898 protein-coding genes, 1 tRNA gene, 8 pseudogenes, 1 CRISPR repeat array and 2 riboswitches (2 of these 910 running past the window's edge) are annotated in these 922,746 nt (G+C 40.5%); of the genes and pseudogenes, 522 read left to right on the top strand and 385 right to left on the bottom strand.

The features are described from left to right. Both NDN13_RS07865 and NDN13_RS07860 read left to right on the top strand, forming a co-directional pair. Positions 1–639: the 3' portion of a hypothetical protein gene (locus NDN13_RS07865; protein ID WP_251117836.1), read on the top strand. It extends 348 nt beyond the left edge of the window; the window shows 639 of its 987 coding nt (coding positions 349–987); its start codon lies beyond the left edge, outside the window; the stop codon is at positions 637–639. Beyond that, positions 633–1,499 (top strand): arginase family protein, encoded by an 867-nt coding sequence (locus tag NDN13_RS07860; protein WP_251117835.1) that lies wholly within the window; start codon positions 633–635, stop codon positions 1,497–1,499. Before NDN13_RS07865 ends, NDN13_RS07860 begins: the two co-directional genes overlap by 7 nt. A 6-nt stretch (positions 1,500–1,505) precedes the next feature. Here the strand turns inward: NDN13_RS07860 and NDN13_RS07855 are convergent, their stop codons facing one another. The 10 genes from NDN13_RS07855 to NDN13_RS07810 all read right to left on the bottom strand — a co-directional run bounded on the left by NDN13_RS07855 (position 1,506) and on the right by NDN13_RS07810 (position 11,690). Then, a complete protein-coding gene (locus NDN13_RS07855; RefSeq protein WP_251117834.1) occupies positions 1,506–2,135 on the bottom strand; it encodes a LysE family translocator in 630 nt (209 codons plus the stop codon). Positions 2,136–2,268: 133 nt separating this feature from the next. Continuing rightward, entirely contained in the window at positions 2,269–2,964 is a 696-nt protein-coding gene (locus NDN13_RS07850) for a methionine ABC transporter permease (RefSeq protein ID WP_004654491.1), read from the bottom strand. After that, positions 2,961–3,989: a methionine ABC transporter ATP-binding protein gene (locus tag NDN13_RS07845; RefSeq protein WP_251117833.1), complete on the bottom strand. Its 1,029-nt coding sequence runs from the start codon at positions 3,987–3,989 to the stop codon at positions 2,961–2,963. Before NDN13_RS07845 ends, NDN13_RS07850 begins: the two co-directional genes overlap by 4 nt. A gap of 72 nt (positions 3,990–4,061) precedes the next feature. Beyond that, entirely contained in the window at positions 4,062–4,937 is an 876-nt protein-coding gene (locus NDN13_RS07840; RefSeq protein ID WP_251117832.1) for a MetQ/NlpA family ABC transporter substrate-binding protein, read from the bottom strand. A 613-nt stretch (positions 4,938–5,550) separates the two neighbouring features. Next, complete coding sequence (gene purD, locus NDN13_RS07835; RefSeq protein ID WP_251117831.1) at positions 5,551–6,837, bottom strand: phosphoribosylamine--glycine ligase; 1,287 nt, start codon at positions 6,835–6,837, stop codon at positions 5,551–5,553. A gap of 202 nt (positions 6,838–7,039) precedes the next feature. Continuing rightward, positions 7,040–8,614 carry a bifunctional phosphoribosylaminoimidazolecarboxamide formyltransferase/IMP cyclohydrolase gene (gene purH, locus NDN13_RS07830; protein WP_251117830.1) on the bottom strand — a complete coding sequence of 525 codons (1,575 nt, stop codon included), beginning with the start codon at positions 8,612–8,614 and terminating at the stop codon, positions 7,040–7,042. 82 nt (positions 8,615–8,696) lie between these two features. After that, entirely contained in the window at positions 8,697–8,966 is a 270-nt protein-coding gene (fis, locus tag NDN13_RS07825; RefSeq protein ID WP_001086304.1) for a DNA-binding transcriptional regulator Fis, read from the bottom strand. A 374-nt stretch (positions 8,967–9,340) separates the two neighbouring features. Beyond that, entirely contained in the window at positions 9,341–10,201 is an 861-nt protein-coding gene (locus NDN13_RS07820) for a DUF3426 domain-containing protein (RefSeq protein WP_251117829.1), read from the bottom strand. A gap of 14 nt (positions 10,202–10,215) precedes the next feature. Then, on the bottom strand, positions 10,216–11,121 hold the full coding sequence (prmA, locus tag NDN13_RS07815) for a 50S ribosomal protein L11 methyltransferase (RefSeq protein WP_251117828.1): 906 nt from the start codon (positions 11,119–11,121) through the stop codon (positions 10,216–10,218). Between the two features lie 176 nt (positions 11,122–11,297). After that, positions 11,298–11,690: a hypothetical protein gene (locus tag NDN13_RS07810; RefSeq protein WP_251117827.1), complete on the bottom strand. Its 393-nt coding sequence runs from the start codon at positions 11,688–11,690 to the stop codon at positions 11,298–11,300. Between the two features lie 252 nt (positions 11,691–11,942). On the opposite strand from NDN13_RS07810, the gene mnmG reads away from it, so the two are divergent. Beyond that, on the top strand, positions 11,943–13,823 hold the full coding sequence (gene mnmG / locus NDN13_RS07805) for a tRNA uridine-5-carboxymethylaminomethyl(34) synthesis enzyme MnmG (RefSeq protein WP_251117826.1): 1,881 nt from the start codon (positions 11,943–11,945) through the stop codon (positions 13,821–13,823). Positions 13,824–13,929: 106 nt separating this feature from the next. Further along, entirely contained in the window at positions 13,930–14,262 is a 333-nt protein-coding gene (locus tag NDN13_RS07800; protein ID WP_005204777.1) for a DMT family transporter, read from the top strand. A gap of 64 nt (positions 14,263–14,326) precedes the next feature. Here the strand turns inward: NDN13_RS07800 and NDN13_RS07795 are convergent, their stop codons facing one another. From NDN13_RS07795 to NDN13_RS07785, 3 genes are all read right to left on the bottom strand, one after another. Then, the gene (locus NDN13_RS07795) at positions 14,327–14,950 is read right to left on the bottom strand and encodes a hypothetical protein (RefSeq protein WP_251117825.1); all 624 of its coding nucleotides are present in this window, start codon (positions 14,948–14,950) and stop codon (positions 14,327–14,329) included. A gap of 97 nt (positions 14,951–15,047) precedes the next feature. After that, positions 15,048–16,049, bottom strand: a complete 1,002-nt coding sequence (locus NDN13_RS07790; RefSeq protein ID WP_251117824.1) for an AraC family transcriptional regulator — start codon at positions 16,047–16,049, stop codon at positions 15,048–15,050. 122 nt (positions 16,050–16,171) lie between these two features. Beyond that, positions 16,172–17,059: a DUF4198 domain-containing protein gene (locus NDN13_RS07785; RefSeq protein WP_251117823.1), complete on the bottom strand. Its 888-nt coding sequence runs from the start codon at positions 17,057–17,059 to the stop codon at positions 16,172–16,174. Positions 17,060–17,374: 315 nt separating this feature from the next. On the opposite strand from NDN13_RS07785, the gene NDN13_RS07780 reads away from it, so the two are divergent. Genes NDN13_RS07780 through NDN13_RS07770 form a run of 3 tightly spaced genes read left to right on the top strand, consistent with a single transcriptional unit; the run spans position 17,375 to position 21,049 of the window. Further along, the gene (locus tag NDN13_RS07780; RefSeq protein WP_251117822.1) at positions 17,375–18,946 is read left to right on the top strand and encodes a DUF2271 domain-containing protein; all 1,572 of its coding nucleotides are present in this window, start codon (positions 17,375–17,377) and stop codon (positions 18,944–18,946) included. A 33-nt stretch (positions 18,947–18,979) separates the two neighbouring features. Further along, positions 18,980–19,570, top strand: coding sequence for a PepSY-associated TM helix domain-containing protein (locus NDN13_RS07775; RefSeq protein ID WP_251117821.1), 591 nt, complete (start codon positions 18,980–18,982; stop codon positions 19,568–19,570). 9 nt (positions 19,571–19,579) lie between these two features. Then, positions 19,580–21,049 carry a sulfite reductase subunit alpha gene (locus NDN13_RS07770; protein ID WP_251117820.1) on the top strand — a complete coding sequence of 490 codons (1,470 nt, stop codon included), beginning with the start codon at positions 19,580–19,582 and terminating at the stop codon, positions 21,047–21,049. On the opposite strand, the gene NDN13_RS07765 is transcribed toward NDN13_RS07770, so the two are convergent. Both NDN13_RS07765 and NDN13_RS07760 read right to left on the bottom strand, forming a co-directional pair. Next, positions 21,046–21,267 carry a DUF6500 family protein gene (locus NDN13_RS07765; protein WP_005322146.1) on the bottom strand — a complete coding sequence of 74 codons (222 nt, stop codon included), beginning with the start codon at positions 21,265–21,267 and terminating at the stop codon, positions 21,046–21,048. The two genes, NDN13_RS07770 and NDN13_RS07765, sit on opposite strands and share 4 nt — an antisense overlap. 158 nt (positions 21,268–21,425) lie before the next feature. Further along, positions 21,426–23,498, bottom strand: a complete 2,073-nt coding sequence (locus NDN13_RS07760) for a TonB-dependent receptor plug domain-containing protein (protein ID WP_251117819.1) — start codon at positions 23,496–23,498, stop codon at positions 21,426–21,428. Between the two features lie 285 nt (positions 23,499–23,783). Here NDN13_RS07760 and NDN13_RS07755 point away from each other — a divergent pair, with 285 nt between their 5' ends. From NDN13_RS07755 to NDN13_RS07740, 4 genes are all read left to right on the top strand, one after another. Beyond that, a complete protein-coding gene (locus tag NDN13_RS07755; protein ID WP_251117818.1) occupies positions 23,784–25,982 on the top strand; it encodes a TonB-dependent receptor in 2,199 nt (732 codons plus the stop codon). 316 nt (positions 25,983–26,298) lie between these two features. Next, positions 26,299–26,484: a hypothetical protein gene (locus NDN13_RS07750; protein ID WP_005322149.1), complete on the top strand. Its 186-nt coding sequence runs from the start codon at positions 26,299–26,301 to the stop codon at positions 26,482–26,484. Positions 26,485–26,810: 326 nt separating this feature from the next. Next, entirely contained in the window at positions 26,811–28,130 is a 1,320-nt protein-coding gene (locus tag NDN13_RS07745; protein ID WP_004805960.1) for an NCS2 family permease, read from the top strand. Between the two features lie 115 nt (positions 28,131–28,245). Beyond that, the gene (locus NDN13_RS07740) at positions 28,246–29,244 is read left to right on the top strand and encodes an adenosine deaminase (protein WP_251117817.1); all 999 of its coding nucleotides are present in this window, start codon (positions 28,246–28,248) and stop codon (positions 29,242–29,244) included. Between the two features lie 41 nt (positions 29,245–29,285). Here NDN13_RS07740 and NDN13_RS07735 read toward each other — a convergent pair whose 3' ends face one another. Further along, positions 29,286–29,840: a cytochrome b gene (locus NDN13_RS07735; protein WP_251117816.1), complete on the bottom strand. Its 555-nt coding sequence runs from the start codon at positions 29,838–29,840 to the stop codon at positions 29,286–29,288. A gap of 224 nt (positions 29,841–30,064) precedes the next feature. On the opposite strand from NDN13_RS07735, the gene NDN13_RS07730 reads away from it, so the two are divergent. Both NDN13_RS07730 and rnhB read left to right on the top strand, forming a co-directional pair. Then, positions 30,065–30,448 carry a hypothetical protein gene (locus NDN13_RS07730; RefSeq protein WP_004654453.1) on the top strand — a complete coding sequence of 128 codons (384 nt, stop codon included), beginning with the start codon at positions 30,065–30,067 and terminating at the stop codon, positions 30,446–30,448. Between the two features lie 38 nt (positions 30,449–30,486). After that, positions 30,487–31,053, top strand: coding sequence for a ribonuclease HII (rnhB, locus tag NDN13_RS07725; RefSeq protein ID WP_251117815.1), 567 nt, complete (start codon positions 30,487–30,489; stop codon positions 31,051–31,053). 57 nt (positions 31,054–31,110) lie between these two features. Here rnhB and csrA read toward each other — a convergent pair whose 3' ends face one another. From csrA to alaS, 3 genes are all read right to left on the bottom strand, one after another. Then, positions 31,111–31,374, bottom strand: coding sequence for a carbon storage regulator CsrA (csrA, locus tag NDN13_RS07720; protein ID WP_004654447.1), 264 nt, complete (start codon positions 31,372–31,374; stop codon positions 31,111–31,113). Between the two features lie 237 nt (positions 31,375–31,611). Further along, positions 31,612–32,892 (bottom strand): aspartate kinase, encoded by a 1,281-nt coding sequence (locus tag NDN13_RS07715; RefSeq protein ID WP_251117814.1) that lies wholly within the window; start codon positions 32,890–32,892, stop codon positions 31,612–31,614. Positions 32,893–32,958: 66 nt separating this feature from the next. Further along, entirely contained in the window at positions 32,959–35,649 is a 2,691-nt protein-coding gene (gene alaS, locus NDN13_RS07710) for an alanine--tRNA ligase (protein WP_251117813.1), read from the bottom strand. Positions 35,650–35,906: 257 nt separating this feature from the next. On the opposite strand from alaS, the gene NDN13_RS07705 reads away from it, so the two are divergent. The 6 genes from NDN13_RS07705 to NDN13_RS07680 all read left to right on the top strand — a co-directional run bounded on the left by NDN13_RS07705 (position 35,907) and on the right by NDN13_RS07680 (position 41,202). Next, positions 35,907–36,932, top strand: coding sequence for a type I glyceraldehyde-3-phosphate dehydrogenase (locus NDN13_RS07705; RefSeq protein ID WP_251117812.1), 1,026 nt, complete (start codon positions 35,907–35,909; stop codon positions 36,930–36,932). 38 nt (positions 36,933–36,970) lie between these two features. Beyond that, entirely contained in the window at positions 36,971–37,285 is a 315-nt protein-coding gene (locus tag NDN13_RS07700) for a hypothetical protein (RefSeq protein WP_251117811.1), read from the top strand. Positions 37,286–37,349: 64 nt separating this feature from the next. Then, complete coding sequence (locus NDN13_RS07695; RefSeq protein WP_251117810.1) at positions 37,350–37,853, top strand: GNAT family N-acetyltransferase; 504 nt, start codon at positions 37,350–37,352, stop codon at positions 37,851–37,853. A gap of 415 nt (positions 37,854–38,268) precedes the next feature. Continuing rightward, positions 38,269–39,435, top strand: coding sequence for an ATP phosphoribosyltransferase regulatory subunit (locus tag NDN13_RS07690; protein ID WP_251117809.1), 1,167 nt, complete (start codon positions 38,269–38,271; stop codon positions 39,433–39,435). Between the two features lie 59 nt (positions 39,436–39,494). Beyond that, positions 39,495–40,814: an adenylosuccinate synthase gene (locus NDN13_RS07685; protein ID WP_016540963.1), complete on the top strand. Its 1,320-nt coding sequence runs from the start codon at positions 39,495–39,497 to the stop codon at positions 40,812–40,814. A 76-nt stretch (positions 40,815–40,890) separates the two neighbouring features. Then, a complete protein-coding gene (locus tag NDN13_RS07680) occupies positions 40,891–41,202 on the top strand; it encodes a putative quinol monooxygenase (RefSeq protein WP_251117808.1) in 312 nt (103 codons plus the stop codon). Positions 41,203–41,528: 326 nt separating this feature from the next. Here the strand turns inward: NDN13_RS07680 and NDN13_RS07675 are convergent, their stop codons facing one another. After that, positions 41,529–42,539, bottom strand: coding sequence for a helix-turn-helix transcriptional regulator (locus NDN13_RS07675; protein WP_251117807.1), 1,011 nt, complete (start codon positions 42,537–42,539; stop codon positions 41,529–41,531). Between the two features lie 211 nt (positions 42,540–42,750). On the opposite strand from NDN13_RS07675, the gene NDN13_RS07670 reads away from it, so the two are divergent. The 4 genes from NDN13_RS07670 to NDN13_RS07655 all read left to right on the top strand — a co-directional run bounded on the left by NDN13_RS07670 (position 42,751) and on the right by NDN13_RS07655 (position 46,498). Then, positions 42,751–44,301: a circularly permuted type 2 ATP-grasp protein gene (locus NDN13_RS07670; RefSeq protein ID WP_251117806.1), complete on the top strand. Its 1,551-nt coding sequence runs from the start codon at positions 42,751–42,753 to the stop codon at positions 44,299–44,301. Positions 44,302–44,368: 67 nt separating this feature from the next. Continuing rightward, positions 44,369–44,971, top strand: coding sequence for an alpha-E domain-containing protein (locus tag NDN13_RS07665; protein ID WP_251117805.1), 603 nt, complete (start codon positions 44,369–44,371; stop codon positions 44,969–44,971). Beyond that, positions 44,968–45,747 (top strand): transglutaminase family protein, encoded by a 780-nt coding sequence (locus NDN13_RS07660; protein WP_251117804.1) that lies wholly within the window; start codon positions 44,968–44,970, stop codon positions 45,745–45,747. The genes NDN13_RS07665 and NDN13_RS07660 overlap by 4 nt, the downstream gene beginning before the upstream one ends. Before the next feature lie 16 nt (positions 45,748–45,763). Next, a complete protein-coding gene (locus NDN13_RS07655) occupies positions 45,764–46,498 on the top strand; it encodes a proteasome-type protease (protein WP_159724942.1) in 735 nt (244 codons plus the stop codon). Between the two features lie 52 nt (positions 46,499–46,550). Here the strand turns inward: NDN13_RS07655 and NDN13_RS07650 are convergent, their stop codons facing one another. From NDN13_RS07650 to NDN13_RS07635, 4 genes are all read right to left on the bottom strand, one after another. Then, the gene (locus NDN13_RS07650; RefSeq protein ID WP_251117803.1) at positions 46,551–47,021 is read right to left on the bottom strand and encodes a DoxX family protein; all 471 of its coding nucleotides are present in this window, start codon (positions 47,019–47,021) and stop codon (positions 46,551–46,553) included. Positions 47,022–47,083: 62 nt separating this feature from the next. After that, positions 47,084–48,157 (bottom strand): alanine racemase, encoded by a 1,074-nt coding sequence (gene alr / locus NDN13_RS07645; protein ID WP_251117802.1) that lies wholly within the window; start codon positions 48,155–48,157, stop codon positions 47,084–47,086. 60 nt (positions 48,158–48,217) lie between these two features. Next, on the bottom strand, positions 48,218–49,663 hold the full coding sequence (dnaB, locus tag NDN13_RS07640) for a replicative DNA helicase (RefSeq protein ID WP_005204716.1): 1,446 nt from the start codon (positions 49,661–49,663) through the stop codon (positions 48,218–48,220). Positions 49,664–49,783: 120 nt separating this feature from the next. Then, positions 49,784–50,119, bottom strand: coding sequence for a winged helix-turn-helix transcriptional regulator (locus NDN13_RS07635; RefSeq protein ID WP_005204715.1), 336 nt, complete (start codon positions 50,117–50,119; stop codon positions 49,784–49,786). Positions 50,120–50,250: 131 nt separating this feature from the next. Here NDN13_RS07635 and NDN13_RS07630 point away from each other — a divergent pair, with 131 nt between their 5' ends. Then, on the top strand, positions 50,251–50,805 hold the full coding sequence (locus NDN13_RS07630; RefSeq protein ID WP_251117801.1) for an NAD(P)H-dependent oxidoreductase: 555 nt from the start codon (positions 50,251–50,253) through the stop codon (positions 50,803–50,805). 90 nt (positions 50,806–50,895) lie between these two features. On the opposite strand, the gene rplI is transcribed toward NDN13_RS07630, so the two are convergent. Genes rplI through rpsF form a run of 3 tightly spaced genes read right to left on the bottom strand, consistent with a single transcriptional unit; the run spans position 50,896 to position 51,977 of the window. Continuing rightward, positions 50,896–51,342: a 50S ribosomal protein L9 gene (rplI, locus tag NDN13_RS07625; RefSeq protein WP_004654410.1), complete on the bottom strand. Its 447-nt coding sequence runs from the start codon at positions 51,340–51,342 to the stop codon at positions 50,896–50,898. A gap of 12 nt (positions 51,343–51,354) precedes the next feature. Next, positions 51,355–51,582: a 30S ribosomal protein S18 gene (rpsR, locus tag NDN13_RS07620; protein ID WP_000090661.1), complete on the bottom strand. Its 228-nt coding sequence runs from the start codon at positions 51,580–51,582 to the stop codon at positions 51,355–51,357. Positions 51,583–51,593: 11 nt separating this feature from the next. Then, positions 51,594–51,977 carry a 30S ribosomal protein S6 gene (gene rpsF / locus NDN13_RS07615; protein WP_004654408.1) on the bottom strand — a complete coding sequence of 128 codons (384 nt, stop codon included), beginning with the start codon at positions 51,975–51,977 and terminating at the stop codon, positions 51,594–51,596. A gap of 173 nt (positions 51,978–52,150) precedes the next feature. Between rpsF and NDN13_RS07610 the strand changes: the two genes are divergently transcribed. Beyond that, on the top strand, positions 52,151–52,645 hold the full coding sequence (locus tag NDN13_RS07610) for a hypothetical protein (RefSeq protein ID WP_251117800.1): 495 nt from the start codon (positions 52,151–52,153) through the stop codon (positions 52,643–52,645). A gap of 160 nt (positions 52,646–52,805) precedes the next feature. Here the strand turns inward: NDN13_RS07610 and cyoE are convergent, their stop codons facing one another. From cyoE to ppsA, 7 genes are all read right to left on the bottom strand, one after another. Continuing rightward, a complete protein-coding gene (cyoE, locus tag NDN13_RS07605) occupies positions 52,806–53,684 on the bottom strand; it encodes a heme o synthase (protein ID WP_251117799.1) in 879 nt (292 codons plus the stop codon). A 10-nt stretch (positions 53,685–53,694) separates the two neighbouring features. Then, positions 53,695–54,024 (bottom strand): cytochrome o ubiquinol oxidase subunit IV, encoded by a 330-nt coding sequence (locus NDN13_RS07600; protein WP_004771585.1) that lies wholly within the window; start codon positions 54,022–54,024, stop codon positions 53,695–53,697. Next, on the bottom strand, positions 54,024–54,644 hold the full coding sequence (gene cyoC, locus NDN13_RS07595) for a cytochrome o ubiquinol oxidase subunit III (protein ID WP_005274296.1): 621 nt from the start codon (positions 54,642–54,644) through the stop codon (positions 54,024–54,026). Before cyoC ends, NDN13_RS07600 begins: the two co-directional genes overlap by 1 nt. A 4-nt stretch (positions 54,645–54,648) precedes the next feature. Then, entirely contained in the window at positions 54,649–56,640 is a 1,992-nt protein-coding gene (gene cyoB, locus NDN13_RS07590; protein ID WP_167248330.1) for a cytochrome o ubiquinol oxidase subunit I, read from the bottom strand. Positions 56,641–56,643: 3 nt separating this feature from the next. After that, positions 56,644–57,699 (bottom strand): ubiquinol oxidase subunit II, encoded by a 1,056-nt coding sequence (gene cyoA, locus NDN13_RS07585; RefSeq protein WP_016540973.1) that lies wholly within the window; start codon positions 57,697–57,699, stop codon positions 56,644–56,646. 299 nt (positions 57,700–57,998) lie between these two features. After that, positions 57,999–58,760 carry an RDD family protein gene (locus NDN13_RS07580; protein ID WP_101236335.1) on the bottom strand — a complete coding sequence of 254 codons (762 nt, stop codon included), beginning with the start codon at positions 58,758–58,760 and terminating at the stop codon, positions 57,999–58,001. A 68-nt stretch (positions 58,761–58,828) separates the two neighbouring features. After that, complete coding sequence (gene ppsA, locus NDN13_RS07575) at positions 58,829–61,207, bottom strand: phosphoenolpyruvate synthase (RefSeq protein WP_251117798.1); 2,379 nt, start codon at positions 61,205–61,207, stop codon at positions 58,829–58,831. 158 nt (positions 61,208–61,365) lie between these two features. Here ppsA and ppsR point away from each other — a divergent pair, with 158 nt between their 5' ends. Both ppsR and NDN13_RS07565 read left to right on the top strand, forming a co-directional pair. Then, entirely contained in the window at positions 61,366–62,202 is an 837-nt protein-coding gene (gene ppsR / locus NDN13_RS07570) for a posphoenolpyruvate synthetase regulatory kinase/phosphorylase PpsR (protein ID WP_251117797.1), read from the top strand. Between the two features lie 283 nt (positions 62,203–62,485). After that, entirely contained in the window at positions 62,486–64,558 is a 2,073-nt protein-coding gene (locus NDN13_RS07565; protein ID WP_251118192.1) for a sensor domain-containing protein, read from the top strand. Positions 64,559–64,629: 71 nt separating this feature from the next. Here NDN13_RS07565 and NDN13_RS07560 read toward each other — a convergent pair whose 3' ends face one another. Next, positions 64,630–65,631, bottom strand: coding sequence for an LLM class flavin-dependent oxidoreductase (locus tag NDN13_RS07560; RefSeq protein ID WP_251118191.1), 1,002 nt, complete (start codon positions 65,629–65,631; stop codon positions 64,630–64,632). Between the two features lie 137 nt (positions 65,632–65,768). After that, positions 65,769–66,281 (bottom strand): glycine zipper 2TM domain-containing protein, encoded by a 513-nt coding sequence (locus NDN13_RS07555; RefSeq protein ID WP_005204696.1) that lies wholly within the window; start codon positions 66,279–66,281, stop codon positions 65,769–65,771. A gap of 246 nt (positions 66,282–66,527) precedes the next feature. Between NDN13_RS07555 and NDN13_RS07550 the strand changes: the two genes are divergently transcribed. Continuing rightward, on the top strand, positions 66,528–67,241 hold the full coding sequence (locus NDN13_RS07550) for a pseudouridine synthase (RefSeq protein WP_251117796.1): 714 nt from the start codon (positions 66,528–66,530) through the stop codon (positions 67,239–67,241). On the opposite strand, the gene NDN13_RS07545 is transcribed toward NDN13_RS07550, so the two are convergent. The 4 genes from NDN13_RS07545 to imm48 form a co-directional block, all read right to left on the bottom strand. Further along, positions 67,242–67,685, bottom strand: coding sequence for a GNAT family N-acetyltransferase (locus NDN13_RS07545; RefSeq protein ID WP_004654380.1), 444 nt, complete (start codon positions 67,683–67,685; stop codon positions 67,242–67,244). A 93-nt stretch (positions 67,686–67,778) separates the two neighbouring features. Beyond that, positions 67,779–68,087, bottom strand: a complete 309-nt coding sequence (locus NDN13_RS07540; RefSeq protein WP_251117795.1) for a type II toxin-antitoxin system RelB/DinJ family antitoxin — start codon at positions 68,085–68,087, stop codon at positions 67,779–67,781. 61 nt (positions 68,088–68,148) lie between these two features. Continuing rightward, positions 68,149–69,111 (bottom strand): pseudouridine synthase, encoded by a 963-nt coding sequence (locus tag NDN13_RS07535; RefSeq protein ID WP_251117794.1) that lies wholly within the window; start codon positions 69,109–69,111, stop codon positions 68,149–68,151. Positions 69,112–69,149: 38 nt separating this feature from the next. Continuing rightward, a complete protein-coding gene (imm48, locus tag NDN13_RS07530; protein ID WP_251117793.1) occupies positions 69,150–69,542 on the bottom strand; it encodes an Imm48 family immunity protein in 393 nt (130 codons plus the stop codon). A gap of 122 nt (positions 69,543–69,664) precedes the next feature. Here imm48 and tsaE point away from each other — a divergent pair, with 122 nt between their 5' ends. From tsaE to NDN13_RS07505, 5 genes are all read left to right on the top strand, one after another. Next, complete coding sequence (gene tsaE, locus NDN13_RS07525) at positions 69,665–70,141, top strand: tRNA (adenosine(37)-N6)-threonylcarbamoyltransferase complex ATPase subunit type 1 TsaE (RefSeq protein ID WP_251117792.1); 477 nt, start codon at positions 69,665–69,667, stop codon at positions 70,139–70,141. Next, positions 70,131–72,074: a DNA mismatch repair endonuclease MutL gene (gene mutL / locus NDN13_RS07520; protein ID WP_251117791.1), complete on the top strand. Its 1,944-nt coding sequence runs from the start codon at positions 70,131–70,133 to the stop codon at positions 72,072–72,074. Before tsaE ends, mutL begins: the two co-directional genes overlap by 11 nt. A 6-nt stretch (positions 72,075–72,080) precedes the next feature. After that, on the top strand, positions 72,081–73,025 hold the full coding sequence (gene miaA / locus NDN13_RS07515; protein ID WP_251117790.1) for a tRNA (adenosine(37)-N6)-dimethylallyltransferase MiaA: 945 nt from the start codon (positions 72,081–72,083) through the stop codon (positions 73,023–73,025). 91 nt (positions 73,026–73,116) lie between these two features. Beyond that, the gene (gene hfq / locus NDN13_RS07510) at positions 73,117–73,632 is read left to right on the top strand and encodes an RNA chaperone Hfq (RefSeq protein ID WP_016540984.1); all 516 of its coding nucleotides are present in this window, start codon (positions 73,117–73,119) and stop codon (positions 73,630–73,632) included. 81 nt (positions 73,633–73,713) lie between these two features. Further along, entirely contained in the window at positions 73,714–74,574 is an 861-nt protein-coding gene (locus NDN13_RS07505; RefSeq protein ID WP_251117789.1) for an EamA family transporter, read from the top strand. 39 nt (positions 74,575–74,613) lie between these two features. On the opposite strand, the gene nfsB is transcribed toward NDN13_RS07505, so the two are convergent. The 5 genes from nfsB to NDN13_RS07480 all read right to left on the bottom strand — a co-directional run bounded on the left by nfsB (position 74,614) and on the right by NDN13_RS07480 (position 78,731). Next, positions 74,614–75,267: an oxygen-insensitive NAD(P)H nitroreductase gene (gene nfsB, locus NDN13_RS07500; RefSeq protein WP_004806057.1), complete on the bottom strand. Its 654-nt coding sequence runs from the start codon at positions 75,265–75,267 to the stop codon at positions 74,614–74,616. 219 nt (positions 75,268–75,486) lie between these two features. Continuing rightward, positions 75,487–75,822, bottom strand: coding sequence for a hypothetical protein (locus NDN13_RS07495; RefSeq protein ID WP_251117788.1), 336 nt, complete (start codon positions 75,820–75,822; stop codon positions 75,487–75,489). Between the two features lie 70 nt (positions 75,823–75,892). Beyond that, the gene (locus NDN13_RS07490) at positions 75,893–77,305 is read right to left on the bottom strand and encodes a chymotrypsin family serine protease (RefSeq protein WP_251117787.1); all 1,413 of its coding nucleotides are present in this window, start codon (positions 77,303–77,305) and stop codon (positions 75,893–75,895) included. Between the two features lie 178 nt (positions 77,306–77,483). Then, positions 77,484–78,200 carry a UDP-2,3-diacylglucosamine diphosphatase gene (locus NDN13_RS07485; protein WP_251117786.1) on the bottom strand — a complete coding sequence of 239 codons (717 nt, stop codon included), beginning with the start codon at positions 78,198–78,200 and terminating at the stop codon, positions 77,484–77,486. A 21-nt stretch (positions 78,201–78,221) separates the two neighbouring features. Further along, on the bottom strand, positions 78,222–78,731 hold the full coding sequence (locus NDN13_RS07480; protein WP_004661403.1) for a peptidylprolyl isomerase: 510 nt from the start codon (positions 78,729–78,731) through the stop codon (positions 78,222–78,224). 167 nt (positions 78,732–78,898) lie between these two features. On the opposite strand from NDN13_RS07480, the gene NDN13_RS07475 reads away from it, so the two are divergent. Further along, entirely contained in the window at positions 78,899–80,626 is a 1,728-nt protein-coding gene (locus NDN13_RS07475; RefSeq protein WP_251117785.1) for a glutamine--tRNA ligase/YqeY domain fusion protein, read from the top strand. An 88-nt stretch (positions 80,627–80,714) separates the two neighbouring features. Here the strand turns inward: NDN13_RS07475 and NDN13_RS07470 are convergent, their stop codons facing one another. After that, positions 80,715–81,677: an alpha/beta fold hydrolase gene (locus tag NDN13_RS07470; RefSeq protein ID WP_251117784.1), complete on the bottom strand. Its 963-nt coding sequence runs from the start codon at positions 81,675–81,677 to the stop codon at positions 80,715–80,717. Positions 81,678–81,766: 89 nt separating this feature from the next. Here NDN13_RS07470 and NDN13_RS07465 point away from each other — a divergent pair, with 89 nt between their 5' ends. Together NDN13_RS07465 and NDN13_RS07460 are read left to right on the top strand one after the other, a co-directional pair. Then, entirely contained in the window at positions 81,767–82,180 is a 414-nt protein-coding gene (locus tag NDN13_RS07465; RefSeq protein WP_004806068.1) for a MarR family winged helix-turn-helix transcriptional regulator, read from the top strand. A 12-nt stretch (positions 82,181–82,192) separates the two neighbouring features. Continuing rightward, positions 82,193–82,618 carry a DUF1330 domain-containing protein gene (locus NDN13_RS07460; protein ID WP_251117783.1) on the top strand — a complete coding sequence of 142 codons (426 nt, stop codon included), beginning with the start codon at positions 82,193–82,195 and terminating at the stop codon, positions 82,616–82,618. 89 nt (positions 82,619–82,707) lie between these two features. On the opposite strand, the gene NDN13_RS07455 is transcribed toward NDN13_RS07460, so the two are convergent. The 5 genes from NDN13_RS07455 to exaC form a co-directional block, all read right to left on the bottom strand. After that, a complete protein-coding gene (locus tag NDN13_RS07455) occupies positions 82,708–83,418 on the bottom strand; it encodes a glutamine amidotransferase (protein ID WP_251117782.1) in 711 nt (236 codons plus the stop codon). 114 nt (positions 83,419–83,532) lie between these two features. Beyond that, positions 83,533–84,345: an ethanolamine ammonia-lyase subunit EutC gene (gene eutC, locus NDN13_RS07450; protein ID WP_251117781.1), complete on the bottom strand. Its 813-nt coding sequence runs from the start codon at positions 84,343–84,345 to the stop codon at positions 83,533–83,535. Positions 84,346–84,355: 10 nt separating this feature from the next. Further along, positions 84,356–85,741, bottom strand: coding sequence for an ethanolamine ammonia-lyase subunit EutB (locus tag NDN13_RS07445; RefSeq protein ID WP_251117780.1), 1,386 nt, complete (start codon positions 85,739–85,741; stop codon positions 84,356–84,358). 23 nt (positions 85,742–85,764) lie between these two features. Beyond that, positions 85,765–87,195 carry an ethanolamine permease gene (gene eat, locus NDN13_RS07440; protein WP_251117779.1) on the bottom strand — a complete coding sequence of 477 codons (1,431 nt, stop codon included), beginning with the start codon at positions 87,193–87,195 and terminating at the stop codon, positions 85,765–85,767. Between the two features lie 207 nt (positions 87,196–87,402). Beyond that, on the bottom strand, positions 87,403–88,914 hold the full coding sequence (gene exaC, locus NDN13_RS07435; RefSeq protein WP_251117778.1) for an acetaldehyde dehydrogenase ExaC: 1,512 nt from the start codon (positions 88,912–88,914) through the stop codon (positions 87,403–87,405). Positions 88,915–89,041: 127 nt separating this feature from the next. Here exaC and NDN13_RS07430 point away from each other — a divergent pair, with 127 nt between their 5' ends. After that, the gene (locus tag NDN13_RS07430) at positions 89,042–90,220 is read left to right on the top strand and encodes a transcriptional regulator (RefSeq protein ID WP_251117777.1); all 1,179 of its coding nucleotides are present in this window, start codon (positions 89,042–89,044) and stop codon (positions 90,218–90,220) included. Positions 90,221–90,250: 30 nt separating this feature from the next. Here NDN13_RS07430 and NDN13_RS07425 read toward each other — a convergent pair whose 3' ends face one another. Continuing rightward, positions 90,251–91,216, bottom strand: coding sequence for an alpha/beta hydrolase (locus tag NDN13_RS07425; protein WP_251117776.1), 966 nt, complete (start codon positions 91,214–91,216; stop codon positions 90,251–90,253). A 161-nt stretch (positions 91,217–91,377) separates the two neighbouring features. Between NDN13_RS07425 and NDN13_RS07420 the strand changes: the two genes are divergently transcribed. From NDN13_RS07420 to NDN13_RS07365, 12 genes are all read left to right on the top strand, one after another. Next, positions 91,378–93,090 (top strand): DEAD/DEAH box helicase, encoded by a 1,713-nt coding sequence (locus NDN13_RS07420; protein ID WP_005204655.1) that lies wholly within the window; start codon positions 91,378–91,380, stop codon positions 93,088–93,090. 11 nt (positions 93,091–93,101) lie between these two features. After that, the gene (locus NDN13_RS07415) at positions 93,102–93,464 is read left to right on the top strand and encodes a 5-carboxymethyl-2-hydroxymuconate Delta-isomerase (protein ID WP_251117775.1); all 363 of its coding nucleotides are present in this window, start codon (positions 93,102–93,104) and stop codon (positions 93,462–93,464) included. Between the two features lie 240 nt (positions 93,465–93,704). Continuing rightward, the gene (locus tag NDN13_RS07410) at positions 93,705–96,893 is read left to right on the top strand and encodes a type VI secretion system Vgr family protein (protein ID WP_251117774.1); all 3,189 of its coding nucleotides are present in this window, start codon (positions 93,705–93,707) and stop codon (positions 96,891–96,893) included. A gap of 69 nt (positions 96,894–96,962) precedes the next feature. Beyond that, the gene (locus tag NDN13_RS07405; RefSeq protein WP_251117773.1) at positions 96,963–101,756 is read left to right on the top strand and encodes an RHS repeat-associated core domain-containing protein; all 4,794 of its coding nucleotides are present in this window, start codon (positions 96,963–96,965) and stop codon (positions 101,754–101,756) included. 10 nt (positions 101,757–101,766) lie between these two features. After that, complete coding sequence (locus NDN13_RS07400) at positions 101,767–102,219, top strand: hypothetical protein (protein ID WP_251117772.1); 453 nt, start codon at positions 101,767–101,769, stop codon at positions 102,217–102,219. 33 nt (positions 102,220–102,252) lie between these two features. Then, the gene (locus NDN13_RS07395; protein ID WP_251117771.1) at positions 102,253–102,705 is read left to right on the top strand and encodes a hypothetical protein; all 453 of its coding nucleotides are present in this window, start codon (positions 102,253–102,255) and stop codon (positions 102,703–102,705) included. 8 nt (positions 102,706–102,713) lie between these two features. Continuing rightward, complete coding sequence (locus tag NDN13_RS07390; protein ID WP_251117770.1) at positions 102,714–103,235, top strand: hypothetical protein; 522 nt, start codon at positions 102,714–102,716, stop codon at positions 103,233–103,235. A 161-nt stretch (positions 103,236–103,396) separates the two neighbouring features. Further along, positions 103,397–103,855: a hypothetical protein gene (locus NDN13_RS07385; protein ID WP_251117769.1), complete on the top strand. Its 459-nt coding sequence runs from the start codon at positions 103,397–103,399 to the stop codon at positions 103,853–103,855. A gap of 55 nt (positions 103,856–103,910) precedes the next feature. Beyond that, on the top strand, positions 103,911–104,387 hold the full coding sequence (locus NDN13_RS07380) for a tetratricopeptide repeat protein (RefSeq protein WP_251117768.1): 477 nt from the start codon (positions 103,911–103,913) through the stop codon (positions 104,385–104,387). A 50-nt stretch (positions 104,388–104,437) separates the two neighbouring features. Continuing rightward, entirely contained in the window at positions 104,438–104,887 is a 450-nt protein-coding gene (locus NDN13_RS07375) for a hypothetical protein (RefSeq protein WP_251117767.1), read from the top strand. Positions 104,888–104,976: 89 nt separating this feature from the next. After that, complete coding sequence (locus NDN13_RS07370) at positions 104,977–105,924, top strand: RDD family protein (protein WP_251117766.1); 948 nt, start codon at positions 104,977–104,979, stop codon at positions 105,922–105,924. A gap of 186 nt (positions 105,925–106,110) precedes the next feature. Beyond that, positions 106,111–107,295, top strand: coding sequence for a porin (locus tag NDN13_RS07365; RefSeq protein ID WP_251117765.1), 1,185 nt, complete (start codon positions 106,111–106,113; stop codon positions 107,293–107,295). Between the two features lie 52 nt (positions 107,296–107,347). Here the strand turns inward: NDN13_RS07365 and NDN13_RS07360 are convergent, their stop codons facing one another. Together NDN13_RS07360 and NDN13_RS07355 are read right to left on the bottom strand one after the other, a co-directional pair. Beyond that, on the bottom strand, positions 107,348–108,181 hold the full coding sequence (locus tag NDN13_RS07360; protein WP_251117764.1) for an EamA family transporter: 834 nt from the start codon (positions 108,179–108,181) through the stop codon (positions 107,348–107,350). A gap of 75 nt (positions 108,182–108,256) precedes the next feature. Then, positions 108,257–109,237, bottom strand: a complete 981-nt coding sequence (locus NDN13_RS07355; protein ID WP_251117763.1) for a LysR family transcriptional regulator — start codon at positions 109,235–109,237, stop codon at positions 108,257–108,259. 100 nt (positions 109,238–109,337) lie between these two features. Between NDN13_RS07355 and NDN13_RS07350 the strand changes: the two genes are divergently transcribed. The 6 genes from NDN13_RS07350 (at position 109,338) to cntB (ending at position 116,865) form a co-directional block, all read left to right on the top strand. Beyond that, the gene (locus tag NDN13_RS07350) at positions 109,338–110,450 is read left to right on the top strand and encodes a tartrate dehydrogenase (RefSeq protein ID WP_004654307.1); all 1,113 of its coding nucleotides are present in this window, start codon (positions 109,338–109,340) and stop codon (positions 110,448–110,450) included. Positions 110,451–110,489: 39 nt separating this feature from the next. Continuing rightward, positions 110,490–112,145, top strand: a complete 1,656-nt coding sequence (locus tag NDN13_RS07345) for a BCCT family transporter (RefSeq protein WP_251118190.1) — start codon at positions 110,490–110,492, stop codon at positions 112,143–112,145. Beyond that, positions 112,142–113,095 (top strand): alpha/beta hydrolase, encoded by a 954-nt coding sequence (locus NDN13_RS07340; RefSeq protein ID WP_251117762.1) that lies wholly within the window; start codon positions 112,142–112,144, stop codon positions 113,093–113,095. Before NDN13_RS07345 ends, NDN13_RS07340 begins: the two co-directional genes overlap by 4 nt. A 64-nt stretch (positions 113,096–113,159) precedes the next feature. Further along, on the top strand, positions 113,160–114,275 hold the full coding sequence (cntA, locus tag NDN13_RS07335) for a carnitine monooxygenase subunit alpha (RefSeq protein ID WP_005204619.1): 1,116 nt from the start codon (positions 113,160–113,162) through the stop codon (positions 114,273–114,275). A gap of 77 nt (positions 114,276–114,352) precedes the next feature. Further along, positions 114,353–115,804, top strand: a complete 1,452-nt coding sequence (locus tag NDN13_RS07330; protein ID WP_251117761.1) for an NAD-dependent succinate-semialdehyde dehydrogenase — start codon at positions 114,353–114,355, stop codon at positions 115,802–115,804. A 104-nt stretch (positions 115,805–115,908) separates the two neighbouring features. Further along, on the top strand, positions 115,909–116,865 hold the full coding sequence (gene cntB, locus NDN13_RS07325) for a carnitine monooxygenase, reductase subunit CntB (RefSeq protein WP_251117760.1): 957 nt from the start codon (positions 115,909–115,911) through the stop codon (positions 116,863–116,865). Positions 116,866–116,940: 75 nt separating this feature from the next. Here the strand turns inward: cntB and NDN13_RS07320 are convergent, their stop codons facing one another. From NDN13_RS07320 to pcaU, 3 genes are all read right to left on the bottom strand, one after another. Next, complete coding sequence (locus NDN13_RS07320) at positions 116,941–118,542, bottom strand: bifunctional aspartate transaminase/aspartate 4-decarboxylase (protein WP_004806113.1); 1,602 nt, start codon at positions 118,540–118,542, stop codon at positions 116,941–116,943. A 54-nt stretch (positions 118,543–118,596) separates the two neighbouring features. Continuing rightward, positions 118,597–120,282 (bottom strand): aspartate-alanine antiporter, encoded by a 1,686-nt coding sequence (gene aspT, locus NDN13_RS07315; RefSeq protein WP_251117759.1) that lies wholly within the window; start codon positions 120,280–120,282, stop codon positions 118,597–118,599. 580 nt (positions 120,283–120,862) lie between these two features. Next, positions 120,863–121,687, bottom strand: coding sequence for an IclR family transcriptional regulator PcaU (gene pcaU, locus NDN13_RS07310; RefSeq protein WP_005204608.1), 825 nt, complete (start codon positions 121,685–121,687; stop codon positions 120,863–120,865). Between the two features lie 249 nt (positions 121,688–121,936). On the opposite strand from pcaU, the gene NDN13_RS07305 reads away from it, so the two are divergent. From NDN13_RS07305 to NDN13_RS07245, 13 genes are all read left to right on the top strand, one after another. After that, positions 121,937–122,626, top strand: a complete 690-nt coding sequence (locus NDN13_RS07305) for a 3-oxoacid CoA-transferase subunit A (RefSeq protein WP_251118189.1) — start codon at positions 121,937–121,939, stop codon at positions 122,624–122,626. Then, the gene (locus tag NDN13_RS07300; protein WP_251117758.1) at positions 122,623–123,276 is read left to right on the top strand and encodes a 3-oxoacid CoA-transferase subunit B; all 654 of its coding nucleotides are present in this window, start codon (positions 122,623–122,625) and stop codon (positions 123,274–123,276) included. The genes NDN13_RS07305 and NDN13_RS07300 overlap by 4 nt, the downstream gene beginning before the upstream one ends. A gap of 411 nt (positions 123,277–123,687) precedes the next feature. Then, positions 123,688–124,896 carry a 3-oxoadipyl-CoA thiolase gene (gene pcaF, locus NDN13_RS07295; RefSeq protein WP_251117757.1) on the top strand — a complete coding sequence of 403 codons (1,209 nt, stop codon included), beginning with the start codon at positions 123,688–123,690 and terminating at the stop codon, positions 124,894–124,896. A gap of 8 nt (positions 124,897–124,904) precedes the next feature. After that, positions 124,905–126,254, top strand: a complete 1,350-nt coding sequence (pcaB, locus tag NDN13_RS07290) for a 3-carboxy-cis,cis-muconate cycloisomerase (RefSeq protein WP_251117756.1) — start codon at positions 124,905–124,907, stop codon at positions 126,252–126,254. A 4-nt stretch (positions 126,255–126,258) separates the two neighbouring features. After that, positions 126,259–127,044, top strand: a complete 786-nt coding sequence (gene pcaD, locus NDN13_RS07285) for a 3-oxoadipate enol-lactonase (protein WP_251117755.1) — start codon at positions 126,259–126,261, stop codon at positions 127,042–127,044. Positions 127,045–127,085: 41 nt separating this feature from the next. After that, positions 127,086–128,438: a 4-hydroxybenzoate transporter PcaK gene (gene pcaK / locus NDN13_RS07280; RefSeq protein ID WP_005312906.1), complete on the top strand. Its 1,353-nt coding sequence runs from the start codon at positions 127,086–127,088 to the stop codon at positions 128,436–128,438. 32 nt (positions 128,439–128,470) lie between these two features. Continuing rightward, positions 128,471–128,884: a 4-carboxymuconolactone decarboxylase gene (gene pcaC / locus NDN13_RS07275; protein ID WP_005187383.1), complete on the top strand. Its 414-nt coding sequence runs from the start codon at positions 128,471–128,473 to the stop codon at positions 128,882–128,884. Between the two features lie 10 nt (positions 128,885–128,894). Next, positions 128,895–129,620: a protocatechuate 3,4-dioxygenase subunit beta gene (pcaH, locus tag NDN13_RS07270; protein ID WP_004806145.1), complete on the top strand. Its 726-nt coding sequence runs from the start codon at positions 128,895–128,897 to the stop codon at positions 129,618–129,620. 12 nt (positions 129,621–129,632) lie between these two features. Then, positions 129,633–130,262: a protocatechuate 3,4-dioxygenase subunit alpha gene (gene pcaG / locus NDN13_RS07265; protein ID WP_251117754.1), complete on the top strand. Its 630-nt coding sequence runs from the start codon at positions 129,633–129,635 to the stop codon at positions 130,260–130,262. Between the two features lie 419 nt (positions 130,263–130,681). Further along, entirely contained in the window at positions 130,682–131,470 is a 789-nt protein-coding gene (gene aroD, locus NDN13_RS07260) for a type I 3-dehydroquinate dehydratase (RefSeq protein ID WP_502799564.1), read from the top strand. Between the two features lie 21 nt (positions 131,471–131,491). After that, a complete protein-coding gene (locus NDN13_RS07255) occupies positions 131,492–132,952 on the top strand; it encodes a right-handed parallel beta-helix repeat-containing protein (RefSeq protein ID WP_251117752.1) in 1,461 nt (486 codons plus the stop codon). 18 nt (positions 132,953–132,970) lie between these two features. Then, complete coding sequence (locus NDN13_RS07250; RefSeq protein ID WP_251117751.1) at positions 132,971–134,299, top strand: carbohydrate porin; 1,329 nt, start codon at positions 132,971–132,973, stop codon at positions 134,297–134,299. Between the two features lie 16 nt (positions 134,300–134,315). Then, positions 134,316–136,739, top strand: coding sequence for a glucose/quinate/shikimate family membrane-bound PQQ-dependent dehydrogenase (locus tag NDN13_RS07245; RefSeq protein ID WP_251117750.1), 2,424 nt, complete (start codon positions 134,316–134,318; stop codon positions 136,737–136,739). 61 nt (positions 136,740–136,800) lie between these two features. On the opposite strand, the gene NDN13_RS07240 is transcribed toward NDN13_RS07245, so the two are convergent. Beyond that, positions 136,801–137,925: a linear amide C-N hydrolase gene (locus NDN13_RS07240; protein ID WP_251117749.1), complete on the bottom strand. Its 1,125-nt coding sequence runs from the start codon at positions 137,923–137,925 to the stop codon at positions 136,801–136,803. 348 nt (positions 137,926–138,273) lie between these two features. Here NDN13_RS07240 and uraD point away from each other — a divergent pair, with 348 nt between their 5' ends. The 5 genes from uraD (at position 138,274) to NDN13_RS07215 (ending at position 143,413) form a co-directional block, all read left to right on the top strand. Then, positions 138,274–138,774 (top strand): 2-oxo-4-hydroxy-4-carboxy-5-ureidoimidazoline decarboxylase, encoded by a 501-nt coding sequence (uraD, locus tag NDN13_RS07235; protein WP_005204591.1) that lies wholly within the window; start codon positions 138,274–138,276, stop codon positions 138,772–138,774. Continuing rightward, positions 138,774–139,109, top strand: a complete 336-nt coding sequence (uraH, locus tag NDN13_RS07230; RefSeq protein WP_251117748.1) for a hydroxyisourate hydrolase — start codon at positions 138,774–138,776, stop codon at positions 139,107–139,109. Before uraD ends, uraH begins: the two co-directional genes overlap by 1 nt. A 50-nt stretch (positions 139,110–139,159) precedes the next feature. Further along, positions 139,160–140,527: a nucleobase:cation symporter-2 family protein gene (locus tag NDN13_RS07225; RefSeq protein ID WP_251117747.1), complete on the top strand. Its 1,368-nt coding sequence runs from the start codon at positions 139,160–139,162 to the stop codon at positions 140,525–140,527. Positions 140,528–140,726: 199 nt separating this feature from the next. Beyond that, a complete protein-coding gene (locus NDN13_RS07220; protein ID WP_251117746.1) occupies positions 140,727–142,022 on the top strand; it encodes an OprD family outer membrane porin in 1,296 nt (431 codons plus the stop codon). 17 nt (positions 142,023–142,039) lie between these two features. Beyond that, the gene (locus tag NDN13_RS07215) at positions 142,040–143,413 is read left to right on the top strand and encodes an 8-oxoguanine deaminase (RefSeq protein ID WP_251118188.1); all 1,374 of its coding nucleotides are present in this window, start codon (positions 142,040–142,042) and stop codon (positions 143,411–143,413) included. A 49-nt stretch (positions 143,414–143,462) separates the two neighbouring features. Here NDN13_RS07215 and NDN13_RS07210 read toward each other — a convergent pair whose 3' ends face one another. The 4 genes from NDN13_RS07210 to NDN13_RS07195 form a co-directional block, all read right to left on the bottom strand. After that, a complete protein-coding gene (locus NDN13_RS07210; RefSeq protein ID WP_251117745.1) occupies positions 143,463–144,023 on the bottom strand; it encodes a dihydrofolate reductase family protein in 561 nt (186 codons plus the stop codon). 34 nt (positions 144,024–144,057) lie between these two features. Further along, the gene (locus tag NDN13_RS07205; RefSeq protein WP_251117744.1) at positions 144,058–144,420 is read right to left on the bottom strand and encodes a YciI family protein; all 363 of its coding nucleotides are present in this window, start codon (positions 144,418–144,420) and stop codon (positions 144,058–144,060) included. A gap of 405 nt (positions 144,421–144,825) precedes the next feature. Further along, positions 144,826–145,983 (bottom strand): FAD-dependent urate hydroxylase HpxO, encoded by a 1,158-nt coding sequence (gene hpxO / locus NDN13_RS07200; RefSeq protein ID WP_251117743.1) that lies wholly within the window; start codon positions 145,981–145,983, stop codon positions 144,826–144,828. Positions 145,984–146,165: 182 nt separating this feature from the next. Next, entirely contained in the window at positions 146,166–146,882 is a 717-nt protein-coding gene (locus tag NDN13_RS07195; protein WP_005204580.1) for a FadR/GntR family transcriptional regulator, read from the bottom strand. A gap of 164 nt (positions 146,883–147,046) precedes the next feature. Between NDN13_RS07195 and alc the strand changes: the two genes are divergently transcribed. From alc to NDN13_RS07180, 3 genes are all read left to right on the top strand, one after another. Continuing rightward, positions 147,047–148,060: an allantoicase gene (gene alc / locus NDN13_RS07190; protein WP_251117742.1), complete on the top strand. Its 1,014-nt coding sequence runs from the start codon at positions 147,047–147,049 to the stop codon at positions 148,058–148,060. 199 nt (positions 148,061–148,259) lie between these two features. Then, positions 148,260–148,796, top strand: coding sequence for an ureidoglycolate lyase (locus tag NDN13_RS07185; RefSeq protein WP_251117741.1), 537 nt, complete (start codon positions 148,260–148,262; stop codon positions 148,794–148,796). 149 nt (positions 148,797–148,945) lie between these two features. Then, complete coding sequence (locus tag NDN13_RS07180; protein WP_251117740.1) at positions 148,946–149,716, top strand: hypothetical protein; 771 nt, start codon at positions 148,946–148,948, stop codon at positions 149,714–149,716. 72 nt (positions 149,717–149,788) lie between these two features. Here NDN13_RS07180 and NDN13_RS07175 read toward each other — a convergent pair whose 3' ends face one another. After that, positions 149,789–150,802, bottom strand: a complete 1,014-nt coding sequence (locus NDN13_RS07175) for an isopenicillin N synthase family dioxygenase (RefSeq protein WP_251118187.1) — start codon at positions 150,800–150,802, stop codon at positions 149,789–149,791. Positions 150,803–151,156: 354 nt separating this feature from the next. Between NDN13_RS07175 and NDN13_RS07170 the strand changes: the two genes are divergently transcribed. After that, the gene (locus NDN13_RS07170; protein ID WP_251117739.1) at positions 151,157–151,864 is read left to right on the top strand and encodes a hypothetical protein; all 708 of its coding nucleotides are present in this window, start codon (positions 151,157–151,159) and stop codon (positions 151,862–151,864) included. A 174-nt stretch (positions 151,865–152,038) separates the two neighbouring features. Here the strand turns inward: NDN13_RS07170 and NDN13_RS07165 are convergent, their stop codons facing one another. From NDN13_RS07165 to NDN13_RS07150, 4 genes are all read right to left on the bottom strand, one after another. After that, positions 152,039–152,959: a hypothetical protein gene (locus NDN13_RS07165; RefSeq protein WP_251117738.1), complete on the bottom strand. Its 921-nt coding sequence runs from the start codon at positions 152,957–152,959 to the stop codon at positions 152,039–152,041. 9 nt (positions 152,960–152,968) lie between these two features. Further along, the gene (locus NDN13_RS07160; RefSeq protein ID WP_251117737.1) at positions 152,969–153,793 is read right to left on the bottom strand and encodes a hypothetical protein; all 825 of its coding nucleotides are present in this window, start codon (positions 153,791–153,793) and stop codon (positions 152,969–152,971) included. An 88-nt stretch (positions 153,794–153,881) separates the two neighbouring features. After that, positions 153,882–154,811 carry a hypothetical protein gene (locus NDN13_RS07155; protein WP_251117736.1) on the bottom strand — a complete coding sequence of 310 codons (930 nt, stop codon included), beginning with the start codon at positions 154,809–154,811 and terminating at the stop codon, positions 153,882–153,884. After that, positions 154,777–155,346 (bottom strand): hypothetical protein, encoded by a 570-nt coding sequence (locus tag NDN13_RS07150; RefSeq protein WP_251117735.1) that lies wholly within the window; start codon positions 155,344–155,346, stop codon positions 154,777–154,779. Before NDN13_RS07150 ends, NDN13_RS07155 begins: the two co-directional genes overlap by 35 nt. A 507-nt stretch (positions 155,347–155,853) precedes the next feature. Between NDN13_RS07150 and NDN13_RS07145 the strand changes: the two genes are divergently transcribed. From NDN13_RS07145 to NDN13_RS07115, 6 genes are all read left to right on the top strand, one after another. Next, positions 155,854–156,195, top strand: a complete 342-nt coding sequence (locus tag NDN13_RS07145; protein ID WP_251117734.1) for a hypothetical protein — start codon at positions 155,854–155,856, stop codon at positions 156,193–156,195. Positions 156,196–156,460: 265 nt separating this feature from the next. Next, positions 156,461–156,925 (top strand): hypothetical protein, encoded by a 465-nt coding sequence (locus NDN13_RS07135; RefSeq protein WP_251117732.1) that lies wholly within the window; start codon positions 156,461–156,463, stop codon positions 156,923–156,925. 319 nt (positions 156,926–157,244) lie between these two features. Further along, positions 157,245–158,237, top strand: a complete 993-nt coding sequence (locus NDN13_RS07130) for an ABC transporter substrate-binding protein (protein WP_251117731.1) — start codon at positions 157,245–157,247, stop codon at positions 158,235–158,237. A 77-nt stretch (positions 158,238–158,314) separates the two neighbouring features. Beyond that, positions 158,315–159,136, top strand: coding sequence for an ABC transporter ATP-binding protein (locus NDN13_RS07125; protein ID WP_251117730.1), 822 nt, complete (start codon positions 158,315–158,317; stop codon positions 159,134–159,136). Continuing rightward, complete coding sequence (locus tag NDN13_RS07120; protein ID WP_251117729.1) at positions 159,129–159,923, top strand: ABC transporter permease; 795 nt, start codon at positions 159,129–159,131, stop codon at positions 159,921–159,923. The genes NDN13_RS07125 and NDN13_RS07120 overlap by 8 nt, the downstream gene beginning before the upstream one ends. After that, positions 159,920–161,374 (top strand): amidohydrolase family protein, encoded by a 1,455-nt coding sequence (locus NDN13_RS07115; protein ID WP_251117728.1) that lies wholly within the window; start codon positions 159,920–159,922, stop codon positions 161,372–161,374. Before NDN13_RS07120 ends, NDN13_RS07115 begins: the two co-directional genes overlap by 4 nt. A 289-nt stretch (positions 161,375–161,663) precedes the next feature. Here the strand turns inward: NDN13_RS07115 and puuE are convergent, their stop codons facing one another. Beyond that, the gene (puuE, locus tag NDN13_RS07110) at positions 161,664–162,614 is read right to left on the bottom strand and encodes an allantoinase PuuE (RefSeq protein WP_251117727.1); all 951 of its coding nucleotides are present in this window, start codon (positions 162,612–162,614) and stop codon (positions 161,664–161,666) included. Between the two features lie 128 nt (positions 162,615–162,742). After that, complete coding sequence (locus tag NDN13_RS07105; RefSeq protein WP_251117726.1) at positions 162,743–163,675, bottom strand: LysR family transcriptional regulator; 933 nt, start codon at positions 163,673–163,675, stop codon at positions 162,743–162,745. 163 nt (positions 163,676–163,838) lie between these two features. Here NDN13_RS07105 and NDN13_RS07100 point away from each other — a divergent pair, with 163 nt between their 5' ends. The 9 genes from NDN13_RS07100 (at position 163,839) to NDN13_RS07060 (ending at position 174,904) form a co-directional block, all read left to right on the top strand. Next, positions 163,839–164,894, top strand: coding sequence for a Rieske 2Fe-2S domain-containing protein (locus tag NDN13_RS07100; protein WP_251117725.1), 1,056 nt, complete (start codon positions 163,839–163,841; stop codon positions 164,892–164,894). Between the two features lie 148 nt (positions 164,895–165,042). Beyond that, complete coding sequence (gene hutC, locus NDN13_RS07095; RefSeq protein WP_251117724.1) at positions 165,043–165,795, top strand: histidine utilization transcriptional repressor HutC; 753 nt, start codon at positions 165,043–165,045, stop codon at positions 165,793–165,795. Beyond that, entirely contained in the window at positions 165,792–166,373 is a 582-nt protein-coding gene (locus NDN13_RS07090; RefSeq protein ID WP_251117723.1) for a HutD/Ves family protein, read from the top strand. Before hutC ends, NDN13_RS07090 begins: the two co-directional genes overlap by 4 nt. Before the next feature lie 238 nt (positions 166,374–166,611). Then, on the top strand, positions 166,612–168,288 hold the full coding sequence (hutU, locus tag NDN13_RS07085; RefSeq protein WP_159415151.1) for a urocanate hydratase: 1,677 nt from the start codon (positions 166,612–166,614) through the stop codon (positions 168,286–168,288). A gap of 84 nt (positions 168,289–168,372) precedes the next feature. Continuing rightward, the gene (gene hutH, locus NDN13_RS07080) at positions 168,373–169,911 is read left to right on the top strand and encodes a histidine ammonia-lyase (protein WP_004806245.1); all 1,539 of its coding nucleotides are present in this window, start codon (positions 168,373–168,375) and stop codon (positions 169,909–169,911) included. A 64-nt stretch (positions 169,912–169,975) separates the two neighbouring features. Beyond that, the gene (locus NDN13_RS07075) at positions 169,976–171,388 is read left to right on the top strand and encodes an amino acid permease (RefSeq protein WP_251117722.1); all 1,413 of its coding nucleotides are present in this window, start codon (positions 169,976–169,978) and stop codon (positions 171,386–171,388) included. 51 nt (positions 171,389–171,439) lie between these two features. Then, a complete protein-coding gene (gene hutI, locus NDN13_RS07070; protein WP_251117721.1) occupies positions 171,440–172,645 on the top strand; it encodes an imidazolonepropionase in 1,206 nt (401 codons plus the stop codon). Between the two features lie 34 nt (positions 172,646–172,679). Then, positions 172,680–173,600 carry a formimidoylglutamase gene (gene hutG / locus NDN13_RS07065; protein WP_251117720.1) on the top strand — a complete coding sequence of 307 codons (921 nt, stop codon included), beginning with the start codon at positions 172,680–172,682 and terminating at the stop codon, positions 173,598–173,600. Positions 173,601–173,632: 32 nt separating this feature from the next. Next, a complete protein-coding gene (locus tag NDN13_RS07060; RefSeq protein ID WP_004654197.1) occupies positions 173,633–174,904 on the top strand; it encodes a Glu/Leu/Phe/Val family dehydrogenase in 1,272 nt (423 codons plus the stop codon). A 65-nt stretch (positions 174,905–174,969) separates the two neighbouring features. Here NDN13_RS07060 and NDN13_RS07055 read toward each other — a convergent pair whose 3' ends face one another. Then, a complete protein-coding gene (locus NDN13_RS07055) occupies positions 174,970–175,797 on the bottom strand; it encodes an SDR family oxidoreductase (protein ID WP_251117719.1) in 828 nt (275 codons plus the stop codon). A gap of 36 nt (positions 175,798–175,833) precedes the next feature. Beyond that, positions 175,834–176,550 (bottom strand): enoyl-CoA hydratase/isomerase family protein, encoded by a 717-nt coding sequence (locus NDN13_RS07050; RefSeq protein ID WP_251117718.1) that lies wholly within the window; start codon positions 176,548–176,550, stop codon positions 175,834–175,836. A 119-nt stretch (positions 176,551–176,669) separates the two neighbouring features. Between NDN13_RS07050 and NDN13_RS07045 the strand changes: the two genes are divergently transcribed. Continuing rightward, positions 176,670–177,752 carry a helix-turn-helix transcriptional regulator gene (locus tag NDN13_RS07045; protein WP_251117717.1) on the top strand — a complete coding sequence of 361 codons (1,083 nt, stop codon included), beginning with the start codon at positions 176,670–176,672 and terminating at the stop codon, positions 177,750–177,752. Here the strand turns inward: NDN13_RS07045 and NDN13_RS07040 are convergent. From NDN13_RS07040 to NDN13_RS07030, 4 genes are read right to left on the bottom strand one after another with little or no spacing between them, the layout of a single operon-like run. Next, positions 177,713–179,143, bottom strand: coding sequence for an aminotransferase-like domain-containing protein (locus NDN13_RS07040; protein WP_251117716.1), 1,431 nt, complete (start codon positions 179,141–179,143; stop codon positions 177,713–177,715). The genes NDN13_RS07045 and NDN13_RS07040 overlap by 40 nt on opposite strands. Before the next feature lie 60 nt (positions 179,144–179,203). After that, the gene (locus NDN13_RS19800; RefSeq protein ID WP_005154018.1) at positions 179,204–179,326 is read right to left on the bottom strand and encodes a hypothetical protein; all 123 of its coding nucleotides are present in this window, start codon (positions 179,324–179,326) and stop codon (positions 179,204–179,206) included. A 13-nt stretch (positions 179,327–179,339) separates the two neighbouring features. Continuing rightward, on the bottom strand, positions 179,340–180,344 hold the full coding sequence (gene cydB, locus NDN13_RS07035; protein ID WP_251117715.1) for a cytochrome d ubiquinol oxidase subunit II: 1,005 nt from the start codon (positions 180,342–180,344) through the stop codon (positions 179,340–179,342). Further along, positions 180,337–181,782, bottom strand: a complete 1,446-nt coding sequence (locus tag NDN13_RS07030) for a cytochrome ubiquinol oxidase subunit I (protein WP_251117714.1) — start codon at positions 181,780–181,782, stop codon at positions 180,337–180,339. Before NDN13_RS07030 ends, cydB (NDN13_RS07035) begins: the two co-directional genes overlap by 8 nt. A gap of 363 nt (positions 181,783–182,145) precedes the next feature. On the opposite strand from NDN13_RS07030, the gene NDN13_RS07025 reads away from it, so the two are divergent. Then, positions 182,146–182,964: a hypothetical protein gene (locus NDN13_RS07025; RefSeq protein ID WP_251117713.1), complete on the top strand. Its 819-nt coding sequence runs from the start codon at positions 182,146–182,148 to the stop codon at positions 182,962–182,964. Positions 182,965–183,007: 43 nt separating this feature from the next. Continuing rightward, on the top strand, positions 183,008–183,181 hold the full coding sequence (locus NDN13_RS07020; protein WP_251117712.1) for a hypothetical protein: 174 nt from the start codon (positions 183,008–183,010) through the stop codon (positions 183,179–183,181). A 113-nt stretch (positions 183,182–183,294) separates the two neighbouring features. Here the strand turns inward: NDN13_RS07020 and NDN13_RS07015 are convergent, their stop codons facing one another. Then, positions 183,295–184,299 carry an AraC family transcriptional regulator gene (locus tag NDN13_RS07015; RefSeq protein ID WP_251117711.1) on the bottom strand — a complete coding sequence of 335 codons (1,005 nt, stop codon included), beginning with the start codon at positions 184,297–184,299 and terminating at the stop codon, positions 183,295–183,297. A 167-nt stretch (positions 184,300–184,466) separates the two neighbouring features. On the opposite strand from NDN13_RS07015, the gene NDN13_RS07010 reads away from it, so the two are divergent. From NDN13_RS07010 to NDN13_RS06985, 6 genes are all read left to right on the top strand, one after another. Further along, a complete protein-coding gene (locus NDN13_RS07010) occupies positions 184,467–185,468 on the top strand; it encodes a putative solute-binding protein (protein WP_251117710.1) in 1,002 nt (333 codons plus the stop codon). 70 nt (positions 185,469–185,538) lie between these two features. Then, positions 185,539–186,450 (top strand): metal-dependent hydrolase, encoded by a 912-nt coding sequence (locus tag NDN13_RS07005; protein WP_251117709.1) that lies wholly within the window; start codon positions 185,539–185,541, stop codon positions 186,448–186,450. Between the two features lie 127 nt (positions 186,451–186,577). Then, positions 186,578–187,585 (top strand): putative solute-binding protein, encoded by a 1,008-nt coding sequence (locus NDN13_RS07000; RefSeq protein ID WP_251117708.1) that lies wholly within the window; start codon positions 186,578–186,580, stop codon positions 187,583–187,585. A 165-nt stretch (positions 187,586–187,750) separates the two neighbouring features. After that, positions 187,751–190,159 carry an FdhF/YdeP family oxidoreductase gene (locus tag NDN13_RS06995; RefSeq protein ID WP_251117707.1) on the top strand — a complete coding sequence of 803 codons (2,409 nt, stop codon included), beginning with the start codon at positions 187,751–187,753 and terminating at the stop codon, positions 190,157–190,159. A gap of 44 nt (positions 190,160–190,203) precedes the next feature. After that, on the top strand, positions 190,204–190,992 hold the full coding sequence (gene fdhD, locus NDN13_RS06990; protein WP_251117706.1) for a formate dehydrogenase accessory sulfurtransferase FdhD: 789 nt from the start codon (positions 190,204–190,206) through the stop codon (positions 190,990–190,992). 84 nt (positions 190,993–191,076) lie between these two features. Next, positions 191,077–192,018, top strand: a complete 942-nt coding sequence (locus tag NDN13_RS06985) for a Dyp-type peroxidase (protein WP_251117705.1) — start codon at positions 191,077–191,079, stop codon at positions 192,016–192,018. A gap of 44 nt (positions 192,019–192,062) precedes the next feature. Here the strand turns inward: NDN13_RS06985 and NDN13_RS06980 are convergent, their stop codons facing one another. The 4 genes from NDN13_RS06980 to NDN13_RS06965 form a co-directional block, all read right to left on the bottom strand. Next, positions 192,063–192,458, bottom strand: coding sequence for an acyl-CoA thioesterase (locus NDN13_RS06980; RefSeq protein ID WP_251117704.1), 396 nt, complete (start codon positions 192,456–192,458; stop codon positions 192,063–192,065). Between the two features lie 84 nt (positions 192,459–192,542). Then, on the bottom strand, positions 192,543–193,943 hold the full coding sequence (adeC, locus tag NDN13_RS06975; RefSeq protein WP_251117703.1) for an AdeC/AdeK/OprM family multidrug efflux complex outer membrane factor: 1,401 nt from the start codon (positions 193,941–193,943) through the stop codon (positions 192,543–192,545). A gap of 79 nt (positions 193,944–194,022) precedes the next feature. Then, positions 194,023–197,133, bottom strand: a complete 3,111-nt coding sequence (gene adeB, locus NDN13_RS06970; protein ID WP_251118186.1) for a multidrug efflux RND transporter permease subunit AdeB — start codon at positions 197,131–197,133, stop codon at positions 194,023–194,025. Next, positions 197,133–198,302 carry an efflux RND transporter periplasmic adaptor subunit gene (locus tag NDN13_RS06965; RefSeq protein WP_251117702.1) on the bottom strand — a complete coding sequence of 390 codons (1,170 nt, stop codon included), beginning with the start codon at positions 198,300–198,302 and terminating at the stop codon, positions 197,133–197,135. Before NDN13_RS06965 ends, adeB begins: the two co-directional genes overlap by 1 nt. A gap of 146 nt (positions 198,303–198,448) precedes the next feature. Here NDN13_RS06965 and adeR point away from each other — a divergent pair, with 146 nt between their 5' ends. Then, the gene (gene adeR, locus NDN13_RS06960; RefSeq protein ID WP_251117701.1) at positions 198,449–199,177 is read left to right on the top strand and encodes an efflux system response regulator transcription factor AdeR; all 729 of its coding nucleotides are present in this window, start codon (positions 198,449–198,451) and stop codon (positions 199,175–199,177) included. Between the two features lie 29 nt (positions 199,178–199,206). Here the strand turns inward: adeR and NDN13_RS06955 are convergent, their stop codons facing one another. Continuing rightward, positions 199,207–199,473 (bottom strand): transporter suffix domain-containing protein, encoded by a 267-nt coding sequence (locus tag NDN13_RS06955; protein ID WP_251117700.1) that lies wholly within the window; start codon positions 199,471–199,473, stop codon positions 199,207–199,209. A 147-nt stretch (positions 199,474–199,620) separates the two neighbouring features. On the opposite strand from NDN13_RS06955, the gene adeS reads away from it, so the two are divergent. The 16 genes from adeS (at position 199,621) to NDN13_RS06875 (ending at position 216,995) form a co-directional block, all read left to right on the top strand. Next, on the top strand, positions 199,621–200,691 hold the full coding sequence (gene adeS, locus NDN13_RS06950; RefSeq protein WP_251117699.1) for a two-component sensor histidine kinase AdeS: 1,071 nt from the start codon (positions 199,621–199,623) through the stop codon (positions 200,689–200,691). A 239-nt stretch (positions 200,692–200,930) separates the two neighbouring features. Then, the gene (locus NDN13_RS06945) at positions 200,931–202,286 is read left to right on the top strand and encodes an LLM class flavin-dependent oxidoreductase (RefSeq protein WP_251117698.1); all 1,356 of its coding nucleotides are present in this window, start codon (positions 200,931–200,933) and stop codon (positions 202,284–202,286) included. Between the two features lie 90 nt (positions 202,287–202,376). Further along, positions 202,377–203,426 (top strand): NADP(H)-dependent aldo-keto reductase, encoded by a 1,050-nt coding sequence (locus tag NDN13_RS06940; RefSeq protein WP_251117697.1) that lies wholly within the window; start codon positions 202,377–202,379, stop codon positions 203,424–203,426. Between the two features lie 465 nt (positions 203,427–203,891). Next, positions 203,892–205,391: a putative porin gene (locus NDN13_RS06935; RefSeq protein WP_502799557.1), complete on the top strand. Its 1,500-nt coding sequence runs from the start codon at positions 203,892–203,894 to the stop codon at positions 205,389–205,391. A 24-nt stretch (positions 205,392–205,415) separates the two neighbouring features. Further along, positions 205,416–206,483, top strand: a complete 1,068-nt coding sequence (locus NDN13_RS06930; protein ID WP_251117696.1) for an ABC transporter substrate-binding protein — start codon at positions 205,416–205,418, stop codon at positions 206,481–206,483. A gap of 79 nt (positions 206,484–206,562) precedes the next feature. Then, entirely contained in the window at positions 206,563–207,816 is a 1,254-nt protein-coding gene (locus tag NDN13_RS06925; protein ID WP_251117695.1) for an MFS transporter, read from the top strand. Position 207,817: 1 nt separating this feature from the next. Further along, on the top strand, positions 207,818–208,657 hold the full coding sequence (locus NDN13_RS06920) for an ABC transporter permease (protein ID WP_251117694.1): 840 nt from the start codon (positions 207,818–207,820) through the stop codon (positions 208,655–208,657). Positions 208,658–208,670: 13 nt separating this feature from the next. Continuing rightward, on the top strand, positions 208,671–209,459 hold the full coding sequence (locus NDN13_RS06915; protein ID WP_251117693.1) for an ABC transporter permease: 789 nt from the start codon (positions 208,671–208,673) through the stop codon (positions 209,457–209,459). 11 nt (positions 209,460–209,470) lie between these two features. Continuing rightward, a complete protein-coding gene (locus tag NDN13_RS06910) occupies positions 209,471–210,559 on the top strand; it encodes an ABC transporter substrate-binding protein (protein WP_251117692.1) in 1,089 nt (362 codons plus the stop codon). Beyond that, the gene (locus NDN13_RS06905; RefSeq protein WP_004654129.1) at positions 210,556–211,386 is read left to right on the top strand and encodes an ABC transporter ATP-binding protein; all 831 of its coding nucleotides are present in this window, start codon (positions 210,556–210,558) and stop codon (positions 211,384–211,386) included. The genes NDN13_RS06910 and NDN13_RS06905 overlap by 4 nt, the downstream gene beginning before the upstream one ends. A gap of 35 nt (positions 211,387–211,421) precedes the next feature. Next, on the top strand, positions 211,422–212,279 hold the full coding sequence (locus tag NDN13_RS06900; protein WP_251117691.1) for an ABC transporter permease: 858 nt from the start codon (positions 211,422–211,424) through the stop codon (positions 212,277–212,279). Between the two features lie 13 nt (positions 212,280–212,292). Further along, a complete protein-coding gene (locus NDN13_RS06895; protein ID WP_251118184.1) occupies positions 212,293–213,315 on the top strand; it encodes an ABC transporter substrate-binding protein in 1,023 nt (340 codons plus the stop codon). A gap of 138 nt (positions 213,316–213,453) precedes the next feature. After that, positions 213,454–214,581 (top strand): sigma-54 interaction domain-containing protein, encoded by a 1,128-nt coding sequence (locus tag NDN13_RS06890; protein WP_251117690.1) that lies wholly within the window; start codon positions 213,454–213,456, stop codon positions 214,579–214,581. Between the two features lie 197 nt (positions 214,582–214,778). Then, positions 214,779–214,994 (top strand): TOBE domain-containing protein, encoded by a 216-nt coding sequence (locus NDN13_RS06885; protein WP_004654121.1) that lies wholly within the window; start codon positions 214,779–214,781, stop codon positions 214,992–214,994. Between the two features lie 71 nt (positions 214,995–215,065). Then, on the top strand, positions 215,066–215,890 hold the full coding sequence (locus NDN13_RS06880) for an ABC transporter ATP-binding protein (RefSeq protein WP_251117689.1): 825 nt from the start codon (positions 215,066–215,068) through the stop codon (positions 215,888–215,890). A 172-nt stretch (positions 215,891–216,062) separates the two neighbouring features. Next, positions 216,063–216,995, top strand: a complete 933-nt coding sequence (locus NDN13_RS06875; protein WP_251117688.1) for a TauD/TfdA dioxygenase family protein — start codon at positions 216,063–216,065, stop codon at positions 216,993–216,995. A 30-nt stretch (positions 216,996–217,025) separates the two neighbouring features. Here the strand turns inward: NDN13_RS06875 and NDN13_RS06870 are convergent, their stop codons facing one another. After that, a complete protein-coding gene (locus tag NDN13_RS06870; RefSeq protein ID WP_251117687.1) occupies positions 217,026–217,643 on the bottom strand; it encodes a TetR/AcrR family transcriptional regulator in 618 nt (205 codons plus the stop codon). A 491-nt stretch (positions 217,644–218,134) separates the two neighbouring features. Here NDN13_RS06870 and NDN13_RS06865 point away from each other — a divergent pair, with 491 nt between their 5' ends. From NDN13_RS06865 to NDN13_RS06845, 5 genes are all read left to right on the top strand, one after another. Next, positions 218,135–219,094, top strand: coding sequence for a metal-dependent hydrolase (locus NDN13_RS06865; protein ID WP_251117686.1), 960 nt, complete (start codon positions 218,135–218,137; stop codon positions 219,092–219,094). Between the two features lie 204 nt (positions 219,095–219,298). Further along, positions 219,299–220,273, top strand: a complete 975-nt coding sequence (locus NDN13_RS06860) for a metal-dependent hydrolase (protein ID WP_251117685.1) — start codon at positions 219,299–219,301, stop codon at positions 220,271–220,273. Positions 220,274–220,311: 38 nt separating this feature from the next. Next, positions 220,312–221,136: an SDR family NAD(P)-dependent oxidoreductase gene (locus NDN13_RS06855; RefSeq protein ID WP_251117684.1), complete on the top strand. Its 825-nt coding sequence runs from the start codon at positions 220,312–220,314 to the stop codon at positions 221,134–221,136. A gap of 89 nt (positions 221,137–221,225) precedes the next feature. Next, entirely contained in the window at positions 221,226–222,746 is a 1,521-nt protein-coding gene (locus NDN13_RS06850; RefSeq protein ID WP_251117683.1) for a flavin-containing monooxygenase, read from the top strand. Positions 222,747–222,843: 97 nt separating this feature from the next. Continuing rightward, the gene (locus NDN13_RS06845) at positions 222,844–223,722 is read left to right on the top strand and encodes a class I SAM-dependent methyltransferase (protein ID WP_251117682.1); all 879 of its coding nucleotides are present in this window, start codon (positions 222,844–222,846) and stop codon (positions 223,720–223,722) included. Positions 223,723–223,780: 58 nt separating this feature from the next. Here the strand turns inward: NDN13_RS06845 and NDN13_RS06840 are convergent, their stop codons facing one another. Then, the gene (locus NDN13_RS06840; protein ID WP_251117681.1) at positions 223,781–224,557 is read right to left on the bottom strand and encodes a M48 family metallopeptidase; all 777 of its coding nucleotides are present in this window, start codon (positions 224,555–224,557) and stop codon (positions 223,781–223,783) included. A 198-nt stretch (positions 224,558–224,755) separates the two neighbouring features. Beyond that, positions 224,756–225,463 carry a cAMP-activated global transcriptional regulator CRP gene (crp, locus tag NDN13_RS06835; protein WP_251117680.1) on the bottom strand — a complete coding sequence of 236 codons (708 nt, stop codon included), beginning with the start codon at positions 225,461–225,463 and terminating at the stop codon, positions 224,756–224,758. 148 nt (positions 225,464–225,611) lie between these two features. Here crp and NDN13_RS06830 point away from each other — a divergent pair, with 148 nt between their 5' ends. Then, the gene (locus tag NDN13_RS06830) at positions 225,612–226,034 is read left to right on the top strand and encodes an OsmC family protein (RefSeq protein WP_070075167.1); all 423 of its coding nucleotides are present in this window, start codon (positions 225,612–225,614) and stop codon (positions 226,032–226,034) included. A gap of 72 nt (positions 226,035–226,106) precedes the next feature. Here the strand turns inward: NDN13_RS06830 and NDN13_RS06825 are convergent, their stop codons facing one another. Further along, positions 226,107–226,907, bottom strand: coding sequence for a M23 family metallopeptidase (locus NDN13_RS06825; protein ID WP_251117679.1), 801 nt, complete (start codon positions 226,905–226,907; stop codon positions 226,107–226,109). A 263-nt stretch (positions 226,908–227,170) separates the two neighbouring features. Here NDN13_RS06825 and clpB point away from each other — a divergent pair, with 263 nt between their 5' ends. Further along, positions 227,171–229,750, top strand: coding sequence for an ATP-dependent chaperone ClpB (clpB, locus tag NDN13_RS06820; RefSeq protein WP_251117678.1), 2,580 nt, complete (start codon positions 227,171–227,173; stop codon positions 229,748–229,750). 167 nt (positions 229,751–229,917) lie between these two features. Then, the gene (locus NDN13_RS06815; RefSeq protein WP_251117677.1) at positions 229,918–230,358 is read left to right on the top strand and encodes a hypothetical protein; all 441 of its coding nucleotides are present in this window, start codon (positions 229,918–229,920) and stop codon (positions 230,356–230,358) included. Here NDN13_RS06815 and rlmKL read toward each other — a convergent pair. Further along, positions 230,351–232,555 (bottom strand): bifunctional 23S rRNA (guanine(2069)-N(7))-methyltransferase RlmK/23S rRNA (guanine(2445)-N(2))-methyltransferase RlmL, encoded by a 2,205-nt coding sequence (gene rlmKL / locus NDN13_RS06810; RefSeq protein ID WP_251117676.1) that lies wholly within the window; start codon positions 232,553–232,555, stop codon positions 230,351–230,353. The genes NDN13_RS06815 and rlmKL overlap by 8 nt on opposite strands. A 285-nt stretch (positions 232,556–232,840) precedes the next feature. Between rlmKL and NDN13_RS06805 the strand changes: the two genes are divergently transcribed. From NDN13_RS06805 to NDN13_RS06740, 15 genes and pseudogenes are all read left to right on the top strand, one after another. Further along, entirely contained in the window at positions 232,841–233,212 is a 372-nt protein-coding gene (locus tag NDN13_RS06805; protein ID WP_070075164.1) for a hypothetical protein, read from the top strand. A gap of 250 nt (positions 233,213–233,462) precedes the next feature. After that, positions 233,463–234,479, top strand: a complete 1,017-nt coding sequence (locus tag NDN13_RS06800; RefSeq protein ID WP_004654089.1) for an aspartate carbamoyltransferase catalytic subunit — start codon at positions 233,463–233,465, stop codon at positions 234,477–234,479. Between the two features lie 13 nt (positions 234,480–234,492). Next, complete coding sequence (locus NDN13_RS06795; RefSeq protein WP_016542176.1) at positions 234,493–235,725, top strand: dihydroorotase; 1,233 nt, start codon at positions 234,493–234,495, stop codon at positions 235,723–235,725. 197 nt (positions 235,726–235,922) lie between these two features. After that, a complete protein-coding gene (locus tag NDN13_RS06790) occupies positions 235,923–236,495 on the top strand; it encodes a hypothetical protein (protein ID WP_251117675.1) in 573 nt (190 codons plus the stop codon). A 235-nt stretch (positions 236,496–236,730) separates the two neighbouring features. Beyond that, positions 236,731–238,155 (top strand): OmpA family protein, encoded by a 1,425-nt coding sequence (locus NDN13_RS06785; protein ID WP_251117674.1) that lies wholly within the window; start codon positions 236,731–236,733, stop codon positions 238,153–238,155. A 181-nt stretch (positions 238,156–238,336) separates the two neighbouring features. Further along, complete coding sequence (locus NDN13_RS06780) at positions 238,337–239,383, top strand: hypothetical protein (protein ID WP_004654082.1); 1,047 nt, start codon at positions 238,337–238,339, stop codon at positions 239,381–239,383. An 83-nt stretch (positions 239,384–239,466) separates the two neighbouring features. Next, positions 239,467–240,240, top strand: coding sequence for a Rossmann-like and DUF2520 domain-containing protein (locus NDN13_RS06775; RefSeq protein ID WP_101235814.1), 774 nt, complete (start codon positions 239,467–239,469; stop codon positions 240,238–240,240). Between the two features lie 87 nt (positions 240,241–240,327). Beyond that, positions 240,328–242,934 carry a type VI secretion system Vgr family protein gene (locus NDN13_RS06770; RefSeq protein WP_251117673.1) on the top strand — a complete coding sequence of 869 codons (2,607 nt, stop codon included), beginning with the start codon at positions 240,328–240,330 and terminating at the stop codon, positions 242,932–242,934. A 5-nt stretch (positions 242,935–242,939) separates the two neighbouring features. Next, positions 242,940–243,659 carry a DUF4123 domain-containing protein gene (locus NDN13_RS06765; RefSeq protein WP_005313125.1) on the top strand — a complete coding sequence of 240 codons (720 nt, stop codon included), beginning with the start codon at positions 242,940–242,942 and terminating at the stop codon, positions 243,657–243,659. After that, the gene (locus tag NDN13_RS06760) at positions 243,649–246,147 is read left to right on the top strand and encodes a T6SS effector BTH_I2691 family protein (RefSeq protein ID WP_251117672.1); all 2,499 of its coding nucleotides are present in this window, start codon (positions 243,649–243,651) and stop codon (positions 246,145–246,147) included. Before NDN13_RS06765 ends, NDN13_RS06760 begins: the two co-directional genes overlap by 11 nt. Before the next feature lie 16 nt (positions 246,148–246,163). After that, the gene (locus tag NDN13_RS06755; RefSeq protein ID WP_251117671.1) at positions 246,164–247,399 is read left to right on the top strand and encodes a DUF6708 domain-containing protein; all 1,236 of its coding nucleotides are present in this window, start codon (positions 246,164–246,166) and stop codon (positions 247,397–247,399) included. A 165-nt stretch (positions 247,400–247,564) separates the two neighbouring features. Then, positions 247,565–247,924, top strand: coding sequence for a hypothetical protein (locus NDN13_RS06750; RefSeq protein ID WP_251117670.1), 360 nt, complete (start codon positions 247,565–247,567; stop codon positions 247,922–247,924). A gap of 8 nt (positions 247,925–247,932) precedes the next feature. After that, a complete protein-coding gene (locus tag NDN13_RS19845; RefSeq protein ID WP_353050826.1) occupies positions 247,933–247,998 on the top strand; it encodes a DUF6708 domain-containing protein in 66 nt (21 codons plus the stop codon). Continuing rightward, entirely contained in the window at positions 247,988–248,800 is an 813-nt protein-coding gene (locus NDN13_RS06745) for a DUF6708 domain-containing protein (protein ID WP_353050825.1), read from the top strand. Before NDN13_RS19845 ends, NDN13_RS06745 begins: the two co-directional genes overlap by 11 nt. Positions 248,801–248,899: 99 nt before the next feature. Then, positions 248,900–249,073 (top strand): annotated as a pseudogene (locus NDN13_RS06740) (putative type VI secretion system effector); the annotation flags it as partial. 63 nt (positions 249,074–249,136) lie between these two features. Here the strand turns inward: NDN13_RS06740 and trmB are convergent. Continuing rightward, positions 249,137–249,853 carry a tRNA (guanosine(46)-N7)-methyltransferase TrmB gene (gene trmB, locus NDN13_RS06735; RefSeq protein ID WP_004654068.1) on the bottom strand — a complete coding sequence of 239 codons (717 nt, stop codon included), beginning with the start codon at positions 249,851–249,853 and terminating at the stop codon, positions 249,137–249,139. A 182-nt stretch (positions 249,854–250,035) separates the two neighbouring features. On the opposite strand from trmB, the gene NDN13_RS06730 reads away from it, so the two are divergent. Then, positions 250,036–252,474: an ExeM/NucH family extracellular endonuclease gene (locus tag NDN13_RS06730; protein ID WP_251117668.1), complete on the top strand. Its 2,439-nt coding sequence runs from the start codon at positions 250,036–250,038 to the stop codon at positions 252,472–252,474. A gap of 206 nt (positions 252,475–252,680) precedes the next feature. Continuing rightward, positions 252,681–253,292, top strand: coding sequence for a glutathione binding-like protein (locus NDN13_RS06725; RefSeq protein WP_005294962.1), 612 nt, complete (start codon positions 252,681–252,683; stop codon positions 253,290–253,292). A 53-nt stretch (positions 253,293–253,345) separates the two neighbouring features. Here the strand turns inward: NDN13_RS06725 and NDN13_RS06720 are convergent, their stop codons facing one another. After that, complete coding sequence (locus NDN13_RS06720; RefSeq protein WP_004806359.1) at positions 253,346–253,690, bottom strand: hypothetical protein; 345 nt, start codon at positions 253,688–253,690, stop codon at positions 253,346–253,348. Positions 253,691–253,846: 156 nt separating this feature from the next. Continuing rightward, positions 253,847–255,412 carry an alkyl hydroperoxide reductase subunit F gene (gene ahpF / locus NDN13_RS06715; RefSeq protein ID WP_251117667.1) on the bottom strand — a complete coding sequence of 522 codons (1,566 nt, stop codon included), beginning with the start codon at positions 255,410–255,412 and terminating at the stop codon, positions 253,847–253,849. A gap of 230 nt (positions 255,413–255,642) precedes the next feature. On the opposite strand from ahpF, the gene NDN13_RS06710 reads away from it, so the two are divergent. Together NDN13_RS06710 and NDN13_RS06705 are read left to right on the top strand one after the other, a co-directional pair. Continuing rightward, positions 255,643–255,861, top strand: a complete 219-nt coding sequence (locus tag NDN13_RS06710; RefSeq protein ID WP_251117666.1) for a DUF1653 domain-containing protein — start codon at positions 255,643–255,645, stop codon at positions 255,859–255,861. Positions 255,862–255,901: 40 nt separating this feature from the next. Continuing rightward, entirely contained in the window at positions 255,902–256,489 is a 588-nt protein-coding gene (locus NDN13_RS06705) for an O-methyltransferase (protein WP_171548756.1), read from the top strand. On the opposite strand, the gene NDN13_RS06700 is transcribed toward NDN13_RS06705, so the two are convergent. Next, a complete protein-coding gene (locus NDN13_RS06700) occupies positions 256,466–257,515 on the bottom strand; it encodes a helix-turn-helix domain-containing protein (RefSeq protein WP_251117665.1) in 1,050 nt (349 codons plus the stop codon). The two genes, NDN13_RS06705 and NDN13_RS06700, sit on opposite strands and share 24 nt — an antisense overlap. 122 nt (positions 257,516–257,637) lie before the next feature. On the opposite strand from NDN13_RS06700, the gene NDN13_RS06695 reads away from it, so the two are divergent. Further along, entirely contained in the window at positions 257,638–258,831 is a 1,194-nt protein-coding gene (locus NDN13_RS06695; protein ID WP_251117664.1) for an alkane 1-monooxygenase, read from the top strand. A 53-nt stretch (positions 258,832–258,884) separates the two neighbouring features. Here NDN13_RS06695 and NDN13_RS06690 read toward each other — a convergent pair whose 3' ends face one another. Beyond that, a complete protein-coding gene (locus tag NDN13_RS06690) occupies positions 258,885–259,094 on the bottom strand; it encodes a KTSC domain-containing protein (protein ID WP_005204416.1) in 210 nt (69 codons plus the stop codon). 253 nt (positions 259,095–259,347) lie between these two features. After that, positions 259,348–259,911: an alkyl hydroperoxide reductase subunit C gene (gene ahpC / locus NDN13_RS06685; protein ID WP_004772679.1), complete on the bottom strand. Its 564-nt coding sequence runs from the start codon at positions 259,909–259,911 to the stop codon at positions 259,348–259,350. 481 nt (positions 259,912–260,392) lie between these two features. On the opposite strand from ahpC, the gene NDN13_RS06680 reads away from it, so the two are divergent. The 4 genes from NDN13_RS06680 to NDN13_RS06665 all read left to right on the top strand — a co-directional run bounded on the left by NDN13_RS06680 (position 260,393) and on the right by NDN13_RS06665 (position 266,537). Continuing rightward, positions 260,393–260,704 (top strand): hypothetical protein, encoded by a 312-nt coding sequence (locus tag NDN13_RS06680; RefSeq protein WP_251117663.1) that lies wholly within the window; start codon positions 260,393–260,395, stop codon positions 260,702–260,704. Positions 260,705–260,841: 137 nt separating this feature from the next. Continuing rightward, positions 260,842–264,696, top strand: a complete 3,855-nt coding sequence (gene hrpA, locus NDN13_RS06675; RefSeq protein ID WP_251117662.1) for an ATP-dependent RNA helicase HrpA — start codon at positions 260,842–260,844, stop codon at positions 264,694–264,696. Between the two features lie 45 nt (positions 264,697–264,741). After that, positions 264,742–265,848, top strand: a complete 1,107-nt coding sequence (locus NDN13_RS06670) for a beta-ketoacyl-ACP synthase III (RefSeq protein ID WP_251117661.1) — start codon at positions 264,742–264,744, stop codon at positions 265,846–265,848. Positions 265,849–265,910: 62 nt separating this feature from the next. Next, complete coding sequence (locus NDN13_RS06665; RefSeq protein WP_251117660.1) at positions 265,911–266,537, top strand: hypothetical protein; 627 nt, start codon at positions 265,911–265,913, stop codon at positions 266,535–266,537. Between the two features lie 60 nt (positions 266,538–266,597). Here NDN13_RS06665 and lipA read toward each other — a convergent pair whose 3' ends face one another. Then, a complete protein-coding gene (gene lipA, locus NDN13_RS06660; RefSeq protein ID WP_251117659.1) occupies positions 266,598–267,611 on the bottom strand; it encodes a lipoyl synthase in 1,014 nt (337 codons plus the stop codon). Positions 267,612–267,800: 189 nt separating this feature from the next. Here lipA and sthA point away from each other — a divergent pair, with 189 nt between their 5' ends. Together sthA and NDN13_RS06650 are read left to right on the top strand one after the other, a co-directional pair. After that, complete coding sequence (gene sthA, locus NDN13_RS06655; RefSeq protein ID WP_004654041.1) at positions 267,801–269,216, top strand: Si-specific NAD(P)(+) transhydrogenase; 1,416 nt, start codon at positions 267,801–267,803, stop codon at positions 269,214–269,216. 79 nt (positions 269,217–269,295) lie between these two features. Continuing rightward, complete coding sequence (locus tag NDN13_RS06650; protein ID WP_251117658.1) at positions 269,296–269,766, top strand: DUF3465 domain-containing protein; 471 nt, start codon at positions 269,296–269,298, stop codon at positions 269,764–269,766. Positions 269,767–269,806: 40 nt separating this feature from the next. Here the strand turns inward: NDN13_RS06650 and NDN13_RS06645 are convergent, their stop codons facing one another. The 11 genes from NDN13_RS06645 to NDN13_RS06595 form a co-directional block, all read right to left on the bottom strand. Continuing rightward, positions 269,807–270,259, bottom strand: a complete 453-nt coding sequence (locus NDN13_RS06645) for an Mpo1 family 2-hydroxy fatty acid dioxygenase (protein WP_004654035.1) — start codon at positions 270,257–270,259, stop codon at positions 269,807–269,809. Between the two features lie 134 nt (positions 270,260–270,393). After that, positions 270,394–271,005 (bottom strand): septal ring lytic transglycosylase RlpA family protein, encoded by a 612-nt coding sequence (locus tag NDN13_RS06640; RefSeq protein WP_016539775.1) that lies wholly within the window; start codon positions 271,003–271,005, stop codon positions 270,394–270,396. Between the two features lie 289 nt (positions 271,006–271,294). Continuing rightward, entirely contained in the window at positions 271,295–272,296 is a 1,002-nt protein-coding gene (mltB, locus tag NDN13_RS06635) for a lytic murein transglycosylase B (RefSeq protein ID WP_251117657.1), read from the bottom strand. 19 nt (positions 272,297–272,315) lie between these two features. After that, the gene (gene rodA / locus NDN13_RS06630) at positions 272,316–273,458 is read right to left on the bottom strand and encodes a rod shape-determining protein RodA (protein WP_016539777.1); all 1,143 of its coding nucleotides are present in this window, start codon (positions 273,456–273,458) and stop codon (positions 272,316–272,318) included. Positions 273,459–273,612: 154 nt separating this feature from the next. After that, positions 273,613–274,272 (bottom strand): hypothetical protein, encoded by a 660-nt coding sequence (locus NDN13_RS06625; RefSeq protein ID WP_251117656.1) that lies wholly within the window; start codon positions 274,270–274,272, stop codon positions 273,613–273,615. A gap of 33 nt (positions 274,273–274,305) precedes the next feature. Continuing rightward, positions 274,306–275,121 (bottom strand): NADPH-dependent 7-cyano-7-deazaguanine reductase QueF, encoded by an 816-nt coding sequence (queF, locus tag NDN13_RS06620; RefSeq protein ID WP_251117655.1) that lies wholly within the window; start codon positions 275,119–275,121, stop codon positions 274,306–274,308. Beyond that, positions 275,118–275,891, bottom strand: a complete 774-nt coding sequence (locus tag NDN13_RS06615; protein ID WP_004654025.1) for an ABC transporter permease — start codon at positions 275,889–275,891, stop codon at positions 275,118–275,120. Before NDN13_RS06615 ends, queF begins: the two co-directional genes overlap by 4 nt. After that, positions 275,888–276,823, bottom strand: coding sequence for an ABC transporter ATP-binding protein (locus tag NDN13_RS06610; RefSeq protein ID WP_251117654.1), 936 nt, complete (start codon positions 276,821–276,823; stop codon positions 275,888–275,890). The genes NDN13_RS06615 and NDN13_RS06610 overlap by 4 nt, the downstream gene beginning before the upstream one ends. Before the next feature lie 139 nt (positions 276,824–276,962). Further along, a tRNA-Arg gene (locus NDN13_RS06605) sits at positions 276,963–277,038 on the bottom strand. Positions 277,039–277,163: 125 nt separating this feature from the next. Next, positions 277,164–277,745 (bottom strand): hypothetical protein, encoded by a 582-nt coding sequence (locus tag NDN13_RS06600; RefSeq protein WP_251117653.1) that lies wholly within the window; start codon positions 277,743–277,745, stop codon positions 277,164–277,166. A gap of 149 nt (positions 277,746–277,894) precedes the next feature. Then, positions 277,895–278,578 (bottom strand): putative quorum-sensing-regulated virulence factor, encoded by a 684-nt coding sequence (locus NDN13_RS06595; protein ID WP_251117652.1) that lies wholly within the window; start codon positions 278,576–278,578, stop codon positions 277,895–277,897. 254 nt (positions 278,579–278,832) lie between these two features. Here NDN13_RS06595 and NDN13_RS06590 point away from each other — a divergent pair, with 254 nt between their 5' ends. From NDN13_RS06590 to NDN13_RS06555, 8 genes are all read left to right on the top strand, one after another. Next, the gene (locus tag NDN13_RS06590; RefSeq protein WP_251117651.1) at positions 278,833–280,071 is read left to right on the top strand and encodes an alpha/beta hydrolase; all 1,239 of its coding nucleotides are present in this window, start codon (positions 278,833–278,835) and stop codon (positions 280,069–280,071) included. Positions 280,072–280,315: 244 nt separating this feature from the next. Then, positions 280,316–281,569 (top strand): serine hydroxymethyltransferase, encoded by a 1,254-nt coding sequence (gene glyA / locus NDN13_RS06585; protein ID WP_251117650.1) that lies wholly within the window; start codon positions 280,316–280,318, stop codon positions 281,567–281,569. A gap of 41 nt (positions 281,570–281,610) precedes the next feature. After that, positions 281,611–281,793 carry a hypothetical protein gene (locus tag NDN13_RS06580; RefSeq protein WP_251117649.1) on the top strand — a complete coding sequence of 61 codons (183 nt, stop codon included), beginning with the start codon at positions 281,611–281,613 and terminating at the stop codon, positions 281,791–281,793. Further along, a riboswitch (guanidine-I (ykkC/yxkD leader) is annotated at positions 281,779–281,880 on the top strand. Its footprint overlaps the gene before it by 15 nt. Positions 281,881–281,926: 46 nt before the next feature. Then, positions 281,927–282,664, top strand: coding sequence for an urea amidolyase associated protein UAAP1 (locus NDN13_RS06575; RefSeq protein WP_251117648.1), 738 nt, complete (start codon positions 281,927–281,929; stop codon positions 282,662–282,664). A gap of 16 nt (positions 282,665–282,680) precedes the next feature. Continuing rightward, a complete protein-coding gene (locus NDN13_RS06570; RefSeq protein WP_251117647.1) occupies positions 282,681–283,325 on the top strand; it encodes an urea amidolyase associated protein UAAP2 in 645 nt (214 codons plus the stop codon). 9 nt (positions 283,326–283,334) lie between these two features. Continuing rightward, the gene (uca, locus tag NDN13_RS06565; protein ID WP_251117646.1) at positions 283,335–286,940 is read left to right on the top strand and encodes an urea carboxylase; all 3,606 of its coding nucleotides are present in this window, start codon (positions 283,335–283,337) and stop codon (positions 286,938–286,940) included. Between the two features lie 301 nt (positions 286,941–287,241). Continuing rightward, positions 287,242–287,679, top strand: coding sequence for a CopG family ribbon-helix-helix protein (locus NDN13_RS06560; protein WP_251117645.1), 438 nt, complete (start codon positions 287,242–287,244; stop codon positions 287,677–287,679). A gap of 72 nt (positions 287,680–287,751) precedes the next feature. Further along, positions 287,752–288,783, top strand: a complete 1,032-nt coding sequence (locus NDN13_RS06555) for an ABC transporter substrate-binding protein (protein ID WP_502799556.1) — start codon at positions 287,752–287,754, stop codon at positions 288,781–288,783. Positions 288,784–288,914: 131 nt separating this feature from the next. On the opposite strand, the gene NDN13_RS06550 is transcribed toward NDN13_RS06555, so the two are convergent. The 8 genes from NDN13_RS06550 to yiaA all read right to left on the bottom strand — a co-directional run bounded on the left by NDN13_RS06550 (position 288,915) and on the right by yiaA (position 295,749). Next, positions 288,915–289,790, bottom strand: a complete 876-nt coding sequence (locus tag NDN13_RS06550) for a hypothetical protein (protein ID WP_251117644.1) — start codon at positions 289,788–289,790, stop codon at positions 288,915–288,917. Next, a complete protein-coding gene (locus NDN13_RS06545; RefSeq protein WP_251117643.1) occupies positions 289,787–290,803 on the bottom strand; it encodes an isopenicillin N synthase family dioxygenase in 1,017 nt (338 codons plus the stop codon). The genes NDN13_RS06550 and NDN13_RS06545 overlap by 4 nt, the downstream gene beginning before the upstream one ends. A gap of 53 nt (positions 290,804–290,856) precedes the next feature. Then, positions 290,857–291,735: an ABC transporter ATP-binding protein gene (locus NDN13_RS06540; protein WP_251117642.1), complete on the bottom strand. Its 879-nt coding sequence runs from the start codon at positions 291,733–291,735 to the stop codon at positions 290,857–290,859. A 2-nt stretch (positions 291,736–291,737) separates the two neighbouring features. Further along, complete coding sequence (locus NDN13_RS06535) at positions 291,738–292,673, bottom strand: ABC transporter permease (protein ID WP_251117641.1); 936 nt, start codon at positions 292,671–292,673, stop codon at positions 291,738–291,740. Between the two features lie 170 nt (positions 292,674–292,843). Beyond that, positions 292,844–293,098: a YfhL family 4Fe-4S dicluster ferredoxin gene (locus NDN13_RS06530; protein WP_032858912.1), complete on the bottom strand. Its 255-nt coding sequence runs from the start codon at positions 293,096–293,098 to the stop codon at positions 292,844–292,846. A 1-nt stretch (position 293,099) separates the two neighbouring features. Next, entirely contained in the window at positions 293,100–294,470 is a 1,371-nt protein-coding gene (gene trhP, locus NDN13_RS06525) for a prephenate-dependent tRNA uridine(34) hydroxylase TrhP (RefSeq protein ID WP_251117640.1), read from the bottom strand. Between the two features lie 145 nt (positions 294,471–294,615). Then, the gene (locus NDN13_RS06520; RefSeq protein ID WP_251117639.1) at positions 294,616–295,044 is read right to left on the bottom strand and encodes a glycine zipper domain-containing protein; all 429 of its coding nucleotides are present in this window, start codon (positions 295,042–295,044) and stop codon (positions 294,616–294,618) included. Positions 295,045–295,281: 237 nt separating this feature from the next. Continuing rightward, a complete protein-coding gene (gene yiaA, locus NDN13_RS06515; RefSeq protein ID WP_251117638.1) occupies positions 295,282–295,749 on the bottom strand; it encodes an inner membrane protein YiaA in 468 nt (155 codons plus the stop codon). A gap of 247 nt (positions 295,750–295,996) precedes the next feature. On the opposite strand from yiaA, the gene prfA reads away from it, so the two are divergent. Both prfA and prmC read left to right on the top strand, forming a co-directional pair. Further along, complete coding sequence (gene prfA / locus NDN13_RS06510; protein ID WP_005212840.1) at positions 295,997–297,085, top strand: peptide chain release factor 1; 1,089 nt, start codon at positions 295,997–295,999, stop codon at positions 297,083–297,085. Continuing rightward, positions 297,085–297,900, top strand: coding sequence for a peptide chain release factor N(5)-glutamine methyltransferase (gene prmC / locus NDN13_RS06505; protein WP_251117637.1), 816 nt, complete (start codon positions 297,085–297,087; stop codon positions 297,898–297,900). The genes prfA and prmC overlap by 1 nt, the downstream gene beginning before the upstream one ends. Here the strand turns inward: prmC and NDN13_RS06500 are convergent. The 4 genes from NDN13_RS06500 to NDN13_RS06485 form a co-directional block, all read right to left on the bottom strand. Continuing rightward, entirely contained in the window at positions 297,897–298,742 is an 846-nt protein-coding gene (locus tag NDN13_RS06500; RefSeq protein ID WP_251117636.1) for an ABC transporter permease, read from the bottom strand. The genes prmC and NDN13_RS06500 overlap by 4 nt on opposite strands. 3 nt (positions 298,743–298,745) lie before the next feature. After that, on the bottom strand, positions 298,746–299,720 hold the full coding sequence (locus NDN13_RS06495; RefSeq protein WP_251117635.1) for an aliphatic sulfonate ABC transporter substrate-binding protein: 975 nt from the start codon (positions 299,718–299,720) through the stop codon (positions 298,746–298,748). 194 nt (positions 299,721–299,914) lie between these two features. Further along, positions 299,915–300,547: an FMN-binding negative transcriptional regulator gene (locus NDN13_RS06490; protein WP_251117634.1), complete on the bottom strand. Its 633-nt coding sequence runs from the start codon at positions 300,545–300,547 to the stop codon at positions 299,915–299,917. 15 nt (positions 300,548–300,562) lie between these two features. Further along, a complete protein-coding gene (locus tag NDN13_RS06485) occupies positions 300,563–301,621 on the bottom strand; it encodes an AraC family transcriptional regulator (protein WP_242727197.1) in 1,059 nt (352 codons plus the stop codon). 143 nt (positions 301,622–301,764) lie between these two features. Here NDN13_RS06485 and NDN13_RS06480 point away from each other — a divergent pair, with 143 nt between their 5' ends. Together NDN13_RS06480 and NDN13_RS06475 are read left to right on the top strand one after the other, a co-directional pair. Next, the gene (locus tag NDN13_RS06480) at positions 301,765–302,535 is read left to right on the top strand and encodes a 3-hydroxyacyl-CoA dehydrogenase (protein ID WP_251117633.1); all 771 of its coding nucleotides are present in this window, start codon (positions 301,765–301,767) and stop codon (positions 302,533–302,535) included. 150 nt (positions 302,536–302,685) lie between these two features. Then, positions 302,686–303,258: a hypothetical protein gene (locus NDN13_RS06475; RefSeq protein WP_251117632.1), complete on the top strand. Its 573-nt coding sequence runs from the start codon at positions 302,686–302,688 to the stop codon at positions 303,256–303,258. A 39-nt stretch (positions 303,259–303,297) separates the two neighbouring features. On the opposite strand, the gene NDN13_RS06470 is transcribed toward NDN13_RS06475, so the two are convergent. Together NDN13_RS06470 and NDN13_RS06465 are read right to left on the bottom strand one after the other, a co-directional pair. After that, positions 303,298–303,873 carry a flavin reductase family protein gene (locus tag NDN13_RS06470; protein WP_004806443.1) on the bottom strand — a complete coding sequence of 192 codons (576 nt, stop codon included), beginning with the start codon at positions 303,871–303,873 and terminating at the stop codon, positions 303,298–303,300. A gap of 56 nt (positions 303,874–303,929) precedes the next feature. Continuing rightward, positions 303,930–304,949 carry a helix-turn-helix domain-containing protein gene (locus NDN13_RS06465; protein ID WP_251117631.1) on the bottom strand — a complete coding sequence of 340 codons (1,020 nt, stop codon included), beginning with the start codon at positions 304,947–304,949 and terminating at the stop codon, positions 303,930–303,932. 278 nt (positions 304,950–305,227) lie between these two features. On the opposite strand from NDN13_RS06465, the gene NDN13_RS06460 reads away from it, so the two are divergent. The 9 genes from NDN13_RS06460 (at position 305,228) to NDN13_RS06425 (ending at position 313,278) form a co-directional block, all read left to right on the top strand. Then, entirely contained in the window at positions 305,228–306,244 is a 1,017-nt protein-coding gene (locus tag NDN13_RS06460) for a lipase family alpha/beta hydrolase (RefSeq protein WP_251117630.1), read from the top strand. Between the two features lie 83 nt (positions 306,245–306,327). Further along, entirely contained in the window at positions 306,328–307,359 is a 1,032-nt protein-coding gene (locus NDN13_RS06455; RefSeq protein WP_251118182.1) for a lipase secretion chaperone, read from the top strand. Between the two features lie 57 nt (positions 307,360–307,416). Beyond that, positions 307,417–307,860 carry a hypothetical protein gene (locus NDN13_RS19880; RefSeq protein ID WP_502799555.1) on the top strand — a complete coding sequence of 148 codons (444 nt, stop codon included), beginning with the start codon at positions 307,417–307,419 and terminating at the stop codon, positions 307,858–307,860. A gap of 58 nt (positions 307,861–307,918) precedes the next feature. Next, a CRISPR array of direct repeats spans positions 307,919–308,907; the repeat unit is 28 nt; unit sequence TTTCTAAATGACGTATGCCGTCATGAAC. Positions 308,908–309,198: 291 nt separating this feature from the next. After that, entirely contained in the window at positions 309,199–309,927 is a 729-nt protein-coding gene (locus NDN13_RS06450; RefSeq protein WP_502799563.1) for a HesA/MoeB/ThiF family protein, read from the top strand. Positions 309,928–309,983: 56 nt separating this feature from the next. Next, positions 309,984–311,282, top strand: coding sequence for an ABC1 kinase family protein (locus tag NDN13_RS06445; RefSeq protein ID WP_004806458.1), 1,299 nt, complete (start codon positions 309,984–309,986; stop codon positions 311,280–311,282). A gap of 26 nt (positions 311,283–311,308) precedes the next feature. Further along, the gene (folB, locus tag NDN13_RS06440) at positions 311,309–311,689 is read left to right on the top strand and encodes a dihydroneopterin aldolase (RefSeq protein ID WP_005187753.1); all 381 of its coding nucleotides are present in this window, start codon (positions 311,309–311,311) and stop codon (positions 311,687–311,689) included. Further along, complete coding sequence (locus tag NDN13_RS06435) at positions 311,646–312,080, top strand: 2-amino-4-hydroxy-6-hydroxymethyldihydropteridine diphosphokinase (protein ID WP_251117629.1); 435 nt, start codon at positions 311,646–311,648, stop codon at positions 312,078–312,080. Before folB ends, NDN13_RS06435 begins: the two co-directional genes overlap by 44 nt. Positions 312,081–312,120: 40 nt before the next feature. After that, on the top strand, positions 312,121–312,672 hold the full coding sequence (locus NDN13_RS06430; protein WP_251117628.1) for a DUF2799 domain-containing protein: 552 nt from the start codon (positions 312,121–312,123) through the stop codon (positions 312,670–312,672). Between the two features lie 141 nt (positions 312,673–312,813). Further along, positions 312,814–313,278, top strand: coding sequence for a hypothetical protein (locus NDN13_RS06425; RefSeq protein ID WP_251117627.1), 465 nt, complete (start codon positions 312,814–312,816; stop codon positions 313,276–313,278). A gap of 65 nt (positions 313,279–313,343) precedes the next feature. On the opposite strand, the gene coq7 is transcribed toward NDN13_RS06425, so the two are convergent. Next, complete coding sequence (gene coq7 / locus NDN13_RS06420; protein WP_159883275.1) at positions 313,344–313,979, bottom strand: 2-polyprenyl-3-methyl-6-methoxy-1,4-benzoquinone monooxygenase; 636 nt, start codon at positions 313,977–313,979, stop codon at positions 313,344–313,346. A gap of 3 nt (positions 313,980–313,982) precedes the next feature. Beyond that, positions 313,983–315,302: an MFS transporter gene (locus NDN13_RS06415; protein WP_251117626.1), complete on the bottom strand. Its 1,320-nt coding sequence runs from the start codon at positions 315,300–315,302 to the stop codon at positions 313,983–313,985. 162 nt (positions 315,303–315,464) lie between these two features. Here NDN13_RS06415 and NDN13_RS06410 point away from each other — a divergent pair, with 162 nt between their 5' ends. The 9 genes from NDN13_RS06410 (at position 315,465) to NDN13_RS06370 (ending at position 330,690) form a co-directional block, all read left to right on the top strand. After that, positions 315,465–318,179 (top strand): autotransporter assembly complex protein TamA, encoded by a 2,715-nt coding sequence (locus NDN13_RS06410; RefSeq protein WP_251117625.1) that lies wholly within the window; start codon positions 315,465–315,467, stop codon positions 318,177–318,179. 52 nt (positions 318,180–318,231) lie between these two features. After that, positions 318,232–322,737, top strand: coding sequence for a translocation/assembly module TamB domain-containing protein (locus NDN13_RS06405; RefSeq protein WP_251117624.1), 4,506 nt, complete (start codon positions 318,232–318,234; stop codon positions 322,735–322,737). A gap of 428 nt (positions 322,738–323,165) precedes the next feature. Continuing rightward, complete coding sequence (locus NDN13_RS06400) at positions 323,166–323,750, top strand: hypothetical protein (protein ID WP_251117623.1); 585 nt, start codon at positions 323,166–323,168, stop codon at positions 323,748–323,750. Between the two features lie 321 nt (positions 323,751–324,071). After that, entirely contained in the window at positions 324,072–324,614 is a 543-nt protein-coding gene (locus NDN13_RS06395; protein ID WP_251117622.1) for a DUF4189 domain-containing protein, read from the top strand. A gap of 127 nt (positions 324,615–324,741) precedes the next feature. After that, positions 324,742–325,224: a DUF4124 domain-containing protein gene (locus NDN13_RS06390; protein ID WP_251117621.1), complete on the top strand. Its 483-nt coding sequence runs from the start codon at positions 324,742–324,744 to the stop codon at positions 325,222–325,224. 102 nt (positions 325,225–325,326) lie between these two features. Then, positions 325,327–325,686, top strand: coding sequence for a hypothetical protein (locus NDN13_RS06385; RefSeq protein WP_005204329.1), 360 nt, complete (start codon positions 325,327–325,329; stop codon positions 325,684–325,686). Between the two features lie 259 nt (positions 325,687–325,945). Next, positions 325,946–328,585: a bifunctional aconitate hydratase 2/2-methylisocitrate dehydratase gene (locus NDN13_RS06380; RefSeq protein ID WP_016539828.1), complete on the top strand. Its 2,640-nt coding sequence runs from the start codon at positions 325,946–325,948 to the stop codon at positions 328,583–328,585. Positions 328,586–328,908: 323 nt separating this feature from the next. Further along, positions 328,909–330,336 carry a formylglycine-generating enzyme family protein gene (locus NDN13_RS06375; RefSeq protein WP_251118180.1) on the top strand — a complete coding sequence of 476 codons (1,428 nt, stop codon included), beginning with the start codon at positions 328,909–328,911 and terminating at the stop codon, positions 330,334–330,336. A 132-nt stretch (positions 330,337–330,468) separates the two neighbouring features. Beyond that, positions 330,469–330,690, top strand: a complete 222-nt coding sequence (locus NDN13_RS06370) for a hypothetical protein (RefSeq protein ID WP_251117620.1) — start codon at positions 330,469–330,471, stop codon at positions 330,688–330,690. Positions 330,691–330,797: 107 nt separating this feature from the next. Here the strand turns inward: NDN13_RS06370 and NDN13_RS06365 are convergent, their stop codons facing one another. Continuing rightward, a complete protein-coding gene (locus tag NDN13_RS06365) occupies positions 330,798–332,255 on the bottom strand; it encodes a DASS family sodium-coupled anion symporter (protein ID WP_251117619.1) in 1,458 nt (485 codons plus the stop codon). A 270-nt stretch (positions 332,256–332,525) separates the two neighbouring features. Here NDN13_RS06365 and NDN13_RS06360 point away from each other — a divergent pair, with 270 nt between their 5' ends. From NDN13_RS06360 to NDN13_RS06335, 6 genes are all read left to right on the top strand, one after another. After that, positions 332,526–333,509: an ion transporter gene (locus NDN13_RS06360; RefSeq protein ID WP_251117618.1), complete on the top strand. Its 984-nt coding sequence runs from the start codon at positions 332,526–332,528 to the stop codon at positions 333,507–333,509. A 292-nt stretch (positions 333,510–333,801) separates the two neighbouring features. After that, complete coding sequence (locus NDN13_RS06355; RefSeq protein WP_251117617.1) at positions 333,802–334,758, top strand: ABC transporter permease; 957 nt, start codon at positions 333,802–333,804, stop codon at positions 334,756–334,758. Further along, entirely contained in the window at positions 334,748–335,704 is a 957-nt protein-coding gene (locus NDN13_RS06350) for an iron chelate uptake ABC transporter family permease subunit (protein ID WP_251117616.1), read from the top strand. Before NDN13_RS06355 ends, NDN13_RS06350 begins: the two co-directional genes overlap by 11 nt. After that, positions 335,695–336,459 carry an iron ABC transporter ATP-binding protein gene (locus NDN13_RS06345; RefSeq protein WP_241271185.1) on the top strand — a complete coding sequence of 255 codons (765 nt, stop codon included), beginning with the start codon at positions 335,695–335,697 and terminating at the stop codon, positions 336,457–336,459. Before NDN13_RS06350 ends, NDN13_RS06345 begins: the two co-directional genes overlap by 10 nt. Before the next feature lie 9 nt (positions 336,460–336,468). Beyond that, on the top strand, positions 336,469–337,422 hold the full coding sequence (locus tag NDN13_RS06340; protein WP_251117615.1) for a siderophore ABC transporter substrate-binding protein: 954 nt from the start codon (positions 336,469–336,471) through the stop codon (positions 337,420–337,422). A 95-nt stretch (positions 337,423–337,517) separates the two neighbouring features. Further along, positions 337,518–338,126: a DUF2238 domain-containing protein gene (locus NDN13_RS06335; RefSeq protein ID WP_251117614.1), complete on the top strand. Its 609-nt coding sequence runs from the start codon at positions 337,518–337,520 to the stop codon at positions 338,124–338,126. 23 nt (positions 338,127–338,149) lie between these two features. Here the strand turns inward: NDN13_RS06335 and NDN13_RS06330 are convergent, their stop codons facing one another. Then, positions 338,150–339,370 carry an MFS transporter gene (locus NDN13_RS06330; protein WP_251117613.1) on the bottom strand — a complete coding sequence of 407 codons (1,221 nt, stop codon included), beginning with the start codon at positions 339,368–339,370 and terminating at the stop codon, positions 338,150–338,152. Between the two features lie 193 nt (positions 339,371–339,563). Between NDN13_RS06330 and NDN13_RS06325 the strand changes: the two genes are divergently transcribed. Further along, positions 339,564–340,355: a DUF4198 domain-containing protein gene (locus NDN13_RS06325; protein WP_251117612.1), complete on the top strand. Its 792-nt coding sequence runs from the start codon at positions 339,564–339,566 to the stop codon at positions 340,353–340,355. A gap of 49 nt (positions 340,356–340,404) precedes the next feature. Here the strand turns inward: NDN13_RS06325 and NDN13_RS06320 are convergent, their stop codons facing one another. After that, on the bottom strand, positions 340,405–341,100 hold the full coding sequence (locus tag NDN13_RS06320; protein WP_005204312.1) for an epoxyqueuosine reductase QueH: 696 nt from the start codon (positions 341,098–341,100) through the stop codon (positions 340,405–340,407). Positions 341,101–341,341: 241 nt separating this feature from the next. On the opposite strand from NDN13_RS06320, the gene NDN13_RS06315 reads away from it, so the two are divergent. Then, positions 341,342–342,262, top strand: a complete 921-nt coding sequence (locus tag NDN13_RS06315) for a LysR family transcriptional regulator (protein WP_241271182.1) — start codon at positions 341,342–341,344, stop codon at positions 342,260–342,262. 88 nt (positions 342,263–342,350) lie between these two features. On the opposite strand, the gene NDN13_RS06310 is transcribed toward NDN13_RS06315, so the two are convergent. Continuing rightward, complete coding sequence (locus NDN13_RS06310) at positions 342,351–342,806, bottom strand: DUF441 domain-containing protein (RefSeq protein ID WP_004653942.1); 456 nt, start codon at positions 342,804–342,806, stop codon at positions 342,351–342,353. A gap of 181 nt (positions 342,807–342,987) precedes the next feature. Next, on the bottom strand, positions 342,988–343,842 hold the full coding sequence (locus tag NDN13_RS06305; RefSeq protein WP_251117611.1) for a heme oxygenase-like domain-containing protein: 855 nt from the start codon (positions 343,840–343,842) through the stop codon (positions 342,988–342,990). A 448-nt stretch (positions 343,843–344,290) separates the two neighbouring features. Between NDN13_RS06305 and NDN13_RS06300 the strand changes: the two genes are divergently transcribed. Continuing rightward, positions 344,291–344,851 (top strand): TetR/AcrR family transcriptional regulator, encoded by a 561-nt coding sequence (locus NDN13_RS06300; RefSeq protein WP_251117610.1) that lies wholly within the window; start codon positions 344,291–344,293, stop codon positions 344,849–344,851. Positions 344,852–344,990: 139 nt separating this feature from the next. Here the strand turns inward: NDN13_RS06300 and NDN13_RS06295 are convergent, their stop codons facing one another. Beyond that, positions 344,991–345,770 carry a ferredoxin--NADP reductase gene (locus tag NDN13_RS06295; RefSeq protein ID WP_004806522.1) on the bottom strand — a complete coding sequence of 260 codons (780 nt, stop codon included), beginning with the start codon at positions 345,768–345,770 and terminating at the stop codon, positions 344,991–344,993. Between the two features lie 118 nt (positions 345,771–345,888). On the opposite strand from NDN13_RS06295, the gene tsaA reads away from it, so the two are divergent. From tsaA to NDN13_RS06270, 5 genes are all read left to right on the top strand, one after another. Further along, positions 345,889–346,602 (top strand): tRNA (N6-threonylcarbamoyladenosine(37)-N6)-methyltransferase TrmO, encoded by a 714-nt coding sequence (gene tsaA, locus NDN13_RS06290; protein WP_251118179.1) that lies wholly within the window; start codon positions 345,889–345,891, stop codon positions 346,600–346,602. 47 nt (positions 346,603–346,649) lie between these two features. Then, a complete protein-coding gene (gene tfpB / locus NDN13_RS06285) occupies positions 346,650–348,431 on the top strand; it encodes a type IV pilus assembly ATPase TfpB (RefSeq protein WP_251118178.1) in 1,782 nt (593 codons plus the stop codon). An 87-nt stretch (positions 348,432–348,518) separates the two neighbouring features. Beyond that, positions 348,519–348,884 (top strand): NirD/YgiW/YdeI family stress tolerance protein, encoded by a 366-nt coding sequence (locus tag NDN13_RS06280; RefSeq protein ID WP_251117609.1) that lies wholly within the window; start codon positions 348,519–348,521, stop codon positions 348,882–348,884. A 99-nt stretch (positions 348,885–348,983) separates the two neighbouring features. Continuing rightward, positions 348,984–349,643, top strand: coding sequence for a response regulator transcription factor (locus NDN13_RS06275; protein ID WP_016163937.1), 660 nt, complete (start codon positions 348,984–348,986; stop codon positions 349,641–349,643). Between the two features lie 4 nt (positions 349,644–349,647). Continuing rightward, positions 349,648–350,982 carry a sensor histidine kinase gene (locus NDN13_RS06270; RefSeq protein WP_251117608.1) on the top strand — a complete coding sequence of 445 codons (1,335 nt, stop codon included), beginning with the start codon at positions 349,648–349,650 and terminating at the stop codon, positions 350,980–350,982. 96 nt (positions 350,983–351,078) lie between these two features. Here NDN13_RS06270 and hemP read toward each other — a convergent pair whose 3' ends face one another. After that, positions 351,079–351,249, bottom strand: a complete 171-nt coding sequence (gene hemP / locus NDN13_RS06265; RefSeq protein WP_004653932.1) for a hemin uptake protein HemP — start codon at positions 351,247–351,249, stop codon at positions 351,079–351,081. A gap of 177 nt (positions 351,250–351,426) precedes the next feature. On the opposite strand from hemP, the gene NDN13_RS06260 reads away from it, so the two are divergent. Beyond that, on the top strand, positions 351,427–352,338 hold the full coding sequence (locus NDN13_RS06260) for a thiamine phosphate synthase (RefSeq protein WP_251117607.1): 912 nt from the start codon (positions 351,427–351,429) through the stop codon (positions 352,336–352,338). A 2-nt stretch (positions 352,339–352,340) separates the two neighbouring features. Here the strand turns inward: NDN13_RS06260 and NDN13_RS06255 are convergent, their stop codons facing one another. Further along, positions 352,341–352,895 (bottom strand): putative periplasmic lipoprotein, encoded by a 555-nt coding sequence (locus NDN13_RS06255; RefSeq protein ID WP_251117606.1) that lies wholly within the window; start codon positions 352,893–352,895, stop codon positions 352,341–352,343. Positions 352,896–352,914: 19 nt separating this feature from the next. After that, the gene (gene mrcB, locus NDN13_RS06250; protein ID WP_251117605.1) at positions 352,915–355,323 is read right to left on the bottom strand and encodes a penicillin-binding protein 1B; all 2,409 of its coding nucleotides are present in this window, start codon (positions 355,321–355,323) and stop codon (positions 352,915–352,917) included. 234 nt (positions 355,324–355,557) lie between these two features. On the opposite strand from mrcB, the gene NDN13_RS06245 reads away from it, so the two are divergent. From NDN13_RS06245 to NDN13_RS06230, 4 genes are all read left to right on the top strand, one after another. After that, the gene (locus NDN13_RS06245; RefSeq protein ID WP_016539850.1) at positions 355,558–356,466 is read left to right on the top strand and encodes an NAD(+) kinase; all 909 of its coding nucleotides are present in this window, start codon (positions 355,558–355,560) and stop codon (positions 356,464–356,466) included. After that, the gene (locus NDN13_RS06240) at positions 356,463–356,735 is read left to right on the top strand and encodes a YeaC family protein (RefSeq protein ID WP_004653926.1); all 273 of its coding nucleotides are present in this window, start codon (positions 356,463–356,465) and stop codon (positions 356,733–356,735) included. The genes NDN13_RS06245 and NDN13_RS06240 overlap by 4 nt, the downstream gene beginning before the upstream one ends. A 62-nt stretch (positions 356,736–356,797) precedes the next feature. After that, the gene (locus NDN13_RS06235) at positions 356,798–357,205 is read left to right on the top strand and encodes a hypothetical protein (protein ID WP_251117604.1); all 408 of its coding nucleotides are present in this window, start codon (positions 356,798–356,800) and stop codon (positions 357,203–357,205) included. A 63-nt stretch (positions 357,206–357,268) separates the two neighbouring features. Next, positions 357,269–357,778, top strand: coding sequence for a hypothetical protein (locus NDN13_RS06230; protein WP_251117603.1), 510 nt, complete (start codon positions 357,269–357,271; stop codon positions 357,776–357,778). A gap of 63 nt (positions 357,779–357,841) precedes the next feature. Here NDN13_RS06230 and NDN13_RS06225 read toward each other — a convergent pair whose 3' ends face one another. Continuing rightward, the gene (locus NDN13_RS06225) at positions 357,842–358,840 is read right to left on the bottom strand and encodes a glycosyl transferase family protein (protein WP_251117602.1); all 999 of its coding nucleotides are present in this window, start codon (positions 358,838–358,840) and stop codon (positions 357,842–357,844) included. Positions 358,841–359,087: 247 nt separating this feature from the next. On the opposite strand from NDN13_RS06225, the gene NDN13_RS06220 reads away from it, so the two are divergent. Beyond that, positions 359,088–360,233, top strand: coding sequence for an acyl-CoA dehydrogenase family protein (locus tag NDN13_RS06220; RefSeq protein ID WP_251118177.1), 1,146 nt, complete (start codon positions 359,088–359,090; stop codon positions 360,231–360,233). Between the two features lie 53 nt (positions 360,234–360,286). Here NDN13_RS06220 and NDN13_RS06215 read toward each other — a convergent pair whose 3' ends face one another. After that, a complete protein-coding gene (locus NDN13_RS06215) occupies positions 360,287–360,910 on the bottom strand; it encodes a hypothetical protein (RefSeq protein ID WP_251117601.1) in 624 nt (207 codons plus the stop codon). A gap of 116 nt (positions 360,911–361,026) precedes the next feature. Next, complete coding sequence (locus NDN13_RS06210) at positions 361,027–361,962, bottom strand: alpha/beta hydrolase (RefSeq protein ID WP_251117600.1); 936 nt, start codon at positions 361,960–361,962, stop codon at positions 361,027–361,029. A 191-nt stretch (positions 361,963–362,153) separates the two neighbouring features. Here NDN13_RS06210 and pheA point away from each other — a divergent pair, with 191 nt between their 5' ends. From pheA to NDN13_RS06190, 4 genes are all read left to right on the top strand, one after another. Further along, on the top strand, positions 362,154–363,263 hold the full coding sequence (pheA, locus tag NDN13_RS06205; RefSeq protein ID WP_005204264.1) for a prephenate dehydratase: 1,110 nt from the start codon (positions 362,154–362,156) through the stop codon (positions 363,261–363,263). Between the two features lie 75 nt (positions 363,264–363,338). Further along, positions 363,339–365,588: a bifunctional prephenate dehydrogenase/3-phosphoshikimate 1-carboxyvinyltransferase gene (locus NDN13_RS06200; RefSeq protein WP_251117599.1), complete on the top strand. Its 2,250-nt coding sequence runs from the start codon at positions 363,339–363,341 to the stop codon at positions 365,586–365,588. Between the two features lie 290 nt (positions 365,589–365,878). Beyond that, positions 365,879–366,262: a hypothetical protein gene (locus NDN13_RS06195; RefSeq protein ID WP_004653914.1), complete on the top strand. Its 384-nt coding sequence runs from the start codon at positions 365,879–365,881 to the stop codon at positions 366,260–366,262. Between the two features lie 103 nt (positions 366,263–366,365). After that, the gene (locus NDN13_RS06190; RefSeq protein WP_251117598.1) at positions 366,366–367,826 is read left to right on the top strand and encodes an aminoacyl-histidine dipeptidase; all 1,461 of its coding nucleotides are present in this window, start codon (positions 366,366–366,368) and stop codon (positions 367,824–367,826) included. 182 nt (positions 367,827–368,008) lie between these two features. Here the strand turns inward: NDN13_RS06190 and rtcA are convergent, their stop codons facing one another. The 5 genes from rtcA to NDN13_RS06165 form a co-directional block, all read right to left on the bottom strand. Beyond that, positions 368,009–369,067 (bottom strand): RNA 3'-terminal phosphate cyclase, encoded by a 1,059-nt coding sequence (rtcA, locus tag NDN13_RS06185; protein ID WP_251117597.1) that lies wholly within the window; start codon positions 369,065–369,067, stop codon positions 368,009–368,011. Positions 369,068–369,325: 258 nt separating this feature from the next. Next, positions 369,326–369,784 (bottom strand): DIP1984 family protein, encoded by a 459-nt coding sequence (locus NDN13_RS06180; protein ID WP_251117596.1) that lies wholly within the window; start codon positions 369,782–369,784, stop codon positions 369,326–369,328. Continuing rightward, on the bottom strand, positions 369,781–370,230 hold the full coding sequence (locus NDN13_RS06175) for a hypothetical protein (RefSeq protein WP_251117595.1): 450 nt from the start codon (positions 370,228–370,230) through the stop codon (positions 369,781–369,783). Before NDN13_RS06175 ends, NDN13_RS06180 begins: the two co-directional genes overlap by 4 nt. Positions 370,231–370,234: 4 nt before the next feature. Further along, entirely contained in the window at positions 370,235–371,506 is a 1,272-nt protein-coding gene (locus tag NDN13_RS06170) for an RtcB family protein (protein ID WP_251117594.1), read from the bottom strand. 297 nt (positions 371,507–371,803) lie between these two features. Next, positions 371,804–372,766, bottom strand: a complete 963-nt coding sequence (locus NDN13_RS06165) for a ribonuclease Z (RefSeq protein WP_251117593.1) — start codon at positions 372,764–372,766, stop codon at positions 371,804–371,806. Positions 372,767–372,880: 114 nt separating this feature from the next. Here NDN13_RS06165 and NDN13_RS06160 point away from each other — a divergent pair, with 114 nt between their 5' ends. Beyond that, positions 372,881–373,204: a DUF8617 domain-containing protein gene (locus tag NDN13_RS06160; protein ID WP_169110085.1), complete on the top strand. Its 324-nt coding sequence runs from the start codon at positions 372,881–372,883 to the stop codon at positions 373,202–373,204. After that, a complete protein-coding gene (gene rtcR, locus NDN13_RS06155; protein ID WP_251117592.1) occupies positions 373,201–374,796 on the top strand; it encodes an RNA repair transcriptional activator RtcR in 1,596 nt (531 codons plus the stop codon). The genes NDN13_RS06160 and rtcR overlap by 4 nt, the downstream gene beginning before the upstream one ends. On the opposite strand, the gene NDN13_RS06150 is transcribed toward rtcR, so the two are convergent. Continuing rightward, positions 374,797–375,867, bottom strand: coding sequence for a DUF2157 domain-containing protein (locus NDN13_RS06150; protein WP_251117591.1), 1,071 nt, complete (start codon positions 375,865–375,867; stop codon positions 374,797–374,799). Between the two features lie 92 nt (positions 375,868–375,959). Further along, complete coding sequence (locus NDN13_RS06145) at positions 375,960–376,589, bottom strand: alpha/beta hydrolase (protein ID WP_033132930.1); 630 nt, start codon at positions 376,587–376,589, stop codon at positions 375,960–375,962. Between the two features lie 124 nt (positions 376,590–376,713). On the opposite strand from NDN13_RS06145, the gene yaaA reads away from it, so the two are divergent. From yaaA to NDN13_RS06125, 4 genes are read left to right on the top strand one after another with little or no spacing between them, the layout of a single operon-like run. Beyond that, the gene (gene yaaA / locus NDN13_RS06140; protein ID WP_251117590.1) at positions 376,714–377,496 is read left to right on the top strand and encodes a peroxide stress protein YaaA; all 783 of its coding nucleotides are present in this window, start codon (positions 376,714–376,716) and stop codon (positions 377,494–377,496) included. A gap of 21 nt (positions 377,497–377,517) precedes the next feature. Next, positions 377,518–377,781, top strand: coding sequence for a hypothetical protein (locus NDN13_RS06135; protein ID WP_251117589.1), 264 nt, complete (start codon positions 377,518–377,520; stop codon positions 377,779–377,781). Between the two features lie 9 nt (positions 377,782–377,790). After that, positions 377,791–378,411, top strand: coding sequence for an HD domain-containing protein (locus tag NDN13_RS06130; RefSeq protein WP_251117588.1), 621 nt, complete (start codon positions 377,791–377,793; stop codon positions 378,409–378,411). A 13-nt stretch (positions 378,412–378,424) separates the two neighbouring features. Beyond that, complete coding sequence (locus NDN13_RS06125; RefSeq protein WP_241350882.1) at positions 378,425–379,117, top strand: hypothetical protein; 693 nt, start codon at positions 378,425–378,427, stop codon at positions 379,115–379,117. A gap of 63 nt (positions 379,118–379,180) precedes the next feature. Here NDN13_RS06125 and NDN13_RS06120 read toward each other — a convergent pair whose 3' ends face one another. The 5 genes from NDN13_RS06120 to NDN13_RS06100 all read right to left on the bottom strand — a co-directional run bounded on the left by NDN13_RS06120 (position 379,181) and on the right by NDN13_RS06100 (position 381,910). Further along, a complete protein-coding gene (locus NDN13_RS06120; RefSeq protein WP_004806589.1) occupies positions 379,181–379,966 on the bottom strand; it encodes a thiazole synthase in 786 nt (261 codons plus the stop codon). Positions 379,967–379,989: 23 nt separating this feature from the next. After that, positions 379,990–380,187, bottom strand: a complete 198-nt coding sequence (thiS, locus tag NDN13_RS06115; RefSeq protein ID WP_005159852.1) for a sulfur carrier protein ThiS — start codon at positions 380,185–380,187, stop codon at positions 379,990–379,992. A 9-nt stretch (positions 380,188–380,196) separates the two neighbouring features. Beyond that, a complete protein-coding gene (locus NDN13_RS06110) occupies positions 380,197–380,562 on the bottom strand; it encodes a DUF423 domain-containing protein (protein ID WP_004806592.1) in 366 nt (121 codons plus the stop codon). A gap of 107 nt (positions 380,563–380,669) precedes the next feature. Then, entirely contained in the window at positions 380,670–381,539 is an 870-nt protein-coding gene (gene rpoH / locus NDN13_RS06105) for an RNA polymerase sigma factor RpoH (protein ID WP_004653896.1), read from the bottom strand. A 131-nt stretch (positions 381,540–381,670) separates the two neighbouring features. Further along, the gene (locus NDN13_RS06100; RefSeq protein WP_251118176.1) at positions 381,671–381,910 is read right to left on the bottom strand and encodes a sulfurtransferase TusA family protein; all 240 of its coding nucleotides are present in this window, start codon (positions 381,908–381,910) and stop codon (positions 381,671–381,673) included. A 357-nt stretch (positions 381,911–382,267) separates the two neighbouring features. On the opposite strand from NDN13_RS06100, the gene NDN13_RS06095 reads away from it, so the two are divergent. From NDN13_RS06095 to fba, 3 genes are all read left to right on the top strand, one after another. Beyond that, positions 382,268–382,480: a cold-shock protein gene (locus NDN13_RS06095; RefSeq protein WP_004653893.1), complete on the top strand. Its 213-nt coding sequence runs from the start codon at positions 382,268–382,270 to the stop codon at positions 382,478–382,480. A gap of 111 nt (positions 382,481–382,591) precedes the next feature. Next, entirely contained in the window at positions 382,592–383,743 is a 1,152-nt protein-coding gene (rhlB, locus tag NDN13_RS06090) for an ATP-dependent RNA helicase RhlB (protein WP_251117587.1), read from the top strand. Positions 383,744–383,953: 210 nt separating this feature from the next. Then, positions 383,954–384,991, top strand: a complete 1,038-nt coding sequence (gene fba / locus NDN13_RS06085) for a class II fructose-bisphosphate aldolase (protein WP_251117586.1) — start codon at positions 383,954–383,956, stop codon at positions 384,989–384,991. A gap of 103 nt (positions 384,992–385,094) precedes the next feature. Here the strand turns inward: fba and NDN13_RS06080 are convergent, their stop codons facing one another. Both NDN13_RS06080 and NDN13_RS06075 read right to left on the bottom strand, forming a co-directional pair. Next, positions 385,095–386,408, bottom strand: coding sequence for a peptidylprolyl isomerase (locus NDN13_RS06080; protein WP_251117585.1), 1,314 nt, complete (start codon positions 386,406–386,408; stop codon positions 385,095–385,097). Beyond that, positions 386,408–388,882: an LPS-assembly protein LptD gene (locus NDN13_RS06075; RefSeq protein WP_251117584.1), complete on the bottom strand. Its 2,475-nt coding sequence runs from the start codon at positions 388,880–388,882 to the stop codon at positions 386,408–386,410. The genes NDN13_RS06080 and NDN13_RS06075 overlap by 1 nt, the downstream gene beginning before the upstream one ends. Before the next feature lie 118 nt (positions 388,883–389,000). Between NDN13_RS06075 and NDN13_RS06070 the strand changes: the two genes are divergently transcribed. The 13 genes from NDN13_RS06070 (at position 389,001) to NDN13_RS06010 (ending at position 400,018) form a co-directional block, all read left to right on the top strand. After that, positions 389,001–390,014, top strand: a complete 1,014-nt coding sequence (locus tag NDN13_RS06070) for an aminoglycoside phosphotransferase family protein (RefSeq protein WP_251117583.1) — start codon at positions 389,001–389,003, stop codon at positions 390,012–390,014. Further along, complete coding sequence (gene murU, locus NDN13_RS06065) at positions 390,014–390,703, top strand: N-acetylmuramate alpha-1-phosphate uridylyltransferase MurU (protein ID WP_251117582.1); 690 nt, start codon at positions 390,014–390,016, stop codon at positions 390,701–390,703. Before NDN13_RS06070 ends, murU begins: the two co-directional genes overlap by 1 nt. A gap of 174 nt (positions 390,704–390,877) precedes the next feature. After that, the gene (gene rsmG, locus NDN13_RS06060) at positions 390,878–391,513 is read left to right on the top strand and encodes a 16S rRNA (guanine(527)-N(7))-methyltransferase RsmG (RefSeq protein WP_251117581.1); all 636 of its coding nucleotides are present in this window, start codon (positions 390,878–390,880) and stop codon (positions 391,511–391,513) included. A gap of 18 nt (positions 391,514–391,531) precedes the next feature. Beyond that, a complete protein-coding gene (locus NDN13_RS06055) occupies positions 391,532–392,314 on the top strand; it encodes a ParA family protein (RefSeq protein WP_016539883.1) in 783 nt (260 codons plus the stop codon). Then, the gene (locus NDN13_RS06050; protein ID WP_251117580.1) at positions 392,311–393,198 is read left to right on the top strand and encodes a ParB/RepB/Spo0J family partition protein; all 888 of its coding nucleotides are present in this window, start codon (positions 392,311–392,313) and stop codon (positions 393,196–393,198) included. Before NDN13_RS06055 ends, NDN13_RS06050 begins: the two co-directional genes overlap by 4 nt. 100 nt (positions 393,199–393,298) lie before the next feature. Next, positions 393,299–393,928 (top strand): MotA/TolQ/ExbB proton channel family protein, encoded by a 630-nt coding sequence (locus NDN13_RS06045; protein WP_251117579.1) that lies wholly within the window; start codon positions 393,299–393,301, stop codon positions 393,926–393,928. Between the two features lie 14 nt (positions 393,929–393,942). Further along, positions 393,943–394,371: an ExbD/TolR family protein gene (locus tag NDN13_RS06040; protein WP_251117578.1), complete on the top strand. Its 429-nt coding sequence runs from the start codon at positions 393,943–393,945 to the stop codon at positions 394,369–394,371. Next, the gene (msbA, locus tag NDN13_RS06035; RefSeq protein ID WP_251117577.1) at positions 394,368–396,095 is read left to right on the top strand and encodes a lipid A export permease/ATP-binding protein MsbA; all 1,728 of its coding nucleotides are present in this window, start codon (positions 394,368–394,370) and stop codon (positions 396,093–396,095) included. The genes NDN13_RS06040 and msbA overlap by 4 nt, the downstream gene beginning before the upstream one ends. Before the next feature lie 2 nt (positions 396,096–396,097). Beyond that, positions 396,098–397,105, top strand: coding sequence for a tetraacyldisaccharide 4'-kinase (gene lpxK, locus NDN13_RS06030; protein WP_251117576.1), 1,008 nt, complete (start codon positions 396,098–396,100; stop codon positions 397,103–397,105). A 9-nt stretch (positions 397,106–397,114) separates the two neighbouring features. Next, positions 397,115–397,876, top strand: a complete 762-nt coding sequence (kdsB, locus tag NDN13_RS06025; RefSeq protein WP_251117575.1) for a 3-deoxy-manno-octulosonate cytidylyltransferase — start codon at positions 397,115–397,117, stop codon at positions 397,874–397,876. A 2-nt stretch (positions 397,877–397,878) separates the two neighbouring features. Beyond that, the gene (locus NDN13_RS06020; protein ID WP_251117574.1) at positions 397,879–398,862 is read left to right on the top strand and encodes a DNA polymerase III delta subunit-related protein; all 984 of its coding nucleotides are present in this window, start codon (positions 397,879–397,881) and stop codon (positions 398,860–398,862) included. A 184-nt stretch (positions 398,863–399,046) separates the two neighbouring features. Next, positions 399,047–399,352: a hypothetical protein gene (locus tag NDN13_RS06015; protein ID WP_251117573.1), complete on the top strand. Its 306-nt coding sequence runs from the start codon at positions 399,047–399,049 to the stop codon at positions 399,350–399,352. 156 nt (positions 399,353–399,508) lie between these two features. Next, complete coding sequence (locus NDN13_RS06010; RefSeq protein ID WP_032811637.1) at positions 399,509–400,018, top strand: lipoprotein; 510 nt, start codon at positions 399,509–399,511, stop codon at positions 400,016–400,018. Between the two features lie 54 nt (positions 400,019–400,072). Here the strand turns inward: NDN13_RS06010 and NDN13_RS06005 are convergent, their stop codons facing one another. After that, entirely contained in the window at positions 400,073–400,576 is a 504-nt protein-coding gene (locus NDN13_RS06005) for a hypothetical protein (protein WP_251117572.1), read from the bottom strand. Positions 400,577–400,913: 337 nt separating this feature from the next. On the opposite strand from NDN13_RS06005, the gene NDN13_RS06000 reads away from it, so the two are divergent. The 16 genes from NDN13_RS06000 to NDN13_RS05925 all read left to right on the top strand — a co-directional run bounded on the left by NDN13_RS06000 (position 400,914) and on the right by NDN13_RS05925 (position 412,363). After that, positions 400,914–401,258, top strand: coding sequence for a PilZ domain-containing protein (locus tag NDN13_RS06000; protein ID WP_004806631.1), 345 nt, complete (start codon positions 400,914–400,916; stop codon positions 401,256–401,258). A 24-nt stretch (positions 401,259–401,282) separates the two neighbouring features. Continuing rightward, complete coding sequence (locus NDN13_RS05995; protein WP_251117571.1) at positions 401,283–402,056, top strand: TatD family hydrolase; 774 nt, start codon at positions 401,283–401,285, stop codon at positions 402,054–402,056. A gap of 41 nt (positions 402,057–402,097) precedes the next feature. Further along, positions 402,098–402,706, top strand: coding sequence for a TetR/AcrR family transcriptional regulator (locus NDN13_RS05990; RefSeq protein ID WP_159415289.1), 609 nt, complete (start codon positions 402,098–402,100; stop codon positions 402,704–402,706). Positions 402,707–402,717: 11 nt separating this feature from the next. Further along, a complete protein-coding gene (locus NDN13_RS05985; protein WP_251117570.1) occupies positions 402,718–403,266 on the top strand; it encodes a prepilin-type N-terminal cleavage/methylation domain-containing protein in 549 nt (182 codons plus the stop codon). 208 nt (positions 403,267–403,474) lie between these two features. Then, a complete protein-coding gene (locus NDN13_RS05980) occupies positions 403,475–403,828 on the top strand; it encodes a type II secretion system protein (RefSeq protein ID WP_045544694.1) in 354 nt (117 codons plus the stop codon). Beyond that, positions 403,825–404,469, top strand: coding sequence for a type II secretion system minor pseudopilin GspJ (gene gspJ, locus NDN13_RS05975; protein ID WP_251117569.1), 645 nt, complete (start codon positions 403,825–403,827; stop codon positions 404,467–404,469). Before NDN13_RS05980 ends, gspJ begins: the two co-directional genes overlap by 4 nt. Further along, positions 404,466–405,425: a type II secretion system minor pseudopilin GspK gene (gene gspK / locus NDN13_RS05970; RefSeq protein ID WP_251117568.1), complete on the top strand. Its 960-nt coding sequence runs from the start codon at positions 404,466–404,468 to the stop codon at positions 405,423–405,425. The genes gspJ and gspK overlap by 4 nt, the downstream gene beginning before the upstream one ends. 108 nt (positions 405,426–405,533) lie before the next feature. Next, positions 405,534–406,130: a 6-pyruvoyl trahydropterin synthase family protein gene (locus NDN13_RS05965; RefSeq protein WP_251117567.1), complete on the top strand. Its 597-nt coding sequence runs from the start codon at positions 405,534–405,536 to the stop codon at positions 406,128–406,130. A gap of 44 nt (positions 406,131–406,174) precedes the next feature. Beyond that, entirely contained in the window at positions 406,175–406,888 is a 714-nt protein-coding gene (gene ung / locus NDN13_RS05960; protein ID WP_251117566.1) for a uracil-DNA glycosylase, read from the top strand. Continuing rightward, on the top strand, positions 406,885–408,009 hold the full coding sequence (locus NDN13_RS05955; RefSeq protein ID WP_251118175.1) for an enoyl-CoA hydratase/isomerase family protein: 1,125 nt from the start codon (positions 406,885–406,887) through the stop codon (positions 408,007–408,009). Before ung ends, NDN13_RS05955 begins: the two co-directional genes overlap by 4 nt. Positions 408,010–408,014: 5 nt before the next feature. After that, positions 408,015–408,524: a tRNA adenosine(34) deaminase TadA gene (gene tadA / locus NDN13_RS05950; RefSeq protein ID WP_251117565.1), complete on the top strand. Its 510-nt coding sequence runs from the start codon at positions 408,015–408,017 to the stop codon at positions 408,522–408,524. A 67-nt stretch (positions 408,525–408,591) separates the two neighbouring features. Next, the gene (locus NDN13_RS05945; RefSeq protein ID WP_251117564.1) at positions 408,592–409,032 is read left to right on the top strand and encodes an SRPBCC family protein; all 441 of its coding nucleotides are present in this window, start codon (positions 408,592–408,594) and stop codon (positions 409,030–409,032) included. Between the two features lie 9 nt (positions 409,033–409,041). Continuing rightward, positions 409,042–409,722, top strand: coding sequence for a (d)CMP kinase (cmk, locus tag NDN13_RS05940; protein WP_251117563.1), 681 nt, complete (start codon positions 409,042–409,044; stop codon positions 409,720–409,722). Between the two features lie 115 nt (positions 409,723–409,837). After that, a complete protein-coding gene (gene rpsA, locus NDN13_RS05935) occupies positions 409,838–411,523 on the top strand; it encodes a 30S ribosomal protein S1 (protein ID WP_251117562.1) in 1,686 nt (561 codons plus the stop codon). Positions 411,524–411,680: 157 nt separating this feature from the next. Then, complete coding sequence (locus tag NDN13_RS05930) at positions 411,681–411,983, top strand: integration host factor subunit beta (protein ID WP_004653854.1); 303 nt, start codon at positions 411,681–411,683, stop codon at positions 411,981–411,983. 14 nt (positions 411,984–411,997) lie between these two features. Next, positions 411,998–412,363, top strand: coding sequence for a lipopolysaccharide assembly protein LapA domain-containing protein (locus tag NDN13_RS05925; protein WP_016539905.1), 366 nt, complete (start codon positions 411,998–412,000; stop codon positions 412,361–412,363). Between the two features lie 85 nt (positions 412,364–412,448). Here the strand turns inward: NDN13_RS05925 and NDN13_RS05920 are convergent, their stop codons facing one another. Beyond that, positions 412,449–412,775: an AzlD domain-containing protein gene (locus NDN13_RS05920; protein ID WP_251117561.1), complete on the bottom strand. Its 327-nt coding sequence runs from the start codon at positions 412,773–412,775 to the stop codon at positions 412,449–412,451. Then, a complete protein-coding gene (locus NDN13_RS05915; protein WP_251117560.1) occupies positions 412,772–413,428 on the bottom strand; it encodes an AzlC family ABC transporter permease in 657 nt (218 codons plus the stop codon). Before NDN13_RS05915 ends, NDN13_RS05920 begins: the two co-directional genes overlap by 4 nt. An 89-nt stretch (positions 413,429–413,517) precedes the next feature. On the opposite strand from NDN13_RS05915, the gene NDN13_RS05910 reads away from it, so the two are divergent. Beyond that, positions 413,518–414,066 (top strand): helix-turn-helix domain-containing protein, encoded by a 549-nt coding sequence (locus tag NDN13_RS05910; protein ID WP_251117559.1) that lies wholly within the window; start codon positions 413,518–413,520, stop codon positions 414,064–414,066. Positions 414,067–414,177: 111 nt separating this feature from the next. Then, a complete protein-coding gene (pyrF, locus tag NDN13_RS05905; protein WP_251117558.1) occupies positions 414,178–414,858 on the top strand; it encodes an orotidine-5'-phosphate decarboxylase in 681 nt (226 codons plus the stop codon). Positions 414,859–414,870: 12 nt separating this feature from the next. Here the strand turns inward: pyrF and NDN13_RS05900 are convergent, their stop codons facing one another. Next, a complete protein-coding gene (locus tag NDN13_RS05900; RefSeq protein ID WP_251117557.1) occupies positions 414,871–415,788 on the bottom strand; it encodes a LysO family transporter in 918 nt (305 codons plus the stop codon). 215 nt (positions 415,789–416,003) lie between these two features. On the opposite strand from NDN13_RS05900, the gene NDN13_RS05895 reads away from it, so the two are divergent. Beyond that, the gene (locus tag NDN13_RS05895; RefSeq protein WP_251117556.1) at positions 416,004–416,573 is read left to right on the top strand and encodes a TetR/AcrR family transcriptional regulator; all 570 of its coding nucleotides are present in this window, start codon (positions 416,004–416,006) and stop codon (positions 416,571–416,573) included. A 34-nt stretch (positions 416,574–416,607) separates the two neighbouring features. On the opposite strand, the gene NDN13_RS05890 is transcribed toward NDN13_RS05895, so the two are convergent. Together NDN13_RS05890 and NDN13_RS05885 are read right to left on the bottom strand one after the other, a co-directional pair. Next, a complete protein-coding gene (locus NDN13_RS05890) occupies positions 416,608–417,834 on the bottom strand; it encodes a multidrug effflux MFS transporter (protein WP_251117555.1) in 1,227 nt (408 codons plus the stop codon). 201 nt (positions 417,835–418,035) lie between these two features. Next, the gene (locus NDN13_RS05885; protein WP_251117554.1) at positions 418,036–419,550 is read right to left on the bottom strand and encodes a flavin-containing monooxygenase; all 1,515 of its coding nucleotides are present in this window, start codon (positions 419,548–419,550) and stop codon (positions 418,036–418,038) included. Positions 419,551–419,705: 155 nt separating this feature from the next. On the opposite strand from NDN13_RS05885, the gene NDN13_RS05880 reads away from it, so the two are divergent. The 5 genes from NDN13_RS05880 (at position 419,706) to NDN13_RS05860 (ending at position 425,968) form a co-directional block, all read left to right on the top strand. Further along, positions 419,706–420,725 (top strand): AraC family transcriptional regulator, encoded by a 1,020-nt coding sequence (locus NDN13_RS05880; RefSeq protein ID WP_251117553.1) that lies wholly within the window; start codon positions 419,706–419,708, stop codon positions 420,723–420,725. Positions 420,726–420,843: 118 nt separating this feature from the next. Continuing rightward, a complete protein-coding gene (gene zapE / locus NDN13_RS05875; RefSeq protein WP_251117552.1) occupies positions 420,844–421,989 on the top strand; it encodes a cell division protein ZapE in 1,146 nt (381 codons plus the stop codon). Positions 421,990–422,278: 289 nt separating this feature from the next. Next, positions 422,279–424,441, top strand: a complete 2,163-nt coding sequence (locus NDN13_RS05870; RefSeq protein ID WP_251117551.1) for a malate synthase G — start codon at positions 422,279–422,281, stop codon at positions 424,439–424,441. Positions 424,442–424,603: 162 nt separating this feature from the next. After that, positions 424,604–425,224: a 2OG-Fe(II) oxygenase gene (locus NDN13_RS05865; protein ID WP_251117550.1), complete on the top strand. Its 621-nt coding sequence runs from the start codon at positions 424,604–424,606 to the stop codon at positions 425,222–425,224. A gap of 81 nt (positions 425,225–425,305) precedes the next feature. Further along, positions 425,306–425,968: an SOS response-associated peptidase family protein gene (locus NDN13_RS05860; RefSeq protein ID WP_251117549.1), complete on the top strand. Its 663-nt coding sequence runs from the start codon at positions 425,306–425,308 to the stop codon at positions 425,966–425,968. Positions 425,969–426,034: 66 nt separating this feature from the next. Here NDN13_RS05860 and NDN13_RS05855 read toward each other — a convergent pair whose 3' ends face one another. Together NDN13_RS05855 and NDN13_RS05850 are read right to left on the bottom strand one after the other, a co-directional pair. Beyond that, the gene (locus tag NDN13_RS05855; RefSeq protein ID WP_167246796.1) at positions 426,035–426,499 is read right to left on the bottom strand and encodes a MarR family winged helix-turn-helix transcriptional regulator; all 465 of its coding nucleotides are present in this window, start codon (positions 426,497–426,499) and stop codon (positions 426,035–426,037) included. 691 nt (positions 426,500–427,190) lie between these two features. Then, entirely contained in the window at positions 427,191–428,048 is an 858-nt protein-coding gene (locus NDN13_RS05850) for an alpha/beta hydrolase family protein (RefSeq protein ID WP_251117548.1), read from the bottom strand. A gap of 136 nt (positions 428,049–428,184) precedes the next feature. Between NDN13_RS05850 and NDN13_RS05845 the strand changes: the two genes are divergently transcribed. Beyond that, a complete protein-coding gene (locus NDN13_RS05845) occupies positions 428,185–428,640 on the top strand; it encodes a hypothetical protein (RefSeq protein WP_251117547.1) in 456 nt (151 codons plus the stop codon). Positions 428,641–428,651: 11 nt separating this feature from the next. Here the strand turns inward: NDN13_RS05845 and NDN13_RS05840 are convergent, their stop codons facing one another. After that, positions 428,652–428,912, bottom strand: a complete 261-nt coding sequence (locus NDN13_RS05840; protein ID WP_004653787.1) for a hypothetical protein — start codon at positions 428,910–428,912, stop codon at positions 428,652–428,654. Between the two features lie 405 nt (positions 428,913–429,317). Further along, entirely contained in the window at positions 429,318–430,619 is a 1,302-nt protein-coding gene (gene brnQ / locus NDN13_RS05835; protein ID WP_251117546.1) for a branched-chain amino acid transport system II carrier protein, read from the bottom strand. A gap of 360 nt (positions 430,620–430,979) precedes the next feature. Here brnQ and map point away from each other — a divergent pair, with 360 nt between their 5' ends. After that, positions 430,980–431,774 (top strand): type I methionyl aminopeptidase, encoded by a 795-nt coding sequence (gene map / locus NDN13_RS05830; RefSeq protein ID WP_251117545.1) that lies wholly within the window; start codon positions 430,980–430,982, stop codon positions 431,772–431,774. 26 nt (positions 431,775–431,800) lie between these two features. On the opposite strand, the gene NDN13_RS05825 is transcribed toward map, so the two are convergent. Together NDN13_RS05825 and NDN13_RS05820 are read right to left on the bottom strand one after the other, a co-directional pair. Further along, the gene (locus NDN13_RS05825; RefSeq protein ID WP_251117544.1) at positions 431,801–432,721 is read right to left on the bottom strand and encodes a LysR family transcriptional regulator; all 921 of its coding nucleotides are present in this window, start codon (positions 432,719–432,721) and stop codon (positions 431,801–431,803) included. A gap of 55 nt (positions 432,722–432,776) precedes the next feature. Next, positions 432,777–433,205 (bottom strand): guanosine-3',5'-bis(diphosphate) 3'-pyrophosphohydrolase, encoded by a 429-nt coding sequence (locus tag NDN13_RS05820; protein WP_251117543.1) that lies wholly within the window; start codon positions 433,203–433,205, stop codon positions 432,777–432,779. Positions 433,206–433,284: 79 nt separating this feature from the next. Between NDN13_RS05820 and NDN13_RS05815 the strand changes: the two genes are divergently transcribed. Next, complete coding sequence (locus NDN13_RS05815) at positions 433,285–433,608, top strand: hypothetical protein (RefSeq protein ID WP_005188071.1); 324 nt, start codon at positions 433,285–433,287, stop codon at positions 433,606–433,608. A gap of 51 nt (positions 433,609–433,659) precedes the next feature. On the opposite strand, the gene grxD is transcribed toward NDN13_RS05815, so the two are convergent. Next, entirely contained in the window at positions 433,660–434,001 is a 342-nt protein-coding gene (gene grxD, locus NDN13_RS05810; protein ID WP_004639270.1) for a Grx4 family monothiol glutaredoxin, read from the bottom strand. A 163-nt stretch (positions 434,002–434,164) separates the two neighbouring features. On the opposite strand from grxD, the gene NDN13_RS05805 reads away from it, so the two are divergent. Then, the gene (locus tag NDN13_RS05805; RefSeq protein ID WP_251117542.1) at positions 434,165–435,379 is read left to right on the top strand and encodes an aspartate aminotransferase family protein; all 1,215 of its coding nucleotides are present in this window, start codon (positions 434,165–434,167) and stop codon (positions 435,377–435,379) included. Positions 435,380–435,440: 61 nt separating this feature from the next. Here NDN13_RS05805 and NDN13_RS05800 read toward each other — a convergent pair whose 3' ends face one another. The 3 genes from NDN13_RS05800 to NDN13_RS05790 all read right to left on the bottom strand — a co-directional run bounded on the left by NDN13_RS05800 (position 435,441) and on the right by NDN13_RS05790 (position 436,849). Beyond that, on the bottom strand, positions 435,441–435,872 hold the full coding sequence (locus NDN13_RS05800; RefSeq protein ID WP_251117541.1) for a CBS domain-containing protein: 432 nt from the start codon (positions 435,870–435,872) through the stop codon (positions 435,441–435,443). A 138-nt stretch (positions 435,873–436,010) separates the two neighbouring features. Beyond that, positions 436,011–436,388 (bottom strand): DUF2750 domain-containing protein, encoded by a 378-nt coding sequence (locus NDN13_RS05795; RefSeq protein WP_251117540.1) that lies wholly within the window; start codon positions 436,386–436,388, stop codon positions 436,011–436,013. A 227-nt stretch (positions 436,389–436,615) separates the two neighbouring features. Then, entirely contained in the window at positions 436,616–436,849 is a 234-nt protein-coding gene (locus NDN13_RS05790) for an SEL1-like repeat protein (protein ID WP_004653777.1), read from the bottom strand. A 226-nt stretch (positions 436,850–437,075) separates the two neighbouring features. Here NDN13_RS05790 and NDN13_RS05785 point away from each other — a divergent pair, with 226 nt between their 5' ends. The 7 genes from NDN13_RS05785 (at position 437,076) to NDN13_RS05755 (ending at position 441,689) form a co-directional block, all read left to right on the top strand. Next, positions 437,076–437,435, top strand: coding sequence for a hypothetical protein (locus tag NDN13_RS05785; protein WP_251117539.1), 360 nt, complete (start codon positions 437,076–437,078; stop codon positions 437,433–437,435). Positions 437,436–437,545: 110 nt separating this feature from the next. After that, entirely contained in the window at positions 437,546–437,875 is a 330-nt protein-coding gene (locus NDN13_RS05780) for a hypothetical protein (protein WP_070074914.1), read from the top strand. A 118-nt stretch (positions 437,876–437,993) separates the two neighbouring features. Then, the gene (gene ftsY / locus NDN13_RS05775; protein ID WP_251117538.1) at positions 437,994–439,112 is read left to right on the top strand and encodes a signal recognition particle-docking protein FtsY; all 1,119 of its coding nucleotides are present in this window, start codon (positions 437,994–437,996) and stop codon (positions 439,110–439,112) included. Between the two features lie 89 nt (positions 439,113–439,201). Beyond that, positions 439,202–439,693: a tetratricopeptide repeat protein gene (locus NDN13_RS05770; protein ID WP_251117537.1), complete on the top strand. Its 492-nt coding sequence runs from the start codon at positions 439,202–439,204 to the stop codon at positions 439,691–439,693. Positions 439,694–439,827: 134 nt separating this feature from the next. Continuing rightward, complete coding sequence (locus NDN13_RS05765; protein ID WP_251117536.1) at positions 439,828–440,424, top strand: nitroreductase family protein; 597 nt, start codon at positions 439,828–439,830, stop codon at positions 440,422–440,424. A 370-nt stretch (positions 440,425–440,794) separates the two neighbouring features. Then, a complete protein-coding gene (locus tag NDN13_RS05760) occupies positions 440,795–440,995 on the top strand; it encodes a hypothetical protein (protein ID WP_251117535.1) in 201 nt (66 codons plus the stop codon). Positions 440,996–441,224: 229 nt separating this feature from the next. Further along, positions 441,225–441,689: a hypothetical protein gene (locus NDN13_RS05755; RefSeq protein ID WP_251117534.1), complete on the top strand. Its 465-nt coding sequence runs from the start codon at positions 441,225–441,227 to the stop codon at positions 441,687–441,689. Between the two features lie 53 nt (positions 441,690–441,742). Here the strand turns inward: NDN13_RS05755 and NDN13_RS05750 are convergent, their stop codons facing one another. Next, on the bottom strand, positions 441,743–442,498 hold the full coding sequence (locus NDN13_RS05750; RefSeq protein ID WP_251117533.1) for an SDR family NAD(P)-dependent oxidoreductase: 756 nt from the start codon (positions 442,496–442,498) through the stop codon (positions 441,743–441,745). 115 nt (positions 442,499–442,613) lie between these two features. Between NDN13_RS05750 and NDN13_RS05745 the strand changes: the two genes are divergently transcribed. Together NDN13_RS05745 and NDN13_RS05740 are read left to right on the top strand one after the other, a co-directional pair. Continuing rightward, complete coding sequence (locus NDN13_RS05745; protein WP_251117532.1) at positions 442,614–443,000, top strand: hypothetical protein; 387 nt, start codon at positions 442,614–442,616, stop codon at positions 442,998–443,000. Positions 443,001–443,592: 592 nt separating this feature from the next. Then, positions 443,593–443,862 carry a hypothetical protein gene (locus NDN13_RS05740; protein ID WP_251117531.1) on the top strand — a complete coding sequence of 90 codons (270 nt, stop codon included), beginning with the start codon at positions 443,593–443,595 and terminating at the stop codon, positions 443,860–443,862. A gap of 398 nt (positions 443,863–444,260) precedes the next feature. Here NDN13_RS05740 and NDN13_RS05735 read toward each other — a convergent pair whose 3' ends face one another. Both NDN13_RS05735 and NDN13_RS05730 read right to left on the bottom strand, forming a co-directional pair. Then, positions 444,261–444,833, bottom strand: coding sequence for a recombinase family protein (locus NDN13_RS05735; RefSeq protein WP_251118174.1), 573 nt, complete (start codon positions 444,831–444,833; stop codon positions 444,261–444,263). Positions 444,834–445,047: 214 nt separating this feature from the next. Further along, positions 445,048–445,455, bottom strand: coding sequence for a YybH family protein (locus NDN13_RS05730; protein ID WP_251117530.1), 408 nt, complete (start codon positions 445,453–445,455; stop codon positions 445,048–445,050). A gap of 235 nt (positions 445,456–445,690) precedes the next feature. On the opposite strand from NDN13_RS05730, the gene NDN13_RS05725 reads away from it, so the two are divergent. Continuing rightward, entirely contained in the window at positions 445,691–446,659 is a 969-nt protein-coding gene (locus tag NDN13_RS05725; protein ID WP_251117529.1) for a GlxA family transcriptional regulator, read from the top strand. 338 nt (positions 446,660–446,997) lie between these two features. Here NDN13_RS05725 and NDN13_RS05720 read toward each other — a convergent pair whose 3' ends face one another. Beyond that, the gene (locus NDN13_RS05720) at positions 446,998–447,909 is read right to left on the bottom strand and encodes a LysR substrate-binding domain-containing protein (protein ID WP_251117528.1); all 912 of its coding nucleotides are present in this window, start codon (positions 447,907–447,909) and stop codon (positions 446,998–447,000) included. 160 nt (positions 447,910–448,069) lie between these two features. Between NDN13_RS05720 and NDN13_RS05715 the strand changes: the two genes are divergently transcribed. The 3 genes from NDN13_RS05715 (at position 448,070) to NDN13_RS05705 (ending at position 449,774) form a co-directional block, all read left to right on the top strand. Then, the gene (locus NDN13_RS05715) at positions 448,070–448,636 is read left to right on the top strand and encodes an FMN-dependent NADH-azoreductase (RefSeq protein ID WP_251117527.1); all 567 of its coding nucleotides are present in this window, start codon (positions 448,070–448,072) and stop codon (positions 448,634–448,636) included. A 16-nt stretch (positions 448,637–448,652) separates the two neighbouring features. Next, entirely contained in the window at positions 448,653–449,075 is a 423-nt protein-coding gene (locus NDN13_RS05710; protein WP_251117526.1) for a DoxX family protein, read from the top strand. A 75-nt stretch (positions 449,076–449,150) separates the two neighbouring features. Further along, positions 449,151–449,774, top strand: coding sequence for a glutathione S-transferase family protein (locus NDN13_RS05705; protein ID WP_251117525.1), 624 nt, complete (start codon positions 449,151–449,153; stop codon positions 449,772–449,774). Between the two features lie 51 nt (positions 449,775–449,825). Here the strand turns inward: NDN13_RS05705 and NDN13_RS05700 are convergent. Continuing rightward, positions 449,826–450,443: pseudogene (locus NDN13_RS05700) on the bottom strand (SOS response-associated peptidase family protein); the annotation flags it as partial. 299 nt (positions 450,444–450,742) lie between these two features. Here NDN13_RS05700 and NDN13_RS05695 point away from each other — a divergent pair. Beyond that, positions 450,743–451,423, top strand: coding sequence for a DUF2057 family protein (locus NDN13_RS05695; RefSeq protein WP_251117524.1), 681 nt, complete (start codon positions 450,743–450,745; stop codon positions 451,421–451,423). Positions 451,424–451,480: 57 nt separating this feature from the next. Next, positions 451,481–451,980: pseudogene (locus NDN13_RS05690) on the top strand (GNAT family N-acetyltransferase). A gap of 42 nt (positions 451,981–452,022) precedes the next feature. On the opposite strand, the gene NDN13_RS05685 reads toward NDN13_RS05690, so the two are convergent. The 3 genes from NDN13_RS05685 to NDN13_RS05675 are packed head-to-tail and all read right to left on the bottom strand — an operon-like array spanning position 452,023 to position 454,231. Next, complete coding sequence (locus tag NDN13_RS05685; RefSeq protein WP_251117523.1) at positions 452,023–453,684, bottom strand: PepSY-associated TM helix domain-containing protein; 1,662 nt, start codon at positions 453,682–453,684, stop codon at positions 452,023–452,025. Position 453,685: 1 nt separating this feature from the next. Continuing rightward, a complete protein-coding gene (locus NDN13_RS05680; protein ID WP_251117522.1) occupies positions 453,686–453,973 on the bottom strand; it encodes a hypothetical protein in 288 nt (95 codons plus the stop codon). After that, entirely contained in the window at positions 453,974–454,231 is a 258-nt protein-coding gene (locus tag NDN13_RS05675; protein WP_251117521.1) for a hypothetical protein, read from the bottom strand. 171 nt (positions 454,232–454,402) lie between these two features. On the opposite strand from NDN13_RS05675, the gene NDN13_RS05670 reads away from it, so the two are divergent. Beyond that, positions 454,403–456,676: a TonB-dependent siderophore receptor gene (locus NDN13_RS05670; RefSeq protein WP_251117520.1), complete on the top strand. Its 2,274-nt coding sequence runs from the start codon at positions 454,403–454,405 to the stop codon at positions 456,674–456,676. A gap of 61 nt (positions 456,677–456,737) precedes the next feature. On the opposite strand, the gene NDN13_RS05665 is transcribed toward NDN13_RS05670, so the two are convergent. From NDN13_RS05665 to NDN13_RS05630, 8 genes are all read right to left on the bottom strand, one after another. Further along, positions 456,738–457,034 (bottom strand): cyd operon YbgE family protein, encoded by a 297-nt coding sequence (locus NDN13_RS05665; RefSeq protein WP_004806745.1) that lies wholly within the window; start codon positions 457,032–457,034, stop codon positions 456,738–456,740. 4 nt (positions 457,035–457,038) lie between these two features. Then, positions 457,039–457,140, bottom strand: coding sequence for a cytochrome bd-I oxidase subunit CydX (gene cydX, locus NDN13_RS05660; RefSeq protein ID WP_004653762.1), 102 nt, complete (start codon positions 457,138–457,140; stop codon positions 457,039–457,041). A gap of 14 nt (positions 457,141–457,154) precedes the next feature. After that, positions 457,155–458,300 carry a cytochrome d ubiquinol oxidase subunit II gene (cydB, locus tag NDN13_RS05655; protein WP_251117519.1) on the bottom strand — a complete coding sequence of 382 codons (1,146 nt, stop codon included), beginning with the start codon at positions 458,298–458,300 and terminating at the stop codon, positions 457,155–457,157. Further along, positions 458,297–459,874: a cytochrome ubiquinol oxidase subunit I gene (locus tag NDN13_RS05650; protein ID WP_005188126.1), complete on the bottom strand. Its 1,578-nt coding sequence runs from the start codon at positions 459,872–459,874 to the stop codon at positions 458,297–458,299. Before NDN13_RS05650 ends, cydB (NDN13_RS05655) begins: the two co-directional genes overlap by 4 nt. Next, the gene (gene cydP, locus NDN13_RS05645) at positions 459,874–460,065 is read right to left on the bottom strand and encodes a cytochrome oxidase putative small subunit CydP (RefSeq protein ID WP_004806751.1); all 192 of its coding nucleotides are present in this window, start codon (positions 460,063–460,065) and stop codon (positions 459,874–459,876) included. Before cydP ends, NDN13_RS05650 begins: the two co-directional genes overlap by 1 nt. Positions 460,066–460,618: 553 nt before the next feature. Further along, complete coding sequence (locus NDN13_RS05640; protein ID WP_251118173.1) at positions 460,619–461,230, bottom strand: OB-fold-containig protein; 612 nt, start codon at positions 461,228–461,230, stop codon at positions 460,619–460,621. Between the two features lie 22 nt (positions 461,231–461,252). Further along, entirely contained in the window at positions 461,253–461,558 is a 306-nt protein-coding gene (locus tag NDN13_RS05635) for a Rieske (2Fe-2S) protein (protein ID WP_017402009.1), read from the bottom strand. A 16-nt stretch (positions 461,559–461,574) separates the two neighbouring features. Then, positions 461,575–462,588, bottom strand: coding sequence for an adenosine kinase (locus NDN13_RS05630; protein WP_004806757.1), 1,014 nt, complete (start codon positions 462,586–462,588; stop codon positions 461,575–461,577). Positions 462,589–462,708: 120 nt separating this feature from the next. Here NDN13_RS05630 and NDN13_RS05625 point away from each other — a divergent pair, with 120 nt between their 5' ends. The 4 genes from NDN13_RS05625 to NDN13_RS05610 all read left to right on the top strand — a co-directional run bounded on the left by NDN13_RS05625 (position 462,709) and on the right by NDN13_RS05610 (position 467,942). Continuing rightward, on the top strand, positions 462,709–463,158 hold the full coding sequence (locus NDN13_RS05625) for a GNAT family N-acetyltransferase (protein ID WP_251117518.1): 450 nt from the start codon (positions 462,709–462,711) through the stop codon (positions 463,156–463,158). 132 nt (positions 463,159–463,290) lie between these two features. Further along, positions 463,291–466,230 carry an insulinase family protein gene (locus tag NDN13_RS05620; RefSeq protein WP_251117517.1) on the top strand — a complete coding sequence of 980 codons (2,940 nt, stop codon included), beginning with the start codon at positions 463,291–463,293 and terminating at the stop codon, positions 466,228–466,230. A gap of 23 nt (positions 466,231–466,253) precedes the next feature. Then, positions 466,254–467,423 (top strand): phospholipase A, encoded by a 1,170-nt coding sequence (locus tag NDN13_RS05615; RefSeq protein ID WP_251117516.1) that lies wholly within the window; start codon positions 466,254–466,256, stop codon positions 467,421–467,423. Further along, a complete protein-coding gene (locus tag NDN13_RS05610) occupies positions 467,424–467,942 on the top strand; it encodes a peptidase C39 (protein ID WP_251117515.1) in 519 nt (172 codons plus the stop codon). Here the strand turns inward: NDN13_RS05610 and NDN13_RS05605 are convergent. The 3 genes from NDN13_RS05605 to ilvA all read right to left on the bottom strand — a co-directional run bounded on the left by NDN13_RS05605 (position 467,939) and on the right by ilvA (position 471,623). Continuing rightward, positions 467,939–469,276 carry a TrkH family potassium uptake protein gene (locus NDN13_RS05605; RefSeq protein WP_251117514.1) on the bottom strand — a complete coding sequence of 446 codons (1,338 nt, stop codon included), beginning with the start codon at positions 469,274–469,276 and terminating at the stop codon, positions 467,939–467,941. The two genes, NDN13_RS05610 and NDN13_RS05605, sit on opposite strands and share 4 nt — an antisense overlap. Before the next feature lies 1 nt (position 469,277). Continuing rightward, positions 469,278–469,928 carry a potassium channel family protein gene (locus tag NDN13_RS05600; RefSeq protein WP_251117513.1) on the bottom strand — a complete coding sequence of 217 codons (651 nt, stop codon included), beginning with the start codon at positions 469,926–469,928 and terminating at the stop codon, positions 469,278–469,280. Positions 469,929–470,084: 156 nt separating this feature from the next. Further along, positions 470,085–471,623 carry a threonine ammonia-lyase, biosynthetic gene (gene ilvA, locus NDN13_RS05595; RefSeq protein ID WP_251117512.1) on the bottom strand — a complete coding sequence of 513 codons (1,539 nt, stop codon included), beginning with the start codon at positions 471,621–471,623 and terminating at the stop codon, positions 470,085–470,087. Positions 471,624–471,727: 104 nt separating this feature from the next. Here ilvA and rpiA point away from each other — a divergent pair, with 104 nt between their 5' ends. Together rpiA and NDN13_RS05585 are read left to right on the top strand one after the other, a co-directional pair. Beyond that, positions 471,728–472,399, top strand: coding sequence for a ribose-5-phosphate isomerase RpiA (rpiA, locus tag NDN13_RS05590; RefSeq protein ID WP_251117511.1), 672 nt, complete (start codon positions 471,728–471,730; stop codon positions 472,397–472,399). Continuing rightward, positions 472,399–473,091, top strand: coding sequence for a M48 family metallopeptidase (locus tag NDN13_RS05585; protein WP_251117510.1), 693 nt, complete (start codon positions 472,399–472,401; stop codon positions 473,089–473,091). Before rpiA ends, NDN13_RS05585 begins: the two co-directional genes overlap by 1 nt. Positions 473,092–473,097: 6 nt before the next feature. On the opposite strand, the gene NDN13_RS05580 is transcribed toward NDN13_RS05585, so the two are convergent. Together NDN13_RS05580 and NDN13_RS05575 are read right to left on the bottom strand one after the other, a co-directional pair. Continuing rightward, positions 473,098–473,709: a CDP-alcohol phosphatidyltransferase family protein gene (locus NDN13_RS05580; RefSeq protein WP_251117509.1), complete on the bottom strand. Its 612-nt coding sequence runs from the start codon at positions 473,707–473,709 to the stop codon at positions 473,098–473,100. Between the two features lie 197 nt (positions 473,710–473,906). After that, positions 473,907–475,424 carry a hypothetical protein gene (locus NDN13_RS05575; RefSeq protein ID WP_251118172.1) on the bottom strand — a complete coding sequence of 506 codons (1,518 nt, stop codon included), beginning with the start codon at positions 475,422–475,424 and terminating at the stop codon, positions 473,907–473,909. A 275-nt stretch (positions 475,425–475,699) separates the two neighbouring features. Here NDN13_RS05575 and argC point away from each other — a divergent pair, with 275 nt between their 5' ends. From argC to NDN13_RS05545, 7 genes are all read left to right on the top strand, one after another. Further along, positions 475,700–476,749: an N-acetyl-gamma-glutamyl-phosphate reductase gene (gene argC, locus NDN13_RS05570; RefSeq protein WP_251117508.1), complete on the top strand. Its 1,050-nt coding sequence runs from the start codon at positions 475,700–475,702 to the stop codon at positions 476,747–476,749. An 81-nt stretch (positions 476,750–476,830) separates the two neighbouring features. Then, complete coding sequence (locus tag NDN13_RS05565) at positions 476,831–477,580, top strand: DUF6776 family protein (protein WP_016539961.1); 750 nt, start codon at positions 476,831–476,833, stop codon at positions 477,578–477,580. A 22-nt stretch (positions 477,581–477,602) separates the two neighbouring features. After that, positions 477,603–478,016 carry an ATP-dependent Clp protease adapter ClpS gene (gene clpS / locus NDN13_RS05560; protein ID WP_251117507.1) on the top strand — a complete coding sequence of 138 codons (414 nt, stop codon included), beginning with the start codon at positions 477,603–477,605 and terminating at the stop codon, positions 478,014–478,016. 356 nt (positions 478,017–478,372) lie between these two features. Continuing rightward, positions 478,373–478,588: a hypothetical protein gene (locus NDN13_RS19840; RefSeq protein ID WP_212749912.1), complete on the top strand. Its 216-nt coding sequence runs from the start codon at positions 478,373–478,375 to the stop codon at positions 478,586–478,588. Continuing rightward, on the top strand, positions 478,545–480,830 hold the full coding sequence (clpA, locus tag NDN13_RS05555) for an ATP-dependent Clp protease ATP-binding subunit ClpA (RefSeq protein ID WP_004806787.1): 2,286 nt from the start codon (positions 478,545–478,547) through the stop codon (positions 480,828–480,830). Before NDN13_RS19840 ends, clpA begins: the two co-directional genes overlap by 44 nt. Continuing rightward, a complete protein-coding gene (locus tag NDN13_RS05550; RefSeq protein WP_251117506.1) occupies positions 480,830–481,192 on the top strand; it encodes a YnfA family protein in 363 nt (120 codons plus the stop codon). Before clpA ends, NDN13_RS05550 begins: the two co-directional genes overlap by 1 nt. Before the next feature lie 22 nt (positions 481,193–481,214). Then, positions 481,215–481,556: a hypothetical protein gene (locus tag NDN13_RS05545; RefSeq protein WP_004806790.1), complete on the top strand. Its 342-nt coding sequence runs from the start codon at positions 481,215–481,217 to the stop codon at positions 481,554–481,556. Positions 481,557–481,909: 353 nt separating this feature from the next. On the opposite strand, the gene NDN13_RS05535 is transcribed toward NDN13_RS05545, so the two are convergent. Next, complete coding sequence (locus NDN13_RS05535) at positions 481,910–483,484, bottom strand: ATP-binding cassette domain-containing protein (RefSeq protein ID WP_251117504.1); 1,575 nt, start codon at positions 483,482–483,484, stop codon at positions 481,910–481,912. A gap of 617 nt (positions 483,485–484,101) precedes the next feature. Here NDN13_RS05535 and NDN13_RS05530 point away from each other — a divergent pair. Continuing rightward, positions 484,102–485,145 carry a 3-deoxy-7-phosphoheptulonate synthase gene (locus NDN13_RS05530; RefSeq protein WP_251117503.1) on the top strand — a complete coding sequence of 348 codons (1,044 nt, stop codon included), beginning with the start codon at positions 484,102–484,104 and terminating at the stop codon, positions 485,143–485,145. 53 nt (positions 485,146–485,198) lie between these two features. Here NDN13_RS05530 and NDN13_RS05525 read toward each other — a convergent pair whose 3' ends face one another. Together NDN13_RS05525 and NDN13_RS05520 are read right to left on the bottom strand one after the other, a co-directional pair. Beyond that, entirely contained in the window at positions 485,199–486,119 is a 921-nt protein-coding gene (locus NDN13_RS05525) for an alpha/beta fold hydrolase (RefSeq protein WP_251117502.1), read from the bottom strand. Further along, positions 486,119–486,679, bottom strand: coding sequence for a PadR family transcriptional regulator (locus NDN13_RS05520; RefSeq protein WP_005204030.1), 561 nt, complete (start codon positions 486,677–486,679; stop codon positions 486,119–486,121). Before NDN13_RS05520 ends, NDN13_RS05525 begins: the two co-directional genes overlap by 1 nt. Positions 486,680–486,804: 125 nt before the next feature. Between NDN13_RS05520 and NDN13_RS05515 the strand changes: the two genes are divergently transcribed. The 4 genes from NDN13_RS05515 to NDN13_RS05500 all read left to right on the top strand — a co-directional run bounded on the left by NDN13_RS05515 (position 486,805) and on the right by NDN13_RS05500 (position 491,172). After that, a complete protein-coding gene (locus tag NDN13_RS05515; RefSeq protein WP_005204028.1) occupies positions 486,805–488,829 on the top strand; it encodes an NADPH-dependent 2,4-dienoyl-CoA reductase in 2,025 nt (674 codons plus the stop codon). A gap of 71 nt (positions 488,830–488,900) precedes the next feature. Next, positions 488,901–489,308, top strand: coding sequence for a nuclear transport factor 2 family protein (locus NDN13_RS05510; protein ID WP_004653729.1), 408 nt, complete (start codon positions 488,901–488,903; stop codon positions 489,306–489,308). Between the two features lie 39 nt (positions 489,309–489,347). After that, positions 489,348–490,067 carry an SGNH/GDSL hydrolase family protein gene (locus NDN13_RS05505; protein ID WP_251117501.1) on the top strand — a complete coding sequence of 240 codons (720 nt, stop codon included), beginning with the start codon at positions 489,348–489,350 and terminating at the stop codon, positions 490,065–490,067. A 19-nt stretch (positions 490,068–490,086) separates the two neighbouring features. Beyond that, entirely contained in the window at positions 490,087–491,172 is a 1,086-nt protein-coding gene (locus NDN13_RS05500) for a YheT family hydrolase (RefSeq protein WP_251117500.1), read from the top strand. Positions 491,173–491,230: 58 nt separating this feature from the next. On the opposite strand, the gene NDN13_RS05495 is transcribed toward NDN13_RS05500, so the two are convergent. Further along, complete coding sequence (locus tag NDN13_RS05495; protein ID WP_251117499.1) at positions 491,231–491,698, bottom strand: internalin; 468 nt, start codon at positions 491,696–491,698, stop codon at positions 491,231–491,233. A gap of 370 nt (positions 491,699–492,068) precedes the next feature. Here NDN13_RS05495 and pyrG point away from each other — a divergent pair, with 370 nt between their 5' ends. The 12 genes from pyrG (at position 492,069) to NDN13_RS05435 (ending at position 503,215) form a co-directional block, all read left to right on the top strand. Further along, entirely contained in the window at positions 492,069–493,700 is a 1,632-nt protein-coding gene (gene pyrG / locus NDN13_RS05490) for a CTP synthase (protein WP_251117498.1), read from the top strand. Positions 493,701–493,734: 34 nt separating this feature from the next. Then, complete coding sequence (gene kdsA, locus NDN13_RS05485) at positions 493,735–494,592, top strand: 3-deoxy-8-phosphooctulonate synthase (protein WP_005204020.1); 858 nt, start codon at positions 493,735–493,737, stop codon at positions 494,590–494,592. A gap of 45 nt (positions 494,593–494,637) precedes the next feature. Continuing rightward, positions 494,638–495,927, top strand: coding sequence for a phosphopyruvate hydratase (gene eno / locus NDN13_RS05480; protein ID WP_251117497.1), 1,290 nt, complete (start codon positions 494,638–494,640; stop codon positions 495,925–495,927). Positions 495,928–496,053: 126 nt separating this feature from the next. Next, positions 496,054–496,425 (top strand): cell division protein FtsB, encoded by a 372-nt coding sequence (ftsB, locus tag NDN13_RS05475; protein WP_004653719.1) that lies wholly within the window; start codon positions 496,054–496,056, stop codon positions 496,423–496,425. Then, positions 496,409–497,107 (top strand): 2-C-methyl-D-erythritol 4-phosphate cytidylyltransferase, encoded by a 699-nt coding sequence (ispD, locus tag NDN13_RS05470; protein WP_251117496.1) that lies wholly within the window; start codon positions 496,409–496,411, stop codon positions 497,105–497,107. Before ftsB ends, ispD begins: the two co-directional genes overlap by 17 nt. Before the next feature lie 157 nt (positions 497,108–497,264). After that, a complete protein-coding gene (locus NDN13_RS05465; protein ID WP_065342092.1) occupies positions 497,265–497,741 on the top strand; it encodes a DUF6438 domain-containing protein in 477 nt (158 codons plus the stop codon). A 78-nt stretch (positions 497,742–497,819) separates the two neighbouring features. Then, positions 497,820–498,074: a hypothetical protein gene (locus NDN13_RS05460; protein ID WP_251117495.1), complete on the top strand. Its 255-nt coding sequence runs from the start codon at positions 497,820–497,822 to the stop codon at positions 498,072–498,074. Between the two features lie 4 nt (positions 498,075–498,078). Further along, the gene (locus NDN13_RS05455) at positions 498,079–498,831 is read left to right on the top strand and encodes an ATPase (RefSeq protein ID WP_251117494.1); all 753 of its coding nucleotides are present in this window, start codon (positions 498,079–498,081) and stop codon (positions 498,829–498,831) included. 208 nt (positions 498,832–499,039) lie between these two features. Beyond that, entirely contained in the window at positions 499,040–499,456 is a 417-nt protein-coding gene (locus NDN13_RS05450) for a YeeE/YedE family protein (protein WP_070075404.1), read from the top strand. Beyond that, positions 499,456–499,866, top strand: a complete 411-nt coding sequence (locus NDN13_RS05445) for a DUF6691 family protein (RefSeq protein ID WP_251117493.1) — start codon at positions 499,456–499,458, stop codon at positions 499,864–499,866. Before NDN13_RS05450 ends, NDN13_RS05445 begins: the two co-directional genes overlap by 1 nt. Positions 499,867–499,876: 10 nt before the next feature. After that, positions 499,877–500,746 (top strand): MBL fold metallo-hydrolase, encoded by an 870-nt coding sequence (locus NDN13_RS05440; RefSeq protein WP_251117492.1) that lies wholly within the window; start codon positions 499,877–499,879, stop codon positions 500,744–500,746. Positions 500,747–500,884: 138 nt separating this feature from the next. Continuing rightward, positions 500,885–503,215, top strand: coding sequence for a TonB-dependent receptor (locus NDN13_RS05435; protein ID WP_251117491.1), 2,331 nt, complete (start codon positions 500,885–500,887; stop codon positions 503,213–503,215). Between the two features lie 58 nt (positions 503,216–503,273). Here the strand turns inward: NDN13_RS05435 and NDN13_RS05430 are convergent, their stop codons facing one another. Both NDN13_RS05430 and NDN13_RS05425 read right to left on the bottom strand, forming a co-directional pair. Continuing rightward, a complete protein-coding gene (locus NDN13_RS05430) occupies positions 503,274–503,768 on the bottom strand; it encodes a DUF2867 domain-containing protein (protein ID WP_251117490.1) in 495 nt (164 codons plus the stop codon). Between the two features lie 219 nt (positions 503,769–503,987). Then, positions 503,988–504,974 (bottom strand): annotated as a pseudogene (locus NDN13_RS05425) (acetamidase/formamidase family protein); the annotation flags it as partial. 725 nt (positions 504,975–505,699) lie between these two features. Here NDN13_RS05425 and NDN13_RS05420 point away from each other — a divergent pair. Beyond that, positions 505,700–505,840, top strand: a pseudogene (locus NDN13_RS05420) (G:T/U mismatch-specific uracil/thymine DNA-glycosylase); the annotation flags it as partial. Positions 505,841–505,979: 139 nt separating this feature from the next. Here the strand turns inward: NDN13_RS05420 and NDN13_RS05415 are convergent. The 8 genes from NDN13_RS05415 to NDN13_RS05380 all read right to left on the bottom strand — a co-directional run bounded on the left by NDN13_RS05415 (position 505,980) and on the right by NDN13_RS05380 (position 513,098). Next, positions 505,980–507,101, bottom strand: a complete 1,122-nt coding sequence (locus NDN13_RS05415; protein WP_251117489.1) for a phage integrase Arm DNA-binding domain-containing protein — start codon at positions 507,099–507,101, stop codon at positions 505,980–505,982. Between the two features lie 2 nt (positions 507,102–507,103). Continuing rightward, positions 507,104–507,334: a hypothetical protein gene (locus NDN13_RS05410; RefSeq protein WP_004653695.1), complete on the bottom strand. Its 231-nt coding sequence runs from the start codon at positions 507,332–507,334 to the stop codon at positions 507,104–507,106. A gap of 211 nt (positions 507,335–507,545) precedes the next feature. Next, the gene (locus NDN13_RS05405; RefSeq protein WP_251118171.1) at positions 507,546–508,265 is read right to left on the bottom strand and encodes an ERF family protein; all 720 of its coding nucleotides are present in this window, start codon (positions 508,263–508,265) and stop codon (positions 507,546–507,548) included. 11 nt (positions 508,266–508,276) lie between these two features. Then, entirely contained in the window at positions 508,277–508,822 is a 546-nt protein-coding gene (locus NDN13_RS05400) for a hypothetical protein (RefSeq protein ID WP_251117488.1), read from the bottom strand. A gap of 4 nt (positions 508,823–508,826) precedes the next feature. Continuing rightward, positions 508,827–509,024 carry a hypothetical protein gene (locus tag NDN13_RS05395; RefSeq protein ID WP_251117487.1) on the bottom strand — a complete coding sequence of 66 codons (198 nt, stop codon included), beginning with the start codon at positions 509,022–509,024 and terminating at the stop codon, positions 508,827–508,829. A gap of 440 nt (positions 509,025–509,464) precedes the next feature. Then, on the bottom strand, positions 509,465–510,361 hold the full coding sequence (locus NDN13_RS05390) for a RelA/SpoT-related domain-containing protein (RefSeq protein ID WP_251117486.1): 897 nt from the start codon (positions 510,359–510,361) through the stop codon (positions 509,465–509,467). Continuing rightward, entirely contained in the window at positions 510,361–512,502 is a 2,142-nt protein-coding gene (locus NDN13_RS05385; protein ID WP_251117485.1) for an NACHT domain-containing protein, read from the bottom strand. Before NDN13_RS05385 ends, NDN13_RS05390 begins: the two co-directional genes overlap by 1 nt. Before the next feature lie 218 nt (positions 512,503–512,720). Continuing rightward, complete coding sequence (locus NDN13_RS05380; protein ID WP_251117484.1) at positions 512,721–513,098, bottom strand: hypothetical protein; 378 nt, start codon at positions 513,096–513,098, stop codon at positions 512,721–512,723. A 178-nt stretch (positions 513,099–513,276) separates the two neighbouring features. Between NDN13_RS05380 and NDN13_RS05375 the strand changes: the two genes are divergently transcribed. The 7 genes from NDN13_RS05375 (at position 513,277) to NDN13_RS05345 (ending at position 517,138) form a co-directional block, all read left to right on the top strand. After that, positions 513,277–513,528 (top strand): hypothetical protein, encoded by a 252-nt coding sequence (locus NDN13_RS05375; RefSeq protein WP_251117483.1) that lies wholly within the window; start codon positions 513,277–513,279, stop codon positions 513,526–513,528. A 24-nt stretch (positions 513,529–513,552) separates the two neighbouring features. Further along, a complete protein-coding gene (locus NDN13_RS05370) occupies positions 513,553–514,005 on the top strand; it encodes a phage regulatory CII family protein (RefSeq protein WP_251117482.1) in 453 nt (150 codons plus the stop codon). 263 nt (positions 514,006–514,268) lie between these two features. Continuing rightward, positions 514,269–515,138 (top strand): phage replication initiator YdaU family protein, encoded by an 870-nt coding sequence (locus NDN13_RS05365; protein WP_251117481.1) that lies wholly within the window; start codon positions 514,269–514,271, stop codon positions 515,136–515,138. Continuing rightward, entirely contained in the window at positions 515,135–515,737 is a 603-nt protein-coding gene (locus NDN13_RS05360) for a restriction endonuclease (protein WP_251117480.1), read from the top strand. Before NDN13_RS05365 ends, NDN13_RS05360 begins: the two co-directional genes overlap by 4 nt. 25 nt (positions 515,738–515,762) lie before the next feature. Next, complete coding sequence (locus NDN13_RS05355) at positions 515,763–516,260, top strand: hypothetical protein (RefSeq protein ID WP_251117479.1); 498 nt, start codon at positions 515,763–515,765, stop codon at positions 516,258–516,260. 252 nt (positions 516,261–516,512) lie between these two features. Next, on the top strand, positions 516,513–516,797 hold the full coding sequence (locus NDN13_RS05350) for a hypothetical protein (RefSeq protein WP_004772361.1): 285 nt from the start codon (positions 516,513–516,515) through the stop codon (positions 516,795–516,797). 80 nt (positions 516,798–516,877) lie between these two features. Beyond that, a complete protein-coding gene (locus NDN13_RS05345; RefSeq protein WP_251117478.1) occupies positions 516,878–517,138 on the top strand; it encodes a hypothetical protein in 261 nt (86 codons plus the stop codon). A gap of 77 nt (positions 517,139–517,215) precedes the next feature. Here NDN13_RS05345 and NDN13_RS05340 read toward each other — a convergent pair whose 3' ends face one another. The 3 genes from NDN13_RS05340 to NDN13_RS05330 form a co-directional block, all read right to left on the bottom strand. Beyond that, complete coding sequence (locus NDN13_RS05340; protein ID WP_251117477.1) at positions 517,216–517,818, bottom strand: hypothetical protein; 603 nt, start codon at positions 517,816–517,818, stop codon at positions 517,216–517,218. Positions 517,819–517,964: 146 nt separating this feature from the next. After that, positions 517,965–518,330 (bottom strand): MazG nucleotide pyrophosphohydrolase domain-containing protein, encoded by a 366-nt coding sequence (locus tag NDN13_RS05335; RefSeq protein WP_251117476.1) that lies wholly within the window; start codon positions 518,328–518,330, stop codon positions 517,965–517,967. Then, positions 518,317–519,444 (bottom strand): HNH endonuclease, encoded by a 1,128-nt coding sequence (locus NDN13_RS05330; RefSeq protein WP_251117475.1) that lies wholly within the window; start codon positions 519,442–519,444, stop codon positions 518,317–518,319. The genes NDN13_RS05335 and NDN13_RS05330 overlap by 14 nt, the downstream gene beginning before the upstream one ends. A 297-nt stretch (positions 519,445–519,741) precedes the next feature. Between NDN13_RS05330 and NDN13_RS05325 the strand changes: the two genes are divergently transcribed. From NDN13_RS05325 to NDN13_RS05285, 9 genes are all read left to right on the top strand, one after another. Further along, positions 519,742–520,134 carry a hypothetical protein gene (locus tag NDN13_RS05325; protein WP_251117474.1) on the top strand — a complete coding sequence of 131 codons (393 nt, stop codon included), beginning with the start codon at positions 519,742–519,744 and terminating at the stop codon, positions 520,132–520,134. Between the two features lie 198 nt (positions 520,135–520,332). Then, entirely contained in the window at positions 520,333–520,632 is a 300-nt protein-coding gene (locus NDN13_RS05320) for a hypothetical protein (protein WP_159414986.1), read from the top strand. 378 nt (positions 520,633–521,010) lie between these two features. After that, positions 521,011–521,709 carry a DUF6988 family protein gene (locus NDN13_RS05315; protein WP_251117473.1) on the top strand — a complete coding sequence of 233 codons (699 nt, stop codon included), beginning with the start codon at positions 521,011–521,013 and terminating at the stop codon, positions 521,707–521,709. 34 nt (positions 521,710–521,743) lie between these two features. Beyond that, positions 521,744–522,388, top strand: coding sequence for a putative metallopeptidase (locus NDN13_RS05310; protein WP_251117472.1), 645 nt, complete (start codon positions 521,744–521,746; stop codon positions 522,386–522,388). A 48-nt stretch (positions 522,389–522,436) separates the two neighbouring features. Continuing rightward, positions 522,437–522,988, top strand: a complete 552-nt coding sequence (locus tag NDN13_RS05305) for a DUF2280 domain-containing protein (protein ID WP_251117471.1) — start codon at positions 522,437–522,439, stop codon at positions 522,986–522,988. After that, positions 522,972–524,288: a phage terminase large subunit family protein gene (locus NDN13_RS05300; RefSeq protein ID WP_251117470.1), complete on the top strand. Its 1,317-nt coding sequence runs from the start codon at positions 522,972–522,974 to the stop codon at positions 524,286–524,288. The genes NDN13_RS05305 and NDN13_RS05300 overlap by 17 nt, the downstream gene beginning before the upstream one ends. A 39-nt stretch (positions 524,289–524,327) precedes the next feature. Next, positions 524,328–525,668, top strand: coding sequence for a DUF4055 domain-containing protein (locus NDN13_RS05295; protein ID WP_251117469.1), 1,341 nt, complete (start codon positions 524,328–524,330; stop codon positions 525,666–525,668). Between the two features lie 9 nt (positions 525,669–525,677). Next, positions 525,678–526,784, top strand: a complete 1,107-nt coding sequence (locus NDN13_RS05290) for a minor capsid protein (protein ID WP_251117468.1) — start codon at positions 525,678–525,680, stop codon at positions 526,782–526,784. A gap of 20 nt (positions 526,785–526,804) precedes the next feature. After that, positions 526,805–527,020 carry a hypothetical protein gene (locus tag NDN13_RS05285; protein ID WP_251117467.1) on the top strand — a complete coding sequence of 72 codons (216 nt, stop codon included), beginning with the start codon at positions 526,805–526,807 and terminating at the stop codon, positions 527,018–527,020. A 145-nt stretch (positions 527,021–527,165) separates the two neighbouring features. On the opposite strand, the gene NDN13_RS05280 is transcribed toward NDN13_RS05285, so the two are convergent. Continuing rightward, positions 527,166–527,513 carry a lysozyme inhibitor LprI family protein gene (locus NDN13_RS05280; protein ID WP_251117466.1) on the bottom strand — a complete coding sequence of 116 codons (348 nt, stop codon included), beginning with the start codon at positions 527,511–527,513 and terminating at the stop codon, positions 527,166–527,168. Positions 527,514–527,570: 57 nt separating this feature from the next. Here NDN13_RS05280 and NDN13_RS05275 point away from each other — a divergent pair, with 57 nt between their 5' ends. Next, the gene (locus NDN13_RS05275; protein ID WP_251117465.1) at positions 527,571–527,930 is read left to right on the top strand and encodes a hypothetical protein; all 360 of its coding nucleotides are present in this window, start codon (positions 527,571–527,573) and stop codon (positions 527,928–527,930) included. Between the two features lie 28 nt (positions 527,931–527,958). Here NDN13_RS05275 and NDN13_RS05270 read toward each other — a convergent pair whose 3' ends face one another. Beyond that, complete coding sequence (locus tag NDN13_RS05270; RefSeq protein WP_251117464.1) at positions 527,959–528,312, bottom strand: lysozyme inhibitor LprI family protein; 354 nt, start codon at positions 528,310–528,312, stop codon at positions 527,959–527,961. A gap of 113 nt (positions 528,313–528,425) precedes the next feature. On the opposite strand from NDN13_RS05270, the gene NDN13_RS05265 reads away from it, so the two are divergent. From NDN13_RS05265 to NDN13_RS05255, 3 genes are all read left to right on the top strand, one after another. Next, positions 528,426–528,683 (top strand): DUF4282 domain-containing protein, encoded by a 258-nt coding sequence (locus tag NDN13_RS05265; protein WP_353050824.1) that lies wholly within the window; start codon positions 528,426–528,428, stop codon positions 528,681–528,683. Between the two features lie 233 nt (positions 528,684–528,916). Next, entirely contained in the window at positions 528,917–529,231 is a 315-nt protein-coding gene (locus NDN13_RS05260; RefSeq protein WP_251117463.1) for a hypothetical protein, read from the top strand. An 85-nt stretch (positions 529,232–529,316) separates the two neighbouring features. Beyond that, positions 529,317–530,411, top strand: coding sequence for a hypothetical protein (locus tag NDN13_RS05255; RefSeq protein ID WP_251117462.1), 1,095 nt, complete (start codon positions 529,317–529,319; stop codon positions 530,409–530,411). Positions 530,412–530,753: 342 nt separating this feature from the next. On the opposite strand, the pseudogene NDN13_RS05250 reads toward NDN13_RS05255, so the two are convergent. Further along, positions 530,754–530,889, bottom strand: a pseudogene (locus tag NDN13_RS05250) (Arc family DNA-binding protein); the annotation flags it as partial. Positions 530,890–531,001: 112 nt separating this feature from the next. Between NDN13_RS05250 and NDN13_RS05245 the strand changes: the two are divergent. From NDN13_RS05245 to NDN13_RS05140, 22 genes are all read left to right on the top strand, one after another. Beyond that, positions 531,002–531,160, top strand: a complete 159-nt coding sequence (locus NDN13_RS05245; protein ID WP_251117461.1) for a toxin-antitoxin system HicB family antitoxin — start codon at positions 531,002–531,004, stop codon at positions 531,158–531,160. Then, complete coding sequence (locus NDN13_RS05240) at positions 531,157–531,867, top strand: phage antirepressor KilAC domain-containing protein (protein ID WP_251117460.1); 711 nt, start codon at positions 531,157–531,159, stop codon at positions 531,865–531,867. The genes NDN13_RS05245 and NDN13_RS05240 overlap by 4 nt, the downstream gene beginning before the upstream one ends. Before the next feature lie 76 nt (positions 531,868–531,943). Continuing rightward, positions 531,944–532,240 carry a hypothetical protein gene (locus NDN13_RS05235; RefSeq protein WP_251118169.1) on the top strand — a complete coding sequence of 99 codons (297 nt, stop codon included), beginning with the start codon at positions 531,944–531,946 and terminating at the stop codon, positions 532,238–532,240. 506 nt (positions 532,241–532,746) lie between these two features. After that, positions 532,747–532,896, top strand: coding sequence for a hypothetical protein (locus NDN13_RS05230; RefSeq protein WP_251117459.1), 150 nt, complete (start codon positions 532,747–532,749; stop codon positions 532,894–532,896). A gap of 81 nt (positions 532,897–532,977) precedes the next feature. Continuing rightward, entirely contained in the window at positions 532,978–533,769 is a 792-nt protein-coding gene (locus NDN13_RS05225) for a hypothetical protein (RefSeq protein ID WP_251117458.1), read from the top strand. Between the two features lie 12 nt (positions 533,770–533,781). Beyond that, the gene (locus tag NDN13_RS05220; RefSeq protein ID WP_251117457.1) at positions 533,782–534,732 is read left to right on the top strand and encodes a major capsid protein; all 951 of its coding nucleotides are present in this window, start codon (positions 533,782–533,784) and stop codon (positions 534,730–534,732) included. A 41-nt stretch (positions 534,733–534,773) separates the two neighbouring features. Beyond that, positions 534,774–535,094 (top strand): HeH/LEM domain-containing protein, encoded by a 321-nt coding sequence (locus NDN13_RS05215; protein ID WP_251117456.1) that lies wholly within the window; start codon positions 534,774–534,776, stop codon positions 535,092–535,094. Positions 535,095–535,097: 3 nt separating this feature from the next. After that, positions 535,098–535,478: a hypothetical protein gene (locus NDN13_RS05210; protein WP_251117455.1), complete on the top strand. Its 381-nt coding sequence runs from the start codon at positions 535,098–535,100 to the stop codon at positions 535,476–535,478. Further along, positions 535,478–535,846, top strand: coding sequence for a glutamate 5-kinase (locus NDN13_RS05205; protein WP_251117454.1), 369 nt, complete (start codon positions 535,478–535,480; stop codon positions 535,844–535,846). Before NDN13_RS05210 ends, NDN13_RS05205 begins: the two co-directional genes overlap by 1 nt. Before the next feature lie 37 nt (positions 535,847–535,883). Then, complete coding sequence (locus NDN13_RS05200) at positions 535,884–536,540, top strand: hypothetical protein (protein ID WP_251117453.1); 657 nt, start codon at positions 535,884–535,886, stop codon at positions 536,538–536,540. A gap of 74 nt (positions 536,541–536,614) precedes the next feature. Further along, a complete protein-coding gene (locus NDN13_RS05195; protein WP_251117452.1) occupies positions 536,615–536,983 on the top strand; it encodes an HK97 gp10 family phage protein in 369 nt (122 codons plus the stop codon). After that, positions 536,940–537,383 (top strand): hypothetical protein, encoded by a 444-nt coding sequence (locus NDN13_RS05190; RefSeq protein WP_251118168.1) that lies wholly within the window; start codon positions 536,940–536,942, stop codon positions 537,381–537,383. The genes NDN13_RS05195 and NDN13_RS05190 overlap by 44 nt, the downstream gene beginning before the upstream one ends. 394 nt (positions 537,384–537,777) lie before the next feature. Further along, positions 537,778–538,506, top strand: coding sequence for a KilA-N domain-containing protein (locus NDN13_RS05185; protein WP_101236591.1), 729 nt, complete (start codon positions 537,778–537,780; stop codon positions 538,504–538,506). Positions 538,507–538,508: 2 nt separating this feature from the next. Next, positions 538,509–538,829, top strand: a complete 321-nt coding sequence (locus tag NDN13_RS05180; protein ID WP_251117451.1) for a hypothetical protein — start codon at positions 538,509–538,511, stop codon at positions 538,827–538,829. 59 nt (positions 538,830–538,888) lie between these two features. Further along, complete coding sequence (locus tag NDN13_RS05175; protein ID WP_251117450.1) at positions 538,889–539,809, top strand: phage tail tube protein; 921 nt, start codon at positions 538,889–538,891, stop codon at positions 539,807–539,809. A 41-nt stretch (positions 539,810–539,850) separates the two neighbouring features. Further along, positions 539,851–540,369, top strand: coding sequence for a phage-derived protein YdaY family protein (locus NDN13_RS05170; protein WP_251117449.1), 519 nt, complete (start codon positions 539,851–539,853; stop codon positions 540,367–540,369). Positions 540,370–540,836: 467 nt separating this feature from the next. Continuing rightward, positions 540,837–541,034: a hypothetical protein gene (locus tag NDN13_RS05165; RefSeq protein ID WP_251117448.1), complete on the top strand. Its 198-nt coding sequence runs from the start codon at positions 540,837–540,839 to the stop codon at positions 541,032–541,034. Next, positions 540,997–541,842 (top strand): protein kinase family protein, encoded by an 846-nt coding sequence (locus NDN13_RS05160; protein ID WP_251117447.1) that lies wholly within the window; start codon positions 540,997–540,999, stop codon positions 541,840–541,842. Before NDN13_RS05165 ends, NDN13_RS05160 begins: the two co-directional genes overlap by 38 nt. Before the next feature lie 83 nt (positions 541,843–541,925). Continuing rightward, positions 541,926–542,237: a hypothetical protein gene (locus NDN13_RS05155; RefSeq protein WP_251117446.1), complete on the top strand. Its 312-nt coding sequence runs from the start codon at positions 541,926–541,928 to the stop codon at positions 542,235–542,237. A 71-nt stretch (positions 542,238–542,308) separates the two neighbouring features. Next, on the top strand, positions 542,309–542,845 hold the full coding sequence (locus NDN13_RS05150) for a surface-adhesin E family protein (RefSeq protein ID WP_251117445.1): 537 nt from the start codon (positions 542,309–542,311) through the stop codon (positions 542,843–542,845). A gap of 259 nt (positions 542,846–543,104) precedes the next feature. After that, entirely contained in the window at positions 543,105–543,935 is an 831-nt protein-coding gene (locus tag NDN13_RS05145; protein WP_251117444.1) for a hypothetical protein, read from the top strand. Positions 543,936–544,225: 290 nt separating this feature from the next. Beyond that, the gene (locus NDN13_RS05140) at positions 544,226–544,915 is read left to right on the top strand and encodes a hypothetical protein (RefSeq protein ID WP_251117443.1); all 690 of its coding nucleotides are present in this window, start codon (positions 544,226–544,228) and stop codon (positions 544,913–544,915) included. A gap of 25 nt (positions 544,916–544,940) precedes the next feature. Here NDN13_RS05140 and NDN13_RS05135 read toward each other — a convergent pair whose 3' ends face one another. Further along, entirely contained in the window at positions 544,941–545,288 is a 348-nt protein-coding gene (locus tag NDN13_RS05135) for an Arc family DNA-binding protein (RefSeq protein ID WP_251117442.1), read from the bottom strand. A 122-nt stretch (positions 545,289–545,410) separates the two neighbouring features. On the opposite strand from NDN13_RS05135, the gene NDN13_RS05130 reads away from it, so the two are divergent. The 17 genes from NDN13_RS05130 to NDN13_RS05050 all read left to right on the top strand — a co-directional run bounded on the left by NDN13_RS05130 (position 545,411) and on the right by NDN13_RS05050 (position 563,080). Continuing rightward, positions 545,411–545,566, top strand: coding sequence for an Arc family DNA-binding protein (locus NDN13_RS05130; RefSeq protein WP_251117441.1), 156 nt, complete (start codon positions 545,411–545,413; stop codon positions 545,564–545,566). Further along, positions 545,533–546,111: an antA/AntB antirepressor family protein gene (locus NDN13_RS05125; protein WP_251117440.1), complete on the top strand. Its 579-nt coding sequence runs from the start codon at positions 545,533–545,535 to the stop codon at positions 546,109–546,111. Before NDN13_RS05130 ends, NDN13_RS05125 begins: the two co-directional genes overlap by 34 nt. A 75-nt stretch (positions 546,112–546,186) precedes the next feature. Further along, positions 546,187–546,483 (top strand): hypothetical protein, encoded by a 297-nt coding sequence (locus NDN13_RS05120; RefSeq protein ID WP_251117439.1) that lies wholly within the window; start codon positions 546,187–546,189, stop codon positions 546,481–546,483. Positions 546,484–546,594: 111 nt separating this feature from the next. Further along, positions 546,595–547,359, top strand: a complete 765-nt coding sequence (locus NDN13_RS05115; protein WP_251117438.1) for a DUF4882 family protein — start codon at positions 546,595–546,597, stop codon at positions 547,357–547,359. A gap of 112 nt (positions 547,360–547,471) precedes the next feature. Further along, positions 547,472–548,476 carry a hypothetical protein gene (locus tag NDN13_RS05110; protein WP_251117437.1) on the top strand — a complete coding sequence of 335 codons (1,005 nt, stop codon included), beginning with the start codon at positions 547,472–547,474 and terminating at the stop codon, positions 548,474–548,476. Positions 548,477–548,500: 24 nt separating this feature from the next. Then, positions 548,501–548,989 (top strand): DUF6714 family protein, encoded by a 489-nt coding sequence (locus NDN13_RS05105; protein WP_251117436.1) that lies wholly within the window; start codon positions 548,501–548,503, stop codon positions 548,987–548,989. A gap of 86 nt (positions 548,990–549,075) precedes the next feature. After that, positions 549,076–552,966 (top strand): tape measure protein, encoded by a 3,891-nt coding sequence (locus NDN13_RS05100; protein ID WP_251117435.1) that lies wholly within the window; start codon positions 549,076–549,078, stop codon positions 552,964–552,966. A gap of 657 nt (positions 552,967–553,623) precedes the next feature. Beyond that, positions 553,624–554,112: a hypothetical protein gene (locus NDN13_RS05095; RefSeq protein ID WP_251117434.1), complete on the top strand. Its 489-nt coding sequence runs from the start codon at positions 553,624–553,626 to the stop codon at positions 554,110–554,112. Next, positions 554,105–554,590: a hypothetical protein gene (locus tag NDN13_RS05090; RefSeq protein WP_251117433.1), complete on the top strand. Its 486-nt coding sequence runs from the start codon at positions 554,105–554,107 to the stop codon at positions 554,588–554,590. The genes NDN13_RS05095 and NDN13_RS05090 overlap by 8 nt, the downstream gene beginning before the upstream one ends. Continuing rightward, complete coding sequence (locus NDN13_RS05085; protein WP_251117432.1) at positions 554,590–554,910, top strand: hypothetical protein; 321 nt, start codon at positions 554,590–554,592, stop codon at positions 554,908–554,910. The genes NDN13_RS05090 and NDN13_RS05085 overlap by 1 nt, the downstream gene beginning before the upstream one ends. Next, the gene (locus NDN13_RS05080) at positions 554,907–557,696 is read left to right on the top strand and encodes a host specificity factor TipJ family phage tail protein (protein WP_251117431.1); all 2,790 of its coding nucleotides are present in this window, start codon (positions 554,907–554,909) and stop codon (positions 557,694–557,696) included. The genes NDN13_RS05085 and NDN13_RS05080 overlap by 4 nt, the downstream gene beginning before the upstream one ends. A 286-nt stretch (positions 557,697–557,982) precedes the next feature. Beyond that, a complete protein-coding gene (locus NDN13_RS05075) occupies positions 557,983–560,508 on the top strand; it encodes a hypothetical protein (protein ID WP_251117430.1) in 2,526 nt (841 codons plus the stop codon). Between the two features lie 59 nt (positions 560,509–560,567). Then, the gene (locus NDN13_RS05070) at positions 560,568–560,849 is read left to right on the top strand and encodes a phage holin family protein (RefSeq protein WP_251117429.1); all 282 of its coding nucleotides are present in this window, start codon (positions 560,568–560,570) and stop codon (positions 560,847–560,849) included. Beyond that, positions 560,839–561,045, top strand: coding sequence for a hypothetical protein (locus NDN13_RS05065; protein ID WP_171548947.1), 207 nt, complete (start codon positions 560,839–560,841; stop codon positions 561,043–561,045). The genes NDN13_RS05070 and NDN13_RS05065 overlap by 11 nt, the downstream gene beginning before the upstream one ends. Before the next feature lie 290 nt (positions 561,046–561,335). Beyond that, positions 561,336–562,145, top strand: a complete 810-nt coding sequence (locus NDN13_RS05060) for a DUF4882 family protein (RefSeq protein WP_251117428.1) — start codon at positions 561,336–561,338, stop codon at positions 562,143–562,145. Positions 562,146–562,235: 90 nt separating this feature from the next. Next, entirely contained in the window at positions 562,236–562,793 is a 558-nt protein-coding gene (locus NDN13_RS05055; RefSeq protein ID WP_251117427.1) for a lysozyme, read from the top strand. Between the two features lie 113 nt (positions 562,794–562,906). After that, positions 562,907–563,080 (top strand): hypothetical protein, encoded by a 174-nt coding sequence (locus NDN13_RS05050; protein ID WP_251117426.1) that lies wholly within the window; start codon positions 562,907–562,909, stop codon positions 563,078–563,080. Between the two features lie 126 nt (positions 563,081–563,206). Here the strand turns inward: NDN13_RS05050 and NDN13_RS05045 are convergent, their stop codons facing one another. The 4 genes from NDN13_RS05045 to NDN13_RS05030 form a co-directional block, all read right to left on the bottom strand. Continuing rightward, complete coding sequence (locus NDN13_RS05045; protein ID WP_251117425.1) at positions 563,207–563,998, bottom strand: hypothetical protein; 792 nt, start codon at positions 563,996–563,998, stop codon at positions 563,207–563,209. A gap of 160 nt (positions 563,999–564,158) precedes the next feature. Beyond that, on the bottom strand, positions 564,159–564,407 hold the full coding sequence (locus NDN13_RS05040) for a CPCC family cysteine-rich protein (RefSeq protein WP_251117424.1): 249 nt from the start codon (positions 564,405–564,407) through the stop codon (positions 564,159–564,161). Between the two features lie 98 nt (positions 564,408–564,505). Then, positions 564,506–566,503, bottom strand: a complete 1,998-nt coding sequence (locus NDN13_RS05035; protein WP_251117423.1) for an AAA family ATPase — start codon at positions 566,501–566,503, stop codon at positions 564,506–564,508. A gap of 130 nt (positions 566,504–566,633) precedes the next feature. Further along, positions 566,634–568,748, bottom strand: coding sequence for a 3'-5' exonuclease (locus NDN13_RS05030; protein ID WP_251117422.1), 2,115 nt, complete (start codon positions 568,746–568,748; stop codon positions 566,634–566,636). A gap of 191 nt (positions 568,749–568,939) precedes the next feature. Here NDN13_RS05030 and NDN13_RS05025 point away from each other — a divergent pair, with 191 nt between their 5' ends. Beyond that, entirely contained in the window at positions 568,940–570,121 is a 1,182-nt protein-coding gene (locus NDN13_RS05025; RefSeq protein WP_251117421.1) for a hypothetical protein, read from the top strand. A gap of 151 nt (positions 570,122–570,272) precedes the next feature. Here the strand turns inward: NDN13_RS05025 and NDN13_RS05020 are convergent, their stop codons facing one another. Continuing rightward, positions 570,273–570,560 (bottom strand): Arc family DNA-binding protein, encoded by a 288-nt coding sequence (locus NDN13_RS05020; RefSeq protein ID WP_251117420.1) that lies wholly within the window; start codon positions 570,558–570,560, stop codon positions 570,273–570,275. A gap of 112 nt (positions 570,561–570,672) precedes the next feature. Here NDN13_RS05020 and NDN13_RS05015 point away from each other — a divergent pair, with 112 nt between their 5' ends. The 5 genes from NDN13_RS05015 to NDN13_RS04995 all read left to right on the top strand — a co-directional run bounded on the left by NDN13_RS05015 (position 570,673) and on the right by NDN13_RS04995 (position 573,419). Beyond that, positions 570,673–570,828, top strand: a complete 156-nt coding sequence (locus NDN13_RS05015; RefSeq protein ID WP_251117419.1) for a toxin-antitoxin system HicB family antitoxin — start codon at positions 570,673–570,675, stop codon at positions 570,826–570,828. Continuing rightward, positions 570,825–571,553: a phage antirepressor KilAC domain-containing protein gene (locus NDN13_RS05010; protein ID WP_251117418.1), complete on the top strand. Its 729-nt coding sequence runs from the start codon at positions 570,825–570,827 to the stop codon at positions 571,551–571,553. The genes NDN13_RS05015 and NDN13_RS05010 overlap by 4 nt, the downstream gene beginning before the upstream one ends. An 83-nt stretch (positions 571,554–571,636) precedes the next feature. Next, positions 571,637–571,936: a hypothetical protein gene (locus tag NDN13_RS05005; RefSeq protein ID WP_251117417.1), complete on the top strand. Its 300-nt coding sequence runs from the start codon at positions 571,637–571,639 to the stop codon at positions 571,934–571,936. A 248-nt stretch (positions 571,937–572,184) separates the two neighbouring features. After that, positions 572,185–572,775, top strand: coding sequence for a uracil-DNA glycosylase family protein (locus NDN13_RS05000; protein ID WP_251117416.1), 591 nt, complete (start codon positions 572,185–572,187; stop codon positions 572,773–572,775). Between the two features lie 20 nt (positions 572,776–572,795). Continuing rightward, the gene (locus tag NDN13_RS04995; RefSeq protein ID WP_251117415.1) at positions 572,796–573,419 is read left to right on the top strand and encodes a class I SAM-dependent methyltransferase; all 624 of its coding nucleotides are present in this window, start codon (positions 572,796–572,798) and stop codon (positions 573,417–573,419) included. A gap of 36 nt (positions 573,420–573,455) precedes the next feature. On the opposite strand, the gene NDN13_RS04990 is transcribed toward NDN13_RS04995, so the two are convergent. Continuing rightward, entirely contained in the window at positions 573,456–574,964 is a 1,509-nt protein-coding gene (locus tag NDN13_RS04990; RefSeq protein ID WP_251117414.1) for a phospholipase D family protein, read from the bottom strand. Between the two features lie 296 nt (positions 574,965–575,260). On the opposite strand from NDN13_RS04990, the gene NDN13_RS04985 reads away from it, so the two are divergent. The 12 genes from NDN13_RS04985 to NDN13_RS04930 all read left to right on the top strand — a co-directional run bounded on the left by NDN13_RS04985 (position 575,261) and on the right by NDN13_RS04930 (position 589,419). Continuing rightward, positions 575,261–575,536, top strand: coding sequence for a metal/formaldehyde-sensitive transcriptional repressor (locus tag NDN13_RS04985; RefSeq protein WP_004653592.1), 276 nt, complete (start codon positions 575,261–575,263; stop codon positions 575,534–575,536). A 324-nt stretch (positions 575,537–575,860) separates the two neighbouring features. Beyond that, a complete protein-coding gene (locus NDN13_RS04980; protein ID WP_167247836.1) occupies positions 575,861–576,970 on the top strand; it encodes an S-(hydroxymethyl)glutathione dehydrogenase/class III alcohol dehydrogenase in 1,110 nt (369 codons plus the stop codon). A gap of 58 nt (positions 576,971–577,028) precedes the next feature. Then, positions 577,029–577,385 carry a winged helix-turn-helix domain-containing protein gene (locus NDN13_RS04975; RefSeq protein WP_171548964.1) on the top strand — a complete coding sequence of 119 codons (357 nt, stop codon included), beginning with the start codon at positions 577,029–577,031 and terminating at the stop codon, positions 577,383–577,385. 250 nt (positions 577,386–577,635) lie between these two features. After that, the gene (gene atzF / locus NDN13_RS04970) at positions 577,636–579,477 is read left to right on the top strand and encodes an allophanate hydrolase (protein WP_251117413.1); all 1,842 of its coding nucleotides are present in this window, start codon (positions 577,636–577,638) and stop codon (positions 579,475–579,477) included. 19 nt (positions 579,478–579,496) lie between these two features. Further along, positions 579,497–583,102 carry an urea carboxylase gene (gene uca / locus NDN13_RS04965; RefSeq protein WP_251117412.1) on the top strand — a complete coding sequence of 1,202 codons (3,606 nt, stop codon included), beginning with the start codon at positions 579,497–579,499 and terminating at the stop codon, positions 583,100–583,102. Positions 583,103–583,108: 6 nt separating this feature from the next. Next, the gene (locus tag NDN13_RS04960; RefSeq protein ID WP_251117411.1) at positions 583,109–583,813 is read left to right on the top strand and encodes a GntR family transcriptional regulator; all 705 of its coding nucleotides are present in this window, start codon (positions 583,109–583,111) and stop codon (positions 583,811–583,813) included. Between the two features lie 54 nt (positions 583,814–583,867). Further along, on the top strand, positions 583,868–584,338 hold the full coding sequence (locus tag NDN13_RS04955) for an immunity 26/phosphotriesterase HocA family protein (RefSeq protein ID WP_251117410.1): 471 nt from the start codon (positions 583,868–583,870) through the stop codon (positions 584,336–584,338). Positions 584,339–584,457: 119 nt separating this feature from the next. Beyond that, complete coding sequence (locus NDN13_RS04950) at positions 584,458–585,336, top strand: AraC family transcriptional regulator (protein ID WP_251117409.1); 879 nt, start codon at positions 584,458–584,460, stop codon at positions 585,334–585,336. A 4-nt stretch (positions 585,337–585,340) separates the two neighbouring features. Continuing rightward, entirely contained in the window at positions 585,341–586,345 is a 1,005-nt protein-coding gene (locus NDN13_RS04945; protein WP_251117408.1) for an NAD(P)H-quinone oxidoreductase, read from the top strand. A 109-nt stretch (positions 586,346–586,454) separates the two neighbouring features. Next, positions 586,455–587,330: a glyoxalase III HchA gene (gene hchA / locus NDN13_RS04940; protein WP_251117407.1), complete on the top strand. Its 876-nt coding sequence runs from the start codon at positions 586,455–586,457 to the stop codon at positions 587,328–587,330. 243 nt (positions 587,331–587,573) lie between these two features. Beyond that, on the top strand, positions 587,574–588,278 hold the full coding sequence (locus NDN13_RS04935; RefSeq protein ID WP_251117406.1) for a winged helix-turn-helix domain-containing protein: 705 nt from the start codon (positions 587,574–587,576) through the stop codon (positions 588,276–588,278). 121 nt (positions 588,279–588,399) lie between these two features. After that, positions 588,400–589,419 carry a 2-dehydropantoate 2-reductase gene (locus NDN13_RS04930; protein ID WP_251117405.1) on the top strand — a complete coding sequence of 340 codons (1,020 nt, stop codon included), beginning with the start codon at positions 588,400–588,402 and terminating at the stop codon, positions 589,417–589,419. A 50-nt stretch (positions 589,420–589,469) separates the two neighbouring features. On the opposite strand, the gene NDN13_RS04925 is transcribed toward NDN13_RS04930, so the two are convergent. Then, entirely contained in the window at positions 589,470–590,342 is an 873-nt protein-coding gene (locus NDN13_RS04925; protein ID WP_251117404.1) for a bile acid:sodium symporter family protein, read from the bottom strand. 742 nt (positions 590,343–591,084) lie between these two features. On the opposite strand from NDN13_RS04925, the gene NDN13_RS04920 reads away from it, so the two are divergent. From NDN13_RS04920 to NDN13_RS04895, 6 genes are all read left to right on the top strand, one after another. Continuing rightward, a complete protein-coding gene (locus tag NDN13_RS04920) occupies positions 591,085–592,146 on the top strand; it encodes an HlyD family secretion protein (RefSeq protein WP_251117403.1) in 1,062 nt (353 codons plus the stop codon). 25 nt (positions 592,147–592,171) lie between these two features. Continuing rightward, a complete protein-coding gene (locus NDN13_RS04915) occupies positions 592,172–593,719 on the top strand; it encodes a DHA2 family efflux MFS transporter permease subunit (RefSeq protein WP_251117402.1) in 1,548 nt (515 codons plus the stop codon). A 156-nt stretch (positions 593,720–593,875) separates the two neighbouring features. Further along, a complete protein-coding gene (locus NDN13_RS04910) occupies positions 593,876–594,697 on the top strand; it encodes a hypothetical protein (protein WP_004653577.1) in 822 nt (273 codons plus the stop codon). Beyond that, the gene (locus tag NDN13_RS04905) at positions 594,694–596,280 is read left to right on the top strand and encodes a GH3 family acyl-acid amido synthetase (protein ID WP_251117401.1); all 1,587 of its coding nucleotides are present in this window, start codon (positions 594,694–594,696) and stop codon (positions 596,278–596,280) included. The genes NDN13_RS04910 and NDN13_RS04905 overlap by 4 nt, the downstream gene beginning before the upstream one ends. Further along, a complete protein-coding gene (locus tag NDN13_RS04900) occupies positions 596,277–597,608 on the top strand; it encodes a TolC family protein (RefSeq protein ID WP_251117400.1) in 1,332 nt (443 codons plus the stop codon). The genes NDN13_RS04905 and NDN13_RS04900 overlap by 4 nt, the downstream gene beginning before the upstream one ends. Continuing rightward, positions 597,608–598,774: a hypothetical protein gene (locus NDN13_RS04895; RefSeq protein WP_251117399.1), complete on the top strand. Its 1,167-nt coding sequence runs from the start codon at positions 597,608–597,610 to the stop codon at positions 598,772–598,774. The genes NDN13_RS04900 and NDN13_RS04895 overlap by 1 nt, the downstream gene beginning before the upstream one ends. A 73-nt stretch (positions 598,775–598,847) precedes the next feature. Here the strand turns inward: NDN13_RS04895 and NDN13_RS04890 are convergent, their stop codons facing one another. The 3 genes from NDN13_RS04890 to NDN13_RS04880 all read right to left on the bottom strand — a co-directional run bounded on the left by NDN13_RS04890 (position 598,848) and on the right by NDN13_RS04880 (position 600,643). Further along, on the bottom strand, positions 598,848–599,318 hold the full coding sequence (locus NDN13_RS04890; RefSeq protein ID WP_251117398.1) for an SRPBCC family protein: 471 nt from the start codon (positions 599,316–599,318) through the stop codon (positions 598,848–598,850). Continuing rightward, positions 599,296–599,655, bottom strand: coding sequence for an ArsR/SmtB family transcription factor (locus tag NDN13_RS04885; protein ID WP_004653570.1), 360 nt, complete (start codon positions 599,653–599,655; stop codon positions 599,296–599,298). The genes NDN13_RS04890 and NDN13_RS04885 overlap by 23 nt, the downstream gene beginning before the upstream one ends. Positions 599,656–599,743: 88 nt before the next feature. Then, complete coding sequence (locus tag NDN13_RS04880) at positions 599,744–600,643, bottom strand: DMT family transporter (protein WP_251117397.1); 900 nt, start codon at positions 600,641–600,643, stop codon at positions 599,744–599,746. Positions 600,644–600,732: 89 nt separating this feature from the next. Here NDN13_RS04880 and NDN13_RS04875 point away from each other — a divergent pair, with 89 nt between their 5' ends. From NDN13_RS04875 to NDN13_RS04855, 5 genes are all read left to right on the top strand, one after another. Then, entirely contained in the window at positions 600,733–601,605 is an 873-nt protein-coding gene (locus tag NDN13_RS04875; protein ID WP_251118167.1) for a LysR family transcriptional regulator, read from the top strand. A 247-nt stretch (positions 601,606–601,852) separates the two neighbouring features. Further along, a complete protein-coding gene (locus NDN13_RS04870) occupies positions 601,853–604,057 on the top strand; it encodes an OsmC domain/YcaO domain-containing protein (RefSeq protein ID WP_251117396.1) in 2,205 nt (734 codons plus the stop codon). A gap of 281 nt (positions 604,058–604,338) precedes the next feature. Beyond that, positions 604,339–604,650, top strand: a complete 312-nt coding sequence (gene copM, locus NDN13_RS04865) for a CopM family metallochaperone (RefSeq protein WP_251117395.1) — start codon at positions 604,339–604,341, stop codon at positions 604,648–604,650. 107 nt (positions 604,651–604,757) lie between these two features. After that, positions 604,758–605,099 (top strand): ISC system 2Fe-2S type ferredoxin, encoded by a 342-nt coding sequence (gene fdx / locus NDN13_RS04860; RefSeq protein ID WP_251117394.1) that lies wholly within the window; start codon positions 604,758–604,760, stop codon positions 605,097–605,099. 105 nt (positions 605,100–605,204) lie between these two features. After that, entirely contained in the window at positions 605,205–605,393 is a 189-nt protein-coding gene (locus NDN13_RS04855; RefSeq protein WP_251117393.1) for a heavy-metal-associated domain-containing protein, read from the top strand. Between the two features lie 101 nt (positions 605,394–605,494). Here NDN13_RS04855 and cueR read toward each other — a convergent pair whose 3' ends face one another. The 3 genes from cueR to NDN13_RS04840 form a co-directional block, all read right to left on the bottom strand. After that, positions 605,495–605,953: a Cu(I)-responsive transcriptional regulator gene (cueR, locus tag NDN13_RS04850; RefSeq protein ID WP_251117392.1), complete on the bottom strand. Its 459-nt coding sequence runs from the start codon at positions 605,951–605,953 to the stop codon at positions 605,495–605,497. 10 nt (positions 605,954–605,963) lie between these two features. Next, entirely contained in the window at positions 605,964–608,450 is a 2,487-nt protein-coding gene (locus NDN13_RS04845) for a heavy metal translocating P-type ATPase (protein ID WP_251117391.1), read from the bottom strand. Between the two features lie 177 nt (positions 608,451–608,627). Further along, complete coding sequence (locus NDN13_RS04840; protein ID WP_251117390.1) at positions 608,628–610,160, bottom strand: flavin-containing monooxygenase; 1,533 nt, start codon at positions 610,158–610,160, stop codon at positions 608,628–608,630. Positions 610,161–610,275: 115 nt separating this feature from the next. On the opposite strand from NDN13_RS04840, the gene NDN13_RS04835 reads away from it, so the two are divergent. The 5 genes from NDN13_RS04835 to NDN13_RS04815 all read left to right on the top strand — a co-directional run bounded on the left by NDN13_RS04835 (position 610,276) and on the right by NDN13_RS04815 (position 615,175). After that, the gene (locus NDN13_RS04835) at positions 610,276–611,301 is read left to right on the top strand and encodes an AraC family transcriptional regulator (RefSeq protein WP_251117389.1); all 1,026 of its coding nucleotides are present in this window, start codon (positions 610,276–610,278) and stop codon (positions 611,299–611,301) included. Between the two features lie 103 nt (positions 611,302–611,404). Continuing rightward, positions 611,405–612,118 carry a response regulator transcription factor gene (locus NDN13_RS04830; RefSeq protein ID WP_251117388.1) on the top strand — a complete coding sequence of 238 codons (714 nt, stop codon included), beginning with the start codon at positions 611,405–611,407 and terminating at the stop codon, positions 612,116–612,118. 85 nt (positions 612,119–612,203) lie between these two features. Continuing rightward, on the top strand, positions 612,204–613,667 hold the full coding sequence (gene iaaH, locus NDN13_RS04825) for an indoleacetamide hydrolase (protein ID WP_251117387.1): 1,464 nt from the start codon (positions 612,204–612,206) through the stop codon (positions 613,665–613,667). A gap of 179 nt (positions 613,668–613,846) precedes the next feature. Next, a complete protein-coding gene (locus NDN13_RS04820) occupies positions 613,847–614,878 on the top strand; it encodes a M20/M25/M40 family metallo-hydrolase (RefSeq protein ID WP_251117386.1) in 1,032 nt (343 codons plus the stop codon). Positions 614,879–615,025: 147 nt separating this feature from the next. Next, positions 615,026–615,175, top strand: coding sequence for a hypothetical protein (locus NDN13_RS04815; RefSeq protein ID WP_004806924.1), 150 nt, complete (start codon positions 615,026–615,028; stop codon positions 615,173–615,175). Positions 615,176–615,227: 52 nt separating this feature from the next. Here the strand turns inward: NDN13_RS04815 and NDN13_RS04810 are convergent, their stop codons facing one another. The 3 genes from NDN13_RS04810 to NDN13_RS04800 form a co-directional block, all read right to left on the bottom strand. Beyond that, the gene (locus tag NDN13_RS04810) at positions 615,228–616,610 is read right to left on the bottom strand and encodes a heavy metal sensor histidine kinase (RefSeq protein WP_251117385.1); all 1,383 of its coding nucleotides are present in this window, start codon (positions 616,608–616,610) and stop codon (positions 615,228–615,230) included. After that, a complete protein-coding gene (locus NDN13_RS04805; RefSeq protein ID WP_005203769.1) occupies positions 616,600–617,283 on the bottom strand; it encodes a heavy metal response regulator transcription factor in 684 nt (227 codons plus the stop codon). Before NDN13_RS04805 ends, NDN13_RS04810 begins: the two co-directional genes overlap by 11 nt. Before the next feature lie 149 nt (positions 617,284–617,432). Continuing rightward, complete coding sequence (locus NDN13_RS04800; RefSeq protein ID WP_251117384.1) at positions 617,433–618,053, bottom strand: HvfX family Cu-binding RiPP maturation protein; 621 nt, start codon at positions 618,051–618,053, stop codon at positions 617,433–617,435. A 162-nt stretch (positions 618,054–618,215) separates the two neighbouring features. Between NDN13_RS04800 and NDN13_RS04795 the strand changes: the two genes are divergently transcribed. The 12 genes from NDN13_RS04795 to NDN13_RS04740 all read left to right on the top strand — a co-directional run bounded on the left by NDN13_RS04795 (position 618,216) and on the right by NDN13_RS04740 (position 628,641). Beyond that, the gene (locus tag NDN13_RS04795; RefSeq protein ID WP_251117383.1) at positions 618,216–618,524 is read left to right on the top strand and encodes an HvfA family oxazolone/thioamide-modified RiPP metallophore; all 309 of its coding nucleotides are present in this window, start codon (positions 618,216–618,218) and stop codon (positions 618,522–618,524) included. 69 nt (positions 618,525–618,593) lie between these two features. After that, a complete protein-coding gene (locus NDN13_RS04790) occupies positions 618,594–619,454 on the top strand; it encodes an HvfB family MNIO-type RiPP peptide maturase (RefSeq protein WP_251117382.1) in 861 nt (286 codons plus the stop codon). Further along, positions 619,405–620,163, top strand: coding sequence for an HvfC family RiPP maturation protein (locus NDN13_RS04785; RefSeq protein WP_251117381.1), 759 nt, complete (start codon positions 619,405–619,407; stop codon positions 620,161–620,163). The genes NDN13_RS04790 and NDN13_RS04785 overlap by 50 nt, the downstream gene beginning before the upstream one ends. Continuing rightward, positions 620,160–620,780, top strand: a complete 621-nt coding sequence (locus tag NDN13_RS04780) for an RNA polymerase factor sigma-70 (protein WP_251117380.1) — start codon at positions 620,160–620,162, stop codon at positions 620,778–620,780. Before NDN13_RS04785 ends, NDN13_RS04780 begins: the two co-directional genes overlap by 4 nt. Next, positions 620,774–620,953 (top strand): zf-HC2 domain-containing protein, encoded by a 180-nt coding sequence (locus NDN13_RS04775; RefSeq protein ID WP_004653549.1) that lies wholly within the window; start codon positions 620,774–620,776, stop codon positions 620,951–620,953. The genes NDN13_RS04780 and NDN13_RS04775 overlap by 7 nt, the downstream gene beginning before the upstream one ends. Positions 620,954–621,152: 199 nt before the next feature. After that, a complete protein-coding gene (locus tag NDN13_RS04770; RefSeq protein WP_251117379.1) occupies positions 621,153–622,142 on the top strand; it encodes an acyl-CoA desaturase in 990 nt (329 codons plus the stop codon). Then, positions 622,139–623,452, top strand: a complete 1,314-nt coding sequence (locus tag NDN13_RS04765) for an NAD(P)/FAD-dependent oxidoreductase (RefSeq protein WP_251117378.1) — start codon at positions 622,139–622,141, stop codon at positions 623,450–623,452. Before NDN13_RS04770 ends, NDN13_RS04765 begins: the two co-directional genes overlap by 4 nt. Then, positions 623,418–624,233 carry a DUF1365 domain-containing protein gene (locus NDN13_RS04760; RefSeq protein ID WP_251117377.1) on the top strand — a complete coding sequence of 272 codons (816 nt, stop codon included), beginning with the start codon at positions 623,418–623,420 and terminating at the stop codon, positions 624,231–624,233. The genes NDN13_RS04765 and NDN13_RS04760 overlap by 35 nt, the downstream gene beginning before the upstream one ends. Beyond that, positions 624,208–625,407 carry an SAM-dependent methyltransferase gene (locus NDN13_RS04755; RefSeq protein WP_251117376.1) on the top strand — a complete coding sequence of 400 codons (1,200 nt, stop codon included), beginning with the start codon at positions 624,208–624,210 and terminating at the stop codon, positions 625,405–625,407. Before NDN13_RS04760 ends, NDN13_RS04755 begins: the two co-directional genes overlap by 26 nt. Positions 625,408–625,441: 34 nt before the next feature. Next, positions 625,442–626,221, top strand: a complete 780-nt coding sequence (locus NDN13_RS04750; protein ID WP_251117375.1) for a DUF1295 domain-containing protein — start codon at positions 625,442–625,444, stop codon at positions 626,219–626,221. 8 nt (positions 626,222–626,229) lie between these two features. Further along, a complete protein-coding gene (locus tag NDN13_RS04745; protein ID WP_251117374.1) occupies positions 626,230–627,279 on the top strand; it encodes an SAM-dependent methyltransferase in 1,050 nt (349 codons plus the stop codon). A 33-nt stretch (positions 627,280–627,312) separates the two neighbouring features. Then, positions 627,313–628,641, top strand: a complete 1,329-nt coding sequence (locus NDN13_RS04740) for a sensor histidine kinase (protein ID WP_251117373.1) — start codon at positions 627,313–627,315, stop codon at positions 628,639–628,641. On the opposite strand, the gene NDN13_RS04735 is transcribed toward NDN13_RS04740, so the two are convergent. From NDN13_RS04735 to NDN13_RS04715, 5 genes are all read right to left on the bottom strand, one after another. Continuing rightward, a complete protein-coding gene (locus NDN13_RS04735) occupies positions 628,638–629,333 on the bottom strand; it encodes a response regulator transcription factor (RefSeq protein ID WP_033132829.1) in 696 nt (231 codons plus the stop codon). The genes NDN13_RS04740 and NDN13_RS04735 overlap by 4 nt on opposite strands. A gap of 15 nt (positions 629,334–629,348) precedes the next feature. Then, positions 629,349–629,843 (bottom strand): chalcone isomerase family protein, encoded by a 495-nt coding sequence (locus tag NDN13_RS04730; protein ID WP_251117372.1) that lies wholly within the window; start codon positions 629,841–629,843, stop codon positions 629,349–629,351. A 61-nt stretch (positions 629,844–629,904) separates the two neighbouring features. Next, positions 629,905–630,273 carry a roadblock/LC7 domain-containing protein gene (locus tag NDN13_RS04725; protein WP_251117371.1) on the bottom strand — a complete coding sequence of 123 codons (369 nt, stop codon included), beginning with the start codon at positions 630,271–630,273 and terminating at the stop codon, positions 629,905–629,907. Positions 630,274–630,307: 34 nt separating this feature from the next. Further along, positions 630,308–630,874, bottom strand: coding sequence for a nuclear transport factor 2 family protein (locus tag NDN13_RS04720; RefSeq protein ID WP_241351197.1), 567 nt, complete (start codon positions 630,872–630,874; stop codon positions 630,308–630,310). 155 nt (positions 630,875–631,029) lie between these two features. Further along, positions 631,030–631,329: a DUF3817 domain-containing protein gene (locus NDN13_RS04715; RefSeq protein WP_151716332.1), complete on the bottom strand. Its 300-nt coding sequence runs from the start codon at positions 631,327–631,329 to the stop codon at positions 631,030–631,032. A 433-nt stretch (positions 631,330–631,762) separates the two neighbouring features. Here NDN13_RS04715 and NDN13_RS04710 point away from each other — a divergent pair, with 433 nt between their 5' ends. Next, positions 631,763–632,737, top strand: coding sequence for an NAD(P)H-dependent flavin oxidoreductase (locus tag NDN13_RS04710; protein WP_241327661.1), 975 nt, complete (start codon positions 631,763–631,765; stop codon positions 632,735–632,737). Positions 632,738–632,854: 117 nt separating this feature from the next. Here NDN13_RS04710 and NDN13_RS04705 read toward each other — a convergent pair whose 3' ends face one another. Together NDN13_RS04705 and NDN13_RS04700 are read right to left on the bottom strand one after the other, a co-directional pair. After that, positions 632,855–634,099 (bottom strand): saccharopine dehydrogenase family protein, encoded by a 1,245-nt coding sequence (locus NDN13_RS04705; RefSeq protein ID WP_251117370.1) that lies wholly within the window; start codon positions 634,097–634,099, stop codon positions 632,855–632,857. Between the two features lie 36 nt (positions 634,100–634,135). Beyond that, positions 634,136–635,032 (bottom strand): acetoacetate decarboxylase family protein, encoded by an 897-nt coding sequence (locus NDN13_RS04700; RefSeq protein WP_251117369.1) that lies wholly within the window; start codon positions 635,030–635,032, stop codon positions 634,136–634,138. A gap of 426 nt (positions 635,033–635,458) precedes the next feature. On the opposite strand from NDN13_RS04700, the gene NDN13_RS04695 reads away from it, so the two are divergent. Together NDN13_RS04695 and NDN13_RS04690 are read left to right on the top strand one after the other, a co-directional pair. Then, positions 635,459–636,289 (top strand): alpha/beta fold hydrolase, encoded by an 831-nt coding sequence (locus NDN13_RS04695; RefSeq protein WP_251117368.1) that lies wholly within the window; start codon positions 635,459–635,461, stop codon positions 636,287–636,289. A gap of 212 nt (positions 636,290–636,501) precedes the next feature. Then, positions 636,502–637,740 (top strand): NADH:flavin oxidoreductase/NADH oxidase family protein, encoded by a 1,239-nt coding sequence (locus NDN13_RS04690; protein ID WP_251117367.1) that lies wholly within the window; start codon positions 636,502–636,504, stop codon positions 637,738–637,740. Between the two features lie 739 nt (positions 637,741–638,479). Here the strand turns inward: NDN13_RS04690 and NDN13_RS04685 are convergent. Together NDN13_RS04685 and NDN13_RS04680 are read right to left on the bottom strand one after the other, a co-directional pair. Beyond that, positions 638,480–639,286, bottom strand: coding sequence for a type 1 glutamine amidotransferase domain-containing protein (locus tag NDN13_RS04685; protein WP_251117366.1), 807 nt, complete (start codon positions 639,284–639,286; stop codon positions 638,480–638,482). 127 nt (positions 639,287–639,413) lie between these two features. Further along, complete coding sequence (locus tag NDN13_RS04680) at positions 639,414–639,827, bottom strand: MerR family transcriptional regulator (RefSeq protein WP_251117365.1); 414 nt, start codon at positions 639,825–639,827, stop codon at positions 639,414–639,416. Positions 639,828–639,917: 90 nt separating this feature from the next. On the opposite strand from NDN13_RS04680, the gene NDN13_RS04675 reads away from it, so the two are divergent. After that, positions 639,918–640,613, top strand: a complete 696-nt coding sequence (locus tag NDN13_RS04675) for a type 1 glutamine amidotransferase domain-containing protein (RefSeq protein ID WP_251117364.1) — start codon at positions 639,918–639,920, stop codon at positions 640,611–640,613. A gap of 109 nt (positions 640,614–640,722) precedes the next feature. Here the strand turns inward: NDN13_RS04675 and NDN13_RS04670 are convergent, their stop codons facing one another. Then, positions 640,723–641,424: an FMN-dependent NADH-azoreductase gene (locus tag NDN13_RS04670; protein WP_251117363.1), complete on the bottom strand. Its 702-nt coding sequence runs from the start codon at positions 641,422–641,424 to the stop codon at positions 640,723–640,725. Between the two features lie 127 nt (positions 641,425–641,551). Here NDN13_RS04670 and NDN13_RS04665 point away from each other — a divergent pair, with 127 nt between their 5' ends. The 10 genes from NDN13_RS04665 to NDN13_RS04620 all read left to right on the top strand — a co-directional run bounded on the left by NDN13_RS04665 (position 641,552) and on the right by NDN13_RS04620 (position 652,816). Continuing rightward, entirely contained in the window at positions 641,552–642,409 is an 858-nt protein-coding gene (locus NDN13_RS04665; protein ID WP_251118166.1) for a LysR family transcriptional regulator, read from the top strand. A gap of 151 nt (positions 642,410–642,560) precedes the next feature. Beyond that, positions 642,561–643,082 (top strand): sigma-70 family RNA polymerase sigma factor, encoded by a 522-nt coding sequence (locus NDN13_RS04660; RefSeq protein WP_251117362.1) that lies wholly within the window; start codon positions 642,561–642,563, stop codon positions 643,080–643,082. Beyond that, entirely contained in the window at positions 643,083–644,078 is a 996-nt protein-coding gene (locus NDN13_RS04655; protein WP_251117361.1) for a FecR family protein, read from the top strand. Between the two features lie 211 nt (positions 644,079–644,289). Continuing rightward, a complete protein-coding gene (hphR, locus tag NDN13_RS04650; protein ID WP_502799562.1) occupies positions 644,290–647,448 on the top strand; it encodes a hemophilin receptor HphR in 3,159 nt (1,052 codons plus the stop codon). Positions 647,449–647,635: 187 nt separating this feature from the next. Further along, positions 647,636–648,427: a Slam-dependent surface lipoprotein gene (locus NDN13_RS04645; protein ID WP_251117360.1), complete on the top strand. Its 792-nt coding sequence runs from the start codon at positions 647,636–647,638 to the stop codon at positions 648,425–648,427. Between the two features lie 82 nt (positions 648,428–648,509). Beyond that, positions 648,510–649,997, top strand: coding sequence for a hemophilin secretion modulator (gene hsmA / locus NDN13_RS04640; protein WP_251117359.1), 1,488 nt, complete (start codon positions 648,510–648,512; stop codon positions 649,995–649,997). A gap of 10 nt (positions 649,998–650,007) precedes the next feature. Beyond that, a complete protein-coding gene (locus NDN13_RS04635; RefSeq protein ID WP_251117358.1) occupies positions 650,008–650,922 on the top strand; it encodes an energy transducer TonB in 915 nt (304 codons plus the stop codon). Between the two features lie 32 nt (positions 650,923–650,954). Further along, on the top strand, positions 650,955–651,554 hold the full coding sequence (locus NDN13_RS04630) for a biliverdin-producing heme oxygenase (protein ID WP_085942818.1): 600 nt from the start codon (positions 650,955–650,957) through the stop codon (positions 651,552–651,554). A 27-nt stretch (positions 651,555–651,581) separates the two neighbouring features. Further along, positions 651,582–652,028, top strand: coding sequence for a YbaN family protein (locus NDN13_RS04625; RefSeq protein WP_251117357.1), 447 nt, complete (start codon positions 651,582–651,584; stop codon positions 652,026–652,028). 113 nt (positions 652,029–652,141) lie between these two features. Beyond that, entirely contained in the window at positions 652,142–652,816 is a 675-nt protein-coding gene (locus NDN13_RS04620) for a YjjG family noncanonical pyrimidine nucleotidase (RefSeq protein WP_251117356.1), read from the top strand. On the opposite strand, the gene NDN13_RS04615 is transcribed toward NDN13_RS04620, so the two are convergent. After that, positions 652,811–653,242, bottom strand: a complete 432-nt coding sequence (locus NDN13_RS04615) for a hypothetical protein (protein WP_251118164.1) — start codon at positions 653,240–653,242, stop codon at positions 652,811–652,813. The genes NDN13_RS04620 and NDN13_RS04615 overlap by 6 nt on opposite strands. Positions 653,243–653,403: 161 nt before the next feature. Here NDN13_RS04615 and mhpT point away from each other — a divergent pair, with 161 nt between their 5' ends. Next, entirely contained in the window at positions 653,404–654,666 is a 1,263-nt protein-coding gene (gene mhpT / locus NDN13_RS04610) for a 3-(3-hydroxy-phenyl)propionate transporter MhpT (RefSeq protein WP_251117355.1), read from the top strand. A 59-nt stretch (positions 654,667–654,725) separates the two neighbouring features. Here mhpT and NDN13_RS04605 read toward each other — a convergent pair whose 3' ends face one another. Together NDN13_RS04605 and NDN13_RS04600 are read right to left on the bottom strand one after the other, a co-directional pair. Then, positions 654,726–655,157 carry an SRPBCC family protein gene (locus NDN13_RS04605; protein ID WP_251117354.1) on the bottom strand — a complete coding sequence of 144 codons (432 nt, stop codon included), beginning with the start codon at positions 655,155–655,157 and terminating at the stop codon, positions 654,726–654,728. A gap of 157 nt (positions 655,158–655,314) precedes the next feature. Continuing rightward, positions 655,315–656,352: an AraC family transcriptional regulator gene (locus NDN13_RS04600; protein ID WP_251117353.1), complete on the bottom strand. Its 1,038-nt coding sequence runs from the start codon at positions 656,350–656,352 to the stop codon at positions 655,315–655,317. A 102-nt stretch (positions 656,353–656,454) separates the two neighbouring features. Here NDN13_RS04600 and NDN13_RS04595 point away from each other — a divergent pair, with 102 nt between their 5' ends. Then, positions 656,455–657,531, top strand: a complete 1,077-nt coding sequence (locus NDN13_RS04595) for an alpha/beta hydrolase (protein ID WP_251117352.1) — start codon at positions 656,455–656,457, stop codon at positions 657,529–657,531. A 187-nt stretch (positions 657,532–657,718) separates the two neighbouring features. On the opposite strand, the gene cydB (NDN13_RS04590) is transcribed toward NDN13_RS04595, so the two are convergent. From cydB (NDN13_RS04590) to NDN13_RS04580, 3 genes are all read right to left on the bottom strand, one after another. After that, the gene (gene cydB / locus NDN13_RS04590) at positions 657,719–658,723 is read right to left on the bottom strand and encodes a cytochrome d ubiquinol oxidase subunit II (RefSeq protein WP_251117351.1); all 1,005 of its coding nucleotides are present in this window, start codon (positions 658,721–658,723) and stop codon (positions 657,719–657,721) included. Beyond that, positions 658,716–660,161, bottom strand: coding sequence for a cytochrome ubiquinol oxidase subunit I (locus tag NDN13_RS04585; RefSeq protein ID WP_251117350.1), 1,446 nt, complete (start codon positions 660,159–660,161; stop codon positions 658,716–658,718). Before NDN13_RS04585 ends, cydB (NDN13_RS04590) begins: the two co-directional genes overlap by 8 nt. 144 nt (positions 660,162–660,305) lie before the next feature. After that, positions 660,306–660,755 (bottom strand): DUF2946 domain-containing protein, encoded by a 450-nt coding sequence (locus NDN13_RS04580; protein WP_241271231.1) that lies wholly within the window; start codon positions 660,753–660,755, stop codon positions 660,306–660,308. 293 nt (positions 660,756–661,048) lie between these two features. Between NDN13_RS04580 and NDN13_RS04575 the strand changes: the two genes are divergently transcribed. Next, positions 661,049–661,456 carry a hypothetical protein gene (locus NDN13_RS04575; RefSeq protein ID WP_251117349.1) on the top strand — a complete coding sequence of 136 codons (408 nt, stop codon included), beginning with the start codon at positions 661,049–661,051 and terminating at the stop codon, positions 661,454–661,456. An 81-nt stretch (positions 661,457–661,537) separates the two neighbouring features. Here NDN13_RS04575 and NDN13_RS04570 read toward each other — a convergent pair whose 3' ends face one another. Further along, positions 661,538–662,146, bottom strand: coding sequence for a TetR/AcrR family transcriptional regulator (locus tag NDN13_RS04570; RefSeq protein ID WP_251117348.1), 609 nt, complete (start codon positions 662,144–662,146; stop codon positions 661,538–661,540). A 247-nt stretch (positions 662,147–662,393) separates the two neighbouring features. Between NDN13_RS04570 and NDN13_RS04565 the strand changes: the two genes are divergently transcribed. Continuing rightward, the gene (locus tag NDN13_RS04565; protein WP_251117347.1) at positions 662,394–663,407 is read left to right on the top strand and encodes an MBL fold metallo-hydrolase; all 1,014 of its coding nucleotides are present in this window, start codon (positions 662,394–662,396) and stop codon (positions 663,405–663,407) included. A 19-nt stretch (positions 663,408–663,426) separates the two neighbouring features. Continuing rightward, on the top strand, positions 663,427–663,792 hold the full coding sequence (locus tag NDN13_RS04560) for a hypothetical protein (RefSeq protein WP_251117346.1): 366 nt from the start codon (positions 663,427–663,429) through the stop codon (positions 663,790–663,792). Positions 663,793–663,962: 170 nt separating this feature from the next. Here the strand turns inward: NDN13_RS04560 and NDN13_RS04555 are convergent, their stop codons facing one another. The 4 genes from NDN13_RS04555 to NDN13_RS04540 form a co-directional block, all read right to left on the bottom strand. Further along, on the bottom strand, positions 663,963–665,480 hold the full coding sequence (locus NDN13_RS04555) for a jacalin-like lectin (protein ID WP_251117345.1): 1,518 nt from the start codon (positions 665,478–665,480) through the stop codon (positions 663,963–663,965). Between the two features lie 426 nt (positions 665,481–665,906). Next, the gene (locus tag NDN13_RS04550; protein ID WP_251117344.1) at positions 665,907–666,752 is read right to left on the bottom strand and encodes a siderophore-interacting protein; all 846 of its coding nucleotides are present in this window, start codon (positions 666,750–666,752) and stop codon (positions 665,907–665,909) included. 140 nt (positions 666,753–666,892) lie between these two features. Further along, positions 666,893–668,404 (bottom strand): hypothetical protein, encoded by a 1,512-nt coding sequence (locus NDN13_RS04545; RefSeq protein ID WP_251117343.1) that lies wholly within the window; start codon positions 668,402–668,404, stop codon positions 666,893–666,895. 367 nt (positions 668,405–668,771) lie between these two features. After that, positions 668,772–669,224 carry a carboxymuconolactone decarboxylase family protein gene (locus tag NDN13_RS04540; protein WP_251117342.1) on the bottom strand — a complete coding sequence of 151 codons (453 nt, stop codon included), beginning with the start codon at positions 669,222–669,224 and terminating at the stop codon, positions 668,772–668,774. 95 nt (positions 669,225–669,319) lie between these two features. On the opposite strand from NDN13_RS04540, the gene pdxR reads away from it, so the two are divergent. Beyond that, entirely contained in the window at positions 669,320–670,735 is a 1,416-nt protein-coding gene (gene pdxR, locus NDN13_RS04535) for a MocR-like pyridoxine biosynthesis transcription factor PdxR (RefSeq protein ID WP_251117341.1), read from the top strand. 99 nt (positions 670,736–670,834) lie between these two features. Here the strand turns inward: pdxR and yghU are convergent, their stop codons facing one another. Both yghU and NDN13_RS04525 read right to left on the bottom strand, forming a co-directional pair. Then, positions 670,835–671,686, bottom strand: coding sequence for a glutathione-dependent disulfide-bond oxidoreductase (yghU, locus tag NDN13_RS04530; protein WP_251117340.1), 852 nt, complete (start codon positions 671,684–671,686; stop codon positions 670,835–670,837). A 114-nt stretch (positions 671,687–671,800) separates the two neighbouring features. Beyond that, positions 671,801–672,718 carry a LysR family transcriptional regulator gene (locus NDN13_RS04525; protein WP_251117339.1) on the bottom strand — a complete coding sequence of 306 codons (918 nt, stop codon included), beginning with the start codon at positions 672,716–672,718 and terminating at the stop codon, positions 671,801–671,803. 110 nt (positions 672,719–672,828) lie between these two features. On the opposite strand from NDN13_RS04525, the gene NDN13_RS04520 reads away from it, so the two are divergent. The 7 genes from NDN13_RS04520 (at position 672,829) to NDN13_RS04490 (ending at position 679,526) form a co-directional block, all read left to right on the top strand. After that, positions 672,829–673,260 (top strand): CidA/LrgA family protein, encoded by a 432-nt coding sequence (locus NDN13_RS04520; RefSeq protein WP_251117338.1) that lies wholly within the window; start codon positions 672,829–672,831, stop codon positions 673,258–673,260. A 10-nt stretch (positions 673,261–673,270) separates the two neighbouring features. Further along, a complete protein-coding gene (locus NDN13_RS04515; RefSeq protein ID WP_251117337.1) occupies positions 673,271–673,960 on the top strand; it encodes an LrgB family protein in 690 nt (229 codons plus the stop codon). A gap of 212 nt (positions 673,961–674,172) precedes the next feature. Beyond that, entirely contained in the window at positions 674,173–674,658 is a 486-nt protein-coding gene (locus tag NDN13_RS04510) for a sigma-70 family RNA polymerase sigma factor (protein ID WP_251117336.1), read from the top strand. A gap of 7 nt (positions 674,659–674,665) precedes the next feature. Continuing rightward, positions 674,666–675,634, top strand: coding sequence for a FecR domain-containing protein (locus tag NDN13_RS04505; RefSeq protein WP_251117335.1), 969 nt, complete (start codon positions 674,666–674,668; stop codon positions 675,632–675,634). Between the two features lie 69 nt (positions 675,635–675,703). Continuing rightward, positions 675,704–676,282: a biliverdin-producing heme oxygenase gene (locus NDN13_RS04500; RefSeq protein ID WP_251117334.1), complete on the top strand. Its 579-nt coding sequence runs from the start codon at positions 675,704–675,706 to the stop codon at positions 676,280–676,282. Between the two features lie 11 nt (positions 676,283–676,293). Further along, positions 676,294–676,764: a YbaN family protein gene (locus NDN13_RS04495; RefSeq protein ID WP_251117333.1), complete on the top strand. Its 471-nt coding sequence runs from the start codon at positions 676,294–676,296 to the stop codon at positions 676,762–676,764. 71 nt (positions 676,765–676,835) lie between these two features. Next, complete coding sequence (locus NDN13_RS04490) at positions 676,836–679,526, top strand: TonB-dependent receptor (RefSeq protein WP_251117332.1); 2,691 nt, start codon at positions 676,836–676,838, stop codon at positions 679,524–679,526. Between the two features lie 74 nt (positions 679,527–679,600). Here the strand turns inward: NDN13_RS04490 and NDN13_RS04485 are convergent, their stop codons facing one another. From NDN13_RS04485 to folE2, 4 genes are read right to left on the bottom strand one after another with little or no spacing between them, the layout of a single operon-like run. Continuing rightward, positions 679,601–680,956 (bottom strand): dihydroorotase, encoded by a 1,356-nt coding sequence (locus tag NDN13_RS04485; protein ID WP_251117331.1) that lies wholly within the window; start codon positions 680,954–680,956, stop codon positions 679,601–679,603. Next, complete coding sequence (locus NDN13_RS04480) at positions 680,946–681,506, bottom strand: gamma carbonic anhydrase family protein (RefSeq protein WP_159414880.1); 561 nt, start codon at positions 681,504–681,506, stop codon at positions 680,946–680,948. Before NDN13_RS04480 ends, NDN13_RS04485 begins: the two co-directional genes overlap by 11 nt. Positions 681,507–681,526: 20 nt before the next feature. Further along, on the bottom strand, positions 681,527–681,946 hold the full coding sequence (gene hisI, locus NDN13_RS04475; RefSeq protein WP_251117330.1) for a phosphoribosyl-AMP cyclohydrolase: 420 nt from the start codon (positions 681,944–681,946) through the stop codon (positions 681,527–681,529). Next, positions 681,940–682,842: a GTP cyclohydrolase FolE2 gene (gene folE2 / locus NDN13_RS04470; RefSeq protein WP_251117329.1), complete on the bottom strand. Its 903-nt coding sequence runs from the start codon at positions 682,840–682,842 to the stop codon at positions 681,940–681,942. The genes hisI and folE2 overlap by 7 nt, the downstream gene beginning before the upstream one ends. A 109-nt stretch (positions 682,843–682,951) precedes the next feature. Here folE2 and NDN13_RS04465 point away from each other — a divergent pair, with 109 nt between their 5' ends. The 4 genes from NDN13_RS04465 (at position 682,952) to NDN13_RS04450 (ending at position 687,605) form a co-directional block, all read left to right on the top strand. Continuing rightward, complete coding sequence (locus NDN13_RS04465; protein ID WP_251117328.1) at positions 682,952–683,650, top strand: D-Ala-D-Ala carboxypeptidase family metallohydrolase; 699 nt, start codon at positions 682,952–682,954, stop codon at positions 683,648–683,650. A gap of 25 nt (positions 683,651–683,675) precedes the next feature. After that, the gene (locus NDN13_RS04460; protein ID WP_251117327.1) at positions 683,676–684,074 is read left to right on the top strand and encodes a Fur family transcriptional regulator; all 399 of its coding nucleotides are present in this window, start codon (positions 683,676–683,678) and stop codon (positions 684,072–684,074) included. 15 nt (positions 684,075–684,089) lie between these two features. After that, positions 684,090–685,313, top strand: coding sequence for a zinc metallochaperone GTPase ZigA (gene zigA / locus NDN13_RS04455; RefSeq protein WP_251117326.1), 1,224 nt, complete (start codon positions 684,090–684,092; stop codon positions 685,311–685,313). Positions 685,314–685,439: 126 nt separating this feature from the next. After that, on the top strand, positions 685,440–687,605 hold the full coding sequence (locus tag NDN13_RS04450; protein ID WP_251117325.1) for a TonB-dependent siderophore receptor: 2,166 nt from the start codon (positions 685,440–685,442) through the stop codon (positions 687,603–687,605). 165 nt (positions 687,606–687,770) lie between these two features. Here NDN13_RS04450 and NDN13_RS04445 read toward each other — a convergent pair whose 3' ends face one another. After that, positions 687,771–688,406 carry a TetR/AcrR family transcriptional regulator gene (locus tag NDN13_RS04445; protein WP_251117324.1) on the bottom strand — a complete coding sequence of 212 codons (636 nt, stop codon included), beginning with the start codon at positions 688,404–688,406 and terminating at the stop codon, positions 687,771–687,773. A 100-nt stretch (positions 688,407–688,506) separates the two neighbouring features. Here NDN13_RS04445 and NDN13_RS04440 point away from each other — a divergent pair, with 100 nt between their 5' ends. Both NDN13_RS04440 and NDN13_RS04435 read left to right on the top strand, forming a co-directional pair. Next, on the top strand, positions 688,507–689,880 hold the full coding sequence (locus tag NDN13_RS04440; RefSeq protein ID WP_353050823.1) for a flavin monoamine oxidase family protein: 1,374 nt from the start codon (positions 688,507–688,509) through the stop codon (positions 689,878–689,880). A gap of 57 nt (positions 689,881–689,937) precedes the next feature. Continuing rightward, a complete protein-coding gene (locus tag NDN13_RS04435) occupies positions 689,938–690,444 on the top strand; it encodes a hypothetical protein (RefSeq protein ID WP_251117322.1) in 507 nt (168 codons plus the stop codon). An 85-nt stretch (positions 690,445–690,529) separates the two neighbouring features. On the opposite strand, the gene NDN13_RS04430 is transcribed toward NDN13_RS04435, so the two are convergent. The 3 genes from NDN13_RS04430 to NDN13_RS04420 are packed head-to-tail and all read right to left on the bottom strand — an operon-like array spanning position 690,530 to position 693,392. Further along, on the bottom strand, positions 690,530–691,441 hold the full coding sequence (locus NDN13_RS04430) for an alpha/beta hydrolase (protein ID WP_251117321.1): 912 nt from the start codon (positions 691,439–691,441) through the stop codon (positions 690,530–690,532). Further along, positions 691,438–692,322, bottom strand: a complete 885-nt coding sequence (locus NDN13_RS04425; protein WP_251117320.1) for an alpha/beta fold hydrolase — start codon at positions 692,320–692,322, stop codon at positions 691,438–691,440. Before NDN13_RS04425 ends, NDN13_RS04430 begins: the two co-directional genes overlap by 4 nt. A 17-nt stretch (positions 692,323–692,339) precedes the next feature. Further along, entirely contained in the window at positions 692,340–693,392 is a 1,053-nt protein-coding gene (locus NDN13_RS04420) for a sugar phosphate isomerase/epimerase family protein (RefSeq protein ID WP_251117319.1), read from the bottom strand. A 181-nt stretch (positions 693,393–693,573) separates the two neighbouring features. Here NDN13_RS04420 and NDN13_RS04415 point away from each other — a divergent pair, with 181 nt between their 5' ends. The 10 genes from NDN13_RS04415 (at position 693,574) to madM (ending at position 701,790) form a co-directional block, all read left to right on the top strand. After that, the gene (locus NDN13_RS04415) at positions 693,574–694,173 is read left to right on the top strand and encodes a TetR/AcrR family transcriptional regulator (RefSeq protein WP_251117318.1); all 600 of its coding nucleotides are present in this window, start codon (positions 693,574–693,576) and stop codon (positions 694,171–694,173) included. A gap of 302 nt (positions 694,174–694,475) precedes the next feature. Next, entirely contained in the window at positions 694,476–696,155 is a 1,680-nt protein-coding gene (mdcA, locus tag NDN13_RS04410) for a malonate decarboxylase subunit alpha (RefSeq protein WP_251117317.1), read from the top strand. Then, positions 696,155–697,030, top strand: coding sequence for a triphosphoribosyl-dephospho-CoA synthase (locus tag NDN13_RS04405; RefSeq protein WP_251117316.1), 876 nt, complete (start codon positions 696,155–696,157; stop codon positions 697,028–697,030). The genes mdcA and NDN13_RS04405 overlap by 1 nt, the downstream gene beginning before the upstream one ends. Positions 697,031–697,041: 11 nt before the next feature. Beyond that, complete coding sequence (locus NDN13_RS04400; protein WP_251117315.1) at positions 697,042–697,344, top strand: malonate decarboxylase subunit delta; 303 nt, start codon at positions 697,042–697,044, stop codon at positions 697,342–697,344. Then, positions 697,337–698,188, top strand: coding sequence for a biotin-independent malonate decarboxylase subunit beta (locus NDN13_RS04395; RefSeq protein WP_251117314.1), 852 nt, complete (start codon positions 697,337–697,339; stop codon positions 698,186–698,188). Before NDN13_RS04400 ends, NDN13_RS04395 begins: the two co-directional genes overlap by 8 nt. 1 nt (position 698,189) lies before the next feature. Then, a complete protein-coding gene (mdcE, locus tag NDN13_RS04390; protein WP_251117313.1) occupies positions 698,190–699,011 on the top strand; it encodes a biotin-independent malonate decarboxylase subunit gamma in 822 nt (273 codons plus the stop codon). Continuing rightward, positions 699,008–699,625 carry a malonate decarboxylase holo-ACP synthase gene (locus tag NDN13_RS04385; RefSeq protein ID WP_251117312.1) on the top strand — a complete coding sequence of 206 codons (618 nt, stop codon included), beginning with the start codon at positions 699,008–699,010 and terminating at the stop codon, positions 699,623–699,625. Before mdcE ends, NDN13_RS04385 begins: the two co-directional genes overlap by 4 nt. After that, positions 699,622–700,551 (top strand): malonate decarboxylase subunit epsilon, encoded by a 930-nt coding sequence (gene mdcH, locus NDN13_RS04380; protein ID WP_251117311.1) that lies wholly within the window; start codon positions 699,622–699,624, stop codon positions 700,549–700,551. The genes NDN13_RS04385 and mdcH overlap by 4 nt, the downstream gene beginning before the upstream one ends. A 50-nt stretch (positions 700,552–700,601) precedes the next feature. Then, complete coding sequence (gene madL / locus NDN13_RS04375; RefSeq protein WP_251117310.1) at positions 700,602–701,003, top strand: malonate transporter subunit MadL; 402 nt, start codon at positions 700,602–700,604, stop codon at positions 701,001–701,003. Positions 701,004–701,028: 25 nt separating this feature from the next. After that, positions 701,029–701,790, top strand: a complete 762-nt coding sequence (gene madM / locus NDN13_RS04370) for a malonate transporter subunit MadM (RefSeq protein WP_251117309.1) — start codon at positions 701,029–701,031, stop codon at positions 701,788–701,790. 55 nt (positions 701,791–701,845) lie between these two features. Here madM and NDN13_RS04365 read toward each other — a convergent pair whose 3' ends face one another. From NDN13_RS04365 to NDN13_RS04335, 7 genes are all read right to left on the bottom strand, one after another. Then, complete coding sequence (locus NDN13_RS04365; RefSeq protein ID WP_251117308.1) at positions 701,846–702,766, bottom strand: LysR family transcriptional regulator; 921 nt, start codon at positions 702,764–702,766, stop codon at positions 701,846–701,848. Positions 702,767–702,968: 202 nt separating this feature from the next. After that, complete coding sequence (locus tag NDN13_RS04360) at positions 702,969–704,258, bottom strand: serine hydrolase domain-containing protein (RefSeq protein WP_251117307.1); 1,290 nt, start codon at positions 704,256–704,258, stop codon at positions 702,969–702,971. A 365-nt stretch (positions 704,259–704,623) separates the two neighbouring features. Then, the gene (locus NDN13_RS04355) at positions 704,624–705,322 is read right to left on the bottom strand and encodes a DUF1826 domain-containing protein (protein ID WP_251117306.1); all 699 of its coding nucleotides are present in this window, start codon (positions 705,320–705,322) and stop codon (positions 704,624–704,626) included. Positions 705,323–705,578: 256 nt separating this feature from the next. Beyond that, on the bottom strand, positions 705,579–706,784 hold the full coding sequence (locus tag NDN13_RS04350; RefSeq protein WP_251117305.1) for an NAD(P)/FAD-dependent oxidoreductase: 1,206 nt from the start codon (positions 706,782–706,784) through the stop codon (positions 705,579–705,581). A 159-nt stretch (positions 706,785–706,943) separates the two neighbouring features. Then, positions 706,944–707,492 (bottom strand): RrF2 family transcriptional regulator, encoded by a 549-nt coding sequence (locus NDN13_RS04345; RefSeq protein WP_251117304.1) that lies wholly within the window; start codon positions 707,490–707,492, stop codon positions 706,944–706,946. Between the two features lie 196 nt (positions 707,493–707,688). Continuing rightward, a complete protein-coding gene (locus NDN13_RS04340; RefSeq protein WP_251117303.1) occupies positions 707,689–708,708 on the bottom strand; it encodes an MBL fold metallo-hydrolase in 1,020 nt (339 codons plus the stop codon). Between the two features lie 145 nt (positions 708,709–708,853). Further along, positions 708,854–709,423: a TetR/AcrR family transcriptional regulator gene (locus NDN13_RS04335; RefSeq protein ID WP_251117302.1), complete on the bottom strand. Its 570-nt coding sequence runs from the start codon at positions 709,421–709,423 to the stop codon at positions 708,854–708,856. Between the two features lie 207 nt (positions 709,424–709,630). On the opposite strand from NDN13_RS04335, the gene NDN13_RS04330 reads away from it, so the two are divergent. After that, the gene (locus NDN13_RS04330) at positions 709,631–710,515 is read left to right on the top strand and encodes a LysR substrate-binding domain-containing protein (RefSeq protein ID WP_251118163.1); all 885 of its coding nucleotides are present in this window, start codon (positions 709,631–709,633) and stop codon (positions 710,513–710,515) included. 76 nt (positions 710,516–710,591) lie between these two features. Here NDN13_RS04330 and NDN13_RS04325 read toward each other — a convergent pair whose 3' ends face one another. Continuing rightward, a complete protein-coding gene (locus NDN13_RS04325) occupies positions 710,592–711,302 on the bottom strand; it encodes an SDR family oxidoreductase (protein WP_251117301.1) in 711 nt (236 codons plus the stop codon). A 354-nt stretch (positions 711,303–711,656) separates the two neighbouring features. Between NDN13_RS04325 and NDN13_RS04320 the strand changes: the two genes are divergently transcribed. Then, the gene (locus tag NDN13_RS04320; protein WP_251117300.1) at positions 711,657–711,998 is read left to right on the top strand and encodes a hypothetical protein; all 342 of its coding nucleotides are present in this window, start codon (positions 711,657–711,659) and stop codon (positions 711,996–711,998) included. Between the two features lie 17 nt (positions 711,999–712,015). Here the strand turns inward: NDN13_RS04320 and NDN13_RS04315 are convergent, their stop codons facing one another. Then, entirely contained in the window at positions 712,016–712,252 is a 237-nt protein-coding gene (locus NDN13_RS04315; RefSeq protein WP_251117299.1) for a VF530 family protein, read from the bottom strand. Between the two features lie 445 nt (positions 712,253–712,697). Here NDN13_RS04315 and NDN13_RS04310 point away from each other — a divergent pair, with 445 nt between their 5' ends. From NDN13_RS04310 to NDN13_RS04285, 6 genes are read left to right on the top strand one after another with little or no spacing between them, the layout of a single operon-like run. Then, positions 712,698–713,333, top strand: coding sequence for a CDP-alcohol phosphatidyltransferase family protein (locus tag NDN13_RS04310; protein WP_251117298.1), 636 nt, complete (start codon positions 712,698–712,700; stop codon positions 713,331–713,333). Positions 713,334–713,343: 10 nt separating this feature from the next. Then, the gene (locus tag NDN13_RS04305) at positions 713,344–715,092 is read left to right on the top strand and encodes a bifunctional alpha/beta hydrolase/class I SAM-dependent methyltransferase (protein WP_251117297.1); all 1,749 of its coding nucleotides are present in this window, start codon (positions 713,344–713,346) and stop codon (positions 715,090–715,092) included. A gap of 12 nt (positions 715,093–715,104) precedes the next feature. Then, the gene (locus NDN13_RS04300; RefSeq protein ID WP_251117296.1) at positions 715,105–716,475 is read left to right on the top strand and encodes a phosphatase PAP2/dual specificity phosphatase family protein; all 1,371 of its coding nucleotides are present in this window, start codon (positions 715,105–715,107) and stop codon (positions 716,473–716,475) included. After that, complete coding sequence (locus NDN13_RS04295) at positions 716,472–716,894, top strand: hypothetical protein (protein ID WP_251117295.1); 423 nt, start codon at positions 716,472–716,474, stop codon at positions 716,892–716,894. Before NDN13_RS04300 ends, NDN13_RS04295 begins: the two co-directional genes overlap by 4 nt. A gap of 7 nt (positions 716,895–716,901) precedes the next feature. Further along, positions 716,902–717,552: a lysophospholipid acyltransferase family protein gene (locus tag NDN13_RS04290; RefSeq protein ID WP_251117294.1), complete on the top strand. Its 651-nt coding sequence runs from the start codon at positions 716,902–716,904 to the stop codon at positions 717,550–717,552. Next, on the top strand, positions 717,549–718,493 hold the full coding sequence (locus NDN13_RS04285; protein ID WP_251117293.1) for a phosphatidate cytidylyltransferase: 945 nt from the start codon (positions 717,549–717,551) through the stop codon (positions 718,491–718,493). Before NDN13_RS04290 ends, NDN13_RS04285 begins: the two co-directional genes overlap by 4 nt. 3 nt (positions 718,494–718,496) lie before the next feature. On the opposite strand, the gene NDN13_RS04280 is transcribed toward NDN13_RS04285, so the two are convergent. After that, on the bottom strand, positions 718,497–719,522 hold the full coding sequence (locus NDN13_RS04280) for an AraC family transcriptional regulator (protein ID WP_251117292.1): 1,026 nt from the start codon (positions 719,520–719,522) through the stop codon (positions 718,497–718,499). A gap of 128 nt (positions 719,523–719,650) precedes the next feature. Here NDN13_RS04280 and NDN13_RS04275 point away from each other — a divergent pair, with 128 nt between their 5' ends. From NDN13_RS04275 to NDN13_RS04265, 3 genes are all read left to right on the top strand, one after another. Next, positions 719,651–720,349 carry an NAD(P)H-dependent oxidoreductase gene (locus NDN13_RS04275; protein ID WP_251117291.1) on the top strand — a complete coding sequence of 233 codons (699 nt, stop codon included), beginning with the start codon at positions 719,651–719,653 and terminating at the stop codon, positions 720,347–720,349. A 209-nt stretch (positions 720,350–720,558) separates the two neighbouring features. After that, positions 720,559–720,705 carry a hypothetical protein gene (locus tag NDN13_RS04270; protein ID WP_251117290.1) on the top strand — a complete coding sequence of 49 codons (147 nt, stop codon included), beginning with the start codon at positions 720,559–720,561 and terminating at the stop codon, positions 720,703–720,705. A 27-nt stretch (positions 720,706–720,732) separates the two neighbouring features. Then, the gene (locus tag NDN13_RS04265) at positions 720,733–722,961 is read left to right on the top strand and encodes a phosphocholine-specific phospholipase C (protein WP_251117289.1); all 2,229 of its coding nucleotides are present in this window, start codon (positions 720,733–720,735) and stop codon (positions 722,959–722,961) included. Positions 722,962–723,064: 103 nt separating this feature from the next. Here the strand turns inward: NDN13_RS04265 and NDN13_RS04260 are convergent, their stop codons facing one another. Continuing rightward, positions 723,065–723,811, bottom strand: coding sequence for an iron-containing redox enzyme family protein (locus NDN13_RS04260; protein ID WP_251117288.1), 747 nt, complete (start codon positions 723,809–723,811; stop codon positions 723,065–723,067). Between the two features lie 294 nt (positions 723,812–724,105). Between NDN13_RS04260 and NDN13_RS04255 the strand changes: the two genes are divergently transcribed. Continuing rightward, the gene (locus NDN13_RS04255) at positions 724,106–725,335 is read left to right on the top strand and encodes a GGDEF domain-containing protein (RefSeq protein WP_251117287.1); all 1,230 of its coding nucleotides are present in this window, start codon (positions 724,106–724,108) and stop codon (positions 725,333–725,335) included. Between the two features lie 111 nt (positions 725,336–725,446). Here NDN13_RS04255 and aroC read toward each other — a convergent pair whose 3' ends face one another. The 11 genes from aroC to NDN13_RS04200 form a co-directional block, all read right to left on the bottom strand. Then, positions 725,447–726,538, bottom strand: coding sequence for a chorismate synthase (aroC, locus tag NDN13_RS04250; protein ID WP_070075910.1), 1,092 nt, complete (start codon positions 726,536–726,538; stop codon positions 725,447–725,449). Positions 726,539–726,549: 11 nt separating this feature from the next. Then, entirely contained in the window at positions 726,550–727,560 is a 1,011-nt protein-coding gene (gene prmB, locus NDN13_RS04245; RefSeq protein WP_251117286.1) for a 50S ribosomal protein L3 N(5)-glutamine methyltransferase, read from the bottom strand. Positions 727,561–727,686: 126 nt separating this feature from the next. Further along, a complete protein-coding gene (gene trpB / locus NDN13_RS04240; protein WP_251117285.1) occupies positions 727,687–728,892 on the bottom strand; it encodes a tryptophan synthase subunit beta in 1,206 nt (401 codons plus the stop codon). 37 nt (positions 728,893–728,929) lie between these two features. Beyond that, positions 728,930–730,117, bottom strand: coding sequence for a vWA domain-containing protein (locus NDN13_RS04235; protein ID WP_251117284.1), 1,188 nt, complete (start codon positions 730,115–730,117; stop codon positions 728,930–728,932). Between the two features lie 12 nt (positions 730,118–730,129). Then, positions 730,130–730,981 carry an AAA family ATPase gene (locus NDN13_RS04230; RefSeq protein ID WP_005203533.1) on the bottom strand — a complete coding sequence of 284 codons (852 nt, stop codon included), beginning with the start codon at positions 730,979–730,981 and terminating at the stop codon, positions 730,130–730,132. 35 nt (positions 730,982–731,016) lie between these two features. Beyond that, positions 731,017–731,403: a hypothetical protein gene (locus NDN13_RS04225; RefSeq protein WP_032859243.1), complete on the bottom strand. Its 387-nt coding sequence runs from the start codon at positions 731,401–731,403 to the stop codon at positions 731,017–731,019. Further along, entirely contained in the window at positions 731,396–731,656 is a 261-nt protein-coding gene (locus NDN13_RS04220) for a YcgL domain-containing protein (protein WP_010590136.1), read from the bottom strand. The genes NDN13_RS04225 and NDN13_RS04220 overlap by 8 nt, the downstream gene beginning before the upstream one ends. Before the next feature lie 224 nt (positions 731,657–731,880). Beyond that, the gene (locus NDN13_RS04215; RefSeq protein ID WP_251117283.1) at positions 731,881–733,023 is read right to left on the bottom strand and encodes a ribonuclease D; all 1,143 of its coding nucleotides are present in this window, start codon (positions 733,021–733,023) and stop codon (positions 731,881–731,883) included. 285 nt (positions 733,024–733,308) lie between these two features. After that, positions 733,309–733,905 carry a recombination mediator RecR gene (gene recR / locus NDN13_RS04210; protein WP_016540182.1) on the bottom strand — a complete coding sequence of 199 codons (597 nt, stop codon included), beginning with the start codon at positions 733,903–733,905 and terminating at the stop codon, positions 733,309–733,311. Positions 733,906–734,008: 103 nt separating this feature from the next. After that, complete coding sequence (locus NDN13_RS04205; protein WP_004653412.1) at positions 734,009–734,338, bottom strand: YbaB/EbfC family nucleoid-associated protein; 330 nt, start codon at positions 734,336–734,338, stop codon at positions 734,009–734,011. Between the two features lie 12 nt (positions 734,339–734,350). Next, positions 734,351–735,538, bottom strand: coding sequence for an O-succinylhomoserine sulfhydrylase (locus tag NDN13_RS04200; protein ID WP_251117282.1), 1,188 nt, complete (start codon positions 735,536–735,538; stop codon positions 734,351–734,353). Between the two features lie 135 nt (positions 735,539–735,673). Between NDN13_RS04200 and NDN13_RS04195 the strand changes: the two genes are divergently transcribed. From NDN13_RS04195 to NDN13_RS04180, 4 genes are all read left to right on the top strand, one after another. After that, positions 735,674–736,759, top strand: coding sequence for an alpha/beta fold hydrolase (locus tag NDN13_RS04195; protein WP_251117281.1), 1,086 nt, complete (start codon positions 735,674–735,676; stop codon positions 736,757–736,759). Positions 736,760–736,762: 3 nt separating this feature from the next. Further along, positions 736,763–737,635, top strand: coding sequence for an NAD(P)-dependent oxidoreductase (locus NDN13_RS04190; RefSeq protein ID WP_251117280.1), 873 nt, complete (start codon positions 736,763–736,765; stop codon positions 737,633–737,635). Between the two features lie 171 nt (positions 737,636–737,806). Further along, the gene (locus NDN13_RS04185; protein WP_251117279.1) at positions 737,807–738,421 is read left to right on the top strand and encodes an RDD family protein; all 615 of its coding nucleotides are present in this window, start codon (positions 737,807–737,809) and stop codon (positions 738,419–738,421) included. Between the two features lie 103 nt (positions 738,422–738,524). Beyond that, positions 738,525–739,931 (top strand): molybdopterin-binding domain-containing protein, encoded by a 1,407-nt coding sequence (locus NDN13_RS04180; RefSeq protein WP_251117278.1) that lies wholly within the window; start codon positions 738,525–738,527, stop codon positions 739,929–739,931. Positions 739,932–740,044: 113 nt separating this feature from the next. Here the strand turns inward: NDN13_RS04180 and NDN13_RS04175 are convergent, their stop codons facing one another. From NDN13_RS04175 to NDN13_RS04160, 4 genes are all read right to left on the bottom strand, one after another. Beyond that, positions 740,045–740,563, bottom strand: a complete 519-nt coding sequence (locus NDN13_RS04175) for an isochorismatase family protein (RefSeq protein WP_502799552.1) — start codon at positions 740,561–740,563, stop codon at positions 740,045–740,047. Positions 740,564–740,653: 90 nt separating this feature from the next. Beyond that, positions 740,654–740,935 (bottom strand): hypothetical protein, encoded by a 282-nt coding sequence (locus NDN13_RS04170; protein WP_251117277.1) that lies wholly within the window; start codon positions 740,933–740,935, stop codon positions 740,654–740,656. A gap of 311 nt (positions 740,936–741,246) precedes the next feature. Then, on the bottom strand, positions 741,247–741,456 hold the full coding sequence (locus NDN13_RS04165; RefSeq protein ID WP_251117276.1) for a hypothetical protein: 210 nt from the start codon (positions 741,454–741,456) through the stop codon (positions 741,247–741,249). Between the two features lie 48 nt (positions 741,457–741,504). Next, entirely contained in the window at positions 741,505–742,098 is a 594-nt protein-coding gene (locus tag NDN13_RS04160; RefSeq protein ID WP_251117275.1) for a LysE family translocator, read from the bottom strand. A 452-nt stretch (positions 742,099–742,550) separates the two neighbouring features. Between NDN13_RS04160 and NDN13_RS04155 the strand changes: the two genes are divergently transcribed. Continuing rightward, positions 742,551–742,994 carry a BLUF domain-containing protein gene (locus tag NDN13_RS04155; RefSeq protein WP_251117274.1) on the top strand — a complete coding sequence of 148 codons (444 nt, stop codon included), beginning with the start codon at positions 742,551–742,553 and terminating at the stop codon, positions 742,992–742,994. 192 nt (positions 742,995–743,186) lie between these two features. After that, positions 743,187–743,504 (top strand): DMT family transporter, encoded by a 318-nt coding sequence (locus NDN13_RS04150; protein WP_251117273.1) that lies wholly within the window; start codon positions 743,187–743,189, stop codon positions 743,502–743,504. 303 nt (positions 743,505–743,807) lie between these two features. Here the strand turns inward: NDN13_RS04150 and NDN13_RS04145 are convergent, their stop codons facing one another. The 3 genes and pseudogenes from NDN13_RS04145 to NDN13_RS04135 all read right to left on the bottom strand — a co-directional run bounded on the left by NDN13_RS04145 (position 743,808) and on the right by NDN13_RS04135 (position 746,211). After that, positions 743,808–744,395, bottom strand: a complete 588-nt coding sequence (locus NDN13_RS04145; RefSeq protein WP_251117272.1) for a lysozyme — start codon at positions 744,393–744,395, stop codon at positions 743,808–743,810. Positions 744,396–745,382: 987 nt separating this feature from the next. Continuing rightward, positions 745,383–745,837 (bottom strand): annotated as a pseudogene (locus tag NDN13_RS04140) (hypothetical protein). A gap of 92 nt (positions 745,838–745,929) precedes the next feature. Continuing rightward, the gene (locus tag NDN13_RS04135; RefSeq protein WP_251117271.1) at positions 745,930–746,211 is read right to left on the bottom strand and encodes a hypothetical protein; all 282 of its coding nucleotides are present in this window, start codon (positions 746,209–746,211) and stop codon (positions 745,930–745,932) included. A gap of 834 nt (positions 746,212–747,045) precedes the next feature. Between NDN13_RS04135 and NDN13_RS04130 the strand changes: the two genes are divergently transcribed. The 3 genes from NDN13_RS04130 (at position 747,046) to NDN13_RS04120 (ending at position 749,180) form a co-directional block, all read left to right on the top strand. After that, positions 747,046–747,315: a YARHG domain-containing protein gene (locus tag NDN13_RS04130; RefSeq protein WP_004807247.1), complete on the top strand. Its 270-nt coding sequence runs from the start codon at positions 747,046–747,048 to the stop codon at positions 747,313–747,315. Positions 747,316–747,409: 94 nt separating this feature from the next. Next, complete coding sequence (locus NDN13_RS04125; protein ID WP_251117270.1) at positions 747,410–747,823, top strand: HIT family protein; 414 nt, start codon at positions 747,410–747,412, stop codon at positions 747,821–747,823. 253 nt (positions 747,824–748,076) lie between these two features. Continuing rightward, positions 748,077–749,180: a porin gene (locus NDN13_RS04120; RefSeq protein WP_251117269.1), complete on the top strand. Its 1,104-nt coding sequence runs from the start codon at positions 748,077–748,079 to the stop codon at positions 749,178–749,180. Positions 749,181–749,288: 108 nt separating this feature from the next. On the opposite strand, the gene NDN13_RS04115 is transcribed toward NDN13_RS04120, so the two are convergent. After that, complete coding sequence (locus NDN13_RS04115) at positions 749,289–750,167, bottom strand: LysR family transcriptional regulator (RefSeq protein WP_251117268.1); 879 nt, start codon at positions 750,165–750,167, stop codon at positions 749,289–749,291. A 146-nt stretch (positions 750,168–750,313) separates the two neighbouring features. Here NDN13_RS04115 and speB point away from each other — a divergent pair, with 146 nt between their 5' ends. Genes speB through NDN13_RS04100 form a run of 3 tightly spaced genes read left to right on the top strand, consistent with a single transcriptional unit; the run spans position 750,314 to position 754,214 of the window. Beyond that, positions 750,314–751,276, top strand: coding sequence for an agmatinase (gene speB, locus NDN13_RS04110; protein WP_251117267.1), 963 nt, complete (start codon positions 750,314–750,316; stop codon positions 751,274–751,276). Positions 751,277–751,328: 52 nt separating this feature from the next. After that, complete coding sequence (locus tag NDN13_RS04105) at positions 751,329–752,645, top strand: MFS transporter (RefSeq protein ID WP_251117266.1); 1,317 nt, start codon at positions 751,329–751,331, stop codon at positions 752,643–752,645. A 57-nt stretch (positions 752,646–752,702) separates the two neighbouring features. Continuing rightward, positions 752,703–754,214: a purine-cytosine permease family protein gene (locus tag NDN13_RS04100; protein ID WP_251117265.1), complete on the top strand. Its 1,512-nt coding sequence runs from the start codon at positions 752,703–752,705 to the stop codon at positions 754,212–754,214. A 62-nt stretch (positions 754,215–754,276) separates the two neighbouring features. Here the strand turns inward: NDN13_RS04100 and NDN13_RS04095 are convergent, their stop codons facing one another. Then, positions 754,277–754,891, bottom strand: coding sequence for a YidB family protein (locus NDN13_RS04095; protein WP_004653391.1), 615 nt, complete (start codon positions 754,889–754,891; stop codon positions 754,277–754,279). Positions 754,892–755,009: 118 nt separating this feature from the next. Further along, positions 755,010–755,471, bottom strand: a complete 462-nt coding sequence (locus tag NDN13_RS04090; protein ID WP_251117264.1) for a DUF6231 family protein — start codon at positions 755,469–755,471, stop codon at positions 755,010–755,012. A 37-nt stretch (positions 755,472–755,508) separates the two neighbouring features. Here NDN13_RS04090 and NDN13_RS04085 point away from each other — a divergent pair, with 37 nt between their 5' ends. Beyond that, the gene (locus tag NDN13_RS04085; protein ID WP_004653389.1) at positions 755,509–756,378 is read left to right on the top strand and encodes a DUF2797 domain-containing protein; all 870 of its coding nucleotides are present in this window, start codon (positions 755,509–755,511) and stop codon (positions 756,376–756,378) included. Positions 756,379–756,422: 44 nt separating this feature from the next. Here NDN13_RS04085 and lpxB read toward each other — a convergent pair whose 3' ends face one another. After that, entirely contained in the window at positions 756,423–757,601 is a 1,179-nt protein-coding gene (lpxB, locus tag NDN13_RS04080; protein WP_251117263.1) for a lipid-A-disaccharide synthase, read from the bottom strand. Positions 757,602–757,849: 248 nt separating this feature from the next. On the opposite strand from lpxB, the gene NDN13_RS04075 reads away from it, so the two are divergent. Genes NDN13_RS04075 through NDN13_RS04065 form a run of 3 tightly spaced genes read left to right on the top strand, consistent with a single transcriptional unit; the run spans position 757,850 to position 759,980 of the window. After that, entirely contained in the window at positions 757,850–758,143 is a 294-nt protein-coding gene (locus NDN13_RS04075; RefSeq protein ID WP_251117262.1) for a hypothetical protein, read from the top strand. Between the two features lie 2 nt (positions 758,144–758,145). After that, a complete protein-coding gene (locus NDN13_RS04070) occupies positions 758,146–759,705 on the top strand; it encodes a PepSY-associated TM helix domain-containing protein (RefSeq protein WP_251117261.1) in 1,560 nt (519 codons plus the stop codon). After that, positions 759,702–759,980, top strand: coding sequence for a DUF1634 domain-containing protein (locus NDN13_RS04065; RefSeq protein ID WP_251117260.1), 279 nt, complete (start codon positions 759,702–759,704; stop codon positions 759,978–759,980). The genes NDN13_RS04070 and NDN13_RS04065 overlap by 4 nt, the downstream gene beginning before the upstream one ends. A 56-nt stretch (positions 759,981–760,036) precedes the next feature. On the opposite strand, the gene NDN13_RS04060 is transcribed toward NDN13_RS04065, so the two are convergent. From NDN13_RS04060 to NDN13_RS04045, 4 genes are all read right to left on the bottom strand, one after another. Then, the gene (locus tag NDN13_RS04060) at positions 760,037–760,228 is read right to left on the bottom strand and encodes a hypothetical protein (protein ID WP_251117259.1); all 192 of its coding nucleotides are present in this window, start codon (positions 760,226–760,228) and stop codon (positions 760,037–760,039) included. Between the two features lie 36 nt (positions 760,229–760,264). Next, the gene (locus NDN13_RS04055; RefSeq protein ID WP_251117258.1) at positions 760,265–760,633 is read right to left on the bottom strand and encodes a hypothetical protein; all 369 of its coding nucleotides are present in this window, start codon (positions 760,631–760,633) and stop codon (positions 760,265–760,267) included. A gap of 139 nt (positions 760,634–760,772) precedes the next feature. Next, the gene (locus NDN13_RS04050) at positions 760,773–761,282 is read right to left on the bottom strand and encodes a DUF4189 domain-containing protein (RefSeq protein ID WP_251117257.1); all 510 of its coding nucleotides are present in this window, start codon (positions 761,280–761,282) and stop codon (positions 760,773–760,775) included. 27 nt (positions 761,283–761,309) lie between these two features. Further along, positions 761,310–761,849: a DUF4189 domain-containing protein gene (locus NDN13_RS04045; RefSeq protein WP_251117256.1), complete on the bottom strand. Its 540-nt coding sequence runs from the start codon at positions 761,847–761,849 to the stop codon at positions 761,310–761,312. Between the two features lie 459 nt (positions 761,850–762,308). On the opposite strand from NDN13_RS04045, the gene NDN13_RS04040 reads away from it, so the two are divergent. The 3 genes from NDN13_RS04040 (at position 762,309) to NDN13_RS04030 (ending at position 765,157) form a co-directional block, all read left to right on the top strand. Then, a complete protein-coding gene (locus NDN13_RS04040; RefSeq protein ID WP_065343888.1) occupies positions 762,309–763,196 on the top strand; it encodes a sulfite exporter TauE/SafE family protein in 888 nt (295 codons plus the stop codon). Between the two features lie 118 nt (positions 763,197–763,314). Continuing rightward, positions 763,315–764,406 carry a 3-deoxy-7-phosphoheptulonate synthase gene (locus tag NDN13_RS04035; protein ID WP_004807288.1) on the top strand — a complete coding sequence of 364 codons (1,092 nt, stop codon included), beginning with the start codon at positions 763,315–763,317 and terminating at the stop codon, positions 764,404–764,406. Between the two features lie 148 nt (positions 764,407–764,554). Next, complete coding sequence (locus NDN13_RS04030) at positions 764,555–765,157, top strand: LysE family translocator (protein WP_251117255.1); 603 nt, start codon at positions 764,555–764,557, stop codon at positions 765,155–765,157. Positions 765,158–765,181: 24 nt separating this feature from the next. On the opposite strand, the gene NDN13_RS04025 is transcribed toward NDN13_RS04030, so the two are convergent. Beyond that, positions 765,182–766,000 carry an AraC family transcriptional regulator gene (locus NDN13_RS04025; protein ID WP_251117254.1) on the bottom strand — a complete coding sequence of 273 codons (819 nt, stop codon included), beginning with the start codon at positions 765,998–766,000 and terminating at the stop codon, positions 765,182–765,184. Between the two features lie 119 nt (positions 766,001–766,119). On the opposite strand from NDN13_RS04025, the gene NDN13_RS04020 reads away from it, so the two are divergent. The 3 genes from NDN13_RS04020 to NDN13_RS04010 all read left to right on the top strand — a co-directional run bounded on the left by NDN13_RS04020 (position 766,120) and on the right by NDN13_RS04010 (position 770,275). Further along, on the top strand, positions 766,120–766,623 hold the full coding sequence (locus NDN13_RS04020; protein WP_251117253.1) for a hypothetical protein: 504 nt from the start codon (positions 766,120–766,122) through the stop codon (positions 766,621–766,623). Between the two features lie 73 nt (positions 766,624–766,696). Beyond that, positions 766,697–768,808: a TonB-dependent receptor gene (locus NDN13_RS04015; protein ID WP_251117252.1), complete on the top strand. Its 2,112-nt coding sequence runs from the start codon at positions 766,697–766,699 to the stop codon at positions 768,806–768,808. A gap of 3 nt (positions 768,809–768,811) precedes the next feature. Next, positions 768,812–770,275, top strand: a complete 1,464-nt coding sequence (locus NDN13_RS04010) for a PepSY domain-containing protein (protein ID WP_251117251.1) — start codon at positions 768,812–768,814, stop codon at positions 770,273–770,275. 62 nt (positions 770,276–770,337) lie between these two features. On the opposite strand, the gene NDN13_RS04005 is transcribed toward NDN13_RS04010, so the two are convergent. The 16 genes from NDN13_RS04005 to ybaK all read right to left on the bottom strand — a co-directional run bounded on the left by NDN13_RS04005 (position 770,338) and on the right by ybaK (position 789,813). Next, the gene (locus NDN13_RS04005) at positions 770,338–771,081 is read right to left on the bottom strand and encodes an adenosylcobinamide-GDP ribazoletransferase (protein ID WP_251117250.1); all 744 of its coding nucleotides are present in this window, start codon (positions 771,079–771,081) and stop codon (positions 770,338–770,340) included. Between the two features lie 100 nt (positions 771,082–771,181). Continuing rightward, positions 771,182–772,765, bottom strand: a complete 1,584-nt coding sequence (locus NDN13_RS04000; protein WP_251117249.1) for a histidine-type phosphatase — start codon at positions 772,763–772,765, stop codon at positions 771,182–771,184. A gap of 110 nt (positions 772,766–772,875) precedes the next feature. Further along, on the bottom strand, positions 772,876–773,481 hold the full coding sequence (locus NDN13_RS03995; protein WP_251117248.1) for a histidine phosphatase family protein: 606 nt from the start codon (positions 773,479–773,481) through the stop codon (positions 772,876–772,878). Next, the gene (cobT, locus tag NDN13_RS03990) at positions 773,471–774,541 is read right to left on the bottom strand and encodes a nicotinate-nucleotide--dimethylbenzimidazole phosphoribosyltransferase (protein ID WP_251117247.1); all 1,071 of its coding nucleotides are present in this window, start codon (positions 774,539–774,541) and stop codon (positions 773,471–773,473) included. The genes NDN13_RS03995 and cobT overlap by 11 nt, the downstream gene beginning before the upstream one ends. A 1-nt stretch (position 774,542) precedes the next feature. Then, positions 774,543–775,061, bottom strand: coding sequence for a bifunctional adenosylcobinamide kinase/adenosylcobinamide-phosphate guanylyltransferase (cobU, locus tag NDN13_RS03985; RefSeq protein ID WP_251117246.1), 519 nt, complete (start codon positions 775,059–775,061; stop codon positions 774,543–774,545). Positions 775,062–775,063: 2 nt separating this feature from the next. Then, positions 775,064–775,687, bottom strand: coding sequence for a 2'-5' RNA ligase family protein (locus NDN13_RS03980; protein WP_251117245.1), 624 nt, complete (start codon positions 775,685–775,687; stop codon positions 775,064–775,066). Between the two features lie 84 nt (positions 775,688–775,771). Then, positions 775,772–777,895 (bottom strand): bifunctional mannitol-1-phosphate dehydrogenase/phosphatase, encoded by a 2,124-nt coding sequence (mtlD, locus tag NDN13_RS03975; RefSeq protein ID WP_251117244.1) that lies wholly within the window; start codon positions 777,893–777,895, stop codon positions 775,772–775,774. A gap of 200 nt (positions 777,896–778,095) precedes the next feature. After that, on the bottom strand, positions 778,096–779,352 hold the full coding sequence (locus NDN13_RS03970; RefSeq protein ID WP_285292172.1) for an MFS transporter: 1,257 nt from the start codon (positions 779,350–779,352) through the stop codon (positions 778,096–778,098). A 25-nt stretch (positions 779,353–779,377) separates the two neighbouring features. Next, positions 779,378–781,645 carry a TonB-dependent receptor gene (locus NDN13_RS03965; RefSeq protein WP_251117243.1) on the bottom strand — a complete coding sequence of 756 codons (2,268 nt, stop codon included), beginning with the start codon at positions 781,643–781,645 and terminating at the stop codon, positions 779,378–779,380. A 9-nt stretch (positions 781,646–781,654) separates the two neighbouring features. Next, complete coding sequence (locus NDN13_RS03960; protein WP_251117242.1) at positions 781,655–782,905, bottom strand: MFS transporter; 1,251 nt, start codon at positions 782,903–782,905, stop codon at positions 781,655–781,657. Then, the gene (locus NDN13_RS03955) at positions 782,902–783,273 is read right to left on the bottom strand and encodes a hypothetical protein (protein WP_005203473.1); all 372 of its coding nucleotides are present in this window, start codon (positions 783,271–783,273) and stop codon (positions 782,902–782,904) included. Before NDN13_RS03955 ends, NDN13_RS03960 begins: the two co-directional genes overlap by 4 nt. Then, complete coding sequence (gene acbD / locus NDN13_RS03950) at positions 783,270–783,908, bottom strand: acinetoferrin biosynthesis acetyltransferase AcbD (protein ID WP_004807319.1); 639 nt, start codon at positions 783,906–783,908, stop codon at positions 783,270–783,272. The genes NDN13_RS03955 and acbD overlap by 4 nt, the downstream gene beginning before the upstream one ends. A gap of 29 nt (positions 783,909–783,937) precedes the next feature. Next, a complete protein-coding gene (locus NDN13_RS03945) occupies positions 783,938–785,755 on the bottom strand; it encodes an IucA/IucC family protein (RefSeq protein ID WP_251117241.1) in 1,818 nt (605 codons plus the stop codon). Beyond that, positions 785,752–787,233 carry a lysine N(6)-hydroxylase/L-ornithine N(5)-oxygenase family protein gene (locus tag NDN13_RS03940; RefSeq protein WP_241287887.1) on the bottom strand — a complete coding sequence of 494 codons (1,482 nt, stop codon included), beginning with the start codon at positions 787,231–787,233 and terminating at the stop codon, positions 785,752–785,754. Before NDN13_RS03940 ends, NDN13_RS03945 begins: the two co-directional genes overlap by 4 nt. After that, positions 787,226–789,010 (bottom strand): IucA/IucC family protein, encoded by a 1,785-nt coding sequence (locus tag NDN13_RS03935; protein WP_251117240.1) that lies wholly within the window; start codon positions 789,008–789,010, stop codon positions 787,226–787,228. Before NDN13_RS03935 ends, NDN13_RS03940 begins: the two co-directional genes overlap by 8 nt. A gap of 338 nt (positions 789,011–789,348) precedes the next feature. Beyond that, positions 789,349–789,813 carry a Cys-tRNA(Pro) deacylase gene (gene ybaK, locus NDN13_RS03930; protein ID WP_241304947.1) on the bottom strand — a complete coding sequence of 155 codons (465 nt, stop codon included), beginning with the start codon at positions 789,811–789,813 and terminating at the stop codon, positions 789,349–789,351. A gap of 165 nt (positions 789,814–789,978) precedes the next feature. Here ybaK and NDN13_RS03925 point away from each other — a divergent pair, with 165 nt between their 5' ends. Then, entirely contained in the window at positions 789,979–790,284 is a 306-nt protein-coding gene (locus NDN13_RS03925; protein ID WP_251117239.1) for a hypothetical protein, read from the top strand. A 195-nt stretch (positions 790,285–790,479) separates the two neighbouring features. Next, the gene (locus NDN13_RS03920) at positions 790,480–791,856 is read left to right on the top strand and encodes an ABC1 kinase family protein (RefSeq protein WP_251117238.1); all 1,377 of its coding nucleotides are present in this window, start codon (positions 790,480–790,482) and stop codon (positions 791,854–791,856) included. Positions 791,857–791,977: 121 nt separating this feature from the next. Here the strand turns inward: NDN13_RS03920 and NDN13_RS03915 are convergent, their stop codons facing one another. Beyond that, complete coding sequence (locus NDN13_RS03915) at positions 791,978–792,706, bottom strand: alpha/beta hydrolase (RefSeq protein WP_251117237.1); 729 nt, start codon at positions 792,704–792,706, stop codon at positions 791,978–791,980. A 112-nt stretch (positions 792,707–792,818) separates the two neighbouring features. After that, positions 792,819–794,003, bottom strand: coding sequence for a 4-hydroxybenzoate 3-monooxygenase (gene pobA / locus NDN13_RS03910; protein WP_251117236.1), 1,185 nt, complete (start codon positions 794,001–794,003; stop codon positions 792,819–792,821). A 139-nt stretch (positions 794,004–794,142) separates the two neighbouring features. Here pobA and pobR point away from each other — a divergent pair, with 139 nt between their 5' ends. Next, a complete protein-coding gene (gene pobR / locus NDN13_RS03905; RefSeq protein ID WP_251117235.1) occupies positions 794,143–794,958 on the top strand; it encodes an IclR family transcriptional regulator PobR in 816 nt (271 codons plus the stop codon). 55 nt (positions 794,959–795,013) lie between these two features. Here pobR and NDN13_RS03900 read toward each other — a convergent pair whose 3' ends face one another. The 13 genes from NDN13_RS03900 to paaA form a co-directional block, all read right to left on the bottom strand. After that, positions 795,014–796,468 carry a benzaldehyde dehydrogenase gene (locus NDN13_RS03900; RefSeq protein ID WP_251117234.1) on the bottom strand — a complete coding sequence of 485 codons (1,455 nt, stop codon included), beginning with the start codon at positions 796,466–796,468 and terminating at the stop codon, positions 795,014–795,016. Positions 796,469–796,682: 214 nt separating this feature from the next. After that, positions 796,683–797,285, bottom strand: coding sequence for a gamma carbonic anhydrase family protein (locus tag NDN13_RS03895; RefSeq protein WP_251117233.1), 603 nt, complete (start codon positions 797,283–797,285; stop codon positions 796,683–796,685). After that, the gene (locus NDN13_RS03890) at positions 797,272–798,231 is read right to left on the bottom strand and encodes a PaaX family transcriptional regulator (protein ID WP_004807343.1); all 960 of its coding nucleotides are present in this window, start codon (positions 798,229–798,231) and stop codon (positions 797,272–797,274) included. The genes NDN13_RS03895 and NDN13_RS03890 overlap by 14 nt, the downstream gene beginning before the upstream one ends. Before the next feature lie 62 nt (positions 798,232–798,293). Continuing rightward, positions 798,294–799,583, bottom strand: a complete 1,290-nt coding sequence (gene paaK / locus NDN13_RS03885) for a phenylacetate--CoA ligase PaaK (RefSeq protein WP_241270923.1) — start codon at positions 799,581–799,583, stop codon at positions 798,294–798,296. A 42-nt stretch (positions 799,584–799,625) separates the two neighbouring features. Continuing rightward, positions 799,626–800,837 (bottom strand): 3-oxoadipyl-CoA thiolase, encoded by a 1,212-nt coding sequence (gene pcaF / locus NDN13_RS03880; RefSeq protein ID WP_171549111.1) that lies wholly within the window; start codon positions 800,835–800,837, stop codon positions 799,626–799,628. A 12-nt stretch (positions 800,838–800,849) separates the two neighbouring features. After that, positions 800,850–802,388, bottom strand: coding sequence for a 3-hydroxyacyl-CoA dehydrogenase (locus NDN13_RS03875; protein ID WP_251117232.1), 1,539 nt, complete (start codon positions 802,386–802,388; stop codon positions 800,850–800,852). A gap of 2 nt (positions 802,389–802,390) precedes the next feature. Continuing rightward, positions 802,391–803,182, bottom strand: coding sequence for a 2-(1,2-epoxy-1,2-dihydrophenyl)acetyl-CoA isomerase PaaG (gene paaG, locus NDN13_RS03870; RefSeq protein ID WP_251117231.1), 792 nt, complete (start codon positions 803,180–803,182; stop codon positions 802,391–802,393). Continuing rightward, positions 803,182–803,955: an enoyl-CoA hydratase-related protein gene (locus tag NDN13_RS03865; protein ID WP_251117230.1), complete on the bottom strand. Its 774-nt coding sequence runs from the start codon at positions 803,953–803,955 to the stop codon at positions 803,182–803,184. The genes paaG and NDN13_RS03865 overlap by 1 nt, the downstream gene beginning before the upstream one ends. Positions 803,956–803,968: 13 nt before the next feature. Further along, positions 803,969–805,030 carry a 2Fe-2S iron-sulfur cluster-binding protein gene (locus NDN13_RS03860; RefSeq protein WP_251117229.1) on the bottom strand — a complete coding sequence of 354 codons (1,062 nt, stop codon included), beginning with the start codon at positions 805,028–805,030 and terminating at the stop codon, positions 803,969–803,971. Positions 805,031–805,053: 23 nt separating this feature from the next. Further along, positions 805,054–805,554 (bottom strand): 1,2-phenylacetyl-CoA epoxidase subunit PaaD, encoded by a 501-nt coding sequence (gene paaD / locus NDN13_RS03855; protein ID WP_171549114.1) that lies wholly within the window; start codon positions 805,552–805,554, stop codon positions 805,054–805,056. Between the two features lie 16 nt (positions 805,555–805,570). Beyond that, positions 805,571–806,326, bottom strand: a complete 756-nt coding sequence (gene paaC, locus NDN13_RS03850; RefSeq protein ID WP_251117228.1) for a 1,2-phenylacetyl-CoA epoxidase subunit PaaC — start codon at positions 806,324–806,326, stop codon at positions 805,571–805,573. Positions 806,327–806,338: 12 nt separating this feature from the next. Further along, positions 806,339–806,629 carry a 1,2-phenylacetyl-CoA epoxidase subunit PaaB gene (gene paaB, locus NDN13_RS03845; RefSeq protein WP_005203429.1) on the bottom strand — a complete coding sequence of 97 codons (291 nt, stop codon included), beginning with the start codon at positions 806,627–806,629 and terminating at the stop codon, positions 806,339–806,341. 33 nt (positions 806,630–806,662) lie between these two features. Beyond that, the gene (gene paaA, locus NDN13_RS03840; RefSeq protein WP_251117227.1) at positions 806,663–807,601 is read right to left on the bottom strand and encodes a 1,2-phenylacetyl-CoA epoxidase subunit PaaA; all 939 of its coding nucleotides are present in this window, start codon (positions 807,599–807,601) and stop codon (positions 806,663–806,665) included. Between the two features lie 266 nt (positions 807,602–807,867). Between paaA and paaZ the strand changes: the two genes are divergently transcribed. The 4 genes from paaZ (at position 807,868) to NDN13_RS03820 (ending at position 813,119) form a co-directional block, all read left to right on the top strand. Then, positions 807,868–809,970: a phenylacetic acid degradation bifunctional protein PaaZ gene (gene paaZ / locus NDN13_RS03835; protein ID WP_251117226.1), complete on the top strand. Its 2,103-nt coding sequence runs from the start codon at positions 807,868–807,870 to the stop codon at positions 809,968–809,970. Positions 809,971–810,056: 86 nt separating this feature from the next. Beyond that, complete coding sequence (locus tag NDN13_RS03830) at positions 810,057–810,347, top strand: DUF1330 domain-containing protein (RefSeq protein WP_251117225.1); 291 nt, start codon at positions 810,057–810,059, stop codon at positions 810,345–810,347. Positions 810,348–810,617: 270 nt separating this feature from the next. Next, positions 810,618–811,904, top strand: a complete 1,287-nt coding sequence (locus tag NDN13_RS03825) for an acyl-CoA dehydrogenase family protein (RefSeq protein WP_251118160.1) — start codon at positions 810,618–810,620, stop codon at positions 811,902–811,904. 15 nt (positions 811,905–811,919) lie between these two features. After that, the gene (locus NDN13_RS03820) at positions 811,920–813,119 is read left to right on the top strand and encodes an acyl-CoA dehydrogenase family protein (protein WP_171549118.1); all 1,200 of its coding nucleotides are present in this window, start codon (positions 811,920–811,922) and stop codon (positions 813,117–813,119) included. Between the two features lie 94 nt (positions 813,120–813,213). On the opposite strand, the gene dsbG is transcribed toward NDN13_RS03820, so the two are convergent. From dsbG to dsbD, 3 genes are read right to left on the bottom strand one after another with little or no spacing between them, the layout of a single operon-like run. Beyond that, on the bottom strand, positions 813,214–813,960 hold the full coding sequence (gene dsbG, locus NDN13_RS03815) for a thiol:disulfide interchange protein DsbG (protein WP_251117224.1): 747 nt from the start codon (positions 813,958–813,960) through the stop codon (positions 813,214–813,216). Next, positions 813,957–814,805 carry a TlpA disulfide reductase family protein gene (locus tag NDN13_RS03810; RefSeq protein ID WP_251117223.1) on the bottom strand — a complete coding sequence of 283 codons (849 nt, stop codon included), beginning with the start codon at positions 814,803–814,805 and terminating at the stop codon, positions 813,957–813,959. The genes dsbG and NDN13_RS03810 overlap by 4 nt, the downstream gene beginning before the upstream one ends. Further along, positions 814,805–816,742 carry a protein-disulfide reductase DsbD gene (dsbD, locus tag NDN13_RS03805; protein ID WP_251117222.1) on the bottom strand — a complete coding sequence of 646 codons (1,938 nt, stop codon included), beginning with the start codon at positions 816,740–816,742 and terminating at the stop codon, positions 814,805–814,807. Before dsbD ends, NDN13_RS03810 begins: the two co-directional genes overlap by 1 nt. A gap of 109 nt (positions 816,743–816,851) precedes the next feature. Between dsbD and NDN13_RS03800 the strand changes: the two genes are divergently transcribed. Then, positions 816,852–817,514: a response regulator transcription factor gene (locus tag NDN13_RS03800; RefSeq protein ID WP_251117221.1), complete on the top strand. Its 663-nt coding sequence runs from the start codon at positions 816,852–816,854 to the stop codon at positions 817,512–817,514. A 5-nt stretch (positions 817,515–817,519) separates the two neighbouring features. Continuing rightward, positions 817,520–818,875, top strand: coding sequence for a sensor histidine kinase (locus NDN13_RS03795; RefSeq protein WP_251117220.1), 1,356 nt, complete (start codon positions 817,520–817,522; stop codon positions 818,873–818,875). Between the two features lie 24 nt (positions 818,876–818,899). On the opposite strand, the gene gorA is transcribed toward NDN13_RS03795, so the two are convergent. Both gorA and NDN13_RS03785 read right to left on the bottom strand, forming a co-directional pair. Beyond that, entirely contained in the window at positions 818,900–820,252 is a 1,353-nt protein-coding gene (gene gorA, locus NDN13_RS03790; RefSeq protein ID WP_251118159.1) for a glutathione-disulfide reductase, read from the bottom strand. Between the two features lie 158 nt (positions 820,253–820,410). Beyond that, positions 820,411–821,655, bottom strand: coding sequence for an alkane 1-monooxygenase (locus tag NDN13_RS03785; RefSeq protein WP_251117219.1), 1,245 nt, complete (start codon positions 821,653–821,655; stop codon positions 820,411–820,413). A gap of 189 nt (positions 821,656–821,844) precedes the next feature. Between NDN13_RS03785 and NDN13_RS03780 the strand changes: the two genes are divergently transcribed. Then, the gene (locus tag NDN13_RS03780; RefSeq protein ID WP_251118158.1) at positions 821,845–822,777 is read left to right on the top strand and encodes an AraC family transcriptional regulator; all 933 of its coding nucleotides are present in this window, start codon (positions 821,845–821,847) and stop codon (positions 822,775–822,777) included. Between the two features lie 45 nt (positions 822,778–822,822). Here the strand turns inward: NDN13_RS03780 and lpxA are convergent, their stop codons facing one another. From lpxA to rimO, 12 genes are all read right to left on the bottom strand, one after another. Continuing rightward, positions 822,823–823,611, bottom strand: a complete 789-nt coding sequence (gene lpxA / locus NDN13_RS03775; protein WP_016540266.1) for an acyl-ACP--UDP-N-acetylglucosamine O-acyltransferase — start codon at positions 823,609–823,611, stop codon at positions 822,823–822,825. After that, complete coding sequence (gene fabZ / locus NDN13_RS03770) at positions 823,608–824,093, bottom strand: 3-hydroxyacyl-ACP dehydratase FabZ (protein WP_004653316.1); 486 nt, start codon at positions 824,091–824,093, stop codon at positions 823,608–823,610. The genes lpxA and fabZ overlap by 4 nt, the downstream gene beginning before the upstream one ends. A 6-nt stretch (positions 824,094–824,099) precedes the next feature. Then, the gene (gene lpxD / locus NDN13_RS03765; protein WP_251117218.1) at positions 824,100–825,170 is read right to left on the bottom strand and encodes a UDP-3-O-(3-hydroxymyristoyl)glucosamine N-acyltransferase; all 1,071 of its coding nucleotides are present in this window, start codon (positions 825,168–825,170) and stop codon (positions 824,100–824,102) included. Positions 825,171–825,173: 3 nt separating this feature from the next. Then, positions 825,174–825,674 carry an OmpH/Skp family outer membrane protein gene (locus tag NDN13_RS03760; protein ID WP_251117217.1) on the bottom strand — a complete coding sequence of 167 codons (501 nt, stop codon included), beginning with the start codon at positions 825,672–825,674 and terminating at the stop codon, positions 825,174–825,176. A gap of 42 nt (positions 825,675–825,716) precedes the next feature. After that, on the bottom strand, positions 825,717–828,239 hold the full coding sequence (gene bamA, locus NDN13_RS03755) for an outer membrane protein assembly factor BamA (protein ID WP_251117216.1): 2,523 nt from the start codon (positions 828,237–828,239) through the stop codon (positions 825,717–825,719). Between the two features lie 36 nt (positions 828,240–828,275). Beyond that, positions 828,276–829,631, bottom strand: a complete 1,356-nt coding sequence (rseP, locus tag NDN13_RS03750) for an RIP metalloprotease RseP (RefSeq protein ID WP_251117215.1) — start codon at positions 829,629–829,631, stop codon at positions 828,276–828,278. A gap of 5 nt (positions 829,632–829,636) precedes the next feature. Beyond that, positions 829,637–830,833, bottom strand: a complete 1,197-nt coding sequence (gene ispC / locus NDN13_RS03745; RefSeq protein WP_251117214.1) for a 1-deoxy-D-xylulose-5-phosphate reductoisomerase — start codon at positions 830,831–830,833, stop codon at positions 829,637–829,639. Then, positions 830,834–831,658, bottom strand: coding sequence for a phosphatidate cytidylyltransferase (locus tag NDN13_RS03740; RefSeq protein WP_251117213.1), 825 nt, complete (start codon positions 831,656–831,658; stop codon positions 830,834–830,836). A 2-nt stretch (positions 831,659–831,660) separates the two neighbouring features. After that, positions 831,661–832,410: a polyprenyl diphosphate synthase gene (uppS, locus tag NDN13_RS03735; protein WP_251117212.1), complete on the bottom strand. Its 750-nt coding sequence runs from the start codon at positions 832,408–832,410 to the stop codon at positions 831,661–831,663. Positions 832,411–832,416: 6 nt separating this feature from the next. Continuing rightward, a complete protein-coding gene (frr, locus tag NDN13_RS03730; RefSeq protein WP_004653307.1) occupies positions 832,417–832,971 on the bottom strand; it encodes a ribosome recycling factor in 555 nt (184 codons plus the stop codon). A 164-nt stretch (positions 832,972–833,135) separates the two neighbouring features. After that, positions 833,136–833,864, bottom strand: a complete 729-nt coding sequence (gene pyrH / locus NDN13_RS03725) for a UMP kinase (protein ID WP_004772000.1) — start codon at positions 833,862–833,864, stop codon at positions 833,136–833,138. 50 nt (positions 833,865–833,914) lie between these two features. Then, positions 833,915–835,258, bottom strand: a complete 1,344-nt coding sequence (gene rimO / locus NDN13_RS03720; protein ID WP_251117211.1) for a 30S ribosomal protein S12 methylthiotransferase RimO — start codon at positions 835,256–835,258, stop codon at positions 833,915–833,917. A gap of 328 nt (positions 835,259–835,586) precedes the next feature. Here rimO and glnL point away from each other — a divergent pair, with 328 nt between their 5' ends. From glnL to NDN13_RS03695, 5 genes are all read left to right on the top strand, one after another. Further along, positions 835,587–836,696 carry a nitrogen regulation protein NR(II) gene (gene glnL / locus NDN13_RS03715; RefSeq protein ID WP_251117210.1) on the top strand — a complete coding sequence of 370 codons (1,110 nt, stop codon included), beginning with the start codon at positions 835,587–835,589 and terminating at the stop codon, positions 836,694–836,696. After that, the gene (gene glnG / locus NDN13_RS03710; protein ID WP_251117209.1) at positions 836,683–838,176 is read left to right on the top strand and encodes a nitrogen regulation protein NR(I); all 1,494 of its coding nucleotides are present in this window, start codon (positions 836,683–836,685) and stop codon (positions 838,174–838,176) included. The genes glnL and glnG overlap by 14 nt, the downstream gene beginning before the upstream one ends. Positions 838,177–838,319: 143 nt before the next feature. Continuing rightward, complete coding sequence (locus tag NDN13_RS03705; protein WP_251117208.1) at positions 838,320–838,961, top strand: TetR/AcrR family transcriptional regulator; 642 nt, start codon at positions 838,320–838,322, stop codon at positions 838,959–838,961. Between the two features lie 112 nt (positions 838,962–839,073). After that, the gene (gene argF / locus NDN13_RS03700; protein ID WP_004653300.1) at positions 839,074–839,994 is read left to right on the top strand and encodes an ornithine carbamoyltransferase; all 921 of its coding nucleotides are present in this window, start codon (positions 839,074–839,076) and stop codon (positions 839,992–839,994) included. Positions 839,995–840,140: 146 nt separating this feature from the next. Beyond that, positions 840,141–840,665 (top strand): protein tyrosine phosphatase family protein, encoded by a 525-nt coding sequence (locus NDN13_RS03695; protein WP_251117207.1) that lies wholly within the window; start codon positions 840,141–840,143, stop codon positions 840,663–840,665. Here the strand turns inward: NDN13_RS03695 and ispF are convergent. Beyond that, positions 840,653–841,144, bottom strand: coding sequence for a 2-C-methyl-D-erythritol 2,4-cyclodiphosphate synthase (gene ispF / locus NDN13_RS03690; RefSeq protein ID WP_016540280.1), 492 nt, complete (start codon positions 841,142–841,144; stop codon positions 840,653–840,655). The two genes, NDN13_RS03695 and ispF, sit on opposite strands and share 13 nt — an antisense overlap. 98 nt (positions 841,145–841,242) lie before the next feature. On the opposite strand from ispF, the gene NDN13_RS03685 reads away from it, so the two are divergent. Further along, complete coding sequence (locus NDN13_RS03685; protein ID WP_251117206.1) at positions 841,243–841,890, top strand: A1S_1983 family putative colistin resistance protein; 648 nt, start codon at positions 841,243–841,245, stop codon at positions 841,888–841,890. Positions 841,891–841,933: 43 nt separating this feature from the next. Here NDN13_RS03685 and NDN13_RS03680 read toward each other — a convergent pair whose 3' ends face one another. From NDN13_RS03680 to NDN13_RS03665, 4 genes are all read right to left on the bottom strand, one after another. After that, on the bottom strand, positions 841,934–843,178 hold the full coding sequence (locus tag NDN13_RS03680; RefSeq protein ID WP_251117205.1) for a D-amino acid dehydrogenase: 1,245 nt from the start codon (positions 843,176–843,178) through the stop codon (positions 841,934–841,936). Positions 843,179–843,358: 180 nt separating this feature from the next. Further along, positions 843,359–843,448, bottom strand: a riboswitch (glycine riboswitch). 135 nt (positions 843,449–843,583) lie between these two features. Then, entirely contained in the window at positions 843,584–844,075 is a 492-nt protein-coding gene (locus tag NDN13_RS03675; RefSeq protein WP_251118157.1) for a hypothetical protein, read from the bottom strand. A gap of 113 nt (positions 844,076–844,188) precedes the next feature. Next, complete coding sequence (fumC, locus tag NDN13_RS03670; protein ID WP_251117204.1) at positions 844,189–845,583, bottom strand: class II fumarate hydratase; 1,395 nt, start codon at positions 845,581–845,583, stop codon at positions 844,189–844,191. A gap of 115 nt (positions 845,584–845,698) precedes the next feature. After that, entirely contained in the window at positions 845,699–846,706 is a 1,008-nt protein-coding gene (locus NDN13_RS03665) for an SDR family NAD(P)-dependent oxidoreductase (protein ID WP_251118156.1), read from the bottom strand. Between the two features lie 68 nt (positions 846,707–846,774). Between NDN13_RS03665 and tusD the strand changes: the two genes are divergently transcribed. Genes tusD through NDN13_RS03645 form a run of 4 tightly spaced genes read left to right on the top strand, consistent with a single transcriptional unit; the run spans position 846,775 to position 848,172 of the window. Continuing rightward, positions 846,775–847,143 (top strand): sulfurtransferase complex subunit TusD, encoded by a 369-nt coding sequence (gene tusD, locus NDN13_RS03660; protein WP_016660232.1) that lies wholly within the window; start codon positions 846,775–846,777, stop codon positions 847,141–847,143. A gap of 43 nt (positions 847,144–847,186) precedes the next feature. Further along, the gene (locus NDN13_RS03655; RefSeq protein ID WP_251117203.1) at positions 847,187–847,537 is read left to right on the top strand and encodes a hypothetical protein; all 351 of its coding nucleotides are present in this window, start codon (positions 847,187–847,189) and stop codon (positions 847,535–847,537) included. 11 nt (positions 847,538–847,548) lie between these two features. Beyond that, positions 847,549–847,824: a DsrH/TusB family sulfur relay protein gene (locus NDN13_RS03650; RefSeq protein ID WP_251117202.1), complete on the top strand. Its 276-nt coding sequence runs from the start codon at positions 847,549–847,551 to the stop codon at positions 847,822–847,824. Between the two features lie 36 nt (positions 847,825–847,860). After that, positions 847,861–848,172: a TusE/DsrC/DsvC family sulfur relay protein gene (locus tag NDN13_RS03645; protein ID WP_251117201.1), complete on the top strand. Its 312-nt coding sequence runs from the start codon at positions 847,861–847,863 to the stop codon at positions 848,170–848,172. A gap of 10 nt (positions 848,173–848,182) precedes the next feature. Here NDN13_RS03645 and NDN13_RS03640 read toward each other — a convergent pair whose 3' ends face one another. Next, on the bottom strand, positions 848,183–849,046 hold the full coding sequence (locus NDN13_RS03640; protein WP_251117200.1) for a DMT family transporter: 864 nt from the start codon (positions 849,044–849,046) through the stop codon (positions 848,183–848,185). Positions 849,047–849,170: 124 nt separating this feature from the next. Here NDN13_RS03640 and NDN13_RS03635 point away from each other — a divergent pair, with 124 nt between their 5' ends. Then, the gene (locus NDN13_RS03635; protein WP_251117199.1) at positions 849,171–850,568 is read left to right on the top strand and encodes an aminotransferase-like domain-containing protein; all 1,398 of its coding nucleotides are present in this window, start codon (positions 849,171–849,173) and stop codon (positions 850,566–850,568) included. Position 850,569: 1 nt separating this feature from the next. On the opposite strand, the gene NDN13_RS03630 is transcribed toward NDN13_RS03635, so the two are convergent. The 8 genes from NDN13_RS03630 to NDN13_RS03595 all read right to left on the bottom strand — a co-directional run bounded on the left by NDN13_RS03630 (position 850,570) and on the right by NDN13_RS03595 (position 858,690). Then, the gene (locus tag NDN13_RS03630; protein ID WP_251117198.1) at positions 850,570–851,052 is read right to left on the bottom strand and encodes a winged helix-turn-helix transcriptional regulator; all 483 of its coding nucleotides are present in this window, start codon (positions 851,050–851,052) and stop codon (positions 850,570–850,572) included. Positions 851,053–851,233: 181 nt separating this feature from the next. Beyond that, the gene (locus NDN13_RS03625; protein ID WP_251117197.1) at positions 851,234–852,463 is read right to left on the bottom strand and encodes a molybdopterin molybdotransferase MoeA; all 1,230 of its coding nucleotides are present in this window, start codon (positions 852,461–852,463) and stop codon (positions 851,234–851,236) included. Further along, positions 852,463–853,386 (bottom strand): bifunctional molybdenum cofactor biosynthesis protein MoaC/MoaB, encoded by a 924-nt coding sequence (gene moaCB, locus NDN13_RS03620; RefSeq protein ID WP_251117196.1) that lies wholly within the window; start codon positions 853,384–853,386, stop codon positions 852,463–852,465. Before moaCB ends, NDN13_RS03625 begins: the two co-directional genes overlap by 1 nt. A gap of 17 nt (positions 853,387–853,403) precedes the next feature. After that, positions 853,404–853,919, bottom strand: a complete 516-nt coding sequence (locus NDN13_RS03615) for a molybdenum cofactor biosynthesis protein MoaE (protein WP_004807470.1) — start codon at positions 853,917–853,919, stop codon at positions 853,404–853,406. Positions 853,920–853,921: 2 nt separating this feature from the next. After that, positions 853,922–854,173 (bottom strand): MoaD/ThiS family protein, encoded by a 252-nt coding sequence (locus NDN13_RS03610; protein ID WP_101236012.1) that lies wholly within the window; start codon positions 854,171–854,173, stop codon positions 853,922–853,924. Positions 854,174–854,196: 23 nt separating this feature from the next. After that, positions 854,197–855,228, bottom strand: a complete 1,032-nt coding sequence (moaA, locus tag NDN13_RS03605; protein ID WP_251117195.1) for a GTP 3',8-cyclase MoaA — start codon at positions 855,226–855,228, stop codon at positions 854,197–854,199. A 288-nt stretch (positions 855,229–855,516) separates the two neighbouring features. Next, positions 855,517–857,796: a molybdopterin-dependent oxidoreductase gene (locus NDN13_RS03600; protein WP_251117194.1), complete on the bottom strand. Its 2,280-nt coding sequence runs from the start codon at positions 857,794–857,796 to the stop codon at positions 855,517–855,519. An 18-nt stretch (positions 857,797–857,814) separates the two neighbouring features. Further along, positions 857,815–858,690: a MaoC family dehydratase gene (locus tag NDN13_RS03595; protein WP_251117193.1), complete on the bottom strand. Its 876-nt coding sequence runs from the start codon at positions 858,688–858,690 to the stop codon at positions 857,815–857,817. Between the two features lie 327 nt (positions 858,691–859,017). Between NDN13_RS03595 and dsdA the strand changes: the two genes are divergently transcribed. Further along, a complete protein-coding gene (dsdA, locus tag NDN13_RS03590; protein ID WP_251117192.1) occupies positions 859,018–860,343 on the top strand; it encodes a D-serine ammonia-lyase in 1,326 nt (441 codons plus the stop codon). Between the two features lie 74 nt (positions 860,344–860,417). Here the strand turns inward: dsdA and NDN13_RS03585 are convergent, their stop codons facing one another. Next, a complete protein-coding gene (locus NDN13_RS03585; RefSeq protein WP_251117191.1) occupies positions 860,418–862,250 on the bottom strand; it encodes a DUF1302 domain-containing protein in 1,833 nt (610 codons plus the stop codon). A gap of 231 nt (positions 862,251–862,481) precedes the next feature. Then, entirely contained in the window at positions 862,482–863,075 is a 594-nt protein-coding gene (locus NDN13_RS03580; protein ID WP_251117190.1) for an RBBP9/YdeN family alpha/beta hydrolase, read from the bottom strand. A 299-nt stretch (positions 863,076–863,374) separates the two neighbouring features. On the opposite strand from NDN13_RS03580, the gene NDN13_RS03575 reads away from it, so the two are divergent. After that, complete coding sequence (locus tag NDN13_RS03575) at positions 863,375–864,391, top strand: AraC family transcriptional regulator (protein ID WP_251117189.1); 1,017 nt, start codon at positions 863,375–863,377, stop codon at positions 864,389–864,391. A gap of 78 nt (positions 864,392–864,469) precedes the next feature. On the opposite strand, the gene NDN13_RS03570 is transcribed toward NDN13_RS03575, so the two are convergent. From NDN13_RS03570 to NDN13_RS03535, 8 genes are all read right to left on the bottom strand, one after another. Beyond that, a complete protein-coding gene (locus NDN13_RS03570) occupies positions 864,470–865,474 on the bottom strand; it encodes a YeiH family protein (protein ID WP_242725456.1) in 1,005 nt (334 codons plus the stop codon). Further along, positions 865,467–865,793 (bottom strand): Rieske (2Fe-2S) protein, encoded by a 327-nt coding sequence (locus NDN13_RS03565; RefSeq protein WP_251117188.1) that lies wholly within the window; start codon positions 865,791–865,793, stop codon positions 865,467–865,469. Before NDN13_RS03565 ends, NDN13_RS03570 begins: the two co-directional genes overlap by 8 nt. Before the next feature lie 5 nt (positions 865,794–865,798). Next, positions 865,799–866,446 (bottom strand): DsbA family oxidoreductase, encoded by a 648-nt coding sequence (locus NDN13_RS03560; RefSeq protein ID WP_251117187.1) that lies wholly within the window; start codon positions 866,444–866,446, stop codon positions 865,799–865,801. Continuing rightward, entirely contained in the window at positions 866,443–867,783 is a 1,341-nt protein-coding gene (locus tag NDN13_RS03555; protein WP_251117186.1) for an MFS transporter, read from the bottom strand. The genes NDN13_RS03560 and NDN13_RS03555 overlap by 4 nt, the downstream gene beginning before the upstream one ends. A gap of 119 nt (positions 867,784–867,902) precedes the next feature. Beyond that, positions 867,903–868,955: a beta-keto acid cleavage family enzyme gene (locus NDN13_RS03550; RefSeq protein ID WP_004653244.1), complete on the bottom strand. Its 1,053-nt coding sequence runs from the start codon at positions 868,953–868,955 to the stop codon at positions 867,903–867,905. 60 nt (positions 868,956–869,015) lie between these two features. Next, a complete protein-coding gene (locus tag NDN13_RS03545; RefSeq protein ID WP_251117185.1) occupies positions 869,016–869,864 on the bottom strand; it encodes a TauD/TfdA dioxygenase family protein in 849 nt (282 codons plus the stop codon). An 11-nt stretch (positions 869,865–869,875) separates the two neighbouring features. Beyond that, complete coding sequence (locus NDN13_RS03540) at positions 869,876–870,862, bottom strand: quinone oxidoreductase family protein (RefSeq protein WP_251117184.1); 987 nt, start codon at positions 870,860–870,862, stop codon at positions 869,876–869,878. Between the two features lie 163 nt (positions 870,863–871,025). After that, the gene (locus NDN13_RS03535; RefSeq protein ID WP_251117183.1) at positions 871,026–871,916 is read right to left on the bottom strand and encodes a LysR family transcriptional regulator; all 891 of its coding nucleotides are present in this window, start codon (positions 871,914–871,916) and stop codon (positions 871,026–871,028) included. A gap of 102 nt (positions 871,917–872,018) precedes the next feature. Here NDN13_RS03535 and NDN13_RS19795 point away from each other — a divergent pair, with 102 nt between their 5' ends. After that, the gene (locus NDN13_RS19795; protein WP_265596672.1) at positions 872,019–872,144 is read left to right on the top strand and encodes a hypothetical protein; all 126 of its coding nucleotides are present in this window, start codon (positions 872,019–872,021) and stop codon (positions 872,142–872,144) included. Between the two features lie 19 nt (positions 872,145–872,163). After that, positions 872,164–873,321: a YbfB/YjiJ family MFS transporter gene (locus NDN13_RS03530; protein WP_251117182.1), complete on the top strand. Its 1,158-nt coding sequence runs from the start codon at positions 872,164–872,166 to the stop codon at positions 873,319–873,321. Here NDN13_RS03530 and mobA read toward each other — a convergent pair. From mobA to NDN13_RS03505, 5 genes are all read right to left on the bottom strand, one after another. Continuing rightward, positions 873,318–873,944: a molybdenum cofactor guanylyltransferase gene (mobA, locus tag NDN13_RS03525; protein WP_251117181.1), complete on the bottom strand. Its 627-nt coding sequence runs from the start codon at positions 873,942–873,944 to the stop codon at positions 873,318–873,320. The genes NDN13_RS03530 and mobA overlap by 4 nt on opposite strands. Next, the gene (locus NDN13_RS03520; protein WP_251117180.1) at positions 873,941–876,721 is read right to left on the bottom strand and encodes a nitrate reductase; all 2,781 of its coding nucleotides are present in this window, start codon (positions 876,719–876,721) and stop codon (positions 873,941–873,943) included. Before NDN13_RS03520 ends, mobA begins: the two co-directional genes overlap by 4 nt. Positions 876,722–876,906: 185 nt before the next feature. Continuing rightward, positions 876,907–878,526 carry a nitrite reductase small subunit NirD gene (gene nirD, locus NDN13_RS03515; RefSeq protein ID WP_251117179.1) on the bottom strand — a complete coding sequence of 540 codons (1,620 nt, stop codon included), beginning with the start codon at positions 878,524–878,526 and terminating at the stop codon, positions 876,907–876,909. Between the two features lie 11 nt (positions 878,527–878,537). Beyond that, positions 878,538–881,084, bottom strand: coding sequence for a nitrite reductase large subunit NirB (gene nirB, locus NDN13_RS03510; protein ID WP_251117178.1), 2,547 nt, complete (start codon positions 881,082–881,084; stop codon positions 878,538–878,540). Between the two features lie 28 nt (positions 881,085–881,112). Further along, positions 881,113–882,465: an MFS transporter gene (locus NDN13_RS03505; protein WP_033133109.1), complete on the bottom strand. Its 1,353-nt coding sequence runs from the start codon at positions 882,463–882,465 to the stop codon at positions 881,113–881,115. Between the two features lie 531 nt (positions 882,466–882,996). Between NDN13_RS03505 and NDN13_RS03500 the strand changes: the two genes are divergently transcribed. The 5 genes from NDN13_RS03500 (at position 882,997) to accC (ending at position 887,623) form a co-directional block, all read left to right on the top strand. Continuing rightward, on the top strand, positions 882,997–883,587 hold the full coding sequence (locus tag NDN13_RS03500) for an ANTAR domain-containing response regulator (RefSeq protein WP_005189070.1): 591 nt from the start codon (positions 882,997–882,999) through the stop codon (positions 883,585–883,587). Beyond that, positions 883,588–884,622 (top strand): ABC transporter substrate-binding protein, encoded by a 1,035-nt coding sequence (locus NDN13_RS03495; RefSeq protein WP_251117177.1) that lies wholly within the window; start codon positions 883,588–883,590, stop codon positions 884,620–884,622. It begins immediately after the preceding gene. Positions 884,623–885,344: 722 nt separating this feature from the next. Continuing rightward, positions 885,345–885,794 carry a type II 3-dehydroquinate dehydratase gene (gene aroQ, locus NDN13_RS03490; protein WP_101235978.1) on the top strand — a complete coding sequence of 150 codons (450 nt, stop codon included), beginning with the start codon at positions 885,345–885,347 and terminating at the stop codon, positions 885,792–885,794. 27 nt (positions 885,795–885,821) lie between these two features. Beyond that, positions 885,822–886,241 carry an acetyl-CoA carboxylase biotin carboxyl carrier protein gene (gene accB / locus NDN13_RS03485; protein ID WP_251117176.1) on the top strand — a complete coding sequence of 140 codons (420 nt, stop codon included), beginning with the start codon at positions 885,822–885,824 and terminating at the stop codon, positions 886,239–886,241. Between the two features lie 17 nt (positions 886,242–886,258). Beyond that, on the top strand, positions 886,259–887,623 hold the full coding sequence (gene accC, locus NDN13_RS03480; protein WP_004653228.1) for an acetyl-CoA carboxylase biotin carboxylase subunit: 1,365 nt from the start codon (positions 886,259–886,261) through the stop codon (positions 887,621–887,623). 47 nt (positions 887,624–887,670) lie between these two features. On the opposite strand, the gene NDN13_RS03475 is transcribed toward accC, so the two are convergent. Next, positions 887,671–888,150: a hypothetical protein gene (locus NDN13_RS03475; RefSeq protein ID WP_251117175.1), complete on the bottom strand. Its 480-nt coding sequence runs from the start codon at positions 888,148–888,150 to the stop codon at positions 887,671–887,673. Between the two features lie 203 nt (positions 888,151–888,353). Here NDN13_RS03475 and NDN13_RS03470 point away from each other — a divergent pair, with 203 nt between their 5' ends. Continuing rightward, entirely contained in the window at positions 888,354–889,844 is a 1,491-nt protein-coding gene (locus NDN13_RS03470) for an amidase (RefSeq protein WP_251117174.1), read from the top strand. A 1-nt stretch (position 889,845) separates the two neighbouring features. Here NDN13_RS03470 and NDN13_RS03465 read toward each other — a convergent pair whose 3' ends face one another. From NDN13_RS03465 to NDN13_RS03420, 10 genes and pseudogenes are all read right to left on the bottom strand, one after another. Further along, positions 889,846–891,015, bottom strand: coding sequence for an MFS transporter (locus tag NDN13_RS03465; protein ID WP_251117173.1), 1,170 nt, complete (start codon positions 891,013–891,015; stop codon positions 889,846–889,848). 316 nt (positions 891,016–891,331) lie between these two features. After that, positions 891,332–891,820, bottom strand: coding sequence for a nucleotide triphosphate diphosphatase NUDT15 (locus tag NDN13_RS03460; protein ID WP_241270874.1), 489 nt, complete (start codon positions 891,818–891,820; stop codon positions 891,332–891,334). A gap of 134 nt (positions 891,821–891,954) precedes the next feature. After that, entirely contained in the window at positions 891,955–892,572 is a 618-nt protein-coding gene (locus NDN13_RS03455; protein ID WP_101235973.1) for a MarC family protein, read from the bottom strand. A gap of 78 nt (positions 892,573–892,650) precedes the next feature. Beyond that, positions 892,651–893,826: a hypothetical protein gene (locus NDN13_RS03450; protein WP_251117172.1), complete on the bottom strand. Its 1,176-nt coding sequence runs from the start codon at positions 893,824–893,826 to the stop codon at positions 892,651–892,653. 168 nt (positions 893,827–893,994) lie between these two features. Continuing rightward, the gene (locus NDN13_RS03445) at positions 893,995–894,348 is read right to left on the bottom strand and encodes a EutQ-related cupin domain-containing protein (protein WP_005203299.1); all 354 of its coding nucleotides are present in this window, start codon (positions 894,346–894,348) and stop codon (positions 893,995–893,997) included. Between the two features lie 11 nt (positions 894,349–894,359). Next, complete coding sequence (locus tag NDN13_RS03440) at positions 894,360–895,676, bottom strand: NAD(P)/FAD-dependent oxidoreductase (protein WP_251117171.1); 1,317 nt, start codon at positions 895,674–895,676, stop codon at positions 894,360–894,362. Between the two features lie 17 nt (positions 895,677–895,693). Beyond that, positions 895,694–896,902 carry an NAD(P)/FAD-dependent oxidoreductase gene (locus NDN13_RS03435; protein ID WP_251118155.1) on the bottom strand — a complete coding sequence of 403 codons (1,209 nt, stop codon included), beginning with the start codon at positions 896,900–896,902 and terminating at the stop codon, positions 895,694–895,696. Next, positions 896,891–897,052, bottom strand: a pseudogene (locus NDN13_RS03430) (rubredoxin); the annotation flags it as partial. The pseudogene NDN13_RS03430 and the gene NDN13_RS03435, both read right to left, overlap by 12 nt. A gap of 28 nt (positions 897,053–897,080) precedes the next feature. Further along, a complete protein-coding gene (locus NDN13_RS03425; RefSeq protein ID WP_251117170.1) occupies positions 897,081–898,511 on the bottom strand; it encodes an aldehyde dehydrogenase family protein in 1,431 nt (476 codons plus the stop codon). A gap of 1 nt (position 898,512) precedes the next feature. Then, complete coding sequence (locus NDN13_RS03420; RefSeq protein WP_005315916.1) at positions 898,513–899,703, bottom strand: aromatic ring-hydroxylating oxygenase subunit alpha; 1,191 nt, start codon at positions 899,701–899,703, stop codon at positions 898,513–898,515. 524 nt (positions 899,704–900,227) lie between these two features. Between NDN13_RS03420 and NDN13_RS03415 the strand changes: the two genes are divergently transcribed. Beyond that, positions 900,228–901,892, top strand: coding sequence for a BCCT family transporter (locus NDN13_RS03415; protein WP_251117169.1), 1,665 nt, complete (start codon positions 900,228–900,230; stop codon positions 901,890–901,892). Positions 901,893–901,990: 98 nt separating this feature from the next. Here NDN13_RS03415 and NDN13_RS03410 read toward each other — a convergent pair whose 3' ends face one another. Together NDN13_RS03410 and NDN13_RS03405 are read right to left on the bottom strand one after the other, a co-directional pair. Next, positions 901,991–902,926: a LysR substrate-binding domain-containing protein gene (locus NDN13_RS03410; RefSeq protein WP_065343811.1), complete on the bottom strand. Its 936-nt coding sequence runs from the start codon at positions 902,924–902,926 to the stop codon at positions 901,991–901,993. A gap of 294 nt (positions 902,927–903,220) precedes the next feature. Next, a complete protein-coding gene (locus NDN13_RS03405; protein ID WP_005203279.1) occupies positions 903,221–904,609 on the bottom strand; it encodes an amino acid permease in 1,389 nt (462 codons plus the stop codon). Positions 904,610–904,965: 356 nt separating this feature from the next. On the opposite strand from NDN13_RS03405, the gene fahA reads away from it, so the two are divergent. From fahA to NDN13_RS03385, 4 genes are all read left to right on the top strand, one after another. Continuing rightward, positions 904,966–906,270, top strand: a complete 1,305-nt coding sequence (fahA, locus tag NDN13_RS03400; protein ID WP_251117168.1) for a fumarylacetoacetase — start codon at positions 904,966–904,968, stop codon at positions 906,268–906,270. Beyond that, positions 906,257–906,889: a maleylacetoacetate isomerase gene (maiA, locus tag NDN13_RS03395; protein WP_004653220.1), complete on the top strand. Its 633-nt coding sequence runs from the start codon at positions 906,257–906,259 to the stop codon at positions 906,887–906,889. The genes fahA and maiA overlap by 14 nt, the downstream gene beginning before the upstream one ends. 19 nt (positions 906,890–906,908) lie before the next feature. Beyond that, positions 906,909–907,457, top strand: a complete 549-nt coding sequence (locus tag NDN13_RS03390; protein WP_004653219.1) for a VOC family protein — start codon at positions 906,909–906,911, stop codon at positions 907,455–907,457. Between the two features lie 283 nt (positions 907,458–907,740). Next, positions 907,741–908,520: an IclR family transcriptional regulator gene (locus NDN13_RS03385; RefSeq protein WP_004653218.1), complete on the top strand. Its 780-nt coding sequence runs from the start codon at positions 907,741–907,743 to the stop codon at positions 908,518–908,520. Positions 908,521–908,589: 69 nt separating this feature from the next. Here NDN13_RS03385 and hppD read toward each other — a convergent pair whose 3' ends face one another. After that, the gene (gene hppD, locus NDN13_RS03380) at positions 908,590–909,645 is read right to left on the bottom strand and encodes a 4-hydroxyphenylpyruvate dioxygenase (RefSeq protein ID WP_005189102.1); all 1,056 of its coding nucleotides are present in this window, start codon (positions 909,643–909,645) and stop codon (positions 908,590–908,592) included. Between the two features lie 468 nt (positions 909,646–910,113). Between hppD and NDN13_RS03375 the strand changes: the two genes are divergently transcribed. Continuing rightward, on the top strand, positions 910,114–910,347 hold the full coding sequence (locus NDN13_RS03375; protein WP_004653215.1) for a hypothetical protein: 234 nt from the start codon (positions 910,114–910,116) through the stop codon (positions 910,345–910,347). A 419-nt stretch (positions 910,348–910,766) separates the two neighbouring features. On the opposite strand, the gene NDN13_RS03370 is transcribed toward NDN13_RS03375, so the two are convergent. The 5 genes from NDN13_RS03370 to NDN13_RS03340 all read right to left on the bottom strand — a co-directional run. Next, complete coding sequence (locus tag NDN13_RS03370) at positions 910,767–911,138, bottom strand: hypothetical protein (protein WP_016652560.1); 372 nt, start codon at positions 911,136–911,138, stop codon at positions 910,767–910,769. Between the two features lie 240 nt (positions 911,139–911,378). Beyond that, positions 911,379–911,717 carry a hypothetical protein gene (locus NDN13_RS03365; RefSeq protein WP_251117167.1) on the bottom strand — a complete coding sequence of 113 codons (339 nt, stop codon included), beginning with the start codon at positions 911,715–911,717 and terminating at the stop codon, positions 911,379–911,381. Positions 911,718–912,349: 632 nt separating this feature from the next. Next, entirely contained in the window at positions 912,350–912,793 is a 444-nt protein-coding gene (locus tag NDN13_RS03360) for an immunity protein YezG family protein (RefSeq protein WP_251117166.1), read from the bottom strand. Between the two features lie 32 nt (positions 912,794–912,825). Next, positions 912,826–913,149 (bottom strand): hypothetical protein, encoded by a 324-nt coding sequence (locus NDN13_RS03355; protein WP_251117165.1) that lies wholly within the window; start codon positions 913,147–913,149, stop codon positions 912,826–912,828. A 1-nt stretch (position 913,150) separates the two neighbouring features. Then, on the bottom strand, positions 913,151–922,746 hold the 3' portion of the coding sequence (locus tag NDN13_RS03340; protein WP_353050821.1) for a two-partner secretion domain-containing protein. 2,119 nt of this gene lie beyond the right edge of the window; 9,596 of the gene's 11,715 nt are visible here — the last part of the coding sequence; its start codon lies off the right edge, out of view — the gene reads right to left on this strand; it ends in the stop codon at positions 913,151–913,153.

The raw sequence follows: 922,746 nt of genomic DNA, 5'->3' as shown, positions 1-922,746 counted from the left end.
GCACAGAGCTTACAGCAGGAAGTCGAGTTTCAAGCCAAACTCAGAAATATTCATCAATATGCTCAACTTGAAGAAAGCAAACTGATTTGCCAGTTACTGAGTGATATTCTTCTGCCTCAGGATGCATCGGGGCAGGGTATGATTGATTGCCAGTCCTTAGAGGAAAAGCCTAAAGTTGGTTCTTGTCCGATGGCAGAGAAATTTTTCCTGCGTATCGCTCATCATCGTTTATTGCGGCAGGGTGAAATCAATATTTTTGTCGATGCGCAGCAACAACCGATCATGATGGAAAAACTGAATATGGGCGATAATCATTCCTGTATCAGTCTGGTGCCTTTGATGATGAATGGGGTGCGCTTACCTGCGGGTAGTTTATTTTCAGCCAGCTATGACATCGAACAGCTGCCTAAGCATAAAAATAAGCAATATAAGGGCTATGTAATTCCAATTACAGCAATGAATGGTTTTTGGTTTTTACGCTTAACCACGTTGGCCGTGTCACCTGACAATCGGGCACGTGCTTTTGGTTATCATTTTAAACAACAGGTCGATAATGGACTATTCCGACCTGATAGCACCGAATTAAATCAACTGATGGAGATTGCCCAAGATCAAATTTATGTAGGATATCCATGCTAAAAGCCTGTTATTCACCACGCTATTATGCGCAAACGCATACCAATAGTATGGAAAAACTCACCGCTGTCGCTGATGTGTTACGTGCCCAACGGATGGTTGAACTGATCGATCCAGGCAGTATTGATGTTGAACTGTTAAAGAAATTGCACAATCCACAGTATGTTGAGGCATTTTTATCTGGACAGTCTGCCTTTGCCACTATACAAGGTTTTAAGCCGTGGAATGAACAGCTTCGTGATGCAATTCTGGCAGTACAGGCAGGGCAATTGGTCGGGGCGGAAATTGCATTCAAAGAAGGTGTTGCTGCTAATATTGCTCAGGGGTTTCATCATGCCAGTTATGAATCTGGTGCAGCTTATTGCACGTTCAATGGCTTGGCCTTGGTGGCAAAGCAATATCCAGAAAAACGTATCTTCGTTTTGGATTGTGATCAGCATGGCGGTGATGGGACTGCGATTTTCACCAATCGTATGACCAATTTGCTGAACTTTGGGATTTTTGGCATTCGTTTCGGTTGTAAGGCTGGTGATCGCAGTCTGACGCGTTATATTCATCCCAAACAAGGCAATTTTGATTTATATCGTGAGGCGATTTTTGAAGCTTTTCAATATGCCTCCCGTTGGGAGACGGATTTGATGATTTATCAGGCAGGGATGGATTGTCATCAGCATGATAAATATGGTTCAAAGTGGTTTAGTACTGAATTGTTATTCGAGCGTGATCGCATTGTCTTTGAAATGGCGAAAAAAATGAAAATCCCAATGTTGTTTGTGTTGGCGGGGGGGTATCAGGCACTGGATGATTTGGTGCCTTTGCATGTAAATACCTTTAAGGCGGCGAATGAAGTTTACTTTGCATAAGCTGATTTAGTGTTGGCCCAAAATCAGAAATAGGCCCAAAGAAATAAAGATTAAACCACCCAATATAGACAAAGTTTTTTGGATACTTTGGGATTTATTCATTTTTCTCATGACGAATTCAGCCAGAAAAACGCATACAAGATCTGCAGAAATAAAAATTGTATTAACGATTAAACCTAAAAGGATAAATTGTAGCCAGACCGGTGATTGAGAAGCACTATTGATAAATTGAGGTAAAAATGCGAGATAAAAAATCGCAGTTTTAGGATTTAATACTTCGACCAAGATACTTTCTTTGAGTGTTTTTCCTGCAATTTCTTCTTGAGCAGTGTTTAGCGTGTTGGATGTTGGAGTGTCTTTGATGAGTTTAATACCTAACCAGATTAACCAACATGCACCAAGGATTTTAATGACGGTGTATAGAACTGGAAATAAGTGAAATAGCGTCGTGAGCCCAACTGCAGCGGCTATGATATGAGCACATCCTCCTATAAAAAGTCCTAAAGTTGCCATGAAACCAGATTTTTGCCCTTTTGCTAAAGTTTGTGCGGCGGTATATAGCATTGCTGGGCCAGGAATATAAGCAAAAATAAACGTTGTAATTAAAAAGGTGGTGAGTATTTCAAGCGATGCCATATTGTGCTCTTGTTGGATTTTTTACTATTATTTTAATAGAGCATTATTTTATATCATTTGGTCAGTTTTTGAGAAAAATAAAAGGAATATATTGAGTTTTCAATATATTCCTTAATCAGGTATAGAATGAAAATTAGCGTAATTTAGCTAACCAATCTCCAAGCATTTGTACCATTTGAACCAATAGCAATAAAACAATCACGGTTAAAATCACCACGCTGGTGTCGAAACGTTGGTAACCATAAGAAATCGCCAAGTCACCAATACCACCCGCACCAACAGCACCCGCCATCGCTGTCGCACCGATGAGCGAGATCGTACCTGTGGTTAAATTTAGAATCAGAGAGCTACGTGCTTCAGGGATAATAAATTTAAAGATAATTTGCCAAGGCGAAGCACCCATTGCTTGAGCGGATTCGACAATGCCTTCATTCACTTCAAGTAACGAAGTTTCAATTAAACGACCTAAATACGGACCGACATAAATGGTTAAGGGTACAATCGCTGCCCAAGTCCCGATTGATGTCCCAACTAACATTTTGGTTAGTGGAATAACAGCAATCAATAAGATAATGAAGGGAAGGGAGCGTAAGGCATTCACAATTGGGTTGAGGAAATAATAAATCGCGCGATTTTGTAAGATGCCACCAGTTCGGGTAACCACTAAGGTAATGCCTTGGATTAAGCCCCAAATGCAGCCAAACAGCAAAGAGAAGAACACCATTTGAAAGGTTTCTTGTAGCGCTGTAACAAACTGGTCAATTGAAAGCGAGCTATGCCAAAACGGAGCGGTGACTTGAGTCAGCCATTGTACAATTAAATCTCTCATTGGCTAACCACTCCAGACTGTTCAACTTTCACACCTTGAAGCTCAAGGAACTTTACCGTTTCTTGGATCATAAGCGGGTCGCCCAGCAGTTGGATAAACATTTGGCCAATCACGGTGCCATTAATTTCGGTCATGTTGGCAAATAGGATATTCAAACTGATATCAAACTGCTTAATCGCTGCCTGAATCACAGTTTCTTGTGCCGATGTACCCAAAAACTGCAGGCTATAAATACTATTGTGGTGTTTGTGCTCAAGATTATTCAGAATGTTGATCGGCAACTGCTGCTGTAATACGGTTTGAATAAAGGTTTTAGTGGTGGGGTGTTGAGGCTGACTAAAAATATCTAATGTCGGGCCTGTTTCAATCACATGACCGGCTTCCATCACCGCAACATAATCACAAACAGATTCAATCACATCCATTTCATGCGTCACCATCACAATGGTGATATTTTGTTCTTGGTTAATCTTTTTTAATAAAGCCAAAACTGATTTGGTGGTTTGTGGATCAAGTGCAGAGGTGGCTTCATCGCAGAGTAAGATCTTTGGATGATTTGCCAATGCACGAGCAATCCCGACACGTTGTTTTTGCCCGCCTGAAAGTTCGTCAGGGTAGGCATCTTTTTTATGTTTTAGATCAATAAAATCTAAGAGTTCAACCAGACGTTTTTCACGCTCAGCTTTGCTATGACCTAATAGCTTAAGTGGTATTTCAATATTTTCAGACACCGTTTTGGTTTGAAGTAAATTGAAATGCTGAAAGATCATGCCGATATTTGCACGTTCTTGACGAAGTGTCCGTGCATCCATTGCAGTAAAGTCTTTTTGATTAATGATGACTTGTCCCTGAGTTGGGCGCTCAAGCAAATTAATCAAACGGATAAGTGTACTTTTACCTGCACCACTATAGCCGATAATGCCAAAGATACTACCGTCAGGGATCTCTAAATTGATCTGATCCAACGCATTGATCGTTTGACCTTTCAACTGATAGTGTTTCGAAATGTTTTTAAATTGGATCATGTTCGTCAGTACTATGGCAGAAAAGAAAAAACAGGCAAAATCACTTTGCCTGTTTTATTTGTGGGTATTATATTACGAATTTGCTTCAGTGAGGTAGCTCGTTGGTTTGTTTACGTCAACTTTAGTACCTGCAAAGTGTTCTTGAACATATTGCTTCACTGCTTCAGTATGATAAAGCGCGCCAACTTTTTGTAACACAGGATCATCTTTACGAGATTCTGCAGTTGCCAAAACGTTTACATTTAACTTGGTACTTTGGTCGATAGGCTCATAGAAAACCGCATCTTTAAGTACGTTTAAACCGCCTTCCATCGCAAGTGTATTACCCAATAAAATTGCATCAACTTCGTCTTTAACACGGACTGCTGTTGCCATTTGAATCGGCTTAATCACGATTTTCTTGCTGTTTTCGATAATGTCAGCAGGGGTCCCTTTAACTGGATCGAAGTCAGCTTTCAATTTGATCAAGCCAGCACTTTGTAAAAGTAATAATGCACGCGATTCGTTTGCACCATCATTTGGAATCGCAATGGTTGCACCTTCAGCAAACTCATCAACCTTTTTCACTTTACTCGAGTAGATACCCATTGGCTCTAAATAAGTGGTTGAAACAGGAGCAATCTTGTCTTTATTTGCAGCATTGAATGCAACAAGGTAAGCATAAGATTGGAATGCATTCAAATCGACTTCTTTATTTGCTGCAGCGGTATTCATTGCAACATAGTCAGTGAAGTTTTTAATTTCGAGTTTAACGCCAGCAGCTTTGGTTTCAGGCAAAGTTGCAATATAACGCCAGATATCAGCATCTGAACCAGTAGAAGCAATTACAACAGTTTGTAATGCAGCAGCATCACCTTTTTGTTCGGTCGATGCAGTATCAGGTTGTTTACTGCATGCCGCAAGTAATACAACAGATACACTTAAAAAAAGACTAATCAGCTTTTTCATGTATAAATCCTAATCGGAATAATGTCGAGAAAATCAGCATTTCTCTAGCATTAATGATTGCAATAGGTTTGTATGTTGTAAATTGGCATCGGCCTCAAACAATCATGTCAATTATTCTTGAAGTTTGAACTAGAGTCCTTTCCACAACACTAGAAAAATGAATGAATATTCATGTGCCCATTCTGTATCTCAGAAATGAAAAAAATGAATAACACACCCTATTTTCTAATCAAATTTGGATTTAGCTGCAATTTGTTTTGTTAGGTTAAATATTCTAATCATTTGAAAATAATGAAAAAGAATATGGAGTTAACATAAAAACAACATCTAAAATTGGGGCAATCATATCAACAATTGAGTATGGGTTATAGGGGGAAGGATTGTACTATTGCGTATAAGAGACTGATTATTTGAAGAAAATTATGTTCCAAGTAAATATAAATGGATGATAGTTTTATGAATTTTTCAAAATATATAAAAATATGCATCAATTAAATAATAAATATATATTTTTCTGAATTTTATATTCAAATAATGAATATAGAAGTTGAATTTATGCTATTTCAGGAATAAAAAAAGCCTTCCGAAGAAGGCTTTTTGAGCTTGAATTGGTTTATTCAGCTTTTTCTCGAGCAATGGCACGGTAACCGATGTCACTACGGTATTGCATCCCCGTAAATGTGACTTGACCACAAACTTCTAAGGCATTGATTTGCGCTTCAAGCACAGTATCACCCAGTGCAGTCACACAAAGTACGCGACCACCAGCAGTAATGACATGACCATCTGCGCTCATTGCCGTACCTGCATGGAAAATCTTGGTGTCTTCTGGAGATTGACCAAGACCTGAAATCACATCGCCTTTGCGAACCGTTTCAGGATAACCGCCAGCGGCCAGCACGATACCAATCGATTTACGTTCATCCCATTCTGCTTCGCTTGGTAAATTACCTGCGATACCTGCTTCAACTAACTCGACCAAAGATGATTTTAAACGCATCATAATCGGTTGGGTTTCAGGGTCACCAAAACGACAGTTGAACTCGATCACACGCGGTTGACCTTGCTCATCAATCATCAAACCAGCGTATAAGAAGCCAGTATAAACATGACCATCTGCTGCCATACCATCAACAGTCGGGCGCATCACTTCATTCATGACACGTTCAAATACTTCGGCAGTTACGACTGGGGCAGGAGAGTAAGCGCCCATACCACCTGTATTTGGACCTTGATCACCTTCAAAGATACGCTTGTGATCTTGTGAAGTTGCCATTGGTAAGATGTTATTACCATCAATCATACAGATAAAGCTTGCTTCTTCACCTGCAAGGAATTGTTCGATTACAACACGCGAACCTGCATCGCCAAATTTATTGCCTGCAAGCATATCGTCAATCGCAGCAAAGGCTTCTTCGTTGGTCATTGCCACGATCACGCCTTTACCTGCAGCTAGACCATCTGCTTTAATTACGATTGGCGCACCGTGTTGTTCAACATAGGCTTTAGCCGCATCAACTTCAGTAAATACATCATAAAAAGCTGTCGGAATGTTATGACGCTTTAAGAAGTGCTTGGCAAATGCTTTAGAGCCTTCAAGCTGTGCAGCATACTGGGTTGGTCCCCAGATTTTTAAGCCTGCTTCACGTGCTGCATCCACCACACCATTCACTAATGGTGCTTCTGGACCTACAATGACCAAAGCAACATCATTTGCCTTGGCAAATTCAATAATCGCTGGATTGTCTAAAATATCGAGGTCAATATTTTTACATTTGTCTTCAGTTGCTGTCCCTGCATTACCCGGTGCAACGAATACTTGAGTGACTTTTGCATCTTGTGCGATTTTCCATGCAAGTGCATGTTCACGGCCACCGCTACCCAAAACTAAAATATTCATTATTAAGTTATTTCCTTTTTCCGTATTTAAGAATATACCTGTTCAGAATAAAAAAGTCCCTCTTAACCTCTCCCTTGCGGAACTACCATCGTTCCTCATCTCCTAAGAGGAGAGGGAACCCATATTGATATTGGTGTAGTCTCCCTCCTTTTAGGAGGGAGATTTAGAGGGAGGTAAATAAGACGGAATTTTTAAAGTAGTATTAGTGACGGAAGTGGCGCATACCTGTGAATACCATCGCGATACCCGCTTCATCCGCTGCTGCAATGGTTTCTTCGTCGCGCATTGAACCGCCAGGTTGGATAATACATTTAATACCAGCCTTAGCCGCATTATCAATACCATCACGGAATGGGAAGAATGCATCAGATGCCATTACCGCACCTTCAACCACTAAGCCAGCATGTTCCGCTTTAATGGCTGCAATACGTGCTGAGTTGACGCGGCTCATTTGACCTGCACCGACACCAATGGTTTGACGGTTTTTGGCATAAACGATTGCATTTGATTTCACATATTTCGCAACTTTCCAAGCAAAGATCAAATCATCAATTTCTTGCTCAGTTGGTGCGCGCTTGGTCACAACTTTAAGATCATCTTTGGTGATCATGCCCAAGTCTTGGTCTTGAACCAATAAACCGCCGTTTACGCGTTTATAGTCAAGTTGTGCTGCACGTGCATCAATTGCTGGAAGTTCACCACAGACCAGCACACGGACATTCTTTTTCGCGCCTGTGATTTCAAGCACGCCATCGGCGATGCTTGGTGCAATAATCACTTCAACAAATTGGCGATCTACAATCGCTTGTGCAGTTGCAGTGTCCAATTCACGGTTGAATGCAATGATGCCACCGAAAGCTGATTCAGGATCAGTTGCATAAGCAAGATCATAAGCTGCCTTGATACCATCCAATGAAACCGCAACACCACAAGGGTTAGCATGTTTCACAATGACACAAGCAGGCTTTGCAAATGATTTCACACATTCAAGTGCCGCATCTGTATCTGCAATATTGTTATAAGAAAGCTCTTTACCTTGTAATTGCTTCGCAGTTGAAACCGACGCTTCTTTGGCATTGGCTTCTACATAGAATGCTGCATTTTGGTGTGGGTTTTCACCATAACGTAAATCTTGTGCTTTATTCAGTTGGGTATTGAAGGTACGCGGGAATAAATCAGCTTCGCCTTCAGTTTTGCCAACACGTGCACCTAAATAAGATGCGATCATGCCATCGTATTGTGCTGTATGCTCAAATGCTTTTACTGCCAAGTCAAAACGTGTTTCATAAGACAAGCCAGCATTGGCTTTTAATTCAGTGATAACTGAATCATAGTCTGATGCATTTACGATAATACCGACTGAAGCATGGTTCTTTGCTGCAGCACGAACCATAGTCGGGCCACCGATGTCGATATTCTCAATCGCATCTGCAAGAGAACAGTTTGGTTTTGCGACAGTTGCTGCAAATGGATACAGATTCACAATCACCAGATCAATCGGATCGATGTTGTGTTCTTGCATCACCGCTTCGTCCAGACCACGACGCGCTAAGATGCCTCCATGAATTTTAGGATGTAGTGTTTTTACACGACCATCCATCATTTCAGGAAAACCTGTATGTTCAGAAACTTCTACTACGGCGATATTGTTGTCTTTAAGCAACTTATATGTACCGCCCGTAGATAAAATTTCTACCCCTAGAGCTGCAAGATTTTGAGCAAATTCAACGATTCCAGTTTTGTCGGAAACAGAGATTAAAGCACGTTTGATAGTCATGATTTTAGTCAACAGTTTGAAGTCTACAGATTGAAAATAAAAGGCAAAAAAAATGCCCACGAGAACGTGAGCATTTTATCAATTATTCACTCATTAAACCGTGAGCTTTTAACTTTTTGCGTAAAGTTCCGCGGTTAAGGCCTAAAATCTCAGCGGCACGTGTTTGATTGCCGCGAGTATATTCTAAGACCACAGATAAAAGAGGTTTCTCCATTTCTGCTAAAACCATGTCATAAACTTGAGATGGTTGCTCACCTTGCAATTGTGCAAAATAATGACGAACTGCGCGATCTACATGGATGCGAAGAGCGACATCAGATTGAGCCGTAAAAATAGGAGATTTGCTATTCATGCGTTTTAATCCGAAAAATCAAAATATCACTTGGGTAAAGTAATATAAATGTGGTCTAAATTACTGAGTCCTGTTTTAGATCCTAAAACAGTGACTCTAAAACAAAAGGACTATTAGCTTGCCACAAATCCTCGAATTGTGTAAAAAATAAGCGTAACAATAGTTAAATATTTGTTACCGCCTACTTTTAAAAACAAAAAAACCAACAATGCGCTTATGGGATAGAAGCACAGTTCGTTTAACGATTTTATTGTCTGTAAATTACGAGGAGTAAGTAGGTCAAAGCATTCGTGGCGCGTATCATACCACTGTCAGCGAAAAAGTGAGCAAATTAACTGCACTTTTTTTTGTTTTTTTGTCACTTTTTTGATCTTTTAGGGCTGTACAAATTCTAAACTATAGTCATTGAAGCTATTTTTGCTTTTAGGAAGGCTAAATTCAAAGCGAAATGGACTGTTTGATGGAATGCGTTGAATCGTTTTCAAACTGTCAACCAAATAGTCTTGTGGTTTAAGTAGTACATTAAAAACGGCTTCATCATTTTGTTTGAGGACGACCTTAATCGTAGGAAGTACCACACTATTCTCATGATGATTTAAAAGTACGCCCGAAAAAACAGTGGTGTCTTTTTCTCCACGCTTAATTTTTACTTTTTCAAAGCTGAGATATTGGTATTGCTCATTACTGGTTTTGCACGAAAAAATGCCACAGGCATAATTAAACATTTGATTGAGAGCAGGGCTTTCGTGCATTAGTTTAGGGTTGAACCACAAAATCTGAAAAGCAAATACTAAAATCAAAGCGATATTGCCAACACCCCACAAAGTGTAATACATCCAACCATGTTGTTTCTCATTATTCTCATGGTCGATCAGTAAGGTATCTTCAGACAGATTTAAATTGGGGAGGGCGGTAACCGGTTCGGTATTGAAATAATTGAGGTTGTTGAGATAGGTCAATAAATCAATATTTGAGTTTTCAATTTTCTGGTCAAAGATGCTCAAAATCTGCATTTGTTTTTCAGCAAATGAGCTGTCAGGTTGAATTGAAGAAAAAAGTGAGCGATTGACAGGTGTCGGGATTGCTTCACTGTCTGTTTCTAATAAGTTGGTTAATGCATTAAAGTTAATGACACATTTTGGACAACAAACCATACCCTGTGCAACACTGAGTTGTGAAAGGGTCACTTTGTACACAGTTGAACATTTAGGGCAGCGGGTTTGTTTTTCACTCATAAGTAACAATGTTCTCAAATTGTTGTTTTACGTTTTCCTGAAATGCGACACCAGTTTTCTTCACGCTTTTCGATCTCTAATATATCAAAAAACTGTGAGTAAACACTAGAAACATCAGCAACTTGCTCTTCGATTACACCAGCAAGTGCGAACTCGCCCTCATTTTTTATTAAAGTTGAGAATTCAGGCGCAAGTGCCATTAATGGTGCCGCTAAAATATTGGCGACAAGGACATCTGCTTGTTGTGGTTTAAATTCTTGATCAAACTCTTCGGGTAATCCTACAGAAAGACGATCCAGTACACCATTTAATTCTGCATTTTGTTTTGTCGCAAGTACTGCTTGTGGGTCAATATCAGTCGCATAAACTTTTTTAGCGCCGAGTAATAAAGCCGCAACACCCAAGATGCCTGAACCACAACCATAGTCGATCACGACTTTGTCTTTCACATCAGTTTTACCTAACCATTGTAGGCATAAGAAAGTGCTGGCATGGTTGCCTGTACCAAAAGCAAGACCTGGATCAAGTTTGATATTGGTTGCATCAGCCTCAGGTGGTTCTAACCATTCTGGTACGATCCAGTATTTTTCACCAATTTGAATCGGTTCATAATAATCCATCCATGCACGCTCCCACACTTGGTTTTCCAAGTATTCATGGCGCATTGGTACATCAGGAAGTTGTACTTTAAGGAAAGCCTCTAAAGTATCGACATCAATTGGGTCATCTTCTTCTTGTTGATAAATCCCTGTGACGATAACTTTATTCCAAAGTGGGGTTTCACCAGGTAATGGCTCAAGTAAGGCTTGGTCTTCAGCATCATCTAAAGTTACGCTCACCGCGCCTAATGACAGGAGTAATGTTTCGGTCAGTTCGACTTGGTTTTGATCAACAGTAATATGAATTTGTAGCCAGTTCACAGGAAAACCTAAATAAATGTATTTGTGCTTATTGTAATAGATTCATGCTTGTTAAAGGGATTATAAAGTAGACAGATTACAATTTTAAGATGAAATATTTTGTCCTTATACAATCTATTATATTGTTTTTATATAAAAGAAGGCCAAATTAGGCCTTCTTTTATATCATTTATGCATTAAGGTGCAGTTTGTTCAACATCAGGTGCCACAGGCGGTGCTGGCGCAACTGGAGGAGCTTCCATCGGTGCGTTATTAGAGTCTACAGGTGCACCACTGACTGGACGAGGCTCTGATTGAGTAACAGATAGGCGACTTTGAGTCTCAACGGCAGCATTAGATGCTGGTGTTGGTGGTTGGAAGGCTAACTTACCAGCTTCATTTGGCTCACATGAACCATTGAAAACAACGCCTTTAAATGCAAATGAAACTGGATCACCTTGTTTTTTGCCTTTACAGACCTGTTGATATTTTTTGGCCTGTTGGTCTTGGCTTGCTTTGGTGTCTGCATGTGCAGCTACGCTAAAACATAAGCTACAAAGAAGAGATGAAAATAAAAGCTTTGTGTTCATATCATTGTCCTAAAGTATTTTTTATACACTTTTTAGGATAAGAAACTGAGCAGATAAAACAGTGGTTTTCAAGTTAATAGTGATGAATCGCTGTGTGCAGTCTAAGAGGAAAATGCAACATAAGGTTTCTTTTTGTATGTTCTGTAGCCAGAACAGGGACTTGCAATCCGCAACAATCTTGACTGTTTTTGCCAATTTAATGCAAAACTCCTGTATAATGCTCTGTCATTTTTTGAATACACATTTACCACTATGCACTATCCTAAAGTTTACGACGTTATCGTAATTGGCGGCGGTCACGCTGGTACGGAAGCAGCACTAGCTGCGGCACGTATGGGAAGACAAACATTATTGTTAACGCATAACATTGAAACTTTGGGACAGATGAGCTGTAACCCAGCGATTGGTGGTATTGGTAAATCACATCTTGTCCGCGAGATCGATGCGCTTGGTGGTGCAATGGCACTTGCAGCGGATAAAGGTGGTATTCAATTCCGTATTTTAAACTCTCGTAAAGGTGCGGCTGTGCGTGCAACACGTGCGCAAGCGGACCGTGTACGTTATAAAGCAGCAATTCGCGATACTTTAGAAAATCAAGCGAATCTGGATATTTTCCAGCAAGCTGCAGACGACTTAATTGTTGAAGGCGATACCGTTAAAGGTGTTGTGACCCAAATGGGCATCCGTTTTGATACCAAGACGGTGGTATTGACGACAGGGACTTTCTTGGGTGGGGTGATCCACGTCGGTCTACAAAATTCAAGTGGTGGTCGTGCAGGTGATCCACCCTCGATTGCTTTAGCGCATCGTCTACGTGAACTTAAATTACCCGTTGGGCGTTTAAAGACGGGTACTCCACCACGTATTGATGCACGCACAGTAGATTTTTCTGTCATGACGCCGCAACCGGGTGATTTTCCATCTCCAGTGATGTCATTCATGGGGGATGTGTCAATGCATCCTGAGCAAGTCAATTGTTATATCACGCATACCAGTGAAAAAACTCATGAAATTATTCGTGGCGGTTTAGATCGTTCACCAATGTATACTGGTGTGATCGAAGGTGTTGGTCCACGTTATTGCCCATCAATCGAAGATAAGATCCATCGTTTTGCCGATAAAGATTCACATCAAGTGTTCTTGGAGCCTGAAGGCCTAGATACCCATGAACTGTATCCAAACGGCATTTCGACTTCATTGCCATTTGATGTGCAGTTTAATTTGGTTCGTTCGATCCGTGGTATGGAAAATGCGCATATTTTGCGTCCGGGCTATGCGATTGAATATGACTATTTCAATCCACAAGCATTGAAATTTACACTTGAAACCAAAGCGATTCAAAATCTGTACTTTGCTGGTCAAATCAACGGTACTACAGGTTATGAAGAGGCGGGTGCACAGGGCTTGCTTGCAGGCTTAAATGCTGCACGCCGTGCGTGGGAACAAGAAGAGTGGACACCAAAACGTGATCAAGCTTATATGGGCGTTTTGGTTGATGACTTGATTACACTCGGTACCAAAGAACCGTATCGTATGTTTACTTCACGTGCGGAATACCGTTTGATGTTACGTGAAGATAATGCCGATCAGCGTTTAACATCAATTGGTCGTGAACTTGGTTTAGTTGACGATGAGCGTTGGGCTGCATATAGCGAAAAAATGGAAGCGGTTGAGCGTGAAACTTCTCGTTTACAACATTTGTGGGCTGCGCCAAATAACCCAATGGGTAAAAAATTCGTTGAAATGACGGGTGCAGATCTCAGTAAAGAATGTAGTGCGATCGATTTACTGAAACGTCCAAATATCAATTTTAGCCAAATTGCTGAATTAACAGGTTCAGAAGTGTCTGAGCATGTGGGTGAGCAGATCGAAATCGCGGTGAAATACGAAGGCTATATTAATCGTCAGCATGAAGATGTTGCACAATTAAAACGTCTTGAAGAAACCCGAATTCCTGCTGATTTTGAATATGAGGGTATTTCGGGTTTGTCACGTGAGATCACATTAAAGTTAAACACGGTTCGCCCTGAAACATTAGCACAAGCAAGTCGTATCCCTGGGGTAACACCAGCTGCGGTACAGTTGCTGATGATTACGATCCGTAAAAACAATATGGCGAAGAAGTCAGCGTAATTATTGTTGGCTCAATCAAAATTGATGTGAAAAACACCCTTTTAATAAGGGTGTTTTTTCTTGTGTATGGCCCGATAGGTGGTATTTGAGTGTAGGAGATGGTTGAATGAACAATTGGATAATTTTATTCATTGCGATTACTGCGGAAGTGATTGCAACCTCTGCCTTAAAAAGTAGTGAAGGTTTTACCAAACCAGTTGCTTCTATCGTGGTTGTAGTGGGTTATGTGATTGCATTTTATTGCTTGTCTCTAACCTTAAAAACGATTCCTGTAGGCGTTGCTTATGCGATTTGGTCTGGCGTTGGAATTGTTTTGATTACCACCGTAGCTTGGTTTGTATTTGACCAAAAACTGGATATTTGGGGAATCATTGGGATTGTCTTGATTATGAGTGGGGTATTGATTCTCAATTTACTGTCTAAAACCAGCTCGCATTAACTTTGTCACAATAAAACCGAGTCATGCATAACTCGGTTTGAATTAATCTTCTACTTCAACGTATTTATAACGCGACCTCAATCCCTTGGCGTAAATTCTGCTGATCAAATTGCGTATTGGCATCAATTTGGGCATAGGCTTTTGGTAAGAGGCGGCGTGCTACGCGATTCACTCTTTTTTCCAGCCACTTCGGCATGTTGATTGCCAATGGATTGGTTTCCGTGACCGATACATTGGTCATGACTCGCGTTCCCATAATGTAATCAAACCATGGCTTCGTCACACACCAATTCGCATTTTGATTGCTAGTCATGTGATGATCATAATGCCAAGGAATCCGTTTTTTAGCGAACTCTGGATCGAGGTGTGATTTGGCATGTACTTTCCAATAATTCCAAATGCCATAGTACAAGCCCGCGGTAAAGAAGGGTGCAACCGGTAGAAAAATGGTGGATGCAGCAGCTAGGCCGATGAGTGCCGATTTTTCATTGTACATCTCAGAATTTTTAAACATCGACTCCGCATAGCCTTCATCATGAAAGCCATTTAAGCGAGCACGTTTATGATGCGCAATATGGGTAAAGAACGGACTGTTTCTATTTTTGCTTGGAAATTCGTGTAACCAGACTTTGTGGAAATACCACTCCATACCATTTGCGACAAAAACGCCTACTGGAAAACCGATCATGCTTGGATTACCTCGTTTAACATAGATCGGATTTTAAAAAGAGAAGAGTAAAAAGTTTTGACTGATCTGACAGTTTTAAGCTGCCTATCCAATCAATTTAAGTCTGTTTACGTTGTCGATATGCGCTTGGGGTCTCACCAGTCCAGCGTTTAAATGCTCTGGAAAATGCTGAGGGTTCAGAAAAACCAGTCAGATAAACAATCTGGTCGATGCTTTCTTCGGTTTGAGAAAGTAAGCGACGAGCAAGACGTTCACGATAATGGGCAATGACTTTTTCATAGCTGGTATTTAATAGTTGTAAATCTGCTCTTAAGCTACGAGCGCTACGTCCTAAATATTCGGCAATGATGTTCTGGTCAAACTCTCCAGACTCTAATAAACCATTGGCCAAGATTTTTTCGATTTCGTTTATAAGTTGATGTTTGTTTAATAGCTCAATTTGTGATGCAGCATGATGTTCATGTACTTTTAACAGTTCAGGTTCATGAGCAGCAGAAGGCGTCGCTAATTGTGCTGAATCAAAGCAAATATAGCCATTATCTTGCCCGAGTTTGACAGGACAGCCCCAGATTTTCTGGTATTCCTCTTGATCCGCTCCGTCTAGATATGGCAGGCCAATTTCAGTCGGCGTAAAAGTTCCGTCACTAATATATTTAAAGAAATTAAGCAAAATACCAATCGCACATTCCAAATAGTGTCGAACAGGATGATTGAGCCCTGAAATCATCACTCTATGTTCATTTATCATTTCTAAGTTAAATGACATGGCATCAGTGAGTAAGGCCTGATATCGAATGGTTCGTTTGAGACCTTCACCAAATGTTGCACTACTGAGAAAAAGATATTCAATCACTTGTCCACGAAAGGGTGGAACATTGTGCCCAATATGTAAACCAATATCGGGATCATCACTAATTTGTTGTGCGGCTTGCCAAAAGCGTTGCTGTGTGGCGTTGTCACGACGGACAAACTTATCAGGTGGCTGATCGGGTAAATGAACACAAGCAAAGATGGCAGCGGCATCTAAATTCATCTTTTGCATGGTTTGATAAACCATCCATAAAAAGATGCCTGCATCACTGGTTTTTTTTGAAGTCATAAAACAGGGAAAATACGAGTTTTAAAACAATATACGCTGTTATTTTTAAGATAGAAATGGATTGCAACTCAATCAAAAGGGGGAAGGTACTTATACGCTGATAAGTACCTTAGTCAAAAGGCTTATTCAGTCACTTCAACGGTCACGCTGTAAGTATAAGATTGTGCGATGGGTGGTTTTGTGTTGTCAGTATTCGCTTCAGGATACGCTGTGGTAATGAGATAAATACCTGCTTCATTGAATTTTACTTCAACTTCACCTTTTGCGTTAGTTTTGACATGCGGTTGATCACGTTTTGCATTGGGTTGGTAGCTGCTGGCACCTTTAAACACATCAACTTCTAAATTTGGCACTGGTTTACCATCCATTAAAACTTGTGCTTTAAAGGATTCACCTGCAAATAACTCATTTGGATGAGTGAGGAACTTCAATTCGAAACCTTTGTTGCTCACAGCAGGCACAGCACTTGGTTTACCTTTAGTGATAAAGCTTTCAGCAATATAGGTGTTGATGGTTTGAGCAGTTTTTGCATTTGCAGGAATTTGGTCTTCAGCAATAAAACGAGGTGGCTGATTTGCTGGTGCTTGAGGCGCTTTTTGCTCTGCATTATTACCTTGTGGTGGCATCGGGTTTGCATTAGCAGGGCGTTGAGGGCGAACACGTAACCAACGACCATCAATCAATGCATATTTGGTTGGGTTGCCTGTCGCATTTTGCGTACGAAGACGATAGGTGCCATCCGTGGTTAAATTGACTTCAGCGATATTGAATTTTTTTAATTCTGCGGCTGCTTTAATAGTTTCAGTTTTTCCTTCTGGCGTTGTGACCTGATAATCTGTTTTAAAGTTACGGTTTGGAACAAAGAATTTTTCTACAGTAATTCCACTTTGAAAGCTGACGTTATCTGCTTTGCTGTCAAATACTTCTGGCAATAAAAAAGGGCTTGCCGTGTGAGCAAAACTGAATGTTGGTAATGCAGAGAATAAGGCAACAGTAAGTAGATGACGCATGAAGAATTCCTTAAAAGAGAAATAAACAAAAATGCAAAAGAATTGCTACAATCTACTTGATAACGAGTATCAGTTGCAATATTATTTCGATAAATTTTTAATCGTTTTTATGCCATTGGGCAGACAAAGATTAAGAAGCTTTTTATCTCCCAAATGCGTGTCGCAAATGAATCAAATGTTTTTGATTTTATTCAGAATAAAATCATTTCATTTTCATGTTCTTTTGGCTGTAATTCATGTGAGAGGCCGAGCGATTGACTGTGCATAAAGTCAGTAGGTTGGCCGAGTTAAATCTTAGAAAATGGAAGCTTAACGATGTCATCAACGCAACAAATTTTTCGCCCCGTTCAACTCATATTTCGTTTATCTCCGTTGATGGCAGCCATTGCTGTATTTATGTCTCCAGTCACGATAGTTCAGGCCAATGAAACTACTGTAAAAGATGCTCAGACATTACAAGCACCTATTCAAACACCAAGTTATAGCTTTCATCAAGATCATATTTTAGGAACGTCTTTGGATGTGGTTGTGACCACTGCACATCAAAAAGATGCAGAAAAGGCATTACAGGCCATTCAGAATGAAGTGGCACGTTTGGATAAGATTTTATCGGTATGGCGTGATGACAGTGAAATCAGTCAACTCAATCGTGAACAACAGATCGAAGCCTCCTCTGAACTGTATGAGGTAATTGCTGCGTGTGAACAATGGCGTAGTGCGAGCTGTGGTGGTTTTGATGCACGTTTAGGCCAGTTGATGCAGTTATGGGAACAAAGTCATCAGGTACACAATCTGGATGATCAAACCCAAGAAGCTTTATTAAGCCAATTAAAAACTCAAAGTATTGAGCTAAATCCGAAAACCAAACAGATTAAACTCGATTCAGCCATTAAAATCGCACCTGATGCCTATGCCAAAGGCTATGTCATTGATCGTGCCTTAATTGCAGCTAAACAAGCTGTACCACATTTACAGGGGATTTTGATCGATATTGGTGGTGATATGCGGGTGTGGGGTCAATCACCACAACAAGCGGGCTGGAAAATTGGTATTCAGAATCCAAATGAACGCTTTGATAATGCCGCCCCAACACAGGTTTTAAATATTAAAGACCAAGCTGTTGCTTTTAGTGGACAAGGTTATCGTTCATTGGCAGGCCAATCGCATTTGCTTAATCCGCAAACAGGTATGCCAATTCAAACCGTAGAGCAATGTGTCGTCGTAGGACAATGCGCTGCAGATGCGGATGCTTTGGCAACGGCTTTAACCGCAATGTCGCCTCAGGAAGGCATGCAGCTGATTGAACAATTGGTTGGTTTTGAAGCGCAATTGGTGGCGACTGATGGCAGTCGTTATCAAAGCTCAGGTTGGTCTACACTTTTAGATGCCAATCAACCTGCGATCATGCGACATGTGGCAGCTAATGGTGCAGCAACCGCTTGGCCTAAAGGTTATCAGGCACAAGTTGAAGTGAATATTCCTAAGCTCGCTGTTGATAATTATCGCGCGCCTTATGTTTCAGTATGGGTGACGGATAGCGATAAAAAATTAGTGCGTACCCTTGCGGTTTGGGGTAAAGATGAGAAATGGATCAATTCAAATTATGTCTGGTGGCGCCGTTATGGTCGTCAAATGCCAAACTTGGATGCGGTGGCTAAGCCATCACGCCAACCAGGACAGTACCGTTTAGCTTGGGATGGTAAAGATGAAGCTGGTAAAGCTGTCGATGCAGGTAAATATTTAATCCATATTGAAACCTCTCGTGAGCATGGTGATCATTCATACCAAAGTTTTGAATTAGAAGTCGGGCCAAAAGCGGTAACAAAAACACTTCCTGCACAGGCAGAAATTGGTACGCTGAAACTAAACTTCCAACGTGGTGCTTAATTAAAAGCCCTACTTATTGACGAGGCTTATCTCTTGTATCAACGTCGTGATTTTTACCGCCATGCACGCTATGTGCATGGCTGGCTCTCTGCCTTTGCTTTCATTGTACTGATTTTTTTTGCTGCAACAGGATTGCTACTCAATAACCCAGATTGGTTTAAATCATCCAATGATGAGCAAATCGTAAAACTCACTTTACCAACTGCTTTTGTGAGTGCTATCCAAAAACAAGAGAATCCAACTCCGGCGATTCTAGATTTTGTTCGAGACAAGCAGCCGTTGATTGGGCGTTATAAAAGCAGTGAAGTCATGGATGGGGAGGTGATGATTCGTTTAGAGAGTCCTGCGGGTTCAACAGATCTCTGGGTATTGATGGATGAAGGTCAAGTCGAAATTACCCAAAAACCAGCAAGCACTGTTTCATTACTCAATGATTTACATCGCGGTAAAAATGTCGGTGCAACATGGCATTGGCTCATTGATATCAGTGCTATCATCATCATTTTATTGTCCTTGGCGGGCTATATCTTATTTTTAACCATTAAAACCCGTTTAATTACGCATTTGCTGCTCACAGCAGGCAGTTTAGCGGCAATTATTTTACTCATTTGGTTTGCCATCTAAGGTGACATCATGACTCAGGCTGTGCTGATCGTTATTGCTATATTGGCAATATTATTGAGTCTGCATCTTTTTGTGATTGTGTGGCTATATTGGCAGCAAAGAAATTCAAAATCACTGCTGCAATCGCATCCTGCTTATTTGGTGGTCTATGCCAGCCAGTCTGGACATGCCGAAATCTGGGCCAGACACACCGCTGAGCAATTACGTTTAGTTGATGATCAGATTGCGGTCAGAAATATTCAAGATCTAAGTCTCCATGATTTAAGCGAGCAACAACGGATTCTATGGGTGGTCAGTACCTATGGTGAAGGGGATGCGCCTGATAGTGCACAATCCTTTATCAATAAAGCTTTTACTCAAGGCCTAGATTTATCCCATCTATCTTTTGCAATCTTGGCATTGGGAGATCGGCGCTATGCTCACTTCTGTCAGTTTGGGCAGCGACTGGAACAATGGTTAGTTCGACAACAGGCGCAGGCTTTATTTAATACGGTTTTAGTAGATCAAATGAATAGCCGCGATTTAGAACAATGGTTGAATGGGTTAGAGCAGCTAACTTCAATGCAGTTCAGTGATTTAACCCATTCTGAACAGAGGCTGCAATTAAAGTTTGCGCATCGGCAGTGCTTAAATAAAGGTAGTATCGGTGAACCCATTTATAAAGTTCAATTGATTGGTGATGAGGACTTGGTTTGGTCATCAGGTGATATTTTAGAGATTCAATGCGAAAACAATTTGGATGATGTTGAGGCATTTTTGCAATCACAGCAACAGCCCATCAATGCTAAGTTGATCGCTCAATTAAGCACGCTGAATTTAAGAAAATTACCGAGCAAAGCAGAGCAGTCTTTTCAGCAATGGTTAACACAATTTGAGCGCTTACCTAAGCGTGAGTATTCGATTGCCAGCTTGGCTGAAAACGGCTTTATTGAATTGGTGGTCAGACAGCAACGTACGGCAACAGGTTTAGGCTTGGGTTCGGGCTGGTTGACACAAGGCTTGCAGCAAGACCAAATCTTACAAGCTCATATTCGTCATAATCCAAGTTTTCATTTGCCGCATGATGCACGACCTTTGATCTTGATTGGTAATGGTACCGGGATTGCGGGTTTGCTGACACATCTACGTCAGAGAGAGCATTGGGGTTATAAACAAAACTGGCTGATTTTTGGTGAACGACAGCAGCAATTTGATCATCTTTATCAGACGGAAATTCATTATTGGCAACAGCATGGTTTTCTTGATCAAGTTGACTATGCATTTTCCCGTGATCAAGCCGAAAAAATCTATGTACAAGATTGTTTAAAAGCACAATCCACTCGATTACAGACTTGGGTTGCACAGGGCGCAGCAATTTATGTCTGTGGTAGCCTTAAGGGTATGGCGGGTGGCGTTGATCATGCCTTAAAAGAGATTTTAGGTCTTGATTTGCTGGAGCAGCTTAAACAACAACAGCGTTATCAACGTGATGTGTATTAATCGGATTCAGCTAGAACCAGTGCTTTAATCTTGCTGGCTTTTTCAAAATGATCCAAACGATGCTCCATAATCCACCATTCAGCAGCCTCCATGAGAAGTTCAGGATCATCATTTTTATTGGCAAAGAAAGCATAAAATGAAAGTCCGACATTGTTGCCTTTCTTGGCCATTTTTTCATCGCAGATATGAACGATCTTCGCTTTTAATTCGGTTTTCATCTTGTTTTTAAGTGGTTAATCAGAATTTGGTGCCGATCATAGCATCCTCAACCTAAGTGATTGTCATCATTTAGTTTTAATATTTGTTTTGAAATTAAAAAAGTCAGCTTGAGCTAAGCTGACTTTCGGTACTTCAATCATTTCGAAGCGATAGAAAATTAGAATTTTTTCTCAAGACTAAATTGTAATGAAGGAATGCTTTCATTGGTTCTCGCCTGATATAAGCTGCCATCTGTTTGGTTGGTGAGGCGTTCCTTATAATGGGTACTCAAGACGTTATTCAGGTTTAGACTCGCTGCCCAGCCATGACTAAAGCGTTTGGTTGCGCTCAAATCTAAGCTAAAACGTTCATTGGTGGTGCGATCATAGGGTTGACCATCTAAGGCACGGGTAAATTCAGGCGTGTAACTGACGTTTACACTGGTCGAGAGTTGCCAAGGCTTATAGCTATAGGATAAGCCCGCACTGGTATTATAAGGCGCAACATCACTGGCTAAGCGTTCACGGTGTTGCCCATCTTCAATTTTAGCGCGAACTGTTGATAGCTGCCCATTGAGCATAAATGAATGACCAGCTTCAGTTTGTTTGAGTGCATAGCGTCCAGACAACTCAACACCATAGGTGGTCGCTTGATCTTGGTTTTGTGGACGCTCCACATAACGTGTGCCTTCAAGTTCGATGACTTTCTCGATGTAATCTTTAATTTCACGATGATACGCCGTGACACTCACACCACCACTCGCAGAATCATAGGCAAGGGTGGATTCAGCTGCACGGATTTTTTCTGGTTTTAGATTTGGATTGCCGCCACGATCAGGATTATTCAAGCTACCTGCATCACTATCTGTAGAGACAGTCACATTCGGAATCAGCCGATCGGTATTAGGACTCTTAAAAGCTTGGCTCAAGTTAGTTTGAATTGACCATTGCTCAGTGAGATCAAAACGATAAGCCAAAACTGGACTTAAATGTTGATCTTGATAATCAACCAAGCCTGAACGATTCAGCCATTCCTGACGCGCACCTAAAGTCACTGTTTGGCGGTCTGTAAAACGCCAGCTACCCTCACCATAAACAGCATAACGTTGCTCATCCAGACTTTTGCTGACATTGCTATCGAGTTCATTACTGCGAGTATCAAAACCAAATTTAATTTGACGGTCTTTATCTAATTTACGAACCCCATCATAGGCAAGTCCGTACTCATTTACCGTTTCATCAGTATAAATTGTATTTTGTGGCGAGCGCGTGAGCTGGGTTTCCGTCTGACGTTCAACAGACAAGCGGATTTTATCACTCAGGTCTTTGTCTTTACGCTCATAACGCGTGTTTAAGCGAATACTATCGTTCTTGTCATCTTGAGTCTGATTAGATGAATAGCCATCCATTTTAATATTGCGATAGAACAATTCTGCAATCAACTTTTGTTGATCATCTAGATCGTATTGCAAACGCGGCGAAAACATCTGCATGGTGCGGTTTACGGTACGGAGTTGTTCTCGTGTTCCCGTTGCTGTTTCAGTTTTGCTGATCGAGGTGTTGTCCATCCACATTTGATTGGCTGAAACGCTATATGACCACTGGTTTTCACGGCCATCTGCTTGAATGTTGATTTGCTTGCGTTCAGATTGTTGTTCACCACTATCACGTAAGCCATAGCCAAATTTCACTGAGCCATTTAAAAGGGTATCCAGAGGTTCTTTTAAAATAATATTGATTACTGCTGAGGATGCAACAGAAGCTTGGGCAACACTTGGTTGTTTAACCACTTCAATACGTTCAATCATTTCAGGTGTAATGGTATCAATAACCGACATACCACCACGCGGGCCACCTTGCACGGGCTCGCCATTGACCAAAAATGTGGGTGCGCCGCCACCACGGAAACGCATGCCTGAAGCACCACCACCGCCGCGTGGACCTTGGCCAAAAGCAGGGATTTGAAAACCAGCAGCGCGTCGTAAAGCATCCATCACAGACTGGTCGCCATATTGCAGCATTTCTTCTTGGGTAATGATGGTTTTAGGTACAGCACTAATATCATCATCTTTTACTTTTTTGGGTTCGGCCGAAGCCTTGAATGAGAGAGTAGGCAAAACCTGAGGACTTGACTCGGACGCTGCGGGTGTAGAACTCTCGGTAGCTGGTTCGGCAGCACATATTGAAGTACTTATACTGAGCAATGCTGAGCTAAGCACACTGAGTTTTCCACAATAAACAGCATTTTTCATTCTAGACCCCAAAAAAATGATCAAATTATTTTCTGTGTAGCCTAATGTACAATTGTGTAGAAAAATGGAATTTATTCCTAAGAACTCAAAGATTTAAAAATTATTTTTGGGATTGTCTTTGAGGATGAAAATGAAGCATAAATTTTAAATGCATAACAAATGGCCTATTGGGTTAAAAATTAATGCAAAAAATGATGAAAATGAGAATTATTTTTATTAAAATTGTAGCGTTTTTTAATTTTTAATCTTTTTTTAATTTTTGTCTGAGTTTTTTTGAGAAATTTTATGCGTTCTTTACCTTTAAATATGCAGCACAAGCCTATTTTCAAATTTAGCTTGTTAAGCATGATGCTGTTGCAAGCACAGTATGCTTTTGCCAATGAGGCAGCGGCTCCAACAGCAGTGATGCCGACCATTAAAATTGAGGCAATGAGTGAGCTTGATCCAATCAAAAGTTATATTGATTATGATCAGGCAAGCGTGACGCGTAATGGTCTCAAGAAAAAAGACATCCCGCAGACCATCGATACCATTGATGTGCAAAAATATAAAATTTACGGGGCAAATGACCTGAGTGTCATGCTACAGGGGACACCTGGTGTATCAACCAGTTATGACATGCGTGGCGATGGGATTAATTTAAGGGGATTCAATGCAGATACGGGCGATATTTATCGTGATGGTATTCGTGAAAGCGGTCAGGTTCGCCGTAGTACAGCAAATATTGAACGCATTGAAATCTTAAAAGGGCCTGCATCTGTCCTCTATGGCCGTAGTTCGGGTGGGGGTGTAATCAATATGGTGAGTAAATTCGCCAACTTTGATTCAAAAAGCTCGGTGGGTATCTATGGTGGTTCATATGATAACTATGGAACAACAATGGATTTCAACCAAGTGCTCACAGATAACGTTGCTGTACGTTTAACTGGAGAATATGGGGAGTCTGATAGTTTCCGTTCAGGCATTGAAAATAAAATTGAAATGCTTTCACCAAGTTTTACCTATAAAAATGATGAGGGTTTAACTTGGACCATGCAATATACCTACGATAAATTGCATCGTGTGCCAGATCGTGGACCATCTTATACAGCGCTTCCAAAGGGAACCTCGATTAAAACAGGTTTTGCCCAAGAGGGAGACTATGTTAATGATGTTTTACAAGTTGCTCGTTCTGACCTGAATTATGAGTTTGCGCCCAATTGGAATTTTCATTGGGCACTAAGTTATCGACAAGCAGAGCAAAACTTTGATCACTTTTATGCAGGCGGGTTGTGTACGACAGAAAGTACAACAGTAACAAATGCTGGTACATGCAAAGGCCATGTCGGAGAGATCTCACAAATTTATTACTGGCAAAAAACAGATAATAAAACCACCAGTAATACTTTTGATATCCGTGGTGAGTTTGATACAGGCAGTATTAAACATAATTTATTGGTTGGTGCAGACTGGACTTATGAGCAGCGTGAACCGCTTTTAGCTAATAAGAAAGATGGTGGTGCTATCTATGGTTATGTCAATCCGTTAACAGGCGAGCGCAGCAGTTCTAGAGGTTCGGGAAACTTAATATTGAATACACACAACTATAACCAAGGTGAAGGTTATGGCGTATTTATCCAAGACCTCATTAGTTTTAATGATTATTTTAAAGTGATGTTGGGCGGACGTTATGATTATTATCAATCGGAAACAACCAATCGTTTAAAGCCAAGTGACGCTCTGGATTATCATCGTAGTATTGATGGTGAAAGCTTTAGCCCGAATATCGGTTTTATTTGGCAACCTGTAGAAAGCCAGAGTATTTATGCCTCTTATAGCAAAAGCTTTGCACCATTTGGTGGGCGAGTGGGGGTAAGTGTTGTTTCAGCAAATACAGATGTAGATACATTTGATGCTAAACCACAATACAACGAGCAATACGAAGTTGGTATAAAAAGTGATTGGCTAAATGATCGTTTAAATACCCAGCTTTCTGTATTTGACATTCGCAAGAACAATATCCGTTACCAGCCAAACCCAGATGAGCCAGAAAAATGGGCTGTTGGTGCACAGCATCAGTCTAAAGGGGTTGAGTTTAGTTTTATTGGCCGAGCTTTGGATAATTTATTTGTTCGTGGTGGTTATAGCTATATGGACACAGAGGTTTCTAAAGATCCTAAGCCACAAAATGTTGGGAAAGAATTAAACAATACACCTCGTCATACAGGTAATCTCTTTGTTCGTTATCTGCCAACCGATAAGATTTATGGTGAAGTAGGGGCAACGTATGTCGGTGATGCTAAAATTTATCCAAACGGGAACTTAGATAGAGAACCAACTGACTTTGCTGGTTTTACTCGATTAGATGCTGCGATTGGTTATAGTGCTGATCCTTGGAATATTACTTTCGCTGTCAATAATGTGACCAATAAAGAATATTGGCGTTCAGAATCAATGCCAGGTACACCACGCAACTTCTTGGTGCGTTTGAACTACCAGTTCTAATCTAAGCTTGTTATTGTGACTTTAAGCACTTTTGTCTAGGCGAAAGTGCTTTCTTATTTTTTAGCTGCTGAAAATGAACAGTTTTTTGCTATAAAGATATAAATTACATCTATCTTATTGAATTATATAAAATGTCATTGCTTAAAAAAGTGGAATATTCTAATATTTGATTGAGTAAAAATTAAGCAAAAAAATTATGAAAATAACTATATAATTGTGATGTAGTTATCATTTGTGATTTTAATATGCGTTTTTGTTCTCGTTTCCCTTCTTTTTTGTTAGCATTAAAGAAAACTTTATAATAGAGATAATAATAATGAAGATTAAAATTGCGATCGCCTTGAGCTTTTTGGTGTTCATTTTGGGTTATGTTGCTTATGTCGATGCCCAAACCAAGAAACGCCAAGAACTGCTGAAAATTGTTCAAGATGCTGAAAGTAGCTTGAATACAATACAACATAACCCCCATACGCATTTATCCTCATATCAGCGTACGCATTAGTTTTGGTGGGGAATATGAGAGCATTGTTAGCTCAATGATCCGAGATTGGGCATGAAATGCGCTTTTTTTGTATTGTGATACTCAAGTTTTGAGTAGAATCTGTTAAAATATTTACCATTAAATAAAAAGCTGCATTTTGAGATGCGGCTTTTTACGTTTTGATATCGGAATCGAATCTATACATATCCTCTGCGTAGCAAGTGCAAAACTGGCATATAGATTGCTTTGAGCCTTGTATACCTTTTTGTGTACATTCAAAAAAGATTGCAAACACAAACGTATAGATTTCACATTCTACGATCTTAGATTTCAACAGGTGCTATGTTATGACAACGCCTAATGCTTCGGCTGGTTTGCTAGAACGCTTATTTAAATTGAGCGAGAACAAAACCAACTTTAGAACAGAAGTTCTAGCAGGTGTAACTACATTCTTGACGATGTGTTACATCATCATTGTAAACCCACTCATTCTTTCAGAAACTGGCATGGATCACGGTGCTGTGTTTGTTGCGACCTGCTTGGCTGCAGCAATTGGGTGTTTGGTCATGGGGATTATTGCGAACTACCCAATCGCACTTGCACCTGGGATGGGTTTAAATGCTTATTTTACCTATTCCGTCTGTTTAGGCATGGGCGTGCCTTGGCAAACTGCACTTGCTGCAGTTTTTGTCTCAGGTTTGGTTTTCCTTGCAATCAGCTTCTTTAAAATTCGTGAAGCGATTGTCAATGCGATTCCGATGTCACTGAAGTTTGCAATTGGCGGTGGTATTGGCTTATTCCTTGCCCTCATTGCGCTTAAAAATGCAGGCATTATTGTTGATAATCCAGCGACTTTAGTGGGTCTAGGTGATATCAAACAACCAACAGTCTTATTGGCCTTATTTGGCTTCTTGATGATTGTGGTTTTACATCAGTTTAAAGTACGTGGTGCGATCATCCTCAGTATTTTGGTGGTGACTGCCATTGCAACCGCAATGGGCTTAAATGAGTTTAAGGGCGTTGTTGGTCAAGTTCCTTCTCTAGCACCGACATTCATGCAAATGGACTTTGAGGGGCTATTTACTGCCAGTATGGTCGGGGTGATTTTCGTTTTCTTTATTGTCGATTTATTTGACAGTACTGGAACCTTGGTGGGTGTATCGCATCGTGCAGGTTTGTTGCAAGATGGTAAATTGCCACGTTTAAAGAAGGCTTTATTTGCTGACTCAACTGCAATTGTTGCAGGCGCTGCTTTGGGGACTTCTTCAACAACACCATATATTGAATCTGCTTCGGGTGTTGCAGCAGGTGGGCGTACGGGTCTAACTGCAGTCGTTGTTGCATTCTTGTTTATTGGTTGCTTGTTCTTGGCCCCATTGGCCCAATCTGTTCCAGGCTTTGCAACTGCACCTGCATTATTGTTTATTGGTGTGTTGATGATCCAAGGGATCACGCATATCGATTGGGATGATATCACTGAAGCTGTTCCTGCCTTTTTAACCATTGTGTTTATGCCATTTACCTACTCAATTGCAGATGGTATCGCGATGGGCTTTATCAGCTATGCGTTGGTTAAGTTGCTGACAGGTAAGGCAAAAACAGTTCCTTATATGGTCTGGATTATTGCAGCACTGTGGGTATTCAAGTTTGTTGCATTTGGCGGCTAAGCAAATTCTTTTATCATTTTCTTCTTGAGTTGTATGTGTTTGCAGCTCATTGTGAAGAGAGCCTAAAAGGGCGTTATTTCGATAACACCCTTTTTTCTTTAGACATGGAGTTATTATGAATCAAATCGAGCTGATTCGTGCTTTACCCAAAGCCGAATTGCATGTGCATATTGAAGGGACTTTTGAACCAGAACTGATGTTTGCAATTGCACAGCGTAATCAGATTCAGATTCCTTATCAATCTGTGGAAGAAGTCAAGCAAGCGTATAACTTCCATAATCTTCAATCATTCCTTGATATCTATTATGCAGGCGCGAACGTGCTGGTGCATGAACAAGATTTTTATGACCTTGCTTGGGCATATTTTGAAAAATGTGCTGAAGACCGTGTGGTACATACCGAAATGTTCTTTGACCCACAAACGCATACTGAGCGTGGGGTTGAGTTTGCAACCGTGTTGGCTGGTTTAAAACGTGCTTGTGCAGATGCAAAAGAAAAGTTGGGGATCAGTTCTCAGTTGATCATGTGTTTCTTACGCCATTTAAGCGAAGAAAAAGCATTTGAAACGCTTGAGCAAGCATTGCCATTTAAAAATGACATTATCGCGATTGGCTTGGATTCAAGTGAAGTTGGACATCCTCCTGCAAAATTTGAGCGTGTTTTTGCTAAAGCACGTGAAGCAGGCTTCTTGATTGTGGCGCATGCAGGTGAAGAAGGTCCACCAGCATATATCTGGGAAGCGCTAGATTTGCTGAAAGTGAATCGTATTGACCATGGTGTGCGCTCAGAAGAAGACGAGGTTCTGATGACGCGTTTAATCGCTGAAAAAATGCCATTAACAGTTTGTCCTTTGAGTAATTTAAAACTCTGTGTTGTTAATGATATGGCTGATCACAATATCCGTCGTTTATTACAGAAGGGCGTGCATGTTACTGTAAACTCGGATGATCCTTCATATTTCGGTGGTTATATGAATGACAACTTTGTTGCGATTCAGCAGGCTCTGGATTTAAGCAATGATGAATTAAAACAATTGGCAATTAATTCATTTGAAGCGTCATTTATTTCTGAGCAAGAAAAACAGAAATGGATTGCTGAAGTGAAAAAGATCTAAATAAAAAAACCGCCTCAGGCGGTTTTTTTATGTCTAAAGATTTACTTAGGTTGGCGCAACATGCTGAGCAAGACATTGTCTTTATCGATCAAGTGATGTTTGATTGCAGCTAAGGCATGTCCTGCAACCAATAAGCCTGCAAACCATGAGAGATAAATATGAATTGGTTTAACAATCGCTAGTAAGTCAGGATTGTCCTGGACTAAACGTGGAATTTCGAATAAGTATAAAACAGGTGCAGGGTGTCCAGCACTCCAGCTAAATAAACAGCCTGTGATTGGTAGTGCAAGCAGCATTAAATACAGCAGGAAATGTCCAACATGTGCCAAAGTTTTCATCAGCGGTGACATAGTGTCTGGCAATTGAGGGGCAGGGTGGGTATAGCGCCAAAAGATGCGAATCACAACCAAGAAAATGATGGTGGTCGCGATATTCTTATGTAGCGTAATCACATTGCCCTTAAAGCTTCCATCAACCTCATAGCTGAGGAAGTTGCCACTATAGAAACCAATCAACCAGGCAGCAATGAAGATCGCAGCCATGAGCCAATGAATAACTTGTGCCGTACGCGTGTAATATTGTGCTGAGGTTGACATTGCAACATCCTGGCTTTGTTATAGGTAATTATTTTTAATAATAGATAGCGCTTTTTCATTCTCCTACAGTGTAAATGTAACAGAGCGTTTTATGAGTAGAACGGTGTAGTGCTTATAAATGGCGTGTGATTGTTATATTATGTAAATATGGCGCTGAGTCATATCATAACGCGTGTCATTTAGGCACAATACGCCTGCCAAAAATTAGATACAGGTTAGAAATCATGAAAAAGTTGGTGCTTATTGTTGCCCCTGTCGTTTTAGCTTTAACCGGATGTGTTACGCCAGATGGAAGTAATTCTGCTGGAGCAACTTCTCAGCAGTTAGGTATGGCGGCATTAAAAGTTGCAGTAAATGCAAAATGTATTAATGAAATCAATGCACTTCCGGCTTGGAAAACAGCGACCCGTTTGATGACAGCAGAACAGCGTGACAACATTCAGACTGAAGTGTGTGGCTGTGTCAGTGAAAAGGCACCAAACAGTGTTACTGCAGTTGAATTAGCGACGGCTGCAATCGACCCAACTGCACGTGCGACTATTGTGACTCAAGTTGTTTCACAAACCGTGAATGCTTGTGTAGCAGAAACTTTAAAGAAAGCAAGTTAAGCAGAACAGGCTGAGTCATCAGCCTTTAGAGATTTTTTATGAGAGTTGCAGGTGTAGATGAGGCGGGGCGTGGACCTTTAGTAGGTTCTGTTGTTGCTGCCGCAGTCATTTTAGATCCAAATAATCCGATCGAAGGCTTAAATGACTCTAAAAAGCTAACCGAAAAAAAACGGGAAAAGCTTTTTGTTGAGATTCAGGAAAAAGCTCTGGCTTGGTCAATTGCTGAAGCAAGTCATGCTGAAATTGATGAGTTGAATATTTTACAAGCCACTTTTCTTGCCATGCGTCGTGCAGTGGAAGGTTTGACAACACAACCTGTCAAAGTGATTGTGGATGGGAATCAGATTCCAAAAGGAATAACGATTCCGTGTGAAGCGATTGTGGGTGGGGATGCCAGCCATGCAGAAATCAGTGCGGCCAGTATTCTGGCTAAAGTGACGCGTGATCGCCAAATGCAGGAACTTGATCAGCAATTTCCTGACTATGGTTTTGCAAAACACAAAGGCTATCCAACCAAAGCACACTTTGAAGCAATTGCAGCTCATGGTGTAATTGATGAACATCGCCGCAGTTATGCGCCTGTCAAGAAGGTTTTGGGTCTGTAAAAACAATTAAAGCGACTAAGAATAGTCGCTTTAATCATTCGAGAAGCATTCTGCGCATTAACGATTGAAGTTATTATGACGAGGGAACTCATTATTCTCTTCTTCATAAGAATGTTGATAATCTTGATCAAGATGTTGCAGATGCTCATGCATGGCACGCTCATGTTGGATACGTTGGTAAATTTCCTCACGATGCACAGAAACTTCTTTTGGAGCATTTACACCAATACGCACCTGATTGCCTTTTACGCCAAGCACAGTAACACTGACTTGATCCCCAATCATTAATGTTTCTCCGACACGACGGGTCAGAATCAGCATGTTTATCTCCTTGCTAAACGCTTAAACTTGCGACAGGGAATTCATTGTTTGAAAGCACAGCCTAATATACAGAAAATTCTAACAGAAATATGTAAAAAACATTTTTTTTAGTAAGTTCTGTGAGAAGCTTCTTAAAAACCTCAAGGCTAATATAACAGAGCCACTATTAAAAAAACTATAGTGGCTCTGTTTTTTTTCTTATTTACTTGCGAGTAAATATGTTTAAGCAGCTATTAATTAAGCACGAGCACTGCTTTCGCCGTGTTCACGATCTAGGCCAAAAGCTGTATGTAAACAACGAACTGCCAATTCCAAGTAGTTTTCTTCGATGATGACAGAAACTTTGATTTCTGATGTAGAAATCATGAGAATATTAATGCTTTCTTCTGCCAATGCAGTGAACATTTTGCTCGCTACACCCGCATGAGAGCGCATACCAACACCTACGATTGACACTTTTACGATGTCATCACGTGTTACAACTTCGCAACCTTCGATACTGTTTGCAGTTTGCTCTAAAATTGCTTTTGCTTTGGCCAAGTCGTTACGATTCACGGTAAAAGTAAAATCAGTTGTACCATCTTCTTCAACATTTTGGATAATCATATCCACTTCAATGTTGGCATTACTGATTGGTGACAAAATCTTAGATGCAATGCCTGGTTCGTCAGGAACACCCAAAATAGTGAGTTTTGCTTCGTCACGGTTAAATGCAATACCTGCAATGATTGGTTGTTCCATATCGTCTTCTGCCTCAGTCGTAATTAGTGTGCCTACGTTTTGTTTGAAATCATCATCAAATGCGCCATCATTTTCATTATCAAAACTTGATAATACGCGTAATGGCACTTGATATTTGCCTGCGAATTCAACAGAGCGAATTTGTAATACTTTTGAACCTAAAGATGCCATTTCCAGCATTTCTTCAAAAGAGATACGGTCAACTTTCTTCGCTTTTGGTGCTACACGCGGGTCGGTGGTGTAAACACCGTCCACATCGGTATAGATTTGGCATTCATCTGCTTTCAAGGCCGCTGCAAGTGCAACGCCTGAAGTGTCAGAACCGCCACGACCCAAAGTAGTGATATTGCCATTGGCATCATAACCTTGGAAACCAGCAACGACGATGACACGACCAGCATCTAGATCTGCAGTCATGACATCGGTATCAATGGATTCAATACGTGCTTTGGTAAACGCGCTGTCGGTTTTAATCCCAACTTGACGACCTGTATATGACTTAGCTTCTACACCAATTGAATTCAGTGCCATCGCTAACATGGAAATCGTTACTTGTTCACCCGTTGACACCATTTGATCTAATTCACGTGGGTCAGGGGTGCTGGTAATGGCCTTGGCAAGCGCAAGTAAGCGGTTAGTTTCACCACTCATTGCTGATACAACCACGACCACTTTGTGACCATGATCATGCCAACGCTTGACACGACGAGCAACATTTAAAATGCGCTCAGGAGTACCCATAGAGGTACCGCCATATTTTTGAACGATTAATGCCATAGTTGTTCCATATAAGCCATGACCCTGAGAGGCATCAGGGTCAGTTACACAAAAGTGAAGTCTTTATTATTGCGCAAGCCATGCAGGTAAAGCTGCAATCACTTGATCAAACTTCTCGTTAAGTGGCGCGCCACCTTGTGCTAAGTCAGGTTTACCACCACCTTTACCACCAAGCTCTTGAGCCAAGTGTTTGATGATGTCACCTGCTTTTAGAGTTGCAGTATATTGTTTAGCGACAGAGGCGATTAAACTCACTTTATCGCCTTCAATACCAGCTAAAATAATGACTGCATCTTCTAATTTTGATTTTACGCTGTCATGAAGATTGCGTAATGATTTGGCATCTAAACCTTGTACAGTCGTAATCAACGTTTGACGACCCGCAATGTCTTTGACTTGATCCAAAAGTTCAGCTGCTTGGAAGCTGGCTAACTTTTGATTCAATTGTTCAATTTGCTTTTGTAGGCTAGAAGCGGTTTCAACAATTGCTTCAACTTTTTCTACAGTTTGCTCTTTTTGCGCTTTTAACAAACCATTGATGGTTTGGATATCAGTTTCAGCTTTTTGAACAACGTCGAGCGCTTTGGTGCCAGTCACGGCTTCAATACGACGAACGCCCGCAGCGACACCACCTTCAGAGGTGATTTTGAACAGGCCAATATCACCTGTGCGTTTTACGTGAATACCACCACACAGTTCGATCGAGAAGTTTTTCTCGTCAATCACTGAACCCATAGACAGTACGCGAACTTCTTCACCATACTTTTCACCAAACAGCATCATCGCACCTTTGGCTTTTGCTGTTTCGATATCAAGCAGTTCAGTGCTTACTGCGGTATTGGCAATCACTTCGGCATTGACTAAGCGCTCAATCTGCTGCAATTGTTCAAACGAAACAGGTTGGTCATTGGCAAAGTCAAAACGTAAAATATCGCTGGCAACCAAAGAACCTTTCTGTTGAACATGCTCACCAAGAATTTGACGTAAAGCTGCATGGAGAAGGTGAGTGGCAGAGTGGTTGCGTGCTGTTGCTGCACGAATATCTGCTTTAACGGTTGCTTCAACATTTTGAGTGGCTTTGAGGCTACCCATGGTCACGATACCTTGGTGTACAAAGGCGCCGCCAGATTTTTTGGTATCTTGAACTTCAAAGATACCTGTATCGTTTTTGAAGATACCAGTGTCACCGATTTGACCACCGCTTTCTGCATAGAAAGGGGTTTGATTCAATACGATCAGTGCTTCGTCACCTTCGTTGATTTCATCAACTTGAACGCCATCTTTATAGATCGCAACGATTTGACCTTGGCCTTGAGTTGCATCATAGCCATCAAACTGTGTTTCACCTTCAACTTTGACAATGCTGTTGTAGTCAACTGCGAATTTACCTGCATCACGTGCGCGTTGGCGTTGTGCAGCCATTTCAACTTCAAAACCAGCTTCATCAATGGTAAGGTCACGTTCACGAGCGATATCAGCAGTTAAGTCAGTCGGGAAGCCGTAAGTATCATATAGTTTAAATACGGTTTCACCAGCAATGACATTGCCTTTCAGTTGCGCTAATTCACCTTCTAACAACTTTAAGCCTTGCTCAAGTGTCTTCGCGAATTGCTCTTCTTCTTTAAGAAGCTGTGCTTCGATGCGTGCTTGCTGTGCAGCAAGTTCTGGATAAGCATCGCCCATCACTTCAATTAGCGGTTGTAACATCTTATAGAAGAATGAACCTGTTGCACCTAACTTGTTACCATGACGCACGGCACGACGAATGATACGACGTAGCACATAACCACGACCTTCATTTGAAGGATTTACACCGTCAGCAATCAAGAATGAACATGAACGAGCATGGTCTGCAATCACTTTTAACGATGCTGGGTATTCAACAGCTTTATTTTGTGCTTTCGCTTCTGCTTCAATGGCAGTGGTATCTAAACCAATAATTTCAGCAGCAGCTTTTAATAAGTGTTGGAACAGGTCAATTTCATAGTTTGAATTGACATGTTGTAGTACAGCCGAAATACGCTCCAAGCCCATACCTGTATCAACAGAAGGTGCCGGAAGAGGGTGCATCACACCATCTGCGGTGCGGTTGAACTGCATGAAAACGTTGTTCCAGATTTCGATGAAACGGTCACCGTCTTCTTCTGGTGTGCCTGGTAAGCCACCCCAGATATGGTCACCATGGTCATAGAAAATTTCAGAACATGGACCACAAGGACCTGTGTCACCCATTGCCCAGAAGTTATCTGATGCGTATTGACCGCCTTTGTTATCGCCAATACGGATAATACGTTCAGCATCGATCCCGATTTCTTTGTTCCAGATATCAAATGCTTCATCATCGGTATGATAAACCGTGACATATAAACGATCTTTCGGTAAGCCTAACCACTGTTCGCTGGTCAAAAATTCCCAAGCAAATTTCAGTGCATTTTGCTTGAAATAATCACCGAAAGAGAAGTTGCCTAACATTTCAAAGAACGTGTGGTGACGTGCTGTATAACCTACGTTATCGAGGTCATTGTGTTTACCGCCGGCACGGACACATTTTTGTGATGAAACAGCACGAACATAGTCGCGCTTTTCTAAACCTAAGAAACAATCTTTAAACTGGTTCATACCAGCATTGGTAAACAGCAAAGTTGGGTCGTTGGCGGGAACGAGAGAACTCGAAGCGACACGTGTATGCCCTTGCGATTCGAAATAACGCAAAAATGCTTCACGGATTTCAGCTGATGTCATAAAGCGAGTACTCACAACCAAGACACTCCATAATTTTGAATTTGGCTATATGCAACAAGGTACGTTGTGTCTAACGTTCTACAATCGAACCCAGTGCGTGGCATAGATTTTAAAAGTGCTAAATTATAACGGAAAATACCTGCCTCACCAACGATTTTACAAGCAATATCATATAAAACTGTGTTTAAGCTAAAAATCTATATTCAACAATGCGCTTGATGTTTTACCATATAGCATAGAAAAGATGATGTTTTGATGAATAAGGACGCTACATGCAACGTATCGCTATCAATGGATTTGGTCGAATTGGTCGGAATGTATTACGTGCGTGGTTTGAGAGTCCTAAGCAATTTCAGTTTGATATTGTTGCCATTAATGATATTGCTGATGTGCAGACCTTAGTGCACTTGTTTAAGTATGACACCACACATGGTCGTTTTGCAGGTCAAGTTGAAATTCAAATTGAAAATCAACATATTTTTTTGAATATCCAGTCCAATCAACGTCAGTTAAAACTACAGGTTTTTAAGCAGGCTCAGCCAGAATTGTTGCCTTGGGCCAACTTGGATATTGATGTGGTGCTTGAATGTACCGGTCTATTCCGTTCACGTGCCGATGCCACACGTCATGTTGAGGCAGGTGCGAAGCGTGTAATTATTGGTGCTGCGCCTTTTGATTCTGTGGACGCGGCGATTGTCTATGGTGTTAATCACAATGACGTAAAGGCCACAGATCAAATCATCTCCAGTGTCTCATGTACCACACAGGCCTTAGTGCCGTTGGTCAAAATTATTGATGATGCCTTTGGTATTGATACCGCATTAATGACAGAAATCCATGCGGTCACAGCAGATCAATCGGTTTTGGACCATGCCCATCGGGATTTACGTCGTGCACGAGCGTCTGGGCAAAATATTATTCCAACGACTTCAAGTGCTTTGGGTGCATTGAAGCAGGTGATGCCGAAAATGGAAGATCGGATTAACGGCTATTCTATTCGTGTACCGACCATTAATGTGGCTGCCATTGATCTTAGTTTTGTTTCGCATTCACCGATTACCGTGCATAAAATCAATGAAGTTTTGAGCAAAGCGGCTCGATATGATTATGCACAGATTATGCAGGTGACAGATGAAGATCTGGTTTCGAGTGACTTTAATCATTCGCCTTATTCTCTGATTGTGGATTTAACCCAAACCATGGTGGTGGGACATCAAGCAAAAGTTTTTGCGTGGTATGATAATGAGTGGGGGTATGCAAATCGCTTGCTGGATTTGTGTGAGTCATTTTCAAATTAAGATTTTAAATAAGATATAAAAATAATGTGGGGTATCGGATGACATTAATGTTGATTTGGGGATTTATTGCTATTTTATTGGCGGCGGTGGCTTTTTTATTCTGGCTGCAGTTTAAAAGCGTAGAAGTACCAAACTCAGATATTCAGGTACAACAACTTGAAGAAAAAGTTGTGCATTTAGAGCTGCATCTGAAAAAGAGTTTGGAAATCATGCAAGATCTGGCCAAGAAGATGCATGTGCAACAAGAGGTCTTAGATCGAACAGTGGCAAATATTGCTGCATTGGAAAAACAGAATGTTGAAATGGTGAATTTGCTGGAAATCGTAGTAAAAGGCGGGAAAGGAACTGAATAAATATTAAGCTAACTCTAAGAGTCTTTTATAAAAATTCAGATTCGCGATAAGTTCGAGGTATTGAATGAGTCCAAACTTGGATGAATTGGTGGTTCGTCTCACCACTGAGGAGGATTGGAAAATCCTTAAAACCGTTCGTTTAGAGTCGCTGCTTGATAGTCCAGATGTTTTCGCTGCTAATTATACGACTACAGAGAAATATAGTGAATCAGAATGGCGTGACCGTGCCTCTCAAAAGACTAAATTTCAATATATTTTAGCAATTAAAGGGGATCGGGCAATTGGGATTATTGGTGGAACTCAAAACGTTGCACATGAATTTAATGTGATCGCGATGTGGGTTAATCCTGTATTTCGTGGCAGTGGTATAGCTGATCTGCTGGTTTCTGCGATTAAGAATTTAGCCGTTTCTAAAGGTCACTCTAGGATTGTATTAAGCGTATCTCCAAAAAACGAGCGAGCAGTCTATTTATATTCTAGGCACGATTTTGTGTTTATACCTGAATGGGAATCTTTAGCCCTGAGTTCAGGTGAAAGAAGTCAAAAAATGGAATGTGTGATTTTTTAATATGAGCTAAGAACAAGACCTTAAGGCGTTTCATTTATTTTGGGTAGTCGCTGCTTAAAAGGCTCGGAATTTCGGAAAGGCAGGCTGGCATGTAACTCCCAAGCAATCAATGTTGTAAAAATCAAACTTGATCAATTGCAAGCAGGGCAATAGTTCAGATGTTAGACAGTTCTTAGCGACAAGAACATAGACTTATACTCTTAGTGATTAGTTTCAATCTATTGAATCTACTCATTAATTTTACCTCAGTGATTAAGTGAATAAGACATTAAACTAGAAAGATTTATTCAAATTCGAAGGTGCATCACAGAAATCTTCGTGCTACACTACGCTGAATCGGGCATTCACCCGATTTTTTTATGTGGTTGCTTTTTGTGTGGATGCTTCCACATTGAACAGATTTTAGGTTTGGAACATGGCCATTTCAGAGACATGGTTGCTCCCTGACGGGGTAGCAGATGTATTGCCAGAACAAGCGCAAGTGGTTGAAACCTTGCGTCGAGAAGCGTTAGATTTCCTCGCAGTTCGAGGTTATCAATTGGTGTATACGCCATTTATTGAATACATCGAATCGCTCTCGCTACTTTCAGAATCTAATCAAGATTTAGATTTAGTCACTTTCAAAGTTATTGATCAGCTTTCAGGTCGTCTACTTGGCGTTCGTGCGGATATGACGCCGCAAGTTGCGCGTATTGATGCCCATGTTCGACCAATTGAAGGTGTGGCACGTTATTGCTATGCAGGCTCAGTATTGCATACCAAACCACAGAATTTTAATGCAACACGTGCACCCTTACAGTTAGGTGCAGAGTTGTATGGTCATGACAGCATTGAAGCCGATGTTGAAATGATCAATGTTATGCTCGCATTAATTGAGCATACCCATACTTTAGAAGGGGCTCACTTAGATCTAGGTCATGTGGGTTTATTCCGTAGCTTGGTTAAGCGTGCTGGTTTAAATAAAAATACAGAAAGTGAACTTTCTGATTTATATCAGCGTAAAGCATTGCCAGAATTGGAAGCGTTCACTCAAGATTTAAGTATGGGTGCGGATTTTTATGCATTAGGTCGTTATGCAAGTGATCTGGATGCATTACAAACGCATTTAAGCCAAGATATTTTAAATGATGTTGATTTTAAAACCGCATTAGATGCTTTGAAATCGACATTGGCACAAATCCAATCGCGTTGGTCTGACCTCAATGTTGGCATCGACGTGGTGGAGTTGCGTAGTTATCACTACCATACAGGTTTAATGTATGCCATTTATGCACCAAATCGTGCAGCACCACTGGCTCAAGGTGGTCGTTATGATGGTATCGGTGAACACTTTGGACGCGCGCGTCCAGCAACAGGATTTAGTTGTGACTTATATGCCTTAGGCGCGACACAGTTTGTTGAAATTGAAACTGTGGTGGCACCGAAGGGCAATGATCAAGATTTATTAAATGCAATTGCAGAGGCGCGTGGCAATGGTTCACGTGTGGTGCAGTTGTTGGGTAATGATGATTTAAGCTCAGTACCATATGCGACCCATCAGTTGGTGTCTCAAAATGGGCAATGGGTGATTGAAAAAGTTTAATTGCCAAGTGATTTAAGGCTTGGTTTCCAATTTTAACAGCATGATGTAATGAGGCTATTATGGGCAAAAATGTTGTGGTACTTGGTACCCAATGGGGCGACGAAGGAAAAGGTAAAATCGTCGACCTGCTCACAGATCAAGCGGCTGCGGTAGTACGCTATCAAGGCGGACACAACGCAGGACATACTCTTGTCGTAGGTGGTAAGAAGACTGTATTACACCTCATTCCATCAGGTATTTTACGTGAAAACGTATTGTGCTTAATCGGGAATGGTGTGGTTCTTTCTCCTGAAGCATTGATTAAAGAAATGGCGATTTTGGAACAAGAAGGCGTACCTGTTAAAGAACGTTTACGTATTTCTCCAAACTGCCCATTAATCTTGCCAAACCATATCGCACTTGACCAAGCACGTGAGAAAAAACGTGGGAATGCCAAGATTGGTACGACAGGTCGTGGTATTGGTCCTGCATACGAAGATAAAGTTGCACGTCGCGCTGTGCGTGTTGCAGACTTGATTCGTGGTGGTGCGTTGCTTGAAGAAAAACTTCAGGAAATGCTTGAACTACACAACTTCCAACTTACTCAATTCTATGGCGTTGAAGAAGTTAAGTTTGAAGATGTTCTTGCGCTGTGCAACGAATGGCGTGAAGTGCTTGCACCATTAGTGATTGATGTAACGACTGTGTTACATAATTACCGCAAAGAAGGTAAGGCAATCATGTTCGAAGGTGCGCAAGGTTCATTGCTTGACATCGATCATGGTACTTATCCATTTGTAACCAGTTCAAATACCACTGCGGGTGGTGTAAGTTCTGGTTCAGGTATGGGTCCATTGCATTTAGACTATGTATTGGGTATTACCAAAGCATATACAACACGTGTTGGTGCGGGTCCATTCCCAACTGAGTTGCATTACGATGCAGCAACAGATACGGGCGATGCGATTGGTCGTCACTTGGGTACGGTTGGTCATGAGTTTGGTGCGTCTACTGGTCGTCAACGTCGTTGTGGTTGGTTTGATGCCGAGATTTTACGTCGTTCGGTTGATGTGAACTCATTATCTGGTATTTGCTTAACTAAACTTGATGTATTAGATGGTTTAGAAGAAGTAAAAATCTGTGTAGGCTATGAAGATGTAGATTCAGGTTGTGCAGGTTCTTCTGATGCGATTTCATTCGAAAGCTTGAAACCAATTTATGAAACCATGCCAGGTTGGAGCGAATCAACTGTAGGTTTGACTCAAATTGATCAGCTTCCTGCAAATGCATTGGCTTATGTACGTCGTATTGAAACTTTAATTGGTTGCCCAATTGATATCGTTTCAACAGGTCCTGACCGTGCAGAAACAATCGTATTGCGTCATCCATTTTCAGCATAAGTTGAATTGATGACAAAAAAGCTCTCATGAATTTGAGAGCTTTTTTTATGGGAAATATTTAGGGAGAGCGAGGTAAATGACGTTAAAACTGATTGCTGAAGACTATATCCAGCCAGATAAAATTGATGAAGTGTTAGTGCTTTATCAAGAGCTGGTAGAGAAAACCAAAGCCGAGGCAGGTTGTATTGCCTATGATCTTTATCATGACCATAAACAGAAAGGGCATTTTGTTTTTATCGAAGAATGGGTTGATCGTGCAGCACTTGATTTGCATGTACAGTCGGAACATTTTCAGCGCTTAGTACCACAAATTGATCAATATCAGATACAGGCGGGACGTTTTACCCATTTGCATCGTTTCGAAACTTTATTATCCGATAAAGAATAAGCTGATCTTGGTTCAAAGATCAGCAATAGCAAAAAAACAGCTTTTGATTCCAATCTTTGTTATTTCACAGCCCAAATAATCCTCGTTATATTAGCCTTACGTTCAAACAAAGAGGGTTTAAACTATGACCAAAAAGAGAATCCGCTACAATGGCTATGAATTAGCGTGCCGATGTTAATTTAAATCAAAGCGCTTAAAAAGGTACAAACCAATTTTGATCAAGGCGGGGAGAGAGGTTGGTTTGAACATTTAAACAATAAAAATAATACTGAGTGTTTGATAATAAAATTTATAAAAAATCGAAGAGAACCGAAAGGTTCTCTTTTTTATTGGGGTTGTTCTTCAATCTCTTTCACTGCGTTATAAACGGCAGCAGGTTCAATATTGAGGATTTTTTTACCGAAGCTTCTGAGCCACCACACCAGTTGTGAGGTAAATGGGACAGTTGCAGAAACCTCAACAATATTCTCTTCTAGCTGTTGGATGATTTGATCTTTACTCAGTTGGCTTTCGTAGAAACTTTTGGCTGTACTTTCAGTCATGGTCAGTTTTAACTGAATTTGTTCAGTTGGCTTGTTATAGTCAACTCGGAAGCCGAGTGCGCCAGATTCGATATAATTATCAATTTCAAAATTGACCGGATGTAAGGCGCGGCTTTCCAATACGGTTGCTGCCTTAAAGCGGTGCAATGCAAAAGTTTGCACTTCAGTTTTATCATTGCGGGTACAGATTAAATAAATCACTGCACCTTTTTGAACCAAAGCTAGCGGGTTCAGAATATAGGTCTTATCTTCGCCTTGATGGGTTCGGGCACGATAAATACATTCAATCTGTTTGTCTTGTAATAAGCCTTCGTAGATCGCCTGTTGCGCATGTTTATCGACGACAGGCGGAATCAATGGTTGTGTGGCTGGCACAATACGAACACGATTGATCCATTGTCGAACATTATTTTGTGTCGATAGGCTACGTTTGGCCAGATCAAACCAAGGTGTCATTTCTTCCAATAAACTTGGTGGAAGCAAGTGACGTAAATGCTCTTCGACCATCATAAACGTAACCGCTTGTGAGCTGGTCATGTGGGGCAAGCTCTGAATCGGTGCATCTGAACGCCAACGCCAGCCTTGGGGCACGGTCTTATTACTTTCAATCGGGAAGCGTTGGGCAATCTGGTTTAAATCGCGCTGAATTGTACGCAGACTGATATCAATGCCTTCTCGTTCTAATATTTCTTGTAATTCACGAGTACCCATCCATTTCCCAGTTGAAAGGCGAGATAGAATTTGCCATTGGCGATAAAGGCTATTGGATGTTTCTTTTTCTTGTACGGATGACATAAGCGTAATACGTAATTCAATGGTCTAAAGCAGACACAATAAAAAAACTATACTTAATTATCAAGTCCATCTGGTCCAGATTACGTATTTACGACTGAAATGGAGGTGCTTTTGCTTAAATATTCTAGATCTGGTTGAAATTTGATCATTTATATAAGTGGCATTGAAATTGCTTTATTTAAATATAGATAAATGATGAGACGAGGTTTCTATGTCAGAACAAGAGAACAGCCTACATATCAGTACCGATTATTTTGCAGCAGAGCCAAATACAGCAGTTTCCATTACAACGTCTACATTTATTCCACAGCTCAATGTCAGCACAAATCTATTTGAGCAACTTAAATCGCAATTTTTTAATGAAATGTTAGATGACAAAAGTTTTAACGGTGAAGCATCGAAAAAAATTGAACAATGGTTGAGTATTCGTAGCCTGGAGGATTTAAAGAGTTTAGAGGCACAAGCCAAACAGCATTTTCTCTATCAAGGCATTACTTTTAATGTTTACGGTGATCAGGAGGGTGCTGAGCGTACTATTCCTTACGATTTGATTCCACGTGTGATTGAAAAGAAGCAATGGGAAAAGATCGCAACGGGCTGCGCACAACGAGTCAAAGCATTAAATTTATTTCTAGATGATATTTATCATGGGCAGCATATTTTAAAAGAAGGTTTAATTCCTGCGGAGCAAGTAATTGCCCATGAAGCTTTTCAGCCGCACATGCTGAAGCATCAATTGAAAGGTAAGATTTATTCACAAATCAGTGGGATTGATATCATTCGTGATGGTCAAGGTGATTTCTTTGTTCTCGAAGATAATTTGCGTACACCATCGGGCGTGTCTTACATGCTGGAAAGCCGAAAAATCAGCCAGAAACTGATGCCAGATTTATGTAATAGCAATAATTTACAAGGGATTGAGCAATATCCAAGTTTGTTAAGAGCAATTCTTGAAGAAAATGCTTATGTCGATCAGCCATTAATTGTCGTGCTTACGCCTGGACGTTTTAACAGTGCCTATTATGAGCATTCATTTCTAGCGCGTGAAATGGATGTGCCACTGGTGACTAGTCGAGATTTATTTGTTGAAGACGAGAAAGTTTATGTCAAAACGATTCGTGGTCGTCAGCAAGTGGATGTGATTTATCGCCGTGTTGATGATGATTTTCTTGATCCGCTCAGCTTTAGACCCGATAGCAGCTTAGGTGTAGCTGGGCTCATGTCTGCCTATCTACAACATAATGTTGTGATTGCCAATGCACCAGGAACGGGGGTTGCAGACGACAAGTCAATTTATCCTTATGTGGATCAAATGATTCAATTTTATTTGGGTGAAGTCCCGATTTTAAATAATGTGCCCACTTATCAATGTCGAGAGGCGGAGCAACTTGATTATGTATTGAGTAATTTAGAAAAACTGGTGGTTAAAGAAGCACAAGGTTCTGGTGGTTATGGCATGTTAATTGGTCCGCAAGCAGATCAACAACAAATTGATTGTTTTAGACAGAAACTAATTGAAACTCCGCATTTATATATTGCCCAACCGACATTGGCACTTTCCGTTGCACCGACACTGACCGCTGAAGGCGTTGCCGAGCGACATATTGATTTACGTCCTTTTGTGCTCAGCTCACCTTACCGTACTGAAATTGTGCCAGGTGGCTTAACCCGTGTTGCCATGCAGGCAGGCTCTTTGGTGGTGAACTCTTCTCAGGGTGGCGGAATTAAGGATACATGGGTAGTTGAAAGCTTGCGTTCCTAAGTGGTATTTCCGCAGCTTGGATATAAGCTGGGCTGTGGCATTGATATAAAGAAAAGGGAGGAAATTTATGCTTTTACTTAGTTCAAGTGCTCAACATATTTACTGGTTAGGACGTTATTTATTCCGCATTGCCTATGTGGCAGAACAGCTACCTTTTGTAGATGATCAGCAGGCTTCAAAATTTGCACAAGCACTTTGTTTGCATATTGAAGATGCAGAGAACTTGAACCAATTCATGTTAGACCGACAGCAGCCTTATTCCTTGTTGAGCCAACTTGAGATTGCACGTGACAATATTCAGGAATTAAGGGGCTTGTTGACGGCACAGGCCTATGCGGAACTGAATTATCTGATTAAAAGTACGGCTGCGGATGGATTCGCGATTCAAACTGTGGTGCAAAATTGTTGCGATATTCTAAAAGCAGAACAAGAAGATATTTTTCTATTCTTTCATATTGGGCAATGTATTGAGCAAATCGATACCTATTTTAGATTCCAACATAATCTTCATACTGTATTTGATACGATTGATCCGACGCTTGAACAGTTATTCCAGCTGGGATGGCAAGATTTACAACCCTGTTGGGAGGTTTTAAAACAACAGCCATACCTGAATCAGTTTTATGCATTTACCTATAAATTGGAAAATCAATTTGAGGCATCCTCATGAAACTTATGGTGAATCATCAGACGCATTATCGCTATAGCGAAGTTGCAAGGAATAGTGTCCAGTCGATCAAGATGATGCCGCAGAGCTCTCGGCACCAAAGTATTGATAATTGGCATATTAGTGTTCCGGGACAATATTCGTGTCAGCGTGATGCGTTTAACAATCTGTGGATTACCGCAACACAACGCCATGATTATCGTTATCTGACGATCATGGCGCAAGGTGTGGTAGATCTGCATGCGACTGAGTTGGGTTATGTCGAGACCGATATTTCACCGATGATATTTTTACAGCGGACTGCGATGACTTGCTGTGACCTGACCATGTCAGATTTCGCACATTCGATTGTTACTGTCAAAGACCGACAGCATTTGATTGTTTTATCAGAAAAAATTTTAGAGCAAGTGCCGTATCAACCTGAAAGTACCTCTGTAACGACCTCTGCAATTGATGCATTTTATGCAGGTCAGGGCGTCTGCCAAGATCATGCACATATATTAATTGCCATGTGTCGTGCGCTACAATTACCAGCACGTTATGTATCAGGCTATATCTACGATGAAAATCAACCACACCTTGCCAGTCATGCATGGGCCGAGATTTTTGTGGATAATGAGTGGTATTGTTTCGATGTAAGTAACCAGATATTTACACCCCAAAATCATATTTATGTCGCGGTCGGGCGCGACTACTTAGATGTTGCACCAGTGCGTGGCATTCGTGAGCAAGGTGGGGTGGAAAGCATGATGTCTGTGGTACAGGTTTTGGCATGTTAAGTATAAAGAGAGAAAGATGACCTATTGTTGTGCATTAAGATTAGAGCAGGGTTTGGTATTGATTAGTGATACTCGAACTAATGCTGGGGTCGATCATATTTCTGTATTTCGCAAATTACATACCTTTGGGGTGGAAGGTGAGCGTTTTATTGCGCTACAAACATCCGGTAATCTAGCAACAACTCAGGCTGTGATTGGGCATTTGCAAAATGCTTTAGCGCTGCATCAAGAACCCAATTTATATAGTGCCAATACCATGTTTGAAGTGGCTGAGCTGGTGGGCAAAACTTTACGTAAAGTGCTTGAAGATATTACCAGCGATACTCAAGAACAGATGAATTATTCATGTAGCATCTTGGTGGGCGGGCAGATTCAAGGCGAAGACATGCAGCTTTATAATGTGTATCCACAGGGCAACTTTATTTGTGCTACCACTGATACGCCTTATTTTCAGATTGGTGAAAGCAAGTATGGCAAACCTATTTTAGACCGTGCCTTACACTATGATATGCCCTTAGATGATGCACTGCGCTGTTCACTCATTTCTTTCGATTCGACTTTGCGTTCTAACGTGTCAGTGGGTTTGCCTTTGGATGCTTTGGTTTATCATAAAGACAGTTTTAAAATTCCAGAAGGGAAGCGTATTGGTGAAGATGATCCTTACTTCACCCAGATCAGTAAACAATGGTCAGAGACTTTGCGCCGTGGTTTGCAAGAATTGCCAAAACCAACGGCTGACTATGGTTTATAACTTCCGTTAAGCCTTCCTCAAAAGCATGTATAGGTGCTTTTGAGGGAGTATTCTAAGGTATTGGTCTGTTTTTACTTAGAATGCGATCCAGCGACAGCATGCTTGGTCGAGATGTAATCAGTATCGCAAGAATAAACATATACAACAGGTCATGGATATAGAAGAACCAACTGAGCCAGCTCATTAGATCTAATCCTTCGGGAATAGTGTGTATGCCAACGGTATATAATGCAGTCAGGCAGATTATAAATAACAAGACACTACTGATTTGTGTTAACAAACCGATAATCAAGAATAAACCTGCCAGCATTTCAGTCGCTGAAACGAAAGTACTCATGATTGTTGGAAATGGAATGCCTGCATCTATGATCGTTTCCAGCATAATCAGTTTGTTTTTTTCAACGAAAAGCTTGTTGAAACCTGTAGTAAAGAAAAAAATGCCGATCGAAATTCGGATCAGAAACAGAACCAATTGCTGGATCGGCATTTTATAAAGCGGATTATCGTAAATTAGTTTTAACATGCTGGATCTGATTGGTTAAAACCCTTATTAGAGGTAAAACCCAAAAATTGATCAAGTCATGTTTAGTTATCTAATTGACGTATTGGGCGTTGGCTGAGGCGGCAAAGGAGCTCGTAGCCGATGGTTCCGTTCGCTGCTGCCACATCATCAACCAAGCGAGATTGGCCCCAAAGCTCAACTTTTGTGCCAATTTCTGCTTTAACATTGCTGATATCAATCGCGATCATGTCCATACTGACACGGCCAACAACAGGAACTAGTTGTTGATTGATGGCAACGAAGTTTTGCTGGATATACGCACGTGGATAGCCGTCACCATAGCCAATCGAAACAATCGCGATCTCTGTCGGACATGTAGCTGAATAGGTTGAACCATAACCGACAAATTCACCCTGTTGAATCTGATTCAGTGCAATGATTTCGGCACTAAAGGTCATGACGGGCTTTAGATCGAGTTCATGTACACTTTTATCGGCAAAAGGAGATGCGCCATAAAGCATGATACCGGGGCGAACAAAATCAAAATGTAGTTCAGGATATTTATAAATTGCCGCAGAGTTACAGCAGGAGACCAAGATCGGTTCACAAGCCTGCTTGACCTGTAAGAACTGCTGTTTCTGTTGCTCATTTAAAGGATGTTCTACATCAGCATTGGCAAAATGCATGGCGAGTACACAGGTGAAACCTTCGGCTTTTAAACGTTGAATCACGTCTATGATTTCATGGATTTTAAAACCAAGGCGGTTCATGCCGCTATTTAGTTTGACCCAAACTTTCAAGCCTAATGCGTTGTAAGCAGTTTTATGTTGAATTAACCATTCAACTTGTTGTGTGTGATGAACAATACATTCAAGTTTCTGTTCAATGACGTGTGTCATTTCATCTTTAGCAAATACACCTTCAATCAGGGTAATGGGTTGAGTATATCCCAGTTGCCTGATCTCCAAAGCTTCTTCTAAACAGGCGACACCAAAAGCGTCCGTGGCCTCTAGGGCGGCTAAACAGTGCTTAACTCCATGTCCATAGGCATTGGCTTTGACCATACTGACGATTTTTGAATGTGGAGCAAGTTGTTTAACACGGTTTAAATTATATTGCAGTGCTACACTGTCAATATAAACTGTTGCTTGGCGCACCCTGATTTCTCCTTTGGGTCGGCTAGGAAACGAGATAATGCAATTTGGATCGTGAAGGGCTTATTCCTCATCCTCATATTGAGCATAGAACTCAGGCGAGAGGTTACTAAAACGGGTATATTGGCCTTCGAAGGCAAGGCGAACGCTACCAATTGGACCGTTACGCTGTTTACCGATGATAATCTCGGCAGTACCTGCTTCTTTAGATTCTTTGTTATAGACTTCATCACGGTAAATGAACATGATTAAGTCGGCATCCTGCTCGATCGCACCCGATTCACGCAAGTCTGACATAACCGGGCGTTTGTTTGGTCGGTTCTCCAAACTACGGTTCAGCTGCGATAGTGCAATCACAGGACATTGCATTTCTTTGGCTAAGGCTTTTAAGCTTCGTGAAATTTCCGAGATCTCACCGACACGGTTATCGCCCATACCTGGGACTTTCATCAGCTGTAAGTAGTCGACCATGATACAGCCGATTTTGCCATCATGCATTTTAGCCACACGACGCGCACGGGCACGAAGTTCAGTGGGTGGCAGAGCAGACGAGTCATCGATATAGAGATGCATTTCTTGTAGCTGAAGAATGGTGCCTGTCACTTTGGTCCATTCGTCTGCATCGAGATTCCCTGAACGTAAATGTCCTTGATGGACTTTACCCATTGCTGAAATCAAACGCATGGCAATCGAGTCTGCTGGCATCTCCATTGAGAATACCAGAGCAGGCAGACGGTTGTATTGCAGTACACTTTCAACCAAGTTCATGGCGAACGTGGTTTTACCCATCGATGGGCGTGCTGCAACAATAATCAAGTCTCCGGCTTGCATCCCCGAGGTTTTGTTATCGAGTTCCAAGAAGCCTGTGGTTAAACCGGTAATGTTGCCATCAAGTTTAGATAATTCATCTAATTTGGTAATCACATCCGCAGTTACAGAGCTGATGGATTTTGGCCCAGAATCTTTTTTATTGTTATTGTGCTGTTCTGCCAAAGAGAAAATACTGGTTTCTGCTAAATCAAGAATTTCGCTGACGGGACGACCTTTGGTGTCATAGGCATTTTGTAAAATATCGCTGCTGATCTTGATCATGTTACGCAGAGTTGAAAATTCCTTGATTTTATTTGCATAAATTTCAAGGTTATAGAAACTTGATGGTGAATCTGCCATCAGTTGCATTAAATATTCTTCACCACCAATGGCATCTAACAGGTTTTGTTTGAGCAACCAATCATTGACCAAAACGGCATCATAAGGCGAGTTTTCTTGTGCCAGTTTCTCAATGGCACGATAAATATATTTGTGACGTGTTGCATAAAAATCATTTTCTTTGAGTAAGTCACTGACTTGCTCAAAAGATTCTGCAACCGTCATTAAGGCTGCCAAAACGGCTTGCTCGATGGCAAGGTTGTGCGGTGGGGTACGGAATTCTTTTAGCTGACCTGAGTCACTCACTTTACTCTCTGTGTTTGGAGAATTTTTTGTAAAATTGGCATTCGCCTGTGACATAACAAGACCTAATAAAAAGATGAAACGGTACCGAATGACTATCTTAATCCAAATGGAGCTCATCGGCACAATTTAATTCAGTGAAAATTGTGTAAGTGGTGAAAAAGTGTGGTTTAGCGCTTAGAGCCGATTAGATGCACCCCATTGGCACATCATGTCTAATAATGGAATTAAGGAAAGTCCGCGTTCAGATAAGCTGTATTCGACTTTGGGTGGAATTTGTGGATATTCCTTACGAATAATTAATTGGTCTCGTTCCATTTCTTTCAAGGTCAGACTCAAAGTTTTAAAAGAAATATTAGCAATGGAGCGTTTTAACTCATTGAATCGCATGATGGATTTATGCTGATAAAGCCAATACATGATAATCATTTTGTATTTGCCATTGATCAGGGAAAGCGTATATCCAAAATCGGTTTGCTCTAAGTCAATTTGGGGCGGGGCACAGGTTTCCATAATTTTTCCGACACTCACTTTTAGTCTAGTATATAACCATAATGACCGTACTTATATTATCTCCAGCATACTTTTATAATCATTTTATATTGATTGCAGAAAGACTCAGATGCCTGACGGGATGCTTTGAAATGAAGAAAACACTCGTGATCGTTGCTCACCCAGATATTGATAACGCTGTTATTAATAAACGTTGGATTGAGGAGTTGAGCCAATATCCTGATGAATTCACGATCCATCAACTTTATCAACACTACCCAGACGGTGTTATTGATGTTGCTAGAGAACAAGCTTTGGTGGAAGCCCATCACAATTTGGTCTTTCAGTTTCCGATTTATTGGTTTAATTGCCCGCCCTTATTAAAGCAATGGTTGGATGATGTGCTGACCTATGGTTGGGCCTATGGCTCAGCGGGAAATCAGCTCAAAGATAAGAAAATAACCCTTGCCGTTTCCGCAGGGATTAAAGAAAAAGATTATGCCACAGATGGTCGCTATCAGTTTTCGCTACAACAGCTGTGTCTACCTTTTGAATTAACTGCGCGCTATGTAAAGGCCGATTATCAGCCAATGTTTGCTTTTTATGGAATGGATACCAATCCGGAAGCGGGAGAGGTTCAACCTACTGGGAATGAAATCAATCAGAGTGCAGTGAATTATGTGAACTATTTATTAGAGATGTGGTAACTATATTTTCAATGAATAGGATGATTTAAGAAAACAAAACAATAGACATAAAAAAAGAGCATGTAAAACATGCTCTTTTTTTTGCGGAAATTACTCAGATACGATAGTAACGAGAACTTCAGCAACAACATCATGATGCAATTGGATTGCGATGTTGAATTCACCAGTGTGACGAAGCGCACCGTTTGGTAAACGAACTTCTGCACGGTCTACAACAAGACCAGCATTAGTTAAAGCATCAGCGATGTCACGAGTACCGATAGAACCGAAGAGTTTACCTTCGTCACCAGCTTTCGCAGTGATCACGATGTTAACTTCATTCAATTGTTCAGCACGTGCATTCGCAGCAGCTAATACTTCAGCTTCTTGTTTCTCAAGTTCAGCACGACGAGCTTCAAAAGCAGCAGTGTTTGCTTCTGTTGCAGCTACAGCTTTACCTTGAGGGATCAAGAAGTTACGACCGTAACCAGCTTTAACTGATACTTTGTCGCCTAATTTACCAAGGTTTTTAATGCGTTGTAATAAGATAACGTCCACAGCTCACCTCACTTACTTATGGTTGTCAGTGTACGGAATCAAAGACAAATAGCGAGCTTGTTTAATAGCTAACGCTAATTGACGTTGATAACGAGCTTTAGTACCTGTAATACGGCTAGGAACAATCTTGCCGTTTTCAGTGATGTACTGTTTTAAAGTGTCGATATCTTTGTAGTCGATGTACGCAACATTCTCAGCTGTAAAGCGGCAGAACTTGCGACGACGGTAAAAACGTGCCATTGATGTTCTCCTTATTCAGCTTCTTGAATTGCTTGTTGTGCTTCTTCACGTTGAGCTTTACGCGCACGTTTTTCTTCAGCACTCTTAGCAAGTAAAGATTCTTCAGTAATTGCGTGTTCACGACGGATGATGATGTTACGAATGATTGCGTCGTTATAACGGAATAATTCTTCTAATTCATCAAGAGTCGTTTGACCACATTCAACATTCATAAGAATGTAGTGTGCTTTGTGAATTTTGTTAATCGGGTAAGCCAATTGGCGGCGGCCCCAATCTTCTAAACGGTGAATTTGACCTTCAGCTTCTTTGATCTGAGAGATATAGCGTTCAACCATACCTACAACTTGATCGCTTTGGTCTGGATGTACCAATAGTACGATTTCGTAGTGACGCATTGTCAGCTCCTTACGGTTTAAGCAGCCCCTAATTAAAAAAATTAGAAGCAAGGAGTCATAACTTAAAAGTTATGTCGCAAATTGCGAAGCGGCGATTATATGCAAATTGACGCTATAAAGCAAATTTGCCATAGTCTTTGCATGATATTTTTTAAATAAAATAGGGCATAAGCATGGAACAACAATTTTTAAAAACAGTTGCATTGATCGAGTCAATTTTACAGTCAGGTACTGAGGATGCTTATTCAGAAGTATTTGAGCAATATGAAGGGAATATTTATCAAATTTTAATGATTGTCGATTGGCGTGAAGAAGATGAAGCCATTATTGAATATTGCGAAAAAATATTGCAAACAGGGAATTTAAGCGTAGAGACGGAAAGTGCTGATAATGCCCAAGGTTTTATCATTCGTCTTCATTACAAAGATCAAGCATTGATCATTCCTTATCAAGGTGAGGGTGCTGATCGAGATACCACCTTAAAAGCACTGAATCAAATTTTACAGCCAGATTATGAAATCCGCTTTTGTGAGCCTTCCGATGGTTCCGATACCTTGGAGTTTATTCCATTACCTCAAGAAGCGTGGCAAAAATTAGATCAAAAATATTCACATAATATTGATCAATTTTTTAGACGATTTGAGTCAGACAGTGAGTTTTTTGGCTAGCGTAATGTTGCAGATGGGTATTTACAGATTGTATGTAACAGGCTGGCTTGGAATGTAGTCTAGGTGGGGTTCATTTAGGCAATAAAGAAACAAATGTTTTTATTGCACGAAATGATCACAACGAGAGGGAGAATAAAAAGATAGAGCGTTCTCTATCTTTTTAAAAAATAGGGAAGAGTGGTGCAGGACTTTTAAAAGTAAAGCTAAAGCTTAAACTAATGACAGTAATCAGGATTACTGAAAAAAGGAAAAAGCGTTTTGCCCAAAGCTGATCATCTTCAGCCTTGAATCCTAAAATACCAATGTAGAACCAGTAAATACACAACGCATTACAGATCACCAAGAAAATGAGATTGGTATATCCATACATATACAGTGCATTCATCGCAACGGTAAACAGAATCACATAAATCAGTGATTCGATCTTCGTTCTTACAATTGAACGAGCTACAGGTAAAATTGGAATACCTGCATTTTTGTAATCGTCAAAACGATAAATGGCGATTGCCCATGAATGTGGCATTTGCCATAAAGCATATGCAACAAAGATTAATAACGCCGCCATATCGAATTGATGACTTACAGCCGTATAACCAATAACAGGTGGACTCGCCCCGGAAATACTACCAATGACGGTTTGATGGATGGTGGTACGTTTCGTCCACAAACTATAAAAACCGACATAGACTACAAAACCAATCACAGCGAATAAAAATGCATAAGCATTCACATAGAACCAGAGCATGCTAAAGCCAATCACACCTAAAACCAATGCATAACACAGGGCAACAGGAGGGGATATGGTTTTTGTCACAAGCGCGCGATTCATGGTGCGTTGCATTTTTTGATCGATATCTTGATCAATAACATTATTGACCACACAACCAGAAGCAACCACAAAAGTTGTTCCGAGTAGGGTAAGCAATAATAAGAGGCAGTCTATAGAGCCTTGGGCGGCTAAGAAGAAGCCGCCCAAGGTGGTAATAAAATTACCGAAGAGAATTCCTGGTTTAGTCAGGAATAAGTACTTTTTCCACATGACAATTAGTTTAGATCATCATGTTGTAGTGTAGGTAATTCATAATCCACACAGAGCCGACTAAAAGTACAGCGATACATAAAATTGTGTAGATAAATGCAATAAGGTTCCAACGCTGATCAGACGATGTATTCATGTGCAAGAAATACACAAGTTGTACAAGTACCTGAGCAACCGCAGTAATTGCAATTACTGTAACTAGAACGCCACGACTGAAACCGCCAGCCATCACCATCCCGAACGGGATGATGGTGAGGATAACAGAAAGAATAAATCCAACAGTGTATTGTTTAAAGTTACCGTGTGACGCACCTGCAGCATTATGGTCATGACTACTCATTAGAGAACTCCCAGTAAGTAAACGACGCTGAATACACAGATCCAAACGATGTCAAGGAAGTGCCAGAACAAGCTTAAGCAAGCAAGACGACGTGTATTCGGTAAGGTCAAACCATTCTTTTTGATTTGATACATCAATACCAACATCCACACTAAACCAGAAGTTACGTGGATACCGTGTGTACCAACCAAAGTAAAGAATGCAGATAAGAATGCACTGTGAGTTGGACCATGGCCTTCATGTACAAGGTGATGGAACTCATAGATTTCCATACCAATGAACGATGCACCGAAAAGGAATGTAATGAATAACCAAGTGATGACTTGATTTACATTCTTTTTATACGATGCAAGTACAGCAAAACCAAATGTTACCGATGAGATCAATAAGGCAAATGTTTCAGTTAAAACGAAGCCTAATGAATCATGGAACAGGTCATATGCACTTGGAGTTCCTGGTGGAATATGACTGCTTAATACAGCGAACGCAATGAAGAGTGATCCGAAAAGAATCAAGTCACTCATCAAGTATGTCCAGAAACCAAAGACCGTTAAGTCCGTATCATCATGCTCATGATGACCATCGTGGCCGTGGTTGTCGTGATGAAGTACTTCAGCCATTTCCTTAGTCCTTCTTCAAGTGTTTTTCAAGTAAAGCATAGCGTTCGTTTTCAATACGCTCAACTTCAGCAGCAGGAACGTAGTAGTCAACATTCTTAGTGAATGAACTTACGATCAAGCTAACAACAGCTGATACGAATGAAACAACAACGAGCCACCAAATATGCCAGATCAGTGCAAAGCCAAGAATTGTAATGAACATTGCAATGACAAAACCAGCAGCGCGATCAGTCGGCATGTGGATGTCTTCATATTTAGTGTTACGTGCGTATGCTACACCATTTTCTTTGTCAGTCCAGAAACGGTCAACGCCGCTTGCATCTGGTTCATGCGCAAAGTTATAGAACGGAGCAGGAGATGACGTCGCCCATTCAAGCGTACGGCTATCCCATGGATCGCCTGTATGGTCCATGTTGTCCTTACGTTGTAAGAAACCAACGATGATTTGCATTAAGAAACATGCAATACCGATCGCGATAAGAACAGCACCAAACAATGCAATTGCCAAGTACGGATCCCACTCAGGGTTGTCATATGTATTCAAACGACGTGTCATACCCATGAAACCAAGGATATAAAGTGGCATGAATGCAAAATAGAAACCGATGAACCAGAACCAGAACGCAGCTTTACCCCATGCTTCGTTGAGCTTCCAACCAAACATTTTTGGCCAGTAGAAGATGATGCCGGCAAACATACCAAACACCACACCACCGATAATTACGTTATGGAAGTGAGCAATCAAGAATAATGAGTTGTGTACAAGGAAGTCCGCAGGTGGAACAGCCATCAATACACCAGTTAAACCACCGATACCGAATGTTACAAGGAAGCCAAGCGTCCATAACATAGGTGTTGTATAGGTGATGCGACCTTTATACATGGTGAATAACCAAGAGAAGATTTTCACACCTGTAGGAATCGCAATAACCATGGTCATGATACCGAAGAACGCATTCACGTTCGCACCAGCACCCATGGTAAAGAAGTGGTGAAGCCATACAACGAACGCAAGTACAGTAATCGCAATCGTCGCATACACCATAGACTTATAACCGAACAACGCTTTACGAGAGAAGGTTGCAACGATTTCTGAGTATAGACCAAATGCTGGTAATACCAAGATATATACTTCAGGGTGACCCCATGTCCAGATCAAGTTCACGTAAAGCATTGGGCTACCGCCAAGCTCATTAGTGAAGAAATGGAAGCCGAAGTAACGGTCAAGCGTCAACATTGCAAGCGTACCTGTTAATACAGGGAATGATGCAATGATGAGTACAGCCGTACAAAGTGAAGTCCACGTGAAAATAGGCATGTCCATCAACTTCATGCCAGGTGCACGCATTTTGATGATGGTAACAAAGAAGTTAACACCAGATAAAAGCGTACCTAGACCAGAAACCTGAAGTGCCCAGATATAGTAGTCAACACCGACACCAGGAGAATATTGAATGCCAGATAGAGGAGGGTAAGCCATCCAACCAGTCGCAGCAAACTCACCCAATACGAGTGAAAGCATCATTAAACCAGCAGCACCAGCGAATAACCAGAAGCTTAAAGAGTTCAATAATGGGAAGGCAACGTCACGAGCACCAATCTGTAAAGGTACAGAGATGTTCATCATACCAACAACGAGACCCATTGCTACGAAGAAGATCATGATTACACCGTGTGCGGTGAAGATCTGGTCGTAGTGGTCAGGATGTAAGTAACCTTCGCCGCCGCCTTTCGCGAGGAAAAGTTGTAGACGCATCATGATCGCATCGGCGAAACCACGCAACAGCATGACTACAGATACGATGATATACATGATACCAATCTTTTTATGGTCTACAGTGATAAACCACTCATTCCACAAATATCCCCATTTCTTGAAATAGGTGATACCGCCCAAAACAGCAATTGCACCAAGTGCCATAAAGACCATGGTGACAAGTACAAGGGGTTCAGTCGGGATAGAATCCCACCCCAATTTACCAAAAATCATATCCATGTCTTATTCCCCTTGAGCAGCGTGTTCTGCTGCAGCATGAGTTTCTGCTGTTGCATCATGTCCAGCAGAATGGTCAGCACCGTGATAGTTACTCATGTAGTGGTTGATGATTGTTTCAAACAATTTTGGTTCAACTGATGAGTAATAAGTCACTGGGTGTGGCTTAGTCGGGAACGGTTTCATCGCTTCAGCTTTAGCAAGTGCTTCTTCATCACCAGCAGCTTTAGCACGATTTACTAAATGCTCGATCTGATGCTTAGAACGATCGCCATCTTTAAGCGTTGCTAACTCAGCTTGGTCAAGTGTGCCTTTTTGAATTGCTTCAGGGTTAATACTTGTACCATTACCAGCTTTAACTGCTTCTACCCATTGTGCAAATTCTGGCTCAGTCACGCTATGTGCTTTAAAGCGCATTTGTGAGAAACCGTAACCTGAATAGTTTGCTGAGAAACCACGGAAGATACCTGGTTCATCGGCTAATAGGTGAAGGTGAGTTTGCATACCAGCCATTGCGTAAATCTGACCGCCTAACTGTGGGATGAAGAACGAGTTCATCGTGAAGTTAGAAGTGATCTTAAAGCTTACTGGTGTTTGTTCTGGGAAACGTACTTCGTTTACCGTTGCAATGTTTTGCTCAGGATAGATAAAAATCCACTTGAACTGTTCAGCGACAGCTTGAATAGTCAATGGTGCTTTATCTGATTCTAACGGACGGTAAGGGTCGTACTTGTGGGAACCCCACCAAGTTAACCAAGCTAAAATACCAATAATAATGACAGGTACACCCCATACAACGATCTCAATTGTCGTTGAGTGTGCCCAAGTAGGTTTATAGTCTGCATCTTTATTCGACGCGCGATATTTCCAACCAAACCATAATGCCATAACGATTGATGGAATCACCACCAACAGCATTAAATAGATCGCAGTCATCATCAGGTTACTTTGACCTTGACCAACTGGACCTTTATTGTTTAGAAGTACCATATCACCGCCGCACCCAGTCAAGAGCGCAGCCATCGTTGATAAAGACAATACAGCTAAAATCGTTTGTCTCATTTTACAACCTCGGTGAAGAGTCCCATTCCCTAATTAAAATTATGGGATAGCGATTAAAGTGTCGCGTGATTGATAAGGATTGGTTAAAAAATGCTTAGCAATCACGCGACACCGCAACGTTGTTGGGCATTATGCCTTATATTGAAAAACTAAGCTACTCATAAAGTCGTGTGAAATACTTGTTTTAAAACCCGATTTATTTTGTAGGGATTGTTATTTGCATCTGTGTTTTTTATATAGATATCAGCTTAATACATAAAAAAAGAGGAATAAATCCTCTTTTGTTTATCGATTTGTGATTACTGCTTAATGACTTTGGTTTTTGCCAATTTATCGTGCAAAGTTTGACGATTTTTGGTAAATGCGAATAAAGCATAATCAATCACAGTAATGATCGGTACAAGGATTAGATTAAGAATGATAAACAACACACTTCTCAACCAAAAGGCCCGAATTGTACTGACTTGTGCAGAGCTTTCAACATCTACAATTTTAATCTTGGCGATTTTTTTACCGATACTCTGACCCGATTTTGCAATAAAGAAAGCCTGAATCATGAGCATGATAATCAGATAAGCAAAGATCATCATCCATGCTTCATTTGGAATTAATTGCATCAACTGATGCTGTAATTCGACAGCTTTGTCTGACGCCATTTGAGTGGCTTGCATCTGTTTTTGAATTTCAAATAATTCTTGGTATTGGCTTTCATTAAAAAAGAAAGATGGGATCGAAGCCATCGGTAGCCAAAGGATGAGATCAAAAACTTTCGCTAGCGCACGCGAATGAAAAGGCGCAAGTTCAGGCGCTTTTTGTTCGACTTTGATTTTGTAAGTTGGTTCGTTCGTTTCAGTTTTAATTTGAGAACTAAAAGGAGAGTAACCTACAGGTTCGTAGACAAGTTTACCTTGTGTGAGTTCACCAAGTGTTTTCCATTCAGCCATACCTTCATGCCAAGCTAAATCGGTCAATAAAACTTGTTGACTAGCAAGCATTTGGTTCACTTGTTCTAAACTGTAAGGTCCTGCTTGTTGATTGTTACGAGCCAAGTAAATTTGCATAATTTTAAAATCTCAATTACGAAAGATGAAAAAAGACCCTACGAAAGAGGGCCTTTTTCTAAAAAAGACTAGGCTTTCTTGATTTGTTCTTCAGCAAGGAAGAACCAAGTATCAAGGACTGAGTCAGGGTTAAGTGACACAGATTCAATACCTTGTTCCATGAGCCATTTAGCCAGGTCAGGGTGATCCGAAGGACCTTGACCACAAATACCAACGTATTTTCCTGCTTTGCGGCAAGCATGAATTGCCATAGAAAGGAGCGCTTTAACTGCTGGATCACGCTCATCAAATAAGTGAGATACGATACCAGAGTCACGGTCAAGACCGAGTGTTAATTGTGTTAAGTCATTTGAACCGATAGAGAAACCATCAAAGTGCTCAAGGAATTGCTCAGCTAACAATGCATTGGTTGGTAATTCACACATCATGATGATTTTTAAACCATTCTCACCACGTTTTAAACCATTTTGAGCAAGCAGTTCAATCACACGTTTTGCTTCAGAAACCGTACGAACGAATGGAATCATGATTTGGATATTGGTTAAACCCATTTCATCACGTGCTTTTTTCAAGGCACGACATTCAAGTTCAAAACAGTCACGGAAGTTATCAGATACATAACGACTCGCACCACGGAAGCCCAACATTGGGTTTTCTTCTTCTGGCTCGTATAGCTTACCGCCGATCAAGTTTGCATATTCATTCGATTTAAAATCAGACATACGTACGATGACTGGTTTTTCTGCAAATGCAGCAGCAAGTGTCGAAATACCTTCAACCAATTTTTCGACATAGAATTCGATTGGAGAAGAGTAGCCCGCAGTACGTGCCATTACAGCCGCACGAGTTTCACGTGGTAGGCTTTCAATGTTTAAGAGTGCTTTTGGATGCACACCGATCATACGGTTGATGATGAACTCTAGACGAGCAAGGCCGATCCCTTCATTCGGGATTTGAGCAAAGTCAAATGCACGGTCAGGGTTACCAACGTTCATCATGATTTTGAATGGTAGCGATGGCATTGAGTGAATCGAGTTACGTTGAACTTCGAAATCTAATGCACCTTCATAGATGAAACCAGTATCGCCTTCGGCACAAGAAACAGTTACTTCTTGGCCATCAGAAAGGACTTCAGTGGCATTACCGCAACCAACAATTGCTGGAACACCTAACTCACGTGCAATAATCGCGGCGTGACAAGTACGACCACCACGGTTGGTAACGATCGCAGCAGCGCGCTTCATTACTGGTTCCCAGTCTGGGTCAGTCATGTCAGATACAAGTACGTCACCGTCCTGAACCTTATCCATCTCTTTAATAGAAGTGACAACACGAACTTTACCTGAACCGATACGTTGACCGATTGAACGACCTTCACAAATGACCGTACCACGTTGTTTGAGTAGGTAGCGTTCCATCGTACCGACATTCTGACGGCTTTTTACCGTTTCTGGACGTGCTTGAACGATATAAATTTGACCATCATCGCCATCTTTTGCCCATTCGATGTCCATTGGCGAACCGTAATGTTGCTCAATGATCAACGCTTGTTTAGCCAATTCATGTAATTCATGGTCATTTAAGGCAAATTGTTGACGCTCTTGTTTTTCAACATCAACCACCACCACTGATTTACCTGCAGCACCTTCTTCACCATAAATCATTTTTTGGTGTTTAGAGCCAAGGTTGCGACGTAATACCGAATGTTTACCCGCATTTAAAAGTGGTTTAGACAAATAGAATTCGTCAGGGTTAACCGCACCCTGTACCACCATTTCGCCCAAACCGTAAGATGCTGTAATAAACACAACATCACGGAAGCCAGATTCTGTATCGAGTGTGAACATGACACCCGCAGCACCTGTTTCTGAACGAACCATACGTTGTACGCCAGCCGAAAGGGCAACAACACTATGTTCAAAACCTTGGTGTACACGGTAAGCAATAGCGCGGTCATTATAAAGAGAAGCAAAAACTTCTTTGATCGCGATTAAGATATTATCAATACCGCGAATGTTGAGGAAAGTTTCTTGTTGACCTGCGAAAGACGCATCAGGTAAGTCTTCAGCAGTTGCAGAAGAACGTACCGCAACAGCAATGTCTGGGTTGCCGTTTGAAAGGGCTGCAAAAGCCTCACGAATTTCTTGTTCTAATGTAGCAGTAAGCGGAGTATCAACAATCCATTTACGGATTTTTGCACCGGTTTCAGCAAGTGCAATTACATCATCAACGTTAAGCTGTAAAAGTTCAGCTTGAATACGAGCGTTTAAGCCGCTTTGATCCAAGAACTCACGATAGGCAGCAGCAGTTGTTGCAAAACCACCAGGTACCGATACACCAGCATTGGATAAATGGCTGATCATTTCACCCAAAGATGAGTTTTTCCCACCTACGAGTTCGACATCGTGTTTTCCTAATTTTTCCAGACCGATTACGCGCGCTTCCAAAGTATTTACTCCACTTTTTTTGCAGTATGAATGACCATCATTGGTATGAAATTATACAAAAGTGCTTAGATTTAGTGTTTTACTAAGCGACAGTCATGTTAGATGAGTTTACTATAAAGATTATAGAGCACTAAGACAAATGTTTAAGGAGAATTTTGATGCCCGTAAGTAAAGAAATTAAACGGAGCGTTTTTTTTATTTCAGATGGTACCGCAATTACCGCAGAAACCCTTGGACATTCACTACTTGCGCAATTTCCAAACGTCGATTTTGACATTCATATTATGCCGTATATTGCCACTGAAGAAGCTGCAATGGTCGCGGTGGCCGAGATCAATGCTTGCCAATCTCGAGATGGATCTTTACCGCTGGTTTTTGATACCTTGGTTGATCCGCATGTCCGTGAAATTATCAATACAGCTAAAGCGGTCAATCTCGATGTTTTTGAAGGTCTCATTAGCAAATTAGAACAAGAGTTGGGTACACCGCCGACGACCTTGGTTGGACAAACCCATGCCGTTACCGATTCAGAATATTATAAGGCACGTATTGATGCGGTACATTTCGCCTTAGACAATGATGATGGGGCCAGAACACGTCATTATGATAAAGCCGATATTATTTTAATTGGCGTATCGCGTTCAGGTAAAACACCGACCTCGATTTATTTGTCATTACAATTTGGCATTCGTGTTGCAAATTATCCTTTAACTGAGGAAGACCTCGATGACAATCGGTTGCCAAAAGTTCTACGTGAACATAAAAACAAGTTGTTTGGTTTGATGATTGATGCGGAACGTTTGGTTGCCATTCGCAATGAACGTAAGGCCAATAGTCGCTATTCAAGTTTTAGTCAGTGCCAAATGGAACTCCGTGCCATTGAAGGAATTTATATCTCCGAGGGGATTAAATATCTGAATGTGACAGAGATGTCGATTGAAGAAATCTCAACCCGAGTTTTACAAATGACCGGTTTGAAACGTCGTATTGGTTAATGGCTTCAGACGGCCTCAATCTAAGTTGATTAGGTCGTCTTCAATGTAGAGATGCATTAAAATTTTTGAATGACAGCTTTCCTAAAAATCATTAACTAATAATAAACAATTGATATTCAATAACAAACTTAGCTTAACTCTTCAGTATTTGAATTGCTGATAATTTTTCCACATTTCTGCTATAATATTGTGATTTAAATCTCACTTTTATTATTGGTGGTCCTATGGCTTTTATTGCAACTGAATATCTTGATAAAAAGAGTTCTGTTTGGAACAGAAGTCTGTGAACCTCGCATTTCCTTTTCACTCTAATCATCAAGTGAGTGACGTTCAGCAAAATATTTATAATCGTATCCCGAGTTTGGTCTGGCTGCTTTCAGAACAGGGCGATGCCTATTTCTTTAATAGTGTCAGCCAAGAATATATTGGCTTTAATAATTTAGAACATTTTGCCAAAAATTGGGTGGATTTGATCCATCTTGATGACAGCTCGCTTTTTCAAAGTGAATGGGAGCAAGCACTTTCAGGTCTATCTGCATTTCAACTTGAATGCCGTTTAAAACATCGCTCAGGTGCATATCGTTGGTTCTTGTTATCGGCAAAATTTTTGGACGATGAAGGCGAGGGCTATTGGTTCGTCAATAGTGTTGATATCCATGAAACCAAACAATACCAGCAGAATTTGGTGCAGTGTATTAATGCACAAACCAATATGCTGGATAATAGTATTGACTGTATAAAATTATTAGAAGCAGATGGCTCTTTATTGCATGTCAATAAAACAGGCTGCATTGCATTGAATATCCCAGAACATCATCAACGCTTTGGAATGAAGTGGGCTGAACTCTTACCAACAGAGATTCGTTCGAAGGCAAGCTATGCCTTGAAAACAGCATTGAAAGGGAAAACCGCACGTTTTCGTGGAATGAGTGGAGACGGTTCGGAGCGACAATATTGGGATAATTTACTAACACCTATCTTGAATGACCAAGGTCAGATTGTGCAGGTCTTATGCCTATCTCGTGATGTAACCGCACAACGACAAACTGAAATACAGCTACGTCTTTCAAGTGAACTCGATGATTTAACGGGGCTCTACAATCGTCGTTTCTTTAAGCAACAGCTAAAGCGTTCTTTACTTCGACATAAAAAGGGTGAAAAGCGTGTTGGCTTAATGCTGCTGGATCTGGATTATTTTAAACATATTAATGATACCTTAGGGCATGCGGCAGGAGATCATTTGCTGCGTGTTCTATCAAAACGAATAGAACATATCTTGCCAGACAACACCTTTGTGGCACGGTTGGGCGGCGATGAGTTTGCAGTTGTTGTCAACGGCATTGACTCAGAAGCAGAGCTTGAAAAAGTGGCGATAGATGTCAGCCGGCAATTAGATGCACCGATTACTTATGCTGGGAATTTAATTAATGGCAGCATGAGTATTGGTTGTGCGATTTATCCGCGTGATGCAAAAGATTCTTCAAATCTAATGAAATGTGCCGATACCGCACTCAACGATCTGAAAGCAGCGGGTCGTGGTGGTTTCCGTATGTTCAATCCCCAGATGCAGATTGCAGCACAGAATATTGCAATTCAACTGAATGAGGCGCGTCATATCATTCGTGATGACCTCATGGTGCCTTACTATCAACCTAAAGTCCGTTTAACTGATTCGAAAGTGGTTGGATTTGAAGCATTATTACGTTGGAAAACCGAAGATCAACAGATTCATTCACCTCGAAATATTGAACAAGCTTTTCAAGATTATATACTGGCCACAAAAATCAGTGATGCGATGCAGAATAAGGTTTTTAAAGATATCGCCATGTGGATTGAACAGGGAGTAGAGGTTGTGCCTGTTTCAATCAATGCAGCGCCAGTTGAATTCTTAAAAGATAATTATGCTGAACGTTTATTGCAGCGGTTAAATTTATATAAAATTCCACACCATTTAGTGGAGATTGAAATCACCGAACATATCTTAGATGATCGGGGTTCTGATTATGTAGTTCGCGCATTAAATTTATTAAAACAACAAGGCGTGAAAATTTCACTGGATGATTTTGGAACTGGGCATTCGTCTTTAACCCGTTTGCGTGATTATCCTGTCGATTGTCTAAAAATTGATTGTGATTTTATTCGTCAGATGAATGGGGATGAGGCGATTTTAGCGATTGTCCAAGCCATCATTGCGTTAGGGCCAAAACTTTCCTTGGATATTGTTGCTGAGGGGATTGAGAATATTGAGCAGCTTGAATTGCTCAAAGCATCTGGATGTTCTATTGGTCAGGGTTATTTATTTAGTTCCGCTGTTAATGTACAACAAGCGACAACAATGCTGCAACATGGAATCTAAATGCTTGATTGCATCATATAAAAGCCAACAAGACACATAAAAATATAAGCCTTGTTGGCTATGTTAAGCACTTAGTGGGTTTTGATATCCATCAAGCGGCTAAAGTTTTCTAAACGCTTTTCGGTATCATAAATATCACAAGTAAAGATAAATTCATCGACATCATATTGTGCCGCGATTTTATTTAAACCAGATTTAACGGTTTCTTGAGAACCGATTTGTGCCATGGCATAAAAATTTTGAATTGCCAATTGTTCAGCACTGGTTGCAAGCCCTTGGGTTGAGTCAATCGGTGGTTTGAGTTTTAAGCTATGACCACGGATCAGATTTAAAATTCGCTGATAAGAGCTAGTCGCTAAATATTGAGCGTCTTCATCGGTTGCTGCAACGACTGTTGGTACGCCCATTGAGACATAAGGCTTGTCCAGATATTCAGATGCTTGGAAATTATCTCGGTAAAGCTCGATGGCTTGACCTAACATTCTTGGGGCAAAGTGTGAAGCAAAAGAATAAGGAAGTCCAAGCTTAGCTGCCAGTTGTGCACTGAATAAACTTGAGCCGAGTAGCCAAACGGGGACATGGGTATTTTGACCTGGCGTGGCGATAATTCTTTGATTAGCTTGAGGTGCTTTAAAATATTGTAAAATTTCCATCACATCTTGAGGAAATTGATCTTCAGTTTCCTGACGACCTCGACGTAGGGCACGCATGGTCATTTGATCGGTACCAGGAGCACGACCTAGACCGAGTTCAAAACGATTTGGGTATAATGTCGCTAAAGTCCCGAATTGTTCTGCAACCACCAGCGGTGCATGATTTGGCAGCATAATACCGCCTGAACCTAGGCGGATATGTTGGGTATTTGCAGCAATAAAACCCAATAAAACCGCTGTCGCTGAGCTGGCAATCCCATCCATATTATGATGCTCAGCCAACCAAAAACGTTCATAACCTAATTTTTCAGCGTGCTGTGCCAGTTCGAGTGCATGACGGAGAGAAAACTCGATACTTTTATCATCCCGAACAGGTGCGAGTTCCAGAATAGAGAACTTTATATCTTGTAGTGATTTCATCATCGATTCTCAAAACTATATATCGAAATAATACGATATAAGTTTGACTTTGTATATCGGTTTTGATCGATATATTTTATTGTAGGCAATAAAAAAAGCGCCCGAAGGCGCTAAAAGGGTAAACCGTTTTGATCTGATTAACGATGTTTGTACCAACCACGGTGACGACCATTGTCATGACGGTAGCTTTCACGCGAATTATAATAACGGCGATCATCATAAGAACGGCGGTTGTCATAACGGCGGTCATAGCGACGATCATCATAACGGCGATCTGCATCACGGTCCTGGCCTACTTTTTGACCTAAAGCAGCACCACCAGCAGCACCGAGTGCAGCACCGATATAGCCACCATTACTTCCACCCATATTACGGCCAACCGTATAACCGCCCACACCACCTAAACCGCCGCCTATGGCAGCTTCGGTACGGTCACGTCGATTACTAGAGGCAGCTGCACCGCCAGCCCCACCGATTGCAGAGCCAATCATGGCACCTGTATCACCACCAAGTTGTTTTCCTAGCGCAGTACCAACCACACTGCCTAGGGCGGAGGTTGCTGCTACACGCGTTGTGTTATCTGCATGTGCAACAGTCATCATTGAAGATGCCGCTAAGATAACGCTACATAACCACATATTCGATTTCATGGTGAAACTCCTTATCCATTCTTTTGGACAGTATTCTTTTTGCTTGTGACAAATGTAACAAGAGTTGTGGCTGAAAATATGGAGCGCAATATCTAGATTGAGAGAGTTTGAAGAGGGTTTTGTATGGGTTGTATTACAAGTGAAGAGATTGTGAATAAATTATAAAAATAAAGAATGAATAAGCAACAACCCACCGTGAGTGCGGGAATCGAGTACAATAGAGCCTGTTTAGATTAGGGGGTATATATGCTGCTGGAAAAAATTTTGCAATCACAAGGCTTGGGTTCACGTAAGTATTGCCAGCAGTTAATAAAAAATGGTTCTGTGCAAATAGACAATCAGGTCTGTGATAATCCGAAACAGAATTTCAATACCGATCAACTGGTCTTTCAAGTATTTGGTGAAGAATACCAATATCGAGAGCATGTCTATATTGTTTTAAATAAACCACAAGGCTATGAATGTTCGCATCAGGCAACACATCATAAAAGTGTATTCAGTCTTTTTCCTGAAATTTTGTTGCATCGTGGGATTCAATGCGTGGGGCGTTTGGATCAGGACACGACAGGTTTATTGTTATTGACCGATGATGGTCAATATCTACAAGCTTTAACACATCCACGTAAGCATGTGCCGAAAGTTTATCATGTGACGACTGCAGATCCAGTTACAGCTGAACAGCAACATGGCTTAGAGCAGGGAGTCGAACTGCGTAATGAAAAAGGGATGTATGCTGCAACGGATGTTCAACTTTTCTCAACCCATCAATTGGCGATGACGATACATCAAGGGGTCTATCACCAAGTGAAAAGAATGCTGGCGGTAGTTGGAAATAAAGTTGAAGTTTTGCATCGGCATCAAGTTGGTTTACTTGAATTGCCTGAATTAAAACAAGGTGAATGGATGTATCTTACACCTACCCAAAAACAGTTAAGTCAGAACATCGCTTTAGATGAATGATTACTTTAAAAAACAATGAAAGGTTTTGAACTCACTGTCTTGGATAAAGCCCATTTGTTCATAAAGACGGTGAGATTGATAATTATTTTTTTGTGTTTCAAGGCTGATACGCTGCGCATTTTCATGCCGTGCGAATAAGATCGCGGTATCAATCAATTGTTTTGCAGAGCCTTGTTTGCGGTAAGACGGTGTGACATAAACATCATCAAGGATGTAATAGGTTTCACAAGCCACTGAGGAAAAAGCCAGATAGAGCAAGACAAAGCCTGTAAATACGTCATCTTTAACATGAATAAAAATGACACTGTCTTTGTTGTCAAAGCGATGTTTTAAAAATTGATACGATTGTTCAATATTTGAGGATGCACCGTAGAACTGACGGTATTCGTCAAACAAGACAGCAAGTTGATGAAGATCTTCCTTTGTTGCTCGCTTAACAATCATTCCTAACCATCCTTTATAATTTTATTAGGACTGTCAGGATAGCGAAAAAAATTCAGCTTAAAAAATAAAAACTTGTTTATAAATGCAACATTGTTAAGTTTTGTCACTCTCACCAAGCAGTGCATTCAACTCTTCAAATAAATCTTCATGATCATCTTCAATATCAGTCGAAGACGGATTTTCAGCATTGGCTGCGGCTTTCGATTTACGTAGTTTTAACAACTGTTCCATGTTGATATTCTGATTTTCGATTGCAAAAGGAATCGACTTGGTCAGTACCACTTGTTTGAAGAAAAGACGAACGGCCTGAGCAGGGGAGATCCCCAGCTGTTTAAATACAGCAAAAGCTTGCTTCTTTTCCTGTGAATCGAGGCGAACCTGATAAACTTCTGTTTTTCGCATGAAGAATGTAACCACATATTTTTAGTTATCGTCATGTATTTTAAACCATTGCAATGTAATTTCAATATTTTTGAAGTGAAAAAATAGAATTTTTGTCATTACGTTGTGGGGGCAATGCAAGTTCAAAGTGAGAACTAAAGCGCATTTCCTGTTTTAAAATCGGATCAAAAAATTGAATTTCCTTGGCCAGTAATTGTAAAGGATGGCTAAAATCATCGTCTGCTTTATGTTTAATATTTGGATAAAAAGAATCATTAAGTATCGGAATATTCAGGTAATTTAAATGAACACGCAATTGATGTTGTTTGCCGGTTTTAGGGCTGAGTTTATATTTGGCATAGTGTTGATCATGCATCAATAATTCAATCAAAGTTTCAGTATTATTGGGTTTTTCTGGAGCAATTTGCATGGTGTAAAAAGGCTGACCTTTTTCTAAATGGAGCTGCAAAATTTGTGGAAAATGCAGTTCAGGACGATAAGCTGCAATCGCATGGTAGGTTTTTTGCACTTTTCTATCCGCAAAAAGCTGCTGATATGCACCTCTTGAGTGTGCTTTTTTACAGAATAGCACCACGCCTGCAGTTTCACGATCTAGTCGATGGATGGGGGTAAGATCTTCATAGCCTGTTTGTTTTTTAAGCCTGACCAAGAGGGTTTCTTGCACATACTGGCCTGTTGGACTCATGGTCAAAAAGTGTGGCTTATCGACGACAAGCAGATCATCATTTTCAAATAAAATTTCATGCTGAAATGGCACATGGATTTCGTGGGCAAGGAAACGATAGTAGAAAATATGGGTATTGGGTGTATATCGGCTTTCTAATGTGAGTTTGCTGCCATCTGCTGCATAAATCAGCTCATCGGCAAAACGCTGTTGCCATTCGCTAATCTGAATATGTGGGAAGTGTTGGCAGAGATAATCAAAAATAGTAAGTGCAGAAACATCGTGAGGTAAAAAGACTTTACTGGCACTGACACCATTTATGAGTGGAGGAGTAAAATCTTTATTTGAGAATTGATTCATAGAGATAAATGATGCCACTAAAATTAAGGTCCGGCATTTTAAGAACAAATGAGATTAAGTATCTCGTTGATGTTTTTGCTTAGATTAACATAATCCGAGTTGATGAATTGCCTGTGCCCATCAATTCCTCTATGAATGATTGCATGAGTGGTCGGATGAAGCTCTTTATCACGAGCAACTTCAATGAGATGTTCTACAAAATCTTGTGCTTGTTGAGGTGCATATTTAAATTCTGCAGTAAAAATAAAAATTGCAAGTTTATGAATCTCTAAAGCAGGGAGTTGGTTTAAAAAACATTGGGCATGAATTGTACCAAAACTAAAACTTGCAAGAATTTGCCGTTCTAGCTCAGTTGTTGTCTCAAAAGGTTTTTCGATGGATAAAAAAAGCTGATGCGTAAATTTCGAAATGAGTTTCCGATGTTCGTCCACAACAGTTTCCTCAGAAAATAATTTAGGAGTTGTTTTAAAAAGAATCAACTTCTTTCTATGGATTAGGCTTTAAAGCAGGGCAATGTTATCATAGCTGCCATCCCAATTTTGTTTTATTTGCCATGTCATCTTCAGTGAAATTTACTTTAAATCATGAACAAGACACTCAACGTTTTGCACAGGTGCTATCACAACATGTGCACTCAGGCATTATTTATTTAATTGGTGATTTGGGTGCAGGAAAAACCACGTTTACCCGTTACTTTCTACAAAAGTTAGGGCATAAAGGTTCGGTCAAGAGTCCGACTTATACCTTGGTTGAACCTTATACCATTCAAGGTAAAGAGATTTTCCATTTTGACCTGTATCGTTTGAATGATCCCTATGAACTTGAGTTAATGGGCATCCGTGATTATCTGGAAACACCCGATGCTTTATTTTTATTTGAATGGCCATCGAAAGGTGGTGATGAAATACCAAAACCAGATATTGTGATTGATATTCAAAAATCAGAAGATGAACTGACTCGATTTGTGACTTTAACCACAGAGTCTGAAGCTTTATCTCAAACTTTGCAGGAACAATTGAATGGCGCATGATTCAACTCGTCGTATTCATACCCTAGATGCTGCCTTAGCCAACCAGATTGCTGCAGGTGAGGTGATTGAACGTCCCTCATCAGTAGTCAAAGAATTATTAGAAAACTCGATTGATGCTGGCGCGACTGAATTGATTATTCGAGTGGCGCAAGGTGGCTCAACGCTGATTGAAATCATTGATAATGGGAATGGTATTCACGCTGAAGATTTACCTTTAGCAGTGATGCGTCATGCCACCAGTAAAATTCAGACTGCAGATGATTTACATGCGATTGTCAGTTTAGGGTTCCGTGGCGAGGCATTGGCCTCAATTGCGGCTGTGTCACGTTTGACATTAACCAGTAGTCAAGATGAGCAAGGTGTCGGCTATCAAGTTGAAGTGAATGGTACCGCTTTTGATCATCAACAAATTCAAGCGGTCGCTGCACAAAAAGGCACACACATTCGCGTACAAGATTTATTTTTTAATGTGCCCGCACGTCGTAAATTCTTAAAAAAACCAACCACAGAATTTAATCATATTGAGGAAATTGTTCGCCGTCTGGCTTTAACTCATTTCGATATTCGTTTTGTACTAGAGCATAACGATAACATCCGTTTAAACCTGCCGATTGCTGACAGCGGTGAATTACGCTATCAACGTGTGCAGCAATTATTGGGTCAGCAATTTATTCAAAATGCCTACTGGATCGATTCAGATAGTATCAATATGCGTTTGTCTGGGTGGTTGGGACATCCTTCCGATGCACGTGCACAGGCGGACATGCAATATGTGTATGTAAATGGTCGTATTGTCAAAGATAAAACCATTTCACACGCTTTACGTATGGCCTATGACGGAATTTTGCATGGGCATCAACATTCATCATATTTGTTGTTTTTAGAAGTTGATCCTGAAAATATTGATGTGAATGTGCATCCGACCAAGCATGAAATCCGCTTTTTGAATCAACGTGAAGTGCATGAGTTTGTGCGTCATTATGCCAAAGCAACGCTTTCGCAATTTCAGACCGCAACTGCTGACCTTGCTCAAGCCATGAAAACAGATGAGGCGACAACTGAGCATTTCAATTATCAGCCACAGCCAAAATATCAAGAACAATTCAATTTACATCGAGCAGTGGCTGAATCTGAACCTCAAGTCAATCAGCAAGTGGTTGTGTCGACTGACTTATTGACTGAGTTTAATCAAAGTCGTCCACAGGCTGTACAATATAATTCAGCACCACAAGAACCACGTTATAACGGTTCGGCACAGTTGAATAATGCATTAAAAACCTATTTAGCGCCTTTGCGTGAAGATGCTGATGTTGATGCAAATGATCAAGGTCCATCACGTGTAGATGAGTTTCCATTAGGGATTGCGATCGCACAACTGCATGGCATTTATATTCTGGCGCAAAATACTGAAGGCCTGATTATTGTGGATATGCATGCAGCACATGAGCGTATCTTGCTACAACAGATGAAGTCGGCATGGGATAAACCAGAATTTTGGACCTCACAACAACTGTTGATTCCTAAAGTCGTTTCAATTACCCGAATGCAGGCAACGCGTGTTGAAGATTTACAACCGCAATTGCAGCGCTTAGGTCTGGAAATTGATCAATATGGCGATGAACAGGTGATTGTTCGTGGAGTACCTGCAATTTTACACAAAGCTGACTTTGCTAATTTATTACCTGAACTATTGAATGATCTTGATCCGAATGATGAGGCGCGAGGTTTATTACAAAAACGTGATGAGCTACTCGCGGGTATGGCTTGTCATGGCGCTGTGCGTGCCCATCGACAGTTAAGTTTATCGGAAATGAATGCTTTATTGCGTCAAATGGAACAAACCGAATTTGCCAGCCAATGTAATCATGGACGTCCGACTTGGCGGGCATTTCCACTTCATCAATTAGATAAATTATTTGCTCGAGGAGAGTAGTTTTACATGTCAAATCAATTGCCCGTCATCAATTTAATGGGGCCTACCGCAAGTGGTAAAACAGCATTGGCATGTGAACTCTATGAGCGTGGTAATTTTGAGCTGATTTCGGTTGATTCGGCTTTAGTGTATAAAGATATGGATATTGGCACAGCAAAGCCGACCAAAGAAGAGCAGCAACAATATCCGCATCATTTAATTGATATTATTACGCCTTTAGAGGTCTATTCGGCAGCACAATTTGTTGAAGATGTTTGCCCATTGATTGATGATATGCATGCCCGTGGAAAAACCCCAATCTTGGTGGGCGGAACCATGTTGTATTTCAAAGCTTTGCTTGAAGGTCTGGCCAATAATTTGCCAAATGCTGACCAAGCAATCCGTGATGCAATTGTTGCTAAGGCCGATCTTGAAGGCTGGCAAGCGGTTTATGATGAGTTGGTGGCTGCCGATCCTGTTGCGGGGCAAAAATTTAAAGTTTCAGATAAACAACGGATTATTCGAGCATTGGAAGTCTATCGAATTACCGGTGAGCCGATAACAAAATTACAAGCTGAACAGCCCAAAAATCAACCATATCGTTACATATTTCATAACTACGCATTGATGCCAGATCGTTTAGAATTACATCAACGCATTGAGCAAAGATTGAGCAAAATGTGGAACATTGGTTTTTTAAATGAAGTAGAGGAATTGATTAAAAAATACGATTTAAATGATAATTTACCGTCCATGCGGTCCGTCGGTTATCGTCAAGCTTTGGATTTTTTAGTAAAAAGTGACCTAAGTCTCAAAAATAAAGTAGAAATGGAGAACAAAGCCCTTTTTGCGACGAGGCAATTAGCCAAACGTCAATACACTTGGTTACGTTCTTTGCAAGAATTACACGATTTTAAAACTTACGTGACGATAAAGCAGGCGAAAGAAGACTTGCGAAACTTCTTTGGATAAAGCAAAATTCGCAGGCTGTCTTTTTATAATTTTTAGTTGAAAAATAAAGATAGTTTTTTTGCGCTGATTTAAAAATTTTTTGGAGTTAAAAATGTCTAAAGGTCAAACTTTACAAGATCCGTTCTTAAATTCTCTCCGTAAAGAACGTATTCCAGTTTCTATTTTCCTTGTAAACGGTATCAAATTGCAGGGTCATATTGAGTCATTTGACCAATATGTTGTTTTGTTGAAAAACACTGTAAGTCAAATGGTTTATAAACACGCGATTTCTACAGTTGTTCCTGCGCGTAATCCACGTCCTGCTGGTGCTCAAGGTACTGCTGGTGGCTTCCCTGCACAAGGCGCTACTGGTGGCTTCGGTGGTCAAGGCGCTGCTGGTGGCTTCGGTGGTCAAGGTGGCGGCTTCGGTGGTCAAGGCGGCTTCGGTGGTCAAGGCGGCGGCTTCGGTGGTCAAGGTGGCTTCGGTGGTCAAGGTGGCTTCGGTGGTCAAGGTGGCGGCTTCGGCGGTCAAGGTGGCTTCGGTGGTCAAGGTGGCTTCGGTCATCAAGGTGGCTTCGACGGCGAAACTAAATTTGAAGATGGTCAAGAAGACGAAAACAATCGTTAATTGATCGATGATCTTTAAGAAAATGCCAGTCTCGTAATAGACTGGCATTTTTTTGTCTATTAGAAAGCTAGAATAAATACTATGGAAATGATTGTTGCTGCGGCGTGTTGTAGTGTATTGGTCTCGATTTTACTGAAATACCTAAAAGCAAAGGGATTTGATGTTTTTCAAATGATTGCGTGGAATTATTTGAGCGCAAGCCTTTTATGCTTTTATTGGTTTAAAACCGATATTACGCATATCTCTTTAAATCATACCCCTTGGTGGCTAATTCTTATTTTAGCAGTGTTATTACCCAGCATATTTTTATGCTTGGCGAAGTCTTTGCAATTTGCAGGCATCCTGAAAACGGAAATTGCTCAGCGGCTTGCAGTTATACTGTCGTTATTAGCGGCCTATTTTGTTTTTGGGGAGCAATTTAGCCAATTAAAATTAATTGGTGTAGTGCTGGGCATCATTGCGATTTTAGCGATTATTATTGGACAGGCCACAGAGCAAGCTAATAAAGGCATGAATTTAAAATCAGCCTTGTTTTTGTTTAGTGTTTGGGCAGGTTATGCTGCTGTTGATATATTACTTAAATATAGTAGTAGTTTAGGTTTGCAGTTTGCAGTCACACTGAATTTAACGTTTATTGCAGCCTTTATTTTATCCATCGCTTATATCGCAATTACTCAACCTAATTGGCAGCCTAAAAATATTTTTACAGGTTTATTTTTAGGTGTACTCAATTTTGCCAATATTGCCTTATATGTCAAAGCACATATGATTTTCAAAGAAACGCCAGCCATTGTTTTTGCGGGTATGAATATTCTTGTCGTGGTACTTGGCGTTCTTAGTGGCGTCGTATTATTTAAAGAACGCTTAAAAGCCTATACCTGGATTGGATTGATCTGTGGTGTGGTTGCAGTCCTGTGTTTGGCCAAAGCAATGATGAAATAAACAAAGGGAGTCATGAAAACTCCCTTTGATATTTATGGTTTATAGACGAGTAAAAACCACTTCATCGGGTAGTCGTGATTTTGGCAGTTTGGCATTGAAATCACTGTCACTGCGATAACCGAGTGCAACAATTACAGAGGCTTTTAAGCCTTTTTCAGCTAAACCAAATTCTTTATTCATGAGTTCTCTATCAAACCCTTCCATCGGTGTTGCGTCGATTCCTTCTAGACCCGCAGCAAAAAGCAGTTGTCCAAGTGCAAGGTAGGTCTGGTTTTCCATCCATGCAGGAAGATTTTTCAGTTCATTACGATAAAATTCAACATAACCAGAACGGGTAGCACGTTGTCCTTGTTTGGCAGTTTCATCTTTAAAGCGACCACTGGCATCATCTTGCTGTAATAATTGTTCTAAGTATTCAGCAGAAATATCGGTACGCGTGCAAAATACTAAGGTATGTGAAGAATTGAGAACTTTGGCCGCGTTATACACATAATTGCCAGTCAATGCCGATGCAATACGCTGCTTTGCTTGATCAGATTCAGCAACCAAGAAGTGCCAAGGTTGAATATTTACCGAAGAAGGGCTGAAACGTAAAATTTCGAGTAGTTTTTCAAATTGTGCCTGAGGAATTTTTTTCTCTGCATCATAAGCTTTTGTGGCGTAACGTGTTTTTGCTGTAGCTAAAGTATCCATCCGTCATTTACTCGATTTTAAAATTTAATTTATTTTACTTGATCTCACTGTCGCTGAAAGTAGCTAAATGTGATTTTGATATCGATTTAAGTCGTATGTGGGTTTTATCAGATTGGTTAACGTTCTGATGAGTTGTAAGAAAATAAAGTGGAGCCTGATCACAAGTCTCAGCGATCAGGCTTTTGTATGGAAGTATCTATCAATAGGAATGTGAATGTATTATTGAATATAAAACAAAGCTCGACTCACTCCATTTAGGCAATGATTATTTGATATATGGTAAGAGGCAATTATTTTATTGTTTAATTCCAGCATATCACCATTCATTCTCACCTCTTGCTCAGGCTTTAGTTGAATATTTCCATCGGTAATTATTCCATTTTCCCATCGGAATTCATTTGGGAAAATAAGTGGAAGATTGCTGTTCGCTGTTGAGAGGTAAACACAGTTGTTAATGACTTTAATGGTTCCTCCTGCGATACCCAGTCTTGAGCCCGTACCCATTTTTTTATAAGTCACTAGCTCAATTTCAGGTTTAAGCTGAGATATGTTCATAATGTCCTCTTTTGAATGACATCCACTTAACATGGAGAAAGTTAGGAGCATAATAAAAAGGTTATGGTGTTTATTGAGTAACAATGCTGGCACCTATCGAATTTAAATAATCGAGACTGGTATAGATCGAGATATCTACTGGACTCGTTGAATCTTGGCCTTTCCAAAAACAGGCATGCATAATTCCATATCCAGTAGTTAATGCAAACCAAGGGCCACCGCTGTCTCCAGGATAACAACGTAAAGAACCTTGCCCAGTTGTATGGTCATGTCCTGCATTCCCGTTGGTATTTTTAACAATAACAAAGGTATTACCATTGTTTTCTGCATTTCCTCCACTTATGCTTTCAACTTCACCGCAACTCTGTGTCAGAGTTGTAACATATTGACCTGTTTTACCAAGATGACAAATATATGCTCCATTTACTGTACCATTATCATATGGAGTTCCTGCACGAGTTTTTGTTGCTGTTAATTTTCTAAAGTTGACGCTTGAATCTGCATAAAATTCGGCTTTAGCTGCTTGAGTTGAAGATGTTCCCGCTGGAAGGAATCCAAGGTCAGCAACACTATCATCTCTCCAGCCACTTGAAATGGGTTGAGATGCGGGTAGAAGTGGGATGATATATTTTGTTCCATCCCGATCTGAATATTGATATTCAGAAAATTGGCCTACCGATGCACAGTGTCCTGCAGTTATAATTCCTAATACATTGTTTCTTTTCCCAATAAATCCACTAAAACAAGCAATTTGGCCTTTTACAGAATCTGGTGCAGTTGCTTGTAGCGGTGATCCTCCTCGAGTAGCCACTCTTCCCCCAAAAGGAACAACACTAATTTCAACAGGAACAGCCAAAAGGACTTCTGCTATTTGTTTTGCATTGCCTTTATCCGATTTAACATACACTTTCGCATTTCCTGTTTTCTCATCGTCATAGACTAACTGTAGTTCTGGGAGTGATTTTTTTAGCTGCTCTCGTTTAGATTCAATATTCTTTAAACGTTGTTCTTTTGTTTTATAATTTTGTTGACTAAAATTAATAGGAGCGGACAATGGTTGTGAATATTGTGTAGCCACTGTTCTGATGTCTGCATCGCTAATATTAAATTGTTTTCTTAAATTAGAATTTCCTTTACTTGAGATAATGCTTTGGACTGCTTGTGAAGTCTTAGGTTTAACCGTTAATGACGTTGGTAAATTTTTAGCATAATTCGCGACATTCACTTTTAAAGCAAAGTCATTTTTACTGTTGTCAAAATACATTCCTTGTAGATCACCTTTTACATTGTTTCTAATATTGGAAATATCAGAAGATGTCCCATGCATAATCAATAATCTTCGTATGGCCTCATCATAAGGTACATCATATGAAGCTGCATAGAATTTTGCATCAATTGCTAAAGCTTCTGCCTCATTTATGAGATTTGAGTCATCTGCGAAAGCAGAGTTGGTCGAAATAATTAACAAAGTGAGAAAAGACATTCTTTTTAGCATCGAAAAATCATCCTGAATTGTGTTGTTTAAATTCAATATAGATGAACATTGTTAAGTTTTGCTAAAATAAAATGAAACTAAAAATTACAGCTATATGATATTGGGAGTAAATTTTATTTAAAGAAATTTATATTAATTTATTGATTTTACTTATATGTCTTGAGTGTTAATAATTCCACTGTTTAAAATCTAATTGATAATTTTCTTGCTCATTGAGCTCTAAAATCCAAGCTGAATCTGCTCGCCAATCTCCTAAAACAATACGTTGTTTATTCAGGACATGGTGAATCTCTGGACGATGGGTATGGCCGTGAATTAAATAATCAACGTGTTCAAGCACGGATTCTACTGCTTGAGCATTTACATCCATAATGTCATAGCTTTTCAATTGCTTGGTTTCACTACTTTTTTTCCGGAAACCATTGGCAATTTTTTGTCTAAAGCTTAATGGTGTGCGTTTTATTAGCCCCAATAATACGGGGTTACGAATCACTTTGCGAAAACGTTGGTAGGCAACATCATCGGTACAGAGCGCATCGCCATGTTCCAGTCGGAACGTATGTCGCTGAATATTTAAGGTATAAACGTCAGGCAGTAAAATGCCATCGAATTGTTTTAAGAATTTTTGACCTAAGGCAAAATCACGATTGCCCACTTGGAAGTAAACCTGGTTGTTCGCCGCAGTGAATTTTTGCAAAGCGCTGACAATTTCATCTAACCACGGGGCGGTGTAATCATCCCCAATCCAAGCATTAAACCAATCACCCAAAATATAGAGTTGTGTGTTTTTATGCTGGTATTGTTTCAATAAAGCTAAAAACCCTCGAACGAGTCGAGGGTGATCAGGTGACAGGTGTAGATCTGAGATAAACAGATAAGTCACAAAGAATCCTGTTGGATAAAATTATTCAGAGATAATTTTAGCAGATTCAATTACAACGTTCTCTAAAGGAACATCGGCATGGTAACCACGGTTACCTGTACGTACACCTTTGATCGCTTCTACGATATCAAGACCTTCAACAACTTTACCAAATACTGCATAACCCCAGCCTTGTGCTGTTTTACCAGTATGGTTTAAGAAAGAGTTGTTTTTAACATTGATAAAGAATTGAGCAGATGCAGAGTGCGGAGCTTGAGTACGCGCCATTGCAATTGTGCCTTCATCGTTGCTTAAGCCGTTGTCAGCTTCATTTTCGATTGAGTCACGTGTTGCTTTTTCTTTGAAGTTTTCATCCATGCCACCGCCTTGGATCATAAAACCATCAATCACGCGGTGGAAAATTACGCCGTCATAGAAACCGTCACGTACATATTCTAAGAAATTTGCAACCGTTTTTGGTGCTTTTTCAGCGTTAAGCTCAAGAACAATACGACCTTTGTTGGTGTTTAATTCGACTTGAGGAAAACTCATTACATTAATCTCCTAAACATGGGCAAATTGACCATGGGTTTTTGGTTGAGAGAAGCATAAGCAAACTGTAAACTACAAGGCAAGTAAAAAACGTTAAAATCTTTCATAAATAGCAAAGATTGCGTTTTTATTTCCCATTTTTAACTGTAAGAAGTGATTTACACCCTATGAAGCCAAATGATGTTGTTTCTGAACTGCCAAAGACCCCGACGCCGAATACCCATGCCTCTGTCGATGCCGTGCAGCAAGAACAACAGGCAGGCTTAGACTTTGTACGTCAAGTCATTACCGATGATTTAAAAGAAGGTCGTACCCAAAAAGTTGTAACTCGTTTCCCGCCTGAGCCAAATGGTTACCTACATATTGGACATGTCAAAGCAATTTGTTTGAATTTTGGTATTGCCGAAGAATTTGAAGGTTTATGTAATTTACGCTTTGACGATACCAACCCAGATGCCGAAGAACAAGAATATGTTGATGGTATTGCCAATGATGTGAAATGGTTAGGTTTTAACTGGAATGGCGAGCCTCGCTATGCTTCTGGTTATTTTGACCAACTTTATGCATGGGCTGTTCAGTTGATTGAACAAGGTGATGCTTATGTTGATCTACAAACCCCAGAAGAAATTAAGCTGAACCGCGGTAATTTCGTTGAACCTGGAAAAAATTCACCATACCGTGATGCGACTGTCGCAGAGAATCTTGCGCGTTTTGAACAAATGCGTAATGGTGAAATTCAAGAGGGCGGTGCTGTACTCCGTGCCAAAATCGACATGGCAAGCCCGAATGTGCATATGCGTGATCCGATTCTTTATCGTGTACTGCATTCAGAACATCACCAAACCGGTGATAAATGGAAAATGTACCCAATGTATGACTACGCTCATCCATTGTCTGATGCGATTGAAGGTATTACCCATTCACTCTGTACTTTAGAATTCCAAGATCATCGTCCATTCTATGACTGGATTGTAGAAAAAGTTCACTCGCAAGCTGTACCACGTCAGTACGAGTCTTCACGCTTAAATATCGATTACACCATTACCTCTAAACGTAAATTACGTAAATTGGTTGAAGGTCAGCATGTACAGGGCTGGGACGATCCACGTATGCCAACAGTCGTTGGGATGCGTCGCCGTGGTTTTACCGCAGAAGGTTTACGCGATTTCTGTAAGCGTGTTGGTGTATCGAAAACGGACGGTATTGTTGATGTGGCAATGCTTGAGTTCTGTATTCGCCAGTCTTTGGAAAATACCGCAGCACGCGGTATGGCAGTACTCAATCCATTGAAAGTGACATTGACCAATTTACCTGAGGAATTGGATCTCACTCATGCTCGTCATCCTAACGTGGATATGGGTGAACGCATTATTCCGTTGACGCGTGAACTTTATATCGATCGTAAAGACTTTGAAGAAGTACCGCCGAAAGGCTTTAAACGTCTGATTCCTGATGGTGAAGTGCGCTTACGTCATGCCTATGTGATCAAGTGTGATGAAGTAATTAAAGATGCCAATGGTGAAGTGATCGAACTTAAATGTTCAATTGACCCTGAAACTTTAGGTAAAAACCCTGAAGGGCGTAAGGTGAAAGGGGTTGTTCATTGGGTCTCTGCGACCAAAGGTGTACCTGCGGAAGTTCGTATTTACGATCGTTTGTTTAACGAAGCAGCACCCGATGCAGATGATGATTTCCTCGCACATTTAAACCCAGACTCATTGCAAGTGGTTCAAGCGGTGATTGAGCCAGCTTTAGCACAAGCAAAACCTGAAGATCGTTTCCAGTTTGAACGTGAAGGCTATTTTGTTGCGGATCAACATGATCATCAAGCAGATAAACCAGTGTTCAACCGTATTCTGGATCTGAAAGATAGCTTTAAAGCAGATAAGAAATAAGTTTTGAATTTATTGTTTTGATCTTAAAAAGCCGATTTGTTTTCAAATCGGCTTTTTATTTCTGCTGCTAATGGTTTTTTTAAGCATTTTATTTTAAATCGGTGTATCGCATTGTGCGATTGTTGGTCGGTCGGTTTGTTACTGATCTTGGTGATGCCTTGCTTGCTTGTTGGATGTGGGCAGCAATCGCATCGATGATGAATTGATAGAGATCTGTTGGCAAATCATGTCCCATACCCTCAATTGTTAACAGCTTTGCGCCAGAAATAGATTTTGCGCTATCTTGGCCGCATGCAATCGGGATTAATAAATCCTCTGTGCCATGAATCACCAGTGTCGGGGCAATGATGCAGGCGAGGTATGAGCGAATATCACCGGTTGCTGCAATTGCAGCAATTTGCCTTTTTAGTCCATCTGGATCGTAATTGCGGTCATATTCCTCCGAAATAAGTTTTAAATATGCATTTTCGTCAAAACTAAATCGAGGGCTCGAGATATATTTTGCAAAATGCAGTTTATGCAGAAAAAAATCAGTTTTATTCAAATGTGGATCTGGACTGGGGCAGGTGAGCAGCGCCATAACATCAGCTTGGGCACTTGGAAGCGCTGGGTTTCCTGTACTCGACATAATGGATATCAAGCTCTTGACTCTTTTAGGGTAAGTACTTGCCATCAGTTGGGCAATCATCCCACCCATAGAGCGTCCAATAATGTGGACTTGATCAATTGCTAAAGCATCAAGTAATCCCACTGTATCTTCAACCATATCGTGAAGCGTATAAGCAATCTTGATGTTCTCGCCATTTTGGGTGGCATGGATCAGATCACTCAACTCTGGAGCGGGTTGATCATGCAAATGTGTTGACAAGCCAACATCTCGATTATCAAACCGAATGACTCGAAAGCCTCTTTGAGCAAGCATTTGACAGAATAAATCACGCCAATGAATCATCTGAGTACCTAATCCTGAAATTAATAGAATGGTATTTTCATGCTCAGCGCCAAAGATATCGTAGTGGAGATAGAGAGTATTTATAGAGACCTCATTCATGCTTCATCTCAAAAAGTAAAATACAATGCTTGCAATATACTTGAGTTATCAAGTATATTGCAAGCATTGTATCGGTATTGAAATTGGTTATGAATAAGCTTGAATTATTACTGGATCAACACCTTGTTGGTTCTTTATTGAGTAAAAAACTTGATCTGGCGCTTAGCGTACACGGAATTAATCTGACGGAATTCATTCTGATGTATCACCTTGGTCTGGTGCCTGAGGTGGGATTAAATCGAATCTCATTGGCCCATAAAGTTGCACTAACAGCTTCTGGTGTCACCAGAGTGTTGCAACCTATGGAAAAAACTGGACTGATCGTAAAGACGGTTCATCCACGTGATGCAAGACAAAGCTTTGTTGTACTGAGTGCAAGTGGCCAAGAACTTCTCAGCAATGCGATCACGACGGTCGAGCATACGGTTGATTCTATCTTTGCATTATTCAATCAAGAGGAAATCAAGACGCTACAGCTTTTGTTAAATAAATTAAAAGTTTAAAGGGGAGGAAAAATGAAAGACGCGTATATTTTCCCAACCCAAGAGGATGGGATTCGTTTATTTAAGCGACATCTTCAAGGGGAGGTCGTCATGTTGAACTTACTTCGATTGAAGCAAGTGGCGGATTATTCAGATTGTCCAGATTTAGCACCAGCAACCCCAATTACAGGGCGAGAGGCTTTTCAGCGCTATATCGACCATACACATCCATTTCTACAGCAAACGGGTGGCGATATTTTATTGCTTGCCAATGCAGGTGAATTTTTTATCGGCCCTTCTGATGAGTATTGGGACATTGTGATGTTGGTAAAACAAACATCCATTGACAGCTTTATGTCGTTTGCACAGAACCCAGAATGCATGAAGGGAAATGGACATCGTATTGCAGCAATTCAAGATTCTCGATTGCTGCCAATGCAGACAACAATACAGCTTTAATATTGGTGCAACAGAGCTTATAGATGAACCATCGAAAAAGCCCAGCGATTTAATGTTGGGCTTTTTTTTCAATTCTAAAATAGCAAGCTTTAAACATTCAGATGGTCTAAGAACGTTTGAATGACCAGTCGGCACTGTTGCTCCAACTGTGCTGCATAAGCCTGATTATCTTGGCGTAATTGAGGAATGGATAAACCTGCATGACGTATTTCACAGGTATGGCCAATGAGCCATTTTTCAAAATTTTCTTCAGCGATTTCAAGATGGAACTGCAAGGCCAAGATGTTATTGCCGACAGAAAAAGCTTGATTTGGATAGATTGCCGAACTTGCCAATAAGCTACTATTTTCAGGTAAATCAAAAGTGTCGCCGTGCCAGTGCAGCACTTCGACATTTTCTAATGCGGCTAAGGGATTCGTCTCAAGCACTTTAATGTCTAATTTGCTCCAACCAATCTCTTTTTGATGTCCAGCATAGACTTTTGCCCCCAGTGCATGTGCAATCAGCTGTGCGCCCAAACAAATGCCAATGGTGGGTTTATTGGCTTTTAAGCGTTGTTTTAAACCCTCAATTTCATCCACTAAAAACGGGTAGTCCTCGGTTTCATAGACGCCGATTGGGCCACCGAGAATTATCGTTAAGCCCTCATAATTAAGTGCGGGACTCAGATCATCCACACCCGCTTCAAAATAACGGACGCGAAAACCCAACTGATAAAAAATATCTTCTAATGAACCAAGGTCTTCAAAAGCAAGATGCTGAATGGCGTAAACGGTTTTTAGATGAGAAGCGAGGGGCATGACCGAGTACCAATGAATAAAAATTATGTTGTATCTTAAATCATTTTTAAGACCGATGTGTTGACCTTATGCTTTTTGGACAGCGCTGGAAAATAGGGCTGTCCAATTGCTCAGTTAAAAAAGCAATCTGCGTTGATGATGTTCTTCAATAGTTGGAACCACATGTTCATCCTTTAAATCGACACCAGATAAGCCCAGTCGTTTGGAGTTATGCATTAAAGCCAATAAGCGTTGTGTGGCAATCGGCGTACTTAATCCTGCAGGACGAATATTGGAAATACAGTTACGTTGTGAATCTAGGCAACCGCTGTGCGCTTTCCATGTGTAGTAGAGTCCCATACTGTCAGGAGAACTGAGACCAGGACGTTCACCGATCAGCATAATCAACATACGAGCCTGAAAAATTTCAGCAATTTCGTCGCCCAAAGCAACACGGCTGCCTGTGGCAATTACAATTGGGGCTAAAGACCACTGTTGTTCTGCAAAAGGCTGGATCAGTGCCTGTATAAAAGGCAGTGCATTTTCTTCAATGGCACGGGCTGATAAACCATCACCAATCACAATACAGACATCATAAGCCTGCGACGCTTTTTGCATTTGCTGAAGCTGTTGTGTCGAATCGGTTGAAAGTAAACGTCCTAAATCAGGTCGCTTCAAATACAGCTCTTTATGTTCAGCCTGACTTTGTACATGGATTGGGTTTAAACCTAGTTTTTGTAGCTGTTCTTGCAGATGGGTGACATTCAGTGATTGAAAGACCGCATCTTTGGCTTGGGCATGACTGAGTTGGAAATCAAGTAATGCATGGGTTGGAATGCTGCATCCTGCACGTCCAATGGCAATACGGGCATCAGTAAACTGTTTCAGTGTTTCCCACTGGTCTTGATGCGCCTGTGCAGGAAATTGAATGTCTTTAGAAAGTTTCATTTGATTCTCCTTAATGCATCAATAATCTGGAGAATTGAGCGGGCATTTGCTCTGCCCAATGAATCTGTTGCTGCTGCTGTTTTAAAATGCCTTGTTGTTCTAACCAGAGTGAAAACTCAGGAGCAGGCTGTAGCCCAAGCAGTTGTCTGAGGTATAGTGCATCATGAAAAGAGGTGGTTTGATAATTCAACATCACATCATCCGAACCCGGAATACCCATAATAAAATTAATGCCTGCTGTACCAAATAAGGTCAGCAGCACATCCATATCGTTCTGATCGGCATCTGCATGATTGGTATAGCAAATATCGCAGCCCATTGGCAGACCGAGCAACTTGCCACAGAAATGATCTTCTAAGCCTGCGCGAATAATTTGTTTTCCGTCGTAGAGATATTCAGGGCCAATAAAGCCGACCACGGTATTGACCAATAAAGGCTTGTATTTGCGCGCCACAGCATAGGCACGTGCTTCGATGGTTTGTTGATCGACGCCGTGATGTGCATTACTCGACAGGGCACTACCTTGACCCGTTTCAAAATACATCACATTGTTACCAAGCGTACCGCGGTTTAAAGACAGCGTTGCTTCATAACCTTCTTGTAGCATTTGAAGTGAAATACCAAAACCTTCATTGGCTTTTTGTGTACCTGCAATAGATTGAAACATCAGGTCAATTGGAACATTCTTTTCTGCCAGTTGAATGCCTGAACTGATATGGGTCAGAACACAAGACTGGGTCGGGATTTGATATTCTTGAATAACATGGTCAATCAGTTTTAGCAGCTCTGATAAATTATGCAGATTGTCTGTTGCTGGGTTAATCCCGATCACTGCATCGCCATTGCCATACATCAAACCATCCAAAATACTGGCGGAAATACCCAGTACATCATCGGTCGGATGATTGGGTTGTAACCGTGTGGATAAATGTCCTTTTAAACCGATAGTATTGCGAAACTGGGTAATGACCTCACATTTACTTGCAACATAAATCAGGTCTTGATTGCGCATGATTTTACTCACAGCGGCAACCATTTCTGGGGTTAAACCCGCTGCAAGCTGTTGTAGCTTTTCGGTGGTGGCATCTTCACTGAGTAACCAGTTACGGAAATCACCCACCGTAAAATGCGCAATTGGTGCAAACAGATCAGCGCGATGTTCATCAATAATCAGACGGGTAATTTCATCGGTTTCGTAATCGACTAGCGTTTCATTTAAAAAGTTTTTTAACGGCACATCTGCCAGTGTAATTTGTGCAGCAACACGTTCAGTTGCATCTTGTGCAGCAACACCCGCCAGTTGATCACCAGAACGCAAAGGGGTTGCTTTTGCCATCAAGGTTTTAAGATCGGCAAACTGATAGTGTTGTTGGGCCACGATTTGACGGTAACGCATGATCTTCTCCTTAATCTTTCTGGTTATTGCTTTTCATCTGCCGTGATTTGGGCAAACTCTTCTTCTGGCGTCCCTTGTATGAGTTGATGACGGCTGTAAAAGATAAAATAGGCAATAAAGACCATATAAATGCCTGCTGCAATACACCACACTTTAGGATTGACCAGAAAACCTGCAACAACTGCGGTGGCAGCTAAAATTAAGGCAATGCTCGAGGTGACGATACCACCAGGTGTTTTATAAGGACGGTGCATTAAGGGGCGAGATACGCGTAGCTTAATATGCGAGAGCATCATCAAGACATAAGAAATGGTCGCACCGAAGACTGCAATTAAAATCAGTAAATCGCCTTCTTTACTTAAGGACAAGAAGAAGCCAATGATGCCAGGAATAATAATGGCTAAATAAGGGGCGTGATTTTTGTTGGTCAATGACAGCGATGTGGGTAAATAGCCGGCACGGGAGAGTGCAAAAATCTGGCGTGAATAGGCATAGATAATTGAAAAGAAACTGGCGATGAGCCCCGCAAGACCGACAAAATTGACAAAGTTCGCCAGCCATGTGCCTTGTCCATAGACTTTGACGAGCGCATCGACCAAGGGCGCACTGGAGTTTTGTAGGGTACTGGCACCGGCTGCACCTGCGCCTAAAAATAGAATCAGTAGGGCAAAAGCGGTTAAAATTAACATCGCACCAATCAATCCGCGTGGTAGTGATTTGGCAGGGTCTTTGGCTTCTTCAGCAGCTAAAGGTACACCTTCAACAGCCAAGAAAAACCAAATCGCATAGGGAACCGCTGCCCAAATGCCTAAATAGCCATAGGGTAAAAAGCTGCTTGCGCCAAATTGTTGCCCGGCAGCAATATCAAACAAATTCTGAGAATTAAAATGAGGCAACATCGCAACGATAAAAACAGCCAGTGCAATCGCTGCAACCAAGGTGATGGCAAACATAATCTTAAGTGCTTCACCAGCACCTTTCAGGTGGATCCCCATAAAAATCAGATAACAAGCTAAATAAACTTGCCAACCACCAATACCGAATAGAGATTCACAATAGGCCCCAATAAAGACCGCAATGGCGGCAGGTGCAATCGCATACTCAATCAGAATCGCGGTACCTGTTAAATAACCACCGAGTGGGCCAAATGCGATACGGGCAAAACTATAGCCGCCACCCGCTGTTGGCAGCATAGTTGCCATTTCAGACATGGCAAGACATAGGCAGAGATACATCACGGCAACGACTGTGGTGGCAACAAACATGCCACCCCAACCCCCTTGAGCGATACCAAAATTCCAGCCAGCGAAATCACCTGAAATGACATAGGCGACCCCTAAGCCGATCAGTAATAACCAGCCCACGGCACCTTGCTTGAGTTTTCTTTGGGCAAAATAATCTTCAGAAGAGGTTGCAGATGCTGAAAGTGCAGAAATAGGTTCTTGATTGTTCATACAAAGCTCCGTGTATGGGTCTCATCAGCAAGATGCAAAAGCAATGCCGATGTTGCACACCTTGTGCCAAAATTAAATTTTTATTTGATTGCTTGATCCAGTTTAATTGAGAAAATACGGTGTTTATTGAGTCATCAGCACATTATGGTTAAAGGCTGTATAAGCCGATGTCGCAAGGCTTATACAGTATTTGATCCTTCTATCGACTTAGAAAAAGCCCATGGCTTTGGTTGAATAGCTCACCAACAGATTTTTGGTTTGTTGATAGTGGTCGAGCATCATTTTGTGATTTTCACGGCCTACACCTGACTTTTTATAGCCTCCAAATGCAGCATGGGCAGGGTAGATGTGATAACAATTGGTCCAAACTCGCCCAGCTTCAATGGCACGACCTGCACGATAGGCGGTATGTGATGAACGTGACCAGACTCCAGCACCTAAGCCATACATGGTGTCATTGGCAATCTGAATGGCTTCATCAAAGTCCTTAAATGTGGTTACCGATAGCACAGGGCCAAAGATTTCTTCCTGAAACACTTGCATGTGGTTATGACCTTTAAAGATGGTCGGTTCGATGTAGTATCCATTGCCGACCTCTTGGCGACCATGACCACCCAATAGCACTTCAGCACCTTCTTGTCGGCCTGTATCAATACAACGCAGGATTTTCTCTTGTTGTTCTAAAGATGCTTGCGCACCGACCATGGTGTCGGTATCAAGTGGATGTCCGAGCTTAATCCGCTTGACACGCTCGATGGCTTTTTCCATAAACTGATCGGCAATACTTTCCTGAATTAAGGCACGCGATGGGCAGGTGCAGACTTCACCTTGATTCAGCGCAAACATGGCAAAACCTTCAAGGGTTTTATCCAGAAAATCATCGTCATGATCCATCACATCGGCAAAGAATACATTCGGTGATTTTCCACCGAGCTCTAAAGTCACTGGAATGATGTTTTCGGTGGCATATTGCATGATCAATTGCCCAACTTGGGTTGAGCCAGTAAACGCAATTTTGGCAATACGTGGACTGGTTGCCAGTGGGCGGCCAACTTCGGCACCATAACCATTGACGATATTGAGTACGCCAGCAGGTAATAGGTCTTGTATCAGCTCAGCCACCAATAAGATCCCAACGGGGGTTTGCTCCGCAGGTTTGATCACCACGCAGTTGCCCGCTGCCAATGCCGGTGCCAGTTTCCATGCCGCCATCAAGATTGGGAAGTTCCAAGGGATGATTTGCCCAACTACGCCGAGCGGTTCATGAAAATGATAGGCAATCGTATCTTCATCTATCTCAGAAATGCCACCTTCCTGTGCGCGAATACAGCCTGCAAAATAACGGAAATGATCTATGGCCAAAGGGATATCAGCCGCCAGCGTTTCACGAACAGGTTTACCATTATCCCAAGTTTCAGCAACCGCCAACATTTCCAAATTGGCTTCCATACGGTCAGCAATTTTAAGTAATAAATTAGATCGTGTGGTTGGAGATGATTTATTCCATTCTTGCTTGGCTTTGTGGGCGGCATCCAGCGCCAATTCAATATCTTCTGCACTCGAGCGTGGAATACGAGTAAAACTTTTGCCATCGACAGGAGAAATATTGTCGAAGTAGACTCCTTTAACAGGGGCAACCCACTGTCCACCAATAAAGTTTTCATATTGGTCTTTAAAATGGATTTTTGAACCAGATTGATTCGGATCAACATAGCGCATATACATACTCCTTTATGTGTTGTGATATTTTTAAATAAAGTACTGGGTACGTTATTGAGAATGACGTTATCGCGTTGAAGGTTGGAAAAAGGTTGGAATTGCATGTAAGGGAATAGGGAAATTACAAATGCATACAAAAAGGGAATTACAGCAACAGCGGACATTGGTTGAGCAACTCAGGGCACAAAGTAGCCTCAATCCACAACATGCCGAAAAAATGGAACAGAGTATTGCCAGTTCATGGGAGCGTTCTACACTCGCTGATATTCCTAAAGAACGCTTAGCTGCACCGTTGCTCGATCAAGTTTCGACTCAGACAGGTTCTTTGGCCTTGGCATTGCAGGCTTGCCAACAAGACCTTAAGCATGTTGCAGAGCAGTCAGCGATGGTGCTTGCGGTTGGCGATGTCGGCAGTACCATTATTTGGACAGCATCTTGTACTCAAATGCGTAATGCTGCCGAACGTGTCCATTTTGTTGCAGGTGGGCAATGGCAGGAAGAACTGGTCGGCACCAATGCACTGGCACTTTCGCTGAAGACGCAGAAATCAAGTTGTGTATTTTCCAATGAACACTATATGGCGTCGGTGCATGATTGGGTTTGCTATGCTGCTCCGATCATAGACCCATACTCCAAACAAGTCTTAGGCGTAGTGGATTTATCTACTACATGGGAAAACCACAATAGTTTAGGTCTATTAGCCGTCGAACGCTGCGCCGCAATTATTCAAATGGCGGTGCAACAATTACAGCAACAACATGTGTATCTCCGTACTTTTAATACGGCACAGGTCTTGATCAATGGCAAGCACTTAAGCTTAAGCCCGAGACAAGTTGAAATTTTGGTAATTTTGGCTTTATGCCCACAAGGGTTGAATTTAGAGAATTTACATCAGGCCTTGTATGGGGAACGCAAAGTCAGTATGGGGACATTAAAAGCGGAGATGTCACATTTAAGAGAGCACTTGGGCGATTTACTTGGTTCTCGTCCTTATCGTCTGAATGTACCTGTTGAGGCGGATTTCCTGCAACTGGAACAAGCATTGGATGCGGGTTATATCAACACAGCCCTGCAAGGCTATACCGGCATTTTTTTAGCGAAAACCGAAAGTCCATTTTTATCTGCTTGGCGAGATTGTTTGGAATCTCGTTTGAGTCATGCGATTTTCCAGACACAGGGCAGTGATGCTTTATTAAAGCATTTGGCTTATTGTCCGGAAGCCGTGGATGCGGCTGAACGCTTATTGGAGTTATTACCAGCCTCGCATCCCGCTAAAAATATGCTCAGTAAGTACCAAGACCACTGAGCATCAAGATATTTAAAATGGTCGTCGGTATTACTGGGTTTTTTCAGCCAACCAAGCAAACAGATCTTTATAGACCTGTGCACGAACAGGCGGTGCAGATAAAACCAAATCATGCAAACCATTTTGAATAGACAGGGTTTGCACATCACCTTTCATTTTCTTGGCATTTTGCGTCATATCATTGACATCTAGAATCACATCGCTTTGCTGTGCATCAATGCCCCATTTTTTAGGAAATTTGGATTGATGTGAATGCATGATTAAGGTCGGCACATTTAGGGTCACACCTCGATGGATTTCTTTTTGTGCTTCATGAATGGCCGTGACAAAACAGAGGTGCACAAAAGGCATGGTTTTTGGTTTCCAATCTAAATTGAAATCCCATTCGCCGTAAAAATCTTTATGCAAGCTTGGTGTGTACCATGGATTTAAGCCACTTGGAAATTTTGCATTGGGTAAGCGTTTACCCACTTCACTGAGCAAGGGAATCCCGACTTTTTTCTCAATGACACTTTTATAGAAATCATAAAAGGGGCTATTGTTCCAGACTGCTTTAATTAAACGATGATCTGGATAATGTGCAGCATACAAAGTAGCAATCAGACCACCAGTGGAATGTCCCGCCAGTACAACTTGATTGTGATTTTCTTGACCGATGATTTCGAGTGCCTTGCTGATTTCGGCATCATATTCACGTAAATCTAAAACATAGTAGAGCTTTTGGTGTGGCAGTTTTGAGCGACCATATTTTCTCAGGTCAAGTGCGTAAAAATCGTAACCATGCTGATTGAATTGTTCAGCCATTTCTTTTTGGAAAAAATAATCTGCAAAACCATGAATATATAAAACTGCTTTTTTGGTCGCTTCTGCGGCTTTCTTACGAACCAGTGTAGCAACAACTTTTCCATCATAGTCATCAGCAAAATTTAAAGTCAGTTGCTGATAATCTTCACCGAGTATATCTGGCTGATATGTATAGAGATTTGAAGTAGTCATTTTTATATATCAAGTCTGAATTCATTAACAACCACATTAAATGAAAACCCTTGGATGTCAATGCAATTATGCGACACCAAGCGTTCGCGAATTGGATTTGCGTTTTTATTTTTGCGAAAAAATCGTTAAGCTATGCACTGTTGTTTTTGACTGAAGAAATTATGAAACAAGAGACTGCACTCAAGTTACTTAAAGCTGGGGAAAATGTTTTTTTAACGGGCTCAGCAGGTGCAGGAAAAACCTATACGCTTAATCAGTACATTCATTATCTCAAAGCACGTAAAGTGCCTGTGGCGATCACTGCATCCACAGGGATTGCGGCGACGCATATGAATGGCATGACCATCCATACTTGGGCAGGGATCGGGATTAAAGACCGCCTAAGTGATGATGATCTGAAACGGATGAAAGAGCGTAAATATTTAAAAGAGCATTTAGAAAATGCCCAAGTCTTGATTATTGATGAAATTTCAATGCTGCATGCCAAGCAATTGAATTTGGTTAATCAGGTATTGAAATACTTTAAAGAAAGTGACGAAGCCTTTGGTGGGATTCAAGTCATTGTTGCTGGTGACTTCTTCCAGTTACCGCCAGTCGGTAAAAAGGATGAAAGCAATCGCGATAAATTCTGCTTTATGTCGGAGGCTTGGGTCGAAGCTAAATTCCGTGTCTGTTATTTAACTGAACAGCATCGTCAGGATGATGAAATCCTCAATCAGATTCTCAATGCAATTCGGGCGCAGAATATTCAAGGCAACCATATTAGTGCTTTGCAACAATCGCGGCAGCACGATATTGGCGAGACCTTTACCCGTTTATATACGCATAATATGGATGTCGATAATATTAATTATCAGCACCTGAATGAAATTGACAATGAAAGCCATCAATTCAATGCCGTGGTCGATGGCAACGAAAAGTTGATGGAAACCTTAAAATCATCAGTACGTGCGCCTGAAGAACTCACCCTAAAGAAAAATGCCAAAGTCATGTTTGTTAAAAACAACTTTGATATGGGCTATATCAATGGCAGTTTAGGTGAAGTGATTGGTTTTGAAGAAGACGATAAGCAGGGCATTTTGCCTAAAGTGAAGTTGACGGATGGCACAACCTTCTTGGTTGAACCTGAAACATGGTCGATTGAAAATGAAGCGGGTAAGGCAATTGCCAGTTTTCAACAGATTCCGTTGCGTTTGGCATGGGCAATCACTATTCATAAAAGCCAAGGGATGACTTTGGAAGCCGCAGAGATCAATCTCAGTAATACCTTTGAAAAAGGTCAGGGCTATGTGGCTTTATCACGCTTAAAATCTCTGACAGGGCTGAAATTGCTCGGCTTTAATGAGCAGGCACTTGAGCTGGATAGCTTGGCAATTAAAGCAGATCGCCGTTTTCAGGAATTATCGAGTGAAGCGGAAGCCAACTTTGAAAATATTGATTTAAGCACACAGCATAATGCCTTTATTCGGCATTGTGGTGGCACACTGAATGCGACTGAAATTGCCCGTAATGAAAAGAAAATCGCCAAAGGTGCAAAACAGAATTATGCTGCAGCGACCTTGGATGAAACCCGTACTTTATTTGAAGAAGGCTATGAAATTGAAGACATTGCACATGAGCGTGGTTTAACGCCTGCAACGATCATCAATCATCTGGCACGTTTGCATAAAGAGCAGGGTTTGGATATTTCAGTCGCCAGTCCAGGCGATGAAGTGATTGAAGAAGTGCGTAAGATTTATAAGCGTTTGCATAAACGTAAAAATCCTGAACATTTTACTGATGATGGTTCGATTAAATTGCGTCCCATTGTTGAAGCCACTAGTCCGCGAATGGCTTATGACCAAGTCCGTTTAGCTTTATTATTTGTAGAATAGGAATCATAAAAATGCCGCATTTAATTGCAAACTATTCGGCTAATTTAACTGAATTAAATCCGCATCAATTATTAAAAGATGCGAATATCGCATTAATTGAAACGGATTTATTTGTCGCACATGATATTAAATCTCGTGCATTTAAAGACGAGATATTTTTAATTGGTTTGAATGAAACCGAAGAAGCCTATATTCATTTAAAACTGTATTTATTGAGTGGCAGAACGCAGGCTCAAAAACAAGCTGTTGGTGCGGCATTGTTGCAGCGACTGCAGCAAAAAAGCTATATCCAGTCTAAAGTCAGCTATCCGATACAGTTGTGTGTTGAAGTGATTGATATGCCGAAAGAAGATTATTTTAAGGCCACAGTCTAAGGTTGAATGATTGCTGTTTTATCAAATAGGGAGAATTGGCCTTATTTGATAAAACATTTTGGTTTATATGTATTCTGATTTAATCCTGTAAAAAAAATTATTAATCATTATTTTAGGCGCTTAGACTAAAATCTGCAGTTTATTGCAGGCTTTGTTGCAAGAACGTAACATTAAAAATATAGACAGATTTGTATGCTGTTTATAAAATAGCGTAAATTTTAGTTAATATTTTATAAAATAATGTTGAGTAATATATTTCAGGCCTTGGACAGTTTGGGCCTTACTGCACAAAAACGTGCAATCCATATTCAATTTTCTAATCAAAACTTAAATACTCAAGTCTTCCTACAGCGTATTGATGGTCAGCATCAACTGAATGATGGATTTAAGGCAGAACTGATTTGCCTGTCGACCAATGCGACCATTCCACTCAAACAATTTATTGGTAGCCAAGCGGCAATTGATACGGTGACTGATCAAGGTCAACTCACTCGTGTTACAGGGATTATTACTCAAGCCTTACAAGGACAATCAGACGGTAGCCTTACTGTCTATAAACTGACTTTAGAAGATCCCACCGCACTATGGAAACAACGCCGTAACAGCCGCGTATTTATGAACAAGAGCGTGCGTGATGTGGTGGAAATTATCTTCAAAGAGTGGCAACAAAAAAGCCCCTTATTTGCATCCAGCTTAACGCTTGATTTAAGCGGACTCAGTCAAGACTACGACATTCGTCCCTTTATTATGCAATATAATCAATCAGATGAAGATTTTTTAACATCTTTGATGCGTAGCGAATCGATCAACTGGCTCATTGATGAAGCTGAACGAACAGTCGCGCAAAGCAGTGCTGCGATTCAGCCGCAAAAACTACGCCTGATTGACGACAATAGCCAGTACCAAGCCTTAGAGCGACGACAGATCCGTTATCACCGCAGCAGTGCCACCGAACAATACGACAGCATGACCAGTTTGGTTGGACAACGTTCATTACAACCGAGCAGCGTGCATGTACAACGCTGGCAAGCGGATGCACTGGAACAAGAAGATGGCGCAGGCAGTGTACAGAGCACACATCAACACAGCGAACAACATGACAATGCCAGTCTTGGTCTGGAACAGGCATGGCACTTTTCACCGGCATGGATGCAAGACCTGAATGGGGAAGATGGTGCAACCCCATCGGGCAATACACAGATCGAAAAACTGAATCGGAACTTGGGTCAATACTACGACTTACAATCCAAACAATTTACAGCCCATAGCACCGTGCGCGATACCCATGTCGGTTACTGGTTTGAATTGGCTGAACACCCTGAAATTGATCAGCATGATGGCAGTGATAAAGAATTCCTGATCACAGGCAAAAACTTTTATAACCAAAACAACTTGCCTAAAGATCTACATCAACAGATCAATCAATTATTAGCACAAAGCAATTGGCAAATAAAAGAGAGTGACGAACGCCAAGCCAATCAACTGATTTTGCAACGCCGTAGCATTAAAACCGTTCCTGAATATCATCCCTTACAACACCGTCCAGCAGCTTCACCACAACGTGCCAAAGTAGTTGGGCCAAGCGGCGAAGAAATCTATGTGGATGAATGGGGACGGATTAAAGTTCGTTTCCTGTTTACTCGCAATGACGATCACAGCCATGATGGTGGTGCAGGCGCGAATGACAATGACACTGATTCAGCGTGGGTGGATGTACTCACGCCTTGGGCAGGTGAAGGCTATGGTGCACGCTTCTTGCCACGAATTGATGAAATCGTAGTCATCGACTTCTTTGATGGCAATATCGACCGTCCATTTGTAGTGGGAAGAATCCACGAAGGCCATCGTAGTCCAACTAGATTTGACCATGCAGGTAAGCTGCCTGACACCAAGAAACTGGCAGGGATCAAGTCAAAAGAATATCAGGGCGAAGGTTTTAACCAACTGCGCTTTGATGACACCACAGGTCAGATCAGTGCTCAGTTGCAAAGCAGTCATGCAGCCAGTCAACTCAATCTCGGCAAACTGAGTCACCCTAAATCAACAGCAGAAAGTGAAGACCGCGGTGAAGGTTTTGAACTGCGCACTGATCAATGGGGTGCAGTCCGTGCAGGCGAGGGTTTACTGCTTTCCACGCATAAACAGGATCAAGCCCAAGGCCAGCATCTGGATGCCCAAGTTGCTAAACAACAGCTAGAGGGCAATCAAAACAATGCCAAAGCTCTAAGTGAAGTGGCCAAGAATCAGCAGACTGATGAAATAGAATCGCTGGATCAACTCAAAGAATTTGCTGAGCAGATTCAAGAGAAGATCGCTCAGTTTAAAAAATCATTGCTATTGCTGAACTCGCCAGCAGGGATTGGCCTAAGTACCAATGAAGATATTCATTTATCTGCGGATGGACAGATCAATCAGTTTGCGGGCGATAGTATCAATCTAAGCACACAGAAAAATCTGGTTACACATGCGCAAAACAGAATCAGTGTATTTGCAGCGCAGAATGGGATTAAACAAGTTGCTGCCAAAGGTAAGTTTGAAGTCCAAGCACAGTCAGATGGTATGGATTTACTGGCCAAGCAAGGCATTCAGATTATCTCAACTGAAGATCGTATTGAGATCAGTAGTCCGAAAGAGATTGTGATTACTGCGGGTGGTTCTCAGATTAAGCTGAATGGATCAGGTATTTTCCCTGTGACCAGTGGTAAGTTTGAAGCAAAAGCAGGTCAGCATTTACTCGCCTCAGGCGCGAGTGCAAGTAGCAATGCACCCCAGTTACCACAAGCAAAATCACTGAAAGGCGCGCTACAGTTATTAAGAAGTTATGGGGGAGATAATTTCTTTAAGCAGAACAGCTATAAAGTGATTGATTCTCTGGGGAAGCAACTGACTGGCAAACTGGATGGAAATGGTTTTGCTCAAGTGACAGGCATTGCACCAGGCGCAGCCAAGGTCATTTTTGAAAAAGATGAGACCAGTGCATGGGCATCAAGTAGTGACTTTAAACGTGATTATACTTGGGCAGAGCCAGTAGAAAAAGTTGCCGCCTCATTAAGCAGTGCATTGGGACAGAACATGAAGCAACAGCTGAGCAGCAGTTTAGTTTCGATGGATAAAAATAGCCTTAAAAATATAGGTAAAAATACCTTAAATGGTTTGGTTGAGCAGACGGTTGGGCAAATCAAGGATCAAGTCAGCAATACCGCTTTAAGTGCTGTTTCAAAGCAACTGAACCTTAATATTTCTCCAGATCAAATGAAAAGCTTGGCGCAACTCGCCATGAATCCGAGCCAGTCGGTTGACATGATCAAAGCACAGGGTGTGGGTTTTGTAAAAGATCAGGCAGCGACAAAATTGGCGGAGGCCACCCAAATGGATTCGATTCTTCAACAAGGCATCGTTGATCGTTTTCATGGTCAGAACAATGGTTAGGACAGATTTTAATTCACGCGCAGCAATTTAAAAATAGATGTATTGAAATAAATTAAGGGTTTGAGATTGATGGCTACGGAAAAAACACAACAGGCAACAGATCAAAAAGCGTCGAAGGTTGAACTTGCTGTTTTTAATTTGGACAGCGTACACACGGTAACTGACCTGCAAATGATTGCCAAGCAAATCCAGCTTTATTTACAGGTATGTGGGAATACCAGTTTAGAACAATTACAAGGGAGTGCGAATACTGCAACGGTAGCCAATATTTTTGCTTTAACCGGCAGTGTGCTGGATTTAATTTTATACACGACCGACAGCAAGACAGAGGATGCAGGTGTACAACAGGGTGCTTTGCTCGCTGCAAATTTAATTGGTTTATTTGCTGAACCAAGCAATGAAGCACATGCGCGTATGGCATTACGTCCGATGTTTGGTCTAATGTCGCAATGTTTATATCCAGAAAATGGAAAGATTAAAGACGCGGATATTAAACGCTTGAGCCTGCATTTGAATGCGATGGTCGCAGGTGATTTAGAAAAGTTTTTACAAGAAACACAAGCCAAATTAGCGACCTTACTCTCACAGGCAACGACCTTAGGCAGCAGTATTCTGACGAGCTTGTCTGTGCCTGCGACAGCAATAAGTGCGAACATGGCTGCAACGTCGGCAGGTGCAACAGCAGAGAAAAGAGACCCCAAACTCAAATTTAGCAATTGGGCTGCACCTCTCATTGATTTAATCGGTAAACCGAGTCAGGCAGATTTAACCCCTAAACTACAACCCAATATTCAAACTCACCTGCAACAGAAAGCAACACAAGCAATTGCAACTTTAAGCCAGACTTTACAGCAGCAAGCCAATGCAGGGCAGAAATATAGTTTGGCTTGGTTATTACAACAAACTTTAACTGCGATTCAGGCCAGCGAAAATAAAGGCAATGCCAGTGTGCCGATTAATCAGACGGGAGAATATGAGCGCCATACCAAAGGGGATACCTTAGAGTTTGTGAGCTTACAGGCGGATGCGTTGAATGCACCGCCTTGTGAAGGTAATGGTTCAGAGACGGGTAAGAGTATCAGTTATTCAATTGGTGCAGAGCGGGTTCAGCATGCCGATTTCTATTTACCTAAAGTTGGTTTTGTATTTAGTCGCCAATATAACTCGCAAATGGATGAGTTTGATCAGGGGATGATGGGCGCTCGTTGGATGATGCCTTTTTCCAATGTGATTTTGCCAAAAGAACAAGGTTACGTCTTTATTGATGCGAAAGGGCGTAAACATGCCTTACCATCTACGATTTTGCAGCAGGCTTATACCGTTCCTTATGAAGGAATGACGGTTCATCCAGTTGGAAATGGAGATTTGCTATTAGATTTCGGCGGTGACTGGAGTTTCCATTTTCATCAATTTGGTCTTGGTCAGCCCTATCATTTAATTCAACAATTTAATGAAAACACCAATGAAAAAATTAGCCTAAGTTATCTTTTGGCAGATGGTGTTGCTTATCTTCAAGCCATTGATTTTCAGTTTGAACAGGCTCAGCACCAACTAAAATTTGCTTTTAATGAGCAAGTTAAGATTATTGCGGTATTTGTGGATGATCAAATTAAGCCTTGGGCACGCTATCACTATGATGCACAAGGTAATCTGATTACAGCTTTCGATCAAAATGGGTATGCACGTCAATATGAATATAATCAGGCGCACCAATTAACGCGCTATACCGATCGCACAGACCGTGGACAAAATATTCGTTATGAATCGACGTTGCCAAATGCCAAAGCCATTGAAGAGTGGGCGGATGATGGCAGTTTCCATACCAAACTAAAATGGCATCCACGTTTACGTCAAGTTGCGGTTTACGATGCCTATGATGTACCAACCTATTATTATTTTGATTTGGATGGTTTTACCTATCGCACTCGTTTAGCCGATGGTCGAGAGTCTTGGTATTCTCGTGACGGTGAAAAACGCATCACCCGACAGATTGACTTTGAAGGTCGGGAAACTCAGCAAGAATATAATGATCAGGGCCAACTGGCGAAAATTGTACAGCCGAATGGTGGTGTGATTCGCTTTGCTTATGATGAACAAGGCAATTTAACCGAGACCAAAGATCCAGAAGGCAATATCTGGAAACGTGAATATGATGCACAGGGCAATGTCAGCAAAGAGATTAATCCTTTAGGCCATGTTACCCAATATAAATACAATAACAATAATCAAGTGGTGGAAGTGATTGATGCCAAAGGAGGTATCAAGAAAATCCAATACAATGATCAAGGACAAATGCTGTCTTATACTGATTGTTCGGGCAAAAGCAGTACATGGGAATATGATGAAGAAGGTGATCTAAGTGCCCAGCAAGCGGCAAATGAACAGAAAGTTCAATATCTGTATAGTATGCAAGGTAAAGATAAAGGGCAACTTCAAGCGATTGTTTATCCAGATGGCTTGAAAGAACTATTTGAGCATGATCAAGAAGGGCGTCTACTCAAACACACCGATACCAATGGCTTAACCACTCAATATCAATACAATACTGTCGGCCTGTTAGAACAACGTATTGATGCCAATCAACACCGTGTGGGCTATCAATGGGATAAGCAGGGTCGTATCCAAAAGCTTATTAACCAAAATCAGGCTGAATACCAGTTTAGCTATAACAAGTTTGGTCAGTTAGTTCGCGAACAAGCATTTGATGGTGAAGAAAAGCATTATAGCTATAGTGAAAATGGTCTATTATTCCAGATTCGACAACCCAATATTCTGACTGAATTTAGCTATTATGATGATGGACAGATTGCTTCTAAAACATATACGCATCTGCATACTCATCAAAGCCAGTCAGAGCAATTTGAATATAATTTAAATCAACAATTAAGCTCAGCCAGTAATGCAGAAAGTCAGGTTCAACTGTATCGTAATCAGCTTGGACAATTGGTGCGTGAACACCAGCATTATAAAATGTTGAATCTAACGGCTGTACTGCGTTATGAATATGATGAACTTGGCAATCCTGTTAAAACCATTCGTCCCGATGGACAGCAACAGACCAATCTGAGTTATGGTTCAGGACATATCTACGGAATTGCGTTTAACCAACAGGATGTTGTTTCTTTCCAACGTGATGATTTGCATCGTGAAACGGTACGTTTCTTGGCAAATGGTTTGGTACAAACCAAGCATTATAATGATGTCGGGTTACTGATTTCTCAACAGATTGAGCCTGAGCAAGAAACCTCAGATCGACTCCGTTATCAAGCACATAGACATTATCAATACGATAAAAATTATTTGCTCACCCAAGTTGAAGACAGTCGTTTAGGACAGTTTAATTATCAATATGATCCGATTGGACGTTTGATTTCAACCCAGAGTCAGCATAAAAACGAGAGTTTTAAGTTCGATCCAGCGGGGAATCTGGTTGACCCAATTAACCAGACAACACATGCCAAAAACAATTTAATCAAGCAGTATCAAGGCAAGCATTATCAATATGATGTACAAGGCAATGTGATTGAAACCACGCAAAATGGTAAGGTCTTAAAGCTGACTTGGGACAATCATAACCGTTTGATTCAAAGTAACTTGAATGGGAAAGTGACTCAGTATGGTTATGATGTTTTTGGACGTCGTTTATATAAGAAATCATCAAACCAAGATTTCACTTTATTTGGTTGGGATGGTGATTTGATGATTTGGGAATCTAGCCAAAATTCGAATCATCCTGAAAATAGCTATACCAAACATTATGTTTATGAGCCTGATAGCTTTGTACCGTTAATGCAAGCAGGATATCAGGGTTTTATTCAGCTGATTGAAACCCCTGATTATAGTGAATACCTCAACAAGCCTTATTCGGTTTATAAAGATCCGATTTGGAGCAGCGATACACGTAAAAACCGTGTGGCTTTAGAGCAAACTGCTTTTTATCATTGTGATCAAGTTGGAACACCGCAAACACTGAGTAATGCCGCAGGTGAATGTGTTTGGGAAATTACTCAGGATACGTGGGGGACCGCACTCGAGATTCAAATACTCAATAAGGACAATCCATTTGAGCAGAGTAATCTTAGATTCCAAGGTCAGTATTACGATAATGAAACAGGACTGCATTATAACCGTTATCGTTATTATGAGCCGTATAGTGCAAGGTATATAAGTAAAGATCCGATAGGACTTGAGGGCGGTATGAATACCTCCGCTTATGTAAATAATCCGAATCAATGGATTGATCCAGAAGGGTTGAATAGTTTTAATTATGGTGAAATGTTTGGTATTCCTGCTAGTGCCCAGTCGGGTATAGCATATCAAGGTCAACGGAATTACGATTGTTGGCTAAAAACAGGAAAGCAATGTGAAATAGCCGTAGAACCACTTTTTGATTATGTTATATGCTCAGGAGGTTTTTCAGTATTAGGGGGTTCTAAAATTTATAATTTGCATAATGGTAATGTCTATAATGCTGGCGGAATCTCATTAACTGGTATGAAAGATGCAAAAGATCATGCTAAAACAGTTGGTGATATTGCTAAAAAAAGTATAGATAATAGTTTTAAAGTTGGTGCTGCAAATTTAAATAAACTGAAGAAAATGTTTAGTGGAAGCTGTATGGCTGGTTATATCCTTAATAAGCCATCAGGCTTAACAAACTCCAAAGCCACAGATGAGTTTTTAACTGGTATGGGAGTTACCCAAAGTGTTGGTTGGTGGGGAGCTAGATTTGGAGTAACAACTCCTGCGGGATCCTTTTTTGATCGGAATGGCCCTGTAGGTGTGGAAGTCGGTATTGGTACGCCAGGAGTTGATATAAGCGTAAGTGATAGTAAACCGACTTTAGTTCGTACACAAGATTAAAGGTTATAGAATGGAAAAAGCATTATATTATATATTTCTCTCTTGTCTTATTATAAGCTGTAACTCTGTAAGTGAGAATGATGTACCTGAGAAAATTGACTTAAAAGAACTTTCTAATGAAATATTTAAAGGATATAAATATGAATATGACACTGATAGGGAAAAGAGCTCAACTCAACTTTTAGTAGTGAAAATAAAAAAACAAGATTTTTCTAGCAAAGATTATGAGGGTGTAAAAAATGATCTACTAAAGAGGAAGTGGGATTTGGTGGATTCTTATAATAGTTATTATAATTTTTGTAAAACTAACCATTATTCGATAGACATATTAAATCCGATTTATGATAAGCATTATACACGAGACGGTGAAGAAGTTAATTTTAAAAGCAAAGATTATTGGTACTTTGCAATTTATTACAATAAGCTAGGCGTTAATAATTGTATGGAGTATTATGGTAAGTAATTATTTTGTATTTTTTACTTTGATTTGGCTTGTATGAGAAAAATTATTTTAATCCTCTCATTTCTGTTAGTCGGATGTGATAAGGAGGTAGAACGAAAACCCTATATAGATAAAGTAAATCAGGACTTTGTAAATGAGGCTAGTGTCCTTTTTGATGGTAAAGCTGGCGATCTAAAGGGTTACTCATCTTATAGCTCGAATACGGTTTCATATAAAATTAAAGCAGATGAATTTAAGATCAATATTTTTTTTAACAAGAAAGATAAGCAACTAAAAGGAATGGGATGGAAATATCATCAAAAATATAATGAAAGTTATATATTTTGTAGAGATAAAAGACAACTTGAAATTATTGCACCGCGAGTTGTTGTGGGTAATAAAGAATTGGCCGAAGGTTCTGTTGCAATGCAATTAAATGATGATTGGCATATAATATTTTATAAAGCTAATAATACAACCTCATATATATGTCATAATTATAAATAGAGGTAGGTATGTCGAATATTTTGTTTTTAGATTGTTTTATAAATAAAAAAGCATTAAAGAAAGCTAGTTTTTTAGTTTTTATAGTATATCTTTGTTCTTGCACTAGCGTTGAAGAAACTCAACAAGGTAAGTATTTTACACATGTCATTAATCAATACTTTGGGGAATATCAACCAAATGAAAAAATTTGGGTTGATAAGCCAGAAAGTAAATATTCAATTACTAAAATAAAAAAATCAAATCTTTCTTTAAATGATTTTTCTCATATTCGTAAGAAATTGGAAATTGATGGTTGGAAACTTATTTCTGATCAAGATAGCTACTATGAGTATTGTTTGGGTGAGAAAATACATATAGGTATACTTTATCCAATACGACCACATCATTACAACCCTGAAGGGCGTGAAGTTAAATATACAGATATTAATGACTGGATAGTAGGGTTGTCTTATGGAGAAAGTGGAGTGAATCAATGTAGAAAAGATGAGATACCCGTAATTAAATTAGATGAATTTAAAAAGATAATTTGAATAAGTTTTGAAATACTGTCTTTAGACGTATTCTTAATATTTCTTGGAGATAATATTAATATCTATAAAACAATAGAAATAGATTTTGGCTGAGAAATAGATGCTGGTGCTTCGATTAGTATTTTATTTTTAACTGTAGGTTAAATATTAAGAGTAAATTTATGAAATTTATTTCAATATTGTTTTTATCTGTTTTGCTGACTGCATGTTCAAGTACTGAGGAAAAAGAGAAAGATCAATATTTTTATAGTGTAGTTAATAAATACTTTGGGAAGTTCAGACCAAAAGAGAAAGTTTGGATTGATAAGCCTATGAATAAGTACGCCACAGCAGAGGTGAAAAAATCAAAAATGTCATTTGGTGATTTTGAAAATATACAAAAAAAATTGCAAGATGATGGTTGGGTGCTAATATCAAGTCATGATAGTTTTTTTGAATATTGTTTTGGTAAAAAGATATATATGGGAGTGTTGTATCCAATAAATCCAAAACACTATGGTTATGATGGTGAGGAAATAAAATATGAAAATATAAATGAATGGTCAGTTGGATTGTCATATAGCGAAGCAGAGGTTAAGCATTGTATTAAAGACGAAATTCCAGTAATTAATTTGGATTAATTTTCGATATTAAGTTGGCTATGTTTTTTGTTTTATAATGGTTTTTGTGATTAACATGTTTAAATTTTTACAATTATTTGGTTTAAGCTTGCTTTTTTGTGCTTGCGCAAATAGTGTTCCATATGAAAGTAGTCATGAATTTAAATTAGCAGAAACTGGTAATGTTGATGCGCAATATTATATTGCAATGAATTTTTTAAATGGTGATGAAGGTTACCCAAAAGATTATAATCAAGCTAAGAGATGGCTTGAAAAAGCTTCTGAACAAGGTGATGCTTCTGCGCAAAATGCTTTAGGTATTATTTATTTAAGGGGTCTGGGTAGTGATAGAAATATAAGTAAATCAGAGTATTATTACAGGTTGGCGGCAAATAAAAACCATGAAAATGCACAGTTGCAGTTGGCTTTAATTTTATTAAATAAGAATAAAGTTGAAGATTTGGCTGAAGCTAAAAATTGGTTAAGGAAAGCTAGTTTGTTGGGGAGTGTTGAAGCAAAAAGTAAACTAGAAGAGTTGAAAGATAAAAGATAATATCGCAAGCTATTGAAATTTATGTGTAATATTTATTATTGAGGGAAGGAATGAAAAAGTATTTTAAGAAACTACTCATTTTTCTAATATTTGCATCTCTTTCAAGTTGTTCTCTAGTTAAGCAAAAATCATGTATTCATAATTTTAATAAGAGAGTGATTGAACTAAGTCATGATCTAAAGGTACAGCAGGCGATCAATCGTATTGATCAGAAAATTTTTTGTGGAAACCATCCTTATAGTGATTTTTATAATCGTTTGGATAGTTTATTAGTAGGGTTGAATGAAATTCAACGGGAAGAATTTTATACAGTTTTGTTTTTTGCTGAATTCCATCGCAATGAAAATGGTGGTGAGTATGTTGAATTTTTGAATAAAAATAATATTAATATATATAAACAGTATAAACGAAAAATTAGTGATCAAAAATTATTGGCTAAAATGAAATATACAGATGAAGAGTGGTTGAATATAAAAGCCTTGGGTGAGATGCTTCATTAATGTATTTTATTAGGATTTATTATATAATCTTGAAATTTTAGTTTGATAGCTAACGTTATAAATTTTTAATTAAATATAAAGGGTATGTTTTGTCTTCTGTAAAATTTTCTTATATTGCTGGTTTCTGGCGCCGATCATTCGCTTTTCTTATTGATTTATTATTGGTAGGAGGTTTCTGCTGGAGTACGATTCGACTTCTCTCTGAGTTTATGTATCCATTTCCAGTTATATCTATTTTTATTGGATATTTCTTTGTTGTTTTGTATTTTGGTTTGTTAAACAGCCACTTACATTCTGGACAAACGTTTGGCAAACAGCTTTTAAAAATCAAAGTGGCTGACACACATGGGAAAGATCTTGATGTAATCCCATCATTGCTTCGTTCAGCCATCTTGTTTGCGCCATCATGCCTCATGTCATTAAGCGGTTATTTTCCGATTTTACTATTATCTGAATTATTCAACCTGTTGTTGGCCTGCTTACAAATTTTGCTTATTTATTTTTATATTTTTAACCGACAAAACCGCCGCTCCATTCATGACTTCGTTGCGGGTTCAATGGTGATTAATTTAAAAAAAGATGATCAAGAACAACAAGTTCCTGAGATGTGGACTAAGCATAAGATTTTTGCAGCATTGATTACGTTGATGGGTTTAGGCATTGGAATTTCTTCTTTCAATTTGTTTGACCGCAATAATACTGTTGAAATTAAAAAGTTTAAGGGCGGTCAGCCTGAAATTATCCATGTAAAACGGATTTCAGAAATGGAAGATGGATCAGAGGTTCAACTCATTTTATTTGATGTGCAGATCAATGATCCAATAAAACTTAAAAATTCATTTTTCGCACAAGAGTTCGCAGATAATTTACAAAGACTTGAGCCACAGTTGATAAATGACAGCAGTAAAATTTCAATTCTTTTGAGCACACGGCTTCAATTTGGCTTAGCCTCATCAATGGATTTAAATATGTACTCAGTTAAAAAAACGCAGCAAGGATTAAAGGTTGTAGAAGAGATTTCTACCGTAAACTTTTAAACCATGAAAAAAGCTGAAGCTATATCTTGCATAGATTAAACCTTTTAATTTACGTGCGGATAGCTTCAGTATCTCTAATCCTGTTCCATTAAACACACTCCGTAAAGACCAACTTTATAGTTTAAGCGTTGTTTGTCTGCATGAATTTCTTCATTTTCATATGAGGTTAAACAAGGACGTACAACAATGAAAAAAGCACTGCTTCTCTTGAGTTCAATGGGTGTCTTGGCAAATACGCCAGTTTGGGCTGCCGATTTCAGTATCGGTGATCCGAAAACCCAAGCGGGTGAACTAAAACTGACAGGCGCAATCCGTACCCGCTATATCCATAAAGACTATATTGTCGAAGCCAATGAAGGCTCTAAAAATGATGACTGGCGACTAGCTGATATCAAAGCGGTACTCAGTTATGAAAATCCAGACTGGATTGCATCGATGGATGTACGTTGCTACCAGTATGACCGCTTATGTGATGCACTATTTTTAAAAGATGCTTGGGCAGGCTATAAATTCTCGGATCAGCAACGACTGACAGTTGGTTTTCAATCAGTTGATTTCGGCTTTGGACGACTCTGGGGCAATAGTTATTATGAAACTTTGCTGAATACCGTTGGACTGGAAGACATTCAAAACCTTGGGGTGAAATACCAGTTTAAGGACAATCTGTATAACTTCATTCTCGGTTTTTACCCCACTGATGGTGGCAAATACAAAGGTACCTCCAAGGATTCCAGTCGCTATAGCGGTAACTTTGTGCGGGCAGATGATCTGACCCAAGGCACCGATATTGATGAAAAGAATATGTGGGTGACGCGTTTATCCCGAAAGTTTGAGCTAGATCAATCCCAGAATTTCTCCACGGAAATTGGCGGTTCTTACTGGTATTCGGAACTGGAAAATAATCGTACCAATAAAGATGGGCATCGTAGTACATGGAGCATTTTTAGCACCACCAATTATCAGGCATGGCAATGGTTGTTCTTGGCAGGAGAGCAGGACATTAAAAATGCAGATGATCTTTTGCCAAAAAGCTCGACTATTGGCGCATTTGACTATCCCTATCAAGTGGCCAACAAAGGCAAATATATGGCCAATGAAATTAACTACACCTTTGCCAAGCCTTTCCATCAGTTAGAAAATATTAAACCTTATGTGTCGTATAGCCGTTTTTATAAAGATGAATCAGGCTATCAAGATTCGGATCGCTTAATTGCAGGTCTATATTTTAACTATAAAAAAGTCGGCATACAGGGTGAATATATCTGGAGTCGCAATGACCCAATGACGGGCAGTGGTGCAGATGGATTGGCGCAAGGTGACAGCAATCAATGGAATAAATTGTTCTATTTATCGCTAGATTATTACTTCTAAATTCGGCCTTGAAAATGAGCCAGTCTGTTTGCGATAGACTGGCTTTTTTGCTTTAGGCAGTTCTTAAGATCAAAGCACCAATTAAAATGATGCATGAGGAGATAATCCGTACCGCATTGATACGTTCTTTTAGAATAAAGATCGAAATCAGCGTGGCAAATAAAATCGAGGTTTCTCTTAGTGCGGCAACTATCGCAACAGGTGCAAGTGTCATTGCCCACAGTGCCAAACCATAAGAGAAAAATGAACCGATTCCACCAATTAAACCTAAATGCCAATTATGTCGAAAATACTCACCCATCTGACGATACTGCATTTTCAGGGCAAAGATAAAAAAGATCAGTCCTGAGAGTACGAAACTCCATAGGATATAGGCAATGGCTAATCCTGCAAGGCGAACACCATGTCCATCTAGCAAGGTATAACCCGCAATCAAGACAGCGTTGAGTAAAGCTAGACCGATACCTTTGCGTCCCGTTTTGGGTGCAGCCAAAATCATCGATAAAATACCGACGGAAATGGTGATGATGCCTAGCCATGCATTGAATTGCAGTTGTTCATGCAATAACAAAGTGCCTAAAACGGCCACAATCAGTGGTGCTGTGCCACGCATTAAGGGATAGGTCAGGCCCATATCGGCAACGCGATAGATTTTAGCCACCATGCCAAAATACAGAATTTGTATTGCCGTTGAGGCCAGAATATAAGGCCAGCTCTCGCGTTGTGGTATTGGAAAAAAGGGCAGCAGTAGCGCTGCTAAAACTGCTGCGGATGCGGTGACCAATACCGTGGTTAAAAACTTATTTGTACCCGCTTTTACAATGGCATTCCATGTGGCATGACATGTCGCTGCAAGTAAAATAAGGCCAAATATTGCCGTGCTCATAAGCTGCCTGTTAATTCATGATCTTGCTAATGTGCATGATGTTGCTGAAAAAAGAAAGCAGGCAGCTTAGCGCGATTATAGAAATACTTTCTCCATATTCGGATTGATTGACTCAATCGGTTGGATCAACTGACCACGGCTTAGATTCTGAATATGCTGTAAACGGTTAATCAGTTCATTTTGAATAAACAGGATACAGGTCTGTAATTTAGATGAGCTTTTTAAACGTGAAGGATAGACCGCCCATACATCGGCGTCTTGCCAGTATTCAGGCAAAATATGCTGTAACTGACCGCTAATCAATTCATCTGCCACATCCCAGATTGAACGTAAGATAATGCCACGCCCTTCAATCGCCAATTGGTGAATAATCTCGCCATTATTGGAAATGAAGCGCGGTGTGACATGTACCGACCGATCTTCCGAGAGATGACGCAATTTCCATAACACCGAGGATTGATCTCGCTCACTGATAGTCAGGCAATCATGGTTGCGTAAATCTTCCAGACTTTCAGGCATGCCTTGTTGTAGCAAATAGCTCGGTGCAGCGCAGAAAATTCGGAAATTTGACATCAGTTTTTTGGCAATCATATTCGGGGCAATCTCATTGCCGATGCGAATATCCAGATCAATGCTGTGTTGAATCAGGTCTTTGGTGTTGTCGATGGTATCAAATTGAATTTCCAGTTTTGGGTACATGGTCATTAATTTAGACAGAATTGGCGCAACGTGTTTACGACCAAAACCGAAGCTGCTGACAATGTCGAGATGACCTGTGGGCGTGCTTAAGGGGTTATTCACCAGCTCACTGATTTCATCAAATTCATCCAGAATATTGGAGACCCGATCCAGAATCAGTTTGCCATCTTCGGTCAAACTGACATGACGGGTACTGCGATGGAACAGTTTGCAGTTCAGGTTGGTTTCTAAAATATTGATGCGTTTACTGATAAATGCAGGTGAAGCACCCAGCTCCTCAGCTGAATCGACAAAACTCTTGCGTTTGGCGACTGTGCAAAAAACCTTTAAATCCGATAGGTTAGGTAGATTATTCACGATCCGTGTCCATTGGGGTGATAGTTTTCTTATTGATCATTGTTGCCGAAAACAGCATGTTTACAGCTAAGGATATTAACCAAAGGTGTAAGGGAGCGTTATGGCAAAAAAGTATAAAGTTGCCACGATTGCGGGTGATGGGATTGGTTTAGAAGTTCTACCAGAAGGCATTAAGGTTGTAAAGGCAGCAGCAGACAAATATGGCATTCAAGTTCAAATGGATAGCTTTGATTGGGCCAGCTGTGATTATTACCTTGAACACGGCAAAATGATGCCGGATAACTGGTTTGAAGTCCTGCAGCAATATGATGCAATTTTCTTTGGTGCGGTGGGTTGGCCTGAAAAGGTGCCTGATCACATTTCACTATGGGGATCATTGCTGCAGTTCCGTCGTCGTTTTGATCAGTATGTGAATTTACGCCCAGTTCGGTTAATGCCTGGGGTGAAATGCCCACTTGCGGGTAAACAACCCGGCGATATCGATTTTTATGTGGTGCGTGAAAACAGCGAAGGTGAATATTCAGCGATTGGTGGAAAAGCCTTTGAAGGCACCGATCGTGAGTTTGTGTTGCAGGAAGCGGTGTTTACCCGTCATGGTGTCGATCGCATTTTAAAATATGCCTTTGAATTTGCTGATCAGCGTGAGGCTAAAAAAATCACGGCTGCAACCAAATCCAATGGCATTGCAGTCAGCATGCCGTATTGGGATGAACGTGTCGATGAAATGGCAAAACACTATCCGCAAATCAAGGCAGATAAACAGCATGTCGATATTTTAGCGGCACGTTTTGTTCTACAGCCTGAGCGTTTTGATGTGGTGGTGGCATCGAATTTATTTGGTGACATCTTGTCGGATTTAGGCCCTGCATGTACGGGTACCATTGGTTTGGCGGCTTCGGCCAACCTCAACCCTGAACGTAAATTCCCGTCATTGTTTGAACCTGTGCATGGTTCAGCACCTGATATTTACGGACAGCAAATTGCCAACCCGATTGCGGCGATCTGGTCAGGTGCGATGATGCTGGATTTCTTGGCAGATGGCGATGAGCAGGTGATTCAGGCAGGACAGGAGATTATGCAGGCGATTGAGCATGTGTTGGTGCATGGCCCGAAAACCCCTGATGTCGGTGGAACTGCCAAGACCTATGAAGTGGGTGATGCGATTGCATCTTGTGTGACTCAGCAAAAAATGGATTTATTCGCGATGGAGTAAGTACCCCTGAGGGAATAGTCACTATCCGAGATGGATTGAATAGATATGGATAATCAAATTACAAAGCCTTATACAGATAAGACGCTTGCGATCACCAGTCTTGCCGTTGTATTTACTTCGGTGGCTGGTCTGGCAATCTACTCATCTGAATCAATACAACTGGCTGCAAAATGGATGCAGTGGACTACGTCGGTGTTTACCACGCCAGTCCTGTTATTTGCTTTTTTATCAATTATTTTTACCTTCGGTTTGGCCTTTAGTAAATACGGCAAAATCAAGCTCGGTGAAGGTAAGCCCCAATACAGCACCATGTCATGGATTTTCATGTTCATTTTGTCGGGGATCGGGTCATCTACCTTGTACTGGGGCTTTCTAGACTGGGCCTATTATTATCAAACGCCGGGTTTGAATTTAGCCCCTGAATCGGCTGAAGCATTGAAATACAGTGTGGCTTATTCTTTCTTTCACTCTGGTTTGAGTGCATGGTCGATTTACGCTTTGGCATCAATTTCACTGTGCTATAGCTACCATGTCAGAAAGAATAAAGGCTTGAGCTTAGCCTCAATGGTCGAAGCGGTCACTGGCTTTAAAGCGACAGGTCCCGTTGGACGTGTGGTTGACCTGATGTTCTTGCTGTGCATGTTTGGTGCCTTGACCATTTCACTGGTTTTGACTGCAGTCACTTTTACCAACATTCTGTCGCAACTCACGGGTATTCCGAATACCTTCATGACCAAAGTCATCATTATCTTGGCGGTGTCGGTGTTATTTGCCCTCAGCTCTTATGTCGGTATGGATAAAGGCATGCAGCGTTTGAGTCATATGGTGTGTTTGGGTGTGGTGCTGTTTGCGATCTATGTGCTGTGCTTTGGCCCAACCCAATTCATTATGAATAATTCATTGATGAGTTTTGGTCTGATGGCGACTAACTTTGTCGATATGAGTCTGTTTACCGACCCGATGGGCGATGGAAAGTTTACCCGTGAATGGACGGTGTTCTATTGGTTATGGTGGATTTCTTATGCACCCGGTGTAGCGCTGTTTGTGACCCGTGTATCTAAAGGACGCACCATTAAAGAAGTGATTCTTGCCATGGTCATCGGCGGTAGCGTTGGTTTATGGTTCATCTTTGGGGTATTTGAAAATTACAGCGTTCACAGCTTTATTCACGGCATGGTCAATGTGCCGCAAATCTTGAGTCAGCAAGGCGGTGAAGTGGCGATTGGTCAACTGCTCGGTTTATTGCCAGCAGGCAAGCTGATGATGTGGTTGTTCCTTGGCATTATGGTGATTTTCCTTGCAGCACATATGGATGCGGTGGGCTATGCGGTTTCTGCAACCTGTACCCGTGGCCTAAGTGAAGGGCAAGATCCATCTCCGAATGCGCGTTTGTTTTGGTGTCTGATGTTAACCCTGGTGCCGATTGCGATGATTTTCTCTAAGGCACCGTTAGACACCATGAAAACTGCCACCATTGTGACTGCCTTACCGTTTATTGTGATTATTCTGGTACAAACCTATGGCTTGGTGAAATGGTTGATTGAGGATTATTCCAAAGTACCATCGCATTTGATTGAACAGAGCAGCTTTAGTGACTTGGACGCGCTTGAGCATACTGACCCAAATCAACAGATGCAGATTGATATTGCGGCAACCGCACTGGCACATAAAAACAGTCAAAAGGAATTGTTATGACTCAGCAACCGAACATGCACTATGGGTTAAGCGAAGAAATGCAAAGTCTGGTGTACTGGAGCAGCATTTATTCAGCAGCGGATAACGATATTGATTCAATTCGTGCAGCCTATGATGCGATGTGCCTGCATTACACCTTGCCACGTGATGGTACGGTGAAGATTGAAGATAAAACCGTTGCGCATGCCACTCATCCCGTCAATGTTCGGTTGTATTCACCCTTGGGCCAAGCACCTGCGCAAGGTTGGCCTTGCGTGTTGTTCATCCATGGGGGTGGCTGGATGTTAGGTAATTTAGATTCGCATGAATTTATCACCCGTTATTTATGTCGTGATTTGAATGTTGCGGTATTGAGTGTGGATTATCGTTTGGTGCCCGAACATCATTTCCCAGCCGCTTATGAAGATTGTGAAATGGTCTATCACTGGCTCCGCGCGCATGGCGCAGACTGGAACATTGATCCAACGCAGATTGTGTTAGCAGGCGACAGTGCAGGAGGCAATTTAGCCGCGGCACTGGCGGTTCAGCTAGAGCATACAGGCAATCAGGCATGTGGTTTGGCCTTGATCTACCCATGTTTGGGCAGCAGTTTTGATACTGCGTCTTGCCAGCAACATGCACGGGCGCCGTTATTAACGCTCGAGGAAATGCATTATTACCTGAAGGAATATGCACCGAATGAAAGTGACTGGAAAGATACACGTTTAGCACCATTGAACGCACAGGATTTTTCTGACATGCCACGTAGCTTTGTTGCGGTGGCTGAATACGATCCGCTGTGTGACGACGGGCGTATTTTTGTGGACAAGTTAAAACAAGCCAATATTGCCGCCGAGTTTTATCTTGGCAAAGGATTACTACATGGCAGTTTACGTTTAGTACGGGATTGTCCTGTGGTGCAGGATTTATATCAGCACATGCTGAGTTCGTTAAAGCAAATGTTCAAGTGATTTGAACATCAGCCAATTTTGATAAAACGGTCGTTAGGACAAAACAGTTTAATGGAGTAAAACCATGAATGCAGTTGAAAAATTACCAGAAGATTTCTGTTCAAACCCAGATGTGGCATGGACATTTCCAAAAGTGTTCTATACCTCATCTCAGGTGTTTGAGCGTGAAAAAGAAGAAATTTTTGCGAAAAGCTGGATTTGCGTGGCACATGGCAGTGAAGTTGCCCAAGCCAATGACTATATTACCCGTAAGGTGATTGGTGAAAACATCATCGTGATTCGCGGCAAAGACAGCGTGTTACGTGCATTTTATAATGTTTGCCCACATCGTGGTCATGAGCTGTTAAGCGGTAGCGGTAAAGCCAAAAATGTCATTACCTGTCCCTATCATGCATGGACATTCAAGCTGGATGGTAGTTTGGCACTGGCACGTAACTGTGATCATGTTGAGTCTTTTGACAAGCAAAACTCCAGCATGGTGCCCTTAAAAGTTGAGGAATATGGTGGATTCGTCTTTATCAATATGGACGAAAATGCCACCTGTGTTGAAGATCAGTTGCCTGAATTTGCACAAAAACTGAATGAAGCTTGTGCGGTAATCAAAGACTTGAAACTGGCTGCACGTTTCGTCACGGAAACACCTGCCAACTGGAAAGTGATCGTGGATAACTATTTAGAATGTTATCACTGTGGTCCAGCGCATCCTGGTTTTGCTGACTCGGTACAGGTGGATAAATACTGGCACACCACCCATCAAAACTGGACGCTGCAATATGGTTATGCACGTTCTTCAGAAAAGTCGTTCAAGCTTGATCCATCGGTGAAAGATCCAACATTTAGCGGTTTCTGGACTTGGCCGTGCACCATGTTTAACGTACCACCGGGTGCAAACTTCATGACCGTGATTTATGAGTTCCCGATGGATGCGGAAACCACTTTGCAACACTACGATATTTTCTTTACCAATGAAGAACTGACCCAAGATCAGAAAGACCTGATTGAATGGTATCGCAATGTCTTCCGCCCTGAAGACCTCGAACTGGTTGAAAGCGTGCAACGTGGTTTAAAATCACGGGGTTATCGTGGTCAAGGGCGTATCATGACCGACAAGCAACGTTCAGGAATCAGTGAACATGGGATCGCTTATTTCCAGAATCTTGTTGCGCAACACCATCAATAATTTTGTCTCAGGTATTAGATCAGGGAGGTGTGGCAAACGATAAAGTCACACCTTGCTTCAATCGATAGGAACATGACATGTCAAGTTTGCAAGCAAGTCCGTTATTTCAACAACACGGACTGATCAATGGTCAATGGGTGAGTGCACAATCTAATGCCACCATTCCTGTCACTAACCCTGCGACAGGTGAGGAAATTGGTGTCATTCCCAATATGGGTGCAGCAGAAGCCACCGAAGCAGTCGAAGTGGCGTATCAGGCTTTAGCTGCATGGAAAGGTTTGACTGCACAAAAACGTGCAGACCTGTTATTGGCTTGGTATCAACTGGTTTTGAGTCATGCTGATGAGCTGGCACGGATCATGACCATTGAGCAGGGTAAACCCTTAGCCGAAGCTTTGGGTGAAGTGAAATATGCAGCTTCATTTATTCAATGGTTTGCGGAAGAAGGCAAACGTGTTTATGGCGATGTGATTCCAACCACCAATAGCCAACAGCGTTTTATTATCACCAAAGAACCTGTGGGTGTGGTTGCAGCAATTACGCCATGGAATTTCCCGATTGCGATGATTACCCGTAAAGCAGCACCTGCTTTGGCGGCAGGCTGTAGCATTGTAATCAAGCCTGCCAATGAAACACCTTATTGCGCACTGGCAATTGCCAAGCTGGCAGAAATGGCGGGCATTCCAGCGGGTGTCATTAATGTGGTGACAGGCAAATCGCAAGAGATTGGTTCAGTATTTACCAGTCATGAAAAAGTCAAAAAGCTGACCTTTACTGGTTCTACACCTGTCGGTCGTTTATTGATGCAGCAATGCTCAGGCACCATTAAAAAGTTGGCACTGGAACTGGGTGGCAATGCGCCATTGATCGTGTTTGATGATGCTGATCTGGATAAAGCGGTACAAGGTGCAATCTTTGCCAAGTTCCGTAACGCAGGTCAAACCTGTGTTTGTGCCAATCGAATCTATGTACATGACAAGGTTTATCAGGCTTTTACCGAGAAATTTGTGCAAGAAGTACAGAAATTCAAAATCGGCAATGGTTTGGAACCGAATGTGCAGATTGGGCCATTAATCAATGATAAAGCAGTACTGAAAGCACAACAGTTGATTGATGATGCCTGTGGCAAAGGTGCCCAAGTGGCGTGCGGTGGTCAACAGCATTCATTGGGTCAGACATTCTTTGAACCGACCGTGTTAACTGATGTGTCGCGTGATATGGAGATTGTTCAGGAAGAGATTTTTGGACCTGTGGCACCGTTGATTCGTTTTACTGAGGAAGCGGATGTGGTGGCGCAAGCTAACGATACCATTTTTGGTTTAGCTGCTTATGTATATAGCGAAAACATTTCACGAATTTGGCGTGTCGCTGAACAGCTGGAATATGGCATGGTCGGGATGAACTCAACTGCTATTTCCAATGAAGTGGTGCCATTTGGCGGGGTGAAACAATCGGGTGTAGGTCGTGAAGGCTCTAAATATGGTTTGGAAGAGTTCATGACCATTAAATATATGTGTTTAGGAATTTAGGGACACTGCTGGTTGGGTTGCCAGAATGGGCAGCCCAACAGGCAATATGCGCTTAAAATTAGAAAATGCTGAGATGAGCAGCATGCGGTAAAGAGGATTTAGACATGGCTAGTCATTATGAAATGTTTGCATCAGTGGTCACACGTGTTGAGCAACTGACTCCACTGATCAAACGATTTACATTTAAACGTCAGGACGGACAAAATTTCCCTCAATTCGATGGTGGCAGTCATATCATTGTGAAAATGAATGACCAGCTGTCCAATGCCTATTCACTGATGAGCTGTGCTCAAGATTTATCGACCTACCAAGTCTGTGTCCGTAAAGATATTGAAGGTAAAGGTGGCTCAGTCTTTATGCATGATCAGTGCAGTGAAGGTTGTGAGATTCTGATTTCTGAACCGAAGAATTTGTTTCCATTGGCGGCAGATGGCGAGAAACATATTCTGATTGCTGGCGGAATTGGCATCACCCCATTTGTGCCGCAAATGGATGAGTTGGCTGCACGTGGTGCCGACTTTGAATTGCATTATGCCTATCGTTCGCCAGAACATGCAGCACTGTTGGAAGAACTCAAGCAGAAACATGGCGAACATATTATTAGCTATGTTGACTCAGATGGAAAATGTCTGGATCTGGACCAGTTGATTGGCACTCAACCGAAAGGCACGCATGTGTATGTGTGTGGCCCTAAGCCAATGATTGATGCGGTGATCGATCGTTGTAATTACCATCGTTATCGCGATGAATATATTCACTGGGAACAGTTTGCATCTACGGTACCAGAAGAAGGTGAAGCATTTACGGTAGTGTTGGCAAAATCCAATCAGCAAGTCGAAGTGCAAGGCAATCAAACCATTTTACAAGCGATTGAATTACTCAATATTGATGTGGAATGTTTATGCCGTGAAGGAGTCTGTGGCACGTGTGAAACCATGATTCTGGAAGGTGAGGCTGAACATTTCGATCAGTATCTGAGTGATGATGAAAAGGCCTCACAGCAATCGATGATGATTTGTGTGTCGCGTGCCAAAGGCAAAAAACTGGTACTTGATCTTTAATTTAAAATTTTGATTCTGAAAGTATAAAAAAGCAGCTTAAGCTGCTTTTTTATTTACTGAAAATTCGATTCAGATTTATTTTTTGCCTTTCTTGGTTTTTAAGTATTCTTGATAAGATTCTTCTGCAAAGCGTCTTAAGGAATCCCCAATTGCAGCATATTGGTATTCATTCAGGTTGGCCAATGACGCACGGGCAGAAGGGTGCTGTACCCCAAAGCCTGAACCTGGTAACAGTACCACACCTGTTTCATCAGCAACGCGGAATAATAATTCGGTTGGGTTCTTATTCTTCATGACCCAATCTGCAAACTCATCACCATAAAGGGTTCGAGAGGTATTTTCCAAATTCACCAAAGTATAGTAATCGACTGAGTTTGGATCAGCAGGAACTTCAACTCCTAACTGTCGGTACAGTGCAGCATCACGCTCGCGCACTACAGATTTAACCGCCTTCTTATAGTTCTGTTGCGAATCCATCATATTGAACAGGGCAAACAGTACCATTTGTACTTGTTGTGGTGTAGAAAGACCCGCCGTGTGGTTGAGTGCCACATTACGGCTATCCGCGACTAGACGATCAATGAATTTAATCTTGGCAGGATCGGTGGTTAAAGAGGAATAGCGTTCTTCCAGTTCCTTCTTGTCTTTTTTAGACAGTGCCGCTAGCTTCTGATCCAGAATATTATTGTTGGAGAGGGCAATCACTCCCAATCTCCACCCAGTTGCCCCAAAATATTTTGAGAATGAATACACCAAGATGGTATTGTCTGGGCAGATCGCAAACAGTGATTTGAAATTGTCTGCAAAAGTACCGTACACATCATCGGTCAAAATAATCAGGTCAGGTCGTTTTTTCACGATATCAGCCAAAATTGCCAAGCCTTCATCGCTGAGTTTTACTGAAGGTGGGTTACTTGGATTCACAAGGAAGAAGGCTTTAATCGATGGGTCTTCCAATTTCCGCAATTCAGATTCTGGATATTGCCATCCGAGTTTTGGATCTGCCTCGATCAGGACTTCTTCAAGCTGATAGTCATTCAGCTTTGGAATTTCTAAATACGGTGTGAAAATGGGTGCACCAATCGCGATACGGTCTCCATTGGCAATAATTTTATTCTCTTTTAAAGAGTTAAAAATATAGGCCATTGCTGCGGTTCCACCTTCGACCGCAAACAAGTCCAAACCTTCTTTCGGCATGCCTTGGACGCCCATTTCACGTAGGATATATTCTTTGATAATCGATTCGCTAATGCGTAGCATGCGGTCTGGAACAGGGTAGTTACAACCTAAAATTCCTTCAACCATTTCCAGTAAAAAAGCATCTGGGTCTAGGCCGAGCTGATCTCGGACATAGGAAATGGCTTTGCCTAAAAATACCACACCGGGTTTATCCCGATTGTGCATAATGAAGTTATCGAAGCGAGATTGCAGACCAACTGGGCGAGGGAAGCCGCCTAAGCCTTCTGGCATATAAGAGAACGAAAACTCTGATTCGGTGGTTGAAAATAGCCCCAATTGGAAGAATGCCCGACGTGGAATGGTGGCTAAGAAGTTTGGATTTCCGCGCCCCGCATTCAGCATCATTCTGTCTGTTTTACTTTGGGCAAGTTCGATTAAATTGTCTTTTAGTTCGAATGGGCTAAGTTTTGAGTATTTTGAATAATCAACGTTCCCCATGGGAAGCCTCCTTAATTATAGTTGAAGCAATAAGTGATTGAATACAAATTATCTTTAGGCAAGACCGACGATGAGGGGGCCAAGCAGAGTTAAGAATACGTTTGCCAAGGCGTAGGTGATTGCAAAAGGCACGGTCGGAATTGAGTTTCCAGCTTTATCTAGAATTGCACCAAAGGCAGGATTGGCACTACGGGAACCAGACAAGGCGCCTGCCATAACCGCAACGTTGTCATAACGCAGCACATAACGGGCAAAAAGCATAGAAAGAATCAGAGGAACTAATGTAACCACCACACCGATCATAAATAGGGACAGACCACTGTCTTTAATGGTTTGGATGGCTTGTAAGCCAGATTGCAAACCAACCGCAGCCACGAATCCTGCCAGACCCAAATCTTTTAGGAGTTGCGATGCAGCTAAAGGCATGTTGCCATGGACTTGATTACGACTACGTAACCAACCAAACAGAAGGCCAGACAGTAACGCACCACCACCTGCACCAAGTGTGAGAGGGACATCACCGATACGGACTACAAACAGACCAATCAATAAGCCGACCACCAGCCCTGCGCCGTGGAAGATCCAGTCGGTTTTTAAGCTTTCAGGCAGTGCTGTACCTGCTTCTTTGACTAAACGATCCAGATCACTTTTAGTTCCATAAACGGTGATGACATCTCCTTGATGTAAAACCGTGTCATCACTCAAGCTTTGAGTTTCATCATTGCGTTTAATCGCTAGCACGTAAATCCCATGCTTTAAATAGGCAGGCGTATTGCCTTTGATATCGCCGAGACTGCGATTGATATACTTGGAATTCCTTAAGATGACATCCGTCGTATCCATAATCATTTCCATACCTTGTGAAGACTGTAGTTCAGTACCAATTTGGTCTGAAATAGCAACAACACTGGCACGACGGCCGACCAGCAATATCACATCATCTGTTTGTAAAGTCAGTTCTGGTGCAACATCAATCAATTGATCTTTACGCTTTAAGCGCTCGATGGTAATGCTACTTTGTTTGGATTCAAGTTCTGCAACAGTTTGTCCATTGGCTTCTTTGACTTTATAAATGCGTCCGACAATTTCAGGCATCGCCAGTTCTTGGCCTGGAGCCAGTTCAAAAGCACCTTTGAGGCGTTCGGATTGTGCTTTCAAGGCATCATCGTGAATTTCTTTGCCCATAAATTTAGGCAGAATATTCACACAGACAATGATGGCACCCAATGAACCAAAAATATAAGTGACGGCATATCCGATTGCGACATTGGCCTGTAGTTTTTGAATCTCAGCCAAGGGCAGGTCGAGTCGAGAAATCGCATCACCTGCAGTCCCAATAATTGCAGATTGGGTCATTCCACCAGCAGCGAGTCCTGCGGCTAAACCTTTGTCTAAATGGAATAACTTCGCCATGACCAAGACTGTGATTAAGCCACTGACTGCCATGAATACTGCTAATAGGATTTCTTTTATCGATTGTGGACCCAATGATTTGAAGAACTGTGGGCCACTTTCAAAACCAACTGCATAAATGAACAAGGCAAACAGAATAGCCTTGACCCCATTATCGACGGGAACACCGATGAGACTGAGTACCACCGCAACAAGCAGGGAACCTGCGACACCACCAAACTGAAATTTTCCGAATTGAAATTGACCGATCCAGAAACCGATTGCCAAGGATAAGAACAATAGAATTTCTGGGCTATGTTTTAATTCGCCTTGTAACCATTCAATCATTTTTCGATCTCACTTTTATTATTCGATCTATCTTTAGGTTTGAAATTTATTTATTTTTCATGTGTTTTTTAAAATACTATGCTTCTGTAGCGAATACAAATAGACTGTATTTCAAGGGTTTGTTTTTTATAAATTATTTATATATCAATAGGTTGTATTTTTATGTGCTCATGTCAGCGATGGGGAAACTTAAAAACCACAGTATTTGTTACACGATGTTGTTTTTTTATACAAAAAATAACACTTTAGGCCAAGTTTTATATTTTGTGAACCAATGATCATAATGGATGTAAAAGTGCAAAACCTATGTTGTATCCCAACAATTTTTTATGAATTAAACCGTTAATTTTAAACTACTACAAGTTTAGTTTTGAATTTAATGATTTGATTAAATAATATTTTTATTACATGTCCGCTTACTGAAAAATTGAAAGTTCTATTGGGAGGCAAAGAAATATAATGAATGTTCACTAAATTAATGTTCATTTAAGCAAGGGTAGGTAATTTAAAGATACGGACATAAGCCGTAGCAGCAATACACCTTTCGCCACATTTCCAGATGTGGCTTTTTTTTGTCTGATTAAATGATTTGGCGTAAATCGCGAGCCGTTTCTTGTAGTAAAGGTAAAATATGGGCAATTAAATAATCCTTGGTGGTACGCATGGTTGGAGACACGATATTTAAGGCAGCAACAACGGCTGCATTGGAATCATAAATCGGTACAGCCACAGCATGCACTCCCAATTCGTGTTCTTCACAGGAATAGCACCAGTCTTGTTCTTTGATTTCATGCAGTAATTCTAAAAATTGATCAGTTTCGGTATGGGTATATTTGGTTAGACGTTTTAACGGGTATTTTTCTAACCATCGCTTTTGTTGTTCTGGTGTTAAATGTGCAAGCAGAATTTTGCCAGCAGAAGTCGCATGGGCAGGGAGCCGATTGCCTAAATGTAAGCCATAAGGATTGACCCGATCGGTTTGTTGGTGAGCTGCACTACGGGCAATGGTAATTGCTTCATAACCATCTAACACCATCACCGAATAAATCAATGAGGTTTGATTGGTTAAAAGATTTAATAAGGGCTGACATATTTTCGGAAGTGTGGAACCATCGAGATAAGCCCCTGAAAATTTAAGAATCTTGGGTGATAAATAATAATAATGCCCATCAAAATCTAAATAGCCTAAGTATTCTAAAGTGAGTAAATGGCGTCGTGCAGCAGCGCGTGTCATGCCCGTTTTTTCAGCGGCGGTACTCATATTTAAGCGATGCCGTTCGGGGCCAAAGCATTCCAAAATTGCCAAGCCTTTCGCGATTCCTGCAATAAAGTCTTCATGCCGAATGGTCTTTTTATTTTCGTTATGATGAATCAAACGCGGATTCTTTTCCTGATCATTTTCCATAATTTAGACATCCTTGCTAAAACGGGTTCTTTATAAAAACATTCTAAGCGAAAGATGACTATTTTACTTGGATAATGTTCGATGATCGAACATAAAAAATAATCATCGAACAAAATGCACTTCAACGTCTAGAAGTGAGCGCAGAATTTATCAAGAATGAATAGAAGAAATCCGAACAAAGCACTCGACTTAATTTCATCGGTTTTCAGGATGAAAATACGGGTGATGCATCGTACAGGAAGTAGTCAGATGATTGATAAAAGCACGCTCTCATTAACCGAGGCGCTATCGCAAATAAAAGATGGGGCAACCATCATGATTGGTGGTTTTGGCACCGCAGGACAACCCGCTGAACTGATTGATGGATTAATCGAACTTGGCATCAAAGATCTGGTCATCGTCAATAACAATGCCGGCAATGGTGATTATGGTTTGGCTAAACTGCTTAAAACAGGTGCAGTACGTAAAATCATCTGTTCCTTCCCACGTCAGTCTGATTCATGGGTCTTCGATGAACTCTATCGTGCGGGCAAGATTGAATTGGAACTGGTGCCGCAAGGCAATCTGGCGTGCCGTATTCAAGCCGCAGGCATGGGCCTCGGTGCAGTCTTTACCCCAACTGGCTTCGGTACTTTATTGGCAGAAGGCAAAGAAACCCGTCATATCGAGGGCAAAGACTATGTACTTGAGTATCCAATTAAAGCCGACTTTGCCTTGATCAAAGCCCATCAAGGCGATCGCTGGGGCAATCTGGTCTATAACAAATCTGCGCGTAACTTTGGTCCGATCATGGCCATGGCAGCCGATGTCACCATTGTGCAAGTCTCTGAACTGGTCGAACTGGGTCAACTTGATCCTGAACATATCATTACCCCTGGGATTTTTGTACAGCATGTGGTCGCTGTCGATGCAGCCAATGGCACAGGAGCAGAACAATGAGCTATCAAAAACTAAGCCGTGACCAGATTGCTGAACGTGTGGCACAAGACATTCCTGATGGTGCTTATGTCAATTTAGGCATCGGCTTACCAACCAAGATTTCCAATTATCTTCCTGCTGATAAAGATGTGTTCCTGCATTCGGAAAATGGCTTACTGGCATTTGGCCCGCCACCAGCCAAAGGTGAAGAAGATCCAGAACTGATCAATGCGGGTAAAGAGTATGTGACCATGCTGACGGGTGGCAGCTTTTTCCATCATGGTGATTCCTTTGCCATGATGCGTGGTGGACATTTGGATATCGCGGTACTGGGTGCTTTCCAAGTGGCAGCCAATGGTGATCTAGCCAACTGGCATACCGGTGCGGCAGATGCAATTCCTGCGGTGGGTGGTGCCATGGATTTGGCGGTAGGCGCCAAGAAAGTGTTTATCACCACCGATCATAATACCAAGCAAGGTGAACCCAAGATTGTTGAAGCGCTTTCATATCCAGCCACAGGATTGAAATGTGTCGATCGTATTTATACCGACTTATGTGTAATTGATGTGACCACAGACGGTTTAAAAGTGATTGAGAAAGTGGATGGTTTGAGCTTTGAGGAGTTGCAAGCGTTGACGGGTGCTCAGTTGATTGATGCAACTCAAGGATAATGTTTACACAGCCACTAATTACCGGTTAAAGCAGAGGCTTTTTTGTATAGGCATTGCCTTACTTTTTAAGGATAAAAAGTAACAAAAATCCTTTGTTGGACTGATGGTATATCCATATACCACAGCCCAACAGGCGGCATCTATGCCGCCGCCGAGAAACATTGAATAGTAAGGTTTAAATACAGCTTCTACTTACGAAGATTTAGACTTTTCATCTAATTTACTATCGTGATTGGCGACAGGGATGTCGCCCCGTTACTCAGCACAACAAGGAAGTTGTGTCTGAGTAACAAAGGGTTTTGTCACTTTTGCCCTGTCAAAAGTGAGGCATAGCCTACGCAGAGGAAGAATGACTAAACCCGTAATTTGTGGCAGTGATCACAACAGATTTAGAAATGGAAATGTAAGAATATGAAAAACGCTTATATCATCGATGCCATCCGCACTCCATTCGGTCGCTATGCAGGCGGTCTTGCACCTGTACGTGCCGATGACTTGGGAGCCATTCCGATTCAGGCCTTGATGCAACGCAATCCAAAAGTAGATTGGCAGCAAGTGGATGATGTGATCTATGGCTGTGCCAACCAAGCAGGTGAAGATAATCGCAACGTTGGACGCATGTCTGCACTATTGGCAGGTTTGCCTTATCAAGTGCCTGCCACTACAGTGAACCGTTTATGTGGTTCATCACTAGATGCCATTGCCATGGCTGCTCGTGCCATTAAAGCCAATGAGGCTGATCTGATTATTGCAGGCGGTGTCGAGAGTATGAGCCGTGCACCTTATGTGATGGGTAAATCTGACAGCGCCTTTGGCCGCAGTCAAAAGATTGAAGACACCACCATGGGTTGGCGTTTTATCAATCCAAAACTGAAAGAAATGTATGGCGTGGACAGCATGCCGCAAACCGCAGAAAACGTGGCGGAACAATTCAATATCAATCGTGCCGATCAAGACCAGTTTGCGCTTAACAGCCAACAACGTACTGCAACCGCACAAGCCAAAGGTTTCTTTACCCGTGAAATCACCCCTGTGACGATTCCACAGCGTAAAGGTGATGCACTGGTGGTGGATACGGATGAGCATCCACGAGCATCAACCACTTTAGAAGCGTTGACTAAACTTAAAGGGGTGGTCAAAGCCGAGGGGACGGTCACGGCAGGTAATGCCTCTGGAATTAACGATGGTGCAGCAGCAGTGTTGATTGCTTCGGACGAAGCGGTAGAAAAATATCAGCTCAAACCCCGTGCCAAAATCATTGCAGCGACTACCGTTGGGGTTGAACCACGGATTATGGGTTTTGCGCCTGCACCTGCGATCAAGAAACTACTGAAACAGGCCAATCTCTCTTTAGCGCAGATGGATGTGATTGAACTAAATGAAGCCTTTGCAGCACAAGCTTTAGCGGTGACTCGTGATTTAGGTTTGGCGGATGATGATGCACGAATCAATCCGAATGGTGGTGCGATTGCTTTGGGTCATCCTTTGGGTGTCTCGGGTGCGCGTCTAGTCACCACCGCCTTAAACCAGCTTGAACAAATCAAAGGTCAGTATGCTTTGTGTTCGATGTGCATTGGTGTTGGTCAAGGGATTGCCTTGATTATTCAACGTGTTGAGTGAGGTCTGCTATGAGCCAGTTATACGCCAGCTTATTTTATCAGCCTGAAGTCACGGCCATTTTTAGTGACCAAGCTTTATTGAGTTATATGATTCAAGCCGAAGTGGCTTTAGCCAAAGCTCAGGCACAGGTCAAAGTGATTCCTGATTCTGCCGCAAATATCATTGAACAGGTGGGTCAAAACGCTGTAACACAAATTGATTTGCATACACTGGCAGCAGCAGCAGGGCTGGCAGGTAATGTTGCGATTCCATTGGTAAAACAATTCACTGCTTTGATGAAACAGCATGATGAAGACGCTTCACGCTATGTGCATTGGGGCGCGACCAGTCAGGATATTATTGATACGGCAACGATTTTGCAGTGTCGAGATGCCTTGGCTTTGATCGAACAGCAATTGAAACAGGCATATCAAATTTGCTTAAAGCAAGCCCAGCAATATCGTGATCAGGTCATGATTGGACGGACTTGGTTACAGCAAGCTTTGCCGATTACTTTGGGACATAAATTTGCCCGTTGGGCAGCAGCCTTGAAACGTGATCTTGATCGCTTACAGGCAATGAAAACTCGCGTATTGACTGCACAACTCGGTGGAGCAGTAGGTTCACTGGCATCCTTACAAGATCAAGGTTCAGTGGTGGTCGAAGCTTTTGCAGCACAACTCAAGTTAACAGCGCCTGAGTGTACATGGCATGGTGAACGCGACCGTATGGTTGAGCTTGCCAGTACCCTTGCTTTGATTGTTGGGAATGTCGGCAAGATGGCGAAAGACTGGTCATTGCTGATGCAAACTGAAATCGCAGAAGTATTCGAACCAACAGCAGTTGGGCGAGGTGGTTCATCGACCATGCCACATAAGCGTAATCCTGTTGCAGCGGCCTCAATTCTTGCCGCAACCAATCGTGTACCTGCCTTAATGGCAAGCGTCTATCAAAGCATGGTGCAAGAACATGAACGTGCTCTAGGGGCTTGGCATGCAGAATGGTTGGCAATTCCAGAAATTTTCCAGTTATGTGCGGGTGCTTTGGAACGTAGTTGTGATGTGCTTGAGCATATGCAAGTCAATGCAGAGGCGATGCAACGCAATCTTGAATGTACACAAGGTTTAATCATGGCCGAAGCAGTGATGATGGCACTTGCGCCCAAGCTTGGTCGTTTAGATGCACACCATCTGGTTGAGCAGGCCTGTCAGCAGGCGGTTGCTCAACAGCAGCATCTAAAAATCATTTTGTCAGCGATGGATGAAGTGAGCACTCATTTTAATGATCAGGCTTTGGATGAGCTGTTTCAGCCAGCAACTTACCTCGGCAATATTCAGGCGCAAATTGATGCCGTGCTACACGCAGCAAAAGGAGAGTAAGCACATGATCACGCATATCAATAATCGTCAAGGACATCCGCTGGCTGTTCAGGTTCAAGGGCGCAAAGATGCACCTGTGATCATGTTCTCTAACTCTTTGGGAACGGACCACAGTATGTGGCAGGCACAAGTTGCAGCTTTGGCTGATCATTATCAAGTTATTAGCTATGACACACGTGGGCATGGTGCAAGCGCAGTCATTGCCAATAGTACATTGCAAAATCTAGTTGAAGATGTGGTCGATATTCTGGATGCCTTAACCATTGAAAAAGTTCATTTCTGTGGCATTTCAATGGGTGGAATTACTGCATTGGCTTTAGCCATCTATCATGCTGAACGTTTTCACAGCATTACTGTTGCAAATTCCGCAGCAAAAATTGGTACTGCCGAAGCATGGAATACTCGTGCGAAGAGTGTTGAACAAAACGGTTTGGCTGAAATTGTAAAGACCACACATACGCGTTGGTTTAGTGAATATTTTGATTATGCGCATGATGTTCTGGCACAAAAAACCATTCAGAGTCTTGCGGTGACACCTGCACAAGGCTATGCCAATGCATGTCGTGCTTTAGCGGATGCAGATGTTCGAGATCAACTGCATCAAATTCAGATTCCAACGTTAATTATTGCAGGGCAATACGATCCTGTCACAACGGTTCAAGATGCAGAGTTTATGCATCAACTCATTGCAACCAGTCAGCTTGAAATCTTGGCAGCGTCGCATCTATCCAATATTGAACAACCCCAAGTGTTCAATCAGACATTGTCCAAGTTTATTCAAAACATATAACCATAAGGGTTAGAAAGGAATTCGCCTACAAGGAGGCAACTATGGCACAGGAATTTGCTGCCCAAAAAAACAGTATGGATGCACAGGCACTGATTAATGAGGCACCTGTGAGCAAGTATCAATGGATGATTGCAATTATTTGTTTTCTCATTGTATTTGTCGATGGAATCGATACTGCCGCAATGGGTTTTATTGCACCTGCTTTGGCACAGGATTGGGGTATTGATCGCTCTCAACTCGGGCCAGTAATGAGTGCTGCACTCGGTGGCATGATCATTGGAGCATTGGTTTCAGGACCAACAGCGGATCGGTTTGGACGAAAAATTGTTTTAACCATCTCCATGTTGATCTTTGGTGGTTTTACCTTGGCTTCGGCGTATGCGCCAGACCTAAACAGTTTGGTGGTATTGCGCTTTTTAACGGGTATTGGTTTAGGCGCGGCGATGCCAAATGCGACCACCTTGTTTTCTGAATATTGCCCGCAACGGAGTCGTTCTTTATTGGTGACTTGTATGTTCTGTGGCTACAACTTAGGTATGGCTACAGGTGGTTTTATCAGCAGCTGGCTGATTCCGACTTATGGTTGGCATAGTCTGTTTTTATTGGGTGGATGGACACCATTAATTCTGATGGTGTTGGTGATTTTCTTATTACCTGAGTCTTATCGGTTCCTTATCGTGAAAGGTCAAGATCCTGCAAAAGTCCGCAAAATTTTAAGCCATATTGCACCTGAAAAAGTTCAAACAGCTGAGCATTTCCATATTCCAGAAGAACAGTCTGCTGTTGCAGAAAAGAAAAATGTGTTCGGCATGCTGTTCTCCAAACAATATGCCAAAGGCACAGTTTTATTGTGGTCGACCTATTTTATGGGTTTGGTGGTGATTTATTTGCTGACCAGTTGGTTACCAACCTTGATGCGTGAAACGGGCGCAACCATGGAGCGTGCCGCATTTATCGGTGGATTGTTCCAATTCGGTGGCGTACTCAGTGCCTTGTTCATTGGTTGGGCAATGGATCGCTTTAATCCAAATCGCATTATTTCGGGATTCTATTTTATTGCAGGTTTATTTGCTGTTGCTGTTGGGCAAAGCCTGAGCAATCCAACTTTATTGGCTGTGTTGGTGCTCTGTGCAGGGATTGCCATTAATGGTGCGCAATCGTCTATGCCAGCCTTAAGTGCGCGTTTCTATCCAACCCAATGTCGTGCAACTGGTATCGCGTGGATGACAGGGATCGGCCGTTTTGGTGCCGTGTTCGGTGCATGGATTGGTGCCGTGTTATTGGGTAATGACTGGTCGTTTACCGCCATTCTCAGTTTATTGATGATTCCTGCTACGGCAGCGGCCATCGCAATTTTTGTTAAATCGCTAGTTGCTCATACCGATGCAACCTAAGGCTCATATTTTCAAGATGAGGAGCAACGTTCATGAATGATGAACAACGTTATCAACAAGGACTGAAAGTCCGTACCGAAGTGTTGGGTGAAAAACATGTCGGCCGCTCTTTAGCGAACCTCAATGATTTCAATCAGGATTTCCAGAACTTTATTAGTCGTTTTGCTTGGGGTGAAGTGTGGTCACGTGAAGGCTTGCCACGTCATACCCGTAGTTTGGTCACGATTGCCATTTTATTGGCTTTGGGGCGAGAAGATGAACTCAGAATGCATTTGCGTGCTTGCTTCAACAATGGTGTCACCAAGGACGAGCTGAAAGAGCTGATTTTGCATAGTTCTTTATATGCAGGTTTGCCAGCAGCAAATGCAGCAATGCATATGGCCGAAGAAGTCTTTAAAGAACTTGGCATCGATGTGCAGCCCATTGCAGCACAACCACAGGATTAAGGAGACAGGCATGTTAAAGCATACATTAGGTGCATACCCACAACGTAATACCGATGATCATCCGCCAGCATATACACCCGGTTATAAGACCAGTGTATTACGCTCACCCAAGAATGCATTGATCTCAATTAATGAAACCTTGACTGAAGTCACTTCACCGCATTTTTCACCGAGTATTTTTGGTCCTAAAGATAATGACCTGATCCTGAACTATGCCAAAGAAGGTCTACCTGTGGGTGAACGTATCATTGTGCATGGTTATGTGCGTGATCAGTTCGGTCGTCCTGTGAAAAATGCCTTATTAGAAGTGTGGCAGGCCAATGCATCAGGTCGTTATCGTCATCCAAATGACAAATTTATTGGTGCAATGGACCCTAATTTTGGTGGTTGTGGCCGTACCTTAACCGATGAAAATGGTTTTTATATTTTCCGCACCATCAAGCCAGGTCCGTATCCGTGGCGTAACCGCATTAATGAATGGCGCCCCGCGCATATTCATTTCTCCTTAATCGCAGATGGTTGGGCGCAGCGTCTGATTTCGCAGTTCTATTTTGAAGGCGATACCTTGATTGATACTTGCCCGATTTTAAAAACCATTCCATCTGAAGATCAGCGTCGTGCCTTAATTGCATTGGAAGATAAAAACAATTTCATTGAAGCAGATAGCCGTTGTTACCGCTTTGATATTCATCTTCGTGGTCGTCGTGCGACTTATTTTGAAAATGATTTGACTTAAGGGAGACATAAGATGAATGCATGGAATTTTCAAGAATTAAAGGAAACCCCATCACAAACTGGTGGCCCTTATGTTCATATCGGCTTATTACCGCAACAAGCCAATATCGAAGTGTTTGAGCATAATTTCAATCACCAGTTAGTCAATGAGCAAACTCAAGGGCAACGGATTCGTTTGGAAGGTCAAGTGTTTGATGGGCTCGGTTTGCCATTACGAGATGTATTGCTGGAAATCTGGCAGGCGGATGCCAATGGGGTTTATCCAAGTCAGGAAGACACCCAAGGTAAAACTGCCGATCCACATTTTCTTGGATGGGGCCGTACGGGAGCCAATTTTGAAACAGGCTTCTGGAGCTTTAATACGGTAAAACCGGGCGCTGTTGCTGGGCGTAAAGGTTCAATTCAAGCACCGCATATTGCTGTCGCAGTTTTTGCCCGTGGCATCAATATTGGTTTGCATACCCGTATTTATTTTGAAGATGAAGTGGACGCCAATGCCAATGATCCTGTTTTAAACAGTATTGAATGGGCAGTCCGTCGCCAGACTTTAATCGCCAAACGCAGTGAAGTGGATGGTGAAGTGGTTTATCGCTTTGATATCCGTATTCAGGGCGATGATGAAACCGTGTTCTTTGATATTTGAGGGTTATTGCTAATAGCGGAGTCTTATTGAGTTCTCATCTTATTTTTGGATAAGCCGTCGGCTCGACCTGAGAAGCGTTTAAAGCTTCGTAAGTATTTCGAGATGAGGAGCGAAGCTACGCAAGGGCAACCATCTTGCGCAGCTAAATCGCTGCTCACCGCAAAACTCGTTCAAGACCAGCAAGTCTCGATGCTATCGCAGAAAATGCATTTTATTGGTTTGGTCCTGACTCAGACAGTTGCGGATGATGTCTCCGAGTATCTGATATCACACAAGTGTTTATGTGGAAAACCTATTAAAGAGTTTGAAACACCATACTCTTTGGTTTCCATATCTATAAAGGGACATATTAAAAAAGGAAGATCTTCATGGATAGGAAAAAAATTGTAGCATTCATCTTTGCATTGAGCCCCTTATTGATGGTTCAAAGCGTACAAGCTCAAGATCATCAGCAAAAGCAGCTTGAGTTAGCTGAACTGGCAAAATTGCCTGTGAAAACCATTGTACCCATTACTGCCAAAACCAAAGAGCAGGCAATTGCTCAGGCAAAAGTGATTGCAGCGAATGCCGATGCAGATCTCGCGGAGTTTCGGATTGATTTACTGAACTTTGCTAATGATACAAAGCAAGTGATTGCCTTAGGCCAAGAGTTAAAACAGATTCTGGGTGCTAAACCAATGATTGCCACCATTCGTACCCATAACGAAGGTGGACAGCTAACAATTAGCGATGCAGATTATGGCAAGACCTATCAAGCGTATTTACAGCAGCCATTTATGGACATGCTGGATGTGGAAATGTTCCGTGATCAGCACATTGTGAAGAATACCGTCAAATTGGCGCATGCGAAAAAAGTGCTGATTGTGATGTCGAATCATGATTTTCAAAAAACACCACCTGAGACCGAAATCATCAAACGTTTACTTAAACAGGATGAGTTAGGCGCCGATATTCTTAAAATTGCAGTCATGCCGCAAAGCAAACAGGATGTATTCACCTTAATGAATGCGACTTTAAAAGTGAGTCAGCAATCTAAAAAGCCATTACTCACCATGTCGATGGGCAAACTCGGGACGATTTCTCGCATTGCTACTGCCAACATGGGAGGGAGCTTTAGCTTTGGCATGATCGGTGAAGCATCTGCACCCGGTCAGATCGACGTGACTCAACTGAAACAGTTTTTAAAAACAGTGCAACCAACACAATAATTTAAAAAGGATTTTTTAGACATGAAAACTACTTATGTACGTTTAAGTACTTTAGCCATCGCTATGGCAGTTTCGGGTTGGGCAGCAGCAGAAACTTATATTGTTGATCGTTATCAAGATGATGCTGATAAAGGTTCTTTGCGCTGGGCAATTGAGCAAGCCAATAGCAAACCGACAGAAGCCAGTGAGATTCTGATTCAGGCGGTAGGGAAAGCACCTTATGCAATTCAGGTGAATAGTCCGTTACCTGAGATCAAAGCGCCTGTAAAAATCATTGGGACGCAATGGGCGAAGACAGGTGAATTTATCGCGGTCGATGGGTCAAATTATATTAAAGGAACAGGGGTGGAGGCCTGCCCAGGTGCAGTCGAAGGGCAATTCGGGACCAATGTTCGGACTACGACTTTACCGGGTATCGTATTACGTGACATCAATGGAGTAACGATTCAAGGTTTGGAAATCCGTCATTTCTGTATCGGAATTTTAATGAACCGTGCCAGCAATAACCTGATTCAAAACAACCGCATTATGCACAACTATGGTGGTGCAGGGGTCATGCTGACTGGCGATGATGGCAAGGGCAATCCAACAGCGACCACCACCAATAACAACAAAGTATTGAATAACTACTTTCAGGACAATGGTGACGGGCTTGAATTGACTCGTGGCGCAGCATTTAACTTAGTTGCCAATAACCATTTTATTTCTACAGCAGCAAATCCTGAACCTTCACAAGGGATTGAAATATTGTGGGGCAATGACAATGCGGTCGTCGGCAATAAATTTGAAAACTATTCAGATGGCTTACAGATCAACTGGGGTAAGCGCAATTATATTGCCTATAACGAACTGACCAATAACTCCAACGGTTTTAACCTGACCGGTGATGGCAACATTTTTGACAGCAATAAAGTGCATGGTAATCGGGTGGGGATTGCGATCCGCTCTGAGAAAGATGCCAATGCACACATTACCCTGACCAAAAACTTAATCTGGAATAACGGCAAAGACATTAAACGTTGTGAGGCGGGTGGAAGTTGCGTACAGAATCAACGTGTCGGCGCGATTATTTTTGATATTCCGGGTTTAGAGCATGCACATTTCATTGGTTCACGCGGTCATGGGGTCAAGATTGATCCTGCCAACTTGCAAAAAACCTGCAACACACCCGATGAGCAAGGCTGTAATGCACAACCGAACCAGAATATTCAGGCGCCCAAATTAACCTTGTCTAAAGGACAAATTACAGTCGAAGTCAAAGGGCAGCCGAACCAGCGTTATCAGGTCGAGTTTTTTGGCAACACATCGGCCAATTCAAATGAGGCAGAGCTTTATTTAGGTTCAGCGCTTGCTGCAACCAATGCACAGGGAACTGCAACGCTGACTTGGAAACCAACAGCGCAAGTTGCTTCAGTGACAGCAACGATTACTGACCGTGTAGGTGCAACATCTGAACTTAGTTCAGCGGTAAAACTGAAATAAACGGCAAGGAGGCCGAATATGAAGTCGAATGCATTATTGCTCAAAATGAGCTGTCTGGCAGTTGCGGTATGTGCTGCTCAATTTAGTTTTGCCGATCAGCCATGGTCACAGGATCGCCAATGGTTACTCGGTGACTGGAATGGCCAGCGTCAGCAATTGGAAAAAGAAGGCTATAAATTTACGGCCTCGATCATGAGTCAAAGTGCCACCAACTTGGATGGCGGCTATAACGATGACAATGCTTTTAAAAATGCTGCACAACTGTCGCTAGGCGCCAATTTCGATTTAGAGAAAATTGCAGGCTGGAAAGATACCAGCGCCAGCCTTTTAATCTCCAAACGTGATGGTAATGCCTTAACCTTGGATCGAATTAAAGATCCTCGTTCTAGTGCACTCGGCAATTCACAGGAAATCTATGGTCGCGGCAAAATCTGGCGCCTGAGTCAGGCATGGGTAAAAAAAGGCTTTGTTGATAACACGGTGCAGTTCAAGATTGGCCGTATGGGCATGTCTGAAGATTTTAATGGCTCACAATGTGAATTCCAGAACCTGTTACTGTGTGGCGGTCAGCTTGGAAAATCGATTGGTTCAATCTGGTACAACTTACCGGTTGGATTGTGGGGCGCCAATGTTAAATATCAATTCGCACCTGAATGGACACTGGGTGTAGGTGTCTATGAGGTCAATCCAGACAATGTTAAAACTGATCGTAATCGTGATGGTTTTAATTTGGATATGGACCATGTCAAAGGGGCAACAATTCCTGTCGAACTGGCATGGCGACCAAAACTTGCTGCCTTTAATGGCTTATCAGGCGAATATAAAATCGGGGCACTCTATTCAACAGCCGAAGCCAATGATATTGCGACCGTCGGTAAAGTACATGATGGTAAACATAGTTTCTGGCTCAATGCACAACAACAACTCAGCCAGAAAGGTGACGATCCAAAACGTGGTTTGTATGTCAGTTTCAATGCGGTGGTGAATGATAAAGCCACTACAGCAGTCAACAGTACGCAGCAACTGGCACTTTGGTACAAAGGACCTTTTGATAGTCGTCCAAATGACTCAATTGGTTTTGGTATTGCCAATTACCTGGTCAATGATCGTTATAAAGATCGTCAAATTGCGCTCAATGAAACTCGCGGTTATCAGCAATACGATGCGTTTGCAGTCGATTATGTTCCTGTCCAGCGTGATGAGCTCAATGTCGAATTGAACTATAGCTATCAGTGGTCACCTGCGGTGATGTTAAGACCGAACCTGCAATATATCCATCAACCTGCGGGTGTTAAAGAAGTGGATGATGCATGGGTTGCAGGCCTGAGCATGCGCGTGAATTTCTAATACAGGAGTATGACAGATGTCTGAATCTTCAAGCTCACATACCATACTCAAAATATGGTGCTTTATTTTAGCGTTGGTTTTATTGCTGACAGGACTGTTTTTTACAGTTGGTGGGTTTCAACTCGCGACGCTGGGTGGATCATGGTATTTCCTGATCTCAGGTGTATTCACACTCATCTCTGCTGTTTTTATTTTTAAGAAAAAAGCATTGGGTGTCTGGTTATTCAGTCTGGTTTTTGCAGGAACGATCATCTGGTCATTGATTGATGCAGGTTGGGAGTTCTGGCCTTTATTTTCAAGACTGATGTTCCCAGCAGGTTTATTTGCCGCGCTGATGTTTACTTTACCTGCCATCCGTCGTTATCAATTTCAACCGAGTGCTGATCTACCTGCTTATGGTTTGGGAATATTGACGGTTATCGGCATGGTGATCGGTTTTTATCAGATGTTCCAGCCACATCCAACGGTTGCAGCCTCTGGACAGGCTTTGCCTTTGGTTCCAGTAAAAACCGATATGAAGCAGAGCAACTGGCAGCATTATGGTCAGGACGCAGGTGGAAGCCGTTTTGCTGCATTGGATCAGATCACACGGGACAATGTGCACCAATTAAAAGAGGTTTGGCGTTTCCGTACGGGTGATTTCACCACAGGTTCGGGAAATGGTGCAGAAGATCAAATGACGCCGCTACAGGTAGGCAATAAGATTTACCTATGTACCCCGCATAACAACATTTTTGCTTTGGAAGCAGACTCAGGTAAACAACTCTGGAAAGCCGAAGTCAACTCGAAGTCGGATGCATGGGAGCGTTGTCGAGGGGTTGCTTATTTTGATTCTACCCAAGCCTTGGTTCAGCCGACTCTAGCGGGAGCGACACCTGTAAAAGTGGTGGCAAACAATAGCTCATGTCTGCGTCGTGTTTATACCAATACACCAGATGGTCGCTTAATCGCAGTCAATGCAGATACGGGCGAACGTTGTAAAGATTTTGGTGTAGAAGGAACAGTAGATCTTCTGAAAGGTCTAGGTGAGGGCACCACTGCGCCACGTTTTGAGGTGACATCTGCGCCAACTATTGCGGGAACTGTAATTGTGGTGGGTAGTCGTATCGCGGATAACTTTGCTGCCGATATGCCGGGTGGAGTGATTCGTGCATACGATGTCATTACAGGTGAATTGCGTTGGGCCTTTGATCCACGTAATCCAGATCCAAACCATGTGTTACAAGAAGGCGAAACCTATAAGCGCAGTTCTGCCAACTCTTGGGCAGCCATGTCTTATGATCCGCAAATGAACACAGTATTCTTGCCAATGGGTAGCTCATCTGTTGATGTCTGGGGCGGTAATCGTCAACCTTTAGACCATAAATATAATTCTTCTATTCTGGCTTTAGATGCAACCACAGGTAAGGAAAAGTGGGTCTATCAGACCGTTCATAATGACCTTTGGGATTTTGATTTGCCAATGCAACCAAGCTTGGTGGATTTCCCAATGCAAGATGGCAGCAATAAACCTGCTGTGGTGATTGGCACCAAATCAGGCCAGTTCTTTGTACTGGATCGTGTAACGGGTCAACCACTCACTAAAGTGATTGAACAGCCAGTGAAACCTGCTGATATCAACGGTGAGCAATACAGCCCAACTCAACCTCGTTCGGTGGAAATGCCTCAGATTGGCAATCAAACCTTAACCGAATCGGATATGTGGGGCGCAACGCCATTTGACCAGTTGATGTGCCGAATTAACTTTAAATCGATGCGTTATGAAGGCTTATTTACTGCACCAGGCACCGATAAATCTTTGAGCTTCCCAGGTTCGTTGGGCGGCATGAACTGGGGCAGCATTGCCTTTGATCCAAGTCATCAGTATATGTTCGTCAATGATATGCGTTTAGGACTTTGGATTCAGTTGATTGAGCAAACGCCAGAAGACTTGGCTGTTCAAGCCAATGGCGGAGAGAAAGTCAATACAGGTATGGGTGCAGTACCGATGAAAGGTACACCTTATAAAGTCAACAAAGATCGTTTCTGGTCGAAGTTGAATATTCCATGCCAAAAACCACCGTATGGCACCATGACCGCAATTGATATGAAAACCCGTCAAATTGCATGGCAGGTTCCAATGGGAACCGTGCAAGATACGGGCCCGATGGGCATTAAAATGGGGCTTAAAGCACCGATTGGAATGCCAACCATTGGTGGACCAATGGCAACTCAAGGTGGGGTAGTATTCTTTGCTGCAACTCAGGATTATTACTTGCGTGCATTGGATTCATCCTCGGGTAAGGAGTTGTGGAAAGCGCGTTTACCTGTAGGTAGCCAAGGCACACCAATCAGCTATGTATCTCCGAAAAACGGTAAACAGTACGTGCTGATTACTGCGGGCGGTGCACGTCAGTCGCCTGATCATGGTGATTATGTGATTGCATATCGTTTGAATTAAGCTGAAATTGAAATAAACAAAACGGCAATCATTGAGATTGCCGTTTTTCATTGATTTAGTTTTAAGTTGCTGCAGTTAAAACAGGCATCTGTACAGCATCAGAAATTACAGCAAATTGTGGTTGAGCATTTTGTTCCAGTTGATAATCTGAGAAGTTAACTTGCCAAAACCCTAAGCTTGCGGTTGTTGCGATATAGAAAACCTGATTGCTGTGATCACGAACGATTTCCCATTGAGTATAGTCACCTTTGATATTGCCACTTTGGTCAATGCATTGTTCGCGTGTGACATAAATGCCTTTAATGACATTCATTGCATGGGCGATTGCAGCAGTATTACTTGGGCGTTGCGCTTGGTTGAGCCAAGGAATTGAATAATTCAGTGTAAATGCTGTGCGCAGGAATCGATCTGAAGGCAATGCGGAAGAGGAAAGCCCAATCGAACCACCACCATTACCTGCTTTATTGACATTGAGACCAATGATGGTTTGGCTGTCTGTTTCTACATTGGTGACACCCAGATAATTTTCTAAATTGGTACGGTGCCATTCAATAAATGGGGTATTGGTCATGACGCCAATATCGCTATTATCGGTAATCGACAATTGCCCATCACGAAACTCAAGTACCAGACTTGCGCCCGTTTTATCGTGAAACTGGAAATGAATCGGGATTAAGTTTTTGAGTTCATCCGTGTGATTAAACTCGCTGTGCTCAGAAAATTGTAGCGGATCCCAAAAATATAAAACCTCCCCCAGAGAAGTCGGCTGTCCTTGTTGAATGGCAGATAAATCCTTTTTTAAGGTTTCAACTGAGTTGTAGTTAGACGCAGCCCAGCCACAAATATCCAAAGCTGAAATGAGTTTGGCATTTGGTGGCGCGTCGGCTTTTTTCGGATAACGCGAAGGGGGTAACCAAAGTGAGGCTGCCGAAAATCCTTCTGTATTCATGGCATCGCAGAGTTTGGTATCAAGCAGATTTAAAGGGAGCTTAATCCCAATCCCCATAAAACCATATTTTGCAGTCCAGTGATAAGCAGGTGTATTCGGACTTAAGCTATCAATTGCCTTTAAGGACGTTGCCAATGGGATTGCAGCCAGTTGCCAAGTAAATGTGGCGGCAAAATCCATAGTACGCCCAGAAATACGATAGCCTGTTGCTTGAGGTAAAATAAATTCGGTACACATATTATTTTCTCTTTTGATTATTAAAATAAATCATGGTTTTTGGTTTTTATTTGATCTTAAATTATTATGTAAGTGCTCTAAATATATAAGATCGTTTGAGCATATGGAAAGCTAGCAGATGAATTTTTTATAGTCAATTATTATATATCTAAGAGTGATTTTTATTTTTTAACATAGCTTGTAAATAAAATATGGATTATTCATTTTTAATAATTAAATTTGTATTGGTTAAATAAATTAAAAAGAAAAAATAGCTAGCTCTAGTCAGAGAACATAGTTGGCATATTCATTGCTTAATTTATGATATCTGGTCTGACCAGTCAGACAATGCGTTAATTTGGAGCAGCGATGCAACTCGAAACATTCAATCAGCTCGATTCAGGTGAGGCCCAACGGGTTTTGCAAGGCTGTGTGCACATTCCCACTTGGATTTCTGAACTGCTGCAGCAACGTCCTTACAGCTCTAAAGAACAGCTTTATCAAACTGCGCTTGCACAAGCTCAAACCTGGCAATGGCCTGAAATTTCTGCGGCCTTGGCGCAACATCCACGCATAGGCGAGAAAAAAGCGGCAGCGGTGTTGTCTGAAAAAGAACAGCAGTTTTCTCAGCAAGAACAAGGGCAGATCCAAACTGATGCAGTGCTGCAACTGGCACTTTATCAGGGCAATTTAGATTATGAGCACAAATTTGGGCATATCTATCTGATTCGTGCGGCAGGTCGTTCAGGGCAACAGATATTGTCTGAGTTGCAACGCAGACTCAAAAACACAGCAGAGCAAGAGCAGGCCGAAGTGAAGCAGCAATTGGGTGAAATCGCATTGCTTCGTTTAAATCAGGAGATTCAATAATGGCAGGTATCAGCACACATATTTTAAATGCATCACTGGGTCAGCCTGCGTCAAAGGTTCTGGTGAAATTACTGCAACAAATGGATCAAGGCTACGAGTTATTGGATCAACAAGTTACCGATGCTGATGGTCGTATTAAAACATTCAACATCGATGTATTTGTGCAAAGCAATTACCAATTAATTTTTGAAGTTGCCGATTATTTTCAAGCTTTAAATACTGAAAGTTTTTATCCACGTGTATGTATTGATTTTAAGGTCGTTGATATTCAACAGCATTATCACGTGCCGTTATTAATCAGTCCGTTTTCATATTCAACCTATCGTGGCAGCTAAACCAACTCAAGCAATGTGGACATCATGAATTTAATGTGAGGAATTAACCCATGCAGCAAGACAACCTAGACCGTGAGGCTCACGGATCAGCAGAACATCAGTATTTAGGCATGAACAAAAACCTCATTTATGGTTTGCAGCATGTCTTGACCATGTATGGCGGCATCATTGCACCGCCGTTAATTATTGGCGCTGCGGCGGGCTTGCAAGCCTCTGAAATTGGATTATTGGTGGCGGCTGCATTATTTGTTGGGGGAATTGCCACCGTTTTGCAAACCGTTGGTTTCAAGCATTTTGGGGCGAAATTGCCGATTGTTCAGGGTGTATCTTTCGCTGGGGTTGCCACCATTCTTGCCATTGTGACTACAGGTGGTGGCTTAGCTTCGGCGTTTGGCGCTGTGATTGTGGCGTCGATTATTGGCCTGCTACTTACACCATTTTTCGCAAAAATTATCCGTTTTTTCCCACCCGTGGTGGCGGGTTGTGTGATTACCATGATCGGTATTTCGCTGACGCCTGTGGCAATCCGCTGGATTATGGGTGGCAATCCTAAAGCTGAAAACTGGGGGGATCCAGCCAATGTCGGTTTGGCATTAATGACCTTAGCGATTGTGATTATTTTTAGTATGTTACGCAGTCAAATCTTGCGTCGGCTTGCGATTTTGATTGCGATTGTGTTGGGAACAATACTGGCTTATATTGTAGGATTCACTGATTTTTCCAATGTTGGTTCAGGCTCTATCTTTGCTTTGCCGAGCTTTTTTCACTTTGGTTCTCCTGTCTTTGAGTTTTCTGCCATTCTTTCCATGGTGATTGTGACATTGGTGGTGATGACGGAAACCACCGCAGATATTATTGCGATTGGTGAAATCGTGGGCAGCAAAGTCGATTCGAAACGGATTGGGGATGGCTTACGTGCAGATATGTTATCGAGTGCAATCTCACCGATCTTTGGTTCATTTATGCAAACGGCATTTGCACAGAATGTGGGACTGGTGGCGATAACTGGCATTAAAAGCCGATTTGTGGTGGCAACTGCAGGCGGAATTCTGATTATTTTAGGTTTACTGCCGATTGTGGGGCGTTTAGTCGCATCCATTCCGATGCCGGTATTAGGTGGAGCGGGGATTGTCCTGTTTGGAACGGTCGCTGCCAGTGGAATTCGAACTTTAGCGAAAGTGGATTATAACGAGCATAAGAACTTGATTATTGTCGCGACCTCATTGGCGATTGGCATGATTCCGATTGTAAACCATGAGTTTTATGCACAATTCCCTGTTTCTGTGCAGATGTTATTACATTCTGGGATCAGTTCGACCTGTATTACTGCAATTCTACTCAATATCATTTTCAATCATCTTCCATTCACTAAGAAATCTGTGGAAGTGGCAAGCTTGCCCTTAAATTCAGGGCATTAATCATCACGGATTCAGAATTGAATATTCAAACTGAATCCTGCTTTTTACCTGCACATCGTTAGACGTCACTTATTCAATTTTGAATAGGTCTGGGGGAGTTTTGGCTTTAAAAAAGTGCAAAGCACGATTTTTAAAGTATCAGCAGGTCGGTTTTAAACGTTTTAAATCAATTTTTAGATCAAAGATCTAGGGGATAACGATGCAAAAAATTCGCTTAACATCGGTTGCTTTCGCAGTCGCTATGGGGACAACGCTACCTGCATGGGCTGCCGATACCAGCTTAAATGCTTTATTTAATCTGCAACAAGATTGTCAGCTTCAGGACAATTCAATTGAATCGATTTCCGCTGTATTTGCTTGTGGCAATGTGCATGGCGTGGTCAAGTCTACCTATTATTCACTCAATAATGGTTATTTTGTGAATAATTTAAATCAAGATACCGCAGTGATTGGCGGCTATATCAAATATGAAACAGCGCCTTTTTATGGGGTACAGGCAGGAATTGGCTATGATATTCAGCGTCGTTTAGATGAAAAAAACAAAAATGATGAAGTCTCTGAATTAAAAGAAGATCGTGATGGTTTAGCAGAAGCCTATTTGACGTGGAAAAATGATTTGGCTCGTGTGACCGTCGGGAATCAGCGTCTCAATTTGCCTTTTATGGGTGATTATGCGGACCGCCGTGTCTTGATGTTCTTATATCAAGCTGCGGATATACAGATCGGGAATAACAATGATTTCCTGCGTCTAACCAAAGTGAATAAATATAAAAGTTATGCAGAAGATGAGTTCACCAAAAGCTCGCGTCAAAATTCAAAATTGCAAACCGATGGCGTTTGGTCGATTGGTGTCGGGAAACGCTTTGCACTAGCGGATGATAAGACCCTGAAAACACAACTGTGGTATCAGGATTATGATGATTATCTGCGTTTGATCTATACCCAAGCGGATCTGGCATTTCCAAAATTGAATTATGCTCCTGAGTTTTCACTGCAATATATGTCTGGCAAGGATCAGGGCAAGGCACTTGCAGGCGAGGTCAATAGTCAGGTTTGGGGTGTCCAAGCTGCGTTTAAGGTTTTACCCGCTGCCACTTTGAAGCTGGCCTATAACTATATTAAGCCCGATCAGAACAGCTATTTAAATGGGGCGCTGCTCATGCCTTATGCCAGTCAGACATCGTCTGGTGAAATTTTTGCACAACCTTTTTTTACCAGTACCCAAGATCTAGGTGCGGGCAATGCCTTGATGCTGTCTTTGGAGGGCAAACTGACAGATCAAGTGATTGCAGGAGCACGTTATTCATTTATGGATTTAAAAGAGGCTGAAAATGTCGCCAGTCGAAAACAATCTGAATACATGCTGTTCGGCATTTATAACTTCACGGGTGCTTTGAAAGGTTTTAGTGTCAGTAATTTTGCAGGGATTCAGACTTCTCCGCGCTATGACAAGAATTTTTTACAAAACCGTTTTGCACTGAGCTACAAATTTTAAAGGACGAGGTAATGACAATGATGGCCAGCTTAAATAGCCGTTCAAGAATCTGGATTAAACAACCACTTGCAATTTATACCGCGAATCAACTCGATGCGAGTAATGGCTTGGTGATTGAAAATAATAAAATCATCGAGGTATTGGCAAAGGATCAGCAACCGAGTTTGCCATGTGATGACATATTCGATGCCAAAAATTTGGTGGTGATTCCTGGGTTGGTGAATAGCCATCATCATTTTTATCAAACCTTGACTCGGGCTTGGGCACCTGTGGTTAATCTACCTTTATTTCCATGGTTAGTTAATCTGTACCCAGTATGGGCACGTCTAAATCCAGAACAGTTACATGTTGCGACTCAAGTGGCTTTGGCCGAGTTGTTGTTATCGGGCTGTACCTTTGCTGCGGATCATCATTATTTATTCCCGCAACAATTGACCGATGCGATTGATATTCAAGTTAATGCCGCGCAGCAATTGGGAATGCGGGTGATGTTAACCCGTGGTTCGATGAGTCTCGGACAAGAACAGGGTGGTTTACCGCCACAGCATACTGTGCAAAGTATGGAGGTCATTTTAAGGGACAGTGAACGCTTGGTGCAGAAATATCATCAACGGGGGGATAACGGCATGGTCAATATTGCCTTGGCCCCATGCTCACCCTTTTCGGTCACACAGGAGATTATGCGAGAAAGCGCGCAACTTGCCCAGACACTGGATGTCAGATTGCATACACACCTTGCAGAAACCTTGGATGAGGAAAGCTTCTGTCTGGAAAAGTTTGGCATGCGTACGGTGGATTATTTAGAACACGTGGGTTGGCTGAATGAACGGACTTGGTTGGCGCATGGTATTCATTTTAATGCGGATGAAATTCAGCGTTTAGGGCAGGCGGGTGTAGGGATTTGTCATTGTCCCCATTCCAATATGCGCCTCGCCTCAGGGATTTGTCCGACTCTCGATTTAATGCAGGCAGGTGCCAAGGTGGGTTTGGGGGTTGATGGTTCTGCCTCTGGAGATGCTTCAAATTTAATTCTGGAAGTTCGTCAGGCCATGTATTTACAGCGTTTAAAATACGGTGCTGAACGGATTACTCCTGAACTGGCCTTGCATTGGGGAACCCATGGTTCCGCGCAGCTATTAGGGCGTGGACAGCATTTAGGACAATTTGCACCTGACTTTCAAGCCGATTTGGCCTGTTATAAACTCGATGAATTGAAATTCTCCGGCAGTCATGACCCGATTGCAGCCTTACTCTTGTGTGGTGCAGATAAAGCAGAACATGTGATGGTTGCAGGCCAGTGGCAAGTCAAACATGGCGAGATTCAGGGGCTTGATTTAGATGAACTGAAAGCAAAACATCGTGCCGCAGCAAAAGCCTTATTGGCGGCTTAATAAGCCGTTGTTGATTTTATATCGGTGTTCTGATGGATTGAGTGAATTGTTAGTCGCGCTCTCGCCGATAGTGGACGGCGATTGCGCCATTGCAAAGCGGTTTTGCTGACACCAACTCGAGTCGTCGCGTGCTAGGCAATCCATTTTGATAAAGGGTCGGGCCGTGTCCAGCGATTCTGGGATGGATAAGAAACTTGTACTCGTCAATTAGATCCAACTGGTCTAGCTCGGTCGCAAGCTTACCACTACCTAGAAGCACACCATTCGGGATCGTATCTTTAAGTTTCTGTACACTGGTACGTAGGTCGCCAGCGATGTGGTGGCTATTGGTCCACGGGAAGTTCTTTCGCACGGATGACACCACGTACTTTGGTTTGGTCTCCAGTTTGATGGCCCACTCACGCACTGCTGAGGGTGCCTCCACGTTACCGCGAGCGACCGCTGGCCAGTAGCTCTCCATCATCTCGTAGGTAACGCGGCCCCATAACATGGCCCCGTTATCGTCCATAAGGCGGGTAAAAAAGGCGTGGGTCTCGTCGTCAGCGATCCCCTCCTGATGGTCGATGCAGCCATCCAAGGTGACGTTGATACAGAAGGTCAAAAGTCCCATGTAGTAAGTCTCCAGCTAATGCTCGAATGAATTGTTAGGTGTCACCGCTGGGCATTGGAAGGCATTCCATAATTTCAACAGAATCACCTGGAAACAAGGAAAAGTGTGGATGGCTCATAAATAGTTCAGCAGCATCCATATGAGATGCCGCCTCGATGAGCACGTAACCAGTAATGTGATTACTTGTATTCTCGATTCCTTTGGACGAAACGCGCTTCGTCGCGCCGATAGGAGTACCGGGGTCGACTATGGCTGTTTGGTGGTCTTGCATCCATTGGCCCCAAGCTGCCATTGCCTCTTGTTCGCGAGTTTGGCGCGTAATTGAGTCCATTGCATTCCAGTCACTCTTTTCCTTCGCGGTTGCAGTTCCAATGTAGATTGCTAAAAATCGAGCCATGGTTATCTCCTTTTCGCGGTGCAGAAGCGAGCAACAACTTCACACATTGCACTTCATAATTAAGATTAAGTACAATGGAGGTCGAGCATCCTTTACTATCTCAACTCATTAAGATGGTATGCAATTGGGCATGTAGTTTCAAGGGCCCAATTTTTTCGCGAATGAGCAGCACTGCTGCACAAGAGTTTTGGCTTTTGATGGAGTTTCATTTATTAAGTGATTGTTTTTTGGGAAGGGCAAAAAACCATACTTACGCAGCAGTGCTTCGCTGCCCCAGTCTCAGGAGCTTCGCTCCTTGAACCCCTTATCTAAATTGCACTTACTAGGTGGATATTATTCAAAGCTTCCTTAAGCTGTTTGTAGAAATAAAAAGCCTAAAATACAAGCGTGCTTTGGAGAGAAAGCTCAATCCAGTGGATTGCCGATAATATTACTGATGATGCCTTGCATGATATGTGAGCCTTGTTCCTGATACAGCGATTGATACCATTCTTCAGTCACCTGTGGATCTTTCATATGGGTGATATCGCAACGCTTACGTGCTCGGAGCACCATTTCTTTGGTACGATCATTGCGCTTATTTTGATAGCGTGCCAGTGCATCCTCTAAACCAAAGGTATTGATTTGTAAGGCACGAGCGAGATAAATCGCATCTTCCATGGCTTGGCAGCCGCCTTGTCCGATATCTGGGGTGGTGCTATGCGCTGCATCACCGAGTAGCACCACACGCCCTTTATAAAAATCCATAAAAGGTTCAATGTCATGAATTTCAACACGATTGGTTTTTTGCTCATCTAAAGCTTCAATCAGTTTTTGTACAGGTTCACACCAGCCGCTGAAATGGGATTTGAGGTCTTGCTTATACTGTTCACGTTGATTGGCCAGTCCAGCCACTAAAGGGACGTCAAAGAAAAAATAAAAACGATTTTGGGCAACAGGCATCAGTGACACACGTTTACCTTCACCAATATACGTTGTCCACTGCATGGCAGGTGCAATCGCTTCATCAATATCAACCAAACCGTTCCAATTTACATAACCTGCATAGCGACGTTCAACTTGATAACCGAGGACAAATTGTCGGGTGAGCGAATGTGTGCCATCTGCACCAATCAACAAATCAGCTCTAATTTGTGAACCATCCTGAAAATGAAGGGTGACATCATCTTGATGGCTTTCAATCGCCGTCATTTTCATGCCTAGTTTGATATCTTCCAGACCAAATTGCTGCATTAATAATTGTTGTAGATCTGCTCGGGCGACGGGGTAAGCTCGTTGCCCGACTTCTTTATATAAAGGTGATAAGCTAAATTGGGTCATGGTTTGTTGGCTCAGTCCATCCACATAAGCCAAAGATTCCATTTGTCCACCAAGCGCCTGAATTTGATCGGTTAAGCCCAAATAGTTGAGGCACTTAACCCCATTTGACCACAGTGAAATAGCGGCACCGACGGGTAAGATTTCGGCAGCTTGTTCATAGATCGTGACCTGATGACCAAATTTTTTTAAAGCGATACCAGCAGTCAAACCGCCCATACCTGCACCTACAATCGCAATATTCATCGTTCAGACCCTAAATATATAAATAAGTTTCTAAACAGTTCTAAGCGAGAAGTGTGCCAATTTTAGCAACTGGTTTTACTGGTCATACCAGATAATTTGCTTTATTAAAAAGCAAAAATAGAAAGGTTGCATTGATGTGGTTCAAAGCATGGGGCAAAGTGGTGCAGATTTAATTTTCGTGCTTAGATTGAGCTGTTATGTCGAGAAAAGTACACACCCGCCCGTTGTGCAGCACCAATAATATGCGCTTGCATGGCTTTTTCAGCCGCCGCTGCATCCTGATTAAATAAGGCTTGCAGAATTAATTCATGTTCTTGAATGGTTTTAAATGCCAGATTAGGTTGAACGAAAGGCAGGATCTGGCTTTTTTTAATCCATTCAGTATGCATTTTAAGTGTTTGAATAATTGATTGATTATGACTAAGTTCAATAATGTGCTGATGAAAAGCGTAGTCAAATTCAGAGGCTGCTTGCCAGTTCTGTTGTTTGATTGCACTGGCAAGTGATTGGTAGTGTTGCTGGAGGGTCGACTTATCCTCTTCGGTTAAGTATTCACATGCAAGCAGGGCACAGAAACCTTCCAATACATAGCGTAATTGATAGAAATCTTTAAGCGAAACACGGTGCTCGCCATCCCATTGTTCTGCGGCTTGGCTATGTTGTGAAATCACATAAACCCCTTTCCCCGCCTTGATTTCCAACAATCCTAAAGCGGCAAGACGAGTTAATGCCTCACGTAAAGAAGCACGGCTGATTCCCAACTGGAGGGCAAGATCACGTTGCGAGGGTAAGGCAGAACCGACTGCATAAGTATTTTGTTGAATGCGTTGATGAATTACTTCCACCGCTTGCTCAGTCACCTGAGAGGATTTTCCATTGAGCATAGCTTGTGGACTCATCAGCAACGCACCTTAAATATAAAAATAAACAGTTTGATTCTACACAAAATTTATCTTTTTGTTGGCGCTGTTGCTTAAAAATAGCTATATTTTTAATAACAGGTCAGACCAGTTGGACTGGATCTTGCATAATAGAATAGAAATGAAACCTTCAGGAATGATCAATGACAGTGCATGTTGCTAAAACCGTAGCTTTACCGACCCATTTGCAGGCGTTAACCAATCTTGCTGATGCCAGAATTGGTGCAACTATCATAAGTTGTTCCGATGAGTTTTTTGCAGAAGCGGCAAGAATGTTGCAAAGCACACCCGCTCAATTCATTGAAGGAAAATATGATGACAATGGCAAATGGATGGATGGATGGGAAACGCGACGTAAGCGTGAGTCTGGTTATGATTGGTGTATCGTTCGTTTAGGTGTGACAGGGACTATATCTGGATTTGATATTGATACCTCATTCTTTACAGGCAATTATCCAGCCTCTGCTTCCATTGAGGGCTGTTATGCACCAGATAATCAATTGGAAGGTATCACTTGGACGACGTTATTAGAAAACTCAGTTTTATCTCCAGACCAGCATCATTTTTTCGACTGCACCGCTCAGAAAATTACCCATATTCGCATTAATATTTTCCCTGATGGTGGGATCGCACGTTTAAGAGCCTATGGCCGTGTGCTGCTCGAAAATGTTGATACAACCCAGCAGATGGATTTAATTGGTTTAAAAAATGGTGGGCGTATTGTGGCCTTTAGCGATGCGCATTTTGGCCATCCGAATAATCTGCTTAGCCCTGATCGCGGCTTAAATATGGGCGATGGTTGGGAGACCAAACGTCGCCGTGCCCCTGGTTTTGATTGGTGCATTATTGCTTTGGGACAAACAGGGCAGATTGAAAAAATTGACGTAGATACCGCCTATTTTAAAGGGAATTTTCCTGCATTTTGTTCGATTCAAGCTGCTTATGTTGAAGATGCAACCGATGTGCAACTTATTCCGCAGAGTATGTTCTGGCCTTTTTTGTTGGAACAGCAGCCTTTGACCATGGACAATATTCATGAGTATGTTGCAGAAGTGCTTCAACATCAAAAAGTGAATTATATCCGCGTCAATATGATTCCTGATGGTGGGATTAGTCGGATTCGTTTATGGGGGAAAGCGGCACTGGTTGCAAAATGATTTTTCAGGGATTTAAGGGGCGAAGCCCCTTAGCACACCCTCAAAAACCAATGGCGCAGCCATTGGTTTTTGAGCTTTTGATTTTAATTTGATTGCATAACCTGTAGTAATTTTTAAGCAAAATAAAGTAACAGCACAAAAGTTGTCTTGCGCGACAGTGTTGCTCACGCGATGCAACTGATTTAAAGAGAATCAACCTATGCATGAAAAAAATATTGAAATTCGACTTTTAACTCAAGACAGTTTTGCTGCTTTTGGGGATGTGATTGAAAAGAGCAACAAAGACTTTATTCCGATTAATCAGGGACTCACTGAACGCTATCACGCCTTATCTCTGGCACAGGTGTCAGGCGATCAGGTCGCCGTAGGGATGAGTATTTTTCATAATCTGTTTGCAACTCCCATTCCATTTCAGATTGAGATGTTGGAACGACATCCTTATGGTTCACAGTCTTTTATTCCATTGCAGCAACAGAAGTTTATTGTTGTTGTGGCGTTGCCTTTTGATCAAACGCGACCTGATGAGCAACGGATTCAAGCTTTTATCAGCAATGGGCAGCAGGGAATTACCTACCATCAAGGGGTATGGCATCATCCTTTAATTACTTTGGAAGCACGTAGTGATTTTCTGGTCGTAGATCGGATTGGTGGCGGCAGTAATTGTGATGTCCATCATTTATCTCAACCGTGCTGGATCACTGAAGCTTTAGTACAGTCAGAGATCGTCAATCTCTGACTGTACAAGTTTTATAAAAAGAAGATATGTACTTTATAATATTGGAAGGTTGCTCATTTTAATTTAGAATTCTCGATCCTATGAATATTCGCGTATCTTTATTATTTTCTAATTAAGATTTTTATATAAAACATAAATATTGATTTTCTATGTCAACAAAACGTTATGTAGCAAGAGAATTGCTTGAGCAGCACACAAAGCAAAAGAAGCAAGAAAAATTAGAACAAAGACGTTTGGCACTTGAACAACGAGCTAAAGAAAAAAGACAAGCGAAAATACATATTAGCCTTTTGATTATTGTATTCATTTTACCGTTATTTTTATTTCCAGCATATCCACGCAATCAGTGGCAGTACGAGATTTATCGTTATATCACAGAGCACATGTTGATTACGGTGGGAATCAAAGGCCCTCTACCATTTTTTACTATTCTTTCAAGTATTTATTGTACTGTTGTAGCTTTTATCTTCGGTTTTTACCTATGTTTTTTATTTATTAAGAGAGTGGGGGTGAACAAGGCGTTTCAGGAAAAAATTTATAGTAAATTCTTTCAAGCTGAGTTTGATGCATCGAAGAAACACCCATGGCTGGAGAAACCATTAATAAAAAAAACGATTGTTTCAGGGATGTTTTTCTTTTGTTTTTTAATGGGTCTGATCCATTTTCTTTTGGATAATATCTCCTTTCAGGATGGTAGCCGTAAAGGTGCGCTTATTCAGTTAGGTTATAATTATCGGATTGGTGTACTTTTTTGGGAAAGTACTTTTAGTGTCTTTACCATATTCCCATTTTTCTATTTCGGATTTTTATTCATTTATCTTGTTAACTATTTTTTCCGAGGATTAGGCACTGGAAAAATGAATATTCCCCAAAAAGTGGTACCTAAAAGAACCAAGAAGAGATCACGGAAAAGATCATAAACGGAAAAATAAATCGATAATTTTTTAATAGCAGACAGAGACGATTTGCCTCTGTCTACACTGAATCAACGATTAGTATTTCCCTTTAAAATTCGCACTAATTCTTTGTTTTAAATATTCCTTGGCTGTAATTGCTGGATATTTCTTTTGTGGGCTTTCAATTAGCACATCTTCATTGGCTTGGCAGAAGAAGGCGAGGCTATAACGTGCTCCTTGGTATTCATCTGCTTCCGGATTTTTGACTCGGTGGAAATTAGAAGGTAATTGATCATCACTCCAACGCATTAACATATCGCCGATATTACAAGTGATCACATCATCCCGCGGTTCGATACTGGTCCATTGTTGTTGCTCCATATCTTTACCTGGGCACACTTGCAGACCACCTTGACCGTTACGTTGAAACAATAAGGTTAAACAATCAAAATCGGTATGTGCACCTGCACGCCATAGACCTAATTGATCTTTCAGAGCAGGATCAATAGCATAGTAATGCAACATTCTTAAAGTGCTTTGATAGCTGTCTTGTTCAGGATCATGAGCAAGGCTAAAAAAGTTATCTGCAAAACCCAGTTTATAAGCAAAACAGGAGAGTATTTTCATACCCACGTGCCAACACGCTTGTTCAAATTCAAGCATGGTATTTTTAAAGTCAGGCAGCTCTTGCTCGGTTGGATAAAGTCCATCCATACGTGGGCGAGTGATTTGGTAGGATTCTTTCTGGTCTGGGGTACTGGTTGATGGACGAACTTGAGCCTTACTTTCCCAACCTGCATTTCGATTAAGTGGGTAGCGTGCTTTGACAGGTTCAGGTAGAGCAAAAAACTGTTGTGTCATGTCAAATGCAGTTTGGATTTGCTCAAGTGGAATACCATGATGCGAGACCTGAAAAAAACCGATATCAGTAGCAGCGGCCCAAAGCTGCTCCGCGATTTCATACTTACGTTGTTCAAAGTCTGATAAATCAATCACCCGAACTTCGCGTTTAAATGTTTCTTGACCCAAAGCTCCCATACGAGCTTCTTTTTGCAGTTCTTCTAAGCTGTAGTCTTGTTCAGCTAATGCCGTCATATTGGCGCTATTCATATTTTCAACCTCATCTTTTGGATAAACCGTGACCCAATCAAATAGATTGAAAGAGACGGGGTCACATTCAAAAAAGAGCTGCACTTTTTCCATAGGAGAAAGCTTATAAAAAAAAGTGAGCTGATTTCTGAGCAATGACCCACATAACAGTCGATGTGACTGACTATGCTGAACGCTTCTACTCTGACAGAAAGAATGAAGCACTTTTTGTGCCAGTTTATAAAGTGAAATAGGTCAATATGAGGAGAAACACTGCAATTTCTTGTGAAAATATTGAAATTCAAACAACAGTGGACTTTAATCTGTCTAAAGGATGTCACTGAATCAAATGACCTTCAGAAGGAATGTTGTCATATGAGCAATTTTCAGCAGCTTGCAGATCATATAGGGATCATTTTGCCAGCGATGCTTGCCAATTGGTTGGAAGACGGATCAACACGTTATGACAATTGGGCAGAAACTTGGCGTGAACGCATGTTGAACTCACCTCCACCTTTGATCAGTACTTATGATTTTGAATGGATAAGTGCAGAGGATGCGAGAGGTATTCAAACTGATTGGCTGAACCCAAAGTATCAACAGGGTATTCGCTTTTTACCGTTTGCTTGTACCGGAGCAGGTGATTGCTATGCGTTGATTCCGCTTGCTAAAGATACATTGCCTGTAGCATTGATTACGCATGATTCAGGAAGAGTAACTTGGTATGCAGCATCTTTTGCCGAGTTTGCGTATCTGCTACTGCTCGAAGCATGTGCAGATAATGAGCATTTATTAGAAGATGGTTTTTTAGAAGCTGAAGCTGATCAATGTTTATTGGCAGATATGTCGAATGTAGCTAAGGTCTTGCCGCGTGAGTTGGCAGATCGTTTACAAAAGGTCATCACATGTTTGGCTGCGGTAAATTTAAATTATTCTGATAGCGAAGATCAAGAGGCAGCAGCGTTTGCTGCTAGTCTTGATTTGACATTGGCACTTGAAAGTACGCTTTCAGAGCAAAGACAAAAGATTTACACAGCAGATTTTCCTGAGTTAACTTGCAAGCCTCGTTGGGAGTGTGAATGAAGCACAGCAGACTTTAATCAGGTTAGGTCTCAAGCTGAGTGGCGGGAACGGTTTATGAATGCATATCATGGGGTTCAAGAACCACACGGTTTAAGAAGTTGGGCTGAAGCACCCCAAATGTGGCTTGCTGGATATAAGAAAGAAACTGAATAAAAAAGCCGTTAAGCGGCTCTTTTATTCAGAAAATAATTGGCTGAATACTGATTTCCCATCATGATCATTTTCAATAAATGAATTAAAAATTTTGTATTTAATAACTTTTTCCATGAGTATTTCATCTTCAATAGTTAAAAGAGAAATGACGTAAAGTTCACTCATACTAAAATCGGATATAAAAATAGACAATGCTACGTCTCTGTCTTTATCATTAATTCCTTCAAAGTTCTCAATAAAATTAATGATATATAAGAAATATTCTTTATATTTTGAGCCTTTCAAATAACTATATGAGAGAAGGAATGGTGAAGTTTCATGAATCATTTTTTTTAATATTTTTAAAACATCATCTTTGTAAAGAAAATCATTTCTATAAGTTTTATGGAAAATATCATATGTTTTTAATGCTCCCATGTGTAATGTCTTAAAGGTGCTTTCACTCTGAATATTCGCTACATGAGAAGATGGCCCAAATACTGGTAATTTATCAGCTGCTTCGTAGTAAGTTTTTCTCCTGTTAAATAAAGGAAAAAGTATATTAAAGAAATTCTGAACCTGAGCCTCTCTAATCTGTTTCTCTAAAAGTTCAGCTTGCTGCTCTGTAATAGTTACTTGCTGTTCAGCTATATCATTACTTTTCTGAATTTCTAACTGTTGTGCCTCAACAGCCTTTCTTTGCAACTGTAATTCTCTTCTCTGAAGAATTAATGTGATGATAAGTGTTGCAAAAGCTAGGCCACTAAAAAGTGTATTCAGTGCGCCAAATGTATCGCCAAAAGTACCGAAGTTGGTATCATCACTGTTTTGTATATTCCACTCAAGCCATTTAGCTAAATGTGATAAAGTCCAAGGGAATAAAAACCATATAAGTACAATACCTATCATAAATAAAGGTATTAACCATTTCTCTTTTTTATCTTGTGGAATTTGGTTGTTCATATTCATCTTTTATCTAGCCACCTGATAACGACACATCGACTGGCCACAACGTGCATTTTTAATCACGGTACCATCCTCCAGATGCAATTCATCCACCTTGCCACCCTTGGCAATATTTTCATAAAGTGCACTACCAGCTTGGCCACCTAACAATGCACGGGTGATCTGCTGGCCATCATCAAACACTCCAGTCGCCTTAGCTGGATCTTTGGCATCAAATGCCCAAGAGACATCAACATATTCACGGCTCAGATCAACCTGTAGATAATTAGCAAGATCCTTGCTGAAGTAATAGCTTTGCATTGGCTCGCCATTCTGGTTGGTTACTTCCTCTTGGTCAGCGACTGTCTTGCCAACTGCCTTTAAAATGGCTCTATCATTACGTAAATCAACTTTGGCAACAGCCTTTGTATAATCTACTTTTGGCCAGTTAAAGTGGGGACGATCTTCATCAGCTAATTTTTTATAATGTGCTTGAGCATTGGCTGCATTTTGCTTAGCGTCATCGGTAAGTTCAAACGGTGGTTTATTATCTTCAGCTTCCTGGTCAATTTCAGCCTGTGTTTTTTCTACTTTTGGTTGTACTTTTTCAACCTTAGGTGCACTGGTATTTTCTAGTGATTTTTCAGTACTTTTTTTGGTCCCTTCTTCAACAGGGGGAGCAAAAACACCAATCATAGCAACTGAAAAAAGACTTAGGGCAATCCCATAAAGACTAATCTTGCCTCGACTTAATGGGGATTTCCCATGTATAGCGGACAATGATGGTTTTATTAATAAAACGAAGGTTGCAGTAATGGAAACCAAAAACAGTAAAAAGAATAAAAGTGCCAAAGAAATCCCTCACTAAAACAGATTATTATAAAAATAGTGAATCATTATATTGTCATAATGATTCACTATAAGAAAGTAGCATTTTAGATTAACTAGTTGCATTATCTGTTCTTGTAGTGGTTGATTCTTCTTTCCTCGATGGGATTCTATCAATAAGCTTAGAAACGATTGCTGTCATATTGGAAGATAAATCTACATCATCCCCTTTGCTTGAAAACTTCCCTTCACTAGATTGATTGAAATAACTTGGTATAAGACCTTTGCGAATTTCCATTTGTTCTTCATGGGTCATACGTGCCATAAATGGTTCAAGTGCTGCAAGTTGCAGGAAGGTTCTATGATTCTCTTGATAGCATTCATAATGTTTGGCTGATTGTCTAGACGTATATACTGCTAAAATAAAAAACATAAATGAAATTGTTAATCGAGCCATTATTGTATAATAGTTAGTATCTATCGGTGGGTTAGCTTTCCAATGCTCTATAACTGGTATTCCAATAACAACAACAGTTGTTAGAATTGCAAAAATAATAGAGATCATCGTTGCCCGACTGTAAAATAAATAGTCTTTTTTTTCCTCTTTAGCTTTTTTGTCATAATTTTGGGTTAGTTCATAAATTCCTGCTTTCTCAACAAGACTAATAAAATCTGCATGACCTTTTTTTATTGAATCAATTTTATTATTAGCTTCAGTATATAATTTTTCTATTTCCTTAGATAAGTCTGATTTAGCTTGTTGTATTTCAAGTTTTATATTGTCGCTTTCGCTTCTAACTGTATTTGAATATTCTAGCTCAATATTTTGTATTTTGTTATTCAATTCAGCTAGTCTTTTTAGACCAGATTCATTGTTGTTTTTTAATAGCTCATTAGCTTTGGATATATCTTCAGAATCTATTTTTAAGTTTTTAATTTGATTTCTAAAACTTTCTGCTAGGTTTCTAAATTCATGTTCGTATGTCTTCGTAATTAATGCTACTTCCTCATTTAGTCGTATGTTGAATCTTTCTTTCTCCATTTCTTTGGTTTGATTTGATTGTTATTTCATTATTTATTAAGTTTAAATTGTAAATTAAATCATCAAGAATATTTAAAATTTCAGAATTTTTCTTATTTAAAGATTGGGTTAGTTCATTTATTTTTGTGGTAATGGAGTTTTTTAAGCTGTCATTACCAAGTGCAGTTTCGGATAGACTTTCGGAAAAAATAACTATTTTATTTTGGAGGTTAACTAAAGAAACTTCAATGCTGATTAACTGTTCTATATAGGATTTTAATTGGCTGTTGTAGGCTGGGATGTTAATGGTGAATTCGCGAAGAACTGGAATTAAAGTATTAATACTCTCTCTAATCAAAATATGTTTATCTACAATAATTTTTTTTACTTCGTCGTATCCTTCCTTAGATAATACTTCTTTTTTTACAGGACTAATGCTTAAGGAATTAGAGAAATTTGTGTAAATAGATAAATATTTCGATATACAAATTTTAGTTCGCTCATCAATTTCATTTAAAAGCTGGTGTAGATTTCCGTTTTTAACTGTATTACTCACTAAATTTAGCCCCTCTGAAACAATTATTATAAAATAGTGAATCATTATATTGACATAGTGATTCACTATCGGCAACACGTAAGGACGCAGCAAAATCTGCGTACAGGCGTGAGAACCTGTTCAAACATCACGAAGAGCAGAAAACATCCGCTCAATAGCGGCTTTGAAAATTCGCCCAAATTCGTAAAAACTTTATTGATGGTTTTGCAGTCCCATGTACCGTTGTATTTACGGTTTCATTATTCTTTTTTGGTGGGCGATAAATTACGAATAGAGAATTAATCCCATAACAAAGGCACGCTTGAGCACCTCCAAGGGAGCTGAATATGCCGACAAAATTTAATGGCTAAGTGTATTGGAATTTAATTTGATGTAGCGCTTCACAGAGAGACACACAACGTGTTGGTTTGGTGATTCTAAAGTTGTACCTTCAAAGCTATTAAAAATTATTGCAGAGGGAGTATATGAACAAAATTGATCATTCTTATTTTGGTGCATTGAATACGGATGCAGTCAGTCAAGATGATGCTGATGTTCTATGGCACAAGGGGTTTTCATACTGTCCAAGCAAAACTTTGGGCAACATCCGACAAACCTATGGACGCTCATCGACTGGATGCCTTTGCCAGTCGTTTGAAGCATTTATCTAAACTTGACATGACTGCTCGTCAACAAATTGGCAGGTACCTCGAAGCGGATCGGGATTTTATTGAGTTTCATTTAATAGAAATTCCTGAGCAAATACCTCATCATGATTGGTCATTTATCAAAACACTTATGCCATTTGGTGAGGTTACGACTGTAAATATTGCTGATTTTGTGTTGGCGATGCGACTGCAAAACATATAATTATATGTATGCCAACCTGATTTATGGTTAAGTGATGGTGTGGAGGAGTACACCATAGTCATGGACTATGTGATTAGCCCTGAGGTTAGCGATCAAATTCTTGCTGTTAAATTCATGGAGACTGGTGAATTTGTCACGGTGAGTTGGGAAAGTTGAGAGAAGGTTAAATCATGATTATTTTTAGGAAAAACTACATACTGGTATGGATTGCGGTATTCACTAACATGCAATCTGTACTCAAGTTTGTATGAAGGGTAGAGAGAAAATGGCGATATCGGTAAAGTTGATTGATCATCTGAAAGGAAAAGGATGGTGGCATGATGAAGAAAGTGATTCATACAGGAGCGAATTAATTTCTTACGGTATAAATCCTAGCTCAGATATTTTTAGCTTTTACGTGCATGCAGAAGGTCTCCCTAATTTTCCTACCATAAAAGGGGAGCTGATTCAGTTGGCTTGGGTTTTATTAAATACAAACTATAAGAAAAATTCAGAAAGTCTTCGAGCTGCGTTAAATATTAGTAAGGATTTTTTATTTTTAGACTCTTTTGAAGGCGGAGGTGGCTATTTATATAATTGTAAGGATGAGTGTGTTTATGAATATAAAGTTTCTGAGATAAAGGAAAACTCTAACAATATAGACATGATAAAGCAGTGGGCAGATTTTAATATTTTTTTAGAGTTTTTGTTTTTACAGCAGCACTTCGAAAGTGCATCTGCACTTACTTAACGCACCATTAAACTGCATAAAAAACCAAAGATTCAATGCAGTTGATTCATCTAAAAACAACTAAAAATAAATCCAACCTAGAGAATTACTATAAAAATCAAGATCAAATCAATCTTGGCACAGAGCTTGCTAAATCATGATTGAGTATAAGCGGTCAGTATGTTGCAAACATACGGGACATTGCTCTACAGCGTTTGCTGTTCCTCTTTTGGGGACAAAGCCAATTGATTTGGCTTTGAGAGAAATGTGTAGCTTATACATTGATTGACCCCCTAAAAAGAATAGCAAGATGAATCCATACAGATTTAGGGGTCTTAATATGAATATTCAGCACTATGTGGGCAAAGGGCGACGTACTGTTATCACGGGCGCGTTATTGGGGCTAGGCACAGTTCTCAGTTCAACCAGTTTTGCAGCCGATAAACTGGTTTTACAAACCACGTGGTTTGCACAAGCCGAGCAAGGAGGCTATTACCAAGCACTGGCACAAGGAATTTATAAAAAATACGGGCTTGATGTCGATATTAAAATCGGTGGGCCACAAGTCAATAACATGACCTTATTATTGTCAAAACGTGCCGACATTATTATTAATTATGACCTACAGGTCTTAAAAGGCATCGAAAGTAACTTTCCCATCAAAGCGGTGGCAGCACCATTCCAGTTTGATCCCCAAGGTGTGTTAACCCACAGCGATGTAAAGTCTTTGGCCGATCTCAAAGGCAAAACCATTCTTGTTTCGACCAGCGGACAAGCAAGCTGGTGGCCTTGGTTAAAAGGCAAATATAAATTAGATGCTGCACAGGCACGCCCTTATACCTTCAATATGCAGCCATTCTTGGCAGGCAAAAATGTAGTCCAGCAAGCCTATGCCACTTCAGAAGTTTTTCAGGCGAAAAAAGCAGAACCTTCGAGCAATTTCTTTTTATTTGCTGATGCGGGTTATCCAGCCTATGGCGGAATTTTAGTGACCCGCAATGATGTGATTCAAAACAAACCTGATGTGCTGCGCCGTTTTGTCCAAGCTTCGATGGAGGGATGGAAAAACTATTTAGCTGATCCACGTTTGGGCAATAGCATCATTAAAAAAGAAAATCCGAATATGAATGATGAATTACTGACTTTTGCGGTCGGGCAAATGCGCAAATTAAAATTGATTGATGGTGGAGATGCTAAGACCCAAGGCATTGGCGTGATGACAGATGCACGTTGGAAAGCAACGCGAGATTTTATGGTGAACGCAGGTTTACTCAAAGCTCAAACCAATTGGAAAACCGCTTATACCACGCAGTTTGTTAAAGCTGCCAAATAGCCTGAGATACTTTCCTTAGAAGGAAGTCATGGTGAAAGGGTTAACAAAATAGGGCACTCGCACGAAGGGGAAACCACATGAATTCTGCTTTACCAATTGATACGCCAATACATGAATCTTCAACCTTTATCACGCCGATGATTATGGCTAGAGGGGTTGAAAAAACCTATCCCAATGGGACCAATGCCTTACAGCGACTGGATTTAAATATTGCCCGTGGTGAAATTGTTTCATTACTGGGACCGTCAGGCTGCGGTAAAAGTACCTTGCTAAAAATGTTTGCCGATCTGGAACAACCTTCAGCAGGTTTGGTGCGCTGGAATGGCAAGGCTGAAATGCAATCTCAATGCAAAATGGCCATGGTATTTCAGGAGGCAACACTGATGCCGTGGGCCAATATCGAAGACAATGTACGTTTACCTCTGGATTTACAGCATATTGCCAAATCAACCAGTATGCCCAAAGTCCAAGCTGCTTTAAAAGCCGTTGGCTTAGAAAAATTCGGCACCGCTTATCCGCGTGAACTTTCTGGGGGGATGCAAATGCGTGCCTCTTTGGCCAGAGCCTTGGTGACAGAACCAGATTTATTGTTGATGGATGAACCTTTTGGCGCATTGGATGAATTTACCCGCCATAAACTGGATAGTGATATCCGTCAATTATGGTCAGAACGAGATCTCACAGTGGTGTTTGTCACGCATAGTATTTATGAAGCGGTGTATCTGTCTTCACGGGTTATTGTGATGGGTGCACGACCAGGACGCGTAGTGGCGGACCTGAATATTAATGGGCCTTATCAACGTGATGAGTCTTTCCGAAGCTCAGACATTTTTATTCAACAATGTTCGCATCTATCGCAATTATTGGCTGAGGCAAGCGGAGGGCATGCTCATGATTAAACCATTGCTACAACATCCAACGGTACAACGTATTGCCGCTCCACTTGGGCTTGGTTTGATCTTTCTGTTGTTTTGGCAACTGAGTTTTCAACAACTGGAAGTGCCTGTGTATGTCGTGCCTAAACCGAGTGATATTGTGATGGCACTGATTAATCAGTCCAGTGTGCTATTCGGTAGTTTATGGGTAACTTTAAAAATCACCTTATTGGCTTTTGCTTGCGCTGTGATGATTGGCACATTGATCGCTTTTGTATTTGTACAAAGTCGTGTGCTCGAAGCCTGTTTTATGCCTTATGCCATTTTATTTCAGGTCACACCGATTGTTGCAATCGCACCTCTGGTCATCATCTGGATTCAAAATACAACTTTGGCGTTGGTGGTGTGTGCCATGTTAGTCGCAGTTTTTCCAATATTGACCAATACCACCTTGGGTCTGCGGAGCGTCAATAAAGGTTTGCTTAACCTTTTTCAAATCAATAAAGCCAGTCGCTGGCAGATTTTAATGCGTTTACGTGTGCCGAATGCTTTGCCTTATTTCTTTGGTGGCTTACGAATTTCCTGTGGCTTGGCGCTGATTGGTGCTGTGGTTTCCGAGTTTGTTGCAGGTGCGGGTGGCACTAGTGCAGGCTTGGCTTATCAAATCTTACAAGCAGGTTTTCAGTTGGATTTACCCTTGATGTTTGCTGCACTATTCCTGATTACTTGCACGGGTTTGGGTTTATTTGTCGTGATGTCTTTATTAAGCCAGTTCTTTTTAAGTAAATGGCATGAGAGTGAACAAGTATGAGTTCAAAGCAATTAAATCAAAGCTATTTAATTCAAAATGCCCATGCCATTTTGACGGGTTTAACTGGGGACGCAGCACGTTGTTCATCCACCGATATCCGCATTCAATCTGGAAAAATTACGGAAATGGGGCGATTAAGCGCTCTGCCGAATGAACAGGTGATTAATGCCAAAGATTGTGTGATTTACCCAGCATGGATAAATACCCATCATCATTTATTTCAGTCTTTATTAAAGGGCGAGCCACAAGGATTGAATCAAAACCTGACCTCATGGCTTGCCAGTACACCGTATCGGTTCCGTGGCGCATTTGATGAAAAGACTTTTCGGATTGCAGTGCGTATTGGCTTGATCGAGTTGTTACGTTCGGGGTGTGCAACGGTAGCAGATCATCATTATTTATATTGGCCGCAGATGCCGTTTGATGGTGCTGCAATTTTATTTGATGAAGCTGAAAAATTGGGCATGCGCTTTGTGCTATGTCGTGGCGGTGCAACCTTAACGCGTGGTTTGGAAAGTGAGTTACCTCAAGCCTTGCGTCCAGAAAAATTTGAAGACTATATGGCGGATATTGAGCGTTTGGTGAAGCAATATCATCAGCCAGATTCAAATGCTTTCCGAAAAATCGTGATGGCACCGACTTCAACTTTGCATTCGACCACAGCGCAGCAATTACGCGAAAGTGCCAAAATCGCTAGACAATTGGGGATTCGGATGCATAGTCATTTATCCGAAACAGTGGATTATTTGGATGCAGCTAGAGCCAAGTTTGGCATGACCCCCGTCCAGTTCTGTGCCGAGCAGGACTGGATTGGCAGTGATGTCTGGTTTGCGCATTTAGTGAAATTATTACCCGAAGAAATTCAGTTGTTGGGCCAAACTCAAACAGGAATCGCGCACTGTCCGCAGAGTAATGCACGTTTGGGCAGTGGCATTGCCGATCTTGTTGCTCTGGAACAGGCAGGCATGACCATTTCGATTGGAGTCGATGGCGCGGGTTCCAATGAAGCCGCAGATATGTTGTCTGAAACCCATGCTGCTTGGTTGTTACAACGGGCCAGAAAAGGGATGCTGGCGACACCTCAATATGAGGGAGGACAATTTGAAGGTGGTGCAGATGCTGCCCGTATTGAGGATGTGATCCGTTGGGGAACGGTGGGTGGTGCGAAAATCTTGGGCTTTGATCAAGTCGGTACAATTGAAGTCGGGCAACAGGCTGACTTGGTCATTTATCAGTTAGATGATCCTCGTTATTTTGGCTTGCATGATATAGCGATTGGGCCTGTGGCAAGTGGCGGACGAGCGCATATCAAGGCCATGTTCATAGCAGGGAAAATGGTGATGGAAAATGATCAGATTCCTGATCTGGATATGATGGAGTTGGCTTGGCAAGCTAAGCAAGCGGTGAAGCTGTTACAACAGCGGAGTATGGATCTGGAGAAAATAGCCTAAGCAGATAGAGTTGTATACAGAAAATAAGATACTCGGAAACGTCATTTGCAACCTGCATGGTGTCAATAATATATAAAGTTTTATATAGCTAGTTAGTATATGGTAGATGCAAGAAGTGGACAGGTTTTGCAAATGACAATGGTTTTGCCTACTTTTCCCGAAATGAGAAACAACGTTTCGTAAGGTAGGGCGAACCGCAGGTTTATCTTGAAATTGGATGAGAACTCGGCAAGACCCCGTTAAGATTATTATAATTATTTGTATATCAATAGATTGTTGGTAAGACTGCTTATCCTTGAAAAGGATGATGTGTATACCAATGCTCTGCAATCTGCTGACGAGTACAAATCCAGACCCGATCATGATTTTGCACATAATCTAGGAAACGTTGTAATGCCTTAAAGCGGGCAGGTCGTCCTAAAATGCGGCAATGCATACCAATTGAAAGCATCTTGGGGGAGGTTGTTCCCTCTGCATAGAGGACATCAAAAGCATCTTTTAAATATTCAAAAAAATCCTCACTGCGATTAAAACCAGTTGGTGAGGCAAATTTCATATCATTGGTATCAAGTGTATAGGGAATAATTAAATGCGGACGGGTTGCACCCGCTGCATTGCGGAGTGTTGTCCAAAAGGGTAAGTCATCACCGTAATAATCACTGTCATATTGTACCTGATCATATTCCGCCAACAATTGACGGGTATTGGGACTATCACGGCCTGTGTACCAACCTGTTGGCATTTCACCAAACAAATTTTTAAGGATGTGCATGGCTTCATCCATATGTTGTTTCTCAGTTTCAATATCCATATTTTGATAATGAATCCAGCGTAAGCCATGTGATACCACATCGTAATGGTGTTGTTTGATCGCTTCGACCACCAATGGATTCCGTTGCAACGCCATCGCAACGGCAAAAATGGTCATAGGCAATTGGCGTTTGGCAAATTCCTGCTGAATGCGCCAAAAACCGACCCGTGAGCCATATTCATAAATCGAGTCCATTGAAAGGTGTCGTGCAGGATAACTTTCTGCACCACTGATTTCAGACAAGAACTGTTCCGAGCCTTCATCGCCATGCAGAATATGTTTTTCACCACCTTCTTCATAATTCAGCACAAACTGCACCGCGATTTTTGCTTGATTGGGCCATTGGGCATGGGGCGGTTGTTCGGCATAACCGACCATATCGCGTGGATAATCTGCTGTTAAATGAGTGTCTGTATTGGGCCAAACCATAGCAATGCCTAAATCGTGAAAAAGGTGAATCTTCACATCAACTTACCCGATTAAATCTTTGGGTGTCAAACACTATATTGATTTAAATCAATGGCTTGTGTGTTTTATTTTGGTGCAAAAATACAATTTTATTGATGAATATTCATTAGCATGCGCGATTTTAGTGCTTCCATCTCGATAATGATTTGATTCATCATGATTTGCGCAATCCGAGAAAGTTGCCGTTTTGGTGCAACACAAAGTGCGACCGTAATTGGATGTAGGCCATGGTCATTGATCGCTCTAAATTCAAATTCAGTATTTTCAATATAAGGGGCTGCATCCAGATAGCTCATGATGCTGATGCCTAAGTTTTGCCTGAGCAATGAAATCATCATATGGATATCATTGCACTCGATGGTATGGCGTGGGTGAAAGTCCTGTTTTTTATATAAGGCGGTGACATGGTCATGAATAACCAAAGGCTCGGCAGGAATAATATGATTGAATTCCAGCGTATCAGAGAAGTAGATTTTTTCTTTATGGGCTAAAGGGTGCTGTTTAGGAATCACGAAACCCAAGGGCATTTCAATAAAGGCGCTGATCTGCAATTGATGCTGATGTTTGGGATTCAGAATCAAGCCAAAGTCGAGTTCAGCATTGATCACCAGATCAGCGATACGATCACTGTCCAAGACACGAACCTTAAAATTAATCCACGGATATTGCTGAACAATAGACTGTATTACGGCACTAACAAAGCTTTCACTGAGTGCTGCAATCATCCCAAAATCAATTGAACCGCGTTGTATGCCTTGGATTTCATTCAAACGTTTCTGTGTAATTTGAAACTCTTTTTGCCAGCTGCGTAGATCGGCATAGAGTAATTCACCAGCCAAAGTCAGCTTGAGTCCACTGGGCAAACGTTCAAATAAAGCCACACCGAGTTCTTCTTCTGCCAAAACGATCTGCCGATGTACCGCGGAGACAGAAATAAACAGTTGATCAGCCGCTTTTCTTAAACTGCCTGTTTTGGCAACGGCAATAAAATAATCGGCAAAACGTGAAAATGGCAGCGCCATTGCAAACTCACTTGAGATAAAGCAGGTTGTAATACAAAAGCAATTTTAGTGCCTGTGCTGTTCTAATTTTTAGAATGATGCGTATAAATCATTCTAATAGACGAGAATATTGATCTATTCCACACTGCTCATGAAGAGAAAAATCTTAAAATGAGCACAGGATATGAACGCAATTCCATTCATCAATCTTCCAAATAAGCCATGTCATAGCCAATTTGATGATCAGGATTGGCAGATTCTTGCACAACATTGGTATCCCGTGGCACGTATTGACGATGTGAGCAGCAAACCACAGCAAGTCACCTTATTGGATATGAATCTGGCTTTGTATAAGACCGAAACAGGGCAGATTCACTTGGCTCGGGATATTTGCCCGCATCGTGGTGTGCCTTTGAGTAAGGGTTGGGTTGAGGGAGATACCTTGATTTGTCCTTATCATGGGCTACATTTTAACGAAGATGGCAAATGCAGCAAAATCCCAGCTCAACCTGATTTAACTAAAATCTCAGAGCGTTTTTCGCTGACCAAGTTTCCTGTAGTTTTAAAATATGGCTTGGTCTGGACCAGTATTCTCGGCAGAGATGAAAGTTTGGCGAATCTTCCTGTATTAGACACATGGGCACAGGAGGAGCATCAAGCCATTTTACCGCCTTCTGTGGATATTGCCGGTTCAAGCGGTCGTCAATTGGAAGGTTTTATTGATGTGGCACACTTTGCTTGGGTGCATCATCAGGCCTTTGCCGATCGAGATAATCCTGTGGTACCTAAATATTCAACTGAACGTACTGAATATGGCTTGCATACAAACTACACCAGTAATGTCAGCAATTATCCGCATGGCATGCAACATTTAGCACCCGATGATTTTGTGTGGGAGCGGATCTTTGATGTTTATCCGCCATTTTCAGCAGTGTTAACCATTCACTTCCCAAATGACGGGGTGCTCAAGATTTTAAATGCCTGTTGTCCTATCTCGCATAATAAGACCCGTTTGTTTGTACCGTTAACCCGTAATTTCGATACCACAGGGGATTTACAGGCCGTCTATGATTTTAATGCGCAGATTTTTGCCGAAGATCAAGAGATGGTAGAGGCACAAAAGCCAGAAGAGTTACCTTTAGATATTGGTATGGAAGCACATTTTGAAGCAGATCGTTCTTCGACCATGTATCGCCGTATTTTGGCTGAATGGGGGTTAAGCAAAAGATATACGGTTTAGCTTAAATAAATTTGGGATATTTAAGAGATTAAATCGGAGTTGTTTATCTTCTATTAAACCTAAATTGTTTATTTGTATAGGCTTGTATATACAATTTTACTAAATTCAATATACAATGACTTATAGTATTTAGTATGAGTTTTAGCCAATGTCAAGAGCGACAAAGCAAAACGATTTAGATTTGTCCTTAGAAGAAGATAGTCCTGTTCCGTTGTATTTGCGTGTGAAACAAATGATTTCGCAAAAAATCTATGAAGGAACATGGACCGTCAATAAAAAAATTCCTTCAGAAAGTGAATTGGTTAATTTACTCGGCTGTAGTCGCATGACTGTGAATCGTGCCTTGCGTGAACTCACCAGTGAAGGTTTGTTGGTGCGTATCCAAGGTGTTGGTTCTTTTGTTGCAGAGGGGCAAGGACGTACCGCTTTGTTTCATGTCAATAATATTGCCGAAGAAATCATTGCCCGAAACCACAAGCATCATGCCGAAGTCTTGGTACTGGAACAGATTCAGGCCAATGCTGAACAAAGTATGCTGATGCAGATTCGTGAAGGGCAAAAGCTCTTTCACTCGATCATTGTGCATTATGAAAATGATGTGCCTGTACAGATCGAAGATCGACTGGTCGATCCGATGTTGATTCCAGATTACTTGGCACAAGACTTTAAAAGCATTACACCGAATGCTTATTTAATGTCTAAAGCACCTGTGACGGAAGGTGAACATGTGGTGACCGCGATTCTAGCCTCAGCACAAGAATGCAAATGGCTGAAAATGAATAAGACTGAGCCTTGTCTGTTGATTCGTCGTCGTACATGGTCGAATAAACAACTGATTTCTAGTGCACGTCTGATCTATCCGGGTAGCCGTTATTATCTGGAAGGTAAATTTACCCAATGATTCAACACTTAGACACGGCTGACTATAAACAGATGCTGTGGAAGAATGGTGCAGGTTATACCATTGAGCTTGCCCGAAGTGATGGTGACAGTTTGGATGCGTTTGATTGGCGTATCTCCATGGCGGATGTCAAAACTTCGGGGGATTTTTCCAAGTTTAATGGCATGCAGCGCATCCTCACTGTATTGGAGGGTGTTGGCATTGTATTGAATATTGATGATGATTCAGAACATTTGAAAACTTTAGAATCTGCCCAATTCAGTGGGGATAGCACGACCAGTTGTGAACTAATCGATGGGCCGATTCGGGATTTTAATCTGATTTATCATCCTGAAAAATGGCGTTCTCACTATCAATGGATTTTTGAGCCAACAAATACTGAGATTTTCAGTTCAGCCAATCTGATTTTTATTTTTAATCAGAGTGTAGAACCATTAGAAATTGAAGTGGAGCGGCAGGTTTTTTGTTTAGCACACCAGCAAAGCCTTAAAATAGAGCAGCAAAAAGTATTGAAAAAACTGGTTTTAAAATCAGAGCATTTAAAACAAACTTGTCTGATCGAACTCACAAAAATCTAAGTTTTTCACTTTTTCTTAAAACACATATGACTACAGGTTGTATGTGTTTTTTATTGCCGATCAAAAAATAAATCTATTTATTTCATTAACTTGTAATTTATTTTCATAAAAGAATTGAAAAGCATCTTTTCAATATAAAAGTTTTGTGTAGTATATGGATGTATATACAAGTTAATACATTGCTATACAGTAAAGCAGGTTAATTTGCTGATTCAAACTCAATGGAAGGAGTCCGATTGTGACAACAACGACAACAAAATTTCGTGATGTAGAAATTCGCGCACCACGTGGTACAAAGCTCAATGCAAAAAGCTGGTTAACAGAAGCGCCGTTACGCATGCTGATGAACAACCTTGACCCTGATGTTGCAGAGAATCCAAAAGAGCTTGTTGTTTACGGTGGTATCGGTCGTGCTGCACGTAACTGGGAATGTTTTGATAAGATCGTTGAAACGCTAAAGAATTTAGAAACTGATGAAACCTTGTTGGTCCAATCTGGTAAGCCTGTGGGTGTGTTTAAAACCCATAAAGATGCACCGCGTGTTTTGATTGCAAACTCGAATCTTGTTCCACATTGGGGAACTTGGGAGCATTTCAATGAATTGGATGCCAAAGGTTTGGCAATGTATGGTCAGATGACAGCGGGTTCTTGGATTTATATTGGTAGCCAAGGCATTGTACAAGGCACTTATGAAACGTTTGTAGAAGCAGGTCGCCAACACTATAACGGCGATTTGACAGGTCGTTGGGTGTTGACTGCTGGTTTAGGTGGTATGGGCGGTGCACAACCTTTAGCTGCAACACTTGCAGGCGCATGCTCACTCAATATCGAATGCCAACAAAGCAGTATCGATTTCCGTTTACGTACCCGTTATGTCGATGAGCAAGCAACTGATTTAGATGATGCTTTGGCGCGTATTGAAAAATATACCAAAGAAGGTAAGGCGGTTTCGATTGCACTACATGGCAATGCAGCAGAAATCTTACCTGAGTTGGTTCGTCGTGGTGTACATCCTGATATGGTGACTGACCAAACCAGCGCACATGATCCATTGAATGGTTATTTGCCAATTGGCTGGACATGGGAAGAATATCGTCAACGCGCTAAAACTGAACCAGAAGTTGTGGTTAAAGCCGCTAAACAATCGATGGCGCAGCACGTTCAAGCGATGTTGGATTTTCAAAAAATGGGTGTTCCAACTTTTGACTATGGCAACAACATTCGTCAAATGGCACAAGATGAAGGTGTAGCAAATGCCTTTGATTTCCCAGGCTTCGTTCCTGCTTATATCCGCCCATTGTTCTGTCGCGGTATTGGTCCATTCCGTTGGGCTGCACTTTCAGGCGATCCAGAAGATATCTATAAGACAGATGCCAAAGTAAAAGAACTCATTCCTGATGATGAACATTTACATCGTTGGTTAGATATGGCGCGTGAACGTATCAGCTTCCAAGGTTTACCAGCACGTATTTGCTGGGTCGGCTTAGGCTTACGTGCAAAACTTGGCTTGGCATTTAATGAAATGGTGCGTAGCGGTGAACTTTCAGCACCAATCGTGATTGGTCGTGATCATCTAGATTCAGGTTCAGTGTCTAGTCCAAACCGTGAAACAGAATCAATGAAAGATGGTTCAGATGCCGTATCTGACTGGCCGTTATTAAATGCCTTGCTCAACACTGCCGGTGGCGCGACTTGGGTGTCACTACATCACGGTGGTGGTGTAGGCATGGGCTTCTCTCAACACTCAGGTGTGGTGATCGTATGTGATGGAACAGATGAGGCAGCAGCACGTATTGCACGTGTATTGACCAATGACCCTGCAACAGGGGTGATGCGTCATGCCGATGCCGGTTATGACATTGCAATTGATTGTGCTAAAGAGCAAGGCTTGAACTTGCCAATGATTACACAATAAACAGACAAGGACATTACGATGCTTTTTGCAATTGTGTAAGCAGCATCGTAAGCGAACAATAGAGTGCAAAACAGGACGCCAATAATGGAACTTCTAATTCAACCCGGCAAACTTAGCTTAGCAGATCTGCGCCACGCTTATTTAAATCCAATCAAAGTGAAACTCGATGACAGCGCTTCTGCTGGGATCAATGCGAGTGTTGCTTGTGTCGAACAAATCGTCAATGAAGGCCGTACTGCTTACGGGATCAATACGGGTTTTGGTTTACTTGCATCAACTAAAATTGCACCAGAAGACTTAGAGCAATTACAGCGTTCTTTGGTACTATCACACGCTGCTGGCGTGGGTGAGCCGCTCGATGATGCGATGGTGCGTCTGATTATGTTGCTCAAAGCAAATAGTTTGGCACGTGGCTTTTCGGGGATTCGCCGTAAAGTGATCGATGCAATTTTGGCGTTGATCAATGCAGAAGTTTATCCGCATATTCCATTAAAAGGTTCTGTTGGTGCTTCAGGTGACTTGGCACCACTGGCACACATGTCTTTGGTGTTATTAGGCGAAAGCAAAGCGCGTTATAAAGGTGAATGGTTACCAGCGGTTGAAGCACTTAAAATTGCGGGTTTAGAGCCAATTTCTTTAGCTGCGAAAGAGGGTTTAGCACTTTTAAACGGGACACAAGTTTCTACAGCATATGCATTACGTGGTTTGTTCGAAGCAGAAGATTTATTTGCTGCTGCAACCGTATGTGGTGGTTTAAGTGTTGAAGCCATGTTGGGTTCACGCGCGCCATTCGATGCACGTATTCATGAAGTCCGTGGTCAACGTGGTCAGATTGATGTTGCTGCTGCATATCGTGACTTACTGACTGAATCGAGTGAAATTTCACATTCACATGAAGACTGTAGCAAGGTTCAAGACCCATACTCACTTCGTTGTCAACCTCAGGTGATGGGGGCGTGCTTGACTCAAATTCGTCAAGCCGCAGAAGTGTTAGCAATTGAATCAAATGCGGTATCTGATAACCCATTGGTCTTTGCTGCTGAAGGTGATGTAATTTCAGGTGGTAATTTCCACGCTGAACCTGTAGCAATGGCTGCGGACAACCTTGCATTGGCAATTGCCGAAATTGGTTCACTGTCAGAACGTCGAATTTCGATGATGATGGACCGTCATATGTCACAATTGCCGCCATTCTTGGTTGCCAATGGTGGGGTCAACTCAGGCTTCATGATTGCTCAAGTAACAGCCGCTGCGTTAGCAAGTGACAATAAAGCACTTGCACATCCTGCCAGTGTTGATAGTTTACCGACCTCTGCAAATCAGGAAGACCATGTTTCTATGGCGCCGAATGCGGGCAAACGTTTGTGGTATATGGCTGACAACGTTCGCGGCATTCTTGCAGTTGAGTGGTTAGGGGCATGTCAGGGTCTTGATTTCCGTGAAGGTTTGAAAAGTTCTCCAAAACTTGAGCGTGCGCGTAAAGTGCTGCGTGATCAAGTGCCTTATTACAGTGAGGATCGTTTCTTTGCGCCAGATATTGAGCAAGCGAGTGAATTGCTTGCAAGTGGCTGCTTGAACGAATTACTCATTCCACAGCTATTACCGAGTTTGTCTGAAGTGTGATCAATAAATCGGTCACATGGAGTGGCCGAATCTAACTAAATTTCCTCAAGGATTGGAGATTATAATGTCACAACACTCCACATTACAGCGGGGGTTAAACACCCGCCATATTCGTTTTTTGGCATTGGGTTCAGCCATTGGGACAGGACTCTTTTACGGTTCGGCAACAGCCATCAAAATGGCAGGTCCGTCTGTATTAATCGCATATATCGTTGCAGGGATTGCAATTTATATCGTGATGCGCGCATTGGGTGAGATGGCTGTACATAACCCAGTATCGGGTTCATTCAGTCACTATGCCTCACAATATATTGGTCCACTTGCAGGTTTTACCACAGGCTGGACCTACGTTTTTGAAATGATCATTGTGGCTTTGGCCGATGTCACCGCCTTCGGGATTTATATGGGGTTCTGGTACCCCGATGTGCCGCGCTGGATCTGGATTCTGTCGCTGATCATGTTCTTGGGGGCAATTAACCTGATTCACGTCAAAGTCTTTGGTGAACTGGAATTCTGGCTTTCAATTGTCAAAGTGACGGCGATTGTTGCGATGATTGTCGGTGGTCTAGGTTTAATGTTCTATGGCTTCCATGCGGATCATAGTGGTTTTACCACAGGCATTCAAAACTTATGGATTCACGATGGCTTTATGCCAAATGGTATTGCTGGTTTAGTTGCCTGTTTGTCTGTGGTGGTATTCGCTTTTGGTGGGATTGAAATTATCGGGATTACCGCAGGTGAGTCGCAAGACCCGAAAACCTCGATTCCTAAAGCGATTAATGCGGTGCCAGTACGTATTCTGTTGTTCTATGTCATGACGATTTTTGTATTGATGTCGATTTTCCCATGGAATCAAATTGGTAGCCAAGGCAGTCCATTTGTACAGATCTTTGAAAATCTTGGGATTGGATCTGCGGCAACCGTTCTCAATATCGTCGTAATTACCGCCGCAGTGTCTGCTATTAATAGTGATGTATTTGGTGCAGGACGGATGTTGTATGGTATGTCGAATCGTGGCCAAGCACCGCAAGTATTCCAAAAAATCTCCAAAAATGGTGTGCCTTGGATGACAGTTGTGGTGATGGCAGGGGTGTTATTGATCGGCGTATTGCTGAACTATCTGATTCCTGAAAATGTATTCATCATTATTGCTTCAATTGCGACCTTTGCTACGGTTTGGGTGTGGTTGATGATTTTACTTGCTCAAGTTGCGATGCGTCGTAAGTTGTCTAAAGCAGAAATCAAAGCCCTCGATTTCCCCGTGATTGGCTGGCCGTATGCCCCTGCATTTGCAATTGCATTCATGTTGTTTATCTTGGCGATGATGGGCTATTTCCCAGACTCACGACCTGCAATTTATGTTGGCGCAACCTGGTTAGTTTTACTTTGGATTGCTTATACCATTTGGGTGAAGCCCAAGCAAAACACGGTAAAAGAAAATCAAAGCATGCAACAAAACATCGAAATGGAAAGTTAAATATCAAGCTGCTCAGGTGTCATCCCACCTGAGCAGTGAGAGGAACTGTGAATGAAAAAGCTTTGGAAAAACTGTCATATCGCCACCATGCAAAATGGGCAATATTCCAGTATTGAACATGCTGCAATGGTCACTTCAGGGCAGCATATCCACTGGATTGGAACATTTGAAGATCTTCCTGCCGATGCTTATTCCGAAACCATTGATTTGAATGGCGCATGGGTCACACCGGGTTTGATTGATTGTCATACCCATAGCGTGTTTGGTGGCAACCGTAGTGTTGAGTTTGAAAAACGCCTGCAAGGTGTCAGCTATGCTGAGATCGCAGCCAGTGGTGGTGGGATCGCCAGTACGGTTCGTGCTACGCGTGAAGCCAGTGAACAAGAGTTGCTTGCATCAGCATTGAAACGAGTTCGCTGCTTGCTTAAAGATGGTGTCACTACCATTGAGATTAAGTCAGGTTACGGTCTGGATTATGCCAATGAGCGGAAAATGCTGCGTGTGATTCGTCAGATTGCAGAAACTTTGCCGATGACAGTTCGCAGTACTTGCTTAGCAGCGCATGCTTTACCACCTGAATATCAAGATCAAAGTGATGCTTATATCGAGCATATCTGCAATGAGATGCTGCCAAAACTGCATCAAGAAGGTTTGGTTGATGCAGTCGATGCCTTTTGTGAATATTTGGCATTTTCGCCAGCCCAAGTCGAACGTCTATTTAAAACAGCGCAGTCTTTAAATCTTCCGATCAAGTTACACGCCGAGCAACTGTCTGCATTGGGCGGATCGAGTTTGGCGGCACGTTATCAAGCCTTATCGGCAGATCATTTGGAATTTATGACTGAGGATGATGTCAAGGCGATGGCTGCTGCGGGAACGGTGGCGGTGTTATTACCGGGTGCATTTTATTTCTTGAGAGAAACCAAATATCCTCCTTTAGACAGTTTGCGTCAACATGGCGTACGCATTGCGCTATCCAGTGATTTAAATCCGGGCACATCACCAGCCCTATCTTTACGCTTAATGATGAATATGGGTAGTACCTTATTCCGTCTAACACCTGAACAGACTTTGGCAGGTGTGACAACGCACGCGGCACATGCATTGGGTTTACAAGAGACTCACGGCACTTTAGAGACAGGTAAAGTTGCAGACTTTATTGCTTGGGATATTGAGCATCCATCTGAGATTGTTTACTGGTTGGGTGGCGATTTACCGAAGCGGATTATTCAGCATGGCAATGAAATCTCAATCTAACAGCGAAGCTCATTTTTAAAGGACGCTAGACATAATGAATCATTCATTTACATGGCAAGGACGTAAAGATGGTGAGGGTGCTGAACACTTAAGGATTCACCAAGTCGTCAATACCACGCCACGAGCTGATTATGCCTTGATTGGCTTTAGCTCGGATGAGGGCGTTAAGCGTAACAAAGGGCGCTTGGGTGCAGCAGATGCACCTGACAGTATTCGTGCGCAATTGGCCAATTTACCTGTGCATCAACCAGTCACGATTGCCGATATTGGCACAGTGGTCTGTGACGGCTCAAAACTGGAACAAGCACAGGCTGAATTGGCTGAACAAGTTGAAAGAAGCCTCAAACAGGGCATGAAGCCGATTGTGTTAGGTGGTGGTCATGAAGTGGCTTTTGGTAGCTTCTCAGGTCTGTTTCAATATCTGCAAAATCATGAGCCGAATAAAAAGATCGGCATTATCAATTTCGATGCACATTTCGACTTGCGTGAAGCTGAACAGGTGACTTCTGGCACACCTTTTTTAAATGCAGCAAAACTGTCTGAACAGCATCAACAAGAATTTAATTATTTGTGCATTGGCGTAGCGAAACATTCAAACACCAAGGTTTTATTTGAAACCGCAGATCGGCTGAATTGTACTTATATTTACGATTATGAGTTGCAGCAACAAAATGTTGAAACTTTAATCGAAAAGTTGACAGCTTTTACCGGAAAAGTTGACTATTTGTATATTACAGTTGATCTTGATGTATTTAGTGCTAGCATTGCGCCAGGTGTAAGCGCACCTGCGGTTAAAGGGATTGATTTATCCGTCTTTGACCCATTACTAGAGGCCATTAAGGAAACCGGAAAGATTAAAGTTTTTGATGTGGCGGAATGTAATCCACGGTTTGATTTGGATAGTAGAACTGCCAAATTAGCCGCTTATATAATTTTTAACTACATATTTGATTGATGGATCATGTGAATTCATCAAAAGGTTAAAACATGTCTAATTTATCTTATGTCTCTCAAAATGACGGTCCATGGGCAACTTATCTTGAACAGATCGAGCGTGTTGCTCCATATCTAGATGGTTTAGAAGACTATGTGGACACATTGAAGCGCCCAAAACGTGCTTTGATTGTCGACGTGCCAATTGTTATGGACGATGGCACAATTCGTCATTTTGAAGGTTATCGTGTACAACACAACTTGTCACGTGGTCCGGGTAAAGGCGGTATTCGCTATCACCCAGATGTAGATTTAAATGAAGTAATGGCTCTTTCAGCATGGATGACAATTAAAACTGCGGTGGTAAATTTACCATTTGGCGGTGCAAAAGGTGGCATCCGTGTTGATCCGCGTCAACTTTCACCACGTGAATTAGAACGTTTAACACGCCGTTATACCAGTGAAATCAGCCATATCATTGGCCCACAAAAAGATATCCCTGCACCAGACGTGGGTACTAATCCAAATGTAATGGGTTGGATCATGGATACCTATTCATCTGGTCAAGGTCATACAGTGACGGGTGTGGTAACGGGTAAACCGGTACACCTCGGTGGTTCTCTTGGTCGTATTAAAGCAACAGGCCGTGGTGTATTTATCACAGGTCAACAAGTTGCTGAAAAAATCAAATTACCTTTAGACGGTGCGAAAATTGCGGTTCAAGGTTTTGGTAACGTCGGTAGCGAAGCTGCATATTTGTTTGCAGACTCGAAATCGATCATTGTGACGATTCAAGATCACACAGGTACGATTTTCAACCCTGAAGGGATCGATCTTGCTGCATTAAAAACTCACATGGAAACTCACCAAGGTGTGGGTGGCTTTGCTGGTGCGCAAGTGATCAGTGATGAAGAGTTCTGGAATGTAGAGATGGATATTTTGATCCCTGCTGCATTGGAAAGCCAAATCACAGTTGAACGTGCTCAAAAATTAACTGCGAAGTTAGTGCTTGAAGGCGCGAACGGCCCAACATTCCCTGAAGCGGATGATGTTTTGGTTCAACGTGGTATCACTGTTGTACCTGATGTGATCTGTAACGCAGGTGGTGTAACCGTATCTTACTTCGAATGGGTTCAAGATATGTCGAGCTACTTCTGGTCTGAAGAAGAAATTAATGAAAGACTGGATAAGTTGATGATTCAAGCCATTAACGATGTATGGCACAAATCAAGCGAAAAAGAATGTACTTTACGTACAGCAGCCTTCATTTTGGGTTGTGAGCGTATCTTAAAAGCACGTAAAGAGCGTGGTATTTTCCCAGGCTAATACTGGCTGAATATCATCAGAACGACCTTAAGGTGTAAACTTTAAGGTCGTTTTTTATTGTTGAATTAATCAAGAAAGAAATCTTTTTGTAGCTGGGTGTTGCCACTGACACAGGCATAGTGAGTGAAATCAGTGATCCCGATCCGTGCCAGTGCTTGTTCATCAGTGAGGCTTTGTCCCGTTAGTTCACCTTTGACCGTACTGTAAATTGCAAAAGCAGCGTCCGCCATGATCTCAGGTTTACGACTCAATTGACGCGTATTTTCCTTACCTAGGTTCTTCGACACTGCTGCTGTGGCGATATAAGTTTCAGGCCATAGCGTATTACAGGAAATACCATAGTGACGAAATTCTTCTGCCATACCCAAAGTCAGAATGGTCATACCATATTTAGACAAGGCATAAGGCGAGAGCATGCCTAACCATTTTGGTGACATATTCACAGGTGGCGATAAGCTTAAAATATGTGGATCTTTTGCTTGTTTGAGATAGGGTAAAGCGGCTTGCGCACAAATAAAGGTCGCACGGTGGTTAATGCTTTGGATCAGGTCATATTGTTTTAATGAAGTGGCTTCGACACCTGTGAGTGCAATCGCACCTGCATTATTTATTAATACATCAATACCACCAAAGTTTTTGGCTGCTTGTTGCATGGCAGCATGGATCTGATGTTCATCTCGCACATCTAACAGTAAGGGCAGTGCTTTACCACCAGCAGCTTCAATCTCTTCAGCGACGCTATAAATCGTGCCTGTTAATTTGGCTGTTTCCACTTCGGTTTTTGCCGCAATGACAACATTTGCCCTAGCTTGTGCTGCTTTCAGCGCAATGGCTCTGCCAATTCCTCGGCTGCCACCAGTAATAAAAATGGTTTTTCCCTGCATATTACTCATGTCGATGTCCTATATTTAATTTTTATCAATACGTCGTTAAATCATAAAAGGATGTGCAAATTTTTCTGGATTGTATAACTGTCGTTGTTTGGCAATCTCAACAATGCGATGGCGTAACTGACGTTTGATCACGGCGTAGGTTAGACGATGCTTTTGTGATATCTCTTCAGCAAACTTAAAGACTTCAGCATTTAATGATTCAGCAGGATGAATCTGATGAACCACATGCGCCTCTAAGCACTCAATCCCAGTCATGGATTTGCCTGTCAATGACATTTCCCAAATGGCATGTTGATTGGGAAGGAGTTGCACAATTTCTGCAATACAGTCAGTAAAAGGAATGGTCAGTTTGACTTCAGGAAAGCAAAAACGTCCTTTGTCTGCCCGCATCAAGCGGAAGTCACATGCAGATGCCAAGATTGCACCACCTGCATAAGCATTGCCATTAATCTCAGCAATCACTGGTAAGTTGAGTAAGGCCAAGCGCAGTAGCATATTTTCCAGTTCTAAGGTAAAAGCTTTTTTATCTTGCATGGATTGCTGCATTAACCAAGCGAGGTCTAAGCCATTGCAAAATGTTTTAGGATGGTCGCTTTGAATGACTAGGCAAGCATTATGCGAATGACGCTCGATTTCATCAAAGATCTCGATATATTCATTCAGCACATCTTGATTTAAGACATTTTCCTGATCGCCATTGGTTAAGGTGAGAACATAAATAGACTGCTGTTGATCAAGCGTCATGGTGGTCATTGAAGCGCTTCCTCATTCTGCGATGGTTGATTGATTGCAGTCATTATTTCGAATAAAACACTCGCACAATAGGTGTGACTATGCCATATTGATGATCATTTTAGGACAGTGGATGTGCGATGCGAGATCCTTTTGGACTGTTTCAAGAAACCATCTCGGTTTCTTATGCACATCTATTATTAGAAATTGTGCATGATTATGCGATTGATATTGAAATAGTTTTATCTGGCACAGGATTAGTGCTGACAGAAATGAAACAAGCCGATGCCAAAATGAGTGCGCATCAATGGTCAAAGCTGGTGGTGAATGCTTTAAGGCTGACCGATAATCCACGGCTTGGGATTGAATATGGTTTTAAATTACGTCCCACTTCGCATGGAGCCTTAGGTTTTGCATTTCTGAGTTGTACGGATGTTGAAACTGCATTAACGCTGTGCCAGCAGTATTTCTGTACACGCATCCAGAACTTCACCCCTGAATCGTATATTGATGAAGACTTTGTCTATGTCTATTTGGATGGTGTACATCCTGTCAAATTTGGCAATGAGCAGCAATCTGATCAATTACGGCAGTTTATGATTGAAAGTTTGCTATTTGGGGCGATTCATTTTTTAGCTTTGTTTTCTGAAAACATTGTTGAACGTTGTGAGGTCTTTGTTGATTGGGCCGATGCACAAAATTATAAACGTGTCGATTTATCCCAAATCAAGATTCATTTTAATCAGCAACGCAATGGCCTGCGTTTTCCCAAGCAATATCTGCATTGTAAAAATCCCAATGCTGATCAAGTCGCATTCCAGCAGGCATTATTGTATTGCGAAAATGACAAATTGAAATTACTCAAAGAGTCGACGCGCGATCTGCAGAAAAGCATTCGTTCTGAGTTGTTATACAAAGCTGGCAATACTTACCCGACATTAGCGTTGATTGCACAGCGTTTGAATATGTCTGAACGAACCATCAAGCGACATTTGCAGGCACAAGGAACGACGTTCTTGCAGATTTTGGCTGAGGTACGTTTTAGTCAGGCCAAAAAGTTACTGCAACAACCACAATATAGTATTCAGGATGTTGCAGCTCTGGTGGGGTATGAAGAAGCCACAAATTTTATTCGCGCTTTTAAAAAGATGTTTGGGGAAACACCGAGTCAGTATCGGAAAAGCTATTTGTCCAAGGCCGATTCATCCGACATCGCCAACTGAACCGTTACAATAAAAAGTTCTAGCGAATGCTGAATCTGTTCGGTCCATTCAAAGGAACAATTCATACGAATAAAATGTTGATGTGAGGGCAACACATTAAATAAAGGGCTTGGCGCAACGCCGACCTGTTGTTGAATCAGCTGTTCATAGATTTGCATACTGCTGACTTTGTCTGGCAACTGAATCCAGAGAAAATAGCCACTTGGATAGTTATATACCTTACAGTCTTTTGGTAGATGTTGTTTGAGATATTGAAAGAATTGTTTTTTATTCTTTTCCAAAGCCCGTCTAAGCGTTCTTAAATGCTTTTCATAATGATGATGGGAGAGAAACTCCACCAGTGCATTCTGGATCAGCGCATTGGCTGAAATGGTGCTCATTAATTGCAAATGCTGAATATGTTCGGAAAATTTGCCAGCATAGACCCATCCCATACGAAACCCTGAACCCAAGGTTTTGGAAAAAGAAGAGCAGTGCAACACCAGATTCTGTTGATCAAAATACTTCATGGGTAGCGGCTTTTGATTGCCATAAAATAGTTCTTCATAGACATCATCTTCGATCAAATGAATTTGATGTTCATGCAATAGCTTGGCAATTTTATATTTGATCTCATCGCTGACGGTAAAGCCAATCGGGTTATGTGCGTTCAACATAAACCAGCACACTTTGATCGGATAGTTTTTAATGACTTGTTCAAAAGCTTCAATATCAAAGCCATGTTGTGGATGTTCTGGCAGGGTAATCACCTTGAGTCCCAAACGTTCAGCTGCCTGCCATGCGCCATAGAAGATGGTTTGCTGCAATAAAATATAATCGCCCGGCTGAGTAATCGCTTGCAGGGAAAGATTCAACGCTTCTAAACCACCAGATGTAATGACAATGTCATCTGCATCGGTTGGAATCCCTTGCATACAATAGCGTTGAGCAATGAGTTTTCTGAGGGCTAAATTCCCAGGCGGTAGATTGGTGGTCTGATCATAACTATGGCGATTGCGGGAAAGTTGCCCCATGATCTGAATCAGTTTGGGTGGATAGAGTAACTGACTATCTGGAAATGCAGAACCTAGTGGGCTGACCTGTTTGGATTGAATCGACTTCAGGTATTTAAACACCAAGGAGTTAATTTCAATTTTGGGGTTTAAAGAGACCACCGAATAAGCTTGTGGAATTTGGATATTATTTTGCTCAGCGACAAAATAACCTGACTTTTCTTTTGAATAAATCAATCCTTGCGCTTCCAGTTCTTGGTAAGCGTTCATCACGGTAATTAAGCTAAATCCTGATCGTTGCACTTGCTCACGTAAAGAAGGAAGTTTGCTGTGCGGCTGCCATGATCCATTTTCAATGAGAAGTTTCAGGTTGTGCGCTAATTGTTCTGATTTATACATAAAGTAAAGTGAATCCATCTTGATGGAACAGCTTGGTATGCAAGCTGCTCCATCTCTTTTTTAATAAGCAAACATCAATAGCAGTCTAAAGAGACCTGCAATGATGGCGAGTGCAAAAAAACCAACTAACCATAAGATTATAAACCATTGCGTTTGGCTTAAATGCAGAGATTTAATTTTCATGCAAAGCTGCTCCTTAGTGATAACCCGTATCTCCAACCCGTACTTTATCTCTAAACACCCAGTACGACAGAATGGTATAGGCGATAATGATCGGGATGAGAATTACCGCACCAACCAATGCAAATTTCTGACTAGAATGCGGTGCTGCGGCTTCCCAAATCGTGACCGATGGCGGAATGATATTCGGCCAGAGGCTGATCACAAAACCAGTAAAGGCCAAGAACACGAGTGCCAAGGTATAGATAAAAGGTTTAAAGTCCTGACGTTGTTTACATGCTTTTAAAATCAAGAATGTAAATAGCAGTACCAAAACTGGTACAGGGCTAAAATACAGTAGATTTGGCAAAGCAAACCAACGCGCAGCAATTTCAGGATGGGTCAGTGGGGTATAGAGACTGACACCTGCAAAAACCACAAATAGCAGAATGATCAGTTTAGGCATCAGTGCATACATCTGATCTCGTAGTTCATGGTCGGTTTTCATAATCAACCAGCCACAACCGAGCGCTGCATACATGGCAACCACACCCAACCCCGTAAATAAGGCGAAAGGAGTGAACCAATCTAAACCTGAACCTGAGAAAATACCATTGGTGGTTTGGATACCTTGAATATAAGCGCCTAAAATCACGCCTTGCAGGAAGCTAGATAGAATTGAACCCCAGATAAAGGCTTGATCCCATAAATGTTTGGTGCGGTTCGCCTTAAAACGGAATTCAAAGGCAACGCCACGGAAAATTAGGGCAATCACCATCAAGGTAATCGGCATATATAAGGCTGAAAGAACGGTTGAATAGACCAGAGGAAAGGCAGCAAACAAACCTGCACCACCAAGCACCATCCATGTTTCATTGCCATCCCAGACAGGCGCGACGGTATTCATCATCACATCACGTTCTTCGCGGCTTTTGATGAAAGGGAACAGAATTCCGATCCCAAGATCAAAACCATCCAGAATGACATAGATCAGAACACCAAGACCGATAATACCGACCCAAATCAGAGATAAATCAATCATGGTGCTTCTCCTTATTTGGGTCTTGCTGATCAATGCTTTCATCAACGGCACTTAAAGGACGCATTGGGGTTTTGAAATGCCCATGGCCAGCTGGCTCAAGATCAATCGCTTCAATAAATTCAGGACCTTTTTTCAATAGTTTCAGCATGTAGTAAATACCGCTACCAAACACGATGGCATAGACCACCACGAAAATGATCAAACTGATACCAACTTGATCGGCAGTCACTGTATGCGACAAACCATCTTTGGTACGCATCACTCCATAAATTACCCAAGGTTGACGGCCAACTTCAGTCGTCACCCATCCCGCCAATAAGGCGATATAGCCTGTAGGTCCCATGACAAAAGCGAATTTATGAAACCAAGATGAACCATAAAGCTTGCCTTTTTTACGCAACCATAAGGCAACGAAAGAGAGCAGCACCATTAACATGCCAAGTCCGACCATGACCCGGAAACTCCAAAACACAATGGTTGAGTTTGGTCGGTCTTCTGGGGCAAAGTCTTTTAAACCTTTGACTGTACCATCCGTAGAATGAGTCAAAATCAGACTGCCTAGATTTGGAATCGCAATCGCGTATTTGGTACGTTCCTCTTGCATGTCTGGAATGCCAAATAAGTACAGTGGCATACCTTCATCATAATTGGTCTCCCAATGACCTTCCATTGCGGCCAATTTTGCCGGCTGATGCTTCAAGGTATTTAAGCCATGATTATCGCCAATCACTACTTGCAAGCAGGAAGTGACCAGCACCATCCAGAGACCCATTGAAAATGATTTTTTGATCAGTTCATCACGACGGCCTTTGATCAGATGCCATGCAGCAGTACCCACCACCAGTAAGGAAGACACTAAAAATGCAGCAGCGGCCATATGGGCAAAGCGATAAGGGAAGGAAGGATTAAATACGATCGCCCACCAATCGGTTGGAATAATGATGCCATTCTCGATCGTAAAACCTTGCGGTGTCTGCATCCAACTGTTGGAGGAGAGAATCCAGAACATGGAAATACAGGTGCCAATGGCAACCATCAAGGTTGCAAAGAAATGGGCTTTGGGACTGACTCGGCCCCAACCAAACAGCATGATGCCCAAGAAGCCGGCTTCCAAGAAGAAAGCACTCAATACTTCATAAGTGAGCAAAGGGCCAGTCACGCTTCCCGCAATACGGGAAAATTCACTCCAGTTGGTACCAAACTGGTAGCTCATCACCACGCCAGATACCACACCCATCCCAAAGGCCACCGCAAAGATTTTGATCCAGAATTTGAATAAATCTTTATAAATGGGGTTTTGAGTACGTAGCCATTTCCATTCCAGCATGGCAAGAAAACAGGCGAGACCAATCGAGGTGGCGGGAAAGATAATGTGAAATGAAACAGTAAATGCAAACTGTATTCGGGCTAATTCTAAAGCAGTGAGACCGAGATCCATATATCCTCTCCTATAACAGACCAGCAAAAGCAGTCGCTAGGAAAATGTGAAAGAATGGACTTAAATGTTTGAAAATAAGCAGAACCTGAAAAAGCTGCGGTTTGGATATTTAAAAGCGATTTAAGTTTTATTCATCATCTAATCTTCTGTTGTATATGAGTAGGTACAATTTCTTTTTGTTTTTTTATAACAGATGGGGTGTCCATAAATGATCTGTTATATTTTTTTAGCGAAACTCTGTAGCTATTCAGTTGTTTGTACCTGATTCAAAATAGCATCAAGCAACGATGCAGTGTGTTAAATATTGATCAAGCATTGTAAGTCGTTTGAATGACACTAATTCGGACTGAATGGCGTATGACTATGTTTATCACGAAAGAACTTAATGCGTTGACTCAGCTTTTTCAAAGCAAAGTGCCTTCGCAAGCAGTACAACAACAGCTAAGTCTAGAATATGTGAATCTTGAAGCAACTTTATTAAGAGGCAAGGTACTGAGAGATTTTTCTAAGGAGAAGGTCTTTTATATTGCTCAAGCTGAAATAGTGGAAAATGATAATAATCTCGCCTATTTATTTGCACCATTTATGATTGCCAATTTAAATCAGCCGGTGATTTATACCACGCCAGTCTCGTCCTCTGTACTTAAGATATTGAATCAATACTATCAAGCCGATAAAAGCGTCAATCTTAAAATCGAAGATGTGATTCATAGCCTAAAGCTGTATATCGAGCTGGTCGATGATGCAAAAGCAGAGCAAGATTTTCTGTTCCGTTGTTTAGTCAAGGCACTGTGTCGTACAGATGTTTTTCATATTTTTTTGGTCACGCATTTATCCTTAGATCAGCAACAGATTCAGATCCTAGAAGAGTATTTTGATGTAAAAATTGATGTGATTGATGCTGATCGTAGGCCAAGCATGCTCAATGATGAATTGATTAATACGCGCAAACTGCTATTTAAAAACAAAGATGAAGCACATAAAAACCTGTGTACTTTGTTTTCCAGTCTTAATGCAAATCTAGTCGCGAAGATTGGTCAGTTTAGCCCAGCCCAAGCGGCTCATTTAATCGAGGATATGTTCTATTCGGAACATATTTTTGAAAAGTTATCGGTCTATGCCGAATACATGCAAACCCGTATTCAAAATGGCGCTAGTTTTAAGGCTTTATCCACCATGTAATTGTTATGAATTAAATTTTAGTCTTTCAATAGGAGCAAAGCGCATGTCTCAACAGCAATCAAAATTCCCATACCTTGCGGTTGGAATCAGTATTTTATTGGGTTGTTTATTCTTAGTCTTTTTCTTTCTGGCTGTGAGTAATCAACCCGATTATATGCCATCGCAACAGAAGCAAAATGCTGCTTATGTACAATCATCAGTTCAATCGAATCAATAGCTTATGTTTTTAATCCGAAACTTGGTTTTTCTCTCTTACTGGTGATTTTGAGCACTTGCCAGTAAGTTTTTTTTAATGCTAAAGCTTGGCTTATTGGGATGCTAACGAAAAAGCTAATAGCGACGTGGAGACGTTCCAGTCCAGCGTTTAAAAGCACGAGAGAAATTTTTGGTGTTGGTATAGCCAAGATGAGCTGCAATGTTTTCAAGTGATAAGTTGGGATTTTTGAGTAGTTGGATGGCTTTTTCACATCTTACTTTATCGACTAATGTTCTAAAATTTGTGCCTTCATTTTCCAGTTTTCGTTGCAAGGCCCGTTCAGACATTTGAACTTTCTTTAAGATTTCAGTTAAAGGGCTTATTCCCATCGCCTCATCATAGATCAAATCTTGCAGAGTACTATTAAAACTATTTTGTTTTAATAACTTACGTAGCTGTGATTTACATTCCTCTCGTGCCAGACGCTCTGCAATAGCATCAGAATGCAGTAATGGAAGATCTAATATTTCTTTTTTAAATTCTAAACGGGTAGAGGGGCGATTAAATCGCACTTCACCAGGAATTAACGGCAGCAATTTATCAAAATAATCGGGTTTACTAAATTGTACATCGGCAAAACCAGTCAATTCTTGTCCTGAGATATTTTTCCCCATCTGCGCAAAGCCAAGCAATAACGCAATCTGAATAACCTCATCCAAATAATAGGCTTCGGTCTGTTCAAAGATGATAACTGCATTCGTATCAACAACATCAAGTTTGATGGTGTGAATACTGGATTGAAGTGAAATAAACTCCTGTGCAATATTGAGTGCTTGTTTTACATCTTGTGCAAGCATTGCTGTCATCCCCATTAAACCATGACAGGTAATGGTCATTTGCATACCCAGATAAAAACCAAATTCGAGTGCAGGAACTCGAGTCAGTTCAAGTGCTCGTCGTAGGATCGACATCACAATTTTTGCATCAGCCCGCCATAAAGGCTGCACCAATTGCTCTTGAGTGAAGCCTGAGTTGCTGAGTAGTTCATCCGCTGATATATCCCAACGTGATACCACATCAACCATGAGCGCAATATAAGTGCCAGGTACTGTTCTTTCGAATTGTTTATTTAAGGGCATAACAGTGATCGTCGGAAAATGATACTAAAATGGCTTAGTAGGAACTATTACAACATTTTTTTTTATTTAAAAATAGGCGCATTAACACTGCGGCAAAGCTTTAATGTTTTAGCATTAACTATTAGTGAGCGTGTTTAAATCGTTTAAAAATAATACTAGGACCCGTAATGAAAAAAGGAATTTTGATTACAGCCTTTCTCACTGCATTTTCAACCACAACACAAGCAAAAGTTGATATCTGTGTATTCGATTTATTGGGCAAGGCAGGTGAGTCTTACAAAATTGTAGAGGAATGGGCGTTAGCTGCAAAGGCTTGGCAAGCGGATTTGAATCTCATTGCATACCAAGATGAAGCCAAAGCCCAAAATGATTTTGAAGCAGGTAAATGCGATGGGGTATCGATGACGTCAATGCGAGCACGTAAATACAATAAATTTGCAGGATCGATTGATGCATTAGGTGCGATCACCAGTAATTCGATTGCCCAAAAAGCCATTACTTATGTATTAGATCCTCGGAATAAACATCGATTGGTCACAAGCATTAATGGTGATGAGTTTGAGGTGGCTGCCATTGCTCAAATTGGTTTGGCTTATGTTTTTGTCAGAGACAAAAGTATTAACACTATTGAGAAAGGAAAAGGTAAAAAGTTTGCCTATTTACATTATGACCAAGCGCAAAAAATGATTGTAGATCGATTGGAATTGGTGGGTGTGCCTTCCGAAATTTCTGATTTTGCGAAAAAATTTAATAACAAGCAAGTTGATGTGATTGCGGCTCCTGCCTATGCCTATAAACCTTTAGAAATTGCCAAAGGTTTGGGGAGTAATGGCGCAATGTTTAATTTTCCAGTGATCAATTTAACTGGTGACATCATTATCCGCCCCGAAAAATTCCCAGTTGGTTTTGGTCTGAAATCTCGTGCTTGGGCCACCAAGCAATTGCCTAAAAACTTTGCCACGATTGCACGTTTAGAAGCTGAAATTCCTGAAAAGTACAAACAGAGTCTTTCCGCTGAAGATAAGCGTCGCTACCAACAGATGCTTCGCGATGGCCGAATTGAATTAACCAAACTGGGTATTTATGACCCCGTCATGATGGGAGTGCTAAAGCGTGCACGATGTACAGTGGAACGAACCAATTTTGAATGCTCATTGAGTGGCGAATAGCGCAGTCGTTCACTGAGCTGATTCAAAGATTAACGATGTGATAAATGAAAGTTGTAAAGTTGAGGTCAATATGAATGCCATTCCCCATCATCATAAACTGGTTGCTCGGCCTGTAAAGTTTGATTTTTCTAATTCTCCTGTGCAATGGATTCCAAATGATCCAGTGTGTTCGCATCTAATCAATGGGATTAACTTGATTTTACCTGCGGGAGAATTTTGGTTCTGTCGTGTTTATAACAAGGCCTTACCTTATGTAAAAGATCCTATTCTTATGGATGATGTAAAAGGTTTTATTCGACAAGAAGCAACTCATGCACGCGCGCATCAAGGCGCCCAGGAGTTTCTGAAACAGCACGATTACGATCTGGAACCTGCTTTCAAGAAAATCAACTGGATTTTTAGTATTTTGCTTGGTGAAAGCCCATTAGGCATTAAACTATTAGAAGTCAAACCATTAGAGCACTTCTGGTTAATTACACGAGTAGGTGTGGTTGCTGCCATTGAACATTTCACGGGCGTGCTTGGGCAATGGTGTATGGACAATAAATCATGGGACAAAGCTGATCCAGTCATTGCCGACATGTTTCGTTGGCATTTGGCAGAGGAAGTCGAACATCGTTGTGTTGCATTTGATTTATTTAAAGAAATACTGCCAAATCCGATTCTCTTTTATCTTTATCGTCAGTTGTTAATGGCATTGGTTTTCCCTATTTTTATTTATGTATTGGCAGATGTCGGTCGACATTTAGGTAAACAAGACCCAGATCCTGCAGTCAAGAAGATCGCAAATAAGCATTTATTTGGCATTTTATTTACCTATAACAAACAAGCCAAGGCAACAGATAATGGGCCTACATTGACTTTTATAACGAAAGCAACAATTCGTTGGATTTCACCTAAGTTTCATCCAGAGACGGAAGGAAATACCCAACAAGCTTTAGATTATTTGGCACGATCACCTGCCGTTCAAGCATTGAAATAGGGACTGTAATTATATTTTTTTATGATTCAGTATTTAAGTAACGATGATTTTGAATCGTTATAAATAAGAAGGCACATCGAGTGTCTTATGAGGAAAACAAACATAACGTTTGTAAAAGGAAGAACATATGAAAAGAATCGCATTAGCTATCTTAACAACTTCAATGATGAGTGTTTCTGCTTCAACCCAAGCAGCGATTGATGTTTGTGTTTTTGATATTTTAGGTAAGTCTGGTGAGGCTTATAAAATGATGCAAGACTGGGCATTGGCAGCCAAAGGCTGGGGTGCAGATATTAATCTATTGGCGATCACGGATGAACAGGTCGCTGACAATAATTTTAAAGCAGGGAAGTGTGCGGGCGTGGCAATGACTTCAATGCGTGCCCGTCCATACAATAAATTTGTAGGTTCAATTGATTCTTTAGGTGGTGTACCTAGTGACGAGATCGCAAAACGTGCTATTACCTTTGTATCTGATCCACGCAATGCAGCGAAAATGACCACTAATCTTGGTGGCAATAAATATGAAGTAGTTGGAATTTCCCCTTTAGGTTCAGCTTATATCTTTGTTCGTGACAAAAGTATTAATTCAATTGAAAAAGCCGCAGGTAAAAAGTTTGCGGTATTGGGTTATGACGATGCACAAAAATTGATTGTACAACGTGTTGGTGCGCAAGCTGTACTTTCTGATATTTCCAACTTTGCTGCTAAATTTAACAATGGTCAGGTAGATATGATTGGCGCACCAGCTTATGCATATAAACCTTTGGAACTTAGCAAAGGTTTAGGCAGCAATGGGGTCATGTATAATTTTCCTGTATTACAAGTTACTGCAAATCTGGTCATTCGTCCTGAAAAATTTCCTGCTGGTTTTGGGCAAAAATCCCGTGATTGGTCGGTTAAGCAACTACCGAAAATCTTTGCAACCATTAAGCGTTTAGAAGCTGAAATTCCTGCAAAATATAAGATGAATTTAACCTCTGAAGATAAATTGAAATATCAAAAAATGATGCGTGATGGACGTATTGAATTGACTCAACGCGGAATTTACGATGCTAGTATGATGTCTGTATTAAAGAAAGCGCGTTGCTCTGTGGATAAAGCCAACTTTGAGTGTGCTTTGGCAGGAGAGTAATTTAATAGTTTTTATCAAATGATCAATAAAGCCTAGGTGATCTAGGCTTTATTTTTGATGCCAAAAAATACAGGCATAAGACAAATCAAGAATAGAAAAGAAGCACAATTCATGTTAATCCTATCTGTAGCCAATGTTAAAAATAGCTCAGATGAGGGCAACATAATGGATAACTCAGAACAACCCATTCATAAGCAAGAAAATACCAGTTTTGCCAGAATTGAACCCTATACCCAACCCGCAGGCGGATGGGGCGCATTGCTGAGTGTTGCCCGAAATCTAAAAAGGCAAGACATTTTAAAAAAAGGTTCAATCACCTTACTTAATATTAATCAGCCGACTGGTTTTGACTGTCCGGGCTGTGCATGGCCTGAGAAGAAAGATGCACATGCCTTTAACTTCTGTGAAAACGGTGCCAAAGCAGTGGCTTTCGAAGCAACCAGTAAAACGGTAACACCTGAATTTTTTGCACAACATACCGTAAGCTGGCTCGCTGAACAGAATGATTTCTATCTGGAAGATTTGGGTCGTTTAACTGACCCGATGCGTTATGACCCTGTGTCAGATAAATATGTACCGATTTCTTGGGATGAAGCTTTTCAGTTGATTGCCAAACATCTACAAGCACTCGATCATCCTGATCAAGCTGCATTTTATACCTCTGGGCGTGCCAGCAATGAAGCGGCTTTTTTGTACCAATTATTTGTCCGCAGCTTCGGGACTAATAATTTCCCAGACTGTTCCAATATGTGCCATGAAACCACCAGTGTTGGCTTAAAAGATGCGATTGGTTTAGGTAAGGGCACGGTTATTTTGGATGATTTCGATCAAGCAGATGCCATTTTTAGCTTTGGGCATAATCCAGGCACCAACCATCCACGGATGTTGGCAACCTTAAGAGAGGTTTCGCGTCGTGGTGGTAATATTGTTGCGATTAATCCTATTAAAGAGCGTGGTTTAGAGCGTTTTCAAGACCCTCAAGCGCCGCTAGAAATGATGACCAATGGCAGTACCCCAATCAGTCGTTATTATTTCCAGCCCAAAATTGGGGGGGACTATGCGCTGATGTTTGGGGTGATGAAGCATTTACTGGAATGGGATAAAAAGGCGCTTGCGAAAGGAAAAGCAAGCGTTTTTGATCGTAGCTTCATTGAAATGAATACCATTGGTTTTGATGAGATGCTGGCGGAGATTGATGGTACTGAATGGTTTGAAATTCATAAACATACTGGACTTTCACCTGAGCATTTAGAATCGATTGCCAAGATGTATCTGGATGCAAAAACTGCTATTTTTTGTTGGGGGATGGGGATTACCCAACACCGTCATGGTACAGCCAATATTCATATGTTGGCGAACTTGATGCTGGCACGAGGACATATTGGTCGTCCAGGGGCTGGTCTTTGTCCAGTGCGTGGGCACAGTAATGTGCAAGGCGACCGAACCATGGGAATTAATGAAAACCCAAGTGATGCCTTGCTAGACAGTATTGATCGGGTATTTGGCATCAAGTCACCGCGTAAACATGGTTTTGGTGTGGTCGATACCATTAAGGCGATGTATGAAGGTGATGTAAAAGTCTTTATTGGTTTGGGCGGAAACTTTGCGGTCGCAACGCCTGATACACCTTATACCCAAGAAGCATTACGCCGTTGTAATTTAACCGTCAACATTACCACCAAGTTGAATCGTAGCCATCTGGTCTGTGGCAAAGATGCGTTGATGCTACCTTGCTTAGGGCGTACTGAAGTAGATATGCAAGTGCATGGCGCACAAGCAATTTCGGTGGAAGATTCGATGTCGAATGTGCATCTTTCAGCAGGACGTAATCCACCGATCTCTGAAAATATTTTATCTGAACCTGATATTGTGGCCCGTATGGCGGAAGCTGCTTTACCTGAGAGTAAGGTGAAATGGCGTTGGTATATCGAAAGTTATGACCGTATTCGTGATTCGATTGCCGATGTTTTTGATGAGTTTCACGATTTCAATCAACGGGTCTATCAACCAAGTGGTTTCCATTTAGAGCATCCTGCTAATCAGCATGTCTGGAATACACCAAGTGGTAAAGCCCAGTTTTTGATTACACCACTGGCCGAAGTTTACGAAGATAAAGAAAATCAGTATGCCGCAGCCTATAGTGAGCAACAAGTGTATACCTTAATGACCACTCGTTCGCATGACCAGTACAACACCACTTTATATGGTTTGGATGACCGTTATCGCGGTGTATTCGGGCAACGCCGAGTGTTGTTTATGAATCAAGCAGATATTGATGCAGCAGGATTTGAAGCAGACCAATGGGTCGATATTGAGAGTGTATTCTCTGATGGGGTGAAACGGATTGTACATAGTTTCCGTATTGTGCCGTATAACATTCCGCAAGGCAGTCTGGCAGCGTATTATCCAGAAACCAATCCCTTGGTGGCTTTGGGTAGCCATGACAAATACGCCAAAATTCCAGCGTCTAAAAGCATTCCTGTGATTTTGCATGCAGGTAATGCACCAGCACATTTTAATTTGAATGTTGAAGTTGACCCTGAGCATGCCAATGAACGCGTCAGTAGCGTATAGCTGATTGGAAATCTATTTTTTCGAATCAGTCAAATGAGGTAAGTGTGGACACAAAAACAAGAGGTTATGAAACGATGCAAGTGCATCGTTTCCATCGTGATGTCTCTGAAAATGAACTGGATTATATTGTCCAAGAGTATCCTGTTGCCTTAATTTATAATGGTATTTCACATGCCGTGATGATGGCAACACCATCGGATATTGAGGTCTTTGCCAAAGGTTTTAGTCTCTCGGAAGGGATATTACAAAGTTTAAGCGAGCTGTATTCACTCGAGATTCGTCAAAATGAACTGGGGGTTGAAGTGGATATGACCATTTCATCCCGTGCTTTCATGGCTTTAAAAGAGCATCGGCGTATGATGGTCGGGCGCACAGGTTGTGGCTTATGTGGCATTGAAAGTCTAAAGCAACTCTATGCAAATCTACCTGCGGTCAGTACCCATGTTTCTTCAATATGGTTAAGCCAAATTCCTAATGCAATTGCCCAATTAAAAATCAGACAAAAAATCAGTGAACTCACCGGGGGAGCACACGCCGCAGCATGGGTCGTGAAAGGTCAGATCGTAGCGTTATTTGAAGATGTTGGTCGGCACAATGCCTTGGATAAATTATTGGGTTACTTGGCTGAACAGAAAATGGATGTTGCAGATGGTTTTGTGGTGATGACCAGCCGTGCCAGTTATGAGCTGATTCGTAAATGTGCGCAATATAATATTGGTCTCTTGGCGACCATTTCGGCACCAACCAGTATGGCGATTGAAATGGCAAAACAATTAAATCTCACCTTAGCCAGTTTTTGCCGTGGTGAGAGCTTTGTTTTATATACCGAATAATGGTAAAAATTTGTGATTTGTCTGATCTCTAATGCATTGATTTGTGTAGGATATGAGCATTAAGTTTTTTTATTCCCAAATATTATGAATACACCTTTAAGACCTCAGCCTGTGATCAATAATCTTTCAGGTGAAAATGCTTTATTTATCGTACTCGGAATCAATAGCAATCCAGATCATTCCGGTGTAATTGATTTCCTTGCGAATTTTTCAGCCTTAGTCCGTAGCTTAACCAATCGTTTTCCGAATAGTAATTTTAGTGCTTCAGTGGGAATTGGCTCAAATGCCTGGGATCTGCTGTTCCCTGATTTAAATAAACCGAAAGAGCTGGCACCATTTCAAGAGATCAAAGGGCCAAGACATACCGCGGTAGCGACAGCGGGCGATTTATTCTTTCATATTCGCGCCAATCAAATGGCAATTTGCTATGAACTTGCCTCAATTTTGCATGAGCAACTCAAAGAGGATACCTATCCAATTAGCGAGACCAAAGGTTTTAGATACTTTGATGGTCGCGCGATTATTGGTTTTGTAGATGGTACTGAAAACCCTGAGCATGAAATTGCCAAAGAGATTGCTTATGTCGGTTCAGAAGATACTGAGTTCCTAGGTGGCAGTTATGTGTTTATTCAAAAGTACCTACATAACATGGAAATGTGGAAGGGTCTAAGCACCGAAGAACAGGAAAAAGTGATTGGTCGAAAGAAATATGACGATGTTGAACTTGGCGATGATGTCAAACCGCAAAGTGCACATAATGTCGCGAGTAAGGCCCATGATGCGGACGGCAACGAACTTAAAATTTTAAGAGCCAATATGCCATTTTCCAATCCAACTGAAGGGGAATATGGCACTTTCTTTATAGGCTATTCACGCTCTTTTAATATCACCAAAACCATGCTTGAAAATATGTTCTTAGGTAAAGAAACTGGGCATGTCGATCGCCTACTTGATTTTAGTACCGCTGTTTCAGGTAGCCTATTCTTTGTACCGACCTTTGATTTTCTCGAAGATTTAGGTGAATAAGTTTAATCCGCTGAAATCAATCGGTTTATTTCAGCGGAAAATCTTTATTGGCTTATCAGATATTGTTGCAACTGGTCACGGAATTGATCTGGAATACGACCTGATTTTTGCGTGCTGAAATCAAAATACACCTGAACCGCTTTGCCACGTGCAACGCAGTGGTCATTTTGCCAAGCTTCATGCGCCACAATAAAAGAAGAATTGCCGATATGTTCAATCCATGTTTTGATTTCGATATCAGCGCCGTAATAGATTTGTGCAACAAAATCGACTTCAACACGAGCCAGAATCAAAGGTAGATTTTTGATTTCCATACTTGGGTTGAATAAGCGAAAAACAGGTTCACGTGCAGTTTCAAACCAGCCTGTAATGACAGTATTGTTGATATGTCCAAAAGCATCAGTTTCATAGAATCTGGGTGTAATCGAAAGTGTAAACATAGATCAACTGTTATTTTTCATTTAAAGCTCAATACTATAAGGGCTGAATATGTAAAAATCAGCCCCAATAACAGACTTAAGCGTTTATGAATGTTGAGATAGCCCACCGCCTAAAGCTTTATACAATTCAATCTGATTATTCAACTTGCTTTGTTCAAGCATCAGTAAGCCTTGTTGTGCAGCATAAGCAGAACGTTGTGCATCCAACACGGTCAGATAACTATCAATCCCCGCTCTAAATCGAGCCGTGGATAATTTATAAGTGGTTTCAGTGGCAGAGACCAAACGGCGTTGTGCCGCTAAACGCTCGTCAATATGGGCATGTGCAGCCAACGCATCATTAACCTCACGGAACGCAGATTGAATGGCTTTTTCATAATCTGCCAGTGCAATTTGTTGTTCAGTTTCTGAAATTTTAATATTGGCTTTACGCGTCCCCCAATCGAAAATGGGCAGGTCGATACTTGGTCCAATTGACCAAGCAAAACCACCAGATTTAAATAAATCTTTAAGATCGGTTGAGGCATAGCCAGCTGAACCTGTCAGGCTAATGGTAGGGAACATACGTGCTTTGGCTGCGCCAATATTGGCTCCAGCAGCACGTAATTGATATTCAGTCGCTTTGAGGTCGGGGCGGTTATTCAGTAAGTCACTACTTAAACCAGTTGCAAATGTGGTTTCAGTACTAATTGTTTTTACAGCTTGATTCGGTAAGAGCTGCTGAGGAACATTTTGTCCAGCCAGTAAATTGAGTAAATTTTGAGCCTGCGACACTTGGGTTTTATAGGCGGCGACATCATTTCGTGCAGTCTCAACTGAAATTTGTGCCTGACGCAGTGGAACCTCGCTATCAATACCGACTTCAAAACGTTTTTTGTTCAGGTTATAGGAATCAAGTTGTGCTTTTAAGGTTTGTTCTGCAAGATTGAGGTTGGCCTGAGCAAAGGCATAATCTAACCAAGCTTGTGAGACTTGACTGACTAAACTGATCTGCGTGGCTTCTCTGGCACTTTGGGTCGCAAAGTAATTATTTAAGGCCACATCTTTTAAGCTTTTGACTCGGCCCCAAAAATCCAGTTCATAAGCCGTCATTCCTAGTCCGACTTGAAAAGTTGAATAGGGATTGTTTGGGTTCGCAGACGGATTCACCTGTCGAACTGCACTGGCATTTGCCCCAATAGTAGGCAACTGATCATTTTTACTGATCTGATATTGCTGTTGGGCACGTTGAATATTCAGTGTTGCAGTACGTAAATCACGGTTGTTATTTAAGCTGATTTCAATCACTTGCAATAGGCGTGTATCGGCAAAGAACTGTTTATAGCCCTGAGTTGCAATTGAGTTGCCTGTGTTTGCAAGGGCAAAATTTTCTGAAATATCTGATTTGATCGCAGGTTTGGGTGCCTGCAGATTGATACATGCTGTTAGGGCAATCGAAAGCGTAGACACAAGCAGGCCACGAGATAAGACAGTCGCTTTAGACATGGTCTTCTCCAAATAAGATGAGGATAGATACTGAGGTGGAGTCAGAGGAAACCTGTTGATTCCCTCTGCTCAATGTCATTTAAGATGGATTTTTCTGTTTCGAGGAAAACAGCTTTTCAACTGCACCCAAAACAAAAATGAAGAACACGGGAACAAAGAAGATCGCCAGAATGGTGGCAGAAATCATGCCGCCAAAGACACCTGTACCTAAGGCATGCTGGGTTTCTGAACTGGCGCCAGAAGCGATGACCAATGGAATCACACCACAAGTAAAGGCAAGTGAGGTCATCAGGATCGGGCGTAAACGGAGTTTTGCAGCAGCAACAGTGGCTTCAATTAAACTCATACCTTCTTCTTTCAGCATCTTGGCAAATTCGACAATCAGGATCGCATTCTTGGCGGATAAACCAATAATGGTAATCAGACCAATTTTAAAGAATACATCGTTCATCATGCCACGAGACATAATCGCCACAATCGCACCGAAAATACCGAGTGGCACCACCAACATCACGGAAAGGGGAATGGCCCAACTTTCATACAGAGCTGCCAAGACCAAGAATACCACGAGCATTGATAGCGCCAGCAGGAAGGCCATTTGTGATTCAGATTGCTTTTCCTGTAAGGAAATACCTGTCCATTCATAACCGATGCCTTTTGGCAATTTGGCAATCAGCTGTTCCATTTCACGCATGGCATCACCAGATGAAGTATCGAAGTTCGGAATCCCTGCAATACTCAACGATGGCCGGCCGTTATAGCGATTGTATTGTTGCGGTGCTTTACTCCATTGCGGCGTCACCACTTCAGATAGAGAAACCAGTTGCCCGCTTGAACCCGCAACTTTCAGATTTAAAATATCTTTGAGTTGCATTCGTGATTTGGCATCGACCTGTACGATCACTTGCTGCATACGCCCTTGATTTGGAAAGTCATTGATATACATTGATCCCATTGAGGTCGAAATGATGTCGGAGACATCAGAGAACTTCACCCCTAAGGCATTGAGTTTCTCACGGTCAATTTTCAGTGAAATATTATCACCTTGTGGCAAACCTTCATTCCAGACCATATAGAACTTTTTGTTCTTGGCAGCCATTTCCATGAGTTGATCTTGTGCAGCCAGTAGCGCAGGCATACCTAAGTTGGCACGGTCTTGTAAACGTAAACTAAAGCCTGAAAAGGTACCCAACTCATCAATCGCTGGTGGAAGTACAGCCATCGTAGCACCTTCCTTACTGTTTGCCATGCTGGCATTGACCGCGTTGGTCATTTCAGTCGCACTTGAACTACGGTCTTTAAAGTCTGCGAGCGTGGTAAATGCCACCGCTACGTTTTGACCTGCACCGCTAAAGCCCCAACCCAAAATTGCAGTGTTACTTTTCACATTGGGATTATCTTTTAAGCTTTCTTCAAATTGATTGACCACAGTTCGAGTTCGTTCAGCAGTGGCATCCGATGGCAATTGGAACGACGTTAGGAACCAACCTTGGTCTTCTTCTGGCATAAAGGCAGTTGGCCAATATTTCATACCTGCAAAGGTAATGCCTGTAATCACCACAAAGATCACCATCATTGGAATGCTATGTTTGATGACTTTGAGCAGTATCAACTCGTATTTTTTGGTGACTTTGTCAAAGCTACGATCAAACCATGCAAAGAAGCCTTTTTTCTGATGATGACCATCAATCGGTTTCAGAATTGTGGCACACAGTGCAGGGGTCAGGATTAATGCCAATAATGCCGAGAACAGAATTGATACGGACATGGTCAAGGTAAATTGCTGATAGATAATCCCGACCGAACCACTGGCAAAGGCCATCGGTAAGAACACCGCAGCAAGTACCAAGGTAATCCCGATAATCGGACTGGTAATTTCCTTCATGGCTTTGGAGGTGGCTTCTTTTGGAGACAGTCCTTCAGTTGCCATGATTCGTTCGACGTTTTCCACCACTACAATGGCGTCATCGACAATGATCCCGATGGCCAGCACCATACCAAACATGGTCAGGACGTTGATTGAGAAACCTGCCAATAGCATCACCGCAAATGTACCGAGTAACGCAATCGGTGCAACAATCGCTGGAATCAGGGTATAACGAACATTATGCAAGAATAAATACATCACAATGAAAACCAGTACCATGGCTTCAAGTAAGGTATGAATCACTTTTTCAATCGAAATTTTGACAAAAGGTGCCGTGTCATAAGGAATACTGAACTGCATGCCTTCTGGTAAATTCAGTTTTAATTCCTCAATCTTGGCTCTGACACCTTCTGCTGTTTTGACGGCATTGGCGCCTGGACTAAGCTGGATTGCGGCAGCAGTAGCAGGTTTACCATCTTCCAAAATCGCAAAGTTGTACGCCTGTGAGCCGATTTCGACTTTGGCAACATCAGACAGTTTGATCACGCTACCGCTGGTTTTACTTTTTAGGCTGATATTTCTGAATTGCTCCACATTGCCCAATTGTCCTTGAGCAGATAGGGGAACAGTGATGAGTTGACCTTGTTCAGCAGGGAGGTCGCCAAGACGACCCGGGGCAATTTCAATGTTATTTTCACGAATGGCATTATTGACATCACTAATGGACAAGCCATATGACACCAGTTTATTGGGGTCAACCCAAATGCGCATGGCTTTTTCTGCACCGAAGGATTGTACTTTACCGACACCTTCAACGCGTTTCAGTTCTTCCACCACATTACGAACCAGATAATCACTGAGATCGACTTCGGAATATTGTCCATTGGGTGAGTTGATTCCAACCAACATCAAGAAACCTGAAGATGATGCTTCGACCTGTAAACCTTGCTGGCGAACCACTTGCGGCAGACGGGCTTCAACGGCCTTGATCTTGTTTTGCACATCGACCTGTGCCATTTCGACATCAGTGCCCGGTTTAAAGGTCGCAGAAATTTCTGCCGTACCCGATGTATCTGTGGTTGAGCTGTAATAGAGCAGGTTTTTTACACCTGACAATTCACGTTCAATCAAGGTGACAACGCTGTCATTGATGGTTTTTGCCGTTGCCCCTGGATAGGTTGCACTAATATTGACTTGTGGTGGCGCGACACTTGGAAAGCGAGCAATCGGTAGTTTGGGAATACTGAGTAACCCAAATAAGATAATGAAAATCGCAATCACCCATGCAAACACGGGGCGGCGAATGAAGAATTGTGACATCATCATTGAGCTCCTTGCGTTGCAGGCGATGTGCTATTACTTGAAGCAGGTGCTTTCCATGCGGCGAGTTCCAGTTTTTGATTCGGCTGGATACGTTCAACCCCTTCAACCACGATCTTGTCACCCGCTTTTAGACCCTTGCTGGCAATGTAGAACTGCTCATATTGTTGACCCAATTCGATTGGACGAATATCTGCCGCACCTTTGGCATTGATCACATAAACTTGCGGATCACCATTGATATTGCGTTGAATTGCTTGGGCTGGAACGAGCAAGGCTTGAGGCACTGAAGCACGGTCGATATTGACGCGGACATACATACCTGGAAGGAGTTTGCGTTCTGGATTCTGCACTTCAATTCGAATGGTGACATCGCCGGTTTCAGGATCGACATTGATGTCTTCAAACAGCATTTTTGCGCTGACGTTATAAGGATGACCATGACTGTTTGAAATGCGCACGGTTTTTTCATTATTGGCGGATAACTCACCGCTTTGTAATGCAGCTTGTAAACGTTCATATTCACTAATGGATTGTTTTACATCGACATAGACTTTATCGATCTGCTGAACCGTTGACATGGTATTGGCATCACCTTGGCTGACCAATGCACCTTCTGTCACAAAGGATTGTCCAATACGCCCTGAAATTGGTGCCCGTACCGTGGCATATTGTAGGTTCAGGTTTTGACGCGTGAGCAGGGCCTTCATTTGCGCAACATCAGCCAAAGCTTGACGATATTCGGCTTGCGCATTGCTGACTTCTTGCTTACTGATGGCATTGCTTGGCAATAATTGTTCATAACGTTCTAATTGAACTTTTAAACGAACTACTTCTGCTTCTGCTTTGTGTAGCGAGGCTTGATTACTGTTCACATCAGCTTGGAAAGTTTCTGAATTAATTTTATAGAGGGCTTGTCCCGCTTTTACCTCACTACCTTGGGTAAACAGGACTTTTTCAATAATGCCACCGACTTGTGGGCGAATTTCAGCGGTACGAAATGCTTGCACACGTGCAGGCAGGTTCTCGCTAAAGTTCACCGATTGTGGCTGCATATTGAGTACCGTGACTTTTGCAGATGGTGTTTCTGATGGAGCCGCATCTTTGGAACCACATGCTTGCAGCACCAGTCCGATGGATAAGAATAATGGAAGTAATAGATGCTTTTGCATTCTGTCCATGCCTTGGGAGTTTTTGATGCTGACATTATTTTCGAACTTTGTGTAACCAACATCGCTGAAGTGTGGAAAAAGTGTGGAGGTCAACAGATAAATCAGCGTATCATCGAGTTTGACTGAACCTTTGTGCTGATTTATTCATGTTTGACGCCTCATTTTCTTTTGACTGCCGTGATAAACAGATTCTCGTTGTAGAAGATGAATACGAGATTGGCGATATTATCGAGCACTATTTAAAACGTGAAGGCATGCGGGTGATTCGTGCCATGAATGGTAAGCAGGCGATAGAAATCCATGCAGCCCAACTGGTAGATTTAATCCTGCTCGATATCAAACTTCCAGAACTGAATGGTTGGGAGGTGCTGAGTAAAATCCGTCAAAAAGCGCAAACGCCTGTGATTATGTTGACGGCGCTGGATCAAGATATTGATAAGGTCATGGCATTAAGAATTGGGGCTGATGACTTTGTGGTGAAGCCTTTTAATCCGAATGAAGTGGTGGCACGGGTGCAAGCTGTTCTGAGAAGAGCCCAGCAAAACACACAAGCAATCAACAAGAATCTGGTTTATAAAAATATCGAAATTAATACCGATATTCATAGCGTCTATGTGCATCAGCAAGATCGAAAAATCATGCTGAATCTTACCCTGACCGAGTATAAAATTTTACTTTTAATGATCGACCATCCTCACAAAGTCTTTACCCGCAGTGAACTGATGAATCACTGTCTGCCTGATAGTGATGCCTTGGAACGTACGGTGGATAGCCATGTCAGTAAGCTCAGAAAAAAACTGGAAGAGCACGGTTTGCAACAGATGTTAATCAATGTCCGTGGGGTCGGTTATCGCTTGGATCATCCTGTGGAGTGAGCATATTTTGAATGTCGATGACTTTAATTTTAGTGATCCGATTTTCTGTTCTGTGACTTGAAGGGCGTCAACAAGTGTTTAAATCCATTTTTGATCTTTGTCCAATATTCCTTACCCAATAAGGTAATTACGATTAACAGCAGAATTTCACCTCCAATCGCCATTCCTGTCATGATTAATGCTTTATGCGGAATGTCTAAGAATGGAATGATGGGAAAGACAAGCCAGTAAGCAATGACTATGGCCAAAAGAATGAAGCCAATTTTTTTTCGCAAATTGAGTTTTGATTTATGCATTTTGGTCACATCAATAAAACGTTGATGCAGCTATTTTGAGCAAGGATTAAGGAGCGATGATCTTTAAAGTGTGGAAAAAGTGTGTAAATCTCTGAAAAAATCAGCGTATCATGTGAAAAAATTCGATCAATTGATTGGAAAAACCCAATGAAGAGCAAGTCAGGTATTAGTAAGCAGTTGTTTGTCGCATTAAGTATTGTGAACTTAAGCGTGACGCTGTTTTCTATTTTGCTTGGCTATTTTATTTATAACTATGCCATTGATGTCGGCTGGATTACGTTAAGTTCTTTACAGGAAGATTGGACCGAATTTCATTTTGTCGATTGGATCTGGTTATCTACGGTGATTTTTTGTGGGGGTGTCATTTCGATCATTATTGGGATGCATCTGGCACAGCGTTTTATTAAGCCGATTAATTTCTTGGCGGATGCTGCAAAAAAAATCAGTCAGGGAGACCTTTCCGCACGGGCAGATGACAGCCAAATCCATTCCACTGAAATTGCTGAGTTGATGCATAATTTTAATGACATGGCGCAGCAGCTGGAAAGTTCGGTTGAAAATGCGAAAGTGTGGAATGCAGCAATCGCGCATGAATTAAGAACCCCAATTACGATTTTGCAAGGACGCTTACAAGGTGTCCTAGATGGGGTGTTTCAGCCTGATGAAGTGCTATTTAAAAGCTTGCTCAATCAGGTGGAAGGCTTATCGCATTTGGTCGAAGATCTACGTACTTTGAGTTTGGTTGAGAATCAGCAGCTCAGATTAAATTATGAGTTAGTCGATTTGAACGCGCTGACTGAAAAAGTGCTCAAGCTGTTTGAAGATCGTCTAGAGAAAGCCCAGATTGTGCCCGTACTTGATATGGAGCAGCCCCCCATCCGTTGTGATCGTCGGCGGATTGAGCAGGTTTTGATGGCCTTGATCGAAAATGCAATTCGCTATGCCAATGCAGGCAGATTAAAAATTTCCTCAAAGCGAGTTTCAGATGAATGGATTCTACACATTGCTGATGAAGGACCTGGGATTGCAGAACAATATCAACACGACTTATTTAATCCCTTTTTTAGATTGGAACAGTCGAGAAATAAAGAATTTGGTGGTACAGGCCTAGGTTTAGCGGTTGTGCATGCCATTGTGATTGCGCATAAAGGTACAATTGAATATCGCAATCCGAATCATAATAGTGTGTTTCGTATCGCGCTACCTGTTCACTCTTAAACCAGTTTATTTACGCAATTCCAATCGTATTGCTGTTCTAAGCCAATATCTGCTGCAAATAAAAGAGCAGGTGTTGATTCTGCAACACCTGCTCAACAGAATAATGTTGTCGCTTAAGCAGTGCTGATATACTCTATAATTTAAGTATTTAATATTTATAAATAAAAAAACTGGCATCCAATTTGTATTAACTACAGTGAAAAGATGAATTGTGTTGAATAACAAATTTGGAGCAGAACATGAGTAGAAAAATTCGATTAGGTGCATTTATCCCTGCCACTGGACAACATGTTGCCGCATGGCGACATCCAGAGTCGCAACCAAGCAAAGCAGTGGATTTTGATTTTATTAAAGAGCAGGTACAACTTGCGGAAAAAGGCTTATTTGATGCCTATTTTTTGGCAGATGGCCTCGCCGTTAATTTTGGACAAGCCGAGAAAACCGGTTATAGCGATAAAGTGGCAGGCTTTGAACCAGTCACCTTGTTCGCCGCTTTATCGACAGTAACCAAACATATTGGTTTTATTGCAACGGCATCGACTACCTATGAAGAACCGTATTTATTGGCGCGTAAATTTGCGTCGCTAGATCATCTCAGTCATGGTCGAGCGGGCTGGAATGTGGTGACCTCAGCGTCGGAAGCTGCCGCGGCCAATTTTGGTTATGAGCAGCAAATTCCGCATGCTGAGCGTTATGAGCGTGCTCAAGAATATGTCGATCTAATTAAAAAGCTGTGGGACAGTTGGGAAGATGATGCCTTTATTCATGACAAGGCATCAGGTGTGTTTTATGACCCTGAGAAAGTGCATAACCCGAACCACAAAGGCAAATACTATGCGGTAAAAGGTGCTTTGAATGTGCCGCGTACACCACAAGGTTATCCTGTGATTGTGCAAGCAGGACAGTCAGGGCCAGGACGTGATCTCGCAGCCCGCTATGCCGAAGTCATTTTTACTGCCAACCAAAAACTGGAAGATGCACAAGAATTTTATCGTGATGTAAAAAGTCGTCTGGCCAAATATGGACGTTCAGCCGATGAACTTTTAATTTTGCCGGGGGTTTCTGCATTTGTAGGACGTACTGAAGAAGAAGCACGTGCCAAATACCAACAACTGACTGACTTGATTCATCCAGAAGCAGGGCTTGCCTTGTTGAGTGGCTTAAGTGGCGGCTTTGATTTTTCAGGTTATGATCTAGATGGCCCATTCCCTGAATTGGGCGAAGGCCAAGGCATGGTGAGTCGTCCTGCGCTAATTGCAGACATTGCCAAGAAAAATAATTTCAGTATCCGTCAACTGTATGAATGGGTGGCAGGTGCACGTGGCCATTGGCAATTGATCGGCACACCTGAACAGATTGTTGATCAACTACAGCAATGGTTTGAGAATGAAGCAGCAGATGGTTTTAATATTTTGCCACCAAGCACGCCAGCAGGTCTCAATGATTTTGTCGAGTTGATTGTGCCTGAGCTACAACGCCGTGGTCTATTCCGTACTGAGTATGAGGGCACGACCTTACGTGAAAACTTGGGTCTGACACGTCCAGAAAATCAATATGTCTTGGCACGGCAGGCTGAAAAAAACAAAGCCAGTTAAAATCATGTTAAAACTAAATCATGAATCAAAGTAACAAGGAGTGACTTTTAAGCGTCACTCTTGTGTTATCACAATTGAATTGAGTGAAAAATGCAATATAGAAAACTAGGTCAAACTGATATTGATGTTAGTGTCATCGCCCTCGGCACCATGACTTGGGGCGAGCAGAATTCTGAATCCGAAGCACATGAGCAATTGGATTATGCAGTGGAACGTGGCGTAAATCTGATTGATACGGCTGAAATGTATCCTGTACCACCGAAACCAGAAACCCAAGGCTTAACTGAACAATATATTGGCACATGGCTAAAGCAGTCACAGAAACGAGACCGAGTGCTGATTGCAAGCAAAGTGGTGGGGCGCTCAGGGAAATTAACTCAGGCTTCGCATTTTCGTTCGGGTCAAACCAAGTTGGATCGAGCCAATATTGAAACGGCGTTACATGATAGTCTGAAACGTTTGCAAACGGATTATATTGATCTTTATCAACTGCATTGGCCTGATCGCAGTACCAATCATTTTGGTGAATTGGGCTATACCCATGTTGAAAATGAAGACACGGTTCCAATTGTAGAAACCTTGACAGTTTTGTCTGATCTGATTCGAGCGGGCAAGATCCGACATATTGGCTTATCCAATGAAACACCCTGGGGCGTGAGTCAGTTTTTAAAGTATTCCGAAACATTGGGCTTAGCGCGGGTCGTTTCCATCCAAAATCCATATAACTTATTGAACCGTAGTTTTGAAATTGGTAATGCCGAAATCGCCATACGAGAACAGGTCGGTTTACTGGCTTATTCACCTTTGGCTTTTGGTGCTTTGACAGGAAAATACTTAGATGGTGCACAACCAGCAGGCGCACGTTTAAGCTTATGGGAACGCTTTGCCCGTTATAAAGGGCAAGCCTCTGAAGATGCGATTCGTCGTTATGTGGCATTGGCCAAACAATATGATTTAGATCCTGCTCAACTAGCTTTGGCCTATGTAAATAGTCGCCGTTTTGTCACCAGTAATATTATTGGTGCCACCAATTTAACTCAGCTTAAAACCAATATTGAAAGTATTGACCTGCAGTTAACTGATGAGGTGATTCAGGGAATCGAACAAATCCATCAAGCCCATCCTAATCCCGCACCTTAAGGCATAGATCATCTCCTAGAATTTAATTTTGGTTTTGTTCAGGACAGTTGAGTTAATCCAACTGTCTTTTTTTATTGTGGGATCAAAATATTGCAACATGACTCATATATCTAAAAATAAGAAATAGAAACCTTGAAATGTGCTGTTTTAGCATAAGCAGGGTGTTGAATTTGCAACACCTGATCAACAGGAAAACAAGAAGTTAATTTGTAAATATCAATATAAAACAATATCTTATGTTTTGGCATGAGGCTTGCAAAGATCAAGATAGATAAATCAAAGATTGATTTTATGCAGGCTGAGGAGCACAGGATGAAGATGTTGCGTTGTTGTATGGAAAGTTAATTTCTCTCTTATTTTTTTAATTTATTTCGTTGGGATTTTTTTGAAGTGTGATTGCAGATTCAATCGCACACAGGATTTTTTGACTCAAATTTTAGCATTTTCGTTTTAGGGGTTTTATTGGTGAAAAAACATCATCTCTCTTTATCCATTGCTTTGAGCATGGCAACGCTTTTGGGAAGCGGCACAGCTCAGGCGGCAGAAGATATTGATACAACGTTAGCACAGTTACAGGCGCAATTGACGGCTTTGCAACAACAAGTCAATGCATTAAAGCAAAAGAAACAGGCTTCAACTGAGCTGGTTGAAACAGCAGCATTGAATGCACAACAGGAAACAACGGCAGGCATTCAGGAAGAAGAAAATACCGAACATAGCTTTGCGACTCAAAGCGAATTGGCCGGTTTCCGTAGTGATCTAGAAAACTATAAATATGATCAGTCTCGTCAATATGAGCGGACTTCGGTGAAGTCGACACGAGATGCGACTTTATATGGAACTGTACAAGTTCGGGCACAGGCTCAGAGTCAAGACACGGCCTCTGGAAATCCAGCGCCCGTTACCCCACGTCGCAATACTTTTGATGTACCAACCGCTTTATTCGGGGTCAGAGGAAATTTATATAAAGACTATAAGGAGGGGAAAAATCTCGATTACCAACTTTCTTTTAGTTATGGCAAACGTGTCGGGACAGCAGGCAGTGCCAGTGACCTGAATCTAGCAGATGCATTCTTGCGCTATAACTTCACCTCGACCAATGGGGGGCCAGAAGTTCCGCGTTTGAATGTGACCTTTGGTCAGCAATTGATTCCATTTGGTCTAGATCCACAATCACCTGAGGATTTACGTCCAACCATCAATGTTGCTACAGGATTGGCACAATTGGGTCTATTCAATCGTCAAACTGGTCTGATTGTGCGTGGTGATGTCAAACCATTTGTTGATTATTCATCAAACTATCGAGCGCCATTATTTGAATATGCGCTGGGTGTGGTCAATGGCAATGGCACCAATAAAGTCGATGACAATGATAAGAAAGATTATATCGGACGGGTGGCTTTCACTTTACCTGTTGATTATGCCAGCTGGTTTCGTGAGTTGAAATTTGGTGCTTCGTATCTCAAAGGCAGTAAAAACGTCATTGCAGGCAGTAATGTTCTCGATGGTAATGGTCGCAATGATCGCTTGGGTTTCGATATTTACTACAACCATGCACCGTTTGGCGTGACTTATGAATATGTCAAAGGGCTCAGTGATTATGCAACTGCCACAGGTTCAACCTCAGAAGTAAAGTCTGAAGGACATACCGCAACCCTGTTTTATACCTTTGGCGATCAATTTTATAACAGTGTGAAATCCGTCGCCAAGTTTGATGATTTCTGGCCGAAATCGATTCAGAGCTTCTATCGCTATGACAGCTATAACCCAAATAAAGGCGCAGATGTGATTGGGATTGCAGGGCATGGATTCGGCAAAGTCGATATTCATACCTTGGGCCTAAATTTCTTCTTCGCACAAACCACCAAATTCCAATTAGGGCTGAATCGCTGGAGCTATGACCACGAGACAGCTGCGCAGAAAGACTTCTCAGAAGTGCAAGCGCAATTCCAATACACCTTTTAATTTTTGAATATGAGTAATGACACAATGAAATTTTTGACGAAACATTTATTTATTGGTGCAGCAGCAGGTGTGCTGGTTGCCACCAGTTTCTCAGTTTTTGCTGAAACCAATCCCACTGAAATTCGACTGGGAGTACCCGGTGCAGGCGTCGGTGGAAAACCCAAAGTTGGTGGAAGTGCTTATGCCAGTGCCAATCTACGCGGCATTTTAGAAAAAGAATTTGCCAAAGATGGTATTAAGGTGAAATGGTCATTTTTTCCGGGTGCAGGGCCTGCACTGAATGAAGCTTTAGCCAATAAAAAGGTCGATTTTGGTATCGGGCATGGTGATTTACCTTCGATTGTCGGACGTTCAACGGGTTTGAAATCTAAACTGTTATTTGTGACGGGGCGTTTTGGACCTGTGTATTTTGCAGTTCCATCTGATTCAGGTGCGAAAAGTCTGGCGGATTTAAAAGGCAAAACCATTTCTGTCTTTAAAGGCACTAATCAACAGCTAATTCTCGGTCGTTTATTACGGAAATATGGTTTCACTGAAAAAGATTTCCGTGTGATCAGCCAGGACTTTTATTCAGCTCAAACCTCACTGTCTACAGGGGATATTGATGGTTTGATTACTAGCCCATGGACATTAGAAGCCCGTGGTGTAGCAAAGCGTATTTTAGAAGTCCGTAAAGATCCAAATCTGAATGGTCCATTAGTGGCATGGGTCAGCGAAGATTTTGAGAAGAAATACCCACAAATTGTGCAGCGTGTGGTGACCACATTTATTAAAGATAACGTGTGGAGCTCCGATGAAAAGAATCGTGATACCCAGTACAAGTTGTGGGCTCAAAGTGGCGTGCCTTACCTAGACTATAAAAAAGACTGGGATGATTACTCGCTGAAAGATCGCAACTCCCCATACTTTGATGATTATGCAGTGAATTCTTTAAAGAAATCGGTGCAGCAATCAATTGATTACAAGCTGATTCGCCGTCCAGTGGATGTGGATTCATGGATTGAACCGAAATATCTGAACACCGCAATTCAAGAACTCAAATTGGAAAACTTTTGGCCAAAATTTGATGTAAACGGCAACCGTAAAAAGTAATTGTGATTTGGATTGGCCAAGGGCGAGTATGCCTTTGGCAAGCCAGTTTATTTGTTCAGCATGTTTAGGGATGCCGTTTATGCGTCAGGAATCGGTTGCTCAGCTTGAATTGGGTCAATTGCGCTTTGTATTCGGCTTTATTGGCTTGGCCTTATGTGCCGGTTTGGGGATTGGAATTGCAAAAATTGTGACCTCTTTATATGCCGTACAGTTACAAGCCAATGAGTTTGAAATGGGCTTGATTGCTGCAGTACAGAGTCTCGGTATTTTGCTTTTCGGACTGCCAATTGGTCTGTTAGTACAACGCTATGGACCTAAGACAATGTTTGTATTAGGAAGTTTTCTCGCAGCGCTGGTGTATGTCACCGTACCATTCTATCCAACGGTTTGGTATCTGATTTTCGCTACATTTTTGGTTGGGTTATGCATGCCAATGCGGTTTGTTTCACTCAACACGGTGTATATGCAGCATTTAAAAAGCATAGGTGCTGCTAAGGCGGGATGGTTTAGAGGCACGCATATGATGGGTTTTTTTCTGGTTGGCCCGTTATTGGCCGTGAGCTTGGTGAATAGTTCTGGTTTTTCAGGTGCCTTCGGGTGGATCGCCGTTCTATTTCTGTTGCCTGTCCTGTTTGTAGCTCTGGCCTTTGACAGAAGTCGCTCTTCCACCGATAGCACTCAACAACATGAAGCTTTGAATATTACCGTGATTGCCAAGCAATTGGTTTTATTTAAGCAAGACCCAGTCCTACGGCGTACCAGTTTAATTGAGATGGCGAGCAATGCAGTCATGGCCTACTACGGTTTCTTCATCATTGTGATTGCGATTAAAGACTTTGGTTGGAGTGAAACGATTGCTGCCAGTTTGGTGACGCTACAGGGGGCTGTATTTGTCATAGCCTTATTTACGACAGGGGCTTTGCTGGCACGGTGGGGAATAAAACGCTTTTATCAAACGGGTTTTGCTTTTGTTGCAGTGGCATCGGTGATGTTGGGCATACCTAAAACTTCCGTGTTGTTGTGGGTGGGTGCTGTGATTCTGGGCTTGGGTCTGGCGATGCTGCATATCGTCAATTTCACCATGTTTGCCAATGTGGGGGAGCGATTGGGAATGGCCAAGGTGTCTGGATTAACCGCGATGGCAGGACCAGCAGGTGCGTTATTGGGAAGTATTGTTGGAGGCTGGTTAGGCCACTACTGGGGCTTACAGTCGATGTTTCTTATTTCAGCGGTTTTATTTGGCGGACTGATCGGTTTTTCCCAGCAACTGACACAGGTTGTTATAGCACCACCGCTAGAGATTGAAATGTATTCAGAAATAGAGGGTCAATAAAATGAGTAGCATCGAAACTCAATTAGAAAGTGAACACACTTGGCAGCGAATCAATTTAGGCCCTTATTTCAAGCAAATTGGCCTATGGGCAGTTCGTATTGTATTGGCTTTGGTTTTACCTGCGATTGCATTGGCGGTTTGGCATTATGTCTTTCAGAAGCAATGGTTGCCTGAACAAATTTTGCCCAGTCCAGCCTTGGTTTGGCAAACCACCTTGGAGCTGATTGATACGCATGAGTTACAGGATAATTTATGGATCAGCTTAAAACGGGTTGCTTGGAGTGTTTTGGTCGGGGGCAGTATCGGACTGTTCTTGGGTTTCCTCATCGGATTATCACGTATCGCATATAAGTTTATTTATCCCACTTTTAATTTGATTGCGCAATTTCCAGTAATTGGCTGGATTCCATTACTGATGATTTTCTTAGGCATCGATGAAAGCCTAAAAATTGCAGCGATTTCGCTTGCGGTATTTGTACCTGTGTTGGTTGCGACCTATCGCAGTGTCTTGAATGTAGCTCCGCATTTATTAGAAGTCTCTCAGGTGTATCGCTTTAGTACATGGCAGCGATTTCGCCGTGTTATTTTGCCTTCTGCATTGCCGAATATTGTCAGTGGCTTACGTCAGGGGATTATGCAAGCGTGGTTGTCTCTGGTTTTTGTCGAGCTGTTAGCCAGTAGTGAAGGAATTGGCTATCTGATCGTGTGGGGGCGGCAACTGATTCAGCCCGACATTATTTTTATGGCTGTCATTGTGATCGGGATTGTTGGTTTTGTTTTAGATCATATCTTGGGCTGGGTTGAACGCTGGTTTAGCCATTGGCAACGCAGTGCATTTTAAAGAGGGATTGAATATGTCTATTACGTCTACATCAAAACCAAGATTTAATTTCAGTTATTTAAGCGTTTACGGTTTGGTGCTGCCGATTGCTTTCATTATGTTGTGGGCGATCACATCCAAGTTGAATTGGGTTAATCCGAAACTCATTCCAGCACCATTTGAGGTGGTGCAGATTGCAATTCATCAATTCCAGCAGCAAGAGTTTTGGATAGGTCTGGGTGCAAGCTTGTTCCGTGATCTGACGGGTTTTGTATTGGGTAGCATTCTAGCCATTACTTTTGGCATTGTCGTGGGTGTCTCGCGCTGGGCTAATTATTTATTTTTACCTAGTTTTAATGTATTACGGCAGATTTCTTTGTTTGCTTGGTTACCGTTAATCACCACCTTTTTGGATTATGGCAATAGCGCAAAAATCTTATTTATCGTGCTTTCCGTCTTTTATCCCGTGGCCTTACATACTATCGATGGGGTAAGACAAATTCCATTGCATCAATACGAAGTTGCCAAAGTCTATCAATTCAATGCTTGGCAGACCTTGAGCAAACTGATTTTACCTGCGGCAGCCAGCCAAATCTTTTTGGGCTTACAACTGGGTTTAATTTTCGCTTGGGTGGCGACCATCGGGGCAGAGTTCCTGTTGGCTAACTATGGTGTTGGACTGGGCAATATTGTGATTCGTGGACGGGCTGCTTTAGATGTTGGTCTGATTGTATTTGGTTTAATCGTGATTGGTTTTATCGGTGTGGCGTGGAATAGCTTAGCCAATTTAGCTGAGCGTCGTATTTTGGTTTGGCGCCGCTAGGAGAATAAAAAATGAAACAAAAACAAAATTTTGGGCAGTATTTCAGAGGTCAATTGAAATGGCTGAGTCAGTTCAGCATCTTCAGTTTAATGGTTTTGGCTTTGGTCGCTTGTAGTAAGGACTCAGAAGTACCTCCTAATCAGGTACATGAACTCCGCTACCAATCTTTAACCAGTGTAGTGTCATTGCCTGAGCTGGCTGAAGACTTGGGTTATTTAGGTGACTTAAAGCTGAAATATGTGGGCAGTGTGCAAGGTGGTCCCCAGGATTTACAGGCGTTGACCACGGGTGATGTAGATGTGGCAACTGCATTTGACGGTGCAATCATCAAATTAGCTGCTGCGGGCATCAAGATCAAAGCGGTGGTTGCCTCGTATGGGAGTGATGATAAAAGCTGGGTGGGTTATTACGTTCCGAATAATAGTCCGATTCATTCAGCGCGTGATTTGATCGGCAAAAAAGTGGCCGTAAATACTTTGGGTGCACATTACGAATTTGTTTTAAAAGACTATTTAGCTCGCCAAGGTTTAAGTAATGATGAAATCAATCAGGTTGAGTTTGTTGTTTTACCGCCAACCAATACCGAACAGGCTTTACGTGCTGGACAGGTGGATGCTGCTGCACTGGTTTCTATTTTTCAGGATAAAGCCTTAGAGCGAGGTGGTCTAAGAAAACTGGTCTCGGATACAGATTTATATGGCAGTTTTACTGCAGGCAGTTATGTCTTTACCGAGAAATTTATTCAACAACATCCAGAAGTGGTCAAGCAATTTGTCACAGGTGTGGCCAAAGCTGTGGAATGGACCAAGCAAACACCACGTGAGCAAGTGTTGGCGCGCTTTAAAAGCATTATTGAAAAAAGAAAACGCAATGAAAGCGATGTATTGATGCAGTACTGGCGCAGTTATGGTGTGGTGAGTCAAGGTGGTTTGCTCAATGCCGCACAATATCAACGCTGGATCGATTTATTTGTGAAAAGAGGCGAATTTAAACCGAATCAGGTTAAGGCGGATGCTTTATTCACTAACCAGTTTAATCCCTATGCACGTGAAAACAAAAATGTAGCTGACGATCAGCGCAGTAAGGAGCATACCCAATGAGCACAAAATTAAAAATTGAAAATGTTTATAAGTCTTTTGCTGCCAAAAAAGTCAAAGGCGCAAAAGTCCAAGCAGAAGATTTTGTAGCGGTTGAAAATCTGTCTTTAGATGTTAAGGCCGGGGAGTTTGTTGCCATTGTCGGGCCAAGCGGTTGTGGTAAATCGACATTATTGGATTTATTGGCTGGTTTGACGACTCCGACCACGGGGCAAATTCTGATTGATGGGCAAGCGATTAAAAAACCGGGGTTGGACCGTGGCATTGTCTTTCAGCAATATGCACTGTTTCCATGGTTGACCGCGCTACAAAATATTGAATTTGGCTTGGATGCCAAGGGTGTCAGCAAAGAACAGCGTTATCAAACCGCAAAGTATTTTTTAAATCTGGTTGGGTTGGCTGAATTTGAACATCATTATCCCAATGAGCTTTCAGGCGGGATGAAGCAACGTGTTGCAATTGCCAGAAGTTTGGCCTATGACCCTGACATTTTATTGATGGATGAACCATTTGCGGCACTGGATGCACAGACCCGTGAAACCTTACAGGCTGAATTGGTGAAAATTTGGCAACAGACTCAGAAGACCATCATTTTTATCACGCATAGCATTGACGAAGCAATCTATTTGGGGCAACGCATTGCCATTATGACCTCTCGCCCCGGACGCATTAAACAGGTGATTGAAGTGCCAGCTGCATTACGAAGTGATCAGGAGGATGTGCGTTCCAGTCCTGAGTTCAATCAGTTGCGTCATCAAATTTGGAGCTTATTGCGCGAAGAAGTCTTGAAAGCACAAGCACAAGAAAAACAAAAGCAACTGGTGGCTTAAGTCCAATATTCAATCAATAAACATTAGAGGTGATTATGTCGAGTTCAAAAGATACCTTAACCTTTCCGAAAACCATTCAGCAGCAATCGATTCGCTCAACTCAAAAGTCCAAATCTTTTGAGACTGATGTAAATTTAGCTTGGTTGTCTACAACATTTAAACGTTCAGCCGCAATTTTATTATTTTTAGCTGTTTGGGAAATTGTGCCACGTATTGGGTTGGTCGATTCTGCTTTCTTACCAGCCTTTTCCACTGTGCTGCTCAGCGGCTGGAATCTGATTCAAAATGGTCAGCTACTCACGCATGTACAAGCCAGTTTGATTCGCTCGCTCAGCGGGTTTATTTTCGCAATTCTGATTGCGATTCCACTCGGTTTAGCCATTGGTTGGTACACCCGCTTTTCCGAATTTCTGAATCCATTGCTTGAAGTGTTCCGTAATACGGCGGCTTTGGCCTTATTGCCAGTATTTATCTTGTTCCTCGGCATCGGTGAAAGCTCAAAAATTGCTTTAGTCACCTATGCCTGCACATGGCCAATTCTATTAAATACCATTAGTGGTGTTCGTAATGTTGATCCACTATTGATCAAGTCAGCCCGAACCATGGGACTGAGTCCAGTTCAACTGTTCCGGAAAGTGATTTTACCCGCAGCGATTCCAACGATTTTTGTGGGTGTACGATTGGCTGGCTCATTCTCGGTGCTGATGTTGATTGCGGCTGAGATGGTTGGGGCAAAGGCCGGTCTGGGTTATTTGATTAACTATGCACAATATAACTTCCAGATTCCTGAAATGTTTTTTGGCATCATTAGTATCACCACCATTGGTTTGCTGTTTAACTACAGTTTGCTTGCGATTGAAAAGCGTTTAACCGCTTGGAAAATTGAACGTTAGTCAGGAGAAGATGATGCATCAGCCAGACTGGAAAAAATATTTAGGCAGAATAAGTTCGGTGATTGCGATGTCTGTGCTTCTGTGGGGATGTAGCAAACCAGAGCTGAAAGTGGCACGAAGTGATGGTCTTGAATCTTTAGAATTTAAATATCTCGGTTCGCCCGGCATCGTTACTCCCTTAGAGCTGGCTGAAGATTTGGGTTATCTTGCACCAATTAAATTAAGCTATCAGGGTGTTTCAACAGGCGGGCCACAAGGTATTCAATCTGCATTATCGGGAGATAGTGATATTAGCAGTCCAAGTTTTGCAGGTTCGGCGGTCAAAATGGTGGCCAGTGGCGTACCGGGAACCGTGGTGATCGCCGCATATGGCACCTTTGATGATCCTTTTGCAGGCTATTATGTCCTTGAACATAGTCCGATCCATTCTGCTAAAGATTTAATTGGCAAAAAGGTCGGCACCAATATTCTGGGCGCACAAGTGGAATACATGCTCAAAAGTTATTTAAAGAAAGGTGGCTTAAGCCCTGAGCAAATTAGTCAGGTGACGCTTGTGGTGTTGCCACCGGGTTCTGCTGAGCAAGCCTTGCGAAGTGGTCATGTTGATTTGGCACCATTGGCAGGCCCAGCGATAGAACGGGGTGGTGTACGCCGTCTTTATCGGGACTATGATTTGGTAGGGGATCTCACCACGGGCAGCTATGTCATGGCGAATCGTTATATTGCTGAGCACCCCAACACCACCCGCAAAGTGGTTACAGGGATTGCCCAAGCGATTGAATGGTCTAGACAACAGCCTAGAGATCAGGTGATTGCACGTTTCGAGCAGATTTTGCAAAAGCGTAAACGCCCTGAAAATGGCGCGATGTTAAAATATTGGACACAGTGGGGGATTCCAAGCAGCGCAGGTAAGTTTGAAGATGGTGATTTTAAAATATGGGTCGATAATTTAATTGAAGAAGGTCAGTTAAAACAGAATCAGATAGATTATAACAAGATATATAGCAATCAATATAATGAATATAGTCAAAAATAAGTTTGATTTTGAGTTTAATTAATAATGGTTTTTTTCTATTTTAATAAATGGAAATAACAAAGGTGAATTATTGATTTCTATTTAAACCAATAGTCATGCAAGATAACTTCTCTTTTCGAACAATAGGGAAGTAAATGCATGTCATTCATTACTTATCCACAAAATCATACCTTAACGCGGACTGAGCGTGCGACAGCCATGGTTTTTGAAGATCAAAAATCAAGAGATTTGCTGGATCGTATTGAACAGATTGCACCCAGCGAGGCCAGTGTTCTGATTATTGGTAATACAGGAACAGGTAAGGAGCTGGTTGCAAGGCAAGTACATATGATGAGCCAGCGTAGTCGGGGTCCTTTTGTGGCAGTAAATTGTGGTGCATTTACCGAGTCATTGGCGGAAAGTGAACTGTTCGGGCATGAAAAAGGTGCGTTTACTGGCGCAATTAATAGCAAGGCCGGTTGGTTCGAAGCCGCCAATCACGGCACCTTGTTCTTGGATGAAGTCGGTGATTTATCTCCAGCGATGCAGGTGAAATTATTAAGGGTGTTGCAAGAGCGTGAAATTGTTCGCGTCGGTTCACTCAAGCCGATTAAGCTGAATGTTCGTGTCATTGCGGCAACTAACGTCCATCTGGATGAAGCAGTACAGGCTGGAAAATTTAGAGAAGATTTATTCTATCGTTTGAATGTGGCCTTATTGAAGGTATCACCTTTGGCAGAACGTCCGGGCGATATTCTACCTTTAGCAAACTTCTTTATTGCCCAATATTGTAAGCGTTTGGGCTATCCCATTGCGACATTGAGCCCAAGTGCAGTTCAGAAACTATTGACCTATGGCTATCCGGGTAATATTCGAGAATTGGAAAATGCCATTCATCATGCCTTACTGGTCTGCAAGAACCATCAAATTCAACCTACGGATTTTTGCTTTGCATCCTTATCCAGTAGCCTAAATTTACGACAAATTTCTGACTTGGAAAAAAGCACCCAGACCATTCCACGGACAGATCTACTGCCTAAGCAAATGCTGCAACATGCGTTGTTGAATCTGTTTGAATCCTCACATGCATTGAAAAATGAAAATCTTGATCGCTTGATTGAAGAGGCGACTATTCGTATTGCTTATGAGTATTGCCATCGCAATCAGGTGCAAACAGCAAAGCTTTTAGGGATTAGCCGCAATATCGTGCGTGCACGATTGGTCAAATATGGATTGGTGGGAAACGATAAAGTGGTGAATATTATGTTAGAGGAGTTATTAAATTAATCAGAGTCGATAATCAGGTGGCAGAGGTTCACCTTTTTATTGCTTTAAAATTACTTTGCGAAAAAAATAATAATCAATGAAGTAAAATAAATATAACTTTTTAATCAAAAAATATTAAAAAATATTAGTTCTAAATATTGGTGCTTTGCCTAATATAACAATCACAATTTATTGAAATCGTTATAAAGTGGTGAAAAATGAGTATTCCTCAAATTAATGTGCGTAATCAGTTTCGTGGTGTCGTAAAAGAAATTATTGAAGGAAGTGTTGTTTCCGAGGTGGATGTTGAAACACCGGCAGGGGTATTTACTTCTGTGATTACCACACGTTCAGTTAAAAATCTAAACTTAGAATTAGGTAGTGAAGTGATCGTATTAATTAAGTCGACAGAAGTTGCATTGGCAAAGCTATAGTAAATGATGGATAAATATAATAAATCCATTTTTTATTATATTTTTAATTCCTATAGTGTAGGGGGTTTAAAATGACATCATTTAATGTCGGATCAGTGCAAATTAATCATCTTAATAAATCGTATGGTCAGTATCAAGACCATGCACTTAAGGTTTTAGATGATGTTTCACTCAATATTCAAGCAGGAGAATTTGTCAGTATTGTGGGGAGTAGTGGTTGTGGGAAATCAACTTTACTCCGTTTACTGGTTGGTTTGGATGATCAATTCGAAGGAAAAATTCTGGTTGATGGTCAGCCGATTGATGGCACCAGTTTGGAACGAGGAATTGTGTTCCAAGATCACCGCTTATTTCCGTGGCTGAATGTGAAGGATAATATTCGGGTTGCCTTATTAAACAGTCAACTCACAAGAAAGGAGCAGGATCAACTTATTGATGAACATATTGAGCTAGTTGGGTTAAGCAAGTTTAAAGATGCTTATCCAGCACAGCTTTCAGGTGGGATGAGCCAACGTGTTGCCATTGCCAGAAGTCTGATTAATCGACCCAAAATATTGTTGCTAGATGAACCTTTTGGCGCACTAGATGCACTGACACGTGCCAATCTACAAAAGGAATTACAACGGATCTGGCAAACCGAAAAAATTACCATGATTATCGTGACGCATGATGTTGAGGAGGCCGTATTCCTTGGTGATCGTGTGGTGGTGATGCAACCGAATCCAGGCCGAATCAAGCGGATTGTTCCCGTTCATTTAGCACATCCACGGGTACGGGAAGATGTGCGACTGTCTGCAATTCGAAATGATATTTTGACTGATTTTAGTCATGTGGATGAAGATCATTTAATTATTCCTCCTGTAAAAGAATTTAATCAATTTCAGTTCGCTTGGTAAATCCAAGTGAGCTGGTTTTATAATCATAAAAATGACTAAATTAATATAAAAATATTGCTTCTTAAATTGAGTGGTTTGCATATATTTAAATTAATCACTGGATAGAGTGATTGGGGGAAAACTTAATAAAGCTCAACGCTTTTAAAATAATCAATGCATGATAGGAACGATAATGACCGTACTCACACAACTCTCAGCCGCGATCGAAAGCGCACCACGTTGGCATGAATATAAAAAACATAGCTTGGACACTGTACAAATTACACCGATCAATGGGGCTTTAGGTGCAATTGTGACAGGACTTGATGCCAGTCAGCCACAAAGTTCAGAAGTGATTTTGAAACTCAAGAAAGCATTGCATGAGCATTTAATTCTGGTATTTAAGTCACAAGACTTGGAAGATAATGACCTGCTCGCTTTTGCCAGCTATTTTGGCGGAATCTTCCGTCCACCCACCGATGTCCCTGTATTAGCAACCAATCATGATACCCATGTTCCACCAGACATTGTGCCTGTATCCAATGCCGTCGGTGAAGGGGATTATACTGGGCATGGTGAATTGACACCGCATAGTGACCATCACTGGACCCCACAACCTTCCAGTGGTTCTTTGCTTTATGCGATTGAAATTCCTCAAGATGGTGGAGCAACTAGTTGGTACAATACCGTACAGGCCTATGAAGATCTTGACCAAGCAACCAAAGACGAAATTGAAGGTTTACAACTGATCACCTATAACCCGTTCTTGCGTCTTAAAGATAAAAGTCCAATTCCAAAATATCGCTTTTCTGATCAACCGATATTAGGCACTGCATTCCCGCATCCATTAGTTCGTACCCATTCTGAAAGTGGTCGTCGTGGTATCTATCTGGATGCGCAAACCGAAGTTGAAGTCGTAGGCTACGACGATCAAAAGGGTGCTGCATTGATCGAACGTTTAAGAGCGCATATTGTGCAACCCAAGTATCGCTATGAGCATCAATGGGAAATTGGCGATATTGTGTATTGGGACAATCAGTTGACCTTGCACTCACGTACTGCATTTCCTGCCGAACAGCGTCGTTTATTGAAACGAGTCAGTCTAGCGGGTGCAAGACCCTTTTAAGATTTGAGCAGCCAGCATAAGCTGGCTTTTTTATGGTTCTGCTCTGGCCAACTCGGCTTCAATATAACTAATAATCATGGTGCTTAAACCTTTCACCATTTCATCAAAGCTGATTTGAGGATTGGGTAAAATCAAGTGACGAGCGACATTGAAGATACTACTATTAATACTGATATAAGCAGTCACGCTGAGATTATTGACCTTTAGGTAACGAGGATGGCGAATCATATATTTCATCAAAACCTCCATCAGTGCCATTTCTATTTGACCTATATATTTCTCGTATTTGAGTTCTGTCGCATAACGCAGGCAAATTAGATAACGATCATCATCACGTGTAAGCAAATCACGGAAAGTATAGAAGATCATTCCAAATAAGGGCTCTAGCTCTTGTTCGATCATGATTGGCGTCAGTTCTTTTACCATGTCCAAAACTTCTTTGACGAAGGTTCTTGCCATGGCGTCATAAATTTCTTCTTTATTTTTAAAATACTCATATAAAGAGCCAACACTGACCCCTGCAATATCTGCAATATGCCGTGTGGTGGTGCCGCTGGTCCCGTTGGTTGCAACGGCAATAAAGCCTGCTTCAATAATCGTATCTACAGTCACTTTAGAACGTGACTGACGTGGTTTACGAGTTACCATAAAATCTTATTATTAAAATCCGAACATAACTTCAGATTAACATGCGGTTGAATGCAGGGGAAGTCAGAGTAAATTAATCCGAACAAATAAAATTACATGCTTTTTAATATTTGTATTTTATCTGTAATAAAATCTGGTTTCTTAAAGACAGATACGGATTTACATCAATAATCTTTGTTTTTAATTTTAATTATCTGTTTGATAATAAATATAAAAATTAAAATTAAGTTTTACTTATTTCTATTTTAAAAAATGAATAACGAACAACTTTTATGAAAAATCTACCTGCTAAAACCTCGAGAATTACCCGAATTGAATCCGAACATAAGATCGGTTTACTCTAATTTTAGTGGAGGAAATGGTTTAAATAGATCTCCCGAATATTTTTTCGTAACCTAGCGCTTGCTTTTTAGAAATACGAAAAGAGATGAACCATATTCAAAGAATGTAAAAGGGCAAAAGACGCTCAAGTGAAGTAGGTAGGTGTAGCCATGATTAGCAGCACATTAAAGAAAGGTTTAAGTCTATTTAAATCTAACCCAATAACTGAGCAAATTGATTTTGCGAGTAAAAAAACGATTCCTATTCGTCATTTGGCTATCGGATTTGAAGGCAAACAAGTTGATTTATCTTTCTATATGAATAATCAGTTTGCTACGATTTTCTTTGCAACACTTTCTGTATTCTTAACGTATGGTGAAGATCTGGTGATCGAAACCGCCCGTCATCATCGTGATCAACTCAAAGATCCTATCTTAAGACAGCGTGTGACTTCATTAATTGGTCAGGAAGCAATCCATTCCAAACTACATAATGAGTTTAATGATGCAATTGTTGAACTCGATTATCCAGTAAGACTCTATCGCTTCTTGGGTGAACAATTTTTTGATCATATTTTCTTGAAATTCCCGCAACCTTTAAAGCTGTCATTGATGGCTGGGATTGAGCATTTTACTGCTGTACTGGCAGAGTACATGATGGCACATGAGCAGAACTTCTATTTCTCTGATGATGCTAAAACACGTGCATTGTGGATGTGGCATATGTTGGAAGAATCAGAGCATAAAGATGTTGCCTATGATGTTTATCAAACACTGAATGGTAACTATGCCTTACGTGTTTCAGGCTTCTTCTTGGCTTATTTCACCATTCTTGGATTAATCCCGTTTTCGGCAACCATGGTGCCAATTTTACGTAAGCCACAAGAAATGCTGACTTCGAAATTCTGGAAAGATGCACGTCGTGGCGTCAAGTTGATCTTTAGCCCAGTAGATGGTGTGTTTGGGAGTACTCAAGGTCGAATCTTTGATTATTTACGTACCGATTTCCATCCGAATGATCATGATGCATCAGCATATTTTGAATATTACGAAAAGAAACTTCTCTCAGAGGGTGGTGCTTTACATCCATTCTTTGTGAAGGAATTTACACCAAAGGTACAAGCGGCTTAATGCTGAATTAAGTATGCACAGTATGCATGTCATTGCGCGCTGAATTGGCAAAAAAGCTCAGCGTGCGATGAGCAGTTTGGTTCTTGTTGCCTATATTGTCGTCATGCACTATGCAACCAAGCAATCTTATCCAGTCGCTGTATGTAGAGATATACAAATTGGCTAAGCCTTTTAAGTTGTAATGCAGTTTTAGGGGATCAAGATATGGTCGCTCAAGTTCTTCGTAATGTCTTTTCAGACAAACTCAGTACCAAATATCAAGGGATCGTTCAGAACCTTGCAAGTAAATCACCGATTCCAATTCGCCATTTTGATTTCAAATTCAATCCAGCAGAATTGGACGAAAAGTTCTTTTTAAATAAAGAACTCGCCACCTCCTATTTTCATGCTTTATCCATCTTTCTCACTTTTGGTGAAGATGTGGTAATTGAAACCGCACGCCATCATCGTGATTTTATTGCAGATCCGATTTTGAAACAAAGATTGACTTCACTGATTGGGCAAGAGGCGATTCATTCAAAAATCCACAATCAGTTTAATGATGAAGTGTTGAAGGAAAATGGCTATCCCGTTGAATTGTTGCGCGCCATTGCGGGTAAAGTCTTTGATTATGGCATTTACAAGCTACCGCAATCGTTACAGCTTTCATTGATGGCTGGGATTGAGCATTACACAGCAGTGTTGGCTGAATTCATGATGCAACACGAAGACTACTTGCTGGGTTCACAAGATGAGCGTCAGCGCGCCATGTGGATGTGGCACATGCTGGAAGAATCTGAACATAAAGACATTGCCTATGATGTCTTCCTTGAGCTTTCAGGCAATTACTGGCTCAGAATTACAGGCTTTTTGTTGGCAAGCTTAACGATTCTTGGTGGGGTGTCATTGGGTGGTTATCTGATGCCGTTTGTACGTAAACCAAGCAACCTGATTAATCCTCGTTATATGAAAGATATTGTGGAAAGCACAGCCTTACTGTTCGGTAGCGAGCGTGGCGTATTTGGCAGCAGCTTTATGCACATTCTGGAATATCTGCGTCCAAGCTTTCATCCCAATGACCATGATACCACTGCGTATATGGCGTATTACAAAGAGCGTTTATTAAACCCTGAAACAGGTTTATTAAGCCCGTATTTCCTTAAAGAGTTTGTACCACCTGTACGTGCAGCGACTGCATAACTGGGTCGTTATAAATACAAGATTGCTGGAAAATAAAGATGAAATTATTTGGGAAAAAAACCAAGCCAAGCCAAAAAGCATTCGCTGTGGTGACTGGTGCAGGAAGCGGGATTGGTCGTAGTTTTGCACTTGAACTGGCAAAACGTGGCGGCACAGTCGTGTGTTCGGACATTAACCTTGATGCCGCAAAAGAAACGGTGGGTTTGGTTGAGGCACTTGGAGCAAAAGCCTTTGCTGTGCAATGTGATGTTGCCAAAGAAGAGCAAGTCAATCAGTTGGCTGAGCAGGCCCAGCAATTGATGCAGAGTCCAGTCACATTGGTGATTAATAATGCTGGGATTGGGCTAGGAGGCAAGTTTGATGAAATGTCTTCTGAAGATTGGCATTGGTGCATGAATATTAATTTATGGGGTGTCATCCACGGCTGCCGTGCTTTTGTGCCGAAGTTTAAACAACTTGGCCATGGCGCAATCATTAATGTGGCTTCTGCTGCATCTTATACTGCAGCACCAGAAATGACCGTCTATAACGTCTCTAAAGCAGGTGTTCGTGCCTTGTCCGAAACACTTTCGGCTGAATTGAGAAAACATAACATCAAAGTGAATGTGTTGTGTCCGACTTTAGTACCGACCAACATCATTAAAAATGGCAAAGTCCCGCATAAAGGGCTATTAGATTATGCTCTCACCAATTTGGCTTTTACCACCAGTGACAAGGTGGCCAAATTGACTTTGGATCGTTTGGATAAAGGTGAGCTTTATACCATTCCACAAATCGATGCCAAGTTATTTTGGTTGATGAAGCGTACTGCACCGAACTTATATGCCAGATTCTTAGGTACCTCATACCGTTTTATGAAGTAATGACCGTAGATAACAGATTTTAAACACTGATATAAGAAACTCGATTATCGACAGACTTATTGCAGTTGAATGAAGAAAGGATATTTTAAATGACAGCTCAAGCAAAAAAATTAAACTCAGCTGAAGGAAAGGCGTTACCCCAACATATCTATGACACCTTTATTGTGGGTGCTGGTATTTCAGGTATTGCGACTGCAATTCGTCTTGATCAAGTGGGTTATAGCAACTACAAGATTATTGAAAAAGCGACCCGTGTAGGGGGAACTTGGCGTGAAAATACTTATCCAGGGTGTGGTTGTGATGTTCCATCAGCACTGTATTCATACTCATTTGCACCCAGTGCGAAATGGAGTCATCTATTCGCTCGCCAACCTGAGATTCTGAGCTATTTAGAGGAAGTGAGTGAAGATTTTGGGGTAAGCTCAAAAATTGAATTCGGTACTGAATTACTCAATGCGGCATGGGACAAGGAGCGTAATTTATGGGTGATGGACACCAATAAAGGCCAATTCTTAGCGCGTACTACCGTCTTTGCAACAGGGCCAATTACCGAAGCACAAATTCCTAAACTTGAAGGCTTAGAAACCTTTAAAGGCGAAATGTTCCACTCGGCAAAATGGAATCATGATTACGATCTAACCGGCAAACGTATTGCTGTGATAGGTACCGGCGCTTCTGCGATTCAGTTCGTACCTCAGATTCAACCATTGGCAAAAGAACTGTATGTCTATCAGCGTACTGCGCCTTGGGTAGTACCAAAGCCAGATACCGATTTAGGTGATGTCAGTAAAGCCTTGATTGAAAAATTTCCACTGATCCAGAAAACCTGGCGTCAAACAGTGGCTCAGTCACTGAATGCGATTAACTTTGGTTTACGTAATCCAGCGGTGTTAAAACCAGTGGGTGAATTGGCTAAACTGATTTTACGTTTCCAGATTGAAGATCCTGAATTACGTAAAAACGTAACTCCGAACTTTACTATTGGTTGTAAACGTCTTTTATTCGCTAACAACTACTATCCAGCCTTACAACAGCCAAATACCACGTTGATTCCACACGGATTGGTAAAAGTAGAAGGCAATACTGTAGTGTCGGCGAATGGCGAGCGTCATGAAGTCGATGTGATTATTTGGGGAACAGGCTTTGAGGTATCACATCCGCCTATTGGCAAGCGTGTGACCAATGAGAACGGTCAAATTCTGAATGATCTTTGGAAAAGTAGTTCACCAGAAGCGTATTTGGGTACCAGTATTGAAAATGTACCGAATGCATTCTTGGTCTTAGGACCAAATGTCTTGGTATATGACTCATTTATTGGTTTGGCTGAAGCGCAACTTGATTATATTGTGGACGGTCTACTGAAAATCAAAGAAAAAGGCATCGCTAAGCTGAATATCAAACCTGAAGTGATCAAGCAGCATAATGAATTGGTACAGAAACATCTAAAGACTACCGTGTTTAATGCCGGTGGCTGTAAGAGTTATTATTTAGATGCCAATGGTCGTAACTTTGCTGCTTGGCCATGGTCGTTGAAAAAGTTAAAGCAACGTTTAAAGCGTATGGATTTGAATGATTACCAAGTGACTTATCAGACTGAAAAAACCAACTGATTTTTAGTTTAATCAGCAAAAAGCAGTAAATTTTATCTAGCGATGGAATTTGCTGCTTATTTTTTGCAAGATAGAAAGACATATAGGGAAAATAACGATGAAAGAAGGGCAATCAAGCCGAACGGCTGAAGCAGCGGCAGCATTACGCGCCAATCATTTTCAACATGCAGAAAATCCAGTTTTTTCGGACCCTTTTGCCTTTGAGTTGACCAGTCAAGGTTGGAAGGCTTTATTAAGTACGTCATTGACCGTGAAAATCATGAATTCATCAATCTTTAACCGCAGTTTCGGTTTATTGACTGGACAGGTGGTTGGGCGTTCACGCTATGCCGAAGATCAACTCCATACTGCGATTGAGCGGGGCGTAACACAATATGTATTGGTTGGGGCAGGTCTTGATTCATTTACTCTCAGACAAGCACAGCAGTATCCGCAGCTGAAGATTTATGAAGTGGATCATCCAGATACCCAAGCGGCCAAACAAAAGAAACTACGTCAATTTGGAGCCTTTCCAGCGAATGTTGAATTTGTTGCGATCGATTTTGAAAAAGAATCGATTGCTGATGCTCTGGTGCGGAGTACGTTTAAGCAGGATCAAGCTGCTTTTTTTTCATGGTTGGGAACCACTCATTATCTTGAACCCGAAACGACGTTAAAGACCTTGGCAAGCATTGCACAGATTGCCGCACAGGGCAGCGAGGTGGTCTTGGACTACTCGGTTGACTATCGTGAGTTGGAGGGTATAGAGCGTTTGGGAACCTTGTTTGTGTCGCAATTTACCCGTTTTTTAAGAGAGCCATTAAAAGGGCAATTTAGACCAAAGACATTGCATCAGGCCATAGAACAAATGGGGTATATCGTTACTGAGGATTTATCTGGAGATGGCTTAACCGAACGTTATTTCCATGCTCGACCTGATCATATCCGCCATACAATTGCAACGCATATGCTACATCTACGTCTCCAGCATGTTTGATTCAAGTTGCAAAAAGAAAAAGCCCTTAAAACACTTGGGTATTTAAGGGCAGTATCAATTAACGGCGTTGGTTATAAACCGCTAAAGCTGCTGGCAAGTTTTTACGCATGTCGCTAATACGTTGAGTATTCGATGGGTGAGTCGATAGGAACGAACCACCACCAGCACCATCAAGACGATTCATTTTTTCCCATAGGCTGATTGCTGCATTCGGGTTATAACCTGCTTTCGCCATCAGCATTAAACCGCCGTAATCCGCACGACTTTCCAAGTTACGTGAGTATGGTAGACCAATCCCCACCTGGCTGCCTAAATCGATTGCAGCACTGCCTAGATCGCCAATGCTGCTGCCTGCATATGATTTACCAATACCAATTGCAAGATTAGTTAAAGCCTGAGCGCCGATTTTACTTTTTGCATGCTCTTCAAGTGCATGGGTCATTTCATGTCCCATCACCGCAGCAATTTCATCATTGGTTAAATTCAGCTTGTTCACAATACCGGTATAGAAAACAACCTTGCCACCAGGGGCTACATAAGCGTTAACAGTATCTGATTTAAGTACTGCAAGTTGCCACTGAAAGCGTTGACCGGTCTGGTTCATTTGATCCGCATACGGTTTTAAGCGGTTAAATACGGTATTAATACGCTGATAAGTACTTGAGCTGCTATCCAACTGGTTTTTGGCACGTGCTTCTTGTGTCATTTTTGAGAAGCTTTGTGCTGATTGCGCATTTAAAGTTGCGCTATCTGCGCCTGCCATGTCTGCGAAAGATGCGCAGCCAGAAATTGTCATTACGGTCACAGCACACAGGCTCAAAGCTAATTTCTTCATACTTATTCTCTCCAAATCAGTATCTTATGAATATAGTCGTGATTAGGGTGGATTATAGAAAATGTTGACAGCAGTTAATATTCTGAATACCTCTATAATCATTGTAATTATGTAATCAGCAAAGCGTATTCTGTGTAAAAAAATGAAAGCCAGTGATGAGCACTGGCTTTGTTCGAATCAATTTGATCTCAGATCAAATTAATCCTCCTCATCATACTCATCTTCAGAGAAGGTGTTTTCTTCTAAAGAGGCATCAAAAATCAAGATTGCTTTACCATCAGTCTGAATCATGCCTTGATCTTCAAGTGTCTTGAGGACACGTCCAACCATTTCACGAGAACAACCGACGATACGACCAATTTCTTGACGAGTAATACGAATCTGACGCCCATTCGGTAAAATCATTGCCTCTGGTTGAGCAGATAAGTCAATTAGACAGCGTGCAATACGACCAGACACATCAATGAAGGCTAGATCAGTCACTTTACGCGTTGTATTTTTTAGACGACGGACCAATTGAGCAAACACAGCGTAACTTAAATCTGGGTACTGCTTGCTTAACTCATGAAAATTGTCATACGAAATTTCTGCAATTTCACAGACATCTCGCGTACGTACTTCTGCGGTACGTTGAGGGTTCTTTTCAAAAAGACCCATTTCACCAAAGAAATCGCCAGGATTGAGGTAAGCGACAACGATTTCTCGTTCGTCATCTTCACGTAAGATAATTGACACTGAACCTTTTAATATTAAATACAGTGATTTTGATTCCGTTCCAGCGTCAACAATCGTGGTGCGTTTAGGGTATCTGTTAATATGAGCACGTTTTAGCAAAGCTTTAACTGATTCAGGTAGTTGACCTGGAGACAAAGCATCAGTGCTAAGTTGTGAAAAATTTGAAGTCATGCTTAAAATTTCCGAATTTGGATAAAACCGATCGCACAGACTCTTGTAAGAGCCTTTTCTACACAGAAGAGATGAAATTCCTTATCAACTCATTTTATGTTAGTGTACAAGAACAGAGTAAATTTATAACGTTTTTCGGGTAGTTGCAATGCAAACAAGTGTACATTGGTTAGAGAATGTTGCTTTTGAGGCAAAATCAGAAAGTGGCCATACTGTCGTGATGGATGGTTCTGCCGAATATGGCGGTGAAAACCGTGGTCCACGTCCTATGGAGTTGATTTTAATGGGACTTGGTGGGTGTGCTTCGTTTGATATTGTGACCATTTTAAAAAAATCTCGCCAAGATGTGACGGATGTTGTATGTCAGCTGAAAGCAGAAAGAGCTGATTCAATTCCAGCGGTATTCACTAAAATCCATTTGCACTTCATTGTCACTGGCAAAGCGGTAAAAACCAAACAAGTTGAAAAAGCAGTTGAGCTTTCTGCTGAGAAATATTGTTCAGCAAGTAAAATGCTTGCCGATGGTGGGGTTGAAATTACCCACGATTTTGAAATTATTGAAGCTGCTTAAAAGTTAAAATTATTAAGTTTTACTAAAAAGTGACCTGTTTTTATAGGTCACTTTTTTTATAAGCTTTTCTTTTTATTTTAGAAATAATTGTGGGTCTACCCGCGCATTATTCAGGCTCATTCCCCAATGCAGGTGTGGTCCAGTGACACGACCAGTTTTACCGACCAACCCCAGTGTTTCACCCTGATGAATCTGTTGTCCCTTGACCACGTTAATTTTACTCAAATGACAGAACATACTGATCAGGCCTTGACCATGATCAATCAGGACAGTGTTGCCATTAAAGAAATAGTTGCCTGTCTGTACCACGACTCCATCAGCAGGTGCGATAACATTCTGTCCCACAGGCGCTGGGATGTCCAAACCTGAGTGCGGTGCGCGCTCTTCACCATTGAAAAAACGCTTTCTGCCAAATGAATTACTAAATTTACCAGCTGTAGGCCGAATAAAGTTAGGAAACTGGGTCCAGTTACTTTGGGAAAAAGAGCTATAAATATCATTTTGCTCTTTGGCTTCTCGTGCATAACGATCAAGTTGTTCTTGATTTGGGTTAACGTAATCTTGATTTTTAACGTTTAAGCGCTGCTCAGCATAGCGGTAGGGCGCCACTTCGATCTGAATAGGGGTGTGATTGGTCGCTAAGGTCAAGGGACCTAATGGAGCAGAAAGTGGAATACCAAACACGGCATAACGTTGCTTGCCTTGTTGTGTAATCAAAACAGGCTTTTGTTCATACAAGACTTGGGTTGTTTCAGTTGAAAGCGGAATTACGGCAATACCGCCTGCTCGTCTAGAGTCTTGTGGCAGTTGTGCAACAGCAGCATGTAGTGGAAGCAGGGAGGCAACACTGAGTAAAATTTTTTTAAAAGGCATGGCGATCATTTTTAATTGCAGCAAAGCTTTAAGCTAAAACGTTCACCTTAAAATCACAATAAGGATTTTGTGCAAAACAGAATGGACAGAAAAATTATACAAAATATACTTGAAATAGATTGTTTATACACCCATATTAATACTGAGTTTTATGCATTGATATTTTTATAAAATATTGAAAATTATATAAATTTTATTTGAAATTTTAAAAAGCGTTCCCATCTAAGTGATAAGTTAAAAATTTGTTGTGAGGAATAACAAGAATGCGATTTGAAAAATTTACAAACCGCTTACAGCAAGCACTCTCAGATGCACAATCATTGGCCATGGGTAAGGATCACACTTCGATTGCAGGAGTTCATATCCTATCCACTTTACTTGAAGAGCCGGCCAATCTGAGTTTATTGCAACAAGCGGGTGCACGTTTACCTGAGTTAAAACAGAAGCTTGAACAAGCAGTGCAAAATGCACCAACGCTGGCAAATCCGACAGGTGATATTAATCTGAATCCTGAAGCGGTAAAGGCATTGAATTTAGCTGACCGTTACGCACAAAAGGCAGGAGATGAGTTTCTATCAACTGATTGGGTGTTGTTAGGTCTGGCGGAAACAGGTGAAACCAAAACAATATTGAATAGCGTGGGTGTAACACCAGAAAGCTTACGTAAAGTAATTGAAAATATTCGAGGAAATGACAAAGTCATGAGCAATAATCACGAAGATCAACGTGACTCACTCAATAAATATACCATTGACCTAACTGAGCGTGCTTTAGCGGGTAAGCTCGATCCTGTGATTGGTCGTGATGATGAAATTCGTCGTACCATTCAGGTTTTATCTCGTCGAACTAAAAATAACCCGGTATTGATTGGTGAACCAGGAGTCGGTAAAACCGCAATTGTTGAAGGTTTGGCACAACGTATTGTCAATGGCGAAGTACCTGAAGGCTTGAAGAACAAGCGGGTCTTGTCATTAGACTTAGGCTCATTGCTTGCGGGTGCAAAATATCGTGGTGAGTTTGAAGAACGTCTAAAAGCAGTTCTCAAAGACTTGGCTAAACATGAAGGCGAGATCATCCTATTTATTGATGAGTTACATACGCTGGTGGGTGCAGGTAAGGGCGATGGCGCAATGGATGCAGGCAATATGTTAAAACCTGCTTTGGCACGTGGTGAATTACGCTGTGTCGGTGCGACGACCTTAGATGAATATCGCCAATACATCGAGAAAGATGCGGCGCTGGAACGTCGTTTCCAAAAAGTATTGGTTGATGAGCCTAGTGTAGAAGACACGATTGCGATTTTGCGTGGTCTAAAAGAAAAATATGCAACTCACCATGGGGTGCAAATTTTAGACTCAGCCATTATTGCTGCAGCGAAAATGTCGCATCGTTATATCACCGATCGTCAGTTGCCTGATAAAGCGATTGATTTGATTGATGAGGCAGCATCTCGTATCAAAATGGAAATCGATTCCAAGCCTGAAGCTTTGGATAAACTTGATCGCCGTTTAATCCAGTTGAAAATGCAATTGGAAGCGGTGAAAAAAGATCAAGATGCAGGCAGCAAAGCCGAAGTCAATCATCTTGAGCAGCAAATTGCTGAAAAGCAAAAAGAGTACAACGATCTGGAAGAAATCTGGAAGGCTGAAAAAACCTTGGTGGAAGGGGATAAGAAAGCACAAGTTGAACTCGATCAGGCCCGTGTTGCTTTGGAAAAAGCTAAACGCGAAGGTGATTTGGCAGAAGCGGCGCGTTTGCAATATGGCGTGATTCCAGAGTTGCAGAAACGCTTGGAACAAGCCGAAGTTGCTGAGGAAAATGAAGAACCGAAACTGATTCGTACCAAAGTCACTGAAAACGAAATTGCAGAAGTGGTCAGTGCGGCAACAGGCATTCCTGTGGCGAAAATGCTGCAGGGTGAGCGTGAAAAACTGCTGAATATGGAAGAGTTCTTACATAATCGTGTGGTTGGACAAGATGAAGCGGTGGTTGCTGTTTCTAATGCAGTCCGTCGTTCACGTGCGGGTTTATCTGATCCGAATCGTCCAAGTGGCTCATTCTTGTTCCTTGGGCCAACAGGTGTGGGTAAAACTGAGTTGACCAAAGCATTGGCAAACTTCTTGTTTGACAGTGATGATGCCATGATTCGTATTGATATGTCCGAATTTATGGAAAAGCACTCCGTCAGTCGTTTGGTTGGCGCACCTCCAGGTTATGTGGGCTATGAAGAAGGTGGTGTTTTAACTGAGGCAGTACGCCGTAAGCCATATAGTGTGGTGTTATTTGATGAGGTGGAAAAAGCCCATCCAGATGTGTTTAACATCCTGCTACAGGTTTTAGATGATGGGCGCTTAACCGACTCGCAAGGTCGTGTAATCGACTTTAAAAATACGGTGATTGTGATGACCTCGAACCTTGGTTCACAAGATGTACGTGAATTGGGTGAAGGTGCAACCGATGACGAGGTTCGTACTGTGGTTATGAATGCTGTGACACAGCATTTCCGTCCAGAGTTCATTAACCGTATTGATGAGCTGGTGGTTTTCCACTCACTGCAAAAGGCACAGATTCGTGGTATTGCGGATATTCAGTTAGATCGGTTACGTTCACGTTTGGGCGATCGTGATATGGGCTTAACCGTGGATGATACCGCTTTCGACTTATTGATCGATGCTGGTTTTGATCCTGTATATGGTGCACGACCATTGAAACGTGCGATCCAGCAGCAAGTGGAGAATAACTTGGCTCAGAAAATCTTATCTGGTGAATTCCAGCCAGGGGATAACATTTTGATCAAAGGTGAAAATGGTCATCTGCTCTTTGATAAAATGAAACTGAGTTAAGCGAAATTTGAACGTTTGGCTAAAAAGATGGTGATATAAATCACCATCTTTTTTTGTATTGGTGCTGTTGGTCAGATTTTTGCTCGAATATTATCAATAACATTGCGGCTTGATGAAAAACTTGATAGTTTCGGAACAAATAAGAAAAAAATTCAGGATGAATTGCAATGGAAAAAAACAGACATCATTGCACAAATACGTGTGTAATTTTGTTGATGACTGCCTTATCTTCAATGGTGCATGCCGCACAACCATTGAGTGAGGGGACGCTCGCCTTACAAACTGCTATGCTGAACAATGCACTTCCCAGTATTCTCATTAAAGCGCAACAAGATGCCTTAAAGCCCGAAGAAGAGCGTTGGCGTTCACAAAGGCTCCTGAGTGATAAATACTTAGGTGAAATTCGTGTCAGCACCATTTTAGGAGGTGTGTTATCACCTCACGAAGAACAGAAGAAAGTGTTGGCGGTTGACCCCAGAGATAAGCGCACAGCTACCATTAAACCACATGAACAACCACCTGATCGCTACATGATTTATGAGTTCGAGTCAGGCAATGTTCATGTGACTTATAATGATGATGTTAAAGCCGAATTGGTGGTTAAATAGCAGGGTGCTGAATTTTCCAAGCACGGTGAATTTTTTGATTACGTTTAAAATCTAGACCAATGGTTTCAGAGGTGATTTCTTTAACTTGATACATCGCCTCGATTTCTTCGTCTAATTCAAAGCCACGATAGTTATTTGAGAAGTACAAGGTCCCATCACTGGTTAAACGATTCATTGCACGTTTCAGTAAGGAAACATGGTCGCGTTGTACATCAAAGGTTCCATAGAACTTTTTCGAGTTCGAGAACGTTGGTGGATCAATGAAGATTAAGTCATATTGCTCATGACCTTCTTTTAACCATTCGAAGCAATCGCTGGCAAAGAACATATGTTGTTCATCGGCATGATCTACAGTCAAGCCATTCAAGACAAAGTTTTCTTTAGACCAGTTCAAGTAGGTGTTGGATAAATCTACACTGGTGGTACTGGCTGCACCACCTAAGGCTGCGTGTAAGCTTGCAGTTGAGGTATAGCTATAAAGATTGAGGAAGTGTTTGCCGCGCGCTTCTTGGGCAATTCTTAAACGCATCTGACGGTGGTCCAAGAATAAACCTGTATCCAAATAATCGGTCAAATTCACCAAGATACGTGCTTTGCCTTCCTGAACGATAAAACGTTTAGATGCCGTACTCTGTTTGGTGTATTGGTTTGCACCCGCTTGTTTTGCCCGTGTTTTAATAAAGATGGCATCACGGCCTAAACCTGTCACAGCACGGATGGCAGCAAGTGCTAAGTTAAAGCGTTTTTTTGCTTTTTCTGGATCAATGGTTTTTGGAGGTGCGTATTCTTGAACATGCAAGCGATCTCCGTATAAATCAACCGCAACATTAAAATCAGGTAAATCTGCATCATATAAACGGAGGCAGAATACATTTTCTTTTACAGCCCATTTTTTCAATGTTTGCATATTTTTTTGCAAACGATTGGTAAAGTCTTCGGCACCTTCAATTTTCTCAAATTGTTGTGGTTGCCAAGTGGCAAGGAACGGTTGTGTCACTGTTGCAGGCTTGACTGTTCCAAAACGGGTGTAAATTGGCAGTTTACCATTCATCAAACGTAGGGTTTGTGGATCATTAAATGCCAGTACATCTGCTTGCTCAATTTGTGCAGCAATAATAGCAGCACGCTGATTTGGGAAATGCTTTTGCAATAAAGCCGATAGACCAAGATATAAAGAACGGTTCGATGCTTTATCGCCTAGGCGTTCACCATACGGTGGGTTGGTCACAACAAAGGCTTTTTTGCCTTCAGCATGGAAATCATCCCAATCTGCGAGTGTACGTTCTTCAATTTGAATTTGATCGAGTAACTTTTCAAAACCTGCAGCAATAATGTTTTGGCGCGTTGCTTTGACTGCTTCCCAGTCAGCATCGTAAGCATAAAACTTAGGCAGGGGTTGTTCTAATGCTTTTTCATGACGTTCTGCGGCTTCGGCTTTGAGGGATAACCACAGATCACGGTCATGTCCATGCCAGCCATTGAAGCCAAAGCGGCGCACTAAACCAGGTGCACGATCAGTTAAAATCAATAAAGATTCGATAATGAATGTGCCTGAACCACACATTGGGTCAAGAATAATATCAGGCTGATATTGCGTCAGTTGGGCTTTTTGCAGAATTGCAGCTGCCAAGTTTTCTTTAATCGGTGCATCGGTCATAAAACGACGGTAACCGCGTTTATGCAAAGAATCACCTGATAAGTCTAAGCAATAGGTATGTTCTGTTTTACCTGCTAACACATAGAGCGTGATCTCAGGTTGTTTAATATCAATACTTGGGCGTTTGCCAACGGCTTCCATAAAGGAATCGACCACGCCATCTTTTACGCGTAAGGTGGCAAATTGTGTATTAACTTTGATTTCACGTTCAACATGTAGGCGGACTGCAAAGGTACTTTGTGGTGCAAAAATCAGTGACCAGTCAAAGCTAATCGCGCCTTCATAGAGTTCTTCTGCTACATCACGTGCATCATGGGTATGCTCAAGTTCATGCGTATGAATCGGCAAAAGCACGCGAGAAGCAAGGCGAGACCACATACAAACCCGATATGCATTTTCGAGAGTGCCTTTAAAAACCAAACGCCCTGCAAAACGTTGGATATTTTGAATGCCTAAATCTTCAAGCTCTTGTTGTAATAAGGTTTCAAGCCCGTCCGCACAGGTGACCCAATAGTCTGTTAGACGTGGTTTAGCGTTCATTCAAATTTCCAAAACATTTTTAGCAATTGGCTATTTTAACTGATTTTTGTTTGTTCTGTCGGTGCATATTTGTTTGATTGTTAGCTTTATCAGCGATTCATCGCATTTTTTTGATGAATTGTTCTTGGCCTAGGCTGTTTTTAATGTGATGGAATTCATTGTTGATGGCAGGTTTATTGAATAGTTGGTACATCTTTTGCTTTTAAATTAGCAGCACATCAGTGAGTGATTTGGCTTAAAGCTGATGAAATTTAAGAATTTTAATTTAATGGCTGTGGGGATGTTATGAAAGAAAGCATGAAGAATGAAGTTGTGGTCAATGCCGAAGCTTTTACGATTGCAACTCAAATGTATGTCCGTTTAAGACGTGTCTGTGGTCGTGTGATCGATGTGATGTATCTAGTCAATAATAAAGATTATGCCAAGCATATACTTGAGCTTGCCTTGGCAACACAAGACCCAGAATTGGAACGTTTTGTACTTCGTTTAAGCCCATTGGTTGATTTGTATCCAGAATCTGCGGCATTGGTGACCGAAGCAAAAGTTGAGGAGAAAAAGCAAGCTGTCGAAGTTTTAGAAAGCTATTCAATGGAAGTGACTGAAGAAGAGATCTATCAAGCTCAAGTGCATCATCACTATATTGGTGCATTGAGATAGATTATCAGTCATTCAAAAATAGAGAATGAGTAAAGGATGTAGCCATGGTGTTTACATCCTTATTTATATTGGCTAGCTAGGGGGTTCGAATGCAATATTTAGTGTATAGCTGTCATCTTCGCTGCACCCACTCAAAAAATAAGATGAAGAAAAAATCTAAAAGATTTTTTTTTTAAGTGTTGAAAAGTTCAACTGCGAATGAAATCCAAAGTCTGTATAATGCGTTAACTTAACGTGTTAGGAATCTCTTATGCACTTGGCGGCATTGCATACTTTGAGTCAGATCCAGCTCAATCAACAAGGAAATCTCAAGCACTTTTTAACAATCGAAGGTCTTTCTAAAGAAACCTTAACCAAGATTCTAGATACAGCGCAAAGCTTCTTAGATGAAAATAATAATTTGATCAATCGCCCGTTGCTTGAAGGGCTGACGGTGATGAATCTTTTCTTTGAAAACTCCACTCGTACCCGTACTACTTTTGAGGCCGCGGCAAAACGTTTGTCTGCCAATGTCTTGAATATTGATATTGCACGTTCAAGTACCTCTAAAGGTGAAACTTTGCGTGATACGCTCTGGAATTTGGAAGCGATGGCGGCAGATATCTTCGTGGTACGTCATTCTTCCTCTGGTGCAGCACACTTTATTGCCAAAGATGTTTGCCCTAAAGTTGCGATTATCAATGCGGGTGATGGTCGCCATGCGCATCCTACCCAAGCCATGCTGGATATGTTGACGATTCGTCGCGAAACCAAGAAGCCATTTGAAGATTTAACAGTGGCGATTATTGGTGATATCAAGCATTCACGTGTTGCACGTTCGAATGTAGCGGCATTGCAAACATTGGGCTGCAAAGATATTCGCGTGATTGCACCCAATACCCTGTTGCCAGTCGGCTTTAATGAATATGGCGAACATGTGCGTCTGTTTAACAAAATGGATGAAGGGGTAAAAGATTGCGATGTGATTATTGCCTTACGCATTCAAAATGAACGTATTGATTCACCAGCTCTATCTTCACAAGCCGAATTCTACAAAATGTACGGTTTAAACAAAGAGCGTTTAGCTTTGGCAAAGCCTGATTGTATCGTGATGCATCCAGGCCCAATGAACCGTGGAGTTGAAATTGACTCAAGCGTTGCCGATGGTGATCAATCTGTCATTTTGAAGCAAGTTACCAACGGGATTGCGGTTCGAATGGCAGTGTTGGCACTCGCAATGCAAGGGCAGTTACAAGAACAAGGTTTAATTGAAGCGATTGCGCTGTAAGGGGATAGATCACATGAGTATTGTAAAAATTGAAAATGTCCGTGTGCTCGATCCAATTCAAAAAACTGATCAAGTAAAAACGGTTTATATCGAAAATGGCAAGTTGGTTGATGCAGTAGATCAAGTCAATGAAACCATTGATGGTCAAGGCAAATGGTTAATGCCAACCATGGTTGATCTTTGTGCACGTTTACGTGAACCAGGGCAACAACAGCATGGAACCTTAAAGTCTGAAGGTAAAGCGGCTCGTGCCAATGGTATTTTGCATGTGATGACACCACCGGATTCAAAACCAATTGTGCAGGATAACGGTGCTTTGATTCATGGCTTGATCGAAAAAGCACAATTGGATGGGGGCATTTACCTGCAAATTATCGGTGCGCAAACCCAAGGCCTCAATGGCAAACAACCTGCCAATATGGCGGGGTTGAAGAAAGGTGGATGTACGGCTGTTTCAAATGCCAATGCAAGCTTTGAAAATGATGATGTGGTGATTCGTACTCTGGAATATGCAGCAGGTCTGGGCTTGACTGTCGTGTTCTATGCCGAAGAACCCCAGATTGCCAAAGATGGCTGTGCGCATGAAGGCTTTATTGCTTCTCGCCAAGGTTTACCGATGATCCCTGCGATTGCTGAAACTGTTGCAATTGCCAAATACTTGATCATGATTGAAGCAACAGGCGTGAAAGCACACTTTGGTTTACTGTCTAGTGGTGCTTCGGTTGATTTGATTCGCGCAGCAAAAGCCAAAGGCTTACCTGTGACTGCTGATGTTGCCATGCATCAATTGCATCTGACTGAGCAACTGACCGATGGTTTTAACTCGCTTGCACATGTACGTCCACCGCTACGTTCTGAGCAAGATAAAGCCTTATTGCGTCAAGGGGTGAAAGAGGGCGTGATTGACGCAATCTGTACGCATCATGAACCACTTAGCAGTTCAGCTAAAATGGCTCCATTTGCGGAAACACAGCCAGGGATTACTGCTTTTGATACCTATGTCGGTTTAGGTGTGCAATTGATTCAAGAAGGTGTGTTTGAGCCTTTGGAATGGGTGGCGAAAGTGACCTCTATTCCAGCACAAGTGGCCAATATGACGGATCGTTGGCTGCAAGAAGCCGGTTGGGTTTTAATTGATCCAGAACTACAGTGGACCGTGTCTAAAGACAGCATCCTATCTCAAGGTAAAAATACGCCGTTACTTGGTCAACAACTGACAGGTAAGGTGGTGAGCACCTTCGCATAAATGAGATGAAAACAGCAGAATAAGATGATCAAGTCTTATTCTGCTTTGTAAACTGTGATGTAGATATTGTATTTAAATTTTACAAAGCTGATAAAAATAGAAAAATTAGATTAAAGTAACAAAATAAATGAGATGTGCTTTACATAAAATTATAAAAAATGAGAAATAAACAATTTAAAGAATTGGAGCTAAATCACATGGCTATTAACCCAATGGAATTACTTAAGCAAAGAGTATCCTCTATCATTGTCAATGATCAAACTTGCTTAGTAAATGAAAAAAATGATATTTTATCAAGATTTTACCCTATTTTCTTACATCGTTTTTTAGAAAAGCCTGAATTGGTTGATCAATTAAAAGAAAAACTTACACCTTCTATTTTTGATTTATTAGAGCAAAATGAACGTGTAAAAAATGAATTGTTATTGAGATTGGCAGCAGGCAAAGTTGCTGTGGCTGAAGTTGAAATTACATTAAATCGAGCCATTCCTAAAAGCTTAGCTGTGCTTTCAAATGAGGTCGGTAATGATGCGATCAGCATTATTCATTATCTCCGAGAACATAAACAGTCTATTCATGCCTTATTGCCAAACTGGTCAGATGAGGTATTGCGACACTTAAATGAAGTTCCTGAACCTGAGCCCGTATTGGAAGAAGTTATAGCACCTGTAGAAGAGTCAATTGAAAAGAAATCCTATAAATTATTTCCTTTTTTAACTTTGATTTTTGCCAGCTTTTCTTTGCTCTTTCTTTATCATCTAAGTAAGTAAAATCTACCGCTTTGATAAGATTGTGCTTGATCATTCCGTAAGTGGGTCCGTGCCAAGTACAGGAATGGCAGAAATATGCTTTGTAAAGTGTGATGTAAGTATTGTATTTAAATGATATAAAAACGAATAAAAAACACACAAATGTTTAGAATGAAAAAGCATCAGTTTGCTTGTGCTTCGCATTTTTCTTAAGCGATCTGAATATTATAAATTTAATGTGTTGGAGTGAATAACAATGTCAATAAACCCAATAGAACTGTTAAAGCAGAAAGTGACTTCTGTGCTTGTGAGTGATCAAGACGGTTTGGCGAACGAAAAAAGTGCGCTGTTATCTAAATTTTACCCGATTTTTCTTTCGATTTTAGCTGCAAAGCCTGAATTGATTCAGAAACTAAAAGAGTCAATTTCACCTTCATTATTCGATTTATTTGGTCATAATGATCAAGTTAAAAATGCATTATTATCCAATCTTGCTGGCGGTCAGCTTCCCACAGCTGAAGCAGAACAAACCTTAAATCACTCGATTCCGATCAGCTTGGCTGCTTTAACCAGTGAAGCAGGCAATGATACCCAAAGTATTGTCAATTATTTAAAACAGCATGCCGATTCAATTCGTGCGCTGTTACCTGCTTGGGCGGTAGGTTTGCTTGCGCCTTTAGGACTGGTTTCTAGTGCTACGGCCTCAACAACGAGCTTCGCCAGCGCAACTGCGACGACAGGAAGTAAATCACGTGCTTGGCTACCGATAGTCGCACTGATTATTTTGGCACTTCTAGTCGCATGGTTATGGAAGGCATGTCAACATAAACAAATGGAAGTACCTGTAAATAATGAGGATTCACCTGCATCACAAGTCGGTACAGTCATTGCCCCAGCGAGTTTGGCATTAACCACTGATGCCAATGGTGATGTTGCACAGTGTCAGGTCATGGTTGGTGATCAAGGGTTCCTTGCCAGCATTCAGGCCAAAGTCAAAGAAGTTTTTTCTTCTACTCAGGACTGTACGGTAGATACTGCTGGTACGGCTGCAACACATGCAGGCAACTTTACCGATCAAGCAGGACTTGCGGGTGTATTGGGATTGCTTAAAGGGGTTCCAAATGTTTCCTTGGAGTGGGTGGGTGATAAGATCACATTAAAAGGTGCTGATACAGCTAAACTCAATGAGTTACAGGGCAAGATCAAAGCATTGGTGCCGAATACCGAGGTGGTAGTGGAAGCACCCGTAAGTGCGGCAGATTCTGTAAGCAATAGTCTAAATGCAGCGCAAGATGCATTGGCAAGTATTGATGTCAATCAGGTTGATATTAACGCCGTAATTAAAGCACTTAATCTACAGATTATTAATTTCTCAACCGGATCCAATCAGATTCCAGATGAAAACAAAGCGATCTTGGATAAAGCCGCTGGCTTAATGAAAAATAGCAAAGATGCAAAACTGACTGTTGCGGGCTATACCGATTCAACAGGTAATGCCAATGGCAATAAAGCACTGTCACAAAAACGTGCACAGGCTGTGGTCGATTATTTAGTTAGTCAAGGCGTGGATGCTTCTCAACTCACAGCGGTAGGACATGGCGCAGATAACCCTGTTGCAGATAATACAACTGAGGAAGGACGTTTTAAAAATCGTCGTATTGAGTTTTCAATTACTCCTTAATTGATGGTTTGTTGAAGTTTTAAAGGAGTTATTGAGAAAATAACTCCTTTTATTTTAATTGTTTATTTAAGTGAATATGATTTTAAACGCAAACGCCTAAATAAAATCAAATAAAAGACTCGAAAGTATAGATTTAAATTGAGTAGAATACGCGCGAAAAACAAGATAATAGAGCATTAATATGAATAAGTTTTTTATATTCACAACATTAACCGCAGCAGTGTTATTAACAGGGTGTGATAAGTTCAAACCGAAAGATAAAGTTGAAAATACGGATGCGGCAGTCGCTGAGTGGAGTTGTACTAATCAAGATAACTTGAATAATATTCAAGCGGCACTCAAAAAAGATTATTTAAAACAAATCGAGCGTAGTCTAAGAGAAAGTCAGTATCAGGCAGACTATGATGTTCTGGACAAAATCAATAAAGGTCTGAAATTCGAAATTAAAAATGTGCGTACCTTAGATGCAGCAGAAGGCGAGCAAGCATCAAAAACACAATTGAGCTGTGAAAGTCAGTTAATTGTTCAATTCCCGAAAGGTTTACAAAAGCGTGCGGAGAATGCCTATGCTGAGCAGCAAAAAAATTGTGAAGAGTGTGAAGGTGATTATAGCGCAAGTACTTTAGGTGATTATTTTGCCGATAATGAATATTCATTGACCTTAGAAAATGATCAACTTAAAGGTAGCTTTTTCTATGATATTACCAAGACCGACAAAGATGGTTTAGTGTTTAATATTCCTGATCAAAATGCAGTGATTGATGGTGTGGTCTTTATGGCGACAAAAGCCGTACAGTATGTGGCTTATTTAAAAGAAAACCGCCTGATTGAACAAAGCAATGAACAAGCTCAGCAGCAATATGATGCAGAAGAATCGGCTCAAATGGGCTTGGCTCAAAAAGCAATGGATATTCGCAAAAAAGAGTTGGATGCTGAAAAAGCACAGCAGGTTGAGCGCTTAAATCAAACCTGGGACAAGTTTAGTCCAGAGCAAAAAGCACAGTTGCAGCAAGACCAGTCTGATTGGTTTGAAAAACGTGATGTTGATTGTAAGGTGCTTGCTCAGAAGCATGTATCTGATATTCCAGAAAAAGATTTGGAAACCTATCAAAAGCAATCACGCTATTGGAATGATGCGATGCGTCAACAAGATCAAGAGATGCAGTACACCAAGTGCTTCACCCAACGTACCATTGAGCGCATTGTCTATCTCAATAATGTCAATTAAGTAAGCAACAACATGAAGGACGAATTGATTCGTCCTTTTTTTATTGGCATGCTTAGCACAGCGATGGTTTTAAGATAAATATTATGCGAATTACATTGATTGGAGCAGGTCGTGTTGCAACCCATTTGGCCAAAGTATTGCAGTTGCAGCATCAGATTGTACAAATCTTTAGTCGGAATCTACAACATGCTCAGACCCTTGCAGACCAAGTCAATGCCCAAGCAATTGACGATGTGCAACAGTTGGATGCGCAAACCGATTTGGTGATTATTGCAGTCAGTGATCAGGCGATTCACAGTGTGATTGATTCGATTGCGCCCCATCTCGCTGAAAATCTGATTGTACATACTTCGGGAAGTACTGCTTTATCGATACTGGAACAAAGACATCCACGCGCGGGTGTGTTCTATCCTTTGCAAACCTTTAGTATGGAAAGGGATGTGAATTGGACAGATACCCCTTTATTTGTTGAAGCAGTCCAGCCACAGGACTTAACCTTATTAACCGAATTAGCCAACAGTTTAAGCCAACGTGTCTATCAATATAGCTCTACACAACGTTTGACTTTGCATTTGGCGGCGGTATTTGCTTGCAATTTTAGTAATTATTGTTATGACATGGCGAAACAAATCGTCGACGCTGAGCAGGTTGATTTTAGTTTACTTTATCCACTGATTTTAGAGACCGCAAATAAAGCTACAGCCAATCATCCCAAGGATATGCAGACAGGCCCTGCGATGCGCGGTGACCAAAATATATTGAGTATGCATAGTCAATTATTAGCAGATTCTAATCGCCCAGACTTGCAGAATATCTATGGTCTTATCAGTGAATCTATTTTAAAACGCCATCATTAAATCGATTTAACAATAATTATACAAAATAGACAAATCAGTCTGTTTTGTATACCATGGCTAAAATTTGATTTAATTTTATATAAAAAGATGTTGGTTAATATATTTCAAGCTTTAGACAATTTAGGTTTGACTGCACAAAAGCGTGCAATTCATATTCAATTTTCCAATCAAAATTTAAATACTCAAGTCTTCCTGCAACGTATTGATGGTCAGCATCAACTGAATGGAGGATTTAAGGCAGAACTGATTTGCCTGTCGACCAATGCGACTATTCCCCTGAAACAGTTCATCGGCAGCCAAGCGGCAATTGATAGCGTGACCGATCAGGGACAACTCACTCGCGTCACAGGGATTATTACTCAAGCCTTACAAGGACAATCAGACGGTAGCCTGACCGTATATAAGCTCACCTTAGAAGATCCAACCGCATTGTGGAAGCAACGCCGTAACAGCCGCGTGTTTATGAACAAGAGCGTGCGTGATGTAGTCGAAATCATCTTCAAAGAGTGGCAACAAAAAAGCCCCTTATTTGCATCCAGCTTAACGCTTGATTTAAGCGGACTCAGTCAAGACTACGATATTCGTCCCTTTATCATGCAATCTTTGGAAAGTGACTACGACTTCCTGACGCGTTTGCTACGGAGCGAATCGATTAACTGGCTCATTGATGAAGCTGAACGAACCGTCGCGCAAAGCAGTGCCGCGATTCAGCCGCAAAAACTACGTCTGATTGACGACAATAGCCAGTACCAAGCTTTAGAGCGTCGACAGATCCGTTATCACCGTAGTAGTGCCACCGAACAATATGACAGCATGACTAGTCTGGTCGGACAACGTTCATTACAACCGAGCAGCGTGCATGTACAACGCTGGCAAGCGGACGCACTGGAACAAGAAGATGGCGCAGGCAGTGTGCAAAGTACGCATAAACATAGTGCTCAATATGACAATGCCAGTCTTGGTCTGGAGCAGGCATGGCATTTTTCACCGGCATGGATGCAAGACCTCAATGGGGAGGATGGTGCAACCGCATCGGGCAATGCCCAAATTGAAAAACTGAATCGGAACTTGGGTCAATACTACGACTTACAATCCAAACAATTTACAGCCCATAGCACCGTGCGAGATACCCATGTCGGTTACTGGTTTGAATTGGCTGAACACCCTGAAATAGATCAACACGCTGGCAGTGATAAAGAATTCCTGATCACAGGCAAAAACTTTTATAACCAAAATAATTTGCCTAAAGATCTGCATCAACAGATCAATCAGCTATTAGTACAAAGTAATTGGCAAATAAAAGAGAGTGACGAACGCCAAGCCAACCAACTGACATTGCAACGCCGCAGCATTAAAACCGTTCCTGAATTTAACCCATTACAACATCGTCCAACTGCCTCACCACAACGTGCCAAAGTGGTTGGGCCAAGTGGTGAAGAAATCTATGTGGATGAATGGGGACGAATTAAAGTCCGTTTCCTATTTACCCGTAATGACGATCATAGCCATGATGGTGGTGCGGGTGCCAATGACAATGACACCGATTCTGCTTGGGTGGATGTACTGACCCCTTGGGCAGGTGAAGGCTATGGCGCACGTTTCTTGCCCCGTATTGATGAAATCGTGGTGATCGACTTCTTTGATGGCAATATTGACCGTCCATTTGTGGTGGGACGTATCCATGAAGGCCATCGTAGCCCAACCAAGTTTGATAATGCAGGCAAGCTGCCTGACACTAAGAAACTGGCAGGAATTAAGTCTAAAGAGTATCAAGGTGAAGGTTTTAACCAACTGCGCTTTGATGACACCACAGGGCAGATCAGTGCCCAGTTGCAAAGTAGTCATGCTGCCAGTCAACTCAATCTGGGTAAACTCAGTCATCCCAAAGATAAAGCAGAAAGTGAAGATCGCGGCGAAGGTTTTGAACTGCGCACCGACCAGTGGGGTGCCGTGCGTGCTGGTGATGGCTTACTACTTTCCACGCATAAACAGGATCAAGCCCAAGGCCAGCATCTTGATGCCCAAGTTGCTAAACAGCAGCTTGAGGGTAATCAAAACAATGCCAAAGCCTTAAGCGAAGTGGCTAAGAATCAGCAGACCGATGAGATTGAATCACTGGATCAACTGAAAGCGTTTGCTGATGAAATTGAATCTGATATTGCCAAGTTTAATAAAGCAATGCTGTTACTCAGTTCACCTGAGGGGATTGCTCTGAGTACCAATGAAGATATTCATTTATCGGCAGATGGACAGATCAATCAGTTTGCAGGCGACAGTATCAATCTAAGTACGCAAAAGAACATGATTAGTCATGCTCAAGACAGAATCAGCCTCTTTGCCGCACAGAATGGGATTAAACAGGTGGCGGCCAAAGGCAAGTATGAGGTGCAGGCACAGTCGGATGGAATAGATTTACTTGCTAAGCAAGGGATTCAAATCATTTCGACTGAAGATCGTATTGAGATTACCAGTCCGAAAGAGATTGTGATTACTTCGGGTGGTTCTCAAATTAAGCTGGATGGTTCGGGTATTTTTCCAATCACAGGCGGCAAGTTTGAGGTGAAGGCGGGGCAGCATTTGTTTATGGGCGGGCAAACTGCACAAATGAAAACAGTAGAATTAAAGTCATTAGATTGTGATATTCAAGCTCAAAATGCAGCAGAAAATGGATCTCCGCTGATAAAGGTTAGTTAATTGATATGGATGATATACCAAAAAACTTTGTTACTAAAATTGATGCGCCTGAGTCCATTATTTTTGAAGCGAATTATATTATTTTTGATGCTTCACTATGGGGCAGTGCACATTCAATATTAAAAGACCTAAACGTCGAACACCATTTTATTGGTTTAAATGTTTTTAGACGCCCAGAACTCACTCCCACATTGATAGATTTAAAGAATCTTTCCAATGAGAAAAAAGAACAACTATGGAACTTAGTTGGTAAAAAAACTCACACCAATGCTTTTAGTGGCTTTGATCAAATGAGCATGTTTCAAACCTATCTTTATTCAGATAAACAAATTGAAGAGATCAAAGATTTTTTAGCTGAGTTAATGGTTTATAAAAGAAAATCAGAAAAATTTGTATTTAGATTTTATGATCCAAGAGTTGCAATTCATCTCTCCCAGTTGAGTGCTTTGTTGAATATGTCAATTTATAAGAAATTACAAGATGATATTTCTAAATGGGTGGTTTCAATAAATCATCAATATTTTGAAGTCAATAAACAAAAAGTCGAAGCACCAGTTATAAATTTTGATGAGATTGACCTGATTAATTCAAAAATTAGAAGTGAATTAACCACAGACTACGATGACCTTGGAAATGAAATTTCTAAAGATTTTAACCAAAATATGAATGAACTAATTAATTTTATATATAAAGAAAAGTTAAGTGAGAAAGAAAATGGCGAGTAATAAAGGTTGTAATGTATGTGATAAACAGGGACTACCTATATTTGTGAGTCGTTTTGGATTTAGCTCAAATGTTTCTAATATAAAACCCTCTATTACAATCCCTAAAAACTACCCTAAATTATCTAGTAGTGGGATGACTTACGAAGTAACGCCAATTCGAAAAACGGGATATATTTATGTCTTTGATGAGTTGGATAACAGTTTTTATTATTTTGTGAAAGATCAATTTGGCACATTTGCAAAAAAAACAATTGGTACTTTTCTTAATGTAGAAACAACAACAAAGATGCATGAACCTTGCAAGAAAGAAATGCGGAAACTAATGAATGGGATGCTTATTACGATTCCGAAGGCGAATGTGTCTAGAAAAATTTGGTTAGCGTACAGCGCTCATTTATGGACTAGTCGGATCATACAGCTTCATAAAAAACCAGCATATAGAGCGGCACATATGAGCCCCGTTATTGTCGGGCAAAGCAAGGGTGAATTTCACTGTCCAATTACAGAGTTGTCTAAAGTTAAAAATACGAATTTTAACAGCACTGTTACTCAATCGTTGATTAATGAAAGCGAAAGGCTTGCTAAAGGCAAGGGCATTATTGTTGCTTTACATGATCCAGTGGCATTAATGGTTGATATTCAAGTCGCTATTGAAGAAAAAGGGGCGAAGTTTGTTAATCAGGATGATGTAAAAAGAGCATTTTTTTCTGATGTGACATTGTCTGCTTTACAAGCAGGGATTCCGCAGAGTCTCACCAAACAATCGATTGAAAATCGTGAATCAGAATTAAAAAGTATGCAGCAATTACGACTCCAACGGCAAGCTCGGTTTGGTTTTGATCCTGCACAAATGACCGAAAAAAAATTTGATGAACAACGGCAAAAAGAACTACGAGGAAATATTGAAAGTGAGTGGGCTAAATATGCAAAAAAGTTTAGTGCTACTCAAAGAACAGCGAAAATTACAGAAATAAAAAACAATCAAATGGCGTATGACAAAAGCCATATTTATCCTTTGGCGATTATGATAAAGCTATGGATAAACTTTGAAAGAACAATTTCATATTTTAAGTATCAATTTGATTCTAAAAATATTGACAGTGGCGTGTGTTATGCGCATGAAGCAACGCTAGCATTGGGGGGAAGCTGTGCTTTAGATCCTGTGAGAATTGAACTTGCAAAAAAACTCAAAGCACAAAAGTTTAGCGATGACAATTTTGTTTTAAATGCTTTGGCACTTAATTTTGATGTGGTTAAAAGCAAGATTATTGATAGTTTTTCAAAGTTAAAACCTGCTGTAGAAAATCCATTTAGAGATATTCCTTGGGATGCTCTATTTAGTGCATTTTCAGATAGTTTAGAAAAAAATGTTTCAAATACCACAGGAATCCATTTAGATAAACTGGGTGCAACCATTGCCTTAACATTTGGTCCTTTGTTTAATATGCTCTGCCAAGGTCTATTAAAGGCAACTCAAGGCGGGATTGCTGTACTGAGTATGGCAATGATGTATAACTTAAAACTTCGTGTATTAGATGTACGTGGGGTTCGAACCAAAAAAATGGCACGTGCAGTCGCAGGCCGAATGATTTCTTTAAGTCTACAACAAGGCGGAAGTTCAGCTGCATATTTACAACGACATCGAGCAGCATTAGAAGTCCAGTTAAAGTATAGAATAGATGATTTGGTCAACGAAACTGGATTAAGCAAAGCACAAATAAAAAGAGAGTTGGTTGTTGTTGAAAGTATTTTTAAAAAAGGTGTCAGTGTTTCAGATTTTGCAAAGAGTTTAGAGTCAGAAACATCTATTCAAAAATGGAATGATGACTGGAAAAACACCATGCAGACTAGAGTTAGTGGTGTTGGTGCGAGTGTAAAGTCCTCTTTTGCAATTGGTTCGTCGGCACTGATTGGCGCATTTCAAGGCTGGGTATTGACCAAGTTGTATGACGACGCTTTTGGTGATACCACGATGAAAAATGATGAAACTGAAAATATGATTCGTTTTGGTCTTGGTGTTTCCGCTGTCGGTGCGGCAATTGCAACCACGATAGAAAAAAGTTTGGGTGTGTATCGAACACCAAATACCAACATAATTAGTTTACAAAGAAATGTAGGCCTCGTTGCTAGACTGTTAGGAGGTATTGCTGGTTTTGGGGTAGCGATTATAGATGGTTATGCAGGCTATAATGCCTATCAGGAAGGCAATAGGAGTCTATCTTATTTATATGGGGCAAATATGATTATTGGCTCAAGCTTAGCCGTCCTTGCTATTAGTAGTTTAAGTATCCCAATGCTTGGTTGGATTATTGCCATTGGTGCAGGTCTAATGATCTTGATTTCAATCGGTATTTCTAAACTGAAAGACAATGCACTACAAGATTGGGTTGAGCGTTGTAGTTTTGGTACATTATCAAAAGAAAGATATGGTACTTATAATCTGATGCAAAGTGAGTTTGAAAAAGCCATGAAAGCAATTGCTAAATAATTAGAGTAAATTAAGTATGCTACGTGTTAGTTACCAAGGTGTAATGGTTCCATATAACAATTATGTGGGAAAAAAATTCGATGAAATTGAAGAGAAAATAGAGCTAGATCAAAAGCAGAATACAGGTGTGGAACCTGTAGATGCAGATATCACTATTCAATTTAACTCGACCTATTTAGAAGTATTAGATAAGGCTTATAATTTAAGAGGTGGGGTTAACTTTTTTTCAATTGGATTGTCTATATTTTGTATGTTCGGAATTGCTTTAATGATTGCAGTTATACAAATAGATGGATTTGAACTAATTGATATTTTTGGTTTGTTATTAATTTTATGTTTTTCTGCTTTGTTATTTTTTTTATATAAAAAAATATTGAAGAATGATTTATTTGGTTACACACATTATCCGATTCGGTTTAACCGAAAAAATAGAAAAGTCTATGTCTTTAAAACTAAAGATGATATCCGCATATTTGACTGGGATCATCTTAAAGTTGCATTTACACGTATAGATACTGGGAGTTCTCGTAAGCGTGACTATGATATCCGTCTATCTCAACTTTCAGAAGATGGAACAATTGAGGATGCATTTAGTCTCTCTTATACAAATTTTGCAGAAACGATTGAATATACAGAAGCAGATGGTTATCAGTTTTCTTTTGGCGGCGAAGCTGCGCAATTTGCATCAAATTGGGAATATATTCGTTGTTATATGGAAGAGGATATCGAAGAAAGTTATAAAGCGGTAAGGAAATTGATTCCATTAGATAAAAAAAGAGAAAGCCTGCTACAAAGCATGAAGATGGCTTGGTATTTTAGTCCTAAAGACTATAGCTTTAAAGAAATAGAAACACCTCAAGGGACACGTTATTTCCTTGATATTCAAAAAACATATAGCGATGCATTTCTTTCTAATTTATTTAAAGGCCTATTTTTCTTTATTGTAATGATTTGTTTTATTGGCCGTCCGTTTGTGATGCATATAGCCAAAAGACCCAAATGGACTAAACAGATTGAAGATGCGTGTGTAGTTGATACTAATGATCCATATAATTATGAAAAGCATCCAAATCAGGGGCATCCGAAAGCTAAGGAAACAGCTTTAGGAATAATCGTTAAAACCATCACCTTCTTTTTATGCTATTTCAGTATTTATGGTTTTTTATGGATATTTGATAAGGTTGCTGAAGTTAAAGGGAATGATTTACCCATTCGTTTTTCAGACTATTTAGCTTTTTGGAATTGGTTTTAAAAAGGGCTCTGCTTTTAATCATAGTAGCCATTTCTTATTATTCTTTGAAAATTCCCTCCTTTGATTAAGGAGGGATAAAACTGAATTGATCAATGTTGGCTTGTTTTAGACCAGATGAAAATGGAAACCACCTGATGCAAAAATACAGTATAAAATAGGTGTTATATGATTCAGGCGAATTATCAAGGTGTAATTATTCCGTATAGAAATTATATCGGGAAGAAATTCAATGAAATCGAAGAAAAAATAGAGCTAAATCAAAAGCAGAATACAGGGGTGGAACCTGTAGATACAGATATCACCATTCAATTTAATTCAACTTATTTAGAGGTTTTAGACAAAGCCTATAGTTGGAGAGGTGTGATTAATTTCTTTTCAATTGGTTTGTGTATATTTGCTCTTTTTATGATTAATCTAATGATTTTAATTATTTTAAAAGTTGGATTTGATTGGTTGGCTATAGCCGCATTTCTGTTAATGTCACTTTTCCTTTTAGGGATATTTTTTATATATAAGTTTTTTTAAAGAAGGATTTGTTTGGCTACACGCATTATCCAATTCGCTTTAATCGAAAAAATAGAAAAGTTTATGTTTTTTAAAACTAAAGATGATATTCGTGTATTTGATTGGGATTACCTTAAAGTGGCTTTTACACGTATAGATACTGGGAGTTCGCGTAAACGCGATTACGATATCCGCCTATCTCAACTCTCAAAAGATGGAACTATTGAGGATGCATTTAGTCTATCTTATATAAATTCTGCAGAAACGATTGAATATACAGAAGAAGATGGTTATCAATTTTCATTTGATGTTGAAGCAGCACAATTTGCATCGAATTGGGAATATATTCGTTGTTATATGGAAGAAGGAATCGAGGAAAGTTATAAAGTGGTAAGGAAGTTGATTCCCTTAGATAAAAAAAGAGAAAGCCTCTTACAAAGTGTAAAGAAGGCTTGGTATTTTAGCCCTAAAGACTATAGCTTTAAAGAAGTTGAGACACTTCAAGGTGCAGGTTATGTCGTTGATATTCAAAAAACATATAGCGATGCATTTCTTTCTAATTTATTTAAAGGCCTATTTTTCTTTATTGTAATGATTTGTTTTATTGGCCGTCCGTTTGTGATGCATATAGCCAAAAGACCCAAATGGACTAAACAGATTGAAGATGCGTGTGTAGTTGATACTAATGATCCATATAATTATGAAAAGCATCCAAATCAGGGGCATCCGAAAGCTAAGGAAACAGCTTTAGGAATAATCGTTAAAACCATCACCTTCTTTTTATGCTATTTCAGTATTTATGGTTTTTTATGGATATTTGATAAGGTTGCTGAAGTTAAAGGGAATGATTTACCCATTCGTTTTTCAGACTATTTAGCTTTTTGGAATTGGTTTTAAAAAGGGCTCTGCTTTTAATCATAGTAGCCATTTCTTATTATTCTTTGAAAATTCCCTCCTTTGATTGATGCAATATAAATATAGGTATTATATGATTCAGGCGCATTATCGAAGAAAATATTAGAAAAACTGGGTTTTAAATATCCAAAAGAACAGGATTTTTATAATGAATTTTTAACTGATGAAGGTATTCAGATTAGTGTAATGAAATATCGTAATAAGTTAAAAGAAAAAGGTACTTATCCAGAAGATTATTTAGATAAGGATGCATAGAACTTAAACATTTGGAAATAAAAAAGCCACTAAACAATTAGTGGCTTTTGAAGCTAAATCAACTTATTTAATTTTCTTAAAGATAAAATCATTAATCTTATGACCAGATTCAAGACCACGACGCTCAAATTTAGTCACTGGACGCCATTCTGGGCGAGGGTAGCTATTGCCTTTACCTGCCAAGTTTTCCATATCAGGACGGTTATCTAGGATATCAAGCATCCATTCTGCATACGGTTCCCAGTCAGTTGCTGAGTGGAAAGTACCACCCAACTCAAGCTTTTGTTCAACCAGTTGCATACGCTCGTGAATCACAAAGCGGCGTTTAAAGTGGCGTTTCTTCTGCCACGGATCTGGGAAGTAAAGCTGTACGCAGTTAATGCTGTTGTCTGGCATTTCACGTAATACTTGGATTGCATCAGCATCCAGTACAAACAGGTTCTTTAAGCCAGCCATCCCCGCTTCATAAACACACTGTGCAATACCAGGTACGTGCACTTCGATGCCGACAAAGTTACGTTCAGGGTTGGCTTTTGCCATCAATACCAAAGAACGCCCCATACCAAAACCGATTTCAACCGTTAATGGGCGTTCAGGATGTTCAAAGTGCTGGCGTAAATCACCAACAGGGTATTCCAAAATTAAATCACGATAATCTTCTAAAGCAGTACGTTGTGAAGTATTGAGCGGAGCTGAACGACGCATAAACGTCACAATTTCACGGTGCTCAGGCAAATTGTCGAGTTCCGTAATTTGCGTTTCTAACTGATCGTTTGACATGATTCTGGAGATATAAATATAGAAATGCCGTATTTTAAGTGTTCAGGTGGTCAAGTCAAACTTTAAGTGATTTTATTTAGCCGATCATTTCTAAAATTGCTTAAAATTTGTCAAAAAATCTTCATGTAGCTGTCACAGAAATTGCATAGCCTAATTACAATTTTAACACTAAGTAAAAAACCATGAACAATTTTAAATACCATTCGATCGCCATTTGTTTAGGCCTGTTAGGTGCATCTTCACTCTTTTCTGCTGCACATGCACAACTGATGTTTAGCCAGTATGTCGATGGCAGCAGCAATAAAAAGGGACTGGAAATCTATAACCCCGATGCCACAACAGTGAATTTAGCCGATTATGAAATTCAGCAGTTTAATAATGGTGGCACAGTTAAAACCGCGGCTTTTCCTTTACAAGGTAGCTTGGCCAGTAAACAAAAATTCCTGATAGGTCGCTCTGAATTACAGGCGCAATTGGGGGATAAGGTTAATCAAGTTGCGGGATTATCTTTTAATGGTGATGATGCGATTGTGTTGCTTTATCGTGGTACGCCAGTAGATCGTTTTGGTCGTATTGGTGAGCGTCCAACGGCAGGTTGGGGCACAACGGTATTCAGTACTGCGAATAGCTTTAAACGCATTCAAACAGATAATCCTGTAGTGAGTGTTGACCCGACTAGTCCATTTGACCTTGACCAATCTTGGCAGGCATGGACAGATCGAAATGATTTTTCGAATTTAACAGGTTCAACCACCACTCCACCTGTAGACGCAGTCAGCTGTAGCAGTAGCGATACACCGATTGCCAGTCTTGCGCAATCGACTCAGAATCAAAACTACACCATTCGTGGTGTGATCACAGCGGATTATCGCTATAGCAATGGCTTCTCAGGTTTCTATGTACAAACCCCTGATAGCAAAGCCACGCAAAATGTCAGCAATGCAATTTTTGTTTATATCCCTGCAAGTAGTGCAGTCAAAGGTGGACAGGTTGGTGATGAAGTGATCCTGCGTGGTCGTTTAACCAGTTATCAAAACCAACTTCAATTGGATCAGTTGCAGCAGGATATTAAGACCTGTAACCAGAACATGGCATCGCTGATCCAACCACTGGACTTAAACTTGCCATTTAGCAGTTTGACCGATACTGCGGGTAACTCTCCAAAACGTTATCAAGGGATGTTGGTGAAATTACCGCAAACGTTGACGGTAAGTGAAAACTATAATTTTGGTCGTTATGGTGAGCTGTCACTAAGCCTTGGTCGCTTATTTATTCCGACCAACCTTTATCCTGCACTTTCAAATGAAGCCAAGGCTTTAGCGCAACAAAACTTACTTTCTAAGATTATCTTTGATGATGGTTATAACAATCAAAACCGTGCACCGTGGTTGCCACAAAACTTTAGTGCTTTAAATACACTACGTTCGGGCTATCAGTTAAAGAATGCACAAGGTATTTTGGAATACCGCTTTAATGCTTGGCGTGTACAACCGATTGCAGGCGCGAACTTGCCAGAAGTGGTAACCACCACCAATCCACGCACAACGATTGCAGCGAAACAGAGTAAGCATATCCGTGCTGCGGCATTTAACGTGCTGAACTATGATAACGGTAAAAATGGCTTTCCAACCGAGCGTGGTGCCAACAGTCAGGCTGAATTTGATAAGCAACATGCCAAAATCGTCAATGCATTAAAATCAATTGATGCAGACGTATATGGTCTGATGGAAATTGCCAATAATGGTTATGGCAGTGATAGTGCAGTTGCTAACTTGACTAAAGCTTTAGGGCCAGACTGGAAATATGTGATTCCAGAAGGACTCAATCAGCTAGGTACTGATGTGATTGCGGTTGCGATTATCTATAACAGTAAACGTGTTCAGCCAGTGAATAAGCCTGCGGTATTGGATTTAGGGGATAAAAGCCGTTCAACCATCGCACAATCTTTCAAGCCTGTACAGGGTGGACAAATCTTTACAGTGATTCCAAATCATCTTAAATCGAAGAGCTGTCGCGGTGTCGATGAAAACTCTCTTGATGCAGATCAACGCGATGGACAGGGCTGTTGGAATCCAACCCGAGTAAAAGCGGTTGAACAACTCACCCAATGGATTGCCAAGAATCCAACTCAAGTGAAGAATCCGAATATCTTACTGTTAGGTGATATGAACAGTTATGCCAAAGAAGATCCAATCTTAAGTTTTGAGAAAGCCAACTACAAAGTTTTGCTGAATGACAGCAAAGTCGGTGAGGGCAATAAAGCTTATAGCTATGTCTTTGGTGTGGCGAGTGATGCCGATGGTTATGGTGGTGCAGGTAACCTTGATCATGCCATTGCCGATGCCAATCTGTATAAACGTGTAATCAAAACCTTTGCTTGGCATATCAATGCTGATGAGCCAACAGTATTGGACTATAATGAAGAATATAAAACTGATGAGCAAAAGGCCTTGTTCTTCTCGGCAGATGCTTATCGTTCTTCCGATCATGACCCTGTGATTGTTGATTTGGATATGAAAAGCTCGGATTCTCAACTTGAACCGAACAATCCGAAGAATATCATCGTTGAATTTTTAAACTCATTATTTGAATGGTTAGGCAAGCTTTTTGGTCGAGCGTAATCTGATTTCCGTGACATTGTTTGGTTTGTTTTTTCATAAATTAATCAATCGTCACGGAATATAACTTGCAAGGCAGAAAAAAATTCATTAATAGTAGTGGTGTAGATGTTCTTAGCATGAAAGCTGTTATAAATTTTAGTTATTTCTGTTCTTGAGTTTCGTAGGAACGTTCTAGGGCATAAGTTGTTAGATAACAAGGATCAATTATGAAGTTGTATTATTCACCTGGTGCATGCTCATTGGCTGCCCATATTATTTTAAATGAAATAAATGTCGATTTTGATTTAGAACGAGTTGATCTAAAAACACATAAAACTTCAAAAGGTGCAGATTATTACGAGATTAATCCAAAAGGCTATGTGCCTGCATTGGAAATTAATCCAGGTTTGATTTTAACTGAGAATGTGGCAATTTTACCGTTTTTGGCGCAGCATGATCCTAAACAGGATTTGATTCCACCATCAGGCATGGGGCGTGCTAAAGTCCTAGAGTGGTTAGGCTACTTGAATTCAGAATTGCATGATGCTTATTCAGTATTCTTTGGCGGGAAGCTCACTGACGATGAGAAAACCAAAGCCTATGCAGAAGTTGATCGTTTGCTTAAATATATCGACAACTATTTAGCTGAATCGGATTGTGATTATTTGGTCGATGATAATTTTGGCCCTGCGGATGCCTATCTATTTGTTCTTACCAACTGGTCAAATCACATTGAGCATGACTTAACGCCTTATATCAATATTATTGCATTGCGTAATAAAGTGGCTGAACGTCAGTCTGTACAAATTGCGATGCGCGATGAAGGTTTATTAAGCTAATTCAGACCAATAAAAAAGCCTCTGTTTACAGAGGCTTTTTTATTTCAACTCAATTATTGTTGAGCTTTTTCTTTCACATCAGCAGCAGTTGATTCTACAGCGCCTGCAACTTTAGCGGTAGCATCACGTGCCGCAGCCTCAGTTTTAGCAGCAGCTTCAGCTGTTGCAGTCGCAGTATGATCAGCAGCAGCATCAATTTGATCACCAGCAGTATCTACAGCAGTTGCAACATTGCTCGCAGCCGCATCAGCCGCATTTTGAACGTCAGCGCCAGCTTGATCAGCAGCATGTTCTAAATGCTCACCCGTGGTTGCACCAGTTTCAGGTGCTTTATCTTTATTACAGCCTACAAGCGCAACAGTAGCAGCAAGACCTAATGCAACAAGTAATTTATTCATTGTCTATTTCCTTTTCTTTGTGGCATCCAATAGGAATGGATACCGAAAATATAAACATAAACTTGATGAATAATAAAGTTGAAAATTTGTTGATAACTTGTAAAAACACGCACTTACATCGGAAAATGTAAGTGCGTGCACATGTTCTGAGTAGACTTATACGCCAGAACGGATCATATAATCAAAGGCAGACAGTGATGCTTTCGCGCCTTCACCTGTGGCAATGATGATTTGCTTGTACGGCACTGTAGTACAGTCACCTGCGGCAAACACACCTTTGACATTGGTTTCGTTTCGATCATTAATCACGATCTCACCACGGTTACTGAGTTCAACCGCACTGTTCTTTAAGAAATCCGTGTTTGGTAATAAACCAATTTGTACAAAGATCCCTGCAAGTTCAACGGTGTGTTCAACATCAGTGGCACGGTCTTTGTATTTCAATGCTGTCACTTGAGCACCATCACCGACCACTTCAGTACTTAAGGCATTCATGATCACGGTGGTATTTGGCAAGCTGTTTAACTTGTCCTGCAATACTTGGTCAGCACGAAGTTTGGTATCAAACTCAACCAAAGTCACATGCTCAACAATCCCTGCAAGGTCAATGGCTGCTTCTACACCAGAGTTACCACCACCAATCACGGCAACACGTTTGCCTTTGAATAATGGACCATCACAGTGTGGGCAATATGCGACACCACGAGTACGGTATTCCGCTTCACCCGGTACATTCATTTCTCTCCAACGTGCACCTGTAGACAAGATGATGGTTTTCGATTCAAGCTTGGCACCATTCTCCAGTTCCACTTCAACCAGACCATTGACCGTTTGATCTGCACCAGTGATCTTGCTGACACGTTGCAAGTTCATAATGTCCACACCGTATTCACGAACATGGGCTTCCATATCTTGAGCGAACTGGGGACCCACGGTTTTTTGAACAGTGGTAAAGTTCTCAATATCCATGGTATCCATTACCTGACCACCAAAACGTTCAGCCACGATCCCAGTTTTGATACCTTTACGTGCTGCATAAATCGCCGCTGTACCACCTGCAGGACCACCACCAATTACCAATACATCAAATGCATCTTTGGCATTGATTGCGGCTGCATCTTTCTCAGCTGAATTGCTATCCAATTTGGCAACGATTTCTTCCAAAGTCATACGGCCTTGACCAATATGCTGATTGTCTTGGAACACCATTGGCACAGCCAAGATTTTGCGTTCTTCAACTTCGTCTTGGAAGAAGGCACCATCAATCATGGTTGCCGTAGTATTTGGGTTGTTAATTGCGATTAAGTTGAGTGCTTGCACTACATCTGGACAGTTATGGCAGCTCAATGAGACAAATACATCAAAGTTCGCGCCTAAGTTGAGGCCTTTGATCTGAGTAAGTACTTCATCAGAGACTTTAGGCGCATAACCTGATACTTGTAATAATGCCAAGATCAAAGAAGTAAACTCATGTCCCATCGGCAAGCCAGCAAAGAACACACGTGGTTGTTCACCTGCTTTGGCTACACCAAAACTAGGACGGCGAGCGTTTGAACCGTCAAAACGCGCCGTAACTTGGTCAGAAAGTTCAGCAATTTCAGTCACGAGTTCTTTAATTTTTGCAGCTTTGTCGGAGTCATCTAAAGCAGCAACCAACTCGATTGGACTTTCTAAACGTTCTAAGTAAGCTTTTAATTGAGTTTTAATATTTTGATCTAACATGTATTTCTCCAAACGCTAAGACTTTTAAATCAGCTAAATTCATTCAATGAAGCTATAGTACGCAAAAGTGCTGAATAGGTAAAACAGTATGTTTTTATGAGTTTGATCGGTTTTTTGAATTTTTAATAAATTTACTATTTTTTGAACATTTCTTTCACAAAAAATTTGAGTACAATCAAAGTTGTTATATAACTGCAATCATTTCGTGGCATAAATAAAGGGTAAGTAATATGAGCTTACAACGTGGCATTTATCAACACTATAAAGGTCAGCTGTATCAAGTGTTTAACGTGGCTCGTCATAGTGAAACAGAAGAAGAATTGGTGGTCTATCAATGCTTATATGGTGATTACTCAATGTGGGTACGTCCATTGGCAATGTTTAGCGAAACCGTTCAGCTCGATGATGGTCAAATTCTGCCACGCTTTAAACTGATACAAACGACTTAAATTCAATACACTTTGCATAAGCGTAGTTGGGGGATCAGATATGACCAGCACTGTATTTTTAAAACGTATCTCTGATTTATATGATGAGTTTAAACAACATGATGCTCGACAGTCTGATCGTTTAAGACGCTACCGAAATATTGAAGCTGAGTCCGCCAAACTGCTTGCAATGTTGGTACGGACTCAACGATCTAAGCGAATTTTAGAAATTGGCACCTCGACAGGTTATTCAACCCTTTGGTTGGCAGAAGCAGGTAAAAGCGTCGGTGGGGCTGTACAAACCCTAGAAATTAATGCCTTTCGCAGTGCGCAAGCAAAAAAATATGCGGAAGAATTTGGCTTAGAGCCATTTATTGATTTTTGGGTGGGGGATGCTGCTGATTATCTGGCCCAAGCGACTGAACCTTATGATTTGATCTTACTTGATGCTGAACGTGGTAGTTATGTAAGTTACTGGCAAGACTTAAAGCGTTTATTGCAGTCTTCGGGAAGTACTTTAATTGTTGATAATGTGATTTCTCATGCAGCAGAGGTGAAGGAATTCCTCGAACTGATCAAAGATGATGAAGATTACATGAGCACCATTCTGCCGATCGGTGCAGGTTTATGTATGGTGGTGTTGAAGTGAATTGATTTTACTTTGATGGTGTAGTCGATATGCTTGAGGGCTACAGCCAATCACTTTATTAAATGCACGGGTGAAATTGGCAGGATTGGAATAACCCAGCTCATAGGCAATATGGGTAATGGTAAAGCTAGAATTTTCTAATAACTCAATTGCACGCTCAGTGCTGATCTGCTGCTTTAACGCTTGAAATTCAACCCCTTGTTGCTGCAAATAGCGTTGCAAGGTTTTAGTGGAAATATTTAAGACTTTGGCACATTCCATGAGGGTTGGGACTTGATTAGCTTGTCGTAACATCATGCTGACCCATTCCACAATTTCTCCTTGATGATAGATCTTCTGGATTTGTTCCTGACAGCGTTGTTCGACTATTTTTAAACTATGTGCATCTGCCAAAGGTAAGGGGAGTGCCAATTGCTGCTGATCAATCACCACGCGGATACCAGAAAGCCAAGTATAGTTAAAATGGAAATTGGCTTTCACCAAGGCTAAATAACGTTCTTGATAGCTCGGCTCTGCAACACTCAAATAGACTTGGTAGCGTTGTAGTTGCTGACCTGCCAATTCTAACAGGCTGTAGTAGAACGCTACCGCAATCGCTTCAATATGAAAGGCCAAACATTGCTTATTCATCTGCAAAATTGGTTCAAATAACAGTTCAACTTTTTGTGAGCCTGTTGGAAACTGAATGCTGAGCTTAAAACTGGGCATAATCAGTCTAAAATATTGTGCAATCAGCCTAAGTGCATGTTCCAGATTAGGACTAGTCATGAGTGCATAGCCGACGAGACTATGTGAGCTGAGCTTTATATTTTTACCCAGTTCAAAGGCCAAGTCTTGGGTATTGGGCAGACTTAAACCAATCTCAATGAATTGTTCAATTTGCTGAATCGATAATAATTCTGTTTTTGCCAGTTCTCGCTGCACAGCCATCAACAAATCATTATCGTATTGATGCATACCGATTAAAATTTCAATCAGTCGCAAATAATAACGTGATGGAATAACCGGGATCTGCTGCTTTTGCACAAGAAAAACTCAGTAAAGTCTTAAAATGATAATAGCAAGTCTTAAAATGATAATATAGAGGGGGGCTGGAGGGGCACAATCAATTCAAGCAAAACATTTTGTGTTTGATTGAGGAATTTCTAATGAATATGCATACTCAACTGGATGTCGAGCAAGCGACAACAACATTTAAGGATAAAAAACGTCATTTATGGCTATTGGGTTTGGCTGTACCAACCATTGCAATGGGTGGTTTGGCGGGCTATCAATTTGGCCCTAAAAAAACGAAAAAGTTCTTTGCTTCATTTGGGCCATTATTTATTCATGGCGTGATTCCAACATTAGACAAATTGATTGGTGAAGATACGGAAAACCCACCACTTGATGCGATTGCAGCTTTAGAAGCTGATCCGTATTACGCTCGAATTGTTAAACTTTTTATTCCTTTACAATACGCGACCAATATTTATGGAGCCTATTTAGCTAGTCGTAAAGATACGCCAGTTGCGGATCAGGTGTTATTGGGAAGCTTGGTGGGCATGGTCAATGGAATTGCGATTAATACCGCACATGAGCTCAGTCATAAGAACGGACGTTTAGAGCATTATCTTTCGCATTTGGCTTTAGCACCCTCGGGTTATAACCATTTCCGAATTGAACACCCGTATGGACACCACCGTCGAGTTGCAACACCTGAAGATCCAGCATCGTCACAATTTGGCGAAAGCTTCTGGAAGTTTTTACCGCGTACCGTGATTGGTAGTTTTAAATCGGCAATCGAAATTGAGAAAAACCGTTTAGAACGTAAGAAACTGCCTTTCTTCTGTAAGGAAAATGAGTTGATTCATGGCTGGGCAATGTCTGCTGTATATCATGCCGCCATGTTGAGCAAATTTGGTATGCGTTCAGTCCCATTCCAAGTGACGCAAGCAGCTTATGCGATTACCTTGTTTGAATCAGTAAATTATATTGAACATTATGGTTTAAAGCGTGCAAAGAAAGAAAATGGTCAATATGAACGGACTTTGCCAGAGCATAGCTGGAACAATAATAACGTGGTAACCAATCTGTTCTTGTATCAATTACAGCGTCATTCAGATCATCACGCCAATCCGACTCGAAGCTTCCAAACTTTGCGTCATTTTGAAGATGCGCCACAATTACCTGCTGGTTATGGTGCCATGATTCTGCCAGCATTTATTCCATCGTGGTGGTCAAAAATTATGGATGATCGAGTGGTACAACACTATAAAGGTAATTTGGACAGAATAAATGTCCATCCTGAAGCCAAACAGAAGATGTTAGAGAAATATGCTGAACAGCAAGATGCTGCTTAAAGCTGAAGTGAGGTTCAACGAAAATCAGCCCAATTGGGCTGATTTTTTATTTTTTAAGCTGAAATACAGAGTCGTTTAAAATGGAGATCAAATTCTAGATATTTATGCACAAAGGCAGTTTTATCGTTGGTGCGAAGTAAATTATTGTAGATAAACTCTGGAACGGGATGATAAAGCTCACCTGAGCCATTGCTATAGAAAATTTTTAAATAGCGTGAAGAAACATCATATTTCCAAGAGGTTACAACAACTGGTTTTTCCATATATTCGTCCCCATTTTGATTTGATCTTTTAGTACATGGTTAACAACTCTGGTGTTCTATTCTTTGACAGTACTCCAACTGAAACCGTCTGACAATTCATAAATGAAGCTTGCTATAAATTTATAAGTATAAGAATTGTAAAAAATTAGCTATAAATTTTGGGTGTGAAATAGGGCTTGGATTGATCAAAATAATTAATAAAAAAACCACCCTAAAAAGGGTGGTTTCAAACCGATTGGTCTAATCTAAAGAATTAGATTTTACCAACTAAGTCGATAGATGGAGCAAGCGTAGCTTCGCCTTCTTTCCATTTAGCTGGGCAAACTTCACCTGGGTGAGCGTGAACATATTGAGCAGCTTTAACTTTACGAAGAAGTTCAGATGCATCACGGCCGATACCACCAGCGTTGATTTCAACGATTTGGATTTTGCCTTCTGGATCGATAACGAAAGTACCACGGTCAGCAAGACCAGCAGCTTCGATTAATACGTCGAAGTTTTTAGAAAGTGTCCAAGTTGGGTCACCGATCAATGGGTATTGGATTTTACCAATAACGTCTGAAGTGTCGTGCCAAGCTTTGTGCGTGAAGTGAGTATCAGTAGATACGCCATAGATTTCAACGCCTAATTTTTGGAATTCAGCATAGTTGTCAGCAAGGTCGCCTAACTCAGTTGGACATACGAAAGTGAAGTCAGCTGGGTAGAAGAATACTACAGACCATTTGCCTTTAAGATCTGCTTCAGATACGTCAACAAATTGACCGTTGTGGTACGCAGTTGCTTTAAATGGTTTAACTTCAGTATTAATTAAGCTCATCATTGTCTCCATGATTGAGGTTTTATTGAGAGGCTAACGCCTTACTTGTTTACGAGGTCAAGAATAAATAATTTTTAGTTATTGGGGAAATAGTATTTTTACATGACTAGAATCGGAAAATTGAATAACTCAATAAAAACGACTTTCACCCAAGAATATCTGTCCTATTTGACTGCATCGAGATGAAGCAAACATGACAAAAGATCCAGAACTAATGTGCATAACAACATGAAGTCTACGCCATCAAAATTCAAGGGTAAAATTGAAAAAATCTAAAATTATATAAAAAACGGAGATATACGATTAAATTTTCGACGCGTATTGGTTTCCTTTGGAAAACGATCTGGTCGTGATCCTGAGTTGTTGAGATAGATTTGCAAAAGAAAAAATACGAATAGGATAAGGAGAATAGGAATTAGTTTGATGAGATTGTTGATTTGTTGCTATAAAAATACAGGGTTTATTTGGCAGGAGTGAAGGAATGGAATCATATCATGGTCTAGTCAATGTTACACAAGCAAAAAATTATCTCCCTAAAGAGGGCGCAATATTTATTCCAAATTGTCAGGCAGTTGATTTATTCTCATGTTCGATGATTATATTGGATGCAAAACAAAGTCAGCAAGAAATAAGAGAAGGGGCTATTTTCGTCCCCAAAGTATTAAAAGGAAAAGGCTATCAGCACTGGTTACAGGTCTCGACTTTTCTTAATCTTGTCGTTGATATTGATCCAAACCAAGTCAGTGAATCAAAATTAAGGTCTATTTTTATTGTTTCAGCTTCGGATGAATAATGACTTAACTTGATTCAAGACCTGAATTTTTACTGATAAGCCTCAGCGGTGGCTAAGGCCTAGAAAAGCTTTCTTTGCATAGCAAGGGTTTAAGGCGTAAAATAGCCGATTATTTAATTTTTCAGGAAAGCTGTTCAGTGCAGAGTCATTTAAATGTAGATCAATTGGTTATGGCTCGTGACCGTCACCGTTTAAATCGACTGCGCAAAGATAAAAAAACAGAAACAGCAGAAATCGAAAAACTGATTCAGCAATCGAATCATAAAGTCAAACAACGCTTAGCCCGTGTTCCCAAGATCAAGCTGAATCAAGACCTACCTGTTACCCAATATGCAGACCGTTTAATTGAAGCGATTCAAAAGCATCAGGTGATTATTGTTGCTGGTGAAACGGGTTCTGGTAAAACCACACAGCTTCCACAAATCGCGATGCTGGCAGGGCGTGGACTCACTGGGATGATTGGTCATACTCAGCCACGTCGATTGGCGGCACGAAGTGTCTCACAACGTATTGCGGAAGAAGTGGGTGAGAAGCTTGGTGAATCAATTGGCTTTAAGATTCGTTTTAATGAGCAAGGTTCGCAGGATTCAATCGTCCGTTTGATGACCGATGGTATTCTGTTGGCTGAATTAACCAATGACCGTTTTTTATCAAAATACGATACCATCATTATTGATGAAGCACATGAACGCTCACTCAATATTGACTTCATCATGGGCTATCTCAAGCAGCTTTTGCCAAAACGCCCTGATTTAAAAGTCATCGTGACCTCGGCGACTCTGGATGTAAACCGTTTTAGCCAGTATTTTTATGACGCGCCTATTTTTGAAGTAGAAGGCCGTAGTTTTCCTGTGGAATTGCGTTATCGTCCAATCTCTGAGCTGAGTATTGTTGGTAGTGATGATGATGAGTTTGATGACTTTGAAGAAAACCTACCACGTGCTGTAGTACAGGCTGTAGAAGAGTGTTTTGCCGATGCTGAGGCAAAAGGTCATCCCGAATATGCGGATATTTTAATATTTGCCAGTACTGAACAAGAAATTCGAGAATTGCAGGAAACCTTGCAGAAGTTCGGTCCTCGTCATACTGAAGTCTTGCCTTTATATGCACGTTTGGCGCTGGCTGAACAGCAAAAGATTTTTAGTCCAAGCGGCAAAGGGCGACGCATTATTATTGCCACCAACGTAGCGGAAACGGCATTGACGGTGCCAAATATTCGTTATGTGATTGATAGTGGTTTTGCCCGTATTTCACGTTATAACTACCGTTCAAGGGTACAGCGCTTACCGATTGAAGCGATTTCACAAGCTGCAGCCAACCAACGTAAAGGCCGCTGTGGTCGTATTGCGGCGGGTGTCTGTATTCGTCTATACAGTGAAGAAGACTTTTTAAGTCGTCCTGAGTTTACTGAACCTGAAATTAAACGGACCAATTTGGCCTCTGTTATTTTGCAAATGCAAAGCTTGGGTTTAGGTAATCTAGAAGATTTTGATTTTATTGAGCCACCCGATTTCCGTTTGGTCAATGACGGACGCAAGCTCTTGGTTGAGTTAGGTGCATTAAACGAACGTAAGAATGATTTAACCAAAGTCGGTCAAATGATGGCGCGTATGCCGATTGACCCACGTTTGGCGCGTATGTTGGTTGGCGGGGCTCATTTTGGTGTGCTCAAAGAAACTTTGATTATTGTCAGTGCCTTGGCGATTCAAGATCCACGTGAGCGTCCTGCGGACAAGCAAATGCAGGCCGATCAAAAGCATGCCTTGTTTAAAGAAGCAGACTCAGACTTTTTATTTTATTTAAAACTTTGGAATACGCTACAAACCAGCCCCGAAACACAAACTGAAAATAAGCGTCGTCAATTTGCACGTCAGCACTTTTTAAGTTGGTTACGTCTTCGTGAATGGAAACAAACCCATCAGCAATTGGTTGAATTGGCAGAAGGTTTAAAACTCAGTTTTAATGAAAAATCAGCCAACTATGAAAACTTACACCGTGCGTTATTAACGGGTTTGCTTTCATTTATTGCCAACAAAACCGATGAACGTAATACCTTTATGGCGGTACGCCAGCAGAAGGCCAAAGTGTTTCCTGCCAGTACCTTGCATAAGACCAATACCGCTTGGGTGATGGCCTTTGAGATGGTGGAAACCTCACAAGTGTATTTGCGGACTTTAGCCAAAATTGATCCCGAATGGATTCTGTTGGCAGCTCGTGATTTATTGAAATATCACTATTTTGAACCACATTGGTCGAAAAAAGCGGGCATTGTAAATGCCTATGCACAAATATCGCTATTCGGTTTAATCATTGAGCCAAAGCGAATGATTAACTTTGAAAAAGTGGATCAAGCTGCGGCACATGAAATCTTTTTACGTGATGGACTGACCACAGGCAATTTGGGTATTACACCGCCATTTTTAAAGCACAACTTACTCAAACTCGAAGAAGTCGAGCGTGTTGAAGATAAGTTGCGCCGTCGTGATTTGGTGGTGGATGAAGAAACCATTTATCAGTTTTATGCAGAAAAAGTGCCTGAGGAAATTGCCAGTCGTCGCAGTTTTGAAGATTGGCGCGCAACAGTAGAACCAGAAAACCCACGTTATCTCTTTGTAGAAGATGATGCATTGTGGATGAATGATCGACCAACCACGCAACAATTCCCTGATTATTTGCATAATGGACAACTGCGACTTGCTGCTAGCTATCGTTTTGACCCAAGTCATGACGAAGATGGTGCAACCGTAAAAATTCCCGTTCAAGCATTGCCACAAGTCGATGAAAAGCAGTGGTCATGGGGCATTCCCGGGTGGCGTCAGGATTTAATCGAAGCTTTATTAAAAGCACTACCAAAAGACAAGCGTCGTAATTTGGTGCCGATCCCAGATACAGCTAAAAAACTCATGAAGGGGATTGATGCGGTCCATTTGCGCGAGCATTTATTTAGTTACCTAGCTTTTGCATTACGCGGTGAGCAGATTACCGAGAAAGACTTTTCTTTTGAACGTATCGATCAGTATCTCATTCCTTTTATTAAGGTTGTAGATGAGAAAGGCAAGTTAATTGCACAAGGGCGTGATTTAGACGAGTTAAAAGCCCGTTGTCGGGTGGAAACTCATCGTCCAGTACAACAGCAACAAGGTGAATTCCAGATCTTCCCTGAAAACTTTGTATTTGAAGCATCACAAAAAGTCACAGGTGTTATTGTTAAGCAATATCAAGCTTTGGTACCAACCAAGTTATTTGCTGAGCTTGAAGCCAAAGATGAATCGGGTGTGGTGATTCAAACCTTTAATGATCAAGACGAAGCGATTAAGCAACATCGAGAAGGGGTGATTCGCCTGGTGCATATGCAATTGGGGGATTTAATCCGTCAATTGAAAAAGCAGATTTCCAAGCCTTTAGCCTTGGCCTATTCACCATTGGGTGATCGTGCCAAGCTAGAACAGATGCTGGTCTATGCCACTTTGCAAGTTTCAATTCAAAAGCTACCTAAAAATGCGGCTGAGTTTCAGCAGTTACTCACTGAAACTAAAAAGCAATTTTTAGCAAATGGTCAACAGACACTCACTGATTTAACTGAAATATTTACCCAATGGCAGCAGATTCGTCGTGAGTTATTGGTTTTGGATCAAACGATTTTTGGTCGAAGTGTAGATGACATAGAAGATCAACTTGATTTAATGTCATTAGCCAACTTTGTTTATAGCCAATCACCCGAAATTTGGCAGGAATACCCGCGTTATTTGAAAGCGCTGCTATTGCGTTTAGATCGTTTGCCCAATAATCTACAACGAGACCTTGCTGCAATTGATGATGTCGATCCATGGATGGACAAAGTATTTAAATTTAAAAATGATCCTAAAATCAAAGAACTGTATTTGATGTTGGAAGAACTACGGATTTCCTTGTTTTCTCAACCGATGAAAACAAAGCTGCCTATTTCACCAACTAGATTACAAAAACTATGGGATCGATTAGCAATCGGTTAAACTGAGAAATATGAAAGTTAGAAGCATTCTTTACAGGAGTTTTACATGGGCATCCGTATAACAGGTACTGGGTTATTTCACCCAACCGAATCTATTTCCAATGAAGAGTTGGTTGAAAGTTTAAATGCTTATGTAGAACAGTATAACCAAGATCACGCAGCGCAAATTGAAGCTGGCGAAATTGAAGCACTTCGTGGCTCGAGCCCTGAATTTATTGAAAAAGCATCAGGTATTCAACGCCGTTATGTGGTCGAAAAATCAGGTATTCTTGATCCAACTCGTTTGCGTCCACGTTTGCAAGAGCGTAGTAATGATGAACTGTCACTTCAAGCGGAGTGGGGTGTTATTGCTGCGAAACAAGCGATGGAAAATGCAGGCGTGACTGCGGAAGATATCGATGTAGTGATTTTGGCGTGTTCAAATATGCAACGTGCCTATCCTGCAGTTGCGATTGAAATCCAGTCTGCTTTGGGTATCCAAGGTTATGCTTATGACATGAATGTGGCATGTTCTGCTGCAACATTTGGTTTGAAACAAGCCTATGATGCCGTGAAGTGTGGTGCGCGCCGTGTGTTATTGCTCAATGTTGAAATTACATCAGGTCATTTAGACTACCGTACCCGTGATGCACATTTTATCTTTGGTGATGTCGCAACTGCATCGATCATTGAAGAAACTGAAACTAAGTCGGGTTATGAGATCTTGGATATTCATTTGTTTACCCAGTTCTCAAATAATATCCGTAACAATTTTGGTTTCTTAAACCGTAGTGAGGATGCGGTTGTAGACGACAAGTTATTCCGTCAAGATGGTCGCAAAGTCTTTAAAGAAGTTTGTCCACTGGTTGCGAAAATCATTACTGCACAATTGGAAAAACTTGAATTAAGCGCTGAACAAATCAAGCGTTTCTGGTTGCATCAAGCCAATGCCAATATGAATGAACTGATTTTGAAATTGGTTGTTGGTAAAGAAGCTGATTTAGAGCGTGCACCGATCATTTTAGATGAGTTTGCTAATACCTCGTCTGCAGGCGTGATCATTGCGATGCATCGTACTGGTGAGCAGGTCAATAGCGGCGAATATGCTGTGATCTCTTCATTCGGTGCTGGTTATTCTGTTGGTTCGATTGTGGTACAAAAACATATTGCTTAAGTGTTTAGCATAATCAAAATTAAGGAGCAAGAATTTGCTCCTTTTTTGTATTAGGAAGATTGATGAATCAAGAAATTTTGGCTTTATTAACGGATATTCCTGATCACGCAGATTATGCATGTGCTGCTGAAGAATTGGATTTGGTAGATATTTCTCAAGATCGAATTGATCGGGTTGTTGAGCTGCTTCTTCATACAGAAGATGTTGTGGTTTTTGATGCCGCTATACTGTTAACCCATTGGGGGCAGGATGAGGGCTTTAATGCGCTGACACACTTATTTGATACAAATCAATTGAGTGGCTGGATAGACCATCGCTTACATGGTTATGATGATACTTTGCAACATGTATTAAGTGCATTTGTCAGTTATTGGGCAGCAAAGTCGAATGCGGGTTTAGAGGAGTTGGCGAGAGGGAAAATTTTTCCTTATGTTGCAAAAATTATTGAGCAATCGAATACTGCTCCTTTTGAAATTAATAGTATTTTTTGGGTGATCGAAAAGAAACAATATAGGGAATATATTCCCTTATTAAAGACGCATCTGGATAAAATGATGGATGACCCTAAATTATATTTTTGGAAAATTCATGATGCAATCAAGTTGATGCTTAAGTTCGATACTGATTTTGTCTATCGTCTGTTGCAAGAAAAGGGAAAAAGTTTAGAGGATTTTAGGATTGAGTGTTAATTCTCAATGACTTGCTAAGAATGCAATCGAGGGGCGCACCGAAGTACGCCCATCTCAACATTAAGCTTCAATCGCCTGAACTGCAATTTTCTTGGCAGGATCGACTTTACGGCGTACCGCTGGAACAGGTTCACCATGGTATTGGCGATCAGCAAAGTAGCTTGAGCGAACCATTGGTGCAGACCAGATATTTCTAAAACCAAGTTTACGACCATGTTCAGCATAACGCTCAAACTCTTCTGGCGTTACAAAGCGGTCAATTGGTGCATGTTGCTTAGATGGCTGTAGATATTGACCAATGGTAATGTAGTCAACATCATGTGCTCTAAGATCATCGAGCAGGGCAATCACTTCTTCTTCAGTTTCACCGATACCGACCATCAAACCACATTTGGTTGGGACATCAGGGCAGTATTCCTTAAACATTTTTAACAGCGTTAAAGAGTGCTGATAATCAGAACCTGGACGCATTGCTTTATACAAACGCGGCACAGTTTCAATGTTATGGTTGAATACGTCAGGTGGGCATTCAGTCATGATGCGTAAGGCAATATCCATACGACCACGGAAATCAGGAACCAGAATTTCCAATAGGGTTTTTGGGCTTAATTCACGCGCTTCTTTGATACAATCAACGAAGTGTTGCGCACCGCCATCCAAAAGGTCATCACGGTCAACTGAGGTAATCACGGCATATTTGAGGCCAAGATTGGAAATCGTCTCTGCCATATGGCGTGGTTCATCAGGATCTAAAGCATTTGGGCGACCATGTGCTACGTCACAGAAAGGACAGCGACGAGTACAGATATCGCCCATGATCATAAAGGTTGCTGTACCACCACCGAAACATTCAGGTAAGTTAGGACAGGCAGCTTCTTCACATACAGTATGCAGTTTTTGCGAGCGCAAGGTTGTTTTGATACGCTGAACTTCTTCTGGAGCGGTCATCTTGACTCGAATCCAGTCAGGTTTGCGAGGTACTTCAACCGTAGGGATAACTTTTACAGGAATTCTTGCGACTTTTTCCGCGCCACGAAGTTTTATACCCTGTTCAGGTTTACGGTGTTCAGACATATAATTTCTACAGCCTTTGACTTGAGATATCCTGTTATTATAGTCAAATTTAGCGGAATAAAGCATGAAAAGTGGTATTCATTTTGAAAATGTAAATATATAAAAATATATAGTTGTGAAATACATCATCTGGCTGCATATTGGTTATCATATATAAAGCAAAAACGGTTAGAAACAAAGGAGCTTTGAATGCCACGTAAGAAAGAGGTCGTTGGTGGGAATATTGTTAAGTATGATGCAGTAATTCTCGGTTCTGGCCCAGCTGGCGAAGGCGCGGCAATGAAGCTTGCAAAAGCAGGTAAACGTGTTGCAATCGTTGATGTTCGTGATCAACTCGGTGGTAACTGTGCACACGTAGGAACAATTCCAAGTAAAGCATTACGTCAAACAGTTTCAAGTATTATTCGTTATCAACGTGATCCAATGTTTCAAAAAGTCGGTGAGTGGAAACAATTCACCATGAAACAGGTGTTGCGTAATGCGCATAAAGTGATTCAACAGCAAGTTGATACACATACACGTTTTTATGACCGCAATAAAATTGAAGTTTTTCACGGTCGTGCCTATATCCAAGATAAAAACACGGTACTGATTTTTGGTCAGGATGGTATTAAAGATACCATTATTTGCAAGCAAATCGTGATCGCAACTGGTAGTCGTCCATACCAACCACAAGGTTTAGATTTCAATCATCCACGCGTATTTGATTCGGACAAAATTCTTGATCTTGATTATTCAATCCAAAAAATCATCATTTATGGTGCGGGCGTAATTGGTTGTGAATACGCTTCTATTTTTATCGGACTTGATCATAAAGTTGATTTGATCAACACCCAGCAAAAGCTTTTAAGCTACCTTGATGATGAAATTGCCGATGCATTGTCATATCACTTACGTGAACAAGGTGTATTGATTCGCCACAATGAGCAAATAGATCGTTTAGAAACCTTTGATGATCATGTGGTCTTGCATTTGCTCAGTGGTAAGAAGATCAAGGCAGATGCGATCTTATGGTGTAACGGCCGCTCAGGGAATACCGATGGTCTAGGTCTGGAAAATGTGGGTCTAGTACCGAATGGTCGTGGCCAGTTGATGGTGAATGATCAATATCAAACTGAAGCAGAAAATATTTATGCTGCCGGTGATGTCATTGGCTGGCCTTCACTTGCTTCCGCTGCGTATGACCAAGGTCGTTGCGCGGGTGCAAACATGGTGGGCGAAAAGAATGTGAAGCCAATCCGTGATGTACCAACAGGTATTTATACCATTCCAGAGATTTCTTCAATTGGTAAGACTGAGCAGGAATTGACAGAAGAGAAAGTGCCTTACGAAGTCGGTCAGGCCTCTTTCCGTCATTTAGCACGTGCACAAATTACTGGTGATACTGTCGGTGAATTAAAGATTCTGTTCCATCGTGATACTTTGGAAGTCTTGGGTATTCACTGTTTTGGTAACAACGCTGCAGAGATTATTCACATTGGGCAGGTAGTGATGCACAGTCCAAACAATACCTTGAAATACTTTGTTGAAACGACATTCAATTATCCAACTATGGCTGAAGCCTATCGCGTTGCAGCTTTGAATGGTATGAATCGTTTGTTCTAAGTACTAGAGGCGTTGTATGATCAAAATGCCAATCAATTCGATTGGCATTTTGCTATCTTGTATTTGATAACAGGTCACTATGAAAGTTCAAAAAAATAATCTGATTCTGGTTGCTATTGTTGTTTTAGTGGCAGCTTATTTTGGTCTTGATTTTAAGCAAAAACAAAATACCAGTAATTCCCCTATACCGAGTACAAGTAATGCTGTAGCGGTCGATGATCAAAACAAGATCATGCAAGCCTATCAGCAGCAACGAAGTAATGTGCAGGTCCAAGCGCAGGGTATTGTAAAAGCCATTTTGCCAGATGACAATGAAGGTTCAAGACATCAGAAAATGATTCTTAAACTGGAGAATGGTTTAACGGTATTGATTGCACACAATATTGATTTAGCGCCAAGAATCGAAGGGCTGAAAAAAGGCGATACAGTTGAGTTTTTTGGTGAATATGAATACAGCCAAAAAGGTGGAGTGATTCATTGGACCCATCATGATCCGCGTGGAAAACATGTTGATGGTTGGCTGAAATATCAAGGAAAAATGTACCAATAACATTCTTCCTTGCGAAGTGAGTTGCAAGATATGCGCTAAATTAGCTTGTAATCGCTGATTTTTGACGAAGTTTCCATTTAGGTAGGACTTTAGCTAAATAAGCGTCCATGCACCATACAGGGCCAATCAGAAGGAATTGCAAGTCTTTAAAGAATGAAGGCTTCTTACCTTCAACTTTGTGCCCATAAAATTGCCCGATCCATGCAATCACAAATACGCCAATATAGAATCCAACTCCGACAGGTAAAATCACAATTAACCATGCCATCACTGCTAACAAGGCTGCCATCGCAATCGCAAGTACGATGTCCAATCGAGCATAAAAGACTAAAGTTAAAACCAGCAATAGTGCCGTGAGCAGGGTGCTAAAATGCGCCAGAATACCAATGATCGAAAATAGAATGGCAGGGACACAGACCCAATGGATTTTTTTGTTGGTTTGGTTTTGGTGACTGTCACTATATTCATCAAACCATTCGTCAATTGATTTCATAGCGCGCTCCTTGCAGTATTCATTTTTATTTATTCAATATACCGAAGAATTGGATGGGCCGTAAAGCATTAACAAAGGTTATAGATAAAAATAAAAAAGCCGCATAAGCGGCTTTTGAGTTGTGGTCTTAATGATTAAGAATTAGGACCATCAACACGTTCAATACTCACATTACCTGTACCTGCGCTAGACATACCGAGTTGCTTTGCAGCACCATAAGATAAATCTAATACACGGTTACCATGGAATGGACCACGATCGTTAACTTTTACAACAACACTTTTACCATTGTCTTTGTTTGTTACACGGATATAACAGTTCAAAGGCAGGCTACGGTGTGCAGCAGTCATTGCATTCATATCGAATGTTTCACCGCTTGCTGTTTTACGGCCATGAAATTGGCGACCATACCATGATGCAACGCCACTTTGGCTGAATTTACGAACGGTGTTCGAAGCAACAGTATTCAGTTTTTCAATCACTGAAGGCTCTTCTTCAGGGATATCGATCTTAGCAGCAATCGTTTGGCGACGGACTTTGTCACCTGAACTCTCAGTGATTGAAAGACTATTAACGTTTGAGAAACGAGAATTAAAATTTTGAGAATCTTTGCTTAGAACGCGGGCAGCCAAATTAGAACCTTCCACATCATTGGTTAATGATGAAGACTGTACCATTTCAGCATGTAACGGGCTTAAACTTAAGCCTGCCGTCAGCGCTAGAATATATTTTAGCGAAAACTGCATTGTATAAACTCCTAGAGAACATGCTTTTCTATTTCAATAAAAACACCTTGAAATATAGTGCACATGTCTAATTATTCACTTTTGCAATTACTTTATCTTGCGGCGATAATATTCATCACTTACGAAGTGTGTCTAGTCCTTAACGATAAATAGTTACAAAAAGGGCAAAAACTTACAGTTTCTGGTTGTAAAATAATCAATATTGTAACAATTTATGAATTTTGCCGAATATATGTACTTTTTAAATAAAAAATTTATTGACTTTTCATAATCTTGTAAAAAAGCTAGCCTATCGGCTAGCTGCTTCTGTGCCCAATAACCACACTGCAGTGGCATACATTCTGCTTCTGTTGTAGGTGGTAATCACTTGGAAATTTGGATAAGTAATATAGTAAATTGGACCAAATTGGTCTTGTAATTGAATAACATTGACTAAATCAAGGTCATCAATTTTTACCAAAGGGTCAAGTGGTGCAATCCCTAATCTTTTCAATTCACCATATGGGGTTGGCTGGGTTAAATCCTTGGCAATCACGCTATCTGGATTGTTACCTGAGTAACGAGCAGGGAAGCCAATCGGACGATCACGTTCCCATCCGTGCTGAGCTAAATAGTTTGCAATTGAACCAATCGCATCTGCAGCAGAGTTTCTTAAGTCAATATGACCATTGCCGTCATAATCCACACCTAATTTTTGAATATTACTTGGCATAAACTGCGGGTAACCAATCGCACCTGCATAAGAACCCACAATACTGTTGGTTGGATAACCTTCTTTATATGTCCAAGAAATTAAAGCAGCGAGTTCATCACTAAAATAGTCAGCACGACGAGGGTAACCAAAGGCAAGCGTGGCTAAGGCGTCTCTAGTGATGAAAGAGCCTTTATTGGCACCATAGCCAGTTTCTACACCTAAAATACCGAGAATCACCGATTTAGGCACACCATACTGCTGTTCAGCACGATTCAGTACGTCTTCATATTGGCTTTTAAAACGTGCACCACGTTGAATGGTACCTTCAACTAAAAACATTGAACGATATTGGTACCAAGGTTTGCTTTCACCTGGGCGAGTCATGATGTTCAAAATATTAGGTAAATTACGTGCACCACTCATGGCTGCATCAATCTGTTCGCCGCTTAACCCATAGGTTGTCATTGCTTTTTGTTTGAATGCAGGGTAATTGGGATGAGTGTAAAATTCATTGGCTTGTGCCCAATTAGTGCTCAAGAATAAACCAGCGCTTAAAGTTAAAAATTTAAAAGTTTTATTCAAAGTAGGAAGAAACATAAGTTTATAAAATTCCTCATTATCGATGTGTATGAATAGACATAACCAGTCCAAAAGTTGACATAAGAGTAATAATTGCAGTTCCGCCATAACTCATGAACGGCAAAGGCACACCTACTACAGGTAAAATACCACTGACCATGCCTGCATTTACAAATACATAAACAAAAAATGACAAACCAAAGGCACCAGCAACCAAACGACCATAGTTATGGAAGCTTTGTAAGCCGATCTGGAATGTTCTAAAAATGATTGCACAATAGAGAAGAATCAGCAGGGTAACGCCAATCAAGCCAAATTCTTCTGAATAGGCAGCAATAATAAAGTCAGTATGACCTTCCGGTAAAAAGTGCAGGTGGGATTGGGTTCCCTCTAAAAAGCCTTTACCTGAAAAACCACCAGAACCAATCGCTGTTTTAGATTGAATAATGTTCCAACCTGTTCCGAGTGCATCGGCTTCTGGGTTAAATAAAGTTAAAACACGCTGACGTTGATAATCATGCAGTAAAAATTCCCAAGCAATCGGAATAATAATCCCTGCAATCCCCGCTGCACCTGCAATCAATTTCCATGATAAGCCACTGAGGAACAGGACGAAAATACCACTGGCAAGGACCAATAAAGAAGTCCCTAAGTCAGGTTGTTCTGCAATCAGTAGAAAAGGAACAACAATCAGCAATAAAGACAGAATGACTTGTGAGAAGCTTGGCGGCAGGGCTTTACGTGACAAGAACCACGCCACCATCATTGGCATGCCGATTTTCATAAACTCACTGGGCTGTACGCTACCAAAGCCAGGAATATCGATCCAACGTTGGGCGCCCATGCGCACTTCACCAAAAACCACCACGGCAAGCAGTGACAGCACCCCAAATACATAAAAGTAGGGAGAAAATGCCTGATACACTTTTGGCGGAATTTGAGCCAAAGTAAACATCACCACAAAGCCAATACCAAAGCTCATGGCTTGTTTACTGACCAGTCCGACATCTTGCGCTGATGCACTATATAAAACGGTCAGGCCAAGTAAGGCATTGAGAATCAGAAATAGGCATAGCCATGGGTCGATATGCAGTTGTTGCCAACGAGAAGGCTGATTGGCAGTACTCAAGCCATCACGAGGTGCTTGACGTAAAAATTTGTATTGCGGGCTTGGAGACATGCGATTCTAAATCAGGTAAATCAACGCTTCGCGAATGCTAACATAAACGCTGATTTAGACAATGCAAATTTAGAAATTGTGACATTTATAAGCGATTAATTTGGCATAAAAAAAGCGACGATTTGGTAATCGTCGCTTTCTTATCATTCTAAACTTATTTTTGTACCAAAAGTTGGTCGAAGTGCTTGGTAAAGACTTCAAGTTCTACTTGGCTTAAGCTCGGAATCAGTTTTTTAATCACGATATGAACAGCAGTTTCTACGCCGCTGGTCGCAACGCTGGCAACGCCACGTTTCACCATACCTAGACCAAGGGTTTTGTTAAATTCAGTCATAAAGTGGTGAATCAATGCATCTGCAAAAGATTTAAACTGTTGCGTTAAAGCATCACGTTGTTCTTTACCGTTTCCAGCAGCCACTTCTGCAAAGCTTTTTTTCATGTCGTTGACAAGATTGTCTGGTAATACCGTACCGATACGTTGTTTACCCTCATTATCAATAAACAAGCTCTTTTCCATGAATGCTAGTGATTCAAGCACTTGTTCATTAGACGCTTTGCCTAGGAGCTGTTTCATTAGGGTTTCAACAATGCCGCGAATTTTAATCGCAAGACCTTCAGTCGTATCACGTTTGTCACTTGGTGGAAATTGTTGAACCAAGTGAACCAACATAGTGTCAATTAACTCATCAGTTAGCTGTAGAGAAATTTTGTCGCGTAAAGGGTATTGAGGCTCTTTACTGTCACGGTTGGCTTGTGCAAGTTGAATGTCCTGACTCAAACTTGCTGACGGAAGAATCCCGAAATAACTGGTCATTGAAGAACGTCCTCTATATCAAATTTATTCGTTTTATTGTCGTGCCAAGCGAATTGGCTCGGGCATCCATGACAAATCTGATACTCGGCATGGGTTAATATCCAAGCCCCCACGGCGAGTATAAGTTGCATAGACCATCAGTTTTTCTGGCTTTAACAGTTGCCAAATATCCGCAAATATTTGCTCAACACATTGTTCATGGAAACCATTATGCTGACGGTACGAGATAATATAAGCTAAAACGCTGCGATAACAAGGTTTTTTACCTTGCAAACGAATAAAAACCGTGCCCCAGTCGGGCTGACCCGTCACTGGACAGTTGCTTCTCAATAAATGTGAATACAGCTCGATTTCAACTTCATCTTCAGCGCTTGTATCTAACTGCAACAATGTTGAATCAGGATGTTCTGATAAACGTTCAGGAATGAGATCGTCAATACAGATCCCTTGAGGTTTAGAAATCTCTAAATCATCAACTTGGAACAGTTGTAATTCAACTTTTGCACCCGCAGCATTGGATAAATCACGTTCAACGGTTTCAACAAAGGCTTGCTGAGACTCAAATTGGGTGAAGTTCATGCTGTTGAAATAAAGTTTAAGTGACTTTGATTCAATTAAATTGGGTGAGTGAGCTGGTAGGGTCAAACGACCAATAGCCACTTGCGGTAAACCGAAGCTGTTCAGCCATGAAATTTCAAATACATGCCACCAGTCTTTACCCTGCGTAATTCCGTCAACATGTAAATACTGTTGACGTGACTCGGCACGAGCAATCGGAAATAAAACATCGGGTTGATATTGAGTTGGGTATTGGGTGTCTTTACCCAATAAAGAATGTTCAACACTCATTCACGCATTCCTGAACCACGAGCTAATAAATGATAGGCAATTGCATAGAGGACAACACAGCATAGCGTCACAATGCCTAAAGAGAAGGATACATTGACATCACTATGGCCTAAGATACCGTAACGGAAGGCATTGACCATATATACAATTGGATTAACTAAAGAGACGTTTTGCCAAAATGGGCTGAGTGCACTAATAGCATAGAACACACCACCTAAATAGGTGAGTGGTGTCAATACGAAAGTCGGGATAATTGAAATATCATCGAAGGACTTGGCATAGACCGCATTGATGAAACCGCCCAATGAAAATAATAATGAAGTAATGATGACGGTATATATAGTCACAAATACATTATAAATTTCTAAGTGCGTAAAGAATAGGCTCATTATCGTGACGATTAAACCGACCAACACCCCACGGCTAACACCACCAATCACATAACCCCATAAGATTAAGTGTAAGGGTACTGGGCTCATAATGAGTTCTTCAATACTTTTCTGGAATTTGGCACTAAAGAAACTTGAGGAAACGTTAGCATAGCTGTTGGTGATCACGGCCATCATAATTAAACCGGGCACAATAAACTGCATATAGCTAAAGCCGCCCATTTCACCTATACGTGAGCCGACCAAGTTGCCAAAAATCACGAAGTACAAACTCATGGTAATTGCTGGTGGAAGTAAGGTTTGTGGCCAAATACGCATAAAGCGACGAATTTCTTTAACCACTAAAGTCCAGAGCGCGGTTTGTAATTGACTGAAATTCATTGATCCGCTCCTGCAAGATTTTTCTCGACCATTTTCACGAACAATTCTTCTAAGCGATTCGATTTATTACGCATACTGCTGACTTGGATATTCTGTGACTGTAACAGCAAGAACAGGTCATTCATGCTATGCGCTTTATCCATTGTCACTTCTAGGGTAACTGGATCAATCAGATTAAATTTAAAACCGATAATATTCAGGTCAAAAATTTCGATTGGCTCGGCTAAATCACAGATAAACGATTCTTCATTCAGTTGATTAAGGAAACCTTTCATCGAGGTATCTTCTTTAATCACACCGCGGTCAATGATTGCAATACGACGACACAGCATTTCAGCTTCTTCTAAATAGTGTGTGGTAAGAATAATTGAAGTGCCATTTTCATTCATTTCGGTGAGGAAGTCCCACATCGAACGACGTAACTCAATATCAACGCCAGCGGTCGGTTCATCAAGGATCAGCAGTTTAGGTTCATGCATCATTGCACGTGCAATCATCAAACGGCGTTTCATACCACCAGAGAGCATACGCGATTGAATATTACGTTTTTCCCATAAACCGAGCTTTTCTAAATAGTGTTCAGCACGTTGTTCGGCCAATTTCTTCGGAATGCCGTAATAACCCGCTTGGGTCACTAAAATATCAAAAGTTTTTTCGAATTGCCCAAAGTTAAATTCTTGAGGAACAACACCAAGACATTGTTTTGCATGTGAGGGATGGGTATCTAAGTTATGCCCAAAAATCTCAACAGAACCAGATGTTTTTTTGGTTAAAGAGCTGATGATACCAATCGTTGTCGATTTTCCTGCACCATTAGGTCCTAATAATGCATAGAATTCACCTTCAGGTACGGTAAGGTCGATCCCTTTTAACGCCTGAAAACCATTACGATAAGTTTTGGACAAACCGCTCAACACCAAAGCATCAGTCATAAACGTCTCACGTTGTTAAATAGAACGGGTATTTTGAGCGATATGAAAAAATAAACCAAGTAGAAAAATAGGTTTATGGCGTGTTAAAAACAGAACGATTATAAAAATAAGAGGATATAGCGAAGAGAAGAAGATGCAATGGTGCGCTCAGCGGGACTCGAACCCACGCCACAGGCTTCGGAGACCTGTACTCTATCCAGTTGAGCTATGAGCGCATGTATGCGTGCCACATCATAGGCAAAAAATACAGGCAGGTAAATATATACCTTCCAATAAAGGTACTTCTTGTTTATTAAAACATCAATTTTATTCTCAACTTATCGAGATTTTGCATATTCAACTATAAATGCTGCACTGAATAATTGATCAACTTTAACGTTTGATTCAGTTGAGCAGGTGGAATCCGTGATTCTTGCAAGGACGTAATCCATTGCATTTGACAGGCTTTGAGTTGTTGTAAAGAACTAATCGACTGAATTTTCTGTATCAATGGACGCGCCATCAGACCGCAATAGGTCGTGAGTGTTTGAATCATGACTTGCTGGATTTCAACAAAGGGTAATTTTTCTAACTCAAGTATTTCAGGTTCGATTTCTGGTTTTAGTTCAGCCGCAATCGGTTTTGGTGCGATTGTATCTTGTGTTGTAACGGGCTCTGATGTTGTTTTGAGATCATGAGCTTTTAGTTCGGGCACTCGATTTTCTTTTTGAACAATAGGTATTGTTTGTTCAGCCAGTAGACCCATATCAATCAGTTGTTGAACCAGTTCAGTCGGTGCAATCCTTTCCTTATAGTCTTGATCCAGCTCTTTAAAATCTTCATGATCAATTAAAAGTAGTAGACGACGTTGACGTGCAGTCAATGCAATACTACGTTCTTGTAGGGCAGTTTGCCCAAGCTCGGTTTTAAAAAAATGTGACATCTCTTAATCTCCCCCAAATCAAGATCTAGACGGAGATTAAGATAAGGTTAAAAAATGACAATAATGTTAACAATTTATTAAATATCATTGCCTTGTTTAAAGTAAGTGGCAAATAAGCTAAAAATTGAGAACTTTATCCTTTATTTCACTCATTTAGTTTCTAAGGCTTTGCGTAAATACGGGTCAAGATCATCCTGACGCATTAGCCATTGAATGTAATCAGCAGGGAGGTCCTGAATGGCAGTACCTTTATGCTTACCAAAAGTAATGCTTTTAGGAATACGGGCGTCTTCAGATGCAAGATAAAGCTGTTCAATATTTTGAATGTTAAGCTGATGAATGATGTGCATTAGAATATTGGCGGTTAAGATAATGTCTGCATCAGCCCGATGTGCGCCTTTCAACATTTCCCGTGCTTTATCACTGCCTTTTGAGATCAAATAAATCAGGGCAGAAATATTATGTGCCTCTGCGTCTTCCCAAACACGTCGGGCTAAAGCCAAGGTACAAATCGGTTTTAACTTTGAGGTGTCTACGCCACACCGTGCAATTGCTGCAATATCATAATCAACATTGTGGCCAATAATATAAGTGGTCTGAGCAGGAAGTTGAAACTCATTATAAAAAGGTTGGTCAATTAGATCTGATTCTAAAATATGGTGTACCGCCATCGCAGCAAATGAAATGGGCTGGCCAACTTGATAAAGCTGATCAAAAATTTGTTTTTTATCGAGACTGAGCTTTCCATTTTCAATTTCAATTGGGGCATAGGCAATCTCAATCGGCAACCCATTCAACGTATGTGTTTCAGTATCTAAGATGATTGCTTGCATAACATTAGCCTAGCTTGAGTTGAGAATTTCAATATCTTACAAGAAATTCTTCATAAGCTGTGCTGAATAAGGCAGATGCAGTTTAGTTTTTTTAAAATTTAGAAAAGAGTTTGGCTAAAACTGCGCAAATAAACAGCAAAATAAAAAAATACTTGAACAATTTGGGATTTAGCGCATTCTTATGGAAGTATTTGCCTTAGTAAAAGAAATGCTAAGCACTAAAATGAAAACGATAAAAATCAGGGAATCATGACATGAATATGAAATTATTAACGGTTGCAATCATCAGTTCGAGCTTGTTGCTCACAGCGTGTAATGACGATGATGACGATATTTCATTTGTACCGAAGCCTGGTATTCCAGAAAATAATATTAAAAATCCTGTGGTGGGTATTCCTGTCGCTTATACCAAAACAGATTTTAGCGCCGTGGCTGCTGAGAGTTCGGTCATGACGTATAAAATGTTAGGACAAAATGGTAAAGAGACCATGGCAACCAGTTTATTGTTTGTCCCTGGCGGACCAACACCTGCTGGCGGCTGGAAAATTGTTGCATGGGCGCATGGCACGACTGGCGTTGCTGATCAATGTGCGCCAAGCCGAAATGCAACCAATATGTATATTCAAGGTATGATTACCCAATTTCTGGCAGCGGGCTATGTGGTGGTTGCACCTGATTATGAGGGGTTAGGGGAACCAAGTGGTCGTGAACTTCATCCTTTCCTTAATGTAAAAAGTGAAGCCTATTCGATTACCGATGCAGTGGTTGCTGCGCGTTCTTATTTAGCAGGGCAAGGTAAATTGGTTTCACGACAATGGATGACAGTTGGGCATTCTCAAGGTGGGCAAGCCGCATTGGGTGCAGCGCAATATCAAAGTCGTGCCAAGCTAGACTATAAAGGGACAGTTGCTGTTGCACCTGCCTCTAACCTAGGGGCAATTTTGGTGAATGGTAATGCCTCAGTTGCAAATGCACCAATTGAACAACAGATAGGGATGTATGCACAGCTAGATACTTTTACTGCATTGATTACGGCAGGATTAAGAAATCTTAACCCAAGCTTTAGTTATTCTAATGTTTTTAAAACGCCAACGGATACCATAGCGAGTCAAGCTGAATCAGATTGTTATGATGCGCTTGAGAATAAATTTACTGACGAAATGAAAGATTATGCGAGTAAAAACAATAATAATTTAGCGAATTATCCTCGGACACAAGCCAATTTTATGACGGTTCCATTGGTAAAAACATTCTTGGATACTGATTCGCAGCCAGCTCAGGTGAAATTGGATCAACCAGTAGTGATTTATCAGGGTGCAAAAGATACAACGGTTCCTAAAGCTGCAACGGATGCGTTGGTATTAAATGCACAAAACAAAGGGTCAAAAATCCAGTACATTACCAATACTGAATGGGATCATGGCTCGGCGTATGTCTTGAATATAGGTGAGATTGTCAAGGATGTAAAAGCGGCGATGCCTGCCAATAATTAAGAGAAGAGAGTAGCCCGATTTTCCATTTTGCGAAGATTGGGCATTTTTCAATGCTAGTCTCTAATATGTAAAAATGTATAAAAAATAGCTTGTTGATTTTGGCCTATTAAAACCCCTGCTAAGAATGAATAAAATTCACGAATAATTAAATAAATATCAATCTGTGAAACCATAAACTTCGTGCTACAATATGCACCAATCTTTAGCACGGCTTAAAAGCCCTAATTCATAGGACCCTCCGCTAATGTTTGCCAATATCTCTATTGCTGAATTTGATCCAGAATTAGCTCAAGCGATTGCTTCTGAAGGCGTACGCCAAGAAGCACATATTGAGTTAATCGCATCTGAAAACTATTGCTCACCGGCTGTAATGGAAGCACAAGGGTCAAAACTTACGAATAAATATGCAGAAGGCTATCCTGGCAAACGCTACTATGGCGGTTGTGAATATGTGGATGTGATTGAACAACTTGCAATTGATCGTGCAAAAGAGTTGTTCGGTGCAGACTATGCAAACGTTCAGCCACATGCGGGTTCACAAGCAAACTCTGCGGTTTACCTAGCACTTCTTAACCCTGGTGATACTGTTCTTGGTATGAGCTTGGCTCACGGTGGTCACTTGACTCACGGTGCTAAAGTAAGCTTCTCTGGTAAAACCTATAACGCTGTTCAGTATGGTTTAAATACTGAAACTGGCGAAATTGATTATGAAGAAGTAGAGCGTTTAGCGTTGGAACATAAGCCACGCATGATCGTTGCTGGTTTCTCTGCATATAGCCAAATCGTTGATTGGCAGCGTTTCCGTGACATCGCAGACAAAGTAGGTGCATACCTTTTTGTTGATATGGCGCATGTTGCTGGTTTAGTTGCTGCGGGTGTTTATCCGAACCCAGTACAAATTGCAGACGTAACAACGACAACAACGCATAAAACGCTTCGTGGTCCACGTTCTGGTTTAATCCTTGCTAAAGCAAACGAAGAAATTGAGAAGAAACTTCAATCAGCTGTATTCCCAGGCAACCAAGGTGGTCCTTTGATGCATGCGATTGCCGCTAAAGCAATCTGCTTCAAAGAAGCAATGTCTGATGAGTTTAAAACTTACCAACAACAAGTTGTGAAAAACGCGCAAGCAATGGCTGAAGTGTTGATTGCACGTGGTTATGATGTTGTTTCTGGTGGTACAGAAAACCATTTATTCTTATTGTCTTTGATCAAACAAGACGTAACGGGTAAAGAAGTTGATGCTTGGTTAGGCGCAGCGCATATCACTGTAAACAAAAATGCGGTTCCAAATGATCCACGTTCTCCATTCGTAACTTCTGGTATCCGTATTGGTACGCCAGCAGTGACGACTCGTGGTTTTGGTGAAGCTGAAGTACGTGAACTTGCAGGTTGGATCGCGGATGTGATCGACAGCAAAGGTGACGAGAAAGTTATCGCTGACGTAAAAGCTAAAGTAGAAGCTGTTTGTGCAAAATTCCCTGTATATGCAAACTAATTTGTATATCCATAAAAAAAGCGCCGTAAGGCGCTTTTTTTATGGATAAAGAAAACTTAAAAGTATCAATCATTCTAATCCCAAAGCATCAAATTGGTGCTTTGTTTTTAAAACTGCACTCTGAACAAGCTAAAAATGATTCTTTTGGTATTACGAATATGCAAAATCGTATTACTTATTTGGCATGTCTTTTGCTTCATAACAACATAGATAAAGTTGTCTAGGGTTCCGATGTGTCCGTAGGGAGACATGACTGGTCCGAGAGATAACGGTTCGATAGAACTACACGGAGGGATAAAAGCCCGGGAGGACAGGCATATTGCCATAACGAGGTTAAGCATCCGCAAGAGGTTTGTTATGAATCAATCGTTCTATCACGACAATAAAATACTGTGGCAAGAAACACTACCCGGTGGGCATCACTGGTCTGGTCGCATTCAACGTGGTGCAGTTTTGCAGCTTGAAGCACTGGGGCAGCAGGCCAATGTATCTTTGTTCTGTGTCAATGCAGATGACAAGCTCGAGCGTTTTAATATGCCCGATAGTCTGAAAGCCCAACATACCGCTTTTCTCTCGACAGGGCATGTTTTGTATTCTGATTTGGGTCGTGTAATGGCTTCCATTGTTCAAGATGAACATGGCTGGAATGATGTGTTTTGTGGTCCGAGTACCGCACAGCATATTGCACAACATTTTGGTAAAAAAAACTTTCAGGATGCTCGTAATGACATGCATCAAAATGGTCTAGATAGTTTATTGGTGGAATTGACCAAGTTTGGTCTAAGCCAAGCCGATTTGAGCGCGACGGTAAATTTATTTTCAAAAGTCCAGCCTGATGATCATGGACGATTAAGCTACATCACAGACGATAATCAAAATCAAAAGATTGAACTGCGCTTTGAAATGGATTGTCTCGTCTTTCTTTCTGCGGCACCACATCCACTCGATTCATCTACACCTTATCAACCCGCCGATATCCAACTTCGCCTATTCAAAGCCAATGCCTTAACTGAACAAGATGTTTGTCGGGATTCATGCGCTCAAAATCAGCGTGGTTTTGCCAATAACACACGCTATTACGCATTGTCGAATTAAGGTAGGGAGCGAGAAAATGACAGCATCTGCAAAAGTTGAACAGATTGTTTTAGATGAGATTTGCCTTGCAGGCGAAGCATGGATGGGTGAGGTGAAGCAAGGTCAGTACTTCCGTATTATTGATCTGGAAGGCAACCAAGCCGTTGATACCTTATTTATCAGTGCCAACAATGCCGAAGAGCGTTATAGCGCAACAGATACTTTGGCGCAAAATCAGCAGCTTTATCTGGAAAAAGGCACGACCTTATTTAGTAATTTTGCCCGTCCAATTGCCCGTATTGTTGATGATAATTGCGGTAGACATGACACCTTAGGCGGCGCATGTTCATGTGAAAGCAATACGGTACGTTATGCACACGATAAATATCCGATGCACAGTTGCCGCAATAATTTCATGTATGCCTTGGCACAGCACCCAATTGCCAAAAAGCATCAGCTCAATGTCCGTCATATTGGACCCAATATTAACTTTTTTATGAATGTGCCTGTGACTGCGGACGGTCATTTAAAGTTTGAAGATGGGGTCTCGGCGCCGGGTAAATATGTCGAGATCAAAGCCGAAATGGATTTGATCGTTCTGATTTCAAATTGTCCGCAATTGAATAATCCTTGCAATGCATATAACCCGACCAAAATCCAACTTGTTATACGTGACGCATGAGGTGGCATAATGTTTAAAAAAGTACTGATTGCCAATCGTGGAGCGATAGCCTGTCGTGTCATTCGTAGCTTAAAGAAACTTGGGATTCAATCGGTTGCAGTCTATTCCGAAGCGGATCGAGATTCCTTGCATGTTAGTTTAGCGGATGAAGCGATTTTTATCGGTGATTCAGCTGCACAGCAAAGTTATTTAAATATTGAAAAAATTCTGGCCGCAGCACAGCACACTGGGGCCGAAGCGATTCATCCAGGTTATGGTTTTTTATCGGAAAATGCCACATTTTGTGATCTCTGTGAGCAACACGGTATAGCTTTCATTGGCCCAACTTCACAACAAATGCGTGATTTTGGTCTAAAACATACCGCACGAGCATTGGCGATCGAGAACAATGTGCCATTACTCCCAGGTAGTCAGTTGCTTATCGATTTGGATGATGCCGTGTTTCAGGCCGATCAGATTGGATATCCCGTGATGCTGAAAAGCACCGCAGGCGGTGGCGGTATCGGGATGCGTTTGGTCTGGAATGCACAGGAATTAAAAGAAGCCTATCAAACTGTTTCCTATCTGGCGCAAGCCAATTTTAAAGATGCGGGACTGTATCTGGAAAAGTTTGTCGAAAATGCGCGCCATATTGAGGTACAGATTTTCGGTGATGGTCTGGGCCATGTCATTGCACTTGGTGAGCGTGATTGTTCAGTACAACGCCGTAACCAAAAGGTGATTGAGGAAACACCGGCACCACACTTGAATGATGAACAGCGCAGCTATATTCAACAGATCGCCATTCAATTGATGCAGTCGGTGCAATATCGTTCTGCAGGTACGGTTGAATTTGTGATGGATACCGATACCCAACAGTTCTACTTTTTAGAAGTGAATACACGCTTGCAAGTGGAACATGGAGTGACGGAACAGGTTTATGGCGTTGATCTAGTCGAATGGATGGTGACCTTAGCCAGTGGGGATTGGCAAGCATCGCAACTGATTGCACCATCTAAAGGTCATTCGATTCAAGTGCGTTTATATGCCGAAGATCCAATTAAGAACTTTCAACCTAGCGCAGGCTTATTGACCAGTGTCAAATTTGATGCTCAGTCACGGGTGGAAACCTGGGTGGAAACAGGCTCAAATGTTTCTTCATTCTACGACCCGATGATTGCCAAGATTATTGTCACGGCAGCAGATCGTGAGCAGGCCATTGCTGCCATGCAAAATAGCCTAAGTAATACAGAAATTGCAGGGATTGAAACCAATCTCGAGTACTTACAGGAAATTATCGCGGGTGAGGTGTTTCAAAAAGGCACACAGACCACGCGTTTCTTGAATCATTTTGAATGGAAAACCCAAAAAATAGAGGTGTTGCAGGCAGGGATTCAAACTGCAGTGCAGGATGTAACAGGTCGCTTGGGCTATTGGGATGTTGGTGTTCCGCCTTCAGGCGCAATGGATGCATTGAGCTTGAATGTAGCCAATCAATTGTTGGGCAATGTATTTAACAGTTCTGGACTAGAATGTACCTTGCTTGGACCAACATTAAAGTTTCATTGTGATAGTCAGATTGCCATTACAGGCGGTGAGATGGAGGTTAGTCTAGATGGGCAGCCTGTCGCGATGTGGTCAACGATCAATGTGCGTAAAGGGCAGGTGTTAAAATGTGGTCGTATCAGTACAGGTTGTCGCAGTTATATTGGGATTAAACATGGATTTAATCTGCCTGCTTATTTAGGCAGTTTAGCTACGTTTACCTTAGGGCAATTTGGTGGTCATGCAGGGCGTAACTTACTGATTGGTGATATGTTGCCAATCACGGAGGCGAAAACAGAGCAAACAGTTGCATTAACACCTGAACAAATCCCAAGTTTTAAAACTGACTGGGAAATCGCGGTCATGTATGGCCCACATGGTGCACCTGATTTCTTTACGCCAAATGATATTGCCATGCTTTTTGATCAAGACTGGGAGATTCATTTTAACTCGAGTCGTACCGGCATTCGTTTGATTGGTCCTAAACCTGAGTGGGCGCGGATTGATGGCGGTGAGGCAGGTCTACATCCGTCGAATATCCATGACAATGCCTATGCGATTGGTGCAATTGATTTCACGGGAGATATGCCGATTATTTTAGGGCCAGATGGTCCGAGTTTAGGTGGCTTCGTTTGTCCTGCGGTGGTGATTAACTCCGAGTTGTGGAAGTTGGGGCAACTGAAAGCAGGCGATAAAGTCAGATTTATTCCTGTCAGCTATGCGCAGGCGCAACAGTTAGAACAACGCTATCAATCGGCCTTACAGAATGAAACGGCATCACAGATTAATTTTGAACCGATGTTTAAAGCAGAGCCTGTCACCTTAAAAAATGCGGTATTGGCGACTTTGGATCAGGGTGCGGCTAAACCCAAAGTGAGCTATCGTCCCGCAGGTAACCAATATCTGTTGGTAGAATATGGTGAACTGGTCTTAGATCTCAATTTACGTTTTCGTATTCATGCCTTAATGCAATGGGTGCAGCAACAAAATATTCAGGGCGTTATTGATCTGACCCCGGGCATTCGTTCATTGCAGATTCATTATAATTCAATGGTTCTAGAGCAACTGGATTTACTGCGCTTGTTACAAGTGGCTGAAAGTGAATTACCCGATATTGAAAATATGCAGGTACCGTCTAGAACGGTGTATTTGCCTCTAGCTTGGGAAGATTCACAAACGCAGCTTGCAACTGAAAAATATACGCAATTGGTTCGTCCAGATGCGCCGTGGTGCCCCGATAATATCGAGTTTATTCGCCGTATTAATGGTCTTGCATCGAAGCAAGCGGTAAAAGACGTGGTCTATGACACGGCTTATTTGGTGATGGGCTTGGGCGATGTCTATCTGGGCGCACCTGTTGCTACACCGCTAGACCCGAGACATCGTTTAGTCACCACCAAATATAACCCTGCACGAACATGGACGCCTGAAAATGCGGTTGGAATTGGCGGGGCTTATATGTGTGTTTATGGCATGGAAGGACCGGGCGGCTATCAGTTTGTAGGCCGTACCACACAGGTGTGGAGTCGTTATCGTCAAAATCCGAATTTTGAACTGCATAAGCCATGGTTGCTTAGATTCTTTGACCAGATCCGTTTCTATGAAGTGTCTGAATCTGAGCTGTTGGACATGCGGGAAGACTTTAAAGCAGGCCGTTTGCAACTGCGCATCGAAGAAGGGGTACTGAATCTCAAAGACTATAATGCTTTTCTGAAAGACAATGAGAGTAGTATTCAGGCTTTTAAACAGGTTCAACAAAGCAATTTTGAAGACGAGCGCCGTCGATGGCATGAAGCGGGCTTGGCTGAATATGTTTCTGAAAGTTTAGATGCTGTACTGGACGATTCAGAGATCACAGTTCCGAGCGGTGGCATGATTGTGGAGTCACATATGCCAGGCTCAGTCTGGAAAATTGAATGTACCGTAGGCGATATTATCGAAGAAGGTGAAACTTTGGCGGTGATTGAAGCAATGAAAATTGAAATTCCAATCCTTGCGCCTGCAAAAATGAAAGTCGACAGTATCTTGATTGATAAAGCGCAAACGGTAAAAACAGGACAGGCATTATTTACACTTGCGCCTGCTGGATAGCGATTAAATTCATGATGCAGAAAAGGCCCTATGATGAAACATCGGGCTTTTTTTATGTGCATTTATTCAGCAATTCACACGGTTTTTCCTCCTTTATTTGGTTAAAAAACTGGCATAGATACTGCATTAAATATTACGAATTATAAATTTGGTATTACTAAGGCTGAGGTGGTTATGAAAACGCAATCAATCCTAATTCAGTATTTCAAAGTTGCAGTGCGCTGTTTTGCCAATTTACTGAGCGTCCGAGCAGGTCTGTATGTAAAGCAAACCCAACTCCCTAAACAATAGTCTGATCATTATGAATGCTCGTCCTAAACTGACTCGAATCAGTATTACCGTGCCTGAAAAGACGGTTGAAGCCTTAGATCAAACCATTGTCGAAGAGCATTATGAGAGTCGCTCTCAGGCAATTGTCGATATGATCAACAAGCATCTCATTGCTGAGCAGGCACAGCAAAATGCAGTCATGGTCGGCACACTGACTTTGCTCTATGACGCCAGTTGTATGCCGTTGCGGATGCAGCTCTTAGATTTACAGCAGAAATTTTTAGAACAGGTGATTAGTTCATTACATATTCAACTGGATCAACAAAAAATATTGGAAGTCATGCTGTTACAAGGTGGCAGCAATGATCTTAAACAGATTAGCCAACAATTTACCGCCTTAAAAGGAGTCATTAAAGGGCATCTGGAACTCATGGATGCGGTGATGCCACCCTTACAGCAAAACAATTAGCAAGCGTTGGCATTGTCGCTAAACACGTAATTGAGATGTGGGCAAAATTTTCAAAAAAGATATGGGGTGATTATGAAGCAAGCAATAGCAACTTTATCCGTTTCAGTGCTGTTGGGACTGGGCCTTAGCGCGTGTGATAATTCCGCCAAAGTGCCAACGGCGGAAAAAGCGACCGAGGCCAAAGATGTAACGACAACCACGCCTATTACGATTGGTTATAGTGATTGGCCGGGTTGGGTGGCTTGGCAAGTGGCGATTGAAAAGGGTTGGCTCAAAGATGCAGGCTTAAATGTTGAATTTAAATGGTTCGATTATTCAGCTTCAATTTCTGCTTTTGCCGCCAATCAACTGGATGCTGTGTTTATTACCAATGGTGATAATTTGGTGAATGCCTCTGGGGGAAGCAAGGGTATGATTATTATGGTCACAGATTATTCTGCGGGTAATGATGTGATTATTGCCAAGACTGGCATCAACAGTATTCAAGATTTAAAAGGAAAATCCATAGCAACGGAAAAGGGCTTAGTCGATCACCTGCTATTATCGACGGCTTTGACCGATGCCAAGATTCCTTTTTCAGATATTAAATTGGTCAATTCGGTGACCAATGAACTTCCTCAAGTGTTTGGCAGTCAGGATGTTGCTGCAATTGCAGTTTGGCAACCCGTGGCTAATCAGGCCTTAAAAGCCGTTGCAGGTTCCAAGATTATTTACAGTTCCAAGGATAAGCCTGGCTTGATTTACGATACCTTAGCGGTAAATCCAACTCATTTATCTGTGCATAAAGAGGATTGGAAAAAGCTGATCCAAGTGTGGGATAAAACGGTGAAATACATCCAAGACCCTGCCACCCATGCAGATGCGGTAAAAATCATGGCCAATCGTGTTGGTGTTGATCCTCAACAATATGAGCAATTTATTGAGGGGACGCATTTACTGGATATTGCAGCGAATAAGAAAGTGTTCCAGAAGGGAACAGGCTTTGATTCGATTTATGGTTCGACCTATCACGTCAATCAATTCAATGTCAGCAATGGTATTTATAAAACTGAAGTGGATGTGGATGGTTTGATCTATCCGGCTTTGGTGGATGAGTTGAAATAGATATTTTCTGGTATAAAAAATTGTTCTTAATGAGCGATTTTTATGTTCTCAGATTCTAAATCAACAGGACGATTGTGATAGAACCTTTTATCACAATCGTCCTTGTCTAGATCAATCACATACAAATAGGATTAGTAAGTCCGTGTGGCATTTTTTAATAAATGCTTTTGTTCAGCCATTAGCCATTGTTGTGTATCCGTGGTGGTTGCAGTTGCGGTATGAAATACAAAATCAGGTTGATAGATATCCAAGTGAAAATAAAGTCGATACAGCTCACCTTCAATCTGTTTTAGTTGAGTCAGGGTGTTGGCATCTTCTATTTCAAAATCATCCAGTGAAATCGATTGCTGCAAACGACTGGTGATAGTACTAAAACCAATAGAAGAACCATTTAAGGCAACTGAGACTTCATAACTTTCAATTGCTTTGAGATCGTTTTCGGGATGATCAATTGGGCCATTTTTCAATTGATGTTGCAGCTGTGGATGACGTGATTGTGCATAAGCCATGTGTTGATCGCAAATCATCAAGCCCCCATCCATAGGTACAATCTTTTGTGTTGCCACATATTGCATTTGAAATAGACGTAAACCAAGCAATAAGCCATGCTGAGCCTGTTGTCGCCAATCTTCTACGTAGGCATGGGAAGGTGAGAACTCTAAAATGCTATTGCCGATTGGGTAAAGCTTAGCAGGTTCAGGCCATTGAATATGATTCTGATAGTTCTGATGAACCTGCCAAGAGAGTAATTCGCGCTCTGAATCCCATAAAGTATCGCCAATCCATCCTTGTCGTTCATATACTGCAGTTTGATTGGCATCGATCAGTCGTAGATCAATGCTAAAAGATTTGGACTGAAACCAATACACAATCGTTTTTTCATCGGTCATGCCATTGAAGAAGCTGATACTTTTACGTCTAAAACATCCCAATAAATAGCGTGGTAAGGGCAAGTGATCATCAATTACTGTTGGCTCAAGTTGCGCTAATAAGTTGATTAGGTTCATTCACTTGCTCCTTGTTCATTTAAACCAAAAGAGTATAGTGGACGGGCATTTTCAAGTACCAACTCACCCGACTGAATGCGTTGCTTGAGGTATATAAAGGTTTGAGCTGTTTGGTTGAACAGATGTTCACCACCTTTCATTGGCGGATATAACGGCGCTTCATTAGGAATCAACGGTTGAATCAGATAGTCATAATCACAGGAGAAGAACAGCGGAAAAGAGTAACGTTCTTGTTGTACACGTCTTACACGATGCTTGGTTGCCAGATAACGACCGTTAGATAATATCTCCATCATGTCACCAATATTCATTACCATGGTGTTTTCAATTAAGGGAACATCGATCCATTCACCTTGTTTATTCAGTACCTGTAAACCTTCAGCCGTTGGAAATAAAAGGGTAAAACATTCATAGTCGGTATGTGCCCCAATACCTGATTGATCTTGTGCTTCGGGATTGTAAGGGTAGTGAATCAGCCTCAATTGGCTTGGTGCATGCTTTGAATGCGGTTCAAAAAAGTCCTCATTCAAATCAAGTGCCAAAGCAAAGGCTTTAAACAGCTGATTGCCGATGGCTTTGATATGTTGATAATAATTTAAAACGGTGTGTTTAAAGTGGGCATCTTCAGGCCATAGCGTTGGGCCGAGTAAAGGACGACGATGCTGCTCACCGAGATAGTCATAATTGATGTCATAGGACTCTTTTAGATCATAGACATTGGCTTTAAACTGTTCTTCGCCAATCGGCACATAACCACTATGATTTTCGGAAAGGCCAATATAATGTTGCATTTTAGTGGCTTGGTCTTGGCTAAAATATTGCTGCGCGATTTGTTTTAACTGATCGAACAGTTCGGGTTGAAATTGCTCCCCTTGAATGTATAAGAAGCCGACGTCTTTACAGGCTTGATCAAGTTGCTTCACCACCTGTTTGCGGTCTTCTAAACTCGCGCTGTTGAGGAGTGAAATATCAATTAAGGGCAACACATAATCATGGTTCATGAGATTCACCATTGGCTGGTCGTCCAGCAATAAATGAAGCAGATTGGGTCGTCCCAAACGCTATTTTATTTCTGTGTACTCATTTGGGCCATACGTGGAATTTTAGGTAAATCCTGCAACGCGGGATCTAGGGCTTCCTCTTGGTGATGTACCAACAGATCAACATGCTCCCGTAGCTGTTTGAATTCAGGTGAATGCATCAGTTCCATGCTTCGTGGGCGTGGTAAATTGACTTCGATAATCTCTTTGACCTCACCCGGATTGGCTTTTAAAGCCACAATACGATCTGCCAGTAAAATGGCTTCATCCATGTCATGCGTGACAAATAAAATAGTGATATCAATGTTTTGCCATAAGTCCATGAGATGCTTTTGCATTTTTTGTCGGGTGTAGGGATCAAGTGCGCCAAAAGGCTCATCCATCAGTAAAATCTTAGGTTCATTGACCAAGGCACGGGCAATGGCGACACGCTGTTTCATCCCACCAGAAAGCTCATGCGGGAACTGGTTCTCATATTTTTCTAAGCCAATAATATTGATCCATTCACGCGCCATTTCTTCGGCACGGGTTTGACTGATGCCTTTCATCAAAGGGCCAAACATCACATTTTCTTTGACGGTTTTCCATGGAAATAAGGTATAGCCTTGAAACACCATGCCACGTTCTGAACTTGGGCCTTTAATTTTTTGTCCTTCAACCAGAACTTCACCACTGTGGTAGTCATCTAGACCTGCAACCACACGGCTTAAAGTTGATTTTCCACAGCCCGAAGGACCAATCACACAGACAAACTCACGCTTATGAATACGTAAATCAATCTGGTTCAGTACGGTTCGTTCTGAATCACCATGCTGAAAAATTTGTGTCAGTTGCTTGGTTTCCAACATTAGGGGACGCGTATAAATATGCTCAAAATAGGCTTTGGCATCAAAATGATCTGTCATATTTATACTCCTTTTTTCCATTTAAACAGGGAACTGCCGAGTTTCATTAAAATCAAATCACATAACAGTCCAATCACCCCGATAATCAGGATGGCGGCATAAACATTATCGAAATTTTGATAACGCGCTTGTTGCGTAATGAACCAGGTAATTCCTGAGGTTGCACCAATCAGTTCCGACACAATTAAATAGGTCCACGCCCAACCCAATAGGACACGTTGATCACGATAAATATCAGGCAGTGCCGCAGGAATTACCACATGGAACAGGCTTTTAAGCTTATTGGTACCTAGGGTATAACCTGCTTCAACCAAGCCGCGATCAACCATTCGGGTGGTATTGGCAATGATCAAAATTTGCTGAAATAAGGTACCAATCACGATAATGGCAATTTTCGGGGCATCATTAATGCCTAAAATCGCCACCGCCAATGCCCCAAAGGCAGGTGCAGGCAAGTAGCGAAAGAACTCGACAAAGGGTTCGGTGAGTTTGGAAATGCTATTGGAAAAGCCACACAGAATACCAAGCGGCACACCGATTAATGAAGAGATAAAAAACGCCGTAAAGACAATCTTGATACTGTGCCACAGGCTTTGATGTAACCAAGGGGCATCGGCCTGTTGCGGGGGCGTGGTAAACGAAGTGAAAAGTGCTTTCGCCACTTGATGCGGTGCAGGCAAATAAATTGGATTGACCAGAATACCTATAGGCGGGGTTTTGCCTTGATTGACGGCATCTTGAGCCTCTGCATAATAAGCCTGCTTATCTATTCGGGTGCCTGCCTGTAGATAAGTGGCTGAGCCTGCATCGGTAATTTGAACTTGTGGATGCCAGATAAAAGGTAAGTAACTGACACAGCTCCAGATTAAGATGGGAATCAGAAAAGATCCCAAACTCAAGTAAAGCTTTTTCCTTTTTGACAATACTGAATGATGCATAGGTGCACACCCGTAGTAATACTAATTGAATAAAACGTAATACTAGTTAGCAATTTTGATGCCAGTGCGGATGCTGAAGAGCAAAATCAGGATGAAGTGCAGTCAATGAAAAGCGAGATAGGCACTTTGTAATTTGATAGCGATGCTTGTGCCTATCTTTTAGTGAGTCCTTAATGTTTGAATAGATTCAAGTTATTGAATTTTATCAGCAGTTGATCAGGAGATTCCTGCCACGCTGGGTCAGGCTGAATACAATCGATGGGACAGACAGCGAGGCAGGTAGGTGCTGTATAGAAACCAATGCATTCAGTGCAACGTTGTGGGTCGATTTCATAGACTTTTGCACCTTCATTAATCGCCTGATTGGGACATTCAGGCAAGCACATATCACAATTGATACATGCGTTGGTAATGATGAGTGCCATATCAATCTGCCGAATAGGCAAGTGCAGCAGATTGCAACTCGGTTGTGGCGTGGGGCAAATTACGAATCAAGAGTGCATATTCAATATCGATCTCAGCGGAGAGTGGAATTTCGACGATATGACCTGAACCTTTGGCATTTTCAATAGCATTGCCTTTAAGATCGCGCATCTGTTCTAATTTGAAGTGGATATTACCTTTGGGGGTCATTAACTCAAGTGAATCACCAATCACAAAGCGGTTTTTAACCTCAATGCGAATATAGTCACCATGACGGCCAATCACTTCACCGCAAAATTGTTGATAGTCAAAATGTGATGATCCGTCTGCATAATTTTGATAATCGCTATGCACATGGCGACGCAAGAAGCCTTCGGTATAACCACGATTGGCCAAGCCTTCCAGTTGTGTCATCAAGCTAGGATCAAAGACTTTGCCTGCCAGTGCATCATCAATAGCTTTGCGGTAAATCTGTGCAGTTCGGGCACAATAAAAATAAGATTTGGTACGGCCTTCAATCTTTAAAGAAGCAACACCCATTTGAGTCAGACAATCCACATGCTGCACTGCGCGTAGGTCTTTGGAGTTCATGAAATAAGTACCATGTTCATCCTCTTCAGCGGCAAACATGTCTTCATCATTACGCTGTACCAAAACAGTTTGTGCTGCTGTATCAGTGCGGTTTGATGTCTGCGAGCAACATTGCTGTTGGGTATCGACCTGCTGAACAGGAATCACATCACCATTGGCATCTTCCTGTGCCTTGTGGATTTTATAGTCCCAACGACAGGCATTGGTACAGGCACCTTGATTGGCATCACGTTTATTCATATAGCCCGATAACAAGCAACGACCTGAATAGGCCATACACAGTGCACCATGCACGAACACTTCCAGTTCAATGTCTGGCACATGTTTCTGGATTTGTTCTATTTCTTCGAGCGAAAGTTCTCGTGACAAGATCACGCGACTTAGACCATAGTCTTTCCAGAATTTTACCGTAGCCCAGTTAATGGCATTGGCTTGTACCGACAGATGAATCTGCATCTCGGGGAAATGTTCACGTACCAGCATAATCAAACCGGGGTCTGACATAATCAGCGCGTCTGGCTGCATGGCAATAATCGGTTCGATATCTCGAATAAAGTTTTTGAGTTTGCTGTTATGCGGCTGGATATTGACCACCACATAAAATTTTTTGCCTAGCGCATGCGCCTCATCAATCCCGATTTTTAAATTGTCATGGTCAAATTCATTGTTGCGCACGCGTAAGCTATAACGAGGCTGGCCTGCATAGACCGCATCGGCACCATAAGCAAAGGCATAACGCATATTTTTAAGTGAACCAGCAGGAGAGAGTAATTCAGTATTCATGATGCAGCATAAAAGGCATATAAAAAATAAGGAATTATTCTAGAAAGTTCAGCACAAGGATTCAACCTAGCATTTTGCTCAGGATTTTATCCATGCTTAAGGGAAATCTAGATAATAAAAAAGCACCCGAAGGTGCTTTTTAGAATTAGTGATGACGGTGCTTTCTTTTTTTCTTGTATTTTTTCGATTGGTAATTGTCATAGTCACGGTCTTGACCAACTTTACGACCTAGAGCAGCACCACCCGCTGCACCAGCAGCAGCACCAATATAACCACCTGTGGTGCCACCGAGGTTTTTGCCGACCGTATAACCACCCACACCACCTAGACCACCACCAATGGCAGCTTCGGTACGGGTGCGTTTGCTACTTGCAGCCGCTGCACCACCAGCACCACCGACAGCAGAACCAATCATTGCGCCACTGTTTCCGCCAATTTCTTTACCAATTGCAGTACCTACGACACTACCAAGCGCAGATGTTGCAGCAACACGGGTTGCATTATCCGCATGAGCAGCAGTAACTAGTGATGAGCTTGCAAAAACAGCAGCACACAACCAAGCATTTAATTTCATTTTTGACTCCGTGTCCGAAATATAGCGGACCTCTTTCTAATGGCAGCAAATGTAACAAAGTTTGAGTATGAAAGTGTGGAGAAGCTTTTCTGAATTATTACTCTTTAGTGTCTAGATTGTAGTGTTTTGTTTCTAAAAAAAGAGAAGAGTGCGAGTGAAGTTTGATTAAACAATAAGATAGTTAATCGGTGCACAAAAACAATGAAACCTTATTTTAAGGTTCCATTCATTTTTTAATTAATCTAATTGATCGTCTTTGCTGCTTTGTTGTTCAAGTTTGGGTTGGCGAGGATTCAGTTCAGTTTGCAAGCGTAGATAGTTTAAGTCACGGATATTCTTTTGGGTTGCGACCACGCCAAACAGACTCAATAAAAAGGACATGATGTAAAAGCCTTTTTCACTCATGCTCAGATCTGCATTCCATAAGCTCACCAATAATAGACCAATACAAAGCGCCATCGAAGCCCAGCATAGCCCATAGTAAATCGCCGTAACGGGAATTTCTTCGAGTTGGTCACGGACAGTTTTCTGTAGAGATGCGGCAGAGAAAAGTCCATAAAGCAAGATCACCAGATAATAACCTTTTTCATGCAAGGGCATGTTGGCATTCCATAGACCAATCATAAAGCCAACACCACCAGCGAGTAAGGCCACCCAGCTTGCAGCGATAAAGGCTGAAGTGGGACGGTTTATAAAATTATTCATAGAGTATCCTGTTGTTTTATCTTTCTATTTGTCTTGCATTATTTATATCTAAGCCTTGATCAGAGAACAAGCAATGAAAACTAAAACTGAACAATTTGTGATGAAATGGGTGAGGAATAGTAAGTTCCCCTGATTCTCTATGTCTTTTAAGCGGTAGAGTCTGTAAACTATGCGCAATTTTTTGATTTTGCTCGTGCTTGATTATGTTTGATCGCACTGAGTCTTTAGATTTTGAGATATTCCGCCCATGAAAGCATCACTCCGTTTAAGACTCGATCAACTCTGTGATCGTCACGAAGAGCTGACTGCATTACTCGCTGATGTAGAAGTAATTTCGGACAATAAACGTTTTCGTAAACTGTCCCGTGAACACAATGATTTAACTGAAATCACTGAGGTTTGGAGCAAATATCGTCAAGCGGAAGAAGATATCGAAACGGCTGAAACGATGAAATCAGATCCTGATTTCAAAGACATGGCCGAGGAAGAAATCAAAGAAAATAAAGCACTTTTGGTTGCGCTTGAAGAGCAGTTAAACGTGTTGATGATTCCGAAAGATCCAAATGACGCCAACGCTGCCTATCTTGAGGTGCGTGCTGGAACGGGCGGTGATGAAGCTGCGATCTTCTCGGGTGATTTATTCCGTATGTATAGCAAATACGCAGAAACACAAGGCTGGCGTATTGAAGTACTTTCTGAAAATGAAGGCGAGCACGGTGGCTACAAAGAAATCATTTGCCGTATTGATGGTGAAGGCGTCTATGGTCGTTTGAAATTTGAGAGTGGTGCACACCGTGTACAACGTGTCCCTGCCACTGAATCACAAGGCCGTGTACATACTTCAGCTTGTACGGTTGCGATTCTGCCAGAAGTCGATGTAGACACCACAGTCGAAATCAACCCTGCAGATTTACGTATTGATACTTACCGTGCATCAGGTGCAGGTGGTCAGCACATCAACAAAACCGATTCAGCGGTGCGTATTACTCATATTCCATCGGGTGTGGTGGTGGAATGTCAGGAAGAACGTTCACAACATAAGAACAAAGCCAAAGCCATGGCTTTGTTAGTCTCACGTTTAGAAAATGCGAAACGTGCGGCGGCTGATGCAGCAACCTCAGAAATGCGCCGCGACTTGGTCGGTTCAGGTGACCGTTCAGAGCGTATTCGTACTTATAACTACCCGCAAGGTCGTATGACTGACCATCGTATTAACCTGACTTTATATAAGTTGGATGCGATTATGGAAGGTGATTTAACTGAATTGCTGGATAGCTTACATCGTGAATATCAAGCGGATCAGTTGGCGATGCTTGCACAGGAAAATGGCGGCTAATGAATATTGCTCAAGCCTTAGAAATCAAAGGTGAAATTGATAGCTATGAACGTCAAGAGGCGGCGTGGCTACTGGAACATCTTTTGGGGATCAATGCCTTAGAACTTAAATTAAGACTTGAGCAAGAGTTGACGGAACTGCAAGAGCAAGCTTATTTAGATGGGCTGGCTCGTATCGAACAGGGTGAACCGTTGGCCTATGTCACAGGTTCACAACCGTTTTGGACGCTCGATTTAAAAGTCACCCATGACACTTTAGTACCGCGTCCCGATACAGAAATCCTTGTGGAAACTGTGCTAAAACTGCCATTAAGTTCACAAGCGAATATTGTTGACCTAGGTACAGGAACAGGTGCGATTGCTTTGTCGCTCGCGTGTGAGCGTCCACAATGGCAAGTGACTGCAACTGATATCTATGCACCAACTTTAGAAGTGGCGCAGGACAATGCCGTGCGACATGGTCTCATGCAGGTGAAGTTTGCTTGTGGGGCTTGGTTTGAGGCTCTAGAACAGCAACAGTTTGATCTGATTGTATCGAATCCGCCTTATATTGATCCAGACGATGTGCATATGCAAAAGCTCAAGTCTGAACCTGAGCGTGCATTGATTGCTGATAAGCAGGGTATGGCGGATATTGAAATTATCATCACCCAAGGTAAAGACTGGCTTAAACTGAATGGCTGGATTGTGCTTGAACATGGTTATGACCAAGGTCAAGCAGTACGTGATATTTTTGAGCAGCATCATTTTAGTCAGATTAAAACAATTCAGGACTATGGACAAAATGACCGAGTGACCTTGGCATGTTGGGCTTAAGCCTGTTTGTGAATAGTATCGCGCCAACGTAAGAGGTAATTTTCTAATAATTTCATTAAGCTGTCAGATATTTTTCCAAGCAAAGCCAATAAAATAATCGCAATGATCACAATATCTGGGCGTGAAGTTTCTCGTCCATCACTGAGTAGATAACCAATTCCTTGGGTTGCGGCAATCAGTTCCGCTGCGATCATAAACATCCACGATAAGCTCAAGCTATTGCGTAAACCGGTCAGGATTCCTGAAGCAGCGGCGGGTAACACAATTGAGATAACCCGTTGCAATGCATTGAGGCGATAGACCTTTCCAACTTCAATCAGTTTTCGGTCTACATTATGGATGGCAGCGACCGTATTGGTATAGGTCGGAAAAAATGCACCTATCGCAATCAGCGTGATTTTAGAAGATTCATCAATCCCTAACCAAAGTAATAATAATGGAATCCATGCAAGGCTTGGAATGGATTTGAGTGCGGAAAAAGAGGGTTCTAAATAGGCTTCTACTTCTTTGCTTAAGCCGACCCAAATCGCAAAAATTAAAGCTAAACCACTACCGATTGCAAAACCGATGAGTACCCGCCAAGTACTGATGTAAATGTGCTGTAGTAAATCAGTTTGAGCCAAATCCCAAAAAGATTGCCACAAGCTACTGGGTGCAGGGAGTAAATACGCTTCGATATTGCCATTTCTGACTAAAAGTTCACAGAGTATTAACAGCAGAGTAGGAAGTAGCAATGCTTTTAGCCAACGAATGAGGTTTGGGCTAAAACGCTTTTTATTTATTTGTGCGCTTTGCTGAGCAAGAAAATCCGTTAGCCCAGCCTTGTGACTTGAATTGCGCATGGGTTATTTCACAACTTTTTGAGCAAAACGTGGGTCAAGTAGCTGATCAACCACTTGATTGACATCAGTTCCTTTTCTAACTAAGTCTTCTTCCGTCAGGATTTTTCCTGATCGTTTCAGGGCTTGAGCTTGTGTAGCAGATGGAATGTTTTGTTCAAAGTTGGTACGGCTCAACTGCAATTTTGCAACAGGTAAAGGCAGTTTCGCTTCACTTGCTAACAACGCTGCAACTTTATCTGGATTGGCTTTGGCCCATTTGCGTGCTTGTTCATAAGCTTTAATCACAGCTTCTACCGCTTCTGGACTTTGTTTACTAAACTCTTCTTTGACGCTCAAGACGCTATAACTATTAAACGCAACATTACGATACAGCAATTTAGCCCCAGATTGGATTTGTGCAGACGCCATTAAGGGATCAAGTCCCGCCCATGCATCCACTTGACCGCGTTCTAATGCTGTTTTGCCGTCTGGGTGTTGTAAATGAACCAATTGAACATCACGTTTATTCAGTCCGACTATATCCAATGCTTGTAGCGTAAACAGGAAAGGATCTGTGCCCTTGGTCGCAGCAATTTTTTTGCCTTTGAGGTCTTTGAGGTTTTTGATTGGAGAATTTGCAGGAACAACCAATGCTGTCCATTCAGGTTGGCTTTGAATATAGACCGTCTTGATTGGGCTGCCGTTGGCGCGACTGAGTACTGCAGCCAAACCCGCGGTTGAAGCGAAATCAATACTATTGCTATTTAGATACTCTAGAGAACGGTTACTACCTTGGCTAAATACCCATTTAATTTCGGTATTGGGAAGGGCTTTTTCTAACAATTTTTGATCTTTTACTACTAAGCTGGTTGGCGCATAGTAGGCATAGTCAAGTTTAAGTGTGGTGGGAATGGCAGCAAAACTGGAGGATATAAATAAAGTAGAGAAGCCTAAAGCGAATAAAGTCTGAGAGAGAGGTAATTTAGAAAGGAAAGACATGAGCTAAATCAGCACCGTATAATGAAATATCAGCGATCTTTACATGGATCACAGCGCATCCCAACTGAGTTATTTTGATTTAGAAATCATGATAATAGATAAAAATCAAATTGGTCTCAAAACACTGTTTTTATTCACGAACAATGTTGATTATTACGTTGGGCTGCTATTGAAAAGATAGTGATATCCTCAGCTTAATCTTGGATATATTGCTGTACTGCATTGGCTAAACGGCTTTCACCTTGTTGTTGCAGTCCATCCACTACGCCTAAGGCATCTGGTTTTTCCCGATTTTGGCTGAGTTTAAACTTTCCTGTAATGTGTGAAATCGGAATTTCGATCCCGACAATGCCTTGCAGTTCCTGAGCAATATATTCGCTGGGTGCATCCGACATTTTCCAAGGCGTTGCTTGTTTGGCTTCATGGGTACGCGTCAGTCTAGCCAAGATGCCACGTAGCGCTTTTTCATCATATAAGAAATTGATGCTTCCTTTGACATGAATCACTTGATAATTCCATGTGGGTACATGTCGATGGTGTTGTTGCTTACTTGGATACCAATTCGGCGAGATATAACCATGTTCACCCTGAAAAATAATTAAAACCGCTGCACCATTTTCAATTTGAGTGTGAAGCGGATTATTCTTGGCTATATGCGCAATCAGTGTCGCTGTTTGGCTGTGCTCATCACGCAATAAATGAAAGGGCAAATGATTGGCTTCTAAGCCTTCAGCACTATGACTTATCAGAGTAGCAAAAGGGTAGTCCTGAATCAGTTGATATAATTTTTCAAGATCTATTTCTTCAAATATTTCAGGTAAATACATTGCTTATTCCTTCGATTATTCTAAATGGCCCAAACGTTTCTTTTTATTGGGTGAAGACTTTCTATAGCTGCCGGGACTGACCCCCGTCCATTTTTTAAAGGCACGATGGAATGCACTGGGGTCATGGAAATGCAAATCATCGCTGATGCTCTGGATTGAATCATTGCTTTTACTCAGCCGTTCAATGGCAATATCACAGCGGATATCATTTTTAAGCTGCTGATAACTGACGCCTTCTTGCTTTAAACGACGTTGAATGGTGGCGGTTGACATATTCAGTTGCTGTGCAATTTCTTTTAGTTCATCCCATTGTGATGGTGGCTGTAGCAGTAGTTGACGGCGGATCTGTAAGCTTAATGAGTTCTCATTTTTAAAGCGTACAATCAAGTTATAAGGTGTGTGTTTAAGAAAATCTTTGAGCGCTTGTTTATCTTTTTTGATTTTATGCTTGAGATAATGCGCGTCAAACTCGATTTGATTTTGCTCGGCATTAAATTGAATGTTCTCGCAAAACCGTACCCGATAATCTTGTATTTCCACAGGTGGGTGGCATCTGAAACTCATTTTGTGGAATCCGATGCGTTGATCACTCAACCAACACATCAAACTGTGTACCAACATTAAATAGGTTGAATAGGTAAACATCCGTTTCGGGTGCTCACGATCATGCAAGATCAAATAGGCTTTACTGCCTTTTTGAATCAGTTCACCCCGAATATCATCCAGTACCAAACTTAAAAATTTTAAAATTTCTTGAATGGCTTGCTCAAGGGTTTCGGCAGTAAACGCTAATTTCGCTAATAGACTATAACTGCCTCGGCGCATGGGATGAGTATCCATACCAAGAAACTCATCATTCATACTTTCAGCAACTTCGACCCATAACTGCGCACATTGTGCCACGGGAACTCGTGCCTTGGAGGAGGTCAATAGTTCAGCTGAAATACCTGCTCGATTGGCGATATTGACAATATTTAAACCACGACTTGCAGCAACACTTAATGCTTCACGAATTAAAGCATTTGAAATGGTGTCCTTAGCCGAATTAAGATCGAGGTTGAGGTTTTTGTTCATATATCAATAAAATACAGGAGAAGAATGAAATCGAATGCTCAAAAGCCGCAGCAAATTTGCTACTTTTTGAAATTGTATCGGAAAAAACTTGCCTTTAGGCTTAGTTATAAAAATTTATATCTTTAATTTGATAGGAAACGTAAATGAAAATTCAGGGAAAACATTTTGTTATTACAGGTGGCGGTTCAGGCCTAGGTGCAGCAACAGCAGAATATTTAGTTGAAAAAGGTGCTTCTGTGACACTCGTCGATATGAATATCGAAGCTGGCGAACAACAAGCACAGACCTTGGGCGCAGCAGCAGAATTTGTAAAACTAGATGTGACCGATGAAGCGGCAGCAGAACAGTTCTTTAAAGCTGTATTGGCGAAACATGGCAGCGTATATGGCCTGATTAACTGTGCAGGCATTGGTCCATCTGCAAAAGTCGTCGGTAAAGAAGGCGTACATGATTTGGCCATGTTCTCAAAAACCTTGCATATCAATGTCACAGGGACATTCAATATGTTGCGTTTCGCAGCGGAGGCCATGAGCAAAAATACTGTTGCTGAAGGCGATGAAGATCGAGGCGTGATTGTGAATACAGCGTCAGTGGCTGCCTTTGATGGTCAGATTGGACAAGCGGCTTATTCAGCATCAAAAGGTGCTGTGGTGGCGATGACTTTACCGATTGCACGAGAGTTAGCACGGCATGGTATTCGTGTCATGACCATTGCTCCAGGGATTATGGAAACCCCAATGTTGAAAGGCTTACCTCAAAATGTACAAGATGCCTTAGGACAAATGGTGCCTTATCCATCACGTTTAGGTCGCCCAGAAGAGTTCGCGCGTTTAGTGGCGCATATTGCTGAAAACTCCTATTTGAATGGTGAAGTGATCCGTTTGGATGGTGCAATCCGTATGGCTGCCAAGTAAATTTTATTTTAATTCGGAGATTAAACTCTGATTTTGTTTAAAGCCGTTGTGGATGTCACAACGGTTTTTACTTTGGTATTTGATATTGTGTCCGAATCGATTTCGTTTTAAGGTCGAATCAGAATATTGATCTGGATGATAATAACAACGATGAAAGCACTGATCTTTTTATCTGCAGCAATGACTGTGTCTTTAGCAGGTTGTGTGGGCAATATGAACCCGACGGGTGGCAATTCAAGACCGAATTATCCCTACTATGTGACACAGCAACCGATGTTGGTTAAAAAAATTCATGTTCCAGCAGGAACGACCTTGGTCTATAAGGAACAGTACTTCAAAAAAGGCAAACAAGACCAGATGATGTCAGAAAGTAAACTGACCGATATTCGATTGCCTATTGGTCAAAGCATTGATTGGGGTGGTGTACCAGTCACCATGATTTCACAGTTTTTTAATTCAGCTATGCGTGGTTATTCTGTCCATGCAAATTTTAAAAAACTAGATGCAGCTAAGCGAACCAGATTTTCTCAGTTATGGCAGAGTTGTGATGATGATCTAGGCATCAGTATCAAAGATCGAAAGGATTGGTCATTTAATAAAGCCAATATTGCGGATGTTGAAAGCTGTAGTACCAACTATCAACGTTACTTTAAAAATGACCAAGAACAGCAGCAGTTCTTGGATCTTTTATATCGTGAGTTAATGAAAATCAATGATCAATAAAAGAGGTAAAGCTGGTTTTGCCTTGCCTTATATGAAAGATTATTTGGCCTTAACTTCATCACCAATCAAATAAAATGTACCGCCTGCAATGTAATGCAGACTACGCAACGCTTTACTGGCCTCTTGAAAGTGCCAATGTCCATCGCGGAATACCCGTGAATCAGCCCAAGCACCCACCACCGAGCCGATAAATAAATCATGCGCTTGTTGATTGTGTGGTTCTGGAATCACTTTACAGACCAGCCAAGCCAGACTACCTGCCACTAGTGGGACAGGAAAATCATCTTGGTAAAACAATTCAGTTTTACATTCTTCTAACTTGCTTGGATGATCAAACTGGCTAATGCTTCCGAGTTGATGCACCATATCAATTTGCGCATAGCAGGGTACTTGTAAGGCAAAATAACCACTTTGCTCAACCAATTGGCGGGTCTTGGTACTTTTATCCAAGACCACAGTGACCTTTGCAGGTGTTAACTCTAAAGCACAGGCCCAAGCTGCGGCCATGACATTACGTTCTTGCCCATACTGAGCAGAAACCAAAACTGTCGGGCCATGATTGAGCAGGCGATAAGCTTTAGAAAGTTCAACAGCGGTAATTTCTGACTGACTCATATAACATCCACAAGGTTGAGACATCGCTCCATTGTTACATAAACTTCCCTAAAATTTTATTCAATTTCCCAACGTTTATAGGCACGATTAAAACTTGAAAGAGAGGAATACCCCAGCTTTTTAGCAAGCTCATCTTTGGTCATAAATGGATTCAGCATCAGCTTCTTGGCTTTTTCCTTTCGGACTTCATCGTACAGCATTTGAAAGCTGATCATTTTTTCTTGCAACATCCGTTGTAAAGTTCTTTTGGTCAGGTTTAGCTTTTGAGCAACTTGATCAATACTTAGTAAGCCTTCTGTTTTATCATCAATTAGATATTTGACCCGTTGTAAAATATCTTGGGTTGCAAGTAGTTCATCCAGCTCTTTTTGGCACAGTAATTTAAATTTTTCTGCGGTAAGCGGATCGGCCATACTGAGTGGGGCATCTAGAAAAGTTGCAGCAGCAATTAAGCGGGTATGAAGCTGTTCATAACGTATTTCTGCGAAAGTCGATGCTAAGATCTCATCAAAGCGAGAAAAATAATCAGGGTATTTACATTGTAGATCAACACTTGGCTTGAAATCTGGAATGAAGAAACGGACTAAATGCACAAAACCAGTCAGAAAGAAAATACAGCTAAATTCGTAGGCTTGTGTATCCGATTCATCATTAAAATTCAGTAAGGCACGATCATAGGCAATGTTGTAATAGGCGAGTTCATTCTCAACTTTAAAATTTAATTCGACAAATGAACATTGCAAGCTGACAAATTGGTTAATGGTTTCAATAGCCTCTAAGGCATTTTTTGAAATGGCAACGGTAAAACCGAGTAAGCCATGCGAACTGATTTTTAACTGCGTACCTGCATAAAAACCGATGCCTTGTTCCTGTGTCAGTTCAATGGTTCGGGCAATCACTTTTTTAAAGGCATTCAGGCTGATCTTATCATTGAGATCAAATAGTTTGTCGATTTCAACACCAGTGCCCCAGAATAAGGTTTCAGCTGAAATATTCCATCGTGATACCACCTCACTCAGTAGGTGTGCATAAGAGCTGCTAATAAAATGCTGATTATGAAGACGGGGAATACTCATAGTGCGAAGTAAATTCCATGTTAAAGCGGATCCAATTCATTCCGAAATTAAAGCAGAGTGATGGATTTGAAAATGTGCATTCATCGGAATTTTTTCAATCCAGCATAATTTTGGCACGAATTGTTATGATTTTGGCACAGTTTGTTTTAGTCTAAAAATCACACAATATTTCGAAGGAGTATAATTTTTGCCAGTCGTTTGTATGCTCGGAATGATTCCAGATACGAAGAAAAAGACTAAATCGTTGTAATAAAAATGAAAAATGCTAGGAGCAAAACGTGAAGAAAAAATATTTAAATGTCATGGCGCTGATGGCAGGCATGGTGGTGAGCAGCGGATCTGTGGTACATGCAGGTTTGTTCGATTTTTTTGCACCAAAGGCATCATGGCAAAACTGTAATGTGAACTCTTGTTCAGTCGGCGGTAGCACCAGTGTTACATCAAGCTATGCAAAAACCAAGTATCCGATTCTACTTGCGCACGGGATGGCAGGCTTCTCTGCTGTTGGTCCTTTGCAATATTGGAATGGCATTACCGAGGACTTGGTGGGTAATGGTGCGAATGTATTCGTTGCACAGCAAGCTTCTTTTAATTCATCGGAAGTACGCGGCGAGCAATTGTTGCTACAGGCGAAGCAAGTATTAGCAATTACAGGTGCGGAGAAAATTAACTTAATTGGTCATAGTCATGGCTCTCAATCGGTTCGTTATGTCGCCAGTTTGTTGCCTAACAAAGTTGCTTCAGTCACAGCAGTGGGTGGTCCTACCAAAGGTTCAGATGTTGCAGATGTGGTTGACTCAGTGGTTAAGTCTCCTGTGGGACCAGCACTTGCACCGATTATTGCTGCAGGCGTAAATGCCTTCTTCTCGTTGGTGGGGATTGGTTCAGGACATTATTATGATCAAGATGCACTGGCGGGCTTAAATTCATTAACCACTAGCGGTTCAGCAAACTTTAACCAACGTTTTCCAGCAGGTGTACCAACCACAGCTTGTGGTTCAGGAACAGAACTGGTCAATGGTGTACGTTATTATTCATGGAGTGGAACCAGTCCATTTACCAATGCTTTAGATCCAATGGATTATGCATTAACAGCAACTTCTTTACTGATTTCTGGTGAAAATGATGGCTTGGTGCCACGTTGTTCGAGTCATTTGGGCACCGTGATTCGTGACAATTATGCATTTAACCATTTGGATGAAGTGAATCAGATTCTCGGTTTGGTTGGATTCTTACAGAACCCAGTAACACCTTATCGTACTCAAGCAAATCGCTTAAAAAATCAAGGTTTATAATTCATTTACCAAAGGAGCAATCCGTTGCTCCTTTGGTTTTAACGGTTCAAACAAAGAAAGAATGATAAATAGAGCAAGGGATGATGAACGGTAAATTTTTGAATAATAAAACCATTAGTATAGTTTTAATCGCATGTTTATTGCTCTTGTTGGCTTTAATCTATTGGATATTTAAACCCGATGCTCAAAATAGCCAGCAAGCGCCAAATCTGCAGGCTCAATCACAGGTCTCCGAAAATGGCTTAGAGGCAGGTTCGCAAAATAATCAAAAAGGCAAAATGCCTGAATTGGCATCTTCATTGCGAGGCACTGAAATTGACTGTCCGATTCAGGTTGATGCCAATAGTAAATTGATTTTAACCGTTGGAATTCGTAGTTGTTTTGATTATTTCTTTTCTAGTTTAGGTGAAAAAACTGAAACGGAACTGATTGCAGATATTCGACAGTATCTCAGTGCGACTTTACCTGACACGGCTTCAAGTTATGCCAGTTATCTGCTGGATCAATATGTCGCCTATACCCACGCCTTAAAAAATATAAAACCGACGGGCAATTTTAAAACGGGTGATATTGATGGTTATCAAAAAGTAATTGAGCAGATGTACAAAGTACAACAGCAATTTTTTAATGCGGCTGAGATCAATGCCTTATTTGGCAATGAACGTAATTTGAACCAGTTTAATATTGATCAAATGCGTATCCATGCCAATAAAACCCTGAGCGCTCAGCAAAAGGCGGCTGAGTTGGCGAAATTGATTGATCAACTTCCAACAACTTTGGCTGATGGCGTTCGGGTTTCGATGCAATTTGCCGAATTGCAGCAGCTGACTCAAGAGGTGCGGGAAAAGGGTGGTTCTGCACAAGAGCTGCGCAATATGCGTGAAAGCTTATTAGGGCCTGAAGCGGCAGATCGTTTGGAAAAGGTTGATCAAGAAGAAGCAGGATGGCAAACGCAGGTGAATGGATATTTGGCTGAACGTGACCAAATTTTAAAAAGTGATGCAAGTGATGCCAGTAAACAACAGTCGATTAATCAGTTACGTAATCAATCCTTTGGAACGAAAGAAGATTTATTAAGAGCGCAGTCATATGAAATGATGCATGATCGGAAGTAGAGTCAAAGTAATAGATGGAAATATAATCGGTAATCATTTTATTAGGCAAAGTTGAATATGCATGTGGCTGATTATATCGGTTTAGAATTGATCCAAGATATGACAGATAAGAGTTTGCCTCATTCTGAAGTCATGGTTAGGGGAAAAAAGACAGGGGTTATGGTTGAGGGTAAAGTGTTAGAAGGTGTGGTCTGTGTATATTCTCACTGCTATCTTCTTTTCCTTACCCATGATTGTATCTTTGAGGAAACTTTAACTTTGGCGTTAGTCGATCTAGATAGAAATATATTGTTGGAGTCATTATGGATAGGGTTGGCTTATCAGACAGATATCTTTACTGGCCCTAGGATATGTGATGATAAAATCTTATTTGAATTTTTAGCGGAAAAAACATGGGTTCTTCAAGTATTACAAACTGCCAGAGTTAGATTTCCTATTTCTTTAAATGCTTTGATACATAGTGGTTTTCAGTTTAAATCTTATTTTCAATTAGAACATTAATTCATGTGACGTATGCCGTCATGAACTCTAAGCTGTTGGTAGCCATACACTTTCCTCATTTCTAAATGACGTATGCCGTCATGAACGCAGCAGATTACAGGAGAGGATTTATCACAACTTTCTAAATGACGTATGCCGTCATGAACTTACAACAAAGGTATCAGTGGTTCTGGTTTCTTTTCTAAATGACGTATGCCGTCATGAACTTTCTCTCACATCACTGACGATGAAATTAATGATTTCTAAATGACGTATGCCGTCATGAACCCCGAGGGTTATTTGTTATGTCGTGATGTTCCTTTCTAAATGACGTATGCCGTCATGAACTCCCCATTGCACAATCAAATACACCACGTAAATTTCTAAATGACGTATGCCGTCATGAACCCAAGCAAGTCTTGCTGACCACTCAATGCGGATTTCTAAATGACGTATGCCGTCATGAACTCTTTTTAGCAGTTGAAAGTATTGGAGTTGTTTTTCTAAATGACGTATGCCGTCATGAACCAAGAGCAGGCGAAGAAAGCGGAACAGGAAAATTTCTAAATGACGTATGCCGTCATGAACATTTCCCATTTGCCCGTATTGATGGAGCAATGTTTCTAAATGACGTATGCCGTCATGAACATTGATCGACTTTCAATGGTCGTGGATATCAATTTCTAAATGACGTATGCCGTCATGAACGGTGGTGGTGATGTGCAATATCAGGCTTCAAATTTCTAAATGACGTATGCCGTCATGAACTGTGATTTGGTGCGCATGGATCCATGCAATAATTTCTAAATGACGTATGCCGTCATGAACAAAGTCTTTGGTTTTAGCCGATGGTATCGGTTTTTCTAAATGACGTATGCCGTCATGAACCCAGCCCATAACAATAAACCTCACTTTTGTGATTTCTAAATGACGTATGCCGTCATGAACTGAGAATTGTGTTCTTCACAAAAATATTCTTTTTTCTAAATGACGTATGCCGTCATGAACTGTTTGGCAAGATTGGCTTGTTTAATTTCATGTTTCTAAATGACGTATGCCGTCATGAACTATAAAATAATGAAAATAATATAAGCTAAAACATCAAGTTATATACAAAAAGGCAGAAATACCCAAAGTTTTTAACTGATATAGTAACTTATTGATTTTATTAAGCTGTTAAAGAGTAAGGAAAATATTGGGGTAAAAATAGCTTTTTGTCAAAAGAAAACAATGTTCGTTCCAATTTATTACTTTCCTCAAATCCGACATCGACTTAAAATCAGCATTACCCTTGATGATAAAGAAGCAAGCCACGTGTCAGATCATTTAGAAAACGAATTTGAGCTAAGCAATGAGGAAATGCATCTCTATAGTCGTCAGATTTTATTAGATGGTTGGGATATCGAAGCACAAGAAAAACTCAAACTCGCGAATGTGCTGATTATCGGAGCAGGTGGGATAGGTTGCACCAGTGCCGAGCTATTGGCACGCGCAGGTGTGGGCAAGATTACCATTGTCGATGCCGATACCATTGAAATAAGTAATCTACAAAGACAAATCGCATTTACAGCAAATGATTTAGGTCGGTACAAAGCCGAAATATTGGCTAAACATCTACAAGACATTAATCCGCATATACAGGTCAGCTATCAAAATATACGATTCGATGAAACGAATGCTGATGAACTCGTACAGCATCAAGATGTAGTCTTAGATGGTTGCGATAATTTTACCACCCGTTATCTGGTCAATACAGTATGTAAAAAGCATCAAGTCCCACTCATCAGTGCGTCAGCGATTGGTTTTGAGGGGCAGATGTTTATGGTGGATGCTGATTCAGCCTGTTATGAATGCCTCTTTCCAAAAGAAGAGCATGCCAATGAAGGTCTACGCTGTGCAGAGTCTGGCGTATTGGCAACCACACCTATAATGATAGCGTCATTACAAGCACATCACACTTTGTTGTTTTTAGGGCTTGGTCTGACGCCATTGAAGCAAAAATTATTGCTTTGGAATGGCTTAAATCTATCGCAACGCATTCTTAAATTTGAAAAAGATGTAAATTGTCCAGTTTGTCAGGCAACTTGATCGGTAAATTGAGCAAAATTTGCTAAACTAATGCCATCTGTGAGGCAAGAAAGATTATGAAAAGAAATATTTTATTCGATGGATTACGATCTGTTGCACGTATTGGTGAAACAGTGGTGGTTGCAGCACAAGCAGGTGTGAAATATGCAACTGAAAAACCAAGCAACGCCAAACTTATGCGTGAGACCTTTGAGTCGCTTGGTTCGACTTATATCAAACTGGGGCAATTTATTGCCAGTACGCCGTCTTTATTCCCCCGCGAATATGTTCAGGAATTTCAAGGCTGTTTAGATCAAACCCCGACCTTACCATTTAGCTATATTCAAAAAGTATTGGCAGAAGAGTTCGAAGGCCGCAATCTCAATGAAATTTTCAGTTTTATTGATGAAAAACCTTTGGCTTCAGCCTCAATTGCACAAGTCCATGCCGCTCGACTAGTCACGGGTGAAGATGTGGTATTAAAAGTTCAGAAACCGGGTGTCGAAACCATTTTATATACTGACTTAAATGTAGTGCATTGGGCGACAAAGCTTTTAGAAAAAGCTGTGCCAAAAATCAAGTTTGCATCGCTTTCTGAAATCGTAGATGAGATCAAAACACGTATGGTCCGTGAAGTCGATTTTATTGAAGAGGCTCAGAACCTAGATGACTTCATTCAGTACTTGAATGTGTCAGGTAACCAAGCGGCAACTGCACCAAAAGTTTATCACCAGTTTTCGACTCGTCGTGTGCTCACTATGCAGCGTTTATATGGTGTGTCATTGACTGACTTTGATGTGGTGAAACAATACGCCAAAGACCCGACGCAAGTCTTGATTACGGCCATGAATACTTGGTTTGGCAGTTTAATGCTATGTAAGAGTTTCCATGCGGATTTACATGCAGGCAATCTGATGCTGCTTGAAGATGGTCGTATTGGGTTTATTGATTTCGGTATTGTTGGGCAACTAAACCCTGAGGTGTGGACAGCATGTATGGCGTTTATGGATGCTTTACAGCATACCAATTACAACGCAATGGCTGAAAATATGCTGAAAATGGGCATGACTCATCAGAAAATTGATACTCAAGTCTTGGCTGATGATTTAGAGCGTTTATTTAGTGGTGTGTTATTGGCAGATCCACAAGAAATTCTCAGTTCCAATCCAGCAGATTTGAATGACATCATGATGGATATGGTGGCTGTAGGTGAGCGTCATGGGATCAAATTTCCGCGTGACTTCGCCTTGTTATTCAAGCAAATGCTATATTTTGATCGTTTCATGCGTGTTCTCGCACCATATACCGATATTTATGCTGACCAACGTTTAAAAATGGTTCACAATATTGAACCTGCTTCGTTTTTAAAGCATTAATTTATTTATCGGTTCATTAGGTCATTATGGATGCCATTATAATTGAAGGGTTGAAGGTTGATACTGTGGTTGGCTGTTTCAATTGGGAACGCCAGATTATTCAACCTTTAATGCTAGATCTCACCATTCATAATGATCTATCACACGCTGCCCATTCGGATGAGCTAGAAGATACGCTCAACTATGCGCAGCTTTGTGAGCTTGCAGCCCAAGTTATACAAGAGGCGAAACCGAAACTAATTGAGCACGCTGCACAATTGGTACTCGAATGTCTATTTACGACATTTCCTTCGATCGAATCGATCAGTATCACTATTCGCAAACCCGCCATCATTGCACAAGCCAATGCAGTAGGAATTCGCCTTGAACGCAACAGAAACAATTTTTGCGCTCGCACTGGCGAGTAATGTCCAGCAGCAACAAAATTTCACTTTTGCCTATGAGCAGCTCGCAAGTTTGGGCACAGTGGAATTTTCTCCGATTTATGAAATTCCATGTCGAGACGGGATCGGGGCTGATTATTGGAATTCTGCCTGCCTATTAAAGAGTCGGCTTTGTGTCGATGAAGTGACAGAAATCCTTAAACAATTAGAAATGGAGTCTGGTCGAGTTCGCCCGTCACATTATATTAGTTTGGATATTGATGTGATTGCGTGGGGTGAAACTTTAGATCATATGCAATTTAATCCAAAAAAGTTACCATTGGCTTTGGATGTAAAAATTCCTTTATATGATTTATGGCAGCATGCAGATTTAGCCTATCTTCAAAGCATGCATTATCCTGTCATTACAATGTAATGCTTTGATAAAGTAACACTATAATAATAGGAAGTTTTTTATGAAGCTTATTTTAATTTTATCGACTTTAACGGTTTTACTTTCGGGTTGTGCGGCCATGAGTGTCGAGCAATGCAAAACAGCAAATTGGTTTAATGTGGGCGAAAGAGATGGCTCCGATGGGCATGAATCCCGTTTAGACAAATATTATTCTTCCTGTCAAAAAGCCAATATTGTGCCCAATCAAAAGCTATATGAACAAGGCTATCAAAAAGGTCTAGGCTATTATTGCCGACCAGAAATTATTTTTAGTGAAGCGCTCGAAGGTCGTGGCGATATTCGTGTTTGTCCAATCGAAAAACGTGAATCCTTGCGCAGCTACTATCAAGTCGCCTATGAGTATTATCAAGCAGATTCAGAGTTTAATCGCTCTCAAAATGATATGAACCGTTATTTGAAAGAGCTGGAACGGAAAGATCTTTCAAGCAAAGTTCGGGATGATTATCAAAAACGTTTATATGATCTACGTATCAATAGTAGTTGGGTACAGTCACGTTATCAGCAGGCTGTCAGAGATCTAGAACGCTTTAAGGCCGAACATGGTTTGTATTAAGCAGTGATGTTTGACTGATGATTTAAAAATCAATGGCTAAGCCCATGGATTTTTTGTTAGTGACGAAACACATTTGAGTTACATACGCATGTATACAGGGATGTTTAAATAGATAACAAGCGAATAATGAAGGAATTATTTATGCAAGCCAAGTTACTTATTGCCTTGGGGATTATTCTCTATGGCAGCATGAACTCAGCCTATGCAATTGATGCCAAGTATCGACAACAATTAGAACAATCGGGTTGTACCCAAGTCAGTGAAGCACAGGGCTGTGATATAACGAAAAACAAAGAGGAAAATAGCAAGGCGGGTTTTGTCGAGCAGACGGTAGACGTATCAAGCCCGAGTGCATCAGCAACAACGCAGCAACCACAGTGGATTGCGGAAAGATCAGATGGCACCGCTTTGGCTGTGATTAAAATTGATCAGCAGCAGCGGGTTTGGGTCAATGATACGCGTGTTATTGCAGTAAAGAAGAATGATCAGTTGAGTTTCAGACAGGGTAAAATCGATTACACGATTTTTACCGATTTAGACAAGCAGTCGCAAAGCTTTTGGAGTGACCGTTATTCAACCGATAAAGGCAAAATTGTATTTCGTTAGCGTTAGGCTTGATTAAGTGCTGCAAAGCAAAAGGGAATTACCTCGCAATAATTCCCTTAGATAACTTAAAGATAATAACTGGTTTTAGTCATGAGTTTTGAAATGGCAGTCATGGTAATCCGCACAGGTGCAGGTAAGTCCACACCGCCGGCTTCTAAAGCGGTATCGCGATGATGCAATTCATCTTCATTCATCTGGACTAAAATTTTACGTGAACGTTCATCATGTGCAGGAAGTTGTTGAATATGTTCCTGTAGGTGCTGGCTAACTTGACGTTCAGTTTCTGCCACAAAACCTAAGCTGTATTTGTCGCCTGCAATCCCTGCAATCGCACCCATACCATAAGATAAACCATACCAAATTGGATTTAACACACTGGTGTGACTATCTAGTTCTTTTAAGCGATCTTCGCACCAAGCTAAATGGTCTTGCTCTTCAATTGCAGCTTGCTGCATTTCTTCACGAACATGCGGCAATTTTGCAGTGAGTGCCTGACCGTGATAAAGCGCTTGAGCACAGACTTCACCACTATGGTTCACACGCATTAAGCCTGCAACATGACGGGCATCACTGACACAAAGTTGTGACGGTTCATCACTGGCAGGATTCGTTCGTTGTGCACTGGTTGCACCTGGTACCAAACTACGTAAGGCTTGATCAAACGAATGAATCATTTTATCGAGACCTGTGTAATGACGCATAGATTAATCCTCTAAAGTATTGGGAGCATTTTCCAATAAAGGTTTTAGGCGTTTTAATAACCAAAATGAAAAAATTGCACTTAAAACAGCGGTAATGGTAAATAAGATTTTAATATCAATTTTTAAAATGCTTAAGATTAAAATCGAGAAAACTGCGGAAGAGACCATAAATACAGCATTTAAAATATTATTTGCTGCCACAACTCGTGCTCGGTGTGAGCGTGGTGAATAGGCCTGCATCATGGCATAGAGTGGAACGATATAAAATCCACCGCTAATGCCCAGCAAAGTTACTGCCAACATCACATGATAATAGACTGCACCGAGTGTAAACATATCTTTTAAGCTGAGTAAGTCACCCGTACGCTCAGGTACAAAAGCAAGGCTTGCTGCCAGATATAGTGCGAAAACGGTTAAACCAATTGCACCATAAGGCACCATCTTGATATTAATGTCTGACCCACCAATTTTTCGGCAAAGTAAAGAACCGACACCAATGCCGACCGAGAAAAAGGTAAGTAATAGGCTCACCACATTTTCTGAAGCATGTAGGTTTTGTTGCGTCAGTTGCGGAATTTGGGTTAGGTAGGTTGCGCCATAGAACCAATACCATGAGTTGCCTAGCAAAATTACAAATACGATGGGGATACTTTTGGCATATTTAATGGTTTGAAAACTGGTGCGAATAAAGTTCCAGTCAATTTTTAAATCGGGTGCGGCGACTTTCTGAGGCAGAATAAATCGACTGCATAAATAGCCTAAGCAAGCAATTGTAACGACGGTAAGACTAATCCAGAGTAAGTTGCCCTCAGATGTGGCAATTACGGCGCCGCCTAGAATCATTCCCAGTAAAATCGCAATCGATGTACCTGACTGGAATAGCGCATTACCTGACATGAGCTCTTGCGGCTTTAAAATCTCAGGCAAAATGGCATATTTGATTGGGCCAAAACAGGTGGAATGAGTGCCCATTAAAAACAAAGCGAACAACAGTAACCACAAATTCCCAAGCAAGAAGCCAGCAGTACCAATCAACATGATTACGATTTCTAATATTTTAATAAAGCGGATCAGTTGTGAGCGCTCGTATTTATCCGCGATTTGGCCTGCAGTTGCCGAAAAAAAGAAGTAGGGCAAAATAAACAATAAAGCAGCTAAATTATTGAGGGTACTGACAGGGGTGCTTTGTTGTTGAATCCAGCCATAGGTAATAACTAACAGCAACGCTTGCTTATAAACATTATCATTAAGTGCGCCAAAGAACTGAGTGAAAAACATCGGGGCGAACCGACGCGAAGTCATTAAGTGCTCGTCTTGTTTCATCGTGTGTTCACTTCATTGTGATTTATAAAAAAATGTGACGAACTGTAAAAATGTGATGAAATGCATGTATGATACCTAGGTCTGATTGGATGAAAAATCAAAGATTTGAAGTTATTTCACCCATCAAAAACGATAAATTAAAAAACAAATTTAGAGTTTTACATGCCATCTAAAACGAAGTTTAAACAGTCGACACTGGTTCATTCTATGCATTTAATTTTTAAAATGCAGGGTTTTCCTAAACTTATTTGTAGTGGTTTTTTGATTAGTTCTTGTATATCAGTTGCTTATGCGCAAGAACAAAATCCAGCTGTGTCTGAAAATCAGGCAGTTGAACAGACGGAACAACCAGTCGAACTGGCCGTTGCAGCGGCCGCACCGACAACTCCAGCAATCAATCTTGCGGATCAAGGGGTGCTGCCTGGGCAAGACAGTTTGGCTGCGTTAAAAGAACAAGAACAATCCACTCATCAAATTAACGAATTGAAACCGATTCAGTTGGATGACAATTTAGAAAATCTGCCTGTGATCCCAGTGGATCAGGGGATGGCAAATGAGATCTTCCGCGTTGCTGAAGATGCGAAAAACGAAGCACAAGCCTATCGTGAAAATATGGCAAGAAATCCTGAACCTATCATTGCTGATGCATCACAGACGGAATTGACTGAAATCAAGCAAGCCCCGCTGAATATTGACCAGTTAATGGGTGAAATCCAAGCCGATAGTAAGATTGTGGTTGAAGCCAATGAAACAGGTAAAACATTGGCTGATTTGCAGCCTAAATCTGATCAACCACAGGAAAAAGTTGGATTCTTTACGCGAATTGTGAATCGTTTCCGTCCAGATAATTTACTCAATACCGATAAAATTCCACGTATTTCTGCAGATGTGACGGGTGCACCTGCGATTTTGGCACTGAATATCAAAGCCAAGCTATCTAGCTTTACTCAAGAATCCTTTGAAGATTTTAATGTTGCCTTACCGCAATTACGTGCTTTGACCAATCAGGCAGCGCAAGCAGTGGGTTATTACAATGCCACTTATACCTTTGTAAAAGAAAGTGAAAGCAAAGTAAAAGTCATTGTGGTGCCGAATGAGCCTGTAAAGATTAAAGAACAAAATATTGAGTTTACCGGTGCAGGCGCTAATACACCGCAATTCCAAGTGATTCGATTAATTCCAGAGCAAGATGTCGGTGATATTTTTAATCATGGTGCTTATGAAGCAACCAAAACTAAAATTACCACGGTGGCTTCGGATAACGGCTATTTTGATGCATTTTGGCGATTGCATGATGTCAAAATTACCCAACCAGAGAAAACTGCGGAAATTAATTTAAATTATGAAACGGGCGAGCGCTATAAGTTAAAGCAAGTTGAGTATCGGATGAGTGATCCAAGCAAGCCATTGCCACTCACCCAGAAGGTCCTAGACAGTTTGGCACCTTGGAAAGAGGGTGATGATTATGCCTTCTGGCGTGTCAATGTCTTGGCAAATAACTTAACCAACAGCCGTTATTTTAACTATACTTTGGTGGATACGATCAAACCGGATGCCATTCAGCCACCTCTGGATTTACCGCCTGACTTGCAAGCTTTGGTTGATCAGCAACGTGTGCAAGAATCACAATTGATGAGTAGCCAACAGAAAGCGGATCTTGCGCGTGCCAAAATCACTTCGGCACAAGAGGTGACGCAGGATGTGGTTGATGAATCACAGTTCTCGGGTGCTGAACCTGCACAACCAGCTTTGGCCCGTTCAATGCCGATGCCACCTGTACATGACGATGACGATGAAGAACGTCAAAAGCTTGAAGAACAAACACGCGTAGAACGAAAAATTCCTGTTGTAGTGACACTCAATGCTGATCGTCTTAATAGTTTAGAGACAGGTATAGGTTATGGAACCGATACAGGAGCACGTATTCGCACTCAGTATCGTCGTGCCATCGTGAATAAATATGGTCACTCGTTCGATGCCAACGTCGAAGTTTCAGAGATCCGTCAATCGATTGATGGCCGTTATAGTATTCCTTATAAACACCCATTGAATGACTACTTTAACCTTGTGGGTGGTTATGAACGAGAAACACGCGATGATATTGGTCCAGATATCAATCTATTGGTTGAATCAGCGGTTTTGGGTGGAGAGCGCGTCATTAAAAACCCATTAGGTGATTGGCAACACACCTTTGGCTTGCGTTATCGTCTAGATCGTTTAACCAAAAAAGGTGATGTAGATATCAATGAGCTACCTGATGCTTTTAAAGTTTCAGGAATTGACTCTGAGCAAGAGTCTTTGCTGTTGGGTTATGAAGCATCAAAAACCAATACTAATACCCGTTTAAATCCAACCCGTGGATTTAAACAGACTTATAAAGTGGAATTGGGGACAGAATCTTTACTCTCTGATGCCAATATGGCAATTGTAAGTGCAGGTTGGCGTTTTATCTATTCATTGGGTGAAAACGACAATCATCAATTTGTCGGTCGTGGAGATGCAAGTTATATTTTTACCGATGACTTTAATAAAGTTCCTTATAACTTGCGTTTCTTTACTGGTGGTGATCAATCTTTACGTGGTTTCGATTACAAGAGTTTATCACCAGAAGAAAACGGCTATAAAATAGGTGGTCAAGCCTTAGGGGTTGGCTCCTTAGAATATAATTATCAATTTAAAGATGGCTGGCGTGCTGCGGTATTCTCGGACTTTGGTAACGCTTATGACAAACAATTTAGCAACCCAACAGAATATAGTGTGGGGGTGGGCATCCGTTGGAGATCGCCAATTGGACCAATTCGATTAGATATCGCATCGGGTATTTCGAATGATAACAATCCAATTCGATTACATTTCTTTATTGGTCCACAGCTTTAAAAACTTTTTTGCGCCCTTTACTTTATAAGGGCAAAACAATCTCGGGTTGATTATGACGGAAGTAGAACAGCAACTTACCCCTCCAACAAAGCCAAGACCACCACGGCGCATAGCTCGAAATATTGTGCTGATTGTACTGATCATTCTTTTATTATTGGTCAGTTCTTTGGTAGTGATGATGTCAACGGATAAGGGTAGCCGTTTCCTATTAGACCGTGTACTTCAAAGCCAGAAAACCATTAAATACGAATATGAAAGCGGTAATCTGCTTTCAGGCATTATTTTAAAAAATGTATTGGTGCGACTAGAAGGAATTGATGTTTCTTTAGACCGTGCAGATGTGTCTTTAGGCTGGCGAGCAATCCTAAAAAAAGAAGTGCATCTTAGCCATGCTGACGTTCGTAATCTAAAGATTCTTGATAAGAAACCACCATCTGGCAAACCATTTGGATTTGACCCGATCAAACTTCCTTTTGTATTGCGGGTTGATGAAGCTAGCCTAGACCACTTGCAACTGCAAACCTCCACATCTAAAGTCGATTTTAGCGATATTTATTTAAAAGATGCGTTATGGTCAGAAACCAAATTAAAGTTCGAAGACTCACGCATGAAAATGGAGTTTTTGGCAGTTAACAATGCAACGGGAGAGATGGATTTTAGCGGTAAATATCCACTCAATGCGACTGCTGACCTGATTATTCCATCACTCAAAAGCCTAGATATCGATGTCATTAAAGTTGCAGCCAGAGGTTCTCTAGATACCTTAAAAGTTGGTGTGGCAACTCGAACCCCAGATCTGCTCACAGGTTGGGCGGTCATCCATCCCGTGCGTGAACATGTGCCGATGAATGGTGAGTTATTCTTTAAAAACTATCATTTGCCATTACTCAAAGACCAAAAATTGTTTGCAAAAGATGGTATTGCAAAATTCAATGGCGATATCCAGAAACTGATTCTAACACTGAATACCGATTTAAAAGGCGAGCAAGTACCACAGGGTCAATATACGGCACTGATGGATACCGATTTAACCCATCAATTGAATATCCGTGAGTTTAATGGCCAATTAATGGGTGGGGTGGTCAGCTTGCTGGGTTTTGTAAACTGGCATGATCATGTGTCTTGGGATGTTAAAGGTCGTTTAGACGGCTTAGATCCGAAAGACAAAACCGTACCGCAAATCGCACAAGATTTCTTGCCACCAAACTTGGATGCCAGCCTTAACTCTACAGGTTCAATGGAAAAAGGCTTGGTGCTGAATGCCCAACTTGCATTTGATAAGTTTGAGACTTGGGCGGTTAAGCTGGACCAAGCGGAAGAAAAAGATAATAAAGCACAACCGATGTTGCTGGATGTGTCATGGAAAGGAATTGACCGTGCGATGCCTTATATCGGCTGGCTCAGCAGTGAAGAAGGTCATACCAATCTGACTTTAAAAGAAGGTCAGCAAAATATTTACCTCACAACCACGATTCGTCCTCATGAACAAGCGTTATTACCAACAGGAAAATATGATGCGCGTTTAGATGTAAATGGCGATCTATTAAATGTGGAAAGCTTCCGTTATGAGGCGGAAAAAGGCAGTTTGTCGGGACAGGCCAAAGTTAAGCTGCCAACCGAAAAGCAACAGCTTTCATGGCAAGCTCAGCTTAAAGCTCAGGATTTTAATCCGCAAAGCATTGCTGCAGCTGCACCAATCAATCTATTGAATGGTGAAATTAAAGCCACTGGCTTTGCCAAACCAAACCAACAAATCATTCGTTTTGAACAGATTGATTTAACAGGGCAATTGCCACAAGACAATAAAATAGAAACCATTGCCCTCAAAGGAAAAAGTACAGCTGCCTTGATTTTTAATGATGAAAAAGCGGGTGGCGGCTTTAAAAGTTTTGCCGTGGATTATGATGGTTCTTTGAATGCATTGAATCAAGGTAATGGTATTTTAAAGATTAAAATTGCAGGTACGCCTGAGTATATCAAGATCAATGAACTTAATCATGATGGTGTGGCAGGCAAAATCTTTGCAACGGGTGCGGTCAACCTTAAAGATAAATTAGGTTGGGATATTGATGCTTCACTGGTACGTTTTAAGCCCCAGTATTTTGTATCCAGTGTCAAAGGTGAAGTCTCTGGACGAGTTAAAACACTTGGTGTTTGGTCCGATAAACTGAAACGGATTGATATCCGTCAGCTCAATGTTGCAGGTTTCCTGAATAACAAACCGATTCGTGGTCGCGGTAATCTGAGTTTATTGCTTGATTCGAACCAAGAAGGTTTCTTGCCGCAACAATTTGAAGCCAATGACTTATTCTTTGCTTATGCACAGAACCAGTTACAAGCCACAGGCAATGCGCAAAACTTACGGATTAAGTTGAATGCACCTGCCTTGTATGAGCTTTATCCAGGCTTACGTGGTCGTGCCTATGGCAGTTTAAATGTACAGTCACAGCCGCGCCTAAAAGCAACTGCAAATATGATGGTTGATAATTTTGCCTTTAATGATCTGGTGACGATTCGTTCATTAAAAGTGCAAGGTGAATTACCGACTTCTGAAACCACACCTACTCAGCTGACCGCAACTTTAGACCGTTTGCGTAATGGTAATCGCGAAATCGAACATGCAACCGTGAATCTAGCGGGAACACGCAAGGCACATGTGTTGAAGGTGGAGAGTAAAAACCGTCAATCGAATTTCTATTTACAACTGGCAGGTGGTTTCAATCCGAAGAACGATTGGTTAGGCCAATTGCAAAAAGGTAATTTTACTTCACGTAATATCAGTTTGGTACAAAACCAAAGTGCGCCGATTATCTATACGACCGCACAACAGGAATTGTATGTCGGTCAGCATTGCTGGCAGAGTTCCAGCAGCCAGTTATGTCTGGATCAGCCTGCACGTCTTAGCAAAGCCAAAGGCAGCTTCTCCTTCATTACCAAAAATCTAGATTTAAAAGATTTTACCGCATTTATGCCTGAAGGTTTGGCGGTCACAGGTCAATTGAATGGTTATGCCAAAGCATCTTGGGCTCAGGGTAGTCATCCGAAACTGGATGCGCGTTTAGTTACCCAGAAAGGTGAAATCGGATTGGCGGCGGATGATCCACAAGATCCTGCTACAACGGTCACTTATGATGAATTGAGTCTGATTGCGAAAAGTATCAGCGAAGGTTTGTTATTACGTGTCGATATGAAAACACCAGACATTGGTACCGGTTATGCCAATGTAATTGTTAATCCATATCAAGCCAATATGCCATTGCGTGGTGAAGTCGCATTTAATGATGTACAGCTCAAAGTCTTTAAGCCATTTATTAAAGATGTACGTTCAATGTCAGGGACTCTGGCTTTGGCGGGTAAAATGGATGGAACACTGACCCAACCCCAATTTGCAGGTGAAATGCGCTTGAAAAATGGTGCTATTTCAATGATCTCGCTGCCTGTGAATTTAAGCAATATCCAGCTTTATTCTTCGATCCGTCAGCAATCTGCCAGTATTGATGGTGCATTTAACAGTGGTCAGGGTGTTGGACGCTTAAAAGGTAATTTTGATTGGAAAAATGACCCACATTTAAATCTAACATTGAAAGGTGACAACTTATTGGTACGTCAAGCGCCGATGATCACGGCGATTGTAGAGCCTGATTTAAGCTTGGATGTTTATCCTTTTGCGCAGCGTTTAAGCTTGAAAGGGAAAATTGATGTACCACGTGCACGTATTTCAATGCCTGAAAGTTCTGCAACCGTCGTGAATTTGTCGCCTGATGTGCGTGTGGTGCAACAAGGCCAAGACTTGCTGGCGACCTTAAAAGCGGCTAAACCGTGGGATATTCGTGCTGATATGACCGTGACTTTAGGCAATCAAGTCATTTTCCAAGGTTTCGAAAGTACCATACCATTGGTCGGTCGTTTGCACTTATCACAACGTGGTTTAGAAACTGCCATGCGTGCCAATGGTGCGATTGGTGTCAGTCAAAAAGTGAAGATTGAAGCCTATGGCCAAAGTCTTGATTTGAATCGAGCGATTGCACGTTTCAATGGACCATTGGCCAACCCGACGTTGGATATTGATGCCAATAAACCGGTTCAAGGTAGTATGGTCGGGGTCCGTGTCACGGGTACAGCGACTGTGCCGAATATTCAGATTTATAACGATGCCGGCTTGTCTGAACAAGAAGCCTTGAATGCCTTACTGACAGGCCGTATTAATGAAGGTAACAGTGGTTTAAGTAATACCGAAGGCTTTAAGTCAGACGTAAATAACACCATTGCTGCAGCGGGTATCAGTATGGGCTTGGGCGGTACGCGTGCCTTGACCAACCAGATTGGTCGAACCTTTGGTTTGAGTGGTTTGGCATTGGATGCACAGGGTACAGGGGATGATACGCAGGTGAGTCTGACAGGCTATATCACACCAGATCTATTTATTCGTTATGGTATTGGTGTATTTACCCCAGTGAATAAATTGACCTTGCGTTATCAGATGAACCGTCGCTTATATCTGGAAGCGAGTCAGTCTTTAGAACGTGCAATTGACGTATTCTATAACTGGAGATTCTAAGCCGGCTTTAAGCTTGGTTTAGCATCAGAAAGAGGAATTATTTCGATGAAATAGTTCCTCTTTTTTTATGGTTGTAACACGGTCCGAATCTCTCGAAAATACCATCCATATAAAAATCAAATAGGACAGATGTATTAACCATCTGGGACAATTTTTGAATATCTATGCTGATGGTTAATTGAGGGATTAAAAGATTCAATCCATTGTTTTATTTTCATAATTTGGAATTTTAATTCTGTCATTTAGGTCGTTTTAGTCTTGGGCTTAAAGTTAAAACCATTGTTCTGAATAGTTTTTGTTTTTATAGTGGAATAAATAAATTCGCTTTTTGAATGCATCTGTTGAGGTGCTTGAACAACTGTATATATTTTTAACATTTGAATAGATAGAAAATAAGTTTAAATCCTACCAACTATTTTTGGAAACTCATGGAATTTTTTAATTTTCTTAAAAAAAATACACCTGCATTTTTAGCTTCTTTAGCAATAACTTTTCCTGGCTTTATGCTTTTCGTCAGTCAATATTATTATGGACCTCAAGTAGATGCTCTAAAGCAAGCTAATTCTAGTCTGCAAAGTTCATACGATCGGTTAGAAAAAAATTATCAAGAAAAAAAAGCTGATTTTGATCGTTTAAATAGCTCAACTGAAATGCTCTCTACTCACTTAAATAAGAGTAATAGTGAATTAATTGTGAATGACAATAATGTAAGGAATTTAAATAATAAAATTAGTGAGTTAAATAGTGAAAAAGAAATATTGACTTCAAGGTTAAATCAAGCCATATCTTACAATAACTCTTTGAATGATCAATTAAATAGTTATAAACAAAATGACAGTATACTTTTAAAAATAAGCAAACTCGAAGCCGAAAAAAAGAAATTAAGAGACTCAAGTCTTGTATCTGTATTCGATAACAAGACAGATAAGGAAAGAAGAGATGAAAACGATAAAATTGCAAAAGAATTTCACGAACAAATACTTGATTTACAGAGTAAATTGAAATCTAACTAGTAAGTGTTTTTAACATCTCAAAAAACCATCCATCTAAAAATCAAATAGGACAGATGTATTAACCATCTGGGACAATTTTTGAATATCTATGCTGATGCTTAGTTTAAGGATTTAAAGACCCAATTCATTGTTTTATTTTCATAATTTAGAGTTTTAAGCCTGTCATTTAGATCCTTTTAGCCCTTGGCTCAAAATTAAAACCATTGTTCTGAACCACTTTGATTTTTATAGTGGAATACATAAATCCGCTTTTTGAGTGTGCCTGTTGTGATGTTTGGACAACCGCACAATAGAGGGATGTGCGTAAAAGGAGGGTTTGAAATGAATAAGTTTATAAAACATTTACTGTGCTTGGGTTTGCTCGGTCTAAGTGGTTCAGCTTATGCACAAGCACCTCATGTATGTGGTGCAGGCCCAGGCCCCAATGAAGTGTTGGCAGGTATGCAACCTGGGGGGAACGGAATTGCTCCAACACCTTTATGTTATTGGAAACAGCAATCACAACAAGGAGGTTCACAGCAGCCACCACAACCAACAGGTTATTGGGTAAAGACATGGGGGGCGATTGCACCATCACCGAAAGGTGGCGTACTTGGAGTCGTAGTGGGGGCAGACAGTGAGGAAGAAGCAGAACGCTTGGCGATGGCTGATTGTAAACAGAAAGGCGGTCAATCTTGTGAAGTGCACTTAACTTATCATAATCAATGTGCTGTGATGATTTTAGGTCAAAAGTTTATAAATACTTTTAGTAATGCGACTATTAAGGAAGCATCAGAGAGAGGGCTTAAGCATTGTCAAAGGAATGACACCAACTGCGAAGTTTATTACTCCGCCTGTACCGAACCGCGTTTTGTTAAATACTAAAAATACAGACCTGCTTTATTTAGAGCAGGTTTTTTATAACCAATGATTTTAGAAAATAAAAAATGTGATAGAATTGATATAAGGTATTGAAAATTAATGATTTTATGACATTTTTTGGAGAAAATAAATGAAATCTGTCACTTTTGGTCAGCTTTGGGCAGTGCTTGGCTTAGTGCTCCTCAGTTCAACACTCCAAGTCAATGCCAAGGAATACTATAAGTGGGTCGATGCCAAAGGCGTTACCACTTATTCAGCAACGCCCCAACCTGTACAAAGACAAGAACCTCAGCTCGATCCAGTCAAAAAGAATAGCGCTACCACAGTACAACAGCCGACTGCTCAAACTGGAACGGCACTGAAAGAGCCAAAAATCACAACAGTGACTGCAACTACAGCAACAACACCAACCAAACCTGTAACGACGACCACAACAGCCACAGGCAATCTTACTGCGACAAGTGACGTGCTTATCGCCGTCAAAAACTGCAATGGGGTCAGATGTTGGGATATGAAAGGCAAGTCCTATAATCTGGTCGCAGGAACGACATATCTGTCTGCCAATGGAGGAAAGTGTCAAAAGTTAGGCAATAACATGCGCTGTAGCAAATGATTTGTATGTTTTTATTACGGAAAGCATGGTTTTAAAGGCTTCCTTTTGCAAAATAAACAAGTTTCAGTATGATGTGTGCATCAAATTAGCCGCAGTATGATGATGAAAAAAGTTTTGTTTATTGCAATAGGTTTAGTTTTGGCTGGTTGTGCTGAGAAAAAGCCGTTAACCCCTGAAGAACAATGGCATGGCTATTGCGTCAGTGTGGGTAACGCTGCACGTTCGATCACATTGGATCGTCAAAATGGAATTGAGCAAAAACAAGCAACGGAGTATGCGGCAAAGATTGAAGATGAGACCACGCGTAAGTTTATCTTTAAAATTTTGGACACAGTTTATGCACTTCCTGCCGATCAACTGAAAAAAGATCCAGAAGCATTACGTGAAAATTTAAAGAAACAGTTTATGGAAGAATGCTTGGTAACCCCACATGACAAGCTGCCTAACTATAAACTTTTTTAATGTGTATATAAAAAAGACAACACCGTTTGTCTTTTTTTATGGATGTAATTTATTGTTTTATTAGACTTTAACCTAAGACCAAAGCGGTATTTCCAAGGGATGAACATTTCGCTATAAAATAATGGGCATCACGTAGAAATACGGTAGTTGCATTAACATTTAACGCGAAGTCTAGTAAAATTTTGCTGTCCACATTACTTGTAAAGCTTGTAGCAAGCTGGAACTTACAAGTAATTTTTTAAAAAAGAGGAATAACACTGTGCTAGAAGCTTACCGCCAACACGTTGAAGAACGTGCCGCACTCGGAGTCCCACCGAAGCCGCTTGATGATGCTCAAACTGCTGAACTCGTAGCCTTATTAAAAAATCCACCAGCAGGTGAAGAAGCTTATTTAGTAGATTTACTAGAAAATCGTGTTCCAGCAGGTGTTGACCAAGCTGCATATGTAAAAGCTGCTTTCTTAGCTGCTGTTGCAAAAGGCGAAGCAACCTCTCCACTCGTATCTAAAGAACGTGCAGTTTACTTACTAGGTACAATGCTTGGTGGTTATAACGTAGCACCACTTGTTGAACTTCTAGACAATGCTGAGCTTGCTGAATTAGCGGCTGAAGCGTTAAAGAAAACACTTCTTGTATTTGATGCGTTCCATGACGTAGCTGACAAAGCAAAAGCAGGTAATGCTGCTGCTAAAGCAGTATTACAATCTTGGGCTGATGCAGAATGGTTCACAAGCCGTGCTGACGTTCCAGAAGAAATCAAAATCACTGTGTTCAAAGTAACAGGTGAGACCAATACGGATGACTTGTCTCCAGCTCAAGACGCTTGGAGCCGTCCAGACATCCCATTACACGCAAACGCAATGTTGAAAAACGAGCGTGACGGTATCAACCCTGAAAAACCAGGTGAAGTTGGTCCATTAAACCAAATCAAAGAATTGATCGCGAAAGGCAACCAAGTTGCTTACGTGGGTGACGTTGTTGGTACAGGTTCTTCTCGTAAATCTGCAACTAACTCTGTACTTTGGTTCTTCGGTGACGAACTCCCACACATTCCAAACAAAAAAGATGGTGGTGTGTGCTTAGGTTCTAAAATCGCGCCAATTTTCTTCAACACAATGGAAGATGCAGGTGCATTACCTGTAGAAATCGACGTTGCCAACATGAACATGGGCGACGAAGTTGTATTGAAAATTGATCACGCTGCTGCAAAAGTAACTGCATTCAAAGATGGTGCACAAATTGCAGAAGCTGAGCTTAAAACCCCTGTACTTTTAGATGAAGTACGTGCTGGTGGTCGTATTAACTTGATCATCGGTCGTGGTTTGACTGCGAAAGCGCGTGAAGAATTAGGCCTTGCACCTTCAGCATTGTTCCGTACACCAGTACAACCTGCTGACACTGGCAAAGGTTTCACTCAAGCGCAGAAGATGGTTGGTCGTGCATGTGGTTTAGCTGAAGGCCAAGGTATCCGTCCGGGTACTTACTGTGAACCTAAGATGACCACTGTTGGTTCTCAAGATACAACAGGTCCTATGACGCGTGATGAGTTAAAAGACTTAGCGTGCTTGGGCTTCTCAGCTGACTTAGTGATGCAGTCTTTCTGTCACACTGCTGCGTATCCAAAACCAGTTGACGTAACAACTCACCATACATTACCTGACTTCATTATGAACCGTGGTGGTGTATCTTTACGTCCAGGTGACGGTATTATCCACTCTTGGTTAAACCGTATGTTACTTCCAGATACTGTTGGTACTGGTGGTGACTCACATACACGTTTCCCAATCGGTATTTCATTCCCAGCGGGTTCTGGTCTTGTTGCGTTCGCAGCTGCAACTGGCGTTATGCCACTTGATATGCCTGAATCTGTATTGGTTAAGTTCAAAGGTAAAATGCAACCTGGTATCACTTTACGTGACCTTGTACATGCAATTCCTTACTACGCAATTCAAGCGGGTGACTTAACTGTAGAGAAGAAAGGTAAGAAAAACATCTTCTCTGGTCGTATCCTTGAGATCGATTTATCAGAAATGGAAAATGACTTGACTGTTGAGCAAGCATTCGAACTTTCTGATGCATCTGCTGAGCGTTCAGCTGCTGGCTGTTCAATCACACTTTCTGAAGAGAAAGTTGCTGAATACTTACGTTCTAACATCACCATGTTGAAGTGGATGATTGCAGAAGGTTATGGCGATGCGCGTACTATGGCACGCCGTGCTGAAAACATGCAGAAGTGGTTAGATAACCCAAGCCTGTTGAAAGCTGATGCTGATGCTGAATACTTAAAAGTTTACGAAATCGATCTTGCTGATATCAAAGAACCAATTCTTTGCTGCCCGAACGATCCAGATGACGCGAAACTTCTTTCTGACGTTCAAGGTGACAAGATTGATGAAGTATTCATCGGTTCTTGTATGACCAACATCGGTCACTTCCGTGCAGCGGGTCAGTTACTTGACAAAGTACCTGGTGGTTCATTGTCTACTCGTTTATGGTTGGCTCCACCAACACGTATGGACGAGCATCAATTGATGGAAGAAGGCTTGTATAACATCTATGGCCGTGCTGGTGCGCGTACAGAGATGCCAGGCTGTTCATTGTGTATGGGTAACCAAGCACGTGTAGCACCGAACACAACATGTGTATCGACTTCTACACGTAACTTCCCGAACCGTTTAGGTCAAGGTGCAAACGTTTACTTAGCTTCTGCTGAGCTTGCATCTGTGGCTGCGGTTCTTGGTAAATTACCAAGCCCAGAAGAATATCAACAGTACGCGTCGCAAATCGACAGCGCTTCTGCTGACATCTACAAATACTTGAACTTCGACAAGATGAGCGAATATACAAAAGAAGCTGATCAAGTTGATACCAAGAAAATCCAAGCAGCTCAATTAACCTAATACGTGAGTGAGCTAAAAATAAGGGCTGAGTAATCAGCCCTTATTTTTTTTGATATTGTGCCTAATCGTTATGCTAGATGTGACTTAACAATTTAGGCAAAATCAATGTATTAAAAATGAAGCTTTACTTTTCAGAATCATTTTAATCTGTGTTTTTTCTAGAGCAATTTCGAATTTGCTTCTTTTCTATGCTAATTAAATCATCAATACATTTTAATTATTCATGAACAATAAACTTTTCTGTTTAGCTCAAGCTCAATATTTACTGTGTTGTAGCTTAAACATACAGGGTTTTATTCAGTCATATAAAAAGGAGTTTGATGATGGAAACTTTAACCAAAGCTTATGCTAAAGCAGCAGGGATTGTTTTTGCAGGGTGTCTATTGGCAGCCTGCAACGATGATGATAAGAAAAAAATAAATTCTGAAATAAAGCTGCAAACAACCACAGTAGCCTTAACCGCTTTAAGTCAGAGCCTTGTTTGGAAAAATGATCAATGTGATGTGGTATACCGAGATGCGATAGAACAAAATAATAAAGCATTAACTGCCTTGCAAGATTTGAGAGCAGCATTAACCACGCAGCAGAATAATTTAGCCACTTTCATTGATCAGCGTATGTTGCCTAAACTCACTCAACTTCATTCGGAGGCGACTTTTATCCGTGAACGTTGTAATGCACCAGGTTATGATGGCACGGGCGTGAGTATGGAGCGTCCTGCAATGCTGCGTGAAATGTTGAATGAGTGGCAGGGAACGATTGATTTATTAACGGAACAGCTTAATAAACCACCACAAATGAATGTATCGATTCAGCCTGCACGTTTAACCAACGTAAATGTTAATGCAGAGACTGTTGCGGCATTCAAATTTAAAGATTGTTCTGATGGCTTTTGTCCTGAGTTGAGTGTGATCCCCGCAGGAAGTCATCAAATGGGCGGGACACTGGAAGAGCAGGAGCGAGAAGGTGTGCCTGCACAGGCAAGACCTTATGAATTGCCTCAGCATCAAGTCAATGTCACGAAACCATTTGCAATGGCAGCTCATGAAACCACGGTTGCTCAATTTCAGCAATTTCAGAAAGAAACAGGCTGGGAAGTGCAAGGATGTCGAAGCTGGGAGGTACGTGATGGTGAATATAATATGTGGTATCGCAAGGACTTAAACCCGAGCAATCCTGGATTTGCACAAACTGCCCAAGACCCCGTCGTTTGTGTACGCCGTGAAGATGGTCAGGCTTTTGCGGCATGGCTGTCTGAAAAAACAGGAAAAACCTACCGTTTGCCGACCGAGGCTGAATGGGAATATGCAGCACGGGCAGGGACATCTACTGCATTTTATTGGGGCAATGACCCTGAGCGTGATCAAGCCTGCAAATATGCCAATGTTTTGGATGTAAGTACGACAACCACAGAAACCAATACAGCCACATGGCGAGCATTTAACTGTAACGATGGTTATGCATATACCGCACCTGTGGGTTCATTTTTACCGAATGCCTTTGGACTATACGACGTACTTGCCAATGCACGTGAATGGGTAGATGATTGTTGGCATGCCAATTATCAAGGTGCGCCTGCAACAGCAATACGTTGGGGTGCAGAAAATAATGGTCTGTGTAATTTCCCTGTATTACGTGGTGGTGCATGGATTTATAACGTACATAATGTGCGAACGGCTTACCGCAATGCTTATTATTCTTCTCAGGCGCGTTCAACCATGTGGGGTTTCCGTGTTGTAAGGGAAATTTAAGCTTATAGATTAAGTCATGATGCCGATCTCATAGTTTTAATTGATATGGTCTCGTAATTTTGTCTTTACAGTTTAAATCATCCATCGTTTAATCATTCGAAAATGAGTGATTTAAAAAGTTGATTCAACTCAATGGCGAAACAATCCCGCTTCTTATGTATTGGTGGATTTCTTAACGGTTCAGCTGTGAAAGATCAAGGTGACAGTTTTATCTGTGTCGAAAATGGCAAACAAGTCAGCTACCACAAAAAGGAAATCTTCCATCAAGACTCGTGGCATCAAGATTACTATGTCTGCGAAACGACAACCGATCAGCAAGCACGAAACTGGGTTTATGACATCAAGCCTAATTAATGGCGCTGATATCATTTTATTCGGTGTCTGGGCTTATAATCTTAGTATTCTTTAAATACATACATAAAAAAGCCCCTTTGATAGGGGCTTTTTTAAACTAAATCATCCTACCAATAACCCAATACTTTCCACCAAAGTCCACCAATCACCACAAAGATAATGATATTGACCACACTCATGACAAAGCCAGCTTTCCACCATTCACCCAGCGTGGTGTAACCTGAACCAAATACCACAGGCGATGTACCTGTTGCATAATGGGTTAAGGTCATCATGATGCTTGAAGCAGCTGCCATCATTAAGGCAAATAACATCGGTGGTGCACCTAACGCCAGTCCAGCCGTATAGAAGGCTGCAAACATGGCGGTGATATGTGCTGTGGTACTGGCAAACATATAATGTGCATATAGATAGGCAAGCATGAGCAATAAACAGGCAGGCATCCAGCTCAGTCCTAAATGACCAATACCTGTTTCTAACACACCTGAGAACCATGTGATTAAACCGAGCTTATTTAAATAAGTCGCCATCATCACCAAGGCCGCAAACCAAGTGATGGTATCCCATGCGCTTTTTTGCGTCAGGATATCTTCCCAAGTCAGTACGCCAGTGATGAGTAGTAGTCCTAAGCCAATAAAGGCTGTCGTGGTGGGGTCAACCGCCCAAGCTGAGCCAAAAATCATGGCAGGGATGCCTGCCCATAACAGCAGTAAAATACCAAATACACCCAGCATAATGATTTCATTTTTGCTGACGGGGCCCATTTCTTTTAACTTGGTTTTGGCAAACTGAGCCGCATTTGGGGTTTCTTTGACTTCAGGTGGATACATCCAGTACATAATCAACGGCATGATAATCAAGGCAATCAAACCTGGTAATAGCATCGCCAGTGCCCAAGTACTCCAACTCAGTGAAATCTGGCTATTGGTTGCTTTCGCCACCAGATCAACCACCAAAGGGTTTGGGGCGGTTGCGGTAATAAACATGGCAGAAGTAATCGGGTTGGCTTGGTAATTCACCAAAGCTAAATATTTCCCCATTCGGCCTTCGGTGCCTTTGGCTGGGTCAGAGTCATAACTGGTAGAAATTGCACGTACAATCGGATGAATAATCCCACCACCACGTGCAGTATTACTTGGGGTAACAGGTGCAAGAATCAGCTCAGACAGCACCATGCTATAACCGATACCAATGGTTTTCTTGCCCCAAACTGCGATAAATAAATAGCCTAAGCGTGCACCGAGTCCAGTTTTTTGCAAGCCTTTAGAGATCATGATCGAAATACCAATCAACCAAATCAGTGGATTGGCAAAACTGCTGAGCGCATCTTGAATGGCGCCACTTGGACTATCATTGGTAACACCTGTCACGGCGACCAATGTAATGGCAATAATCGCAATCGCACCAATCGGCATGGCCTTACCAATAATGGCAGCAATCACACCGACAAACATCGCCAGTAAATGCCAAGCATCAGGATCAACGCCAGCGGGTACAGGAATCACGAACCAGATCAGTAATGCAATAAATAAAGAGATCAGCGTCGGGAGAGCTTTAAATCCCATGTAAATTCCCCTTGTTGTCACGGGTTTAATAAAATTTATAGTTCTTTATGAATGAATCGTTAAAGAAAATAACCACTAAGCTTTTATTATCGTTGACGCGAGCGCCAAACTGCAAAGAAAATTTTGTTGAAACCGCGTTATATAGGGCAATGAGTTGGCGAATGATTTTGTTTAATTCGAGAAAAATAGGGCTTCAGATTAAAATCCCTTATTAAATATGAAAGCATCATGCTACATTTTCAGCTTGCTTGATCAAACAATAAGTATGGTATGACTCAATTTTCATGGCAGCAATTAAGACGCTTTGTTTATGACAATTTGCACAATGATGACTATAAAAGTACGGTAAGTACCTGTGTAAACTATCTATTGATTGCCTTGATTATTGGCAACGTTGCTGCGGTTTTGTTGGAGTCCGTCAACGAATTTTATCAACTGTACAAGCCTTATTTCGATATCTTTGAAAATCTCTCGATCATGATTTTTAGTGGCGAATACCTGCTCAGGCTCTGGAGTATTGTTGAGGAAGAGCCACAAGAGCCTGCGTGGAAACAACGAGTTCGCTGGATGAAAAGTGGCGGGGCAATTATCGACTTATTGGCGATTTTACCTGCTTATCTCAATTTCATTGTTCCGATCGATTTACGTTTCTTGCGGGTCTTACGTTTGGTTCGCTTACTCAAGCTAACCCGTTATTTTGTTTCCCTGCAAATTTTATTGCGCGTGATTCAACGCGAAAAAGGCTCATTCCAAGCGGTCATTTTTATCTTGGTGATTATGATCGTGATGACGGCATCCGCGATTTATGTGGTGGAAAATAAAGCCCAGCCTGAGGCGTTTAGTTCAATACCACAATCGATGTGGTGGGCAGTGGTTACCTTAACCACTGTTGGTTATGGCGATGTGACTCCTGTGACTAACTTGGGTCGGATACTCGGTGCATTCATTACCATTCTTGGTGTCGGTATTGCTGCTTTACCTGCGGGTATTTTGGCTTCTGGCCTTGCCAATGAATTAAATATGCGTAATCAGCGACTGGAGCAAGAGTTTAGGGAGGTACTTCAGGCCAAAGGTTTGGACCTACTGCATGATCAAGTGGAAATAGAACGAATTCGCAAAAAGGTCGGTTTACCCAAAGAGCAGACCCATGAAATTATTATGCAACTGATCAGAGAAAAGCTGCTTGAAGATCAGGAGCAGGAAAAGAAACTGTGTCGTTACTGCCCACACTGTGGTGAAAAGCTTCCTGAATAATTTGAAATTTATTATAAAAATGTAGCCTAAGGCTTCAGTATAAATTGGTAATGCTTAGCCATTTATTCGGATGTGGCGACACTCAATTCGGCTCTAAAGCTCGGTAACACTGAGACTTAGGGCTTTTTTATTAAAAATTAAAAGTTCAGTTCATTAAGTGCTACTTCACACAAAAGCTATTTCATTTAAAAAAGTTAACAATAATCTTTATCATTTGTGATAGTTTCTTGTTTAATGTTTTGTAATTTTTAAGCTTATTTTAAGTTTACGCAACTGATGAATTTCTCCCAACATGATTAAGCGGCGTTATCTAATTTTATTATTGCTTCCACTGGCATTGATTTCCCTATTTGTCGGTGTAGGCGAGATGAGTCTTGCCGGTTTGTGGGCAGGTAATCCACTGGACTGGCAATTGTTCTGGACCAGTCGTTTGCCGCGTCTTATGGCAATTGTTGTAGCAGGTGCGGGCCTGAGCGTCTGCGGTTTGATTATGCAATCCCTCAGTCGCAACCGTTTCGTGTCGCCAACCACCGCAGGTTTATATGACTGTGCTCGTTTAGGTGTACTGGTTTCGATTATCTTGCTACCGAGTGCTTCAATTTTTGTAAAAACAGGTTTTGCCATAACTGTGACACTGATCGGGGCAATGGCCTTTATGAGCATTCTGGCAACCCTCAAGCATCGGGATACCGTCTTTGTTCCACTGGTGGGGATGATTTTCGGCAGTATTATCTCGGCCTTTACCACCTTTATCGCCTTGCAAATGGATTTATTGCAGAACTTGGCGGGGTGGTTGCAAGGTGACTTTTCCACCATTTTAAATGGTCAATATGAGCTGATCTATCTTAGTGTTCCTGTGTTGATTCTGATTTATATCTTTGCCAATCGTTTTGTCTTGGCAGGCTTGGGACAGGATTTTGCCACCAATCTTGGACTGAATTATAAACAGACCTTATTTTTGGGCTTGTTACTGGTCTCGGTGATTACAGGTGTGGTGATTGTGACTGTGGGTGCGATTCCGTTTCTTGGGCTGATCGTACCGAATTTGGTCAGCTTATATCTAGGTGACAATATCCGCCGAACCTTATCACATACGGCGCTTCTCGGTGCTTTACTGGTTCTGCTATGTGATGTCTTTGGCAGGGTGGTGATCTATCCCTATGAGGTGTCGGTGAGTCTGATTATGGGCATCGTTGGTAGTGTGATTTTCCTGTGGTTATTGCTCAGGAGATACCGCTATGCCACATAAAACCAAGCTCATTGTTTTAGCCTTTTTAACTATCCTCAGCATTGCCTTGTATTTGGGTTGGGGCTTAGGTGTGACATGGCAATATGCACTCGGTCTGCGTTTAAAAACTGTAGCCGCAATCATTGTCGCTGGCGTTGCTGTAGGGGTGTCGACCTTGGTGTTTCATACCATTGTCAATAATCGGGTCGTGACACCACAGGCTCTAGGATTGGATAAGTTATATGAACTATCCAAGACCAAGATTATTTATTTCTTTGGTGCCAGCACCTTGCTGTCATTTAACTTTGTCTTGGATTATTTGATTAGCTTGGTGTTAATGCTGAGCTTTGCCTTATTGTTGTATCGCTTTATTTTTAAGAAAGTTGCACAGCAAAATATTTACTTCTTGTTGTTGGTCGGGCTGATCTGTTCAACTTTATTCGACAACATGACCACCTTTTTTCAAGTCTTGCTCGATCCTGATGAATTTCAGATTGCAGCCTATGCCGGTTTTGCCAGTTTTAATGTGGTGAAAATGGAAACCGTTGGACTGTCTTTGCTGACCATTGTGCCGATTCTGTTTTACAGCTTAAAGCATTATCACAAGTTGGATGTGATGGCGTTGGGACGCGATCATGCTCTGAATTTGGGTCTGGATTATGACAAGACCAGTCGCTTGTTATTGATTCTGGTGGTATTGGCGTTAGCTTCTGCGACAGCCTTGGCAGGCCCCATGATGTTCCTTGGCTTGCTGGTACTCAACATTAGCCTTGAGCTGTTCAAGACCCATCAACATCACATCTTATTAATCGGCATTATTCTGGTCAGCATTCTGTGTTTGATGGTTGGGCAATTCGTGGTGCTGCATGTATTGAATTTAAAAACCACATTGAGTGTGATCATTAATTTTGTCGGTGGAATTTATTTCTTCTGGATATTACTGAAGGAAAATAAAAAATGGCAATAGAGCTAAAGAATTTAAGCAAAAGCTATCAGCAACAACAGGTGGTGCATGGGCTTTCACTGAGCATTGCCAAAGGTCAGTTTACGGCTTTTATTGGCCCGAATGGCGCGGGAAAAAGTACCGTGCTTTCGATCATGAGCCGTCTAATCGAGGCTGATCAGGGACAAGTGTTGCTAGATGGGCAGGATCTACGCCAAATGAAAAGTGCCGAGATTGCAAAAAAACTGGCCATCTTAAAACAGTCCAACCACACCGAGTTACGACTCAGTATTGAAGATTTGGTGGCATTTGGTCGCTTTCCCTATTCACAAGGACGCTTGACCGCAGAAGATCGTGAGGTGATTGACCGTTCCATTGCCTATATGGATTTAGAAGCATTACGCCATCGCCAATTGAGTGAGCTGTCAGGTGGTCAACGTCAGCGTGCTTATATCGCCATGATTCTGGCACAAGACACCGATTATATTTTGCTGGACGAACCTTTGAATAATCTGGATATGAAGCACTCTTCACAGATTATGAAGGTGTTAAAAGATCTGGCTGAAAATCATGGAAAATCCATCATTGTGGTAATTCATGACATCAATTTTGCCTCGGTCTATGCCGATCACATTATTGCCATGAAAGAAGGGCAATTGGTCTACCAAGGTCATCCTCAGCAGATGATGGATGAACGCATTCTCAACGATATTTTTGATTTTCATATCCCGATTCAACAGGTTCAACAGCACAAATTAGGTTTGTATTTTATTAGTTAGGAGTTCGTTATGCTTTTCAAAAAAACATTGCCAGTCATGATGCTGAGTGTGGTCTTGGCTGCATGTGGTAATTCCGAAGCACCTTCGGCAAAACAGGATGTAAATTCTACTGCGACACAGGATAGTTTGAGCTTTAACAGTAAGGCTGGTCAGATCACGATTCCTGCAAACTTGTCTCGTATTGCGGTACTGGATACCAATGCCCTAAATACCATTCATGCCTTGGGTGCGAGTGATAAAGTGGTGGCCTTACCCAAAGGCACGCCCTTACCGAAAGTATTGCAAGGTTTTAATGATGGGAAGTATCTGGATATTGGAACAGCCAAAGAACCGAATCTGGAAAAAATTGCAGCCAGTCAGCCTGAGCTGATTCTCATGAGTGGCCGTATGGAAAATCTGATGGGCCAGATTAAACAGATTGCGCCGACTTATTTTGTTGATGTGGATTACAACGATCAGTTTAATTCCTTTAAACAGCAAACCCTAAATATCGCTGAAATGGTGGGTAAAAAGCCAGAAGCTGAGCAGCAGTTGCAAACTTTAGAAAAAGACATTAACGCATTGAAAGCCAAGACTAAGGGTAAAACAGCGTTAGTGATTTTGGTCAATAACAGCAAAATTGCAGCGTATGGCCCAGGCTCACGCTTCGGTAATATCCATGATCTATATGGTTTTACTCCTGCAGATCCTTCAATCAAAGTGGGCTTGCATGGTATGGCGGTGTCGCATGAATTTATCGCTCAGAAAAATCCAGATTATCTATTCGTGATTGACCGCGGTGCTGCAATTACTGAAAATCAGCAAGGTGCAAAACAAGTGTTGAATAATAAGATTATCAACCAAACTAAAGCCGCGCAAAATGGCAATATTGTGTATCTGGATTCAAGTAACTGGTATCTGATGAACAATGGTCTCGATGGTATGAAGGACATGCTGAAAGAAGTGGCAGATGCCGTGAAATAAAAATTCAATCTGCTGATTTTATAACAAAAACCCGAAGGACTTGCTTTGGGTTTTTTATATGATGTAATGAAATAAATCACTACTTTTATAACAGCATGCGTATTTCTTTATTGTATTTGGGCACGGCGATTTTAGCTATTTTGCTGCTGATTTCTGGAATTCAGCCTTTCGATCGAACCACGTGGTGGCTTGAGGTCATACCCGTATTGATTGTGGTCCCGTTATTATTTGCCACTTACAAAGCTTTTCCGCTCAGCCCTCTGTTATATGGACTTATTTTCTTGCATGCCATCGTACTGATTGTAGGTGGGGCGTATAGCTATGCACGCGTGCCGTTGGGTTTTGAGATGGCACAATGGTTTGGTTTAGAACGTAACCCCTATGACAAAATTGGACATTTTATGCAGGGCTTTGTCCCTGCCATAGCTGCACGTGAAATTCTGATTCGCAACCATATTTTAAGCAAAGGCAAAATGCTGAGCTTTATTGTGATCTGTATTGTATTGGCAATCAGTGCCAGCTATGAATTGATTGAATGGGCGGCAGCATTGTCTTTGGGGCAAGGGGCAGAAGAGTTTTTGGGGACACAAGGGGATGAGTGGGATACCCAATCAGATATGTTTTTTGCCTTGATTGGGTCGATCACAGCCTTATTGTTATTCTCTCGATGGCATGATCGACAAATAGCAGAGTTAATGTCGTAATTTTTAAAGTAATGAATCTGCCATTAAGACACGGCAGATTCAATTTTTTGTGAATATTTGGCGTACGCTAGCGCAATCAATAGAATCGCCAGACCACCTAAACTTAATACAAAACCCACCCAAATCGGTGCTAACCAGCCCATATTATGACTGAGGACCCAGCCGCCCAAGAAAGCACCAAGCGCATTGGCCAAGTTGAAAGCTGAATGATTCAGTGAGGCCGCCAAAGTTTGTGCATCACCCGCAATGTCCATCAAATGGGTTTGTAAAGCACCGCCTAGACCGATCACGGTAAAACCAATTAAGAATAGGGCCGCAATTGCTGTATAAAGATTGGACATCATAAAACTGGCGGCAACAAATGCCAGTGCCGAACTGATCAAGATGCCAATAATGGTTTTAAATAGATTTTTATCTGCCAACCAGCCAGCAACCAGACCACCAATCACCATACCTACACCCCAAATTGCAAGGGCCACAGGCACCACTCGAATATCGGCATAGGTATATTCGGTTAGAATCGGTGAAACATAACTATACACCGAGAACATGCCACCAAAGCCAATTGCACCAACGGCAAGAGTCAGCCACATATTGATATTTTTTAAACCTGCCAACTCCGCTTTGATACTGGCCGTTTTCTGCAATGGGATATTGGGAACAAATAGACTGACACCGATCAGGGTAATAAACGCGATCACCGCAGAAAACTCAAAACCTGATTTCCAGCCAAATTGTTGACCCAACCATGTGGCAATCGGCACGCCAATGACATTGGCAATGGTGAGTCCCATCATGACTTGTGCAATCGCTGTGGCACGGCGTTGTTTACCTGCCAGTTCTGCCGCAACCAATGCTGCTACACCAAAGTAAGCACCGTGTGGAAATCCTGCAATAAAGCGAGACAGCAACATGGCTTCAGGTGTAGTGGCAAAAGCGGTTGCTGCATTGGCCAGGCCATAAAACAGCATCAAGCTAAGCAATAGCGTCTTACGGGGTACTTTTGCCCCTAAAATCGCAATAATCGGAGCACCCACCATGACACCGAGTGCATAGGCACTGATGAAATAGCCTGCATGTGGCACACTGACATTTAAATCAGTGGCAATTTCCTGAATCAATCCCATTGCCACAAATTCAGTAGTACCAATACAAAAACTACCAACCGCAAGGGAGAAAATAACCAAGAATAAGGAATAATTGTGTGAGGGTGTGGAATCTAAGGGAGAGTTTGGCGAGGACATAATATTTTGAGTCTAAAAGTACCGCCGTATTATATTCGACTCGCTTTAAGAAAAGTGAAATAGAACACAAATTTTAGCTCAATTGATTTGCAGATACAGCATAAAAGTTGATTAATTGAATGATAATTATTTTCATTTATGTATAATGCAAAACAGATGTTTCAAGCTAAATTTTTATAAGGGTGGGAAAAGAGTGAAAAAATTATTGATCAGTTCATTGTTGCTTGCTTCAGCTTATAGCTTTGCTCATGAACCCTATGTTGCACCACTTGCATATACAACGGAACAAACCCAAGTTGCAATTATCTCGGGCTATGCAGAAGAGGCTTTACAGAGTGAATATGCATTAAAAGATGCGAAGTTTGAGATTACCGCACCGAATAAAACTAAAACCACGATTGAGCCAGATTCTAAGCTCAGTTCGGCAACTATATTTGATTTGAAATTGCCTGAAGCAGGGACTTATACGGTCAAAACCAGTGCCAGTTATCCATTGAAATATGTGCAAGATCAAAAAGAATGGAAAATGTTCTTTGATATGCCAGCAGACAAAGCACCTGCCAAAGCTGAGCGTGATTTTGTCATTCCTTCAGATTTAAAAGCGAAAAAATTTACCCCTGTTGAAATTACCCGTGAATGGACATTTTTGACTTATGTGTCTAAAGAGAAGAATACGTCAGTGCAGGCAAGCACAGCTCCAATTCAAGTTGAGTTTCTAACTCATCCAAGCGAGCTAAAGGCCAATCAAACGGTGAAAATTAAAGCATCGAAAGCCAATCAAGCATTGGCCAATGCCAATGTGGTCATTCGTGCTAAAGGTGCAACCGATAAGCAAGGCATGAGCTTGAAGACTGCCGCAGATGGCAGTGCTGATTTAGTCTTTGCTAAAGCAGGCGAATATCTGATTGAAGTCAGTGAAGCAGTCGATACGAAGCAAAAACCAAGCAATCAGTTCTATAGCATTATCAGTGTTGCTGTAAATTAAGAAGAGAAAAGGCTAATTCAGATGAATTAGCCTTTTATTTCGACGTCTTTTATTGATTTGACTCGTCATCCATTGCATTACTATAAAATTTAACGCCCAATTTAATGCGATCACGACCATTGCTCATACGCCAGCGATTACTATCTCTGAGTGAATAGACACAGCCACAGTATTCCTGTTGATAGAACTCTTCACGTTTGCTGATTTCCAGCATACGGACTGCGCCGCCATGTTTACGCCAGTTATAATCCCAATATTGGATATCTGGATAATGCGCCGCTGCACGCAGACCACAATCATTAATTTGCTGCATATTTTTCCAACGTGAAATGCCCAGTGAACTGCTGATCAGACTAAAGCCATGTTCATAGGCATATAGTGCGGTACGTTCAAAGCGCATATCAAAACACATGGTACAGCGAATGCCTTTCTCAGGTTCATTTTCCATGCCTTTGGCACGGGCAAACCAGTTATCCGTGTCGTAGTCACAATCGATAAACGGAATATTATGCTTTTCGGCAAAGCGAATATTTTCCTCTTTACGGATTAGATATTCTTTGACAGGATGAATATTCGGATTATAGAAAAAAATTGAAAAGTCGATGCCAGACTCAATCAAGGTTTCCATCACTTCACCTGAACATGGTGCACAGCATGAATGCAGCAAAAGTTTGTCATGTCCTTCAGGTAGGCTGAGTGTTTGGCGTTCAAGCGTCTTTTGACTTGGATGAGGCATCGTCGGCATAGTCTGCAAAAGTGAATTGTTTATTGTAAAAGCTTTAAACTTCTGTGGAGCTCTAATTCCATGAAATGTTCTCAGCTCAAGCTGAAAATTTTTTAATACCAAAAGCATCAGCGTATCAATTGCAATAGGTGTGCTGAGTTTTTAAACGACCGTGAACGGTAAATAATGAAATAAAAGCCATGTTGAGACAAACTAATTAATATCATGCTAAGATGAATTAAATTCAATAATGGTAGTGGTCGTGTTAGAACTCCGTCATTTAAAAACGTTAATTGCTTTAAGAGAGCACGGTTCATTGGTATCTGCAGCAACAGATTTATGCCTTACCCCATCGGCAATCTCACATCAATTAAAAGAATTGGATCACTGGTATGGGGTGGAAGTGGTTAACCGTCGTAGCCGTCCTGTGAGTTTTTCCAATGTGGGTGAACGTTTACTGAAACTTGCAGATGATGTACTGCCACAGGTGCAAATTGCGCAAACCGATATTACCCGTATTGTGCATGGGCAAACGGGACGAATTATTTTCTCATCGGAATGCCATAGCTGCTTTGATTGGCTCATGCCATTACTCAATCAATATCGTCTGCAATATCCAGATGTGGACCTAGACTTTGCAGCAGGCTTTGAATCCAACCCACATGAACTCTTGCAAAATGCGGAATTTGATTTATTAATTACAGCTGACCCGATTGCATTAAAAGGGATTGAGTACTTTCCGATCTTTGAATATGAATCTCGTTTAGTGCTTTCCAACACCCATCCCTTGGTGCGTGCTGAACAGGTTTCAGTCGAAGATTTGGCAGAAGAAACTTTAATCACCTATCCAGTCGATAAGCATCGTCTTGATATCATGGCGCACTTGTTTATCCCTGCCAATATTCAACCTAAACATATTCGTACGACTGATCTTACTCAGATGCTGATCCAATTGGTTGCCAGTGGGCGTGGTATTGCCGCATTACCTGATTGGGTGGTGAATGAGTATGAGCAAAAAGGTTGGGTCGTGAGTCGTCGTTTAGACTGTGTTTCGCCGCAAGGTTTAAGACGGAAGCTTTATGCGGGTTATCGTAGTGAAGATAAGGAAAAGAATTACTTTGAAGGCTTTATTAAGCAGTTGGAGAAGTTTTCTAAGTTACGCACCGCATATTATGAACAGTAAGCAGTGATTGTTGGTTATCAGGTAGTGGCAGCACCACTACCTATCTACTAACGCGCGATAAGTCTCTATTTTATAGTTTTTAGTCTCATCAAGATTTACCAATCAACAGGGATAATATCCCTGCGGCAATCAATGGACCTACAGGTACGCCGCGTAATAGCGCAACGCCTGCCACGGTCCCGATCAGAAGTCCTGCAACTACATCGGGTTGATTACTCATCAGTTTGACACCGCGTCCACCGAGCCACGCCACCAATAATCCAACTGCAATCGCAGCCAATGATTTAATACTGATAAATGATTTTAGAATGCTTTCACCGCTGATTTTGCCACTTGCGATCGGTGCCAATACACCAATGGTCAGGATAATAATGCCTATATTCAAACCATGATTTTGAATATAAGGGAAAAACTGATTCAGAGGAGTCAGTTTAACCAAGATTAGACAAGCAGCTGCGATTGTGACTGCCGTGTTTTGACTAAAAATACCGCAACCCAATAAAACAAGCAGAACCAATAAGTTGACATCAAATTGTGAAAACATGCGCGAAACGTTTGCGGGAAAGAAAGTTGAATTATATCGTAAATTGTAGACTAACTTCGGTTAAATTCATCTTAATAGCAGAGGAGAAGGCTTTCATACTCATGCTTTTGTAGATTCTCCAAGGTATTAAAAAGCCATCTTTCAACTAAAAGTTGAAGATGGCTTCCTTGAGCAAAAGAGATTAAGCCAGTTTTTTGAATGTTCCATAATAGGCAATTTGTTCATCCCAGAACTGTTCCCATAAATCGCAATATTCAAGGCAAATTTGGCGAATCGATGCATATTCAGATTCAACACAGGCTTGTGCCAATACGAACCATAAATCGTCTTCATGATCATCATCAGCCGCTTCAGCAGATGCATCATGTGAAACACCATGCACATAGTAATAACCGCTATCGACATCAAAACCAACGGCTTTGGTGGCCTGACGTAATGCAGGGCTAAATAGAATCACTTCTTCTTCAGCCACAGCCAATAATGCAGATACTGCTTGGTAGCTATGGAATGAGTTTTCCAAATAATTGCGCACGCGTTGTGAAATGAGAGACGGTTGATAGTCATTCCGTTCTGCTTGACTGAGTTCAAAGTCATTTAACACATCTTCAAACAGTGGGTAGTGGGCATATTCAGGATTGCCTGAATAGTAACCTTCTTGGTCTAAACCTGGGCGGAAACCAAACTCATCCAGAATATTAAGATTAAGTAAAAAGCGTGGGAACATTTTAGAACCTGATAATAAACGTGGTTCTAATTGTTTGCTTTGGAATTGCGCCATTAATAAAGCATCCGTAAATACTTGTACAATGGCATGGCGATATTCTAAATGAATGTGTTTTAAGGTTTCTTTATCAATAACACCGTCATTTAAAAGTTGAATGGCAGGATGACGTGAAACAGGATGATTTGAAATTTCTGCACGTAATTGTTTCAGAAAGTTCAGGTTCTTGTTCCATTGTTCAGTAGAAATACTATTCTTCATTCCTTCAATAGCTTTCTGTCTTGGGTCGTTAAAGTTTTCAAATTTTTTTGGCATAGTTTTGTACTCGATGAATTAATAATATTATTGCTTTTCCAATTATTTACTTAGATTTTCTTTGGTTGCTTATGAATATAACTATTAGTTCAACCAAACATCTTTTTATTGGATGATTTAAATATAAAATGAATTTTTTGTGAAATCAATTTATTAAGTCGGCTAAAAAATAGCAAGAAAGTTTATGAATTAACTTAACTGTAAACAAAAAGTGAATTGCTTCACGTTAAAAAGAAATGTTTTAAAAATAGAAAGATTTTTTTACAAATGATCTTGTATGTAGACTGATTTTTACATACCCTATAAGAGGAACAATAAAGAAAATATGACTTTTCTATAATGCTCTTAAAATAACATAAACATACATAGTGGCCAGAACTTTCCAGCATGTAAACTATGTCTAAATAATGCATTAAGTTTTTTGATAGAATTCTACAAGGATAATAAAATGTCAAAAAAAGAAGATATTATTGCAACGGCTCTAAACCTTTTTAACCGTCATAACTACAGCTCTGTAGGTGTGGATCGAATTATTAGTGAGTCGGGCGTTGCTAAGATGACGTTCTACAAATACTTTCCTTCCAAAGAGAACTTGATCGAAGAATGCTTGTCTCGAAGGAATAAAAGTATTCAGGCAGCCATTGAACATGAAATCAGCTTAATTCCAGCAGATGATTATTTGGGGAAAATCAAGGCCGTTTATTTTTGGCATTTATCTTGGTTTAATTCAGATGATTTTCATGGTTGTATGTTCCAAAAAGCCTCTTTAGAAATTCTACAACAATATCCCTCTATTATTGGGCCAATTGTTGAATATCGAGAGTGGTTAATGGCCTTGGTGGAAGATTTATTTGAAAAGGCTAAAGTATTTCAACCGCATGTGCTTACTGCGATGTATATTAATATTTTAGATGGTATGACAGCTTATGCAAAAGTGAATAAGGATCATGCTCAAATCGAAGAGTGTTGGTATTATATTGAACGTTTGATTCATTTAGAGGCAGCTTGATTAATTGTTTTATTTAGTTTTATTAAATGACGGTTTTATGAAAATTAATATAAATAAAAAATTAAGCTTAATTTAAATCATATTTAAAAAAGAAAAACCGAGGCTAAAACCTCGGTTTTTCTAGATTACTGATTGAAAATTATTTTTCAACAAATGCACGTTCAATCACATAGTCACCCATTACGCCCATGCGTGGTGATTCAACTAGACCATGTTCATCAAGCAGTGCTGCAACATCTTTAAGGAAGGCAGGGCTACCACACAGCATGGCACGGTCAGTTTCACGGTTAAAACGTGGTAAACCAATTTTTTCAAATAGTTCGCCAGATTCAATTGCTGTGGTTACACGACCTTGGGTATGGAACGGCTCACGTGTTACCGTTGGGTAATATACCAATTTGTCTTTGATTCCTAATTCTTCAAAGAACTCGTGATTCGGAAGTTCATTTAAGATCAAATCTTGATAAGCAAGTTCTGATACATAACGTGTACCGTGAACCATAATCACTTTTTCAAATTTTTCGTAAGTTTCAGGATCACGAAGCAGTGAAAGGAATGGAGCAAGGCCAGTACCAGAAGATAAAAGGTATAAATTTTTACCTGGTAATAAGTCGTCATGTACTAAAGTGCCTGTAGGCTTTTTAGAAATCAGGATTTCGTCGCCCACTTGTACTTTTTGTAAGATAGAAGTTAATGGACCGTCTTGTACTTTAATAGAGAAGAATTCGAGTTCTTCTTCATAATTCGCACTCGCGATCGAATAAGCACGCATTAAAGGCTTACCATTCACTTCAAGGCCGATCATCACAAACTGACCATTTTTAAAACGTAAGCTGGTGTCGCGTGTAGTTTTAAAACTGAAAAGCGTGTCATTCCAGTGGTGAACATGAGTAATGCGTTCAACGTTAAAAGCAGCCATTAAAGGTCTCGATCACAGTTAAAAGAAACAGATCGCTATTCTAATCTAAAATCATTCTCGATAAACTGAATATATTTAATTGTGTTTATAAGAAAAAGTGATGAGCAACTCAGTAGTCATGCCGATCATTGGCCATATGCATTCTCCTTATCGGGAGAAATTTGGTATCCCGCGTCAACCAAACCTCGTACAAGTCGAGTCCTATATAGAGATGGCGGAGCCTTATAACAATATTCTGGCTTTTGAAGGGATCGAAGATTTTAGTCATTTGTGGCTGTTATGGCAGTTCCATGAAAACAAAAATCAAGATAACTCTTTGAATCAAATGTCTAAATTTCGTCCACAGGTGCGTCCGCCACGACTGGGTGGTAATCAGAAAATTGGTGTTTTTGCCACGCGTAGTATGTATCGACCATCACCGATTGGTTTATCTGTGGTACGTTTTTTACGTGTTGAAAAGCAGGGGAAAGCGGTTCGCCTGTATGTCATGGGCAGTGATTTACTCCATGGCACACCGATTCTAGACATCAAACCGTATATCCAATATTCCGATTCTATTGCAGATTCGCTTAGTGGCTATGCCCAACAAGAGCCAATACGGAAAATAGTTGTGTGGACGGAAACTGCACAGTCACAGCAGCAACAGTTATTAAAGCACAGGATTTTGGATAAAAAGATATTCGATGAACTGGAACAAGTGTTATCTTTAGATCCACGGCCTGCGTATCAAGATGATGCGGAACGGGTCTATGGTATGTGTTTTTCAGAATTGAATATTCGTTTTACAGTGGATGATCGGAGTGTCACAGTTGTCACTGTAGAGCAAAGCTAAAAACTTTAAAAAAATAATTGAGTCATATATTTGGGGAACTGACGGTGATACAAGCACAGGCAAAATTTGCAAACTTTTCGTTTACGATTGATGTGACGTGGTGTTTAGAGCAACTACTGAAAGATGGTCGTATAACTGAACGGGATAAGTTACTCATCCAAACCACGCATCGTCAAAAAGATCAGTTGAAATGGCATCCGTTACAGTGGATTGCCAATTTTAATTTAAAAGATCAACTTAATGTGGGTTCCACGCTAGCACTCAATCGTTTGTGCCAGTGGCTGGCTGAAAAAGCAGATGTTCCTCTCTTTGTGATTGATCCACTGAAAGCCGATGTAGCTGCTTTAACCAGTGTGATGTCACAAGAATTTGCAGCTAGAAACCATATTCTGGCGGTTGAAGTGCATGCGGATCGGATTCTCATTGGAACCGATCAACCTTTTACCACTGAATGGCTCAATAACTTGGAGCGAAGTTTAGCACCAAAGAAAATTGAGAAAGTGCTGCTCAATCCAGAACAACTGCAACGTTATCTGGTTGAATATTATCAAGTCAGTCGGGCGGTCAGTTCATCGCAAAATGCCAGTATTTATGATCGGGAAAATAAAGGTGTTGAGGCTTTATTGCAGTTAGGCGATACCCAAAACCCTGATGCCAATGATCAGCATATTGTGAAGTTGGTGGATTGGGTGCTGCAATTCGCCTTCGAGCAAGGCGCCAGTGATATTCATTTGGAGCCAAGGAAAGATAAAGGCAAGGTGCGTTTCCGTATTGATGGCGTCTTACACACGATCTATAACATGCCTGCCAATACACTCACTGCAGTGATTTCGCGCATTAAAATCTTGGGTCGTATGAATGTGGCGGAAAAGCGAAAACCGCAAGATGGGCGCTTAAAAACGCGTACACCGAAAGGGCAAGAAACAGAATTGCGTCTTTCTACTTTGCCGACCGCCTTTGGTGAAAAGTTGGTGATGCGTATCTTTGACCCAGAAGTGTTGGTCCGTAGTTTCCAGCAATTGGGTTTTGAAGGGCATTTGTTGCAGAGCTGGCAGCAACTGACACAACATAGTCATGGCATTATCTTGGTGACAGGCCCAACAGGTTCAGGTAAAACTACCACGCTGTATTCATCATTAAAACAACTGGCAACCGAACAGGTCAATGTCTGTACCATTGAAGATCCGATTGAAATGCTGGAGCCAAGCTTTAACCAAATGCAGGTCAATCCGAATATTGAATTAGGCTTTGCGGATGGGGTGCGTGCCTTAATGCGTCAAGACCCTGACATTATCATGGTGGGTGAGATTCGTGATCACGATACTGCAAATATGGCGATACAAGCGGCATTAACAGGGCATTTGGTGCTTTCTACTTTACATACCAACGATGCGCCGTCAAGTTTGACTCGTTTACATGATCTTGGAATCCAACCGTTCCTTACCGCAGCAACGATTCTCGGTGTCTTGGCACAACGTTTGGTGCGTCGTCTTTGTCCGCATTGCAAACAGCAAACCGCCATTAATGAGCAAGAATGGGAGCATCTCACTTTTGACTATATGATGATGGACATGCCCACTACAATGTATAAAGCGGTAGGGTGTGAAGCGTGTCGTCATACTGGCTATAAAGGCCGTGTTGGCATTTATGAATTCATGCCAGTGAGTTTAGAGCTTAAGTCACAAATTAGTGCTAACGCTACCCTAAACGATTTAAGAGCACAGGCCAAGAAAGAAGGGATTGAGCCCTTGCGTATTGCAGGGGCACGTAAAGTCCTTGAAGGGGTAACCACTTTGGAAGAAGTTTTACGCGTAGTACCTCTGAGTTAAACAGAAAATTTGAATCTTCAGATTCACCTCATCTTCATTTGTTTTAATGTCTACATCGAAATGATGAACCACAATGAGGGTATCAAGATGAACGTTTTTTCTAAAGTTGCTGTAATCGCTGGTTTGGTTGGTGTGACAACTTTTGCAGTTGCAAATACAAATGCCGTGAATCAACAGGCGCTAGCACCAACTCAAACCATTACCGTTAAACAAGCGTTGACGATGAAAGATGATACGCCAGTGCAATTAAAAGGTTATGTGGTGAAAGCGACAGGCGATGAAAAATATCAGTTTAGCGATCAAACCGGTTCAATCACTGTCGATATTGATGATGACTTATGGCAAGGTAAAGCTGTATCGGCAAAAACGCCTGTAACATTGATTGGTGAAATTGATATTGATTACAAACCAGCCAAGCGTGTTGAGGTGGATGTAGATCAAGTTCAATTCTAAGCAATCGGATCATCCCCAAAGACCACATGACAATCATGTGGTTTTTTGCTTATGCTTTATTCTCAGAAAATGTTATAGATCAAGAGAGAGGATTATTTTATGCGAATTTTATTGGCTGAAGATGATGCCTCTCAGGCAGAGAGTATTAAAGACTGGTTAGAGATGGATGGTTATAGCGTTGATTGGGTTGAACGTGGTGATCATGCCATCTTGGCGGTCGAACAGCATCAATATGATTGCATCTTATTGGATCGAGGCTTACCACAGGCCACTGGGGATGACATTCTGAAAGCGATTCGCCGTCAGGACAGCAAAACCCCGGTTATTTTTATTACGGCCAAAGATCATATTCATGATCGGGTCGAAGGTTTAGACCTTGGTGCTAATGATTATTTAGTCAAGCCATTTAATTTAGAGGAATTATCAGCACGGGTTCGTTCACAATTACGCCAGCATCAAGCCCAAGCGGGGCAGTATCTAAATTTTTCCGATTTACAGCTAGACCCGCAAGCCAAAACACTGAGCAAAGCAGGACAGGCCATTAATCTGACCGCGAAGGAATTTCAGATTTTGCATAAACTCATGCAAAAGCCCGATCATATTTTGACACGGGAACAACTGGAAGAATCCTTATATGCATGGGGGGATGAAATTGAAAGCAATGCCATTGAAGTGTTTATTTATCAGATTCGGAAGAAAATTGGCGGGCAATATATCAAAACCATTCGTGGTTTAGGCTATCGCATGCATCAGGAATAACAGCATGAAAGTGGTGTCTTTACAAAGCAAACTGGTTAAAACCTCTTTAATCAGCTCCGTCGTTGCAGGATGTGTGGCACTGCTTTTATTCGCGGTTATTTCTGCGTACCAAACCATGCAAGTACAAGACGAAATCATGGATGAGATTTCAGATATGCTGCTTATCGCGGATTTAACCAGCCCCTCTGGGCAGCAAATTGATGAGCTCAGTGATCAGTTTGATATTCAATATCGTTTGAGCAATCAGCAGCAGGTACTGACCCAGTCAGAAGACTTTCATCTCGATCAACAGTATTACACTTTGATTGAAGCCGCACATGGCAACTACGGTTTGATTTGGCAGAAGGGTCAACTCTGGCGAAGTTATGCGGGTGAAGATGAAAATTCGCTTATGCAAGTATTGATATTGCAACCTTTGGAGGAGCGTTTTCAAGATTTGCTGCATAACTTTATGGGATATGCGCTGGTCTTAATGTTGGTGTGGTTAATGCAGTGGATCATGCTGCATTTTCTGATCAAGCGCCAATTTAACGTAATTCATCAATTATCAAAGCAAATCTCGGCCAAGAATGCGGATGATCTTAGTCCTGTTCAAGCGGGTGAGGTGGAGTTAAAAGAACTACAACCGATGTTGAGTCAGCTCAACCGCTTATTACAGCGCTTAGACCAGTCCCTACAGTCTGAACAACGTTTTACCGCGGATGCCTCGCATGAGTTACGTTCTCCTTTGTCTGCGATTCAGATGCGTTTGCAGTTATTGCAGCGCAAATATCCAGAACGCGCAGCTGACTTTATCCAAATGCAGCAGGATGTGAGTCGAGGTATTCAAATTTTAGAGAATTTATTGTTATTGGCACGTTTAGACCCAGAGCACACGGATAATTTGCCCAAGACTTATTTTTCGATGCAGGAGAGTGTTGAAGAGGCCATACAGGCACTTCACTTATTTGCCAAGGAAAAGCATATTCAATTGCATTGGCAGGCTGCAGCAGATCTGCAGGGGCAGATTCTTGCCAATCAGCAGCTGATCTTTACCTGTGTTCGAAACCTTGTGGACAATGCCATTCGGTATACGCCAGAACATGGACAAGTCTATATCACTTTACAGCAACAGCAGCAATATTTGGCTTTGATTGTAGAAAATGAAGGACAAGGGATGGATGCTGAAAGTTTGGCACGTTTGGGTGAACGTTTTTATCGAGCTTTGGGAAGCAAAACACAAGGCTCTGGTTTGGGTTTATCGATTTGCAGCAAAATTGTCGAGTTACATCAAGGTAAAATTCAGTTTGAACAGTCCCAATATGGTGGTCTGAAGGTCAGCATACTGCTTAAACATTAAATTGGGTTGCGGTTGAGATCAAACACATTAAAAAAGCAGTATGCGCTGACATACTGCTATTCCCACGTTTTTTGTTATTGTCCGATTATTATTATATTACTTCGTTAAAATCAGGCGATTATTACGGGTTAAACGTAAGCGATATTCCTCACCAGCATGCATGATGCGGATTTCGCGACCTAAGGCAAAAAGGTTGTTTGAATGCAACATTGGCAATGATTGAGCTGCATCGGTACTACGAGTAAATAGGCTGAATGGTGCGTTCATTTGTTATGCTCCGTGGTGTGTTTTTTAATGTTTTAAATGATAATCATTATCGAATAGACCTGTCAACGGAAATTTTAAGAATTTACAAAATCATCTATTAATTTTATTTTTTGACATGGGAATGCCGCGTGGAATTCCTTAGAATGAATCTGAAAAGCTGAGAGATTTTAAACGGTTATGACAAAGGCTACAGTTGATGTTGCGATCGCAATTTTATTACACAAAACTAAAGTTTTAGTGGGTTGGCGACAAGCAAACCAACATCAGGGTAACAAACATGAATTTCCTGGCGGAAAAGTCGAACGAGGGGAAAGCCCTGAGCAGGCTTGTCGCCGTGAAATTTATGAAGAAGTTGGCATTGGTCTAAAAGATTGGCATGCATTTGATCTAATTCGTCACGAGTATGATGACCTGATCGTTAATCTGCATTTATTTCATGCCTATGTACCCGATGAATTACTCGACCTCATTCATCAGCCATGGGTCTGGTATCACCGTGATCAGTTGGTAAACCTAAATTTCCCGAAAGCCAATGTTGCAATTTTACAGCGTTTAAGTTGGCCACATTTGATTCAAATCAATGATCAACTCAGTCAGTTATCGGAACAGAATACCTTGTTCTATTGGCGTACATCTTTAGAGGATCAGCTTCAGATTGAGTCACAATTGCAGCATTTAACCGAGGCACAATATTCACGGCTGATTGTCAATTATGCGCTGTGGCAGCATTTGAGTCGCGATCTACAAGCAAAAATTCAAACGATTCACCTGAGACAATCACAATTGATGGATTTAAATAAGGCTGGATTGATTGTCGGCAAGCGTTTTATTGCGGCTTGCCATGATGCGGTGTCGTTGCAGCATGCGCATCAAATTGGCTGTGATGCGGTATTTTTAAGTCCTGTTCACACGACCGTAACGCATCCTGAAGCACAGGGATTAGGTTGGAAGGGTTTTGCAGCACTGGCACAGAACAGTGATATTCCTGTATTTGCTTTAGGTGGGGTTGCTCCCGCAGATTTAGAACAAGCCCAAAAGCATCATGCTTATGGGCTTGCAGGGATTCGTCAATTTAGTTTAACAAACTAAGATCAGAGCGTTTGAATCGCTTTACGTGCTTCTTGGGCCTTGATGGTATGGCCACGGGCTTCACTGGCTTTTAGGATGATCAACCAGAGCTGTTTCTTCATAGCATTGCTTTGCGCATAACTTAAGCCACGGCGTGCCAGTGCTTCCGCATTGGCATATTCTTTGCGCTGATCGGCAATCATGGCCAAATACAAATAAGTTTCTGTAGCTTGTGGTGCAATGCGTTGTGCTTGTAGAGCATAACGTTCAGCTTCAGCAAGTTGCTGCTGCTTGTACGCGACCTGCGTTTTTTGCATTAAGGTTTTAAATGCAGGCAGTTGACTGCCATCATTAAACTTTTGCTGAACTTTTTGCTGTGGCACAACCACGGGCACACTTTGACGTTTAATCTCTTTCTGTTCATAAGGCGTAATTTTTACCCCAGAAGAAGGTTGGGTGACCTTCTTCTGGGTGTTATTGGCTGGTATCTTGTTTGTGGGCTTGGTGCTTTTTTCGGGTGCTGTGGTACAGCCTGCGAGTAGCAGTACACCAATCATTACCGTAGTTTTCTTCATCATGTCCAATCATCCTTTAAACTTAATTCTCACCGCTATAGCTGCCGCTAGAGATCACGCGCGTTGGGGTGTGATTGGATAGGTCATTATCCATCTGGTTTTCACTTTCACGAATATAGTTGCTGATACCATCGTTATGATCATCAGCAGGTGTTTCTTCGGACTGTGGAATATAAGTCGGCTCGACTTCATAGTGAGATTGACCACAAAGGGTTGCACGACGTGGCACGGTTTGACGCAGTAATGGAATATACATTGCACCGTCACAACCTTGCGCTGATAAATCACCGCTGGCGCTATCAATCCATTGCCATTGAACATTGTCCGTTTGACGTAGGTTGACAGGTTCTTGGCGCAATTGACGCATTACATTGGTCCAGACAGGTAATGCACCTGATGAACCAGTTAAGCCCGTGACTTTATTGTCATCCAGTCCTAGCCACACCACTGCCACATGATTACCCGAATAACCCGCAAACCATGAATCTCGGGTGTCATTGGTAGTTCCTGATTTACCCGCTAAATTGAGAGATTCAGGCAAACTGTTATAGGCTGAGCGACCCGTACCAGAACGCATCACTTGCTGTAAACCATAGTTTAGAATATAGGCAGCAGCAGGGTCGATGGTCTGTTGTACATTTAAGCCATAACGATCCAGTAGGTGTCCTTTGGCATCGACTACGGTACGAATCGAGCGTGGTGGATATTTAAAGCCACCTGTCGCGAAATTGCCATAAATACTCAACACTTCCATTGGTGACATATTCACAGCACCCAAATAAATCGAAGGGTAGGCAGGAATGTCTGAGCTGACGCCAAATTGTCTTAATTTATTGCTGAATGCAGATAAACCAAATTCATTGGCTAAACGAACTGTAGAAAGGTTGTACGAGTTGGCCAAGGCTTGCTGCATTGGTACAACACCATGTTCACCGCCACTATAGTTCTTCGGTGTCCAACTCTTGTCGCCATCAATTGGAATATTGACTGCACTGTCTTCAATAGGGCTTGCCCAAGTGTAGCGGCCAGATTCAATCGCATTTAAATAAATAATCGGTTTGAGTAATGAACCTACTTGACGTTTAGCATCTAGTGCACGATTAAAGCCAGTAAAGTCTTGAGTTGAACCAACGGCAGCGACTAATTCACCATTTTCTGGATGCGCAACCAGAACAGCACCTTGCAAGTTTTTCAATCGGGCAGGGTTGGCTTTGGCTAAACGATCCACGGTGCTCTTAAAGGCATTTTGGACTTGGGTCTGTGCAATTGGATCAAGTGTGGTAAAGATTCTTAAACCTTGATTGGTGATATCGCTTTCTTGGTATTCTGTACGCAGTTGACGACGGACAATATCAAGGAAATCTGGGAATTTTGCAGGACCTAAGGTTGGTTTACTCACCACATTTAAAGGGCGGGCAATTTCGTCTTGGTATTCAGCTTCGGTTAAATAGCCCATCACCATCATGTTATTTAATACAACATCACGACGTTTTTTTGCAGATTCTGGATTACGCCAAGGGTTGTATAATGAAGGACCTTGAACCAGACCAACTAAAAAGGCTTGTTGTGAAATATTTAGTTCACGTAAAGGTAAGCCAAAGTAAAATTGCGATGCCAAACCGTAGCCATTGATCGAGTAGCTTCCGTTTTGTCCCAAGTTTACTTCATTTAAATAGGCTTCCAGAATTTCATCTTTACTGTAATGTAATTCGATCAACAGCGACATTAGCGCTTCATTGACTTTACGCTTTAACGTTTTCTCTGGAGAGAGATAGAAGTTTTTAACCAACTGTTGGGTTAAGGTCGAACCACCTTGGCGACGGCCACCTGTGGCATTGCTGACCAAAGCACGTGCCGTACCACGAATTGAAATACCATGATGGTGGTAGAAGTTACGGTCTTCTGTTGAAATTAACGCTTCAATCAGAGTTTTGGGTACTTTATTCAGCTTAATCAGAACACGGTCTTCATTATGTTGCGGATAAATACCGCCAATCAATAAAGGTTCTAAACGTGCAATCCCTGTATTCGATGGTTTGGTCGAACGAATTTCGCTGACTTGACCATCAGCAAAAGCAAGTTCAAGCACTTGTTCAGGTTCGGTACTGTCACCGTAATCAAAGCCACGGGTATGCACAAACATTTTGTTGCCTTGTACCACATAGCTACCTGATTTGTCGTAATTCGCTGTGTTTTTATAACCCAGTAATTTTAACTCTTGGGTAAAATTCTCTTGGGTAACCGGTGCATTAGAATAGATTTCTAATGGGCGAGCAAACACCTTGGCAGGGATGTCCCAACGCTGACCTTCAAACTTGTCACGAATAATATTATCCAAGCGGATCAGATAGATACTAAAAGCAACAAAGACACCTATCACTAACATTGAGAAAATGAGTGCTAGAAAACCAATACCACGTTCAAACTTCATAGATTTGCGTTAAAACCAAAACAATGTCGGTAATGATGCGATAGCTTATTGTCATTTTGCAATCATAAAACTGTGAATAAATAGCTACATGTAATAAAAAGTTTAAGGATGTGTTGACATTAATCGTATAAAAAAACAACGGATAGACATTTTTATACTTTTTAATCAATCATCAACGCAACATTGGTTGTTAATGATATGATAGTCAGTAATCGCGACGGAGCTGAATTATTCGTGCAAATTTCACATAAATCCTTTCGAAATATTGGTCTAATTGGACGACCAGACAAATATTCTGTAGTAGAAACGTTATGTTTAATTCATGATCATTTGATCACTTTAGGCTTAAACCCCGTTTTTGATCAGGAAACAGCCAAACTGGTGCCTTATAGTCATGGGCAGACCGTTAGCAGAAATTTACTGGGTGAAGTGGTTGATCTAGTCGTGGTTGTCGGAGGGGATGGTTCATTACTACATGCTGCACGTGCATTGGTTCGACACAATACCCCTGTAATCGGCATTAACCGTGGTCGACTGGGTTTCTTAACCGATATCAAGCCAGCAGAAGCGATATTTAAGCTTGATCAAGTCTTGCAAGGTCAGTTTCAGCTGGATCGCCGTTTCTTGTTGGAAATGGAAGTCAGAACCAATGGTGAAACGATTTATGATGCAATTGCATTGAATGATGTGGTACTGCATTCGGGAAAATCGGTTCATATGATCGATTTCGAGCTGAATATTGATGGGCAATATGTCTATCGTCAGCATAGTGATGGCCTGATTGTTTCCACGCCAACAGGTTCAACCGCGTATTCACTTTCAGGTGGCGGGCCAATTTTGCATCCGAGTATGGATGCGATTGCACTGGTCCCGATGCATCCGCATACTTTGTCATCACGACCAATCGTGGTTGGTGGGCAAAGTGAGGTAAAGATTACCATTCGTGAAAACCGTGTTCTGCCGATGGTCAGCGCAGATGGCCAACATAGTGTTGCATTAAATGTCGGTGACACTGTGCATATTCGCAAACATCCGTTTAAACTAAGCTTATTACATCCACCCGGTTATGACTTCTATATGGCATGTCGTACCAAATTGGGGTGGAATCAAGATTTTGAATCTTTTCAACAGGATGACTCATGAATATTGAACAAATGCTCGCTATTTTAAATCCTGAAATTGTTGAGCGTCTTCGTACTGCTGTTGAAATTGGTAAATGGCCAAATGGTATTGCATTAACCAAAGAACAGCGTGAAATCTGTATGCAAGCGGTGTATGCATGGGAAATGGAACATTTGCCAAAAGAACAGCGCAGTGGCTATATCGATCGTGGCACCAAAAAAGACGGTGAGGAATGTGATGATGATCATCACCATAACGAGCCAGAATTCAAGCCAATTCGTTTTGTGTAATTTAAGAAGCTCAGTAATTACTGGGCTTTTTTTATGTTTATCAAAATATAATAAAGAATCTTATGAAACGTTTAAAACCTGTTTACACACTATTATCTCTTATATTGTTTAGTGGTGCTGCATTGGCCAAACAACCCATTGAATGTTTACTCAATGTGAGGGTTATTGCAAGTCAGCAATACACTTCACCTCAAGCTCAATATACAAGTATAAAGAATGATGGTTATCCCATGTTGTTGATTGGGATTCAGGTGATGGAGGCAGAAACAATGCGGAACTCTCAAACAATCAAAGCCCATCATACATATTGTAAGACGCTTATAGGTCAACAACGAGATGTATATCTTTCGGGGCCCCATGATCCGAACAAGATTACAATCAAAATAGGCGATCAATTGAGCTTAAGAAATATTCATTCTTCAGCTCAGGAATATCTGTTTTGGCCAGATTTTTATTATGTTGAAGATTAAGTGCATTTAAATGGCCTATTGTGCTGTAGCTAAAATATACGGGTTTCTAGAGTTAAGCAAAAAGTGAAACGTGAGATTGGTCAATTGATCCTTAAGCAAATCGTACTATTCAGTTTTGTTCTTGCAGGATGTAGTTCTCCTACAAATGAAAAGAGTAAAACAGTTCAAGATGTCGAGTTAGGAAAAATAACCTATTCTCGACTTGATGGGATCAGTGGGGACTTGTTTAGTTTTGAGATGATGACGAAGAATAACTTAAGCGATTCGTATCTTAAGGAAAACTATAAATATTCACATTTTAAATGTAAGCCAATACAAGATTATGTCGTCATCGGATCTGTTTCGATTGATGAAGAGCATGTTGAACATGGGATGTATATTTCATCGGGTACTTTTAAAGTGTGTGAAGATGAATCCATGAATACCTGTCTCAGGAAGAAGCAGATTGAGGCGTTATTAACAGATAATCTTTCTTGCCAGCTTGTTGTGGGTGGTCTTTTCAAAAAAAGTAAAATTATTGCTGATTCTATTGTGATTACGAAAGATTCAATCCTTGAATCGAAAAACTTATAAAACAGTCTTGTATATTTTATTCAATTAATGGCGATTTCTTTTACTTGAAATCGCCATTTTGGTTTAGTTTAGACGCTTTTCCCATAGCGCTTTGGCTTTATCCATTGCTTCATCATAGTTATTGACGATACCCATGGTATATAACGCGATTCCCATGGTTTCAATGACCGCCATTTCACCATATTCATGCGTCTGTTCACCTAGCCACACCGCTTTGAACACAGCTAGATCAAGCTCTTCTTCAATTGGGCTACGATCAGGTGTTAACTTTGGCAATTCATGTTCGTACATCTCACCATTTTGAATCCCACAAATTAATGTTTTGGCATCAGGATTACGTTCAAACTCACCCCCTTCACCTTTAATCACTGCGCTATTTTGATAACCCAAACGGAATGCCGTTTGTTGATGTGAGGTTCGATAAGCAGGGTGGAAGATCGCTTGTAAGGTTGCTTTGGCATTAAATGGATTAATCAAGCGTGCCAAGGTGTGAATTGGAGAGCGGAGTCCCATCACATTTCTTAGCGAGATTAATTCACTTAGAATTGGTGAGATGGCTTCAAGAGGAAGGTAGGCAAAGTTGTGTTGTTGCAGTTGCTCACGAACCTCCTGTTGATTTTGACAAATTGAATAACCTAAATATTGTAAAACTTGTTCGGTATAAACGCGGTTAATGGTATGACCTGATGCGCCATGCATCACAATCTTGTAACCATGATGCGCTAAAGTCAGTGCTGCCAATAAGAACCACGGATAGTGCTTACGTTTGCCAGCATAAGAGGACCAGTCAAGATCGACCTCAAGTGGCTGAAAGTTAAGTTGATCACGTGTGGCTTGGACAAATCCTGCCAGTTCATCGACAGATTCTTCTTTAACACGGAGTAGCATTAAAAATGCACCCAACTGCACATCCAAGACTTCATCTTTTAAAATCATGCTAAAGGCTTGATAGGCTTCTTCATAACTGAGCGAACGGGAACCTGTTTTGCCCTTACCTAAAATACGCACATATTGAGCAAAAGGATGTTCAGCAGTTTTATAGATATTACGTTTTGTGTTCATGGTCGTATTGAAGATTGTCACAAAGAATAAAATGAATATGACATAAAACTGGACGGCGTAGCATAAAAAAAAGCACAAGCTGTCTAATCGATAAGCAACTGTGATCTAAAGATCGGCGATGCAAACAAAATTATTGACCGAATCAGTCTAGTGATTTGATGTAAACGGGACATGACATCTAATCTAAAAGTTATTAGCATGACTGCGAACGAATTTTTAAGAACAATGAAAGCGAAAGGAAATAATGATGTTAGCTTACGATTCAGATTTGGAACTCTTCCGCGATAACTTTAAACGCTTTATGAGCGAGCAGATTGCACCGCATTATGAGCAATGGGAACGTGAAGGCATCATGCCACGTTCGGTGTGGAGCGCATTGGGTGAAAATGGATTCTTATGTGTCGATGTCCCAGAAGAATACGGTGGTTATGGTGTACCAACGCATTATTCATTGATGTTGGTTGAAGAGTCTGCACGTGCGGGCTACTGTGCATTATCAACCGCAATTTCATGTCACTCTGAAATTGCGGCGCCGTATATCCAGCACATTGCAACAGAAGAACAAAAACAGTACTGGTTGCCAAAAATGGTATCGGGTGAAGTGGTCGGTGCTATTGGCATGACAGAACCAGGTGCTGGCTCAGATTTACAGGCGATGCGTACCAGTGCCATCCTGCAAGATGATCATTATGTATTAAATGGCTCAAAAACCTTTATCTCAAATGGTCAGCATGCGGATCTTGTGGTTCTGGCCGTAAAAACTGATCCACAAGCACGTGCGAAAGGTGTGTCACTCATGTTAGTGGATACACATTTAGAGGGCTTTAAAAAGGGCACCAACCTCGACAAAATTGGTTTACATTCACAAGATACTTCGGAATTGTTCTTTGATAATGTCAAAGTACCGAAAGATCAACTATTGGGTCAAGCAGGTCAAGGCTTTGCTTACTTGATGCAAGAGCTTCCACGTGAACGTACGGCGATTGCTGCGACTGCATTGGGTGCAATTCGTGGTGCGATTGATATTACCACGCAATATGTAAAAGAACGCCAAGCCTTTGGTCAGGCAATTTCGCAATTCCAAAATACACGCTTTGTATTGGCACAAGCGAAGATTGACGAGTTGGCAACAGCTGCTTTTTATAATCAAAACGTGGCTTTATATAATGAAGGTAAATTGGATGTAGAGACTGCTGCGGCATTGAAGAGCTTCAGTAGCGATATGCAAATGAAAGTGGCTGATAACTTACTGCAATTATTCGGTGGTTATGGTTACATGACTGAATATCCAATTTCACGCTTCTTTGTGGATGCACGTATTCAGCGTATTTACGGTGGTACCAACGAAATCATGAAAGAAATCGTGGCACGTGGCATTATCGGTAAAGCTTAATCCGCATTTATCTAGTCAAACAGCCTGCTTTCGAGCAGGCTGTTTTGTTTTCACTATTTGCTAGATTGACGAAGAACTGGATAATTTTGTTGTTTAGGCAATTGCTGTAAGGCCTGATTGATCTTGCGTAGAAACTCATCGGCTTCATCTTGCCGAAAGGTATCTTCCGTATATTCACTGCGTTGTTGAAAGCGGCCACAGCCTCGTATTTGCATATTAGATGGATTAAATGACCAGTCATTGGTGTTTTTTAAGTTGATATCTAAGTCACTTTCACAACTTTTCCATAAATTTAAGAATGCATTGGGTTGTTCTGACTTAAACCCTTTTGCAGGGTAAACCGTAAAGCCCTGCATTGCGGGATCGGCATATTGAATGAACCGCTCAACGGGCATACCTCCCCAAAGGATTGCAGTATTTTCAGGTAAGGCGATACTGGTTAAGTTCTGTTCTTTTAAGGCATGAGTTTGCTGATGGGTTTGTTTAAAATGTTGTGATTGATAAATCAATTTGGTTTGAGGGGGTACAGGAATTCCTCGAGCTTGTTTACTTACAGGGGTGATAAAGTATGGCGAGCGATCGGTGCCATTGCAACCTGCAATCATGGGGCAACCGCTACATGCGCTTAAACCGATACTGATCAAGCTCAATAAACCTAAGCCGAAAATCTTATTCATTGTATTTACTGTTGTTATGACATCTTCTTGCAGTATAACCAATCTATTCTATAGAAAAGTTCAAATTTAAGCGGAGCAAATAGCCCGCTTAAATTTAGCGATGTTTATTCAGGACTTTATGGTGTTGGTTCATCAAATAGATTTGAACAACTTTGTGGCTGACAACCTGCCAACATAATCGCTTTCGGTAAGCTGGCATACATATTAGTCAAATGCTGTTCAGCAGGATGTCGATAATTCCAGAACAAGAAATGCTTTGAACGTTGCTGATTAAAGTTTTGATAGAAGTTATTCTGCTTCTGCAAGGATTCAGCGTCTGGTGTTGGACTTCGACCATGTTCATGTGTACCCACTGTGGTCATCAGCATGATATCTTGAGTTTTACTTTGGTTCTTTAACCAATCTGCCTGCCGATTGAGCAACGCATAATTATCAAACCAGAGTGAAGGGCTAGCCGCAATATAACGTTGAAACATTTGCGGTTGGCTAAAGAAAGTATGTAAAACAAACAGTCCGCCAAAAGAGTGCCCAAATAAACTCTGTTGCTGTAAATTGACTTTAATTTTGGTTTGAATCGCAGGCTTCAGCTCTTTTTCTATAAATTGAAGAAATTGGTCTGCACCACCATAAGTGTACTTGGCTTGTTTTTGAAATTCAGCCGATGCTTTTGGGGTATAGTCTAAAGCACGCTTTTCTACATCAAAACTGTTTTGCTGTGGGTAGCCGATTGCAACAATAGCAACTGGACTCAAGCCCAAACGATTGGCACCACCACCCACCGACTTAGCAATATTGGCAGCACTATCAAATGCGGCATTGCCATCCAATATATACAGCACTGGAAAACCTTGCTTTGGAACGTCACCAGCAGGAACAGAGATCTGAATCAGATAATCATGTTGGGTATATTTAGATGCCAATACAAAGCTTTGCTGAAGATTGGTTTGTGATTTAAGAGGCGCTTTATTGGAACTTTGGGTAGTCGGTTGAGCAAAAGCCAATGGTGTAGCCACGAGCAGAGAAAAAGCCAAAATCCCCATTTGTTTAAACATAATTTATTCGCAAGCATTGAAATTTTGTTGATAATATATAATGAAAATCATTATCAATAAAGTTTGGTAATAAAAAGAGTTAAAACTCAGCGTGTTTAATAGCTTAAAGTGTTGTTATACTAGCTCGGATAATCAATTCACAGATGAATTGTAATCGATTCTTATAGATGATTTTGCTGAGGCTGCATTCAATGGTAAACGATGGACAAAACACATCGAATTCACTTAATTTAGAACAAATTCGTAACGATATTGATAGTGTTGATCAACAAATCCAAGAGTTACTCAACCGCCGTGCGACGCTTGCAGAAGCTGTAGCCAAAGCGAAATTTGCATCCGAAGAGAATCCGCTGTTTTATCGACCTGAACGTGAAGCTCAAGTGTTGCGTAAAGTCATGGAGCGTAATCAGGGACCTTTGTCTGATGCGACCATGGCACGTTTGTTCCGTGAAATCATGTCAGCATGTTTGGCACTTGAAGCACCACAAAGCATCGCATTCCTCGGACCAGAAGGGACTTATACGCATTCGGCTGTGCTAAAGCATTTTGGTAAAGATGCTGTTGTGCGTCCATTGCCAACCATTGATGAAGTATTCCGTGAAGTTGAAGCGGGTAGTGCACATTATGGTGTCGTTCCCGTGGAGAACTCATCAGAAGGTATCGTCAACCATACACTGGATTGCTTTAAATCATCGACTGTCAATGTGATCGGTGAAGTTGAACTTCGTATTCATCACCAATTCCTTGTATCTGAAAATACGCGCAAAGACAGCATCAAACAGATTTATGCGCATCAGCAAACTTTGGCACAATGCCGTAAGTGGTTAGATGCACATTATCCTGGGGTAGAGCGTGTCGCGCTAAACTCAAATGCGGAAGCGGCACGTCGTATTCGTAACGAGTGGCATTCAGCTGCGATTGCATCTGATATTGCGGCAAGTATGTACAACCTTGAGATTTTACATAGCAATATTGAAGATAATCCTGAAAATACCACACGTTTCCTTGTGATTGGTCGTGAGAAGATTCCTCAAAGCGGTAATGATAAAACCTCTTTATTGATCTCTGCGCATGATCGTGCGGGTGCTTTATTGGAGATTCTTGCGCCGTTTGCCAAGCATCAAATCAGCTTGACCAGTATTGAAACGCGTCCTGCATTGCCTGAGAAATGGGCTTATGTGTTCTTTATTGATTTAGAAGGACATATCGGTCAGGAAAATGTTGCAGCGGCATTGGAAGAAATCCGTCCAATGGTGAAAGAGTTACGCGTACTCGGTTCGTATCCAATCGCTGTTTTATAATCCCGTTTTATCGTATGGATAGATGACTTCGGTATCTATCCATATCAAAGTCGTCTCATTAGGCAAATATGTTTTATGTCTCAACCATTATTTAAGAAAGTTGCATTTATTGGGCTTGGACTGATTGGGTCGAGTCTTGCTCGTGTGATTGTGGCAGAACAACTTGCAGCTCAAATTGTGGCTTCAACACGCTCAAAAAAAACATTAGAAGATGCTAAGGCACTGGGTCTTATTCAACACGGTTATGCAACGCCAGAAGAAGCAGTTCAGGATGCCGATTTAATTGTTTTAGCATTACCTGTTCGTGCGACACAAAAAGTGCTGGAACAGATCAAGCCTTATCTTGCAGACAATGTCATCATTACCGATGTCGGTAGTACCAAAGGTAATGTGGTTGAAGCCGCTAAAGCCGTATTTGGTGAAAAGCTCCCCGTGGGTTTTGTACCAGGGCATCCGATTGCAGGTGCTGAGCATACTGGGGTACATGCAGGTAAAGTTGATTTATTCGTCAATCATAAAGTGATTTTGACACCTCTTCCAACCAGTGCTGATTGGGCGGTTGAAAAACTGATTCAACTTTGGTCTGCTGCAAAAGCAGAAGTGATTTGTATGGATGTCACCAAACACGATGAAGTATTGGCACATACCAGCCATTTACCGCATTTGATGGCATTCAATCTGGTCGAGCAACTGGCAAATCGTGAAGATAATTTAGATATTTTTCGCTATGCTGCAGGAGGTTTTCGTGACTTCTCGCGTATTGCCGCCAGTGACCCACAGATGTGGCATGATATTTTCTTTGCCAATAAAACCGCAATTTTAAATGCTGTTGATGGCTTTGAACAGCAATTGTCCGTTTTAAAGAAATTGATTGAACAGGAAGATTCACACGCGTTGATGGGGCTGCTCGGGCATGCTCAAGCAGCACGTCAGCACTTTAACCATATGTTGGCCAAAAAACCTTTGATGGAGAAAAACAAGGTGACACAGCAATTTACCATTTTACCGGGAAAGAAAACATTTACAGGTAAATTCACCGTACCGGGTGACAAATCTGTGTCACATCGCTCAATCATGTTTGGTGCGATTGCAGAAGGCACAACACATGTAACAGGCTTCTTGGAAGGTGAAGATGCACTCGCAACTTTACAGGCTTTCCGTGATATGGGTGTGAGCATCGAAGGACCGAAGAATGGTGAAGTCACTATTCATGGCGTGGGCATGCAAGGTTTAAAAGCGCCAGCAAGTGCTTTGTATATGGGTAACTCAGGCACCAGTATGCGTTTGCTATCTGGTATGTTGTCTGCGCAGAAGTTCGATTCAGTGATGACCGGTGATGCGTCATTGTCTAAACGTCCAATGGAACGTATTGCAAAACCACTTCGTGAAATGGGGGCACTCATCCAAACCACCGGTGAGAAAGGCACACCTCCAGTCAGCATTACAGGTAGCCAAGCCCTTAAAGGGATTCAATACGATTTACCAATGGCATCAGCTCAAGTGAAATCAGGCATTTTATTGGCGGGTTTATGGGCTGCGGGTGAAACTTCAGTGACTGAGCCAGAACCAACGCGTGATCATACTGAACGTATGTTGCGTGCTTTTGGTTATGATGTGAAAACCGAAGGCAATAAAATCTCGCTTGTGGGTGGTGGTAAATTAGTCGGTACCGATATTCAAGTGCCTTCTGATATTTCATCTGCTGCGTTCTTTATGGTCGGTGCTGCAATTACTGAAGGTGCAGATGTGGTCCTCGAAGCAGTTGGGATCAACCCGACGCGTACAGGTGTCATTGAAATTCTTAAGCAAATGGGTGCTGATCTAACTGTAGTAAATGAACGTATTGCAGGCGGTGAACCCATTGCAGATATTCATATCAAAGGTTCTAGAACGTTGAAAGGCATTCATATGCCAGAAGACCAGGTGCCATTAGCAATTGATGAATTCCCAGCATTATTCATTGCGGCAGCTTGTGCAGAAGGTCAAACGGTTCTAACAGGAGCGGCTGAGCTGCGTGTTAAAGAATCTGACCGTATTCAAGTGATGGCAGATGGTTTAAAAACCATGGGTATTGACTGTACTCCAACTGACGATGGCATCATCATTGAAGGTAAGGGCAAGTCTGGTGACTGGTCAGCCATTTTCACTGGTGGTGAAATTGAGTCACACCATGACCACCGTATTGCCATGAGTTTCAGTATGGCAGGTTTACGTACTTCAGGTAACATCACCATTCATGGTACAGAAACTGTAGCAACCAGTTTCCCAACCTTCACCGAACTTGCAAATACAGCAGGTTTGGATTTACAGGTTGTGAATCCATAAGCAGATCTGGAAAGGCAGTGTTTAGCTTGATTAATTAAGTTAAATGCTGCTTTTTTTATAAGCATATTCATAAAAACAATTGGCTAAACATAAGGCGAAAACGCTTAAATAATAAAAATGCTGAGTTTGTAGATGTACATATCTAATCGGGTCTAAATTTATCAATTTAGCTATAGAACTAAGACAATCAGCTAATCTATTAAAGACAATTGTATATATAATAATTCTTACCGTTCGCGTCGGATTTACTCTGTGATCCAGAGTTAAAACATAAAAATAGAGGGAATAGCATGAAAACGTTGCAATTTATAGCAGATTGCCCAAAACATGGGGTGGTTGATCATCCACCGAATGAATGCTATATCACACAAGAGTACGTGGCTGCATTGCTGTATAAACAATTAGAACAATATGGTTTTGATGCGCAACATATTCGTCATGAGCATGAAAAGATTGAAGTGCGTATCGACAATCATCAATTACCGCTTTCAATTCTATGTTCGCAACAAGACACCGAAGGGCATATTCTGTGTGAAATCTCAGCTAATCCACAGCAAGAACAAGCTTGGTTTGAGCGTATTGAAACACAAAGTATTATCCGCCAATTGGCTCAGGCTGTTGAAAATAGCTTAAAAGCGGAACATAGTTTTTCCCAATTTGTATGGAAAAGCTAAGTCAATTTTGCGCATTAAATCTTAATTGAAGTGATTTAACATCATTGCCGTTTGGGTGTATGGTGTATATTCGTTTAAACGCTTTATTTGAGAGTATAGGTGCATGATACAGGTCGATTTTTCTAAATTATCACCCCAAGCAGTTTGGCAACATTTTGAGACCTTATGTACGATTCCTCGACCATCCAAGCATGAACAACAACTCAGACAACATTTAAAAGATTGGGCAGAACAGCGCAACTTGGAAACTTATGTCGATGACATTGGTAATTTAATTATTCGAAAAGCCGCTACAGTAGGTAAAGAGCAAGTTGCAGGTGTGATTTTGCAGGGACACTTAGATATGGTGACTCAGGCAAATCGTGGTACGCAACATGATTTCTTTAAAGATCCCATTCAACCTGTATTAAAAGATGGCTGGCTGATTGCTGAAAATACTACCTTGGGTGCCGATAATGGCATTGGAGTTGCTCTCGCACTGGCTGTATTAGAATCCAATGATATCACGCACGGGCCGATTGAAGTTCTGTTAACCATTGATGAAGAAGCAGGAATGAGTGGTGCTCGTTTACTTGAGTCAGGCGTGTTAACTGGACAGTGGTTATTTAATATTGATACCGAAGAATGGGGTGAGCTGTATCTTGGCTGCGCAGGTAGTATTGATCTTGAAGTACAGCAATCACCTGAATATGAGACTGCACCAACTGATTTAATTTATGTAGATTTGTTGGTCTCAGGTTTAAAAGGTGGCCATTCAGGGGTTGATATTCATTTAGGTCGTGGTAATGCCAATGTGATTTTAGCCAATTTCCTCAATGATTATTTGGCACCATCCAATGGCCGACTGTTTGAATTTGTCGGTGGATCGGCACGTAATGCCATCCCGCGTGAAGCTGTGGCAACGATTGCAATTCAAGCGGAACAATTACTGGAGTTAGAAAAAGCCGTCGCAGCAACACAGGTTGAATGGCAACAAAAGCTACGGGGCGTTGATGATCAGTTGCAAATAACCGTACAGCAAAATGCTAATCAGATAAATGAAGTTATGACATTGCGGCAGCAACAAGCTTGGTTACTGGCATTGGCGACATGTCCATATGGTATTGCACAGTGGAGTCGTGCTTTAGCTGATGTGGTTGAGACTTCAAATAATATCGGTGTGGTCAAACTGACGAAAGACGAAGCCAAAACTTTGATTATGGTTCGTTCGATGGTAAACCAAGAAGCAGTGTCATTTGCACATAACATTCAACAGCACTTTGCCAATTTCCAGATTCAATCTGAATTAACGCCGTTGGTATCAGGTTGGACACCAAATCCAGATTCAGCTGCATTGAAATGCTTACAACAGGCTTATCAATCTGCATTTAAGATTGAGCCAAATTTGAAAGTGATTCATGCTGGTTTAGAGTGCGGCATTATTGCGGAACATTATCCGAATTTACAGATGGTATCTTTTGGCCCTGATATTCAGGGTGCACATGCACCCGGTGAACGGGTTAAAGTCGACACAGTCGAGAAATGTTGGAAATTATTGGTGACGGCGCTAGAATCTATCGAATAATTTCTGTTAAAGATTCAGTAATCAAAAGTTTTAGGAAGAGGATGTGTTTTACTTTTGACTGGGCAAAAGTAACAAAACCCTTTTGTTAGACTGATGGTACGTCCTTGCCACCGCAGTCTAACAGTGCGGCATCCATGATGGTCAATACTGATTGTGGTAGAAAAACACAAAATAATGAAACTTTAAGTTTTGCTACCATGATTTACTTTGACCTGAAATAGGTTTTTGTTCAGTTCGATAAATTCAATTTCACAATCAATAAATTTTTCAATCATCGCTGCCTGAGTACGGGCATGTTCGCTAATGCATTGTGCCGTAAATTCGCCCCCTTGTCCCAATGCCAAAGGTAATAACAACTGATCCGCTAAATATTCATCCACCACCGCTTGAGAAGCAATATATTGCTTCACTTGTTCAGCTAAATGGTTGGCAATTTGTTCTGCACTTTTCCGCATTTCACCTAAGGCTGTAAATAGCTGGATGTGCTGCTGATGTTCAACTTTGACATATGCTGTATTGCCTTGACTGATGCCATTTAAATGGAACTGCTGCTGTGTATCCAATTTCAGTCTTTTGTTTAAAGTTGCTAATTCCCGCTGTGCAATTTGTGCTTCTTCGGAAAGGTTTAATACTGCTGCAAAAGCTTCAGTCGTTTGCAAAGCACCACGATCTAATAAACTTAGCTTGTTTCGATGTTGCCAAGGCTGAATCATGATTTGAATTTCACCAGCACCAATCGGAAAGAAACCTGCTTTGTTTAACTTAAACTCGACCTCTATTCCAAGTTTTTCTAATGCTGGTAAAAAGCAATGCTCGATAAAATCTGCCGTTGGTGCAAGTGGATTATGAGTACCCCCAGAAATCGTGAGATCACTGGCTTCATTTTGCAATAACAAAGCAGGTAATAGGGTTTGCAAAACCAGTGTTGTGCTTCCTGCCGAACCAATCTGGAATTGGTATTTTCCACTTTGTACATGTTGCGATGCAAAGTACAAACGCTGGCTATGGAGCTCAGCACCTTCCACATAGGCTTGGCTGATGTGTTGAGATGCCTGTACACAGACCAAATGCTGACGCATTAAGCCTGGTTTTTTACGCCCAGCTCGAATGTTGATTAATTCAAATGCTTGACCTGTAATCATCGAAAGGGCAAGGGCGGTTCTTAAAATTTGTCCACCACCTTCACCTTGTGAACCATCAATCTGGATGGTTGCTGGCATATTTGCCAATGCTTTATTCACTTCTATTTTCCTTATTTTCTAATTTAATGAACATACTGTCAGTACATGGTAATGCGAAGTAACGCGTGACTTTGCTTTTGGCAAAGGTTTACTAGGTACATGGTGCGGAGCCTAATCAGTGAAGATTGATGCACGGCTCACATGCTGCCATAGCCGCCTGAATTATTTTCAATCCCTCAGATCGGAGTAACGCAGGATCTTGTACTCGCCCAGTATGTCCAAACTGCGATTGTGAACTAAATTCACAAAATCTATTGTCTATTCGACCAAATCAATCTGCCAATTTGCAGCCTGAATTTTGATATTTAAATCGCGAAGTTTCGCGCTGATATCATCGGCTTGTTTTTGCAAACTAGAAACAGGGATAACTTTTTGCCATTTGATCTCTCGTGAGCTATATCGATCCGGTTCACGATGCGTATTGGCAATCGCATCAATGAGAATCTTATGCTGTTCAGCATAACTATCGCGCAAGCTTAATAGGGACAGCAGAATTTTACCATCTTCCAACTTGGCTTGCGCATTGGTCAAATGAATACGACAAATCAGTTGATTGCTTTCTTGGGTTAAAGCAAATACCTGTTTGATCAGTTCATTTGGATCTTCGCTTGGTTCATCGCCATCTTGTACCAATACATTGGTGTTGATCCGCTGTTTTAATGAAGCGAGCTTTTTTTGTTGATCGCTTCGAAGTAAAAGTGCTTCTGCGAGTTTCATTTCTCTATCTCTATTTTATTCCAGTCAAAACTATCATTCGGTAAAAAGTCTGAATGATATGTTTGAGTATTTTGCATGAATTGAATAAACAAATTACTCATATAATTAGGTTTTAAGTGAATCAAAGCTGTAGCTGCGATGATAATTCGACTGATTGCAGCAGCTTGAAATTCTTGCTCATTTAAATCGTCAAATGCTTTATTGCAGTCTCCATGTTTTAACCAATTTCTGACTTTATTAATTTCTTGAGACACTTGCTTTGTTTGTAAGTTGTTTTTAAAAGCAATATTTTGACTGACTTTATGAAATACATAGCCATTTTTAAGCTCACCAAAAATGCCTTCCGCGGCACCAGCTAAAGTAATAGCTGGTATAAATGTTGTCTCATATAAATACAATTTTATTGCCCACTCAAATTGCACAATACCTGTTTCAATTTGATTCATGAAATCACCCCTTAACACAAATCGCTTGTCTTAATGTATACACCACTTCAACCAAATCGCTTTGAGCTTTCATCACATCTTCAATCGGTTTATAAGCTGATGGAATTTCATCAATTACAGCAGCATCTTTACGGCATTCCACACCTTCAGTCTGCGCAATCTGATCTTCTACGGTAAAACGTCGTTTTGCTTCAGCACGGCTCATTACGCGACCTGCACCATGCGAACATGAACAGAACGATTCCTGATTTCCAAGCCCACGAACAATAAATGACTTGGCACCCATTGAACCTGGGATAATTCCATATTCTCCCAAACGTGCACGAACAGCGCCTTTACGGGTCACCATCACTTCTTCGCCGTAATGTTCTTCCTTTTCCACATAATTATGGTGGCAATTCACGGCTTCCAAGCGTGCTTGGAACGGTTTTGGAATAATCGTTGCTAAGGCTTTAATTGCAGACTGCATCATGATTTCACGGTTTTTCATGGCAAAGCGTTGTGCCCAACCTACTGCAAACCAGTAATCATCAAAATGTTCAGTTCCTTCAACTAAATAAGCTAAATCTTTGTTGGGTAAGTTCATAAAGTGTTTTTGCATATCTTTACGCGCCAGTTCGATAAAATGATTACCGATGGCATTACCCACACCGCGAGAACCTGAGTGCAACATAATCCAAACATGGTCATGTTCATCTAAACAGATTTCTACAAAGTGATTTCCTGTTCCTAAAGTTCCCAAGTGCTTGCGGTTGTTGGTATTTTTTAGGCGAGGGTGTTTGGCACAGATGAACTCAAAATCTGCAACTAAATCAGCCCAAGCTTGATCGACCATTTCAGGTGGGTTTTCCCATGAACCACGATCTCGTCCACGGCCTTTGGTCATTCCATGTGGAATTAAACGTTCAAGTTCAGTACGCAAAGCATATAGGTTATCTGGTAAATCCGACGCGGTTAAGCTGGTACGAGTCGCCATCATTCCACAGCCAATATCGACACCGACCGCAGCAGGAATAATTGCACCTTTAGTTGGAATCACGCTTCCGATGGTTGCACCTAAGCCAAAGTGAACGTCTGGCATTACTGCCATCCATTTATAGATAAAGGGCATTTGAGCTGTTTGCAGCAATTGTTGTTTTGAGTTGTCGTCAACCAGTACACCATTGGTCCACATTTTTACTGGCATACTCGTTTCATCTTTTAGAACTTGATAAGCACGTTGTTGCTGTTCTTGTTCAAATTGAGCTTGTTGGTTGATTTGTTCAACGACAGACATTTTCATTTTCCTTTCAAAGCCTGCCTGCCAAGCGTTTGCAGGCAGGTGATATTCACAAGATCCCAATGATGTTGTGTGCTTATACTATTGCAGTGACCGTGCCAACTTTTTAAAAATCAACTGTATTTGATTTTAATATATTGATAATTAATAAAAAATAAATTTTTAAATATTTTTCATAAGCATGTATGTAGGTGGTTTTTTGATATTTGCATATCTAAAAAGATATTTAAATATCTTAAAAGATAGATTATCTATCCTTGGATTTTATTGATAGATCATATATCAGGTGATCTATTAGGATTTATCGATTTTTATAAGTTGACCTGTCTCGTCTAAGCTAAATTGATCAAAATCATGAGCCAAGTAAAAGTTGCCTTGATAGAACTGTCGGACTTCTTCAGTGATGGCTTGTTGTCCAGCACTGTCTTGATGGCGCGGGCTAAAGTGTGTCAGGATCAGATTACTTAGACCTTGTTGTTGAGCAAATTCTGCAACCATCTTTGCTGAACTATGCATGGGGCCTGAACCTACTTTATCTAAAATGGCTTGGGTGTATGTGCTTTCATGAATCAAGAGCTGGGCATCTTGGCAAGCTTGAGCCAATAACTCAGGACGATCATTATCTCCACCGACAATCGCATGTGCACGTTGCGTTTGAATTTGAATAAAATCAACCGCTTTTAAGGTTTGCTCATTAAACTGGACGTCTAAGCCTTGCTGTAAATCGCCCCAAACTTTGCCTTTTGCTACGCCGAGTTGAATTAAGGCCTGTGTATCTAATTTCTTTTGGATGTATTGCGCAATAATACTAAATGCAAAACTGGGTACACGATGACTGAGTGGGTGGGCTTGAATCGAAAGTTCATCTGTTATTTGTAGTATTTGAGTGGCTTCATTCACATCAATAAAATTAAGCGGGTAGGGTAAATGCAGATCGGTCAGCTGAGCTGTGGCTTTAATCCATTGTTGAATTTCTTCTGGAGCAATAATGGTTAAAGGTGCTGTGCGTGCATTCATACCAGCACTGGCCAATAAGCCGACTAATCCATAACAATGATCACCATGTACATGGGTAATACAGATGGCAACTAGGCTTTGTAATGAGAGTTTAGCCTGTTGAATGCGATGCTGTGTACCTTCGCCTGCATCAACCAATATCCAGTCTTTATTCTTGCTGTTGCGGATTGCTAGGGCAGAAACGTTGTGTGTGAGTGTGGGTACACCTGAAGATGTACCTAAAAAAGTAAAATGAAGCATATTGTTGGAATTTTTTTAATGAAAAGGTCATTGTATATGAAACTATAAAATTTTATAGAAAATGATGTGCAAAGATCATAAGATCAATAAAAAGATTTAAGGGCATAGCCTCAAATGAGTAAACTAGGATGTGTATGTGGTCATGTGATTGTTGATCAGACAGATCAAATTCCATACAAAGCTTCTTTTATTACTGATGTTGATTTATTTGATTTTTATGAGGCAGTCGACAACACGATTAATACTTCTTTAAATCATAAAGAGACATTTTCTGAGCAGATTATAGATAGGTTTATAAGATATTCTGCAGATATGTATGAATGTACGCAATGTGGGCGATTATGGATAGGTATTGGAAATAATCAGTTTAAGGCTTTTCTTCCTGAATCAGGGAAATATCAAGCTATTTTAAATATTCAACATGATAGATTTAAATGAATAAAAAAACCGTCGTAATTGGCTTTGTGGGTTCTACCTTGGATCAAGGAAAGCGTCCTGATCGTTGGCAGCGTTGGCGTCCAACCCTCAGTCTTTTGATGCATGAAGATCTGATTGTAGATGAATTGGTACTATTACATGATCGACAACATCATAATCTAGTCAAATTTATTGCTGAAGATGCTCAGGATGTGTCGCCATTGACCACAGTGTCGGGTCAGCGAGTGAGTATCCGTGATCCTTGGGATTTTGCTGAGGTTTATGGTGCGCTATATGACTTTGTGAAAAGTTATCCCTTTGATACTGAAAAAAATAACTATCTTTTGCATATCACTACAGGCACACACGTTGCTCAAATCTGCTGGTATTTACTGGTCGATACCAATTATTTACCTGCCAAACTGATTCAAAGTGCGCCAAATCAACAGAAAACGCCAGAAGGTGAATATCGCATTATTGATCTGGATTTATCTCGCTACGATGTTCTCAAGCAGCGTTTTGAAGATGAGCAACAACAAAACTGGCAACAGTTAAAAGCCAATATTTCAACCTATAACCATGAATTTAATCAACTGATCACCGAGGTTGAATTGGTGGCGACACGTTCTAGTGCGCCGATTTTGATTATGGGGGCGACAGGTGTAGGTAAATCGCATTTAGCCAAACAAATTTTTCAATTAAAGAAAGACAAGTTTCATCTAAGTGGGCGTTTTATTGATGTGAACTGCGCGACGCTCCGTGGTGATAGTGCCATGTCGAGTTTGTTTGGGCATATCAAAGGGGCTTTTACAGGGGCGGCGGCTTCGCGAACCGGTTTATTAAAAAGTGCTGATCAGGGGATTCTGTTTTTGGATGAAATTGGTGAGCTTGGGCTGGATGAGCAAGCGATGTTACTTAAGGCACTTGAAGATAAATCCTTTTTTCCTGTCGGAAGTGACAAAGAGGTTCAGGCCGATTTTCAACTGATTGCAGGGACAAATAAAGATTTAAGAACAGAAGTGCAAGCAGGGCGTTTCCGTGAGGATTTGTGGGCACGATTGAATACATGGACTTTCTTTTTACCCAATCTTAAAGATCGAATCGAAGATATTGCCCCCAATATCGAGTTCGAGTTGCAACGCTTTGCGGCAAATCACCAGCGACAATTACGTTTTCAACGTGATGCACTTGATGTGTATTTGAAATTTGCCAAGTCGAAGGAAGCATCATGGCAGGGAAATTTTCGTGATTTGACTGCCAGTGTGACACGGCTGGCGACATTATCCAGTGGTGAGTTGATCCGTTCAGAAACGGTGGAAAAAGAGATTCAGCGTTTAAAGCAACTGTGGTCGATTCAAACCACACAAAACCAATCTAAAGATATCGATATTCTCCTCAAATATTTAGATCAAACCCAGTTGAGCGAGATCGATGAGTTTGATCAGATTCAACTGCGTGGCGTCCTGCAAGTCTGTGAAAATGCCAAATCGATGGCTGATGCTGGACGTCAGCTTTTTGCAGCTTCACGCCAGCAACGTAATACCACCAATGACAGCGACCGAGTCAAAAAGTATTTGGCTCGGTTTGGCTTGAGTTGGAGTGACTTTCAGTAATCATTCAGCTGGATGATCTTTCTTTATTTGGGGTTGGCTGGGTAAAAACTCTAAGTTCCAGAGTTTTTCAGCATGTCGGCCAATCCACCAGAAAGATGCAGCGAGCAAGATAAAGAAAATAGCTTTGTGCATGCCATTCCAAAAGAACTCAAAATACTTGGTGTAGAGGTTAATAAATAAGAAGGTGATACCAAAACCTCGTGAGGTGGCATCATCATGTTTTAAACCATAGACAATTGCGATGATGGCAATAAACGCGAATAGTACGCCCCAATGTAACAGCTCATATTGCTTGACGCTATACCAACTCCCTAAGTCACCATAATTGCCAAAGATTGAGAGAATCCATAGGGCAATAAATAGATACAGCAGGCCCATGACATAGGTTGAATGAGCAAATTCCTTAAAATGCACATAGCGTTTAAACAGCAGACTTAAGCCAATCAATACACCGCCAAACAAGACAAAGCGTAGAGGGAAGTTCATCCCCAGATAATAAGCACCCCAGCCCGACATATAGCCAGTTTCCGTCCCAAACCATGAACCGAGCGAAAGCAGTGAGAACACCCAAATCAGTTTAGAGGGGAACCAGAAGGCAAGTGCTGCATAAATAATGGTGGAGAGCAGGAATAATAAAGAGAAATGCCCACTGCCTGTATCAATCGCTTGGCCGAAATAGGCGACAGACGCCGCGGTAGACAGCACGCCTGCAAAAATAATCGCTTCATTGCTAAATTGATGTAAGGGTTTGGTCTTGCGTCGATGATAGGCAAAGCCATAAAAAGCTGCAGCAACCGCAGCAAAAATCAGACAAGGAATGATTTTGGAGTCAATAAAGAGTTTTTCGATCAGTTCCATCAAGAACTTGTCGGCAGTAATTGCGGCAATCGCGATCACAGCACAAATCATTGAAATCCAGAATGAGTATTTTGCTAATCGTTCCCAGTCGAAAGGTCGAATCGAAAAACTCTGCTTTAACTCGTTGGCTACATCAGGCGTAATCGTGCCTTGCTGTTGCCACTGCTCAATGGTTTGCTTTAAAAAAAGTCCCTGTTTTTTATTGAATTTCATTATTAAAGAACCTGGTGTCTGTACATCTATATTGATATAACAGACATTGGATTCAAAACACGTATATTTTTCTTAGTAATTTGTTGTTAAGTCTACAGTTTTAAAAAGCGAGCAATCACTTGACGTAATTGTTTTAGATAACCAGTAAAGAAGTGATTGGCGCCTGGCAGAATCGTGATCGGATGTTTCTGTGGCTTTGCCCACGCGATCATATCTGAGAGCAGGGTAATGTCATCTTGTTCACCATGTACAAATAAGATATCGCCGTCAATTGCAGGAGTTGTGTAGTGGCGTAAATCCACCACAGAACCTGTAGGTAAGCCACATAATACCAATTGCTTTGGACGTAACTCATTGCTAAGTTGCGCTTGGCATTTTGCGAGCACATGAGAGCCGAAACTGAAACCACCTGCATAGAAGGTTAAGCCTGCATGTTTTGCACGGGCATATTCAATCACAGCCATAATATCATCGGTTTCGCCATGCCCTTGGTCGTGAGTACCTTCACTGCCAGCTAAACCACGGAAGCTAGGGCGGTATACCACACACCCCATTTCATTAAAAATCTGAGCCAGTAAAACAGGGACTTTATGATGCGGTGTACCACCTTGCAAAGGATGTGGGTGGCAGACGACAGCAAAACCTGTGATTTCACCTTGGGGTTGATCAACAAACATTTCGATTTGACCAACAGGACCTTGGATGAATAATTGCTCAGACATAAGATACGCAATGGATAATGGAAGAATCCACTATTTTACCGATAAAACTGAACGAGAACACGAATTGGCATTAAAAATTATCAACTGTTATAGTTTCACCAAGATAAATTTATTTTGATTGATTATGCTTGCTTTAATTTCTCCTGCTAAAACACTCGATTACACCACAGCACTTCCTACAGATACACATACTCAACCCCGTTTGTTGGCGCAATCACAACAATTGATTGATGTTTGTCGCAAGCTTTCTGCAAGTGAAATTGTATCGTTGATGACCGTGAGCGAGAAAATTGCCAATTTAAATGTAGAACGTTTCCGTGACTGGAATGCAGATTTTGATTTTTCCAATGCACGTCAGGCCTTATTTGCGTTTAAGGGAGATGTGTATACCGGTTTAGATGCTTATCATTTAAAAGATCAAGATATTGATTTTGCCCAACAGCATTTACGCATGTTGTCTGGTTTATACGGTTTATTACGTCCTTTAGACTTGATGATGCCATACCGTTTGGAAATGGGCACTAAACTAAAAAATACCCGTGGTCATAATCTATATGAATTCTGGGGTAGTATTATCACCGATCAAATTAACCAAGATTTAGCTGAAATTGATGCAAAAGTGTTGGTAAATTTGGCCTCTGACGAATATTATAAATCTGTGAATGAAAAGAAAATTCAGGCAGAAATTATCAAGCCTGTATTCTTGGATCAGAAGAACGGAAAATATAAAGTCATCAGTTTCTATGCGAAAAAAGCGCGTGGGTTGATGGCGAGATACTTGATTGAAAATAAATTAAGCCAAGTAGAACAATTAAAAGCATTTGATAGTGAAGGGTATTACTTTGATGCTGAAAGTTCATCGAATAAAGAATTGGTCTTTAAGCGAGATGAACAGCACGCAGCTTAGTTTTGCCCTAGGTAGGATGGGATGTTAACCAAAGAACATTTATTAAAACACGCGATATCGTCTGATCAAGTTTGTGTCAAAGGACACCTGACCGAACCTCGAAGTTACGGGGTGTATGCATTGCCGCTTGATCGAGACGGTACTCGACGATTCCGATTTGGTAATCATCCTATGCGCCAGCAGGAACTAAAACATGAGTTTGGTTCCTGTACTTTGTATCAGCTTTTTTTAGAGCGTAAAGATGCTGAATCATTGGCAAAGTGGCTGAATAAAGAAATCCTATGAGGATGAGCAATGCCGCAATATTTAACTTCATTAGAAAAATCATGGTTTGAGCTGCATCAGCATTATCATTTTTCTGAACCGCAGAAAGTTTTTAATAAGTTGATTGCCGCCTATAATGAAAAGCAGCGGGCTTATCATACGGTTCAGCATTTATATGAATGTCTGGTTCTAGTCGACTCGATTCGAGCTGATTTAAATGATGCCTATTCAGTTGAGTTAGCACTCTGGTTTCATGATGTGGTCTATGATCCGCAAGCAAAAAATAATGAGTTGGAAAGTGCAGAGCTATTTGGGCGGTATTTTGCTCTAGATTTATCAGCCGATATGGTTGAAAAGATAAAGCGATGGATTATTGCGACGCAAAAGCATGAAGTAACGAATGAGCTAGATTTACAATTTTTACTGGATATTGATTTGGCGATTCTAGCGGCTTCGCCAGCGCGTTTTGCGGAATATGAGCAACAGATTCAAAAAGAGTATGAGTGGGTTGATCCAGATATCTATTCTATTAAAAGAAAAGAAGTTCTAGCGCATTTTTATCTGACTGAACCGTTATATCAAACGGAATATTTTCAACAGAATTTTGAGCAAAGGGCGAAGCAAAATTTAAATCGAATATTAAACATTTAGAATTGAGAGAATCATGGACCAGCTAATTCAAACATTGAAAGAGCTAGCTAAACAGCATCCGTTAGAAAAATATTTTATATGGGAGTTGCCAGAAAGTAATCCATTACCAATCCCTGTGCATCTTGCCTCCATATTTGAGCAAAATATTTATTTAAAACATAATTTCAATTCTTTATTGAATTCAGATGATTTAGCTGGTCGGTATTGGTTGATTCGAGAGTGGGGAGGTATACGTTCTTTTAAGCAAAATCCTAAAAATGACCTGTTATTGCTTAAATTTGAAAGTGAACTTACAAAAGGTGCTTTAACAAGAACTACTTTTTCAGTGATCTCTTCTTTATCAAAAGTAGCATCATTTATGGATCATCAGGCTTATGCAGTTTATGATTCCAGAGTCATTTATTCTTTAAACTGGTTGTTGTTTAAATATTCAACATTAAAGGAATTTTATCCTCAGCCGATTGGAAGGAATGCTGATATAACTCAATATGAACTTAATACGATTTTTAATTTGTTTGATGGTCCTGTGAACTATAAAACTCATCGCATTGCTTATCATGATTATTGCCAATTAATGAAAAAATTATCGATGGAAGTGTATGCGAAGAGTGAACCGTATTGGGCTGAAATGCTTTTATTTATCCTTGCACCAAAATATATTGTGAATGATATAAAAAGCTCATTACAGATAGCATTAAAATGCTAGAAAGAAATGAGTGTTTTGGCGATTAAAAAAGGGAGCCAACAGCTCCCTTTGCTTTTTCTTATCTTACTTAAAGAAATAACCTGTCTCAGGTGAGCTTGCATTCGCCATACGCTTACGCGGCATACGACCCGCTAAAAACGCTTCACGACCTGCTTCAACCGCTTTTTTCATGGCAGAAGCCATCAAAATTGGATTTTGAGCAGCAGCAATTGCTGTATTCATTAATACGCCGTCACAACCGAGTTCCATTGCAATGGCAGCGTCACTGGCTGTGCCAACACCTGCATCCACTAAAACAGGGACTTTGGCATTTTCTTTGATGATGGAAATGGTGTGTGGATTCAAAATACCAAGGCCAGAACCAATCAAACTACCCAAAGGCATGATCGCAACACAGCCCATACTTTCAAGTTCTTGAGCAACAATGGGGTCATCCGAGGTATAGACCATGATTTCAAAGCCATCATCAATCAGGGTTTGTGCTGCTTTCAGTGTTGCAGTGATATTTGGGTATAAGGTTTTTTCATCACCAAGTACTTCTAACTTCACCAAATTGTGACCATCAAGCAGTTCACGTGCCAGCATACAGGTACGAATCGCGCTATCGGCATCAAAACAACCTGCTGTATTTGGCAAAATCGTGTATTTCTCAGGTGGAATCACTGAAAGCAAATTCGGTTGATCTGCATGTTGACCAATGTTTACACGACGAATTGCAACGGTGACAATTTCAGCGCCACTGGCTTGAATGGCTAAATCAGTTTCATTGAGATCTTTATATTTACCAGTTCCGACCAATAAACGAGATTGGAAAGTACGTGAACCAACAATTAAAGGGGAATCTTGCATGGGCTTACTCCATTTTTAGCCGATTAGCCGCCACCAACAGCTTGAATAATTTCAATACGATCTTCAGGAGCAATTGTCGTTTGCTCAAGTCTACTTTTCGGAATAATCTGTTGGTTCTTCTCTACAGCAAAGCGTTTGCCTTCTAAGGCTAAATTCTGAATCAATTGCTGTAGGTTTTCACAAGACGTGTCTATTGACTCGCCATTTAAATAGATGTGCATGATCAATCCTTATTTCGCATGCTTGATTGCTTGCCATGCGAGTAACAGCCAGCCCGCTATCATAAACGCACCGCCAATCGGTGTAATCGCACCTAAAATGCGCGGTAGGCCGAGCGCCATAATGTACAACGAACCGCAGAAAAAGATGATACCAATTTGGATCAAAATAAAAGGAATTTTTATTGGAAATGTTGCTGTAGTTTTATGCAGGACGCCTAAGATAAGCAAACCAATCGCATGATAGAAAAAGTATTGAGTTGCTGTACCCCACCAAGTAAGTTGTTCTGGGGTTGCAAAAGATTTGAGTCCATGAGCACCAAAAGCACCCAACATAACTGCAAGCGCAAGGTTAAGCGCCGAGATAGCTATCCACATAATGATAATGGAACTGGAAATTTGATGAACAAAGTTAACATATTCGGGTGCTTAAACAAAGCCAGATAAAACAAAAGGGCATTAAAGCCCTTGTGTTTGATTCGATTTTAACTTGCTGACATGGCGGTTTTGATTTTTTCCATTGCATTTTTTTCAAGCTGGCGAATACGTTCTGCGGAAACATTATATTCTGCAGCCAATTCATGCAAGGTTGATTTGTCATCATCTAACCAGCGGCGTTGTAAAATATTCCGTGAGCGATCGTCAAGCTGATCCATTGCCTCATGCAAGGCTGTAGTGCTTTGCTCTTCGTAATCTTCTTCTTCAACTAGTCGAGCTGGATCGTAACGATTATCTTCGAGATAGAGTGCAGGAGCGGTATGTGGTGTATCGTCATCATCATCGCCTTGAGCTTCAAAAGCAGCATCGTAAGCGGTTAAACGACCTTCCATTTCAAGCACTTGCTCTGGTGTTACATTCAAATCATTGGCAATCGATTTCGCTTCTTCCAAAGTGAGTCGTTTGCTTGATTTTTTAAGACTACGTAAGTTAAAGAATAATTTACGTTGTGCCTTGGTTGTTGCGATTTTGACAATACGCCAGTTACGAATCACATATTCATGTATTTCGGCTTTAATCCAGTGCACGGCAAAAGAAACTAAGCGAACACCCATATTGGGATCGAAGCGTTTTACCGCTTTCATTAATCCAAGGTTACCTTCTTGAATGAGATCACCTTGTGGCAATCCGTAACCTGCATAGCTGCGTGCAATATGTACCACAAAGCGTAGATGTGACATTACCAATAGTTTGGCAGCATCAAGGTCTTGGTCATAATAATAACGCTCAGCAAGTTCTTTTTCCTGCTCGGCCGTTAAAATTGGAATTTGATTGACAGTGCTGATATATGCACCAAGGTTTACACCTGGCGCAGACAATGACAGGGGCATCAATTGATTGCTGCTGTCAGTAGTCATGGAGTCTCCTTATAGGATGGTATTTAAGTCAACAATTTCATCTTAATGCGAATGTTCTTCATCACTAAGGAAATTTGAGTATAGAAATGTAAAGTTAACTATTTTATCTTTACCAAGAGTTTAGCAAAGAATCACATAGATTCAATTAAATAGTGAAATTCATTGTCTGAAATTTTTTGTGTCTGGCATTGAAGTTGCTGAATTTGGCAATATCGTGTTACATCAATTTCACTGTGTGGGTCAGAGGACTTTAATAAATAATGCTGTGTACCATCAGCTTTCTTTAGTGCGCGCTTTAGCATTAACAATGGCATTGGGCAGGGTTGCCCTAAGGCATCAATAATGATGAGAGTATCGGGTGTGTCGGTCATATTCATTTAAATCACTTTATTCAGAATTATCTTAACAAATTTTTGCGTAATTTTTGAGAGGAAAATTTCATTAAAAAATTAGCTAAATTATTGAAAAAAACAGATAGAAATATCCTGAATAACTAAAAAAACTTCTATTAATTGTGATAAACCCATGATAAGCTCGATGCGTTTTAGAAAGTTGTTTAATACAATTTAATTGTTTTAAGCTCTATAACAAATGGATGTAACCGGAAATTGTTGATAGTTTTACAGAATGATTACAAGCTTTAAAATTATAAATATTTTAAAACCTTGTTGGCTCTGCTGTTTGCAACACCGGAAGGTCCTTATCTTTCAATATCTGAGGATTGACTTATGACAGCTCGTGAACAAGGCGTAGTAAAGTGGTTTAACGACACTAAAGGCTTTGGTTTTATTCAGCGTAATGGTGGTGATGACGTATTTGTTCATTTCCGCGCAATTATGGGTGATGGCCACCGTTCTTTACGTGACGGCCAACGCGTAGAATTCAGTGTTGTTCAAGGACAAAAAGGTTTCCAAGCTGAAAACGTTCAGCCTTTAGACTAATTTGTTGCCTTAACGCAATATAAAAACGCTCCAATGTAATTTGGGGCGTTTTTGTTTTTTATGGTTTATAATAGCGACTTTCTTTTGGTCGTTGATGGTTCGAGAGCATATATGACATCTGGTTTTGAAACCTTAAATTTACATCCGCAGCTGAAGAGAGCGATTGATGCTTTGGGTTTTACAAAAATGACCCCAATTCAGCAAAAGGTTTTAAAATATACATTAGCAGGGCATGATGCCATTGGTCGAGCGCAAACAGGTACAGGGAAAACTGCTGCCTTTTTGATTAGTGTGATCAATGATCTACTCAATAATCCAGTTCAAGAGCAACGTTTCCGTGGTGAACCGCGCGCATTGATTTTAGCACCGACACGTGAGTTGGCATTACAGATTGAAAGTGATGCGCAAGCATTGACGAAGTTTTCAAATTTACACCTTGTGACCTTATTGGGTGGGGTGGATTTTGAAAAGCAAAAGAAAATGTTGGATCGTAACTTTGTTGATATTATTGTTGCGACGCCTGGACGCTTGATTGATTTCGTTGAACAAAAAGAAGTTTGGTTGGATAAAATCGAATTCTTGGTGATCGATGAGGCAGACCGTTTACTTGATATGGGCTTCATTCCATCTGTTAAAAGAATTGTTCGTTATTCACCATTTAAAGAGCAGCGTCAAACTTTAATGTTCTCAGCAACATTTAGCTATGATGTGCTTAATCTAGCGCGTCAATGGTTATTTGAGCCGGTTACTGTAGAAATTGAACCTGAGCAAAAAACCAATAACGACGTTGAGCAGCGTGTGTATGTGGTTGCTAAACAAGATAAATATAAGTTGTTGCAAGAAATCTTGCGTGAAGAACCAATTGATAAAGTCATGATCTTTGCCAATCGCCGAGACCAAGTGCGTCGCTTATACGATCATTTGAAACGCGATGGCTATAAAGTTGGCATGCTATCTGGTGAAATTGCACAGGATAAGCGTTTAAAGATGCTAGACCAATTCAAACAAGGTAAGAACAATATTATGATTGCAACCGATGTTGCGGGTCGTGGTATTCATGTGGATGGTGTTTCGCATGTAATTAACTTTACCTTGCCTGAACAGTCAGATGACTATGTGCATCGTATTGGACGTACTGGGCGTGCTGGCGCGCAGGGTGTCAGTATCAGTTTCCTGTCGGAAGATGATGCATTCTATTTACCAGAAATTGAAAAAGCGATTGGTAAGAAATTACCATTAACGCGCTTAGAAGGTTATTGCTAAATCTTGATCCATTTTATTGGATGCATTTAAGCGTAATATCTTTTAAGAAAGAGGCCAAATCATGCTGTGATTTGGCCTTTTTGATTATTGGGTCAGAATAACTACTCAAATTACACAAAAGATTGAAGATTTTTTTATAATTACTGTGATTAGTTGCTGAATTGAAATAGATCAGCATGTAGAATATGGCGCATTACCTGGGAGGATATTATGGCTCTAATTTCAATGCGCCAGCTCTTGGATCACGCTGCAGAACATAACTACGGCGTACCAGCGTTTAACGTAAACAACTTAGAACAAATGCGTGCAATCATGCTCGCTGCGGATGCAACGAATTCACCTGTTATCGTGCAAGCTTCGGCTGGTGCGCGTAAATATGCGGGTGCACCTTTCTTACGTCATCTTATTTTAGCTGCGATTGAAGAGTGGCCACATATTCCAGTGGTAATGCATCAAGATCATGGTACTAGCCCTGATGTTTGCCAACGTTCAATTCAATTGGGTTTTAGCTCAGTGATGATGGATGGTTCATTGGGTGCGGACGGTAAAACGCCTACAACCTATGATTACAATGTTGATGTAACTCGTCGTGTTGTCGCGATGGCACATGCGTGTGGCGTTTCGGTTGAAGGTGAGATCGGTTGCTTGGGCAGCCTTGAAACTGGTATGGCGGGTGAAGAAGATGGTGTTGGCGCAGAAGGCGTACTTGACCACTCTCAGCTGTTAACATCTGTTGAGGAAGCAACTCAGTTCGTTGCAGATACTAATGTTGATGCCTTGGCGATTGCTGTTGGTACTTCGCATGGCGCATACAAGTTTACTCGTCCACCTACAGGCGATATCTTGGCAATTGACCGCATTAAAGAAATTCATGCTGCGTTACCAAATACGCATCTTGTAATGCATGGTTCAAGCTCTGTACCGCAAGAGTGGTTAGCGATTATTAACCAATACGGTGGTGATATTAAAGAAACTTATGGTGTGCCTGTAGATCAGCTGGTAGAAGCGATCAAACATGGTGTACGTAAGATCAATATTGATACCGATTTACGTTTGGCTTCAACCGGTGCGATGCGTCGTATGATGTCAGAGAAACCAAGTGAATTTGACCCGCGTAAATTCTTTGGTGAAACAGTTGAAGCAATGAAGCAAATCTGTGTAGATCGTTATAATTCATTTGGTACATCAGGTAATGCAGATAAAATTCGTCCAATTTCTTTAGAGAAAATGGTTGATCGTTACAAATAATCAATTTGTAATGTAAAAAATAGCGGCAATTGCCGCTATTTTTTTGCCTTTAATTTCAGGAAGAAAAATGCCAGCGAATTGCTGACATTTTTCTTAAGCTGGTTTATTTTTGTTGTGCTTTAGAGTCTAAGTTGGCATCTTTGATTTCAACATAGGCATTCGCACGAAGCTCACGCATCCAGCTATCTACTTCGGTGTCGAATTGACGCTCACCTAAGATTTGACGCGCCATACGCTCTTGTACTTCTTTGGTCATGTCTTGTTCACGTGTATCTGTGACTTGCAAGATATGCCAACCGAACTGGCTTTGGAATGGTTTGCTTATTTGTCCAACAGGTGTCTCTTTCATGACTTTTTCAAACTCAGGAACCATTACACCTGGGCTGACCCAACCTAAGCTACCGCCATCACGGGCAGAACCAGTATCATTAGAGTAGGTCGCAGCAAGTGTTGCAAAATCATCACCCGCTTTAGCACGGTTGTATAGGCTGTCGATCATTTGTTTTGCGCGATCTAAGCTTACCACTTCAGATGGTTGGATCAAGATATGGCGAGTCTGGTATTGAGGAACCAATGCTTTTTGTTCGTTTTGCTTACGTTCAAGTAATTTTAAGACATGCACACCATCACGAACATTGATGAGTTCAGTGGTTTGTCCGACTTGAAGTGGGGCAATACGTGCTGAAAGCTCAGTTGGGATTTCTGAGAGTGAGCGGAAACCCATATCGGCTCCATCAACTTTCACGGAAGCAGTTGATAGTTTAGAGCTAATTGATTTGGTGTCGTCACTTGTTGTGAGGGACTGTTTTACTTGTTGAGCAATTTGCTGTACATCATTGGCATTGTCACCCGAAATACGCATGTGAAGCACGTGAACCTGAGTCCCAAGCGCAGCTTGACCTTCTGGTGACTTTAAAAAGTTTTCAACATCATGGTCACTGATTTTAATACGTGACATCACTTGCTGTTGACGCAAACGGCCAATTGCTAAATCTTCAGCAACACGGTTGCGCAAATTTTCGTATGTACCTGGTGCAATTGCATCTAACTTTTGTTGGAATGCTTCAAGTGTATTGGCACCTGATTGGTTTGCCACTTTTAAAACTGCTGCATTTAAGCTTTTTTCATCAGGTTTAATGCCGTAGCGCTTCACTTGCTCTAATTGAGCTTGGCGAATGATCAATTGATCAAGCACTTGCATTTGTAAATACTGTTGCGGTGGAACAGTTTTATTTTGTGCTTTTAACTGGTGTTCTGTTTCAGCAATCCCTTGTTCTAAATCACTTTTAAGAATGACACTACTATCTACAATGGCAACAACCTCATCCGTAGGTTGTGCAAAGCTTTGCATTGATGAAGAAATTAGGGCAGCGAGAACAGTCGCTTTAAAGATATGTTGAAAAGATTTTATCTTCATTAACGTTGTGTCCAAGATTGATTAATTTTGTTGAAACCTAAAACTCTGTTTTCAAGGAGAGAAGCAAGCTTGTTGTTTAAAGCACCAAGACCTTTCAGGGTGAATTCAGCCATAACTGCATTCTTTTTACGAACATCTGGAGAGTTTGGATCATCCAAATCGTTATAATAAGAACGACCATAGACTGAAACAGCCCAGCAGCATGATTCGTAATTTACGCCAAGTAGGTATTCACGCATCACATTGTTGTCAATGTCGTATTGAGCATGACCCATAATACGCCAATTGTCTTTTACAGGTTGTATAAAGGATGCAACAACTTGATCATAAGAATCTTGTCGATCTGGGATATCTTTACGATAAAAATAGCCTAAGTTGTAAAGATTACCTTTGTCGCCCGTATAGTATGCTTGGAAATCGCGTTGAGCATTTTCACCATTCGACATCCAAGCAGAGTTAGAGGTGATGGTGACGTTTTGATTAAGCTGGCTTGATAAGCTTACAATTGGCCCTGTACGGCGCTGAGTATCAAACTCATCGAGTTTTTCATTTAGGCTAACACGACGGTCGCTGAAATAATAACTTTGACCAATGCTTGCCTTAATGCGCTCCAGGCCTTCGGTGTCCAATAAGCTATAGGTCACACCGAGTGACAAAAAGTTGTTGTCATCTAAACGGTCATGTCCATAGAAGCGATATGGGTTGAACAGTTGATCATAGTTGATTGACGCTGTTGTGGAATCAAAGTTTGGATGATCGTCTTGGTTCTTATAAGGCGAATAGGCATAGAAAGCACGAGGAGAAATACTTTGTAAGAATTTACCTTCTTTCTCGAATGTTAAACCTGTAGCAAGTGTGAATTGAGGAACAACGACGGATTTTTCTAAATCATCAGAAGCAGACAGTCCACGCCCTTCTTTTGAGTCTTGGTCGTAGAAGGTATTAATACTACGTACAGAAACTTCTGGAACAACATAGAACCAAGAAGGAGTTAAGTAATTATAGCGGACTGCGAACTGGTTGTAGATACGGGTACCACTTGATTCTAGTGCAGACCCATCATCTACGGATTTTTTAAAGTAAGCCGTATCGTTATTAAACTCATATTGTAGGCCTTGTGGATCACCAGTAACGTAGTTTAATAAAAATTGTGGTAGTCGAGCATAAGGTTTATCAACATCTTTAACCTTTTTGTCCAGAGTTTGGAAGTCTTCGACCTTTAGCTGAGCTCTCAGACCAGGAATTCCATTTTGATAGTTTAGTTCCCAAGCACGGCGTAAATTTAGATCTGTTCGTGTGTTCGGGTTGTTGTTGAAGTCTGCGAAGTAATCTTTATCGGATGCGTAGTTGTATTCTAAATTAGTCGACCACTGATTATTGATTTTCCAATTGTGAATGAAGTGCAGATCGTCACGTGCTTCACCATCATATTGATCATCCTTTGCGATATAACCACCCCAGATACGACCTGAACCAAAGTTTTCAGTTAGATAGCGGAAGTCGGCATCTAATTTTGGACCACGTTTGCTCATATAGCTCGGAGTAAGCGTAAGATCATAGTTGGGCGCAAGATTGAGATAGACAGGGGTAATTAACTGTGCGCCGCCATCGTTGCTATAGCCAAAATTTGGACTCAACAATCCAGTTGTACGTCGGTCATCAATCGGAAAGTTGAAATAGGGAACTGCAAGTACAGGCACATCTTTAACATACAGCTTGGTACCGCGAGTTACACCGCGACCAGTGTCTTGGTTCAATTCAATTTCTTTGGCCTGAATTTTCCATGCAGGCTTTTGCTCAGGAGGGCAAGCGGTATAACTCGCATCCTTTAGCACGACTAAATTTTGATTGGCGCGTTTAATCTGACTGGCATGACCATGTGCATGCTGCTGTTCTGAAATATAGAAACTATTATTTAAATCACCAGTTTGTGTCTTTAAATTATAGTTAATGGTATCGCTTTGCGTGAGTAAACCTGATTGAGCAACTTGAACGCGACCTTTAGCGTTGGCATAGGTCTGTGTTGAATCAATGGTGACTTGATCGGCGCGAATGGTTCGGCCTTCCTGATCAATGACGACATTACCTTGTAGGACTGAATCACCAGCTGGGTTGTAATGCCCATAATCGGCTGTGAGTACAGAGGTGGTGGTATCTGCGTTGCCAGCTTTTGTTTCTGGGTTGATTGGAGTCACCCAAGTCCCTTGGCAAAAGGAGGAGCTTAAATAGCGATTATCGCGTAACTGTGCTTCAGGCGCGGATTTATCCACATAATATTGCTGGAAGAAACTTTCCCCAGGATAACTTTCTTGGTTTTGCTGTTCTTGATTCTGTCGAATGGCAGCTTTGAGCTGTTTATTGTCAAGCGTAGAGACAGCATCAGCTTGCGCCGCGAAACCTGATTGAATCGAGCCGCCGCACAAGAGTGTCAAAATAGCTGTTGCTAAAGGATTAAATTTAAACTGATGTTTCATTGTCTCATTAACCAGTACGCTAATTCACAATTAATTATTGTCGCATCATAGAGAAAAAGTTGATAAGTGGCTACACTTAAGCTTTCAAAATCTCAGCTAGTTTTAGATTTTATTGCAAATGAATACACAACGTGAACAATTGATACAAACTTGGCTTCATGCCACTCTCCAATCTGATCAATTTGAGATCAATTTTTTGGCAGGAGATGCAAGCTTTCGCCGCTATGCGCGAATTAAGTTACAAAACAAAACATACATGCTTATGGATGCGCCACCTGAAAAAGAAGATTGTGCACCATTTGTCAGTATTGATGAGTTTTTTGATAAAAATGGTGTGCGTGTTCCGCATATTGTTGCGAAAGACTTAACCTTGGGACTGCTGTTATTGGAAGATTTTGGGGATGTGGTGTTGTCGACATTACTCAATGATCAAACAGTTGATCAATACTATGCGCAAAGTTTTAAGCAGTTAATTGAATTGCAACAGGTCGATGGTCATGCGCAATTGCCAGCTTACTCTTATGAAAAGCTAATGACGGAAATGCGTTTGCTTACGGATTGGATGTTACCTTCATTAAACATTCAACCAACAGAGCAGCAGTTGGAAACAATCGAACACGCATTCGACTTTCTTGCGATTGAGGCAACTCAACAGCCACAAGTGATTGTACATCGTGATTTTCACAGCCGTAATTTGATGAAAATCGAGAATGAGCAAGAATTAGGGGTGATTGATTTTCAGGATGCAGTGATTGGTGCAGATACCTATGACCTCATCTCGATTACGCGTGATGCCTATGTGCAGTGGAATGCTGAGCGCGTATATGAATGGTTTGAAGTGTTTTATAACTTATTACCAGCAGCAGCGAAAGAAAACCGTAGTTTTGAGCAATTCAAGCGAGATGCCGATCTGATGGCGATTCAACGCCACTTAAAGATCTTGGGTATCTTTGTACGTTTGTTCGAACGCGATGGTAAATCTGGTTATTTAAAGGATTTACCGCGCGTGATGTGGTATTTACTTGAAGAAAGCCAAGGCTACGATGAATTGAATGACTTTATGCAGTTTATGCGTGATGTAGTCATGCCGAAGTTTATTGCGAAATATGGTGATTACGAGGTTGCAGCATAATGAAAGCCATGATTCTTGCTGCAGGTCTTGGTAATCGTATGCGACCATTGACCTTGCATACACCAAAACCTCTACTTGAGGTGGGTGGAAAACCACTGATTGTTTGGCATATTGAAAAGTTGAAAGCAGTGGGTGTAACTGAGATCGTGATTAATACGGCTTGGTTGGGGGATAAGCTTGTTGCTGCTTTGGGTGATGGTTCACAATTTGGTGTGACCATCTTGTGGTCACATGAAGGTGAGGGTTTGGAAACGGCTGGTGGCATTATTAATGCTTTACCTCTGTTGGGTGATCAACCTTTTATCTTAGTGAATGGTGATGTCTGGACCACAATGGATTTTTCTTCATTGTTAAATGTTCAGTTGGAAGATAAGCAAGCGCATTTAGTCTTGGTAGAGAATCCACCGCAGCACTTAAAAGGCGATTTTATCTTGTCCAATAATTTGGCTTACACTTTTGAACAAGAGCAATTGGGCGAAGCATTAACTTATAGTGGTGTTGCGGTATTGGCACCGCAGATGTTCGCTGGTCTGGAAAAGGGCAAGCGACCTTTAGCGCCATTGCTCAAACAGGCAATGCAACAGCAGCAAATTTCAGCTGAAAAAATGCAGGCAATTTGGGTGGATGTAGGTACGCCTGAGCGTTTGGAACAGCTTGATCAACAAATCAAGCAGGGCGCGTTTGCATAACAAAAAATGCTTTGTCTATCTGTGATTTGCATAAGAACAGACAAAAACTTAGCGGATTGTGCAGTTTATCATGCTTGTAAATGTTTAACTGCATAATCGTTCAACAAGTCCTACTGTGCCTTGTATCAGAAATCGGTATACTGCACAGCAAATTTATCGAGATGTTGCACTGTTATGCATCCTTTTTTTCAAGAATTAAAGCAAGGTAGTCAAGCGCTAGGTCTGAACCTGAGTGAGGACGCCCTAACACTCTTATTGAAATATCAAGATGCTCTCGTGCTATGGAATAAGGCCTACAACTTGACGGCAATTCGTGAGCCGAAAGAAATGTTGGTTAAACATTTATTAGATAGTTTAAGTATCTTAAATGATTTACCACAAGGTCGCCTATTGGATGTTGGTACGGGCGGTGGAATGCCGGGCATGATCATTGCATTATGCCAACCAGAACGTTCTTGTGTACTATTAGATTCAAATGGGAAAAAGATTCGTTTCTTGAAGCAATTTATTGCAGATTTAAAACTGAATAATGTTATTGCTGTGCAAACACGTGTAGAAAATGAAGACAGTATTGGTGAGCTTGGTCAGTTTGATGTCATTACAAGTCGAGCATTTGCTTCTTTGACTGATTTCGTTGATGCCGCACAACCTTATATGCATGAGCACAGTATTATTGCCGCAATGAAAGGCTTAGTCCCAGAGGATGAAGTTGAGCAGATGAAAGATCAGTATTCATGTAAGATCATTGAACTGCGTGTGCCAAGATTGGATGAACAGCGTCATTTACTTTTACTTCAACGTATTCAATAAAAAATATTAAGGGTAGTCATGGCTCAAATTATTGCGATTGCAAACCAAAAAGGTGGTGTGGGAAAAACCACGACAGCAGTCAATCTTGCTGCCTCTTTGGCGATCTTGAAAAAACGTGTCTTGTTGGTCGATATGGACTCACAAGGGAATGCCACCATGGGGTCTGGTATTCAAAAGAATGATTTACTTTATTCAGTCACAGATGTGCTATTGGGTGAAGTGCCGATTGAAACTGCGATTCAAAAAGCTGAAGTCGGTTATAAGGTTTTAGGTGCAAACCGTGAACTTGCAGGTGTTGAGCTTGCCATTGCAGAACAGGAAGGGCGAGAGTTCATTCTTAAAAATGCACTGCAAGAAGTTGATTCTGCGTTTGACTATATTATTGTGGATTGCGCACCAAGCTTAAGCCTGATCACTGTGAATGCTTTGGCTGCCGTGAATGGTGTGATTATTCCAATGCAATGTGAATACTATGCTTTGGAAGGTCTGGCTGATCTTACACAAACCATTGACCGTATACAAAAAGCCCTTAATCCAAACTTGGAAATCGTTGGGGTATTACGTACCATGTATGATGCTCGTAATGCATTGACCCGTGATGTGTCAGCAGAGTTAGAGCAATATTTTGGTAAAAAACTATATGAAACGGTGATTCCGCGAAATATTCGTTTGGCTGAAGCGCCTGCACATGGTTTGCCTGTGATTTATTTTGAGAAAAGTTCTAAGGGCGCTGTTTCGTATTTGAATCTCGCTGCAGAAATGTTGAAGAAAAGTAAAGTGAAAAAAGGAAGTGCTGTATGAGCATCAAAAAACGCGGATTGGCTAAAGGTCGTGGTTTAGATGCGCTATTGGGTTCAATTCAAAAAGAGAAATTGCAACTTGAAGCACAAGCCTTGGATCATGGTCAACTCAAGCAAATTGATGTCAACTTGTTGAAGCGTGGTGAATATCAACCACGTCGCTTTATCCAAGAGCAGGATTTACAAGAGCTTGCAGCATCAATAGAAAAGCATGGTGTGATGCAACCGATTGTGATTCGTCCTGTAGAGGATGAACAGCATCCATATGAAATTATTGCGGGTGAGCGTCGTTGGCGTGCAGCTCAATTGGCAGGCTTGACTGAAATTCCTGCGATTGTGCGTGATTTGAATGACCAAGTCGCAATTGCTTTAGCTTTAATTGAAAACATTCAACGTCAAGATTTAAACCCGATTGATCAGGCGGTTGCTTTACAGCGTTTCCATGATGAATTTGGTCTAAGTCATCAGGAAATTGCGGATACGGTCGGTAAGGCGCGTACTACAGTGAGTAATTTGTTACGCTTACTTAGCTTGGCTGACCCAATTAAAGACCTGATGCAACAAGGTCAGATTGATATGGGGCATGCCCGTGCGATTTTGACGTTGAAGGCAAAAGATCAAATTGCGGTTGCACAAATCGTGATTGAAAAAGGTTTGTCTGTGCGCCAAACTGAACAGTTAGTTCGTGAGTGGAGTGAACCAAAGCCTGAAAAGGAAAAGGCCCAGATTTCTCCAGATATTGAACAATTGACTCAGAAACTATCAGAACGTTTCGGAGCAAATGTGAAAATTGACCATAATCAAAAAGGTAAAGGGAAAATGGTCATTCATTACCACTCATTGGATGAGTTGGATGGAATCCTCAATATTTGTTTACCTAACTAATATTTAGGATGGATTTGTTTATCGCTTTTGCAAATCTGCATGAGCGATCAATGAGTCCGGATTCATCCTTTTATAGTTTAAATATTATTGGGGGAATAATATGTGGGAACTTGTGAAAGCGGGTGGTTGGTTAATGCTGCCCCTCATTCTCTCATCAATTTTTACGGTTGCGATTACACTTGAACGATATATTCGTTTAAAACGGTCACAAGTTTTACCGCAAGCACTGCTTGTCAATGGTTCGGATGTAGAGTCGGTCATTACGCAGTTACAACAAGATGAAGCATCAAAAAGTCCTTTGGGTCGTATTCTAAAAGCGGGTTACCTGCATCAAGACCAAGGTGAACAATTTGCACGTGCTCAGATGGAAGCCACAGCTTCACAAGAAATCAGTCATCTCGAAAAAAATATCAACTTCTTAGGTACGTTAAGTGCAATTGCACCTTTATTAGGGCTACTTGGAACGGTACTCGGGATTATTGAATCATTTTTAGTGATAGATGTGGGTTCAGCTGGTAATGCTAGTATGATGATGCCAGGAATTTCTAAAGCTTTAATTACCACGGCTGTTGGGATGTTGATTGCGATTCCGGCAATGATTGCCTATCGTTATTTCCAACGTGTGGTCCATGAATATATTGCTGAATTAGAGCAGCAGTCGACCTTGTTTCATGCTGCTCTGTTTTATAAGAAAGCAGCTCATGTACAAGAACACCGTCGTGCCAGTTAAGCCGAGGTGCTGCGATGAAGTTTAAACGTTCTCAGGTTGAAGATATTCATATCAATTTGACACCAATGATTGACTGCATGTTATTTATTTTGGTGTTTTTATTACTTTCTACAACTTTTAGTCAGCAAAGTCGTATCAACCTGACATTGCCAGATGCGCAGGGTGTTCCACCTAAACAATACGATCACAAAATTGAAATCATGGTAGACTCCACAGGGCATTATTCTGTGAATGGCCAAGCATTATCCAGTAAGGATGTCGCTGACTTAAGTACTGCGATTAAGCAAGTTGCACAAGATCGTCGTGATTTTATGTTTATTATTGCTGCGGATGCCAAAGCTACGCATCAAGATGTGATTCGTGTGATGGATGTTGCCGGTCAACTGGGTTTTGTTAACGTTAATATCAGCACCAAAGTTCCAACGAGAGGTTTTACTGAGTGAATCAGGATTTTAAGGTTTATGTCCGTTTAATATCGTATTTAAAATCTTATTGGGGCGTTGCCTTACTCGTCTTGCTTGGTTTTGGAATCAACGCTGCGACAGAGGTTTCTGTCGCAAAGTTGCTGAAATACATTATTGATGCCATTCAGGATGGTAGTCGTACCAATTTGGATTGGTTTCCAGCCCTGATCGTTCTATTGATGTTCTTCCGTGGTGTCGGCCTATTTCTTGGTGGTTATTTTTCTGCTGTTATTTCACGCAGCTTGGTGTTTAGCATCCGCCAGGAAGTCTATGCAAAACTGTTAAGACTCCCTGCGCAATACTATCTGGACAACAGTGCGGGTCATATTAGTGCCAAGTTGATGTACAACGTGGAGCAATTAACTGCAGCCTCCTCTGAATCTTTACAGACACTGATTAAAGATGGTTTGATTGTTATTGGTTTATTGGGGTATCTCCTTTATACCAACTGGCGTTTAACCCTTTGTATCGTGGTTTTCATGCCATTTATTGGAATATTGGTCAGAATTGCATCGAAGAAGATGCGAAAACTGTCGATCCAAGTCCAAAATACCATGGGCGATGTAAACCATGTGGTTCAAGAAACCATTACCGCTAACTCAGTCGTGAAAAGCTTTACCGGTGAAGAGTTTGAGCAGAAGCGTTTTTATAAGTCTTCAGAAGAAAACTTACGTCGCGGTTTGAAAATGGTGGTCGTACAAAATATTAATAGTCCAATCATTCAGCTATTATTATCGATGGCGATGGCGATTATTCTTTGGTTGGCATTGCGTCCTCAAGTATTTGGAGATACTTCCGCGGGTGAGTTTATTTCATTCATTACGGCTGCGGGTTTGATTTCTAAGCCTGTGAAAAACCTGACGGATATCAATGAAAAACTTCAACGTGGTCTGGCAGCAGCACATTCGGTATTTGAATTGTTGGATATGCCTGAAGAAGTCAATAATGGTCAACTTAAGCCTGCATTGAAAGGTAATATTCAATTTGATCATGCCAATCTGCGTTATGACGATGGCACTCATGCGATTAAAGACTTGTCTTTGGATATTAAGGCGGGTCAAACGGTTGCATTGGTAGGGCGTTCTGGCGCTGGGAAAACTTCATTGGTTAACATGCTGCCACGTTTTCAAGAGTTAAGCGAAGGGCAGATCTATTTTGATGGTATTCCTGTTCAAGAGATTGAGTTGGCTTATTTACGCTCACAAATTGCAACAGTGAATCAGCAAGTGGTGTTATTTAACCGTTCAGTGCGCGATAACATTGCTTATGGTCAGTTACAAGATTCAAGTGATGAACAAGTGATTGCCGCTGCTAAAGCTGCTTATGCACATGACTTTATTATGAACTTGCCACAAGGTTATGACACGATCCTAGGTGCTCAAGGTTTAAATCTATCAGGTGGTCAGCGTCAACGTATTGCGATTGCGAGAGCAATTTTAAAAGACTCTCCAATTTTAATTTTAGACGAAGCGACCAGTGCTTTGGATAACGAATCTGAATACTTCATCCAACAGGCATTTGATGAAGCAATGCAAGGTCGTACCACTATCGTGATTGCGCATCGCTTATCTACAGTTGAAAATGCAGATGTCATTGTGGTGATGGATAAAGGTCAGATTATTGAGCAAGGTACTCATGCTGAGCTACTGGCAAAAAATGGCATGTACTATCAGCTACACCAACGCAATTTTGAGGAAAACTAAGTATGTCGATGGCGCAACGAATACAGGACGCTTGGAATGAACAAGCTTCGTGGTTGGTGGCGTTGCGCCCACTGTCTTGGTTATACCGATTTGGTTTCTGTGCCAATCAGGCCTTGTATAAATATGGAATTAAACCCGTTTATACAGCACCCGTACCAGTCATGGTGATTGGTAATATTACTGTTGGTGGTAGCGGTAAAACACCATTATTGATCCAACTGGTTAAATATTTACAGCAACAGCAGATTCGTGTGGGTGTGATTAGTCGGGGTTATGGTGGTGAAGGTCCATTTCCGCTTTTGGTGACTCAACGATCTGAGCCAGATGCTGCAGGTGATGAACCTTGCCTTATTGTTCAATCGACTGATGTCCCGATGGCAGTTGGGCCGAATCGACAAGCCTCAATTGAGTTGCTTCTTGAAAGTGAGCAGCTGGATCTCATTATTAGTGATGATGGCTTGCAACATTGGGCTTTGGCGCGTCAGATTGAATGGATCGTATTGGATCAAAATCGTGGTTTGGGTAATGAAAAGCTATTACCAGAAGGTTATTTACGTGAGCCTAAATCACGCCTAAATGATAGTACAGTGATTGAACATAGCAAAACTGCGCAAGCGCAAAGAAGTATGCATTTAGCGGTTGGGCAGCCCTATCTTTTAAATGCCAATCTTGAAGCAAACTGGTTTGACTTTAATCAATATTTTAATGCCGTTGTAGGCATTGGCTTTCCACAACGGTTTTATCAAACACTGAATACTTTGGGTGTACAGCAGTTTCAGGCACATGAATTTCCAGATCATCATGATTATGAAATCGGCGATTTAACATTCGACAATCATGATGCGATTATTACCACTGAAAAAGATGCAGTAAAGTTTAAAACTTTATTAAAACAACATCCTGAATTTAGTACACCGATTTGGGTGGTTCCAGTTGAGGCTGTTTTGTCATCCGATTGTTATGACGTGTTGAAACAACAATTACAGCACGTCGGTATCCAATTTTCTTAGAGAGCGACCATGAAACATATTGTCATTCCAGCTCGTTTTGCGAGTTCTCGTTTGCCAGCAAAACCGTTATTACTCATTCATGGCCGTCCAATGATTTTGCGTGTGGTCGACCAAGCCAAAAAAGTAGCTGGTTTTGATGATTTGTGTGTCGCTACGGATGATCAGCGCATCGCAGAGGTGTGTCGAACGGAAGGAATTGATGTGGTGATGACTAGTGCAGAGCATCCTTCAGGCACTGATCGGTTAAGTGAGGTCGCGCGCCTGAAAGGGTGGGCGCAAGATGATATTATCGTCAATGTGCAAGGTGATGAGCCATTGCTACCTGCACAATTGGTTCAGCAGGTGTGCCAGCTTTTAGTCAACAATCCGCAATGTTCGATGTCTACGCTGTGCGAGCCGATCCATCAGTTGGATGAGTTTCAGCGAGATAGTATTGTTAAAGTGGTGATGAGTAAGCGTAATGAGGCGCTGTACTTTAGCCGTGCAACGATTCCATATGATCGTGATGCTGCGAAACAGGCTGAACCAACATTGCATGATCAAGCTTTTCGTCATTTAGGTTTATATGCCTATCGGGTGAAATTGCTGCAAGACTATGTCACTTGGGAACAAGGTCATCTTGAAAAGTTGGAAAGCTTGGAGCAACTGCGTGTACTCGAAAATGGTCACCGTATTGCTATTGCTGTGGCAGAAGCCAATTTGCCGCCTGGGGTAGATACTCAGGCTGATTTAGATCGTCTAAATACCCTGCCTTTGAGTGCATTTGAATAATTATGGTCGATACTCAATCTACAGTGATTTATCCTTGGCATGCTCAGACCTGGGAGTTGTTAACAACACGATTTCCTGAACTTGGGCATGGTCTTTTATTTTACGGAAAGAAAGGTTGCGCCAAGAAAGAGTTTGCAGAGCGATTTGTGGCTTGGGTGCTGTGTTTAAATAAGCAAGCACAACGGGCATGTGGTGAGTGTACCAGCTGTCAATGGTTGAAGTCTGATACGCATCCAAACTATGTGCATATCACCACGGATGAAGACAATAAAAAGCAAAATGCAAAGATTAAAATTGAAAAAATTCGGGATCTACTTCCGTTTGTTCAGCAAACAGGAGAAGGTTGGCGGGTGGTGGTTATTGAGCCTGCTGAAGCATTAAATACCGCCTCAGCCAATGCATTACTCAAAACCTTGGAAGAACCTGGTGAGAAGGTTGTGTTAATTTTATTAGCCGATCATTATCTAAAGCTTCCTGCAACCATTCGTAGCCGTTTACAACATTTTGCCTTAGATCGTTTGACGATTCAGGATGCACAAACATTTGTACAGCAGCAAATTCCTGAGATTAATGCCACGCAAGTTTCATTATTGTTAAATCTTGCCAATGATATGCCTTTGACAGCGATTGAAATTGAAAAGAGTGAATGGTTACAGAAACGTGCATTATTCTTGAATGATTGGATTAAATTGGTTGCTGAAAAAAATATGCCTTTAAACTATTCAAATAAATGGTCTAAAGAATTAAATTTTTCTGAATTTATCACTATGTTTGAATATCTTTTAGGGGATTTGGTCAGTTTAAAGTTGAATCAATCCTTAAAAAATGATGATTTAGACTTTAAAGCACTTGCTGAATTTTACAGTTTAGAGGCACTTTTTACTATTTATTCTGACTTACAGCAGAAAAAGTTAATGATTGAGCAAAATGTACAAACCCAACTGGTCTTGGATGAGTTGTTTATTCAGTTGATGAATGTTGCTTAAGTAGATTTTAAAAATATTTTAATTAAATTTATAGGCTTAACCCTCTAAATCAATTAAGAGGGTGGGCTTTTATCTTGTTTATGTAAAGTTTGTATATAAATTGTTCGTTGCTCTTCAATCCTGATTAAAACTATATAAAATGTGAGTTACTTCACAATAATATTAAAAAATAAGGAATATAGAGATGAAAACAACATTTATCGCGATTGTTTTGTCATTTGCATTGATACCTAATATTGCAATGGCTGAACCCAAATTTGTATCCAATATTAATGGCTCCTCATTTGCGATTAATGCTTCAAATGCAGGTTCTCAAGCATATGAATGTGTATACAGCTATTCATTTAATCATGCCCAAGGTACAGTAGCGAGTCAGTTCAGTGGTAAGTTTTATATTGAAGCTGGGGTGAATAATATTTCCGTGATTTCAAGAAATACAGATCGAATGATTAGCACATTGGATTTTGATTATAAATGTACTGAAAAATAGTCATGCATGTATTGAATGCTCATAAAAAACCGCTTAGAAGAGCGGTTTTTTTATGAGAAAAATTTCCTCTACATAGAATGTTAAAAATTCACATACACAAATAAATATGTTATTTTTTCACATGGCGCTTTGCTAGGTATGCTAGGGAATTTAGATATGCACATAAAAACACTTTTGGTCGCTTTAAGCTTTTTGTCATTAAGTGCTTGTCAGACATTGGATTCAGCAATGTCTGCAACAGATGGGATTTTAAATAAAACTGGAGATATTCTGAGCGGGGACTTTCGTGGTTTAGGCCCTGCAAAGAAAGCAACACTTTCTGAAATCTGGAGAGATTGGCAACAAAACGAAATTACTGCAAAACGGAAATGGGATGCTCAACGTCTTGAAGTACCCGGAATCATTACTCGGATTACCAAAACTGGTGAAGTGATTTCTCAAAACCAAATCGCGATTATTTTTAAAGATCCAAGTAATAGTAAGTGTAAAGGGCAAGGTCTGACTCGCGATGATTTAAAAGTAAATACAGACAAAATTAGCAATCTAAAAGTTGGTGATCGAATTACCGTGACAGGAGTACTAGGGACCACCGAATCGAAATGGGCAACACAAGGTGAATGCTGGTTCTCATTTGATAAAGCTGAGATCGTAAAAGCCACAAAGTAATATTTTTGATCGAGATAGTAAGCAAGTCTTACTATCTTTATCGATCTGAAGTATTTATGGGTTTAACGTGTCATTATCATCTTCACTTTTTGCAGGAACAGGCGTGTGATAAACCAGTTTCAATTGATTATTTTTGAGGAGGTAGAATTTTTTAGCATAGATATCCTTTCCATTCATTTGAACGGAACCATGAGTGACCAATAATAAGCTATTGGGTTGGATATCAATTAATTTTTCTCCAGTTTCACCACCAAATACTTTGAGAATTTTTCCTGTTCTTTTGCTGATTAAAGTGAGGCTGAAACACATAGCACCACACCCCCAACCGACTGCGACATATTCTCCAGCATAGTCAGGTTTTTGTTTCAGTCCTTCTGATAACCGTGTTCTAAACAAACGAGCATCAGCATCACTCATGTCTAATTTTGCAGTAGGTCCTGTATAGATCTGCATTGGATAGTCGGTGAATTTGGGCTGTTTGTTCAAAATCTTCGCATAGAGCACGGACGGACTTAATAGATAAGCACTACACAAGATGATTAGACTTATTCTTTTCACTCTAAACTCCTTTGGATCTGCCTTGTTATGTTTTAATCGAGTCGGTTCAGTCTGTTTTGATGAATTGTCATCTAGTTTTAAACAATCCTTTCTAGAATGCATGGCTTGTTTAAATAAAGCGCAGATTGATTGCTTTGTTCGGGTTTTATTTAAACATTATTTGTTGTTTGTTCGATTGTTTTCTATAATCAAGTCATAAATCGAGTATAGATTTTTTATTAGACGGTCACCAATGAGAATTCTCTAAAATTATGTAGGACTAGCAATATTTTTAGATTTATCAATGGTATAAAATTATTAATGTTTTGATGAATTCAGTTTTTGACAGGGGAATGTTATGCAACCACAAATGATGGGCGGAATTATACAGGTCAATATTCCAGATAAAACCACATTGCAATCCAGTTATATGCCTTTTGTTGTGGGCGGTGGTCTGTTCGTGCCGACGAAACAAGCCGTTAAAATGGGGCAAGAGGTGTTTGTATTGGCAACCTTGCCAGAGCAATCACAAAAGATTCCTTTGACTGGAAAAGTGATCTGGATTTCGCATAAACAGACGCATTTTAAACCACAAGGCTTTGCGATCCAGCTTGTTGGTGAAAAAGGTGTGTATTATAAAAACGAAGCTGAAAAATTATTGGCGGGTATGAAAGGCTTGGATCGTCCAAGCTATACCATGTAGTTGTAAAGAGAATAGGAAGAAAGAGTGTTTGTTGATACGCATTGCCATTTAACCATGTTAGATCTCAGTCCCTATCAAGGGGATTTAGATCAGGCACTTGAACAAGCGCGACTTGCAGGTGTTTCCAAGTTCATGGGGATTTCAGTTGATCTTGATGATTATGTTAAATTGGCTGAAATTGCTGCTCGCCATCAGGATGTAGGCTACTCTGTAGGTGTGCACCCTTGTGAAGACGAGCATATTATGGCACGTGCAACAACGGATTATCTGGTGCAACTCGCCCAGTCAGACAAGGTCTGGGCCTTAGGGGAAACGGGTCTAGATTATTACCACAGTACCGATTTTGTTGCTGAGCAAAAACGTTGTTTTGCACGTCATATTGAAGCATCGAAAATTGTTAAAAAGCCGGTGGTGGTACATACCCGAGCAGCGAAACACGATACGGTTGATATCATTCGGTCAGAACAATCTACACATGGCATTCTGCACTGCTTTACCGAAGATTGGGAAACGGCAAAAGCAGTTTTGGATTGTGGCTATTACATTTCCTTTTCTGGAATTGTTTCTTTTAAAAATGCGCAAGACCTACGTGATGTTGCGAAGCAAGTACCACTTGATCGTTTGTTGATTGAAACGGATAGCCCTTATTTAGCGCCTGTGCCATATCGTGGTAAAACCAATGAACCGAAATACGTTCCTTTTGTAGCAAAAGCATTAAGTGATGTATATGATAAATCGGTTGAAGAGATTGGCATGATTACAACGCAAAATTTTGAGAATCTCTTAAATTTGAAATAAACGGTTTTTGATGTACTAGGAAAGAGAGTTATTACGTGAAAATGGATCGTCAGGCTCAGTTTAGAGCACGAGAAGTATTAATTTTTCAAATCGCGGAGCAACTCCTATTAGAAAATGGCGAAGCTGGTATGACGCTGGATGCCTTGGCAGCCGAGCTAGATCTTGCCAAAGGTACGCTATATAAGCATTTTCAAAGTAAAGATGAATTGTATATGCTGCTCATTATTCGTAATGAGCGTATGTTATTGGAAATGATTCAGGATACGGAAAAGGCTTTTCCTGAACATTTAGCATTCTTTATGCTACATCATTTACATCATCCTGAACGCACTGCATTATTCCACCAAATTGAAGAGCGCCTTTCGACAACGGGTCAGGGTATTCAATTGCTTTTTAGCGAGTTGTACAAAATACGTCGACAGCGTTTACGTATCATCATTCGGATGACCGAGAGTTATTTATTAGGTATTAATAGTACGATGACTACTCGTGATTATCTCGCCTCAATTTGGTCGTTGACCTATGGTGCTGCGGTTATTTTGAACTCAAGCTTCTATCAGCGCTATTTGGGTTCTCGGGATACTTTACGTGTCGCCTATATTGAGCAGGCTTTAGCCTTACCTAAGCTGCTTGAATCTGCAATGCCATAGTTGAAAAGATAATGAAATCACCACTGCATTCGCAAAGAGCCTTTACCCTGATTGAAGTCATGGTGGTGATTGTTATTATGGCCATCATGGCGTCTTTGGTGGTGTTAAATATTGGTGGGGTTGATCAGCGCCGAGCCATGCAAGCCAGAGAAATGTTTATTCTTGATCTGAAAAAAATAAATAAAGAAGCAACTGATCAGGCCAAAGTTATTGCTCTAAATACTCAGAATGCCACAGATGTTGCACCATTTAGCTATAACTTGTTTGAATACCATGATCAAAGCCAGGAGCAGATTCAGCAGGCAGACCGTACTTGGCAATTGTATAAAGAATTTAAAACTCGCCAATTACCCGATCGTGTGTCTTTTAGTATTCAAAGTCTAGACACAGCGACTTATAACAAAGCAAAAAATGAAGACTTGTTAGGTGGTAAAGCACCACAATTAATTTGGTTTGGTAATGGTGAAGTGAAACCTGTTCGAATTCAGTTCTATTATGAACAACAAGCGATTGGTCATGAGTTAGAGCTAGATCATTTGGGTAAAATTGATGAAAATTAAATATTCAGATGAAAGGGGTTCATCTTGCGCTCAAGTGAAGGATTCTAATCCCTGGAGCATAGCTTCTCAGTCTTCTTGCGAAGTGACGCTTCTCAGGGAGAAACGTTGTTTCACTAACCCTGCAACTCGAAGCATAGCTTCTCGCCTTGCGACACGATCGAGCGTTGCTCGATTTAATCGTGTCTCAGGATTTACTCTGCTCGAAGTGATGGTGGCCTTGGCGATCTTTGCAGTCGCAGCCATTGCCCTAACTAAAGTTGCGATGCAGTATACGCAGTCTACCTCAAATGCGATTTTAAGAACTAAAGCACAATTTGTCGCAATGAATGAAGTGGCGATGATGGAAATCAATCAGGAATGGCTGGATGGAACACAATCCAAGCAAATCACTTCCCAAGGTGAAACCTGGCAAATTGATAAAAAAGCACAATCGACTATTAGTCCGAAAATTCAACGTATCGAGTTACAAGTCAGCTTATTTAATAATGAACAAGGTAAGGTCGAAGCGGGCGTTACTAATCTTGTGTTCTTTAACTATCCTGCAAAGGCGAGAACACAATGAAATATCATGCTAGGCATCGCTCTTCGCCTCACTCTGGTTTTACCTTAGTTGAATTGCTGGTTGCAATTGCAATTTTTGCTGTGCTTTCAATGTTGGGGTGGAAGGTCTTTGATTATTTATTAAAAGTAAAAGATCGAAATGCAGAACATGAAGTGTATCTATTTGCCTTACAAGATGCATATCAACAGGTTTTAAGAGATAGTTTGCAGATTATCCCTGTGACGGCAAATGACGGGCGACAATTGCAAGCGGCCATTGTTTTGAATGATCAACATTTTGCATTTAGCAAGGCTGGGGTTTCAGATCCGTTGAAACAAGGACTTTCACCTTACGAGCGCATTGAGTATCGCTATGATTCAACACAAAAGAAAGTGTATCGATTAAAGTATTCGAATCTAAATATTCCAAATCGCGTACAGCCGATTTCAAGTACGCTGTTGGATAATGTGGAACAATTTAAAGTGAAGGTTCTGAATCCGCAGGAACTGACGCAATGGCCTGAAAATATCAGTGATCCCAACAATATCGCTGAACTGAAAAAACTACCTTTAGGGTTAAAAATACAATTGACTGTTGCAGGGACAGATTATGAATGGGTATATAGCCTGTTAACTCCGAATCAGGGGGCAGGAAATCAATGAAAATCTCTTCCTCTCAGCGTGGTATCGCATTACTCACGATATTGGTTATGGTGGCTTTGGCAACGATTTTAGCGGCGACGATTGCCAAGAGACAAACCAATAGCTCTGAAAATACAGGCTACTTGATGCGTCAAAATCAATCGCTGCTCTATGCGAAAAGTGCGGAGGCATTTTTCTCCGAACTGTTGATTCAAGACAGTGATAATGGCGGTACGATCGATCATCTGCAGGAAAACTGGGCCAAGCCGATGCCGCCATTTCCTGTTGAGGATGGCTTAGTGTCAGGACGCTTGATTGATGAGTCTGGGAAATTTAACCTCAATAATCTGGTCAAAGCAGACGGTAATCAAGTTGATGATTCGGCACGGCGCTGGTTTGAAAAATTGTTACAGCGGGTAGGTTTGCCTGCGGAGTTGAGTCAGGCAGTCATTGACTGGCAAGATAGTAATGATGAAGTAACAGGTGCAATGGGTGCTGAGAGTAGCTATTACCAAGGTTTAGACCCTGCGTATTTAGCACCCAATACAAAATTCCATAGTGTTGAGGAACTTAAACTGGTGAGAGGTTTTGAAGGTAAAAACTATGACTTGATTAAACCTTATGTCACGGCTTTACCTGAACAAACTAAAGTAAATATCAACACAGCACCTGCATTATTACTTGCCAGTATCGATTCTAAAGTGGATGTCAAAACAGTCGAGCAAGAGCTAAAGCATAAGCAAACAGAGCTCACTTATTTCAATAATGCGGAAGATTTATGGAAGTTAAGTGCTTTTTCTGGAATAGAAGAGCAAAGCAAAAATGATGCGGCAGCTTTACTGGATAGCAAGTCCAATTATTTTACCGCACAAATTGAGGTTGTTTTAAGCGAACGGAAACGCCAATTTAGCAGTTCTTTGGTGCGTAAAGACAAGCAAGTATCTGTTTATTCAAGAAGTCTTGCCCCATTTGAGTGATTTTAAAGATTGATTTATCAAATGGTGACAAGATTTAAAATCAATCCCAATGCACGTTTTTTTGCTTTATAATAAAATTCGTTTGCAGATAAAAGATTAGCTTGGTGCATGTTAATTCGTAAATTATTTAAGTTTGAAAATGCTCATATTGTACGTAACTGTACATCGGACCGTTGTAAGCGTTCGATCCATGGGCATAGCTATAAAGTTGAATTATTATTAAAAGCGTCAAAGTTAGATCATGGGCAAATGGTCTATGACTTCGGTCTGTTAAAAGGCGTTATTAAAGAGTTGTATGATAGTTTTGACCATGCAATCTGTTTTTGGCAGAAAGATGATCCTGCTTATATTGAGGCATGTAAAACATTTAGTGCGCGCTGGATTGCTTTACCTGTTTCACCATCAGCTGAACAGTTTTCCCGTATTTTCTTTTATCTTGCTCAGCAGGTAATGAACTCAACCACGACTCAAAACGGCGAGGGTGATGTTGAAGTTTATTCTGTTATTGTGCATGAAACAGATACAGGTTACGCTCAGAGCTTTCAGGAAGATATTGATAATGCACAAATGGGCGCATTAAGTCTGGATCAAATTGTGTTTTCAGAGCAGGTACAGGCTGAATGGAGTGACGTTCAGATGTATGAAAATCTGAAAAAAGGAATGAAGTTCCAAAATCCAAATGTAGAATTACAAGTTAATATTTGAGTGCTTTTGCACGTATTTGAGTGAATTTATTTCAAGGAATGTGGATGCAATTTACTGAACAGCAGCAGGACAAATTAAGTAAAGTTCAGTTGGACGAGTCTTGGAAAATCTCATTATCAGAGTTTTTGCTTAGTCAGAAAATGGATAACTTGCGTGATTTTTTGCAACAACAAAAGTTGGCGGAAAAAACCATTTATCCACCGAGTAAACAGATTTTTAATGCACTGAATACCACACCACTTGCTGATGTTAAAGTCGTGATTTTAGGCCAAGATCCATATCATGGCCCAAATCAGGCCAATGGTCTCAGTTTCTCCGTGCAAAGAGGGATTGCATTACCGCCATCTTTACGTAATATTTTTCACGAATTACATACGGATTTGGCTGTACCGATTTCACGACATGGTGATTTGAGTCAATGGGCAGCACAAGGCGTGCTGTTACTCAACAGCGTACTTACGGTAGAAGCAGGACAGCCGACTTCACATCAGAAACAAGGATGGGAAGACTTTACCGATACTGTTATTGACGTATTAAATGAACAACGTGAACATATCGTGTTTATTTTATGGGGCGCTTATGCGCAACGTAAAGGTCAACGTATTGATCGTAATAAACACCTGGTGCTAACGGCAGCGCATCCATCACCACTTGCTGCGAATCGTGGTGGCTTTTTTGGCTGTAAAGTATTTTCTAAAACCAATCAATATTTGAAACAACATGGCATTGAGCCTATAGACTGGCAATTGGACGCATAATGACTTCTCCTGATTTAAATAGCTATCATCCAGATTTAGTTATTGAACACGCAAAAAATGGTTGGCGAATCATTCGTCTTAATCGCCCTAAATCTTTGCACGCTTTGGATGAATCCATCGTTAGTGCATTGCTTCAGGTTTTTGAAGATTTTCATGTCGATGAGACAGTGAAAGCAATCTGGTTTGATTCAACCACACCTAAAGCATTTTGTGCGGGTGGTGATGTGCGTAAATTACGCCAGCTGGTGATTAATCAGGAAGTTGATGCGGCTAATCAATTCTTTCAGCAAGAATATGCGCTTGATTTATTGTTACATAATTATGCTAAACCGATTGTGGTTTGGGGCGAAGGTTATGTGATGGGTGGTGGACTTGGTCTGTTTATGGCTGCACCATTCCGCTTAGTCACGCCTTATTCACGCTTGGCTATGCCAGAAATCAATATTGGTCTGTATCCAGATGTTGGTGCGAGCCGTTTCTTGGCTGATCGTGGTCAAATTGGCTTGTTTACAGGATTAACAGGTTCAATTATGACTGCCGCAGGGGCGTTCAGTATTGGTTGGGCGACCCATATCTGTGAAGCGCAACGTGATAATGTCTTGCAGAAAGTTTTAAATGTAGACTGGAATCATTACCCAGCGGGTGCATTCAGAGCGATTGATGACACTTTAAATAGTTTGCATCGCCCAGTCGCTTCTGGCCCATTACAAAATTCAATCGATGTGATTCATAGCGTATGTCGTGGACAAAGCTTTGAATATGACTACCAATCAATTATTGGTTTGAGCGATGCAAGTAGCGATTGGTTGCGTCAAGCCAGTGAAAATTTACAGAAAGGTTCACCAAGCACAGCGGCAATTACTTGGTTGTTGTGGCAATGGGGCAAGCAAGGCCATGCTTGGGATGAGGTTTTTGCACTAGAAGCTCAAATCTCTGATTGGAAGATTCGTCATCCAGATTTTGTCGAGGGTGTGCGTGCGCGTTTAGTGGATAAAGACTTATCTCCAGAATGGCAGGCAACTGAGCAGCTCAGCTTGAAAGGTATCTTGGGGGATTGTCCTCCTGTGACCAATATCCAAAGCTGGAATGCGTTGTTAAAGCAATATGGTGTTATTGCCTGAGCCGTATGAATTCTGAAAATCGTAATGATGAATATTGGATGCAGCTTGCCTATGAGCAGGCTGCATTGGCTGCAGCCCAAGGTGAAATCCCTGTAGGGGCAATTCTGGTGAGTAATGGGCAGATAATTGGTGCTGGATATAATGCACCGATTAAACTTTCCGATCCAACTGCACATGCTGAGATACAAGCCTTACGGGTTGCGTGCCAGTCATTAAATAACTATCGTTTGCCTGAAGATACCACTCTCTATGTCACCCTTGAGCCTTGTACCATGTGTGTAGGCGCTTTAGTGCATGCACGTGTTCAGCGTGTAGTCTTTGCTACAACCGAACCGAAAGCAGGTTCTTTAATCAGTGCCAGACAGCTACTTGATAGTGGTTATTACAATCATAAATTTGTCTTTGAGCAAGGTTGCTTACAAGCACAATGTTCACAACAGTTGAGTGATTTTTTTAAACAGAGACGGGGCGAAAAGAAGAAAATCCGTTCATCAAAAACGTCCTTAAATGATTAAAAAATGTCTTTACGGTTATGGCAAACTAAGCCTCCAATGATTTTGGGTCATCAAAAAAGGCAATGTTATGCGTAATGCAATTACTGTAAAAAAAGAATTCAATGCACCGATCTCCGAAGTTTTTGACTTGTTGTCAAAACATGCCACTTACAACAAGGCTTTCGCACCTTTGCAAGTGGTTCGTGTAAAGGACTCGGCTGACCCAAAACGTCCTGATGGCATTGGTTCGATTCGCCGTATGGGCTTTGGCCCAATTAAGCCGTTACAAGAAGAAATTACCTTGTTGGAAGAAAATAAGCGGATCGAATATAAACTGATTAACAATCCATTGGTGAGGCATCATTTAGGGCAAATTGATTTTAAAGAAATTACTCCTTATATTACTTTGGTCACCTATAAGATTGAATTTACTGCAAAAGCCCCTTTAGTTAGTAAATTAGTTCTTGCACAACTCAAAGCAGCGATTACACTAGGCTTTTCAAAATTAGCCAAATCAGTTGCTTCATAAGAGATGGGAATGACAATTCATATTATTACGATCGATGGCCCTAGTGGTTCAGGTAAGGGTACATTAGCCGCCAAAATTGCAGCACATTATCAATTTAATTTATTAGATTCTGGGGCGTTATATCGTTTACTTGGATTGTCACTCTTTCAACGTGGTTTGCTTGATCAAATTGACTCGAACTTAGATCAATGTGTTGAGTTTGCAACACACTTGGATATCGAATTCAAAACGACTGAAACAGCGACATTGATTTTTCTTGAGGGTGTAGACGTCACCCATACCATTCGAACTGAACAAGTCGGTGAGTATGCTTCTAAAGTTGCCACTGTACCCGAATTAAGAAAAGCATTATTTGAACGTCAACGTGCTTTTATTCAGGCGCCAGGTTTGGTAGCTGATGGGCGAGATATGGCAACATCGATTTTTCCAGAAGCCCAAGCCAAGATTTACTTAACCGCATCGGCTGAATCTCGCGCAGAGCGACGTGTAAAACAGTTGCAGGGTATGGGTCTTGATGCTAAAATAAGCGACATTTTATCTAACATACAGGCTAGAGATAAAAGAGATATGGAGCGTTCGGTTGCTCCGCTCAAGCCGGCTGAAGATGCGTATATCATTGATAGTTCTACAATAGGTATCAATGAAGTGTTTCAGCTCATGGTGAATTATATCGATAGTCGTATTCAGTAGATAAACCTTTTTATTTTCAGTTGAAGCATTGCTTGATCAGATTTTTTGGACAATGTAACAACTTAACTAAACCGGCCTTGTCTGATCCAAGACCGCGGACTTTATCAGGTATATCATGACCGAATCTTTTGCAGCCCTCTTTGAAGAAAGTGAATTAAACCTCAACGTTGAAAAGGGTGCAGTCATCCAAGGTACTGTTGTTAGTATCGATTCTGACTGGGTTACTGTTGACACTGGCCTTAAATCTGAAGGCGTTGTTGACCGTGCTGAATTTTTAAATGAACAACGTGAACTTGAAGTTCAAGTTGGCGATACTGTTGACGTAGTTGTTGAAGCGCTTGACAACGGTATGGGTCAAACAGTTTTATCACGTGAAAAAGCGAAGCGTGCTGAAACTTGGACTAAACTTGAGAAAATCTTTGAAGATGGCGAAATCGTTACTGGTGTTATCTCTGGTAAGGTTAAAGGCGGTTTCACTGTTGACATCGGTCCTGTACGTGCATTCTTACCGGGTTCTTTAGTTGACACTCGTCCTATCCGTGACACAACTCACCTTGAAGGTAAAGAGTTAGAGTTCAAAGTAATCAAACTTGATGCTAAACGTAACAACGTTGTTGTATCTCGTCGTGCAGTTATGGAAGCTGAATCTTCAGCTGACCGTGAAGCATTACTTGCTCAACTTGAAGAAGGTCAAACAGTTACAGGTACAATCAAGAACCTTACTGATTACGGCGCGTTCGTTGATCTTGGCGGTATTGATGGTCTTCTACATATCACAGATATGGCTTGGAAGCGTATCAAGCACCCTTCAGAAGTTGTTGAAGTTGGTCAAGAAGTTACAGTTAAAGTACTTAAGTTTGACCGCGAGCGTAACCGCGTATCTTTAGGTCTTAAGCAATTAGGCGAAGATCCATGGTTAGCGATCATGAGCCGTTACCCTAAAGGTTCTATCGTTAAAGCACGTGTAACTAACTTAACTGACTACGGTTGCTTCGCTGAAATCGCTGAAGGCGTTGAAGGCTTAGTACACGTTTCAGAAATGGACCACACAAACAAAAACATCCACCCATCTAAAGTTGTTCAGATCGGTGACGAAGTTGATGTTATGGTCCTTGAAGTTGATGAAGAACGTCGTCGTATTTCATTGGGTATCAAACAAACTCGTGCTAACCCATGGGAAGAGTTTGCTAAAGCAAATGAAAAAGGCGAAAAAGTTTCTGGTACGATCAAGTCAATCACTGACTTCGGTATCTTCATCGGTTTATCTGGTGGTATCGACGGTTTAGTACATTTATCTGACATTTCTTGGAACGAACAAGGCGAAGAAGCTATCCGTCGTTACAAGAAAGGTGACACAGTTGAAGCAGTTATCTTATCTGTAGACGCTGAAGGTAACCGTATCAGCCTTGGTATCAAGCAATTAAACAGCGATCCATTCAATGATTTCTTAGCTGCGAACGAGCGCGGTGCTTTAGTTAAAGGTACTGTAACTGCTGTTGATGCTAAAGGTGCTACAGTTAAATTAGCTGATGACATCGAAGCAACGCTTAAAGCTTCTGAAATCAACCGTGACCGCGTTGAAGATGCAACCAAATTCTTAGAAGTTGGCCAAGAAGTTGAAGCGAAGATCATCAACGTTGATCGCAAATCTCGCTCTATCAACTTGTCTATCAAAGCGAAAGACGAAGCTGAAGAGAAAGAAGCTGTGAACAATGCTCGCCAAGCTGCTGCAACTCAAGCTGCAGAAAACAATAATGGTCCTAAGACTATTGGTGACTTAATTAAAGCTCAAATGAAGTAATTTGTTAAAAAGTACGTTTCTTGTAACAGAGACGTACTTTTTTATACAAAAATACTGCAAACGGTAGCGTAGTAATCATGTACTGCGCTACCGTTTTGTATTTAAACAGGTTATTATTAAAAACATTGAAAAGTAGCAATAATTAAAGAGGTCATCAATGACTACTGAAGCACTTAATAAATCTGATTTAATTGAACGGATTGCACTTAAAAACCCACACTTAGCTGAGCCTTTGGTTGAAGATGCAGTTAAGATCATGATTGATCAAATGATTGAAGCGCTTTCAAGCGGCGATCGTATTGAGATCCGTGGTTTTGGTAGTTTTGCATTACATCACCGTGAGCCACGTTTAGGGCGTAATCCTAAAACTGGTAAGTCTGTAGATGTTGCTGCAAAGGCAGTTCCACATTTTAAACCTGGTAAGGCACTTCGTGACGCAGTAAACGAATCTGCCGAATAAGAATTGAGGTGTTTATGCGTTATGTATTAATTGCATTACTCGTTGCCATATTTGGTTATTCACTTGCTTTGGTACTTCAAAACCCGGCTGAATTACAAGTAGATTTACTATTTACTCAAGTTCCAGCGATGCGTTTAGGCTTATTGCTTTTACTGACCTTGGTCTTAGGTGTCGTGGTTGGTTTGCTGCTTGGTGTGCAGGTTTTCCGAGTATTCCAGACCAGTTGGGAAATTAAACGTCTTCGTAAAGATATTGACCATCTTCGTAAAGAGCAGATCCAACTTGCACAACAGGCTGCCGCAGAAGCTGCTGCAAGTGTAAGACATGAAAAAACAGTGTTGGATATTCATCCTGAGAGTCAAACACGTACACCACTGTAATTAAGAATATCTTCTGAGCTATAAAGTGTTAAAGTTTTTGTAGCGAATAAAAATAGCCCTTTATAGAAAGGGCTATTTTTTTGCCTTAGGGAATGCCAAGATATCTCAGGCTTGCAGTGATCAGCATTGCCACAAGAATAACCACGATCAGTGAATATTTCTTCCAAGCAAAGATAAGGGCTACAGCAACACCCACGATTTTACTGATTCCACTAAAATGAGCCTCAGAAAAAAGTGTATTGAATATGGCTAAGGTAAATAGAAGAACACAAGCAGAATCAGCGAGAAGCTGTTTGTGGTGTTCTCTAAAAGTGATACGATCAGCTAAATAAAATCCCGAATAGCGGATTAGATAAGTACCAAGTGCAAGTACGGCAATCCCAATAAAGATATAACTCTCACTATATTTCATTTTGATTTACCTTTTAGCAACAGACCAAACATTGAGAAGAGAACTGGTAAACCAGTTGGCAGTAGTGGGATAGACGCTAAAGATAATGTGGTACCAAGAAATACCCGATTCCGTGTGGTTTTATTTCTCAGCATCGGCAGAATCAAAGCAAAAAGTATGGCGGGAAATGCGGCATCAATACCAAACACATAAATATCTGGGATATTTTTACTTAAAAGGTAGCCAACAAACACGCCAATTGGCCAAAGAATGCAAATCCCTAATCCACACATCCAATACGCCCATTTCTTGGCTTGATCATTTTGCTGGCTTAGTCCAAACATCACACTTTCATCATTCATGATGTGACAAGCGATAAAACGATACCCATTTTTTTCAATAAATGTTGAAACGGATAAACCAAATGGCAGATGACGTAGATTGATCAATATGCCAGTCAATGCAGCAAAAATAGGATTTACACCTGTCGCAATCATACCAACGAACGTAAATTCAGCCGCACCAGCCAGTACCGTTAAAGAAAGTAATAAGGGAATCCACATGGGCACATCGAAGCTTGCCGCAACTGAGCCTAATGAAATTCCAACAATCCCTGTCGCGATAGAAATGAGACTAATGGCTTTGAGGAGGTTGTATCGCTCTTTATCTTGCATCTTTCTTTTCTATATCAAACGAACGTACGATATAATAGATTAAATTTATATCGTTCGTCAAAACGAACATTCGTTTTTTATGGTGAAATATGGCATTGCCAATTGAAATTGTTGCTAAAGGCTTACAAAGAGAAAGACAAAAGGCAGGGCTGTCCTTGGCAGAAGTGGCTCGCCGCGCAGGAATAGCGAAATCGACTTTGTCACAATTAGAAGCGGCACAAGGCAACCCGAGTCTGGAAACCTTATGGGCCTTGTGTGTGGCTTTGGATATTCCTTTCGCGAAGTTGATGGAAAGCAATATTACACAAACGCAAGTGATTCGCTTTGGCGAAGGGCCTTCGGTTTCATCCGAGATTGCCCATTACCAAGCGATTTTATTGGCCAATTGTCCTACAGGCGCTAGACGGGATGTGTATATCTTGGTCACCCAGCCTGGCGAGCCACGCTGTAGTCAGCCCCATTCAATTGGTAGCATTGAGCATATTATTATTATGCAAGGCAGGGCTAAGGTTGGCCTGATTGCAGAGCCTGTGCTACTCAGTGAGGGGGATTATATTTGTTATCCTGCAGATCAGGCGCATATCTTTGAAGCACTGGAAACCGATACCCGAGCGATTTTGATCTCAGAGCAAAGATAGGGATGTTTTAAGTGATTGGAACAGTTTTTTTCAATATGCCGGCTTTCTTGCTTTGTTCATGCTCTGAATCACTTTATAATTACTCGATTTTTATGTGATGGAACTAGATTCGTGAGTATTATTGTTGCCCTAGACGCAAAAAGCCAATATGACGCCCTAACAATTGTCGATCAGCTAGATCCGTCATTGTGTCGTGTCAAAGTGGGTAAAGAGCTGTTTACTCATGAAGGTCCATCAATCGTTAAAAACTTACAAGACAAAGGTTTTGAAGTTTTTCTGGACTTAAAATTCCATGATATTCCAAATACCACGGCTCAGGCCGTGTGTGCAGCAGCAGACCTTGGCGTATGGATGGTAAATGTGCATGCATCAGGTGGCCGTAAAATGATGGAAACCTGTGTAGAGCGCTTAAAGGCTGGAAATTATCAAACTCAACTAATTGCAGTGACGGTTTTGACTTCAATGGGACGGGAAGATTTACGTGATCTTGGCCTAGATATCGAGCCAGTTGAGCAGGTAAAGCGTTTAGCAAAACTCACTCAAGAAAGTGGTTTGGATGGCGTGGTTTGTTCAGCACAAGAAGCCAAGATCCTTCGTGAGTTGTTAGGGCAAGAGTTTGCATTAGTTACGCCAGGGATTCGCCCAGAAGGTTCAAATGCAGATGACCAAAAACGTATTGTAACTCCTAAGCAAGCCATGCAAGTTGGATCAACGCATTTAGTCATCGGTCGCCCAATTACCAAGGCTGAGAATCCAACTGAGATGTTGAAATCAATCTTGGCTTCAATCTGATAAAGTACGATTTTAAAACCTCATACTTAGAAATAAGCTGATTAAGAGTGGTGCGAGAAGTGACAATATCAATCCACTCATCATGGCATGTGGGACATAATGTGTGCCACATGATTGTTTGACCATGGCAAGCGTGACATCCATCGAGGTTGCGCCAGCACTGGAAATCGCAGAGCGTGGAAAGCGCCAACCCAAACAATACATCAATAAAATCGCAAAAATCTCTCTAAACAAATCCGTTAATAAAGCGATTCCACCCAGTTTGGCTGAGTGTAGCTCAGTAAATAAAATCCCTGACATGGAATACCAACCATAACCTTGGGCTAAGGCCATGACTTCGTTTAGGCTGTAATGGTTGGATAGAATAAAATAGTTAAAGACCGCAGCTAAGCAGGAACCGACAAAAGCCGCGATAGGTACAAGTAGAATTCTCCAACTCAACCAGCTACGATCAAACTGAGTGAAGGCCAGTTCGATCCCGATCAAAAAAATAAAGATCAGTAATAAATACCAACTATTAAAGCTGATCGCTAAACCTGCACTATTGACCACGACGCCGAATAGGATACCAACACCCAAAGCCAAAAATGCTTTGGCAATATTCTTGAGCGCATTGAGAAACAGGTGCAGGGAAATCTTTCCTTGGACACTTTGGCGATCAATCAGTTTGTAGGTGACCAAGCAAATAAAAAATGAACCAATTGAAGTGGTGAATGCAATCAGTAATGCTGGTGGTAGAATGGCAGCAGGATTTTGAACGTGATTTAAGGCTTGAGTCAGCTCAAATGCGACGCTAATCAGTAAAATATAAGAAAAATAGGGCAGTATTTTAAATACAAATTGTTTAATTGACTGTGACAAATGTGGCCCAACAAAATAGCCTAAGCTAATGCAAACAAAAATCTGGAAGATTAAAACAAGAGAGGTCATATCATCAAAGCGTTTATAGTGCTGATTTATTATGCAGGGAAATCTGATACTTGGATAGATTTATATATCACTTGATATAGAATGCTTTGCAATAAAAGTGCATTTAAACAGATCGGGAGTAGCGAACCTGATTGATTCCCTTCATTGTTGTCATGTAACTATGATTATCAGGTTGGCTGAAATATACTGTTGTAAGACATAGAGGTAAATGATTTGTGACAGCAGCTAAGATTCAAAAATTTGCTTTGGAGCGTTTTGCAAAACAAGGCTTTGCAGCAACATCCTTAAATGAAATTGCGACTGATGTTGGCATTAAAAAGCCTTCAATTTATGCACATTTTAAAAATAAAGATGAGTTGTATCTGAGCTTGATCCCGATCATGATTGATGAAGAATTGGGACATGCCAAAACCGTTCTGCAAGGTGGTACGAGAATTCAGCAGCAATTACATGCTTATTTTATGAGTATCGAGCAGCGTTTTGACGCCTCTTATGGGGTTCAGTTCTGGATGAATGCGTTAATCAGTCCGCCTGTACATTTATATGATCAGGTGATTGAGCCAATGCATGTTTTTATGGCTGAATTGGAACAGGTATTTTTACAGGCAATACAACAGTCAGTGTTAAAAGAAAATAAGCATCAACTGGAGAGTATGGTCTTAGCACGAGTCTGTATGAGTTTTGTGGATGCGCTGCAAAGTGAGTTGATCTACGGAGGTCGAGATAAGTTCAGGCTTCGGTTGGATGCCATTCTAAAAACATTAGATGTTCTGATCAGCCCTTAATTGTAGTCAATTGCTGATCAGAGCATGATATTTGTTATTCTGTTTCCATCGTCGAAAATGTGTCAGCTTGCCTAAGTGCTGCATAAATACATAAGCCCAGTGCAATCCCACCACAAATGAATAGGCTGGCTGGCAGCAGGCTGATGTTAATTTCAAACAAGCTCACGATAAAGCCAATCAACGAAGCAAAGGCATATTGCAGCAAACCCATTAATGATGAGGCTGCACCAGTTAAATGTTGAGGGCTTTGTTGCATGGTAAGTGCAGTTAAATTACCAAAAATAAAACCTGTAGACCAGATACTCAGTCCTAAAAGTACGATGTATTGCCATAAGTTTAAGTGATAGAAACTGACACTCAGCATCAAAATGAAACTGGCGCCACTAAATATGCATAGGCCCAGTACCAATAATTGCTGCGCTGTCCATCGTTTTAATAACAGGATTGAAACTTGTCCAAGGATAATCAAGCCTACGGCGTTGGCTGCAAATAGGCTGCTAAAACTTTCATTATGAATATGATAATGCTGGATAAAAATAAACGGTGATTGGCTTAGATAAACAAAGAAGCCGCCCAAGATAAAACCACCTGCCAAGGTGTAAGCCATAAAGCCTTTATTTCGGGCAAGTGCTTGATAGCTGGTTCGAATTGCTGCAAATTGAAGTGGCTGACGATATTGAGGTTTTAGGGTTTCTGGGATGGCATGATTCCCCCATAACCAGAGAATCGCCCCAAGTACGGCCAAAGTATAGAAAATCAGATGCCAAGAGCCGATCCGCAGGATGAGGCTTCCAAACAAGGGGGCAATGATGGGTACAATCATCATGACCTGCATCAAAATAGAAAAATTTTTGGCACTGGTTTTGGCATCACAGACATCAGAAATAATTGCTCTTGGAACCACTAAACCTGCAGATGCACCGATTGCTTGCAAGAAGCGTGCGGCCAACAGCCATTCAATACTTGGTGCAATCGCGGCGAATAATGACCCCAAGATGAATATTGCGATACCAATCAGTAAGGGTTTACGTCGCCCAAAGCGATCAAGCAATGGGCCATACAATCCTTGACCGATTGCGAGTCCAATCAGGAATACAGAAAGGGTGAGTTGGATATGACCTGGTGAAGTTGCAAAACTTTCTGCAAGCAGTGGAAACGCTGGCAAATAAATATCAATTGCCAATGCATCTAAGGCGGTAAAGAGGGAGAGCAACAGTAACAAAGACCAACTGATCTTTGTGATGTGGGTAGCAGCGTTCATGTTTTGTGTACTCTTTCGAGGGAAACAAGATTTATTTAACTACCTAACGGTAGGTAGTTAAAATGTTAACATGATTAATTATGTTTTGCATAGGGAAGAACAGGTGGATTTAAAATCAGCTCCATATAGCGTGGCAATAAAAAAACACCTTTGAGCGTTCAAAGGTGTTCTTGCTATTTGGAAGAATTCAGCTATTTCAGCTTAAGCGGCATGGTTTTTTGAATTAACCGCTGTGTTGATAAAATTATAATCAGCAACATTTACTTTACGGGTTTCTAACCAATATCGCCAAGTGTAGGTTGGCCATAACGAGAAGTTTTTACCGTCAGCTGCTTGATACCAACTGCTACAGCCACCTGCTTGCCATACGGTGCCTTTAAGTTGATCTTGAACACGTTCATTGAATTGATCTTGAACCTCATGTTTGATTTCAACCGCTTGAGTTCCTGTTTTATCGACAGTTTGGATCAACTGGAGAATGTAGTTGACCTGAGACTCAATCATGAAGATCACTGAGTTATGACCGAGAATGGTGTTAGGACCCAATAACTGGAATAAATTGGGGAAGTTCTTGGTGCTGATACCATAGTAACTTTCAGCACCATCTTTCCATGCCTGTTTCAATTCTATGCCATGGCGACCAACACAATCGAAATGCTTGAGATAAATACGAGGGTCGGTAATGAAACCGGTACCGTAAATCAGGCAATCAATTTGACGTTCTTTGCCATCTTTAGTGATGATGCTATTGGCTGTGATTTCTTGAATAGCATCGGTTACCAATTCAACGTTTTTACGATTGAAAGTCGGGAAGTATTTATTGGAAATCAAAATACGTTTACAGCCCATGACAAAATCGGGCGTCAGTTTCTTTGCGAGTTCTTTATCTTTGACTTGGAAACGGATAAAGGCTTCAGCCAGTTTTTGACCATACTTCATGATTTGAGGTTGTACGATAGGTACAACACGAGATTCATTGGTCCAGTACAAACGGGTACGATGAATCTGACGATAGATGTTTGAAGCTTTGAATAACGATTTGCTCAGTTGTGAATATTTACGTTCATCGCGAGGAATCACCCAAGCCGCGGTACGTTGCAATACATATAGCTGCTTCACCTCGGGCGCAATTTCAGGAATATATTGAATCGCACTGCCGCCTGTTCCAATTGATGCAACAGATTTTCCTGTTAAGTCGTAGTCATGGTCCCACTGTGATGAATGGAATACTTTACCTTGGAACTTTTCAATACCTTTAACGTGTGGAACTTGTGGCACATGCAGTGGGCCAGATGCAAAAATAACAAATTGTGCTTCTAGTGTTGGCTGATCTTTGAAAGTCAAAGTCCACAGATTGCGGCTTTCATCAAATTCAGCATGAGTGACTTCATGATTGAACTGACAGTAGTCTTTTAATTTATATTGTGCAGTAATGTCTTGAATATAGGTGAAGATTTCATCTGCTTCTGCATAGCGCTTTGACCAGTCGGTCTTCGGTGCGAATGAAAGCGAATACATATGTGACTGAACATCACAGGCTGCACCAGGATATTGGTTTTCGCGCCAGGTCCCGCCAACATCGTTGGTTTTTTCTAAAATTACAAAATCATTGATTTGACTTTGCAATAGTCGAATGGCCATTGCTAAACCACCAAAGCCTGCACCAATAATTGCAACTTTTGTTTTTTGAATCGCATTTTTGGTTTCATCACGCATAGTCTATGTCCTACACAGCTAAATTTTGTGCAAGTTTAACGGTTTTAGCGAGATTAAATATGATTGTATCGACGCAAAGCTTGATCATTTCGGCAATTCATTTGTACATGCTTTTATAGTAAAACATTAAAGTTTTGAGCATTGCATTCGGAACTATGAAAAGATCTATCCTCGGATTGATGTATTTAATTCAAGGCATGCGACATGTCGGCATTGATGTGGACGCACGTTTAGCGAATATGGGAATACAGGCCGATGCATTAGATCCAAGCTCGATTATCCCCGATGAAATTGAATGGGATATTTTGCAGCATATTAGTCAGGATATCTCACCTGAACAAGGCTTATTCATCGGACAACATTATGCATTGGCTGGTTATGGCCCATTTCTGATGTTATTGGTGACCAGTGATACTTTGCATCGTGCTTTACTCAATGGTGTTCAATTCCAGCAGTTAACTCATCTCTTTGGGTCGCTGCAGTTAAAGATTGAAACTCATTTGATTTATTTGTTCTATCAACCTATTGATTTAAGTATGCATCTTGGTCAGCTTAGGGCACAGTGTGAGATTTCAGGTACCTATAAGTTCTTACAAGATATCTTTAAAATGATGGGCTTGAATGTGCCTAAGATTCAGATTGAATTGCCATTTCAGCGACCTAAAGATCTCAGTTTACTTGCAGCTTATCAAGACTATTATGGGCAAGACGTCAAATTTGGGTGTGCGCAAGCAGCTTTCATTTTAGAAAATACTCAAATTTTAAATACAAAAATTCCATCTGCAGATATTTTGACGTATCGTATTTATGAAGAAAAATGCCTACAGGATATTCAACATTTAGAGAAAAGTGCGGCAGTCAAATTAACCATTGTTGAGTATGTGCAGGATTATCTGGAAATGCAAAATGGGGTCATGCCAACCATGGCAGAAACAGCCTGTGCGTTGAGTATTCCTGAGCGAACCTTAAGACATCAATTGCAGCAAATGCAGACCAGCTATAAAGAAATTCGGGAAACGCTGATCAAACAGAAGGCAATTAAATTTATTGAAAACAGTTCTTATTCCATTGAACAGGTGGCTGAAATGTTGGGTTATTCTGAGCCTGCTGCGTTTAATCATGCCTTTAAAAGATGGTTTGGATTGAGTCCAAGACAATATCATCGAAATCATTAAATGATTAAAAATGGTACATTTTGATGTTTAAACTCTATGATAATTAAGCCTAAAATCTAATGCCATTGAACAGAATGTTCGATATAATTTTCATCAATTAAAATTGCAATAACACCTTATGTCAAATTCTAAACCAGACTCACATAGCACTGCATATATCCCAACATCACCTGCTGAGCGTTATGCTCAAGCACTTGAGTCAGGACAATTCATGCCAGATGAGGCTCAAGCACAAGCCGTGCAAGAGTTGGATCGAGTATGGAAAGAGTTACTCACTCGCTATAAAGCATCTAAGAAAGCGTTTCGACGTTTCCGTCGTCAAACCTATCCAAAGGGTGTTTATATGTGGGGGGGTGTCGGCCGTGGAAAAACGTGGTTAATGGATCAATTCTATGAATCTGTACCATTTCGCCGTAAAACACGCATGCATTTCCATCACTTTATGCAACACGTACATAAAGAGTTGAATAAACTTTCTGGTCAACGTAACCCTTTGGACTTGGTTGCGGATCAAATTTATAAAGATGCCGTTGTGATTTGCTTTGACGAATTTTTCGTATCGAACGTGACTGATGCGATGATCTTGAGTGATCTATTCCAAAAGCTATTCGAGCGCGGCATTACTTTGATTGCGACATCAAACATTGCACCAGATGGTCTATACAAAAACGGAATTCACCGTGATCGCTTTATCCCGACCATTGAGTTGGTCAAAAAGAACTGTGCCATATTGAATGTGGATGCAGGTGTGGATTATCGTTTGCGTGTATTGAAGCAGGCGCAATTATTTAAATATCCATTAACTGATGATGCGCAAGCGTGGTTATCTGGTCGTTTTAAAGCATTGACACAAACCCAGACACAGTCAAATTCACCAATCATGATCAATAATCGTGTGGTGGAAACATTGGGGCATACGGAAGACGTATTGTGGTGTGAATTCTCTGAATTGTGTTTTAAACCACGTAGCCCAGCAGACTTTATCGAAATCGCGAATATCTATAATACCGTTTTGGTCAGCAATGTTCCGCATTTAACCGATTTCTTGTCTGAAGGAACACGTCGCTTTATTTATTTGGTCGATGAGTTCTATGACCGTGGGGTAAAACTAATCCTCACCTCAGAAGATTCGATTATCGATCTTTATGAAGGCGAGAAATTGGCATTTGAAATTGAACGTACGCGTTCACGTTTATTAGAAATGCAATCGGATGATTATCTACATTCGGAGCATCGACAAATTCAAGTCGCGCAGACTTCATAAATGAAAAGGCATTCTTCGGAATGCCTTTTTTTATAAACTTATTGGGATAAGGCTTTATTCTTGGTCGAATTTTGTTATAACTAGATGAGTTTGAAAAGGGAGTATGTTGCATAACTAGAAAAGAAGCACACATCATTTGATATTTTGATAGGTATAAAAAAATATGTTTGTCAATACTTCTAATGGGGAAAATGCTTACTATTTAGGAATGTGATATTACTATTCAGGCTAGTATAAATCAGTATACTAGAATTCTTGTTATAAAAAGTTAGCACCATCAGGAAAGACAATGACTGTACGTATTCAAAAAGGCAAGCTAGCGATTGCTAAAGAACTTTACGATTTCATCGAAAATGAAGCTTTACCAGGTACTGGTTTAGAGAGTGAAACTTACTGGAAGAACTTCGAGCAAGTCGTTGTCGACCTTAGCCCAAAGAACAAAGCATTATTGGCTAAGCGTGATGAACTTCAAGCAAAGATTGATGAATGGCATCGCAACAATAAATTTGAATTAAATGCTTACAAGGCATTCTTAACTGAAATTGGTTATCTCGTACCAGAAGTGGCTGACTTCCAAGTGACGACTGAAAATGTGGATGAAGAAATCGCATTATTGGCTGGCCCACAATTGGTTGTTCCTGTGCGTAATGCACGTTATAGCTTAAATGCAGCCAATGCACGTTGGGGCTCTTTATATGACGCACTGTATGGTACAGACGTTATTTCTGAAGAAGGCGGTGCAGAGAAAGGCAAAGGCTATAACCCAGTTCGTGGCGATAAAGTTATTGCTTTCGCAAAAAATTTCTTAAACCAAACTTTCCCATTGGCACAAGGTTCGCATGAAGATGCAACTCAATATGCAATTGCGAATAATGGTTTGGTTGTGACCTTAAAAGATGGTTCAACTACATCTTTAGCGCATGAATCACAATTTGTCGGTTTCAATGGTGAGGCGGCAAACCCAACTGAAATCGTTTTATTAAATAATGGTTTGCATGTGATCATCGAAATCGATGCAAACAGCCCAATTGGTAAAACTGATGCTGCTGGTGTGAAGGATTTAACCCTTGAAGCTGCGGTAACAACCATTCAAGATTTAGAAGACTCTGTAGCAGCAGTTGATGCTGAAGAGAAAGTAGAAGGCTACCGTAACTGGTTAGGTCTAATGAAAGGTGACTTGCAAGAGTCAATCGAGAAGAATGGTAAAACCGTTACTCGTACTTTAAACAAAGACCGTACTGTACAGAACTTGATTGGTGGCACGACAACTTTACATGGTCGTTCATTGATGTTGCTTCGTAACGTAGGCCACTTAATGACCAACCCTGCGATCTTGGTTGATGGTGAAGAAGTGTTCGAAGGTATTATGGATGCTTTAGTGACACCTTTACTGACAGTTGCTGATATTCGTGGTCAAAACGAGAACAAAAACTCTCGTAAAGGTTCAATGTATATCGTTAAGCCAAAAATGCATGGCCCAGAAGAAGTTGCATTTGCAGTTGAATTGTTTGAGCGTGCTGAACAAGCGATTGGCTTGCCAGCAAAATCACTCAAAATCGGGATCATGGACGAAGAACGCCGTACTTCTGTGAACTTGAAAAACTGTATCGCAGCTGCGAAAGACCGTACCATTTTCATTAACACAGGCTTTATGGACCGTACCGGTGATGAAATCCATACTTCTATGGAAGCTGCGCCAGTTGTTCGTAAAGAAGCAGTTAAAACACAAAAATGGATTGCTGCTTACGAAAATCGTAACGTTGCCATTGGTTTAGCATGTGGTTTACAAGGTAAAGCGCAAATTGGTAAAGGCATGTGGCCGAAACCAGACAGCATGAAAGATATGTTGGCGACCAAGACTGCACATCCAAATGCAGGTGCAACTTGTGCATGGGTTCCATCACCAACAGGTGCTGTACTACATGCTTTGCACTACCATCAAATCAATGTAAAAGCACGTCAGGACGTATTGGCTGCTGAAGATATGTTGACTTTAGATGACTTGTTAACGCCGCCATTTGCACCAGAAACAAACTGGACTGCAGAAGAGTTAAACAACGAACTTGAAAATAACTGTCAAGGGATCTTGGGTTATGTAGTTCGTTGGGTCGACTTGGGTGTTGGTTGTTCTAAAGTGCCAGACATTAACAACGTTGGCTTAATGGAAGACCGTGCAACTTTACGTATCTCTTCTCAACACGTCGCAAACTGGTTACGCCACGGTATCGTAACTCGTGCTCAAGTTGAAGAAGTGCTTAAACGTATGGCTGTGATTGTTGATCAGCAAAATGCCAATGATCCATTGTATACACCAATGGCACCAAACTTTGATGGTATTGCATTCCAAGCCGCTTCAGACTTGATCTTTAAGGGTGCAGAGCAACCATCTGGTTATACAGAGCCATTGTTACATGCTGCGCGTTTAAAATTAAAAGGTTATACAGGTGATTAATCTCATCTAAACAAAAAGCCTCTTCGGAGGCTTTTTTTATGGAGGTGAAGATTTAATTAATTACATCGCATTTTCACAATGTCATAAAACAGGATTACACATCATATAACTGAAAATTTTGCTATAATTCTCCTAGTTTGAACATTTAGCCGAATCATAACGATGTCACAAATTTTAAAATTAGATGCTTTAAAACAAGCCCAAGTTTTGACTTCACCATATCCTTACTTTGTTGTTGAAAATTCAATTGTCGATAGTGAAGTAAAGGCGGTGATTCAAGACTTCCCAAAAATTGAACAGGGTGGAAGCTATAATATTGAAGATGTTGAAATTAAGCCTAATTTTGACCGTTTTCTAAAATCACTGGATACCAAAGAATTTCGTCAAATCTTGACTGAAAAATTTGATGTTGATGTGATGGAACATCCAATGATGATCACTTTACGTGGTTATTCACGTCAAAAAGATGGCCGTATTCATTCGGATTCTAAAACCAAGCTGCTGACCATTTTGATTTATTTGAATGAGTCTTGGGATGCACCAACAGGTCGTTTACGTATCTTAAATGATGAAAAGAATATGGATGACTATGTGGCAGAAATTGATGCGGGTCCAGGTACTTTGGTTGCCTTTAAAGTCACCGATAATGGGTGGCATGGTTATGTGCCTTATGAAGGTCAGCGCCAGTCGATTCAGATTAACTTCCTAACCAGCGATAAAGCTAATGCCAAGCACCGCTTTATTCACGGTTTAAGTGCCAAGATGAAAAAATTATTTGGTTAATTTTTTCTAAGCATCAAAAGAGGAGGTTTTATGCCTCTTTTTTTTAACTTCATTTTCTAAGGAATCTTGAGCAACAAGCTTATGTGTGCCAATTATAAACCTTTAACAGCAGCGCAAGCCAAGCAATTGGAACTGCCTTTGATTCCTTTTGAATATGTAGAGGAGGTCTATCCAAGTTATAGTACACCGCTGCTATTTAAGTCGGAACAGGGTTTAGAATGGCGTGAAGTGTTATTTGGTTTGGTACCCAAATGGTCGGAAGATACCAATATTTCAAAGCATACTTATAATGCACGGCATGAAACGATTTTTCAGAAACCAAGTTTTGTAGAGGCGGCGAGCAAGTGTAAGTTTGGTGTGATTCCTGTGACTGAGTTTTATGAAAGTAAATATATTGATAATAAGCCTCAACGTTGGGGAGTAAGGCGTAAGGATGGTCAGGCATTTTATATTGCAGCGCTCTATGAAATTCGTAAGTTAAATGATCAGGTGATCCGTTCAGCAAGCATGCTCACGATGGATGCCATAGACCATCCGATGATGAAAGACTTTCATGAGCCGGGAGATGTAAAGCGGTCAGTAGTAGTTATTCCACATGAGCGTTTAGATGAATGGTTAAGCTTAAAACAGCCACATCAGCTCTATGAGTTTATGCTGGGTTTTCCTGTAGAAGAATTTGAGTGTTCCCATGTTCCTAAAGCAAAGATTGTAAAAATAACACCGCAACTGAATATGTTTGATTGAGCTTAATATTTGAGTTAATGAGATTAAAAAAGGCTTCCTATTGGAAGCCTTTTTTGGATCAGTTGCTTAGCGCGCAAGATTTTTAAACATATGGCGTAAAATTTCCATGGTTTTTTCAATTTGCAGCGGTGTTAGGCCATCAAAAGATTGTTCTAAAATAACAGAGGTTAGATCATTGATTTTAATGATCATTTCTTGGCCTTTTTCGGTCAGGTAGACACGAGTGATACGACCATCTTCTTTACATGAATAAGTATCGATATAACCTTCATCTTTAAGACGATAAACGATTTTGGTTGTGGTCGACATTTTGGAAATGACCATGTCTGATAGCTCAGACACACTTGCATGAGGTTTGACATGCAAGGCAATTAAAATGCGGCGGCGAGAATTATCTAGACCATATTTTTTGAGTACGTTATCAATATTTTGAACGTATTGAGCATTTACTTGAGAAATCCAGTAAAAAGGGAAGTCTTCCAGGTTAAATGAATCGGCTGTAGGTAAAAAACGCGCATATTTTTTTGGCATCACTTATTTCCTATACTTGCACAAGAAACTACGCCTCGTAGTTCCTAGATTCCATGAAATGTCTCTAACTTTCCTGTTAAAAAAATCTCTTTCCTGATTTTTTTTAGCATTCCATTTTTTAACAAATCTGTCCAAAGATAACGGTGAAATTATCTTTATTCTGAATGAATAAGTCATCATAAAATTCACATAAATCAGTTATTAATGATGTACTATCCAGTCGTCTTTCCCTCAAGGTTGTCCTACAGCTTTGCATCTCTGCTGATTTGTAGAATAATCGTATTGTAGAAAAAAAATACGATTTTTGACATGACATTTTTATAATAATTTCTGTCTAAAATGTCATAAATATACGAAATCAATATATTTATAAAATAAATAACGCTTAAAAAAATAGCGAATACATATATTTGTATTGATCACTTGGTTAAAATATAACACATAAATTTTTTTTAAAAAGTTGAATAAATACATTCTTTATCACATTTTTCCGATGAAATTTAATCAATTATTGTTTTAAAAGTATCAGCAGGCGGTTTTTTAAGGCAGGGAGATGATGGAGAGCTAGATTTAATCCATATGAGGCAAAACAAAAGAATAGCGATGGGGTAGTTGGTGTAAAAAAGACGCATCTAAACAGGATTACAGGTTTAGATGCGTAAAGTGCAAAGCGAGAAAGGAATCACTTGATTTAAAGCTGGAGTTCACTTTCCATCAGTGGCCATAATTTTTGATGAGATTTTTTAAACATCAGCATGTGCCCAATTTGCTTATAGCCGTATTGTTGAGGGTTAAGCTCAATCAATTTGGTTGGCGCATTCGGGTATAAACGTAGTAGATCTTTGACATTTGCCTGCGTAGCAATCTCATCATCACTTGCCCAGAATGATGTGATTGGGCATTGAATATCTTGGTGATAATCTTCAAAGATGGTTTTGCCAATTGCATTCATGACATAGCCAGGTTTGCTGCAAAATTCGGCCCATTGTTTGGCAACATTTTTAGGCAGATTTTCACCCATGCCAATGAATTGCGTTGCACCATAGCCTTTAAAGAAGCTAGAAACAGGAAAAATAACATTAAACATCACAGGTGCAAGGATTTTGGTTTTTCCCTTTAAGCCTTTAACATGCCCAGTTGAGCCTGCAATAGCTAATACTTTCGCAACTTTATGATAATTTGATGTAATCCCGAGTAACTGTCCACCAGCACTATGTCCAACAATCATCACCTTTTCAGCTTGAGTGCGATCTAATAAAGTCTCGATTGCAGCTGGGATATCATAGATTCCCCAGTCATTAATGCTGGCTGTTGAGTCTTTCAAAGCACCATGTAATGACTCTCCAATCCCTCTAAAATCAAAGCTTAAAACATCATAGCCTTGCTGGCTGAGCCAATCCGCGAAAGCATGGTAGAAGTTTTTGGTAATCCCTGTTGCTGGGCAAATCAGAATCGGATATGGCTTACTTTGTTCTTGTGCCGGGTAAAACTGAGCAGCAAGCTGATAGCCATCTTTACAACTGATCCAAAAAGATTCAAAGCGATTCATTTAAAAGTTACTCGTGTATTCGCATGGTTCTACTCTACACAAGTTCTAAAAAGAAACTCGTTTAAAAAATGACTTAAAAGTCAAATTTTATGTAATATAGGCGCAGAAAAGGAATAAATTGATTTCGGGGATATATATGTTGGTTTTAAATACAGCAACACAGCTTGCAATTGTATTTAGTGGGATTTTTCTATGGGTGGGCATGCTCACTGGTGTCTGGAAATATTATCAAATTAGACATTCAGAGTTAGCTCGGGCACATTATTATGTGGATATTGCTCATCGTAGTAGCTTGCTTTATGCCGCTGCCAGTTTAATTTTAGCAGCATTGAGTTTCTTTACAGTTCTGTCTGATGCTTGGGCCTTGTTTTGTGTGGTCGCAAATTTATTCTTTTTTGCGATGTCGATTTTAATTTATATCTTGCATGGATTATTAAAAGATACAACCAATCAATTCAAACAACCACATCAAGTGGGGAGATGGACATTGCCGGCTTGGTGTATGACGCTCATGATGCTCAGTTTAATTATTGTTGAGCTAGGTGCTACAGGTATTTTAGTTGTTGGAACAATGGCTCAGTTTATGTATTAAAAAATGGATGATCACTCATCCATTTTTCCTAAAGAATTTTTTTGGCGCGCTGCGCTTAACTGTCGAAACTTTCGATCGACGATCGCCCACATACAAAAGGCCAGAGATACAACCAATGCATAAGCAAAATATTCAGGTTTTAAATTACCTTTAATCGTGCCTTGAAATAACAACGTGACCATCAAGGCAAGCGTTGTTGTTGCATATAAGATCGAATCATTCGCCTTCAGAGCGTTAATGAAGACTTGCTTGTTGAAATGTATTGATAACATCTCCATCCCTCCTTGTTGTGACGACAAAACCATGCGTTTTTGTCTGAATTGTTTTTTAAGTTGTACTGCTATTTTCTGAGCATTTCAATAGCAAAAGGGGGTATTTTGAAAATAAATTTATGAATGTATTGATTTATATAACTTTTGAGTATTTTTTATATTAATTTATACTATTTTTTAGTTAAATATTACTCATTATTTTTACATTTTGAAAGAATTAGCCGTCAAGATATCCTGCGGAAATAGTATGTTTTAAATGGGGGATCGATAAGTCAAGGGTGGCATAGACAGCCCCCAAGAAAAGAAAGATTTGTCGTAAACAAAAAATGAACGTTGGATAAAAGAACATTTTCTGTATAGCTAAAATCATGTTTGGGTAAAACATCATTTTAACGACAAATCATTTTAATCTTTAGATGCTGTTACGCGATCAACTACAATTGCAAAAACGAGAACGATGAGCGATGGAAGTAACCATGCAAGATTCTGTTCGTTCAAAGGTAAATGCTGGATGAATGTTGGTAATTGTTCAGTAAAGCCAGCTGCTTTTATCGCTTCAATAATGCCGAATAGGAATGCAACCGCAGTCACAGAACCAACCACGATAGAAGGATTGTTCCAACGCTTCCAGAAAAAGCTCAGCATAATCACAACAATTGCAGGGGGATAAATTGCACTGAGTACCGGAACTGATACTGCAATCAGCTTGGTTAAACCTAAATTGGAAATCAACAATGAAAAGCCAGTTAGGATAAAAACAAGCAATTTATAAGACAAGCCTGTCAATTCGGTAAAATATTCAGCACATGCACAGGTAAGGCCAATTGCGGTCACCATACAGGCAAGGAAAATTAAGATCGTTAAGAAATAAGATCCGTAATCACCAAAGGCGTGTTGTACATAAGCATGCAGAATGATTGCACCATTGGCTGCATTCGGCGCAACTTCATGACTACCTAAGCCAAGTTTGAATAAACTGATATAAACAAGTGTTAGTCCAACACCCGCAATCAAGCTTGCAATAATGGCATATTTGGTAATTAATTTAGCATCAGTCACACCACGTGATTGAATCGCTTGAATAATCACAATACCGAATACCAAAGCACCTAAGGTGTCCATGGTCAAATAACCGCTTACAAAGCCTTCAGAAACCGGACTCGCAATATAGTTATTAACAGGAGCTGAGATTAGACCTGTTGGAATAGCAAATGCGGCGATCCCTAAGATTGCCAAGGCAATAATTTTCAAAGGTGCCAATACATGGCCAACAGTATCGAGTAGTTTGTTTGGATACAGTGAGACTGCAGTCACAAAAGCAAAATAAACCACACTATAGATAAACAGGCTGCTGCCAGATGTACCGAAGTAAGGTGCAAAACCAATTTCATACGAAACGGTTGCGGTACGTGGTGTCGCAAATAGCGGGCCTACAGATAAATAGCAGACAATCGTTAATAACAGGCTAAAGAAACGACCCAGTGGAGAACTGATGATTTCGATAGAGCCTTTCATGCGAGATAAGGCCATAATCGTAATAACAGGCAAACCAACTGCGGTAATTAAGAAACCGAAAGCGGCAAGCCAAACATGTTCACCAGCCTGCTGAGCAACGATTGGAGGAAAGATAATATTGCCCGCGCCAATAAATAACGCGAAGGTCATAAAACCTAAAGCAATGATATCTCCTGTACGAAGTTGATTCATAAAGAGGGAGGCATAAAATAAAAGTGCGAATTTTAAAGCAAAAATGCGTTCTTTTGAAACTAATTTATGTGAAATTTGGTTGATTTTTGACTAAAAAGAAATGATTAAAATCATATAATTAGTAATGGTAAAGCTAATGTATTGAAAAGCTTTCTGAAACTTGAAAATCGCAGTGTGGTGGCAATTTTCTGTTATGCGGCTAATCGAATTTAAATATAAAAATAAAAAAGGTCTTTTAGTCTTAAATAGATTGAAGATTTCAATCGGAAGGCGTACAAATATTGAAATACTTTATGCAGTCCCCATATTAATTTTTCTGCATGTGATTTTAATCTGATTGATGAATAAGGAAAATCTCGAATGAGAGCTTCTACTGTGACCATTAAAACTGAACAAGATCTCGAGAAATTAAGAATCTCAGGTCGTTTAGCGGCACAAGTGCTGGAAATGATTGGCGCTTATATCAAGCCAGGCGTTTCAACTGAATATTTAGATGATATCTGTAACGATTATATTGTGAATACATTGCAGGTGATTCCTGCCAATGTGGGCTATCACGGTTTCACCAAGACCACCTGTATTTCGGTCAATGAAGAAGTTTGTCATGCAATTCCTTCTGCGAAAAAGATTTTGCAGGATGGTGACATTTTAAATATTGATGTTGCTGTGATTAAAGATGGTTATTTTGGCGATACCAGTCGGATGTATTTTGTGGGTGAACCTAGCCCAGAAGCCAAGAAACTGGTGGAAACAACCTATGAAGCCATGCTAGCTGGGATTCATACTGTTAAACCTGGTGCGACATTAGGTGATATTGGGCATGCGATTCAGTCTGTTGCGCATCGTGAAGGTTATAGCATCGTCCGTGAATACTGTGGACATGGCATTGGTCGTATTTACCACGAGCAACCGAATATTCTGCATTATGGCCAAAAAGGTCAAGGTATGGTCTTGAAAAAAGGCATGGTGTTTACCATTGAACCGATGGTGAATGCGGGCAAACGCTATGTCAAAGAACTCAATGATGGCTGGACCGTGGTGACTCAAGACAAGTCACTGTCTGCACAATGGGAACATATGGTTGCTGTAACAGATGATGGTTTTGAACTGTTAACCCCATGGCCGAATGGCACAGGACATTATCCAGCTGTTTAAGTTGTCCGATAAAAAAAGCGCGATTTCTAATCGCGCTTTTTTTTAGTTGAGCATTGGGTAAGTTGTTCAACCAAATAATCAATAAAAACACGAACAGCTGGCAATAGACCGCGTCTCGATGGATAAACTGCGTGGAAAATACCGTGTGGTGCCGTCCATTCAGGTAAAACAGTCACAAGTTGCCCTGTTTTTACAAAGTCTTGGGCAATACTGTCGGGCAGCAGGGCGATCCCACAGTTTTGAGTAGCTAATTCCGCTAGCATCAGTAAATTTGAACCCATAATCACTGGGTTTACTTTGATCTTTTTCTGTTGATGGTCAGGACCTGTGAGTAAGAACTGTTGATCGAGATGATCTTCTGCCATACTAATAATACGGTGTTCAGCAAGCTGTTCTGGACTATTAAGATGACCAAATTCATTTAAATAGGCTTGGCTGGCAAAAAGACGTTGTTCAATTGCTTCGAATTGGCGTAATACAAGGTTGGGGTCATCATCCAGTTTAGAACGAACTCGTAAAGCCAGATCAATTCCTTCATTAATGACATCAACACGGCGGTTGCTGACCATCATCTGAACTCGAACTTCAGGATATTTTTTCAAAAACGCGGGCAGGATTTTTGCCATCTGATTTTGTGCAATATCAACAGGCACGCTCACTTTAATCACGCCACGGGGTTGGCTGCTTAAATGATTGACCACATCATGCGCTGCTTGCGCTGCATTCATCATCACTTGTGCATGGCGGTAGACGTCCATGCCGATATCAGTGACAGCAAAATGACGCGAGCTACGTTGAATCAGACGTACGCCCAATTGTTCTTCAAGATTATAAACTCTGCGGCTGAGCTTAGATTTAGGAATGTCAGTCGCACGTTCTGCGGCGCTAAAGCCACCGTGCTCTACAACGAGCGCAAAGCAATAAAAATCATCTAAATCCGTTAGCATTACGCTATAAACTCCAGCTTCTTGTCATCAAGTAAAATTCATACAATCGTAATTATTAAACATTTTGGGTCAATAAAATATCTCTAACCTGTTTATATTCGTTCAATCGCTCGAAATCTTTGGCTGTTGGCGATGAAATTCGAGACAAGTCCATATTGTCAGTGATATCTGCCAATTTCACAACACGTGCCAAAGGGTTTTGTACAGTTCGTTGCGCGGCCTGTATTCGAGATTCACCATGTTGTTTGGTGAGTGCGATGATGGCTTCGATAATCTGTGCCTGGAATCCTAGCGCTTGTAAATCTTCAACGCGAGTATTGGTGTCTTCCAAGACATCATGTAAAACTGCAATGATTTTGTGTTCAATACTGGGTACATTCAGCATCACTCTGAGCGGGTGTAAAATATAGGGTGCATTGGCTTTGTCAACTTGGCCTTCATGTTGTTTTGCTGCGAATGCAATGGCTTGTTCAAGTGTTGCCATCAGCTGAATCCTCCTATGCAAGATAGATTAGCGCGTCATATTCTTTTAAACTAACTGAAATTTTTAACGCTTTATTATTATGTCATATCAACTCATCAACATTGCCGATGCGACCCAAAACATTGTATGTCCTTATTGCCAGCATGCTGTCCTCGACTGGGATCAGGAGCAATATATTCAACCGTGTGAGCATACGCTATTTATGGCAATGGATTTGGGCTTTGAGTTTATTGCAGATCGCTTTGAAGAAGTTTTACCACAATCTGTCGATGAAATTCACGAAGATCCGAACATGAATATTTTTGCTAGTGTTACTCAAGCTCACTATGCCGACATGCACATTTATAAAGCAGATTTAGGTGTGGAAGGGTTATTCCGCTATGTTGGATTTAGTCAACATTAAAATCCTTCCAATAAAAAAGCCAATCATTTGATTGGCTTTTTGCTTTACAGCTTATGCTTCAGGAGCAGGGCTGTACTGTTCAACTAATGGCTTTAATTCGCCATTTTGGAACATTTCAAGCATGATATCGCTACCACCGATTAACTCGCCATTGATCCATAATTGTGGAAAAGTAGGCCAGTTCGCAATTTGTGGTAAAGTTGCACGAATATCTTGATTTTCCAAAATATTTACATAGGCAAATGGACGACCAATTTGGCTAAGTGCTTCTACTGCTCGAGCAGAAAAACCACATTGCGGGAATTGTGGAGTGCCTTTCATGTAAAGTAAAACAGGGTGTTTCGCAATTTGATCACGAATTAACGCTACTGTATCACGCGCTTGTTCCGTCATAGATAGATCCTCTACTAATCTCCCTGCATTATACCTAAAAAAAAGCGTGGCGGAGGATTGCAAAAGATTTTTCTTATATAAATGTGAGTTTAGGCTTTCAATCTACGCAAGTTTTTGCTTATATAACTTTTTTCACCACAACTAATGATAGATTGAGTTTGTTATGACTAATATCACTCTTGCTCCTGTGCAACCTGATCAACCATCACATCTTATGGCGACTTATGGCCGCCAAGCGATCAGCTTTGTACGAGGACGAGGGGCGTATTTATATACGGCAGATGGTACAGAATATTTAGATGCACTTACAGGGATTGCAGTATGTGGCTTAGGGCATGCACATCCTGTGATTGCAGAGGCGATTGCTGAACAGGCTGCGACATTGGTACATACCAGTAATTTATTTGAAATTCCTTGGCAAACGGCAGCAGCACAAAAACTGGCTGAAGTGTCAGGTATGCAAGAAATTTTCTTTTCCAACAGCGGTGCTGAATCAAATGAAGGTGCGATCAAAATTGCACGCAAATTTGGCGCACAACAAGGCATTGCCAATCCTAAAATTTTAGTTGCTGAACAATCATTCCATGGTCGTACTTTGGCAACCTTGTCTGCAACAGGTAATAAAAAAGTTCAGGAAGGTTTTGCACCTTTGGTTGAAGGTTTTATTCGCGTGCCCTTTGGTGATGTTGAGGCAATTCAAGAAGCAGCCATCAACCATCCAGATATTGTTGCCATCCTGATTGAACCAATTCAAGGTGAAGGTGGCGTCAATACTGCACCACAAGGCTTTAGCTATCTGGATGATGTTCGCGCTTTATGTAATCAACATAACTGGTTGATGATGTTGGATGAAATTCAGACTGGGAATGGCCGTACAGGTAAATACTTTGCCTATCAACATACCAATATTGTTCCTGATGTAATGACCACAGCCAAAGGTCTGGGGAATGGTTTCCCTATTGGTGCGGTGATGACTCAAGGCAAAGCAGTAGGTTTGCTGGGTGCAGGTAGCCATGGTTCAACTTATGGCGGAACGGTATTGGGTTCACGTGTGGTTTATACGGTATTGGACACCCTTGAAAAAGAGAAGGCTGTTGAAAATGCAGCCGTAGTTGGTGCTTATATTGTTGATCAATTAAGCGCTCAACTGGCCGATTATAACGTGCAAGTACGTGGTTTTGGGATGATGATCGGTATTCAATTACCAAAAGACTGCGCTGAACTGGTTGCGATCGCACGTGATGAATATCAATTGATTGTCAATGTTACTGCGGGTTCAGTCGTCCGTTTATTGCCACCGTTGAATATGACACAAGCACAAGCAGATGAATTGTTAAAACGTCTTGTGCCTGCTATTCAAAATTTCCTTAAAGCTTAACGAAACAATATCTATTAAAAAAGGGCAATCAACTTGCCCTTTTTTATGTCTGATTAAATCTTTAACCAGAGATATATTGTTGCAGCTGTTCAATCAGAATCCGTTGATCGTCCATTGCGGCTTTAACCAAATCGCCAATGGAGATAAAACCGACAAGCTTCTCTTGATCGAGTACAGGCAAGTGACGTAAGTGACGATCAGTCATCAGGTTCAGGCATTCCTCTACCGTATGGTTTAAACCTACAGAAATGACCTTGGCCGTCATAATGTCAGCAACAGGGGTGTTGTTTGAAGAACGTTCCATCAAGGCAATCTTACGGGTGTAGTCACGTTCAGAGAAAATTCCAACGACTTTCTCATTTTCGGCAACGACTAAAGCACCAACACCTTTTTCTGCCATAATTTTAATTGCTTCAAGTACAGTCGCATTCGGTGAAATGGTGAAAATTGATTGTACTGCTTTATTCTTGATGACTTGAGCAACGATTGTCATTGTTTATCCACCTGTGTTGTATTGTCATTTTCATTTAACTTAACGGTATTTTTTTTAATTGCAAAGCCCTAATTTCTTTTCAATGATAACTTTTTCTCATGAGTGTCTAAAAAGTCAGCATTGTCATCGGCAGAATGATTAAACCGTCACTGCTGATTGATGTGGCATAAAGAAGAAATGCTGCATTTGCTGGGTTGAAAGTTTAAATTTGCGGTGTGAAGAGTTAAACAGCGCAGGTTCAACCTGTAAACGGGTTAAGGTCGGAAGCAATGACTCATGGAAATCTTTTGGCGTAATTTTACGTGGTGTGTAGTTTTTCCAGTGTGCTTTTGCATAGCGATGGGCTTGAACACCATTCAGCCAAAAGGGGAATACGTGACCATCTTGATCCGATTTGATTGCCCAACCTTGATGGTATAGCCCCCAAAGAACACCACAATACATCATTGTTTTTAGAATTGAAATTTTAAACATCAACTCACGTGAGACTGGCTGGAAATGGTTAAAACGGTACATGTTATTAAACTAATATTCTTAAACTTATGTTTTATTATAAGAAATATAGATGGCAGTTATGTTTAAACAATTGATCTAAATCGTAAGCAAATATTGTTGCGACTTGGAACGCCACCTGAGCAAGACAATGCGATTAAGCTTTGACGTAGTGCAAGTAAGAAATGTGAAAGGATGGTGTTAATACGTTTTATGCAGGTATTAAAAAACGCCACCTAGGTGACGTTTCTTTATGCTTGTAAGGTTGCCATTTTCTGCCAATATTGGGCTTTCAAGGAATCACGTTCTACTCGGAAGCCTTGATAATACAATTCTGCTAAAAATAATGCCGCTTTGCCGTGACCTGCTTTCGCTACTTCTTCAAGTTCTTTCACTGCATCTTGGAAGTTTTTTTGCGATTGAATTGTATTCACCGCATTTGCATATACATGCTCTAGTTCATGGTGTGTAAATTGTTGAATCATATAATAACTCCTTATTTTAATTATGATTACCGCAAATTCTATTCAAAGATACTCTACTTTGAATTTAAGCTACTTTAACTCTGAATTATTAAAGTAATATGACAAATTGATGGAAATGTCAAATATATTAAGTATCTTTGCTTAAATAAAAGCTTACACGATTAAACATTAACCACAAATAATTTTAAGTAAAATCAAAGTGAGAATAATAGAAAAGGAGAATAACATGTCAAATGTCATTGATGGCGTAACTGTGGATGTTCCACCATTAGAGAGTCAAATTATTGCTTTAGCTCATCATCATCGTCAATTGCTTGATGAAGCCATTTTCCATCAAGAAATTCACTTAGGTGATTACTGCTTGGCACAGCGTAAACGTGTGTATGACTTTGCCAGCCATTTAAGTCCAGAGCAAAAAGATCAGTTCTATCGGATCTATGATGGAGAGTTAAAAAATATTGCAGATGATGATGATTTGCATCCTGCTGATGCTGAAAGTGGCGTAGGGATGTTTGCCATTTTTATTACCTTGGTCATCATTGCATTTATTCTATATTTCGCTTTTGTTCGTTCACTTATTAGTTAATCTAAGCAAAGTTATATACGTTCAATAAGTTGTGGAATTGTGACTTATTGAACGTTGTACTTGTTCTAAGTGAATCAGAGACATACACTACCTCTAACTCGAGGTAGGTTATGTTGTCTATAATTTCTAAGCATAAAGTGATGCAATCCAAATTAGGATTCAAGTTAGACCAATTTTATAATGTTTTGGTCGGTATTATTATTTTGTCTATTTTTATACTCGCGTATAACGCATTACAACGTCCAATCAATACATTGCAATATCAGAAAATAGTTCAATATGCACAGCAAGCCAGTCATCCAAGAACACAGCATCTGGCTGAAGAGGTGTTAACACATGCTTCAATTCGCCGTGTGGATTACCTCAAGCTGTTAAATGCCTATCAATTTGAGTCGAATCGGATTAAACAATATCCAGCAATGGCAAAAGAAGATGAATGAGTTTTAAGCGACTCATTTCTATTGATAAATGAATGGTTTGTCACGGTCGGGAAAACGAAATCAATTTATGCTAGACTGACCGTCTTTTTTAAAGCTGCTTTAATCTCAAGGAATCGACATGCAACAGCAATCGAATATGCAAAATAAATTCTTGATAAATGCTGATATCGGCGATGACGATGTCACATTACCGAGTTTACCTGCTGTCGATGTTCCCATTATTGAGCCAGCTGTACAGCAACCAGTTGAAACACCTGTAGCAGCACCAGTTGTTGAGCAGCCTACATCGGTCGTTGAAGAAGAAACCAAATCAACGGGTTTCTTTGGTCGTATGAAAGATGGTTTGACTAAAACCCGTCGTAGTTTTACCGATGGCATGGTCAATATCTTAATCGGTGGTAAAGAGATTGATGATGAATTGCTGGAAGAAGTTGAAGAACAATTATTAATTGCAGACATTGGTGTGGATGCGACTAAAACCATCATTGCAAACTTGACTGAACGAACAGCACGTGGTGATTTGATCTATTCACACGCATTGTATAAAGCACTGCAAGAAGAATTGGTGGCTTTACTTGCACCACGTGTTAAACCCTTACATATTGATCCCAATAAATCACCGTATGTGATTTTGATGGTTGGTGTAAATGGAGTGGGTAAAACCACAACCATTGGTAAGTTGGCTAAGCGTTTACAAGGTGAAGGCAAGAAAGTCATGTTAGCGGCGGGCGATACCTTCCGTGCGGCAGCCACTGAGCAACTGCAAATTTGGGGTGAGCGTAATGACATCCCTGTGGTTGCGCAAGGTCATGGAGCAGACAGTGCTTCGGTTATTTTTGATGCTTTTGAAAGCGCGCGTGCCAAAGGTATTGATGTGTTGATCGCGGATACTGCGGGGCGTTTGCAGAACAAAGCCAACTTGATGGAAGAGTTGAAAAAAGTAAAGCGTGTGATGCAGAAGATTGATGCAACTGCGCCGCATGAAATTATGTTAATTGTTGATGCTGGCACAGGGCAAAATGCGATTAATCAGGTTCAACTGTTTGACGAAGCCGTTGGCTTGACAGGGATTACCATTACCAAACTGGATGGTACGGCAAAAGGCGGCGTGTTATTTAATATTGCAAGTCGTACCCATGTGCCGATCCGTTATATCGGCGTAGGTGAAAAAATTGATGATTTGCGTCCTTTCTCTGCAAAATCATTCGTTGCTGCATTATTTGAAACCGATAAGTAGTTTTTAAGATAAATAAAAGCCGATTTTTCGGCTTTTATTTTTTTACAAAGTTATTTTCAAAAAACTAATAATTTAAAAAAGTAATTGAGATGAAATTTTTATTAAAACCTTTAGCCGCTACCATTTTAATCTGTTCTTTTACAACAACAACGGTATTTGCATATACAGAGGCTGTCGGAATAAAAGCACTCACTGAAGCTGCCGAACAAGGTGATGTTGAAGCACAATATAATTTGGGTGCGATGTATGCAGACGGCGATGGGGTTGAGCAAAACGATGCGAAAGCTTTTGAATGGTTTCAGAAAGCTGCCAATCAAGGAGAAGCATCCGCTCAATATAACTTGGCAGTGATGTATGACAACGGGAAAGGCATCGAAAAGGATATAAAGCAAGCTTATTATTGGTATTTTAAGGCAGCTGAGCAAGGGGATTTGGACGCACAGCATCATTTAAGAATGTCTTATTTACTAAAGCAACTCGATCAATCTGCACAGAAAAGATATAAAATGATTTCAAAAGACTGGGTGATTCCTGTTGTTGATGCTGAGGAAGCAAGTGAGGCAGATTCTGAAGCAGATTAGTTAGAGGTCGCTTCAACTGTTTCAAAAATAAAACGATCTGTCATGTTTTTTAGACTATTCCTAAAAAATACGTCGTTATACACTACATTCAATCCAAGATAACGCCCAAAGGGCACAAAGGTAGGAATAACAACATGAGCAACTTCTTAAATAGCATTAAATCACGCCGTACCATTTATGCAATTGGTAAAAACCTTAGCGTTGACCAAACTAAAGTTGAAGAAACCATCCGTGAAGCGGTAAAACAAAGCCCGTCATCATTTAACTCACAAACTTCACGTGTTGTGACTTTGTACGGTGAATCGCATGTTAAATTTTGGGAAATCGTACGTGAGACTTTACGTAAAATGGTTCCAGCAGAAGCGTTTGCAAATACAAGTGCGAAAATTGATAGCTTTTCAGCTGGTTTTGGTACCGCGTTATTCTATGAAGATCAAGATGTTGTAAAAGGTTTACAAGAACAATTTGCATTATATGCTGATAACTTCCCAGTATGGTCAGAGCATTCAAGTGCAATTGCTCAGTTCGCAACATGGACTGCTTTGTCAGAAATTGGTGTAGGCGCATCATTACAGCACTACAACCCAATTGTTGATGCAGAAGTTGCGGAAACTTTTGATATTCCTGCAAACTGGAAACTACGTGCTCAGCTTGTATTCGGTTCAATTGAAGCAGCGGCAGGTGAGAAAACATATATGGATGATTCTGCACGTTTCAAGACTTTTAACTAAGTTAAAAGCAGCATCAATGAAAGAGCACTTTTGAGTGCTCTTTTTTTATGTAAATTGCAATATTCACCAAAGTTAAAATCGATTCAATAAAGACGTGCCAGAATAATATTTGTAATGAACATATGAAAAGATCTATGAATTTTCAATCTATAGAAAATGAGGTAACGGATAAAGGTGTGAGTCTATTAGGATAGAATCTTCTTCAAACCAACTAGACCCTACATAGGGTAAACGCTATTTATATACTATCGTGGTCAAAGTTTAAGTAGATCGTAGAAATTAAGGCTCATCAAAAGGTGGACTTTTTTGTTGTCTTGTTATTTTCATAATAGTTTGCTTTTATTGTGGCTCGGATTAATAGGAACTCATCATGAAAGAAGCAATAGAACAATATCGCCAAGAACGAGCAACATTAGAACATGAGATTTCAGACTTCCTTGAGATGAAATTTGCAGAATTCAAAGACAAGACCGGTGCTGAAGTCATTCACCTTGAGGTAGAGTTTGATTCCACTGATGATGAAGATGCAGAGTTCTTTATTTCGAGTGTGTTTATAGGAACTGATCTTTAATTGAAGCAAGAGATAAAAACCTCCCTCGGGAGGTTTTCTTTGTTTGGGATATTTACTTTACTTTTAAAGAAAAAAATAACCAAAATTATAGCAGCATCAACGTTGAGATTGCGCGTTATGATTTATCTGTTTAATCATAAGCTTTTGTTTTTAATGTTTATTTGAAATATTTTAGAATAAATATTAAAATATACACTTGTCTTTATTTATTTCGTGTTGAGTATTTTTGGTGAAAAAAATAGTAATTCTTCTTATAAGTACGGTAATTTGCGGTTCGGTGTATAGTGCAGATGATATCTTCAATAAAGATAAATCACTTTTAATTCTAAATAATGAACAGCCTCATAAAGAGTTCGATAATAGTAGTGAACAATTTGATTTTTTTGAATCAATGAAGCAGCAAGAACAAGATCGTATCAATCAACGCAATTACGATTTAGCGCAGGCGCATGAAACACAACAGCACACATCCAATATGAGTCCTCATGATAGGTCTCAATATTATCTAGAACATAGACATTTCGATGCATTGAATGCTCAAGGACATGAGCAACAGTTCAACTCAATTTTAAAGGCGAAAAACAAAGGTTTAATTTCCGAAAAAGACTATCAACAGAAAATTGTGAAGCAAAACCCGTTACCTTCAGCACATGGGACTAATCAACTTAGATTTTCAATCCCAATCGGGGAGTAAGCGAGTTAAGGGTTAAAGCTCATCGAAAGATGGGCTTTTTTGTTGTCAGGAACTTAAGTAAGGTTTAACCCACCATCGGCAATTAGAATTTCCCCTGCCAGGTAGTCTGAAGTCACCAACATTGCCACTAAATGAGCAATATCATTGGGTTTTGCTGCTTTACGCATAGGTGAGCGCTTATTCCAAAGTTCATGAGCAGAAGTCCAATTTTTTGTCAAAGGCGTATCTACTAAACCTGGAGCAATTGCATTTACTCGTATATCAGGCGCAAGAGATAATGCAAGCAAGCGAGTCATATGGTTTAGTGCGGCTTTAGATGTTGCATAGGGTATAGATGCTCCCTTGGGGCGGAGACCGGCGTGTGAGCTGATATTAATGATACAAGCAGCTCGACCATTTTGAGCTGATTTTCTCAAAGCAACTTCTGCTTCAGCTATGAGTCTAAATGGCGCTATGACATTGACTTCATGTAATTCATGCCAGATGTCTGGTGATGCAGGTATTAAATCATCATGCGGAATAATGCGATTGATACCAGCATTGTTGATCAGCACATCTAATTGGCCTTTCCAAGATACAGTTTCATGGATAAGTTTTATCCTCTCCTTATCATTTGATAAATCTGCCTGAATGTAAATTGCATTTCCTAATTCAGCAGCTAAGGCCAGTCCAGTTTCAACCGAGTTGTGTGAATGAATAACTAAAGCATAACCATTCTTAGATAATCTGCGGGCTATCGCGGCACCAATTCCAGATGTAGAGCCAGTAACAAGTGCAACAGGTAAGACGTTTTTTAAAGATTGATGCAAAAAATTGCTTCCTATTAAATTAATTGTTCGTTATCTGATCGAAAATATATGCGATTTAGTATATATTCTATACACTTATTTATAACGAATGCATTATTAAAAAAAGGCATATTTTATGAAAAAAATATTAGGCTTATTAATTTTACTAACTACGTCAGCTTCTATTTCTGCACATGAGAATCCTGACAAAAAAGGGAAATGCTTTGAAGTGCGTGGAAAAAATATTACAACTTCTTGCATTATTTCATCAGGTGGTGGTGCAGGTGGTATGTATACCGCATTAAAAATAGGGAAAAAGGAGTATCTAATTGAAGAATCTACGATGAATCCTGATGTAGAAGAACGATCTTTTTCGTTAGGGCTTAATTCAGATTCAATGTTAAAAGCTCAAGAATATTATCGTGATGCAAAAACAAAGCAAGTGATTAAGACTTATAAAAGTGGATCATGGTTTTGTAGTAAACAGATCAATGGAAAATTAGATGTTTGCTATAATTACTGAGCAGAAATCGATTATGAGCATCACTTTGATGCGTTTTACTTGAACCCTAACTATGGTGGGGCTTTTTTAAATATAAAATTTTAGGTGGTGAACCTTCTGTAATATATGTGCTGCGAATGTCACATTCCAAGCAATTAAAAACTCAGATGGTGGGAAGGATTCTTCGTCAATCCCAATAGGAACTGCTTGTTTAAGCGGTTTTTTTACTTTTATATTAATGCCCGTGAGGACGCAACGATCTTAGATGTGGCCAAAGAGGTTAAGGGCTTTAAAGATAATTTTTAAATGCAATGAAACAATGGTTTAGTACTGCCTTGGGGAGGTTTTGCTCTAATCAGTCAAATATTTTTTGGACACAAGATCTGCAGCTGAGATTTGGAGAACAGTCGATAATTTAAGTTGTTGAAAAATATATAAACAATAAAATGCCAGTTTTTAAGAATTGGCATTTTATTACACCACTAAGAATGAAATATTACTTCAGTTTTAGACACTCGTTGGGTAAAATGTATTTATTGAAAATAGCATTATTTAAGATGTCTAAGTTCACAGGCCTGAGGTGTGGGAGGTATCATTTTAAATAGGAGTGTTAATGAAAGTTTTTAATTCTTTTTTAACTTTTTTCTCATGGTTTGTAGTTGCTTTTCCTGCTATAGCTTCTTTGAATTTTGATCCATTGTTTCTCCAGATTATGCTGTTTTTTTTCATTTTATTTTTTATTGTTAGTGGTAGGGCTAATGCTAATGTATTTTTTTATATACTAAGTTTTATATATATATTTGTTATTTATATTCCTCCATATATGCATTTTGTAGTGCCATATATGAATGGAGTAGCTTGGGGGAGATATTGGTTAGCTTGATTGATAAGAAGGTTCTTAATTTAAAGTCAATTTATTGGGTGGTGTTATATACATCTTTATATAGTATGAGCGCATTTTTTTTAATTAAGAAGCATAGATAGTATATCTTCGCTAGATCCCAAATAACTCTATGTTCATCTATAAAAATTCTTCAATTTCATTCATGGCAGCACTTAACTGTTTAACAATAAAGCACTATGTGGTTAGTTCGCCGCCGTGCTGCAGAAAGAGATCTTTTCTTAAAAAAGTAATTTATCACTACAGGCGCTCAGCGGTTTCATTGATCACTAGCGCCTGTATATTGTGTCTTTTACCTAGTTATATAGCCCACGCACAGTTTTTTCCATAACAATTGAAAAGCTTTTTTTATCTCTTTAGTATTTACTGAATTTATAATATTAAATATTCTTAGATTTATCCAAAATTCTTTGTATAACAGTACGAGTAACTGAAAAATATTTAGCTAAACTATATACGCTAAATCCACGTTTATACATTTCAAGGACTATAATTTTCTGTTCATTGGTTAAAATTTCTGGACGTCCAACTTTTCTATCAGTTTCTATGTTTTTAATGTTGGGAGTTTTAGTTTTATTTTCAAATTTTTTGCACATATTTAAGAAGTGGAGGAAGAGGATTTTTAACTCTCCTGTGATTTCATTTCTTGAGTACTCTAGACAAATTAATTTAATTCTTTTTTTATCAATCTTGTTAATAGTGTTGTGTATTTCTTCAAAACTACTCCCTAAGCAATCTAAACTTTGCACTATCAAAGTATCTTCTTGTTCTAAAGCATATTCGATTAAATTTAAAAAAGAGTTCCGATAACAAATAGATTTTTTAGCTAAAACCTTTTCAATAACTAATCTGTTTTTTTGTAAATTAAAACCAAAATCTTTAAGTGAAGAAATATATTTTGATTTTTCGATGTTACTATCTAAATCAACTCTAATGTAACCGTATGTACGCATTTCAAAAACTCTATAGTTTATAGATTTTAAAATAAAGTATTGCTGAGACTCTACATTTTTACTTGCTTGCAATACATTTACTTTATCAGCCTTACCTAGGTAGCTGCACAAAATTCATTTAGATAGAACTCTATGGGTTTTGTGCAGCCGGAAGAACGCCATGAGTTGTTAAAACTCATAGTATCTACAATATGTGATGCCCAATGCTCCCAGACTACTCGTCTGATGTACCCCATGGATTATCAATAGTAAATCGCCAGTAACCATCTACGCCTTTACGAATTACATCTGTACCTGTTCCACTAAGATTAATATCTTCATTATTAGAGTTTTTCCCTTTGATTGACCAGTCAACTATAAGTAGAGCAGTATCATCAGTGGCATATATTTGCTTTACCTTTCCTTGCATAGGCAGACCCAGTTTTAGGAAGTTAGTAATTAATTCAAAAAGTTCCGAACCCTTCACAAAATGTCCTGGTTTATTTGACATAATTGCATCGACTTCGTACATTGAAATTACTAAATTTGGATCTCCTGAATTAAAAGCTTCTATGAACTTTAAAGTATGTTCATGAGCAGTTTTTGACAAGTGATTGTTTTTCATTAAATTGATACCTAGCATGCGAGCTTTGCATATTTATTGGCAATAAATCATCACACGCGTGATTCCAACGTATGTTAATTCAATAAATACGAGTTAAATAAAGCCGATTGAGTTTATAAGTTTACATATCAACACTACTTTGGAAGTTCATTGGAAAAAGCATAAGTTGGTGTCTAATATATGTGTTTAATTTATAGGTTTTAATAATGTCAGTTCAGCCAAAAAAGGCTCATTTACCGCCAAGGTAGGCCAGATGATGTTACAACGTAATATTCACTTCATTATTTTTCCAGATGTTAATTTGCTCGATCTAAGCGGGCCTTTGCAGGTCTTTAGTACAGTTAATGATTTGATGGAGAAGAAAGGTGATCCTAAGCCGTACAATTTACATGTGGTAGCTTCAAAAGCGGGAATTGTAAAGACATCTGCAGCATTGCCGCTGATGGTTGAGCAGTTACCTGATAAGAAAGAATTATCTGATACATTCATTGTAGTGGGTGGTACAGGTGTGTACTCAGCAGTAAATGATGAGCTTTTAATGGAATGGTTAAAAGTTCGTGCTGAAAATTCAAGAAGAATAGCCGCAGTTTGCAATGGAGCTTTTCTTCTTGCTGCTTGTGGAATATTGAATGGGCGGCGTGCTGTAACACATTGGAGTACAAGTAGCGACTTTGCCCAAAAATTTCCAATGGTCACTTTTGAAAATAATTCTATTTTTGTTCAAGATGGCCCAGTTTGGACATCTGCAGGAGTTACAGCTGGTATAGATTTGGCTTTAGCATTGATTGGTGATGATCTTGGACATAAATTGGCTCTTGAAGTGGCGCGTAATTTAGTGGTATTCCTCAAAAGACCTGGAGGACAAGCACAGTTCAGCACTACATTATTTTTTCAGCATGAAACCGAACGTTTCTCTAAATTGTATGCTTGGATAGCAGATAATTTAACAGCTGATTTATCAGTAAATGCCTTAGCAACATTTTGTTGTATGAGTGAACGAAGCTTTTTACGTCATTTTTATAAAGATACTGGAATTACTCCGGCAAAAGCTGTACAGCAAATACGTCTAGAAGCGGTCACTCGGTTGTTAGTTGATACAGATCTTCCAATAAAACGTATTGCTGAGCGTTGTGGATTTAAGTCTGAAACGACTTTGCGTAGACGTTTCTTTGAATATTATGGGAATTATCCAAATGAATATCGCCGATATTTTACTTATTAGTTGCAATGTTTTTAAGAAATAATCGAATTTATAAACATAAAAAATCTGCTATGAATATGAAAATATTAATATTTTTAATCCTAAAACAAAAGTGCGTTGATGAGCTTTCTTATTCTTTATTAATGTTTAAGAATTAGATAAGCCTGTTGATTACGATGATTTGGCCCGAATAGCTCATAGCTATCACTTGAATTTGTAACATATTCAAAATAATATTCTATAGCCTATAATGTTTTCAAATTTAAAACTCTGTGGATAAATAAAGACAAGTCATAACTTGTCGCTAGTCAGGGTGTTTTTGGTCGGAATTTATGCGTTTAGTATTTTTTAATTGGATGCTAGATTTGTTGCATATCATTAAGTAAAGGGGGAATTTTCTCAATTAGAAAATCAAGAAAAACTCTGGATGCAGGTAAGGATCCACTTCTTGATGGGAAAATTATATGAAAATTACCTCTTGGTAATTGCCATTCTGGCAAGACTACAACTAGTTCTTTAGTAAGAATCAATTCTTTGCACCTTAATAGTGGTATCAATGCTATGCCTTTACCTTGAAGTGCAAGCGAAGTTAAAAGAGTTAAACTGGCAGCTTTGATGAATGGATCTACAGCAATAGTTAAGTTTTCTTCTGCATTGGAAAATGTCCATGCTTGATTTTCATTTTCAACATTACTTAAAAGCTTGAATTGTCCTAAATCATTAGGATGCTTTGGGGAGCCATGTTGATTTAAGTACTCAGGACTCGCAACTAAAACAGATTCAGTATAGCCAAGATGTCGCATGACTAAGTTGTGATCAGTATCTAAATTCTGTCGAACTCTAACTGCGATATCAACTGATTCTTTTAGAATATCAACTCGTTTGTTTGTAACGATAAACTTTATATCTACCTTTGGATATTTATCAATAAATTCAGGCAGAATAAGCGGTAATTGTCTTTCAGCCACTTCAATTGGGACACTTACACATATAGAACCTACAGGTTCATCCCGCAGCTGCTCAATTATGTCATAAACAGTTTGTGCTTCTAGCAACATAGACTGCACATACTGATAAACCTGCTCACCGATAGCGGTTAATTTTATTTGTCTCGCATCTCGTTGTAACAACTTTACATTTAAATTTTTTTCCAAAGTAGCAAGTCTTCGGCTTAGTTTTGACTTATGAATACCAGTTTTTTGTTCAACCTTACTGAAGCCGCCATGTTCAACGATTAAGGCAAAAATATATAAGTCATTTAAGTCTTTCATAAAATTATTACCATTTAATGTTTAATTGAGCTCATTGCAATATTACATGTTTTTATGTTGCAATTTTTGCAACATATGATCTTAATTTTGTGTCTTAAGCTTCAAAAATAAAACGAATACACTCTGTGAACTAACTTAGACCTTACAGGTGTAGAAGCAAATGAAACTGTTGCATTTAGATTCCAGCGCTCTTGGCGAATATTCAGCGACAAGAGAGGTTGGTAAAGCTGTTGTTGAAACATTGAAAAATCATGGTCCACTAGATGTAACGTATAGGGATTTACATGATGATCCTTTGCCACACTTCAAAAAGCACTTTGACTTAACTAGTCAAGAAGCACAAAACGATGAGTTTATTCTAAAACAATTTGAAAATACTGATGTTTTTGTATTAGGCGCTCCCATGTATAACTTGAGTATTCCAACAACTTTAAAAGCATGGATAGATCGAATTCTAATAGCAGGGCGTACATTTCGATATACAGAAAATGGTCCTGTGGGATTAGTAAAAGGTAAGAAGGTAATTATTGTAAGTGCTAGAGGTAGCGCCTATGGTGATAGCTTTCCAATGGATCATCAAGAGGCTTATCTCAGAGATATTTTTACATTTTTAGGAGTAAATGAAGTTCATATTGTAAGAGCTGAAGGGATGGCATTTCATTCTCGAACAGAGTCAATTGAAGAAACTATTAACCAAGTACGCGAAACTTTGGCACATGTGGGCTAATTGAGGATGGTATAAAATGAGCACAAGATTTGATCCTTTTTTTAACAATCTAGTCCATAAACCTAAAGTTTTTGCAGTGTTATCCGTTTTAATGCGTGCAATGATTTCAGTAATTTTTGTCTTATCTGGAACAGGAAAATTATTCCAATATTCCAATAATGCAATATATATGCAGTCTCAAGGAATTTCACTAAATTTATTACCCTTAGCAATTCTGGTCGAATTAGGTTGTGGGCTAATGGTCTTACTAGGGTTTCAAACCCGTATCGCGGCATTTCTTCTATTCGGATTTACTGTAGTTACAGCAATACTTTTTCATACTGGTTCAGATATGAATAGCCAAATAATGTTCATGAAGAATATTTCGATGGCTGGTGGACTACTTGCATTGGTAGTTTTCGGGGCTGGTGGATTAAGTATTGATCGAAATAAGCAGTAAGTATCGTAAGTAAAAGCTTTAAATCAACAAATTAGTAGTTATTCCTTAATGAAAATATGTACAAGGAAATCAGAAATGATTCTATATATACATCCACATGCTTGCTCAATGGCACCACATATTGCTTTAGAAGAGTCAGGATTGGAATTTGATATTGATGTTGTGGATCTACAAACAAAGAAGGCGATTAGTGGTTTAGATTTTTTAACAGTAAATCCAAAAGGTTTTGTCCCAGCCTTAGCACTTGATAATGATAGTGGCGTAGTACTAACTGAAGTAACTACAATACTAACGTATTTGGCTGATCAGGTGCCTGATAAAAACTTAATACCAAAAAAAAATGAATTACAGCGATATGAAATGATGAGCCTTTTATCTTTCATAAGTATGGACCTTCATAAGAATTTTTCGGCATTCTTTTATCCTGAACCAATTGAGCGATGGAAAGAGATCTCATTAGAAAAAATGTCGAGAAGTTTTACATACTTGAACAAGTTGCTAACAAATAAAGATTTCTTATTGAATGACTCCTTCTCAATTGCAGATATGTACTTATTTGTCATGTTGCATTGGTGTGATTATTTTTCTATGAGTTTAGATAAATGGCCAGAAATCAAAAGGTATAAAGCGAATATTCAGCAACTAGAATCTGTAAAAAAGGTACTGGCAATTGAGTCCAACCTTGCAATTCAAAGTTGAAGTTAGCTGATAAAAAACATTAGTTTTAAGACTAAACACGCATTGATGGGTGTTTGGTCGAAATTTATGCATATTAGATTTCGGTGCTGCAGTAAATTTCTCAACAGCCATCTCAAGGAAAAAATGTGGTGTTTGCTTATGAGAACAAGTAAGCCATTCATTTCTACGTTCTCTTGGAATCACGATGATTGTTCGTTTTTCATCGTTAGGAGCATGAAATTGCTTCATAAAAGGGTTTAGCATAGACATTGATCTAATTTCTTCGCCGTTTACCACAACATACTCATAAATACCTGCTACAGTGAAGGGAATTTGATCTTCTCGATATATTTCATTCCAATGGGGTTTAATGTCTATATATTTAGGTTCAAAGATAGTCTCAACTGGGATTAGATAAAATTGATTTTTCTGCTAGGCGTTCCTGAAACTTGGTTTACTTGCAACTGTCTCTGTTCGTGCATTGTATGTGTTTCGAACTTTTTTACATCATCGACCCATGGGGCTACTAAACCAAATCTAGCCAATCGCCACTCTATTGTTCCATGTTTTGAAAAATAGGATAGGTCCTGCATAGTTCGGAAAGATATTAGCTTTATAGTCAAATGTAGGCTCAAATAAATCCATCAAATGGACACGGTCTTTTGAGACAAGTCCGCAGTTTGCGCACATAAGATTCACCATTTCACTAAAACTATTTGCTTCCCTAAATTGTCAGTAAACTCAATAATAAGAGTATAGTAAAATTGAGTTTTTTCAGAGTTTTGCAGCAAGATAATTCACAATGATATATTTGTTTTATAAAACAAAATGTTAGATAAAGGCATTTTCTTTTGCCATATATATGCTGTATATATCTTAAATAAGCCGAATTGTTGCAATAGACAGTTTTGGTTTTTGTCATAAAATGGTCATAATCGCGGAGCATAGTGCTTACGATTTCATAAATTGTTTATATCGAGAAGAGTCTAATGTCTTTAAGAGTTGGTGTTGCTGCTTTCGGTTTATTATTAAGTAGTTCAGTTTTTTCAGCAGTCACAATCACTGCACCTGAAGAAATCGTGATTCTTGCTGTAAATGGTCAAGAAGTAAATACTGGATTAATTCCATCAAAGAAGAATAACTATCAAGTTGACCCAGGTAACTTGACTGTCAATGTACGTTATCGTGAATATTTTGAACACTTGAATGGTGAACATGACATTATCAAATCAGGTGTGGTTACGATTCAGGCTCCTGATTTGCAAGACAACCAATCTTATACTTTGGGTCTGGTAAATGCCCCTAAAGATTTTGAATCTGCAAAAAAATATGCGGATCAACCAACGGTTGCGCTATATGATCAAAATAAAAAATTGGTAGTACAGCAAACAGGTGCAAATAATGAAGCACAGCCTTGGTTTACAGGTAGTAATCTATTAAGTCGTACTTTGGATTTAACACAAAAAAATAAGAACGCTGTAAATCAACCTGCACCCGTCTATGCAGGGACAACAGCACAAGCAGTGGCTGCTGCGCCAGTAGCGGTGACAACAGCTGCAACTGTGGGTGCAGCAAAAACTACGGATCAACAATTGGCAGAATTGTGGCAGAAAGCCTCTAAAGCTGAGCGCCAAAAATTTATGGCTTGGTTGGCTGGTCAAACGAACTAATCTAAAACGTGATATGAAAGCCGATGTTATCATCGGCTTTCTTTTGTGTGGAATAAAATAAAAACGAGTTTGAATATTAGAAAAGTGAAGCTGGATGGTTTGGAACAATTACTTAAGCTGATTAATATCGCTTATAGAGAACAATCAGAACGTAGTTGGACAACTGAAAAAGCGTATGTGCAAGGCGATCGTATTGGTAAAGTTCAATTAGAACAAGCATTACAACAACCAAATTTCGAATTCTTGGTGGGGAGCTAGGTAATGATCAGATTGTTGCCTGCATTGGATTAAGTTTGAATGCTGATTGTATAGAGATAGTTTTTTGCTGTTGATCCAAAACTATAAAATCAGGGCTATGGGCGTGAATTGTTGAATCTGAAGATTGGTGATTGAGTCATGCATGTTCTAGATGTGCGTACTCTGAGCTGTTGGCTTACTATCAGCGTCGAGCTTACCAAGCAAATGGACGGAAAAGTGATTACCCAATTGGGGTTGATGTAGGGCAGTCACTTGTACTTATTCAACTGATTGAAATGAAGAAGATCTTGAGTGTATAAAAGAGCCTTGATTGCAACAATCAAGGCTCTATAGACAATGGTTCAAGCTTGGTTTTCAGTAAGCGATGGTGCTTGGTCAACTTTTTGCGTAGACCAAATTGAACCGACTGGAGCGGCTTGCGCACGATCTCTGGCTTGTTGGTAAAAGCGTATAAATACCAAAGCAAATAATAGTGCGATAACATCAATCCAAATCAAAGTTCCTGTTGAATGCCAAAGTCCTTGGATTGGAAACACATAGGCAAGTACAGAAGTCGCAGGAATTAGTAATAAAACCACTGCAATTGCGAAGAACAGTTGAGCTAAAGCTTTTGCTGCACCAATGGCAAAACTGTATACAATACAAGCAATAAATACCAAATAGTAGCTATATATAAACACATGGTTATGACTTTGTAATTGCAATGGTATGACATAGGCCCAGCGTCCAATCAACATACTGGTAAATATCGCTAACATACAACCTAAGCAAGCGCCTACGGTCAGATTGGCAATAAACATGACATCTTTACGCTGTTGTGGTGCTGGTAGGTTTGGGTTCTTCTGTTTACGCAAGCGAGTTTCAATCCACAGAATATTGCCTGAATAGAATAGATAAGCCCCACCTAAGCCAAAGATCAAATAGATCCAGCGAATTGGCTCACCACCATAATTACCAAAATGTAAGGCAAACATTGAACGAATCAGTGAAGCGGCTGAGCTTTCTTCAGTGGATAGGGTTTTGGTTGGGTAAGGGGTGTTTTGATATGGATTAAATGACATATAGTCGAAGGTGTCACCACGAAGCATACGATCAGGATGATATAAAGCAACAAAGGCAGATGCACGTTCAGGATTATCCAGCTGGTTAAAACGAATACCATCAATCCGATAATCAGGTGCTGCTTTTTGAATGTTGAGAAAAACCTTTTCTACATCGAGTTGCGGATTCGGCTCAACAATTTTAACGGCTGGTGGACGTTCAAATAGCGGCTTATCTTTCGAAACCAGTTGAGTGAGTGCGCCATAAAAAATATCATGAAAAGCAAAAACGACGACACTAACGCTAATGATGATATGAAAAGGCAAGCTGGTGATGCCAATGACATTATGCGTATCTAACCAAAAGCGTTTTTTGTTTTTACCTTTGCGGACTGCAAAATAATCACTGATCAGCGTGGGGAGTAACACGATTAAACCTGACATTATGGCAAGAAAGTATAAAACAGCCACAACGCCCATCACCATTACACCTGCGGTATGGTGTCCCATCATGCCAGGGATACCCGCAGTTTCATGCAGTTGTTCAATCAGCCAACCTAATTTAGATACATTTTCTTCTTTGGCAATCAGTTGTCCATTGTTATCGAGTGTTGCCATCATGCTTGTTTGAGCAATATCAACGCCATGATGATCTTCAGCTCCCTCATGTACTGCCTCCCATTGGATGGGTGCATTATGTCCTTCTGGCCAGTTAAAGCTTAAAGTGAATGCCTTTTGTGTTTCGGGGAACTTAGCTTGAACTTGCTCGACTAATTGGTTGTATTGGTTGGTTTGTATTTTTGCTAATTTTTGCTGAGGAGGAGCTGCCCATTGACTAAGTTGATGTTGAAACATCGTTAACCCACCAGCAAAAAAACAGATAAATAATAGAATACCTGCACTTATGCCAACCCATGTATGCAGGTTTTTGCCTGTTTTAATAATATCTGCACGAATTTTCATTTTAAGCTCTTATCCAAAATAACAGGGTATAAGCAAGGACATTGGCAATGCTGTAGATCACTAAGCTTTGCCAGCCTTTAGGTATGAAATAGGCAATAAAAAAGACGCATAGCCAAATCCATGGAATCGACCACATTCCTAATTGTGGGGCAATCGAAGAATCAGCATTAGATTTACTGAGTAAAAGAATGATTGCTCCCATCGCCATTGCAAAGCTGAGACCGAGAACAGCACCGACAAATGTTTTGGTCCACCAATCAGGTTGGAGTTTTTGTTTAAACATGTTCATTTAAGTTGGCCTTTTCATGAGCATAATGAAGGGGGCAAATGACCAAACGAACGTAGCAACTGCAAGCCAGATTAAAATAGCAACCAAAAGAGGTAAGCAATAAATCAAAATGCTTAACCCGATGAATAAGCCAACAAGTCCGAGGTAAAAGAATGGCCGAGACAACTGCTTTTTCAGAAAAATTTGATGGGTGTGGCTGAGATAGACACTCATACAGGCAAGCAGTGAAACCATGATCCCTAAGAGTTTTAAAGTCATGTTAATAATCTGTTAACTATAATGATAATAATTATTATTTAAATTCAATAAAAATTAAAGCTTATATTCAAAAACTTAATTGATTTAGTCGGAACATGATGATTCAAATGCTATTGATAATTGTTATCATTTGTGTACTATGTAAAAAAATATTTCATTTCTGGGGGAGCAATGCAGCATCACAACTTATATATAGCGATTATGTTCAGCCTATTTGGGGCTTCTGCAACAATGACGTGGGCAGAAGATCAATCGGAAGATTTAAAAAAATCGGATGTTTTACCAATTATTCATCTTAAAGCGGATCACGAAGCTTCTGCATATACCGTTAAAAAATCAAAATCGGCAACCAAATTGGACCTGTCTTTAAAAGAAACGCCACAGTCGGTGAGTGTGATCACTGAACAACAAATGAAAGATCAAAATCTGACAAGTGTATCTGGGGTGCTTGATCAGGTTCCTGGTATTTATCGTCAAAGTTATGGTGCGACATCTGCTTGGGGAACGGGTGGTGAATATACTTCGTATTATTCGCGTGGCTCTAAAATTATTAACTTTCAGATTGATGGATTGTTGTCGAGCCCTGCGATAGAAGGTCGTAGTAACACCGCACTCAGTAATATTGATACCGCTATTTTTGAAAATATTACTGTTGTTAAGGGGGCAACTGGCTTGCTAAATGGCAGTGGTTTGCCAAGCGCCAGTGTTAATTTTAACCGTAAGCATGCAACAGCAAATGCTCAATCATCTGCCAAGCTGAGCTATGGTTCATGGAATACCTGGCGTAGTGAAATTGACGCCTCTCAAGCATTGAATGAATCAGAGAGTATTCGTGGTCGTGTTGTCGCAGCACATCAACAAGGCGATAGCTGGCAGAAATGGGGTGACGCTGCCTCAACCATTTTATACGGCGTAGTGGATGCGGATTTAAGTGATAAAACAGTTTTAAGTATTGGTACATCATTAAGCCGTAATGAAAGTGATGGCCAAAGTATCCACGCTTACGCAAATTTTGATGCGAAGAATATTCTTTCTCCTATGGGGCGCAAGGACAACTCAGCCCCACGATGGGCTTATACCCATACAGATAGTCTAAATGCATTTGCGCAGTTGCAGCATGAGTTTGAAAATCGTTGGAAGTTGAATGCAAATTATAATTTTGCGACCACCGATACAGAAAGCATTTATGGTGTGATTGGGTCGAATACATCTGGCGTTTATAAGATGCAAGATGGCAAGCGTGTACAGGTCATTGGTGCTGATGGTAAACCTGTTTATTACACTGATTATGAAAAAAATACATCAACTGTGACTGCTGGTTATCAGCATACTAAACCTGTTGAACATTCTGTTGATTTAGGTGTGACCGGACCATATCAGCTTTTTGGTCGTGAACATGAGCTAATGCTTGGTGCAAACTTTCAGGATGTAGACCAAAATGATCCTTATTACAATCGGGTAATGGGTGAAACAGGCGTAATTAATATCAAAAGCTGGAATGGTTATACCGCACAGCCTGCTGGGTTATATACAGCGTCAAGTGCAGGAAATTCTGTGCTGCAATTTAGACAATATGGCGGCTATTTGGCAACTCGCTTAAATCTTCTCGATTATTTGAAAGTTATATTGGGTGGGCGTGTTTCTAGCATTGATTATTATGCCGAGTCTGGTAATAAAAATAGTGGAACAAAAATTAAAATTGATGATCAGTTTACGCCTTATGCAGGGATCGTTTTTGATGTCACACCTGACTGGGCGGTTTATGCTAGCTATACCAGTATCTTCTCACCACAAGCGAATAAAGACTATCAAATGAAATTGCTGGATCCTAAACAAGGTGATAGCTATGAGCTAGGTGTTAAAGGCGAACTGTTTGCGGGTCGTGTGAACACCAGTTTGGCTTTATTCCAATCGAATATGGATAATGTTGCTGTTGATGCTGGCAAATACGCAACTAGCGAAGAAGTGCCTGGTGCCGTTGCAGGGACGACATATTACCGTTCAGCAAAAGGGGCGAAAACAAAAGGTTTCGAGGCTGCGATTTCAGGAGAAGTGCTGCCTAATCTGAATCTAAATGGCGGATATACTTATTCAGAGACCAAAGAAAAAGGCGATCGGATCAATACCGATATTCCAAAAGATCAGTTTAAGCTCTTCGCTACTTATAAGTTTTCTGGCGATTTAGACAAGCTGAGTGTTGGGGCTGGGGTGACATGGCAGAGTAAAATTTATAACAGCTATGATATGGACGGCTTCGCCCGTGATAGTAATGGTCAAAAAGCTTTTACATTGGTTGATGCAATGGCGAAGTATGAACTCAGCCCAGATTTAACCGTAGGTTTAAATCTCAATAATATTACGGATAAAAGCTATCGTTTGAATACGTCAAATCAAACCTTTGGTGCACCGCGTAATGTAACGGGTTCTGTATCTTTCAAGTTTTAATATCAAGTTGATAAAAAAGAGGAAGCAATCTTGCTTCCTCTTTTTTTAGATTTCTCGGAAATTAGTTTCCAATCCAAATGAAATATCCCAACACCATTAATGGCCATGCGATATAAGGACTAAATAACCATTTCCATAACCAGAATCTTGGTATAAACCCAACCCCATGTACGAAACCACCAGAAATTCCAATCATCACCAACATTAGTAAGCTATGATTGTAATGTCCGTTGGCATCCAACATCAGCGATGGATGGACCAGTAAAATAGCAGCAAGCGGCAATGCCAACAAAAACGAAATGGTCATTGCAAGTACTTGCGCTTTACTATTCTTCGGTGTTGTCATTGCTTCAGCCATTCTATTATTCCTCATCTAAATCTTGATGATGTTCGATATAAAGTGCACTGAGTACACCTGCGAAACATGCCATCAAGACACCTAGAATCCATGCAAAATACCACATGTCATATCTCCTGATTAATACAAACTATGTGAATTTTCTTCGATATGTTTGTTGGTGATGACACCCCACATTTTGTAATAGGACCAAGAGGTATAGATCAAAATGAGAGGAACGAAGATACATGCAGCAACGGTCATTACACCAAGGGTTTTATGACTAGAAACCGCATCCCACATGGTCAAGCTTGAAGTTGGATCAATGCTTGATGGTAATAAGAATGGGAACAGGGCAAAGCCAGCAGTAAGAATTGCGCCGACAATCATTAAACTTGTACCGGTAAAACTCACAGCCGCTTTATGTTTCGCTGCACTGACAATGACCAATAGCGCACCGAGGATCGCAACGATAGGTGCAGCCATGGTGATCGGATACGTTGCATAGTTGTTTAACCAACCATGATTGGCGTTGGTCACCACATCTTTCGCAAGCGGATTCAGTGCAGCATTGGTATTGACCGCAGTTGCATAGCTATAACCAGAGATATTGCCAAACAATAACCATGCACCCGCAGCCAAGAAGCACACAAGGAACACGATTGCCATGATTTGTGTTGCTTTAGCAGAACGGTTATGCAAATTGCCATCGGTACGTAGCATCAGCCAAGCACCACCATGCGCACATAGCATTGATAGGCTAACAATACCGCAAATCAATGCAAACGGATTTAAGAGCGCAAAGAAGCTACCAGTATATTGCGAACGTAAAGTGTCATCTAAGCTAAAGGGTACGCCTAAGAACAAGTTACCGAATGCCACACCAAACACCAGTGCAGGAACGGCACCACCGATACATAGACCCCAGTCCCAATAGGTACGCCATTGGGTATTCTCTAATTTAGAGCGATAGTCGAAGCCGACGGGTCGCAGGAACAGGGCGAATAGCACCAGTAGTAAGGCCCAATACATGCCAGAGAAAGCAACCGCATAGACCATTGGCCAAGCAGCAAACAGTGCACCACCTGCGGTAATAAACCAGACTTGGTTACCATCCCAGTGTGGTGCAATGGTGTTGATTGCTGCACGGCGTTCAGAGTCAGTTTTACCGACAAATGGCATCAGTGCCATTGAGCCCATATCGAAACCATCGGTAAGTGCAAAGCCAATCAGTAGTACACCAACGAGCACCCACCAGATAATTTTTAGGAGTTCATATTCGATCATGATTGAGCCTCCCCAGTTTTTGCTTCTAGTTTTTCAAAATGATATTTACCAGTATGTAAAGAACTTGGACCTAAACGAGCAAATTTGATCATTAAGTACATTTCAATAATCAGCAGTACTGTATAGAACGCTGCAAGCGCGATAATCGAACCCCACACGTCACCAGCGCTGACGCTTGATGCAGAGAGGTGTGTCGGTAAAATTTCACCAATCGACCATGGCTGACGACCACCTTCGGCCACATACCAACCTGTTTGAGCTGCAATCCATGGGAGAGGGAGAGCAAACAAAGCAAATTTGAGTAACCAAGGTTTATCTTCGGCATTACGTTTTGCCACAGCCCAAGTCGCGAACAGGAATAACAACAACATGAGGAAGCCAGAAGCAACCATGGCACGGAAAGAGAAGAACAATGCCGCGACGTTTGGAATGGTATCTTTGGTTGCAGCTTGGATGTGTTCTTCAGTCGCATCAACCACATTTGGAGAATATTTTTTCAAGAGTAGGCCATAGCCTAAGTCTTTTTGATTTTTCTCAAATGAAGCCAACAATTCTGGAGAACGGTCACCTGCACGCAGTTTTTCTAACTCGCTATAGGCCACCATACCATTACGGATACGTACTTCATGTTCTTTCATCAAGTCACGTAAACCCGTTACTTCTTTATCGGTAGAACGTGTTGCAATAATCCCCATCACATAAGGAATTTTAATTGCATAGTCGGTACGCATTTCCTGCTGATTTGGAAGACCAAATAAGGTGAATGCAGCTGGTGCAGGCTCGGTATGCCATTCTGCTTCGATCGCAGCAAGTTTGGTTTTCTGAACATCACCCAACTCGTAACCAGACTCATCACCGAGTAGAATGACAGATAACGTTGAGGCTAAACCGAAGATTGCAGCGATGGCGAATGAGCGGCGTGCAAAAGGTAAATCACGTTTCTTTAATAAGTAATAGCTTGAGATGGCGAGTACAAAGATCGCACCTGTTACATAACCTGCAGAAACCGTATGTACAAATTTTACTTGTGCCACAGGGTTAAAGATCAGTGCACCAAAGTCCACCAGTTCCATACGCATGGTTTCGTAGTTAAATGCAGCACCGACTGGGTTTTGCATCCAACCATTGGCGATGAGAATCCACAAGGCTGACATATTTGAGCCAATCGCTACTAACCAAGTCACACCTAAGTGCTGTACTTTAGAGAGGCGATCCCAGCCAAAGAAGAATAAACCAATAAAGGTGGATTCTAGGAAGAAAGCCATCAAGCCTTCAATTGCAAGCGGTGCCCCGAAAATATCGCCTACATAGTGAGAATAATAAGCCCAGTTAGTACCGAACTGGAATTCCATAGTCAGACCAGTGGTTACCCCTAAGGCAAAGTTAATCCCGAAGAGTTTCCCCCAGAATTTGGTCATATCTTTATAAATTTCTTTACCAGAAATCACATAGGTGGTTTCCATGATGGCAAGAATAAAAGCCAGACCTAAAGTTAGAGGGACGAAAAGAAAGTGATACATTGCGGTCATTGCAAATTGGAACCGCGAAAGATCGACCACGCTTTCAGAAATCATCAACGTGTCTCCTGAGTTTTGGACATGTCGCCAGCAATACGCTCGGCAACTTCATTGTTAAAATCTTTTGGAATCGTTGGCGCATCAAACCAGATGTGTTTAATCACCAAGAGAAGTACAACTTTAATAATAAGAATAATCGTGATTTCTCTGATGAGTCGCCGATTTGGATCTTGAGAACTCGTGTTCATAGAACCTAGCCTCATATTTAAAGAAGATGTAAAACATTATTAAATAAAATTCATTGAAAATAAACCTTTAGCAGTTTTAAATAATTTAAAACAAAATATTTGTTTTAAATCATATGGATATATTGTTTTTATTAAAATATTTAAAATAATTATTTTAACCAACTAAAATAATATGGATTATTTTTTAAATCTGATTAAAACGGTTGTATTTATATTTTTAAATCTGATTAAAAAGATTGGATTTATACTGAATTAAATAAATATTAAACCAACTAAAATAGTATGATTATAAAAATAATAATATTTACAATAACTTATCAAGTTGTTTACATAATTAAATAATTCTCACAATGACTGCTGTATAAAACCTAGTGTATAGGTAGAGATTATTCTAAAAAATGTGATGGGTATCACTGTTGTATTTTTTGTGTCAGTGAGATCATGAAAACAACAAGAAGGGAAGAGCTAAATTCAAAACTTTTGCCCTATATATTTGTAACAAAGTGTAATTTTCTGAGGGTTTATGCAAAAAAGAGCTTTATTGAATGAAAATTTAGTCTGGTGTAAACAAGTTATTCGACAGTGAGATTTTCTTGGCGAGATAGTGTGAGTTGGATTTTTGGCTAATCAACAATACTTGGGATTGTAATTCGAGTTCGCCGTATTCAGGTTCGACTTGTACATAATACAATTGACCAAATTCATCACGGACACGTGCTTGGGCTGAAAAGCCTGGACGCGCATTGCCTGTTGAAATGGTGGCTAAACGTCCGACCAAATTGGTATGCGTATGGATGACCTTTGGCTTGATCACTTGGTCTAAGCAATGAATCATAAATACGGTAAAGAAAATATCGATGATCAGTGCTGGAACAAATAAATAGTAAGGTGAGATGAAGTAGTGCTGCAAAGCAAAGAACGAGAGTTCCAAAAAATAGCCTGCAAAACTAAAATTAATCAGTAAAAAAACAAAGATCAGGTATTTGGAAAACTTAACATCCAGTAGAGGAGAATTGAGTAACCATTCTGGTGTTAGCTTTTTAACTAAATAACTTGGACGTAAACCAATCACAATCCCGATGGTTTCTGCAATGCTGAGCACAATTAAAGCCACGACGCTCATATGAAATGGCATCAGGTAGTAATTGAGGAAAAACTCAGTCATCGCAGAATTCATGATCTATGGCTTAATCAATATAGATACCACCATCTGAGTGGACTTCCAAATTTACTTTCTCAAGGAATTCACCTAGACATGGGCCTGAAATACATTCACCCGTTTCGACTGAAAACAGTGCGCCATGAGTAGAGCATTGAATATATTCTTTATCTTGATCCAAGAACTGATTTTCTAAATACTCAAGTTCAGTTTGTAAGTGTGGACAAACGTTTTGATAGGCATAGAAGCTGCCATCTTTTTGAGTAATAAAAATCGTGGTCCCTTTCATGGTGTCGTATGCACGAGACTCACGCTCAGGGACTTCTTCAGTCATGCAAATCTTTTCCATGTTATGCACATTCCTGTTGAGCTTTTTGGAATTGTTCAAAGAGTTTAGCGTAATTTTCTACGCTTAAACGTGGTCCATATTGAGCAACCACCTCACTTGAGATCAAAATAGCAAGTTGTGCAGCAGCTTCCAAGCTTAAACCTGCATTGATTGCATATAAAAATGCGCCTGAGAATGCATCGCCAGCACCATTGGTATCCACAGCTTCAACTGCACGACCATTGACATGGAAATGATGTGCTTGGTCAACAATTACAGCACCTTTAGCGCCTTGTGTGATCACAATATGTTGATTTTTTAATTTTAAGCTTTCAATCGCAGCATCAAGATTGTCTGTTTCGGTAAACATGAGCGCTTCTTGCTCATTACAGAATAACAGATCTACACCATCATCTAAGAGTTCGACCAAACCCTGACGTGCATATTGCACCATTGCAGGATCAGACAGTGATAATGCAATTTTAACGCCATGCGTTTTAGCCAGTTCACGTGCCTGTTTAACTGCAACACGAGCGCTATCACTGGTTGATAAATAACCTTCGATATACAGCCATTTTGCGGTTTTAAGCGGTTCAAGGTCGATTTGCTCGTCGGATAACTCAGCGGTAATCCCAAGATAGGTTTGCATGGTACGTTCTGAATCTGGGCTGATCAGAACCATACAAGTACCTGTAACGCCTTCACTGATTGATTGTGTTGTGGTTTTGATGCCTGCTTCGTTTAAGCCATCGAGATAAATGCGACCGAGTTCATCATTCCCTACACGGCAACCATAAAATGCAGTACCACCTAAGGCACTAAAAGCAACGGTTGTATTCGCTGCTGAACCACCACTCGCTTGGCCCTTGTAGCTTTGAGTATCTTGTAATTTTTGATATAAATTTGCCTGTGTTTCACCATCGGCCAAATGCATTGTGCCTTTTGGCAATCCCTGTTGCGTTAGAAACTCATTTGAAACCTTAAATTCTTGGTCAATGAGCGCATTACCAATTGCAAAAAGATCAACAGTTGCCATGTTTGTCATCACAGTAAAAATCAAAAAGCAAAGTTTACACGAATGCTACGGATTACAGTAGTTTGTTGAAGAAAATTCAGCAAAGCATAGGGTCATCGTGAAATAAATAAAGGGAAGAAAATGAGGTCAGACCACTTTAGGATTGAAAGAAGCCTAGAATTGCCTGCACAAATCGATGTTTTGATCCAATATTCAGAACGTGAGGGCTTTCGCTTCTTAAATAGATTAAAACAAGAATTTCAATCAGGTACCAATTGTTTTGATCAGATCGGAGAAGCACTTTTTGTTGTGTATGATCAGCATGATCGTTTGATTGCCGTAGCTGGACTGAATCAAGACCCTTTTGCTGAATCGCAGCGAGTTGGGCGCTTACGTCGTTTCTATATCCATCCAGACTATCGCGCTAATCAGATTGGTACGCATTTATTGGGACATATTGAACAATATGCAAAGGCTTATTTTGAGCGACTTGAGCTATTCACAGATACCACACAGGCGGCTCAGTTCTATCAAAGTCGGGGATATCAATCTATCGTGTCGGCATATCGTAATTTTTACAAGATTTTATGAAACGGCGTTTTGATTTAGGCGCTGCATTTTTCTACAAAAATAGAGTAATTTACATGGATATCGATACGTATTCTTCGGTAGACTCTCTATAATCAATTGTAATGAATTTAATAGAGATAAATTGGAGATCACATGACTGTAGATGTTACTGAAAGCATTACTCAAACGACACATCCCGCGTTTCAGCTATTACGTCAACACCATGTAGAAGCACTCGATATTCAAGTTTCAGAATATAAGCATAAAGTGACTGGTGCAGTTCACTATCATTTGGCTACCACCCATGACGAAAATGTGTTCTTGGTGGCATTTAGAACCCAGCCGATGGATTCAAAAGGGACTGCCCATATTTTAGAGCATACGGCACTTTGCGGTTCTGAAAAATTCCCTGTACGTGATCCATTTTTCTTGATGATCCGTCGTTCTTTGAATACTTTTATGAATGCTTTTACTGCGGCAGATTGGACGGCTTATCCGTTTGCAACGCAGAATAAAAAAGATTTTCAGAACTTATTGTCGGTGTATTTAGATGCAGCCTTTGCCGCGAATTTGAATCCTTTAGATTTTGCGCAAGAAGGGATTCGTATTGAACTGGAAAATGATCAAGCTGTATATAAAGGGGTGGTCTTCAATGAAATGAAGGGTGCAATGAGTTCGCCTTCAGACCAGCTTTACCATCAGCTTGCGCATCATTTATTCCCGGAAACAACCTATCACTATAATTCTGGTGGTGATCCGAAAGATATTCCTGATTTGAGTTATGAGCAATTAGTCGATTTCTATAAAACGCACTATCACCCGAGTAATGCAGTATTTATGACATTCGGTAATGAAAGTGCTTATGATCTGCAAGAGCAATTTGAGAAACTAGCATTGCATAAATTCTCACAAGGTACGACCCTGTATTCAACGCCAGAAAAGCGTTTGACTGCGCCTGTGGAAGTAACGGAAAGCTATGCAGTCGATAGTGAAGATCTGAAAGATAAAACTTACCATGTCATGTCATGGTTATTACCTGAAACCAGCGATATCAAACTACGTTTGGGGATGCGTTTGGTTGAAGGGATTTTATTGGAAAACTCTGCTTCGCCTTTGCGTCAGTATTTAGAAACCTGTGGCTATGCACAATCAACAGGCCCGTTAATGGGGGTTGATGACAGTAACTTTGAAATGACCTTCTACTGCGGTGTACAAGGTTCAAATGCCGAACATGCAGAAACATTTAAAACAGGTGTTTTAGATGTACTAAACGCGGTTGCATCTCAACCTGTTGATACAGATCTAGTGGATGCGATCCTGCATCAGATTGAATTGCATCAGCGCGAAATCAATGGTGATGGCACACCGTATGGTTTGAGCTTAATCTTGAATGGTTTAGGCAGTGCGATTCACCACAATGACCCTATCCATGTTTGGGATGTGGATTCAGCAATCGAGCAGGTCAAAGAAGAACTCAAAGATCCAATGTGGTTATCGAATCTGATTCAAACTCATTTATTAGATAATCCACATCGTGTGCAAATGACCTTAGTTCCTGATGCAACTAAGTCTGTGAAAGAGCAGCAAGCTGAACAAGCACGTTTGGCTGAGATTACTGCACAGTTAACTGACGAGCAAAAGCTTGAAATTCAGGAAAAAACAGAAGCACTGAAAAAGCGCCAAGATACACCAGATAATTTAGAGCTATTGCCTAAAGTCGGCTTGGAAGATGTGCCAGCAGAGTTACAGATTGTACAAGGTCAGTTGCGTGAAATTATCTGTAATGGCCTGGATACGCCGTTGAATCTTTATCATGCGGGCACCAATGGGATTTACTATCAGCAAGTGTTGATTCAGATTCCTGATGAGATCGTACAATCACCTTACTTTAATTTGCTTTCAATCTTGATGGGCGAAGTAGGTGCAGGTGAGTATGATTATCTTGAATTGCAGCAAATCCAAACCGCGGTCAGTGGCGGCCTCGGTATGGGCGCGTCTTTACGCAGTAAAGTAGATGATAAAGACCGCATCAGTGCATGGCTCACACTGACGACAAAATCACTGACACAAAAACTGGATGCAATTCAATTATTAAAATTGGCATTTGAGCAACTTCGTTTTGATGAGAAAGACCGTATTATCGAGTTATTACAGCAACGTAAGACCCGTTGGCAGTCACGTTTATCTGGCTCAGGTCATAGTTACGCCATGCAGGCTGCTTCTCGTCAAATGAGTGCATTGGCTCGCCGTGATTATCACAATACGGGGCTAGGCGCATTAAACTGGCTCAGTGACCTAGTAAGCAAAATTGATCAGGACGATAACGCTTATCAAGCGCTGATTACTGAATTACAAGCGATTCATCGTAAGTTAATGCAAGCGCCAAAACAATTCTTGTTGGTCTGTGAAGAACATCAATCAGATCGTTTGGTGGAAGAAGTGCAAAATGTTTGGGACAAGCTTGCGGTTGATCAAGCAGCTGTGACTTTGACGCAAGTCGATCAAGTGAATAGCAACGACGATGAAGCATGGTTGATTCAGGCCAATGTGCAATTCTGTGCTTCGGCTTATCAAGCGGTGGATGTCGCACATCCAGATGCAGCGCCATTGATGGTATTGGCTGCTTATTTACGTAATGGTTTCTTGCATAGTGCCATTCGCGAAAAAGGCGGTGCATATGGTGGTGGTGCAAGTTATGATGGCAATGCGTGTTCATTCCGTTTCTATAGCTACCGAGATCCACGCTTAGCGGAAACGTTTAATGATTTTGAAGCCAGCGTGCAATGGTTACTCAATACGGAACAACAACCACATCAACTCGAAGAAGCAATTCTAGGGTTAGTGGCTGGTATGGATAAACCGGGCTCACCAGCTGGGGAAGCAATTACCGCATGTTATGCCTTATTGCATGCACGTACGCCAAAATTCCGTAAAATCTTGCGTGAGCGTTTACTTAGCGTGAACTTGGATGATTTACAGCGTGTGGCGAAGCAATATCTATTGGCTCAAAAACCTGTGAAAGCGGTGGTTGCACCATTTGCGAAACGTGAAGAATTGCAGAAACTTGGATTTAATATCCAGCAGGTCAATTAATAAAATAAAAATCGGAGAAATCTATGGCGTTCAAATCTTTTGAACGTAGTCATTTGGAGCTGAGTATCCTTGCGATACTTGGTTCTTTAACGACATCGTTGTCACATGCTGAATCAACAGCACCTACAAGTCCTGCAACCGTTGATGCCTGTGTGGCCTTGGCAGCAAATGCTGAACGTCTGGCTTGTTATGACCGCCTGTTTAAAGCGCCGACCATTATTCCAACTCAAGCTCAGACCGATGCCGCACCTATGGTTGCAGCCGCTATGCCTGCAGTAGAGGAGAATGAACCAGCTAAACCTGAGTCTTTAAAAGATAAAGTGGTACAAAAGGTCAGTGATTTACATATATTAGGCGCTGCGCCAAAATTTGATCCGAATGTCTCGTTACTTGATCGCCGTTGGGAATTGTCGGAAGAAAGTAAATTGGGGGTATGGAATATTCGTGCCTATCAACCAGTCTATCTGTTACCTGTATTCTGGACCAGTGATAAAAATGAATTTCCAAGCAGCCCGAATCCTGAAAATACCGTCAAAGATAAGCAAGAGTTGACTTCGAGCGAAGCAAAGTTTCAGCTTTCATTTAAAACCAAAGCTTGGGAAAATATCTTTGGTAATAATGGTGATCTCTGGTTGGGCTACACCCAATCTTCGCGCTGGCAGGTGTATAACTCTGAAGAATCACGACCATTCCGTGAGACCAATTATGAGCCTGAAGCAAGTTTGATGTTTAGAACCAATTATGAAATTCTAGGTCTAAATGCACGTTTGCTTGGGGTGACCCTGAACCATCAATCCAATGGTCGTTCAGATCCATTATCGCGTAGTTGGAACCGTGTGATTTTCAATCTTGGTTTTGAAAAAGACAACTTCGCACTGATGCTGCGTCCTTGGTACCGTGTTGAAGAAGATGCCAAAGATGATAATAACCCAGACATTAAGGATTATATCGGTCGTGGTGATTTAACCGCATTTTACCGTAAAGGGAATAATGATTTTTCTTTAATGTTGCGTCATTCATTAAAAGGTGGCGATCGCTCACATGGTGCGGTTCAGTTTGACTGGGCTTTCCCTATTAAAGATAAATTACGTGGTCACTTCCAAGTATTTGATGGCTATGGCGAGAGTTTGATTGATTATAACCACCGAGCGACCTATGTTGGTTTGGGCGTATCTTTAATGAACTGGTATTAAATGAGTTTAAATATTCCAGAGTCCTTATTGCAGCTTGAAGCAAATGGTGGTGTCTTTGCACTCTGGTTAATCGTCAAGCAATATCATACCCATGTTGATATTGCTGATTTGATTCGCTTGTCAGGCCATAACCGAGAAGATGGGACATATACCATTGCTTTGGCTGTGGCACTGAAAAAATTAGGTTTTGAAGTGTCGTTTTATACGGCGCCTGATCCGAATATTGAGGCAAAAGAGCAACAAAGTTATCTGGAAGCACAACGCCTGCAAATTCCAATTCAAGCCGCGTTAAGCTACTCAGCGATCCAGCAGGCGTTTGAACGTGGTCAGTTTGTCATTGTGTTTTATGACACATTACAAGGGATGGGAAACCAATCCTTGGTTTACTCCATTGATCCTCAAGAAATTAGTTTCTGTGATCATTTCGATGTGATGTCTAAAACGGTATTTGAACAACAACGCCAAGCAGATGGAATCTGTCAGCAAGTGATTGTGATTGAGCAACCACTAGAGCATTAGCCGATCTGAATATTGGCATTGGCATGTTTTAAGCGGCTCTTTTTCGGTGTTGCAATCAGATAGGCCAGTGTTAACGGCCCCAATCGTCCCGTAAACATCAGCAAGCTAAGTACAAATAAACTGCCGTCATGCAACTGTCCTGTCGCACCTCGTGACAGGCCTACAGTACATGCGGCAGAGACCACTTCAAACATTAAGTCGAGTACATCTAATTTAGGTTCAAGTAGGAAAATAATAAAGCATCCGACAAAAACCAACATGCCTGTAATCGCGGTTACAGCGAGTGCTTTATAGGTGGTTTCTTGTGACACTGAATGGTTAAAAATACGGATTTCTTCATTACGTCGTAAAAAGGAAATCACGCAGAGCAGTAAAATCACAAATGTACCGACTTTAATACCGCCAGCTGTACTGAGAGAACCACCACCAATAAACATGAGTAACATCGTCAATAACGCCGTACTATGTTCCATTGAACCTGTGTCAATGGTATTAAAGCCCGAAGAGCGCGGGACGGTGGCTTGAAACCATGCATTCATGGCTTGTTCACCTAAGCCCATTGAGCCCAGGGTGAGTGGATTGTTGGACTCTAAAAGCCAGATCAGTACAAAAGCGACAAGGTTTAAAATTGCGATGGTACTCAGGATCAGTTTGCTGTTTGGGGTGAGTTTGCTCCAGCGTTTATTTTGTTTTACATCTATCAAGACCAAAAAGCCGATTCCGCCTAAGGTATATAAAATACTGATGGTGAGGCAAATCACATAGTGACTTTGAAAGTTAATCAGACTGTTATCAAATAAGGAAAAACCCGCGTTGTTAAAGGCCGAAACACTATAGAACACCGCATAATAAAGTCCCCGAGCAAAACCATACATGGGCGCAAAAGAGGCTGTCAGGATAATGACCCCAATCAGCTCAAAAAATAGGGTATATAACACGACGCCTTTGGCAACAAAGGTGACTTTGGAAAGACTGGTTTGACCCAAACTGTCTTGTGCCATCATTTGCTGTTTTAGCCCCAGTTTCGGCGCAAGACTTAAGGCGGCCAAGATCGCAAAGGTCATGAAACCCAAGCCACCAGATTGAATCAGCAAAAGAATAATAAACTGCCCGAAATGATTGAAGGAGTCATTCAGATTGACCACCGATAAGCCTGTAATGGTCACAGCCGAGGTGGCTGTAAACAAGGCATCCATCCAACTGACATTGCCTTTATTTGCGATGGGAAGTTTGAGTAATATGGTGCCAATAATAATAAAACTAAGAAACCCAATCGCGAGTAAAGAAGGTGGGCTCAGGTTAAATGTCTTTTGGGGGTTTATTTTAAATGCCATATTATGCGAAACATCCTGAAAGTTTTCTTAGATGGCTGAGTGAACCTTCTAAAATCAGGACATCACCCGTTTGCAAGGTAAAGTTTGCATCTGTTTCATAGTGAATCTGTTGATCTCGTTTCAGTAGCAGCAGCTTGATATTCGGTTCTTGTTTTAATATGCCAGATAAATTTACATTGTTGAGTTTGTCGTTGACTGGAACTTTAACGATGTAATGATCATCATCTAAAGCCATATAACGGCTTACCATCGGATAATTGAGAGCTTGGGCAACGCGAACCCCCATATCTTCTTCAGGATGGATAATCTTACTGACATTTAAATGGGAGAGAATGGTGTGATGTGCTTTGGTCTTGGCTTTAACCAAGATTTTTTCCACACCAAGATTCTTGAGGTTTAAAACACAGAGAATACTGGCTTCAATATCTTCACCAATGGCAACCACGACAGCATCACAATTTTGGATATTGAGTTCTTCTAAAACATGTTCATCGGTAGCATCCGCAATCACAGCATGGGTAATGCGATCTGCAAGACTTTCGACATTGCGTTTGATAGTATCAATGCCAATGACATCATGATTCAGTTTGGTCAGCTCCAATGCAACAGTTGCCCCAAAACTCCCCAAACCAATGACTGCAAACTGTGCCATAACTGTCCTTAACTAAATGATAAAAATGTCTTTTTATCCATTTTAAGATGGAATGCTTTTCTATTTGTAATGATTTTGTTTGTTACTGACATAGATGACTTAAACATTGAACAAAAATAAAGCCGACATCATGTCGGCTTTATCGGATTGCTTTTGTTATTTAAGAAAACGTTGGTAACCAATATTATCGGTAATTTCAGCATATGGATAAGTGATTTTTTCCAATGTTTCCACGAGACCGTCAGGGTTTTGTTTGGCATCAGTTGCTTGTAGGCCAACCAAAACACGACCTTCAGCTGCGCCGTGGTTACGATAATGGAACAAGGTGATGTTATGGGTTGGGCCTAAACGCTCCAAGAAGGTTAACAGGGCGCCTGGGCGTTCTGGAAACTCAACGCGGAATAAACGCTCATGTTCAATATTGGCATGCCCGCCAATCAAATAACGAATATGCAGTTTCGCAACCTCATCATCAGACAGGTCATCTACTTCATATTGTTGCTTTAACATCTCATGAATTTCATGACGTTCAGTTTCACCGCCTTTGAGGCTAATCCCGACAAAGACTTGAGCGAGATTACTATCACTGGCACGGTAGTTAAATTCAGTGATGTTGCGACCTTGTAGAGCACGGCAAAAATGCAGGAAGGCACCTTTTTGCTCAGGAATTGTTACCGCATAGATCGCTTCACGACGTTCACCCAACTCAGTGCGTTCTGCAATATAGCGTAAACGGTCAAAGTTCATGTTAGCACCACAAACAATTGAGACCATGTTTTTGCCAGTCAGTTGGTGCTCTGCAACATATTTCTTGATACCCGCCAAAGCCATTGCACCTGATGGTTCAACAATGCTGCGATTTTCATCAAAGGTATCTTTAATTGCGGCACAGATTTCATCGGTATTGACGGTGACAATGTCAGGGTCGACGATTGGGCCAGAGTTATCTGATTTGCGTAGGCGGATAATATCGAAAGGTAACTCACCAATTTGTGCCACTGCGGTACCGTCAGCAAATAGCCCTACATGTGGCAAAATCACACGTTCATTGGTTTCAAGTGCTGCTTTTAAGCAGGCAGATTCTTCGTATTCAACACCAATCACTTTAACGTGCGGTGCAACTTCACCTAAGTAGGCTGCAACACCTGCAATGAGACCGCCACCACCAACAGCAACAAAGACGTATTCAACATCACGCCACTGGCGTAATAATTCGTTCGCGATGGTTCCTTGACCTGCAATGACCAGTTCATCGTCATAAGGCGGGATAAATACCAAGCCTTCATCTTCGGCACGCTGTTTTGCATATTTGTTGGCAACATCGAAACTATCGCCATGTAACACGACTTGACCACCTAAGCTTTTTACGGCCTGTACTTTAATATCAGGTGTGGTGCTTGGCATGACAATAATGGCATGAATGCCTAATTTTTTTCCAGATAGTGCAACACCTTGAGCATGGTTGCCAGCAGATGCGCAAATTACACCACGTTCCAGTTGGTCTTTGGGCAATTGGCTAATGCGGTTATAAGCACCACGTAGCTTGAAAGAGAAAACGGGTTGTAAATCTTCACGTTTAAATCGAATGTTATTATTAATTTTGTGACTAATTCGTGGGGCTGCTTCAAGCGGTGTTTCAATCGCAACATCGTAAACCGTTGCTTGTAAAATTTGTCGTACCACACGAGACAGCATGTTCTTCTTCCCTATAACAGTTTAAAATAGACAATCATTGTAGCAAACCCCTGTGCATTTGCGCTGTTTTCTTGCAGCAAATGTCAAAATAGTTGAGTGAAGTCATGAGTCTATATGCAAGCCAAAATGAAAAGAAACAAGCTGCAGCGAAAGCAGCTTTGAAACATTTGCCTAAAGGCGGCATTTTGGGCGTAGGAACAGGCAGTACCGTTAATTTTTTAATTGATTTATTACCTGAATTGCAATTAGAAGCGGCAGTCGCAAGTTCAAATGCAACCGCAGAGCGTTTACAAAAGCTCGGGATTGAAGTGGTTGATATGAACTCGGTCGGTGGATTAGATGCCTATGTCGATGGCGCTGATGAAATTGACCGCCATATGCATATGATCAAAGGTGGTGGTGCGGCATTAACCCGTGAAAAAATTGTGGCGTCTATTGCAAAGAAATTTGTATGTATCGTGGATGATTCAAAATGGGTAGATCAGTTAGGGCGTGATTTTCCACTCCCTGTTGAAGTGATTCCAATGGCGCGTTCTGCAGTTGCCCGTAAGATTGTTGCCTTAGGTGGTGATCCTGTTTATCGTGAAGGTGTGGTCACTGACAACGGTAATGTCATTTTAGATGTTTTTAATCTTAATATTTTAAATGCACTTGAATTGGAAAGAACGCTGAATAATATCCCAGGTGTAGTGACCAATGGTATTTTTGCATTGAATCCAGCGACGATTGCGGTTGTTGCAACTGACAGTGGTATCGAAGAGCGTACAGCACAATAATGCAATTAGTTTCATTAGAAACACTGTTACCTGAAATTAAAGTTGTTCGACATGCAAGAGCAAGAAATTTGCGCTTGCGTGTTGAGCCAACAGGTATTCGCCTCACAGTTCCATTGTTTTGCAGCAAAAGACAGATTCAGCAATTTTTGCATCAATCAGAACCATGGTTGATTGAGACTTGGGCTAAACAACAACAGCAATTTAATCAAACTACGGCATTTCCCGAATCTTTAATATTATTCCACCATGTACAGCCTTTTAAAATTGTTCAACAACGGCAACGACATATTTTTAAGTTTGATTTTGATCAGTACATCATCTGGGTAAGAGATGAACAGTCTGAACACGCTTTGCAAGCAGCAGTTTTGGCCTATGCAAAGCAGTTTTTACCTGAATATTTGGCTCAAGTGAGTCAACACATCAGTTTGCCGTATCAGCAATGTAGTATCCGAAAACCTAAAACACGCTGGGGGAGTTGTAGCTCCAAACACGACATCATGTTAAATGCGGCATTGGTGCTGATGCCTGCGCATATTGTACGATCTGTTTGTGTACATGAGTTGGTACATACCAAACATTTTGATCATAGTGCAGCATTCTGGAATGAGGTCGCAAAGCACGATGCGCATTATCTTGAGCATCGAAAACAGCTGAAACAGACACAATTGCCCAATTGGTATTATAAAAAATAAAATCACCTAGCCATTAAAAAAACGATTTTGCTGGGCCGGCAAGCCTTTGCGAATACGGAACGCCTGTTTCAGACTAGGTACATCATTTTGCCATTGTTTGAGTACTAAAATAATAGAGATGATCTCAGTCCGCGTCAGAATACCCAGCCAAAAAACAATCCAGAATAAAATTTGACTTTGGCCTGTGAGTGTCACTTGTACCAATAAGGCAAAGAGAAATAAGGTCCAAATTTTTGCACCAATACTATGAGTGGCCACTTCTTTACGGAACTTAATCCAGCTAACCATATAAATCGCCACTTCAAATAAAATCAGAATCAGAATTGGCCAAATGTATTGTTGAAAAAAATCAGGTTGTTGTAAGTAAATTGATACGATTGCACAAATAAAGAAGATTTGATCAATATTGGAGTCTAAGCGACGCAATTTTTCATTTGATACACCTAAATGTCTTGCAATGATGCCATCAAAGATATCACTGATAAGTCCCAGCGTTAAAAATACCACGGTATAGATCGGGAAGAACTGAGGTTGTAGCAGGGTCACAATGACAATGAGAAAACCCAAGAGTAGTCTTGAATAAACAAGTAAAGTTGGAATTTGATATTTTAAAGACATTAAAACAGGAGTAATAAATAGATTTGCTATGAGTATAGCAGTGGCTATTGAATATCAGGATGGCAAATACATATTTTATAAAAACAAAAAAAGTCTGTTGTATTGCTTAGCAATACTCAGGTTATTTTCTCATACTAAAATCGCATTTTGTAAGCAATGACATCACTGTGCCATTGCTTACATGTGTGGCTTAAATCTTAGAAATTGCACTGTAACTGCGTTGTTTGCAATTGATCTGGTGCTTTGCGGTTATCCAAACCAGCGCTTGCACTTAATACCTGATTTGCTTTTACTTTCACTTGAATAAAACTATATTGCAATGTGCTGTTATTTGGTTCTGTTGAGCTGCTATTTAATATGTATTCAGCATTAACCTTATCTACCTGTAATAAATTATCAGTACTATCACCGTCCAGTTTCGAGCTAAAAGTTTGCCCATCTTTGCTGAGCTCTAACCAGCCATCACCACGGACATTCAGCTGACAGTTACCAGATGACTCTTTGTAATTGCCAATTAAATATTCAACAGAAGGCAATCCCGCACTAACAATATTGATTCCAGTAATGCCTTGTTTGCAGGGATAAAGAGAACCATTACATGTTTCCGTGCTATCAGTGAAGCCAACCGCACGACGATAGTCGCCAGCACCTATGACCCGAAAGGCATTGGCTGTATTACTTATCGGCGTATTTCCAGCATAGGACTTTTGCTGCAGTAAGGCGTAACCTTGTGGGTTTAAAGCAGCCTGACGATAATTATCCGCCAGTTGCAGTACAGCTTGTTTTAAAGTCGTAGCAAAGGTATCTCTTGCATTCTTTTGATTTTCTGCAATAAATATCAGGTTATTTTTAGATGAATCAATATTGTCTGGTGTCGGAATCACTAATGAAGTGAGCGTGCTTTGATCGCCGCGTAATTTTTTGGCGTCAAGATAGCCGTCTTTTAAATCAACTGCTAAGTTCTTGGTAAACTCAACAAAGGTATTGTTGGGATAAAGATTTGCCCACTGCTGAATAAAACCAAAACTGAGATACGTATTGACATATACATTTGATTTTAAAGTCGCATCTTGTGGAGAGAAAGCATTTAAAAGATAAGACGGATTTAAATTGGGAATATCTAATTGATAAAATGCGTTTGCTAATGCTGAGTTTACATCTGCTGTCGCGAGATTTAATTGAGATGCACTCACTTTTGTAGGATTGATATTAATATCTGTTGGTAGTGTTCCAGAGCGAACTAGTGCACGTTGATAGATTGCTTCTGAGCTAGGATTGATATAAATCGTTTGTGTAAGGCTACTGGTATTGACCTCTACAAGACTATGTAATGTCATAGAGACATTTTGGTATTGGCCACTTTGAAAGTCAAAAACCAACGAATTTGGAGTTGTTGATATCTCGATACGGTATAAACGCTCTTTATTTAGAACACGTGGTAAAGTGATATTGATGTCAGATGTTGTGCTTAAATTTTGTTCCAAAACTAATGTGTTATCAAAGTTGTCGAAGATTTTTAGCACAACATCTCGCATTTCAACTGCAGCTTTGATATTAAAACTCTTTGGTTTGGGCTCTTGTACTGTAGGAGTCGTTTCCACTTTCGCTTTACTTTCACCACTTCCACAACCAATTAATGCTGAGCTGACTAGCAGTGTAGTTAGTCCTAAGCAAATATGATGATGTAATCTTTGTTTTGACATCAAAGAAGGCATTCCAGCTCTCCAAAAAAATTTTGCATCCATGAAATTTATTATTACCGCAATTTTTTTATTCTATTCGAATAGTGAAATGATTCAATAGTATTTCTTGACCAATGGTAGAATCAATTCAAATATAATCCTTTTATTTGTATCTAATTATAGTTTTTTCACTGAATAAGAATGATGGATTGAGCTGTTATTTTCTTAAATGTTAGACACTTGAAGATTGTGTAAAATGGGGCAAACTGCCATACTATTTATCTAATTGAACGCTTGAGGTGTTACACGTGATTTCTGTTGGTATTGTTGGTGGAACTGGATACACTGGGGTTGAGCTATTACGTCTTTTATTAAGACATTCACAAGTTCAGGTTCGTATTCTCACTTCTCGTACAGAAGCAGGAAAGCGTGTTGCAGATATGTTCCCTAGTCTACGTGGACATACAACACTCGAGTTTTCTGATCTGGATTTAGATCAATTAGCACAATGCGATGTTGTATTTTTTGCAACGCCACACGGCGTCGCAATGCAACATGCTGAAAAATTGATTGCTGCTGGTACAAAAGTAATTGATCTTGCAGCTGATTTTCGCCTGCAGGATTTGGTTCAGTTTGAAAAATGGTATGGTATGCAACATAGTTGTCCAGCCTTATTAAAAGATTCTGTTTATGGCTTAACTGAGTTAAATCGTGAGAAGATCAAGCAAGCACAAGTGATTGGTAATCCTGGCTGTTATCCAACAACAGTACAATTAGGTTTGGCGCCATTGCTAAAATCGGCAACGCAACTAATCAATACTCAGAGTATCATTGTGGATGCAAAGTCAGGGGTATCTGGGGCGGGGCGTAAAGCAAGCTTAGGTATGATTTACAGTGAAAACGCTGATAATTTCAAAGCATATGGTGTTGCTGGACATCGTCATCATCCCGAGATTGTTGAAGCGCTTGAAAATATCTCAGGGCAAAAAGGGCAGTTTGATCAGCTTATTTTTGTGCCACATCTCGTGCCAATGATTCGTGGCATGCTGAGTACGATTTATGTTGACTTAAGCGAACAAGGTCAGCAACTTGACTTGCAAGCACTTTACGAAGATTTCTATAAAAATGAACGTTTTGTTGATGTTATGCCTGCAAATAGTTCCCCAGAAACACGTAGTGTTCGTGGTGCCAATGAGCTCAGAATTGCACTCTATCGCCCACAACCGAATAAGCTGATTATCTTGGTTGCTCAAGACAATCTAGTGAAAGGCGCTGCAGGTCAGGCGATTCAAAATATGAACTTAATGTTTGGTTTTGATGAGGCCGCAGGCTTGGAAGGTATTGGTTTATTACCATAAAAAACGCTTTTTTACTTCACACACATTTAAATTTCGATTTTAATGTGTGCTTTGATGCAGATCATAACGATAGAGATGATGATGGAAAACGCTGAACCGACTACTTCACCAGACAGTTCCGTTGAAAAAAATAAATTCTTAAAAACGAATTTACCTTTGATTATTGGTGCTACTGTTCTTATCGGTAGCAGTTTTTTGCTTGGTTATACTGTCGGCCACCGTCAAGGTTTAACAGTGGTTGGTTATGATGCAGATGCTGAACAATTGGTTGATGTGGTTCAGAAACAAAAGACTGCATTGGATTCAGTCAGCAAGAGTTTGAATGCTGCTGTTCAAGAGCGTGATATGGCTGTGGGTAATGCAGATGACTTATTCAAAGCAGTGAATCAAGCCAATGCGGATAAGACCCAATTTGAGGGGATGAATGCGATTTATCGTGATATTTTGAGACAGCGTGGTGGTGTAAGCTTAACCATTCAAAATATGGCAATTAAATCTTTACCCGAAAATGCCTTTGAATATCAGATTGATCTTGTTCAAGTAAGCCCAAATAAACGCCGTGCTTCTGGTTCGGTTGAATTGCGTTTAATTAAAGATACTGAAATTTTAGTTGTGCCTTTAGAAGATAAAAACTTCAATTTCGATGATTTTGAGCGCCTAACGGGGCGTTGGACAATGCCTAAAGGGTTTACACCTCAATTCATTGAAGTTCGTCTAACGGGGTCTGGTACGCCTGTAATCAAACGTTTTAGCTGGCAACGTGGTAAGCCTGTAGATGTTGGTTCTGCTTTTGTGTCAGAAATTCCTCAAGCCGAAGCAAACGCCCAATAATTTTTTAGATTAAGAACCCAATATGCGAAGATACAAACGTCAGATGAATTTAAGTGAAGTGAAAAGCTCTTTTCATCAATCAGGTTATGTCGATTGGCACTTGAATCCACGTTTAAGTGATTCGCAAGAGGATCATGAGGGTGAGGTGGTTGTACAAACAGCCCCTCCAGAGTTAAAACGGCCACCTTTATATGCGGTCGTGCTAATGAACGATGATTACACGCCGATGGATTTTGTCATTGAAGTTCTACAAAGTTATTTTGGCTTGGACTTCGATCAGGCCAGTCAGGTGATGTTAACGGTGCATTATGAAGGCAAAGGCACTGCGGGTATTTATCCACGAGATATTGCTGAAACAAAAGCAAATCAGGTGAATAACTACGCCAGAGCTCAAGGTCATCCTTTGTTGTGCCAGATCGAACCTGAGCAGCGTTAAGAAAAGCAACGCACTTGCGGAACTTCATTCCTCATGCGCAAGCCCTTGCGCCATTGTATGACTCGTATGTTATGAGTGAAATGGTGAAAGTGTTGCTAAAAGCATCAAAGTAAAGCTTTTCGACTTGATGAATAAATGCATATCTTGTTTTGTGCTAAAAACATGAAACAATATACTGAGTGTTAATATATTAAACTTATGAATGATTTGTTAGGCTTTAAGCAAGATCATGCAGTATTACAATTTTTCATAGGTTTAATATTGTTTCATAAATGAATAACAAATTCGCTGTCTTTTTGAGCGATTAGATAAGTCCTATTCTCTTTGTAATTGAATTTTTACAACAATACTTTGTTTTGAATCTTGACCAAGATAGTCAACTAATGCTAACAGTAGATTATGAAGCAAAGAGACTTGTAGACGTATATCCAATCACGGTTACAGAAGCTCAGCGGATCAAGTCAATAATTCGCTTTTTCATTAAAAGATTTTCTTTTTTTGATAGAGCCCAAGATATAAGGGGGTTACATGCTCAGTCGTCAATTAGAAGTATCGTTACGTTTGGCTGTTAGCATGGCTCGTCAAAAGAGACATGAGTTTCTGACAGTTGAACATTTGTTGCTTGCCTTGCTCGATAACGACTCTGCCGTAAATGCATTAAAAGCATGTGGTGCAGACATCGTTACCTTGCGTAAAGAATTAGAGGAATATGTAGAGCAACATACCCCAAAACTTGGTGATAATAGTGAACAGGCCCCTCATCCAACTGAGAGCTTTGATCGAATTTTGCAACGTGCAATTTTCCATGTTCAATCGAGCGGTGGTGACCGTACGGTTGAAGGTGCGGATGTTTTAGTTGCGATGTATTCAGAACGAGATTCGTTCGCGGTTTATTTACTTAAACGCCATCAAATTAACCGTTTAACTTTGACTCAATACCTATCTCATGGCACACGCAAAGATGAGATTCAGGTTGAAGAAGAAGTAGAAGATATTGAAGGTGAAAGTGCGGCTTCAGCAAATGCTGGGCCACTTGAACAATATACGCTGAACTTAAATATCGAAGCGCAAAAGGGTAAAACAGATCCTTTAATTGGTCGTGAAAAAGAAATTGAGCGTGCAGCACAAATTTTATGCCGTCGCCGTAAAAATAACCCGCTACTTGTTGGTGATCCAGGTGTAGGTAAAACCTCGATTGCAGAGGGATTGGCGTGGTTAATTGTCAATGGCAAAGCACCGAAACCACTTGCGAATGCTGAAGTTTATAGCTTAGACATCGGTGCATTGGTTGCAGGGACTAAATATCGTGGTGACTTTGAAAAGCGTTTAAAACAACTGTTAAATGCATTGAAGAAAAATCCAAATGCGATTTTATTCATTGATGAAATTCATATGATCATTGGTGCAGGCTCAAGTATGGGCAGTACTATGGATGCATCGAATTTAATCAAACCTGCTTTGGCAAATGGCAGTCTACGTTGCATTGGTTCAACGACCTTCCAAGAATATCGTCAGGTATTCGAGAAAGATCATGCCTTGTCTCGTCGTTTCCAGAAAATTGATGTGAATGAGCCAAGTATCAATGAAACAATTGAGATTTTACGTGGCTTGAAAAACAAGTTCGAAGATTTCCATCATGTTGAATATGATGATAAAGCATTGGTTGCTGCTGTTGAGTTGTCAGCTAAATTTATCAATGATCGTTTCTTGCCAGATAAAGCGATTGATGTGATTGATGAGGCGGGTGCGCAACGTCGCTTGAAAGCAGAAGTGGATGGTACGACGATTTCAGTTGAGAATATCGAAGATATCGTTTCCAAGATTGCCCGTATTCCACCAAAAACTGTGTCTAAAGATGATAAGTCTGTACTTGAGAATCTGGAACGTGATCTTAAACGTGTGGTATTTGGTCAGGATGAGGCGATTACAGCGCTTGCATCAGCGATTAAATTATCTCGCGCAGGCTTAAAAGCACCAGATAAACCAGTGGGTAGTTTTGTATTTGCTGGTCCAACAGGTGTGGGTAAAACCGAGGTCACTAAACAACTGGCGAAATTGCTCGGTGTAGAGCTGGTTCGTTTCGATATGTCTGAGTATATGGAGCGTCATGCAGTTTCTCGCTTGATTGGTGCGCCTCCGGGTTATGTTGGCTATGATCAAGGTGGTTTGCTAACCGATGCGATCCATAAAAATCCGCATTGTGTACTCTTGCTTGATGAGATTGAAAAAGCGCATCCAGATGTATTCAACTTGTTATTGCAAGTGATGGATCATGGTGCCTTGACTGACAACAATGGTCGTAAGTCTGATTTTAGAAATGTGATTATTGTGCTTACTACAAATATCGGTGCGGAAAGTATTGTTCGTGCAAGTATTGGTTTCACTGAGCAAGATCACAGTGCGGATAACCAAGATGCAATGAAACGCGCATTCTCACCTGAATTCCGTAACCGTTTGGATGGTGTGATTCAATTTAAAGCACTTCCGACGACAATCATCGATTCAGTGGTAGACAAATTCTTAACTGAGTTACAAGCACAGCTCGACGAGAAACAAGTAGTTCTCGATGTTGATCAAAGTGCTCGTGACTGGTTATCTGCTAATGGTTATGACCGCCTCATGGGTGCTCGTCCGATGCAACGTCTGATTCAAGAACATTTGAAAAAGCCGCTTGCTGAGATGATTTTATTTGGTGAGCTTGCTGAGCACGGTGGCAATGTTGCAGTTTCTGTGAAAACAGAGAATGGCAAAGACGTCGGCCTAAAATTGGAAGTGTTTGAAGATCATATTAACCCGAGTGCTGAACCTGCTTAATGTTTGAATTGTCTTTCTCAATAACCCAAGTACTTAAAGTATTTGGGTTATTTTTCGTCACAGCAATTGCTGAAATTTTAGGTTGTTATTTTCCTTATCTTATTTTGAATCAAGGAAAATCACATTGGTTATGGATTCCGGCTGCTTTAAGTTTAGCGGTTTTTGTTTGGTTGCTGACGTTGCACCCTGCAGCATCAGGTCGTATTTATGCGGCTTATGGAGGGATCTATATTTTTACTGCTTTATTGTGGCTGCGTTATGTTGATCAAGCCATGTTGACACGTTGGGATATTCTAGGTGGTCTTGTGGTTTTGTGTGGGGCTAGCTTAATCATTTTGCAGCCACAGGGCTTAGTTCGTTAAGTTATTTATAGATTGAATTAGAATGGAAAAAAGCGAGATTTTCTTTGGTGCAATTAAAGTTGGTGATTTCATATTAGATGAAACTGATTTTCCAAATATTTTTGGGACTATTGAGCGTTCGGAAATCATTGATCCAGTGCTAAAGCAAAAGTTAATGGATTATATTGCTTTTTGGATTGAAGTTGAAAAAATTGGAACGGATGATGATTTTGGTGATTGTTGGTTGACTTATATTGAACAGCATGAAATTGAGCATTTGGATTTAATTGACTCTGATCAATGGCGCTTGATTAAACCAGATGGAGTGATTTTTTCAATTACGGCACCTGTTTTTCATACAGAAAATCAAATTTCATTCAGATAATCCTTGTCCAAGTGTTTATCAGGGCTGAGAGCAATTCATAATCCTTAATTGTGTTATCTAAACAAAAGGCCGAATGATATAGACACAAAGAGGCTATGTTCTATTGAACCTAATGGGGAGATATCAGATCAACCCAGATCTCAGTCTTGCGGTCAATGTTGATAATGTAGGAAATACCGTTTATAAAAGAACGGCAATCAATACTTGGGGGGAGCTACGTAACTTTATGGCGACCCTTAATTATAAATTCTGATTTAAATTTTTGAATTGTAATGCAATTGTGTTGATTTAAATGATTGTTTTATTCAGGCATGAACATGGTTTTGCCATGCCTGAATTTGAAAATAAAAAAACTATGTCAAGACATAGGATGTGGTGATTCGGCATGCTTCAACAAAAGTTTCGTCATGCGACACCAGTATCACCGCACCGTTAAAAGAATGAATTGCTTGAGCCAGTAATTCACGAGATTCGATATCGAGATGATTTTCGGGTTCATCCAAAAGTAACAACTCTACAGTCTGTTGTTTTAAAGCAAGCAAAGCCACTTTTAAGCGTTCACCGCCACTGAGGGTGGAGATGGGCATAAGTGCTTTATCTCTTCTAATTTGAAGGTTGCCTAATAAGGTTCGCCCTTGTTGTTCCGTAAGTTCGGGATCAATATGCTGTAAATATTCAAGTGCTGAAATAGTGTCATTAAGTAGCGAAAGCCTCTGGTCAAGATAAGTAGAAGTTACTTTGCAATAAACCTCACCTGTAAGTGGTGGAATCAAACCTTGAAGGGTTTTTAATAAGGTTGATTTGCCAGTTCCATTTGCACCACGTAAACGCAATTTTTCTCCAGCCTTAATAGCAAGATTAATGGGATTTGTCTTTGCATAAGCGAGTTGTAATTGGTGACAACGTAAGATTTCTCCTGACTTTCTGGCTATATGTGCAAATTCGAAAGATTGTGATTTGAGATGTTCCAGTTGGATTTGCTTCTGTTGTAATTCATCTTTTGCATCTGCAAGCTGCTTACTTTGTTGTTTGCGTAGATGAGAAAGGGATTGCTCCGATTGTTCTTTCTTGGCATCCAATAAGATGGGTGCTTGGGATCCTGAGGCTCTTAACTTTTCCCCCGCTTTTTTGCGTTTTTGAGCTTTCATCTGACTATGATGTTGCTGCTCCTTTAATTGTTTTAACTCACGTTTTTCTTGCTGCACTGCTTGTATAAGTGATTCGACTTGTTGCTGATATTGCTGCAGATAAAGCGTATAATTGCCACCATAATAATGTAGTCCCAGCTGATTTAAGGAAAAAATCCCCTGTACGTGAGACAGTAGTTGCCGATCGTGGCTAATGATGAGCCCACCTGTAGGATGTTGAGACATTTGCTCAATCAACCATTCTCGTCCTCGTGTATCTAAGTGATTACTGGGTTCATCCAGTAATAGATAATGATCTTTGAGTAGAAATAGGCGACACAGTGCGAGTTTGGTTTTTTGGCCTTCACTCAAATATTGAATAGGTGTATCAAGATCTATCGGTAAATCCGCACTTTGCAAAAGCTGTTGCCATTCTGTTGGTAAATGCCACAGATGTTCGACTTGGTCATAATCGGCAAAAGCTGCAGTACCGTGCTGGATGCGTTTGAAGCATTGGTATAAATCCTCAATATGCAAGGCTTGAGCGATTGTATCTGCTTGTACACGTTGAAGCTGAGCCAGATATTGATGTGGACACTGCCATGAGATTTGGCCTGAATAGGGTAGCTTGAATTTTATCTGTTCATGCAGAAGAGACATCAATAGCGATTTCCCTTGGCCATTGCATCCAATCAATCCTGTGAATTGATGTAATGGAAGCTGAAAGCAAAGTGAGTCAAAGTGTATTCGCTGTGCGAATTCAAGGGATAAGTTGGAAACAATACATGCCTGTTGAGTCATAAGAAACCTCATAAACAGGATATGCAAAATAGAGAGATCGAGATAAGTTTTGGAATAAAGCAGCGCTAAACGATAGCTAAGTCTATTTTGCACATCAAAAAGAAAAATGAACTTTGATGATGAAAATAGAACTTACTTCATTGGCATGATCTCAAATTGGTTTATTTTTACACTATTCTATGGGGGAAGTGATGAAAGGTCAAATTTTAAGATTTTGAAGAGATGATTAAAAAAACATAAAAAGTGCTTGTCAAATGCTGAAATAGTGCGTAATTTAATAGTTAGACACCGTTTTTTAGATATTTGAAATAAATATGTTAAAGCATACTGTAAACACCAACGCATACTTTTACTTTTGGCAATATTGATCGTTGCCTGATGCGTTTCGGGCAGCAAAAGGGTTGCCCAACCAGTTAATACCTGATCGGCAACACCGATCAGGTTTTTTTATGCTTTAACAATCAGGATTTTAGGAGAAATACCATGTATACATTTAATTATTCATATTTTAGCAAGATTTCTTGGTTTTACTTTGCAAAAAAATCAACATCGCTTAGATCACACTTGCTCAAATAAATGATAGGACTGCGAAGAAGGCCAGTCCAAAGGAATTGAAAATGAATGCTTTAAATACTGCTTTGACACAACCACAAACACATACAAAAGAATCAATGCTTAGCTTGCCATCACAACTCAAAGCGCAGTATCCCTTGTCTGCCACTTTAGCGCAGCAAATTTCAAAACATCGTCAAACGATTCAGAATATTTTATCTGAACATGATCATCGCTTAATGGTGATTACCGGTCCTTGCTCGATTCATGATCCTATTGCAGTACTTGAATATGCTGATCGCCTACAACAATTACAAGAACAGGTTAAAGATCAGATTTTCCTTGTTATGCGTGCATATATCGAAAAACCACGTACAACCGTGGGCTGGAAAGGTTTCTTATATGATCCAAATTTAGATGGATCATCAGATTTACAACTCGGTTTAGAAAAATCTCGTCAGCTTTACTTGCAGCTAATCGAGAAAGGTTTGCCAATCGCAAGCGAAATTTTAAGCCCAATGGCGACAGGTTATTTTGATGACCTATTGGCTTGGGGCGCAATTGGTGCGCGTACCAGCGAGTCTCAAATTCATCGTGAAATTGCCAGCCATATGCCATACAGCATTGGCTTTAAAAACGGTACTGATGGTTCGATTCAAATTGCGTTGGATGCGATTCAATCAGCACTGCATGGTCATCAATTCTTGGGGATGACTCAGCAAGGTTTGCCTGCGATTTTACATAGTGAAGGTAATCCATTACCGCATTTAATTTTACGTGGTTCAAATCAGGGTACCAACTATGATTTGGCTTCGATTCAAGCCATGCATTTCAAACATAAACAATTACCTGCACTGGTAATTGATTGTAGTCATGGTAATAGCGGTAAAGATCCATTATTACAGCCTCAGGTTTTACAGCAAATTATTGCAGAGCGTGCTGAATCGAAAGTGCGTGGTGTGATGATTGAAAGTCATCTGGTTGATGGCAATCAAAAAATTTCCTGCGAGATGACCTATGGCCAGTCGGTTACGGATGGCTGTCTAGGTTGGGATAAAACAGCGCAAGTCTTATTGGATGTTGCTGAAAAAATGCGACATAAAAAATAAACCAGACATAAAAAAGCCAATCTCAATTGATTGGCTTTTTCTTTGCGGTCGACTTAAGCTGCTTGGATGGATTGAGCTGCAAGAAAGTGACCAATCTCTTGGCTGAATTTTCTAGGTTCAGTAATCAGTGGTGTATGTCCAGAGCGTTCAAAATAAATCGCTGTAGCATTGCTTAAGCTATTTGCAATCAGTGTTTGTCCCGTTTCTGGATAAAGCGTAGATTCACGACCAATAAAGAAAGTGGTTGGGCAACTGAGTTGACTGATGGCTTCACGATAGTCTTCATCATGGTTGAGATAATTTTCGACATACCAAAGTAAATAATCTAAACGTTGAATCGGTAGTAGATATTTTTGTAAGAAGGGACGATGCAGGGCAAGTTTCAGGATTTTAGGGCTATAATTATTGCTACCTTGCAACTCAATGAAATCACCCCACAAGCTGACCAGCTTATAGCGGATATCATCGGGTAAGTCCTCTAGTTTCTGAGCATGTTTATAATCGAGTAATAGTGTTTGAATCTCAAGTAATAGATTTTTAAATTGAGGATGCTTTGGACCAAATAAGCCGTATTGCCAAGAATCATCAACTGCAATTTTAGGCGTTTGATCAATATGCAGATAGGCTTTGAGTTTCTCAGCTAAGCCACCATGCTTCATACCATGCATAGCTGTGGTTGCACCCATGGAATAACCCATCAGGATGAATTGATCGAGCTTTAATTGTTTAATCAGTGAATCTACATCATTCCAATGACTTGAGATTGCATCGAGCTCTGGAATTGCACAATTCTTTGAACCGCCGAAACCACGCCAATCGGGAATGATAAATTCATATTGTTTACGGTTGGCAAATAAGAAAGGGAGCCATTGCCAGCTTTGCATGCCCAGTCCGGATAGGACGAGCACAGGTTCGCCTTCGCCAACGCGTCGCACAAATAATTTTTCTTGATCGGGCATGCTATAGAACGGCATTATTTTTCTCCACTATTGTTGGCTTCTTCAAACTTTTTCAGTTGAGGAATCATTTGTTCCAACCATTTTATCCATTCATTTTCTTTAATGATACCAAGTTCCAGAATCATCTTATGGATAAACAAAACGCGATTGGTTGGTTGGTTATCTTTAAAATCTTTATCATGAATGGCTTGATAAAGGCTTAATTTTTCCTTATGTAACGACAAATGGCGTTCTAATTCAGGCAAAATATTATTGCCACCGAGTTGAGCTTCTGCTCTTAGCCTGACCATGAGGTCATCGCGCAATTGCGCGGGTTCACTTTGTTGTTCAATCCATGAAGCCAGTTGTATTCTTCCAAGTTGTTCAACTTGATAAGTTTTTTTACGGCTGTTGGCAGTTTGTTCTTCTAATGTCGAAATCCATCCTTTTTTCAGCATCCCGTTGAGTTCACGATAAATCTGCTGATGAGTCGCATTCCAAAAGAAGCCCATTGAACGGTCAAAGCGACGAGCCAAGTCAAAACCTGTACTTGGTTTTTCCAATAAGCTGGTCAGTAAAACATGGGCGAGTGACATGATGTTCCATAATAAAAAAATGACTCATCAGAATTATGCAATATGTTGCATAAAAATCAAATCTTGTTTATAACTTTATGCAACAAGTTGCATTAGCTAGCAGAGTGCGAGCCAAAGGAGAAACCATGTCAGCTTATCCACATTTATTAAAGCCACTTGATTTAGGCTTTACCACCTTAAAAAACCGTGTCTTGATGGGGTCTATGCATGTTGGCTTAGAAGAAGCGCCTCAAGGCTATGAGCGTATGGCCGCATTCTATGCAGAACGCGCCAAAGGTGATGTTGGATTAATCGTCACAGGTGGTATTGCTCCAAATGATGCAGGTCTTACCTTTGCACATGCATCTAAGCTGGATAGCATCGCAGAAGCAGAAAAACATAAAGTGATCACCCAAGCGGTACATGATGCGGGTGGTAAAATTGCGATGCAGATTTTGCATACAGGGCGCTATTCTTATCAGCCTGAAATTGTTGCACCTTCTGCGATTCAGGCTCCGATTAATCCGATCAAACCAAAAGCATTAAGCTCTGCCGAAGTACAGCAAACCATTGATGACTTTGCCAACTGCGCCAAGCTGGCACAATATGCGGGCTATGATGGCGTTGAGATCATGGGCTCGGAAGGTTATCTGATTAATGAGTTTATTGCTGCACGTACCAACCATCGTGATGATGAATGGGGGGGTAGCTATGAAAATCGTATCCGTTTCCCGATTGAAATTGTAAAGCGTACCCGTGATCTAGTCGGTGAAAACTTTATTATTATTTATCGCTTATCGATGCTGGATTTAGTTGAAGGGGGTTCGAGCTTAGAAGAAGTCATTCAACTGGCGAAAGCTATTGAAAAAGCTGGTGCAACCATTATCAATACAGGGATTGGCTGGCATGAAGCACGTATTCCAACCATTGCAACCAAAGTACCGCGTGCTGCATTTACATGGGTGACTGAAAAACTAAAAGGTCAAGTTTCAGTCCCATTAATTACCTCGAACCGTATTAATACCCCTGAAATGGCAGAGCATGTATTGGCTTCTGGTCATGCAGATATGGTGTCTATGGCACGCCCAATGCTGGCCGATCCTGAGTTTGTATTAAAAGCCAGTGAAGGTCGTAGCGATGAAATCAATACTTGTATTGGTTGTAACCAAGCTTGTTTAGACCATATTTTTTCAATGAAAATTGCCACCTGTTTAGTCAATCCACGCGCTTGTTACGAAACTGAGCTGATCTTTAAAGAAGCCAATGCGGTTAAAAATATTGCGGTGATTGGTGCAGGTCCAGCAGGCTTGAGTTTTGCAGTATATGCAGCAAGTCGTGGGCATAAAGTCAAAGTCTTTGATGCGAGTAATCAAATCGGTGGTCAATTCAATATTGCCAAGACCATTCCAGGCAAAGAAGAATTCTACGAAACTTTGCGCTACTTCAAGCGTCAAATTGAATTACAGCCAAATATTGAGCTAGTACTGAACCACACAGCGACTTATGAAGAACTTAGCAACGCAGACTATGATGATATCGTGGTTGCAACAGGGGTAACGCCGCGTCAGTTGCAATTTGAAGGCATTGATCATCCAAAAGTATTGAGCTACATCCAAGTGTTGAAAGAGCGTGTACCTGTAGGCAAGCGTGTTGCCATTATTGGTGCGGGTGGTATTGGCTTTGATACGGCAGAATATTTAACCCATGAAGGTGATAGTGGCAGCTTAAATCCTGAAAAATTCTATGCAGAATGGGGGATTGATACGGCTTATGAGCATGTAGGTGGCTTAAAACCAGCTGAGTTAGAAAAGTCTGAACGTGAGATTTACTTATTGCAACGTAAGAGCGCGTCAGTTGGTGCAGGTCTGGGTAAAACCACAGGCTGGATTCATCGCACAGGCTTAAAACATCGTGATGTAAAAATGATTGCTGGCGCAAGCTACGACAAGGTAGATGATCAAGGTTTGCATATTACCGTTGATGGTCAAAGTCGCGTACTTGAGGTTGATAACGTGGTGATTTGTGCAGGTCAAGAGTCGTATACCGCAATGTTTGATCAACTTAAAGCGGACGGTAAAAGTGTTCACTTGATTGGTGGCGCTAAAGAAGCAGGTGAGTTGGATGCTAAACGAGCAATTCGCCAAGGTGCTGAGTTAGCAGCAACATTGTAAACATGCTAGGGGGCATTTTCTATTGAGGGCGTGCTCCCAACTTATCCATTAAATCTCAAGGGAGAATAACAATGACATTGGAAACAACAAAACAAGCTTTAGAAAACTGGCATCAGATGATTAAAACAGGTGACCTATCCAACTTAAATGATTTGTTGGCAGACGATGTGGTGTTTCGTTCACCAGTTGCTTATAACCCTTATGAAGGAAAACACGTGGTTTTCTTTATTTTGACCAATGTGATTCAGGTGTTTGAAAACTTTACCTATCATCGTGAATTTTACACTGAAGATGGTGAAAATGTGGTGTTGGAATTTAGCGCTAATGTCAGCGGAAAATCACTTAAAGGCATTGATATGGTTCGCTTTAATGAACAAGGCAAAATCATTGATTTTGAAGTGATGATTCGCCCAATGAGTGGTTTGGCCGCATTGGCAGAAAAAATGGGTGCACGTTTTGCCAAGTATCAACCGAATTAATGTCTGCAAAATAGCCTAAGTAATATTAAGAGAATTAAAATGTGGTTAAAGCTTTCAACTTTTGCATTACTGCCTGTATTAGTCATACAGGGTCTGAAAGTTCGTAACAATACACCACGTCTTTCGGAAGCAAGTGGTGATCGCCACGGTATCGTGGGTCAGGGTCAGCCACTTTCTTTACTTATTCTAGGTGATTCAGCAGCGGCGGGTGTTGGGGTTGAAACCCAACAACAGGCTTTGTCGGGAGCGCTTATTGCTGAGTTGCAGAATGAATATCTGCTGCAATGGAAACTACATGCTAAAACAGGCGATACCACGCAACAGGTTTTTCAAGCAGTACAACTATTAGAGCAGCAGTGCTATGATATTGTTATCACTTCAATTGGTGTCAATGATGTGACTAAACTGACTTCTGCAAAATCTTGGCTTAAACAACAAAAACAGCTATTCACTTATATACAGAATCAGTTTCAACCTAAACTCATTATTGTATCGGGTGTGCCGCCAATGCAGCATTTTCCGGCTTTGCCTAATCCTTTGGCTTGGCTGTTTGGAAAATATGCAGAACAAATGAATCAGGCATTACAACAATGGTTGGCACCACAATCTCAATTTCGATTTATTCAATATGATATTGAAGCTTTTCAAGCAATGGATTTGCCGATGGCAAGCGATGGTTTTCATCCAAGCAAAGAAATCTATGCCATCTGGGGACAACAGGTCGCAACTTTGGTGCGACAAACATTTACTCATGCTTAGATAGAGGCGGTTATTGAATATGGGTATATCTGCTTTAGATAAAATCAAAGTGCTAGGTTCAGAGCTTCTTGATTCAGTGCTCGGTGCTGAGCAACCCAAAATGTATTATGACCCGAAAGGGAAAATTAAAGATGTTTTGGAAAAATTACCGCAGTTAAAGCAAAAATATCGTCCTACGCCTTGGCTGAGTAATACACATCTACATTTATTGTATTTTGATGTGATTCGTAAGAAAACCATTAAACTTGAATATGACCGTGTTGATCGTTTGATCATGCAGGATGGCGGGATTACCGCCGTTGCGTGGTATGGATATGACTTGCCAGCAGAAACACCAACCGTTGTAATTATGCATACCATTACAGGGACACCTGAAAGTATGCGCGAACTGGTCAAAGATTTGCATGAATATAATGGTTGGCGAATTGCACTGTGTTTGCGCCGAGGTCATGCAGGATTGCCAATGCCAGTGCCTCGTATTTCACTGTTTGGTTCAACCAGTGATCTGAAAGAACAACTTGCGCATATTCAAAACCTGTTTCCACAATCCGATTTATATGCAGTTGGTTCCTCAGCTGGAACGGGGCTTTTGGTCCGCTATTTAGGCGAGCAAGGGGTGGATACGCCATTCAAAGCTGCTTTTGCAATGTGTCCTGGTTATAACACTGAAATTGGTTTTAAAAATGTGCATCCTTTTTATAGCAAAATGATGACTAAGAAGTTATTTAAATACTTCATTTATCCTTATCAGAATACATGGAATCAGATTGCATCTGTAGAAAAAGTGCTAACGACCACAAGCTTGGAAGAGTTTGAAAAAGAATATTTTGAAATGGCAGGATTTCAGGATTATCAGAGCTATTGCCAAGCGATTAATCCAATCTATGTCTTCGAAAATGTCAAAATTCCATTGATGATTCTCAATGCCGAAGATGATCCAGTCTGTTCAATTAAAAACTTAGAACCTTATAAAGATGCCATTCAGCAAATGGACAATATTGCAGTTGTAACGACCAAAAAGGGAAGCCATTGTGGTTTCTATGAAAGTTTGATGGTGAAATCTTGGGCCTCCCGTTTGATGGCGGACTTTTTTAAAAATTACTAATCTATAGACACAAAAAAGCCAGTTGAAAGCAACTGGCTTTTTATTACTCAAGAGTGAATTAGTTATTTAAAGCTGGTGTTGCAGCAGCGATTGCAGCAGCGACAGCATCATCTTCACTTTGAGCTGGTGCAGATGGTTTTGCCGCTTTCACGGGTTGTTCTGCTTTAGGCTGTTCAGTCTTTGCTGGTTTCTGTTCAGCTTTTACAGGTTTTTGCTCTTCCGCGCGTGGAGCTTCAGTTGCAGCAGGTGTTTCTGTTTGAGCTGGACGAGTCTCACGACGAATTTCGGTCGTTGTATTTGGTGTTTCTTCACGCGTTGTTTCTACAACAGGCGCTGGAGCTTCATGCTTATCGACACTTTCTAAAGACTCGAACTCTTGGATTTTTTCAGGTTCAGGCTGAGTTTGAGTCTCAGTTGCGGTCTGCTCTTGCTGCTCTTCGCTTTTAGGTTCTTCTTTTTTCACACAAGCAGTTAATAAAAGACCAGTCGCAAGTGCTGCACAAATTAAAAGTTTTTTATTCGCCATTGCTAAAACAACATATTAAAAAAGGACAGCAGCAATTATAACAGTAAATCTATGTGAAGAAATCACTACGCTTTGTTGAGTTTGTTGATATTTTATAAATGTTTGCAAAGGCGTTTAGGGTTTTAAATTGATTTCACTGTGATGAAAACCTGATTTTTAATCTATATGTTGATGGATTTGATCGATGAAGGGGCGTTTATGGATGAAAAATCCACAAAACCCGTAAATTTTTATCGAAAATGCTGATAGAATAACCAGTTGTTTATAGTTCTTTGAATTGATGCGGTTTGACTTTGCTTTATAGGGGCAGAGTACAGTAAAATTGCCCAACATTGTAGGCCGATTTCGGCTCGATTGTACGAGAAACTCAATGACCCATTTTATTTTTGTCACTGGTGGTGTGGTTTCATCACTAGGTAAAGGTATTTCTGCTGCTTCTGTTGCTGCACTTTTGGAAGCTCGTGGCTTAAAAGTCACTATGGTAAAAATGGATCCATACATTAATGTCGATCCAGGTACCATGAGCCCATTTCAGCACGGTGAAGTTTTCGTCACAGAGGATGGTGCTGAAACTGACTTAGATTTGGGATATTACGAACGTTTCTTACGTCGTGCGAAAATGACCAAACTGAATAACTTTACCAGTGGTCGCGTATATCAGGACGTTTTAAATAAAGAACGTCGTGGTGACTACTTAGGTGGTACGGTTCAAGTTATTCCACATATTACAGACAACATTAAAGAACGTGTACTTCGCGCAGGTGAAGGCTACGACGTTGCTATCGTTGAAATTGGTGGTACGGTTGGTGATATCGAATCACTTCCATTTATGGAATCAGTCCGTCAGTTGATGGTAGAGCTTGGTCATAAACGTACCATGCTCATGCATTTAACATTGTTACCATATATCAAATCTGCGGCTGAGCTCAAAACCAAGCCAACTCAACACTCAGTAAAAGAGCTTCTTTCAATTGGTATTCAGCCAGATATTTTAATCTGTCGTACTGAATATGATGTCGATGTTGATACTAAACGTAAAATTGCATTGTTCACGAATGTGGAAGCGCGTGCCGTTGTGGTATGTAAAGATGCGAAAACGATTTATCAAATTCCACGTACATTCTACGAACAAAACGTTGATGACTTGATCTGTGAGCGTTTTGGCTTTAATGATCTTCCAGAAGCAAATCTTGAAGATTGGGACAATGTCGTTGAAGCATTACTCAACCCTGAATACACAGTTCGTGTTGCAATGGTGGGTAAATATGTTGAACTTCCAGATGCTTATAAATCTGTGAATGAAGCGCTTCTCCATGCAGGTATCCAGAACCGTGTTAAAGTCCAGATTGATTATGTCAATGCTGAAGAGCTTGAACAGCAAGATATTAGTGTTTTAAGTACGGCAGATGCGATCTTGGTACCAGGTGGTTTTGGTGAGCGTGGTACTGAAGGCAAAATGAAAGCCATTCAATACGCACGTGAAAACAAGATTCCATTCCTTGGTATCTGTTTAGGTATGCAATTGGCGGTGATTGAATATGCACGTCATGTTGCTGCAATGCCAGAAGCGAGCTCGACTGAATTTAACCGTTCAACGAAATATCCATTGATTGGTTTAATCACTGAATGGTTAGATGAACGCGGCGAGTTACAACAACGTAGCCTTGAGTCTGATTTAGGCGGTACCATGCGTTTAGGTGCACAGAAATCTGAATTGGTTGAAGGCACGAAGACTCGCGAAGTTTATGGTAAAGCTGAAATTACTGAACGTCATCGTCATCGCTATGAAATGAACGACCGTTTTATTCCAGCGCTTGAACAAGCGGGTATGAAAATTTCAGGTTATTCATCAGTACAACATTTAGTTGAAACTGTAGAAATTCCTGAACATCCTTGGTTTATTGCTGTACAATTCCACCCAGAATTTACAAGTTCACCACGTGATGGACATCCATTATTTGCTAGTTTTATCGAGGCTGCTAAAAAACAGCATCAAAAGTAAGTAATGAAAGTTTAAATAAACTGGGAAAGTTTAAATGTCACAATTAAAACCACAAGAAGTTGTACGTTTAGGCGATATACAAATGGCAAATCATTTGCCATTTGTATTATTTGGCGGAATGAACGTACTGGAATCAAGAGATTTAGCATTTGAAATTGCTGAAACTTATGTTGATATTTGCAAACGCCTAGACATTCCTTATGTATTCAAGGCAAGCTTTGATAAAGCAAACCGTTCAAGCCTAAACTCTTATCGTGGACCAGGTTTGGAAAAAGGGATTGAATGGCTTGCAGACATTAAAAAGCATTTTAATGTGCCCATTATCACAGACGTTCATGAGCCTTACCAAGCAGCGCCTGTTGCTGAAGTTGCCGACATTATCCAACTTCCTGCCTTCTTAAGTCGTCAGACTGATCTTGTTGAGGCAATGGCGAAAACTCAAGCCATTATCAATATCAAAAAAGCACAGTTCTTAGCGCCACATGAAATGCGTCATATCTTGCATAAGTGTTTGGAAGCTGGGAATGACAAACTCATCCTTTGTGAACGTGGTTCAGCATTCGGCTATAACAACTTGGTTGTTGATATGCTTGGCTTCGATACCATGAAAGAAATGAATGTGCCGGTCTTCTTTGATGTTACCCATGCATTGCAAACCCCAGGCGGACGTGCTGATTCTGCTGGTGGCCGTCGTGCCCAGATTACGACATTAGCGCGTGCAGGCATGGCAACAGGATTGGCTGGTTTATTTCTGGAAGCACATCCAGAGCCAGAAATCGCAAAATGTGATGGACCATGTGCATTGCGTTTATCTCAGCTTGAGCCATTCTTGGCGCAATTAAAAGAATTGGATACTTTGGTTAAAGGATTCAAAAAGTTAGACACCCATTGATGCAATCATTTGCATCTTGTTTTTCATTCAACAGAGGAATTGTTCATGAGCCAAATCGTTGACATCCGCGCACGTGAAATTTTGGACTCTCGTGGTAACCCAACCATCGAAGCAGACGTTATTTTAGAATCTGGGGTTGTTGGTCGTGCATGTGCACCATCTGGTGCTTCAACTGGTTCTCGTGAAGCTTTAGAACTTCGTGATGGCGACAAAGCACGTTATTTGGGCAAAGGTGTTAAAACTGCGGTTAATAACGTAAACACGATTATCCGTGACGCTTTAGTGGGTAAATCAGTATTTGAACAAAAAGACATCGATAATACGATGATCGTGCTTGATGGTACTGAAAACAAAGAAAAATTAGGTGCTAACGCAACTTTAGCTGTTTCATTGGCTGCTGCGCGCGCTGCTGCAGATGAAAAGAAAATTCCTCTTTTCCAATATATCGCTGATCTTCGTAGTCAAACGACTTTGACCATGCCTGTACCAATGATGAACATCATCAATGGTGGTTCGCATGCAGACAATAATGTTGATATTCAAGAGTTCATGATTGAGCCTGTAGGCTTCACTTCTTTTGCTGAAGCATTACGTGCAGGTGCTGAAATCTTCCATTCACTAAAATCAGTTTTAAACAAAAAAGGTTTAAACACTGCTGTCGGTGATGAAGGTGGTTTTGCACCAAACTTGCGTTCAAACGAAGAAGCAATCACTGTTATTCTTGAAGCAATTGGTCAAACTGGTTACAAAGCTGGTTCTGATATTATGTTGGCACTTGACTGTGCTTCTTCAGAATTCTACAAAAATGGTCAGTACATCCTTGCTGGTGAAGGTAATAAAGCATTCACAAGCAACCAGTTCTCTGACTATTTAGCGGGTCTTGTAAACCAATACCCAATCATTTCGATTGAAGATGGTTTAGATGAATCTGACTGGGAAGGTTGGAGCTACTTAACATCAATCCTCGGTGACAAAATTCAATTGGTTGGCGACGATTTATTCGTAACTAATCCTAAGATTTTACAACGTGGTATTAATGAGAAAGTCGGTAACTCTATTCTGATTAAATACAACCAAATTGGTACATTGACTGAAACTTTAGATGCGATTTACCTTGCAAAAGCAAATGGCTATAGCACTGTAATTTCACACCGTTCTGGTGAAACTGAAGATTCAACAATTGCTGACTTGGCAGTAGGTACAGCAGCGGGTCAAATCAAGACTGGTTCACTTTGCCGTTCTGACCGTGTAGCGAAATATAACCAATTACTTCGTATCGAAGAATTAACGAATGCAGCTTACCGCGGTAAAGCTGAATTCAAAGGTCTAAAATAAGGTCAATTTATCTATGTTGAATACTTCTGATCATCTTTCTTTACAAAAGAGAGAAACTCTGCAAATTCATAATCATATAGAATTTGCAGATGATCTTCCTTGTAAGAAGGATGTAGGGAATTTTTCATGATAGAGATGTTTCGATCGACCTCGAGTAAATTGATTCTAGTGCTTGTCATCGCTTTGGTGGCAAGCCTACAGTATCAATTTTGGCTAGGTGAGGGTGGTTATTTTCCTCACCAAGCTTTAACTCAACAAATTACGCAACAAGCAGAAATTAATACTGAGCTAAAAGAACGTAATCGTATTTTAGCGGCGGAAGTTTTTGATTTAAAAAATGGCAGCGAAGCCATTGAAGAACATGCACGTTTAGACTTAGGTTTGATTAAACCGAATGAGACGTTTGTACAAATGAGTACCATTAGTACCCATTACAAACCGATTTATATCGATCCAAACGCAAAAGAAGACACTGCAACCAATGAAAACCCAGACTAAGCTATGGGCGGTTGTACCAGCAGCAGGTTCGGGCAGTCGTTTTTCAAAAACTGAATTAAAACAATATCAGTATATTCAAGATCAAACTGTGCTTGAACACACCGTCAATCGACTGAATTCCTTAGATTTAGCAGGTTGTGTACTTGCCATTGGTGAGCAAGATAATTTCGCAAAAACCCTCGCTTTTCAGCATAGTGATAAACTTCATTTTTGCATTGGTGGCACTGAGCGTGTCCATTCAGTTTTAAATGCCTTAATCTATTTATCTGAAATTGCGGATGAAGATGATTGGGTGTTGGTCCATGACGCTGCACGACCATGCGTAACTGTAAACTGCCTAACAAAGTTAGTCGAATCAGCTCAGCATTCAAATCAAAGTGCAATTTTGGCTATTCCAGTTCGTGATACGCTAAAACAAGTAGCTCGGCAAAATCAGATTGAGAAAACTGTGAGTCGTGAGTTATTGTGGCAAGCGCAAACACCACAAATGGCACAACTCGGCGTTCTTAAAAATGCGATTGAACAAGCTTTAGCTAATCATATTGTGATCACGGATGAAGCAAGTGCTTTGGAATATATGGATGAACTTGTACAAGTGGTGCAGGGACGTTCAGATAATATCAAAATTACTTATGCTGACGATTTAGAACTTGCTCGCTTAATTCTTCAGGCTCAAAACTAAGCCTAATTCGCCTATGTAAAAGCGCTTATTTTTTTGTTTAACTCAAAATAGCCTAAGTAAATTTAAGTGATTTTTCCATTTTTTTTACATCAATCTAAATGACAAAATTTCTACGATTTGTTAAATTTGAATAACATACTTTATAACGGATCAACAAATGAAAAAATTATTCATTGCGGGCCTTTTTACTTTTTCTTTAGTTGGCTGTGCAACAACACCTCAACAACCTCAGGATACGGCGCAAGAAACAATCCGCTACTCATCTAGTCCATGTTTTGGTGCATGCCCAATCTATTCTGTTGAGATTACCCCTGAAGGTGCTGTTCATTTCGATGGTAAACAATACACCAAAGTAACAGGTACTCAGGATTTAACTGTTGATCCTTCTGTTTATAAGAAATTACAGCAAGAGCTAAAAACCTATCGTCCTGCGACGGGTGCAAATGTAAAGACAACTGGTTGTGAAGAAACCGCAACAGACCAGCCAAGTGCTTACTTCTCATGGAAAAAGCCTGATGGTACTGTAACGAAACTTAGCCATTACACAGGATGTATTTCTCCGGCAAATGCTGAGTTGAATAAAGTAATTGATAAATTACCAAAACTGATCGGTATTGAAGATCTGGTTCGTTAAACTCTCTGCTGCAAAAATAGACAAAACTAGCAGTTATGCTAGTATAGGTATAAGCGCAATCAGGCTGAGGAGTCTTTAATGACAGCTTTTACAATCATGAAAATGAGTACGCAAGAGGAAAGTCTTCTTCCTAAGCTTGCTGTAGAAGCATTCCGTAATGCATTTGAAGAAGCTAGTGAATCCTCTACTGTGGTCTATGCCAAAGGTTGTCAACTGTTAAAACAGCATCCAACTGGTGAGACTGAAGTGATCAAGGATATCTCAGGCGCTTATACTACTATTGAAGCATCGCGTACTATATTGAAGCGTAAGAAAAAGCAGGCTGTTGTATAAGTTAATGCGACAGTCTACGCCTAGAATTCGCATGTTTGCTGGTCCAAACGGTTCTGGTAAAAGTACGATTAAAGAATATTTATTGCCCCGACATATTGGGGCATATTTAAATGCAGATGAACTCGAAAAAACTTTAAATCAAACTCATCGCTTGGACTTAAAGATTTATCATGAGTCTCTAGATGCACTGAAATTGATTGCTTTTTTAAAAACCAAAAAGAAAAAATTGAATCAAAAAATCTGTAATTTATTAAGCCAAGAACCTGAATTGCTCGGTGAGCACCTTATTCTTTTTGCTATTCAAGATATTGATTCATATCTTGCTGCCAGAATCATCGACTTTATCCGTTTAGAATTTCTAAGCTTAAAAATAAGTTTTACCTTTGAAACTGTTATGTCGCATATCAGCAAAGTTGAGTTTCTGAGAATGGCTCAGGAGCAAGGGTTTAAAACTTATCTGTACTATGTGTCAACGATTGACCCTGAAATCAATATTGCGCGGGTGCAGTATCGGGTAAGTACAGGTGGACATGCTGTAGCAGAACCCAAAATTCGTGATCGTTATTACCGTAGCATGGACTTACTCATGCAAGCCATTGAGGTGAGTGATCGAGCTTTTATATTTGATAATTCTTCTAATGGTGAAAAAGCAGCTTTTTTAGCAGAAATTGAACAAGCGGATCGACTAAGAATCAATCCAATCGTGACAGTCTTTCCTGTTTGGTTTGCAGAAAGAGTACTTGCTGAGTTTGAATAATCGGTCTATTCAAGAAATGCGATACTTGTTCACAGCATATTTTTATGCTCAACAGTCAAATTAACTTACTTGATTTTAGAAAATATTTACCAAGATGTGCCATTTTTCGTATAAATCACGATTTAAAGGCTAATATTGAATAGATTTATTCAAATGTTATTTAAAATAATATATTATAAAAACATATATTGATTGGTGGGAGAGGATGATGACAAGTATTATTCTAGCTTTGATTGGTGGCGCGTTAATTGGATTAGCGGCTGTTGGTTATTTATACGTCAATGGGCGTGTCGCGGGTGTGAGTGGTTTGATTGCCCAATTATTACAGCCCAAAACATTTTTACATAGTTCGGCTTTTTGGTTTTTATTAGGCCTGATTATTACCCCCTTTATTTATCAAATTTTTGTCAAGCCTGAAATTATTATGCAGTCGTCTCCGCTCGCTTTGATCATTGCTGGACTGTTGGTAGGCTTTGGGACACGTTTAGGTTCAGGTTGTACCAGTGGGCATGGGATCTGCGGGATTAGCCGTTTATCGCCACGTTCAATGGTTGCCACAATCACATTCATGTTCGCTGGTTTTGTTACGGTCTATGTAGTACGTCATATTCTGGGAGCAGCATAATGAAGAATTTGTTTGCATTGATCTTTGGTAGTCTATTTGCACTAGGCCTCTTGGTTTCTGGAATGTCAAATCCTGAGAAGGTATTAAGTTTTCTAGACATTTTTGGCACATGGGATATTAGTTTGATGTTTGTGATGATTGGTGGAATTGCAGTTGCATTTATCCCATTTCAAAAAGCTCTACGCAATCCCACAACATTATCAGGTGAGGCGATTGCTTTACCAAAGAATAATCAAATTGATAAGAAGTTGATTACAGGTGCGATATTATTTGGTATGGGTTGGGGAATTGCAGGCATTTGCCCAGCACCCGCAATTACTCTGATCGGACTGGGTTATTTTGAAGTTTGGTATTTTATTGGAGCAATGCTGCTCGGCATGTTGATCCATCGTCTTTGGGCCAAACAGTAGGAGAAATGCAGTGCAATATCCAGCAGTCAAAGCCTTTTTTGATGAGCAAAGTAATACCTTTAGTTATGTTGTACATGATGCTGAAACAAAACATTGTGCAATTATTGATAGTGTTTTGGATTATGATGCTGCCTCGGCATCAACATCTACACAGCATGCAGATGAGATCATTGCTTATATTGAATCTCAAGCCCTTACCGTTGAATGGATATTGGAAACGCATGTTCATGCCGATCATTTAACGGCGTCACAATATCTGAAATCTAAGCTTGGCGGCAAGATTGCCATGAGTGAGAAAATTGCCATTGTTCAGGAAACATTTAGTGCAATTTATCATATGGATATGAAGTATTTTAATACGCATCAAGTGTTTGATTATCTGTTTAAAGACCATGAACACTTCCGTATCGGAAACTTAGCGGCATATAACATACCGACACCTGGACATACACCTGCGTGCTTAAGTTATGTGATCGGTGATGCTGTTTTTATTGGTGATACCTTATTTATGCCCGATTATGGAACGGCGCGTTGTGATTTCCCAAAAGGCAGTGCGAATATCTTATTTGATTCTGTGCAAAAACTGTATCAATTGCCAGAACTTACACGTGTCTTTTTATGTCACGACTATAAACCAGAAGGTCGTGATACATATAGTTATGAAACAGATATTCGGGCACAGAAGCAAAGCAATATTCACTTAAATGCAAAAACACTGAAGCATGAGTTTGTACAAATGCGTCAAGCACGTGATGCAACTTTGTCGATGCCTAAGCTTATTCTACCGGCAATTCAAATCAATATGGGTGCAGGCCGATTCCCAGAACCCGAGTCTAATGGGGTTCGCTATTTAAAGTTACCTTTGAATTATTTTAATTAATCGTCACACACTCAATCGTTCAAAAGGAATTGAACGATGTCTTTTCTCGCACATTAAGAATGAAAAATGAAACTTAGGTTTTGTTTGAACACTTAATTGTTATGTTATAACATAACAATTGAAAATAAGGAGTTCAATGTGCGTTACAAAGCCTTGGCAATAGCCATTCTATTCATTCATCAGCAAGCATCTGCAAATGAGCAGGACAGTCCTGTTATCTTGCCAAAAATCAGTTTAAAAGCAGAAACAGATCTTTCAATCGGGAACAATATCGTTGTAGAAAATCGAAATACACAAAATCAAACTTTAGGGGATGCACTCAAGCAGGTGTCAGGTGTACAGAGTAGCTCTTTTGGCCCCAATGCAGGAGCACCAGTTATCCGCAGCTTAAGTGGCAATCGTGTACAAATTCTTGAGGATGGATTATCGATTTATGGTATGAATGCTGTCAGTGGTAATATTGCCATTCCATTTGATCCTTTATTTAATCAATCTATTCAGGTAAATAAGTCATCGGATAGTGTGCGATACGGCGGAAATGCTATCGGTGGTAGTGTAAATGTAGAGAATGGTCTGATTAGCAAAGAAATTCCTAAGAAAGATCATAATTTAGAGCTGGCTGCGCGAAAAGGTTGGAACAGCACCGATGCACATGGCTTTAAGCTGAATTTAAATAATCAAAGCAACTTTTCAACCAATTTTTTATTTTCTAAACAAGACATTTCTTCTTATAAAATTCCAGGCAACAGCAAGGCTGAGCAATGTAATAGCGCAGTATTTCCTGCAACGGGCGGTGTCAATTCAGCATTGGCAGATGCTTGCCAAAAGGATGCACGTATACAACAGATCTATAACACCGCATCGCAACAATATATTGACCAATTCATGACTGAGAATCCCGATTGGGCAGATGGTCAATTTTCATTTTATACCGATAAACCGACTTCTGTTTGGAGTGGTAAAACGTATACCAACCCGGTAAATCCAGAATATAAGCCTGATACAGCTAAGTTTAAAGAAAACAGAATTAATAATGATGTGACGCCAAATTACCATCGTAAATTAGGCAATAGTTATTTAGAAAATCAGTATTATGCGATCGGAAGTACCTACTTTCTGCAAAATGGATATATTGGCTTGAGTGCGGATTCAAAGAAAAATGCATACGGCGTACCAGGCTTTTCTTTAGAAAATAAGTCATTTCAATCTTCTTATGAGGATGGCTTGCCTGTTGGTGTAAAGACCGATCAAAGGAAATATAGCCTAGACAGTCAAATTAATTTTGATATTCCATTTTTGAAAGGCATTGATATTAAAGCGAATCAGGTAATCAATCGTTCAGGTGAATATCTCGGGACACAGCTTGCCAATGATTACCGCTTTGATACTAAACAAGCCGAAATTGTATTGAGACATCAGCCCTTTACTTATTTGAATGGTTTACTTGGGTTGAGTCAGAGTAATCGAAGCGTTGAAGGACACGGGAAACTACGCTATTTACCTAACGTAAATACCAAGACACAAGCGATTTTTGTTCAAGAGAAAATTGATTTGGGCCGTGTTTCTTTCGATGCAGGTTATCGCCAAGAAAGCATTGATCATACGATCAAAGACAGCGATTTTAAAGTTGCTCGTAATTCACCAAATACAACACTACAAGACACCAGTTTTGATCTGGAAAATTATAGTTTCAGTTCATATCTCAGAATGAATGACTATCTAGGTATGAAGCTTAGATATTCAGTATCAGAGCGTGCACCAGAGCTGAATGAACTTTATGCCAGTGGTAATCATTATTCGATCATGGTTAATGAGCAAGGAAATCAAAAGTTAGAGCCTGAAAAATCTAAAAATACAGAGTTGACCGCTTTATTCAATTATCAAGATTTTAATCTTGAGGCTACTGTATATAAGATGAAATTTGAAAACTATCTCTATCTTACTCATTCTGGCATGCAAACGGCGAACCGCTTACCTCTCAAATACTGGACTCAAACAGATACAGAAATCACAGGCTTTGAAGTTGATCTAAAACAGAAAATCAATACACAGCGTTTGGGGCTTTTTACCCTAGGTGCGTTTGCTGATTTTGTGAAAAATAAGAATTTAAATCCGAATCGAACGAGTTTGTTTAATGATGGCAATTATTTACCAAACATGCCAACCAGTCGCTACGGTGCAAGCGTAGAGTGGAGTAAAGGGGATTGGGCTGCACGTCTCTCAAGTATTTATTATGATAAACCGAAATATCTAGGCAAGAATGTTTCGGAGGAAGAGCCATTGCCAGCCTTCAATATGGTCGATATGCAGATTAGCAAGCATATGAAATTAAAGAACTCTGATATTGACGTGTTCCTGAACGGTTCAAATTTACTGAATGAGGAAGCGAGACCGCATAATTCCCCATTGAAATATATTGCACCATTGCCAGGGCGAGGTTTTCAGCTTGGTGTAAGTATGAAGATATAAGGTGATAAAATCTGGCTACTGAAAGAAAATCGCTAGAAGCGCTTTCAGTGGTCGCCACTTAACACGATTGATTTAAATTTTTTAATGAATTTTTGATGATTAGATCATGTACCAAGGAGACCGGAAGCATATAAATCTTTCCAAAAAGATTGTAAGTAATCACACTGGTTGTGACGGTCAACTCATTCTCTTGTTCATTATGTTCCTGAAGCTGTAATGCGACCAATACGCTGAGATGTTTATCTGTAGATTGTAAATATAATTCCTTGTCCGTAATTTTCACTACATCAAAAAAATCCAACTTTTCATTGATCTGAACATTTTCGGGTTTAACCGAATCAAAGCCGCTGATCGGTTGAACACCTCCTAACCTTAAACTTAAAAAATCTCTGATTTTAAATGCAATACGTAACCAAAAGGGTGGATGTCCTGTCATTAAATTATAAACTTGCATCACTGTTAGGTTCTTATCGATGTATTGATGTGCTTCATGTAGGTAATTAAGCGCCGCTAATGGAGCAACCAAAGGATGAAGATCATTCTGATGTTCCATTGTGCTTATTCCTAGATTTTATAGATATATGAAATTTATAATAATTTATAGATGAATTACTGAATGTTTGTCAATCACATTATCTGACGATTATTTTGAATTCAGTTTGATATTCTAGTACAAAATGGCTTTTCTAATTGATATTTATTTTGCTAAGCTAAATTACATTTCACATAATTTATAGAAAATTTAACTACAGCAAGACTGATTTTATAACATATCGGCCAATGGTTGCATAATTTCCTTACCTGGAATCTTATCTTTGCCTGCTTTTAATAAGGTAAATTTAAGTGTTGCGCGAGCAGATGCTTCCAAGGCTGTTAGAGCTACCTCACCATCTCCCTGTGAAAAATGACTATCGCCAGTATAGAACAGTGCACCAGCAACTTGTACCGGATAATAGATGGTTGATCCAGCACCTAATTCATTGATATCAATATTACCGCCATACATGGCAGGAGGGACAGAATGTACAGGCTCAGAGGTGTTCGCTGCCACGCCCATGATGCCCATAAATGGATAAAGCGGGAAACGTATTGCTTTACCTGATTCAGTTTTGAGTACACCTTCGTATTCACCCTTGGCGTTCCTTTCTATAGGGGTAAATACCGAAACATTCCCATAGCGTTCAGGGTGAGCAGCAGATGCATTTTCTTGTTTAGATTTTTTGGGAAATTCACCCACCAGTGCGCCTTTACCATGACGATTGGAAATAACACCATAAGGAACACGGGGTTCAACTTTAATGACTTCGACCTTTAAAATATCACCAGGCTGCGCACCTTGGATTTCAATAGGCCCAGTAACGATATGAGGGCCATCTTTGTGGAAATCATGTTTTAAATTCGACCTAGTAATTGTTTTTGCTTCATCCAGAATGTTTTCAGCTTTGACACCTTTCGATTTGAAATATTTTTCAGCATCACGTCCTTGATCTTCCAATAAACCTTCATGAGAGACAGTATCAAAGGTCACTACACTTCCTGAGGAGACTGAAATAACAGGTTTGGCATCTTTATTGGGTAAATAGCCCCAAGTGATAGTATCTAAAGTTGAAGGGACATAATAATTACCTTTGTAATCACCGTCTTTTAGCTGAATAGGTTTGCTTGAGATCTGTTTAAGAATATTAAAACTTTCTGCATAAACTGTTGGTGTTACAAAACTGCTGAAAATGATTAGTGAAAGGAGCGAGCGCTTAAACATAGAATATACCTTAACGAATTTTAAAAATAATGAATAAGGCTAGAGCAAATTTTGTGCCACGCTAAATTTTGATTTTATTGGATAATTTAAATGAAAAATGCACTATGTTGCGACAAGAGCGTGTCTAATCCAGTGCATCAGCCATCTTAGTAAATCAAGAGTGGTCTTTATTTTTCCAGTCGGCATTCTATGTACATTGTTGGCTTGGATGGTCGACGATCAGACTTCAAAGATGTCCCACACATAAGTTCAGAAGGCTTAGAAAAGAAAGAGCCAGACAATTTCTGGTTTTCAGGTACAAATATTGTTCTTAGGAGACTACATACTGAAGATCTGAATAGAGCAGTATTATTATTGAGCAAAAATTTTAACCCATCAAAAAAGTGACAAAGGGGTAATGGGCAAGATTGGGTAAAACTGAGTTGTATAAAAATAAAATTTAAAAAAAACAGAATGTTATTGATTTAGTTCAAATGACGCCATCAGAGTTGAACTCGCATCCGCAAAACCGCTTTAAAAAGCGATTTTGCTATGACTTGGAAGCAAATTTACATTTAATTTACGTCTGTCAAATCAGCAAATTCAAATCTCATTCCAATAAAAGATATTGTTAAAATTTTGTTAAGGTGAAATTTTCACCAACAAAAGATCCAAGCAAAACACTGGAAGATTCTATAAAATAAACGGAACTTTTCGCTCAATTTAAAATTTGGCTCTTTGTATAAATGACTGATATCGAAATAGAAACACATCCATTACAACCATTTTTACCTGCGACTGCAAAGCTGCTGATGTTGGGCAGTTTTCCACCGCCACAAACTCGCTGGAAGATGGATTTTTACTATCCAAACTATCAAAATGTAATGGCGATAAATTAAATTAAGATAATGATTTATATGAATTATTATAGTAAAAATTAGCGTTTTTTAACGTAAAAATGGGACTTATAGAAACCATAGAAAACAATAACTTAGAAATCCCATTTGTGAAGCGTATTTATGTCATTTAGGCAAATGGCAGGGCAATTCCAACATCAACATCATTCCAAACAATTTCATGTCCAGCCTCATAATGTTCGGTCATTTTTACTGAGCTATGGCCAGCCAAAGCTTGAGCACTTCGACCTGCTTTTTTATGTAAGAAAATAGCCAGTGATCGTATTTCATGAAAAGTCGGAATTTGCCTACCTTTCAGATCTGGATATGCCTTAGCGAGTTTAACGATCTTCAAAAATTCCTCGGATAAATACTGAGGAAGAATTTGAGTCCAGTGCTCTTTATTTGCATTTTTAGTTTTACGCTTGGGGATTTGATAAATTACAAACGGAGTAACAACTTTAGCCGATTTGCATCGATCTAAAACTTTTTGCAGTTCTGCATCAATTTTAATTCGAACATATCCAGCACCTTCCATCACCTCAAATTCATCGAATGAATCGGTGGTGGTTTTCTGTTGTGCAATATGAATATATCCATCATAAATATCAGTCCAACGAAGAGCCACAATATCCGTACGTCTTTGAGTGGTTAAAAGAGATAGGTCAATTGCGTTCTGGAGCCATAATGGGGAATGAGCCCTAATCTGTTGTAGTCCTGCAACCGTATGGCGCTTACGTTGTCTCTGAACGTGCTTTGTCAAAGTAATACGGGCAGGGTTATCAGGGCAGATCCCTTTACTCATCGCTACATCAAAAATATTACAAAGCAAGCTTCTAAGCGCCTTACGGTTTGAGGGTGTCAGCTCATCTAATTGATCATTTATCATTTTTAGAGTAATGGAGTCTAAAGATTTATTACCCCAGACTTTGAAAATTCGGTTCAACTGAATTTGATAATTCTTCTTTGTGTTGTCCGATATAGGGCGACCATCTTTACGTCTCTTTTCTTCAAGGAACTGTTCGCAAAAATCTTTAAATGAGACTGTTTTGCCAGTTACGCTAGAAACATAATCTTCTTCCTGAATCAGCAATGAGTTAAGTTTACGTGCAGCTTGAACTGCAATCGCCTTGTTACTCCCCATAGAATGAAATTTACCCGTTTCAGGATGGCGATATCGCCAAGATTTACCATTATCCCTATAGAGATTCGCAGGCAAGTCTTTGTTGCCTGCATTTCTAGAACGTGACATTTTTAACCTTGCAGTACTTTATTTACTAACTCATCGCCAGTTTGCTTTTCATAAGCTTCCCAGTTGATGTACCAGGTACCTCGTTTGCCATCTTCTGCGCCATGTAATTCAGCAGGCAATTTACCGATGCGGCATTTACGGGTGATGGTTTGGGGAGTGGGAGGAGTGGCGCCATTTTCAGCGTCTCCATACACGCGCTTAATAAATTCAGATACTCGAATTAAGCAAGACATAGTTAATTCACCTCAAATTAGTTATTTATTTTTTCAAAAGACTGCGCACGTGCAGCCTTTTGATTGGTTAATAGCGATACTGAGACATCCTTGATCAATTCATTGCCTTGCAATATCTGCTGTTTTGCTTGGAGAGCTGTCGTAGCCTCTACACGTCCTCGTAAGCTGCCTTTGCCGTGAAGCTTGGCCACATACTTAAATATGTAGGTTTTTACGCACTCCAACCCTCCATGTCCTTTTTTGCCTTACATGCCTGCACAATCTGAGCTTCATAGCGTGTGCCTTTAAACTGCTTATAAATCACGCCTAGATCTGCTTCTTTGTCGGTGTGATGAATTGCATTTAAAGCTTGCTGAAAATCATTGGTCAGCTGCTGCGCTGCATTTGGCTGGGCTGTTTGATTTTGCTGCTGGCGTTGTTGCTGAGCCGGTGGTTGGTTCTGATTGCGTTGCTGATTTTGAGCAGGAGCATTCTGTTGAGTGTTGCGAGTCTGTGCATTGGTTTGCTGATGATATGCATCAGTATCGGCATCTTGGGTATCATCAATCAGGAACAGGCCATTCAATGCGTATTTACGTGCATAGGAACTGGATGAACCAAAAGTTTGGGCAACATCCATTCCTTTTTTATTGATCTCCACACCAGCATGTGCGGTAGTCATGGTTTGTTTACCATCGGCATCGGTAAAGACTGCTTTGGCCGTAATCACCACCACAGGGCCAATCTCTTGCACTTCATCACTAACAACAAGGGTAGCGCCATACTTTTGCAATAGTGGTTTAACACCTTCAAGAATGTCTTCAAGGCTACGGTAATGGAATTTACCAAAGCTGTTGTATTTGCTCTTTGGTGCTTTTAACTCAAGCTGAATAAGTTGTAAGGCATCTAGTGTATTGGTTGATGCTATTTGTTGATTCACGGCTGCATTCATCATAAATCTCCTTAGGCACCGTTATATTGTGCGTTGCGGTAATCAATCCGTTGTTCTTTGCTATAGCGTGGTGTTTGGCTTTTAGCCCTGCGTTCTATGGCACGTTGGTAATTTACGATTTTCTTGATATTACCTTTTAGCCAATACACCGCTAATTCTTCATCTGTGATTGGGCGTGCTTGGCTTTCTAGTGATTCTTTAACCAGAATAGAATGCCACTCAAAGCATGGGGCTTGTGCACCACCAAAGAATTCACCATCAAAATTAGGGGTGTAATTTAACGATACTTTGACCAGATAAATTTTTGGGCCAAGGCGTACGTTGTAGTAGCCGTTCACGTCTTTACAGATGAATTGTGCGAAAGGTGTGGTGTAGCGTTTCTTTTGCATGACAGGCTCCAAATTCTTGGTCTTACCCTGTGTATATGATGCTGAAACCCCAGTATTTACAGGGCTTACAAGTCGCTGTGCGTCATAGCTTGTCGGTTGTATTTTGTTCGATAATGACGAGTTGAATAGCTTAGTTTTTTGGTTAGAAGCTGTATGTAATTGTCCCATGTGCTTATCCTCCAAAGATGCCGTAAATGACAAAGGTCAGGACTAGCCAGAGCAGGAAAACGACTAGAATAATAGGGAAGAGCTTAAGTGCATCTTTAAGATTGGCTTTGATGAAATCGAGTGTACTGACCTGATAATCAGCAGCAGTAGGGGGCTGGTGCAAACGTTTGGACGTTTGACTATGTATAGGCTTTTGTTTCATACTTATCTCGCTTAAGTGCAAAGCCCCGTTGCCGTCCAAAGTTTCGGGGCTTTTTGTTGTCTGTGAGATGTATATTACCAAAAAGGTAATTTAATTCAAGATTTAAAATTATTTATATTATCTTTTTTTTTGTTGCAATCACAACAGAAGTACGATAAAAATAGAGAACCATCTCATCAATGGGTTTAAATTAAAAAGTAGATAAAAAATGAAAAATTTGATTAGTCTTCTATCAAGAAAAATTGAATCTATAGTTTTATTATTCAAGTTTATGTTTTTGTGGGGTTTTAGCCTATTAAGCAATATTTTCAATATTGAAAAGCAGGCTTCAGAAATTAATATTCTTGAAGTGCATATCTATGCAAATGAAATTTTATTTGATTTTTCTATTTCAATAAATAGGCGAAGGTGAAATTATCACCTTCCCTATATTAACCCTTTCATTTATTCCTAATTTTATTAAGAATAGGTGTAGGGGTTAATTTCGTAATATTAGGATTTAAATTTTCAACCTCATTAATAATATAAATAAGATTGTTAAGAGTTAATGGGATCTGTAATTTATGTTCAAAAATAAAATGTAATATTTTTTTCCTATTTGATCTAAAAATTTGTTTACCAATGCCAGCTGGGTCTGCGTTAAGTATATCAATGATTTTACTATCTAAGTTTTCGGTTGGGTTTGTGATACGAACTCTCATTTTGTTTCTTAGCATAGCTTCCCAATTTTTATTTTTATAATGTTTCCATGTTAAGTCGGATAATAGTTGTAAAATACCCCAATCAATAGTTTCAAGACTTGCTAAAAAACCATTAAGTGTTCTATAAGATTCATTAAAATCATTCCAATCTTCTTTATGTTTATATCGAAGATCATGCTCAACCTCATGCCACCCCTCAGAGAACACAGTGCGTATTTGTATTTCGAAAGTATTGTCGCATAATCCTTCGTTATCTAAATATTTACTAGTGCAAAGTTCTTGAGGTAAACCAAAAATTAAATTGCATTTAGTTGCATCAAATGTACTTTGTGAGTAGTCATCAATATTAGAAGAATCTTGATCCCACTTAAATATTTTTTTCAATATTTCGATTGTTATATCAATATCATCTGTGAAATATAAAGTAATTCTTAATCCAATGACATCTTGAATCTTTTTACCGCCATCATCTGGTTGATATTTTCCAGGCTTAAGATCTAGTTTGCTTTGTAAAGAATTTGGTGATTTTACTCTTCCAAATAATCGATACAGTAAACCAATTTTGTTAAATTCACCTTCAATCTGTTGGGTTAAAATATTTAAAATTCTTTGGTAGTGTGTATTTTGAGGAGACATTAATCATTTTTCCCAAGTGCAGCTTTGATTTGTGAAAGGAACTCAAAATTTAATTCATAAAAATCCTCTTTATCCGGAGTAAGTAAAACCTTTCTCTTTTTTAAATTTTTTATGCTCATAAATAGATCTGTTAAATTGTATTTAGAGTGTCCACAGATTGCATTGTGGTGTCTATGCTTGTGTATAGAAGAGCTTCCTTTAGGCCAAAACTTATCTAATATTGATAATTCAATATCAGAAAAATTATTCTCATTAACTGTAATATCCGAAAGTTCATTTTCTTTATTAAGGCTAGAGATGAAATCAAAGAAATTATCATTTTGCCCAGTACATCCCATTTCAATTAATGAAGATGAATATCCATTATAATAACAATCAAAAAACTTACATTGAACAAAAGCAACGTCTTTAAAGTTATCTAAATTAAAATTTATATTTGAAAACATGCAATTATAGAAAGTAAAATTTTCAACTCTATAATTATCACTTCCAATAGTTATATTTTGAAAATTAAGCCTATCTAATAGTTGATCTGTTAAGTTAAAAAATATTCCACTTCTAAGCTTTACAGAGGTATTTACTTTCAAATTTAAATCATTATCTTCTACATAGAAATAAGTATCTAGGCTTTCCCAAAGCTTCCTTCTTTTGTCTTCACTGGTAGGCGTTGTCGCGGTTACAGCTGGTTCAATAAAAATTTTATCACCTAACCACTCAGCAGTATCGTTAATATTTGGAACGACATAGTGACCTAATACAAAATCATTAACAAAACCAATTTTTTCCTCACCAACTCCAGATCTGTCAAGAAGGGCATGGCTAGTTAATTTATTTATAAGTTCATTAGTTGTTGGTCTGTCTTCAGTTTGATAATATTTTCTAGCATTTTCTAGTAATGGTTCAAAATTTTCTTCAATATGTAAATGTAAAAACTCTTTTTCTTCGGTTGTAAAGTTATTAACTATAAAGTATTGAGCAATACTTTTTAATATTAATGATTGTTCTGCTGGTAATAGCTGAAGAGCTTGACGCTTTCTTTCTCGCTCTAACATACTTAAGAAATATTTCTCTATAATCAGCTCAGGATTTTCTATGCAGCTGCAATAGTCTTCATCTGAAATAAAACGTAAAAAGGAGAGTAGCACAGGATTATTCAGTTTTAATATTGGGTAGTTGGTTCTACTTAGTTTTTGGAACCGTTCTGGAGGAAGCCAATCTGTAATTGTAGGTTCATTAATTTTAATTCTATATATATCAAATGAAACTTTATGCTCCTCAACCCATTCAGCAAAATCATCACCATCAAATAAGGCAGTTCTTCTTGATGTTAGAATTATTTTTGCAGATTCATTTAATAAATCACTAATAGTTTCAAGCATAGGTTCCGTATTATATGTAGATGAATTGCTATAGTCATGCTTGTTAGGGTTATGCAATAATTCATCAAAACCATCTAATATAACTGGTACTTTTCCATTCAATATCTGGTCTTTTACAAGTTGTGATTTTAAGTTGGGAAAACTACGATCAATTTCATCTAGAAGGACATAGTGGAAAATCTTTGCTTGTCTATTCCTAGATAGTTCACTAAATAATGGAACCATATTCTTTTCTTTTTTTACAATATGATCAAGTATTTCATAAGCTGTACATGTTTTCCCAAATCCTGCGGCTGCTTCAATGATAAATAAAATTGGTCGTTTGTCATTTAATCTGCTTGTTATCTCAGTAATTGGATTTAACTCGCCTTTCTTATTATTTATCTCGTAAGTAGAATTTATATATTTGTATTCACTATTATCTGGAAAACTTCGGATAATTTGATTGACATGAGTTTCATATTCTTTATTTAAATGGTTTTTTGTGTTTTCAACAGAAAAAAAACCTTCGAAAAGTCCATTTTTAACACTTTCAATACTTGTGAATTTTCTTTTGATACATGCATAGCCTGACGTACTATAATCTTTAAATGCACTTTCATAAGCCGAATTGTTATTAGGGTAGTCTAAATCTATTATGTCTGCATTGTGATAATGCCCCGATTGAATAGTGAATATTAAAATATTTGAATATTCTGATGATCTTTCAAAAGTAAATCCATAGCTTTTGTAAATATCTATAATTTCATTTCTGTTGAGCATTAATTTTTACCTAAAAATGAATCGTATGCAGTAATAATTTCAATCTATACTTCATAATCACAATGATTTTATTCCATACTGAATTTATGAGTTGTATTTTTGAGATTGATTTGCAATTTCAAAAAATAGTATTGGATGCTAATCATTTGCTTATAAATTGATACTTATTTCTTTATTATAATATTTAATCGTTTTTAGGTTCAAGGTTTTTGATGATTTTAATTTAATGAGCTTATTATTGTTTTAAGCGCTTTTATTAAATCTCTTGAAAGTTTTCCCTGAGAATCGAGATCAATTAGAGACTTAAACAAAGCTTCCAATTCTTTATTACTTACAACTGAAGTATGTGCGTTTAAATTATTAGAAGGAAAATTGCTATCCTCTTGATGTGAAACATCCAACCATCCATGCGGCTTTCCAAAAGCATCTTCAATTTCACGAGCTACTTTGTTACCAATGCCTTTAATTGGTGTCGTACCTGCGAACTGACTAGTTTGAGATTGACCTTTATTAATCTTATTAGCAAAGTTAGACACACCGCCAACTTGGTCAACCAAGATTCGGGTGTTGTTATATCTAATCGTTTTGCTGTCCATAAATTAACTCAACATTTAGCTATATTTGCTACGGAAAAATACCTAATAGGTAGTTTTTAAAGAAAAAATACCATGTAGGTGTAATTTTACTTTTATCACCTTAAAGGTAAACAAGAAAAAAGGTTGTATTTACATTACCATAAAGGTAATATTTGGATTGGTTAGAGAGGATCAATCTATGCGATTTAGAGACTTCATTTTAAAAATGACTCCTGAGCAATTGGAAAAGTATGCAAAAGCTGCTGGCACAACAAGTGGTTATCTAAAGACACATCTTTTATATGGATATAAAGAACCACGTAGGAAACTCCGCACTGCATTAGTTACAGCCAGCAATGGACAAGTTTCGGAACAGGAAGTCTTACAACATTTTGGGTTGTATCCAGTTCAAACATTACCTAATCAAAATGGTAATGAAGTAGCTATCTAATAAACACGTTCAAAAGGACTCGCAATGAACATATTAGATGCGGCTTACCACACGGTTCACGACTTTAAAGGCGGGGCAAATGCGCTTGCATCACGCATGGGCATCAAAAGCCCTGCGGTACTCAACAGCAAGGTCAACCCAAATACGGAAACACATCACCTGACTTTGCTCGAAGCTACAAAGCTGATGGGCATAACAGGAGATTTTCGAATATTACAGGCGATCTGTGCAGAACATGGCAAAGCAGCCATCGACTTACCAGATATACCTGAAAGCAAAAGAGACAGTTGCCTGATGGATACCTTTCTAAATATCGGCATCAAGAAAGGCAACGTAAGTAAGCAATTTAGAGAAATGCTTGCGGATGGACGAATAACAAAAGGCGAGGCAATAGACATGGCCAAGGTCATACACGACATGCATGTACTGCTTGCCACGCTTGAGCAACAAATTAAAGCCTGCATTCAGAGCCAATAAGAAACCGCTTCCTGTTATTAGCAGCGGAAGCGGTTTTATGACCTTTTATTCATACTTGCTAAGCGAGACAAAAATATGAACGAACACAATCTAGCAAAACCGTCTGGCAAAGATAAACACAATTCCGATGATTCGACGCAAATCATTTTGGATATGGGCGCAGATCGCCATATCGAAAACCATATTTCTAAAAACTGCCGTGTGATTAGCAATGACGTTTCTAAATTTCTAAGTAGAGCTTTGTATGCTCAAAAGGAGATGACATGAGCCATTACTCAACCTTAAAGGGTCTAGGAAGGGCGATTGCCTACTTTCCGCAGCTTGGCCTATATCTTGGCAGCCCACTAGCAGGCATCTTTTTAAGCCAGCTCGTGTACTGGCACGATAAAACAGACCATGAACTTGGGGTATATAAAACCTCTGAAGAATGGCTGAAAGAAACAGGCATGACCTATAGCCAGCAGAAAACAGCACGTAAATTACTTAAAGATCTCGGCATTCTGTTCGAAACAGAAAAACGTCTAGAACATAAACTGTATTTCAAACTTGACGTTGAAGCCTTCGATCAATGGTTCGAAAACTGTATTTATTCAGAAGAAAATGGCGAACAACAGATCGTAAATCCCCGAACGCGAAATCCTGCATTCGGGGAAGAACAAAACTTATATTCGGGGGAGAAGAAATCCTGCATCCGCGGTGATAGAAATCCTTCATCCGTTTATACAAAGATTACTACAGAGAATACTACAGAGATTACTGCAAATAATTCTTATGTCCCTCCGCCTGAAAAACCTTCGCCTAAACCAAAAATATTTGATGCCAGCAGTATGGATCTATCCCAATACCCAAACGTCGATCGGGATGTATGGCTCGGATTTGTCGAAATGCGAAAGACCATCAAAAAACCACTGACGGAACGGGCAGCCAAAATCATCCTGAAAAAACTTCGGGATGATTTCAAAGATCAGGCCAACGTCATCCTCGACCAGTCAACGGTGAATAATTATCAGGATATTTACCCGCTGAAATCACCAACAGGCAGGCAACCGAACCATTACGGGCAACAACCCTACCAGAAGCGATTCGGCTTGGATGAACCTGCACCAATGCGTGACGTAGGAGATTATCCATGAGCAACATCGAACTTTTTCAAAGTGCTTTTGCCGTGAATTTTCCAGTTGAAATTGCGGAAATGGTTCTAACCCGACTCGAAGATATCTACGGAACAGAGTTCCAGAAAACTTATGGTCATCTGAGCAACGAGAAACTCCGTAATTTGACCTGTACGGTGCTGAATGGGTTGACGCCAATCGAACTACAACGCGGCTTGAATCGGATGAATTCGGAAAAATGGTGTCCCAAGCTGCCTGAATTTCGTAGCTGGTGTGTACAGGCAGGTGAGTGGTGGACAGCAGAACAGGCATGGGCCAAAGCACTGAATTTCAGCAATGACCCTGAATTCAAAATTAGCACCTTGGCAAAGCGATGTTTGGACGAGGTGCAGTACATTCTGGCCAATCAATCACAGCGGGCGGCACACAAGGCATTCGTCGATATTTATCAGGACTATCTGGCCCAAGCGCAAAAAGCTGGACGCGTTCAGGTGATGTGGATTCCTAAGAAAACGATTGCTGAACCTAAGGCTCGGAATCACAAAGGCGTGCCATGTCCTGCGGATTTACTCGCACAGGTCAGTGGTGTGAATAAATACAATGAGGGTAAGGCATCGTGATAGAGCAATTGCTAAGAGGTACAAAATGACATTGGTGATTGAAAAGATGCATATCATGCAGGCAATTGATTGGTCACGATTCGATTTAGAAGGCTGGCTCTACCAATTCGGAGCTTGGCTCTACAGTCATACAGGTCCATGTGGCCAGAGTATCAATCCAATTGCTATCGCAATGGATAACGCTGCCAAAACCCGACGTGCAAAAAAGCTGACAAAGAAGAACCGTAATCAAGTCATTGCTGACTATATCTCCAATGATTACGAGCCACCACGACCAAAGCGCAATAAGACCACTTGTGAGATCAATGACAATGAAGCTCGCGCTGTACAGCGTCTGATACTGGATATTTTGGGGCAGAGCGAAGTGATGGATGAATGGCTAGATGCCGTGGTTGATCGTTACTTTATAGGACAGTCATGGTCTGAGATGGCCAATGAAGAACGCACTCAAAGCGATGCTCGACAAGACGTTAAGTGTGGCTTGGCAGCGTTGCATTGTCGGTATGGGTTTATAGGATTTTAGATAAAATCTAACTAGGAGTTAGCTTTTATCTAATTTTTACAACTTAAAGTTAGGTTTTACGCCTAAAAATTAGTTCCTATCTAATTTCTACAACTTAAAGTTAGTATTTCGCTAATTTTTCTACAAATTAAAGTTAGTTTTTATCTAATTTTTACAACCTGAAAATTAGTATTTACTAAATTTTATGGTGTAATAAGCCTAGTTTTAATAAGTAAGCGCTTACTTACTTAATTACTTAAGTAAAAGGTATATATGTCTGAATCAAATGATAGTGTTCGTTCAGAACTAATGGACAACTTAAACGATCCAAATTTATTAGAATCAATCGGGAAAGCATATTTCGGGAATAGTTGGAAAAAATCAATGGCTATTGCATTAGCTGTTGATGAGAGACGTATTACGCACTGGATGCAAAGTACGAGACCTGTTCCAGTTGGTGTTTGGTCTGATCTAATAAAGATTGGGAAAGAACGGTTAGAAAAAATAAAAGCCGTTGAGTCACTAGCATTAGCAAAACTCGAATCTATAGGATCTTGACCGTGCAAATATAATTGCACATAATCTATCTCGATAGAAAAAGAAGTGCACAGTGCATTTCAGAACCCGAGGTGGACTATATGGAAATCAAAAATCAATCGTATGATGCCAGTGATGTTGCAGATGGCTATGCTTTGGCTTATGAGCAAGTTGCAGATCTAGCGGCGATGATTGGCGCTGTTCGGCATCTATGTGATAAGAACATTGAGTATGTTGGTAAAGTCTATGATGTACCTGACTCAGTATTCCAAGAACTGAAACGTGTTTTTAATATTATGGATGGACTGATTCAAGAGTCATTAGAGTTTAGCAAGGCTCAGGAAGATTCTTATAAGTGTTAAAAGTTAAAGCCTGTCGGGAGATGGGCTTTATTATTTTAAAGAGAGTAAAAAACTTGCTAAGGTATAGCAGTATTTGCTTAGTCATTTTTAAATTTGATATCTAAAATTTCAGATAATTTTAATGTCGCACGAGCTTTGCCAGCAGGGAATGCAAATATCATTATTAAAATAATGATAATGTCAAAAACTATATTATTAAGAGGTTTGGCTTTAGTCATTAGACAATAAAGATTACCCAAAAGCCAAAAAGTGCTTGTGAACAGATACATGGTGAGGTAGACATCAAATATAATTTTCAAAGTCTTCTTTGAAAATCTACAAGTTAGTATGAAGTTGCCATTAACTGTTTTTTCTTTTAAATACCAGCTACAAAAATTTAAGGTATTTATTGCTTTGTAGAAATATTGAGCATTCGATTCTAATATTTTAAAGATTAATTGATAAGAATATTTGTCGTTACTCATTAAAACGTTCGTATCTTCTTGCAGGATAAATTTAGATTTTTTATCTTTTTTTAAATAAGTTTCATCATAATAGGTTTGAAGCAAATTCCTTTTTTCAATATATTTACTTCTTCTTAAATGAGTACGATAAGAAGAAAGAAAAAGAAATTTTAAGATGGGTGTGACAATGGCGAGGCTAGCAATAAATGAAAGAATGGTTCCTAAATTAGCAGACATTTAACCTCCTGATTAATTAAATGTAATTAATATTTAATAATATTTTAGTTGAGTTGACTAATTAAATGAAAAATATTTTCTTTCAATGCTAATCGATCTGCCTCAGCATTCACGATATGCATCTTCTTATGACAGTTTGGGCAAAACTACTTCGCTAACTTCCACCAATGCAACATCTGCTGTAAATCTACGTCTTGCATAGTAAGGCCATGTTGCTGAGCCTGTTCTTCAACAAAGGCAATACGTTTCTCAAACTTTGAGATAGCTAAGCCTAAACACTTTTCAGAGTCCAGATTTAGTCGGCATGCCAAATTCAGCAGAGAGAATAAACAATCTCCAAACTCATCCTCTAAACGATCCTGATTGATTTCTGGAGCATTGATCTCAACAAAGAGTTCATCGATTTCTTCAAGAACTTTTTCTTTGGCTTGCTCATGGCTCTTCCATGTGAAGCCTTTTGAAATTAATAGGTTCTGGATCTCTTCAGCGCGTTTAAGATTACTTTGTCCCATATCTTTTCTCATTAACTTCATTGAACTTTTCGAAATGACTAGTCATATACTTTTTGAAAACAGCTAGATCTTTACCTCGGAAAGGTACCTTTATAACGAAATCTATTAACTGATGATTGTTAATAATTTCAAGAATTAAAGGATCTTCACACATGATGAGCCTCAGTGACTCTGGATCAAACGTGATGAAGTAACGATCAAAGAGTTTGTCCATCAAGGCAGACAATAATAAACCATTTCTAGAATCAATCCTTTCCTCATTCGTACACTCGCTCCAAGGTTTGATATGACTCGCGAGTAATAAGGATTCATGCCGGATGCCGGTTAAAAGGCACGTGCTCTTAAAGTTGTGTAAGAGATCACTTCTAAAGCGGCCTTGACCTAAACGTGACTGAATAAGCCTTTCTTTGTTGGTCTCTGTTATAGAGGAGCTTTGCTGAATTACATAAATATCTTCATCAATATCTTTCTCAGGATTGATATCGACAGCATGTGAAGGTGCACTGGATTGAAACTTATCAAAGACTTTCTTTTCACTATTACGGTGTAACACACTATCTTTCAGATTAAAGATAGTCCCTAAGTTTTTTAAAGTATTGTCTTTAATCGCTTCATCAGGCAATTTCACTGAAATATTTGTAATTAGTCCATTTCTACCTTGGACACATGAAGAGTAGCGGAAACCTTCATAAATCTTGGCAACATGAGGATCATCAGTAACATTAAAATAGTCTTTCTTTAATTCATAAACGTTGTTTTTAGACTTTAGAGTTGGATAGGCCGCTAGAATATTGAAGTAGAAGCGGTGAGGATAAATATTAGAACCAACCTCATCGTCCCATATTTTGGGGTTATCTGCGTCTTGCTCCGCCGTAACTTCAAACATATCACTGGTTACTTTAGCGAGAACATATTGTGTTAGTTGACCAGAGAAACGACTTCTTACAGGACCTAATAGTGCATGAGCAAAAATCAGGTAATCCCCAGCTTTAATTTGCTTTGCATTACTATTTAATTCTTTAAAGCCCCAAATTCCATGGTTAAGACCAGTAAGGAAGTTGTTAAGGCTTGGATCTGCGACATAGATACAATGAAGATTAATATTGTTAGGCATAAAGTAGGATTATTAATAAATAAAGTAAGGATTTTGTGATTATTGGATAGGGTACCATCTCAAAACTATCAAAACAAAACTTATAGTAAATTTTTCAAAAACTTGACCCTGCGCAGGGCAAATGCTATTTTTACGTTATAGTGGTCGAAGTCTAAGTAGATCATTAGATATAAAGCTCATCGAAAGGTGGGCTTTTTTGTTGCCTGTGCTATATTATTTATTAACTTTAACTAATCAATTATCAATAAAATGAAATCAATCTTTATTATATTTTTTACAATGATATTAACTGGTTGTATGACTTTTCCAAAAAGTCCCCATGAACTAAAAAATTTGGGTACTGCTAAACATCAGTTTATTGTTAACAAAGACATAGCTAGCGTTGAAAAAAATATAGATGCATTCTTAAACAAGTGCTACAACACCAAGAACAAAGCAAAAATTGTATTAGATCATGTTCGCCTTGGCCCTGATATGGGATTTGAAAAAATGCAATCTTTGAATAAAATTGAATATTCAGTTTACATTGGATTAGATCCTAAATTATACAGTTTAGGAATTGATGTAATTAACCTTAATGAATCAAAAAACGTAAAAGTTGATGTGGTAGCTGTAACAAGTATGTGGAAAAGAGTCTTTCCAAGACTTGAGAGAGCAGCTAACGGAAGTGATGAAAGTTGCCCAATGTAATACACCTCCTTCGGGAGGTTTTCTTTTATGCCCTGCTTCGGTGGGGCTTTCTTATGTCGTTAATTTAGAGAAGTGATTTTGAGTTGGGCATTCCTATCTGATCACCTCATCTAAGTTAAAAACAGGATGATTTTTTGAACTATTTTTTTTGATTGAAATTCATGCTATAAAAATATCAAATAATAAAAGGGTGTTTTCATGGGCAGTTTGAGAGATAAGATTGATCATATTGAAGAGATATTGCATCAGTTTCCAAGTGTATTGTTTATTGTATTGCTAACTATCTGTTTTACAGTGTTTTCACCATTTGTTTATGTGTCAATTATAAATGGAATTGCTAATACTCAAATTCTGACAACTTTCCCATTTAAGGGTTTAGTTGAAAACAACATTGATGTGTTGAAATATGGATTGGTCATTGTGCCTGTTACGGTGCTTTGTATTGGTCTATCTTTAGCTAATGAACGTTATTCAAGAATTATTTCTAGATTCTACTGATATTGCTAAAATTTATTAAAGCCACCTTCGGGTGGTTTTTTATTACCAACAAAAAATAAAAGCCCTCACGGGCTTTCTCAAAAAAGATGCAACTGTTACCGCCTCATCTTTTAATCCTAATAAATTAGGGGTGGCGTCCTTCGTTCTTTAGGTCTGCTAGGGTGTTACCTTAACGCAAACAGACCAGCATCATAGCTGACCCAACGGCACGAACCCTGTGAAGTAATAATACAGCCATCGGGAAGTCCTTGCTCCTGCATTGTTATTATATGCTGTATCCACCATTTTGTAAAAGATAGGTTCTACTTAGAAACACTTGATGATTTGATGTATGCATATGATGTATAAGTAGAATAACTTTAATTAGCCATTAAGATTATGGATATTGTGAAAATAAAAGAACCTAAGCACATATTTGATTTGTCTTTAGCAATGTTGAGTGAGTTAGAAAGGGAGATTTCGAAAAGTCATTTTATGGACATTGGGGTAAGGCTTGATTTAGCAAAACAAAGCATTTTTATTTCATATGAGCATGCAAAAGGCATTAATAAGCTCTTAAATAATGATTTGCCTATACCTGCCATGGTCTTATTTAGGGTTCAATTTGAAGCGGTTTTAAGAGCATTTTGGATTATGTTTGTTGCTGAGGGAGATAAGATAACCTCTTTAAGCTTTGGTTACACTATGGAAGAACAGTTTGAAAAAGAAAAATACCCAACTGCAACTGATATGATTAATTTGCTTGATGCTGCAAATTTGCCAGCTAGAGATGTTGTAGAACATTTTAAGATGTTCAAAAAGTACCACCTAAAACAATTGAACTCATTTGTACATACTGGGAAGCAATCCTTTACAAGAGATTTGTTAGGATTTGATATTGAAATTTTGATGGATGTTTTGAGGCAGTCAAACAACTTAGTAACAATTGCAGCTCAGCTGTTGTTTACAATGACACTGCCTGATAAACAAAAATATATTGGAAATTTAATTCAAAAGTATCGGCACTGTTTCTACATGGACCAAGATGTTAATGATGAGAAAAGACAAAGAGTAGACAGTTACTTTGAAGGAAAATAGCCCTCTTCAGAGGGTTTTTTAATGGGTAAAATTTATGAACGAAGTCGGATTTGTAATTCATCAAAGACCATATCCACCAGAATGGATCTTTGCCCTAGATACACCAAACTTTGCACCAGCACCTGAATTATGGCGATGGATCAAGACTATTTTTCTGAATCCTGAACATAAGCTTTTTAACCCTGATCACTCACATCTTGGGGCGTTCTACTATCCACAGATCGCCGTGATGTGGGCTAAAGGTGGGTTTCAGAAACAAGGTCGTTTTGTGGTTGGCCAAACTGAAAAGATTATGATTAATGCGGGTGGATGGAAGAAAGAACGGCAGGAAGAGCAGTTTTATCAGTGGTTCAATGATTTGCCTGATTACTTAATTACGATAGATGCGACCTATGCCCAGCAAGCAAACGATGTTGATTTTTGTGCCCTTATCGAACATGAGCTTTACCATATCGCCCATAAGAAAGATGAATGGGGTATCCCATCCTATAACCGTGAAACGGGTAAGCCTAAGCTGTCGATTCAAGGGCATGATGTTGAAGAATTCACGGGAGTAGTTCGCCGTTATGGCGCTAATAAGGAAGTACAAGAAATGGTGAATGCTGCAAATCAACAGCCAACAGTAGCTAAGGCTGATGTCTATCATACCTGTGGAACTTGCTTTCTAAGAGTGGTTTAAATTTTTTTTTGCCATTCTTCTTGGATGTACTTGGATGGAATGGTTGAAATGGCACGTATTACCAAAAAGGTGAAACTGTTCATCGTGAGGATGCTTGCCGAGTTTGAAACTCCTACCCAAACATCCAAATCAGTTAAAGATATTTTCAATATTGAGGTTAGCCCTCAACAGTGTGAAGCCTACGATCCCACCAAAAGAACAGGGCAAGACCTAAGCCAGGAATTACGAGATAAGTTTTTTGAATATCGCCGTTTGGCCAATGATGAACTTGAAGCAATCCCGATAGCCAATAAACGTTACCGTCTACAGCTATTACAACAACTTGTAGAGAAATTCCCCGATAACCCTGTATTAACCCCTAAATGGGCGGAACAAGCAGCAAAAGAAATGGGTGGGTTGTTTACCAATCGTCAGGAGGTAACTGGCGCAAACGACAATGAAAAAGCTCAAACCAAAGCCGATGTAGAACTCGAGATTAAGAAGTTAGAACTGCAAAAGCTGCAGCGTGAAGTGAATCCTCCAGAACATCGACCTCCTGATGAGGATTACAAAATTGTTCTGAATCCTGATGAGGAGATACCAGATGAGCCAATTCTTTAATCCCCCTGAAGGTTCAGTTCAATTAACGCCAAAGCAAGCCAATATCTATTTATGGGGCTGGCAAAAAGAAGCGCGGTTTCGTGATGCAGTATGTGGTCGCCGTTTTGGTAAAACATTCTTGGCCAAAGCAGAGATGCGTAGAGCTGCCAGACTGGCAGCACAATGGAAAGTATCAGTTGAAGATGAGATCTGGTATGCAGCACCTACATTCAAGCAGGCCAAACGAGTTTTCTGGAAAAGATTAAAACAGGCAATTCCTGCATCATGGCGAGCAGGCAAGCCAAATGAAACCGAGTGTTCAATTACTTTAAGAAGTGGGCATGTTATCCGTGTGGTAGGTCTGGACAACTATGATGACCTTCGTGGATCTGGCTTATTCTTCTTAATTATTGATGAATGGGCCGACTGTAAATGGGCGGCATGGGAAGAAGTGCTTCGACCAATGCTCTCAACTTGTAAATATATGATCAACGGCGAACAACGTGTCGGAGGGCATATATTAAGGATCGGGACGCCGAAAGGTTTTAATCATTGCTATGACACATTCATGGATGGTCAGCCTGGACATGAACCAGATTGTAGAAGCTTTTCATATACCTCACTTCAAGGTGGCAATATTCCTGAATCTGAAATCATTGTTGCTAAACGCAAGATGGATCCTAAGACGTTCAGCCAAGAATACGAGGCAAGCTTTGAAAGTTATCAGGGTGTTATCTTCTATTGTTTTAATCGAACACTAAGCGCATCAAATGAGACGGTTAAGCTAAATGATGTACTCCACATCGGGATGGACTTTAACGTCACTAAGATGGCAGCTGTTGTCTATGTTCGCCGTGGTGAGCAGATGCATGCGGTTGATGAGTTTGTGAATCTGTTTGATACCCCAGCAATGATTGAGGCAATACAGGAACGCTATCCTGATCATGAGATCGCTATCTATCCCGATGCTTCAGGTGAAAACCGTAAGTCTAGCAATGCCAGTGAAACGGATCTGGCATTACTCAGAAAGGCTGGCTTTAAGGTTCATGTCAACAGCAGAAACCCTGCTGTGAAGGATCGAATCAATTCAATGAATGGAATGCTCTGCAATACCTTGTCTGAGCGTCGCTTATTCGTAAACGTAATCAAGTGCCCACACTTCGCTAAATGCCTAGAACGTCAGATCTATGATGATTATGGGCAACCTGATAAGAAGTCAGGCTTTGACCATATGAATGATGCAGGTACTTATCCAATCGCATACTTATTCCCGATCGACAAAAAGTCAGCAGGAATGCGCAGGATCCGAGGAATGGCTTAACCAACGCACCTTTACAGGTGCTTTTTTTATGGTGTTTTTATGGCAGTGACTGATAAACATCCGCAGTATATTGCTGCACAAAAAAGCTGGCAGATGATGCGTGATGCTGTTGCTGGTGAGGAAGAGATTAAGCAAGCCACCACGAAATACCTTTCCAAGTCCGCAGGCATGATCGAAGCCGAGAAGCAGGGCGATACTGCAGGTGAGATCTATAAAGCTTATGTGAACCGCGCTCAGTATCCGTTATGGGTTCAAGACTCATTACGAACGATGATTGGCTTGGTATCAAAGCTTGAGCCTGACATTGTGATAGAAAGCAATCTTCTCACTGGTTTGATTAATAACGCTACTAATGATGGATTTGGACTTAAACAACTTTTTATTCGGATTTCCCTAGAACTGCTTGAATACGGGCGCTGTGGCTTATTGGTCGATGTAGATGCAGATGGTGTCCCATACTTTGCTTTGTACGATGCTTTATCGATTATCAACTGGAAAGAAAACAGCATTGGCGGCCGTAAAGATCTCAAGCTTCTGGTGCTCGAGGAGCAGTTTGATAACAGTAATGATGAGTTTGGCCATGAAACCAAAACTGTGCACCGTGTTTTGTCCATGCAAGACGGCGCTTTAACGGTTCGGTTATTTGATGGAGCAATACCAGAAGATAAAACGCCTGATTTGGGGGGTAATCAACTTTCTTTTACGCCGTTTGTATTCTGCGGTACCACAGACAATTCACCTGATGTGGGTTCGGTACCATTGCTGACAATGGCTAAAGCTGCACTGAAGTATTACCAGTTGAGTGCAGATTATTTCCAGTCATTGCACCATACAGCTCATCCACAACCATGGATCAGTGGTTTGGATGATGATTCGGATATCAGTGTAACTGGCGTAATGGCTGTTTGGGATTTACCTAAGGAGTCGACTTGTGGTTACTTGGAGATCTCAGGTGATGGAATTGATATGACCAAAAAGGAAATGGACGCCCAAAAGAATGCAGCATTGGAAGCAGGGGCTAAGGTCATAGATACCAATAGCCAAGAATCAGGTGAAGCCCGCCGTGCAAGACAGGATGATCAGCATGCCAGTTTACACAGCATCGTGATGTGTGCTGCTGAAGCCATTGAACAAGCCATTAAATATGCGGCTCAGTGGCTCAAGCTAGATCCATCTAAATATGCTTTTACGGTTGAACCAGAATTTATTGTCCAGCAATACGATATCAATCTGGCTAAGCAACTTTATGAAGGTGCACTTGCAGGCAAAAACTCATTTAAAACCTATTGGGGATATATCGCGACAGGCAAGCTTCCAACGCATGAATATGAAGAGGAACTTGACCGCGTTGAGGATGAGCGAAACAGTCTGCCGTTGTAAGGAGGCTAAATGGCTTCAAATGATCACAAAAATCTGATTGAGATACTCACCCAGCATCAGGCTTATTTATATCGGGCATCATCTCAATCGGTGAATGAATTAACCAGGTTATTTAATTCAGAATCAGATGTGATGCTTTCAAAGCTTCGGGATTTGCTAGAAGAGTTAAGTGACGCTGAGAAGGTGGCATTAGCTGGGGGGCTATATACCACAACTAACCTTAAAGAGATTCGAGATCTCATTGCAAAGTGGTTTGCCAGTTTAAGTACTTCTATTCCTGAGGTATTCGCCGTATCAGCAACAGCTTTAGCGGTATATGAGGCAATTTATATATCTAAGCTTTACGGCGGCAAGATCAAAAAGCCAAACGGAAATAAGCTTTATTCTTCAGCCAAGAAAACGCCGTTAATTGGTGGGGCTTTGGTAGATGATCTACTGTCTAAGATAGCTGAAAGTGCTCGGCAAAAGGTCGAGTATGCGATTCGAGAAGGGCTCAGCAGCGGCAAGACCAATCAGGAAATCATTCAGCGCATTCGTGGTACCAAACGCCAAAATTATGAGGATGGCATTCTAAATACCAGTAAGTCTGACATCGATCGCACTGTGAGAACGCTACGCAGCCATGTAGCGAATCAAGCTTACCAAGATAGTTTTAATCAGCTCGGTTTTGAATATGTGAAACTGGTTGCTACCTTGGATGGGAGAACATCAAAACTTTGTGCGTATCTAGATGGTACGGTATGGGCAATCAATGATCCTGCAAAGCGTGTACCGCCGTTGCATCCAAATTGCCGGAGTATTTTAGTACCCGTCGATAAAGATGGTTTGCTGATTGGCCAACGTCCATTCGTGATGGATGAACGTAAAGTTAAAGACATACCTAAAGATGAGCGTGATCACTTGATTGGTCAGATAGATGCAAACACAACTTTCAAAGTGTTCTTTAAGAAAACAGATGATTTCTTTCAAAAAGAGTGGTTAGGGCCTAAACGGTATAAGCTCTATAAAGAGGGGAAGTTAGATTTTGATAAGTTCTTTGACCCAGAAGGGCAGCTTTACACACTAGAACATCTTAGAAAGCTAGATGAGCTAAAATTTAAAGAGCTTGGAATTTAACAAATGTAGAGGTACTTACTATGTTAAAGGTATCAATTGCCGAATGTTGTTCGCGAAAGGAAGAATTAGAAAAGGCTTTAACCCATCAGATTGCAGAGTTAGTCAATAAGTTTGAGATTGAAACAGGGGTAAATATTCGTGATATTTACCTGAATTTTACTGATGTGTCTGAGATCGATCGACCAGATAAGTATGTATTTACCAGTGTTACGGTTTGTACTCAGAAGTCTGATTAATAGCTTAAATAGAAATGATTATTCTGGCGTATAGATTGGCCAGTCTATCTCAAATAATACAACAGTAAGGTGTAACCATTGAGGAACAATCCCTAAGAGAATTTCAACGGCTTACACCTTTGATAATGGCTATAGTTCCTGCTGTTTATTCTTGTAGAGATTTTAAATAGTCAATTCTTTGGTTAATTAAGTCTGTTTGACAGGCTAATGAAATAGAATTCGATGCTGGACTATGATTGGAGTCAGCGTCAACAAAATCCGCACATTGTAAATCACGATAAGTTATCCATGCTTTTTGAGCGGCATCGAGTTGAGGTTTTGCTTCAGTTTGTGTGTAAACCTTGTTGTAAGTTTTATTTAACTTTGCTTTTAGTGATTTAACACTTTCAGCCATACATTGTTCTATTTCAAATGAATTACTTGTCTTGCTACAATCCCCAGCCCAAGCATTAGCTGCAAATAAACAAGAAGTAATTAGAAGTAGTTTTTTCATTTTTAATTCAATATGATTGGATAATTGCGGAAAATTATATTCTTAACAGGAAGGGAAATGAATAAATTTTTAACTGGTGCAGGATGCTTATTTTTGTCTAGTTTGACTGTTGCAGCGACGCAAGTTATTACAATTCCTGATGATGGAAAAGTCATGCAATTATCAGGAGTTGTTAGCAGTAAACCAATTACTAAACCTGATGGTTCTTTTAAAGCTTATTATCTAAGACTAAATTCTGAACTTACTTTTAATGACGATTCTAATTGCGGAGAGCAGACGCAAAAAACGATCGCTCTCAACAGTACAGAAATGAAGAAATATGCAGGTAAGAAAGTGACTGTTTCTGGAAATGTTTTTTGCCAAACACAGTACACAGGTAACTACCACATCGAAGACATAAAAGTGGTTTCAAAATAAAAGAAGCATCAAGTTTTTCGAATAATACTTAGACTGAGGCATCAATATCAGTTTTTAATTGTTCAGCCCTCTTATTATTCATGTCAATAATACAATTGGCATGATTATTGATTTCTCCATGATAGATACTATAGCTTGAACAATAGCTGTCACGGAACTTAATCCAATCTGATTGGGATTGTATGAGAGGTTTTAACCCATACTTAGCATAGGTTTCTGTTTTTGTAATTTTTAATAGCTTATTATAATTTGTAGTTACTTTCTTAAAAGATTCTTTTTCATAACAAGCCGCAATATCACTAGGCTGTTCGTATTGAAGCTCACACTCAGCCCAAGCGTTAGCCCCAATTAAACAAAAAGCGATTAGAAGTAGTTTTTTCATTTTAGATTCCATATGATTAGGATGTTTTGCGAACATAATATTATTAATAGGGGGGTAAATGAAAAATATTTTTTTTCTTAGATGCTGTTTTGTCTACAAAAATAATTACAGTTATGTACTGGCTAATGCTTTTGTCGGTTTGGATAGTAGGCTTGGCATTTATTCTTAATTCTGGATCAGGGACAAATATAGCTTCACATGAGGTAGCAGGCGGCCAAAGTATATTTATTGGTATTCTTATTTTGGTTTTTGGTTCAATCCTTGTCCGTGTTATGTCGGAGTTTTGGGTCGTAATTTTTAAAATTCAACAAAACACTAGACGGACATCGGAACTTCTTGATGAAGTAGCTAATCATAGGAATACTTTTTAAAAGGCCACATCAATAATTGTTCTAAAAAAACCACCTTCTTAGGTGGTTTTTTCACTTAAAGAAAGTCTTTCAAGGCTTCACTTTATTGTTTAGTTGGTGGAAGGATATGTTTAGCAATCTCATGACCAATATCCATTAAAGACGGCATTCGATCAGTGGCGACAAGCCAAGTCAAAACAAGTAAGACAACAATTATTAGTATGTTTTTCCCATAATGATTCCGGAAGGTTTTTATGAAACTAGAAAATATTGTTCTAATTGAAAATAGGCTACATCAGAACTCAACACAAATCTATTTTGAAAATATCAATCAAGATTGTGAAGAGTTTTATGTTCCTGTTGGAAATTATACTAAGCCAATCGGATTTTTAAAGTTTAAGCAAATAGCTAAAAAAGGCCGTTTTGAATTAAGTTCATTAGAGAGTCTAGATTGTCATAACCCGTATCCACAATTTTCGTTGTCAGGTGTTTTATACTCTCGGCAGGCAGCTCTCGAAGCAAATCAATCATTGACTGTTTATGTTCAGGAGATAAATCAGAAGCCATGATTTTTGATTCAGGCTCTATAAATATTAAGTTGGATTTTAACCTCTTTTATGCTATCAATAACTTATTTTTTATAGGGGTATATTGATGGAAGTAATTTATCTTTTAGATCGATGTGTGATTTCATGGGTGAAGGATTATTTAGAAAATGGAATTGTTGCTGATGATAAAAAAGAGACTATCCAATTTCTAAAAGAAATTGACCGTGTTGGAAATATTGTTTCAATTCTTCCAGCTATCGATGAGTCAATATTTGCTAGAAAAATTAGGAAGGAGGATAAAGATAGGTTTATAGAGTCATCTCAACAAGATTTAGATGCAATTAATTCTTTTTTTAGTAATACTAAAAAAGAGAATGTTTTTTTGTCAGATAAGAGGTGGACATTAGAAAAATATTTTGATCAGATAATACTTGATAGCTACTCTGTTGAAAATCAGGACTTAAATCTAAAAGTTCTACTTAGAGTGTTTGAAATATATGTTGAAAATTTAAATAAAAAAATAACTAATTTTGAGTTGATCAAAATTTTTGTAGATGAAGTTGTATATAAAAATAAAAACTATAAAAAAAGTGGTGTTTTATTATTTTCTTTAGCATTTTTGGCAAATGCAGGTCGAGATCATCCTTTTTCTAAATTATTCTTGGGACGAAAGTTTGAGAAAAAAATGAGAGAGAGTAATAATTATATAGAGAAAAGAGCATATAATGTTTTGTATGATCTTACATTTTTGAAATATAAGCATTTTATGCAAGCATATGGCTTTAAGAATGAAATTAATATTATAACTTCTGATGGTGCTTTAAGTGAAGTTTTAAAGTTTGTTATTGATTTTGAAGGAGTATGTGTTGGAGAAAATAAGGATTTTAAAGAAGTTAAATATAAATTGGAACTCAGCCCTTTAGTTTTTAAAGATTTACGACCAGAGGAATTGGATTACGCTTTTGATCTCTCGTTAAGAGATGATGTTTTAATTTTTTTAGATGATAAGAATAGACAAATTAGAGTGGTGAAAGATGATAAAGAAAATGTTATTTATGTTTATCATGAGCTAAAAAAAATTGGTCAAGTCGATTCAGAAAAAATAGGAACTCATGAATTTGTAGCTGTTGATAAAGACTATAACAGTGAGTTAGTAATTCAAGCTGTTTTAGAATATCTAATTATCGGATTGAAAAAATAACTAAATTATATTTAATTTCTAAAAAAGCACCTCATGGTGCTTTTTTTATATCTACATATTTTTGCAAAAGATCCTTTGTTTCATCATCAAGTGATTTCATATTTATATTGTCAATATCTTCACTATATAATTTCTTCAAATTCTCTATAGCAGTATCTCTTTCTAATATCATAAATTCTTTAATAGTATTCCACTTATTAGCTTTCTCAGTATCTTGAGTGTGGGCTTTTATTAAATAATTAACATTACCGATCTGAAGTTCAAGACGTTCAATTGTGTAAGTCAGATTCAGAATTCTTTTGTTTATATATCTTTTATATGCTTCTTGATGATTAGTTGGGGGAAAGCTTTCCTCAAGTCTAGAAACCATTTCAGCACTTTGTGAACGGTTATTTTCTTCAGCAGATTTTTCAATTTTTTCTTTTAAATCAGGCGGAACACGTAATCGAACGATGGTGTGATCAGCTTGGTTACTCATGAATGACCTCGAAAGCCACAAAATGTGGCAAATGTTTTAGTTAACTTATTTACATTACCACAAAGTGTGGCTATATTAATTAAAAGCCACATTTTGTGGCATTGGAGGGAACATGAACCCCAAAGAATTTGTTTATATCAAAGGTCGGCTTGATGCTGACTTACATAGGAAGCTGAAAGTGAAAGCTCAGCAAGAAGAACGCTCAATGAATTATTTAATCAATAAGGCAGTCGAGTTAATGATTAACCAGCCTCAAGAGGTAAAAGCATGAATGCAATTATCCCACTGTTAACTCAATCAATGACAAGTTTAGAAATTTCTGAACTTGTAGAAAAACGTCATGATAATGTTAAGCGTACTATTGAAACTCTTGTAAACCAAGGTGTTATTACTTCTCCTCAAATTGAGGAAAAGCCTACAGCAGGTCGACCAAGTACATTTTTCGTATTCACAGGCGAACAAGGTAAACGAGACAGCATTATTGTAGTTGCTCAACTTTGCCCAGAGTTTACAGCTCGCTTAGTAGACCGTTGGCAGGAGCTTGAAGCTCAAGTTGCTAAACCAATTGATCCAATGAAACTATTGGCAGATCCACATGCTTTACGAAATGCCTTACTCACGTATTCAGAAAAAGTGATTGAACTAGAGCAGCAAGTAGAGGTTATGCAGCCAACAGTTGAAGCTTTCGATCGTATTGCGACAGCAGACGGTAGCTTGTGCCTTACAGATACGGCGAAAGCATTACAAATGCGACCAAAAGATCTGATCTCATGGCTGAATCAAAAACAGTGGATTTATAAACGCACAGGCTCAGCACATTACTTGGGCTACCAAGAAAAAGTTCAGTCTGGGTACTTAGAACATAAGGTAACTGAAATTACCCGTGGAGATGGCTCAAATAAAATCACAGAGCAAGTGAGAGTGACACCAAAGGGGTTAACCAAGCTTTCAAAGCTATTAGGAAACCACAATGCGTAATTCAGGCAATAAAAAAGCCCTCACGAAACTTGGCGGAATCAAAGGGCTTTTAATTTGTCACATAGGAAATGTAACGATGAACAGTATGATACAGATAGGAATTAAAAATCAAGCCTATGACGCAAGCGATGTTGCCGAAGGCTTTGCACTCGCTTATGAGCAAGTTTCCGATATTGCTGCAATGCTTGATGCAATCCAGCATAAGCAAGAGAGAGTTATTGAATATGTGGGTAAGGTGTATAACGTACCTGAATCCGTATTTAAAGAACTGACTCGGCTTTTTCAGATCACTGAGGGCATGATTCAAGATTCACTTGAGTTTAGTAAAAAGCAGGAAATGGAATTTCAGCAGCAAGGCGATCATAAGGTTTGATTGATTTCATAAACACCATGTAACGGAGTATTTTTTTCAAAAGCTTATTGAAAATTAATGAAAATAGTATATTGTATGGAGATCACCCTATTTAACCACTAGAGAACTTCTATGCTATCAGCTCGTCAAACCTATCGAATATGAATCTAATTAATTAGAAAATTTTGATTGCGAACGAGAATATGCATAGCTTAGGAGTACTATTGGTAAAAATTTAAACATGATTTAACCACAGTCTTATTTAATACCCCTGATGAATTTAAAATCAGGGAATTTCTATAGGCCGGTACTTAACTAAGCTCTCGTAACGCAATCACGTTATCGGGGGCTTTTTTTTATCTAAAAAAAGCCATTGTACTTAGCCATTTCAAGGGGAAATCATTTTGAATCCATTTGAAAGTTTGAAGCAGTAAGAGTTGCTGTGACCAATAAAGCAAAAAGCCCATGACGGCAATCATGAGCTTTTTAGAATCAACTCAACTGGGAAGTTAAGGAGAAACATTACTATGCATAAGCATACATCAAAATCCGAGTTAAAGGTAGATGGAAAAATGAGCGAGAAAGGTGCCGATCGAGCAGGACTAATGCAGGCGATTACCAATTTAGGATTAGTCATTGGAATTGTCATTATCGCGATTATTTTAGCGTTGAAATAATCGCATTTACTTACACACCGCCTTCGGGCGGTTTTTTATTGCCTTAAGAAAAGGCCAACAAATCAAACGAGAGGTTTGAACATGTCATTACCATTTATTGTAGCTTTACTAGAAGACGTTAAAGAGGAACATCGTGGCTTATATGTCGAGGAGGACGGGAAGTTTCGCCTTGATTTGGATGGTTACGAAGATCCGAAAGGTCTGAAGACTGCATTACAAAGCGAGCGTGATGCCGCCAAGAATGCGAAACAAGAACTCCAGAAGCTACAAAAAAGGTTTGAGGGGATTGATCCTGAAATTGTCAAAAAGCTGTTTGCCCAATTAGAACTCGATGAAGATGCGAAATTAATTGCTGAAGGCAAAGTTGGTGAAGTCATTCAAAAGCGTACCGAGAAGATGCGTGAACAACATGACAAGTTACTGAATGCTGAAAAAGAACGTGCGGATAAGGCTGAAGCCTATGCCAATAAGTTCAAGCAATCCGTTGTCCAAGGTCAAATTGTACAAGCTGCTGTCGAGCTTGAAGCCTTACCTGAAGCGACTGCAGATATTGCATTCCTAGCTCAATCCAAATTTGTACTCGATGAGAATGGCAAGGCTGTTGCAGTTGATACAAACGGCGACGTCGTTATTGGGAAAGATGGCAAGACGCCATTGTCACCTAAGGAATGGGTCGAAACCTTACGCGAGCAAAAACCTTACTTCTGGCCAAAAGCAAATGGTTCGGGTTCACCAGGTAGTACCAATACAAAAATTCAGGTCGACATCACTAAAGCTGATGGCTCGGTGAACTTAACCAAACTCGCTCAATTACGAAATGAAAATCCGCAGTTAGCTAAAGAGCTTGCTGCAAAACATGGTATTAAACTTTAAGGAGAAGGCCACATGGCTGAAACAAAAATTGCTGATGTAATCGTACCAGAGTTATTCACTCAGTACGTTTTAAACAAAACCACCAAGAAATCTGCTTTATGGCAGTCGGGTATTGTTGGTGAACTGGATGTTGAGGTGGCATTCGGTACCCAAGGCGGCTCTACTGTGAATATTCCATTCTGGAACGATTTAGACGGTGAGTCTGAAGTCCTATCAGATAATCAGGCCTTGACAGTGAATAACATTGCGGCGGGACAGGATATTGCGATTTTACATGCCCGTGGTAAAGCTTGGGGTGCCAATGACCTAGCCAAAGCATTGTCTGGTGATGATCCATTGGGTGCCGTTGGTGATCTTGTTGCTGATTACTGGGCACGAGAGTTCCAAGGTTTCACTGTGAATACACTTAAAGGTGTGTTCGGTTCTGCAAGCATGGCCAGTAATACTCATGATATTTCCGCTGGTGCCGGTGCTGCTGCAGTGATTGATGGTGTTTCTTTTATCGATGCTTCTTATAAGTTGGGCGATGCGGTTGATAAATTAACAGCAATTGCCATGCATTCAGCAACGATGGCTGCATTGGCTAAGCAGGGCTTGATTGAAACAGTCCGTGATGCAGATGGTGTGGTGCTTTATAAAACCTTTATGGATCGCCGTGTCATTGTCGATGACGGCATGCCTGTCGATGGTGATGTATTTACGTCGTTCCTGTTTGGCCAAGGTGCAATTGGTTTTCAGGATATTGGAGCGCCAGTAGGCGTGGAAACGGACCGTGACAGTTTAGCCGGTTCCGACATTCTGATTAACCGCCGTCATTTTGTTCTACATCCTCGTGGTATCAAATGGTCGGGAGCAATGGGCATTGCCCCAAATAACAGCGGCCTTTCAACAGAAAATAACTGGGAGCGCGTATACGATCCAAAGCAGATTCGTATTGTGGCGTTTAAACATAAGGTCAAATAAAGGCGGGTAATACCGCCTTTATCTTTTTTGGAGATCCAGAAATGGGACTTTCATCATTCAACCGAGCACGGGAACGACAAATGACACAACAAAAAGTGAATGAACTAGAAGAGCAATTAGCTGGCGTAAAAGGTGAGTTTATTGCATTCATGAATGATCCTGAAGCAATGACAGCACGTATTGCAGAACTCAATGAAGGTAAAGGAATACCTGATCCTTTAGATGGTCCTACATCTGTTGATTATTCATCCTTAAAGGTTGATGAAATCAAAGCTGTATTGACCGAAAAAGGCATTTCATTTGACGGCGTTACCCGTAAAGACGATTTACTCGCACTTATCCCACAAGAGCCTAAGGAATAATCCATGAGCTTTATCACTGAACAAGAAGCGATTGAACATGTTGTAGGCTTTGATGCTTTATCTGCCAGTGATAAGGCTGATTATCTTCAAAAGGCGGAAACCTATCTGATCGCCCGTAATGTGAAACCTTATGATGATGAGACACTAGTGCCTCAGGCACTAAAAACAGCCTCATACGAGATCATTAAGGGCATCATGAAAGGTGATCTCTATCAAGGGCAGGAACAGGTCTTAAAACGTAAAAAGGTTAAGGCCGATACGGTTGAGTCAGAAAAGGAATACCAAGATGGATCGGTAACGCTGAATGCTACCGAGCAATACATTTTGGATTTGATCAAACCTTTCACTAAACGTTCTTCTGTATTCTTTATAAGGAAAATCTAATGGGCCTACGTGATGAACTACAGGTGGATATTGCCGAGGCATTTAATGAAGATTTGGCAGATGCCGTTCAATCCTTTACGTGTGAGCGGATAATTAGAACAGAATGGGATCCTCTGACCGAAACCCACAAGACCATCAAAGAGAATTATTCTGGCCGTGGTGTCTTATTTGGTTCATACAATCAATACGAGATCCAGACGCTCGGTGTCTTGGCCACCGATAAAAAAACGGTTGTTGTGCAGAATGAAGTAACTTTGGTACCGAAAATTGATGATGAGTGGTTTACGCCTCTTGGGAAGTTTCGAGTCATGCATATTCAGCAAGATCCAGCCGAAACGATTTGGAAATGCCAGTTGAGAAAGGTTTGAATAATTGTTCTAATACCCTTATAAATTAGGGGGATATATGGCAAAAAAAACTTTAGACGGAAAAATTAGTTCAGCGATATTTTGGTTACTAATGTTTTTCATCTCATACTTCATTATTGGTTTCGTATTGAAAGTTGATTTATCAAGTCAATTTAATGCGAATGCATTTTATGATGTACTTAATGATTCGTTAACACTCTTGGCTTACTTTTTAGCACCTGTTACAGCATTACTGTTATTTAGTGATTGGCGTCAGCAACATGCTTCTATTAATAATGAACAGATCAGTAAAGAATTACTTAATATTCTTGATGAATTTAATAATTTTTATAACATTCAAGTTGAAAATTTCGAAGTGGTAAATAATTTCTATGAATTTAGATCTAATTTTTTTCAAAAACTCACTAGTTTTTCAACTAAATGTTCTGAAATTAATCAGATAGATGATGCTTCTATTAAATTTTCTGAAACTAGTAAGGAAATTTATGAATTACTTTTTAATTATTGGTTTGATTTGTCACAAGAAGCTTCAATGTATTTTGAATACAAGAAAGTTGCAAATGGTACAACACAACAGCTTGTTGCATTAGCAGAGGTCTATGCAAAAAAACAAAACAATGCCCAACAACAGAAATTTGAAAAAATACAACGTTTAAGGCAATTAAGAACTAATTTAAGTATTTTACATGTTTAATTAATACTCACTTCGGTGAGTTTTTTTACTAAATATTTAGGGGATAATGGTAAGCATTAATAGTGAGATGAGAGATGGGATGGAAGGGGAAAAAGCCAACTGACTTTAGCGTAGCAGTTGTTAAGGGAGCTGAAAAACTCATTCAGAAAATCACCATGCATACAGTGCAGTCCTTAGTTGTTTCAAGTCCAGTAGATACGGGTGCATATCGTGCATCTCATATTGTATCGATTGGATCTGGTAACTTTGGTAAACGCGGTCCTGAAACAAACGCCGTACAGGATGCTGCAGTTCAGGCAGTAAGGATTAAGCTAGGAAATCTGGTCTATATCCAGAACAATCTAGCTTATGCAGAACGACTGGAAAATGGCTGGTCTGATCAAGCACCTCAAGGTATCTATAGCACGACGTTTAACTTTATTTCTCAAAAATACGGTGGTTAATATGGCAATGACTCTTGAGCAAACAAGACAAGCCATCGTCGGGCGGATGCAGTTATTTACAGGCCTGACTCAAGATAGAATCCAGTATCCCAATGCACCAAATTTTAATGTTCCTGTTGATGGGTTATGGTGCCGGCTGAATATTCTTGGTGGTCCAAGCATTATCTCAGGACTAGCTGATACGCCATGTACCCGAAGAACAGGAGTGATCAATATTCAATGTTTTGCTCGACCACATACAGGAGAGAAAGATTTAACTGTTTTGAGTGATGCTTTGCTTGGTCATTTTGAATATTTTACCTCTAGTCATCTTGAGTGTTTGCAGGGACAGGTAAATCGTGTGGGTACTGATAAGGATTTTGTGCAGTACAATATTATTTTAAATTATAGAGTTAATTGACTTATTCGCCATTTGTATTGTATTTTGTCTAAAGTGGTGTTGACTATGCTTAACAGAAAACCACTTTAAATTTGACCTCGCGATATGCGGGGTTTTTGCATTTTTAATGCTACTGAAAAGAGGTTTTGGCACCTAAAACACCCAATAAAGTAGATTTACTTTTAAACGAACCTGTCCATAGCGGCAGGTTTTCTTGTTTTCAAAACAGGAAAAATGGAGAAAAACCCATTTTTTCAACTGAAAGAATAAGCCTTGCAGCAATGCAGGGCTTTTTTATTGCCTGATCTCAGGCAACCACTGGCTAGGGCGACGGTTCGAAAGGAAGATGGTCATTCGACTACTCATTGCATCTTCTTGCCAGTGACTTTTATTTATGGGTAGTCGGAGCATACCAATGAATGCAATTGTAAAAATTAAGTATGAAGATGAGGATCAAGCTTTTGATAATCAAGGTTGGTTTAATGCAACACAAGCTGCTAGTAAATTTAATAAACGGGTCCATGATTGGGTGCGTTTACCAGAAACAAATAAGTATTTAGAAGCACTTGAACGCAAATACGGGAAAATCCCTTATTTGAAGACTAAGCGAGGAAATAATGGTGGAACTTGGCTGCATCCAAAGCTAGCAGTTCGTTTTGCTCAATGGTTAGATATTGATTTTGCAATTTGGTGTGATGAGCAAATTGATAACCTTATTCGAACTAGTCAGGCTCCACCTTCAGTTCAAGATATGATGCGTTTGATGCTCTTGCCAGAAGCGTCCACTTGGGAGAAACGTTTCCCAGATTCTTTCTATAAAGCTTTAGCAAAAGTTACAGGCACAAAGTTTAATAATCATATTGGTGGATCACCTGCAATTTTTGGCGACTTAACAAATAAGTGGGTTTATCGAATCATTATGCCAAAAGAGGTTCTTGCTGAGATCAGAGCAAGTAAACGTGATGGTGAAAAAATGCATCAATGGCTCACAAGTGGTGGAGAGAAATTGCTTTCAGAGCAAATAACTAAAGTTGAAGCAATTGCTAATTCATCCAATGACTATCAAGACTTTGTAAGCCGTTGCTTTCAAGCATTTAACTCTGTGAGGGGGCAATTGCGCTTAGTAATGCCGCAAGGTGAATAATTATGGATGGACGGGAAGTTGATGACTTTTTAGAAGTCCGCGAGGAATTGCAATCTATGACCCATAGTGAGTTAGTTGATGAAGTAATTATCCGCATGCAATCACAACAAAGAATGCTTATTGAGAATTGGCATAGTACTAAGGATTTAAGAAAACAAAACTCAGACTATAGAAAGATGGTGTTTGATTGCGGAGAAGCTTTGGATAAAAGTTCAGCTGTAATTGATGTGATGGCCAAGAAGATTAAATACTGGAAGAATTCATTCTGGTTCTTAGCATTTCTAGTCATGCTTACTTTACTAGCCACATTTATTTTTAAATAACACATCCAACGCCCTCAATTCGAGGGCTTTTTAATGCCTAAAAATTAAGGAGAACTTAGATGAGTTCTGGTGCAAAGATCCGCCTCTATTATGCCGAGGAGCAAACCCCAGAAGTCTTACCAACTACACCAGGATGGAAGACTATACGACGAGTTACAGACGGTTTAACAGAAAACGTCACAACTGAAGCTTCTAACAGCATTGTAGACACCCGTTTCCGTCAGGGAGGTATGGCTACTGAAGCAGAAATTACAGGTTCACTTGAAGTTGAATTATCAGTTGGTTTGTTTGATGACTTCTGGTCAGCTGTTGCTATGAATAACTGGGCCAGTGATGTTCTTAACTTCGGTGGTGATGTTCGTAAAACATTTACATTCGTCAAAGTCTACTCAGATATTAATCAAGTCTTTATCTACCGTGGTGTTCGAGTTAATGAAGCATCATTATCTCTTGCCACAACAGGAAAAATCACTGCCACATTTGGCCTAATGGGAACCGTGTTTGAGCGAACTACAACAAGTCCTGTTACTTCGCCGTTACCAGTTCCAGAAGCTGTGCTTGTTTCCGCTTTGAATGTTGGTGACTTAAAAGTTAATGGTGAAACCGTAGTCGGCAGCGCCTGTATGCAGACACTTGAGCTATCCATCAACAACAATATGGAAGCGATTCGTTGTATTGGTTCTCAAAAGCTCACAGCAACAACTTACTTAGAAAAGATTGTAGACATCACCGTTAACACTCAATACATGTTCTCGGCACAATCAGCAAGCTATATCGACTTTATTAAGACACGTGACACGATGCCTTTAGAGTTCTCAATTGAAGACAGTGCAGGCAATGGTTATGCCTTCCAGTTCCCACAATTAGAAGTTGCTGAGGCGCCTCATCCAGATGGTGGTGGCGATGACACCATCACAATCGACATTAACTACAACCATGTTCGTGTATCACCCGTGATTACACGTGTTATTGCGCCTTAAGCAAAATGGTAGCGTAAGGCTGCCTTTATCCGGAGAACAACATGGCTTTAGAAGTCAATATTCAAACCAATAAAGATGTCAGCCTATGGCGTGAATATAAGGATATAGAAGGGAATGTTCTTGCAGAATTTAAGGTGCGTGGTATTGGGTATAAGCCTTATCAAGTGGCCTTAGAGCGTGCCAATCATCAAATAACATCTAAAGGGTTTGATGTTAAAAGTGTCGCTAAGGGAGATAAGCTTTATCATGAGCTTGTTCTAGAAGCAGCAGCTTGTCATTTAATTGAAGACTGGAAAGGTGTGGTTTTCCTTGAAATTAATGCTGAAGGAGAATCTATCCGAAGCGAGCCTAGTTATCATCCAGATAATGCTTTAAAGCTCTTAGGGATGGGTGATGTTGGACTATCAATTTGGCTGTTCGTTAAAAATGAAGCAGAACAGATTCAAACTGAAGCTGATGCCTATAAGGTTGAAGTTGTGGGAAAGTCACAACCCTCTACAAGTTCTCCAGTCGATATGCTGGGCTCTCGGACCATGAAAAAGCGCAAAGGAACGCCTTAGGCCTTCCTGAAATAGAACCACCTGAATATTCATTCACAGCAAATACTATTCTATCAGCCTATAACACCATTGCTCGATCTAGACGATACGAGCAATGTGTTCCACTGGCCTTAGATATAGCCGCTATCAATGCATATGTTGAGCAGTACGATTTGCCAGTAGAGAGATACATATTTAATGAATGTATCTTCACGCTAGACAATCTATTTCTTGATGAGTCGCATAAAAAGGCTAAAGCAGAGGCTGAGAAGCGGATGAAGTGATGAGTTGGGTGGGGAGGTTACGACAATTTGAGACGCATAAAGTGCAATTTATGCTCTAAGTGGTCGCATAACATGCATACGGGGTATTGACGTAAGTTAATATTTGGAGTATTGACGCTGAGATGGCTTATCGATATTATGTATGTAAGTGTAAACCCTGTTATTAATAGATAATAGGGTGTTTTTATCTCTAGGAGATTAATCATGGGCTTTCCATTCTTCTTTAAAAGGGAAAAGCAGGAAGATCATAGTGGGGATGCTTCTAAGATATTTGCGGATGCCGCAGAAACATACAAAAAAGCTATGCAAGAAAGTTTAGCTCAATATAATGAGCATAGAAAAAAAGCAGAGGAACAAATTAATCGTGGCGCAAGAATCACAAAGCATCGAATCAATCTTTGATTTTTTCTATTTAGATAATCCTAAAATTAAATCTTTCTATGCTCAGCTTAATGGTCTTGGAGCATTGAATGCCTTAAAAAATACCAGCCAAATAGGTGATATTAGGAAAATGGAGGCAACAGTAGGTTTGCCTACTGTTACTGGTGGCAAACTCGGAAATGATCATTCTGTCAGTTCTACTGCAGAGCATCTTTATGATGCAATACCCACAATGCCAAGAGAGATGATTGATAGACTTGATGAGTTAGGTTTTATTCATAGAGAACTTAATGAGTCAATGCTAGGAAACTTAATATTGTGTGAAGGACGGCTTGGCGTTCTTGATGTAGGAGTTGCTAAAGAGCTACTTGAGCCTGCCCTAAATCGCCATATAAAAGAATTGGAAAGATTTAAAGAAACAAAAAAAGAGGCTCAGGAAATCAGAAGTAGTATGAGAGACTTAACCACTTTCTACAAAAATATTCCTTTTGGTTTAGAGGCTAAACTCTTAGTGGACACAGGTGCTAAAGATGTGGAAACTGGCATACCTTTATGTGATGAATTGTGGATGACTCTTAACAGGGAGGAAATCACAGGTAGTCCTTATGATATAAATTTTAAACATGGCCCATTCTTATCTGGAAAGTGGTATGTTCTTGGTGTTTTAGATGCATTACCACATGACAACTTTACCTATACCACAGTACCAAATGAACTGAAAGATGGAATTTCAGATCTGGTAAAGGTAATGCAACAAATGGCAGGCAGGCCAGACTCAGCATTTGGAATAACTCCCATTGCTATTTTTAGAGTATTAAAGCCGAAATAAATATCATTATAAACCTCCTTTGGGAGGTTTTTTAATATTCAACTGTTTGTGTTATAAATACCCTTAAATAAGAGGGTATTTTTATGGAAATCAATGTACTTTTAAAAATAATTGGTGGGGTTTCAAGTGGCGTAGGGTCACTTCTACTAGCATATCGTGGTTATGTAATTCTTAATTGGGTTAAATATATTCTCTTTGCTCATGAAAAAAATATAGATGCATTAATGGGAACAGTCTATAAAGTTCCAAATGTATATGATGGCGAAATTATAACTGGAACTGTAAATCAGCTTTTAATATTAGAAGGGAAATTAGGGCTAAAGCTATTGATTCTAGGCTTTGTGTTATTTGGCGCTGGGATGTTGATGACAGCTTTGAGTTACTTTGTTGCTTGAAATGATACTAAGACTAACTAGCTTTTCCACTCAAAACAAAATATCCTCGTTAGAAATAAAGGGGATTTATTATGAAAAGTATTTTATTTGTTTTAGGGGCAATTTTTTCAGGATTGAGTCATGGCGCAGATTGGAAATTTGCAGCCATTGGGGGAGAAAATGATAGGGCGATTTACGTTGATAACAGCCAATATGCGTATGACAAAAAAAATAACACCATAAAGGCTTGGTTCAAGACAGATAGCTATAAAGAGCTTGAAGGAAATGATATATATACAAAATCAAAAGATTATTACCAATTCTCATGTCTTGATAACAAGTTAAGACTTTTGGCATTCGTGAACTATGGAAAAGATGGCAATGTTATTTCATCTGCACAAAGAGAAGAAAAGGATGCTAAATATGATTTGATTATTCCCGACACGACAGGGGAAAATATGTGGAGGGTTGCATGTTTAACGAAAGGTAAAGGATTTAGATTTCCTAAATGGCAGATAGGGGAAAGATTATCAAAAGCTGAAATGGAGAAGATACTTCCAAAAGGATATCAAAACAAATCAAATTTAGAAGAAAGTAACGAGTTGATGAGGAACCTAAGTGCTCAATAGCTTATCTTGATATAATTAAATTATAAAGAGCGTATTAAAAAGACAAAGCACCCAAGGTGCTTTTTTAGTGACTTACCAGATAGTATCCACTAAATTATCCCTAAATTTGAGGATTTTTATTTTAATTTGAATATTAGTTTTTAGATTAGATTAGAACAGTATTTAGAAAATTTAAGCATTCGTTTTTCATCGCCCAATGATTGACTTACTATCTATATAGTTGTTTATTAAAAGAACAATTATAAAGGGGTAATAATTTATGAATAAATTTAAATTAATATTAATACCAATATTCTTACTAATTAGTAGCACCAGTCTTTATGCAGATCAGAAATTAAGTCCTGTAAAAGCTACAGACATGTGCATGCAACATTTGAGTGATAAATTTAATAAATATGGACATTCCTACACTACATTTATGATTGCTGACCTAGCTGGTAGAAGTGAAAATGAGACTTTAACCTTAACTTACTTTTCTCAATATCCAGATGAGGATAAGCAATATGATGCAATTGTAAATGCCTTTAAAAATAAGATTCCTTTTCTTGGTGATGAATTCAGCAGAGATGCTGTTAAAAAGTTACATTCATTACATGGTGGAGGGAGGTCGATAATAGATGCTAGACGTAAAAGCTTAGAGAATGCGATTGCTGTTAACTTAAAGAATCAAAATGATATATGGAAAGCTGGTCTACTTATTCATGCTTACGCTGATACATATGCACATACAGATGGGAAGTATGGTGCAAAAGATGAAAAGGCATTTGGGCCATTTGCTGGTCATGCATTTCACTCAATCTTAGGTAAAGATCCTGATAAATTTACCGATAAAAATAATATTCCTAAATATACAGCTTATGTTGATCACTTATTTAAGCTTCTAAAAACAAGTAAAGCTCATGAAAAGGCATTTTTAAACTATAAAAATTTGATTGACAATAATGATTGCAAGTCTGACGAATGTTTTATGAAAAAAGCTTTACCTGCTACTGATCTTAAAAAAATTACAATGTTTAAAAATTGTATGGATAAAAATATGCGCTCTTTAACTCAAAATGAAGTTCAAGGCGTATTAGACCAAATAAAGTAATAAGTATTTATTAATAAAGAAAGCCCCTCGGGGCTTTTTTTGTTTCTACCTTGTAGGTTGAAGAATATGTTTAGCAATCTCATGACCAATATCTATTAAAGACAATATTCGATCAGTGGCGATAAGCTAAGCCAAAAAAGTAAGACAACAATTATTAATATTTTTCTTCCCATAAGGATTCAGTCATATTTTTCTGAAATCAGAAAAAATTAAAATATTTAGATAGGTTGTGGTTGAAAAAAATCTTTTGAACCATATACTTATGGTTCCAACTTTAAGAGAATAGAAAAATGTCAGATTTAAATATCCATAATAGTATTGCGGGGCTGGAAAGTTTTCAAAGTATTCAACAAGTTTTTAGAATGATTGTTTTAAATAAAAATTTAATGGCTACAAGTGATACCTTTTTAGGTAGTGAAGCAACCTTTTTAAGCCTTTTAGAAGAACTTGTTACTCCGCGTCTTGATAACAATCCAGAGGAATCTAAAAATTATTTAGAGTTATTTATAACAAATCAGTTATATGCAATGACTATTCAAATTCACAGTTTAGCTGATTTAGTTGCTCAACTAATTTATGAGAACCGTTTGGTAACTTTGCGAAGAAATGGTGTTGATTTAACTATTGATAAGGTTACTTTCCAGAAAGTAAAAGATGAGTTACAAGCTAATGGTTCAGGTATTTACCCAGATTTATTGAGTAGCTTAACGTGTTTTGAAACTGAAGAATTTAAATATTTTGCTTCGTTATCAAATACATTAAAGCACAAATATATACCTGTTACGAATCAAGGTGGGGATGCTATTTCTGGTGAGCTATTTAGAGCAGGATTCCAAGTTGATGCATTTGTAGTGCATGAAAGTGGAACGGAACGGCTAGTTCAAGCAGCGTATCTTCCAGAAATTATTGCTAAATATGATTTGTTTAAGTCTCAAATTGATCAAGTATTTGTAGAATTAAATTCAATCGCAAATACCTAATTGATTCTTATTAATAAAAAGCACCTTATGGTGCTTTTTTAAATGCATCAGGAAATAATCTTTCAGCGTTAGATTTTAATTCACTAATTAAAAAATCATATTTCTCAATTTCTCGCTTTAATTCTTGATTTTCTGGATCTTTTTTAAATAAATTCAATAGATTATCTTTTTCAGATGAGTATCGTGAATACATACCCATGAAATATGCTGCGATTAATTTAGGTAATCCATCAGCTGGAATTGCATCAATAAAACTCTCTTCAAGGCGTGACTGGGCTTCAGCATTTAGGGAACGATTATTTTCTTTTGCTGCCTCTGCGATATGTTCTTTTAGTTCTGCAGGTATGCGGAGGTTGAATTGTATATCGGCCATTTTAAAAATACTAATCTATGAATTAGTAGCATTATGCTATCAAAAATTATTGACAGCAATGTTAGCATATTGCTATGTTAGCAATATGCTAACATGTCGTTTAAGCATAACAAGGAAAAGTAATGGCAAGAAATGATCAACAGGTAAATGTTCGAATGCCACATGAAATAGTCGATCAACTTAAAGAGTACGCAGTTAAGTATCGCAGATCTTTAACAAGTCAGTTGAATGTAATAGTTGAGGAATGGCTCAAAAGCCAAAAGGAGAAAAAAGTATGAATTTGCCAAGTCAACCAGATAACTTAATTCCTGTCATTGATGGAGAAATAGGAGGGGAAGTGCAACCATGCGTTGATGCTCGTACTTTGCATCTATGGCTTAAAAGCGGTGATCGTTTTGCTGATTGGATTAAGAAGCGTATTAAAACCTATGGTTTTATTGAAAATGAGGACTTTGCTTGCTTTTCGGTAATTACCGAAACCCAAAGAAATGACGGAAGAAAAGGAAAAGCTAAGCAACTAGATTATCTTCTTACTCTAGATGTAGCTAAAGAACTTTCAATGGTTGAGAATAACTTGCAGGGTCGTATGGCTCGCCGTTATTTCATTAACTGTGAAAAAGTACTTCGTAAAACAGTTTTTGGCTTAATGGATCAATTCAATAAAGCATCTATTGAATTTGATAAGTTCAGTGAAATTGCTTCCCAAGCGGGACGAACGCTTTCGCTTGTTGGCAAACAGTACAAACCGAAAGCCAAACAAAAATTAGATGATCTGAAAATTATGGTTCAACCACATTTAACAGGTTTGGAACTAAAACAATGAAAATTTCAGGCAATAAAAAAGCCCCTTACTTTCGACGGAGAGAGGCTTTTAGTTTGCTACATAAGGAATGTAACTATGAACAGTATGATACAGATAGGAAGTAAAAATCAAGCCTATGACGCAAGTGATGTTGCCGAAGGCTTTGCACTCGCTTATGAGCAAGTTTCCGATATTGCTGCAATGCTTGATGCAATCCAGCATAAGCAAGAGCGAACCATTGAATATGTGGGCAAGGTTTATAACGTTCCTGAATCAGTATTCAAAGAACTCATTAGGCTTTTTCGAATCACTGAAAGCATGATTCAAGATTCCATGACTTTCAGTAAAGAGCAGGAAGACCATTACCAAGCTGAAGTGGATAGCAAGTCATAATTTAGCTTCAATTAAATGAAAGCCATCCTTTGGGGCGGTTTTCATCTGATTTCACACAATTTTATAAATGATTATTTATACTGAACGTTCAATTATAAAAAGGTGAAAGATGTGAAAAAGATAATATTAGGAACCTTAATCAGTGCCGTTTCTATTTCAAATACATTTGCTGCTTGTACTTATAACTTTGATGCGACACAAGCTCAAATAACAACAGCTTTCGCTGGGTTTCAGAAATTCCCCGCTATCTCAGGACAAAAGACATCTTTCACAGTAGCAGCAACTGCGGAAAACTCTCAACAGATGTTTATTGCAGCCAATGGAAATGCAATTTCTGGGCAAAATAATGGCAGTAACGTGCCGCAAAGTGGAATTTTTGCATACGAATATAAGGTTAAAGTTCCTACAATTTTACTGACCAACAATGAACAGATATTTATGTATCCAAACTATGCTGACGCTTATTACAGTAATGGTAAAGGTCAGATAGTAGCTTTGTATGCAAATCATTTACAAGGCAGCACTACCCCTAATAAAGTTATGTTTGCAGTTGGTAGTACTGTTGATGGGGCAACTGGTATGATTGAATTACCTGTAACAAGCACTAGTGATGGTTATCAAAATATTGGAATATATGTAAACCAGGATACTAAGCAAGTTGGTGTGATTTTTAATGGTGTCAATAAAGGATATGTTTCTACTAATCCAAGTAAAATTATAAGCTTAGCTTTTACTAATGGAATGGCTTATTACGGTATAGATTCTACTTCTCCAAATATTGGCAATGTGTATTCTATAGAACTTATTACTGACTCAACTAAACTGACCCAAACCTACCCAACAGGCACCAAAGACATCTGTGGTAATACTATTTAAAAGCTGAAATCCATTTAACCTCCTTTGGGAGGTTTTTTATCACCCCTAAATTCCTAGTTTTTCACTAAAAAGTAAAATAAACTAATTGAAAATAAGGGGAATAGTCCAAACTATGAATAAGAAAATTTATCATTTATTAGGGGATTTACACGATGCTAGGTTGTATGGCTTTTTATTGGATGTAGATCCGAAGACATTCAGTTTGAATGTTCTCCTTTATGTTCATATTTTTTCAACTTTTGAAGATGAAAAGTATTCATTGGAGAAGGCATTAGTTGTTTTTGAAAAGGCATCAATTCATAAATTTAGTATTACAAATGACCTGAGTAGTGGGCAATTTTATATTGTTGATTGTATTGTAAAAGATTTTGGAAATGAAAAATTTAAGTTCATTTTCACTTTTAATGACCCTTCAATAGAACTGATTTTGATTGCTGAGAATATGAGGATTAAAAATTCAGGTGTAGTAGAAGAAAAAGATGAGCAGTTCCTACCTACGAATTGGCTTAAACTGTTAGAGCATATAAATGCAGAAACTTTATTAGAGCAGATAGAGGTAAAATTCAAAAATATCACTTTAGGTGGTAATTATACGCTTGCCGAAGAAGACTATGCTGATACAAGTTATTGGTATTTTGATGAAACTCATCCTGACTCTAATTTAACTGAAGAAGAATGGGCGAAACAGGAAATTCATTTTTTTGAAACATGTGGATGGCTTTCAGTAGATCAGGAAGAGGCAATTCAAGCAATTAAAGAAAAACGGAAGATGGCTAACAGATTTAGCAATCCTTTAGACATACCTGTTCTATACCTAAATTGTTATTCTACAGGTTATAGCTATTTAAAACCTCAGGCATATTTATTCTATACACCGGCTATTATGAAATACTTTTTAAATGATGCTGAGATAATTTATTCAAATAGCTTCACATCATGGCTCAGTCGTCTAGTTTGGGCTGATACATATGAGGATGTTACAACCTTATTGCAATTTTTTAGTAAAGATCAAGTTTTAATACTAAAGGAGTTTTTACTTTATACTACAAAGTCTAATGTTGAAAATGAAAGATTAAATAAAGCCTTGGATAATGTTAAGTTAATTAGTAGTATCTGATTTAAATTTTTATGAGAGTTAATAATGAATGAAACCCTTGAAAAAATATTTCCTCTTTATGATCTAGGTGACTCTTACTCATTGTTAGAATGTGATTTTTATGATACACATTATCGATATTTTGAAGAAATAGATGATAACTATTTAACTGCGCTGAATATGTCTGCAAAAGATTTAATTCTAAAATATAACTTTCAATGGCCTGAGTTTTACACAAATGCAGCTTTAAAGGCCGTTTCAACACGCATTAGACCGCAAGAAGGTATTAAAACATGGGAAGACGTCAGTTATGAATATCTATATTACTTTGGTGATTCATGTAGTTTCTTAGATTCGAAAGGTTTTAAATTCTTTTTGCCTGCTGCTATTAATCACTTTCTAACAACAAATAAAAATAAAGCTTTTATGGATAGCTTTGTTTTTAGATTAGAAACACGATGGGACGAAGATAATCATGTTTTTAGTGATGATCAAAAACAGTTTATTAAAGAGTTTTTAAGAGAAAACACTTGACTCAATATAAAAGCCTCTAGGGGCTTTTTCATACCAAGAATTTACCGCGCCTTTAGGCGCTTTTTTATTGCCTAAAGGAACGTGATATGACCCAAGAATCCCGTTTAGTCATTGTGATTGACTCAAGAAATGCAGCAAGAAATGCCCGTAATTTAAGTGATGAACTAAATAGTATTGAACGAAATGGAGATTTCGCAACCCGCTCTACAGATAGATTTAGCGTAGCAACACGACAGTTAGCTGGGTATATGGCGGGACTTGTAACTATTGGGGCTGCTGTGTCAAAAATGGACGCATATACCAACTTATACAATAAACTCAAAGTGGTTACTGAGACTCAAGAGCAACTAAATGGAGCGATGAAGGATACGTTCGATATCGCTCAAAGGGTTGGTGCTCAGTGGGAATCTGTTAATGATGTGTACTCTAAGTATGTAGCAAACAGTAAAACGTTAAATTTGAATCAAGAGCAATTAGCAAGATTAACAGAAATTACCACCAAAGCCGTGGCTATGAGTGGATCTACAGCTCAGGCAGCCGCAGGGGCTTTGTTTCAATACGGCCAGTCAATCGATGGGAATATTCTCAGGGCTCAAGAATATAATAGCCTAGTCGATGGCGCAGGTGGGCTTTTAAATGCTATGGCAAAGGGCTTGAATGTAACACGCGGCGAATTGCGTCAAATGATGTTGGATGGAAAATTAACAGGCGAAGTTATTACGCAGGCTTTGCTGAAGGCTGGAGACAGTGTTGATCAACTTTATGCAAAAACGGATACATCCATCGGTCAAACGCTTGCCCAACTTAACAATGAAATTACTAAGTTTGTTGGTGAGGCGGGGAAAGGTAGTGGTGCAGCTCAAGCAATAGCTAAGTCCATTCAGTACTTAGCTTTTAATCTCGAAACCTTAACCAATGTTGCAATGGTTGGGGGTGCCTACTGGTTAGGTACTCTTATCCCAGTTATGTATAAGTCTGTCGTTGCAATGGGAGTTAAAACCAAAACTTTAGCAATGCAAATTACCGTGCAGTATGCAGCTATTCAAGCCGAACGAGCAGCTGCGGCACAAGAAGTTGTAAATGCTCAAGCTAAGTTAGCAAGTTTACAAGCAACCAGAGTTCAATTAATTGAAGAGTTAAAACTGGAGCTTCAGCGAAAGAAAAGTCAAATTTCAACTCAAGGAGCAATCAACTCTGAAATCCGCTTGGGATTGTTACGTCGCCAACAAGCTGTAATCAATGCTGAATTAGCCGCAACAGAAAATGCTTTAGCTGCAGCTCAGACTCGCACAGCTGCCGCAGGAGCTGCATCAATGGGTGCGGGAAGGGCATTATTAGGGGTATTGGGTGGACCAGTAGGATTAGGCCTTACAGTAGCTGGAGTTGCGGCAACTTATCTATTGATGCGCAATAATGGTGATGAAGCAAACAAAATGCTTAGAGCCCAAACTAACTATGCCAGTATGGCCGCTGAAGAATTAAATAAACTTAGTGGTGCTCAACTAAGAGCTGCTGAACAGGAACTATCTAAAGAGTTAAATGTTCAATCCTTGAAACTTCAGAAGGTTAAAAATGATTTTGAAGAATTAACTGAAAAAGTTTTAGACAGTAATAGAGAGAATAAGGAGGCATATAGAATCTGGGCTGAACTGAAATCAGGCACAATTGAAGTTGAACAAGCGTTTGAACGTTTAAATCGACTTGACTTCATAAGTAGCGAACAGATCAATCAATTGGTGGAGAGTAAGAAAAAAGTCGATGACCAGCAAGGTGCTGTCGAAAAGGCAAATGAACAGCTTAATTTAGCTAAATCAGCTGGAGCAAACGCAAAACAGGGTTTTAGTGATGCAGGCAAAGGTGCTAGTGATGCAGCACAAGATATTGCTAAATTTGCCGAAAAACTAAAGGATGTAAATAAAACGCTTACAGACCGCTTATGGGACAATGAGTTTAAAAAATCTTTAATTGAAAAATTTGGTGCTACAGAACAAAAAGCTGAATTGTTATTACAAACTTATCGCAAGAATCAGGAAAAAGGTTTTGAAGGTGTAACGGTTCAACAAGAGAAATTGATTGATCAAATTCTCAATCAGGAAAGTGCAATTGATAAGTTAATCGATAAAGATAAAGAGAGAACCAAGGAGCTTGAAAAACAAGCTAAGTTATCTCAGCGTTTAATTGGTATTTCTGGAAATTCTGGAGTTGGTACAGGCGCACATTTAGATGTGCGTTATGGTGGTTCACGAGATGGCCAAAAGGTTTCTAAGGAGCACTTAGCAAGATTACAAGCTGGAGGTAAAGCATTATCTTCCTACAGAGTCAGTTCTGATTATGGACAACGAAAAGCCCCTACAGCAGGGGCTTCTTCTTTTCATAAGGGGATTGATTTTGCAATGCCTGTGGGTACTCCAATCACGACTACAGTCGCAGTTAAGGATGTAAAAACTGCTTATGATGCTAAAGGTGGTGGTTACTATAGTACTGTGACTTTTGAAGATGGTGTCGTCTTGAAGTTACTTCACCAAGCACCATCGATGATGTCCAAAGTCAAAGGTGGCCCAAGTGATGGAACATATAAATCCAACTTGCATTTGGAGAAACAGGCTAATGAGGTTGCGAGAAATCAAATACAGTTGCAAATGGCTGTTGCGGATGAAATTACTCGTATACGCCAAAACCTAGCTGATGGTTTAAAAGAGATTGATAAAGCCGGATATAGCGATGATGAAGCGAGAAAGTTAAAGGCTCAGTACCAAGTACAAGCCAATAATGATATTGCCATTGCTCAGCAAGCTATACGAACCAGACTCGATGACTATAAGGCTTTCACAAAAACAGAAGAGCAACTGTTACGTGATAGCTTTGCGAGACGACAGTTTGAAGCTTTACATGATCTTGAATTGACGAAGAGCCAAAGACAGGAAGCTGTAAATCTTTTAAGTCAGCAGGAGCAGCAAGAGCTTGCGCTAATTAAACTCGCTCAAGAGCAGCGACTTTTTCAGATACAGCAATCATATATGCATGAAGTTGATTCAATGCGAGAGCGTTATCGCCTAGAGCGTCTAGAGATTGAAAAAACTAAAGATGCTGCTGAAAGAAGCCGATTACTAAATGCATCATATCGAGCTGAAGATAATGAGTATGAAACTAAACGACAAGGAGCGTGGAATACCTATCAGGGCATGAAGGCAAATCAAACTGGAACAGGCGCTTATTTTCAGTTGGAGCAAACAAAGAACACAGCGGATTCAAATGTATCTGAAACTCTTAAATACAATCTCATTACGGATGAAGAGGCTAAAGCCGATTTATTAAAGAATGAAGAAGAGTTTCTAAGGGCTCGACTGGATCTTAATTTATCTTTTGGTGGCCAGATAGCTGGTTCTTATGCGGATATGTTTAAGAGTATGCTGGGAGAGCAATCAGCAGCTTACAAGGCGATGTTTGTTGTGGAGAAGGCGGCAGCAATTGCTCGATCAACTATAGCTATTCAAGCTGGTATAGCTCAAGCATCTAACCTCCAATTCCCGATGAACTTGGCTGCAATGGCTACTGTTGCGGCTGAAACAGCTAGTATCATTAGTAATATTCAATCAGCAACAATGACATTTAGTGGCAAAGGTTATGCCACGGGCGGCTATACAGGTGACTTGGGTCGGGGGGAGGTTGCTGGTGTGGTACATGGCCAGGAATATGTACTAAACGCTGCCGCAACCAAGCGAGTTGGAGTTGATACCTTAAATGCCATTAACTCTGGCAGAAGTGTATCTGGTAGTTCAACAACTATGAGTCAGCCCAAAGTAAATGTATTTACTTTACCTGGTACTACTGCAAAGGTAGAGACAAGATCTGATGGTTCAATGGATATTCGTATTCAGCAACTGGCAGAACAGTTGGTCACAGCACAATTGTCTAACCCTAACAGTCCAATCTCTAAATCCTTAGGACAGAACACCAATGCTGGTCGGAGACGTTGAGTTAACCTTTCTCGATCAAGGTCCACTTAGAAGTACACGTATAAGAGAGGATTAGATACATACGTATAAGAGAGAAGAAAGCCTGTTGACAGTATAAACTACTACTCACTTCTAAACTCTATTGACAGTAAGTAATATTGAATCACCACCTTCGGGTGGTTTTTCTTTTTCTGTGGGGGGAAAACCGAAGGACGAATTGAATTCTAAAGAAATTTAGAATCACAAATAAGCAAAAACCCCAGTGTTGGCGCACTAGGGTTTTCAATCAACTTAACCGAGCCGATTAAGGAGAAAATATATCTATGTTTGAAAGTATAACAGTAATTATGAAATTTGTAGAGGCGATTATGGAAAAGTATGGATTCTTAAAAGTAACAGGATCTATTCTATTTGGGATTTTACTTTGGCAATTCTCAAATATTGTGAATGCATTTGCCAAGCTAATTGAGGTCCTAAAATGAGCACAAAAGATGCAGGAAAAGTAGCCATAATTATGGCCTATGGGAAAAGTATCTCATTGGTACTAGCAAGTCTAGGTGGTCTAATAACTGCCATAACCGCACTTATCTGGAGGATTTCTGGATGAGTGGAAAAGTTTACAATTGTTCCTAGAACCGACCTTTGATAGGTCGGTTTTTTATTACCTAAGGAAAAGTTATGGTACTTAATCGAATGATGTACTGTTCAACACAGGAAGGATATTCAGCCAACATCGGTGATGGTGTTATGTCGCAAATCTTGGATGGAGGCGCGGACCGCTATCGAAAATCACTTAAAGGTGTGATGCATACAGTAAGTTCAAGATGGGTGGTGCAGGAGTCAGGGTATCAGTATCTTATGGCCTTTTATCGAGTGTGGGCAAGAAACCCTAGCCAGCCTTTTCTAGCAAAGATCTGTGTGGATAATGCACCAGTTGAAGATTACGAATGCTTCTTTAGTGGTGCTCCAACACTCTCAAGTAAAGAGGCAGATGTCTACACAGTGACAGCAACTCTGAAGGTTAAACCGCTACCAGTTAATGAAACTTTGGATGACATTATTATTGGTGTGGGTAATGAGGGCGGTGATTTGGCTGCATTATTGAATCCATTGGAGAAGTTGGTCAACCAAGACCTTCCAGATGCACTGGAGACTTATAATGGCTGATTACACTTCATTTTATTTAAATGCATCAAGCGGTATTGTACCACTTGAATGTATTGAGATATCTCACCCAAGTTTTTCAAAAGTCTTTCGGTATGTGAAGAATGATTCAGATGGGATTGTAGCTGAAGGTCAGAATTATGTTTATCAACCGATGTCGATCAAGCGGAATAATGTTTCCAATGACCTGGAGCAAACCTTATCTCTAACCATTGCAGATATGGATGATGAGTTGGCATTAGCAGTTTCAGCCATTCGAGAAAGTGCATATCCAACTGTAAAACCTGAATGCAAATTTAAGCTATTCCGAGATGATGATCTGACCTCACCTATGACACAGTTGCAAACGCTAGAAATCCCTACAATCTCTAAAGATAGTAGTGGCTTGGTCACATTCGATGCACAAGCGCCACAATTAAACAGTGTCAAGACTGGACAAACATACTCCATTGAAGACTATCCACTGTTGCGGAGAGCGTGATGAGCATAGACAACCTGCTTGATCGCATATGGTCAAAAACTTACACGTGCAATGAGTTCACCTGTGAAGCATGGCAGCAGATTACTGGTGAAGACCTTTCGAAACGACTAAAGAGATTTCTGAATGGGAAGGGTGGATTTGAATTAATTGAAGAACCGATATCGCCCTGCATTGTTTTTTTCAAACATAACTTTCAAACCTCAACACATGTTGGGGTTTTTTTTGATAACAAGGTTTTGCATCTTACCGGTCGTGGCGTTCAGTACATGCCATTAGAAGTTGTGAAAATTGGATTTAAAGAGGTTAGTTACTACAAATGAAAAGAGTAATTATTTGCCCTGATCCATATAACCAAAGCACATGGTCTACTGCTGATGTTGATGATGTAAGTGCATATCTAAAACAGCAATTTACTGTTTTCCCACAGAATACAAAGATTTATCACAATAGTGTTGCAGAAGAAAACGATATCACACCTTTAAGCGCGGAAGGTATTAAGCACTTGCAGTCACTGGAAGGCACTTTTTATGTTGTGATCTATCCAAGTTGGATTTGGTATGTGTATTACGCCATTGTAGCCATCATGGCGGCATATAGTATCTATAGCATCCTCACTATGCCGAAGCCTGAATCTGGCCAACCTGGTTCAGCTAACAATGAACTATCAGGACGGTCGAATAGATCGCGTGTAAATGGTCGAATCGCAGATATCTTTGGGAATATCCGTGCATATCCTGATTTGATTGCTGTTGTATATAGCTACTACGAAAATGATATTGAGATTGAGGAATGCTTAATGTGCATTGGTCGAGGGTATTATCAAATTCATGATTGCCGAGATGGTGACACCGACGTAAATGGTATTGATGGAGTAAGTGTCAGTATATATGATCCTGACACAAGTATTATCGGTTCGGACACCATATATAAAGTTGGGCAATCATTTACTACATTACCTTTGGATGTGGCTAAATCAGCATCTATTAATGGACAGACACTCGTAAATCCAAACGATGTCGTTGTGGACGGAACCCATATTTACTTTACGACTGGCGGTGTAATTCGTAGTTCTGAAAGTTCAACAGACTTCAGGAACATTTTTGCTGTAGGTGATGGAATAGCAATTTCAGGTGCACAGTTTGGTGTTGATAATGCAGTTTTGTCTGGTCCTTGCTCAGTATCGAGTGATTTTAAAGTCAGTATAGATACAGATGTTGATGTTGCGGCATATGCAGACTTTAAAGGCTTATTATTGAATGGCGCGAATGTTGATATTGCTGGCATCAATTATGATTTGTCTGGGCAATACATTGTGTCATCAGTGACCAGAACATTGGTTGGATCCATCTACACATACGTTGTTCAATTAGATTCACCAAAACAAGTGAACTACAACTGGAACTATGTTGATGCAGATTATGATCTAACAGCAGGCATCATCCTAAATAATAACATTGGCAGTGTTGATCTTGATGATAATTACTCTGTAAGTGTCGTTACAGCATCAAGTATCACCCTTTCAAATGCTTCAACGGACAATCCTGATTGGGATAAAATTCCAACTCTTTTTGGTGGTTCAACACAAGGTTTAAATGATGGGGCTATCTACCTAGAACTGGTAGCAAACAAGTGGGTAGGTTGGTTTGATATATTTAAAGATGATGCAACACACTTAAATCTTAATATCTATTTCCCTGGTGGGCTGTGGAACCAAGACAGCAAAGGGAAAACTAACTGGGCATGGGTTAAAATTCAAGTTCAGTATCAAATCATTAATGATGATGGTGACCCTGTATCTCCAATCTACACTTATGAGTACTACAGTGACCATGTGACTAAACGATATGGGTTTGGTATTTCATTAAATATTGAGTTGCCAACACAAGGAAATGTTCGTTTTCGTGCAGCAAAAGTTGATCAGCATAATGGTAACAATCCAACCACGGACTGCAAGGTCAAAGATGTCTATTTATCCTCTGCATACAATAAGGATAAGTACTCAAATGTGACCATAGTAAGAAGTAGAACAGTTGCCACAGATGGTGCTTTGTCGCTAAAAGAGCGAATCTTAAACTGTCTTGTTACTCGAAAACTCAAAGTTGATGGAACAGGTGAGTTAGTCGCTACAAAAGATGCAGGGCAAGCCTTAATCAATATGGGGCTAGACCAATATATTGGACGACGATCTGCGACTGAAATAGACATTGACCAAATCAAATCAGAGGTTCAGGCTGTAAGAGATTACTTTGGATCTCCTGTGGCAACTGAGTTCAGCTACACTTTTGACGATGAGAATCTAAGCTTTGAAGAGCAAGCAGGGATGATTGCTAGTGCCTGTTTCTGCGAAGCCATGCGCTTTGGTAATAAGCTGCGTTTGAAATTTGAGAAGCCTCAAGATAACTCAGTTTTACTATTCAATCACCGAAATAAATTAATGGGTTCTGAGACGCGTACTTTTAAGTTTGGTATTGATAAAGATTATGACGGAGTTGAGCTTGAATACACATCGCCGAGCGATGATAAACGTGTAACTTATTCAATCCCGACAGGCATTACATTAACCAATCCATTGAAGATTCAGAGCACTGGAATCAGAAATGAAGCCGTTGCAAAGACAAGGGCTTGGCGTGAGTGGAATAAGTTGAAGCATCAGAATGTGAACTGTGAATTTACGGCCCTTAATGAGTCGGATTTATTGATTCGTAATGACCGAATTCTTGTGGCTGATAACACTAGTTTAGAAACACAAGATGGTGAAGTGGTTGCTATTGATGGATTGATCTTAACTGGTTCGCAAGATGTGGACTTTGTCTCTGGCGAAACCTATTACTGTCATCTTCAAATGCAGAATGCAACTGTAGACATTGTTGAATGCACAGCAGGGGAAATGACAAACCAGATCATTTTGACTAGGCCGCCAATACAGGCGCTTGTTGTTGATCCTGATCGTTATGTCAAAACACTCTATACAGTGATCAAAGGTGCTGATTCAAGCAAAAGCATATTTATGCTTAGCGAGATGACACCCAATGATCAGATGACTAATAAGCTTACATGTATCAACTATGACGATCGCTACTATCAGAACGATCACGATTTCATTTAGACAAAATTAAATGGATAACCGCCTTAACAGGCGGTTTTTTTATGCCTGGAGAAAAGTTATGCCTATTGTAACAAGAGAAAAACTAGAGAATGCCGATATTGATTGTGACACTTGGGAAGCTGTCATAAGTGGTGACGAGCAATCTAATGTCACTTCTAGACTTGGACGTATTTACCCGACTATTGCAAAAGCACTTTATCAGGTAATTCAGGCAGGAGGATATGAGCCTTTTGATACTGAAGAACTTTTGATTGCTAGTATTCCAACAATCCCAAAGAAAGCGGCTGTGGCATTAGATACTTTTAATGTTTTCTTTTGGCAAAACAGTTCGTGGAAAAATAAAGGTAATATTTTAAATAAAGTCGATGGACTAACACTTAATAAAAATAAGGCTTATCCACTTCGTTTAATTGCCCGTAATGGTACAACCAGTCCGGCAAATAATGTATTCAATGCGGTTATTCTGGATATCAAACTGATTGGAACACTGCCTGATAAATACTACAAGCTGTCTTATTTTAAGAATGGCAATACTTCAATTGTAGGTGCATTAGATGGTTGGGTGATTGAAGAGTTTGATAAGGCGAATTATGAGACCGCAAATAATGCCTCTTTGCGTATAGTAGACTATACACATCCAGTTGCCGATGTGAACAAAAACGGTACGATCCAGACCGTTAAAGTTGTTTCTGCAATTCGCTCTGAATTTCAGGCATTCATTACTTTAGATACAGCAAGCTTACCGCCAGTTGGTACACCGATTACATCTTTGAATGCTGGTACAAGTGGGTGGTCATGGATCATTGATCCATCTTGCTATGGAATTACCATTCCTTCAGCATTAGTTATCAATCAGGGTAAAGACTTTCCTAATCGTGTAATTCAGCGTAACAATGTTACGAGTCCGTTTAACTCATTTATACGTGATGCGATTTTAGATGTACGGATCACTGGAGCGCGTCAGGGCAACTATTATGGTATTCGATATTTTAAAAATGGTTCAACTGAAGCAAGTGGCGTGATGGATGGTTGGATTATCGAAGAGCAAGCAATTGCAGATTATGGGACTACAGAAACAGCACTCGCTGTTGTGCCTTTGGCAAATCCGTATACAGTGGCATTGGATCGGACAAAGGGCATTCAGACAGTTGTTTTCGATAGTATTATCGTTCCGAGTCTTCGAGTTTATATAACTGTTGATCCTGCAAAATTCCCGCCATTCGGTGAATTTGTAAGAATGAATAGTGTTTCAAATGCTGGCTATTCTCATATTATTGATCCGTCAAAATATACATATCAGCAGCCATTAATTGAAAATGCTTTGACAATCAATCAGGGCAAGAATTTCCCAAATAAGCGTATAGCACGTAACGCAGAAACTAGTAATCCGAACTCATTTTTACTTGATGTTTTGCTCGATGTAAAAGTAATTAATGCGCGACAAGGTTACTATTATGGCATTCGATATTTTAAGAATGGTACTACGTTGTTACCTGGTGCTGCAGATGGCTGGATTATCGAAGAACAGGTAGCGGCAGATTATGGTACTAATTCGGCAGCAACTCGGATTATTTCATATACCGATGCGGCGCCTGATATTACTCGGGGCGGTATTCAAACAATTCGCTTAACTTCACCGCGCAGTGATGTTGAATTATTGATTACGATGGATACTGATAAGTTGTTGCCGTACGGTCAATATATTTCAATGTTGAATAGTGGTAGTGCGGGATATTCATGGATTATTGATCCTTCTCGGTACGAGTACAGTAAGCCTATGCCGTCAGGTGCGACATCTTTGACCGCGTTATCCTATACATGCACAGAGGCAGGCCGGTTGCGTTTAATTTGGCAGTCTGGACAATATCTATATCGTTTAAGTTTTGGGCCGAATGGTTATAACAGTTTGCCAAATCTTATTAGCCTTGATCGTGCTCCATTTGGTGACCGCAATACAGCACAGTGGATTAACGTCAATTCAGCAAGTACAGATTGGTTGCCGCCTCTAGTCGTTGAGGCTGTCAATGATGGTGATGGGAAAAGTCAAATTTACACGGGCGGCAATCATGGAGCAGATGGTAGCGCGGGTGGTGGTAATACGGCCCGTAATATTCATTACCAAATTTTAGCTGACGGCCAACCGATGAAAATGGGTGAAGCCTTTGGTGGTAATGCAGAAAAGGTTTCAGTACAGATCGTAAATGAGCTTACGGCATTCAATACAACCGGAACCGTTGACCCAGAAAATTTCCCTTCGCGTTATGTATTGAGCCAGTCGTTTGCGGTTGATATTTACTGTGGATCTATGGAAATTAGTTCAGAGGTAAAAGCATATGAGCAGATCTCAGTTAGAACAGACAATGGTCCACAAACTGTATCGGTCGGCTATCAGGAAAGTATGCTGTATTTGGATGGCCAATTTGCAACACGTGTACCTTTTGATAATAGTACCAACAGCGGCATCAAAACGCAGTACCCAAAAGTATGGGCCTTGATTTTACAGCATTCAGTAAACGGTCAGTTTGTAGCTTGGATGGATCGGGAATATGAAGCTGGCGATGGCCGATATGTGAGTGGTAATGCACCATACATTCGGGGAGGGTTTACAACAAATACCAAGTTTTATCATGCTGCTGTTGCGGGTGGAATTAGAGCAGAATTACAAATGGGTGAAAAGTATAAATGGCGCGGCGGTTATGCTTGGCAAGCCCCAACACTACAAGGTACTTTTGATTCTACGATTGTGTTTCATAAAAATGGAAAAATGACTACAGCCATAGTCAAGACAGCTATCGATTATACAGTTGTTTAAAGTCCTAATTTATTTAAAAGCCCTGAAATATGGGCTTTTCTCATTTCTGGAGACAGGAAATGCAAGAACAAGCAGCAAATGCGGTTGAAGCTGCTGCAAGTACAGCCGCAGCAACAGCGCCAAAAGTATCTTATATATCAGCGGGGGCATCAGTGGCAGCGTATGCAGCAAATATTGATTGGGCAGTATGGTTTTCTGTCTTTATTGGTGTGATCTCTTTTTTCACGACGTTGTACTTCAAACGCCGTGAAGATAAGCGGGCTCAAGAGATCCACGAATTGCGTAAGAAGCAGTATGAGCAAACCAAAGAACGGCTAAAAGGAGATTTTGATGACAAGTGAAAAGACTCGAGCATATTTGGCCTTTGCCTTGGTTGCATTGATGTTTGTCCTGGTAATTGCATTATTCTTTGTCGATATGCCACGAGAAAACAGCAACTTAATAAACACGGCTTTGGGTTTTATTGCAGGGGCAATGACAACCGCTTGTGGTTTCTACTTCGGTAGTTCTGAGCAAGAAAAGAAAAAAGATATTTAAATCTTGTAATTAATAAATGGCCGCTTTTGGGCGGCTTTGCTCTAATCAAGTTTCTTATCATATGTAAACTAATTATTTGACTTCAACTCTCTGTATTTCACAAAAATCTAATGTAAAAATAAAGGAGTTGTTCAAGTACTACAGAATAGCGTTTAAGGCCAATATGTAAACAAGGGTGAGTAGAAAAAAAGCACCTTAGGGTACTTTTGTTTATTTCCATTCATCTGATTTAGCAATAATTTATAAATGTCTATTTATACTAAACGTTCAATTATAAAAAGGTGAAATAAGTGAAAAAATTAATAATTGGTACATTAATCAGTATGAGCACTATGGGAAGTGCTTTGGCCGCCTGTACTTATAATCTTGATGCTACTAACAGCCAAATTTCAAGTTTAGGGGGTATCCCTTTTATAGCTCAACAATCACAATCAGGCAGTTCGCCAATTACTCCATATAAATTAAAATTTATTGATAGTTCGCAGCAAATGGCAGCTAATTTTTTAAATGGATTGGTTGTCGGGGATAAATTAGTATCAAATAATGGCACAATTGCATTTGAATTTAAGATAAACAGTTTTGCATCAACAAAACCTTTAAATGATGGGGAACTGGATGCACAAATTGCTTTCTATGGTCAAGATACTACTAATAACAGTATGTTGTCAGGTATGTTGTGGCTGCATAGTGGTTACAATGGAGTCTCTTCATATCCCGAATCTGCAAGATTTAGTGGGATGTTAAGAGGAGGATCATATAATCTAGTGAATGGATTTCCACAACCTATCAATCCATTAGTAAGCTTAACTCCTTCCCCAGTTGTATTACCTGTAGGCAATAACTTCAGAGTCGGAGTCTATTTAAATCAAACAACCAAAGAGCTTGGTTTAATTGTTAATGGCGTAAATAAAGGAATAGTACTGAACTATGAAAAGACTTTAAAAAATATAGGTTTTTTTATTAGCTCTACTCAAAACCGAATTGATTCTAATGATTCAATTATCAATCAAAATGTAGGCGTTGAGTTGATTACTGATGCAGCAAGCATGACCTTAAGTTACCCATCTGGAACAACAGATATTTGTGGAACAACAATTTGACTTTAAAACCAGCCAAGTGCTGATATTTTTAATACCATAACTTTATATAGCGCCCATTGGGCGCTTTTTTATTGCCTAGAGGAAAGCAAAATGGATAGAAAACCTTTTTTTGATGCTGCACGTGTCCTAGCGGGTGGTAAGCTTACACAGACCCAAGTCGATAACTTGAACAAAGTTGCAGATCAACTAAATCCCAATCAAGCAATGAAAACCAGTCAAGTAGGTATCAACTTAATTATCAGCTTCGAAGATCTAGTGCTTACTGCCTATGACGACGGTGTTGGTGTCTGGACGATCGGCTACGGCACCACGGTTTATCCTAATGGAATAAGAGTGAAAAGAGGAGATACTTGTACTAAAGCCCAAGCAATGTCCTTTTTCCAACATGATTTGAGGCGCTTTGAGGCTGCAGTTAACCAAGTTGTAAAAGTGACAATAAATCAAAATCAGTTTGATGCATTGGTTAGTCTAACTTACAACATTGGGGAGCAAGCATTTAAGGATTCAACTTTGTTGAAAAAATTGAATGCTGGTGATTTTATGGGTGCTGCTGAACAGTTTAAAGTCTGGAATAAAGGCGGTGGCAAGGTAATGAAAGGACTTGTTCGCCGCCGTGCTGCAGAGCGTGAGTTGTTCTTAAAAAAGTGATATTAATATGTAGGTGCTAATAAATATTGTGAAAGAATAAGAACCAACTATCTAAATTCTTTTAATAGCATAATTTTTATAAATTTATTATTTAAAATATAATGGAGTTCAATATGCCAAAGAACAATGAACAAGGTGATAAAGAAATAAAAGGGCGGGAAGCTAGTACTGAGGAAGCCGCTCAAAGTCCAGAACCGGGCGGCGCAAGTGGTCCAAAGGAAACACCGTCTGAACCATCTACTAATCCATCTGATACAGCTGGTGGAACCACGACCACAAAACCTTAAACGTACTTATTTCGAAGCTATAGAATACAACCAAACCTTTTTATAAAGTAATTCAAACTAATACCGCTCATTATCCAAAAGGAAGATGAGCGGTATCATTCAGAATATTTAAAGAAGTTTCAGTTGCTAAGAAGTGCTTTCAATATCATTTTTATCAATAACTGTGGATGTGCCATCAGGATAGTTGATTATTATACTGTCTACGCCATCAGGTAGTGGCTTAGGACAAGAATAATGTAAAGTAATTATGGTTTCACCAGAAGGTCGAGGAATGAATAAGTACCGCGGTACAACTGTTAAAACTAAATTTGGTGGTATTTTCTTTTCTAAATGTGAAAACTCAAGCGTTGCTTCATCCGATTCATTTCCTACGTCAACTTCGGCTTTGATGTGTAAGCTTGGTGAAAAATTAGGGCCAGGTTGATTGTTATACCAAGCAGACCAATCAACTTCTCCATCAGTTAATTTTTTACCAACATTCTGATTTTCTTTCCGAGACCAAGGAAATCCGTCTATGGGGCCGAATGTCTTGATACTCCATGGAAATGAATCTGCACCACCAGATAAAACTGATTTATTCTTATCAAACAGCTTAACTAGAGCATTGGTAGAGGCATGGATTCTAACCCCCTTGACCCAACTTGGAAGATCAATTACTAACGGAGTAGCAAAAATATCTACTCCATCGTGATGTGCAAAGACTAAGGCATCCTTTGATGGTTCAGTAGCATAAAAATCTATATCAAGAATGCCGTCCTCTGGTTCTTTAATATAATACCAAGGCCCTAATTCAGCATTAGACCAACCACTAGATGGTACTTTACCCTTTGCACTAATTACGGCTGAAGGTGGTGTATCCCCACTGCTTTGCGTAAAATCTACATACACTTTATTTACAGATATAACTTTTCTAACCATTTTTATTACCTATTATTTTGTAATTATTAGAGAACTATATCTAGCATTATTGCATTACATAATCAATTGCATACGTCTTAATGCTGAGGCTATGAGTGAAGATAGCGATGGATGGTTGCTGTAGCATAAACTCACTATCTTAAAAACAATTTGAGACGCCTTAATTATTTGGAATCTCTTCATCCCTCGGCTTTCTAACGTCCTTAACAAATCGCTCCTCCATTGCCCCATATTTTTTAAAGTTTTCACGAGCTTGGTTTAGTGAAGGTACGTTTGCACCGCCAGCGGAATCATGGTCTTCTGCTTGTACAGGATCATCCTCCCAGAAGCATACAGAGCAGATAATATAATCACCGTTAGATGGTTCGTCTCTGGTTAAGTAGCCACAGCATAAACACGGGTAGAGCATTCTATTTCTCCAATTTTTTATTTTTCAGATCGTATATAAGTAAAAGCCCTTCAACAAAGGGCTTTTGCATTTTTTAACTTTCAATGTTGATGGCAGTTTTAAGTATTGCATGTCGTTATATGATTAAATATTTTTTCACAAACTGATTTTGCTGGTTCAGTAAGATCCCAATCTTCATATGTCATTAATACTTTACATATTTCACAAAAACTTACTTTATCATCAATTGTTCCTGAAGCATCTGAAAATAAACGAGGTGGGGATGTAACAGAATTATCTATGCGGATAGTATCATCAATAATTTTTCCAATACCTTCAGCACTTATAAAATTGATTGAAGCATTTAGTTTTTCAATATCAAATTTATCTTTATCTCTAGCAAAACCCTTTTGTGTTAATTTATTTTGTGTATCGGAGCTTAAAGTAATTTGTGCAGAAGCTTTCTTGATTCCCATAAATTTAATTAAACAAGCTTTGTAGATTATTGATGCTGTTAATGTATTCTCTATTTCTTTACAAGGTAGGGTATATACATTTTCTTTTAATTCATCTCGCCACTCTAGAAGTCTTTCCGCTTTACCTTCATTATCACCATCAGCTAAAAGTAAAATATTCTTTGTAATTGCTTTAGCTGTCAAACCTTTACTATTCTGTAAAAACTCTAAAGCTTCCTCTTTTGTTGGGTAGTCATCAAGAAAACTCCAGTGAGTGATGTTTCCACCAGCATATTCAATAAATGCGTAATGGAAATTAGGCATAAAACTTTTATATCTCTCGGCATTTTTTTTATCTTTTGAATCAGAACTACTACCAAGAACTTGAATATATTTCTGCATTAATTTTGATAAATACATGCGATCAGTTACGCCTTCAACCCAAATTGTACAATTGGCTAAATATAGAGATGATGGTCTAACACCTAATGAGCTTAATAATTCATGATCTCTATCACAGCGATAAATTTTGAAATCAAATTCTTTACGATCAGCATCTATAGGTTGCTTTACAAACTTCTGAATTATGACTTCATCGGATTCATCAACCATATCTAATAGGTGATTTGAGTGCGTCGTGAAAAAATAATAATGATTAGTTTCATTTAGATAAAAATTCATGAGTTGACGAACCATACCTGCATGCATATTTAACTCAGGCTCTTCGATAAAAAATGCATGTACCTGCTTGTTACCATTTTCATCTACATTTTTTATGAAAGCTTCATAAGTTAAAATAATAGCTTGTTGTAAACCATCACCAAGTTGTGATATTGGAAACTGTTTTTCAGAACCAATTTTAATGTTTACAACATCTTGATCATGTTTAGGGATAAGTGATACATGTTCATTATCAAAAAAATATTGACTCAATTTTTCTTCATAACTTTTAATTAGATCACGCTGCTCTGGCTCACCTAGTAGATGAACCTTTAATTCATAATAGAGACATTCACCTGTAACGATATTATGTGAACCAAATTTAGGTTTTTCAGGTTTCTCTGTGGTAGATTTTTTTTCAGGGAAATAATCTTTTTTAGCACGTTCGATATAGGGCTGTTTGTTTTCATCATCAGTTACTGGACGCATACCACGAAGTATAGGTATATAAAATTTTGAACTTTCAAATTTTATTTTAGTTTCATAATTATTAACAAAATTTTTAATTTCATTGGTTTTTACTTCTAAAATATTTGTATAATCAATTTTTGAATCAGATATTTTTTTTATATTATTTAAATAGTTTTCTTTATATTTGCTTCTAGGGAAAAGCGGAAAGTCAAGAACTCCATTTATAAATTTTAACAAAGTATAATAGCTATCTCCAGAGCTTGCACTTCCAATGTAAATAGTGCTTCCTTTGTATTTTTCTACAGCTGACTTTAGATCAGAAAAATGATTAGTTAAATCAGGAAAGGAAAAGTCTTGTATTGTATGCTTAGGAGCTGAAAATAAATTTCTAATAAAACGACTTTTACCAGAGTTGTTTTTTCCAATGAAAAAGTTTAATTTTTTAATTTCGATTGAAAACGGAGTCTCCTCATCAATATCAGAGCTATAGTTCTCTAAATTTTCTGCCCAATAATATAATTTTTCAGCCATAAAAACCCCAAATAATGTAATTTACGTTAATCTTATATCAATGCGGATAAGAATAATTTTTTATAAAATCACTCTCGATTCTTACTTTAAAATATTTAAGTATCCTATCTAAATAAATATTTAAAAAAACTCACTCAATCAATCTCAGCTTTCTAAGACGAGCTCTGATAGCCCCTGTACTTCGTTTTAATAGCTGGGATATTTCCTTAACATTTTTTCCTTCAGTCATGAATAAATCTATTAATTTAACTTCTTCATCCTCTGACCAAGCTTGATATGCGTTGGTACCATCTGAATTCTCATCTCTCTTGAACTTTTTGATAATCTTTTCAGGTTCAGGTTCAGGTTCAGGTTCAGGTTCAGGTTCAGGTTCAGGTTCACCAGTTTTTAGAATCTGAACTATTTCATCAAAGAAGCCCGTATTTTGATTAGCGATCATATAAAGGTTTTCTTTCGCTCGAGTCATTGCCACATAAGTTAACTTACGTTCAGTATCTTCATCACGATTAACATTAGGGGAGATCCTTGGCATATTCTCTAAACCAATCAAGAAAACATGCTCAAACTCTAAGCCTTTTGAAGATTCAAAATTTAGAATTTTTATTGTTGGATCCTTTAGGTTTAAAGTCTTTTTATCTTGGCTTGTCAGAATAAACTTAAACGCAACATTCGGTGCGAAATCAGCAAAAGCATTTCGAAGCAACATATCGACTTTAGCCTGTGATACATGCCTTGCTACTAAAATGGCAATCGAGCTTTCAGAGTAGCCGTTTTTAATAAGATAATTGCTCTTCTTAACAATAAGATTGATCGTTTCTTCAAGATCTTTACTTTGATACGCAACAGGTATAGTACCAACTTTGCATTCACCCGTATCTGGGTCCAGTACACGATCAAAGTCATCTTCGGCAATTAGACTATCCAGTGTTCTACTGTTTAAGAAACTTCTAGCTGTCATTAGAATTTCTTTAGTATTCCGATAACAACGCATCAATTCTGTAGGTTTTTTACCTTGAACTTCTAAACCAAAGGACTTCCAGCTCGGTCTTTTTCTATTAAAGATATTCTGTGCAGGGTCATAACAGAATAGAATGCTATTAGTCTCTGGGTTTAAGACTCTGATTAAACTTTGAATCCATTCTTGGGCAAAGTCTTGGCCTTCATCAATTAGAATAGCATCATACTTTTGAGTAAGCTCAGTATTGTCTAGATGTTTATTTAATATCTCGGTAATTCTGAGGCTATATTCATCCTGAGTTTCTTTATCGAGCATAGTCAGATTTGCATTGGTAATCTTCTTAACTAAGCCATGGAACGTTGAAATGTCTATCTGATCAATATGATTTTCATTCATCATATTGAGGATATGATTACATAGGGTATTGTTGAAACATACGACAAGAATTTTCCAGTCTGGATACACTGTTTTTAAATATTTGGCTCGGCATGCAATAACTAAAGATTTACCACTGCCTGCCACACCTTTAAGAATCCTATGTCCAGTACCAATATTCTTAGCAATCATCTCTTGCTGAAGATCTAGAGCCATTAAATCTTGGGGCTCTGCATCAAACAGTTCGTGATTTTCAAGTGCATTGATTCGTATTTCTGGAAATAATAAATATCTTAGAGTCTTGAGCTGAGTATAGTTGAGAGGCTCAAAATCGAAGAATTCTTTAAAGTTAAGATGAATTTTTCTAATAACTTCTTTTCGATTATCTTTGTGCTCTAGGTCGTACTCAAGTTCATCTTTGAATAAGATTTTATTCTGCTCATTTATGCCATCTTCTAATAGGCCCAGTGAGGCAGCATCACTACGATAAATGTTTGTATAAAAAACGCAGTAGGTAATAGGGAATATCGTTTTACCTTCATAATGACCAGATTTTGCTATTAATGAATCATTTCTCTTACATTTATTTAAAAGATTCATTGCAACAGTGCGAGCCTGAATTCTAGGGTTGGTTACAACATCTGGTTTATCTTTACGATAAAAGTTACCCTTAAAGTGTGTAGGATTAACTTCTTTAAAATTGCTTTTGGTCCAGTCTTTGACTTCAATGGCAAGTAAGCCATGGGTGGGGAACCATAAAATAAAATCCGAATAACGCCCTAAAGCCTCTGTCTCATACCAGACAATAGCATCTTGATCTATGAATAGGTCTTGTAAAAATTTATAAACTTTTTTTTCACCCGGTGTGATGTTGTCTACGTTAGTTAGCGTTGTAGGCACCATGTCTACCATGATTTATTTCCTTGTTCACTCGTTAAATCAGAATTTTCTTGTGCATTGTTGGCTGCTTGCTAATTAAACAAACATTATAAGATCATAAAATGATACCGTAACAAATAGTATAAATGATACCCCTTAATACCCCCAAGTTGAGGTATATTTAGCATTTAGATTATTTTTCTCTGTATTCTTTAGGGGTAGTAATGAGTAAGCCGGTTTCATTTTTGATAGATGATTTATTAAATAGAATTAAAAATCATGGTGAATACATTAGTGCTATAGAACTGATTCAATTAATTGCAACCTATCAAAAAAGAAAAATACAGTATGTTGCTAGCTATTTATACAAACATAACTTGGATGAAATTGCTCCAATGTATGAAAGGAAACTAGTCAAAAGAAACGAGTTTGAAAGTGAAGTACACTTCTCTATTGCTGATAATAAATACAATCAAAAAAGTTGGCATCAAACCAGTAACTTTTTACATAGAGTAAAATTTGGAGAAGATGACATATTTGCTAAAACTGAAATAGAAGAAGTAATTCATGGTTTTGGTGAGAAAATTTTTACTAAATCTCAAGAGAATTTCTTAACTCGCTGGAAAGACTATTGTTGGCTGACAGATGATTTAATAAACTTTCAACCAATCAATAAATTAAATAATAGAGAGTTGAGAGGACTAAAACCTGATTGGAGCTATTGGTTGAGTCTCTATGAGTTAGATGTTTCTTGTTTAATAAACTTATCGATGGGATTAAACCCATTAGGTGATAATAAACATTATTCTTCATTATTAGATGAGATTGTTATACATGAAGGGGGTAAAGAGCTGGATCATAGAATGGATGTTTTATTTTCTTATATTGGGAATGACAATCATCCCTTTATTTTCAAAGATGAAGATAAGCTTTCTAAAATACATACGAAAATAAAAATTAAAGACTTTGTTGCATGGGCAAAAAGCTTAGGCTGGAATCTACCAGAGGAATTACAAGATCTTTTTGAGAGTTATAACAGCGTGGGGCTTCCCGTAATAGGACATGCAACAACAGAACATTACCAACAGCAGCGGGATCAATTGCTACTAGAAAATGAAAAACTAAAAGCAGAATTGCTCAGAGCACAGGAACATATTAAACAATTGGAACAACAAGGTAGCTCAGAGCACCCTTCACTTGATAGAGATCACCCTAATCACGCGCCTGAATTACTGTTAGCAATACAAGCTTGGGAGTCAAAATATATTCATAATGAATACCCTCATCACGATCATACCCCCGCAATAAAAGCCTTTTTAAATAAATCTGGTTATACAGGTACGAGATTGCAAGACCGAATTGCAGCTATTACAAATCCTAAAGATATAAATAAATCAAAGAACTAGATGAAGTGACACCTCTAGGTGTCACTAATTTTTTATTAGATGGCACTTGTATGTCACCTCATACTTTTTGTTTAACTAGCCTCATCGAAACAACACGATGAGGCCTTTTATGGACTCAAATTATTTATCTAAAAATGGAGCTGATTCAGTTTCATTCATCTTTATTAAGTTTAAAGCCATTAAAAATTTCTTTAATTTGATCGTCGCTCAATCCACTTTCTTTGAGCGATGTCATGACATGGCTAAGGATTTTTACACCTGCATCCGTAAAAGCTCCAATATAAATAGATTGGTTAGTTTCAAAACTTTTTTCCAGTCTATCAACAATTTCTGCATTCATGGAGCGGTTATTTCCCTTTGCTGTCGTAACAAGTTTCTCTCTAAATTCAGGAGTTACACGTACTTTCATGGTCACAACTTTGTTGTCATCTTCATTCATAGCAAAAGGCTTTAAAAATAAAATTTATGTTAACCCCATTTTGGGGATTGACCAATAACCCCAAAATGGGTACATTGATTAAACACCCCAAAATGGGGACATTGGAGGGAGTATGAAACCTAAAGAATTCGTCTATGTGAAAGTCCGCTTGGAAATTGATTCTCACAAACAGCTTAAGGCTAAAGGTGAGTCTGACGAGCGATCTATGAATTATCTGATTAATAAAGCGGTCAAATTGTTGATCATTCAAGAAGGAGTTAAAACATGAATGCGATTGTTCCATCATTACACGTACAATCCATGAATCATATTGAGATTGCTGAGCTTGTTAATAAGCGATCTGACAACGTGAAACGGACTATTGAAACTCTTGTTGATAAAGGTGTAATTCGGCTTCCTCAAATTGAGGATATCGATAAAATCAACAACTTAGGGTTAAATATTAAAGTTAAGACTTACATTTTCACAGGTGAACAAGGTAAACGAGACAGCATCATTGTCGTTGCTCAACTTTGCCCAGAGTTTACCGCTCGTTTAGTAGATCGTTGGCAGGAATTAGAAGCTCAAGTTGCTAAACCAATTGATCCAATGAAACTATTGGCAGATCCACATGCTTTACGAAATGCCTTGCTGACATATTCAGAAAAAGTGATTGAGCTTGAACAGCAAGTAGAGGTTATGCAGCCAACAGTTGAAGCCTTTAAGCGTATTGCTAAAGCGGATGGAAGCTTTTGCTTGCGTGACACAGCAAATAACTTACAAATGCGCCAAAGTGATCTAATCAAATGGCTCCAGTTAAATGGCTGGATTTACAAACGTCTGGGCAATGCCGCATGGCATGGTTATAGCGATAAGCTACAGGCAGGTTATCTGGAACATAAAACCGAAGTGATTACTCGTCCTGATGGCTCAGAAAAGATCACAGAGCAGGTGAGAGTGACACCAAAGGGATTAACCAAGCTTTCAAAGCTATTAGGAAATCACAATGCATAATTCAGGCAATAAAAAAGCCCTTGATAATTTCTTGGCGGAAAACAAAGGGCTTAGTGTTGTCATCGCATGGAGCAATAAACTACATGAACAGTATGACCCAGTTAGTTGCTGAAAATCAAGTCTATGATGCAAGTGATGTTGCTGAGGGCTTTGCACTGGCATATGAACAAGTTGCCGATATTGCAGCAATGTTGGATGCAATCCAGCACAAGCAAGAGCGAACAATTGAATATCTGGCCAAGGTCTATAACGTACCTGAGTCAGTATTCAAGGAACTCACACGGCTTTTTCAGATTACTGAGAGCATGATTCAAGATTCCATGACTTTCAGTAAAGAGCAGGAAGATTCCTATAAAAGCTTAAATGAAGGGAAGGCTTCTTAATTTGTTGACCTCTACTGAAACCGCTTTCTGAAGCGGTTTTTTTATATTTTGAGAGCAGGTTTTCACTCAATCTACTTATGTCAGATAGGCAAACTCAAAGCTCAATGAAAAAAATGATATTGCGAATATTTTGTGAAAATTTTGTGAAAGTGAAATTTGCACCAACAAAAGACTCAAGCAAAACACTGGAAGATTCTATAAAATAAACGAAACTTTTCGCTCAATTTAAAATTTGGCTCTTTGTATAAATGACTGATATAGAAATAGAAACGCATCCATTACAACCATTTTTACCTGCGACTGCAAAGCTGCTGATGTTGGGCAGTTTTCCACCGCCACAAACTCGCTGGAAGATGGATTTTTACTATCCGAACTATCAAAATGATATGTGGAGAATTTTTGGCCTGATCTTTTTTAATGATAAAGATCACTTTTTAGATTTGCCCAATAAAAACTTTAAAGAGCAACTGATCCGTGAGTTCTTGACTCAAATTGGTGTAGGAATCTTTGACACGGCCTATCAAGTGAAACGATTACAAGGTAATGCTTCTGATAAATTTTTAGAAATTGTCACGCCTACAGATTTATCCAAATTACTGGAACAAATTCCACTGTGCCATACCATCATGACCACAGGCGATAAAGCCACAGATACGCTGATGCTACACTTTCCAGAGCAAGCTAGTAAGCCTATGATTGGACAGTCGGTGCAGGTGAATTATGCTGATCGAGAGCTGAATTTATACCGATTACCATCATCATCGAGAGCCTATCCTTTAGCACTGGAAAAGAAAGCTGAAGCTTATAAGCAATTTTTTGAACAAATTGGCTTGGTATAAATATAAATAAGGGGAAATAAATGCAGGATGTCGCAAGCCCAATTGATTTAAGAAATTTCGCTGATGCTTTGGAATGGCAAGAAACGGCGAATATGAAAAGGCCGTGGCGCAAAGACTTCTTTGAATATTATGCCAATCTCATTAGGCAGCATATTTCTGAACAATATCAGGTATTAGAACTTGGTTCTGGACCAGGTTTTTTAGCTCAACATTTGCTCTCGCAACTTGCTAATATTGAATATACTGCTTTTGATTTTTCAGAGGTGATGCATCAGCTGGCACAAGAAAAACTCAATATCACTGAAAGAGCACGGGCAACCTATATTGTTGGAAGCTTTAAAGCTGCTGATTGGCAGAATACATTCTCTCAGAAGTATGATTTGATTATTATCCATCAAGCATTACATGAGCTTCGACATAAATGCTATGCAACTGATTTCCATAAAATCGTAAAAACATTATTAAAACCCAAAGGCTATTATTTAGTCTGCGATCATTTGTGCGCAGCACATGCGATGCAAAATGATCAGCTTTATATGACCAAACAAGAGCATTTAGATGCACTTGAACAGGCATCTTTTACACAGATTAAGATACCGTTAGAGATAGAAGGGCTGTGTTTGTTTGAAATGACTTTGGATTAAGTAATTATAGCGAGTCTAGATAAACTCGCTATGCGTTTACATCATCCATTCAATGGGAAAATAAGACACAAAGTGCATGGTAAAACGCTGGAATTTGGTACTTTCAGGGTCGTGATGATGTTCAACCACTTCACCATTTTCTTTATGCTCATACCAAACAATGTTACCGTCTTTATCTAATTTGAGCTGATAAGCCACTTGTAATAAATGCTGATCCAGCATGGCGGTGATTTGGTCTTGTAAATGATCAGATTCCACCACTAAACCAACTTCTGTATTTAAATGGGCAGAACGTGGGTCAAAATTAAATGAACCAATAAAAACTTTTCCATCAACATCAAAAAATTTGGCATGCAAACTTGAGCGATTCTTGCCTTTTACAGGAATCACGCTGCCTGTCGCAATTTCATACCAAGTCCGTTTTTTACGTTCAATATTCGGTTTAAACTCATACAGTTGCACGCCACTTTGTAAAAGTGGTTTACGGTATTGGCTATAAAAAGAATGCACCACGGCGACATCATTCGCCACCAAGCTATTGGTTAGGACGCGGACTTTAATACCATCTTTGGAGAGTTGATTGAGGTAAGCAGTTCCTTGTTGCGTAGGAACAAAATAAGCCGAAACTAACTCCATATGTTGTTCTGGTTTACCCATAATTTTCAGAACTTGAGCATATAAAAGTTCCTGATCTTTGGCTTGTCCTAAGGCCTTATTCGGATGATCTGCGACAAAATGTGCTTTTGCCCATTGGATTGGATAGTTTTGTAGACGTAATTTTAAATAATCTTGAGCGGCTTCGAGTTTATCTTCGGTGGGTGTATCCACCTGATCTAAGGCTTTATAAGTATTTCTTAAACTTTCCAGTTGTTGGAGCGTACCAGAACCCATTAATTGCTCAGTTGAATAGCTGAGTTTATCTGACCAGAACTCATCGAAAACCTGTTCCGCGTGATCGACGGCTTTACCGTAGAACAAAATGTCCATGTCGCTAAACTGAAACTGGTCACTGGCCTCAAAGTATTCACTACTGATATTACGGCCACCTGTCACTGCAATTGAATGATCGGCAATGGTAAGCTTATTGTGCATACGATGATTAATCTGTTTCAGTCTAAAAACATAATCAATAAAGCGTAAGTGTCTAAATTTATAAGGATTGAAAATACGGATTTCAAAATTTGGATGTTGGGCAAGGGCTTTTAAGGTTTTATCTAGTTTTATGCCATTCTGATCATCAATCAATAAACGGACTTTTACCCCACGATCAGCAGCTTTGAGCAACTCATGCAGCATCATGTTGCCGATCGCATCGTCATTCCAAATATAATATTGTAAATCCAGTTGATGCTTGGCATTTCGAATTAAATGAATACGGGAAGCAATACTTAAAAAGGCATCATCCAATGCTAAAAATGCAGTTAAACCTTTTTCAATATTAAGATCGGCTTGTGGATCATTCATCCACTTTGTTTTCGTATGCAAGGAGTTACTCCGATCATGGTTCTGATTGGGTGGCAAAGAACAGCCACCAATTCCTAACATGATAACAAGTGTCATTATCTTAAAATGGTATGAATTGTTTATCATTTTATTGATCAAGCGTGTGGATCCAACAGTAATTTGTAGATGATTGATTTTCTTATATATCTAAATGCCTGTTTGTTCCAAGGGTGAAATGTAATTATCAATATAATCAATTGCTTATTTCGAATATTAGTTTTTTATTTATGTAAATTAGGCCCATGAAATATCATTTTATAGAATTAAAAACCATATATATTGAATTAGTTTACTATACTGGTGTATAGTATATTTTTAGATTTAATGTGGTCGACATTATGCCTAAACAGTTAGAGGATAAAAAAAAGATTCTCACACGTGTAAGACGAATCCAAGGTCAAGTTCAGAGTGTGGAACGGGCTTTGGAAAATGACACAGAATGTGCTGATATCTTGCAGCAAATCTGTGCAGTTCGTGGTGCATTAAATGGTTTGATGACGGAACTTCTCGAAATTCACCTCAAAGACACTTTAGTTGTCGGTGAGTCATCTGAGTTGCAACGCAGTCAAGAGCTCATTCAAGTCAGTAAAATTCTTAAATCTTATTTAAAGTAAATTAGGGGCAGCTGACATTTCACAGATGCTTGTGACAGAAGGGATTTTTTAAGCGGTACAAGGCAGGGTTTGTGAAACTTAGTGATTCTAAGTAATGAACAGCGACTAAAGCTGTGAAACCTAACGCTGTAACGATAAAAAATCTAACTGTCCCGTAGGGTTATGGCTAAAACTTCCGTAAACTGCGTTATGAAACTTGACAAGGGAGCCGCCTTTGCCTGTCTTTCATGCCTTGTTTATTTACGGAGCTTTAATTGCTCCTCATTTAGCCGATAACACAATGCATGGTTGAAATATCAACTGACCCAAAGGAGTGTCATTGTGATTAAATCTCGTGCAGCCGTTGCTTTTGCCGCAGGCGAACCATTACAAATCGTAGAGCTTGATGTTGAACCACCTAAAGCGGGTGAAGTCCTGATTAAAATTACCCATACTGGTGTGTGCCATACCGATGCTTTCACTTTATCAGGTGATGACCCTGAGGGTGTTTTCCCCGCAGTACTTGGACATGAAGGTGCAGGGGTTGTGGTGCAAGTTGGTGAAGGTGTGACCAGTGTTGCAGTCGGTGACCATGTGATTCCATTGTATACCGCTGAGTGTAAAGAATGCTTATTCTGTAAATCGGGAAAAACCAATTTATGCGTTGCTGTTCGTGCAACTCAAGGTAAAGGCGTAATGCCAGATGGCACAACACGTTTTTCTTATAATGGCCAACCGATTTATCACTATATGGGGTGTTCAACCTTTAGTGAATACACCGTTGTTGCAGAAGTGTCTCTGGCAAAAATTAACCCTGAAGCCAACCATGAACAAGTGTGTTTATTGGGTTGTGGCGTAACCACAGGTATTGGTGCAGTACATAATACGGCAAAGGTACAAGAGGGTGATAGCGTTGCCATCTTTGGTTTAGGTGGTATTGGCCTCGCAGCAGTGCAAGGTGCGCGTCAAGCCAAAGCCGGACGTATTATTGTTATTGATACTAATCCTGATAAATTTGAACTGGCAAAACAGTTTGGCGCAACTGACTTCTTAAATCCGAAAGATTATGATCAGCCGATTCAACAAGTGATTGTTGAAATGACAGGTTGGGGCGTTGACCATTCTTTTGAATGTATTGGCAATACCAATGTCATGCGTTCGGCACTGGAATGTGCACACCGTGGTTGGGGTCAATCAGTGATTATTGGCGTTGCGGGTGCAGGTCAGGAAATCTCAACGCGTCCATTCCAGTTGGTGACAGGGCGTAAATGGATGGGAACTGCTTTTGGTGGGGTAAAAGGCCGTAGTCAATTACCGAAAATGGTGGAAGATGCAATGAAAGGTGAAATTGAGTTGGCACCATTTGTAACGCATACTATGCCATTGGATGATATTAATCATGCCTTTGACTTAATGCACGAAGGTAAGTCGATTCGCACCGTGATTCACTTCTAATTAAAAATGATAGGATTTGATGATGTGAAATACATCATCAAATCTTGGGTAATATGAAATGTCAAAAGCACAATTAAAGCTACATGTGCGAATCTTATCTGATGAGCAGATTGCTTTTGGTCCGGGTAAAGCTGAGCTACTTGAAGCAATCCATCGTACAGGATCAATTTCCCAAGCCGCGAAATCTATGAAGATGAGTTATCGCCGTGCATGGCAATTGGTGGATACCATGAACCAATGCTTTCATTCTAATCTGGTCGATACCCAAACGGGTGGAACGCATGGTGGTGGTGCAGTGCTAACCGAATTGGGGCAAGTGGTGCTCAAGAAGTTTAGAGCCATGGAGCAGCAAGCAACTCAGGCTGTCGCAACTGAGTTTGAAGATTTAGCCAACTATCTGAAAGTAAATAAATAATCTTATAAATATAAATAATTTAAATAGCATTTCATGGTCTTTGTTTTGATCCTTTCTCTCTCAATAAAAATTTGCTGAGTTATAGCGCATCGGTATTTCTGTCGAATCTTTTTAGCACCATCATTAAACCATTCAAACAAACTTGCATTTTAGTGTTTTTATTAAGTTGTTAATTTATATATTAAAAACATTTTTGGCACGCTTTCTGCTTCTATCTATTCAAACTTGTATACAAGATAGGATTCATAAAGTGAGCGAAATAAAAACTTTAGGCTGGACAATTTCTGAATGGCAAACAGCGTATTTAAAGCAAGAAATTCAACTCGATATTTTGCAGGAGTTAGTTTCAGCACTTGATCCTAAGGACGTTGCTTGGATTTCTCTTGCGAGTACAGATTTAGTTGAGCAACAAATCCAATCTTTAAAGCAACTGACTCAAGATGCGGAAAATCTGCAAAAACAATTTCCTCTCTATGGTGTGCCATTTGCAGTCAAAGACAATATTGATGTGGCTGGTTTTGTTACTACAGCAGCATGCAAGGCATTAAATCGTGTCGCAACACAAGATGCTGAAACGGTTCGATTACTTAAACAAGCAGGAGCGATTGTCGTTGGTAAAACCAATCTTGATCAATTTGCCACAGGCTTAGTTGGCACACGTTCACCCTTTGGGGCTGTACCGAATAGTTTTAAACCTGAATATGTCAGTGGGGGCTCAAGTTCGGGTTCAGCCAGTGTGGTGGCACGCGGCTTAGTGCCATTTTCTCTCGGGACTGATACCGCAGGATCAGGTCGTGTGCCTGCAGCGTTCAATAACATAGTCGGTTTAAAGCCAACCAAGGGCCGCTTTTCTAATCGTGGTTTATTACCTGCAGTAAAAAGTATTGATTGTATTTCAATCTTTGCTCTTACAGTCGCTGATGCTGAATTGGTGGCTGCGCAAGTTGAAGCTTATGATGCTTTAGATAGCTATTCACGTCAGCATCCTAAAAACGTACCTGCACGTTTTTCCAGCAAATTGAAATTTGCCATTCCGAATAAATTGAACTTCTTTGGTGACAAGCAAGCAGAAAAAGCCTTTCAACACACCATTCAATTACTTGAAAGCTTAAATGCTGAAATGACACCGATTGATTTTTCTGCTTTTGAGCAACTTGCAGCACAACTCTATCAAGGTCCTTGGGTGGCAGAACGCACTGCAGCGGCTGCCGATCTCCTCAAAACCAATGCTGCTGATTTTGATCCGACCGTTTTAGAAATTATTCAACAAGGTGAAAAGTATTCTGCAGTGGATGTCTACAATGCTGAATATTTAAAACAGGATTTGACTCGAAAAATCCAAGCTAGCTTGGCTGAGTTTGATGCCTTGATCGTGCCAACTTCACCAACGATTTATACCATTGAACAAATGCAACAGCACCCGATTGAGTATAACGCGCATTTCGGCACGTATACCAATTTCACCAACCTCGCTGATTTAAGTGCCTTGGCATTACCTGCAGGCTTTAGAGCTGACAACTTACCTTTTGGTATCACCTTAATTGCACCTGCTTGGCACGATGCAGCCTTGGTGCATTTCGGCAAAGCATGGCAGAACTATTTAGCACTGAAACTCGGTGCTTTAGATAAGACATTAGCTGTAGCAAGTGCACCGACTTTGTTGTCTCCTCACCATATTCGTGTTGCGGTTGTAGGGGCACATCTAACGGGAATGCCACTGAATTTTCAACTCACCACACGTGGTGCCGTGCATGTCGAAACCACCAAAACCTCTCAGGATTATGCGCTGTATGCCTTGAATGGGACAGTTCCGCCAAAACCTGGTTTGGCTCGTCAGCAAGATGGGCAAAGCATCATTGTCGAGCTCTGGGATGTACCAACAGCACGTTTTGGTGAGTTTGTGGCAGAAATTCCAACCCCATTGGGTATGGGCAATGTCGAACTGGAAGATGGCCGTTGGGTTAAAGGCTTTATTTGTGAACCCTATGGCTTAGGCGATGCAGAGAATATCAGCCATTTTGGCGGTTGGAGAGCGTATATCCAGCACCGTAACAGTCAAGCAGATCAGCAACTCGCCAATACAGCCAATTAATTTTTAGGGGGAAATCATCATGTTTAAGACCGTACTTATTGCAAACCGTGGTGAAATTGCTGTTAGAGCAATTCGAACGCTGAAAAAATTAGGCATTACCAGTGTCGCGGTTTATTCGGACAGCGACCGCTATGCACAGCATGTACAGGATGCAGATGTCGCAATTGCATTAGATGGTTTAAAACCAGCTGATACTTATTTGAGTATCGAAAAACTGATTCAAGCCGCTAAACAGACTGGAGCAGAAGCAATTTTTCCGGGCTATGGTTTTCTGTCTGAGAGTGCAGATTTCTCTCGTGCTTGTGAAGAAAATAACATTGCCTTTATGGGGCCAACTGCAGAACAGATTCTGGAATTTGGTTTAAAACACCGCGCACGTGAACTTGCCGCAGCGGCTCATGTACCAATGACTCCTGGGACAGGTTTGTTGGACAGTTTGGAGGAAGCATTGACTGCGGCTGAACGTATTGGTTATCCAATCATGCTCAAAAGCACTGCGGGTGGCGGTGGTATTGGCCTCACTCGTTGCGATACCCCACAAGCACTAGCAGATGCTTATGAAAGCGTGAAACGCCTAGGTGAGCAGTTCTTTAAAGACGCAGGTGTTTTTATTGAATGCTTTATTGATAAAGCACGTCATGTCGAAGTACAGATTTTTGGGGATGGTAAAGGTCAAGTAGTTGCGTTTGGTGAGCGTGATTGTTCATTGCAACGCCGTAACCAAAAAGTGGTTGAAGAAACACCTGCTGCGAACTTACCTGAAGCAACCCGTAAAAAGCTACATCAAGCTGCTGTTGAACTGGGTCGTTCTGTGAATTATCGCAGTGCAGGAACGGTTGAGTTTATTTATGATGCCAAGCGGGATGAATTTTATTTCCTTGAGGTGAATACCCGTTTACAAGTAGAGCATCCAGTAACGGAAATGGTGACAGGTCTTGACTTGATCGAGTGTATGCTCAAAGTGGCGGCTGGCGATGCATTGGATTGGGACTATCTCAACAATATCCAACCGCAAGGGGCTGCGATTGAAGTCCGAGTTTATGCCGAAGATCCTGTGAAAAATTTCCAGCCAAGTCCAGGTGTGCTTACAGAAGTGTCATTTCCCGAAGGTATTCGTGTTGATACTTGGGTGAAAACAGGGACTGAAATTTCTCAGTATTTTGATCCAATGATTGCCAAGATTATTGTACATGCGGAAGATCGAGCTACTGCGATTGAAAAATTAAAAGTAGTGTTAGCGGAAACGCGTTTAAATGGTATCAGCACCAACTTGGATTATGCCCGTGCCATTGTCTCAGACCAACGTTTTGAATCCATGCAAATCTGGACACGCATGCTTGACGATTTCAGCTATTCGCCAAAAGTCATTGAAGTGATCCAAGCGGGTACACTCAGTTCAATTCAAGATTATCCTGGGCGTACAGGCTATTGGGACATTGGTGTACCACCATCGGGTCCTATGGATGATTATGCATTTCAACTTGCCAACCGTATTGTCGGCAATGATGCTAAAGCGGCAGGTTTTGAATTTACCTTGGTGGGTCCAAGCTTAAAGTTCCATGCTGACACCACCATTGCACTCACAGGCGCAAGCTGTACTGTTATGTTGGATGATCAGCGCATTGCTTTTTGGCAGCCGATTAAGGTCAAAGCAGGTCAAACCCTGAAAATTGGTCAAGTAGCATCAGGCTGCCGTACATACTTAGCTGTACGTGATGGACTGGATGTACCCTTATATTTAGGTAGCCGATCAACCTTTGCATTGGGTAATTTCGGTGGTCATGCAGGACGTACTTTACGTGTTGGCGACATGATCAAAATGGTCGATGCAGAACTTGCCAGTGCGGAATTACCGTTGGCAACGGAGACACCACAAGCCTTATCCAAAGATCTCATTCCAGAATATAGCAATGAATGGGAAATCGCAGTGCTGTATGGACCGCACGGCGCACCTGATTTCTTTAAACCTGAATATGTGGAAGAATTCTTTGCCTCTGAGTGGACGGTTCACTTTAACTCAAACCGTTTAGGGGTCAGACTTTCAGGTCCAACACCGAGCTGGGCTAGAGAAAATGGTGGTGAAGCAGGTTTGCACCCATCTAATGTGCATGACTGTGAATATGCAATTGGTGCGATCAACTTTACCGGTGATTTCCCTGTGATTTTGGCAAAAGATGGCCCAAGTCTAGGTGGCTTCGTTTGTCCAGTGACTATTGCCAAAGCCGAGCTATGGAAAGTAGGTCAACTGAAAGCCGATGACAAAATCCGTTTTTACCCAATCACGGCAGAGCAAGCCAATGCATTAGAACGGAAACAAATCGACAATATTCAGAACTTTGCCGCTGCTTCTAAAGTCGTTGAAACCATTGAATCAGCTCAAGACGTGTTTACCACCATTTTGGCTCAACGTGAACCAACTGATTTATCACCAAAAACTGTCTATCGCCAAGCGGGTGATAGCTATATATTATTAGAATATGGTGAAAACATCTTAGATTTGGCACTACGTTTGCGTGTGCATCAACTCATTCAAATGATTCGTGATGCCAATCTTGCAGGTGTTTTGGAACTGTCACCAGGTGTGCGTTCCCTACAAATTAAATATGATGGTCTGGTGATTCCTCAAGCTGAGCTCATTCATCAATTGCTTAAACTTGAAGAACAAATGGGTGATTTAAGCCAGCTTAAGATTCCATCGCGTATTGTTCATTTACCAATGGCATTTGAAGATAGTGCGACTTTAGGTGCAGTGGAACGTTATCAGGAAAGTGTTTGCGCCAAAGCGCCGTGGTTACCGAATAACGTTGATTTTATCCAACGTATTAACGGGCTAGCACATCGTGATGAAGTCAAAGATATTATTTTTGATGCCAATTATTTAGTACTCGGTTTGGGCGATGTTTATCTGACAGCACCATGTGCGGTGCCGATTGATCCACGCCATCGTTTGCTCAGTTCTAAGTACAATCCTGCACGTACTTTTACTGCGGAAGGCACAGTGGGTATTGGTGGGATGTACATGTGTATTTATGGCATGGATTCACCCGGTGGTTATCAGTTGATTGGTCGGACGCTGCCGATCTGGAACAAGTTTAAAAAGAACAAGCAATTTGGTGATAAGCAATGGTTCTTGCAATTCTTTGATCAGATTAAATATTTTCCAGTGACTGAAGCTGAATTGAATGAATGGCGTGCAGATTTTGAAAATGGCCGTGCTCAGATTCAGATTGAAGAAACTGAGTTTGATTATGCAGATTATGTACAATTCTTGGACAATGAAGCGGAAAGTATCGCGGCATTTAAAGACAAGCAACAACAGGCCTTTAGTACTGAAGTGAGTCGCTGGAAAGAAGAGTTTGCTGCACAACCTGAGCAGCAAGAGGAGCAAACCAATCATGTTGATTACAGCCATCTTTCTTCTTTAAATGCTTCAATGACAGGAAATATCTGGAAGATCTTTGTGGAACATGGTCAAGAGATCAAAAAAGGTGAAACTGTTGCTATTATTGAAGCCATGAAAATGGAGTTACCTGTCTATGCGGAAGAGGATGGTATTGTTAAGGCCATTATTTGTAGAGCAGGGCAAACCGTACACAGTGGTGAACCATTGGTCTATATGGAATAAGCTTGAATGAAAGAAGCGAACATCAACATAAAAAACACAACCAAAGGCTCAGACAATCTGTCTGAGCTGGTTTACCAACGCATCAAGAATGACATCTTTGATTTCAAATTGATGCCAGGTGAACGCTTTACTGAGTCTGAAGTTGCCAAAGCCTATGATGTGAGTCGTACCCCAATCCGACAAGCCTTATATCTTTTGCAACAAGAGGGCTATGTTGATGTGAGCTTTCGGAGCGGTTGGCAGATTCGGCCGCTCAATTTTCGTTACTATGAAGAGCTTTACGATGTTCGTATTGTTTTGGAAAAAGATTCGATTCGTAAACTCTGTCAGATTGACCACCACAATTCGGTTGAGCTGTCAGTGTTAAAAGACCTGTGGTTAGTACAACCTTCTGAGTATTTAAAAGACATTAAACAACTTTCTCAGCAAGATGAGGATTTTCATTGTGCTTTGGTCCGAGCTTCAGGCAATAATGAAATGGCGAGGATCCATCGGGATTTGAGTGAGCGCATTCGGATTATTCGCCGTTTGGATTTTTCTAAAGATTATCGGATTGAAGCAACTTATCAAGAACATCAAAAAATCTTGGGTTTTATTTTCGATCGACACACTGAACAAGCGATCAATGCGATTGAAGCGCATATTATGCAAAGTCGTGATGAAGTGAAAAAAATTACTTTACAGATGTTGGATTCGAGTCAGTTTTATTAGTCCAAATATTAGGTATAGTCATTGATAGTATCTAACTTAGTAAGGTAAGAGTTTATGGCAATAAATAAACGTATTAAAAGAAAGGAAGGAGATATTGCGCTCATAAAACTTTCAAATAATTCTTTTTGCTATGGTCGAGTTTTAGCTGACCCTTTATTCGCTTTTTATAATTTAAATACATCTCAGCCTTTATTAGATATTGATCAAATTATTGGAAAAAATGTTTTATTTAAAGTTTGGGTAATGAAACATGCAATTACATCTAGTAGATGGGAAATTATAGGCAATCGTAACTTAGATTCGAATCTTATAAGTTTTCCTTTATTCTTTAAACAAGATATGTTTACTAAGGAGTTCACTATCTATGATTCAAGAACTAGTCTTGAGATTAGTGCAGGCTATGACGAGTGCAAAAGCTTAGAAAGAGCGGCTGTTTGGGAGCTTGAACATATTGAGAATCGATTAAAGGATTTTTTTGAGGGTAATGCTAATAAATGGGTTGAAAGTTTAAAACCTAAGTTATAGGTAATTCTAAAAAAATTTACAAAACTCTCTTTTCCATGCCTAATTCTGCATAAAACTAACAGTTTTTATGGCTTTGCTATTTAATAATAAAAATCATATTTCAAATCATCAGATGACACATGATGAATGACCAAACACTGATCAATTTATTTCTAAAAGTGGTGCATAAAGAAGGCTTTTTTGCCACTTCGATTGATGGCATTACCTTGATGCGTGTCGATCACAACACACCACCGATTGCTGTATTGCAAGAACCAACCCTCGTGTTTGTTTTGCAAGGGCAAAAGCGCGGTTATATCGGCACAGAGACTTATTCATTCAAGCAAAACGAATGCCTGATCGTCTCAGTTTCAATGCCCTTTGATTGTGACACTATTGCCAGTCCTGAAACACCAATGATTGCGATCAGCATGAAATTGGAAGCGGATACGGTCAATGAACTACTGGCTAAAACCTATTTTGAAAATTACCAGTTTAAGCCACTCACCACAGGAATGAGTGTGATCCAGTATGATCAAATGATATCGAATGTCCTTATCCGTTTATTAAATACCCTGACTTCTGAACAGGATGTATTGATCTTGGGAGATCAAATTAAACGTGAGTTACTCTATCGCGTTATTCAACATTCAGGTGCTGATGCCTTAACAGGCTTGGTCGCTCAGGGCAATCTCCGACCGATTTATAAAATTTGTGAATATATTCAGCATCATTTTACCGAGAAATTAACAGTTGAGATGCTGGCAGAGCAAGCCAATATGAGTACCTCTGCATTTCATAAAGCCTTTAAACAAGTCACACAATATTCACCATTGCAATATTTAAAAGTGGTTCGGTTGCATAAGGCAAAACAATTGTTGCAAAACGCAGACCAAAGTGTGGCTCAAGCGGCTTATGCTGTTGGATATCAGAGCTCTTCTCAATTCAGCCGAGAATTCAAAAAGCAATTTGGTTTTCCTCCCAAACATGCCGATACTAATACTCAAATGGAGTCATGATTAAATGAATCAAAATAGCGTAGAACAAATGAAATATATCGAAATTACACAAGCTGGCGGTCCTGAGGTTTTACAAGTCACTCAAGGACCTCGACCAGAGATTAAAGCAGATGAAGTGCTCATTGAAGTCTACGCAACGGGTATCAACCGACCTGATATTCTACAGCGCCAAGGGTTATACCCAATGCCTAAAGGAGTCACACCCATCCCTGGGCTAGAAGTTTCAGGAGTAATCAGTCAAATAGGTGAACACGTCACACAGTTTAAAGTCGGTGATAAGGTCTGTGCACTGACCAATGGTGGTGGCTATGCAGAATACTGTGCAGTACCTGCCAATCAAACCTTAAAAATTCCAAAGAATCTGAGTTTTGTCGAAGCAGCGGCTATTCCTGAAACCTATTTTACCGTTTGGGCTAATTTATTTCAGATTGGACAGTTGAAAAAGATTGAAACTGTACTAATTCATGGTGGAGCCAGTGGTATTGGTTCCACAGCAATCAGCTTATGTCATGCGATGGGCATCAAAAACTTCTCCACTGTTGGAAGTGACGACAAAGTTGATAAATTAGCTTCGGTGTCACAGGTAATTAATTACAAAACCCAAGATTTTGAAAAAGAGGTTTTGGCTCAAACCGATGGCCAAGGTGTAGATGTGATTTTGGATATTATCGGCGCCGCTTACTTTAATCAAAATCTGAGATTATTAAAGCGTGATGGTCGATTGGTGATTATCGGTTTTATGGGGGGACGAAAAGTCGATGGCTTTGATATACAGGAGTTAATGTTAAAACGGGCTGTTGTCACAGGTTCGACCATGCGTGCTAGAACCAATGCTGAAAAAGCTCAAATTACTCAAGAACTTGAGCAGTTTGTCTGGCCTTTAATTGAGGCGGATCAATGCAAACCAATGATCTACAAAACCTTTGCATTTGATGAGGTGGCTCAGGCACATCAATGTTTGGAAAGCAGCCAACATACGGGCAAAGTGGTACTCGAAATTAAGTCCTAATTTGCCTAATTGTGTTCAATCCATGCCTGTTCATACTCAAAACTTGAGTGTGACAGGTGACTCAAGCAGTATGTATATAAACATAACGACCTGATGAGGAATCTCAAAAATGACAACAAATCCTGATGATCGCAACCCAAGTCCAGACCATGCAGAAGACAATGCTTTTTTCCCATCGCCATATTCGCTGAACCAATACACCTCGGCAAAAACAGATTATGATGGCACGACTTACTCAAATCCATATCAAGGCGACAAACGGATTTTAATGATTGCAACAGATGAACGTTATATCTTGATGCAAAATGAAAAATTCTTTTCTACGGGAAATCATCCAGTTGAAATGTTATTGCCAATGTTCCACTTGGATAATGCAGGTTTTGCCTTTGATGTGGCAACACTTTCGGGCAATCCAGTTAAGTTGGAAATGTGGGCGATGCCGAATGAAGAACAAGTGGTCTTAGATACGTATAAAAAATATGAAAAGCAACTCAAAGCGCCGCTCAAATTAGCAGATATTCTGGAACAAGCTTTAAGTGCAGATTCACCTTATGCGGGTATCTTTATTCCGGGTGGACATGGTGTTCTTGCTAAGATTCCAGAAAGCGTAGAAGTTAAACAGCTATTAAAGTGGGCCATTAAAAATGATAAATATGTGATTACGTTATGTCATGGACCAGCTTCATTGCTTGCAGCAGCTGTAGATGAAGATCCGCAGGATTATATTTTTAAGGACTACAAGATTTGTGTGTTCCCTGACTCCCTTGATAAAGGTGCAAATATTGATATCGGCTATATGCCAGGACAATTACCTTGGTTAGTGGGGGAAAATCTTGAAAAGCTAGGTGTCGAAATCTTAAATAAAGGCATCACAGGGCAGGTTCATCAAGATCGTAAATTATTAACAGGTGATAGCCCATTGGCTTCGAATAATCTTGGAAAACTTGCCGCGACAACTTTATTGGCAGATCCTAATCTTCAATAAACCTTGTTATTGGAATATCTAAAAGCCTAGCTTAATTGCTAGGCTTTTATTTTTTATGAACTCGGCGAAACGTCTTAAAGCATCTTTTTGCAGACCTATTTTGCTCTCAAAGCTGAATTTTTATATTGATCTATTGCAGAAATGAACATTGAAATGACACCAAAATTACATTTATGTCATTCAAAACTATTTAAAGTAGTACAACGTTATTATCTTCTTAAGCAGGGCTTTAATAGGTTTAAGATGAAAATATTACTAGTCGAAGATGAGCAAAAAATAGGGAGTTATCTTAACCAAGCATTATCAGAAGCAGGTTATATGGTCGATTGGGTCACAGATGAAATAACAGGTAAGCATCTTGCGTTATTGTTTAGTGAATATGATTTAGTAGTCTTGGATGTTATGTTTGCTGGTTTAAATGGTTGGAATATTTTGCATGATGTGGGCAAGAATGGAAAAACCATGCCTATTTTGTTTTTGATTGCGCGTGATCAAATTGAAGAGCGAATTAAAGGTCTTGGTCTTTCTTTTACCTTGGTCGAGCTTCTCAGACGGATCAAAGGTCTATTGAGTAGAGAGCAGTGGAATCATGAAATCAACCGAATCTGTGTTGCCGATCTTGAACTCGATTTATGGAAACGCAGTGTTAGTCGGGCTGGTCAGCGGATTAATCTGACCAGCCAAGAATATGCTCTGATGGAACTGTTTATGAGTAGACGTGGGGAAGTTTTACCTAGATCGTTAATCGCCTCACAAATATGGGATATGGATCACGAGAGTGATACTAAAGTGGTTGAAGTAGCGATTAGCCGTTTAAGAAATAAAATTGACCGAAATTTTATTCCCAAGCTGATTCATAATATTTATGGAATGGGCTATGTACTTGCAGAATGGCGCGGATCAAGGTCGAGTCATGAAGCCATAGAGAGCTTTGAAGTCAACCAATGATTGTCCAAATGATATTTTAAATTGAGCATGTGTTTCCAATTGTCAGATAAATGACAACTTAGGCCATTCATTGTGGTTAAAGTAAATACAGGGCAGCAATCGAATGAACTTAGGCAAATAAATGAAAATATGTATTTATGGTGCAGGCAGTATTGGATGTTATCTTGGTGGTCGTTTAGCTACAGCAGGAGCCAATGTCGATTTTATTGTACGCCAGCAAATACAAAAACAGTTGCAGCAATATGGATTAACTGTATCGGACTATCTAGGTGGAAGAAATAAGGTTCCAACGAGTCGGCTACAACTTAGTACTGATCCAAACATTGCTGCCCAGGCTGATATCATTTTTGTCTGTGTTAAGTCTGCGGCGACAAAGCAAGTGGCTCACGAGCTAAAAGAAATTCTAAAGAAAAATACCATCATTATTAGTTTTCAGAATGGCTTAAGTAACGTTGGAATTCTAAAGCAGGTTTTATCCGAACATACAATTCTTGAAGGTATGGTGCCTTTTAATGTCGCTGCTTTGGGAAATGGGGTTTTTCATCAAGGTACAGATGGGGCTTTGTATGTGAAAAAACATGTTGGCTTGAATGAGCTTGTCATCGCATTTAATAGCGCTCAGCTTGAACTGAAACTTGAAGATGATATGCAGGCAATTCAATGGGCAAAGCTATTACTAAATCTGAATAATTCAGTGAATGCGTTATCTCAGCTACCACTCAAACAGCAACTTTCAATTCGAGCCTATCGTCAATGCTTGGCAATAGCGCAGATTGAAGCTTTAGAGCTACTTAAAATCGCAAAAATTAAGCCTGCACAATTGACCGCTTTATCTGCACAGCTCGTTCCATTTGTATTAAAACTCCCCAATTCTATTTTCAATATCGTGAGCAAGAAAATGCTGGCGATTGATCCACTGGCCCGATCTTCAATGGCAGATGATCTTATGGCAGGGCGAGCCACCGAAATTGACTGGATTAATGGTGAAGTTGTCCGTTTAGCAACGCAACTAAATTTAAAAGCACCAATCAATCAAAAGCTGATTGAGTTAATTAAACAAGCTGAAATCACACCCAAAGCATGGTCAGCCAAAGCACTTAGCGATCAGTTGGAAGCGGTGAATAAAACTGGATTTAAATAAAAGCCATAGCATATTTCTTTATACGCTATGGCGGTGATGGTTTAAAAAAGTTAGGCTTTTATTGTTTCCTGAGCGCCAAATCGTGTAATCAAAGTCCCAAAGATAGTCGCGAAAATATACATAAAAATTGAGTAGACCGCAGCAGGCATGGCAATGGTCGTACTTGCCATAATGGTGAGTGCGATGGTCATGGCCAGCGTACTATTATGAATACCAATCTCAAACGCGCATGCGCGAGCTTGATAAGAGCTGATTCCAAACAGTCGTGGTACAAAATAACCGACACATAGACTAATTGCACAAAATAAGGCAGTTGCAAAGCCAATTTGCCCGATATATTCGATCAGGTTATTTCGTTCTTTTATAATTGCGCCAAGGATGATAATGACAAGAAAAACCACCGCAAAGATGCGCACAGGGCGATTCAGTTTTTCTGCGGTATGCGGCGCATAATGACGGATCAACATCCCAATACAAACAGGGACCAGAATGATGGCAAAGACTTGCAGGACTTTTGCAAATTGTAGTCCGACTTGTTGGCCTTCATTCATAAAATGCAAAATTGAGAAATTGACAATAAACGGTAAAAAAATGGCGGCAATAATGGCATTAATTGCGGTTAATGTAATATTTAATGCGATGTCACCTTTATACAAATAGCTGAATAGATTTGCGGTTGATCCACCAGGTGAAGCGGCAAGTAACATCAAACCGACTGCCAGAAGCGGCGGTAAAGTCAATATTTTACAAATTAAAAATGCAATGCCGACCAATAAAATAAGCTGGCAAAACAAAGCAATGATCACCGCTTTGGGATGTTTGCTCACTCGTGCAAAGTCTTTGAGTGTGAGCTCCAAACCCAGCCCGGCCATGACAATCGCCAAAGCGATGGGTAGAAACAGTGTGATTAGTCCAGAATCCATAAACAGTCCTTCTTTTTAGATCAATATTATTTTTCCAATTTTTAGCTTGTTTTGTCTGATCAGATCAGAACTTATCGGTATCTAAATTGATATAGTTCACATCTAAACAGCAGCGTTAAACAACATTATTTAGCAATACCTTAAATTTTTACTGTGCAAAGAATGAATTAGCACATTTAGGTTATTAATTCTAATGATTTGTTTAGCTTAAATACTTTATTCACTTTTGCAAAAACAGTTTGTGCGTTATCGCACAATTTGATTGAATTAAAATATGAAAATTAATAGGAGAAAAATCACTTTTTTTGCAAAAATTACATTTCTATAACGCTTCAGCTTTTTGGTATTTTACGATTTTTATGTTCATCAAGAGCTAAGAAAAGTAAGCTGATTAAACTAAATGGTAAAAATAACAGTGAAGCTGAATTTAATAATTTATTTAACTTAAACAATAGCATAGGTTTATTTTTTTACAAATGAAAACACGAATCATTTATGCTTGTGCTAGAATTTCACAAATCTTTAATAAAAGCTTTATACCATTCGAACAATTGGCAGAAATAGAAAAATGATATGCATAAATGGTCAATGACATATTATTCCATTAAGAATGATAATTTGCGCCAATTATTACATTGTAACTATTTATTTATGCGCAATTAAGTGAAAAGTTACGTGAAAAGATGACCATTTAACCGTGGCTCAAAATAAAAACTGTATATTACAAAATAGCGGAATAAATATGGATAACGTAGCTCAGCTCGAAACTGATACTAATTTCCAAAGTCGAAAAAAAATAACTTGGGTTGTGTTTAGTGTACTCATCTTATTTCTGATCTTAGGCATCGCGTATTATTTTTTGGTCTATCGATTCTATCAATCTACCGATAATGCCTATGTTCAAGCTGATGTCACTTGGGTGATGCCAAAAATCTCAGGTGAAGTCATCGAATTGATTATTAATGACAATCAATTTGTGAAAAAAGGAGAGGCTTTGGCGATTTTAGATCATCGTGATTATCAGGCACGTTATGATCAGGCGAAATCAGTTGTCACCTTAAAACAAGCTGCACTTGGCGTGCAGCAACAGAATGAAAAGTCTGCAAAATCATCGATTAGTGAAGCCAATAGTGGTGTAGTTGCTGCCCAAGCAGATTTATCTCGCTTGAAAAAAGATTTCAATCGTTATCAAGATTTGCTCAAAGACGGAGTGATTACCCGACAAAATTTTGAAGGCGTACAATCCCAATATTTAACGGCTCAGGCACAACTGAGTAAAGCCCAAGCTGCAGTTAATGCCGCAGAGGCACAGCTAGGTAGTTTACAAGCCAGTCGTGCACAACTACTGGCAGATATTCAGAATGCCAATGCGACTTTGGATCTTTACCAAATTGACCTTTCATCTTCAAAAGTGATTAGCCCTGTTACAGGAAAGGTCGGCAGTCTTTCGATTCAGAAGGGTTCTCGTGTTTCACCACAAACACGTTTAATGGCAATTATTCCTGAGAAAAGTTTGTATGTACAAGCAAACTTTAAAGAAACCCAAATCGAGAAAATGCATATTGGGCAGGAAGTTAAATTAAAAATTGATGCTTATCCAAGTCTGACCTATACAGGGAAAATCGAAAGCTTTTCTCCAGCATCTGGCGCGACCTTTTCACTCATGCCACCAGACAACGCCACAGGAAATTTCAATAAAGTGGTGCAACGTATTCCTGTGCGGATAGCAATTGATTCGAGTCCACATATTGATCTTATAAAACCTGGAATGTCCGTCAACGCGACTGTTGATTTAAGAACTTAATCAGAAAAGTTTTGGGTATAAGAAAATGAATAAACCGAACCAAGATGAGTGGAAGTTTGCGCCAAAAACAGCTTGGCTGATTTTTGCTGCCATGATTTTTGGTAATTTCATGGCAATTCTGGATATTCAAATTGTTGCAAGTTCTTTGAATGAAGTACAGGCAGGCATGAGTGCTAGCCGTTACGAAGTGACATGGGTGCAAACGGTTTATTTGATTGCTGAAATTATTGCAATTCCAATGTCCAGTATCGTCTCTCGGGTGCTCTCAACTCGAATTTATTACACCATTTGTGCGATCGGATTCACGATTAGTTCTTTGCTGTGTGCTTTGGCATGGAATCTGGAAAGCCTATTGGTATTTCGCGCCATTCAGGGTTTTATGGGGGGCGGCATGATTCCTACCTCAATGACAGCGTTATACCTGCTTTTTCCTGAAGCAAAACGTGCCTTGCCGTTGGTGACGTTTGGCATGATCAGTACTTTAGGTCCAGCCATAGGTCCAACCATTGGTGGTTGGTTGACCAATAATTTCTCATGGCACTGGATGTTCCTGATTAACATCATCCCCGGTATTTTGATTGCGACGATTATTTACTCTGGTCCAAATATAGACCGTGCCAATTATTCACTGATTAAAAGCATGGACTGGTTCAGTTTGATTGGTATGGCCATGTTTTTAGGTGGTTTAGAGTATTTCTTGGATGAAGGGGCGCGACATGATTGGCTCGCCGATACAGGTGTGCGTGTTGCATTTATCATTTGCCTGATTGGTGGCATGATCTTCTTCTCACGCAGTTTTACTCAGCCTAAACCTTTACTGGATCTGAGTGTATTTAAGAACAAAAACTTCACTTTAAGCTGCATCATTACTTTTGTGATTGGTATGGCCTTATATGGCTTGGGCTATATGATTCCTGTATTTCTTGGGCAAGTCCGAGAAATGAACAGCAGTCAAATCGGACATATCATGATGGTGACAGGGATTGTGATGTTCTGTTTTGCGCCTTTCCTTGCATGGTTGATTCCAAACTTTGATACCCGAAAAACCGTGTTTGTTGGCATGATTTTGGCGGGTTTTGGCGTTTGGCTTAATTCACATCTCAGTATTCACAGCGATTATGACTTCATGTTTTGGCCACAAATTTATCGTGGCATTGGTCTGATGATTTGTTTGATCGTGGTCTCGCATCTGGCAATGAGTACGCTGCCACTGGCTAAAGTTGCCGATGCAAGTGGTATTTATAACCTGATGCGCAATATTGGTGGCGCTGTTGGGTTGGCATTGATCAACTCATCGCTCGATTGGCTGACCGCCGTGCATGTGACGCAATTGAATCAGTATATGAACCCACAGAACTGGATTTTCATTGAAAGATTAGACCAGTTGACAGCGCAATACCAAGAAGTGGGCAGTAATGCTCAACAAATCGCGCTCAGTGTGATCTACCGAGATATTCATTACCAAGCACTGACATCAAGTTTCAATGATTTATTACGTATGCTGGCCATCATCATGTTTGTGGCGGCTTTCTTAACCATCTTTATGGATAGGGGGAAGAAAATGGACATGTAGATATTCAATGCTAGAGGGTTGTTTCATATAACGAAAAAATAATCGGGGCATCGTATACAGCAACATACCCCGTCATAAAAAGAACAGCGATATGAGTTTTTATATTTCTTTATGAGATAGGGGAACGTGCATATCCAAATTTAGAGGTTGAAGCAGATGATTAATACAACATATAAACTGATTTCAAGATTCAACAATAAAGAATCTACCTATGGTCAATATGTCGAGAAAGAACAGATCGATATTGATCGGCTAAAAGTCATGTATTCGATTTACGAGCAATATTATGAAAATACCAAGTTTTCGATCTTTGCGGATGATTTCAAAAAGAAAAGTGGTGCCATCTTAATCTTTAACTCGGAAACTGATGAAATCGTTGGTTTTTCTACTGTTGTGGTTCAGCATTTTTATCTAAATGGTAAGGACTATACAGTGCTGTTTAGTGGTGACACCGTGATCCTTAGAGCATTTTGGGGCACTCGTACGCTACAAAGTACCATGCTCAAACTCATGATCAAATTACGTGTCAAATATCCATTTAATGAGCTGTATTGGCTATTGATTTCCAAAGGCTACAAAACATATTTACTGCTTGCCAATAACTATTATGTGTATTACCCAAATATCAATGATGAGAACCAGCACCTTTCCAGTGTGATTGAACATTACTGTGAAAACTTCTTTGGTGAATATTATGACAAAGAAGCAGGATTATTGAATTTCGGCGATGACTATCAACCACTCAAAGGCGAGGTGGCGCCGATTACTGAGGAAATGAGAACAAAAAATCCCAATATTCATTTCTTTGAGCAAAAGAATCCGACATGGACGGTGGGAACTGAGTTGCCTTGTATTGGCCGCTTGGGGTGGAAAGATATTGCACGTTTCCCAGTTAAGTTAATGACCAAGCCTGCCAGTAAAGGTCGCTGTGAGGCGTTGTTAAAAAACTCAGCCAATCGTCGAGAGGTTCTACAATGAAGCATACCGAATTGCTGACTTCTGGTTCACATCTGATTTTAAAACAATGGTGCGATGTTTCTGACCGAGATTTTCAAAAGCAGTTTAATCATTTAGAAGCGACACAGCGTCAAATCCTGAATTCAATTTTGCAAAGTTCACATTTTGCAAAACAACAACAGGTAAAAGATTATGAGCAGTTTGTTGGTGCTTTTCCTGCTACGCGCTATGCAGCGTGGCGAGAGGACATCCAGCGTTATCGAGATCAGAAACTTCAACTATCAAGCAGTAAGTTGGTGCGTTTCCAGCCCACCAGTGGTTCGAGTGAACAAATTAAATTTATTCCGTATACCAAGCTGTTTTTAGATGAATTAGATCACGCGATTGCGCCATGGATGGCCAGTCTCTATCGTAAGTGCCCACAACTTCGCTCAGGTACTCATTATTGGTCAGTTTCATGGTTGCCAGAAAGCCAGCGTGAAGTGCTAAAAGATAAAAATCTCAATGATGATAGTGCGTTACTGGGCATAGGTAAGCGCATTTTATCTAAATTTACCCAAGCCGTACCGAGCAATGTCGCCTTTGCAGCCAATGCCGATGATGCTTTGTTTGCCACCATTTGTTATCTGGTTGCCAATCGAAATCTCGCCATGATTTCAGTATGGAGTCCAACCTTTGCTTTGCAACTCCTAGATCGTTTAGAGGCCATGCAGCAAGAGGTGATTGAAGTTTTAGAAACAGGTCGATGGGGAGCGCGCCAAGCTTCATTAAAAGAAGTCAAAGCGCCATTCAGTCCAGAAAGTGCAAAGTGTCTGATGGACAGTTCAAATGGTGAACACATTGATTTTAAAAGGTTATGGCCAATATTGAGTTTAGTGTCGAGTTGGGATACCGCAGGTTCCAAAGCTTGGGCAGAAAAACTAAAACAACGTCTTCCATCAGTACAGTTTGAAGGTAAAGGCTTATGGGCAACCGAAGGTGTAGTCACCATTCCATATAATGATCATTATCCACTGGCTTATCAAAGTCATTTCTATGAATTTGAATATTTAGAAGGTGAAAAAACGGGACAAATCATTCCATCTTGGGAGCTGAAGATTGGGGATGTGGTCAGTCCAATTATCACATCAGGCAATGGTTTATTACGTTATTGCCTTGATGACTGCTTACGGGTGACTAGTTTTCTGGAACAAGTACCGTGTTTTGAGTTTCAAGGTCGCCGTTTTGGAGTGGATTTAGTGGGAGAGAAGCTTGCCCCAGAAACGGCACAACAGTTGCTTTCACAACTGAATGAAACCGACTCTAAAGCAATCTCGTTGTTGGCGATTGATACAGAACAACAGGTCAAACCATTTTACTGCGTTCTGTTTGAGGGTGAGATTCATCACAGTATTGATGATGATTATATTGATCAGATTTTGCGTCAAAACTTTCATTATGAGCTGGCACGTAATCTCGGCCAGTTAGATCAGCCTCAGATTCGTCAAGCCAATAATGGTTGGAACGCCTACAAAAAGCTGGTGATGTTTGATGGCATCATCGAGGGCAATATTAAGCCTGAACCACTTAAGAAAGTTACCTTGAATAGTTTGGAACAACTATGAAGAAAGGGATGACGAAATTTAACCATCGATTTTTAAAGTCTCAATACACGCTTTGTATGGGACTATTGTTGGCATCCAGTCTGGTGGATGCCATGACTTTAGATGATGCATTATCCGCCAGTTTAAGACATGAGAGCCAATTGGAGGTGAGTCGTTTAAGTGTCAATCAATCCACAGCAATGCTTGAACAGGCCAAACAACGTGATGGACTCAAAGTGAATTTGGTCGGACAACTTGATTATGAGCGGGTTGAAACGCCGACTAATGTCTTGTTTCCAACTGAAGGAAACCGAAAAGGTCGTAGTTTGCAATTACAAATGGATTACCCTATCTACACATCTGGACGACATCGCTTGGGAATTGATGTTGCTAAAAATCAACTTTCTGCGCAGTCGCAAGGACTTTCGGATCAACGATCTGAAACGATTTTGAATACAGTCATGGTCTATACCGATGTACTGAAAAAGAAAGCGATTCTGGATCTGAGAAAAAAAACCATGTCTAACTTACAGCGTTCGCTGTATGAGTCACAGCGACGTTTTGATGTGGGTATGATTACTCGTGCAGACTTGGCACAAGTGCTGGCTCAGGTGGCACAAGGTCAGGCCGATATTACGCAAGCCCAATCCAATCTCACGGTGAGTGAAGCACAGTTTTCACAAATTACGGGGTTAAGTGCAGATAATCTAAGTCCAGTTAAGCGTCTCCCTGAAATTTCTAACAGTCTGGATGAGATTTTGGCGCAAACCAAAAGTCATCCAGCTTTATTACGGGCCAAATATGAAAAGCAGGCAGCTGAAAAGCAATATGCCCTAACCAAGCGAGAACTGTGGCCGACGGTTATGCTCACCAGTCGTGCGGGTGCGCAGCACGAGGCCAGTTATATTGGTTCGGAAAGTAATAATTACATGGTCGGAGTGCAGCTTAATGTGCCGCTTTATGACGATGGTTTGAATCGCGCCAATACGCGTAAAGCACAAGCGGATGTTGATTTGGCTAATCAAAAGATTCGTAGCCTTGAACTGGATTTGAATCAACGTACACGGACCACCTATGCACAGTTGCAGACCATTCGTCAGAACAAAGACGCACTACAAAATGCCATTGATGCCGCTTCAATTGCGTTTGTTTATACCCGTAAAGAATTTGAATTGGGCACCAAAACCACTTTTGATTTATTAAATACTGAACAAAAGTTATTGGATGTTCAAACTCAGAAAACGGTCAACGAGCAGGATGAAATTGTTTTTGTGTATCAGCTCTTAGACCAAATGGGACATCTCAATGATTTGGTGTCTACACAAAATACACAACAGGTGAATAATTAATGAAAACAAATCCACCAAATACTCAAAATAATCCGTTGCTTACCCGAGAAGCAACCTTGGCTGATGATCAAGCTTTACGTGAGCTGATTGCGGTGCCGATGACCACCAAAGGGGTGCAAATCAGTTTTCAGCGTGAACCCAGTTATTTTAAGGCTTCGGATATTCTGTATCGCCATAAGCTGCATGTGGTGATTGAAGATACGCAAAGTCAGAAAAATGTCGCCTGTTATAGCAATGGTCATCGTCCATGTTATGTTGATAAAGCGGTACAAAATGTACGCTATGCCAGTGATTTGCGTGTTGATCCAAACTATCGTGGTAAATCATTGGTCAAGGCTTTGGGTGTACATGTCAAACAAACCATGCATCAACCTGATTTTAGCCAGATGATCATCTTTAATGATAATTATGCTGCACGAGCGGCAATACAAACTGGAAAAACAGGAATTCCTGATTATTATGATGAAGGACTGATAGAAACACTAACGCTGACCCATCTTGGGACAAAGGCAAAAATTAAAGCCTTCTTAGATCAGAAGGCTCAAGCTGAGACAGCGAACTGTGAAATTCAGTCTCGTGCAGCGCAGCCAGAAGATATTACTGCTATGAATCGATTTATTGCAGAGATGTCGCAGCATTATAATTTTATCCCAGCATATAATTTTGAAGAATTACACGCAGGGCATCAGTATTTTACTGGCTTGAAGCTTTCGGATTTTCAGCTGTATTTTCAAGATGAGAAACTCGTCGGAATGTTTGGGTTATGGGATCAACATGGCCTTAAACAAACCAAAATCTTGCATTACAGTTCAGCGATTGGTGTACTGCGTCCGATCTATAATTTACTGACCAAAGTCACTAAAGGCATGCCATTACCTAAACTTGGTGATTCCTTAAAATATCATGTGTTACACAGTTTATTGTGCCATCCACAGCAGTTAGCACTGCATCATTTAATGCTTGGAGATGCGCAAAAACTCTCTAAGCAACGCGGTGTAGGAATTGTCAGCTTTACCTTATCGCATCAAGATCCACGTTTTCAGCTGAATCGGTTTTATAAAGGCGAACGATTAACAGGCATGCATGGCTTTATTAGTTTTCTGGGTGATCCACGTCCAAACTTTGATAAGAGTCTAATTCCGTATTTAGAAGTGGGTCGAATTTGATTGGAGCAATAAAAAAACGCCTCAAAGCGCGTAAATAATTGGGCTTTGAGGCGTTTTTTTATATGTAAATAGATTAGGCTTTTAGTCCTTGAGCATATGCAACCAGTTGATCAATCACCGTTCCCCAACCTTCGAAGAAGCCCATGTCTTCGTGTTGCTGGCGAGTTTCAGCAGTACGGTGTCTGGCAATTGCGGTATATTTGGTTGCTCCATTGCCTGCATCTTCAAGCAACAGAATCGCAGTCATAAATGGATTCTCAGCAGGTTTCCAGTCCTCAGTATAAGTATCGGTAAAGACCAGTTTTTTGCCATCAATCACTTCTAGGTAAACACCTTCATTCTTGATTTCATTGCCATCAACATCAAAGATGGTGTTGAATTTTCCCCCAACTCTTAAATCAATTTCACAGGCTTTGATTGAGTGAGGGCGAGGAATAAAGAAGTGTTGGATATGTTCGGGTGTGGTCCAGCATTCCCAAACCAGTTCGCGCGGCACATCAATCACTCTTTCTAGTTTTAAATCAGTTTTTGGATCCAGTTTCATTTTCTCTTTTCCTTTTTAATTCGAGTGCATAACGATCAAATTGATTAAGTCTTTGTTCCCAGATCGCCCGTTGCTCACTTAACCAATTTTGCATGGGGGTGAACGCATCGGGTGTCAGAGCACAAGTTCTGATTCGTCCATTTTTTTCTGAATGAATAAGTCCCGCTTCTTCTAATTTATTTAAATGTTTTAGAAAAGATGGCAGGGCCATGTCATGTTGTTCAGCTAGTTCAGTGATCGATGCCGTCCCAAAAGACAGTCGCGTTAGGATGTCTCTACGCGTTGGATCACTGAGAGCACTGAATAACAAATCGAGTTTAGAATCATACTTAGCCATAAAGCTAAGTATTGCACAAAAAACATTCATCTTGCAATAAAAAACTTAGCTTTTTAGCTAAGTTTTTTTTATTGCTGTTTGTATCACTCTATTTTTCCTGTTTATTGGTTAAAATAACACCAATAAAACTTAGGCTGCCACCCACCAGCATTGACCAGGTGATGGGTTCATTCAGAATAAGAAATGCCAGTAAGACTGCAAATACAGGCACTAAATTATTAAATACGATGGTTCGAGATGCACCAATGCTGTGAATCGCCTCGGCATACCAGACAAAAGTCAGTACAGTACCAAAGGCACCTAGAAATACAATTGATAAGCCGCTACGAAGAGAAATATGCGGCAGAGAAAACTGCATAAATTCAGGCATAAGACTGATGAATAGAAAAAATGTTCCCCAAAGTACTGAATAAGTAGTCATGGTTAAAGCGGGTGCACGGGTCTGCTTAAAGCAGATTGTGTAAATGACCCAACTGAAGACCGCGCCACACATCATCATTTCACCTGTGCCAAAAGATTGAGTGAATGCAGCAAAAAGTTCACCTTTACTCACGACGATCAGTGTGCCAACTAAAGCGAGACATACACCTAAATAATTTATTCTCCGAAGCCTTTCCTGAAAGAATATCCGCATGGCTAAGATGGTTAAAATAGGGGATAAGCTCACAAACAGTGCAGTTCTGCCTGCTTCAATTCTGGATAGAGCAGCAAAGAAAAATAAATTATAAGCAAGCACACCGGTCAATCCCATCAAGATGGCATAGACATGTTGTTGTACAGAAAGATTGGGAAATCCTCCTGTACTTTTCAACAAGATCAAGACCAGTAAGATCGCAGCAAAGCCAAAGCGTAATAATGCAGATAAGTTTGGAGAGAGTTCCGCAGCAACAATGCGTCCTGCGATGAAGGTACCACCCCACATCATGGCAACACAGATCAGCTTAAAATAAACAGTGGAGCTCGAAAGAGAAATGGCTAAATGACGCATGCAGTTTTTAATCAATATAGAATTGAATCAAATCCTAAAACTAATTTATTTTTATAGTAAAATGAGCTTTTACTCATGAATGCATCATGATGACCCTGACCCAACTCGAAATATTTTCAAAACTCGCGGAACTAAAAAATTTTACCCATACTGCACAACTACTGAATATTTCACAATCAGCGATTTCGCATGCACTTAAATCGTTGGAAAAGAAATGGGAAACCCAACTGTTTTACCGAAATAACAATGAAGTCGAACTGACAGCTGCAGGACAACGCTTACTACCTTATGTAAATGAAATCTTGAATGTTTCTAACATTATTCATCAAGAAGTAATGGATCTAAAGGGTCTAAAAGCGGGAACTTTAAGGATTGGGTCCTTTGGCGCATCATCTTCCAATGTGCTGATTCCAATGATTTTAAAAAAATTTACGCAGCAATATCCTGATGTTGAGGTGTTGATGCTAGAAGGAACTGATAAAGAAGTATTGCAATGGATAGATGAGCGCAAAGTCGATCTTGGCTTTGTGGTGTTGCCTGAAACCCGCTTTGATAGCTTTGCTTTGCTGGAGGATATCTTTGTTGCTTTATTGCCTAAGGATTTAGAGATTGCACAAAAGCCAGCAGTGCAATTGCAAGAGCTGATTGATCATCCTTTTATCCTGACCAGTGCGGGCAGTCAAAACCATGTCATGGAACTGTTTAAGGCCGCACAACTCACGCCTCAGATTAAGTATAACTTGTCGCAAATCCTGTCGATTTTAAATATGGTCAATCACAGTGCAGGGGTTTCAATTGTGGCGGATTTAGCCCTAGACAAAAATATTCTTCAGCTATATCCCAATGTGGTAAAACGACCATTATCTCCCAATATCAAACGCTCAATAGGACTCGCGGTCAAAAACAAGCAACAGATGACACCGATTGCAAAAGCCTTTGTTGAGATTGCCCTGCAGCTCTAAGTTTAGGTCAATATGGTAAAACCTGTTTAATTGTTCATAAAAAGGCTAGAAAAACAGACAAAAGTTATCAATTCCACAAAATACTTCTATAATAGCGCCCATCAATACTAAGGTCAGTGTTTAGATAGAGTCATAAGACGACCTTAGCCACAGTTTTTTAAGTCCATTTGTGATCCACGATTCGGCTTATAGATTAATATTTTCAATCTTATGTACTTGCAACACATAAGAATATTTAGGTGCTCGCATGGAAATCAAGGTTAATTATCTCGACAATCTTCGCCAAGAAGCGAAGTTTGATGACTTTACGGTAATCGCCGATCAGCCGATTCGTTATAAAGGCGATGGTTCTGCACCCGGCCCATTTGATTATTTCCTTGCTTCATCTGCGTTATGTGCAGCCTACTTTGTCAAAGTGTATTGTGCTGCGCGTGACATTCCAACCGACAACATCCGTTTATCACAGAACAATATTGTTGATCCTGAAAATCGCTACAAACAGATTTTTAAAATTCAGGTTGAATTACCTGCTGACATTTCTGAAAAAGACCGTCAAGGCATCTTGCGCTCTATCGATCGCTGTACGGTTAAGAAAGTGATTCAAACTGGTCCAGAGTTTATCATTGAAGAAGTTGAAAGCATTGATGCAGATGCACAAGCCTTATTGATGCCAAGCCTTGCTTCGGAAAGTAGCACCTATATTGCGGGTAAAGACCTGCCATTAGAAGAGACCATTGCCAATATGTCAGGGATTCTGGCAGGCCTAGGCATGAAGATTGAAATCGCATCTTGGCGCAATATCGTACCGAATGTCTGGTCCTTGCATATTCGAGATGCACAATCACCAATGTGCTTTACCAATGGTAAAGGCTCAACCAAAGAAAGTGCTTTGGCATCGGCTTTAGGTGAATTCATTGAACGTTTAAACTGTAACTTCTTCTATAACGACCAGTTCTGGGGTGAGGACATTGCCAATGCAGAATTTGTGCATTATCCAGATGAGAAGTGGTTTAAACCAGGCCCAAATGGCGAATTACCAAAAGAAATTTTGGATGAATATTGTCTCGAAATTTATAACCCAGATGATGAGTTACTCGGTACGCATTTATACGATACCAACTCAGGGAATACAGAACGAGGTATTTGTTCATTGCCATTTGTACGTCAATCAGATGATGAAATTGTCTATTTCCCATCGAATCTGATTGAGAACTTATACCTCAGTAACGGGATGAGTGCGGGCAATACCTTGGCAGAAGCTCAAGTGCAATGCTTATCAGAAATTTTTGAACGTGCGGTTAAACGTGAAATTCTTGAAGGTGAAATTGCATTACCCGATGTGCCGCAAGAAGTACTGGCGAAATACCCAAGTATTGTGGCAGGTATACAAGGCTTGGAAGAGCAAGGTTTCCCAGTCCTTGTAAAAGATGCATCATTAGGCGGTCAATTCCCTGTGATGTGTGTGACTTTAATGAATCCACGTACAGGCGGTGTATTTGCCTCATTTGGTGCGCACCCAAGCTTGGAAGTGGCATTAGAGCGTAGTTTGACTGAATTATTGCAAGGTCGTAGTTTTGAAGGTTTAAACGATTTACCGCAACCGACATTCCAAAGCAATGCAGTCACTGAACCAAACAACTTTGTTGAACACTTTATTGATTCAAGCGGCTTGGTCTCTTGGCGTTTCTTTAGTGCCAAAGCGGATTATGACTTTGTCGAGTGGGACTTCACCAATGCGGGTGAAAATTCAAATGCTGAAGAAGCTGCAGAATTATTCGGTATCCTTGAAGAAATGGGCAAAGAAGTCTACATGGCGGTGTATGAACACTTAGGTGCAACAGCATGTCGTATCTTGGTGCCTGATTATTCTGAAATTTATTTGGTAGAAGACCTGATTTGGGACAATACCAACAGAGCCATCTTATTCCGTGAAGACATTCTCAATCTACATCGTTTAGATGACGAACAATTGGAAGCCTTGGTTGAGCGTTTAGAAGAATGCGAATTGGATGATTACACCGAAATCACCACCTTGATCGGGATTGAGTTTGATGACAATACGGTATGGGGACAATTAACCCTGCTTGAATTGAAACTGTTGATCTATCTTGCTTTAGAACAGTTTGAAGAAGCGAAAGAGTTGGTTGAGACTTTCTTGCAATACAATACCAACACGGTAGAACGTGGTTTGTTCTATCAATGCATGAATGTGGTGTTGGAAGTCTTACTCGATGATGAAATGGAGCTTGAAGACTACGAAACCAATTTCCGCCGTATGTTTGGCAATGAGCGTATGGATGCTGTGGTCGGTTCTGTTGAAGGCACAGTCCGTTTCTATGGTCTCACCCCAACCAGTATGAAACTCGAAGGGCTTGATCGTCATTTACGTCTCATCGACAGCTATAAGAAATTGCATAAAGCCCGTGCTAAGGCAGTTGGCTTAACTGGCTAAAACTCAATAAATATTGTTTTAAAAAGTGCATGTTGATCATGTACTTTTTTTTTATTTAGAACCCATAAAATTTTGTTTTTGAGTCACTCAAAATTTTAATCAATTGATGGCTTGACCTTGCAATTATTGGAAGGACTACAGTGTCTTTCATAAAGGTCACTGTGCCACATGAGATAGAAACGCTGATCTATTGACGGTGTCACTGCCTTTATTTTCATCCATATAGCATGTCAATCACATCTGAAATGAATGTGATGCTGCTAAATAGAAAGGAAACAATAATGAGTGAACAACAATCAGCAATAAGACCTCACCCAAATGATTCAAGTGATATTTATAGTCTCTCTACGCGTGCTTATATGGAACTAACCAGCCGTATGCAGGTTGATATGCAAATCAATTACACAGGCAATGCAGATATCGACTTTATGCGTGGAATGATTCCACATCATCAAGTGATCGTAGATATGGCCAAGGTTGCCTTGAAATATTGCTATGATCCAGAAGTTCGCATGTTGGCAAAAAATATTATTTTGGCTCAGGATATTGAAATTAAAGTGATCAATGCTTGGTTACAACGGCATCTATTATAAAGCCTCCGATCTTATTCTTGATTTGATCGTTCCATCCATAAAGGGCTGAATCGAAACAGCCTTTTATGGATTACAGCTTTTTCTAATTAGATAGAAAGGTAGCGAACATGCCGAAGATAACCGTGTTTCCACATGAAAAAATCTGTCCAGAGGGCAGCATTCTAGAAATAAAAACGGGTGCAAACCTGTGTAGAGCTTTACTTGATTATGGCATTGAAATTGAACATGCCTGTGATCTTTCAGGAGCCTGTACCACCTGTCATGTCATTATTCGAAAAGGCTTTGAAAGTTTGCAGGAAATGGATGATGTTGAAGCAGACTTGCTTGATCGTGCTTGGGGTTTGTGCCCAGAATCACGACTGTCTTGTCAGGTGAATATTCTGGATCAGCCTTTAGAAATAGAAATCCCTAAATACACGATCAATTATGTTTCTGAAAAGAAGGAATGATCACATAAAATATTGTTGATTTTAATGTGTAAAAGGCTTGACCTTACCATTATAGGAAGCTTTATAGTGTGTTTATCTTCTTAAATAACTGAATGGAGTTTTACGATGGAATTTCATGTCGAAAATATGACTTGTGGTGGTTGTGCACGTGGCGTAACCCGTGCGATCCAAGCGGTAGATGCCAATGCAAAAGTGATTACTGATCCGCCTAACCGCAGTGTTAAAGTTGAAACCATAGCCTCACAGCAACAAGTGGTCGAGGCTTTATCAGAAGCAGGTTTTCCACCACGTTAATCTGTTGATGAATACAAAGCGGCTTAAATGGCCGCTTTTTTTTGTATCAATGGAATGGATAAAAAATAAAAGGCGATCATAAGATCGCCTTTTATGCTGTTTTACTTGCGCCCAGTGAGTGGGGACAGCGAGAGTAAATCATTATGATGATGGATGTCTTTCATTTCATGACTTGGCTCTTTTAGGCCTTCCAGAATCGGACAGTCGGGGCGATTGTCACCCGCACAGCAATCAACCAAGTTCTGGAGTGTTTGTGCCATTTGCTGTAGGTCTTGGATACGTTGTTCCAGCTTATGGATATGTGCCTGAGCTAACTGTTTTACATCGGCGCTTTGACGATTACGATTATTCCATAAATCCAGTAAATCGGTAATTTCCGTAACCGAAAAACCCAGTTCACGACTGCGTTTGATAAATTTCAATCGTTCCACATCATTCTCTGAATAAGAGCGGTAACCTGTATTGCTGCGTCCTGCCGCAGGAATTAAACCAATCTGCTCGTAATAACGAATCATCTTGGCAGTCACACCTGAAGCTTGAGAAACTTTACCAATATTCATAAGATCCTCCTTAGCCTTTATGCACAGACGGCGGTTGGAAACGACGTAAACGTAGGGCATTCCCAAGCACAAACACGCTTGAAAGTGCCATCGCACCAGCGGCAAAAATCGGTGACATCAAGATGCCATAAGCAGGGTATAACACACCCGCAGCCACTGGAATCAATAGAGTGTTGTAGGCAAAGGCCCAGAATAAGTTTTGGTGAATATTGCCAATTGTTGCCTTGGATAAGGCAATCGCATTGGCCACACCTTGCAAGTTCCCAGATATCAACACCACATCCGCAGACTCAATCGCAACGTCAGTACCAGTTCCAATGGCAAGACCGACATCTGCTTGAGCCAATGCTGGTGCATCATTGATCCCATCGCCCACAAAGGCAATATTGCCATATTTTGCTTTCAGTTCCTGAACGGCATTGACTTTACCTTCAGGTAGCACTTCGGCAATCACTTCATCAATGCCAAGTTGTTTGGCAATGGCATGGGCGGTACGAGCATTGTCACCGGTTATCATTGCTACTTTTAAACCCAACTGATGCAGTGCTTGAATGGCGGCAGGCGTTGTCTCTTTAATTGGATCGGCAACCGCAATAATCCCTGCCAAAGCACCATCAATTGCCACATAAAGTGGAGATTTTCCTTCATCGCCCAAACGCTGTGCTGTATGGGAAAATGGGGTGATATCCAGACCAAGTTGAATCATGTAGCGGTCTGCACCGATATAGATATTTTGGCTTTCATTCACGCTGGCATTAACACCCATCCCTGTGACTGAATCAAATCGATCAACTTTAGGCAGGGTTAGCCCTTGATTTTTTGCCGCATCGACAATTGCTTTGGCAATTGGATGTTCAGAAAGTGACTCTACTGCAGCAACGAGGCTGAGCACATCATTACGCTCAAAAGCGGATGTTACCTCAAAATCAGTCAGTACTGGATGACCTTCGGTCAAGGTCCCGGTTTTATCAACAGCAACCACTTGAGCATCTTTTAACAGTTGTAGTGCTTCACCTTTGCGGAATAGAACACCAAGTTCTGCACCACGCCCAGTACCAACCATAATCGAGGTCGGGGTTGCTAGGCCCATGGCACATGGACAGGCAATAATCAGAACCGCAACTGCATTGACCAGTGCAAAAGTTAAAGCAGGTGATGGACCGAAAACTAACCATACGAGGAAAGTAAGTAGTGCTGCAAGCATGACCGCAGGCACAAACCATAGAGTCACTTTATCAACCACCGCTTGAATCGGCATTTTAGAACCTTGTGCCTGCTCGACCAGACGGATAATTTGCGCCAACATGGTGTTGCCACCGACAGCGATGGCTTTAAAACTTAAAGTTCCGTTCTGGTTAATGGTTCCACCCACCACTTGGCTGCCAATGTTTTTCTCAACAGGAATCGGTTCACCTGTGATCATCGATTCATCGACAAAGCTTTGGCCTTCAATGACCTCACCATCGACAGGGATTCTTTCACCTGGTTTTACAATGACAAAATCACCTGCAAGCACTTGCTCGATTGGAATATCGATTATCTGATTATCTCGAGAAACATGGGCAACTTTTGCCTGTAAACTGACTAAGCGTTGAATGGCTTCAGAGGTACGTCCTTTGGCTTTCGCCTCAAGAAAACGACCAAGTAAAATCAAGGCCACAATCACAGCTGCCGCTTCGTAATAAACATTCACCGTGCCAGCAGGCAGTAGCTTTGGTGTAAAGGTTGCAACTAGTGAAAATAGATAAGCTGCCAATGTACCGACCGCAACCAAAGAGTTCATGTCGGGTGCTAAACGCACTAAAGCGGGTAGACCTTTGAGATAAAAACGACGCCCTGGGATAATCAGCACTAAGGTGGTTAAAACGAATTGTAGGTACCAACTATTTTGCATACCAATGCTTTGTTCAATCAGATGATGAACACCCGGAATCAAATGTGAGCCCATTTCCAAGATAAACACAGGTAAGGCTAAAATAGTGGCAATAATCAGGTCACGTTTGAGTTCAGCACGTTCATGATCTTTTTTCTCAAGTTGTTCACTTTGGTCTGGAATGGATGCCTGAATCTCTTTGGCATCGTAACCTGCCTTATCAATCGCTGCGATTAAGCTTTCGACCTTAGCCGTACCCGTTACCGTGGCACGTTCAGTTGCCAAATTGACGTTGGCCGTTTTTACACCGTTAACCGCATTCAATGCTTTTTCAACACGACTAACACATGAAGCGCAGGTCATGCCTTCAATCGACAATTCAACCTTATTTGCAGGGACGTCATAGCCTGTTTGTTCTATGGCTTGAATCAGCACTTGTTGGTCTACGGGCTTAGCAAGGGTGATATCTGCACGTTCTGTGGCTAGATTCACTGATGCAGACTGAACGCCGTCAACTTTTTTGAGTGCTGCTTCAACGCGTCCAACACAACTGGCGCAAGTCATGCCCTCGACTTGAAGGCTGACATTCATATTATTAGACGATGTTTTTGTTTGCGTTTCCATAAGTTATACCTATAGAGATAATCCGATTGCTTTCAGCATAGACCTTAACATTATGGGAAGGTCAAGCGGATTTATCAAATTTTAGGATTTTATGCAAACTGAGTTGGGGCAGGCTCATGGATTGTCCTTTATTTCATTCAAGGACAATCCAAATGCAGAATGGTTTAATGAGGGAATTTAAACAGCTATTTTTTTGGCTTCATCGTCTATCTGAGTTTGTGACTGTGCCGACTTTTGTACTTGAGTGTAATTTTCCAGATCGAAGCGACGAGTACGCTGACGGTATTCCAATGTGAAGCCTGGCCAATTATTGGTATTTTTCCCTGTCGCAGTTTGATACCAACTGGTGCAGCCTTGAGACCACATGGTTGATTTCATGCGTTCCTGAATTTCTTGATTAAACTGTATTTGGATTTCAGCTTTCAGATCGGTGAAGGATAAATTATTTTGGATATGGGCTTGAAGTGCATCTAGGATGTAATTCACTTGGCTTTCAATCATGTAGACGATTGAGTTATGCCCAAGATTGGTATTTGGGCCATACAGCATAAAGAAATTAGGGAAGCCGCTTACGGTTAAGCCTAAATACGCTTCTGCGCCATCGACCCATTGGTCTTTTAATTTTTTACCATTTAGTCCTGTAATTTGCATGGGTGCCATAAACTCAGTTGCAGCAAACCCTGTTCCATAAATAATGGTATCGACTTCGCGGTGTTTACCATCTTTATCAACAATACCAGTTTCAGTAACTTCCTGAATCGCGCTATTGATCACCTCGACATTTGCACGAACCAAACTTCGGTACCAATGATTGGAAATCAAAATACGTTTGCAGCCAATCGGGTAGTCGGGCATCAGACGGTGGCGGAAATGAGGATCCTTGATTTCCTCACGAATATGCCGCTGAAAAATATATTCGGCTAAAGGAATTTCATTCAGTGTGGCGGTAAAGCTCTTGAGGCGAATTTCGTTATAACTATATTGAAATACACGATCCAGACTTTGCAAAATTGGAAGTTTTTGAAATGCTTTTCGTTCCAATGTTGAATAAATACGATCTGGTTTTGGGATGACATAAGGTGCGGAACGTTGATAGATATCTAAATGGGCCACTTGCTTTGCGATCTCTGGGACAAATTGAATCGCACTGGCACCCGTACCAATTACAGCAACACGTTTATTATTTAAGTCGTAATCATGCTCCCAGCGTGCAGAATGGAAAGCTTTTCCTTTGAAACGATCCAAACCTTTAATTTTCGGGTATGCAGGGCGGTTGAGCTGACCCACTGCAGCAATCAGAAATTCTGCCTCAAATTTTTCCCCAGTTAAACTCTGAATCTGCCAAACACCTAGCGTTGCATCAAAATCAGCGCTGGCAATTTCAGTATTAAATTGGATATGCGGATAAAGCTGATATTTCTCGGTGCAATGCTTCAAATATTGATGAATTTCCTGCGATGAACCATAGCGGTTTTTCCAACCAAGGTCTTGCTCAAAAGAAAATGAATACAAGTGAGACGGAACATCACAAGCAGCACCTGGATAGGTATTGTCACGCCAGACACCACCGACATCATTGGCTTTTTCAAATAAGGTAAATTGTTCAAATCCAGCACGTTTGAGCTGAATAGCTAGCCCTAATCCACCAAATCCAGTTCCAATAATGGCGATACGAATATTTTTATTTGAAGATAATTGTTGTTTAAACATAACGGACTCAAGTGAAAAGTATCATGTATTGCTTGCAGAATAATCATTTCATGCATTGATTTAGAGGATGGATCAGGACAAAATATTGTGATTAGAGGACATCGAGAAAATAGGTTTGAACTACTTATGGTCGTATCAACGTAGTATCCATAGTGTTCGTCTCATGGCAGATTTTGCTTCTGAACTGGGCGTGAGTCATGCACAGATACTTAAGGGAACAGGATTGGAGCAGCAACAGTTGCTTGATCCCAATATGTTGGTGACTGGGCAACAGGAATTTCAACTGATTCGCAATTTAGTCGAGACATTTAGTCAGAGACCTTTGCTTGGCTTGGAGGTAGGTCAGCGTTATCACTTTACCACCTTTGGTTCTCTCGGCTTAGGCTTGATCAGTAGTGCGAATATTCGTGAAGCTTTGAACTTTGCTTTGGCCTATTTTCCTTTATCTTTTGCCTTTAGTCAGTTTGTGGTATCAGAACTACCTGAGACTGATAATATTCGAATTGATATAGAGGTAGATGAGGGAATTCCTCAAATATTACGGCAATTCATTATTGAGCGAGATATTGCCGCACTGATAACAGTCCAACATGATTTGATTTCAGAGAATCTCTGCCAAAAAGTAGTATTTGGCTTTCAGTCCTGTGGAGAACGGCAGCCTTATCATGAATTGTTTGGGGTGATGCCTGAATTTGGTGAATCGAAAAGCTTTATTATCTTAAATGCAGAAAAAATAGATCAAAAGCTGAGTATGGCAAATGAACTGGTGCTACATTCAGCTGAGCAACAATGCCGAGAAATACTAGATAAGCGGCAATTTCAAAAAAAATATGCTGATCAAGTGCAATACATCCTTATGAATAGCAAGGGGAAAATTCCAGCGATGGAAGAGGTTGCAGATCGTTTATATCTAAACTCCCGCACCTTACGTCGTTATTTGGCGCAAGAACAAACCACATTTATTAAAATCAGGGAGGAAGCCCGAAAAATGATGGCAAATTCCTATTTGTCGTCAACACAAACTTCAATTGAGCAAATTTCTGAATGGTTAGGCTATGCCGAACCCGCCAGTTTTATTCATGCTTATAAACGCTGGTATAGCAAAACGCCTCATGCAAGCCGACTAAAAAATAAAGTCTAGAAAATAACGATTCAGTGGCATATAAAAGAGAAACAAAAGGGAATAACTGTTCATCTTAATTCTAGAATGGGCAGGTGTCAGGAAGATAGAAAGGTAGCAGGCCATGCTTTTAGAACACGACTTAAGTCCATCCGAATTTTGTCTTTTTTCAGAAATATTATGGAAATTAGGTTCAGGAAAAGGACAAGAGAGTTTACGTGAAACAGTCTTGGTAGATATTGCGACCCTATTAAGAGCCGATTTTGCTGCGTCTTATATTTGGGATGCAAAACAGCATCTATCCAAACAAGGTATTATGTGGCAAATCGATCCTAAAGCAATTCTTGAATATGACCGTATTTGGCAACACAATGATCCGATTACATCTCGGCTGCGGGAACGGCAACAAGCCACTTTCGTTAATGAAATCATTTCGATATCAGAGCTAAAAAAAACGGATTATTACAATGAGTTTTTACGCCCTTATGGTCTATATCATGGTTTAAATATCTATTTTGTTCGGGATGGGATAGATATTGGCGATTTGCGTATTTGGCGTGCTCAGGATTCGGTGATGTTTAGTGAACGAGAGAAAAGGATCTTAAATCTACTCGAACCTTATATGACCCAAGCTTTGCCCATAGATTTATCGACCCAATACTTTTTGACCCCACGGGAGCAGGAAGTGGCCATGTTAGTGAGTAAGGGATTGAGTGATAAATATGTTGCCAATTTACTGGATATCAGCTTCACCACGGTGAGAACGCATTTAAAAAGTGCCATGAAAAAAATGGGTTGTCATAATCGTACTGAAATGGCTGCATTGATGCATGCTTAATGAGCTCCTCAATTTTGAGGATATCTAATCAACTTAAAACAGTACAAATTATAAACATTATTGCTTAAATGGATTTTAAGTCACAATGTTAAAGATAAAAGAAAACGTATTTTTAGATCAAGGTATTCATCTTGATAAAGCCACAATCAAGGAAATTACAGCACTAGTTACTGAGCGAAAAGTTTCTTGTGAACAATTGCTAGATCACTATTTCGAAAAGATTGATGCACAGCAGTCCCTCAATGCTTTTATCAGTCTTGATTATGCTGCAGCGCTTCGACAGGCGCAATTTTGGGATCAATCTATTGCAGAAGGCAAACCGTGTCCTGCACTAATCGGGGTATTGCTGGCGGTTAAAGATAATATTCATGTTGCTGGTTTTAGCAATACGGCGGGAACCCCTGCTTTAACTGGATTCAGACCCAAAGTAACGGCTCCAGTGATTCAAGCATTGATTGATCAAGGTGCGATTGTTGTGGGTAAAGCCAATATGCATGAATTGGCATTTGGCGTGACAGGTTATAATACTGCAATGCATATTGAGGGTGTGATTGGCACTCGTAATGCGGTTAATCCTTTACATATTGCAGGCGGTTCTTCTTCGGGAAGTGCAGTCGCGGTTGCTGCAGGCATGGTGCCGATTGCGATGGGGACTGATACAGGTGCATCGGTCAGACTACCCAGTGCCTTAAATGGCTGTGTTGGTTTTCGTCCCACGGTTGGACGCTATGCTCAACAGAGTATTACGCCAATCTCGCATACACGTGATACCGCAGGCCCAATGGCACATTCGGTACCCGATATCATCTTGATTGATCAATTGATTACTCAACAACAAGTCCCAGCTCGTATATCGGCTCAATCCATCAGGCTTGGGATATGTGCATATTTTTGGGAAAATCTGGATGAAGATGTTCAGCAACGGGCTGATCAGGCACTACAACTTTTAAAAAATGCGGGGATTGAAATCATCAGTGTAGAAATGCCTGAGTTAGGGCAGCTGAATCATCGTATTTCATTTCCTGTAGTGATCTACGAAGGCAAATATGATCTGATTGAATATTTAAAAAATCATGAAGTTGGAATAGAACTAGACGCTATTGTGGAGCAAATTTCAAGCCCAGATGTGCAGCAACTCTTTCAGCAAAATATTTTGCCTGAATTGATTGTGGATGAAATGGGTCAGTCTGTGGCGGTCGAAGCTTTATATCAGGATGCGATCACAACGGCTCGACCACAGTTGCTTTCACTCTATGAAAAAACCTTCAATGAACATCAACTCAATGCTTTAATTTTTCCAACCTCCGCCATTGTTGCGCCACTAGCAAATGAGCAAGTGAGTTCAATTGAAAATTTCCAAAGGCTGATTCGCAATACCGATCCAGGAAGCAATATTGGTTTACCAGGGCTGAGCTTACCGATTGGATGCGGCACAAAATCAAAATTACCTGTCGGATTAGAAATAGATGGTTTACCGAATACAGATCATGACATTCTTGCGATTGGGCAAGTACTAGAACAGATTTTTAGCAGTTTAAATCATGGCTAAAATAACCTCGGTCTCAGTACAAAGCCTGTTTCATTGAGAGCAGACTTTGTCGGTCATTTGAAATAAGCAGCGATATGTTCCTGCTTGGAGAACAACACAAGATACAAAACGAAATGGCAAATCCGTATGTGCAAATCTAGTATTAGGCTTACTTTATAAAAACGGTTTAAGTTTATTTTATGTTTTTAAAGAAAATTTTAGGTATTTGTATTTTAACTAGCATGTTCGCAATCAGCGGCTGTCAAAAAAACGAGCCGCATTCCAAAGAAAAAGTTGAAGATGTCAGTCAATCTGTTCTAAAACTGGATGCGGCACAGATGATGACGCATTTACATGCATTTGAACAAATTGCCAAACAGCATGGTGGCAATCGTGCTGTCGGTACACAAGGTGGTTTGGCAAGTGCAAATTATATTTTAGATCAAGCCAAGAAAGCAGGTTTTAGTACAGAGCTTCGAACTTTTGAAAATCGGGAAAAGACCAAAGGCAAGAATATTATTGTGGAGATTCCCGGAGAGTCAAAACAAAGCATAATTCTGCTGGGAGCACATTATGACTCAGTCAAAATGGGGCCTGGCATTAATGATAATGCTTCAGGTGTGGCCTTATTGCTCGACTTGATGACACAATTATCAAGCCAAAAATTAAAACCGAAACACACTATTCATCTGGCATTTTGGGATTCGGAAGAGATCGGGGTTGCAGGTTCTCAAGCTTATGTGGAGAAACTGACTGCTGAACAGTTAAAAGCCATTAAAGCCTATATCAATGTGGATATGGTTGGCACCAAAGATCCTGAAATCCTGATTGCAGATGGTGATAAATCATCTATAGATGAAATGGAAAAAATGTTAAAAGAGCGTGGCATGCAAGAACAGGACTATAAGCCTTTACTTGATGGTTTACGTAGTATTCCAAGCCATAGTGGTGATTTAGCATTAGAAAATACGCTCAAAGCATTTTTTAAAGCAAAAAATCTGGAAATTAAAGAAGATGTTGCAACCCTAACCGCAAGTGATACAGCACCGTTCTTAGGTAAAGTTCCAGTGACCTCTGTCATCTTATTTAATGAGCAAATGAAAGGGGATGAACTTGAGTTCGCGCCGTGCTATCACAAAGCATGTGACACGATTGAGCAGGTCGATCCAAAGTCAATGCAATTGGCAGGTGATGCTGTGATCCATTTATTAATATCTTTAGATCAAGACTAATATCCAACTAGGGGATCATCTATATTGGATCAGCCGCTGTATTATTAAGCATTGATAGAAATGACAAAATTGTCATTTTCAGGTCATGTTGCTGTTGGGCTGCCTGTTCTATCTTATAGAGAGTTAAGAGAGAACAGGTAAATAGAAATGAAAGCATTGGTTAAACTCATCTTCATCCTATCGTTTGCATCAACAGCGAGCTTAAGTTATGCAGATGGTGGTTTAATGTTCTTGGAAAAAAACCAAGAACGTAATGCAACGGTACAAGGCAATGATGGTCAAACGCCATCTAAATAATTCTGAGTTTCACAAGGATCATATAACTTCTCCCAAGTTGTATGGTCCTTAATCATTCCACTTTAAAAATCATTCTAAAGACAATATTTTCTCCTTCGATAAACACATCAATTTTCGCAGCGTGAATTTCGATAATTGACTTGGTAATCGCTAATCCTAAACCTGTACCATCCTCGGCCTTGTGTCGCGATGAGTCCAGACGATAAAAACGGTCAAAGAAACGAGACAGTTGTAAAGGGCTTAAAGTTTGCATTTCAGCAGACACTTTATTTTTAATCTGAATGTTCGAATGCTGAGGATCTTGGCTCAGCTTGACTTCTAAAATCGAGTCTGGCTCACCATATTTAATTGCATTCGAGATTAAATTATTAAAGGCTCGACGGATCATTGCAGGTTCGGCCTGAATAGATGCCTGACCTGTTTGCTTGAGCTGTATCTGTTTTTCTGATGCAAAGGCTTCAAAGTACTCAAACAGCACCCGCATTTCTTGCTTTAAATCGATTTCTTTTTTGTTTTTTAATGCGAGGTTATGATCCGATTTTGCTAGAAACAACATATCTGAAATCATTTTTGCTAAATGTTCGTATTCTTCTAAATTTGAAAAGAGTACATCTTGATATTGCTCAATCGTTCTTGGCTTGGTTAAGGAAACTTGGGTTTGCATCATTAAATTATTGATCGGTGTTCTGATCTCATGAGCCAAATCACTTGAGAACGCAGAAAGTTTATCGACTGAAACCTCCAAGCGATTGAGCATGTCATTAAATGCCGTTGCCAAAGGGGCGAGTTCAATGGGTATATTACTGAGATCAAGGCGATTGGACAGATTATTTGCAGAAATGTTTTCTGACAGTTTTGCCATTTTCCGAATCGGGCCAAGACCTTGCCAAGTGGCCAACCAACCTAAAAACATCAGGCCAATTACACCGAGTAGACCAATCATGAGCAACTGCTGTTTAAAAGAGTGCAGGAAGTAATAATTATCGGTGACTTCAATTGCAGCAATGATTTGCATGTTCTGATTGGTTTCTCCATAGCGAAGAACCTTATTGACCATGATGCCTTGATAACTCTGATCCTTATTTTTCCAATTAATCCATTGCCCATTTTGAGTTTGTATTAATTGGCTCAAATCGGTGTGATTATTCTTTTTGTTATAAATGGTCTGACCATCGGCCAGTTTGATCTGAATCACCAGATTATCATGGCCAATCAAGGCCTCATCTAAACCATCTTTAAAATTGCTAGGTTTCTGTTGGAATAGATTTTCGATCAGCTGAATTTTACCTTCAATTTCTTTTTGATTTTGTTGATAAAAATAATTAACCACATGCTGATTGACGAATATTCCCATAACGATCAAGATCAGAATCGTGAATAAGGTGGAAATAAAACTGATTCGAAAACCGATTGAACGAAATAATTTAGTTCTCATCTTCGATCTCTAAGACATAGCCCATGCCACGGATGTTTCTAATCAGCTTGGGGCTAAAATCGGTATCAATTTTATTTCTCAATCGACGAATTGCGACTTCGACCACGTTAGTATCACTATCAAAATTAATATCCCAAACCAAAGCAGCGATCAGTGATTTTGGTAAAACTTCGCCTTGGCGGCGCATAAATAGTTCTAATAATGAAAACTCTTTGGCGGTCAGATCAATGCGTTGTCCAGAACGTACCACACGGCGTTTAATCAAGTCGAGATGTAGGTCTGCAACGGCATAGAAGGTTTGCTCTTCTTTAATTTGCCCACGTTTTAATAGGGTTTTAATACGTGCAAGTAGTTCTGCGAAGGCGAAGGGTTTAATCAGGAAGTCATCTGCACCGAGTTCCAAGCCTTTTACACGATCCTCAATCTGATCTTTTGCAGTAAGAAACAGCACTGGGAGGAAGGTGTTTACTTTGCGAATTTCAGTGAGGATTTTCCAGCCATCCAGTTTTGGAAGCATGACATCCAGAATAATCAGGTCATATTGTTCTGTCACAGCATGATGCAGACCTGAAATGCCATCTTGACTCCAGTCCGTCACATAGCCTGCTTCGGTTAAGCCTTTTTGGAGATAGTCTCCCGTTTTTTGTTCATCTTCAACCAGAAGTATTCGCATGCTTTCATCGAGCCCAAAGTTTTATCGTGTCATTTTAGCGTCAAAGATAATCAGATATTTATAAATGACAAAATTGTAATATTGCAGTCAGCTTCTCGACGTTAACGATTTAACATTTTCAAAAAATAACAGCATGATGCGTGTTGAGTTTATTTTTGAGCAACATGCTTAGTAAGCTGTTGTTTAAGCCAATAATCTAAACTGAAATAACGACCGCCACCCAATACGATTAAAGCCAATAACATGACCAGATAAGTAACAGCAAACTCAATTCCATTATTTAAAATCACAAATGAGCCATTGGATGTTAGCCAGTCATAGTTGCCATAGTTTTCTAGAATTCCCCGAGCTGCTTCCAGTTTTTCAGCAGAGGCAAGCACTTGTGCATTGGCAAAGGGTGCATTGGGATCAGCAATCGCTTGCCAGCCATTTGGCAGGTGTACAGTGACAATCGCCACCAACATGGTAATGATCAATGGAATACTAATCCAACGTGTCAAAAGACCGAACATTAAAAGTACAGCCCCAGCAAGTTCCGTCGAGGTTGCCAGTGCTGCCATGATATGTGGAAAGGGTAAACCCAAGCCCCAATCACTATTACCAAACCATTCCACCGTATCTTGAAAATGCATTAGTTTATTGGTGCCTGCCATCCAAAAGATTGGAACGAGATAACAACGTAAGGCCAGTGCCGCGATGCCATCCGTATGTTTGAGTGCTGAGCAAATGTTTTCATAGTGCTGAGCGAGAGAATATAAAAAGTTCTTCATGATAATTTCACACCGAATAGGATTGAATGGTCATTAGTCGGGTGAGGATTCCGTTTCTTACATAAATTTTTTTTATTTGCACTGTAATAAATCGAAATTTACGCCGTCTAACTTTATGTACCTTTGTACAAACCGAGCATTTACCTTAAAAGGAATAGAAAAATGAGCAAACTTAATTCGATGACTTCAGTTGCAGCGTTATTAGCACTCTCTGTTGCTGGCATAACCCAAGTGACTGTTGCAGCAACGACAACGACGACAGAGGCCCATGCAAGCAAAGCTGCTGATGGAAAATGTGGTGAAGCGAAATGTGGCGCCAATAAAGCCAAACAACAGCAAAAATCTGCTGAAGCCAAATGCGGTGCAGCAAAAAAAGCAGCGGACGCGAAGTGTGGCGCAGCCAAGAAAGCAACTGATGCGAAATGCGGTGCAGATAAAAAAGTCGCTGATGGCAAGTGTGGGGCTAAATAGTCCATTCAATCCTAAGTGATGTCGGTCTAGAACCTAGATCGGCATCATTCTAATCATAGGAGTTTCACCATGGCTGAATTGGCTGGTGTGGGTCTGGGTTTAAGGCGTGAGTTTATTGATACATTTTTAAATGCAGATACTCATCCAGATTTTATCGAAGTTGCTCCTGAAAACTGGATGGGCTTTGGTGGTCGGCATGCAAAGCTGCTTGGGCAATGTGTGGAGAAAGCATCTTTGATTTGTCATGGGTTGTCTTTATCCATTGGTGGTCCACATCCACTCAATCTTGAATTTATCCAGCAGGTTAAAAATTTTCTACAACGCTATCAGGTGCCGATTTACTCAGAACATTTAAGTTATACCCATGATGGCGGCTATTTATATGATTTATTACCGATTCCGATGACCGAAGCTGCTGTTGATTATGTGGCGGAGCGTATTTTACGGGTGCAGGACATATTAGGGCAGAGACTAGTGATTGAAAATGTCTCTACCTATTTGATGCCCAATGCAGAAATGCGTGAAGCAGAATTTGTACGTGAAGTGTTGCTCAAAGCAGACTGTGAATTGCTGCTTGATGTAAATAATGTCTATGTAAATAGCATTAATCATGGCAGTGATGCGTATGCTTTTATTGATGCGATGCCCAAAGATCGGATTCGTTACTTACATATTGCTGGCCATGAGCAAGTTGAAAAAGATCTGTTGATCGATACTCATGGCGCAGCAATCAGTGATCCTGTTTGGCAGCTCTTACAATATAGCTATCAAGTTCTTGGGGTTAAGCCGACTTTACTGGAACGTGACTTTAATATTCCATCTTGGCAACAGTTACAAAATGAATTGAACAATATCAAAAATATGCAGCAGGAGAGTCGTGATGAAGGCAAGGCAGATATCCTTTCACACTACGCAGCGACAGTTCTGTGACTGGATTCGTGATCCTGAGTTAGAGCCACCACAAAACTTTGCTGTGCATCGTATGCAAGTTTATCGTGATCTGTTGTTTAATAATATCTGTTCATTTATAAACTTGGTCTTTCCTGTCGCACGAGCCATGTTACCTGAACAGCAGTGGCAGCAGCTATTGGCAGAATTTTTTCAGAAATCACAGTGTCAGTCGCCGTTATACAATGATATTTCGTTGCAGTTTCGAGAATACCTCACTGAACAACAGCATCCACTATTGCAGCAATATCTTTGGTTGGCAGAGCTATTGCAGTATGAATGGCTAGAGCTCTATTTAGATACGGTTGAAATCGAAACACCTATTCTGGTAGAAGACCAAGACTGGCAGTTGACCACCCAAGTTTGGGTATTGGCTTATCAATATCCTGTTTACAGTTGGACAACGGCGATGACATCAACACTTGTGGAACTCGCGCCAAGCGCGATTATGGTGTGGCGAGATGATTTGGATCAGGTATGTGTTGAACCTTTGTCACCTTTATTCGCGATGCTCATTGAACAAATGAATCAAGGTAATGTAACTGAATCAAATATTTATCAACTAACCCAATCAGTAGTTCCTGAGTTTTCTCAGCAAGAAATTCAAACACAAATTTATGCGTTAAAAGCGTTATTAACTCAGTTAAGATTAATTCATATTCCTCATAATCATGACGAGATACAAGGATGAGTTCAGCTTCAGCACAGAATCATGATGAGCTATTCCATCAATTGCACAATCCTGCTTTTTTACAAGATTTAAGACAACAGATGCTGAAATTTGCAATTTTACAACTGTCTTCAATACAGCAAGCTGAGGATGTGGTTCAGGAAGCGCTGACCAGCGCGTTTCAACATCTGGACTCATTTACAGGACGGGCAGCGTTTAAAACCTGGGTATTTGCGATTCTTAAAAATAAAATTATTGATTTGATTCGGCAGAAATCTCGTTTGGTCAGCATGAGTGAGTTGTTTAAGGATGAAGAAAGTGAGTTGAGTATTGATGCCTTATTTGATGCCTCAGGGCATTGGCATAAATACGAAGCGCCTCAAGCATGGCAAAGTCCTGAAGAAATGATGGAGCAGCAAGATTTCTGGATTATTTTTGATGCTTGTCTTAATCATTTACCTGCCAAATATGCACAGGTATTTATGCTACGTGAGGTGATCGAGCTGAGTTCCAATGAAATTTGTGAGAAGCTGGAACTGACGGTTTCACATTTTAATGTACTAATGTATCGCAGCCGCACCCGACTACGTGAATGCTTAGAAAATAAATGGTTATTGCAGGAGGATTGCTCATGTTGACATGCCGCCAAGCCACCCAATTATTATCCGAGAAACAGGATAGAGCATTGCTGTTACGAGAGCAGAGTAATCTGCAATTGCACTTATTTGCTTGTCGTTCTTGCCGTCGTTATGGCAAACACATGAAAACGTTAAGTGTGTTATCAAAACAATTTAAAAATGTTGATCATTAAGCTTTTAAACTACTCCGTTTAGGCTATATTAATATGCTCTAGGGGATATAAGAGATTAATTTCTAAAATAATATTTTTTAAGTTTTTTGCACAAAGATAAAGAATAAGCGCTAGGCCTGAATGCTATGGGCTTCACATAAATTTCATATCGAATTGACTAAGATTATAAGCATAAGAAGAGATGGGTTAGGAACAATCAATGTTAAAGTTTTTTCTGGGATGGATAGACAGTTGGTCAATTACACATTCTTCTGAATTAACAGAATTCGAAGCGTCTAAAACCAGCAAAAATACTCAGATCCAATGGTTGCGAATTATTCCGTTTATTTTATTGCATATTGCTTGCTTAGCTGTGTTTTGGGTGGGCGTTTCATGGTTCGCTGTCTGGTTTATGGTTCTCTTCTATATGATTAGAATGTTTGCAATTACAGCATTCTTCCATCGGTATTTATCACATAAAACATTTCAAACATCACGCTCAGTACAGTTTATTTTTCTTCTGATTGGGACCATGAGCGCACAACGTGGCCCACTCTGGTGGGCGGCACATCATCGTTATCACCATCGTTTCACCGACACTGAACATGACCCACATTCATCGACACATGGGTTTTGGTATAGCCATGTTGGATGGTTCTTGAATCAGCAGAACTTTTCCACTCGTAAAGAAATTATTAAAGATTGGCTAAAATTCCCTGAGATTGTTTGGTTAGACCGTTTTAGTCTTGTCATTGTTTTAATAACCGCTTTTGCGATTTATTTGCTAGGCGATTGGTTAGCCTTTGCTTATCCCAATTGGGGTACTTCTGGACCACAGTTGCTGGTTTGGGGATTTGTGGTTTCAACGCTGTTATTGATTCATGCGACTTTATGTATTAATTCACTCGCTCATCTTTATGGGCGCAGAGATTTCGATACCAAAGACAACAGTCGTAATAATCTGTTTTTGTCGATCATCACCTTAGGTGAAGGTTGGCATAACAACCATCATTATTATGCAGGAAGTACACGGCAAGGTTTTTTCTGGTGGCAAATTGATGTCACTTATTATGTCCTAAAAGCGATGTCTTTCTGCGGACTCATATGGGCAATCAAGCCTGTGCCTCAACGGATATATGATGCACATAAAATCCATCTAGACAGTTTGAAAAATAAGATAGAAAAGAACAGTGACGGGGGTGTTTTATGAAAATTGCAATCGTCGGCTCTGGCATATCTGGATTATATGCGGCTTGGAAGTTATCAAAACAGCATCAAGTCACCATCTTTGAAAAAGAAAACTATTTTGGTGGACATACCGATACACATGAGTTTCGGATTGATCAAAAAAAAGTTGCTATAGACAGTGGTTTTATTGTTTTCAATCGCTATAACTATCCACTATTTAGTGCGATGCTTGCTGAGCTTGGCGTCAAAGTACAGAACAGCGACATGAGTTTTTCAGTCAATAATCAAGTGACAGGACTACAATACAATCCTTCCAAAAAATGGTCATTATTAACGAGACCACAAAATTTTCTAAATAAAAACTTTCGTTTAATGCTATCGGATTTAGTTCGCTTTTATCGAGAAAATAAAGAGATTGCTGTTGATGAACTTGATAAAAATTTAAGCATTGAAGAATATCTCAATAAACATGGTTATTCACAAGTGTTTAGAGATGAGCACTTATATCCAATGTGTGGGGCACTCTGGTCAAGCCCTGTGGAGCAGATTGGCAAGATTCCGTATAAGTTTGTGGTGAGTTTTTTTCAGCATCACCGGATGTTGCAATTAAAAGATCGTCCACAATGGCAAACGGTCAAAGGCGGATCAGCATCTTATATCTACGCGATTCAGCGTGAATGCCCAACGCTCATTTGGAAGAAAACTGAAGTACAACATGTAATAAGAAGTGAAAATCATATTTCAATTATAACTGCGCATGGACAGGAGCAATTTGATTGGGTGATTTTTGCCAGTCATGCCGATGATACTTTAAAGTTGCTTAAAGAGCCTTCCGAGAAAGAGCATGACATATTAGGGTGCTTTGCTTATCAAGATAATGTGATGGTCGTCCATGCTGATAGATCAATCATGCCAAAATCCCAATCGCAGTGGGCCAGTTGGCACGTACATGTGACAGCTCAAAAAGAAGCTTCGGCTGATATTGCTCATTACGGGTTTAGCTACTGGATGAATAATTTGCAGAATTTGAACTGCAAGACGCAGGTTTTTTCTACGCTCAATCCAAATATGCCAATCGCCAAAGATCATATTTATGTTGAACGACATTATCGGCATCCTGTGTTCAATCAAACTGCGATTACAGCACAATCTCGTTGGCATGAGATAAACGGCTACAAGCGCAGTTCATTTTGCGGTGCTTACTGGGGATGGGGATTTCATGAAGATGGTGCGAGAAGCGCTGACCGCGTCGTGAACCATCTGATGTCAATTGCTGATGAAGATATGGGGGGAGTCGATGTTAGAAGCTCAACTTGCAATTGCGAAAGCTAAAATCAGGCATCGCCGTTTTAGCCCCAAACCTCATCAGTTTGAGGCGACATTGAGCTATTTATATTTTGATCCAGATCGAATAGCGGAAAATCTCAAACAATCAAGGTTATGCTCTACAAACCATTGGAATATTCTCAATATATCTGATCAGGATTTCCTTAAAGGCTATAGCGGTAATTTGCGAGAGAAAATAACAAAAATTTTATTGCAGCAAGCAGATACGATTTTGACCCCACAATCAGAAATCCGTGTCTTGGCCTTACCACGAAGCTTGGGTTTTAGTTTTAATTCGGTTGTGTTCTATTTCATTTTAAATCTTCAAAAACAGCCTGTCTTCATACTGAGCGAGATAACCAATACACCTTGGAATGAACACAAAGTTTACGTACATGATTGCCAGCAGAAGTTGAAAAATCATAGTCCTTATGACAGTTATGAGTTTGATTTCGAGAAAAGTTTTCATGTTTCGCCATTTATGCCAATGGATATTCAATACAAATGGATATTTAACTTCTCTAATACTCAAAATGTGATTCATATGCAGCTTTATCAAAACCAGCAATTCATTTTTGATGCAACGATGCGGTTTGGATTAGCGCACATCACACTTCCTTCACAGCTTAGTCGTTATGCTATTCAACATATATTTGAACCTTTCAAAATGTTAGCTTCAATTTATGTACAAGCATTTCAACTATGGCTTAAAAAAGTTCCATTTTATCGACATCCCAAAAAGAATAAGGATTTAGAACGAGATGATAAAAACGCTAATTTTTGGTGAACAAGACACACTTCCATTGGTTTTACGCGGCTTGCTGAAACTTCGACATGGACAAATTCACTTTCGTGGTGAATGGAATGGAACTGTCGGTGAAGTTTCTGATCTGGAAGTAACTGTAGATATTCATCACAAAGATCTAATTGATCTCATTTTTAAAAATGGTGTGCTTGGTGCCGCGGAGGGCTATATTCGTGGCTATTGGAGTAGTGAAAATCTGGTCGAACTCATTCAGATATTGGCAAGAAATCGCGACGTTTTGGATAAGATCAATCAAAACCTTATATCACAAGCCAGCCAATTGTTATTAAAAGCATGGTATAGATCCCGCAAAAATTCGTTGGCAGGCAGCCGTAAAAATATTGCGGAGCACTATGATTTAAGTAATGATTTTTTTAAATTATTTCTTGATTCTTCCATGATGTACTCTAGTGCAGTGTACAAGCACAAGGAGATGACGCTAGAGCAAGCTTCTGATTATAAAAAAGAGTTGATCTGTCAGAAGTTACAACTTAAACCCATGGATCATCTGGTTGAAATCGGTAGTGGCTGGGGAGGTTTTGCTATCTATGCCGCTCAGCATTACGGCTGTAAAGTAACCACGATTACCATCTCACAAGCGCAATATGATGAAGCAATCCAAAGAGTTGCCGATGCTGGTCTAAGCCATCGAGTTAATGTCCAACTTAAGGATTATCGGCTACTAGAGGGGAAATTTGATAAGTTAGTTTCGATCGAAATGATAGAAGCTGTTGGTGAGCAATATTTATCTAATTACTTTAATCAATGTAGGTCTTTATTAAAACCAAATGGCCTAGGTCTGATTCAAGCCATTACGATTGAAGATGCACGATATAAAAAAGCACTACATAGCGTAGATTATATTAAGCGCTATATTTTTCCGGGGAGTTTTATCCCATCTATCAGTGTGTTAACACAAGCGGCTTCAGAGCAGAAGTTACGCTTGAAACATCTGGAGGATATTGGCCAAAGTTATGCTGAAACCATTCATCAATGGCGGGAACGTTTTTTAAATGCCAAAGCACAAGTTCTTGCTTTAGGTTTTGATGAAAACTTTATTCGAATGTGGGACTTTTATTTGTGTTATTGCGAGGGTGGCTTTAAAGAAGGGGTCATTAGCGATGCACAGCTTTTATTTGAAGCAAGCCCTTATTAATTATCCACTGATTTAACGTATCAAGGAGACAGTGATGTTATGGCAATTGTTTTTACTTGATGCTGTGCTCATGAGCATATGTTGGTTATGGGCAAGCCACAATCATCGTGCTGGCATAGTGGATGTTGCTTGGAGTTTTTGCATCGCGCTGAATATTCTGCTGACTGCATGGTTAGTAGATGATGCACTGGTAAATGTCAGGCTGTTTATTGGGGTATTCAGTTCAATCTGGTTTATACGTTTAAGTTGGCATTTATGGCGTCGGTATCAAGCGGAATCAGTAGAAGATCGCCGATATGCCAATATGCGTCGTGCGATGGGGAAATATCAACATATTGGTTTTTATTCCTTTTTTATGTTTCAGGCGGGTTTGGCAATCTTATTTAGCATACCGATGTGGACTTTGCTTCATGTGCCGAGTTCTGTCTGGAGTCCACAAACCCATGTTTTTTTGATCATTGCGGGAATTGTTATGCTGATTGCATTTCTAGGTGAAGTGGTCGCAGATCAGCAATTGTTTCATTTCAAGCAACAAAAACAAAATGATGGGAAAACCATGGATCAAGGTCTGTGGCGTTATTCGCGGCATCCCAATTATTTTTTTGAATGGATACACTGGTTTGCATATCCAATAATAGGACTTGCAGCAGGGTTATACAGTCTATGGATATATCCAGTCTTGATGTGGCTATTTTTGTATTACATCACCGGTATTCCATTTAGTGAACAACAAGCATTAAAAAATCGAGGTCAAAATTATCTCGATTATAAAAAACGAACTTCAATGTTTATTCCGTGGAAACCAAAAGAGTAGGTACGCACATGGACTTTATTATTAATCAATCATTAAAACTTGTTGAAAGTGGTTTAGTACCTGATCAGGCGATTCGTGCAGCAATTCGTGCTCTCAGTAAGAAGCGTTTGATTCAAGAAGGTCGCTATGACCCCGAACAAGGTGCTCAACGTTATATGGATGTGCTGAATATGTTGAAGCATAGCCAGATCGCAATTGAAACCGATAAAGCCAATGAGCAACACTATGAATTGCCCACGGCTTTTTTTGAGGCGGTTTTAGGAAAACGACTTAAATATAGTGCTTGTTTTTTTCCACATGATCGAACTGAATTAGATGAAGCTGAAGAGTTCGCATTGCAGATTTATAGCGATCGTGCCCAATTAAACGATGGGCAACATATCTTGGAGTTAGGGTGTGGATGGGGTTCGTTTACGCTGTGGATGGCAGAGCGCTATCCAAATGCAAAAATTACGGCTGTTTCCAATTCAGCGACGCAACGTCAGCATATTTTGTCCAAAGCTGAGAAATATGGCTTGATGAATATTGATGTTATTACCTGTGATGTCAATGTCCTGGAATTGCAGCAAAACACATTTGATCGTGTTGTTTCAGTCGAAATGTTTGAACATGTAAGAAATTACCAAAAGCTTTTTGAAAAAATCCAATCGTGGCTCAAAGAGGATGGACTGTTATGGTGTCATATTTTCTGTCATCGTTTCTTACACTATCCTTTCGAAATCAAAAGTGAATATGACTGGATGTCGCGATACTTTTTTACAGGTGGATTGATGCCTGCAAGTTCGACATTTTTACACTTTCAACAGCATCTGGAATTATCGCAACATTGGCAATGGTCTGGAACTCATTATGAAAAAACAGCAAATGCATGGCTGGAAAACATGGATCGTAATGCTGAACAATTAAAACCACTTTTTGAAAAGGTGTACGGGCAAGATGCGGCGGCATGGTGGCAACGTTGGCGTATCTTTTTTATGGCTTGTGCTGAATTGTTTGGATTTGAGCAGGGGCAAGAATGGATCGTTGGTCACTTCCTGTTCAAAAAGAAAGCCGTATAATTAAAACAAGCAGTTGTGTAAATAGGCAAGATTATGTTTAAAACCAATAAAAGCGATGCCAATAACCGTCCACTGAGTCGGATGTTTAATCGTTATTATTGGTTGCAAATTGGACTGATCGCGCTTTCGATTATTATTGGGATTGCATGCAGTGCCTGGGTGATCAAAGGCTCATTGCTTAAAACCGCACTTGAACAAGAAATGGAGCATTACTGGATGCGTGTTGATCGTAATCCAAATGCTGATTTACCCGATACTAAAAACTTATATGGCTACCGTTGGAAAAGTGAAAAACCACCTTTAGCATTTCAAAATCAATCGCTAAAATCAGGTGTCCACCGAATCTTTGTCGACGGAAAAGATCGTATGACCGTATATGGTGAAAAAAATGGGCAGCATGTGCTACTGGTTTTTGGTGAAAGCAATGTCAATAAAATCGTTTGGATGTTTGGTTTAGCACCGTTAATGTTCAGTCTTATTGTGCTGTATAGCATCTTATGGTGGTCAAATCGGCGGGCCAAACGTTATTTTTCGCCAATTACCCGTTTAGCGAATGCCTTAGAACATATTGATTGGGCACATCAGTATAAGGAGGTATCTCCATTCCAAGGAATCAGTACCAATGACAATATGGAAGCTGAATATTTAAAACAAGCATTAGAAAAATACCATCAAGTATTGAGTGAGTTTATTAACCGAGAGCGCGAATTTACAGGCGATGTCAGCCATGAGTTACGGACACCATTGACGATTTTAAAAGGGAATGTGCAACTGTGTCAGGCCAAATACGGTGAAGATAAATCACTGCATCGTATTTCGAATACCATTGATGATATGCAATTACTGGTTGAAACTTTGCTGGCAATTGCACGTAATACAACCAATACATTGATTGCAGAGCATGTGAAGTTGTCCAATATCATCAGCGATTTAGTCAGAGATCTGGAACCTGTCAGTCAAGGCAAGGGCGTGCAGATTTTTGTACAAGATGATGCTGAGGAATCAGAACGATGGATTTATCCTTCAATGACTAAAATGGTGTTGAGTAATATTTTACGCAATGCACTGAATTATTCTCAAGGTTCTAATATTCATATCATTCAACGCAAAAATAGTATTCTAATTGCCGATAATGGGATTGGTATTGCAATGCCAAATGATTGTAAGGTTCAGGAGTTAAATAGTTCACAACTTCAACTTACCGCCAAAGGTCACGGCATTGGTTTACAGTTGGTTAAGAAATTATGTACCCAGTTGGGCTGGCGAGTTGAGTTGTTCGATCGACAATATTATTTAAATACACATCCTCATCTGCAATTGGAAAATACAACAGGCTTAATCGTCGTCGTATATATAAATTAATGCGCTGTCATATCCAAAGCAACTTTTAGACCTACACCAGATATGGTATGGATCAATTTTTCCTGAAAAGGTTTATCGATCATCTTTCTCAGATTGTAGATATGGCTACGTAATGCATCGCTTTCAGGTTCTTCATCGCCCCATAACTCGATAATAATTTCTTGTTTGGTAATCACTTTGGGAGAGTTTCGCATCAAAATTTTTAACAATTTGAATTGAATCCGTGGCAATTCAATTGATTGACCTGCGCGTGTTATGGTTTGAGTCGCACTGTCTAGAATCAGATCGTGAATTTGAATTTTACTGCTTGAGACTTCACCAAGAGATCGCTTAATCAGGGCACGTACACGCATGACCAGTTCATTAAAATCAAAAGGTTTTACGAGGTAGTCATCTGTTCCTGCGCTAAAACCTTTTAATTTGTCATCGAGTGTATCTCTGGCGGTTAACATCAAAATAGGAATATCTTTGCCTTGATCAATTCGGAGCCATTCACATAAGTCATACCCTGAGCCGTCAGGTAAATTGATATCCAGCAAAAGTAAATGATAAGGATGTGTTTTTAAAAAGTTACGGGCGGCATCGAGGTTACGTGCATGATCCACCACGAAGCCATGTTGTTCTAGAAATTCACAAACTGTGGCGGCAAGTTCATAATGATCTTCCACCATAAGAATAAATTGATTGTTCATAATAATTAGATCAAGTTATTGATTTAGTAATTGTTGCTTTAATTTAGCATTAAAAGGTGAGCTTCCAAACCATATTTTGAAATATTGATTCGCTTGTGGGTCTGTGATCGAACCTAACAATTTCTGATTAAGAGAGAGCTTTAATTGTTGGTTCATTTGATTATAGGCTAAAGAATATAAATCACCTTTTTTTACAGGTTTGTACAGTTCAGTAATTTGGTTTAATACAGAGTCGTTAGCAAAATTGCTAATATTTTTTTTAAGATAATAGTTGGCTGCTTTTTTGAATGCCCATTCTGGAATATTTTGGTCGTAAGAAAAATCTAATTGAATATTTTGACTTTCCCAATTCTGATGGCAATTGTCCGCATAGTAGCTGACAGTGCCTACTGTTTTTGTTGTAACGACTAAAGGTGCTGTTTTACATTTCTGCATATTTGCATAGGCTGAATTAGAATTTAATATCAGAAATAAAAAACTAAATCCCAATTGTATAAAATAATTATTCATTTTTTTCACCTAGATGCTACTGTTTAGTCAGTCTGTTTTATTTCTATATACAGAGTCATATTTAATAAGTGTAGAAGTTCAGACCACGTTCAATCCTTTGAATTTCATAGCTTGCATAGCCTAAATTGGTTTGAGTACGGTCTAAAATTGCATAGAGAAAAACACTATGATTTGTTTCTAGTGGCGTAATAATATGATATTGATGATCCGTACTCATGAGCACACTTTCTAGAAAATCATGAGGACTAATTTCATCCATTAATTTTTTCTGGTAGTTAAATAGATTCACACCTTCAGTCACCGCGAAATCAACATTAAAAAACTCTTCACCTATAGTTTCTAAAATAGAGCCATCAAAAGCATCGACTAAGGCCAAGATAATTAAACCTTCAATCTTATTTAATTGTTCTAATAACGAAATATTGTTCATAGTTTATTCTGCACTTATTTTCGTAAATCTTAGACTATTTCTTAAAGGGGAGAAGCAAAGAATAGCCTGTTCCGATATATGGAACAGAGCGGTATAAACCATTCGCTGGGTCCCAATAGTCTTGTTGAAATATGATGAGATGTTCAGTATTCACTTTGATTTGGCTAATGCCATAGGAAGACATTTTTTTTGTTCGGCCAAACATTTTAAAATCATAGGTCATTTGCCAGTGAATATAAGCCGAGTCATTTTTATGGGTTGCACTAATTAATTTTACCGATACCTTACTGACATGTTTATTCATTCCCTCAAAATGCTTCATCAGCTCTTTTTTAGTTGAGAATTGAGAGAGCGTGTCATTAATGTACAACTTATCAGCATAGAGTTGGCTTGCATTTTTTACAAAATTTACTGTGCCCATACTATTAAATGCGGAAACAAAATCCTGACCAATCATTTGAGCTTGTGCATCACTTAAGGGGATTCCACTGATTTGTTGATTTGCTTTCTCATAATCAGCGGTATAACTCGATATGCTTTTACAAGCAACTAAGGAGAGTAAGCTCAGTGTTGAGATAGCCAGTGTTTTTATAACATTCATATTCATGATCTCACTCCTTTTAAAATTATAATAAAATTTGGAATGTGAACCCGATGTGAAATCACGCATTGATTTGGTATGAATAGTTTTTTATTTTTAAAACAATAAAAAAGGAAATCATTAGATTTCCTTTCTGCAGTATCAATTTAAGAGCCTTATAGTTTGGCTTGACGTTGTGCAATGTATTTTTCGTTAAAGAAGCCACCAAATGGAATAAAGGCAAGCACAAATAATCGAAACAATTCTACGCCAGACCAAAGTGAAGCAGTACGGACTAAGTTCCAAAGATAGAATAAAAATGCCAGACCATGAATCGGCCCCATGATCTTTGTCGCTATCGGTAAATCAAATGCGTACTTGAGTGGAATCGCCACGAGGAATAGCAACAATAAAGTGACGGCTTCAAGCACAGAAGCAAACCGCATCTGTTGCAACTTCTTTGTCATTGCGCTCATAAAATAGCTCCAGGAGATTGATAAAAGAATAAAAATTAACGAAGCATACCATCTTTGAGAGCGAGCGCATTAATATTGTTGGTAACGATTCTTATTTAATCATGCTGATAGAAAGGGGAATCGTATGGCAGCGAAGTAAAAGAATTTTCTACTGATTTGAGGCATGACCATGAGAGGCAAGAATCATTACTGATTAAAATCAAGTTCGGTAAATATGTAATATATTGATATTTAATTAAATAATATGTTTTTCCCATTCAACTGCTTAGTCATTTTACTTACTAAGCAGTCGTGAATGTAAAGTTTATGCAACTTGTTGCATAAAAACTTTTATCTAGATATGATGAAGTGAATTTTAAAAAAGTGAAATGCTTCTTATTTCTAAAAAAGGCTTTATCTATTTGAAATAATGAGTATCTAAAGGATAAAAGTAATGTCAAAAATTCCAGAATTAATGAAAAACCTGAGACTCCCTGTAATTGGTTCACCGTTATTTATTATTAGCACGCCCAAGCTGGTGCTGGCGCAATGTAAAGCTGGTGTGATTGGTTCCATGCCAGCATTGAATGCACGACCTGCCGAAAAGCTAGAGGAATGGCTAAAAGAGATTACTGAAGGAATTGCTGAGCATAATGCCTTACATCCAGACCGACCTGCGGCACCTTTTGCAATCAACCAGATCGTGCATAAAAGTAATAATCGTCTGGAACATGACATGGAACTGATCGTCAAATACAAAGTACCGATTGTGATTACATCACTTGGTGCAAGAACAGAAATCAATGATGCGACACATAGTTATGGTGGTGTCGTTTTACATGATGTTATTAACAATACCTTTGCTAAGAAAGCCATTGAAAAAGGGGCAGATGGTTTGATTGCAGTGGCTGCAGGTGCTGGTGGTCATGCAGGCGTCAAGAGTCCGTTTCCGTTAATTCAGGAAATCCGTGAATGGTTTGATGGACCTTTGGCTTTGTCGGGTGCGATTTCTACTGGCGATGCGGTTCTTGCTGCACAGGCGATGGGAGCAGACTTTGCTTATATTGGTTCAGCATTTATTGCCACACATGAAGCCAATGCAGAAGACGCTTATAAGCAGGCAATTGTCGATCATAATTCAGATGAAATTGTCTATTCCAATCTATTTACAGGTGTACATGGCAACTATCTGGCACCAAGTATTCGTGCGGCGGGGCTTGATCCAGCCAATTTACCTGAAGGTAATCTGAAAGATATGGATTTCAGTACACCGAATGAAGATGGTACACAGCATAAGGTCAAACCATGGCGTGACATCTGGGGATGTGGTCAAGGCTTAAATGCAATCAAAGCCACCACTTCAGTCGAAGAACTGGTAAGTCGGCTTGAAAGAGAGTATCTCGCAGCAAGAAAACGTCTCATGCTTTAAGTTTTAAAATCAGGCCTTAATTTCTAAGGCCTGATAATTTTATTAGGTTGTTTTTAACAATGAGTATTCACTTACTGACATGTTTCCCTCAGAAAGCCGAGTTAAAAACAGAAGATTTTAAACCTGCTCAAAGCTAAGCCCGGCATGCTTTGTTAAACGTTGAATAAATCGATCATCGAACATAGTCGCAGGTGTCCAAAAGCCACCTTGAACAGTCGATTTTTCGCCATCTTTGGCATGGTCAATGGCAAGACTCAGCGCTGCTTGTCCCAACATCTTTCCTGTAGAACCATAACCAGGATCACGGTCACCAGTTACTTTGACTTTTAGACTTTGTCCTGCATCGGTTTTACCCACAAAACGTAAGTCAAATCGTCCTGCCAATTGTTGCTCTGGCGTAGGGCCTTCTCCCGGCTTTGGTAATAGGTAACGTTCCATCACTTGGCTAATCGGTTTACTGACCGCAGCGAGCATAAATGCCCCCAGACCAGAGACCACAGCTAAGGCTTTTAAACGTCCTTTGAACCCTTCACCTGTCAAAATCGCTTCGTTATAGCGAAAGTTGTTGCCATAGGCATTACCCGATAAAGCATTAGAACGCTGTACCACACGTTCATTTACAGCGGCCATGACAAAAGGCGCAATCCATGCATTAAAATCAGGGTCGAATTTGGCGCTTTTGATATAAATCTGTCTTTGGGTATTGCCATGATCTGCGGGGCAGAGAATGTATGGATTAAGTAGATCTTTACGCAATGCAGGATCAGCCGCAGCCTCTTGAATCACATTGATCAAGCTAGCAACTGTACCACCCGATGCACCACCTTTTAAGGTTTTAACCCGCATGGAAACTTGAGTGGCAGGCGCATTAAACTGCTGTTGTGCTTGTTGCTGCAGGTAATAAACACCCATATCGGATGGAACTGAATCAAATCCACAGCAATGCACAATACGCGCACCTGATTGCTGTGCTTGCGCTTCATACTTCGTGATCATGTGTTTAATCCACTGGGTTTCTCCAGTCAGATCACAATAATCTGTTCCGTTATTCACACAGGCTTGAATTAACGGTTCACCATACAAAGCATATGGGCCAACCGTTGAGACGACCACACGTGTTTGTGCACAAAGTGCATCGAGTTCGGTTTGATTATTGGCATCGGCGACCAAGATCGGAACAGCTTGACCAATAGGGCCAAGCGCATCTTTGACTTGTTGTAATTTCTGCTGGGAACGTCCAGCAATTGCCCAACGGATCTGTTCTTTTTGAGTGGCAAAATATTCGGCCAAATACTGGGTTAGAATCTGGCCGACGAAGCTAGTCGCACCAAAGACCACAAGATCATAATTTAATTTTGTCATTACTTGTTTTTCCTTAACGATTTGATGAGTTGAATATTAAAGTGCTTTGGGCAAATGGAGAATAACTTGTGCGTCTTGAACCACGTCTAAACGAAGAATCTTCGACGCACCAAGTTCATCTAATAATTGACTTAAAGGACCACCATGACGGACTAATTTGACTTTTCTAGGCAGAAGTTTTTGTCCAAAAGATAAGACATTAGATTGAACCAAGGTTTGCTGCCATTTGCCATCCACCAGATGTAACATCGTCGCTTGACTCATATGTGATTCAGATTTTACTGAATGTAAATTGGGTGTTGGGGCAATCAGGCTTAAATCGATTTTGCCAGATGTATCCGTTAGGCTCGCATTCACATCTTTGGAGCTGATATCGACCTTAATTTCAGTGAGCCATTTAGGAAGTTGGTAACCATAAACACCACGGATCCGCGCAATTTCTGTATCTACAGGTAGCGCTAAAACATGTGCGTAAAAATGGCGTTGACGAATCGAGTTGATGAGCTCTAAAGCATGAGAACCATGTACATTAGGCTTACGCACCACAATTGCGACAGAGACTTCATTATATGGATCATTATCACAAACAGAGTATGTAAAGAAGGTAAGGGCGACCAGCCCATAGCCGGGAAAGGCCTGTAAAGGCTCTAAAGGCGCGGGTAATTTTTTCTTGAGCTGTTTAAGTGGTGCTAACATCAGCACTTGTACATTGCCACTACGATAATAAAAATTGGGTGCCCAAACAGGACCAACTCTCGATTCAACCCATTGTTTAGGCGTTTTGCGAAAGAGATCAATATTGCCAGCGGCAGGATCTTGTGCAACTTGATCTAAATCGGGATTCATTCTAAACCGGTCATAATATCCACCTTTGGGAACATTGACTTTTTGTTGCCCAAACTCAACTTCAGTAAACTGTTTATTGCTTTGCATATTCGTAAACCTTTGATTGACCAAGTCATTCAAAATGCTTGCCAACGACAAGAACATTTCTTACATTTGAGTTCACTATAAGATTAAAGTGAACTTTAATGTCAAGCGGCAAAATTTGATATTTGATAAATACAAAGTTGATTCGTTTGAACAATGTAAAGAAAACAAGTGCTGAAAACATTTGACTTTGTGAAAAAAATCATTGATCTCAACGAGTAAGCCTGTTGATCATCTAGTTATTTTTAATCATTAAATTACATTTTTATTATCAGAATAGGACTAAAAGCATTGACCTTAATGCGAACTTTAACCTTAGTATAGAAGCGCTATCCACACGGATGGTGCTTAAAAAATGTAGTTATAAGTGAATTAATTAGAACATAGATCATGAATCGACAGTGTAAATCTTACACAGGAGAAACAAAGATGGCATTCGTTACGACAAAAGATGGTGTAGATATTTTTTATAAAGATTGGGGACCTCGCGATGCACAGGTCTTATTTTTTCATCATGGTTGGCCACTCAGCTCAGATGATTGGGATGTCCAACTATTATTCTTTCTAAATGAGGGTTTCCGTGTTGTAGCACATGACCGTCGCGGGCATGGTCGTTCCAGTCAAGTCTGGGATGGGCACGATATGGACCATTATGCAGATGATGTTGCAGCTGTTGTACAGCATCTTGGGATTAAAAACGCGATTCATATCGGCCATTCAACAGGCGGTGGTGAGGTGGCTCACTATATTGCACGTCATGGCGAAGCGAATGTTGCCAAGGCCGTTTTGGTGAGTGCGGTACCACCTATTATGGTCAAAACAGCCAATAATCCTGATGGTCTGCCGAAAGAAGTCTTTGATGACTTGCAAAATCAGTTATTTAAAAACCGCTCGCAATTTTACTATGATTTACCAGCGGAGCCTTTCTACGGTTTTAACCGTCCAGATGCAAATCCATCTGAACCTGTGATCTGGAATTGGTGGCGTCAGGGCATGATGGGTGGGGCAAAAGCACATTATGATGGCATTGTGGCCTTTTCCCAGACTGATTTTACGGAAGACCTGAAAAAAATTTCAGTCCCTGTACTGGTAATGCATGGTGACGATGATCAGGTGGTACCGTATGAAAATTCTGGGGCACTATCGGCCAAATTAGTACAAAACGGGACTTTAAAAACCTATAAAGGTTTTTCTCATGGCATGTTAACCGTGAATGCCGATGTCATTAATCCAGACCTATTGGCATTTATTCGCTCATAAGCTGTATTGATTTCATCAAAAATACCATTCAAGAATAGAGGCATAGTTGCCTCTATTTTTATTTTAAAGATTTTTTTTGGTATTGGTATTACTTGTTAAATTTATGATTTTATTTTGATGATTAGAAAAAATTAATAAAGTTTGATCAAACCTATTGACATTAAAGTTTACTTTAATCTTAGAGTAAACCCATACTCAATGAGGTAATCAAAATGAAAGTATTTGAACAATTAGTTTTCCCAAATGGTTCACATATCCCCAATCGCATTGCAAAAGCTGCAATGGAGGAAAATATGGCGGATTTAAACCATGCACCATCTGAAGAGCTGATGCGTTTATACCAAGCTTGGGCGGATGGAGGTGTAGGTTTGATTATCACAGGTAATGTCATGGTGGATCGTCGTGCTATGACAGGACCCAGTGGTGTCGTTCTGGAAGATGAAAAATATTTGGATACATTCAAACGCTGGGCGCAAATCGGTCGTTCGAAGGGTGCACAAGTGTGGTTGCAAATCAATCATCCTGGCCGTCAAATGCAATCCAATTTAGGTCAAGAGACTTGGGCGCCTTCTGCGGTTGCCTTAGATTTAGGCAAAATGTCAGATCGTTTTAATACCCCGATTGAAATGAACCAAGACATGATTAATGAAGTCATTCAACGTTTTGCCAACACTGCACGTTTAGGAGAAAAAGCAGGCTTTACTGGTGTTGAAATCCATGCGGCACATGGTTATTTACTCAGTCAGTTTCTTTCGCCACTCAGTAATAAGCGTCAAGATCAATGGGGTGGTTCTTTGGAAAATCGTGCACGTATTTTGATTGAGATTGTTAAAGCGGTGCGTGCTGTGGTTTCAGACAGATTTACAGTGGCGGTAAAGCTGAACTCGGCTGACTTCCAACGCGGTGGTTTTAGTGCTGAAGATGCACAGCAAGTGGTTATGATGCTCAACGAACTGGCTGTTGATCTGGTTGAGTTATCTGGCGGTAGCTATGAAGCACCGGCAATGCAAGGTCAGGCACGCGATGGACGTACCTTGGCGCGAGAAGCTTACTTCTTAGAGTTTGCTCAAGAAATTGGTAAAGTGGCCAAGATGCCTGTGATGGTGACGGGAGGAATCCGTCGCAAACAAGTGGCTGAACAGGTCATTGAAAGTGGTGTTGATATGGTTGGAATTGCTACAGCTTTGGCAATCGATCCAAATCTCCCAAATGAGTGGAAACAAGGGCAAAATACGGCACCAGAGTTGAAAGCAATTACATGGGAAAATAAAACCTTAGCGTCACTCGCCAATATGGCCACAGTGAAATTCCAGTTACGTAAACTCAGTCTTGGTAAATCAACCAATCCAAAAGTTTCTCCGCTTTGGGCGTTGATTTTGCAACAATCAGCGATGACATGTCGTACGCGCCAATATAAAAATCGAATGCGTACATATTCACTTTCATCTTAAGCTGAGCAACAACTTGCCAATACTTAGCTAATAGATTGAACAACAGCCAATTGCAGAACAATCTGTAATTGGCTTTTTTATGGGTAAGCAATTAAAAATATTGGAAAGTAAAAAGTAGTTTTTGATCATAAAAAATCCGCTTTACTTATAAATTTACTTTTTTATTCTCTATTTAGATCAATCCAACGCAAGAACGGGAATGAAGCATATGAACCTATGAAATAAGACTCGGATTACGGGTACGGGGAGCTATTTTCGCATTCAGTGGGGTATAGTTTTAAATGGAATCTGGAGTGATTTCAGCAAGTCCAAGCGCATTTGGTTTTATGAGGTTAAATAGATGACCAAGCTAAAAAAGTTACGAATAACCCTTCTTCTGAGTGTGTTTATTTCTGTTCTCTACTGGGGAGGCGTAATTCTATTTAGCAATCACATCTTCCTAACCCCAGCTGGGGCAGATGGAGAACCCCATAAGGCTAATTTCCTGTTTAACCTGTGGCTTGGATTGTCATTTATAGGAGCCGTAATAAGTATAGTCGTGATGAATTTAAGAAAATCATAGCAGTTACCTAATTTTCCGTGAAGTATAAGGGCGTTATTTCTGAGCCCCATCCTGAAATATAAGGGGACTTTTTTTGGGAAAATTTAGGAAGGCTAATTTCAAGCGCAACAAGATAAAGCTAAGCTCATGTAGATGTTAAAAAAACCAGATAATCAAATCTGGTTTTTTTAATAAAGTCTAATTCAAACTATTTAAGCGCTTAACGACTGCCTCTGCAATTTCTTTACTGGATTGTGGATTTTGCCCCGTAATAATCCGATCATCAGCGATCACAAAAGAAGTAAATGGAAATAAAGCTCGTTTATATGTTGCTCCTCGTTGTACTAATCCATCTTGCAACGAGAACGGAACTTGGGACTTAATTCCTGATAAAGTCTCTTCAATATTGGCAAAGCCTGTAACCGTACGGCCTGCAATGAGGGGTTGACCCGTTGGGGTTTGAAGCGGCAATAACCCACCTACACCATGACATACTGCCGATACCACGCCGCCTTGCTGATAAATCTTTTCGCTGATTTGCTTGAGGCCTTGGTTGTTGGGAAAATCCCACATGGTGCCATGTCCACCTGTGTAATAAATCGCTTTATAGCGGGAAGGATCAATGGCATTAGGCGTTAGCGTATTGCTTAAGCGTTGCATGAATTGAGGATCAGCCAAGTGTTTTTTTGCTGATTGATCAATATAAATCGGCTTAAGACTACGTTCATCTAGCGGTACAGCACCACCTTGTGGACTGACAAAATCCATGTCATAGCCAGCCGCTTGTGCGACATCATAAAAATGGGTGAGTTCAGTCAGCCACAATCCTGTCCTATCTGATCGAGTTGGGTAAACTGAGTGGTTGGTCATCACCACCAAAATTTTGCCTTTTGGCTTAGCTTGTATATGTTGTTGAGCAGCTTCGGTTGCATAGGTCATATTACTGATGAATATGAGCATAAAAATGCCAATCAACCACTTTGCAAAGTTCCAAACTTTAAACATGACAGCTTCCTCATTTGATACCTGAGATTGATGCTATGTTTAAAGTGAGGTTTAAGGTCAAGTTTTTTTACGTATTTCTTGATGAGTTGTCTTTGTGATTGCAGCTTAAAAACTGATAATTGACGTATTAAGCTTTCTCGTTGGTATAGTACAAATTGAGCAAACGCTGTGCATTTTCTTCGCAGGTGATTTCATCTGGTTTGCTATTGATCGCCACAATCATCATTTGCAGATTTTGCTTACTCACTGCCAGTTTTTGCTCTAGTTCTTCAATATCCTTGATCTTGCTTTCGAGCAAGCCAATCAGAATGTCATGATTCCATGAAGAGACATTCGATGGTAAGAACGCTTTAATTTCTGTCAGAGAAAAGCCGACTTGCTGTGCTTGTTGGATCAGGAATAGCTGTTTGAGATCATTTTCACTATATTCCCGATAGCCATTTGATTTGCGTTTAGCCTTCGGTAACAGCTTGATTTGCTCATAATAACGAATCGTTGGGGTGCTTAAACCACTTTGTTTAGATAATTCACTGATATTCATTACTGATTTTCTCTTAACATTAAAGCAAACTTTAAGCTTATAGTGATGCAAAAGCAAGATTAAAAATAAATCAAAAAGTAGAGGTGAAAAATGTCAAAACGTATTCTCCATGTGGTAACCAACATCTCTAAATATGAGGGTATCGATCGTCCAACTGGATTATGGTTAGGGGAACTGACGCATGCCTATGATGAATTTGAAAAGCAACATTATCTTCAAGACATTGTCAGCCCAAACGTTGGGCATTCGCCGATCGAACCTAAATCATTAGAACGTTTTGTTGCCGATGCTTCTGTACTTAAACGTAAAAATGATCCCGTTTTTATGCAGCTCTTGGAAACCACCAAAAAGCCCTCTGAGATTAACTGGCAAGATTATGATGCAATCTATTACACCGGTGGGCATGGGGTGATGTGGGACTTCCTAGACAATGCTGAATTGCAGAACATCAGCAAAAATATTTATGAACATGGTGGCATTGTTGCCAGTGTCTGCCATGGTTATTGTGGATTGCTCAATGTTCAGTTATCAAATGGACAATATTTAATTCAAGGAAAAAAGCTGACAGGCTTTGCATGGTGTGAAGAGGTATTGGCTGGTGTGGCAAAGAAAGTACCTTATAATGCTGAAGAGCTGGCAAAACAACGTGGCGCACTTTATCAAAGAAAATTCATTCCATTTCTACCCAATGTGGTGCGTGATGCGAACTTGATTACTGGGCAGAATCCATTTTCTGCACGTGTTACCGCATTTGCGATAATTGATGCTTTAGAAGCTAAAGCATGAATTTTTCACCTGTAAAAAAGTTAAAGAGAAAATGGATAAAGTGACCGATAAGAATCACGCTATCCATAAACTCAATATATTGATCTTCTGGTAATTTTAGATGCCAAGATTATTCATATTCCACATGCAACGTGCTGTTCCGTTGCTGAGAAAGTGCTAATTCTGTTGCGAGTGTTTCTGCTTGATTCAATGCATTGTCTAAAGATTTTTGATGTCGAATATCTGCAAATTCCTGATATTCAGATGCAATTTCATCAATATGCTCAACCCCTAAATATTTGCTGAGAGTGCGCAGATGCGGCACAAGATGGCTTTGATTGGCGCGAATACCATCGGCTTCAAAACCAAATTCTCCACTTGATGTGATAATCACCAAGCGTTTACCTGACAGTAAAGGGCTAAGTGGAAAGTCGCCACGCGCAAGATCAAAGTCAAAGGTTTTATTGATACGAATGATTTGATCAAACCACGCTTTTAGTTGTGCAGGCATACCATAGTTATACATCGGTGATGAAATCACAATGAGATCGGCTGCTGCAACTTCGGCAATCAATTGATCAGATAAAGTTAAGATTTCCTTTTGCGCGGTTGTTCTTTTTTCTTCAGGGCTAAACACCGCACCAATCCAGTCTTGACTAATAAAAGCGGGTGGATTCATGCCTACATCACGATAAATATACTCATCTATCACTTGTTGCTGTTGTAAAGTCTCAATAAAGCGTTTTGCGATATTTTTGGAAATGGAGTTATGACTTGGATTCGGATTGAAAGCTGCTCGAACACTGGCATCAATATGTAATAAGGTTGTCATGATCGCTCACATGAGGAATTAAAAGATAAACTCATCTTAAGAGGTCGTTGCAGGCTGGACAAATCAGTAAATTACAGCTATGAATGAGTTAAATTCATCTATAAAACTTATTTATGGAGTGTTGAAAATGCAGGTTTCCTTACAAGCATTGAAAGCATTTGAATCTGCAGCTCGCCTAGGCAGTTTTAAATTGGCTGCGGAGGAGTTGTCCTTGACACCAACTGCAATTTCTCATCATGTCAGCAATTTGGAAAGCCGTTTAAATGTAGACTTGTTTTATCGGCAGGTTAGAAAAATCAGCTTAACCGAGACTGGCGAGAAATTAGCGATTGCAATTTCTAAAGGATTTCGGACCATTGAAGATGCTTTGGAAGAGGTGAGTACCGCCAGCAGAGTGATTAAGATCACCACAACGTCATCCTTGGCAGCAATGGTTTTGATTCCAGCCATGCAGGCATTTATTGAAAAGTATCCAGAGATCTCTATCGAAATCTCTACTGGAGAAAGTCTGGAAAATCATCTATATGCGCTACCAATCCGCTATGGTGCTGCTTCATCCGTTGCTGTATCAGATATTATTAGATATGAGTCATTTAATGGGTTTGCGGCAGCACGACTAGATATGAGTGTCTGGACTGAACAAGCAATTACACTATGGAGTACAGAATGGAAAAATAAGAATTTACCAAAATCTCCATTACCAACATGGCTTGAGAAAAATAATTTAGAAGGAAAAAGCATAACTGTGCAGCACTTTGACCAAGAAATTTTTGGTATCCAAGAGGCGCTTGCCAGTGATGGATTGGTATTTTGTTCAAGCACATTAGTTCATCGTTTAATCCATGCGAAATTGCTGCAAACGTTGCCAACACAGCCCGTACAATCTGAGCTGTGCTATTACATTCCAAATAAAGAGCAGTTAAAACGCCGAAATAGAAACATGAATGAACTGATTTTGTGGGTAGAAGCATTGTTAAATCAATAAATTATTGCTTGCTACTGCATTCTTAGAGCGATGTATTATGTACGTTATGCTTATAAAAATAACAGTCAACGAAAGTTTGTGTGATTCTTTCTTGATTTTATAAATGATAATTATTATCATTTAAATACACTTTGTTTTGAGTCAGATGATCGTGAACAAAACCCCTATGCTTGTAGATCAGTTATACAGAAACCATAGAGGCTGGCTTCATCAATGGTTGAGACAGAAAATAGGCAATACTGATCAAGCTGCTGACTTAGTACAAGATACTTTTATTAAATTACTGCAAACACGGGATGAGCTGCTGGGCATTAAAGAACCTCGCGCTTATCTTACTTCAATAGCAAAAAACTTACTCATCGACCAAGTCCGTCGCAAACGCATTGAGCAAGCCTATTTAGATGGCTTAAGCCAGATGGAATATATGCTGGATGGTGTTGCCTCACCTGAAGATCAAATGCAGATTATTCAGGCGCTGGACCAGCTTTGTAAGGCATTGGAAGATGTCTCTGCTAAAGCACAACAAGCATTTATTTTGCATTATCTGGAAGGCTATACGCATAAAGAGGTAGCCGAACGGTTGGGTGTTTCAACCAAAATGATTCAAAAATATTTAGCAAATTGTTTGATTCGTTGCTATCAGGCGCGTTTAGAAATGGATTTCAATACTTAAATGGCAATCAATAAACAAGAGCATCATCAGTTGGTGGAAGAAGCTGCATTATGGATTGTGCAGTTAAGTTCAGATGATGAATCAACTCGGAAGAATGCTCAATTGCAGTTTAATCAGTGGAAGCAGAACAGCCAGCAACATCAAAAAATTGCAGCTGATATTGAGCAATGTATTCTCTCGATTCAAAATGTATCTCAAAGCACACAACATAAGAAAGTAGTGAAATCAGCACTTAAAGCGGGTTTGGGTTCAGCGAAAGTCTATAAAAACCTGAGAGTAGGCAGTGCTTTTGCGATTGCATCCGTAGTCCTTGGTGGTAGTATTTTTTATCTGTCAGATACCTCTATTGCCTATTTACAGGCAGATATTCGGGGGGATTCAGCGCAATGGACCACCCAAACCTTACAAGATGGTTCGCGTTTAATTTTACGGGGTAAGAGTGCAGTCAATATCAATTTTCAAGCCAATCAAAGAGTTGTTGAGTTAGTCCAAGGTCAGATTCATGTGGATGTGGCTAAAGATCCACAGCGGCCATTTTTAGTCAAAACCAAACATGGGCAGATTCAGGCATTAGGGACAGCGTTTAGTGTGAATTACACATCTTCTACTACTGAGTTAAAAATGCTGCACTCTCGGGTACGTGTACAAACAGCAAATAAGTATGCTAAACAACAAGTGATTGTAAGCGCGGGACAAGCTGTCAGTATGAATCAAAATGGCTTGCAATCAGGGCCAGCATTGAATATTTATAATGAACAACAAAAATGGAATAAACATCAATTGATGGTAGAGGATTTACCGCTCGATCAGGTGTTAAAAGAATTAGATCAAAACTACAAAGGTAAAATTCTTTTTAATGCTGAGGCATTAAGCAAGATTCAAGTGAATGCTGTGTTGCCCTTAGATCAGACCCAGGAAGCACTCAAATTATTGTCAACCGTTTTTCCAAAGTTAAAGGTTTATCAAATAACCCCTTATCTCATTGTTATTTTATAAAAAAAACAATAAGTAAATGATATGTGTGGGTATCTTGAATAGCCACATTCAAAAAAATTAATTTTTTTTAGTATTTAGGTTCCACTTTTTTTAAAGCTGTTCGTCATAGTAAGTAGAAGCAATAAATTTGGGATCATTTTATTTTAATGGGTTTAATGATTCTTATTTACATTTACTGGGGGCAAAAATGAAGAAAGTCGGAGATGGTCAAATGCGAAGTCGGAACTTATTTCGGTTCTCAACACTCGCATTTGCTGTACATACAGCCTGTATTGCAAGTTTAGCTTTACCGATGCAACATGCTTATGCAGAAACCGTTGCGGCAAAATCTTATAATATTCCTGCAGGAACTTTAGCCAATGTATTGAATCAGTTTGCGGAACAATCGGGGACTTCAATTGTTATTGATGCGCAGCAATTAAAAGGGCAATACAGTTCAGGATTAAAAGGCAGCTATGCATTAGAGCAAGGTTTTCAGCATATTTTAGCATCCTCAGTATTCTATGCAGTCAAAGTCGGGCAAGGCTATACACTGGCAAAAAAAGCGGCTAAAAACAGCAATGCAGCTTCAAGTGCACCAGTAACTGCAATGAATCATACATCTTTGACGCTAGCTCAAGATGACGAAATCTCTGTTCGTTTGACGCCAATGGTGGTCTATGGTCAAGAAGATCGTGATACTGAGGGCGGCAATCGAGTCTATGATGCCAATCGATCTTCTGTTTATGCAGGCAAAGACTATATTGAGCGTTTTAAAGGGACCAATCCTGCCGATGTTTTGCAAGGGATGGTTGGGGTTTATAGTGGTGATGCCCGTAATAGTGGTGCTTTAGATCCGAGTGTACGTGGTGTGCAAGGCGTAGGTCGAGTGCCCTTAACCATTGACGGTACTGAGCAGTCGATTGCGGTGTGGCGTGGCTATAATGGGGTAAATAACCGAAATTATATTGATCCAAATCTGATTGCGGGCATTGAAGTCATCAAAGGCCCATCACTTGAACGGAATACTACAACCTCTGTCGGTGGTGGTGTTGTGGTCAAGACCTTAGAAGCGGATGATATTGTTCGTCCGGGTAAAACCTTTGGCGCAGAACTAAAAGTAGAAGGTTCCACCAACGCCATTGATCCTTCATTGCCAGACATGAGTAAAATCGGCAAAAACTATAATGATACGACGCCGTGGGAGGATATTAATGGTCAAAAATACGACCCAGATATTTATAAAAAGAACCGAACTCGCAATGATAATTCTAACTTCTCGGGAGATGATTTAGCAGGCCGACTCGCATTGGCAATGAAACAGGATAAATTTGATTTATTGGCTGTTTATGCTGTTCGTGAACGTGGCAACTATTTTTCAGGTACACATGGCGCTGGCTATTACAAACGGGCTGAGCCAAGTAATAGTCTTGATTTTATTCCTTATTTTGCGCATTCCTATAAGCCTGGCAATGAAGTCCCCAATACCTCAAGTCAGATGGAGTCTTGGCTATTTAAGGCAGGTTATCGACCAAGCGATGATCAGGCATTAAAATTCACTTATCGAGATACCAAAAATAGATTTGGTGAGATCATGCCCTCACGAATTGAATGGGGGTTAACCCCTGAAATTGGTGTACCGCAATGGCCACTCAGTCATATTCGTTCTAAGGCCTATAGCTTAGAATACAAATATAAACCTGAGAACAATCAGTGGATTGATTTTCATACCAATATTTGGCAAACCGACACTGAAAGCGAAACTTACACACGAGGCGGATGGCCAACGATTATTGATTTTAGAGATAATCGTATTATCAATACCGCAATTAGTCACTCTGACAACCGCCGTCAAGGAATTAGTGTCAGTAATAAAGCACGATTAACCGAACAGCTCGACTTAACTTTGGGTGGAAGTTTCTTAAAAGAAAAGCTCACTTCTGACGATATTTATGGCGAATATGGTCCAAGTTATTCTTTATATCAAGCCTTACCTCGTGCAGGTCGACGTGAAGAAAAAACCTTCGATTTTAATTTTAATTATCGTCCAACCTCTTGGCTAAGCTTTGATGCTGGCATGCGTTATCGCTCTTATTGGGCTTTTGATGACTTCTTAAATAAATCGATCAGAGATGGTATTGATCCTTCGTTAAATCCGTTATTTACCAAGAAAAGTAAAGTCAAAGAATACAACTTTGAATATCGAACCATGCCTGAGAGTTATGATGCTCAGCAACAACGTATGCTAAACCTTTTAACGCAACGTTATGCAGCCAACAATCCTGATTGGGATGGCCGTTTAGAAACGGTGCCTGCATCAGAAACGGCTTTGTACAGCCGGATTTGGTCACAGAAAAATACACTCTCTTGGAAAGCTGATGAAAATGGTCATTTGGCCCTAGCCGATAATATATTAAACCAACTGAATGCCTTAGGGCAGAAGTATGTGGTGATCGGTAGTGGTTTCCAGCCTGTTGTAATTGAGCAAACGCCGATTGAATCGGCTCAGAAAGTAAAAGACAGTGGTTGGGCACCTCAACTTGGTGCATCCATTCATTTGACTGAAAATAATCGGCTTTATGTACGCTATGCAGAGGAATATCGCTTACCAAGCTTATTTGAAAGTACGGTCGGCTTCTCGGCGATGATGCCATCTCAAGCAATTAAACCCGAACATGCGTTTAACTATGAAGTGGGTTATGTGTATGACATGCGTAACTGGCTCAGCTCAGCTCGCAATGCCGATATTAAGTTGGCCTATTACTACAACAAAACCAAAAACGTAATTGAGCGTAATCAAAATCTGATTTTTACCAATATGGATGAGCAAAAGCTTTCTGGTATTGAGTTGCAAAGCCGTTTTGATAATGGTGCTTTCTTCACTGATTTAAGCATGGCTTATAACCTCAAAAATGAAGTCTGTGACAGTAATAGTGCCATTAATAAAATGATTAATAGCGGCACAGTACAAACAGATCAAGGTATTCAATTCCGCGATGCTTATCAACGTTGCGTCGATGATGGTTTTCCAAACGGTTATTTGGTGACGATGTCGACACCTGAGCTTAGCGCACATGCTTTATTGGGCGCGCGCTTTCTAGATGAAAGATTGGAGCTTGGTGCACGAGCAACTTTCTACAAAGGCTATGAAAGCCCATTACGTAAAAATAACGATGCAGGTATCAATAAAGGCTATTACCTCAATGTCCCTCTCGCTTGGGATGATACGTGGATTTTTGATGCCTATGCACGCTATCAAGTTGATACCTATAACACAGTTGAATTTGTTGGAAACAACCTTTCGAACCAGTTCTATATTGATCCTTTAACTCGAAGTGCGATGGCTGCACCAGGCCGTACTTTGAAAGTCAGCTGGACCACCAAGTTTTAATACGGAATTTAATTTCGACTTTCTAATGAGTCGAGATTAGATAAAGGTAAATAATGATATTGAATGATTATTATTTACAAAATCAGGGGCAGTTATAGATCTTACTGTTCCTATAACTAAATAGATAACGATAGCGTTATCTTCATTGAAACAATAACTTAGCTTTAGAAAAATGGAGTAACAATAAATGAAAATCTCTCAACTGTTTATCGGTCTTGTTGCATGTTCTGCTGTGTTTGCACATGCAGGTATTGATGGTGCTTCAAGTAATGAAAACAATATCATTATTGGCGCTGCTGCAAATGCGAGTCATCCAGGTGGTGCAGCAGCCGTTTCTGTACAAGCGGCTGGTGCACCCTACAATGCATTTACAGGTTTTAGCTCGTTAAAAGGTTTGGCACAAGCGTTCACTGCACGCGGTGCAAGCAATACTGATGTTACTGTCGGTAGCAAAACTTTTAATATCTCCCATATTCCTGTTTCGGCAATGCCACCTTCACATAGTGCCTTAGGTAATTTCAATTTTGGTCAGGTGGGTTCACAGGAAGTCTATTTTGGTGAATGGTGGAAAGCGGGGGATACAGCAGCAAGTGCAAGTCATACTGTTTATTACGCAGGTGACAATACCAATACCACCGTACCAACTGCTGGAACGGCGACTTATACCGTTGCAGGGATTAATGGTTCAGCAACCAATCTGCTAAGTGGTAATTTAACTGCTAACTTTGGTGCAGGTACTTTAGAAGGATCATTAACTGGAACAGGGACTGCTGTTTCAAGCTTAAGCTTAAATGGTGTGACATTTAATCCAGGTACTGCGGCATTCAGTGGTGGCGCTAGTGCAAATGGTACGGCTGGGGTAAATAATTCAGGTATTGTTCAAGGACACTTCTTTGGTGCAAATGCTGCAGCTTTAGCGGGTATTGCCGAGTTTAATAATGCTGCTTATAACACTGCCTTTGGTGGTGCGAAAAACTAATCACGGTGAAAGGAATCTACAGCAGTAGATTCCTTTTTCTTGTTTATGGCTCGATGATTTTTACTTGTGTTTTACGGTTTTTATGAAAAGAACATTGCTGTGCTGTCTGATTTTATTGGCGAGTTCATCACTTTATGCAGATGATGAGACACAACTTCGCCTGAATCAAAACTTGGATCAGAATTTATTACAACAACAGCATCAATTACAGCAACAAGGGGCTATTCGGAGCACGGACGAATTACCGAATATTGTGATTAATGGTCAAGTATTTGAGGTTGAGAAGAACCAAGATGATCTGGCAAAAGCTTTATATTTGGCTGTTATGCAAAAGCAATGGGGCAATGCTGTCGTTTATCTAAAGCATTATCAACAATATGATGGCTATGACCAAGCCTTAACCGATTTTTCAGAAGGGGCTTTAGCTCGTGCTCAAGGACAACTCAAATTAGCAGAGCAAAAATTCCAAAGTAGTCTCAATAAACAGCCCAACAATCTGATTTGTGAACTTGAGTTAGCGCGCGTGCTGTTTGAACAGCAGAAGAACAAACAAGCAGCACGCCTTTTTACATCCATTCAGAGCAAATTGGGGCAAAGTGATCGTGGGGTAATTCCGCCTGAGGTCGAACAAACGGTTAAGCTGTTCGTCAAAGCACTGGATCAGCGGGATTCATGGCAAGGCAGTGTCGCAATTGGCCCATCTTATGCCACGAATCTAAATAGTTCTTCTGAACAAAGCAAAGCATGGACGCTATATGGCTTTGACAAAGATGGGAAGGTCATTCCTGTTCAAATTACCCGTGGAAGTCCTAAAGCCGAGTCGGCAACAGGTATGGACTATGAAGCCAGTGTAATGAAACGCTTTTCTCTTTCTGGAAATCATGGTCTCTCCTTGCGTGGTTTGGCTTATGGACAGTCTTATGATGGCCACGCTGACTTTAATGAGTCAACCTTCAATATCAATGCAGGCTATAGTTTTTTTGATTTAAAAAATCAGATCACAATTGCACCGCTCTTTGAGCATAAACGTTATGCCAATGATGGCCTATACAATGCTTGGGGGGCGCGTGCAGAATGGATGAGATTTATCTCCGCCGATAAAGCACTCAAGCTTGAAGCTGAAATCAAAGATTTAAATTATCAAAAATATAAGACCTTAGATGGTAAAGAAAGTTCAGCCACGCTAACCTTTTGGAAAATTCTACCTGAACAATGGACATTGTTTGGTGGCTTGGATGTCTTAGATCATGATACCCAAGAAGAATACATGGCGGCGTACCAGCAACAAGGTGTTCGTTTCGGTCTGAGTAAACCGTGGAGTGCTGGCTTTAATACCACTTTATTCAGTTTGTATCGCTGGCGCCAGTTTGATCGTTACGTGGCGGCATTTCAAACACGTCGTGAAGATTTTGAGCAAAACTACACCTTTGTGTTGCAAATGCCTCGTTTCAAATTCTATGGCATGACGCCGAATCTGACCTATCGCTATAACCGGAATAACAGCAATGTAGATTGGTTATATTCCTATGATAAACACAATGTCAGCCTAAAACTTGAGCACCGTTTTTAGGAGGATGGCGATGAAATCAAAATTCTTCGATCAGCACGATGTTCTTGCTAACAAAGCACCAATGGTTTGGTTTTTTACGCGCGCTCACCAAAAGTGGATCACAGTCATTCTGGTTGTTGTTTTGCATCTATTGGGACTGTGGTCATTGAGTCGTCTTATTGAGCCTTATACATTGGCAGCATCGCCCCAAGTGAATGCGTTAAAAGTTCATTTTGTCTCTTTATCAGCATCGGAGAATGCATCTCCTCAAGCAACAGCAAAAGTTGAAGCGGCCCAAACATCAACAATCCCCGCACTAGAAAAACAAACAAGCACTCGCGCTGCTCCGACCAATACTGAAAACACAGAACAAAAAGTGATAACCAGTCAGAGTGCTATGCATGAAGTGTCCAAGCAACAGACTACTCACAAAGTTGAAACTTTAGCAGTAAAGTCCACAGCAGAAATAGCAGCTCAACCTTCAAAAAGCAAAGCCACACAGGATACCCCATCGGATCAATCATCACAGATGTTGACCGAAAATCCGCTCAGTTCGAAACAACAAATAGGACAGGCTCAATCCCAGTCGGGTGGTGTAAATACAGCAGCAACGCAACAGGAATTGGCACGTGTACCTGAAAGCCAAGTTGATCGTGATGAGCCTGTTCAAGTCAGCAGTGTTGATGTATTGAGCTTTGGCAAGCTTGCTTATGATGATCGGGAACTTAAACAACAAAACCGTGTGGTGGAATTACGACTACGTATTAATGAAAACGGTCAGCCCATCGAGATTCAAATCAAACAAAGTTCAGGCATTAGCAGCCTAGATCAGCGTGTTTTACAAGCTGCTCGTCAGTCCAAATTCAAACCTTACAAAATCAATGGTCGCGCAGTGACCGTTGTGGTGGATTTCCCCGTGCAACTCAAACTCAGTCGGAGTCGTTAACCGATGAGTCCTATTCTTTTTCTAGGAGAATAATCATGAACGCAGCAACAGAGCAAATGATTGCCAATCGCCTTTCTCAGCGTCTAAAGCAAGAAACAGCGGCAGAACATGAACGTATGCACCAGTTAATGGCGCAAGCAGATGTATTTTCAAGTAAGGAGAAATACGCCCAATTTACCTTGTCGCAATATTATTTCCAGCAGGAAATTGAGCATCTTTTTGAACAGGAAGGGGTTGCTGGACTGATTCCAGATTTGGGCATTCGTGGCCGCTCACAACAAGCCTTTGATGATTTGCAAGATTTGGGTATTCAGCCCGCAGGTCAGACATTACAAAGTGCTGAAGTCAAATTGCCTGAAGCACTAGGTTGGATCTATGTGTCAGAAGGCTCAACTTTAGGTGCCGCATTTCTGTTTAAACAAGCGCAGAAGCAGTTAGGTTTCTCCGAAACATTTGCAGCGCGCAATTTGGCGGCTTATCCAGAAGGTCGAGCAAAAGTGTGGAAACGTTTTGTTGAGGCACTTGATGAGGCTGATTTTGACCAAGTGTTACAAGATCGTGTGGTGCAAGGCGCTTTAGATGCATTTGGCTATTTTGGAAAGGCATTAATCCAGCTCGATGAGTTGAAATAAGTGATCAGGCAGTAACAGCTTTTCAGTATGGAGAACGTTAATCGCATGGATAATCAAATGAAAACAGAGACCTTATCGCCAACACCACAGCCAGCAAGCAAGTTAGCGCGTTCAGTGTGGTGGCGATTATTGTTTATCTGTCTGGCTTGGCTATGCATCGGTTTAGGGATTCTTGGCATTTTTATTCCAGGGCTACCAACGGTTGATTTTATCCTGTTAGCAGTGTTCTTTGCAGCCAAAGGCTCTGAAAAGCTGCATCAATGGTTTCTCAACCATCGTTTTATCGGACCGATTATTCAAGAATGGCAAGAAAACCGACGTATTCCCAAGAAAGCAAAATATATCTCTACCGTGAGTATGAGTATTGCTGCGGGTATTATGATATGGACCATTCCACATCCGTGGGTGGTCTATCCACTGATTGCCTGTATGGCAGCAGTGTTGGTCTGGATGTGGGTGCGAGATAAAGATTGAGCGCATAGTCAGACGAGAATATCGAGCATTGAGCAGGCCACTTCGGCTTGCTCTTTTATCACTCGGTATAATAAAATTATCTCAATATTTGCTTCGGTTGTAAGATTGCTCTGATGTACAAGGCTATATTCTTTGATATTGATGATACTTTGTTGAATTTTAGCGTTGCTAACCGCGCTGCATTTATTCAATCTTTTGCTGAATTTAATTTAGATCATGATGATGCTACTTATTCAACCTATAAAGCCATTAATCATCATTTATGGGAAAAGCAGAAGTTAGGTCAAATTACGGTACAAGATGTCATTAATAATCGATTTAAACAATTATTTCGGGCATTAAACCTTGAACTTAATCATGACCATTTCCGTGATACCTTTCAGGGAAATTTAGCTAAACAGCATACGCTTGAGGCTGGTGCAGCTGAAGCCATTGATTATTTAAGTCAAAAATATAAGTTATTCGCTGCATCCAATAGCATTCTTATTCAACAAAAAGCTCGTTTAGACTTGGCTGGCTTATTGCCACATTTCTCTGATTTATATATTTCAGATGACATTGGCTATGAAAAACCAGATCAGCGTTTTTTTGAAACCTGTTTGCATAGAAGCCAGATTGCGAAAGAAGACGTGCTGTTTATTGGGGATAGCCTTGAAGCAGATATGAAAGGTGCTGCTTCTTGTCAGATCTCGACCTGTTGGTATAACCCAAACAAGTTACCCAATCAGTTGCAATTAAATATCACACACACTATTCAGCATTTATCTGATTTAGTAAAGATTTTATAAATCGATGCGATCTGGCTGGTGGGATTTATGATGAATCAAAATCAGCCAGTAACAAACCGCTGGAATGAGGGCGATAAACAAGGAAAAAATATCCGCATAGACCAGCCACCATTGCTTTGGGAGTTGGCCTGTATGAGCCCACGCTAAAAGAGTAAAAAAAGGTGCCGCAACGACGAATGCGCTTAAGCAGATTGTCAGAAAATTCAGACACTGATAGCGGTTTAAAACAAGCGAGAACAAGAATGAAAATGGAACGGTCAAAAGGCAATAAGCCATATAAACCAGAAGATGCCCAACAATAACTGCAAATATTGAACCGAATTTAAACTGATTGTTCATGAGAATAAACAGCACAGCCATCAAGCAGAGTAAGGGAACTGGAGCCAATAATAGCGATTTAAAAATGATCTTTTTCTTATATTTCAAATGAGACGCCTCAAGTTTTTGAATTACATATTGCATAATTTTAATACATATTGCGTAACTATATTCGCTCTGCTAGTCTTTTTAGCGACTAAAAGGAGATTTAAATCGATATTTGGAATTTTAGATCGATAAACTGGAAGAATCAAAAAGGGAAGATAACAATGTTAAAAGAGACCAATAGAGAGGCAGGCGCTTCAAAACAAGCAATCGTGATTACACTCATCCTCTGTTTCATTTTTGCCATTATTGAAGGATTTGATCTGCAGTCTATGGGGGTTGCTGCACCGCGGATGAAAGCAGAAATGCTGTTAAACAGTACCGAGATGGGTTGGGTGTTTAGTGCAGCCGTTTTAGGCACATTACCTGGTGCACTGATTGCAGGTCGAATTGCTGATTCGATTGGGCGCAAAAAAGTATTCATCACTTCGATTGCAGTTTTTGGCTTGATGTCTTTACTGACACCCTTTACCAAAGATTTGAATTCCTTACTTTTAGTCCGGTTTCTGACAGGACTCGGCATGGGTGGGGCTTTACCCATCGTAATTACCATGGTTTCAGAAGCGGTACCTGAAAAGTATAAAGCGACGGCTGTCAGTGCGATGTATTGTGGTATGCCGATAGGCGGTGTTTTGACTTCCGTGGTTGCTTTGTCTTTGACAGCAGATCATGAATGGCGACATATCTTTTATATAGGCGGGATTGCCCCTTTAATTTTAGTTCCTATTCTTATTTTCTTTTTACCTGAATCAAAAGCATATCTGAACAAAATCCCTCAGGTCACTACACAAAAACCAAGTGTGTTCAACGTCCTTTTTGCCAAACCACGTGTCGTGGTGACGTCTAGTCTATGGCTCAGCTTTTTTGGTACCTTGTTGGTTTTAGCATTGTTCCAAAACTGGTTACCGACCTTAATCTCAGGACTAGGACTTAATAAGCAGCAAGCCAGTTATATTCAGATTGGTTTTAATCTGGGTGGTTCGATTGGGGTATTAATTTTAGGTTTGATGTTGGATCGACTGAATAAATTCTTTATTGTTGCCAGTGTGTATGCTGGCATTTTGGTTTCATTAATTGGTTTGGCCTATTCTAATAGCGCATCGAGTTTTATCTTGTTTGCTACAAGCTGCGGGATGTTCGTGATTGGCTGTCAGTCAATTTTATACACCTTGGCTGCCAAGTATTATCCAACTGAAATGCGAGGCACAGGGGTGGGGGCTGCGGTTGCTGTAGGACGCTTAGGTGCTTTTGCAGGGCCTTTGGTTGCAGGTTATCTACTCGGAACAGGGCAAAGTGAGATTGTGGTGATTGCTTCTAGTATTCCTATGATTTTATTGGCTGCAATCTCTGCATTAATTTTACTGCGTAAGCCAGAGCATTCAGTTACTCGGAAAGAACCTTTAGGCACGGTGACATCTTCACTTTAAACATAGCGTAAACCTTGACGGTTTGCTGTTTACCGTCAAGGCGCAGTGCAGAGACAACATTAAAATTTTAGTTTTTTCAGACCACGGCTGATACCGTTTTGTAGAGCAGCCTTAATAATGGGACCAATTAAAGGCACACGGCCTTTAAAGCTAATGGTGTAATCCAAGCGAGTGCGATCACCGCCTAAATCAGTAAATTTCATAACGCCACGATGCGCTTTAATTGGACTAATGCCGCTGGTGATTGCATATTCGATCAATTCATTTTCTTGGTATACCAAGTTAGTTTCAACAAATGAAGGCGCTAAAGGAATCGAAAGTTTACGTGCAGAACCCACGCCATTTCGCGCATCTTTGCCATTATTCATGCGGGTGATTTTTGCGGGTGCAAAAATTTTGTTGAGATTTTCATGTTCACTTAGAACTGCAAAGACCTTGTCTATGGGTGCATTGAATTCTTGTATTATTTTGACCTGTTGTGTTTTTAACATATTGGAACCCTTCCAAATAAATTGACATAGTGTATTGTCAGTATTTGGATGTTAGCATGTTTTTGTCCATTCTGAATTTACCTTTATCGGAAATTCACATGCTTTTTTATACAGCTCAGTCATGTCGATTTTCAGATTGAGTATGATACCAAAGATCTCATTCTGGTTGATTTTTTGCTTTTTGGAATTGGCTTGGCGCAATACCTGCCCAACGTTTATAAGCTTGGGAAAACGTAGATAAATCAGAAAAACCAAGGTGTTCTGCGACCTGTGAGAGACTTGAACTCCCTGATAAAAGTTCATTGGCACGTTGATGCAAGACTTCATTTTGAATCAATCTAAACGAGGTATTTTCTTCTTGTAAGCGTCTTTTTAAGGTTCTTTCACTGCTATGTAGTCGATCTGCGATATGGTTTAGCTTGAGTAATGTACCCGTTGGGGCATTGATTAGAAAATCACGAACGATCATGGTCGTGGTCAATGTGGTATGACGCTGATGAATCAGTTCCTTACATAAGCGTTCACACATCGCTGCTGTGTTCGGATTTGCATGCGGCAGTTGTGTATTTAATTGAGCGGCATTGAACTTTAAAACATTATTTTTTTGATTAAATGCAATCGTTGTCCCTAAAAATTGTTCAGGCAGTGGCAAGGATAAATGCTGCGGTGCTGGATAGTTCAGATGAAACGCATCCAGTTGAAATGAATCTTCATAAATATCCCGAATAACTCTTGCTGTTGCAGCCATGGCCCGCTCAACCACAAACCGTTGTAAGTCGCTGCTGTGACCAACAGGTTCAGTAAAGCTGATCAAGCATTGTTGATTTTCTTGATGAAAATGAATCTTAACAAAGGTGTAGGTGAGGGGTAGATAGCGTTGAACAAGTTTCATGGCATCTAAACCTGTAGCGCTACTCATCAGGGCATAACCTAAAATGCCATAGCTTGTAAGTTGATGCTTAAAGCCAGCCAACAAGCCCAAAGCTGCTGTGTGAGGTGATAGTAATTCAATAAGATGATTGATGACATTGATTTCTTCATCTGGTGTGACAATCGCATTAACATCATTTAATCTGCTTAGATTCAGCCCAGTTCCTGTCAATACGCTGTGTGGTGCTATGCCGAGTTGTTCAGCTAACTCGATTAATAACTGCACACTTGATGGCGCCCTGAGATAGTCTTGAAACTCAAACACGGATTGGCCTAAAAACTAAAATTGATGTCCCAATCTAGCATGGCTGATTTAAATCCTAAAGCCTAATATTTGTTTATCCGATATGAATGTGTAAGGCAAAACATGAATACAGTTCAGCAGAACAATTCAGTCATTAGAGTGTCTCAGTTTCTCAACAAACTCGCTATCACGATGCTAATGGCATGTGCAATCAGTACGACATCCGCAAAAGAAATAAAAGTTGGAGATTCAAACATGGGCTATGAAAATCAAATTGCTTGGCAGCAAATCGAACAATTTCTTCCTCAACCATTCCATATTCCAAAAGATCAATTACCGAAAGAAGAATGGTGGGCATGGAAGGGGAATAATATCCATTTAGATACGTATCGAAATCCGAATGCAAAAATCAAAGTCATTCTATTTCATGGTGTGGGTACCAATGGTCGTCAAATGTCGATGATTTTGGGTAAACCATTGGCTGACCGAGGCTATGAAACGATTGCTGTTGATATGCCGGGTTATGGTATGACTCAAGTCGGCAAAGGAAATGTGATCCGATATGATGATTGGGTACAGGCAGGAAGTGACTTGATTGATCTTGAATTGGCCAAAGATAATCGCCCAATTGTACTTTACGGTTTGAGTGCTGGTGGCATGCTGACTTACCATGTAGCTGCCAAGAATAAAAAAGTAAAAGCAATTGTGGGAATGACCTTTCTCGACACCAGCAATCAAGTGGTGAAAGATACGGTTGCAAGTAATTTGTTCATGAGCCGTGTCGGAACACCAATTACCCATTGGACAGCGAAAACACCTTTAGCATCGATGCGAGTGCCGATGAGTTGGGCCAGTAAAATGAGTACTTTGGTGAATAATAAAGAGGCTTTAAAAGTGTTTATGAAGGATAAAACCTCGGCTGGGAACTCTGTTTCTCTGACATTTCTAGACTCTTATATTCACTATAAACCCGAGGTGGCAGCAGAAGACTTTGATGTGAGCCCAATTTTATTGACTCAACCGGCCCAAGACCGTTGGACACCGCTTGATTTAAGCACACCATTTTTGAGCCGTATCCATAAAGTGCCTGTTAAAACTGTGATGTTAGAAAATGCAGGGCATTATCCTTTAGAACAACCAGGGCTAACACAAATGGTCGATGCGATTGATCAGTTTTACCAAGCCACGATCAATAAATAGCAATAGGTCATACCTAAAAAAGACTATACCGAGGTATAGTCTTTTTTATTGCAAGGAAAAATGTCAGCTTAATAAGCGAGTTTTAACAATACTCTAAAAAACATTGCAATCGCCAATAAACCTAAAAATCCAGCAAGCCAAAGTACGATAAACCATTGTGTTTTAGATAGTTTCATTACATCGACTCCTAGTGATAACCCGTATCGCCAACCCGTACTTTATCTCTAAACACCCAGTACGATAGGATGGTATAGCCGATAATGATCGGAATCAGAATTAATGCACCAACCAAGGCAAACTTTTGGCTGGAATGCGGTGCTGCGGCTTGCCAAATGGTGACCGAAGGCGGAATGATATTCGGCCAGAGGCTGATCACAAAACCTGTAAATGCCAAGAACACTAAGGCCAAGGTGAAGATAAACGGTTTTAACTCTTGGCGTTGTTTACATGCTTTTAAAATCAGGAAGGTAAAGAGTAAGACCAAGATGGGTACTGGGCTAAAATATAGTAGATTTGGTAGGGCAAACCAGCGTGCTGCAATTTCAGGATGAGTTAGCGGTGTATATAAACTGACCCCAGCAAAGACCACAAATAGCAAGATGATCAGTTTAGGCATCAACGCATACATCTGGTCTTGTAATTCATGATCTGTTTTCATAATCAGCCAACCACAGCCCAAAGCGGCATACATGGCAACCACACCCAGCCCCGTAAATAAGGCGAAAGGCGTCAGCCAATCCAAGCCTGAACCTGAGAAAATACCATTGGTCGTTTGGATGCCTTGAATATAAGCACCTAAAATCACACCTTGCAGGAAGCTGGATAGAATCGAACCCCAGATAAAGGCTTGATCCCATAAGTATTTGGTGCGATTGGCTTTAAAACGAAACTCAAAGGCAACGCCACGGAAAATCAGGGCAATTACCATCAGCGTAATCGGCATATATAAAGCCGATAACACTGTTGAATAGACCAATGGAAAGGCAGCAAATAAGCCTGCACCCCCGAGTACCATCCAAGTTTCATTGCCATCCCAGACTGGTGCGACGGTGTTCATCATCACATCACGTTCTTCGCTATTTTTAATAAAGGGGAACAGAATTCCGATACCGAGATCAAAGCCATCCAGAATGACATAGATCAATACACCGAGACCGATAATGCCGACCCAAATCAGAGATAAATCAATCATGGTGTTTCTCCTCTTTGGTTGAGTCTTGTTGATCAATGCTTTCATCGACCGCACTTAAAGGACGCATAGGTGTTTTGAAGTGACCATGACCTGCGGGCTCAAGATCCACCGCCTCAACGAATTGAGGGCCTTTATGCATCAGTTTCAGCATGTAATAGATCCCGATGCCAAACACAACACAGTACACCACCACAAAAATAATCAGGGTCAGACCAACTTGTTCGGCGGAAACAGGAGAAAGTGCGTCTTTGGTACGCATCACGCCATACACCACCCAAGGCTGGCGACCAACTTCAGTGGTAAACCAACCTGCCAGTACCGCGATAAATCCTGATGGACCCATGACTAAAGCAAAGCGGTGAAACCATTTACTTTCAAACAGCTTTCCAGTTTTTCTGAGCCAAGCACCAGCGAAGGCAAGCAAAAGCATGAGCATACCTAAGCCCACCATGACACGGAAACTCCAGAACACAATGGTAGAGTTTGGTCGATCTTCAGGGGCGAAGTCTTTTAAACCTTTAACCGTGCCATCCATAGAATGGGTTAAGATCAGGCTGCCTAGATTTGGAATTGCAATGGCATATTTAGTGCGTTCTTCTTGCATATCTGGTACACCAAATAGATATAGCGGCATGCCCTCATCATAATTAGTTTCCCAATGGCCCTCCATCGCTGCAAGTTTGGCAGGTTGATGTTCTAAAGTATTCAGACCATGCGCATCACCAACAAATACTTGTAAAGGTGCTAAGACCAGAATGAGCCACATTGCCATCGAAAACGAGGTTTTGACCAAGGCATCACGGCGACCTTTAAGCAAATGCCAAGCCGCTGTTGCCGCAACGAGTAACGCTGCAACCATAAAGGCAGCAATCGCCATATGTACCAGTCGATAAGGGAAAGAGGGATTAAAGACAATTGCCCACCAGTCTGTCGGCACAATAATGCCATTCTCGATCGCAAAACCTTGAGGCGTTTGCATCCAACTGTTGGAGGAGAGAATCCAGAACATGGAGATACAGGTACCAATCGCAACCATTAAGGTGGCAAAGAAATGTGCCTTGGGACTGACACGCCCCCAACCAAACAGCATGATACCCAAGAAGCCAGCTTCCAAAAAGAAAGCACTCAGGACTTCATAAGTCAGTAAAGGGCCTGTGACACTTCCTGCAATACGGGAAAATTCACTCCAGTTCGTGCCGAACTGGTAGCTCATCACCACACCAGAAACAACACCCATACCAAAGGCAACCGCAAAGATTTTGACCCAGTACTTAAACAGGTCTTTATAAATCGGGTCTTTGGTCCGTAGCCAACGCCATTCTAAAACCGCCAAAAAGCTGGCCAATCCGATGGAGATGGCTGGGAAAATAATATGAAAAGAAACGGTAAAGGCAAATTGTATTCGTGCCAGTTCGAGTGCAGTAAAGCCTAAAGTCATGACAGCACCTCATCTTGTTGCTGATGAGATAAACTTGAGGTTGAATAAAGCTCTACCCAATTAAGCGTATGATTAAAAAAAGAAAACATTATGATAATCTCTTGAATAAAAGTTTTTCAAAACTAAAAAGTTTTGAGCTTCAAGTCAGAATGAGATTAAGAGAGGAGGTGCTCGACCTTGAGGAGTGAGAAAGAGTTGTTGAAGCTGAAAGAAAACATGGAAGTAGTTTTCAATAAAAGCCAGAAATCGAACCTGAATTCGGACTAAAATTTGCTTTAGATCGACATCTGGTAAAGGCAGTACATGGCTATAGACCACACAGTATTGACACTGATGGTTTGCATCATGGTGGTGATGGTGACTTGCCGACGTTTTAACTTCAGCTGAAAAAGTTTGATGCTCATGTGCAGTATCATGCTGAGCAGCAATATGATGATGGCTATGGAGCGGAGAGGTAGAATGATGGTCTTGTAATAAAATTTGGGTAATAGTCTCACATACTGGAGAAACTTGGTATTTCTCTGGCAGCAATGGCTGTAAGAACACAGCGATTTGTAAAAAGATTGCATAGAACCCAAGCAATCTTCCAAGCATCAACACCCGATTGATCTCTTTATGGAAACCATTGGAGGAATACTATAACAAAGAAATCTTTTTTTTAAAGAAAATACTTAATTATTTTTAATAAATAATAAGAAGTTTTTTACGTGAATAATTATTATATTTCACTAGTATAGAGCGGTTTTTAAACAATTTATCGTTAAATTTTACTTAATAATTTTAAGATTTTTTTTAGGATAGGCCTAAATTGTTTAGCTCAAGCGTTTATTTATTAGTAAATCAAAAATAGCTAACATGTTATCAATTTAAAAATATAGATGATGAGAATGAAAAAAAGCTTAAAGCTAGATCATGATGCACTTTTTATGCGGTTATTCTTCAAATCTTCGCCTGAAGTTACAGATGAGGAGGTGGAGTATTACCGTGAGTATCCAGACCAGATCGATGAAGTCACTGCCCCGATCAATATTCATAAATTTTTCCTCTGGGCTGGTGCTCTTTTAGGCATTGCTATTGTTGCGATTGCAAAATTCCTCAAATATTCAGGCACACTAAACTTTTTATCAGAAGGCATTTTTGAATTTGTGATTGATATCATTTATGAAAGTGGGATTGCACTCATTGGTGCTGCGATAACTGCTTATATGCTTGGTGTCGTGTTGAATAAGCAACAAGATAATGCTGCAAAGTGGCGTGAAGAAATTCGTCGAAGAATAAAAGATAGCACAGCATAAAAATTACCGTGTAATAACTGGATGACTAAGTAGAGTCATGGTAAGCAGAAATCCATTTTTGCTTAGACTGCTTCCCACTTTCTAGGCTTTGGTTAGATAATTATAGATCGACTGAATAATGGCATTTCTCACTGTCTGTGGCGCGATATTGACAGGTGGTTCAAGCACAGCAGCATGAATTAAAGATTCTAATAATTGAAGAATCATCCACACCATGAGTGCTGTATTTTTTTCTACAATTTCATCTTGATGTAATTCAACCAAGCGATAAATTTCTTGTCGAATCCCTGTTTCATCTTCAACACGATTGATATCAAAAAATGGGAGCTTCTTTTCAAGCAGTTGATGTAATTCTGGCTCAAATGAATGCGCAGCGATGACAGCATCCACGAGGGATTCGATTCTTTGTTTTAAGGTTTGTGCATTTTGACTATCAATCACAGTTCGAAGTAAATCATGAATGTGCTGGGTATGTTTTTTATGTAGAGCGACAATTAAAGCATCTTTATTGGGAAAGTATTGATAGAGAGAACCAATACTAATGCCTGCACGTTCTGCGACTAAATTGGTATTAAACTTTGCATAATCCATTTCTTTTAGAATTTCAGCTGCACTTTGTAATATTGCGTCTACAGTCACTTTTGAACGACCTTGGCGGGGCATTTTTCTTGGTTTTAAAGCTGTTTTCATTTGAATAAATCAGACAGAATAAATGTGAGCATTAACTCACTTTTTGTAAATGCTTGCAATCTTATCGCTATGAAAAAATATGAGTAATGACTGGATTATTCTCAAAAAAACAAGAGGATTTATTTATAACCTATTCATTTAAATAAATTAAAATACATTCCTGCGAATGCGAGTATCTAATGTGAGCTTTTGCTCATATTATGGATCTACCGTATCACTTCTTCAAATTATTGAGGAAACTAAAGCAATGAAGATCAAACTCTCCCTCGCATTTTCACTCTTGGCATTGAGTAGCTTTCATGTCAATGCAAATAGCAATGTTGCAGAAAGTCGTATTCAGTATCAACTGACTGCAGCACCTATTGTTCAGGTCGAAAAAAAGCAACTTATTGCAGCTGGCGTCTGGCTGATTCCTGATCCATATATTAACTATGTGCCTAATATTGGGATCATTGAAGGCAATGATGCGATCTTAGTGATTGATACGGGTATGGGCATGCAAAATGGCCAACATGTTTATCAAGTCGCAAAAGAAATCGCTAAAAATAGAAAAATTTATCTCACAACCACACATTTTCATCCAGAACATCAATTTGGTGCTGCTGAATTTAAAGATGCGACCTATATCATCAATCAAAAACAAGAGCATGAGCTAAAAGATAAAGGTGCAAACTATCTTCAGATGTTTCGAGCATTTGGCCAGATCGAAAAAAAAGCGCTTGAAAAGGTGGTAATTCGTAATGCAGATAAAACCTATAGCAAGCGAACAGTACTTGATTTAGGTGGTCGATTGGTCACTTTGCAGGAAATGCCAGCACATACACGAGGAGATCAAATTATTTATGATCAAACGTCAGGTACGGTTTTTATGGGGGATTTGTATGAAAAAAACTTTTATCCGATTATGCCTGATGCTGATGCGAAAGGGAGTGAATGGATCAAGGTAATTCAACAGACAATTGAAATGAAACCGAAAATTGTAGTACCTGGACATGGCAAGCTTTCGACAAGTCAAGATCTGCAAGAATTTAAACAGCATATGCTTCGGGTGAAAGCTTTAGTCAAACAGCACATTGCATTAGGACTTAATCAGGATCAAATTATTCAGACCATATCGCCTACGATCTATCGAGAATATCCAGATTGGAATAACCGAGTTTTTCTACCCTTCCAAATTGCAAACTTTTATGCGGAGTTAACACAACAAGCAATTGTGCTGCCAAGCTTAGTCAAAGAATTACAGTCTGATCCAACTCAATAACTTTCTTTAGGAGTATGACATGGAATTAAATTTAGAAAATTTTCCTACGGTGGAAATAACACATCAGCATCAGGGGAGTTTGATTGACTTTATTGAGCAGTTAGATCAGCTATTACAAAAGCAGCAAGCTTTTGTGTTAGTTCGACATTTGCAATCCAAATTTAATGAACCATCGCCATCACAAGAGCAATGGAAGCAGGCGATTCAGTGGATCAAAGCCCATACACAAGCATTATCGATTGTAAAAGGATGGATTGAAATTACAGAAATGGAGATTGAAGAAAGCTATCTGCTCCGTGATCAAAAAGTTTGGAAAATCCCTTTTTATAAAACCGACAGCTTCGATGAGGCCGTGCAAATGAGTAAAAACTTATTGAGTAATTAGTAATCACATGTTTGGAATAATATTTTAAAATTATGCTGGGCGATTTTAGTTGTGATTTAGCGCAAATATGGGCAATAGATGATAGGTCGGTGTTTGTTGAAGCACAACACTCTAATCAAAGAAGAATCCAATGTCATTGCACATTGGATTCATAGGGTTAGGATTTGATATTACTTATCCCAGCTTGCAGGAAGTAATTTGGCATATACAACGCCAATTAGGTCTATAAGTGAACCTGATTGGCCTCTAAATCCTGCAACAAAATAGCCTTCAGGAATCAGGAATGAAAAGGGGCCCCCTCCATTTCCACCACCTGAAATTTTTTGTCCGTTCGTAGCTTCGAATGACAGTTGATCCACTTTTGCCCCACTGCGACCTGTTATTGATTTAAGTGATATACCTGGGGTTAACTCAAGATCAAAACTTTGATTTCCGCCATTCCCACCATGCTCTAATATGTATATTGAGTTGGTTGGATCTGAATTTTCAAAAGTTGAAGTAATCCGATCAATATATGCTCCTGAACGTAACTTTAAATTAACTAGACGGGTACGCTTTTGAAAGTATGAAGTTTGATTAACATCATTAAATACAGCTCCCCCTGAACCTCCATGTAAATCAGAGTTAATAAAACTAAACTGTAATACAGGTTTACCATCATTTAATGATGGAAGTTCAGGGAGTATGAAAACCTGATTTGGATTAAAAGAATAATCATTTTGTTGTGTTTTTAACTTTGCTAAATCCGATTTTGCTAGTTCTAATACATCCAGTAGCTTTTTGTCCCCATCAAATTTATAAAAATTATAAATTAAATTAAGATTTTCACACTGATTTTTTAGATTATCTACGTCTATTCCTTTTTTTGTAAAATTACCAGTTGGATCTGTGAAATAATTAACATTTTTTCTCACCTGATTTAATACATCGGCTGGAAAGTTTGGGACATGATCATAACTTGTGGATGTATAAGAAATAATCGCAGGGTTGTCAATTTCTTTATCAAAAAAATCAAGTGCATATTGAATAATATTATTCTGATCAGGAAGATTAGGATTTTTTAGCCCTGAAACTATCTGTTGAAAAGTTACAGTTGAAGAAGATGATTTAGATACTTTTTCTATTTTTGCTTTAAAGTCTGCTGATAGTGAACCACCAGAAAGGGATATTCCACTTGCGGAAAACTGAGTTTCTAATGCGAATCTTTGCTCTTTAGTTTCACAAATGAATGCATAGACAGCATAGTATTCGGCTCCAGTCGCTAGCTCTGAAATATATGAATCGCCATAAGCTCTAACAAAATCATTTACTTCCTTTTCAGATGTAGGTAATTTGATTCCACTTTTAATTGAGACATTATTTGTTCTGTAGATATCCTGTTTATCAGAAGCTTTAATAACAATACATAAACTTTCTTTTGTAAGATTCAATTGATTGACTAAATTAACCTTAGCCTCACCTGAGAATCCAGCATATCCTGCTGAAACTGATGATGAAATATTTAATGACTGATATATTTCCTGCAAGGATTTAGTGACTTTGTACTGTAGCTCACTTACTCCGGAGTTTTTAGTTATACTACCTTCAATAGCAGTATTAAGCGCTTGTGCAGTAACATTATTATATCCTTGGAACATAGCGGATGCTGTCGATAGGCTAGATAAATCTAGGTCTTGTTTTGAGTTCATGATATTTTCCTTTGAGTATTAATATATTATTTAATTATTAAGACTTTTATCGCCTTTTGGGCTTTATTTTTATATCAAATCAGAAGTTGTTTTTGTATAAAATTTAATCAAAATCTATTTATTTCCGATGAATAGTATAATTATTTTTAAAGTGTTTTAATGAATTGGTTTAGTTGAATTAATAGTTTATATTGTTTTAACTTTGTGTTTAATTAATTTTAGCTTTCAATACTTTGCTATTTAAAAGAGGTCGATCTTATTGCAGTAAACCTAAAAAATCACTCTTTCAAGATAAATCATGAAACAATATTTATGAATAAAAACATCAGCATTTGACTAAATAAATGAATTCTATTTTTAAAATAAAAAGTGAATAGCCAAAGCTACAATCTTTGATTGATATCTTTGGCTGTGAGTACTTTATAGTTAAACCAACATATCTAAATCGTCGAATGTTTCTAAGGTTTTTCCTGCTTCCAAATGTTTCTGATAAAATTCCAGCCGTACCTCATCTAAAATCGTACTGGAAAGACCAACATTCCAATAACCTGTTACTTGCACATCTTTTTTAAGCAGCGATTTTTCCTCTAAAAAGAATTGTCGAATCGCTCGAGCTTCATTCCGTTCGCATGCTGCCCAAACACTTATATGATCTGTCTTTTTAAATTGATAAGCGGCTTTAAGCAATAGCCCCATTTTTCCTGCTTGATCTGGTCGTTCTCTTTGTAGTAAATGGATTTGGACGTTTTCTTGATTTGGAAGATATTCGCAGATATTACCATCGTGGCTTTCAACAAAAATATCTGCACTTATATTGTTTTTCCAATGTTGCAGGATTGAGTAAAGGGCAGGCAGGGCCGTTTCGTCGGCAAACATCACGATGTGCTTATCTGCCTCAAAATTTGGGACAAAATGCGGTCTTGGTCCAATCAGTTGCGTTGTTGTTCCGACCTGTACGTTATGTATCCACTGCATTGCAGGGCTCTCATCTTCATGTTCGATCAAGTCAATTTCAACTTCAGAGAGATTACGATTAAATGAGCGAATGGTATACACGCGGGTTAAATTTTCAGAAACTTCGAGACGAACAGATAAATTGGGCCTATCCCACATATCTGGCTGATTTGTATTAATTTTAGCATGAACTCTTAAAATGCTTGGGAATGGTCTTGAAATTGCAGTAATTGTCATCTCTGTCTGTTCGAGATTTCTCATATGATCATTTTGTTTGAGTATATTGTTGTCATTTGAGGTCTTTTTTTGCTTAGTCATTGTCAATTTACTCATCATCATTAAGTGAAATTTCACCAATTATGTATGATAATGATAATGATAATTATTTGCAATAAATTATAGGTAAAGTAAGTCCGAGAAAATGTACTTTTCATTTTCTCGCTTAGCTTAATTTTTTGTTAAAGCTTTGCTCTTATCCAGCCATATGCAGCTGCAAAGGGCAAAGCAGTTCGCGCCAAGTAAGGAACATGCCATAAACCACCATGATTGGCATTTTCCATAATCAGTTCCAAGGGATGTGCTAATGGCTTCTCTGGATTAGTAGCGCTATCAGGGTTATTTAAATCATGTACCCACAGTGCAGCCATGATTGCATTGGTTGTTTCAGGGCTAAAGGTTTCAACCTTGAATAAGTCAGCACCTGCAAAGGCGGCTTTCAAGATTGGATTTTTAACCACGGAGTGCGTGGTGGTGGAAGGGGCAATATTGATTACCGTCTTTTGACCACGTGCACGGGTACGAATTGCAAACCATTGCTGAAGGCGCTTGGCTAGCGCATAGTTAGGGCCTTGTTCAATCACCATACAATCTGAGATGCCATATTGTTGACCGTTATCTGATTCAATCAATTGTTCTGCATTGGGCTTAAAAAAGTTGCGCAATGAAATATTGTGAATGGATTTGGTCAGCAGTTTTTCCAAAACAGGACGTTGCTGAATCTTGCTTTGAATCGAATCAACCACAGACTTCGGAATTGCATAAATATCAGTTGGAGTCAGCATAAACATGATACTGCTATCGGGTTTCTGTTGGCTCACTTGTTCCATAATGCTAATCATAGCTATGGAAACACGTACATGTTTTTCACCATCTAAATAAGCAATACCTGCCAAGTCTAAGGGCTCTTTAAAGGTATTGAGCCAATTCGCAATTTCTGGTGTTTGGGTTAATAGATTGGCACCGAGCTGTTTCTCTTGATTAGATAAGCTTAATTGCGGAGCGATTAAGGTCGCATTGCCTTGCTGAACGGTTTGGGTGATCTTTTCCCAGATTTTAGGATTTGGTAAATCAATGGCGACAATATTGGCACGCCATTTTGCCAACCAACTTAAAGGGCCTGCTTCTGATGCGGCGCCAAACAGCACCATCGTCCGTGTAGACAAATCAAACCATTCTGGATGCGCCTGCAATAAACGTAATGCTTTTGCATGGCTTGGTTCTATGATCTGCTGTTTTTCCCAGCGATCAATTTGATCTAATAGTGCTTGGCCCTGTAAATTTTTGCCTTCAAACGGAATAGACCAAGGTTCAATGCTTGAACTGCCAGAACCTTTGAGTACATAGCGATCAAAAGGCTGATCTTGAATACTCGACATGGCCTGTTCTAAGGATATTTGCTGTTCAGCTCGGTTATATGTAAATAATGCTTTTGCAGCATCTAAGCCATGTTGGGCAATCAATAATGGATTCTGGGTAGAACGAATACCGGCTTGAACAAGCTCTTGAAAGTAGGTTGGGTATTGCTTTCGCCAATTTTTTTCAGTGCTCAGTTGAGTCGCATACGGTGAATCAACACTTTTGAGTGCAGCATGCAAAATTTTCTTTGCAGTATGTGTGGTGCTGGGAGTCTTTTTACCTGACTGAATGGGAAATTGTATTCCATCAATTTTCGACTGTAATTTATTACTCAATTCTTTACTCCAATCTATTGAATGCAAAAATTCAAAAAGTAGAGAGATGCTTTTTTGCTTCATCCATTTTACATTTCAGAATAAAGCCAAATTGCAGAATAAAAAATAGCGAAAAACACGCAATTAACAGGCTTTTTAAGGGCAGAGGACGTGGTTTAAAAAAGTGTTATAAATTTTAATATTTAATGAATACAAATGGTTACATTTAAGTTTTAAAATTTTTATCTATTATATGGATAGGTAAAATATTACTTCATAAAGATTTAAGTTGTTTTAATCAGTAATATTCAGGTGATTACAGGCTTTATATTTTTACAAGCCTAGTTCGATTTCCAAAACTAAACTTGTAAAAACAGCATGTTTTATTCTAACGAATCGCTGCCTGAGGCACACTTCTAAAGCTAATCGCCATACGGTTATAAGCATTCATCAGATTGATGGCAATGGTTAAATCAACCAGTTCCTTTTCTGAGAATAAGTCTTGAGCTCTTTGAAAGTCATCATAAGGAACATGCGTTTCAGCAACTTTAGTGACTGACTCTGCCCAGTTTAATGCAGCACGCTCTCTTTCATTAAACAGTGTTCCAGCTTCATCCCATGCTTGAACCAATGCGATTTTTTCTATTGCCACACCTTTTTTGAGCAGATCACGCGTATGCATATCAAGACAATAAGCACAGTTATTGATTTGAGAGACGCGTAAGAATACCAATTCGATCAATTCAGTGGACAGCCCACATTGAAGTACATAGCTATAAACACCACCGAATGCTTTCATTCCTAAAGGCGCAATGTTGTTGTAGTCGATTCTTTGAGTCATGCTGAAATACCTGTCATTTGATTGAATGTTGTTATTGTCTAGCAGTTGTAGTACAAAATCTTGAACCAAAAACAAATTATTTTTATATACCACGAATGCAAACATCTATTTATTTTGATATTGATCGCAAACTAAAAATCCCGTTAGCAGAGCAAATCCGCATAGGTATTGAAAAAGCCATTATTGCTGGCCTCTGGAATGAGGGCGATCGTCTGCCATCGTGGATTGACTTGGCCACACAGCTTGGTGTGTCTAGAGGAACTGTGAAGATTGCTTATGATCGTCTGATGGATAGGCAATTCATTTTCGCCTCTAGATCGGCTGGAACGCGTGTTGCCTATCGGCAAATGAAATCCAATCCTGTCCAAGAGCTGCCTAAAGCGGGTTCTTTTATTGAAATGTATTTAGAGATGACTTCTGGGCACGGTATATTTCAATTGGGTGTGCCCGCAAAAGACATATTTCCTGCCAAGGCGTTTAATCGAATCAGATCACAAGCGATACGAGAAGAAAATAGTGGTTGGCTTGCTTATCCAGATCCTAGAGGAGAATTTGAGTTACGCAGAGAAATTGCTGCGTATTTGGCAATCAGTCGCGGTATTGAATGTTCGCCAGAGCAAGTGTTTATTACTTCAGGTTTTGCCAGTGGCTTAGGGCTGAGCTTACATGCGTTGCAAGTTAAGGGGCAAAAGGCTTGGGTAGAAGATCCTGGCTTTCCTTTATCCAAATATGCGTTGCAGGTGGGAGGTGTCGATATTGAGCCCATTCCTGTTGATAATGAAGGAATGGATATTGATTTCGCAATAAAACATGCTGCAGATGCGACCTTGGCTCTGTGTACGCCAGGGCAGCAAGCACCTTTGGGTGGCACTTTATCATTAGCACGCCGATTAAAATTATTAGCGTGGGCAGCCGAAAATAATATGTGGTTGATTGAAGATGATTATTTAGGTGAGTTACAACTGGATGGCAAGTCTGCACCTGCGTTATTTTCTTTAGATCAATCCAAGCGTGTGATTCATTTAGGTACATTTAGTAAAACCATTAATCCCCAATTGAGAATTGGATTTGCAGTTGTCCCAACGTCCCTGATCCATCGTTATTCTGAAGTGACGGCGGCACTCTCTCCAGCACCATCACCGTCGTTACAAATTGCGATATTAAGATTTATCAAAGAGGGGCACTTTCTCCGACATCTCAGACGCACGAAACGACTCTACCTCTCACAACGAGATGAGTTAAAAGCCACCTTGATACGTTTAGGTTCCGATGTTACCACTGCTGGATTATCGGTGTTAATCAAGCTTCCTGCGGATATTTCTGATGTTGCAATAGCACGTGAGGCTGCAGCTTTGGGAATGGCACCAGCACCATTATCGATTTGGTATCATCAAGATCAGGACCAGCATCGTGGACTCTTATTAGGAATTGCTACAGCGCCTCAGGCTCATGTCGAACCAGCATGTGCAAAACTGTTTGAGCTCATTCAACAAAAAGTGCGGAATAACTAAGACACGGATCTTTATCTGCTCATTCAACTAAGCAATCACGACACTGGTAAATGGATTTGCTTGCCAGTGTCATCATTGAAATCAATTATTTAAGAGATACTATTGGAGTTTATCTTGAGTTTTAGTTTCAAAATCACTTGCATCGTGGCGTTCATGTAGCTGGGTTTCCAAGTCTCCGAAAGTACGGTTGACCATTCGTCCTCGTTGCACAGCGGGACGCGCCAGAATCGCATCTGCCCAGCGTTGTACATGTTTATATTGATCTACTGCTAGAAATTCATCTGCATTATAGACCCAACCTTTGACCAGGCTGCCGTACCAAGGAAAAGCCGCAATATCGGCAATGGTGTATTCTGTACCAGCCAAATATTCATTTTTCGCTAAGTGTTGATCTAAAACATCCAATAAGCGCTTGGTTTCCATCGCAAAGCGATTAATGGCATATTCAATTTTCACAGGTGCATAAGCATAAAAATGCCCTAAGCCACCACCAAGATAGGGTGCGCTTCCCATTTGCCAAAATAGCCAGTTCAGACATTCGGTACGTGCAGCGATATCTGTTGGGATAAAGGCTTTAAATTTTTCGGCTAGGTAAAGCAAAATTGAACCTGATTCAAAAATACGTAATGGTGGATTTTGGCTATGATCAACTAATGCTGGGATTTTAGAGTTGGGGTTAATTTCGACAAAGCCACTGCTGAATTGTTGGCCTTCTCCAATTTTAATCAACCATGCATCATATTCGGCATCTTGATATCCCAAAGCTAATAGTTCCTCAAGCAGGATCGTCACTTTCTGGCCATTTGGCGTTGCCAATGAATACAATTGAAGCGGATGTTTACCAATAGGTAATGTATGTTCATAGCGGCTGCCAGACGTGGGTTGATTTAAATCAGATTTTTCTCCAGTCCATTGCCAAACTTGTGGGGGAATATAGTTTGAATCGCTCATTGTTATATGCCATATGATCAATAGATCATTCTAGTCTAGGCGAGCTGACCCAAGATTGGGTAGCTTTTTTGTGCTAATGCTTTATCCATTTTTCTGCAAAGATTATTCCTCTTTTTACAGCTCTAACATGGGTTTAATCTTTTGAAAATGTTGATGAATTACACTGAGCCATGCTTGTACTGCTGGAGAGACCGGAAGGTTCTTTTTCCATGCCATGGCTAAATGCCATTGAATGTTGGGTTTTTCCAGCGGGATTGCAGCGAATAAGGTTGGATCAAGCATATCGGTATAATATTGTGGTAGTAGAGCAATGCCCATACGTTGTAGCACCATATCCGCCAATAAATTCCATTGGCTGGTACGGCAAGCAATACTTGGATAAAAGCCATGCTGTTGGCAGGCGTCAAGAATGATGCTGTTGAGCGAAAAATTTTCAGGAAACATCAGAAAGGATTGCTGTTGTAGTTCTTCCAGATTTATTTTCTTGCGGGTTGCCCAAGTTGCATCTCTTCTCAATACCACCATCAGTGGGTAATTACACAGTTCGATACTGTTGAAAATTTGATGATCAAAGGGCTGTAATAACACGCCGACGTCCAGTTCATTATTCAACAGGGCTTGCTCGATCCCTCGAGAACCGACTTCAAGAAAAGCAAGTTCGATATCTGGCCATTGTCGATGATAATCAAATAGGGCGGTGGTGAGTAGTTGTGAACCGAGAGGTGGCACACCGAGTTTTAAGGTACCAGTTTTTAATTGTTGGTAATTTTCAATTTCCAGAAAGATATTTTGTTCGGCTTGTAATAGTCCGAGCGCATGCTGATAAACACGTTGCCCGATTTCAGTCAGTTCAACCTGTCTTTTTCGACCATGTTCAGGTTTTACAAATAATGCCACCTGAAGCTGTTCTTCAAGCTGTTGCAGCATTTTACTGATGGTCGGCTGCGTCAGGGAAAGCTCTTCAGCAGTACGGGTAAAGCTTTTACTGTTTACCAAACTGACAAAGCATTGTAATGATTTTAGTGAAAGCATAACAAACCTAAAATTATTCCATTTAGGCATAATTTTAGCATGAATAATTCATATTACATCGATACACACGGGATAAGATCATCATGTTGTTCACCATTTGATGTTGTTAAATGAGTACCGAAGCTGTTTCTGAATCTCTCCCACAAAATTCATTCTTGGCCTTAGTGAAACAAATTTTGATTCTTGCTGGATTCTGGTTGGCAGGTTATGTCTTAAACCAGAAACTCGGTATCCCAATTTCAGCAGGTATATTGGGTATGTTTCTACTGCTTTTCTGCCTGTTTTTTAAAGTCATTAAGATGGATCAAGTGGCAATGGGCGCGACCTTTGTCTTAGGTGAGCTATTACTGTTTTTTGTACCTGTGGTGGTCGCTGTCGTGCAATATAAAAGTCTGTTTATGACCGAAGGCTGGCAAATTGTATTGAGTATTGCCATTGGTACTATTTTGGTCATGTTGAGTACCTGTTTAACCATTCATTATTACAACCGCTTAAAAAGCTATCTACATGCACGTAAACACTTTCAGCATAAGCACATCTGAGGCCGTCAATATGAATATTTGGTCAATAGCTTGCTTGATCTGGACGCTGCTTGCTTACCTCGTGGCAAAGCGTGTCTATCAAAAACATCCGAAACTATGGTTATCTCCTGCGATTAGTGTGCCTGTACTCACGATTGTGTTGATGGCGATCTTTGGAATTTCATATCAAACCTATGCACAAGATACGCAGTGGATTGTGGGTTTACTAGGACCAGCAACTGTTGCATTCGCCGTGCCAATTTACCGTTATCGAGACACGATTCATAAAAACTTGGGGGTCTTGTCGATTGCGATTGTGGTGGGGATGAGTGTCGGGGTGATGTCTGCTTATGAGATGGCAAAGTTATTTCATTTTAGCCCTGAAGTGACCAATAGTTTGATGGCACGCTCTATTTCAACACCTTTCGCCATGATTTTGGCAGAAGATATTCATGGTTCGGCGGCTTTGGTTTCTTTATTTACGGTGATTACTGGCTTGGTCGGGATGATTTGTGGCGATGCCATTTTAGCGATTACTAAAATCCGTTCCAATGTAGCAAACGGCGCAGCATTGGGGAATGCAGCACATGGTTTTGGTACTGTGAGAGCACAACAACGTAATAGTGAAGAAGGGGTAATCGCAAGTTTAACCATGGTGATTGCGGGTATTTTAATGGTACTAGTTGGACCCTATGCGATTCATTTATGGATGCTGATCTGAAGCATTAAAATGGCTGTATAAGTTTGAAATTTAAACAATTATAACGAATTTTTAACCTGATGTATTGAACGACATTGGATGTTAAAAACCTTTAACATTCAATGCCTGCGAGCAGAAGGAAAATTAAAAAATTATTTGAGCAAGAAAAAGAGGCATTTTTCTTCACTTATTTTTGTTAAGATATTGCTAATAATTCTCATTATCCTTTAAAAATGTCTGATCCCATCAATACGCTCTATCGTCATCATCACTCTTGGTTATATCAATGGTTAAAGCGACGTCTTAATCATAGTGAAGACGCTGCGGATTTGGCCCATGATACTTTTATTCGTATCTTGAAACGTAAAGATCAGTTGTATTTTGATCAGCCACGGGCACTTTTGACGACAGTTGCGAAAGGATTGTTAATCAACTGGTACCAACGTAAATCAATAGAAAAAGCTTACTTGGAGGCGCTTGCAAGTCGAGCTGAATATGATGAAATTACGCCTGAGCAAAAAATCTCAGCAATCGAATCTTTGTGCTTAATTAATCAATTACTCAACCAGTTACCTGAACGTCAACAACAGGTTTTTATCTGGTCGCAACTCGAAGGGCTGACACAACAGGAAATCGCAACGCGTTTGAATATTTCGACACGAACCGTGATGCGAGACTTGGTGGCTGTGTTGGCGCAATGTTTAGTTGTTATGGATTAATATTTAAATGTCCCAAGCGCAAATTTTGACTGAGGCCGCTGAATGGATTGTAAAAATTCAGGCTGCTCAATTGACCGAAGCTGAGCAATTTGAATTAGAACAATGGAAAGCTCAAAGTTCAGCGCATCAAATGGCATGGTCTAAAGCAGAACGCTTATTGATGGGCCTTGAGTATTTTCCTGAGAATGGGCAAGCGCTTATCCAAACAGGCAATCGTGCAGCCCAGTTTAAATGGACCAAACAACTTATCGTGGCTTGTTTTGCCTGTTTAGGAGGGCTGGCGGCTTGGCACTCTGATTATAAATATTGGTACTTAGCCGATTACAGCACGGCGAAAGGTGAACAGAAATTGGTGAAGCTTAAGGATGGAACGCAACTTCAGCTTAATACCGATACAGCTTTAGATATCCGTTATACCTCCCAACAACGAACGCTCCAGTTACATTATGGCGAAATACAAATTCATACTGCACATGAAAAGCAGGGCTATCGCCCGTTTTTTGTAGAGACTCAATCGGCTCATTTACAAGCACTTGGAACCGTTTTTAATGTGCAATATCTACAAAACCAGCAACAGCAAACCTGTTTAGGCGTCATTGAAAGTGCGGTTAAAGTTCGTTTAAAGCGGTCTCAAAAAATGACGGTTGTGCATGCTGGAGAACAGTTATGTTTTGACGATAGCAACTTTAAAACGTTGGGCTCTTTAGATTCAAATGTATTTGCTTGGAAAAACCAGATGATTATGGCGTTTAACATGCCTTTGGCGCAGCTATTTCAAGAGATTGGGCGTTATCAACATCAATATATCGACATTGATCCGCAATTGAGTGAATTAAAAGTCTCAGGTTCTTATCCTGTAAATAATTTATCGGATTTACAGGCGGCGTTGGAGTTGAGTTATCCCGTCAAAATGGATCGATATTTAAGTGATCATTTGATTAAAATTAAGGCAAACCATAAAGATATGAAAAAATAATAAAATTTATTGTCAGCTTTTGCGTGTTGAACGGGTAGTACCGTTATAGCAAACACACTGGAAAAATTGATGTCAACGTTACTCACAACCAATCAACTTGCCTTAGATTTAAAAACCAAAACCGCGAGTCAACATGAATATATGCATCAGTTGATGCACCAAGCCCAAGTCTTTTCAGATTTGCAGCATTATGCTCAATTTACTTTAGGGCAATATTATTTTCAGCAGAATGTCGAACATTTGTTCCGTCATCCTGAAGTCTCTACATTGATTACCGACTTGGATATTCGTGGACGTTCACAAGCTGCATTATTAGATCTCAATGATCTTGGGATCAGACCTGCTGTGCAGGAACTGGTTACTGAAAAGGTCGGCTTTGCTGAAGCCTTAGGCTGGATCTATGTCTCAGAAGGTTCAACTTTAGGCGCAGCCTTTTTATTTAAACAAGCACAACAACAGCTAGGCTTGTCTGCAGAGTTTGGAGCACGCAATTTGGCAGCCTACCCAGAAGGACGAGCAAAAGTATGGAAGCATTTTATCAATGAACTGGATACGGCTGAGCTGAGCCAGAATGAACAGGAGCAGGTGATTCAGGGTGCCAAACAAGCCTTTGATTATTTTGGTAGCTTGTTAAAAAACATGCTCTAAGCACAAAATCTATGCAAAAAGATGCATCTTTTGCCCAACAGACAAAAGGAGAAGAGTCAGTTCATGCTGAATCTTCTCCATGCATACACACAGTGAAACTTCATACATCACCGCTGGTGCGCGGGGTTTATATCTTCTTGAGCATTCTCTGTTTAATTTTAGCCGTGCTAGGTATTGTTTTACCGGGTGTGCCTAGCTTTGACTTTTTATTTTTAGCCACCTTTTTTGCAGCCAGAAGCTCTTCAAGATTACATCGATGGTTGCTTAAAAATCGCTATGTCAATCTGCTACTGGTGCAATATCAGGGAGGGTTTAAAAAGATTTCCCGCTTACGCAAATGCATGCTGACTTTTAGCGGTGTATTGATTTCCGTCAGCTTCATCTTTTCTTCCATCCACATGCATCTAAAGTTAAGCCTCCTATTAATATTGCTGATTTTTCTACTCTGGATCTGGAGCAGATCAGAAAAAATTGAAAGTTAATGTCACATTTTTCGAAATTACTGGGTAATAGTTATTGAAAATGAAAATCATTACCTAATGTGGATCTCCTTATGAAATTCAAACAGCAAACTTTGGCAATTCTTATACATTGTGTCTGTATGCATGGGGCTTATGCCGAAATCACTTCGCCAGTTACCGCTATTGAGCAACCAAGTTCGGAAAAATATTATCAAATTCCAGCAAACCAATTGGGTTATGTACTGTCTAGCTTTGCCGCACAGTCTGGTGTCGTCTTAAGTTATGATTCTAATCTTTTAAAAGGACTGACAAGCAAGGGCCTTACAGGAAAATATTCCATACAGAAAGGTTTTGATTATCTATTGGCGGATCAGCCTTATCGAATCATACGGCAAGGTTCTACCTATTTATTACTGCCTAAATCTCAAGCAACACCCACATATTCCGAAAAAATCAGTACGGATGGTCAGCACCTTGAGCCATTCAATCAGATGACAACCGATGTTGTTGTTCTGCCTAAGATTAAGCTGAATGCTGAACAACAAAAAGCCAAGGTGAATACCAGCCATCTAGATCGGGAACAGATTAATCGATTTAGAGGGACGGGGAATGGTGATGTTTTTTCTGATATGGCTGGGGTGCAGGTCAACAGTTTAAGGAATGAGGCTGGCGCAATTGATATTGGAATTCGCGGGATGCAGGGTGAAGGGCGTGTTCCAGTGGTGATTGATGGGAGTCTACAATCCAGTCATACCTTTCGAGGCTATCAAGGTGAAAGCGATCGTACCTACATTGATATGGATTTGATTAGCCAAATTGAGGTTGAAAAAGGTGCTTCACGCGCAAAGTTTAGTGTTGGGGGGATTGGTGGTATTGTAAAAATGCGAACCTTAAGCGCAAATGACATTCTGCTTCCTAACCAAAATGCGGGTGTTATGCTTAAAGGTAGTTTTTATAATAATAATAAAACGCCACATACCTCCGATAATGAAAAGGAGCAGATGTCTTATCTGTTGCATAATAAAATTTCTTCAAACAACTTTCAAAATGGTGCTGGAACACTTGCTCTGGCTTATCGTAATGAGATGTTTGATTTGGTGGCTGCCTATAGCAAGCGAGTCGTTGGTAACTACTATGCGGGAAAACATGGTATTGATTATTATGAGAAACGGGATATTGTCGATGTTGGTCCAGGTCAGGAAGTCGTAAATACCAGCTATCAAAGTGATTCAGGCATCATTAAAGCAGGTATCAATATTACCGATGAACATCGTGTCGAATTGAATATGCGGCGCCATATGCAAAAAGCGGGTGAAGTGATGGCCTTTTATTGGAGCCGATCAAAAGTCATTGATCCGAACTCAGCGCCATATGGCTATATTGATGGCGAGTATGTTGAGCCTCAATACATTGAAAATGCCTATACCATGCCGCAATGGTCGCTTGGTTCAGCCGCCATTAATGCCTTGAGCGGTAGTTATACCTACAAACCTAAACAGAATAATTGGGTCGATTTGGAACTGGGAATTTGGCATACCAATGCCAAATATCGCCAGCACAATGGCATGATTGGTATGCAGAACTCAAGTTATGGAGATCAATATTGGGGGAGTTTCCAAGATTATCGGACTGGGCTAAATTTAGAGAACACCAGTAAATTTGAGAATTTAACTTTAAATTATGGTCTCACTTATGATGAACAGCGGATGAAGCCGCGGAATCTTATTGATCATGAAATTGCACGTGATGGGTTGCGTAAAGAATCCTCAGTCTTTCTTAACGGCGACTATATTTTCAATGATTTCACCCTGAGCCTAGGTAGTAAATGGCATAAAGCAAAAGTAAAAGATTATGGTGATCAATATCGACCAATGACGCCAGTCGCGCATTCAGACTTAAATGCAAAAGGTTATGCTGCACGTCAATATGAGGGGAAAATAGATTGGATGTCTCAGTTGAACTATCAAATCGTCAATGGGATTGATGTCTATGGGAAACTTTCAAATAGCTACCGTAGTCCAAGTTTATTTGAATCGACAGTGTCGGGCCAAACTTTTAGTTATGATTCTGACTTGCCAATTAAATCGGAAAATTCTCGTCTGATCGAACTGGGTTTTGTTGGAGAACGTGATGATCTATTCTCAGCAACCGATCATTTAAAATTCAATATTAATTATTTCCGTAATCAAACCAAAGACTTTCTGACTCAAGGCGTGCAGAAAAAAGAGATTGAAAATCAGATTACACCTGATTTTATCCTGCCTTATACCACCTCTTATACTTTTGTAAATTATAATCAAGTCGTACTCAAAGGTTTAGAGTTTGATCTTGCCTATCATCATCCAAGTTTCTTTACCAGTTTCAATGGTACTTTATATCAAGCACCTAAGGTTTGTCCTGCGAGTAAAGAAGACTGTAATGAAGTCGGTGATTCTTGGAGCTTAATTTCGACTCGTCTACCACCTCGCAAGATTTTCAATCTGACCATAGGTAAAAACCTATTGCAAAATAAGCTCGTTCTAGGTGCGCGTGCCAGATATCATTCAGAAAAGAAAAATCCGAAAGGCTGGCTCGCGGGCACAGGGGTGAGTGGACGGGCAGTAACCGAGATTTCGTCTGAAACCTTAGTTGATGTATTTGCCAATTATCAGTGGAACCCTAATCTGGCACTCTCTTTTAATGTCGATAACCTAACCAATCGTTATAACTTTGATCCGGGTACTGTGATTGGTATGCCGATTCCAGGTCGTACCATCAAAGCTGGGATAGAAATTAAATTCTAAATCGTAAGCTATTCAAGCCCTATATTTTAAGCAGGGCTTGAATAGTGTATTTCTCAATTCAAGCTTAATTAAGTTTAACGATCTATTTCTAAGGCCTGACCTTGGCAATTTAAAAATAACTGCTGCTGATGCCAAGCCAGTTGACCTGAAACTAGGGTGGTATCGACCTGATAACGAAACGTCCGCTCCTGAAATGGACTCCAATTGCAGTGCATATAGTTTTTTTGTTCTTTCACCGCGTTTGTTTGATGATTCTTACGCAATAACACGAGGTCAGCCCAATAGCCTTCTCGAATATAGCCCCGATCTTTGATTTTAAACAGGTCAGCAACTTGATGGGAGGTTTTACGTACCAAAGTTTCGATACTCAGTTTTCGGTCTGCCACCAGCTCCATCAATGCAGGCAAGGCATGCTGAACCAGTGGTAGGCCAGCGGGAGCATTTAAATATGACTGCTGTTTTTCATCCCATGTATGGGGGGCATGATCCGTTCCAATAATATCTAAACGATTACTCTGGGCAAGGGCTGCGATGAGTGCCTGTTTATCCTGTGGGGTTTTAATTGCGGGGTTACATTTAATTAAATGCCCAAGTGTTTCGTAGTCTGAATCATCAAAACTGAGATGATGAATACAGACTTCTGCAGAGATATGCTTTCTGTTTAAAGGCAGATTTTTAAATAAGCAGAGTTCTTTGGCCGTTGAAATATGCAAAACGTGGAGTTGAGTAGCATATTTTTCGGCCAATGCAACAGCTAGGCGTGAACTTTCAAAACAGGCATGTTTATCACGAATTTTAGGGTGCATTCGCGCAGGAATATCTGCGCCGTATTGTTGTAAATACAGCGCTTGTTGCTTTTGGATCTGAGGTGTTGATTCGCAATGGGTCAGCAGGATTGTCGGAACATTGGCAAATAAGCGTTCAAGTATTTTGGGATCATCAACCAGCATATTGCCTGTAGATGCTCCCATAAAAACTTTGACACCACTGACAAGTTTTGGATCAAGCTGTTCAATGATGTCTAAATTATTCGCACTCACACCAAAATGGAAAGCATAATTTGCTCGACTATGCCGTGCTGCAATCTGTTTCTTTTGCCGTAAACTTTCAAGATCTAATGTCGGGGGATTGGTATTGGGCATGTCCATATAGCTGGTAATACCACCGATTGTGGCTGCCATGGATTCTGTGGCAATCCTTCCTTTATGTGGTGTACCTGGTTCCCTGAAATGAACTTGATCATCAATCATGCCTGGGATCAGCCAAGCCCCTTGAGCATCAATCGTTTTTGCATTAAATATGCCTGTTATTGTTGCCGCTATTTTTTCGATGCGACCATTTTGAATGAGTACATCTGCAATCTGTTGCCTTCCTTCATTAACCAGATTGGCATTGCGAATAATGATGTTTGGCTGCGGTTTAAAATTCATTGTGTAATGCCTTGTAGCCTTTGACCAGCTCGATATTGGTGCTGACGACACTTTCTGAAAACTCACTAATCGAGATATCAATTGGAGGATATTGGCTTAAATCAGTTCTTGGATTGATATAGCTCATGGCAGGCACATAAAAATACGCAGGCAAATCTCGGCCATCAACAACGGCATTGTGTCGGATTGCACTATGAGCACCAATCTTGCAGTTAAACAGCACACTGTTAAATCCAACAAAAACATGATGCCCAATTTCACAGGGTCCATGAATAATGGAACGATGCGCAATGGATGAGTTCTCGCCAATCATCACGGCGGCACCTGCTTTGGAATGAATCACCACACCATCTTGGATATTGGAATTGGCACCAATGCTGATGGGGTGCATTTCTCCATTTTCATCCGTTTCATCGGCACGAATAACCGCATAAGGACCAATAAACACATTGGCATGTACAATCACTTTGCCACAGATAATGGCGGTTTGGTCCACATAGGCAGACTGATCAATGACAGGCAAATGCCCAGAAGGATTTTTACGTAACATAGGATGACCATTTGAATAAGTTAAAGCATCGGTTCAGTTAAAATTGTGACTTGATCAGTCGCTAGCCCCAGATAAAAGCAGTTGGGACGCTGTGTATGACAGGCTGGGCCAATTTGATTTACCATCAATAACAGGCAATCTCCATCGCAATCGAGTCGAGCTTCAGTCAAATATTGGCGATGACCTGAACTTTCACCTTTACGCCATAAACATTGGCGAGATCTGGACCAATAACACACCTGTTGGGTTTTTAAGGTTTCCAGTAAAGCCTCTTGATTCATCCAAGCCATCATCAAAACGGCTTTACTCTGCTGTGCTTGGGTAATAACAGGAAGCACTCCATCCTGATTCCATTTGATCTGTGCAAATACGCTGTCGAAATCGAATTGTTGTCCCAGAGCAGCGCGTTCCATGTCTTTAAAGATAGTTTGTTCTACCATTGCCATGAACCCTGAGCGACTGCATCGTGTGCGTGTAGGCTTTCTGCATGAATGACTTTGAAGTTGAAGCCTTTAATATTGTTATGATGGATAAATGTGCCATAGAGCCGTCGCAACGCATCTTCACAAAACATCAGGTTTTGACCATTGGCAATCGCAAAGGCTTGCTCATCAATGCGTTTGACTGCGGTTTGTACGGGTGTCATCAAAGCTTGTTCCGCTTGGTTGATAAATAAAATCAGCGGAATATGTTTAATCTTTGGATCTAATTTGAAATGAAGAATGGCAAAGCTTCTTTGACTATGCGGTGTTGCCGCAATGGCATCGGTTCTGCTCAGCCAGTTCAGAATCTCATGTTGATCTAGAGCGATTTCCTGTTTTTGAAGCGCTGATTCAAAGCGTTGCTGAATAATATTTCTAGCAAGTGCGGCAGAACAAGGACAAGTCGAAGAATAGGGAATTTCGACTCTAAGTTCAGCCTCAAATCGACCATTTATCAGTTGGCATGACAGCATAAAGGGATAGCTTTTCCATCCTGATAATTTGCTAATCAGTGCGGATCGTTCGATATAAAGTTCGCTGTGAATTTCAATTTTGGCATGTTTGGATAGATTGTGATGACTTTCCAGAAAATCCATAAGTGTCAATTCAAGATCAGCCAAATTAATATTTTGAATCGAGCTTAATTCTAATAGGCGTGTATACAACCGAGACATATGGATACCCTTGGCTAAAGGATCATCCAGACTGACATAAGCATTGACTTGGCTCTGACATAAGGTGTTTTCCAACCGAACAGGCAAGGCAATGTTTTCCATGCCAACCCAATCAAGGGCATAGCTATTGGCTTTGGGAAGATGAGATTCAGCAGAGATATCAGGTAGGGCGAGATTCATTTCTTCATTTGCTTCAGTTGCGATGCATATTGTTATGTTATAACATAACAATATGCATCGGCAAGTTCGCTGCATGACTCATTTAAGTTAAGGGCATTCGTGAATCAAAATGAAATATTGGTATCTACTCGGATTTATTGGCGGTCTTTCGGCATGCCAAGCCCCAGAACACTTGGTTCAAGTTCATCAGCCGAGCCAGCTTGAACAAAAAAAGCAATTGTCACCCATAACAGTTATACAGCAAGACATTCCCGCCTCTTATCAACATTGGGCAGCTCAAGTTGAACATCAACAACAGATAGGGGCGTATAAACGGTTTTTAAAGCAACATGGCACAGCATTTAATGTACCCGATTTTCAATTTTTCCAGACCGCAAGGGATTGGCAAAAATGCAACTATGCTGAATATGAAATTCCACCCAGAGAGCTATGGAGCAATATTGTTCCGACTTTGAATATTTTGAATCAATTGGTTCAGCAAAAGTTGATTGATCATTTCACCGTAACATCCGTCTATCGCAATCCAGTTTTAAATCAGTGCGCAGGCGGTGCAGCGGTATCAAAACATGTTTTTAACGCGGCATTGGATTTTCGTATCGGAAGTGAAAACCCCGATGCTATTGAACAAATCAAGATAGAAGAAAACAAAGCCAGACTTTGTCAATTTTGGCGAGACTACGGCGAAGCACTCAATATGGGCTTGGGAGTTTATGCATCTGGACAAATCCATATTGATACGGCGGGATATCGCACATGGGGAATTGATCACCGCTATAGCTCATCGCCGTGCCTGAAAAATTTTTCTTGAAACAACAATGGATGAGTAAATAACAATGAAACTTACAATCGCCCAGCAAAATATTCTAAATATATTAAAAACAGAAAATAAAGCCCTGAGTGCTTATGAGTTATTAGAAAAAGCAAAGCCCTATGGTTTTCAAGCACCAATGCAAATCTACAGAATTTTGAAGAAACTCACAGATCAATGTCTCATCCTAAAACTGAATACATTGAATATGTATGCCAGTAGACAAGCCGAAATGAGCTCCAACTATCAACTCATCACAATCTGTACAGAATGTCAGAGCGTACAAAGCATCACCATTCCACAGCTTCGCAGCTGTGTTGAAACCACAATCAAAGCACAACAGTTTAAGCCGCAATACTCATATTTAGAAATATTGGGGCTATGTTTTTCATGTGCTGCAAAGCATCAAAGCGAACATATTTAACTAGTGAGAAAGCCAATGAATCCATCTTTAGCCACTCCATCCAAACTTCCTGTAACTGTCTTATCCGGATTTTTAGGCTCAGGAAAAACCACATTACTCAATCATATTTTAAACAATCGTGAAGGACGCAAAATTGCAGTCATTGTGAATGATATGTCTGAGGTCAATATTGATGCAGCACTGGTTCGTGAAGGCGGCGCAGCGCTATCAAGGACCGATGAAAAACTGGTTGAAATGAGCAATGGCTGTATTTGCTGTACTTTGCGAGAGGATTTACTGATCGAAGTTCGTCGTTTAGCCGAAGATAAGCGCTTTGATCAATTGGTGATTGAGTCCACAGGAATTTCTGAGCCATTACCCGTTGCAGAAACCTTTACCTTTGAAGATGAAAATGGCATTTCTCTGGCTGAATTTGCTCGCTTGGATACCATGGTCACTGTGGTTGATGCTTATAATTTTCTTAAAGATTATGGTTCTGTTGATCGTTTAACTTCACGGGGGGAATCACTGGGTGAGCAGGATGAACGTAATGTGGTTGATCTTTTAATAGATCAGATTGAATTCTGCGATGTGATTGTATTGAATAAAGTAGATCTGATCGGTGAAGAAGAAAAAGAAAAATTATTGGGTATTTTGCATTCACTCAATCCTAGAGCAAAAATTGAAATTTCTGAATTTGGGCAAGTTAATCTGGATAAAATTTTAGATACCCAGCTATTTGATTTTAATGAAGCTGCGCAAGCACCGGGTTGGCTCAAAGAATTAAGAGGTGAACATACGCCTGAAACTGAAGAATATGGGATTGGTAGTTTTGTCTATCGGGCCAGACGACCTTTTCACCCACAACGGTTTTTTGATTTTATTCATTCTGAATGGCAGGGTGTTATTCGCTCAAAAGGCTTTTTTTGGTTGGCATCTCATCCTGAATTTGCAGGTTCTTGGTCTCAAGCAGGTGCAATGGCCAGACATGGCGTAGCAGGGTATTGGTGGGCGGCTGTCCCAGATGAGCATTGGCCAGAAGATCAACCAAGCCGCGATGCCATTGCAAAGAGTTGGGATGATTCGACTGGTGACGCACGACAAGAAATTGTGTTGATTGGGATGGAAATGGATCAGGCGAGACTGATTGAACAGTTTGATGCCTGTTTATTAAATGACGAGGAAATGGCCCTAGGTGCAGCGCAATGGCAGAAATTTGAAAATCCTTTTGAAGAATGGCATCAGGTCGTAGCAAGCTAACGTGCAATCGGCTGAAAAAATCTTAGATATGGTGCATAACATGCTTGTTCAATCTGAGAAAATTGTGAATACTCATGCCCGCAAAGTGTAAGCTTTATTATTATCTTTTGGGGTTAGACAACGATTGTGAAAACGTATCCATTTTCTCGTTTACAAAAAGCATTATTGGCGGTTGGTTCATTTTCATGCCTCGGATTAAATACAGTATCAGTCCACGCAGAAACTGTGACACCGCGATTAGCTCCAATTATGGTAAAAGCTGAAACTTCTGAGCCTGCTTACACTCAGCCTAAAGTGAATTTATCGGGTTTTACCCAGCAAAATCTTGCCGAAATTCCAGCATCTATTCATAGTGTGACAGCAGCACAGATTGCGGATCAACATGCCAAAACCCTGACCGATGTGGTAAAAAATGATGCCGCTGTCGGTGAGGGCTATGCACCGATTGGTTATTATCCAAATTTTGTAATGCGTGGCTTTGCTCTAAATTTAGGATCAAGTTATTTACTGAATGGTCACTTGGTGCGAGGTGAGCAAAATATTGCACTTGAAAATAAAGCACAGGTTGAAATTTTAAAAGGTATCAGTGCGATTCAAAGTGGCATGTCAACGCCAGGTGGTGTGGTGAATTATGTGACCAAACGCCCTGAAGATATTCGCTCTATTACACTGGAAACAGATAGCCATGGGGGCAATCGTGTAGCAGCGGATGTTGGCGGTTTATTGGGTGACGATCAGCAATTTGGCTATCGGGTCAATCTTGCCAAAGAAGAAATCCATCCATATGTCGAACATGCCAACGGTCAGCGTTGGTTTGGTTCTGTTGCTTTGGACTGGAAAATTTCAGATCGTTCAAAACTCGAATTTGATCTTGAATCCCAACGCCAGCGCCAACGTTCTGTTCCTGGTTACCAATTACTTGATGGTAAAAAAGTACCTACAGATGTGGATTGGGATCGCTTATTAGGTCATCAAAGCTGGGGTAAACCTGTCAGTAATGAAAGTCTCAATGCTGGTTTAAAGTATAGTTACCAAGTGAACGACAATTGGAGTGCTAATCTTTCAGCATCCCAAAGTCGAGTGATAGTCGATGATTATTCTGCATTTGCATGGGGCTGTTATAGCGAGATATGCCAAACAACAGGCTTAGGGAATACCTTTGACAAAAATGGCAATTACGATATTTATGATTTCCGTAGTCCAGATGACAGTTATCTTAGCAATCAATTTAAAACGGGTTTAAACGGAAAATTTAACACTGGAACTTGGCAACATACACTCAATTTAGAATTATCACAGAGTTATAAGCGCCATGCCCAGCATGATCCAATAAATGAATTAGTCGGTACGGGAAATATCTATACAAATACTGTGACTTATCAGCCTTCAACTGCAACCTTGGGGAAGCATTACAAATCATTCAGCAGTCAACAAACGGCACTTAATCTGCTGGACCAGATTGATTTTAATAAGCAATGGTCGGTTCTGGCGGGCGGAAAGCTGTTGCATTTAAATGAAGATGCTTATGATGCAGAAGCTCATAAAATCCGAGATACCAACTTTAATCGCTTTTTACCTCAATTTGCATTGATGTATCAGCCTTGGCAAGGCACCAATGTCTATGCTTCCTATGCCAAAGGTTTGAGTGATGGTGGACAAGCACCGTGGTATGCCGAAAATAAATTTGAAACATTGGCACCAAAACATTCAACTCAGTATGAAATCGGTATTAAGCAGCAGTGGCAAGACTTACTCTTTACAGCAGCCTTATTCAATTTAAAACAAGACAATCAATATACAGATGTAACCAGTAATTTTGTTGCTGATGGTGAGCAACATAATCTTGGCTTAGAACTCGGTGCGCAAGGTCGTGTAGGCCAAAACCTAGATATCACCTCGACTTTGGCTCTTACACGTTCACGTTTAAAGGATACTCAGTCAGCCGAATATCAGGGTCATCAAACTCAAAATATACCTGCTGTGCGTTTTGCGACTTATCTCTCTTATCAACTCCCTCAAGTGGAAGGACTACGATTGTTGGCGGGTATGCAGTACAGCAGCAGTAAATATGCTGAGAAAACAGGCACGGTAAAAGTGTCGGGCTATACGGTTTTTAATGCAGGTACAGCTTATAACTTCCGTGCTTATGGTTATGACAATACCTTGAGATTGAATGTAGATAACCTATTTAATAAAAAATATTGGCGAGATGCAGGTAGTTTCTTTGGCGATGATTATCTATTTCTTGGTGCACCACGTACAGCACAGTTGTCATGGAATGTGAGCTTCTAATAATCGAGAAAATTAAATTTTTCGATTTCTGCATTTTTTGTGGATTAAAAATAGCCCTAGAGATTTGTACTAAGCGATGAATCGCAAATTTTTAGGGCTGAGTTTATGCCAATCATAAGCGATCTCTTAAAATTGCTTGCCCAGTGTGCGGACATGATCTTTTCCTTAGCTCAATCCCTTGATCAACGCACTGATTGTCATTTCTTTTAGGGTATTCGGATTTCCCCAAGGATATTCTGGAATACCAATCAGACTTAAGGTAATCCCTAACATACTACAGAGTAGAACGTTCTTGATTTCATTCGCATCACCTGCACGTATTTCGCCACGGGCTTGAGCTTCCTTAATCGCACGCGTGTAAATTTCTAATTGCGGAACTGCTTGCGAAGCATCGACAAAATAATGTTCCTCAGCATTTTGTGGATGATCTTCAATGAGGAAAATTGCTCTGCAATCATTCGGTCGATTCAACCAAAAATCCACTTGAGCAATACACAGCTTTTCGAGTCGTTCTGATTCAGGACTGCTGTTGTAGCATTGTTCCAGTTTAAGCATTAAATCTAAAAAAATTACTTCCCAAATATGGTGCAGTAACTGTCTTTTACTCGGAAATAAGGTGTAGAGCGTTGCGGGTAAACAGTCTGCTTGGGCTGCAATTTTACGCATAGATACACCTTCGTATCCATGTGCTGCAAATAGATCTCTGGCCGCCTGAATAATTACATTGCGATTGGCTTCGATTTGTTCCTGACTGCGAGGAGGACGTCCACGGCGGGGGGCTTTTGTTTGATTATTTTCCATAGCTATTGATTTTAGTGAACACGTTCCATAAAATCAAATTTAATTTTAATGAACGCGTTCATTAAAATATGGATGATAATTTTAATAGCAGGAAATAATGATGGATACTCAAACAACTGAAAAAAACTGGGATGCAATCGTGGTCGGTGCTGGTTTGGCAGGTTTAAAAGCAGCACTGGAATTAAAGAAAGCGGGTAAAGATGTATTGCTTTTAGAAGCGCGTGATCGTGTCGGTGGGCGCTCAAAAGCAGGTGAAATTTATGGAGAAACCATTGATCTAGGTGGGCAGTGGGTTGGTCCGCAACAAAAACTGTTATTGGCACAGGCTCAAGAACTGGGTGTCAAAACCTATCCTCAATTTATCAAAGGCGCGAGCTTGGTTAGTCGTAACGGTTTAGTCAAATCATATCGCTCCAATATCCCCAAGCTCCCAATTGCTTCACTGCTTGAAATCGCACTACTTGAACGTCGCTGGAATAAAGAAGCTCAAACATTGCCAAATGGTGAACCTTGGTTAGCAGCACATGCAAAGCAATGGGATGCGGAGTCGGTTGAAAGTTGGTTGTTAAAGCATGTACGTACAGACGGTGCGCGAGACTTTATGCGAACCATCGTAGGGGCACTCTTCTGTTGTAATACCTCTCAATTGTCCTATCTGTTTTTCCTCGAATATTTTAGACAAGGGCATGGACTTGAAGTTCTCATCTCAACTGAAGGTGGAGCGCAGCAAGATAAATTCATCGGTGGTGCATGGCAAATTTCCAAACTGATTGCAGATCAATTACAAGACCATTTAATCTTAAATTCACCTGTTTTAGCTGTTGAGCAGCATGCTGATCATGTCAAAGTTGTGTGTAGAACCCAAAGCTATAAGGCAAAAAATATCATCATTGCCACACCACCTGTACTTGCATCCAAAATTCATTACACACCACCGCTACCTACAAAGCGTGAACGCTTATTACAAAGTATGACCATGGGCGCTGTGATCAAAGTTCATTTGGCCTATAGCAACGCTTTTTGGAAGAAACAAAACTTAAATGGTGCTGTGGTTGCGACAGATCGAGCTGTCAGCGTTGTATTTGATCAATCTCCAGAGGGAGCAAATCATGGTGTCTTACTGGGCTTGATCGAAGGTGATTATGCAATTGAATTAAGTTCGCTGGATGTTGAAGCACGTCGTCAACGGATCATTGCCGATTTTGTTTATTACTTTGGTCAACAAGCAGCACATCCTTTGGAGTATGTGGAACAAGACTGGCTCACGGAAGCGTGGTCTCAAGGGGGATATGTTGCACATATGCCACCAGGGGTGATGACCACTTATGGTGATTGTATCAGACAGCCTGTCGATCGAATTCATTGGGCGGGTACAGAAACGGCAACTGAATGGAGTGGCTATCTAGATGGTGCTTTACAGTCAGGTATACGTGCTGCCAAAGAAATTATTCACAAACAGACGTTAAGTCTGTGATTGTTCCGTAGTCGCCTTGAATTACATGATCTTCATTCTAATGAGTAAGGAATAAATATGCGGTCTCAACAGTTTCTAAATGGAATTAACGATGAATTGCAAAATCGTGCTTTTGCGCTTAGCGCAATTCTACGTATCGCCAATCGCGTACAGGGAACACAAGAATATATTTTCTGGAGTGCCTATGAAAAGTTAGAACGATTCAATACAGCACATTATTTTGCATATGCAGAGAAGTTAGGCCTCGATGCAACACCATCTTTTTTGACGAAGGCAAAAGCATCACTGATTAGTTCAACGCCATCTTTCTTATTGGATGAATTACTTAAACTGGTTTATTCAAAAACCAAAGTTTATATGGAGGATTTAAAACAGGTCCATGCTCAAGGAACAGAAGCAGATCGTGAGTTTCTAGACTATATGCTTGCACAAGAGCAAGTCCAAATAGAATTGATGGAACTGGCAATCAAAAAACAATATCGTGAAATTCCGCCTAAAATTGAACAGTTTATCCAACACTACAGAGACAAGGAACTGGTCTGGCGCGTGTTTTATTGTTATTAAATTGAAAGTAAATCGTCCTATACCTGCATCGATATAGGACGTTTAAACAAATAAAATGGCTCCGTTATTAAACGCACACCATTATTTAGATTTGGACTTTGTCATATATTGCTTTCGTAGTTGATGTGATCGCTAACATATGAATAGCCCCATGAATCATGCCTTCTAACAAATGGAAGTTCACATTAATGCCAGCAGCTTGCAATCTCTCTGCGTACTTTTCACCATCATGTCGAAGTGGATCATATTCACATACAAAAATTGTGGCATCAGGTAAGTCTTGTAATGAATGCGCCAGTAAAGGGCTGACAAGTTCATTTACTTTGTCTGCCTCAGCATTAACATATTGATCCCAGCAATAAGCCATAGTTGCCGTCGTTAAGCCGTAGCCCTGTGCATATGTTTGATAAGAAGCGTTACTCATGCTGGCATCTAATGCTGGGTAGAACAGCAGTTGATGACTGATTTTAATATCAGGATGTTGTCTAGCTAGTAGGCAGGCCGCTGCTGCAATATTTGCTCCAGCACTGTCTCCACCCACTGCAATACGGTTTTTATCAAGACTAAATACCGAAGCATTTTCCTGAATATAAGACAGTGCAGTAAAAAAATCGCTTAATGGTATCGGGAATTTAACTTCTGGCGCTAAACGATAGTCGACGGAAAAGATCACTTGCGCCGTTGATTCAGCCAATAAACGACAAGCACGGTCCCATGCATCTAGGCTGCCAAGACACCATCCACCGCCGTGGGCAAAGACCATAGCGGGGTGTTGTTGTACATGTTCTAAGGCATAGGGAACATAAACACGAACTTCAATTTCCGCTTGATCCTCAGTCATCACCCTAAAGCTATGTTGATAAGATGAGTCTCGTTCAACGCCTTGTTGTTGGATAATTGATTGATTTACCTGTGCTCTAAGTTCATCCAATGTATTTGCAGCGGGTAATGTAGACTGAGACTTAAGCCAATTTTTGATTTCAGTATCTAAAGTCATCTTGCTTTTCCCTGCTGTAAAAAATTAAGGATCAATGAACAAAATACTTCTGCTTGTTCTTCCATAATGAAATGACCACAATCTTTGACAATTGCACTGGATAACTGAGTGCTCACTTTTTTCATGGTTTCATAAGGCGCATCATTAGTGGCATGCTCGGCACCGATTGCGAATACGGGCATGTCTAAAGTTTTAGTTTCCCTAATTTTATTCTGACGAATAGTTTCAGGGATGGCGCGATAGTAATTAAAACCTGCTGTTAAACGCCCTGAAACCTTATACGCCTCTATATAGGTTTCAGCAGCAACTTTATCTCGATGCCATGACCATTTATCAAAAATATAATTGAGATAGGTTTCTTCACGCCCCATGACTAAAGCTTCAGGCAAATCGCTAATCTGATTAAACATAAAATGCCAGAGAAAAATATTCTGTTCAGGTGGAACAAAAATTGGAGGCGGTGGAGCCAATCCCGGAATAACAGCTTCTGTGAGAGCAAGATGAGTGACGGATTCAGGAAAGTCGCAGGCAAGCGCATAACCCACCCACATCCCGATATCATGCCCAATAACGGCATAGCGATGATGTCCAAGTTCAGACATCAGGCTAGATAGAATGGCTGCAATACGTCCAGTATCATAGTGACCATCCAGTGGAGCTGAATATCCCGTTCCAGGTGGATCAACCGCAATCGCTTGATAACCATGCTGAGCCAACTCAGCCATCACATGTCGCCATGCATACCATGTTTGTGGCCACCCCGAAATCAGTAAAACAGCGGGCCCATTGCCTGCAGATACATAATGTAATTTTTTAGCTTCAATATTCATGTAGTGATGATTAAATTGATTTAATAATTTTTCAGTGTGCGTCGTCATCATTATTTCTCGTTCTACGCTTAAATGCCCAATAATTGGTTGATTTGTAATTGATTTACGGGTGCAGCTGCAAAGTCATCAAATATTTTATCGGTCACAGGGATAATATTTTGTTTAATAAATTCAGCACCTTCTCGTGCACCATCATCTTTATTTTTTAGACAACACTCCCATTCCAAAGTCGCCCAACCTTGATAGTTGTTATGTGCTAATTTTGAGAAAATCGATTTAAAATCAACTTGACCATCACCTGTAGAACGGAAGCGGCCAGCTCGATCTCCCCAATTTTGATAGCCACCGTACATGCCTTGACGACCTGTCGGTGTGAACTCGGCATCTTTTACATGGAACATACGAATGAAGTCCTTGTAGATATCTAAGTATTCTAAGTAGTTCAGTTGTTGAAGAATAAAATGGCTAGGATCAAACAAGATCTGACAACGCGGGTGATGATTGGTACGTTCTAAAAACATTTCAAAGCTAATGCCATCATGCAGATCTTCACCGGGATGAATCTCATAGCAAAGATTGACATCGTATTCATCACAGACATTTAAGATCGGAGTCCAACGGCGAGCAAGTTCATCAAAAGCTGTGTCAATCAGTCCTTCAGGACGTTGTGGGAAGGGAAAGATATAAGGCCATGCTAAAGAACCAGAGAAAGTTCCCATCTCATGTAGTCCTAGACATGCAGACGCTTGAACCGAAGCTAACATCTGTTGTTCAGCCCATCGGGTTCTTTCTGTTGGTTTACCATGCAAAAAAGCGGGTGCAAAACCATCACATAATGCGTCATAAGCAGGATGAACCGCCATTAACTGACCAAAAATATGCGTGCTTAACTCACTAATCTGCAAACCGTTTTTATCTAAAATGCCTTTGATCTCATCACAATAATTCTGACTTTCTGCGGCTAAATTCACATCAAATAATCGTTTATCCCAAGCAGGCAGTTGAACAGCCTTAAAACCGTGATCCGCCACCCATGCTGCAATACTTTCTAAGTTATTAAATGGAAAAACATCATCACTGAATTGGGCAAGGTGAATACTGGGGCCTTTGATTGTTTGCATCTCTGAAACTCAATTAGTTGTCGATCAACAAACAATAGGCTGAATATTATTTAAAAACAACTCATTTTTTAAATGGATGTTGAAAATTGGCTTTAGATACAACAAATCATATTGATTTATTTGCGAAAAATATTTTTCCGATTAATAATAAAAAAACACTAAGTTTGAAAAAAGAAGCACTATGGCGGGTAGACCAAGAGAGTTTGATCGAGACAAAGCCTTGGTCAAAGCACGAAATTTATTCTGGCAGCATGGCTATGAAGGAACATCCATGTCAGATTTAGTTGAGGTTTTGGGTATTGCTTCAGCGCGTATATACAAAGCATTTGGTTCAAAAGAAGCGCTTTTTAGAGAAGCTGTTAAGCATTATGAAGAACATGAAGGTGGCTTTGCTGTCCAAGCATTGCAACAGCAAGATATTAAAGTGGCAATCAATCAATTATTCCAAGATGCGATCAAGTTATATACCCAAACAAATCACGCATATGGTTGTATGGTTGTTTCTTCGGCAAGTGTATTAAGCGAAGAGAATCAAGATCTTCTCGTCTGGATGAAACAGCAACGTATTCAGCGGGTTGAAGGTCTAATTCAGCGTTTTGAACAAGCCAAATTGGATGGTCAATTGCGGGAGGATGCCGATCCTGAACAATTAGGGCAATATTATGGGCTGGTTTTGCATGGCTTATCGGTACAGGCCAGAGATGGTTATTCAGAACAAATCTTGTTATCAAACATCAGCTTGGCACTTAAAAATCTGGATCAATATTTGGTAAAGCCATAAGATGTAAAAAAGTCTTTAATCCCATTTCAACTAAGTTCGATTGGCACATAAGTCAAACGAAATCTCAGATATCATCTGTGAGTTTTTAATTTAAACAAGTTAAAATTAATATTTTCAAATAGATAAGTAATTTTAAACAGCTTTTATTTTTGTTGAAATTAATCATGCCAAAATAAATAAGAATGAGCATCGTATAAAAGTATTAACTTTAAGTTAACAATATAGCATTTCAGTTGATTGATCAGAATCTAGAAAAAGCTTTTTATAAGGTAAGTCAAGTCATCGTTACCAAGGAAAAGCACATGGAAGCTTGTGTTCAGAATAAAGAAAGTATATGGACAAAACGTCGACATGCTAAGCAATTGAAAATACAACAAGCACGTAAATATACGGATGGTGTCGTCATTCCCAGACAGAATATTGTTCAAGTCTTGGAAACTTTGATTCGCTCAGGCGATAAGGTTGTATTAGAAGGAAATAACCAAAAACAAGCGGATTTTTTATCGCGTGCGCTTGCTCAGGTTAATCCCAAAACTCTGCATCATTTACATATGATTATGCCAAGTGTGGGCCGTCCTGAGCATTTGGATTTATTTGAAAAAGGTATTGCCCGGAAACTCGATTTTTCCTTTGCAGGCACCCAAAGTCTACGTATTAGCCAACTATTAGAAGATGGATTACTCGAGATTGGCGCAATTCATACCTATATCGAGTTGTATTCAAGATTATTGGTTGACTTAATCCCGAATGTTGTCCTTTCAGCAGGATTCATGGCAGACCGTCATGGCAATGTTTATACAGGTCCAAGTACAGAGGATTCACCCGCATTAATTGAACCTGCTGCATTCAGTGATGGCATTGTCATTGTACAAGTGAATGAGCTTGTCGATGATGTACAAGATTTACCTCGTGTAGATATTCCAGCTTCTTGGGTGGATTTTATCGTTGTGGCAGATAAGCCTTTCTATATTGAACCCTTATTTACCCGTGATCCAAAGCACATTAAACCCGTTCATGTGCTTATGGCGATGATGGCGATACGTGGAATTTATGAACGTCATCAAGTGCAGTCGCTCAATCATGGGATTGGTTTTAATACAGCAGCGATTGAATTAATTTTACCAACCTATGGCGAATCGCTCGGTTTAAAAGGAAAAATTTGTCGAAATTGGACCTTGAACCCACACCCCACATTGATTCCTGCGATTGAAACTGGTTGGGTTGAAAGTGTGCATTGTTTTGGTACTGAACTGGGAATGGAAAAGTATATTGCTGCACGCCCAGATATTTTCTTTACTGGTCGTGATGGCTCTTTACGCTCCAACCGCATGATGTGTCAGCTTGCCGGTCAATATGCTGTCGATTTATTCATTGGTGCGACCTTACAAGTCGATGGCAGCGGTCATTCATCAACAGTAACCAAAGGTCGATTAGCTGGATTTGGTGGAGCCCCCAATATGGGACATGACCCACGTGGACGCAGACATGCGACACCTGCGTGGATAGATATGCGTATCGAAGGTCAGTATGAGACTGACACCTATTTAGCTCGCGGGAAAAAATTAGTTGTTCAAATGGTTGAAACCTTTCAGGAAGGTGGGAAACCAACATTTGTGGACACCCTTGATGCTGTTGATGTCGCGAAAAAGGCAGGGATGCCTTTAGCACCGATTATGATTTATGGGGATGATGTTACCCATTTGCTCACCGAAGAAGGGATTGCCTATCTTTATAAAGCGAGAAGCCTAGAAGAACGTCAGGCAATGATCGCGGCTGTCGCGGGGGTTACCGATATTGGGCTAAATCATGATCCGAAAAAGACAGAACAATTACGCCAAGAAGGCTTGGTTGTTTTCCCAGAAGATCTCGGCATTCGCCGTACTGACGCGACTCGTGAATTATTAGCGGCCAAAAATATTGCTGATCTTGTGACTTGGTCAGATGGTCTTTATCAACCTCCTGCAAAATTTAGGAGTTGGTAATGAATGCACTTTTAAAAAAGACAGGTTTTAGCACTGCAGAACTTATAGCAGATATGGCCGTGCAGGCATTAATTGATGAGGTTAATTTAACCCCTAAACCTGCTTTGGTTGATCAGCGAGGAAGCGGTGCACATGATGACTTAAGTCTTGAGTTAATGGAACGTTCAGCCCAATGTTTATTTCCAATGTTTAAAGCAATGGCAGAGGCTGCTGTCCTGCATGGCAATGTCTGTATTGCACTGAGAGAAGACATAGGTCAATTAGGTCGCTATGGCGAGCATCGAATGTTGCAAGTCACACAAGGCATAAATACGCACCGTGGTGCAATTTGGTCCATGGGATTAATGGTGACATCCGCGGCATTAACGCTGTTCAATCAACAGAAATGTACAGTTGATGTGTTATGCACAACAGCCAGTGAGCTAGCCCAAATTGAAGACCGCTTTATTCCCAAGCAGCAATTGACACATGGGCAACAAGTCCGACAAAAATTTGGCGTAAACGGCGCAAAACAGCAAGCTCAACTGGGCTTTCCAGTTATCACACAATACGGAATAGTCCAATTACATCGAAGCCGAATTCAAGGTGTAGCAGAGTCTTTGGCTCGGCTTGATGCCTTACTGGCCATGATGGGGCAACTCACGGATACATGTGTGATCCATCGAGCAGGTTTGGATGGATTACATCAAATGCAACTTGGTGCGCAGCAGGTTTTGACACTTGGTGGTAGTTCAACGCCCCAAGGCCAACAACGCTTATCGCAACTGGAACAAGATTTATTAATGATGCGTGCTTCTGCGGGAGGTGCAGCAGATTTGCTCGCAACGCTGTTGTTTCTTGACAGTATAGAAAAATACCACTGGAAAAGATTTTAGGAAATAGTGCAATGGAAATACTTCATTTTGAGTTTGCAGCAGGAGAAATCCCCAATAAATCTGCTTTGGTTGGATGTGTGGGGTCGGGTGATCTAGAAATTTTAATGGAACCTAATCATTCAAGTCAGACCGCCATGATCAAAGTGGTCACTTCAGTCGATGGCAGCCAACAGCGTTGGAAAAACCTGTTTGAACGTATTTTTTCGGTTGCTTATCCTCCTGCCGTCACGATCGATATTCATGATTTTGGTGCAACACCAGGCGTCGTCCGTTTAAGACTTGAACAAGCTTTCGAGGAGGTGAACCGTGGCTGATCTAAATCACTTATTGAATAAACAAAGCTTTATTGAACTTGGAGCACGTGAGCGAGCAAAGTCCCTGCTTGATCCTGAAAGTTTTCGAGAATTATTAGATCCTTTTGCAAGAATCATGTCACCTTGGTTAGCGAAACAAAACATCGTTCCCCAAGCTGATGATGGTGTCGTGGTAATAAAAGGACGTATTGAGCAACATCCTGTTGTGGTGATTTCAATTGAAGGCATATTCCAAGGTGGCAGTCTAGGTGAGGTGGGTGGAGCTAAAATTGCTGGGGCTTTAGAACTGGCAGTAGAAGACAACCTGAACGATATCCCTACAACAGCAATTTTATTGCTCGAAACCGGAGGCGTACGTTTACAAGAAGCAAATCTGGGATTAGCTGCAATTGCCGAAATTCAATCTGCCATTGTCGAATTAAGACAATATCAACCCGTTATTGGTGTCATCGCAGGCAGTGTAGGGTGTTTTGGCGGGATGTCCATTGCAGCCGGACTGTGTAGTTATTTGATTATGACGCAAGAAGGTCGTTTGGGCTTGAATGGGCCTCAAGTCATTGAACAAGAAGCCGGCGTGCAGGAATACGATGCAAAAGATCGTCCTTTTATCTGGAGTATTACTGGCGGAGAACAACGTTTTAACAGTGGTCTCGTCGATGTGTATGTGGAAGACGACCGTCAAAAGATCCAACAGCAGATTGTTCAATGTATTGTGCAAGGTCAGCCTTTGATCCATCGGAGTCGTAATACTGCTTTTTACCTGTCAAAAATTCAACAGGTGGATACGACAGCACAGATATTGCCAACTGAAGTTCAAGCCTTATATCAAGGAAAAGAGGTCTAAAATGAATACACATGTTACTCAAGCCTCATTACGTGGACGAAACTGGTTTAATGCTTTAACCCAGAATTTAAATTTAATCGAAACCCCAATTGATTCATTGCTCATTGCTGATGGCCAATGGAATGGTCAGGAGGTTCGTGTTTTTGCCATTGTCACAGATGAACTGAATAAGTACCCACGGGCAAGAAGTGGTGAAGTTGGTTTATTGGAAGGTTGGGCGCTGGCACAATCAATTAATGAACTGATTCAAGCTGATAGCGGAAAAACCAAGAAACGCGCAATTTTGTGTATTGTCGATGTACCGAGCCAAGCTTATGGACGACGAGAAGAAGTCCTCGGAATTCATCAAGCCCTTGCTGGCGCTGTAGATGCTTATGCAACGGCCCGCTTAGCTGGTCATCCGATCGTTAGCCTGTTAGTTGGTAAATCGATGTCTGGGGCATTCTTGGCGCATGGCTATCAGGCTAATCGCATTCTGGCACTTAAAGATCAAGGTGTTATGGTGCATGCGATGGGTAAAGAATCTGCTGCACGTGTCACTTTAAGGTCTGTGGAAGAGCTTGAAGCCTTGGCTGCGACAATTCCACCCATGGCTTACGATATTGAAAGCTATAGCACCTTAGGGCTGTTATCTGATGTTCTTGAGGTAGAAGCTGCCGAGCAACCTACTGTGGCAGATATTATCGCTGTTAAAGCCGCAGTGAATGAAGCAATACAAGATATTCAAAAACAAGGCAATGTTGATTTAAAACATCGCTTAAATGGGAAAAACCGTAAAGCGTCGAAACAGGTTCGAGAACTGTTACGTGAGCAATGGTCATGAGTCATCATTTTCAGGCGCATGATTTATTGTGGGGAATGAATCCACACATGTTACCTGATGACGTACCAGATTGGGCCGTTCAAGTGCTATTTGAGAACAAGCCTGTTGTAGTCAGACGAGCAATCACTAATATGCATACAGTTGCGGTTGGCATTAGAGGTAAACAAAGGAATCAACGTTTTGCTGCTGAAATGCCAACTCATGCAATTGAGAAAAAAGTAAGTCCAGAAAGTTTAATTGATAAGGACTTAGCATCGTTTCCGCATTTACAACGTCAATTGCAGCGTATTTATAAAACCATGCAGAGTTTTGCTTTGCCATGGGGATACACAGGAAGTGTCGGTTATGAGTTGGCTACAGGGTTTAAAACAGTCAGTGAAAATAGTGATGTTGATTTATTGATTCGTACAGAACAATTCATCTCACAAGCTGAAGCGAAAATTATGCTAACGGCATTAGAAGATTTAGATATCAACATTGATGTGCAACTACAAACGCCGTTAGGCGGAGTGGCCTTACGCGAATGGGCAAGAGCAACAGGATGCATTTTACTCAAGCGCAATGATCATGCTGTTTTGGTTCAGAATCCTTGGGATTCAAAGGAAATCATATGACTTCAATCTGGGTCTATCCTGGGCAAGGTTCTCAGAAGATCAATATGTTGCATGATCTTCCCCAGCATAGACTTGTGGAGAAATATCTAGAGCAAGCATCAGATATTTTGCATCAGGATGTGCTGTTGCTTGATCAAAAAGAGGCATTGAAATCGACATATTCCGTTCAGCTTTGTTTGTATATTGCAGGTGTGATTTGTTCGTCGCTACTGAAAGAACAAGGGCTCGAACCAGATTATGTTGCGGGTTTATCTATTGGTGCATGGGCTGCGGCTACAGTCGCAGATGTCATTAGTTTTGAAGATGGTCTTGCTCTGGTCGCAAAGCGAGGAGAGCTGATGCAACAGGCCTACCCGAAAGGTTATGGCATGACAGCAATCCTCGGTTCGGACTCGTCTAAAGTTCAGGAGTGGGTTTCAACAATCCATAAAAATCAATCCGATGTTTATATTGCAAATTTTAATGCACCAAACCAGATCGTAATTTCAGGTTCAGATGTAGCCATGCAGCAGATCAAAGCGCTTGCAACTCAATCTGGAGCAGTAACCAAAAGATTAGACGTCAGTGTGCCATCACACTGTTGTTTATTGGAAAAGCAAGCCAAGCAATTGGCCAATTTGGCGGAGGGAGTTCAATTAAATCAACCAAACATTAAATACCTAAGCGGGACTTCTGCCCGTTTGCTTAGAACAGGTGAACAGATTCTTGACGATCTCATTTTTAATATGAGCCGAACGATAGATTGGGAAAACACTGTTCAGGCTGCATGGGAGCGAGGTGTTCGATTACAGATTGAAGCTTTGCCAGGCACAACACTGACAGGTTTAGCACGGAAAGTATTTAAAGAAGGAACGGTTTTGTCTTTTCAAAATACAAGATTGGAAAATTTGATTATGGAAATGCATAAACAAGGTAATTTTGCATAAACAAAATCAAAAATAAATGAAGTCACTCAATGGATAGAGGAAATTGAAAAATGATTATTTATGGAACCGCTATTTTAGCAATTTGTCACTTATTAGGCGATTACCTAGGCAATACGCTTGGGAGTTTATTAGGTGTACAAGCCAATGTAGGTGGTGTTGCGATCTCGATGATTTTACTGATTCTATCGAAAGAAATACTCGCTAAAAAAGGCTATTTGCCTCAAATTACCCAATTTGGTGTTTTGTATTGGTCTGGTATGTACATTCCAATTGTTGTCGCCATGTCAGCAGGTCAAAATGTTGTTGCTGCACTTTCTGGTGGAATGTTAGGGCTTGCGGTATCAATTGCTTCACTGATTGGTACAGTTTTGGTTATCCGCTATCTGAACCGTCTCAGTGGTGATTATGAAACATACGAATGGTCGTTAGAAACAACTGAAAAAGTTGCTTAAATATAATTGCTTAGGGATATAAAAAATGGATACTTTGATTTCGGTTCTGAGTAAGAATGCATTAGTAACCGCACTTGCCGTGACTGGCTTAATGATGTTCTTTTCTCATTTACTTTCTAAATATCTAACCAAAGGCAAGCTACAAAGTTCAGCAATCGCTATTACTTTAGGCTTAGTTATCGCTTATTTTGCTGGAGTTTATACACAAGGTACAAAAGGGATATCAGACATTGCCATTTTCTCTGGTTTTGCCCTATTAGGAGGGGCAATGATTAGAGATCTTGCGATTGCTTCAACCGCATTTGAAGTTGATGTAAAAGAAGTTAAAAAGGCCGGCAAAATAGGATGTGTTGCCTTATTACTCGGCTGCGTTGTACCTTTTGTAATTGGTGTCGTGATTGCTTGGTGTTTGGGTTACAAAGACCCCATATCGATGACGACCATTGGTGCAGGTGCCATGACGTATATTGTTGGTCCAATCACCGGTTCTGCAATTGGTGCTAGTTCAGAAGTTATCGCTTTATCAATCGCAATTGGTCTGATCAAGTCTGTCTTTTTTATGGTGGCTACACCGCTCTTGGCTAAATTTATGTATCTAAAAAGCCCCCGTTCAGCAATGGTTTTTGGTGGTCTAGCTGGAACAACAAGTGGAACTGCAGCAGGGTTGGCGGGTACAGATGTACGTTTAGTTCCTTATGGTGCTTTAGTTGCAACATTCTATACAGGTCTTGGTTGTTTATTAGGACCTTCAGTATTTTTTCTGACTGTGAATGCAATTTTTAGCTGATTTAGAGTAGTTTAGGTTGGGCAATTGATGAGATTTTATGAATTGCCCAATAATTCTACACCTCAAAAAAACGTTTGGAAAACATACGGCATTCTGCAATTAATGCCAGTAGATTTGGGTCACGCTCTTTACTTTTTAGGAAAACCAGACCAATTTCTTGTTTAATTTGAAAGGGCTTTTTCAAAGGAATGAGCTTAACTGAACTTTCATAGATCGTTGAAATACGGCCTGGTAACAATGCCAAGCCAACACCTGTACTCACCATGCTAACCAAAGTAAAAATATCACTCACTTGTAAAAATACTTTTGGATCAATTCCTGCTTTTTCAAACAAGATATCTGAATCATTACGTGTTGCGAAACCCTTAGAAAGCGTTAAGAACTTTTCGTCCTTTAATGTTGTGAGATCTACTTCATTCATTAAAGCCAACGGAGAGTTTTTATTGACGGCTAGATAAATATTATCTTGAAACATTGGAAGTGTTTCAAAATCAGAGTCATCGGTCGTGTCATTGAGTGCAACAATAATAGCATCTAATTCAGTCGATTTTAGTTTTGTAACCAAGTCTAAATTTGAACTCAGAAGAAGTTGAATATCTAGCTCACCCCGACGCAGCTTTAATCCACTAATGACATTCGGAATCGTATTCACAGTGAGTGAATAGAGTGAACCTAGGTGCAATATTTTTGCAGCAAAACCTGCGGCTTCACGGGTTTTATTTACGGTAATAATCATATCCTGAATAAGTTTATGTGAATGCTCTTGCAAGACATAAGCACTTTTCAGTGGAATCAGATTTCTTCCTTCGTTTTTAAACAAAGGGCAGCGTAGGGCGCTTTCTAAGGAGTGCAATGCTTTATGTACACTGACATTACTGATTTGCATCTCATCCGCAGCTTTGGATAAGTTTCCATGACGCATAAAAGCCAAAAAAATTTGGATTTTTTTGAGGGTCAATTCTTCTTCTATTTTCATGGTTTAAATAAAATTAAAAACAATGAAAACAATTATATAGATAGTTTTATTAAGTTAAGTAGGATCATTGTATTTTTTATTGAGTTTTATTAAACCAAATGACAAAGCAAGTCATAGAAAGGAGATAAGATTTACCCGTTGTAAAAAAAGATAGCGCAGGCAATACTTACATTCTTTGTAATTATTGCCTTGCAATTAAAACTTATCGGGTTAAATAGTTACTTACAGCATTAAAGAATAATGCATTTTCGTTTTCAATTTCAGCGGAAGGGCGAGCCGAATCCCATGTACTCCACTGCATCATAATAATATTATTTTTGGGATTAATCGCCATGCGCTGGCCAAAAATTCCACGCCCCCAAAAGGTTGCATCCATATTTTTAGAAAGGAGTGGAGTGCCTGATGTTGGATGGTAATTCCACCATTGGTAGCCATATTGCCCTTTAGGATATTCAGATGTGACTGAGTTTTTTGCTGTCGTCCAATTGCTTAAATCTTTTAACCAATGATCTGGTAATAATTTTTCGCCATTTGCAAGACGTCCTTCTTTGGATACAAACAGGGCAAAGCGTGCATAATCTCTAAGAGTTGCATTAAAACCATGGCCTCCCATATCGGTCACATTGCGCTGATAAGAATGCCAGACACCTTCACGCTCCATTCCCACTTTTTTCCAAATGTTTTCTTGCAAATAATGTGCAATATTTTGTCCTGTTGCAGCTTCAAGTACTTTTCCAACGAGCCATGCACCGCCTGTGTTATAAGACCATACTTCGCCAGGTTTATATTTGGCTTTAACATTCTTCACAAGTTTATAAACACAGTCATTTGGATTCGCTTGCGCTTCACAATAGGTCATGTGAGCAAAGTCAGAATTAGGATCAGCATAGTCTTCATTCCACTCCACACCAGAAGCATGCTGTAAGATTTGTTTTAATGTTACGTTTTGCCATGCAGACCCTTTTAAATCTGGAAGGTATTTGATAATCTGATCATCTACTGAATGAATTTTACCTTGTTTAATCGCAATACCAATTAAAGTTGAAACAACTGATTTACCAATCGAGCGTGAGGTCCAAAGTGATGTTGGAGTATTACCTTGCCCATAATATTCAAGCACAATTTTTCCATCTTTTAGAATAATTAACCCTGTTGCATTCTGACTTTTTAAATAATCATTTAACTGATAGTTTTTGTTATTAACAGTATATGAAATATCCTTATTTGTTATTTGAATACTACTTTTTTGGAGTGAAAGAATATTTTGGGGATCAGGTCTAAAAACGCTTCCATCATATAACCGATAAGTATTTCTAAAACCAATAACCCTGTCACTTGGTGACCACGTCAACATATCATGAGCAGAGGGGAGCTTAGCATCTACAGGTGATGGGCAATCCTTCATACCTAAACTTTTACAATCATATTGAGCTAAAGCACCTTGAGAAAAAATTAATGCTCCACAAACCATTCCTAACTTCATTGATTTCATTTTTAAATTCCTTGAAAATATTTGTATTGTTCCAATTCCAAACATTGCTTCGGTTTAATTTGTTAAAATAATTAAAACTAAACAACCTTTTGTTTTTAAAAGATGGGGGTGCTACCTTCCGTGACGTTTAATTATTTTTTAAATTATGATTATTTTAATATTCAATCAATAAACTGTTTTTTTAAACTATTAATCTAAGGCTAATATATTTCATATAAATTACAAATAAATAATATATGATTTAAAGTATAAATAAAATCTAAGGTGTTATTTATACTTAATACCTTAGAAGCATTATCATGATCGGCAATAAATTTAAAATAGAATAATAAGAGAAAATAGCAGCTGCCTTATCGAATGAATATTTAACAAATCAAGAGCAGTCTATATTCACCCTTATTTTCAACAGGCGCTCTATGAACACAAGGGGAGGCTTGTTGTGTTGGATGGTCAACAGCTAGACGCCAAAGATGGCCTATACCTAAATTCACTGGTTTAGCATCTGGTTTAGGTTGGTAGTGTAGATCAAAAAAATATTCTTCTAAGAACGTTTCAAATTCAGCTTCTGGGCCATCATGTAATTCTTTAAGTTTTACTCTGATTTCTGGGATCTGAATCTTTTGCTCGACTTGATCTTGCGGCAAAATGTCACTGGCTGGGCCATGATAGGTGCATAGAAAAGTATCTGTTTCGATAGGTGAGCGATCAACATGATAAGAATATACATCGGTTGAAATGAAATCGAAGTCTTCATCTCGTTCATAACATTTAAGTAAATTAAGAGAAGGTGATGCACCTAAATCAGTTAAGCGCTGTATATCACTCAAGATCGTCTCTCTTGCCTGGCTGCCTTGTTCTGAAAGTTTCAATGCCAAAAGATCTTCTACAGAAACCTCTGTAATATTCTCTTTTAACTCAAGTTTAGCCACAATCTCTTGAAAATCCCCAAACAAATGCCGATGCCAGCAAATGGCATTCATAGCACCTTGAAAATTAGAATTCACAAGTTCAGAAAAGGTCGAAACCATGCTAATTTGAGTGTTATCAGACGGAATATTCTTCATATTAGAACTAAATCATGAACTATCGTGAATTATACACCTAAGCCTACAGAAAATATTGTATTTCAATCTATTCTGTAAATTTGACCTTAGCCAGTACATCTCCACAGCAAGCATCGACTTCAACGACTCAAGTGAAAAGGGTGTAATACAAGATATGACCCTGTCATGAGTTATCATGATTCAAAAAGAAGCCCCAAAAGTCACTTTCGACTTCTGAGGTTTACAAGCAGAGCTCTTGTTAAGAAAACAGCCTATATTAAGGAACAATAACAAAATCAGGGTTTGCTACGGCAAAAATGGCTTCTCGATCTGCGACGGGTGGATAGATCCATACCGTATTAATTTCTTGCTTAATTTTTTTGGCTTCTTCACGTACAAATTGAACTTGTCGATCCCAACCCTCCGTATAAAGTGCACCCCATGGACCTAAATCAACACAAGTCACATACTTTGGCTGGCTATACGGGTGTAATGGTAAATTGACTAACTCTGCGGCTGCATTGTAGCCTGCAACACGGCCTAGGCTCATGGCATGTTGGCAAGACATGACATTGAAGTTACCTAAATCATCGGTTGCAACTTTAACCGTATCACCCGTCACAAAAATATTCTTTACTTCAGGCGCATGTAAATACGCATCAGCTAAAATTCGCCCCAAATTATCTTTTTCACCTGCAATTTGAGAGGTGAGTGCGTTAGCTCGCATGCCCGCCGTCCAAATGACGGTTTCCGTTTCGATTCTTTCACCGTTAGAAAGGGTGACACCAGCGGCATCAAGTGCAGTAACGCGTAAACCCGCTTTAGCTTCAACACCGAGTTCAGTGAGCGCTTCACGAATCACTGCTGCAGCTTCGTCACCTATTGCCGCACCAATTTCTGCAGATGAATCAACCAAAACCACACGAATATCAGTTTCAGCTAAAATGCTACGCAGGCGCTCAGGCATTTCGGCAACGGTTTCAAGCCCTGTAAGTCCACCACCAGCAACGACTACGGTATTACGTGCCGCACTGACAGGTTTCTTGGCTAAACTTTTAAGATGCTGATCTAGTTTTTCAGCATCTTCTAATGTGCTGACACTAAATCCATAGTCTTTAAGACCAGGGATAGGCGGCATATAGCCAGTACTTCCTGTTGCCAAAATAAAACGGTCATAACTTAAGCTTTGTTGATCGCCGTGGACCGTTGTAATCACAAGATTTTGAGCCGCAGCATTCACTTCATTGACCCAGCCAGCGACATATTTAACGTCAACGACATTTAATATGTCTAAAATATCAGGGTACATGTTTTCAAGTACAGCTTCATAAAGACGAGGACGAATATCAACATTCGGACTCGGGGAAACCATCAGCACTTCAATATTTTGTTGTTGCGCAGCCAAATGAATTGCTCGTTGTGCAGCAAGTGCAGCCCATAGACCAGCAAAGCCAGAACCGGCAATAATAATACGCTTACTCATTTAATGATCCTTTTAGTCGATTCATTCGAACATACAAATTCCAACCCATCCTGAAATCCAGGATGAGCGAATCCTTTCTCTGACTGTTCGAAAAATCTGAGAAGGGCTTTAAAAAGGTTAGGGGAGTGATGACTTGAGGACGCTAAGTCCTATCACTGTTTAATCGGGAATATCGCGTGATATTTTACTTTTCCGCATTTTTGCTGTTCTTCCTTCGATGCGTTCATTGATCCAGCCATTCACATCACTAAAAAATACATCAGGTGCATAACGGCTAAAACGGTCGGCAATATCACCAAGTGTGTGCGCGCCTAATGCATCTTGCATCGCTTGCTCGGCCTGTAACATAACCGCATGTACGGCACAGACCCCATTTGTTGCCCAATTGGGTGGAGCATTATGAAAGACTGCACATTTTCCACGAACTTCTTGGCATTCAAAAAGCGGTTTTTCACCTTCAATTGCATTCACAATATCGAGGAAACTGATGTCGTGAGCAGATCGGGCCAGTAAATACCCGCCACGAACGCCTTCTTGCGCCAAAACAAGTTTTGCCTTTTCAAGTTTAGGAAATATCTTGGCCATAAAGCTAGGAGAGACGCCTTGCAATTCAGCCAGATCCTTACTACTCAATGGTTTATCTTCATTATTTACAAGAAAAAGAAGACAGTGAATCGCATACTCGACGCTACTAGTGATATAAGCCATTTCATTTCATAATTGATCAATTACAAACACAGACTAATATAGTCTGTGTTTTGAGTCAACAATAAAACTAAGACAAAGTTAGTCCTAGTTTTATTGAAATACAATACAAATAAAAAAAATAGGGTTATAGCACTGAATTTAAAGACCTTTAACCTAAGCGTTGAGTGAGATGAATAATTGAAAAAGGATCAAAAAATTATGAGCGCCACCAATAGTTTTCGACATTTGGCTGGTTTAAGTTCAAGATTTCACCCATTTGAGGAGTACTGATTGCTAAGTTATTTTGCTGAGCCAAAGCCACGATACGTTCAAATGGGTCATCCCAAGCATGCAGGGCCAAGTCAAAAGTTCCATTATGGACAGGCAACAAATGACGTCCTTTTAAATCCAAATGTGCTTGTAATGTCTGCTCAGGTTGCATGTGAACATCTGGCCATTCTGGATCATAGGCACCGGTTTCTAACATGGTAAGATCAAAGGGGCCATAACGATGTCCGATCTCTTTAAATCCATCGAAATAACCCGTATCACCACTAAAAAACACTCGTAGGTCATTGTCAATAATCACCCACGATGCCCAAAGCGTTGCGTTGCTATCGCCCATACCTCGGCCTGAAAAATGATGAGCAGGGGTGGCAATCAGCTCAAGACCATCTATATGAGTCGTGTCCCACCAGTCAAGTTGCTGCACCTTATCTGCTGGCACACCCCATTTAATCAGTGTGTCACCGACACCAAGCGGGGTTAAGAAATGCTCAACCTTGTCTTTGAGTTGGAGTACTGCATGGTAGTCGAGATGGTCGTAGTGGTTATGTGACAAAATCACGCCCTTAATCGGCGGTAAGTCAGCAATGCTAATCGGGGGTTGGTGAAAACGTTTTGGGCCAAGCCACTGAAAAGGCGAAGCACGCTCAGAAAAAACGGGATCGGTTAACCAGAATTCATTACGCAATTTTAATAAAATGGTCGAATGCCCAAGACGGAATAGAGAACGGTCTGGAGCACTCATGAGTTGTTGTTTTGATAGACTTAACACAGGAATTTCTCGGTTTGGCACCGTATTTTTTGGCTTATTAAATAAAAATTTCCACATTAAGCCGAGCGTTTTTCCGAAAGAATGTGTGTGCAGATTTGGTCGTGTATTGCTAAATTTCCCGTTATGCTGCTGTGATGACATGAAGGGAGATGGCAAGTCTGTTGTATTTGAAATCGTCATTTTGTTTTCCTTGAGTGGAACAACCTATATGTATAAATAAGAACTGGGGATAAGTACTTATTTTGTCTTGTTTAAATGAGTATTTAATCACTCATTAATTGATTTAAAAAATAAGAATGCTGAACATCCTTATTTTTGTCTCTATCTACATCGAAACCGCGTGCCAAAATGCTTCAAAACCGGACTTACGATAAAGATCAGCTTGAGAAGTATCTTGGGCAATAAAATTGAGTGTAACTTCAGCAAGTGCACCCAAAATTGAACCGATAAATAAGGGTGGATAATCTCTTAGTTTGCCATCATCAATATGCGCTTGAATGGTCTTGGTAAAATCACAGAAAGTTTGCATACCAATTTGTTTACTCTGTTCTGTAATTTGTTCTGAAGTCGACAGCTGTGCCATCACTTTTCGTTTCAGCGGGGCAGCTAAACTCCAGTCCAAATAACTTTGCCAGATATAAAACATTTGGGTTTGCAGGTCAGAGTGGGTAGGGTAATTGAGCATGATGACCTGACGCAGTTCAGCCTTTAGCGAAAGGTATAATTGGTTGAGTAGTTCTTCTTTATTACTGAAATAGGTAAATAAAGTACCTTCTGCAACACCAGCGACTTTGGCAATTTTTGCGGTCGACGCACGCTCTCCAAGTTCTGCCAATGTTTCAATAGCAGCATTTAAAATTGCATTACGTTTATCTTCACTACGAGGACGGGCCATATACAAATATATTAGTTGAGTGATTACTCAATCATACATGGAAATAGATAAAGCGCAAGCTATGTTTTTTGAAAGAGAAGGGCTTTCCAAGATCATAAGCGATAACATCGCTTAAATAAGTCTACACAGCAAATTTAGCCCTTTAAATGGCTTGTGTACAATTCACAAAAAAATTAGAGTGTAGAAAAACTACTTGCTGATGTGTTTATGGTATCACGTAGAAAACTTCCATCTTTAAATGCTTTGCGTGCATTTGAAACAGCGGGCCGAAAGTTAAGTTTTCGCGCTGCTGCTGATGAGTTGGGAGTGACCCAGGGCGCGATCGCGCAGCAGGTTCGAGCATTAGAAGATCATCTAAATGTTATTTTATTTCAACGGCTGCCTCGGGGACTATGTTTGACACCTGAAGGAACAAAGTATCTGGTCGATATAACGCGTGCTTTTGATATTCTTGCTGAATCAACAGAATCATTATTAGATCAGCCAGATCGAGTAACCATTAGTGTAACACCAACAATTGCGACCAAAATGTTGATCCCTCGATTAGGTGATTTACATGCCGTACTGCCTGATATCAATTTATGCACGCTTGCAACTGAAGTTGTTTCAGACTTTGACCGTGATCAGGTTGATATCGCGATAAGGCTTACCCCAAAAGCATTTCCAGAAAATCTGGAAGCCCAATTATTGTTTCATCAGGAACTTATTGCTGTAGCAAGTCCTGATTTTATTCAGAACTTAACGCTTCCGCTGCAACTTGAACAGTTAATGAGTATGCCATTGCTACATGATGCCCATGATCATTGGCCAAATTTTCTGAACACGAATACGAAATTATCTGGAGCTGTATTTAATCAAACCACGCTGGCATTAGATGCTGCTTTGTCTGGGCAAGGGGTTGCTTTAGCATGCCGAGCATTTGTGGATGCTGATATTCAATCAGGAAAACTCGTACAAGTAACTTCGGATACAAAGACTATGGAACCAAGTTATTATCTTGTCAGAAAAAAAACCTCACATTCGAATAACACAGTCGATAAAATTTGGCAGTGGTGCATCGAATATTTAGGTACGAAGCAAAAATTAAAATAGATACTTATTTGTGATGATTCGGTCAGTTCTAATCATGAAGGGATAATTTATCCCTTCAAATTTTGATTAAAAATCATTATACAGAGCGCGTTAAGCCGCCATCTACACGGATATTTTGTCCTGTGATATAAGCCGCGCCATCCGACGCAAGGAAAGCAACTGTAGCTGCAATTTCTTCTGTTGAACCATATCGTTTCATTGGAACACTGTGAGTGCGTTCATCTGTTTTTGGTAGGCTATCAATCCACCCAGGCAAGACATTATTAATACGAATATTATCAATAGCATATGTGTCTGCACAAATCTTAGTAAAAGCTGCCAATCCAGAACGGGCAACGGCAGACGTTGGAAATAGTGAACTAGGCTCAAAAGTCCATGCACTGGAAATATTTACAATCACGCCGTGTTTTTGTTGTTGCATGATTGGAATCACTAAACGAATAGGGCGTACGGCATTGAGAAAATAAGTATCTATACCATCATGCCAATCTTGATCTGTTAATTCTAAAATTCCTTTGCGTGGGCCATGTCCAGCACTGTTGACTAAAACATCTATACGTCCCCAACGAGCAAGCGTTTCATCAATAAGGCGTTGTATATCATCTATTGATTGATTAGATCCAGTAACACCTAGACCATTCAGTTGATTAGCAAGGATTTCACCTTTGCCTGATGAAGATAAAATTGCAACTTTGTATCCATCTGCTGCTAGTTTTTTAGCGACAGCTGCACCCATACCACTTCCTGCAGCCGTAACAATAGCGACTTTAGCGACTTTCTCAGTCATGATTTTTACCTCTTAATGTCATTCGGAATATGAAAGAGTTAACTAATTTTAAAATAATATTAAAGTTCAACAGTGTGCCGAGCAAACGATAAATTTTCGTTAAATCCAGTAGAAAATCTACTGGCTTGATCCGTAATCAAATCAAGTTTAAAAAAGACATAGAAAGATTTTTAGGTACTATTCTTTATGCTAAATCGACAGGATTGTATTTCATTTAAACAAGGCTCAAGCCACGCAGATGAAAACTATGTGTAATCCTGAATATGTGCTGTTACAACATGTGTAAATTGCTAGATTCTCTCATGAGATTGTTCCAGTATAGATTTATACACTCGAATTTTCAGGACAATGATCATGGCAATAAGACATCGTATGCTATTAAAATATCTTGCTATTTTAGGTTTTGTGGCAAGTTCATCCGTGATGAGCAGCATAACTTTCGCAAGTTCTGAGCAGGCATGGAACAAACATGATCAGGAAATAAAAGCGGCTTGTATAAAAGCGAGCCAACTTAAAAATGCCAAGACAGTGAGCAATGTCATGCTGTTTGATGATCGTGTTGGATATTCGGCACTCCTTATTGAAGGAAAATATCCTCAAGCACATATGAAAAACAAAATAGGACAAGAGCTTTGTTTATGGAACAAGACATCGAAGAAAGCTTATTTAACGGAAACAAACATGAAAGCACATTGAGGTCATAGCTTTGAAAGCTAGGATTTCTGTTTGGCTTTTTGGCGTAAGACATATAAATACAAACTTTCTACTTTTTCACGTGCCCATAGTGTGGTACGTAAGAATCGCAACGATGACTTAACACTTGGATCTATACAAAAACATCTAATTTCAATTTTACAACTTAAGCCTTCAAAGCCACCGTAATAATCCAATAACTCATCCAAAATATCAGCAAGTTTTTTGCCGTGTAGAGGGTCATTGGAGGCGTTCATAATAGATCAACTATATTTGGGGAGACCATCATTATAACCTGAACTCGTTGAAAAATGAGAGGGTTAGCATTTAAGCGTAATTAACGATGTGTGCTGAAATAGCAGGAGACATTCACTTGGGTGATTCTAGGCAGCCGACTTGTAAAAATCTTCTGCCATTTATGGAATGAGAACTTGAAGTCAGCAACGTGAATTATGATCATAGAGATTCACGTTGCCAAGCTGTAGCTACAAACAGTAACTTGCGCAGCGGTGCTGCTCAGGCTACAAACTCAGATCTTCTATTTAACATAATATACATTATACGAAATAATTTAATATTAACAATTTGATATGTAATGACTTTTATAATCATCACTTTCCCTCGGATCTTGATGTATGTTGACATGCACCTAAATATTAAACACAATACTTTCACTATATAAACGTGTTTATACCAATAACAATGCCTTCGATTTATCAATTAAAACCAGCATTTCAGAATTTACTTCGCCCATTTGTACAATGGCTTTACGCTAAAAAAATCACGGCGAATCAAGTTACGCTTTTAGCCATGTTTATCTCTGTTGTATTAGCCGTTGCACTTTACTGCCTGCATCTTTACCAACAACCTTTGATTCTATTTTTACTATTTCCTGTATGGATGTTGGTTCGTATGGGTTTTAATGCAATTGATGGCATGCTCGCACGTGAATTCAATCAACAATCAAAACTTGGCGCATATCTAAATGAAATTTGTGATGTCATCTCCGATTCTGCGCTGTATTTATGTTTTTTAGGCTTAGCCTTCATTAATTCCTATTTATTGGGTTTAGTTGTTTTTCTGGCCATTCTGAGTGAATATGCTGGCGTTATGGCACCTTTAATTGGTCAGGAACGTCGTTATGATGGTCCTATGGGTAAAAGCGACCGTGCATTTTGGTTTAGTTTAATTGCTGTACTTGTCAGTTTTAGTCCGTATTTAATTGAAAATAATTACACAAATTCAATCATTTACATCTGCAATGGGCTGCTTATTTTTATTGCAGCACTATTAGTTTTGACAACTTATAACCGTATTAAAAATAGTATTCAACTTTAAGGAAAATCAGATGCAAAGCTCACAAAAACATGTATTTACCAGTCATGATGATACCCAATTAGCCTATCAACATTGGCCTGCAACTGCAGAAAAAGAGACAAAAAAAGCAATTATCTTATTCCATCGTGGTCATGAACACTCTGGACGTATGGCGCATTTGGTCAATGAGCTCAACCTACCAGAATTTGATTTCTTTGCGTGGGATGCACGCGGACATGGAGATTCACCAGGTTTACGTGGCGATGCACCAAGTTTCTCTGCATGTGTGAAAGATATTCAATCTTTTGTACAACATATTGAATCGACGTATAACATTGTATCAACCAATATCGCCGTCATTGGTCAAAGTGTCGGTGCAGTTTTGGCAGCCACATGGGTACATGATTATGCTCCAAAAATCAGAGCCTTATGCTTAGCTTCACCCGCATTTGATATCAAACTGTATGTCCCATTTGCAAAAGCTGGTTTAACTGTTTTAAGTAAACTCAAAGGTAATTTCTTTATTACCAGCTATGTCAAAGCCAATATGCTGACACATGATGTTGATCGTGCGAAAACTTACGATACAGATCCACAAATTGCCAAAGCCATTTCTGTACGAATGCTTTTGGGCTTATATGCAGCGTCAGAACGTATCGTTAATGATGCACAAAATATCTTTGTTCCTACACAAGTTTTATGCTCTGGATCAGATTTTGTGGTATTCCGTAAGCCACAACAACAATTTTATGAAAAGCTTCCTCATCCACGAAAAGAGTTCCATGTACTAGATGGTTTTTATCACGACACTTTAGGTGAAAAAGATCGTCATATTGCAATCGAAAAAATCCGTCGTTTTATCTTGCAAAGCTTTGCAGAAGATTATCAAGCACCAGATGTACTGAATGCCGATAAAATTGGTTCAAGCTGTGCAACTGCTGAGCAATTGAGTAGCCCACTTCCCGCTTCTTCAATCAAGAATTTGTTCTGGAACTTAACCAAACGTAATTTAAAACTCGGCAGTAAATTCTCCCGTGGCCTTAAAATTGGTGAAGATACCGGTTATGACTCTGGCAGTACGCTAGATTTTGTCTATCGAAATCAAGGTGAAAGCAAAAACATTCTTGGCAATATCATTGATCAACAGTATTTAAATGCGATTGGTTGGCGTGGCATCCGCATACGTAAACAGCATATCGAGCAGCTATTGGCGAAATATGCACAGGTTCTGAATAAGCAACGTAAAGACATTCGAATTCTGGATATTGCTGCTGGTCATGGCCGCTATATTTTAGATGCGGTCAGCCAGCTTCCAACAGCACCGAAGTCCGTGTTATTAAGAGATTATAGTCAGTTAAATGTTGATTCAGGTACAGCATTGATCCAAGAACGGAAATTGGACAATATTGCTCAATTTGAACTCGGTGATGCCTTTGACACGGCGTCATTGGCCAAAGTTAAACCCAAGCCAAATTTGGTGATTGTTTCAGGGCTTTATGAATTGTTTAGTGATAATGATTTATTAAGACAATCACTCACAGGTATTCATCAAGCTATGCTACAAGGTGGCTTCCTGATTTATACGGGACAAATTTGGCACCCACAACAAGAATTTATTGCACGTGCGCTTACCTCACATCGTCAAGGTGATGCTTGGGTCATGCGTTTACGCTCACAAGCCGAAATGGATGCACTGGTTGAACAAGCAGGCTTTAAAAAAGTAGATCAATGTATTGATGAATTTGGGATTTTTACAGTTTCAGTTGCTCAAAAAATTTAAATAAAGACCTTTATGCAAAATAATATTTTAAATCGCCAGCCCGGTACTTGGAAATGGGGGCTACTCTGCTTAGTCTTTTTAGCCCCATTTTTCTTCTTAACCTATGGTTTTGCAAATCAATATGCATCCAGCCTCAGCAATGTGCCGAGTATTGTGTTTGAATGGGAGCATCATATCCCACTTTGGCCATGGACCATTGTGCCGTATTGGTCAATTGACCTATTTTATGGCTTATCGCTCTTACTCTGTTGGAATAAATTTGAACTTCGACAGCATGCACTCCGACTTTTTGCTGCTCAACTTATCTCGATCAGTTGCTTTTTAATCTACCCGTTAAAGTTTAGTTTTGAACGTGTTGAATTAGATGGCTTTTTTGGATTATGGTTCGATGTGCTGATGGGTTTTGATAAACCCTTTAATCAAGCTCCCTCCTTACACATCGTTTTACTGGTCATTCTGTGGGATTTTTATCGCAGGCATATCAATCCCAATTACCGTTGGCTGGTTCATGTTTGGTCGTTCCTGATCGGACTTTCTGTCTTGACCACATGGCAGCATCATTTTATTGATATTCCATTGGGTCTATTGGCAGGTGCACTATGTTTATGGCTATTTCCACTTACAGTCAAAGCACCTTATCAAAAAGATGGCTTACAGCAAATTACAGCTAAACATTTAAAATTATGGTGTTTTTATTTAATTGGGGCCTTAGTTTGTATAACTCCTGCATTTTTATTTAAAGGTGTATGGCTATGGATGTTATATCCAGCGATCAGTCTTTTCTTAGTTGCTTTAGCATACTTTTTGGTTAGACCTCATTTTTTCCAAAAGCAAGAAAATGGTCAAATGACTGTCGCTGCATGGTTATTGTTCGCACCTTATTCTCTAGTCGCATGGATAAATAGTCGTGTTTGGACCTATCAACATCCTGAAGACTCATTGATTTTGCAATTAAACGGCGTCGATCTTTATCTTGGCCGTATTCCATCTGCTGAACATACAAAACAATATACAGCCTTATTTGATTGCTGTGCGGAGTTAGCAGTAAATCAGCAAGTACAACACTATGAAAAATTTAATACCCTCGATTTAATCCCCGTCCAAAGTCAGCAATTATTGGTCGCCGCAGCAGCATTCGACCATTTTATCCAACCTTTACTACAAACCAATCAATCACATAAAGTTCTGATTTTCTGTGCGCTCGGTTACTCACGTAGCTGTAGTATATTGATCGCATGGTTATTACAGCAAAACCATGCGGCTAGTGTAGAAGAAGCGATTACCTTAATCCAACGATCACGACCTTGGATCGTTCTGAGTGAGAAACATATTGCTGAAATTAAACACTTCCAACTGCTACTCACTCAGGAGAAGCAGCTATGAAAATGAATTTTGTCGTGGTTAGTCAATTGCTCAAGCAAAGTCAGAGTATTTTAAAATCAGGATATTTAGCCTTTGTTTTATCAATTGTGAGCTTATTTTTATTTTCAAGTACCCCGATCTTGATCCCACTGTTAGTGGTTACTGCTCTATTGGCGATTCACCATTATTTATTTATTCGGATTGAATTTGATCGTGGCCTGTTACAGCATATGGTTGACCAACCAGAGGATATAGACCTTCTTACCCAACAATTGGATCAATCCCTGTTAAACTTGCAACTGATTCCATCCAGTAAAACGGGTCGTGATTGGTCGATACGCTTCAAAGGCTGCTTAAGACTGTTAAAAATACAGATCTTCATTGTCTTAATTCAGTATTCTGTATTTATTGTACTTTTTTATAAATTAGCGCATAGATGAAGGTTGAATGAAAAAAAATATAATTACGCAATCCGTTGCTCGTTTTATCGCATTTCTTACTCGTCGAGGCGCTCGCTTATTAACGGGTGCAAGAAGTTTATGGGTGGGTTGTGAACCAGAGCTTAAGCAACGTATCTACTATGCCAACCACAATAGTCATATCGACTTCATTCTACTGTGGTCTTCCCTGCCGATTCATATTCGTCGGCAAACTCGCCCAATTGCAGCGTCAGATTATTGGCTGAAAGATGGGTTTCGACGGTTTTTGATTCAAGATACCTTTTCGGGTGTCACCATTCAGCGTAATCGTAGTGATCAGCAAGATCCATTACAGCCAGTTAAAGATGTTTTAGCTGAAGGCTATTCCATTATTTTCTTCCCTGAAGGAACACGTAACTTAAATGATGATATTGAACTCCTTGAATTTAAAAGTGGTCTGTATCACCTCAGCCAACAGTTCCCTGAAGTTGAAGTGGTCCCTGTCTGGATTTCTAATTTAAAGCGGGTGATGCCCAAAGGTGCTTTTATTCCTTTACCACTACTTTCAACGGTCATTTTTGGCGAACCTTTAGTCCTCGATCAATTCTCAGATAAGCAACAGTTTTTACAACATGCTCAGCAGCAGTTATTAAAATTAAAAGAGGCCGAGAATCAATGAGTTTAGACAACTTACAACAAACTTACTTATTGTTTGGCATCTTTGCCGTGATTTTGATTATCGCCTCAAGTATTGGATTTATCCTCAAACAAAAAGCAGGCATAACCCCATCTCCAGTGATTGATAACTTAAATGCGCGTATAAATGCTTGGTGGATCATGCTGATTGTCTTGGCAGCCGCCATTCTATTGGGAAAAACTGCTTTTATTGTCCTGTTTGGTCTTATTTCCTTTTTTGCACTACGTGAGTTTATTAGTTTATTACCGACACGCCGTGGCGATTATCTACCTTTACTGATCGCATTCTACTTCGTTATTCCCTATCAATACTATTTGGTCTATACCAATTGGTACGGACTATTTTCGATTTTCATTCCGTTGTATGTATTCTTACTGATTCCAATTGCCAGTTTAAAGTTGGAGGACACCACACACTTTTTGGAACGCAGTGCCAAAATCCAATGGGGTTTAATGGTCAGCGTATTCTGTATCTCGCATGTTCCCGCTTTATTAAACCTAGATTTACCTCAATTTAAAGGGGAAAAAATTTGGTTGGCGATTTGGCTGATTATGGTGGTTCAAGCCTCGGATGTGCTGCAATATGTCTGTGGTAAGCTATTCGGAAAACATAAAGTTGCACCAATCTTATCCCCATCAAAAACAGTTGAAGGATTGCTAGGTGGCGTCATTTTGGCAACAGCGCTGGGTGTATTGATGTCATCACTCACCCCATTCAATTATTGGCAAGCGGCGTTGATTGGTTTGATTGTCTGTATTTTTGGTTTCTTTGGTGGTTTGGTTATGTCTGCGATCAAACGCGATCGTGGGGTAAAAGATTGGGGACAATTGATTCAAGGTCATGGCGGTATGTTAGATCGTATCGACTCTATTTGTTTCTCTGCACCAATCTTCTTCCATATTCTACGCTATTGGTGGAGCTAACCCCTAAAACGAAGAATGACCAATGCTGACTTCACGATAAAACTTAGGTGTAACATTGGTCCACTTCTTAAATGCCCGTGAAAAATGAGAAATATCGGCATAACCCAAACGTTCGGCAATTTGCTCAATCGAAAGTTTAGGCTGTTTTAATAAATGTTCGGCCTGTTTGCGACGGACTTCTGCGACAAGAATTTGAAAAGAAGTTTGTTTGCTGCTTAATTGGCGCTGTAAAGTGCGTTCGGAAAGATGGAGCTTCGTCGCAACCTGCTTTAATGATAAGAAACCCTGATGTTCGTCATAGAGTAATGCTTTAACTTGTGTGTCTAATCGATTTTTTTGATCCCTTTTCAGTGCAAGCTTAGCAGCATCTTGCTCACACTGTTGTTTGCTCAGGCGCGCCAATAATGCATCTGCACTCGTTAACGGAAGCGACAACAATGCTTTGTTAAAGATCAGGCAGTCCCTCTCTCCGTTAAAGCACATATTCATTTCATTAAACTTCGGAGTGTTTTTATAAAAATCAGGTTTGTCTTGTAGAAACTGAAAACAAATTCCAAGTTTGTCTTGGGCCAAATTTTCCAAAATCTGAGAAAAGCCTAAGATCAAAAACATCATGCCATGTCGATTTAGCTTAAACTTTGATGATGGCTGATCAAAGTCTAAATACGCCATCTCTCCACTTATTTTCAGTTTGGGTTTAAATACAGAACAATGTAAGCCAATAAATTGTTCCAGCACCGCAATCGCCTCTCCCAATGTGTCAGCAGCCGTTGCCGCAATCCCCACATGCCCATAACAAGAGACTTTCATGTCTTCAGCAAGATATAAACTAATTGCAGCTTCATTTGTCAGCAACGCCGCTCGTTCTAATAAATGATTAAAAATATTAAAGTCGACATACCAAAATGGCGCTGTTAACGCCTGCTTAGAAATTCCTGTACCTGCCAAGAGTTGTTCTGAAGAAATCCCCCATTTTTGGATAAGATCAACCAAAAGATTGACGTAACTTCCGGGTAATTCTGGATTCATTGTCGCTCCATGATTGAAGAATAAATTGGCGCAAAATGGTAAATATTGGCGGCTAATGAACTATGACACCTTTCTTCATTTAAGCATAGTAGAACAATCGAAAATTCATCGCTATAAGGGATTAAATCATGCATATTTTGATTGTACATGCACACCCAGAACCATTGTCATTCACTACAGCACTGAAAAATACGGCACAACATACTTTTGAACAGCAAGGTCATAGCGTTGAAGTTTCTGATCTCTATGCCATGAATTTTAATCCTGTTGCCTCAAAGCAGGATTTTGAGAGTTTGAGTCAACCTGATTATTTTAATTATGCACTTGAGCAACGTCATGCCTTTAAACAGCAACACTTGGCACCAGATATCCAAACTGAAATCGAAAAAGTTCAACGTGCTGATCTGGTTATTTTTAGCTTTCCTTTGTACTGGACTTCTGTACCAGCCATCTTGAAAGGTTGGATTGATCGTGTATTCGTATCTGGCTTATTCTATGGCGGTAAGCGCTTTTATAATCATGGTGGTATGCGTGGTAAAAAGGCCATGCTGTGTTTAACACTCGGTGGCCGTGAACATATGTTTGGTGAAGGTTCTGTACATGGACCAATAGAACATTATTTATCATCGTTGCAACGCGGCACACTTGCCTATGTCGGCTTTGAAGTACTGCCTCCATTCCTTGCCTATCATGTGCCCTATATCAGCCAAGAAGATAGACAAAAGATTGTGATTGATTTCGAGCAGTATTTGCAAAATATAGATGATCTACAGCCCTTAGCATTTCCATTACTGGAAAGTTTTGACGATAGAATGAATCCGCTTTGATCTGTCAATAACAGAAGAAAAAATCACGACTCTCTTTGGACAGTCAAAGCCACTAGACTGTCCTTTTTCTTCCAAATCTAAATTCACCGATTCTTGCTTCCATTTCCCATCCATATTCATATGAAACGTCAAGGAATCTTCATCTAGATGACATGGTGCTGTCATAAGTGCTGTCTAGTGTGTTGACATCTTTATTATGGATGAAGCAGATGTTGAAAAAAATGAAACGATGGCTCTCATGTCTTTATGTGGTTCCCATTCTATTGGCACTCACCGCCTGTAATGATTCAAATGATGATCAGGTCGCAGTGAAACCTGATGATGCCAAAAAGCCAGTCATGCGCTGTGCCCCATAAACATAAAGAATAATAAGAGGAAATCGCGTGATTAATCGTCGTCAATTTTTAGCAAACACACTTAAAACAGGTTTTGGTGCTGCCGCTTTAACAACTTTTCCAGCAAGTATTCAAAAAGCTTTGGCGATTCCAGCCAACAATAAAACTGGAACCATCCAAGATGTTGAGCATGTAGTGATCCTTATGCAGGAAAACCGCTCATTTGACCATTATTTTGGAACATTAAAAGGGGTTCGGGGCTTTGCTGATCGCCTCACCATTCCTTTGCCGAATGGTCGTACAGTTTGGCAACAACAACGCAGTAATGGCGCATTATTAACCCCATTTCACTTAGATGGCTCTAGCAATAACGCGCAACGTGCACCCGGGACCAACCATACTTGGGTAGATAGCCAGAAAGCATGGGACAATGGCCGCATGTCCAACTGGCCTACCTATAAAACAGATTATGCGATGGGTTATTTTAAGGAACAGGAAATTCCCTACCAATTTGCCTTGGCCAATGCGTTTACGATTTGTGATGCTTATCATTGTTCCATGCATACAGGTACAGATGCTAATCGTTCGTTCCATTTAACAGGAACCAATGGTGCAGTGCCGACCAGTACCGCATTTGTGAATAATGAATGGGACTGGATTGATGGCGATCCGAAAACGGTTGATGTTGGTTATACATGGAAAACCTATGCGGAACGTTTAGAAGAAGCGGGAATCAACTGGATTTGTTATCAAAATATGCCTGATGAATGGGGCGATAACATGCTAGGTGCATTCCGTACTTTTAGAAAAGCCAATATTGAGTCTGGCTATCCTGTTTCGAGTGGTGGCGCACCTAATAGTCCGTATAATAAGGCTGCGCAAAAGCTGCCGTACAAAGCCTATGATGCAACCACCGATAATGCCAAGAATCCGCTTTATAAAGGCATTGCCAACACCTTACCCGGTAACTCCCCAGAAGAATTCTTAAATGCATTTAAAAATGATATTAAAACTGGGAAATTGCCTCAGGTGTCTTGGATCAATGCCCCTTCCATTTACTGTGAACATCCTGGACCATCAAGCCCAGTACAAGGTTCTTGGTTTATTCAGGAAATACTCGATGCACTAACAGCCGTACCAGAAGTGTGGAGCAAAACCGTCTTCCTGATCAATTTTGATGAAAATGATGGTTATTTTGACCATGTTCCATCTCCATCAGCACCAACATTGCAACCAGATAATACGTATGCAGGCAAATCAACCCTCAGCCCAGCGGATATGCGTCATGAGTACTATGTGCATGATGCACCTCTAGGCAGTACCAGCCAACCCCAAAAAGACAATGGTGTTTATGGCCCAGGTCCTCGAGTTCCACTCTTTGTAATTTCACCTTGGAGTCGTGGGGGCATTGTTAACTCTCAAGTATTTGACCATACCTCGGTATTGATGTTTCTCGAAAAATGTTTTGGCGTTAAAGAAAGTAATATCAGTCCTTATCGCCGTGCAATCTGTGGCGACCTCAGTTCTGCATTTAATTTTAAAACACCGAATGAAGATGTACTGCCAACACTCAACGGCAAACAAAGCCGTGAACAAGCGGATCAACTCCGTAGCTCACAGCAAAAGTTACCCAATGTTCCAATTCCAAGCAATTTGCAAATGCCAATCCAAGCCAGTGGTATCCGCCGTTCCAAAGCACTACCTTATGAACTACACACCAGTGCACGATGCCTAAATGATGGAACAGTCAAACTACTGTTTTCAAACACTGGAACACAAGGTGCAGTTTTTCATGTCTATGACAAATTAAATTTAACTCGCGTTCCGCGCCGTTATATCGTAGAAGCAGGAAAAAGCTTAGATGATGTATGGAATGTACAAAAAGACAATCAAGGCTTATATGATCTCTGGGTAATGGGTGCAAATGGTTTTCATCGACATTTCAAGGGTGATTTGAATCGTAATCAAGATTTGCAAATCAATCCTGAGATTCGGGTTTGCTATGATATTGCCAATGGCAATGTTTATGTTGATCTGAACAATACGGGTACTAAAGATATTGAGTTAGTGATCAGCCCCGTGGTTTATCGTACTGATGCTCCACTGAAACTAACCCTAAAAGCGGGACAAAGTTCTACCCAACACTGGAACTTGGCTGACACTGGCCAATGGTATGACTTTGCCGTGACCTGTACTCAAGAAGCCAAGTTTTATCGTCGTTTTGCTGGCCGTGTTGAAACAGGTGAAGATTCGGTCAGTGACCCTGCAATGGTTTAAGATTTAAACAGAATAAGCACTTATGTCTCCTTAGTTCCAAAAACCAAGGAGACTTTTATCACATATATAGATCAGATCTAATTTAGATTCAATACCAGAATCCTTAATTTTTATGCTGTAACTTATAGCACTCGTCCAAAGCAAGCTCATAGTATTCAAGCCCTTCTTTTGCCGCTAAGAATGCTTTCTTTTGCAGTACAGGGTCTTTATCACATAAGCGTTTAATCAGCTCCATCGCTTCATAGGGATGAAGATCATCATAATGTGCATGAGCTCTTAACCACGCGAGAGAACGCTTATTGATGTTTACTTCAGGGTGCTGAGTATAGGTTTGAATGCCTTTGTAGACCTGAATGGTCCAGTCACCTGTGGCCCATTCAATCGCAAGATTGGTTGCTGCAATACTTTCAGCCAAACTCCCACGAAAATTAACATCCCATAGAAAGTGATTGACCGCATTCATGGCGACAGGTGGTTTCACGTTATTCAACATTTCAACGGTCAGACCAAAGCCCCCCGCCCAGTCCTGATACCAGTTGAGATGTCGCTCTTCAACTTTGATGTTCTGAATCAACCAATCTCTGGTTTCGGTCACACCATCGAGTGAAAATGCCGTTGCTTTGGCCAAAGACCCCGCCATATAAGAAGGAAAATGCGCAACCAACGGATAGAAGTTCAATAAGGCTGAACGAAAACATTCAAGACTTAAACAACCATTGGCCATGTCTAAGAATAGCGGATGTTTGCTCACCCGCTCTTTTGAGGGTAATAATTCATCCCAGAATCGTTGAGCCCAACCCGAATGAGGTGTAATTTCTAATTTTGTTCCATATTGATTCATAGCAGTCATTGCGATGCATCCTATTTCGTATGACTTAATCCAATCATCTTCGATGATTGCTGCTTTTTTATAAATTGTATCCTAATACCGTAAAGATACAATCGTTTGTGATTTAGTTTGTAACAGTTTTTATTTCTTGAATCTAATTTAAACTTGAATCATTATATTAGGCAATGACCCTTATATAAAAATTAATATTTTTTTATAATCTAATACACATTCTATTTAAATCAGTGTAACGTAGTAAAAAAATAATCCCTATTTTGACATTTATAACAACATTTGGGAGTGGTGAGAGATAAGATGAAGTTGAAAGCTTCCAATATTTTGGGACAAGAACAAATCGACTTGTTAATTTCTCGCGGGCTAAATTTAGTTTGGTTTCCTAAAGAATTAGAAGTGATCTATCGAGATCAGTACAGAAATGAGGCTGCGCATGAGTTCCGCTATCGCGCCCCTATTATTTTAGGTTTATATCTATTTCTAAGCTTCGGTATATATCAGGTTTTGCCTACAGACCTACGTATTACTTGGATGGCAACCTACGGTTGGGTAGGTATCATCATTACATTGGCATGGTTACTTTCGTTCCTGCCCATCATGAACAAATGGTTTGATCACTACGTGTGCATTGGATCAACTGGTGCCGTGGCAATTTCCTTCACCATCATTAACGTATTAGAACAAGGTCAGAATAATGTGCTGTTCCATGCTGCCATGATGTATGCCGTAGTGATCATCTATGGCTTTGTTGGGATGCGTTTCTATACCGCGATCATTGCAGGTTGGGTCGGCGGTTTGATTGGTATTGCAGCCAGTACTTGGTTCAGTGGTGCGATTGATTGGACCTTCTTAAACCGGACCTATACCTTCAGTAGCTTCCTCGGTATGGCACTTGCTTATGCCACCGATCGACAGCATCGTGAGAACTATTTGCAGAACTGTATGATTGAACTCAACCGTTTAGAGCTGATGCGCCAAGCACAACAGTTGTCCATTCTCTCTCAACAAGATGCTTTAACAGGTCTCGCCAACCGACGCTATCTGGATGAAGTGCTTGAGAATGAATGGAAACGCGCGACACGTCATGAAATGCCAATTACCATCATGATGATTGATATCGACTTTTTTAAGCTCTACAACGATACCTTAGGGCATATCCAAGGGGATCAGTGTTTGCGACGGATCGCGATTATGCTGGGCTCTATCGCCTCACGTAGTGGCGATCTGGCAGCGCGCTACGGTGGTGAGGAGTTTCTACTACTCTTTGCGATGACTGATCGTGATCAAGCGATTACACAGGTACAAAGATTAATGGAGTTGGTGCGTAATATTGGAATTCTACACCCACGTAGCAATGTTTCAAAACACGTGACCATTAGTGTCGGCGTTGCCACGATGGTTCCAAATATCGGTGACAGTCTTTCAGAATTTATTGCACAAGCCGATCATGCATTATATATCGCGAAAAGTAATGGCCGGAATCAATATCATATTGCGACATCAGATAATATGATTTCTGAAGCCCTATAATTTCTTTATTATGATTAAATGAATATTAAACTAATATTTAATTAAATTGTTTTTTAAAATGTGATGCAAGCCGCAGATATAATAAATTATATGTGCGGCTTAATATTTTTATTATGGTTCGATTGGTTTAAATGGCGGAATCACATCTGCATTTTGTGCACGATGTCTTAAGAAATGATCCATCAATACAATCGCCAACATCGCTTCAGCAATGGGTGTTGCGCGTACACCGACACACGGATCATGACGGCCTTTGGTCAATACATCGGTATTTTCCCGTTCTATGGTAATGGTTTTACCCGGTGTGGTAATACTTGCGGTTGGTTTCAATGCAATCGCCACGCGAATGTTTTGACCACTTGAAATCCCACCTAAGATCCCACCCGCATGATTGGCAAGGAAACCATCTATCGTCAGTTCATCACGAGTCTCATGACCAAACTGCCCAGCAACCGCAAAACCATCACCAATTTCAACACCTTTAACCGCATTGATGCTCATCATGGCATGGGCAATATCCGCATCTAAACGATCAAATACAGGTTCGCCCCAACCCACAGGTACTTTTTCAGCAATTATTTCAAGCTTGGCGCCACAACTGGTGCCTTGCTCACGCAATGCAGTCACAAGTTGCTCAAAGCGCGGTACCGCATCCACATCACCACAGAAAAATGGATTATTTGGCACTTCTGCCCAATCCAGTTTTTCTGCAACCTCATTGCCAATTTGTGTGACATGTCCACGAATATCAATACCAAATTTTTCAGCAAGATATTTCTTGGCAATTGCGCCTGCCGCGACACGCATCGCCGTTTCACGGGCGCTCGAACGACCACCACCACGATAGTCACGGAAGCCGTATTTTTGCGTATACGTGTAATCCGCATGGCCTGGACGGAAAGTTTGAGCAATATTGCCGTAGTCTTTTGATTTCTGATCGGTGTTACGGATCAATAAACCAATCGATGTTCCTGTGGTTTTACCTTCGAAAACACCCGAGATAATCTCAACTTGATCTGGCTCTTTACGTTGCGTTGCAAACTTTGATGTTCCCGGTTTACGGCGGTCTAAGTCTTTTTGCAAATCTGCTTCACAAAGTTCAAGACCAGGCGGCACGCCATCGACAATTGCCATCAAGCCCGCACCATGTGACTCGCCACAGGTTGTTACTCGAAACAGTTGCCCAATACTATTCCCTGCCATGCTTTAACCCCTTAGTTTTGAACTGATTGCTGAAAAACTTCTTTATAACGGCGGCATTGTTCAGCAGTTAAAGCAAAAATACCAGAACCGCCTTTTTGGAAAGTGAGCCAATGGAAGTCAACTGTATTGAAGTTCTGACGCATTGCCCATTCAGAATTACCAACTTCAATCACAATCAGGCCATCTTCAGTTAAATAATCAGCAGCTTGAGCTAACATCTTACGGACTAAATCTAAGCCATCTTGACCTGCAGCCAGTGCAAGCTCAGGCTCATGTAAGAATTCTTCTGGTAAATCCGCCATATCTTCTGCATCCACATACGGTGGATTACTGACGATCAAGTCATATTGGTTTTCAGCAGGAATTTTTGAGAACAAGTCAGATTCAAGTAAAGCCACTTGATACTGTTTGTCGTGGTGCTCAGTGTTAATTGAAGCCACTTCGAGTGCTTCTTTTGAAATATCAGTCGCATCAACTTCTGAATCTGGGAAAGCATAAGCCAAAGCAATGGCAATACAACCTGAACCCGTACACATATCCAAAATACGTTGTGGTGTTTTTGGATTGTTATTTTCAGGCAAGTTATTTAACGCTTCCAACATACGGCCATTTTCATCTAGGCAGTACGGTGCAAAACGCTGTTCAATCAACTCAGCAATCGGTGAACGCGGAATCAAGACGCGCTCATCAACATAAAATGGCTTATTGAAGAAATAGGCCAAGTTCAATAAATATGAGGTTGGAATACGATCATTGATACGACGTTCTAACAAGCTGAGGAATTCTGCTTTTTCGCTTGGTAAAAGTTTGGCATCCAGAATTTCAGCATCTGCTTTCCATTCAAGCGATAGCGTTTGTAGTACCAATGCAGAACTCTCTGCAAAATAATCTTGAGTACCTTGACCTAAGTGCGCGTCATATTGACGCATTGCGGTTACCCCAAAACGAATAAAATCTCGAATGGTTACTAGGTTTTCAGCCGCTTCTTGTAAATGTTCAGGGCTGATTGTCGGTCGCTCCACTTAGGCGTCTCCAAAAGTGCTAATTGCAAAACGCTTTATTCTAACGGGATTAAGGTTGATTTAACAATAAAAAAACCGCCTCTCTACAAGAAGCGGTCCATTCACAATGAGATATTCAGTCAGAACTTATAAGCCTAGCTTTTCTGCCACATAATCCGAGTCTTTATCACCTCGTCCAGAAAGATTGACCACGATGTTAATGTGCTTATCCAACTTAGGCGCTTCACGTAAAGCCCAAGCCACCGCATGCGAACTTTCCAAGGCTGGAACAATACCTTCAACACGTGAAAGTGTCATAAATGCGTCCAAACATTCCTGATCTGTCGCTGTTTCGTATTGCACACGGCCAAGCTCTTTCAGGAAACTATGTTGTGGCCCGACACCCGGATAATCCAAACCTGAAGCAATCGAATGTACTGGCAATGGTTCGCCGTTGTCATCTTCCAGTACATAGCACGCCATACCATGAATCTGCCCCGGCTTGCCCAAGGTCAAAGTGGCTGAGTGTTTGTCGGTATCTAGGCCATGACCCGCAGGTTCTACACCGACTAATTGAACTTCTGGCGTATTTAAAAATGCGGTGAATGCGCCAATCGCATTAGAACCACCACCAACACAGGCAACCACATAATCTGGATTGTGGCCAAAACGCTCATTAGACTGGGTTTTGATTTCATTGCCAATAATCGATTGAAAATCACGAACCATTTTGGGGAATGGATGTGGACCTACCACCGAACCAATGGCATAGATATAGTTTTTAGGATCTTTTAAATATTCCTCAAAAGCACTATCCACCGCATCTTTTAAGGTCGCTGTACCTTGGGTCACAGCAACCAGCTTCGCACCCAAGATTTTCATCTTCACAACATTTGGATGTTCTTTTTCGATATCGACCTGTCCCATATGAATTTCACATGGAATACCGACCAGAGCACATGCTGTTGCCAAAGCGACACCATGCTGCCCAGCACCCGTCTCAGCAATCACTTTACTTTTGCCCATATATTTGGCAAGTAAAGCTTCACCCAAACAATGGTTGATCTTATGCGCACCGGTATGGTTTAGATCTTCACGTTTCAGATAAATCTGTGCACCGCCCAATTGATCAGATAAACGCTTGGCATGGAACAATGGACTTGGACGGCCAACATAGTTTTTGAATAAGTCATTCAGCTCATCCTGAAACTCAGCGGTATGACGAATCTCTTCATAGGCTGCATTAATTTCGTCCATGGCTTCTTTTAAATGCGGTGGAATGAACTGACCACCAAAGTTGCCAAAGAAACCTGCTTCATTGGGCAAAGCAACGCCATTAATTTGATGTTCCATGTCTTTTCCTGTTCTTATAAAGTCTTAATATAAAGTTTTAACGCGATAGGTAGCGTGTCATGTCCTCAAGCCCCTTCAAGGTCATTGGAAACATGTGATTCTCAAAAATTTCTTTGATCCAGTTAATGGTTTGGGTGTAATGCCAGTAACCTTCCATTTCAGGGTTCAACCAAGCGGTTTTGTCGAAATGCTGACGTAAACGTCTAAGCCACACTTCCCCCGACTCTTCATTCATATATTCAACTGAGCCACCCGCAGATTTTAATTCATACGGCGCCATACTGGCATCACCAACCACGATGACCCGATAATCACATCCATAAGTATGGAACAGATCCCAAGTATTCATACGGGTTGAACTACGGCGATGGTTATCCTTCCACACATGATCATACAGACAGTTATGGAAATAGAAATATTCGAGGGTTTTAAACTCAGATTTGGCCGCACTGAATAGCTTTTCACACTCAGCGATATAGGCATCCATTGAACCACCAACATCAAACAGTATGAGCACTTTAATGCGGTTACGACGCTCTGGAACCAGTTGCACATCCAAAATGCCTTGTTTTGCTGTCTCACGAATAGTGCCATCGACATCCAGCTCTTCAGCCGCACCTTGTCGTGCAAATTTACGCAAACGACGTAAGGCAATTTGCATTTGACGGGTTCCCAAAACCTGATCATCATCCAGATTTTGGTATTTACGTTGTTCCCAGACTTTAACCGCCGAACGTTTACGCCCTGGCCCACCAATACGAACACCTTCAGGATGATCTCCAAACGCACCAAAAGGTGAAGTTCCCCCAGTGCCAATCATACGATTGCCACCCTGATGTTTTTTATGCTGTTCACGTAAGCGTTCTTCCAGCATTTTCATCAATTCTTCGAGAGAACCCGCTTTTTGCAATTCTGCACGTTGCTCTGGGGTCAGATGTTTCTCTAATAGCTCAAGATCAAACCAATCTTTAGGTAACTTGTGAACTTGTTTCAGCAATTCATCTAAATCAAAAGTTTCGATGCCATCAAAATAATCTTTCATGGCACGATCAAACTTATCAAAAAAACGCTCATCTTTGACTAAAACCGTTTTAGCCAATTGATAGAACTGTTCCTGATCTGCAAACACAAGACCTGACGCTACCGCCTGATTAAGATCAAGGAGCTCACGTGTTGTTACAGGTACGCCATATTTGCGTAAGGTGTAAAACAGTCGCACAAACATTTTTAAACACTCTTAGCGGCGTGACATAAAGGCTAAACGTTCAAGCAATTGCACATCTTGTTCATTCTTAATCAAGGCACCATATAACGGTGGAATCGCTTTGGATTTATCATGATTACGCAACACATCTTCTGGCATATCATCTGCCATCAGCAGGCTTAACCAGTCAATGAGTTCTGATGTTGAAGGTGGCTTCTTCAAATTCGGAACTTCACGTAATTTAAAGAACACCTGTAAGGCTTCACTCACCAAGGTATTTGAAATATTCGGGAAATGGACCGCAATGATGTCACGCATGGTTGCATCATCAGGGAATTCGATATAATGGAAGAAACAGCGACGCAAGAACGCATCTGGCAGTTCCTTCTCATTATTCGAGGTAATGATCACGATCGGGCGTTGTGTTGCAGTAATGGTCTCACCTGTCTCATAAACATAAAATGACATTTTGTCGAGTTCATGCAATAAGTCATTTGGAAATTCAATATCCGCCTTGTCGATTTCATCAATCAACAATACACAACGCTCTTCGCTGGTAAATGCTTCCCACAATTTACCGGGTTTAATATAGTTTTTAATGTCGTAGACACGATCATCACCTAACTGGCTATCACGCAAACGTGAAACAGCATCATATTCATACAGACCTTGCTGGGCTTTGGTGGTTGATTTGATATGCCAGGTAATCAGCTTCAAACCCAAGCTTTCAGCCACTTGCTCTGCAAGTAGTGTTTTACCAGTACCTGGCTCACCTTTCACCAATAATGGTTTTTGTAAGGCACGAGCAGCTTTCACTGCAAGTTTCAGGCTATCGGTTGCAATATATTGATCTGTACCAGTGAAGTGTTGTGTATCAGCAGACATTTTAAAACCTTATTTTTCTATATTTAACATCGTATCTAAACTGAACGTGCAGTTTTATTTGCAGTGTATTTTGACCAGCAGAAGCCGATCAGTAACCCCGTACCAATGACAAATAAAATCAATGATAAGTTAGACCAGACTAAGACATGTTCTTTGGTGAGGACACCAAAAAGCAAACCAAAAATGGCTGGTGCTAAGGCCGAGTTTGGACCTTCTGAAATTGTTGGAGTCGCAAGAACGGCAAAAGCGACAATCCAGAGGATGCCACCAATTGGATTGGGTAGGCGTGACATCAAACGATACCAACACCACAATGCAATGAGCGTCCCTGTAACATAAACAATGATCGCAACATTTTCTTCTGGAAATTGATCCAGAACCGAAAGAATGTTAGACCATATCGCTGTTAAAGTCTCAAGCACCACGTAAGCCCTCTGGTTCTACCGCATTCGGATTAATTAATCCTTCTGGTGGCATCTGAATAAAAAAGCCTTTGGTATTTAATGAATCTAACACATGTAAAACGTTAGCACGTGCAAGTTTACGCTCATTATGAAGTTCTAAATGCATGACAAAGGTCGCTTTGCCGAATGCTTGTAGAACTGTTTCTGGAACACCTTCAAATGGGTTTTCTTGTTCCTTGTCATCAGGATAATTTGGACGAGCAATATACATATACATTTCATCTTTTTTGCTCGATCTATAAATATCGCAGTGCATGTTTACTCACATCTATTAACAATCAAAGACAGCATACATGAAAATAAAAATGGATACATTAACGATTGTTAACGCTGGAGTCGTGTTTTTGCGCTGTTTAAATGGCAAGTACAAAACGAAAAGACAAAACGATGTGTCAAAATAAAAAAAGAGCGAATCATTGATTCACTCTTTCCTGTTTATCGTACCACTTTCATTTGTGTGGAAAGATATTCAATATCTTCTTTTAATAATGCAATCAATGGTTGCGTCAGAATGTCATAGCGCCAACCCATTAAATAACTCGGTAAGGACTGCTCATCTAAATGAAAGACCACATGTTCATAGATCGCATTCATCCATTTCTTACGTAGTAATACTTCTTTCGGTATTCCAGTTTTTAGGACCACACTTTCAATCAACGCATCAATTTTAGGTGCAACTTCTTTAGAATTACTCTTGATCGGCTTAGCCATACGTAATGGCCATTCGTCTTCTGGCGGTAAGAACTTGAGTAAATCAAGAATCATTTTGCCATGTTCACGTATAATGTGCGGACGAATATCTTTAATTCGTGCCAGCTGGAAATTATTGCGAGGATTCTTTTCCACCAAATCAATCATGGTGGAGTTTCTCAGAATAAAGCTACGCGGCTGATTCAACGCCTTGGTAATCTGCTCTCGCCAAATACTGAGTTGTTGTAACTGCATCAGTTCACGGCGTGAATGTCGATAATTACCAATATCAGTGTACAACTCTGCCAGTGGTGTTTCCATGGCAATCTCTTTGGTAAGATTTTGACAATCTTCCAATACGTATTGATACAGCCCTTTTGCTTTTAGATCTGTTTTCAGTGCATCTGCAAGTTTACTTAAATAGATCACATCATTTGCCGCATAGCACATCTGCTCTTGCGTTAGTGGTCTAGCAAGCCAGTCCGAACGGGTCTGATCTTTTTCAATCTCAATATTCAAACAGGTCTTAAGCGCATTTTGATAACTGACTTGAAGTCCATGTCCTAGAAATGCCAAAGCAACTTGGGTATCGAATACATTATTTAATGGTTTTTGGTCAGCATAATGATAGATCAGATCAATATCTTCACCACAGGCATGAAAAATATTCTGTTGCGCCGCAAAAATCTTAGGCCAAAAATTGCTGAGATCTAATGCTGCGCCATCAAGCAACAGAATCTGACCATTCAAATTGATTTGGCAAACACCAAGTTTAGGATATAAGGTATCGACCTTAATAAATTCGGTATCAAGGGCGTAGACAGAACACTGTTCCATCTGCTTGAGGAGAACAGCTAAATCTTGTTGCTGTTGGATAAACTGAAACATGTGTGCTCAAGTAAAATAATAAAGAACCATGTGCAATAAAACTGCCCAATGCCAGTCATTGCTCAACTGAAAAATACAAAAAATTAATTGGTATTCCACATGCAAGACATGAAATTACTCCTCTTCCATTCATCAAAAAACGAAAATCCTTTTCGCCCGTCAATAGTGCCACAAATCACAATAAATAGATCTACGATAATGTTAGACAATATGTAAAATTTAATTATTTGTTTAAATTAACAGCATGAATTTAATATAAATATATATAAATGCGAATGAAAGCTATTATTTCATTCGCATACGGTTATGTACAGCTTGACTTAAAGTATGACTATCTACATATTCCAGTTCACCACCTTGTGGCACACCTTGTGCAATTCGGGTCATGTGAATCGGTAAATGTTTTGTCGCTTCAACCAGATAATGTGCGGTTGCTTGACCTTCTACTGTGGCATTGGTTGCCAAAATCACCTCTTGAATTTGCCCCGCACTGAGCCGCTGAATCAAATAAGGAATACCAATCTCTTCTGGACCAATACCATCCAATGGAGAAAGGTGTCCACCGAGAACATGGTACTTCCCACGAAAACTGCCACTCTGCTCAATTGCCATCACATCGGCAGGTGATTCAACCACACATAACAATTGTTCATCACGCTCTGCTGAAGCACAGATATCACAGATTTCATTTTCTGTTAATGAGTGACAAATCTGGCATTCATGAATATGGCTCGATGCTTCATGCAAGGCATGCGACAAGGCAAAAGCACCTTCACGGTTTTTCATTAATAAATGTAATGCCATACGCTGTGCTGATTTGGGACCAACACTGGGCAATATACGTAATGCTTGAACTAATTGTTCAAATCGTTCACTAAACACAAATCAACTCTCATAATCTCCCTTGCGGAGCTACAACCGCTCCTCACCCATCTTTAATAAAGAGGGGTACTCCTCCCTTTAAAAAAGGGAGGCTGGGAGGGATTTAAAATAAACCAGATAAGCCAGGTGGCAAGCCCATACCAGTGTTCGCACCTTTTAACTTCTCTTCAGAAATGGCTTCTGCTTGACGTGCAGCATCATTCATTGCAGCAGCAATCAAATCTTCAATCATATCTGCTTCGTCTTGTAATAAATCAGGACTAATTTCGATACGCTTAACCACATTACGGCAAGTCATGGTTACTTTAACTAAACCACCGCCTGCTTCCGCATGTACTTCAGTTTTTGCAAGCTCTTCTTTGGCTTTTTTAAGATTTGATTCCATATCTTTTTGCATGCGCTGAGCTTGCTGCATGAGCATATTAATGTTCATAAGTTTCTCTCGTTAAATTAAATCTAAACCGCGTGATATGTCGCGAATAATATCATCAATGTCTTCTAAACCAACAGACACACGAATCAAACCTTCTTCAATTCCTGCAGCTTGTTTAGCTTCGGCCGACATTCTACCATGCGAGGTCGTTGCTGGATGCGTAATTGTTGACTTAACATCACCTAGATTACTGGTAATCGACAAGAAACGGGTGTTATCGATCACGGTCCATGCACCTTCACGTTGGCCTTTCACCACAAAAGATACAACACCACCAAAACCTTTTTGTTGTTTTTTCGCCAACTCATGCCCAGGATGATCAGCTAAACCAGCGTAATACACTTTTTCAACTTTTTCGTGTTGATGTAGCCATTCCGCCAATTTTTGTGCACTTTCACAATGCGCTTTCATACGAATGCTCAGTGTTTCCAAGCCTTTCAAGAAAATCCATGCATTAAATGGGCTCATCGAGTTACCCAGAGTACGAATCACACCATTTACTTCTTCGAGTAGGTCATGTTTTCCGACAACTGCACCTCCAAGCGCACGACCTTGACCATCGATATACTTGGTTGCTGAATAAAGCACTAAATCCGCACCAAACTTAATCGGTTGCTGTAATACTGGCGTACAGAAGCAGTTATCGACTGCAAATAAAGCACCATTGGCATGGGCGATATCTGCAATGGCCTGCATATCACCCACTTGTGCCAATGGATTTGACGGCGTTTCAATAAAGAGAATACGCGTGTTTGGACGAACCGCCTGTTTCCAGCCTTCAAGATCATCTAAATCGACAAAAGTCACTTCAACGGCAAATTTCGCGACATATTTTTCAAATAAAGCAATGATTGAACCGAATACCGCACGAGAACAAATGACATGGTCGCCTGCTTTTAAATAGGCCATACACATTGCATGTACCGCAGCCATACCAGAACTGGTCGCGACTGCACGCTCTGCGCCATCCAAAACAGCTAAACGTTTTTCAAAAGCCTGTACGGTTGGATTGGTATAACGTGAATAAGTATTGCCTGCAATTTGCCCCGAAAATTTTGCTGCAGCATCAGCCGCACTTTCGCACACAAATGATGAGGTCAGAAAGATTGGCTCACTATGCTCACCTTCAGAGGTACGATCATGCCCTGTGCGAATTGCCAGTGTTTCTAATTGGTATTCTAAATCATCGCTTGGATTCATCGTTCTGTATGCCTTATGATCATAATGTCGAAATGTGCCAATATTTTGAGCGCCTAAGGTATTTAAGGTCAAGGCATAAGATGAAATTATCGCTTAGACTTCGTGCAATCTTGACTCATGATGAGACTTTCTAAGATGAAATCGCTTGTGGAACAGCAAAAAATAAATTTTAAACATCTGGCTATGCGTGTCTTCGATGCCGACAAACTGGTTTTGTCTCAATCAACACCCTATCAAGTGATTGCTCAATTTAAACAAACCCGTGTCCGTTTCTACGCTTCGGAGAACAAACGTTATAAAGAACCACTGGTATTCGTTGCACCGTTAGCGATTAATATGGATATCTATGACCTGTATCCTTACCGTTCATTGGTCAAACACTTTCAGGAAAGCGGTTTTGATGTTTATCTGATTGATTGGGGTAAACTGACTTATAAAAATTATCAAATAAACTTCTTATCTTTTATTGATAAGTTTATTCCAAAATGTATTGAAGCCATTCAGCAGCACTCCAAATCTGAAAAAATTTCACTGCATGGTTGGAGTATGGCGGGGATTTTCGTCACGCTTTATACCGCACGCCATCAACCGAGTGTAGTGAAAAATCTTGTGGTGTTAGGTAGCCCAATCGACAGCTATGCTTCAGGTTATATTGGCAAGTTATATAAAACTTTGGCTTATCTGACCAACCGCAACCCCACCATTAAAGATTACATCTATAACCGTTTACCGAAGTTAATGATTCATTCACCTGGCTTTCTAAACTCGCTTGGATTCAAGCTGTTAGACCCTAAAGGCTGGATTGATGGCAATGTTCAATTATTGAAAAACTTGGATAATCTAAAGTTGGTACAAGAAGATGCGACGCTTAGCCACTTCTTAAATAACATGATTGATTATCCGGGTGGTGTGAATCAGGACATGCTATTTAATGTCTGGTTGCAGAACCCTTTAAAAAATGGCGCAATTCAGCTCAAGAACAAAACTATTGAACTCAAAAACATCAATTGCTCACTATTCGTGGGCGCAGGTAAAGGCGATCAACTGGTCACTTCTGAGTCCGCCTTCCCACTGACCCAGTTGACAAGCAGCCAAGATGTCACGTTTACTCTTATCCCTGGCGGGCACTTAGGTTTAATGTCCAGTCAAAACAGTTCCATTGAGTTCTGGCCAACACTGGCGACATGGTTAGCCGAACGATCGACACAAATAAAAAGGTAAAGTATGACTCAATCTGTTGCATTCATTGGTTTAGGCGCTATGGGCTATCGTATGGCGGCGCATCTTCCTAAATATTTCGAAAACGTTTTTGTCTGGAATCGAAATTTTAGTAAAGCAGAACAGCATGCAACAGAATATGGAACTCAAGCCGTTGAACTTGCTCAAGCGGTTCAGGCCGATATCATCTTTTCTTGTTTACCGACTAGCGATGATGTTGAAGCATTAATCGAAGGTATTGAAATTAAGTCAGGCTCGATCTGGATTGACTGCACCAGTGGTGTGCCTGAAGCGGCACGCCGTCTGGCTGAGAAATTAAAAGCTCAAAATGTGGACTTTTTGGATGCACCCGTCAGTGGGCAAACGGTTGGCGCTGAAAATGCAACCTTAACCGTCATGGTTGGCGGCGATGTCAATGCTTTTGAACGTGCTTACCCTGCAATGGCAGCCGTCGGTAAATTGATTCAGCATGTGGGTGAATCTGGTGCTGGCTTTGCGGTAAAAGCCATTAACAATATGTTGCTCGCTGTGAATTTATGGTCTGTTGCCGAAGGTTTTAGTACCTTAAAAGCACATGGTGTCAATCTGGATGCCGCACTGAACTGTATTAATGCTTCTAGCGGCAAAAGTCTGGTTACCGAAACCATTTTCCCACAACGTGTTCTTAGCCGTGAGTTTCCAGTGACATTTGGTCTGCCATTACTTGCGAAAGATACAGGTATTGCGCTTGATCTCGTCAAGGATGCCAAGCTCCCTGCTCCGATTTTGTCGTTAACGCAAAGCTTGATTCAAGCAGCGAATTTAACTGCTGAACCTGATAGTGACTTCTCCGCAGCCGTTAAAATGTATGAATCTTGGAGTAAAATTACGCTGAAATAAGAAAATTTTAGCGTTAAAATCCTTTTTAAAATGTTAAAACCGCTCTGTTGAGCGGTTTTTATATCAATATTCTTTTTATTTACATAAAATTAAGATTGTTCAAAATGCTTAATTTACTTAAAATTATTCATCTTAAATTTTAATAATTCATAATATATTTTTGAGGGAATAATGGAATTTCTACCGACTGAAGTAGACAACGAAAAAGTCTATGCGGGATTTTGGAAACGTTTAGCTGCCGCTATTATTGATTCATTAATATTGATTCCTTTTATGGTTATCGCGCATCACACCCAAAGCATATCTATTATCAGTTCAATGATAACGCTAGTGATTTCTGCGGTATTATTCTCTGTTTACGTTATTTATTTTCATTATCGATTTGGTGCTACTCTTGGAAAAATGGCTATTAAGATAAAAATAACTTGCCCTAATGGAAGTAAAATTAGCCTGAAACAAGCTTTAATAAGATCTTCCATTGACATAGGATTTTCTCTTCTTACTGTTATTGCTCAACTTATCGCACTGAAGCATGCTGACCCCACAATTTATTTAAATGCGGGATTCACTGACCGAGCGAAATATATTTTACTGCTATATCCTGCTTGGTATAGTTTAGTCAGCACATTGAGTCAAGTTTGGTGGTGGAGTGAATTTATCACTTTACTTTTTAATAAAAGGAAACGGGCTATTCATGACTTTATGGCGGGTACGGTAGTTATTAAAAAGCAGTATGAAAACAAAGAAATCACTACCTCTCTTAACAGTATTACTGCTAACCATTAACTTTTTTAAAGCTTAGATAACCTTTTCTTCTTTTTAATTTCTGATTCATTATTAATTTAAAGAGGTATCTCGAATTAGAGTTATCTCTTGGACTTATATATTTATGCGCAAACTTCCAGTACCAGAAAAACTCCCCTACGATCTTACTACAATTTACTATCGCCTCTTTATGCAACTTCCTATAGGTGAGTTAAAGGATACTGTAGACTTAGAATCCGCACTTAATCAAGTGAATGCTCATGATGTTCATGCCTTACAGAATTATCCACCCCATCACTTATCAGCATACACAGGCTGGTCAATTAATTCAGAATCAACTCAAACTGCAAGTAAACAACATCCTGTATTAATTGATCGTTTATACTTCTGGGGGCCGCAACTCTATCGATCAGTGAACCCATATAAACTGGATCTAAGAGGTAAAAATCTACTCAAAATTCCACAATATACAGAATTACCGGAATCTGTTGATGCCATTATTCCAGAAGACGATGAGCGTTTAGATGTTTCTGATTACGATAATAAAAAAATTATATCGCCAATATCTGTAATGCAAGGCGTCATCCAGCAAGGAAGCGTAATTAAACAAAGTGATCTGATCTTAGCTAAAAATGAGAAAATCTCACCAGAAAAATTGATTGTGCTAAGACGCGCTGGAATTAAACAACTGACAATTTATAGAGATCCACGAATTCTCATTGTTAGTATGCATAGCTTTGACGACGAGCATACACTTTGTGAAGAAAGCTTATATGTTAAAGACTTATTGAAAACGTGGGGCTATAAACAGATCGAGATAAAACTGCTTAAACCACAGCGCCATGATTCCGCATTTAATAGTCTTAAGAAGGAGGAAGATCCTACTTTAGATGATACATTAACAACAAATTGGACCGATTATAATCAATTTTTTGAAGATCATATTCCTAATTTTGATGTGATGATTCTATGTTCGCATAAGGACATTGGTGGTTCAGTATTTTCAATTGGTAGACTTACTGCCTTTGATCCTGGCAGTATGACCTCAAATTTCCAAACACGTTCTATCCCTGCTAATGAAATGAGCATCATTAGAAGTATGCCTAGAACACCTCCTATACGTGAAACGGTTCAACTATACGATGATCAGGGTAACCATAAAGGCTTAAAAGTCATCATTACAGAAGATAAGACGACGATCATTAATTTACCTGGTGATATACAAGATATAGCCTTACTCATGCATTTCATGGTGAAGTATATTTTAAATAAACATGATCCCGATTTTCTCAACAAAATATTTATAAAAGGTCGTGTCAAACAAAAAATTGAAACTGATCAAAATAAGAGAAAATTGTTATGGGGTAAATATCAGTTGCAAGATGATGGTCAATATTCATTAGAGATCATTGAACAACAGCACACATATCAGGTAGAACCTTTTCTTACTGCAAATTGTATTGTGATTGTCCCATTTGCAGAGCAACCCATTCACCCAAATGAAGTACTTCATTTTATAAAGATTGATTAGGTGCACATTGAATAATCAAAATCGTTCAACGTATAACAAGCCATAACCTTGTTATACGTTTTTATAGTTCGAAAAATTCAGAATAAGACATTTTTCTTCTGCTATTTAAACCGTTATTTCGGCTCATGAAAATCAACCTCATTCACCGATGCACAGATCCTAATTTCATCACCAAGCGACCACTCTGCTACTCTCGCCGCCATAGCAGCAGGTACACCATTTGATCCTGGCCCTGCTGGCACATCATACGTTGCATGTGCATCATGTGGTAACAATACATCATAACCAAGCTCTAGTGCTGCACGTGCAGTTGCAGCAACACACATCTCGGATAGGACACCACATATTGCTAAAGATTTGATTCTATGATCATGCAATATCTGCTGAAGTCGGGTTCCGCTAAAACCATTATCTTGATTTTTTCTTATGACATACTCATTCGATTGTGGCGAAAAAAATAGTGCCCAGCCAAATTGATATGGCTCATCTGCAGAACCTATTTCCCTATCATTTTGTAGGAAAATCACAGGAGCATTAGCTGCTCTTACCTTAGCAAGTAAGATACTGATTGATGCAATGAGTGATTTAGAGGCAGGCACAGCATCACTACCTGATACAAAAGCGTTCTGCACATCGACAACAATCAGTGTATCTACTACATTCAGTTGAGTTGAGATAGATATCTCCTCATGATTGAAAGTTAACTCGGTTATAAATCTGAATTATTTATTATTTACATCAATTTTAAAGATCTTTCCATTACAGACTAAAACTGTGTATATCTGCATATCAATCTCATATACATATTCTGTAGCCTCACATAAGCGACGACCTTCTTTGTAAATGAAATACCTTGGGTAAGGCTTTCCCATTTTTCTAAGCAAATCACTTTCACTGTCTCCCACATTAATAAGCTCGTAAGATGAGCGTATTGAGTTTGTTTCTCTAGCAAGTGTAGTTGTTGATATTAAAACTGAAATTATTCCTAAAATTATGTATTTCATTTTATAAGCCGTTTGTTATTAGAACAATTAATTTACCAAATAGTCAAAATAAAGTCATTAAGGGAAAGTCCCTTTCTAAGACTTCCATCTAAACTGTTTAATTGCGATAGATTAGAAATCTATCGTGTATTTAGCATTAAGATTTGAATGCAAAGGTATATAAAGTCAAAAGGCTTAACCTTTAATTTTCTTATAAATTAGTAAGTAAAAACAAATAAATGGGAACAGCTAGCTTTTTTCAATTGAAAAAAGGAGTATTAAAAACCCATGTCTAAACGTGGGTCAATGTCTTCAAACCATGGCTAATGAATCTACGCAGCCCCGACATACCGATAAATACTGCCATCTTTAGGATTTTCAAAGAGTAAATCCATATTGGGTAGAAGAATCTCCCCTTCAACTTCGATATGTTCAATTCGTTTAAAGAAGGGAATTTCTTGATCATTGACAGCTTTTACTTTGGCTGTCGCGATCTTTTCGGCCTCAAATTGATCCTTTACCTTAATTTTTATAGTGCTCATTAAAAACTCCAATTTTTTAAATTTTAAATACAACAGCAAAACCCCAATTTAGAACGATGAAATTGCTGAATAAGCCAGCGGCATCGCAAAGAAAGTTAAAACAAATGCTGCTGAACGTTGTAAGTTGCGTTGATTCAGCCAAGAAATTTTGTTGGAAATTAAAATAGATCCAAATGCAATCCATAAAAAAGCAATTGGGGTGATCAATGCTAAGAATATGCCCATATGAACAATATATTCATGTAGGTTGAGCCAAGCAGTGTGTGGAAAAATGGCTGAAGCGAATAATAAAGCTTTAGGGTTCAGTAAGGTTGCTACAAATAAAGCCTTAGACGTAATCAAAGGTTGGTTCAAATCCAACTCTTTGGTTGAAGTAATCCATAACTTAATTGCCAAATAGATAATAAAAGTCGCACTAAGCAGCTTAATTAAAGGCGGTAGCCAAGGCACATAGTGTGAAACAGACTCAAGTAAAAAGCCCCATGTTGTAATGGCAATAAAATAACCAATAACCTCAGCAGGGATTAATTTTAGTGAACCTTTAATACCCGTTTGGATTCCAGACGAAGCCAATAATGTATTCGTTGGACCTGGTGTTAGTAAGATCGTAATGATCAAACCAATAAATAGAAATGACACCATAGACAAATACCTTTGCTAAGTTTCGCAAACGCAATATGGCAAACCAGATCTAGTTTTGTCGACAAAATGGTTGTAACCAAAAATATTTATTCTTATATTTTTCATTAAAAATCAAAAGATTAATTCATTTGCAATTTGATTTTAAATTTAACCAATCTTTCGTATATGTGTGATAAAAGTCACATTATTCTCAATAATTCCATATAGATAGAGCCACGTATTTCACACAATATTATGATTATTCCTAAGAATTCATAGAAGAAATTCAAGTCTAAATATTGAAGAGGCCATCTCACTTCTGCGTGAAAAAACATGACCTACTACCACTTCACTTTACCTAGCTCTAGAAAATCACAGCTTATAAAATTCGATATCTGTGTTACAGACTAAACTATACAAGACATTGTTTTTTCTATATAACAAAAGCTCAACCCTCAAAATGAGCATATCTAATGGAGTCTGTTAGACTTTTATACGTAAGTAAAATTAAGCATATTGACTCTAACTTAAAAACAGATTTAATTAAAATTCTCGATGAAGCTGTAGACTTTAATTACCGCAATGATATTAGAGGTGTTTTATATTATGGTCATGGTTATTTTGTACAATGTTTAGAAGGTCAAAAAGACATTGTTGATGATTTATTTTATAACAAAATTGTGAAAGATGAACGTCATATCAATTGTGAAATTCTCTATTACACGGTGTGCGAGAATCCATTTTTCTCTCAGTGGTCTATGAAATTTTCACCCATCAATCAGAACATTTCAGACTTTTTTATGAAATATCATTTAGAAGAGTTTAACCCTTATTTGTTAACGGCCGAAACCGTTGAGAAATTCGTTTCTGTTCTAGCTGGAGAGCCTGAATATGATGTACAAGCATATGTTTCATAACTAAAGTGGCTTTTCTTTTACACTCAAGGTATCTGCCCTTTTAGATACCTTTTTACCAATCGGAATAAAATTTAACAAAAATAAATTGAAGTTATCTTCTGGCAATGTTTATATAGCTTACGAAGAGGACGACCTCTTTATTCAATTTTCAAGCTTTAGGACGACCTAAAATATTAATAATGAGGTGTCGAAATGGCTTGGGCATATCTAATTTTAGCTGGTATTTTTGAAATTGTATGGGCATATTCAATGAAAATGTCTGACGGTTTTACCAGGCTCACCCCTAGCATCATTACCATTGTATTCATGATTTTGAGTTTCGGTTTACTGGCTGTCGCTATGAAGACCTTGCCTTTAGGCACTGCTTATACGATTTGGGTCGGAATCGGAGCTGTTGGTGCCTTTCTGATTGGAATATTCTTTTTACATGAACCTATGGGTTTTTTACGCCTATTAGCTGCTGCATCTATCGTATTCGGTGTGGTATTAATGAAAGTGACAACACCCTAGTTTTCAATTGTATAAGGCCCTCAATTGAGGGCTTTATACTACAGAATTCAATTCTAATTTTTATTCATTTTAATAGATATAAAATAAGCAATAGCCAAATTAGAAAACCAACTGTAAGAATGGTGCTGTTGTATCAAATTTAGGATTCCTATCTGCGGGATTACATAGATTTAAGGCAGTAATAAATGCAGAAGCACATTTAGAACAAGCCCCTAATCCGATGGTACGCCAAATTTCATAAACCCTAGCTGGTATTTCGAACCCAAAACATTCTTCAAATATCTATTCTTGGTTTATATGGCCTTAACCTCTTTTTAGAAACAACTTTCTCTCAGCCTCCCGACGGCGAACTAATCCTTTTAAGACCTTACCACCACCTTTATTCCAAACCAAAAACTGGTCTGCCGCATCTTGGTAAGCTAGTGCATTCAAATACTTTAGCAATGTCGAATTTTTGAAAGCATTGCTGCCGATGTTGTATGCTAATGAAACCAGAGCATCGAATTGATTCTGAGAAAGTGGAACAGTGACAGCTTCATTTACAGCCTTTTGAAAGTACTTTAAATCATGTTGAAAAAAAGACTTTGCTTGCTCTGATGTACAATAATCCCCTTGCTTAACTCGAACACCCGTTGGATAAACTGTGGTGCCAAATCCAATAGACCACACACCAACGCTATCGTCATAGGCATGTAGCTTTAAATCCTCAAAGCTTGTAATAAGATTGATACCATGAGCACTTATAGACATTTCAAAATCAAAGGCTGCACCTAACATATCGCCGGTATCATAAGCCGTTGCAACATTCATTTGCTTATCTTTAGCATCATTCCATTTTTGAGGGTGCCTAACATCAATGTGCTTGCGGAAATAATCCAAGATAGTCTTCATGATTCCTCACCTACCATTTTCACATCATTCGATCTAACCAAATAAATCCACAATATCATTCATAAAGATTGAAAACCGTATATTAACGCTAAATATATCAAAGCACTGACAATCCTTAACGTTCAACATTTGCATTACATCATCTCTAACCAATCAATCAAAACCTATTGAATGTAACAATATGCTGAATAATCACAATGTCTCTTTAATCGACATTTATCAAAGCCTACCAATTAATCTTCATTCAATTGCCTTCAGCCAACATACTAGCTAAAATTACGCTTGCAGGAGCGAGGACTTCCCGATGGATGTATTCATACTTCACAGGGTTCCTGCCGTTGGGCCAATTTTAACCGGGTCTGCTTCCGCAAAGGTAACGCCTTGGGAAGCCTAAAGAACGAAGGACGCCGCCCCTAACAGTTTCCTTTGAAGCTGAGTAGGATAAAAGAATCATGGTCACAGTGAAGTCTTTATTAAGAGCCCAAACTATGGGCTTTTATTTTGTAATCCTTAATAATTTTGCTTTATCATTCAATTTGAGGCAACAGACTCGCCCTTGTAGCTCCACTTTCCATACTTTAAGCTGCATAGTAAATTCAGGGTTATATACAATTAAAAAGCCCACTCGATGAGTGGGCTTCCCCTTAATTCTTTTTGCGCTGAATGAAGGTTATTGTTGTTTAGTTATTGTCAAACAACATGGCAAATATAGATAAAAGTGTGACGCAAATCAACAAAATTATGCTTATTTTGATTAAATTTTAAAGATCAACTAAATAATGATGAGCTGTAGAGTATCAGAACATCGTATCGACAAAAGCTTATTTCTTCTTGCTGAACTTGGCTATAAGCGCGAAAATAAAAAATATAGACAAAATGATAAAAACAATGTTCATATAAAAATTCTAATTAAAATAAAGTATTATCTATCATAAGCGATAAAACTGAAAAATCCCACCTTTCGATGAGCATTTAAACGAACTGAATTTATTCTCCAACTGGAACTGATAATTTAAGCTGATTATTCTTTTGCTCTAAAGGCATATGATTTTGCTGGGTAATTATAATCTCGGTCTGAAATGACGCCTCTATTTCGAGCCTTCTGCAATGAATTTAATTGTTGCTCATATTCATACGCATTTAAAGCACGAGTATCATTGTTTTTTAGAAGATATTGAGATCGTTCAAATGGGCTCATATTAGATGTATTTGACCGAGTTTCATACATCTTCGCCGCATTTACATCATGCTGATTTAGACGATCTTGTTCTTGTTGCTTTGCTGACTCAAAGAAATCAACATGTTCACGACTTTTGATTTCATATTCGGGTGTGTCATTTTTTTAAGATTAAAAGTGATGGAGGCTTATTAAACAAATCATCAGCACTATACACAGAAACAGTCACAACTGAATTTATTAGAAATATTAATATTTTTTTCATTAAGTATACTCAATATAAAATAAAGAAAGACAAGGATATATTTTATAATTTCTACACAATTCTTTCAAATTTAAACACTAAAGACCAAATCATCAAGAATCTTGTCGGTAAGTAATTTTATCCATTCTATTGGTACAATACTTATATTTCTCTTCTTTATTTTCAATACCGACCGTATGAACACATGAACAAAAAAGTAGTACTTTGTTATGCTCAATGCTGCTTGGTACATCTACCCCATAACATTTACTGTCAATTTCGCTTAGTCGGGGAGCCATAATCCATTTACCTGAGTAAAGGGGATAGCCGAGTCCCCCTATAACAATAATGATCAAGATAAGGATGGGAAGGTTGCTTTTAATATATTTCAGCATTTTTCATATTCTTGTTAAAAAGCTTAAATTTCAATGGCGCTTAGGTAATAAATTAGAAATTTAATTTATAAAACCAAATAAATATCAATTAATTATATTTAAATCTCAGACACATCGCAATCAAAAGATTAGGATTACTTCCAATGCAAGTCCAGTATTCACTATAATAGCGGTGCAGGAGCAAGGACTTCCCGATGGTTGTGTTGATACTTCACAGGGTTCCTGCCGTTGGGTCAGTAATTTTACTCCCATTGACACAAGCGGTAATTAACAATTATTTAAATTGATTAAGATAAGCCCGTAGTCAATCGAAAGAACGAAGGACGCCACCCCAAAGGCTCACTATTTAGTTTAGTGAGCCTTTATTTTTTAATCCGCGTTGACTCTTATTCATTCTAAATATTTTGAATAAAGCATTCACGATCCAATTTTTATGATTTCAAATCCATTTACAATCTTCATTGTTTATTCTGCAATTGAACTAATACAATCTCAAATATCATTTACATTTTATTTTGTTAAAACGTATATGGCAGTAATCAATATATAAATAAACCTTTAAAAAGAGCGAAATACCATAAAACAAGCAATTTAATGCACAATAAAAATCATCTTAATCAGTTGTTTTATATAAAATTACAACAAAGTTCTTGATATATAAGGCTTTTCCATATTATAAGGATAAATTATGGAGTAAACTTACACTCGTACCATACAGTTTCATTGAAATTTCATTAATAAACCTTATATTGGTATATGCGTAGCGATCAAGCGCCATATGGATCTAACTTCATACAGCATTGATTTATACTTTTTTGATTAGAGGAACACCTCATGAATAAGTTAATGGTTGCGGTTTTTGCTGGCTTAATTACCCTAACAGGTTTTAGTGTACAAGCTGCAACACCAGAACAAGAATGTAAAAAGTTACAGGATGACTCGAACCTGATCTATGCATCTAAAGGATTCTGTTTTAAAGACGCTGATGCTAAAGCGAAGTTTGGTAACGAAAATTGCCATACGACTAAGCCAAAGTTTTCTGATAAAGAACAACAACGTCTTGATGAAATCAAAGCTCGTCAAAAAGAGCTTAACTGCAAATAAGCAACCAAATATCGTGTTTTAAACGCGTCAATTCACTCTCGAATCAGAGAGTGAATTCAATTATTGAAAAATAAGCCTATCTAAAGGATGAATCATGGCATACGATGACCAAAATATTTTTGCACGAATCCTACGTGGTGAATTACCTGCAATCAAAATCTATGAAGACGATCAGGTTCTCGCTTTTATGGATATCATGCCCCAAGCAGATGGTCATGCTTTAGTGATTCCAAAGAGTCCAGCTGTTACCTTATTGGACCTCCCTGCCGATGCAGCTGCATATACCATTCAAATCGTGCAGAAAATTGCCAAGGCAATGGAAACTGCTTTAGATGCCAAAGGTATCGTCCTTATGCAGCTTTCAGGTGTAGCAGCGGGACAAACCGTCCCTCATGTGCATTTCCATCTAATTCCAAGTTCAGTACATGAACTTGGTCGTCATGCCGCAAAAATGGGTGATCAAGACAAAATTACAGCGCTCGCTGAAAAAATCAAAGCTGCACTTTAAGCACTGATTTTTATAAAAACGGAGTGATTACTCCGTTTTTTTGTTTTCTAATTATATAAAAAACAAGAAGAAATATAATTATTACTAAATATGAATCGTCATCAAACTGTCATTTTTCTTTCACTTCTCTGTCACAAAGTTTACCGATACTGCATACAAGTCAGTGAGCTATGTAACTTTATGTACATAAGCAAGCTTATAACAGTAACTAAGGCATCAGCCATTTACAAAAAAGTGTTTTGGAGAAATCTCAATGAAAAAATTGCTTCTTGCTGCTACTGTAGCAACTTTAGCCATGAATGCAGCACAAGCAGCACCAACATTGTATGGTAAGCTCAATGTGACTTTAGATCAAATCGATAAAAATGGCTTTAAAGATGAAAGCGTAACAAAAGTAAACTCTAACGCTTCTCGTATTGGTGTGAAAGGTGAAGAAAAACTGACTGATAACCTTTCTGCAGTTTACTTGATCGAATGGCAAATTAGTGCAGATGGTGACGGTGATGTATTCAGTAACCGTAACCGTTATGTCGGTATTAAATCTGATGGTATCGGTACTTTAAAAGTAGGTCAGTTCGATTCTTACTTTAAAAATGCTGCGGGTAACAACCAAGATATTTTCAACGACCACAATGAACTGGATATGACTAAAGTTTTAGTGGGTGAAGATCGTTTAAAGAACGTGATTGGCTTTGAAACAGATAAAAAATTACTTGGCGGTCTAGCATTCAACATCATGTTCCAACAAGGTGAAGAATCATCAGCTGTTAAAAATAATGCAAAAGGCCAAAAAGGCAGCCGTGATGGTTTTGGTGATGGTGTTTCTACCTCTCTTACTTATGAAAATAAAGATTGGGGCTTAGCAGCAGCTGTTGCAGGTAACTTTGGCGTCGCTTCTAAATATAATGCTTATAGTGACTTAAGCGGTGATAATAGCGTTTATTCAGATGCCATCCGTGTAACAGGTTCTTTGGATTTAACGCCTGCAGGTGTTGATGGTCTAGTGTTTGGTGCATTATGGCAAACAGCTCAACCAACAGATGACACTGTTGCGGTAACAAGCGGTACTCCAGCTGTTGTAACATCTTATAAAGGCTTGCAAGAAGATGCTTATGGCGTAACAGCTGCATACGTAATCCCTTCTACTCCTGTGAAGTTAAAAGCAGAATATATCTCTTCTACAACTGAAGTGAATGGTCGTGAAGATCGTAAACAAGATCTTTACGGTGTAGGTGCTGATTATCAAATCAACAAACAAACACGTTTCTACGGTGTTGTAGGTCAACAAAAACGTGATTGGTTAGTGAAAGATGATAAGAAAACAACCATCGGTTTTGGTATGGAATATAACTTCTAATTTGAAGCTACTTCCTATCTTATAAGAAAAAGGGCGATCTTGATCAGCCCTTTTTCTTTTTGTATTGCACTCACAATACTTCGATATTTCTTAACTCGGAAGCTCCCATCAAAAAAAGTCTTTGATAATTTTACGGAAACTCTGAATAACAGGCTCTTTGGTTCTGCCTCGTCTAAAAATAAGCGAAAATGGTGCTGTATAGCCAAATGTTGCTGGAAGTAACACTTTTAAGCGTTGCTGTTCCACCCAATATTGGGCAAAATGCTCTGGTAAATAACCAATATATTGTCCTGATAAAATAAGCACTAATTGTGCTTCCATCGAATCAACTGTAGCAAAAGAATGCTTAAATCCTTGTTTGGCCAATTCGGTATGACTCCAATAACCACGACTGACCATTTTTTCACGCCGAATAATTTCTGCCGTTAGACCTTGCTGCTTATATAAACGATGTGTGTCACTGCAAAACAACCACTGCTGTTCTTTGTGCAAGGCTTGATACATCACGCCATTCATCTTTAGAAAAAAAGATCCAATCGCAACATCAAAACGATTTTCCAAAATCCCCATCTGCAACTCATAGGGAGGTTGCACCTGCAATTTAATATAAACATTTGGATTCTGTTCTGAAAACTGTTGGATGATTTGATCTAAAGGGATATTTCGATCTGTCACCATCGAATCCAGCATCCCTATTTTAATGGTACCCGTCAGTTCGCCTTTGATCTGAGCAGTATGTCTGGAAAAATTTTCTAACTCATTGAGTATGCGCTTGGCTTCCTGAAAAAACATTTCACCTTTTTGAGTTAATGCAAAACCACCACGTCCACGTTCACATAATTTGAAACCGACCATATGCTCCAATTGATTCATATAGGTACTGATGGCCGAGGTTGATAGGTTGAGCTCTTGCTGGGCATTGGCAAACCCTTGATTCTTTACAATACTGACAAAAATTCGAACTAACTTGATATCCATATGCGTCATGGCTTTTATCTCAATTTTCCCTCTGCCTCACTTCATCTTAAAACATTCTTGTAAAACTTAGTTTAGAAAAATCAAAACTAAGTTTTTAAAAAATAGGATTTAACCCTGTTCCGAGCTGATCAATAAATAAGAAAAAGGAGAAGCAAATGAACAAACGCTTAAATCAACCGCTCGGTGGTAATGAAATGCCGCGTTTTGGTGGCATTGCCTCCATGTTACGACTACCAGTTGTCGATAATGATGCAGGTTTGGCCGAACTGGATGCGGCTTTTATTGGGATTCCTCTAGATATTGGTACATCATTACGCTCAGGCACGCGTTTTGGCCCGCGGCAAATTCGTGCCGAATCGGTCATGATTCGCCCATATAACATGGCAACAGGCGCAGCACCCTTTGATTCACTCAATGTGGCTGATATTGGTGATGTCCCGATCAACACCTTTAATTTGACAGAAGCAGTGCGCATTATCGAAGAACATTATGATCGCGTACTGGCTCATCCGATTATTCCGCTCACGATTGGTGGTGATCACACGCTGACCCTTCCAATCCTGCGTGCGATCCATAAAAAACATGGGCCTGTTGGTTTGGTTCATATCGATGCGCATGCAGACGTCAATGATGAGATGTTTGGTGAAAAAGTTGCACATGGCACCACCTTTCGACGTGCTGCTGAAGAAGGACTACTTGATTGTCAGCGCGTTGTACAAATTGGTTTACGGGCTCAAGGCTATAGTGCAGATGACTTCAATTGGAGTCGGCGACAAGGCTTTCGCGTGGTTCAAGCTGAAGAATGCTGGCATAAATCACTCGCTCCCTTAATGCAGGAAGTAAGAGCACAAGTTGCTGGCGGGCCTGTGTATTTATCCTTTGATATTGATGGTATTGATCCTGCTTGGGCGCCAGGTACAGGAACCCCTGAAATTGGTGGTTTGACCACGATTCAAGCCATGGAAATTATCCGCGGCTGTCAGGGTCTAGATCTGATCGGCTGTGATTTGGTTGAAGTCTCACCGCCTTATGACACCACAGGCAATACCTCATTGCTTGGTGCGAATCTGCTGTATGAAATGTTATGCGTCCTCCCAGGGGTAAAAATACGTAAATAACGTCCCACGATAAAACAAGAAAAATACATGGATAAAAATAGGTCGAGATGGAATGAAAAAAGATCAATCAAAACGGGCTGCTGCCGCGGCCTTCGTTGGAACAACAATCGAATTTTATGACTTCTATGTTTACGCCACAGCTGCAGCTCTTGTTCTCGGCTTGGTATTTTTCCCTGAAACCAATCCTGTAACAGGGACATTAGCGGCATTTGCAACCTTTGCTGTCGGTTTTATTGCCAGACCAATCGCTGCCGTTATTTTCGGGCATTTAGGCGATAAATTAGGTCGCAAAAAAATGTTGTTATTTACCATGCTGCTGATGGGACTGGCCACCACTGGCATTGGCTTGATTCCCAGCTATGCGCATATTGGGATTTGGGCCCCTGTTCTTCTCATCGTACTACGCTTTTTGCAAGGCTTGTCAGTCGGTGGTGAATGGGGTGGCGCAGTACTCATGGCCAGCGAACATGCTCCTGCCCATAAAAAAACTTTTTTCGCCTCTTTTGCCCAAATGGGCAGCCCAGCAGGTCTGATTTTGTGCCTTTTGGTCTTTAAAGGCATTACCTCTTTGGATGAACAAGCCTTACTCAACTGGGGCTGGCGTGTGCCCTTTTTACTCAGCTTTGTATTTATGCTCATTGGCCTTGCTATCCGTCTAGGCGTAGAGGAATCCCCTGAATTTAAACAGATGCAAGCCAAACAAGAAATAGCCAAATACCCTGTAAAAGAGTTGCTTAAAAACTATTGGCCACAAGTGGTTTTTGCTGGCCTGGCGATTACCATTGGGACAGCGGGTTTCTTTTTCACCAATACCTTTATGATTAGCTATGTCACTCAATATATGGGGATCAGCCGCCCCACGATTTTAGATGCTTTGTTTTGGGTCACTCTATTTGAATTTTTAGCCATGCCAATTGCAGCTTGGTATGCCAGTAAAGTGGGGACACATCGTTTTCTGTTCTGGGCTGCAATCCTCTGTATCGCCATTCCATATCCAATGTTTATGCTGGTGAGTACCCAAAATATTTATTACATCGTGTTGGGGATTACGCTTGCGGTCATTGCGCTGTCTTCTTTATATGCAGTTGTCGCTGGCTTTATGGCGGAAGCTTTTCCTGCACATGTCCGTTATTCAGGGATTTCCATTTCCTATCAAATGATTGCGGCAATCACCAGTGGAACCACACCCATCATTGGCACTTTGTTGGCTCAACATTATGCAGGCCAATGGCTACCTTTGGCGTTCTTATTTAGTTTTCTCTCGCTGCTGTCCCTTATTGGCATTTGTGGCATTACCCGACTAAGAAAAAAGCAACTTTCTCAGGAACAGGCTGAACAAAAGCATGTCAGCCCCAAACAAGCCGCTTAATGGATGAACCAACAAGCAAACCTGAACCTAATAAATGGATATTAAGAGTAGCGCATTATGCATAGAGATCGTTCTAAACAGATTACAACAATCGAAAGTTATGGTATCGAAGAAATACCTGCACATGCCCGTACAGCAAGCCCTTTTGATCTATTTCGTTTAAGTTTTGGTGGCGCTAATACCTTTTCGACCTGTGTCTTAGGCAGCTTCCCAATTGTATTTGGCCTTTCTTTTCAAGCTGGATTCTGGGCAATCTTGTGTGGGGTTATCTTGGGGGCCTGTATCTTAGCGCCAATGGGAATTTTTGGTGCACGTACGGGAACCAACAACGCCGTGGCTTCTGGCGCCCATTTTGGCGTGCATGGCAGAGTTGTCGGCTCATTTTTATCCTTACTTACCGCTATCGCATTTTTTTCGCTCTCCGTGTGGAGTTCTGGCGATGCACTGATTGGTGCAACCCAACGTCTATTTGACAGTTCTTATCAAAGTAACTGGCTATATGGATTGGTCTATAGTGGCTTTGCCTTATTGGTGCTTACGATTTGTATCTATGGCTTTCGCTTTATGCTACTGGTGAACCGAGTGGCAGTGATTGCATCAAGTCTATTATTCTTTTTAGGTCTGTTTGCTTTTTCCAAGCAATTTGATTCAACTTACGCAGGACAAATTCAACTCGGACAAGCTGGATTTTGGGCAGCTTTCACAGGTGCAGCCTTAATTGCATTCAGTAACCCAATTTCCTTTGGTACTTTCTTAGGGGGCTGGTCGCGCTATATTCCTAAAGAAACAGCCTCCCATAAAATCATGGCAGCCGTATTTGCTTCACAGCTTGCAACCTTAATTCCCTTTCTGTTTGGTCTAGTCACCGCCAGCATTGTTGCTCGTAGTGCTCCCATGTTTATTGAACAAAATAATTACATCGCTGGACTGATTCAAATTGCGCCAGCTTGGTACTTTATTCCATTGTGTTTAATTGCACTGATTGGTGGTTTATCTACTGGAACTACAGCCTTGTACGGTACGGGTTTGGACATGTCGAGTCTTTTTCCAAAATCACTCACACGTGTTAAAGCCACGATCTGGGTTGGCCTATTGTCCATCCTGTTTATTTTTCTAGGTCGTTTTGCAGCGAATCTAACTCAAAGCGTCATGACTTTTGCCACTCTAATAGTGGTGTGCACCAGTCCATGGATCATCATTATGATTATCGGATTTATCACCCGTAAAGGTTACTATAAAAATGATGATTTACAGGTGTTTGCAAATGGCCTAAAAGGCGGCGCTTACTGGTTTCATCATGGTTGGAATTGGCGTGGCATCATCGCATGGATACCCAGTGCGCTTATCGGCCTTTGCTTTGTGCATTTACCAGATCAGTTTATTGGTATCTGGGGACATTTATTCAACGGTCTTGATTTGAGTTTACCGATCAGCATTACACTTGCAGCATTGCTTTATATTTCACTGCTCAAACTGTTCCCTGAGCCAAGTAATGTATATAAAGCAACATCTAGCGCGAAAAAGACCAAGCAGCAATGTAATCGATCATTGGTGTCAGAATCGCAATGATGTAGATATATAACTTAGAAAAAAGCCTGCTCAAGAGAACAGGCTTTTTCGCATCGGATTTTTTACTTTTTAAGGAAGCCACTCACCAAATTCAAAACTTGCTGAATATCTTGGTTGGCTTCTTGTGGATTGGTACTGCTACCTTGCGGTGTTAAAGAATCAATCACTTGCGGTAAAACTGAAGCAATTGCACCATAAATCGCTTGTTTCGGTGCTTGAGTTTGTTGTGCAACTTGTTCTACATCTTGGTCATCAAATAAACTTTGAATATTTTGCTCTGGCACATCTTGTGCATTTTGTTGCTGTGGATCTACCCAGCTTTGCACTTGATTCGATAAACCGGCATTTTTTAGTTTATCCAATGCACCTTGTAAACCGCCTTGTTTTTGAATCCAAGCTAACACCAATGGTAAAACTGCAATCAATAAAGTTTGTGCGGTATTACCACCAGTTGCATTACTTTGGGTTGAAGTATTTCCACCACCCAATTGCCCTAAAACTGAACCCAAGATACCACCCAAGCCACCTTGCTGGCTTTGGGTATTTTGCTGTTGACCACCAAGTTGACCTAAAACAGAACCTAAAATTCCACCTAAACCACCCGCTTGGCCTGATTGTTGCTGACCGCCTAAAGCTTGCTTTGCTAAAATTTCAACAATGTTGGTTAAATCAGTCATGACTTAAACTTTCCTTTGGAATTATTTATGCAAAAAGCATACGCTGCTTTGAAAGCACAAAACAAAGTTAAATTGTTAAATTTTGCAAGAACTTGCAACTCTTTCCAGCCTGATTATTTTACCAGCGGAATTTATTCCAATTCTCAGGATTCGCCCAGAACTTGGAGTTAAACCAGTCAGGTACATGCTTATAAGTCAAGATATTAAATTGCCATAAAGCAAAATCACTGCCGTGTGTGGTTTTATCAATCAATTGAGTAAAGCCAAGCGAACGCAATAATTTTTCATCGCCCAGTTTACTGACCACGACAATTCGTTTGGCCATCAGGTCACGTAACTTCACCAACAGCTGTGATTTTTGCGTTTCGGTGATATTTTGCATTTCTTCTGTATCAAATAATACAAAACCTAAATCATAACGCTGCGTAAATGGCAGACTTAAAAAGTCAGTTACGTTAAAATAATGCCATTGAATTGAAGCATTTTGGTCAATCTGCTGACCTATACAAAGTGCAGTATGAATGGGCTGTTCTTGAGATAAATCGTCTAGCATAGAAGTGATGACATTTTGTTCAGCCATAACTGCAACCCTTGATTGAAAAGATGAGAGTTTATTAATGGAACTACAAGGCATTTGTCATAAAATGCATGCAGCGCTCAAAACGCATAGTGTAACTGATCAATCAACAAGCAAGGCAAATGTTGAATATAAATTTATATTAGATCGTTCAGAAACTGACCTTCCTTTTGTTTTAGGTCAAGAAATTGAGATCGAATGGACTGGCAATATCTTTTGTACCTCTTGTGGCGCAAAAACACCGAAGTCTTATTCGCAGGGTCATTGTTTTAAATGTTTTAAAACCAAGGCCGAATGTGACCTGTGCATTATGAAACCTGAAACCTGCCATTATCACTTGGGAACCTGTCGTGAAGACCAGTTCGCACATGATGTTTGTTTCCAGCCACATATTGTGTATTTAGCCAACTCAAGTGCCTTAAAGATCGGGATTACCCGTATCGTCAATATGCCAACCCGTTGGTTAGATCAAGGGGCAACCCAAGCTTTACCCATTATGAAAGTCGGCTCACGTCGTTTGTCTGGGCATTTGGAAACGTTAATTGGTACACAAATCGCAGATAAAACCGACTGGCGCAAATTGCTAAAAGGTGAAGCTGAACCTTTAAATCTGCTTGAGCAACGTGATCAAATTCTTGAAGAATTCGCTCCGAAAATTCAAAGCATTCGTGAAGAATTCAATCAGAACCTTGAATTTAACGAAAGCTTGGAATTCTTGGAAGATGAAACGCCACGTGAATTTATCTATCCAGTTGAGCATTATCCTGAAAAGATTAAATCGCTGAATTTGGATAAAACCCCAAAAATTCGCGGTGTGTTGCAAGGGATTAAAGGTCAATACTTATTATTTGATATTGGTGTGATCAATATTCGTAAATATACAGGTTATGAACTAATCCTTCGTGCCTGAATGATATGTATAAAAAAAGGTGGCCTAATCGCCACCTTTTTTATTTAGCCTGCATTCAGACAATTGAGAATCGCCTGTACGGGATCTTCGGTATTACCCGAGATCAACTGTTTATGCATGCTCAAATGTTGCATCATTTGGATATGCGCCGTTTCATGATCCATTAATTTTTCAATTTCAGTGGCTAAATGTTGAGGCGTTGCATCGGCCTGAATCAATTCCTCAATCACTTTTTTACCAGCAATAATATTTGGTAATGAGTAGTATGGAATTTTGACCATGAATTTCGCAATCAGATAGGTCAACCAGTTCAACTTATAAAAAGTCACCATTGGACGATGCAATAACATTGCTTCAAGGGTCGCCGTACCAGAAGCCAAAGCCACAATATCACTGGCATTCATCACCATACGGCCAATTTTTGACTCGGCATCGCTATTTTCCAGTATATGAATTTTAGATTTCAGGCTGGTATCTAGATTTTGAATGCCCTGTTCAATCTGATGCTTGCGCGCATCATTAATTGCGGGGATTAAAAACTCCAGATCAGGATACTTCCGATGAAGAATTTCAGCAGCACCCGTGAGCAGTGGCAGCAATCGTTCAATTTCACCACGGCGACTTCCAGGTAATAACGCAATATGGGTTTTATGTGCAGACAGGCCTAATTGATGCTTGGCTTCAGTAATTGGATTTTTTAACGGTAGTTGCTTTGCCAATGGATGCCCAACAAAGGCAGCGGCAACCTCATAATTTTCATAAAAGGTTTTTTCAAATGGAAATAAACACAGAACCAAATCGATACTGCGTTTAATACCATGAACACGACCTTGGCGCCACGCCCACACCGACGGGCTGACATATTGTACGGTTTTTATAGGTAACTGTTTTTCTTTAATGGTTTTGGAGAGGCGCAAATTAAAATCGGGTGCATCAATACCAATAAAGATATCAACGGGATGTTCGGTCCAACGTTCAACTAGACCATCACGTACAGCAAACAGCTTTTTTAAATCTTTAAGGACTTCAACAATTCCCATCACCGAAAGAATTTCCATCGGATAATAACTGTGAAATCCCTCTGCGATCATTTGTGGGCCACCAATCCCTTCAAATTCAGCATCAATGCCTTGTTCGCGAAAACTGCGCATGAGTTTCACTCCTAGAGTATCTCCAGAAACTTCCCCCACCACGATACCAATTTTTAGTTTTTGCTTTAACAAGACCCACGCCCCACAGAAATGTTTAAATGATTCTAACAGAATGATTTTACATCGAATCACACTATACCGTGCAAATTGTTCATGATTGGTGAATATTAGTTCTGATCTAAGATGACATTTATTATTCAAAATACAATCTAGATTTACGATGAATGAAGAATTGATTGAGATTCTGCTAAGATTTAATATAAACAAGAATCATTTCCATATGTGATCTATTTCTCCCTTCTTTTGCTTCAAGACCCTTTATGGCTAAATCTGCATCTATTTCGCTTGTCTATCGACTGAGCATTTTCTATCGCTTTGTGTTGAGCTTTGTTGTTGGCTACGTGTGCATGATGTATTTGAGCCTTGGACTCGGTTCATTGTTTAGCCATCTATTAGATAAGGCAGAGGCAATCTATCTTGCAGCATTTATTTCAATTCTATTTTATCTGGCCTTTATCATTTTAAGTTTTTGTGCACATTCACTGTGGAAACTCAGCTTGATCAGTCTGGTTTTGACCGGCGTATTGTTTGGCTTATCTGTGGGTTTAAATTAAAAATGCAAAATAAAGGCGTTCGCCAATCAATGGCATGGTTGCATGCGTGGACAGGCTTAATTTTTGGCTGGCTTTTATTTGCCATTTTCTTGATGGGTACCAGTTCCTATTATCGACATCAGATTAATCTATGGATGCAACCACAGCTAGCGCAATATCAAGTTAATCAAGATACTGCTATTCGTACAGCAACGGATTATTTAGCTAAAAATGCGACTGATGCCAAATCTTGGTATCTCAATATTGCCAATCATGAAGAACCCGTCAATAAAATGTACTGGCAACAAGCCAGCGGTGGCTATGAAAGCCGTAGTTTAGATGCCAATACGGGGCAAGAGCTAAAACTCTCAGCGACCCAAGGTGGAGATTTCTTTTATAACTTCCACTTTCAGCTCTATGGTGTTCCTATCATGGTCGGACGGTTGATTGCCTGTCTCGCGGCCTTTATTATGCTGATTGCTTTGGTCTCTGGGATTATTACGCATAAGAAGATCTTTACCGATTTCTTTACCCTGAGAACCTTTAAATCGCAACGCTCATGGTTGGACTTCCATAATGTCTCCTCTGTACTGGCCTTGCCTTTTTTCCTGACCATTACTTTTACAGGATTGGCGATTTTCTTCTATCTGTACTTGCCTTGGGGCATGCAAAAGCTTTATCCAGAGAATCCGTTTCAATATTTTACTGAGATCAGAACCACTGAAAAAAGCACAACGCATCAAGCTGAACCTAAAAAAGCAGAAATGTTGCCGATTGGCAGCTTATTAGAAAAAGTAAAACAACAATGGGGAGATCAAGCCTTAGCATCGATTGAGGTCAAAAATCCCAATACAGACCAAGCTATCATTACCTTTAAGCAATTAGAAGATCGTTCGATTACCTTAAATCAGGCACAAATCACCTTTAATGGACAAGGTCATGTATTGGCTAATACTCGAAATGAAAGTGCTGTTGCAACCTTAAATGCGGGTGTTTATGGCCTACATATGGCGACTTTTGCCCAACCGATACTGCGCTTCGCTTTCTTCTGCTCAGGTATTTTGGGGTGTTTAATGATTGCGTCTGGCCTATTGCTCTGGAGCTTAAAACGCCAGATTCAAAATAAATCGAATCAATTTCATTTTGGCTATTATTTGGTGGATCGTTTAAATGTTGCAGCCTTTGTCGGCCTTCCGACTGCAATGCTCGGCTATCTATTCGCCAATCGATTGGTCCATATCACTGAAACTACACCCAACTATGAAATTTATACCTTTTTCAGCGTATGGGGACTGAGCTTTATCATCGCTTTATTGACCAAAAAACAATACTTATGGAAATCACAGATCTGCATTTTCGGCTTGATTGCTTTGGTTCTACCTGTCTATAACTTGATATATTTGATTCAACATCAGCTCATCACTGATTTACACAGCTATTGGATATTCTTGCGAATTGATTTGTTCCTGCTGGTCTGTGCCCTATTTGCTGTGTTTATTTTTAGAAATATCCAGCCGATTCAAGCGAAATCTACTCAAAAAATCAAAACCAAGTTAGCGAAACAACAAGAGGTCAACGCATGATTCTGTTGAGCCTAATATTAACCCTCATCGGGATGTTGTTGCTGTATAAATGTAGTGCCAAGCAAATCAGCAAAACCAAACAACAAGCTTTTATTCGCTATAAGACCCAGTTGAGAGTTTTAGCTTATATCTGCTTCTTAATTGCAGGTAGCCTGCTTTGTTTAGAGTATGGTAGTTCCATTGGCTTTATCAGTTGGTGGATCTTCGCCACACCTGTGACCTTTGTGTTGGTGGTATCTGTGAATGAGCTTAAACCCACTAAAAAACTAAAATGATTTTGCTACAACAGCTATCCTTAACTTCTGTCAAGGATAGCTTTATTAATTAGAAATTAATGCCCGTGATGGCTATGATCTTCTTGAGAAGCAGTTTTATCTTTGTCATCACAACATTTCATCTTTTTTTCACAGCACTCTTTTTTATTAGCAGCCTCTTTTTCCTTACAGCAATCACTTGCAGCAAAAGCAGGTACAGTCGTGGCCAATAAGAGTGTTGAAAGCAATACGGTTTTAATATTAAACATCATCATGTCCTTGAAATAAAAATAAGAAATTTACATTTATAAAAACAGGACATGATTTGGAGGACGATAAGGTAACTGATAAATGCCTAAAGTCAGTTGATCTAGATAAGCTGAATTTGCTGTTTTAATGGATTGTATGCTTCGCTCAATGGAATGATGACTGTGTTCAAATGTTGCAGCAACACAGCACAGACTCTTTTGACAGTGTGATGTATCCATTTTGCCACTGTCCATAGAGTCATACTTCGTCATCGCAGACATTCCACAATCTGACATTGCAGCATGATTTGAAATGACGTGCTCTACAGCTGGTTGACTCACTTCAGACACAGCCATTGCATAGCTATTAGTGATAAAACACATAGCAATCAGCAATGAAATGAGGCTTCGAATGAAAATAGACATAAAGCGAAATGATCAAACATACAATCCGTGTATGTATTCAAAATAAATGAATTGTATAGGTGAATGCAACTAAAATTAGTATGAAAGTCATTTAGCTTTTAAGCGATCCCACATAAATAGTATTTGTACTTCAAAGCTATTAGTACTTAACGAAACGTGGTTCGGTACAGGCGGAGTAGTAAACGCGGCAGTTGGTGTCTTCTTTTTTACATTGAGAAATTCCAATCTCCGAAGCTCTCTCTATTGAACCAGCATGTGCAGTATTGAAAATCTTATTTCCTGTAACTAGAACAGCGCATTGATTATGATAAGTAAATTCAAGCTCACAGCCACCCCCTTTATCATTACACTCTTTCATTGCAATCTTTTTTGCTTCATTCTCTGTTTTAGCTCCAACCGCAGTACCTAATGTACCCTTTACGCCATTTGTTGCAATCGCACCCCAAGTTTTTACCCAATGACCTGTAGGGCGTTGCGACAATGGCGCGGCTTGTTGTTGTGTTGGTGAATCATTTCCCCCAGGAATACATGTCCAGTTCTGTCCATTATTGACTGGTGTCATACCATTTGGACAACCACCTTCTGCATAAACTGAACCACATAGCCCCAATAAACCCAACCACAATAAATGCTTTAGATATTTATTCATTGCTGAGTTCCTTATATTTCAAAGCCATTAATGCTTAACAAAATAGGGTTCAGTACAAGCAGAGTAATGGACGCGACACCCCTTATCTTTTTTCTGACAATCAGTCATTCCAACTTTTGATGCTACATCAATATTTTCTGCACCTTGTATAACATAATGATTATCACCAGAAACAAGAGCAGCACATTGATTAAAATAAGAAAATACTTGGCAACTCCCACCTTTACTTTGACATTCGTTAAGTGCTTTAGATTCAGCTTGTTGCTTTGAATTAGCTCCAGTAAAAGTACCTAATATTCCCTTTTTACCATCTGCTGCCATCGCTCCCCAAGTCTTTACCCAATAGCCTGTCGGTTGTGGTGCAGATTGTTGTGAACCACCATGTTGTGACTGCTGTTTCCAATAGCACAGCGGCGTAGGTCCAACACCATGACCACCTGGATTCATACCTGCCATGACTTCATTTGGCCCAGGCCCTCCGCCACATACATGCGGTGCTTGCGCATAAGCTGAACCACTTAGCCCCAATAAACCCAGCCACAATAAATGCTTTAGATATTTATTCATTGCTGAGTTCCTTACACAATTCAAAAATATTTAAAAATAAACAAATACTTATATTCAAAACATCATTTCGAATCAGTCGAAATTTAGACCAACTCTATTTAAATAATTTTAAATCAATTCATGCGAAGAACAATCAATTTTGGATTTCAGGGAGCTATCCGACACGTCTTTCTCATAAAGCATTCTCATATTTTATTGATATAAAACAATGCATTAAAAACAAAAATGGCAATTTAAAGTTGAATTTAAGACACCATTTTTTGGCACAATCCGTTAATAATTATGTTTTTATGTGCATAAATTTCTGACTTACCCATCCTTTATTCCTAACGAAAATAAATCGACACTGAACCGAGTTCTTTAGCTTTTTTTTGCATAAGCAAATCATTATTCATCACAACGAGTTATCTAAAAAAAGCATAAGATATGCTGATTTTTGCATAATTAGGCATATTGTCGATGTTTGGTCCTATAGAATTTATTATGGCTGGGGTATTGGTTGGCTTCTGTGTCGGTATCACAGGTGTCGGTGGTGGTTCATTGATGACCCCAATCCTGATTAGCCTATTTAAGATCGAACCGCATATTGCCATTGGTACTGATCTACTTTATGCCTCAATCTCAAAATTCTGTGGTTCAGTGGTTCATGCCAAAAAACTGAATATTGTCTGGCCAATTGTACTTTGGCTCGCGTTAGGCAGTATTCCAGCCTCTTTTGCAACCTCTTGGGTACTTGAACATTATCTCAGTCAGTCCACCCATTATAAAGCGGTATTGACGATGGTCTTGGGCTTTATGTTGACCCTGACCGGTATCTCAATTGTGTTCCGTGCACAAATTGAAAAGTTCTTTGACAAGTTTCGTAACCGTGAACAAGCGGATATGGAAAGTGAACAGCATGCATTGCAACACAAACGTCATTACATTGTGATTATGGGTATTGTGCTCGGTATCTTTGTAACCTTGTCTTCTGTGGGTGCAGGTGCTTTCGGTATCATGGCCTTAGTGCTAATGTTCCCGAATCTTCCTATGATTCGTATCATTGGTTCAGACGTAGTACATGCGGTATTACTGACAGCAGTTGCTGGCCTAAGCCATATGTCTTCCGGTAATGTCGACTTTACCCTGTTAATGTGGTTGTTGGTGGGTTCAATTCCAGCCATTATTGTCGGTACACTCATCAGCTCACGTATGCCAGAACGTCTGATCCGTAAAATTCTAGGCATTACCCTATTTGCTTTGGGTGTGAACTTCATGGTGAACCCAATTAAGGCGAAACCAAAGCCAGTTGAAACACATCAAGCGGTTGTGATTCAGCAAACAAAGCACGTAACAACAACTGTTTAAGCGTTGTAATGCCGATTATTTCTACATAAATTATGCTTTTCGCTAGTTAATCAATCGGCATTTCATGCTATATTCGTAGACAAAATAACCTTTTCTTTCGATTGAATTTGTGACAGCAATGAATACTCTACAGTCAAATCCAGTTTCTCAGCCAGATATCGACGACGTTAATATTAAAAGCATTCAAACTTTGATTACCCCAGCAGAACTGAAAGCTGACCTCCCTTTATCTGATGCTGCTTCTCAAACTGTGTTACAAGGACGTGCAACTGTACGTAACATTTTAGATGGCAACGACAAACGCTTGTTTGTGGTGATTGGCCCTTGTTCGATTCACGATCCTAAAGCTGCACATGAATATGCTGATCGCCTCAAGGTTCTCAGCGAAAAAGTAAAAGACACTTTATATCTAGTCATGCGTGTTTATTTTGAAAAACCACGTACCACAGTTGGTTGGAAAGGTTTAATCAACGACCCTGACATGAATGACTCTTTCAATATTGAAAAAGGCTTGCATATCGGCCGTGGATTATTGATTGATTTGAATGAAAAAGGTTTGCCATGTGCCACTGAAGCACTTGATCCAAACTCACCACAATACTATCAAGATTTGATTTCATGGTCTGCGATTGGTGCACGTACTACGGAAAGCCAAACTCACCGTGAAATGTCATCAGGCTTATCTTCTCCTGTTGGCTTTAAAAACGGTACCGATGGTGGTTTAACCGTTGCGACCAATGCGATGCAATCTGTTAAACATGGTCACAGCTTCTTGGGCCTGAATGAAAGCGGTCAAGTTGCGATTATCAATACCAAAGGCAACCCTTATGCACACGTGGTATTACGTGGTGGTAATGGCAAGCCTAACTATGATGCGACTTCAGTTGCAGAAGCTGAAGCAGCTTTGGCAAAAGCTAAAGTCAGCAACAAGATCATGATTGATACCAGTCATGCCAACTCAAACAAAGACCCGTACTTACAACCTTTGGTTTTGAAAAACATCACGGAACAAATCCTTGATGGTAACAAATCAATCGTTGGGATTATGGTGGAGAGTCACTTAAAAGGTGGTCGTCAGGATATTCCTGAAAATCTATGCGATCTTGAATACGGTAAATCAGTAACTGATGGCTGTATTGATTGGGAAACTACTGAAAAAGCATTACTCGAAATGCATGAAGCATTGAAAGACGTATTACCAACGCGTTAATTCGATCTTTTAACTGCGATGAAAACAGGCTCTTATGAGCCTGTTTTTTTGTTCGTCAATTCAGCTAACTTGCACAAACGTACAATACAGCCCATGGCACTTTGCCCTATTTTGATCATCCTTTGTTATTGATTCATTTAGGTTGGTCATGGAAATTTTTCTTTATACCTTAAGTGTGATGTACAGCCCTGGTCCTGTGAACTTTATGGGATTAAATGCTGGGCTAACAGGACAGTTCTCCCGAACATTGGGCTTTTTTGCTGGTGTAGGTTGTTCTATGCTGATGCTATTTGTTGTATTTGGTTATGCCGGTGCAGCATTGATTCCCCATGCGTATTTACATTTTATTGCCTTGATCGGGGCGCTTTATACCTTTTATATCGCCTATAAAATGATGACAGCGCATACCGAATTAAAAACAGATCAAACCCAACACCAAAGCCTCAGCTTTTGGAATGGTTTCTGGATTCAAAGCCTGAATCCGAAAGCGATTTTGGTGATTTTACCTGTGACCACCATTATGTACCCTGCTGCACATATCACTGGTAGCTTGATTCTGATTGTTTCATTACTCATTTCTCTCGGAGCAGCGGGTGCTCCATTGCTTTATTCATTTGCTGGATCAGTAATTGGCAAAAAATTGAGTAATCCAATTTGGCTCAATCATCTAAATAAAATACTGGGTATCTTCTTAATTATTTCAGGTCTATTTATGTTGAGTGATTTCTTAAAAGCTATGCATCTTATTTAAAGCTTTTTTCGTCGCAAGCACAGCTTATTGCTGATGTGTATAAATCTCTTTCCATTTTGCTGGGGTAATTCCAAAAGCTTTGCTAAAATGCCGAGTCATATGGCTTTGGTCAAAAAAACCAGCAATGATGGCAGCCTGTGTCAGCGACTCTCCATACATCAAACACCTTTTCACGATATCTAGCCGACGCATGGTCATATAACGATGCGGGCTAGTGCCAAATAGCAGTCTAAAATCACGAGAAAGACTCCAACGATCACGTTGGATATTCTGTTCTAAATCATCCAGACTGATGTTCTGATCCAGTGAAGCGTGAATAAACTCTCTGGCTCGCTCTGCCGCAATATAATCATAGCGTTGCCGCGAGCGTGCTGGCTGACCTGCAACTTCATACAAGGTTGTCGCCAAATCATACAAAGCATCTTCTTCTTCTAAAAGATCCAATGAGTCCTGCATATTTTGCAAAAGTGTATGGGTAACACGATAAAGCCGTGGATCATCACTCAGTCCATGTTTGAAAAAAGGCAGCGGCTTGCCTTTCATGATCTTTTGAATCAATGCAGGTTCAACGTACATCATTCTGTAGTGAAAGCCGTCTTGAGTCCCCGCACTGCCATCATGTTTTTCATCTGGATGCAATACCATGGTCATGCCATGCTGACTATGTCGGACTTCACCACGATAATGAAAACTTTGTACACCAGACAAGGTTCGACCAATCGCAAAGGTATCATGTTGGTGTGGTTCATATGCATGATCAGAAAAGAAAGCTTCAATCCTTTCCAAGCGATCACTCTCAGAAGCCCGAACAATCCAATCGGAATGATTTGCCATTTTTGACATGCCGATCTGCCTATAAATTATTGAATTCAGCAGTCTCAGAATACCTTAATTTTGCTTTGATCTATAAGTCATTTTTTGATTATACTGCTGCCACATTTCTCCTACGACGTATCGCTGATATGAAGTCCAGTTTTCGTCAACATTTGCTTAAGTGGCGTGCCAGTTTCGGCGCGATTACTTTGCTATGTTTACTCTGGCATATCTTCTTACCAACGATGGTCAATACAGGCGTCGTACCTGCACTTTATGCAATGCCAAGCCATTGCCAAGTCACAGAAATTCAAAATGTCTCGTTGATGTCACAGACACATTCAGGTCATCATCAACATAGCATGCACGACATGCATCACGCACCGCAGCTACAACATGCCAAACATGCCCAGCTCAGTGAATATGCTCAACACGTGTATGCACTGGCGAGCCAAATCATGAAGCATTGTCCTTTATGCTCACATGGTTTAGATGCCGCTGCGATTGTCCCGCTGATTGCATTCATTATTATATTTCTACTGGCTTGGTTCAGTCGCGTTCGCTGCCTGTGCCATACGTGGACAGAAGATCTGCACATCGCCCGCATCTTCTATATTTTTCCAATCAAACAAGCCCCGCCACTGGCTTTATAAATCGCAAATTTTACTTCGTGCCCCGTAAATAACGTTGGTATGTCCTTAGTTCTTGCTTTTTATAGAGTTCAAAATGAATACTCAATTCCGTTTGTCTGTATTAACGGCTGCGTGCCTGTCTGTTAGCTATAGTTCTGCTACTTTTGCTGAAACTGCACCTTCTGATACGACCAAAACCTTAGCCACCATTGTTGTGACTGCCAGTCGTGAAGGTGAATCGATTAACAATACCCCTGCTGCGATTAGTAAAATTAACAGCAAGGACATTGAAGATGAACATGCAACCTTTATTGGACAGGTGCTGAATCAAACCCCAGGCGTATTAATGAATGACTTGGGTAATGAACAGCATATGATGTCGATTCGCCAACCGATGACCACAGCAGCCGTTTATCAATATTTAGAAGATGGTGTTTCGATTCGTCCCGTGGGTGTGTTTAACCACAATGCCTTATATGAAGTGAATTTGGCGGGTATTGATAGCATTGAAATTTTACGTGGCCCTGCCAGTAGCTTATATGGCAGCAATGCGATTGGTGGAACTGTTAATTTTCTCACCAAAGCACCGAGTACTACACCCACAGCCGACCTTGGCATCAGTGCCAGTTCTGAAGGATATCGCCGTGTCGATGTCGGTGCATCGGATAGCTTTGATAGCGAATGGGGTGAGCATGGGTTAAGACTTTCAGCCTATGCCAGTGATCGTGGTGATAGCTGGCAAGACCATGCTGAAAGTGATAAGCAAAGTGTGACGCTCAGACACGACTGGCATATCTCTGATGCCACCCAAATCAAAAATATCCTCAGCTATAACCATTTAAAAGCGGATATGACCGGTAGCTTAAATCTGGATGATTATCGCAAACGTCCTGGATACAGCTACCAAACCTTTACCTATCGTGAAGTTGATGCCACACGGCTTTCTTCTCAAATTAGCCATCAATGGAATGATCAGCAACAAAGCCAAGTCACCTTATATTATCGTGACAATACTACCGAACAAAATCCAAGTTATAACATCCGTACTGATGTTAAAAATGGTACACCGACGGGTACTTATAGTGGACAAACTACCTATAACGCCTTTCAGTCCTATGGCTTAAATGCGCAGCATTCAGCGGCATTTGATCAGGTCAAACTGATTGTTGGGGCGATGGCTGACCATTCTCCTAACCAAGCCAAAACCAATGATATTCAGGTGTTCCGAGACCCGAATACCTTGGTCTATACCGGTTATCAACAACGCCAGCGCTTACGCGACTTTAATGTAGACGTCAATAACCAAGCCCTCTATGCTCAAGCCAATTGGCAAGTGTTACCGACTTTAAATTTAGTTGGTGGTGCACGCTATGACTGGATTAGTTATGACTATGAAAACAAATTAACCCCATCAAAAACCACAGGCGCACCGAATGAAAAACGTGATTTTCATAAAGCCAGCCCTCAAGTCGGTTTTGTCTGGAATGTGACGCCAGCAATTGATCTTTATAGCAATTGGTCACAGGGTTTTGTACCGCCAGAGGTGAGCAGTTTATACGGGGCAAATCTGGTGACACCAGACTTGAAAGAAGCCACATTTAATAATATTGATGCAGGTCTGCGCTTTAAATTATTCGATGATCGCTTAGATGGTGAAATCACCCTATATCGCTTAGAAGGCGAAGATGAAGTGATGAGCTATACCAAGCCAGATAACACACGCGAGCCACGCAATGCAGGCAAAACATTACATCAGGGAATTGAAATTGGGGGAACATGGAAACTCAGTGATTTATATGATCAGCGCTTAAAACTCTCAGGCAGTGTGGCCAAACATGAATATCAGCAGTTTCAACCGTCGAGTGTTTTAGATTATAGCGGCAACACCATGCCAAGTGCGCCTAAAACATTTGGTACGCTTGAATACCAAATTAAGCCAATACCTGAGCTATTACTTTCTGCAGAAGCAGTTTATGCCGGTTCTTACTGGATTAACGATGCCAATACGGAAAAGTATGATGGCCATACTTTGCTGAATCTACGTGCTAACTACCGTAAAAATGCTTATGAAATCTATGGGCAAATCCTGAATGCCTCAGATCAGCATTATGCGGAAAGTACCTCATTTAGTAATAACCAAGTCAGTTATACCCCCGCTGCACCACGTACCTATTTATTAGGTTTACGTTATCATTTTGGGAAATAAGCAATGAATGCCAAACAACTGAAAAGACTATTGTCATTGCACCGTAGTTTTGGGATGGTGTTGGGCGTTCTCGTTTTACTTTGGTCTTTAACAGGTGTGTTGCATCCGATGATGAGTGCAACACAACCTCAGCCTGTGAAACGAATACCACCAGCTCAACAATTGGATTTAACACAAGCCTTAGCAGCAACGGATGTTCTGAAGCGACATCAAATCGCGCAATTTTCAGCCTTACAGGTGATTGAATTAGAAAATCAGCAGATTGCCTATCGCATATTACAGCCCAACCAAAAGATTGCTGAATACTATGATAGTCAGACCAGTCAATTGCTGATGAATGCCGAACAACAGGATGCCGAGCGTTTGGCGCGCTGGTACACGGGTCTTTCTCAACAGGAAGTTGTATCCAGTCAAATCATCACCGCATTCAGTGATGATTATCCGAGCGTCAATCGTTTACTACCAGTTTGGCGTGTTGATTTTCAAAATGGTTTGCGTGCCTATGTCGATCCTTCACAAGCACGACTGGCCACGCTGTCTAATGATCAAAAGATGTGGATGGCAAGAATCTTCCGCTTAGGTCATACCTGGACATGGGGTGATCAAGCTTGGACAGGTCAAACTATTCTCATGCAAATGGCTTTGATTAGCATACTGTGCATGCTTTTTATAGGGATTGGCTTATTCTTTAAGATACATAATCGGCGCAATCACCGTCTAGGGCAAAAACCGATCCGATTTCTACATCGCTATTTAGGTATCAGTTTAAGTGTCTTTATTCTGCTCTGGGCGTTCAGTGGTTTCTATCATATCTGGCAAAAAAAGCCCGATATAAAAAATATTCAACCTGTTTTCCATACGGCTGATCTAAGTACCAAAGCATGGCAGCAGGTCACTCAGCAGCCCATTCAGCGTCTGGATCTGGCTCCAACCACCTTTAGCCAGACACATACTCGTGCTGCATGGATGATTCAAGCCGTCGGACAAGCTCCTTTACAAGGCAGCATGACGGCGGCAAGCAAAGCACATGATCATCACGCGACCCAAACAGTAGCTCCCACGATTCAGTTTATAGATGCGGGTAATGGTAAAGCGCTTGATATTCTCGAACAAAGCAAACAATTAGCTGCTAGCTACTTAGATTTAAAGCCAGAGCAGATTAAACAATCCTCATGGGTGACAAATTTTGGAGGAGAATATGGATTTATCAACAAACGCTTACCCGTGATCAAGGTTGAGACCCAGTTAGAGAATCAACTCAGACTGTATATAGAACCGAGCAGCGGTGTGATTGCAGCTCAGGTCACGCAACAAGATGCCTTAGAAGGATTTAGTTTTGCTTATTTGCATAAATGGACATGGTTGCCGATAGATAAAACGCTTCGAGATATCATTCTAGCGACAATTGCAGCACTGATTGCCTTACTCGCTGTGTTGGGTTTCTGGGTTCAACTGCATAAACGCTAACATCATTCAAAGTGATCCTTCTTCGTTCAGAAGGATCACACCAACCCAAGTGATCAATTTTTTTAAATGATATAGAACGAAGCAATCACAGCACTAAGGAGCACACCCGTTTCAGCCAGCTCAATTGCAGCGCCTACTGTATCTCCAGTCATCCCGCCGATTCGTTTAATGAATAATGATCGCATATAAAAAAGTAGCACTAAAAAAACCAGTAAAGCAATTAACCCAAGCCATTTAAACACACAAAGCAATGCTATTGTAATGACAAAAACCATCCAAAGTTGTTTTTTGGGCATAAAATCTGCCATAGAACGGCCTAAGCCTTGAGCACGTACATAAGGCGTAGTAAGGAATAAAAACAGTGGCACACTACGCCCAAGCATAGGCAAGAAGATTAAAAAAACAGCCATTTGTTGTTCAAGCAAAACGTATAAAGCCACAAATTTCAGCAAGCAGACGGCAACTAAACTCAGCACCCCGATTGGACCACATGCAGGGTCTTTCATGATTTTCAAGGTTCGTTCAGGATCACCAAATCCACCGACCCATGCATCGGCTGTATCCGCTAAACCATCCAGATGTAATCCACCCGTCAGCCAAATCCAGAGTACGAGAATCAGTGCTGCACTCAAGATGATCGGAAGCTTTGCCAATAACATGGCAGATGCAAACAAAATCAGCCCAAGCAATAAACCCACCAAAGGATAAAACAGCATGGCCTGACCATTCTGCTTTGCGCTTGGCATCGTTTTGAGTTCAATTGGTAAAATGGTCAAAAACTGCAAGGCAATCCAAAAAGGTGTCATGCAACCTCTCAATCACATCAGGTTCATCATGCATGGATTATGAAGAAATAAAATTGGGAATAGCAAGCTATTCCCAAATGAAAAGGCTGAATATCTTAGATTATTGAATTTGATAACATTGTTTAAGCTTTAAATAGTCATAATAAAAACTGTTCGTACTATAACGTGCGTAGTTACAACTCGACTTAAACAACGTTTCTTTCTCGTTATAGAACATTTTTACCAAGGTTGTGCCTTGCTTGTCTTGATAGATATCCCATTGTAGATTCGCTGCCATGGGTGACACCACCTCACCTCGCCAAGCGCTGCTGCTGTAGCTATAGGTTTGACGTAAAGGCAAAGGTTGCATCATATTGTGCAACTCTAAACTGGTCGCCAATGGAATGATAATTTCGGCATGGGCAAAACGTAATACCGCACGATGTGCTTGCTGATGATCTACAATCGCATCGACTTGTTTAAATAAGTCCTGCTTTAGACCCTGAGCAATTGCACTGGTGACGTTCTTCGATTCGGTAAAACTTGGCCCTTTACTATAAAAATCATTGGCATCGTTAAATTCAGCATAAAATTTTGCTGCATCTACAGGCATATACTGATCAAAATCAACACCTTTCAATTCAGTTTTCATACCGCCTGATATTGAATATAACTCATAGACATAGGCCGCGGCATCCACAGCACTGGCTATACTGTTTTTACCCTTACCTTTTTCAGTGATGATCTCACCTTTAGGTGAAGTGACGCTATATGAACCTGTATTGCTAAATACATAGCCTGTGCTTCCCAACTTTTGAATAAACTCTGCTTTGAACAATGGATTCAATACACTCTTTGCCACTTGTTCAGCACGACTATTTTTCGCAAGTTCATTTAACTTATTGACCAGATCTGCATCCTCTTCTTCAAAATGCTGATAGGCTTGGCTGGCATCGTAAATTGCCTGTTGTTGTCCTGATAAAGGCTGTGCTAAATCTTGATCTTTATTCAAACTATGAAAATAAAGCTTAAAACGATCCACCCCACCATCTTCAATCGTTGGCACACTACTACTGGCTAAACTGGTGTATGAAATTGGGGTGATGTGTGCCTTTAATTGCGGTTGCTGTTGAATCAATTCAGCAGTAAAAAACTTGGCGCTATCTACCGCACGGTCTACACCCGAACTTTGCACTAAAATTGATGCCGGTTGTTGTACGGCGGTTTTAAACAGATTTGGTAAGCGTTGTAATAAGCGATCAGCAATACCACGATGCTCCTGAATCCCTTGCATGGTTTCATTGCCATAGCCAAACTGACGGATGCCATCCACACCATAGCCCAAAAGAATATTGGCTTTCATCATGCTTTCTAAATCTGCTCCCAGCTTTTCGCCTAAAGGTGTGAGTGCATTTTCAGCTTTGGCTTGTTTCCAAAGGTTATACAGCGCTAAATCATATTTAATACTGGATAAACCGCGAGAGCCATGACGAGCCACCAGTTCTGTAAATACAGGCTGAAAGCCTTGCGGAATGGCTTCATATTGTTTGAGATCTTGTTGCGGTTGGTACGGAGTTTTGGTCTGATAATATTTTGATGCAGTGTTATTTTCTGGTGGTGTTTTCGATTCTGAGTGATCGTCGTTATTACATGCCGCTAATACAATGCTTGCGCATAACACACTGCTTTTCAATAATATATTCATGAATGATTTGCTTATAGGTCAAGAAATACCATGTATCATAGGCAGTCGCAATGACAATTCGATTACATCAAGCAAGCAAATACTGGAAACAGAATATGATTTTATCGCTGCTAGATTTTTGTCTTTTCAGAACAGTGAATTTGATTGTCAACTTGAGTTAGCTTTAAAGCATATAACTTTCCTAACTCTGCGGGCATGGTTAATAGTTCATCCAGCTTTTGCTGACGTGCTAAACAGGTCAGCAACTTAATCACCCCACCATGCGTCACAATCAATGCTCTATTCCAGTTGTGTTGCTGCATTTGAACATAAATTTCAGTAAAACCATGCATGACACGTTGTTGGAATTGATGCAACGACTCCCCATTCGGGGCATGATATTGTGTTGGAAATTGCCAGAAATTTGCCAATAACTCGGGCTCATTTTCATAAATGGTTTGAGTAGACATGCCTTCCCAATCACCAAAATACATTTCCTTGATTTCTGTATTGAGTAGTAAGGGCAATTCGAGTTGTTTGGCTAATGCTGCCGCAAACTTTTGGCAGCGTTGCAAGGGCGAGCTGATAATCACATCCCACTGTACCTGAGCATCAAGCTGCTGCTGAATGGTGGATTGCATTTGCAACCAACCATGTTCAGTCAAGGCATCATCAAGATGTCCACGCAAAGTATGGCTGAGTGTGGTTTCACCATGCCGCAGCAAATCAAGGTGCAACTTTATCACCTGTCACAGCAGCTTCAGCAAAGGTGGCCATTTGGTTATGCAACACGCAAGCCAGTTGCAGCATCGACAGTGCAGCTCCTGCACCACTGCCTTCGCCAAGACGCAAATTCATATTTAAAATAGGCTGAGCTTCTAAGGCTTTTAGCACACGCTGATGGCCATATTCAGCCGATTGATGTCCAAACAGCATCCATTCACGACTGTGTGGCTGAATGCGTACCGCACATAAAGCGGCAACCGAGCTAATAAAACCATCCACCACGATTGGCAAACCAAGTTGTGCACAGCGAATATAGGCACCCGTCATTGCAGCAATTTCCAAACCACCAACCGCAGCCAAGATTTTTAAAGCATCGTCAGCAACAGCTGCTTGATGTCGTTTTACTGCTTGATCAATAACAGAGATCTTGTGTTGCAGCTGTTGATTATTAATTCCTGTTCCCACACCCGTCAGTTGTGCGGCACCTTCATTCAATAATAAACACGCCAGTGCTGAAGCTGAACAGGTATTGCCAATCCCCATTTCACCTGCAATAAAAATATCAGCAGCTTGAGCTTTGGCACGATCAACGCTGTCTTTACCCAGCTGTAAAGCTGCTAAGCATTCTTGTTCCGTCATTGCGGCTTGTTGAGCGAAATTGGCTGTACCAGCACGAATGCAATGACGCTCAACCCCTACATAATCATAGGCCTCACCTACAGTTCCACAATCCACCACTTGTAAATGTGCATGATGATGTTTGGCAATGACACTGATGGCTGCACCGCCTGAGGCAAAATTTTGCAGCATCTGACGGGTCACAGCTTGAGGATAAGCCGAAATATTTTCTGCAACCACCCCATGATCGCCTGCAAAAATCGTAATCCAAGGCTGTTGAATCTGTGGATGTACTGTGCCCTGTAAGCTCGCCAATTGAATGGCAAGCTGCTCAAGTTGCCCTAAAGCCCCTGTAGGTTTGGTCAACTGAAGTTGACGTTGTTCAGCTTGTTGTTTGGCATCTAAATCGGGTTGTTGTAGTGCAGCTAAAAACCATTGTCCTTGTTCAGTCATGTTATTTCTCATCTTTTAAAATCATTGGAAAGCCTGCTACACAAAACATGACTTTATTGGCAAGTTGCCCCAAGGTCTGATGCAAACGCCCTGCTTCATCCACAAAACGACGGCTGATTTCTCCCATCGGTACCACTCCAAGTCCAGTTTCATTACTGACCAGAATAATTTGAGACTGCAGTTGCGGTAATACCTCGAATAGTTTTTGCATTTGTTGTTGCTGCAAGGCTGGATCTTCAGCCAATAAAAGATTAGTCAGCCACAAGGTCAGGCAATCGACCAAAATCAGCTGATTGGCTTGATCGCATTGCAAGAGTCGATCTGCCAGATAAATCGGTTCTTCAAGCACTTGCCAATGGGCTGGACGTTGCTGTTGATGATGTGCAATACGTTGCTGCATTTCTGCATCTAAGGCCTGCGCCGTTGCAATATAAATGACGGATAAACCCGTCTCTTTGGCGGTTTGTTCTGCCAAACGACTTTTACCTGAGCGCGCCCCACCTAAAATCAGTTGCAACATATCTAACCTAGTTCAATTTGCTGATAAGGATACAGTAATCCTTGTAAAATCTGTGCCTTATAATAGCCGAAAGTCAGTTTTTTGACCTGAATCTTCATAGTTTTTAACGAAAGCTGTTGTATCCGCTGTAATACCCTATCACTTGGCCAAGCTTCACCATACAAACCTAAAGTAATATGTGGACAATATTCAAGTGCTGCGATCTCTTCAGATATACGAGCAAATTGCTGACGAATTTGGGCCAGTACACCCTGCTGATCTTGAATCTGTAGAAACAAAGCACTGCTAAAACTGTCAATTTGTGTGATTTCCAACTCAAAAGGTTTGAGCTGTAATGCTTCAATTAGCTTGATCTGCTGCTGTAATTGTTGAATTTGAAAATCATCGTCGTATTGCTTAACAGTAGGCTGCAAGAAACCGCAAACAAATAAAGTAATGTGATATTGGCGTTGCTGTGCAGGAAGCAATAGATTAGAAAATTGTGCCTGGATTTCATCTAAATATTGAATTAATTCAGGTTGATCAATCTCAATATACCAAAGCCCATAATCTGAACGTCCCTTATGCCATTCAGGATAACCGCGTATTGCGGTCGCAATCAACTGGGCGTCTGCTTGTAATAACACAACTTCAGCATCATAGATAAAGTTGTGTTATTCAAACATAAACTCAGGTAGATGTTAAGGCGCATTCACCGTCAGTACAGACGTTTATACAGTTAGAGGTTTCAACTCATCCAACTGTGCCATGAATGCATTATCATTGAGTTGCGCCTGAATCCCGTGATAGAGCTGGTTTAATAAGGCTTTTTTCTGATTTTCAGTAATGTCCATATGCTCAATATTGGTCTGGACATGTTTTACAATCTTAATTTCGTCCAGCCCAAGCATTTTCAGCGCATAGGCATAGCCATAAATTGCACCTTGCATTAACTTCTGGTAAGGAAGTTGTTGCTGCACATGAGACTCTAAACTGCCTAAAACACGCTCATTCAGATTGAGTTTTCTAAGCGGATCACGGGCTACACGCTCACATGGATCTTTATAGGCAGCTCGGCAAGAATGCAGAAAACTTTCCGCCATCCGATCCAGTTCTTTGGCTTGGTTGGGAATCATATTAGCCAAACCCAATTTAACTTCGTTGACCAACTGCTCTGCATATTTCATGACTTTTGGATCGGCCATGGCGATACCAATGGTGTCATGTCCAAGTGCACTGGCATACCAAGCTAACATGGCATGACAGCCATTCCATAGTCGATTTTTAATGATTTGAATCTCAGAAATCTGATCCACCAAAATCATTTGGCGCATTTTGCTTAATAGTGGGCTGCGATTTTCCACATAAATCGGCATATCCGTTTCACTGTGGAACAGGATCAGATCCATATTTTGCAGGAATTGCCCTGTTTGAAACTGCCCACGCATATCTTCTAAACAATGTGTGACCTGCTGCTCCTGCTTTTCAGTCAGAGCGGTTTCATCTGAAAGTTCAATCGTTTCCGGATTGAGATCATTCTGATATTGTTTCAATAAGTTATGCTTGATATTGAGCTGACGATATAAAGCTTGATCCGTCAGTTTTGACACCATTCGATTGACCACGGTATCGCAAAAATAGTGTTCACTTAAAATATGTTCTGCAATATCTTCATCCGTTATGCTCAGTAAGGCCTCACGGATATGTTTTAAGACCAAATATTTTGCGCACACTTTATTCAGAATAATCAAAAAGGTAATCGGCTGATTATTATCTGCATCTGCGGACATAAAACGGGCTAATAGTCCCTTCGCAATCGTTTTCGCCTCGGACTCAATCGCCTGTTCTGGTAAACACAGTGCAATCAGGCTGGATTGCATATACATCTCTAACATCTGCTGTTCATTGTCAGCATCAATTACGGTGAGATTATCAATACGCTCATCATATGAAGACTGGCCATATCGAATACTATAGCTGCCAAAACTGTTCACTGATTCTAAATATAGACGATTTCGGGTTGAGGCCAGAATCCGTTTTGGGCGTGTGTATCCATCCCAATAGGACAATATCTGTGCCACATATCCCCCACCAATGGCACCAAAGCCATGAATCCCAACAGTCAATTGATTGATGCTTTGCGGAAATAACTCCTGCAACTGTGGCATACCTATTTCAGGAATATATTGATCTAAAGCATTCAGACAGTCGTACATGTCCTGATAATAGAAATTTGCTTTAGAGAGCATATGATCATTAGGTTCTTTAATATCTTTGAATAAAATCGTGATACCGCCCGCATCATAGGCTGAACAAATCCCATTTTCCGAATCTTCAAACATTAAACATTGTTGCGGTTGTAGGTTTAGTTTTTGTGCCGCTTTTAAAAAGATTTCTGGATGTGGTTTACCCTTTTCAACTTCATCCCCACAGACCAACAGATCAAAAAACTTATAGACATTGGCATTAATTAAATATTCTTCTGCAATTGCTCGACGACTTGAAGTCGCAACTGCCATTTTCAAACCTGATTTTCTTAAACGTTCCAGAACTTGAATCAGTCCTTTTTTAATCGGTACACCATTTTTACGCACAGACTCTAATTCCACCTCATCTGCACGGTTGCGAATGGCAGTATAAGGAACATCTGTACCATAAAACTTTTGTGCCAGTTGTTCAGATGCTTTCGCACTTAAGCCGAGACACTGCATCAAATATTCATCTGAAAATTCCTGTCCAATCAGCTCTTTTGATGCCTGTTTCAATGTCTGGAAGCGCAGGCGCTCGGTATCAAACATTGTTCCATCCATGTCAAAAAGTGCGCCTTGAACAGGATAATCATGAAAAATAAGCATCTTTACTCCTTTATCTATCTTGTTATGACGTTTTATAGGGTACATAAAAAATCCCGTTAAATTCCAAAACGTCAATAAATGAAATAAATCTGGTTAAAAAATAAACATAAAGACGACTCATCATAGCAATCTATGACTGAAACAGTCGGAATACTTGCATTATGAGGAAAAAGATGAGTCATTTTTAACCAAAATCCCTTTTATTCATCAAGTAGCAATGCAGTTTCACCTTCTTTTCGAATCAACATCCAACTAAAATAAAGGCCAATCGATAGGGTTAAGAACAGTAATAAATAGAATGGGAAATGGGCATTAAAACGGTACAGGAATGTACTGAGTAAGGGGCCAACAATTAAACCCAATGCCTGTGTCGCCGTACAAAAACTTGCCATTTTAACCTGTGATTGCTGGGATACGGCTTGAGCAGCGCCTGTGGTAAATGCAGGTAATAAGCACGCCACAGAAATACCATAAAAAATATAACTGGCCTGAAACACAAAAATTGTAGGTGCGTAGAGTGAAAGTAATAGACCAAAACACATTGTGACTAAACCAATAATCACCAAACTATTTAATTTGAGTTTAAACACTTTCACGATTAAAAGTTGGGTCAGCACCAAACAGACCCCGACAACCAACATGCATTGAGAAAAATAAACTGCACTCTGTTGGCTACTGAGATAAAACTTATCCTGAATATAAAAACCTGCCGTCATATTTAAAGTCACAATTGCAACATAAGTGACAAAACCTAGAGTTAACCAGATCAGACTTTGCTTCAGAATCGGCTCATTCGCTGGTGTATTATCTTTATCTTGTTGCGGATTGAATGACTCAGCCTGAACTTGCGGACTTTTACTAAACAAAATGCCGAGTGCAATACTGACTAAGCCAAGTAAAGCCACAGCAATCCACATCGGGAAAAGCAAACCACCAAACAATAAAACTGAGGTTGCAAACGGGCCGATAATCATCCCAAAACTATTCATCGCACCAAACATAGCCATTTGCTTGCTACGATCAGCGGCTTCACTCGCATGTGTCATTACATAGCTTTGCAGACCAATTTGTGGCAAAGCCATAAAAATACCTGTAGAAGCACGACTCAATACCAGTAAGATAAAAATCAATAACGTGGGTAAAATCGCTTGTGTTCCAAAATACAGAATCAAGGTAAAAATAGCCCAAGTAAAGGTCATTCCCCAAAAACCATAATTGACGAGTTGGTTGGGAGATAGCTGACTTTTCTTTTTCGCAATCCAGATCGATGCAATTGCCATACAAATTGCCCCTGCGGAAACAATCACACCACCTTGAAATTCAGATAAATGCAATTGTCGTGTCAATGGAGCAAGTAAAGGGAGAATCATGGAAAAACATGTTCCATTGATCAAAGCAGCCAGTGCTAAAAACTTTAAATTATTGTTCATCATGAAAATCATCAAAAGAAAAGGCATCTAAACAGATGCCTTTTTGATTAGATTAGTATTTGAGGGTATAGCTCAAACCATAAGTACGACCTTGTGCAGCTAGGCTAGAAATTTCGCCATACACTGTTGAAACTGCTTGGCTATATACAGACTTATAATCGGTATTCCAAACGTTATAAACACCAAATCCTAATGTACCAGGGCCCGCTTTCGCATTGGCAATCACATCCATCACTGCAAAACCTTTAATTTCTGCTGGTGGACGGCTTCCATACTCAATTGCATCTTTACGCGCTTTATCCGTACCCCCAACAGCCAGAGTTTGAACACGCAAACCTAGACCATCATTAAATTGCCAATCTGAATAAACGGTACCTTTTAACGGTGCAACACGAATCGCATCTAACTCTTGCCATTTACCACTGGTATTTTTAAATTGACCACGTGTATAAGCCAAAGTACCACCAACATTCCATGCATCAGTCACCGCATACTTCACATTACCTTCTAGGCCATAAACACGTTCATCGGTATCAATCACTTCGATTGCAAAATTTGGTGGACCAAATTTCAAAGATTTATCCGATTTGTTATAGAACGCAGTAAGTCCCGTGGTTAAAGCATTGTCTTGTAGACGCCAACCTAGCTCAAAACTATTCACTTTAATTGGATCAATCGTTTGATTGCTTACAACAAAGTTTGCAGGAACGTCTCTGAGCATACGTTGTACGTCTGGTAAGTTTGCCCCTTGAGAGAAATTGGCAAAGACTTGTTGAGCATCTGTTAAATGATAAAGTGCACCAACATTAAAAAGTGTTGCATCATGCTTTACGGATCCACCTTTTAAAGTTATTGGATTATATGTTGGAATAAAATCTGCAATCATCGCTTCCGAATATGGAACAGAATCCTGTACTTGGCTATCTATTCGTTCATGGCGAACACCTGCCTGTAAATTTAAGCGATCAGTGACTTCAAATTGACTCTGTAAGAAGAAACCGAGCTTCTCAGTATCTACATCAGGACCAAAAGCATAATTATTTAATGGTTTGAACTTCAGACCATTACTACTCATAAAAGTATTTAGATCATAAAGCTGTGCGGTTTGCTTGCCTTTTTCTTTGTCATAATCGACACCATAAGTGAGATGTAAAGCGCGTTCCGCAAGGTTTAATTTGCTTTGTAAAGCTAAACGCGCTCCAAATACATCAATATCAGTTTCTGATTGAGTAACAATGTACATCCCTTTTTGAGGATGGGCTGCATGTGCTAAATAGTTTGCACTTGGATAAAACCGACCTTTTTCAGTACGATAGTAAGCTTCTGCATTTAAAGTCTGACCAAAGAAATCTTGGTTTTCATATTGCGCATTTACAGCTGCACGTTTTGTTCTTGGCTGACTGTCTAGTTCCAAACCTTTAACAGCTTTCTGGCTTGGTTTTGCACCTCTAAGTAAAACAGCTAAGCCTGGTCCATAGTCTGCACCATAGTCGCTATCTTGTTCATCGTTATAATATTGTGCACCAATGCTAATACTTTGCTTATCAGCAAACTGCCATCCCAAGCGACCATTGACATCGATGGTTTCCGTATCTTGACGGTCAGTCTGAGCAACTTCAGGCCCAATTCGATCGCCATGACTGTCTTGAATCTCACCGCGTTTGGTATAGCTTGCCCCGAGAAAACCATTCCAGTCCCCTTGTTTAAATGCAGCAGATTGATATGCTTCATAAGCCAAGGCATCATTTTTAAAGTTATCGCCTGAAGTTACACCGAGTTTTGACTCAAAATGAACACCCTCGGTCGACCCTTTTTTAGTAATGATATTGATGATCCCACCTGTTGCACCAGAACCATAAATACTACTTGCACCAGAGACTACTTCAACACGCTCAATCATATCTGGGCTAATACTATTTAATTGTCGTGAGCTATCACGCGAACCCGTTTGTGGCACACCATCAATCATATATTGCACTGTACGGCCACGCATGGTCATTCCATAGTTACTGGTTGTACCAGAACTTGGAGTTAGCGATGGAACAAGTAAACCTAAAATATCTGCTGTACTTTTACCCGCAGCGGCTTGTTTTGCAATATCTTCTTGTTCAATGCGATACACCGTACCTGCAATTTCAGCAATACTTTGTGCTGAACGCGACGCTGTCACTACAATAGGTGCAAGTTGGGTTGGTTTTTGACTTGTTACAGCAGCAGTCGTTTGAACAGATGCATCTGTTTCAACTGTTTGAGCATATAGCTGAGTACTGATTGCTAAGCTTAACAGCGTTAATGATGTCGAAAGTGAACGTACTTTCATAAATTACCCCTAGGTGAGTTGTTCCGTTTGTTTTGCTTTGTGGATTAACACTTGGCTGAGCAAGACGCTCAACACAGATGCTGCTGCGAGAATGAGATAGAAATTTCCATAACCAAATGCTTTGGCCAAGAAACCAGACATTGCACCACCAATGAAATAAACCAGGAGTTCAAAACAGACCAAAATGGTGAAGTCTGTTCCAGCTTGTTCCTTAGAGCTGGTATGCATGAAGTGCGCATATAAAGCAGTCATAGCGATATAGCGAATCGCCAAAATAACCACAACAAATAGCCCCAATAACATTTGCCACTGATTAAACCAGCTGAGTAAGACCGCGATGCCCAGTAAGGCATACACCAAACTGCGTGCCCAACCAGCCCAAATCAGTAATTGTGTTGCTGCTATTTTTTTTAGCAGGAACGCAGCTGTCACTGCTGCCAATAACCCGATGCCCGCGCCAATCACAGACATCAGTACACCAATCTCTGCCAATGACCATTTTTGATCAATCAACATCGGATTCAGCATGGCCATTGCTGGCGCTTCGACTACGCGATAACAGACAATCAAAGCCAAGGCCCATAGCATCTCAGGGCGCTTAAAGGCTCGAATCAGACTCGGCGCTTGTTTGGCAATTTTTTCAGTATTGGTTTTTTCTTTGATTTGAAACACTGCAAGCATGGTCAATGCTGTCATTGCAGCTAAACAAATCAGCGCTGTTTGCCAACCATACAATTGATAAAGCCACAAAGTTGCAGCACCACCAATCATACTGCCCAGTGCCACGCCAATACTTTGCGCCATACTGCCTAATCGGTATTCGGATTCAGAAAAGGTTTCAACGGTATAACCATCAATCGCAATATCTTGGGTTGCGGCAAAGGTTGAAATCCATAAACCGACAATAACAAATACACTTAGACCATAATCGAATTGTGTCAAAGCCAAGGCAACGACACCTAATACCAAGGCTACTTGGGTGAATAAAAGCCAAGTTTTGCGTTTTCCAAGTGCCTTAAAATAAAAACGATCAATTAAGGGTGCCCAAAAAAACTTAAATGCCCAAGGGATATACAGCAGCGACAACATGCCAATCCAGCGTAGATCGACCCCTTGATGACGTAGAATCGCAGGTAAGGCAACATTGTAAAAGTACAGCGGCAATGCATGTGCAAGGTACAACACCACCACCACAGATAAGCTCAGTGCAGAGACTGTTTTGATTGGAAAATCTTGGTCAGGTTTTATTTGTTGATTCATAAGTACCTCTGCATCGCCCATTGCACGGCAGCGGTCTTTTCTAAACTGACAAAATAAGGAACATGCCAGGCTTTTTGCAAAGCTGGCGTGTCTAATCGAATACGATCTGCTTCATCTTGGGCAATTCGGGCAAGGCCTAAACAATACTGGTAAAAATCTTGTTTATATTGTTTGTACCATTTCCCCTGAATCACCCGATATTCTTCGGGAAATTCAGTGTTCGGCTCGGTTTGCATAATCAGCACAAAACTTCTTTTTTGTTCGAAATATTGTTGAATATGTATTAACCATTGCTCAAATTCTGCCACTGAGACATGCGCAGCAAAGCGCATATCCAAGATGTGCATCTCATTGATAGATAGGCTCATGTAACACTCAGGATTTTGGCTGGCTGATTGGCTAGCTGTTGTTGTGACGTTTGGTAATATTCACCAAACTTGTTATAAAAAGTTTCTCTAAAGCAGTAATACAACATTGCCGTTTTTTCTGGCATAGGAATTAAACGTTGAGTTTCGTAGCAGAGTTCTGCAACCACAGCGGCATAAGGTTTAACAGTATGATCAGGCTCACCCACAATTTTTTTCGCTTGTGAATGTTCAAAAATATAGAAGCTGAGCAAACGAATGGTTGGACGTAAAAAGCCCTTACCAAACACAGATTTATCACCAAATAGCAAATGCCAACCGAGATCATTGTCATCACCTTCGTAATAACGACCTAAACGATCACGCTTACCTTCATAGATCTCGGTATAGCCCACATCTTTGCCATCCACACCCACAATCAATAAACGTTGATGGTCATCTGCCAGCATCTTGTCGAAGTAAACCTGTAAATCCAATTCTGACTTATTCAATTGCCACTGTGGAATGACATGTGGCTCATGCATCCATTGATGTAGCAAAGGAATATCTTGTGGGTATTGCACTTGGCGTAAGTAGTATTGTGTGCCATCTTCGTGGTATTCAAAATAATCTGGTAATTGCTGAGAAATAGTTTTCATATCGAACCTTTATAAATTTAGAAAAAGACTTAACCCGCTTTCGATTCAGCTTGTTGAGCTGACCATTCAGCCAATGTTTCAGGGCTAACTGGATTTGCAATTGGATCAAGGAAAACAGGCACAGGACGCTCTGCTTCATCGTTATAACTGGTGGTAAATAAACGAACACGGTTTAAACAAATTTTGGTGTACGTTGGGCGCAGCATGGCAAATTTTTCAGCTCGTTCAGCCAATTCTGGATGCTGTTGGTTAAACGCAACAATGGTGTTGGAAATGGTCTGCCAGAAATCAAGTTCTGAATATTCTGGATAATCTTGTAAGAACACATTACAGATATAACGGTAATGCACCATGAACAGCCCAGTGAAAATGAAATGACTTAAATCTGTTGCTTCATGACGTAATAACAAACCGCCTTCAGATGGCAAGTGAGCCAATTCAGGGAAATCCTCATCCACTAAATTGATGTCATCAATGAAGTCTTTTAATACCAAGGCTTTTGGCACACCATTTTCATGTACCAACATGGTGTTTTCGCCATGCGGTGAAAAAGCTAAGCCGTAGCGATACAGGCAAAGCAGTAACGGACTGAGGCAGACTTGGGCAAATTGTGCTAACCATGCCAAAGGACTTAGACCAGAAGCTTGAATCAACACGCTTAGAATCGATTGACCTGAAATATCTCGGTGTAATAGTGCTGCTTGAGAAAGCACTTGTTGTGATGGATCAACATAGCGATCGACACTTTCACGCCACAAGCAACCAAACAATTCTTTAAATTGATAAGGTGCACCTTCAATTCGGTCAAAACAAGGTTGGTGAATGGTTAAGGTTGCCACTTCACCCAAGAAAATCACGCCAGTTTTTTGTAGGTCTTGATCTTGCTGATGGATTTGCTTTAACCATGCAGTTACAGCTGGCGCTGCAAGGTTACGTTTTGATGGGAGTCCACGATAAACAGCGGTATTGAAAATACTGACCGGCAGCTTAATGTAATGACGTTGTAGGTTTGATGTGTTGCATAATGTCCGGATAGACTGCATTGGCACATAGCTATCTTGGCTAATGTTCAGCTCAATAATTTTTTGGTCGACAATTTCATTGGCGTAAGTTGGAACCAGCCACTGATGCCATTGCCAAGCATGTACAGGAATCAAAAAGTAATTTTGCGGATCTAAATTCTTTTCTTTCAAAATTTGGATGAACTGTTGCAGCTCATTGGCATCAAATTCATGTTGATATAAACCACAGGCATCCCAATGCTCTGTACTGCGGAACTCAGCCAAATCACGATGTACGGCCAACCATAATACTTTGACTTCTGGTGATAGCTCTGGTGCAGCACTTAAATAATCATCATAACCAAAGCCCATGCGGCCTTTGCTCATAATCAGCCAAGGGTGACCACGTAACATGCCTTCAACTTTATAGTGCGGTTCAGTCAGCACCGCTGTGCTTGGTAAACGCGCTTCATTAAATAGATGCGCTTCTGCCAACCAGGTATTATTCATTTCCTTAATCAAATATGCCTTGGTGAATGGCTTTACATTCGCCTTGTCAGACATTGCGACGATAAACTCATGTAAATTCCAAGCAGGCTGATCACTGTGCTGACCATTGCTTACATCACGTACTGAGCCTTCCTGAATATTCCAGTGTCCAAGTAAATATGGGTGACCTTGGAATTCATAATGACGATTGCCTAAATCTAACTGATAACGTCCTGCTGATAAGGCTTTAACTTCAATAATTTCTTCATATAGAAACTCTGCAATCGCCATTTCAATGAGACGCTGTCCAGCGGCACGCCATTGCTGCTGATTAATTTTTAAAGTTGCAAAGTTCATATCAATTTCTCATAAGTTGAATGTACAGACACAGTTTGTGTACGTGTATTTGCACAACGACTACCTGCATGCGTTGTAATCGTGCTCTGTTCTGTTTTCTTTAAAATAGACTGGTTTTGGCTCACAGCTTTTTCAGAAACACCCTCGACTGAAAGTGCTTGGTCATCTGCCATTTGGATTTTAGGATTCTGAGTGAGCTCAAAATGCTGGAAGGTCTGCGCCTGCTGATCAAGTTCATAAAGCGACTCACCAAGCAACTGGTTAATAATCGTCGCTGCACGATAAGCGCCAAGCCCTAAGTCAGGTGTACCGACCCCATGGCTATGCATTTCCTGATTCTGGACAAAAATATGACCATTTAGATGATGTACAACACGATAGTCTTCAGTGATTTGCCAACGCTGTTTATGATCAAATTCAATATAAGGTTTCAGCAACTGCATAAAACCAAAATCAGGGGTGAAGTAACCTGTTGCAGCAACCAGAAAATCACAATCTAAATGGAAAGCCTGTGTCGTAGCACGATGTTGGAAATGCAGTCGAATTTTTTGCGTATCTAAGACTTCTGCATCTTTCAAATCACATTGGCTATGCAAATGTGTCTGCAAACTTTGACCCGCAATGCTACGGTGATAAAGTTTTTGATAGATTTCACGGATGGTCTTTGCACTGATGCCCTTGTATAGCAAAGACTGCTGCTGCAATTGTTGCTCTTTCTTTTCAGCTGGCAAAGCATAAAAATGCTGTGCATAGTCTGGGCTAAAATGTTCCAGCCCCAATGGTGCATATTCCATTGGGAAGAAGCCCTGAGAACGAGTAAACCAGTGTAAGTCGAACTGATGATTGGCTGTATCTTGCTGCTCATCAAACAGATCAATAAAGACTTCAGCCGCGGATTGCCCTGAACCAAGTACCACAACATCGCCGTGTAAATCTGTATCAGCATGCGTCATATATTGTGCAGAATGCAGACATTTTTGTGGTTGCTGTTGCTGCACTTTGGCCAAGCATTCAGGCAAGTAAGGTACATTACCGCTTCCGATGACCAGATGACGGCATAAATAACTGTGCTGAACACCCTCCGATTCCACCACAACTTTAAAACCAATGGTTTGAGGCTCGATCTTCAAAACACGAGATTGATATTCGATACAATCAAGTTGTTCTGCAACCCATTGACAGTAATGGTTATACTCACAACGTGGAATATGCGGCTGTTCTAAAAAGTAAAATTTATATAAACGTTGCTGATGACGTAGATAATTCAAAAAGCTAAATGGGCTAGTTGGATCAACCATTGAGACCAGATCTGCCATAAACGGCACTTGCAATACCGTATTGGGTAACTGCATCCCTGCATGCCAGTCAAACTGGGCTTTCTGTTCGAAAATTGCATAGTTCAGTGTGCTTTTATTATGCAGCAGGCTGGCCAGACTCAGATTAAATGGCCCTAGACCAATTCCAATAAAATCAAGCATAACTGACATCCTTCTGTGAAATACGCAACGGATTTGGCAGTTCGACATAGACAGATTGGTTCTCGACAGGCGCAATCAGCTCATCTAATTCATGTAAACGTGTGAGCAAATTACCTTTATAAGGCAATGTTGCATTAAACAATAATCCCTGTAATAAAGTACTGTCTGGATATTGCTGCAATTGTTCCTGCAAGAAACTTGTTAGATGCCCAAGTAATTCATCCTCAGTAATATAGCCTGTTGCACCAATCGCATTGATAATGCCGAACAAGGTATTGCCAAAGAAATAATAACTAAAACGTTCATCCACGAAATCTTTAGGCCCGACGGCAAACGCTTTTTCTTTTAGCTCAGGCAGCGCTTGCAGAATTTCAGTGGCAAACTCTTCGATATAATAAAAACCTTGGTTATCACGTAGCCATAAGGTTTTGGGGAAATGATTCTCTAGTTCTAACAGCACATTCTGCTGATGTGATTCAAATGCCATGCCATGGCGATGATAGACATACATCAACGGTTGCAAACTGACTTCAAGGAAACGATTAAACCAATCCAAAGCAATTTCTGAGAAATCGGTTCCGTGATGTGCTTTTGCAATTTTTGCGAATAAAGCATTAAAACGATTTAGAGGTTTATTTGGATGATCCTGACATAAGGATGCAATACAAGTAACTTGCTGTTGAGGATGGAATGGCTGATCGCGGAAAATACAGATACTTTCATTCACCACCTCATCATCAATTTTCAAAGCAATCCATGCTGGATCATTCACTGCTTTTAAGCTTGGGCACTGCTTTAAAATATTCTGACCAAATTCGCTGTGCCATAGACGATGAGTGAGTTCACCACGGTGGCATTCTTTCGCTAAATTGACTCGAATAGAGTTGGTGATCATCACCGAAAGTGATGGTTTTACCATCCATGGCGCATTAAAACTCGCCAGTGTTCGGATCGAAGTGGTTGGAGAAAATTGCCAGCCTCGTAAGCCTACATCAATTAACTGCCCCGTTTGTTTTAAACGCTCAAACCAAGGCTTACTTTGCAAATAGCGGGCTTGCCAAGGATGTAATGGGAGTAATTTATATGCTGTGTGAGTCTTGAGCAGATTGAGATCATTTTCAGACAAATACCACTGTAACGCTGTTTTTAATTGAGCTGAAATACTTTCATCCGTAGCGCTGCCTTCTGAAATATAGTCCTGATGCACCAGCCAATAATGTAGTTGCGTCTTGCCTTTATGTTCAGGTGAAAACTTTAACCAGTCTTCATGCACAAAACCCGTTCTACTTTTCGGTGCTGGGTGCATGCTATGCCCCAGAATCAGTGCCTGTTCGGTTTCAATAAAACTCTGACCTGCCTTAACCAGATCATCAAAATCAGCTTCACGCTGTAATAAAAACTGCTGTAATGCATCACGGCTCTGAATCCACTTCTCCAGCAAAGAAGCTGCATCTAATGGAATAGAGGATTCAAAAACCAACTCCTCAAGCAATAGCCCGACGATTGCAACTGTACTAAATGGTTTGACTTGTCCATGGATAATAATTTGTGGAAGATCTGCTAAACGATGTCGCCCGACTCGACTGACATAAGATAAAGGAAAATTACATTGCGCTTGAATAGAATGGATAGGGATTGATAACAGCGTCAAACCTTGGCTAAACGCTTGTTGTTGTGGACTTTGCTGACTGTTATCTAGCAAGTGACCTTTGCCAGTTTCTTGCGTATATGCATTGACGAAATGTTGCATCGCCAACCGATTGGCAAGTGATTGCATCTGACGGTATCCTCTTTCAAGAGAGTTAATTTGTTTTTCGAAATGTTTTAGGCCTGAAACACATCTTAGACACAAGGGAGTTTGTGATTAAGATGGAACTAATGATAATTATTATCATTTACTATTTCAATTCCATAAAAGAACCTGAAAAATTCGATCTAATTTATTGAATTAATTTGTTTTAAATATTAATTTAGCTTAATAAAGATACAAAAAGATAATAATAATTCTCATTAAATAAAATGATAACTTTTTAATTGCTAATTGCTTTTGTAGATTCTTAAAAAATTAGATATAACAATAATTTATAAAAAACATTGCCTGAAAAAATTATTTTTCTAGTCTAAAACATCAAAAAAATCAGCACTCAGTAATTTTGCGAGGTCCTGTGGATCCAGACCAATATCCAGTCCCCGTTTCCCACCACTGACATAAATTTTATCGAATGTTTGAGCCGTTGCATCAATAACCGTCTTTAGTCGCTTCTTCTGCCCCAATGGACTAATCCCTCCGACAAGATAACCGGTCAAGCGCTCCGCATCTTTGGGATTGGCCATTTGTAGTTTCTTACAACCTACTGCTGTCGCGACTTTTTTAAGATTGAGCTGATGGTGCACAGGCAAAATCGCAATGAAATAATTCTTTTCATCGGTCACCATTAAGGTTTTAAAAACTTCTTCCACCTTTAAGTTGAGTTTTTCTGCAGCCTCTAACCCGAAACTTTTAGCATTCACATCATGTTCATATTCATGAATAGAGAATTGTATTTTATTTTTTTCCAATAGTTTACAAGCAGGTGTCATAACAATTCAGTATTTTTGTTTAATGTTGGTCGTGTGATAAGTGTAGCATTTTTAAATAAAAGTTTAAATTTGCTTAGGCTATTTTTGATATAAATCTATTCTTGATAAATACCCTAGCAACCTCATATATTGGATAACAGTGGAATAAACAGGCTCAATGGTTATATGAGTTATAAGCATAATAATTTGATGGCAATGCGTCAGAATTATTGGGATGATGAATCATCCAGCACAGTACAAGCGGAAAAACAATTTCTCAGAGAGATACTTGTTGAAGAAGGCGTTTTCAAAGATGCGACTTTAGACGACACCAAGTATTTTTTCTTTACGCTGCCCAGTATCATTATCGTTAAAGCCTATGCGGTCGGCTTTCACCACAGTCAGGTCAAACAAATGCTGGTGAAGCACATTCATAGTAACAGAGCGGCTTTAATGTGTAAGTCGTCACTTAAAATTCAGTTTAAAATTTAGGACATATGTATAGTAAAGATAGTGTCAATGTGAAATATTTACTTAGGCTATTTTTAAAATAGGTGTCCTATTGCTCAAATTTAGACTGATAATTCAAGAGATTGAACTATTTTAATACGTTCAAAAGCTGTAATATTCGCTACAATTCAAGTCTCGGCTTTCAACCCTCCGATTTCAGCATAGGACTTTTCTTTCATGTCAGATCAGAACGATAAGCTTAAGAATCTAAAAACCTCGTCGGTGGATCGTCGCTTATCTATTGCAAAAGCTTCTTTACTTGCTGGAACACGCTGGGCGACAGCAAGTGCCACTTCCCTATTTTCTAGTGAAGAAGAAAAAGAGAAGAAACGTAAAAAAGCCATGGCTGAACAGGCACACTATTTAGTTTCTGAAATTGGGAAATTAAAAGGTTCAATCGTCAAGATTGGACAAATGATGGCGCTATATGGCGAGCATTTCTTGCCTGAAGAAATCACACAAGCTTTAAATACCCTCAACAATCAAACCGTTGCCTTGGCTTGGCCTGCAATTAAATCCCATTTACAAGATCAACTTGGCTCTAAACTCGATGAGCTTACGATTGATCATGAGCCGATTGGAACAGCATCACTTGCTCAAGTCCATCGTGCAACGCGCAAGTCGGATGGCTTAGAGTTAGTCCTAAAAATCCAATATCCGGGTGTTGCTGAAGCGATTGATTCTGATATGAATCTGTTTAAGAACATGCTGAAACTGACACGTATGGTGCCTCAAACCCGTGAGTTTGATCAGTGGTTTGATGAAGTTCGTGAAATGATGCATCGTGAAGTCGATTATGGCATTGAAGCGGCAACCACACGTCGTTTTGCTGAGCGATTGAAAGATGATCCGCGTTATGTGGTGCCTGAAATTATTGAGGAATTTTGCGCTGAAAAAGTGTTGTGCATGACCTTTGAGCGTGGCGTACCAGTCAATAGTCCAGTGATGCTTTCCCTACCTCAAGAACGTCGTAACCAACTCGGTGAAGCGTCTTTAGAAATTGCGGTACGTGAGCTATTTGAATGGGGTGAAATGCAAACCGATCCGAACTTTGGTAACTACCTGGTTCGTTTAGGTAATGGTGATGACGTTAGAGATAAAATCGTGTTACTCGATTTTGGTGCGATTCGTCAATTTGATAACAACTTACTTAGTGTTGCCCGCAACCTGATTCATGCTGGGTATGACCATGATAAAAATGCTATGGTCAAAGCCATGACAGGTTATGATTTCTTTGATGCCATGCCCGAAAGTGTTAAACCAGGTATGGCAGATGTCTTCCTGATTGCAACAGAGGCTTTTAGCTGTCCAAGCAACAATCCTGATATGCCTGTTGGTATTATGGATGATCAAAATCGCTATGACTGGAAAAAGAGCCAATTGCATAATCGTGTGATGCAACAGGCTGGTCAATCAATGGCGTCACGCTATTTCTCGGTTCCACCAAAAGAGTTTATGTTCATTAGCCGTAAATTTATTGGTGCTTATACTTTCATGACCGTGATTGAAGCGAAGACCAATGTACGGAAAATGATTCCGCAGTTTGCTGAATAAATTGCTCAATTAAGTATCTAAAAAAGCTGTTCAATTTTTTGAACAGCTTTTTTTATAAATTTAGATATTGACTGCTCGACGACAGCAAATTCCGAATCTTGAAGAATCTCTTCTGTAAAACTTAATCCCGTGCTGCCATCATAATCGCCTTGGCAAAACCAATCGGATCGGTAAATAAAGTCTCATGTCCTCCATTTGCCTCTACATAACGAAATAAACCTAAGCGCTCAGATAAGCGCGGATGCCAAGATAAACTTTGTGGCAAGGCGGTATCAAGTCTGCAATTCAAATATGATTTTGCAATATCAATTGCCGCAATATGTTTAGACAGTACGATAGGATCACGAAAGCAACCATAAGGTTGTGGTGTTAAGCGTTGAAACGTAGATTTAGCAAGTGCCTCATCCGCATCATTCATAAAGCATTCACGCCAAACGGAAAATGGTAAAGATACAGCATTGTGATTTGCTTTAGCCATTGGATCGAACAAAGCCTTATATTGTGCTGGGGCCATATCATTCAGACATTCATTTGGAAATGGTACGAAGGCATTTGCATATACAACTCTGCGAATTCGCAGTGGAATACGATCAATAACTGCAGAAATCACCATACCGGCATAACTATGCCCTACTAAACGAATATCATTTAAATCGTGCTGCTCTATATATTGAATCAGTGAGCTGATGGCATCTTCTAAACCAATCTGACTACAATCTTCATTGGGGCGATTTCCTGCCAAAGTTGGACAATGAACGATATGGCCTTGAGATCGGATATACTCAGCTGTTGGTTCCATTAAGCGGCCGTTGTGCCATGCACCGTGTACGATAATATAAGTATCAACCATGATAAATCTCTCTATTTTCTTATAAATGTGGATCAACACGCCACATATCAACTTGTGTAAATTTTAAAAATCATTATCAACGCAATGTACTAAAAAAAATTTGAATGGTGCTTTAGGCATGTATCGGCAAACCGACATAATTTTCTGCCAAAGTCGTCTTGCCTGCCGTAGAGCCAAGAATATAGCTAAGTTCGGCTTGTTTAATCTTATGTTCAAACTCACTTTCTGTTTCAAAGCGATGCAACAAATGCGTCATCCACCAAGAAAAACGTTCAGCCTTCCAGACTCGTTGTAAACATTTTTCTGAATATTCCTGAATGCCCTGATCTGAACCTTCGATATAATACTCAATCAATGCACTGGAGAGATAAGCAATATCAGAGGCTGCCAGATTTAACCCTTTTGCACCTGTTGGTGGGACAATATGTGCCGCATCACCTGCTAAAAACAGTGTGCCGAAGCGCATGGGTTCCGTCACAAAACTGCGTAACGGCGCTATACTTTTTTCGATTGATGGGCCTGTTATCAACTTTTCCCGGCTTTCAGCATCTAAACGCAATTTCAGCTCTTCCCAAAATCTCTCATCTGACCAATCTTCAACTCGATCATTGAACGGCACTTGCAAGTAATAACGGCTACGTGTTTCTGAACGCATACTGCATAAAGCAAAACCACGTTCTGATTGCACGTAAATCAATTCATCAGCAACAGGTGGTACATCAGCTAGCACGCCTAACCAGCCAAATGGATACACTTTTTCATACGTCTTGATTTTATCCTGAGGCACACTGGCTCGGCATATTCCATGATAGCCATCACAACCTGCGATAAAGTCACAGTGAATTTGAAATGCCTGCCCTTGATGTTCAAATTGCACTTTAGGTGTCTGATAAAAATCGCTGACCTGTACATTGTGTGCTTCATAAAATGATTTAAGCTGTGCGGCCTCACGTGCCATCATCAAATCTTTGGTCACTTCTGTTTGACCATAAACCGTGACTTGCTTTCCACCCGTCAATGCAGATAAATCAACGCGGTGCTTCTGTCCATTGGTGAGTATCTCAATGCCTGAATGCGGCAATCCTTTCTCGTTTAGATGCTGGTCAACACCGGCCTGCTTAAGTAAATCAACCGATACTTGTTCCAAGATGCCAGCACGTATTCGCGAAGCGACATAATCTGCACTACGTTGTTCAATAATAATATGCTCAATACCTGCTTGATATAAAAGCTGCCCAAGTAGTAATCCAGCAGGGCCTGCACCAATAATTGCGACCTGCGTTGTTAAAATTTCCATGACATCTTCCTTGTGATCTCCTGTGTTTTAACTTACTGCTTTTAAGTTTTGGGCACGATATAGCCAAGTCGAAAAGAACCGACTATCATTTCATTTGTCCGAATAGCGGACAAAACATCACAATAACAGGAATGGAAGTATGGTTAAGGTCGATGCTGTGTTAGAGCACCCCAGCTCATATGAACAGATTCGTCAGGAAGACTACATTGCAGGTTTGGCAAAGGGTTTAGTTTTACTGGAGGCTTTTGGGGTTGATCGGCAACGTTTAAATGTTACTCAAGTGGCTGAACGAACTGGGATCAGCCGAACAGCAGCACGGCGTTATCTTAAAACTCTAAAATACTTAGGCTATTTAGACACAGATGAACATTATTATTGGCTCACCCATCGTGTATTACGTTTCTCAAGTTCTTATTTAAGTTCAGCACACTTGCCTAAAATTGCCCAATCCTTCCTTAATCTTTTATCTGCACAAACCTCATTAACCTTTTCCCTGGTGGTCTTAGATGATAACGAGGTGGTGCCGATCGCCCGTAGTTATCTGCCCCAACAGGATAATCTCAGGGTGAGCCCTTATGGCATGCATTTAGGCAATCGTCTACCTGCACACGCAACGTCAACAGGGAAAGTCTTATTGGCTGCCCAATCAGACGCAGCTCAACACGACTGGGTGAAAAGGTTTGGTTTAAAACGTTTAACCCCTTTTACAATAACGGATGAAAATAAGTTCTTTGAGGTGCTAAAAGGTATTTCACAAGCAGATTATTGCCTTTCTAAAGAAGAACATGAACTCGGTGTCATCGCAATTGCAGTACCTGTGATTAATGCTCAAGGAAAAGCGATTGCCGCTCTAAACTGCATGTCACAGACCAATCGTGTACAAGAGGATTATTTAGTGCAACAGATTTTACCGTTACTACGCAACACCGCCAATGAACTGCGTAATGTGATTTAGCAGCATTTGTCCCTAAGGTTTTAGGGACAAATCACAAGGAGTTTGTTAACCCTAGTTAAAATGGATAATGTGGCGCTTGCGCCTGAATGGTCATCCATTGCCATTGGGTAAACTCATCCGCATTTGCAGGGCCACCAATCCGTGTAGCATTACCTGATGCACCAAAGCCACCAAAAGGATTCACTGTTTCATCATTCACGGTTTGATCATTGATATGCAATAAACCTACATTCAATTGCTGACCAAGCTGCATGCCGCGCCCAACATTTGCAGTAATAATCCCCGCTGAAAGCCCATAGTCACCATCATTTGCAAGTTCAATTGCCTGTTCATCGGTGCTAAAAGGAATCAGAACAGCAACAGGACCGAAAATCTCTTCTGTAAAAATCGGATTGTCTTGTGTTACATCAGCTAAGACCGTTGGCTCAAAGAAAACCCCTTTCGCCTGCCCACCGACTTCTAGTTTTGCACCATGCGCAATCGCATCCTTAACCAGCTGTTCGACCCGTTGCGACTGCATGGCATTAATCAATGGGCCAATCGTGACGTCACTTTGCAAAGGATTACCCACGACAAATTTTTTGACCTTCTCAAGCACACGTTGTTTGACTTGAGGATAAATCTTCTCCTGAATCAGGATTTTTCCAGAAGTCATACAGATTTGACCCGAATGCAAAAAAGCACCCCACGCAATATTCTCTGCCGCAAGCTCAATATCGGCATCATCCAGAATAATCAGTGAATTTTTGCCACCTAACTCAAGCGATACTTTTTTCAGTGTTTTAGCCGCATTGGCGCCGACAATACGCCCAACATGGGTTGAGCCAGTAAATTGGATACTGGCAATATTTTTATCCAAGGTCAGTGCTTCACCCACTTCAGCACCACCCGGCAGTACATGTAATAGTCCTTGTGGTAAACCAGCCAATTCAAAAATACGGGCAATTGCATAACCGCTACAGACTGCAGTGCGTTCATCAGGTTTCAAGACCACCGCATTTCCAAGCGCTAAGGCTGGTGCAACCGCACGTAGCGCAAGATATAAAGGAAAATTAAACGGCGAAATCGCTCCAACGACACCTAAAGGCACTCGCTTGGCTAAACTCAGTTTACCTGCCGTAGTTGGCAATAATGTGCCCTGATCAGCTGCTGGTAATCCAATACAATGCTTTAATACCTGTATCGAGATATTAACCTCAAAACCTGCTTTTAATTGTAACGAACCACTTTCTTTCACCAGCCACTCGATAATTTCAGCCTGATGCTCCGTTAGGATCTGTACTGCGCGCTCAAAAACCACCTGACGCTCTTGATAACTGAGCGCCCACCATTGCTTTTGTGCAATCTTGGCTTGCTGAGCTGCATCGACCACATCGGATGTATCTGCATATCCAATCTGCCCTAAGGACTCACCAGTCGCAACTTCAACCACTTGATAACCGTTTTTGGCAGATTGCCATGTACCACGAAATAATTTTTGATCCCAAATTTCTTTTGTTAAAATAGACATCATTAACCTCGTTGTATTTCCTTAAATAAAGTATTCACTTTTAGGCGGGTTTATATCTAAAAATGTACTGGCAAATGCTTGCCTGCATTTTTCTGACGAAGGAGTAGAAAAACTTACACTCCATCATCAACTAATATTTAAAAACAAACTGTTGCTTTTTGATGTCTTGTTATCGCCGATGTTCAAAAGAAATTGATCAGCTCAAATGGCCTATTCATGCCGTTGTTGGCTTGATTTGATGATCAGACTGAAAATCTTGATAGGTCTTACGATCATGTGAATTTTCAATCAAAGGCAGGACTTCTATCATGCTGTTTAAACAACGCTGCACCAAGTGAATATATTCTTGGGTCCCTTTGATTTTCCATGCGCGTTCTTGTTCTGTTAAATCTCGCATAACTTTTGCTGGGCTTCCCATTGCCAGTACATTGGCAGGAATTCGATCTTTGGTTTTGACCAAACTATTTGCACCGATAATGCTATTTTCACCAATCTCAGCATAATCCAAAATGACGCTATTCATACCAATCAGCACATTTTTACCGATACGGCAACCATGCAACGTCGCAGCATGACCAATATGTCCCATTTCTTCAACAAGGGTAATACTTTGCGGAAAACCATGAATGATGCAACTGTCCTGTACATTGGCATTTGCTTTGATATGGATACGACCAAAGTCCGCACGCAATGAGGCAAATGGCCCAATATAAGCCCCAGCTTCAATAATCACATCACCAATTAAAACCGCAGTGGGATGAACAAATGCACTGGAGTGAACCACAGGAACCACCCCATCAATGCTATAGCAAGGCATGACTCAATCTCTCATTACTTTGGGTTAAGCCGCCAAAACGACGCCAGAATGGTGCAGTCGCATTCGGCATTGGACCTTCCGATGTTGCCGCAACCGATAAGAAATAGTCATCAGCCGCTTCAAAGACTTTTTTGTAAATGTTCATGGATAATGTACGGGCATTGACTGCAGGCCAATCCGCCGATAATAGTTCTAAGGGCAATGCAGGATCTTTCAGTAAAATACGACGATAGTAATGAATCAATAAGGTCCGAATCTGGAAGGCTTGAATCGGTTCAATACTTTCGTCATCCTGCATCAAAATCACGCCAATCTCCCGAAACATATCCAGAAATTGCAGATAACGTTGACGTAACTCATCAATCGGCCAATTGGTTTCTAACATACGGCCAATCGTTTCGGTTGAGTTATTAAACAGCTGTAAGGTCTCGGCCTTAAACACCACCACCTGTTCACTCATATTGAGGTCAACCAACAGTTTTTGTAGCTGCAAGCGGTTTGAACCTGGATAAGCCATCAGATTGGTGGAAATGTTAGCAAAGCCCAACCATTCCAGTTCTTTCTTTAAAAATGCCTTATTGTCTGTATCCAGACTCGACATCAAAATCAGATCCCAAGAATGATCCCACTCTTTCATCTGATCATTATAAATCCGTTGCTCAGCCTGCAAATATTTGGAACGACTGGCATCGGTAATGCGGTAGAAACTGGTTCTGCCAATTTTATCTGAACCAAGCCAATCACTTTTAACCAAACGAAAAACAGAAGTTCGTACAGCACGATCATTAAAATCAAACAACTCCATTAACTGAATCAAGCTGGCAAGACTGATATTTCCACCTCGATGCAGCACTGAATCGCCAAAAATAGTCGAAATCAATGAGGTACCACTTAAGGGTTCATTCTGAATAATTGAATCAATAATTTGCTGTAACTTTACACTCATACTTTTATCTTGGCATTTAGATTCAGGATATAGGGAATACTATACCCTGAATGATTATAATGTTAAGCAATCTGACGCATATCAATGACGCGTTTTGCTTTACCTTCAGAACGTGGCAAGGTCAATTCATTGACTACTTCCACCGTAACAGAAATCCCAATCATGGTTTTAATCCGTTGCATCAACTGTTGAGCCAATTGCTGCGCCTGCTTGTCACAGTTATGGCACATTTCGGTACGGATATGCAAAGTATCCATATGCCCTTTCTTTGCCACCAGAATTTCATAATTCGGTACCAGACTCGGCACTTGTAAAATCTGTTCTTCGATCTGTGTCGGGAATACATTGACACCGCGAATAATCAACATATCATCACTACGCCCTACAATTTTATCCATACGGCGCATCGCCATGTTCTGACCTGCCAATAAACGGGTTAAATCGCGGGTACGATAGCGGATAATCGGCAAACCTTCTTTGGTAATGGTGGTGAAGACCAGCTCGCCCAATTCACCATCTTTACACACTTCACCTGTTTCAGGATGAATGATCTCAGGATAAAAATGATCTTCCCAAATGGTCAGACCTTCACCTTCGCCCAGACACTGCATCGCAACTCCCGGCCCCATAATCTCCGATAAACCATAAATATCCAGCGCTTTAATATTTAAACGTTCTTCGATTTCACGACGTAACTCGTTGGTCCAAGGCTCAGCACCAAAAATCCCGACTTTTAACGAGGTATTACGGGCACTACCTAATTGCTGCTCCAGTTTTTCAATAATGCTGACACAATATGATGGCGTGACCATAATTGCCGTCGGTTTAAAATCCTGAATCAGTTGCACCTGTTTCTCCGTCTGCCCACCTGACATTGGAATCACGGTTGCACCTAAGCGTTCAGCGCCATAATGTGCGCCTAAACCGCCTGTAAACAGACCATAACCATAGGCAACCTGAATCATATCTTTGGCGCTTAAACCTGCCATACGCAGGCAACGCGCTACGATATCCGACCAAGTATGGATATCTTTTTGGGTATAGCCAACGACGGTTGGTTTCCCTGTGGTACCTGAAGAGGCATGTAAACGAACAATCTGCTCCTGTGGCACTGCAAACATACCAAAGGGATAGTTATCTCTTAAATCCTGTTTAGTGGTAAATGGAAACTTGGCCAGATCATCCAAGTTGACGAAATCATCGGGATGTACACCTGCATCGTCAAACTTTTTCTTATAGACAGGGCTATTGGCATAAACATATGTCAAGGTGTCTTTTAAGCGTTTGGTTTGTAGCGCTCGTAACTCCGCAAGCGTCATTTTTTCTACATCTTGTGTTATCAGGCTATCCACTGCCGTCTCTCCTATGTCGTTATATTATTCGAACCGTTTCAATCAATTTAAATTTTCTAAAATAAGGGCCACACCTTGCCCAACACCAACACACATGGTGCACAGTGCATATTTCCCTTGGCGTCTTTTCAATTCTCTGGTCGCAGTCATCACCAAACGCGTCCCACTCATCCCCAGTGGATGACCCAACGCAATTGCACCACCATTTGGGTTGACTCGTGCATCATCATCCTTAAGACCTAACTCACGCATACAGGCCAATGACTGTGCTGCAAAAGCTTCGTTCAGCTCAATCACATCCATTTGATCTAAACTAAGACCCGTTTGTTTTAATAGTTTTTGTACCGCAGGCACTGGGCCAATGCCCATATATTTCGGTTCTACCCCAGCACTGGCAATCGCTACTACACGGGCCAATGGGGTTAAACCATGGGTATCGGCAAACTGACGATTGGTCAGCAACACACAAGCCGAGCCATCATTCACTCCCGAAGCATTCCCCGCCGTCACCGAGCCACCTTCTTTACGGAACGGTGCTTTCAATTTTGCAAGGCTATCTAAACTAGTATCAGCACGTGGATGCTCATCCTGTGAAAAGACAGTGACATTCTTTTTACGATCAACTAGTTCGACAGGCAGAATTTCACCCTTAAAAAAACCTGCTTGTTGTGCCGCTGCTACTTTCTGTTGACTACGAATCGCGAATGCATCCTGATCCTGTCGGCTAATCTGGTATTTCTCAGCCACATTTTCAGCTGTTTCAGGCATGCTGTCCGTCCCATAGTCGGCTTTCATTTTTTTATTGATGAAACGCCAGCCAATGGTGGTATCAAAAATTTCAGGGCTACGACCAAAAGCCTCGGTTGGCTTGGCCTGAACAAAGGGTGCCCGACTCATCGACTCAACCCCGCCCGCCAATACAAATTGTGACTCGCCAGCCTTAATCGAACGTGCCGCCAATCCGACAGCATCTAAACCAGATGCACAGAGACGGTTCACCGTCATTGCAGGAACTGCCTCAGGTAAACCCGCCAATAAAGTTGCCATACGCGCCACATTACGGTTATCTTCACCCGCTTGATTGGCACAGCCCAAATAGACTTCATCTAAATCTTGCCAAGGTAGATGCGCATGTTTTTCTTTTAAATGTTTGATTGGCAATGCCGCAAGATCATCAGTACGCACCGAACTCAATGACCCTGCATAACGTCCAATTGGGGTACGAATAAAATCACAAATTAAAACGTCTTCCATGATCGCTCCTGCTTATGCACATTCTGTTAAATTTTTTGAATCGTCAGCAATCACACTTTGCTGCTTTGCCACGTATTGCTTGAGATAAAGACTTGCACGATATTTTTCTTCGCCATAGATGGCATATAAATTGTTTAACGTTGCCAAGACATATTCAGCGCCCAATTGCATCATCCATTGATACGGTCCCTTAGGATAATTGACACCATATCTCATCGCATTATCAATATCTTCCATACTCGCAACACCATGCAGACTGGCCTCACAGGCTTCATTGATCAACAAGACAATGGTACGTAAAGTTAACAGTGCGGGATGATCGCTGATCCAAAGTACCTTGATCTGTTGTTGCGCAAAAAACGCTTCGATTTTTCCCAAATCTTCAACTTGGCAAAGATGGTTATGACTCAGCACCACCGCCTGTGCCTGCTCAAAATGATGATGCCAATCCATCAATACCGTTTTACGATTTGGATAATCGATATTGGCAGATTCTCCATGACTTAAACGTAGATCAATATCATCAATTTGGATGATATTTTCATTGCTTGTTAAAGCATGACTTAGGCCCAGACGTTCTAATACATGCGGACATTGAGCCCATGTACCTTTGACTTGAACATCAGCATGAAAAGACGGCGCAGTAATAAGCTGAGGCTGAAAAGTCGCATACTGATTTTTTTCATCATAGCGATAAAAGCCTTGCTTTGATTTACGTCCCCATGTACCCGCATCCACCAATTCTTTCTGAATCAGGCTTGGACGATAACGCGGTTCATAAAAGAAGGCTTCATAAACACTTTGAGTGACTGAGAAATTAACATCTTGCCCAATTAAATCGGTTAACTCACACGGTCCCATCGCAAAACCACCGCACTGCTTTAGGGCATAGTCGAGCTGGTCATATGTAGTGACCTGTTCTTGCAAGGCGCGAAATGCTTCTGCATAAAAAGGACGGGCAATCCGATTGACGATAAAGCCTGGTGTTGACTTGGTTAACACAGGAATTTTGTTCCAAGCCAGCATCAAGGCTTTTAAGGCCTGACATAAATCAATTGGCGTTTTTAAGCCTTGTACAATCTCCACCAGTTTCATCACTGGTGCAGGATTGAAGAAATGCAGTCCAACTATACGCTCAGGATGTGGAACAGTAGATGCAATTGCTGTCACTGAAATAGATGAGGTATTGGTGGCTAAAATAGTTTGGTCGTTACAAATCGTCGCCAACTGCTTAAACAAAGCCTGTTTCACTTCCAGCTTTTCAACTACCGCTTCTATCACCAAATCGACACCTGCCAATGTCTCGATTTGATCAGCAATGCTCAAACGTGAAAGTGCTTGCTGTGCCTGCTCAGAGGTCATCTTGCCTTTTTCTGTCAACTTCGCGAAGGTCTGATGCAATCCTTCAACGGCCTGCTGGGTCCTTTCACGGTCAAGATCATAGAGCACCGTAGAATGACCATTGGTGATTGCCAATTGGGCAATCCCAATTCCCATGGTGCCCGAGCCAATCACGGCAATTTGGGCGTGGGATAAATCGAAACTGATCATGCTTAACGCCCCTGAAAATTTGGCTCACGCTTATTCATAAAGGCTTGGACGCCTTCACGATAATCTTCCGAACGCCCAGCAATACGCTGAAAATCTCGTTCCAAGTGCATCTGTTCGTCAAAACTATGATTACTTGATTGATGCATGGCTTTTTTGATCAGCGACAGGCCAAAAGTCGGTTGCTTAGCTAAACGTTCCGCCAGTTCTGTGACCTTGGTTTTTAATTCGCTATCTTCAGCCACATCCCAGATCATGCCCCATTCTTTGGCGGTTTCAGCAGGCAATTTATCACCCAGCAACGCGAGCCCCATGGCACGCGCATGGCCTACAGCACGTGGCAAGAACCAAGTTCCACCTGAGTCAGGTACTAAACCTAAACGACAGAAGGCCTGTACAAAGTTGGCAGATTTGGCTGCAATCACCAGATCACAGGCCAAGGCAATATTGGCACCTGCGCCTGCAGCTACTCCGTTCACCGCACAAATCACGGGCTTCGGCATATTCACAATGGCTCTAATCAGCGGGTTATAGTAGGTTTCAATCGAGTAACCTAAATCAGGTGCTGCGGCATTTGGATCAACCACACGATCGCCAAGATCTTGCCCTGCACAGAAACCACGGCCTTCGCCACTGATCACGATACAACGAACCTCTTGTTTTTTAGCCCATAGATTCAGAACTTCGGCCACCTCACGGTGCATCTCGACGTTAAAGCTATTCAATGCTTGGGGACGATTAAAGGTTAAATAACCCACCGCATTTTTTTCTTCCACGATAATATTTTTATAGTCCATTACTCACCTCTAAAGATTGGTTTTCTTTTTTCAAAGAATGCATGAATGCCTTCGTTTCGATCTTTGGTTGCTGCCAACCAGACAAAATTCTGTCGTTCTGCTTTCAGTCCTTGACTCAATGTGATTTCATGAATACTTTTGATTGATTGTTTGATCACCCGAATTGCCAAAGGCGCTTGTTTGGCAATTTTGCTTGCCAATTGGACTGCATATTCCACGGTCAGTGCTGTTGGCACCACTTCACTACAAATCCCATGTTGCTGTGCTTGCTTGGCTGAGATCATTACCCCTGTCATCGCCCAGCGCATGGTCAATTGCTGCCCCACCAGACGTGCTAAACGTTGAGTACCACCTGCACCGGGTAACATGCCTAGGCCAATCTCAGGCAAGGCAAATTTGGCATTGTCACCACAAATCACCATATCCGAATGCAACACCAGCTCAAAGCCCGCACCCAAGGCATAACCATTCACAGCAGCGATGATGGGTTTAGTAAAACTGTCAATCTTCTGCCATAGCGTTGGACGGATATCGAGCTGTAAAGCTACGGCATCCATTTCTGCCAATTCGTTCAGATCTGCACCCGCAGCAAAGCAATTGCGATTGCCCGTCAGTACAACCACTTTCACCTCAGGATTCTGTTCTGCTTGTTCCAATAGCTCACATAGACCCTGTAAAGTGGCATTATTCAACGCATTACGTTTTTCTGGACGGTTTAAGCTGAGCAGCATGACCCCATCTATTGGCCTTTCAACCTGAATCAAGGTTTGCATGACGATCTCACCTCTACTCATCAAAGCTTAAACGTACATTTGCGCCTTTCGGTAAAGTCTGGCAGCTCAGCACATAGCCTTTTTCCACCTCATCATCTTCAAGGCTATAGTTCAGGAACATATCCACTTCACCTGAAAGCACCTTGCAGCGACAGGTGGCACAGACCCCACCCTTACAGGCATAAGGCAAATCCGCACCGGCACGTAATGCGGCATCTAGGATACTTTCGTCCTCATGTCCCACAGCAACAATCAACTCTCGCCCATCCAACACAATATTGACTTTTTCTTCTTTACGGTTGGCATCAACTTCCGCTGAACGTTTGCGGACATGCCCCGTATTAAAACGTTCCGTGTGAATCTTCTCTTTAGTCACACCATACACAGGAAACAGGCGTTCAACCGTGTCCATCATTTCGTCGGGGCCGCAGGCAAATACATGATCAAAGTTGGGTTCTAATACCTCATATTCAAATAACTGCTTGAGCTTGTCTTCATCAATCCGGCCATTCAGTAACTCACTGTCATTGAATTCACGTGAGAAAATATTAATCAGCTGAAAGCGTTCTTTAAACTGGTCTTTTAAATCCATAACCTGCTCAGCAAACATGGTTTGTTTCCAAGAACGATTGCCATACAGCAAAGTAAAGTTTGCCGAGTTTTGCTCAAACAACACCTGTTTTATGATGGAAAGAATCGGGGTAATACCACTTCCAGCAGCAATACCTAAATAAGCTTGCCCACCTGTTCTGGCTGCTTTCTGAAAAAAAACGCCTTGTGGTGGCATTACTTCCAGTACATCACCCACTTTTAAATGTTCATTGGCCCAATGGGAAAACTGGCCCTGATCAATCTTTTTGACTGCAATACTGATATCTTCTTTTGGCGCATAACTACAGATCGAATAGCAACGGCGAATTTCCCCAGCCTCGGTTAAATGGCGAATCGTCAGATGCTGGCCCGGCTGAAATTGGAACTGTTGCTGTTGTTCTGGGACCAGATCAAAAGCAATACAGATCGCCTGATCAGTCTGAGGTGTAATTGTTTTTACTTTTAATGGAATAAATTGGCTCATGGCTGATTTCCTTATCCAAGGCTTTAAATACATTTAAAATAATCAAAGGGTTCAAGGCAGTCCCGACATTTGTACAGTGCTTTGCAGGCAGTCGAACTAAACTCGGTCAACAATCGAGTGTCGCGGCTTTTACAGTGTGGACAGACCACACCATCACTCAGATGCACATGCGTTCCGCATAGCTGTGCAGTCCCTTCTGGTGGTGCAATCCCATAGGCTTGCAGCTTCTGCTTACCTGCATCTGACATCCAGTCCGTGGTCCATGCTTCTGATAAATCAATCATGACTCTTGCAGGGATCAAATCCTCCGCTGCCAATGCTTCGACGATCTGTGCTTTTAATAAGTCAGTGGCTGGACAACCGCTATAGGTCGGGGTCAATCGAACAATAATTTCTTGTTGTTCATTCAACTCCACACCGCGAATCATGCCCAGATCCACAACGGACAATACTGGAATTTCTGGATCACTGACGTTTTGTAAAACATCCCAGCATTGGTCAATACAGTGGCGAATCATTTGCATGGCGATACTCCTTGTGTTACCAAGTCATCTCAGGATAATTACGCTGGATGGATTGCATTTCAGCCAACAAATATCCTAAGTGTTCGGTATGCAAACCTTGTTTGGCGCCACGGCGGTAAGCACCATTCTCAGGAATCGTTAATTCAAAGCGCTTCAATTCCTCGGTAACGGTTTGCTCCCATTGCGCTTTTTCAGTGGAAAAATCAGCAATGATGCCTTGCCCAACCAATGTCTGTTCTTCCGCAGTGAGTTCAAACAGTTCAGCACTAAAACGCCATAAACTGTCCAAAGCCTGCTGCACACGTTGATGCGCTTCGGTTGTACTGAGGCTTAAACGCTCCATCCAGCTGGTGGAGAAACGAATATGGTACTTAGCTTCTTTTAAAGATTTCACCGCCAATGCAGCGCCTTCTGGCATTGAGGATTGAGTTAAAGCGGTTAATAACAACACATGGTAATGATCCATCAACCACTGACGCACGATGGTCTGTGCAAAATCACCATTCGGTTGTTCACATAGCAATAAATTGAAAAACTCACGTTCGTTGCGGAAATAAGCCAGTTGATCTTCATCACGTTTTTCAGCTTCGTATTGTCCTGCCAAAGTCAGAAAATTTCGGGATTGCCCCAGTAAATCCAAACCAATATTGGCCAAGGCAATATCAATTTCCAGCTCTGGCGCATGACCGCACCATTCAGCCAAACGTTGCGCCAAGACCAGTTGGCTATCACCGATATGTAATAAGAATTTAGACAAAGCGATATTATTCATTTGCATACTCCCTTACATGTGCTCAATGCCATCAGGAATATGATAGAAGGTCGGATGACGATAGACTTTGTCCAATGCGGGTTCAAAAAACTCCGATTTTTCATCAGGCTGTGATGATTTGATCAGTTCTGAACGCACCACCCAAATGCTGATGCCTTCATTACGGCGGGTATAGACATCACGTGCATGTTGCAGTGCAATTTCGTCATCTGGAGCTCTTAAACTGCCGACATGGCGGTGACTTAAACCTTGTTTACTGCGCACAAATACTTCATAAAGCGACCAGTTGTTATTATTTTCCATTACGTTATCCTCAAATTTTTCCCTAAATTTTGCTTAAGCAACTTTGCCGACTTGGGCTTGCTGCTTTTTGGCATACACCACAGCGGCATCACGCACCCACTTGCCATTTTCCCAAGCCTTACGACGTGCTTCGATCCGTTCATGATTACAAGGCCCACGACCCGCAATCACCTCATTGAATTCCTGCCAGTCAATCTCGCCATAGCTGTAATGGCCGGCTGCTTCATTCCACTGCAAGTCAGCATCCGGTACGGTTAAACCAAGCTGCAATACTTGAGGAACCGTGTTATCGACAAACTTCTGGCGCAATTCATCATTACTAAAGCGTTTGATTCCCCATGCCATGCTTTGCGCACTATTAGGAGAATGATCATCACTTGGACCAAACATCATCAATGCAGGCCACCAGAAACGATTCACCGCATCTTGTGCCATTTGTTTTTGTTCGGGTGAACCAGCCGCCAATGCCATCATGGCTTCAAAACCTTGACGTTGATGGAAACTTTCTTCTTTACAAATCCGCACCATGGCACGTGCATAAGGACCATAAGAAGTACGACATAAAGCCACTTGATTCACAATCGCAGCACCATCAACCAGCCAGCCAATCGCCGCGACATCGGCCCAACTCATGGTTGGATAATTGAAAATCGATGAATATTTCATTTTTCCATCAATCAATTTTTCCATCATCTCATCACGATCCGCACCCAAAGTTTCTGCGGCACTGTAAAGATATAGACCATGCCCTGCTTCATCCTGAACTTTTGCCAATAACACGGCTTTACGTTTCAAGGTCGGTGCACGGGTAATCCAGTTACCTTCTGGGAGCATACCGACAATTTCTGAATGACCATGTTGCCCAATCTGACGAATCAAGGTCTTGCGATACGCTTCCGGCATTTCATCTTTGGCTTCAATGGTGATGTCATTGGCGATATTGTGCTCAAATTTCTGATACTTATTTTCCATTTGTAGATTCCCTTGAGAATTCCATCCATGAATCTATTTTTCGATACACAAAAAATAAAGTCAATCAATATTTTTGTATCAAATTAAAATCAACAAGCAAACTCAAACCAAGCAATTGTTTTAATTATATTTAATAAAATTAATCAAAATTAATTTGGATTTTCAAAACAAATTTAGATTGACTTTTAGCCCAATCAGGATGAAATTATGAATCATATTTTAAATATTTTTATAATTGATGTATCACATAAAAATGGAGTTTGATCATGCTTGAACAAGCACAGCAAGAAGAAATCGCCAAGGGCAATGAAGACCAAGGTTCGGGTCAGCAACTGCTACAGCTAGCGTCCTATGTCTATGCAACGTGGCACTCAAGTCATCAAGATCGACGTACGGTTGTACATGCCATTACTGGCGAGCCAATCTATAGTGTCAGCAGTCACGGCATCGACATGCAGCAAGTGGTCAAATATGCCAAGCAGAATGGTACCGAGCTGGCAAACTGGACTTTTCATCAACGAGCCAATGCCTTAAAACAAATCGCACAGCATTTACTTGAGCACAAAGAAGATTTTTATCAGCTTGCCTATGCAACGGGTGCAACACGAAAAGATGCATGGATTGATATCGAAGGCGGTATTCAAACCTTATTTGCTTATTCAAGTCTGGTACGCCGTGAACTCAATGATGAAAAAATTATTACGGAAGACAGTTGGATTCAACTTTCAAAAAATGGCACTTTTGGCGCCAAGCATATTTTAAGCCCTAAAGCGGGTGTGGCAGTTCATATCAATGCCTTTAACTTCCCGATTTGGGGCATGCTGGAAAAAATTGCACCGACGTTATTGGCGGGTGTGCCTTGTATCGTCAAACCAGCCACTGATGGCGCTCAACTGACTCAAGCCGTGGTTGCAGCCATTATCTCAACTGGAATCCTACCCAAAGGTTCTCTACAACTGATTTGCGGACAAATTGACGATTTGTTTGATTACTTGGGCCCTCAAGACTGCGTGACCTTTACTGGCTCTGCCTATACTGGGCAAAAGCTTCGCAACCATCCCCATCTGAACAAATATTCAATTCCATTTAGTATGGAAGCTGATTCAGTGAATAGTGCGATCCTCAGCCCTGAAGCAGATGAAGCCACGGTTGATCTGTTTGTACGTGAAGTGTTTTGTGAAATGACCACCAAAGCAGGACAAAAATGTACTGCGATTCGTCGAGCCTTTGTACCGCAAGCACTTCTTGAGCAAGTTCAGCAAAAACTGAGTGCTAAGCTGGCAAAAGTCGTGGTTGGTGATCCACAAAAACAAGACACCAGCATGGGTGCACTCGCCAGTCCAAAACAAAAACTGGATGTAGCGGCTAAAGTTGCTGAACTGGCGAAAGAAGCCAAAATTGTATTTGGTGATGAGACAACGTTTAAAATCAATGCTGAGCATCCTGATAAAGGTGCATTCTTCCCACCGACCTTGTTACTGTGTGAGCAACCACTACAGGCAAGCTTGGTACATACCACTGAAGCTTTTGGCCCTGTGTGTACTTTGATGCCGTATCAATCAATTGACGAACTTGCCGATCTTGTGGCTCGTGGTGAAGGTAGTCTGGTTGCCTCCGTAGTTAAAAATACTCATGAAAACATTGAGCAGATTATTCAGAAAATAGCACCTTGGCATGGTCGAGTTCATATTCTGGATGAAGAATCTGCCAAAGAAAGTACGGGTCATGGTTCGCCACTGCCTCATTTGATTCATGGCGGACCTGGTCGTGCTGGTGGCGGTGAAGAACTGGGGGGCATTCGCGCAGTCAAACACTATATGCAACGGACTGCGATTCAAGGTTCACCGAACAGCCTCACTCAAGTGACGCATTCATGGACCACGGGTTCAAACATCAAGCAAGACCGCGTCCATCCTTTTAAAAAGGATTTTGATGAACTGGTCATTGGTGAGCGTTTATTAACTGCACGTCGTACCGTGACTGAAGCCGATATTGTCAATTTTGCCTGTCTCAGTGGCGACTATTTTTATGCGCATACCGATAAAATCGCTGCAACGGATTCTTTCTTCGGTGAGCGTGTGGCGCATGGTTATTTCATCGTTTCAGCAGCAGCAGGTTTATTTGTCGATGCTGCTCAAGGCCCTGTGATTGCCAACTATGGCATGGATAATTTACGTTTTGTTGAGCCTGTGAAAATTGGTGATTCGATTCGTGTTGAACTCACCTGCAAACAGAAAACCCCTAAACCGCAAAAAGATCCATCTCAACCTGAACATGGTGTCGTAGTTTGGGATATCAAAGTCAAAAATCAGCGTGATGAACTGGTCGCAACCTATGATATTTTAACTTTGGTCGCTCGCGCAGCTTAAAGTAAGTACATTGATGGGTACGATCAGGTATCCATCAATGCCTTGAAAATTTAGTCAGTTAAAAATAGTTCAATTCAGGAAAAACCATGAGTGCCTATATCATTCTGATTCGTAAAGAACTCAAAAATAAAGATGAGATGAAAACTTATACATCTTTAGCACGCAAAGCCAGCCAAGGCTTTGATGCTGAACCGATTGTGTTTTATGGTCAGTCAATTGCATTAGAAAATATCGAAAGCGACGGCGTTGCCATCATTAAATTCAGCAGTATGCAGGAAGCACAGAATTGGTATCACAGTGATGCCTATCAACAGGCCAAAAAACACCGAGATTTGGCAGGCGAATATATGGTGATTTTGACAGAAGGTTTAGATTAATCCTGTTTGTAAATAAATCACAGATTCAGCAGACTGAATGACAAAGCGATTCTAACGAAACCGAGCCTCTGTCATTTTGGTCAATTTTTTTTAAAATTATTTTTTTGATATTTTTTTTAAATCATAAAAAACAATACAATACAAAATAAAAACCTGCTTATTTACCCTTTATCTTTCTCTAGTCAGCATGTCAAACAAGACATAGTCTTTTGATCAGGAGCATGTCAGCATAAATTTACAACCATCCTTCAGGATAAAACCATGTCGAATATGATGAATAAAGCTCAAGGGTTTGGGCTATCTTTGATCACTAAACTCGCAGGAAGCGAAATGCTTGATCAACTCAAATTAAGAAAATTTGTAGAAAAATCATTATATCAAGGTTCAAAAACGGGCTTTAAAGTACTCAATAAAACACAAAAAGCATTTAAGCCACAACCGCTCGATAAACAACGCCTCCCAAATCAGACCAACAAAAATCTGTTTGATCTCAGTCTGACTGAAGAACAGCAAATGACCGTTGATGCCATGTCACAATTTGCTGAAGAAGTCCTGTACACATTGGCACATGATGCAGATCATCATGCACAATTCCCCGAACAACTGTGGCAACATTTGGTTGATTTGGGGCTCAACTATTATGCTTTGCCAGAGGCATTGGGTGGTGTGGCAGCAGAACAAAATATTGTGAGTAATATTCTGATTGCGGAAAGCTTGGCTAAGGGTGATTTCAGTCTGACTGCAGGTTTACTCAGCACCTTCAGTGTTATCAATGCAATGACTCGTTGGGGCTCAACCCAAGTTCAATCGATGTACTTACCTGTGTTTGCAGAAGATACGGATGTTACGGCGACTTTCGCATTTCAGGAAGCAACAGCTGCTTTTAACCCATACCAGTTAAAAACCACGGCAACTGAAGCCAATGGACAGTTCTATATTACGGGTGAAAAGAGCTTAGTGCTTTTAGGTGATATTGCCGATGTGTTCTTGGTCAGTGCGGAGTTCAACGGTCAACCTGATATTTTCGTGGTGCAATCCAATGAAACGATTGCCATCAAAGCCAACCCTGCAATGGGCCTAAAAGCTGCTGAAACAGCGACCCTTCAATTTAATCAAACGCCAGCCTTACGCTTAGGGGATGCTGATTTTGATTACACTGCTTTTGTTGATCTTGGCAACTTGATGTGGTGTGCCATGGCGATTGGGACTTGTGAAGCAATCAAAGCCTACTGTATCAAATATGCCAATGAACGTACTGCCTTCGGTGAACCAATCTCGCATCGTCAAAGTGTGGCTTTTATGATTGCTGATATGGCGATTGAAATCGATGCGATGCGTATGCTGGTTTTAAATGCTGCCAGTTTGGCAGAAGCTGGCAAACCGTTCCATCGTGAAGCCTATCTTGCTCGCCTGCTCTGTGCTGAAAAATCAATGAAAATGGGTACCGATGGTGTTCAGATTCTCGGTGGTCATGGCTTTACCAAAGAGCATCCTGTTGAGCGTTGGTATCGTGATCTTCGTGCAACGGCAATCTTGCATTCTGGCTTACATGCTTAATTTTGGAGAACAATAATGAATTTACAAAATCCGAAAAAATTCAAAATGCTGGTTGATCAAGCACACGAAACGGCGCTCAATGTGCTACGTCCAATTTCACGTAAATACGATAAAGCTGAACATGCCTACCCGAAAGAACTGGATATGCTGGCGGCTTTATTGGACGGTATGAATGAAAGTGGTGAAGGTGTGGGTGCAGCCAATGCCAGTAAACGTGGCACTGCCAATCTTGATGCCATTGTCAATGGCGGCAATATGTCTGCTGCGCTAGGTATCATTGAAATGTGTTATGGCGATACAGGCTTGCTCCTTAGTATGCCCCGTCAAGGCTTAGGCAACTCAGCAATTGCAGCGGTTGCCAATGACGAACAGCTAGAACGTTTCAAAGGCACTTGGGCGGCCATGGCGATTACCGAGCCGGGTTGTGGATCGGATTCGGCCGCGATTCGTACCACGGCGACTAAAGATGGTGATGATTATATTCTGAATGGCGAGAAAATCTTTGTCACTTCGGGTGAACGTGCTGATTCGGTTGTGGTCTGGGCAACCTTGGATAAAAAATTAGGTCGCGCTGCAATCAAGTCTTTTGTAGTACCAAAAGGCACAGCCGGCATGAAAGTTGAACGTCTTGAACACAAACTGGGGATTAAAGCCTCAGATACAGCGGTCATCAGCTTTATCGACTGTCGTGTACCTGCTGCCAATTTATTGGGCAACCCAGAAATTGATGTGGCTAAAGGTTTCGCAGGTGTAATGGAAACCTTTGACAATACCCGTCCACTGGTCGCTGCAATGGCGATTGGTTGCGCCAAAGCATCGCTAGAACGCATCAAGGAAATATTTAAAGATCAGCTTGATCCAGACTACTTAACACCCTACTTACAGACCTCAAACCTAGCGGCACAAATCTATCGTATGGAAGCTGAGTGGGAAGCTGCACGATTATTGATGATTAAGGCAACCTGGATGGCAGACAATAAAAAGCCGAACTCGAAAGAAGCATCCATTGCCAAAGCCAAAGCAGGCCGTGTAGGGAATGAGATCACACTCAAATGTGTCGAGCTAGCGGCAAGTGTCGGCTATGGTGAAGATGAGTTATTGGAAAAATGGGCCCGTGATTCAAAAATTCTGGATATTTTTGAAGGTACGCAACAAATTCAGCAATTGATCATTGCCCGCCGTGAATTGGGTAAATCATCAAGTGAACTAAAATAATTATGAATCGGTGACAATCTAAAAAGGACGTTTTCATAACGTCCTTTTTGTTTGATTCATCCCGATATGAATCCGTATTTCCATTCACCGATTTTTATTCAAAAACACTTTTTAAATCCTTGGGTAAGCCCTGCGCCGTTTCTAATCCGCCCTGAGCATTCTTCCAGACTAAAGCCGGCGTTGCATAAAAGCCATATTTATTCATCATCTCTTCATTAGCTTCCAGTTTTTCTGCTAGATGCGTCGGAATCGGTTTTAATTCTTTCAATTTTTGTTTCCCTTTCGCCGCATTAAATGCTTCAAAAACCTGTTGTGGATTTGAAGCAGCCAGTAGTGTTGCGGCCTGTCCTCGACTTTCAGAACGAATCACACCGACTTGGATGTGACGCAATTGCACTTTACCTGCTTTCACATAAGGACGGGCCTTTTCCCAAAAAGCATGGCAATACGGACAATTTGGATCGGAAAAGACATAAATAATTCGGGGTGCTTTGACATTGCCATCCTGAATCCAAGCCGATTTTTCCAGACTTTTCCAAACATCATCCAAAACAGATTGCTTCACATGTTTATTCAACGCATCAACAGTTAAGTTATCACCTTTGGCATTATGCAGATCCCCAACAATATAATATTTATTGTCATTTGAGATGAAAACCGTCATTGGATTTTGCTGCATATGCCCAGCCCAACCTGTCATTTGCTCGGGTGCCTCAATTTGCTTTACAAAGCTAAAACCTTCCTTTTCCAGTTTTTGCTTAATGCTTGGAACTGCGGCAATAAGCGATGTTGAAGACATTGCAAATGCCGTCACAGCGAACAGTTTAAGATATGGATTCATTGAGAGACTCCCTCATTAAGTTGAGTGATTTTTTGTAGATATTGTTTCAGCATTGCAGGCGTAAGTTCGCCTAAATGACGTTCCACCAGCTGGCCTTGTGCATTGAAAAACAAACTGCTTGGCAGTCCAAACATATTCATCTGCTCCGCCATTTCTCCATGCGGATCGGATAACACATGCTGAAACTGGAATTGATGCTGTCGCAAATAATTGTGAATCACATCGGGTGTTTCACCCTGATTCAGCATCACAAACTGAACATTGGGATGATCTTGTTGAGCCTGATACAACACAGGCATTTCACGGTGACAAGGTGGACACCAACTGGCCCATAGATTAATGACCGTCGGTTGTCCTACAAATTGAGTTAAAGATTGGGCTTGCTGATTAAGATCAGAAAAAGTGAGTTCTGGATATTGTTGTTCAGCCTGAAATCTATTGTGTATGCCTAGGCCACCCAATAGCACCGCAAAGAAGATGACCAAGCTGCCCGCAATGACGGCATGGTTTAAAAAACGATTTTTCCAAATAAACCATACACTCGCAGCAACCAAGCCGCTATAGAGATGAAAGCCTTTATCCTGAACCTTTAAAATATCAATCGGATGAGCGAAATAGACATCTGCATGTATCACGACAAAACCGAATCGTGCAGCAAGCAGTCCGATCAGAATCGCCGTCCAGAGCGAATCCTTATAACCCTGCCAAAGCGCGGTTGACCAGAGAAAGCGACGACTTAAATACAGGCCGAATAGCTGTACGCTGCATAGTCCCGCCAGAATAATCACGAATGACCACGGCAAGATAAAAATCCAGAGATGTAAGGCTTCTGAGGAAATAAACATTATTTCTCCCCAGACATCGACTGAATATTTTGAACTAGTTGCTTTGCTTTATAGGTTCCCGTTAAACGTAAATCCCGAATTTCCTGATGATTTGAGTCGAGAAATAAAACGGTGGGAGGTCCTAAAATTTGCCAGTTCTTCAGAAGAATGTCTTGAGAAGCCTCATAATGAGTTAAATCAAGCTTAATACGGACCATATGTTCAATCGCCGCTTGTACTTCTGGTGCAGGTAAGACATCTCGCTCAATCGGTTGGCAAGCCACACACCAATCGGCATACACATCAATCAATACTGCTTGATTCGGATGTTGTGCCAGTGCCTGTTCAAATTCATGTTGATTTCGAACTACAGTCCATGCGTGTAAGGAGGATACCCGTTGCTGATGAAAAGAAGAGGCTGCCAACTGTATTTGCCATATACTACTCGCTGTGAGCCCCCCAACAAGACCAAGCAATATCAAGCGATAAGAAAGCTTTTGTACATAACGCAACACTACGATCAGATAACCTGCCATTGCAATCAAAACCAGTGCAAGAATGGAATAATACAAGGCACTTGCGAATAATGGTCGAGCAAAATATACCGCTAAGGCTAACATAACAAAACCAAAGCTGAACTTGAGACGCTCCATCCATAATCCTGGTTTCGGTAGGTATTTCACCCCAAAAACACTGGCAATAAAAATTGGAATGCCAATGCCCAAGCCCATCAGGAATAAGTAAAGCCCACCTAACATGCCATGTTCAAGCTGTGAAACATAGAGTAAAGCACCCGCAAGTGGTGCACTCATACAAGGACCTACGATTAAAGCGGATAATGCCCCCATGATCGCCGCACTGAATAGCGTACCGCCCTTTTGCCCTTGTTGGATTCGATCTAAACGTTGCAATACCGACTGTGGCAGAGACAGCTGATACAAGCCGAATAAATTAAGTGCAAATGCAATAAACATCAGTACAAATAAGCCAATCACCACTGGGTTTTGAAACCAACGCTGAACATTAAAGCCAATTTGTGACACCACAAATCCCATCACGGCATAGACCAAAGCCATACTGGTGACAAAAGTCAGCGCAATCAGTGCTGCCTTACGCCTCTTGTTCTGTTGTACCAAGATACTGGACAGGATTGGAATCAAGGGTAATGAACAGGGTAAAAATGCCAATAAAACCCCAAACCCCAAGAACGCAATAAGATTAAGCCAAACCGTTTGACTGGAAAGCAGGCTAAGAAAAAATTGATCATTGTTCCAAGCTTGCTTGAATGTTTTGCCACTCACCTGCTGCTGGCTACTTGATTCAGCAACTGCAGTTGTACTCTGCGTTACTGAATCTTGCTGAATATTCGTTGTGTCCGTAGAATCATTGATCTGTTGAGTAGGTTCACTGGGTTTACTAGCTTCAGCCTGTGTAGCTACACTCGGAGCCGTATTTAAGTCTTGGCGATTCAACGGTTCCGAAGTATCCGTCGTTTTTTGTGGCTCTTGAACTAAAAGTGCCAATTTAGTTTGTGCTGATGCGAACTTTTGTTGGGGCAATAAACCTGCTGCATCGGTTTGAATCGTTGTTCTCTGTACAGGATAACAGAGTCCATCATCGGCACAACCCTGCCATTGCACACTGTATAACTGATTCGGCTGCACCTCGAATTGAGCGGTGACTTGATGATAATGCACATTGGTCTTACCAAAGGTTGGATCATCCTTTTCCTGCCCTTTCGGTAATTTTAAGTCAATATTTTTACCATTGACGCTCAGCTTAAACTGGTCATGATATAAATAATAATTGGGGACGATGTCCCAATTGAGTTCAGCCTTTTCTTTAGAAATTGAACTGGCTTGGAACTTAAAAGCTTGGTCAGGATGTAAAAAATCATTCCCAGCCCACGCTACGGTATTTAATCCAAGGACCATACCGATTAAGAGTTGAAATCGCATACCATCTGATCTAAAGCATTAACATGCTGGCATTATCAAACAAGCAAAATTAAGAGAACATTAAGGCGCTTTTTTATTTGTAGAATAGGGACTCTATTGAGGAAAAGCCATGTTTGTCGTACTCGTTGAAGATGATCCCTATATTGCTGAAAGTATTATCGCTGCCTTGGATTATCTCAGTATTTCAGTTGAGCATGTAAATACAGCCAAAGCTGCCGATTATTTTATCCGTAACAGCGCTGTGGATTTATGTTTGCTAGATCTCGGCTTACCTGATCAAGATGGACTGGACTTGTTACAGACATGGCGCAAAGATGAACTGCATGTGCCCGTACTGGTACTGACCGCACGTAACCAAACCCAGCAATGTGTCGAAGCTTTGAATGTGGGGGCCGACGATTACCTGACCAAGCCCTTTGATTTAAGTATATTGATTGCCCGAATTCACGCCTTAACAAGACGAAATAGAGGTTACTCCTCCAATACGATTCAAATTGGTGAGCTACAAATTCACCCAGATACGCAGCAAGCCTATTATCAGGGACAGCTCTTAACGCTTTCACGTCGTGAATATAGTTTGCTTGAATCGTTTATGCTTTATCCGAATCAAATCCTCAAAAACGAAAACTTAATTGATAAAGTGTATGGTTTTCAGGAAAGTATCGAGAGTAATGCGATTAATGTGCATATCTATCATCTTCGACAAAAAATCCACCCAGATATTATTCAAACAATTCGTGGTGTGGGCTATATGCTAAAAGTAGCCGAGTAAAAGAGATGAAAAGTTATAGTTTAAAATGGCGCTTGGTGACCACAATTTCCATTGTGTTTATCTTACTTTGGTCATTGGTCTTTTACTGGCTCTATGTCGATTTAGAAAAACGCTTGCAATCTACCTTAGATCAGCGTCTTTCCGCATCCGCTCAAATGGTTGCTCATTTAATTCAGCAACTTCCTGTGAATGAAATTATCGACACATTAAACTCGGCACAACAAAAGCATGACAGTCAAAATCTACTGGTTTGTGAGGTTTCCTTTTTGAACTCTGGTTCTGGAACTGATCCACAAGTGATTGTCAGAACCCAAGGCTCACCCAAACTTTCAACACGACATGTTGGTTTTAGTACATGGCAAGAAAATAATATGGAGTGGCGCAGTTATGTATTGCAAAAAGGACATATACAAGTTGTTACTGCCGAGAAATTACAGCTTCGCTATTCCTTACTCAAACAGATTTTACAGTCGGTACTGATCCCTTTAATTCTGACCTTAATTTTATGTATCTTATTAATTCTATGGATAGTTCGTGTTGAATTTCAACCTCTTGATCAGATTGCCCAGCGTGTCAAACAAAGGAAACAGCATTTTTCCACTGCGACAACAGAGCTGCTTGAGCTCAAAGCTCAAAATATTCCTCAAGAAATCCAGCCATTTGTTGATAGCCTAGTTGAACTGGTGCAGAACCTGCACCAGAGTTTAGAAAATGAAAAGAGCTTTAGTGCCTTCGCTGCACATGAGCTGCGCAGCCCACTAACTGCAATTAAAACCCATGTGCAATTAAGCAAACTGATGTTAGCACAAACTCAAATAGAGCCTGAGAAGTTACTCAATAATCTAGAAAAAGCAGAAATAAGTATTCAGCGTTACCAGCAATTACTTGAACAGCTTCTATTACTCAGCAAAACCGAAACTCAGCTACCACCAGTATCAGACCAAACAGATGTTGGTCTTTGTTTAAAACACGTCATCACTGAGCTTGAAAAAAAATATACTGATCTATCACAACAATTAGACGTTGATTGGACCAGTCTATCCGCTATCGCACTCCCCCATGCTACGCTCAGTATTGTACTGAAAAACTTGATTGAGAATGCATACCTACATGCACAGCCCTCCATACACATTTACATGGAACAAGACGATTTAATTGTGAGCGATCATGGCAAGGGATTAAGCGATGCGGAGTTAAATCTACTGACCCAAAGATTTTGGCGTAAATCCGCACAGAACGATGGACACGGGCTCGGTTTAGCCTTGGTCAGTCAATTACTTGAGAAATATGGCTATCGCATTCGCTTTAGCCATCATCTCCCAAGTGGTCTTAAAGTCGTTATTTCATCTGTTCAAGGATAGAACAGATAAGATCATGATCAGACCCTAGCGCATGGTGACAAACTCTTCTGCCGAGGTAGGATGGATCGCAACCGTATTATCAAAATCTTTCTTGGTTGCTCCCATTTTTAATGCCACCGCAAAGCCTTGTAAAATCTCATCCATCCCAAAACCAATCCCATGAATCCCAACAATTTTTTCATTCTCGCCAACACAAACCAATTTCATTTTGGTCGGTTGGCGATGTTGAGTAATGGCACTGTACATGGCAGTAAAGGATGAGTTATAGACCTTAACCTCTTTTTGACCATATTGCTCAATGGCTTCTTGCTCTGTAATCCCCACTGTTCCAATTGGAGGATGGCTAAACACCACAGTTGGAATATTGTCGTAATCTAAATGCTCATCAGATTTATGATTAAAGAGTCGTTCGGACAATCTGCGTCCAGCAGCTACAGCAACCGGTGTTAACTCCATTTTCCCAATAATATCGCCAACGGCATAAATGCCTTGTTGTGAAGTATTCTGGAATTTATCGACCTGAATATAGCCCCGTTCATCTAGTTGGACATTGGCTTTCTCTAGATTCAAACTTGCAGTATTTGGCTCTCGACCAGTGGCCCAGATCAGACAATCAACCGTGTGGTGTTCACCATTCTCCAAATGGAGTACCACGGAACCATCTGCATTTTTTGTAACTTTTTGCGGTACTGCTTGGGTATGTACAGTAATGCCATCTGCCCGCATTACTTCGACTAAGGCTTCACTTAAGAAAGAATCAAAACGTCTTACAGGCAAATCCTTACGAATAAATAATCCAACCTGAGAGCCTAAAGCATTCAGTACACCCGCCAATTCAACCGCAATATAACCTGAACCAATCACTGCGGTGGTTTTTGGTAAAGCACTTAATTCAAAGAAGCCATTCGAATCTATGCCATATTCCACCCCATCTATTTTAGGTAATGAGGGCTGTGTCCCTGTTGCAATCAGGATATGATCTGCTGTGAAGCGATCACCATTAACCTCAATGGTATGTTGATCAATGAAATAAGCCGCACCCTGAATAAGATCAACATTATTCTTGCTTAGGCTATTTTGATAAGATTGATGAATGCGATCAATATATGCTTGCCGATTATTGATTAAGATCTGCCAATCAAATGCTTCAACTTTAGTATTGAAACCATAATCAGGACCATATTTTTGAATCGATTCAGCAACATGCGCGGCATACCACATCACTTTTTTAGGAACACAACCAACATTGACGCAAGTCCCGCCTATTTCAGATTTTTCAATCAAGGCACATTTTTTTCCATACATCGCAGCACGATTGACTGATGCAATCCCGCCACTACCGCCACCAATCGCAATATAATCATAATGTTTTGTCATCATCGCCTCATAAAATCAATTGCAAGATTCTTGTTTGTTCTCACGTATAGATATACAGCAACAAAGTATAAAAGCCGTTGTTTTTTAAATTTTTTATACAAGAAAATAAAAAGGCACTGATGATGATTCATCAGTGCCCTGCTTTGGGAAAGCTTTGATTATTCAGCAGTCACAGCTTCAATCTGAACCTGTTCTAAAGACTGATCAACCACACCAAATTTCTTAAAGATTTTGGCACGACGTTTTGGATAAATATTGGCTTTATTCAAATCACCTTTGTAGTGATCAAATACACGTTTATCCATCATTTTCGACCATAGTGGTGGAATTAATGCAGGTAATAGCATACTTGCATAACCACTTGGTAATTCAGGCGCTTCATCAAAATGACGTAAAGCCTGGAACGGACGTGTCGGATAAGCATGATGATCTGAGTGACGTTGCAACTGATACAAGAATAAGTTGGTCACAATATTATTATTGTTCCAGCTATGTTCTGGCATGGTACGCTCATACTTACCATTCTTGTCTTTTTTACGTTTTAAACCATAGTGTTCGATATAGTTAATAATCTCAAACAAGCTAATGCCATAGAATGCTTGAGTCGCTAAATATGGAATAACGCCTTTACCAAACAAACCGACCATCGATGCATGAAAAGCAGCACTCATGCCCCAACCTTGTAAAAGTTCATTTTCAGTTGACCAGAATTCTTTACCTTTACGTTTTAAACGGTTGGTTTCAATCTCAATTGCAGATTTAAACGAACCAATCACGGTACGTGGCCAGAACTCATAGAATGTTTCACCCATTTGTGAAGATGCTGGATCTTCAGGTGTTGCAGCACGTTTATGGTGGCCATAAGGATGTTCAATTCGGAAATGGTTATAACCTGTTGGCACAAGCGCTAAATGCGACAGAATATGGTCAATACGATCATGTTTATGACTCAATTCATGTGCGGTATTGATCGCAATCCCGTTGATGGCACCCATCGAAATACCAAGAAAAATCTTATCAATGAACGATGTTTCTTTACGACTGGTTAAATAACATGCATATACATTGGCTGCATATTGTAGGGGAATAAAGCTTTTCACCAAGCGAGAGTAATACGGATCTTTTTCAAGCAGTTTAATATCTTCATCTGTTGGATTATTGGCATCTTTACCAATAATAGTATCAATCGTTGGAATGATGATATGTAAAACGATTGGTCCACCTAAAGCAAAAATTTTCTTCAATGGGCGTGGTGCAAATTGATAACCTGCTAAAATACCAATTCCGATTGCAGGTAAAGCTGGGCTAATGGCCCATAAATAACGTTTACGATCCAACTGAGTTTTTGACTTTGGAATGCTTACTGGCGTAAGTTCTTGCTCAACATTTACTGGCGCATTCATCATCGAATCCATGTCTTTGTATATATACGTATATTCTGAGGAATTATGAATTTCATGACAGTTGCAAGCGTCCAAAAAACCTATGTCAAAGTCTTTGGCATCATCCACCCTGTTTTTGTCCTATAAACACATATTGAGTTATTAGCGCAGCTCTCTATAATTTAAATGAATACATCGTTAAATAATCATATGGATGCTTTAAGTAAAATATTTGCTGATATACATTTAAATCACACTGAATATCTCTACTTGAAAACTCAAGGAGAATGGAGTTTCATCTGCCAAGATCAAACCGCCTTAATTGTTCATATTGTTTTAGTTGGTTCTGTTTTTATTCAAATTGACGCGCAAAATAGTTTAACTGCACATGCAGGTGAAATTGTGGTGATTCCATCAGGAAAAGCACATACCGGTGCAGATAATGCCATCACTAAATTAGTTGATGCCGTTGATATTTCAAAGTTTTTTAATGGTCATAAAGAAGATGCCATTGAGTTCGGTACAAACTCATCCGAGAAAAATCTGATCCTGACCGTTCGCTGCCAAATCGACACCATTATGGCGAAACCGTTTATTCAGGCCTTACCCGCACTGATCCATCTCCAGCATGGAGATACCAATGCGCCCGAATGGTTACAGATCGGTTTGCATTTTCTCGCTTTAGAAACCCAGAATATTCAAGCAGGCCGCGATATCATCATCGATCATTTGGTCAATATTTTATTAATCAAATGTATTCGAGATCATATTCAACAAATCTCAAGTCAACATGGTTGGCTCAGCGCTTTAAATCATCCTGAACTGAGTAATAGCCTTGCCGCAATTCACAATCATCCAGAAGATGCTTGGACGGTTGAATTACTTGCCGAACAATGTTGTATGTCACGTTCAAAATTTGCCAGTCTATTCCATGAAGTAATTGGTGAATCACCTCTCGCTTATTTACAGCAACATCGTATGCGCTTAGCCAGCCAGTATCTACGCAAAAGTAATTATTCTGTACAACAAATTGCCAATAAAGTTGGCTATTCTTCAGAAACTGCGTTTAGTCAGGCTTTTAAACGTACTTTTGAACACTCTCCGAAACAATATCGTCAGCAGTTTGTAGAACAGGAAAATTAAGCATAAAAAAAGACACCGCGGTGTCTTTTTTTTTCAATCTAGCAATTAACGCACAATACCGCGAGTTGACTGTTCTAAAGAGTCAATAAACAATTGCGCTTCAGGCGTCTTCACTAGAATTTCATTACGAATCTGTTCAATCGCTTGTTCAGTGGTTAAACCAGATTTATAGATTAATTTATAGGCTTCTCTTAAACCTTGAATGGTATCTCTAGACCAGCCCTTACGACGCATCCCTTCGATATTCATACCAAAAGCACGTGCAGGATTACCAGAGGCCATGATATAGGCTGGAACATCTTTAAGAATTAAAGCAGCCCCACCGATCATACTATAAGAGTCAATCTTACAGAATTGATGAATACCCGCATTACCGCCGACAATCACATGATCACCAACATGCACATGCCCAGCGACACCTACATTATTGGCAAAAATATTATGGTTCCCAATCACACAGTCATGTGCAATATGCGTATTCACCATTAATAAGTTATGGCTACCAATCTTGGTCAAACTATGGTCCTGGACTGTACCGCGATGCAACGTACAGTGCTCACGAATCGAATTATGATCGCCAATTTCTAGCCAAGTTTCTTCGCCTTGATATTTCAAATCCTGGCAAATTTCCCCAATACTCGAGAATTGGAAAATATCATTATTTTTACCAATTCTCGTAAAACCACCAATAACAACATGTGAATGTAATTTGGTACCAGAGTCAATACTTACATTTGGACCTACAATACAATATGGACCAATTTGTACATCAGAAGCGATTTCTGCAGACGGGTCAATAATTGCTGTAGGATGTATTAAATTTTGACTACTCATGTCTGCTCTATTTTCTGGTGGGAAATAATAATCTCTGCTGTCGCGGCAACCTTGCCATCAACACTAGCGGTACAATTGTACTTGTAAATGCCACGTTTTTGCATCACAAGTTCAGATTTTAAGATGAGCTGGTCACCCGCAACAACTTGTTTTTTAAATCTGATTTTCTCAGCACCCGCAAACAAGAACAAAGAACCTGCTTTTGGCTTTTGATTTGTAAGTACAAAACCTAATATACCAGAAACTTGTGCGAGAGCTTCAATGATCAGCACACCTGGCATAATTGGATAGGTTGGAAAATGCCCTTGTAAAAACTCTTCATTAATCGAAACGTTTTTATAACCGACAATACTATTTTCAGTTACTTCGGTAACACGATCGACTAATAAAAATGGATAACGATGGGGTAAATATTCACGAATCGTAAGAATATCCATCGGTAATTCAGGCATTGTAAATGCTGGAGAAGTAGACTCAGTCATAATAAATTATTTACGCAACTTAAAGGTTGATTCAAGGGACTCTAATTGAGCTTGCATATGATCAAGTCTTTTAGTGATTTGGGTCAATGGCACATCTGCTAATTGTCTTAAGCGTACAATCGTCTTTTTCCAGTGGCTATTTTCAAAAAGTCCCATTCCTGAAGAATAGGTTCCAGGCTCAGAAATATTTCTTGTGACCATTGACATTGCCGTAAGTGTCACATTATCCGCTATTGTAAGGTGTCCAACTACCCCTGATGCACCACCCATGATACAGTTTTTGCCAATTTTCGCACTTCCTGCAATTCCGCAATTTGCGGCAATCGCAGTATTCTCTCCAATTTGAACATTGTGAGCAATTTGCACAAGGTTATCAATAATGACACCATCTGCCAAAATTGTATCGTCTAATGCACCACGGTCAATACTACAATTTGAACCGATACGGACATCATTTCCAATACGGACTGAACCTAACTGAGCAATACGATGCCACTTAGCTTGGTAAGGCGCAAAACCAAAACCTTCTGTACCAATCACGGTATTGGCGTGAACACGAACCCGATCTTTCAGTTTTGCTGCTCCAGTAATCGTAACATGTGCATCAATAAAGCAATCTTTACCCACTTCAACATGATCATCAAGAAATGCATGTGCTTGAATAATGGTATTATTTCCCACCACGCAATTTTCACCAATAACAACATAATGCCCGACATAAGCATCATCAGCAATGATTGCAGAAGGATGAATCTGGGCTGTGCGCTCAATGCCGCGTTGAGTTATCTTTTTTTCAAATACATGGGTTAAGGTGGCAAAAGCCAGATAAGGATTGTCAACAACAATAAAATTTTGTTTATTTGTGAGTTGTTGTTTCAGGACTGCGGTGACAATGTACACACCTGCATGACTTGCTTCGGCTTGCTCCAAGTATTTTTCACCATTCACAAAACAGATATGGTGTTTTTGCGCATGCTCTAAACTCGCCAAATTTGAAATTTGGAAGTCTTTCTCACCAAAATGCTCACCTTGGACAAGATGAGCAATTTCTTCTAAACGATAAGTACGTCTATTCATTGATTATTTAATAGCATTGACCTTTTGGATCATTTTATCAGTTAAATCATACTGAGCGTCAGAGGCAATCGTAGAATTTTTATTCAAAATAAAGTCTAAGTTGTTCTCTTTACGCAATTGTTCAGCAGCTTGCTTCACACGAGACTCAAAAGTCGTATTCATTGCCTGTAAACTTGACTGAACTTTGGTCTGCAAACCCTGTTGAGTCGAATTAAATTCACTCAGCTTTGATTGATACTGAGCAGTCAACTTCTGAATATCAGCTTGATTCATTTTTTGACCATCGGTCTGTGCTTTTTGCTGTAAAGATTCGAGTTCTTTACCCAATTGCTCAAGACGAGTTGAGGTTGGTTTAACTGATTGAGTGAGGCTTGCATTTTGCTGTTTCAGATAAGTACTGCTCTCAACAACTTTAGCCAAATCGACCACTGCAAGGCCTGCTGCATTTACTGACGCAGAAACCGTGAAGCCTAAACCTAACATCAGCATTACTAATTTTTTCATTTTTACATCCTTTATATTTTACAGCGCTAAACGAGGTCGTCCTTAGAAGGTACGACCGATTTCGAATTGGATTGATTTAGTATCATCGCCTTTTTTATCATTCAGCGGGAATGCATAACTCAGTGATAATGGGCCAATCATAGTAATCCATGTGAAGCCTACACCAACGCTGTAGCGCATATTACCAAAATCTAACTTATTGTTATCTTTACAATATTGTTTAATATCAACATCCTTCCCATCAATTGTAACAGTACCTTTTGGTACATCACATTGAGTGTCAAACACTTGTGCACCTTCAGCGAACAATACAGGACGAACTTGACGAGTCCAATCACCCTTAAATGGTAAAGGAAGTGCTAGTTCTGTACCAAATTGAACTAAGGCATTACCCCCAACTTCTTCTGGATCAGGGTCATTCTGTCCAGTTTCCTGGAAAATCACACTTGGATACTTCGGCCCCAAAGTACTGTTGTCATAACCACGAACTGAACCGTAACCACCCGCATAGAAGTTCTTATAAAATGGTAAATCGTTACCATAGCCTAACTTACCATAGCCACGAAGTACAAATCCGCCCCAAAGTGGTTTAAAGGCTTGAGCATCATAGGTTAACTTTTGATAGTCGACATCACTACCTGGTAAACCAATTTCCAAACCAACGCGGTGAGACATACCTGATGTTGGGAAAATTGGGCGGTTTAAAGTGTTATATGACCAACCTAAGTTTAAATTGTAAGTTAAATATGTACCTTCAAATTGATCACCAAAATTATAGATCTGATCTTCCGGACATGGTTTGTAACCTGTAACGACACCATTCTCAATAATCGGTTCTAAGTCAACTTTACAACGATCAGCTGAACGATGTGTCTCTTTACCGCCGTTTGCTAACAAATAGTCACGGATATAAGTAGAAACACTAGGGCCTGTACGCACTTTCGTTTGATCAACACCTAAAGATGCACTTAAGCTTTGGTTTTCATCGATTGGATAACCAAAACTTACACTACCACCAATACTATCAGTAACATAGTTGTTAACGTTATAGTCTTCATTCAGTTTTGTTTTACGATAATAAACGTTATAACCACGGCTAACACCATCAATGGTGAAGTATGGATCAGTAACACTTAAGTTATAGTAATCTTGTGTTTCAGAACGTGACAAGTCGATCGCAACACGATTACCTGTACCCATAAAGTTCGTTTGACTTAAACCTGCTTGGAAGGTTACACCACCATTTTGCGAGTAACCTACTGCTAGCGTGGTCGTACCAGAATGCTGTTCTTCAACATTCACATTTAAATCAACTTCATCAGGTGAATTTGGAACACGAACAGGCTTCACATCAACCGTTTTAAAGAAACCAGTACGCTCTAAACGAACTTTGGATAAGTCAATTTTCTCATTGCTTGCCAATGCGCCTTCCATCTGACGCATTTCACGACGTAATACTTCATCCGCAGTTTTACTGTTGCCTGCGAAGTTAATGCGACGTACTGTTACTTGTTGACCAGGATTGATGTAGTAATTTAAACCAACAACACCTGTTTGATTATTAATATCAGGCACCACATTCACTTCAGCGTAGTAGTAACCTGCATTACCATATTTGCGTAGCAATAATTGTTTAACGGCATTTACTTTTTCTTGAGAATAGGTTTCGCCATCTTTATACAGTTTGAGCGCTTGTAATTCTTCAGGCTTATACAGCGCATCACCCAGGAATTTCGTTTCACCAAACTTAAATTGACTACCTTCATCCACTGATACTTCAATAAAGATATGCTTCTTATCTTCGCTGATGTTCAGTTGAGAGTTAATGATATTAAAGTTGATATAGCCTTTGTTTAAATAGAGGGCACGTAAAGCTTCTAGACTTGCAGCCATCTTTTCACGGGCATAGCGGTCATTACGGGTTACAATAGAAGCCCAACCACTTTCCTTCACTGCAAAGGCTTGTTTAATATCACTGTCACTGAAAACAGTATTACCAATAATATTGATATCAAATACTTTAGCTGCTGTACCTTCATTAAAATTCAGCTTAAGCTCAACACGGTTATTTGGGCGTGCAACGGTTTCAACAGTCACATCCGCATCGTAACGGCCTTGCTGGGTATATTGTTGTTCTAGCTCAGTTTCAATGGTCTGTAGTGCAGACTTCTTAAACACTTCACCTTCAGCAATACCCATCTTCTTCAAGCCTTGTTCCAAGGCCTCTTTCGGAATGAGTTTATTACCTTTAAATTCCAACTTTGAAATTACTGGACGTTCAACAACTCTAAACACTAAAACATCATTTTCTTTATAGGTTTTAATGTCATCAAATAAACCAGAAGCATATAGCGTACGGATTGCCTCAGCAATCATAGGATCACTGACTCTATCGCCACTATTTATTGGTAACATAGAATAGATACTTGCAGGTGTTAAACGCACTAAGCCATCAATTCGTATATCTCGTGCAAGAAACTCATCTGCTGCGTATGCTTGTTGTACCACTGCCATCGCACTAACCAGTGCCAAAGGCATTAATAAATGTGTGTGACGCATGCCCATATATTTTCCAGTAAGTTAAATTCCATTTGCGTTTTTTTATAAACGCATGAAGTCGTTAAATAAAGCCAAAAGCATCATGCTACCGAGCAGTACCATACCAACTTTTAGACCAAACATCTGTATTTGTTCAGAAACAGGTTTACCACGAATTGCTTCGATAAAGTAATAAACTAAATGTCCACCATCCAACATTGGAATCGGCAGTAAATTTAGAATCCCTAAACTCACACTCATCAAAGCCATAAATGAAATAAAGGTTTGCCATCCCATTTCCGCACTTTGACCAGCGACTTTAGCAATCGTGATTGGACCCGACAAATTATCCAATCCGATTAAACCACGCACCATTTTGATGATGGAGTTAAAAATCATGCCTGAAAGCTGTGTAGTCTTTTCAAATGCAACGCCCAGCGCTTCGACAGGTGAATATTGAATGGTTTGTTTATAATCATTCGGGATCGTGATTTTACCAGCATCACTTTTCACGCCGAGCATCCCGGTCGTATTACCCATATTATCGCGTTGCCCTTGAGGCATCACCTGTAGATGGACCAATTGACCTTGACGCATTACATCAATATTTAACAGCTTTTCTGGTGATTTTTGCACCACATCCACCACATCAAACCAATCTTTCATTGCAACATTATCAATTGCAACAATTTGGTCTCCCACCTTCATACCTTGGCGGATTGCAGCACCATCTGCACTCAGCTCTTTCACTGTTGCAGGAATGACAGGACGATAAGGTAAAAAGCCCAATACATCTAAAGGTGATTGACTTTGATCTTTTAGAAATTCTTTGATGGGTAAACTAAATTGTTTCTCAGTTCCTGCACGGTCAACAATAATGGAGACCTGTCCAGTTTCACCTACACGGTTGACCAAAGCATAATTTAGCTTTTCCCATGTTGATGTTGTTTGCCCATCCACCATCAACACTTTATCGCCAACATGTAAATCAACTTGTGCAGCAGGCGTATTTGGCATGATTTTGCCAATACGCGTATTCAGTTGATCTTGTGCAGGCAAAAATAAAATCCAAAACAGGAACACAGCAAAAATAAGATTAATCAACGGACCAGCAGCAACAATCGCAATACGTTTCCACGGAGATTGACGGTTAAACGCATGCGGTAAATCTTGTTCAGCAACATTACCCTCACGTTCATCCAACATCTTGACATAACCACCTAACGGTAATGCGGAAAGTTGATATTGAATACCTGATTTTTTAGATTGCCATTTTAGTAGTGTTGGGCCAAAGCCAATAGAATAAACCAGAACTTTAACACCGAGTTTGCGTGCAACCCAGTAATGACCAAATTCGTGAATTGCGATCAGAGGACCAAGCAACAAAATCGCTGCAACAATCATAAATAGTGCATTCATACGATTTAGCCTCCTATATCCACAATATATTTTTCTGCAATTCGTCTTGCGATCATATCAGTCTGCAAAATGATGTCTATGTTTTCTGCTTTAGCATTTTGTACAGTTTGCAAAGTATTTTCGACTACTTGAGCAATCTGAGTAAATCGAATCCTTTGCTGCAAAAATGCTGCAACCGCAATTTCATTGGCCGCATTTAAAATCGTTGGTGCCAAACCACCTGCACGCATTGCCTGACGCGCTAAATCCAAAGCTGGAAACTTAACAAGATCAGGCGATTGAAAATTTAATTGAGCTGTCTCAAACAAATTCAACGCAGGAACATGGGTCGCTAGACGTTTAGGCCATGCTAATGCATGTGCAATCGGCGTACACATATCAGGATTACCCATTTGTGCCAAAGTTGATCCATCCACATATTGCACCATGGAATGAATAATACTTTGTGGGTGAACAACAACTGTAACAAAATGTTCTGATATTGAAAACAAATGACAAGCTTCGATCAATTCTAAGCCTTTATTCATTAAAGTTGCAGAGTCGACTGAGATCTTTTGCCCCATTGACCAATTTGGATGTTTGCATGCTTGCTGAGGAGTCACATCATGCAACTGCTCCAAGGAGTGATTCAGAAAAGGGCCGCCAGATGCGGTTAGTAGAATCTGTGACACCCCCAATTGAGGCTGGCCCGTTCTTTCAGCATTTAAATAATCATGCGGTAAAGACTGAAAAATAGCATTGTGCTCAGAGTCCACAGGTAGCAATAATGCCTGATGCTCTTTGACTGCCTGCATCATGATGTCACCCGACATCACCAGCGCCTCTTTATTGGCAAGCAAAACACGCTTACCTGCCTTTACTGCTGCCAATGTAGGGAGTAAACCTGCCGCCCCAACAATTGCCGCCATAACGATATCAACATCAGCATGTGCAGCGATTGAGATTAAGCCTGCCTCATCGGTTAAGATTTCAATCTGTTTTAGGTTTTCTTGATTGAAGCGCTGTTGCAACTCAAATGCTTTATCATTCGGCACAACAACAATTTTTGGATGATATTTTTTACAAATTTCTAAAAGTTCATCTAAACGACTATATGCAGAGACTGCAAATACAGTGTATTGGTCTGGGTGTTGTTCCAATACTTTTAAAGTACTTTGTCCAATTGAACCCGTAACACCCAATATACAAACAGCTTGAGTCATTTAAAGATCTACACCAATAAGTTTTAATATATACATACCCGTTGCAAAAATCGGTGCAGCGGCAAGTAAGGAGTCAATACGATCTAACACACCACCATGCCCAGGCAGTACACGGCCAGAATCCTTGATTCCTGCCCGACGTTTAATCATCGACTCAAACAAGTCACCCAATACCGAAGCAAACACAGTAATAATTGAAAGAATTAAGAACAGAATAAGCTGTATTGCAGTTAAATTTAAATAGGTATATTGCACAACCAACATGATAATCACGGTTGTCGCGATACCACCATATAAACCTTCAACAGATTTATTGGGGCTCACAAAAGGTGCAAGTTTCTTCTTACCGAATTTGCGCCCAACAAAATATGCACCACTATCCGCCCCCCAAACAAGTAGGAACAGATACATTAGCCACCATGGTGAGCTATGCCAAACAGCATAAAGCGAGGTCACTGCGGCAGAAATCAGAATAAAACCGACAATATGTAAGGATGCGTTATACCAACTATCGGATTCAGGGAAGTTCTTGACCCAATAGATACTGCCCAACCAAGTGAGAATAGAGGCAGCCCAGAGTAAAAGTGCTACATCATCAAAAAACAATGCCAGTGTCGCTACTGCTGCGACTGCACCACCATAAATCCAAGCTTTAGGTTTTGACACTGGTGATGTTGTACGAGGCATAAGCTTAAACCACTCATAACCTGCAACCCCCGCGGCTAAAATCATAAGCACAAACATTGGATAATGTGATTGCGTTGCAAACATGCAACTTAAAACAACAGCAACTAACACCAATGCGGTAATAATCCGCTCTAACATTATTAATTCTCTATTTTCGCTTGTTGAATCTGTTCTGAAGTTTTACCAAAGCGTCTTTCACGTCCTGAAAAAACACGAAATGCGTAATCCAACTCTTTTACAGTAAATTCTGGCCACAAGGTATCGGTAAAGTACAATTCGGCATACGCAGCTTGCCATAACAAAAAGTTAGACAAACGGTAATCTCCACCTGTACGAATTAACAAATCAACAGCAGGGAGATCATTTAGACTGACATATTTATCAAATAAATCAACATTTATCTGATCTGCTTGAAGTTTTCCTGCAAGTACATCTTGAGCAATGACTTTTGCCGCCTGTGCCATATCCCACATACCACCATAACTAATGGCAATTGTTAGGGTCATTGAATCAAAAACTGCTGTTTTCTGCTCTGCATATCGCATTAAATCACGCAACTCATTTGACAACCGAGAGCGGTCTCCAATGAAACGAAGCGCGATATTGAATTTCTCCATACGAGGCAATTGCTCATGAATTGTCTCTTCCAACAATCTCATCAGCAAGTCAACTTCGTATTGTGGTCGATTCCAGTTTTCACTTGAAAAAGCAAAAACCGTTAACGCTCGAACACCTTCTTTTTTGCAATGTTCAACAATCGGATCCAAGACATTCTTGCCTTCCCGATGCCCATCGCCTTTTTGCATTTGCTTTTTTTTGGCAAAACGATTGTTGCCATCCATAATGATGGCAACATGTTGAGGAAGAAGCGTTTCTTCTTGCAAGGTCATATGAAATCAGACCTTCATCAATTCTGCTTCTTTCGCTGCAAGACGTTTATCAACTTCTGCAACATATTTATCAGTAATTTTCTGAATATCATCAGATGCACGACGATCATCATCTTCAGAAATTTCTTTTTCTTTCAATAATGCTTTGAGATCACCTAACACATCGCGACGAATATTACGAATCGCAACTTTGGCATTTTCAGCTTCAGCACGCGCAACTTTTTGCATATCACGGCGAGTTTCTTCAGTTAACGCAGCCATTGGTACACGGATTGCATCAGCAGTAATAGGGTTCAATCCAAGACCTGCTTCACGAATCGCTTTATCAATCGCAGCAACCATTGAACGTTCAAATGGTTGAACCAACAGGGTACGCGAATCTTCAAGCCCGATATTTGCAACTTGATTCAATGGCACATCAGAGCCGTAGTAAGAAACCATCACACCATTTAAAATAGATGGGTGCGCACGACCTGTACGAACTTTGGCAAAGCCCAACTCTAAAGAGTCGAGCGACTTCTGCATACGCTGTTCGCTATCTTGTTTGAGATCGTTAATCATATGATCTTCCTTACTTATTCATTAGGTATTACAAAATATTTAGACATTAGTATAAAGAGCTTTATGTCTCACGTACATGAGGGTTTATTAACATTTCACAGATGATTGCGACAGAGAATATTTTTTAGTCTAAAACACAATGCATGGTGAAATATTAACAGGTCCTAATTAGTAACGTGTGTACCCTCTTTTTCGCCCATTACAACAGAAAGTAATGCGCCAGATTTGTTCATATCAAAAACTTGTAGTGGCACATTGTGATCACGACATAAACAAATTGCGGTAAGATCCATCACTCCAAGCTTTTCATCAAGCACTTGGTCAAAAGTTAAATTGTCATATTTAACCGCATCATCGTATTTGCTTGGATCTTTATTATAAACACCATCCACTTTCGTCGCTTTCAAGATCAAGTTCGCCTCAATCTCGATACCACGTAAACATGCTGCTGTGTCTGTGGTAAAGAATGGATTACCTGTACCCGCAACAAATACACAAACTTCACCTTGGCTCAAGTGACGAATCGCATCACGGCTTGAGTATGGCTCAACCACTGTACCAATCGATAATGCTGACATTAAACGCGTTTTGATATTACGACGCACCAACGCATCACGCATTGCTAAGCCATTCATTACCGTTGCCAACATCCCCATTTGGTCACCTGTTACACGACCAACCAAACCGTCTTTCTGTAACTGGCTACCGCGGTATAAGTTACCACCACCAACAACGATACCCACCTGCACACCTAAACCAACCAAGTGTGCAATTGAAAGTGACATCTGATCTAATACTTGGGCATCAATACCCATATCTTTATTACCTGCTAAAGCTTCACCCGAAAGCTTTAGCAAAATTCGTGCATAACGTGGATTTTTAGAAGCTGACATACCTTTACTCCAAACCGACCAATCTCAAATTTCTTAAATTTAATTCAATATCAAGCAGATTTAATCTGAATTAACTTTGCAAACAAATCATATTCATCTGCATCGGTAATTTCGACTTCAAGCAGATCACCTGCTTTAATCACACTCTTATCAATATCTTCAACAAAAACATTGCCATCAATTTCTGGCGCATCTGCATATGAACGTGCCACAGCAACAGGGAATTCATCTTCCAAGCTGTCCACAAGCACTGTCATTTTCTGACCGATACGTTTTTGTAATTTTGCTGCAGAAATCGCTTGCTGAACCTCCATGAAGCGTTCATAGCGATCTTGCTTAATTTCTTCTGGCACATGATCAGGTAGATCATTCGCAGTTGCACCTTCGACAGGCGAATAAGTAAAGCAACCGACACGATCAAGCTGAGCTTCTTTCAGCCATTCCAGCAAAATCTGGAAGTCTTCCTCTGTTTCACCAGGGAAACCAACAACGAATGTTGAACGAATCACCAATTCAGGGCATTTTTCACGCCACAATTTAAGGCGTTCTAATGTGTTTTCGCTATGAGCTGGTCGCTTCATCAATTTTAAGATGCGCGGACTGGCATGCTGAAAAGGAATATCTAAATAAGGCAGGATTTTACCTTGCGCCATAAGATCAATGGCAGCATCTACATGCGGATATGGATAAACATAATGTAAACGTACCCAAATCCCAAGCTGACCAAGCGCTTCACACATGTCATAGAATTTGGTTTTAACTGGCTGGCCGTTCCAGAAATCTAACTTGTACTTGGTATCCACGCCATAGGCAGAGGTATCTTGAGAAATCACCAAGATTTCTTTTACACCCGCACGCTTAAGCGCAGCAGCTTCATCTAACACCTTACCGACTGGGCGAGACACGAGGTCGCCACGCATACTTGGGATAATGCAGAATGTACAGCGATGATTACAACCTTCTGAAATTTTTAAATAGGCATAATGCTTCGGCGTTAAACGAACACCTTGCTCAGGAACTAAATCAATAAATGGGTTGTGTTTTGGTGGTGCAGGCACATATTCATGTACTGCTTCCATCACATCTTGATAAGCTGCCGCCCCTGTTACTTTAAGTACATTGGGGTGCATTTGGCGAATTTTGTCTTCGTCTTTACCTAAGCAACCTGTAACGATTACTCGCCCATTCTCGCTCATGGCTTCGCCAATGGCATCTAAAGACTCTTGCACTGCAGATTCAATAAAACCACAGGTGTTAACAACAACCAAATCTGCACCGTCATAATCTGATGCAACCTGATAACCTTCAGTCTTTAACTGAGTTAAAATTCGTTCAGAATCTACCAATGCCTTAGGACAACCTAAAGATACAAAACCGACTTTGGGGGTCTTCATGAATCTGCGCTCCACTTGAATCGGCGTATTGTATGACTTTTCTTTGTCTACGCATAGCTGCAAAGCCATCTCTTTGTGTAATGCACCAAAATACAACCAAAATTTTAAACAAAATCCAACAACGCACCAATTTGAAGCATAATAAAATATTAAAATAAGCGGATGTATGTGAAAAATACCGTATAAATCGATTCATTTAGATTTAAGTGATTGAAATTTAGTTAATACAAAGTTGGCTTGTATTTTGCATAAAGTACATTTTAGAAGTTAATGGCTCTTCATTAAAATTTATATTTATTGCGCCATTTTAAAACAGGACGATTCACAAATGGATCAACAGAACACTATCGACTATCGACTCTTAGTAGATAATCTGACAACTGCCATTTTATTGGTCGATAGTAAGCTTAATATTTTTTATTTAAATTCTGCTTGTGAAGCATTATTTGATATCAGCTTACTGCGCGCATCAGGTCAGCCTGTATTAAATTTGCTGCATGCACATGATGATACCTTCAATACCCACGAAGCTTTATTAAACACCTTAGAAAGTGGTCAACACTATACTCGTCGTGAAGCGGTAATCAATGTGAATTTTAAACCCATTCATGTCGACTACACCGCTTCACAGCTCAATGCTGGTAAAAGTTATCACCCTTTATTATTAATCGAACTTAATCCAATTGATCGGATGTTAAAAATTTCAAAGGAAGAAAACCTCGTTCAACAACACCAAGTGGCCAGACAATTGGTCCGTGGCGTGGCACATGAAATTAAAAATCCTTTGGCTGGTATTCGTGGCGCAACACAATTACTGGCACGTAGTTTAGGTGATGATAGCTATCGTGAATTTACCGATATTATTATTAGCGAAGTTGATCGACTTACTAATTTGGCAGATACCATGCTTGGTTCTCGTCAATTGCCAAGTTATGAACTCAGCAATGTGCATGAACCCTTAGAACGTGTTCGCTCACTCATCGCAAACCAAACCAAGAAAAAAATCAAGATTACCCGTGATTATGACTTGTCCTTGCCTGATGTCATGGCTGATCGCGACCAACTGATTCAAGTCATGCTCAACATTAGTGTCAATGCAGTACAAGCCATGACAGAGAATAAAGAATTCTTTACCGACTCTGAACCTGAACTGGTTTTAAGAACCCGGATACAACGCCTCGTTACGATTAATGGTGTATTAAACCGCTCAGCTGTTCGTATCGACATCGAAGACAATGGTCCTGGTGTTCCAGAAAGCATTCTCGAGTCAGTTTTTTATCCACTAGTTACAGGTCGTGCCAAAGGTACTGGGCTTGGCCTCAGTATTGCTCAAAATATTATGCATCAACATAACGGAATGATTGAGTGTCAGTCAGTTCCAGGAAAAACCATATTTAGCCTATATCTACCTTGGGAGTTAAACCATGTCACGAAATAAAATTTGGGTAATAGATGACGATCGTGCCATGCGTTGGGTACTTGAGAAAACCTTTAAAGAAGAAGGTTTTGATGTCACCAACTTTGAAGAAGCACAAACCGCTCTGGAACGCTTACATGACGATGCACCTGATGTGATTTTGACGGACATCCGCATGCCAGGGATTGATGGTCTAACCTTCTTATCCAAGGTGAAGAACACACATCCTGACCTGCCCGTGATTATCATGACTGCCCACTCCGACTTAGAGTCTGCAGTATCAAGCTATCAAACAGGTGCTTTTGAATATTTACCGAAACCATTCGATATCGATGAAGCATTGGCTTTAGTTAATCGTGCGATTTTGCATATCAACAAATTGCAACAACAAGAAGCAACCAAAACGGCTTCACCCTTGCAATCAACCGAAATTATCGGCGAATCCCCTGCAATGCAGGAAGTTTTCCGAGCAATTGGTCGTTTATCACAATCACATATTACGGTGTTGATTAATGGTGAATCAGGTACAGGTAAAGAGTTGGTTGCTCATGCTTTACACAAGCACTCACCGCGTCGTGCCAAACCATTTATTGCACTGAATATGGCAGCCATTCCAAAAGACTTAATCGAAACTGAGTTATTTGGACATGAAAAAGGTGCATTTACAGGTGCAAACACCCAACATCAAGGCCGTTTTGAACAAGCCAATGGGGGTACTTTGTTCCTCGATGAAATTGGGGACATGCCTTTTGAAACGCAAACACGCTTGCTCCGTGTTTTGGCAGATGGTGAATTCTACCGTGTCGGCGGACATATTCCAGTTAAGGTCGATGTACGTATCGTGGCTGCAACCCACCAAGATTTGGAAAAGCTGGTCAATGAAGGCCGTTTCCGTGAGGACTTATACCATCGTCTGAACGTGATTCGTATTCACATTCCAAAGCTGTCACATCGTAGCGAAGATATTCCGATGTTGGCTCAACATTTCTTGGCTCGTGCCGGTAAGGAACTGGGTGTCAGCCCTAAAATCTTGCGTACTGAAACCACAGACTATATGCAACAACTGCCTTGGCCTGGTAATGTTCGTCAACTAGAAAACACCTGCCGTTGGTTAACCGTCATGATCACGGGGCGTGAAGTTTATCCAGAAGACCTACCAGCTGAACTTAAGCAAGCTTCTGTGCATAAAAGCAATGACGCACAAGCAGCATCAAACACCAGCCCAGCCTTGGTTGAACGTATTGCTGTGCACCATTGGGATGAATTACTGGGGCAATGGGCAATTCAAAAGCTGAAAAATGGCGAAATGAAAATATTGGATATTGCAACACCTATGTTTGAACGCACTTTGATTAATGCCGCCTTACAACAAACCCGTGGTCGTAAACGCCATGCTGCTGAACTTTTGGGTTGGGGACGCAATACGCTTACCCGCAAGCTCAAAGAACTCGGCATGGACTCTACTGATGACGAAGAAGACGAAGAAGTTCGCTCTGCTTAGAGCAGTTATCTCAAAAAAGCGAATCCATGTGATTCGCTTTTTACTTAAATAGAGATGTTTTGAAACACTCATCAATTTGATTGCCATACAAGAGATATGGTTTTTGTTATACTAGGGAGAACCCCATTACTGCAAAGTAGATAATGACTGATATTTGCTATCCAAGCTGTGCCAAACCTCAAACTCGTCGTGGAGAAGAACGTCGTTTTGCCCTATTACTGTGCGCAACCGATTTATTTTTAGAGAAAGGTTATGAAGCCGTGTCTTTGGATGACATCGTCAATCATGCAGGAGGTTCGAAAACCTCTATTTACAAGTACTTTGGCAACAAGGAAGGTTTATTTACTGCCATTTGTGATTACCGTAGAGAAGTCTTCTTTAAAGGTGTATGTTTTCCCTATATATCGGAAGCAGGGAATTTAAGAAACTATTTAACCCAGACCCTTCAACGTTTTTATCAACATATCATTCAGCCTGAAAACATCGCCTTCATGCGCATGTTTACCGAGCAAACTCAAAAAGATCCACAACTTGCACATTATTTTTATAATCAATGTGCCTTAAATATTCAAAATACCATCGCGTTCGCCTTAGAACATGCCCATACAAATGGAGAGATTTTCTGTGCCAAACCCCAATTTTCAGCCACCATGTATTTTGGTATTTTACGTGATGTCGAATGGCGCAACTTAATGGGTTTAAATGTTCCTGCGGATGATGCAGAAATCATTGATTATATTAACTATTCTGTAGATTTATTTTTAAAGGCTCATCAAAAGGTCTAATTCTTTTGCATTTTCCCGAGCGTATAGTATAGTAGTCAATTCTTTTTTATTCACCACTCGTTAAACAGCAATTAATTATTGTTTTTATTCAATAATTATTGTGGGAGTAGCTATGGCGCTTCGGCATTTCCTAACTTTACGTGACCTATCCTCATTAGAACTGCAACGCATTTTAGATCGTGCACAAGAACTTAAACGCATGCAACATAGCAATACGCTATACCAACCTTTTGCGGGTAAAGTGTTGGGAATGATTTTTGAGAAGTCGAGTACACGTACACGTATTTCTTTTGAAGCAGGTATTTGCCAATTCGGTGGTAGTGCAATTTTTCTTTCACCACGCGATACACAATTGGGTCGTGGTGAACCGATTGAAGACTCTGCACGTGTCATTTCGAGCATGCTGGATATCGTCATGATCCGTACCTTTGGTCATGATATTGTGGAACGCTTTGCATCTTACTCTACTGTTCCAGTGATCAATGGTTTGACTGATGACCATCATCCTTGTCAGTTGCTTGCTGATTTGCAAACTTTCCAAGAACACCGTGGCAGCATTGAAGGCAAAACTGTGGCTTGGATTGGTGATGGCAATAATATGTGTAATTCATATATTGAAGCCGCACACATGATGGGCTTTAAACTGAAAATTGCATCTCCTGAAGGCTATGAACCACAAGCAAAATTCCTCGCTGAATTTGCCGACTGCGTAGAAGTGTTTAATAAAGCTGAAGATGCAGCGGTGAATGCCGATCTCATCGTAACTGACGTTTGGGCCAGCATGGGACAGGAAGAAGAACAAAAACTACGCGAAAAAGCTTTTTCCGATTTCCAAGTCAATGAAAAACTCATGGACTTGGCGCATCCTGATTGCTTATTCATGCATTGCTTACCAGCACATCGTGGTGAAGAGATTTCAGAACATATGCTGGATCACAAAAATGCGGTGGTTTGGGATGAAGCGGAAAACCGTTTGCATGCTCAAAAAGCGTTGATGGAATTCTTACTGAACGAGAATCTTAAAAAAGATTGAGTTGAATAAAAACAGCATCATTTGATGCTGTTTTTATTTGTGTGCTTTAAATTGAACATGGAAATAAAAACACTTATAGTAAGACAAGCCCTTTAGAATAAGTTTCTCACTATGTGAGAAACTTCACTCAATACACAGCGGACGTTATGACCTCACTTGAACAAGCCTTATCTCAAATACCAAATTTTTCTTTGGTGCATGAGCATCTGTTTAGCTCTGCTCAACCGACTGCTGAGCAATTACAACACATTAAAGAATACGGTTGCAGCACAGTAATTAACCTTGCAACCAGCAAATCTGATCATCATCTGGCCAAGCAAGACCAGATCTGCTTGGATTTGGGACTAAACTACATCCATATTCCAATTGGTTGGGATGTACCTTGCTCTGAGCAATGTTTATTTGTTTTAGATCTGATTGATCATTTGGTACAAAACGAGATCATTTGGCTACACTGCGACGACAATATGCGTGTTAGTAGCTTGATGTACCTCTATCGCCAATTCTATATGAATATTGATCTACCGACGGCCCAAGAGCTATTGCACCAAACTTGGGAACCCAATGAAACATGGACTGGTTTAATTCATAGCATTACTTTACAACTGCAAGGTCGTAAAGCAACACAAGAACTCGAACAATCATTGATCAATAGCAATCATTTTGCTTGATGGGAAACCAGCACGGTTGCGGTCGCCAAAATACCTTCTTGGCGACCAGTAAAACCTAGCTTTTCAGTGGTTGTGGCTTTAATACTGATTTGAGTCACATCAACATCCAAGACATCTGCAATACTTTGACGCATTTCTAGATTATGTTTTGCTAACTTAGGACGCTCGCAAGCGACGGTGATATCAGCATTATTGAGTTGATAACCACGATCTAAAATCAATTGGTAAACATGTTTGAGTAACAAACGACTATCTGCACCTTTATATTCTGGATCTGTATCTGGAAAATGCTGTCCAATATCACCCAGTGCTAAAGCACCCAATAATGCATCACTCAGTGCATGTAACACCACATCGCCATCTGAATGTGCCTTTAAACCGTGTGTATGCGGGATTCGAATACCAGCTAAGGTAACAAACTCACCTTCTTCAAATGCATGTACATCAATCCCTTGTCCAATCCGAATTTGAGCAACCATATGATTTTCCTTTTACAATATACCGAACAAATCTTGTATTCAGGCTTTCTATTTCGCTATAGTACGTTGAGCAAATTAGACTGAAAGTATAAGTGATTATGCTGTTTAACACTGTAAGAAATCAATTAAAGAAAGCTGGTTACATCATCACATTGAGTTGTTTTTGCTCAACATTTGCCTATGCAGAAGCAATTGACTGCAGCAGCAATGATTTAAACGCTAAAAAAATCTGTACTAAGCAATATCAAGAGCAGCGTTTAAAGTTGAATGCCAAGTTTCTGACTGCTTATTTAGTGACTGATGCCCCACTACAGCTATTACATGACACTCAAAGCGTGTGGTTGAATCAGATACAGCAGTGCAAAACCAAGAATTGCTATCAACAGCAATTTGATGCCCGTTTGGACGATTTGAATTTTTATACCTCGATGAATCAAACGCTGACCCAGCATTATTTGAAATATGAACAAGGTAAGCTCGCCCCACAACCTGTTCATCTACAAATTCACCAACTGGATAAAGACAAACTTAAAATTGAAGGGACTGCGTATCGCAATCCGAATAACCGCCTAGAAACCCAAACACTTTCCTTACTGGCCTATAGTACGCCAGAGCAACGAAATCAAATTATTGATAATGAAAAAAAATGCCAATATCAGTTTGATTTCCAGAAAGCATTGTTGATTATTAAATCCAAACAGAAAGACTGTGATAGATTTACAGGGATTTATCGCTTATACGATTAATCAAAATAAGAAAAAGCCGATGTTTACACATCGGCTTTTTTATTTAGTTTGGGTATTTCTGTGCAATTTCTTGACTAATCAATACTGCGGTTGCTGCGGACAAAGTCCAACCTAAATGGCCATGCCCCGTATTGTAAAACACCCGTGCATGTTTACCCTGTCTAACAACAGGCAACATATTCGGCATCATTGGGCGTAGGCCTGCCCAAGGAACAACATGCTCAGTGGAGATATCAAAGTTCTGGTTGACCCAATTAATCAATGGTTGAATGCGATCGGCACGAATATCTCGGTTATATCCATTAAATTCTGCTGTTCCGGCAATACGTAAACGATCTGCGCCCAAACGAGAAGTCACAATTTTTGCACTCTCATCTAATAGGCTTACCCATGGTGCATTCTTTACGCTACGCTCATCTTTAAGCTGTACGGTAATGGAATAGCCTTTCACAGGATATACATTCACACTATCCCCTAACATATCAGCCAGTTGATAGCTTCCCACACCGCCACAGACCAAGACCAAATCGGCTACAATTTCAGTGATTCCATCTGCACTTGGATTGACATTCTCCGAGCTGTTTTTACAGTGAACTATGGCTTTATCTTGGCTGAACTTAATATCCACTACATCCAGGCCGAAACAATATTTCACCCCGTATTGCTGTGTTCTTTCTGCCAATCCGACAGAATATTTATGGATATCACCCGTCGCATCACCCGCAGTGTAATAGCCACCATAGTAGTCACCCGTTAATGTCGGCTCAATTGCTTTCATTTCTTCGGGTGTAATAGCATTTCGCTCTAACTTGCCTTCAACCAAAACATCATTCACTTGCTTGGCAATTTGATAGTCTTCTTTGGTGTGGTACATATGTAAAATGCCACGTTTTTCCAGATCAAAAGAAATATTTTCCTGTTCTGCTACCTCAAATAAACGCTGTCTTGCCAATAGTGCTAAACGTACTGTTTCAATCGTATTGGCCTTATAGTTTTTAATATGGGTCAAGAACTCAACTAACCAACGGTATTTGTGTACGCTAAATGAGGGATTGAGCAATAATGGTGCATCTTTTTTACTCATCCATTTGATGCCTTTCAGCACCGTTGCTTTTTGGTTCCATACTTCAGCATTACAGGCAGACAATTGCCCACCATTCGCAAAAGACGTTTCCATCGCTGGAAAAAGATGACGATCAATCACCGTCACCTCATAGCCAAGTTTAACCAATTCATACGCAGACGTTACACCTGTAATCCCCGCACCAATCACAACAACATGTGGCATAGCAAACTCCTAGAAATGCATAACATTTCTTAATGCATAGCCCCATCTGTCATGGTACCTGAGAGTTTCGGCAGATGATTACCAATTAATCATTAAGCCTTCCCCTTCGGTGAGTGTTAATCGTAGAAGAAAAATTATCGTATGTTTCTACAAGTTGAGCACTGCTCTCCAGATTGTATTTCTATTATTACAGTCCTTCTGCCTGAGAGTTTCCGGGGTCGTTGCTCCTTCGGCGAGTTCATTGAAGAACTTCTCTCCCGCAATAATATTTATATCCCTATAAGCAATATATATGCCGTTTAAAAATACAGACACTAAATTCTTGTAATTGTTTGTAGATGAAGATTTGTTTAAGGATATTAATACCAAGATAATAAAAAAGCAGGCCGAAGCCTGCTTTCAAAATTAGAACTTACACTGCAAAATTTGATCGGAGAAATGCTCTTTCCAAAGCTCACGCAATGTTGGCAAATAAAATTTTTCTCCTATCATCACCAACTCTGCATCAATCAGCGCATGAATTTCATGCATCAATACATAATCCAATGCAATCATAGACAACTGTGGCTGTGCTTGTGCAATTTGTTTTCGTTTCACTTGGGCTTTTTTCACCAACTCATTGGCAAAGTTTTTGTCTTTATAGGTCGTGATCGCGCTTAAACGCAGCTCAATGATGCCCCAACCTTCTAATAATTTTTTGAAAATTTCAAAGTCTTTTGAGGTTGCTTCCCAAGTAACGTTCTCTAAGTTATTGTCGTCTGGCAAAACTGGCAATAATAGATCGGCAGTACTTGGAAAAATTTTCTTTAAATTCAACAGAAACTTAACAGGATTTTCGTTTGGAAGATCAGAAAATTGGATGTTGGTTTTGGTATCTGTCAAATAGATATTCAGCATAATGAAGCAACAGTCAGGTAAATCAAAAGGATATTGTACGCAGTTCACTTTATAAAAACTACCCATAAAAAATCCCTCTATTAAAGAAGGATTTTTTCATTCAGCTATCAGGCTTATTTGCTATTTGGAGAAACCATATTTTCAGGCTTCACCACCTCATCAAATTGCTGCTCAGTCACCAGACCAAGTTCAACCGCAACCTGTTTTAAGGTTTTATTTTCCTTATAAGCTGTTTTCGCAACTTTGGCTGAGTTTTCATAGCCAATCACGGGATTAAGTGCAGTTACCAGCATTAATGAGTTATGCAAGAAGTAGTCAATTTTCTCACGATTTGGCTCAATACCCACTGCACAGTGATCATTAAAGCTATTACATGCATCACCCAATAACTGGATCGATTGCAATAAATTATATGCAATCACAGGCATAAACACGTTTAACTCGAAATTACCCGAAGCACCCGCCACATTAATAGTGGTGTCATTTCCCAAGACTTGGGCAACCACCATGGTCATCGCTTCACTTTGCGTCGGATTAACTTTACCTGGCATGATGCTTGAACCAGGTTCATTCTCTGGAATACGAATTTCACCGAAGCCACAGCGAGGGCCACTTGCCAACCAACGAATATCATTGGCGATTTTATTTAAGCTTGCAGCAAGTGTTTTTAATGCACCTGATGCAAACACAGCAGCATCACGTCCTGCCAAGGCTTCAAATTTATTTGGTGCAGTAATAAACGGTAAGCCAGTAAGCCCAGCCAATTGTTCAGCGGCTTTCACGGCATAATCTGGATGTGCATTTAAACCTGTCCCTACCGCGGTACCACCTAAAGGCAGTTCATATAAACCTGCAAGTGCTTGCTGCAAACGTTTTAAGCCATGCTCTAGCTGAGAAACATAACCGCTAAACTCTTGGCCTAAAGTCAATGGCGTCGCATCTTGCAAATGAGTACGACCAATTTTCACGATATCATCAAATTCTTCTGACTTACGCTGTAAAGTTGCCTTGAGCTGCTCTACCGCAGGAATCAGTAACTCATTGATTTGAATACTTGCAGCCACATGAATGGCAGTTGGGAACGAGTCATTGGTTGATTGTGCACGGTTGACGTGATCATTCGGATGAACAGGTTTTTGCGCACCCAAAGCCTGACCTAACTTCTGATTGGCAATATTGGCAATCACTTCATTACAGTTCATATTACTTTGTGTACCCGAACCGGTTTGCCAAACCACCAATGGAAATTGTGAATCCCATTGTCCAGCAATTACTTCTTCGGCAGCCCCGACAATATACTGACTCAAATCTTCAGGCAGTTGTTTTAACTCAGCATTGGTAATTGCAGCAGCTTTCTTCACAAGCCCCATCGCGCGAATCATGGCACGCGGTAAGCGTTCCTGACCAATTTTAAAGTTCTGTAAACTCCGTTGCGTTTGCGCACCCCACAAGGCCTCATTCGGCACTTCAATTTCGCCCATGGTGTCGTGTTCAATTCGCATTTGCATAAACAACCTCTGCTCTATTTGGTTAAAGTTCTCACGGGCTGAAGCAAAGTGATGCTTTGGCTAGTTGCCGTTATCCTAATCAAAGCAATTATAATTGTAAATAATTATCATTATCTTAATTACCCTTTAGGGTATTTAAATAAAATCTCCACTCATCTTCAATCATCTGGGCTAGCGTGCGTTTTGGTGACCAATTCAAATTCAGTGCTGCTTTTTCTATCGTTGCCCCTAATTGAGCGAACTCTTGATGCTGAAATACCGCAGGCTGAACATTGACTTGGGTTTGCGTCACTTTTGCAATTTCATGTAATAAACTTTGAATTGAGGTTAGTTGTGAATGTGCAATATTGAATGACTCTAGGCAATTGTTCTTCGACTTCAACCAATTCAATGTCATTAAAATTGCATCACATGCATCTAATACATGAAGAAAACTCCGTTCAACCGTACCATCTGCTGTGGATGCCTGATTTTGCAACTCGATATACTCACGTTGCATTGCAGCAACTTGTAAGGCCAAAGGCACAATATTCTTAGGCAATTGCGTAACAAACTCACCCAACACACCATGCTCAAATGCACCTACGATATTCGATAATCGTAAGTTGACAATGCGCCATTCAGGATCAACTTTATAAGTATCCGCAATAATATCTTCAACCATTTGCTGTGTTCGAACATAAGGGTTGGGATAGCTGTAATTGAATTCAGTCTGTTCAGATAGTTTCTCATCCGATTGACCATATACCGCTAAACTAGAGAGATTGATTAATTGTCTCACCCCCATCCGCTGCATCGCTCTTAATAAGCTCATAATGCTACTGACGTTATCATTATAATATTCAAGCGGTTTTAAAGTGGATTCTTCTAAGGACTTAAAACTGGCGGTATGAATCACCGTATCAATTGAATATTGTTCAAAAACTTTATTTAGTGCTGGGGTATTTCGTACATCCAACTTTGCAAATGGAATATACATGCCTGAAATATATTCGAGACGTTCTAAGGTTTGCAAGGTTGAATTGGCTAAGTTATCAACAATAACGATCTCTTGCCCATGTGCCAATAGACTCAAAGCAATATGCGAACCGATAAAGCCTAAACCACCTGTCACCAAAATCATTGTATACTTACCTTCCTTTAAATCTTGTCCATCATCATTTTGCCAACTATGACCATAGTGAATATTCAATGAGTACACTACTGCTAATTACTTCTGCGCCTACATCAATTATGGCTTGGCATGCTTTTGGTTTAGCTCAAGCACTTCAAAATAAGCATGAAGAATTGCTTGTCTTCTTTTACCAAGATGGTGTTCAGGTTGCGAATGACTTACAGTGGTTTCCTGATGATCAACGTAACCTGAAACATGAATGGCAAAAGCTTGGCATTCGACTCCCTGTCTGTGTCAGTGCCGCCCTTGCTCGGGGAATCACTGATGCGGACAATGCAAAACGTCATTCACTCCAACATCACAACTTAGCCAAAGGCTTTGAACTGGTTGGGCTCGGAGAGCTTGCTGACGCAGTACAAAGCTGTTCTCGTTTAATTCAATTTTAATTAAAGTTCTTTACTAGAGTGTTGCTTTGAAAAGGTAAATTGTGTGAAATCTGTACTCGTCATCCTAACGCAACCTAACTTAACAAGTTTGCAAGTCAATGAAAGCTTGTCCGCAACTATGGTTTTAGCAACCTTTGGTATTTCTGTCAAAGTATTATTAAAGTGTGCTGCAATTAGCTTATTAGACAATAAATTAGAATTCGATCAACTTAAACATGAGTTCAAAATTGCAGCCAACATGGTCGAAAGTTTTGAGTTTTATGATTTAACCCCAATTCTGATTGAGTCTAAAAATCAAGAACTTAACATCGTTAAAAATACGGTTCAGGAGATCGAATTTATTGACCTCAATCCTGAATTTATCCAGTCTTTTGATCACATATTGTACTGGTAAGGTGCCCCATTATGGAACAAACAACGCTCTTTTTAGTCCAATCTGCGGCAGATCAGACGTGGTCTGACTTAGTAAAAATGGCACAATCTGATGACTGTATCGTGCTAATGGGTGATGCAGCAATTAAAGTGACTAAATCAATAACAGCAGCTTATCCCAACATTTATTGTTTAAATAATGAGCACAACCTAATTATTGAAGAACTCAGAGCCCAAATTCTAGCGATTGACTATGCTCAATTTGCAGACCTCAGCTTAAAATTCAAACGTTGTATTTCTTTAAAATAAGTTACCTTCCATTCTTTTTATTTTTTAGGCGATTTTATGCAGTTAGAATTAGACCAAGACGGCCATTTGGTAGATTACAGCATCTGGGATCAGGAAGTTGCCCAAGAATTGGCAAAATCCTTAGATTTACAATTAACCGACTGGCACTTTGAAATTCTTTATGCGGTAAGGCAGTTTTATCAGCAATTTGGTCATTCACCCGCAACACGTCCATTGATCAAATTTTTAATGAAAACAATCAGTCCAGAAATTGATAATGCTGTGCTGCAGCAGAAATTTAATACTGGTTTGGTTGCCCGCCATTTAAGCCGCTTAGCGGGCGTTCCGAAGCCTGCAAATTGCTTATAATTTTTTCCATCTAAGCAAATTTTTTGGCACAAGCAACACAGGCAATCACTGCAACCGTCACCGCGAACATTGCTGCACTGACTTGTTCATGCAACAAAACCGCCGCAATGACCAAACCAAAGATCGGTTGCAACAACTGTAACTGACCGACTGTCGCAATCCCCCCTTGTGCCAAGCCTTTATACCAAAAGAAAAAACCAATCAACATACTGAATAATGAGACATATGCTAGGCCCAGTTTGGCCGAGATTGATATCTGTGCAAAGCTCGCTGGCATATACAAAAAAGAAATGAGCAACATCATGGGTAAAGTGATAATCAATGCCCAGCAAATCACTTGCCAGCCACCCAGATGCTTCGATAGCTTCCCTCCCTCGGCATAACCAAAGCCACAGAGTATGATTGCCAACAACATGAAAATATCCCCATAGTTAAATGCCCAGCTTCCTGTCTGAATGAGCATATAACCAAAAACCAGAGAAGCACCTAAGATCGCAAATAACCAAAATACCAAATTCGGTCTTTCCCCACCTCTTAACACGCCAAAAATGGCGGTTGCCAAAGGTAATAAACCCACAAAAACAATGGTATGTGCAGCACTGACATATTGCAGTGCTAATGCCGTAAACAGTGGAAAACCAACCACTACCCCAATCGCAACGTAAAATAATGGCAGCCAATCTTTACGCTCTGGCAATTGCTGACGAGATAACAAAATCAAGGCCAAACCAAGAAGCCCTGCAATTGCAGCACGAGCAGCTGTTAAAAAAGTAGGACTGAAATCCATAACCGCAACACGTGTTGCTGGTAATGAGCCTGCAAAAATAATCACCCCGATTAGCCCATTCATCCAACCACGACTTAAAGTTTCCATTTATTTTCTCCAAAGCTATGTGGAGAATTTAAACTGTGATATGGTTTAAGCACCATACACAGTACAGTACAATTTTAAATAACTGTATTGGTTTATTTACCCATACAGTTATGGATATGCTGTTATGAAAAGTACTAAAATCGAATTCGTGATCCAACATATTCATGAACAAATTAAAACCCGTTCGTTATTGCCTGGCTCGCGCCTACCCTCAGTTCGTGCTTTAGCTGGCTTGCTGCATTTATCTGTTTCAACCATTGTTGAGGCCTATGAACGTCTTGCTTCTCAAGGCATTATTGAAGCAAAAACAGGTTCAGGCTTTTTTGTCGCAGGGCCACTCGCACCTTTATCCATCTCGGAAATTCACCCGAAAATTGATCGAAGTATTGACCCGCTTTGGATTTCAAGACAAGCCTTAGAAGCCAAACAAGGTGTTTTAAAGCCTGGCTGCGGTTGGCTACCAGACGACTGGCTGCCCCATGAAAATATCCGCAAAGCCATTCGCAAGGTATCTAAAGCCCCTGCTAGCATTTTGACTGATTATTCCACCCCGCTCGGTCTAGCGCCTTTACGTGAATTGCTGTCACGCAGAATCTTGAGCAAAGGCATCGAAGCAGGTCCGAACCAGATCCTATTGACTGATTCTGGCACGCAAGCAATTGACTTAATTTGTCGTTATTTCCTTAAACCAAATGATGTAGTTCTGGTTGATGATCCCTGTTATTTCAACTTTCATGCGCTACTTAAAGTTCATCAAATCCAAATTATTGGTGTGCCTTATACACCTACCGGGCCTGATCTTGAAGCATTTTCACAGGCAATCCAAAACTACAATCCACGGCTCTATATTACCAACTCTGGCATTCATAACCCGACTGGTGCTGTGCTCACAGCATCAACCGCTTATCAGGTGTTAAAACTGGTTGAGCAATCTAATTTGATCGTGATTGAAGATGATATTTTTGCAGATTTAGAGCTGCATACTGCCCCTCGTCTTGCAGCTTTAGATGGCTTATCGCGTGTGATTCATATTGGTAGTTTTTCTAAAACGCTGTCTGGTTCTGTTCGCACGGGTTATATCGCAACCCAATCAGAATGGATTGAAGACCTTGCCGATATCAAAATCGCTACCTGTTTTGGCGGGAATAACCTATCCACAGAAATTTTGTATGCTGCACTAACAGATGGTAATTACCGTAAATACTTAGAGGAATTAAAAATACGCTTGGCCAAAGCAATGGATGCAACTGTGAAACAACTTGAAAAACTCGGCATCAAAACATGGGGTCAACCGTCAGCGGGTATTTTTTTATGGTGTGAGCTAGCTGAACATTTTGATAGTGCACGCATTGCACAGAATTGCTTGGAACATGGTGTGATTCTGGCCCCAGGGAATGCATTTAGCCAAAGCCAAAATTTTAAGAATTTTATTCGTTTTAATGTGGCTCAATCACTTGAGCCCAAGGTCTTTGAGGTTCTATCCCATGCCATTCAGCATGAAATAGAACGACAAAACGAATAGATCATGCTGTTTTTTTCTTTTGTTCAATAAAGGCAAAATAACCTGGGCCTGCTGCAACTCGAACATCTTTGGCTTGAATCGATTCATTACATTCAGAACAAACCACTTTCGGATTAATTTTCCGTCCACAACTTTTATGGGTGAACTCAACTGGTTTACCCAATCCCATATCCATCCATTTATCCGCCCATTGCACCATTGAAAGAATAATAGGATAAAGGTCCAAACCTTTATCGGTCAGTTGATATTCAAAACGCTCCTGACGATCGACATAAGGTACTTTGGTTAAAATCCCATGCTCAACCAAGCGCTTTAAACGCTCTGAAAGCACATGACGTGTCAGCCCTAAACTGCGCTGAAAATCATCAAAGCGGCGTATACCCATAAATGCATTGCGTAAGATGAGCATTGTCCAACGATCACCCAACACTGAGAGCGTCCTCGCCACTGAACACGGCTGGTCGCCAATTTCGTCCCATTTCATTATTATCACCTAATCATTTTTTTAAAGTTTTATTTAAAAGACATCTATGTCTTGAACCGTCATGTTTAGAAACTAAACAATATAAAATATACACTAAACCACCTTATCCATCAGATGCAATATTGGCACTTGGCTAAAAGTACCAATATTCAGTCATTTTACATAAATTCATCAAAACAATTTAGTTCTGAATGAATAACCCAGAAAGGAGCTGTCCACTTTCCAGTTTGGTATTGGCGGGAATACGCACCAGACTATTTGCTTGCATGAGGTTACTCAGCATATGCGATTGCTGTTTCGCCAAGCTTTGAAACTTGAGCTGCCCTTGATCAAAATAAGCCTGCATTCTTAAAAAACGTTCACGTGCATCCAATTTCAAATCATGGGTCAGTACGCCACTCAACCACTGCAAGGGTTGGCGTTGGTTCTGCAAGGCATCAAGCAAAGCTTTGCCATAGACTTGCATACACACATACACAGCCGCAGGATTACCAGGTAAACCTAACAAATAGCAACGCTGCGCTTGCTGTGTGTACTCGGCGAAGAATAAGGGCTTGCCTGGTTTTTGTTTTACCTTCCAAAAGACTTGCTCAAAGCCTGTTTCAAATGCGCATGGGCGAACAAAATCATAATCGCCAACAGAAACACCGCCCGTGGTAATGATCAAATCATATTGCTGTTTTAGGCGTTCAAAACACTGCGTCACCTCTGAGGCTTGATCTGCAATGTGTAAGATTTCTGCATCTATACCATAGTCTCGCAGCCAAGCTTTCAATAACGGCCCATTGGCATCAAAAACTTTCCCTGCCTGCAAGTCCTCAGGGGTTTCAGCAACTTCATCCCCTGTAATGACCACAACCACTTTAGGTGATTGAAAAACATCGATGCTGTGTACACCCGCCATACTTAGTGCGGCCAGTGCACCAATATTGATGCGTTGCCCAACATCCGCCAATTGCTGACCCCGTTGTACCTCCTCACCGACAAAACGAATATCCGCTTGGGGCTGAATGTGTTCAGTCAAGCAAATCGTTTGATTGGCTTCAACGACGACTATTTCTTGTCGTGCAACATGCGTTGTTCCCTCAGGTATTTTTCCACCTGTAAAAATACGAATCGCTTGCCCATCTTTGAGCTGATGATCAGATTCACTGCCTGCCTTAATTTCACCAATCACCTCATATACCGTGTCCTGAAGATTCTCAGCAGAACTATTCAGGGCATAACCATCGACTGCACTTTGCGAGAAACTTGGTAGATCGACAGTGGAATAGATCGCTTTGGCGAGATAACGATTCAGTCCATCGGCTAAAGGCAATGTCTCAACGTTTAAAGCTTTCGGTTGGGTTTGCACCAATGCTAATGCTTCATCAATACTGATCAGACCTTTTTCAGCACCACATCCTGACATTATTCATAACCTCCTGGATGAGGTAAATCACGGCAGACATCAAAAATATGGACAAGAGCGGGTAAAATTGCCGCCATTGATTCGCTTGCCCCGCCACGACTTCCCGGTAGAGTCACCAACAATGAGCGGTCAATAAAACCAGCAACGCCACGAGACATCGCCGCATAAGGCGTGCGTCTTTGTCCAAATGAACGCGCCGCTTCCATTAAGCCATCGAGTTTGCGCTCCAATAGTGGCTCTAGGGTATCCACGGTAATATCGCGCTTGCCAATGCCTGTTCCACCCACCGTCATAATGCATGCATAAGATTTCGTCAGTTCTAGGACTAAATCTTTCAACTGATCAGCTTCATCTGGCAAAATCTGATAATGAATCGGATCAAAACCTGCTTCAGTCAAAGTTTCTACAACCGATTTTCCTGCAGTGTCAGGTTTACGGCCTGCTGCAACTGTATCTGACAGTACAATTACAGCTGCTGAAACAGGTTGGCGTAAAGTACGTTTAAAGTGTGATTTCCCACCTTTTTTCTTCAGCAATTTACACTGGTCTAAACATAGTTCTTCTGGCTCACAATGCGGTTTTAACATGTCATACAAGGTTAAGCCCGCTAGGCTCGCAGCCGTTAGTGCTTCCATTTCGACCCCTGTTGGGCCAATGGTCTCCACTGTGGTCAGAATCACCACATGGTCGTCATGTAGATCATAATCAACATCAGCACGGTAAATCGGTAACGGATGGCAGAGTGGAATCAGCTCATCGGTACGTTTAGCCGCTAGAATCCCTGCAATACGGGCAGTTTTTAAGGCATCACCTTTTTCAGTATTGCCATCTCGCAATAACTGAATGCAATGTGCGGGTGCATGTAAAATCGCTTGTGCTTCTGCAACACGATAACTCTCGGGTTTCATCCCAACATTTTTCATTTTAACTTCCTGACGCTTTATTCGTGTGTATGCTCATGGCTACAATTTTCATGGTGATGGGTATGCTGATGATGCTTTACTTGATGATTTGATTCAGCTGTATCTTTGCGAATACAGCAACCTTCTACGTATTGACTGGTACCATCCATAAAAAATTCTTCTTTCCAGATTGGTACTTCATGTTTGACCCGCTCCACCGCTTCTTCACAGGCTTGAAAGGCTTCACGGCGGTGTGCTGCGTAGGCAATGGCAATAATCGCAGTTTCACTGACATCCAAATAGCCAATCCGATGCATTACCCGAACATAAGAGACCTGATATTTATCTTTAATTTCCTGTTCGATTGCGCGAATCATCTTTTCTGCAACAGGCGTATAAGAGGTATATTTCAGTGCTTTAACCGCTTTTCCTTCATGGTGGTTACGAACCGTACCAATAAAAATATCAACCCCACCACACTCAGGAAAAGCCTGAATCGGATCAAAACGATCAAGGCTTAAAGCCTGCTCTTGAACTCTGGCAAATTCACGCATGTTTAACCTCCCGCTACAGGTGACAACAACACCAAGGTACAGGAATTTTCTAAAGCGGTTTGGCGGGTAATGATATCTTCGCCAATCGCACAGGCACATTTTTCCATGGCATGATCCGCCTCTGGATAAAGGGTCACAATATGCGCCAGCACATCTTTGACCATTCGGTCTGCTGCAAACTCAAATGCCAGCGGTTTCGGCAATAACCTTTCGATTGCCCCAAACGCTTCTATTTTTATCTCAATGATTTGCATATTTTCTCCAGAGCACTTTTGATTTAACCACCCAGCATATGCATGCTGATTTTACGTGCTTGTTGATGTTGTATCGCATGATAGCCTTTGGCTTTATGCCAGATATAAGGTTTAATTTTTTGATCCAGTAGTTGCAATGCAGACTGTTGAAGGTCCACATCACACTGCATGCTGGCTTCTAAATCAGCTTTGATATTCAGCCCCTGTTGGGCGAACAAACAATTGTAAAGTTCACCTTGAGCTGTCAGTCGAATTCGATCACAGTCCCCACAAAATGAATGGGTAATGGTTGAAATAATACCGAGTTTATATTGACCATCAAGCTGATAGAGGCGCGCAGGTTCATGCTGTTGTTCTAAGACCTGAATGTCATAATGTGCTGAGATCTGCTTTAAGATTTCCGCTTCACTTACCACCGCTTGATCTGTCCAGTGCTGATCGCCATCTAGTGGCATAAATTCAATAAAGCGCAATGGAATATGGTGTTGTTTGGCCCAGCATACCATCGGCACAATCTGGTCATCATTCTGACCTTGCATCAAAACACAATTAATTTTAAATGGCAGACCGGCATTTTTTGCTGCTTCAATACCATTTAGCACAGGCACAATATCTTTTTTAGTCAGTTGTTTAAATTGAATCGGATCAAGGCTATCCAGACTGATATTTAGATCATCCAAACCTGCTTGTTTTAATTGTTCTGCATACTTGGCCAGATAATGTCCATTGGTGGTGATTGAAATACGTTTTAACCCCAAAGCTCTTAAACTTTGCAAATCTCGGATAAAATGCACTACGCCTTGACGCATAAGGGGTTCCCCCCCTGTGATACGAATATTTTCAATCCCTTGTTGAACCATATATTTGCAAAAAATCAATAAAGCTTCAAAACTGAGTAAATCGTGTTTTTTCATCCATTGTGGATGCTCTGGCATACAATAAACACATTTGAAATTACAGCGGTCGGTCACGGAAATCCGTAACTTACGCTTAATACGACCATACTGATCTTGCAAGATCGCTAAGCTCGTTTCAGGTCTCTCATGCTTCATCATACGCACTCATTTTGTGAATCTTTTGACTGGGCTTAGCACAGCTTCTGTGCATCCTTGTTGTACTCATCACAGTGAATTATTTTTTATAGCAATAATTATTCCAATCACACAGCAACTTTATGATGATGTTGCTTATTTAATTGAATAAGTCACACTTTCAATCTACAAATAAAAATTGCCCCTGTCAGCATATTTTTGTTCAGTTTATATTGCACCAATTTCAAACATGATTTAACTAATATGAAAGAATTTGGTGCATTTAAGCAAAAATATCAATAGGCTGATCGTCTAAGCTGTGAGTCGCTCTAAACGTACAGGTACATATTTATGATATGGTGTTTTGGATAAGGGATCACAATGCTGAGCAGAAGTAAGACGATTCAATTGTGGCCCAATCGGCTCTCCACCTCGATAGCGTAATCCATATCCATGCGGTAACGACACCACGCCTTTGCGCATTCCCTCATCAAGCTCGACCGTCACTTGAATCTTGCCGTGCTCAGAAATACAGTACAGCATCTGTCCGGTTTCGACGCCGAAAGTCTGCGCATCCTCAGGGTTGATCCTTAAACGTCCTTCTGCATCGACTTTACGCCAAGCAGGATCACGATAAATTTGATTGGCGTTATAACTGCGACGTTCGCCTGCCAATAAAATAAAAGGATAATCTGTAGTTAAGGTCATGAAACCTTGTTTCAGTTGGGCCAATTCAATAAACATCTCAGGAATTGCCAAACGAATTTTCTTGTCTTTATAGGCGATCAATGCCCAAACATCGTCATAGTCATGTTCAGATAGCACCACACCTGAACGCTGCTGCAAGATTTTTTCAAATAGCTTCACGCCAAGATTGAAACGATTGCCCACATAGCCTGCTTGTTTAACCGCTTGGTAATGTTGAGCTGCATATTGCATACATAAAGGTAATAACAGCGCGGTAGATGCGGCATCATTCGGCAAAGTCTTACCCAAAGTACGATATACAATGGATGCCGCATAGGGAATTAACTTTTTATTTTTCGCAAAACTGACCCCTAGCGCACCGAAGTAAGCAAGATACGCGGTATTGGCCGAATCTTTTTCTGCAATTTTATTCAATATCGGAAACTGCCGAGGGATCACCTGCATGGCTTCAAGCAAGCGCGTATAGATCTCGGCTTCAGGTAGGCTATTGCCTTGTGCTTTAAATAAAGGATGGCGTAAATGAAAGCCATTCTTCGGAAATTCCAGATTAAAGCCTGTGAATTCCCACTTTTCAAATTGGCTATGTGCAGGTAAAACATAATGCGCTAAACGTGCTGTTTCAGTCATGGCCACATCGACCACCACCAATAGCTCAAGTGACTGGAATGCTTGCTCATATGCTGCGGTATCAGGATAGGTCAACAAAGGATTACAGCTGTCCACAAACACCGCACGAACCCGTTTCTCGCCTGCTTTTAAGATTTCATCGGGCAAGATATTCGGTGGAAAGAAACCTGAAATCGGGAACATTTTATGATGTACTGTACGGCGATATTTAGGATTACGCTCATCGGTATTGCTTAGGATGGGAATAAACATGGTATGTAGATTATTAGCACCTTGTTTACCAAAATTTCCTGTGAGTAAATATAAAAGCTTTTCCAAATAACCATTTAAAGTGGTATTTAAGGTGTGTTGAATACCAAGGTCAATCCGGACACACGCACGTTGTGCTTGAGCAAAATCATGGACAATCTGGTAAATCAATTCGACTGAAACATCGGCTTTCTGAATATATTCTTCGATTGGAATCGCTAGAAAGGCCTGTTTAATCTGATCAAAGCCATGCGTATGCTGCTGAATAAATTTCTGATCGTATAACTCTTCTTGCAGCATGATCGCGATCATAGCGGACATCAGATAAGCATCGGTACCAGGCTTTAATTGCACATGAATATCGGCTTGTTTAGCCGTTTCCGTCACCCGTGGGTCAAATACCACCATGGTTCTGTTTGGATCTTTTTTGATATGTTTTAAGGTATCACGTGCATTTGGAATACCGTGCGCCTGAAAAGGATTAGTGCCGATAAACAGTACATAATCCGCATGCTCGACATCTTCGGTGGTATGACACGCTTGGCTGCCAAACAAACGCCCATTCACCCAGAAATCGCCCGTTTTTTCCTGCGCCAAAGAGTTGTAGGAATAGAAACTTTTCATGGCATAGAGCAACTGCCGACCATAAGCAGCGCCTAAATGATTGCCCTGACCACCACCACCTACCGATGCAAAGGCTGTTCCACCATGGGTATTTCGAATCTGTACAAGCTGCTCTGCAATTTCCTGAATGACTTGTTCCCAGCTGATCTCTTGATAGGAACCATCTGTCTGACGTTTTAGCGGTGAAGTTAAACGATCAGCATGTTGTTGGTAATGCTGTAAACGTGCGGCTTTTTGGCAGATATAGCCTTGCGAAAAAGGATGCTGATCATCGCCTTTAATCTTCTTAAACTGGTTATCTTCAATCTCTACACTGAGTCCACAATTACGTGAACATAGAATACAAGCGGTTACATCCTGTTTGATTGCTGTGGCAGTCGTCATTTTTGTCACCTTATTATTTTATGAATATTGACCCATTAAACAGATTTGTCCTGCCGAACCGACAACACGGACATACTTTTGCATCTGCTCAGTACAGGTTTCCACTCGGTTATGTTGTGAAGGAAGTTTGACGGGTTTTAGGAATCGAATATCGATTTGCTGTATTGTTTCAGGCAACAATTCAAAGCTACGCGCAAACACACCAAAGCCATGCAGCACTTTTTGACCAAAGTTCGACAGTTTGGCTAATGGTGTAATCCAATGAATCGGATTAAAATCGCCTGTTAATAAGGCAAATTTTAAACCATCATCTGCTGTCGCAGACCATTCACCTAAATGCTGCCAAGTTTTATGATCTACTGTTTCTATACGTTTAGTTTTCTCAAAATGCGGCAGAATAAATGCCATATGCAGCACTGTTTCGACTAACTCAGGTTGTGTGATTGTACCTGTGGTAATTTGCACGGAAACACGTGCTAGTCCATTACGTTCATCTACATTGGCGATCTTGGCTTGGATCATTAGGTTTTCAGTTCGTGGAAGCTTGCCATGAATCTTGAGACTTACACCTTGATTGATAACTTGACTCAAGGGGTAATGAGTTTGCAGCAATAATCGCGTTGCAAACGAAAGTCCCCATTGTGACACCATATGCGGTGGGATGGTGTCTTGATATTTAGTCAGTTCAGCGCCACTCCATTGGATATAATGTTCAATCAAGTCATGACTCGGCGCATCAATCACTTCATTCATCGATGCTAATGACTGCCAGTCCACTGAAGCAGCCTTTGTTTTTTTAAGACTACGTAAGCCTATTTTTCCAAGCCCTGCCAAAGTTGCCTGATGTTCAAATAAAAATTGCAATGGAATCTGCTGGTAACGAATCGCAAACATATGAAACTCCTGTTCCTTTTATTTTTCTCAGTTTTCAAACCATAGTTGGGTTAATTCTAGTCCTGATTAGACAAGCCTGATATGGTCAAAAATCAATTAAGTTCCAAAATAGAACTCATTTTAACAAAGGTCAAGTGTACTGGTCAGAAATTAACAAAAGTTAATCTCCTATCAAATAATATCATTCAGCAAAACTCTGCATTAAAAACGTGAAAAATCATTGTTCTTGGTTTAATCTCAAGCTTACTGGAAGACTTATCCAAATGCATAGAACCGCTTTGGGTAATTCGCTGTTATTGATGTATGTAAAATTTTATGAGAAACCGAATGGATTCGAATCAAATTCAAAACCTTGTTACACACTATCCCATTGTTAAAGACCTGATTGAACTTAAAGAGACAATCTGGTTTAACCCGTCATTCACCACGCTTGAGCAAGGCTTGCCCTATGTTGGGTTGACGCAAGCCGATATTGATGATGCTCGCGACCGTTTACAGCGTTTTGCACCCTACCTCATGGCTGTTTTTCCAGAAACCCTTGCAGCTCAAGGCATCATTGAGTCTGATCTGATCAATATCCCGAATATGCAGCAATCGCTTGAAACACACTTCGAGCAAAAAATTGCAGGCAAACTATGGTTGAAAAAAGATAGTCATCTCCCTATTTCGGGATCGATTAAGGCACGAGGTGGTATCTATGAGGTACTTTATCGAGCCGAGCAGCTTGCGCTACAAGCCAATTTGCTCACTCTTGAGGATGATTATGCCAAACTGAATAGCCCAGAATTTAGAGAATTTTTTAGTCAATACAGCATTGCTGTTGGCTCTACAGGTAATCTTGGCCTCTCGATTGGTATCATGAGCGCAAAATTGGGCTTTAATGTGACCGTGCATATGTCAGCCGATGCACGACAATGGAAGAAAGACAAGTTGCGTGCTCATGGTGTAACCGTGATTGAGTACGAACAAGACTATGGTGTTGCTGTAGAAGCAGGCCGAAAAGCAGCATTAGAAAATCCAAATTGTTTTTTTATTGATGATGAAAATTCCAAAACCCTGTTCTTAGGCTATGCCGTTGCGGGTGAACGTTTAAAGAAACAGTTAGATCAACAGCGTATTGTTGTGGATCAAGCACATCCTTTATTTGTTTATTTACCTTGTGGTGTCGGTGGCGGGCCTGGTGGCGTTGCATTTGGCTTAAAAATGGCAGTTGGCGATCATGTACATTGTATCTTTGCCGAACCCACTCATTCCCCATGCATGTTACTCGGCGTATCAACTGGTTTGCATGATGAAATTTCAGTTCAGGATATTGGCATTGATAATATTACGGCGGCAGATGGCCTTGCTGTGGGCCGCGCTTCAGGCTTTGTTGGTCGTGCCATGCAACGATTATTAGATGGTTTTTATACATTGGATGACCCAACCATGTATCGCTTGCTCGGAATGCTCAACCAGTCTGAAAACCTGAAACTTGAACCTTCTGCGCTCGCAGGTATGTTAGGGCCAATTTTAATCAGCAACCATCAAGCTTATATCGATTTGCATCAATTTACTGAACTGCAGTTACAGCATGCCAATCATATTGTATGGGGAACAGGTGGCGGAATGGTTCCCGCAGAAGAAATGCAAAATTATCTGGCAAAAGCTTAAAGCCCTTTACTTAGGCTCAAACAGCGCGACGAAAGCCACGCTGTTTGAATACTTATATGATTTACTTAAATGAATTAAAAACTATATTTAAAGGCAAGCGATATAAAGTCTCTATCATCAATAGTACTAAAGTCATTTGATCCAAAAAAGTTTTGATACAGAACTTCTGCTGAATATTTTTGTCGAAAGTTGGCCGATACTGAGGCAGCCAGACTCATTTGCCCTTGCTGAAAATTTTGGCTATATCCAGATACATCATGGCGGAAAGTTAAACTGGGTGTAATCACCGTTGCAGGTAAAAGGTCTTGATAACTTAGAGCTGCACGTAGCCGATAACCATATGACCATTCACTAAAAAAACCGGCTTTATTGCAATAACGCTCATTCAAACGATCAACAGCAGCATTCGGAAGATTTGCTGTACCATACGGCGTACACTTAAACTCACCTGTTTCTGAATCATAAGCGCCTGTTGATAATTCACTGCGACCAAAAACCCCAACTCGACCAAAGCGATGATTGCCAATATTGGCGATATGATTCACAGCGAATTCTGCACCCCAAGACAAACCATCTGCTTTTAAAATGCCTGCAATGCTATCAGTGGCGCCAATGGAGAGTTGTGTGACTGGCAAACGGACATATCCTTGCAGATACTCGCCAAACTCAGCAGCAACACCTGCAGGTTTAAGTGGCGTTTCTTTTGAGAGCACCTGAGCATAGACAATATCTGTTCCATTCAGCTGTAAGGGTTGATTGGGTTTATAGCTCAACTCACTGAACAGCTGGGTTGTACCGACCTTTCCACTCAGGCTTAGACCATAGATCTTGATATTTTCAGGATAAATTGAGAAAAAACGTGCTGTTTTAAAGTTTTCAACGCCAGCAGCCGTCACGGCGATACCATCAAAGTTTGCATTTCGATTATGATAGTTGGCAAAATAAAAACCCAATTCAGCTTGATTCAGGCTCGATAAGTTTCGTTTCAGTGCAACGCCATATTGCCCACTGTCTTTTGCATAATGACTGGCAGAACGAGGGATATAAGTTTGCGCCTTGGCAGCAGTTTCAGTTAACTTGTCACCCGGTGTCACCGTTAACATAATCGGTCCACAATTTTCGGGGACAAAATCTGAAATTGCAAAAAACGTCCCGCAGCCATCCACCACCGACGGCCTAAATTTGAATTGATAGAATCCTTCTAGTTTTAAGTTTGGTTGAATCGCGGCTTCAAAAGACAACATCTCGACCGGAATTATCCGTTCTTTGGCTTCGCTGGCAGGTCGATTGATGGCAGCAAAATCAAAGGCGCTGACCGAGTTGAGACCATTTTGGAAAAATTGGGATTTCCCCCAATTCAAGCGATGTTTACCCAATTTCAGCTTGAGAGACTGCTTGGAATCAAATTCAATATTTTTCCAGAGATAGGCATCCCATAACTCAATTCCTTTAAACTTCACCAAGTTTGGCCATTCAGAATCATCGAAAGGTTTTAAATCACCTTTCCCAGTTTCATAGGCATGGTCATACCAATACTTGGCACTCAATACTGCACCTTGTTGTGCTCCGTTTAAACGAAATTCGGTTAAACCTTTAACGATTTGTGAAATGGCATCCCCGTGATCGAAGTTGGCACGTCCATCATCACCGTTAATATCTACACTCATGCCATTTTTGCCAATATGACTGGCATCGGGCTTATATAACAATTCGGCTGATGGCGCTTGGATACTCCAACTTGCACCCAGCGCAATCGTGCTATTGCTCTCTAAACGCCAGCCTTCATTGATTTGATAACTGGCCGCTGAAGCATCTGAAAGTGAACACAGCAGTCCCAACAGCACAGTTGTTTGAGCTAAAATAGCAGTGGTTATTTGTTCATTTGAATTTTTAACATGACAAACCATACCATCTCCATATCGATATGATGTATGAATAATTAACACCTGACCCATTCAGCAAAATGCAATCATTTTCAGGTCGTTCTATTTTTGTTTTAAGCAATTGGGCTCAAACCCTGCCTTTCGATGGGTCTTTATGCTTCAAGGCATGCTTTACTTAAATGCGAAATCAAAGAAATCTAGCCAAACATGGCTCGGCATAAGACAATGTTTTAGGTTGGTTTGTAGCAAGATTAATTATGCAATCAGGCTCGGTTGATCGACCTTGTAATCCAATTGCTGAATCAATTGTTCTGCCTGAGGCCACGGACCAAACCCAGATACAGGATTGAGATGCCCGACAGCACCTAGATTAATCAATACACTGCCCCATGTTTTCGCCATTGCCGCCACGGCATTAAAATGCGCTAGTGGATCATTGACACTAGCAGCCACAATACTTGGAAATGGCAGCACTTGATCGGGCAACGGCGACCATCCTGCTTGTCTGAGCATTTTGGGCGAAGGATAATGTTCTGGCCAAACGTCATTCAAGTCAGGTGGTGTCACCAGCAATGCCCCTTGAATAGCGTGTTGATATCGCGCGGCCCAATGTATCGCCATCAGTACCCCTGCGCTATGCGCCACCAGAATCACTGGACCTTGTATTTTTTCCAGTTCAGCCTGTATCGCAGCAACACGTTTTGCACAGTTGAGCTTATCTTCTTGCAAAGGTGGTACTGAACGGACCTTGGCTAAGCGTGTTTCTAAAATGGTTTGCCAATGCGAAGCCACATGGTCCCGCAAACCTGAGATAATTAAAACTGTCGCCTCTGTTTGTATTTTTTCCATCTTTACACCAATCAACCCTTGTTTTGATAAAAATAACGGGGATGCATCACGTCATATTCAACATAGAGGGTCAATAGAGCGACGGATATACATGGCACGACAGGCACTTTTCATTTGATGACAGCACACTTCAAACGATCTCATATATATCAATATGCTTAGCAGAAAAAGTCGCTTCAAAAACAATAATCATCATGCCAACATGAATTTATATAAGCCTTAGTACTTTTCCAAACAGCATATTTTAGTTATAAATAAAGCATAACTAGGAAGGTTATTTTAAAAATCGGGAGATCAGCATGGTGCCACTCGCCCATACTGCTGTGCTTAAAAATTATTTAGCTGTCAGCCAGCAATTAGACCTGAATCCATACCAATTGTTGTCCGATGCAGGCATCTATCCTGCACAGCTACAAGATAGTGCACAGCGCATTCCCGTAGACAAAGCGGTGACGCTGCTGGAACAATCAGCCCAATTGAGTGGTTGTGAATACTTTGGTTTGCATATGGCAGAACAACGCCAACTCGCAGATTTTGGTGAGCTGAGTTTATTATTGAGTTATCAACATACCTTGCGTGATGGCTTATACACCCTTGTGCAGTATCGAAATCTAATCAATAACGCATTGGAAATGTATATTGAAGAAGTCGGTCATACCGTCATTATTCGAGTCGAGGTAATTACTGCAACGACAGAGTACAGTCGTCAAGCCATCGAGCTTGCTTTAGGCATTACCCATCGTTTCTGTGCTGCTTTTTTGCAGAAATGGCACCCTTTGAGCATTCATTTTACCCATGATACCCCGCATGATACGACGATGCATCAACGTATGTTTGGTTGTTCGTTAGAGTTTGGCAGCGAATTTAACGGTATTGTTTGCAATGCAACAGAATTAGATAAAACCAATCCACATGCCAATACCACGATGCTGGCACATGCCAAACGTTTTCTTGAAACGGATCTATTGCATCGTGAAAGTGAATCTTCAATTATTTTTGATATTCGTAAAAGTATTCATCTGCTATTGCCGATGGGACGGGCCACGATTGATCAAGTCGCCCATACTCATGGCATCAACGTCCGTACCCTACAGCGCCGACTGGAAGCTGCACATACCAACTTCAGTGTGTTGATCAACGATGTACGTCGTAATTTGGTTTTTCGCTATCTAAAAAACCTGAATTACTCTCTAGGACAGGTCTCGGATATTTTAGGTTATTCAATGCCAAGTTCATTTACCCGTTGGTTTAGCAGCGAATTTGGTATGTCACCCACCACTTGGCGGAATAATAACAAGACAGTTATGAAGTCCTAAACACAAGGTTTAGAGATCAAAGCCGACTACTTGTCTTGTCTTTGATCTCGACAGCATATGATGATGAGGTATTGCCCTCTAAAACATCCAATGCATCAATAGTAAGACCAATACCACCAAGAAAATGGTTTCACCCAGCATCAGTAAAATCGGCTTGATTCCAACAGAAGCCAGTTCCTTCAGTTGTGTTTTCATGCCTAAGGCACTAATTGCAATCACTAAACACCATTTCGATAATTCATTCACCCCTTGCTGTAGCATGCTTGGAACCCAACCCGTGCTATTGATACAGGCAAGAACTAAAAAACCAACGGCAAACCAAGGCAATAAAGGTGGATGTTTGCCTGTAGCGTCTCCACCTTGCATACGCGTGATCATTGCCGCACAAATAATGACAGGCAATAACATGGCAACCCGCATCAATTTAACAACGGTTGCAGTATCACCTGTTTCTGGCGACATGCTATAACCCGCGCCAACCACCTGTGCGACGTCATGGATAGTTGCCCCTAAAAACACACCTGCCTGCTGTGGCGATAGTTCTAACCATCGTGCAATCATCGGATAAACAATCATAGCCAAAGTGGACAATGCAGAAACACCAATGACAGTGAATAAAGTGGCTTTTTCTTTTTGAGGATGTTGAGGAAATGCAGCAGAAAGTGCCAAGGCTGCTGATGCACCACAAATTGCAGTTGCACCGCCGGTCAACATCCCGAAAAGTTTTTTGAACCCCAGAATTTTAGCCGTGATCACTGAAACTGAAATCGTCACGATCACCAATGTGATCACCAATACAATTGGTTGCCAGCCCAACGCGGTAATTTGTCCTAGCGTAATCCGCATCCCCAACAAGGCAATCCCGATGCGTAACACTGTTCGTGCCGTAAATTCGATGCCTGCTTTACATTGACTTTCACTAGAAAGAAAGTTCAAACCCATTCCCAACAGCAAAGCAAATAACATCACAGGTGCACCATAATGCTCTGAAAGAAAACAGGCTGCTGCTGCAACAACGGTACTGACAATAAGGCCTGGCATCAACTCACGGGTACGCAGACGAAAATCCATGAATTTAGTCATTGTTTTCTCCTGTATCTATCAGGATAAATAGCTGCGCTGCATCGACTTCAACCGGATAGGTCGCCACATTTAAATGCTTTGAATTCAACATATATCCCGTCGCCAGATCAAAAACCAAACCATGAGCACAACAACGAATCGCTTGCCCTTCTAGTTTGCCGCTAAATAAAGACGCACCTTGATGTGGGCAGCGATCCTCAATCGCATAAAACTGTTTACCAATATGAAACAGTGCAATATTTTTCCCCTCAATTTGGAGAAAAGCTCTCGCACCTGATACTGGGATTTTTTCTTGTGGAACCTGAAAACGAATAGTCATTGCCCTTATCCTTGTACCACCAAGGCTTCTAACATGGCTTGATAGAGCACATCGACTGAATGTGCACCAGCCAAGGTCAGGTAACCATCAAAAATAAAATAAGGCACGCCATTTGCTCCTGTATAGGTCGACTGAAAAGACGGGTTGACTTCCGACCATCCACGGCCCTGTTCATTCACCGAGTAACCACATTCCTTGAGAATTCTTTGCAACACAGCGCTATCTCCCAAGTTTTCACCTGCTTCAAAATAGGCAGCAAAAAGCTGTTCCAATAAATGCTCTGCTTGCTGCGCTGTTCCCAGTTTTAAAACGCTTTGAAACAGATGATGCGCTTGAGCCGTATTTGGCATCCATTTAATTTTTTCAAAATGCAGCTCGACACTAACTGTCTTGGCTGCCTGACGCACTTGGGTTTGGCGTTGTTTTACAGCGTCTAAACTGCCCAATCGTTTTTGATAGAACTGTTTGAAATCGACACCCGCTATCGGTATCTCAGGAAGTAACTGCATACCATGCCAATGTACAATGACCTCAATCTCTGGATCACTTTGCTTTAATTGCACAATTGCAGCCTGTAACTGACGTTTTCCGATTAGGCACCACGGACAAATAAAATCAAAAAAGACATCGATATTTAATTCACGCATCATCATTTTTCTTCCGCACCACTTGAACGAGTGCTGTCTAGATTGGGTAAAACTGCTTGCTCAGTTAATCGTGCAATATCTTGGTGATAATAGTTTTTGGCATAGAGAAACACGGCTGCTGCGACCATGCTGACCAAAGGCATCCATTGAAAGGCATGATCTAAACCAATCACATCGGAGAGCTTGCCTATAACTAAAGGACCGAGTGCCAATCCCAATAAATTGTTGGCTAAGGTTAAGGTCGCGAAAGCTGTACTGTGGACGCTGTTATGGGTGAGATTGGCCACCATTGCACTGGATGGGCCATTGGTTCCTAACGCAATAAACATGCCCATGCATATCAGCAACAATTGGGATTTTCCTGCAGGCATTGCAAACGCAATCGAAAGTAGTACGCAACTCCCGAGACAGTAGCCAATTGCTAAACTCACCTTACGATCTGGGCAGTTTTGACCAAAGCGATCACTAAGCATGCCACATAGAATGCTCCCGACCGCACTACACAGTACAATCACGGCGGCTAGCACACCTGCAGAATCAGTATTCATGCCGTAATAACGATTTAAATAACTCGGCATCCACACAATGATGGTGCCACCAACAAACAGTTGAAAACCACTACCGATATAGGTTGCAATCACTGATCGACTTGAATAAATCGTGCTTAAGCATTGTTTGCTCTGTTGCTGTTTCTGAGTGTTGTGGGATTTTTTGCTGCTTAGATTGACTCTTTTTTCTTTAACCACCATGGGATAGAGCAAGGCCAAAATCAAACCAAATAATGCCATACCACCAAATGCCCAGCGCCAGCCAAAATGCTCTGCCATCACACCGCCCAGTGCCATCCCGAGAAATGAGCCGAATACCCCACCTGCCATAAATGCACTGGCCAGCGTAGCTCGCATTTCGCGTGGAAAAATCGCCACTACCACTGCAATGCCAACACTGCCATAAGCAGCCTCACCCACACCGACCATAAAACGGGCCACAAACATTTGCTGATAGTTTTCAGCAACAGCACAACCCAAAGTCGCTAAACTCCATAGCACCGCCATAATGACCAGGCTTTTCACTCGCCCAAAACGGTCGGCCAGTAAGGATAAGGGCAAGGTCAAAATACCAACCATCAACGCGACAATACCGCTCAATAAGCCAAGCTGGCTATCGGTCAAGGCCCATTCAGTTTTAATCAATGGAAATACGGCATTTAGCACTTGCCGAGACATATAGTCTGAAATCAACAAGCCAAATGTCAGTGCGAATACCAGCCACGCATAACGGCGCGGGACATTCATTGAGGTATCAACATGATCCGTATGTACGGTATATGGATGAGCACCCATAGGAACCTCCTTGTCATTGTTATGATTTCTATTTTTGATTGCAGTACATAGCTTGCCGATTTAACACACTCGCTGCGTACTGCATTTTATTTTGACATTCAATCCATTGTTGCTCAGGCTTAATGGCGCTGAGGTACACCTTTTTGTTTTGGTTGGCGGTTTGGTGACATGCCATTGGCCTGCAAGGTTTCTTCAATACTTTGATATTGCACACCAATCCGATAGATTTCTCGTGCCTCTGGGCCTGTTGCCACTTCACGACCTAATTCATGTGCAATACGTACAGTTTGCTGAATTTGCTGTACAGATGAGAAACGCTGACCACGATGATCGATAATGGTATCTTCATTACCAACCCGTGCATGAAAACCCATCGCCATCGACATGGTATTGAATGGCAATACATTTTTAAGCAATGATTCCGAAGTCAGGGTGCAACCATCTGGTACACGGTGAATAAAATTAAAGAAGTTAAATGGATTTGGCCCATCGAATCCGCCGCCAATTCCAATCCAAGTCAAATTCAATGGCCCCATGTATAAGCCCTTACGTACCATCCGTTCTAGGGTCTCTAAGCCATGCATTCCAGTGAGTTGGAAATGCGGTTGAATATTATTTTGGCAAAGGCGTTTCAAATGTTCTGCGACCCATGCAGGTCCAGCTGGAACCGTCATTTCAGCATAAGCTTCCTGAATTGCAGGATGTGCCAAAGATGTGCCTTCCAAATATTCTGGATAGAGCAACTCCATAATATTCATTTGTGTGGTGTTAATTGCGACCGTGACCTGATCAGGTTTTGGTGTTAATTCAGCCAGCATATGACGGGTATCATCACTCAGCCACAAAGCTGCCTCACCCTCGCTTTCAGGTGCAAATGAAATCGAGCCACCGACTTGAATAATCATCTCGGGTACGGCTTCACGCACCCCTGCGATGAGTTCATTAAACTTGGACAACCGTTTAGAGCCCTTACCATCCAGTTCACGCACATGCAAATGCAGCACTGTCGCGCCTGCCTCATAGCATTCCACCGCTTTCTGAATCTGCTCATCCATGGTCACTGGAATATCTTCAGGAAAGTCCTCTGGCATCCACTCTGGGCCATAGGGCGCAACGGTAATAACCACTTTTTCCATATTTTCTGGGTGCAAAGAATCGTCAAAGAATTGCATGTGCATCTCCTGTTTGTATTTTATAAAACGGTATTGAATTAAAAAGCTTGAATTTGGAATTTAATAGGTTGCATCACCGACGATACCTGCCCGCTCCATTTTCCGGTGGCATGGCGGGTAATCCATCACTGCATAATGTTGGGTACTTCGATTATCCCAAATAGCGATGCTATTCGGCTCCCAACTCCAGCGCACCTGATATTCAGGAATCGCCGCTTGGGTGATTAAGTAACGCAGTAGATCTCCTGCACCTGGATTGGCATCCTGCCCAAACCGTACGCGGTCTTTGGTATGGTAATTACTAAAATGGGTGGTGAATGCATTGACGTAGAGAATCTGCTCACCTGTCTCTGGATGTGTTCGTACGACAGGATGCTCAGCATCTGGAAACTGTGCCTTCAATGCCAAACGTTTTTCGATGGGCATGGCAGCGCCAAAACTAGCTTCGATACTGTGATAGGCACGTAAAGGCGCAATCTTTTCCTTGATATCTTCGGGTAAATTTTCATAGGCCATCACCATATTGGTCCACATGGTATCGCCGCCAACAGGTGGACATTCCACACAACGCAGTACACATCCCATCGGTGGAATTTTGCGCCAGCTGGCATCGCTATGCCATGCATTTTCATACCGATCAATCGGGCTGTCAGGATGTTTATAAATTTGCACCAAACCTGGGTGATCAGGATGACTACCCACCGCAGGATGATCCTCCAACGGCCCAAAGCGTTCGGCAAAAGCCACATGTTCAGCCCGCGTCATCTGCTGATTACGCAAGAACACCACCCGATGTTTCAGCAATTGTGTCCGAATTTCAGTGAACAACCCATCATCATGAATCGCATCGGCTAAGTGGACACCACGTAGTTCTGCACCAATATTGCAAGTTAACTGTTCAATTTGCATCAGAAATCCCTTCAAATCACAAAAATGGATGAACCTATGGTTTTACGTGCTTCCAGATCACGATGTGCTTGTACGGCATCTTCAAGTGCATAGCGATGATTGATCTCGATCTTGATGCGTCCACTGCTGACATGATCAAACAGTTCCTTGGCTAAGGCTCTTTTTTCTTCTGGATCGGCAATATAATCGGCTAAAGCTGGACGGGTGATAAACAACGAACCTTTCATTGCCAGTAACACAGGGTTAAAGTCAGGAATTGGCCCTGATGCGGTACCTACGCAAACCAATAAACCACGGCGTTTGAGCGAGTCTAATGAGGCCATAAAGGTATTTTTACCCACACTATCAAAGACCACATTGACCCCAATGCCATCGGTCAACTCACGCACCCGTTCAGCCACATTCTCATGGCTATAATTAATCACATGATCACAGCCATAGGCACGTGCTACCGCTGCTTTTTCATCCGTCGAGGTGGTTCCAATCACGGTTAGCCCCAACAGTTTGGCCCATTGCGATACAATCAGCCCCACACCACCTGCGGCTGCATGTAATAAAATGCAATCGCCTGCTTTAAAGTCATAGATACGACGCATCAGATACGCTGCCGTAAAACCACGCATGGTCATTGCAGCCGCAGTTTCACAGGAAATATCGTCAGGGAGTTTGATTAATGCATCTGCGGCAATAAGGCGTTCGGTGCTATAAGCGCCAAGCGTATTCAAAAACCCTGTATAGGTAACGCGATCACCCACCACAAAATCGGTTACACCGTCACCCACCGCTTCGATAATGCCAGAGGCTTCAACACCCATACCATTTGGTAAGGGAATCGGATAAGTCCCATTGCGGAAATAGGTATCAGCATAATTAAGGCCCACCGCTACGTGGCGTAGACGTACTTGACCAACCGCAGGTGCGCCGACTTCGATGTCCTCATAGCGCATCACCTCTGGTGTCCCTGTTCCGTAGAACCGTATCGCTTTATTCAACGTCATTTTCCTGTCCATCTTGTATTTTTATTCAGTGCCGAAGCAATATGACTAAAAAATACAATACTCAGGAGAGCGTCGACTTTACTTAACACGACACGCACATCACCTTTGACGACAAATACTCAATCGATAGGATTCTTTTATAGGACGGCACAAAGCTTAGGAGTTATTTCTCAAGCTGCTGATTCATGCCTTTCACATGCTCAACAAAATGATGCATATTGGTTGCCCATGTGCTCATATCACGATGTGCAATCAGGTAGGTATTGATCTCCGCTGTAGCCGAGTCAATGGGATGAATCTTCACACTTTGGGCAAAATGAGATTGCTGTACATAGCTGATCGGTAAAATTGCAAGGCCAACATCTAGACTGACACAGCTGATAATGCCATCTAGGCTGCCCATTTCAATCACATTGGCTGCGGGTAAATGATGGGAAGATAAGAACTGATCAATGGCTTTGCGGTAACTACAACCTTGCTTAAAGGCAATAAATTTCTTTTGAATCAGATCGTCATTTGCAAATCGTTCAGGCATATGCTTTGAAGAAATAAGCACCAACTGCTCAGTCCAGACATGTAAATTAAACATCCCATCAATCGGTGCATGATGTGCTACAAATGCACAATCTAGCTTGGATGCATGGACCAAATCAATCAAATCTCGTGTGGGTGCAGTCGATAACGTAAAAGGAAAATCTGGGCTGTGCTGTTGTAAATCGCGGATCAACACTGGCAGTCGAACCGCAGCCGTGGTTTCCATACTCCCAATCGCTAAAGGAAAATTGGCTGTCAGCTGACTATGGGAAAAGGTGTCCAATAGCTCTTTTTGTAGATGCAGCATTTTTTCAGCATAACCATAGAGTTGCACCCCAGCTCTAGTGGGTTGAATGGGGTTCTGCCGATGTAGCAACTCGACATTCAACTCTGTTTCCAGTTTTTTGATATGACTGGTGACATTGGATTGTACGGTATAGAGCGTTTTTGCCGCCTCGGAAAAACTGCCTAACTTCACCACCATCATAAAAATTTCTAAAGATTTAATCTGCATCGCCATCACTATTAGAGATAGTTGGTATCAATTCAAATCATTTTACATGATTAATAGTGCTTGTTTAAATAGTTATTCATTTCTCAACACCTAAAGATGGGTCAAACAATGTCTGCTACTAAGCTGTTATTTTTAATCTGTATTTTAAGCTTCTTCAGCTATGCACTCTATGTATTTGACTACAAATTTCTTGCCAAAGCACAACCTCTCGCGCATATGAGTCATAGCGACTAATTGTTGGAGTGAACAGGCTATGACTGAGCCAGCAAAAAACAGCAACCGTGCCCTGCAATCAGCGATCAGTGCAGCCTTGATTATGGCAATTGGTATGGGTTTCGGGCGCTTTGCGTTTACTGCGGTCTACCCGCATATGATTGATGAAGGCATCATCAATCTACAGCATGCCAGTTTGGCTGCTTCTGCAAACTATGCGGGCTATCTGTTGGGTGCTTTATTTGCGATCAAGATGAAACCACAGCAGAGTTATCTCGGTAGTATTGTTGCTACTGTGGGTAGCGTCCTTTGTCTGATCCTACTCAGCTGTATTGACACGATTGGCCTGATCATCTTGATTCGTGGTTTGGCTGGGGTTTTTAGTGCTTTCGCCATGGTGTCTGTCTCATTATGGTTGCTCGAACAGCAGAAACAAACACAACAAGCCCCCATCTTGTATGCAGGGGTTGGGCTTGGTATTGCAATATCTGCTGAACTATTGGTCTATGGCACGCATCTAGGTTGGCACAGTAAAATACTATGGTTATTGCTCGGCCTATCCAGTTTGATCCTTGGCGGTATCGCAATGTTTGGTTTATCGCGGGCTCAACCGAATAATGTTTCAACTCAGCAGATATCGAGCACAAATAGCAAAATTCCCCATGCATACGCTCTGATTCTGATTTATGCCCTGGCAGGTTTTGGCTACATCATTACCGCAACCTATTTACCTTTATTGGTGAAACAGGCCTTACCGAATATTGATGCGGCACAGATCTGGGCAATCTTTGGTTTGGGTGCGATTCTTTCGTGTTTTTTCTGGCATCGCATCCACCGCAGCTTTGGTACACAAGTCGCTTTATCTTCTAATTTAGGATTACAGGCTTTCGGTGTGGTATTGCCCATCCTTCTACCAACCACTTTGGGTTATCTGTCGAGTGCATTACTCGTGGGTGGAACCTTTATGGGAACGGTTACGATTGCCATGCCGGTTGCACAGCGTATCGCTCGCCAAGCACAAAATAATTTAATTGCCTTAATGACTGTCATGTATGGAATAGGTCAGATCATTGGTCCAATCGTAGCAAATGCCCTATTCACGATCTATCATACGCTCAATAGCTCACTGATTACCGCAGCTACAGCATTATTGATTGCAACAGTGATTAGTCTGAAATCAGCTGAGGCGATCCACTAACCAGAAATAGATTGTTTAAAAACCTTCATCTGCTTGTATTGTTGCAGTTCATCTAATGAGTTAATACTATGACAAAACAGGCCTTGCTTTTGAAATGCCACCACCTGTGCATCCAATTGTTTAAAACAATCTCGCAAACTCAGTTTATTCTCAGCAATCGCCTGCTCCAATACCGATATACTTTCTCGCTTAAGTAAACAAAATGGATATAAGGCATCACCATTGATATTGACATAAGCCACTTGCGCCAGCGGTTGCTTTTGCAAAGCACGATGCAGTTTAAGCACAACCTGACTAGGAATATAGGTCACATCGCAGGGAATAAATAAAGCATAGTCAGCTTGCAAATGTGACCAAGCACTTTTCATCCCCATCAACGGGCCAAGGAAACCATTTTGATCATCTGCATAGCATCGAATATCAGGTTCAATCTGTTTATATATCGAGTTATCACGGTGGCTATTCACCCAAATATGTTGAACCTGAGTCTTAAAACTTTCACATATTTTTGACAGCTGAATCTGGTCATCAAACTGTTGTAGCAGTTTGTTGGTCCCGTTCATACGGCGCGCTTGCCCTCCCGCCAAGATCACTAGATCTGTAGCGGGATATTCTGTATTCATGCTTCTGCCTCCAATTGACAGGTTTTAATCAGACCACGAATCTCAGGTAAACAAGAACCACAATTGCCACCTGCTTTTAAACAAGCCGTGACTTGTTTTTCATGGGTGATGTTTTGCGTTTTAATGGCTTCAATAATCTTATTTTTACCCACTTTAAAACAACTACAAACCAATGGTCCATCGTTATTTGCCGCAGACATCGGCATTCCCGCCAGCAAAGCTTTACGATGCAAGGCACTTAATCGTTCACGTTTAAATAGACTCGCCACCCAATCCCGATTTGGCAATAAATCGACAGGTGCAATATATAAACTGGCAATCAAGATACCATCTTTTAAAATCACACTATGGCTGAGCTGCGATGAGATATCCTCCAGACTTAACCATTCATAGGTTTCATCGACAAAAGGCAGGAAGCTTTTCAGATTCTTTTGGGTCTCATCAATACTGTGACGATCAGCAATTTCATAACGCATTGCTTTCGCTGTTTTGATCTTGGTCCACCATGCACAACTTTGTAAAGATGTTTTGATATGATGTTCAAAGCCTTCACGTACATAAAGCACGCCTTGCCAAGTGGTATGGAATGGCTGAATTGCAACCGGGGTATGTTTAAATTCAGGCTCACCTGAGATCGCATCCACCACAGGGTTGACCACTTTACCAATCCGCGCATCAGAAGCGACTTGCTCAGTCCAGTGAATCGGGGCGAAGATTTGGCCACGACGCACACCTTGTGCCAGCGTCACACGCAATACACAACGCCCCCATTGTGAGCGGACTTCCACCAAAGCTTTATCACGGATACCAAATTTTAATGCATCATTCGGATGAATCTCACAAAATGGTTCAGCGCGATGCGTGGTGAGGTTTGCCGATAAACCGGTACGGGTCATAGTATGCCATTGGTCACGGATACGTCCGGTATTCAACACCAATGGATAATCTTCGGAGATGGCATGCACTGGATCAATGGCGACAGTAGGAATCAGTTTGGCTTTTTTGTTTTTATGACTAAAACTACCACGATCAAACAATTGCTCCACGGCGATGCTTTGCCCTTTCTCCCAGACTGGCCATTGAGTTGGGCGTAAATGGTTATATTCATCCAGACTTAAATTCATTAAGCCTTTTAAATTGAAATAACGGAAGTTTTCGACCTGATCACGTTGGTCAACACTGGCATTTTGATAGGCCGATAAAGCCGCGTGTTCATTAAAAATGTCACAGGCATTGCTAAACTCAAAACCAGTAAAACCGAGTTTTTTTGCAACCTCTGCCACCGCCCACCAATCCGCTTTGGTTTGCTTTGGCGGATTTAAAAAGGCACGTTGCCGTGAAATACGGCGTTCAGAATTGGTGACTGTACCATCTTTCTCACCCCAACCTAATGCAGGTAACAACACATCGGCATAGGCTGTGGTATCAGTATCCGCACAAATATCAGAAACCACCACAAACTCACATTTTTCCAAGGCACGTTTGACTTGATCTGCATCGGGCAAACTCACCACAGGATTGGTTGCCATAATCCAGATCGCTTTGATTTTGCCACTCTCTACCGCTTGGAATAGATCCACTGCTTTTAAGCCTGCTTGCTTAGCAATCACAGGACTATTCCAAAAGCTTTGCACCAGATGTTGATGCGAAGGATTATCCAAATCTAGATGTGCTGCCAGCATATTGGCCAATCCACCTACCTCACGACCGCCCATGGCATTGGGTTGACCCGTCATTGAAAATGGTGCTGCACCTAATTTTCCAATTTTTCCAGTGAGTAAATGACAGTTGATAATGCTATTAGCTTTATTGACTCCTTGAGAGGACTGATTAACCCCCATCGAAAACAAGGTGATCACTTTTTCTGTTTGGGCAAATTTATCAAAAAACAGCTGTATTTTTTCTGCAGAAATTCCGGTACGTTTCACCAACGCATTAAAATCTTGCTCGCTTTCACTCGCTGCTAATAAAGCCTCTAGACCCTCAGTGTAAGTCTCTACAAAATGATGGTCGATATAATCATGATGGTAAAGATGCTGAAACAGACCATTAAATAACGCCACATCCTGACCGGGTAAAATTGGCAAGTGTAAATCTGCTTGCTCGCAGGTACTGGTAAAACGAGGATCGACCACCACCACAAATAAATCTGGATTCTTGCTCTTGGCCTGCATGATGCGTTGATACAATACGGGATGACACCATGCTGTATTAGAGCCAACCAGAACCACCATATCCGTATGTTCAAAGTCTTCATAACTGGCAGGTACGATATCTTCACCGAAGGCACGTTTGTGCGCTGCAACTGCAGATGACATACATAGGCGTGAATTGGTATCAATATTGGCTGTGCCCAAATAGCCTTTCACAAACTTATTCACTACATAATAGTCTTCAGTCAGCAACTGTCCTGAGACATAAAATGCAACGCTGTCTGCTCCATATTGATCAATACACGCTTGAAACTGATTTGCAATTTTCTCAATCGCCTGATCCCATGTCGCGACTTGACGATGATTTTTACGGCCAAACATAGGCTGTAAGACGCGGGTTTCCAAGCCTAGCGTATCGGCTAAATTACTGCCCTTAATACAGAGTCGTCCAAAGTTTGAAGGATGCTCTAGATCTCCTGCAACTTGTACCGTTGTGCCATGCGCTTTATGTTGGACACTGACATCCACGCCACAACCTACGCCACAATAAGGACATGTTGTTTTTGTAATAATTGTTTCTGCTTGATCGGAGCGACTGTGTTCTAAATTTTGAATACTGTTCATGACTGCCCCTTTGAATCCCACCCAGCCTCCCTTTATCAAGGGAGGAGTACCGCGAATTCATATCTTAAATATAATTGAAAAAACAGTCCCTCTTTCATGTATAGAAGGAAGCCACGAACCATCGTCATTGCTTAAATTCGTGACATTCCCCCGCTTTCATAAAGAGGGGGTTAAGGGGAGATTCATCACCCTGCCTTTTTCATTGCAAAATCCTTACCAAATAACAGCTTATTTCTAAAAGTAGAAACAGGCGTTTGATCTGCAATCAACTCGGCATACCACATCCCATCTTCCGTATCACCAAACAGAACCGCACCAATCACTTTGTCTTTTTGGATAATGATACGTTTATAAATTTGACGCTTGTCATCATTGAGGATGATGTCTTCATAATCTTCTTTCGGTTCAAAGTTCCCAGCAGAGAACACATCCACACCGCTGACTTTTAACTGTGTTGGTACGGTTGGCGATTTAAAGGTTAAGCTGCCATGTTCAGCCAAATGCGTTGCACAGATAAAAGCTTGTCCCCATAACGGCTCAACCAAGCCAAAGGTTTGATTACGATGTTCGATGCATTCACCTACCGCATAGATACTTGGATCAAAGGTTTGCATGGTGTCATTGACCAAGATGCCTCGATTGCAACGCAGTCCTGCACTTTGAGCCAAGGCAATATTCGGGCGAATCCCAACAGCAAAAATCACTAAATCTGCATCTAAGACCGTTCCATCTTTAAGGCGGACTTGACTGACATGCCCGTCTTCGCCAATCAATGCTTCGGTATTGGCTTCGGTAATGATATTGATCCCTTTTTGCTCAATACTATGGCGCAACATACGGCTGGCACGCCCATCCAACTGACGTTCCATAATTCGATCCATCAGGTGTAGAACCGTCACATTCATGCCACGTTGTTTCAAGCCATACGCCGCTTCCAGACCCAGCAAACCGCCACCAATCACCACCGCATTTTTCTTAGTTTCGCAATATTTGATCATGGTGTTGACATCATAAATATCACGGAAGCTAATCACACCTTTTAGATCTACACCTTGCACAGGCGGAATAAACGGTGATGAACCAGTGGCAATGATCAAACGATCATAATCAACGCTTTCACCTTTCTCGGTATGTACCACTTTGCGGGTACGATCAATCTTGATTGCAGGATCATCGGCAATAAATTGAATCCCTTTGTCGCTGTACCATGCATGAGGATGCAGCATAATGTCATCAATGGTTTTTTCACCAGAAAGTACTGGCGACAACATAATTCGGTTGTAATTGCCCCAAGGCTCTTCACCAATCACCGTCACATCATAGCGATCTGGAGCCATATCCAATAAATCTTCTAGGCAACGCATCCCCGCCAAACCATTGCCAATTAACACCAGTTTCAGCTTTTCTTGAGCAGCGCCATTGTTGGTAATATAAGTCTTTTGCGGAACAGACCCGACCCACACCCGACCATTTTCAATTTTGGTTGGAAAAACCAAGAGCTTTTGATCTTTATCTTCCAGACAACGCCCCGTCGCTAAACTAAAATGTTGTTTATAAATCGGCGATGCAATCACGCGTTCACCTTGTAAATCGCCAATGATGCCGCGACACATCACATTGGCTTGGCTAAATGGATCTTTATTGCTAAGCGCATAAATCCGCTTTTCGTGACCAACACGAAACAGTGCAACCGATTGACCTTCGATCAGTGCGCCCACACCCGTATTTGGTGTGATGTCATCCAAAGCACACACCTCGACCCATTGATTTTCTGGCAGCATATCGATATTTTTTAAACTGGTCATTTGAGTTCTCCTTATGCTTCAACCATTGGGATACGATCGACTGAACGTTCAGCGTCATTCAAAGGACGAATCTGATCACGTACTTGGGTAAACTGAATATGTGGATCAGCTTGCTGTTCTGCACTGGCATTGATATAGGTTTGGAAACGTTTACGAATCTCAGGATCTTCAACCGCAGTACGCCATTCATCTTGATAAGTCCCAATCACATGACTCATACGACTTTCGAGTTCTTCGGCAAGTCCTAGCGAATCATCGACAATCACTGATTTGAGATAATCCAAACCGCCTTCCATATTGTCACGCCATACGCTGGTACGTTGTAAACGATCTGCAGTTTGGATATAGAACATAAAGAAACGGTCGATATAACGAATCAAGGTTTCGGTATCAAGATCTGATGCCAATAGCTCGGCATGACGTGGTTTCATACCACCATTTCCACAGACATACAGATTCCAGCCTTTCTCGGTTGCAATCACCCCGACATCTTTACCTTGGGCTTCAGCACATTCACGAGTACAACCCGACACCGCCATTTTCAATTTATGTGGCGAACGTAATCCTTTGTAGCGATTTTCAAGTTCAATCGCCAAGCCCACAGAATCATCTACGCCATAACGGCACCATGTACTACCGACACATGATTTCACGGTACGTAATGATTTACCGTAAGCATGACCTGATTCAAAACCTGCTGCATTGAGTTCTTCCCAGATAAACGGGAGTTGATGAATTTGCGCACCAAATAAGTCGACACGTTGTCCACCGGTAATTTTGGTATACAGGTTATATTTTTTGGCAATTTGACCCACGGCAATTAAGCCATCTGGGGTGACTTCACCACCTGCCATACGCGGTACGACCGAGTAAGAACCATCTTTTTGAATATTACCCAAGTAGTAGTCGTTACTGTCTTGTAGGCCCGCATGACTTGGTTCAAGTACAAAATCATTCCAGCACGATGCCAAAATATTGGCCGCCATTGGCTTACAAATATCACAGCCTAGACCATGACCGTGTTGCTGAATCAAATCATCAAAGGTCTTGATTTCATTGACACGAACCAAGTGATAAATTTCTTGGCGTGAGTACGGGAAGTGCTCACACACATGGTTATTGACCGTTACGCCTTGGCGTTGCAGTTCAGACTTCAACACTTGCGTGACTAAAGGTGCACAACCACCACAGGCTGTCGCCGCTTTGGTACATTTTTTCAAAGCACCGAGTGAGGTTGAACCATCACAAATTGCTTGGCAAATATCGGCTTTGGACACATTATTACAAGAACAAATGGTTGCGCTATCTGGCAATAAATCGACACCACTACCGCCTGCTTTAGCACCTGAATCAGCAAAACCTGGCATGATCAAGCTTTCAGGCGTTTCTGGTAGTGCCAGACCATTTAACATCATTTGTAGTAGGTCGTTATATTCTTTAGCATCACCGACCAACACCGCACCGAGCAACTTGGTTTTATCTGCATCGACCACGATCTTTTTATAAACCAAACTATCTTCATCAGCATAAAAATAGCTGAGTGAGTTTGGTGTCATACCGTGTGCATCACCGACAGAGGCAACGTCAACGCCCATCAACTTCAACTTGGTGCTCATATCTGCACCCGCGAAACAATGCGTTTCTTCGGCTAAGATATGTTTTGCAGCAATACGTGCCATGTCATAGCCGGGTGCGACCAGACCATAGATTTTATTGTCCCACAGTGCACATTCACCAATCGCATAAATATTGTCATCTGAGGTTTGGCAATAATCATTAATTTTAATCCCACCACGTTCACCAAGTACTAAACCACTGACACGCGCTAATTCATCACGTGGGCGAATCCCCGCTGAGAATAAAATAATGTCTGTTTCCAGCTCGCTACCATCCGCAAACTTCATGATGTGCGTTGTGCTATCACCGGCTTCAATACATTGTGTGGCTTTTTGGGTGTGGACTTTCACCCCAAGATTTTCAATTTTACGGCGTAATACCTTGCCACCAAGATCATCAATTTGTACCGCCATTAAACGCGGTGCAAACTCCACCACATGCGTTTCCAGATTTAAATCTCGCAATGCTTTGGCAGCTTCTAGACCTAATAAACCACCACCAATCACCACACCTGTTTTGGCATTTAAGCTCGCAGCACGAATGGCATCTAAGTCTTCAATGGTACGATAGACAAAACAGTTTTCACGATCATTGCCTGAAATTGGTGGAACAAAGGCATATGAACCTGTTGCTAAGACCAATTTGTCATAATGAATGACATCGCCTAAATTGGTAGTCACCGTTTGCTCAGCTGCATTAATTTCTACCGCTTTGGTATTGAGTCTTAAATCAATACCGTGCGCGTCTGCAAAATCAAAGCGAGCCAGTGATAGGTCTTTGGCTGTTTTACCAGAGAAGTATTCAGTCAAATGTACGCGGTCATAGGCAATACGTGGTTCTTCTGCAAGGATGGTAATTTCTAATTCATCATCAGCTTTCTCTAAGATGGCTTCGATGAATTTATGCCCCACCATACCGTGACCAATCATCACTAATTTCATTGTGTTTCTCCTCAAATCGAATCTTTGATTAAGCTGCGCTGCTTTGTTCTGAGCTACGTTCCAACATGGCTTGTTCAAACAGCTGTTGTTCTTTTTGTTTATGCTCTACCGAGAATCGGATCAGCATCACCGAGCTTGCAGCAATCACTACCAAGCCACCTAAAACCATTAAACAAGTTTGAAAATCGACCATTCCTTTCAGCAAGAATCCTGCTGCGACTGCCCCGACATTGCCACCTGCACCAATAATGCCTGCCACACCACCGAGTGCTTCACGATCAATAAATGGAACCAATGCATAAGTCGCACCACATGCCATATGGGTAAACAGTGCGAAGATGGTCATACTGAGGATTGCAAGAACGGCACTATTCATATGCGCGAATAGCATCAGGAACAGTCCTTCACCCAAGATCAACAGAAACAAGATTTTGGTACGACCATCCAAACCTTTTTTCAGCGCCACTTTGTCTGAAACAATCCCGCCAAGGGCACGGGCAAACAGTGCCAGCAAACCAAAAACCCCTGCTGCCAGTCCTGCTTCTTTTAAACCAAAGTTAAAGTGCTCGACGTAATACATCGCAATGATGTTGTGCATGAAGATTTCAATGCCGAAACATGCCGCATAAGAGCAGAATAGAATCCAGACCCGATAGTTACGCGCTGCGTGCATTAGAATTGCTAAACCACCTTTTTTGTCGCTTCCTACCACCACACCTTGCGCGCGCAGTTCTTTAAAATCGCCTTGTGGGCAGTCTTGGGTCAGCTTCCAATAAAGCACCCCCACGATCAGCATCATCACACCAGGTACAAGCAATGCAATTCTCCAACCCATGGCTTGTTCAACACCGAACATCACCAAGGCAGACAACAGTAAAGGCATCAAAGCTTGTGTTGCACCGCCACCTGCATTCCCCCAACCCGCTGAAGCGGCATTTGCAGTGCCTACAACATTTGGCGCAAACATAATGCTGGTATGGTATTGCGTGATCACAAAGCTGGCGCCAATTGCACCAATCAATAAGCGGAAAAATAGGAAGGATTCATAACTATTAGCTGCAGCAACACCAAATACAGGAATGCTGCCCAGCAATAACAATGCAGTATACGTTTTACGCGGACCATACTTATCACACAGTGGGCCAACGATTAATCGAACCACAATCGTGATTGCAACAGCAGCAATATTAATATTGGCAATCTGATCTTTGGTGAGATGGAACTCGCCTGCGATTACTGGCATTAACGGTGCACAAGCAAACCAAGCAAAGAAACAAACGAAGAAAGCAAGCCAACTCATGTGGAATGCCCGCATCGCTGGTGCAGAAAAGTTGAATAACTTAATTGATGTGGCTTTTTTCGCCGATAAATCTAAAGACATTGCCATCTCCCATACTGAACGTATCTTGTGTTGTTCATACAGCACGCTGTATCAACAAACCGATCAGATCGGACATCGTTGGCCGTCTTACAATTTTGCAAGTCATCTTTGACTCAAGGAATAATTAGCAAATGCTGTGCCAAGTTCTGACCACAACCAGACCAATAAAACATTAATCATTGTTTTATATAGACTTTACCTATTTATTCTTTCTTTTTAATGAATACCAATTCGGTTAAAGAGTGCAAGTTCAGTACAACGACCTGTTTTAAAGCATAATTCGCACTGCTTCAAAACAACTCTTTTTATGCACTTAAAAAGTGCAGTTTCTATTCTGGAGGATATAATTCAAATTTTTCATTTCTTCTACTTGGTCACAGCGATACAATAAAGCGCATAAACAATACGCCCTATGGAGCGATTGCACCGAATAAGAAATGAAAACTCATTCACTGGCACTAATTTTGCTTCAAAAACAATACGCACAGCACTTTATATCTGTGCACAACCCCACCGTTTGACCTAAATACTATGCCGAAACTCAAGATCGCACTTATTGATGACGACCAGGCTCGGGCTGAATACATAAAAACCTGTTTAATTGAACATGACTTTGATGTAGTGGCTTGTTTTACTCTCGATCATCTCAATATTTTTAAACTCGAACATCTTCAAGCCGATGTCATTCTGCTTGATATGGATCATCCACATCGCGATGTGATTGAAAGTTGTGTCAGTAACTTTGATCTGCCTACCGTCTTATTTACCAAGAACACCGATAAAGACACCATCAAACAAGCCATCGATGCAGGGATTACCGCCTATATCGTCGATGGTATAGACCCAAGCCGCTTACACACCATTTTAGATATTTCGATTGAGCAGTATAAAAAGCATAAAAAACTGGAATGTGACCTGAAAGATGCCAAGACCAAACTTGCAGATCGTAAAGATGTCGAAAAGGCCAAAGTGTTGCTCATGCAACTGCATGGCTTAACTGAAGACACCGCGTTTCAATTACTCAGAAAAAATGCCATGAGCCACCGCATGACCATTGGAGAAATGGCACGCCGTTTACTCGATGCCCAACAACTTTTAAATAATCAACTAAAGGATGAATAGATGAGCCATTTAGTCGAATTAGCAAAAGTAGAAAAAACCGAATTACAACTGGGCTATATTCCCTTACTTGATTGTGTCGCATTACTCTGGGCAAAACAGCGTGGTTTTTTTGAAGAAGTCAGTTTAAATGTCAATTTAGTCAAGGAAGCCTCTTGGGCCAGCTTACGTGATCGTTTAGCTTTTGGCTTACTCGATGCTGCACATTGCCTGTCTGCCATGCTGCCAGCGGCAGCAGTCGGAACCGATCAAATTGGGATTCCATTACAAACCCCTATCGTGTTGAGTGAAAACCGTGCCTTTATCAGCTTAAGCCAGAAGCTCTGTTATGCACTGAATATTCAGAAACAAGACAGCGCAGAGAGCTCCGCACAGAAACTGACGGATTATATCCGCCAAGATCAAAATGTCTCTTTGGCACATGTATTCCAACACTCGATTCATCACTATTGTCTCAGAGAATGGTTGGCCTTGGCCGATCCTAAACTGGCGCAATCCATTCAAATGAAAACCCTACCACCTCCCTATATGGTCGAGGCGATCAGTAACCATTTAATAGATGGTTTTTGTGTCGGAGAACCCTGGAATACCCAAGCCGAGTTACAAGGCTTAAGTCACATCATCTGTTCTAGCCAACAGATTATTCCCAATGTTGCCGACAAAGTCTTAGCCGTTACACAGGAATGGGCGCAACAACATCCACACACTTTGATTGCCTTAACCAGTGCCATTCTCAAAGCGCAACAAGAGTTGCGACAACTGGATGATTTCAGCCCTGTATGGCAACTTCTGATTGAATTTGATGTGATCCAATTCCATTGCTCGCCAGACGTACATGTTGAAAAGTACTTCATCATTCAGAATATCATTCGGAATTTCGTACAAGGCAGTGCCGAACCCAAAGCAAAGGATTTTGAATGGCTGTTTCAGCAAATGCATAAGTGGAATGCCTCTGCACTCGATGAAATGAGTTATCCTGATCAGGCACAAAGCTGTTTGCTCACTGAGATCTATCGAGCCGCTTCGATCCAGTCATAAAACCAACATAAAAAAAAGCTGTCTTGATGTACCAAGACAGCTTTGAAAGACCCATAAGAGATTGCCCCAATCAAAAGCAAGCTCTTAAGTAGTGTTATCTTATTTAAAGCATGGATATCTTTTTCGGACATTTTTATGTCATTAACTGCCATCTCCAATGTGAAATTTCATCATTTCTGCCAACTGGATCATGCATATAAATGTTCATTCCATAATCATCTTAGAGAATAGAACTTTAGGCTAGACTCAGCTTGTCTTTCACTTACTGAGCCGTATTTAAAAGTGGATCTACAGATTTTTTCAAGTTTAGGTAAAACATCTGCAAAAAAATTACTAATACATGCAAAAACAATATGTTATCATTCTAAAGTCAGGAGATTTTTCTTATTTAGCTACACAGCAACCTGTTTTTTTTCTGGTATTTAAGTCTGGTCAATCGATATAAATCTAAATCATTTGACTGCTGAGTTACACAATTCCCATGAACGAAATGGGGCAATTCAGTTTAAAATGTTTAAAAATTAAATTACGTTGAATTTTGTCATATTTTAACATTGCCAATTCCTTGCAAAGTTTTCATTATATGCACCATGCTTGGCATGCAAATTTCTTCATCGATTAAAACAAATTATAAAAAAATTGCAGAATTTTGTGCCATAATAAGCAAACTTTGCAGACATCTTGCAAAAAACTTTTGCAGATTTAGAATTGGAGCAGGCTGAATGAGCTCAACCATTTTGGTGATTCACGGACCGAATTTGAACTTGCTAGGAAAGCGCGAACCAGAGGTTTATGGTTATCTCACTTTGGATGATATTAACCAGCAACTCACTGCTCAAGCTCAACACGTATCACTTACACTCGATTCTTTTCAAAGTAACTGGGAAGGTGCGATTGTCGATCGCATTCATCAAGCACAAACTGAGGGTGTGAAATTTATCATCATCAACCCTGCTGCCTTGACCCACACATCAGTTGCTTTACGCGATGCCCTACTTGGTGTTGCCATCCCCTATATTGAGGTGCATTTGTCAAATGTTCACGCCCGTGAATCATTCCGTCATCACTCATATTTATCAGATAAAGCCATTGGCGTAATTTGTGGCTTAGGTGCAAAGGGTTATTCCTTTGCTCTCGATTACGCTATCGAAAAAATTCAATCTTCTAACTAATTTTAAACACATTAGGAATGCTCACTCATGGATATCCGTAAAATCAAGAAACTCATCGATTTGATGATTGAATCTGACTTACAAGCGATTGAAGTTAAGGAAGGTGACCAATCCATCTCATTAACTCGTCCTACACCTGTGTATGCGGCAGCACCTGTTGCAGCAGCGCCAGCCGCTTCTGCTCCTGCGCCAGCAGCAAAAACCCCTCGTGGTGCTGTTGAAACTTCTCCAATGGTTGGTGTGTTCTATGCAGCACCGAGTCCAGGCGAAGCGCCATTTGTAAATGTAGGTCAAACAGTTTCTGCGGGTGAAACATTGGGGATCATCGAAGCGATGAAAATCATGAACCCGATTGAAGCGACTAAGAGCGGTGTCATTGAAGAAATTTTAGTGAAAAATGGTGAAGTGATCCAATTCGGTCAACCACTTTTCCGCTACCGTGCCTAATTAGTCTGGGGATTCCTATGTTGCAAAAAGTATTAATTGCAAACCGTGGTGAAATCGCTTTACGAATTACTCGGGCTTGTAAAACTCTTGGCATTAAAACAGTAGGTATCTATTCAGATGCCGATAAAGATTTAATGCACTTACGCTTCGTTGATGAAGCAGTATGTATCGGACCGGGCGCAAGTAGTGAAAGCTATTTAAATATTCCTGCAATTATTACTGCTGCAGAAATTACAGGTGCAGATGCCATCCACCCTGGTTATGGCTTTTTATCTGAAAATGCTGAATTCGCTGAAATTGTAGAAAGCTCAGGCTTTATCTTCATTGGCCCACGTCCTGAACATATTCGCCTGATGGGCAATAAAGTTTCTGCGATTATCGCCATGAAAAAGTCAGGCGTACCAACCGTACCAGGTTGTGACCATGCGGTAACCATTCACAATGCGCTTGCTGAAGCCAAAGAAATTGGCTTTCCATTAATCGTCAAAGCTGCATCTGGTGGCGGTGGTCGTGGGATGCGTATCGTAGAACGTGTCGACACCCTACTTGAATCTGTTCAAGCAGCACAACGTGATGCGGAAATGTGGTTTGGTGATGATACGGTGTATATGGAACGTTTCTTACAGAAACCACGCCATGTCGAAGTACAGGTTCTCGGTGATGGTAATGGCCATGCGATTCACCTCTATGATCGTGACTGCTCTCTACAACGTCGCCACCAAAAAGTACTGGAAGAAGCACCTGCTCCAAACTTACCGGAACAAGCACGTGCAGATATTCTTGAAGCCTGTGTGAATGCTTGTAAGTTGATGCAGTATCGTGGTGCGGGAACATTCGAGTTTTTATTTGAAGATGGTGAATTCTTCTTTATCGAGATGAATACCCGAGTTCAAGTAGAACACCCTGTCACTGAAATGGTGACTGGTGTGGATATTATTGAACAACAACTTCGTATTGCGGCTGGTTTAGGCTTAGAGCTTGAACAAGATCAAATCGAAGTAAAAGGTCATGCGATTGAATGCCGTATCAATGCTGAAGATCCAACCACCTTCTTGCCATCTCCTGGGAAAATTGAAAATTTCTATGCACCAGGTGGCGCAGGAATCCGGTTGGACTCGCACATTTATCAAGGCTATAGCATTCCGCCTTACTATGATTCAATGATTGCAAAATTAATTGCCCATGGTAAAGATCGTGAAACCTCTTTGGCTCGCATGCGCCAAGCTTTAGATGAAATGATTCTAACTGGTATTAAGACCAATATTCCATTGCATAAAGATCTGATCTTGAAGGATAAAAACTTCTGTGAACAAGCAATGGATATTCATTATCTGGAAAAACATTTGCTGAAGCAGCTAGAACAACAAGCTGAAAAAGCCTAAATAAAAAAGCCTCTTCAATAAGAGGCTTTTTTTATAACTCAATTAATCTAAGGTAAAACACGGCGTAAGGTTGCAAAGCATTTATCACCTTTTTCACTGGCACAAAAATCGATGGTCGAATCATTGGCCCACTTCACGAAATACTGAGAAACCTCACCTGTTTGGTCTTGCTTTTGACCTGAACAGTCTGTTTCATTATTGTCATATTTGATTTGTAAAATCAGTGCAGGTAAACGCTCTTTATGGTCTTCTGAGGGCTGATAGTCATATAAGCCATAAGACCATTCTTGTCCGCTTTTAACCACTACATCGCTAGCGCCACGGAAATTATAGTACTCGACACATTTTTTATTGTTCGGAATTTCCATTCCCCACAAGCCCATGATTTCTGGACGAGTGGTGACCCGAATTGCGTTAGCTTTCGCGATCTGCTGCGGGGTTACTGTTACTTTGTCATTTACGACCGTCTCTGCCATAGTCCATGTTGAGCAAGCCCATAATAATCCAATAATATAAATATTTTTCATAGATTTAATTAAGTCGTCATCTTAACGGTGCATAGGCTTAAATTAGCATATTTTTTGATAAAAACATGCATTCATAACCATATAAACACAATATTTTTACCATGCAATTTAAATGCTTGTTTTGGCATTTTTTCAGGTATGCTATTTTCCAATTTGTGCTTAATTATTTACTTTATAAAGAATTAGCTTTAGGGATAAAAGCCATGAAATTTTCAGAATACGTACAGTACGATGGTCTAGGACTCGCTCAGCTGGTCAAAAACAAAGAGATTCAGCCTTCAGAGCTACTGGAAATTGCATTAGAACGGAGCAATCAGGTTAATCCAAAGCTAAATACCATCATTATTCCAATGTATGAACAAGCCAAACAACGTGCACAACAGAACCTTAGTGGTGCATTTGCAGGCGTTCCATTTCTCGTCAAAGACCTGTTCCAAGAATACCAAGGTGTGCCAACCTCTTATGGCAGTCAAGCATTAAAAAAAATCAATTACACGCCTGATTTTAATGCTGAAATTGTCAATCGCTGGGAACAAACTGGTATTGTCACTTTTGGTCGTACCAACACGCCAGAATTTGGTATTAAAGGGATTACAGAACCAGAGGCTTGGGGTTCATGCCACAATCCTTGGAATTTAAAACATAATACGGGTGGATCTTCAGGCGGTTCTGCTTCGGCTGTTGCAGCGGGGTTAGTACCGATTGCGGGTGCTGGCGATGGCGGCGGATCAATTCGTATCCCTGCTTCTTATTGCGGTATATTCGGACTCAAACCCAGTCGTGGGCGTACGCCTTGGGGGCCACAATTCAGCGAAGCTATGCACGGCGCAGCCATGCAGCATGTACTCAGCAAAACTGTTCGAGATAGTGCAGCCATGCTTGATGCAGTGCAAGGTCCTGAACAAACTTCATTATTTCGAATTGAAGCCCCTAAACAAAACTACTTAGATATCATTCAACAAAGCCCAAAAAAACTCCGCATTGCGTTTAGCACCCAGTCACCGATTGGTAGCAAAATTTCTAAAGATGCAATCCAAGCCGTACAACAAACAGCAAAACTCTTAGAATCATTGGGTCATATCGTGGTTGAAGACCGACCTAAAATTGATGGCCTCGAACTGGCCAAAGACTTCGTTACCACTTGGTTTAGCCAATTCTCCTATATGCAGGCCCAGATCAAGCAAATGGCAGGTGCTACCGATCGTGATTTTGAACTCGATTCGATTGCTTTGGCCGCCTTTGGTGCGAAGACTACAGCAACAGAATATATTCACACGCTCAATAATTGGGGACTGTACAGCACCCAGATGAATATTTTCTTTGAAAAATATGACTTATACCTCACCCCAACCACGGCCTCAGTCGCGCCTAAAAATGGTGAGGTTGCTACACCAGCTTGGCAGAAGCCAATCCTAAAAGGCTTGCTAAAAGTTGGTAAAGCGCATTATTTAGCGCAAGGCAAGTTGGTTGAAAAAATGGTACAGGACAATTTAAGCTGGGTGCCATTTACCCAATTGGCCAATGTAACGGGCCTACCTGCCATGTCTGTACCATTGTATTGGAATAAACATGGTATGCCACTCGGTAGCCAGTTTATCGCGCCTTTTGGACGAGAAGACCGCTTGTTGCAACTTGCTGCTCAACTGGAACAAGCACAACCGTGGCTGCCACAATATAAGCACATCCAAATCTAGCCTAACTTTTGGCTGCTGTTTCCACTTGATTCGGCAGCCATAGCACCAGTAATAAACCAAACAAGACCACCACACTGGCACAGAAGAAAATAGTCGCACCTGAAAATATTTGCCAGTAGTGCCCAGCCAATAAGCTCCCAGACGCTACCCCTAAGCCCCACATGGTGCTATACAACGCCTGCCCTCGGCCTTGCTGCTCTGGTGTAAAGTTCTGGAAAATCACTTTCATAGCAATCAAATGGAATAGGCCAAAACTAAAGGCATGTAAGCATTGTGCTAACAACTGTCCAATATAATTACCCTCTAAGATACCAACCAAGAACCAACGTAAACTGGTTAAAAGCAGGCAAATCACCACCAATGTTCGCCATGAAAAGCGAGTGAAGAAGAGCTTTTGTGCCACAGCAAACATGACGATTTCAGCAATCACCCCCATCGCCCATAAGCTGCCAATTTGTGTGGTGCTAAAACCGATTTCTTTTAGGTAGTTACTATAGAAGCTATAAAATGGCGCCAATGAGAACAGTAAAATAAATTCAATACTAAAAAATGCCGCGACGATGGGCCGTTTTAAAATCGGCAATAGTGGTTCAAGTGTTTTCTGAGAGCTTGGCGCATGCTCTGGTTCTTTAATACTAAATGACCAGAGAAAGGCCAAAAACGAAACAGAGAGCAATAAAATAGGCAGCATTGAAATCGGAATGACTTCCAGCAATGCTCCAATTACAAATACACCGACAATAAAACCGACTGAACCCCATTTACGCACTTTGCCATAGAGTTCCGCACGTTTTTCGCCTAACCAGAATAAAGTCACCCCTTCAAACTGCGCCAAGATGGCATTTTGGAAGAAGCTAAAAATCAACATCAGTAAAGCCACTGATTGGAAACTATTCGGAATTACGAAGATGGCGAACCAGATACAGGCTTCCATCCATGTTGCAATTCGAACCAAAAGCATTCGTTTACCTGATTTATCTGCAATCCAGCCCCAAATCAATGGTGCAAAAAAACGGGTAATAATGGCAATTGAAGAAAGAATGCCGATCTCTTGGTAATTGAACCCCTGATCTTGTAGATACAGGTTCCAATACGGCATGAATGTACCGACTATGGCATAGTAGAAGAAGTAGAAACCTGCGAGTCTGGTATTGATAGTCAGTGATGGCATTGATTCATTTTATTCGTTGGCTAAGCCTGAAATAACAGCTTATATCTTTCTATTTGAAGCTTTAACTCACATCCAAACATATACGCTTTCATCATTCATACTGGCTTGTATCCAAGCATCATACCTCTAAACCACCTCGAATAATTCATTTGATGAACATAAATCCGAATATAGAATCTACGTTCATTTCTATATGAATAAAATCCAATCATCATTATTTATTTTCGCGGCCCATAAAACAGCCTTTTGCGATGACCCTAGCTCCAAGATTTAAATTTTAAAAAAACCTTTTAAATCATATATTCACCAGAGTAAATCATGGTCTACAGTGATCCCAAGCCATTATCGGATAAGAAATCCATGACTCATGTAGCTTTTCTTCTTTCCAAACATTTAGCATTGCTTGCGATGCAGGAAATAAATTAGACGGTAAGTCTGATAAGCTAAACCAAGCCCATCTATCAAAAATATCTGGTTCGGTAACCACAATTTGCGCTTTCATCTTATTATTGTGTAACTGACACGACAGCCCCACCGTAGTATTTACAACAGGCGAAGACTGATCAATAAGTAGCGTAAATGGTTTAATATTCTGTTCTTCTAATTTTAAACCTGTTTCTTCAAATACTTCTCTTAGTGCTGATTGTTCATAACTTTCACCAGCTTCAATTTTTCCACCTGGAAAACACCAAGAAGGTTCTTCACCAACTTTAATGCGCAGGCCCAACAAGACCTGATCTGCATCATCTAATATCATCACACCAACACCGACTATAGGTGCTAAATTTAAAGTCTCAAGCATCATATAATACCTTTGCAATAACTATGTTATTTGAGATCTTAATTATAACGACGTACGATTGCAGTAATAATACCAACTGAAGAGAACACCTCAATATAATTTTCCCATCATAAAAAATGGCATTCAAGCCAGATCTGCTAACCCGTTTTCATCACCAATCTAGTAACCCCATTCACAATCATATCAATTGCAATTGTGCCAATAAGCAATGCCGCCAACCGGCCAACAATATCGAAATAGCGATCAATATATTTGGCATGCTTATAACGTAAATGGTCATGCGAAAGTTTCATTACGATTAATACACTACATGTTAAAAATAGCGTACATGCAATCACGATTGCTGCCTCAGCAATTGACATACTCATGCCTGTTACAACAGCAGCACTGATTGTTCCAGGCCCAATCATAAAAGGCATAGCCACTGTACCCGCTAGATGTTCTGGAGCACCTCGCATTTCACCAATCGTATCTGCCCCTTGGAAAACATAGCGATAGCCAATGACCAAAAAAATAAGGCCACCAAATATCTGGAACGATTCAAACCGTACATTTAAGTACTTACTAAAAATTGCTTCGCCTCCCCAAGCAAAAAGTAAAAACACAACATAAGCAATCAGCCCACCTTGTATCAGAGCACGATTAAATATTCTGGTCTCTGTATGTCGAATTAAACCGATCATATAGACACTCATCAGAAATGGATTCAACAATGAGAAAAATAAGAGAAATGTGCTCAAATAAGAAGAAGTCATCGTCCCACACTCCAATGCGTCTTCAATACGTTAATCAGCTTTCTACGAAAGATTGAGTTCATACGTTTTTGCAAATGATTAAAAATTATAAACAAACATGACATTCAACAACTTGTTCCACCGTCCGTCATCACCGCCAGCCAAAGAATTTGCGTTCCCTCCAATAAATGGATCATTCTTACTGGTGATATATTCTGAATAAAGCGAGATCTGCTTATAGTTCCAAGCTGCGCCGATGATATTACGTTGAGAGTTTTTATAATTCTGCTCATCTTTATTCAAGCCGCTTAAGACCACATAAGGGGTGACATTCAGGCCATTTATGACATCTTTAAAGCTATAGTTCATATCGACGGAATAAAAAGTGCCGCTATTTGCAATGTTGTAAGCAGTATCAAATGATCCAAATGTGGAGTAATTTGAAATCGGATCTTTATTGTCTATTTTGATCTGTCCTGCCGTCAGGGTTATGGCTAAGTTTTGATAATTAAGAGTATTAAATAATGACCAAGCTTTGCGATTGCCCTCTTTATGATTCTGTTGATTCTCAATCGTTGAATACCAGTAACTTCCACCAACAGCCATATCTAAGTCATCATTATTGAAAAAGCTAAGCTCTTGTTTGGCTCTTATCACGAACATATTTTTTTCTTTTACGCTCGTCATTGTTGGATCATTTGTTTTCACTGTATTGGCAGAATAACGAGCCGTATCATTATCTGCTGTACCTGTGTAATGACCGCCATCTCTGGCAAAGTAGGCCAAATCAATCTTGGTGGCCGAAGGTAATTCAGTATGATAATTAATCCCTAGATTGAGTACATCTTGTAGCCCCATTGTATAATTGAGACCTGCATAAAAGCTGCTATCCCAAAAACGGCTAGGACCAAAAGGTACAGGCTGTAAGCCAAGCGTAATGTGATCTGTACGATTTAAACGATAGCCTGCATATGCAGAAACTAAAGTTGAAAAATCACATAAATCAGACCATTGATAACAACGCCACTGTACATTTCCAAATACATTTGGTGACTCATATCCAATATTCACAATAGCGGCATCAAACTGAATACTATTATCTGAATCAGTATTTTGACCGTAATCTTTATAGTTGTATTTGGCACGTAGTGCACCAGAAACAGTGACGGCTCCTGTATCCATTTTTGGATCACCAAAAGTAATGCCGGCACATACAGGAAAAGCGATCCCAGCTGCCAACAATCCCAGAATTAGCTTGATATTTATCTTATACACTGATATCTCCTTGTATCGGTATTAGAGAGAAATCCATTCCAATTTCTTCCTTGATTTTTAATAAAGGCATCTTATTCTGATCGGAAAATAGTCCTTTTAAATTAAGCACTCAGGATTGATTTAAAACTTGTAATGACCTGATCTAAAAGGGTTGATATATTTTAAACTTCAAATTAAACCATGTATTTCTTTCCAATTACCTGGATGAACCACGTAACCAAATACAGCATGTCCAGCGTAAATTAGCTCTGTTCCCTCAGGTATCCACAGCATCTGCCCTGGCCGAACTTCGTACTTCTGCCCATTTGCAGTGAGTTCAAAACAACCTTCAATGACAAAAATGACTTCGTCATAAAGTAATTTCCAACTCACTTCCGCACCTTCCCAACGTGCAAAGCCAATACCCATATTTGGAGAAACATCAGCTCCTAATGCTCTGGCAACATAAGCAGTACCTTGAGGTGTTTCACCACGGAGATTGAAAACTAATTGTTTACTATCAACTAAACGAACTTCATTCATAATTTTTTACCTTACAATTCACTACGGCTACGCCATTTTTCAAATCGAATACGTGTCTTCACGCCTAGACCTAAAAACGGTTCTGGCGGATTTAAACTTGGCATACCCGTCACGTATTGAATATCACGTAGAGCCTGAGAATCAGATCCCACAACTAGATCGGCTAATAATGTTCCCGAGATTGTTCCCCAAGCTGCTCCAACACCATTGTCACAAGCACTTGCATAAACACCCTCTTCTAATTCACCAAAAAAATTGGTGAAATTACGAGAAATCGCGTAAACACCGCCCCATGTATGTGTAAATGGCACATCAGCTAACTCTGGATAACGTGCTAAAAAGGCTTTGCGATGATCAGCTTGTATCCAATGACGATTATCATCACTCACATTGGCACCGTATTTCGGTACATGTTTATAAGTATTACGGATCAAGATACGACGATCTGCTGTCATCCGTAATGTTGTTCCAGCATGATCTGCTGGTGTTAATCCCCAATTCAACTCACCCAGAAAAATAGTCATTTCTTGGTCTGTCAGTGGACGTGTCCAACTCGCAAAGGTCATGACGGGTAATAAGCGATTTTTCAAATATCCAAATTCACGTGTGAAAATACTGGTTGCTAGAAGTACTTTAGGCGTGGTGATTAGGCCATGATCACCTTCTAAGACCCATTGATTATTGTTTCTTTGCAGATTTCGAATCGGTGATTGCTCTAATAACTCGACAGTTTCTGGTAAATGATCACCCATCCCCCTTACCAAAGCTGCTGGTTGCATTAAGTAAGAACCAGGAGTAAAAATTGCACGACTATAAAAATCTGTCCCGAGTACTTTTTTCAGCTCGGCCTTTTCAACCCAACGATATGGTTCACCTAAATCTTTCATCAAATGTTCAAAATGATTGAGATGAGCTTCACCTCTTTCACCTACAGCGCCTTGGTATTTACCAACTGCCGACCACTGACAATCAATGTTATGGTGCTCGACTAAACCTTGTAATTGTGCAATTGCAGATCGGTTTAGACTTAACAACTTTTGCTTATGCGAAGGATCTGGATGTGATAATGCAAATTTATGCGGTAAATCAATCACAAAGCCAGAGTTACGTCCAGATGCACCTTCAGCCACACGTTGTGCATCTACTAGAATAATACGGGCGTTCGGCTTGAGTTCTGCCAATCTACGAGCTGCGGCTAATCCTGCGAAACCCGCTCCAATAATGGCGTAGTCTGCTTTTTGTGAACCGATTAACTTTTTAGCAGGACCTGCTGGAGCTAATGCCGCATACCAACCACAGGTACGATCATCATTTGGTAAAGCAATCATTTTGTTATTCCTTTAACTTAAACTGTGGATGAACACGAATCTAGTTTCTCTAGCCATTCACTACGATGATGTTGTAATTGACGACCGAGTAAGGCAAAGCCTGTTAACCTGCCTTGTTCATTGTAGAAACCAGCAGCAAACTCTCCGTCATGTTGTTCCACTCTCCACTCACCTGTCCCCATTGCAGGTAAAACAGAGAGCGGCAAAATTGGTGTTTTTACTAAAACAGGTGTTGATTTCAAATCCGCAGCCGTTGACTGACCTAAAAGATTATTCACTAAAGCAGGTAAGGCTTGCGTGATTGGATTGATATAAGGCGCCCACTGACCATTCACTTCCGCACAATCACCCAAAGCAAAAATCGTAGGATCGCTACTGCGGTGATCTAGTCGCGTACAGATTCCGCGTGCTGTTTCTAGGCCAGCGGCTTGAGCAAGTGCAATATTTGGTCTTAAACCGACTGCACTTAATACCAAGTCAGTTTCAACGGATTGACCATCCTGGAGAGTTAATTGGTAATGACCGTTTGCTGATTGAATAGAACGGATACTATTTTGTAATTTCCACTCTACGCCTAACGCACTTAGCGCATTTTGTAGTGCATGACCTAAAGGTTCTGGAATAAGACGTTCCATCACCCATTTACCTAGCCCAACAACGGTAACTTTGACACCATGTGCAGCTAAATCATTAGCGAACTCACAACCAATCAGACCATCCCCCAGAATTGTGACATGTTGTTTATTTGATAATTGCTGACGGAAACGGCGATAATCTGCGAGATCATTTACGCTTAAAGTTGCCGTTGTAGAATCCCCATCAATCGGAATGACGACTGGAGTTGCCCCAGTCGCAAGTACGAGTCTGCCGTAAGGATAATCACCAATTGTGGTTTGAAGCTTTTTATTCGCACGATCAATATGAGTCACTTTGGTATGAGGATAAACACGGATATTTAAGCGTTGTTCCCAACTAAGAGCGGTCTCACGGACTAAACTATCGCCATCTTTACCTAATGCCAAAGCATTCGATAAAGCAGGTTTGCTATATAAAGCCCCATCATCAGCAGTAAATACGGTAATAGACAAGTCTGCAGATTGGGCACGTAAAGTCGAAGCCACTTGATAACCCGCATGGCCACTACCAATAATCACCACGGGTTCAATCACTGCAGTTGCTGCTACTTGAGGAATTTCCTCACTCTCAACATCAGTAATATCAAGCATTTCAAAATCAGCTTTACCCACCTGACACTCTGGACACATCCAGTCATCTGGGATATCTTCCCATTTTGTTCCTGGTGCTATCCCGTCATCAGGCCAGCCTTTCGCTTCATCATAGATCCAGCCACAGACAATACATAACCACTTTCTCATCTTGTCTATTTCCTTATTTTCTTAAACATTACACGCTATGTTTCAAACGAATACCGATGTTACGAGTCTGAACATAACTGTAGATGGCTTCCTGCCCTTTTTCACGACCAAAACCTGATAAGCCCACACCACCAAACGGTGTTTCAATACCACCTGCAAACCATTCATTAATAAAGACCTGACCTGCAATAAGACGATTTGCAACTCGGAGTGTTTGATTTAGATTTTCACCAAACACACCCGCGACAAGACCGAAGTCCGTGCCATTAGCAATCGCAACGGCTTGGTCTTCATCATCAAAAGGCATGATCACCATTACAGGACCAAACACTTCTTCCTGAGCAATCGACATATCTGCTTTTGCTTCAATAATCGTAGGTAAGACAAAATAGCCGTCTAGATCTGCAGCTTGACCACCCGTTAAGATTTTTGCACCTTCTTCACGAGCCTTATCAATCATGCTAAGAATCTGTTGCTGCTGATCTTTAGAAACAACTGGTGTAAGTTCCGCATTACTTTCACCAATGCCTATTGTTAGGTTTTCTGCCAGATGAATAACGGCTGCCTTAACTTCTTCATAGCGACTACGCTGTACTAATAACCGTGACATTGCTGAGCAGACTTGCCCTGAGTTATAAAAAATTCCGACTTTAACGCTACGTAGTAACTGCTCTAGATCAACGTCGGCAAAAGCGATAGCCGCTGACTTCCCGCCCAACTCCATTACAGAAGGTGTTGCACGTTCAGCCGCATCTTTCAAAATGCGTTGGCCTGTTGCAACGGAACCCGTGAATACAATCTGATTAGTCTCTTGATGTTTAACCAGATAAGTACCAACTTCTGACCCTTTACCACACAGTAAATTCACTGCACCTTGTGGAAAACCAGCTTGTTCAATCGCTTTAATGAGTAAAACCATTCCTAACGGCGAAACTTCGGGTGACTTAATCACGACCGCATTGCCAGCTGCTAAAGCTGGTGCAAGTGAACGTGCACAGATCGAAACAGGAAAGTTCCAAGGTACGATCTGGACCGATACACCCATTGGAATATACGAAGTGAAATCAATATAATTTTTACCTAAAGGGACTGAGATTCCTTCAATTTTATCTGCCATACCTGCGTAGTATTCGAAATAGCGAGCTGCTTCATCGAATTCTTCACGTGCCGTATCAACATTTTTACCGTTTTCACGACAAAGGATTAATGCGCCCTCTTCTGCAATTTCACGAATTGCTTCTGCTGCTTTTAACATCCAAGTTGTACGTTGTGCAGGACGTACATCAATGAGTGCACCACTGTTTACACAGCCTCTAGCCGCAGCCATTGCTGCGTCTGCATCTTCGAGACTTGCACGTGCTACGGTTGCAAAAACATGAGCTGTTGCAGGGTTGATCACCTCAAATTGGTGTGCAGCATCTCGCCACTGACCATTCACATAGTTCAGGTAATGTTGCATGTTAGGCCTCCAACGCAGCTTTGGCCTGAGTCGCTAACCACTTCTGGAAAAAGTGTGTTGGCAAATCCATTTCAGGAGAAAAAACACCTCCACCAAAACCTGGTGAATGACGACCTTTCTGCATATTTTCGACAGCAAAAACATCTTCAGCAAAAACCACCTTCCATGATTCCAATGTTGCTTCACGGCATGCATCATATTTGGCATTTAGAGACTCATCGCTGACGTAATATAGGCGAAGCCTTTCTATGGTCTGTTCTGGCGCAATTGGATCAATCATCATGGCAAATGCATGATCAGCTTGAATACCTAACAATACGTTTGGAAATACAGCAACATATTCTGCATGGCGTAATTGATCTTCAGGCCAAGTTGGGAATTTTGGTAAATGGGTGCCTGCTGTCGCTGAGAGGTTATATTTATAACTACCCTGACCTGCAAAGCGATCTTCGAACATAATGTTGTAATGATCTTCAAGCTTGGAGTAAGTATTTAATGCCGGATGCACCCAAGGCAAATGATAGGCTTCACAATAATTTTCAACGGTAAGCTTCCAATTGCTTTTTACTGGAAGTTCAAAATGTGACCCCACATTGCTACTGCGGATGAGCTCTAAACCATTTTCACCTAAGAAAGGTTTCCAACGCTCTACCAAAGGTGCAATATGCGATTCAAATGTTGCGGCATCGCCAGAAATATTAACGAAGACCATATCCATCCAAATTGCTGAACGAAGTGCCTTTAAACCATGTTTTTCACACTTAAACCGTTCATCTTTGTGCTGACCAATTCCACCGACATGCGGAGTACCTTTCAAATTACCATTCAGGTCATAGCTCCATGAATGGTATGGACAGCGAATAACCCCTTCAATAGCACCTTCATCATGTACCAGTTGCATGCCACGATGGCTGCATACATTATGAAATACTTGAACTAAGCCATCACGGTTACGCATCATGACCAATGGCATACCCATAAAATTCACTGGCTTTACATAACTATTTTTAGGTAAATCTGAAGCAAAACCCACACACACCCATGTTTTACTTAAAATATTGTCACGTTCGAAATTAAAATATTCATTGCTGGTATAAGCCAAATTTGGCATGCCATTCGATTCAGTAATTGGATTTAAAACATTATCAACTTGCTGAACCGTAATTAATTGTTGGCTAACTCGACTATTCATCTGATGATCTCCCTTATATTTAAACGAATGCAGAACTCCCTGCGCTGAGATGATTTGCACACTCTGCTATTTCTTTGGAGATTGTGTTAAATATCGGGTTGTCCCACAAACGACTTTTTAGCTTGGTATCTATGAGTTTTAATCATGCTCTTCAGATTTATTTCTTATGACCAAATTAAATATTAAAAAAATAGAGTTCTTTGAAAAATCGAAGAATGATCCATCATTAATAAAAATTGTTGGTGAAAGTCCCTTATTAGGATAAGGGTGATTCTTCATATAAATCCTCACCCGCTTGCGCGTAACGACGCTCATCCATTTAAAAGGAAAAGAAACTTTCATTGCGAATTCAATACAGCCCAAAAAAGACTTATGCAAGAGCTCTAATCATCTCCCATGATTAAAACTCACGGATGAATGAGAATAAATCAGTTGAGTGTTCTTCCTCCTCATTACTACTCTGTATTATTCGCATCTGATAGCTAATAGTTTTTAGCTATTTGCAACGCATCCAAGGAGGAGTTATGCGTACAACAACAGGGGCCACTGATTCTCATTCAGTTGTTTCAATAATTTCAAAAGTATTTGTAATTGCATTCGTTATATTTTGTGCTGTTTTCGCAGATTCCGCGGGAAAAATATTCGCCGATCTATCCAGTGTTTTATTACACAATATGAAGTGGTTTATTTTGTCTTCTGTATCGGCAATGTGCTTTTTCCTGCTGTATGTAATGTGTAGCAGATACGGCTTAATTAAAATCGGGAAAGATACAGATAAACCTGAATATAGCTATTTCGCATGGATCTCCATGCTATTTTCTTGTGCTATGGGGGTTGGTTTGGTGTTTTGGGGTGTCGCAGAACCGATGAACCATTATGCAAGCAACCCATTCACCAAAGGCTTAACGGATGAAGCGGCTAGTATGGCAATGCAAATTTCCTATTTTCATTGGGGTTTACATGCCTGGTCCATTTATTGTTTAGCCGCTTTAGCCATTGCCTACTTTTCATTTCGCAAAGGCTTACCCTTTTCATTACGTTCAATTTTGCATCCTATTATTGGCGATCGTATTTATGGTCCAATCGGGCATATCGTTGACATACTTGTGATTATTATTACAACCTTCGGCATTTCTCAAACACTCGCCATCGGTGTATTACAGATTAATGCGGGCTTGCATAAAGTTTTTAATATAGAAGTCAGCGTTACTGTTCAATTTATTCTCATGATTTCATTGTCGAGTATTGCAACTTTCTCAGTTGTGCGTGGTATTGGCACAGGTATGCGCCGTCTTTCAGAAGTTAATATTATCTTATCCATCCTACTCATTTTGATTCTGATGTTTATCGGCCCTGCACGCTATATCACCAATTCATATATCGAAGGCATTGGCAACTATACATCGCACTTTATTGGGATGAGTTTATGGAGTGATGCCCAAAAAGATTCAGAATGGCAAAATTGGTGGACCGCGTTCTACTGGTTATGGTGGCCGACATGGGCGCCGTTTGTAGGGATGTTTATTGCCAAAATTTCTAAAGGACGTACCATTCGCCAACTCATTTCAGGTGTGCTGATTGTTCCAACTTTAGTGACTTTCTTTTGGTTTGCAGTATTTGGTGGTTCTGCCCTCAAAATTGAACAAGATGCTCGTAAAAGTTTTGAACAACAAACCGCATTGATTGAAAATCAAATCGGGCCATCTGCTGATACGATTGCATCTCAAACATCAACAGTCACACCTGCTGCTGTTGAATTTAAGGGTGGGCCAATTGTAAAAGCAACTCAACAAGATAATACGCTGGCTGTATTTGAATTATTTAATGCCATAGATAGTGGATTATTCGGATCAATCCTCAGTATGGCGACCTGTCTGTTACTGATTACCTATCTTGTAACTTCACAAGATGCGGGTACCCATGTGCTGTGTTTTCTAGATACGCGTTCCGAAAAGGATACACCTATTCGTATTCGAATCATTTGGTGTCTATTCGTTACCGCAATTAGTTTAGGTTTACTCTATGCTGGTGGCCTAAAAACAATTCAAGCCGCTGTTATTCTGTTTGGCTTTCCAATTATCGTTTTCCTCACCATTTCAATGTTTGCCTTAATGAAGGCATTTAAACAGGAAGACATTGCTAATATTGGTGTTGTGCCAAAGCATCCAGCAAGTGAAACCAAAATTTAACTTTATGGAATCTACACATATAAAAAAGAGAACCCTTTTTAAGCGGTTCTCTTTTTTATAGCATAAGCTGGAAAAGCTATTTTCGCTTAAATACTTTGCTAGTCCATTAACAGCTCATTCAACCCTTTTTGCCCAACTTGTCCCGGCAACTGCTCTAAAAGCCAATGACGGAACTGTTTGACTGTAGAAGGAATAACCCCTCGATCGGCAGGTTCTAACATGCAGAAATTCGCTTGGGTACGTAATACAGTTTCAACAGGACGAACCAATGCCCCACTTTCTAAATAATCATCGACTAAAGAACCCCATGCCAAAGCTACACCCTGCCCATTAATAGCAGCCTGAATGAGTAATGGGTAATTGTTTATATTGACTCTGCTTTTAGGCTTGAACATCGGATATCCTACCAAAGCAAACCATTCAGCCCAATTTACCCAATCTTTTTGCGATTCATCCAAAGACAATAAACTCTTTCCAAAGATATTTTCAGGGCTTTTGTCGTGAAATTGAGCAAGATAAGCAGGACTACAGACAGGAAAAACTTCTTCAGGGAATAAAGGTGTAACTTTCATCTCGATTGGGGGTACTTTGCAATAAAATAAAGCTAGATCACAATCCATTTTATGCAGGTCAAGAATATTCTCGGTAGTTAAAATTCTTAAATCAATGCCTTCATTTTGCTGAAAAGTAGCCACTTTAGGTAACAACCACAAGGCTGCCATAGCATTGGTTGTAACGACTGTGACTTGATGCTCACCCTGCCATTTTTTAATTTCGGCGGTTGCCTTAGACACATCCTGTAAAGCACTGTATATCGTTTGATAATATTGTAAGCCTGTAGGCGTTAAAACAAGATTGCGATTGGCACGGACAAATAACTCCTTCCCTAGATATTCTTCGAGTTGCCTAATCTGACGACTTATTGCACCTTGAGTCACATTCAGTTCATTCGCAGCCTGAGTAAAACTCAAATGGCGTGCTGCTGCCTCAAATACAATCAAACTATTCATAGGTGGCAATGGTTTAATTCTCATGGACGCTCCTTATTTGTCCTCTATGTCGATGTCGAACATCTGTGTTAACCACCTTGTTCAAGTAAAGATGACTACAGCTTCAAACGGACTTCCTTGTGATGTTGCTCAATTAACTTATTATCCAAGTAATAAATTATTTCATTCTTTTAATTTCGATAAAGTCTCATAAATCACAATCGATAAAAAGTGAGAAAAACGAATAGATGCATGAGTTTTTCTCATTCAATATAATTTTCCCAACATAAAAACAAAAAGGGCTGAATTTTCAGCCCTTTTTAACAATCAATTTACAACTTACGCATCCGTATTCAACGCCACACTCGGCTGAGCATTTCTCAACTTACGTTGCTTTACATAATACGCCAGCATCAAACACAGAATCCATGCGGGAATCATCATGACCGCGATACGCATATCTGCAGTCATTGACATCACCACAAGAATACTAAGCATAAAAATAATGCATAGATAATTACTGAATGGATAAGCAATACTTGGGAACTTAGTCGTTAGCCCTTGTGCTTGCATGGCTTTACGGAACTTTAAATGCGTCCAAGAAATCACCACCCAGTTAATCACAATGGCTGCAACCACCAGCATCATTAACAAACCAAATGCTTTCTCAGGAAACGCATAGTTCAACAATACACACAGCACCGTGACGAATGCAGATACATAAACAGCATTGGTCGGAATACCACGTTTGTTGATTTTCTTAAGGAACTTAGGTGCATTACCTTGTTGAGCCAAGCCCAATAACATACGGCTACTGCAATAGCTGGTTCCGTTATAAACAGATACAGCCGCAGTCAAGATCACAAAGTTCAACATTGTTGCAACGCCTTGGCTATCCAATGATGCAAAGACCATCACGAATGGGCTACCACCTTGCGCCATTTGGTTCCAAGGGAACAGCGCGAATAAGATGAAAAGCGTTGCAATATAGAAAATCAAAATACGATAGATAATTTGATTTACTGCTTTCGGCAAGGTTTTATCAGGATCACGTGCTTCTGCCGCAGTAATACCAAATAACTCGATGCCACCAAAGGCGAAAATGATCACCGCCATTGCCATCACTAGACCTTCTACACCAAATGGAAAGAATCCACCCAATGCCCAAAGGTTACTGATACCAGCCTGTGGCCCTGCTGTTCCTGTTGCAAGTAAATATGAACCAAAACCAATCATGGCCAAGATTGCTAAAATTTTGATGATAGAGAACCAAAACTCCATTTCACCAAAAAATTTGACATGCAAAAGGTTGATACCGTTAATTAAGATAAAAAAGGCCAATGCCGAAACCCATGTCGGGATTTCAGGCCACCAATATTGAATATATAACCCAATCGCTGTGAGCTCAGCCATACAGACCAGTACATTGAGTACCCAGTAGTTCCAGCCAGACATAAAGCCTGCGAAAGAACCCCAGTATTTGTACGCAAAATGACTAAATGAACCACTGACTGGCTCTTGTACCACCATTTCACCTAGCTGTCGCATCATTAAAAATGCAATAAGCCCTGCAATCGCATAACCCAGAATGACCGATGGGCCCGCCAGCTTAATCGATTGTGAGATACCTAGAAACAAACCTGTGCCAATCGCACCACCTAGCGCAATAAGCTGGATATGCCGATTGCTTAAACCTGGGTTCAGGTTTCCTTGCTCCTGTTTTGACATATGATTATTCTCATCCGTGTCGCGTAATTTTTCTGTCTAAAATTACGTATATCATAAGTTAATCACAAATGCCTATATCTAACTCGAAAAATAATTAATTCACTTTTCGAATAACCGCGCATATAAACAGAAAATTCAATAAATAACAAATATTATGAATAATGTAATTAAATTATGTATTGCGTAATTAATTATTTTCAGTATGATAGAAATTAAGACGCAGGGATTTTTGCTCTAAGTAAACTAGAATTGGCAGATAAAAACTTAAATATCAATTTATCTTTCAATTACTTAATCAAAATACTCCCTAAAAAACCAGATTAGACCAACAGAATTAAAGACAAGGAAAGCGAATCATGGCCCATCATTTAACTTCTTTTCTTGAGATTGATGCCCAATCAGATTTCACAATACATAATTTGCCATACGGTATTTTTAGCGAGACCGCACAAGCTGACAAACGTGTGGGCGTTGCAATTGGTGAATGGGTGCTTGACCTTGCCGCATTAGAGCAAAAAGGCTTATTACAGCTCGCGACAGCAAACTGCTTTAATCAGCCGACACTGAATAAATTCATCGAAACAGGCAAACAAAATTGGCATACGGTTCGCAGTACCTTACAAAGCTTATTGTCTGCGGAAAATCCGACCTTACGTGATGATGCCGATTTACGTCAGCAAGTGTTGTTTAAACAAGAAGATGTGGTTTTACATTTGCCGATTCATGTTCCTGGCTATACCGACTTCTATTCATCGAAAGAACATGCCACCAATGTCGGCACTATGTTTAGAGACCCTAAAAATGCGCTATTGCCGAACTGGAGCGAATTGCCTGTCGGCTATAACGGTCGTGCCAGTTCTGTGATTGTCAGCGGTAAAGACATTGTGCGCCCTTCTGGCCAAATCAAATTACCGAATGAAGAACGCCCTGTGTTCTCGGCAACCCGTAAACTCGACTTTGAATTAGAAACCGCTTTTGTCGTGGGTAAAGCAACTGAATTGGGTGAGCCGATTGCGATTGAAAACGCATGGGAACACATCTTTGGCATGGTGTTGCTGAATGACTGGTCAGCTCGTGATATTCAACAATGGGAATATGTACCCTTAGGCCCATTCAATGCCAAAACCTTTGCCAGCGCCATTTCACCTTGGGTGGTGACCATGGAAGCACTTGAGCCATTTAAAGTCAAAGGTCCAGAGCAACAGCCACAACCATTAGGCTATCTACAAGAAAACACCACAAACAGCTATGACATCCACCTTAGTGTTGAAGTGCAAACACCTCAATCTGAACAAGCCGATGTGATTTGCCAAACCAACTTTAAATATATGTATTGGTCAATGTCACAGCAACTGACTCACCACACCATTGCAGGCTGTAATGTACAAGTCGGCGATTTAATGGGTTCAGGCACGATTTCAGGCCCAACTGAAGATTCTTATGGCAGCTTACTGGAACTGACTTGGAATACCACCAAACCGCTCAACCTTTCCAACGGCGAAAAGCGTGGCTTCTTGGAAGATGGTGACCGTGTCGTGATGAAAGGCTACTGTGAAAAAGATGGAATTCGCGTGGGCTTTGGCGAAGTTGCCAATACCATTTTACCAGCACGTCACTTTCGTTTTAATCAACAAAAGGACGAGCGTTATGAAACTGTATAGTTACTTTCGTAGCTCTGCGGCTTATCGGGTACGTATCGCGCTTAACCTGAAAGCATTGCCCTATGAAACTGAAGCAGTGCATCTTGTTAAAAATGAGCAGCAACTGGCAAGTTATCGTGCCCTCAATCCAAGTCAGTTGGTGCCAACACTGCTTGACCAAGATCAGACCTTTACCCAGTCGCTCAGCATTTTGGAATATCTGGAAGAACGTTATCCAGCCAAAGCGCTGCTACCTAAAGATCTGGTGGAACGTGCCAAAGTCCGTGCCTTTGCACAAAGCATTGCCTGTGACATTCATCCAATCAATAACTTGAGAGTGTTGAAGTACCTGCAAAACGATCTTGCGATCAGTAACGAGCAAAAAACACTGTGGTACCGACATTGGATTTTAGAAGGCTTTCACAGCTTAGAAATGCAATTACAGCATTCCAATGGGCAATTCTGTTTTGGCTCACAGCCGACTTTTGCCGACTGCTGTTTGATTCCTCAAGTCTATAACGCCAAGCGCTTTAAAATTGATTTAAGTGCTTTCCCCAAGATTGAGTCGATCTACCAACATTGCTTAACCCTTCCCGCATTCTTAAATGCGACCCCAGAACAACAACCAGATTGGGAATAGAGATAAAAGGAGTTTTATCATGAGCTTTGCAATTAAAAAAATTCACCATGTGGCTTATCGCTGTAAAGACGCCAAAGAAACCGTCGAATGGTACAAAAAAATGCTGCATATGGATTTCATTCTAGCCTTTGCAGAAGACCATGTGCCATCCACCAAAGCCTTTGATCCGTACATGCATTTGTTTTTAGATGCGGGCCAAGGCAATGTATTGGCATTTTTTGAACTGCCGACTCAACCAGATATGGGCCGTGATGAAAACACACCGCAATGGGTACAACATATTGCTTTTGAAGTAGAAGATTTAGATGCACTGATGGCAGCAAAAGCGCATCTGGAAGCAAATGATGTGAAGGTATTAGGGGTAACCAACCATGGTATCTTCCATTCGATTTACTTCTTCGATCCAAATGGTCACCGTTTGGAATTGACCTATAATGATGTCCATGCCGATGCCAAGATTGCACGCATTACCGAAGAAATGAAATTAGAAATGCTGGATGAGTGGAGTCGCACCAAACGTGCACCACACCATACTCATTTCTTACACGAAGATGAACTCGGTGCATAAATCCAGTTCCATGAATTTGGCATTAGCATTGTAAAATGCTAATGCCTTTTTTTATGGTCTAAATTTAAAGCATTTTGTATATTTTTAAGGCATAGTAGGCTCAGCAAAATAGCGTGCAATCTCTCTAAAAACAATTGTATGCTTATGCAATTCACCGATTTGATTCATTTAAAAAGATGATTTCTATTTTGCCAACTGCTCAGGCATTATGTGCTGGATGTAAATTGTCCATGATTGACAGCAACAAATACGGCGTGAAAGCACGCAGCTTAAGGGTTATTGAATGATTGAAGAAAAGTTATCTGGTGGGGTTCAATCACTTGAGGTCGGTTTAGCGGTACTGAATGCCCTTTTAGAGCATAACAAGCCCATTATATTAAAAGACCTATCCAGCAAACTGGATATGCACCCTGCTAAGGTACACCGCTATCTGGTCAGTCTGATTCGTATGAATTACGCCAAGCAACTCACTGATGGTCAGTATGCCTTAGGTGATCAAGCATGGCGTTTAGGCTTGAACTGTATCCAGCATACCGATGTATTACAGCTGGTTCAGCACCTGATTTATGAATTACAAAACAAGATTGGCTGTGGTATTCAAATCAGTAAATGGTCACCTAAAGGGCCTTTAGTGGTGCAATCGATTGAATCTAACCATCCAATTTCAATCGTGACCAAGGTCGGTTCGATCATGCCATTGGTCAATTCCGCAGCGGGTCGTGTGTTTGCCTCTTATATGCCTGAAGCCGTGATTAAGCCGTTGATGCAAGCGGAATGGGAAAAAGCGGCTCATAACCATTACCCGATTAAACCGACCGATTGGGATGAGTTCTTAGTATTAAAAGAAAATGTTCTGCAACACGGTATGTCGATTGCTCAGGGTGATCTTCTGGTCGGGATTAATGCAGTGGGTCTACCGATCTTTAATGCGCATCATTCAATGGAGTTTTGTATTGTGGCATTGGACAGTGAAATGTTTTTCTCGGTTCATGAAGGCAGCGAGAACTTAGAACTGTTTAAACGTGAAGTTGCAGCAATCAATCAATATATTCAAACCCGTTAATTTTTCATCCATATTAAAAAGCCAAGAAGCAAACTTCTTGGCTTTTTTAATTTCTAGCGTTGAGCAGGATTATTTTGCTTCTAGTACACCACGACGGATCTGGTCACGTTCGATGGATTCAAACAATGCCTTAAAGTTCCCTTCACCAAAACCATCATCATCTTTACGTTGGATAAATTCAAAGAACACAGGTCCAAGCATGTTCTGCGAGAAAATCTGTAATAACAGCTTTTTCTGACCATCTTTGGTATTGCCATCCAACAAGATACCGCGTTTTTGCAGTTCTTCCGTTGGCTCACCATGATTCGGTAAACGCTCTTTCAACATTTCATAATAGGTTTCAGGTGGTGCGGTCATAAACTGCATGCCGATCCCTTTTAGCTTGTCCCATGTTGAAAGCAAGTCATCGGTAATAAACGCAATATGCTGAATGCCTTCACCGTTGAAATCTGCCAAGAACTCTGCAATTTGACCGTTGCCCTTGTCTGAATCTTCATTCAATGGGATACGAATCATACCATCTGGCGCAGTCAAGGCTTTAGAGGTTAAACCTGTATATTCGCCTTTGATATCAAAGTAGCGGATTTCTTGGAAGTTAAAGATTTTTTCGTAGAAGTTCGCCCAATACTCCATACGCCCTTTATAGACGTTATGGGTTAAATGGTCGATTTCGTTCAGGCCTGCGCCTTTAGGATTTCTGTCCGCATCATCAAAGAAAACAAAGTCATTTTCATAGATATCACGATCTACAAGGAAAATTGGCATGCCACCAATCCCTTTGATCGCAGGAATATTTAATTCCATCGGCCCAGCTTGTGAATACATCGGCTCTGCACCAAGCTCCACTGCTTTGCTAAATGCTTTGGCTGCATCACGGGTTCTGAAACCCATTGCACAGGCTGAAGGACCATGTTCTTTAAAGAAGAATGAAGCATAAGATTCAGGCTGGTAGTTCAAGATAATGTTGATATTACCCTGACGCCATAAATAAACTTTTTTAGACTTATGCTTTGCGACTTTAGAAAAACCGATGGTCTCAAAGATCTGATCTAATCCGTTTTCCGTCGAAACAAATTCAATAAAAGCAAAACCACATAATTCTAATGGGTTATCTAAAATGTCCATCTAGTTTCCCTTATTTAGATAAATTCATCCGTTTAATGCTCTGTATAGGTCTTATTCTTCAATTGCTTAATCGCTATCTAAAAGCATCAACCTATACATGCGTTATCAGAAAAGGCGACCGGTGTTTTTATAAGTATGTAAAAGCATCCGTGTTAAAGCCTTTTCCGTCCATAAGTCAGCCAAATGAAGAAATCATGATTCTTTATCTTGGCTCTCAGCTATAAATTCATGCTACAAGAAAGTCCAAAGTTATGCAATACATAATTAAATTATGTTATGTGTAATTTTATTACTATTTGGCTCTGCCAATAAAGGTCGCTATTAAAGAATAATTGGCGATATCTCTAAATCAGACTATGGTCTCAAGCTGATAGGAATAAATGTATTGTGAGTAGACTGCCTGTCTTATTTCCTTAACAAAGTTCGATTAGCTTAAGCCTATGAGCTACGCAGGCGAATGAGATAGACATGACGCAAACTTCGATTTTAGAACAGTTAACTCAACTCATTGAAAGCTATAGCCATGAACATAGTGGTAGACCGCAAAAGATCTTGATTGGTTATAAAGCCTATTATGACTTGATGGGAAATTCGAGTTTTGCCACCGAAGTCACTGACTCCGCTTTAAACCCGAATAAAAGAAAGTATAAAAAGATTAAAATCAAGGTCACCAAAGATGACTATCAGCTTGAGCTAGAGTAATTTTTCTGTTTTTTAGTCAAATCTTTGGCTTTCTTACCATACAAATACGCGGCAAGTAGCGGCGCTGTGGCCTCAGCACCACCTGCTGCAATACCCGCCCTCAAGGCATTATTATCACCTGTCGCGGCAACTGCTGCATCTAAAATCGTATGGCTGAGCAGTTGAGCCGCTTAGTTATTGTCTTCACCATGTCCAAACTGCTGCCCGATTCCCTGTGCAACATAAGGCGCAAGTGTATTCGCTACAACCTGCATATCCGTTTGTCCACCCAATGCACCTGTCACGGCCATATCAAATATCAGTAACTGTTAGATCAGGTTTGAGCTAGTACAATTTAAATGAGTTTACTCTTGCTCACTTAAGCTCAAACTTTGATACTATTTGTCTATAATGAATTGATTTTCTTTCTTCTTACATGTTTATTCATCTGGATCAACATCCCATAAACTAGAATTTGGATTCGCATATTCACCATTTTCTATGACAGAACACCATCCAACACCATTCACGAACATGCTCAATGCAACAATAGCGAACTTCTTTTCAGCAATCTGATTTAGTGTGATTAAACTTCTCTTATAATACAAATATTCCCCTCCTGTTCCAGCAGGCACTCTATGATTTAGATCATGCCATGACCACTCTAGAACCTGTCCAGACACATTAGGTACAGTTTCAAAAAAATCAATCATAAAAGTATCACTTATTCTAACTAAACAAGGAATATTTTCACAATCTAACATCATTTCTGAATAGATATTATTAGGTAAATCTAAATTTAAATTTAACATTTATTTATAATTCCTTGGAACAATTGCTTCGCCAGTAAATGCTTTTTTAAAAGTATCGACTGGGCTAAAATAGCTTTTGCCGTTTGTATATCTAACTTAACTCTCTAAATTAAAAAATTATTTCCCTTATTTTTAAAACTAAACTACCAAATCTAGCTGACTTACCAACTAAAATAGTAATATAAAAAAGCACACCAACAAGAGCATGCTTTAAAATCAAGAAAAATAAACTAGAAGAATTTATGTTTTTTCATCATAAATAAACTTCGTATGAGCCCTACCATTTTCATCCAGACTTAAAACAAACTCTTTCCAATCACCACCAGTATGAACTTTCATCACCTCATGTAACTCTCTAATCAAACCATCTATAACACTCATTTCTCTAATACCAATAGATCTATTTTCTGAATTAATGGAGTAAGAAAGTTCTGCTCCTGTAGATGATGATCCATCTTTATAGCCGTGATCATATTCAAAATTACAAACAACACTATCATAATCGCCATCGATACTATCAACCATAATATTCAATAATTTATTCAAAATTTTTGTTTGTTTTTCTACAATATCAATCACTTAATAGTTACCTCTTATTTACAATAATTTCAATAAACAACAAAATCATCTGGATGTGTATCTAAATCAATTAATCTCTTTGATTTAGATACACATCTAATATTTCCTTTGAAATAACCACCTTCAAACCATTCGCACAGCCAATCTCAAATACATTAAAAGACAACATGTATAAAAAAACATATAGTTCGTTATCAGAAATTCCATTACCCTTTCCAATTATTTCAAACCTTATTTTTTCTTTCTTATAAAGACTAAAGAACTCGCTTAAACAGTCTGAGAAACCATCAGGGCTTGCACAAAAGAAATCCTTATTATCAGGAAAAATAGAGTTAACATATTCATAAATTTATTTACCAACATGTGAATAAATCTCATAAATAGTATATAAAGTTTCATCAATTTTTATGATTAGTTCAGCACTATCCATAAAAGATTTTTCTAAACTTAGATAAGTGTATAAATTTTTATTACTCACTTTAGTTTTCTCCATGTATCTTTAACACCACTCCAAGCAGGATCAAAAATTTTACTGTCGTTACCTTAATATTCTTAGCATCAAGATTTATTTAATCTATCTATACAAATAAAAGCCCTAAGTCAAAACCCAGGGCTGCAGAAAAATTTAAATTTTATTGGTTCTGATTTTTAATCCTAACTCTCTCTTCCCATAACTCTTTAGGAATCTGTGAGTAATCTCTATCTAACTCTTCCTCAGAAAGATCACTAATTCCCCGTAGATATAAACTCACCCAACTGTCTTCTTCAGGAATATAAGCAAATTCAAAATCAATTTTACCCTCTTCTGTTAAAGAAATTTTAAAATGGGTCCATTTTTCTACAAACATATCCAATGATCTTAACTCTTCCATTAAAGATATTATTTCATCTCCAATTTCACCAGGCATTTTCTCAAAATCAAATGATTTTTTTCTACCATCTTGAGTTAACCATCTAAAACTATATGAATTATGATCTTTATAAATCATACCTGTGCAGAAAATAACTGTTGCTTCTTCTGCCATGATTGACCATAGAAGCTCACCAATTTTTTGATATATATCTTGCTCATTCATAAATCAACCCAAAATAACACTACAGCTTTAGACTACGGAAATGGATAATCTTTCAAATAACTTTCAACTTCATTTTCCTCCAATCCTTTAACACCATTTTCCAGCCATTTATCAAAATAATCGATATTCCAACGATATGCTCGCCCATCTTTATCAATCATTAGTTCATCTGTATGTCCAAATTTTTTTAAAAAACGTATGTGATCTACTGCATATGAATATTGTTCTATTTCCTCTCTTGCTTTTGGTATATTACTCACTGAATCCGTCGTATAAGGTGATTCTTGAGTCAAGAGATCCAGTAAATCATCATAGCGTTCTAATTTGATCATGTTATTGACAAAATTCTTAAGCATATTATTTTTTCTCAAATAAAACCTTTGGCATTCCGGCATTATATTCTACCGATTTAACTTTAAAACCTAAATCATTCATTGCCTTACCTAAAGGCGTGTTGTTAACAGCATCAATTAAATTTTTTGACTTATTGTAAGCAGCTTCAAATGCGGATTTATTATCCATAGCTAATTCTGCTTTCGCAATTTTGATATTAGAATAGCCTATATTTTCAATTGATTGAGAAAGCATTTCTTTTCCAGTACCATGACCTTGCTGCATTGCCTTCATTTTTTCAATATAGAATTCACCAGTCTTTGAGTTGAAAGAAGAATATAAAAATGATGCCTCAAATTTACCATCTTTAGGAATACCGTTAGCATCAAAACGTTGCTTTGTAGAAATATCAATGTTCTTAATTCCATTCCCTTTATTTTCAACTCCTACAGTATAATTTAACTTTGGTTTTACTGGTACAAAGGCATTAGTTGACTTAATCTCACAACAATTGGCATTATGAACCCACGTACCCAACTTACCAACATGATAGGTATGGAACCCATCAACTTCAATGTTATAAACAGTCTCAAGTCGATTTGGTATGAGAGTCTGGCTAACAACTGAAAGCTCTTCATTATTTCGATCAAGCAAGATCATACCTGATTGTAATAATGAAGCTTTTAACCAACCTAAGTTTTTGATCCAGAATGGGTGCTCAGCTGTGGTTTCAAGTGTTTCTTCTTGCCCATCTTTATCTTTAAGTGTGACTTGGAAAATTGCTTGATCTGCTGTAATTTTAGTCGCTATGACAGGACGATAACCATATTCCAGTGTGACATCATTTCTTGCCCAAACAAGTTCTCCACCTTCAAATTGTTCTACGGCTTTGAGACCTTGATCAGTTTCAATGAGTGTTCCTGCTGTAAAACATGCACCACCTGAACAAGCTTGTACTGCTTCATTCATCGCGACTTTCATTTTACTAACATCGCCATTTTTGCTTGCTATTTCATAAGCTTTTTTCGCTTTATAAAAATCTTTTGCAGCATCTCCAACTAATGGCACAAGTCCAACGGTTGCAAAGACATAATCACCTACCGTTTGTGCTTCCACATACCCCTTAATATCCCCAATAATAGGGATAAAGTCTAAGGTTAGACTTCCAGCTTGTTTAATCAATGCTGCTGTTTCATTTCGTAGATGCTGCCCACATGCTGCGGACCCTGCTGCCAATCCTGCTGATGCACATGCAGATTCATACAATTGTCTTGAATTTGCTTTAGCATCTCTTCGATCTGCTGGGGAGTCAATATTATTCTCCACTGCATTCTGAGCAACCACACCAGAGATCTGCGCTTCAAATGCCGAATCTCCAACTGTTCCCCCAACCACTGCTCCAATGGCTGCAGTCAAATCTCGAATTTGTGTCTTCACATCTTCGGGTAACAGATTTGGTATAAATTCACCCTTCTCATTTTGATAAGCAGGATTATCCTTATACTGGTTTGCTAAATAGTCTGCTGCTGCTTCACTTGCAACCGCTGCACTGCCGCCTGCTGCTGGATTCCCCCCATTCACATAAGCAAGCGTTGCACCTAAAATCGCATGGCTGACCAGTTGAGCCGCTTTGTTCTTGTCTTCACCATGTCCAAACTGCTGCCCGATTCCCTGTGCAACATAAGGCGCAAGTGTATTCGCTACAACCTGCATATCCGTTTGTCCACCCAATGCACCTGTCACTGCCATCGTGACCGCATTCACCGCTCGACTCTTATTACCGCCCATGCCCCAATCTTGGGCTTGTTCAGATGCGGCTTTATAACCCTCAGAATTATTTTTAAGGATTTCCTGTCTTTCAGCTATATTTGTCGAGTTCTGGTATTTGTTCCATTCTTCTCCACCTTTGGCTTGTAGTTCAGCGATCGCCTTTTGTTCTGTTTGCTGTTTTTCAGCCTCTGCCTGTTTTTGCTGGTTTTGGTTATAAGTACGTGTTGCTGCCGCAATAGTCGAGGTCGCATCGGCTACTGTCTTTTGCTTGTCCAATATCTCTTGCAAGTTTGGCAGAGTCTCTACCGTACGGTGTGCAGTATTGGCATCATTATGGATACCCAACTCTGTCGTCGTGGTTTTTTTACCACCAATACTGATATTTCCTTCGCTTAATGTAGCTCGGGTTACACTGCTGTCCTTGTCCGACTCATGCTGAGGGAGACTTGGGCTAAAGCTGGTACTGTTACGCCAATTCTCATTATTGGTTGGATTCGCAGCGTTACCATCTTTCGCAGAGCTTGTTCCACCAGATAAACTGACACTTTTCGCATCATACTGACTTTGGTTTTTAATATCGCTAAAGGTCAGGCTGTTGGCAGTCAGGTTATTGTTGTCTTTACTTGCAGTCGAAACAATTGCACCACCTTTGAGATCAACTTGATCTGCTTTGACATGGTAACCACCATCTCCAGCAAATAAGCCTGATTGCTGGTTAACACTATTTGAAGAACCTTGTGCCTTACTGTTGTTATAGTTGCCAGATGCCTGCCATGCAGTACCTAAAGACGCCTGTACCCGAGCACCTGCTCCAGTTTGTTTAATGTCTTGCTCGATACGATCTTGCTGACTTTGGATACTTAGCTTTCCACCAACATCAGCATCAATTCGGTTTGCCGTTGCCTGCGCACCATTCAAAGTGGTATCACCCTTGCTCTTGATACTGACCTTATTGGCATCTAAGCTCGTCTGGCTATGAATGTTATTATCGCTATGATTACTGCCTTTGCCATAACCCGCTTCGCCATAAATATACACACCCGTTTGTGCGCCAACAGATGCACCAACACCCACACTGAGCCCTGCATTGCTGTTTTTACCCTCTGCCTTTTGCTGACTTTGTCCAGACTCAAGTAAAATATGCTGTGCGGAATCTAAATTAATCGTATCTTTGGCTTTAACCTGCGTATTTTGTAGATGAATATTGCCTTCGGTACTGGTGAGGTTGATATTGCCACCAGCATTCAAAAGATTTTGTTGTGAATTGGCATATTGGTTATTTTGTTCACTCTTACTGGTTTTAAAACCAATGCCTGTTTCAGCTTTGACAATGGCACCACCTTGTAAGTCACTATAGCTCTGGTAACCTTGGGCAACTGCTGCTGCACCCTGTAAAGCTTGGGTACGCTGATCCGCCTTACTATTGATTGCTTGATCACCAGCATTAATCACATCAAGGATGGGTGAACTGACGCGACTGAATTGTCCAACTTTCAAGTCTTTAGAAGATTGACTTGAGTGGCCAGTATTTTTATCTTCCAAGATCGCAATATCTTTGGCTTTAATATTGATATCTTTACCCGCAAGTACATCCGCCACTTGTTGGGTATATTTATTTCCAGCCTGAATATTGACATTGCCATCTAGGCTACCGACCTGACTGCGTTGCTGCTCAACAGCCTGACTCTGACTGTTATTTTGACTTTTCATGTAGCCATAGAACTTTTCTGTATCCGAGATTTGTGCATTCCCAATCCCTTTACTGCTCTGTGATTCTTGTTGGCTTTGACTATTCTGACTCGACTGAATATTAATATCTCGAGCTGCATTAATCGTGTTATCGCCTTGTGATACCACGGTACTGCCAATAATATTAATATCACCTTTTTCTGTTTGCAGGGTCGATTTCCCCCCTACAGAAACTTGTGTCCCCACGGATTGAACAATGTTTCCATTGCCCTTATTTTTATCCTTATATGTGCCTGCTGGAGCAGTCCATTCGCGATTATCAATACTAACACCGCTACGTTGACTATTTGCAGATTGAGTTTGCTGTTGTTGAGTTGTGCCTAAAAGAATATCGTCTCGTGCATGTAAAAGAGCATCACCTTCCGCTGAGATTTTTGCACCTTGGCTATTAATATCACCAGCTTTGGCAATAATATTTAAATTGCCTTTTGCAGCAACCTCAGTCACTACAGCCTGTGTGGATGAATAATTAGAAGATTGCTGTGTTCGCTGTTTACCACCAGATACAACAATAGGAGTTGCTGCTGCCATACCAGCTTTTCGTACAGCCTCACCTTGAGCCATTACTTGTCCAACAGCGCTGTTCGAGAATTGGTTATTCGCAGTACTTTCTTTATAACTTGATCTTGCTGCTTCAAGTGGTGAATAGGTCACACCAACCGAAATACCCGATTGCTTGGACTGGCTGGCACTTTTATTTTCAGTATGGGTAGATGCAGCATTAAGATTCACATTCTCGCCGACTAGATTAATGTCTTTTCCAGATTGAATGATTGCAGCTTCGGCTGTTAAATCTTTAGCAGCAATAATATTGGTATCACCTTTAATGCTTCCAATAACGCTTTGGGTTATACCTGTTGATTGATTGTTCTGCTGTGTATTTAGGCTGGATTTACCATAGCCAATGCTGGCAACTCCACCTGACAGGCTACCGCTCAATCCTGATTTTTTAGTCTGCGTATTATGTATATTCAAGTAGGAGTTATCTGCCCCCTTGATTTCAATATTTTCTTTGGCTTGAATTTGAGTCAACTCATCCGATACCACCTCACTGCCTTGAATCTTGATATTCTTGGCATCAAGAATGACTTGCTTTCCATCTACCGTACTTGCAACAGCTTCATTTGCAACATCTTTAATATAATTTTGTGTGGTCTTTTTCTTTAAGAAACCTTTCTTTTTGGTTTCATCAGCATGCTCATAACTGCTGCTCTTACGACCCTCTTTGATGGTTAAATCTTCACTGGCACTGACTAAAGTCTTGCCTTGCTCACTACTGAGCTGCGAACCTGTAATATCAATATTCTTCCCAGTGAGCGTCAAATCACCTTTCGATTGAATCTGATTGCCCACATCCTGCTTTTGCGTACCAAAATCAAAATTCTTTTTATTGGTATAGCTATTGGTAACACGTTCAGTTTGCAACGTGTCCAGTGAGACATCGCCCTGTGTTTGAATCACACTTGAACCATTACTATTAATGATATCAGCAGCTTTTAGGCTGGTATTTCCACCCACACGGATATTTAGTGTATTTTTCAACGCATCGCTATTCTGACCATTGCCAACATAAATACCCGCTTTACGATCAATCTTGGTAAAGCCAAACTCATTTTGACCTGATTTATTGCTGTTACTGCTCAGGGTACTACTATGATTAAAATTGCCACCAATCTCCATGCTCAGCGCATCTTTGGCAACAATCTGGCTGCCGATATTGTTCAGATCTTGTTTGGTACTGATCCCAATACGGTTCGCCTCTAAACGACCGTTCAGTTGATTGATGCTATTGGCATTGATCTTTAAGGCTTCACGGCCTGCAATGGTGGCACTGTTCAGCACGTCACCTTGCATATCCAACTGCACTTGCTCTGCGGCAATTAAAGTTCCGTCACCTTTTAAATCACCCACCTGAGATTTGACATAGACCTGCGGAACCAACGCTTTAGTCGTGCTGCCATCTGGCAAAAGAATGGTTTTTTCTTCCAGCCAGACAATATCACTGGTCAGCTGCGCGATCTGGGCTGAGGTCAGGGCAATACCCGGTGTGAGATTAAACTGCTTGGCAAAAGTCAGTCCATTGTTCATCAAGGCTTTGTATTGCTCTTCATCATTGCCATAGCCTGACAAGAAACGGCGACCCGTCAATTGTGCAATCTGATCTTGTACCAGACGCTGCTCATAATAACCATCGCCCAGACGTTTTTGTTGTTTCGCAGGGTCAAGGCCAAGTGCATTCAACATATGGTCTGATGATAGCCATTTTTTGTAATTGCTAAAGGCTGGGTCAGTTTCTACCAAAAAGCCTGCCTGACTGTCTTTGGTTTGGATAAATAATGCATTACTCGGCAAGCGAATGCTTTTCTGCTGAACCGTACGGACTTCATAGCCTGTTGAAGTCTCGGTCTGCCCTAGGGTCTGTTGCGATGCATCCAGTTGTTTCGCGGCATCAACATTGTTCGAACCGTTCTGGTTGTCCTGATTGACAGGCTGGCCAGATTTAGCATCAATCTGCTTTTGTTCAGTTTGCTGCTGTTGCAGTTCAACTTTCCCAGCTTGCTGCGAAGCCTGAATATCTGCCTCAGCTTGTGTTGGCTCTACTGCTTTGATTTGGTGGGTCGGCGTACCAATGACCTGATCCCCACCATAGAGACCACTCAGTACAAAAGGTTCTGTTTCATCGGCAGGATTAAATCCGATTTGGGTCTTTCTACCCGAATCATAGAACCATCTTATTGGATTCTTAAACTTCGTGGTTTTATTGGCCGTGTATGCTTTATTCTCAATACTTGTGCCTTGAACCGTTAAGGTTTTGGCCGCCAAAATCTGACTCTGATCATTCAGCACATGCTCCGCATTGATCAACATATTGCCGCCACTGATAATCTGCCCTGGGGTGCTGCTGATCACTTCTGGCACATAGGTTTCTTTATCGTATTCAAAGATGTTATAGGTTCTTAAACGACGACCATCTTTGAGTAACATCCATAAAAAGTTACCTTGTTTCTGGAATTCAACAATATCCTCTGAAACATCAATCCCCGGCTGGCGGTTATCCTCATAACCACGAACCTTGACCGATGACTCTAAAATCGCAGCATCCTTCACCTCAAAGTTTTCATTGATGTTCTCTATGCGTTTGGCGTCAAGCTGCATATCCCCTTGAGATTCGATGGTTGCACTACGGTTATTGATCAGGTCGGCTGTGCCCTGTGCCTGATAATTGTCATCCAGTGAGCCGCCTATTTTGAGCTGTCCCATACTCAGAATCCAAGCATTGTCTTTGGAAACAGCATTGACCGCACCACCAGCCTGATTATTCAGTGTGCCAATCCCGAGGTGCATATCACCACGTGAAGCAATCACCGCGCCTACACCGTCAAGGTTGCTTTTGTTATCGAGCGTTTGTGCCTGTATCGCGACATGGTCACCATAAATCCGTGCCCCATCATTATGAAGCTGCTCTGCTTGAATATGCGTCAGTCCACCATTGATCAATCCTTGGTTATGGACTTTATTCTGCGCGATGAGATGCAGTTCGGCGCTGTTAATGCTTGCATCTTTTTGATTCAGGATATTCTGCGCATTCAGATGTAGTTGCTTGCCTGCACTGATTTCAGACTGGTTAATAATGTCTTTTTCGCTACTGAGTTTCAAAGTGCCATTGGCTTTCAGCTCGCTGTCTTTATGCTGGGTGTAGTTTTGCTTCAAACTGATCTCGGCATCACCCAGACTGATGATTTTACCTTGGTTAATCAGCTCATTGGCCTGAATGTTGAGTTGTTGCTGCGCCAATAACTCACCCGCAGTATTATCAAGATTCAGGCTTTGTTCAGCTTGGCCGATATTGAGTTGACCAAGACTGGAAATACTGCCTTGCTGATTATTTAACTGGCTTTGAATGCTTAAATTTGCCTGCTCGCTGGCACGGATGGCACCTGCTTGGTTATCCAGTTCTTGGGCATTTAACTGAATATTTTTCGCATCCAGACCACCAATCACATCTTTGACATTGTTATCGCGGTTATCAATACGTTGTGCCTGTATCGCTAGCTGATCACCCGCCACAATATGGCTTGCGCTACCACTGTTATTGACCTGATCCACCTTGATTTGCACATTTTTCAGTGCCTGTATCTGACCTTGGTTATTCAACACCCCAGCCGAATTTTTCTGTTCAATCAGCAAATCGGTCTGACTACTCACTTGCCCAGCCTGATTTTCGAACTGTTGCGCCTGTATGGTGGTCTTGCCCGCAGACGCAATTAAACCACGTTGGTTCTGTAACTGCTGAATATTGTTGAGCTGTAATGTACCCTGACTGAGAATTCCACCTTTGTCGCCTGAATCCTGATTGATCAAATCATGATTTTGCGTATCAATTTGCAGAGTACTTTCTGCTTGAATCAAACCCGCCTTGTTATTCAATGCCCCAGTTTGCAAATCGACGTGTTTCGACAGAATACGCCCGCTGGCATTTTCTAAATTTTGTTGTTGGGTATCGACACGCAATTGTTCTTGTGCCAGCATTTGCCCAGCTTGGTTATCCAAGCCTTGCGCCACCACATTTAGCGTTTTCGCAGCTGAGATTTCACCACTGTTATTCTGTACGCGTCCTTGTGCTTGAAGCTGAGTATCGCCTTGTTCGGCACGGATAATGCCAGACTGGTTATTCAGTGCACCGCTACGAATATCCAGCTGATTTTTTGCCGCCAGAATCCCTTGCTGATTATTCAGTTCGGCCTGTGTCAGTATCGTCATGTCAGTTGCGGCATAGATCGTGCCAGACTGGTTATCTACACGGCCTGCCGTCAGGTTGATCTTGTTTTTACTCTGAATCAGACCTTTTTGATTACCAAGCTGTTGCGCTTTGAGATCGATCGTATCTGCCGCGTAAATCTCGCCAGCTTGGTTTTGTAGCTGTTGCTGAACCGTTAAATTTAATGCGCCTTGTTCTGCACGAATCCGCCCCGAGCTGTTGTCCAGTGCTTGCGCCTTGATTTCGGCTTGCTTGGCAATGATTAGACCCGATTGGTTATTGACTTGTCCCGTAGCATTTAAGCCCAACTGATCTTTGCTATACAGTGTGCCTTGTTCATTATTGAGATCGGTCACACTCAAAGCCACTGACCCGTTACTTAGCACTTTACCAGATTGATTATTCAAGCTGTCTGCCTTGATGCTACTGTTACCAGCTGCACTGATCTCGCCTTCACGGTTATTGAGTTCTTTGTTCACCGTGATCTGTAAACGGCCATCTTCGGCGCTTTGTAGCATTTGCCCTTTTTGGTGGCTCAAACTGTCGGCACGCAATTCAATAGTTTTGGCAGAGGTGGTTGCACGGTCAAGATTGGCCGAACCGAATTCAAGTTGCATATTGCCATTGCTTTGGATCTTGCCATCCTGCGCGTGCAGGTCTTGTGCCGTGATCTTGAGTTGCTGATCTCCTGCATGCAGGATCGCACCTGCAACCGAACTCAGATTTTGGGTTTTAATTGTCGTGTTTGCTGCATTGCTGATGATTTGTCCAGCATCGTTATCTATCCGTTCAGCAACATCCAGTACCAAATCGTTCTTGCCCGTATGCTGAATCAGGCCTTTATTGTTGTTGAGTTTTGAGGTGTTGAGCTGAATGTCGGCTGCACTGTATTGACCGTCCTGATTATCAATCCTGTCGGTTGCCTTTAAGCTGAGTTGCTGTTCAGCAAGTAACTTCGCCTGACGGGTGGTTAACTCACTCGTATCAACCTTGATAGTCTTGGCTTGAACTTCACTACCACTCAGGTCGGCACGGCGACTCGCATTGAGACTCACTTGGGTACCCGCCAAAAGCTTGCCTGCGATCTGCGCCTGCTCTGCGCTAATCTCCAGCGTCGCAGCATCATTATTCAGCTTGCCATCTGGGCTTAAGCCTGCTGCCCAAACACTGTCTGCATTGCTCTGGATCTGCTCGGCTTGAACTTTGACCTGATTTTGCGCCGCAAGCTGGCCATGTTGTTGTAATTGGCTGACCTTCAGTTGCGCCGAGTCACCCGCATAGATTTGTCCTGTATTTTGCAATTGCTGGCTTTGAATCTTCAGGTTTTTGGCGGCAATGATAT

It is taken from the genome of Acinetobacter sp. C32I, from assembly GCF_023702715.1.
Lineage (GTDB): Bacteria > Pseudomonadota > Gammaproteobacteria > Pseudomonadales > Moraxellaceae > Acinetobacter.
Note: the sequence above shows the minus strand (reverse complement) of the source record. Positions and strands in the feature narration are given on the sequence as shown.

What these genes read in the sequence shown, in the direction of transcription:
- tusD (WP_016660232.1), top strand. Translation starts at nt 846,775, where the DNA reads ATGAGTACACTACTGCTAATTACTTCTGCGCCTACATCAATTATGGCT.
- NDN13_RS04325 (WP_251117301.1), bottom strand. Translation starts at nt 711,302, where the DNA reads ATGACTGAGAAAGTCGCTAAAGTCGCTATTGTTACGGCTGCAGGAAGT.
- NDN13_RS07375 (WP_251117767.1), top strand. Translation starts at nt 104,438, where the DNA reads ATGAAAAAGTATTTTAAGAAACTACTCATTTTTCTAATATTTGCATCT.
- NDN13_RS04810 (WP_251117385.1), bottom strand. Translation starts at nt 616,610, where the DNA reads ATGAGAACTAAATTATTTCGTTCAATCGGTTTTCGAATCAGTTTTATT.
- NDN13_RS06940 (WP_251117697.1), top strand. Translation starts at nt 202,377, where the DNA reads ATGCAATATAGAAAACTAGGTCAAACTGATATTGATGTTAGTGTCATC.
- kdsB (WP_251117575.1), top strand. Translation starts at nt 397,115, where the DNA reads ATGAAACATATTGTCATTCCAGCTCGTTTTGCGAGTTCTCGTTTGCCA.
- NDN13_RS04575 (WP_251117349.1), top strand. Translation starts at nt 661,049, where the DNA reads ATGAAAAAAAGCTTAAAGCTAGATCATGATGCACTTTTTATGCGGTTA.
- NDN13_RS07330 (WP_251117761.1), top strand. Translation starts at nt 114,353, where the DNA reads ATGTCAAGTTTGCAAGCAAGTCCGTTATTTCAACAACACGGACTGATC.
- NDN13_RS04320 (WP_251117300.1), top strand. Translation starts at nt 711,657, where the DNA reads ATGGCAATAAGACATCGTATGCTATTAAAATATCTTGCTATTTTAGGT.
- NDN13_RS04075 (WP_251117262.1), top strand. Translation starts at nt 757,850, where the DNA reads ATGGCTAAATCTGCATCTATTTCGCTTGTCTATCGACTGAGCATTTTC.
- fdx (WP_251117394.1), top strand. Translation starts at nt 604,758, where the DNA reads ATGCCGAAGATAACCGTGTTTCCACATGAAAAAATCTGTCCAGAGGGC.
- NDN13_RS03555 (WP_251117186.1), bottom strand. Translation starts at nt 867,783, where the DNA reads ATGGGTGCTCATCCATATACCGTACATACGGATCATGTTGATACCTCA.
- NDN13_RS06470 (WP_004806443.1), bottom strand. Translation starts at nt 303,873, where the DNA reads ATGAGTCAGTCAGAAATTACCGCTGTTGAACTTTCTAAAGCTTATCGC.
- NDN13_RS05510 (WP_004653729.1), top strand. Translation starts at nt 488,901, where the DNA reads ATGACATTGGAAACAACAAAACAAGCTTTAGAAAACTGGCATCAGATG.
- NDN13_RS07090 (WP_251117723.1), top strand. Translation starts at nt 165,792, where the DNA reads ATGATTCAACACTTAGACACGGCTGACTATAAACAGATGCTGTGGAAG.
- NDN13_RS04095 (WP_004653391.1), bottom strand. Translation starts at nt 754,891, where the DNA reads ATGACTGATTTAACCAACATTGTTGAAATTTTAGCAAAGCAAGCTTTA.
- NDN13_RS05210 (WP_251117455.1), top strand. Translation starts at nt 535,098, where the DNA reads ATGAGCTTTATCACTGAACAAGAAGCGATTGAACATGTTGTAGGCTTT.
- NDN13_RS03435 (WP_251118155.1), bottom strand. Translation starts at nt 896,902, where the DNA reads ATGCTTGATATTACTGATGTTGAGAGTGAGGAAATTCCTCAAGTAGCA.
- NDN13_RS06665 (WP_251117660.1), top strand. Translation starts at nt 265,911, where the DNA reads ATGAATCAAGAAATTTTGGCTTTATTAACGGATATTCCTGATCACGCA.
- NDN13_RS06345 (WP_241271185.1), top strand. Translation starts at nt 335,695, where the DNA reads ATGGCAATAGAGCTAAAGAATTTAAGCAAAAGCTATCAGCAACAACAG.
- NDN13_RS04165 (WP_251117276.1), bottom strand. Translation starts at nt 741,456, where the DNA reads ATGAGCACTATAAAAATTAAGGTAAAGGATCAATTTGAGGCCGAAAAG.
- NDN13_RS04305 (WP_251117297.1), top strand. Translation starts at nt 713,344, where the DNA reads ATGCAAAGCTCACAAAAACATGTATTTACCAGTCATGATGATACCCAA.
- NDN13_RS04020 (WP_251117253.1), top strand. Translation starts at nt 766,120, where the DNA reads ATGAAGTCCAGTTTTCGTCAACATTTGCTTAAGTGGCGTGCCAGTTTC.
- NDN13_RS04975 (WP_171548964.1), top strand. Translation starts at nt 577,029, where the DNA reads ATGTCAAAAGCACAATTAAAGCTACATGTGCGAATCTTATCTGATGAG.
- NDN13_RS06180 (WP_251117596.1), bottom strand. Translation starts at nt 369,784, where the DNA reads ATGAAACTCGCAGAAGCACTTTTACTTCGAAGCGATCAACAAAAAAAG.
- NDN13_RS04705 (WP_251117370.1), bottom strand. Translation starts at nt 634,099, where the DNA reads ATGACAAAATTAAATTATGATCTTGTGGTCTTTGGTGCGACTAGCTTC.
- NDN13_RS07010 (WP_251117710.1), top strand. Translation starts at nt 184,467, where the DNA reads ATGAAAAAAGGAATTTTGATTACAGCCTTTCTCACTGCATTTTCAACC.
- NDN13_RS06710 (WP_251117666.1), top strand. Translation starts at nt 255,643, where the DNA reads ATGAGCTTACAACGTGGCATTTATCAACACTATAAAGGTCAGCTGTAT.
- accB (WP_251117176.1), top strand. Translation starts at nt 885,822, where the DNA reads ATGGATATCCGTAAAATCAAGAAACTCATCGATTTGATGATTGAATCT.
- NDN13_RS06965 (WP_251117702.1), bottom strand. Translation starts at nt 198,302, where the DNA reads ATGCAAAAGCATCTATTACTTCCATTATTCTTATCCATCGGACTGGTG.
- NDN13_RS07675 (WP_251117807.1), bottom strand. Translation starts at nt 42,539, where the DNA reads ATGTCATCCGTACAAGAAAAAGAAACATCCAATAGCCTTTATCGCCAA.
- hutH (WP_004806245.1), top strand. Translation starts at nt 168,373, where the DNA reads ATGGAACTTCTAATTCAACCCGGCAAACTTAGCTTAGCAGATCTGCGC.
- NDN13_RS07795 (WP_251117825.1), bottom strand. Translation starts at nt 14,950, where the DNA reads ATGATCGGTTTTCCAGTAGGCGTTTTTGTCGCAAATGGTATGGAGTGG.
- hutI (WP_251117721.1), top strand. Translation starts at nt 171,440, where the DNA reads ATGAAAAAGCTTTGGAAAAACTGTCATATCGCCACCATGCAAAATGGG.
- NDN13_RS04565 (WP_251117347.1), top strand. Translation starts at nt 662,394, where the DNA reads ATGAAGATCAAACTCTCCCTCGCATTTTCACTCTTGGCATTGAGTAGC.
- NDN13_RS06720 (WP_004806359.1), bottom strand. Translation starts at nt 253,690, where the DNA reads ATGAATAAATTACTTGTTGCATTAGGTCTTGCTGCTACTGTTGCGCTT.
- NDN13_RS03370 (WP_016652560.1), bottom strand. Translation starts at nt 911,138, where the DNA reads ATGTTAAATTTAAATTTAGATTTACCTAATAATATCTATTCAGAAATG.
- ahpC (WP_004772679.1), bottom strand. Translation starts at nt 259,911, where the DNA reads ATGAGCTTAATTAATACTGAAGTTAAACCATTTAAAGCAACTGCGTAC.
- NDN13_RS06590 (WP_251117651.1), top strand. Translation starts at nt 278,833, where the DNA reads ATGAATATGAAATTATTAACGGTTGCAATCATCAGTTCGAGCTTGTTG.
- NDN13_RS07380 (WP_251117768.1), top strand. Translation starts at nt 103,911, where the DNA reads ATGTTTAAATTTTTACAATTATTTGGTTTAAGCTTGCTTTTTTGTGCT.
- NDN13_RS04750 (WP_251117375.1), top strand. Translation starts at nt 625,442, where the DNA reads ATGTTATGGCAATTGTTTTTACTTGATGCTGTGCTCATGAGCATATGT.
- NDN13_RS04875 (WP_251118167.1), top strand. Translation starts at nt 600,733, where the DNA reads ATGACCCTGACCCAACTCGAAATATTTTCAAAACTCGCGGAACTAAAA.
- NDN13_RS05760 (WP_251117535.1), top strand. Translation starts at nt 440,795, where the DNA reads ATGAAAGAAGCAATAGAACAATATCGCCAAGAACGAGCAACATTAGAA.
- NDN13_RS03830 (WP_251117225.1), top strand. Translation starts at nt 810,057, where the DNA reads ATGAGTGCCTATATCATTCTGATTCGTAAAGAACTCAAAAATAAAGAT.
- cyoB (WP_167248330.1), bottom strand. Translation starts at nt 56,640, where the DNA reads ATGGATATGATTTTTGGTAAATTGGGGTGGGATTCTATCCCGACTGAA.
- NDN13_RS06370 (WP_251117620.1), top strand. Translation starts at nt 330,469, where the DNA reads ATGGCGAAACAATCCCGCTTCTTATGTATTGGTGGATTTCTTAACGGT.
- trmB (WP_004654068.1), bottom strand. Translation starts at nt 249,853, where the DNA reads ATGTCAAACGATCAGTTAGAAACGCAAATTACGGAACTCGACAATTTG.
- NDN13_RS04425 (WP_251117320.1), bottom strand. Translation starts at nt 692,322, where the DNA reads ATGATGACGACGCACACTGAAAAATTATTAAATCAATTTAATCATCAC.
- NDN13_RS07050 (WP_251117718.1), bottom strand. Translation starts at nt 176,550, where the DNA reads ATGACCACCATGACGCTTGATCAACAGCAGTCTATTTATGTTCTCACC.
- NDN13_RS05665 (WP_004806745.1), bottom strand. Translation starts at nt 457,034, where the DNA reads ATGGCTGAAGCAATGACAACACCGAAGAATAGTAAAGCGCAAGTACTT.
- NDN13_RS06220 (WP_251118177.1), top strand. Translation starts at nt 359,088, where the DNA reads ATGTTAGCTTACGATTCAGATTTGGAACTCTTCCGCGATAACTTTAAA.
- NDN13_RS05855 (WP_167246796.1), bottom strand. Translation starts at nt 426,499, where the DNA reads ATGCCAAAAAAATATGCGCGTTTTTTACCTACAGCCGATTCATTTAAC.
- pyrG (WP_251117498.1), top strand. Translation starts at nt 492,069, where the DNA reads ATGACCCATTTTATTTTTGTCACTGGTGGTGTGGTTTCATCACTAGGT.
- hemP (WP_004653932.1), bottom strand. Translation starts at nt 351,249, where the DNA reads ATGAACGCACCATTCAGCCTATTTACTCGTAGTACCGATGCAGCTCAA.
- NDN13_RS07320 (WP_004806113.1), bottom strand. Translation starts at nt 118,542, where the DNA reads ATGGGGAACGTTGATTATTCAAAATACTCAAAACTTAGCCCATTCGAA.
- NDN13_RS06400 (WP_251117623.1), top strand. Translation starts at nt 323,166, where the DNA reads ATGGAATTTTTTAATTTTCTTAAAAAAAATACACCTGCATTTTTAGCT.
- NDN13_RS04915 (WP_251117402.1), top strand. Translation starts at nt 592,172, where the DNA reads ATGAATAAACCGAACCAAGATGAGTGGAAGTTTGCGCCAAAAACAGCT.
- NDN13_RS06650 (WP_251117658.1), top strand. Translation starts at nt 269,296, where the DNA reads ATGAAAGTTCAAAAAAATAATCTGATTCTGGTTGCTATTGTTGTTTTA.
- NDN13_RS03920 (WP_251117238.1), top strand. Translation starts at nt 790,480, where the DNA reads ATGTCAGATCAGAACGATAAGCTTAAGAATCTAAAAACCTCGTCGGTG.
- NDN13_RS05740 (WP_251117531.1), top strand. Translation starts at nt 443,593, where the DNA reads ATGAAAGTTTTTAATTCTTTTTTAACTTTTTTCTCATGGTTTGTAGTT.
- NDN13_RS06885 (WP_004654121.1), top strand. Translation starts at nt 214,779, where the DNA reads ATGAGTATTCCTCAAATTAATGTGCGTAATCAGTTTCGTGGTGTCGTA.
- NDN13_RS05240 (WP_251117460.1), top strand. Translation starts at nt 531,157, where the DNA reads ATGAATGCAATTATCCCACTGTTAACTCAATCAATGACAAGTTTAGAA.
- NDN13_RS07340 (WP_251117762.1), top strand. Translation starts at nt 112,142, where the DNA reads ATGACTCAGCAACCGAACATGCACTATGGGTTAAGCGAAGAAATGCAA.
- NDN13_RS06055 (WP_016539883.1), top strand. Translation starts at nt 391,532, where the DNA reads ATGGCTCAAATTATTGCGATTGCAAACCAAAAAGGTGGTGTGGGAAAA.
- NDN13_RS03610 (WP_101236012.1), bottom strand. Translation starts at nt 854,173, where the DNA reads ATGCAAATCATTGAGATAAAAATAGAAGCGTTTGGGGCAATCGAAAGG.
- NDN13_RS07195 (WP_005204580.1), bottom strand. Translation starts at nt 146,882, where the DNA reads ATGAGTCCACAAGCTATGCTCAATGGAAAATCCTCTCAGGTGACTGAG.
- NDN13_RS03860 (WP_251117229.1), bottom strand. Translation starts at nt 805,030, where the DNA reads ATGAGCCAATTTATTCCATTAAAAGTAAAAACAATTACACCTCAGACT.
- NDN13_RS04230 (WP_005203533.1), bottom strand. Translation starts at nt 730,981, where the DNA reads ATGTCTGCTGATACACAACACTTCACTGGTACAGATCAATATATTGCA.
- NDN13_RS04085 (WP_004653389.1), top strand. Translation starts at nt 755,509, where the DNA reads ATGGAACTACAAGGCATTTGTCATAAAATGCATGCAGCGCTCAAAACG.
- NDN13_RS04845 (WP_251117391.1), bottom strand. Translation starts at nt 608,450, where the DNA reads ATGGAAACGCAAACAAAAACATCGTCTAATAATATGAATGTCAGCCTT.
- NDN13_RS06110 (WP_004806592.1), bottom strand. Translation starts at nt 380,562, where the DNA reads ATGTGGATAGCTATCTCGGCGCTTAACCTTGCGCTTGCAGTTATGTTG.
- accC (WP_004653228.1), top strand. Translation starts at nt 886,259, where the DNA reads ATGTTGCAAAAAGTATTAATTGCAAACCGTGGTGAAATCGCTTTACGA.
- eno (WP_251117497.1), top strand. Translation starts at nt 494,638, where the DNA reads ATGAGCCAAATCGTTGACATCCGCGCACGTGAAATTTTGGACTCTCGT.
- nirD (WP_251117179.1), bottom strand. Translation starts at nt 878,526, where the DNA reads ATGACCAGTTTAAAAAATATCGATATGCTGCCAGAAAATCAATGGGTC.
- NDN13_RS04885 (WP_004653570.1), bottom strand. Translation starts at nt 599,655, where the DNA reads ATGGCTAAGTATGATTCTAAACTCGATTTGTTATTCAGTGCTCTCAGT.
- NDN13_RS07545 (WP_004654380.1), bottom strand. Translation starts at nt 67,685, where the DNA reads ATGATTGTTAAGCGAGCAACAAAGGAAGATCTTCATCAACTTGCTGTC.
- NDN13_RS04405 (WP_251117316.1), top strand. Translation starts at nt 696,155, where the DNA reads ATGAATGCACTTTTAAAAAAGACAGGTTTTAGCACTGCAGAACTTATA.
- NDN13_RS05230 (WP_251117459.1), top strand. Translation starts at nt 532,747, where the DNA reads ATGCATAAGCATACATCAAAATCCGAGTTAAAGGTAGATGGAAAAATG.
- NDN13_RS05455 (WP_251117494.1), top strand. Translation starts at nt 498,079, where the DNA reads ATGCGACAGTCTACGCCTAGAATTCGCATGTTTGCTGGTCCAAACGGT.
- NDN13_RS04290 (WP_251117294.1), top strand. Translation starts at nt 716,902, where the DNA reads ATGAAAAAAAATATAATTACGCAATCCGTTGCTCGTTTTATCGCATTT.
- NDN13_RS05885 (WP_251117554.1), bottom strand. Translation starts at nt 419,550, where the DNA reads ATGCGTGATGAAACCAAAAATGCGATTCAAAAAACAAAAGTTGCAATT.
- paaD (WP_171549114.1), bottom strand. Translation starts at nt 805,554, where the DNA reads ATGCAAATGATTCGCCACTGTATTGACCAATGCTGGGATGTTTTACAA.
- NDN13_RS05725 (WP_251117529.1), top strand. Translation starts at nt 445,691, where the DNA reads ATGATGTTACAACGTAATATTCACTTCATTATTTTTCCAGATGTTAAT.
- NDN13_RS04500 (WP_251117334.1), top strand. Translation starts at nt 675,704, where the DNA reads ATGTCAACGTTACTCACAACCAATCAACTTGCCTTAGATTTAAAAACC.
- NDN13_RS05085 (WP_251117432.1), top strand. Translation starts at nt 554,590, where the DNA reads ATGAGCATAGACAACCTGCTTGATCGCATATGGTCAAAAACTTACACG.
- NDN13_RS06560 (WP_251117645.1), top strand. Translation starts at nt 287,242, where the DNA reads ATGAATGCTCGTCCTAAACTGACTCGAATCAGTATTACCGTGCCTGAA.
- NDN13_RS03780 (WP_251118158.1), top strand. Translation starts at nt 821,845, where the DNA reads ATGGATGCTTTAAGTAAAATATTTGCTGATATACATTTAAATCACACT.
- NDN13_RS04120 (WP_251117269.1), top strand. Translation starts at nt 748,077, where the DNA reads ATGAAAAAATTGCTTCTTGCTGCTACTGTAGCAACTTTAGCCATGAAT.
- NDN13_RS06705 (WP_171548756.1), top strand. Translation starts at nt 255,902, where the DNA reads ATGACCAGCACTGTATTTTTAAAACGTATCTCTGATTTATATGATGAG.
- mhpT (WP_251117355.1), top strand. Translation starts at nt 653,404, where the DNA reads ATGTTAAAAGAGACCAATAGAGAGGCAGGCGCTTCAAAACAAGCAATC.
- argF (WP_004653300.1), top strand. Translation starts at nt 839,074, where the DNA reads ATGGCGCTTCGGCATTTCCTAACTTTACGTGACCTATCCTCATTAGAA.
- NDN13_RS04950 (WP_251117409.1), top strand. Translation starts at nt 584,458, where the DNA reads ATGATGAATGACCAAACACTGATCAATTTATTTCTAAAAGTGGTGCAT.
- NDN13_RS06925 (WP_251117695.1), top strand. Translation starts at nt 206,563, where the DNA reads ATGCGTCAGGAATCGGTTGCTCAGCTTGAATTGGGTCAATTGCGCTTT.
- NDN13_RS06900 (WP_251117691.1), top strand. Translation starts at nt 211,422, where the DNA reads ATGTCGAGTTCAAAAGATACCTTAACCTTTCCGAAAACCATTCAGCAG.
- hphR (WP_502799562.1), top strand. Translation starts at nt 644,290, where the DNA reads ATGCGAAGTCGGAACTTATTTCGGTTCTCAACACTCGCATTTGCTGTA.
- eat (WP_251117779.1), bottom strand. Translation starts at nt 87,195, where the DNA reads ATGAACAATCAAGAACCTATTTCTGCACTTTCAGCATCTGCAACCTCT.
- NDN13_RS05815 (WP_005188071.1), top strand. Translation starts at nt 433,285, where the DNA reads ATGTCATATCAACTCATCAACATTGCCGATGCGACCCAAAACATTGTA.
- NDN13_RS05520 (WP_005204030.1), bottom strand. Translation starts at nt 486,679, where the DNA reads ATGTCACTCGCCCATGTTTTACTGACCAGCTTATTGGAAAAACCAAGT.
- NDN13_RS07505 (WP_251117789.1), top strand. Translation starts at nt 73,714, where the DNA reads ATGGAAATGATTGTTGCTGCGGCGTGTTGTAGTGTATTGGTCTCGATT.
- rnhB (WP_251117815.1), top strand. Translation starts at nt 30,487, where the DNA reads ATGAGAGTTGCAGGTGTAGATGAGGCGGGGCGTGGACCTTTAGTAGGT.
- NDN13_RS07760 (WP_251117819.1), bottom strand. Translation starts at nt 23,498, where the DNA reads ATGAAAAATGCTGTTTATTGTGGAAAACTCAGTGTGCTTAGCTCAGCA.
- NDN13_RS05215 (WP_251117456.1), top strand. Translation starts at nt 534,774, where the DNA reads ATGGGACTTTCATCATTCAACCGAGCACGGGAACGACAAATGACACAA.
- NDN13_RS04275 (WP_251117291.1), top strand. Translation starts at nt 719,651, where the DNA reads ATGCATATTTTGATTGTACATGCACACCCAGAACCATTGTCATTCACT.
- NDN13_RS05670 (WP_251117520.1), top strand. Translation starts at nt 454,403, where the DNA reads ATGCAGCATCACAACTTATATATAGCGATTATGTTCAGCCTATTTGGG.
- NDN13_RS05620 (WP_251117517.1), top strand. Translation starts at nt 463,291, where the DNA reads ATGACTGTAGATGTTACTGAAAGCATTACTCAAACGACACATCCCGCG.
- NDN13_RS06840 (WP_251117681.1), bottom strand. Translation starts at nt 224,557, where the DNA reads ATGAAGAAATTAGCTTTGAGCCTGTGTGCTGTGACCGTAATGACAATT.
- NDN13_RS04720 (WP_241351197.1), bottom strand. Translation starts at nt 630,874, where the DNA reads ATGAATGTTATAAAAACACTGGCTATCTCAACACTGAGCTTACTCTCC.
- NDN13_RS05095 (WP_251117434.1), top strand. Translation starts at nt 553,624, where the DNA reads ATGGTACTTAATCGAATGATGTACTGTTCAACACAGGAAGGATATTCA.
- NDN13_RS06850 (WP_251117683.1), top strand. Translation starts at nt 221,226, where the DNA reads ATGACAGCTCAAGCAAAAAAATTAAACTCAGCTGAAGGAAAGGCGTTA.
- NDN13_RS07250 (WP_251117751.1), top strand. Translation starts at nt 132,971, where the DNA reads ATGAAGTCGAATGCATTATTGCTCAAAATGAGCTGTCTGGCAGTTGCG.
- NDN13_RS07165 (WP_251117738.1), bottom strand. Translation starts at nt 152,959, where the DNA reads ATGAACAACCAAATTCCACAAGATAAAAAAGAGAAATGGTTAATACCT.
- NDN13_RS05580 (WP_251117509.1), bottom strand. Translation starts at nt 473,709, where the DNA reads ATGTCTTTAAAATATCAAATTCCAACTTTACTTGTTTATTCAAGACTA.
- NDN13_RS05840 (WP_004653787.1), bottom strand. Translation starts at nt 428,912, where the DNA reads ATGTTATCAATACATTTCAACAAGCAAGTCTTCATTAACGCTCTGAAG.
- NDN13_RS06320 (WP_005204312.1), bottom strand. Translation starts at nt 341,100, where the DNA reads ATGCCGACGATGCCTCATCCAAGTCAAAAGACGCTTGAACGCCAAACA.
- NDN13_RS05045 (WP_251117425.1), bottom strand. Translation starts at nt 563,998, where the DNA reads ATGGTTAGAAAAGTTATATCTGTAAATAAAGTGTATGTAGATTTTACG.
- NDN13_RS04760 (WP_251117377.1), top strand. Translation starts at nt 623,418, where the DNA reads ATGTTAGAAGCTCAACTTGCAATTGCGAAAGCTAAAATCAGGCATCGC.
- NDN13_RS03685 (WP_251117206.1), top strand. Translation starts at nt 841,243, where the DNA reads ATGCTGTTTAACACTGTAAGAAATCAATTAAAGAAAGCTGGTTACATC.
- NDN13_RS04025 (WP_251117254.1), bottom strand. Translation starts at nt 766,000, where the DNA reads ATGTCAAAAATGGCAAATCATTCCGATTGGATTGTTCGGGCTTCTGAG.
- NDN13_RS06790 (WP_251117675.1), top strand. Translation starts at nt 235,923, where the DNA reads ATGGCTATTAACCCAATGGAATTACTTAAGCAAAGAGTATCCTCTATC.
- NDN13_RS05920 (WP_251117561.1), bottom strand. Translation starts at nt 412,775, where the DNA reads ATGAAATATAGTGAGAGTTATATCTTTATTGGGATTGCCGTACTTGCA.
- NDN13_RS07755 (WP_251117818.1), top strand. Translation starts at nt 23,784, where the DNA reads ATGCGTTCTTTACCTTTAAATATGCAGCACAAGCCTATTTTCAAATTT.
- NDN13_RS03535 (WP_251117183.1), bottom strand. Translation starts at nt 871,916, where the DNA reads ATGGCGATGCAGATTAAATCTTTAGAAATTTTTATGATGGTGGTGAAG.
- NDN13_RS04215 (WP_251117283.1), bottom strand. Translation starts at nt 733,023, where the DNA reads ATGTTTCAGTTTATCCAACAGCAACAAGATTTAGCTGTTCTCCTCAAG.
- bamA (WP_251117216.1), bottom strand. Translation starts at nt 828,239, where the DNA reads ATGGGCATGCGTCACACACATTTATTAATGCCTTTGGCACTGGTTAGT.
- NDN13_RS07460 (WP_251117783.1), top strand. Translation starts at nt 82,193, where the DNA reads ATGAAAGACGCGTATATTTTCCCAACCCAAGAGGATGGGATTCGTTTA.
- NDN13_RS07685 (WP_016540963.1), top strand. Translation starts at nt 39,495, where the DNA reads ATGGGCAAAAATGTTGTGGTACTTGGTACCCAATGGGGCGACGAAGGA.
- NDN13_RS06870 (WP_251117687.1), bottom strand. Translation starts at nt 217,643, where the DNA reads ATGGTAACTCGTAAACCACGTCAGTCACGTTCTAAAGTGACTGTAGAT.
- nfsB (WP_004806057.1), bottom strand. Translation starts at nt 75,267, where the DNA reads ATGGATACTTTAGCTACAGCAAAAACACGTTACGCCACAAAAGCTTAT.
- NDN13_RS05390 (WP_251117486.1), bottom strand. Translation starts at nt 510,361, where the DNA reads ATGTCTCCTCAAAATACACACTACCAAAGAATTTTAAATATTTTAACC.
- NDN13_RS07790 (WP_251117824.1), bottom strand. Translation starts at nt 16,049, where the DNA reads ATGACTTCAAAAAAAACCAGTGATGCAGGCATCTTTTTATGGATGGTT.
- uppS (WP_251117212.1), bottom strand. Translation starts at nt 832,410, where the DNA reads ATGACCTTGCAAGAAGAAACGCTTCTTCCTCAACATGTTGCCATCATT.
- NDN13_RS06555 (WP_502799556.1), top strand. Translation starts at nt 287,752, where the DNA reads ATGAAGCAAGCAATAGCAACTTTATCCGTTTCAGTGCTGTTGGGACTG.
- NDN13_RS05610 (WP_251117515.1), top strand. Translation starts at nt 467,424, where the DNA reads ATGAGTTTAAATATTCCAGAGTCCTTATTGCAGCTTGAAGCAAATGGT.
- NDN13_RS04775 (WP_004653549.1), top strand. Translation starts at nt 620,774, where the DNA reads ATGTTGACATGCCGCCAAGCCACCCAATTATTATCCGAGAAACAGGAT.
- prmC (WP_251117637.1), top strand. Translation starts at nt 297,085, where the DNA reads ATGAATATTGCTCAAGCCTTAGAAATCAAAGGTGAAATTGATAGCTAT.
- NDN13_RS07130 (WP_251117731.1), top strand. Translation starts at nt 157,245, where the DNA reads ATGAATATTCAGCACTATGTGGGCAAAGGGCGACGTACTGTTATCACG.
- NDN13_RS05025 (WP_251117421.1), top strand. Translation starts at nt 568,940, where the DNA reads ATGAGTAAGCCGGTTTCATTTTTGATAGATGATTTATTAAATAGAATT.
- uraH (WP_251117748.1), top strand. Translation starts at nt 138,774, where the DNA reads ATGGCAGGTATCAGCACACATATTTTAAATGCATCACTGGGTCAGCCT.
- NDN13_RS05175 (WP_251117450.1), top strand. Translation starts at nt 538,889, where the DNA reads ATGAGTTCTGGTGCAAAGATCCGCCTCTATTATGCCGAGGAGCAAACC.
- NDN13_RS07120 (WP_251117729.1), top strand. Translation starts at nt 159,129, where the DNA reads ATGATTAAACCATTGCTACAACATCCAACGGTACAACGTATTGCCGCT.
- NDN13_RS04255 (WP_251117287.1), top strand. Translation starts at nt 724,106, where the DNA reads ATGAAGTTGAAAGCTTCCAATATTTTGGGACAAGAACAAATCGACTTG.
- NDN13_RS04180 (WP_251117278.1), top strand. Translation starts at nt 738,525, where the DNA reads ATGCGCAAACTTCCAGTACCAGAAAAACTCCCCTACGATCTTACTACA.
- NDN13_RS07305 (WP_251118189.1), top strand. Translation starts at nt 121,937, where the DNA reads ATGATTGATAAAAGCACGCTCTCATTAACCGAGGCGCTATCGCAAATA.
- NDN13_RS06395 (WP_251117622.1), top strand. Translation starts at nt 324,072, where the DNA reads ATGAATAAGTTTATAAAACATTTACTGTGCTTGGGTTTGCTCGGTCTA.
- NDN13_RS06845 (WP_251117682.1), top strand. Translation starts at nt 222,844, where the DNA reads ATGAAAGAAGGGCAATCAAGCCGAACGGCTGAAGCAGCGGCAGCATTA.
- NDN13_RS04855 (WP_251117393.1), top strand. Translation starts at nt 605,205, where the DNA reads ATGGAATTTCATGTCGAAAATATGACTTGTGGTGGTTGTGCACGTGGC.
- NDN13_RS07735 (WP_251117816.1), bottom strand. Translation starts at nt 29,840, where the DNA reads ATGTCAACCTCAGCACAATATTACACGCGTACGGCACAAGTTATTCAT.
- NDN13_RS05015 (WP_251117419.1), top strand. Translation starts at nt 570,673, where the DNA reads ATGAAACCTAAAGAATTCGTCTATGTGAAAGTCCGCTTGGAAATTGAT.
- NDN13_RS06680 (WP_251117663.1), top strand. Translation starts at nt 260,393, where the DNA reads ATGGAATCATATCATGGTCTAGTCAATGTTACACAAGCAAAAAATTAT.
- NDN13_RS05105 (WP_251117436.1), top strand. Translation starts at nt 548,501, where the DNA reads ATGAATGAAACCCTTGAAAAAATATTTCCTCTTTATGATCTAGGTGAC.
- NDN13_RS07025 (WP_251117713.1), top strand. Translation starts at nt 182,146, where the DNA reads ATGTTTATCACGAAAGAACTTAATGCGTTGACTCAGCTTTTTCAAAGC.
- NDN13_RS05120 (WP_251117439.1), top strand. Translation starts at nt 546,187, where the DNA reads ATGAACAGTATGATACAGATAGGAAGTAAAAATCAAGCCTATGACGCA.
- NDN13_RS06795 (WP_016542176.1), top strand. Translation starts at nt 234,493, where the DNA reads ATGAGTATTGTAAAAATTGAAAATGTCCGTGTGCTCGATCCAATTCAA.
- NDN13_RS07840 (WP_251117832.1), bottom strand. Translation starts at nt 4,937, where the DNA reads ATGAAAAAGCTGATTAGTCTTTTTTTAAGTGTATCTGTTGTATTACTT.
- NDN13_RS05575 (WP_251118172.1), bottom strand. Translation starts at nt 475,424, where the DNA reads ATGCCTTCTTTGATGTCAAAACAAAGATTACATCATCATATTTGCTTA.
- NDN13_RS05185 (WP_101236591.1), top strand. Translation starts at nt 537,778, where the DNA reads ATGAATGCAATTGTAAAAATTAAGTATGAAGATGAGGATCAAGCTTTT.
- cobU (WP_251117246.1), bottom strand. Translation starts at nt 775,061, where the DNA reads ATGTTGCAACTGATTTTAGGTGGGGCGCGCTCAGGTAAAAGTCGTTTG.
- NDN13_RS05400 (WP_251117488.1), bottom strand. Translation starts at nt 508,822, where the DNA reads ATGGGACAATTACATACAGCTTCTAACCAAAAAACTAAGCTATTCAAC.
- acbD (WP_004807319.1), bottom strand. Translation starts at nt 783,908, where the DNA reads ATGAAAACTATTTCTCAGCAATTACCAGATTATTTTGAATACCACGAA.
- NDN13_RS06930 (WP_251117696.1), top strand. Translation starts at nt 205,416, where the DNA reads ATGAAATTTTTGACGAAACATTTATTTATTGGTGCAGCAGCAGGTGTG.
- NDN13_RS05605 (WP_251117514.1), bottom strand. Translation starts at nt 469,276, where the DNA reads ATGGCATTTAAAATAAACCCCCAAAAGACATTTAACCTGAGCCCACCT.
- NDN13_RS04595 (WP_251117352.1), top strand. Translation starts at nt 656,455, where the DNA reads ATGAATACAGTTCAGCAGAACAATTCAGTCATTAGAGTGTCTCAGTTT.
- mltB (WP_251117657.1), bottom strand. Translation starts at nt 272,296, where the DNA reads ATGTTTCTTCCTACTTTGAATAAAACTTTTAAATTTTTAACTTTAAGC.
- NDN13_RS06305 (WP_251117611.1), bottom strand. Translation starts at nt 343,842, where the DNA reads ATGCCAAAAAAATTTGAAAACTTTAACGACCCAAGACAGAAAGCTATT.
- NDN13_RS06540 (WP_251117642.1), bottom strand. Translation starts at nt 291,735, where the DNA reads ATGACAGATCATTTTGATGCCAAAGCCTATTTTGAGCATATTTATACG.
- paaG (WP_251117231.1), bottom strand. Translation starts at nt 803,182, where the DNA reads ATGGACTATAAAAATATTATCGTGGAAGAAAAAAATGCGGTGGGTTAT.
- NDN13_RS03550 (WP_004653244.1), bottom strand. Translation starts at nt 868,955, where the DNA reads ATGCAATTCTTTGACGATTCTTTGCACCCAGAAAATATGGAAAAAGTG.
- NDN13_RS04355 (WP_251117306.1), bottom strand. Translation starts at nt 705,322, where the DNA reads ATGAAGAATATTCCGTCTGATAACACTCAAATTAGCATGGTTTCGACC.
- NDN13_RS03415 (WP_251117169.1), top strand. Translation starts at nt 900,228, where the DNA reads ATGCGTACAACAACAGGGGCCACTGATTCTCATTCAGTTGTTTCAATA.
- NDN13_RS05020 (WP_251117420.1), bottom strand. Translation starts at nt 570,560, where the DNA reads ATGAATGAAGATGACAACAAAGTTGTGACCATGAAAGTACGTGTAACT.
- NDN13_RS03875 (WP_251117232.1), bottom strand. Translation starts at nt 802,388, where the DNA reads ATGATCAGTTTCGATTTATCCCACGCCCAAATTGCCGTGATTGGCTCG.
- NDN13_RS05330 (WP_251117475.1), bottom strand. Translation starts at nt 519,444, where the DNA reads ATGCCTAACAATATTAATCTTCATTGTATCTATGTCGCAGATCCAAGC.
- NDN13_RS03915 (WP_251117237.1), bottom strand. Translation starts at nt 792,706, where the DNA reads ATGGTTGATACTTATATTATCGTACACGGTGCATGGCACAACGGCCGC.
- NDN13_RS04785 (WP_251117381.1), top strand. Translation starts at nt 619,405, where the DNA reads ATGAAGGCAAGGCAGATATCCTTTCACACTACGCAGCGACAGTTCTGT.
- NDN13_RS07425 (WP_251117776.1), bottom strand. Translation starts at nt 91,216, where the DNA reads ATGACTACTTCAAATCTCTATACATATCAGCCAGATATACTCGGTGAA.
- NDN13_RS04620 (WP_251117356.1), top strand. Translation starts at nt 652,142, where the DNA reads ATGTACAAGGCTATATTCTTTGATATTGATGATACTTTGTTGAATTTT.
- NDN13_RS04585 (WP_251117350.1), bottom strand. Translation starts at nt 660,161, where the DNA reads ATGACTTTAGGCTTTACTGCACTCGAACTGGCACGAATACAATTTGCC.
- madM (WP_251117309.1), top strand. Translation starts at nt 701,029, where the DNA reads ATGGATACTTTGATTTCGGTTCTGAGTAAGAATGCATTAGTAACCGCA.
- NDN13_RS04090 (WP_251117264.1), bottom strand. Translation starts at nt 755,471, where the DNA reads ATGGCTGAACAAAATGTCATCACTTCTATGCTAGACGATTTATCTCAA.
- NDN13_RS05295 (WP_251117469.1), top strand. Translation starts at nt 524,328, where the DNA reads ATGGCAGTGACTGATAAACATCCGCAGTATATTGCTGCACAAAAAAGC.
- NDN13_RS04515 (WP_251117337.1), top strand. Translation starts at nt 673,271, where the DNA reads ATGAATATTTGGTCAATAGCTTGCTTGATCTGGACGCTGCTTGCTTAC.
- NDN13_RS04635 (WP_251117358.1), top strand. Translation starts at nt 650,008, where the DNA reads ATGAAATCAAAATTCTTCGATCAGCACGATGTTCTTGCTAACAAAGCA.
- NDN13_RS03600 (WP_251117194.1), bottom strand. Translation starts at nt 857,796, where the DNA reads ATGACGACTGCCACAGCAATCAAACAGGATGTAACCGCTTGTATTCTA.
- NDN13_RS04645 (WP_251117360.1), top strand. Translation starts at nt 647,636, where the DNA reads ATGAAAATCTCTCAACTGTTTATCGGTCTTGTTGCATGTTCTGCTGTG.
- hutC (WP_251117724.1), top strand. Translation starts at nt 165,043, where the DNA reads ATGTCAAGAGCGACAAAGCAAAACGATTTAGATTTGTCCTTAGAAGAA.
- NDN13_RS06360 (WP_251117618.1), top strand. Translation starts at nt 332,526, where the DNA reads ATGACTCAATTTTCATGGCAGCAATTAAGACGCTTTGTTTATGACAAT.
- pobA (WP_251117236.1), bottom strand. Translation starts at nt 794,003, where the DNA reads ATGGAAATTTTAACAACGCAGGTCGCAATTATTGGTGCAGGCCCTGCT.
- NDN13_RS04655 (WP_251117361.1), top strand. Translation starts at nt 643,083, where the DNA reads ATGGCAATCAATAAACAAGAGCATCATCAGTTGGTGGAAGAAGCTGCA.
- NDN13_RS04200 (WP_251117282.1), bottom strand. Translation starts at nt 735,538, where the DNA reads ATGAATCCAAGCGATGATTTAGAATACCAATTAGAAACACTGGCAATT.
- NDN13_RS05600 (WP_251117513.1), bottom strand. Translation starts at nt 469,928, where the DNA reads ATGGCACAGTTTGCAGTCATTGGTTTGGGGAGTTTTGGGGCAACTGTT.
- NDN13_RS03955 (WP_005203473.1), bottom strand. Translation starts at nt 783,273, where the DNA reads ATGAGCCTATCTATCAATGAGATGCACATCTTGGATATGCGCTTTGCT.
- pcaD (WP_251117755.1), top strand. Translation starts at nt 126,259, where the DNA reads ATGATCACGCATATCAATAATCGTCAAGGACATCCGCTGGCTGTTCAG.
- NDN13_RS04055 (WP_251117258.1), bottom strand. Translation starts at nt 760,633, where the DNA reads ATGTCTATTTTCATTCGAAGCCTCATTTCATTGCTGATTGCTATGTGT.
- NDN13_RS07255 (WP_251117752.1), top strand. Translation starts at nt 131,492, where the DNA reads ATGAAAACTACTTATGTACGTTTAAGTACTTTAGCCATCGCTATGGCA.
- NDN13_RS05735 (WP_251118174.1), bottom strand. Translation starts at nt 444,833, where the DNA reads ATGCGTACATACGGTTACATTAGAGTTGATTTAGATAGTAACATCGAA.
- NDN13_RS04935 (WP_251117406.1), top strand. Translation starts at nt 587,574, where the DNA reads ATGAAAATATTACTAGTCGAAGATGAGCAAAAAATAGGGAGTTATCTT.
- NDN13_RS05310 (WP_251117472.1), top strand. Translation starts at nt 521,744, where the DNA reads ATGAACGAAGTCGGATTTGTAATTCATCAAAGACCATATCCACCAGAA.
- NDN13_RS05135 (WP_251117442.1), bottom strand. Translation starts at nt 545,288, where the DNA reads ATGGCCGATATACAATTCAACCTCCGCATACCTGCAGAACTAAAAGAA.
- adeB (WP_251118186.1), bottom strand. Translation starts at nt 197,133, where the DNA reads ATGATGTCACAATTCTTCATTCGCCGCCCCGTGTTTGCATGGGTGATT.
- NDN13_RS04725 (WP_251117371.1), bottom strand. Translation starts at nt 630,273, where the DNA reads ATGAACAATATTTCGTTATTAGAACAATTAAATAAGATTGAAGGTTTA.
- pyrH (WP_004772000.1), bottom strand. Translation starts at nt 833,864, where the DNA reads ATGTCAGCTTCTAAAAATCCACGTTATGCACGAATTTTGCTAAAGCTT.
- NDN13_RS07410 (WP_251117774.1), top strand. Translation starts at nt 93,705, where the DNA reads ATGTTGAGTAATATATTTCAGGCCTTGGACAGTTTGGGCCTTACTGCA.
- NDN13_RS05370 (WP_251117482.1), top strand. Translation starts at nt 513,553, where the DNA reads ATGAACATATTAGATGCGGCTTACCACACGGTTCACGACTTTAAAGGC.
- NDN13_RS07470 (WP_251117784.1), bottom strand. Translation starts at nt 81,677, where the DNA reads ATGAATGAGGTCTCTATAAATACTCTCTATCTCCACTACGATATCTTT.
- NDN13_RS07860 (WP_251117835.1), top strand. Translation starts at nt 633, where the DNA reads ATGCTAAAAGCCTGTTATTCACCACGCTATTATGCGCAAACGCATACC.
- NDN13_RS04100 (WP_251117265.1), top strand. Translation starts at nt 752,703, where the DNA reads ATGCATAGAGATCGTTCTAAACAGATTACAACAATCGAAAGTTATGGT.
- NDN13_RS05345 (WP_251117478.1), top strand. Translation starts at nt 516,878, where the DNA reads ATGGAAATCAAAAATCAATCGTATGATGCCAGTGATGTTGCAGATGGC.
- NDN13_RS04130 (WP_004807247.1), top strand. Translation starts at nt 747,046, where the DNA reads ATGAATAAGTTAATGGTTGCGGTTTTTGCTGGCTTAATTACCCTAACA.
- NDN13_RS04550 (WP_251117344.1), bottom strand. Translation starts at nt 666,752, where the DNA reads ATGACTAAGCAAAAAAAGACCTCAAATGACAACAATATACTCAAACAA.
- NDN13_RS05770 (WP_251117537.1), top strand. Translation starts at nt 439,202, where the DNA reads ATGAAATTTTTATTAAAACCTTTAGCCGCTACCATTTTAATCTGTTCT.
- NDN13_RS07115 (WP_251117728.1), top strand. Translation starts at nt 159,920, where the DNA reads ATGAGTTCAAAGCAATTAAATCAAAGCTATTTAATTCAAAATGCCCAT.
- NDN13_RS05280 (WP_251117466.1), bottom strand. Translation starts at nt 527,513, where the DNA reads ATGAAAAAACTACTTCTAATTACTTCTTGTTTATTTGCAGCTAATGCT.
- NDN13_RS04045 (WP_251117256.1), bottom strand. Translation starts at nt 761,849, where the DNA reads ATGAATAAATATCTAAAGCATTTATTGTGGCTGGGTTTATTGGGGCTA.
- queF (WP_251117655.1), bottom strand. Translation starts at nt 275,121, where the DNA reads ATGAGTGTTGAACATTCTTTATTGGGTAAAGACACCCAATACCCAACT.
- NDN13_RS06980 (WP_251117704.1), bottom strand. Translation starts at nt 192,458, where the DNA reads ATGTTTACACTTTCGATTACACCCAGATTCTATGAAACTGATGCTTTT.
- NDN13_RS04670 (WP_251117363.1), bottom strand. Translation starts at nt 641,424, where the DNA reads ATGACAACCTTATTACATATTGATGCCAGTGTTCGAGCAGCTTTCAAT.
- rseP (WP_251117215.1), bottom strand. Translation starts at nt 829,631, where the DNA reads ATGAATGCACTATTTATGATTGTTGCAGCGATTTTGTTGCTTGGTCCT.
- NDN13_RS05165 (WP_251117448.1), top strand. Translation starts at nt 540,837, where the DNA reads ATGGGCTTTCCATTCTTCTTTAAAAGGGAAAAGCAGGAAGATCATAGT.
- NDN13_RS06750 (WP_251117670.1), top strand. Translation starts at nt 247,565, where the DNA reads ATGATTCAGGCGAATTATCAAGGTGTAATTATTCCGTATAGAAATTAT.
- NDN13_RS06225 (WP_251117602.1), bottom strand. Translation starts at nt 358,840, where the DNA reads ATGAACACAAAACGTAATATCTATAAAACTGCTGAACATCCTTTTGCT.
- NDN13_RS03405 (WP_005203279.1), bottom strand. Translation starts at nt 904,609, where the DNA reads ATGTCAAAACAGGAGCAAGGAAACCTGAACCCAGGTTTAAGCAATCGG.
- NDN13_RS07850 (WP_004654491.1), bottom strand. Translation starts at nt 2,964, where the DNA reads ATGAGAGATTTAATTGTACAATGGCTGACTCAAGTCACCGCTCCGTTT.
- purD (WP_251117831.1), bottom strand. Translation starts at nt 6,837, where the DNA reads ATGAATATTTTAGTTTTGGGTAGCGGTGGCCGTGAACATGCACTTGCA.
- NDN13_RS07395 (WP_251117771.1), top strand. Translation starts at nt 102,253, where the DNA reads ATGAGAAAAATTATTTTAATCCTCTCATTTCTGTTAGTCGGATGTGAT.
- NDN13_RS06455 (WP_251118182.1), top strand. Translation starts at nt 306,328, where the DNA reads ATGAACGGTAAATTTTTGAATAATAAAACCATTAGTATAGTTTTAATC.
- NDN13_RS05130 (WP_251117441.1), top strand. Translation starts at nt 545,411, where the DNA reads ATGGCAAGAAATGATCAACAGGTAAATGTTCGAATGCCACATGAAATA.
- NDN13_RS05865 (WP_251117550.1), top strand. Translation starts at nt 424,604, where the DNA reads ATGTCACAAATTTTAAAATTAGATGCTTTAAAACAAGCCCAAGTTTTG.
- glnG (WP_251117209.1), top strand. Translation starts at nt 836,683, where the DNA reads ATGTCACGAAATAAAATTTGGGTAATAGATGACGATCGTGCCATGCGT.
- NDN13_RS06595 (WP_251117652.1), bottom strand. Translation starts at nt 278,578, where the DNA reads ATGCAAGCAATCATCTTAGATACTGAAACACATACGTTGAATGGGTTG.
- NDN13_RS06340 (WP_251117615.1), top strand. Translation starts at nt 336,469, where the DNA reads ATGCTTTTCAAAAAAACATTGCCAGTCATGATGCTGAGTGTGGTCTTG.
- NDN13_RS06355 (WP_251117617.1), top strand. Translation starts at nt 333,802, where the DNA reads ATGATTAAGCGGCGTTATCTAATTTTATTATTGCTTCCACTGGCATTG.
- NDN13_RS05300 (WP_251117470.1), top strand. Translation starts at nt 522,972, where the DNA reads ATGAGCCAATTCTTTAATCCCCCTGAAGGTTCAGTTCAATTAACGCCA.
- NDN13_RS06335 (WP_251117614.1), top strand. Translation starts at nt 337,518, where the DNA reads ATGCGTATTTCTTTATTGTATTTGGGCACGGCGATTTTAGCTATTTTG.
- NDN13_RS06580 (WP_251117649.1), top strand. Translation starts at nt 281,611, where the DNA reads ATGGATAAAGAAAACTTAAAAGTATCAATCATTCTAATCCCAAAGCAT.
- cydX (WP_004653762.1), bottom strand. Translation starts at nt 457,140, where the DNA reads ATGTGGTATTTTGCATGGATTCTAGGTGTCTTGATGGCATGTTTCGCA.
- NDN13_RS04995 (WP_251117415.1), top strand. Translation starts at nt 572,796, where the DNA reads ATGCAGGATGTCGCAAGCCCAATTGATTTAAGAAATTTCGCTGATGCT.
- NDN13_RS04195 (WP_251117281.1), top strand. Translation starts at nt 735,674, where the DNA reads ATGAAATCGCTTGTGGAACAGCAAAAAATAAATTTTAAACATCTGGCT.
- NDN13_RS05035 (WP_251117423.1), bottom strand. Translation starts at nt 566,503, where the DNA reads ATGGCTGAAAAATTATATTATTGGGCAGAAAATTTAGAGAACTATAGC.
- NDN13_RS04755 (WP_251117376.1), top strand. Translation starts at nt 624,208, where the DNA reads ATGATAAAAACGCTAATTTTTGGTGAACAAGACACACTTCCATTGGTT.
- pcaB (WP_251117756.1), top strand. Translation starts at nt 124,905, where the DNA reads ATGAGCCAGTTATACGCCAGCTTATTTTATCAGCCTGAAGTCACGGCC.
- NDN13_RS06015 (WP_251117573.1), top strand. Translation starts at nt 399,047, where the DNA reads ATGAAAACAACATTTATCGCGATTGTTTTGTCATTTGCATTGATACCT.
- NDN13_RS05720 (WP_251117528.1), bottom strand. Translation starts at nt 447,909, where the DNA reads ATGAAAGACTTAAATGACTTATATATTTTTGCCTTAATCGTTGAACAT.
- NDN13_RS05090 (WP_251117433.1), top strand. Translation starts at nt 554,105, where the DNA reads ATGGCTGATTACACTTCATTTTATTTAAATGCATCAAGCGGTATTGTA.
- csrA (WP_004654447.1), bottom strand. Translation starts at nt 31,374, where the DNA reads ATGCTGATTCTGACCCGTCGTGTCGGAGAAACATTAATGATTGGGGAT.
- NDN13_RS04400 (WP_251117315.1), top strand. Translation starts at nt 697,042, where the DNA reads ATGGAAATACTTCATTTTGAGTTTGCAGCAGGAGAAATCCCCAATAAA.
- NDN13_RS07170 (WP_251117739.1), top strand. Translation starts at nt 151,157, where the DNA reads ATGAGCAATTTTCAGCAGCTTGCAGATCATATAGGGATCATTTTGCCA.
- NDN13_RS05220 (WP_251117457.1), top strand. Translation starts at nt 533,782, where the DNA reads ATGGCTGAAACAAAAATTGCTGATGTAATCGTACCAGAGTTATTCACT.
- NDN13_RS06695 (WP_251117664.1), top strand. Translation starts at nt 257,638, where the DNA reads ATGAATATGCATACTCAACTGGATGTCGAGCAAGCGACAACAACATTT.
- NDN13_RS03705 (WP_251117208.1), top strand. Translation starts at nt 838,320, where the DNA reads ATGACTGATATTTGCTATCCAAGCTGTGCCAAACCTCAAACTCGTCGT.
- NDN13_RS05245 (WP_251117461.1), top strand. Translation starts at nt 531,002, where the DNA reads ATGAACCCCAAAGAATTTGTTTATATCAAAGGTCGGCTTGATGCTGAC.
- NDN13_RS04050 (WP_251117257.1), bottom strand. Translation starts at nt 761,282, where the DNA reads ATGAATAAATATCTAAAGCATTTATTGTGGTTGGGTTTATTGGGGCTA.
- NDN13_RS03390 (WP_004653219.1), top strand. Translation starts at nt 906,909, where the DNA reads ATGAGCTTTGCAATTAAAAAAATTCACCATGTGGCTTATCGCTGTAAA.
- hpxO (WP_251117743.1), bottom strand. Translation starts at nt 145,983, where the DNA reads ATGAATATTGCGATTGTAGGTGCAGGTATGGGCGGTTTGACTGCTGGT.
- NDN13_RS07220 (WP_251117746.1), top strand. Translation starts at nt 140,727, where the DNA reads ATGCAAAAAATTCGCTTAACATCGGTTGCTTTCGCAGTCGCTATGGGG.
- NDN13_RS05140 (WP_251117443.1), top strand. Translation starts at nt 544,226, where the DNA reads ATGTCAGATTTAAATATCCATAATAGTATTGCGGGGCTGGAAAGTTTT.
- purH (WP_251117830.1), bottom strand. Translation starts at nt 8,614, where the DNA reads ATGACTATCAAACGTGCTTTAATCTCTGTTTCCGACAAAACTGGAATC.
- NDN13_RS04160 (WP_251117275.1), bottom strand. Translation starts at nt 742,098, where the DNA reads ATGGTGTCATTTCTATTTATTGGTTTGATCATTACGATCTTACTAACA.
- NDN13_RS03740 (WP_251117213.1), bottom strand. Translation starts at nt 831,658, where the DNA reads ATGTTAGAGCGGATTATTACCGCATTGGTGTTAGTTGCTGTTGTTTTA.
- NDN13_RS06280 (WP_251117609.1), top strand. Translation starts at nt 348,519, where the DNA reads ATGAACGTTTTTTCTAAAGTTGCTGTAATCGCTGGTTTGGTTGGTGTG.
- mutL (WP_251117791.1), top strand. Translation starts at nt 70,131, where the DNA reads ATGGCGCATGATTCAACTCGTCGTATTCATACCCTAGATGCTGCCTTA.
- mdcH (WP_251117311.1), top strand. Translation starts at nt 699,622, where the DNA reads ATGACTTCAATCTGGGTCTATCCTGGGCAAGGTTCTCAGAAGATCAAT.
- NDN13_RS06640 (WP_016539775.1), bottom strand. Translation starts at nt 271,005, where the DNA reads ATGCAGTTTTCGCTAAAATATATTCTAGCGCTGACGGCAGGCTTAAGT.
- NDN13_RS06210 (WP_251117600.1), bottom strand. Translation starts at nt 361,962, where the DNA reads ATGTTTAAACAAATGGGGATTTTGGCTTTTTCTCTGCTCGTGGCTACA.
- NDN13_RS04625 (WP_251117357.1), top strand. Translation starts at nt 651,582, where the DNA reads ATGGAGAACGTTAATCGCATGGATAATCAAATGAAAACAGAGACCTTA.
- NDN13_RS06520 (WP_251117639.1), bottom strand. Translation starts at nt 295,044, where the DNA reads ATGAAATTAAATGCTTGGTTGTGTGCTGCTGTTTTTGCAAGCTCATCA.
- NDN13_RS06020 (WP_251117574.1), top strand. Translation starts at nt 397,879, where the DNA reads ATGGTCGATACTCAATCTACAGTGATTTATCCTTGGCATGCTCAGACC.
- fumC (WP_251117204.1), bottom strand. Translation starts at nt 845,583, where the DNA reads ATGCAAATGCGAATTGAACACGACACCATGGGCGAAATTGAAGTGCCG.
- NDN13_RS06480 (WP_251117633.1), top strand. Translation starts at nt 301,765, where the DNA reads ATGAAAATTCAGGGAAAACATTTTGTTATTACAGGTGGCGGTTCAGGC.
- NDN13_RS04330 (WP_251118163.1), top strand. Translation starts at nt 709,631, where the DNA reads ATGGTATCACGTAGAAAACTTCCATCTTTAAATGCTTTGCGTGCATTT.
- NDN13_RS07490 (WP_251117787.1), bottom strand. Translation starts at nt 77,305, where the DNA reads ATGTCTTTTCTCACTTTGTTAATTATTTCGACCAACTCTGCTTTCGCA.
- NDN13_RS05525 (WP_251117502.1), bottom strand. Translation starts at nt 486,119, where the DNA reads ATGCCGTTCTATAGCATGCCCGATCAAGAAAAATTATTTGTGCGACGC.
- NDN13_RS03625 (WP_251117197.1), bottom strand. Translation starts at nt 852,463, where the DNA reads ATGTCAGGATGTGGTGCTGAAAAAGGTCTGATCAGTATTGATGAAGCA.
- NDN13_RS05460 (WP_251117495.1), top strand. Translation starts at nt 497,820, where the DNA reads ATGACAGCTTTTACAATCATGAAAATGAGTACGCAAGAGGAAAGTCTT.
- NDN13_RS05315 (WP_251117473.1), top strand. Translation starts at nt 521,011, where the DNA reads ATGGATATTGTGAAAATAAAAGAACCTAAGCACATATTTGATTTGTCT.
- NDN13_RS05585 (WP_251117510.1), top strand. Translation starts at nt 472,399, where the DNA reads ATGCAATTAGTTTCATTAGAAACACTGTTACCTGAAATTAAAGTTGTT.
- NDN13_RS04605 (WP_251117354.1), bottom strand. Translation starts at nt 655,157, where the DNA reads ATGTTAAAAACACAACAGGTCAAAATAATACAAGAATTCAATGCACCC.
- NDN13_RS07385 (WP_251117769.1), top strand. Translation starts at nt 103,397, where the DNA reads ATGAAATTTATTTCAATATTGTTTTTATCTGTTTTGCTGACTGCATGT.
- NDN13_RS05870 (WP_251117551.1), top strand. Translation starts at nt 422,279, where the DNA reads ATGACTGTACGTATTCAAAAAGGCAAGCTAGCGATTGCTAAAGAACTT.
- NDN13_RS05285 (WP_251117467.1), top strand. Translation starts at nt 526,805, where the DNA reads ATGTTAAAGGTATCAATTGCCGAATGTTGTTCGCGAAAGGAAGAATTA.
- NDN13_RS04930 (WP_251117405.1), top strand. Translation starts at nt 588,400, where the DNA reads ATGAAAATATGTATTTATGGTGCAGGCAGTATTGGATGTTATCTTGGT.
- NDN13_RS03440 (WP_251117171.1), bottom strand. Translation starts at nt 895,676, where the DNA reads ATGATTGCTTTACCAAATGATGATCGTACCTGTGGTTGGTATGCGGCA.
- yaaA (WP_251117590.1), top strand. Translation starts at nt 376,714, where the DNA reads ATGCTTGCTTTAATTTCTCCTGCTAAAACACTCGATTACACCACAGCA.
- NDN13_RS04490 (WP_251117332.1), top strand. Translation starts at nt 676,836, where the DNA reads ATGAAATTCAAACAGCAAACTTTGGCAATTCTTATACATTGTGTCTGT.
- rpoH (WP_004653896.1), bottom strand. Translation starts at nt 381,539, where the DNA reads ATGACTACTGACAGCAGCAATCAATTGATGCCCCTGTCATTGTCTGCG.
- NDN13_RS06365 (WP_251117619.1), bottom strand. Translation starts at nt 332,255, where the DNA reads ATGGGATTTAAAGCTCTCCCGACGCTGATCTCTTTATTTATTGCATTA.
- NDN13_RS03475 (WP_251117175.1), bottom strand. Translation starts at nt 888,150, where the DNA reads ATGAAAAATATTTATATTATTGGATTATTATGGGCTTGCTCAACATGG.
- NDN13_RS04145 (WP_251117272.1), bottom strand. Translation starts at nt 744,395, where the DNA reads ATGAAGACTATCTTGGATTATTTCCGCAAGCACATTGATGTTAGGCAC.
- NDN13_RS07455 (WP_251117782.1), bottom strand. Translation starts at nt 83,418, where the DNA reads ATGCCCCTCGCTTCTCATCTAAAAACCGTTTACGCCATTCAGCATCTT.
- NDN13_RS05495 (WP_251117499.1), bottom strand. Translation starts at nt 491,698, where the DNA reads ATGGCGAATAAAAAACTTTTAATTTGTGCAGCACTTGCGACTGGTCTT.
- NDN13_RS05150 (WP_251117445.1), top strand. Translation starts at nt 542,309, where the DNA reads ATGAAAAGTATTTTATTTGTTTTAGGGGCAATTTTTTCAGGATTGAGT.
- NDN13_RS03960 (WP_251117242.1), bottom strand. Translation starts at nt 782,905, where the DNA reads ATGAATCAACAAATAAAACCTGACCAAGATTTTCCAATCAAAACAGTC.
- NDN13_RS05065 (WP_171548947.1), top strand. Translation starts at nt 560,839, where the DNA reads ATGACAAGTGAAAAGACTCGAGCATATTTGGCCTTTGCCTTGGTTGCA.
- NDN13_RS06275 (WP_016163937.1), top strand. Translation starts at nt 348,984, where the DNA reads ATGCGAATTTTATTGGCTGAAGATGATGCCTCTCAGGCAGAGAGTATT.
- NDN13_RS04000 (WP_251117249.1), bottom strand. Translation starts at nt 772,765, where the DNA reads ATGAATATATTATTGAAAAGCAGTGTGTTATGCGCAAGCATTGTATTA.
- NDN13_RS06610 (WP_251117654.1), bottom strand. Translation starts at nt 276,823, where the DNA reads ATGACTGATGCTTTGGTGTTGAGCGGTTTGTCCAAAACTTATCGTAAT.
- NDN13_RS04300 (WP_251117296.1), top strand. Translation starts at nt 715,105, where the DNA reads ATGCAAAATAATATTTTAAATCGCCAGCCCGGTACTTGGAAATGGGGG.
- NDN13_RS05320 (WP_159414986.1), top strand. Translation starts at nt 520,333, where the DNA reads ATGGGCAGTTTGAGAGATAAGATTGATCATATTGAAGAGATATTGCAT.
- puuE (WP_251117727.1), bottom strand. Translation starts at nt 162,614, where the DNA reads ATGGTTTGGCCCAATACAGACACTCATTTAACAGCAGATTATCCACGC.
- NDN13_RS04520 (WP_251117338.1), top strand. Translation starts at nt 672,829, where the DNA reads ATGAGTACCGAAGCTGTTTCTGAATCTCTCCCACAAAATTCATTCTTG.
- NDN13_RS03820 (WP_171549118.1), top strand. Translation starts at nt 811,920, where the DNA reads ATGAATTTACAAAATCCGAAAAAATTCAAAATGCTGGTTGATCAAGCA.
- clpS (WP_251117507.1), top strand. Translation starts at nt 477,603, where the DNA reads ATGCGAAGATACAAACGTCAGATGAATTTAAGTGAAGTGAAAAGCTCT.
- NDN13_RS06000 (WP_004806631.1), top strand. Translation starts at nt 400,914, where the DNA reads ATGCAACCACAAATGATGGGCGGAATTATACAGGTCAATATTCCAGAT.
- NDN13_RS04345 (WP_251117304.1), bottom strand. Translation starts at nt 707,492, where the DNA reads ATGGCTTATATCACTAGTAGCGTCGAGTATGCGATTCACTGTCTTCTT.
- clpB (WP_251117678.1), top strand. Translation starts at nt 227,171, where the DNA reads ATGCGATTTGAAAAATTTACAAACCGCTTACAGCAAGCACTCTCAGAT.
- NDN13_RS04945 (WP_251117408.1), top strand. Translation starts at nt 585,341, where the DNA reads ATGAATCAAAATAGCGTAGAACAAATGAAATATATCGAAATTACACAA.
- NDN13_RS06550 (WP_251117644.1), bottom strand. Translation starts at nt 289,790, where the DNA reads ATGAACCTAATCAACTTATTAGCGCAACTTGAGCCAACAGTAATTGAT.
- NDN13_RS07600 (WP_004771585.1), bottom strand. Translation starts at nt 54,024, where the DNA reads ATGAGTAGTCATGACCATAATGCTGCAGGTGCGTCACACGGTAACTTT.
- NDN13_RS04715 (WP_151716332.1), bottom strand. Translation starts at nt 631,329, where the DNA reads ATGAGCGCAATGACAAAGAAGTTGCAACAGATGCGGTTTGCTTCTGTG.
- NDN13_RS06755 (WP_251117671.1), top strand. Translation starts at nt 246,164, where the DNA reads ATGCTACGTGTTAGTTACCAAGGTGTAATGGTTCCATATAACAATTAT.
- NDN13_RS04005 (WP_251117250.1), bottom strand. Translation starts at nt 771,081, where the DNA reads ATGACACCTTTTTGGATTGCCTTGCAGTTTTTGACCATTTTACCAATT.
- trpB (WP_251117285.1), bottom strand. Translation starts at nt 728,892, where the DNA reads ATGGAACATCAAATTAATGGCGTTGCTTTGCCCAATGAAGCAGGTTTC.
- NDN13_RS07175 (WP_251118187.1), bottom strand. Translation starts at nt 150,802, where the DNA reads ATGAATAGCGCCAATATGACGGCATTAGCTGAACAAGACTACAGCTTA.
- NDN13_RS03460 (WP_241270874.1), bottom strand. Translation starts at nt 891,820, where the DNA reads ATGATGCTTGAGACTTTAAATTTAGCACCTATAGTCGGTGTTGGTGTG.
- NDN13_RS06860 (WP_251117685.1), top strand. Translation starts at nt 219,299, where the DNA reads ATGGTCGCTCAAGTTCTTCGTAATGTCTTTTCAGACAAACTCAGTACC.
- NDN13_RS06495 (WP_251117635.1), bottom strand. Translation starts at nt 299,720, where the DNA reads ATGTCTTTCCTTTCTAAATTACCTCTCTCTCAGACTTTATTCGCTTTA.
- NDN13_RS05695 (WP_251117524.1), top strand. Translation starts at nt 450,743, where the DNA reads ATGTCTTTAAGAGTTGGTGTTGCTGCTTTCGGTTTATTATTAAGTAGT.
- NDN13_RS07245 (WP_251117750.1), top strand. Translation starts at nt 134,316, where the DNA reads ATGTCTGAATCTTCAAGCTCACATACCATACTCAAAATATGGTGCTTT.
- NDN13_RS05260 (WP_251117463.1), top strand. Translation starts at nt 528,917, where the DNA reads ATGAAACTAGAAAATATTGTTCTAATTGAAAATAGGCTACATCAGAAC.
- NDN13_RS06350 (WP_251117616.1), top strand. Translation starts at nt 334,748, where the DNA reads ATGCCACATAAAACCAAGCTCATTGTTTTAGCCTTTTTAACTATCCTC.
- NDN13_RS06310 (WP_004653942.1), bottom strand. Translation starts at nt 342,806, where the DNA reads ATGTTTTCACAATTTGATGTCAACTTATTGGTTCTGCTTGTTTTATTG.
- NDN13_RS06075 (WP_251117584.1), bottom strand. Translation starts at nt 388,882, where the DNA reads ATGAAACATCAGTTTAAATTTAATCCTTTAGCAACAGCTATTTTGACA.
- NDN13_RS06865 (WP_251117686.1), top strand. Translation starts at nt 218,135, where the DNA reads ATGATTAGCAGCACATTAAAGAAAGGTTTAAGTCTATTTAAATCTAAC.
- NDN13_RS04525 (WP_251117339.1), bottom strand. Translation starts at nt 672,718, where the DNA reads ATGCTTTCACTAAAATCATTACAATGCTTTGTCAGTTTGGTAAACAGT.
- NDN13_RS06410 (WP_251117625.1), top strand. Translation starts at nt 315,465, where the DNA reads ATGCCATCTAAAACGAAGTTTAAACAGTCGACACTGGTTCATTCTATG.
- NDN13_RS04350 (WP_251117305.1), bottom strand. Translation starts at nt 706,784, where the DNA reads ATGAGTAAGCGTATTATTATTGCCGGTTCTGGCTTTGCTGGTCTATGG.
- NDN13_RS06805 (WP_070075164.1), top strand. Translation starts at nt 232,841, where the DNA reads ATGAAAGAAAGCATGAAGAATGAAGTTGTGGTCAATGCCGAAGCTTTT.
- NDN13_RS07225 (WP_251117747.1), top strand. Translation starts at nt 139,160, where the DNA reads ATGCAGCAAGACAACCTAGACCGTGAGGCTCACGGATCAGCAGAACAT.
- NDN13_RS05270 (WP_251117464.1), bottom strand. Translation starts at nt 528,312, where the DNA reads ATGAAAAAACTACTTCTAATCGCTTTTTGTTTAATTGGGGCTAACGCT.
- NDN13_RS06120 (WP_004806589.1), bottom strand. Translation starts at nt 379,966, where the DNA reads ATGCAAGATTCCCCTTTAATTGTTGGTTCACGTACTTTCCAATCTCGT.
- gspJ (WP_251117569.1), top strand. Translation starts at nt 403,825, where the DNA reads ATGAAATATCATGCTAGGCATCGCTCTTCGCCTCACTCTGGTTTTACC.
- NDN13_RS05900 (WP_251117557.1), bottom strand. Translation starts at nt 415,788, where the DNA reads ATGACCTCTCTTGTTTTAATCTTCCAGATTTTTGTTTGCATTAGCTTA.
- NDN13_RS05305 (WP_251117471.1), top strand. Translation starts at nt 522,437, where the DNA reads ATGGCACGTATTACCAAAAAGGTGAAACTGTTCATCGTGAGGATGCTT.
- NDN13_RS04205 (WP_004653412.1), bottom strand. Translation starts at nt 734,338, where the DNA reads ATGAACATTAATATGCTCATGCAGCAAGCTCAGCGCATGCAAAAAGAT.
- NDN13_RS06600 (WP_251117653.1), bottom strand. Translation starts at nt 277,745, where the DNA reads ATGTCACATTTTTTTAAAACCGAGCTTGGGCAAACTGCCCTACAAGAA.
- fabZ (WP_004653316.1), bottom strand. Translation starts at nt 824,093, where the DNA reads ATGACTGAGTCTACTTCTCCAGCATTTACAATGCCTGAATTACCGATG.
- NDN13_RS05055 (WP_251117427.1), top strand. Translation starts at nt 562,236, where the DNA reads ATGGATAGAAAACCTTTTTTTGATGCTGCACGTGTCCTAGCGGGTGGT.
- NDN13_RS05340 (WP_251117477.1), bottom strand. Translation starts at nt 517,818, where the DNA reads ATGTCTGCTAATTTAGGAACCATTCTTTCATTTATTGCTAGCCTCGCC.
- NDN13_RS07635 (WP_005204715.1), bottom strand. Translation starts at nt 50,119, where the DNA reads ATGGAAACCTGTGCCCCGCCCCAAATTGACTTAGAGCAAACCGATTTT.
- NDN13_RS07020 (WP_251117712.1), top strand. Translation starts at nt 183,008, where the DNA reads ATGTCTCAACAGCAATCAAAATTCCCATACCTTGCGGTTGGAATCAGT.
- NDN13_RS05415 (WP_251117489.1), bottom strand. Translation starts at nt 507,101, where the DNA reads ATGTCACGTTCTAGAAATGCAGGCAACAAAGACTTGCCTGCGAATCTC.
- cueR (WP_251117392.1), bottom strand. Translation starts at nt 605,953, where the DNA reads ATGAATATTGGTAAAGTTTCTCAAGCTTCAGGTGTGACTGCCAAGATG.
- NDN13_RS07215 (WP_251118188.1), top strand. Translation starts at nt 142,040, where the DNA reads ATGATGGCCAGCTTAAATAGCCGTTCAAGAATCTGGATTAAACAACCA.
- NDN13_RS06135 (WP_251117589.1), top strand. Translation starts at nt 377,518, where the DNA reads ATGTTAACCAAAGAACATTTATTAAAACACGCGATATCGTCTGATCAA.
- NDN13_RS06255 (WP_251117606.1), bottom strand. Translation starts at nt 352,895, where the DNA reads ATGATGAAGAAAACTACGGTAATGATTGGTGTACTGCTACTCGCAGGC.
- NDN13_RS07690 (WP_251117809.1), top strand. Translation starts at nt 38,269, where the DNA reads ATGGCCATTTCAGAGACATGGTTGCTCCCTGACGGGGTAGCAGATGTA.
- NDN13_RS04150 (WP_251117273.1), top strand. Translation starts at nt 743,187, where the DNA reads ATGGCTTGGGCATATCTAATTTTAGCTGGTATTTTTGAAATTGTATGG.
- NDN13_RS04270 (WP_251117290.1), top strand. Translation starts at nt 720,559, where the DNA reads ATGTTGAAAAAAATGAAACGATGGCTCTCATGTCTTTATGTGGTTCCC.
- clpA (WP_004806787.1), top strand. Translation starts at nt 478,545, where the DNA reads ATGCTCAGTCGTCAATTAGAAGTATCGTTACGTTTGGCTGTTAGCATG.
- NDN13_RS04065 (WP_251117260.1), top strand. Translation starts at nt 759,702, where the DNA reads ATGATTCTGTTGAGCCTAATATTAACCCTCATCGGGATGTTGTTGCTG.
- NDN13_RS06875 (WP_251117688.1), top strand. Translation starts at nt 216,063, where the DNA reads ATGACCGTACTCACACAACTCTCAGCCGCGATCGAAAGCGCACCACGT.
- NDN13_RS07030 (WP_251117714.1), bottom strand. Translation starts at nt 181,782, where the DNA reads ATGGATCTCGGTCTCACTGCTTTAGAATTAGCCCGAATACAGTTTGCA.
- NDN13_RS05080 (WP_251117431.1), top strand. Translation starts at nt 554,907, where the DNA reads ATGAAAAGAGTAATTATTTGCCCTGATCCATATAACCAAAGCACATGG.
- NDN13_RS07145 (WP_251117734.1), top strand. Translation starts at nt 155,854, where the DNA reads ATGCAGTCAGTCAAGATGATGCTGATGTTCTATGGCACAAGGGGTTTT.
- NDN13_RS05225 (WP_251117458.1), top strand. Translation starts at nt 532,978, where the DNA reads ATGTCATTACCATTTATTGTAGCTTTACTAGAAGACGTTAAAGAGGAA.
- pcaH (WP_004806145.1), top strand. Translation starts at nt 128,895, where the DNA reads ATGTTAAAGCATACATTAGGTGCATACCCACAACGTAATACCGATGAT.
- NDN13_RS07475 (WP_251117785.1), top strand. Translation starts at nt 78,899, where the DNA reads ATGAAGCCAAATGATGTTGTTTCTGAACTGCCAAAGACCCCGACGCCG.
- NDN13_RS06100 (WP_251118176.1), bottom strand. Translation starts at nt 381,910, where the DNA reads ATGACCGACACACCCGATACTCTCATCATTATTGATGCCTTAGGGCAA.
- NDN13_RS06765 (WP_005313125.1), top strand. Translation starts at nt 242,940, where the DNA reads ATGGATGATATACCAAAAAACTTTGTTACTAAAATTGATGCGCCTGAG.
- NDN13_RS03810 (WP_251117223.1), bottom strand. Translation starts at nt 814,805, where the DNA reads ATGTTTATTTCCTCAGAAGCCTTACATCTCTGGATTTTTATCTTGCCG.
- NDN13_RS04805 (WP_005203769.1), bottom strand. Translation starts at nt 617,283, where the DNA reads ATGCGAATACTTCTGGTTGAAGATGAACAAAAAACGGGAGACTATCTC.
- glnL (WP_251117210.1), top strand. Translation starts at nt 835,587, where the DNA reads ATGGATCAACAGAACACTATCGACTATCGACTCTTAGTAGATAATCTG.
- NDN13_RS03640 (WP_251117200.1), bottom strand. Translation starts at nt 849,046, where the DNA reads ATGGAAACTTTAAGTCGTGGTTGGATGAATGGGCTAATCGGGGTGATT.
- ybaK (WP_241304947.1), bottom strand. Translation starts at nt 789,813, where the DNA reads ATGACACCTGCTTGTAAACTATTGGAAAAAAATAAAATACAATTCTCT.
- NDN13_RS05615 (WP_251117516.1), top strand. Translation starts at nt 466,254, where the DNA reads ATGGCGTTCAAATCTTTTGAACGTAGTCATTTGGAGCTGAGTATCCTT.
- rimO (WP_251117211.1), bottom strand. Translation starts at nt 835,258, where the DNA reads ATGAAGACCCCCAAAGTCGGTTTTGTATCTTTAGGTTGTCCTAAGGCA.
- NDN13_RS06730 (WP_251117668.1), top strand. Translation starts at nt 250,036, where the DNA reads ATGAACAATTTTAAATACCATTCGATCGCCATTTGTTTAGGCCTGTTA.
- NDN13_RS07445 (WP_251117780.1), bottom strand. Translation starts at nt 85,741, where the DNA reads ATGCGTTACCGTCAAATCGTGGCCCAACAACACTATCAGTTTGCCGAT.
- NDN13_RS05965 (WP_251117567.1), top strand. Translation starts at nt 405,534, where the DNA reads ATGTTAATTCGTAAATTATTTAAGTTTGAAAATGCTCATATTGTACGT.
- NDN13_RS05685 (WP_251117523.1), bottom strand. Translation starts at nt 453,684, where the DNA reads ATGAAAATTCGTGCAGATATTATTAAAACAGGCAAAAACCTGCATACA.
- NDN13_RS03645 (WP_251117201.1), top strand. Translation starts at nt 847,861, where the DNA reads ATGCAGTTAGAATTAGACCAAGACGGCCATTTGGTAGATTACAGCATC.
- tsaE (WP_251117792.1), top strand. Translation starts at nt 69,665, where the DNA reads ATGTCATCTTCAGTGAAATTTACTTTAAATCATGAACAAGACACTCAA.
- mrcB (WP_251117605.1), bottom strand. Translation starts at nt 355,323, where the DNA reads ATGAAGTTTGAACGTGGTATTGGTTTTCTAGCACTCATTTTCTCAATG.
- NDN13_RS04125 (WP_251117270.1), top strand. Translation starts at nt 747,410, where the DNA reads ATGGCATACGATGACCAAAATATTTTTGCACGAATCCTACGTGGTGAA.
- NDN13_RS06670 (WP_251117661.1), top strand. Translation starts at nt 264,742, where the DNA reads ATGGGCATCCGTATAACAGGTACTGGGTTATTTCACCCAACCGAATCT.
- NDN13_RS19795 (WP_265596672.1), top strand. Translation starts at nt 872,019, where the DNA reads ATGTCTGCTACTAAGCTGTTATTTTTAATCTGTATTTTAAGCTTCTTC.
- prfA (WP_005212840.1), top strand. Translation starts at nt 295,997, where the DNA reads ATGAAAGCATCACTCCGTTTAAGACTCGATCAACTCTGTGATCGTCAC.
- NDN13_RS05825 (WP_251117544.1), bottom strand. Translation starts at nt 432,721, where the DNA reads ATGCTAACGGATTTAGATGATTTTTATTGCTTTGCGCTCGTTGTAGAG.
- mobA (WP_251117181.1), bottom strand. Translation starts at nt 873,944, where the DNA reads ATGAATACAGAATATCCCGCTACAGATCTAGTGATCTTGGCGGGAGGG.
- NDN13_RS07535 (WP_251117794.1), bottom strand. Translation starts at nt 69,111, where the DNA reads ATGAATCAATTCTCAAATAAAGATTTTACTCCTCCACTCATAAATGGT.
- rtcR (WP_251117592.1), top strand. Translation starts at nt 373,201, where the DNA reads ATGAATAAAAAAACCGTCGTAATTGGCTTTGTGGGTTCTACCTTGGAT.
- NDN13_RS07655 (WP_159724942.1), top strand. Translation starts at nt 45,764, where the DNA reads ATGACCTATTGTTGTGCATTAAGATTAGAGCAGGGTTTGGTATTGATT.
- zapE (WP_251117552.1), top strand. Translation starts at nt 420,844, where the DNA reads ATGTCAAATTCTAAACCAGACTCACATAGCACTGCATATATCCCAACA.
- NDN13_RS04820 (WP_251117386.1), top strand. Translation starts at nt 613,847, where the DNA reads ATGTTTTTAAAGAAAATTTTAGGTATTTGTATTTTAACTAGCATGTTC.
- pcaG (WP_251117754.1), top strand. Translation starts at nt 129,633, where the DNA reads ATGAATGCATGGAATTTTCAAGAATTAAAGGAAACCCCATCACAAACT.
- NDN13_RS06780 (WP_004654082.1), top strand. Translation starts at nt 238,337, where the DNA reads ATGAATAAGTTTTTTATATTCACAACATTAACCGCAGCAGTGTTATTA.
- NDN13_RS06800 (WP_004654089.1), top strand. Translation starts at nt 233,463, where the DNA reads ATGCACTTGGCGGCATTGCATACTTTGAGTCAGATCCAGCTCAATCAA.
- NDN13_RS03890 (WP_004807343.1), bottom strand. Translation starts at nt 798,231, where the DNA reads ATGAGTGTAAAGTTACAGCAAATTATTGATTCAATTATTCAGAATGAA.
- NDN13_RS07745 (WP_004805960.1), top strand. Translation starts at nt 26,811, where the DNA reads ATGACAACGCCTAATGCTTCGGCTGGTTTGCTAGAACGCTTATTTAAA.
- NDN13_RS04790 (WP_251117382.1), top strand. Translation starts at nt 618,594, where the DNA reads ATGGCTGAATTGGCTGGTGTGGGTCTGGGTTTAAGGCGTGAGTTTATT.
- NDN13_RS04170 (WP_251117277.1), bottom strand. Translation starts at nt 740,935, where the DNA reads ATGAAATACATAATTTTAGGAATAATTTCAGTTTTAATATCAACAACT.
- NDN13_RS06725 (WP_005294962.1), top strand. Translation starts at nt 252,681, where the DNA reads ATGAAGTTGTATTATTCACCTGGTGCATGCTCATTGGCTGCCCATATT.
- NDN13_RS05915 (WP_251117560.1), bottom strand. Translation starts at nt 413,428, where the DNA reads ATGCAAGATAAAGAGCGATACAACCTCCTCAAAGCCATTAGTCTCATT.
- NDN13_RS06160 (WP_169110085.1), top strand. Translation starts at nt 372,881, where the DNA reads ATGAGTAAACTAGGATGTGTATGTGGTCATGTGATTGTTGATCAGACA.
- NDN13_RS05040 (WP_251117424.1), bottom strand. Translation starts at nt 564,407, where the DNA reads ATGCTCTACCCGTGTTTATGCTGTGGCTACTTAACCAGAGACGAACCA.
- adeR (WP_251117701.1), top strand. Translation starts at nt 198,449, where the DNA reads ATGTTTGACGCCTCATTTTCTTTTGACTGCCGTGATAAACAGATTCTC.
- NDN13_RS04155 (WP_251117274.1), top strand. Translation starts at nt 742,551, where the DNA reads ATGGAGTCTGTTAGACTTTTATACGTAAGTAAAATTAAGCATATTGAC.
- NDN13_RS07400 (WP_251117772.1), top strand. Translation starts at nt 101,767, where the DNA reads ATGGAAAAAGCATTATATTATATATTTCTCTCTTGTCTTATTATAAGC.
- NDN13_RS06195 (WP_004653914.1), top strand. Translation starts at nt 365,879, where the DNA reads ATGAAAACGTTGCAATTTATAGCAGATTGCCCAAAACATGGGGTGGTT.
- ispD (WP_251117496.1), top strand. Translation starts at nt 496,409, where the DNA reads ATGAAAACCCAGACTAAGCTATGGGCGGTTGTACCAGCAGCAGGTTCG.
- NDN13_RS06170 (WP_251117594.1), bottom strand. Translation starts at nt 371,506, where the DNA reads ATGTCTGTCGTTGAACAAATCAACCAACAAGCTCAATTTGAACAAGAA.
- gspK (WP_251117568.1), top strand. Translation starts at nt 404,466, where the DNA reads ATGAAAATCTCTTCCTCTCAGCGTGGTATCGCATTACTCACGATATTG.
- NDN13_RS04015 (WP_251117252.1), top strand. Translation starts at nt 766,697, where the DNA reads ATGAATACTCAATTCCGTTTGTCTGTATTAACGGCTGCGTGCCTGTCT.
- folE2 (WP_251117329.1), bottom strand. Translation starts at nt 682,842, where the DNA reads ATGAATCTCGCCCTACCTGATATCTCTGCTGAATCTCATCTTCCCAAA.
- NDN13_RS07210 (WP_251117745.1), bottom strand. Translation starts at nt 144,023, where the DNA reads ATGGGACTTTTGACCTTCTGTATCAACGTCACCTTGGATGGCTGCATC.
- NDN13_RS04960 (WP_251117411.1), top strand. Translation starts at nt 583,109, where the DNA reads ATGAAAGAAGCGAACATCAACATAAAAAACACAACCAAAGGCTCAGAC.
- NDN13_RS04795 (WP_251117383.1), top strand. Translation starts at nt 618,216, where the DNA reads ATGAGCAAACTTAATTCGATGACTTCAGTTGCAGCGTTATTAGCACTC.
- NDN13_RS04030 (WP_251117255.1), top strand. Translation starts at nt 764,555, where the DNA reads ATGGAAATTTTTCTTTATACCTTAAGTGTGATGTACAGCCCTGGTCCT.
- NDN13_RS07810 (WP_251117827.1), bottom strand. Translation starts at nt 11,690, where the DNA reads ATGAACACAAAGCTTTTATTTTCATCTCTTCTTTGTAGCTTATGTTTT.
- NDN13_RS04190 (WP_251117280.1), top strand. Translation starts at nt 736,763, where the DNA reads ATGACTCAATCTGTTGCATTCATTGGTTTAGGCGCTATGGGCTATCGT.
- NDN13_RS04235 (WP_251117284.1), bottom strand. Translation starts at nt 730,117, where the DNA reads ATGTTTGTGCGACTGTTTTACACCTTACGCAAATATGGCGTACCTGTA.
- NDN13_RS07405 (WP_251117773.1), top strand. Translation starts at nt 96,963, where the DNA reads ATGGCTACGGAAAAAACACAACAGGCAACAGATCAAAAAGCGTCGAAG.
- NDN13_RS07365 (WP_251117765.1), top strand. Translation starts at nt 106,111, where the DNA reads ATGAAAAAAGCACTGCTTCTCTTGAGTTCAATGGGTGTCTTGGCAAAT.
- uca (WP_251117646.1), top strand. Translation starts at nt 283,335, where the DNA reads ATGTTTAAAAAAGTACTGATTGCCAATCGTGGAGCGATAGCCTGTCGT.
- pcaK (WP_005312906.1), top strand. Translation starts at nt 127,086, where the DNA reads ATGGCACAGGAATTTGCTGCCCAAAAAAACAGTATGGATGCACAGGCA.
- cobT (WP_251117247.1), bottom strand. Translation starts at nt 774,541, where the DNA reads ATGACTGAACAAGGACAATGGTTTTTAGCTGCACTACAACAACCCGAT.
- kdsA (WP_005204020.1), top strand. Translation starts at nt 493,735, where the DNA reads ATGTCACAATTAAAACCACAAGAAGTTGTACGTTTAGGCGATATACAA.
- NDN13_RS05795 (WP_251117540.1), bottom strand. Translation starts at nt 436,388, where the DNA reads ATGTACCGTTTTAACCATTTCCAGCCAGTCTCACGTGAGTTGATGTTT.
- NDN13_RS05355 (WP_251117479.1), top strand. Translation starts at nt 515,763, where the DNA reads ATGACATTGGTGATTGAAAAGATGCATATCATGCAGGCAATTGATTGG.
- NDN13_RS03565 (WP_251117188.1), bottom strand. Translation starts at nt 865,793, where the DNA reads ATGACTATTCGTTTTCAGGTTCCACAAGAAAAAATCCCAGTATCAGGT.
- NDN13_RS06855 (WP_251117684.1), top strand. Translation starts at nt 220,312, where the DNA reads ATGAAATTATTTGGGAAAAAAACCAAGCCAAGCCAAAAAGCATTCGCT.
- NDN13_RS06300 (WP_251117610.1), top strand. Translation starts at nt 344,291, where the DNA reads ATGTCAAAAAAAGAAGATATTATTGCAACGGCTCTAAACCTTTTTAAC.
- cydB (WP_251117351.1), bottom strand. Translation starts at nt 658,723, where the DNA reads ATGATTGATTTATCTCTGATTTGGGTCGGCATTATCGGTCTCGGTGTA.
- hppD (WP_005189102.1), bottom strand. Translation starts at nt 909,645, where the DNA reads ATGGACATTTTAGATAACCCATTAGAATTATGTGGTTTTGCTTTTATT.
- NDN13_RS04985 (WP_004653592.1), top strand. Translation starts at nt 575,261, where the DNA reads ATGCCTAAACAGTTAGAGGATAAAAAAAAGATTCTCACACGTGTAAGA.
- NDN13_RS04905 (WP_251117401.1), top strand. Translation starts at nt 594,694, where the DNA reads ATGAAGCATACCGAATTGCTGACTTCTGGTTCACATCTGATTTTAAAA.
- NDN13_RS06995 (WP_251117707.1), top strand. Translation starts at nt 187,751, where the DNA reads ATGGATAACTCAGAACAACCCATTCATAAGCAAGAAAATACCAGTTTT.
- NDN13_RS04445 (WP_251117324.1), bottom strand. Translation starts at nt 688,406, where the DNA reads ATGGAAAATAATCAAACAAAAGCCCCCCGCCGTGGACGTCCTCCTCGC.
- NDN13_RS07060 (WP_004654197.1), top strand. Translation starts at nt 173,633, where the DNA reads ATGTCTAATTTATCTTATGTCTCTCAAAATGACGGTCCATGGGCAACT.
- NDN13_RS05765 (WP_251117536.1), top strand. Translation starts at nt 439,828, where the DNA reads ATGAGCAACTTCTTAAATAGCATTAAATCACGCCGTACCATTTATGCA.
- NDN13_RS06095 (WP_004653893.1), top strand. Translation starts at nt 382,268, where the DNA reads ATGACAGCTCGTGAACAAGGCGTAGTAAAGTGGTTTAACGACACTAAA.
- NDN13_RS05715 (WP_251117527.1), top strand. Translation starts at nt 448,070, where the DNA reads ATGAAACTGTTGCATTTAGATTCCAGCGCTCTTGGCGAATATTCAGCG.
- NDN13_RS04685 (WP_251117366.1), bottom strand. Translation starts at nt 639,286, where the DNA reads ATGTTTAAAGTTTGGAACTTTGCAAAGTGGTTGATTGGCATTTTTATG.
- NDN13_RS03895 (WP_251117233.1), bottom strand. Translation starts at nt 797,285, where the DNA reads ATGCCTTGCTATAGCATTGATGGGGTGGTTCCTGTGGTTCACTCCAGT.
- NDN13_RS07100 (WP_251117725.1), top strand. Translation starts at nt 163,839, where the DNA reads ATGAACGCAATTCCATTCATCAATCTTCCAAATAAGCCATGTCATAGC.
- NDN13_RS06475 (WP_251117632.1), top strand. Translation starts at nt 302,686, where the DNA reads ATGAAAGCACTGATCTTTTTATCTGCAGCAATGACTGTGTCTTTAGCA.
- cntA (WP_005204619.1), top strand. Translation starts at nt 113,160, where the DNA reads ATGAATGCAGTTGAAAAATTACCAGAAGATTTCTGTTCAAACCCAGAT.
- NDN13_RS06645 (WP_004654035.1), bottom strand. Translation starts at nt 270,259, where the DNA reads ATGAAATCAATTGACGAATGGTTTGATGAATATAGTGACAGTCACCAA.
- NDN13_RS04415 (WP_251117318.1), top strand. Translation starts at nt 693,574, where the DNA reads ATGGCGGGTAGACCAAGAGAGTTTGATCGAGACAAAGCCTTGGTCAAA.
- NDN13_RS05945 (WP_251117564.1), top strand. Translation starts at nt 408,592, where the DNA reads ATGCGTAATGCAATTACTGTAAAAAAAGAATTCAATGCACCGATCTCC.
- NDN13_RS07015 (WP_251117711.1), bottom strand. Translation starts at nt 184,299, where the DNA reads ATGCCCTTAAATAAACAATTCGAAAGAACAGTACCTGGCACTTATATT.
- NDN13_RS06485 (WP_242727197.1), bottom strand. Translation starts at nt 301,621, where the DNA reads ATGAACAAAAACCTCAACCTCGATCTTAATTCGGCTAAGGACACCATT.
- NDN13_RS04920 (WP_251117403.1), top strand. Translation starts at nt 591,085, where the DNA reads ATGGATAACGTAGCTCAGCTCGAAACTGATACTAATTTCCAAAGTCGA.
- NDN13_RS04510 (WP_251117336.1), top strand. Translation starts at nt 674,173, where the DNA reads ATGTCTGATCCCATCAATACGCTCTATCGTCATCATCACTCTTGGTTA.
- mdcE (WP_251117313.1), top strand. Translation starts at nt 698,190, where the DNA reads ATGAATACACATGTTACTCAAGCCTCATTACGTGGACGAAACTGGTTT.
- NDN13_RS04870 (WP_251117396.1), top strand. Translation starts at nt 601,853, where the DNA reads ATGGAAATCAAGGTTAATTATCTCGACAATCTTCGCCAAGAAGCGAAG.
- NDN13_RS04955 (WP_251117410.1), top strand. Translation starts at nt 583,868, where the DNA reads ATGGCAATAAATAAACGTATTAAAAGAAAGGAAGGAGATATTGCGCTC.
- NDN13_RS05990 (WP_159415289.1), top strand. Translation starts at nt 402,098, where the DNA reads ATGGATCGTCAGGCTCAGTTTAGAGCACGAGAAGTATTAATTTTTCAA.
- NDN13_RS06215 (WP_251117601.1), bottom strand. Translation starts at nt 360,910, where the DNA reads ATGAATAAGATTTTCGGCTTAGGTTTATTGAGCTTGATCAGTATCGGT.
- NDN13_RS03925 (WP_251117239.1), top strand. Translation starts at nt 789,979, where the DNA reads ATGAGTTATAAGCATAATAATTTGATGGCAATGCGTCAGAATTATTGG.
- NDN13_RS03935 (WP_251117240.1), bottom strand. Translation starts at nt 789,010, where the DNA reads ATGCAATCACTTGCCAATCGGTTGGCGATGCAACATTTCGTCAATGCA.
- pobR (WP_251117235.1), top strand. Translation starts at nt 794,143, where the DNA reads ATGGTTAAGGTCGATGCTGTGTTAGAGCACCCCAGCTCATATGAACAG.
- NDN13_RS04185 (WP_251117279.1), top strand. Translation starts at nt 737,807, where the DNA reads ATGGAATTTCTACCGACTGAAGTAGACAACGAAAAAGTCTATGCGGGA.
- NDN13_RS06235 (WP_251117604.1), top strand. Translation starts at nt 356,798, where the DNA reads ATGAAACGTTTAAAACCTGTTTACACACTATTATCTCTTATATTGTTT.
- adeS (WP_251117699.1), top strand. Translation starts at nt 199,621, where the DNA reads ATGAAGAGCAAGTCAGGTATTAGTAAGCAGTTGTTTGTCGCATTAAGT.
- NDN13_RS03695 (WP_251117207.1), top strand. Translation starts at nt 840,141, where the DNA reads ATGACCTCACTTGAACAAGCCTTATCTCAAATACCAAATTTTTCTTTG.
- NDN13_RS05380 (WP_251117484.1), bottom strand. Translation starts at nt 513,098, where the DNA reads ATGGACAGCAAAACGATTAGATATAACAACACCCGAATCTTGGTTGAC.
- brnQ (WP_251117546.1), bottom strand. Translation starts at nt 430,619, where the DNA reads ATGAATCAACTTCGTACAGGAGATATCATTGCTTTAGGTTTTATGACC.
- NDN13_RS06490 (WP_251117634.1), bottom strand. Translation starts at nt 300,547, where the DNA reads ATGTATTTACCTGAAATATTTGAAGAAATAGATCTTGAAAAATTATAT.
- aroD (WP_502799564.1), top strand. Translation starts at nt 130,682, where the DNA reads ATGGTTCAAAGCGTACAAGCTCAAGATCATCAGCAAAAGCAGCTTGAG.
- NDN13_RS07075 (WP_251117722.1), top strand. Translation starts at nt 169,976, where the DNA reads ATGTCACAACACTCCACATTACAGCGGGGGTTAAACACCCGCCATATT.
- NDN13_RS05235 (WP_251118169.1), top strand. Translation starts at nt 531,944, where the DNA reads ATGAACAGTATGATACAGATAGGAATTAAAAATCAAGCCTATGACGCA.
- NDN13_RS03470 (WP_251117174.1), top strand. Translation starts at nt 888,354, where the DNA reads ATGAAATTTTCAGAATACGTACAGTACGATGGTCTAGGACTCGCTCAG.
- NDN13_RS05155 (WP_251117446.1), top strand. Translation starts at nt 541,926, where the DNA reads ATGGAAATCAATGTACTTTTAAAAATAATTGGTGGGGTTTCAAGTGGC.
- NDN13_RS06825 (WP_251117679.1), bottom strand. Translation starts at nt 226,907, where the DNA reads ATGCCTTTTAAAAAAATTTTACTCAGTGTTGCCTCCCTGCTTCCACTA.
- NDN13_RS05445 (WP_251117493.1), top strand. Translation starts at nt 499,456, where the DNA reads ATGAAGAATTTGTTTGCATTGATCTTTGGTAGTCTATTTGCACTAGGC.
- NDN13_RS05535 (WP_251117504.1), bottom strand. Translation starts at nt 483,484, where the DNA reads ATGACTCAACAGGCATGTATTGTTTCCAACTTATCCCTTGAATTCGCA.
- NDN13_RS03420 (WP_005315916.1), bottom strand. Translation starts at nt 899,703, where the DNA reads ATGAATAGTCGAGTTAGCCAACAATTAATTACGGTTCAGCAAGTTGAT.
- NDN13_RS07560 (WP_251118191.1), bottom strand. Translation starts at nt 65,631, where the DNA reads ATGAAATCACTACAAGATATAAAGTTCTCTATTCTGGAACTCGCACCT.
- NDN13_RS04480 (WP_159414880.1), bottom strand. Translation starts at nt 681,506, where the DNA reads ATGTTACGTAAAAATCCTTCTGGGCATTTGCCTGTCATTGATCAGTCT.
- NDN13_RS04780 (WP_251117380.1), top strand. Translation starts at nt 620,160, where the DNA reads ATGAGTTCAGCTTCAGCACAGAATCATGATGAGCTATTCCATCAATTG.
- NDN13_RS05050 (WP_251117426.1), top strand. Translation starts at nt 562,907, where the DNA reads ATGCCAAAGAACAATGAACAAGGTGATAAAGAAATAAAAGGGCGGGAA.
- NDN13_RS04815 (WP_004806924.1), top strand. Translation starts at nt 615,026, where the DNA reads ATGAAAGCATTGGTTAAACTCATCTTCATCCTATCGTTTGCATCAACA.
- NDN13_RS05545 (WP_004806790.1), top strand. Translation starts at nt 481,215, where the DNA reads ATGGAAAAAAGCGAGATTTTCTTTGGTGCAATTAAAGTTGGTGATTTC.
- NDN13_RS04830 (WP_251117388.1), top strand. Translation starts at nt 611,405, where the DNA reads ATGCTTTTAGAACACGACTTAAGTCCATCCGAATTTTGTCTTTTTTCA.
- NDN13_RS04495 (WP_251117333.1), top strand. Translation starts at nt 676,294, where the DNA reads ATGCAAAAAGATGCATCTTTTGCCCAACAGACAAAAGGAGAAGAGTCA.
- NDN13_RS05650 (WP_005188126.1), bottom strand. Translation starts at nt 459,874, where the DNA reads ATGATTTCTGAAAGCGTGGTCGATCTTTCGCGGTTCCAATTTGCAATG.
- alc (WP_251117742.1), top strand. Translation starts at nt 147,047, where the DNA reads ATGACAGTGCATGTTGCTAAAACCGTAGCTTTACCGACCCATTTGCAG.
- NDN13_RS06165 (WP_251117593.1), bottom strand. Translation starts at nt 372,766, where the DNA reads ATGCTTCATTTTACTTTTTTAGGTACATCTTCAGGTGTACCCACACTC.
- NDN13_RS04060 (WP_251117259.1), bottom strand. Translation starts at nt 760,228, where the DNA reads ATGTTTAATATTAAAACCGTATTGCTTTCAACACTCTTATTGGCCACG.
- maiA (WP_004653220.1), top strand. Translation starts at nt 906,257, where the DNA reads ATGAAACTGTATAGTTACTTTCGTAGCTCTGCGGCTTATCGGGTACGT.
- NDN13_RS06390 (WP_251117621.1), top strand. Translation starts at nt 324,742, where the DNA reads ATGAAATCTGTCACTTTTGGTCAGCTTTGGGCAGTGCTTGGCTTAGTG.
- NDN13_RS06815 (WP_251117677.1), top strand. Translation starts at nt 229,918, where the DNA reads ATGGAAAAAAACAGACATCATTGCACAAATACGTGTGTAATTTTGTTG.
- dnaB (WP_005204716.1), bottom strand. Translation starts at nt 49,663, where the DNA reads ATGTCACAGGCGAATGCCAATTTTACAAAAAATTCTCCAAACACAGAG.
- NDN13_RS03425 (WP_251117170.1), bottom strand. Translation starts at nt 898,511, where the DNA reads ATGCAACATTACCTGAACTATGTGAATGGTCAGTGGCGAGATGCTGCA.
- NDN13_RS06040 (WP_251117578.1), top strand. Translation starts at nt 393,943, where the DNA reads ATGAAGTTTAAACGTTCTCAGGTTGAAGATATTCATATCAATTTGACA.
- NDN13_RS07770 (WP_251117820.1), top strand. Translation starts at nt 19,580, where the DNA reads ATGACTCAGGCTGTGCTGATCGTTATTGCTATATTGGCAATATTATTG.
- NDN13_RS04335 (WP_251117302.1), bottom strand. Translation starts at nt 709,423, where the DNA reads ATGGCCCGTCCTCGTAGTGAAGATAAACGTAATGCAATTTTAAATGCT.
- NDN13_RS05410 (WP_004653695.1), bottom strand. Translation starts at nt 507,334, where the DNA reads ATGTCTTGCTTAATTCGAGTATCTGAATTTATTAAGCGCGTGTATGGA.
- cyoC (WP_005274296.1), bottom strand. Translation starts at nt 54,644, where the DNA reads ATGGCTGAAGTACTTCATCACGACAACCACGGCCACGATGGTCATCAT.
- NDN13_RS07155 (WP_251117736.1), bottom strand. Translation starts at nt 154,811, where the DNA reads ATGGAGAAAGAAAGATTCAACATACGACTAAATGAGGAAGTAGCATTA.
- NDN13_RS03540 (WP_251117184.1), bottom strand. Translation starts at nt 870,862, where the DNA reads ATGACGTTGAATAAAGCGATACGGTTCTACGGAACAGGGACACCAGAG.
- NDN13_RS07430 (WP_251117777.1), top strand. Translation starts at nt 89,042, where the DNA reads ATGCATACAAAAAGGGAATTACAGCAACAGCGGACATTGGTTGAGCAA.
- NDN13_RS03680 (WP_251117205.1), bottom strand. Translation starts at nt 843,178, where the DNA reads ATGCCACATGTTGTTGTGATTGGTGCGGGGATTACAGGTGTAACGTCT.
- NDN13_RS03630 (WP_251117198.1), bottom strand. Translation starts at nt 851,052, where the DNA reads ATGAAATGGGACGAAATTGGCGACCAGCCGTGTTCAGTGGCGAGGACG.
- NDN13_RS04730 (WP_251117372.1), bottom strand. Translation starts at nt 629,843, where the DNA reads ATGAATAATTATTTTATACAATTGGGATTTAGTTTTTTATTTCTGATA.
- NDN13_RS05030 (WP_251117422.1), bottom strand. Translation starts at nt 568,748, where the DNA reads ATGGTAGACATGGTGCCTACAACGCTAACTAACGTAGACAACATCACA.
- NDN13_RS06530 (WP_032858912.1), bottom strand. Translation starts at nt 293,098, where the DNA reads ATGGCACTCATCATTACCAACGCATGTATCAATTGTGATATGTGCTTG.
- NDN13_RS04360 (WP_251117307.1), bottom strand. Translation starts at nt 704,258, where the DNA reads ATGAAATCAATGAAGTTAGGAATGGTTTGTGGAGCATTAATTTTTTCT.
- NDN13_RS07000 (WP_251117708.1), top strand. Translation starts at nt 186,578, where the DNA reads ATGAAAAGAATCGCATTAGCTATCTTAACAACTTCAATGATGAGTGTT.
- NDN13_RS07665 (WP_251117805.1), top strand. Translation starts at nt 44,369, where the DNA reads ATGCTTTTACTTAGTTCAAGTGCTCAACATATTTACTGGTTAGGACGT.
- rpsR (WP_000090661.1), bottom strand. Translation starts at nt 51,582, where the DNA reads ATGGCACGTTTTTACCGTCGTCGCAAGTTCTGCCGCTTTACAGCTGAG.
- NDN13_RS07750 (WP_005322149.1), top strand. Translation starts at nt 26,299, where the DNA reads ATGAAGATTAAAATTGCGATCGCCTTGAGCTTTTTGGTGTTCATTTTG.
- NDN13_RS03795 (WP_251117220.1), top strand. Translation starts at nt 817,520, where the DNA reads ATGAAAAGTTATAGTTTAAAATGGCGCTTGGTGACCACAATTTCCATT.
- trhP (WP_251117640.1), bottom strand. Translation starts at nt 294,470, where the DNA reads ATGAATACTGAATTACTCTCTCCTGCTGGTTCACTTAAAAATATGCGT.
- NDN13_RS06385 (WP_005204329.1), top strand. Translation starts at nt 325,327, where the DNA reads ATGAAAAAAGTTTTGTTTATTGCAATAGGTTTAGTTTTGGCTGGTTGT.
- NDN13_RS06130 (WP_251117588.1), top strand. Translation starts at nt 377,791, where the DNA reads ATGCCGCAATATTTAACTTCATTAGAAAAATCATGGTTTGAGCTGCAT.
- miaA (WP_251117790.1), top strand. Translation starts at nt 72,081, where the DNA reads ATGTCAAATCAATTGCCCGTCATCAATTTAATGGGGCCTACCGCAAGT.
- paaA (WP_251117227.1), bottom strand. Translation starts at nt 807,601, where the DNA reads ATGGAAAATAAGTATCAGAAATTTGAGCACAATATCGCCAATGACATC.
- NDN13_RS07125 (WP_251117730.1), top strand. Translation starts at nt 158,315, where the DNA reads ATGAATTCTGCTTTACCAATTGATACGCCAATACATGAATCTTCAACC.
- NDN13_RS07205 (WP_251117744.1), bottom strand. Translation starts at nt 144,420, where the DNA reads ATGGCTCGATTTTTAGCAATCTACATTGGAACTGCAACCGCGAAGGAA.
- NDN13_RS06405 (WP_251117624.1), top strand. Translation starts at nt 318,232, where the DNA reads ATGACGGAAGTAGAACAGCAACTTACCCCTCCAACAAAGCCAAGACCA.
- NDN13_RS04900 (WP_251117400.1), top strand. Translation starts at nt 596,277, where the DNA reads ATGAAGAAAGGGATGACGAAATTTAACCATCGATTTTTAAAGTCTCAA.
- NDN13_RS06770 (WP_251117673.1), top strand. Translation starts at nt 240,328, where the DNA reads ATGTTGGTTAATATATTTCAAGCTTTAGACAATTTAGGTTTGACTGCA.
- ung (WP_251117566.1), top strand. Translation starts at nt 406,175, where the DNA reads ATGCAATTTACTGAACAGCAGCAGGACAAATTAAGTAAAGTTCAGTTG.
- hisI (WP_251117330.1), bottom strand. Translation starts at nt 681,946, where the DNA reads ATGGTAGAACAAACTATCTTTAAAGACATGGAACGCGCTGCTCTGGGA.
- NDN13_RS04690 (WP_251117367.1), top strand. Translation starts at nt 636,502, where the DNA reads ATGAAAGTATTTGAACAATTAGTTTTCCCAAATGGTTCACATATCCCC.
- NDN13_RS07820 (WP_251117829.1), bottom strand. Translation starts at nt 10,201, where the DNA reads ATGAGTGAAAAACAAACCCGCTGCCCTAAATGTTCAACTGTGTACAAA.
- NDN13_RS04735 (WP_033132829.1), bottom strand. Translation starts at nt 629,333, where the DNA reads ATGAACAATCAATTTATTCTTATGGTGGAAGATCATTATGAACTTGCC.
- NDN13_RS05145 (WP_251117444.1), top strand. Translation starts at nt 543,105, where the DNA reads ATGAATAAATTTAAATTAATATTAATACCAATATTCTTACTAATTAGT.
- NDN13_RS05125 (WP_251117440.1), top strand. Translation starts at nt 545,533, where the DNA reads ATGGCTCAAAAGCCAAAAGGAGAAAAAAGTATGAATTTGCCAAGTCAA.
- NDN13_RS06465 (WP_251117631.1), bottom strand. Translation starts at nt 304,949, where the DNA reads ATGAGTATTCCCCGTCTTCATAATCAGCATTTTATTAGCAGCTCTTAT.
- NDN13_RS03530 (WP_251117182.1), top strand. Translation starts at nt 872,164, where the DNA reads ATGACTGAGCCAGCAAAAAACAGCAACCGTGCCCTGCAATCAGCGATC.
- NDN13_RS04895 (WP_251117399.1), top strand. Translation starts at nt 597,608, where the DNA reads ATGAAAACAAATCCACCAAATACTCAAAATAATCCGTTGCTTACCCGA.
- NDN13_RS05860 (WP_251117549.1), top strand. Translation starts at nt 425,306, where the DNA reads ATGTGTGCCAATTATAAACCTTTAACAGCAGCGCAAGCCAAGCAATTG.
- NDN13_RS05255 (WP_251117462.1), top strand. Translation starts at nt 529,317, where the DNA reads ATGGAAGTAATTTATCTTTTAGATCGATGTGTGATTTCATGGGTGAAG.
- eutC (WP_251117781.1), bottom strand. Translation starts at nt 84,345, where the DNA reads ATGAAACTTTCTAAAGACATTCAATTTCCTGCACAGGCGCATCAAGAC.
- NDN13_RS06920 (WP_251117694.1), top strand. Translation starts at nt 207,818, where the DNA reads ATGAGTAGCATCGAAACTCAATTAGAAAGTGAACACACTTGGCAGCGA.
- cntB (WP_251117760.1), top strand. Translation starts at nt 115,909, where the DNA reads ATGGCTAGTCATTATGAAATGTTTGCATCAGTGGTCACACGTGTTGAG.
- gorA (WP_251118159.1), bottom strand. Translation starts at nt 820,252, where the DNA reads ATGACAAAACATTATGATTATATTGCGATTGGTGGCGGTAGTGGCGGG.
- NDN13_RS04665 (WP_251118166.1), top strand. Translation starts at nt 641,552, where the DNA reads ATGCAGGTTTCCTTACAAGCATTGAAAGCATTTGAATCTGCAGCTCGC.
- NDN13_RS06945 (WP_251117698.1), top strand. Translation starts at nt 200,931, where the DNA reads ATGAGTAGAAAAATTCGATTAGGTGCATTTATCCCTGCCACTGGACAA.
- NDN13_RS04460 (WP_251117327.1), top strand. Translation starts at nt 683,676, where the DNA reads ATGAAACTTACAATCGCCCAGCAAAATATTCTAAATATATTAAAAACA.
- NDN13_RS04440 (WP_353050823.1), top strand. Translation starts at nt 688,507, where the DNA reads ATGGATACTCAAACAACTGAAAAAAACTGGGATGCAATCGTGGTCGGT.
- NDN13_RS06145 (WP_033132930.1), bottom strand. Translation starts at nt 376,589, where the DNA reads ATGTCTGAGCAATTATTCATCCAAGGTCCTGTTGGTCAAATCGAAATG.
- NDN13_RS04220 (WP_010590136.1), bottom strand. Translation starts at nt 731,656, where the DNA reads ATGTATATTGCTCGTCCAAATTATCCTGATGACAAGGAACAAGAAAAC.
- NDN13_RS04010 (WP_251117251.1), top strand. Translation starts at nt 768,812, where the DNA reads ATGAATGCCAAACAACTGAAAAGACTATTGTCATTGCACCGTAGTTTT.
- NDN13_RS06905 (WP_004654129.1), top strand. Translation starts at nt 210,556, where the DNA reads ATGAGCACAAAATTAAAAATTGAAAATGTTTATAAGTCTTTTGCTGCC.
- NDN13_RS05100 (WP_251117435.1), top strand. Translation starts at nt 549,076, where the DNA reads ATGACCCAAGAATCCCGTTTAGTCATTGTGATTGACTCAAGAAATGCA.
- thiS (WP_005159852.1), bottom strand. Translation starts at nt 380,187, where the DNA reads ATGCACATCTATTTAAATGGCGAGTCAATAGACACGTCTTGTGAAAAC.
- NDN13_RS07300 (WP_251117758.1), top strand. Translation starts at nt 122,623, where the DNA reads ATGAGCTATCAAAAACTAAGCCGTGACCAGATTGCTGAACGTGTGGCA.
- rpsA (WP_251117562.1), top strand. Translation starts at nt 409,838, where the DNA reads ATGACCGAATCTTTTGCAGCCCTCTTTGAAGAAAGTGAATTAAACCTC.
- lpxD (WP_251117218.1), bottom strand. Translation starts at nt 825,170, where the DNA reads ATGAATAGACGTACTTATCGTTTAGAAGAAATTGCTCATCTTGTCCAA.
- NDN13_RS06955 (WP_251117700.1), bottom strand. Translation starts at nt 199,473, where the DNA reads ATGCATAAATCAAAACTCAATTTGCGAAAAAAAATTGGCTTCATTCTT.
- NDN13_RS06270 (WP_251117608.1), top strand. Translation starts at nt 349,648, where the DNA reads ATGAAAGTGGTGTCTTTACAAAGCAAACTGGTTAAAACCTCTTTAATC.
- NDN13_RS03505 (WP_033133109.1), bottom strand. Translation starts at nt 882,465, where the DNA reads ATGTCTTTAGATTTATCGGCGAAAAAAGCCACATCAATTAAGTTATTC.
- fis (WP_001086304.1), bottom strand. Translation starts at nt 8,966, where the DNA reads ATGAATAGCAAATCTCCTATTTTTACGGCTCAATCTGATGTCGCTCTT.
- NDN13_RS05710 (WP_251117526.1), top strand. Translation starts at nt 448,653, where the DNA reads ATGAGCACAAGATTTGATCCTTTTTTTAACAATCTAGTCCATAAACCT.
- NDN13_RS07495 (WP_251117788.1), bottom strand. Translation starts at nt 75,822, where the DNA reads ATGAACATATCTCAGCTTAAACCTGAAATTGAGCTAGTGACTTATAAA.
- NDN13_RS06785 (WP_251117674.1), top strand. Translation starts at nt 236,731, where the DNA reads ATGTCAATAAACCCAATAGAACTGTTAAAGCAGAAAGTGACTTCTGTG.
- NDN13_RS05335 (WP_251117476.1), bottom strand. Translation starts at nt 518,330, where the DNA reads ATGGGACAAAGTAATCTTAAACGCGCTGAAGAGATCCAGAACCTATTA.
- NDN13_RS03900 (WP_251117234.1), bottom strand. Translation starts at nt 796,468, where the DNA reads ATGTCTATTTTAACAAAAGAAATTTGGGATCAAAAATTATTTCGTGGT.
- dsdA (WP_251117192.1), top strand. Translation starts at nt 859,018, where the DNA reads ATGGATTCGAATCAAATTCAAAACCTTGTTACACACTATCCCATTGTT.
- NDN13_RS03970 (WP_285292172.1), bottom strand. Translation starts at nt 779,352, where the DNA reads ATGCCTTTTCTTTTGATGATTTTCATGATGAACAATAATTTAAAGTTT.
- NDN13_RS06745 (WP_353050825.1), top strand. Translation starts at nt 247,988, where the DNA reads ATGTTTTTTAAAACTAAAGATGATATTCGTGTATTTGATTGGGATTAC.
- hchA (WP_251117407.1), top strand. Translation starts at nt 586,455, where the DNA reads ATGACAACAAATCCTGATGATCGCAACCCAAGTCCAGACCATGCAGAA.
- NDN13_RS05200 (WP_251117453.1), top strand. Translation starts at nt 535,884, where the DNA reads ATGGCAAAAAAAACTTTAGACGGAAAAATTAGTTCAGCGATATTTTGG.
- NDN13_RS06375 (WP_251118180.1), top strand. Translation starts at nt 328,909, where the DNA reads ATGGAAACTTTAACCAAAGCTTATGCTAAAGCAGCAGGGATTGTTTTT.
- murU (WP_251117582.1), top strand. Translation starts at nt 390,014, where the DNA reads ATGAAAGCCATGATTCTTGCTGCAGGTCTTGGTAATCGTATGCGACCA.
- NDN13_RS04700 (WP_251117369.1), bottom strand. Translation starts at nt 635,032, where the DNA reads ATGCAAAGCAATAAACAGTTTACTGAAGTTGAGTTTGGGCAACAAAAA.
- NDN13_RS05800 (WP_251117541.1), bottom strand. Translation starts at nt 435,872, where the DNA reads ATGACAATCGTTGCTCAAGTCATCAAGAATAAAGCAGTACAATCAATT.
- NDN13_RS04840 (WP_251117390.1), bottom strand. Translation starts at nt 610,160, where the DNA reads ATGTTTAAACAACAATTATCTTCAAATAAAAATATTCGTATCGCCATT.
- NDN13_RS05565 (WP_016539961.1), top strand. Translation starts at nt 476,831, where the DNA reads ATGGAAAACGCTGAACCGACTACTTCACCAGACAGTTCCGTTGAAAAA.
- uraD (WP_005204591.1), top strand. Translation starts at nt 138,274, where the DNA reads ATGCAACTCGAAACATTCAATCAGCTCGATTCAGGTGAGGCCCAACGG.
- NDN13_RS05205 (WP_251117454.1), top strand. Translation starts at nt 535,478, where the DNA reads ATGGGCCTACGTGATGAACTACAGGTGGATATTGCCGAGGCATTTAAT.
- NDN13_RS07045 (WP_251117717.1), top strand. Translation starts at nt 176,670, where the DNA reads ATGCGAGATCCTTTTGGACTGTTTCAAGAAACCATCTCGGTTTCTTAT.
- ilvA (WP_251117512.1), bottom strand. Translation starts at nt 471,623, where the DNA reads ATGCTGTCTCGTGTGGTACGACAAATTTTACAAGCAACGGTTTACGAT.
- NDN13_RS07135 (WP_251117732.1), top strand. Translation starts at nt 156,461, where the DNA reads ATGGCGATATCGGTAAAGTTGATTGATCATCTGAAAGGAAAAGGATGG.
- NDN13_RS05980 (WP_045544694.1), top strand. Translation starts at nt 403,475, where the DNA reads ATGGTGGCCTTGGCGATCTTTGCAGTCGCAGCCATTGCCCTAACTAAA.
- NDN13_RS05880 (WP_251117553.1), top strand. Translation starts at nt 419,706, where the DNA reads ATGAAAAGATCTATCCTCGGATTGATGTATTTAATTCAAGGCATGCGA.
- NDN13_RS03520 (WP_251117180.1), bottom strand. Translation starts at nt 876,721, where the DNA reads ATGAACAGTATTCAAAATTTAGAACACAGTCGCTCCGATCAAGCAGAA.
- ftsB (WP_004653719.1), top strand. Translation starts at nt 496,054, where the DNA reads ATGATAGAGATGTTTCGATCGACCTCGAGTAAATTGATTCTAGTGCTT.
- mnmG (WP_251117826.1), top strand. Translation starts at nt 11,943, where the DNA reads ATGCACTATCCTAAAGTTTACGACGTTATCGTAATTGGCGGCGGTCAC.
- NDN13_RS05350 (WP_004772361.1), top strand. Translation starts at nt 516,513, where the DNA reads ATGTCTGAATCAAATGATAGTGTTCGTTCAGAACTAATGGACAACTTA.
- NDN13_RS07420 (WP_005204655.1), top strand. Translation starts at nt 91,378, where the DNA reads ATGAAACAAGAGACTGCACTCAAGTTACTTAAAGCTGGGGAAAATGTT.
- NDN13_RS06575 (WP_251117648.1), top strand. Translation starts at nt 281,927, where the DNA reads ATGAATCAATCGTTCTATCACGACAATAAAATACTGTGGCAAGAAACA.
- NDN13_RS05290 (WP_251117468.1), top strand. Translation starts at nt 525,678, where the DNA reads ATGGCTTCAAATGATCACAAAAATCTGATTGAGATACTCACCCAGCAT.
- hutG (WP_251117720.1), top strand. Translation starts at nt 172,680, where the DNA reads ATGAATCATTCATTTACATGGCAAGGACGTAAAGATGGTGAGGGTGCT.
- NDN13_RS06070 (WP_251117583.1), top strand. Translation starts at nt 389,001, where the DNA reads ATGAATACACAACGTGAACAATTGATACAAACTTGGCTTCATGCCACT.
- NDN13_RS04420 (WP_251117319.1), bottom strand. Translation starts at nt 693,392, where the DNA reads ATGCAAACAATCAAAGGCCCCAGTATTCACCTTGCCCAATTCAGTGAT.
- dsbG (WP_251117224.1), bottom strand. Translation starts at nt 813,960, where the DNA reads ATGAATCCATATCTTAAACTGTTCGCTGTGACGGCATTTGCAATGTCT.
- NDN13_RS04765 (WP_251117378.1), top strand. Translation starts at nt 622,139, where the DNA reads ATGAAAATTGCAATCGTCGGCTCTGGCATATCTGGATTATATGCGGCT.
- NDN13_RS07465 (WP_004806068.1), top strand. Translation starts at nt 81,767, where the DNA reads ATGAATAAGCTTGAATTATTACTGGATCAACACCTTGTTGGTTCTTTA.
- NDN13_RS06080 (WP_251117585.1), bottom strand. Translation starts at nt 386,408, where the DNA reads ATGAAGATAAAATCTTTTCAACATATCTTTAAAGCGACTGTTCTCGCT.
- NDN13_RS05785 (WP_251117539.1), top strand. Translation starts at nt 437,076, where the DNA reads ATGTCAAATGTCATTGATGGCGTAACTGTGGATGTTCCACCATTAGAG.
- NDN13_RS04040 (WP_065343888.1), top strand. Translation starts at nt 762,309, where the DNA reads ATGTTTGGTCCTATAGAATTTATTATGGCTGGGGTATTGGTTGGCTTC.
- pcaU (WP_005204608.1), bottom strand. Translation starts at nt 121,687, where the DNA reads ATGGAAAATGATCAGGAAAAGAATCCGCGTTTGATTCATCATAACGAA.
- NDN13_RS05010 (WP_251117418.1), top strand. Translation starts at nt 570,825, where the DNA reads ATGAATGCGATTGTTCCATCATTACACGTACAATCCATGAATCATATT.
- NDN13_RS03445 (WP_005203299.1), bottom strand. Translation starts at nt 894,348, where the DNA reads ATGAATGAAGTTCGTTTAGTTGATAGTAAACAATTAGTTTTCAATCTC.
- NDN13_RS03560 (WP_251117187.1), bottom strand. Translation starts at nt 866,446, where the DNA reads ATGATGATGCGTGAATTAAATATCGATGTCTTTTTTGATTTTATTTGT.
- NDN13_RS06430 (WP_251117628.1), top strand. Translation starts at nt 312,121, where the DNA reads ATGAAGCTTATTTTAATTTTATCGACTTTAACGGTTTTACTTTCGGGT.
- crp (WP_251117680.1), bottom strand. Translation starts at nt 225,463, where the DNA reads ATGACTTCAAATTTTTCACAACTTAGCACTGATGCTTTGTCTCCAGGT.
- NDN13_RS07740 (WP_251117817.1), top strand. Translation starts at nt 28,246, where the DNA reads ATGAATCAAATCGAGCTGATTCGTGCTTTACCCAAAGCCGAATTGCAT.
- NDN13_RS04800 (WP_251117384.1), bottom strand. Translation starts at nt 618,053, where the DNA reads ATGAAGAACTTTTTATATTCTCTCGCTCAGCACTATGAAAACATTTGC.
- NDN13_RS04435 (WP_251117322.1), top strand. Translation starts at nt 689,938, where the DNA reads ATGCGGTCTCAACAGTTTCTAAATGGAATTAACGATGAATTGCAAAAT.
- NDN13_RS03615 (WP_004807470.1), bottom strand. Translation starts at nt 853,919, where the DNA reads ATGCGTGAATTTGCCAGAGTTCAAGAGCAGGCTTTAAGCCTTGATCGT.
- NDN13_RS04540 (WP_251117342.1), bottom strand. Translation starts at nt 669,224, where the DNA reads ATGACTCAAAGAATCGACTACAACAACATTGCGCCTTTAGGAATGAAA.
- NDN13_RS05745 (WP_251117532.1), top strand. Translation starts at nt 442,614, where the DNA reads ATGAAAAAAATATTAGGCTTATTAATTTTACTAACTACGTCAGCTTCT.
- NDN13_RS05780 (WP_070074914.1), top strand. Translation starts at nt 437,546, where the DNA reads ATGTTGTCTATAATTTCTAAGCATAAAGTGATGCAATCCAAATTAGGA.
- ispC (WP_251117214.1), bottom strand. Translation starts at nt 830,833, where the DNA reads ATGACTCAAGCTGTTTGTATATTGGGTGTTACGGGTTCAATTGGACAA.
- NDN13_RS05845 (WP_251117547.1), top strand. Translation starts at nt 428,185, where the DNA reads ATGTTGGTTTTAAATACAGCAACACAGCTTGCAATTGTATTTAGTGGG.
- NDN13_RS04770 (WP_251117379.1), top strand. Translation starts at nt 621,153, where the DNA reads ATGTTAAAGTTTTTTCTGGGATGGATAGACAGTTGGTCAATTACACAT.
- NDN13_RS05730 (WP_251117530.1), bottom strand. Translation starts at nt 445,455, where the DNA reads ATGCTAGGTATCAATTTAATGAAAAACAATCACTTGTCAAAAACTGCT.
- NDN13_RS04340 (WP_251117303.1), bottom strand. Translation starts at nt 708,708, where the DNA reads ATGACGATTTCAAATACAACAGACTTGCCATCTCCCTTCATGTCATCA.
- NDN13_RS03585 (WP_251117191.1), bottom strand. Translation starts at nt 862,250, where the DNA reads ATGGTTTGTCATGTTAAAAATTCAAATGAACAAATAACCACTGCTATT.
- NDN13_RS05930 (WP_004653854.1), top strand. Translation starts at nt 411,681, where the DNA reads ATGACTACTGAAGCACTTAATAAATCTGATTTAATTGAACGGATTGCA.
- NDN13_RS05530 (WP_251117503.1), top strand. Translation starts at nt 484,102, where the DNA reads ATGAATGCTTTAAATACTGCTTTGACACAACCACAAACACATACAAAA.
- paaB (WP_005203429.1), bottom strand. Translation starts at nt 806,629, where the DNA reads ATGGAAAATAATAACAACTGGTCGCTTTATGAAGTATTTGTGCGCAGT.
- NDN13_RS07580 (WP_101236335.1), bottom strand. Translation starts at nt 58,760, where the DNA reads ATGCAAATTTACTTGGCTCGTAACAATCAACAAGCAGGACCTTACAGT.
- NDN13_RS03825 (WP_251118160.1), top strand. Translation starts at nt 810,618, where the DNA reads ATGATGAATAAAGCTCAAGGGTTTGGGCTATCTTTGATCACTAAACTC.
- NDN13_RS07005 (WP_251117709.1), top strand. Translation starts at nt 185,539, where the DNA reads ATGAATGCCATTCCCCATCATCATAAACTGGTTGCTCGGCCTGTAAAG.
- NDN13_RS05180 (WP_251117451.1), top strand. Translation starts at nt 538,509, where the DNA reads ATGGATGGACGGGAAGTTGATGACTTTTTAGAAGTCCGCGAGGAATTG.
- NDN13_RS06450 (WP_502799563.1), top strand. Translation starts at nt 309,199, where the DNA reads ATGCATCTCTATAGTCGTCAGATTTTATTAGATGGTTGGGATATCGAA.
- NDN13_RS05640 (WP_251118173.1), bottom strand. Translation starts at nt 461,230, where the DNA reads ATGACTGAGTTTTTCCTCAATTACTACCTGATGCCATTTCATATGAGC.
- NDN13_RS06330 (WP_251117613.1), bottom strand. Translation starts at nt 339,370, where the DNA reads ATGTCCTCGCCAAACTCTCCCTTAGATTCCACACCCTCACACAATTAT.
- NDN13_RS04675 (WP_251117364.1), top strand. Translation starts at nt 639,918, where the DNA reads ATGTCAAAACGTATTCTCCATGTGGTAACCAACATCTCTAAATATGAG.
- NDN13_RS06415 (WP_251117626.1), bottom strand. Translation starts at nt 315,302, where the DNA reads ATGAAACAAGACGAGCACTTAATGACTTCGCGTCGGTTCGCCCCGATG.
- hfq (WP_016540984.1), top strand. Translation starts at nt 73,117, where the DNA reads ATGTCTAAAGGTCAAACTTTACAAGATCCGTTCTTAAATTCTCTCCGT.
- NDN13_RS07800 (WP_005204777.1), top strand. Translation starts at nt 13,930, where the DNA reads ATGAACAATTGGATAATTTTATTCATTGCGATTACTGCGGAAGTGATT.
- NDN13_RS04070 (WP_251117261.1), top strand. Translation starts at nt 758,146, where the DNA reads ATGCAAAATAAAGGCGTTCGCCAATCAATGGCATGGTTGCATGCGTGG.
- NDN13_RS07845 (WP_251117833.1), bottom strand. Translation starts at nt 3,989, where the DNA reads ATGATCCAATTTAAAAACATTTCGAAACACTATCAGTTGAAAGGTCAA.
- moaA (WP_251117195.1), bottom strand. Translation starts at nt 855,228, where the DNA reads ATGATGAAGCATGAGAGACCTGAAACGAGCTTAGCGATCTTGCAAGAT.
- NDN13_RS04430 (WP_251117321.1), bottom strand. Translation starts at nt 691,441, where the DNA reads ATGACTTTAGATACTGAAATCAAAAATTGGCTTAAGTCTCAGTCTACA.
- NDN13_RS06625 (WP_251117656.1), bottom strand. Translation starts at nt 274,272, where the DNA reads ATGACCAGTTATTTCGGGATTCTTCCGTCAGCAAGTTTGAGTCAGGAC.
- NDN13_RS04385 (WP_251117312.1), top strand. Translation starts at nt 699,008, where the DNA reads ATGAGTCATCATTTTCAGGCGCATGATTTATTGTGGGGAATGAATCCA.
- NDN13_RS07040 (WP_251117716.1), bottom strand. Translation starts at nt 179,143, where the DNA reads ATGTATAAATCAGAACAATTAGCGCACAACCTGAAACTTCTCATTGAA.
- NDN13_RS05910 (WP_251117559.1), top strand. Translation starts at nt 413,518, where the DNA reads ATGGCATTGCCAATTGAAATTGTTGCTAAAGGCTTACAAAGAGAAAGA.
- pcaF (WP_171549111.1), bottom strand. Translation starts at nt 800,837, where the DNA reads ATGGAAGACGTTTTAATTTGTGATTTTATTCGTACCCCAATTGGACGT.
- NDN13_RS05360 (WP_251117480.1), top strand. Translation starts at nt 515,135, where the DNA reads ATGAGCAACATCGAACTTTTTCAAAGTGCTTTTGCCGTGAATTTTCCA.
- NDN13_RS06830 (WP_070075167.1), top strand. Translation starts at nt 225,612, where the DNA reads ATGCAAACAAGTGTACATTGGTTAGAGAATGTTGCTTTTGAGGCAAAA.
- NDN13_RS06425 (WP_251117627.1), top strand. Translation starts at nt 312,814, where the DNA reads ATGCAAGCCAAGTTACTTATTGCCTTGGGGATTATTCTCTATGGCAGC.
- cyoA (WP_016540973.1), bottom strand. Translation starts at nt 57,699, where the DNA reads ATGAGACAAACGATTTTAGCTGTATTGTCTTTATCAACGATGGCTGCG.
- NDN13_RS07780 (WP_251117822.1), top strand. Translation starts at nt 17,375, where the DNA reads ATGTCATCAACGCAACAAATTTTTCGCCCCGTTCAACTCATATTTCGT.
- NDN13_RS06295 (WP_004806522.1), bottom strand. Translation starts at nt 345,770, where the DNA reads ATGGCTGCTTTTAACGTTGAACGCATTACTCATGTTCACCACTGGAAT.
- fba (WP_251117586.1), top strand. Translation starts at nt 383,954, where the DNA reads ATGGCTCTAATTTCAATGCGCCAGCTCTTGGATCACGCTGCAGAACAT.
- rhlB (WP_251117587.1), top strand. Translation starts at nt 382,592, where the DNA reads ATGACATCTGGTTTTGAAACCTTAAATTTACATCCGCAGCTGAAGAGA.
- NDN13_RS07540 (WP_251117795.1), bottom strand. Translation starts at nt 68,087, where the DNA reads ATGCGAAAAACAGAAGTTTATCAGGTTCGCCTCGATTCACAGGAAAAG.
- NDN13_RS04570 (WP_251117348.1), bottom strand. Translation starts at nt 662,146, where the DNA reads ATGAAAACAGCTTTAAAACCAAGAAAAATGCCCCGCCAAGGTCGTTCA.
- NDN13_RS04285 (WP_251117293.1), top strand. Translation starts at nt 717,549, where the DNA reads ATGAGTTTAGACAACTTACAACAAACTTACTTATTGTTTGGCATCTTT.
- exaC (WP_251117778.1), bottom strand. Translation starts at nt 88,914, where the DNA reads ATGCGCTATGTTGATCCGAATCAATCTGGTTCAAAAATCCATTTTAAA.
- NDN13_RS04925 (WP_251117404.1), bottom strand. Translation starts at nt 590,342, where the DNA reads ATGGATTCTGGACTAATCACACTGTTTCTACCCATCGCTTTGGCGATT.
- NDN13_RS07855 (WP_251117834.1), bottom strand. Translation starts at nt 2,135, where the DNA reads ATGGCATCGCTTGAAATACTCACCACCTTTTTAATTACAACGTTTATT.
- dsbD (WP_251117222.1), bottom strand. Translation starts at nt 816,742, where the DNA reads ATGCGATTTCAACTCTTAATCGGTATGGTCCTTGGATTAAATACCGTA.
- NDN13_RS06200 (WP_251117599.1), top strand. Translation starts at nt 363,339, where the DNA reads ATGTCTCAACCATTATTTAAGAAAGTTGCATTTATTGGGCTTGGACTG.
- NDN13_RS05395 (WP_251117487.1), bottom strand. Translation starts at nt 509,024, where the DNA reads ATGAAACAAAAGCCTATACATAGTCAAACGTCCAAACGTTTGCACCAG.
- NDN13_RS03865 (WP_251117230.1), bottom strand. Translation starts at nt 803,955, where the DNA reads ATGCAAACCTTGATTCAGGTTGAAAGGCCAATAGATGGGGTCATGCTG.
- NDN13_RS07705 (WP_251117812.1), top strand. Translation starts at nt 35,907, where the DNA reads ATGCAACGTATCGCTATCAATGGATTTGGTCGAATTGGTCGGAATGTA.
- NDN13_RS06260 (WP_251117607.1), top strand. Translation starts at nt 351,427, where the DNA reads ATGACAAAGGCTACAGTTGATGTTGCGATCGCAATTTTATTACACAAA.
- NDN13_RS05465 (WP_065342092.1), top strand. Translation starts at nt 497,265, where the DNA reads ATGAAAAAATTATTCATTGCGGGCCTTTTTACTTTTTCTTTAGTTGGC.
- paaZ (WP_251117226.1), top strand. Translation starts at nt 807,868, where the DNA reads ATGCTTGAACAAGCACAGCAAGAAGAAATCGCCAAGGGCAATGAAGAC.
- NDN13_RS04745 (WP_251117374.1), top strand. Translation starts at nt 626,230, where the DNA reads ATGGACTTTATTATTAATCAATCATTAAAACTTGTTGAAAGTGGTTTA.
- NDN13_RS07610 (WP_251117800.1), top strand. Translation starts at nt 52,151, where the DNA reads ATGGAACAACAATTTTTAAAAACAGTTGCATTGATCGAGTCAATTTTA.
- NDN13_RS06500 (WP_251117636.1), bottom strand. Translation starts at nt 298,742, where the DNA reads ATGCGCAATTCAAGTCACAAGGCTGGGCTAACGGATTTTCTTGCTCAG.
- rpsF (WP_004654408.1), bottom strand. Translation starts at nt 51,977, where the DNA reads ATGCGTCACTACGAAATCGTACTATTGGTACATCCAGACCAAAGCGAT.
- NDN13_RS03595 (WP_251117193.1), bottom strand. Translation starts at nt 858,690, where the DNA reads ATGTTTGCGATTCGTTACCAGCAGATTCCATTGCAATTTTTATTTGAA.
- hsmA (WP_251117359.1), top strand. Translation starts at nt 648,510, where the DNA reads ATGAAAAGAACATTGCTGTGCTGTCTGATTTTATTGGCGAGTTCATCA.
- tsaA (WP_251118179.1), top strand. Translation starts at nt 345,889, where the DNA reads ATGCCGATCATTGGCCATATGCATTCTCCTTATCGGGAGAAATTTGGT.
- sthA (WP_004654041.1), top strand. Translation starts at nt 267,801, where the DNA reads ATGCCACGTAAGAAAGAGGTCGTTGGTGGGAATATTGTTAAGTATGAT.
- NDN13_RS03545 (WP_251117185.1), bottom strand. Translation starts at nt 869,864, where the DNA reads ATGCAAATTGAACAGTTAACTTGCAATATTGGTGCAGAACTACGTGGT.
- NDN13_RS04710 (WP_241327661.1), top strand. Translation starts at nt 631,763, where the DNA reads ATGTCAAAAATTCCAGAATTAATGAAAAACCTGAGACTCCCTGTAATT.
- fahA (WP_251117168.1), top strand. Translation starts at nt 904,966, where the DNA reads ATGGCCCATCATTTAACTTCTTTTCTTGAGATTGATGCCCAATCAGAT.
- NDN13_RS04295 (WP_251117295.1), top strand. Translation starts at nt 716,472, where the DNA reads ATGAAAATGAATTTTGTCGTGGTTAGTCAATTGCTCAAGCAAAGTCAG.
- NDN13_RS06150 (WP_251117591.1), bottom strand. Translation starts at nt 375,867, where the DNA reads ATGAAATTCAATAAAAAACAGGGACTTTTTTTAAAGCAAACCATTGAG.
- map (WP_251117545.1), top strand. Translation starts at nt 430,980, where the DNA reads ATGAGAGCTTCTACTGTGACCATTAAAACTGAACAAGATCTCGAGAAA.
- lipA (WP_251117659.1), bottom strand. Translation starts at nt 267,611, where the DNA reads ATGTCTGAACACCGTAAACCTGAACAGGGTATAAAACTTCGTGGCGCG.
- NDN13_RS03385 (WP_004653218.1), top strand. Translation starts at nt 907,741, where the DNA reads ATGATTGAAGAAAAGTTATCTGGTGGGGTTCAATCACTTGAGGTCGGT.
- NDN13_RS05625 (WP_251117518.1), top strand. Translation starts at nt 462,709, where the DNA reads ATGAGGTCAGACCACTTTAGGATTGAAAGAAGCCTAGAATTGCCTGCA.
- NDN13_RS05680 (WP_251117522.1), bottom strand. Translation starts at nt 453,973, where the DNA reads ATGAACATGTTTAAACAAAAACTCCAACCTGATTGGTGGACCAAAACA.
- NDN13_RS04485 (WP_251117331.1), bottom strand. Translation starts at nt 680,956, where the DNA reads ATGAATTTTAAACCGCAGCCAAACATCATTATTCGCAATGCCAATCTG.
- NDN13_RS04505 (WP_251117335.1), top strand. Translation starts at nt 674,666, where the DNA reads ATGTCCCAAGCGCAAATTTTGACTGAGGCCGCTGAATGGATTGTAAAA.
- frr (WP_004653307.1), bottom strand. Translation starts at nt 832,971, where the DNA reads ATGATTAACGATCTCAAACAAGATAGCGAACAGCGTATGCAGAAGTCG.
- NDN13_RS07730 (WP_004654453.1), top strand. Translation starts at nt 30,065, where the DNA reads ATGAAAAAGTTGGTGCTTATTGTTGCCCCTGTCGTTTTAGCTTTAACC.
- NDN13_RS05365 (WP_251117481.1), top strand. Translation starts at nt 514,269, where the DNA reads ATGAGCCATTACTCAACCTTAAAGGGTCTAGGAAGGGCGATTGCCTAC.
- NDN13_RS07660 (WP_251117804.1), top strand. Translation starts at nt 44,968, where the DNA reads ATGAAACTTATGGTGAATCATCAGACGCATTATCGCTATAGCGAAGTT.
- NDN13_RS07550 (WP_251117796.1), top strand. Translation starts at nt 66,528, where the DNA reads ATGCTGCTGGAAAAAATTTTGCAATCACAAGGCTTGGGTTCACGTAAG.
- NDN13_RS03355 (WP_251117165.1), bottom strand. Translation starts at nt 913,149, where the DNA reads ATGCTTAAGAATTTTGTCAATAACATGATCAAATTAGAACGCTATGAT.
- NDN13_RS07350 (WP_004654307.1), top strand. Translation starts at nt 109,338, where the DNA reads ATGGCAAAAAAGTATAAAGTTGCCACGATTGCGGGTGATGGGATTGGT.
- NDN13_RS05325 (WP_251117474.1), top strand. Translation starts at nt 519,742, where the DNA reads ATGACTTTTCCAAAAAGTCCCCATGAACTAAAAAATTTGGGTACTGCT.
- NDN13_RS04990 (WP_251117414.1), bottom strand. Translation starts at nt 574,964, where the DNA reads ATGTTAGGAATTGGTGGCTGTTCTTTGCCACCCAATCAGAACCATGAT.
- NDN13_RS07185 (WP_251117741.1), top strand. Translation starts at nt 148,260, where the DNA reads ATGCATGAAAAAAATATTGAAATTCGACTTTTAACTCAAGACAGTTTT.
- pcaC (WP_005187383.1), top strand. Translation starts at nt 128,471, where the DNA reads ATGAATGATGAACAACGTTATCAACAAGGACTGAAAGTCCGTACCGAA.
- NDN13_RS04310 (WP_251117298.1), top strand. Translation starts at nt 712,698, where the DNA reads ATGCCTTCGATTTATCAATTAAAACCAGCATTTCAGAATTTACTTCGC.
- NDN13_RS03410 (WP_065343811.1), bottom strand. Translation starts at nt 902,926, where the DNA reads ATGAGAATTAAACCATTGCCACCTATGAATAGTTTGATTGTATTTGAG.
- NDN13_RS07555 (WP_005204696.1), bottom strand. Translation starts at nt 66,281, where the DNA reads ATGAAATCGAATATGTGGTTATGTAGCGTTATCTTAGCGGCATCTTCA.
- NDN13_RS05505 (WP_251117501.1), top strand. Translation starts at nt 489,348, where the DNA reads ATGTGGTTAAAGCTTTCAACTTTTGCATTACTGCCTGTATTAGTCATA.
- NDN13_RS07180 (WP_251117740.1), top strand. Translation starts at nt 148,946, where the DNA reads ATGTCAACAAAACGTTATGTAGCAAGAGAATTGCTTGAGCAGCACACA.
- moaCB (WP_251117196.1), bottom strand. Translation starts at nt 853,386, where the DNA reads ATGAAAAATGTTGGGATGAAACCCGAGAGTTATCGTGTTGCAGAAGCA.
- NDN13_RS05070 (WP_251117429.1), top strand. Translation starts at nt 560,568, where the DNA reads ATGCAAGAACAAGCAGCAAATGCGGTTGAAGCTGCTGCAAGTACAGCC.
- rlmKL (WP_251117676.1), bottom strand. Translation starts at nt 232,555, where the DNA reads ATGAACGCTAAACCACGTCTAACAGACTATTGGGTCACCTGTGCGGAC.
- NDN13_RS05550 (WP_251117506.1), top strand. Translation starts at nt 480,830, where the DNA reads ATGTTTGAATTGTCTTTCTCAATAACCCAAGTACTTAAAGTATTTGGG.
- pdxR (WP_251117341.1), top strand. Translation starts at nt 669,320, where the DNA reads ATGCAAACATCTATTTATTTTGATATTGATCGCAAACTAAAAATCCCG.
- NDN13_RS05890 (WP_251117555.1), bottom strand. Translation starts at nt 417,834, where the DNA reads ATGAACGCTGCTACCCACATCACAAAGATCAGTTGGTCTTTGTTACTG.
- glyA (WP_251117650.1), top strand. Translation starts at nt 280,316, where the DNA reads ATGTTTGCCAATATCTCTATTGCTGAATTTGATCCAGAATTAGCTCAA.
- lpxK (WP_251117576.1), top strand. Translation starts at nt 396,098, where the DNA reads ATGTCGATGGCGCAACGAATACAGGACGCTTGGAATGAACAAGCTTCG.
- yiaA (WP_251117638.1), bottom strand. Translation starts at nt 295,749, where the DNA reads ATGAATAATTTTATAAACCGTCCCACTTCAGCCTTTATCGCTGCAAGC.
- NDN13_RS03465 (WP_251117173.1), bottom strand. Translation starts at nt 891,015, where the DNA reads ATGCCATCACTGACTATCAATACCAGACTCGCAGGTTTCTACTTCTTC.
- NDN13_RS06045 (WP_251117579.1), top strand. Translation starts at nt 393,299, where the DNA reads ATGTGGGAACTTGTGAAAGCGGGTGGTTGGTTAATGCTGCCCCTCATT.
- NDN13_RS05275 (WP_251117465.1), top strand. Translation starts at nt 527,571, where the DNA reads ATGAATAAATTTTTAACTGGTGCAGGATGCTTATTTTTGTCTAGTTTG.
- pcaF (WP_251117757.1), top strand. Translation starts at nt 123,688, where the DNA reads ATGAAAAACGCTTATATCATCGATGCCATCCGCACTCCATTCGGTCGC.
- NDN13_RS07630 (WP_251117801.1), top strand. Translation starts at nt 50,251, where the DNA reads ATGAAGAAAACACTCGTGATCGTTGCTCACCCAGATATTGATAACGCT.
- NDN13_RS03800 (WP_251117221.1), top strand. Translation starts at nt 816,852, where the DNA reads ATGTTTGTCGTACTCGTTGAAGATGATCCCTATATTGCTGAAAGTATT.
- NDN13_RS05630 (WP_004806757.1), bottom strand. Translation starts at nt 462,588, where the DNA reads ATGGCAACTGTTGATCTTTTTGCAATTGGTAATGCGCTCATTGACCAA.
- NDN13_RS06760 (WP_251117672.1), top strand. Translation starts at nt 243,649, where the DNA reads ATGGCGAGTAATAAAGGTTGTAATGTATGTGATAAACAGGGACTACCT.
- NDN13_RS07700 (WP_251117811.1), top strand. Translation starts at nt 36,971, where the DNA reads ATGACATTAATGTTGATTTGGGGATTTATTGCTATTTTATTGGCGGCG.
- NDN13_RS07785 (WP_251117823.1), bottom strand. Translation starts at nt 17,059, where the DNA reads ATGCGTCATCTACTTACTGTTGCCTTATTCTCTGCATTACCAACATTC.
- madL (WP_251117310.1), top strand. Translation starts at nt 700,602, where the DNA reads ATGATTATTTATGGAACCGCTATTTTAGCAATTTGTCACTTATTAGGC.
- NDN13_RS03785 (WP_251117219.1), bottom strand. Translation starts at nt 821,655, where the DNA reads ATGAATGCGCCAGTAAATGTTGAGCAAGAACTTACGCCAGTAAGCATT.
- NDN13_RS03635 (WP_251117199.1), top strand. Translation starts at nt 849,171, where the DNA reads ATGAAAAGTACTAAAATCGAATTCGTGATCCAACATATTCATGAACAA.
- NDN13_RS04910 (WP_004653577.1), top strand. Translation starts at nt 593,876, where the DNA reads ATGATTAATACAACATATAAACTGATTTCAAGATTCAACAATAAAGAA.
- NDN13_RS06545 (WP_251117643.1), bottom strand. Translation starts at nt 290,803, where the DNA reads ATGGTGAATCTCATGAACCATGATTATGTGTTGCCCTTAATTGATATT.
- NDN13_RS05820 (WP_251117543.1), bottom strand. Translation starts at nt 433,205, where the DNA reads ATGGCAACACTTGAACAAGCCATTGCATTCGCAGCAAAACAACATGAA.
- NDN13_RS05805 (WP_251117542.1), top strand. Translation starts at nt 434,165, where the DNA reads ATGACTAATATCACTCTTGCTCCTGTGCAACCTGATCAACCATCACAT.
- NDN13_RS05790 (WP_004653777.1), bottom strand. Translation starts at nt 436,849, where the DNA reads ATGATTCAACAATTTACACACCATGAACTAGAGCATGTATATGCAAAT.
- adeC (WP_251117703.1), bottom strand. Translation starts at nt 193,943, where the DNA reads ATGTCTAAAGCGACTGTCTTATCTCGTGGCCTGCTTGTGTCTACGCTT.
- iaaH (WP_251117387.1), top strand. Translation starts at nt 612,204, where the DNA reads ATGTTAAAGATAAAAGAAAACGTATTTTTAGATCAAGGTATTCATCTT.
- folB (WP_005187753.1), top strand. Translation starts at nt 311,309, where the DNA reads ATGGATGCCATTATAATTGAAGGGTTGAAGGTTGATACTGTGGTTGGC.
- lpxA (WP_016540266.1), bottom strand. Translation starts at nt 823,611, where the DNA reads ATGAGTAGTCAAAATTTAATACATCCTACAGCAATTATTGACCCGTCT.
- NDN13_RS03375 (WP_004653215.1), top strand. Translation starts at nt 910,114, where the DNA reads ATGACGCAAACTTCGATTTTAGAACAGTTAACTCAACTCATTGAAAGC.
- speB (WP_251117267.1), top strand. Translation starts at nt 750,314, where the DNA reads ATGAACAAACGCTTAAATCAACCGCTCGGTGGTAATGAAATGCCGCGT.
- NDN13_RS03650 (WP_251117202.1), top strand. Translation starts at nt 847,549, where the DNA reads ATGGAACAAACAACGCTCTTTTTAGTCCAATCTGCGGCAGATCAGACG.
- NDN13_RS06535 (WP_251117641.1), bottom strand. Translation starts at nt 292,673, where the DNA reads ATGCATCATTCAGTATTGTCAAAAAGGAAAAAGCTTTACTTGAGTTTG.
- grxD (WP_004639270.1), bottom strand. Translation starts at nt 434,001, where the DNA reads ATGACGGAACAAGCGCGTGATACAGTAGCGTTAATTCGTGATCAAATT.
- NDN13_RS07415 (WP_251117775.1), top strand. Translation starts at nt 93,102, where the DNA reads ATGCCGCATTTAATTGCAAACTATTCGGCTAATTTAACTGAATTAAAT.
- aroC (WP_070075910.1), bottom strand. Translation starts at nt 726,538, where the DNA reads ATGGCAGGGAATAGTATTGGGCAACTGTTTCGAGTAACAACCTGTGGC.
- NDN13_RS06880 (WP_251117689.1), top strand. Translation starts at nt 215,066, where the DNA reads ATGACATCATTTAATGTCGGATCAGTGCAAATTAATCATCTTAATAAA.
- NDN13_RS06010 (WP_032811637.1), top strand. Translation starts at nt 399,509, where the DNA reads ATGCACATAAAAACACTTTTGGTCGCTTTAAGCTTTTTGTCATTAAGT.
- NDN13_RS05635 (WP_017402009.1), bottom strand. Translation starts at nt 461,558, where the DNA reads ATGACTGAAGAAGTCCCTGAGCGTGAGTCTCGTGCATACGACACCATG.
- NDN13_RS06915 (WP_251117693.1), top strand. Translation starts at nt 208,671, where the DNA reads ATGTCTATTACGTCTACATCAAAACCAAGATTTAATTTCAGTTATTTA.
- NDN13_RS05110 (WP_251117437.1), top strand. Translation starts at nt 547,472, where the DNA reads ATGAATAAGAAAATTTATCATTTATTAGGGGATTTACACGATGCTAGG.
- aspT (WP_251117759.1), bottom strand. Translation starts at nt 120,282, where the DNA reads ATGATTGAATGGTTACAAGGCGAATTAAAACATAGCCCAGAAATTCTA.
- NDN13_RS06050 (WP_251117580.1), top strand. Translation starts at nt 392,311, where the DNA reads ATGAGCATCAAAAAACGCGGATTGGCTAAAGGTCGTGGTTTAGATGCG.
- paaC (WP_251117228.1), bottom strand. Translation starts at nt 806,326, where the DNA reads ATGAATAATATCGCTTTGTCTAAATTCTTATTACATATCGGTGATAGC.
- coq7 (WP_159883275.1), bottom strand. Translation starts at nt 313,979, where the DNA reads ATGCGTCATTACACAGGTCTCGATAAAATGATTCATTCGTTTGATCAA.
- NDN13_RS07390 (WP_251117770.1), top strand. Translation starts at nt 102,714, where the DNA reads ATGTCGAATATTTTGTTTTTAGATTGTTTTATAAATAAAAAAGCATTA.
- NDN13_RS05170 (WP_251117449.1), top strand. Translation starts at nt 539,851, where the DNA reads ATGGCTTTAGAAGTCAATATTCAAACCAATAAAGATGTCAGCCTATGG.
- NDN13_RS19800 (WP_005154018.1), bottom strand. Translation starts at nt 179,326, where the DNA reads ATGAAAATTAAATCTCTGCATTTAAGCCAAACGCAATGGTTTATAATC.
- NDN13_RS03570 (WP_242725456.1), bottom strand. Translation starts at nt 865,474, where the DNA reads ATGACTAAATTCATGGATTTTCGTCTGCGTACCCGTGAGTTGATGCCA.
- NDN13_RS04365 (WP_251117308.1), bottom strand. Translation starts at nt 702,766, where the DNA reads ATGAAAATAGAAGAAGAATTGACCCTCAAAAAAATCCAAATTTTTTTG.
- NDN13_RS05500 (WP_251117500.1), top strand. Translation starts at nt 490,087, where the DNA reads ATGGGTATATCTGCTTTAGATAAAATCAAAGTGCTAGGTTCAGAGCTT.
- NDN13_RS05430 (WP_251117490.1), bottom strand. Translation starts at nt 503,768, where the DNA reads ATGGAACATCAGAATGATCTTCATCCTTTGGTTGCTCCATTAGCGGCG.
- NDN13_RS06125 (WP_241350882.1), top strand. Translation starts at nt 378,425, where the DNA reads ATGGACCAGCTAATTCAAACATTGAAAGAGCTAGCTAAACAGCATCCG.
- NDN13_RS04105 (WP_251117266.1), top strand. Translation starts at nt 751,329, where the DNA reads ATGAAAAAAGATCAATCAAAACGGGCTGCTGCCGCGGCCTTCGTTGGA.
- NDN13_RS07680 (WP_251117808.1), top strand. Translation starts at nt 40,891, where the DNA reads ATGACGTTAAAACTGATTGCTGAAGACTATATCCAGCCAGATAAAATT.
- NDN13_RS05450 (WP_070075404.1), top strand. Translation starts at nt 499,040, where the DNA reads ATGACAAGTATTATTCTAGCTTTGATTGGTGGCGCGTTAATTGGATTA.
- NDN13_RS03665 (WP_251118156.1), bottom strand. Translation starts at nt 846,706, where the DNA reads ATGATTTTGGTGACAGGTGGTTTAGGCTTTATCGGTTCGCATATTGCT.
- NDN13_RS03360 (WP_251117166.1), bottom strand. Translation starts at nt 912,793, where the DNA reads ATGAATGAGCAAGATATATATCAAAAAATTGGTGAGCTTCTATGGTCA.
- NDN13_RS07670 (WP_251117806.1), top strand. Translation starts at nt 42,751, where the DNA reads ATGTCAGAACAAGAGAACAGCCTACATATCAGTACCGATTATTTTGCA.
- NDN13_RS03945 (WP_251117241.1), bottom strand. Translation starts at nt 785,755, where the DNA reads ATGAACTTTGCAACTTTAAAAATTAATCAGCAGCAATGGCGTGCCGCT.
- NDN13_RS06615 (WP_004654025.1), bottom strand. Translation starts at nt 275,891, where the DNA reads ATGAATTTCAGTCAATTACAAACCGCGCTCTGGACTTTAGTGGTTAAA.
- mdcA (WP_251117317.1), top strand. Translation starts at nt 694,476, where the DNA reads ATGGAAGCTTGTGTTCAGAATAAAGAAAGTATATGGACAAAACGTCGA.
- NDN13_RS04315 (WP_251117299.1), bottom strand. Translation starts at nt 712,252, where the DNA reads ATGAACGCCTCCAATGACCCTCTACACGGCAAAAAACTTGCTGATATT.
- NDN13_RS03760 (WP_251117217.1), bottom strand. Translation starts at nt 825,674, where the DNA reads ATGAAAAAATTAGTAATGCTGATGTTAGGTTTAGGCTTCACGGTTTCT.
- cydB (WP_251117519.1), bottom strand. Translation starts at nt 458,300, where the DNA reads ATGATCGAATATGAACTCCTAAAAATTATCTGGTGGGTGCTCGTTGGT.
- NDN13_RS05005 (WP_251117417.1), top strand. Translation starts at nt 571,637, where the DNA reads ATGAACAGTATGACCCAGTTAGTTGCTGAAAATCAAGTCTATGATGCA.
- NDN13_RS04740 (WP_251117373.1), top strand. Translation starts at nt 627,313, where the DNA reads ATGTTTAAAACCAATAAAAGCGATGCCAATAACCGTCCACTGAGTCGG.
- NDN13_RS07360 (WP_251117764.1), bottom strand. Translation starts at nt 108,181, where the DNA reads ATGAGCACGGCAATATTTGGCCTTATTTTACTTGCAGCGACATGTCAT.
- NDN13_RS05405 (WP_251118171.1), bottom strand. Translation starts at nt 508,265, where the DNA reads ATGAATGCAGCCGTGAATCAACAAATAGCATCAACCAATACACTAGAT.
- ppsR (WP_251117797.1), top strand. Translation starts at nt 61,366, where the DNA reads ATGCCCGTAAGTAAAGAAATTAAACGGAGCGTTTTTTTTATTTCAGAT.
- NDN13_RS03495 (WP_251117177.1), top strand. Translation starts at nt 883,588, where the DNA reads ATGAGCCATTTAGTCGAATTAGCAAAAGTAGAAAAAACCGAATTACAA.
- NDN13_RS06445 (WP_004806458.1), top strand. Translation starts at nt 309,984, where the DNA reads ATGAAAAGAAATATTTTATTCGATGGATTACGATCTGTTGCACGTATT.
- zigA (WP_251117326.1), top strand. Translation starts at nt 684,090, where the DNA reads ATGAATCCATCTTTAGCCACTCCATCCAAACTTCCTGTAACTGTCTTA.
- mtlD (WP_251117244.1), bottom strand. Translation starts at nt 777,895, where the DNA reads ATGCTTATTTTTCATGATTATCCTGTTCAAGGCGCACTTTTTGACATG.
- cydB (WP_251117715.1), bottom strand. Translation starts at nt 180,344, where the DNA reads ATGATTGATTTATCTCTGATTTGGGTCGGTATTATCGGTCTTGGTGTT.
- NDN13_RS06775 (WP_101235814.1), top strand. Translation starts at nt 239,467, where the DNA reads ATGCGAATTACATTGATTGGAGCAGGTCGTGTTGCAACCCATTTGGCC.
- NDN13_RS03575 (WP_251117189.1), top strand. Translation starts at nt 863,375, where the DNA reads ATGGTGCCACTCGCCCATACTGCTGTGCTTAAAAATTATTTAGCTGTC.
- NDN13_RS07480 (WP_004661403.1), bottom strand. Translation starts at nt 78,731, where the DNA reads ATGAGTTTTCCTCAAGTCGAATTAAACACCAACAAAGGTCGTATTGTT.
- NDN13_RS06190 (WP_251117598.1), top strand. Translation starts at nt 366,366, where the DNA reads ATGATACAGGTCGATTTTTCTAAATTATCACCCCAAGCAGTTTGGCAA.
- NDN13_RS07240 (WP_251117749.1), bottom strand. Translation starts at nt 137,925, where the DNA reads ATGTGTACCGAATTTATTTTACCTCAAGCAACAGGCTATCGTATTTCT.
- NDN13_RS04035 (WP_004807288.1), top strand. Translation starts at nt 763,315, where the DNA reads ATGAATACTCTACAGTCAAATCCAGTTTCTCAGCCAGATATCGACGAC.
- NDN13_RS04680 (WP_251117365.1), bottom strand. Translation starts at nt 639,827, where the DNA reads ATGAATATCAGTGAATTATCTAAACAAAGTGGTTTAAGCACCCCAACG.
- nirB (WP_251117178.1), bottom strand. Translation starts at nt 881,084, where the DNA reads ATGAAATTAGTGATGATTGGTCACGGTATGGTGGGGCATAAATTCATC.
- NDN13_RS04580 (WP_241271231.1), bottom strand. Translation starts at nt 660,755, where the DNA reads ATGCTTGGAAGATTGCTTGGGTTCTATGCAATCTTTTTACAAATCGCT.
- rsmG (WP_251117581.1), top strand. Translation starts at nt 390,878, where the DNA reads ATGCATCCTTTTTTTCAAGAATTAAAGCAAGGTAGTCAAGCGCTAGGT.
- NDN13_RS04555 (WP_251117345.1), bottom strand. Translation starts at nt 665,480, where the DNA reads ATGAACTCAAAACAAGACCTAGATTTATCTAGCCTATCGACAGCATCC.
- NDN13_RS07650 (WP_251117803.1), bottom strand. Translation starts at nt 47,021, where the DNA reads ATGTTAAAACTAATTTACGATAATCCGCTTTATAAAATGCCGATCCAG.
- NDN13_RS05515 (WP_005204028.1), top strand. Translation starts at nt 486,805, where the DNA reads ATGTCAGCTTATCCACATTTATTAAAGCCACTTGATTTAGGCTTTACC.
- NDN13_RS03965 (WP_251117243.1), bottom strand. Translation starts at nt 781,645, where the DNA reads ATGAAAGTACGTTCACTTTCGACATCATTAACGCTGTTAAGCTTAGCA.
- rodA (WP_016539777.1), bottom strand. Translation starts at nt 273,458, where the DNA reads ATGTCTCCAAGCCCGCAATACAAATTTTTACGTCAAGCACCTCGTGAT.
- NDN13_RS03580 (WP_251117190.1), bottom strand. Translation starts at nt 863,075, where the DNA reads ATGGAAAAAATACAAACAGAGGCGACAGTTTTAATTATCTCAGGTTTG.
- NDN13_RS07055 (WP_251117719.1), bottom strand. Translation starts at nt 175,797, where the DNA reads ATGAGTAATATGCAGGGAAAAACCATTTTTATTACTGGTGGCAGCCGA.
- NDN13_RS05385 (WP_251117485.1), bottom strand. Translation starts at nt 512,502, where the DNA reads ATGCTCAACAGAAATGAAATTATAGATATTTACAAAAGCTATGGATTT.
- NDN13_RS05675 (WP_251117521.1), bottom strand. Translation starts at nt 454,231, where the DNA reads ATGACTTTAAAACTCTTAGGGATCATGGTTTCACTGCTTGCCTGTATG.
- cydP (WP_004806751.1), bottom strand. Translation starts at nt 460,065, where the DNA reads ATGAACACGAGTTCTCAAGATCCAAATCGGCGACTCATCAGAGAAATC.
- uca (WP_251117412.1), top strand. Translation starts at nt 579,497, where the DNA reads ATGTTTAAGACCGTACTTATTGCAAACCGTGGTGAAATTGCTGTTAGA.
- NDN13_RS06985 (WP_251117705.1), top strand. Translation starts at nt 191,077, where the DNA reads ATGAATACACCTTTAAGACCTCAGCCTGTGATCAATAATCTTTCAGGT.
- NDN13_RS06895 (WP_251118184.1), top strand. Translation starts at nt 212,293, where the DNA reads ATGCATCAGCCAGACTGGAAAAAATATTTAGGCAGAATAAGTTCGGTG.
- NDN13_RS04890 (WP_251117398.1), bottom strand. Translation starts at nt 599,318, where the DNA reads ATGAAACTGGATCCAAAAACTGATTTAAAACTAGAAAGAGTGATTGAT.
- NDN13_RS04560 (WP_251117346.1), top strand. Translation starts at nt 663,427, where the DNA reads ATGGAATTAAATTTAGAAAATTTTCCTACGGTGGAAATAACACATCAG.
- NDN13_RS05000 (WP_251117416.1), top strand. Translation starts at nt 572,185, where the DNA reads ATGACTGATATAGAAATAGAAACGCATCCATTACAACCATTTTTACCT.
- NDN13_RS05925 (WP_016539905.1), top strand. Translation starts at nt 411,998, where the DNA reads ATGCGTTATGTATTAATTGCATTACTCGTTGCCATATTTGGTTATTCA.
- NDN13_RS19880 (WP_502799555.1), top strand. Translation starts at nt 307,417, where the DNA reads ATGCATGTGGCTGATTATATCGGTTTAGAATTGATCCAAGATATGACA.
- NDN13_RS06910 (WP_251117692.1), top strand. Translation starts at nt 209,471, where the DNA reads ATGAAACAAAAACAAAATTTTGGGCAGTATTTCAGAGGTCAATTGAAA.
- NDN13_RS05375 (WP_251117483.1), top strand. Translation starts at nt 513,277, where the DNA reads ATGCGATTTAGAGACTTCATTTTAAAAATGACTCCTGAGCAATTGGAA.
- NDN13_RS04880 (WP_251117397.1), bottom strand. Translation starts at nt 600,643, where the DNA reads ATGCGTCATTTAGCCATTTCTCTTTCGAGCTCCACTGTTTATTTTAAG.
- NDN13_RS07765 (WP_005322146.1), bottom strand. Translation starts at nt 21,267, where the DNA reads ATGAAAACCGAATTAAAAGCGAAGATCGTTCATATCTGCGATGAAAAA.
- NDN13_RS06175 (WP_251117595.1), bottom strand. Translation starts at nt 370,230, where the DNA reads ATGAATCAAATTGAAACAGGTATTGTGCAATTTGAGTGGGCAATAAAA.
- NDN13_RS06690 (WP_005204416.1), bottom strand. Translation starts at nt 259,094, where the DNA reads ATGGAAAAACCAGTTGTTGTAACCTCTTGGAAATATGATGTTTCTTCA.
- ahpF (WP_251117667.1), bottom strand. Translation starts at nt 255,412, where the DNA reads ATGTTAGATCAAAATATTAAAACTCAATTAAAAGCTTACTTAGAACGT.
- NDN13_RS03500 (WP_005189070.1), top strand. Translation starts at nt 882,997, where the DNA reads ATGCCGAAACTCAAGATCGCACTTATTGATGACGACCAGGCTCGGGCT.
- NDN13_RS07105 (WP_251117726.1), bottom strand. Translation starts at nt 163,675, where the DNA reads ATGGCGCTGCCATTTTCACGTTTTGCCGATTATTTTATTGCCGTTGCC.
- ispF (WP_016540280.1), bottom strand. Translation starts at nt 841,144, where the DNA reads ATGGTTGCTCAAATTCGGATTGGACAAGGGATTGATGTACATGCATTT.
- NDN13_RS06570 (WP_251117647.1), top strand. Translation starts at nt 282,681, where the DNA reads ATGACAGCATCTGCAAAAGTTGAACAGATTGTTTTAGATGAGATTTGC.
- NDN13_RS05850 (WP_251117548.1), bottom strand. Translation starts at nt 428,048, where the DNA reads ATGAATCGCTTTGAATCTTTTTGGATCAGTTGTAAAGATGGCTATCAG.
- NDN13_RS03675 (WP_251118157.1), bottom strand. Translation starts at nt 844,075, where the DNA reads ATGCTGAATATCTATTTGACAGATACCAAAACCAACATCCAATTTTCT.
- NDN13_RS04115 (WP_251117268.1), bottom strand. Translation starts at nt 750,167, where the DNA reads ATGACGCATATGGATATCAAGTTAGTTCGAATTTTTGTCAGTATTGTA.
- aroQ (WP_101235978.1), top strand. Translation starts at nt 885,345, where the DNA reads ATGAGCTCAACCATTTTGGTGATTCACGGACCGAATTTGAACTTGCTA.
- NDN13_RS05195 (WP_251117452.1), top strand. Translation starts at nt 536,615, where the DNA reads ATGGGATGGAAGGGGAAAAAGCCAACTGACTTTAGCGTAGCAGTTGTT.
- NDN13_RS05265 (WP_353050824.1), top strand. Translation starts at nt 528,426, where the DNA reads ATGTACTGGCTAATGCTTTTGTCGGTTTGGATAGTAGGCTTGGCATTT.
- NDN13_RS04280 (WP_251117292.1), bottom strand. Translation starts at nt 719,522, where the DNA reads ATGAATCCAGAATTACCCGGAAGTTACGTCAATCTTTTGGTTGATCTT.
- NDN13_RS04465 (WP_251117328.1), top strand. Translation starts at nt 682,952, where the DNA reads ATGAAATATTGGTATCTACTCGGATTTATTGGCGGTCTTTCGGCATGC.
- NDN13_RS05705 (WP_251117525.1), top strand. Translation starts at nt 449,151, where the DNA reads ATGATTCTATATATACATCCACATGCTTGCTCAATGGCACCACATATT.
- NDN13_RS04135 (WP_251117271.1), bottom strand. Translation starts at nt 746,211, where the DNA reads ATGCTGAAATATATTAAAAGCAACCTTCCCATCCTTATCTTGATCATT.
- NDN13_RS06890 (WP_251117690.1), top strand. Translation starts at nt 213,454, where the DNA reads ATGTCATTCATTACTTATCCACAAAATCATACCTTAACGCGGACTGAG.
- pheA (WP_005204264.1), top strand. Translation starts at nt 362,154, where the DNA reads ATGGTAAACGATGGACAAAACACATCGAATTCACTTAATTTAGAACAA.
- NDN13_RS04260 (WP_251117288.1), bottom strand. Translation starts at nt 723,811, where the DNA reads ATGACTGCTATGAATCAATATGGAACAAAATTAGAAATTACACCTCAT.
- NDN13_RS03940 (WP_241287887.1), bottom strand. Translation starts at nt 787,233, where the DNA reads ATGCTTGATTTTATTGGAATTGGTCTAGGGCCATTTAATCTGAGTCTG.
- copM (WP_251117395.1), top strand. Translation starts at nt 604,339, where the DNA reads ATGAGTGAACAACAATCAGCAATAAGACCTCACCCAAATGATTCAAGT.
- ftsY (WP_251117538.1), top strand. Translation starts at nt 437,994, where the DNA reads ATGCAACAGCAATCGAATATGCAAAATAAATTCTTGATAAATGCTGAT.
- tadA (WP_251117565.1), top strand. Translation starts at nt 408,015, where the DNA reads ATGAATTCTGAAAATCGTAATGATGAATATTGGATGCAGCTTGCCTAT.
- NDN13_RS07715 (WP_251117814.1), bottom strand. Translation starts at nt 32,892, where the DNA reads ATGGCATTAATCGTTCAAAAATATGGCGGTACCTCTATGGGTACTCCT.
- rpiA (WP_251117511.1), top strand. Translation starts at nt 471,728, where the DNA reads ATGAGTCTATATGCAAGCCAAAATGAAAAGAAACAAGCTGCAGCGAAA.
- NDN13_RS03455 (WP_101235973.1), bottom strand. Translation starts at nt 892,572, where the DNA reads ATGACTTCTTCTTATTTGAGCACATTTCTCTTATTTTTCTCATTGTTG.
- NDN13_RS06240 (WP_004653926.1), top strand. Translation starts at nt 356,463, where the DNA reads ATGAATATTGAACAAATGCTCGCTATTTTAAATCCTGAAATTGTTGAG.
- cyoE (WP_251117799.1), bottom strand. Translation starts at nt 53,684, where the DNA reads ATGTGGAAAAAGTACTTATTCCTGACTAAACCAGGAATTCTCTTCGGT.
- NDN13_RS07695 (WP_251117810.1), top strand. Translation starts at nt 37,350, where the DNA reads ATGAGTCCAAACTTGGATGAATTGGTGGTTCGTCTCACCACTGAGGAG.
- cmk (WP_251117563.1), top strand. Translation starts at nt 409,042, where the DNA reads ATGACAATTCATATTATTACGATCGATGGCCCTAGTGGTTCAGGTAAG.
- NDN13_RS04695 (WP_251117368.1), top strand. Translation starts at nt 635,459, where the DNA reads ATGGCATTCGTTACGACAAAAGATGGTGTAGATATTTTTTATAAAGAT.
- yghU (WP_251117340.1), bottom strand. Translation starts at nt 671,686, where the DNA reads ATGAGCGATTCAAACTATATTCCCCCACAAGTTTGGCAATGGACTGGA.
- NDN13_RS05985 (WP_251117570.1), top strand. Translation starts at nt 402,718, where the DNA reads ATGAAATCACCACTGCATTCGCAAAGAGCCTTTACCCTGATTGAAGTC.